The sequence below is a fragment of the Azospirillum sp. A26 genome, assembly GCF_042604635.1.
Taxonomy (GTDB): Bacteria; Pseudomonadota; Alphaproteobacteria; order Azospirillales; family Azospirillaceae; genus Azospirillum; species Azospirillum palustre.
The window spans coordinates 115599-1012472 of sequence record NZ_CP170472.1 but is presented as its reverse complement, the minus strand read 5'-3'; the positions used below and the strand labels follow the sequence as shown (position 1 = coordinate 1012472).

General features: G+C 67.4%; 844 protein-coding genes, 7 tRNA genes, 1 other RNA gene, 2 pseudogenes and 2 riboswitches (2 of these 856 running past the window's edge). Of the genes and pseudogenes, 373 read left to right on the top strand and 481 right to left on the bottom strand.

The features are described from left to right. Positions 1-744: the 3' portion of a DegQ family serine endoprotease gene (locus ABNQ39_RS05300; protein WP_376959365.1), read on the top strand. The gene continues 906 nt to the left of window position 1, outside the view; 744 of the gene's 1650 nt are visible here — the last part of the coding sequence; its start codon lies off the left edge, out of view; it ends in the stop codon at positions 742-744. A 90-nt stretch (positions 745-834) separates the two neighbouring features. On the opposite strand, the gene ABNQ39_RS05295 is transcribed toward ABNQ39_RS05300, so the two are convergent. Beyond that, on the bottom strand, positions 835-1008 hold the full coding sequence (locus ABNQ39_RS05295; RefSeq protein ID WP_199235437.1) for a hypothetical protein: 174 nt from the start codon (positions 1006-1008) through the stop codon (positions 835-837). A gap of 523 nt (positions 1009-1531) precedes the next feature. Here ABNQ39_RS05295 and ABNQ39_RS05290 point away from each other — a divergent pair. Then, positions 1532-2221: a LuxR C-terminal-related transcriptional regulator gene (locus tag ABNQ39_RS05290; protein ID WP_098739703.1), complete on the top strand. Its 690-nt coding sequence runs from the start codon at positions 1532-1534 to the stop codon at positions 2219-2221. 147 nt (positions 2222-2368) lie between these two features. Here the strand turns inward: ABNQ39_RS05290 and ABNQ39_RS05285 are convergent, their stop codons facing one another. Next, positions 2369-3781 (bottom strand): ATP-binding protein, encoded by a 1413-nt coding sequence (locus ABNQ39_RS05285; RefSeq protein ID WP_376959364.1) that lies wholly within the window; start codon positions 3779-3781, stop codon positions 2369-2371. Then, a complete protein-coding gene (locus tag ABNQ39_RS05280; protein ID WP_098739701.1) occupies positions 3778-4479 on the bottom strand; it encodes a response regulator in 702 nt (233 codons plus the stop codon). The genes ABNQ39_RS05285 and ABNQ39_RS05280 overlap by 4 nt, the downstream gene beginning before the upstream one ends. Positions 4480-4647: 168 nt before the next feature. Here ABNQ39_RS05280 and ABNQ39_RS05275 point away from each other — a divergent pair, with 168 nt between their 5' ends. Further along, the gene (locus tag ABNQ39_RS05275; RefSeq protein ID WP_376959363.1) at positions 4648-4938 is read left to right on the top strand and encodes a hypothetical protein; all 291 of its coding nucleotides are present in this window, start codon (positions 4648-4650) and stop codon (positions 4936-4938) included. Between the two features lie 21 nt (positions 4939-4959). Here the strand turns inward: ABNQ39_RS05275 and ABNQ39_RS05270 are convergent, their stop codons facing one another. Together ABNQ39_RS05270 and mbfA are read right to left on the bottom strand one after the other, a co-directional pair. Next, positions 4960-5472 carry a MarR family winged helix-turn-helix transcriptional regulator gene (locus tag ABNQ39_RS05270; protein ID WP_098739700.1) on the bottom strand — a complete coding sequence of 171 codons (513 nt, stop codon included), beginning with the start codon at positions 5470-5472 and terminating at the stop codon, positions 4960-4962. Positions 5473-5585: 113 nt separating this feature from the next. Next, positions 5586-6542, bottom strand: coding sequence for an iron exporter MbfA (gene mbfA / locus ABNQ39_RS05265; RefSeq protein ID WP_376959362.1), 957 nt, complete (start codon positions 6540-6542; stop codon positions 5586-5588). 303 nt (positions 6543-6845) lie between these two features. Between mbfA and tpiA the strand changes: the two genes are divergently transcribed. From tpiA to ABNQ39_RS05215, 10 genes are all read left to right on the top strand, one after another. Further along, the gene (gene tpiA, locus ABNQ39_RS05260) at positions 6846-7601 is read left to right on the top strand and encodes a triose-phosphate isomerase (RefSeq protein WP_376959361.1); all 756 of its coding nucleotides are present in this window, start codon (positions 6846-6848) and stop codon (positions 7599-7601) included. A 189-nt stretch (positions 7602-7790) separates the two neighbouring features. Beyond that, complete coding sequence (gene secG, locus ABNQ39_RS05255; protein ID WP_376959360.1) at positions 7791-8114, top strand: preprotein translocase subunit SecG; 324 nt, start codon at positions 7791-7793, stop codon at positions 8112-8114. Positions 8115-8388: 274 nt separating this feature from the next. Beyond that, positions 8389-10020 carry a CTP synthase gene (locus ABNQ39_RS05250; RefSeq protein WP_098739696.1) on the top strand — a complete coding sequence of 544 codons (1632 nt, stop codon included), beginning with the start codon at positions 8389-8391 and terminating at the stop codon, positions 10018-10020. Positions 10021-10185: 165 nt separating this feature from the next. Further along, on the top strand, positions 10186-12015 hold the full coding sequence (locus tag ABNQ39_RS05245; protein ID WP_376959359.1) for an autotransporter domain-containing protein: 1830 nt from the start codon (positions 10186-10188) through the stop codon (positions 12013-12015). Between the two features lie 74 nt (positions 12016-12089). After that, positions 12090-12785, top strand: a complete 696-nt coding sequence (locus ABNQ39_RS05240; protein ID WP_376959358.1) for a dienelactone hydrolase family protein — start codon at positions 12090-12092, stop codon at positions 12783-12785. A gap of 127 nt (positions 12786-12912) precedes the next feature. Then, entirely contained in the window at positions 12913-13740 is an 828-nt protein-coding gene (gene kdsA, locus ABNQ39_RS05235; protein WP_376959357.1) for a 3-deoxy-8-phosphooctulonate synthase, read from the top strand. 114 nt (positions 13741-13854) lie between these two features. Continuing rightward, complete coding sequence (locus ABNQ39_RS05230) at positions 13855-14298, top strand: DUF192 domain-containing protein (protein ID WP_376959356.1); 444 nt, start codon at positions 13855-13857, stop codon at positions 14296-14298. 92 nt (positions 14299-14390) lie between these two features. Then, positions 14391-16037, top strand: a complete 1647-nt coding sequence (locus ABNQ39_RS05225) for an efflux RND transporter periplasmic adaptor subunit (protein WP_376959355.1) — start codon at positions 14391-14393, stop codon at positions 16035-16037. A gap of 19 nt (positions 16038-16056) precedes the next feature. Next, positions 16057-16782, top strand: coding sequence for an ABC transporter ATP-binding protein (locus tag ABNQ39_RS05220; RefSeq protein WP_376959354.1), 726 nt, complete (start codon positions 16057-16059; stop codon positions 16780-16782). Continuing rightward, the gene (locus ABNQ39_RS05215; RefSeq protein ID WP_376959353.1) at positions 16779-18011 is read left to right on the top strand and encodes an ABC transporter permease; all 1233 of its coding nucleotides are present in this window, start codon (positions 16779-16781) and stop codon (positions 18009-18011) included. Before ABNQ39_RS05220 ends, ABNQ39_RS05215 begins: the two co-directional genes overlap by 4 nt. On the opposite strand, the gene ABNQ39_RS05210 is transcribed toward ABNQ39_RS05215, so the two are convergent. After that, positions 17980-18384 (bottom strand): hypothetical protein, encoded by a 405-nt coding sequence (locus ABNQ39_RS05210; protein WP_376959352.1) that lies wholly within the window; start codon positions 18382-18384, stop codon positions 17980-17982. The two genes, ABNQ39_RS05215 and ABNQ39_RS05210, sit on opposite strands and share 32 nt — an antisense overlap. 154 nt (positions 18385-18538) lie before the next feature. Between ABNQ39_RS05210 and ABNQ39_RS05205 the strand changes: the two genes are divergently transcribed. From ABNQ39_RS05205 to ABNQ39_RS05195, 3 genes are all read left to right on the top strand, one after another. Next, positions 18539-18616: transfer RNA gene (locus ABNQ39_RS05205), tRNA-Pro, on the top strand. Positions 18617-18691: 75 nt separating this feature from the next. Further along, entirely contained in the window at positions 18692-18988 is a 297-nt protein-coding gene (locus tag ABNQ39_RS05200; protein ID WP_376959351.1) for an ETC complex I subunit, read from the top strand. Positions 18989-19055: 67 nt separating this feature from the next. Next, positions 19056-19132, top strand: a tRNA-Arg gene (locus tag ABNQ39_RS05195). 76 nt (positions 19133-19208) lie between these two features. On the opposite strand, the gene ABNQ39_RS05190 is transcribed toward ABNQ39_RS05195, so the two are convergent. The 5 genes from ABNQ39_RS05190 to ABNQ39_RS05170 all read right to left on the bottom strand — a co-directional run bounded on the left by ABNQ39_RS05190 (position 19209) and on the right by ABNQ39_RS05170 (position 26210). Then, positions 19209-20900, bottom strand: a complete 1692-nt coding sequence (locus ABNQ39_RS05190) for a methyl-accepting chemotaxis protein (RefSeq protein ID WP_376959350.1) — start codon at positions 20898-20900, stop codon at positions 19209-19211. Positions 20901-21108: 208 nt separating this feature from the next. Then, positions 21109-21184, bottom strand: a tRNA-Lys gene (locus tag ABNQ39_RS05185). Positions 21185-21325: 141 nt separating this feature from the next. Further along, positions 21326-21889, bottom strand: a complete 564-nt coding sequence (gene coaD, locus ABNQ39_RS05180) for a pantetheine-phosphate adenylyltransferase (protein WP_109050033.1) — start codon at positions 21887-21889, stop codon at positions 21326-21328. Positions 21890-21912: 23 nt separating this feature from the next. Next, entirely contained in the window at positions 21913-24714 is a 2802-nt protein-coding gene (gyrA, locus tag ABNQ39_RS05175; protein WP_376959349.1) for a DNA gyrase subunit A, read from the bottom strand. 137 nt (positions 24715-24851) lie between these two features. Beyond that, complete coding sequence (locus ABNQ39_RS05170) at positions 24852-26210, bottom strand: MATE family efflux transporter (protein WP_376959348.1); 1359 nt, start codon at positions 26208-26210, stop codon at positions 24852-24854. Between the two features lie 304 nt (positions 26211-26514). On the opposite strand from ABNQ39_RS05170, the gene ABNQ39_RS05165 reads away from it, so the two are divergent. Both ABNQ39_RS05165 and ABNQ39_RS05160 read left to right on the top strand, forming a co-directional pair. Next, a complete protein-coding gene (locus ABNQ39_RS05165; RefSeq protein ID WP_376959347.1) occupies positions 26515-26700 on the top strand; it encodes an entericidin A/B family lipoprotein in 186 nt (61 codons plus the stop codon). Positions 26701-26752: 52 nt separating this feature from the next. Continuing rightward, a complete protein-coding gene (locus ABNQ39_RS05160) occupies positions 26753-26941 on the top strand; it encodes a hypothetical protein (protein ID WP_045582231.1) in 189 nt (62 codons plus the stop codon). A 69-nt stretch (positions 26942-27010) separates the two neighbouring features. Here the strand turns inward: ABNQ39_RS05160 and ABNQ39_RS05155 are convergent, their stop codons facing one another. Further along, positions 27011-28996 (bottom strand): lytic transglycosylase domain-containing protein, encoded by a 1986-nt coding sequence (locus ABNQ39_RS05155; protein ID WP_376959346.1) that lies wholly within the window; start codon positions 28994-28996, stop codon positions 27011-27013. Positions 28997-29032: 36 nt separating this feature from the next. Here ABNQ39_RS05155 and dapA point away from each other — a divergent pair, with 36 nt between their 5' ends. From dapA to ABNQ39_RS05140, 3 genes are read left to right on the top strand one after another with little or no spacing between them, the layout of a single operon-like run. Beyond that, entirely contained in the window at positions 29033-29908 is an 876-nt protein-coding gene (gene dapA / locus ABNQ39_RS05150; protein ID WP_376959345.1) for a 4-hydroxy-tetrahydrodipicolinate synthase, read from the top strand. A 30-nt stretch (positions 29909-29938) separates the two neighbouring features. Then, a complete protein-coding gene (gene smpB / locus ABNQ39_RS05145; protein ID WP_098739782.1) occupies positions 29939-30412 on the top strand; it encodes an SsrA-binding protein SmpB in 474 nt (157 codons plus the stop codon). A 4-nt stretch (positions 30413-30416) separates the two neighbouring features. Beyond that, on the top strand, positions 30417-31439 hold the full coding sequence (locus ABNQ39_RS05140; RefSeq protein ID WP_376959344.1) for a methyltransferase: 1023 nt from the start codon (positions 30417-30419) through the stop codon (positions 31437-31439). A gap of 59 nt (positions 31440-31498) precedes the next feature. Here ABNQ39_RS05140 and ABNQ39_RS05135 read toward each other — a convergent pair whose 3' ends face one another. Then, entirely contained in the window at positions 31499-32482 is a 984-nt protein-coding gene (locus tag ABNQ39_RS05135) for an aldo/keto reductase (RefSeq protein WP_376959343.1), read from the bottom strand. Positions 32483-32577: 95 nt separating this feature from the next. On the opposite strand from ABNQ39_RS05135, the gene ABNQ39_RS05130 reads away from it, so the two are divergent. Continuing rightward, positions 32578-33228, top strand: a complete 651-nt coding sequence (locus ABNQ39_RS05130) for a TetR/AcrR family transcriptional regulator (RefSeq protein ID WP_376959342.1) — start codon at positions 32578-32580, stop codon at positions 33226-33228. On the opposite strand, the gene ABNQ39_RS05125 is transcribed toward ABNQ39_RS05130, so the two are convergent. From ABNQ39_RS05125 to ABNQ39_RS05105, 5 genes are all read right to left on the bottom strand, one after another. Continuing rightward, on the bottom strand, positions 33200-34060 hold the full coding sequence (locus tag ABNQ39_RS05125; RefSeq protein ID WP_376959341.1) for a helix-turn-helix domain-containing protein: 861 nt from the start codon (positions 34058-34060) through the stop codon (positions 33200-33202). The two genes, ABNQ39_RS05130 and ABNQ39_RS05125, sit on opposite strands and share 29 nt — an antisense overlap. A 51-nt stretch (positions 34061-34111) precedes the next feature. Next, positions 34112-34669, bottom strand: a complete 558-nt coding sequence (locus tag ABNQ39_RS05120; protein WP_376959340.1) for a YbhB/YbcL family Raf kinase inhibitor-like protein — start codon at positions 34667-34669, stop codon at positions 34112-34114. A 90-nt stretch (positions 34670-34759) separates the two neighbouring features. After that, positions 34760-35764 (bottom strand): porphobilinogen synthase, encoded by a 1005-nt coding sequence (hemB, locus tag ABNQ39_RS05115; protein WP_376959339.1) that lies wholly within the window; start codon positions 35762-35764, stop codon positions 34760-34762. A gap of 116 nt (positions 35765-35880) precedes the next feature. After that, the gene (locus ABNQ39_RS05110; protein ID WP_376959338.1) at positions 35881-36807 is read right to left on the bottom strand and encodes a metallophosphoesterase family protein; all 927 of its coding nucleotides are present in this window, start codon (positions 36805-36807) and stop codon (positions 35881-35883) included. Between the two features lie 7 nt (positions 36808-36814). Further along, positions 36815-37720 (bottom strand): diacylglycerol/lipid kinase family protein, encoded by a 906-nt coding sequence (locus ABNQ39_RS05105; protein ID WP_376959337.1) that lies wholly within the window; start codon positions 37718-37720, stop codon positions 36815-36817. Between the two features lie 307 nt (positions 37721-38027). Between ABNQ39_RS05105 and ABNQ39_RS05100 the strand changes: the two genes are divergently transcribed. From ABNQ39_RS05100 to ABNQ39_RS05070, 7 genes are all read left to right on the top strand, one after another. Continuing rightward, a complete protein-coding gene (locus ABNQ39_RS05100; protein ID WP_376959336.1) occupies positions 38028-39089 on the top strand; it encodes an enoyl-CoA hydratase/isomerase family protein in 1062 nt (353 codons plus the stop codon). Between the two features lie 257 nt (positions 39090-39346). Beyond that, positions 39347-39820: a MarR family winged helix-turn-helix transcriptional regulator gene (locus ABNQ39_RS05095; RefSeq protein ID WP_109108614.1), complete on the top strand. Its 474-nt coding sequence runs from the start codon at positions 39347-39349 to the stop codon at positions 39818-39820. 257 nt (positions 39821-40077) lie between these two features. Then, positions 40078-41370, top strand: a complete 1293-nt coding sequence (locus ABNQ39_RS05090; RefSeq protein WP_376959335.1) for a cation:proton antiporter — start codon at positions 40078-40080, stop codon at positions 41368-41370. Positions 41371-41593: 223 nt separating this feature from the next. Then, a complete protein-coding gene (locus tag ABNQ39_RS05085; RefSeq protein WP_376959334.1) occupies positions 41594-42823 on the top strand; it encodes an ABC transporter substrate-binding protein in 1230 nt (409 codons plus the stop codon). Positions 42824-42943: 120 nt separating this feature from the next. After that, complete coding sequence (locus ABNQ39_RS05080; RefSeq protein WP_376959758.1) at positions 42944-43831, top strand: branched-chain amino acid ABC transporter permease; 888 nt, start codon at positions 42944-42946, stop codon at positions 43829-43831. A gap of 4 nt (positions 43832-43835) precedes the next feature. Beyond that, positions 43836-44831: a branched-chain amino acid ABC transporter permease gene (locus ABNQ39_RS05075; protein WP_376959333.1), complete on the top strand. Its 996-nt coding sequence runs from the start codon at positions 43836-43838 to the stop codon at positions 44829-44831. 237 nt (positions 44832-45068) lie between these two features. After that, on the top strand, positions 45069-45731 hold the full coding sequence (locus ABNQ39_RS05070) for a phasin family protein (RefSeq protein ID WP_376959332.1): 663 nt from the start codon (positions 45069-45071) through the stop codon (positions 45729-45731). A 125-nt stretch (positions 45732-45856) separates the two neighbouring features. Here the strand turns inward: ABNQ39_RS05070 and ABNQ39_RS05065 are convergent, their stop codons facing one another. Together ABNQ39_RS05065 and ABNQ39_RS05060 are read right to left on the bottom strand one after the other, a co-directional pair. Continuing rightward, positions 45857-46699 carry a 23S rRNA (adenine(2030)-N(6))-methyltransferase RlmJ gene (locus ABNQ39_RS05065; RefSeq protein WP_376959331.1) on the bottom strand — a complete coding sequence of 281 codons (843 nt, stop codon included), beginning with the start codon at positions 46697-46699 and terminating at the stop codon, positions 45857-45859. 100 nt (positions 46700-46799) lie between these two features. After that, on the bottom strand, positions 46800-47411 hold the full coding sequence (locus ABNQ39_RS05060) for a transglycosylase SLT domain-containing protein (RefSeq protein ID WP_244592814.1): 612 nt from the start codon (positions 47409-47411) through the stop codon (positions 46800-46802). Positions 47412-47957: 546 nt separating this feature from the next. On the opposite strand from ABNQ39_RS05060, the gene ABNQ39_RS05055 reads away from it, so the two are divergent. Further along, complete coding sequence (locus ABNQ39_RS05055) at positions 47958-49424, top strand: tetratricopeptide repeat protein (protein WP_376959330.1); 1467 nt, start codon at positions 47958-47960, stop codon at positions 49422-49424. Between the two features lie 47 nt (positions 49425-49471). On the opposite strand, the gene ABNQ39_RS05050 is transcribed toward ABNQ39_RS05055, so the two are convergent. Continuing rightward, on the bottom strand, positions 49472-50959 hold the full coding sequence (locus ABNQ39_RS05050; protein WP_376959329.1) for a hypothetical protein: 1488 nt from the start codon (positions 50957-50959) through the stop codon (positions 49472-49474). A gap of 109 nt (positions 50960-51068) precedes the next feature. Then, positions 51069-51278, bottom strand: coding sequence for an anti-sigma factor family protein (locus ABNQ39_RS05045; RefSeq protein WP_244592815.1), 210 nt, complete (start codon positions 51276-51278; stop codon positions 51069-51071). A 132-nt stretch (positions 51279-51410) separates the two neighbouring features. Here ABNQ39_RS05045 and ABNQ39_RS05040 point away from each other — a divergent pair, with 132 nt between their 5' ends. Further along, a complete protein-coding gene (locus tag ABNQ39_RS05040; RefSeq protein WP_376959328.1) occupies positions 51411-51647 on the top strand; it encodes a hypothetical protein in 237 nt (78 codons plus the stop codon). Further along, positions 51644-52504: an SDR family oxidoreductase gene (locus tag ABNQ39_RS05035; protein WP_376959327.1), complete on the top strand. Its 861-nt coding sequence runs from the start codon at positions 51644-51646 to the stop codon at positions 52502-52504. The genes ABNQ39_RS05040 and ABNQ39_RS05035 overlap by 4 nt, the downstream gene beginning before the upstream one ends. 191 nt (positions 52505-52695) lie before the next feature. On the opposite strand, the gene ABNQ39_RS05030 is transcribed toward ABNQ39_RS05035, so the two are convergent. The 3 genes from ABNQ39_RS05030 to ABNQ39_RS05020 form a co-directional block, all read right to left on the bottom strand. Next, positions 52696-53169, bottom strand: a complete 474-nt coding sequence (locus ABNQ39_RS05030) for a sigma-70 family RNA polymerase sigma factor (RefSeq protein WP_042695558.1) — start codon at positions 53167-53169, stop codon at positions 52696-52698. Between the two features lie 168 nt (positions 53170-53337). Continuing rightward, positions 53338-53547 carry a hypothetical protein gene (locus ABNQ39_RS05025; RefSeq protein WP_376959326.1) on the bottom strand — a complete coding sequence of 70 codons (210 nt, stop codon included), beginning with the start codon at positions 53545-53547 and terminating at the stop codon, positions 53338-53340. Between the two features lie 88 nt (positions 53548-53635). Further along, positions 53636-54160 carry a GNAT family N-acetyltransferase gene (locus ABNQ39_RS05020; protein WP_376959325.1) on the bottom strand — a complete coding sequence of 175 codons (525 nt, stop codon included), beginning with the start codon at positions 54158-54160 and terminating at the stop codon, positions 53636-53638. A 179-nt stretch (positions 54161-54339) separates the two neighbouring features. On the opposite strand from ABNQ39_RS05020, the gene ABNQ39_RS05015 reads away from it, so the two are divergent. The 5 genes from ABNQ39_RS05015 to ABNQ39_RS04995 all read left to right on the top strand — a co-directional run bounded on the left by ABNQ39_RS05015 (position 54340) and on the right by ABNQ39_RS04995 (position 62073). Next, complete coding sequence (locus ABNQ39_RS05015; protein ID WP_376959324.1) at positions 54340-56838, top strand: glycogen/starch/alpha-glucan phosphorylase; 2499 nt, start codon at positions 54340-54342, stop codon at positions 56836-56838. Positions 56839-57125: 287 nt separating this feature from the next. Next, the gene (locus tag ABNQ39_RS05010; RefSeq protein ID WP_376959323.1) at positions 57126-58166 is read left to right on the top strand and encodes an aspartate-semialdehyde dehydrogenase; all 1041 of its coding nucleotides are present in this window, start codon (positions 57126-57128) and stop codon (positions 58164-58166) included. Between the two features lie 160 nt (positions 58167-58326). Next, complete coding sequence (locus tag ABNQ39_RS05005; protein WP_376959322.1) at positions 58327-59934, top strand: peptide chain release factor 3; 1608 nt, start codon at positions 58327-58329, stop codon at positions 59932-59934. A gap of 194 nt (positions 59935-60128) precedes the next feature. Beyond that, positions 60129-61700: an ATP-binding protein gene (locus ABNQ39_RS05000; protein WP_376959321.1), complete on the top strand. Its 1572-nt coding sequence runs from the start codon at positions 60129-60131 to the stop codon at positions 61698-61700. Further along, positions 61693-62073, top strand: a complete 381-nt coding sequence (locus ABNQ39_RS04995) for a response regulator (protein ID WP_376959320.1) — start codon at positions 61693-61695, stop codon at positions 62071-62073. The genes ABNQ39_RS05000 and ABNQ39_RS04995 overlap by 8 nt, the downstream gene beginning before the upstream one ends. Positions 62074-62080: 7 nt before the next feature. Here ABNQ39_RS04995 and ABNQ39_RS04990 read toward each other — a convergent pair whose 3' ends face one another. The 3 genes from ABNQ39_RS04990 to ABNQ39_RS04980 form a co-directional block, all read right to left on the bottom strand. Further along, on the bottom strand, positions 62081-63013 hold the full coding sequence (locus ABNQ39_RS04990; protein WP_376959319.1) for a transglutaminase family protein: 933 nt from the start codon (positions 63011-63013) through the stop codon (positions 62081-62083). A 4-nt stretch (positions 63014-63017) separates the two neighbouring features. Next, positions 63018-65576, bottom strand: a complete 2559-nt coding sequence (locus ABNQ39_RS04985) for a circularly permuted type 2 ATP-grasp protein (RefSeq protein ID WP_376959318.1) — start codon at positions 65574-65576, stop codon at positions 63018-63020. 292 nt (positions 65577-65868) lie between these two features. Further along, on the bottom strand, positions 65869-69222 hold the full coding sequence (locus ABNQ39_RS04980) for a DUF2126 domain-containing protein (protein WP_376959317.1): 3354 nt from the start codon (positions 69220-69222) through the stop codon (positions 65869-65871). A 291-nt stretch (positions 69223-69513) separates the two neighbouring features. On the opposite strand from ABNQ39_RS04980, the gene ABNQ39_RS04975 reads away from it, so the two are divergent. Continuing rightward, a complete protein-coding gene (locus ABNQ39_RS04975; RefSeq protein ID WP_376959316.1) occupies positions 69514-70401 on the top strand; it encodes a hypothetical protein in 888 nt (295 codons plus the stop codon). A gap of 31 nt (positions 70402-70432) precedes the next feature. Then, positions 70433-71290 carry a lysozyme inhibitor LprI family protein gene (locus tag ABNQ39_RS04970; RefSeq protein ID WP_376959315.1) on the top strand — a complete coding sequence of 286 codons (858 nt, stop codon included), beginning with the start codon at positions 70433-70435 and terminating at the stop codon, positions 71288-71290. On the opposite strand, the gene ABNQ39_RS04965 is transcribed toward ABNQ39_RS04970, so the two are convergent. Continuing rightward, positions 71287-72183 (bottom strand): aldose 1-epimerase, encoded by an 897-nt coding sequence (locus tag ABNQ39_RS04965; RefSeq protein WP_376959314.1) that lies wholly within the window; start codon positions 72181-72183, stop codon positions 71287-71289. The genes ABNQ39_RS04970 and ABNQ39_RS04965 overlap by 4 nt on opposite strands. A gap of 327 nt (positions 72184-72510) precedes the next feature. Between ABNQ39_RS04965 and ABNQ39_RS04960 the strand changes: the two genes are divergently transcribed. Further along, positions 72511-75126: a serine/threonine-protein kinase gene (locus ABNQ39_RS04960; RefSeq protein ID WP_376959313.1), complete on the top strand. Its 2616-nt coding sequence runs from the start codon at positions 72511-72513 to the stop codon at positions 75124-75126. Positions 75127-75213: 87 nt separating this feature from the next. Here the strand turns inward: ABNQ39_RS04960 and ABNQ39_RS04955 are convergent, their stop codons facing one another. Further along, positions 75214-75783 (bottom strand): peptidylprolyl isomerase, encoded by a 570-nt coding sequence (locus tag ABNQ39_RS04955; protein WP_109446258.1) that lies wholly within the window; start codon positions 75781-75783, stop codon positions 75214-75216. 196 nt (positions 75784-75979) lie between these two features. On the opposite strand from ABNQ39_RS04955, the gene ABNQ39_RS04950 reads away from it, so the two are divergent. Genes ABNQ39_RS04950 through ABNQ39_RS04935 form a run of 4 tightly spaced genes read left to right on the top strand, consistent with a single transcriptional unit; the run spans position 75980 to position 80373 of the window. Next, a complete protein-coding gene (locus ABNQ39_RS04950; RefSeq protein WP_376959312.1) occupies positions 75980-77689 on the top strand; it encodes an intermembrane phospholipid transport protein YdbH family protein in 1710 nt (569 codons plus the stop codon). 7 nt (positions 77690-77696) lie between these two features. Then, on the top strand, positions 77697-77945 hold the full coding sequence (locus ABNQ39_RS04945) for a YnbE family lipoprotein (protein ID WP_376959311.1): 249 nt from the start codon (positions 77697-77699) through the stop codon (positions 77943-77945). Further along, a complete protein-coding gene (locus tag ABNQ39_RS04940) occupies positions 77945-78313 on the top strand; it encodes a YdbL family protein (RefSeq protein ID WP_376959310.1) in 369 nt (122 codons plus the stop codon). The genes ABNQ39_RS04945 and ABNQ39_RS04940 overlap by 1 nt, the downstream gene beginning before the upstream one ends. After that, positions 78310-80373 carry an O-linked N-acetylglucosamine transferase family protein gene (locus ABNQ39_RS04935; RefSeq protein WP_376959309.1) on the top strand — a complete coding sequence of 688 codons (2064 nt, stop codon included), beginning with the start codon at positions 78310-78312 and terminating at the stop codon, positions 80371-80373. The genes ABNQ39_RS04940 and ABNQ39_RS04935 overlap by 4 nt, the downstream gene beginning before the upstream one ends. Here ABNQ39_RS04935 and ABNQ39_RS04930 read toward each other — a convergent pair. From ABNQ39_RS04930 to ABNQ39_RS04905, 6 genes are all read right to left on the bottom strand, one after another. Next, on the bottom strand, positions 80364-81089 hold the full coding sequence (locus ABNQ39_RS04930; RefSeq protein ID WP_376959308.1) for a hypothetical protein: 726 nt from the start codon (positions 81087-81089) through the stop codon (positions 80364-80366). The two genes, ABNQ39_RS04935 and ABNQ39_RS04930, sit on opposite strands and share 10 nt — an antisense overlap. A gap of 111 nt (positions 81090-81200) precedes the next feature. After that, on the bottom strand, positions 81201-83600 hold the full coding sequence (locus tag ABNQ39_RS04925) for an LPS-assembly protein LptD (RefSeq protein ID WP_376959307.1): 2400 nt from the start codon (positions 83598-83600) through the stop codon (positions 81201-81203). Positions 83601-83755: 155 nt separating this feature from the next. Beyond that, the gene (locus ABNQ39_RS04920; protein ID WP_376959306.1) at positions 83756-85177 is read right to left on the bottom strand and encodes a homospermidine synthase; all 1422 of its coding nucleotides are present in this window, start codon (positions 85175-85177) and stop codon (positions 83756-83758) included. A gap of 143 nt (positions 85178-85320) precedes the next feature. Continuing rightward, positions 85321-86607, bottom strand: coding sequence for a type III PLP-dependent enzyme (locus tag ABNQ39_RS04915; protein ID WP_376959304.1), 1287 nt, complete (start codon positions 86605-86607; stop codon positions 85321-85323). 436 nt (positions 86608-87043) lie between these two features. After that, the gene (locus ABNQ39_RS04910) at positions 87044-87607 is read right to left on the bottom strand and encodes a 1,2-dihydroxy-3-keto-5-methylthiopentene dioxygenase (RefSeq protein ID WP_376959302.1); all 564 of its coding nucleotides are present in this window, start codon (positions 87605-87607) and stop codon (positions 87044-87046) included. 121 nt (positions 87608-87728) lie between these two features. Beyond that, positions 87729-88937 carry an MFS transporter gene (locus ABNQ39_RS04905; RefSeq protein WP_376959300.1) on the bottom strand — a complete coding sequence of 403 codons (1209 nt, stop codon included), beginning with the start codon at positions 88935-88937 and terminating at the stop codon, positions 87729-87731. A gap of 240 nt (positions 88938-89177) precedes the next feature. Between ABNQ39_RS04905 and serS the strand changes: the two genes are divergently transcribed. Genes serS through ABNQ39_RS04885 form a run of 4 tightly spaced genes read left to right on the top strand, consistent with a single transcriptional unit; the run spans position 89178 to position 93155 of the window. Continuing rightward, on the top strand, positions 89178-90449 hold the full coding sequence (gene serS / locus ABNQ39_RS04900) for a serine--tRNA ligase (RefSeq protein ID WP_376959298.1): 1272 nt from the start codon (positions 89178-89180) through the stop codon (positions 90447-90449). Next, positions 90449-91231, top strand: a complete 783-nt coding sequence (surE, locus tag ABNQ39_RS04895; RefSeq protein ID WP_376959296.1) for a 5'/3'-nucleotidase SurE — start codon at positions 90449-90451, stop codon at positions 91229-91231. The genes serS and surE overlap by 1 nt, the downstream gene beginning before the upstream one ends. Then, entirely contained in the window at positions 91228-91881 is a 654-nt protein-coding gene (locus ABNQ39_RS04890) for a protein-L-isoaspartate(D-aspartate) O-methyltransferase (protein WP_376959295.1), read from the top strand. The genes surE and ABNQ39_RS04890 overlap by 4 nt, the downstream gene beginning before the upstream one ends. Further along, a complete protein-coding gene (locus ABNQ39_RS04885) occupies positions 91878-93155 on the top strand; it encodes a peptidoglycan DD-metalloendopeptidase family protein (protein ID WP_376959294.1) in 1278 nt (425 codons plus the stop codon). The genes ABNQ39_RS04890 and ABNQ39_RS04885 overlap by 4 nt, the downstream gene beginning before the upstream one ends. Here ABNQ39_RS04885 and ABNQ39_RS04880 read toward each other — a convergent pair. Further along, a complete protein-coding gene (locus ABNQ39_RS04880; protein ID WP_376959293.1) occupies positions 93112-93993 on the bottom strand; it encodes an ATP-binding protein in 882 nt (293 codons plus the stop codon). The genes ABNQ39_RS04885 and ABNQ39_RS04880 overlap by 44 nt on opposite strands. A gap of 225 nt (positions 93994-94218) precedes the next feature. Here ABNQ39_RS04880 and yajC point away from each other — a divergent pair, with 225 nt between their 5' ends. The 4 genes from yajC (at position 94219) to ABNQ39_RS04860 (ending at position 97744) form a co-directional block, all read left to right on the top strand. Further along, positions 94219-94644 (top strand): preprotein translocase subunit YajC, encoded by a 426-nt coding sequence (yajC, locus tag ABNQ39_RS04875; RefSeq protein ID WP_376959291.1) that lies wholly within the window; start codon positions 94219-94221, stop codon positions 94642-94644. A 125-nt stretch (positions 94645-94769) separates the two neighbouring features. Next, positions 94770-96368, top strand: coding sequence for a protein translocase subunit SecD (secD, locus tag ABNQ39_RS04870; protein ID WP_376959289.1), 1599 nt, complete (start codon positions 94770-94772; stop codon positions 96366-96368). A gap of 11 nt (positions 96369-96379) precedes the next feature. Beyond that, entirely contained in the window at positions 96380-97336 is a 957-nt protein-coding gene (gene secF, locus ABNQ39_RS04865) for a protein translocase subunit SecF (protein WP_376959287.1), read from the top strand. Positions 97337-97366: 30 nt separating this feature from the next. Then, on the top strand, positions 97367-97744 hold the full coding sequence (locus tag ABNQ39_RS04860; protein WP_376959285.1) for an Mth938-like domain-containing protein: 378 nt from the start codon (positions 97367-97369) through the stop codon (positions 97742-97744). Positions 97745-97825: 81 nt separating this feature from the next. On the opposite strand, the gene ABNQ39_RS04855 is transcribed toward ABNQ39_RS04860, so the two are convergent. From ABNQ39_RS04855 to ABNQ39_RS04840, 4 genes are all read right to left on the bottom strand, one after another. Next, positions 97826-98419, bottom strand: a complete 594-nt coding sequence (locus ABNQ39_RS04855; RefSeq protein WP_376959283.1) for a superoxide dismutase — start codon at positions 98417-98419, stop codon at positions 97826-97828. Between the two features lie 5 nt (positions 98420-98424). Further along, positions 98425-99813, bottom strand: a complete 1389-nt coding sequence (gene hpnE, locus ABNQ39_RS04850) for a hydroxysqualene dehydroxylase HpnE (protein ID WP_376959281.1) — start codon at positions 99811-99813, stop codon at positions 98425-98427. Further along, positions 99813-100751 carry a presqualene diphosphate synthase HpnD gene (gene hpnD / locus ABNQ39_RS04845; protein ID WP_376959279.1) on the bottom strand — a complete coding sequence of 313 codons (939 nt, stop codon included), beginning with the start codon at positions 100749-100751 and terminating at the stop codon, positions 99813-99815. The genes hpnE and hpnD overlap by 1 nt, the downstream gene beginning before the upstream one ends. 70 nt (positions 100752-100821) lie before the next feature. Next, positions 100822-101694, bottom strand: a complete 873-nt coding sequence (locus ABNQ39_RS04840) for a squalene/phytoene synthase family protein (protein WP_098739835.1) — start codon at positions 101692-101694, stop codon at positions 100822-100824. A 123-nt stretch (positions 101695-101817) separates the two neighbouring features. On the opposite strand from ABNQ39_RS04840, the gene ABNQ39_RS04835 reads away from it, so the two are divergent. Next, a complete protein-coding gene (locus ABNQ39_RS04835; protein WP_376959277.1) occupies positions 101818-102672 on the top strand; it encodes a phytoene/squalene synthase family protein in 855 nt (284 codons plus the stop codon). A gap of 27 nt (positions 102673-102699) precedes the next feature. Here ABNQ39_RS04835 and trmFO read toward each other — a convergent pair whose 3' ends face one another. From trmFO to ABNQ39_RS04800, 7 genes are all read right to left on the bottom strand, one after another. Next, entirely contained in the window at positions 102700-104043 is a 1344-nt protein-coding gene (gene trmFO / locus ABNQ39_RS04830; protein ID WP_376959275.1) for a methylenetetrahydrofolate--tRNA-(uracil(54)-C(5))-methyltransferase (FADH(2)-oxidizing) TrmFO, read from the bottom strand. Positions 104044-104092: 49 nt separating this feature from the next. Further along, a complete protein-coding gene (locus ABNQ39_RS04825) occupies positions 104093-104491 on the bottom strand; it encodes a nucleotidyltransferase substrate binding protein (protein WP_376959273.1) in 399 nt (132 codons plus the stop codon). Continuing rightward, positions 104488-104793 carry a nucleotidyltransferase family protein gene (locus ABNQ39_RS04820; protein ID WP_376959271.1) on the bottom strand — a complete coding sequence of 102 codons (306 nt, stop codon included), beginning with the start codon at positions 104791-104793 and terminating at the stop codon, positions 104488-104490. The genes ABNQ39_RS04825 and ABNQ39_RS04820 overlap by 4 nt, the downstream gene beginning before the upstream one ends. 149 nt (positions 104794-104942) lie before the next feature. After that, positions 104943-105140 carry a hypothetical protein gene (locus ABNQ39_RS04815; RefSeq protein WP_376959269.1) on the bottom strand — a complete coding sequence of 66 codons (198 nt, stop codon included), beginning with the start codon at positions 105138-105140 and terminating at the stop codon, positions 104943-104945. Between the two features lie 62 nt (positions 105141-105202). Further along, a complete protein-coding gene (gene uvrA, locus ABNQ39_RS04810) occupies positions 105203-108070 on the bottom strand; it encodes an excinuclease ABC subunit UvrA (RefSeq protein ID WP_376959267.1) in 2868 nt (955 codons plus the stop codon). Positions 108071-108242: 172 nt separating this feature from the next. Beyond that, on the bottom strand, positions 108243-109862 hold the full coding sequence (locus ABNQ39_RS04805; RefSeq protein ID WP_376959266.1) for a CYTH and CHAD domain-containing protein: 1620 nt from the start codon (positions 109860-109862) through the stop codon (positions 108243-108245). Between the two features lie 84 nt (positions 109863-109946). Then, positions 109947-110465: a SixA phosphatase family protein gene (locus tag ABNQ39_RS04800; protein ID WP_376959265.1), complete on the bottom strand. Its 519-nt coding sequence runs from the start codon at positions 110463-110465 to the stop codon at positions 109947-109949. A gap of 195 nt (positions 110466-110660) precedes the next feature. Here ABNQ39_RS04800 and ABNQ39_RS04795 point away from each other — a divergent pair, with 195 nt between their 5' ends. Both ABNQ39_RS04795 and ABNQ39_RS04790 read left to right on the top strand, forming a co-directional pair. Continuing rightward, positions 110661-112808, top strand: coding sequence for an RNA degradosome polyphosphate kinase (locus tag ABNQ39_RS04795; protein WP_376959263.1), 2148 nt, complete (start codon positions 110661-110663; stop codon positions 112806-112808). 23 nt (positions 112809-112831) lie between these two features. After that, a complete protein-coding gene (locus ABNQ39_RS04790; RefSeq protein ID WP_376959262.1) occupies positions 112832-114415 on the top strand; it encodes a Ppx/GppA phosphatase family protein in 1584 nt (527 codons plus the stop codon). A 70-nt stretch (positions 114416-114485) separates the two neighbouring features. Here the strand turns inward: ABNQ39_RS04790 and ABNQ39_RS04785 are convergent, their stop codons facing one another. Continuing rightward, a complete protein-coding gene (locus tag ABNQ39_RS04785) occupies positions 114486-115250 on the bottom strand; it encodes an SDR family oxidoreductase (RefSeq protein ID WP_376959261.1) in 765 nt (254 codons plus the stop codon). A 278-nt stretch (positions 115251-115528) separates the two neighbouring features. Between ABNQ39_RS04785 and ABNQ39_RS04780 the strand changes: the two genes are divergently transcribed. Beyond that, positions 115529-116740 (top strand): DUF2252 family protein, encoded by a 1212-nt coding sequence (locus tag ABNQ39_RS04780; protein WP_376959260.1) that lies wholly within the window; start codon positions 115529-115531, stop codon positions 116738-116740. Here the strand turns inward: ABNQ39_RS04780 and ABNQ39_RS04775 are convergent. The 3 genes from ABNQ39_RS04775 to ABNQ39_RS04765 form a co-directional block, all read right to left on the bottom strand. Next, complete coding sequence (locus ABNQ39_RS04775) at positions 116716-117975, bottom strand: CCA tRNA nucleotidyltransferase (RefSeq protein ID WP_376959258.1); 1260 nt, start codon at positions 117973-117975, stop codon at positions 116716-116718. The genes ABNQ39_RS04780 and ABNQ39_RS04775 overlap by 25 nt on opposite strands. 73 nt (positions 117976-118048) lie before the next feature. Continuing rightward, positions 118049-118687: an NUDIX hydrolase gene (locus ABNQ39_RS04770; RefSeq protein WP_376959257.1), complete on the bottom strand. Its 639-nt coding sequence runs from the start codon at positions 118685-118687 to the stop codon at positions 118049-118051. Between the two features lie 32 nt (positions 118688-118719). Further along, a complete protein-coding gene (locus ABNQ39_RS04765; RefSeq protein WP_376959256.1) occupies positions 118720-119316 on the bottom strand; it encodes a DUF1285 domain-containing protein in 597 nt (198 codons plus the stop codon). 295 nt (positions 119317-119611) lie between these two features. Between ABNQ39_RS04765 and ABNQ39_RS04760 the strand changes: the two genes are divergently transcribed. From ABNQ39_RS04760 to ABNQ39_RS04740, 5 genes are all read left to right on the top strand, one after another. Further along, positions 119612-120577: an AAA family ATPase gene (locus ABNQ39_RS04760; protein ID WP_428846398.1), complete on the top strand. Its 966-nt coding sequence runs from the start codon at positions 119612-119614 to the stop codon at positions 120575-120577. Between the two features lie 20 nt (positions 120578-120597). Then, positions 120598-121527 carry a DUF58 domain-containing protein gene (locus ABNQ39_RS04755; protein ID WP_376959254.1) on the top strand — a complete coding sequence of 310 codons (930 nt, stop codon included), beginning with the start codon at positions 120598-120600 and terminating at the stop codon, positions 121525-121527. Between the two features lie 48 nt (positions 121528-121575). Then, positions 121576-124299 carry a DUF4159 domain-containing protein gene (locus tag ABNQ39_RS04750; protein WP_376959253.1) on the top strand — a complete coding sequence of 908 codons (2724 nt, stop codon included), beginning with the start codon at positions 121576-121578 and terminating at the stop codon, positions 124297-124299. Continuing rightward, a complete protein-coding gene (locus ABNQ39_RS04745) occupies positions 124299-126404 on the top strand; it encodes a hypothetical protein (protein ID WP_376959252.1) in 2106 nt (701 codons plus the stop codon). The genes ABNQ39_RS04750 and ABNQ39_RS04745 overlap by 1 nt, the downstream gene beginning before the upstream one ends. Positions 126405-126523: 119 nt before the next feature. Then, positions 126524-126598 (top strand) — tRNA-Gln (locus tag ABNQ39_RS04740). Between the two features lie 207 nt (positions 126599-126805). Here ABNQ39_RS04740 and ABNQ39_RS04735 read toward each other — a convergent pair. Together ABNQ39_RS04735 and ABNQ39_RS04730 are read right to left on the bottom strand one after the other, a co-directional pair. Then, positions 126806-127987, bottom strand: coding sequence for a hypothetical protein (locus tag ABNQ39_RS04735; RefSeq protein ID WP_376959251.1), 1182 nt, complete (start codon positions 127985-127987; stop codon positions 126806-126808). A 235-nt stretch (positions 127988-128222) separates the two neighbouring features. After that, positions 128223-129143, bottom strand: a complete 921-nt coding sequence (locus tag ABNQ39_RS04730) for a helix-turn-helix transcriptional regulator (RefSeq protein ID WP_376959250.1) — start codon at positions 129141-129143, stop codon at positions 128223-128225. 30 nt (positions 129144-129173) lie between these two features. Here ABNQ39_RS04730 and ABNQ39_RS04725 point away from each other — a divergent pair, with 30 nt between their 5' ends. Beyond that, positions 129174-129938, top strand: coding sequence for a class I SAM-dependent methyltransferase (locus tag ABNQ39_RS04725; RefSeq protein ID WP_376959249.1), 765 nt, complete (start codon positions 129174-129176; stop codon positions 129936-129938). Between the two features lie 12 nt (positions 129939-129950). On the opposite strand, the gene ABNQ39_RS04720 is transcribed toward ABNQ39_RS04725, so the two are convergent. Continuing rightward, positions 129951-131144 carry an MFS transporter gene (locus tag ABNQ39_RS04720; RefSeq protein ID WP_376959248.1) on the bottom strand — a complete coding sequence of 398 codons (1194 nt, stop codon included), beginning with the start codon at positions 131142-131144 and terminating at the stop codon, positions 129951-129953. 130 nt (positions 131145-131274) lie between these two features. On the opposite strand from ABNQ39_RS04720, the gene ABNQ39_RS04715 reads away from it, so the two are divergent. Then, positions 131275-132177: a LysR family transcriptional regulator gene (locus tag ABNQ39_RS04715; protein ID WP_376959247.1), complete on the top strand. Its 903-nt coding sequence runs from the start codon at positions 131275-131277 to the stop codon at positions 132175-132177. Between the two features lie 89 nt (positions 132178-132266). Here the strand turns inward: ABNQ39_RS04715 and ABNQ39_RS04710 are convergent, their stop codons facing one another. The 3 genes from ABNQ39_RS04710 to ABNQ39_RS04700 all read right to left on the bottom strand — a co-directional run bounded on the left by ABNQ39_RS04710 (position 132267) and on the right by ABNQ39_RS04700 (position 134480). Beyond that, entirely contained in the window at positions 132267-132773 is a 507-nt protein-coding gene (locus ABNQ39_RS04710) for a single-stranded DNA-binding protein (RefSeq protein WP_376959246.1), read from the bottom strand. A gap of 318 nt (positions 132774-133091) precedes the next feature. Next, positions 133092-133520, bottom strand: coding sequence for a response regulator (locus tag ABNQ39_RS04705; protein WP_376959245.1), 429 nt, complete (start codon positions 133518-133520; stop codon positions 133092-133094). Between the two features lie 210 nt (positions 133521-133730). Continuing rightward, positions 133731-134480, bottom strand: coding sequence for a hypothetical protein (locus ABNQ39_RS04700; protein WP_376959244.1), 750 nt, complete (start codon positions 134478-134480; stop codon positions 133731-133733). A gap of 378 nt (positions 134481-134858) precedes the next feature. On the opposite strand from ABNQ39_RS04700, the gene ABNQ39_RS04695 reads away from it, so the two are divergent. Beyond that, a complete protein-coding gene (locus ABNQ39_RS04695; protein ID WP_376959243.1) occupies positions 134859-136514 on the top strand; it encodes a hypothetical protein in 1656 nt (551 codons plus the stop codon). A gap of 88 nt (positions 136515-136602) precedes the next feature. Here ABNQ39_RS04695 and ABNQ39_RS04690 read toward each other — a convergent pair whose 3' ends face one another. The 3 genes from ABNQ39_RS04690 to ABNQ39_RS04680 form a co-directional block, all read right to left on the bottom strand. Further along, positions 136603-137157: a hypothetical protein gene (locus ABNQ39_RS04690; RefSeq protein ID WP_376959242.1), complete on the bottom strand. Its 555-nt coding sequence runs from the start codon at positions 137155-137157 to the stop codon at positions 136603-136605. After that, positions 137154-137765 carry a hypothetical protein gene (locus ABNQ39_RS04685; RefSeq protein ID WP_376959241.1) on the bottom strand — a complete coding sequence of 204 codons (612 nt, stop codon included), beginning with the start codon at positions 137763-137765 and terminating at the stop codon, positions 137154-137156. Before ABNQ39_RS04685 ends, ABNQ39_RS04690 begins: the two co-directional genes overlap by 4 nt. Before the next feature lie 195 nt (positions 137766-137960). Continuing rightward, entirely contained in the window at positions 137961-139088 is a 1128-nt protein-coding gene (locus ABNQ39_RS04680) for an acetoin utilization protein AcuC (RefSeq protein ID WP_376959240.1), read from the bottom strand. A 120-nt stretch (positions 139089-139208) separates the two neighbouring features. Next, a riboswitch (TPP riboswitch) is annotated at positions 139209-139315 on the top strand. A gap of 47 nt (positions 139316-139362) precedes the next feature. On the opposite strand from ABNQ39_RS04680, the gene ABNQ39_RS04675 reads away from it, so the two are divergent. The 4 genes from ABNQ39_RS04675 (at position 139363) to ABNQ39_RS04660 (ending at position 142762) form a co-directional block, all read left to right on the top strand. Continuing rightward, complete coding sequence (locus ABNQ39_RS04675; RefSeq protein ID WP_376959239.1) at positions 139363-140094, top strand: ABC transporter ATP-binding protein; 732 nt, start codon at positions 139363-139365, stop codon at positions 140092-140094. Next, positions 140091-140858, top strand: coding sequence for an ABC transporter permease (locus tag ABNQ39_RS04670; protein WP_376959238.1), 768 nt, complete (start codon positions 140091-140093; stop codon positions 140856-140858). Before ABNQ39_RS04675 ends, ABNQ39_RS04670 begins: the two co-directional genes overlap by 4 nt. Before the next feature lie 17 nt (positions 140859-140875). Beyond that, positions 140876-141817, top strand: coding sequence for an ABC transporter substrate-binding protein (locus tag ABNQ39_RS04665; protein ID WP_376959237.1), 942 nt, complete (start codon positions 140876-140878; stop codon positions 141815-141817). Between the two features lie 117 nt (positions 141818-141934). Then, positions 141935-142762: a universal stress protein gene (locus tag ABNQ39_RS04660; protein ID WP_376959236.1), complete on the top strand. Its 828-nt coding sequence runs from the start codon at positions 141935-141937 to the stop codon at positions 142760-142762. Positions 142763-142805: 43 nt separating this feature from the next. Here ABNQ39_RS04660 and ABNQ39_RS04655 read toward each other — a convergent pair whose 3' ends face one another. The 12 genes from ABNQ39_RS04655 to ABNQ39_RS04600 form a co-directional block, all read right to left on the bottom strand. Next, positions 142806-143618 (bottom strand): inositol monophosphatase family protein, encoded by an 813-nt coding sequence (locus ABNQ39_RS04655; RefSeq protein WP_376959235.1) that lies wholly within the window; start codon positions 143616-143618, stop codon positions 142806-142808. 37 nt (positions 143619-143655) lie between these two features. Further along, entirely contained in the window at positions 143656-144204 is a 549-nt protein-coding gene (locus tag ABNQ39_RS04650) for a hypothetical protein (protein WP_376959234.1), read from the bottom strand. A 132-nt stretch (positions 144205-144336) separates the two neighbouring features. Continuing rightward, a complete protein-coding gene (locus tag ABNQ39_RS04645; protein WP_376959233.1) occupies positions 144337-144645 on the bottom strand; it encodes a hypothetical protein in 309 nt (102 codons plus the stop codon). A gap of 163 nt (positions 144646-144808) precedes the next feature. After that, a complete protein-coding gene (gene hflX / locus ABNQ39_RS04640) occupies positions 144809-146089 on the bottom strand; it encodes a GTPase HflX (protein WP_376959757.1) in 1281 nt (426 codons plus the stop codon). Between the two features lie 52 nt (positions 146090-146141). Further along, the gene (gene hfq / locus ABNQ39_RS04635; RefSeq protein ID WP_012974114.1) at positions 146142-146390 is read right to left on the bottom strand and encodes an RNA chaperone Hfq; all 249 of its coding nucleotides are present in this window, start codon (positions 146388-146390) and stop codon (positions 146142-146144) included. Positions 146391-146450: 60 nt separating this feature from the next. Then, the gene (locus tag ABNQ39_RS04630; RefSeq protein ID WP_376959232.1) at positions 146451-147179 is read right to left on the bottom strand and encodes an HAD family hydrolase; all 729 of its coding nucleotides are present in this window, start codon (positions 147177-147179) and stop codon (positions 146451-146453) included. A gap of 182 nt (positions 147180-147361) precedes the next feature. Then, on the bottom strand, positions 147362-148762 hold the full coding sequence (locus ABNQ39_RS04625) for a nitrogen assimilation response regulator NtrX (RefSeq protein WP_098739871.1): 1401 nt from the start codon (positions 148760-148762) through the stop codon (positions 147362-147364). Beyond that, positions 148752-151070, bottom strand: coding sequence for a sensor histidine kinase NtrY-like (locus ABNQ39_RS04620; protein ID WP_376959231.1), 2319 nt, complete (start codon positions 151068-151070; stop codon positions 148752-148754). The genes ABNQ39_RS04625 and ABNQ39_RS04620 overlap by 11 nt, the downstream gene beginning before the upstream one ends. A gap of 235 nt (positions 151071-151305) precedes the next feature. After that, positions 151306-152751 carry a nitrogen regulation protein NR(I) gene (gene ntrC, locus ABNQ39_RS04615; RefSeq protein ID WP_376959230.1) on the bottom strand — a complete coding sequence of 482 codons (1446 nt, stop codon included), beginning with the start codon at positions 152749-152751 and terminating at the stop codon, positions 151306-151308. Then, on the bottom strand, positions 152751-153950 hold the full coding sequence (locus tag ABNQ39_RS04610) for a two-component system sensor histidine kinase NtrB (protein WP_098741078.1): 1200 nt from the start codon (positions 153948-153950) through the stop codon (positions 152751-152753). Before ABNQ39_RS04610 ends, ntrC begins: the two co-directional genes overlap by 1 nt. A 14-nt stretch (positions 153951-153964) precedes the next feature. Next, the gene (gene dusB / locus ABNQ39_RS04605) at positions 153965-154951 is read right to left on the bottom strand and encodes a tRNA dihydrouridine synthase DusB (protein WP_376959228.1); all 987 of its coding nucleotides are present in this window, start codon (positions 154949-154951) and stop codon (positions 153965-153967) included. A 156-nt stretch (positions 154952-155107) separates the two neighbouring features. Next, entirely contained in the window at positions 155108-155938 is an 831-nt protein-coding gene (locus tag ABNQ39_RS04600) for a cytochrome C assembly family protein (RefSeq protein ID WP_376959227.1), read from the bottom strand. A 175-nt stretch (positions 155939-156113) separates the two neighbouring features. Between ABNQ39_RS04600 and ABNQ39_RS04595 the strand changes: the two genes are divergently transcribed. Genes ABNQ39_RS04595 through ABNQ39_RS04585 form a run of 3 tightly spaced genes read left to right on the top strand, consistent with a single transcriptional unit; the run spans position 156114 to position 158057 of the window. Next, positions 156114-157286: a bifunctional 2-C-methyl-D-erythritol 4-phosphate cytidylyltransferase/2-C-methyl-D-erythritol 2,4-cyclodiphosphate synthase gene (locus ABNQ39_RS04595; RefSeq protein WP_376959225.1), complete on the top strand. Its 1173-nt coding sequence runs from the start codon at positions 156114-156116 to the stop codon at positions 157284-157286. A 36-nt stretch (positions 157287-157322) separates the two neighbouring features. Continuing rightward, on the top strand, positions 157323-157826 hold the full coding sequence (locus ABNQ39_RS04590) for a CinA family protein (RefSeq protein WP_376959224.1): 504 nt from the start codon (positions 157323-157325) through the stop codon (positions 157824-157826). Between the two features lie 18 nt (positions 157827-157844). Further along, positions 157845-158057 carry a 4-oxalocrotonate tautomerase gene (locus ABNQ39_RS04585; protein WP_376959223.1) on the top strand — a complete coding sequence of 71 codons (213 nt, stop codon included), beginning with the start codon at positions 157845-157847 and terminating at the stop codon, positions 158055-158057. A 33-nt stretch (positions 158058-158090) separates the two neighbouring features. On the opposite strand, the gene ABNQ39_RS04580 is transcribed toward ABNQ39_RS04585, so the two are convergent. From ABNQ39_RS04580 to ABNQ39_RS04540, 9 genes are all read right to left on the bottom strand, one after another. Then, positions 158091-158546 (bottom strand): type II toxin-antitoxin system RatA family toxin, encoded by a 456-nt coding sequence (locus tag ABNQ39_RS04580; RefSeq protein WP_109049901.1) that lies wholly within the window; start codon positions 158544-158546, stop codon positions 158091-158093. 36 nt (positions 158547-158582) lie between these two features. Continuing rightward, positions 158583-159539 carry a lipoyl synthase gene (lipA, locus tag ABNQ39_RS04575; protein ID WP_109096348.1) on the bottom strand — a complete coding sequence of 319 codons (957 nt, stop codon included), beginning with the start codon at positions 159537-159539 and terminating at the stop codon, positions 158583-158585. A gap of 62 nt (positions 159540-159601) precedes the next feature. After that, the gene (locus tag ABNQ39_RS04570) at positions 159602-160087 is read right to left on the bottom strand and encodes a DUF29 domain-containing protein (protein WP_376959222.1); all 486 of its coding nucleotides are present in this window, start codon (positions 160085-160087) and stop codon (positions 159602-159604) included. Positions 160088-160129: 42 nt separating this feature from the next. Further along, positions 160130-161527, bottom strand: coding sequence for a dihydrolipoyl dehydrogenase (gene lpdA / locus ABNQ39_RS04565; protein ID WP_376959221.1), 1398 nt, complete (start codon positions 161525-161527; stop codon positions 160130-160132). A gap of 15 nt (positions 161528-161542) precedes the next feature. Continuing rightward, positions 161543-161845, bottom strand: coding sequence for a chorismate mutase (locus ABNQ39_RS04560; protein ID WP_063634466.1), 303 nt, complete (start codon positions 161843-161845; stop codon positions 161543-161545). A gap of 19 nt (positions 161846-161864) precedes the next feature. Next, positions 161865-163187, bottom strand: a complete 1323-nt coding sequence (locus ABNQ39_RS04555) for a pyruvate dehydrogenase complex dihydrolipoamide acetyltransferase (protein WP_376959220.1) — start codon at positions 163185-163187, stop codon at positions 161865-161867. Between the two features lie 16 nt (positions 163188-163203). After that, positions 163204-164598, bottom strand: coding sequence for a pyruvate dehydrogenase complex E1 component subunit beta (locus ABNQ39_RS04550; RefSeq protein WP_376959218.1), 1395 nt, complete (start codon positions 164596-164598; stop codon positions 163204-163206). Positions 164599-164676: 78 nt separating this feature from the next. Then, positions 164677-165690 carry a pyruvate dehydrogenase (acetyl-transferring) E1 component subunit alpha gene (pdhA, locus tag ABNQ39_RS04545; RefSeq protein ID WP_376959217.1) on the bottom strand — a complete coding sequence of 338 codons (1014 nt, stop codon included), beginning with the start codon at positions 165688-165690 and terminating at the stop codon, positions 164677-164679. A gap of 194 nt (positions 165691-165884) precedes the next feature. Next, complete coding sequence (locus ABNQ39_RS04540) at positions 165885-166256, bottom strand: FtsB family cell division protein (RefSeq protein ID WP_376959216.1); 372 nt, start codon at positions 166254-166256, stop codon at positions 165885-165887. A 356-nt stretch (positions 166257-166612) separates the two neighbouring features. On the opposite strand from ABNQ39_RS04540, the gene ABNQ39_RS04535 reads away from it, so the two are divergent. After that, entirely contained in the window at positions 166613-166924 is a 312-nt protein-coding gene (locus tag ABNQ39_RS04535) for a hypothetical protein (protein WP_376959215.1), read from the top strand. A gap of 50 nt (positions 166925-166974) precedes the next feature. Here the strand turns inward: ABNQ39_RS04535 and modC are convergent, their stop codons facing one another. Genes modC through modA form a run of 3 tightly spaced genes read right to left on the bottom strand, consistent with a single transcriptional unit; the run spans position 166975 to position 169566 of the window. Continuing rightward, positions 166975-168096 carry a molybdenum ABC transporter ATP-binding protein gene (gene modC / locus ABNQ39_RS04530; RefSeq protein ID WP_376959214.1) on the bottom strand — a complete coding sequence of 374 codons (1122 nt, stop codon included), beginning with the start codon at positions 168094-168096 and terminating at the stop codon, positions 166975-166977. 2 nt (positions 168097-168098) lie between these two features. Beyond that, on the bottom strand, positions 168099-168794 hold the full coding sequence (gene modB / locus ABNQ39_RS04525) for a molybdate ABC transporter permease subunit (RefSeq protein WP_376959213.1): 696 nt from the start codon (positions 168792-168794) through the stop codon (positions 168099-168101). Positions 168795-168804: 10 nt separating this feature from the next. After that, on the bottom strand, positions 168805-169566 hold the full coding sequence (modA, locus tag ABNQ39_RS04520) for a molybdate ABC transporter substrate-binding protein (RefSeq protein ID WP_376959212.1): 762 nt from the start codon (positions 169564-169566) through the stop codon (positions 168805-168807). 279 nt (positions 169567-169845) lie between these two features. On the opposite strand from modA, the gene rpe reads away from it, so the two are divergent. Both rpe and ABNQ39_RS04510 read left to right on the top strand, forming a co-directional pair. Further along, on the top strand, positions 169846-170499 hold the full coding sequence (rpe, locus tag ABNQ39_RS04515; protein WP_376959210.1) for a ribulose-phosphate 3-epimerase: 654 nt from the start codon (positions 169846-169848) through the stop codon (positions 170497-170499). A gap of 222 nt (positions 170500-170721) precedes the next feature. Beyond that, positions 170722-170979 carry a GlsB/YeaQ/YmgE family stress response membrane protein gene (locus tag ABNQ39_RS04510; RefSeq protein ID WP_085089454.1) on the top strand — a complete coding sequence of 86 codons (258 nt, stop codon included), beginning with the start codon at positions 170722-170724 and terminating at the stop codon, positions 170977-170979. A gap of 108 nt (positions 170980-171087) precedes the next feature. Here the strand turns inward: ABNQ39_RS04510 and ABNQ39_RS04505 are convergent, their stop codons facing one another. The 3 genes from ABNQ39_RS04505 to ABNQ39_RS04495 form a co-directional block, all read right to left on the bottom strand. Then, positions 171088-171891 (bottom strand): response regulator, encoded by an 804-nt coding sequence (locus ABNQ39_RS04505; RefSeq protein ID WP_376959209.1) that lies wholly within the window; start codon positions 171889-171891, stop codon positions 171088-171090. Positions 171892-172107: 216 nt separating this feature from the next. Continuing rightward, the gene (locus ABNQ39_RS04500) at positions 172108-172629 is read right to left on the bottom strand and encodes a thermonuclease family protein (RefSeq protein ID WP_376959208.1); all 522 of its coding nucleotides are present in this window, start codon (positions 172627-172629) and stop codon (positions 172108-172110) included. 34 nt (positions 172630-172663) lie between these two features. After that, complete coding sequence (locus ABNQ39_RS04495) at positions 172664-173398, bottom strand: SOS response-associated peptidase (RefSeq protein WP_376959207.1); 735 nt, start codon at positions 173396-173398, stop codon at positions 172664-172666. A 201-nt stretch (positions 173399-173599) separates the two neighbouring features. Between ABNQ39_RS04495 and ABNQ39_RS04490 the strand changes: the two genes are divergently transcribed. Next, a complete protein-coding gene (locus tag ABNQ39_RS04490; protein ID WP_376959206.1) occupies positions 173600-175936 on the top strand; it encodes a xanthine dehydrogenase family protein molybdopterin-binding subunit in 2337 nt (778 codons plus the stop codon). Between the two features lie 204 nt (positions 175937-176140). Continuing rightward, positions 176141-176839, top strand: a complete 699-nt coding sequence (locus ABNQ39_RS04485) for an EAL domain-containing protein (RefSeq protein WP_376959205.1) — start codon at positions 176141-176143, stop codon at positions 176837-176839. Positions 176840-176842: 3 nt separating this feature from the next. Here ABNQ39_RS04485 and ABNQ39_RS04480 read toward each other — a convergent pair whose 3' ends face one another. Beyond that, on the bottom strand, positions 176843-177334 hold the full coding sequence (locus tag ABNQ39_RS04480) for a GNAT family N-acetyltransferase (RefSeq protein WP_376959204.1): 492 nt from the start codon (positions 177332-177334) through the stop codon (positions 176843-176845). A gap of 159 nt (positions 177335-177493) precedes the next feature. Between ABNQ39_RS04480 and cysQ the strand changes: the two genes are divergently transcribed. Genes cysQ through rnhA form a run of 4 tightly spaced genes read left to right on the top strand, consistent with a single transcriptional unit; the run spans position 177494 to position 180581 of the window. Beyond that, positions 177494-178270, top strand: coding sequence for a 3'(2'),5'-bisphosphate nucleotidase CysQ (cysQ, locus tag ABNQ39_RS04475; protein ID WP_376959203.1), 777 nt, complete (start codon positions 177494-177496; stop codon positions 178268-178270). Further along, on the top strand, positions 178267-179100 hold the full coding sequence (locus ABNQ39_RS04470) for a ferritin-like domain-containing protein (protein ID WP_376959202.1): 834 nt from the start codon (positions 178267-178269) through the stop codon (positions 179098-179100). Before cysQ ends, ABNQ39_RS04470 begins: the two co-directional genes overlap by 4 nt. A 13-nt stretch (positions 179101-179113) precedes the next feature. Beyond that, on the top strand, positions 179114-180097 hold the full coding sequence (locus tag ABNQ39_RS04465; RefSeq protein WP_376959201.1) for a homoserine kinase: 984 nt from the start codon (positions 179114-179116) through the stop codon (positions 180095-180097). Positions 180098-180101: 4 nt separating this feature from the next. Next, on the top strand, positions 180102-180581 hold the full coding sequence (rnhA, locus tag ABNQ39_RS04460) for a ribonuclease HI (RefSeq protein WP_376959200.1): 480 nt from the start codon (positions 180102-180104) through the stop codon (positions 180579-180581). A 29-nt stretch (positions 180582-180610) separates the two neighbouring features. On the opposite strand, the gene ABNQ39_RS04455 is transcribed toward rnhA, so the two are convergent. The 4 genes from ABNQ39_RS04455 to ABNQ39_RS04440 all read right to left on the bottom strand — a co-directional run bounded on the left by ABNQ39_RS04455 (position 180611) and on the right by ABNQ39_RS04440 (position 184544). Continuing rightward, positions 180611-181258: a hypothetical protein gene (locus tag ABNQ39_RS04455; RefSeq protein WP_376959199.1), complete on the bottom strand. Its 648-nt coding sequence runs from the start codon at positions 181256-181258 to the stop codon at positions 180611-180613. Positions 181259-181388: 130 nt separating this feature from the next. Further along, positions 181389-181871, bottom strand: coding sequence for a peroxiredoxin (locus ABNQ39_RS04450; protein WP_109049924.1), 483 nt, complete (start codon positions 181869-181871; stop codon positions 181389-181391). A 142-nt stretch (positions 181872-182013) separates the two neighbouring features. Next, positions 182014-182367 carry a zinc ribbon domain-containing protein YjdM gene (locus ABNQ39_RS04445; protein WP_376959756.1) on the bottom strand — a complete coding sequence of 118 codons (354 nt, stop codon included), beginning with the start codon at positions 182365-182367 and terminating at the stop codon, positions 182014-182016. An 89-nt stretch (positions 182368-182456) separates the two neighbouring features. After that, positions 182457-184544, bottom strand: a complete 2088-nt coding sequence (locus tag ABNQ39_RS04440; protein WP_376959198.1) for a protein-disulfide reductase DsbD family protein — start codon at positions 184542-184544, stop codon at positions 182457-182459. A 194-nt stretch (positions 184545-184738) separates the two neighbouring features. On the opposite strand from ABNQ39_RS04440, the gene ABNQ39_RS04435 reads away from it, so the two are divergent. Further along, entirely contained in the window at positions 184739-185329 is a 591-nt protein-coding gene (locus ABNQ39_RS04435; RefSeq protein ID WP_098739902.1) for a YqgE/AlgH family protein, read from the top strand. A gap of 24 nt (positions 185330-185353) precedes the next feature. Here the strand turns inward: ABNQ39_RS04435 and moaE are convergent, their stop codons facing one another. The 8 genes from moaE to ABNQ39_RS04395 form a co-directional block, all read right to left on the bottom strand. Beyond that, on the bottom strand, positions 185354-185806 hold the full coding sequence (moaE, locus tag ABNQ39_RS04430) for a molybdopterin synthase catalytic subunit MoaE (RefSeq protein ID WP_376959197.1): 453 nt from the start codon (positions 185804-185806) through the stop codon (positions 185354-185356). A 4-nt stretch (positions 185807-185810) separates the two neighbouring features. Further along, a complete protein-coding gene (gene moaD, locus ABNQ39_RS04425) occupies positions 185811-186062 on the bottom strand; it encodes a molybdopterin converting factor subunit 1 (RefSeq protein ID WP_376959195.1) in 252 nt (83 codons plus the stop codon). 10 nt (positions 186063-186072) lie between these two features. Continuing rightward, positions 186073-187338, bottom strand: coding sequence for a molybdopterin molybdotransferase MoeA (locus ABNQ39_RS04420; protein WP_376959194.1), 1266 nt, complete (start codon positions 187336-187338; stop codon positions 186073-186075). A gap of 70 nt (positions 187339-187408) precedes the next feature. After that, entirely contained in the window at positions 187409-188080 is a 672-nt protein-coding gene (locus tag ABNQ39_RS04415) for an HAD hydrolase-like protein (protein ID WP_376959193.1), read from the bottom strand. A gap of 31 nt (positions 188081-188111) precedes the next feature. Then, positions 188112-188612 carry a molybdopterin-guanine dinucleotide biosynthesis protein B gene (gene mobB, locus ABNQ39_RS04410; RefSeq protein WP_109049931.1) on the bottom strand — a complete coding sequence of 167 codons (501 nt, stop codon included), beginning with the start codon at positions 188610-188612 and terminating at the stop codon, positions 188112-188114. Positions 188613-188623: 11 nt separating this feature from the next. After that, a complete protein-coding gene (gene pgsA / locus ABNQ39_RS04405) occupies positions 188624-189226 on the bottom strand; it encodes a CDP-diacylglycerol--glycerol-3-phosphate 3-phosphatidyltransferase (protein WP_109049932.1) in 603 nt (200 codons plus the stop codon). 78 nt (positions 189227-189304) lie between these two features. Next, positions 189305-191323 (bottom strand): excinuclease ABC subunit UvrC, encoded by a 2019-nt coding sequence (uvrC, locus tag ABNQ39_RS04400; RefSeq protein ID WP_376959192.1) that lies wholly within the window; start codon positions 191321-191323, stop codon positions 189305-189307. 405 nt (positions 191324-191728) lie between these two features. Continuing rightward, complete coding sequence (locus tag ABNQ39_RS04395) at positions 191729-192499, bottom strand: SDR family oxidoreductase (protein WP_376959191.1); 771 nt, start codon at positions 192497-192499, stop codon at positions 191729-191731. A gap of 97 nt (positions 192500-192596) precedes the next feature. On the opposite strand from ABNQ39_RS04395, the gene ABNQ39_RS04390 reads away from it, so the two are divergent. The 3 genes from ABNQ39_RS04390 (at position 192597) to ABNQ39_RS04380 (ending at position 194198) form a co-directional block, all read left to right on the top strand. Next, the gene (locus ABNQ39_RS04390; protein WP_376959190.1) at positions 192597-193412 is read left to right on the top strand and encodes a hypothetical protein; all 816 of its coding nucleotides are present in this window, start codon (positions 192597-192599) and stop codon (positions 193410-193412) included. Positions 193413-193451: 39 nt separating this feature from the next. Continuing rightward, entirely contained in the window at positions 193452-193811 is a 360-nt protein-coding gene (locus ABNQ39_RS04385; protein ID WP_376959189.1) for a hypothetical protein, read from the top strand. A 219-nt stretch (positions 193812-194030) separates the two neighbouring features. Further along, entirely contained in the window at positions 194031-194198 is a 168-nt protein-coding gene (locus tag ABNQ39_RS04380) for an RSP_7527 family protein (protein ID WP_376959187.1), read from the top strand. A gap of 86 nt (positions 194199-194284) precedes the next feature. On the opposite strand, the gene ABNQ39_RS04375 is transcribed toward ABNQ39_RS04380, so the two are convergent. Beyond that, positions 194285-194665 (bottom strand): DUF983 domain-containing protein, encoded by a 381-nt coding sequence (locus ABNQ39_RS04375; RefSeq protein WP_376959186.1) that lies wholly within the window; start codon positions 194663-194665, stop codon positions 194285-194287. A 175-nt stretch (positions 194666-194840) separates the two neighbouring features. Here ABNQ39_RS04375 and ABNQ39_RS04370 point away from each other — a divergent pair, with 175 nt between their 5' ends. Genes ABNQ39_RS04370 through ABNQ39_RS04360 form a run of 3 tightly spaced genes read left to right on the top strand, consistent with a single transcriptional unit; the run spans position 194841 to position 197569 of the window. Continuing rightward, the gene (locus ABNQ39_RS04370) at positions 194841-195821 is read left to right on the top strand and encodes an ABC transporter substrate-binding protein (RefSeq protein WP_376959185.1); all 981 of its coding nucleotides are present in this window, start codon (positions 194841-194843) and stop codon (positions 195819-195821) included. A 57-nt stretch (positions 195822-195878) separates the two neighbouring features. Further along, positions 195879-196775: an ABC transporter permease gene (locus ABNQ39_RS04365; RefSeq protein ID WP_376959184.1), complete on the top strand. Its 897-nt coding sequence runs from the start codon at positions 195879-195881 to the stop codon at positions 196773-196775. Then, a complete protein-coding gene (locus ABNQ39_RS04360; protein ID WP_376959183.1) occupies positions 196772-197569 on the top strand; it encodes an ABC transporter ATP-binding protein in 798 nt (265 codons plus the stop codon). Before ABNQ39_RS04365 ends, ABNQ39_RS04360 begins: the two co-directional genes overlap by 4 nt. On the opposite strand, the gene ABNQ39_RS04355 is transcribed toward ABNQ39_RS04360, so the two are convergent. The 6 genes from ABNQ39_RS04355 to ABNQ39_RS04330 all read right to left on the bottom strand — a co-directional run bounded on the left by ABNQ39_RS04355 (position 197566) and on the right by ABNQ39_RS04330 (position 202019). Then, positions 197566-199377, bottom strand: coding sequence for a monovalent cation:proton antiporter-2 (CPA2) family protein (locus tag ABNQ39_RS04355; protein ID WP_376959182.1), 1812 nt, complete (start codon positions 199375-199377; stop codon positions 197566-197568). The genes ABNQ39_RS04360 and ABNQ39_RS04355 overlap by 4 nt on opposite strands. Before the next feature lie 102 nt (positions 199378-199479). Further along, positions 199480-200322, bottom strand: coding sequence for an FTR1 family iron permease (locus ABNQ39_RS04350; RefSeq protein ID WP_376959181.1), 843 nt, complete (start codon positions 200320-200322; stop codon positions 199480-199482). Between the two features lie 41 nt (positions 200323-200363). Continuing rightward, positions 200364-200711, bottom strand: coding sequence for a cupredoxin domain-containing protein (locus ABNQ39_RS04345; RefSeq protein ID WP_376959180.1), 348 nt, complete (start codon positions 200709-200711; stop codon positions 200364-200366). 193 nt (positions 200712-200904) lie between these two features. Next, positions 200905-201318 (bottom strand): GFA family protein, encoded by a 414-nt coding sequence (locus ABNQ39_RS04340; protein ID WP_376959179.1) that lies wholly within the window; start codon positions 201316-201318, stop codon positions 200905-200907. Next, positions 201315-201764, bottom strand: coding sequence for a GFA family protein (locus ABNQ39_RS04335; protein WP_376959178.1), 450 nt, complete (start codon positions 201762-201764; stop codon positions 201315-201317). The genes ABNQ39_RS04340 and ABNQ39_RS04335 overlap by 4 nt, the downstream gene beginning before the upstream one ends. Before the next feature lie 3 nt (positions 201765-201767). Beyond that, on the bottom strand, positions 201768-202019 hold the full coding sequence (locus ABNQ39_RS04330; protein ID WP_376959177.1) for a DUF1127 domain-containing protein: 252 nt from the start codon (positions 202017-202019) through the stop codon (positions 201768-201770). A 173-nt stretch (positions 202020-202192) separates the two neighbouring features. Here ABNQ39_RS04330 and ABNQ39_RS04325 point away from each other — a divergent pair, with 173 nt between their 5' ends. From ABNQ39_RS04325 to ABNQ39_RS04300, 6 genes are all read left to right on the top strand, one after another. Continuing rightward, the gene (locus tag ABNQ39_RS04325; protein WP_098739923.1) at positions 202193-203080 is read left to right on the top strand and encodes a transcriptional regulator GcvA; all 888 of its coding nucleotides are present in this window, start codon (positions 202193-202195) and stop codon (positions 203078-203080) included. 57 nt (positions 203081-203137) lie between these two features. Then, the gene (locus ABNQ39_RS04320; RefSeq protein ID WP_376959176.1) at positions 203138-204115 is read left to right on the top strand and encodes an aspartate carbamoyltransferase catalytic subunit; all 978 of its coding nucleotides are present in this window, start codon (positions 203138-203140) and stop codon (positions 204113-204115) included. Further along, entirely contained in the window at positions 204112-205407 is a 1296-nt protein-coding gene (locus tag ABNQ39_RS04315; protein WP_376959175.1) for a dihydroorotase, read from the top strand. Before ABNQ39_RS04320 ends, ABNQ39_RS04315 begins: the two co-directional genes overlap by 4 nt. 4 nt (positions 205408-205411) lie before the next feature. Next, complete coding sequence (plsY, locus tag ABNQ39_RS04310) at positions 205412-206011, top strand: glycerol-3-phosphate 1-O-acyltransferase PlsY (protein WP_376959174.1); 600 nt, start codon at positions 205412-205414, stop codon at positions 206009-206011. 243 nt (positions 206012-206254) lie between these two features. Then, positions 206255-208207 carry an acetoacetate--CoA ligase gene (locus tag ABNQ39_RS04305; protein WP_376959173.1) on the top strand — a complete coding sequence of 651 codons (1953 nt, stop codon included), beginning with the start codon at positions 206255-206257 and terminating at the stop codon, positions 208205-208207. 1 nt (position 208208) lies between these two features. Next, entirely contained in the window at positions 208209-208667 is a 459-nt protein-coding gene (locus ABNQ39_RS04300) for a hypothetical protein (RefSeq protein WP_376959172.1), read from the top strand. Positions 208668-208721: 54 nt separating this feature from the next. Here ABNQ39_RS04300 and ABNQ39_RS04295 read toward each other — a convergent pair whose 3' ends face one another. Then, positions 208722-209714, bottom strand: coding sequence for a TerC family protein (locus ABNQ39_RS04295; protein ID WP_376959755.1), 993 nt, complete (start codon positions 209712-209714; stop codon positions 208722-208724). A 435-nt stretch (positions 209715-210149) separates the two neighbouring features. On the opposite strand from ABNQ39_RS04295, the gene ABNQ39_RS04290 reads away from it, so the two are divergent. Together ABNQ39_RS04290 and ABNQ39_RS04285 are read left to right on the top strand one after the other, a co-directional pair. Next, a complete protein-coding gene (locus ABNQ39_RS04290; protein WP_012974184.1) occupies positions 210150-210425 on the top strand; it encodes an HU family DNA-binding protein in 276 nt (91 codons plus the stop codon). Positions 210426-210459: 34 nt separating this feature from the next. After that, positions 210460-210870, top strand: coding sequence for a MucR family transcriptional regulator (locus ABNQ39_RS04285; protein WP_109096302.1), 411 nt, complete (start codon positions 210460-210462; stop codon positions 210868-210870). Between the two features lie 383 nt (positions 210871-211253). On the opposite strand, the gene ABNQ39_RS04280 is transcribed toward ABNQ39_RS04285, so the two are convergent. Next, a complete protein-coding gene (locus ABNQ39_RS04280; RefSeq protein ID WP_376959171.1) occupies positions 211254-211520 on the bottom strand; it encodes a hypothetical protein in 267 nt (88 codons plus the stop codon). Between the two features lie 66 nt (positions 211521-211586). Between ABNQ39_RS04280 and rpoH the strand changes: the two genes are divergently transcribed. Together rpoH and ABNQ39_RS04270 are read left to right on the top strand one after the other, a co-directional pair. Then, entirely contained in the window at positions 211587-212477 is an 891-nt protein-coding gene (gene rpoH, locus ABNQ39_RS04275) for an RNA polymerase sigma factor RpoH (protein WP_109051750.1), read from the top strand. Between the two features lie 354 nt (positions 212478-212831). Continuing rightward, entirely contained in the window at positions 212832-214178 is a 1347-nt protein-coding gene (locus ABNQ39_RS04270; protein ID WP_376959170.1) for a protoglobin domain-containing protein, read from the top strand. Positions 214179-214270: 92 nt separating this feature from the next. Here ABNQ39_RS04270 and ABNQ39_RS04265 read toward each other — a convergent pair whose 3' ends face one another. Continuing rightward, positions 214271-214441: a hypothetical protein gene (locus tag ABNQ39_RS04265; protein ID WP_376959169.1), complete on the bottom strand. Its 171-nt coding sequence runs from the start codon at positions 214439-214441 to the stop codon at positions 214271-214273. Between the two features lie 391 nt (positions 214442-214832). Between ABNQ39_RS04265 and ABNQ39_RS04260 the strand changes: the two genes are divergently transcribed. Continuing rightward, positions 214833-215489: a GNAT family N-acetyltransferase gene (locus tag ABNQ39_RS04260; RefSeq protein ID WP_376959168.1), complete on the top strand. Its 657-nt coding sequence runs from the start codon at positions 214833-214835 to the stop codon at positions 215487-215489. A 48-nt stretch (positions 215490-215537) separates the two neighbouring features. Here the strand turns inward: ABNQ39_RS04260 and ABNQ39_RS04255 are convergent, their stop codons facing one another. After that, positions 215538-216041, bottom strand: a complete 504-nt coding sequence (locus tag ABNQ39_RS04255) for a hypothetical protein (protein WP_376959167.1) — start codon at positions 216039-216041, stop codon at positions 215538-215540. A gap of 240 nt (positions 216042-216281) precedes the next feature. Between ABNQ39_RS04255 and ABNQ39_RS04250 the strand changes: the two genes are divergently transcribed. After that, complete coding sequence (locus ABNQ39_RS04250; protein WP_376959166.1) at positions 216282-217400, top strand: alpha/beta hydrolase; 1119 nt, start codon at positions 216282-216284, stop codon at positions 217398-217400. A gap of 20 nt (positions 217401-217420) precedes the next feature. Here ABNQ39_RS04250 and ABNQ39_RS04245 read toward each other — a convergent pair whose 3' ends face one another. From ABNQ39_RS04245 to uvrB, 3 genes are all read right to left on the bottom strand, one after another. After that, positions 217421-218278 carry an alpha/beta fold hydrolase gene (locus ABNQ39_RS04245; protein ID WP_376959754.1) on the bottom strand — a complete coding sequence of 286 codons (858 nt, stop codon included), beginning with the start codon at positions 218276-218278 and terminating at the stop codon, positions 217421-217423. Positions 218279-218315: 37 nt separating this feature from the next. Further along, entirely contained in the window at positions 218316-219215 is a 900-nt protein-coding gene (locus tag ABNQ39_RS04240) for a lytic transglycosylase domain-containing protein (RefSeq protein ID WP_376959165.1), read from the bottom strand. 95 nt (positions 219216-219310) lie between these two features. Next, entirely contained in the window at positions 219311-221452 is a 2142-nt protein-coding gene (gene uvrB, locus ABNQ39_RS04235; protein ID WP_376959164.1) for an excinuclease ABC subunit UvrB, read from the bottom strand. Between the two features lie 385 nt (positions 221453-221837). On the opposite strand from uvrB, the gene ABNQ39_RS04230 reads away from it, so the two are divergent. After that, positions 221838-222854, top strand: a complete 1017-nt coding sequence (locus ABNQ39_RS04230; RefSeq protein ID WP_376959163.1) for a sensor domain-containing diguanylate cyclase — start codon at positions 221838-221840, stop codon at positions 222852-222854. A gap of 36 nt (positions 222855-222890) precedes the next feature. Here ABNQ39_RS04230 and ABNQ39_RS04225 read toward each other — a convergent pair whose 3' ends face one another. From ABNQ39_RS04225 to ABNQ39_RS04215, 3 genes are all read right to left on the bottom strand, one after another. Beyond that, positions 222891-223277: a DUF6285 domain-containing protein gene (locus ABNQ39_RS04225; protein ID WP_376959162.1), complete on the bottom strand. Its 387-nt coding sequence runs from the start codon at positions 223275-223277 to the stop codon at positions 222891-222893. Further along, positions 223277-224368 (bottom strand): phosphotransferase family protein, encoded by a 1092-nt coding sequence (locus ABNQ39_RS04220; RefSeq protein ID WP_376959161.1) that lies wholly within the window; start codon positions 224366-224368, stop codon positions 223277-223279. Before ABNQ39_RS04220 ends, ABNQ39_RS04225 begins: the two co-directional genes overlap by 1 nt. A 202-nt stretch (positions 224369-224570) precedes the next feature. Further along, entirely contained in the window at positions 224571-227216 is a 2646-nt protein-coding gene (locus ABNQ39_RS04215) for a glycosyltransferase (RefSeq protein ID WP_376959160.1), read from the bottom strand. A gap of 188 nt (positions 227217-227404) precedes the next feature. Between ABNQ39_RS04215 and ABNQ39_RS04210 the strand changes: the two genes are divergently transcribed. Continuing rightward, positions 227405-227620, top strand: a complete 216-nt coding sequence (locus tag ABNQ39_RS04210) for a hypothetical protein (RefSeq protein ID WP_376959159.1) — start codon at positions 227405-227407, stop codon at positions 227618-227620. 64 nt (positions 227621-227684) lie between these two features. Here the strand turns inward: ABNQ39_RS04210 and gcvPB are convergent, their stop codons facing one another. Genes gcvPB through gcvT form a run of 4 tightly spaced genes read right to left on the bottom strand, consistent with a single transcriptional unit; the run spans position 227685 to position 232137 of the window. Continuing rightward, a complete protein-coding gene (gene gcvPB, locus ABNQ39_RS04205) occupies positions 227685-229256 on the bottom strand; it encodes an aminomethyl-transferring glycine dehydrogenase subunit GcvPB (protein WP_376959158.1) in 1572 nt (523 codons plus the stop codon). Then, complete coding sequence (gene gcvPA / locus ABNQ39_RS04200; RefSeq protein ID WP_376959157.1) at positions 229253-230596, bottom strand: aminomethyl-transferring glycine dehydrogenase subunit GcvPA; 1344 nt, start codon at positions 230594-230596, stop codon at positions 229253-229255. The genes gcvPB and gcvPA overlap by 4 nt, the downstream gene beginning before the upstream one ends. A 1-nt stretch (position 230597) precedes the next feature. Continuing rightward, positions 230598-230972 (bottom strand): glycine cleavage system protein GcvH, encoded by a 375-nt coding sequence (gene gcvH / locus ABNQ39_RS04195; protein ID WP_174469833.1) that lies wholly within the window; start codon positions 230970-230972, stop codon positions 230598-230600. Between the two features lie 52 nt (positions 230973-231024). Next, on the bottom strand, positions 231025-232137 hold the full coding sequence (gene gcvT / locus ABNQ39_RS04190; RefSeq protein ID WP_376959156.1) for a glycine cleavage system aminomethyltransferase GcvT: 1113 nt from the start codon (positions 232135-232137) through the stop codon (positions 231025-231027). Positions 232138-232306: 169 nt separating this feature from the next. Beyond that, a riboswitch (glycine riboswitch) is annotated at positions 232307-232422 on the bottom strand. Between the two features lie 215 nt (positions 232423-232637). On the opposite strand from gcvT, the gene ABNQ39_RS04185 reads away from it, so the two are divergent. Then, positions 232638-233471 (top strand): C1q-like domain-containing protein, encoded by an 834-nt coding sequence (locus ABNQ39_RS04185; protein ID WP_376959155.1) that lies wholly within the window; start codon positions 232638-232640, stop codon positions 233469-233471. 79 nt (positions 233472-233550) lie between these two features. On the opposite strand, the gene ABNQ39_RS04180 is transcribed toward ABNQ39_RS04185, so the two are convergent. Then, positions 233551-234087, bottom strand: coding sequence for a hypothetical protein (locus ABNQ39_RS04180; protein WP_376959154.1), 537 nt, complete (start codon positions 234085-234087; stop codon positions 233551-233553). 220 nt (positions 234088-234307) lie between these two features. Between ABNQ39_RS04180 and ispH the strand changes: the two genes are divergently transcribed. Then, a complete protein-coding gene (gene ispH, locus ABNQ39_RS04175; RefSeq protein ID WP_376959153.1) occupies positions 234308-235285 on the top strand; it encodes a 4-hydroxy-3-methylbut-2-enyl diphosphate reductase in 978 nt (325 codons plus the stop codon). 19 nt (positions 235286-235304) lie between these two features. Here ispH and ABNQ39_RS04170 read toward each other — a convergent pair whose 3' ends face one another. From ABNQ39_RS04170 to ABNQ39_RS04155, 4 genes are read right to left on the bottom strand one after another with little or no spacing between them, the layout of a single operon-like run. Continuing rightward, entirely contained in the window at positions 235305-236768 is a 1464-nt protein-coding gene (locus ABNQ39_RS04170; RefSeq protein WP_376959152.1) for a cobyric acid synthase, read from the bottom strand. 4 nt (positions 236769-236772) lie between these two features. Next, positions 236773-237387, bottom strand: coding sequence for a cob(I)yrinic acid a,c-diamide adenosyltransferase (gene cobO / locus ABNQ39_RS04165; protein WP_376959151.1), 615 nt, complete (start codon positions 237385-237387; stop codon positions 236773-236775). Then, positions 237384-237908 (bottom strand): bifunctional adenosylcobinamide kinase/adenosylcobinamide-phosphate guanylyltransferase, encoded by a 525-nt coding sequence (gene cobU / locus ABNQ39_RS04160; RefSeq protein ID WP_376959150.1) that lies wholly within the window; start codon positions 237906-237908, stop codon positions 237384-237386. The genes cobO and cobU overlap by 4 nt, the downstream gene beginning before the upstream one ends. Then, positions 237905-238366: a cupin domain-containing protein gene (locus ABNQ39_RS04155; RefSeq protein ID WP_376959149.1), complete on the bottom strand. Its 462-nt coding sequence runs from the start codon at positions 238364-238366 to the stop codon at positions 237905-237907. The genes cobU and ABNQ39_RS04155 overlap by 4 nt, the downstream gene beginning before the upstream one ends. A gap of 229 nt (positions 238367-238595) precedes the next feature. Between ABNQ39_RS04155 and ABNQ39_RS04150 the strand changes: the two genes are divergently transcribed. Further along, a complete protein-coding gene (locus tag ABNQ39_RS04150) occupies positions 238596-239372 on the top strand; it encodes an alpha/beta hydrolase (RefSeq protein ID WP_376959148.1) in 777 nt (258 codons plus the stop codon). A gap of 12 nt (positions 239373-239384) precedes the next feature. Here ABNQ39_RS04150 and ABNQ39_RS04145 read toward each other — a convergent pair whose 3' ends face one another. From ABNQ39_RS04145 to ABNQ39_RS04135, 3 genes are all read right to left on the bottom strand, one after another. After that, positions 239385-239615: an FmdB family zinc ribbon protein gene (locus tag ABNQ39_RS04145; protein WP_376959147.1), complete on the bottom strand. Its 231-nt coding sequence runs from the start codon at positions 239613-239615 to the stop codon at positions 239385-239387. Between the two features lie 91 nt (positions 239616-239706). Beyond that, positions 239707-239925 carry a heavy-metal-associated domain-containing protein gene (locus ABNQ39_RS04140; protein WP_342210687.1) on the bottom strand — a complete coding sequence of 73 codons (219 nt, stop codon included), beginning with the start codon at positions 239923-239925 and terminating at the stop codon, positions 239707-239709. 25 nt (positions 239926-239950) lie between these two features. Beyond that, positions 239951-241099 carry a divergent polysaccharide deacetylase family protein gene (locus tag ABNQ39_RS04135; protein ID WP_376959146.1) on the bottom strand — a complete coding sequence of 383 codons (1149 nt, stop codon included), beginning with the start codon at positions 241097-241099 and terminating at the stop codon, positions 239951-239953. 125 nt (positions 241100-241224) lie between these two features. On the opposite strand from ABNQ39_RS04135, the gene ABNQ39_RS04130 reads away from it, so the two are divergent. The 8 genes from ABNQ39_RS04130 (at position 241225) to lexA (ending at position 247449) form a co-directional block, all read left to right on the top strand. Continuing rightward, a complete protein-coding gene (locus ABNQ39_RS04130) occupies positions 241225-241680 on the top strand; it encodes an STY0301 family protein (protein ID WP_376959145.1) in 456 nt (151 codons plus the stop codon). Positions 241681-241826: 146 nt separating this feature from the next. Further along, positions 241827-242435, top strand: coding sequence for an anthranilate synthase component II (locus ABNQ39_RS04125; RefSeq protein WP_376959144.1), 609 nt, complete (start codon positions 241827-241829; stop codon positions 242433-242435). Further along, a complete protein-coding gene (trpD, locus tag ABNQ39_RS04120) occupies positions 242432-243466 on the top strand; it encodes an anthranilate phosphoribosyltransferase (RefSeq protein WP_376959143.1) in 1035 nt (344 codons plus the stop codon). Before ABNQ39_RS04125 ends, trpD begins: the two co-directional genes overlap by 4 nt. After that, positions 243466-244269 carry an indole-3-glycerol phosphate synthase TrpC gene (gene trpC / locus ABNQ39_RS04115; RefSeq protein ID WP_376959142.1) on the top strand — a complete coding sequence of 268 codons (804 nt, stop codon included), beginning with the start codon at positions 243466-243468 and terminating at the stop codon, positions 244267-244269. The genes trpD and trpC overlap by 1 nt, the downstream gene beginning before the upstream one ends. A 4-nt stretch (positions 244270-244273) precedes the next feature. Then, entirely contained in the window at positions 244274-244771 is a 498-nt protein-coding gene (locus ABNQ39_RS04110) for a GNAT family N-acetyltransferase (RefSeq protein WP_376959141.1), read from the top strand. Beyond that, entirely contained in the window at positions 244768-245265 is a 498-nt protein-coding gene (gene moaC / locus ABNQ39_RS04105; RefSeq protein ID WP_376959140.1) for a cyclic pyranopterin monophosphate synthase MoaC, read from the top strand. Before ABNQ39_RS04110 ends, moaC begins: the two co-directional genes overlap by 4 nt. Positions 245266-245269: 4 nt before the next feature. Further along, positions 245270-246499, top strand: coding sequence for a molybdopterin molybdotransferase MoeA (locus ABNQ39_RS04100; protein WP_376959139.1), 1230 nt, complete (start codon positions 245270-245272; stop codon positions 246497-246499). A gap of 224 nt (positions 246500-246723) precedes the next feature. Then, positions 246724-247449, top strand: a complete 726-nt coding sequence (lexA, locus tag ABNQ39_RS04095) for a transcriptional repressor LexA (protein WP_200190355.1) — start codon at positions 246724-246726, stop codon at positions 247447-247449. A 74-nt stretch (positions 247450-247523) separates the two neighbouring features. Here the strand turns inward: lexA and ABNQ39_RS04090 are convergent, their stop codons facing one another. Next, entirely contained in the window at positions 247524-249677 is a 2154-nt protein-coding gene (locus ABNQ39_RS04090; RefSeq protein WP_376959138.1) for a ComEC/Rec2 family competence protein, read from the bottom strand. A gap of 156 nt (positions 249678-249833) precedes the next feature. Between ABNQ39_RS04090 and gltX the strand changes: the two genes are divergently transcribed. The 3 genes from gltX to ABNQ39_RS04075 all read left to right on the top strand — a co-directional run bounded on the left by gltX (position 249834) and on the right by ABNQ39_RS04075 (position 252850). After that, entirely contained in the window at positions 249834-251240 is a 1407-nt protein-coding gene (gene gltX, locus ABNQ39_RS04085; RefSeq protein WP_376959137.1) for a glutamate--tRNA ligase, read from the top strand. A gap of 100 nt (positions 251241-251340) precedes the next feature. Next, a complete protein-coding gene (gltA, locus tag ABNQ39_RS04080; protein WP_376959136.1) occupies positions 251341-252654 on the top strand; it encodes a citrate synthase in 1314 nt (437 codons plus the stop codon). 22 nt (positions 252655-252676) lie between these two features. Further along, positions 252677-252850, top strand: a complete 174-nt coding sequence (locus ABNQ39_RS04075; RefSeq protein WP_158285584.1) for a hypothetical protein — start codon at positions 252677-252679, stop codon at positions 252848-252850. A 9-nt stretch (positions 252851-252859) separates the two neighbouring features. On the opposite strand, the gene ABNQ39_RS04070 is transcribed toward ABNQ39_RS04075, so the two are convergent. After that, positions 252860-253258, bottom strand: a complete 399-nt coding sequence (locus ABNQ39_RS04070) for a rhodanese-like domain-containing protein (protein WP_376959135.1) — start codon at positions 253256-253258, stop codon at positions 252860-252862. A gap of 100 nt (positions 253259-253358) precedes the next feature. Here ABNQ39_RS04070 and ftrA point away from each other — a divergent pair, with 100 nt between their 5' ends. Then, positions 253359-254393: a transcriptional regulator FtrA gene (ftrA, locus tag ABNQ39_RS04065; protein WP_376959134.1), complete on the top strand. Its 1035-nt coding sequence runs from the start codon at positions 253359-253361 to the stop codon at positions 254391-254393. Between the two features lie 12 nt (positions 254394-254405). Here ftrA and gloA read toward each other — a convergent pair whose 3' ends face one another. The 15 genes from gloA to rpsB all read right to left on the bottom strand — a co-directional run bounded on the left by gloA (position 254406) and on the right by rpsB (position 268615). Next, a complete protein-coding gene (gloA, locus tag ABNQ39_RS04060; protein ID WP_098739969.1) occupies positions 254406-254801 on the bottom strand; it encodes a lactoylglutathione lyase in 396 nt (131 codons plus the stop codon). Then, positions 254798-256030, bottom strand: coding sequence for a lipid-A-disaccharide synthase (gene lpxB / locus ABNQ39_RS04055; protein WP_376959133.1), 1233 nt, complete (start codon positions 256028-256030; stop codon positions 254798-254800). Before lpxB ends, gloA begins: the two co-directional genes overlap by 4 nt. Before the next feature lie 11 nt (positions 256031-256041). Next, positions 256042-256899: an LpxI family protein gene (locus ABNQ39_RS04050; RefSeq protein ID WP_376959132.1), complete on the bottom strand. Its 858-nt coding sequence runs from the start codon at positions 256897-256899 to the stop codon at positions 256042-256044. Between the two features lie 12 nt (positions 256900-256911). Then, positions 256912-257706, bottom strand: a complete 795-nt coding sequence (lpxA, locus tag ABNQ39_RS04045) for an acyl-ACP--UDP-N-acetylglucosamine O-acyltransferase (protein ID WP_376959131.1) — start codon at positions 257704-257706, stop codon at positions 256912-256914. Next, positions 257703-258185: a 3-hydroxyacyl-ACP dehydratase FabZ gene (fabZ, locus tag ABNQ39_RS04040; protein ID WP_376959130.1), complete on the bottom strand. Its 483-nt coding sequence runs from the start codon at positions 258183-258185 to the stop codon at positions 257703-257705. The genes lpxA and fabZ overlap by 4 nt, the downstream gene beginning before the upstream one ends. Positions 258186-258414: 229 nt before the next feature. Then, the gene (locus ABNQ39_RS04035) at positions 258415-259059 is read right to left on the bottom strand and encodes an OmpH family outer membrane protein (RefSeq protein WP_376959129.1); all 645 of its coding nucleotides are present in this window, start codon (positions 259057-259059) and stop codon (positions 258415-258417) included. Position 259060: 1 nt separating this feature from the next. Beyond that, positions 259061-261400 (bottom strand): outer membrane protein assembly factor BamA, encoded by a 2340-nt coding sequence (gene bamA, locus ABNQ39_RS04030; RefSeq protein WP_199235330.1) that lies wholly within the window; start codon positions 261398-261400, stop codon positions 259061-259063. Between the two features lie 27 nt (positions 261401-261427). After that, positions 261428-262561, bottom strand: a complete 1134-nt coding sequence (gene rseP, locus ABNQ39_RS04025) for an RIP metalloprotease RseP (protein WP_376959128.1) — start codon at positions 262559-262561, stop codon at positions 261428-261430. A 36-nt stretch (positions 262562-262597) separates the two neighbouring features. After that, entirely contained in the window at positions 262598-263794 is a 1197-nt protein-coding gene (locus ABNQ39_RS04020; protein ID WP_376959127.1) for a 1-deoxy-D-xylulose-5-phosphate reductoisomerase, read from the bottom strand. After that, entirely contained in the window at positions 263785-264678 is an 894-nt protein-coding gene (locus ABNQ39_RS04015; RefSeq protein WP_376959126.1) for a phosphatidate cytidylyltransferase, read from the bottom strand. Before ABNQ39_RS04015 ends, ABNQ39_RS04020 begins: the two co-directional genes overlap by 10 nt. Beyond that, positions 264620-265360, bottom strand: coding sequence for an isoprenyl transferase (locus ABNQ39_RS04010; protein ID WP_376959125.1), 741 nt, complete (start codon positions 265358-265360; stop codon positions 264620-264622). Before ABNQ39_RS04010 ends, ABNQ39_RS04015 begins: the two co-directional genes overlap by 59 nt. Before the next feature lie 6 nt (positions 265361-265366). Further along, positions 265367-265924 (bottom strand): ribosome recycling factor, encoded by a 558-nt coding sequence (gene frr / locus ABNQ39_RS04005; RefSeq protein WP_098739979.1) that lies wholly within the window; start codon positions 265922-265924, stop codon positions 265367-265369. Between the two features lie 4 nt (positions 265925-265928). Further along, a complete protein-coding gene (gene pyrH, locus ABNQ39_RS04000; protein WP_098739980.1) occupies positions 265929-266684 on the bottom strand; it encodes a UMP kinase in 756 nt (251 codons plus the stop codon). 66 nt (positions 266685-266750) lie between these two features. Continuing rightward, entirely contained in the window at positions 266751-267683 is a 933-nt protein-coding gene (gene tsf, locus ABNQ39_RS03995) for a translation elongation factor Ts (RefSeq protein WP_098739981.1), read from the bottom strand. A gap of 149 nt (positions 267684-267832) precedes the next feature. Continuing rightward, a complete protein-coding gene (gene rpsB, locus ABNQ39_RS03990) occupies positions 267833-268615 on the bottom strand; it encodes a 30S ribosomal protein S2 (protein ID WP_200190375.1) in 783 nt (260 codons plus the stop codon). A 245-nt stretch (positions 268616-268860) separates the two neighbouring features. Here rpsB and ABNQ39_RS03985 point away from each other — a divergent pair, with 245 nt between their 5' ends. Continuing rightward, positions 268861-269715, top strand: coding sequence for an EcsC family protein (locus ABNQ39_RS03985; RefSeq protein ID WP_376959124.1), 855 nt, complete (start codon positions 268861-268863; stop codon positions 269713-269715). Between the two features lie 58 nt (positions 269716-269773). Here the strand turns inward: ABNQ39_RS03985 and aspS are convergent, their stop codons facing one another. Then, complete coding sequence (aspS, locus tag ABNQ39_RS03980) at positions 269774-271600, bottom strand: aspartate--tRNA ligase (RefSeq protein ID WP_376959123.1); 1827 nt, start codon at positions 271598-271600, stop codon at positions 269774-269776. A gap of 356 nt (positions 271601-271956) precedes the next feature. On the opposite strand from aspS, the gene rnd reads away from it, so the two are divergent. Together rnd and ABNQ39_RS03970 are read left to right on the top strand one after the other, a co-directional pair. Continuing rightward, on the top strand, positions 271957-273147 hold the full coding sequence (gene rnd, locus ABNQ39_RS03975; RefSeq protein ID WP_376959122.1) for a ribonuclease D: 1191 nt from the start codon (positions 271957-271959) through the stop codon (positions 273145-273147). A gap of 300 nt (positions 273148-273447) precedes the next feature. Beyond that, positions 273448-274734: a hypothetical protein gene (locus tag ABNQ39_RS03970; RefSeq protein ID WP_376959121.1), complete on the top strand. Its 1287-nt coding sequence runs from the start codon at positions 273448-273450 to the stop codon at positions 274732-274734. A gap of 6 nt (positions 274735-274740) precedes the next feature. Here ABNQ39_RS03970 and ABNQ39_RS03965 read toward each other — a convergent pair whose 3' ends face one another. After that, the gene (locus ABNQ39_RS03965) at positions 274741-275502 is read right to left on the bottom strand and encodes an SDR family NAD(P)-dependent oxidoreductase (protein WP_376959120.1); all 762 of its coding nucleotides are present in this window, start codon (positions 275500-275502) and stop codon (positions 274741-274743) included. A gap of 142 nt (positions 275503-275644) precedes the next feature. Between ABNQ39_RS03965 and ABNQ39_RS03960 the strand changes: the two genes are divergently transcribed. Next, positions 275645-276511 (top strand): YicC/YloC family endoribonuclease, encoded by an 867-nt coding sequence (locus ABNQ39_RS03960; RefSeq protein ID WP_376959119.1) that lies wholly within the window; start codon positions 275645-275647, stop codon positions 276509-276511. Between the two features lie 69 nt (positions 276512-276580). Then, positions 276581-277228 (top strand): guanylate kinase, encoded by a 648-nt coding sequence (gene gmk, locus ABNQ39_RS03955; protein WP_376959118.1) that lies wholly within the window; start codon positions 276581-276583, stop codon positions 277226-277228. A gap of 15 nt (positions 277229-277243) precedes the next feature. Here the strand turns inward: gmk and ABNQ39_RS03950 are convergent, their stop codons facing one another. Then, positions 277244-277975: a DUF6065 family protein gene (locus ABNQ39_RS03950; RefSeq protein WP_376959117.1), complete on the bottom strand. Its 732-nt coding sequence runs from the start codon at positions 277973-277975 to the stop codon at positions 277244-277246. 233 nt (positions 277976-278208) lie between these two features. Here ABNQ39_RS03950 and ABNQ39_RS03945 point away from each other — a divergent pair, with 233 nt between their 5' ends. From ABNQ39_RS03945 to ABNQ39_RS03935, 3 genes are all read left to right on the top strand, one after another. Next, positions 278209-279897, top strand: coding sequence for a methyl-accepting chemotaxis protein (locus ABNQ39_RS03945; RefSeq protein WP_376959116.1), 1689 nt, complete (start codon positions 278209-278211; stop codon positions 279895-279897). A 92-nt stretch (positions 279898-279989) separates the two neighbouring features. Beyond that, on the top strand, positions 279990-281117 hold the full coding sequence (locus ABNQ39_RS03940; RefSeq protein WP_376959115.1) for a PLP-dependent cysteine synthase family protein: 1128 nt from the start codon (positions 279990-279992) through the stop codon (positions 281115-281117). Between the two features lie 16 nt (positions 281118-281133). Next, on the top strand, positions 281134-281553 hold the full coding sequence (locus ABNQ39_RS03935; RefSeq protein ID WP_376959114.1) for a winged helix-turn-helix domain-containing protein: 420 nt from the start codon (positions 281134-281136) through the stop codon (positions 281551-281553). An 84-nt stretch (positions 281554-281637) separates the two neighbouring features. Here the strand turns inward: ABNQ39_RS03935 and ABNQ39_RS03930 are convergent, their stop codons facing one another. Beyond that, a complete protein-coding gene (locus ABNQ39_RS03930) occupies positions 281638-281880 on the bottom strand; it encodes an Lrp/AsnC ligand binding domain-containing protein (protein ID WP_085089209.1) in 243 nt (80 codons plus the stop codon). A gap of 4 nt (positions 281881-281884) precedes the next feature. Next, a complete protein-coding gene (locus tag ABNQ39_RS03925; protein WP_376959113.1) occupies positions 281885-283468 on the bottom strand; it encodes a DEAD/DEAH box helicase in 1584 nt (527 codons plus the stop codon). Positions 283469-283725: 257 nt separating this feature from the next. Here ABNQ39_RS03925 and ABNQ39_RS03920 point away from each other — a divergent pair, with 257 nt between their 5' ends. Both ABNQ39_RS03920 and ABNQ39_RS03915 read left to right on the top strand, forming a co-directional pair. Next, positions 283726-284271, top strand: coding sequence for a hydrolase (locus tag ABNQ39_RS03920; RefSeq protein WP_376959112.1), 546 nt, complete (start codon positions 283726-283728; stop codon positions 284269-284271). A 16-nt stretch (positions 284272-284287) separates the two neighbouring features. Next, the gene (locus ABNQ39_RS03915) at positions 284288-285028 is read left to right on the top strand and encodes an alpha/beta fold hydrolase (RefSeq protein ID WP_376959111.1); all 741 of its coding nucleotides are present in this window, start codon (positions 284288-284290) and stop codon (positions 285026-285028) included. Between the two features lie 11 nt (positions 285029-285039). Here ABNQ39_RS03915 and ABNQ39_RS03910 read toward each other — a convergent pair whose 3' ends face one another. After that, positions 285040-285594, bottom strand: a complete 555-nt coding sequence (locus ABNQ39_RS03910; protein WP_376959110.1) for a hypothetical protein — start codon at positions 285592-285594, stop codon at positions 285040-285042. 134 nt (positions 285595-285728) lie between these two features. Further along, positions 285729-287717 carry a DNA topoisomerase IV subunit B gene (gene parE, locus ABNQ39_RS03905; RefSeq protein ID WP_376959109.1) on the bottom strand — a complete coding sequence of 663 codons (1989 nt, stop codon included), beginning with the start codon at positions 287715-287717 and terminating at the stop codon, positions 285729-285731. Positions 287718-287825: 108 nt separating this feature from the next. Between parE and ABNQ39_RS03900 the strand changes: the two genes are divergently transcribed. Next, complete coding sequence (locus tag ABNQ39_RS03900) at positions 287826-288221, top strand: acyl-CoA thioesterase (RefSeq protein ID WP_014247936.1); 396 nt, start codon at positions 287826-287828, stop codon at positions 288219-288221. A 6-nt stretch (positions 288222-288227) separates the two neighbouring features. Here the strand turns inward: ABNQ39_RS03900 and ABNQ39_RS03895 are convergent, their stop codons facing one another. The 4 genes from ABNQ39_RS03895 to ABNQ39_RS03880 form a co-directional block, all read right to left on the bottom strand. Beyond that, positions 288228-288662, bottom strand: a complete 435-nt coding sequence (locus ABNQ39_RS03895) for an ArsC/Spx/MgsR family protein (protein WP_376959108.1) — start codon at positions 288660-288662, stop codon at positions 288228-288230. Positions 288663-288813: 151 nt separating this feature from the next. After that, positions 288814-289842: an ABC transporter substrate-binding protein gene (locus tag ABNQ39_RS03890; RefSeq protein ID WP_376959107.1), complete on the bottom strand. Its 1029-nt coding sequence runs from the start codon at positions 289840-289842 to the stop codon at positions 288814-288816. A 47-nt stretch (positions 289843-289889) separates the two neighbouring features. After that, a complete protein-coding gene (locus ABNQ39_RS03885; protein ID WP_109050018.1) occupies positions 289890-290690 on the bottom strand; it encodes an ABC transporter permease in 801 nt (266 codons plus the stop codon). A 7-nt stretch (positions 290691-290697) separates the two neighbouring features. Further along, complete coding sequence (locus tag ABNQ39_RS03880; protein ID WP_098740001.1) at positions 290698-291522, bottom strand: ABC transporter ATP-binding protein; 825 nt, start codon at positions 291520-291522, stop codon at positions 290698-290700. 239 nt (positions 291523-291761) lie between these two features. Here ABNQ39_RS03880 and ftsH (ABNQ39_RS03875) point away from each other — a divergent pair, with 239 nt between their 5' ends. The 4 genes from ftsH (ABNQ39_RS03875) to ABNQ39_RS03860 all read left to right on the top strand — a co-directional run bounded on the left by ftsH (ABNQ39_RS03875) (position 291762) and on the right by ABNQ39_RS03860 (position 297011). Next, a complete protein-coding gene (gene ftsH, locus ABNQ39_RS03875; RefSeq protein WP_376959106.1) occupies positions 291762-293543 on the top strand; it encodes an ATP-dependent zinc metalloprotease FtsH in 1782 nt (593 codons plus the stop codon). Between the two features lie 176 nt (positions 293544-293719). Next, a complete protein-coding gene (locus tag ABNQ39_RS03870) occupies positions 293720-294466 on the top strand; it encodes a substrate-binding periplasmic protein (RefSeq protein WP_376959105.1) in 747 nt (248 codons plus the stop codon). Beyond that, positions 294463-296076: a SpoIIE family protein phosphatase gene (locus ABNQ39_RS03865; RefSeq protein ID WP_376959103.1), complete on the top strand. Its 1614-nt coding sequence runs from the start codon at positions 294463-294465 to the stop codon at positions 296074-296076. The genes ABNQ39_RS03870 and ABNQ39_RS03865 overlap by 4 nt, the downstream gene beginning before the upstream one ends. A 173-nt stretch (positions 296077-296249) precedes the next feature. Continuing rightward, positions 296250-297011, top strand: a complete 762-nt coding sequence (locus ABNQ39_RS03860; protein WP_376959101.1) for a response regulator transcription factor — start codon at positions 296250-296252, stop codon at positions 297009-297011. Between the two features lie 10 nt (positions 297012-297021). On the opposite strand, the gene ABNQ39_RS03855 is transcribed toward ABNQ39_RS03860, so the two are convergent. The 4 genes from ABNQ39_RS03855 to ABNQ39_RS03840 form a co-directional block, all read right to left on the bottom strand. Further along, positions 297022-298071, bottom strand: a complete 1050-nt coding sequence (locus tag ABNQ39_RS03855; protein WP_376959099.1) for a sensor histidine kinase — start codon at positions 298069-298071, stop codon at positions 297022-297024. Further along, positions 298068-298493: a DUF1987 domain-containing protein gene (locus ABNQ39_RS03850; RefSeq protein WP_376959097.1), complete on the bottom strand. Its 426-nt coding sequence runs from the start codon at positions 298491-298493 to the stop codon at positions 298068-298070. The genes ABNQ39_RS03855 and ABNQ39_RS03850 overlap by 4 nt, the downstream gene beginning before the upstream one ends. Then, positions 298490-299062, bottom strand: coding sequence for a SiaB family protein kinase (locus tag ABNQ39_RS03845; protein ID WP_376959095.1), 573 nt, complete (start codon positions 299060-299062; stop codon positions 298490-298492). The genes ABNQ39_RS03850 and ABNQ39_RS03845 overlap by 4 nt, the downstream gene beginning before the upstream one ends. 97 nt (positions 299063-299159) lie before the next feature. After that, positions 299160-300929 (bottom strand): hybrid sensor histidine kinase/response regulator, encoded by a 1770-nt coding sequence (locus ABNQ39_RS03840; RefSeq protein ID WP_376959093.1) that lies wholly within the window; start codon positions 300927-300929, stop codon positions 299160-299162. 573 nt (positions 300930-301502) lie between these two features. Here ABNQ39_RS03840 and ABNQ39_RS03835 point away from each other — a divergent pair. Beyond that, entirely contained in the window at positions 301503-303110 is a 1608-nt protein-coding gene (locus tag ABNQ39_RS03835; protein WP_376959091.1) for a sensor histidine kinase, read from the top strand. 98 nt (positions 303111-303208) lie between these two features. Here ABNQ39_RS03835 and hisE read toward each other — a convergent pair whose 3' ends face one another. Then, positions 303209-303643, bottom strand: a complete 435-nt coding sequence (hisE, locus tag ABNQ39_RS03830) for a phosphoribosyl-ATP diphosphatase (protein ID WP_376959753.1) — start codon at positions 303641-303643, stop codon at positions 303209-303211. 261 nt (positions 303644-303904) lie between these two features. On the opposite strand from hisE, the gene ABNQ39_RS03825 reads away from it, so the two are divergent. Both ABNQ39_RS03825 and ABNQ39_RS03820 read left to right on the top strand, forming a co-directional pair. Further along, positions 303905-304099: a hypothetical protein gene (locus ABNQ39_RS03825; RefSeq protein ID WP_376959089.1), complete on the top strand. Its 195-nt coding sequence runs from the start codon at positions 303905-303907 to the stop codon at positions 304097-304099. A 44-nt stretch (positions 304100-304143) separates the two neighbouring features. Next, on the top strand, positions 304144-304341 hold the full coding sequence (locus ABNQ39_RS03820) for a hypothetical protein (protein WP_098740011.1): 198 nt from the start codon (positions 304144-304146) through the stop codon (positions 304339-304341). Positions 304342-304457: 116 nt separating this feature from the next. Here ABNQ39_RS03820 and ABNQ39_RS03815 read toward each other — a convergent pair whose 3' ends face one another. Further along, positions 304458-305192 (bottom strand): Crp/Fnr family transcriptional regulator, encoded by a 735-nt coding sequence (locus tag ABNQ39_RS03815; RefSeq protein ID WP_376959087.1) that lies wholly within the window; start codon positions 305190-305192, stop codon positions 304458-304460. A 213-nt stretch (positions 305193-305405) separates the two neighbouring features. On the opposite strand from ABNQ39_RS03815, the gene ABNQ39_RS03810 reads away from it, so the two are divergent. After that, positions 305406-305807: a hypothetical protein gene (locus tag ABNQ39_RS03810; protein WP_376959085.1), complete on the top strand. Its 402-nt coding sequence runs from the start codon at positions 305406-305408 to the stop codon at positions 305805-305807. 97 nt (positions 305808-305904) lie between these two features. Beyond that, a complete protein-coding gene (locus ABNQ39_RS03805; protein ID WP_376959083.1) occupies positions 305905-306741 on the top strand; it encodes a DUF502 domain-containing protein in 837 nt (278 codons plus the stop codon). Here ABNQ39_RS03805 and recG read toward each other — a convergent pair. The 7 genes from recG to ABNQ39_RS03770 form a co-directional block, all read right to left on the bottom strand. Next, positions 306693-308774: an ATP-dependent DNA helicase RecG gene (gene recG / locus ABNQ39_RS03800; RefSeq protein ID WP_376959081.1), complete on the bottom strand. Its 2082-nt coding sequence runs from the start codon at positions 308772-308774 to the stop codon at positions 306693-306695. The genes ABNQ39_RS03805 and recG overlap by 49 nt on opposite strands. 415 nt (positions 308775-309189) lie before the next feature. Beyond that, complete coding sequence (locus tag ABNQ39_RS03795; RefSeq protein WP_376959079.1) at positions 309190-312138, bottom strand: chemotaxis protein CheA; 2949 nt, start codon at positions 312136-312138, stop codon at positions 309190-309192. 39 nt (positions 312139-312177) lie between these two features. Further along, complete coding sequence (locus ABNQ39_RS03790) at positions 312178-312600, bottom strand: response regulator (protein ID WP_376959077.1); 423 nt, start codon at positions 312598-312600, stop codon at positions 312178-312180. Between the two features lie 56 nt (positions 312601-312656). Continuing rightward, positions 312657-313736: a chemotaxis-specific protein-glutamate methyltransferase CheB gene (cheB, locus tag ABNQ39_RS03785; protein ID WP_376959075.1), complete on the bottom strand. Its 1080-nt coding sequence runs from the start codon at positions 313734-313736 to the stop codon at positions 312657-312659. After that, positions 313733-315187, bottom strand: coding sequence for a chemotaxis protein CheW (locus ABNQ39_RS03780; RefSeq protein ID WP_376959073.1), 1455 nt, complete (start codon positions 315185-315187; stop codon positions 313733-313735). The genes cheB and ABNQ39_RS03780 overlap by 4 nt, the downstream gene beginning before the upstream one ends. Next, positions 315184-316110: a CheR family methyltransferase gene (locus ABNQ39_RS03775; RefSeq protein WP_376959071.1), complete on the bottom strand. Its 927-nt coding sequence runs from the start codon at positions 316108-316110 to the stop codon at positions 315184-315186. Before ABNQ39_RS03775 ends, ABNQ39_RS03780 begins: the two co-directional genes overlap by 4 nt. Continuing rightward, positions 316107-317333 carry a methyl-accepting chemotaxis protein gene (locus tag ABNQ39_RS03770; RefSeq protein ID WP_376959069.1) on the bottom strand — a complete coding sequence of 409 codons (1227 nt, stop codon included), beginning with the start codon at positions 317331-317333 and terminating at the stop codon, positions 316107-316109. The genes ABNQ39_RS03775 and ABNQ39_RS03770 overlap by 4 nt, the downstream gene beginning before the upstream one ends. Positions 317334-317548: 215 nt before the next feature. Between ABNQ39_RS03770 and ABNQ39_RS03765 the strand changes: the two genes are divergently transcribed. Both ABNQ39_RS03765 and ABNQ39_RS03760 read left to right on the top strand, forming a co-directional pair. Further along, complete coding sequence (locus ABNQ39_RS03765) at positions 317549-319552, top strand: methyl-accepting chemotaxis protein (RefSeq protein ID WP_376959067.1); 2004 nt, start codon at positions 317549-317551, stop codon at positions 319550-319552. A gap of 244 nt (positions 319553-319796) precedes the next feature. Continuing rightward, positions 319797-320036 (top strand): hypothetical protein, encoded by a 240-nt coding sequence (locus ABNQ39_RS03760; RefSeq protein WP_098740022.1) that lies wholly within the window; start codon positions 319797-319799, stop codon positions 320034-320036. A gap of 39 nt (positions 320037-320075) precedes the next feature. Here ABNQ39_RS03760 and ABNQ39_RS03755 read toward each other — a convergent pair whose 3' ends face one another. From ABNQ39_RS03755 to ABNQ39_RS03725, 7 genes are all read right to left on the bottom strand, one after another. Beyond that, positions 320076-320384 (bottom strand): DUF2934 domain-containing protein, encoded by a 309-nt coding sequence (locus tag ABNQ39_RS03755; protein WP_376959065.1) that lies wholly within the window; start codon positions 320382-320384, stop codon positions 320076-320078. 94 nt (positions 320385-320478) lie between these two features. Then, complete coding sequence (gene mltG, locus ABNQ39_RS03750) at positions 320479-321486, bottom strand: endolytic transglycosylase MltG (protein WP_376959063.1); 1008 nt, start codon at positions 321484-321486, stop codon at positions 320479-320481. 49 nt (positions 321487-321535) lie between these two features. Beyond that, entirely contained in the window at positions 321536-322798 is a 1263-nt protein-coding gene (gene fabF / locus ABNQ39_RS03745) for a beta-ketoacyl-ACP synthase II (RefSeq protein ID WP_376959061.1), read from the bottom strand. Between the two features lie 127 nt (positions 322799-322925). After that, entirely contained in the window at positions 322926-323165 is a 240-nt protein-coding gene (locus ABNQ39_RS03740) for an acyl carrier protein (RefSeq protein ID WP_014247969.1), read from the bottom strand. Positions 323166-323353: 188 nt separating this feature from the next. Then, entirely contained in the window at positions 323354-324091 is a 738-nt protein-coding gene (gene fabG / locus ABNQ39_RS03735) for a 3-oxoacyl-[acyl-carrier-protein] reductase (protein ID WP_376959058.1), read from the bottom strand. A gap of 41 nt (positions 324092-324132) precedes the next feature. After that, the gene (gene fabD / locus ABNQ39_RS03730) at positions 324133-325074 is read right to left on the bottom strand and encodes an ACP S-malonyltransferase (protein ID WP_376959056.1); all 942 of its coding nucleotides are present in this window, start codon (positions 325072-325074) and stop codon (positions 324133-324135) included. A 257-nt stretch (positions 325075-325331) separates the two neighbouring features. Next, complete coding sequence (locus ABNQ39_RS03725; RefSeq protein WP_376959054.1) at positions 325332-326318, bottom strand: acyltransferase family protein; 987 nt, start codon at positions 326316-326318, stop codon at positions 325332-325334. Between the two features lie 425 nt (positions 326319-326743). Between ABNQ39_RS03725 and rpsF the strand changes: the two genes are divergently transcribed. The 9 genes from rpsF to ABNQ39_RS03680 all read left to right on the top strand — a co-directional run bounded on the left by rpsF (position 326744) and on the right by ABNQ39_RS03680 (position 334135). Next, entirely contained in the window at positions 326744-327184 is a 441-nt protein-coding gene (gene rpsF, locus ABNQ39_RS03720) for a 30S ribosomal protein S6 (protein ID WP_376959052.1), read from the top strand. Further along, the gene (gene rpsR / locus ABNQ39_RS03715) at positions 327185-327454 is read left to right on the top strand and encodes a 30S ribosomal protein S18 (protein ID WP_012974291.1); all 270 of its coding nucleotides are present in this window, start codon (positions 327185-327187) and stop codon (positions 327452-327454) included. 49 nt (positions 327455-327503) lie between these two features. Further along, a complete protein-coding gene (locus ABNQ39_RS03710) occupies positions 327504-328463 on the top strand; it encodes a DUF2232 domain-containing protein (RefSeq protein WP_376959049.1) in 960 nt (319 codons plus the stop codon). Beyond that, the gene (rplI, locus tag ABNQ39_RS03705; protein ID WP_376959047.1) at positions 328463-329026 is read left to right on the top strand and encodes a 50S ribosomal protein L9; all 564 of its coding nucleotides are present in this window, start codon (positions 328463-328465) and stop codon (positions 329024-329026) included. Before ABNQ39_RS03710 ends, rplI begins: the two co-directional genes overlap by 1 nt. 254 nt (positions 329027-329280) lie before the next feature. Further along, positions 329281-330549 carry a class I SAM-dependent methyltransferase gene (locus ABNQ39_RS03700; RefSeq protein ID WP_376959045.1) on the top strand — a complete coding sequence of 423 codons (1269 nt, stop codon included), beginning with the start codon at positions 329281-329283 and terminating at the stop codon, positions 330547-330549. Between the two features lie 325 nt (positions 330550-330874). Then, positions 330875-332098 (top strand): NADP-dependent isocitrate dehydrogenase, encoded by a 1224-nt coding sequence (locus tag ABNQ39_RS03695; RefSeq protein ID WP_376959043.1) that lies wholly within the window; start codon positions 330875-330877, stop codon positions 332096-332098. Between the two features lie 146 nt (positions 332099-332244). Then, positions 332245-332625 (top strand): oxidoreductase, encoded by a 381-nt coding sequence (locus tag ABNQ39_RS03690; RefSeq protein WP_376959041.1) that lies wholly within the window; start codon positions 332245-332247, stop codon positions 332623-332625. A 106-nt stretch (positions 332626-332731) separates the two neighbouring features. Beyond that, positions 332732-333688 (top strand): SPFH domain-containing protein, encoded by a 957-nt coding sequence (locus ABNQ39_RS03685; protein WP_376959039.1) that lies wholly within the window; start codon positions 332732-332734, stop codon positions 333686-333688. A 3-nt stretch (positions 333689-333691) separates the two neighbouring features. Beyond that, entirely contained in the window at positions 333692-334135 is a 444-nt protein-coding gene (locus tag ABNQ39_RS03680) for an NfeD family protein (protein WP_376959037.1), read from the top strand. 102 nt (positions 334136-334237) lie between these two features. Here the strand turns inward: ABNQ39_RS03680 and ABNQ39_RS03675 are convergent, their stop codons facing one another. The 5 genes from ABNQ39_RS03675 to ABNQ39_RS03655 form a co-directional block, all read right to left on the bottom strand. Further along, on the bottom strand, positions 334238-334606 hold the full coding sequence (locus ABNQ39_RS03675) for a GcrA family cell cycle regulator (RefSeq protein WP_098740035.1): 369 nt from the start codon (positions 334604-334606) through the stop codon (positions 334238-334240). A gap of 174 nt (positions 334607-334780) precedes the next feature. Further along, positions 334781-335581, bottom strand: coding sequence for an anti-sigma factor family protein (locus ABNQ39_RS03670; RefSeq protein WP_376959034.1), 801 nt, complete (start codon positions 335579-335581; stop codon positions 334781-334783). Further along, positions 335581-336132 (bottom strand): RNA polymerase sigma factor, encoded by a 552-nt coding sequence (locus ABNQ39_RS03665; protein ID WP_376959032.1) that lies wholly within the window; start codon positions 336130-336132, stop codon positions 335581-335583. Before ABNQ39_RS03665 ends, ABNQ39_RS03670 begins: the two co-directional genes overlap by 1 nt. 42 nt (positions 336133-336174) lie before the next feature. Next, on the bottom strand, positions 336175-337620 hold the full coding sequence (locus tag ABNQ39_RS03660) for an NADP-dependent isocitrate dehydrogenase (RefSeq protein WP_376959030.1): 1446 nt from the start codon (positions 337618-337620) through the stop codon (positions 336175-336177). A gap of 140 nt (positions 337621-337760) precedes the next feature. Then, a complete protein-coding gene (locus tag ABNQ39_RS03655) occupies positions 337761-339866 on the bottom strand; it encodes a multicopper oxidase family protein (RefSeq protein WP_376959028.1) in 2106 nt (701 codons plus the stop codon). 303 nt (positions 339867-340169) lie between these two features. Here ABNQ39_RS03655 and ABNQ39_RS03650 point away from each other — a divergent pair, with 303 nt between their 5' ends. After that, positions 340170-342413 carry an SLC26A/SulP transporter family protein gene (locus ABNQ39_RS03650; RefSeq protein ID WP_376959026.1) on the top strand — a complete coding sequence of 748 codons (2244 nt, stop codon included), beginning with the start codon at positions 340170-340172 and terminating at the stop codon, positions 342411-342413. Positions 342414-342516: 103 nt separating this feature from the next. On the opposite strand, the gene ABNQ39_RS03645 is transcribed toward ABNQ39_RS03650, so the two are convergent. Next, positions 342517-343227, bottom strand: a complete 711-nt coding sequence (locus ABNQ39_RS03645; protein WP_376959024.1) for a hypothetical protein — start codon at positions 343225-343227, stop codon at positions 342517-342519. Positions 343228-343450: 223 nt separating this feature from the next. Here ABNQ39_RS03645 and ABNQ39_RS03640 point away from each other — a divergent pair, with 223 nt between their 5' ends. Both ABNQ39_RS03640 and ABNQ39_RS03635 read left to right on the top strand, forming a co-directional pair. Further along, complete coding sequence (locus ABNQ39_RS03640) at positions 343451-343675, top strand: hypothetical protein (protein ID WP_376959022.1); 225 nt, start codon at positions 343451-343453, stop codon at positions 343673-343675. A 316-nt stretch (positions 343676-343991) separates the two neighbouring features. After that, the gene (locus tag ABNQ39_RS03635; protein WP_376959020.1) at positions 343992-345944 is read left to right on the top strand and encodes a P-loop NTPase fold protein; all 1953 of its coding nucleotides are present in this window, start codon (positions 343992-343994) and stop codon (positions 345942-345944) included. Here the strand turns inward: ABNQ39_RS03635 and ABNQ39_RS03630 are convergent. Beyond that, a complete protein-coding gene (locus ABNQ39_RS03630; RefSeq protein WP_376959018.1) occupies positions 345933-347123 on the bottom strand; it encodes a vWA domain-containing protein in 1191 nt (396 codons plus the stop codon). The genes ABNQ39_RS03635 and ABNQ39_RS03630 overlap by 12 nt on opposite strands. A gap of 69 nt (positions 347124-347192) precedes the next feature. Between ABNQ39_RS03630 and ABNQ39_RS03625 the strand changes: the two genes are divergently transcribed. Together ABNQ39_RS03625 and ccoG are read left to right on the top strand one after the other, a co-directional pair. Beyond that, positions 347193-347771, top strand: coding sequence for an HD domain-containing protein (locus tag ABNQ39_RS03625; protein WP_376959016.1), 579 nt, complete (start codon positions 347193-347195; stop codon positions 347769-347771). Positions 347772-348114: 343 nt separating this feature from the next. Next, the gene (gene ccoG, locus ABNQ39_RS03620; RefSeq protein WP_376959014.1) at positions 348115-349632 is read left to right on the top strand and encodes a cytochrome c oxidase accessory protein CcoG; all 1518 of its coding nucleotides are present in this window, start codon (positions 348115-348117) and stop codon (positions 349630-349632) included. Positions 349633-349702: 70 nt separating this feature from the next. On the opposite strand, the gene ABNQ39_RS03615 is transcribed toward ccoG, so the two are convergent. Next, a complete protein-coding gene (locus tag ABNQ39_RS03615) occupies positions 349703-352549 on the bottom strand; it encodes a [protein-PII] uridylyltransferase (RefSeq protein ID WP_376959012.1) in 2847 nt (948 codons plus the stop codon). A gap of 372 nt (positions 352550-352921) precedes the next feature. Between ABNQ39_RS03615 and ABNQ39_RS03610 the strand changes: the two genes are divergently transcribed. The 3 genes from ABNQ39_RS03610 to ABNQ39_RS03600 all read left to right on the top strand — a co-directional run bounded on the left by ABNQ39_RS03610 (position 352922) and on the right by ABNQ39_RS03600 (position 354859). Continuing rightward, a complete protein-coding gene (locus ABNQ39_RS03610; protein WP_376959010.1) occupies positions 352922-353596 on the top strand; it encodes a hypothetical protein in 675 nt (224 codons plus the stop codon). A gap of 374 nt (positions 353597-353970) precedes the next feature. Continuing rightward, positions 353971-354333, top strand: a complete 363-nt coding sequence (locus ABNQ39_RS03605) for a hypothetical protein (protein ID WP_376959008.1) — start codon at positions 353971-353973, stop codon at positions 354331-354333. A 133-nt stretch (positions 354334-354466) separates the two neighbouring features. Further along, positions 354467-354859 carry a hypothetical protein gene (locus ABNQ39_RS03600; RefSeq protein WP_376959006.1) on the top strand — a complete coding sequence of 131 codons (393 nt, stop codon included), beginning with the start codon at positions 354467-354469 and terminating at the stop codon, positions 354857-354859. Positions 354860-354895: 36 nt separating this feature from the next. On the opposite strand, the gene ABNQ39_RS03595 is transcribed toward ABNQ39_RS03600, so the two are convergent. Next, positions 354896-355402 carry a hypothetical protein gene (locus ABNQ39_RS03595; protein ID WP_376959004.1) on the bottom strand — a complete coding sequence of 169 codons (507 nt, stop codon included), beginning with the start codon at positions 355400-355402 and terminating at the stop codon, positions 354896-354898. A 247-nt stretch (positions 355403-355649) separates the two neighbouring features. Here ABNQ39_RS03595 and mutS point away from each other — a divergent pair, with 247 nt between their 5' ends. Next, positions 355650-358289, top strand: a complete 2640-nt coding sequence (gene mutS / locus ABNQ39_RS03590; protein WP_376959752.1) for a DNA mismatch repair protein MutS — start codon at positions 355650-355652, stop codon at positions 358287-358289. A gap of 142 nt (positions 358290-358431) precedes the next feature. Here the strand turns inward: mutS and ABNQ39_RS03585 are convergent, their stop codons facing one another. From ABNQ39_RS03585 to radA, 4 genes are all read right to left on the bottom strand, one after another. Further along, entirely contained in the window at positions 358432-359139 is a 708-nt protein-coding gene (locus tag ABNQ39_RS03585; RefSeq protein ID WP_376959002.1) for an SDR family NAD(P)-dependent oxidoreductase, read from the bottom strand. 78 nt (positions 359140-359217) lie between these two features. Continuing rightward, positions 359218-360666, bottom strand: coding sequence for an amidophosphoribosyltransferase (gene purF / locus ABNQ39_RS03580; protein ID WP_376959000.1), 1449 nt, complete (start codon positions 360664-360666; stop codon positions 359218-359220). A gap of 108 nt (positions 360667-360774) precedes the next feature. Continuing rightward, complete coding sequence (locus ABNQ39_RS03575) at positions 360775-361464, bottom strand: CvpA family protein (protein ID WP_109049259.1); 690 nt, start codon at positions 361462-361464, stop codon at positions 360775-360777. Positions 361465-361524: 60 nt separating this feature from the next. Further along, positions 361525-362973, bottom strand: coding sequence for a DNA repair protein RadA (gene radA, locus ABNQ39_RS03570; RefSeq protein ID WP_376958998.1), 1449 nt, complete (start codon positions 362971-362973; stop codon positions 361525-361527). A gap of 315 nt (positions 362974-363288) precedes the next feature. On the opposite strand from radA, the gene map reads away from it, so the two are divergent. The 3 genes from map to ABNQ39_RS03555 are packed head-to-tail and all read left to right on the top strand — an operon-like array spanning position 363289 to position 365146. After that, complete coding sequence (map, locus tag ABNQ39_RS03565) at positions 363289-364098, top strand: type I methionyl aminopeptidase (RefSeq protein ID WP_376958996.1); 810 nt, start codon at positions 363289-363291, stop codon at positions 364096-364098. After that, positions 364095-364697, top strand: a complete 603-nt coding sequence (locus tag ABNQ39_RS03560; RefSeq protein WP_376958994.1) for an NUDIX hydrolase — start codon at positions 364095-364097, stop codon at positions 364695-364697. Before map ends, ABNQ39_RS03560 begins: the two co-directional genes overlap by 4 nt. Further along, on the top strand, positions 364694-365146 hold the full coding sequence (locus tag ABNQ39_RS03555; protein WP_376958992.1) for a cupin domain-containing protein: 453 nt from the start codon (positions 364694-364696) through the stop codon (positions 365144-365146). The genes ABNQ39_RS03560 and ABNQ39_RS03555 overlap by 4 nt, the downstream gene beginning before the upstream one ends. Before the next feature lie 82 nt (positions 365147-365228). Here ABNQ39_RS03555 and ABNQ39_RS03550 read toward each other — a convergent pair whose 3' ends face one another. After that, entirely contained in the window at positions 365229-367418 is a 2190-nt protein-coding gene (locus ABNQ39_RS03550) for a putative bifunctional diguanylate cyclase/phosphodiesterase (protein WP_376958990.1), read from the bottom strand. A 599-nt stretch (positions 367419-368017) separates the two neighbouring features. On the opposite strand from ABNQ39_RS03550, the gene ABNQ39_RS03545 reads away from it, so the two are divergent. Then, positions 368018-368260: a hypothetical protein gene (locus tag ABNQ39_RS03545; protein WP_174469726.1), complete on the top strand. Its 243-nt coding sequence runs from the start codon at positions 368018-368020 to the stop codon at positions 368258-368260. Here the strand turns inward: ABNQ39_RS03545 and ABNQ39_RS03540 are convergent. Beyond that, positions 368232-368573: a YnfA family protein gene (locus tag ABNQ39_RS03540; protein WP_376958988.1), complete on the bottom strand. Its 342-nt coding sequence runs from the start codon at positions 368571-368573 to the stop codon at positions 368232-368234. The genes ABNQ39_RS03545 and ABNQ39_RS03540 overlap by 29 nt on opposite strands. A 183-nt stretch (positions 368574-368756) precedes the next feature. Here ABNQ39_RS03540 and ABNQ39_RS03535 point away from each other — a divergent pair, with 183 nt between their 5' ends. The 5 genes from ABNQ39_RS03535 (at position 368757) to trpE (ending at position 373353) form a co-directional block, all read left to right on the top strand. After that, complete coding sequence (locus tag ABNQ39_RS03535; RefSeq protein ID WP_376958986.1) at positions 368757-368975, top strand: hypothetical protein; 219 nt, start codon at positions 368757-368759, stop codon at positions 368973-368975. Positions 368976-369000: 25 nt separating this feature from the next. Continuing rightward, complete coding sequence (locus tag ABNQ39_RS03530; protein WP_376958984.1) at positions 369001-369339, top strand: hypothetical protein; 339 nt, start codon at positions 369001-369003, stop codon at positions 369337-369339. 133 nt (positions 369340-369472) lie between these two features. Next, a complete protein-coding gene (locus ABNQ39_RS03525) occupies positions 369473-369652 on the top strand; it encodes a CsbD family protein (RefSeq protein ID WP_109051108.1) in 180 nt (59 codons plus the stop codon). Between the two features lie 267 nt (positions 369653-369919). Continuing rightward, positions 369920-371800, top strand: coding sequence for a peptidylprolyl isomerase (locus ABNQ39_RS03520; RefSeq protein ID WP_376958981.1), 1881 nt, complete (start codon positions 369920-369922; stop codon positions 371798-371800). A 41-nt stretch (positions 371801-371841) separates the two neighbouring features. Next, on the top strand, positions 371842-373353 hold the full coding sequence (gene trpE / locus ABNQ39_RS03515) for an anthranilate synthase component I (protein ID WP_376958979.1): 1512 nt from the start codon (positions 371842-371844) through the stop codon (positions 373351-373353). A 413-nt stretch (positions 373354-373766) separates the two neighbouring features. On the opposite strand, the gene ABNQ39_RS03510 is transcribed toward trpE, so the two are convergent. The 10 genes from ABNQ39_RS03510 to ABNQ39_RS03465 all read right to left on the bottom strand — a co-directional run bounded on the left by ABNQ39_RS03510 (position 373767) and on the right by ABNQ39_RS03465 (position 383992). Then, positions 373767-375254 carry a carboxypeptidase M32 gene (locus ABNQ39_RS03510; protein WP_376958977.1) on the bottom strand — a complete coding sequence of 496 codons (1488 nt, stop codon included), beginning with the start codon at positions 375252-375254 and terminating at the stop codon, positions 373767-373769. After that, positions 375232-376044, bottom strand: coding sequence for an SURF1 family protein (locus tag ABNQ39_RS03505; protein ID WP_376958975.1), 813 nt, complete (start codon positions 376042-376044; stop codon positions 375232-375234). Before ABNQ39_RS03505 ends, ABNQ39_RS03510 begins: the two co-directional genes overlap by 23 nt. Then, positions 376041-376412 (bottom strand): DUF983 domain-containing protein, encoded by a 372-nt coding sequence (locus ABNQ39_RS03500; protein ID WP_376958973.1) that lies wholly within the window; start codon positions 376410-376412, stop codon positions 376041-376043. The genes ABNQ39_RS03505 and ABNQ39_RS03500 overlap by 4 nt, the downstream gene beginning before the upstream one ends. 72 nt (positions 376413-376484) lie before the next feature. Next, positions 376485-377360 (bottom strand): cytochrome c oxidase subunit 3, encoded by an 876-nt coding sequence (locus ABNQ39_RS03495; RefSeq protein ID WP_376958971.1) that lies wholly within the window; start codon positions 377358-377360, stop codon positions 376485-376487. A 21-nt stretch (positions 377361-377381) separates the two neighbouring features. After that, positions 377382-378026, bottom strand: a complete 645-nt coding sequence (locus tag ABNQ39_RS03490; protein ID WP_376958969.1) for a cytochrome c oxidase assembly protein — start codon at positions 378024-378026, stop codon at positions 377382-377384. Continuing rightward, positions 378026-378211 carry a hypothetical protein gene (locus ABNQ39_RS03485; protein ID WP_376958967.1) on the bottom strand — a complete coding sequence of 62 codons (186 nt, stop codon included), beginning with the start codon at positions 378209-378211 and terminating at the stop codon, positions 378026-378028. Before ABNQ39_RS03485 ends, ABNQ39_RS03490 begins: the two co-directional genes overlap by 1 nt. Next, positions 378208-379119 carry a heme o synthase gene (gene cyoE / locus ABNQ39_RS03480; protein WP_376958965.1) on the bottom strand — a complete coding sequence of 304 codons (912 nt, stop codon included), beginning with the start codon at positions 379117-379119 and terminating at the stop codon, positions 378208-378210. Before cyoE ends, ABNQ39_RS03485 begins: the two co-directional genes overlap by 4 nt. A gap of 165 nt (positions 379120-379284) precedes the next feature. Further along, positions 379285-380904 carry a cytochrome c oxidase subunit I gene (gene ctaD / locus ABNQ39_RS03475; protein WP_376958963.1) on the bottom strand — a complete coding sequence of 540 codons (1620 nt, stop codon included), beginning with the start codon at positions 380902-380904 and terminating at the stop codon, positions 379285-379287. 119 nt (positions 380905-381023) lie between these two features. Then, positions 381024-381872 (bottom strand): cytochrome c oxidase subunit II, encoded by an 849-nt coding sequence (gene coxB / locus ABNQ39_RS03470; protein ID WP_376958961.1) that lies wholly within the window; start codon positions 381870-381872, stop codon positions 381024-381026. A gap of 740 nt (positions 381873-382612) precedes the next feature. After that, positions 382613-383992: a DUF3422 family protein gene (locus ABNQ39_RS03465; protein ID WP_376958959.1), complete on the bottom strand. Its 1380-nt coding sequence runs from the start codon at positions 383990-383992 to the stop codon at positions 382613-382615. Between the two features lie 253 nt (positions 383993-384245). Here ABNQ39_RS03465 and tldD point away from each other — a divergent pair, with 253 nt between their 5' ends. From tldD to ABNQ39_RS03445, 4 genes are all read left to right on the top strand, one after another. Beyond that, positions 384246-385679: a metalloprotease TldD gene (gene tldD / locus ABNQ39_RS03460; protein WP_098740072.1), complete on the top strand. Its 1434-nt coding sequence runs from the start codon at positions 384246-384248 to the stop codon at positions 385677-385679. Positions 385680-385828: 149 nt separating this feature from the next. Next, complete coding sequence (locus ABNQ39_RS03455; RefSeq protein WP_376958957.1) at positions 385829-386389, top strand: polymorphic toxin type 46 domain-containing protein; 561 nt, start codon at positions 385829-385831, stop codon at positions 386387-386389. Positions 386390-386435: 46 nt separating this feature from the next. Next, positions 386436-386723, top strand: coding sequence for an immunity protein Tsi6 family protein (locus ABNQ39_RS03450; RefSeq protein WP_376958955.1), 288 nt, complete (start codon positions 386436-386438; stop codon positions 386721-386723). 121 nt (positions 386724-386844) lie between these two features. Further along, positions 386845-387384: a glycine cleavage system protein R gene (locus ABNQ39_RS03445; protein ID WP_376958953.1), complete on the top strand. Its 540-nt coding sequence runs from the start codon at positions 386845-386847 to the stop codon at positions 387382-387384. Between the two features lie 14 nt (positions 387385-387398). On the opposite strand, the gene sugE is transcribed toward ABNQ39_RS03445, so the two are convergent. Further along, a complete protein-coding gene (sugE, locus tag ABNQ39_RS03440; RefSeq protein ID WP_098740076.1) occupies positions 387399-387716 on the bottom strand; it encodes a quaternary ammonium compound efflux SMR transporter SugE in 318 nt (105 codons plus the stop codon). Between the two features lie 272 nt (positions 387717-387988). Between sugE and ABNQ39_RS03435 the strand changes: the two genes are divergently transcribed. The 3 genes from ABNQ39_RS03435 to ABNQ39_RS03425 all read left to right on the top strand — a co-directional run bounded on the left by ABNQ39_RS03435 (position 387989) and on the right by ABNQ39_RS03425 (position 392951). Next, positions 387989-388291, top strand: coding sequence for a succinate dehydrogenase assembly factor 2 (locus ABNQ39_RS03435; RefSeq protein WP_376958951.1), 303 nt, complete (start codon positions 387989-387991; stop codon positions 388289-388291). Between the two features lie 63 nt (positions 388292-388354). Next, positions 388355-391996, top strand: coding sequence for a transcription-repair coupling factor (mfd, locus tag ABNQ39_RS03430; protein WP_376958949.1), 3642 nt, complete (start codon positions 388355-388357; stop codon positions 391994-391996). A 1-nt stretch (position 391997) separates the two neighbouring features. Next, positions 391998-392951: an ACT domain-containing protein gene (locus ABNQ39_RS03425; RefSeq protein WP_376958947.1), complete on the top strand. Its 954-nt coding sequence runs from the start codon at positions 391998-392000 to the stop codon at positions 392949-392951. Between the two features lie 63 nt (positions 392952-393014). On the opposite strand, the gene ABNQ39_RS03420 is transcribed toward ABNQ39_RS03425, so the two are convergent. After that, positions 393015-393212 carry a hypothetical protein gene (locus ABNQ39_RS03420; RefSeq protein WP_376958945.1) on the bottom strand — a complete coding sequence of 66 codons (198 nt, stop codon included), beginning with the start codon at positions 393210-393212 and terminating at the stop codon, positions 393015-393017. A 195-nt stretch (positions 393213-393407) separates the two neighbouring features. Between ABNQ39_RS03420 and ABNQ39_RS03415 the strand changes: the two genes are divergently transcribed. Beyond that, the gene (locus tag ABNQ39_RS03415; RefSeq protein WP_376958943.1) at positions 393408-395339 is read left to right on the top strand and encodes a di-heme-cytochrome C peroxidase; all 1932 of its coding nucleotides are present in this window, start codon (positions 393408-393410) and stop codon (positions 395337-395339) included. 39 nt (positions 395340-395378) lie between these two features. On the opposite strand, the gene ABNQ39_RS03410 is transcribed toward ABNQ39_RS03415, so the two are convergent. Then, a complete protein-coding gene (locus ABNQ39_RS03410; RefSeq protein WP_376958941.1) occupies positions 395379-395789 on the bottom strand; it encodes an HIT domain-containing protein in 411 nt (136 codons plus the stop codon). Between the two features lie 272 nt (positions 395790-396061). Between ABNQ39_RS03410 and ABNQ39_RS03405 the strand changes: the two genes are divergently transcribed. Both ABNQ39_RS03405 and ABNQ39_RS03400 read left to right on the top strand, forming a co-directional pair. Continuing rightward, complete coding sequence (locus ABNQ39_RS03405) at positions 396062-398671, top strand: glycosyltransferase family 2 protein (protein ID WP_376958939.1); 2610 nt, start codon at positions 396062-396064, stop codon at positions 398669-398671. Positions 398672-398759: 88 nt separating this feature from the next. After that, entirely contained in the window at positions 398760-399326 is a 567-nt protein-coding gene (locus ABNQ39_RS03400) for a hypothetical protein (protein WP_376958937.1), read from the top strand. A gap of 88 nt (positions 399327-399414) precedes the next feature. Here the strand turns inward: ABNQ39_RS03400 and recA are convergent, their stop codons facing one another. From recA to flgB, 8 genes are all read right to left on the bottom strand, one after another. After that, complete coding sequence (gene recA, locus ABNQ39_RS03395) at positions 399415-400494, bottom strand: recombinase RecA (protein ID WP_098740085.1); 1080 nt, start codon at positions 400492-400494, stop codon at positions 399415-399417. A gap of 164 nt (positions 400495-400658) precedes the next feature. Next, a complete protein-coding gene (locus ABNQ39_RS03390) occupies positions 400659-403205 on the bottom strand; it encodes an ATP-binding protein (protein ID WP_376958935.1) in 2547 nt (848 codons plus the stop codon). 147 nt (positions 403206-403352) lie between these two features. Continuing rightward, positions 403353-404429 carry a flagellar biosynthesis protein FlhB gene (flhB, locus tag ABNQ39_RS03385; RefSeq protein WP_376958933.1) on the bottom strand — a complete coding sequence of 359 codons (1077 nt, stop codon included), beginning with the start codon at positions 404427-404429 and terminating at the stop codon, positions 403353-403355. 13 nt (positions 404430-404442) lie between these two features. Continuing rightward, a complete protein-coding gene (gene fliR / locus ABNQ39_RS03380; RefSeq protein WP_376958931.1) occupies positions 404443-405213 on the bottom strand; it encodes a flagellar biosynthetic protein FliR in 771 nt (256 codons plus the stop codon). After that, positions 405210-405569 carry a flagellar biosynthetic protein FliQ gene (locus ABNQ39_RS03375; RefSeq protein WP_098740089.1) on the bottom strand — a complete coding sequence of 120 codons (360 nt, stop codon included), beginning with the start codon at positions 405567-405569 and terminating at the stop codon, positions 405210-405212. Before ABNQ39_RS03375 ends, fliR begins: the two co-directional genes overlap by 4 nt. 45 nt (positions 405570-405614) lie before the next feature. Then, positions 405615-405914, bottom strand: a complete 300-nt coding sequence (gene fliE, locus ABNQ39_RS03370) for a flagellar hook-basal body complex protein FliE (RefSeq protein ID WP_098740090.1) — start codon at positions 405912-405914, stop codon at positions 405615-405617. 65 nt (positions 405915-405979) lie between these two features. Next, positions 405980-406390 (bottom strand): flagellar basal body rod protein FlgC, encoded by a 411-nt coding sequence (gene flgC, locus ABNQ39_RS03365; RefSeq protein WP_174475116.1) that lies wholly within the window; start codon positions 406388-406390, stop codon positions 405980-405982. Between the two features lie 48 nt (positions 406391-406438). Further along, positions 406439-406810, bottom strand: coding sequence for a flagellar basal body rod protein FlgB (flgB, locus tag ABNQ39_RS03360; protein WP_376958927.1), 372 nt, complete (start codon positions 406808-406810; stop codon positions 406439-406441). 256 nt (positions 406811-407066) lie between these two features. Between flgB and ABNQ39_RS03355 the strand changes: the two genes are divergently transcribed. From ABNQ39_RS03355 to ABNQ39_RS03330, 6 genes are all read left to right on the top strand, one after another. Further along, complete coding sequence (locus ABNQ39_RS03355; RefSeq protein ID WP_109051083.1) at positions 407067-407450, top strand: EscU/YscU/HrcU family type III secretion system export apparatus switch protein; 384 nt, start codon at positions 407067-407069, stop codon at positions 407448-407450. Continuing rightward, entirely contained in the window at positions 407447-407917 is a 471-nt protein-coding gene (locus tag ABNQ39_RS03350) for a hypothetical protein (RefSeq protein ID WP_376958925.1), read from the top strand. The genes ABNQ39_RS03355 and ABNQ39_RS03350 overlap by 4 nt, the downstream gene beginning before the upstream one ends. A gap of 22 nt (positions 407918-407939) precedes the next feature. Then, entirely contained in the window at positions 407940-408281 is a 342-nt protein-coding gene (locus ABNQ39_RS03345; RefSeq protein WP_376958923.1) for a FliO/MopB family protein, read from the top strand. After that, entirely contained in the window at positions 408278-409066 is a 789-nt protein-coding gene (gene fliP, locus ABNQ39_RS03340; RefSeq protein ID WP_376958921.1) for a flagellar type III secretion system pore protein FliP, read from the top strand. Before ABNQ39_RS03345 ends, fliP begins: the two co-directional genes overlap by 4 nt. Positions 409067-409280: 214 nt before the next feature. Beyond that, positions 409281-411179 carry a potassium transporter Kup gene (locus ABNQ39_RS03335; protein WP_376958919.1) on the top strand — a complete coding sequence of 633 codons (1899 nt, stop codon included), beginning with the start codon at positions 409281-409283 and terminating at the stop codon, positions 411177-411179. A gap of 159 nt (positions 411180-411338) precedes the next feature. After that, a complete protein-coding gene (locus ABNQ39_RS03330) occupies positions 411339-411884 on the top strand; it encodes a fasciclin domain-containing protein (RefSeq protein ID WP_376958917.1) in 546 nt (181 codons plus the stop codon). A 55-nt stretch (positions 411885-411939) separates the two neighbouring features. Here the strand turns inward: ABNQ39_RS03330 and ABNQ39_RS03325 are convergent, their stop codons facing one another. The 5 genes from ABNQ39_RS03325 to ABNQ39_RS03305 all read right to left on the bottom strand — a co-directional run bounded on the left by ABNQ39_RS03325 (position 411940) and on the right by ABNQ39_RS03305 (position 418255). Then, positions 411940-415539 carry a tetratricopeptide repeat protein gene (locus tag ABNQ39_RS03325; protein WP_376958915.1) on the bottom strand — a complete coding sequence of 1200 codons (3600 nt, stop codon included), beginning with the start codon at positions 415537-415539 and terminating at the stop codon, positions 411940-411942. 1 nt (position 415540) lies between these two features. Continuing rightward, positions 415541-416272 (bottom strand): OmpA/MotB family protein, encoded by a 732-nt coding sequence (locus ABNQ39_RS03320; protein ID WP_376958913.1) that lies wholly within the window; start codon positions 416270-416272, stop codon positions 415541-415543. Beyond that, on the bottom strand, positions 416269-417117 hold the full coding sequence (locus ABNQ39_RS03315) for a hypothetical protein (RefSeq protein WP_376958911.1): 849 nt from the start codon (positions 417115-417117) through the stop codon (positions 416269-416271). Before ABNQ39_RS03315 ends, ABNQ39_RS03320 begins: the two co-directional genes overlap by 4 nt. Before the next feature lie 4 nt (positions 417118-417121). Continuing rightward, positions 417122-417832, bottom strand: a complete 711-nt coding sequence (locus ABNQ39_RS03310) for a protein phosphatase CheZ (RefSeq protein WP_376958909.1) — start codon at positions 417830-417832, stop codon at positions 417122-417124. 294 nt (positions 417833-418126) lie between these two features. Further along, complete coding sequence (locus ABNQ39_RS03305; protein ID WP_280177257.1) at positions 418127-418255, bottom strand: hypothetical protein; 129 nt, start codon at positions 418253-418255, stop codon at positions 418127-418129. Positions 418256-418642: 387 nt separating this feature from the next. Here ABNQ39_RS03305 and ABNQ39_RS03300 point away from each other — a divergent pair, with 387 nt between their 5' ends. Together ABNQ39_RS03300 and ABNQ39_RS03295 are read left to right on the top strand one after the other, a co-directional pair. After that, a complete protein-coding gene (locus ABNQ39_RS03300; RefSeq protein WP_376958907.1) occupies positions 418643-419650 on the top strand; it encodes a patatin-like phospholipase family protein in 1008 nt (335 codons plus the stop codon). Between the two features lie 149 nt (positions 419651-419799). Beyond that, positions 419800-421380 (top strand): matrixin family metalloprotease, encoded by a 1581-nt coding sequence (locus tag ABNQ39_RS03295; RefSeq protein ID WP_376958905.1) that lies wholly within the window; start codon positions 419800-419802, stop codon positions 421378-421380. A gap of 36 nt (positions 421381-421416) precedes the next feature. Here the strand turns inward: ABNQ39_RS03295 and ABNQ39_RS03290 are convergent, their stop codons facing one another. Next, positions 421417-422400 carry an SAM-dependent methyltransferase gene (locus ABNQ39_RS03290; RefSeq protein ID WP_376958903.1) on the bottom strand — a complete coding sequence of 328 codons (984 nt, stop codon included), beginning with the start codon at positions 422398-422400 and terminating at the stop codon, positions 421417-421419. Between the two features lie 209 nt (positions 422401-422609). On the opposite strand from ABNQ39_RS03290, the gene ABNQ39_RS03285 reads away from it, so the two are divergent. Both ABNQ39_RS03285 and ABNQ39_RS03280 read left to right on the top strand, forming a co-directional pair. Continuing rightward, on the top strand, positions 422610-422903 hold the full coding sequence (locus tag ABNQ39_RS03285) for a (2Fe-2S)-binding protein (protein ID WP_376958901.1): 294 nt from the start codon (positions 422610-422612) through the stop codon (positions 422901-422903). Between the two features lie 515 nt (positions 422904-423418). Continuing rightward, positions 423419-423724, top strand: a complete 306-nt coding sequence (locus ABNQ39_RS03280) for a hypothetical protein (protein WP_376958899.1) — start codon at positions 423419-423421, stop codon at positions 423722-423724. A gap of 80 nt (positions 423725-423804) precedes the next feature. Here the strand turns inward: ABNQ39_RS03280 and era are convergent, their stop codons facing one another. The 8 genes from era to rpoZ form a co-directional block, all read right to left on the bottom strand. Beyond that, on the bottom strand, positions 423805-424710 hold the full coding sequence (gene era, locus ABNQ39_RS03275) for a GTPase Era (protein WP_098741097.1): 906 nt from the start codon (positions 424708-424710) through the stop codon (positions 423805-423807). 271 nt (positions 424711-424981) lie between these two features. Beyond that, a complete protein-coding gene (gene rnc / locus ABNQ39_RS03270) occupies positions 424982-425767 on the bottom strand; it encodes a ribonuclease III (protein WP_376958897.1) in 786 nt (261 codons plus the stop codon). Continuing rightward, positions 425768-426535, bottom strand: a complete 768-nt coding sequence (lepB, locus tag ABNQ39_RS03265) for a signal peptidase I (RefSeq protein ID WP_109047425.1) — start codon at positions 426533-426535, stop codon at positions 425768-425770. It abuts the gene before it with no gap. Continuing rightward, positions 426532-427002 (bottom strand): holo-ACP synthase, encoded by a 471-nt coding sequence (gene acpS / locus ABNQ39_RS03260; protein WP_376958895.1) that lies wholly within the window; start codon positions 427000-427002, stop codon positions 426532-426534. Before acpS ends, lepB begins: the two co-directional genes overlap by 4 nt. Then, positions 426999-427748: a pyridoxine 5'-phosphate synthase gene (locus ABNQ39_RS03255; RefSeq protein ID WP_376958893.1), complete on the bottom strand. Its 750-nt coding sequence runs from the start codon at positions 427746-427748 to the stop codon at positions 426999-427001. The genes acpS and ABNQ39_RS03255 overlap by 4 nt, the downstream gene beginning before the upstream one ends. Before the next feature lie 178 nt (positions 427749-427926). Next, positions 427927-428307 carry a c-type cytochrome gene (locus ABNQ39_RS03250; protein WP_376958891.1) on the bottom strand — a complete coding sequence of 127 codons (381 nt, stop codon included), beginning with the start codon at positions 428305-428307 and terminating at the stop codon, positions 427927-427929. Between the two features lie 38 nt (positions 428308-428345). Then, positions 428346-430505 (bottom strand): RelA/SpoT family protein, encoded by a 2160-nt coding sequence (locus ABNQ39_RS03245; protein ID WP_376958889.1) that lies wholly within the window; start codon positions 430503-430505, stop codon positions 428346-428348. Between the two features lie 154 nt (positions 430506-430659). After that, on the bottom strand, positions 430660-431094 hold the full coding sequence (gene rpoZ, locus ABNQ39_RS03240) for a DNA-directed RNA polymerase subunit omega (RefSeq protein WP_098740113.1): 435 nt from the start codon (positions 431092-431094) through the stop codon (positions 430660-430662). Positions 431095-431400: 306 nt separating this feature from the next. Between rpoZ and ABNQ39_RS03235 the strand changes: the two genes are divergently transcribed. Further along, a complete protein-coding gene (locus ABNQ39_RS03235) occupies positions 431401-432003 on the top strand; it encodes a LabA-like NYN domain-containing protein (RefSeq protein ID WP_376959751.1) in 603 nt (200 codons plus the stop codon). Between the two features lie 98 nt (positions 432004-432101). On the opposite strand, the gene pdxA is transcribed toward ABNQ39_RS03235, so the two are convergent. The 3 genes from pdxA to lptG form a co-directional block, all read right to left on the bottom strand. Then, positions 432102-433136, bottom strand: a complete 1035-nt coding sequence (gene pdxA / locus ABNQ39_RS03230; protein WP_376958886.1) for a 4-hydroxythreonine-4-phosphate dehydrogenase PdxA — start codon at positions 433134-433136, stop codon at positions 432102-432104. After that, a complete protein-coding gene (locus ABNQ39_RS03225) occupies positions 433133-434593 on the bottom strand; it encodes a peptidylprolyl isomerase (RefSeq protein ID WP_376958884.1) in 1461 nt (486 codons plus the stop codon). The genes pdxA and ABNQ39_RS03225 overlap by 4 nt, the downstream gene beginning before the upstream one ends. Before the next feature lie 181 nt (positions 434594-434774). After that, positions 434775-435869, bottom strand: a complete 1095-nt coding sequence (lptG, locus tag ABNQ39_RS03220; protein ID WP_098740116.1) for an LPS export ABC transporter permease LptG — start codon at positions 435867-435869, stop codon at positions 434775-434777. A gap of 269 nt (positions 435870-436138) precedes the next feature. On the opposite strand from lptG, the gene ABNQ39_RS03215 reads away from it, so the two are divergent. After that, positions 436139-436717: a GNAT family N-acetyltransferase gene (locus ABNQ39_RS03215; protein WP_376958882.1), complete on the top strand. Its 579-nt coding sequence runs from the start codon at positions 436139-436141 to the stop codon at positions 436715-436717. A gap of 37 nt (positions 436718-436754) precedes the next feature. Then, positions 436755-438338 (top strand): glutamine-hydrolyzing GMP synthase, encoded by a 1584-nt coding sequence (gene guaA, locus ABNQ39_RS03210; RefSeq protein ID WP_376958880.1) that lies wholly within the window; start codon positions 436755-436757, stop codon positions 438336-438338. A gap of 452 nt (positions 438339-438790) precedes the next feature. Here the strand turns inward: guaA and ABNQ39_RS03205 are convergent, their stop codons facing one another. Continuing rightward, on the bottom strand, positions 438791-439906 hold the full coding sequence (locus ABNQ39_RS03205) for a lytic transglycosylase domain-containing protein (protein ID WP_376958878.1): 1116 nt from the start codon (positions 439904-439906) through the stop codon (positions 438791-438793). 345 nt (positions 439907-440251) lie between these two features. Here ABNQ39_RS03205 and ABNQ39_RS03200 point away from each other — a divergent pair, with 345 nt between their 5' ends. Both ABNQ39_RS03200 and ABNQ39_RS03195 read left to right on the top strand, forming a co-directional pair. After that, on the top strand, positions 440252-441469 hold the full coding sequence (locus ABNQ39_RS03200; protein ID WP_376958876.1) for an efflux RND transporter periplasmic adaptor subunit: 1218 nt from the start codon (positions 440252-440254) through the stop codon (positions 441467-441469). A 19-nt stretch (positions 441470-441488) separates the two neighbouring features. Further along, positions 441489-444644 carry an efflux RND transporter permease subunit gene (locus ABNQ39_RS03195; RefSeq protein WP_376958874.1) on the top strand — a complete coding sequence of 1052 codons (3156 nt, stop codon included), beginning with the start codon at positions 441489-441491 and terminating at the stop codon, positions 444642-444644. Positions 444645-444647: 3 nt separating this feature from the next. Here ABNQ39_RS03195 and ABNQ39_RS03190 read toward each other — a convergent pair whose 3' ends face one another. Further along, on the bottom strand, positions 444648-445730 hold the full coding sequence (locus tag ABNQ39_RS03190) for a patatin-like phospholipase family protein (RefSeq protein WP_376958872.1): 1083 nt from the start codon (positions 445728-445730) through the stop codon (positions 444648-444650). Positions 445731-445889: 159 nt separating this feature from the next. Here ABNQ39_RS03190 and ABNQ39_RS03185 point away from each other — a divergent pair, with 159 nt between their 5' ends. The 4 genes from ABNQ39_RS03185 (at position 445890) to ABNQ39_RS03170 (ending at position 450778) form a co-directional block, all read left to right on the top strand. After that, on the top strand, positions 445890-446711 hold the full coding sequence (locus ABNQ39_RS03185) for a TrmH family RNA methyltransferase (RefSeq protein ID WP_376958870.1): 822 nt from the start codon (positions 445890-445892) through the stop codon (positions 446709-446711). Then, on the top strand, positions 446708-448936 hold the full coding sequence (locus tag ABNQ39_RS03180) for a helicase-related protein (protein WP_376958868.1): 2229 nt from the start codon (positions 446708-446710) through the stop codon (positions 448934-448936). Before ABNQ39_RS03185 ends, ABNQ39_RS03180 begins: the two co-directional genes overlap by 4 nt. 251 nt (positions 448937-449187) lie before the next feature. Beyond that, positions 449188-450483 (top strand): Nramp family divalent metal transporter, encoded by a 1296-nt coding sequence (locus ABNQ39_RS03175; RefSeq protein ID WP_376958866.1) that lies wholly within the window; start codon positions 449188-449190, stop codon positions 450481-450483. 82 nt (positions 450484-450565) lie between these two features. After that, positions 450566-450778, top strand: a complete 213-nt coding sequence (locus tag ABNQ39_RS03170) for a SlyX family protein (RefSeq protein ID WP_109047410.1) — start codon at positions 450566-450568, stop codon at positions 450776-450778. An 18-nt stretch (positions 450779-450796) separates the two neighbouring features. Here ABNQ39_RS03170 and ABNQ39_RS03165 read toward each other — a convergent pair whose 3' ends face one another. Together ABNQ39_RS03165 and ABNQ39_RS03160 are read right to left on the bottom strand one after the other, a co-directional pair. Further along, a complete protein-coding gene (locus ABNQ39_RS03165) occupies positions 450797-452392 on the bottom strand; it encodes a multicopper oxidase family protein (RefSeq protein WP_376958864.1) in 1596 nt (531 codons plus the stop codon). Positions 452393-452462: 70 nt separating this feature from the next. Beyond that, positions 452463-452843, bottom strand: coding sequence for a hypothetical protein (locus ABNQ39_RS03160; RefSeq protein ID WP_376958862.1), 381 nt, complete (start codon positions 452841-452843; stop codon positions 452463-452465). Between the two features lie 186 nt (positions 452844-453029). Between ABNQ39_RS03160 and ABNQ39_RS03155 the strand changes: the two genes are divergently transcribed. After that, positions 453030-453254 (top strand): hypothetical protein, encoded by a 225-nt coding sequence (locus ABNQ39_RS03155; RefSeq protein WP_376958860.1) that lies wholly within the window; start codon positions 453030-453032, stop codon positions 453252-453254. Between the two features lie 5 nt (positions 453255-453259). On the opposite strand, the gene pbpC is transcribed toward ABNQ39_RS03155, so the two are convergent. From pbpC to ABNQ39_RS03135, 4 genes are all read right to left on the bottom strand, one after another. Further along, positions 453260-455344: a penicillin-binding protein 1C gene (gene pbpC, locus ABNQ39_RS03150; RefSeq protein ID WP_376958858.1), complete on the bottom strand. Its 2085-nt coding sequence runs from the start codon at positions 455342-455344 to the stop codon at positions 453260-453262. Positions 455345-455347: 3 nt separating this feature from the next. Then, positions 455348-460564: an MG2 domain-containing protein gene (locus ABNQ39_RS03145; RefSeq protein ID WP_376958856.1), complete on the bottom strand. Its 5217-nt coding sequence runs from the start codon at positions 460562-460564 to the stop codon at positions 455348-455350. Between the two features lie 156 nt (positions 460565-460720). Next, a complete protein-coding gene (locus ABNQ39_RS03140; protein WP_376958854.1) occupies positions 460721-461626 on the bottom strand; it encodes a LysR family transcriptional regulator in 906 nt (301 codons plus the stop codon). Further along, positions 461623-462861: a molybdopterin molybdotransferase MoeA gene (locus tag ABNQ39_RS03135; RefSeq protein WP_376958852.1), complete on the bottom strand. Its 1239-nt coding sequence runs from the start codon at positions 462859-462861 to the stop codon at positions 461623-461625. Before ABNQ39_RS03135 ends, ABNQ39_RS03140 begins: the two co-directional genes overlap by 4 nt. Before the next feature lie 350 nt (positions 462862-463211). On the opposite strand from ABNQ39_RS03135, the gene ABNQ39_RS03130 reads away from it, so the two are divergent. Further along, a complete protein-coding gene (locus tag ABNQ39_RS03130) occupies positions 463212-463529 on the top strand; it encodes a hypothetical protein (protein ID WP_376958850.1) in 318 nt (105 codons plus the stop codon). Positions 463530-463562: 33 nt separating this feature from the next. On the opposite strand, the gene ABNQ39_RS03125 is transcribed toward ABNQ39_RS03130, so the two are convergent. The 5 genes from ABNQ39_RS03125 to ABNQ39_RS03105 form a co-directional block, all read right to left on the bottom strand. Continuing rightward, complete coding sequence (locus tag ABNQ39_RS03125; protein ID WP_376958848.1) at positions 463563-464774, bottom strand: ATP-binding response regulator; 1212 nt, start codon at positions 464772-464774, stop codon at positions 463563-463565. 314 nt (positions 464775-465088) lie between these two features. Next, positions 465089-465421, bottom strand: a complete 333-nt coding sequence (locus tag ABNQ39_RS03120) for a DUF1127 domain-containing protein (protein ID WP_376958846.1) — start codon at positions 465419-465421, stop codon at positions 465089-465091. Between the two features lie 90 nt (positions 465422-465511). Beyond that, positions 465512-466513 (bottom strand): class II fructose-bisphosphatase, encoded by a 1002-nt coding sequence (gene glpX, locus ABNQ39_RS03115; protein WP_247893879.1) that lies wholly within the window; start codon positions 466511-466513, stop codon positions 465512-465514. Between the two features lie 82 nt (positions 466514-466595). Next, positions 466596-467900: a homoserine dehydrogenase gene (locus ABNQ39_RS03110; RefSeq protein WP_376958844.1), complete on the bottom strand. Its 1305-nt coding sequence runs from the start codon at positions 467898-467900 to the stop codon at positions 466596-466598. Continuing rightward, positions 467900-469174 carry an LL-diaminopimelate aminotransferase gene (locus tag ABNQ39_RS03105; RefSeq protein ID WP_098740140.1) on the bottom strand — a complete coding sequence of 425 codons (1275 nt, stop codon included), beginning with the start codon at positions 469172-469174 and terminating at the stop codon, positions 467900-467902. The genes ABNQ39_RS03110 and ABNQ39_RS03105 overlap by 1 nt, the downstream gene beginning before the upstream one ends. A gap of 293 nt (positions 469175-469467) precedes the next feature. On the opposite strand from ABNQ39_RS03105, the gene ABNQ39_RS03100 reads away from it, so the two are divergent. The 3 genes from ABNQ39_RS03100 (at position 469468) to ABNQ39_RS03090 (ending at position 472239) form a co-directional block, all read left to right on the top strand. Next, entirely contained in the window at positions 469468-471540 is a 2073-nt protein-coding gene (locus ABNQ39_RS03100; protein WP_376958842.1) for a methyl-accepting chemotaxis protein, read from the top strand. A gap of 96 nt (positions 471541-471636) precedes the next feature. Continuing rightward, positions 471637-471933: a hypothetical protein gene (locus ABNQ39_RS03095; RefSeq protein WP_376958840.1), complete on the top strand. Its 297-nt coding sequence runs from the start codon at positions 471637-471639 to the stop codon at positions 471931-471933. A gap of 9 nt (positions 471934-471942) precedes the next feature. After that, a complete protein-coding gene (locus ABNQ39_RS03090; RefSeq protein ID WP_376958838.1) occupies positions 471943-472239 on the top strand; it encodes a type II toxin-antitoxin system RelE/ParE family toxin in 297 nt (98 codons plus the stop codon). A 6-nt stretch (positions 472240-472245) separates the two neighbouring features. Here the strand turns inward: ABNQ39_RS03090 and ABNQ39_RS03085 are convergent, their stop codons facing one another. After that, complete coding sequence (locus tag ABNQ39_RS03085; RefSeq protein WP_376958836.1) at positions 472246-473313, bottom strand: response regulator; 1068 nt, start codon at positions 473311-473313, stop codon at positions 472246-472248. Positions 473314-473478: 165 nt separating this feature from the next. On the opposite strand from ABNQ39_RS03085, the gene ABNQ39_RS03080 reads away from it, so the two are divergent. The 3 genes from ABNQ39_RS03080 to ABNQ39_RS03070 all read left to right on the top strand — a co-directional run bounded on the left by ABNQ39_RS03080 (position 473479) and on the right by ABNQ39_RS03070 (position 477607). Next, positions 473479-474051: a peroxidase-related enzyme gene (locus ABNQ39_RS03080; RefSeq protein ID WP_376958834.1), complete on the top strand. Its 573-nt coding sequence runs from the start codon at positions 473479-473481 to the stop codon at positions 474049-474051. 71 nt (positions 474052-474122) lie between these two features. Next, positions 474123-475874: a signal peptide peptidase SppA gene (sppA, locus tag ABNQ39_RS03075; protein ID WP_376958832.1), complete on the top strand. Its 1752-nt coding sequence runs from the start codon at positions 474123-474125 to the stop codon at positions 475872-475874. A gap of 176 nt (positions 475875-476050) precedes the next feature. Beyond that, complete coding sequence (locus ABNQ39_RS03070; protein ID WP_376958830.1) at positions 476051-477607, top strand: MDR family MFS transporter; 1557 nt, start codon at positions 476051-476053, stop codon at positions 477605-477607. A 10-nt stretch (positions 477608-477617) separates the two neighbouring features. Here the strand turns inward: ABNQ39_RS03070 and ABNQ39_RS03065 are convergent, their stop codons facing one another. From ABNQ39_RS03065 to ABNQ39_RS03045, 5 genes are all read right to left on the bottom strand, one after another. Beyond that, complete coding sequence (locus ABNQ39_RS03065) at positions 477618-478724, bottom strand: AI-2E family transporter (protein WP_376958828.1); 1107 nt, start codon at positions 478722-478724, stop codon at positions 477618-477620. A 239-nt stretch (positions 478725-478963) separates the two neighbouring features. Next, on the bottom strand, positions 478964-480397 hold the full coding sequence (locus ABNQ39_RS03060) for a sensor histidine kinase (RefSeq protein WP_376958826.1): 1434 nt from the start codon (positions 480395-480397) through the stop codon (positions 478964-478966). A gap of 25 nt (positions 480398-480422) precedes the next feature. Next, entirely contained in the window at positions 480423-481103 is a 681-nt protein-coding gene (locus ABNQ39_RS03055) for a winged helix-turn-helix domain-containing protein (protein WP_098740149.1), read from the bottom strand. A gap of 90 nt (positions 481104-481193) precedes the next feature. After that, positions 481194-482807: a DegQ family serine endoprotease gene (locus ABNQ39_RS03050; RefSeq protein WP_376958824.1), complete on the bottom strand. Its 1614-nt coding sequence runs from the start codon at positions 482805-482807 to the stop codon at positions 481194-481196. Positions 482808-482986: 179 nt separating this feature from the next. Continuing rightward, entirely contained in the window at positions 482987-483406 is a 420-nt protein-coding gene (locus ABNQ39_RS03045) for a secondary thiamine-phosphate synthase enzyme YjbQ (protein WP_376958822.1), read from the bottom strand. 137 nt (positions 483407-483543) lie between these two features. Between ABNQ39_RS03045 and ABNQ39_RS03040 the strand changes: the two genes are divergently transcribed. Together ABNQ39_RS03040 and ABNQ39_RS03035 are read left to right on the top strand one after the other, a co-directional pair. After that, positions 483544-484005: a CoxG family protein gene (locus ABNQ39_RS03040; RefSeq protein WP_376958820.1), complete on the top strand. Its 462-nt coding sequence runs from the start codon at positions 483544-483546 to the stop codon at positions 484003-484005. A gap of 102 nt (positions 484006-484107) precedes the next feature. Then, the gene (locus ABNQ39_RS03035; protein WP_376958818.1) at positions 484108-484713 is read left to right on the top strand and encodes a nitrogen fixation protein NifQ; all 606 of its coding nucleotides are present in this window, start codon (positions 484108-484110) and stop codon (positions 484711-484713) included. Between the two features lie 6 nt (positions 484714-484719). Here ABNQ39_RS03035 and ABNQ39_RS03030 read toward each other — a convergent pair whose 3' ends face one another. The 11 genes from ABNQ39_RS03030 to ABNQ39_RS02980 all read right to left on the bottom strand — a co-directional run bounded on the left by ABNQ39_RS03030 (position 484720) and on the right by ABNQ39_RS02980 (position 496977). After that, entirely contained in the window at positions 484720-485073 is a 354-nt protein-coding gene (locus ABNQ39_RS03030) for a hypothetical protein (RefSeq protein WP_376958816.1), read from the bottom strand. Then, the gene (locus tag ABNQ39_RS03025) at positions 485070-485468 is read right to left on the bottom strand and encodes a response regulator (RefSeq protein WP_376958814.1); all 399 of its coding nucleotides are present in this window, start codon (positions 485466-485468) and stop codon (positions 485070-485072) included. Before ABNQ39_RS03025 ends, ABNQ39_RS03030 begins: the two co-directional genes overlap by 4 nt. 143 nt (positions 485469-485611) lie before the next feature. Continuing rightward, the gene (locus ABNQ39_RS03020) at positions 485612-486988 is read right to left on the bottom strand and encodes a response regulator (protein WP_376958812.1); all 1377 of its coding nucleotides are present in this window, start codon (positions 486986-486988) and stop codon (positions 485612-485614) included. Positions 486989-487033: 45 nt separating this feature from the next. Then, positions 487034-487183: a hypothetical protein gene (locus ABNQ39_RS03015; protein ID WP_376958810.1), complete on the bottom strand. Its 150-nt coding sequence runs from the start codon at positions 487181-487183 to the stop codon at positions 487034-487036. A gap of 42 nt (positions 487184-487225) precedes the next feature. Continuing rightward, positions 487226-488866, bottom strand: a complete 1641-nt coding sequence (locus ABNQ39_RS03010) for a sensor histidine kinase (RefSeq protein ID WP_376958808.1) — start codon at positions 488864-488866, stop codon at positions 487226-487228. 234 nt (positions 488867-489100) lie between these two features. Then, entirely contained in the window at positions 489101-491584 is a 2484-nt protein-coding gene (locus ABNQ39_RS03005; RefSeq protein WP_376958806.1) for a methyl-accepting chemotaxis protein, read from the bottom strand. Between the two features lie 497 nt (positions 491585-492081). After that, complete coding sequence (accC, locus tag ABNQ39_RS03000) at positions 492082-493422, bottom strand: acetyl-CoA carboxylase biotin carboxylase subunit (protein ID WP_109151491.1); 1341 nt, start codon at positions 493420-493422, stop codon at positions 492082-492084. A gap of 19 nt (positions 493423-493441) precedes the next feature. Continuing rightward, the gene (gene accB, locus ABNQ39_RS02995) at positions 493442-493891 is read right to left on the bottom strand and encodes an acetyl-CoA carboxylase biotin carboxyl carrier protein (protein WP_098740163.1); all 450 of its coding nucleotides are present in this window, start codon (positions 493889-493891) and stop codon (positions 493442-493444) included. Between the two features lie 22 nt (positions 493892-493913). Continuing rightward, positions 493914-494363 carry a type II 3-dehydroquinate dehydratase gene (aroQ, locus tag ABNQ39_RS02990; protein ID WP_098740164.1) on the bottom strand — a complete coding sequence of 150 codons (450 nt, stop codon included), beginning with the start codon at positions 494361-494363 and terminating at the stop codon, positions 493914-493916. Between the two features lie 167 nt (positions 494364-494530). Further along, positions 494531-495364: a substrate-binding periplasmic protein gene (locus tag ABNQ39_RS02985; RefSeq protein WP_376958804.1), complete on the bottom strand. Its 834-nt coding sequence runs from the start codon at positions 495362-495364 to the stop codon at positions 494531-494533. A gap of 176 nt (positions 495365-495540) precedes the next feature. After that, the gene (locus ABNQ39_RS02980) at positions 495541-496977 is read right to left on the bottom strand and encodes a dynamin family protein (RefSeq protein ID WP_376958802.1); all 1437 of its coding nucleotides are present in this window, start codon (positions 496975-496977) and stop codon (positions 495541-495543) included. A 138-nt stretch (positions 496978-497115) separates the two neighbouring features. Between ABNQ39_RS02980 and ABNQ39_RS02975 the strand changes: the two genes are divergently transcribed. Both ABNQ39_RS02975 and ABNQ39_RS02970 read left to right on the top strand, forming a co-directional pair. Next, positions 497116-497817 (top strand): hypothetical protein, encoded by a 702-nt coding sequence (locus ABNQ39_RS02975; protein ID WP_376958800.1) that lies wholly within the window; start codon positions 497116-497118, stop codon positions 497815-497817. Positions 497818-498360: 543 nt separating this feature from the next. Beyond that, positions 498361-498613, top strand: a pseudogene (locus ABNQ39_RS02970) (helix-turn-helix domain-containing protein); the annotation flags it as partial. Positions 498614-499230: 617 nt separating this feature from the next. On the opposite strand, the gene ABNQ39_RS02965 reads toward ABNQ39_RS02970, so the two are convergent. Continuing rightward, positions 499231-499770 carry a DUF882 domain-containing protein gene (locus ABNQ39_RS02965; RefSeq protein WP_376958798.1) on the bottom strand — a complete coding sequence of 180 codons (540 nt, stop codon included), beginning with the start codon at positions 499768-499770 and terminating at the stop codon, positions 499231-499233. 487 nt (positions 499771-500257) lie between these two features. Between ABNQ39_RS02965 and ABNQ39_RS02960 the strand changes: the two genes are divergently transcribed. After that, complete coding sequence (locus ABNQ39_RS02960; RefSeq protein WP_376958796.1) at positions 500258-501592, top strand: L,D-transpeptidase family protein; 1335 nt, start codon at positions 500258-500260, stop codon at positions 501590-501592. 34 nt (positions 501593-501626) lie between these two features. On the opposite strand, the gene ABNQ39_RS02955 is transcribed toward ABNQ39_RS02960, so the two are convergent. Next, positions 501627-501995, bottom strand: a complete 369-nt coding sequence (locus ABNQ39_RS02955) for a DUF2934 domain-containing protein (RefSeq protein ID WP_376958794.1) — start codon at positions 501993-501995, stop codon at positions 501627-501629. 435 nt (positions 501996-502430) lie between these two features. Here ABNQ39_RS02955 and ABNQ39_RS02950 point away from each other — a divergent pair, with 435 nt between their 5' ends. Next, positions 502431-503972 (top strand): polysaccharide deacetylase family protein, encoded by a 1542-nt coding sequence (locus ABNQ39_RS02950; RefSeq protein ID WP_376958792.1) that lies wholly within the window; start codon positions 502431-502433, stop codon positions 503970-503972. Positions 503973-504011: 39 nt separating this feature from the next. Here ABNQ39_RS02950 and ABNQ39_RS02945 read toward each other — a convergent pair whose 3' ends face one another. The 8 genes from ABNQ39_RS02945 to ABNQ39_RS02910 all read right to left on the bottom strand — a co-directional run bounded on the left by ABNQ39_RS02945 (position 504012) and on the right by ABNQ39_RS02910 (position 512806). Beyond that, on the bottom strand, positions 504012-504374 hold the full coding sequence (locus tag ABNQ39_RS02945) for a hypothetical protein (RefSeq protein ID WP_376958790.1): 363 nt from the start codon (positions 504372-504374) through the stop codon (positions 504012-504014). A 136-nt stretch (positions 504375-504510) separates the two neighbouring features. Continuing rightward, the gene (locus tag ABNQ39_RS02940; RefSeq protein WP_376958788.1) at positions 504511-504897 is read right to left on the bottom strand and encodes a hypothetical protein; all 387 of its coding nucleotides are present in this window, start codon (positions 504895-504897) and stop codon (positions 504511-504513) included. 575 nt (positions 504898-505472) lie between these two features. Then, positions 505473-507539, bottom strand: coding sequence for an amylo-alpha-1,6-glucosidase (locus tag ABNQ39_RS02935; RefSeq protein WP_376958786.1), 2067 nt, complete (start codon positions 507537-507539; stop codon positions 505473-505475). Positions 507540-507552: 13 nt separating this feature from the next. Next, on the bottom strand, positions 507553-509568 hold the full coding sequence (treZ, locus tag ABNQ39_RS02930; protein ID WP_376958784.1) for a malto-oligosyltrehalose trehalohydrolase: 2016 nt from the start codon (positions 509566-509568) through the stop codon (positions 507553-507555). Between the two features lie 139 nt (positions 509569-509707). After that, positions 509708-510427 carry a DUF6683 family protein gene (locus ABNQ39_RS02925; RefSeq protein ID WP_376958782.1) on the bottom strand — a complete coding sequence of 240 codons (720 nt, stop codon included), beginning with the start codon at positions 510425-510427 and terminating at the stop codon, positions 509708-509710. Between the two features lie 104 nt (positions 510428-510531). After that, complete coding sequence (locus tag ABNQ39_RS02920; RefSeq protein ID WP_376958780.1) at positions 510532-510786, bottom strand: hypothetical protein; 255 nt, start codon at positions 510784-510786, stop codon at positions 510532-510534. Positions 510787-510803: 17 nt separating this feature from the next. Beyond that, positions 510804-511985 (bottom strand): zinc-dependent alcohol dehydrogenase, encoded by a 1182-nt coding sequence (locus tag ABNQ39_RS02915; RefSeq protein ID WP_376958778.1) that lies wholly within the window; start codon positions 511983-511985, stop codon positions 510804-510806. Then, positions 511982-512806 carry an SRPBCC family protein gene (locus tag ABNQ39_RS02910; protein ID WP_376958776.1) on the bottom strand — a complete coding sequence of 275 codons (825 nt, stop codon included), beginning with the start codon at positions 512804-512806 and terminating at the stop codon, positions 511982-511984. Before ABNQ39_RS02910 ends, ABNQ39_RS02915 begins: the two co-directional genes overlap by 4 nt. Before the next feature lie 151 nt (positions 512807-512957). On the opposite strand from ABNQ39_RS02910, the gene ABNQ39_RS02905 reads away from it, so the two are divergent. Then, on the top strand, positions 512958-513608 hold the full coding sequence (locus tag ABNQ39_RS02905; RefSeq protein ID WP_376958774.1) for an alpha/beta hydrolase: 651 nt from the start codon (positions 512958-512960) through the stop codon (positions 513606-513608). A gap of 42 nt (positions 513609-513650) precedes the next feature. On the opposite strand, the gene ABNQ39_RS02900 is transcribed toward ABNQ39_RS02905, so the two are convergent. From ABNQ39_RS02900 to ABNQ39_RS02870, 7 genes are all read right to left on the bottom strand, one after another. Continuing rightward, entirely contained in the window at positions 513651-514598 is a 948-nt protein-coding gene (locus tag ABNQ39_RS02900) for an anti-sigma factor family protein (protein ID WP_376958772.1), read from the bottom strand. Further along, positions 514598-515107 (bottom strand): sigma-70 family RNA polymerase sigma factor, encoded by a 510-nt coding sequence (locus ABNQ39_RS02895; protein ID WP_042703142.1) that lies wholly within the window; start codon positions 515105-515107, stop codon positions 514598-514600. The genes ABNQ39_RS02900 and ABNQ39_RS02895 overlap by 1 nt, the downstream gene beginning before the upstream one ends. Positions 515108-515368: 261 nt before the next feature. Continuing rightward, a complete protein-coding gene (locus tag ABNQ39_RS02890) occupies positions 515369-517042 on the bottom strand; it encodes a tetratricopeptide repeat protein (RefSeq protein ID WP_376958770.1) in 1674 nt (557 codons plus the stop codon). A gap of 52 nt (positions 517043-517094) precedes the next feature. Then, positions 517095-517170 (bottom strand) — tRNA-Ile (locus ABNQ39_RS02885). 145 nt (positions 517171-517315) lie between these two features. Next, on the bottom strand, positions 517316-519346 hold the full coding sequence (gene rpoD, locus ABNQ39_RS02880; protein WP_376958768.1) for an RNA polymerase sigma factor RpoD: 2031 nt from the start codon (positions 519344-519346) through the stop codon (positions 517316-517318). Between the two features lie 199 nt (positions 519347-519545). Then, positions 519546-521453: a DNA primase gene (dnaG, locus tag ABNQ39_RS02875; RefSeq protein ID WP_376958766.1), complete on the bottom strand. Its 1908-nt coding sequence runs from the start codon at positions 521451-521453 to the stop codon at positions 519546-519548. A 224-nt stretch (positions 521454-521677) separates the two neighbouring features. Further along, positions 521678-522142, bottom strand: coding sequence for a GatB/YqeY domain-containing protein (locus ABNQ39_RS02870; protein ID WP_376958764.1), 465 nt, complete (start codon positions 522140-522142; stop codon positions 521678-521680). Positions 522143-522508: 366 nt separating this feature from the next. On the opposite strand from ABNQ39_RS02870, the gene carA reads away from it, so the two are divergent. Further along, complete coding sequence (gene carA / locus ABNQ39_RS02865) at positions 522509-523681, top strand: glutamine-hydrolyzing carbamoyl-phosphate synthase small subunit (RefSeq protein ID WP_376958762.1); 1173 nt, start codon at positions 522509-522511, stop codon at positions 523679-523681. A 59-nt stretch (positions 523682-523740) separates the two neighbouring features. On the opposite strand, the gene ABNQ39_RS02860 is transcribed toward carA, so the two are convergent. After that, positions 523741-524049 carry a hypothetical protein gene (locus tag ABNQ39_RS02860; protein ID WP_376958760.1) on the bottom strand — a complete coding sequence of 103 codons (309 nt, stop codon included), beginning with the start codon at positions 524047-524049 and terminating at the stop codon, positions 523741-523743. 5 nt (positions 524050-524054) lie between these two features. Between ABNQ39_RS02860 and ABNQ39_RS02855 the strand changes: the two genes are divergently transcribed. Next, positions 524055-524399, top strand: coding sequence for an HNH endonuclease (locus tag ABNQ39_RS02855; RefSeq protein ID WP_376958759.1), 345 nt, complete (start codon positions 524055-524057; stop codon positions 524397-524399). A 9-nt stretch (positions 524400-524408) separates the two neighbouring features. Here ABNQ39_RS02855 and ABNQ39_RS02850 read toward each other — a convergent pair whose 3' ends face one another. Continuing rightward, entirely contained in the window at positions 524409-525131 is a 723-nt protein-coding gene (locus ABNQ39_RS02850; RefSeq protein WP_376958757.1) for a hypothetical protein, read from the bottom strand. 120 nt (positions 525132-525251) lie between these two features. Continuing rightward, positions 525252-526496 (bottom strand): phosphoglycerate dehydrogenase, encoded by a 1245-nt coding sequence (serA, locus tag ABNQ39_RS02845; protein ID WP_376958755.1) that lies wholly within the window; start codon positions 526494-526496, stop codon positions 525252-525254. A 224-nt stretch (positions 526497-526720) separates the two neighbouring features. On the opposite strand from serA, the gene arsC reads away from it, so the two are divergent. The 3 genes from arsC (at position 526721) to ABNQ39_RS02830 (ending at position 529196) form a co-directional block, all read left to right on the top strand. Further along, positions 526721-527062, top strand: coding sequence for an arsenate reductase (glutaredoxin) (arsC, locus tag ABNQ39_RS02840; RefSeq protein ID WP_376958753.1), 342 nt, complete (start codon positions 526721-526723; stop codon positions 527060-527062). Between the two features lie 71 nt (positions 527063-527133). Beyond that, positions 527134-528066 (top strand): 50S ribosomal protein L3 N(5)-glutamine methyltransferase, encoded by a 933-nt coding sequence (gene prmB, locus ABNQ39_RS02835; RefSeq protein WP_376958751.1) that lies wholly within the window; start codon positions 527134-527136, stop codon positions 528064-528066. A gap of 149 nt (positions 528067-528215) precedes the next feature. Continuing rightward, the gene (locus ABNQ39_RS02830) at positions 528216-529196 is read left to right on the top strand and encodes an alpha/beta fold hydrolase (protein ID WP_376958749.1); all 981 of its coding nucleotides are present in this window, start codon (positions 528216-528218) and stop codon (positions 529194-529196) included. Here the strand turns inward: ABNQ39_RS02830 and ABNQ39_RS02825 are convergent. The 12 genes from ABNQ39_RS02825 to ABNQ39_RS02770 form a co-directional block, all read right to left on the bottom strand. Beyond that, entirely contained in the window at positions 529187-529789 is a 603-nt protein-coding gene (locus ABNQ39_RS02825; RefSeq protein ID WP_376958747.1) for a GNAT family N-acetyltransferase, read from the bottom strand. The two genes, ABNQ39_RS02830 and ABNQ39_RS02825, sit on opposite strands and share 10 nt — an antisense overlap. 75 nt (positions 529790-529864) lie before the next feature. Beyond that, a complete protein-coding gene (locus ABNQ39_RS02820; RefSeq protein ID WP_376958745.1) occupies positions 529865-530320 on the bottom strand; it encodes a MarR family winged helix-turn-helix transcriptional regulator in 456 nt (151 codons plus the stop codon). 141 nt (positions 530321-530461) lie between these two features. Beyond that, on the bottom strand, positions 530462-530881 hold the full coding sequence (locus ABNQ39_RS02815) for an organic hydroperoxide resistance protein (RefSeq protein ID WP_012973667.1): 420 nt from the start codon (positions 530879-530881) through the stop codon (positions 530462-530464). A 260-nt stretch (positions 530882-531141) separates the two neighbouring features. Beyond that, positions 531142-531372, bottom strand: a complete 231-nt coding sequence (locus ABNQ39_RS02810) for a hypothetical protein (protein ID WP_376958743.1) — start codon at positions 531370-531372, stop codon at positions 531142-531144. Between the two features lie 279 nt (positions 531373-531651). Continuing rightward, positions 531652-531728: transfer RNA gene (locus ABNQ39_RS02805), tRNA-Pro, on the bottom strand. Positions 531729-531822: 94 nt separating this feature from the next. After that, on the bottom strand, positions 531823-532299 hold the full coding sequence (locus tag ABNQ39_RS02800) for a MerR family transcriptional regulator (protein ID WP_376958741.1): 477 nt from the start codon (positions 532297-532299) through the stop codon (positions 531823-531825). A 117-nt stretch (positions 532300-532416) separates the two neighbouring features. Continuing rightward, on the bottom strand, positions 532417-532749 hold the full coding sequence (locus ABNQ39_RS02795) for an integration host factor subunit alpha (RefSeq protein ID WP_098740199.1): 333 nt from the start codon (positions 532747-532749) through the stop codon (positions 532417-532419). A gap of 157 nt (positions 532750-532906) precedes the next feature. Further along, positions 532907-533878, bottom strand: coding sequence for a beta-ketoacyl-ACP synthase III (locus tag ABNQ39_RS02790; RefSeq protein WP_376958739.1), 972 nt, complete (start codon positions 533876-533878; stop codon positions 532907-532909). Positions 533879-533881: 3 nt separating this feature from the next. Then, a complete protein-coding gene (gene plsX / locus ABNQ39_RS02785) occupies positions 533882-534934 on the bottom strand; it encodes a phosphate acyltransferase PlsX (RefSeq protein WP_109095424.1) in 1053 nt (350 codons plus the stop codon). A gap of 82 nt (positions 534935-535016) precedes the next feature. After that, positions 535017-535205 carry a 50S ribosomal protein L32 gene (rpmF, locus tag ABNQ39_RS02780; RefSeq protein WP_012973646.1) on the bottom strand — a complete coding sequence of 63 codons (189 nt, stop codon included), beginning with the start codon at positions 535203-535205 and terminating at the stop codon, positions 535017-535019. 190 nt (positions 535206-535395) lie between these two features. Further along, entirely contained in the window at positions 535396-535983 is a 588-nt protein-coding gene (locus tag ABNQ39_RS02775; RefSeq protein WP_376958736.1) for a YceD family protein, read from the bottom strand. 168 nt (positions 535984-536151) lie between these two features. Further along, positions 536152-536745, bottom strand: a complete 594-nt coding sequence (locus tag ABNQ39_RS02770; RefSeq protein ID WP_376958734.1) for a ubiquinol-cytochrome C chaperone family protein — start codon at positions 536743-536745, stop codon at positions 536152-536154. Positions 536746-536877: 132 nt separating this feature from the next. Between ABNQ39_RS02770 and ABNQ39_RS02765 the strand changes: the two genes are divergently transcribed. The 9 genes from ABNQ39_RS02765 (at position 536878) to ABNQ39_RS02725 (ending at position 545389) form a co-directional block, all read left to right on the top strand. After that, complete coding sequence (locus ABNQ39_RS02765; protein ID WP_098740204.1) at positions 536878-537372, top strand: outer membrane protein assembly factor BamE; 495 nt, start codon at positions 536878-536880, stop codon at positions 537370-537372. 65 nt (positions 537373-537437) lie between these two features. Continuing rightward, entirely contained in the window at positions 537438-538607 is a 1170-nt protein-coding gene (ribD, locus tag ABNQ39_RS02760) for a bifunctional diaminohydroxyphosphoribosylaminopyrimidine deaminase/5-amino-6-(5-phosphoribosylamino)uracil reductase RibD (protein ID WP_376959750.1), read from the top strand. Positions 538608-538617: 10 nt separating this feature from the next. Beyond that, on the top strand, positions 538618-539205 hold the full coding sequence (locus ABNQ39_RS02755) for a riboflavin synthase (RefSeq protein ID WP_376958732.1): 588 nt from the start codon (positions 538618-538620) through the stop codon (positions 539203-539205). Then, the gene (gene ribB / locus ABNQ39_RS02750) at positions 539202-540341 is read left to right on the top strand and encodes a 3,4-dihydroxy-2-butanone-4-phosphate synthase (RefSeq protein ID WP_376958730.1); all 1140 of its coding nucleotides are present in this window, start codon (positions 539202-539204) and stop codon (positions 540339-540341) included. Before ABNQ39_RS02755 ends, ribB begins: the two co-directional genes overlap by 4 nt. Before the next feature lie 21 nt (positions 540342-540362). After that, complete coding sequence (gene ribH / locus ABNQ39_RS02745) at positions 540363-540827, top strand: 6,7-dimethyl-8-ribityllumazine synthase (protein WP_098740208.1); 465 nt, start codon at positions 540363-540365, stop codon at positions 540825-540827. A gap of 35 nt (positions 540828-540862) precedes the next feature. Then, complete coding sequence (gene nusB, locus ABNQ39_RS02740; protein WP_098740209.1) at positions 540863-541450, top strand: transcription antitermination factor NusB; 588 nt, start codon at positions 540863-540865, stop codon at positions 541448-541450. A gap of 48 nt (positions 541451-541498) precedes the next feature. After that, on the top strand, positions 541499-542491 hold the full coding sequence (thiL, locus tag ABNQ39_RS02735) for a thiamine-phosphate kinase (RefSeq protein ID WP_376958727.1): 993 nt from the start codon (positions 541499-541501) through the stop codon (positions 542489-542491). 91 nt (positions 542492-542582) lie between these two features. Beyond that, complete coding sequence (locus tag ABNQ39_RS02730) at positions 542583-543041, top strand: hypothetical protein (protein ID WP_376958725.1); 459 nt, start codon at positions 542583-542585, stop codon at positions 543039-543041. Positions 543042-543286: 245 nt separating this feature from the next. Then, positions 543287-545389 (top strand): sodium-translocating pyrophosphatase, encoded by a 2103-nt coding sequence (locus tag ABNQ39_RS02725; RefSeq protein ID WP_376958723.1) that lies wholly within the window; start codon positions 543287-543289, stop codon positions 545387-545389. Between the two features lie 58 nt (positions 545390-545447). On the opposite strand, the gene nrdR is transcribed toward ABNQ39_RS02725, so the two are convergent. From nrdR to rpiB, 3 genes are all read right to left on the bottom strand, one after another. Next, a complete protein-coding gene (gene nrdR, locus ABNQ39_RS02720; protein WP_098740213.1) occupies positions 545448-545915 on the bottom strand; it encodes a transcriptional regulator NrdR in 468 nt (155 codons plus the stop codon). Between the two features lie 29 nt (positions 545916-545944). Beyond that, positions 545945-547246, bottom strand: a complete 1302-nt coding sequence (gene glyA, locus ABNQ39_RS02715; RefSeq protein ID WP_098740214.1) for a serine hydroxymethyltransferase — start codon at positions 547244-547246, stop codon at positions 545945-545947. Between the two features lie 144 nt (positions 547247-547390). Then, positions 547391-547828 carry a ribose 5-phosphate isomerase B gene (gene rpiB / locus ABNQ39_RS02710; RefSeq protein ID WP_109095413.1) on the bottom strand — a complete coding sequence of 146 codons (438 nt, stop codon included), beginning with the start codon at positions 547826-547828 and terminating at the stop codon, positions 547391-547393. Between the two features lie 621 nt (positions 547829-548449). Between rpiB and ABNQ39_RS02705 the strand changes: the two genes are divergently transcribed. After that, the gene (locus ABNQ39_RS02705) at positions 548450-548893 is read left to right on the top strand and encodes a MucR family transcriptional regulator (protein WP_014247241.1); all 444 of its coding nucleotides are present in this window, start codon (positions 548450-548452) and stop codon (positions 548891-548893) included. A 128-nt stretch (positions 548894-549021) separates the two neighbouring features. Here the strand turns inward: ABNQ39_RS02705 and ABNQ39_RS02700 are convergent, their stop codons facing one another. Together ABNQ39_RS02700 and ABNQ39_RS02695 are read right to left on the bottom strand one after the other, a co-directional pair. Continuing rightward, positions 549022-549486, bottom strand: a complete 465-nt coding sequence (locus ABNQ39_RS02700; protein WP_376958720.1) for a hypothetical protein — start codon at positions 549484-549486, stop codon at positions 549022-549024. 449 nt (positions 549487-549935) lie between these two features. Beyond that, a complete protein-coding gene (locus tag ABNQ39_RS02695) occupies positions 549936-550166 on the bottom strand; it encodes a DUF6898 family protein (protein WP_376958718.1) in 231 nt (76 codons plus the stop codon). A gap of 166 nt (positions 550167-550332) precedes the next feature. Here ABNQ39_RS02695 and ABNQ39_RS02690 point away from each other — a divergent pair, with 166 nt between their 5' ends. The 5 genes from ABNQ39_RS02690 to ABNQ39_RS02670 all read left to right on the top strand — a co-directional run bounded on the left by ABNQ39_RS02690 (position 550333) and on the right by ABNQ39_RS02670 (position 554436). Next, the gene (locus tag ABNQ39_RS02690) at positions 550333-550845 is read left to right on the top strand and encodes a ferritin-like domain-containing protein (RefSeq protein WP_376958716.1); all 513 of its coding nucleotides are present in this window, start codon (positions 550333-550335) and stop codon (positions 550843-550845) included. 127 nt (positions 550846-550972) lie between these two features. Then, on the top strand, positions 550973-551392 hold the full coding sequence (locus tag ABNQ39_RS02685; RefSeq protein WP_376958714.1) for a hypothetical protein: 420 nt from the start codon (positions 550973-550975) through the stop codon (positions 551390-551392). A 67-nt stretch (positions 551393-551459) separates the two neighbouring features. Next, positions 551460-551870, top strand: a complete 411-nt coding sequence (locus ABNQ39_RS02680; protein WP_376958712.1) for a hypothetical protein — start codon at positions 551460-551462, stop codon at positions 551868-551870. A gap of 8 nt (positions 551871-551878) precedes the next feature. Beyond that, the gene (locus tag ABNQ39_RS02675; RefSeq protein ID WP_376958710.1) at positions 551879-552376 is read left to right on the top strand and encodes a GNAT family N-acetyltransferase; all 498 of its coding nucleotides are present in this window, start codon (positions 551879-551881) and stop codon (positions 552374-552376) included. Between the two features lie 374 nt (positions 552377-552750). Further along, entirely contained in the window at positions 552751-554436 is a 1686-nt protein-coding gene (locus ABNQ39_RS02670; RefSeq protein WP_376958708.1) for a methyl-accepting chemotaxis protein, read from the top strand. A gap of 51 nt (positions 554437-554487) precedes the next feature. Here ABNQ39_RS02670 and ABNQ39_RS02665 read toward each other — a convergent pair whose 3' ends face one another. The 5 genes from ABNQ39_RS02665 to pdxH all read right to left on the bottom strand — a co-directional run bounded on the left by ABNQ39_RS02665 (position 554488) and on the right by pdxH (position 560049). Beyond that, a complete protein-coding gene (locus ABNQ39_RS02665; RefSeq protein WP_376958706.1) occupies positions 554488-555309 on the bottom strand; it encodes a universal stress protein in 822 nt (273 codons plus the stop codon). A 221-nt stretch (positions 555310-555530) separates the two neighbouring features. Next, positions 555531-556643 (bottom strand): hydrogenase formation protein HypD, encoded by a 1113-nt coding sequence (gene hypD, locus ABNQ39_RS02660; RefSeq protein WP_376958705.1) that lies wholly within the window; start codon positions 556641-556643, stop codon positions 555531-555533. A 104-nt stretch (positions 556644-556747) separates the two neighbouring features. Beyond that, a complete protein-coding gene (locus ABNQ39_RS02655) occupies positions 556748-558151 on the bottom strand; it encodes a methyl-accepting chemotaxis protein (RefSeq protein WP_376958703.1) in 1404 nt (467 codons plus the stop codon). 233 nt (positions 558152-558384) lie between these two features. Beyond that, a complete protein-coding gene (locus tag ABNQ39_RS02650) occupies positions 558385-559308 on the bottom strand; it encodes a cation diffusion facilitator family transporter (RefSeq protein WP_376958701.1) in 924 nt (307 codons plus the stop codon). Between the two features lie 108 nt (positions 559309-559416). Further along, a complete protein-coding gene (gene pdxH / locus ABNQ39_RS02645; protein WP_376958699.1) occupies positions 559417-560049 on the bottom strand; it encodes a pyridoxamine 5'-phosphate oxidase in 633 nt (210 codons plus the stop codon). Positions 560050-560246: 197 nt separating this feature from the next. Here pdxH and ABNQ39_RS02640 point away from each other — a divergent pair, with 197 nt between their 5' ends. Together ABNQ39_RS02640 and ABNQ39_RS02635 are read left to right on the top strand one after the other, a co-directional pair. Next, the gene (locus tag ABNQ39_RS02640) at positions 560247-560720 is read left to right on the top strand and encodes an RT0821/Lpp0805 family surface protein (protein ID WP_098740225.1); all 474 of its coding nucleotides are present in this window, start codon (positions 560247-560249) and stop codon (positions 560718-560720) included. Positions 560721-560771: 51 nt separating this feature from the next. Further along, on the top strand, positions 560772-561743 hold the full coding sequence (locus ABNQ39_RS02635; RefSeq protein WP_376958696.1) for a DnaJ C-terminal domain-containing protein: 972 nt from the start codon (positions 560772-560774) through the stop codon (positions 561741-561743). 70 nt (positions 561744-561813) lie between these two features. Here ABNQ39_RS02635 and ABNQ39_RS02630 read toward each other — a convergent pair whose 3' ends face one another. Next, positions 561814-563184, bottom strand: a complete 1371-nt coding sequence (locus tag ABNQ39_RS02630) for a YihY family inner membrane protein (RefSeq protein WP_376958694.1) — start codon at positions 563182-563184, stop codon at positions 561814-561816. A gap of 118 nt (positions 563185-563302) precedes the next feature. Here ABNQ39_RS02630 and fabI point away from each other — a divergent pair, with 118 nt between their 5' ends. Further along, the gene (fabI, locus tag ABNQ39_RS02625) at positions 563303-564151 is read left to right on the top strand and encodes an enoyl-ACP reductase FabI (RefSeq protein WP_098740228.1); all 849 of its coding nucleotides are present in this window, start codon (positions 563303-563305) and stop codon (positions 564149-564151) included. Positions 564152-564384: 233 nt separating this feature from the next. Next, positions 564385-565473 (top strand): hypothetical protein, encoded by a 1089-nt coding sequence (locus ABNQ39_RS02620; RefSeq protein ID WP_376959749.1) that lies wholly within the window; start codon positions 564385-564387, stop codon positions 565471-565473. Positions 565474-565557: 84 nt separating this feature from the next. Here the strand turns inward: ABNQ39_RS02620 and ftsH (ABNQ39_RS02615) are convergent, their stop codons facing one another. The 19 genes and pseudogenes from ftsH (ABNQ39_RS02615) to ABNQ39_RS02525 all read right to left on the bottom strand — a co-directional run bounded on the left by ftsH (ABNQ39_RS02615) (position 565558) and on the right by ABNQ39_RS02525 (position 580932). Beyond that, positions 565558-567495 (bottom strand): ATP-dependent zinc metalloprotease FtsH, encoded by a 1938-nt coding sequence (gene ftsH, locus ABNQ39_RS02615; protein ID WP_376958692.1) that lies wholly within the window; start codon positions 567493-567495, stop codon positions 565558-565560. A gap of 82 nt (positions 567496-567577) precedes the next feature. Continuing rightward, complete coding sequence (tilS, locus tag ABNQ39_RS02610) at positions 567578-568945, bottom strand: tRNA lysidine(34) synthetase TilS (protein ID WP_376958690.1); 1368 nt, start codon at positions 568943-568945, stop codon at positions 567578-567580. Continuing rightward, positions 568933-569787 (bottom strand): tol-pal system protein YbgF, encoded by an 855-nt coding sequence (ybgF, locus tag ABNQ39_RS02605; RefSeq protein ID WP_376958688.1) that lies wholly within the window; start codon positions 569785-569787, stop codon positions 568933-568935. The genes tilS and ybgF overlap by 13 nt, the downstream gene beginning before the upstream one ends. A gap of 264 nt (positions 569788-570051) precedes the next feature. Beyond that, a complete protein-coding gene (pal, locus tag ABNQ39_RS02600) occupies positions 570052-570522 on the bottom strand; it encodes a peptidoglycan-associated lipoprotein Pal (RefSeq protein WP_098740232.1) in 471 nt (156 codons plus the stop codon). Positions 570523-570671: 149 nt separating this feature from the next. After that, positions 570672-572024 (bottom strand): Tol-Pal system beta propeller repeat protein TolB, encoded by a 1353-nt coding sequence (tolB, locus tag ABNQ39_RS02595; RefSeq protein ID WP_109051799.1) that lies wholly within the window; start codon positions 572022-572024, stop codon positions 570672-570674. Between the two features lie 2 nt (positions 572025-572026). Then, positions 572027-573232 (bottom strand): hypothetical protein, encoded by a 1206-nt coding sequence (locus ABNQ39_RS02590; RefSeq protein WP_376958686.1) that lies wholly within the window; start codon positions 573230-573232, stop codon positions 572027-572029. A 16-nt stretch (positions 573233-573248) separates the two neighbouring features. After that, positions 573249-573731: an ExbD/TolR family protein gene (locus ABNQ39_RS02585; RefSeq protein ID WP_098740235.1), complete on the bottom strand. Its 483-nt coding sequence runs from the start codon at positions 573729-573731 to the stop codon at positions 573249-573251. A gap of 3 nt (positions 573732-573734) precedes the next feature. Beyond that, positions 573735-574469: a protein TolQ gene (gene tolQ, locus ABNQ39_RS02580; protein WP_109448300.1), complete on the bottom strand. Its 735-nt coding sequence runs from the start codon at positions 574467-574469 to the stop codon at positions 573735-573737. A 73-nt stretch (positions 574470-574542) separates the two neighbouring features. Next, positions 574543-575031: a tol-pal system-associated acyl-CoA thioesterase gene (ybgC, locus tag ABNQ39_RS02575; RefSeq protein WP_376958684.1), complete on the bottom strand. Its 489-nt coding sequence runs from the start codon at positions 575029-575031 to the stop codon at positions 574543-574545. Next, the gene (gene ruvB / locus ABNQ39_RS02570; protein WP_109051803.1) at positions 575024-576097 is read right to left on the bottom strand and encodes a Holliday junction branch migration DNA helicase RuvB; all 1074 of its coding nucleotides are present in this window, start codon (positions 576095-576097) and stop codon (positions 575024-575026) included. The genes ybgC and ruvB overlap by 8 nt, the downstream gene beginning before the upstream one ends. Next, on the bottom strand, positions 576094-576720 hold the full coding sequence (gene ruvA, locus ABNQ39_RS02565) for a Holliday junction branch migration protein RuvA (protein ID WP_098740239.1): 627 nt from the start codon (positions 576718-576720) through the stop codon (positions 576094-576096). Before ruvA ends, ruvB begins: the two co-directional genes overlap by 4 nt. After that, complete coding sequence (locus ABNQ39_RS02560) at positions 576717-577121, bottom strand: endonuclease domain-containing protein (protein WP_376959748.1); 405 nt, start codon at positions 577119-577121, stop codon at positions 576717-576719. The genes ruvA and ABNQ39_RS02560 overlap by 4 nt, the downstream gene beginning before the upstream one ends. 132 nt (positions 577122-577253) lie before the next feature. After that, a pseudogene (gene ruvC / locus ABNQ39_RS02555) lies at positions 577254-577745 on the bottom strand (crossover junction endodeoxyribonuclease RuvC); the annotation flags it as partial. An 81-nt stretch (positions 577746-577826) separates the two neighbouring features. Beyond that, positions 577827-578579 (bottom strand): YebC/PmpR family DNA-binding transcriptional regulator, encoded by a 753-nt coding sequence (locus tag ABNQ39_RS02550; RefSeq protein ID WP_098740241.1) that lies wholly within the window; start codon positions 578577-578579, stop codon positions 577827-577829. Between the two features lie 173 nt (positions 578580-578752). Beyond that, positions 578753-579577 carry a TIGR00282 family metallophosphoesterase gene (locus ABNQ39_RS02545; RefSeq protein ID WP_376958681.1) on the bottom strand — a complete coding sequence of 275 codons (825 nt, stop codon included), beginning with the start codon at positions 579575-579577 and terminating at the stop codon, positions 578753-578755. Between the two features lie 22 nt (positions 579578-579599). Then, positions 579600-580184 (bottom strand): 5-formyltetrahydrofolate cyclo-ligase, encoded by a 585-nt coding sequence (locus ABNQ39_RS02540; RefSeq protein WP_376958679.1) that lies wholly within the window; start codon positions 580182-580184, stop codon positions 579600-579602. A gap of 32 nt (positions 580185-580216) precedes the next feature. Next, positions 580217-580380, bottom strand: a non-coding RNA gene (ssrS, locus tag ABNQ39_RS02535) — 6S RNA. A 14-nt stretch (positions 580381-580394) separates the two neighbouring features. After that, a complete protein-coding gene (locus ABNQ39_RS02530; protein WP_098740243.1) occupies positions 580395-580703 on the bottom strand; it encodes a cell division protein ZapA in 309 nt (102 codons plus the stop codon). Positions 580704-580707: 4 nt separating this feature from the next. After that, on the bottom strand, positions 580708-580932 hold the full coding sequence (locus ABNQ39_RS02525; RefSeq protein ID WP_109448310.1) for a hypothetical protein: 225 nt from the start codon (positions 580930-580932) through the stop codon (positions 580708-580710). Positions 580933-581331: 399 nt separating this feature from the next. Between ABNQ39_RS02525 and tkt the strand changes: the two genes are divergently transcribed. Beyond that, positions 581332-583326, top strand: coding sequence for a transketolase (tkt, locus tag ABNQ39_RS02520; RefSeq protein WP_376958676.1), 1995 nt, complete (start codon positions 581332-581334; stop codon positions 583324-583326). A 73-nt stretch (positions 583327-583399) separates the two neighbouring features. After that, on the top strand, positions 583400-584407 hold the full coding sequence (gene gap, locus ABNQ39_RS02515) for a type I glyceraldehyde-3-phosphate dehydrogenase (protein WP_376958674.1): 1008 nt from the start codon (positions 583400-583402) through the stop codon (positions 584405-584407). Positions 584408-584487: 80 nt separating this feature from the next. On the opposite strand, the gene ABNQ39_RS02510 is transcribed toward gap, so the two are convergent. Further along, positions 584488-586176 carry a methyl-accepting chemotaxis protein gene (locus ABNQ39_RS02510; RefSeq protein WP_376958672.1) on the bottom strand — a complete coding sequence of 563 codons (1689 nt, stop codon included), beginning with the start codon at positions 586174-586176 and terminating at the stop codon, positions 584488-584490. Positions 586177-586338: 162 nt separating this feature from the next. After that, positions 586339-586683, bottom strand: coding sequence for a type II toxin-antitoxin system HicB family antitoxin (locus tag ABNQ39_RS02505; RefSeq protein WP_376958670.1), 345 nt, complete (start codon positions 586681-586683; stop codon positions 586339-586341). Positions 586684-586901: 218 nt separating this feature from the next. Between ABNQ39_RS02505 and ABNQ39_RS02500 the strand changes: the two genes are divergently transcribed. The 6 genes from ABNQ39_RS02500 (at position 586902) to ABNQ39_RS02475 (ending at position 591887) form a co-directional block, all read left to right on the top strand. Next, positions 586902-587351, top strand: coding sequence for a hypothetical protein (locus tag ABNQ39_RS02500; RefSeq protein WP_376958668.1), 450 nt, complete (start codon positions 586902-586904; stop codon positions 587349-587351). Between the two features lie 110 nt (positions 587352-587461). Then, positions 587462-587698, top strand: coding sequence for a hypothetical protein (locus tag ABNQ39_RS02495; RefSeq protein WP_376958666.1), 237 nt, complete (start codon positions 587462-587464; stop codon positions 587696-587698). A 167-nt stretch (positions 587699-587865) separates the two neighbouring features. Beyond that, positions 587866-588795: a class I fructose-bisphosphate aldolase gene (locus ABNQ39_RS02490; RefSeq protein ID WP_376958664.1), complete on the top strand. Its 930-nt coding sequence runs from the start codon at positions 587866-587868 to the stop codon at positions 588793-588795. Positions 588796-588798: 3 nt separating this feature from the next. Next, a complete protein-coding gene (thiE, locus tag ABNQ39_RS02485; RefSeq protein WP_376958662.1) occupies positions 588799-589461 on the top strand; it encodes a thiamine phosphate synthase in 663 nt (220 codons plus the stop codon). Positions 589462-589495: 34 nt separating this feature from the next. Continuing rightward, positions 589496-590302, top strand: a complete 807-nt coding sequence (locus ABNQ39_RS02480) for a TSUP family transporter (protein WP_376958660.1) — start codon at positions 589496-589498, stop codon at positions 590300-590302. Positions 590303-590558: 256 nt separating this feature from the next. Further along, positions 590559-591887: an OmpP1/FadL family transporter gene (locus ABNQ39_RS02475; protein WP_376958658.1), complete on the top strand. Its 1329-nt coding sequence runs from the start codon at positions 590559-590561 to the stop codon at positions 591885-591887. Positions 591888-591965: 78 nt separating this feature from the next. Here the strand turns inward: ABNQ39_RS02475 and epmA are convergent, their stop codons facing one another. Then, on the bottom strand, positions 591966-593033 hold the full coding sequence (gene epmA, locus ABNQ39_RS02470) for an EF-P lysine aminoacylase EpmA (RefSeq protein WP_376958656.1): 1068 nt from the start codon (positions 593031-593033) through the stop codon (positions 591966-591968). 369 nt (positions 593034-593402) lie between these two features. Here epmA and efp point away from each other — a divergent pair, with 369 nt between their 5' ends. From efp to ABNQ39_RS02440, 6 genes are all read left to right on the top strand, one after another. Beyond that, positions 593403-593969: an elongation factor P gene (efp, locus tag ABNQ39_RS02465; protein ID WP_109048864.1), complete on the top strand. Its 567-nt coding sequence runs from the start codon at positions 593403-593405 to the stop codon at positions 593967-593969. Between the two features lie 101 nt (positions 593970-594070). Further along, the gene (locus ABNQ39_RS02460) at positions 594071-594868 is read left to right on the top strand and encodes an inositol monophosphatase family protein (RefSeq protein ID WP_376958653.1); all 798 of its coding nucleotides are present in this window, start codon (positions 594071-594073) and stop codon (positions 594866-594868) included. A gap of 115 nt (positions 594869-594983) precedes the next feature. Continuing rightward, entirely contained in the window at positions 594984-595775 is a 792-nt protein-coding gene (locus ABNQ39_RS02455; protein WP_376958652.1) for an OmpA family protein, read from the top strand. 51 nt (positions 595776-595826) lie between these two features. Beyond that, positions 595827-597020 carry a flagellar motor protein MotA gene (locus ABNQ39_RS02450; RefSeq protein ID WP_376958650.1) on the top strand — a complete coding sequence of 398 codons (1194 nt, stop codon included), beginning with the start codon at positions 595827-595829 and terminating at the stop codon, positions 597018-597020. Between the two features lie 36 nt (positions 597021-597056). Continuing rightward, a complete protein-coding gene (locus tag ABNQ39_RS02445; RefSeq protein ID WP_109048868.1) occupies positions 597057-598451 on the top strand; it encodes a peptidoglycan -binding protein in 1395 nt (464 codons plus the stop codon). 68 nt (positions 598452-598519) lie between these two features. Continuing rightward, positions 598520-598789, top strand: a complete 270-nt coding sequence (locus ABNQ39_RS02440) for a hypothetical protein (protein ID WP_376958648.1) — start codon at positions 598520-598522, stop codon at positions 598787-598789. A gap of 30 nt (positions 598790-598819) precedes the next feature. Here the strand turns inward: ABNQ39_RS02440 and ABNQ39_RS02435 are convergent, their stop codons facing one another. The 10 genes from ABNQ39_RS02435 to ABNQ39_RS02390 all read right to left on the bottom strand — a co-directional run bounded on the left by ABNQ39_RS02435 (position 598820) and on the right by ABNQ39_RS02390 (position 611239). Beyond that, positions 598820-599410 (bottom strand): GNAT family N-acetyltransferase, encoded by a 591-nt coding sequence (locus ABNQ39_RS02435; protein WP_376958646.1) that lies wholly within the window; start codon positions 599408-599410, stop codon positions 598820-598822. Positions 599411-599588: 178 nt separating this feature from the next. Beyond that, positions 599589-600848: a M16 family metallopeptidase gene (locus tag ABNQ39_RS02430; protein ID WP_376958644.1), complete on the bottom strand. Its 1260-nt coding sequence runs from the start codon at positions 600846-600848 to the stop codon at positions 599589-599591. Continuing rightward, positions 600845-602266, bottom strand: a complete 1422-nt coding sequence (gene thrC, locus ABNQ39_RS02425; RefSeq protein ID WP_376958643.1) for a threonine synthase — start codon at positions 602264-602266, stop codon at positions 600845-600847. Before thrC ends, ABNQ39_RS02430 begins: the two co-directional genes overlap by 4 nt. A gap of 342 nt (positions 602267-602608) precedes the next feature. Continuing rightward, on the bottom strand, positions 602609-603625 hold the full coding sequence (gene dusA, locus ABNQ39_RS02420; RefSeq protein ID WP_376958641.1) for a tRNA dihydrouridine(20/20a) synthase DusA: 1017 nt from the start codon (positions 603623-603625) through the stop codon (positions 602609-602611). A gap of 143 nt (positions 603626-603768) precedes the next feature. Next, positions 603769-603844: transfer RNA gene (locus tag ABNQ39_RS02415), tRNA-Glu, on the bottom strand. Between the two features lie 108 nt (positions 603845-603952). After that, positions 603953-605749, bottom strand: a complete 1797-nt coding sequence (recJ, locus tag ABNQ39_RS02410; RefSeq protein WP_376958639.1) for a single-stranded-DNA-specific exonuclease RecJ — start codon at positions 605747-605749, stop codon at positions 603953-603955. A 114-nt stretch (positions 605750-605863) separates the two neighbouring features. Further along, positions 605864-607915, bottom strand: a complete 2052-nt coding sequence (locus tag ABNQ39_RS02405; protein WP_376958637.1) for a molybdopterin oxidoreductase family protein — start codon at positions 607913-607915, stop codon at positions 605864-605866. A gap of 174 nt (positions 607916-608089) precedes the next feature. After that, a complete protein-coding gene (locus ABNQ39_RS02400) occupies positions 608090-609388 on the bottom strand; it encodes a TRAP transporter large permease (protein ID WP_376958635.1) in 1299 nt (432 codons plus the stop codon). Next, complete coding sequence (locus ABNQ39_RS02395) at positions 609385-609954, bottom strand: TRAP transporter small permease (protein WP_376958633.1); 570 nt, start codon at positions 609952-609954, stop codon at positions 609385-609387. The genes ABNQ39_RS02400 and ABNQ39_RS02395 overlap by 4 nt, the downstream gene beginning before the upstream one ends. 262 nt (positions 609955-610216) lie before the next feature. Beyond that, complete coding sequence (locus ABNQ39_RS02390) at positions 610217-611239, bottom strand: TRAP transporter substrate-binding protein (RefSeq protein WP_376958631.1); 1023 nt, start codon at positions 611237-611239, stop codon at positions 610217-610219. A 176-nt stretch (positions 611240-611415) separates the two neighbouring features. Between ABNQ39_RS02390 and ABNQ39_RS02385 the strand changes: the two genes are divergently transcribed. From ABNQ39_RS02385 to ABNQ39_RS02375, 3 genes are all read left to right on the top strand, one after another. Next, positions 611416-613590 carry a sensor histidine kinase gene (locus ABNQ39_RS02385; RefSeq protein WP_376958629.1) on the top strand — a complete coding sequence of 725 codons (2175 nt, stop codon included), beginning with the start codon at positions 611416-611418 and terminating at the stop codon, positions 613588-613590. Beyond that, positions 613587-614183 (top strand): response regulator transcription factor, encoded by a 597-nt coding sequence (locus ABNQ39_RS02380; RefSeq protein WP_376958627.1) that lies wholly within the window; start codon positions 613587-613589, stop codon positions 614181-614183. The genes ABNQ39_RS02385 and ABNQ39_RS02380 overlap by 4 nt, the downstream gene beginning before the upstream one ends. A gap of 123 nt (positions 614184-614306) precedes the next feature. After that, positions 614307-616025: an ATP-binding protein gene (locus tag ABNQ39_RS02375; protein WP_376958625.1), complete on the top strand. Its 1719-nt coding sequence runs from the start codon at positions 614307-614309 to the stop codon at positions 616023-616025. A gap of 26 nt (positions 616026-616051) precedes the next feature. Here the strand turns inward: ABNQ39_RS02375 and ABNQ39_RS02370 are convergent, their stop codons facing one another. After that, positions 616052-617359 (bottom strand): pentapeptide repeat-containing protein, encoded by a 1308-nt coding sequence (locus tag ABNQ39_RS02370; RefSeq protein ID WP_376958623.1) that lies wholly within the window; start codon positions 617357-617359, stop codon positions 616052-616054. Between the two features lie 546 nt (positions 617360-617905). Here ABNQ39_RS02370 and ABNQ39_RS02365 point away from each other — a divergent pair. Continuing rightward, a complete protein-coding gene (locus tag ABNQ39_RS02365) occupies positions 617906-618541 on the top strand; it encodes a DUF882 domain-containing protein (RefSeq protein ID WP_376958621.1) in 636 nt (211 codons plus the stop codon). 303 nt (positions 618542-618844) lie between these two features. Continuing rightward, positions 618845-619603: a calcium-binding protein gene (locus tag ABNQ39_RS02360; RefSeq protein WP_376958619.1), complete on the top strand. Its 759-nt coding sequence runs from the start codon at positions 618845-618847 to the stop codon at positions 619601-619603. 69 nt (positions 619604-619672) lie between these two features. Here the strand turns inward: ABNQ39_RS02360 and ABNQ39_RS02355 are convergent, their stop codons facing one another. The 4 genes from ABNQ39_RS02355 to ABNQ39_RS02340 all read right to left on the bottom strand — a co-directional run bounded on the left by ABNQ39_RS02355 (position 619673) and on the right by ABNQ39_RS02340 (position 622894). Next, positions 619673-620173: a DUF934 domain-containing protein gene (locus ABNQ39_RS02355; protein ID WP_376958617.1), complete on the bottom strand. Its 501-nt coding sequence runs from the start codon at positions 620171-620173 to the stop codon at positions 619673-619675. Beyond that, positions 620160-621851 carry a nitrite/sulfite reductase gene (locus tag ABNQ39_RS02350; protein WP_376958615.1) on the bottom strand — a complete coding sequence of 564 codons (1692 nt, stop codon included), beginning with the start codon at positions 621849-621851 and terminating at the stop codon, positions 620160-620162. Before ABNQ39_RS02350 ends, ABNQ39_RS02355 begins: the two co-directional genes overlap by 14 nt. A gap of 57 nt (positions 621852-621908) precedes the next feature. Then, positions 621909-622196 (bottom strand): DUF2849 domain-containing protein, encoded by a 288-nt coding sequence (locus tag ABNQ39_RS02345; RefSeq protein ID WP_376958613.1) that lies wholly within the window; start codon positions 622194-622196, stop codon positions 621909-621911. A gap of 140 nt (positions 622197-622336) precedes the next feature. Beyond that, the gene (locus ABNQ39_RS02340; RefSeq protein WP_376958611.1) at positions 622337-622894 is read right to left on the bottom strand and encodes a precorrin-2 dehydrogenase/sirohydrochlorin ferrochelatase family protein; all 558 of its coding nucleotides are present in this window, start codon (positions 622892-622894) and stop codon (positions 622337-622339) included. Between the two features lie 262 nt (positions 622895-623156). Between ABNQ39_RS02340 and ABNQ39_RS02335 the strand changes: the two genes are divergently transcribed. Genes ABNQ39_RS02335 through cysC form a run of 3 tightly spaced genes read left to right on the top strand, consistent with a single transcriptional unit; the run spans position 623157 to position 626525 of the window. After that, the gene (locus ABNQ39_RS02335) at positions 623157-623861 is read left to right on the top strand and encodes a phosphoadenylyl-sulfate reductase (RefSeq protein WP_376959747.1); all 705 of its coding nucleotides are present in this window, start codon (positions 623157-623159) and stop codon (positions 623859-623861) included. Further along, positions 623858-624655 (top strand): sulfate adenylyltransferase subunit CysD, encoded by a 798-nt coding sequence (cysD, locus tag ABNQ39_RS02330; RefSeq protein ID WP_098740286.1) that lies wholly within the window; start codon positions 623858-623860, stop codon positions 624653-624655. Before ABNQ39_RS02335 ends, cysD begins: the two co-directional genes overlap by 4 nt. 1 nt (position 624656) lies before the next feature. Further along, positions 624657-626525, top strand: coding sequence for an adenylyl-sulfate kinase (cysC, locus tag ABNQ39_RS02325; RefSeq protein WP_376958609.1), 1869 nt, complete (start codon positions 624657-624659; stop codon positions 626523-626525). Positions 626526-626599: 74 nt separating this feature from the next. Here cysC and ABNQ39_RS02320 read toward each other — a convergent pair whose 3' ends face one another. After that, positions 626600-627829 carry an MFS transporter gene (locus ABNQ39_RS02320; protein WP_376958607.1) on the bottom strand — a complete coding sequence of 410 codons (1230 nt, stop codon included), beginning with the start codon at positions 627827-627829 and terminating at the stop codon, positions 626600-626602. 107 nt (positions 627830-627936) lie between these two features. Between ABNQ39_RS02320 and ABNQ39_RS02315 the strand changes: the two genes are divergently transcribed. The 3 genes from ABNQ39_RS02315 to ABNQ39_RS02305 all read left to right on the top strand — a co-directional run bounded on the left by ABNQ39_RS02315 (position 627937) and on the right by ABNQ39_RS02305 (position 631755). Then, positions 627937-628824: a LysR family transcriptional regulator gene (locus ABNQ39_RS02315; protein ID WP_376958605.1), complete on the top strand. Its 888-nt coding sequence runs from the start codon at positions 627937-627939 to the stop codon at positions 628822-628824. A gap of 104 nt (positions 628825-628928) precedes the next feature. After that, a complete protein-coding gene (locus tag ABNQ39_RS02310; protein WP_376958603.1) occupies positions 628929-630551 on the top strand; it encodes an ABC-F family ATP-binding cassette domain-containing protein in 1623 nt (540 codons plus the stop codon). A 112-nt stretch (positions 630552-630663) separates the two neighbouring features. Next, positions 630664-631755, top strand: coding sequence for an NAD(P)H-dependent flavin oxidoreductase (locus tag ABNQ39_RS02305; protein ID WP_376958601.1), 1092 nt, complete (start codon positions 630664-630666; stop codon positions 631753-631755). A gap of 21 nt (positions 631756-631776) precedes the next feature. Here the strand turns inward: ABNQ39_RS02305 and ABNQ39_RS02300 are convergent, their stop codons facing one another. The 9 genes from ABNQ39_RS02300 to ABNQ39_RS02260 all read right to left on the bottom strand — a co-directional run bounded on the left by ABNQ39_RS02300 (position 631777) and on the right by ABNQ39_RS02260 (position 640806). Continuing rightward, positions 631777-632805 (bottom strand): GGDEF domain-containing protein, encoded by a 1029-nt coding sequence (locus ABNQ39_RS02300; protein WP_376958599.1) that lies wholly within the window; start codon positions 632803-632805, stop codon positions 631777-631779. A 120-nt stretch (positions 632806-632925) separates the two neighbouring features. After that, positions 632926-633462, bottom strand: a complete 537-nt coding sequence (locus tag ABNQ39_RS02295; protein WP_376958597.1) for a pentapeptide repeat-containing protein — start codon at positions 633460-633462, stop codon at positions 632926-632928. 65 nt (positions 633463-633527) lie between these two features. After that, positions 633528-634031, bottom strand: a complete 504-nt coding sequence (locus ABNQ39_RS02290; RefSeq protein WP_376958595.1) for a thioesterase family protein — start codon at positions 634029-634031, stop codon at positions 633528-633530. Then, on the bottom strand, positions 634028-634432 hold the full coding sequence (locus tag ABNQ39_RS02285; protein WP_376958593.1) for a HEPN domain-containing protein: 405 nt from the start codon (positions 634430-634432) through the stop codon (positions 634028-634030). The genes ABNQ39_RS02290 and ABNQ39_RS02285 overlap by 4 nt, the downstream gene beginning before the upstream one ends. Then, a complete protein-coding gene (locus ABNQ39_RS02280) occupies positions 634422-634754 on the bottom strand; it encodes a nucleotidyltransferase domain-containing protein (protein WP_376958591.1) in 333 nt (110 codons plus the stop codon). The genes ABNQ39_RS02285 and ABNQ39_RS02280 overlap by 11 nt, the downstream gene beginning before the upstream one ends. Before the next feature lie 83 nt (positions 634755-634837). Further along, positions 634838-638329, bottom strand: coding sequence for a methionine synthase (gene metH / locus ABNQ39_RS02275; protein ID WP_376958589.1), 3492 nt, complete (start codon positions 638327-638329; stop codon positions 634838-634840). A gap of 51 nt (positions 638330-638380) precedes the next feature. After that, positions 638381-638854, bottom strand: a complete 474-nt coding sequence (locus ABNQ39_RS02270; protein WP_376958587.1) for a DUF29 domain-containing protein — start codon at positions 638852-638854, stop codon at positions 638381-638383. A gap of 63 nt (positions 638855-638917) precedes the next feature. Next, positions 638918-639823: a methylenetetrahydrofolate reductase [NAD(P)H] gene (metF, locus tag ABNQ39_RS02265; protein ID WP_376958585.1), complete on the bottom strand. Its 906-nt coding sequence runs from the start codon at positions 639821-639823 to the stop codon at positions 638918-638920. Then, positions 639820-640806, bottom strand: a complete 987-nt coding sequence (locus ABNQ39_RS02260) for an ArsR/SmtB family transcription factor (RefSeq protein ID WP_376958583.1) — start codon at positions 640804-640806, stop codon at positions 639820-639822. The genes metF and ABNQ39_RS02260 overlap by 4 nt, the downstream gene beginning before the upstream one ends. 455 nt (positions 640807-641261) lie before the next feature. Here ABNQ39_RS02260 and ABNQ39_RS02255 point away from each other — a divergent pair, with 455 nt between their 5' ends. Next, complete coding sequence (locus ABNQ39_RS02255) at positions 641262-642047, top strand: MlaA family lipoprotein (RefSeq protein WP_376958581.1); 786 nt, start codon at positions 641262-641264, stop codon at positions 642045-642047. A gap of 34 nt (positions 642048-642081) precedes the next feature. Then, positions 642082-642885, top strand: coding sequence for an MlaC/ttg2D family ABC transporter substrate-binding protein (locus ABNQ39_RS02250; protein ID WP_376959746.1), 804 nt, complete (start codon positions 642082-642084; stop codon positions 642883-642885). Between the two features lie 77 nt (positions 642886-642962). On the opposite strand, the gene ABNQ39_RS02245 is transcribed toward ABNQ39_RS02250, so the two are convergent. After that, the gene (locus ABNQ39_RS02245; protein ID WP_376958579.1) at positions 642963-644246 is read right to left on the bottom strand and encodes an MFS transporter; all 1284 of its coding nucleotides are present in this window, start codon (positions 644244-644246) and stop codon (positions 642963-642965) included. Positions 644247-644408: 162 nt separating this feature from the next. On the opposite strand from ABNQ39_RS02245, the gene ABNQ39_RS02240 reads away from it, so the two are divergent. The 4 genes from ABNQ39_RS02240 to ABNQ39_RS02225 all read left to right on the top strand — a co-directional run bounded on the left by ABNQ39_RS02240 (position 644409) and on the right by ABNQ39_RS02225 (position 647891). Continuing rightward, positions 644409-645911, top strand: coding sequence for a pentapeptide repeat-containing protein (locus ABNQ39_RS02240; RefSeq protein WP_376958578.1), 1503 nt, complete (start codon positions 644409-644411; stop codon positions 645909-645911). 156 nt (positions 645912-646067) lie between these two features. Continuing rightward, a complete protein-coding gene (locus ABNQ39_RS02235) occupies positions 646068-646208 on the top strand; it encodes a hypothetical protein (RefSeq protein WP_376958576.1) in 141 nt (46 codons plus the stop codon). Positions 646209-646227: 19 nt separating this feature from the next. After that, positions 646228-646680, top strand: a complete 453-nt coding sequence (locus ABNQ39_RS02230) for a YsnF/AvaK domain-containing protein (protein WP_376958574.1) — start codon at positions 646228-646230, stop codon at positions 646678-646680. A 5-nt stretch (positions 646681-646685) separates the two neighbouring features. After that, positions 646686-647891, top strand: coding sequence for a YsnF/AvaK domain-containing protein (locus tag ABNQ39_RS02225; protein WP_376958572.1), 1206 nt, complete (start codon positions 646686-646688; stop codon positions 647889-647891). 94 nt (positions 647892-647985) lie between these two features. On the opposite strand, the gene ettA is transcribed toward ABNQ39_RS02225, so the two are convergent. Continuing rightward, a complete protein-coding gene (ettA, locus tag ABNQ39_RS02220; protein WP_098740304.1) occupies positions 647986-649662 on the bottom strand; it encodes an energy-dependent translational throttle protein EttA in 1677 nt (558 codons plus the stop codon). A 162-nt stretch (positions 649663-649824) separates the two neighbouring features. On the opposite strand from ettA, the gene ABNQ39_RS02215 reads away from it, so the two are divergent. Further along, complete coding sequence (locus ABNQ39_RS02215; RefSeq protein ID WP_376958570.1) at positions 649825-650304, top strand: YaiI/YqxD family protein; 480 nt, start codon at positions 649825-649827, stop codon at positions 650302-650304. Between the two features lie 25 nt (positions 650305-650329). On the opposite strand, the gene ABNQ39_RS02210 is transcribed toward ABNQ39_RS02215, so the two are convergent. Next, on the bottom strand, positions 650330-651733 hold the full coding sequence (locus ABNQ39_RS02210; protein ID WP_376958569.1) for an FAD-linked oxidase C-terminal domain-containing protein: 1404 nt from the start codon (positions 651731-651733) through the stop codon (positions 650330-650332). A gap of 205 nt (positions 651734-651938) precedes the next feature. Here ABNQ39_RS02210 and ABNQ39_RS02205 point away from each other — a divergent pair, with 205 nt between their 5' ends. The 8 genes from ABNQ39_RS02205 to lipA (ABNQ39_RS02170) all read left to right on the top strand — a co-directional run bounded on the left by ABNQ39_RS02205 (position 651939) and on the right by lipA (ABNQ39_RS02170) (position 659765). Beyond that, positions 651939-652199, top strand: coding sequence for a hypothetical protein (locus ABNQ39_RS02205; RefSeq protein ID WP_376958567.1), 261 nt, complete (start codon positions 651939-651941; stop codon positions 652197-652199). Positions 652200-652391: 192 nt separating this feature from the next. Then, the gene (locus ABNQ39_RS02200; protein WP_376958565.1) at positions 652392-653471 is read left to right on the top strand and encodes an ATP-NAD kinase family protein; all 1080 of its coding nucleotides are present in this window, start codon (positions 652392-652394) and stop codon (positions 653469-653471) included. Positions 653472-653503: 32 nt separating this feature from the next. After that, positions 653504-654487, top strand: coding sequence for a thiamine pyrophosphate-dependent dehydrogenase E1 component subunit alpha (locus ABNQ39_RS02195; protein ID WP_098740309.1), 984 nt, complete (start codon positions 653504-653506; stop codon positions 654485-654487). A gap of 43 nt (positions 654488-654530) precedes the next feature. Beyond that, entirely contained in the window at positions 654531-655565 is a 1035-nt protein-coding gene (locus ABNQ39_RS02190) for an alpha-ketoacid dehydrogenase subunit beta (RefSeq protein ID WP_098740310.1), read from the top strand. A 120-nt stretch (positions 655566-655685) separates the two neighbouring features. Beyond that, positions 655686-656810, top strand: coding sequence for an acetoin dehydrogenase dihydrolipoyllysine-residue acetyltransferase subunit (locus ABNQ39_RS02185; RefSeq protein WP_376958562.1), 1125 nt, complete (start codon positions 655686-655688; stop codon positions 656808-656810). A 96-nt stretch (positions 656811-656906) separates the two neighbouring features. Beyond that, positions 656907-657692 carry an SDR family NAD(P)-dependent oxidoreductase gene (locus ABNQ39_RS02180; protein WP_376958560.1) on the top strand — a complete coding sequence of 262 codons (786 nt, stop codon included), beginning with the start codon at positions 656907-656909 and terminating at the stop codon, positions 657690-657692. 46 nt (positions 657693-657738) lie between these two features. After that, on the top strand, positions 657739-658851 hold the full coding sequence (locus ABNQ39_RS02175; protein WP_376958558.1) for a 2,3-butanediol dehydrogenase: 1113 nt from the start codon (positions 657739-657741) through the stop codon (positions 658849-658851). Then, positions 658851-659765 carry a lipoyl synthase gene (gene lipA, locus ABNQ39_RS02170; RefSeq protein WP_376958556.1) on the top strand — a complete coding sequence of 305 codons (915 nt, stop codon included), beginning with the start codon at positions 658851-658853 and terminating at the stop codon, positions 659763-659765. The genes ABNQ39_RS02175 and lipA (ABNQ39_RS02170) overlap by 1 nt, the downstream gene beginning before the upstream one ends. A gap of 3 nt (positions 659766-659768) precedes the next feature. On the opposite strand, the gene ABNQ39_RS02165 is transcribed toward lipA (ABNQ39_RS02170), so the two are convergent. Both ABNQ39_RS02165 and zapE read right to left on the bottom strand, forming a co-directional pair. Then, on the bottom strand, positions 659769-660233 hold the full coding sequence (locus ABNQ39_RS02165; protein WP_376958554.1) for a hypothetical protein: 465 nt from the start codon (positions 660231-660233) through the stop codon (positions 659769-659771). Positions 660234-660405: 172 nt separating this feature from the next. Next, positions 660406-661578: a cell division protein ZapE gene (zapE, locus tag ABNQ39_RS02160; protein ID WP_376958552.1), complete on the bottom strand. Its 1173-nt coding sequence runs from the start codon at positions 661576-661578 to the stop codon at positions 660406-660408. 358 nt (positions 661579-661936) lie between these two features. Between zapE and ABNQ39_RS02155 the strand changes: the two genes are divergently transcribed. Continuing rightward, positions 661937-664111: an ATP-binding protein gene (locus ABNQ39_RS02155; protein WP_376958550.1), complete on the top strand. Its 2175-nt coding sequence runs from the start codon at positions 661937-661939 to the stop codon at positions 664109-664111. Positions 664112-664118: 7 nt separating this feature from the next. Here ABNQ39_RS02155 and pdxY read toward each other — a convergent pair whose 3' ends face one another. Next, the gene (gene pdxY / locus ABNQ39_RS02150) at positions 664119-664979 is read right to left on the bottom strand and encodes a pyridoxal kinase PdxY (RefSeq protein ID WP_174471684.1); all 861 of its coding nucleotides are present in this window, start codon (positions 664977-664979) and stop codon (positions 664119-664121) included. A gap of 218 nt (positions 664980-665197) precedes the next feature. Here pdxY and ABNQ39_RS02145 point away from each other — a divergent pair, with 218 nt between their 5' ends. Then, entirely contained in the window at positions 665198-666079 is an 882-nt protein-coding gene (locus ABNQ39_RS02145) for an HpcH/HpaI aldolase/citrate lyase family protein (protein ID WP_376958548.1), read from the top strand. A 199-nt stretch (positions 666080-666278) separates the two neighbouring features. Further along, on the top strand, positions 666279-666569 hold the full coding sequence (locus ABNQ39_RS02140; RefSeq protein WP_109050568.1) for a general stress protein: 291 nt from the start codon (positions 666279-666281) through the stop codon (positions 666567-666569). A 104-nt stretch (positions 666570-666673) separates the two neighbouring features. On the opposite strand, the gene leuB is transcribed toward ABNQ39_RS02140, so the two are convergent. Continuing rightward, positions 666674-667789 carry a 3-isopropylmalate dehydrogenase gene (gene leuB, locus ABNQ39_RS02135; protein ID WP_376958546.1) on the bottom strand — a complete coding sequence of 372 codons (1116 nt, stop codon included), beginning with the start codon at positions 667787-667789 and terminating at the stop codon, positions 666674-666676. Between the two features lie 72 nt (positions 667790-667861). Next, positions 667862-668473, bottom strand: coding sequence for a 3-isopropylmalate dehydratase small subunit (gene leuD, locus ABNQ39_RS02130; protein ID WP_174471689.1), 612 nt, complete (start codon positions 668471-668473; stop codon positions 667862-667864). A 393-nt stretch (positions 668474-668866) separates the two neighbouring features. Between leuD and ABNQ39_RS02125 the strand changes: the two genes are divergently transcribed. The 7 genes from ABNQ39_RS02125 to ABNQ39_RS02095 all read left to right on the top strand — a co-directional run bounded on the left by ABNQ39_RS02125 (position 668867) and on the right by ABNQ39_RS02095 (position 677286). Further along, positions 668867-670507, top strand: a complete 1641-nt coding sequence (locus tag ABNQ39_RS02125) for a hypothetical protein (RefSeq protein WP_376958544.1) — start codon at positions 668867-668869, stop codon at positions 670505-670507. An 86-nt stretch (positions 670508-670593) separates the two neighbouring features. Further along, complete coding sequence (locus tag ABNQ39_RS02120) at positions 670594-671667, top strand: glycosyltransferase family 2 protein (protein WP_376958543.1); 1074 nt, start codon at positions 670594-670596, stop codon at positions 671665-671667. Continuing rightward, positions 671667-672095, top strand: coding sequence for a GtrA family protein (locus ABNQ39_RS02115; protein WP_376959745.1), 429 nt, complete (start codon positions 671667-671669; stop codon positions 672093-672095). Before ABNQ39_RS02120 ends, ABNQ39_RS02115 begins: the two co-directional genes overlap by 1 nt. A 91-nt stretch (positions 672096-672186) precedes the next feature. Then, entirely contained in the window at positions 672187-673038 is an 852-nt protein-coding gene (dapF, locus tag ABNQ39_RS02110; protein ID WP_376958542.1) for a diaminopimelate epimerase, read from the top strand. Then, entirely contained in the window at positions 673035-674306 is a 1272-nt protein-coding gene (gene mtaB, locus ABNQ39_RS02105) for a tRNA (N(6)-L-threonylcarbamoyladenosine(37)-C(2))-methylthiotransferase MtaB (RefSeq protein ID WP_376958541.1), read from the top strand. Before dapF ends, mtaB begins: the two co-directional genes overlap by 4 nt. 22 nt (positions 674307-674328) lie before the next feature. Beyond that, positions 674329-675657, top strand: a complete 1329-nt coding sequence (gene ftsY / locus ABNQ39_RS02100) for a signal recognition particle-docking protein FtsY (RefSeq protein ID WP_376958540.1) — start codon at positions 674329-674331, stop codon at positions 675655-675657. 120 nt (positions 675658-675777) lie between these two features. Then, a complete protein-coding gene (locus tag ABNQ39_RS02095) occupies positions 675778-677286 on the top strand; it encodes an AMP nucleosidase (protein ID WP_376958539.1) in 1509 nt (502 codons plus the stop codon). 53 nt (positions 677287-677339) lie between these two features. On the opposite strand, the gene ABNQ39_RS02090 is transcribed toward ABNQ39_RS02095, so the two are convergent. The 5 genes from ABNQ39_RS02090 to ABNQ39_RS02070 form a co-directional block, all read right to left on the bottom strand. After that, positions 677340-677963 (bottom strand): FMN-dependent NADH-azoreductase, encoded by a 624-nt coding sequence (locus ABNQ39_RS02090; RefSeq protein ID WP_376958538.1) that lies wholly within the window; start codon positions 677961-677963, stop codon positions 677340-677342. Between the two features lie 164 nt (positions 677964-678127). Beyond that, on the bottom strand, positions 678128-678898 hold the full coding sequence (locus tag ABNQ39_RS02085) for a class II glutamine amidotransferase (RefSeq protein WP_376958537.1): 771 nt from the start codon (positions 678896-678898) through the stop codon (positions 678128-678130). 129 nt (positions 678899-679027) lie between these two features. Next, a complete protein-coding gene (locus ABNQ39_RS02080; protein WP_376958536.1) occupies positions 679028-679447 on the bottom strand; it encodes an ArsC/Spx/MgsR family protein in 420 nt (139 codons plus the stop codon). A 2-nt stretch (positions 679448-679449) separates the two neighbouring features. Continuing rightward, positions 679450-680343, bottom strand: coding sequence for an ADP-ribosyl-[dinitrogen reductase] hydrolase (draG, locus tag ABNQ39_RS02075; RefSeq protein WP_161958171.1), 894 nt, complete (start codon positions 680341-680343; stop codon positions 679450-679452). Between the two features lie 121 nt (positions 680344-680464). Further along, a complete protein-coding gene (locus ABNQ39_RS02070) occupies positions 680465-681355 on the bottom strand; it encodes an NAD(+)--dinitrogen-reductase ADP-D-ribosyltransferase (RefSeq protein ID WP_376958535.1) in 891 nt (296 codons plus the stop codon). 185 nt (positions 681356-681540) lie between these two features. Here ABNQ39_RS02070 and ABNQ39_RS02065 point away from each other — a divergent pair, with 185 nt between their 5' ends. The 4 genes from ABNQ39_RS02065 (at position 681541) to nifK (ending at position 687223) form a co-directional block, all read left to right on the top strand. Continuing rightward, positions 681541-682848, top strand: coding sequence for a hypothetical protein (locus ABNQ39_RS02065; protein WP_376958534.1), 1308 nt, complete (start codon positions 681541-681543; stop codon positions 682846-682848). A gap of 264 nt (positions 682849-683112) precedes the next feature. Continuing rightward, entirely contained in the window at positions 683113-684009 is an 897-nt protein-coding gene (gene nifH / locus ABNQ39_RS02060) for a nitrogenase iron protein (protein WP_063634031.1), read from the top strand. A gap of 183 nt (positions 684010-684192) precedes the next feature. Continuing rightward, positions 684193-685632 carry a nitrogenase molybdenum-iron protein alpha chain gene (gene nifD / locus ABNQ39_RS02055; protein WP_098740340.1) on the top strand — a complete coding sequence of 480 codons (1440 nt, stop codon included), beginning with the start codon at positions 684193-684195 and terminating at the stop codon, positions 685630-685632. A gap of 31 nt (positions 685633-685663) precedes the next feature. After that, positions 685664-687223, top strand: coding sequence for a nitrogenase molybdenum-iron protein subunit beta (nifK, locus tag ABNQ39_RS02050; protein WP_376958532.1), 1560 nt, complete (start codon positions 685664-685666; stop codon positions 687221-687223). Positions 687224-687377: 154 nt separating this feature from the next. On the opposite strand, the gene ABNQ39_RS02045 is transcribed toward nifK, so the two are convergent. Further along, complete coding sequence (locus ABNQ39_RS02045) at positions 687378-687905, bottom strand: hypothetical protein (RefSeq protein WP_376958531.1); 528 nt, start codon at positions 687903-687905, stop codon at positions 687378-687380. A 228-nt stretch (positions 687906-688133) separates the two neighbouring features. Between ABNQ39_RS02045 and nifE the strand changes: the two genes are divergently transcribed. Genes nifE through fdxB form a run of 6 tightly spaced genes read left to right on the top strand, consistent with a single transcriptional unit; the run spans position 688134 to position 692398 of the window. Next, positions 688134-689552: a nitrogenase iron-molybdenum cofactor biosynthesis protein NifE gene (gene nifE, locus ABNQ39_RS02040; RefSeq protein WP_376958529.1), complete on the top strand. Its 1419-nt coding sequence runs from the start codon at positions 688134-688136 to the stop codon at positions 689550-689552. 5 nt (positions 689553-689557) lie between these two features. Continuing rightward, positions 689558-690940, top strand: coding sequence for a nitrogenase iron-molybdenum cofactor biosynthesis protein NifN (nifN, locus tag ABNQ39_RS02035; protein ID WP_376958527.1), 1383 nt, complete (start codon positions 689558-689560; stop codon positions 690938-690940). Further along, positions 690919-691377: a nitrogen fixation protein NifX gene (gene nifX / locus ABNQ39_RS02030; protein WP_376958525.1), complete on the top strand. Its 459-nt coding sequence runs from the start codon at positions 690919-690921 to the stop codon at positions 691375-691377. The genes nifN and nifX overlap by 22 nt, the downstream gene beginning before the upstream one ends. Positions 691378-691379: 2 nt before the next feature. After that, entirely contained in the window at positions 691380-691835 is a 456-nt protein-coding gene (locus ABNQ39_RS02025) for a NifX-associated nitrogen fixation protein (RefSeq protein ID WP_376958524.1), read from the top strand. 14 nt (positions 691836-691849) lie between these two features. After that, entirely contained in the window at positions 691850-692050 is a 201-nt protein-coding gene (locus ABNQ39_RS02020) for a CCE_0567 family metalloprotein (RefSeq protein ID WP_376958522.1), read from the top strand. Between the two features lie 54 nt (positions 692051-692104). Then, positions 692105-692398: a ferredoxin III, nif-specific gene (gene fdxB / locus ABNQ39_RS02015; protein WP_012973385.1), complete on the top strand. Its 294-nt coding sequence runs from the start codon at positions 692105-692107 to the stop codon at positions 692396-692398. A gap of 39 nt (positions 692399-692437) precedes the next feature. Here fdxB and ABNQ39_RS02010 read toward each other — a convergent pair whose 3' ends face one another. The 3 genes from ABNQ39_RS02010 to ABNQ39_RS02000 form a co-directional block, all read right to left on the bottom strand. Beyond that, positions 692438-693802, bottom strand: a complete 1365-nt coding sequence (locus ABNQ39_RS02010; protein WP_376958519.1) for a glutamate--cysteine ligase — start codon at positions 693800-693802, stop codon at positions 692438-692440. A gap of 48 nt (positions 693803-693850) precedes the next feature. Next, positions 693851-694630 carry a 16S rRNA (uracil(1498)-N(3))-methyltransferase gene (locus ABNQ39_RS02005; protein WP_376958517.1) on the bottom strand — a complete coding sequence of 260 codons (780 nt, stop codon included), beginning with the start codon at positions 694628-694630 and terminating at the stop codon, positions 693851-693853. Between the two features lie 178 nt (positions 694631-694808). Next, on the bottom strand, positions 694809-695192 hold the full coding sequence (locus tag ABNQ39_RS02000; RefSeq protein WP_376958516.1) for a response regulator: 384 nt from the start codon (positions 695190-695192) through the stop codon (positions 694809-694811). Between the two features lie 232 nt (positions 695193-695424). On the opposite strand from ABNQ39_RS02000, the gene ubiA reads away from it, so the two are divergent. After that, entirely contained in the window at positions 695425-696372 is a 948-nt protein-coding gene (ubiA, locus tag ABNQ39_RS01995) for a 4-hydroxybenzoate octaprenyltransferase (RefSeq protein ID WP_376958515.1), read from the top strand. Positions 696373-696587: 215 nt separating this feature from the next. Here the strand turns inward: ubiA and ABNQ39_RS01990 are convergent, their stop codons facing one another. Continuing rightward, entirely contained in the window at positions 696588-697019 is a 432-nt protein-coding gene (locus tag ABNQ39_RS01990; RefSeq protein WP_376958513.1) for a hypothetical protein, read from the bottom strand. 35 nt (positions 697020-697054) lie between these two features. After that, entirely contained in the window at positions 697055-697852 is a 798-nt protein-coding gene (locus ABNQ39_RS01985; RefSeq protein ID WP_376958511.1) for a CHAP domain-containing protein, read from the bottom strand. 190 nt (positions 697853-698042) lie between these two features. Here ABNQ39_RS01985 and ABNQ39_RS01980 point away from each other — a divergent pair, with 190 nt between their 5' ends. Further along, positions 698043-698702, top strand: coding sequence for a class I SAM-dependent methyltransferase (locus ABNQ39_RS01980; RefSeq protein WP_376958509.1), 660 nt, complete (start codon positions 698043-698045; stop codon positions 698700-698702). Here ABNQ39_RS01980 and ABNQ39_RS01975 read toward each other — a convergent pair. Further along, positions 698699-699304, bottom strand: a complete 606-nt coding sequence (locus tag ABNQ39_RS01975; RefSeq protein WP_109450519.1) for a uracil-DNA glycosylase — start codon at positions 699302-699304, stop codon at positions 698699-698701. The two genes, ABNQ39_RS01980 and ABNQ39_RS01975, sit on opposite strands and share 4 nt — an antisense overlap. 155 nt (positions 699305-699459) lie before the next feature. On the opposite strand from ABNQ39_RS01975, the gene ABNQ39_RS01970 reads away from it, so the two are divergent. Next, on the top strand, positions 699460-699870 hold the full coding sequence (locus ABNQ39_RS01970; RefSeq protein ID WP_376958508.1) for a 4a-hydroxytetrahydrobiopterin dehydratase: 411 nt from the start codon (positions 699460-699462) through the stop codon (positions 699868-699870). 31 nt (positions 699871-699901) lie between these two features. Here ABNQ39_RS01970 and dgcA read toward each other — a convergent pair whose 3' ends face one another. The 8 genes from dgcA to minC all read right to left on the bottom strand — a co-directional run bounded on the left by dgcA (position 699902) and on the right by minC (position 708228). Further along, positions 699902-700894 carry an N-acetyl-D-Glu racemase DgcA gene (gene dgcA / locus ABNQ39_RS01965; protein ID WP_376958506.1) on the bottom strand — a complete coding sequence of 331 codons (993 nt, stop codon included), beginning with the start codon at positions 700892-700894 and terminating at the stop codon, positions 699902-699904. Between the two features lie 90 nt (positions 700895-700984). Further along, entirely contained in the window at positions 700985-702031 is a 1047-nt protein-coding gene (locus ABNQ39_RS01960; protein ID WP_376958505.1) for a methyl-accepting chemotaxis protein, read from the bottom strand. 378 nt (positions 702032-702409) lie between these two features. Then, positions 702410-703792 (bottom strand): methyl-accepting chemotaxis protein, encoded by a 1383-nt coding sequence (locus tag ABNQ39_RS01955; RefSeq protein WP_376958503.1) that lies wholly within the window; start codon positions 703790-703792, stop codon positions 702410-702412. After that, a complete protein-coding gene (locus ABNQ39_RS01950) occupies positions 703767-704291 on the bottom strand; it encodes a PAS domain-containing protein (protein WP_376958501.1) in 525 nt (174 codons plus the stop codon). Before ABNQ39_RS01950 ends, ABNQ39_RS01955 begins: the two co-directional genes overlap by 26 nt. A 230-nt stretch (positions 704292-704521) precedes the next feature. Next, a complete protein-coding gene (locus tag ABNQ39_RS01945) occupies positions 704522-705907 on the bottom strand; it encodes a CRTAC1 family protein (protein ID WP_376958500.1) in 1386 nt (461 codons plus the stop codon). A gap of 275 nt (positions 705908-706182) precedes the next feature. Beyond that, positions 706183-706554, bottom strand: a complete 372-nt coding sequence (minE, locus tag ABNQ39_RS01940; RefSeq protein WP_109050532.1) for a cell division topological specificity factor MinE — start codon at positions 706552-706554, stop codon at positions 706183-706185. Continuing rightward, positions 706551-707366, bottom strand: a complete 816-nt coding sequence (gene minD / locus ABNQ39_RS01935) for a septum site-determining protein MinD (RefSeq protein WP_014247062.1) — start codon at positions 707364-707366, stop codon at positions 706551-706553. Before minD ends, minE begins: the two co-directional genes overlap by 4 nt. 94 nt (positions 707367-707460) lie before the next feature. Next, positions 707461-708228: a septum site-determining protein MinC gene (gene minC, locus ABNQ39_RS01930; RefSeq protein ID WP_376958498.1), complete on the bottom strand. Its 768-nt coding sequence runs from the start codon at positions 708226-708228 to the stop codon at positions 707461-707463. A gap of 818 nt (positions 708229-709046) precedes the next feature. On the opposite strand from minC, the gene ABNQ39_RS01925 reads away from it, so the two are divergent. The 10 genes from ABNQ39_RS01925 to ABNQ39_RS01880 all read left to right on the top strand — a co-directional run bounded on the left by ABNQ39_RS01925 (position 709047) and on the right by ABNQ39_RS01880 (position 719033). Next, positions 709047-709802 (top strand): PhoH family protein, encoded by a 756-nt coding sequence (locus ABNQ39_RS01925; protein ID WP_376958496.1) that lies wholly within the window; start codon positions 709047-709049, stop codon positions 709800-709802. Positions 709803-710030: 228 nt separating this feature from the next. Further along, positions 710031-712265 carry a bacteriohemerythrin gene (locus tag ABNQ39_RS01920; RefSeq protein ID WP_376958494.1) on the top strand — a complete coding sequence of 745 codons (2235 nt, stop codon included), beginning with the start codon at positions 710031-710033 and terminating at the stop codon, positions 712263-712265. An 85-nt stretch (positions 712266-712350) separates the two neighbouring features. After that, complete coding sequence (locus ABNQ39_RS01915; protein WP_098740364.1) at positions 712351-712965, top strand: SCO family protein; 615 nt, start codon at positions 712351-712353, stop codon at positions 712963-712965. A 279-nt stretch (positions 712966-713244) separates the two neighbouring features. Further along, on the top strand, positions 713245-713586 hold the full coding sequence (locus tag ABNQ39_RS01910) for an AtpZ/AtpI family protein (protein WP_376958492.1): 342 nt from the start codon (positions 713245-713247) through the stop codon (positions 713584-713586). A 12-nt stretch (positions 713587-713598) separates the two neighbouring features. After that, positions 713599-714342: a F0F1 ATP synthase subunit A gene (locus ABNQ39_RS01905; protein ID WP_098740366.1), complete on the top strand. Its 744-nt coding sequence runs from the start codon at positions 713599-713601 to the stop codon at positions 714340-714342. 78 nt (positions 714343-714420) lie between these two features. Continuing rightward, positions 714421-714645, top strand: a complete 225-nt coding sequence (locus ABNQ39_RS01900; protein ID WP_012973363.1) for an ATP synthase subunit C family protein — start codon at positions 714421-714423, stop codon at positions 714643-714645. A gap of 94 nt (positions 714646-714739) precedes the next feature. Further along, positions 714740-715390 carry a F0F1 ATP synthase subunit B family protein gene (locus ABNQ39_RS01895; protein ID WP_376958490.1) on the top strand — a complete coding sequence of 217 codons (651 nt, stop codon included), beginning with the start codon at positions 714740-714742 and terminating at the stop codon, positions 715388-715390. Then, a complete protein-coding gene (locus tag ABNQ39_RS01890; RefSeq protein WP_109050525.1) occupies positions 715387-715866 on the top strand; it encodes a F0F1 ATP synthase subunit B family protein in 480 nt (159 codons plus the stop codon). The genes ABNQ39_RS01895 and ABNQ39_RS01890 overlap by 4 nt, the downstream gene beginning before the upstream one ends. Positions 715867-716029: 163 nt before the next feature. Beyond that, the gene (locus tag ABNQ39_RS01885; protein WP_376958488.1) at positions 716030-716833 is read left to right on the top strand and encodes a DODA-type extradiol aromatic ring-opening family dioxygenase; all 804 of its coding nucleotides are present in this window, start codon (positions 716030-716032) and stop codon (positions 716831-716833) included. A 196-nt stretch (positions 716834-717029) separates the two neighbouring features. Further along, positions 717030-719033 carry a sensor histidine kinase gene (locus ABNQ39_RS01880; protein ID WP_376958486.1) on the top strand — a complete coding sequence of 668 codons (2004 nt, stop codon included), beginning with the start codon at positions 717030-717032 and terminating at the stop codon, positions 719031-719033. Between the two features lie 21 nt (positions 719034-719054). On the opposite strand, the gene ABNQ39_RS01875 is transcribed toward ABNQ39_RS01880, so the two are convergent. The 11 genes from ABNQ39_RS01875 to fdhD form a co-directional block, all read right to left on the bottom strand. Further along, entirely contained in the window at positions 719055-719744 is a 690-nt protein-coding gene (locus ABNQ39_RS01875) for a class II aldolase/adducin family protein (RefSeq protein WP_376958484.1), read from the bottom strand. 105 nt (positions 719745-719849) lie between these two features. Continuing rightward, positions 719850-720893, bottom strand: a complete 1044-nt coding sequence (locus ABNQ39_RS01870) for a formate dehydrogenase subunit gamma (protein WP_376958482.1) — start codon at positions 720891-720893, stop codon at positions 719850-719852. 25 nt (positions 720894-720918) lie between these two features. Then, positions 720919-721107 carry a hypothetical protein gene (locus ABNQ39_RS01865; RefSeq protein ID WP_376958480.1) on the bottom strand — a complete coding sequence of 63 codons (189 nt, stop codon included), beginning with the start codon at positions 721105-721107 and terminating at the stop codon, positions 720919-720921. A gap of 8 nt (positions 721108-721115) precedes the next feature. Further along, complete coding sequence (gene fdh3B / locus ABNQ39_RS01860; RefSeq protein WP_376958478.1) at positions 721116-721793, bottom strand: formate dehydrogenase FDH3 subunit beta; 678 nt, start codon at positions 721791-721793, stop codon at positions 721116-721118. Positions 721794-721811: 18 nt separating this feature from the next. Next, the gene (locus tag ABNQ39_RS01855) at positions 721812-724712 is read right to left on the bottom strand and encodes a formate dehydrogenase subunit alpha (RefSeq protein ID WP_376958476.1); all 2901 of its coding nucleotides are present in this window, start codon (positions 724710-724712) and stop codon (positions 721812-721814) included. Positions 724713-724725: 13 nt separating this feature from the next. Next, on the bottom strand, positions 724726-724962 hold the full coding sequence (locus ABNQ39_RS01850) for a formate dehydrogenase (protein ID WP_376958475.1): 237 nt from the start codon (positions 724960-724962) through the stop codon (positions 724726-724728). Between the two features lie 16 nt (positions 724963-724978). Continuing rightward, a complete protein-coding gene (locus ABNQ39_RS01845) occupies positions 724979-725605 on the bottom strand; it encodes a TorD/DmsD family molecular chaperone (protein WP_376958473.1) in 627 nt (208 codons plus the stop codon). 450 nt (positions 725606-726055) lie between these two features. Next, entirely contained in the window at positions 726056-726586 is a 531-nt protein-coding gene (locus ABNQ39_RS01840) for a DUF3306 domain-containing protein (RefSeq protein WP_376958472.1), read from the bottom strand. Next, a complete protein-coding gene (locus ABNQ39_RS01835; RefSeq protein ID WP_376958471.1) occupies positions 726583-727092 on the bottom strand; it encodes a DUF3305 domain-containing protein in 510 nt (169 codons plus the stop codon). Before ABNQ39_RS01835 ends, ABNQ39_RS01840 begins: the two co-directional genes overlap by 4 nt. Continuing rightward, the gene (gene mobA, locus ABNQ39_RS01830; protein WP_376958470.1) at positions 727089-727727 is read right to left on the bottom strand and encodes a molybdenum cofactor guanylyltransferase MobA; all 639 of its coding nucleotides are present in this window, start codon (positions 727725-727727) and stop codon (positions 727089-727091) included. The genes ABNQ39_RS01835 and mobA overlap by 4 nt, the downstream gene beginning before the upstream one ends. After that, positions 727717-728598: a formate dehydrogenase accessory sulfurtransferase FdhD gene (gene fdhD, locus ABNQ39_RS01825; RefSeq protein ID WP_376958469.1), complete on the bottom strand. Its 882-nt coding sequence runs from the start codon at positions 728596-728598 to the stop codon at positions 727717-727719. Before fdhD ends, mobA begins: the two co-directional genes overlap by 11 nt. Before the next feature lie 86 nt (positions 728599-728684). On the opposite strand from fdhD, the gene ABNQ39_RS01820 reads away from it, so the two are divergent. The 6 genes from ABNQ39_RS01820 to ABNQ39_RS01795 all read left to right on the top strand — a co-directional run bounded on the left by ABNQ39_RS01820 (position 728685) and on the right by ABNQ39_RS01795 (position 734881). Next, positions 728685-729386 carry an ABC transporter permease gene (locus ABNQ39_RS01820; protein ID WP_376958468.1) on the top strand — a complete coding sequence of 234 codons (702 nt, stop codon included), beginning with the start codon at positions 728685-728687 and terminating at the stop codon, positions 729384-729386. Between the two features lie 120 nt (positions 729387-729506). Further along, entirely contained in the window at positions 729507-730358 is an 852-nt protein-coding gene (locus ABNQ39_RS01815; protein WP_376958467.1) for a substrate-binding domain-containing protein, read from the top strand. A gap of 172 nt (positions 730359-730530) precedes the next feature. Then, a complete protein-coding gene (locus ABNQ39_RS01810) occupies positions 730531-732585 on the top strand; it encodes a 4Fe-4S dicluster domain-containing protein (protein ID WP_376958466.1) in 2055 nt (684 codons plus the stop codon). Positions 732586-732718: 133 nt separating this feature from the next. Further along, entirely contained in the window at positions 732719-733759 is a 1041-nt protein-coding gene (moaA, locus tag ABNQ39_RS01805; protein ID WP_376958465.1) for a GTP 3',8-cyclase MoaA, read from the top strand. A gap of 7 nt (positions 733760-733766) precedes the next feature. Then, positions 733767-733958 (top strand): CoA transferase, encoded by a 192-nt coding sequence (locus ABNQ39_RS01800; RefSeq protein WP_376958464.1) that lies wholly within the window; start codon positions 733767-733769, stop codon positions 733956-733958. Continuing rightward, positions 733901-734881: a CaiB/BaiF CoA transferase family protein gene (locus ABNQ39_RS01795; protein ID WP_376959744.1), complete on the top strand. Its 981-nt coding sequence runs from the start codon at positions 733901-733903 to the stop codon at positions 734879-734881. The genes ABNQ39_RS01800 and ABNQ39_RS01795 overlap by 58 nt, the downstream gene beginning before the upstream one ends. A 3-nt stretch (positions 734882-734884) precedes the next feature. Here the strand turns inward: ABNQ39_RS01795 and ABNQ39_RS01790 are convergent, their stop codons facing one another. Beyond that, positions 734885-736048, bottom strand: a complete 1164-nt coding sequence (locus ABNQ39_RS01790) for a GNAT family N-acetyltransferase (RefSeq protein WP_376958463.1) — start codon at positions 736046-736048, stop codon at positions 734885-734887. Between the two features lie 107 nt (positions 736049-736155). Then, positions 736156-736623 carry a RidA family protein gene (locus ABNQ39_RS01785; RefSeq protein ID WP_376958462.1) on the bottom strand — a complete coding sequence of 156 codons (468 nt, stop codon included), beginning with the start codon at positions 736621-736623 and terminating at the stop codon, positions 736156-736158. A 367-nt stretch (positions 736624-736990) separates the two neighbouring features. Between ABNQ39_RS01785 and ABNQ39_RS01780 the strand changes: the two genes are divergently transcribed. Further along, the gene (locus ABNQ39_RS01780; protein WP_376958461.1) at positions 736991-738853 is read left to right on the top strand and encodes a flagellin; all 1863 of its coding nucleotides are present in this window, start codon (positions 736991-736993) and stop codon (positions 738851-738853) included. 91 nt (positions 738854-738944) lie between these two features. Here the strand turns inward: ABNQ39_RS01780 and ABNQ39_RS01775 are convergent, their stop codons facing one another. Next, the gene (locus ABNQ39_RS01775; protein WP_376958460.1) at positions 738945-740591 is read right to left on the bottom strand and encodes a S10 family peptidase; all 1647 of its coding nucleotides are present in this window, start codon (positions 740589-740591) and stop codon (positions 738945-738947) included. Positions 740592-740807: 216 nt separating this feature from the next. Here ABNQ39_RS01775 and ABNQ39_RS01770 point away from each other — a divergent pair, with 216 nt between their 5' ends. The 3 genes from ABNQ39_RS01770 to ABNQ39_RS01760 all read left to right on the top strand — a co-directional run bounded on the left by ABNQ39_RS01770 (position 740808) and on the right by ABNQ39_RS01760 (position 745132). Further along, on the top strand, positions 740808-742514 hold the full coding sequence (locus ABNQ39_RS01770) for a methyl-accepting chemotaxis protein (protein WP_376958459.1): 1707 nt from the start codon (positions 740808-740810) through the stop codon (positions 742512-742514). A 132-nt stretch (positions 742515-742646) separates the two neighbouring features. Next, positions 742647-744323 carry a methyl-accepting chemotaxis protein gene (locus tag ABNQ39_RS01765; protein WP_376958458.1) on the top strand — a complete coding sequence of 559 codons (1677 nt, stop codon included), beginning with the start codon at positions 742647-742649 and terminating at the stop codon, positions 744321-744323. 125 nt (positions 744324-744448) lie between these two features. Beyond that, the gene (locus ABNQ39_RS01760; protein ID WP_014247028.1) at positions 744449-745132 is read left to right on the top strand and encodes an orotate phosphoribosyltransferase; all 684 of its coding nucleotides are present in this window, start codon (positions 744449-744451) and stop codon (positions 745130-745132) included. Positions 745133-745173: 41 nt separating this feature from the next. Here the strand turns inward: ABNQ39_RS01760 and ABNQ39_RS01755 are convergent, their stop codons facing one another. The 4 genes from ABNQ39_RS01755 to ABNQ39_RS01740 form a co-directional block, all read right to left on the bottom strand. After that, a complete protein-coding gene (locus ABNQ39_RS01755; RefSeq protein ID WP_376958457.1) occupies positions 745174-745971 on the bottom strand; it encodes a galactosyltransferase-related protein in 798 nt (265 codons plus the stop codon). Next, positions 745968-748598, bottom strand: a complete 2631-nt coding sequence (locus ABNQ39_RS01750; RefSeq protein ID WP_376958456.1) for a tetratricopeptide repeat protein — start codon at positions 748596-748598, stop codon at positions 745968-745970. Before ABNQ39_RS01750 ends, ABNQ39_RS01755 begins: the two co-directional genes overlap by 4 nt. 67 nt (positions 748599-748665) lie before the next feature. Continuing rightward, positions 748666-749388, bottom strand: coding sequence for a hypothetical protein (locus ABNQ39_RS01745; protein ID WP_376958455.1), 723 nt, complete (start codon positions 749386-749388; stop codon positions 748666-748668). Positions 749389-749406: 18 nt separating this feature from the next. Continuing rightward, positions 749407-750384 carry a glycosyltransferase family 10 domain-containing protein gene (locus ABNQ39_RS01740; protein WP_376958454.1) on the bottom strand — a complete coding sequence of 326 codons (978 nt, stop codon included), beginning with the start codon at positions 750382-750384 and terminating at the stop codon, positions 749407-749409. Positions 750385-750760: 376 nt separating this feature from the next. Here ABNQ39_RS01740 and ileS point away from each other — a divergent pair, with 376 nt between their 5' ends. The 5 genes from ileS (at position 750761) to ABNQ39_RS01715 (ending at position 757863) form a co-directional block, all read left to right on the top strand. Next, on the top strand, positions 750761-753604 hold the full coding sequence (ileS, locus tag ABNQ39_RS01735) for an isoleucine--tRNA ligase (RefSeq protein WP_376958453.1): 2844 nt from the start codon (positions 750761-750763) through the stop codon (positions 753602-753604). A 148-nt stretch (positions 753605-753752) separates the two neighbouring features. Further along, the gene (gene lspA, locus ABNQ39_RS01730; RefSeq protein WP_376958452.1) at positions 753753-754256 is read left to right on the top strand and encodes a signal peptidase II; all 504 of its coding nucleotides are present in this window, start codon (positions 753753-753755) and stop codon (positions 754254-754256) included. Between the two features lie 107 nt (positions 754257-754363). Further along, a complete protein-coding gene (locus ABNQ39_RS01725; RefSeq protein WP_376958451.1) occupies positions 754364-754969 on the top strand; it encodes a DUF3035 domain-containing protein in 606 nt (201 codons plus the stop codon). A gap of 114 nt (positions 754970-755083) precedes the next feature. Continuing rightward, positions 755084-756481, top strand: coding sequence for a M16 family metallopeptidase (locus tag ABNQ39_RS01720; RefSeq protein ID WP_376958450.1), 1398 nt, complete (start codon positions 755084-755086; stop codon positions 756479-756481). A 2-nt stretch (positions 756482-756483) separates the two neighbouring features. Continuing rightward, on the top strand, positions 756484-757863 hold the full coding sequence (locus tag ABNQ39_RS01715; RefSeq protein ID WP_376958449.1) for a M16 family metallopeptidase: 1380 nt from the start codon (positions 756484-756486) through the stop codon (positions 757861-757863). A gap of 41 nt (positions 757864-757904) precedes the next feature. Here the strand turns inward: ABNQ39_RS01715 and ABNQ39_RS01710 are convergent, their stop codons facing one another. Then, complete coding sequence (locus ABNQ39_RS01710; protein ID WP_199237545.1) at positions 757905-758072, bottom strand: hypothetical protein; 168 nt, start codon at positions 758070-758072, stop codon at positions 757905-757907. A gap of 206 nt (positions 758073-758278) precedes the next feature. On the opposite strand from ABNQ39_RS01710, the gene pgi reads away from it, so the two are divergent. From pgi to ABNQ39_RS01695, 3 genes are all read left to right on the top strand, one after another. Next, entirely contained in the window at positions 758279-759931 is a 1653-nt protein-coding gene (gene pgi / locus ABNQ39_RS01705) for a glucose-6-phosphate isomerase (RefSeq protein WP_376958448.1), read from the top strand. A gap of 151 nt (positions 759932-760082) precedes the next feature. Further along, positions 760083-760334, top strand: a complete 252-nt coding sequence (locus ABNQ39_RS01700) for a hypothetical protein (RefSeq protein WP_109445327.1) — start codon at positions 760083-760085, stop codon at positions 760332-760334. 154 nt (positions 760335-760488) lie between these two features. Next, positions 760489-761334 (top strand): hypothetical protein, encoded by an 846-nt coding sequence (locus ABNQ39_RS01695; protein ID WP_376958447.1) that lies wholly within the window; start codon positions 760489-760491, stop codon positions 761332-761334. 63 nt (positions 761335-761397) lie between these two features. On the opposite strand, the gene ABNQ39_RS01690 is transcribed toward ABNQ39_RS01695, so the two are convergent. The 5 genes from ABNQ39_RS01690 to ABNQ39_RS01670 all read right to left on the bottom strand — a co-directional run bounded on the left by ABNQ39_RS01690 (position 761398) and on the right by ABNQ39_RS01670 (position 769610). Beyond that, complete coding sequence (locus tag ABNQ39_RS01690) at positions 761398-762288, bottom strand: LysR substrate-binding domain-containing protein (protein WP_376958446.1); 891 nt, start codon at positions 762286-762288, stop codon at positions 761398-761400. Positions 762289-762398: 110 nt separating this feature from the next. Further along, positions 762399-763583, bottom strand: coding sequence for an acetate/propionate family kinase (locus ABNQ39_RS01685; RefSeq protein WP_376958445.1), 1185 nt, complete (start codon positions 763581-763583; stop codon positions 762399-762401). Positions 763584-763597: 14 nt separating this feature from the next. After that, positions 763598-764986, bottom strand: a complete 1389-nt coding sequence (locus ABNQ39_RS01680; protein ID WP_376959743.1) for a bifunctional enoyl-CoA hydratase/phosphate acetyltransferase — start codon at positions 764984-764986, stop codon at positions 763598-763600. Positions 764987-765543: 557 nt separating this feature from the next. Further along, positions 765544-767838 (bottom strand): sensor histidine kinase, encoded by a 2295-nt coding sequence (locus tag ABNQ39_RS01675; RefSeq protein ID WP_376958444.1) that lies wholly within the window; start codon positions 767836-767838, stop codon positions 765544-765546. Between the two features lie 302 nt (positions 767839-768140). Then, on the bottom strand, positions 768141-769610 hold the full coding sequence (locus ABNQ39_RS01670) for a hybrid sensor histidine kinase/response regulator (RefSeq protein ID WP_376958443.1): 1470 nt from the start codon (positions 769608-769610) through the stop codon (positions 768141-768143). Between the two features lie 254 nt (positions 769611-769864). Here ABNQ39_RS01670 and ABNQ39_RS01665 point away from each other — a divergent pair, with 254 nt between their 5' ends. The 3 genes from ABNQ39_RS01665 (at position 769865) to ABNQ39_RS01655 (ending at position 772966) form a co-directional block, all read left to right on the top strand. Next, a complete protein-coding gene (locus ABNQ39_RS01665; protein WP_376958442.1) occupies positions 769865-771478 on the top strand; it encodes a PAS domain-containing sensor histidine kinase in 1614 nt (537 codons plus the stop codon). 143 nt (positions 771479-771621) lie between these two features. After that, entirely contained in the window at positions 771622-772113 is a 492-nt protein-coding gene (locus tag ABNQ39_RS01660) for an MmcB family DNA repair protein (RefSeq protein WP_376958441.1), read from the top strand. A gap of 85 nt (positions 772114-772198) precedes the next feature. After that, a complete protein-coding gene (locus ABNQ39_RS01655) occupies positions 772199-772966 on the top strand; it encodes a response regulator (RefSeq protein ID WP_376958440.1) in 768 nt (255 codons plus the stop codon). A gap of 32 nt (positions 772967-772998) precedes the next feature. Here ABNQ39_RS01655 and ABNQ39_RS01650 read toward each other — a convergent pair whose 3' ends face one another. Beyond that, positions 772999-774267, bottom strand: coding sequence for a D-alanyl-D-alanine carboxypeptidase (locus ABNQ39_RS01650; RefSeq protein ID WP_376958439.1), 1269 nt, complete (start codon positions 774265-774267; stop codon positions 772999-773001). Positions 774268-774743: 476 nt separating this feature from the next. Between ABNQ39_RS01650 and ABNQ39_RS01645 the strand changes: the two genes are divergently transcribed. Then, on the top strand, positions 774744-775505 hold the full coding sequence (locus ABNQ39_RS01645) for a hypothetical protein (protein WP_376958438.1): 762 nt from the start codon (positions 774744-774746) through the stop codon (positions 775503-775505). 39 nt (positions 775506-775544) lie between these two features. On the opposite strand, the gene ABNQ39_RS01640 is transcribed toward ABNQ39_RS01645, so the two are convergent. Beyond that, positions 775545-776306, bottom strand: a complete 762-nt coding sequence (locus ABNQ39_RS01640) for a peptidase (protein ID WP_376958437.1) — start codon at positions 776304-776306, stop codon at positions 775545-775547. 509 nt (positions 776307-776815) lie between these two features. On the opposite strand from ABNQ39_RS01640, the gene ABNQ39_RS01635 reads away from it, so the two are divergent. From ABNQ39_RS01635 to ABNQ39_RS01615, 5 genes are all read left to right on the top strand, one after another. After that, positions 776816-777340, top strand: a complete 525-nt coding sequence (locus ABNQ39_RS01635; RefSeq protein WP_376958436.1) for a phasin family protein — start codon at positions 776816-776818, stop codon at positions 777338-777340. 329 nt (positions 777341-777669) lie between these two features. After that, positions 777670-778149, top strand: a complete 480-nt coding sequence (locus ABNQ39_RS01630; RefSeq protein WP_376958435.1) for a phasin family protein — start codon at positions 777670-777672, stop codon at positions 778147-778149. A gap of 343 nt (positions 778150-778492) precedes the next feature. After that, a complete protein-coding gene (gene clpS, locus ABNQ39_RS01625) occupies positions 778493-778819 on the top strand; it encodes an ATP-dependent Clp protease adapter ClpS (RefSeq protein ID WP_014246998.1) in 327 nt (108 codons plus the stop codon). Positions 778820-778827: 8 nt separating this feature from the next. Next, positions 778828-781143 (top strand): ATP-dependent Clp protease ATP-binding subunit ClpA, encoded by a 2316-nt coding sequence (gene clpA / locus ABNQ39_RS01620; protein ID WP_109445315.1) that lies wholly within the window; start codon positions 778828-778830, stop codon positions 781141-781143. A gap of 172 nt (positions 781144-781315) precedes the next feature. Further along, positions 781316-782182 (top strand): NAD kinase, encoded by an 867-nt coding sequence (locus ABNQ39_RS01615; RefSeq protein WP_376958434.1) that lies wholly within the window; start codon positions 781316-781318, stop codon positions 782180-782182. Between the two features lie 28 nt (positions 782183-782210). Here the strand turns inward: ABNQ39_RS01615 and ABNQ39_RS01610 are convergent, their stop codons facing one another. From ABNQ39_RS01610 to ABNQ39_RS01600, 3 genes are all read right to left on the bottom strand, one after another. Next, positions 782211-783398, bottom strand: a complete 1188-nt coding sequence (locus ABNQ39_RS01610; RefSeq protein WP_376958433.1) for a PP2C family protein-serine/threonine phosphatase — start codon at positions 783396-783398, stop codon at positions 782211-782213. A 10-nt stretch (positions 783399-783408) separates the two neighbouring features. Then, positions 783409-784212 carry an ATP-binding protein gene (locus ABNQ39_RS01605; RefSeq protein WP_376958432.1) on the bottom strand — a complete coding sequence of 268 codons (804 nt, stop codon included), beginning with the start codon at positions 784210-784212 and terminating at the stop codon, positions 783409-783411. A 63-nt stretch (positions 784213-784275) separates the two neighbouring features. Continuing rightward, on the bottom strand, positions 784276-784581 hold the full coding sequence (locus ABNQ39_RS01600) for an STAS domain-containing protein (RefSeq protein WP_376958431.1): 306 nt from the start codon (positions 784579-784581) through the stop codon (positions 784276-784278). A 296-nt stretch (positions 784582-784877) separates the two neighbouring features. Here ABNQ39_RS01600 and ABNQ39_RS01595 point away from each other — a divergent pair, with 296 nt between their 5' ends. Genes ABNQ39_RS01595 through ABNQ39_RS01585 form a run of 3 tightly spaced genes read left to right on the top strand, consistent with a single transcriptional unit; the run spans position 784878 to position 791370 of the window. Then, on the top strand, positions 784878-787286 hold the full coding sequence (locus ABNQ39_RS01595) for an ATP-binding protein (RefSeq protein ID WP_376958430.1): 2409 nt from the start codon (positions 784878-784880) through the stop codon (positions 787284-787286). Then, positions 787283-789943 carry a response regulator gene (locus tag ABNQ39_RS01590; RefSeq protein ID WP_376958429.1) on the top strand — a complete coding sequence of 887 codons (2661 nt, stop codon included), beginning with the start codon at positions 787283-787285 and terminating at the stop codon, positions 789941-789943. The genes ABNQ39_RS01595 and ABNQ39_RS01590 overlap by 4 nt, the downstream gene beginning before the upstream one ends. Then, positions 789940-791370: a DUF1329 domain-containing protein gene (locus ABNQ39_RS01585; protein WP_376958428.1), complete on the top strand. Its 1431-nt coding sequence runs from the start codon at positions 789940-789942 to the stop codon at positions 791368-791370. Before ABNQ39_RS01590 ends, ABNQ39_RS01585 begins: the two co-directional genes overlap by 4 nt. A gap of 30 nt (positions 791371-791400) precedes the next feature. Here the strand turns inward: ABNQ39_RS01585 and ABNQ39_RS01580 are convergent, their stop codons facing one another. Next, on the bottom strand, positions 791401-792048 hold the full coding sequence (locus ABNQ39_RS01580; RefSeq protein WP_376958427.1) for a hypothetical protein: 648 nt from the start codon (positions 792046-792048) through the stop codon (positions 791401-791403). 233 nt (positions 792049-792281) lie between these two features. Here ABNQ39_RS01580 and ABNQ39_RS01575 point away from each other — a divergent pair, with 233 nt between their 5' ends. The 3 genes from ABNQ39_RS01575 to ABNQ39_RS01565 all read left to right on the top strand — a co-directional run bounded on the left by ABNQ39_RS01575 (position 792282) and on the right by ABNQ39_RS01565 (position 794941). Further along, entirely contained in the window at positions 792282-792857 is a 576-nt protein-coding gene (locus ABNQ39_RS01575) for an ankyrin repeat domain-containing protein (RefSeq protein WP_376958426.1), read from the top strand. Between the two features lie 34 nt (positions 792858-792891). Continuing rightward, positions 792892-793875: a cobalamin biosynthesis protein gene (locus ABNQ39_RS01570; RefSeq protein WP_376958425.1), complete on the top strand. Its 984-nt coding sequence runs from the start codon at positions 792892-792894 to the stop codon at positions 793873-793875. Positions 793876-794038: 163 nt separating this feature from the next. After that, a complete protein-coding gene (locus ABNQ39_RS01565) occupies positions 794039-794941 on the top strand; it encodes a DMT family transporter (RefSeq protein WP_376958424.1) in 903 nt (300 codons plus the stop codon). Positions 794942-794960: 19 nt separating this feature from the next. On the opposite strand, the gene ABNQ39_RS01560 is transcribed toward ABNQ39_RS01565, so the two are convergent. The 3 genes from ABNQ39_RS01560 to htpX form a co-directional block, all read right to left on the bottom strand. Further along, entirely contained in the window at positions 794961-795680 is a 720-nt protein-coding gene (locus tag ABNQ39_RS01560; RefSeq protein WP_376958423.1) for a hypothetical protein, read from the bottom strand. A 25-nt stretch (positions 795681-795705) separates the two neighbouring features. Next, positions 795706-796638 (bottom strand): exopolyphosphatase, encoded by a 933-nt coding sequence (locus tag ABNQ39_RS01555; RefSeq protein WP_376958422.1) that lies wholly within the window; start codon positions 796636-796638, stop codon positions 795706-795708. Positions 796639-796750: 112 nt separating this feature from the next. Next, on the bottom strand, positions 796751-797758 hold the full coding sequence (gene htpX / locus ABNQ39_RS01550) for a zinc metalloprotease HtpX (RefSeq protein ID WP_376958421.1): 1008 nt from the start codon (positions 797756-797758) through the stop codon (positions 796751-796753). 116 nt (positions 797759-797874) lie between these two features. Here htpX and ABNQ39_RS01545 point away from each other — a divergent pair, with 116 nt between their 5' ends. Further along, on the top strand, positions 797875-798048 hold the full coding sequence (locus ABNQ39_RS01545; RefSeq protein ID WP_376958420.1) for a DUF1674 domain-containing protein: 174 nt from the start codon (positions 797875-797877) through the stop codon (positions 798046-798048). A 21-nt stretch (positions 798049-798069) separates the two neighbouring features. On the opposite strand, the gene ABNQ39_RS01540 is transcribed toward ABNQ39_RS01545, so the two are convergent. From ABNQ39_RS01540 to ABNQ39_RS01520, 5 genes are all read right to left on the bottom strand, one after another. Continuing rightward, positions 798070-799146, bottom strand: coding sequence for a sn-glycerol-3-phosphate import ATP-binding protein UgpC (locus ABNQ39_RS01540; protein ID WP_376958419.1), 1077 nt, complete (start codon positions 799144-799146; stop codon positions 798070-798072). Between the two features lie 25 nt (positions 799147-799171). Next, positions 799172-800020: a sn-glycerol-3-phosphate ABC transporter permease UgpE gene (gene ugpE / locus ABNQ39_RS01535; protein WP_376958418.1), complete on the bottom strand. Its 849-nt coding sequence runs from the start codon at positions 800018-800020 to the stop codon at positions 799172-799174. Continuing rightward, a complete protein-coding gene (ugpA, locus tag ABNQ39_RS01530; RefSeq protein ID WP_109051278.1) occupies positions 800017-800901 on the bottom strand; it encodes a sn-glycerol-3-phosphate ABC transporter permease UgpA in 885 nt (294 codons plus the stop codon). The genes ugpE and ugpA overlap by 4 nt, the downstream gene beginning before the upstream one ends. Before the next feature lie 77 nt (positions 800902-800978). Beyond that, a complete protein-coding gene (gene ugpB / locus ABNQ39_RS01525) occupies positions 800979-802334 on the bottom strand; it encodes a sn-glycerol-3-phosphate ABC transporter substrate-binding protein UgpB (RefSeq protein ID WP_376958417.1) in 1356 nt (451 codons plus the stop codon). A 308-nt stretch (positions 802335-802642) separates the two neighbouring features. Continuing rightward, complete coding sequence (locus tag ABNQ39_RS01520) at positions 802643-804250, bottom strand: PAS domain-containing hybrid sensor histidine kinase/response regulator (protein ID WP_376958416.1); 1608 nt, start codon at positions 804248-804250, stop codon at positions 802643-802645. 276 nt (positions 804251-804526) lie between these two features. Here ABNQ39_RS01520 and ABNQ39_RS01515 point away from each other — a divergent pair, with 276 nt between their 5' ends. Beyond that, a complete protein-coding gene (locus tag ABNQ39_RS01515; RefSeq protein WP_376958415.1) occupies positions 804527-805285 on the top strand; it encodes a M48 family metallopeptidase in 759 nt (252 codons plus the stop codon). 22 nt (positions 805286-805307) lie between these two features. Here ABNQ39_RS01515 and ABNQ39_RS01510 read toward each other — a convergent pair whose 3' ends face one another. After that, complete coding sequence (locus ABNQ39_RS01510; protein ID WP_376958414.1) at positions 805308-808580, bottom strand: bifunctional diguanylate cyclase/phosphodiesterase; 3273 nt, start codon at positions 808578-808580, stop codon at positions 805308-805310. A gap of 434 nt (positions 808581-809014) precedes the next feature. On the opposite strand from ABNQ39_RS01510, the gene purB reads away from it, so the two are divergent. The 4 genes from purB to rarD all read left to right on the top strand — a co-directional run bounded on the left by purB (position 809015) and on the right by rarD (position 812275). Next, complete coding sequence (gene purB / locus ABNQ39_RS01505; RefSeq protein ID WP_376958413.1) at positions 809015-810310, top strand: adenylosuccinate lyase; 1296 nt, start codon at positions 809015-809017, stop codon at positions 810308-810310. A gap of 162 nt (positions 810311-810472) precedes the next feature. Continuing rightward, a complete protein-coding gene (locus ABNQ39_RS01500; RefSeq protein ID WP_012973287.1) occupies positions 810473-810712 on the top strand; it encodes a BolA family protein in 240 nt (79 codons plus the stop codon). 110 nt (positions 810713-810822) lie between these two features. After that, a complete protein-coding gene (gene grxD, locus ABNQ39_RS01495) occupies positions 810823-811158 on the top strand; it encodes a Grx4 family monothiol glutaredoxin (protein WP_085088255.1) in 336 nt (111 codons plus the stop codon). 190 nt (positions 811159-811348) lie between these two features. Further along, positions 811349-812275, top strand: a complete 927-nt coding sequence (gene rarD, locus ABNQ39_RS01490; protein ID WP_376958412.1) for an EamA family transporter RarD — start codon at positions 811349-811351, stop codon at positions 812273-812275. A 20-nt stretch (positions 812276-812295) separates the two neighbouring features. On the opposite strand, the gene ABNQ39_RS01485 is transcribed toward rarD, so the two are convergent. Beyond that, positions 812296-812958, bottom strand: coding sequence for a TetR/AcrR family transcriptional regulator (locus ABNQ39_RS01485; RefSeq protein ID WP_376958411.1), 663 nt, complete (start codon positions 812956-812958; stop codon positions 812296-812298). A gap of 165 nt (positions 812959-813123) precedes the next feature. Here ABNQ39_RS01485 and ABNQ39_RS01480 point away from each other — a divergent pair, with 165 nt between their 5' ends. Next, a complete protein-coding gene (locus ABNQ39_RS01480) occupies positions 813124-814254 on the top strand; it encodes an alkene reductase (protein ID WP_376958410.1) in 1131 nt (376 codons plus the stop codon). Positions 814255-814431: 177 nt separating this feature from the next. On the opposite strand, the gene ABNQ39_RS01475 is transcribed toward ABNQ39_RS01480, so the two are convergent. Then, complete coding sequence (locus ABNQ39_RS01475; protein WP_376958409.1) at positions 814432-814944, bottom strand: hypothetical protein; 513 nt, start codon at positions 814942-814944, stop codon at positions 814432-814434. A 310-nt stretch (positions 814945-815254) separates the two neighbouring features. Between ABNQ39_RS01475 and ABNQ39_RS01470 the strand changes: the two genes are divergently transcribed. From ABNQ39_RS01470 to nifW, 6 genes are all read left to right on the top strand, one after another. Then, positions 815255-815650 (top strand): HesB/IscA family protein, encoded by a 396-nt coding sequence (locus tag ABNQ39_RS01470; protein ID WP_376958408.1) that lies wholly within the window; start codon positions 815255-815257, stop codon positions 815648-815650. A gap of 70 nt (positions 815651-815720) precedes the next feature. Then, a complete protein-coding gene (gene nifU / locus ABNQ39_RS01465; RefSeq protein ID WP_376958407.1) occupies positions 815721-816644 on the top strand; it encodes a Fe-S cluster assembly protein NifU in 924 nt (307 codons plus the stop codon). Between the two features lie 15 nt (positions 816645-816659). Beyond that, positions 816660-817889, top strand: a complete 1230-nt coding sequence (gene nifS / locus ABNQ39_RS01460) for a cysteine desulfurase NifS (RefSeq protein ID WP_376958406.1) — start codon at positions 816660-816662, stop codon at positions 817887-817889. A gap of 133 nt (positions 817890-818022) precedes the next feature. Continuing rightward, complete coding sequence (gene nifV / locus ABNQ39_RS01455) at positions 818023-819144, top strand: homocitrate synthase (protein ID WP_376958404.1); 1122 nt, start codon at positions 818023-818025, stop codon at positions 819142-819144. Then, positions 819141-819992 carry a serine O-acetyltransferase gene (cysE, locus tag ABNQ39_RS01450; RefSeq protein WP_428846395.1) on the top strand — a complete coding sequence of 284 codons (852 nt, stop codon included), beginning with the start codon at positions 819141-819143 and terminating at the stop codon, positions 819990-819992. The genes nifV and cysE overlap by 4 nt, the downstream gene beginning before the upstream one ends. A 13-nt stretch (positions 819993-820005) precedes the next feature. Next, a complete protein-coding gene (nifW, locus tag ABNQ39_RS01445) occupies positions 820006-820341 on the top strand; it encodes a nitrogenase-stabilizing/protective protein NifW (protein WP_376958403.1) in 336 nt (111 codons plus the stop codon). Between the two features lie 55 nt (positions 820342-820396). On the opposite strand, the gene ABNQ39_RS01440 is transcribed toward nifW, so the two are convergent. Beyond that, complete coding sequence (locus ABNQ39_RS01440; protein ID WP_109051293.1) at positions 820397-820699, bottom strand: hypothetical protein; 303 nt, start codon at positions 820697-820699, stop codon at positions 820397-820399. Between the two features lie 286 nt (positions 820700-820985). On the opposite strand from ABNQ39_RS01440, the gene ABNQ39_RS01435 reads away from it, so the two are divergent. Next, positions 820986-821396, top strand: coding sequence for a response regulator (locus tag ABNQ39_RS01435; protein ID WP_376958402.1), 411 nt, complete (start codon positions 820986-820988; stop codon positions 821394-821396). A gap of 100 nt (positions 821397-821496) precedes the next feature. Here ABNQ39_RS01435 and ABNQ39_RS01430 read toward each other — a convergent pair whose 3' ends face one another. The 5 genes from ABNQ39_RS01430 to ABNQ39_RS01410 form a co-directional block, all read right to left on the bottom strand. Next, the gene (locus ABNQ39_RS01430; RefSeq protein ID WP_376958401.1) at positions 821497-821790 is read right to left on the bottom strand and encodes a ferredoxin family protein; all 294 of its coding nucleotides are present in this window, start codon (positions 821788-821790) and stop codon (positions 821497-821499) included. After that, complete coding sequence (locus ABNQ39_RS01425; protein ID WP_376958400.1) at positions 821787-823088, bottom strand: FAD-dependent monooxygenase; 1302 nt, start codon at positions 823086-823088, stop codon at positions 821787-821789. The genes ABNQ39_RS01430 and ABNQ39_RS01425 overlap by 4 nt, the downstream gene beginning before the upstream one ends. Positions 823089-823116: 28 nt before the next feature. Next, positions 823117-824196 carry an electron transfer flavoprotein subunit alpha/FixB family protein gene (locus tag ABNQ39_RS01420; protein ID WP_376958399.1) on the bottom strand — a complete coding sequence of 360 codons (1080 nt, stop codon included), beginning with the start codon at positions 824194-824196 and terminating at the stop codon, positions 823117-823119. Positions 824197-824221: 25 nt separating this feature from the next. Further along, on the bottom strand, positions 824222-825073 hold the full coding sequence (locus tag ABNQ39_RS01415) for an electron transfer flavoprotein subunit beta/FixA family protein (protein ID WP_376958398.1): 852 nt from the start codon (positions 825071-825073) through the stop codon (positions 824222-824224). Positions 825074-825299: 226 nt separating this feature from the next. Further along, complete coding sequence (locus ABNQ39_RS01410; protein WP_376958397.1) at positions 825300-828416, bottom strand: response regulator; 3117 nt, start codon at positions 828414-828416, stop codon at positions 825300-825302. A gap of 200 nt (positions 828417-828616) precedes the next feature. Here ABNQ39_RS01410 and ABNQ39_RS01405 point away from each other — a divergent pair, with 200 nt between their 5' ends. Beyond that, positions 828617-829462 (top strand): BglII/BstYI family type II restriction endonuclease, encoded by an 846-nt coding sequence (locus ABNQ39_RS01405; RefSeq protein WP_376958396.1) that lies wholly within the window; start codon positions 828617-828619, stop codon positions 829460-829462. A 40-nt stretch (positions 829463-829502) separates the two neighbouring features. On the opposite strand, the gene ABNQ39_RS01400 is transcribed toward ABNQ39_RS01405, so the two are convergent. From ABNQ39_RS01400 to ABNQ39_RS01375, 6 genes are all read right to left on the bottom strand, one after another. Next, a complete protein-coding gene (locus tag ABNQ39_RS01400) occupies positions 829503-830165 on the bottom strand; it encodes a LysE family translocator (protein WP_376958395.1) in 663 nt (220 codons plus the stop codon). Positions 830166-830212: 47 nt separating this feature from the next. Further along, positions 830213-831109, bottom strand: a complete 897-nt coding sequence (locus ABNQ39_RS01395) for an LpxL/LpxP family acyltransferase (protein ID WP_376958394.1) — start codon at positions 831107-831109, stop codon at positions 830213-830215. Further along, entirely contained in the window at positions 831093-832091 is a 999-nt protein-coding gene (gene lpxK / locus ABNQ39_RS01390) for a tetraacyldisaccharide 4'-kinase (RefSeq protein WP_376958393.1), read from the bottom strand. The genes ABNQ39_RS01395 and lpxK overlap by 17 nt, the downstream gene beginning before the upstream one ends. Before the next feature lie 14 nt (positions 832092-832105). After that, positions 832106-833392, bottom strand: coding sequence for a 3-deoxy-D-manno-octulosonic acid transferase (locus tag ABNQ39_RS01385; protein WP_376958392.1), 1287 nt, complete (start codon positions 833390-833392; stop codon positions 832106-832108). A 154-nt stretch (positions 833393-833546) separates the two neighbouring features. Continuing rightward, the gene (locus ABNQ39_RS01380; RefSeq protein ID WP_376958391.1) at positions 833547-834545 is read right to left on the bottom strand and encodes a glycosyltransferase family 4 protein; all 999 of its coding nucleotides are present in this window, start codon (positions 834543-834545) and stop codon (positions 833547-833549) included. After that, on the bottom strand, positions 834542-835390 hold the full coding sequence (locus ABNQ39_RS01375) for a UDP-2,3-diacylglucosamine diphosphatase (RefSeq protein ID WP_376958390.1): 849 nt from the start codon (positions 835388-835390) through the stop codon (positions 834542-834544). Before ABNQ39_RS01375 ends, ABNQ39_RS01380 begins: the two co-directional genes overlap by 4 nt. A 220-nt stretch (positions 835391-835610) precedes the next feature. On the opposite strand from ABNQ39_RS01375, the gene ABNQ39_RS01370 reads away from it, so the two are divergent. Then, a complete protein-coding gene (locus tag ABNQ39_RS01370) occupies positions 835611-836582 on the top strand; it encodes a diacylglycerol/lipid kinase family protein (protein ID WP_376958389.1) in 972 nt (323 codons plus the stop codon). Between the two features lie 10 nt (positions 836583-836592). Here ABNQ39_RS01370 and ABNQ39_RS01365 read toward each other — a convergent pair whose 3' ends face one another. The 4 genes from ABNQ39_RS01365 to ABNQ39_RS01350 all read right to left on the bottom strand — a co-directional run bounded on the left by ABNQ39_RS01365 (position 836593) and on the right by ABNQ39_RS01350 (position 839255). After that, positions 836593-837225, bottom strand: a complete 633-nt coding sequence (locus ABNQ39_RS01365) for a DNA-3-methyladenine glycosylase family protein (protein WP_376958388.1) — start codon at positions 837223-837225, stop codon at positions 836593-836595. Positions 837226-837273: 48 nt separating this feature from the next. Beyond that, positions 837274-837516: a phosphoribosylformylglycinamidine synthase subunit PurS gene (gene purS / locus ABNQ39_RS01360; protein ID WP_014246942.1), complete on the bottom strand. Its 243-nt coding sequence runs from the start codon at positions 837514-837516 to the stop codon at positions 837274-837276. A gap of 54 nt (positions 837517-837570) precedes the next feature. Then, positions 837571-838335, bottom strand: coding sequence for a phosphoribosylaminoimidazolesuccinocarboxamide synthase (gene purC / locus ABNQ39_RS01355; RefSeq protein WP_042697247.1), 765 nt, complete (start codon positions 838333-838335; stop codon positions 837571-837573). A 146-nt stretch (positions 838336-838481) separates the two neighbouring features. Further along, positions 838482-839255: an NRDE family protein gene (locus tag ABNQ39_RS01350; RefSeq protein ID WP_376958387.1), complete on the bottom strand. Its 774-nt coding sequence runs from the start codon at positions 839253-839255 to the stop codon at positions 838482-838484. 252 nt (positions 839256-839507) lie between these two features. Here ABNQ39_RS01350 and ABNQ39_RS01345 point away from each other — a divergent pair, with 252 nt between their 5' ends. Continuing rightward, the gene (locus tag ABNQ39_RS01345; RefSeq protein WP_109051309.1) at positions 839508-839828 is read left to right on the top strand and encodes a DUF1476 domain-containing protein; all 321 of its coding nucleotides are present in this window, start codon (positions 839508-839510) and stop codon (positions 839826-839828) included. A 55-nt stretch (positions 839829-839883) separates the two neighbouring features. On the opposite strand, the gene ABNQ39_RS01340 is transcribed toward ABNQ39_RS01345, so the two are convergent. Continuing rightward, the gene (locus ABNQ39_RS01340) at positions 839884-840750 is read right to left on the bottom strand and encodes an N-formylglutamate amidohydrolase (RefSeq protein WP_376958386.1); all 867 of its coding nucleotides are present in this window, start codon (positions 840748-840750) and stop codon (positions 839884-839886) included. A 268-nt stretch (positions 840751-841018) separates the two neighbouring features. Here ABNQ39_RS01340 and ABNQ39_RS01335 point away from each other — a divergent pair, with 268 nt between their 5' ends. Then, positions 841019-841972, top strand: a complete 954-nt coding sequence (locus ABNQ39_RS01335; RefSeq protein WP_376958385.1) for a succinylglutamate desuccinylase/aspartoacylase domain-containing protein — start codon at positions 841019-841021, stop codon at positions 841970-841972. Between the two features lie 205 nt (positions 841973-842177). Here the strand turns inward: ABNQ39_RS01335 and ABNQ39_RS01330 are convergent, their stop codons facing one another. After that, the gene (locus tag ABNQ39_RS01330; RefSeq protein WP_109051312.1) at positions 842178-842705 is read right to left on the bottom strand and encodes a CreA family protein; all 528 of its coding nucleotides are present in this window, start codon (positions 842703-842705) and stop codon (positions 842178-842180) included. Positions 842706-842830: 125 nt separating this feature from the next. Between ABNQ39_RS01330 and ABNQ39_RS01325 the strand changes: the two genes are divergently transcribed. Next, the gene (locus tag ABNQ39_RS01325; protein ID WP_376958384.1) at positions 842831-843991 is read left to right on the top strand and encodes an AI-2E family transporter; all 1161 of its coding nucleotides are present in this window, start codon (positions 842831-842833) and stop codon (positions 843989-843991) included. Between the two features lie 26 nt (positions 843992-844017). On the opposite strand, the gene ABNQ39_RS01320 is transcribed toward ABNQ39_RS01325, so the two are convergent. Continuing rightward, on the bottom strand, positions 844018-845031 hold the full coding sequence (locus ABNQ39_RS01320) for a DUF6352 family protein (RefSeq protein ID WP_376958383.1): 1014 nt from the start codon (positions 845029-845031) through the stop codon (positions 844018-844020). Between the two features lie 30 nt (positions 845032-845061). After that, positions 845062-846111, bottom strand: coding sequence for an alpha/beta hydrolase (locus ABNQ39_RS01315; RefSeq protein WP_376958382.1), 1050 nt, complete (start codon positions 846109-846111; stop codon positions 845062-845064). 169 nt (positions 846112-846280) lie between these two features. On the opposite strand from ABNQ39_RS01315, the gene ABNQ39_RS01310 reads away from it, so the two are divergent. The 5 genes from ABNQ39_RS01310 to ABNQ39_RS01290 all read left to right on the top strand — a co-directional run bounded on the left by ABNQ39_RS01310 (position 846281) and on the right by ABNQ39_RS01290 (position 850398). Further along, positions 846281-846859 carry a septal ring lytic transglycosylase RlpA family protein gene (locus ABNQ39_RS01310; protein ID WP_376958380.1) on the top strand — a complete coding sequence of 193 codons (579 nt, stop codon included), beginning with the start codon at positions 846281-846283 and terminating at the stop codon, positions 846857-846859. 465 nt (positions 846860-847324) lie between these two features. After that, positions 847325-847774, top strand: a complete 450-nt coding sequence (locus ABNQ39_RS01305; protein ID WP_012973248.1) for a MaoC family dehydratase — start codon at positions 847325-847327, stop codon at positions 847772-847774. A gap of 143 nt (positions 847775-847917) precedes the next feature. Continuing rightward, entirely contained in the window at positions 847918-848859 is a 942-nt protein-coding gene (locus tag ABNQ39_RS01300) for a bifunctional riboflavin kinase/FAD synthetase (protein ID WP_376958379.1), read from the top strand. 16 nt (positions 848860-848875) lie between these two features. Next, positions 848876-849052, top strand: coding sequence for a hypothetical protein (locus tag ABNQ39_RS01295; protein WP_376958378.1), 177 nt, complete (start codon positions 848876-848878; stop codon positions 849050-849052). Between the two features lie 143 nt (positions 849053-849195). Then, complete coding sequence (locus ABNQ39_RS01290) at positions 849196-850398, top strand: multidrug effflux MFS transporter (RefSeq protein WP_376958377.1); 1203 nt, start codon at positions 849196-849198, stop codon at positions 850396-850398. Here the strand turns inward: ABNQ39_RS01290 and ABNQ39_RS01285 are convergent. After that, the gene (locus ABNQ39_RS01285; protein WP_376958376.1) at positions 850364-850930 is read right to left on the bottom strand and encodes an MgtC/SapB family protein; all 567 of its coding nucleotides are present in this window, start codon (positions 850928-850930) and stop codon (positions 850364-850366) included. The two genes, ABNQ39_RS01290 and ABNQ39_RS01285, sit on opposite strands and share 35 nt — an antisense overlap. A gap of 438 nt (positions 850931-851368) precedes the next feature. Here ABNQ39_RS01285 and ABNQ39_RS01280 point away from each other — a divergent pair, with 438 nt between their 5' ends. Continuing rightward, complete coding sequence (locus tag ABNQ39_RS01280) at positions 851369-852505, top strand: type III PLP-dependent enzyme (RefSeq protein ID WP_376958375.1); 1137 nt, start codon at positions 851369-851371, stop codon at positions 852503-852505. Between the two features lie 213 nt (positions 852506-852718). Here ABNQ39_RS01280 and ABNQ39_RS01275 read toward each other — a convergent pair whose 3' ends face one another. Further along, positions 852719-852931: a DUF1127 domain-containing protein gene (locus ABNQ39_RS01275; protein ID WP_098740467.1), complete on the bottom strand. Its 213-nt coding sequence runs from the start codon at positions 852929-852931 to the stop codon at positions 852719-852721. Between the two features lie 313 nt (positions 852932-853244). On the opposite strand from ABNQ39_RS01275, the gene ABNQ39_RS01270 reads away from it, so the two are divergent. Together ABNQ39_RS01270 and ABNQ39_RS01265 are read left to right on the top strand one after the other, a co-directional pair. Beyond that, positions 853245-853970, top strand: a complete 726-nt coding sequence (locus ABNQ39_RS01270; RefSeq protein WP_376958374.1) for an HAD family hydrolase — start codon at positions 853245-853247, stop codon at positions 853968-853970. Between the two features lie 11 nt (positions 853971-853981). Next, positions 853982-854344: a cupin domain-containing protein gene (locus ABNQ39_RS01265; protein WP_376958373.1), complete on the top strand. Its 363-nt coding sequence runs from the start codon at positions 853982-853984 to the stop codon at positions 854342-854344. A 2-nt stretch (positions 854345-854346) separates the two neighbouring features. Here the strand turns inward: ABNQ39_RS01265 and ABNQ39_RS01260 are convergent, their stop codons facing one another. The 3 genes from ABNQ39_RS01260 to ABNQ39_RS01250 all read right to left on the bottom strand — a co-directional run bounded on the left by ABNQ39_RS01260 (position 854347) and on the right by ABNQ39_RS01250 (position 856686). Further along, entirely contained in the window at positions 854347-854580 is a 234-nt protein-coding gene (locus ABNQ39_RS01260) for a hypothetical protein (RefSeq protein ID WP_376958372.1), read from the bottom strand. Between the two features lie 130 nt (positions 854581-854710). Next, positions 854711-856213, bottom strand: a complete 1503-nt coding sequence (locus tag ABNQ39_RS01255) for a tripartite tricarboxylate transporter permease (protein WP_376958371.1) — start codon at positions 856211-856213, stop codon at positions 854711-854713. Then, complete coding sequence (locus ABNQ39_RS01250; protein ID WP_376958370.1) at positions 856210-856686, bottom strand: tripartite tricarboxylate transporter TctB family protein; 477 nt, start codon at positions 856684-856686, stop codon at positions 856210-856212. The genes ABNQ39_RS01255 and ABNQ39_RS01250 overlap by 4 nt, the downstream gene beginning before the upstream one ends. Before the next feature lie 404 nt (positions 856687-857090). Between ABNQ39_RS01250 and ABNQ39_RS01245 the strand changes: the two genes are divergently transcribed. After that, positions 857091-857417, top strand: a complete 327-nt coding sequence (locus ABNQ39_RS01245; protein ID WP_376958369.1) for a hypothetical protein — start codon at positions 857091-857093, stop codon at positions 857415-857417. A 62-nt stretch (positions 857418-857479) separates the two neighbouring features. Here ABNQ39_RS01245 and queC read toward each other — a convergent pair whose 3' ends face one another. From queC to ABNQ39_RS01225, 4 genes are all read right to left on the bottom strand, one after another. Beyond that, on the bottom strand, positions 857480-858208 hold the full coding sequence (gene queC / locus ABNQ39_RS01240) for a 7-cyano-7-deazaguanine synthase QueC (protein WP_376958368.1): 729 nt from the start codon (positions 858206-858208) through the stop codon (positions 857480-857482). Positions 858209-858293: 85 nt separating this feature from the next. After that, positions 858294-860210, bottom strand: a complete 1917-nt coding sequence (locus tag ABNQ39_RS01235) for a PAS domain S-box protein (RefSeq protein ID WP_376958367.1) — start codon at positions 860208-860210, stop codon at positions 858294-858296. Between the two features lie 133 nt (positions 860211-860343). Continuing rightward, positions 860344-861159: an alpha/beta fold hydrolase gene (locus ABNQ39_RS01230; protein WP_376958366.1), complete on the bottom strand. Its 816-nt coding sequence runs from the start codon at positions 861157-861159 to the stop codon at positions 860344-860346. A 10-nt stretch (positions 861160-861169) separates the two neighbouring features. After that, entirely contained in the window at positions 861170-862495 is a 1326-nt protein-coding gene (locus ABNQ39_RS01225; RefSeq protein ID WP_376958365.1) for an O-acetylhomoserine aminocarboxypropyltransferase, read from the bottom strand. A gap of 317 nt (positions 862496-862812) precedes the next feature. On the opposite strand from ABNQ39_RS01225, the gene ABNQ39_RS01220 reads away from it, so the two are divergent. The 3 genes from ABNQ39_RS01220 (at position 862813) to ABNQ39_RS01210 (ending at position 866656) form a co-directional block, all read left to right on the top strand. Continuing rightward, complete coding sequence (locus tag ABNQ39_RS01220) at positions 862813-863856, top strand: iron ABC transporter substrate-binding protein (protein WP_376958364.1); 1044 nt, start codon at positions 862813-862815, stop codon at positions 863854-863856. A gap of 227 nt (positions 863857-864083) precedes the next feature. Next, entirely contained in the window at positions 864084-865565 is a 1482-nt protein-coding gene (locus tag ABNQ39_RS01215; RefSeq protein WP_376958363.1) for an ABC transporter permease, read from the top strand. Continuing rightward, positions 865562-866656 (top strand): ABC transporter ATP-binding protein, encoded by a 1095-nt coding sequence (locus ABNQ39_RS01210; protein ID WP_376958362.1) that lies wholly within the window; start codon positions 865562-865564, stop codon positions 866654-866656. Before ABNQ39_RS01215 ends, ABNQ39_RS01210 begins: the two co-directional genes overlap by 4 nt. Before the next feature lie 26 nt (positions 866657-866682). Here the strand turns inward: ABNQ39_RS01210 and ABNQ39_RS01205 are convergent, their stop codons facing one another. Together ABNQ39_RS01205 and ABNQ39_RS01200 are read right to left on the bottom strand one after the other, a co-directional pair. After that, on the bottom strand, positions 866683-867846 hold the full coding sequence (locus ABNQ39_RS01205) for a carboxylate-amine ligase (RefSeq protein WP_376958361.1): 1164 nt from the start codon (positions 867844-867846) through the stop codon (positions 866683-866685). An 18-nt stretch (positions 867847-867864) separates the two neighbouring features. After that, a complete protein-coding gene (locus tag ABNQ39_RS01200; protein WP_376958360.1) occupies positions 867865-868722 on the bottom strand; it encodes an N-formylglutamate amidohydrolase in 858 nt (285 codons plus the stop codon). Between the two features lie 119 nt (positions 868723-868841). Between ABNQ39_RS01200 and ABNQ39_RS01195 the strand changes: the two genes are divergently transcribed. The 3 genes from ABNQ39_RS01195 to ABNQ39_RS01185 all read left to right on the top strand — a co-directional run bounded on the left by ABNQ39_RS01195 (position 868842) and on the right by ABNQ39_RS01185 (position 871513). Beyond that, a complete protein-coding gene (locus ABNQ39_RS01195; protein WP_376958359.1) occupies positions 868842-869546 on the top strand; it encodes a hypothetical protein in 705 nt (234 codons plus the stop codon). 112 nt (positions 869547-869658) lie between these two features. After that, positions 869659-870576, top strand: a complete 918-nt coding sequence (locus ABNQ39_RS01190; RefSeq protein ID WP_376958358.1) for a DMT family transporter — start codon at positions 869659-869661, stop codon at positions 870574-870576. 163 nt (positions 870577-870739) lie between these two features. Then, positions 870740-871513: a FadR/GntR family transcriptional regulator gene (locus ABNQ39_RS01185; RefSeq protein ID WP_376958357.1), complete on the top strand. Its 774-nt coding sequence runs from the start codon at positions 870740-870742 to the stop codon at positions 871511-871513. Between the two features lie 91 nt (positions 871514-871604). Here ABNQ39_RS01185 and ABNQ39_RS01180 read toward each other — a convergent pair whose 3' ends face one another. The 30 genes from ABNQ39_RS01180 to rplL form a co-directional block, all read right to left on the bottom strand. Further along, positions 871605-872252 carry an adenylate kinase gene (locus ABNQ39_RS01180; protein ID WP_174471528.1) on the bottom strand — a complete coding sequence of 216 codons (648 nt, stop codon included), beginning with the start codon at positions 872250-872252 and terminating at the stop codon, positions 871605-871607. Beyond that, entirely contained in the window at positions 872252-873592 is a 1341-nt protein-coding gene (secY, locus tag ABNQ39_RS01175) for a preprotein translocase subunit SecY (protein ID WP_098740484.1), read from the bottom strand. Before secY ends, ABNQ39_RS01180 begins: the two co-directional genes overlap by 1 nt. A gap of 123 nt (positions 873593-873715) precedes the next feature. Then, complete coding sequence (gene rplO, locus ABNQ39_RS01170) at positions 873716-874201, bottom strand: 50S ribosomal protein L15 (RefSeq protein ID WP_109051337.1); 486 nt, start codon at positions 874199-874201, stop codon at positions 873716-873718. Between the two features lie 4 nt (positions 874202-874205). Then, positions 874206-874397, bottom strand: coding sequence for a 50S ribosomal protein L30 (gene rpmD / locus ABNQ39_RS01165; protein WP_042694084.1), 192 nt, complete (start codon positions 874395-874397; stop codon positions 874206-874208). A gap of 2 nt (positions 874398-874399) precedes the next feature. Continuing rightward, positions 874400-874969 carry a 30S ribosomal protein S5 gene (gene rpsE / locus ABNQ39_RS01160; RefSeq protein WP_014246902.1) on the bottom strand — a complete coding sequence of 190 codons (570 nt, stop codon included), beginning with the start codon at positions 874967-874969 and terminating at the stop codon, positions 874400-874402. A 12-nt stretch (positions 874970-874981) separates the two neighbouring features. Beyond that, positions 874982-875344, bottom strand: a complete 363-nt coding sequence (gene rplR / locus ABNQ39_RS01155; protein ID WP_098740487.1) for a 50S ribosomal protein L18 — start codon at positions 875342-875344, stop codon at positions 874982-874984. A gap of 5 nt (positions 875345-875349) precedes the next feature. Then, positions 875350-875883: a 50S ribosomal protein L6 gene (gene rplF / locus ABNQ39_RS01150; protein ID WP_109154399.1), complete on the bottom strand. Its 534-nt coding sequence runs from the start codon at positions 875881-875883 to the stop codon at positions 875350-875352. 13 nt (positions 875884-875896) lie between these two features. After that, positions 875897-876295: a 30S ribosomal protein S8 gene (gene rpsH / locus ABNQ39_RS01145; RefSeq protein ID WP_085088120.1), complete on the bottom strand. Its 399-nt coding sequence runs from the start codon at positions 876293-876295 to the stop codon at positions 875897-875899. Positions 876296-876308: 13 nt separating this feature from the next. After that, positions 876309-876614 (bottom strand): 30S ribosomal protein S14, encoded by a 306-nt coding sequence (gene rpsN / locus ABNQ39_RS01140; RefSeq protein ID WP_098740488.1) that lies wholly within the window; start codon positions 876612-876614, stop codon positions 876309-876311. A 15-nt stretch (positions 876615-876629) separates the two neighbouring features. Beyond that, the gene (rplE, locus tag ABNQ39_RS01135) at positions 876630-877172 is read right to left on the bottom strand and encodes a 50S ribosomal protein L5 (protein WP_012973217.1); all 543 of its coding nucleotides are present in this window, start codon (positions 877170-877172) and stop codon (positions 876630-876632) included. 10 nt (positions 877173-877182) lie between these two features. Beyond that, the gene (gene rplX, locus ABNQ39_RS01130) at positions 877183-877500 is read right to left on the bottom strand and encodes a 50S ribosomal protein L24 (RefSeq protein ID WP_014246896.1); all 318 of its coding nucleotides are present in this window, start codon (positions 877498-877500) and stop codon (positions 877183-877185) included. Then, entirely contained in the window at positions 877500-877868 is a 369-nt protein-coding gene (gene rplN, locus ABNQ39_RS01125; RefSeq protein WP_012973215.1) for a 50S ribosomal protein L14, read from the bottom strand. Before rplN ends, rplX begins: the two co-directional genes overlap by 1 nt. 19 nt (positions 877869-877887) lie before the next feature. Beyond that, on the bottom strand, positions 877888-878142 hold the full coding sequence (gene rpsQ, locus ABNQ39_RS01120) for a 30S ribosomal protein S17 (protein WP_014246895.1): 255 nt from the start codon (positions 878140-878142) through the stop codon (positions 877888-877890). Between the two features lie 12 nt (positions 878143-878154). Continuing rightward, positions 878155-878361: a 50S ribosomal protein L29 gene (gene rpmC / locus ABNQ39_RS01115; protein WP_098740490.1), complete on the bottom strand. Its 207-nt coding sequence runs from the start codon at positions 878359-878361 to the stop codon at positions 878155-878157. Further along, a complete protein-coding gene (gene rplP, locus ABNQ39_RS01110) occupies positions 878358-878789 on the bottom strand; it encodes a 50S ribosomal protein L16 (protein ID WP_014246894.1) in 432 nt (143 codons plus the stop codon). The genes rpmC and rplP overlap by 4 nt, the downstream gene beginning before the upstream one ends. Before the next feature lie 12 nt (positions 878790-878801). Beyond that, on the bottom strand, positions 878802-879551 hold the full coding sequence (gene rpsC / locus ABNQ39_RS01105) for a 30S ribosomal protein S3 (protein WP_098740491.1): 750 nt from the start codon (positions 879549-879551) through the stop codon (positions 878802-878804). Beyond that, on the bottom strand, positions 879551-879946 hold the full coding sequence (gene rplV / locus ABNQ39_RS01100) for a 50S ribosomal protein L22 (RefSeq protein WP_014246892.1): 396 nt from the start codon (positions 879944-879946) through the stop codon (positions 879551-879553). Before rplV ends, rpsC begins: the two co-directional genes overlap by 1 nt. Before the next feature lie 3 nt (positions 879947-879949). Then, a complete protein-coding gene (rpsS, locus tag ABNQ39_RS01095; RefSeq protein ID WP_012973209.1) occupies positions 879950-880228 on the bottom strand; it encodes a 30S ribosomal protein S19 in 279 nt (92 codons plus the stop codon). 12 nt (positions 880229-880240) lie between these two features. Next, positions 880241-881068, bottom strand: a complete 828-nt coding sequence (gene rplB / locus ABNQ39_RS01090) for a 50S ribosomal protein L2 (RefSeq protein WP_098740492.1) — start codon at positions 881066-881068, stop codon at positions 880241-880243. Between the two features lie 16 nt (positions 881069-881084). Further along, entirely contained in the window at positions 881085-881402 is a 318-nt protein-coding gene (locus ABNQ39_RS01085) for a 50S ribosomal protein L23 (RefSeq protein WP_012973207.1), read from the bottom strand. After that, positions 881399-882019 carry a 50S ribosomal protein L4 gene (gene rplD / locus ABNQ39_RS01080; protein WP_098740493.1) on the bottom strand — a complete coding sequence of 207 codons (621 nt, stop codon included), beginning with the start codon at positions 882017-882019 and terminating at the stop codon, positions 881399-881401. Before rplD ends, ABNQ39_RS01085 begins: the two co-directional genes overlap by 4 nt. 5 nt (positions 882020-882024) lie before the next feature. Beyond that, positions 882025-882735, bottom strand: coding sequence for a 50S ribosomal protein L3 (gene rplC / locus ABNQ39_RS01075; RefSeq protein ID WP_098740494.1), 711 nt, complete (start codon positions 882733-882735; stop codon positions 882025-882027). A 60-nt stretch (positions 882736-882795) separates the two neighbouring features. Beyond that, complete coding sequence (gene rpsJ / locus ABNQ39_RS01070; protein ID WP_012973204.1) at positions 882796-883104, bottom strand: 30S ribosomal protein S10; 309 nt, start codon at positions 883102-883104, stop codon at positions 882796-882798. A 542-nt stretch (positions 883105-883646) separates the two neighbouring features. Beyond that, positions 883647-884837: an elongation factor Tu gene (gene tuf / locus ABNQ39_RS01065; protein WP_376958351.1), complete on the bottom strand. Its 1191-nt coding sequence runs from the start codon at positions 884835-884837 to the stop codon at positions 883647-883649. Between the two features lie 38 nt (positions 884838-884875). Continuing rightward, on the bottom strand, positions 884876-886948 hold the full coding sequence (gene fusA / locus ABNQ39_RS01060; RefSeq protein WP_376958356.1) for an elongation factor G: 2073 nt from the start codon (positions 886946-886948) through the stop codon (positions 884876-884878). Positions 886949-886975: 27 nt separating this feature from the next. Then, positions 886976-887446 (bottom strand): 30S ribosomal protein S7, encoded by a 471-nt coding sequence (rpsG, locus tag ABNQ39_RS01055; protein WP_098740496.1) that lies wholly within the window; start codon positions 887444-887446, stop codon positions 886976-886978. Between the two features lie 12 nt (positions 887447-887458). Continuing rightward, positions 887459-887830 carry a 30S ribosomal protein S12 gene (gene rpsL, locus ABNQ39_RS01050; RefSeq protein ID WP_012973201.1) on the bottom strand — a complete coding sequence of 124 codons (372 nt, stop codon included), beginning with the start codon at positions 887828-887830 and terminating at the stop codon, positions 887459-887461. Between the two features lie 326 nt (positions 887831-888156). Further along, on the bottom strand, positions 888157-892329 hold the full coding sequence (gene rpoC, locus ABNQ39_RS01045; RefSeq protein WP_376958355.1) for a DNA-directed RNA polymerase subunit beta': 4173 nt from the start codon (positions 892327-892329) through the stop codon (positions 888157-888159). 103 nt (positions 892330-892432) lie between these two features. Beyond that, positions 892433-896626, bottom strand: coding sequence for a DNA-directed RNA polymerase subunit beta (gene rpoB / locus ABNQ39_RS01040; RefSeq protein ID WP_376958354.1), 4194 nt, complete (start codon positions 896624-896626; stop codon positions 892433-892435). A gap of 247 nt (positions 896627-896873) precedes the next feature. After that, position 896874 carries a 1-nt sliver of a 50S ribosomal protein L7/L12 gene (rplL, locus tag ABNQ39_RS01035; RefSeq protein WP_014246882.1) on the bottom strand. Its footprint extends 377 nt past the window's final position, so a 1-nt sliver of its 378-nt coding sequence is all that appears in the window; the start codon falls outside the window, past its right edge; only part of the stop codon is in view: it crosses the right edge, with 1 base visible at position 896874.

Here is an 896874-nt window from a genome sequence, read left to right as displayed (position 1 = left end):
GTCGGTATCGGCTTCGCCATTCCGTCCAACCTCGCCAAGCAGGTGGTGGCGCAGCTCAAGGACTATGGCAAGACCCGCCGCGGCTGGCTGGGCGTGCGCATCCAGGCGGTGACGCCGGAGATCGCCGAAAGCCTGGGCCTGCCCGGCCACAAGGGCGCGCTGGTCGCCTCCGTCACCCCCGACGGCCCGGCCGCCAAGGGTGGCATCCAGGCCGGCGACGTGGTGACCAAGTTCGACGGCCGCGAAATCGACGAGATGCGCCGCCTGCCGCGCGTCGTCGCCGAAACCTCCATCGACAAGGCCGTTCCGGTCGAAGTCTGGCGCAAGGGCAAGGCGCAGACCGTCCAGGTCAAGGTCGGAGAGCTTGAGGCCGCGGAGGAGCAGGGTCTGCTCGCCGCCGGTCCGGACGAGAAGCAGCCGCCGAAGGACAAGGCCCCGGCCCAGAAGCCCACCGAATCCCTCGGCATGAAGCTGACCGCCATCACCCCGGAACTGCGTCAGCAGTACGAGATCAAGCCCGACATGAAGGGCGTGGTCATCACCGACGTGACGAGCAACTCCACCGCGGCGGAAAAAGGCCTGCGCGCGGGCGACGTCATCATCGAGGTCGGCCAGGAAGAGGTCCGCAAGCCCGAGGACGTGACCGCCAAGGTCCAGAAAGCCAAGGAGCAGAGCAAGAAGTCGGTGCTGCTGCTGGTCGACCGCAAGGGCGACCTGCGCTTCGTGGCGATCCCGCTCAGCTGATCGCCTGCGGGCAATGAAGAAGGGCGCCGGCGGGAAACCGCCGGCGCCCTTTTCGTTTGTGGACAGTGGGAGAGGGGGCTGGCCGCGCGCCTATGCTCCGTCCAGCAGCATTGCCAGGGCAACGGCGCCGGCGAGCAGGGCGCACAGGGTGGCGACGATGGCAAGGCTGCGCAGGTACTGGAGGAACTCGCCCTGTTTCCAGGCACTGCGTCCCAGCAGCACAAGATAGCCCGCCATGGCGGCGGCGATGATCTGCCAGCCCATCCTGTCCTCATCCTCTCTCCGCGGGTGGCGGAAGCCGGCGGAAATGCGCATGCGCGACCGGGCGGGGTCAAGGCTACGACGATGGCGGCGGCCTCTTCTATGTCGAAAGTACGGGCGCTCCATTCGGGGTATCTGTTGGCGTCATCCCGTCGGCAGTGGTCGGAGCAACCCGGTGTGAGAATTTTGCGGCATTGATTGCTTAGGAGATACGCTTATACGCAAATAAGTGGTGGTTAACAAAACAGTTAATGCCTTTGCGCATAACAATGTTCGCTGCTGTGATATCTTTGGATCCGGAAATCTTGGAGAGGCTTTGCGCATATGCCCAATGCGTTCTTCTTTTAACTCCGGAGAGTGGTACCGTAGGACACGACACGGGGGTAACCTCCCCCTAAATAACGGCCTGCCGAAGCTATCGAGGGGTAATCGCCGAATCGCCAATGCGTCGGGACCTTCCTCTGTACAACGGCCTCCATCCTGGCCACGACGTCATGACGATCGACTAAATTTGCGGGAGCGGACAATGGACTCAGTGCGCGCTTTTCTTATCGACTCGAACAAGCTGTTTCGCGAGGGGCTGAAGCGCCTGCTCGACGATTCGCCCTTCCAGATCGTTGCCGAGGCGGGAAACCTGCGGGAGGCGCTGGGTTCGGTTGAGAACGGGATTCGGCCTCAGCTGGTCCTTCTCGACCTGCAGAATGGCGGCGACGAGGAAGCCGACGGCATGCGCCGCCTGCGCGCCCTGCTGCCGGAAACCCGGCTGGTCATCCTGACCAGCGACCTGTGCACCCGCCGCTTGGCGAACGCGCTGGAAGCCGGTGCCGACGGCTATCTGATGAAGGACCTGTCGTCCGACGCGCTGGCCCAGTCGCTGAAGCTGGTGATGATGGGCGAGAAGGTGTTCCCGACCCATCTGGCGGCTCTGCTGATCTCCGGCCGCGTCAACGGCAACGGCACCGAAATGCCGGTGTCGCGCAAGGGCCTGTCGCAGCGCGAAGTGCAGATCCTGCGCTGCCTGCTGAACGGCGACAGCAACAAGATGATCGCCAATCATCTGAACATCACGGAAGCCACCGTGAAGGTTCACCTGAAGAGCCTGCTGCGCAAGATCAACGCCTCCAACCGCACCCAGGCCGCCATCTGGGCGCTGAACAACGGCATCGGCGGCGAGCTTGCCGGCGCCAATGTCGTCGCGGCGGCGGCGAACCAGTAACCCCGCGCTCGTCCATTGCCCCCGCTCCCACCTTTCCTGCCTGCGCTTTGCTGCTCGTAGGGAGGGTGGGGGACGAGGTCGTCATTGCATGACATGAATTGCCCGCCTGAATGAAGGCGGGCTTTTTCATGGCATCGCCTCATCGGATCAGATCGGCAGCCGGATCACCGCGCGCAGGCCGCCGTAAGGGCTGTCGTCCAGCGTGATGTCGCCGCCGTGGCTGCGCGCCACGTCGCGCGCGATGGTCAGCCCCAGGCCGGAGCCGCCGGTGTCGAGGTTGCGGCTGCTGTCGACGCGGAAGAAGGGCTTGAACACGTCGTCGCGCATATAGGCGGGAATGCCCGGACCGTCGTCGTCCACGGTGATTTCGATCACGCCGTCCTTCCGGTCCGCCTTGACCCAGGCGGTGCCGGCATGGCGGCCGGCATTGACCAGCAGGTTGGCGATGCAGCGGCGGACCGCGTTGGGCCGCAACGGAAGGGACAGTCCCTCCGCTGCGGTCAGCGTCACCTCGGTTCCCTCGCGCCGGGCACCGGCGGCAACCTCGTTCAGCAGGCGGGTCAGGTCGGTCGGCTGCACCGCCTCGGTCCCCTCGCCACGGGCGAAGGCGAGGTAACCTTCGATCATCTCCTCCATCTCGGCGACGTCGGCTTTCAGCTCCTCCACCTCGGGGTCGAGGTCGGGATCCTCGATCATGTCGAGCGCCAGCTTCATCCGGGTCAGCGGCGTGCGCAGATCGTGGCTGACGCCGGCCAGCATCTCAGTACGCTGGTTGATCTGCCGCTGGATGCGCTCGCGCATCAGCAGGAAGGCGGAAGCCGCCTGCCGCACCTCCGTCGCCCCCTCCATCTTGAAGTTGGAGACATCGCGGCCCTTGCCGAGAGCGTCGGCGGCAATCGCCAGTCGCTTGATCGGCCTGATCTGGTTGCGCATGAACAGGATGGCGACGGCGAACAGCACGATGGCCGACCCGACCATCCACAGGATAAAGATGTAGCTGGTGGGCGTGAACAGCCGGCGTTCTGGCGACATCACCGAGAGCACCCCGTCGGCCATCTGCACCCGGATCTCGTACCATTCATGGGCGACGCGGGTGTTGATGGTGAAGGGACGGCCGACTCGGTCCTCCAGCGCCTTGCCCAGCGTGCGTTCCAGCAGGCCGCCGAGCAGGCCGCTCTGCTGGCGGCGCTGCTCCGGCAGGATCTGACCAGGCTCCAGGGTGACGATCAGGTCGGTGGTGCGGGCGGCGGTGGCCAGCGTCCAGTCGCGCCCCTCCGGCGTCGGGTCGTGTTCCAGCACGGCGATGACGGTGGCGATGTCGCCGGCAACCCCATAGGCCAGCCGGTTCGTCACCGTGTCCCAATGGCGGTCGTAGAAGATCCAGGTCGCCACCGCCTGGGCCAGGATCACCGGCGTGACGATGATCAGCAGGGACCGTCCGAACAGGGTTCGCGGCAGGAATCTCTTCAGGAACGGCGTGCGCCGCCGCCGCTCGGCCCGGCGGGTCGCCGCCCGCTTGGCCGCTGCATTGTCGGCCCCGGCCTGCCCGCTCGCCGTCACGGATCAGGCCTCAGCACATACCCCTCGCCGCGGACGGTGTGGAGGTAACGCGGCTCGCGCGGGTCGGCCTCGATCTTGCGGCGCAGGCGTGTGACCTGGACATCGACGGTGCGGGCGTTGCCGGCGACCTTGCTGCGTTCGGTCAGCTCGTCGCGCGTGAAGGTGATGCCGGGCGAGGTGGCGAGGATGCGTAGCAGGCTGGCCTCCGCCGTGGTCAGGCGGATCACCTCGTCGCCCTGGCGCAATTCGTCCCGGTCGGGCAGGTAGGTGAGGGGACCGAGCCGGACCGGGGCGGCCGGCGGGGCCGTCGGTTCCGGCGGGCGCGCCGCCTGCCGGCGCAGGATGGAGTTGATGCGCAGCAGCAGCTCGCGCGGGTTGAAGGGTTTGGCGAGATAGTCGTCGGCCCCGGCCTCCAGCCCGGCGATGCGGTCGTCCGGCTCGTCCCGCGCGGTCAGCAGCAGGATCGGCAGGTCCCGTTCGCGCCGGAGCGATTCGGTCAGCGACAGCCCCGATTCGCCCGGCATCATGATGTCGAGCACCAGCAGGTCGAAGGCCAGCCCGCCCAACTGCGCCCGCGCATCGGCGGCGTCGCGGGCGGTGCTGACCAGAAAGCCGTTGCCGGCGAGGTATTTGCGCAAGAGTTCGCGCAGGCGGGTGTCGTCGTCGACGACCAGGATGTGGGGCTGATCTTCGGTCATGGCCGGACTATAACGCGGCTCCCCGCAATCGACATAGAGGTGCCTGCCGAACATATCTTGGGTATGCATGGCGGGCAGTCGTGTAAGCGCTTGGCCGTTTTGGCCTTGATCCGTGTTAACCTCCATGTGCCCTCCGCTGAGGGCCGAGAGACACGAGGAGCGATCACGATGGCCGACCACCACAGGTCCAACGACCCCCGGGACCTGGACTCCCAAGACCTCGCCGACATGACCCGTGCCTTCCTGGCGAAGGGCGGGAACATCGTTCAATGCCCACCTGGCGCTTCTGAAAACGTGGTGTACCGCAAGGGCGGCTTCCGCCGCCGCAATCCCAACGAGGCGAAGGCGGCCGCTGAAAAGCCGGCCGACGGCGCAACCGAAGCAAAGCCGACCGAGGCAGCACCGACGGAGGCCCAGACCGCAGCTCCGGTGGAGACCATCGAATCGAAAGCCGGCTGACCAGCTACGACAGTTCCCGGATCAGCGTTTGACGGCAAGACGGGCAGGAGGAACGGGCGGTGCGAATTTCGCCCGGTCCTCCTCGTCCAGCATGCCCATCATCACCTTGCGGAACCCCTCCACCGCCTCGGCCCCCGCCATGCGATAGGCGCGGGCGATGCGCTGACGCTGGGTCTCGGACAGCTGGCGCTCCAGCTCCACGCCCTTTTCCGTCAACTCCAGCAGCCGCTGCCTTCGGTCACGGGCACCGGTCTGCTGGTCGATGAAGCCCTGGCGGACCAGTTCGCCCAGCACGCGCGACAGGCTCTGCTTGGTGATCTTCAGGATCGCCAGCAGTTCCGACACCGTGATCTTCGGATACCGGCCGACGAAGTAGATCACGCGGTGATGCGCGCGGCCGAAGCCGATCTCGGCCAGAATTTCGTCCGGCTCGGCGGTGAATTCGCGATAGGCGTAGAAAAGCAGCTCCATCCCGGTGCGGAGTTCCTCCTCGCGGAGGAAGAGCTGGTTCACGCCCGCTTTAAGGTCAGCCATGGCAACGCGGTTGGTTCGATTTGTTCTAATTAGGACAGCAACTCAGACATAAACAATCGTGCGACCGGTTACAAGAACAAGCTCGTTCCGGGAACCGGCTTTTCCTCCCGTGCTCAGGCGCTGCCGATCAGGATGCCGGTGCCGAAGACGAGCAGCCCGCCGACCACCACCTGGAAGGCGGCGGACAGCAGCGGCGTGTCCATGTAACGGTTGCGGATCCAGGCGATGACAGCCAGTTCCACCGCCACAACGGCGATGGCGACGGCGGTCGCCGTCCAGAAATGCGGGATCAGATAGGGCAGGGCGTGGCCCAGCCCGCCCAGCGTGGTCATGGCGCCGCAGACCAGACCGCGCAGCCACGGGCTGCCGCGCCCGGTCAGTGACCCGTTGTCGGACAGCGCCTCGGCGAAGCCCATCGAGATGCCGGCGCCGATGGAGGCGGCCAGCCCGACCAGAAAGGTCTCGTGGCTGCTTTGGGTGGCGAAGGCGGCGGCGAATAGCGGGGCCAGCGTGGACACCGACCCGTCCATCAGCCCGGCCAGACCCGGCTGGACGATCTGCAGGAGGAACAGGCGCCGTTCCGATTCGTGTTCCTGCTCGCGCACCTGGGGAGAGACGTATTTCGCCTCCAGCCGCTCGGCCTTGGCCTCGTGCCGCCGCTCCTCCTCCGCCAGATCGCCCAGAAGCTGGCGGATGGTGGCATCTTGCGAGCGCTCGGCGGCGCGGGTGTAGAAGCGCTTGGTTTCCGCCTCCATCAGCTCGGCCTGACGCCGCACGGTGTCGAGCCCCAGCGGGCGGGTCAGCCAGACCGGCTTGCGCTCGACGAAGCCCTTTACGTCCTGGCGGCGGATCAGCGGAATGTGGTCGCCGAATCGTGCCTGGAACAGTTCCAGCAGCCGGTGGCGATGTCCGCTTTCCTCCGACGCCATCGCACGGAACAGCTTCGCCGTGTCGGGATAATTGTCGGCGAGGCCGTGGGCGAACTCGTCATAGATGCGGCTGTCTTCCTCCTCCAGCGCGATGGCGAGTGCCAGCAGTTCCTTTTCCGTCAGGTCCGAGAAGTTCTTCATGGGGGTGAGGCCTTCGCCGCGGGGAGTTGGTGCGTTGCAAATGATGCTATTCCGGAAAGGGGCATCCGCAACATGGCACTTCGTATGGTCCGGCTCCGCCAAGGATGTGATCCGGCTTTGCCGGAGGGCGGCCGACGGGCTTCCGCCGGGGACTGCTACAAGATGTCTCTTATGGCTTTCGGGGGGCGATGTGCCGGTCGGGTGAGTGGAAATTCCGCAGCGGGCTTGCTATGGCCTTGGGTCACGAGAGGCAAGAACGTTCCACAAGTTCCCATATAAAGCCGACACAAGAAGGAAACGACCATGACCGCCAACCGGAAGCTGATCGCCGGAAACTGGAAGATGAACGGGTTGAAGGCCGACGGGCTGGATCTCGCCTCCGACCTCGCCGGTCGGCTGAAGGGCGCCGGGCCGGTCGCTTTCGACATGCTGGTCTGCCCGCCCTTCCCGCTGTTGTTCCCGGTGGGCGAGGCGATCGCCGACAGCCCGCTGGCGCTGGGCGGCCAGGACTGTGCGCCGAAGACGTCCGGCGCCCACACCGGCGACGTCGCGCCGACCATGCTGAAGGACGCCGGCTGCCGCTTCGTCATCCTCGGCCATTCGGAGCGCCGCGCCGACCATGGCGAGAGCGATGCCATAGTGAATGCCAAGGCAGTGGCCGCACATAAGGAGGGCCTCGTCGCCATCATCTGCGTCGGCGAGACCGAGGCGCAGCGCGACGCCGGCCAGGCCAACGCCGTGGTGTCGGGCCAACTGGCCGGCTCCATCCCCGCCGGGGCGACGGCTGACAACACCGTGATCGCCTATGAGCCGGTCTGGGCCATCGGCACCGGCAAGACCGCGACCCCGGACGATGTGAAGGCGATGCACGCCCACATCCGCGCCGAGCTGGACGGCAAGATCGCCGGGTCCGCCAAGGTCCGCATCCTCTATGGCGGCTCGGTCAAGCCGAGCAACGCCGCGGAGCTGATGGCGGTGGAGAATGTCGACGGCGCCCTGGTCGGCGGCGCGTCGCTGAAGGCCGACGATTTCTGGGCCATCGGCACCGCCTGCCGCTGACGCCGGCCTTCCCTTGCGGCATGGCGCGCAAGCGGTGTCAGCCATGCCGCCAACGGATAAGGCTCAGGTATTTTGGCGCTGGCATATCGCGCGATGGCGCGGTACAAACAATGGGCGCGCGCCACGGGCCCTTAAGACGGCCTGTGGCGCGCTATTCGATTTTTGGGATGGTTGTGGGGTGAGCATCGCATGGAATCGGTGATTCTGGTCATTCACCTGCTGATCGCCGTCGGGCTGGTCGGTGTGATCCTGATCCAGCGGTCGGAAGGCGGCGGGCTCGGCATCGGCGGCGGTACGATGGGCGGTATGATGAGCACCCGCGGCACCGCCAACCTGCTGACGCGGACCACCGGCATTCTGGCGGGCTGCTTCTTCGCCACCAGCATCGTGCTGGCGATCCTGGCCGGTGGCCATTCGCGCCCGGCGTCGATCATCGACACGCTGCCGGCCAGCCCGGCGGCTCCGACGGCCCCGGCCGCTCCGGCCCAACCCGCGCCGCCGGTGTCCCAGTAACGGGACAGTTCCCAGCGCACGGGTGCGAAGCGGACAGCGAGGCGGCCTCCCCGAAGCCGCCTCTTTCTTTTGAGGGCTGATTGCGGCGGACGCCGCTGCGGCTCTCCGGGGACTGGAACATTCGCCCCCATCGGGGGGCATGAAAACTCCGTTCCCTCTGGGGACATGTCGAATCCGTTCCCTCTGGGGACATGTCGAATCCGTCCCCTCTGGGGACATGTCGAATCCGTCCCCTCTGGGGACATGGAACAGCTCTCAAGCTCTTCGGACGGACATGACTCGCTACATCTTCATCACCGGTGGCGTCGTTTCTTCGCTGGGCAAAGGTCTGGCATCGGCGGCGCTTGGGGCGCTTCTCCAGACGCGCGGCTACAAGGTGCGGCTGCGCAAGCTGGACCCGTACCTGAACGTCGATCCCGGCACGATGAGCCCGTATCAGCACGGCGAGGTCTTCGTGACCGACGACGGGGCTGAGACGGACCTTGACCTCGGCCATTACGAGCGCTTCACCGGCGTGTCGGCCCGCAAGGGCGACAACATCACCACCGGTCGCATCTACTCCACCGTGATCGCGAAGGAGCGTCGCGGCGATTACCTGGGCGGCACCGTTCAGGTCATTCCGCACATCACCGACGAGATCAAGGAGTTCATCCGCGCCGACGCCACCGACGAGGACTTCGTCCTCATCGAGATCGGCGGCACGGTGGGCGATATCGAGTCGCTGCCCTTCCTGGAGGCGATCCGCCAGTTCGGCAACGAGGTCGGCCAGGAGAATGTGCTCTACATCCACCTGACGCTGCTGCCCTACATCCCGACCGCCGGCGAGCTGAAGACCAAGCCGACCCAGCATTCGGTGAAGGAACTGCTGAGCGTCGGCATCCAGGCCAACATCCTGCTGTGCCGCGCCGACCGTCCGATTCCGGAGAACGAGCGCAAGAAGATCGCGCTGTTCTGCAACATCCGTCCGGAGCGGGTGATCGCGGCGCTCGACGTCGACTCGATCTACCAAGTGCCGATCAGCTACCACGAGGAAGGCTTCGACACCCAGGTCCTGAACTATTTCGGCCTGCCGACCGACAAGGAGCCGGACCTGTCGCGCTGGACCCGCATCATGGATCGGGTGCGCAAGCCGCAGGGCGAGGTCACCATCGCGGTGGTCGGCAAGTACATCAGCCTGCTCGACAGCTACAAGTCGCTGGCCGAGGCGCTGACCCATGGCGGCATCGCCAACAACGTCAAGGTCAACCTCGACTGGATCGATTCGGAGATCTTCGAGGATGACGACGCCGCGGTGAAGCGGCTGGAAAACGTCCATGGCATCCTGGTGCCGGGCGGCTTCGGCTCCCGCGGCACGGAAGGCAAGATCCGGGCAGCCCAGTTTGCGCGTGAGCGCAAGGTGCCGTACTTCGGCATCTGCTTCGGCATGCAGATGGCGGTGATCGAAGCCGCCCGCAACATGGCGAAGATCGAGGATGCCGGTTCCACCGAGCTGGGCAAGCCGGGCAATCCGGTCGTCGGCCTGATGACGGAGTGGATGCGCGGCAACACTCTGGAACGCCGTGCCGAAGTCGGCGATCTGGGCGGCACCATGCGTCTGGGCGCCTATCCGGCCAAGCTGCTGGACGGCAGCAAGGTCGCCGAGGTCTACGGCACCACCGACATCTCCGAACGGCACCGTCACCGCTATGAGGTGAACGTGTATTACAAGGAGCGTCTGGAGCGCTGCGGCATGAGGTTCAGCGGCCTGTCGCCGGACGGGGAACTGCCGGAGATCGTCGAGATCCCCGACCATCCCTGGTTCATCGGCGTGCAGTTCCACCCGGAACTGAAGTCCAAGCCGTTCGAGCCGCACCCGCTGTTCACCGCCTTCATCAAGGCGGCCATCGATCAGAGCCGGCTGGTCTGACCGTTTCAGACCGACCGTCCTCGATTACGGAAGCCCCGCCCTCACCGGCGGGGCTTTTTTCTGCCGGCAACCTTCCCCATACGTCAGGTACCTTGCGTGCCAGATACCCTTGTGCGACGATCCTCTGAAAATCGGATAATCAAACAATCTGATCGGGGAAGGGCCATGAATCGCGTCAGGATCGCCGCGCTCGCCACCTGTCTGACCGCGGTTGCCGCGGTCCCGGCCGCCGCGGCGGATTACTCCTCCACCATCTTCTTCGGCGACAGCCTGACCGACAGCGGCGCGTTCCAGTCGCTGCTGCCCGTCGGCGGCAAGTTCACCACCAACCCGGGTCCGGTGTGGGCGGAGAATATCGCCGGGGCGCTGGGCACCTCCGCCACCACGGCGGCGCGGGGCGGCACCGACTATGCGGTCGGCGGCGCACGGGTGAACACCTCGGTTGGTTTTCCGGCGACCGGCCCGACCGCGCTCGCCCCCAGCGTGGCGACGCAGATCTCCGGCTATCTGGCTTCCAGCGGCGGCCGGGCCGACCCGAACGCGCTCTACACCGTCTGGGGTGGAGCGAACGACATCTTCACGGCACTCAACAACCCGGCCACCGCACAGGCGATGGTGACGCAGGCTGCCGGCGATCTGGTGACGCAGGTGGCGCGTCTGCGCGCCGCCGGGGCGCGCACGATCCTGGTACCGACGGTGCCGGACATCGGATCGACGCCGTTCGGGCGGGCGCAGGGCTCAGCCGCGGCGGCACAGATCACACAGCTGGTCAGCGGCTATAACCAGCTGGTCACGCTGGGGCTTGCGAATGCCGGCGTATCGGTCATTCCCATCGACACCTACTCCCTGCTGCGGGCGGCGGTGGCCGATCCGGCGGCCTTCGGCTTCACCAATGTGACCGGTACCGCCTGCACCACCAGCAGTTCGCTGCTCTGCACCTCCGGGACGCTGGTGGCGCCCAACGCGGCGCAGACCTATCTGTTCGCCGACGGCGTCCACCCGACCACTGCCGGGCATCGCGCGGTGTCGGACTTCGTGCTGAACGCACTGACCGCCCCCGGCAATGTGGCGCAACTCGCCGAATCGCCGATCCACACCCGCGACCGGCTGACCTCGACCATCCTGGCCCAGGCGGCAACCAGCCTGTGGAGTCGCAAGCCCGGCACCAGTGGCGCCTGGATCAGCGGCGGGGTCGGCCGGCTGACCAGCGACCGCACCGGCGACCCCGGTGCCGGCGGTCAGGCGGCGGTGCGCGGCACGCCGCTGTCGGTCAGCGTCGGCATCGACAAGCGCTTCACCGAGAACCTGCTGCTCGGCGTGGCCGGCACGGCGTCGCATTACCGCGGCAGCTTCTCCACCGGCGGCGATTACAAGCAGCGGGAGTATGTGCTGAGCGGCTATGGCGTCTACCGCATGGGCGGCGCCTTCGTGAACGGCGTCGGCTCCATCGGCTTCGCCGATTACGACCTGCGCCGTGGCGTCAGCATCAACGGCACCGACCATTCCACCAGCGGCAACACCGAGGGCATCAACGCCTCCATCGGCGCCGAGGGCGGCTATGAGTTCATGACCGGCGGGCTGACCCACGGCCCGGTGCTGGGCCTGCGCTACCAGCATGTCGAGGTAGAGGGGTTCAGCGAGGACAACAGCCTGTTCGGCTTCACCTACCGCTCGCAGACGCGCAACTCGCTGGTCGGCAGCATCGGCTATCAGGCGGCCTATGATTTCGGCAGCGTCCTGCCCTATGCCAAGGTGACGCTGAACCGGGAGTTCAAGGACGACCAGCGCAGCATTACGGTGGAAAGCCGCAGCATTTCCACGCTGGCCTATGACGTGGCGGTGGCGAAGCCGGACCGCAGCTATGTCGACCTGACGGCCGGCGCTTCCTTCAAGCTGGCGGAGTCGGTGACCGGCACGCTGGGCCTGAATGTCCGGCTGGGCGAGGAGAACCGCCGCGATTACGGCGGCTTCGTCGGCGTCAGCGTCGGTTTTTGACGAAAGGCGGGGTGACCGGGGGCAACTCCGCTCCATATCAGGGGCGGATTTGCCAACGGGAGGACAACAGCGCCATGTCAGACGTGATGATCGATGCCGCCGATGGCGGCCGCTTCTCAGCCTATGTCGCCAAGCCCACGGTGGCCCCCGCCGGCGGGCTGGTGGTCATTCAGGAGATCTTCGGCGTCAACGCGGTGATGCGCGAGATGTGCGACTGGTACGCTTCGCAGGGCTTCCTGGCGGTGTGCCCGGACCTGTTCTGGCGCCAGCAGCCGGGCGTGCAACTGACCGACAAGACGCAAGAGGAATGGAACCAGGCCTTTGCCCTGATGAACGGCATGGATCAGGACAAGGCGGTGGAGGATTTGAAGGCGGCGCTGGCCTGGGTGCGCGGGCAGGATGGCTGTACCGGCAAGGCCGGCAGCGTCGGCTACTGCCTGGGCGGCCGGCTGGCCTTCATGATGGCGACGCGGTCGGACGCCGATGCCAATGTCGGCTATTATGGCGTCGGGCTGGAGGGACTGCTGGGCGAGGCCGGGAAGATCGCCAAGCCGCTACTTCTCCACATCGCGGAGAACGACAAGTTCTCCAGCCCCGACAAGCGCGACGCGGTGGTCGCCGGGGTGAAGGACAACAAGTGGGTGACCGCCAAGGTCTATCCGGGCATGGACCATGCCTTCGCCCGGCCGGGCGGCGAGCATTACGACCGGGATGCCGCCGATGAGGCGAACCGGCTGACGGTGGAGTTCTTCCGGACGCATCTGGCCTGACGCCAGCGCCGTTGACCGATTTCCTGAATAGTGGGATGCAAGGGCCTTCCGACCCTTGCCCGAACCCCTGTCGGGTGAGCGCGGGAGGGCGGCGCCCTCTCGCCTCGATTTGTTTTGGAGCACTCCGATGACCACGCCGCGCGCCGTTCAGGTCGGCGACCTGACCATTGCCAACGACCGTCCCTTCGTCCTGATCGCCGGCCCATGCCAGATGGAAAGCCGCGACCATGCGATGGAGACCGCGTCCGCGCTGGTGGAGATGACCCGCGCGCTGGGCATGGGGCTGATCTACAAGTCGAGCTTCGACAAGGCCAACCGCACCTCGATCACCACCGCGCGCGGTCTGGGCATGGATAAGGCCCTGCCGATCTTCGCGGAAATCCGCGAGCGGTTCGGCTGCCCGGTCATCACCGACGTGCATGACTCCACCCAGTGCGCCCCGGTCGCCGAGGCGGTGGACGTGCTTCAGATTCCGGCCTTCCTCTGCCGCCAGACCGACCTGCTGATCGCCGCCGCCGAAACCGGCCGCGCGGTGAACGTCAAGAAGGGCCAGTTCCTAGCGCCGTGGGACATGAAGAATGTCGCCGCCAAGCTGGTCGCCTCGGGCAACGAGCGCGTGCTGCTGTGCGAGCGCGGCGCCAGCTTCGGCTACAACACGCTGGTGTCGGACATGCGGTCGCTGCCGATCATGGCGGAGACCGGCTTCCCGGTGGTGTTCGACGCCACCCATTCCGTCCAGCAGCCGGGCGGGCAGGGCACCACCTCGGGTGGCCAGCGGGAGTTCGTTCCGGTCCTGGCCCGCGCCGCCATCGCCGTCGGCGTCGCCGCCGTCTTCATGGAGACGCATGAGAACCCCGACTGCGCTCCCAGCGATGGTCCCAACATGGTCCCGCTGACGGACATGCCGGCCTTGCTGGCGAAGCTCCAGGCCTTCGACCGTCTGGCGAAGTCCTAAACAGGCTTAATTTGGCTGGGGCAGGGCGCCGTGCTTCACTGGCGCCTCTCCCGCATCCACGGGTCAAGTCAGCCTTCGGGGACATGCATGATGGTCGGTCGGAGTTTTCGGGGTGTGGTGGCGGCACTCCTGCTGCTGGTGGTCGCCTTCCCGGCACTGGCGCTGGAAAGTTTCCAGAAATCAAAGCTGACCGTCGAGACGGTGGGCGGCGGCAAGTTCCGCTTCGATATCGAATTGGCGCTGACGCCCGGCCAGCAGGCCCAGGGGCTGATGTTCCGCCAGTCGATGGCCGCCGATGCCGGGATGCTGTTCGTCTACGACCGGGTGCAGCCCGCCAGCTTCTGGATGAAGAACACCCTGATCCCGCTGGACATGCTGTTCATCGCCGCCGACGGCCGCATCGTGAACATCCATGAGCGGGCGGTGCCGGAATCGCTGGACTCCGTCAACTCCGACGGCCCGGTCAAGGCGATCCTGGAACTGAACGGCGGCATGGCCTCGCGGCTCGGCATCCGTCCCGGCGACCGGGTGGTTTCCCCTGACATCGCCAAGCCGTAAGTCCCGACGTTGAAAGACGGCTCGCCGCCCATGACTTTCGCATAAACTCCCCCAGATTCATCGTGCGGGTGGGCGCGGTGCGGAGGGTTGGGATGGCCAAGGGAGCTGGCAGGCGGGCGGCGATCTTTCTCGGACTGGCGCTCAGCGCCGCGGCCGGCCTCTCCGCTTATGTCGTGCTGGCGCGGGCCGAGCCCGGTCCGTCCTATCGTCTGGCGCGGGTGGAGCAAGGCCCGCTGGTCAGCGCCATCACCGCCACCGGCACCATGAGCGCCCTGGTGACGGTGGAGGTCAGTTCCCAACTCTCCGGCCAGATCGCCGAGCTTTACGCCGATTTCAACAGCCGGGTCACCAGCGGGCAGATCCTCGCCCGGCTGAACGGCGATCAGCTTGCCGCGCGGTTGGCCCAGGCCGGTGCCGATGTCGATTCCGCCAAGGCGGCGCTGATCCAGCAGCAGGCCCTGCTCGACAAGGCGCGGGCCGATCTCGCCAATGCCAACGCTAGCATTGCCAATGCCGATGCGCAGATCGTCCGTGCCGACCTTGCCCAGCGCGATGCGGAGCGAGACCTGCGGCGTCGGCGTGACCTGCAGGGCCGTGGCGTCGTCGCCGCCGCCGATCTGGAAAAGGCGGAGACCGCGGCCCACAGCGCCCAGGCCCAGTTGATCGCCTCCCGCGCACAGAAGCGGCAGGCCGAAGCGGCGGAGGCATCCGCCGAAGCCTCGCTGGCGGTCGCCGCCGCCCAGGTGGAGGTCGCCCGTGCCCAGGTGGCCCAGCGCGAGGCGGCCTTGCAACTGGTCCGCGTCGACCTCAACCGCTCGGTCATCCGCTCGCCCATCGACGGCGTGGTGGTGAACCGGGCGGTCAGCACCGGCCAGACGGTGGCGGCCAGCCTGTCGGCGCCCACCCTGTTCACCATCGCCCAGGATCTGCGGCAGATGGAGGTGCTGGCCAACATCGACGAGGCCGACATCGGCCGGGTCCGCGAAGGCATGGCGGTGCGTTTCACTGTCAACGCCTTCCCCGGCGACAGCTTTACCGGCCGGGTGGCGCAGGTGCGGCTGGCGCCGAAGGAGGACCAGACCGTCGTCACCTACATCGTCGTCATCACGGTTGAGAATCCGGAGCTGCGGCTGCTGCCCGGCATGACCGCCAACCTGCGCATCACCGTGGACGAGCGGCTGGCGGCGGTGAAGCTGCCGAACGCCGCCCTGCGCTTCCGTCCGCCTGGCGTCGAACCGTCCGCCGACGCGCCGGCGCCGACCACCGCTGGCCTGAATGGCGGGCGTGGTGCCGCGGCGCTGGAGGCGGCAGCCAAGCGGGTGACGGACGGGCTGAAGCTGGACGAGATCAAGCGGCGCGACATCGCCGCCCTGGTCGCCGAGGCCCGCGAGCGCTTCGCAGCACTGGATGCGGAAGGCGGCGATCCGGAGCGCCGCCGGGTGGAGGCCAACGCCATCCGCACCGCGACGCTGGAGCAGATGGCCGGACTGCTCGACCCGGCGCAGCGCGACCGCTTCGAGTCGCTGGTCGATCTCGGCCGGGCAGCGGAGGCCACACGCACCGTCTGGGTGCCCAGCCCTGGCAATGGCGGTCCTGTCGGGGTGCCGGTGCGGCTCGGCATCGGCGACGGCAGCTTCACCGAACTGGTGTCCGGCGACCTGCGGGCGGGGCAGGAAGTCATCACCGGCATCCTCGCCGCCGACCGCGACACCCGCCGGGGACCGCGCCTTGGCTTCTGAACCGGCCGAGCCTCAGGTCGTGCCTCTGATCGCGCCTCTGATTACGGTTGAGCGCCTGACCCGCCATTACCGCATGGGGCCGCAGCTCGTCCATGCGCTGGACGATGTCTCCGTCGTCATCCAGCGTGGCGAGTTCGTTGCGGTGATGGGGCCGTCGGGGTCCGGCAAATCCACATTCATGAACCTGTTGGGCTGCCTGGACCGTCCGGACTCAGGCACCTACCGGCTGGATCGGCAGGAGGTGACCAGGCAAGAGGGCGGCGGACTATCCTCCGACGCGCTGGCGGCGGTGCGGAACCGCAGCATCGGCTTTGTCTTCCAATCCTTCAACCTGCTGCCGCGGCAGACGGCGCTCGACAACGTCATGCTGCCGATGGTCTATGCCGGCGTCGGCAACGCCCAGCGGGTCGAGCGGGCGCTCGCCGCACTCGACTCGGTGGGGCTGCGCGAGCGGGCAAGGCACCGGCCGACCCAGCTTTCCGGCGGGCAGCAGCAGCGTGTCGCCATCGCCCGCGCGCTGGTCAACGACCCGCTGCTGCTGCTGGCCGACGAGCCGACCGGTGCGCTCGACAGCGCCACCAGCCTGGAGATCATCAGCCTGTTCCAGCGGTTGAACCGCCGCGGCATCACAATCGTGCTGGTGACGCATGAGCCGGAGGTGGCGCGCTTCGCCGGCCGTGTCCTGCACTTCCGCGACGGCCGGCTGATCGACGACGTGAACCAGACACCGGAAACTGCGGCATGACCGCCTGGGATGCCCTGCGCGCCGCGCTCGATTCGCTGCGCGCCAACCCGCTGCGCAGCGCGCTGACCATGCTGGGCATTGTCATCGGGGTGGCCGCCGTGATCGCCATGGTCGCGGTGGGCGCCGGTGCGCGCGATCAGGTGCTGCGCCAGATCGCCAGCCTGGGCACCAACCTGATCATGGTGGGGCAGGGCAGCATCGCGCGGGGCGGGGTGAAGCTGGGCGCCGGCACCGCCTCTTCCCTGACGGAAGACGATGCGCTGGCGGTGCTGTCGGAGATCCCCGGCGTGGTGGTGACGGCGCCGTCGGTGCGCTGGGGATTGCAGATCGTCGCCGGCAACCAGAATTGGGGCACCGTGCTGTTCGGCATCACGCCCGACTATATGGATGCCCGCGACTGGAGTGTCGCGGCGGGGCGCGGCCTGTCGGACGAGGATGTGGCGCAGGCCAACAAGGTCGTGGTGCTGGGCCAGACGGTGGTGCGCAACCTGTTCGGCGGCGGCGACCCCATCGGGGAGCCGGTGCGGGTCTTCTCCACCCCGCTGACTGTCGTCGGCGTGCTGGCGGAGAAGGGGCAGAACACCCAGGGACAGGATCAGGACGATGTCATCTTCGTGCCGCTGTCCACCGCCAAGCGCAACATTCCGGGCATGGCCAAGAGCAACCCGCGCTTCATTCACACCATGGTGGTGAAGATGCGCGACGGCACCGACATGGCCGAGGCCCAGACGCAGATCCGCGACCTGCTGCGCCAGCGCCACCGGCTGGTTGCCGGTCAGGACGACGATTTCTGGATGCGCGACCTATCGGAGGTGTCGGCGACCCGCGATGCCTCGTCACGCGCCCTGTCCTTCCTGCTGGCCGCCGTGGCGGCGGTCTCACTGCTGGTCGGCGGCATCGGCATCATGAACATCATGCTGGTGTCGGTGACCGAGCGCACGCGGGAGATCGGGCTGCGGCTTGCCATCGGGGCGCGGCGGCGCGACATCCTGGTGCAGTTCCTGATCGAATCGACCACCCTGTCGCTGATCGGCGCTGCCGTCGGCGTGGCGCTCGGCATCGGCACCGCCATGGGCGTCGCGACTCTGGCCGGATGGCCGACACTGATCCAGATCGACTCGGTCGTTCTAGCGGTGGTGGTCAGCGGCATCGTCGGTGTGTTCTTCGGCCTGTACCCCGCCCGGCGGGCTGCCCGGCTCAACCCGATCGAGGCGTTGCGGCACGAATAGCCGCGAGGTCGGCCTCCACCTCGCCCGTCAGCACGACCAGTGGTGCCTTGCTGCGCGCCAGCCACAGCGCCAGCCGGCCGACCCAGACCACCTCCCGCGGAACCGCCAGAAGCGTCGGCTGCCGTTCTGCCACCATGCGCGCCAGGGCGAGGGGGGATGTGGCGGCATGGCGCTTGGCAAGGTCGATCTGCCCGACGGCGGGGTCCAGCTCGGCGCGCAGCGGTCCTCCGCCCATCGGCGCCACCACATCCACCGCAGCCCCTGTTCGCAGCAGTTCGTGGGCGAGGTCGATGGCCGAGCGGCGGTCCGGCCGGTCGGCAAGGTCCGGCTGGAACAGGATGATGGCGAGCGGTGCGGGGGTCAGTGATGGCAACGAAACGGATCCGGAACGGTGTTGACGACAGGCTGTTGAGCGACCGAATGCCGCAGCAAGCGACCGGCAGGGCAGGCGGGATGGAAAAGACCGCGAAAGCGGTGCCCGTCCGCTTGCCGTGGGCGTGGCGTTCGTGTATCTCACAACGCGGCGACGGGGCGTAGCGCAGTCTGGTCAGCGCGCCAGTTTTGGGTACTGGAGGCCCCCGGTTCGAATCCGGGCGCCCCGACCATCGCCAGAGGACAAATCCGCGTCCAAGCCATGGAGCCAGGACGCAACGGCAGGCATTTGGGGAGATGAGCGAGCCATGAACGTCCGGATCTATCAGCCGAGCAAGACGGCCATGCAATCCGGCCGGGCCAAGACTCACCGTTGGATGCTGGATTACGAGATCGAGACGCCGCGCCGTCCGGAACCGCTGATGGGCTGGACCAGCTCCGGCGACACGCTGAACCAGGTGCGCCTGTCCTTCGAGACCAAGGAAGAGGCCATTGCCTTCGCGGAGCGCGAGGGCTGGAGCTATACCGTGCAGGAGGCGCCGGTCCGCCGCGTCCGTCCGCGCAACTACGCCGACAACTTCCGCACCGACCGCCCGCGCTTCTGATAGCCTTTGCGACAGCCGGCGTCGGCCCGAGTCGCGGCCGGCATTCGGAGAGAAGAAACCGGGATAAGGCCCCATAGCTCAGTTGGATAGAGCAGCCGCCTTCTAAGCGGCAGGTCGCTGGTTCGAATCCAGCTGGGGTCGCCATCTCGGCAGTCCGTTGCAGACAAACAAAAAGCCCCGCTTCGGCGGGGCTTTTTGTTTGCGGTCGGCAAGCTGGCGATCAGGCCGCCTTGATGTCGCCCAGGAAGGTTTCGACGTCCCGGCGCATCAATTCGGCCTGCCGGGACAATTCGCCGGCGGCTGTCAGCACCTGACCGGCGGCATTGCCGGCCTCGCCCGCCGCCTGCGTCACCTGAACGATGCTGCCAGTCACCTCCTGCGTCCCGGCCGCGGCCTGCTGGACGTTGCGGGAGATCTCGTTGGTCGCGGCACTCTGCTCCTCGATGGCGGCGGCGATGGCGGTGGTGATGTCGTTGATGCTGCCGATGGTGCCGCCGATGCCGGTGATCGCCGTCACCACACCCTGCGTCGTCTGCTGGATGGCGCCGATCTGGCTGGCGATCTCCTCCGTCGCCTTTGCGGTCTGGCCGGCAAGGCTCTTCACCTCGCTGGCGACCACGGCGAAGCCCTTGCCGGCCTCACCGGCGCGTGCCGCCTCGATGGTGGCGTTCAGCGCCAGCAGGTTGGTCTGGCTGGCGATGTCGGTGATCAGTCCAACGACCTCGCCAATCTTCTGCGCAGCTTCGGCGAGGCTGCGGACCGCGTCGCTGGTTTGGCTGGCCTCGTTCACCGCCTTGCCGGCGATGTCGGCGGAGCGGGCGATCTGGGTGCCGATCTCGCGGATCGAACTGGCCATCTCTTCGGTGGCGGTGGCGACGGTCTGGACGTTGGCGCTGGTCTGCTCGGCGGCCGACGCCACGACGGTGGCCTGGGTGCTGGTCTGCTGCGCCATCGCCGACATGCTGTGCGCGGTGGCGTCCAGCTCCGACGCGGCGGCCGCCACGGTGCGCAGGGCGGTGGTCGACGAATTCTCGAAACCGGTGAGCAACCGCTCGATGGCTTGGGCACGACGCGTCTTGGCCTGCTGCTCGGCGGCTTCGACGGCGGCGAGGCGGTCGGCCTCGATCATGTTGTCCTTGAACACCTGGACCGCGCGGGCCATGGAGCCCAATTCGTCCTGGCGTGCCGTTCCGGGGATCTCGGTGCTCATCTCCCGGTTCGCCAACCGGCCCATGGTGCCGGTCAGCGTGTGGAGCGGCTTCACGACCGCGGTGAGGATCAGCAGGGCAGCACCGACGCCGGCCATCGCCGCCACGAGGATTGCAGCGATGATCCAGTTGCGGGAGACGACGTAGATCTTGGCGCCGTTGTCCGCCGCCTTCACCCCCTCGACCCGGTTGAAGTTCACCAGCTCTTCCAGAATCGCCACGGCAGTGCGGAATTCCTGCCGCGAGTCGCCGATAAACAGTCCGGAGATCGCAACCGTGTCGTTCTTGCGCGCAAGAGGGCGCAACCTGTCCCGACTGATGGCAAAATACCGATTGAACGAATCGACAAGCTTTCGATAGGTCTCGGTTTCCCAGCCCGGTGTCAGCATGCTCTCATACACGGAGCGCTTTTGTTCGATGGAGCGGATGATTTTTTCCAGGCTTTCCTCTTCCTTGCGGATTTCGGACTCGTCCTGTACCGCAATCAAGGCGCCTTCGCCGGTCCGGTAGGAATAGAAGGTCGAATAGAGATCGGAAACAGCGACGACCGATGGCAGCCAATTGTCGCGAATCTCCGCCGCTTCGTCATTCACAGATGACATGCGATTGATCGCGAACAGTCCAAGCAGCGCGGTGCCGATCAAGAGCACCAAGAAGGCCGCAATCACCTTCGTCCGAACAGATGCGTTCACCAACCGATTCATGGCTGAACCCTTTAATCTCTAATCATTATGAGTCTTAATAGAATCACAAAGAGATTAAACTAGGGCTTACCCTTATCGACCTCGTTTCATGGCTTGCAAAGGGAGATGCCGGAAGGGAGGGCGGACTTTGTCGATGCAGGGTCCGAAAAGCCACGCTTGTGTGGCTTGAAAGAAATCGTTGATAGCGGTCGGTGCAAATTTGAAAGGATGGTGATCCGGGTGGGATTCGAACCCACGGCCACATGATTAAAAGTCACGTGCTCTACCGACTGAGCTACCGGATCATCCAGCGCGGCGGTGGGAAACTGGCCCCCGCCGGAAGTGGGCGCACCATAGAAAGACGCGCCGCAAAGGTCAACCATGGGCTTGATGGCGGATGCAGGATTTTGCTTCGAATCCGCCCATCAAACCCATGGTGTCGACAATCAGGTCTGGCTGGTCGTCGGGACAGTGCCGTTGCCGGCCTCCAGCGCGAAGCGTTCGGCCAGCCGCTCGGCGACACGGGCCGAGACGAAATGACGGATGTCGCCGCCCAGGCGCCCGATCTCCTTGACGAAGCGCGAGGAGATGAACTGGTGCTTCTCCGACGACATCAGGAAGATCGTCTCGACCTTCGGGTTCAGACGGGCATTCATGCCCGCCATCTGGAATTCATATTCGAAGTCTGAGACGGCGCGCAGGCCGCGGATGATGACACGGGCGTTCATCTCGATGGCGAAATGCATCAGCAGATTGTCGAACGCCCGCACTTCGATGCTGGCCCCGCCGGCATTCAGCGCGGCCACATCCTCGCGAACCATGGCGACCCGCTCGTCCGTGGAGTAGAGCGGCCCTTTGCCGGCATTCCGGGCGACGCCGATGATCAGGTGGTCGACCTGTCGGGCGGCGCGCTGAATGATGTCCATGTGACCGTTGGTGATCGGATCGAAGGTGCCTGGATAGACACCGATTCGACGACCCTTGCTGGTCTCGGTCTGGCTGGTCGCCATGGGTTCCCCTTTAGGCCCGTCCGTTATTCGTTCGGCCCGGCGGTGCCGCCGGCATCGCCGACCGACCCGACCGAACCGTTGGCGTCACCGCCGTCCTCGACTCCCGTCTCCCCGAGGCCATTCTCACCCACGCCATTCTCGCCCTCTTCCTCGGCGATCGTGGCGACGGACACCACGCGTTCGTCCGCCCCCACGCGGAACAGAGTGACGCCCAGCGTCTTGCGGCCTGCCACCCGCACATCGTGCAGCGGCATGCGGATGACCTGGCCGCCGTTGGTGACCATCATCACCTGATGGTTCGATTCGACCGGGAAGGCGGCGACGATGGAGCCGTTACGCTCGCCCATCTCCATGTTCCAGATGCCCTGGCCCCCGCGTCCGGCGGTGCGATACTCGTAGGACGAGCTGCGCTTGCCATAGCCGCGGTCGGAGACGGTGAGAATATACTGTTCCTTCTGTTTCAAATCCTCGTACCGCTCCTGCGACAGGGTGACGCTGTCGGTCGGCACTTCATCGGCTTCCGGAGCGGCCTCGCCCTCCATCTCCAGCCCTTCGTCGCGCTTCATCTTGAAGAAGGCGGCGCGTTCCTCGGGCGTGGCGTCGACATGGGCCAGGATCGACAGCGACACCACCTCGTCCCCGTCGGCCAGCTTGATGCCGCGCACGCCGGTGGAGGTGCGGCCGGCGAAGACGCGCACGTCGTCGACCGGGAAGCGGATGCACTTGCCGCCGCGGGTCGCCAGCAGGATGTCGTCGGTTTCCGAGCAGGTGTGGACGCCGATCAGCCGCTCGCCTTCCTCCTCCAGCTTCATGGCGATCAAGCCGTTGGAGCGGATGTTGGCGAAGTCGGACATGCGGTTGCGGCGCACGTTGCCCTTCGACGTGGCGAAGACGACGTGCAGATCGGACCAGGCGGCCTCGTCCTCCGGCAACGGCAGGACGGTGGTGATGGTCTCCCCGTCGATCAGCGGCAGCAGGTTGACGAAGGCCTTGCCGCGCGCCTGCGGGTTGCCCAGCGGCAGCCGGTAGACCTTCAGCTTGTAGACCATGCCGCGGTTCGAGAAAAGCAGCAGCGGCGTGTGGGTGTTGGCGACGAACAGGTCGCTGACCGCATCCTCCGCCTTCATCGACATGCCGGAGCGGCCCTTGCCGCCGCGCTTCTGCGCACGGTAGGTCGACAGCGGCACCCGCTTCACATAGCCGGACTGGCTGACGGTGACGACCATGTCCTCGCGCTGGATCAGGTCCTCAATGTCAGCTTCGAACTCCAGATCCTGGATCTCGGTGCGGCGCGGGGTACCGAACCGCTCCTTCATCTCCACCAGCTCGTCGCGCAGGATCCCCATCAGCTTCGGCCGGTTGGCGAGCGTGGCGAGGAAATCGGCGATCTGGTCGGTGACGTCGGTCAGCTCGGCGCCGATCTTGTCGCGCTCCAGCCCGGTCAGGCGGTGCAGGCGCAGGTCGAGAATGGCGCGGGCCTGGACTTCCGAGAGCCGGTAGGTGCCCTGTTCACTGACGCCGCGGCCCGGCTCATCGATCAGTTCGATCAGCGGGCCGACGTCATGGACCGGCCACTCGCGGTTCATCATCTCCTCGCGCGCCCAGACCGGGTCGGGAGCGCTGCGGATCAGCTCGATCATCGCATCCAGGTTGGCGACGGCGACTGCCAGACCGACCAAGGTGTGCGCCCGCTCGCGCGCCTTGCCCAGCAGGAACTCGGTCCGGCGGGTGATGACCTGCTCGCGGAAGCGGACGAAGGCGGTGATGATCTGAAGCAGATGCATCAGCTCCGGGCGGCCGCCGTTCAGCGCCAGCATGTTGACGCCGAAGGAGGTCTGGAGCTGGGTGTGGCGGAACAGCTGCGCCAGCACCACGTCGGGAACCGCGTCGCGCTTCAGCTCGACCACCACGCGCACGCCGTCGCGGTCGGATTCGTCGCGCAGGTCGGCGATGCCCTCGATGATCTTGTCGTTCACGACCTCGCCGATGCGTTCCATCAGCTTGGCCTTGTTGACCTGATAGGGGATCTCGGTCGCGACGATGGCGGTGCGGTCCTTGCGCACCTCCTCGAAATGGGTCTTGGCGCGCAGGATGATCGAGCCGCGCCCGGTCTGCAAAGCCGCCCGGCTGCCCGAGCGGCCGAGGATCAGGCCGCCCGTCGGGAAATCGGGGCCGGGCACATGCTCCATCAACTCTTCGAGCGTGACGTCGGGATTGTCGATGTAGGCGCAGCAGGCGTCGATCACCTCGCCCAGATTGTGGGTCGGGATGTTGGTCGCCATGCCGACGGCGATGCCGCCGGCGCCGTTCACCAGCAGGTTCGGGAAGCGGGCCGGGACGACGGTGGGCTCGCGGCCCGAATCGTCGTAGCTGGCCTGGAAGTCGATGGTGTCCTTGTCGATGTCGTCCAGCAGCGCTTCCGCGGACTTGGCCAGACGCGCCTCAGTGTAGCGCATCGCCGCCGGCGGATCGCCATCCATCGATCCGAAATTGCCCTGGCCGTCGATCAGCGGCAGGCGCATCGAGAAGTCCTGCGCCATGCGGACCATGGCGTCGTAGATCGCGCTGTCGCCGTGCGGGTGGTATTTACCCATCACGTCGCCGACGATGCGCGCCGACTTCTTATAGGGCTTGGTCGAGTCGTACCCGCCCTCCTTCATCGCGTAGAGGATGCGCCGGTGCACCGGCTTCAGCCCGTCGCGGACGTCGGGCAGGGCGCGGCTCACGATCACGCTCATCGCGTAGTCGAGATACGATTTCCGCATCTCGTCTTCGATGTTGATCGGCGCGATGTCGGAGGCGGGAGGAAGGGGCGTATTGCTCAAGCAGGACACTCATTCTTCGTATGCGCCGCCGCTTGACGAATCCGCGGCAGTCACTGGCCTTGCGGGCCGAAGGTTTTGCCCAGGAAATATAGCAACTCTCGCAATTGCACACAACGATTCGGGGCTGAAAAGCCGGCTCAGCGCCGGCTCAGATACGCGAATCGGAGCGAGAGGATGGTGACCGATACCAGACTGGCGATCAGGATTCCCTCGAACAGCCCGTGGGCACCGTGGCCGAGACCGAAGACCAGGAAGGCCGACACCGGAATCATCACCACCGCGTAGGAGAAGAAGTGCAGCGCCGTCGGGATCCAGGCGTCGTGCCGGCCGCGCAGCGCGTTCGCCATCACCGTCTGGCCGCCGTCGGCGATCAGGATCCAGGCAGTGAAGGCGATCAGCGGCACCACCGCCTCCAGCAGCTGCGGATCGTTGGAGTAGATGGCGCCCAACGCGTCGGGCATGCTGCGATAGAGGATGCCGACGCAGGCCAGGATGGCGCTGGTGACGCCGAGGCCGGTCCAGCCGGCCAGCGCCATGTCGCTGCGGTCGCCGCGGCCATAGGCGACGCCGACCCGAACCGCGGTGGCCGAGGCAAGACCGACCGCGGCCATGAAGGGCAGGGCGGTCAGGTTCAGCCCGACCGTGTAGGCCCCCAGCGCCAGCGGGGAGATCATGCCGGCGAACAGGCCGAGCCCACCGAAAGCTCCGCTCTCCACCCCGATGCTGAGCCCGGCGGCATAGCCGAGGTGACGCTGGCGCGCGGCGCCGCTCCACCAGTCGGACACCGGCCGGCGGACCTGCCAGCGGTCATGGTCGCGCATCCACCAGACATAGGCGACGAGCCCCAGCCCCATGGCCCAGCGCACCACGGTGGTCGCCCAGGCGGAGCCGACCGCGCCCAGCGGCTCCAGCCCGACATGGCCCCACACCAGCGCCCAGGCCAGCGCCGCATTGACGATGTTGCCGATCACCATGGCGACCATGCCCGGCCATGGGCGCTTGACGCCCTCCAGGAAGAAGCCGGTGGTGATGTAGAGCATCATGCCCGGCGCGCCGAGACCCAGCACCGCCAGCACATGGGCGCCGCCGGCGGACATCTCCGCGGTCTGGCCGCCGGCCTGGAAGAGCGGAACGCCGAGCAGCGAGACCAGGGCGAACAGCACCCCCAGCAGCAGCGCATAGGGGACCGACCGCCGCCACGCCCGTCCGCAATCCGCATCGTTGCCGGCGCCGAAGGCGTGGGCGGTGATCATCACAGTGCCCATCAGCAGCCCGACCCCGGTGCCCACCATGATGTTGCCGGGCAGATGGGCCAGCCCGTAATAGGCCAACTCCTGGGCGGAGAAACGGCCGACGATGGCGGTATCGACCGCCATCATCACCATCAGGCCGGCGCGGGAGACGATGACCGGCGCCGCCAACCGCAGCAGTTCGCCGATGTGGGCGGCAAGACGCGCGCGCAACGGCTCCGGGGCGGGCAGGGTGGCGGTGCTCATGACGAAACCTGTGGTGGAAGAGGGTGGTGTCGCGGCCTGCGCCGTGCCGCCGGACCGTAAGGCTTGACCGGAAAGCGGGCAGACTGCGCAAAAGCTGGTCATCTTGCCCGGTGGGCGTACCGCGTCAAGGTTTTCAGGCGCCTCGAAAGGACCGTTGCATCCACTGCATGGCGGAAAGGTCGGGTGCGGAACCAAGCCGCTGTCATTCCGTTGTCAGAAACAGAGACAAACGACGCCCCGGCCATCGCCCAATCGCAATCGCTGATTTCCTTCTCCCAGCCCCACCCCAGACCGGAGAGACACCATGCAGCACGCCAAGAACCGCCGGCAGCGCGCCACCGCCCGCGCCATCCCGTTCCCTGCGCGCGAGATGGTGATCCTGACCTTTCTTATGGCACTGGCGGTCATGCTGACCGGCTGCAACACGGTCGAGGGGGCCGGGCAGGACGTCCAGGCCGGAGGCCGGGCGATTGAACGGACGGTCGACTGACGCGTTATCCCAGGGCCATCCCCAGGGCTCACCCTTGCGAAGGAGTTCCCGTATGAGCGAACCGCAAAAGCCGTCCACCCCCGGCGAGATTCCGCCGCCGTCCAATCCGAACCCGCCGCAGCCCGACCGGCCGACGACGCCCGATCCCTATCCGGTGCCCGAGAACCCCGGCATCCTGCCGGAAGTCCCTCCGCCGGCCGACGAGCCGATGCCGGGCATGCCCAACCCGACGACGGCGTGACGGCGTCGGTGTATTGTAAAGGACCGGGGGAGGGGGCTTTGTCGCCGCTCCCTCCCCAACGCCAACTGCTTACCGCCGCAGATCCTTGTCCAGGTTCGGATCGGCTCGGTCGCCGTTGAGGCGGGCGCGATAGACCTGCACCGCCTCCAGCACGCGCTGGACATAGTTGCGGGTTTCGGAGATCGGGATCAGTTCGATCCAGTCAACCACGTCGATGGTCTCCGTGCGGGGATCGCCATAGGTCTGCAGCCACTGGCGCACGCGGTTTGGACCGGCGTTGTAGCCGGCGATCGCCAGCACCCACGACCCATTGAAGCGGTCGATCAGTTCGGCCAGATAGGCCGAGCCCAGCGTGACGTTGTAGCCGGGGTCGGCGGTCAGCCGCGCATTCGTGTGCTTCAGCCCCAGCTTCCCCGCCACCAGCTGCGCCGTCGTCGGCATCAGTTGCATCAGCCCGCGCGCACCGGCGGACGAGACGATGGTGGGGTTGAAGGTGCTTTCCTGCCGGATGATGCCGTGGATCAGCGCCAGTTCCGGTGCGGCCGGGCGGGCATCGATCATCGGATAGCCAGCCTCGACCAGGAACACCTCGTTCTGGGCGGCGTCCTTGGCTGCAGCCACGGCCAGATCGCGGCGACCGACGTCGCTGGCCAGCCGGGCGGTGAGCACGTAATCGGCAGGCGTCTTGGCATCCAGGCTCAGGCGGCGGACAAACCCGGTCACCTGATCGGACGCAGTGCCGCCGATCTCCGCCAGCAGGCGGGCGACACGAACCACCTCGCGCCTGTTGAAGGCGGCGGCCTCGGCGCTCGACACGGTCGGCGGCGTCGGAAGGGTCACTGCCCCCCCGGAGACATGGCGGAAGGCCAGCTGGCCGTAGAAGGTGGTGGGGTAGGTCGCCGCCTTGGCGTACCAGTCGCGCGCCGGTCCGATCTGGCCCAGCGCCTCCGCGGCACGGCCGCACCAGTATGCGCCGCGCGCTTTGCTGATCGGCGCGGTGACGGAGCGGTAGAGCTTGTGGAAGTGGGTGAAGGCTTCCGACGGCTTGTCGAGGAAGCGGAGCGCCAGGAAGCCCGACAGGAACTCCGCATCGGCGAAGGAACTGCCCTCGCTCATTCCGTTGGCGCTGACCAGCCGGTAGGCGAGGTTGTAGTCGCCGCGCTCCATTGCCCGGCGGGCCAGCAGGTGCCGTTCCGACCACCAGGATTGCGGACGGCCCATGTCGGTGCCGGCCTGGGCGATGATTTCCAGAGCGCCGGCATCGTCGCCCTTGCGCCGCAGATAGCGGGCGCGGTCGTACATCAGGCCGGGATCGGTCAGCAGGCTGGGCGGCACACGCGACAGGGTCGCCTCGGCGCCCGTGCTGTCGCCGTCCAGCGCGATACGCGCCTGGATCAGTGCGTCATAGGCCTCGTCGAAGAAGGGCAGCATCCGGCGGACCGGAGCCTCCTGCTTGGCCCAGAGCAGCCGGTCGATGCGCGCCTTGTGATCCTGCTGACGCAGATAGGGCGTGTAATGGGAGAGGAAGGTGGCCTCCTCGTCCGCCGTGAAGGTGGCGTCGGCCCATTGCTTGCGGATCAGCGTGGTCGCACGCTCCACGCTGCCGGTCGCGATCAGCGCGTCGGCATAGCGGACGAAGCCGTCGCTTGTCTGCGGCGGGCTCTGACGGAACCACTCCACCACGTCGGCCGGCGGGATGTCGGGCATCGCCATTTCCGCCTGACGGCGCAGCGCCGCCATGTTCGGCCAGTCCGGATTTTCGCGGATGAAGGCGGCGATGTCGGTGAAGCTGCCGCCGCCCGGGTTGGCGAGCGCGATCCAGCGCAGAACCTTCGCCGGTAACGGGTCCTGCGCATTCGACGCCGAGGCCAGCGCTTCCGAAAGACGCTCGTCATTGGCGAGCCTGAAGGCCTCGCGGTAGATCGCGATGTCCTGCGGGCTCAGCGCCGCGGCGGGAAGGGCGCCGGGAAGCGCCGCGAAAAGGGTGAGGAGACCCGCGAAAACAGAGGTCCGGGCGCTCTTGCCGAGGGCGGCGGGGAGGGATAATGTGCGCAACTCTTTTTTCCAGCTAAGCCGACTGAGGAGGCAGCCATGTTCCACGGTTCCATCGTCGCCCTTCTGACTCCGTTCAAGGGCGGGAAAGTGGACGAGAAGGCCTTCCAGTCCTTCGTGGAGTGGCAGGTCGCGCAGGGCACGCACGGTCTTGTGCCCTGCGGCACCACCGGCGAGTCGCCGACCCTGTCCCATGAAGAACACAACCGCGTCGTGGAGCTGTGCATCGAGGCGGCCGGCGGCAAGGTTCCGGTGATGGCCGGAGCCGGTTCCAACTCGACCGACGAAGCCATCGCCCTGACCCGCCATGCCAAGCAGGCCGGCGCGCAGGCGGCGCTCGTGGTCACGCCCTACTACAACAAGCCGTCTCAAGAGGGTCTGTACCAGCATTTCAAGGCGATCCATGACGCGGCGGATTTGCCGATCTTCATTTACAACATTCCGGGCCGCAGTGTCGTGGATATGTCTGTGTCGACGATGGCGCGACTTGCAAAGCTGCCCAACATCGTCGGCGTGAAGGACGCGACCGCCGATCTGTCCCGCCCGTCCCGCCTGCTGCAGGAGGTCGGCCCCGACTTCATCCAGCTGTCGGGCGAGGATGCCACGGCTCTGGCCTTCAACGCGCAGGGCGGCGTCGGCTGCATCTCCGTCACCGCGAACATCGCGCCGGCCCTGTGCTCCGCCATGCAGACCGCCTGGGCCAAGGGCGACCTGAAGGAGGCCTTCCGCCTGCGCGACGTGCTGTCGCCGGTCCACGACTCGATGTTCGTCGAAACCAGCCCGGCGCCGGTGAAGTTCGCCGCCAGCCTGCTCGGCCTCGGCAGCGACGAGGTGCGCCTGCCGCTGGTTCCGGCGACGGAAGCCGCCCGTACCGCCGTGCGTGGAGCCATGACCAAAGCCGGCCTGTTGTCCTGAGCGATGGAACGGGCCGTATAGGAGAGAGACTTGGCGACGCGCGAGGAAGCTAAAAAATACGCGGCGCAGAACCGCCGCGCGCGGTTCGACTTCTTCATCGATGATGTCCTCGAAGCCGGGATCATGCTGACCGGGTCGGAGGTGAAGTCGTTGCGCGGCGGTCGCGCCAGTGTGAACGAGGCTTATGCCGGTCTGAAGAGCGGGGAGCTGTACCTGTTCAACGCGTACATCCCCGAATATCTCCAGGCCGGCCGCATCGATCAGCATGAGCCGAAGCGGCCGCGCAAGCTGCTGGTCCGCCGCCGCGAGTTGGACAAGCTCGCGGCCGGGATCAAGCAGAAGGGCGTCACGCTGGTGCCGATGTCGGTCTATTTCAACGACCGTGGCTATGCCAAGGTCGAGATCGGCCTTGCCACCGGCAAGAAGAAGCACGACAAGCGCCAGAGTGAGAAGGACCGCAGTTGGCAGCGCGATAAGGCGCGGCTGATGCGCGACAAGGGTTAATTCTTTGGCACGTCTCGACAATCGGGCCACGGACCGCGACTCCACCGTCGCCGCCGTGGCCGCCGAAGCTCTGTCCGAAATCCGGCCGCAGGGCCGGATTCTCGTCGCCTTCGACAGCGATGGCGCCATTGCCGACGCACTCCGCGATGGCGGTGCGGACGTGGTGGTGTGGAACCGTCTCGCCACAGGCGGGCAGGCTGCCACCCCCTGGCCGGCGGAGGGGCCGTTCGACGGCGCCGTGCTGCGCCTGCCGCGCGGCTGGGCCGGGTTCGAGATGGCGCTGCATGCGCTCGCCTCCCGCCTTGCTCCCGGCGCCCCGCTGTGGATCGCCGGCGGCAACGACGAAGGCGTGACCAGTGCCGCGAAGCATCTGGACGGGCTGGCGGAAGAACCGGAAACGCTGATCATCAAGCGGCGCGCCCGGCTGCTGCTGACCCGGCGCAGCGATGCACCGGCCAAGGGGGCGCTGGAGGATTGGCGGCAGACCGTCACCCTCGCTCTGCCCGACCGGACGCTGGAGCTGGTGTCCTATCCGGGCCTGTTCGCCCACGGCCATCTGGATGCCGGCACCGAATGCCTGCTGAAGGTGCTGCCGGAGGTGGCGGCCGGCACCCGCGTGCTGGATTTCGGCTGCGGCGCCGGGGTGATCGCACGGGCCGTGCGTGAGCGCCAGCCCGAAGCGCCGCTGACCCTGCTGGACATCGACGCGGTGGCCCTGCACGCCGCCCGCCAGAATGTGCCTGACGCCGAACTGGTGCTGAGCGACGGTTTGGCCGGCCTGGGCACCCGCGAGCGTTTCGGCCTGATCCTGTCCAACCCGCCGCTCCACCGCGGCAAGGACGAGGATTTCGGCATGCTCGACGCGCTGGTGGCGGGGACGAAGCAGTATCTGAAACTGCGCGGCACGCTGGTGGCGGTGACGCAACGGACCGCCGGGGTCGGCAAGCTGTTCAAAACGGCGTTCGGCCACAGCGACATGCTGATGGAAACCACGCAGTTCCAGGTCTGGTCGGGAACGCCGAAGTAGGACATGCAGGACATGGGAGGCGGCAGGCCATGCCGCCTCCCGTCTTCCGTCATCGCACCTTACACATTCACCCCGCGCATTCCCTCGGCGGTGTAGCGGTCGCCCGCCGCCGCCCCCGGTGGCAGCGCGTCGCTCAGCGCTTTGGCCTCCGCATCGGTCAGCGTCACCGCTGCGGCGCCGACATTCTCCTCCAGATACTTGATCCGCTTGGTGCCCGGGATCGGCAGAATGTCCGGCCCCTGGGCCAGCAGCCAGGCCAGCGCCACCTGTCCCGGCGTGCAGCCCTTCTGCACCGCCAGCGCCTTGACCTGTTCGACCAAGGCCAGATTGCGGTCGAAATTGTCCCCGGCAAAGCGCGGTGCCACGCGGCGGAAGTCGTTCTCGGCGAACTGGTCCGGACTGCTGACCGCCCCCGTCAGCATGCCGCGGCCGAGCGGTGCGTAGGCGACCAGAGAGATGCCGAGGTCGCGGCAGGTCGGCAGCACCGCAGCCTCCACGTCGCGGGTCCACAGAGAATATTCGCTCTGCACCGCGGCGATGGGATGGACGGCGTGGGCACGGCGCAGGGTGGCCGCGGACACCTCCGACAGGCCGAGCGCACGGACCTTGCCCGCCTTAACCAGATCGGCCATGGCGCCGACCGTCTCTTCCACGGGGATGTCCGGGTTGATGCGGTGGGCGTAATAGAGGTCGATGGTCTCCACCCCGAGCCGTTTCAGCGAAGCATTGCAGGCCTGGGCCACATAGGCCGGGCTGGTATCGACCCGGCGGGCATACTCGCCGGGCTGGCGGACGATGCCGAACTTGGTGGCAATCGTCACCCGGTCGCGCCTGCCGGCCAGGAAACGGGCAAGCAGCGTTTCATTGTGTCCACTGCCATACATGTCGGCAGTGTCGTAGTGGGTGACGCCAAGCTCCAACGCCCGTTCCAGCGTGGTGAGCGACTGGGCATCGTCGGTCGGGCCATAGAACTCCGACATGCCCATGCAGCCGAGGCCGATTTCAGATACCGAGAGAATGCCACCGATGTTGCGCTGTTTCATCGCTTTACCCCTCCCGTGCCGCGGCCGGGCGGATTACCCTGAGAGCCTGCGGCAACAACTACACTACACTGTGCAGTGTACTTTGAGGGTGGGGAATGTCAACGTCTCAGGCGGGGGGTGCCGCGCGCGGTTCGGTCAAGCGGGATGCGGTGGTGGAGGCGGCGACGCGCGCCTTCCTGACGCACGGCTACGAGGCCTCATCGATGGACGCCATCGCCGCAGACGCCAACGTGTCGAAGCGCACCGTCTATAACCATTTCCCCGGCAAGCGGGAGCTGTTCCAGGCCGTTGTGTCGGAACTCTATGAAGGGTTCCGCAGCGAGGACGGACAGAGCCTGCTGCGCCACGACCAACCACCGGAGCAGGCCCTGCCGGCATTCCTGCGATCCCTGCTGGTCCATACCGGCCGGCCGGAGGTCCGCGGCCTCCTGCGTCTGGTGATCGCCGAGCACCAGCGCTTTCCCGAACTGTCGCAGGACTATCTGGAGGGCGGCAAAAGCCAGGCCTATGCGTTGCTGGACGACTACATCGCCGCCCAGCATGCCCGCGGCCGGCTGAATGCGCCGGACCCGCATGTGGTGGCGACCCAGCTGCTGGGCGGCATGAAGGAGGTTCTGTTCTGGCCGACCATGTTGGGCCTGCCGGTCACCGCCGACCCGGAGAAGGTGATCGCCGACTCGGTCGCGGCCCTGATCCGCGCCTACGGTGCCGCGCCGGTCAGCGTCCCCGCAGATTCGACGGGTTGACGCCCATCGCTTCCCGGATGCGGCGGGCGAAGTGGGAGCGGTTGGCATAACCGCAGGCCTCCGCTGCCTCCTGCACGCTCAGCCCTTCGCTTTCCAGCAGGTCGCGGGCGTGGGCGACCCGTTCTTCCGTCAGGATGCTGCGGACCGAGCACCCTTCATCGCTCAAGCGGCGGCGCAGCGTGCCGGTGCTGAGGTTGAGCGCCCCGGCCACGCGCTCCGCGGTCCAGGGAATGTCGGGCTGGGTGCGCAGCAATTGGCGCACCGCGTCGGCGGTCCCGGTCGGCGCCACCGGTCCCAGCCACCAGACACCATCCTCCAGCAAGGCCAGCAGCACCTCCATGCAGCGATGTTCCGCCAGCTTGGACGGGAGCGGAGGGTCGGCGGTGAGACCGGCGGCGGCGTGGTGAATGGCATCGGTCAGGGACGGCGTCAGGGTGACATGCCAGTCGCCGGGCCGGGCGCGCTGCGTCAGCCCGTCCGTGCCGTGGGCGCGCAGAAGCCGCCGCACCATCTCCGCCGGGAACTCCAGCACCAGCGCACGGTAACGTCCGCCGGCACTGGGATCGTTCAACACAGCCCCGGACCAGCCCGGCGGCAGCAGCATGGCGCTGCCGGCCGGGAAGCGGCGGGTCGTGCCGGATTGGTCGGTCAGCTCCTTGGTGCCTTCCAGCACCGCGATCAGGGCGGTGCGCTCGATCTGCACCTCGGCTAGACGCTCACGGTCATGGGCGACGAAGGCCCACAGTTCCGGCCGGTGCGGCCGGTCACCGCCGCCGGGACGCAGGTCGCGGGCGGCAAAGCGGGACAGGCGGGCGAGCAGATCGGAACCCATGGCGTTCATCCTTCGGCCTCGGCCGATCCTAAGGCTGGTCGGCTCGGGCGATCAACGGCCGTAACGGGCCGTCAGCGTCGCCTTGCCCAAGCTGGCGGCGTTCAGGTTGAAGCCGACCATGGCGCCCGATGCGTCTGCGGGCAGGGGCAGGCTGTCGACCTTCAGCGCATGGACTGTGACGACATACCGGTGCGGCTTGTCGCCCTGTGGCGGGCAGGGACCGCCATAGCCGGCGGTGCCGAAATCGGTGCGGCTCTGCACGGCACCGGCGGGCAGGGTCGGCTTGGCCGCATCGCCGGCACCGGCGGGCAGGCCGCGGCTGTCGGGCGGCAGGTTGAACACCACCCAATGCCACCAGCCGCTGCCGGTCGGCGCATCCGGATCGTAGATGGTGACGGCGAGGCTGCGCGTGCCGGCGGGCGGCGTAGTCCAGCTCAGGGCTGGCGATTGGTTGCCGCCGGTACAGCCGAAGCCGACGAAGACATTGCGCCCAGGGATCGGCGACGTGTCGGTGAAATCGGGGCTGTGCAGTTCGAACGCCGCAACGGGCGAGGCGGCCAGCAGCAGGGCGGTCAGCAGAGCCGTGCGGACGGGAAATTCGGCGGTCATCGGGCATCTCCGTTGTTCGGGATGACCTGACGATAAAGGGCCGCGGATCGCTCCGCGGCCCCGAACGGCTCAAAGACGGTCCCGAACTGCTCAGCCCTGCTTGAGCAGCCTCGCCGCATCCACCGCGCCATAGGTCAGGATGGCGTCGCAGCCGGCCCGCTTGAAGCCCATCAGCGTTTCCAGCAGAGCCTTGTCGTAGTTCAGCCAGCCATTGCCCGACGCGGCGCGCAGCATCGCGTATTCGCCCGACACATGGTAGGCGAAGGTCGGGACCGCGAACTGGTCCTTCACCCGCCGGATGACGTCGAGATAGGGCAGGCCCGGCTTCACCATCACCATGTCCGCCCCCTCCTGCAGGTCGCAGGCGACCTCGCGCAGGGCCTCGTCGGTGTTGGCGGGGTCCATCTGGTAGGTGGTCTTGTCTCCCTTCAGGAAGCCGCCGGAATTCACCGCGTCGCGGAACGGGCCGTAGAAGGCGGAGGCGTATTTGGCGGCGTAGGAGCAGACACGGGTCAGCTGATACCCCTCGGCATCCAGCGTGTCGCGGATGGCGCCGATGCGGCCGTCCATCATGTCGGACGGAGCGACGATGTCGACGCCGGCCTCCGCCTGCGACAGGGCCTGCCGGATCAGGACCTCGACCGTCTCGTCATTCTGGATGTAGCCGTCGCGCAGGAGGCCGTCATGCCCATGGATCGTATAGGGGTCGAGGGCCACGTCGCCGAGGATGCCGATATCGGGGGCGGCGGCCTTCACCGCACGGATGGCGCGGTTCATCAGATTCTCGGGATTGTAGGATTCCGCCGCATCTTCCGACTTGCCCTCGGAGCCGACGACCGGAAACAGCGCGATGCAGGGAATGCCCAGCGCGCCGGCTTCCATGACCGCCTCGCACAGCAGGTCGATGGTCATGCGCTCCACGCCGGGCATCGAGGCGACGGGCTCCCGCCGATTCTGGCCTTCGATCACGAAGACCGGCCAGATCAGGTCGTCGGCGGTCAGCGTGTTCTCGGCGACCAGACGGCGGGTCCAGGCATCGGCGCGGTTGCGGCGCAGACGGGTGCGCGGGAAGGCGGCGGGCAGGGTGATCGGCATCGGGAGAACCATGCACTTAGAACGAGTGCGGCGATCCTACGCCTTCCGTCATCGTGAACTCAAGCCGCGGGGGCCGTTCCAGTGCTTAGGGACCGGGCATGAGCCTTGCGCAGGTCTCATGCCCCGCCATGGGCCTCCCCGCTTGCATGTCGGACAACCGACTCCCATCGCGTGGCCATCGGGTCGGCTGCGGTGGAGGCGTCGGAGCCGACCGGCCGGAAGCCGGTGTCCTGTGCCTGCAGGACCCAGCGGCTGCCGTCCTTGCGGTAACTGGACACCAATCCGCCGGTAAAGGCCGCACCCTCCCACGACCGCACCTCGAACGTCACAGTGGGGTGGGCGACGGTGATCAGGTTATAGGCGTTCGCCTCGTTCCGCAGGCGGGTCGAGGTGGCGGTGGAGGCCTGGGCGACCAGGATGGACCGGGCGACCTGGGTGTGGAAGCTCATGATGTCGCCGGAATAGGCCTTGTGCAGATGCCCGGCCAGCAGCAGGTCGACGCCGCAGCTTTCCAACGCCGGCAGCGCCAGCTTGTGGCGGCCGACCAGCTGGGTCTTGGGCAGGTCGGGCGGCGGCAGGAAGGGATGGTGGGTGAACAGCACCTTGAATACTCTGTCCGGCATTCCGCAGAAGACCTCGCGGACCCGCGCGATCTGCCGCTTGTTCATCCGCCCTTCGGAAAAATCCATGATCACGGGGCGGGCGGTGTTGATGCCCAGCACCGCGATCTCGTCATCGATGTGCAGCGGGCTGAAGTCGCTGGTGATGTAGCGCCGGTAATGGCCGAACGGGTCGGTGAAGCGCTTGAACACATTGTAAACCGGGATGTCATGATTCCCCGGTACGGCCATGTAGGGAAACGGTAATTTTTGCAGGAAGGCACGCGCTTCCTCAAAGTGGCGCACCTTGGCCCGCTGGACGAAATCGCCTGAGATGACGATCAGGTCGGGAGCCTGCGCCGTCAGGTCAGCCAGCAGGCCATCGACCACGCGCGGGTCTATCCGTCCGAAATGCAGGTCGGAGATGTGAGCGAGCCGTTTCACGCCATCTTCATCCTTTCTCTCGGCCGGGCGCCAGAACCTTCAGGGCACCGGGGAGAATCCGATAATGCAGCGGGGCGTGCAGTTTCCGGATCTCGCCATCGTTGACCATCTTCAGGTGGTGCCTGCGGCTGTGGACCGTCAGGTTGGTCACCGCATAGGTTTCCAGCCCTTCGTCCTGCTTCCACGAACCGGCAACCAGACGTCCCATCAACCGCAACATTGCGAAGGCGTTCCGTTCGCGGGCCACATAAACCCCGAGTTTCCCGGCATCGAGCGCCTGACGAGAGAGAACGAGCCCGAACCCGTCGTCATAGACGTTGTTTGAAACCACCAGAATCGGCGTGCGCATCCGCCGCGGACCCTCGCCCCAGTCCAGCCGCACGTCCAGCATCGGCAGCCGGTACAACGTTTTCGCCAAGGCCACGGCGGCGCCGGGCCATTTCAGCAGCCGGTGCTGCTTGCGCTGGCGTTCGCGTTCCTGAACCACCTGCGGATAGAAGCCGAGAACCGAACTGTTGGTGTAGGGCTCCCCATTCACCTCGGCGATGTCGATGGCGCGGATCCGGCCCGCCGCCAGTGCCTCCGCGGCATCCTCCAGTTCCAGCGGAACATGAAGATCACGGGCTAACAGATTGAGAGTCCCTAGAGGAATCACGCCCAGCGTCTTGCCCTTCGGGAGCGCCAGCTTCACCGCGCTGTGCAGCGTGCCGTCGCCGCCGCCGACCACAACGGCCTCGGCATCGGAGTCCAGCACCCGTTGGATCGTGTCGGTGCATTGTGCGCCGTCGACGGTGTGGAGGTCCACGGTCGCGCCATGCCGTTCGAATGCTGTGCGGATCGCCGTCTCGGCGCGGTCGATGGGCCGATCGACCAGGGAACCCGCCTGCCGGTTCAGGACGATTCCGATCTTCATGGCGCACCCGGCAGGCTGTTGAGCGGCATCGGCATCTGACCTTCCCTGAGAAGTCGAATGGGGTCTCGTCTTCTGATGAGAGCGTGAGCGCAACGGTCCAAGAGGGGCGATGTTCCTGATTGGCCGTACCGGACCGTCACAGGCGAACATCCGGATCCGTATGGTGGGTTTGACAGCGCCGCCCGCTCCCGTATCATCGCTGCCGGCCGATGCTGCCGTCCTAACGCGCAAAGGGATGCACGGCAGGGATGGAGCAGGTGGCCCGCCACCGCCCGATTCGCAACGATAATTGAGAAAACACAAGACGATGAGCGACGCTGCTGAGATTCTGTTCGAACGTCGGGGCGCCATCGGCCTCGTCACGCTCAACCGGCCCAAGGCGTTGAACGCGCTGACGCTGGGCATGATCAGGCTGTTCGATCCGCAGCTGCGGGCCTGGAACGCCGATCCGGAGGTCAAGGCCGTCGTGATTCGCGGTGCCGGCGAAAAAGCCTTCTGCGCCGGCGGCGATGTCGTCAGCCTGTATGAGGCTGGCAAGGCCGCCAAGGAAGGGCGTGGCGACACCGGGCCGGTCCGCGCCTTCTTCAGCGAGGAATATGTGCTGAACCGGCTGATCAAGCGCCTGTCCAAGCCCTATGTCGCGCTGATCGATGGCATTTCCATGGGCGGCGGCGTCGGACTGTCGGTGCACGGTACCCACCGCATCGTCACCGAGCTTACCCTGTTCGCCATGCCGGAAACCGGCATTGGCCTCTATCCCGATGTCGGCGGCACCTATTTCCTGCCGCGCCTGCCGGGGCAGGTCGGCATCTGGCTGGGGCTGACCGGCGACCGGCTGAAGGCGGCCGACCTGCTTGCCATCGGTGCCGCCGACGCGTTCGTACCGAGCGCTAGGATCGACGCGCTGATCGACGATCTGGCTGCCGGCGTCCCGGCCGACGAGGCCGTCGCCGCCCACCGCGGCGAGGCGGGCGAAGCGGCGGTGAGCGGTATCCGCGCGGCGGTCGACCGCTGCTACGCCTTCGACAGCGTCGAAGCCATCGTCAAGGCGCTGGAGGCCGAGGGAACCGAGTGGGCGGCCGGTCAAATCGCCATCCTGCGCCGGGTGTCGCCGACCAGCCTGAAGGTGACGCTGGCCGCCTTGCGCCGCGGCGCCAAGCTGGATTTCGAAGGCTGCATGGTGCAGGAGCTGCGCCTCAGCCTCGCCTGCCTAGCCGGCGACGATTTCTACGAGGGTATCCGCGCCGTCCTGGTCGACAAGGACAAGAACCCGAAATGGAAGCCGGCCGAGCTGATCGATGTCGGTCCGTCGGATGTCGAGCGGCACTTCGCCGAACCGGCTGGCGGCGATCTCGTGTTCCGGGACTGACCATAGGCGAGGTCGAAAGGGTGAAGGTCACGCACCGATTGCATGGCCTTCCCCTTTTTGCTTATGCGGGACCTGCCGCCCGGCCGAAAGCCTTTCGCCGGGGGCACCCTGCGAAAGGGGCCTGTACAGACGGGTTGTGCCAGACTTTTTCTGGAATTATTAAGATGATTGCCGACGAATGATCGGTTAATCTCGCTTTAAGGTCCCGGTATCGTCCTTGCGCGGGGAACGGCCGGTTAGAGCCAAAGGAGACCGCGGTGCGCAAACCCTATTATGAGAGCATTCTGTTGATCGAGCGGCTTCACCGCCACTTTCTTGAAGTGCTCAAGACTGAGTTGGACCGGCTTGGCATCCAGGACATCAACAACGTCCAGAGCCTGATCCTGTACAACATCGGCGAAGACGAGATGACGGTCGGCGAACTGACCGCGCGCGGTTATTATCTGGGCTCCAACGTCTCCTATAACGTCAAGAAGATGGTCGAGAACGGCTATCTCGGCCAGGAACGCTCCCCGCACGACCGCCGGTCGGTCCGTGTCCGCCTGTCGGAGAAGGGCCTGGATCTGCGCGAGAAGATCAGCATCATGTTCGAACGTCATCTGACCGCCCTGGAAAAGGCCGGCTTCAGCGACGAGGAACTGACCAAGGCCAACGAGACCCTGCGCAAGCTGGAACGTTTCTGGTCGGCTTCGCTCGACTACAGCGGTTTTCCGATGACCTCGGCGGCCTGACCGGCCGATTTTGCGACGGCCCCCGCGGTTCCGGCTCCCGCGGGCGGCATCGGGTTCAAGCATCCCAGTGTGGTCCTCCAGTTCGGGCAGGGAAGCGCGACCGATTGAGCCGGCACCTTCGCCATCCATTCCGCCGATCCATTCCGCAAGTCTTCTTGCGCCCGAGCTGAACCCATTCGCAACGTCATGCGTTGTCGTGGATTGGCCTCGGCGCGGACCTGTTGCCGTGCCGAAGCGATCACGGCAATGGGCGGCGCATGTCTTACACGGTCATGTTGGTGGGGCTGGGATTCCTGATCCTGCTGGTGGCGTGGCTGCCGATGGTGCTGAGGGAATTGCCGCTGTCCTTGCCGATCATCTGCGTCGGTCTCGGCTTTCTGGTCTTCGGAACGCTGGAGCTGGAAAACCCGGAGCCGCTGGCCTATCCGGAGGCGACCGAGCGGCTGACCGAACTGATCGTCATCATTTCCCTGATGGGTGCGGGGCTGAAGCTGGACCGCCGCATCGGCTGGCGGCGCTGGATCATCACGTGGCGCCTGCTGGGCATCACCATGCCGTTGTCGATTCTCATGATCGCCCTGATCGGCTGGTACTGGCTCGATTTCCCTCTCCCGGCCTCGATCCTGCTGGGGGCGGCTCTGGCACCCACCGATCCGGTCCTTGCCTCCGACATCCAGGTCGGTCCGCCGAAATCGGGGGAGGAGGACGAGATCCGGTTCAGTCTGACTTCCGAGGCCGGGTTGAATGACGGTCTGGCCTTTCCTTTCGTCCATCTCGCCATTGGGGTGGCGCTGCTCAACGGCAACCCGCCCTGGGACCTGCTGGAACATTGGGTGCTGCTGGACGTGGTGTGGAAACTGGTGGCCGGAGTCGGCGTCGGCTGGCTGGTCGGGCGTTTTCTCGGCTATGTCACGTTCCGCGTGCCGAACCGCGCCAACCTGTCGCGGACCGGCGACGGCTTCGTATCGCTCGGCATCACGCTAATCGCCTATGGCCTGACGGAACTTGCCAGCGGATACGGTTTCGTCGCCGTCTTCGTCGCCGCGCTCGCCCTGCGCGACGCGGAGCGCAACAGCGAATACCACGAGCGGCTGCACGACTTCGTCGAGCAGACCGAGCGGCTGATGATGATGATGATGCTTGTGCTGTTCGGCGGGACGATTGCGCATGGCCTGATCGACGCGCTGTCCTGGAGCGCCGTGGGTGCGGCGGTGGTCATCCTGCTTCTGGTGCGTCCGGTGGCGGGGGTGGTCGGGCTGACCGGCGTGGCGATGCCGGTCGGCGAGAAGCTGGCCATCGGTTTCTTCGGCATCCGCGGCATGGGCAGCATCTATTACATCGCCTATGCGCTGAACGCCGCGGAGTTCGATGTGCCGAACGCGCTCTGGGCGATCACCGGGTTGATCGTGCTGCTCTCGATTCTCGTTCACGGCACCACGGTGACGCCGATCATGCAGCGGATCGACCGCCGCCGGCAGGCCGCCGACCCGCCGCCGGACGCCTCCATACACCGCCGAATGGGAAAAGCGGGTGTTTCGGCAGACCCTTGATGAAAATTGTTTGTGAAGCTGAAATTCAGCTTTCCGTACAAGGTGATGCCCCTGCATAGTGGACGGGAAGGGGCGGCGCGCACGGCCTGACGGTTTCCGATGAAACCAAATGAGCAGGCCTGCACGACCGTCCGGGACCCGCCGGACGAACCGATCAGAGCGATCCAATCCGGACGGGCGCCCGCACTATGCGCAACGCAACGCTGAGGGGAGGAATTCACGCATGATCGCACGTCTTCTGGCCGGTGCCGCCCTTGCTGCCCTGACGATCGGTGTCATGTCCACCGGGCCTGCCATGGCCCAGCAGGGCAAGCTGTCCGGCGACATGGTCAAGATCGGTGTGCTGAATGACCGTTCGGGCCTCTATGCCGACCTCGGCGGCGAGGGATCGGTCATTGCCGCCCGCATGGCGGCGGAAGAGTTCGGCAACAAGATTCTGGGCAAGCCCATTGAGATCATCTCCGCCGACCACCAGAACAAGCCGGACATCGGCGCCAACCTCGCCCGGCAATGGATCGACCAGGATGGCGTCGATGTGATCGTCGACGTGCCCAATTCCGGCGTGGCGCTGGCCGTCCAGGAAGTGACCAAGGAGAAGAAGAAGATCTTCCTGATGGAAGGTCCCGCCACCTCACGTCTGACCGGCGACGCCTGTTCCCCCACCGGCTTCCACTGGCCCTACGACACCCACGCGCTGGCCGTCGGTACCGGTCAGGCGATGGTGAAGGAAGGCGGCGACAGCTGGTTCTTCATCACCGCCGACTACGCCTTCGGCCATCAGTTGGAGGCCGATACCTCGGTCGAAGTGAAGAAGGCGGGCGGCAAGGTGGTCGGTTCGGTGAAGGCGCCGCTCAACTCCGCCGATTTCTCCTCCTTCCTGCTCCAGGCGCAGGCGTCGGGCGCCAAGATCGTCGGCCTTGCCAACGCCGGCGGCGACACCATCACCTCGATCAAGCAGGCGTCGGAATTCGGCCTGACGCAGGGCGGCCAGCAGAAGCTCGCCGGCCTGCTGATCTTCCTGTCCGACGTGCATGCGCTGGGGCTTCAGGTCGCCCAGGACTTGGTGCTGACCACCGGCTTCTATTGGGATCGCGATGACGAATCGCGTGCCTGGTCCAAGAAGTTCTTCGACCGCTACGGCAAGATGCCGACGATGGTGCAGGCCGGCAGCTATTCCGCCGTCCGCCATTATCTGAAAGCCATCGAGGCTGCCGGGACCGATGACGGTCCGACCGTCGCCGCCAAGATGAAGGAGATGCCGGTCAACGACATGTTCGCCAAGAACGGCACCATCCTGCCGAATGGGCGCATGGTCCACGACATGTATCTGGCCCGCGTGAAGAAGCCGTCCGAATCGAAGGGCGCTTGGGATTATTACCAGATCCTGCGCACCATCCCCGGCAAGGAAGCCTTCGCAAGCTTCGAGGAGAGCGGCTGCAAGCTGCCGAAATGATGGTGCCGCAAATGATGACTGGCCGGCACAAGACATGACGTGACCGAGCGGCATCCCCGCCGCGGCGGTCCCTGGAGGGCCGGTTCGGCGGGGATGCCGTTGGAGAGAGCGACGCTCATGATGGGAACGATTTTCGGTATTCCGCCCCAGGCGCTGTTCGGCCAGCTGTTGCTGGGGTTGATCAACGGATCGTTTTACGCGCTGCTCAGCCTTGGGCTGGCGGTGATCTTCGGCATGTTGAACGTCATCAACTTCGCCCATGGCGCGCTTTACATGATGGGGGCCTTCGTCGCCTGGCTGTTGATGACCCAGCTGGGCATCGGTTACTGGTGGGCGCTGCTGCTGGCGCCGCTGGTCGTTGGGCTGTTCGGGGTGGTGCTGGAGAAAACGCTGCTGTCGCGGCTCTACAAGCTGGACCATCTCTACGGCCTGCTGCTGACCTTCGGGCTGGCGCTGATCGTCGAGGGCGCGTTCCGCCACCAGTATGGCGTCTCGGGGCAGCCTTACCCCATCCCCGACGCGCTGAAAGGCGGGCAGAATCTCGGCTTCATGTTCCTGCCCAATTATCGCGGCTGGGTGGTCGTCGCTTCCCTGATTGTCTGCATCAGCACCTGGATCGCCATCGAGAAGACGAAGCTGGGCGCCTATCTGCGCGCTGCGACGGAAAATCCGGTGCTGGTCCAGGCCTTCGGCATCAATGTCCCGCGGATGATCACGCTGACCTACGCCTTCGGCGTGGCGTTGGCCGGGCTTGCCGGCGTGCTGGCGGCACCGATCTACCAGGTGTCGCCGCTGATGGGATCGAACCTGATCATCGTGGTCTTCGCGGTGGTGGTGATCGGCGGCATGGGGTCGATCCTTGGTGCCGTGCTGACCGGCTATGGGCTTGGCCTGCTTGAAGGGTTGACCAAGGTCTTCTACCCCGAGGCCTCCAACATCGTGGTCTTCGTCATCATGGCGGTGGTGCTGATGATCAAGCCTGCCGGCCTGTTCGGACGGGAGAGGTGAGCGCATGAGCCTTCATTCGCAAAGCGGCGTCCGGGCATCCGGGAAGGCTTCCCAAGCGCCGGCGTCAGGGTCGATGCTGGCGCGGGTCGGCGCCCTTGTGGTGCTGGCGGCGCTGCTGGCGGTTCCCTTTCTGCTCTATCCCGTCTTCCTGATGAAGGTGCTGTGTTTTGCGCTGTTCGCCTGCGCCTTCAACCTGCTGATCGGCTTTGGCGGTCTGCTCAGCTTCGGCCATGCCGCTTTCTTCGGCAGCGCCGCTTATGTCACGGCCCATACGGTGAAGATGTGGGGACTGTCGCCGGAACTGGGGATTCTGCTTGGCACCGCGGCCTCGGCATGCCTCGGCATCCTGTTCGGCAGCATCGCGATCCGTCGCCAGGGCATCTATTTCGCCATGATCACGCTGGCGCTGAGCCAGATGGTGTTCTTCCTCGCCCTGCAATTGCCCTTCACCCATGGCGAGGATGGCATCCAGGCGGTTCCGCGCGGCTTGCTGTTCGGCGTCTTCGACCTGAACAACCCGCTGGCGATGTACTATACGGTGCTGGGCGTTTTCCTGATCGGCTTCGCCATCATTTGGCGGACCGTGCATTCGCCCTTCGGACAGGTGCTGAAGGCGATTCGTGAGAATGAACCGCGTGCCATTTCGCTGGGCTACCGCACCGAGCGTTACAAGCTGATGGCATTCGTCTTGTCGGCGACGTTGGCCGGACTGGCCGGCGGCACCAAGGCGATCGTGTTCCAATTGGCGACGCTGACCGACGTGACGTGGCAGATGTCGGGCGAGGTGGTGCTGATGACGCTGCTGGGCGGCATGGGCACGCTGACCGGGCCGGTGATCGGAGCCGCTCTGGTGGTGACCCTGGAGAATTATCTGGCGGCGACCAGCCTTCCCGTTCCGGTGGTGATCGGCTGCATCTTCGTCGCCTGCGTGCTGGTCTTCCGCCGCGGCATCGCCGGGGAAATCCAGGCGCGGTTTGGGAAGCAGAGCCGTTCCGGATAACGGCTCTGATTAAGATGGACCAAATCGAATAAGAACTGTTTCACGCAAAAGACAATTCTATTCCAAAATACCGCATACCTCGAAAGAAAGTATGCGGCGCTATTATTTTGCGTCCTGGAACGTTCTGTTTGCCGGGTGTTATAGGAGTGAACTCGTTCGGCGGTGCAGCATAAATAGCCGACGCGAGATATGGGACGAAGCGTCCTCCCGGACGAAAATATTCGAGGAGCATCCCGCATGGCTATCGACAAGGACACCACAACCGGTGTGCGTGAAACCGCCGATATGGCGAAGGGCACGCTCGACGATCTGACGCGTACCGGCGAGACCACCACCCGCCGCGCCGCCGATGCCGCGCGTTCGATCGGCGAAGCCGCGACGGAAACGGGAGTCCACGCTGCCGATGCCGGTCTGGGTGTCGGACAGAAGGCGATGGATGCCGGTGCCGACATGACCCGCCGTGGCGCTGAAGCCGCCAAGTCCGCGATGGGTTCCGCCACCGATGTTGCCGGCCGCACGACGGAGCAGTTCCAGCGTGTTCTCGGCCTGTCGAAGGAAGCCCAGGGCGAGGTCGCCAGCCAGACCCGTGAGACCATGGACGTCATGGCCCAGTGCAGCAGTGTGCTGGCCGGCGGTCTCCAGAATGCTTGGCGCGAATGGATGGGGCTGGCCCAGGAGGTCGCCTCCCGCAACGCGGAGGGCATGAACGCCCTGATGCGCAGCCGGAGCGTCCCCGACTTCTACGCCGCGCAGAGCCGCATGCTGAAGGACAACATGCAGCTGGTTCTTAGCCGCAGCGTCAAAATTTCCGAGCTGTCGGCGAGCACCGCCAACACCGCCATCGGCAAGCTGAACGCCCGCCTGGAAGGCGCGGTCCAGCAGGCGGAGCGCCGGTTCTGACCACCGCGCCGCCGATGACGGCACGTCATCGATAACGAACGGTCTCCATCCTGACTTGAACCCCGGCCCGAAAGGACCGGGGTTTTTTCCGTGCCCGAACCGGCTTTCCCCCGAATTGGCTTTCCTTATGACGCCTCGGGCGTCAGCCAACTGACCGCCGTGCCGCCGCCGGTGGAGGGCAGGGCATCGTGCAGGGCGGGCAGCATTGCCTTGAGGGTTTCGTCCAACTGCCAGGGCGGATTGACGATCAGCAGACCGGAGCCATTCAGCCGGAGATGGGTGTCTTCGGGGTGCCAGGTCAGTTCGGCGATCAGCACCTTCGGGATGCCGGTCTTCTCCACCGCATCCTGGAAGCGCCAGACAGCCGCGCGTTCCTTGATCGGATACCACAGGGCGAAGATGCCGGTGGACCAGCGGCGGTGCGCCAGCGCCAGCCCCTCCGCCATGCGGGCGAACTCGTCCGGCTGCTCGAAGGGCGGATCGATCAGGACAAGCCCGCGCTTCTCCTTGGGCGGAAGATGGGCCTTCAGCGCCGTGTAGGCGTCCGACTGATGGACGGCGACGGCGCGGTCGCCAGCGAATTCCGCTTTCAGGGTGTGGGCGTCATCGGGATGCAGTTCCACCAGCACCATGCGGTCCTGCGGGCGCAGTGCCGCGCGGGCGACGCGGGGGGAACCCGGGTACCAACGCAGAGCCCCGTCCGGGTTCAGCGCCTGTACGGCGTCGATATAGGGTGCCAGGGCAGGGTGCGGCAGGGAATGGCCGAACAGCCGGCCGATTCCCTCGTCGCTCTCCGCCGTCTTGCGGGCCGCCTCGGACGTCAGGTCGTAGCGGCCGATCCCGGCGTGGGTGTCGAGCACGCAGAACGGCGCCGGCTTGGCGCGCAGATGATCCAGGATCAGCGCCAGGACGGCATGCTTCATCACGTCGGCCGGGTTGCCGGCGTGGAAGATATGGCGGTAGTTCATGCGTCGGGGTTTACCCGATCCGACAGCGCCGCGCCAGCGCTCTCACAGCTGCCGTCACGCAGCACGGCTGTCGGGTGGCCAGCTATCGGGTGGTCGGCTGTCAGTTGATGGCCGCGACCTGCTGGGCGTTGCGGAAGCTGCGGCGGGTGCGCGGGGCGACACTGACGGGATCGCTGTCTTCACAACGGGAGGAGGCCAGCAGCTTGGCGCTCTGCGTGTCCAGTTCGGACAGGCTCTGCCAGATCTTGCAGACATAGGCCTGGGCGCGACGACCCGAGCTGCCATTGTAGCGGGTCAGCGCAGTCTTCCAGTTGCCTTCCTCACCGTGGAAGCGGACGAGAAGCTGGCCGGCGTAAAACACGTTGTCGCGCGGCTCGACGATCTTCTCCAGCGGCTGGAACTCGCCCCGGTGAGTCGCGACCGAAAGCTGCATGCAGCCGACATAGGTGTTGCTGCGAAGCTGGCCGCGATGGTCGCGCAGGTGGCGGGCAGCGTCGCTGACGTTGCGGGCGTAATAGGGGCGACCCTGGACGCTCATCGCGAACGGGTGGGGGGCGCCGTCCTGGCCGCTTTCCACCAGGGCGATGGCGACCAGCATGCCGGACGGAATGCCCAGCTTCTGCTCGGCTTCCACCGCGTGGGTGACGCAGCTTTCCTTCGACTGGGTCGCGGTCTGGGCCTGGGCCGTGCCGGAAACGGTGAGGACAGCCATGGAAGCCGTCAGCAGTCCCGCAGCCAGTGCGAAGCGTCCACACCCTGTGGCGCCTACGCGCTGATTTCGTCCCCGCATCCCAAACCTCCTTCTGCTGTCGCCCCGTGTTCTACGGCGGCTGTTTGACCCCCCGCGCGGGGCCGTTATTCCGGTCACCGAGTCGCTTACGGCGACCGCCTCCTACCCAGATGTTCAGCGCCTCCCAATTGGGCGCCGGGGCCACACTTCCAAAAATTTGATCCATCGTCAACCCGCTTGCACCCTGGTAATACCACAGCTTTCGTCCGGCAGATGTCACGCCAAGGCGGGGAACGGACGGCTTAGGCCCTTCGGCGTGGGCCATAAGCCATTGAATCGTCACATTTGCCGGCGATAACGATAGGGTTAGCCAAACTGGCGTCACTATCCTTTTGAATAGGGTCCGGAAATAGGGCTACTGCGACCGCGTGTCGCCGGAATCACACTTCGGAAGGATTTTCGCTCCCCCCTTGCGCAGCGCAGCATGTTGAGGCAGTAAACTCCGCCGCCTTATTTCCCGGGACTCGGATGCCTGGGGGTTGGCGGAGCCGCAGAGTCGCCCGGGACGGCCCGATGGCGGGCGGAGGCGGGTTCTCCGGGCCGGCGGCATCTCCCTGGCCGAAGCCCGACACCAGAGGACATTCATCCGTGTCAACGGATCCCTCCTTCGGCGACGAGCCGCAAATCTACAATCTCGATCAAATGTTCCGGGTTGGATACGACCGGCTGTATGCCGGGGATCACGCCGGGGCCGGGCTCGCATTCCGTGCCGCCGTCATTGTCGATCCCGCCAACGGCGAAGCATGGTCCGCACTGGCCGAGGCCGAAGGCGGACATGGTCCAGCGGGTCAGGCCGCAGCCTGTTTCCGGCGCGCCGTCGCCCTTGAGCCGGGCAATTGGGCGTGGCGGTCGATGCTTGCCGATGCCCTGCGGCAGTGCGGCGAAATCGATGCTGCACATGCGCTTTTCCACACTCTGGCGGCGGAGCGGAGCGATTCGGCGCAGGTCCGACTCGGGCTCGCCCGCTGTCTGGCTGCGCTTGGCCGGTCTGATGAGGCGTTGGAGGAATTCCGGGAGGCGGTGGCTCTGCGCCCCAACGACCGGGATGCCATGCTGGCACTGGCCGAAACACTGACTGCATTGGGCGATGCCCTGGCGGCGGTCGAACTGCTTCAGCCGCTCGCCCGCCGGCATGAAGACGATTCGGCTGTCCATCATGCGCTGGGACGCAGCTGGCTTGCCCTTCGTGAACCGGTGAAGGCTCTGGCTGCGCTCCGTCACGCCCGGGCCCTCGCGGAGGGGGATGAGGCGGCCGCCATCGAACGGTTGATCGCCGCCCTGGAAGCCGGGGAGGGGACAGACCTGTCGGCCGCCTATGTCCGTGCCCTGTTCGACCGCTATGCCGACCGCTTCGATCAGGACTTGGTCGGCAAGCTCGGCTATGCGGCGCCGGACCTGCTGCGCTCAGCGGTCGACCGGGTGATGCCTGGTGCCGCGGCTTTGCGGATTCTCGATCTTGGCTGTGGCACCGGGCTGGCGGGGGTGACCTTCAAGCCGCTTGCCGCACATCTGGCCGGGGTTGATCTGTCGCCGAGGATGGTCGAGAAGGCGCGCCAGCGCATGCTCTATGACGAGTTGAGTGTCGGCGACGTGGTGGAGGCAATGGAGCGGACGCCCGGCGGCTGGGACCTGCTGGTCGCCGCCGATGTCCTTGTCTATATCGGCGATCTCGCAGCCGTCTTCGCCGCGGCGGCCCGCGCGCTGGTGCCGGGGGGGTGTTTCGCCGCGACCGTGGAGCGTCTGGCGGAGGAAGCGGCGGTCGATCCCTTTGTCCTCGGCGCCACCCGGCGATATGCCCATGCCGAAGGCTATGTCCGGGAAACCACGGGCATGGCCGGGTTCACGATCCGCCTGATGGAGCCCTGCACGCCGCGCCGGGAGAAGGGCGTGCCGGTTCCCGGCCTGCTATTCGTGGTAGAGCGGGCGGCGTCATAAGAGAAGCACCGCAGACACTTCGACACTCTCTTTGGCGGATGACCCGTTCAGATGGCTTGGGTGTACCGGCCACCATCGCCGGGCAGGCACCAGCGGGCATGCAGTTGACCCTTCGCGTCGAAGCTGCACGCGATCCATCCGGCCCCCCGCAGCAGGCGCCGCCCGTTTTCCGCAAAGGGCGGCATCTCGAATTGGTGGGCCGGCAGGGGATGATCGGGGCGGATCGCCAGCGGCTCCGCCAGCCGTGACCGCCAGCCGGCCGGCCGGCCGGTCGCGGTGAAAGTGGGGGCGTAGAGCTGCCACATCTCCAGCCCGCCGCCGCGCAGCACTCCCCGCGCCCCCGCTCCGTCCGCAAGGCCTCGGGACGCGACGGTGACGCGGCAGCCGCTGCGCCGGGAAAATTCGCCCAGGGTGCGCAGCATCCTCTCCCAATCGGCATGGCGCCCGGCCGATGACAAACGATCACCTAGCCGGCCCTCCAGTCGGTCGCGCATCCGGGCGGGAATTGCGCTGCGAAGGCGGTCGAGCAAGGCGGCAGCTGGAGACAGGAGCGGCCCACCGCTGACCAGGATCAGATGCCGGCATCCGGCAAAGCGGTCGAGCCAATCGGACAACAGGCTCCAATCCCGTTCGGACAGCAGGCGTCGGCTGTTGCGGTCGGTCCAGAGATCGAGCGCAAGAAGGCCGGCTTCGCCCAGGACGAAGCCCTGCGCCAGCGTTCCGCAGGCGGACCCCCACAGGCAATCCGGCGGGCTGTCCGACACCGACCCGGTCTGGAACAGCTGAACCTGACGCCGCACCGCCATGAGCAGCGGACGCAGGCTGCGCGATGTGGAGTCGCCCTCCTCCCGGCCGCTCCAGGCGCCTGCCAGCAGACGGCCGAGATCGGCGCCATCCCACATCATCACAGATGGGATGGAGGCCAGCGCCGACGCCGCGGCGGCACCGCTCCAAACCCGCAGCATCCGGTCGAAGCCGGCGGTCATCAGCTCCTCCGCCACGCCGGGCAGGGCGGGGCCGAGCCGCCGCGAGGTATCCGTCAGCAAGCCACGGGCCTGGGTGGAGGCTGACATCACCGCGTCGCCATCGATCTGCCCGCCCGCCTGAACCAACAGGTGATAGCGGTCGGCTGCATGCCGGGAGATCAGGTCGGGCCAGAGAGCGGTCGGCGCAGTGGCGTCGGAACCGGCTTCTCCACTCATTCCGCTCCCGTAAAGAATAGCGAGACGGGGAAATGAGTGACGGCCCGGAACGATCACGTTCCAGCGGGGACCGTCGGGGAAGCCGTATGTGACATCGGTGTCGCGCATGCCGCGGGGAACGGCGAAGTCGAAGCGCCAGACTTGGCGGCGGCGCCAGACCATCAGGTGACGCGGCGGGACGGGCAGGGTGACGCCGTCCACCCGCAGATCGTCGGGCTCAACGTCCCCATCCAGAACGAACAGTGCCGACAGCCACCAGCGGTCGCGCTGCTCCCCACGGAAGTACAGGATCGGGCCGAGCAGGATGCTCGGCTCCGCTCGTCTGGGCGCCATGCTTCATCCGTCCGAACCGGCCCCTCCCCCAAAGATGGGCCTGCCGCATGCAATAGCGCAATGTGCTGCCGGACGGAGAAAAAATAACGCGGGGCGCGCCGGGGGACCGTCAGCCGTTCCGCTTGCGCAGCAGCTCCAGCATTCGGGAGGGCACCTCTTCGCTCAGGACCGGGTCGTAAAGGCGATGAAGCTCCTCGACATGCTGGCGATGCTGAGCGAGCAGCGCCTTTGCGTCGGGATCGCTCTCGACCACGCTCTCGAATTCGGCACGCTCCCGTTCGTCCAGGGCGCCGTCCAAATAGGCGTTTATATCGGTCATCGTTACACGCTTCATCTCTGTCGTTCCCGGATGGGTCGCCGGGGTTCTCCCCTGGGACACGATCAACCGTGACACGTCCGGTGGCTCCACCGCTGGCGGACGGTTCGGCCGAAAGGACCCCTACCCCATCTTATGGGCATGATCCTCGGCCATACCAGTCCGACAAACGGCGCGATCATTGCTCACTTTCGAGGCGAGCAATCCGGCACTGCCATCCTCTTTCGCGTCGCCCGGCCAAGTAACAAGGCAATGTCGCCGATTGTTCCGGCGCTCTTCTGTGAGGAACGCCGTGCATTGGGGTTTGTTGTCAATGTGCAACTCATCCCATCCATACCCGAACGGCTTGCCAACCGAGGAGAATACCTATGACTCAACAGGAAAGCAGGCAGCCGCCCCAACATCAGGACACCCGGCCCGGCCATCAGGGTCCCATGGTACCGCAGCCTTCGGAAACCCGGCCCGGCTATCGTGGCAGTGACAAGCTGCGCGACAAGGTTGCGCTGATCACCGGCGGTGACAGCGGCATCGGCCGGGCCATCGCCGTGCTGTACGCGCGTGAGGGTGCGAAGGTCGGCATCCTGTACCTGAACGAGGATGACGACGCTCGCGAGACCCGCCGGCTGGTCGAAGCCGAAGGTCAACCCTGCACAATCCTGAGCGGCGATGTCGGCGACGAGGAGATTTGCCGCAAGGCGGTGGAGCAGCTTATCGGCGAGCATGGCCGTATCGACATCGTCATCAACAACGCGGCCGAACAGCATCCGCAGAAATCGATCGAGGACATCACCGCCGAACAGTTGGAGCGAACCTTCCGCACCAACATTTTCGGCCAATTCTATATGGTGAAGGCCGCGCTGCCGCACATGCACGAGGGGGCCAGCATCATCAACACCACCTCGGTCACCGCCTATAAGGGCAGTCCGGAATTGCTGGACTACTCCGCGACAAAGGGCGCCATCGTCGCCTTCACCCGGTCGCTGTCGATGTCGCTGGCCGACCGCGGCATCCGCGTCAATGCGGTGGCGCCCGGTCCGATCTGGACCCCGCTGATCCCGTCCACCTTCGACGAGGAGAAGGTGGAGAAGTTCGGCAACAACGTGCCGATGAAACGTGCCGGCCAACCGGACGAGGTGGCACCGGCTTATGTGTTCCTGGCATCCGATGATTCTTCTTATATGTCCGGTCAGGTGCTGCACCCGAATGGCGGCACCGTGGTGAATGGCTGACGGACCACAGGTGGACGGCTCCGACGCCAGCGGCACCGGAGCTTTCCCTGGTCATCCCGCACTACCGGCGCTTCCGGGGCCCGGCATGGAAAAGACCCATATGACGCGAACGCCCCCCGCAGCGGAGTGCGGAGGGCGCTCATGACCGATTTGGCGCTGACGTAGCGCCGACGTGGAGGAATTCCGGTCGATCAGGCGGCCATCAGGTTGTTCAGCCGTTCCCGTGCCCGGCACAGGCGCGAGCGGATGGTGCCGATCGACACATTCAACGTCTCCGCCGCTTCCTGATAGGGGCGGCCTTCGATGGCGACCAGCTTGACGACCTTGCGCTGGCTGGGGGTGAGGGAGGAAAAAGCGCGGTCGACATCGCGGAAAACCAGCCGCGACATCTGCGCCGCATCGACCGACATGGCGCCGTCCCACAGTTCCACCTTCGTCACATGGCGGTCGCGCTGCAGGTTGTTGAAGTGCAGGTTCTTCAGCATGGTGGTCAGCCATGCCTGCATGTTGGTGCCGGGTTCGAAACGATGCTGGCGCGACAAGGCGCGGGCTAGGCAGTCCTGCAGCAGGTCCTCTGCGGCGTTGGCGTCACGGGTCAGCTTGCAGGCATAGCGCTGCAGGTTCGGCATGCAGCGGATCAGTTCGTTCTCGAACGAGTACGCCATGGTCTTTCCTTCCTCCACAGTCTGTGTACGTCTCCCGCCGGCCTGGTCGGTGGCGGCGCCCGTCGCGGTCAGGCGGGGCGCGGAGCGGGGACGGCGTTGGGCTTTCCGGCGCGCAAAGGAGGCGCCACCGGTTCGAAGGGCTGACAGTGCTTTTTCGGTCTTGAGCGTTCAGGGCGCCGTGGGGATGGTCTCCCGGGTGCCCATCGGCCGGCCCGTCATCTGGCGCGGGTCGGCTGCCTCTGCGGGGTGTTGTGGAACGATCCGGTCGGCGGTGGCGTCATTGAGGCGGTCCCGTTGTTGCCCGTCGTTGATCGTGTCGGGAGCTAAACGCGCCGTGCGCCGGGGATGTTCCACCGCAGGATTCGGAAAGAGTGACATCGGTGGCAGAATCCGGCGATTCCGGTCCAGCCTCAGCTTGCCGGGCTTACCACCATCGAACGCGGCTTCCGGTGCGCCTCTGCAACAGTCAGTGGCCGGGACTCAACAGCTTTTCCAGGCGCAGTGCCGCCATTCCGTCTTCGTAATAATCCGGATAGACGGAGAAACGGCGGTAACCGGCAGCGGTGTAGAGGGCGATTGCCGCAGCATTGTCGGCCCGGACCTCCAGCCTCATGCCGCGACAGCCATGGTCGGCTGCGGCTTTCTCCAGGGCCGCGAGCAGGCTGCGGCCGAGTCCCTGCCCACGTTTGTTCGGGGCCACGGCGAAGGAGGTCAGGCGGGCGAAGGGCGTTCCGGCATGGAAACCGACGACCCCATAGGCGCCGGGCTCATGGGAAGAGAGCCTTTCTTGCACCTTCGGTACTTGGCGGTATGCCACAAGGACCACACCTTTTGCTTGCTGGATCGCATAACGGAAGTTGCGCTGCGTCATCCGGTCGGTCGCGAAGCTCTGCTCCTCGATCGCCAGCAGCGCAGGAATATCGGCCGATTCGGCGCGGCGGATGCCGATGCATGCTGCATCGCAGTGGACAGGATCGGATTCGTGACGCATCGTTGATGGGAAATAGGGAAGGGGATGACAACCTACTCCCTTTTACCACAGCGAAACGACGGTAGGTTCCATCCGGGGAAAGCTTTGCTTAACCAACAGGGCAGACACTTCCCCAATATACGGAGCGCTGTCCTTCCAGCCGCCCGCTCCTATTGGCCTTTCACGCAGAAAGTCAGGACATGGACGCTCGGTTCAAATCTCGCGACATCGAACGCCGCAGCCTCGATGTCGATGGCCTCAAACGGTCGTTCCTGGAATGGCTGGTTTATTCGGTGGGCAAGGATGCACGCGCCGCCACGCGCCGCGACTGGTTCCACACCGTGGCGCTGGCCGTGCGCGACCGCGTCGTCGACCGCTGGATGGACACGACCCGCAGCTATTACCATGAGGACGCCAAGCGCGTTTATTACCTTTCCCTGGAGTTCCTGATCGGGCGCCTGCTGACCAACAGCCTGTCGAACCTGGGCATCGTGGACGAGTGCCGTCAGGCGCTCGACCGCCTCGGCCTGTCGATGGAGGATGTGGTCGACGCCGAGCCGGACGCGGCACTGGGCAACGGCGGCCTCGGCCGTCTGGCCGCCTGTTTCCTCGACAGCATGGCTTCCCAGAATCTGCCCGGCTACGGCTACGGCATCCGCTACGAGTTCGGCCTGTTCGAGCAGCGCTTCGAAAACGGCTGGCAGGTCGAATATCCCGAACAGTGGCTGCAATTCGGCAACCCGTGGGAATTCGCCCGTCCGGAGGTGCTGTATCCGGTTCAGTTCTACGGCCGCGTCGAGGAGTTCCGCGACAGCGTCGGCGAGCGCGCCTACCGCTGGGTCGATGCCGACCGCGTGCTGGCGATGGCCTATGACACGCCGGTCGTCGGGTTCGGCGGCGAGACGATCAACACGCTGCGCCTGTGGTCCGCCCGCGCCACCCGCGACTTCAACTTCGGCCACTTCAACGACGGCGCCTATATGAAGGCGGTCGAACAGAAGATCCTGTCGGAGAATCTCAGCCGCGTCCTCTATCCCAACGACGCGACGGAGACCGGCAAGGAGCTGCGGCTGAAGCAGGAGTATTTCTTCACCTCCGCCTCCTTGCAGGACATCCTGCGCCGCTACCTTCAGCATCATACCACCTTCGAGAACCTGCCCAACAAGGCGGCGATCCAGCTGAACGACACCCACCCGGCCATCGGCATCGCCGAACTGATGCGCCTGCTGGTCGATCAGCACGCGCTGCGTTGGGACGACGCGTGGGAGATCACCCGCGCTACCTTCGCCTACACCAACCACACCCTGCTGCCTGAAGCGCTGGAAGCCTGGCCGGTGCGGATGATCGAGCGGGTGCTGCCGCGCCACATGCAGATCATCTACGAGATCAACGCCAAGTTCCTGAACCGCACCAAGGCGAAGGCGGCAGGGGACAATGCCAGGCTGTCGCGGCTGTCGCTCATCGACGAGCGCGGCGAGCGCCGCGTGCGCATGGGCAACCTCGCCTTCCTCGGGTCGCACAAGGTCAACGGCGTGTCGGCCCTGCACACCGATCTGATGAAGCAGACGGTGTTCGCCGACTTCCACGAGGAATTCCCGGACCGCATCAACAACAAGACAAACGGCATCACCCCGCGCCGCTGGCTGAAGCAGGCCAACCCGGCCTTGTCGGAGCTGATCACCACCCGCATCGGCGAAGGCTGGATCTCCGACCTGTCGCAGATTGCGGCGCTGCGCGAGAAGGCCGACGACGTGGTGTTCCGTGAGGAATTTCGCCGGGCCAAGCGCAAGAACAAGAAGCGTCTGGCCGCCTACATCGCCCGCCAGACCGGCGAGGAGGTGCTGGTCGACAGCATCTTCGACGTGCAGGTCAAGCGCATGCACGAATACAAGCGCCAGCTGCTGAACGTGCTGCACACCATCGCGCTCTACAACGAGATGCGCGACAACCCGACGGTCAGCTGGGTTCCGGTGACCAAGGTGTTCGCCGGCAAGGCCGCGCCCTCCTATCACATGGCCAAGCTGATCATCAAACTGATCAACGACGTCGCCAAGGTGGTGAACCACGATCCGTCGGTTCACGACAACCTGAAGGTCGTGCTGCTCCCGAACTACAATGTCACCGCGGCGGAGATCATCATTCCGGCCGCCGATCTGTCGGAGCAGATCTCCACCGCCGGCATGGAGGCGTCGGGCACCGGCAACATGAAGCTGGCCCTCAATGGCGCGCTGACCATCGGCACGCTGGACGGCGCCAACGTCGAGATCCGCGAGCATGTGGGTGCGGACAACATCTTCATCTTCGGGATGACCGCGGATGAGGTGAACGATCTGCGCGCCAGCGGCGGCTTCAATCCGCGCGAGGTGATCGCGTCGAACCCCAGCCTGAAGCGGGCGCTCGACATGATCTCGACCGGTGCCTTCTCGCCGGACGACCGCAACCGCTACCACCCCATCGTCCAGGCGCTGACCGACGGCGGCGACCATTTCCTGGTGACGGCGGACTTCGCTGACTATTGCCGGGCGCAGGATGCCGCGATGCAGCTGTACCGCGATCCGGAGGAGTGGACGCGCAAGGCAATCCTGAACACCGCCAACATGGGCTGGTTCTCGTCCGACCGTACGGTCAACGAGTATGCCGGCGAGATCTGGGATGTACACCCGGTCAAGCCGAGCCATGACGGCGAAGGGTTCCGGTAAAGCCGGTAATTTCTGAAAGGGCGAACGCGCAGGTACTTTACAATGCCTGCGCGTTCAGATAAGAAGGCGTCATGAACCGCAAGGCCATCACCATCACTACGACCAAAAAAGCGACTCGCTTCGGCGGGCAGCGTCGTGGTGCGTGCTGATCGGATCGACCAGCGTTTCTTCCACGAGGCAGGCCCCGCCGGACAACGGACGGGGCCTCGTCGTATCCGGGGTCCGCTGTCCGAACGACCGATAGGCCGGTCCGATCAACAGTGCGATAGACAGGACGGAACCCCGCCATGAGCAGCAGCAACGCCTCCGCTTCTTCCAAGTCCCTCCGCGTCGCCGTGGTCGGCGCCACCGGCGCCGTCGGCCGCGAGATGGTCAAGGTCCTCCACGACCGCAACTTCCCGGTCGCCGAACTCGGCCTGTTCGCCTCCGAGCGGTCCGCCGGCAAGGTCCAGGAGACCCCCTATGGCGCCCTGACCCTGAAGGCCTTCGACGCCGCGGTGGTGAAGGGGTATGACGTTGTCCTGCTGGCGGTGTCGGGCGATTTCGCCAAGGCGCATGCCAAGGATCTGGCGTCGGCCGGCGCGCTGGTGATCGACAACAGCTCCGCCTTCCGTTACGACGCCGACATCCCGCTGATCGTTCCGGAAATCAACGCCCACGTCTTCCGCGAGGCGTATGCCGCCGGGTCGCGCCTGATCGCCAACCCGAACTGCACCACGGCCATCGCCGTCGTAGCGCTCGGTCCGCTGCACAAGGCCTTCGGCATCAAGCGCGCCATCGTCTCCACCTATCAGGCGACCAGCGGCGCCGGCGCCGAGGGCATGGCCGAGCTGGAAGAGCAGACGCGCAACCAGCTCGACGGCAAGCCGGTCACCAACAGCGTGTTCCGCCACCCGATCCCCTTCAACCTGATCCCCCAGATCGACGCCTTCCAGGAGAACGGCTACACGAAGGAGGAGATGAAGGTGACGTGGGAGACGCGGAAAATCATGGAGGTTCCTGATCTGCCGCTCAGCTGCACCGCCGTCCGCATCCCGACCTACCGCGCCCATTCCGAGGCCATCACGCTGGAGACCATCCAGCCGGTCACGCCGGACGCCGCCCGTGCCGTCCTGGCCGATGCCGCCGGCGTGAAGGTGGTGGACGATCCGGCCAACGGCGCTTACCCGATGCCGCTGAACGCCACCGGCCAGTATGACGTCGAGGTCGGCCGTATCCGCAACAACATCGTCTTCGGCGACCATGGCCTCGACCTGTTCGTCTGCGGCGACCAGCTGCTGAAGGGCGCCGCCCTGAACGCCGTGCAGATCGCCGAGCTGGCTCTGTAAGGCGACCGGCCAAGGCCGATCCCAGGGCCGATCCCAAGGCTCTGGAATCCCAGGGCCGGCACTGCTATGTAATGCGACGGGGGGCCGACGGGCGTGTTTCGCCTGTCGGCCCTTTCGCCGTTCGTACCGTATAACGCCTTCAAGTCACGGGATTCTGCGCATGTCCGAACTTCAGGACGCCGTCTCCCGCCGTCGGACCTTCGCAATCATCGCGCACCCCGACGCCGGTAAGACCACGCTCACGGAAAAGCTGCTGCTGTTCGGCGGTGCCATCCAGATGGCCGGTGCCGTCAAGGCGCGCGGCGAGCAGCGGCGCGCCAAGTCGGACTGGATGAAGGTGGAGCGCGAGCGCGGCATCTCGGTGACCGCCTCCGTCATGACATTCGATTTCGACGGGCGCACCTTCAACCTGCTTGACACGCCGGGCCACGAGGACTTCTCGGAGGACACCTACCGCACGCTGACCGCGGTCGACAGCGCGGTGATGGTGATCGACGGCGCGAAGGGTATCGAGACGCAGACGCTGAAGCTGTTCGAGGTCTGCCGTCTGCGCGACGTGCCGATCATGACCTTCTGCAACAAGATGGACCGCGAGGCGCGCGATCCCTTCGACCTGATCTCGGAGATCGAGAGCGCGCTGGCACTGGAGGTTACGCCGGCCAGCTGGCCCATCGGCATGGGCCGCGATTTCCTGGGCTGCTACGACCTGATCCGCGACCGGCTGATCCTGATGGACCGCAGCAAGGGCGACGAGATCGACGAGGGCATCGAGTGCAACGGCCTGGACGATCCCCGTCTGGACGAGCTGCTTCCCGCCCACGCCGTCGCCAAGCTGCGCGAAGAGGTGGAGATGGCGCGCGGCCTGATGCCGGCCTTCGATCTGGAGGCCTATCGCGCCGGCCATCTGACGCCGATCTATTTCGGCTCCGCCATCAACAATTTCGGCGTGCGCGAGCTGCTGTCCGGTCTGGCGGAGAACGCCCCGCCGCCGCGCCCGCAGCCGGCCGATCCGCGCACCGTCGAACCGGACGAGGAGAAGGTCACCGGCTTCGTGTTCAAGGTCCAGGCCAACATGGACCCGAACCATCGCGACCGCATCGCCTTCGTCCGTCTCTGCTCCGGCCGGTACAAGCGCGGCGCCAAGCTGAAGCATATCCGCTCCGGCAAGCTGATGGCGGTGAACAACGCCGTTCTGTTCCTGGCCCGCGACCGCGAGGTGGCGGAAGAGGCTTGGCCCGGCGACATCATGGGCATCCCCAACCATGGCAGCCTTCGCATCGGCGATACGCTGACCGAGGGCGAGGATCTGCGCTTCACCGGCGTGCCGAGCTTCGCGCCGGAACTGTTGCAGCGTGTCCGCCCGGACGACCCGATGCGGGTGAAGCACCTGCGCAAGGCGCTGGAGCATTTCGCCGAAGAAGGCGCGTCGCAGGTGTTCAAGCCGCTGACCGGCGCCGACTGGGTCGTCGGTGTCGTCGGTCAGCTGCAGTTCGAGGTTCTGGCCTCGCGCATCGAGGCGGAATACGGCATCGCCGCCCGATTCGAGGGCGCCGGTCTGGATGCCGCCCGCTGGGTCGAGACCGACGACAAGGTTCAGCTGGAAAAGTTCATCGAGCTGAACCGCTCGGCGCTGGCCGAAGACCATGACGGCGCGCTGGTGTTCCTCGCCCGCAACGCCTGGCACCTGAACCGCGCGCAGGAGGATTTCCCGGCGCTGCGCTTCCTGAAGACACGCGAGCAGAACCGCAAGGTCCACACCGCCGCGTGACGCAAACGCCCGCTCATGTGGCCGTGACCACGGGGCGGGCGTCCTTTCAGTAGAGAAACCTCACAGACCTGCCCTATCGGATTGACGGCTTGACGGAGTCGGTCCGGTGGCGGAACGTGTGCCAATGCATTGGTTGGTTTCGACGCCTAATCAACGTCCTCCGTCGGACGGGCATAATGGGAAAAGAGGCGGACATGGCGGTGGGATTGGAAGAGTTTCTGGACACCGGCGGTTTCGTGCCCCATGGGGTCTGTCTGCTCTGGCGCCCCGACATCCTGATGCTGCATGTCGCGTCGGATGTGCTGATCGGCCTGTCCTATTTCTCGATCCCGGTGGCCCTGATCTATTTCGTGATGCGCCGCCGCGACGTAGCCTTCGGCTGGATGGCGCTGCTGTTCGCGCTGTTCATCATCGCCTGCGGCACCACCCATTTCCTGTCGGTCTGGACCTTGTGGACACCCGACTATGTGCTCGAAGGTCTGGTGAAGCTGATCACCGCCGTCGTCTCGCTGGCGACCGCAGCGGCGCTCTGGTGGCTGATGCCGCGCCTGCTGGCCCTGCCCAGCCCGCGGCAGCTTGAGGCCAGCAACCGCGCGCTGGAGCTGGAGGTGGCGACGCGGCGTGAAATGGAAGCCCGTTATTCGAGCTTTTTCAACAACCTGGGCGAGGCTCTGTTCATCGTCCAGGTTCTTCCCGACGGTGACTTTGCCTATGGGGCGATCAACCCGGCGCTGGCGCGGATCGGCGGCCTGGACCCCGACCGGCTGCGTGACCGCCGTGTCCGGGATGCGGTGAAGCCGGAACTGGCCGATCTCGTCATCCCGCGCTACACCGCCTGCCGCGACAGCGGCAAAACCATCGATTATGAAGAGACGCTGGACATGCCGGCCGGCCAGCGCGTCTTCCACACCATGCTGGTTCCGGTCAAGGACGCCGCCGGCCGGGTCGTCCAGATCCTCGGCAGCGGCCGCGACGTGACCGAACGCAAGCGCTTGCAGGAGGAGGTGATCCAAACCTCCAAGCTGGCGACGCTGGGAACGCTGGCTGCGGGCATGGCGCACGAGATGAGCCAGCCGCTGAACATCATCCGTCTGTGGACGGAAAACACCCTGACCCGCCTTCAAGACAATCTGCTCGAACCCGCCCGTGCGGAAAAGGCGTTGAGGCTGGTGATCGAGCAGACCGAGCGCATGGACAAGCTGATCGACCATGTCCGCATGTTCGGGCGGCGGGACGGCGGCGGTATGCGGTCCTTCCATCCCGCCGATTGCGTTCAGAGCGCAGTCGAGCTTGTCCGCCATCAATATCGTCAGGAAGGCATCGAGATCGTCGAGAAAGGCTGGTCAGCGCAACTGGCGGTATCCGGACGGCCACTTGAATTGGAGCAGGTGATCCTCAACCTGTTTTCGAACGCGCGCGATGCGATCGTCGCGCTTCGTGCAACGGGTGGGGCAGCGGGACGCATCATGGTGGCGGTCGGCGACGATCCCGACGGGTATAGCGTGGTCATCCAGGTGACCGACGATGGCGGCGGGATCGATCCCGCGGTGCTGCCACAGATATTCGATCCCTTCTTCACCACCAAGGAGGTCGGCAAGGGATCCGGCCTCGGGCTGTCGATTGGCTATGGCATCATCGACGGCATGGGTGGGCGGATCGAAGCGCGCAACGTCGATCTGGAGGGGGGAGGCCGCGGCGTCCGCTTCACCATCACGTTGCCGAGCCAGCCCGTCTCCTCAGTCGACAGGGAGTTCTCGCATGCCTGATCGGTTCCATATCCTGATCGCGGAGGACGAGGTGCTGGCGGCCATGGCGCTGGAGGACTTCCTGTCCTTCAAGGGCTTCCGGGTGACCGTCGCCGCCAATGGCGTAGAGGCGCTGGAGCGCTTTGCCAGCGAGCGGATCCATGCGCTGGTGACCGACCTGCGCATGCCGCGCATGGATGGCGAGACGCTGATCCGGGAAATCCGTGACCGCGACGCCGCCCTGCCGGTGGTGGTGATGACCGGCTACCTGACGGAGGACAGCGACCTGAAGCAGGAGCGCTGGAAGCCGCTGGAGATCTTCAGCAAGCCGGTCAACCCGCGCACCATCTGCACCACGCTGCATCGTATGCTGGGCATACCGCTGGAAGCCTGAGGCTTTCTCAATCTTCCAGCGGCTCGACGTCCACACTGACGGTCAGGCCATGGCCGGCTCCACCCAGCAGGACGCCGCGGGCCGGGCTGACGTCGTCGTAATCGCGTCCCCAGGCCATGGTGATGAAGTCGCGGTTGGCGATGCAGGCGTTGGTCGGGCAGATGTCGAGCCAGCCGGCGGCGGCCCCGCACCAGACCGAGGCCCAGGCATGGCTGACGTCCGCACCCACCAGCCGCGGCTGGCCGGGCGGGGGCAGGGTGCGCAGATAGCCGGAAACATAGCGTGCCGGCAGTCCGATGGCGCGGGCACAGCCGACGGCGATATGGGCGAAGTCCTGGCAGACGCCGCGGCGGTTGCGCATCACGGCCGCCAGCGGAGTCGCGACCGTGGTTGCCGTGGGATCGAAGGCGAACTCGCGGTTGATGCGGTTCATCAGGTCGGTGGCCGCCGCGACCGCCGGACGGCCCGGCTTGAAGCTTCCCCGGACATAGTCCAGCAGTTCCGGACTGGAGGCGACCAGTGCGCTGTCGAAACAGTATTGCGTGATTTCCGCACCGTCGTCCGGTCCGGTCAGGCCGCGCAGGCTGTCGCGCACATGCTCCCACGGTGGCGAATCGTCGGGCGCCAATGCAGGCGGATCGAACACTTCCACCTCGCTTTCGGCGATGACGGAGAAGGTCCGGTGCGGCTCCTGCACGGCGACGTAGGTGACGGTGTTGCCGAAATAATCCACCCGCTCCGTCCGCACGGCCGGGACCGGGTCTATGGTCAGCAGGCTGCGCCGGATGCGCTGGCGCGGGTGCGGCCGGGCGGTCAGGTGCAGCAGATGGTGGGAGATCGGCACATCCTCGCCATAGTCGTAGGCGGTGGCGTGGCGCAGGCGATAGCGGGTGGAAAGACCGCTGCTGTTGGAAGCGGGAGCGGAGGGCGGAGGCGTCATCGCGTCAGGCCGATCTTGCGAAGGCATGGCTGAAATAGGCGTGAGCCAGGAAATTCGACACGTCCGGCAGCGTCATCGCCAGCGTGTCCAGCAGCGTGCGCAGCGCCTCGCTGGAGGCCATGGCATCGGTGCGTTCCAGGCTGTTGCGCGCGGCGGCGACGATGGCCAGCGCGCCGCCGGTCGGGTCCGTCCCGGTGCCGACGCCCTGGCTGGGCAGCGCCCGCATGTGCCGGTCGAGTGCCGCCAGCTGGAAGGCCAACGCACGGGGGTTGGCTTCCTCGCCCAGCAGCAGGTCCAGCACGGGCGTGCGCAGCACGCTGGTCAGGTGGCGGGCGCGATAGGTCATCACGCTCTCGCCCAGCTCCAGCAGCACCGACAGGGTGGCGGCCTGCATCGGCTCGTCCTGGCGGTCGAGATCGGCGACATGGACCCCGCGCATCAGCGCCACCATATGCAGCGACCGCTCGATCCGCCGGCCGATGTCGAGGAAGCGCCAGCCGGCCCCCCGCGTCATGCTGTCCTGTTCAAGACCGGAGAAGGCGGCCAGCATGATCATCGCGTCGTCCAGCCGCAGCAGCAGCGAGGCCGCGTCCATGCGTCCCTTCGGCTGCTGGGTCTGGCGGTCGATGGCCGACACCACCCGCCACATGTCCATCGACAGGCGGTCGCGCACCGAATAGGCGGTGCGGTGCAGCCTCAGCACCTGGGCACGCAGGCTGTTGGGGTGGTCCGGGTCCGTCACCGCCGCATGCAGCGCATCGCGCAGGCCGCGGCTGGTGCCGCTTTCCGTCACCCGCGCCAGTTCCGCCGGGATCATGCCGAGCGAGCCGAGCAGGTCGAGCAGCGGGCGCTGCTGCAAGGTGGCGCCCGGCATGTTGCTGTCGATCAGGCGGCTTTGCGTTGCGCGCAGCAGGCGCAGCGCCCCCTCCGCCCGTTCGGCATAGCGGCCGAGCCAATAGAGGCCGTCGGCAACGCGGCTGGGCAGGTCGTTGGCGGATGGACGCGCACCGCTGGCCGTCGGTTCCATTGCCAGCGCCGACGGGCGCGGCTGGCCGGATGCCACGTCGGCACGCCGCGGCGCCAGGATCCAGGTATCCTTGCTGCCGCCGCCGCTCTGCATCGACACGACCAGCCGCCCCGATTCGCTTGACACGCGGGTCAGGCCGCCCGGCATCACCGCATAGCCGCCGCTGGGGGTGGCGCAGAGGAAGACGCGCAGCACCAGCGGGCGCGGCTGGAGCCGGCCGTCCTGCCAGACCGGGGCGGTGGAGAGCGCCATCTGCTCCTGCGCCACGAAATACCAGGGGCGGCGCTTGATCCGCTCGGTCAGAGCGGAGCGTTCGGCCGCCGACAGCTGGGCGCCGAAGATCGGCTCGAAGGACAGCGACGGGAAGGCCGGCTTGATCACCAGACCGTCGAGATGGTCGATGACATAGGCGCGCTCCGCATCGTTGCCGCACCACCAGCTGGCGACGCCGGGCAGCCGAAGCTCTTCCCCCAGCAGATGGCGGCACAGCGTCGGCAGCGACGACTTCATCGCCATCGATTCCATCAGGCCGGAGCCGAGGGCATTGGCCATCACGACGGTGCCGGCCCGAACCGCCTCGATCAGCCCGGCGACGCCGAGCGAACTGTCGGCGCGCATCTCCAGCGGGTCGGCGAAATCGGCGTCGAGCCGGCGCAGGATGACGTCCACCTGCTCCAGCCCGGACAGCGTCTTCAGATAGACCGTCCGGTCGCGCACCGTCAGATCCGCCCCCTCCACCAGGGTCAGGCCGAGATAGCGGGCGAGATAGACATGCTCGAAATAGGTTTCGTTGTAGGGGCCGGGGGTCAGCAGCACCACGCGCGGCAATCGCCCGGCGGCACTGGTCCGCGGCGCGATGGAGAAAAGCGTTTCCTTGAAGGTGTCGAAGAAGCCGCTCAGCCGCTCCACCTGGCAATGGCGGAAGCTGTCGGGCAGGACCTTGGCGATCACCGCGCGGTTTTCCAGCGCATAGCCGCTGCCGCTCGGCGCCTGGGTCCGGTCGGACAGCACCCACCAGCGCCCGTCGGGCGCACGGGCGAGATCGACGGCGTAGAAATGCAGATGGACGTCGTTCGGAACCCGGATGCCGTGGACCGCGCGGCGGAAGCCGGGGTCGGCATGGATCACCGACGGCGGCAGCCGGCCATAGCGGGTCAGCGTCTGCGGTCCATAGATGTCGGTCAGGATGGCATTCAGCAGCGACGCCCGCTGGATCAGCCCCGATTCGATGGCCTTCCATTCATGGGCCGGCAGCAGCAGTGGCATCATGTCGAGCGGCCAGGGCCGCTCCATCCCGTTGGGATCGCCGTAGATGTTGTAGGTGACGCCGTTCTGGTGCAGAAGCCGCCGCGCCTCCTCCCAGCGTTGCGCCATCTGTTCGGAGTCGAGCGGCCCCAGCGAACTCATGAAGGTCTGCCAGTGCGGCCGCAACCGGCCCTGGCCGTTCACCATCTCGTCATAGACCGGCCCGGAGCCATAGCCGATGGCGTCGGCCTCGCCGAACAGCGATCCCTGGGTGAAAGGGACCGGCGGCATCCCGGATGGGACCACGGATGCCGGCGCGCGGAATGGCTGATCGGGCTGGGACAAGGTCTGACTGATGCGTATTGCCTATGAAGGAAGCAACAGTCTGAACGTCCCCGCCCGTCGATGCAAGGCTGGTGGGCTTGGGATCCATCCGAAAGAGGAAAGATTCCGTGGCGATCCCGTCATTGATGGATGATCGCAGGCCGATGTCCTGAAACGAAAAAACCGGAGCGCCGCGCAAGGCGACGCTCCGGCTTGCCGGAAATTGCGGACCGATCCGACCTCGTCGGGTCGCCGGGACTCAGCCCCGCCGCAGATCCAGCGTCATCGGGAATTGCGGGTTGCGTTCCTCCGCCGGGCTGTCCATCGGGCCGGGGGTGTGGCCGAAGGGGAAGAAGCGGGCCAGACGGCGCCCTTCCGCCTCGTTGGCATTGACCGGGAAAGTCTCGTAGTTGCGTCCGCCCGGATGCATGACGTGATAGGTGCAGCCGCCGATGGACCGGCCGGCCCAGCTGTCCAGGATGTCGAAAATCAGCGGGGTGTGGACCGGAATCGTCGGATGCAGGCAGGAGGGCGGCTGCCAAGCGCGGTAGCGCACACCGCCGACGAACTCGCCCTCCACCCCGGTCGGGATCAGCGGCACGCGCCGGCCGTTGCAGGTGATGACATGGCGGGCGTCGATCAGGCCGCTGACGCGGACCTGCACCCGCTCCACCGAGCTGTCGACATAGCGCACCGTGCCGCCGCCGCCCGGTTCCTCGCCCAGGACGTGCCAGGGCTCCAGCGCCATGCGCAGTTCCATGGTGATGCCGCGCTGGTTGACATGGCCATAGACCGGGAAGCGGAAGTTGAAGTGCGGCGCGAACCAGCTGTCCTCCAGCGGATAGCCATGGTCGCGCAGATCCAGCAGTACGTCAGCCATGTCCTGCTGGAGGAAGTGCGGCAGCATGAAGCGGTCGTGCAGGTCGGTGCCCCAGCGCACCAGACGGCCCTTGTAGGGATGCTTCCAGAAGCGCGCGACCAGCGCCCGCATCAGAAGCTGCTGGGTCAGGCTCATCTCCGCATGCGGCGGCATCTCGAAGGCGCGGAACTCGACAAGGCCGAGGCGGCCGGTGGAGCTGTCCGGCGAATAGAGCTTGTCGATGCAGAACTCCGCCCGGTGGGTGTTGCCCTGCACGTCGACCAGCAGGTTGCGCAGCACCCGGTCGACCAGCCAGGGCGGGCAGTTGCCGCTCGCCGCCGCCTGATCGATCTGGTTGAAGGCGATCTCCAGCTCATAGAGCTGGTCGTCGCGCGCCTCGTCCACCCGCGGCGCCTGGCTGGTCGGGCCGATGAACAGGCCGGAGAAGACGTAGGACAGGGCAGGGTGGTTCTGCCAGTAGGTGATCAGGCTGCGCAGCAGGTCGGGGCGGCGCAGGAAGGGGCTGTCGGCCGCGGTGGCGCCGCCCATCACCACATGGTTGCCGCCGCCGGTGCCGCAATGGCGCCCGTCGATCATGAACTTCTCCGCCCCCAGGCGGGACTGGCGCGCATCCTCGTACAGGGTGATGGTGTTGCGCACCAGATCGTCCCAGCTGTGGGCCGGGTGGATGTTCACCTCGATCACGCCGGGGTCCGGTGTCACGGCCAGCGAGTTCAGCCGCGGGTCCTTCGGCGGCTGGTAGCCCTCGATGACCACCGGCATATCCAGCTCGACCGCCGTCGCCTCGATCTCCGCCAGCATCGCCAGATAGTCCTCCAGCGTGCTCATCGGCGGCATGAACAGGTGCAGGCGGCCGTTGCGCGCCTCGCAGCTCAGGGCGGTGCGCACCACCCACCAGGCCGACTTGCCGTCCTCCGGCAGCTCGTCGCGGATTTCCGCCATGATGCGCTGGCGTTGGGCGATCCGCTTGTCGGTGTGGACGCCGCGGTCGGATTCCTGAACGGCGCCGCGGATCTCCTGCCGGCGCTGCACCGGATGCGGCGGCAAGGGGCCGCGATCCTCGAACGGGTCGGTTTCCCAGGCATAGGGATAGTCGGATTTCGACACCCAGGGCAGGGACCCCAGCGGCAGGCGGTAGCCGACCGGGCTGTCGCCGGGGATCAGCAGCAGCTTTTCCTGGCGCAGCGGCCATGTGCTGGAGAGCCAGACCGGGCCCTGCTGGGTCATGCGGCGGTTGATCGGCATGACGAAGCCCACCGGCTCCGCCAGGCCGCGGGTGAAGATGCGGGTCAGCCGTTCCCGCTCCTCCTTGTCCTCCAGCTTGCTGTTCAGCGGATCGACATTGATGGGAAGCTGCGATTCCTTGCGCAGGTAGTGCCACGGATCCTCATAGGCGCCGAGCACCAGATTCGGGTCGAGGCCCAACCGCTTCGCCAGCGCCATCAGGAAGACGCCGGCATCCTGGGCCGTGTGGCCGTAATCGGTGTCCTCGCGCGCCAGAAGGTCGCTGTTCGCCCACAGCGCCTCACCATCGCGGCGCCAATAGACGGTCATCGCCCAACGCGGCAGCGATTCGCCAGGATACCATTTGCCCTGGCCGAAATGCAGCAGCCCCCCGGGGGCGAAGCGCGCCATCATCCGATGGATCAGGTCGGCGGCCATCCTGCGCTTTTGCGGACCGAGCGCCGTCGTGTTCCATTCCGCGCCGTCCATGTCGTCGATGGACACGAAGGTCGGCTCGCCACCCATGGTCAGGCGGACATCCTCGGCCTTCAGATCCTCGTCGACGCGGTGGCCCAGCGCCTCGATGGCCGCCCATTGCTGCGGGCTGTAGGGCTTGGTGACGCGCGGCGCCTCGTAGATGCGGGTGACCGACATCTCATGGCCGAACTCGACCTCCGCCTCATCGACGAGGCCGGAGATGGGAGCGGCGGAAGAGGCATCGGGGGTACAGGCCAGTGGGATGTGCCCTTCACCCGCCAGCAGGCCGGAGGTCGGATCCAGCCCGACCCAGCCGGCACCGGGGAGGAACACCTCCACCCAGGCATGCAGGTCGGTGAAGTCGCTTTCCGGACCGGACGGGCCGTCCAGCGCCTTCTGGTCGGCGGTCAGCTGGATCAGGTAGCCGGAGACGAAGCGGGTGGCGAGCCCGAGGTGACGCAGGATCTGCACCAGCAGCCAGGCCGAATCGCGGCAGGACCCGGTGCGCTTGCTCAGCGTCTCCGCACAGCTCTGGATGCCGGGTTCCAGCCGGATGACGTAGCCGATGTCCTGCTGAAGCCGTTGGTTCACCGCCACCAGGAAGTCGATGGTCGGCGTCTTGTCCCGCGGAATGTCCGTCAGGTAGGCGGTCAGTTCCGGACCCGGCTCCTCCGTCTCCAGATAGGGGCGCAACTCGCGTTGCAGCCAGTCCTCGTAGGCGAAGGGGATGTGGCTCGCCTTCTCCTCCAGGAAGAAGTCGAACGGGTTGATCGCGGCGATCTCGGCGACCAGATCGACCTCGACGACGAACTCGCGGGTCTTTTCCGGGAAAACGAAGCGCGCCTGGAAATTCGATTGCGGATCCTGCTGCCAGTTCAGGAAATGCTGCTTGGGCGTGACCTTCAGGGAATAGCTGAGGATCGGTGTCCGGCAATGGGGCGCCGGGCGCAGCCGGATGATCTGGGGGCCGAGGGAGACCGGCCGGTCGTAGCGATAGATCGTCTTGTGGTTCAGCGCGACGTGGATCGCCATTGAAAACCCCGCCTCATGCCTGTTCGATGATGTTCGCGCCATGGTTTGGTCCAGGGTCGCCACCGCAACGGTAACACCGATAAATCCGCCCCGACAGGGTGCCACGGTGCCGATCCTACCGCAGTTGCGAAAAAGTCACGAAGTTGCCTGTGACGCGCGCTGCGGCTTTCTTCCGTTCGCGTTACCCTTTATATCCTAAGCGAACGGGCTGGCGTTGCGACGGGGATTCGCGTCTGGATGGTGTCGGTGGCGGCTTTTTCATCAACGGGCGGCAACCGGGGTTCCGGCGGTGTGGGCGACGCGGGTCCGGGCGGCGCCGGGCGGGGAGTCATCACCGGCAAATATTTCAATTTCAAGCCGCTGCCGCCTCCGGCCGACATCCTCGGCAACCCGCTGGTCGTTCCCAACCTGCCGACGCACAAGCTGCCGAAAGAGACCTTCGGCAGCCGGGTGAAGCGGTTTCTAGCCCGGATGAATCTGGGAAGCCAGTCGGCGGAGACCCGCCTGCGCTGGAAGCTGTATGACACCATCCAGGCGACGATGGCGTCGCTGTCGCCCGCGGTCACGCTGGTTGCGGAGAAGCGGGCGCCGGCAAAGAGCAGGAAGCTGTCGGTTCCCATTGTCGTCGTGCGCCATCCCTATCACCTGCGCCACGTGTTCGAGATGCTGCCGAACATCCCCGACACCCACGCGGCGGAACGGCGTTTTCTTGAGCTGCTGATGACCCGTGCGCTGAAGCGCTACGGCGAGCAGATGGCGCTGATCAAAGGCAGCCCCTTCTCCTTCGAGCATGAGGCACGGGAGTATTTTTTCGCCGGTTTTCGGCTGGAAAAGCAGATCAAGAAGGTCAACAGTCCCGACGAGCGCTTCGCCGCGTTGCAAGCCATCCATACCAGCTATTTCCACGGCCGCAATTATTACTATTTCGCTCTGCTGCGGCGGGAAAAGCTGGCGCCCGACAACAAGCTGTTCATGCTGTTCGCCCGAGCCGTCTATTTCATGGCTCGTGTCGACTGGAATGGCGAGCTGCTGGACAAGCCCAACCCGCGCATGCTGCCCAGCCGCGACGACATGCTGTTTTTCGTGGAGCGTGACAAGTCGGTCGTGACGCGCTATCGCACCGACCAGGATTTCCAGCGTCAGGTCAAGGCCGTGCTGGAGGCTTTCCCCGCTTCGTGACGTCCCGTTTCCCCATCCAAGGTTTCCTGCGATGCGCGCCCTGTCCCTGGTTGGCGGTTTTCTGGCTGCCGGCTCCTTGCTCTCGGTCATGACCGCGGTCCCCGCCCTTTCGGCTTCGGCGGACACCCCGTCGCCCGAAGCGGCGGCTCCGGCTGCGCCCGCCTGCGACGCGGCGGAGACGCCGGTGGCGCAGCTGATGTGCCGCGATCCGAAGCTTGCGGAAGCCAGTGCGGCGATGGACGCCGCGCTGGCGGCGCTGGGGACCACCACCGACGACACCGGGCGCGCGGCGATTGCGGATGCCCAGACCGTCTGGCGGGCACGCCGGGACGAGGCCTGTCAGGTGACCGCGGCCGATCTTGCCGACTCGAAGGCCAGCAAGACCCGCAGCGATTGCCTGTTGCGCGTTCTTCGCCAGCGCACGGCCGCGCTGGAAACGGAGCGTCAGGCGCGCTCGCATCCGGTCGGCGACCTGCCGCTGTCCGTCACCGGTGCCGCCGCCCGCCGGTTCGACGCACCCGAGCCGCACATCCCAGCGTTCAGCCGCAAGGTGGCGCTTTCGACCCTTACCGGCCGCTGGGCCAAGGCCAATCCGACCGACCGCGCCGCCATCGACGATTGCCGCAGCTCCTATCTGGAGATCGGGGCAGACCGCGGCCTGCACGCGGTGGATGCGCGGCTGCCGCAGTTTCCGCTGAACGGCACGCTGGCGGCCGACGGCGATCCGCTCCGGGGGGTAGCGCTCCTCCCCGCCGGTCCGGCGGAAGGCACACCGGCTCCCCTGGCGACCCTGCGGCTGTTGCCGGCCGATTCGCCGCGCCTCGACCGGCTGATCCTGCGCATGCAGCCGCCGGCGACCTTCGCCGCTGAATTCGTGCGCTGCCGCTAAAGCCGCGACAACAGGAAACGGACGGTCAAGGACAGCCGTTCTCCCGGCGGCAGGGCGATCACGCCGGCGTCGGGCTCCTGCGGGCGGTTCAGCGCGTCGGTCATGTGGGTGACCGGCTCCAGGCACAGGTAGGGCTCTTCCGCCGGCGCATAGACGATCAGGTGAGCGGCCGGCCCGTCGGCGAGCATGGTCAGGCGCAGCCGCTCCTGCGGGCGGTCGAGCGTCGCCGAACCGTTCCAACCGGTGAAGCCGTTGTCCAGCGCCACACGGTCCATCGTCACACCGTGGCGGAAATCCCAGGCCGGGGGCAGCGGGCGCTTGCGGCAGGGCAGGATGGTCTCGTCATTCTCCCACATGCTGCCGACATCGGCGGTCACCCGGCTGCCCGGCGTCTTGACGAAATAGGGGTGCAGGCCCAACCCGGCCGGCATGTCGCTGTCGGCCTCGTTGATGAGGTCCAGGGTGACGGTCAGCCCCTCGCCGTCCAGCGCCACGGTCTGCGCCGCGCGATAGCTCCAGGGCCAATCGTCCCCCCGGTGGGTGAAGCCCATCCGCAAGGCATCGTCGGTCACAGCCTCGACGTTCCATGGGGTGGACCAGCCATGGCCGTGGATGCGGTGCGGCGATCCGGGATCGGTCGCCAGTCTCACCTCGCGCCCCTGGAAGACGAACCGGCCGCCGCCGATGCGGTTGGAAAAGGGGACCAGGGGAAAACAGGCCATGTCGGGGGCGAAATCGCCGGCCAGCGCCCGGTCGGACGCCCGCCGGAACAGCTCCACCGGACCATCGGGGGTGGACAGGCTCCAACTCGCCAGCGAGCCACCGCAGTGGGGGGCCGCTGTGAGGGTCATCGGCCCGTGTCGCAACGCGATGATGGTGCCGTTCCGGATCATGCGTTTCTCCCATCGTCAGCGTTCCGATTTTTTATCGCACATGCGAAGAGCGAAGGGAACGGGCCCCGCAGTCAACAGGCCGCATGGCGCAATGCTGACACAACTCTTGTGTTTTTGATGAAAAATGCGGGTATCGTACACCCGTCATTTACCCTCGCTGCGCAACCATGCTTCTCCGGCGGTATGGTCCGGCGGCACGCCGGCTCGATCGACAACGCAGGCGCGGCGCCATTGTTGCGCCCCGGCTGTCCCGTCCGCCATCTGATGGAAAGGCTCGGAGTGTCCAGTCCCCAGTTCAGCCGTGCAACACCGACACCCCATCCGGCCATGGCTATGCTCGATGAGGCGGAGCTGTGCGGCGCGCTGGCGGATTACCAGGCGCTGCCGGCACGTCTGGTGATCGGGGTGGCGCTGCGGTCGTACCTGGACCCGCTGCTTCTGACGCCGACGGAGTTGATCCATCTCGCCAAACCGCTGAAATCCTGTCTGGAGCAAGGCTCCCTGGTCGAGGCGGCCATCACCAGGATCGCGACGATCCAGGCACGCGCGCCGGGGCAGGATCTTCAGCTTCGCCGCCGCGCCATCCGCGCAGCGGTGGACGAGAGCTGGGCGAAGGCCAGGGTCGCCCAGCTTGCCTTCGCCGCCATGCCACGCGGCCGCACCTCCGTCGACTGGCTGCTGTCCCAGGGGAGCAAGACACCGACCGGCGATGCGGATTACGACCTGCGCGTCGCCATCGGCCTGGAGCTTGTCGACCTCAAGACCTGGAACGGCAAGCTGGATCGGCTGCTGGAACTGCACCAGTGGGATCGGGATGAACGGCTGGCCGCGGCCGTCGATGGGGTGATCGGCGATATCCTGGCCTCTTCCGCGGCAGCTGCGGAGCTGTTCGGCGCCAATTTGCTGCCCGGCACGCTGCTGGGAACCCTGTGCGACCTGTTGTTCGGCCGGATCGGCATGGAGGCCATCGGGCCGAACCGCGTCGGCGTGCTGAACGCCCTGTTCCGCCAGAACAAGCTTCCCCAGGCGAAGGCCGCGGTGCTCGACCGCATCCGCCGCCAGTTGAAGGCGCCCCAGCCGCTGGGCCGTGGCGCCTTCGATCAGGAGGCGGAGATGCTGAAGACGCTGGTCGGCCATCTGCTGACCCGCGACGGGCTGATCGGCGGTGCCGCGATGGCCGATGCATTGACCGTACGCTACTCGCGCCGGTTGGAGCAGGGTGGGGCCAGCGCCTATCGCCGGTCGATCGTCGGGCTTGGCGAGGGGCAGTCGGACCTGATCTGCCGCATCCATTACCTGACCCGCGTCGCCGCGGCTCCCGCCGCCGAACGGCATACCGACGAGATCGTCGCCTCGCTGGAGGCGGCCGTCTGCAACGAGCTGCTGATCGAGAACATGCTGGTGCAGACGCCCGACACGGCTCTGCTGGAGCGGGATTTCGTCCGCGCGCTGGCAGCGATCCGCTCCGCTCCGCTGCCGGCCGACACTTGTGAGCGGATCGCCGCAAAAGCCGAACGGTCGGTGGACGATTATGTGAAGACCGGCCAGCTTGCCGTCCGCCTGCGGCAGGTGGAACCGGTCCTGCGCCGCCGCACAGTCCGGCTGGCGGAGGTCGCCTGCTCGGGCCTGATCCGCGAGGATGGGGCACTGCCGCTGATCCGCCAGCACATCCTTGAGATCGTCCGCCAACCGCAGTTCCAGGCCGAGCTTGCCCAGCCGGAGAGCGAGGTCGCCCAGGCCGAGGTCCGGCGTCTGTTGGAACTGCTGGACCGGCTGCGCCAGTTGGCGACGGCACCAGCCCCTCCACCCGTCCTGCCGCCTGCTTTTCCGGTAGCCGTGCAGCCCACCGTGGATGTGGCGCAGCTTTCGCCCCAGGGACCTCCGCCGAAAGGCATGCGCGGTGCCGAAACCATCCTTCACCCGGTCAGCCGCCAGCCGGCAGGAACGGCATCGTCGAAGCCGGCTTCCGGGGTGAGACCCGGCCTTTGTCCAAGTTGCTACGCGATCCAAGGGAGCGCCGGCACCTGTGTCGCCTGCGGTTTCCCGGAAAAGTCCGACAACCGGCCGGGCGTGCATCTCGTGCCCGGCACGCTGCTGCATGGCCGCTACAGGGCCGGGAGGGTGCTGGGGCAGGGCGGATTCGGCGCAACATATCTGGGCTGGGACGACCGATTGCAGGTGAAGGTGGCGATCAAGGAATATTACCCGGCCACCCTGATCGCCCGGATCCCCAACGCCGCCGCCGTTTCCCCTTTCTCGGACGAACATGCGGAGACCTTCGCCGCCGGTCTGGAGAAATTCCTGGAGGAGGCGCGGACGCTCGCCCGGCTGCGCGACGTGCGCGAGATCGTCGGTGTCCAGGATTTCTTCGAGGAGAACGGCACCGCCTATCTGGTCATGGAGCTGCTGGAGGGCCGCACCATGAAGAAGTATCTGGTCGACAGCGGCGGACGCATCGACGTGAAGCGGACCCTGGCCGTGGTGATGCCGATCGCCAAGGCCTTGCAGGCCATCCACGACCAGGGGCTGATCCATCGCGACATCAGCCCAGACAACATCTTCCTGACCAATGGCGGCGACCGCAAGCTGCTGGACTTCGGTGCTGCGCGGCAGACCGCCCGTCCGGGGGCCGGCATGACCGTGATCCTCAAGCCGGGCTATGCCCCGCCGGAGCAATATTCCAATGAGGGGCGGCAAGGCCCCTGGTCCGACGTCTATGCGCTCTGCGCCACCATCTATCTGGCGCTGACCGGCCGTACGCCGCCAGACGCCACCGCCCGCTTCATGAACGACAAGGTGCCGAGGCCGTCGGAACTGGGGGTGGCGCTGGCACCCGGATTCGAGAAGGTGCTTCTGTCGGGGCTGTCCATGCGCTGGCAGGACCGGCCGCAATCGATGAAGGATCTGCTGCGGGCCATGACCAGCGCGCTGTCCGGCGGCTGACGCCGGAATCTGCGTTCGGAATCGGCGGGCAAGAAAAAAGGGACCGGCGAACCGGTCCCTTTTTTTCGGTCGGCTGATGCGGCGACGTTACTTCGCGTCGGCAGCGACCTGCATCTTGATGATCTTGTCCGGGTTCGAGACCTGACCGTTGCGGGCCTGATCGCCCTTCTTGATCATGTCAACGAACTCCATGCCTTCGACCACGCGGCCCCAGACGGTGTACTGGCGGTCCAGGAACTGGGACGGGGCGAAGCAGATGAAGAACTGGCTGTCGGCGCTGTTCGGATCCTGCGCACGGGCCATCGACAGGGTGCCGCGGATGTGCGGGGTGCTGGAGAACTCCGCCTTCAGCTTCTGGCCGGAGCCGCCCATGCCGGTGCCGGTCGGGTCGCCGGTCTGGGCCATGAAGCCGTCGATGACGCGGTGGAAGACGACGCCGTTGTAGAAGCCCTGGCGGGTCAGTTCCTTGATGCGGGCGACGTGGTTCGGCGCCAGGTCGGGCCGCAGTTCGATCACCACGCGACCGTCCTTGAGGTCGAGGTAAATGGTGTTTTCCGGATCCAAGGCCTTCGCCTCCCCTTGAGAAACTGTAAAGAACGAGACAGTGAAGATTGTGGCGAACAGTGCCGCCAGCAATGCGCGGGTCCACCGCTTCATGCGAAACACTCCGATGAGCCGAAATCCGCGCCCCGGACCATAGGGGAAAAGCGGCGGAATGCAAAGCCGCGCTGGCGGAGAGTTGAACCGGTCGGCCAATCGGTCGGCTGGCCGGCCGGTCTGCCACCCGAAAGATCCGCCAAAGGTCACGGATGACGGCCGCTCGTCCGGGTGTTCATCCGGGCGTGGACGTGGCATGCCGGTCCTGACGATCGGACGGGAAGGGGCGGGGGCATTGAGGCTGGGTCGGGCGATAGCGGGGACGGCGGCAGTGGCGGTGACGCTTGGCGTCGTCGGGCTGGGCGGGGTGATCCTGGCCGGACCGGCGCTGATCGGCGCCACTGCGACCGAAATGCTGCGCGGGACCGGCTTCACCGGTGCCACGGTAACCGTCACCGGACTGCGCATCGCCGACGGGTGGCAGGGGCTGCGGCTGGAGATCACCGGCGACAGCGGCCCGCTCGAGGCTGCGGCCAAGGCGCTGGATTTGCCGATGTCGGGCCGGCTGATCCTGTCCGGTGCGCTGGTGGTCGGGATGGATGGCGGCGCCGTGACCGTCACCCCCGACAGCTGCCTGCCGGCCAAGGCGGAAGGGCTGACGGTTTCCGGCCAGCGTCTCGACCTGCCGCAGGGGGCGACGCTGTGCGCCGTGCAGAAGGGTGAGCTTCTGCGCTGGGCGTCCGGCTCCATGACCGTCACGGCAGAACTGCAAGCGCCGCGGCTCGACATGCCGACGAGCGGTCTGCGGGCCGAACAGGTCGTACTGCGGCTGGGGCAGGAGGGCACCGGACGGCGGTCGGACGCCACCGTCGCGCGGTTGACCAACACAGCCAAGCCGGCACCCGTCGTGCCGCTGGCCGTCACCATGCAGGCGGTTCAGGCGGGGGAGGGTCCGTGGACCATCGACGGCACCGCCAAGGGCGCAAACGGTCTTCTCACGGTCAGTATGAACGGAACCTATGACCAGACCGCCGGCACCGGGCGGCTGGAGGCGGTGGCGAAGCCGATCCGCCTCGCCGAGAACGGCCCCGGTCTCGCTGCCATCTCGCCGTTGGGAGCCACCTTCCTGGAAAAAGCGTCCGGCACGCTATCGGGCAAGGCGACGCTTTCCCTGACCCCCAAGGGCCTGTCCACGACCGGTCAGGCGGTGGTCAAGGGCTTGGCCGGCGCCGCGGGTCCGGTGACGGTTGCCGGCGTCAGCGGTACGGTCGCCCTGTCCAGCCTGTCGCCGCCGGTGATCCCGGTCGGGCAGAAGCTGTCCATCGGCCTGCTGGATGTCGGCATTCCGCTGACCGACGGGACGCTGCTGTTCGGTTACGGCCGCGACGGGCGTCTCGATGTCGACCAGGCGGAGTGGCGCTGGGCCGGCGGCACGCTGCATGCCGACCCGTTCGAACTGTCACCCGACAAGCCGAAGGGGACGGTCACCCTGCACGCCGACGGCATCGATGCCGCAAAGCTGCTGGAATTGATTGCCGTGGATGGGCTGGAGGCAAGCGGCAAGCTGGCCGGCACCCTTCCCGTGGTCCTCGCCGGCGATACGGTCACGTTGAACGGCGGTGTCCTCGAATCGGCGGGCCCCGGCACGCTGCGTTACGACCCCGCCCAGCCGCCATCTGGCCTGAAGGGGGAGGAGGGCAGCCCGACCGCCATGCTGATGGGGGCATTGACCGACTTCCATTACGAAAGCCTGAGGATCACCATCGACGGACAGGCCGGCGGCGAACTCAGCGCCGGCTTCTCCCTGCGCGGGGCCAACCCGTCATTCTACGATGGCTATCCAGTTGCGCTTAACCTTAAGCTGTCCGGCGCGCTCGACCGGATTCTGCGCCAGAACCTCGACGTCTACCGGATTCCCGACACGTTGCGGGAGCGGATGACCGGCTCCGACCAGAAGGACCACTGATCGCCACATGGTTACCAGACTTTCCCACACAGGCCTGACGGCTGCCCTGCTGATCTCCGCCGCCGTTGCCGCCTGCGCCCCGACGGTGAAGATCGAGGCGCCCGACAAGCCCATCGAGATCAACCTGAATGTCCGGATCGAGCAGGAGGTGAGGGTCAAGCTGGAGCGCGACGTCGACGACGCGATCCGCAACGACCCCGCCCTGTTCGGTCTTCCCACCGACACCGCGCCTTCTTCGACGAAGGGGAAGAAGTGATGACGAGAAGCCCCATCAGTCGCCGGCACTTCAACCGGCTCGCCCTGTCCACCCTGGCTGCCGGACTGCTGGCGGTCGCGATGCCGCAGCTGGCGCTGGCCCAGGATGCGCTGGCCGCCGCCAAGGCCGCCGGTCAGCTGGGCGAGCGCCCGGACGGGATGGTCGGCGTGGTTCCGGGCGCGCCCGCCTCCGCCCAGGCACTGGCGCAGCAGGTGAACGCCCAGCGCCTGGCCCGCTATCAGGAGATCGCCAAGGGCAACGGCACGGCGCTGGACAAGGTCCAGGCGGTTGCCGGCCAGCAGTTGATCGAGCGCACCCCGGCCGGACAGTTCGTGATGACCGCCGCGGGCGAGTGGCAGCGCAAGTGACCTCGTCGCCGCCGATCCTTAAAGAACTCGGAAAGGGGGGCGGCAAGGGCGCCATCGCCGACCTGCGCCGCCGCCTTGCCGCCAAGGCGGGCGACGCGGCGTTGCTGTCGGCCCTGTTCGCCGCACTCGACACGCTGGGGCAGGCCGGCACGCCGGAGGAGGCGGTCGCCCGCTCCAACCTCGGCGAGGCGTTGCGGCGTCAGGGCCGCCTTGCGGAGGCGGAGGCGCATCACCGCAAGGCGCTGGATTGGCTGCCCGATTTCGGCGGCAATCATTACAATTGGGGTGTGACCCTGCAGGCGCTCGGCCGTCTGGCGGAGGCCGCCGCGGCCTATGGCGAAGCCGCCCGGCTGATGCCCGACTTCGCGCCGGCGCCCTGCAACCAGGGTGTCCTGCTGCGCGAGCTTGGCCGGCTGGACGAGGCAGGGGCAGCCCTGCGCCGGGCGTTGGAGCTTGACCACGCGCTGGTGCCGGCCCGGCTGGCCCTGGCCGCCCTGCACCGCGACCGCGGCGACCTGGACCGAGCTGCCGCGGGCTTTCGCGTCAGCCTGTGCCTGCGGCCGGATCTGGCGGAAGGACAGGCCAACCTCGCCCTTGCGTTGAAGGAACGCGGCCAGCGCGGCGGCCCGGCGGCGGATGCAGCTGCAAGCATCGTCGGTTTCGACCGCGCGCTGCGCATCGGCCTCCCCGATGCCGGTGGCGTTCTGGCGCAGCTGGTACAGCAGCGTCGCCATCTCTGCCGCTGGGCTGGGCTGGCAGCCTTGTCCGCCCGGCTGGTGGATCTAGTGCGGGAAGGGCGGACGCAGCAGGCTCACCCCTGGATCTTCCTGGGGGAGGGAGCGGGGCCGGCGCTGGAGCGCGCCTGCGCCGAGCGCTATTCCGGCTGGAAGACGCGGGGCATCCGGCCCGGCTTTCCGAAGCGCACCGACCGCGGCGCCAAGCTGCGGATCGGTTATCTCTCCGCCGATTTCCATGAGCATGCCACCGCGGTGCTGATCGCCGAGCTGATCGAACGGCACGACCGCGACCGCTTCGAGATCATCGGCTGCTCCTACGGCCCCGACGATGGCGGGCCGTTGCGCAAGCGGCTGGTCGCCGGGTTCGACCGGCTTCTCGACCTGTCGGCCCTGACCGACGAGGCCGCAGCCCGGCTGATCCATGAGGCAGGCGTCGACATCCTGGTCGATCTGAAAGGCCACACCCAGAACGCCCGCCCGGGCATCGCCGCATACCGGCCGGCGCCGGTTCAGGCGCAGTGGCTCGGCTATCCGGGCACGCTGGGCAGCACGGCAATCGACTACGTCATCGCCGACGCGGTGGTGGCGCCTGCCGATCACCAGCGTTTCTACTGCGAGCGCATCGTCCATCTGCCCGACAGCTACCAGCCGAACGACAGGCAACGCCCCATTGGGCCGACACCGGGCCGCGCCGACTGCGGGCTGCCGGCCGACGGCTTCGTCTTCTGCGCCTTCAACGCGCCCTACAAGATCGGACCGGACCTGTTCGGTCGCTGGTGCCGGATTCTGCAACGCGTGCCGGGATCGGTCCTGTGGCTGCTGGACGGGCCGGCCGAGGTCGCCGCCAACCTGCGGGTTGCGGCTGCGGAGCGCGGTGTCGCGCCGGAACGCCTGATCTTCGCTCCGCGCCTTCCGGGACCGGCGCATCTGGCGCGCCACCGGCTGGCCGACCTGTTCCTCGATTCAGCCCCGGTCGGCGCCCATACCACGGCGAGCGACGCGTTGTGGGCCGGGCTGCCGGTGCTGACGGTTCCCGGCCGGTCCTTTGCCGGGCGGGTCGCCGCCAGCCTGCTGCGCGCGGTCGGTTTGCCCGAACTGGCGGTGGCGGACTGGGATGCCTATGAGGCGACGGCGCAGCGGCTGGCGGAACAGCCTGCCGAGCTGGCCGCTCTGAAGCTGCGGCTGGAGCGGGCCTGCGCCACCGCTCCGCTGTTCGACACCGACCGGTTCGCCCGTTCCATCGAATCGGCGTTCACGACCATGTGGGACATCCACGCGGCCGGGGAGCCGCCGCGTGGATTCGCCGTTCCGCCTCAGGGATAGGCGCAGCGGTCGGCGGTCACCTCGACGAAGGAGCGCTGGGCCGCGGCGATGGTGAAGCGGTATTCGCTGTTGTCGACCACCAGCGACTGGTGCAGAGGCAGAACGCCGCTGACCGTGGTGCCCTTGCCGCCCATGCCGTTGATGCGGATCGTCACCGGCTGGCCCGGATCGAACCAGCTTTCGGCGTTGCCTTGCGGGTTGTGTGCCGATTGCCCCTCGCCGGTGACCGTGACGGTTCCGTTGCCGAAGGTGACGCCGCGCGCGCCGCCCTTCAGCAGCGGGGTGCTCAGCGTGAAGCGCTTAGTGTCGGTCGGCTGGCAGTTGCGCGGAACCTGGGCCTGCGAGATGACAAAGGCGAGGCGGTTGGCGTCCAGCCCGCTTTTCAGCCGCTCCCCAACCAGCTGGCTCAGCTTGGCGAGATCGCCGGTCGGCACCTCGCGCTGAAGGCGGCCTTCCAGTTCGGCAGCGCGCGCCTCGGCGGTGCGGGCGGCGTGCTGCATCTGGCTGGCCAGCAGCTCCAGCTCCGCCTTCTGCCGCGACAGCGTGGCGATCTCCTCGCGCAGGGTCACGTCGCGGCCCTTCAGCTGCTCGATTCCCATCTGGTAGGAGAAAAGCCCGACCCCCAGCACGAGTGCCGCCAGCAGCATGAACTTGATCACGCCGGCCCGCATGCGTTTGCGGTACCGTCTTTCGTAGTCGTAACGTCCCAGGGTCATGATCTCGGTCGTGGCGGGCTGTCTCGTCGGACCTTTATGGCTAATGGCAACGGCCAGGGGATGCAACCCCCTGGCCGTTGGTTTGTGCCGTCTTTACCCGAGGAAAGGCGATTACTGGTTGGCCGACCCGCCACCCAGGAAGCCGGCATTGATGCCCGGGCTCTTGAACTCGCCGACATTCTTGAAGACCAGACGGAAGAAGATGGTGTTGCCATCCTTCTCGCCGGTGGTGCTGATCGTGTAGTCGCGCCGGGCGATGGTCTGGAACAGAAGGCATTCGTCGCCATAGGTCAGCACGGCGAGGCTGGAGCGCGGACCCGGCTGCGGTTCCATCGCCTGGGTATGGGCGATGCCGATGTTCCAGCGATCGGTGAACTGCGAGGAAACGCCGAAGTTCGCCTGCTCCACCCGGTTGCGGGTGACCGCGGTGCGGGAGGTCGTCTGGTCGACATAGGTGTAGGAGGTCGACACACGCAGCAGCGGCACGCCGGCTGAGGCGTTCAACGAGTGGCGGCGCGGACGGAAGGTCTCGTGATCGACGCGGAAGCCGTAATTGACGTCCAGCCAGTCGGCGGGCTGCAGATCCAGGCGGCCGACATAATCGGAAACCCGCTCCTCCAGGCCCGAATCGCCGGAGAAACCGGCGCTGCTGTCGCTCAGGCGAATGCTCTGGCCCAGGAACAGGCTGGCCGACCCCTGGGTGTTGCCGTAGATCGCTCCACGCAAGCCGTAGGTGAAGCGCATGCCGTCGTCCAGCCGGTCGATGCCGGTGAAACGGTTGGGCTGCAATAGGTTCACATCGTCGAACTCGACGTCCAGGCTGTCCTCGTTCGGGAAGAGGCGGCCGTTCGGCAGCTTCGGCGCGAAGGTCAGTTGGCCGATGGGCTCAATCAGCTGGGACGAGCTTTCGCCATAGCGGACGAAGGGATAGCGGACGGTGGCCTGCCCCTGCGGGAAGAAGCGGAAACGGCTGATGGTGTCGTCGCCGCGGACCGTCGGGTCGTTGTAGTTGAATTGCTGCGCCTTGTAGCCGGCGACCAGCACGCTGCCCGACAGGGTCGTCACGAAACCGGCGTTGGAGACGATGTTGCGCTCCCACCCCGGCTGGACCGTGACGCGCTGGGTGTCGGGGCCGGCGTTCCGGAAGCGCGACACCGCCAGCAGGCTCGTATCGAACGACCAGCGGCCCCCCAGCAGGCTGCCTGGCTCACCCAGCGCGTTGTACTGCGCATAGGGCAGGGTGACGGGTTCCGGAATCGGGTTGCCGTACCGCATGTCCTGGAAGCTGTAGCCGGTGATTGCCGCATAGTTCCGGCCGTGGAAGCCTTCGACGAAGGCCTTGCTGGTCAGGTAATCCTCGCGGAAATCGTAATAGCGCCGCAGGAAGGTCGGGTCGCTGGCCCGCTTGATGTCGAAGCCGGCGCGCCACGTCTCGTCGATGTCGAACAGACCGCGCGCCGCGACATAGCCGCGGGTGCGCGTTTCCTTCGGCACGATGGTGGTGTTGGCAACGTCGCCGCGGGTGATGGCACCTTCCAATTCCAGCCGGCCGCTCTCGAACCGCTTGCGGTACTGACCGCCGAGCAGGGGCCCCTGCTGCGAGTAGTAATGCAGGTCGAAGGTGGCGTCCTGGTCCGGCGCGATGTCCCAGTAATAATGGGTCTTGAGGATCGCGCCGAGATTGGAGCTGTTGCCGAAGGACGGCGTCAGGAACCCGCTCTTGCGGTCCACCGACGGATCGGGGTGCGACAGATAGGGCGTGTAGGCGACCGGGATGCCGAAGATCTCCATCGTCGCGTCGCGATAGCGGACCTCGTGCTCCTCGTTGTCGTGCACGATGCGCACGGCGCGGATCTGCCACAGCGGCGGACGGGTCGGGTCTTCCTTGCACAGGTCGCAAGGGCTGTAGACGCCGCGGTTGACGCGCGTCAGACGGCCCTCGCGCCGCTCACCCTCGTTGCCGGCCATACGGCCGTTGTCGGTCATCAGGACGCGGATGTTCTCGATGAACACGTCCTTCAGATCGTCGGTCAGCTCGGCGTAATCGGCGAAGACGATGTCGCCCGACGGCTCCACCAGCCGGATCTTGCCGGTGGCGGTGACGACCTTGGTCTTCTGGTTGTAGGTGATCTTGTCGGCGTGGACGCTGCGCTTGCCCTGGGCCAGCTCGACATTGCCACTGGCGGTGACAATGCTGTTCACCTCGTCGAAGGTGACCTGATCGGCCGTCAGCAGGACGGGGTCCTGTTTCGATTCGGTGCCGCTCGCGCCGGCCTGGGCGGCCGGAGCGGCGGGCTTGCTGCCCGGAAGCGGTCCGTCGGCCGGCTTGGGAGTCGGCTTTGGCGTCAGCGCCTGCTTGGCCGGCGTCTGGGCGTTGGCCGCATCCGGAAGGGCCAGATCCAGGGCGGCGACCCCACACGCCACCATCAGCCCGACGATGCCGGAGCGCAGGATGGGGTTGGTGACGGTCGGAGCTTTGGCGCGGGCGCGCCGGGAGACGTGCTTGGGCATGTCGGAACGATTGGGGGAAGCGAAAGCCCAAGTCAACGGTTTCAAGACCCTTCCGCGGGCAATGTCACCGTGTCGCCGTCCCCCCTGTGGCAGCGCTGCCGCAGCCGCCGTGCCGGAACCGGCTCCGGGGGCTGCGGTGCTTCATCCAACGTCTCTCAATTCACCCGGAAGTTCTTGAACTGCCAGGGATCGTCCTCGTCGATGTCTTCCGGGAACAGGACATTGCGGTCCTGCAGCGGAGTCCAGTCGCCATAGGCGCCGACAACCTCGCCGAGATAGGGGGTGGCGATGTCCAGCACCCGGCGGAAGTCGACCTCGTCCGGTTCCACCAACCCCCGATTCGGGTTCTCCAGCGTCCAGACGATGCCGCCGAGAACGGTGGAGGTCACCTGCATCGAGGTGGCGTTGTTGTAGGGCGCCAGCGAGCGCGCCGTGTCGATGTCCAGCCGCGAGCCGAACCAGTAGGCGCCCTTGGGATGGCCCATCAGCAGGACGCCCAGCTCGTCCATGCCGCCGGTGATCTCATGCATCATCAGCCGCTGCTCGGCCTGCATGTTGTAATTCTTGCCGGCCAGTTCGTGCAGCGACATCACCCCGTCGTCGCAGGGGTGATAGGCATAGTGGCAGGTCGGCCGGTAGACGACGCGGTCGCCGTCGCGCACCGTGAAATAGTCGGAGATCGAGATCGCCTCGCTGTGGGTGATGAGGAAGCCGTGGAACGGCCCCTCCAGCGGGGTCCAGGTGCGCACGCGCGTCGCCGCGCCGGGGCGCATCAGGTAGATGGCGGCGTCGCAGCCGAATTCGTGCCGGCGACCGTCGGGCGGCAAGTCCTTCTCGTGCGTGCCCCAGCCCAGCTCGGCCGGCTGGCAGCCTTCGCTGACGAAGCCGTCGATCGACCAGGTGTTGACGAACTCGCCGATCCGCTTGGGCTGGTTCGACACCTGGGTGTCGCGCTCGGCCACATGGATGGTCTTGATGCCAAGCCTCTGCGCCAGCCGGCCCCAGCCGTCGCGGTCGGTCGGGACATCGGTTTCCACGCCGGTGTCGGCGGCGATGTTCAGCAGTGCCTGCTTGACGAAATGCGACACCAGACCCGGATTCGCCCCATGGGTGATCAACGCGGTCGGGCCGCCTTCGTAACGGCTGCGCAGCGCCAGCGCCGATTCGCGCAGCGCATAGTTGGAGCGCAGCGACGGCGACAGGCTGGAATCGGTGTAGCCGCCCGCCCACGGTTCGGTGCAGGTGTCGGTGTAGAAGGCGCCGACCCGCTGGCAGAACTCGATCAACGCAAGCGACGAGACGTCGACCGACAGATTGACCAGGAAATCGCCCTTGTCGATCAGCGGCTTCAGAACCTGGAAGAAATTGTCGTTGTCGAGCGGGTTGTTGTGGAAGGCGACGCCGTAAAGCTCCGCTTCCTCGCGCCCGCGCTCCTCGGCGGTGACGATGGTGATTCGGTCGGCCGTAAGTCCGTCGATGTGACGGAGAAGCAGCGGCAAGACACCCTGGCCAATCGAACCGAATCCAACGATGACCATGCGGCCTGTGAACGTGCAGAGCTTCGTGTCCAGGGCCATGATTTTTTGTCTCCCCGAGGTAGTTTAGGCCGACGACATAAGCCGGCGCTCCCGCCCACTTCGGAGAAGCGGAAACGGGACGCGCCGGGCAACTGAATGTTACGGATGTCTTTACGCTTTATCCACAGAAACCGGCTTCGCCTTCAGGCAGCGCAGGAGCGAAGCTCATAACCGGGAGTGGCGAGCAGGGGGGCGTCCGACACCTCGACGACGCGCGCCTGGTCGAAGCCGTTGAAGGCCGTGCGCAGGCAGGAGCCATAGGCGCCGAGCTGGCCCAGCTCGATCCAGTCTCCGGCCTTCACGTCGGCCGGCAGGTGGAACGGGCCGGCCATCTTGTCGGCGCTGTCGCAGGTCGGGCCGTAGAAGCTGAAGGCCTCATCCCCGGCATCGGTCATCGCCTCGAACGGGCGGATCAGGCGCGCCGGAAAGCGGAAACCGGGAACGCCGGCGTCCGACAGCGCGCCATAGACGCCGTCATTGATGAACAGCTCGTCGCCGCGCCGCTTCACCACCTGAACGACCAGCGAGACGCCGGGGGCGACCAGCGCGCGGCCGGGCTCGCACCACAGGCGGCAGTGCGCCGGCAGGTCGATGGCGGCAACGCCGCGGGCGATGGCGGCCATGAAGTCGCCGAGCGGCGGCGGGGTGACGCCCGGATAGGACACCGGGAAACCGCCGCCGACATCCAAAACGTCGAGGTCGACGCCGCTCTCGGCGATGACATAGCCGGCCAGCGCGATGGCGCGCTCATAGGCTGACGGATCCAGCATCTGCGAGCCGACATGGAAGGACAGCCCGACCTTCGCCGCCGCCGCCGCACGGGCGGCGCGCAGCAGATCCACCGCATCGGTGATGGCGGCGCCGAACTTGCCGGACAGGTCGTAGACGGCGTTGCCCTTCGGCAGCGACAGCCGCACGACGAGGCCGAGGTCGGCGGCGCCGTCCGTCTCCTCCAGGATCTTGTCCAGCTCTTCCCGGCTGTCGAGCACGAAGTCGCGGACGCCATACTGGTGGTAGGCGTTGCGGATCGCCTGACGGCCCTTGACCGGGTGCATGTAATGCAGGACGGCGTCCGGGAACATCTGACGGATCAGGCGGATCTCACCGGGGGAGGCAACGTCGAAATGGCGCACGCCGCCGGCCCACAGGGCGCGCAGCACCGCCGGCTCGGGGTTGCACTTCACGGCATAGAGCACGTCGCCGCCACGGGCGACCGCATCGGTCGCCCCGGCGAAAGCCTTCAGGAAGCTGTCGGCGGTGTCGGCCAGCACGCCGGGACGGATGCAGTGCATCGGCTCTTCCGGGCGGTGCAGCGCGACGGCCTGCACCACGGTAGAGCGGCGGCCGGTGGACAGGGAAACGGCGCTGCTGTCGTTCAGGCCGACGCGGCGCAGCGGGGTGACGGCGGAACGGGAACGCAGGAAACCCATGGCGCACTCCTATCCCCGGACGGCGGCGCGCAGGCCGGTCCGGTGAGCAGACGGCAATCCCCGGCCGCGTCACGAACCGGCCAGCACAGGACTGGGCGCGGGTGGCGCAGCGGAATCGGGGATTGATCGGATTTTGGAAGGGGGGAGACGGAAAAAGCCGGTGCGAGCAGCGGCCCCGGGCTGTGAAGCTCCAGGCAACAGCGCGTCGTTTACCGGCTAAAGGGCTACCGTCTCACAGCCCCACCGTGGGCAGCGTACATACTGACCTCCCTCTCGGGACCGACCCACTGGAATGGTCGGTTCTGCCAAAAAGGACGCGGTACGTCGTAGCATAACCACAGAGGGCCATAGGCACGTGCGGGTGCGTCGTGCCGATTGATTTACGCTTTTCCGTCCGTGATTCAAGTGAATTTTTTGAGGCGGGAATGGGGCGGATTCAGGCCGCCTGTGCAGTTTCCGGCTCGAAGGGCGGGAAGCGCGCGGCGATGGCGTCGCCGGTCAGGGTGGCCACCCAACCGTCGGGGCGGCCGAAGAAACGGATGGTGGTGAAGCGCGGCTTCGGCCCCATGTCGAACCAGTGCGGCGTGCCGGCGGGAATGCTCAGCAGGTCGCCGGCCTCGCACACCACGCGGAAGACGCGGGCCTTCAGGTGGATGTAGAAGGCACCGGCTCCCTCGACGAAGAATCGCGCCTCGTCCTCGTCATGGGTGTGTTCGTCCAGGAACTTGGCACGCAGGGCGGCGATACCGTCCGTCTGCGGGGTGACGCGGACGACATCCGCCGTGAGGAAGCGGCGCGCCTGCTTCAGCCGCTCGATGGGGACAGCATAGGCGTGCAGCACGGCGTCTGCGTCGCTATCGGCGGGGAGGGGCGTATCGGCGTTCCAGCGCTCGTAGAGAATACCGGCATGGGCGAGATGAGCCGCGATCAGGGCCGCATCGGAGGTGCGGAGTTCCGGCCGGCGGGCATCGCTCTCCAGATATACGGTTAGATCGCTCACCGCGCGCACTCCCGCCGAATGGACACGCACACCGTGAAGTGCCGACCGGCGCAGCGCAATAAGCCGAATCGCAGCCGCGACCGTTCGCCGCGCATCGGCGGCCGTACCCGCAGCTCGACCGTCAGCGGCTGCGTTGCAGGCCGACCGTCACCCCCACCGCGACCGCCAGCAGAAGGCCGACGAAGGCCGCCACCCCGGTCCAGCCATAGCCGTGCCAGAACAGCCCGCCGAGCGTCCCGGCGAGCGTCGAGCCCAGATAATAGCAGAACAGATAGATGGAGGAGGCTTGGCCGCGCGCCACCGCGGCGCGGCGGCCGATCCAGGCCGACACGATGGAATGGGCGCCGAAGAAGGCGAATGTGAACAGGGCGATGCCGGAAGCGATGGCGAACAGGCTGTCGATCTCCATCAGGGCCAGCCCGGCCACCATCAGCGTCACCGCCGCGGCCAGCGTGCGATTGGAGCCGAAACGGCCCGACCAGCCGCCGAACAGCGGCGAACTGACGACGCCGAAGCTGTAGACCAGAAACACCGCGCCGACGATGGCCGGCCGCAGTTCGAAGGGCGGCTCGCTCAGGCGGAAGCCGATATAATTGAAGACGGTTACGAAGCCGCCCATCAGCAGGAAACCGAGCGAGAAGAGCCCGAGCAGAGACGGATCGGTCAGCAGTCCGCGCCAAGCCCGCACCAGCGCCGGCAGCCCGGCGGCGCGACGGACGAAATGGCGTGACGGGGGCAGGGCGAACCAGACCGTGACGGCGGCTGCAACCGCCAGCGCACCGACCACCCCGACCGCCAGCCGCCAGCTGCCGAGATCGGTGAGGACGGCGGTCAGCACCCGGCCGGACATGCCGCCGATGGCCGTGCCGCCGATATAAAGCCCCATGGCGACCCCGGCCGATTTTGGATCGACCTCTTCGGAGACGTAGGCCATCGCCACCGCGGGCAGGCCGCTCAGCGCCAGCCCCTCCAGCGCCCGCACCGCCAGGAAGCCATGCCAGCCCGGCATCAGCGCGCCGACGATCCCGAGAATGCCGGCGCCGAGCAGGGCCGCGACCATCACCGGCTTGCGGCCGATGCCGTCGGAAATGGCACCGGCCACCAGCAGCGCCACAGCCAGGATGCCGGTCGTCAGGGAAAGCGACAGGCTCGATTCCGCCGGCGTCACCCCGAACTCCCGCACGAAGTCGGGCAGCAGCGGCTGAACGCAGTAGAGCGTGGCGAAGGTGGAGAAGCCGGCGACGAACAGGATGCGGCTGGCACGACGATAGGCGGGCGTTCCGGCCTGCAGATAGGGGGCCTCGCCACCGGTCTCGATCTCGTCGCGCACGCGCCAGGCTCCTGCTTCGATCCTTGGCGCCGCTGGTTGCGGCGCAACACGGACATTGCCCTGCCGTGCCTGTCCATTCCAACCATTGCCGGGGCGCAGCCGCCATGCCGTCCGCGCAAGTCCGCTGGAAGCCGCCTTCATATCCTTATCAGGAGAGGTGTGGACATGGCCTCGCACTGGACCTTGGCGGGGTCGCGCCGTATAACCAGTGCCCCACACAATTCGTTGATTGTTCGAGCCATGCACGACCTTCGCGCCATCCGTGAGAATCCCGAAGCCTTCGACCGCGGCCTTGGCCGCCGGGGACTGGCGCCGATGTCGTCCTCCGTGCTCGACCTCGACAGCCGCCGCCGCGCCGCGCAGACCCAGATGCAGGAGATGCAGGCCCGCCGGAACGAGGCGGCGAAGGAAGTCGGCCTCGCCAAGCGCGAAGGGCGCGATGCCCAGCCGATCCTGGACGAGATGGCGACCCTGAAGGACCGCCTGCCCCAGGTGGAGGAGGAGGAACGCGCGCTCGGCGCCGAACTCGATGCCATCCTGGCGGGCATTCCCAACATCCCGGCCGACGATGTGCCGGACGGGCCGGACGAGACCGCCAATGTCGAGGTCCGCCGCTGGGGCACGCCGGCCGACATCGCCAACCCCAAGCAGCATTACGAGCTGGGCGAAGCGCTCGGCCTGATGGATTTCGAGGCGGCGGCCCGCATGTCGGGCGCCCGCTTCACCGTGCTGAAGGGCGGGCTGGCCCGCCTTGAGCGCGCGCTCGCCGACTTCATGCTGGACATCCACACCAGCGAGCACGGCTTCACCGAGATCGCCCCGCCGCTGATGGTGCGCGACACCGCCCTGTTCGGCACCGGCCAGCTGCCGAAGTTCGAGGAGGATCTGTTCAAGACCACCTCGTCCGACCATTACCTGATCCCGACCAGCGAGGTGCCGCTGACCAATCTGGTCAACGACCAGATCGTGGCGTCGGAGGAACTGCCGCTGCGCTACACCGCGCTGACCCCCTGTTTCCGGGCGGAAGCAGGGTCGGCCGGGCGCGACACCCGCGGCATGATCCGCCAGCACCAGTTCTGGAAGGTGGAGATGGTCGCCATCACCGCGCCGGAACAGTCGGAGGACGAGCACCAGCGCATGACCCGCTGTGCCGAGACGATCCTGGAGCGGCTTGGCCTGCCTTACCGCACCATCGTGCTGTGCACCGGCGACATGGGCTTCTCCTCGCGCAAGACCTACGACGTCGAGGTGTGGCTGCCGGGCCAGAACGCCTACCGCGAGATCTCCAGCATTTCCAATTGCGGCGATTTCCAGGCCCGGCGGATGAAAGCCCGTTGCCGGGCCAAGGGCGAGAAGCAAACTCAATTCGTGCACACCCTCAATGGATCGGGTGTGGCGGTCGGGCGCTGCCTGATCGCGGTTCTGGAGAATTACCAGCAGCCCGACGGTTCGATCCTGGTTCCTGAAGCGCTCCGCCCCTACATGCGCGGAGTGGAGAGGATTTCCATCTGATGTTCGACCTGCCGCTCGACCTGTCCCGGACCCGGATCCTCGTCACCAACGACGACGGCATCCATGCCCAGGGATTGAAGGTCCTGGAAGCCATCGCGCACGAGCTGTCCGACGACGTCTGGGTCGTGGCGCCGGAGATGGAGCAGTCGGCGGCCAGCCATTCGCTGACCATCAACCGGCCGTTGCGCCTGCGCAAGCTGGATGACCGCCGCTTCACCGTCGACGGCACGCCGACCGACTGCGTGCTGCTGGCGGTCAACCATGTGATGAAGGACGCCCGTCCGACGCTGGTTCTGTCCGGCGTCAACCAGGGCTCCAACATCGGCGAGGACGTGACCTATTCCGGCACCATCGCCGCGGCGATGGAGGCGACGCTGCTGAACGTGCCGGCCATCGCCATGAGCCAGCATTACGAGCCGGGCCAGCCGATCGACTGGTCCGCCGCCGCTGCCCATGGCGCCGACGTCGTCCGAAAGGCGGTGACGGTGGCCTGGCCGAAGAACGTGCTGCTGAACGTCAACTTCCCGGCCCGCCCGGCCGCGGAGGTGACGGGCATCCAGGTGGTGCGCCACGGAAAGCGCAAGATCGGCGACGAGCTGTTCGAGCGTGTCGACCCGCGCGGCAAGCCATACATCTGGATCGGCACGCTGCGCGGCGAAGCCGACGTGGCGGACGACACCGACATCCATGTCGTCTTCAACGGCGGCATCTCGGTGACGCCCGTCTATCTCGACCTCACCCATACGCCGACGTTGCAGACGTTGAGGCAGGCCTTCGTGTGACATACAACCCGCGCAAGATCCGCTTGCTGATGGCCCTTCGCGGGGCCGGCGTCACCGACACGCACGTGTTGGCGGCCATCGAGCGGATCCCGCGCGAGCTGTTCGTCCCGGAGGCCTTCCAGGACCGGGCGTGGGAGGACACGGCGCTGCCGATCGATCAGGGTCAGACCATCAGCCAGCCGCTGGTGGTCGGCCTGATGACCCAGGCGCTGGAGCTGCTCCCGCGACATCTTGTCCTGGAGGTCGGTACCGGTTCCGGCTATCAGGCGGCGGTGCTGTCGCGGCTTTGCCGCCGCGTCTTCACCATCGAGCGGCTGAAGCCGCTTCTGCGTGAGGCGGAGGGGCGATTCAGGGCGCTCGACATCGGCAACATCACCACGCGGCTCGGCGACGGGACGCGGGGCTGGCCGGAGCAGGCGCCCTTCGCCCGTATACTGGTCACAGCCGCCGGTGGGCCGGAGCCGCCAAAAGACTTGACGGATCAACTCGCCATTGATGGTGTCTTGGTCATTCCGTTGGGGACCGATCACCGCGACCAGAAGGTCGTGCGTTTCCGGCGCTCCGAAGCTGGCCTTATCCGGGAGGACCTGTGGCCCGTCCGTTTCGTTCCGCTGCTGTCCGACCCGCCGCAATCGGTCCGTTCCGCATGAAACCCGCATTTTCCAAGCGCGTCCTGCCCGCCCTGGTCCTGTCCACCGCCGTCCTGGCGCTCGGTGCCTGCGAACGGGTGGGGGGGCTTGCCCCCTTCACCACGGTTTCCGAGGTGCCGGATTCGGCCGGCGGCGCCATCAGCGTGCAGAAGGGCGACAGCGCCTACAGCCTGTCGCGCCGCTACAATGTGCCGCTGCGCGACCTGATCGAGGCGAACAAGCTGGCTCCGCCCTACCGGCTGGAAGTCGGGCAGCGTCTGGTGCTGCCGACCTCGCGCCAGTACATCGTGCAGAAGGGCGACAGCCTCTACAGCATCTCCCGGATGCACAATGTCGACGTCAGCGAACTGAGCCGGCTGAACAACCTGACCCCGCCCTATGCGGTGCAGGTCGGCCAGCCCCTGCGCCTACCGGGCAGCAATGACAGCAACGGAACCATGGTCGCCTCCGGGGTCGCCTCCAGCGGCGCCGTGTCGCTGACGCCGCAGGGTTCGCCCGCCGGTCGCGGGTCGGTGCAGGCGGCCGAGCTTCCGCCGCCCGGCGCGTCCTCCTCCGGCTCCGTATCCTCCGGCGGCATCGCGGCAACACCGCTGCCGCCGCCGTCGAAGCCGGGAGCCGCGCCGGAACCGGCCGCGGCTCCCCCTGCCGCAACCGGCGATACCGCCTATCAGCCGGGTCAGGGGCCGACCATGCTGCGTCCGCCCGGCAGCAAGCCGGCGGCAACGCCCATTCCGGCGCCAACCGCTCAACCCGCTCCGCCCGCCGCCGCTCCGCAGCAGGAGGTTGCCGCCGCCGCGCCGCCGCCGAAGCCGGAACCGAAGGCCGAGGTCGGCGCCCCGCCGCCGCGCGGCGGCGCCCGCTTCTTGTGGCCGGTGAAGGGCAAGCTGATTTCCGGCTATGGGCCGAAGCCGGACGGTCTGCACAATGACGGGCTGAACATCGCAGCCGCAAAGGGGACCGCCGTGGTCGCCGCCGACAACGGTGTGGTCGCCTATGCCGGCAACGAGCTGCGCGGCTTCGGCAACCTGCTGCTGCTGAAGCATTCCGACGGCTGGATCACCGCCTACGCCCACCTCGACAAGATCGAGGTGGAGCGCGGCGCGTCGGTGAAGCGGGGGCAGGTGATCGCCCGGGTCGGCCAGACCGGCGGCGTGTCCTCGCCCCAGCTGCATTTCGAGCTGCGCAAGGGCAGCCAGGCCGTCGATCCGAGCGACCAGATGGACCGCAAGGTCAGCGAAGGGACTTCCCGAGGCGGCCAGCCAAGTCCTGGATGAACTGCCAGGCCACCCGGCCAGACCGGCTTCCGCGCGTGACCGACCATTCGACGGCCTCGGCGCGCAGCCGGTCCTCCGGGATCTCCAGGCCGAAATGGCGGACATAGCCCTCGATCATCGCGAAATAGGTGTCCTGGTCGCAGTTGTGGAAACCCAGCCAGAGGCCGAAGCGGTCCGACAGCGACACCTTTTCCTCCACCGCTTCCGCCGGGTTGATGGCGGTCGACCGCTCGTTCTCGATCATGTCGCGCGGCATCAGGTGCCGGCGGTTGGAGGTGGCGTAGAACACCACATTGTCCGGCCGCCCCTCGATGCCGCCGTCCAGCACCGCCTTCAGCGACTTGTAATGGGCGTCGTCATGGTCGAAGGACAGATCGTCGCAGAACAGGATGAAGCGGCGGGCCTCGCCCTTCAGCCGGGTCAGCAGGCGGGGCAGGGTGGGGATGTCCTCGCGGTGGATTTCCACCAGCGCCAGTTCGCCCGGCCGCTCCGTGCAGATGGCGGCGTGGGCGGCCTTGACCAGCGAGCTTTTGCCGGTGCCGCGGGCGCCCCACAGCAGGGCGTTGTTGGCCGGCAGGCCGGCGGCGAAGCGGCGGGTGTTGTCCAGCAGGATCTCGCGCTGCCGCTCGATGCCCTGAAGAAGCATGATGTCGACGCGGTTGACCACCGGAACCCCTTCCAGCCGGTCGGGATCGGGATGCCAGACGAAGGCGTCGGCCGCACCGAAGTCCAGCGGCCGGTCCGGCGGCGGGGCGAGACGTTCCAGCGCCTCGGCGATGCGGGTCAGCAAGGGGAAAAGCGCCTGATCGGCACCGGACTTTTCGATGGAGTGCGACATAATTTTCCGGAAATTTTTTCTGGATGTTCCATGGAAAGTGGGTGCCCGCGCAGCCATCTTTCCGACGCCTTCGCACCGTAACACAGCAAGGCAAGCACACAAGCCGTGGTGCGCCCGCGGATTGTGGCGCATCACCATTGCATCCCGGTCATGGGCGGCTATAGTCGCGGCGTCCCGGCGGAACGCCGATCCGGTGCCGAGACCAAACCTGTAAGGAGCTTCCAGATGTTCGTTTCGACGGCTTATGCACAGACGGCGGCTTCGGCTGGCGGCGGCGGTGACATGCTCGTCCAGTTCGCGCCGCTGATCCTGATCTTCGTCGTCTTCTACTTCCTGCTGATCCGTCCGCAGCAGAAGAAGATGAAGGAGCATAAGGCGATGCTGTCGGCCATCCGCCGCGGCGACCGCGTCGTGACCGGCGGCGGCATCATCGGCATCGTCACCAAGGTCGGCACCGAGGACGAGATCACCGTCGAGATCGCGGAGAATGTGCGCGTGCGCTGCCTGCGCTCGACCGTCAATCTGGTGCTCGCCAAGACCGAGCCGGCCGGCAAGTCCGGCGGCGACGCCGCGCCGACCGTCGACGGCGAGGCCAAGCCGGCCGACACCACCGCCGCCGGCGGGATCGGCAAGCTGTTCGGCCGCAAGTAAGCCGCAGCCGGGCCCCTCATCCACGGGTCGGCCCGAAGGCGCTTCCCGTCCGGCCCGGCCGCTCGCCCCATCGACGGGGCGGGGCGGTCGCCCGGACCGGGTGTCTGATCGGATTCGAGTGACGCATGCTCTATTTTTCGCGCTGGAAGATTTACCTGATCCTGGCGACCTGCATCGCCGGGTTCATCCTGATGCTGCCCAACTTCATGGGCCGCGACACGCTGGCGGCGCTGCCGTCCTGGTACGCCAACACCCGGGTGTCGCTGGGTCTCGACCTGCGCGGCGGATCGCATCTGTTGCTTGAAGTCGACATGGCCACCGTCATCCGCGACCGCGTGGAAGGTCTGGTGGACGGCGCGCGGCAGCAGCTGCGCACCGCCAATGTCGGCTACACCGCGCTGAACGCCGGCGAGCGCGCCGTGACCGTCCAGCTGCGCGACCCGGCCCAGGCCGAGGAAGCCGTGAAGGCCCTGCGCCAGCTCTCCAGCCCGGTGGGCCGCACGGCTCTGGGCGGTGGGCAGCCGGACCTCGACGTGACCGTCAACGGCGGCACGGTGACCGTGGCGCTGAGCGAGGTCGCCCTGCGCGACCGCGCCACCCAGGCCATCGAGCAGTCGATCGAGATCGTGCGCCGCCGCATCGACGAGACCGGCGTGAACGAGCCGACCATCGCCCGCCAGGGCAACGACCGCATCCTGGTCCAGCTGCCCGGCGTCGAGGATCCCGACCGCATCAAGCGGCTGCTCGGCACCACCGCCAAGATGACCTTCCGCCTGGTCGACGTGAACGCCGATCCCAGCACCGGTCGCGCCCCTCCGGGTTCGGAGATCCTGCCGTCGACCGAAGGCGACCGCTACCAGACCAAATACGTCATCCGCAAGAAGGTCGAGGTCGACGGCGCCACGCTGCAGAACGCGTCGGCCGGTACCAACCCGCAGACCGGCGAATGGGTGGTGAACTTCGAGTTCAACACCGCCGGCGCCAACCGGTTCGCCGAGGTGACCAAGCAGAATGTCGGCCGGCCCTTCGCCATCGTGCTCGACAACAAGGTCATCAGCGCACCCGTGATCCGCGAGCCGATCACCGGCGGCCGCGGCCAGATCAGCGGCAACTTCACCGCCGCCAACGCCAACGACCTTGCCGTCCTGCTGCGGGCCGGCGCGCTGCCGGCTCCGCTGAAGGTGATCGAGGAACGGACCGTCGGTCCCGACCTGGGCGCCGATTCCATCCGCGCCGGCCTGACCGCCGTCGTCGTCGGCTTCGTGATGGTCTGCATCTATATGATCGCCTGCTACGGGCTGTTCGGCGCCTTCGCCTGCTCGGCGCTGTTCATCAACCTCGTGCTGACGCTCGCGGCGCTGTCGCTGCTGCAAGCCACCCTGACGCTGCCCGGCATCGCCGGTGTGCTGCTGTCGCTGGGTCTGGCGGTCGACGCCAACATCCTGATCAACGAGCGTATCCGCGAGGAGACGAAGAAGGGCCGCGGCGTCTTCGCCTCGATGGAGGCCGGCTTCAGCCGCGCCTACAGCACCATCGTCGACAGCAACCTGACGACGGCCATCAAGATGGCGCTGCTGTTCGTCTTCGGCACCGGCACCATCAAGGGCTTCGCCGTCACCATCACCTTCGGCATCCTCATCTCCATGTTCACCGCCACGGTGCTTGTGCGCCTGATGATGGTGACGTGGCTGCGCCGGACGCGTCCGGCCGTGTTGCCGGTCTGAGAGGTCTTCCGATGTTCCATCTCCGCCTCGTCCCCGACAACACCAAGATCCCCTTCATGAACGGCCGCATCGCCGGCCTCGTCGTGTCGGCGATCCTGTCCATCGCGTCCGTCATCCTGTTCTTCCATCCCGGCCTGAATTACGGCATCGACTTCCGTGGCGGCATCGTCATCGAAGCCCGCACGCCGCAGGCCGCCGACTTCGCCTCGCTGCGCCACACGCTGTCCGGCCTCGGCATGGGGCAGGTGGCGTTGCAGGAGTTCGGGTCGCCGCAGGACGTGCTGATCCGTCTCGAACGGCAGCCCGGCGACGACGCCGCCCAGCAGGTCGCCGCCGACAAGGTGCGCAACACGCTGGCGCAGTCCATCCCCGGTACCCAGGTCCGCCGCGTCGAAGCGGTCGGCGCGTCGGTCAGCGGCGAGCTGTTCGCCAACGGCATGCTGGCGCTGGGCCTCGCCATGCTGGCGATGCTGGTCTACATCTGGTTCCGCTTCGAATGGCAGTTCGGCTTCGGCGCGGTGGTGACGCTGATCCTCGACATCACCAAGATCGTCGGCTTCTATGCCATCACCGACATCCAGTTCAACCTGACGGCCGTGGCGGCGATCCTGACCGTCATGGGCTATTCGGTGAACGACAAGGTCGTGGTTTATGACCGCATGCGCGAGAATCTGCGCATCTACAAGAAGATGCCGCTGCGCGACCTGATCGACATGTCGATCAACGAGACGCTGAACCGCACCGTCGGCACCTCGGTCTGCACGCTGCTGTCGATCATTCCGCTGGCGCTGTTCGGCGGCGAGGCGCTGCAGGATTTCGGCATCGTGCTGATCTTCGGCGTTATCCTTGCGACCAGCTCGTCGGTCTTCATCGCCGCCCCCATCTTGCTGTTCCTCGGCGAGAATCGCCTGCGGCGCGGTTCTCCCGATACCGCTTCGGCGGGCAACACCCCGGCGACCACACCGTAACGCCGGACGTTTGGGGAAGGAGAGGGCAGCATGGCCGACATCATGCCGATGATCCCGTCGGACCGTCAGGTCATCGACGGCTACGGTCCGGGACAGTTCTGCATTTCCGGCCAGTGGCGTGTCGGCGCGGTGATCGTCCTGCCCGACCGCACCCTGACCTGGGGGGCGGCAGACGTCGCCTCCCTGTCGGTGGAAGATTTTGGGCCGGTGCTGGCGGCGGAGCCGAAGGTGGAGATCCTGCTGCTCGGCACCGGCGGCACCATGCGGATGATTCCGAAGGCCCTGCGCTTGGCCCTGCGCGAGCAGGGCATCGTAGTCGAGCTGATGGACAGCCGTGCGGTGTGCCGGACCTACAATGTCCTGCTGGCCGAAGGCCGGCGGGTGGCAGCGGCGATGCTGCCGGTTTAAATCCGAACACCCTCATCGGAAACGACAAAGGCGCCCTTTCGGGCGCCTTTGCTTTTTCAACCTGCTACTTACCAAGAAACCTTACGCAGCCAGCTGCTCGGCGGCGAAGTCCCAGTTGGCGAGGTTGTCGATGACCGCCTTCACGAAATCGGCGCGGCGGTTCTGGAAATCGACGTAATAAGCATGCTCCCACACGTCGATGGTGAAGAGCGGCTTCTGGCCGTGGGCCAGCGGGGTGTCGGCGTTGCCGGTCTTGCCGACCTTCAGCTTGCCGCCGTCCAAGTACAGCCAAGCCCAGCCCGAGCCGAACTGGGTGAGAGCGGCCTGGGTCAGCTCTTCCTTGAACTTCTCGACGCTGCCGAAGTCGGCGACGATGCGTTGCTCCAGGGCAGCCGGCATCTTGCCGCCGTCCTTCTTCAGGCACTGCCAGAAGAAGGTGTGGTTCCACACCTGGGCGGCGTTGTTAAAGATGCCGACCTTGGACGCATCGCCGGCAGCGGCCTTGATGACCTCCTCCAGGCTGGCGTCGGCCAGCGGGGTGTCCTTGGTCAGGTTGTTCAGGTTGGTGACGTAGGTCTGGTGGTGCTTGTCATGGTGCAGGTGCAGGGTCTCCGACGAGATGTACGGAGCCAGGGCGTCATACGCATACGGAAGCGGCGGAAGTTCGAACGCCATTTGATTTACCCTCTCTTCTTTGATTGTCCTTCCGGGCCGGGCCTTGCGAGCACGGCACCTCCGTCCGACCAAATAGGCCGATGACGGAAGCTTGTGAAGGCCGGAAACACTCTCGAACGCCGTATAGGGTTATTTCCATTCGACAAAGTGGCCTCCGCCGCCCGGTTTCCCGAGCGCACGGCGGCTTCCAAGGTGGCGGGCAGCCCCGTTTCCGTCCAGTCGCCGGCCAGCATCAGGTTGCTCCAGCGCGTGCGCGTCCCCGGTCTGCGCGCGACCGATTCGGGAGACTGGTCTGGCGTCGCCCGCCGCTCCTTCACCACGCGGAAGGGCGGAATCGGACCTCCGAGTCGCGGTGCCGGACACAGGTGGGGGGCGATCTCCGCCCACAGCCGGCCGGCGATCTCCCCGGCCGGAAGATCGGCCAGCGCATCCGCGTCGCTGACGGTGACCGACAGCAGGTCGTCGCGGGCGAACAGCCATTCCGCAGTTCCCCCGACCAGCCCGACGAAGGGCGGGCCGCCCGGTAGCCGCACCGGCCCGTCGAGTTGGAAATGCAGATTGACGATGGCCGGCCCCGGCGGCGGCACGGTCAGGCCCGGTAGCAGCCGTTCCGCCACCCAGGCCGGCGCCGCGACGATCACGCTTTCCAGCGGGCCGAGCGTTACGGCGCTGCCGGCGGCGATAAATCCGCTCACGCGGTCCTGATCGAAGGTCAACCCATCGACCCGGGCGCCGAGATGCAGCGCCGCACCGGCCTCCCGCAGCCGTGCCAGGGCCGGTTCGACGAAGGCGGCGGAGAGGCCGCGCGGCGCCAGCACCGGCCGGCAGGCGGCCTCGCCGCGCAGCAGCGTCTCGCGCAGCACCGCACCGAACAGGCGGGCCGAGATGCGCTCCATCGGCCCATTCAGCGCTGACACCGCCAGAGGGCGCCACAGCGGCTCGAACAGCGCTCCACCGGGGGGAAGGCGGTCGGCGACGGAGTGCTTCCGACCGGCCGTCAAGCAGCGCAGGGCGGCGAGATAGTCGATCGGCCGGCTGCCCGGCACCCGGCGCGCCGGGTCGAACAGCCACAGCCCACCGGGACGGAGGGTCCAGGCAGCACCGTCGCGCAGATCGAGGAAGGGAAAGGCCGCCGGCCGCAGTTCCTCCAGCGCATCGGCTCCACCGGTCCGCCGGGCATAGTCGAGCAGCGCCCGGTTGCCGCTGAGCACCATATGGTTGCCGTTGTCGATCAACCGGCCGAGCGTCGCATCGTGGAAACTTCGGCAGCGTCCGCCGGCTTGCGGAGCCTGGTCGTAGAGAGCGACGCGCCGACCCGCCTCCACCAGCCGGACGGCGGCAGCCAGCCCGGCGAGCCCGGCGCCGATGATATGGACGGTTCCGGTGCCGCCCATCAGCCAGCCGGAGGGATGCCGAGCATGCAGCGCACCGCCACCCAGGCGCTTTCCCGCCGGCCGACGCGGACACGGGCCTTCAGGTCGCGCCAGCCGGCGGCGCGGAGGCGCTTCAGCAGGCGGTGGTACAACACCATCATGGCGGTCGCCGCCCACAGCGATCCGCGCGCCTGCCCTGCAATGGCGGAGCGTGCTTCGGCGAAGCGGGCTTCCGCGAGATCGGCCAGCGCCTCGCAGGCTTTGGGCAGGGCGGGGTGGGCCAACACCTCGTCCGGGTCATTGCCCTGGATGCCGACGGCCCGCAGCAGTTCGCGCGGCAGGTACAGCCGGCGCAATTCCGCATCCTCAGCCAGATCGCGCAGGATGTTGGTGAGTTGCAGGGCCTCGCCCAGCGCCAGGGCGAAACGCTCCGTGGCGGGGTCGGCGCGGTCGAAGACACGGATCGCCAGCATGCCGACGGCACCGGCGACGCGCCGGCAATAGAGCCGCAGGGTGTCGAGATCGGGCGCCTGCATGCCGCCGGCTTCCTCGCCGGCGACATCCATCGCCATGCCGTCGATCAGCGCTTCAAACTCCGCCCGCGGTAGTCCGTAACGCTCGATGGCGCCTTTCAGCGCAGCGGTCAGCGGACTGCCGGGAGCACCGCCGACATAAAGGTCGCGGATGTCGCGCCGCCAGACGTCGAGGGCGGCCCGCTTGTCGGCAGGCTCGCCCGGCTCGTCGGCAATGTCGTCGATCCGGCGGCAGAAGGCATAGATGGCGAACATCGCGGCCCGCTTGGAGGCGGGCAGCAGGCGCATCGGCCAATAGAAGGTGCTGCCCGACTTGGCAGTGACGGAGGTCGCCGTATCGGGCGGCGTCCTGCCCGGCGCATTTTTGTCCGGCGACGTCGTGGATACCGGTTCCAGCGGGGCCGTCTCCAGCGGCGGAGGGGTCATCTGTAACATCCTGGGCATTGCACGTCGTGACGTGCCTGACGGTGCACGTCGCGACGTGTGGCCCCGGAGTTTATGCGGCGGAGAAGCTCCGCGCCAGCCCCCGCGCCACGGCGGCCAGCTTGTGGTGTGCACCCAGCGTCACCCGCGTCTTCATCGGATCGCGGGACTTCAGACGCCGCGACAGCGATTCAGCGAGGCTGAGGATCACCGCCGCCTCCATGCGGAGACCACGATGCTGGATCAGGCCGGGCAGGGCTGCGGCACGTTCCAGCAGGCGGTCGGTATGCTCCAGCGCCTGATCGAAGATGGCGCGCATGCGGGCGTCGCTCTCGCCCTCCACAAGGCGCTCGACGCTGATTCCGGCCTCGTCGAACCAAGCCAGCGGGATGTAGCAGCGTCCGAGCTGCGTCCAGTCCTCCCGCGCGTCCTGGAGATGATTCAACACCTGCAAGGCGGAGCAGAGCGCGTCAGATGCCGGCCCGGCGGCCACACCCTCGCCATGCAGCTCCAGCAAATAGCGGCCGACCGGATTGGCCGAGAAGCGGCAGTAGAGAAGCAGGTCGCTCCAGCTGTGGCAGCGGGCGCCGACCGAATCGCGGCGGAAGGCGCGCAGGATCTGGCGGGCATGGCGGTCGCTGACGCCGGTCTTTTGCAGGCTCTCCCGCAGATCGGTGGCCGGCTTCAGATAGGCATGCTTGGCCTGGCCCGAGGTCAGCGCCCGTTCCAGCGCCTCCAGGTAAGCCAGCTTGGTCTCCGGTTCGAGATCCGCATCGTCGGCGATGTCGTCGGCCAAACGCACGAAGCGGTAGAAGGCGATCACATGCGGACGCAGATGCTTCGGTATCAGGCGGGACGCCACGGGGAAATTCTCTCCCGATTCGTCCTTGCGTGCGACCGGACCGGTCTTGCGGGGTTTCGTCGGGGCGATGTTGAAATCCGTCATGGGATCCCTGCCTGCTGCGCGTCGGGGCTGGCGGTGCGACCGTGTGTGCTTCATATAGGCGTAGCAACAGGCTTTGGCCCGTCCTTCCATCGCTCCTCCCCTCTTTTTCCAATCGGGCATCCCATGGTGAAGGCTGCGACCGACCTGTCCTATTGCGGACGGGAGGTTCGGAAATATGACAACGATCACTTTCTGGCAGGTCTGTTCACCCCTGCCGACAGGCGCGAGGCGACGTTCGCGCTCTATGCCTTCAACCTCGAGATCGCGAAGACGCGCGAGGTGGTCAGTGAACCGATCCTTGGCCAGATGAGACTTCAATTCTGGCGCGACGGCATCGAAGCCGTCTATGAGGATGGACCCGTACCCCGGCATGAGGTGATGGAGCCCCTGGCGCAGGCGGCGCGTGGGCTGGCATTGAGCCGCTCCCTGTTCGACCGGCTGATCGACGCCCGGGAAGCCGATCTGGACGACACGCCGCCGGCCGACCTGGCCTGTCTGGTCAACTATGCCGAGGTGACCGGGGCGCCGCTGGTCCAACTGGCGCTGGAGATTCTTGGCGTGCGAGATGCGACGGCGATGGCGGCCGGGCGCCATGTCGGCATCGCCTATGCCCTGTCCGGAATCCTGCGCGCGGTGCCGTTCCTGGCGCGTCAGCACCGTCTGCGCCTGCCGGACGACCTGATGCAGCGTCACGGCGCCAAAAGCGAAGACTTGTTCGCCGGACGCTCGACGCCGGAACTGCGGCCGGTGGTGGGGGAGGTCGCCGATGCGGCGCGCAAGCATCTGGCCGAGGCCCGCGCCCTGCGCCGCGACATGCCGAAGGCGGCGATCCCGGCGCTGCTGTCGGCGACGCTGGCCGACCTGCATCTGAGCGTGATCGCGCGCGAGGGCAACGACGTGTTCGCCCCGCGCGTCCTGTTGGCCAACCCGTTCCGTCAGCTTCGGCTGGGCTGGGCGGCGATGCGCGGGCGCTATTGACGCCCGCGCATCGCGGAAACCCGCCGGTCAGCCTTTCAGCCACCCCTCAAGGTCGGCCATCGCCCGGCGGGTGTAGGCCAGCTTGCGGTCGCGGCCGCGGATCTTGTCGTCCACCGGTGGGAACAGGCCGAAATTGACGTTCATCGGCTGGTAGGTTTCCGCCTCCGCTCCGCCGGTGATGTGGCCGAGGATGGCACCGAGCGCCGTGGTGACCGGGGGCGTGCTGATCTCCTGGCCCAGCCGTTCCGCAGCGGCGAAACGGCCGGCGAGCAGGCCGACGGCTGCACTCTCCACATAGCCTTCGCAGCCCGTGACCTGACCGGCGAAGCGCAGGCGAGGCAGCGACTTCAGCCGCAGGGCGCTGTCGAGGATCCGCGGGCTGTTCAGGAAGGTGTTGCGGTGCATGCCGCCCAGCCGGGCGAACTCGGCATTCTCCAGACCGGGGATCATGCGGAAGATGCGGGCCTGTTCGGCGTGGCGCAGCTTGGTCTGGAAGCCGACGAGGTTGTACAGCGTGCCGAGCGCATTGTCCTGGCGCAGCTGGACCACCGCATAGGGGCGGCGTTCCGGCTTGTGCGGGTTGGTCAGGCCGACCGGCTTCATCGGGCCATAACGCAGGGTGTCGACGCCGCGTTCCGCCATCACCTCGATCGGCAGGCAGCCTTCGAAGTAGGGGGTGTTCTTCTCCCACTCCTTGAAGTCGAGCTTCTCGCCCTCGATCAGCGCGGCGATGAAGGCGCGGTACTCGTCCTTCTCGAAGGCGCAGTTGATGTAGTCCTTGCCGGTGCCGCCGGGGCCGGGCTTGTCATAGCGCGACTGGAACCACGCCTTCGACAGGTCGACGCTCTCCAGATAGACGATGGGGGCGATGGCGTCGAAGAAGGCCAGCGACTCCTCGCCGGTCTGAACGCGCACCGCCTCGGCCAGAGCGGGGGAGGTGAGGGGGCCGGTGGCGACGATGACGCTGTCCCACTCCTCCGGCGGCAGGCCGGCAACCTCCTCGCGCTGGATGGTGATCAGCGGATGGGTGGAGATGGCTTCCGTCACCGCATCGGCAAAGCCGTCGCGGTCCATGGCGAGCGCGCCGCCGGCCGGCACCTTGTGCGCGTCGGCGCAGCGCAGGATCAGCGAGCCGCAGCGCCGCATCTCCTCATGCAGCAGCCCGACCGCATTGTATTCGGCATCGTCCGACCGGAAGGAGTTGGAGCAGACCAGCTCCGCCAGCTTGTCGGTATCATGGGCCTCGGTCTTGCGGACCGGCCGCATCTCGTGCAGCACGACGGGCACACCGCGGGAGGCGAGCTGCCACGCGGCTTCCGAGCCGGCGAGACCGCCGCCGATGACATGGACGGGGCGAAGGGAGTCGGTCATTGGGCTTTCCAGAACACAGTGTGATGCAGGCGGGCGAAGATCTGGCGGATCAGGGGCGGGTTATGGCGCTCCGCATCGCCGAGATCCAGGACTCAATGAGCGCGGCATGGGCAGGAAGGCGGGAAAACAGGTCCTCCGCCTTTTCCTCGTCGTAGGTGTGAACAGTCAGATTGCGGTCGTTCATCATCGCGAGGACGAGTTCCGTCTGCTCCTCGGTCAAGAAGCCTGCTATCTGGCTCTCGCGGACCATCGCCTTGGGGCTTGCTGAGTTCAGACGTTCCGCACCCATCTGATCGGCAATGACCGATCTTGCGGCTTTCCAGACCGTTTCCGTCGCCAGAGTGAAACGCAGGATGGCGGAGTCGCGAACAACATCGTCGGCTGGTCGGGCGAGCACTTCCTTAAGCCGCGTCAATGCCTGATGTGCGATATCGAGCTTCCGACTCATAGTCTCCATTCGACACCCTCCCGTTCGACTTCCTGCCGCAATTCCGGCCGTGCCGCATGGAGATCGACCACATCCACGAAGTACGGAACGGTGCTCTCCTCCAAATCCTCGGCGATTTCCCCGATGAGGTTGGGAGGCAGCGGTTCCAGCGGGTCGATGGCCACGTCTATATCGCTCCAATGTCCGACGTCGCCGCGGGCACAGGAACCGAACAGGTAGACATGCGCAGGATGTCCGGCCAAACGGGCGAATACGATGCGCTTCACGGTTTCGAGAGCGCGCAGGCGCACAGGGTTCAGCATGGCTCGCAGTTTAACACAGTTCGATACTGCATGCGGGCATTGGAAAAAGCCGGCCTTCGTATGGAAGGCCGGCTGCAAGTCGTTCAGGAGTCAGTCAGAACATCGATCCAGGCAGAACAATGAGCCTCAGGCGTCAACCAAGCAGTGGCTCACTCGCTCTTCGTCGTCGTGCTCCGTTCGACGGTGGTGGAACCGGTCGGGGCCGGCGTCGCGGTGGTCGAGCCGTAGCTGGGGGTGGTGGTGGTCGTGGTCGTCGTGCTGGTGGTGGATTTGTCGGACCCGCAGGCCGCCAGCAGCAGGGCCGCACCAAGGGCGGCCCCCACACCGGTCAGAAGCGTCTTGCTCATGCCTCTCGTCTCCCATGCAATGCGAATTCTGCCTGGAAGAACAAGGCGCAGCCTGCGTTTGTTCACGCCCTCTTTCGGGTTGCCGATTTCCGCACCGCCGGCTTCGCCTTTAGGTAGGGGGCAAGATAACGGCCGGTGTAGCTGCGCTCCACCTTCGCGACATCCTCCGGCGTGCCTTCGGCGACGATCTCGCCGCCGCCGGTGCCGCCCTCCGGCCCCAGGTCGATGATCCAGTCGGCCGTCTTGATGACCTCCAGATTGTGTTCGATCACCAGCACCGTGTTGCCCTGGTCGACCAGCGCGTGCAGCACCTCCATCAGCTTTTCGACATCGGCGAAATGCAGGCCGGTGGTCGGTTCGTCGAGGATGTACAGCGTGCGCCCGGTGGCGCGGCGGCTCAATTCCTTGGACAGCTTGACGCGTTGTGCCTCGCCGCCCGACAGGGTGGTCGCCGCCTGCCCGATGTGGATGTAGCCGAGGCCGACGCGTTCCAGCGTGTCCAGCTTGTCGCGGATGCCGGGAACCGCCTTGAAGAACTCCTTGCCCTCCTCGACCGTCATGTCCAGCACGTCGGCGATGGTCTTGTCGCGGTAGGTGACTTCCAGCGTCTCGCGGTTGTAGCGCTTGCCGTGGCAGACGTCGCAGGTGACATAGACGTCGGGCAGGAAGTGCATCTCGATCTTGATGACGCCGTCGCCCTGGCACGCCTCGCAGCGCCCGCCCTTGACGTTGAAGGAGAAGCGGCCCGGACCATAGCCGCGCGCCTTCGCTTCCGGCAGACCGGCAAACCAATCGCGCATCGGCGTGAAGGCGCCGGTGTAGGTCGCAGGGTTGGACCGTGGGGTGCGGCCGATCGGCGACTGGTCGATGTCGATGACCTTGTCCAGATGCTCCAGGCCCAGCACCGCGTCATGTTCGGCCGGATGCTCGCGGGCACCCATCAGCTTGCGCGCGACCGCCTTGTACAGCGTCTCGATGATCAGCGTGGACTTGCCGCCGCCGGACACGCCGGTCACGCAGGTGAAGGTGCCCAGCGGGATCCTGGTCGAGACGTTCTGCAGGTTGTTGGCGCGTGCGCCCTGCACCTCCAGGAACTGGCCGGGATGGCCGGGCCGGCGGGTGTCGGGCACGGGAACGAAGCGGGTGCCGTTCAGATACTGGGCGGTGATGCTGTTGGGGTTCTTCTGAACCTCCTCCGGCGTCCCCTGCGCGATGACCGAACCGCCATGCTGGCCGGCGCCAGGGCCCATGTCGACCAGATAGTCGGCGCTGCGGATCGCATCCTCGTCATGCTCGACGACGACCACCGTGTTGCCGATATCGCGCAGGCGCTTCAGGGTTTCCAGCAGCCGGTCGTTGTCGCGCTGGTGCAGGCCGATGGACGGTTCGTCGAGCACATACAGCACGCCGGTCAGGCCGGAGCCGATCTGCGAGGCGAGCCTGATCCGCTGGCTCTCGCCGCCCGACAACGTGCCGGATCCGCGGCTGAGCGTCAGGTATTCGAGGCCGACGGCGTTGAGAAAACCGAGGCGCTCGTTGATCTCCTTGAGGATGCGGTAGGCGATCTCGCGGTCCTTCGGGCGGAGATGCTCGTTCAACTCGCTGAACCAGGCACCGGCGCCGGCGATGGACAGTTCCGCCGCTTCGGAAATGTTGCGGCCGCGGATCTTGACCGCGAGCGCTTCCGGCTTCAGACGCGCGCCCTTGCAGACCTCGCAGGGCTGGGAGGACTGGTACTTCGACAGCTCGTCGCGCGTCCAGGCGCTGTCGGTCTCGCGGAAACGCCGCTCCAGATTGTTGACGATGCCCTCGAACGCCTTGTTGGTCTGGTAGCGCCGCAGGCCATCGTCATAGGTCATGGTGATGGCCGACCCGTCCGAGCCGAACAGGATGGTCTTGCGCACCGTCTCCGGCAGATCCTGCCAGGGCGTCGTCATCGACGCATCGAAATGCTCGCAGATGCTCTCCAGCGTCTGGTCGTAATATTTGGAGGTCGAACCCGCCCACGGCGCGATGGCGCCCTTGGCGAGGGTCAGCCGCTCGTCCGGAACCACCAGCATCGGGTCGAAATAGATCTTGCTGCCCAGACCGTCGCAGGCCGGGCAGGCACCGAACGGATTGTTGAAGGAGAACAGCCGCGGCTCGATCTCCGGAATGGTGAAGCCGCTGACCGGGCAGGCGAATTTCTGCGAGAAGACGGTCTGCTCGTTGGTCTTGGCATTCTCGACCCAGACGATGCCGTCGGCCAGCCCCAGCGCGGTCTCCAGCGAGTCGGCCAGACGGTTGCCCAGCCCCTCGCGGACCACGATGCGGTCGACCACCACCTCGATGTCGTGCTTCAGCTTCTTGTTGAGCGCCGGCACCTCGTCGATCTCGTACATGGTGCCGTCGACCCGCACGCGCTGGAAGCCGCGTTTGCGCAGGTCCTGGATTTCCTTCTTGTACTCGCCCTTGCGGCCACGGACGAAGGGCGCGAGCAGCAGCAGGCGCGTGCCCTCCGGCATGCCCAAGATGCGGTCGACCATCTGGCTGACCGTCTGGCTTTCGATGGGCATGCCGGTGGCCGGCGAATAGGGGATGCCGACGCGCGCCCAGAGCAGGCGCATGTAGTCGTAGATCTCCGTCACCGTGCCGACGGTGGAGCGTGGATTCTTGGAGGTCGTCTTCTGTTCGATGGAGATCGCCGGCGACAGGCCCTCGATGGAATCGACGTCCGGCTTCTGCATCAGCTCAAGGAACTGGCGCGCGTAGGCCGACAGGCTCTCCACATAGCGCCGCTGCCCCTCGGCATAGATAGTGTCGAAAGCGAGCGAGGACTTGCCCGATCCCGACAGGCCGGTGATCACGATCAGCTCGTCGCGCGGCAGATCCACATCGACGTTCTTCAGGTTATGTTCCCGCGCGCCGCGGACGCTGATGTACTTGTTCATGGAGTGTTCTTTTACCCGAAGCTTTTCCGGATGGAAAGCGGCAAGGCGCCGCGACGCATGACGAAAATCGGCCGGCAGGGGAAATGGCCCAGAGGAAATGGCCCCCGCCGCCGGTCGGCTGACGATATATGCGCCAAGCACGGCATTGCCACCGGCGCCCCGCGCGGGTCGGTCATGACCAGAAGGGCGGAACGGCCCGGAACCGCTTCCACAGCTCAGGCAGTGCCTTGCGCCGCTTTTCGGATTGGCGCTCGATCCAGGCGGCCACCGCGCCGACCGTCTGCGGATCGGCGCCGGTCAGCGATGCGAGCATGCGGGCGCTGGTGACGGCGTCCTGATCGGCGTCCAGCGCCGCCTGCAACTGTTCCAGCGCCGCGAAGAAGGGCAGGGTGGCCGCCTCCGGGTAAAGTCCCCGGAAAAAATCGGCGGTGTAGCGCAGCGTGCGCAGCCGCCGGCGCAGCTTGTCGCGCCCCTTGGCATCCTCCGGCGGCTTCGCCGGCTTGCCGAGCTTCGCCATGCGTGCAGATAGCCAGCCGCCGGCAAGCGTGGTGACCGGCGCCGACAGCACGGCCCGCCGGTCGCCGTCCGCCTCCGACATCCAGCGGCCATGCTCCAGCCATCCGGCGAGACCGAGGACCGTGGTGGTGCAGCCGGGTGCCAGAATCGCCGCCATCGCTTCGCGTGCCGGACCGGCCCCGGCGGAGCGGGCCAGCGATTCCAGCCGCTCCAATGCCGTGCAGTCGATGCCCGGAGCCGCCTTCGGGTCGGCGAGGAGAGGAACGAGGACGCCGGACATCAGCACGTCCCAGCCGCGCGCCGGCCCCAGCCGCTTGGCGAGCCCCCGGCTTTCCTCGACCAGCCGGTCGGCTTCCGGCGCGGCGATCAGCGGAGCGAAGAGGCGGTGGGCGGTGCGCAGCCGGCGCAGCGCCACGCGCATGCGGTGCAGCCCCTCCACGTCGCCACCGGCCAGGGCGCAGGACTCGTTGGCCAGGAACTGGCGCAGCGCCTGACGCAGGATGTGGCGATAGGCCTCCGCCACCGTGGTCAGCGGCGACAGGCCGAGCGGTTCGGCTTCCGCCGGCCCCGGCGCCCTGCCGGTGACCATCCGCAGACCGGCCTCCGCCTTGCTTTCGGTGCCGATGCGCATGGGAATGGCGGATTGCAGCATCAGCGCCAGATCGAACAGGCTGGCGACCTTGCCGGCCTTCAGCTCCAGCTCCACTTCGCTGATCGGCAGGGAGTTGCCGCCGGCATAGACGCCGCCGTCATCGACGGCCAGCTCGACCGCGGTCAGCGGATCGGGGCGCAGCAGCAGGGTGGTGCGCCGGAAATCAGTGATGAACAGGCAATCCAGCGCATCGAGCGCGGCCGACGGCACCAGCCCGGCGACGCTCGGATCCGTCAACACGCCGACATCGACCGCCTCGCCGGCCACGACCCACTCCCATTCCCGCCGCACGGCAACGGCGGCGGAATCGCCGGGGCTGGCGCTGTTGACGGTCTTCAGGGTCTGGACGAAGCGGTCACCCTCCTGCCGCACCCGCAACGCCACCCCGTTGGCGGCGAGCTTGAAGTCGGGCGTGTCGAAATAGGCGGTTCGCAGCCTTTGGCTCACCGCCGGGCCGTCGGCAATCGCCAGCAGCCCCGGCAGCGCCGCCACCCGCGCCAGATCCGCCGTCGCCGCATGCAGCTTCAACTCCACCTCGCGGAACGTCGAGGCGGCCGGCTGCTGCGCGTCGGTGCCGGACTGCGGGCTGCTGGGCGGTGCCGTGGGTGGGCTGACGGGGGTCAAGGGTCGGCTTCCTCCCGAATCCGGCCGGGGACCGGCCTGGAGCGTATCAGGTGGATCCGTGGATACTCCAACCGCCGCCGCAGGTTAAGAGAGTTTACGCGGCTGCACAAAATCCGCTAGCCGGCCGGCGCCCATCTCCAGGTCGGCCCAATCCAGGGTCTCGAAGACCAGAACGGCGCAGGCGCCGGTCGGGAACTTGTCGGCCAGATCGTGGCGGAGGCCATGGTCGCCGCTGCCGGTCAGGGCGTTCGCCAGTTCGTGCAGGTCGGGATTGTGCGCCACCAGCATCAGGCCGGTTGCGGTATCGGGGGCGTCGCGCAGCCTTTCCAGCAGCGTGTGGGCGCCGCACAGATAGAGCCCGCGTTCATGCTCCACCGGCGGATAGGGCGTACCCATCGCCGTCATCACCCGCTTGCGCGTCTCCACGGCCCGCACGGCGGTTGAACAGAGCACAAGGTCGATGTGCGCGTGGTGCTTGGCCAGATAGGCACCGACCAGGGTGGCCGCCTTCTCTCCGCGGGCGTTCAATGGGCGGTCATGGTCGCCCAGCGACGGGTCGTCCCAGGAGGATTTGGCATGGCGCAGCAGGAACAGCGTCTTCATGGCGGAAATCGGCCGGCAGGGGAGAGGGGAGGCGGCGGGATCGGCGGGGCGGGAAGAGGTCGCAGTGTTTAACCAAATGGGAGTCCTGAAACCGTAACGCATATGGGATACTCTGTCTGCCCACCATATAACCGTCGTCGGCATGGTTCGAAGCCAAGCGCCGGCGTTCGGGATTTCACGATTTCAGAGGTCGACGTGACGCATCTCCAGGAACTCGATTCGGTCGGTATCGAGCCAAACGCCCCGGAACGCTTCATCAATCGGGAGCTTTCGTGGCTGGCCTTCAACCAGCGCGTCCTGGACGAGGCGGCAAATCCGAATCACCCGCTTCTGGAGCGGCTGCGCTTCCTGTCGATCTCCGCCAGCAACCTCGATGAATTCTACATGGTCCGCGTCGCCGGCCTGAAAGGGCAGGTGGCCGCCGGCGTGAAGACGCCCAGCCCTGAGAATCTGACGCCGGCCCAGCAGCTGGCCGCGGTGAAGCAGCGCATCGCCGCGCTGATGGAGAGCCAGCAGGCCACCTGGCGTTCGCTGAAAGGCGAACTGCGTGGCGCCGGCATCTCGGTGGTCGATCCTGCCGACCTCAGCGAAGGCGAACTTGACTGGCTGGAAGCCAAGTTCCTGGACGATATCTTCCCGATCCTGACGCCCATCGCCGTCGATCCGGCCCACCCTTTCCCGTTCCTGCCGAACCTCGGCTTCTCGCTGGCGCTCCAGCTGCACGACCCGGTCAAGGGCCGGCACATCGACGCGCTGGTGCCGCTGCCGACGCAGCTTGAGCGGTTCCTGCGCCTGCCGGGTTCGGACATCCGCTTCATCCAGTTGGAAAAGGTGGTGATGCAGTTCATCGACCGCTTGTTCCCTCCGTTCCAGGTCAAGGCGCACGGCGTCTTCCGCGTGCTGCGCGACAGCGAGATCGAAATCGAGGAAGAGGCGGAAGATCTGGTCCGCACCTTCGAAAGCGCGTTGAAGCGCCGCCGCCGCGGCAGCGTCATCCGGCTCGCCACCGACAGCGGCATGGCCGCCGACCTGCGCGAGTTCCTGCGGCATGAGCTGAACGTCGCGTCGGACGACGTCTTCATCCTCGACGGGCTGATCGGCCTGACCGACACCAAGCTGCTGATCGTCGACGAGCGGCCGGATCTGGTCTTCCGCCCCTTCAACGCCCGCTTCCCGGAGCGAATCCGCGATTTCGGCGGCGACTGCTTCGCGGCTATCCGCCACAAGGACATCGTCGTCCACCACCCGTACGAGTCCTTCGACGTGGTGGTGCAGTTCATCCGGCAGGCGGCGCGCGACCCGCAGGTGGTCGCCATCAAGCAGACGCTCTACCGCACCAGCAAGGACAGCCCGATCGTCGCCGCGCTGATCGAGGCGGCGGAGGCCGGCAAGTCGGTCACGGCTCTGGTCGAGTTGAAGGCCCGCTTCGACGAGGAGGCGAACATCCGCTGGGCGCGCGATCTGGAACGCGCCGGCGCCCAGGTGGTCTACGGCTTCGTCGATCTGAAGACCCACGCCAAGGTGTCGCTGGTGGTGCGGCGCGAAAAAAAGGCGCTGCGCAGCTACGTCCATTTCGGCACCGGCAACTACCACCCGATCACCGCGAAGGTCTACACCGACCTGTCCTTCTTCACCTGCGACCCGGCGCTGTGCCACGACGCCGCCGTCATGTTCAACTTCATGACCGGCTACGCCACGCCCAAGGTGCTGGAGAAGATCGCCATCGCGCCGATCACGCTGCGCCAGCGGCTGTCGGACCTGATCGAGGCGGAAATCGCCCATGCCGTCGCCGGCCGTCCAGCGTCGATCTGGGTGAAGCTGAACTCCCTGGTCGACCCGGTCATCATCGACAAGCTGTACAAAGCCTCGCAGGCCGGCGTGCAGATCGACATGATCATCCGCGGCATCTGCTGCCTGCGGCCGGGGGTCAAGGGGCTGTCGGAAAACATCCGGGTGCGCAGCATCGTCGGCCGCTTCCTGGAACATGGCCGCGTCATCTGCTTCGGCAACGGCCACCCCATGCCGAGCAATCAGGCCAAGATCTTCATCTCCTCCGCCGACTGGATGACCCGCAATCTGGACCGCCGCATCGAGACGCTGGTGCCCATCGAGAATCCGACGGTGCACGAGCAGGTGCTCGACCAGATCATGGTCGCCAACATGAAGGACGATGCAAGCACCTGGAAGCTGGGCCCCGATGGCGTGTACCATCGCATCAAGGCTGGCCCCGATGCGTTCAGTGCCCATAATTACTTCATGACCAACCCCAGCCTGTCCGGCCGGGGCAGCGCGCTCAGCAACAAGCGCACGCCGCCGCGGCTGATGCTGCACACGGTGTCCTGAGGGAGGGTGACGGGAGTGAGAGTATGAGCATGGAGAAACGCGCCGCCGCCAATTTCGGCGAGCTGGGGCAGGCGGGTGTCGGTGCTTTAGGCGTCGGCGCTTCAGGCGGTGCGACCGCCGGGGAGCGCGTCGGAGACCGGGTGGGCGTGATCGACATCGGGTCGAACTCCATACGTCTGGTCGTCTACGATGGGCTGACCCGCTCGCCGCTTGCGCTGTTCAACGAGAAGGTGCTGTGCGGCCTCGGGCGCGGCGTGGAGAAGGCCGGCGTGCTGAACCCCGACGGCGTCGCTCAGGGGCTGGCGGCGCTGGAGCGATTCGCGACGCTGGCCCAGGGCATGCGCGTCGGCCGGCTCGACGTGATCGCCACCGCCGCTGTGCGCGATGCCCGCGACGGCGCCGCCTTCGTCGATGCCATCCGACGCCGGGCCGGCCTGACCGTCCGCGTCATCAGCGGCGAGGAGGAAGCGCGGCTGTCGGCCATGGGCGTGCTGTCGGGCACTCCGGGCGCCGACGGTCTCGTCGGCGATCTCGGCGGTGGCAGCCTGGAGCTGGTGACGCTCGACCGTGGCGTGATCGGCAAGCAGGTGACTCTGCCGCTCGGCCCGCTGCGGCTGATGGAGGTCGGCTCGACCAAGGGCGGCCCGGCCAAGCTGATCGACCAGCATCTGGAATCGCTGCCCTGGCTGCCGGCGATGAAGGGACGTCCCTTCTACCCGGTCGGCGGCAGCTGGCGCGCCATCGCCAAGCTGCATATGGAACAGTCCGGCCATCCGCTGCACATCATCCATCACTATACCATCCCCTCCGCAGACGCGCGGGAGTTCACCGGCCTGATCGGCCGGCAGAGCCGCTCGTCGCTAGAGAAGATGGCGGGATCGCGCCGCCGGCTCGACACGCTGCCTCTCGCCGGGCTGGTGCTTGAACGGCTGCTGCGCATCGCCCAACCGTCGAAGCTGGTCTTCTCCGCCTATGGCTTGCGCGAAGGGCATCTCTATTCGCTGCTCTCGCCGGAGGGGCAGCGCGAGGATCCGCTGATGGCGTCGGCCACCGATTGGGCGCGGCGCTTCGTGCGGATGGGCGATCCGGCCCTGCTGATGTCCTGGACCGCCGGGCTTTTCGCCGGCGAAGACGACAATGCCATCCGGCTGCGCCATGCCGCCTGCCTGCTGAGCGATGTCGGCTGGGCCGACCATCCCGACTACCGGGCGGAGCATGCCTTCCTGCGCGTGCTGCGCTATCCGTTCCCGGCGCTGGACCATGACGAGCGCGCCTTCCTCGCGCTTAGCGCCCATGCCCGCTATGCCGGCACCATCGACATGCCGCTGACCGCACCGGTGCGGACACTGGTGAGCGAAGGGCAGGGCATGAAGGCGCTGGTTCTGGGGCTGGCCCTGCGCCTTGCCCACACGCTGTCGGGCGGCGCCACGGCCTTGCTGGAGCGCACGAGCCTGAAGGTCGGCGATGGCCGCATCGTGCTGACGCTGCCCGACGACGGCAGCGTCCCGTCCGGCGAAGCGGTCCAGCGCCGCATCGACGCACTGGCCAAGGCGATGAATCTCAAGGGTGATGTCGTCCAGCCGCTGCGGCCTCAGGCGGCCGAATAGGGCCGGAGGAATAGGGCAGGGCCGGACGCCGGTGAATGGCGTGCGGCCCTGCCCGTTCATATCGGGGCGATCACGTCCGTGTGATCGACACGCCGCCGTCCACCAGCAGCGCGGTTCCGGTGGTGAAGCTGGACGCGTCCGACGCCAGATAGAGCGCCGACTGCGCGATCTCCCGAGGCGTCGCAAGGCGTTTCAGGGCGTGAAGCCCCTGGACGAAGGCCAGCGCCTCCGGCGTGTTCGACACGGCCCGTCCCATCGGCGTATCGGTGCCGCCCGGCAGCAAGGCGTTGGCGCGGATGCCCTGCGGTCCGTATTCCGCCGCGATCACCTGCGTCAAACCGATCAATCCGGCCTTGCTGGCGGCATAGGCGGCCATTCCGGGAAAGCCGACGGTGTGGCCGACGAAGGTCGAGGTGAAGATCAGCGATCCGCCGCCGCGGGAAAGCATCGCCGGAATCTGGTGCTTGGCGGCATGGAAGGCGCTGGTGAGGTTGGTATCGATCACCTCGTGCCACATCTCCGCCGTCATATCGGGAAGTGGAACCTGCGCGCCGGTGGTGCCGGCATTGTTGAAGGCGACGTCAAGTCCGCCGAACCGGCGCATGGCGGTTTCGACGGCGACGCGTGCGACCTCGGCATCCGCGACGGTGCCGGCCACGGCGACGGCATCGCCGCCTTTGCTCCGAATCTCGTCCGCCAGCCGTTCCAGTTCGTCACGCCTCCGGGCCACCAGAACGAGTTGCGCGCCATGCGCGGCGAACAGCAGCGCGGCCTCGCGCCCGATCCCGGAACTGGCACCCGTGACGATTGCAATCTTTCCGTCCAGCTGTTTCATTGCCATTCTCCCATGCGATGAACGGCTCGAAAGTCGCGAAACCGGTCCGGTTCGGGCTATCCGATTCTTGCTTTCGAATTCGCAAGGCCGAAGCTGACGTCGGCTAACTTATTTTCCATAACCTAACTTATGTGTTTTTACTTGCCCCCATGGGGTGTTCCCCAATCATCCCCCGTAAGCATGCATGGCTGGGTCGTTGTGGGTTGGCCGGTTGTGGCATGGCGGACGGACGGTGCATTGCCCATTTCCGGCCTCGCAACTTCGGATCCGGATGGAAGATGTCGTCGAAAAACCAGCCCACCCCGCCCGATCAGCGCCAAGCGGTCCTGTCACAGCGTCGAAATCTCAAGATGGCCGAATCCGCTCACGCCTATGTGCGCGGCAGCACCGTGAAATTTTACGAATGGCTGGAAAAGTCCAGCGGCAAGGTCCCCGACGGTCCGCCGGTCTGGATCTGCGGCGACTGCCATGTCGGTAACCTCGGGCCGGTCGCCAATGCCAAGGGCCGGATCGGCATCCAGATTCGCGATGTCGACCAGACGGTGGTCGGCAATCCCGCCCATGACCTGATCCGGCTCGGCCTGTCGCTCGCCACCGCGGCGCGCGGTTCCGACCTGCCCGGCGTCACCACGGCGCTGATGCTGGAGCGGATGATCGAGGGCTACATGATGACCCTCGACGGAGAGTTGGGCGGCGATGCGGTGCGGAAGAGGCCGTCGGTCGTCCGCGTCGGCATGCGTCAGGCCATCGGCCGCACCTGGAAGCATCTTGCCAAGGACCGCATCAAGGACATCCGACCGACCATTCCGCTCGGCAAGCGGTTCTGGCCGCTGACCGAAGAGGAGCGCGCCGCCGTCGAGGAGCTGTTCGCCAAGGATCAGGTCCGCCGTCTGGTGACCGCCCTGCACTCCCGCGACGACAATGACCGGATCGAGCTGCTGGATGCCGCCTATTGGGTGAAGGGGTGCAGTTCGCTCGGCCGGCTGCGGATCGCGGTGCTGCTCGGCGTCGGAGAGGGTCATTACGACGAGGGCGGCCTCAGCCTGATCGACATCAAGGAGGCGGTCCAGGCCGCAGCACCGCGTGCCGCCAAGAACGGCATGCCGCGCGACAATGCGGAACGCGTGGTGACCGGCGCGCAGAATCTCTCGCCCTATCTCGGCGACCGCATGCGCCCTGCCCGCCTGCTCGACCGCGCCGTCTTCCTGCGCGAGCTGCTGCCGCAGGACATCAAGCTCGACTTCGATCATCTGACGCGCGAGGAAGCGACCCGCGTCGCCTTCTATCTGGCCGCCGTGGTCGGCAAGGCCCATGCCCGCCAGATGGACGAAGCGACGCGCAAGTCATGGCGCGGCGAACTGGCCCGCAACCGGACCAAGAGCCTGGATGCTCCGTCCTGGCTGTGGTCCAGCATCGTCGACCTGATCGTCGGTCACGAAGCGGCCTATCTGGAGCATTGCCGCCGCTACGCCGAACGGCCCGACGTCTGATCAGGAAGGCCACGCGCCATTTCAAGACAGGCGTCGCGGTCCGGCTGGAAATCCTCGGCGATCCACCAGGCCTCGACGCGCTTCAGCGTTTCGCCGACGCGCGGGCCGCGCGGAACGCCAAGCTCCAGCAGGTCGCGACCGGCAATCGGCAGCTTCAAGCCCGGCAGGTCGTCGGCCACCGACAGCGCCTTGCGCAACGCGCCCAGATCCAGCGGACCGTCATGGATGGCGGCGGCGATCAGCAGCAGGTCGCCGAACAGCTCCGCGTCGCCGACGCGGTACAGCGCCTGACGCAGAGCCTTACGGTCGTCCGCTGGCGCCACCGCGACCGGCGGTTCGACCAGGGCCAGCAGGCGGTCGCGCTCGTGGTTGGACAGGCGCAGAGCGTCGGCAGCCCTGAGAGCGCCCGGCCGGTCGCTGTCCAGCACGGCGGCCAGCCGGCGGGTGGGGTCGGGCGTCAGGCCGAGATCGCGTTCCATCGCGATCAGCCGCTCCAGCCTGTCGGTGTCCATCGCCTCCGGCAGCAGATGGACCATGATCCCCTGCCCCATCATCAGCCGCCAGACCGAAGCGGCGCAGGGGGCGGTCAGCAGGCGGAACAGCTCCCCACGCACCCGTTCGCCCGACAGCGTCGGCAGGCGCGGCGCCAGATCGCGACAGGCGGCCATCGCCTCGGCATCCGGTTCGCCGCGGCCATAATGGGCATGGAAGCGGAAGAAGCGCAGCAGGCGCAGCACATCCTCCTCGATCCGCCGGCGGGCTTCGCCGACGAAGCGCACATGTCCGGCGGCGAGATCGGCCAGACCGCCGAACGGGTCGAACATCGCGCCGTCCGGCGTGCAGCTCAGCGCGTTCATGGTCAGGTCGCGGCGGGCGGCGTCCTCGATCCAGTCGTCGGTGAATTCGACGCGGGCATGGCGGCCGAAAGTCTCCACGTCGCGCCGCAGCGTGGTGATTTCATAAGGCTTGCCGCCGCACAGCGCGGTGACGGTGCCATGGGCAATGCCGGTCGGGATGACGCGGATTCCCGCCGCCTCCAACAGTTCCATGACCCGCTCGGGCGGCGCATGGGTGGCGATGTCGATGTCCTTCACCGGCCGGCCGAGCCATGCATCGCGCACGCAGCCACCGACAAAACGCGCGTCGGCACCGCCCGATGCCAGGGCAGCGAACAGCGCGAGGCTTTCGGGGGCGGTCATCCAGGGCTGGGGCGACAGGCGTGCGGCAACGATCATGGCGCGCGACGCTATCCGATTCCCGGTCCCCATTCCACCGCCGTCGGGTTTGGGGCCGTCGGTTTTGGCATTGTCAGTCCGCCCCCTCCCCCGTTTCGCGGGCGGCGGCACCCAGCACGTCGCGCAGGTTCACCAGCATGCCGGCGGTCGCCCCCCAGATGTAGCGCTGCGGATAGGGGAAGGCGTAGAACCAGCGCGGCTTGCCTAGGAACTCGCGGCTGTGGCGCTGCGGGTTCGACGGGTCGAGGATGAAGGACAGCGGCACCTCGAACACCTCGGCCACCTCGGTCGGGTCGGGCGTCAGGATGAAGGGCGGCGTCACCACCCCGACCACCGGCATCACCCGGAACCCGGTGCGCGTGACATAGGTGTCCAACCGGCCGACAATCTCGATCCGGCCACGCTCCAGCCCGATCTCCTCCGCCGTTTCTCGGAGCGCGGTTTCCTCCGGAGTACCGTCCTCCGGCTCCATCCGGCCGCCGGGGAAGCTGATCTGGCCGGCATGGGCGCTCAGCGTCGCGGTGCGCTGGGTGAAGATGACGGTCAGTTCCTCCGGCCGGTCGACCAGCGGAACCAGCACCGCCGCCTCGCGCAGCGTGGAAGGCTGTCCCATTTCCGGATTGAGGTCGTGATCGCCCCGGATCTTGGCGGCGTGCTTCGGTGCCGTCCGGTTCGACCGGACGGCACTCTCCACCGCCGCATCGGTGCTCATCGCCGGCAAGCGCCGGCGGACTTCCTCCAGGCTCAGTCGCCAGGCAGCCTGCCCAGCGTGAAGAAGACCTTGTTGCTCCATAGACCCACCTCGGACTCGCCGGTTTCGGTTTGGCGCGTCTCGCTGCGCTCCACCATGTCGTAGAACACGGGCCGCAGGATCAGCGCCTCAAGCCGGCTTCTGATTTCGATGTAGGGTGCCGGCTCCCCGGTTTCAGGGTTAACGGCGACGCGGATCGGATGTTCGGGGCCAGCCTCCACCCAGTGATCGAGGTTGGTACGGAAGGACAGGACCTGATCGGCTCCGCTGCCCGCCACGGTCATCTCCACCGCGACGAACGGGGCGTCGTCCACGACGATCCGGCCGCGCTCGACAGGAGTGATCAGCCAGTAATCGCCGTCGTCGTCGCGCCTCAGGACGGTGGAGAACAGCTTCGCCAGCTCGATCCGGCGGATGGGATCGCCATTGTGGAACCAGGTGCCGTCGCGCGCAATGCGGATGTCGTACTGCTCCAGCGTCGGCGTCCGTCCCAGCGCCACCGGCAAGTCGGACGGCAGATCCGGCGGCGTCTCCGGAGCGGTTTGTCCATCTGAGCGCTTGTCATTCGCCATCGCGTTACCGACCTTCATGGAATTGGGAACCGTTTTGTCCCCGGACATGCGCATTTTCGCCACACTCGGCCGCTAGGTCCACTCCAATGGTCCTGGCGCCACCACCCGTCCGGCGGCACATCCGGCGGCGGGAATTGGAAAATGGGTGTCGACAAGGTGCCGGAACAGGGCCAACCATGCGGATCCCGTGTTTCGCGTCGCGGAATCCTGCGACCATGACACCGATAGGCCCACCATCGGGGAGCAGCAGACCTTGAGCGCACAGGACATCCTGAGGGGGCAGCCTCCCGTGCCGGAGGACCCGCAACGGCTGATGGAGGAGATCGAGGCGCTGGGCGACCGCCTTGCCTCCGTCCGCGACCGCATCGGCCGCGTGATCTTCGGCCAGCAGGAGGTGATCGACCGCACGCTGGTCACGCTGCTGGCCGGCGGCCATGTCCTGCTGATCGGCGTTCCCGGTCTTGCCAAGACGCGGCTGGTGGAAACGCTGGGCACCGTGCTGGGCCTCGCCGAAAAGCGAATCCAGTGCACGCCCGACCTGATGCCCGCCGACATCCTCGGCTCCGAAGTGCTGGAGGAGGGCGAGAACGGCCGCCGGTCCTTCCGCTTCCTGCCCGGTCCGGTGTTCAGCCAGTTGCTGATGGCCGACGAGATCAACCGCGCCAGCCCGCGCACCCAGTCGGCCCTGCTCCAGGCGATGCAGGAGCACCGGGTGTCGGTCGCCGGCCAGTACCATCCCCTTCCCCAGCCCTTCCATGTGCTGGCCACCCAGAATCCGCTGGAGCAGGAAGGCACCTATCCGCTGCCGGAAGCCCAGCTCGACCGCTTCCTGATGCAGATCGATGTCGATTATCCGGACCGCGAGGCCGAGCGGCGGATGATGATCGCCACCACCGGCTCGACCGACGAGCGCGCTGTGACGGTGCTGTCCGCCGCCGATCTGCAGACGGCACAGCGCCTCGTCCGCCGCGTGCCGGTCGGCGAAGGGGTGGTGGACGGCATCCTCGACCTCGTCCGCCGCGGCCGGCCGGAAACGTCGGAGCTGATGGAGGTGCGCCAGCATGTCGCCTGGGGCCCCGGCCCGCGCGCCAGCCAGTCGCTGATGCTCGCCGCCCGCGCCCGTGCAGTGCTGGACGGCCGCCTGTCGCCGTCGCTGGACGATGTCGTTGCGCTGGCCAAGCCGATCCTGAAGCACCGCATGGCGCTGAACTTCGCCGCGCGGGCCGACGGGGTGACGCTGGACGACGTCATCGACCGCCTCTGCGCGCCCCTGGCCTGACCCCTTGAAGCGGAGCCGCAATGCCGCGAAGCCCAAACTCCCCGCAAAAAGGCCAGCCGCCGGGTCAGCTGTCGAACACCCTGCTGGCGCGGCATCGTGCGGAGGAGCTGGCATCCGCCCTGCCCCCGCTTCTGGTCGCGGCGGAACGGGTGGCGGCGACCGTCGCCCAGGGGGTGCATGGGCGCCGCCGCGTCGGTCTGGGCGAGACCTTCTGGCAGTTCCGCCGCTACCAGCCGGGCGACGCGCCGTCGATGATCGACTGGCGCCAGTCGGCCAAGACCCAGCCTGTCTATGTCCGCGAGAATGAATGGGAGGCGGCGCAGAGCGTCTGGCTGTGGCGCGACCGCTCCGCCTCCATGGATTTCCGTTCCGTCGCCGGGCTGCCGACCAAGCGGGAGCGGGCGGATCTGCTGACGCTCGCCACCGCCGTGCTGCTGGCCCGCGGCGGCGAGCGGGTAGCCCTGCTGAACAGCGGCGTGCGGCCCGACCATGGCAAGACCGCCATCGACCGCATCGCCCGGCTGATGACCGACCCGCGTGCCGCCGCCGCGCCCGATCCGCTGCCGCGGGTAGAACCGCTGCCCCGCCATGCGCAGACGGTTCTGTTCGGCGACCTGCTGTCCCCCCTGCCGGAAATCCACGCCATCGTTGCCGGTCTCACCGGCCGGGGCCTGCGCGGCCATCTTGTCCAGATCCTCGATCCGGCGGAAGAGACGCTGCCCTATGACGGCCGTGTCGATTTCCACGGCCTGGAAGGCGAACAGAATCTGCTGGTTCCCCGTGTCGAGGCCGTCCGCGACGCCTACCGCGAGCGTCTGAAGGCGCAGCAGGACGGGCTGGCGGCGCTTGCCCGCACCGCCGGCTGGAGCTTCGCCGTTCATCGCACCGACCGTTCGCCGCAATCCGCGCTGCTCACCCTCTGGGGTGCGATGGCGATGGAGGCGGTGTGACGCGCCGGCCTATCCGTTCTCGCCCCTCCCCCTCGTGAAGACGCGCCAATGCTGGGTCTCGGACCGATTGCCTTCGCCGCCCCCTGGGTCTTGACCGCACTGGCAGCCCTGCCGGTCCTCTGGTGGCTGCTGCGCGTCACGCCGCCGGCCCCGCGTGCGATCCAGTTTCCCGCCATCCGCCTGCTGCGCGACCTGATTGCGCGGGAGGAGACGCCGGCCCGGACGCCGTGGTGGCTGCTGCTCCTGCGGCTGATCGTGGCGGCGCTGATCATCCTGGCCCTGGCCGGTCCGTTGCTGAACCCGCGGGCGGCGCTGCCCGGCGGCGGGCCGTTGCTGCTGGTGGTCGACAATGGCTGGGCGGCCGGGCGCGACTGGCCAACCCGCAAGCGCACGATGGACGAGCTGATCGCCCAGGCCGACCGCCAGCAGCGGCCGGTGATCCTGCTGTCCACCGCCCCGGCCGCCGACGGGCAACCGATCCATGCAAGCGCCGTCCTGCCGGCACCCGAGGCTCGCCGTCTGGCCCAGGCGATGGTTCCCCTGCCCTGGCCGACCGACCGTGCCGCAGCGCTGGAGGCTTTGAAGGCGGTGGCGACGCAGGCCAACGGGCGCGGCTCCATCCATGCGGTGTGGCTCAGCGACGGCGTCGGCGACAAACAGGCCGCCGCTCTCGCCGCCGGATTGCAGCGGCTGGGTTCCGCCGACGTTCTCGACGATTCCGCCGAGCATCCCCCTCATTTGCTGCTGCCGCCCTCCAGCGAGGGCACGGCGCTGACCGCCCGCGTCGTCCGCGCCGATCCGTCGAAGCCGGAGCCGGTGACCGTCCGCCTCGCCGCTGCCGATGGCCGGCTGCTGACCCGCCAGACCGTCACCTTCGAGCCGGGCCAGAAGGTGCGGGAGGTGCGGCTGGACGTGCCGACCGAGCTGCGCAACGACGCCGCCAGCCTGCGGGTCGAAGGCGACACCACCGCCGGCGCCACCGTCCTGCTGGACGAGCGCTGGCGCCGCCGCCCCGTCGGTCTCGCGTCCGGCCGGGCGGAGGGGGAAAGCCAGCCGCTGCTGTCCGATCTCTATTATCTCGAACGCGCGCTGTCGCCCTACAACGAGGTGCGGCGCGGCGAGACGCTGGACCTGCTGAAGCGGGACTTGGCCGTGCTGATTCTGTCCGACATCGGCGCCTTGACCGGGACCGAGGTTCAGGACATCGAGGATTGGGTGAAGAAGGGCGGCGTGCTGGTCCGCTTCGCCGGCCCGCGTCTGGCCCAGCATGCCGACACGCTGGTGCCGGAGCGGCTGCGCATCGGTGACCGCGCGCTTGGCGGCGCCCTGTCCTGGTCGGAGCCGGCAAAACTCCAGCCCTTCCCGCCAAAATCGCCCTTCGAGGGGCTGACCATCCCGCCCGATGTCCAGGTGAACCGGCAGGTGCTCGCCGAACCCGCGCTGGATCTGGCCGACCGCACCTGGGCGAGGCTGGCCGACGGCACACCGCTGGTCACCTCGCAGAAGCGCGGCGACGGCTGGATCGTGCTGGTACACACCACAGCCAGCCCGGACTGGTCGAACCTGCCGCTGTCGGGCCTGTTCGTCGACATGCTGCGCCGGTTGGTTGCGCTCAGCGGCGGCGTGACGGGGACGGCAGCCACCGCCTCGCTCGATCCGGTCGAGCTGCTGGACGGCACCGGCCGGCTGGTTGCGCCGCCGCCCACCGCCTTTCCCATCCCCGGCAATGCCGCCGCCGATGTCATCGGACCGCGCCATCCGCCGGGGTTCTACGGCACCGACGACGCCCGGCGCGCGCTGAACCTGTCCGCCGCCGTCACCGCCATCGACCCGCTGCCGCCGATGCCGGCCGGCGTGGGCCGCGACGGCTATGGCGGTCGTGGCGAGGTTCCGCTGAAGCCGTCGCTGCTGGCGGCGGCCCTCGCCCTGCTGTCCATCGACCTGCTGATCGCGCTGGCCCTGCGCGGCCTGTTGCGCCCGCCCACCCTGAGGCGGGGCGCCGGCGGAGCGGCGGCCGGCCTGCTGCTGGCCCTCGTGCTGTCTTCAGCACCGCAGCCCGCCCGCGCGCTCGATCAGGACAAGGCGGTCAAGGTGACGGCGGAGACCTACCTTGCCTATGTCCAGACCGGCGACAGCAGCGTCGACGACACCGCCCGCGCCGGGCTTGAGGGGCTGGTCAGCGTGCTCGGCCTGCGCACCGCCGTCGAAGCGGCCGGAGCGGTCGGCGTCGATCCCGAACAGGACGAGCTGGCCTTCTATCCCCTGCTCTACTGGCCGGTGTCGGATCGGCAGAAAGCCCTGTCCGATCAGGCGCGCCAGCGGGTGAACGAGTATATGCGCAGCGGCGGCACCATCCTGTTCGACACCCGCGATCAGGCGCCCGGCGGCGGTCCGGCCGTTCTGCAACGGCTGGTGGAGGGGCTGGACATCCCGCCGCTGGCCCCGGTGCCGCAGGATCATGTGCTGCGCAAGTCCTTCTACCTGCTGACCGACTTCCCCGGACGCTACGCCGGCGGGCAGTTGTGGATCGAAGCGCGGGAGGGGCCGGCGAATGACGGTGTGTCCTCCGTCGTCATCGGTGGCAACGACTGGGCATCGGCCTGGGCGGTCGGCCGCAACGGCCAGCCGATGTTCGCGGTCATCCCCGGCGGTGAGCGTCAGCGCGAGATCGCCTATCGCTTCGGCGTCAACCTCGTGATGTACGCGCTGACCGGCAACTACAAGGCCGATCAGGTCCATGTGCCCGCCATCCTGGAAAGGCTCGGCCAGTGATGCCCGTCGATCTGCTCTCCGGCGTTTCCGTGGCGCTGGCGCCCCTGCTGCCCTGGCCGGTGCTGGGCGCACTCTTCGGCTTCGCCCTGCTGGTGGTGCTGATCGCGGCGGCGCGCCGGGCACGCGGCACATGGCTGCGCCTGCTGGCGGTGGCGGTTCTGGCCCTGGCGCTGATCAACCCCTCGCTGGTCCAGGAGAAGCGCGACCCGATCAAGGACGTCGCCATCGTGGTGATCGACGATTCGCCGAGCCAGGCGATCGGTGACCGCCGCGCCCGCACCGAACGGGCGGCGGAGCAGCTGACCGAGCGGCTGAAGCGCTTCAACGACCTCGAGGTGCGCGTCGTCCGCAGCGCCGAGGGCGGCGAGACCGGCGGCACCATCAACGAGACCCATCTGTTCGATGCGCTGAACCGTGCGATGGCCGATGTGCCGCGCCGCCGCATGGCCGGCGCCGTCTTCATCACCGACGGTCAGGTGCATGACGTTCCGCAGGTGCCGGGCAAGCTGGCCGACATCGGCCCGATCCACACCCTGCTGACCGGCGACCGCGACGAGGGCGACCGCCGCATCGCCATCGTGCAGGCGCCGAACTATGGCCTTGTCGGCAAGCCGGTCGAGTTGACCATCCGGGTCGACGACATGCCCGGCCGCCAGTCCGCCGACGCCGCGGTGACCCTGCGCCAGGACGGCGGCGCGCCCAGCACCATCCGCGTGCCGGTCGGCCGCGACGTCCGCGTCGACCTGCCGATCACCCATGGCGGTCAGAATGTCCTGGAACTGGAGGTCGAGCCGGCGAAGCAGGAGCTGACCCTTGCCAACAACCGCGCAGCGGTGGTGGTGAACGGCGTGCGCGACCGGCTGCGCGTGCTGCTGGTGTCCGGTGAGCCCCATGCCGGCGAGCGCACCTGGCGCAACCTGCTGAAGGCCGATCCCGCCGTCGACCTTGTCCATTTCACCATCCTGCGTCCGCCGGAGAAGCAGGACGGCACGCCGATCCGTGAGCTGTCGCTGATCGCCTTCCCGATCCGCGAACTGTTCGAGGTGAAGCTGGACGAGTTCGACCTGATCATCTTCGACCGCTACCGCCGCCGTGGCGTGCTGCCGCAGATGTATCTGGAGAACATCGCCGACTATGTCCGCAAGGGCGGCGCCCTGCTGGAAACCTCCGGCCAGGGCTTTGCCGGGCCGCTGTCGCTGTACCGCACGCCTTTGGGGTCGATCCTGCCGGCGGCGCCCAGCGGCCAGACAGTGGACAGCCCGTTCCTGCCGACCGTGACCGATGTCGGCCGCCGCCATCCGGTGACCGCCGGACTGCCCGGCGACCGGTTGGACGCGGCGCCGAGCTGGGGCCGCTGGTTCCATCAGGTGGATGTGACGCCCAACAGCGGCACCGTGGTGATGCAGGGCGCCGGCAACCGCCCGCTGCTGGTGCTGGACCGTGTCGGCAAGGGCCGGGTGGCGCAGCTCGCCTCCGACCAGATCTGGCTGTGGAGCCGCGGCTTCGAAGGCGGCGGTCCGCAGGCGGAGCTTCTGCGCCGCCTCGCCCACTGGCTGATGAAGGAACCGGAGCTGGAGGAGAACGACCTGCGCGCCCATGTGGACGGCAACCGCATCACGGTCGAGCGTCGCTCCCTGACGCCCGATCCGCGTTCCGTCACCATCACTGATCCGTCCGACCAGACCAGCACGCTCCAACTGGCCGACGACCGCACCGGCCGGGCCGTCGCCACCGTGACCGCCGCGGCCCCTGGCATCTACCGCATCTCCGATGGGGATCGGACAACACTGGCGGTGGTGGGTGCTGTGAACACGCCGGAACTGGCTGACGTGAGGTCCACCGGCGACCGCATGCAGCCGGTGGCGGAGGCGACCGGCGGCGGCATCCATTGGGTGACCGATACCGACACCGGCCCCAATCCCGGCATCGATGTGCGCCGCACCCAGCCCGACCGCAGCCAGACCGGGTCCGGCTGGATCGGCCTGCGCGCCAACGGCGACTATACCGTCACTGGCGTGACCGACGTGCCGCTGCTGCCGGTTGGCGCGGTGCTGGCCCTGGTGCTGGGGGGGCTGCTGATGGCATGGCGCCGGGAGGGTCGCTGAGCTGCCTCGCGGAGAGCCGATTGACCGCAAAAATTTTCTGAAAACAGCCTGTTGCGTTCGGCCGGGCTTCCGATTATGGTGCCGCTCCTTCCGGCGATACGAGAGATCGCCGCGCCGGTTGGGGCGTCGCCAAGTGGTAAGGCAGCGGTTTTTGGTACCGCCATCCGCAGGTTCGAATCCTGCCGCCCCAGCCAACTTTTCCAATCGTTGACTCAGCAAATTTCTAACCCGCCCTTTGGCGGGTTTTCGCGTTTCTGGCGGCCTCACCGATAGCGACCCCTTCCGGGGTCGGCGCTGGTCTCAGCGGTACAGAATGTCATCCATTCTGTACCGGGGGATCGAGGCCGGAGGCAGATGGCTCGGGAGCGCTGGCTTTGCCGGCCTCCCGAGCCATTCTTTCCTTAAAGAGCAGCGGCCAGCGAAGCCGAAGACTGTTCGGATGCCAGAAGCTGTGCGGAACGGCTGGTGGAGGTCGTCAGCGGGGCGGCAGACCGTCCCTCGCGATACCCCGATGTCACATAATGCGTCGCGGCAGCCAGTTGGTTGGTACCGAACATGCGTTGGAGGTCCGAGTAACGAGCAAGATAGGCGGACGCATTGAACGTGGTCGACCTGCCTTCGAGCCGTCCTGCCGTGGCATAGTGGAGCGCGGCAGCGGTCGTGTTCGTTCCAAATGCCTGGATGAGATCCGGATTGGCGGCGATGTAGCTCATCGCGTTGAAGCTGGTGCTGCGACCTTCCAAACGTCCGGCATTGATGTAATGCTGGGTGGCCGCTGCCATGTTCGTACCGAATGCAGAGGTCAGATCGGGATTTGCCGCAAGGTAGCCCGCGGCATCGAAGGTCGTCGACCGGCGTTCGCGGATCCCGGCGCTCAGATAATGACTCACCGCCGCAGCATTGTTCCCGCCGAGCGCTGCCGCAAGGTCCGGGTTGGCCGCCAGATAGGATACCGGATCGAACGTGGAAACGCTCGATGTTGCGACCGTCTGATCGGTAAAGCGGATGTATTCGACTCCGATCAGCTGGTCGTAGCCATTCGAGTCGTATACGTAGACGGACCCACCATAGCTGAAGGTGGTGCTGGATGCCGCACTGGAACTGCGCTGGACAGTGTCGTCGCCGGCCCCACCGTCGATAACGTTGTTTCCAGCCCCACCATCAAGCAGATCCGATCCACCGCCACCCAGAATGGTATCGTTCCCCGCATAGCCCCGCAGCGTATCGTTGAATTCCGATCCGAACATCGTGTCCGAACCGGACAGGATCATGGAGCGCGCGGTGCTGTTCTGGCTGCTGGACAGCCATCCGAGGAAGGTGGTTGCGGGCACCGCCAGATTATCGACCGTATAGGTCGGCGTGCCATTCGAAAGTGAACGTATGGTGGAGATTGTTCCTCCCACCACATTGGTGCCTGTCGAATTGTATGCGAAATTTCCATAAAACTCGGTGACCGCACCACCGCCATAGTTCGCTGCAATGTAGGTGCTGTTTGCGCCGGATATCTGCGCATACAGAAGATCGGCGATGTAGATATTGTCGGTGTTAACCCCGGTTGAACCACCCGCAATAAAGCGCGCCATAGGCCTTCCCCTGATTTTTGTTGCGTTCGTTTTCAGCTCGACGCGTGTGATTCGTATTATGCTTTTAAGATTGCTCAAGCTGAACGAAAACAGCCTCAGGGTATCACAACCCCAGGGTATGAAAAACATGCAATTGCATTTTTCTGCAATGGCTCGCGGCAGAAAATTACGAACCGCGCTCCTGAAGTGTGAGCGATCAGGGGCCAAACGGCGAAGGGCAGCCGGATCGGCAGCCTTACTCTTGGATCTCCGCGACCTCGTTCGCAGTTGGCTCGACCAGCATGACCAAGGTGTAAGCGGATCGGTCTCCCGGACGCAGGGTCACCTGCTCCAACGTCAGGGCACCATCCAGCGGATGATTGAATCGGCGCAGACCGCCTTCGCGCTCCAGAACGCTCTGGTCCTCCCACAGCCGGGCGAACAACGGGCTGGCCTGCCGAAGTTCGTCGACCAGTTGCCGAAGCGCCGGGTCGTCCGGGTGCCGGGCCGTTTCGGCGCGGAACTCCGCCAGCAGCCGGCGGCCACGATTCTCCCAATCCTGAATAAAATCGCGGGCCGACGGCTCCAAGAACACATAGCGCAGCAGATTGGTTTCGGCGCCGGCCAGCCAGCCGGAAAAAAGCCGCTCCGCCCGGGGATTCCAGCCGACGGCGCTCCAGCAGCGGTCGAGGAGATAGGCTGGCGCGGTCATCGCCATCAGCGCCGCAAGCAGCGACGGCGGGGGGCCGTCCGCCTGTCCCGCTGCCGGCATGTCCGGGTCGCGCTTGCGGGTCAGTTCGAACAGATAGGCCCGTTCAGCCGGGGTCAGGTGCAGCGCATTCGACAGACGCGCCAATGCCGCGGGAGAAACAGAAACGTCACGGCCCTGTTCCAGCCATGTGTACCAGGTCGGACTGATGCCGCAGAGCTGCGCCAGCTCCTCCCGCCTCAGGCCGGGTGTTCTCCGCCGGGCGGAGCCCGTTCGAACACCGGCCTCTGCCGGAGCGATTCGTTCGCGGTGGCGCCGCAGAAAGGAGGCAAGCAGGCGGCGGCGGTCGGCCGTTGGATCGACGGGGGCCTGACCGGTGGAGGCGGGTGTGCGGATCATGGTGGCAGTGCTTATACCAGGATAACCACCTGCCTTGTACCCGGTTACGAATGGCGCGACGCTCGCCACATCAGCCCCCTAATTGCAAGGAAGCCCCCCATGACCCGGACTCACCATGGCGTCGTTGCCGAGAATTACGGCCCGCGGGCCGATGCCTATGTGTCCAGTGCCGTCCATGCCGGCGGTGCCGACCTGGACCAGATCGAGCAGGCTTTGCGGGGACGGTCCGCTGCACGGGTTCTGGATCTGGGCTGCGGCGGCGGCCATGTCAGCTACCGCGCCGCTCCCCATGTGGCGGAGGTCGTGGCCGTCGACCTGACGCCGGAGATGCTGGAGGTGGTCGCCCGCACCGCCGCGGAGCGCGGCCTGTCCAACATCGCCACCCGGCAGGCGCCCGCCGAACGGCTGCCCTTCGAGGATGGCCGGTTCGACGTCGTGCTCTGCCGCTTCACCGCGCATCATTGGCGTGATTTCGAGGCAGGACTGCGGGAGGCGCGGCGGGTGCTGGCGCCGGGCGGGATTGCGGTCTTCATCGACTGCATCGCACCGGCCGCTGCCGTGCTGGACACCCATCTGCAGGTGGTCGAGGTGCTGCGCGACCCGTCGCATGTCCGCAACTATACAGCGGCTGAATGGATGGCGGCATTGGCACGGGCGGGCTTCGCTGTCCGATCCCTCACGCCGCGTCGTTTGCGCATGGAGTTCCCGGTGTGGACCGCCCGCACCCGCACCCCGGACCTCCACGCCCAGGCCATCCGCTCGCTCCAGCGCAGTGCGGCGGCGGAGGTCCGCACCCATTTCGACATCACCGAAGACGGCAGCTTCCTGCTCGATACGCTGACGCTGGAGGCGGACCCGGTTTGACGGCAAGCCGGTTCAGCAGGCCGCCGGAACAGTTGTCCGGCGGTCGGTCTCCCGCCTGTCGAGCGCACCACTCGCCAGCGTCAGGACGAGACCGCCCAGGACGAACAGACCACCAACCCACGGCGTGGCGCCGAGACCGAGCGGGGAGGAAACAACCTGCCCACCGAAAAAGGCGCCCGCCGCGATGCCCAGGTTGAAGGCGGCGATGTTCAGCGCCGACGCCACATCGACCGCTTCCGGCGCGTGACGCTGCGCCAGCTGGACAACATAAAGCTGAAGGCCCGGGACATTGGCGAAGGCCAGCGCCCCCATGCCGGCCAGCGTGACCAGCGCCGGAACCTTGGCGTCCGCGGTGAAGGTGAAGACGATCAGAATCAGAGCCTGCAAGGCGAACAGCCAGGCCAGCGCCCGAACCGGCCGGCGGTTGGCGAGCCGGCCGCCGACGACATTGCCGACCGCGATGGCGGCACCGTACAGAACCAGCACGAGGCTGACGGTCGAGTTCGAGAAGCCGGTGATCGTCTCGAGGATCGGCGCCAGGAAGGTAAAGGCGACGAAGGTGCCGCCATAGCCGAGCGCGGTGATGGCGAAGGCCAGCAGAAGCCGAGGTTTCGCCAAGACGCCCAGCTGCGTGCCCAGCCCGGCGGCCGGCGGCTGGCTGAGCCGCGCCGGCACCAGCGCCGCGACGCCCAGCCCGCCGACGACGCCAAGCGCCGACACCGCCAGGAAGGTGGCGCGCCAGCCGAAGGTCTGGCCGATCCAGGTGCCCAGCGGCACGCCGGTGACGATGGCGATGGTCAGGCCGGAGAACATCATGGCGATGGCCGAGGCGCGCCGGTCCTCCGGCACCAGATCGGCGGCGATGGTCGAACCGACCGAGAAGAAGACGCCATGGGCGAAGGCGCTCAGCACCCGCGCCACCAGCAGCGTCTCGTAATTGGGGCTGATGCCGGCCAGCAGGTTGCCGGCGACGAATACGCCCATCAGTCCGAGCAGCAGCGGCTTGCGCGGCACCCGGCCGGTCAGCGCGGTCAGGATCGGCGCGCCGAATGTGACGCCCAGCGCATAGACGCTGACCACCATGCCGGCCAGCGGCAGGCTGACGTCCAGATCATTCGCCACGGTGGGGAGCAGGCCGACGATCACGAACTCCGTCGTCCCGATCGCATAGGCGCTGATCGCCAGCGCCAGCAGTGCTAGTGGCATTTCCAAAGTCTCCATTCCAAGAAGGACTGTGCTGGGGAGACGATGTGCGCCATAAGGTCGGGAACGGGAATACCAGCCCGTTTCGCATGATTTTGTCATTCAGGGACAAGGTAAGGATGGAGATGCCGGAATGAGCGACTCGCGCGCCTGGGAAATGCGGGTTTTCCTGCGGGTTGCCGCCCAGGGCAGCTTCAGCGCCGCCGGGCGCGATGTCGGCATGACACCGTCATCCACGGCGAAGCTGGTCGGTCGGCTGGAAGAACGGCTGGGTGTGCGGCTGGTCGAACGCTCCACCAGGAAGCTGCGCCTGACCGCCGAGGGAGAACTGTATCGGGAACGGGCACAGACGCTGCTGGCGGAACTGGACGCGCTGGATGCGGAGATCGCCGGCGGCGCCCGCGCGCCGACCGGACTGATCCGCGCCAACGCCTCGGTGCCGTTCGGCCAGCATTGCCTGCTCCCGCTGCTGCCTGAGTTCCTGCGTGACCATCCCGGCATCACGATGGACGTGACGATGACCGACGAGGTGGTGGACCTCTACGCCGCCCGTGTCGATGTCGCCTTCCGCGCCGGCCCCTTGAGCGATTCGGCGCTGCTGGCCCAGCGGCTGGGCGTCGTCCGGCGGAGGATCGTCGCCTCCCCCGCCTATCTGGACCGCAAAGGCGTGCCGATGACCGCGGCAGATCTGGAGGCCCATGACTGTCTGGGCTTCAATTTCCGCCGTGCCGCCGCGGTCTGGCCGCTGAAGTCCGGCGGACGGCTGGTGGACCGCGAGGTGCCGACCCGCATCCTGGCCAACAATGGCGAGACGGTTCGCCATATGGCGCTGTTGGGGCTGGGGCTGGCGCGGTTGGCCGAATACCACGTCCGCGACGATTTGCGCGAGGGGCGGCTGGTCGCGGTGCTGGACGACGCACTGGTCGATACCGAGGAAATCCATGCCGTCTATACCGGCCGCGACCGTGCGCCTCGCCGAGTCCGGGCCTTTCTGGACCATATGGCCCCGCGGCTGCGCGCGATGCTGGCGGGCTGACTTGCCGATCTGACTTACCGGACGCCGAAAAAAAATCGGCCGGATGACTGGCATCCGGCCGATGAAACCCACCGCTTCGGCGGCTCGCGTCAGAACGGGATCTCGTCGTCGAGATCCTCGTGACGGGGCGGTGCGCCACCGCCGCCACGGTTGCCGCCCGAAGAGCCGCCGCCGTAGTTGCCACCACCACCACCACCACCGCTGCCGCCGCCATAGCCGCCGCCGCTTCCGCCGCCACGCGATTCGTAGCCACCACCGCCGCCGAAGCTGCCGCCGCCACCCTCTTCACGGGCGCCGCCGGTGAAGTCGATTTCGGCCACGCGCACCGACAGGCCGGCGCCGCGGGTGCCGTCGCGCTTTTCATACTCGCGCAGGGTCACTTCGCCCGAAACGACGACGCTCTTGCCCTTGGTCAGGTGCTGAGCCAGCGACTCGGCGCGACGGCCCCAGATCGAGCAATCGACCCATTGAGTCGTCTTGCGCTCGCCAAAGCCGACATCGTTGGCGACGCGGAAACCCAGCACCTTCTCGCCGCTCTGGGTCGTGCGCAATTCGCCGTCCGCGCCCAGGCGTCCCGTAAACGTCCAAACATTCATCGCTCGTTGCTCCTAAGCGCGAGTGTCCCAGCATCCATGCCGACCCGTCAGGATGCCCGGCGGAGGCACCCAGATGCCGAGGGTTCCCATTCGCAGGGCCGGCTGTTCAATGGCGACCATCCCCCCGGTCCCGCGCAACGAAGCACGAGGGACCGACGCCGGTCAACCGCCGTCGGAAATGCTCCGGCGATGTTCGGACCGGCGCACTCGCCCCGCCGCTCCGAACCAGAACACTCCATGAACAAATATAGCAGAGGAACAGGCGCGGGAAAACCGAATCCTTCGGCTTAGCGCTGGAAACCCGTCAAGCGGCGCTGATCAGCGCAGGCGGCGCGCCGCCAGATCCAGGGCGATCTTCAGCTGTGCATGCGAAAAGGGCCTGTGCACCACACCCAATGGATAGGTCTCGGTGATGCGCGCCATGGTGCCATGGTCGCTGTTGCCCGACAGGAAGATGGACCGCAGTCCGTGGTCCAGGTTCAGCCGGCGCGCCACCGCGATGCCGTCCCCGCCGCCGAGATGCGCATCGGTCATTGCGAGATCCGGACGTTCGCGCAGTGCCAGATCGACCGCCTCACACTCTGTCCGGGCAACGCCGCAGACAATGTGCCCCAGATCCGCCATCACCACCGACAGGGCGTCGGCGATGCCGAGATCATGCTCCACCAGAATGACGCGCAACGGCTGCCCTGGCGTACGGGTGCGATGGGGCAGATGCTGCTTGGCGATGGCGTCGATCCGGAGCATGCGACCGACCTCGGACGTTGCAACTGTTGCGCGGTATGCGGCGAATCTTGGTAAAATTTCATTTACCGATACGCCGTTTGTACTAGAACCTCCCCGAATTTGCAAGCTCAATCGTTCAGAATCTGACCTTTTGCGTTGAGCGCAAAAGGGGTGCGAGCGCTGCAAGTCGCAGCACCTCCAAACGTCTGTCCAAATCCTGATTTGCTGATGTCAGCGTCCGGCTGGACCCAGCCAGTCGATTCCACCCTTGGGTCTTTGCCCAGCGCTGGCGGTGGCCCGTGCCGTCGCCGCACGGGATGGCGGCGGTGGCGGCACCGGTTCGCTGGCAAGCCAGGACGCCTGCCCTTCGGCGGTTCGGGGGGACGCCGGAGCCGATGACGGAGAGGCCGGGCTGGACGGATGTACCGGCGCAGCCGGCGACAGGGTCGGCGCCAGGGGGGCGGGAGAAGGAGAGGCTTGCGAAGCCGACGGCGCTAGAGCCAGCTGGGATGGTCGGGCCGGCAAGTCGGCCGGACGTGGCGGCGCGCCATCGGCCTGACGCGATTCATCGTTCCGCTCCAGCGCGTCGCCGCTGCCCCAACCGTCGGACATGTCGTCATCGCCCGGCGCGCCCCAGGCCATTGCGGCAGGCTGCCGCAGGCGGGGAGCGTCGGCGGCTCCCAACCAGGACGGACGTTCGTCATCCGACAGCGGGCCGGTCTGGGTGTTCAACTGCCGGGCCTGTTCGTGAATTTCCAGCAGGGTTTTGACCGCCAGTTGGAGCAGCGGCGCCAGCACCATGGGATCGGCCATTTCCTCGGCGGTCAGCGCGGCAAAACGGTCGCGCACCGTCTCCACGGCCTGCTCCACGCCATCACGGAGGGCGCCGGCCTCGTGGGCCAGCCGCTCCAGATCCTCGCGCAATGCGGAGATTTCACATGCTTGCCGCAACTCGTGAAAGCCGATGCCCGCCCCCGGCATGGGTGCGGATCGCCGGTCGCGTGACGAACCAAAATCGTGAGGCATCCTGGCCTTACCCCGGTTCCAAGCCCAGCCCGATGTAGACGTCCGACCCGTCGGGAACGGCGGCGCCCACCCTTATGGCAACCCGCGCAACCGACAGGCGGTTCCAAAAGCCAACGTCATGGCGTCATTTGCCGGAGCGTCGGCGAAGTTGCCCGGCGTTACCGATGGGTTCCCGATCGGGCAACACTGTTTAGCGCCGTTGATGTCGTTTGGAAACCGTTTGCGCGTGATGGCCGCTTGTACTATTTTTTCGGCCCCAGGGGAATGGATTCCTTGCGATCCAACATCCAGGCGCTTCCCCGTCGCCATTTCATCTTGCCGGAATCCCATACGGTGTCGATCGACCGCTCGGAACTTGAACGGCTCCTTGCCGATCGCCCGGCTGGCAACCGCAGCGCCATGCAGGCGGTGCGCGAAAGCTATGCCGATATCGGGCTGATGCGCGAGCGCGGCCTGTCCTGGGCCGAGATCTCCGATCTGCTGGCCAAGCTGGGGGTGACTGCCCGCGACAGCCAGCCGATCTCGCCCGTGACCCTGCGCTCCGCCTTCTTCCTGGTTGGAAACGAAGGGCGTGGCGAGGCCGCCGGCGACCATGGCGCCGCAGCCCTTCCTGCCGAGACCCTGGCAGCCGTCCATGAAGCCGCCCTGTCCGCCGGCCTGAAGGAAGAGACCGCAGATGCGGATGAGGGTGACCCGGATGAGGATCGCCCTGCGAAGGACGGCGAAAAGGATGACGGGGGCGACTCCGTCGACGAGCCCGTGGCGGAGGCTGCCGACTCCGATGCAGAAATAGCGCTGACCGAGACGGCCGAGCTTGGTGGCGAGCCTGATGGCGAGGATGCTCGGGCGAACGCCGTCGCGGAAGCGCCGCCGACGCAAGAGCCTGTGCCCGACGAGGGCGAACCGGCCCCGAAGGCCGTCGAGAAGGCGGTCGAGGAACCTTCACAACCCGCCTCCCCTGCCCTGGACCTGCTCGCACCGGCGAACGCCGTTGCCGAAGACCGGCCGGCAGAGGACGAGACCGGAACCGGGGAGGATGAAACGCCTCCCGAACCCGCAATGACCAGGCCGGAACCACAGCCGGCTTCCCATCGGACGTCCGCGACGGTTGCGCGGGGCACCGGCTCTCCTGTATCCCCGTCGATGCCTGCCACGATGACCCAAGACGACTCAACAAACGCATACTGGAAAGGCGATCGCATGCTGGGCACGATCTTCGTCCTCAATGACCGCGGCGGCGTCGGCAAGACGCTGCTGTCCCATCACCTGATGGCGACCGCCATGCTGGAAGGCCTGCAGCTGAAGGTCGTCGAGTACGAGGTGAACGAGCGTCTCGCCCGCCTGTTCGGCCCGGACGTGGTCGAACACCGCCGCATCACCCAGGACTTCATGAACATGATGGGCTCGGGTGACGGCTTCTACGAGTTCTGGGACCTGATCGGGCCGGAATTGCAGCGCGGCGGCCGTCTGTACGACTTCGGCGGCAACATCTCGCAGTGGTTCTTCAACTGGGCCGAGGTGTCGGGCTTCGACTATTACGTCGGCGAAGGCGAACGGCTGACCTTCATGGTCCCGGTGACCGTCGATCTCGCCTCGCTGTCCACCGGCATGACGACGCTGGAGCGGGTGGCAACCATCGCCCCGAAGGCCAAGCGCGTCCTGGTGGAAAACGGCTTCTCCGGCCCGTTCTCCCAACTGGAGGACAGCCAGTATGCCCGCCGCAAGGCGGAGATGGTGGAACGCGAAGGCCTGCAGGTCATCTCCATGCAGCCCTGCACCGCCCCGGCCTGGGCGCGCCTGACCGGCCACCGGCTGGATCAGGTGGCGACGATGACCCGCGAGGATCTGGTGAAGCTGGGCATGACCCCGCCGGTCGCCTCCCGTTCGCTGATCATCATCCACGAATGGCTGCGCAACATGCGCCAGTCGCTGTCGCCCTACCTGCACGACGCCTTCCGCCAGACCCCGGCCACCGCCAAGGCGCGCTGAAGCCAGGGAACGGGCTGAGACGGACCTTTGCGAAAAGCCCTTCCTCCCCGGCGGAGGAAGGGCTTTTCGATGTCTGCGCGGTGCTTTTCTACGCGGCGCTTTGGGCCGGGCTGGCGCTGTAGAGATCGTCCTTCACCGCGGTCACCGACTTCACCTGATAGCCGGGCCGGGCGCTGAAGCGGCGGTTGGCGCGTTCGCCAGCCTCGCGGTCCGACTCCGCCCAGACTAGATATTGGCGCCCCCGTGCCCATTCGACGGCCAGAGGGTGGGCGGCATCGATTTCGCCGATCTGCTGGTTCACCACGGTGACCAGCCATTCCTTGTCGCCGGGATTGCGCCGGTCGGTCAGGATCAGGATCTGCGGACGACGCTTCGACTGCGCTTCGGTCACGCGCTGTTGCACCTCCACCTGCTTCCTGCGCAGTTCCACCATCTCCCGCGTCAGTTCCTCGATCTCGGCATGGAGGGTCTCCTCCTCCCGATGCAGGCGGTGGATGGTGGCATCCAGCTTGTCGAGGTTGCTGCGGACACCGCGGACACGCTGGCGCGCCTGCGACACCCGCTGCTCGACGCTCATCAGGATGTTGCCGAGCCAGGCACCGATGGCGACGATGGCCAGGACGATGATGAAGTTGATCATCATGTGGCGGCACCCGCCTTCGCCCGGGCGGTGGCTGGCGGCGTCGGCACGCCCTTGCCGGCGGCCTTGCCCCCGGCCCGCGCATCGCCGCGCATGAAGGTCTTCTGGAAACCCATCTTGAACGGGAAGGCCACGTCGCACAACTGCTTGGCCTCGTCGAAGCTTGACGCCCAGACCTCGGCCACGTTCGTGCAGCGCCAGATGGGGTTGACCTGCGCCCGTTCACCGGCGGCGCGGGCAGCGGCAGACGCCTTCTCCTGCGTCACCGTCGCGACGAATTTCATCAGCCCGGCCTGCGGGTCGCCGACCTCATGCACGAACATCGGCGGCTGGTCCGACAGGTCCCGGACCTGTTTTTCGGCCTTGCGGATATCGCTTTCCAGCCGGTTGCGGTCGGAAGACTGGCTGTTCCGACGCTGGACCAGATGGTTCACCCGGTTTTGCAGATCCTGCGCCTCGGCATGCAGGACGTAGATGCGGTTCTCGATCTGGTCGAGGCCGCTGCTCTTCTCCATGATGTTGGGCAGGAAATCCTTCAACATCATGGCGACCGGGACGGCAGCCAGCATGATGATGACGATGGCGATCAGGAACAGCGTCGTGTTCGACATCCGCCCGCCCGTTCTCCTGCCGCAAATCCTGCCGGCAAATCCCGCCGAAGCCCGCATCACCCGACGCGGAAGCTGCACCGGCGCAGTGGAAAAGAGCATCAACAAACAATCCGACCCCGTCAACGAATCGTCACAGGTTGGTTCGAAATTCGTCGGAATGAGTCGGTCGGCCGCGGGTCAGGACAGCGCCCCCCTTCAGGACAAGGCCATCCCGGCCACCCGCTTCACAGCGTCCCGCACCGGACCCGGCCGCCGTTCGTCACCCAGCGTGGTGAACCAATGGTCCGGCGGGTTGCGGCCGGCGGCGCGGTTCCAGGTCAGGGCGCGCAGCACCGCCTCCGCCTCCGCCGTCGGCCGCACGGCGGGATCGATGCCGTTCATCACCGCCCAGATCCCGGCCCAGCAACGCCCGACCGACCAGGGGTTATAGCCGCCGCCTCCGACCACCAGCACCCGCGGCGCCAGGGGAAGCAGCGCCGCCACGGCATCCCACAGCGCGCGGTTGGACAGCTCCAGCCGGCTCAACGGATCCTCGGCCAAGGCATCGGCGCCGGTCTGGATCACCATCGCCTGCGGACGGAAGGAACGGGCCAGCGGCAGGACCGCCGCCTCCATCACATGTTCCATCTCGCTGTCGTTGAAGCCCGGCGGCACCGGCAGGTTGCGGGCCATGCCGCCGGCGCGGTCCTCCGCCTTGCCGGTGTAGGGCCACCGCCCATCCTCATGGATGGACAGGGTCAGCACCCGGTCGTCGTCGGCGAAGGCCTCCTCCACCCCGTCGCCATGATGGGCGTCGAGATCGACGTAGAGGACCCGCTCCAGCCCATGGTCCAGCAATTCCAGAATGCCGAGAACCGGTGCGTTGAAATAGCAGAAGCCGCTGGCCCGGTCGCGCCGCGCATGATGCGTCCCGGCGGCCGGCGCATAGACAAGACCGGCCGGCCGGTCGCCGAGAATCCTGGCCGCCTGCAAAGCCGATCCGCTGCTGTGGGCCGGCCGCCGGTACATCTCGGCGAAGACGGGATTTTCCAGCTTGCCCAGATTGTGGCGGGTGGCGGTCGCCTCGTCGACCCGCTGCTCGGCCTCCGCCCGCTTCAGCGCGGCGATGTAGTTGGACGTGTGGAAGCGCGCCAGTTCGCGTTCGCTCGCCACATGGGTGTCGAGATAGACCTCGTCCGGCAGCCAGCCCATGGCGCGGCTGAGGTCGATGGCGGTCGACACGCGTGGAATCGCCAGCGGATGCTTCGGCCCATAGGTCGAGCCGCGGTAGATTTCCCCGCCGATGAACAGCGGTGTGCGGAAGGGCGTGGTCAGGACGGGCACTCCTCGATGCCCGTCAGAAACTAGGCGCCGCGGCGGTGCGGTCAAGCCGCCCGCTTCCGCATGCCGGAACCTGCATCCGGCAATGCTTGCGGTTACGGATCGTCCGCGCCTATAGTCGCCGCCTTCACTGGGGGGAGCCGATGGGCGGCTGAGAGGTCCTGTTGCGGGACGACCCCTGGAACCTGATCCGGTTCATGCCGGCGTAGGGATCAGTGATGCGGGACCGCACCCTCTCCATCTCCGCCAGTCCACCATGCATGCCCGCGTGCCTGCGATGACGCCGCTTTCGGTGACCATCTCGCGCGCGCGGCTGACCTATGGCGGCACGCTGCTTTTCTCCGACCTGACGCTGGAACTGCCGGCCGGTCGGACCACCTGCCTGCTGGGGCCGAGCGGCGTCGGCAAGACCACGCTCCTGCGCATCCTCGCCGGTCTGGCCGAGCCGGAGCCGCCGACCGAGGTGGTCACCGGCGACCGGCAGCCGCTGGCCGGCCGGATCGCCTACATGGCGCAGCAGGATTTGCTGCTGCCCTGGCTGACCGTTCTCGACAATGTCCTGCTCGGCGACCGGCTGCGCCACCGCCGTCCCGACCCGGCACGGGTGGAGCAGGCCCGCGAGCTGCTGGACCGCGTCGGCCTGGCGGGGCGCGAGCGCGACCGTCCCGCCGCGTTGTCAGGCGGGCAGAAGCAGCGCGTGGCGCTGGCCCGCACCCTGATGGAGGACAAGCCGCTGGTCCTGATGGACGAGCCCTTCTCCGCGCTCGATGCCATCACCCGGCTGCGCTTGCAGGAAACGGCGGCGGAGACGCTGGCCGGCCGCACCGTCCTGATGGTCACCCATGACCCGTTGGAGGCGTTGCGCATCGGCGACCGCCTGCATGTGATGACCGGCCGGCCGGCCGTCATGGGGCCGGCGCTGGAGCCCTCCGGCCCGGTGCCGCGCCGTGTCGACGATCCGGACCTGCTGGCGCATCAGGCCGAACTGTTGCGGAGGCTGGCGGAATGAAGGGGCTGCTGCGCGGCGCGATCACCCTGCTGGTGCTGGTCGCCGGCTGGCAGGCGCTGGTCTGGGCCACCGGGCTGCCGCGCTACCTGCTGCCCGGTCCGCTGGCGGTGGCGGACGCCATGCAGCGGCAAGCCCCTCTGCTGTTGACCCATGGCCTGACCACGCTGGCCGAGATTCTGATCGGGCTGGTGGCTGGCGTGGCGCTGGGCGGGGTCAGCGCCTTGCTGCTCGCGCGATTCCGCACGGCGCGGCGCTGGCTGATGCCGCTGCTTCTGGTCAGCCAAGCCATCCCGGTCTTCGCGCTGGCGCCGCTGCTGGTGCTGTGGCTCGGCTATGGCATGGCGTCCAAGATCGCCATGGCGGTGCTGGTCATCTATTTCCCGGTGACGACCGCGCTGTTCGACGGGCTGCGGCGCACCGACCCCGGCTGGCTTGACCTTGCGCGCACCATGGGCGCCTCGCCCGCCGCGATCCTGTGGAGCATCCGCCTGCCGGCCGCCCTGCCCGCCTTCTGGTCCGGCGTGCGGGTGGCCGCCGCCGTGGCGCCCATCGGGGCGGTGATCGGCGAATGGGTGGGGTCGTCCTCCGGCCTTGGCTACCTGATGCTGCACGCCAATGCCCGCATGCAGATCGACCTTCTGTTCGCCGCCGTGCTGGTGCTGGGGCTGTTCGCGGTGACGCTGTATGCCGCCGTCGATGCGCTGGCCCGCCGTGCCCTGCCCTGGCAACCCGATACCCAACCTGCCGAAGACGCCAACCCTTGAAGGGGGAGAGACACCCGATGAAGCATCTTTTCACCGCCGGCCTGATCGCTGCCGGCCTGATGACCTCGCTTCCCGCGCTTGCCCAGGACAAGCTGTCCGTGATGCTGGACTGGTTCGTCAACCCGGACCACGCCCCACTGGTGGTGGCGCAGGAGAAGGGCTTCTTCAAGGATGCCGGGCTTGAGGTCACGCTGACCGCCCCAGCCGACCCCAACGACCCGCCGAAGCTGGTGGCTGCCGGTGGCACCGACATCGCCGTGTCCTACCAGCCGCAGCTGATCCTGCAGGTGGCGGAAGAGCTGCCGCTGGTCCGCATCGGCACGCTGGTGTCCACGCCGCTGAACTCGGTCGTCGTGCTGCGCGACGGGCCGGTCAAGACTCTGAAGGATCTGAAGGGCCGCAAGATCGGCTACTCCATCGCCGGCTTCGAGGACGCGCTGCTGGGCGCCATGCTGGAGAAGCAGGGGCTGAGCCTCAAGGATGTCGAGCTGGTGAACGTCAACTTCTCCCTGTCGCCGTCGCTGCTGTCGGGTCAGGTCGATGCGGTGGTCGGCGCCTTCCGCAATTTCGAACTGAACCAGATGGAGATCGAGAAGCACCCCGGCCGTGCCTTCTATCCCGAGGAAGAGGGCGTTCCGCCCTATGACGAGCTGATTCTGGTCGCCCGCAAGGACAAGGCGAACGATCCGCGCTTCAAGCGCTTCCTGGCGGCGGTGGAGCGGGCGACGCTCTACATCCTGAACCATCCGGAGGAATCGCAGGCCGCCTTCGTCAAGGGCCGGCCGGAGTTGAATGACGAACTGAACCGCCGCGCCTGGGCCGACACGCTGCCACGCTTCTCTCACAGCCCGGCCGCGCTGGATGCCGAGCGATATACCCGTTTCGCCGAGTTCCTGAAGGCCCGCGGTCTGATCAAGGCGGTGGCCCCGGTCGACCAGTATGCGGTGATGGTGAAGTAACCGCCTCCCTTTCCCTTGTGACCGGCGTTGCCATCGACCCCGGCGGAGCGTTACCTAGAGGGAAACCGCTCCGCCGGCTGATGGTGGACCGATCATAATGTTGGGAGACGCGAAGGCATGCCGATCAAGACCATCCTGCTGCACATGGCCAACGACGACGCCCACGCCAGCCGTCTGGCGGTGGCGGCGGCCCTAGCCAAGCGTTTCTCCGCCCATATCCAGGCGCTCTACATCGCCACCCCGGTGTCGATGCCGGCGGGCGCGACCGGCCGCGCCGCATCCTATGGCTTCATGGCGGAGGCGACCGCCATCGCCCACGAGAATGCCGAGCGGATCGAGCAGGAGGTCCGCAAGTCGCTTGACGGGCTGCCCTACGACTGGACGGTCGAAGAGGGTGACCATGTCGATCTGCTGGCCGAGCGCGCCGCCTATGCCGACCTGATCGTCGTTGCGCAATCCGCGGCCGTGCGGGCGGGCGAGCGGGTGTCGCTGCACCACATCCCCGACCGTTTGCCGCTGGAGACCGCAACGCCGGTCCTGATCCTGCCGCCGAGGCAGCCGGCTGCGGCCCCCATCGGCCGCCATGTGCTGATCGCCTGGAAGAACACACGCGAATCCACGCGTGCGGTCCGCGCCGCCATGCCCTTCCTGGAGGCGGCGGAGTCCGTCACCGTGCTGACCGTGGAACCACTCGGGCAACAGAGCAGGGAGGCCGCCACCCTGGTCGACTGGCTGCACCGCCACGGCATCGCCGCCCGTCCACAGTCGGTCATCGCGTCCGGTGGCGAGGTCGGCGACATGATCCTGTCCTGCTGCACCGACCAGGGCGCCGACCTGCTGGTGATGGGCGCCTACGGCCACTCCCGCCTGCGTGAACTGGTGCTGGGCGGGGCGACCCGCACGGTGCTGGACGGGCTGGCCCTGCCGGCGCTGCTGGCGCATTGAAGGGGCGCGGGAGGGCTGTCGGCCTCCTGCACCCGACACGCACTCAGCCGAACAGCTGTCCATGCAGCGCCTGCCAGCTTTCGCGGTCGGGCGCCAGCAGGATGCTGCCGTTCAGCAGCCCCGGCCGGTAGGGCGTCCCGTCGATCAGCGCCGAATAGCCGCCGGCCTCGGCATGCAGCAGGACGCCGGCCGCATGGTCCCACGGCATCAGCCGGTGATAGAGCGAGTAATGCGCCCGCCCGTCCAGCAGGCGCAGATACTCCTGGGCGGCGCTCGACAGGCACACGCGGTCCGCCAGCCCGACGCTGCGCTCTTCCAACTGGCGCCCCATCTCAGCACTGCAGAAGCGCGTGGACAGTGCTCCGACCATCTGCGGCAACGGAACGGCCGGTGCGACATGGACACGGCGACCGTCGAGCCAGGCCCCCTGCCCCTTCACCGCCGTCGCCATCCGGCCATCGACCGGATCGTGGATCCAGCCGGCGACCGTCTCCCCTTTGCAGGCAAGCGCGACGATCACCGCGAACATCGGCCGTCCCTGGGCGAAATTGATCGTGCCGTCCACCGGGTCGATGATCCAGACCGGATCGTCGCCATGGATGCGGTCGAGCACGCGCTCGTCCTCGGAGGCGGCCTCCTCCCCGACGACGCGGCTGCCTGGCAGCAGCGCCGACAGAGCCGGGGTCAAGGCCCGCTCCGCCGCCTCGTCGGCCAGCGTGACGAGATCGGTCGGGCCGGTCTTCTGCCGGATGCCGGCGGCGTCGAGCTTCTGGAAATAGGGCATGATCTCCATCCGGGCGACGGAGCGGATCAGATCGGCGACGCGGTCGATGTCGGGGAGTGGGAAGCCCGTCATGGTCGGTTGGCCCCTTGAAGTTTGAGTTCGGAGAGGATCAGCGCTTCGCCGCCGGCTTGCTGCCAGGTACGCTGTCCAGCTTCAAAACGGGATCGCCGCCCTTCGGGTCGGTCAGCAGCACCTTGCCGTCCAGCCCACTGTCCTTCAGCGCCTCCGACAGCGCATCGAAGGTGGCGCGGTCGGCCGCGGCGGCGGCGGCTTCCTTGGCTGCATCAGGCTGCGGAGGCGGTACGGGACCGCCCTGCGCCGGTTGGCGTGGCGCCTTGGGGTCGGGTGGCGGCGGAGGCGGAGGCGCCGCAGCGGTATCCTTCTCAGATTCGGGCGGCGGCGGCGGGGGTTGCCACAGGCGAAAGCAGTCGGTGAAGGTCTGCTGCTTGCAGTCCTTCAGCAGACCGGCTGCATCGGGAGCGACGACCTGCGGCTCATCGGGCGCCACCGACAGCGGCTTCGGCGGCGGAGGAAGCGGGTCCTCGGGTGGGGTCTCCGGTTCTTCCACATAGCCGGGCGGCAGCGGGGTTCCCGGTCGCAGCGGCTCCGCCGCCGCCAGTGGCTGGACGAATGCCAGCAACAGCGGCAGCGCCGGCATCAGACGGCCGGCACCGGTCAGGATGGTTCGGGAAGGGAAACGGAGCAATTCGGGACCGCGGCGATGGCGAACGGCTCATTATGACCTGCCATCGCAGGCGCCGTCATCCCTCAAGCATGTGTCAAATCACCGTCATGCCGCGGCGCGCTGATCGTGGTGCGGTTCATGGCGGGGGCTACCGGTGAAGCCGCCATAGCCCCAGGCAGTCAGTTCACGGCAGATCGCCGAAATCTTCGCGACCTCATCGGCGTTCGGTTCCCGCTCGCCGGCGGCCTCGATCAGATGCATCAGGGTGGTACGGCCTTCCGGCGTGCGAGAAAGCTCCTGCAGGCGCAGCAGGGCCGCACCCGGCGGCAGATTCTCCTGACGGGCGACGAGAGCTACCTGATCGGCGAGAAATGCCGTAATCGAGAAGCACGACGGATCGGTTTGCAACCGCATTGGCAGTCCTCCTCAAGGGGGAGCACGACCGCTCCTTTCCCATCATCGGACCCTAACGGAGAAATAACCACGCCGCATTCGTCTTAAGACCGGAGTGGGGTGCAACAGGTCATAGTCCTGTCCACACCCCTTTCCGTTTAGCCAGGGCACCCGACAGCACCGCCTAAGGTTGCGGTTCAGGCTGACTGTCGGGTTGGAACCGCTTTTCGAACCGGGCGAGATCGACGGGATCGATGGAGACATGCAGATGCGCATGTTCCTCGTCGTCGCGCCGGTCCAGCACCTCGCCCCTGGCGTAGAGCCAGGCGAGCGCAGCACCGTCGCCAAGGTCGACCGAGAGGTCGACGACCTGCCGGTTGACGTTCATCCGCTGGTCCAGCAGGCGGTCGAGGTCGTCGATCCCCTCGCCGGACAGGGCGGAGACCGCCACCGCACGCGGATTGCGGCCGGTCTGGGCCAGGATCGCCGCACGGCTCTCCTCGTCCAGCGCGTCGATCTTGTTCAGCACCTCGATCACCCGGTCGTCCGCCTCCGGGTCGATGCCCATGTCGGACAGCACCTCATGGACGTCGGCCTTCTGGGCGTCGCTGTCGATGTGGGCGATGTCGCGGACATGCAGGATGATGTCGGCGGCGTCCACCTCCTCCAGCGTGGCGCGGAAGGCGGCGACGAGGCCGTGCGGCAGGTCGGAGATGAAGCCGACCGTGTCCGACAGGATCACCTTGCGCCCCGACGGCAGGGTCACCTGCCGCATGGTGGGATCGAGCGTGGCGAACAGCAGGTCCTGGGCGAAGACGTCGGCATTCGCCAGCCGGTTGAACAGCGTCGATTTGCCGGCGTTGGTATAGCCGACCAGAGCAACCACCGGATAAGGCACCTTCGCACGTGCCTTGCGGTGAAGGCCGCGGGTGCGCCGCACCTCCTCAAGTTCCTTCTTGATCTTGATGATCCGGTCGCCGATCAGGCGGCGGTCAAGCTCAAGCTGCGATTCGCCGGGGCCGCCGAGGAAGCCGAAGCCGCCGCGCTGCCGTTCCAAGTGGGTCCAGGACCGCACCAGCCGGGACTTCTGGTAGGTCAGCGAAGCCAGCTCGACCTGGAGCATGCCTTCGCGCGTCCGGGCGCGGGCGCCGAAGATCTCCAGGATCAGGCCGGTGCGGTCGATGACCTTGGCCTTCAGCGACCGCTCGAGGTTGCGCTGCTGCACCGGCGACAGGGCATGGTCGAGGATGACGAGCGTCGCCTCGGCCTCTTCCACCACCTGCGCCAGATGCTCCACCGTGCCGGAGCCGAGCAGGGTCGACGGTTGCGGCCGGTTCACCTTGGCGCATTCGGCATGGACGACGTCCAGCTGAATGGCTTGGGCAAGACCGACCGCCTCCTCAAGCCGCGATTCGGGAGGGCGCATGTCCCCGTCCGCCTCACTGCGGAGGACGGGGTGGACCACGATGGCCCGCGCGGCGCCGTCAGGGGCCGCGCCGTTACCATTGGTCAAGGGATCAGACGCTTTCACCTTCCTTGGGCGGCTCGAAAAGTTGAATGGGATGGGCCGGCATAACCGTCGAGATTGCGTGCTTGTAGACGAGCTGCGAATGCGCGTCGCGCCGCAGAAGTACCGAGAAGTTGTCGAACCAAGTAATGATGCCCTGGAGTTTCACGCCGTTCACGAGAAAGACGGTTACGGGAGTCTTGTTCTTACGGACGTGATTGAGAAACACGTCCTGCACGTTCTGGCTTTTTTCAGACATTTTTCATGCCCCCTTCTTCAATGTTCTTGGGACCCCTTTTTAGGCGGTCCGCTCCCCGTTTCACGGTGTAGGTGTGGTCCGCGTTGGTACCGTCTCGACAGCCGTTTGCAGGGATATGGTATCACCATTGCCGTCCACCAAGCCATACAGGACGCTGTGGAGCGCCGTACAGTCGGTGTGGCGATGGGCGGGCGGGAATCGGTCGAAGCCACTCCCCTCGCCCAGCCCTATTAGCACCGGAACGAGACCGGCGCCATGGGCGCATTCCATATCGATGTCGGCATCGCCGAGAAACCAGACATCCCCACCCGGCGCGATCCCCGCCGGTTCCAGCGCCATCCGCACGGGGGCGACGTGCGGCTTGTCGAACTCGGCGTCCTGCGCGCCGACCAGCTTGCCGAAATACCGGGTCCAGCCCAGGGCGTCGGCCTCCGCCCGCAGGAACTTGCCGTTCTTGTTGGAGACCACGGCCTGATAGACGCCCTGCTCGTGGAAATGGCGCAGCAGCGTCTCGGCACCCGGCAACGGCGTCAGCCCGTCCAGATGGTGGGCGGCGAAATAGGCGTAGAACAGGTCACGCGCCTCGGTCCAGCGCTCGCCGAAAATGCGCGGGAAGCTGTCGCGCAGCGATGCCTTGATCCGCTCGCGCGCTTCCTCGGCACTCCAGGGGGCAAGACCGAAGGACACCAGCGCATGGTTCAGCGCCTCGCGCACCGTGTCCCAGTTGCTGACCAGGGTGTTGTCCCAGTCATAGATGACGGCGCGCGGCAGGGTGATGGGGGAGGACAAGGAGATACTCCGGCAGGCGTGAACATGATCGGCGCGAAGCCGACTCCCTCACGCGGAGGTCATCCCCGCGAAGGCGGGGATCCAGGCTGACCCATAGTCACTTCCGTACAGACGCTGGATTCCCGCCTTCGCGGGAATGACGGACGGACTGAGAAGCCGTTGGCGTCGAGCGATTGCACCGATCACTCGAGGAACATCTTCCCCTTCTCGCTGCCATGGACGCCCAGCGACTTCAGCTTGCGGTGAAGGGCGGAGCGTTCCATGCCGACGAAGGAGGCGGTGCGGGAGATGTTGCCGCCGAAGCGGGTGACCTGGGCCAGCAGATATTCGCGTTCGAACACCTCGCGGGCTTCGCGCAGCGGCAGCCCCATGATCTCGCCGCCCTTGTCCCATTTCAGGACCGTCGGCGTGATGGCGCCGATCTCCGGCGGCAGGGTGTCGGCGCGGATCGGCTCCTTGGGGTCGCCATGGGCCATGATCAGCAGCCAATCCACGACGTTGCGCAACTGGCGCACGTTCCCCGGCCAGTCATAGGCCTGGAGGGCGGCCATGGCGTCTTCGCCGAACTCGCGGGTCGGCAGGCCGGACGCTTCTGCGGAGCGCTGCATGAAATGGCGGGCCAGCACCGGGATGTCCTCGCGCCGTTCGGCAAGCGACGGTACACGGATCGGCACCACCGACAGGCGGTAGAACAGATCCTGGCGGAAGCGCCCCTGCTCGATCTCCGCCTGGAGGTCGCGGTTGGAGGTGGCGATGACGCGCACATCCACCTCGACCCGCTGTCCGCCACCGACGCGCTCGAACACCTGCTCCTGAAGGGCGCGGACGATCTTGCCCTGGGTCTCCAGCGGCATGTCGGCGACTTCGTCCAGCAGCAGCGTGCCGCCATGGGCCTGCTCGAAGGTGCCGATCTTGCGGCCGGGACCATCGACGCCGGCCTCGGTGCCGAACAGCTCCATCTCCAGCCGTTCCGGCCGCATGGTGGCGCAGTTCAGCCCGACGAAGGGACCGCCGGCCCGGCGGGAGCGGGCATGGATCAGCCGGGCGACCACCTCCTTGCCGGCACCGGGCGGGCCGGAGATCAGGACACGGCTGCCGGTGGGCGCCACCTTGTCGATGGACTGGCGCACCTGATTGACCGCCGACGACTTGCCGATCAGCTCTGCGTCGCCGCCGGCGCGCAGCTTCAATTCCTGGTTCTCGCGCTTCAGCCGCGCCGCCTCGATGGCGCGGTCCACCATCAGCAGCAGGCGGTCGGCCTTGAACGGCTTCTCGATGAAGTCGTAGGCGCCGACCTTGATCGCCTGAACCGCGGTTTCGATGTTGCCGTGGCCGGAGATCATGATGACCGGCAGGTTGGCATGATCCCGCATCAGCTGTTCCAGGATCTGCAGGCCGTCCAGCCTGCTGCCCTGGAGCCAGATGTCGAGCACGACGAGGCTCGGCCGGCGCGCCGCCACCTGGGCGAAGGCCTGATCGGCATCGGCGGCTTCGCGCGTCTTGATGCCTTCGTCGTTCAGGATGCCGGCTATCAGCATCCGGATATCGGCTTCGTCATCGACGATCAGAATGTCATGCGCCATGGGCTTCGTGCCTCATCTCTCCGCCGGTCTCCGCCGGCCTGTCGTCACGGCCGCCCGCGTCGTTCGCGACCGTAACCGGGTGTGGAATGACCAGGGTCACGCGCGCCCCGGGTCCGCCTTCGCGGTCCTCGAGGGTCAGCACGCCGCCATGGTCCTCCATGATCTTCTTGACGATGGCGAGCCCCAGCCCGGTGCCCTTGGCCCGCGTCGTCACATAGGGTTCGGTCAGCCGGTCGCGCTGTTCGCCGCCGGGCAGGCCCCTGCCGTTGTCCTGTACGGTGACGACGACCTTCTCGCCGTCGTCCTCCACCGCAATCGCCACCTCTCCGGGCGGCATCTCCGACCCGTCGGCCGGCGGCGTGCGCCCTTCGATGGCGTCGGCCGCGTTCTGGAGCAGGTTGGTCAGCGCCTGGGAGATCTGCCGGCTGTCGCAGGCCACCGTCAGCGGTCCGGACGGCAGCCGGGTGTCGAAGCGGATCCTGCCGGAATGGGCGCTCGATTGCAGGAACACCGCCTGCCGGACCAGATCGTTGATGTTGACCGGCTTCATCACCGGCTGCGGCATCCGTGCGAAGGCGGAGAATTCGTCCACCATGCGGCGGATGTCGTCGACCTGCCGGACGATGGTGTCGGTGCACATGGTGAAGACCTCCGTATCGCTGGAGATCTCCTTCAGATATTTGCGGCGCAGCCGTTCGGCCGACAGCTGGATCGGCGTCAGCGGGTTCTTGATCTCATGCGCGATGCGGCGCGCCACGTCGGCCCAGGCCGCCTTGCGCTGCGCCGACACCAGTTCGGTGATGTCGTCGAAGGTGACGACATAGCCGCGCACATTGCCGTCGCGCACCTCCGCCGCGATGCGGACCAGCAGGGTCAGCGTCGTCTTGCCCGGACGCCGGATCTGGATCTGGTCCTGCACCACGCGGCCGGGCTTCTTCGGCGCGTTTTCCAGCAGGTCGCTGATGTCGGGCAGCAGCTCGACCAGCGACATGCCGATCATCCGTTCCGGATCCTCCTCGCCCAGCAGGCGGGCGGCGGACAGGTTCGGCAGGTTGATGACGCCGTCGGCATCGACACCCAGCACGCCGGCCGACACGCCGGACAGCACCGTCTCGGTGAAGCGGCGGCGCTCGTCGAGCAGCCGGTTGGTCGACAGCAGCTCCCGCCGCTGCCCTTCGATCTCGGTGGTCATGCGGTTGAAGGCACGCGACAGCAGGACGAACTCGTCCTCGCCCGGCGGTTCCGACACGCGGACGGTCAGGTCGCCGGCGCGCACCCGCTCGGCGGCGCCGATCAGGGCGCTGATCGGGCGGACCAGCCGGGTCGCGAAGTTCAGCCCGGCCCATACCGCCGCCAGCAGCAGCAGCATCGCCACCACCAGGAAGATCAGCGTGAAAGTGACCTGCAGGCTGCCGCGCTGATTCTCCAGCGCCGTGTATTCCTTCACCGCCCCCTCGGCCGAGGCCATGTGCTGGAGCACCCGCGGCTCCACCATGCGGCCGACATAGAGGAAGGTGTCCGACACCCGGTCCAGGCTGACCAGGGCGCGGACACGGTCGTCGGATTCCTTGACGATCAGCGCGACCTCGCCGGTGCGGGCCTGCTGGATCTTGTCTTCCGGGATCGGTTCGAATTCCAGGGTGAAGGTGTAGCCGGCCCGCGCAACGATGGCGCCGGTGGTGCCGTTGAAGACGATCGCTTCCGACAGCGTACGCAGCATCGCCTGGGTGGCGACGACCTGCTCGAACCGCTCGGGGTCGCTGGAGAAGCGCGCCTCCTGCGACAGGTCGTTGGCCATCGCCAGTGCGTCGGCGCGGATGTTCTGCTGGTGTTCGTGCAGGTAGGCGCTGGCCACCACCAGGGATTCGTTTACCGCCGTGCGGACGCGGTCGCTGAACCAGCTCTGCACCCCGACATAGAAGAACAGGGTGGAAAAGACGGTCATGATGATGGCCGGCGCCACCGCCAGCACGCTGAACACCAGAACCAGACGGGTGTGCAGCCGCGACCCCGCCAGCCCGCGCCGCCGCCCGATCAGGATGGCGACGATACGCCGCGCGATCAGAACGCCCAACGTCAGCAGGATCGCAAGGTCGAGCGTCAGCAGAAGCGTGACGGTCCGCGGGTTGGCCTGACCGAACGGCGCACTTTCCGTCATCGCCGCATAGGTGGCGAACCCGGCGGCCAGGGCCGCCAGCGATAGGGCAAAGGCCAGCCGCTTGCCCAGGCCGACCCGCCTGGACCATTGAAGAATCTTCTGCCAGACCGGCCTTTGGCCGGCTGCTGCGATGTCGGAATTCGGTGGCATGATCCGGCGCTAATCTGTTGCCGGAAAGATACACCTCTGTTGCGGCCCTGCCAAGCCTCAACGAATCTGCCTTTCGGACAGCACAGTCTACGCCGGAAGGCGTCAGAAGAGGTGCAGAAGGCGCTACGCGATGAATGGGCGGCGGTCTGGCCGCCGCCCTCGACCGGGGTGTGTCACAATTTTGGCACGGATCGGCCGCTGTGGCGGACCTCCCGCACGCACTGCCGGATGCGGCTTATTTGATACCGCGCATCACCTGGATATCGAGGTCGCGGATCTTCTTCCGCAACGTGTTGCGGTTCAGACCGAGCAGCTGTGCCGCCTTGATCTGGTTGCCACGGGTTGCCGACAGGCTGAGCGAGATCAGCGGCCGTTCGATTTCACGCAGCACCCGGTCATACAGGCCGTTGGACGGCATGCCGTCCTTGTGGGCGGCGAAATAGTCCTTCAGGTGGCGCTCAACGGCCGAGGACAGGCCCTCGCTCTGCGGCTCCTCCACCGGCTGGGCGGCCGGGGTGGCGTCGGCGAGTTCCGCCTCCACCACATCCAGCCCGATCACCTCCTGCGAGTAGAGCGCGGCCAGACGGCGGACGAGGTTTTCCAGTTCACGGACGTTGCCGGGCCAGCGATAGCGCTTCAGCCGGTCCATCGCCGCCTGGTCGATGCTCTTGGCCGGGAGTCCCTGGCTGATGCCGAGATTGAGGAAATGGCGGACCAGCAGCGGGATGTCTTCCGTCCGCTCGCGCAGGGGCGGCAGGCGGATCGGCACCACGCACAGGCGGTAGAACAGATCCTCGCGGAACAACCCCTGGCGGATCAGGGTGCGCAGGTCGCGGTGGGTCGCCGCGATGATGCGCACGTCGGTCTTGATCGCGGTGCGCCCGCCGACGGTGGTGTATTCGCCCTCCTGCAGCACGCGCAGCAGCCGGGTCTGGGCATCGAGCGGCATGTCGCCGATCTCGTCCAGGAACAGCGTTCCGCCCTGCGCCTGCTCGAACCGGCCGGTCGACCGGTTGGTGGCGCCGGTGAAAGCGCCCTTCTCATGGCCGAACAGTTCGGATTCGATCAGTTCGCGCGGGATGGCGGCCATGTTGATGGCGACGAAGGCGCCGTTGCGCCGCTTGCCGTAATCGTGCAGCGCGCGGGCGACCAGTTCCTTGCCGGTGCCGGACTCGCCGGTGATCATCACCGTCAGGTCGGTGCCCATCAGGCGGGCCAGCACCCGGTAGATTTCCTGCATGGCGGGCGAGCGGCCGATCAGCGGCAGCTGTTCCTCTCCCTCCATGTCGCCGCCCGGCACGGCGGCCGGCGGGGTGTTGGTGTTCAGCGCGCGTTCGACGACGGAAACCAGTTCCTTCAGGTCGAACGGCTTGGGCAGATATTCGAAGGCCCCACGTTCCGCCGCCTTCACCGCGGTGATCAGCGTGTTCTGCGCGCTCATCACGATGACGCGCATTTCGGGCCGCAGCTTCTTGATGCGCGGGATCAGGTCCAGGCCGTTTTCATCCGGCATCACCACGTCGGTGATGACCAGATCGCCCTGCCCGTCCGCAACCCAGCGCCACAGCGTCGCGGCGTTGCCGGTGGTGCGAACCTCGTGCCCCAGCCGGCCCAGGGCCTGCGTCAGGACGGTGCGGATGGCGCGGTCGTCATCCGCGATGAGAATGGTCGCTGCGCTCATCAACGAGTCCCCCGGCCGCCCTTGGACTGCAAGCCAGCGTCAGAAATCTTCGAGTCCCCGGAAAGTTTCGGTTCATCGTATTTCGAATCATCGTACATCGGCAGCGACACCTTGAAGACGGTCCGGCGAGGCTGGCTGTCGAACTCGATGGTTCCGCCATGGTCGCCTATCAGTTTGGCCACCAATGCAAGACCAAGGCCAGTTCCGTTCACTTTGCTGGTCACGAACGGATCGAACAGATTGGACTGAAGGTCTTCCGGAATGCCGTCGCCGTTATCCTGAACCGTCACCAGTAGGGGCAGGTGCCGGCGCACGTCCCCGCCGGGCAGCGCCATGCGCACACCATGCTGGTAGGAGGTCGTCAGCGTGATCTCGCCGCCCGATTCCGGTGCAGCCTCTGCCGCATTTTTGACCAGATTCAGGAAAACCTGCACAAGTTGGTCGCGATTGCCGTAAACAGGAGGCAATGACGGGTCGTACCGCTCGACAAAGCGTATTTTTCGGGCAAAACCGCTCTGAGCCACTTTCCGCACATGTTCCAGAACGGTGTGGATGTTCACCGCGGCACGTTCCAGCGGTCGTTCGTCGGAAAACACCTCCATCCGGTTGACCAGCGCGACGATGCGGTCGGCCTCGTCGCAGATCAGGCGGGTCAGCACCCGGTCCTGGTCGCTGGCATTTTCCTCCAGCAGCTGGGCGGCGCCGCGGATGCCGGACAGCGGGTTCTTCACCTCATGGGCCAGCATCGCCGCCATGGCGGTGACGGAGCGCGCAGCGTGGCGGTGAGTCAGCGAATGGTCGATCTTGCGGGCGAGCGACCGCTCATGGATGGTCAGCACCACATGGTCGGGCGGGTCGCCCATGGTCGCCACCTGCACCGTCACATGGTGCGGGCCGATGCGGGGCGTGTCGATGATGACACCGTCCTGCGACACCCGGCGGCTGCCCCGGCGCACCTGTTCGATCAGGCCCATCACCGGGCTGTCCGGCGGCAGCAGTTCCGGCAGCGGCATGCCTTCCATGGCGTTGGCGGACAGGTCGAAGAACTCCTGCCCTTCCAGATTGACGAAGCGGATGTCGCCGTTGCCGTCTACCACGAGCACCGGATCGGGCAGGCTGTTCAGCACCACCAGCGAGTCCAGCCGCGGCGCTCTGGCGGCACCCGACCGGTTGCGGCCACGCTGGCCCGGAGCGGTCATCGGTACGGGATCCATCAGGCGGCCATCCTTTCGATTGCCGGTTCATAGAAGGCACGGATGCGCTCGCGCACCGCGTTCGGGTCGCCCAGCTGGTTGACCTCCTGCCGGAACTCGTTGGAGCCACGCAGACCGGTCGAGTACCAGGAGACATGCTTGCGGGCGACCTTGATGCCGCCGTCCGTGCCGTAATGGCTCAGCATGCTGTCGAAATGCTCCAGCAGCGTGTCCATCTGCTCGGGCAGCGGCGGGTCGGGCAGCGTCTCGCCGGTGCGCAGATAGTGCATGACCTGCGACGGGAACCAGGGGCGGCCATAGCTGCCGCGCCCGATCATCACACCGTCGGCGCCGGATTCGGCGAGGGCACGGCCCACCGCCTCGAAGCTGGCGATGTCGCCGTTGACGACAATGGGGATCTTCACCGTCTCCTTCACATGGCGGACATAGGTCCAGTCGGCGGTGCCGGTGTAGAACTGCATGCGGGTGCGGCCATGGACCGTCACCATCCTGATGCCGCACTGCTCGGCGATGCGGGCGAGATTGGGGGCGTTGCGGTTGGTATCGTCCCAGCCCAGCCGCATCTTCAGCGTCACCGGAATGCTGACGGCCTTCACCACCGCCTCCAGGATGCGGCCGGCCAGTGCCTCGTCCCGCATCAGGGAGGAGCCGGCATGGCCGTTCACCACCTTCTTGACCGGGCAGCCGAAATTGATGTCGATGACCGCGGCGCCGCGGTCCTGGTTCAGCTTCGCCGCCTCGGCCATCACCTCGGGCTCACAGCCGGCGAGCTGGACCGCCATCGGAAACTCTTCCGGTTCGGTTTCCACCATGCGCAGAGTCTGGCAGTTCTCGCGGATCATCGCCTGGCTGGCGATCATCTCAGACACGACGAGGCCGCAGCCCGCGCGCTTCACCAGACGGCGGAACGGCAGGTCGGAGACACCCGACATGGGCGCCAGGATCACCGGTCCGGCGAGCGTGATGGGTCCGATTTGTATGGTCATTCTCACCTGCCCGATTGATGGGCAAATCAACAAAGTGCCGTCAATTTGGGCAAGTTATCACGTGGCGACAGTCGTGTGCAAGGGCGAAGCCCGACCGCCGCGCTCAGGCCCTGCCCTAAACCCATGATCTTGCATCGGCTTGCGCCGATTTCCGGCTCAGCTCCAGGTCCACTGCCCGATCAGCACGTTCGAGACGAACTTGACGCCGGGATAGGCAAGCGTCGCCAGCAGGTAGACGATCAGCATGGTGCGCGCCGCCGTCCGTCCGCGCACCCCGGTCCGGTATTCGGCAAGCAGCAGGATTCCGATCACGATGAAGGTTGCGAGCGACAGCAGGCTCTTATGATCGGTGCGGAACAGCAGCCCCTGCTCAAAATAGAGCACCGCCATACCGGTGGCGAGGCCGGCACCCAGCACCACTTCCGACGCGATCAGCAGGCGCAGTTGCAGCCGCTCGCTCTCCGCCACCGGCGGCAGGAAGCGGCTGAGCGGGGTCGGCCGCTTGGACTTCAGCGCCCGGGTCTGGATCACCGCGGCGAAGGACGACACGGCGCTGAGCGTCAGCAGGGCATAGGTGAAGACCGACACGGCGATGTGCAGGTCGATCCACACGCCCGGCGCATTGCCGCGAAGGATCGGCGCCGGCGCATCCTCGGTCAGGGTCGCCAGCAGGCAGACCACCAGCAGATAGGGCAGCAGCAGCGGCGCCAGCCTCCAGGCGGTGGCATGGAACAGGCTCAACCCGATGAACAGCGCCATGCAGGCGGCCGTCGTCACCCACAGCGCCGTCGAGAATCCGGTCTGCCACTGACCGGCAACCTGGAGGATCGCCCACATGCCGGGCCCGGCGGCGGCGAGCAACAACGCGCCCCAGAAAGCCCAGCCGCGTCCCTCCACGCCCTGCCCCGCGATCCGCCGGTAGGGGTAGAGGGCGGCAGGCACCAGGGCCACCAGCGCCGTCAGGCTCAAAAAGATGTTCTGCGACATGGACCCGAATGCACTCCCGTCTTTCCGCCATCATGCTGCCGGAGCGTGCCGGCCGGCTCCCTGACATTGTCCGGAGCATCTCGGCGGCAAGGCTCGGCACTTGGCGGAACCACGGCGACAGGCTAGGCTCCGCGACGTTTCCGTCAAGTGGCTATCATATCTTACGGTTTGCCTTATGCCCACCTGCATCGCCCCAACCTGTATTGCTTTGATCGTGGCCGGAGGGTCCGGACAGCGGTTCGGGGCCGAGCGGCCGAAGCAGTATCTCGACCTCGCCGGCAAGCCGGTGCTGCGCCGGACGGTGGAAGCTTTCCTGGGCCATCCGCAGGTCACCGGCGTGCGCGTGGTGATCGACCCGACCTGGCGCGATGCCTGTGACGCCGCCCTGTCCGGACTCGCCCTGCCCGACCCGGTTGCCGGCGGCGCCAGCCGTCAGGACTCGGTCCGCAATGGGCTGGAGGTATTGGCCGCCGACGGCGCACCCGATCTCGTGCTGATCCACGACGCCGCCCGCCCACTGATCGATGCGGACACCATCGCTGCGGTGATCGCGGCACTGGACAGCACGCCGGGCGCCATCGCAGCGGTGCCGGTGGCCGATACGCTGAAGCGCGGCAGCGGGGACGCCATCGCCGGCACGGTCGACCGTGACGGGCTGTGGCGGGCGCAGACACCGCAGGGCTTCCGCTTCTCCGCCATTCTCGAAGCGCACCGGGCCGCCGCCGGCCTGTCGCTGACCGACGATGCCGCAGTGGCGGAGCGCGCCGGACTGACCGTGGCGCTGGTGCCGTCCAAGGAGGACAATTTCAAGGTGACCACCCCCGACGACCTGACCCGCGCCACCCGCGCGATCATGAGCAGCCTGTGGGACGTGCGGACCGGCAGCGGTTTCGATGTCCACCGCTTCACCGACGGCGATTTCGTGACGCTCTGCGGCCTGCGCGTTCCCCACAGCCATGGGCTGGAAGGCCACTCCGACGCGGATGTCGGATTGCATGCCCTGACCGACGCCATTCTCGGTGCGCTGGCTGCCGGCGACATCGGCAGCCACTTTCCGCCGACCGATCCGCGTTGGCGCGGGGCCGACAGCGCCAAGTTCCTGCGCCATGCCGCCGATCTGGTGGCGGAGCGCGGCGGCGTCATCGCCCATGCCGACGTGACAATCATCTGCGAGCGACCGAAGGTCGGCCCCCACCGCGCCGCCATGGTCGAACGCATTGCCCAGATTCTGGGCATCGAGGTCGGACGGGTCAGCGTGAAGGCGACCACCACCGAGCAGCTCGGCTTCACCGGCCGGCGCGAGGGTATTGCGGCACAGGCTGTGGCGACCGTCCGACTTCCGGGCTAACATCCCGACCAACGATACGAACCGGGAGAGGCCGTCATGTTTCCCGAGATCATCCGCGACCTCGCCGCCCAGACGCTTGCCGAATACGGCCTCGCCGGCTTCATGCTGGCGACGGCCGAATCCTGCACCGGCGGCCTGATCGCCGGCGCCCTGACCGACATAGCCGGCTCGTCCAAGGTGGTCGACCGCGGCTTCGTCACCTACACCAACATCGCCAAGACGGAGCTTCTGGGCGTTCCGGCCAGCCTGCTGCATGCCCATGGCGCCGTCAGCCCCGAGGTGGCGGTTGCCATGGCGGTCGGCGCGCTGGCGAAATCGCGGGCCGACGTGACGGTGGCGGTGACGGGGATCGCCGGCCCCGGTGGAGCCACGGAAACCAAACCGGTGGGCCGGGTCTATGTCGCCACCGCCGTGCGCGGCGGGGCTGCCAAGGCCAAGGAATACACCTTTCCCGGCGACCGCGACGCCGTTCGGATGGCGACGGTCCAGGCGGCGCTGGAGCGACTGCGGCTTGCCCGGCCGACCGGAAGCCTGCGCTGAAGACTCGCCGATAAGCTATTGACCACGAAGGAAAAACACCCAATGCCGACCATCAACATCCAGCTGTTCGAAGGACGCACCGTCGAACAGAAGCGCGAATACGCCAAGGCGTTGACCGAGGCGACCGTTAAGGTCCTCGGCTGCTCGCCGTCCGCGGTGGACATCATCTTTCAGGACGTGAAGAAGAGCGATTGGGCGAGTGGCGGGGAACTGTGGTCGGACAAGAGCTGACCGACCACCCACCTCAATCGTCCGCGGCCGGCGTCAGGCCGGCTGCGTCGCCCGGCCCGGCCCGTAAAGTTGGGCCGCGCGCGTTTCGAAGGCCTGCACCATGCGGCGGACAGCCTCATTGAACAGCAGGCCCATGATCTTCTGCAGCATCTTCGAGCGGAACTCGAAATCGACGAAGAAGTCGACGCAGCAGCCGCCGGGATGCTCGTTGAAGATCCAGTGATTGTTCAGATACTGGAACGGCCCGTCGGTGTACTGCACGTTGATCCGGCAGTCGGGCTCGTGCAGTTCCACCCGTGAGGTGAAGCGTTCGCGGACCATCTTGAAGCCGATGATCAGGTCCGCGAACATCACGTTGTCTTCGCGCTTGCGGATGCGGGCCGCCAGGCACCAGGGCAGAAACTCCGGATACTTCTCCACGTCCGCGACCAGGTCGTACATCTGCTGGGGCGTGTAGGGAAGAACCTTCTTCTCCGCGTGCGTCGGCATGCCCGTACCATGTCCTTTCTTATTGAACCGCCTGGATCAGGCGGCGGCGACCCCCAGCTTGCGCAGCCGGGCTTCGCGCAGCTTCTCGAAATCCGCACCCGCATGATAGGACGAGCGCGTCAGCGGCGACGAGGCCACCAGCAGGAAGCCCTTGCCGCGGCCAACAGTGGAATAACCGTCGAACTCCTCAGGAGTCACGAAGCGATCCACCGCCGCATGCTTGGGCGTGGGCTGGAGATACTGCCCAATCGTCAGAAAGTCCACATCGGCCGAGCGAAGATCGTCCATCACCTGGCCGATCTCCTCCTTCGTCTCGCCCAGGCCGACCATCAGGCCGGACTTGGTGAAGATCGTCGGATCCAGCTCCTTCACCCGCGCCAGCAGCTGCAGCGAGGCGAAGTAACGCGCACCGGGACGGATCGTCGGGTAGAGACGCGGCGCGGTTTCCAGATTGTGGTTGAACACGTCCGGCTTGGCCTCCACCACCACCTCGACCGCGCCCTTCTTCTTCTGGAAGTCGGGGGTCAGGATTTCGATGGTCGTCGTCGGCGAGGCGGCGCGGATGGCGCGGATGGTGCGAGCGAAATGCTCGGCGCCGCCGTCGGCCAGATCGTCGCGGTCGACCGAGGTGATGACGACGTGGGAAAGCTTCAGTTGACCGACGGCCTCCGCGACCTTCTCCGGCTCATGCGGGTCGAGCAGATCCGGACGCCCGGTCTCCACGTTGCAGAAAGCGCAGCCGCGCGTGCAGATGGAGCCCAGGATCATGAAGGTGGCGTGCTTCTGCTTCCAGCACTCCCCGATGTTCGGGCAGGCGGCCTCTTCGCACACGGTGTTCAGCTTCAAACCGCGCATCAACTGGCGGGTCTCGTTGTATTCCTGGCTCATCGGCGCCTTGACCCGGATCCAGGCCGGTTTGCGCTGGATGGGGTTGTCGGGCTTATGGGCCTTTTCGGGGTGGCGCAGCTTCTCGGTCTGGTCGACGAGGGTCATGGTCTAAAGCTCCCGATGGCCGACGCGATGCCCCGGCCCCGACAATAGGTGCGATGAGGATGTCAAACCCGCCATTCCGGCGGAAACAGTTCGGCCGGATAGGCCGGATCGAGCGCCTGGTCAAGCGTGAAAGGCGGCTCGACCGGGAAATGGCCGTCAGGGGTATCCGCCTCGACGGCTGCCCGCAGGCGGGCATCCGAGTATACATCGGCGAAAACGTCGGCAATGTAGGGCCGAAGGCTTGGGCTGTCCTTGATCTCGCGGATCAGCTTCTTGCGCTGCTCCCGGACGGTCAGGCGCCAGCCGCGCTCGCACCGTTCCCGCAGGTCAGGGCAGAACATCCATTTCAGCAAATGGACCAGCAGAACCCCAAGGCGATGGTCAATCTCGGACTTCTGGCTGCGGCCCATGCACTCGATCTCCTCGGCGACGTTCTCCCAGTCGACCGGGGCATTGTTCCGCTCGGCGCCGGCACGGCGAAGCTCCTGCGCCTGGGCTTGGGTCCAGGCGTAGAAATCTTCGTCATACGCGGCGCTGCTGCGATCCATGGCCCCATCCGGCTGGGAAGAACGTCACCTCGGAAACATTAGTTAAAAGTGGATCGCCCGGCCATAGGCATCAAGGACCGACTCATGCATCATTTCCGACAGGGTCGGGTGCGGGAACACCGTGTGCATCAGCTCGGCCTCGGTCAGCTCCGACGACTTGGCGATGCCATAGCCCTGGATCAGCTCGGTCACTTCCGCGCCGATCATGTGGGCGCCCAGCATCTCGCCGGTCTTGGCGTCGAAGATGGTCTTGATCAGGCCTTCCGGCTCGCCGAGCGCGATGGCCTTGCCGTTGCCGACGAACGGGAAGCGGCCGACCTTGATCTCGTAGCCGGCTTCCTTCGCCTTCTTCTCCGTCAGACCGACCGACGCGATCTGCGGGTGCGAATAGGTGCAGCCCGGGATGTTGCGGACGTTCAGCGCATGCGGATGCTTGCCGGCGATGTGCTCGGCCACGATCACACCCTCGTGGCTGGCCTTGTGGGCGAGCCAGGGAGCGCCGGTCACGTCGCCGATGGCGTACACGCCCGGCTCGTCGGTCTCGCACATGCCGTTGGCCTGGATGTGGCCGCGGTCGGTCTTGACCTTGGTGTTCTCCAGGCCGAGGTTTTCGGTGTTCGGGCTGATGCCGACAGCGACGATGACGCGGTCGACCGTGATGTCCTCGGTCTTGCCACCGGCTTCGACGGCCACGGTCACGCTGTCGGCGGCCTTGCGCAGGTTGCCGGCCTTGCCGCCGGTGATGATGCGCATGCCCTGCTTTTCGAAGGCTTTCCGGGCCAAGCCCGAGATCTCCTCATCCTCCACCGGAAGGATGCGGTCCATCACCTCGACCACGGTGACTTTGGCGCCGAGCGCATTGTAAAAGCTGGCGAACTCGATGCCGATGGCGCCGGAGCCGATGACCAGCAGCGACTTCGGCATGGCATCCGGGGTCATCGCCTTGCGGTAGGTCCAGACCAGCTTGCCGTCATCCTCCAGGCCCGGCAGCGTGCGGGCACGGGCACCGGTGGCGATGATGATGTGCTTGGCGCCGAAGGTGCCGACCGGGGCTTCGCCCTTGGAAACCGCCACCTGCCCCTTGCCGAGCAGCTTGGCGGAGCCCTCGATCACCGCGACCTTGTTCTTCTTCAGCAGGTGCTTGACGCCGCCGTTAAGCTGGCCGGCGACCTTGCGCGAACGGGCGACGACCTTGTCGAGGTCGAAGGACGGGTTCTGGATGACCAGGCCATAATCGGACGCGTGCTTGGCGAGATGCAGCACCTCGGCCGAGCGCAGCAGCGCCTTGGTCGGGATGCAGCCCCAGTTCAGGCAGATGCCGCCCAGGTTTTCACGCTCGATGACCGCGGTGTGCAGGCCCAGCTGCGCGGCGCGGATCGCCGCCACATAGCCGCCCGGCCCGCCGCCGATGACGATGACGTCGTAATTGATGTCGGCCAAGGGTGTTCTCCCCATTCAGGAGCGAGGCGCATCCTCGCGGCCGGCGGCAAAGATGCCTTCCTCGACCCGGCACGCCTCGTCGATGATCGTCTGGTACAGGGTGGCCATGAAGTCCGGATCCAGGCCGTACGCCAAACCCGCCTCGGCCGCCCGCCGTTTGACCGCTTCGACGCGGTCGGGCAGGACGGCCGGCAGGTTCTCCGCCATCTTCACCGCTGCGACGCGGTGGACGACGGACAGGCGCTTGCCCAGCAACGCGACAATCTCGTCGTCGATGGCGTCGATCTCGGCGCGGAGCGGGGCAAGGCTTTTCGACATGGAACCGGTCCTCTAACCGTCAGAGCAGCATCGAGAGCGGATCCTCGAGCAGCTTCTTCACCGCTCCAAGGAATTCCGCACCGACGGCGCCATCGGCCACGCGGTGATCGAAGGTGCCGGTCAGGCTCATCACCGTGGCGATGGCCAGAGCGCCGTCCTTGACCACCGGGCGCTGCTCGCTGGCGCCGACCGCCAGGATGCAGGCCTGCGGCGGGTTGATGATCGCCTGGAACTGCTTGATCCCCATCATGCCCAGGTTGGAGATGGAGATGGTGCCGCCCTGATACTCTTCCGGCTTCAGCGCGTTGTCGCGCGCCTTCTTGGCCAGCACCTTCATCTCGTTGGAGATGTCGGCCAGACCCTTGGTCTCCGCCTTCTTGACGATCGGGGTGATCAGCCCGGTCGGGGTGGCGACGGCGACCGAGATGTCGGCATGCTGGAACTGCAGCATCGCCTCATCGGTCCAGGCGGCGTTCAGCGCCGGAACCTTCTTCAGCGCCAGCGCCACGGCGCGGATGATGAAGTCGTTCACCGACAGCTTGTAGGCGTCGGACCGGCCGTTCAACTCGGCACGGACCTTCATCAGCGCGTCGATCTCGACATCCACCGTCAGGAAGTAGTCGGGGACCGTGCGCTTCACCTCGCCCAGACGCTTGGCGATGGTCTTGCGCATGCCGCTGTTCGGCACGGCGGTGTAGGCCATGCCCAGCTTGTCGGCGAGCGCCTTGGCATCCACACCTTCGGCCTTGGGAGCCGGGGCCGGTGCAGCAGCGGGAGCCGGAGCGGCGACCGGAGCCGGGGCGGCAGCGGCCTTGGCCGGGCCGGCGGCCTTGGCGGCCTCGACGTCGGCCTTGACGATGCGGCCGTGCGGGCCGGTGCCCTTGACGGTCTTCAGGTCGACGCCGGCCTGCTCGGCGATGCGGCGGGCCAGCGGGCTGGCGAACACGCGCTCGCCAGCCGCCGCCGGAGCGGCAGCAGGCGCGGCCGGAGCCGGAGCAGCGGCGGCAGCCGGGGTTGCGGCGGGCGCCGGGGCGGCGGCCGGAGCCGCTGCTGCCGGGGCCGGAGCGGAACCGGCGGACGCCAGCGCGCTCTCGTCCTCGCCCTCTTCCAGCAGGATGGCGATGGGGGTGTTCACCGCCACGCCCTGGCTGCCGGCCGGGATCAGGATCTTGCCGATGCGGCCTTCATCGACCGCTTCGACTTCCATGGTGGCCTTGTCGGTTTCGATCTCGGCGAGCACGTCGCCGGACTTCACCGTGTCGCCTTCCTTCTTAAGCCACTTGGCGAGGTTGCCCTCGGTCATCGTGGGCGAGAGGGCAGGCATCAGAATCTGAACGGTCATCCTATCAGCCCTCCTCTCAACGATAGCAGGCTTGCTTGGCGGCCTTGACGATGTGATCGACCTGCGGCAGCGCCAGCTTTTCCAGGTTGGCGGCGTAGGGCATCGGCACGTCCAGGCCGGCCACGCGGGCCACCGGAGCGTCGAGATAGTCGAACGCCTGCTCCATCATCAGCGCGCACATTTCCGAACCGATGCCGGCGAAGGGCCAGCCCTCCTCGACGGAGACGAGACGGTTGGTCTTCTTGACGCTGTTGACGATGGTCTCGGTGTCCAGCGGACGGATCGTGCGCAGGTTGATGACCTCCGCGTCGATGCCTTCCTTGGCCAGGATCTCGGCGGCGGCCAGGGCATGGCCGACCATGATCGAGAAGGCGGTGATCGTCACGTCCTTGCCGGCGCGCTCGACCTTGGCCTTGCCGATCGGCAGGACGAAGTCCTCGTCCTCCGGAACCTCGAAGCTCTGACCGTAGAGGATCTCGTTTTCGAGGAAGACGACGGGGTTCGCGTCACGGATCGCCGCCTTCAGCAGGCCCTTGGCGTCGGCCGCCGACCAGGGCGACACGACCTTCAGGCCCGGGCAATGGGCGTACCACGAGGCATAGCACTGCGAGTGCTGGGCGCCGACGCGGGCAGCGGCGCCATTGGGGCCGCGGAACACGATCGAGTTGCTCATCTGGCCGCCCGACATGTACAGCGTCTTGGCGGCCGAGTTGATGATGTGGTCGATCGCCTGCATGGCGAAGTTGAAGGTCATGAACTCGACGACCGGCTTCAAACCCTTGAAGGCGGCGCCGACGCCAAGACCGGCGAAGCCAATCTCGGTGATCGGCGTGTCGATGACGCGACGCTCGCCGAACTCCTGCAGCAGGCCCTGGGTCACCTTGTAGGCGCCCTGGTACTGCGCGACCTCCTCACCCATGACGAAGACCTTGTCGTCACGGCGCATTTCCTCGGCCATCGCGTCGCGCAGCGCTTCGCGGACCGTCTTCTTGACGGTCTTGGCCATGAACCGGTCCTCGTCCGACGCGGGCGCCGCGACCGGAGCCGCCGGCACCGTGGGCGCCGGAGCCGGAGCCGGAGCGGCCTCCGCCACCGGGGCGGGAGCGGGGGCGGCCGGAGCGGCGGCGGCCGGAGCGTTGCCGCCCTTGCTCAGCGCGCTCTCGTCCTCGCCCTCTTCCAGCAGGACGGCGATGGGGGTGTTCACGGCGACGTTGTCGGTGCCCTCGGCGATCAGGATCTTGCCGACGCGGCCTTCATCGACCGCTTCGACTTCCATGGTGGCCTTGTCGGTTTCGATCTCGGCGAGGACGTCGCCGGACTTCACCGAGTCACCTTCCTTCTTCAGCCATTTGGCCAGTTTGCCCTCTGTCATCGTGGGCGACAGGGCCGGCATCAGCACTTCGATCGGCATTCCTCAACCTCCGGCGGCGCGGGGAACCCGGTTTCCCGTCCCACAAGGCGCCGCTCCCGCTTATCGTTGACGTCAGGATCAGACGAGAATGTCGGTCCACAGCTCCGACGGATCGGGCTCCGGGCTCTGCTGGGCGAATTCAGCCGATTCGGTGACGATCGCCTTCACCTCGCGATCGATCTCCTTCAGCTTGTCCTCGTCGGCGTGGTTGCCGGCCAGGATCTTCGACTTCAGCTGATCGATGGGATCGGATTCCGACCGCATCTTCTCGACCTCTTCCTTCGTCCGGTACTTGGCCGGGTCGGACATCGAGTGGCCGCGGTAACGGTAGGTCTTCATCTCGAGGATGACCGGGCCGTTGCCCCCGCGGATGTGAGGCACCCACTGGTCCGCCGCGGCCTTGACCTCCAGCACATCCATGCCGTTGACCTGATAGCCGGGGATGCCGTAGGCCGCGCCGCGCTGGTGCAGTTCACCGGCCGAAGCGCGCTCCTGCGAGGTGCCCATGGCGTATTTGTTGTTCTCGATGATGAAGAGCACAGGCAGCTTCCACAGCGCCGCCATGTTGAAGCTCTCGTAGACCTGGCCCTGGTTGATCGCGCCGTCGCCGCAATACACGGCGGCCACGCCGCCGTCATTGCTGTACTTGTGCGCGAAGGCCAGACCGGTGCCGAGCGGGACCTGCCCGCCGACGATGCCATGGCCGCCGAAGAAGTTCTTCTCCTGGCTGAACATGTGCATCGAGCCGCCCTTGCCCTTGGAGTATCCCCCAATGCGGCCGGTCAGCTCGGCCATCACGCCCTTGGCCTCCATGCCGCAGGCCAGCATGTGGCCATGGTCGCGGTAGCTGGTGATGACGCTGTCGCCGTCCTTCAGGGCGGCCTGCACACCGACCACAACGGCTTCCTGGCCGATATAGAGGTGGCAGAAGCCGCCGATCAGGCCCATGCCGTACAGCTGGCCCGCCTTCTCTTCGAAGCGGCGGATCAGCAGCATCTCGCGATAATAATGAAGAAGCTCTTCGGAAGAGACGGCTTGAGCGGGCGCAGTGTCGGTCAGCGCCTTGGTGGAACGGCGTCGGGACGCGGCCATGATTCCTCCCCAGGGTTCAAGCGGCAAAGGTCATTGACAGAACCTTTTGCCGCCGCGCGTTGCGGGCATACAGGAGCCCGCACCGGAAGCGAATATGGCGCGCACACTACACGAGCTTAAGAAGGCGCGCAAACGTCTGTTTTTGCAGCGCTATTTCAGATTAACCGCGAAACGGTTAATCGGCTGAAATCCCCTTACTTCTGCTGGCCGGACCCTTCCTGTTCAGCCAGTTTCGGCAGCTTTACGATGACGTCGCGCGCACTTGAGAAGTTCAGCATCAGGCGCGCCCGCTCCTCCAGCATGTCGCGGTCGAGGCCGTCGCCGCGCAGCAGCTGCGCGCGGCGTTCCATGTCCTCCCGCTCGGTGCGGAGCTGGTTGAGGACCCCTTCGGCCTGGGCGATCTCCCCCTGGATCTGCTTCATCGCCACCAGCCCGCGGTCGCCATGGACCGCGTAGTAGGCGAAGTAGGCGACCACGCAGGCGCACAGCGCCGGCATGATTGCTTGGCGGATCGCGCTTTTGGCGGCGCGGGCGAGCGTGTCTGTGAGATCGGCGATCATCGTCATGGTGGCATGATGGAATCACAGCGACTTTCCACCGGTCAAACGAAAAAAATGAAAAAGCCAAGTCGCAAAAGGTTCGTGTTCTTTGCGCAACTCAGTAATGGGTATATGTCACGTTCAGGCCACAAGTCGCGATGATGTTCTTGTAAAGTTCTCATTGGCCAGCGTAAGCATCCAATGAGCCGAAATCCGTTCATCGGGACAGGCACCCACCCGGCATAGCACCAAGGTGGATGGAATGAAACCGGCGGTGGCGTGTTTGGACGCATACGGTGCCGCCGGGGCCGTGCCGAGTCCGCTTCGTACTCGCACAGCAGGTCCCGTCGCTGGCCCCGCCCACTGGCTGAGGAGCAACACTCATGCGCAGCAAGTTTCTGATCGTGGCCCTGCCCGCCCTGCTTCTGGGTCTGGCCGCCTGCGATGACCACAACGCCCAGAATTCCAACGCGTCCAACCAGACCAGCCCGACCACCAGCAGCGGGTCGAGCAGCGGCTCCACCACCGTCCCGCCGCCTTCGACCGGCGTGCCGGTGCAGGGCGGCACCTCCGGCAACTCGATGAACGAGACCACCGGGGCCACCAAAACCGTACCGGGTGGATCGACCGCCGGCGGGTCGGCCGGCGGCGGCGCCAGCACCGGCGGATCCGCCCCCCCCTCGGGCGGGCAGTAAAAGCGGCGAGTTGCGGCCCCTCTCCTTTCGCGGGATGAGGGGCCGTCTGCCTATACGTCCACCACCCGCCCGTGCCGGTCCGATACGGCGCCGCCGCCTTGCGGTTCGAAGGCGACGCCCTTGACCAGCGCCACCACCTCGCGGCCGGGCATCAGTCCCAGTTCGCGAACCGCCGCGCGGGTGATGCGCGCGATCAGGAAGGAACCGCCCACTGCCAGCCTCACGTCGGCGGAGGATGGGCCGGCCTCCGCCAACTCGATCACCGTCGCGGCGAGTGCGTTGCGCAGACTGACGCCGGCTAGCGGCTGCAACGCGACGATCACGTCGCGGGCATGAATGTGCAGCCGCACCGCGGAGCCGGGCGGGCGGTCGATCTGCGGCACGGCCAGCCGTCCGCCGTCGAAGGCCAGCACCGACAGAACGTCTTCCGGAATATGGGTCTCGACGGTCAGGTCAAGCACGGCGCCGGCATCCTGCGCGCCGGTCGCCGCCGACAGGTCCAGCCGGCCCATCACCGTTCCGACCGACCCCGACGCACGCACCCTCCCCTCCCCGATCAGCACCATGGTGGTGGCAAGCCGCACCACCTCGTCCAGCGCGTGGCTGACCATGACGATGGGGATGTTCATCTCGTCACGCAGCCGCTCGATGTAGGGCATGATCTCCGCCTTGCGGGCAGCGTCGAGCGAGGCCATCGGCTCGTCCATCAGCAGAAGACGCGGCTGCGCCAGCAGGGCACGGCCGAAGGCGACACGCTGCCTCTCGCCGCCGGACAGGCCGCGCGGCCGGCGGTCCAGCAGATGGCCGAGCCCCAGCAAATCCACCACCGGGCCGAAGGCGATGCGCCGCTCCGCGGCCGGCACACGGCGCAGCCCGTATTCAAGGTTGCTGCGGACGGTCATGTGCGGAAACAGCCGCGAATCCTGGAAGACATAACCGATGCGCCGCTTCTCCACCGGCACGTCGATGCGCCGGGCGCTGTCGAAGAACACGGTGTCGCCGACGCGGATATGCCCCTCGTCCGGCCGGGTCAGCCCGGCAATCGCATTGATGACCGAGGTCTTGCCGGACCCGGACCGGCCGAACAATGCCGTCACGCCGCGTTCCTCGGCGGTGAAGGCGATGTCGAGCGTGAAGGCGCCCAGCCTCTGGTGGATTTGAAGGTCGAGCATGATCAGACCTGCCCGATCAGGCGGCGAACCCGGTGCGCCAGGAATTCAGACAGCATCAGCGCCAGCAATGCCACGGTGAAGGAAATCGCCGCCAGCCTTGCCGCCACCGCATCGCCGCCGGGTTCCTGCGTCGCGGCATAGATCGCCAGCGGTAGGGTCTGCGTCTTGCCGGGGATGTTGGACACGAAGGTGATCACCGCGCCGAACTCGCCCATCGCCGCCGCGAAGGCTACGATGGCGCCTGACAGCAGTCCGGGCGCCATCAGCGGCAGCAGAATGGTGAAGAAGCGATCGACCGGCCCGGCGCCCAGCGTGCGCGCCGCCGCCTCCAGCCCGCCGTCGATGGCCTCCACCGACAGGCGGATCGCCCGCACCATCAGCGGAAAGGAGGTCACCGCCACCGCCAGCGAAGCGCCTTCGGCGGTGAAGATCAGCTTGATCCCGAAGGTCTGGTACAGCCAGCCGCCGACCACCCCCTTCGTCCCCATGGTCACCAGCAGGATATAGCCGGTGACCACCGGCGGCAGGACCAGCGGCAGATGGACCATCCCGTCGAACAACGTCTTGCCCGGAAAGGAATAGCGGCCGAGCACCCAGGCGGCGAGTACGGCGAGCGGCAATCCCAACGCGATGGCGACGCCGGCGACACGCAGGCTCAGCAGCAACGCGGTGGTCTCCATCGGCGTCAGGATTTCCATGCCGCAGAGCTTACGGTGCCTTGGGCGCCGGGACGAAGCCGAATTCCTTCCAGACCGCCATGCCGTCCGGCGACTTCATGTAGTCGAGGAACGACGCGGCAGCCGCATTCTTCGAAGAGGCGACCAGCGCCGCCGGATAGGTGATCGGCGGATAGCTGTCGGGCGGGAAGGCCGCGGCGACCTCCACCCCCGGATCGACGGCGGCATCGGTGCGATAGACGATGCCGACCGGCACCTCGCCGCGGCTGACCAGAACCAGGGCCGCGCGCACGCTGTCGGCCCGCGCCAGCTTCGGTTCGACCGCCGCCCACTGGTCCAGCTTCTCCAGCGCGGCCTTGGCGTACTTCCCGACCGGAACGTTCGACGGGTCGCCGGTGGCGAGCCGCCCGTCGCCCAGCTGCTCCGCCAGCTTTCCGCCCTTGGACAGGTCGGGCTTCAGCGTCGATCCCTTCGGCACCACGACCACCAGCTCGTTGCCGAGCAGGTTCACCCGGCTGTCGGTCTTGATCAGGTTGCGCTGCTGGAGATAGTCCATCCAGTCGAGATCGGCCGAGATGAAGATGTCGGCCGGAGCGCCGTTTTCGATCTGCTTGGCCAGCGCCGACGAAGCGGCGAAGGAGGAGGTCACGGTGGCCCCGGTCTTCGCCTTGAACTGCGATGCCAGCTTTTCCACCGCATTCTTGGTGGAGGCCGCCGCCAGCACCAGCACATCCTGCGCCATCGCCGCCTGTGCCGCGAGCGTCAGCCCGACACCGAGAATGACCGCCGACATCGCCGACCTGAACCGGCCGCGCCCCAGAGACCCATGCAACCCAACCATCGCCACCTCCTGCCGGATTTGACATTTCATCTATATTCAAACGGATACAACGCTTCGCAATCGCGGTAAAGCCCAAACGGCCCGGCTGACGCTGGTTCCGACTCCCAGGCCCCGAAGCTGGATGCGCATATCGGGCGTTCACATCATGTCATGACTTGCCTTGCTACACCGTGATAGGAAGTTCGGCTGATCGGACCCGGTCCAAGCCACCTCCCGCACCAGGAAAGCCCCATGCGCGCCGTCAAGATTTCCCCCTCGATTCTCTCCGCCGATTTCGCCCGGCTGGGCGAGGAGGTCCGCGCGGTCGATGCCGCCGGCGCCGACTACATCCACATCGACGTGATGGACGGCCATTTCGTGCCGAACCTGACCATCGGGCCGGGCGTGGTGAAGGCGCTGCGTCCCCATACCGCCAAGGTCTTCGACGTCCACCTGATGATCTCGCCGGTGGATCTCTTCGTTCCGGACTTCGCCAAGGCCGGCGCCGACATCATCACCGTCCATCCGGAGGCCGGTCCGCACCTGCACCGCACCATCCAGCTGATCAAGTCGCTGGGCAAGAAGGCCGGCGTGTCGCTGAACCCGGCCACGCCGGTTGACGCCATCCAGCATGTGCTGGAAGACATCGACCTCGTGCTGGTGATGACGGTGAATCCCGGCTTCGGCGGCCAGAGCTTCATCAAGAGCCAGCTTCCGAAGATCCGCGACCTGCGCGCCCGCATCGACGCGCTCGGCAAGCAGATCGACCTCGAGGTGGACGGCGGCATCAACCCGGAAACCGCGCGTCTGGCCATCGAGGCCGGCGCCAACGTGCTGGTGGCCGGCACCGCCACCTTCACCGGCGGACCGGAGCAGTACGCCGCCAACATCAGTGCGCTACGCTGACCCGGCCTTAAAGGAATGCGGCCCCGCAGCGCCCCCGATTGAGGAGCGCTGCGGGGCCGTTTTCGTTCGGAGAGGCGGCCGGGAGGATACGGCGTAGGGCCGGAAGGCTCCGCCTCGCCGAAAGAGTACCATTCCAAAAGATCCACCGGCGCCGAGAACCAAATCCCTCTTTGCCCGTTATTGGGCATGGGAAGACGCTCCCGCAACGGAAGGGAAATCACCATGGGCATTCTCTGGACGATCATCATCGGCTTTCTCGCCGGCATCGTCGCCAAGTTCCTGATGCCGGGTCGCGATCCGGGCGGCTTCATCATCACCACCCTGCTGGGCATCGCCGGCGCCTTCGTCGCCACCTATCTGGGTGCCGCCGTCGGCTGGTATCGGCCGGGTGAAGGCGCGGGCTTCATCGGTGCCATCGTCGGCGCGATCATCATCCTGGCCATCTACCGCATGATCGCCGGCCGCCGCACGACGGTGTAAGAACGGTTCAGAGAAATGCCGGCCTGCCTATAGGCCGGACATGAAAAAGGGACCGCCGGACGACCGGCGGTCCCTTTTTCATTGGGTATTTTCATTCGGTGACGGGCATCAGGCCAGCGCCACCGGCTGCGGCATGAAGATGGCACGGGAAATGGCGGCCTGGATGCCGGCATTGGTGAAGGGCTTGCGGACGATCTGCCCCAGATGACGGGCGTCGCGGGCGAGGATGTCATCGTCGAATGCGGTGACGAAGATGGTGCGCAGATCGCGGACACATTTCAGCCGCCGGGCGATTTCGATCCCGCTGCCGCCATCGGCCAGCCGGACGTCCAGCAGGGCCAATGTCGGCTTTTCGGTATCCAGCAGGGCCAGCGCCTCCGGTTCGTTGCCGGCGGTGCCACAGACGACATGGCCCATTTCCGCGACCAGCGCCCCCAGTTCCATCGCCAGCAGGGCATTGTCCTCAACCACCATGACCCGCTGCACCATGGTGCTGCGAACCCGCGCGCGGGCGGATTTCAACCGCGGGATCGCCTCTCCCGTCCTCAATTGCAGAACCCTCGCCGCCTGCGGCAGGGACAGACCCTCCAGCGCGGTCAGCAGATACAGGCGACGGTCGGCCTCCGGCAGTTCTGCCAGGGCGCGTTCGATGGGATGGGGAGAGGGCAACGGGCGGCCGGGCGGCCCGAACTCCTCCGGAGAGCGGTCGAACAGCAGATTCAGCAGGGCGTACATCGACAGGCGGGCACCATTGCCGCCGCGGTCCAGCCCGAAACGGGTGGGTGCCATCACCGCAGCCTCGACACAGCGGGTCACCAGCGCGTCGCCACGATCGGTGGCACCGGTCAATGCGCGCGCATAGCGGCGCAGCACCGGGACCACCTCGAACAGTTCGCATTCATAAACGAGCATACCCGTGACTCCGCTCCCCGGTGGGAGTTGCCGCTCTGGAATCGCGCCGGCCCTGTCCAATCGGGCCACAGAACCTGCTTGATGATCGTCCGTCGTCTTTCCCGGATCCTACCACGACCGGCGGAGGGGTCGAATGGGAAATGGAGGTGTGGGCGGTCATCGCCCGGTCAGCAACTTACGATCAGGACCGAGCCAACCTGGCATTCAGCGTTGAGGTCACTTGGCGTTCTGGCGAATCTGCCTGCTGCGCCATTGCCAGGGTTTTTCCACCTGCCCGGCCCACAGCCCCAGCCGCTTGCTCTGAGCATAGGCCTCGCCCTTCTGATAGGCGGGCGACAGGCTGGCATATTGAAAGGCCCAGCCGCGCGCCACCATCGCGGCCCCCAGATCGACGCCGCGCACGCGGCATTCACCCTTCTTCTCGCCGGTGCGGTCCTGTTCGGTGACGGTGCAGGTCACCTCCTCGCCCTTCACCATGTTGGCGAGAACCGCGGTGGCGACCTTGAAGCAGTCCAGTTCGTGGCCGTAGCGGTTCTTGCACTTCTGCCCCGGATCGGGCGCATCGATGCCCATCAGCCGCACCGCCGTCCCGTTGATTGTCAGCAGGTCGCCCTCCACCGCCATGGCGGAGCCCTTGATCGTCTGGTCCGGCGTGTTGGCGATGGGGCCGCGGCTCTTGGCTGACTGGTTGGTCTGCGCCGCTGCGGAGCCGGCCAGGAAGAGGACCGCAACGACCATTGCCACTCTCATGGCCGCCGCCAGCGGCATTGCCTCAGAACAGACTCGGCTGATCATCGCCCCGCTTGTCCTTCGCTTTCGCCGGCACGGTCTCCTGCGGCGGGTCGAGGCAGGAGCAGTCGTCGTTGCGGACGCTGTTCACCTTCGGTCCCACCGGCACGACGTCCAGCCACTCCTCCGGTGCTGAGCGGATCAGCCCCTCCAGCACCGGCAGCGGGGTTGCCGGATCCATCCAGGTATCCCAATCGGCGGGATCGAGCACCACCGGCATGCGGTCATGCAGGAAAGACAGCGTGGCATTGGTGGCCGTTGTCACCACCGTCGCGGTCTCCAGCGGCGGATCGAGCGGAGCGGCGCCCTTCGGTCCGCGCCAGCGCTCCCACAGGCCGGCGAGCGCGAACAGGCCGCGGTCGCGGCGGCGGATGACGTGGCCCTGCTTACGCGGCTTCGCCCCCTCCCCCACGCTGGTCCATTCATAGAATCCGTCCAGCGGGACCAGGCAACGACGCTTGCGGAAGGCATCGCGGAAGGCCGGCTTGCCGGCCACCGATTCGCCGCGCGCGTTGATCATACGGCCGCCGATGGCGGCATCGTCGGCCCAGGGCGGCACCAGCCCCCAGCGGACCATCGCCAGATGGCGGCCGTCCTCCTCCCGCCGGATGACGGGAATGTCCTGGGTCGGAGCGATATTCCACCGCGGCATCAGGTTCGGCCGCTCCGGCACGCCGAACACACGCTCGATCTCGTTGATCGGGGTGGTGAGAAGCATTCGTCCACACATGCCCTGGAATATGGCCCCGGAAGGTCCCGTGCGCCAGCCGCATTCCCCCGGGATCGGCGCGCTCCACAAACAATCCTTGCAGCGGACAACCGTCACCCATACCTGAGGCCGGGGTTTCCCTGGCGCTCAAGCCGGCCTATCTTCGCGGGGCAGACCAATCGCATCGCACCGGAAGGCGGGAGTTCACCCATGAAGTTCGGCATCGGACAGGCAGTTCCGCGCACCGAAGACGCCCGGTTGCTGACCGGCGGCGGCTGCTATACCGACGACGTGTCTCTCCCCGGACAGGCCTATGCGGCCTTCGTCCGCTCGCCCCATGCCTTCGCCGCCATCGGCGCGGTCGATGCGTCGGAAGCGCTGGCGCAGCCCGGCGTGCTGGCGGTCTACACCGTCGCCGATCTCGATGCCGAGAAGATCGGCATGATCCCCTGTCAGGCGGCGCTGAAGCAGCGCGACGGCTCGGACTATGTCGATACGCCGCGCCCGGCGCTGGCCCGCGGCTTCGCCCGCCATGTCGGCGATCCGGTCGCCATGGTGGTGGCGGAAACGCTTGAGGCCGCGCGCGAGGCCGCCGAGCTGGTGATGGTCGATTACGAGGACCGCCAGTCCGTCACCGGCACGCTGGAGGCGCTCGAGCCCGGCCGCCCGCTGGTGTGGGACGAGGCGCCGAACAACCTCTGCTTCGACTGGGACACCGGCGACGAGGCGGCTGTGGAGGCCGCACTGGCCGTCGCTCACCGCGTGATCGAGCTGGAACTGGTCAACAACCGCGTCGTCGCCAATCCGATGGAGGGCCGCGCCTGTGTCGCCGGCGTCGAATCCGGGGCGGACGGTGCGCCCGGCCGGCTGCTGATCTATGTCACCAGCCAGGGCGTTCATGGCTTGCAGAAACAGTTCGCCAAGATCCTGAACGAACCGGAACAGCGCATCCGCGTGCTGACCACCGATGTCGGCGGCGGGTTCGGCATGAAGCTGTTCAACTACCCCGAATATGTCGCCTGCCTGTTCGCCGCCCGCCGCCTTAACCGCGCGGTGAAATGGGCGGCCGACCGGATCGAGGGCTTCATCAGCGACGACCATGGCCGCGACCATGTCAGCAAGGCGCGCCTCGCAGTCGATGCCGACGGGCATTTCCTGGGCCTGCGGGTCGATACAGTCGCCAACCTCGGCGCCTACCTGTCCAATTACGGCCCCTTCATTCCGACCGATGCCGGTTCGGCGATGCTGGTCGGCTCCTACAAGACGCCTGCCGTCTATGTCCGGGTGAAGGGTGTCTTCACCAACACCCAGCCTGTGGACGCCTATCGCGGCGCCGGGCGGCCGGAGGCGGCCTATCTGCTGGAGCGGCTGATCGACCATGCCGGCCGCGTCACCGGGCTCGGTCCGGCGGAGATCCGGCGGCGCAACTTCATTCCGGCCAGCGCCATGCCCTATGCCACGCCGATGGGGCAGGTCTACGACACCGGCGAATTCGTCCAGAATCTTGAGGATGGCCTGATCCTCGCCGACATGGCGGGACTGCCTGCCCGCAAGGCGGAGGCGAAAGCGCGCGGCAAGCTGCGCGGCGCCGGCCTAGCCACCTACATCGAAGCCTGCTCGGGCGGCGGGCCGGAGCAGGCGACCGTCCAGGTCAACGGCGACGGCAAGGTGGTGCTGATGATCGGCACCCAGACCAACGGCCAGGGCCATGAAACCGCCTACAAGCAGATCCTCGCCGACCGGCTCGGCGTCCCTCCGGAGGATGTCGAGGTGGTGCAGGGCGACACCGACCGCGTCAGCTGGGGATCCGGCACCGGCGGCTCCCGCTCGGTCCCTGTCGGCGGCTCGGCGCTGGCGGAGGGGGCGGCCAAGGTGGTGAACGCCGCGACGACCGTCGCCGCAGATCTGCTGGAAACCGCGGAGGTCGATGTGGAGTTCGCCGACGGCCGCTTCACCATCGTCGGCACCGACCGCTCGGTGTCTCTGAAGGACGTGGCCGCAAAGGCGGCGGAGAGCGGCACCGGCGGCATCGCCTTCTCCGAGATGGCGCGCTGGACCCCGCCGGCCAGCACCTTCCCCAACGGCTGCCACATCGCGGAGGTGGAGGTCGATCCCGCCACCGGCATCGTCGAGGTTCTGCGCTACAGCGTCGTCGACGATTTCGGCACGGTCATCAACCCGATGCTGGTGATCGGCCAGATCCATGGCGGCGTCGCCCAGGGGCTGGGTCAGGCGTTGCAGGAGCGCGTGGTGTTCGATCCCGACAGCGGCCAGCTTCTGTCCGGCTCCTTCATGGACTACCAGATGCCGCGCGCGGTCGACATGCCGCCGATCGAGGTGAAGCTGAACAGCGTGCCCAGCACCACCAACATGCTGGGCATGAAGGGCGCCGGCGAGGCCGGGGCCATCGGCGCGCCGCCGGCCATCATCAACGCGGTGGTCGATGCGCTGTCCGACCTCGGCATCACCCACATCGACATGCCGGCGACGCCGGAAACGGTGTGGTCGGCAATCCGCCGCGCCGAAACCCGGATGGCCGCGGAGTAAGCTGTTTAGCGAGCCCTACCGGAATGCTAAGGGAAAGTCCTAGTCGGAAGGTGTGGCACTTGCCACACCTCCGTCGGATGAAATCCATGGCATTGTTCCTTACCTAAAGGTGGCAATCTATTGACTGACAGGGGTAAGACGATGGCGTTTGGCGACGGCGGGTGTGGCGGACAATGTGCTGACCGTCTCGATCTGGACTTCACGATGGCGTTCCAGCCCATCGTCGACGTTGCCAATGGCGGTGTCTGGGCGCATGAGGCGCTGGTGCGCGGTCTTGACGGTCAGGGCGCAGGCTGGGTCCTGGGACAGGTGACCGATGCCACCCGCTACGCCTTCGACCAGTCCTGCCGCATCAAGGCCATCGAGCTGGCATCAAGCCTGCCGATGAACGGCGCCCGCCTGTCGATCAATTTCCTGCCGAACGCCGTCTACAAGGCGGAAGCCTGCATCCGCGCCACGCTGGCCGCCGCCCGCCGCACCGGCTTCCCCACCGACCGCATCATCTTCGAGGTGACGGAGAACGAGCGGGTGGTGGACCACGACCACCTGAAGAGCATCTTCAACGAATACAAGCGCCAGGGCTTCCTGACCGCCATCGACGATTTCGGCTCCGGCTATTCCGGGCTGAACCTGCTGGCCGAGTTCCAGCCCGACATCATCAAGCTGGACATGGAGCTGACCCGCAACATCGACAGCGAGCGGGCGCGGCGCAGCATCGTCAAGGCCATCCTGTCGGTGTGCGAGGATCTCGCCATCACCCCCATCGCCGAGGGCATCGAGACCGCCAACGAAGCCAAGACCCTGCGCGATCTGGGCGTCACCCTGATGCAGGGCTACCTGTTCGCCAAGCCGGCCTTCCAGGCTGTGGTGACCGATCCGGAAATGGCGATGCTGGCCGCCTGAGGCTCATTCCCGCGCCCGAACCGGCGCCGTCATATAGCTCATCCCCCCGCCATAGCTGGCCAGCTTGGCCTCCAGCGCCGGCCCGCCCTCCGCATAGGGCGTGAAGCCGACCCGGTCCCAATAGCTCCGCGCAGGCGGCGTGGAGGTCAGCGCCAGCCATCGCCAGCCCTCCCGCACCGCCAGTTCGTGCGCATAATTCAGCACCGCCATCCCCAGCCCGGTGCCGCGCGACTCCGGCAGCAGTGCGATATCGTGAAGATACAGGCAGTCCGCATCGGCCGGCAGGCTGCCGAGCGGCGTATCGAGAGGCGGTGGTACACCAAGCCTGCCGGGATGCATGACGCCGTAGCCGATAGCCTCGCCGCCACACTCCGCCACACGGCAGCCGACGGGGTAGAGTGCCAGCCGTTCCTCGAACACACTGCGCTCCTCGGGATAGGCCGGATGCACGATGTCCGCGATGGCGAGAATCCGATCCAGATCGGCAGCGGTCATAGCACGCCATCGGGCCGATGTGCCCCGGCCCTCCACCCGATCACCGTCCGACTGTAACCCGGCCGTCATCCGCCTTCTCCGTTCCACACCCGTTCAAGAGCTTCCGGCCCGCCATCGGGCACGGTATGCTGACTCTTCATACCATAGGGAGTTCACTCCATGCCCGATGCCGCTGTAGCGAGCCTGCTGCCGACGGTCCGCACCATCGCTCACGAGGCCGGTCAGGTCATCCTGCGCTTCTACAACGACGGCATCGACGTCGCCACCAAGGTCGACGGCAGCCCTGTCACGCAGGCCGACCATGCGGCGGAGGCGGTGATCGTTCCGGCGCTGCACCACCTGCTGCCCGGCGTCCCGGTTGTCGCGGAAGAGGCGATGGCCGCCGGCCACAAGCCCGACATCTCCGGCGGCCGGTTCTGGCTGGTCGATCCGCTCGACGGCACCAAGGAGTTCATCTCCCGCAACGGCGAGTTCACCGTGAACATCGCCCTGATCGAGAATGGCGCCCCGGTGCTGGGCGTCGTCTATGCTCCCGCCACCGGCGACCTGTATGCCGCGGCCGGCCCCGGCACCGCCGTCCATTGCGCGGAAGGCCGCCACGACCACGCGATCTCCGTCCGCAACCCGCCGGCCGACGGGCTGACCGTCGTCGCCAGCCGGTCCCACGGCAGCGGGTCGGTGCTGGACGAGTTCCTCGGCAAATACGCGGTGAAGGACCGGGTGTCCTGCGGCAGCTCGCTGAAGTTCTGCACGGTGGCGAGCGGCAAGGCCGACCTCTACCCGCGCTTCGGACCGACCAGCGAGTGGGACACCGCCGCCGGCCACGCCGTGTTGATCGGTGCCGGCGGCCGGGTGGAGCAGCCGGACGGCTCGCCGCTGGTCTATGGCAAGGACGACATCCTGAATCCGAACTTCGTCGCCTACGGCTGGAAATGACACCTTCCGTATCGTGCCTGGGTGAAGCGGCGACCGCGGTGCTGACCACCGCGGCGCCGCTGGAGAAAGTGCGCCTGACCCGCCGTCACGCTGCCGCATGGCGCGATGGTCTGCTGTCGCCCGACGTGCCGGCGCCGCCGCCCGACCGCCCTGCCCGTCCCGACCGGCCGGAGCTGAAGCTGCCGCGCGACATGCCCAAGCGCGGTCGCGGCGGCAGTGCCCAGAACCGCATCGCCCTGCTGCATGCGCTGGCGCATATCGAGCTGAACGCCATCGATCTTGCCTGGGACATCGTCGCCCGATTCGCGCCTCTCGGCCTGCCGAAGGGCTTCACCGACGACTGGATCCAGGTGGCCGACGACGAGGCGCGCCATTTCCAGATGCTGGAAACCCGGCTGAATGCCCTGGGTTCCTCCTACGGTGACCTGCCGGCCCATGACGGGCTGTGGCAGGCGGCGACCGAGACCGCCCACGACCTCGCCGCCCGGCTGGCGGTGGTGCCGATGGTGCTGGAGGCGCGGGGACTCGACGTGACGCCGGAGACCGTGCGCCGCCTGCGCGATTTCGGCGATGCGGAGAGCGCCGACCTGCTCCAGACCATCCATGACGAGGAGATCGGCCACGTCGCTGCCGGCCGCCGCTGGTTCGTCCATCTCTGCGCCGACCGCGGGGCGGAGCCGGTCGCCCTGTGGCAGGAGCTGGTGGGCCGGCATTTCCGCGGCGGGCTGAAGCGCCCGTTCAACACCGCCAGCCGCCAACTGGCAGGCTTCGGCCCGGAATATTACGAGCCGATCACTCCCGAAATTGACCGCAAGCCGGAAACCCGGTAAGGCGCTGCACATCATGGCCGTATACACCGAAGTCACCGACGAGGATCTCAGCACCTTCGCCGCCCAGTACGATCTGGGCGCGGTGCTGTCGTGCAAGGGCATCGCGGAGGGGGTGGAGAATTCCAACTTCCTGCTGGTGACCGAGAGCGGACCCTACATCCTGACGCTCTATGAAAAGCGCACGCGGAAGGAGGATTTGCCCTTCTTCCTCGGTCTGATGGAGCATCTGGCGGACAAGGGCATCGCCTGCCCGCTGCCGGTGGCGGCGCGCGACGGCGTGGCTCTGCGCGAGCTGTGCGGCCGCCCGGCGGTGATCGTCACCTTCCTGGCCGGCATGTGGCCGCGCCGGATCACGCCGCAGCATTGCGCCCAGCTGGGCGAGGCGCTGGCGCGGCTGCATCTGGCGGTCGGCGATTTCCGCATGGAGCGGCCGAACGCGCTTGCCCTGCCCGGCTGGAAGGACCTGTTCGCCAAGTCGGCCGAGCGCGCCGACAAGGTCGCCCCCGGCCTGCGCGCCACTCTGGAAGCGGAACTGGCGGCGCTGGAGGCAAACTGGCCGGTCGGCCTGCCTTCCGGCGTCATCCACGCCGACCTGTTCCCGGACAATGTCTTCTTCCGCGGCGACAGCCTGTCCGGCCTGATCGACTTCTATTTCGCCTGCAACGACTTCCTCGTCTATGACGTGGCGATCTGCATCAACGCCTGGTGTTTCGAGATCGACGGCTCGTTCAACGCCACCAAGGCCCGGCTGCTGCTGTCCAACTACCGCAAGGTCCGGCCGCTGTCCCGCGGGGAACTGGACGCCCTGCCCTGGCTCTGCCGCGGCAGCGCCGTGCGCTTCCTGCTGACCCGTCTCTATGACTGGCTGAACCACCCGCCGGGCGCCTTCGTGCGGCCGAAGGACCCGCTCGAATATCTGCGCAAGCTGCGCTTCCATCAGTCGGTCCGCGGTCTGGGCGACTATTTCCTCGACGACTCGGACACGGGCAGGACCTGACGGCATGACGGACAGCACCAACTCGCCCGAAGCCGGCGGCAAGACCGTCGACATCTTCACCGACGGCGCCTGCAGCGGCAATCCCGGCCCCGGCGGCTGGGGCGCCATCCTGCGCTATGGCGAGGTGGAGAAGGAGCTTTACGGCGGCGAGCCGGCGACCACCAACAACCGCATGGAACTGATGGCGGCCATCATGGCGCTGGAGGCCCTCAAGAAGCCGGTGACCGTCCGTCTCTTCACCGACAGCGAATATGTGAAGAACGGCATCACCAAGTGGATTCATGGCTGGAAGGCCAAGGGCTGGATGACCGCCGACAGGAAGCCGGTGAAGAATGTCGATCTGTGGCAGCGCCTGGAAGAGGCGAAGCGGCAGCACGAGATCGAGTTCCATTGGGTCCGCGGCCACGCCGGTCACCCCGAAAACGAGCGCGCCGACGAACTGGCACGGCGAGGGGTTGCCGACGTGAAGAAATTTCCGATCTGAACCATCGTATCTATAGGATCAGAACTATCTTAACGAGATGATACCCAGAAGCATGATGCAAAGCTGAAGGAATCATCGCTGCTTCTGGAAATTCTATAGGTATAAGACTCTGGATGTCCGTCCTCTCCGTAACGATAAATTCCGTCCCTGGCCTTTTGATAATCAATACCAAAAAGATTTGTTCCTATGTTATTGGCTCTCGTGTCGACCCTTTCAATTGCAGTTTTCCTTTCTCCTTCCCCGTTTGCAATCAGAAAGGCCATTCCAACAAATTGAATGGAAGAGCTTCTTGGAGATTTTCTTAAAGCTGATCGCAATCTCGACAGATCGCTAGAGATCTGCGAATGAGAGTTTATCGTCCTTTTTACTTCAATAGCTCCAACCGGCGAACCAGACGTTCCATAGACGATGATGTCAAAACGACCTGCCGCATTCAGCGCCGAAGGCATTGGTCCTGGTCCCAGCGCACTTGCTTCGCTCATCGACTCTTTAATGTTTGCCTCTGGCCGTACCCAACCGACCGCCCGCAGCTTCTTCAAACTGCGGTATAAGCCTGCTGTGAGGAGATATTCTGGCATCTGGTCGCAACCGAACCCGCTAATCTCCTGAAATTCGTCACAAACACTTTCCAACGCATCGTGTACGCATTTAACCAATGCATTTTGTGCGAATGCCATCAATCCCCCCGGTCACCGCAGTCATCTACCGACAGGGGATTAGATTGCTCAGATATCTCTTAAAAATATATTCACGGCCGATTTTCACCAGTGCGGGGATGAAAACATACCCCGCACTGGTGAAAAACAGTCAGACCTTTTCCAGCACCGCTTCGGCCGACGACACCTCGAACTTGCCGGGGGCCTCGACGGCGACATGGGTGACCTTGCCGTCCTCGGCCACCAGGGCGAAGCGCTGGCCGCGGGTGCCCAGGCCGTGGGCCGAGCCGTCCATGGTCAGGCCGAGAGCGGTGGTGAAGGTGGCGTTGCCGTCCGGCAGCATCTTGACCTTGTCGCCGACGCTGCCCTTGTCACCCCAGGCGCGCATCACGAACGGATCGTTGACGGCGAGACAGATGATGCTGTCGACGCCCTTGGCCTTCAGCGCATCGGCCTGCTGGACGAAGCCCGGCAGGTGCTTGGCGGAGCAGGTCGGGGTGAAGGCGCCGGGAACGGAAAACAGGACGACCTTCTTGCCCTTGAACAGCTCGTCCGTGGTGACTTCCTGCATGCCGTTGTCGGTCAGCCACTTCAGCGTGACGGACGGAATGGTATCGCCAACCTGGATGCTCATTTGTCTCTAACCCTTCCGGTTTTTGGGTTTGGCCCGTTTTCGGGTCCGGCCGGACCCTCGTTGCGGAGCCCGGCCCTGTATCCCTTCTATCCCTCGCGGCGAGCGCCCGCAAGGCGCGGTTGACCGGACAGCACAACCGGGATCAAGCCTTCTTCACGAACTCCGACTTCAGGTTCATCGCGCCGATGCCATCGATCTTGCAGGCGATGTTGTGCCCGTCGGCCCCATCGACCAGACGGATGTTCTTCACCTTGGTGCCGCCCTTGACCACCAGAGACGATCCCTTGACCTTCAGGTCCTTGATGACGGTGACGCTGTCGCCGTCGGCCAGCGGGTTGCCGTTGGCATCGCGCACGCCCTGGCCGGCTTCGGCATCGACGGCCGCGGCAGCCGTATCGGGGTTCCACTCATGCCCGCAGTCGGGGCAGTTCCACAGGCTGCCGTCATTGTAGGCGTTTTCGGAGCTGCATTGCGGGCAGTTGATCTGATCGTCCATCATCGTCCTCTTGGCTCGGGAGGCACTCCCGGAGCCGCCCTGTTACCGCAGAATAGCCGCAACAGCCATAGGCCTTTTCCGGACCCTGCTCAGACCCCCTTGCCTGCTGGCTTACCCGCCGCCTTGCTCAACGCCTCCAGCACCGCGCCCTCGCTCAGCAATTCCGGCAATGCCAAGCCGTCCGGCGCGCCGGGACCGTAGACGATGTTGAAGGGAATGCCGTAGCGGCCATGGTCGGACAGGAATTTCGCGATTGCCGCATCCGGGCGGGTCCAATCGGCGCGCATCGCCACGACAGTCGGATCGTCCATCCGCTGGGCAACCTCGCCGCGATTCAGCACCAGCTTCTTGTTGGCCTGGCAGGTGATGCACCAGTCGGCGGTCACGTCGACGAACACCGTGCGTCCGGCGGCGACATGCTCGTGGATCGTCGCTTCGGCGAAGGGCACCCAACGCGCCCTGGACTCGGCAAGCACCGGCGCCGCCCCGGCCGACGGACCGACCGCCGCCGGCATGGCGAAGGCGGCGACCGCCAGCACGCCCGCCAACGCCGGCCCGGCGGTCCGCGCGGTACCCCGCGCGCTCCGCCCGACCCACAGCGCCAGCACCAGCGCCGCCATCATCAGCCCGACCGTGGCCGCGGCCACCTCGCCGATCTGCGCGGTCAGCACCGACAGCAGCCAGAGCGCCGTCAGCATCATCGCGAACCCCAGAACAATCTTCAGCGTCGCCATCCAGCGCCCCGGACGCGGCAGCCAGCCCGCCACCCGCGGCCATGCCGCGACCGCCAGATAGGGCAGAGCCAAGCCGACGCCCAGCGTCGCGAAAATCGCGTAGATCTCCACCGGCCCTTTCGACAGGGCGAATCCCACCGCCGTGCCCAGGAAGGGAGCGGAACAGGGGGTCGCCAGCAGGGTGGCGAACATGCCGGTGGCGAACGGCCCGGCCAGCCCGTCGCCGCCCAACCGGTCGGCCAGGGCGCGCGGCAGCGGCACCTCGAACAGGCCCCACAAATTGGCTGAGAACAGCGTGACCAGCACGACCATGAAGACGAGGAACAGCGGCTGCTGGAACTGGATGCCCCAGCCAACCGCCCCGCCGGCCGCCTTGACGCCGACGAGTACCGAGGCCATCAGCAGGAACGAGGTCAGGATGCCGGCGGCACTCGCAAGGAAGCCGGCGCGCACTGCGGCAGGCGCCTGCCCGCCATGCTTGACCACCGACATCAGCTTCAGCGACAGCACCGGCAGCACGCAGGGCATCAGGTTCAGGATCAGACCGCCCAGCAGGGCCACCCCCAGCATCGCCAGCAGCCCGACACCGCCGGGCACCGAAGCGGCGCCGCCGGCCGACGCGGTTGCCGGTGCTTCGACCGCCTTGTCGCCATCGACCAGGGTCAGCGTCATCGTGCGCCCGGCCAGATCGAGGCCCTGCTGCGGATCGGTCGCCGTCAGGGTCAGGCGGACATGGCGGTCATTGTCGGAAAACACCGTCTTCGGGGCGGAGAAGGTCAGCGGCGGGTCCGTCTCCACGAACAGATCGGGGGAAACGAAGCCATCGGCGGCGGTCGCTTCGACTTCCAGAGCGGATCCCTTGCCCTGCACGGAGTCGATGCGCAGCAGACCATTCGGCCCCTTCGGCACCAGCGCCTGCGCGCGCGCCACGTCATTGGCGGCGTCGCTGGGCTCGGCCGGCCCGGCCGGAAGGGCAAGCGCAAGCTCCAGCGTCTGCGGCACGCAGATTTCCGAGCAGACCAGCAGTTCGGCGGTCAGTGCCAGATCGACCGGCTTGCCGGGCGTCGCCGGCTTGCCCTGGATCGGGAAAAGAACCGCCGTGTCATAGCCTGCTGTTTCGAACCCCAGAACCGAGAAGCGGTGCGGCGCCGGATAGGACAGCGTCGCCTCCCCCAGATTGCCGGAGCGGCTCCAGTCCAGGCGCGGCGCGAATCCGGCATCGCCGGGGGAGCGCCAGTAGGTCTTCCACCCCGATTCCAGCCGCAGTTCCAAACCCAAGGGCAGCGCCGCCAGATCGCCGGTGCCGCGCACCGCCGACACCAGCCGCGCCTCCACCGGTCCCGCCTTGGTCCAGGCCCCGACCGCATCCTGCGCAAAAACGGGGGCGCCGCCACCGGCCAGCGCGGCCAGACTCAGCAGGAGGGCGAGGGCATGTCTTTTCATCGCGCGCACTGTTCTCTTCCCTGGAAGGGGCGCATCCGCGTCCCCGACACCCTATATGATAGCCCATATAATGGTGACAAAGCTCGGCCGGTGCTGTCACACTCCGGTGAAAGCGTCGCCAGAGCGCCAACCACAACCGCACGTGGGTACGGACGCGGTTTCCCGCACCGGACCGACGACAAGGATATTCGCCCATGCCGCGCCTGACCAAGTCTCCGGACTCCAAGACCACGGAATCGCTGACCGGCCAGCTGCTGATCGCCATGCCCGGAATGGAGGACCCGCGCTTCCAACGTACGGTCATCTATGTCTGCGCCCATAACGAAGACGGCGCAATGGGGCTGGTTGTCAACCGGCTGTTCGGGTCGATCACGTTCGAGGATCTGCTGGAACAGCTCGACATGGACATCTCGCAGCCGGTCAACAACCTGCCGGTGCATTATGGCGGCCCCGTCGAGTCGGGCCGCGGCTTCGTCCTGCATTCGACCGATTATGTCCGCGACGGTACCCTGGTGGTGAACGACGACGTGGCCCTGACCGCCACCATTGACATCCTGCGCGCCATCTCCGAAGACCGCGGCCCGCGCCGCAACCTGCTGCTGCTCGGCTATGCCGGCTGGGGTCCGGGGCAGCTCGATGCCGAATTCCAGGCCAATGGCTGGCTGAACGTGCCCTGCGACGAGAAGCTGCTGTTCGATACCGACCTGGACGCCAAGTGGGAGCGCGCCATCGGCAAGCTGGGCGTCAGCGTTTCCATGCTGTCGGGCGAAGCCGGGCACGCCTGAGCGCGCCCCGCCTCCTCCAAGACCTCATTTCGCCCACCGTGCCGCCGCAGCGTCGTCACTGTCCTTGGCCTCGACCCAGCGCTCGCCCTCCGGCGTTGCTTCCAGCTTCCAGAAGGGCGCCCTGGTCTTCAGCCAGTCCATCAGGAAGCGGCAGGACTCGAAGGCGGCGTCCCGGTGGGCCGACGCGGTGGCGACCATCACGATGCGGTCGCCCGGCTCCAGCCGGCCATGGCGGTGGATCACCAGCACGTCGTCCAGCGGCCAGCGGCGGCGCGCCTCGTCCTCGATCGTCTCCAACTGCTTCTCGGTCATACCGGGGTAATGCTCCAGCGTCATGGCGCTGACGGCGGCACCGCCGGCGATGTCGCGCACCAGCCCGACGAACATCGCCACCCCGCCGACGCTGGTGCGGCCGGCGGTGAAGGCGGCATATTCGGCGCCGACGTCGAAATCCCCGGCCTGGACGCGGATCGCCATGCCGTCAGCCCCCCGTCACCGGCGGGAACAGCGCCACCTCGTCGGTCTGCGAGATCGGGTGGTCGTAGGGCACATGCTCCTGGTTCACCGCCACCTTGACCACCTTGCTGTTGGCCAGGGCTTCGGCATGGCGCGGGCTGCGGGTCTTCAGCCATTCGACGAGATCGCCGGCCGTGGCGACTTCCGCCGGCAGGTCCACCGTCTCGGTCGGCACGCCGATCTTGCTGCGCAGCCAAGCGAAATAGAGAATCTTCATCACGCGCCCTCTACAGGAATTCTTTGAAAGGCAGGAAATCGACGGTCATGCCGGGCTCGACCCGCGCCAGATCCTCGGGCAACTCGATCAAACCCTCGGACTCCACCAGCGACGACAGCACGCCGGCCCCGTCGCGCGGGTATTTGGTCGCCTCGAGCGCGCCATCGGCGCTCAACACCAGCGACCCGCGCAAAAACTCGCGCCGACCGGGCTTCTTCTTGTGAGCGAAGCCCGCGCGCACCGGGATCGGCCTCGGCGTCTCAGCGGATGCCCCCATCAGCGTCAGCAGGATCGGCCGGGCGATGCGCAGGAAGGTCACCACCACCGCGACCGGATTGCCGGGCAAGCCGACGAACACGGCGTCGCGCACCCGCCCCAGCGCCACCGGCCGTCCCGGCTTGATCGCCAGCCGCCAGAAATCGAGCCGTCCGTTCGCCTCGACCGCCGGCTTGACGTGATCCTCCTCACCGGTGGACATGCCGCCGGAGGTGATGAGCGCGTCATGGCCGGCCGCAGCCTCGGCCAGAGCATCGCGGATAGCCTCGAACCGGTCGGGCAGAATGCCAAGGTCGGTGACGGCGCAGCCCAGCCGGGTCAGCAGCGCGATCAGGGCAAAGCGGTTGGCGTCATAGACGGCGCCGGGTTCCAGCGCCTGCCCCGGCTGCCGCAGCTCGTCGCCGGTGGAGAACACCGCCACCCGCAGGCGGCAGCGCACGTCCAGCATCGCATGGCCGAGCGAGGCGGCGAGCGCGATGTCCTCCGGCCGCAGGCGGCGCCCGGCCGAAAGCACGACCGAGCCCTCGCGCACATCCTCTCCCGCCAGCCGGCGGTTCACGCCACGGCGGATGCCGGGCGGCAGGGTGACGGTTGCATCGCGTCCGGTCCCGGCGCTGCGGCAATCCTCCTGCATGAAGACGGTGTCCATGCCGGCGGGCATCGGCGCGCCGGTGAAGATCCGCACCGCCTCCCCCCGCGCCGCCGGCCGGCCGAGCCATTGCCCGGCCGCCACCCGCGCCGTCACCGGCAGAGTAATGGGGGCGTCAGGGTCGAGGTCGTCGAAGAACACGGCATAGCCGTCCACGGCTGCATTGTCGTGCGGCGGCACATTGAAGGGCGCCACCAGATCGGCAGCCAGAACCCGCCCCAGCGCATTGGACAGCGGCACGGCTTCGGTCGCCGTCACCGGCCCGACCCGTCCGGCCAGCAGCGCAAGCGCCGGCTCCAGCGCCATCATCGGTCCGCCGAAGGCGAAGCAGTCATTGTCGAGTTGCACCATGGCCGCCACTCTAGTCCGTTGCGGCGTCGGGTGCGAAGAGGGAAAAGGCGCGCTTTCCGGGACGTGGCATTCAGCCGCCAAACAGGCTGGGGATCTCCTCCACCCGGTTCAGCAGCCGGTCCGGTTGCCGCGCCGCCAGCGCATCGCCGCGCGTGTAGCCCCAGGTGACCGCGGCACAGGCCATGCCCACCGTTCGCGCCGCCTCGATGTCGCGCAGCTCATCCCCGATCGCGATGGACTGCGCCGCCGGAATGCCGGTCGTCCGCAGCATCCTGCGGAACTTCGCCGCCTTGCCGAACAGCGAGGCGCCGCAGCCGTAATGAGCAACCTGCCCCGCCGCCTCCGGCCCCAGGATGCGGCGGATGTTCTCGACGGAGTTGGAACTGACGACGGCGACCGTCACCCCCCGGTCGGTCAGCGCCCGCAACATGTCCGGCACGCCATCGAACAGCCCGATGCCGTCGATGTCGCTCGCCATCAGCCGGCGCATGTGGTTGGCGATGAAGGGAAGCTTCCAGCTTGGCACCCGCAGGTGCCGCATGATCTGCCGCGCGTCATAGCCGCGAAGCAGTTCGACCTCGTCGGCCTGGACACGATTGAAGCCATAGCGGTCGGCAACGCCGTTCAGAACGCCGACGAACCAGGGGAAGCTATCGGCCAGCGTCCCGTCGAAATCGAAAATGGCGATCCGATGACCACCGCGGCCGCGCGTCCGCCGGGTGGAAGAGGAAGCGCCGTCCATACTACCCGTCCGACCGCGTGAAGACTCAGTCTCACCCCAACCCACAGCGCGCAACGATGAAGGCCGCGACCGCATCCGCATCGTTGAGGTCAAGCACCGGAACCGGGCATCCCGGCACCGCACTGTCGCTTGCCACCGCGACGATGGTGGGGTCGTCCGGCGCGATCAGCGCCTTGTCCACATCGGCCCGCCAGACCTCGATCTTCTCGTGCCGGTCGCGCTTGAAGCCCTCGATCAACAGCAGATCGACCGGAGCGATCTTGCCAATCAGCTGGTCCAGCGTCAGCTCCGGTTCGGCGTCGCGCAGCTCGTGCATCAGCGCCCAGCGGCGCGGAGAGCTGACCAGAACCTCCGTGGCGCCGGCCATGCGGTGGTTGTGGCTGTCCTTGCCGGGATGGTCGATGTCGAAGCCCTTGTGCGCATGCTTGACCGTCGAGACCCGCAAGCCACGCGCCGTCAGCGCCGGAATCAGGCGCACCATCAGCGAGGTCTTGCCGCTGCCGCTCCAGCCGGTCAACCCGAAGATTTTCATGTCGGAAACTTTCAACCGGCGCTTCGGGCCGAACGGGCGGCACCGGGCTTCGCCGGCTGCTCCGCCATCATGTGGGTCAAGCCGGCGCGCATGTAATCCCACCCGGTGTAAAAGGTCAGCGCCGCGGCGATCCACAGGCCGACCGTACCGATGAAGGTCACCGGCAGTTCGGCGGGACCATAATCGCCGACGATCAGGAAGCCCAACGCGATCATCTGGATCGTCGTCTTCCATTTCGCCAGCCAGGTCACCGGCACGCCGACATGCAGGCCGGCCAGATACTCGCGCAGGCCCGACACCAGAACCTCGCGCAGCAGGATCACCACCGCCGGCAGGATCGACAGGCCGGTCAGCCGGTGGAAGCCCGCCAGCATGATCAGCGTCGCCGCCACCAGCAGCTTGTCGGCAATCGGGTCCAGGAACTTGCCGATCACGCTCTCCTGCGCCCAGGCGCGCGCCAGATAGCCGTCGAACCAGTCGGTGATGCAGGCGGCCGCATAGAGCGAGCAGGCGGTGTAGGCGGCCCACGCCTCCGGCACATAGAACAGCCCGACCACCACCGGGATCACCGCGATGCGCGACAGGGTCAGCAGGTTGGGCAGGCTGGTCAGCATGACGGAGAACTCGAACCGCTGGAGGATGTCGCCGCACGGCGCCCGTGAGAGAGCCGGCTGAATTCGTGTGCCTGCATTCTAACCATCGGGATGGAAGTGATCGTATATCTTTTTCGCAACGGTCCGATTGATCCCCTCCACCGCCTCCAGATCGGCGAGCCCGGCGCGCGCCACGGCCGCGCCGCTGCCGAAATGATGCAGCAGGGCTTTCTTGCGGGCAGGACCGATGCCGGCGATCTCGTCGATGGGCGATTTGCCGATGGCCTTGGTCCGCTTGGCCCGGTGGGTGCCGATGGCGAAGCGGTGCGCCTCGTCGCGCAACCGTTGCAGGAAATACAGCACCGGATCGCGCATCTCCATCTGGAAGGGCGGGCGGTTCTCCATGAAGAAATGCTCGCGCCCCGCATCGCGGTCCGGCCCCTTGGCGATGCCGACCAGCGTCACGTCGTCTATTCCCAGTTCCGCGAACACCTCAAGCGCGACGTTCAACTGGCCCAAGCCGCCGTCGATCAGCACCAGATCGGGCCAGCTTCCCAGGCTGCGTTCCGGATCCTCCTTTACCGCCCGGCCGAATCGGCGGGTCAGCACCTCGCGCATCATGGCGAAATCGTCGCCGGCCGCGCCCTCCGTGCGGATGTTGAACTTGCGGTAGGCGTTCTTGATGAAGCCGTCCGGACCGGCGACGATCATCCCGCCGATGGCGTGCGCCCCCTGGATGTGGGAGTTGTCATAGACCTCCACCCGCTCCGGCGCCGAATCCATCCCGAAAGCGGCGGCCACCCCTTCGAGCAGCCGCGCCTGGCTGGAGCTTTCGGCCAGCCGGCGCCCATGCGCCTCGCGCGCGTTGGTCAGCGCATGCTCGACGATCCGGCGCTTCTCGCCACGCTTGGGCTCCGCCAGCTCCACCTTGTGCCCGGCACGGACCGCCAGCGCCTCGCTCAGCAGCTCCAGTTCCGGCAGGGCGTGGCTGACCAGGACCAGCGGCGGCGCCGCCTTGTTCTCGTAGAACTGGGCGATGAAGGCGGCGAGAACCTCGTCGGTCTCCGCCGCCTTGTCGTGGCTGGGGAAGTAGGCGCGGTTGCCATAGTTGCGCCCGCCGCGGAAGAAGAAGACCTGGATGCAGGTTACCCCGCCCTCGGCATAGGCGGCGATGACGTCGGCATCCTCCACCACCCCCTCGACATTGATGTCCTGGTGGGCCTGGATCGCCGTCAGGGCGCGGATACGGTCGCGGTAGCGCGCCGCCGTCTCGAAATCCATCTGCTCGGAGGCGGCCATCATCCGGTCCGCGAACTCCGTCTGGATGTCGCGGCTCTTGCCCGCCAGGAAGGCGCGCGCCTGATTGACCTGTGCCTGATACTCCGCTGGGCTGACCCGGCCGACGCAGGGCGCCGTGCAGCGCTTGATCTGGAATTGCAGGCAGGGCCTGGTGCGGGCGGCGAACACCGTGTCGGCGCAGTTGCGCAGCAGGAAGGCGCGCTGCAGCGCCGTGATGGTGCGGTTCACCGCCCCGGCCGAGGCGAAGGGGCCGAAATAGTCGGCGTCGCGACCACGGGCGCCGCGGTGCTTGGTCAGCTGCGGATAGTCATGGTCCTTGGTGATCATGATGTGCGGAAACGTCTTGTCGTCCCGCAACAGCACGTTGTACCGCGGCATCAGCTTCTTGATCAGGTTCGATTCGAGAAGCAGCGCCTCCACCTCGGTGTGGGTGTTGACGAACTCCATTGTCTCGGTCTCCGCGACCATGCGCTGGAGCCTGACCGGCAGCTTTCCCACCTGGGTGTAGTTGGTCACCCGGCGCTTCAGGTTGCGCGCCTTGCCGACGTAAAGGACCGCCCCGTCGCCCGCCAGCATGCGATAGACGCCCGGCGTCTGCGGCAGGGTCTTCAGATGCTCCCGAATGATCTCGACACCCCGGTTGATGTCGGCCGGGCGCCGCTTCGGACGCGCGGATGCACCCTCCCCCACCGGCACTGCGTCGGTCGGAGCGGCCAGATCGGTCAAACCGTCTTCGGCCAAGCGATCTTCAGCGGAACCATCTGAGGCATCGTCGGCCGAGGGGGAATCCAGAGGGTCTGATGAATGCGTTTCGGACATGACCAGAATGTCGTCGAGCGGACGCCGTGGGTCAACTGTTGGGCACATACAGGTCGCATGTGGATCGACTCACCCCTCCGAAAGAATATCCACGAAACCTGTGGATAAGTTTGTCGATAACGGAGGGAGTAGCCCACCCGGAGCTAGGCGCCGCAAGGGATCGCATGCCTCTGCCTATTTTTTGGTCATTTTTGCTAAGCCATTGATTTCACTAGGTCAGGTTCAAGTCAAGGGCGGGAATTGACGCGCTGACACAAAATCGTCGCTGCGACGCAAGCGCCTCTTGCGCGGGGTGGGCCACCTGTGTAAAACGCGCGGTCCTTTTCCTCGCCCCCGCTTCCGTCATGCCTGTCGTCCGGCGTCAGGCGGGCGCGTCTTCCCATGTTTACGCGCTGTAACAGGTCGTCATTCGGTGGGCACGAAGCCATGCGCCGGCTGCGCCCATCCCAGATGCTCGCCACCGTCCAGCGCGATCATCTGTCCGGTCATCGCCGGGGCGGCGATCAGGAAGCGGATGGTGGCGCAGACCTCCGCCGGCGTGGTGCCGCGCCGCAGCGGGGTCGAGTCCCACTGTTCGGCGAACTCCTCGACCGTCTGGCGGTCGTTGCGCAGGGTTGGGCCGGGACCGATGCCGTTGACACGGATGCGCGGGGCCAGCGCCAACGCCATCGTCCGGGTCAGCGCCCACAGCCCCATCTTCGACAGGGTGTAGGAGACGAAATGCGGCGTGGGGTTCCAGACGCGCTGGTCGATGATGTTGACGATCAGCCCGCTCTCCCCCTCCGGCAACTGTAACGCGAAGTCCTGCGACAGCACGAAAGGCGCCCGCAGGTTCGCCTCCATATGCGCGTCCCACGATTCGCGGGTCACGTCGGCAACCTCGTCGCGTTCGAACCGGGACGCGTTGTTGACCAGCAGGGTCAGCGGACCGAGCTGCTCCGTCACCGCCGGCACCAGGGTCTTCACCTCCGCCTCGCGGTCCAGATCGGCGGAGAAGGCCGTGGCCCGCCCGCCCGCCCGCTCGATGTCCGCGACGACGGCATCGGCCTCCGCGCGGGAGCTTCGGTAATGGACGGCGACGTCCCACCCCTGCCCCGCCAGATCGAGCGCGATGGCCCGCCCGATGCGCTTGCCGGCCCCGGTGACGAGGGCCGCTTTCCTCTTGATCTCGACCATGGCGCCATAGGTACCTTGCCACCCTCGCGGGTCAAGGGGTGAGACGGCCAAAAAGCGAGGCGCCAGGAAGAGACCGACGGGAGGGAATTGGCCGGCGATGTTGCGCGAAGCCTTCGAATATCTGACCACCCCCTGCCCGCCGCTGGCCCGCAGGTTCGGCTATCTGTCGGAGATGGTGGCGCTGGGCGCCCGCCACCGGCGGCAAAGACGGGCGTGGGCGCCGCACGTCGCCGCCTGCCACCGCTTCGTCGAACAGGCGATGGAATGGGCGACACCGGGCGGACGGGCGCTGGTCGCCGGGTCCGGCCTGCTGATCGAAATTCCGCTGGAAAGGCTGACGGCCCGCTTCGACGAGGTGGTGCTGGTCGACATCCTGCACAGCCGAGCCGTCCGCCGCAGGGTCGCCGCCTTGCCCAACGTCCGGCTTATCGAGATGGACGTCAGCGGTGCCCTGGCCCCGCTTGCAGCGTCGCTCGATAGCCGCGGCCCGCTGCCAACCAGCTTCGTCGCGCCGCTTCCGGAGGGGAGCCCCTTCCGCTTCGCCCTCTCCTGCAATCTGCTGTCCCAGTTGCCCCTGCTGCCGCTGGAGGCGGTGGAGCGCCGCGCCCCGAAGATCCCGGCGGCGGACCGGATGGCCTTCGCGCTGCGCATGATCCACGGTCACCTGTGCTGGCTGACCGCCATCGCCGAACACGCGGCTCTGTTCACCGACATCGACGCCTCATGGATCCATGGCGGCACCGTGACCGAGGTTGAGGATTCGACCTGGGGCATTGCCCTTCCCGCCCCCGACATGTCCTGGCTGTGGGACATCGCCCCGGCACCGGAACAGGACCGGCGGCACGATCTGCGCCACAGCGTCGGCGGCTGGTTCGACTTGCGGTCGGTGACAAGTGCCTTTCCGCCCTGTTGAGGAACGCGAAACCTCAACACGGCATACAGGAGAGCACCCATGGCCACCAATGACCGCAATGACGGCCGCAAGATCGGCAACGCCACCGGCCCCAGTGACAATGGCAGCATCGACGAGCGCGACATCCCGCTGGATATTCGCGAGACACGCGATCATCTGGACGTGGACGAGGAGATCGAAGGCTTCCAGCGCATCATCGGCCCCGGCGCCGGTGGCCCCATCGACCAGCCCGATGAGGATTTCGGCATCCCCGGCAGCGAGGAGGCCGGCGGTCTCGGCACCGGCCCACTGCCGCCGCGCCAGCCCGACCGTCCGCAGGGGCTGACGGGCGAACGCGGCAACGACCGCATCGTCTCCGACCGCAACGTCGCGGTGGACGGCGCGCGCGACCGCGAATGACCGGACCGGCGAACTCTTGCCCGCAGTCAGCGGCAAACCGCGTCCTGCGGCAATAGTTCGCACCTCCGTTGATTGACGAAGCTGATACGGAAAACGTCGGTCGGCGTTGCACGGACCGCGCTTCATGGGACAGCGGCTCTGCCCTATCTTGAACTCCACAAAGCAAACAATGCCAAAGGGAGTGGACGTCTCTCACCTTACGTGGAGATTCCCAGAGCCATGACCATGTCTATCAACGAAGTCCGCGATCCCCGCAGCCACGACGAAATCATGCTGGCCGCCCGCCAGATGCGCGCCGAGTACCTGCGCGAGCTGTTCGGCCGGCTGCGCGCCAGCCTGTCCGGCGCCCGCACCGGCCATGGCAGCGCCCTGCCGAGCGCGCGCTGACGGCAAGCAGAGTTCACGATGTAATGAGACGCGGCACCGTGCCTTACTGCACGGTGCCGTTTTCCGTTTCAGCGTCAGCCGAAGCTTCAGCCGCGCTCCGACCCCGGCGCACCGGTGCTCCACAGCAGCCCCAGCACCAGACCCTTGCAGCGTGGCAGCAGAAGCAGCGTCAGCAGCAGGGTCAGCGACGGCCAGATCGTCAGATGCACCCAGGTCGGCGGCTCGTAGGTCTGCTCAACCGACAGCAGGGCGGGAATGACGATGTGGCCGACGATCAGGATTGTCATCCATGGCGGCGCGTCGTCGGCACGCAGGTGGCCATAGGCCTCGCCGCAGGCCGAACACTGGTCAACCGGCTTGAGGAAGTTCCGCAGCAGCCGGCCGCGCCCGCAATTGGGGCAGCTGCCGATCAGGCCGCGGAAGGAGGCGAGAAACTTCGACGGCGCCGTTCCGGTCCCTGCGATCATGGCCACTCCTTCCGTGTTGCCCACAATATAGGCTCTTCTCAAGCAAACCGCACTCCCGATTGCGGGCAGGGCCGGCATGCCGCCATATCCTGGCCCGGACGCCCCTGCTGCCGAGTTGACGGCGGCGCCCGCGCGGTCTAGGGGAAGACCTTTCCGTTGCGGAGATTTCCAAGCCATGTCCTTCACCCGCCTGTTGTGCGCCGCGGCGGCACTCGCCGCCTTCGTCGGTCCGATTGCCGCGCCGGTTCCGGCCATGGCGCAGAGCAAGACCGTCGCCATCACCGCCATCGTCCAGCACCCGGCGCTCGACGCCACCCGCGACGGCATCGTGGAGGCGCTGAAGGACGCCGGCTTCGTCCAGGGCCAGACGCTTAAGGTCGAGTACCAGAGCGCGCAGGGCAATCCGGCCACCGCAGCCCAGATCGCCCGCCAGTTCGCCGGTTCCCGTCCAGACGTGATCGTGCCGATCTCCACCCCCTCGGCCCAGGCGGTGGCGGCGGCGACCCGCGACATCCCGGTTGTCTTCACCGCGGTGACCGATCCGATCTCGGCCCAGATGGTCAAGTCGATGGACAAGCCCGGCGCCAACATCACCGGCCTGTCCGACATGGCCCCGGTGGGCGAGCATGTGGCGCTGATCCGCGAGATCCTGCCGCAGGTCAAGCGCATCGGCGTGCTCTACAACCCCGGTGAGCCCAACTCCATCGTGCTGGTCAAGGCGCTGAAGGACGAGGCGGCCAAGGTGAGGCTGAGCGTCGTCGAGGCCTCCGTGCCGAAGTCGTCCGATGCCCAGCCGGCGGTGCGCAGCCTCGTCGGCAAGGCCGATGCCGTCTACATCCCGCTCGACAACACCGTCGTCTCGGCTCTGGAAAGCGTGATCGCGGTCGGCCAGCAGGCAAAGCTGCCGATCTTCTCCGCCGACACCGACAGCGTCGCCCGCGGCACGGTCGCCTCGGTCGGCTTCGACTACTTCCAGGTCGGCAAGCAGACCGGCGCCATCGTCGCCCGCGTCCTGAAGGGCGAGAAGCCGGGCGACATCCCGGTGGCGCTCGCCAAGGGCACCGACCTGTTCGTCAATCCCAAGTCCGCCGCCGCCATGGGCGTCACGCTGCCCGACGCGGTGGTGAAGCGCGCGACGAAAATTGTCGGGCAGTAAGCGATCGTCAGGGGGGAGCGGAGCGCTCCCCCGCAAAGCCCTTTCAAAAGCACCGCAATGACTGAAATCGCCCTCTTCGGCGCCATCGAGATCGGCCTCGTCTATGCGCTGGTCGCCATCGGCGTCTATCTGTCCTTCCGCATCCTGGACTTCCCCGACCTGACGGTGGACGGAAGCTTTCCGCTGGGGGCGGCCGTCTGTGCGGTGCTGCTGATCGCCGGGGCCAACCCGTGGCTCGCCAGCCTCGCGGCGGCACTTGCCGGCGCGGCGGCCGGGCTGGTCACGGCGACGCTGAACGTCCGCTTCAAGATCCTGCATCTGCTCGCCAGCATCCTGACGATGATCGCGCTATTCTCGGTCAACCTGCGGGTCATGGGCCGGCCGAACGTCGCGCTGCTGATGCAGGACACCGTGCTGACGCCCTTCTATGGGCTGGGGATTCCCGACCACATCGTCCGTCCGCTGGTGGTCGGCGTCATCGTCGCGGCGGTCGTGCTGCTGCTCGCCCGCTTCCTGGGCAGCGAGTTCGGGCTGGCGATGCGGGCGACCGGCGTGAATGCGCGGATGGCGCGGGCGCAGGGGGTCGACACCGACGCCCATGTCTATGCCGGCATCGCCCTGTCGAACGCGCTGACCGGTCTGGCCGGCGCCCTGTTCGCCCAGACCAACGGCTTCGCCGACGTCACCACCGGCATTGGCACCATCGTCGTCGGGCTGGCTGCGGTGATCGTCGGCGAGACGGTGCTGCCCGCCCGCGCGCTGGCCCTGGCGCTGATCGGCTGCGTCGCCGGCTCGATCCTCTATCGTCTCGCGGTCCAGTTGGCGCTGTCGGCCGACGCCATCGGGTTGCAGGCCTCCGACCTCAATCTGGTGACCGCGGTGCTGGTCGCCGTCGCCCTGATCCTGCCGCGCCTGAAGGCGAAGGCCAGCCGCAGCACGAGAGCCGCCCGATGATCGTCGTCGAAGACATCCACGTCACCTTTGGGCGCGGCACGCCGCTGGAAAAGCATGCGCTGCGCGGCGTCGACCTGACCATTCCCGAAGGCGAGTTCGTCACCGTCATCGGCTCCAACGGTGCCGGCAAGTCGACCTTCCTCGGCTCGCTGGCCGGCGACGTGCTGGCGGAGCAGGGCCGCATCTCCATCGACGGCACCGACGTCACCCGCTGGGACACGCCGCGCCGTGCCGGTCTGGTCGCCCGCGTCTTCCAGGACCCGATGGCCGGCAGCTGCGCCACCTTGACCATCGAAGAGAACATGGCGCTCGCCGCCGCCCGCGGGCGCCGCCGCGGTCTGGCGCCGGCACTGGGCGGCGACCGCCGCAAGGGCTTCCGCGATCGCATCGCGGCGCTGGGGCTGGGGTTGGAGAACCGGCTGCACGACCGCATGGGCCTGCTGTCCGGCGGCCAGCGTCAGGCGGTCAGCCTGCTGATGGCGACGCTCGCCGGCTCCAAGATTCTGCTGCTGGACGAGCACACCGCGGCACTCGATCCCGCCACCGCCGACTTCGTGCTGGATCTGACCCGCCGTATCGTCCGCGACAACCGCCTGACCACGCTGATGGTCACCCATTCGATGCGGCAGGCGCTCGACTATGGCGACCGCACGCTGATGCTGCACGAGGGCCGCGTCGTGCTGGACGTGGCGGGGGAGGAGCGCGCCGGGCTCGACGTGCCGCACCTGCTCGCGCTGTTCGCCAGACAGCGCGGCGGGGCGGAGATCAGCGACGACAGCCTGCTGATCGGTTAGGCATTGGCGGTTCTCGGTTCCGCCTCTCCCTGCACGGCATCCTCGCGGTCTGCCTCGAACAGCGACTGAAGCTCGGCGGCGGCGTCGCGGGAGGTCTGGATCAGCTTGGTCTCGTCATTGTGGACGGCATGCTGGCGGATCAGGGTGCGCTCGTCATGGGCACGGAAGGTATCGAGCGTCCGCACGACCTCGCCCTCCGCCATGCCCATCTGGCGCAGCACGTCGCCGGTCAGCCGGATGCTGCTGTCGAAGGTCTCGCGCACGATGTGGGTGACGCCGCGGTCCATCAGATGGTGGACATGGCGGCGGTTGCGGGCGCGGGCGAAGATGGTCAGGTTGGGGAAATGGCGCGTCGCCATCTCCACCACCCGCAGCGACTGTTCCATGTCGTCCAGCGCCACCACCAGCACACTGGCCTTCTCCGCCCCGGCGGCGCGCAGAAGCTCGACGCGCGTCGGGTCGCCGTAATAGGCCTTGCTGCCGAACTTGCGGACGAAGTCGACCTGCGCCGCACTGCTCTCCAGCGCGGTGAAGGCTATGCCGCGCATGCGCAGCACGCGGCCGACCACCTGCCCGACCCGGCCGAAGCCGCAGATGATGACCGGCGGGTTCTCGTCGGGCGGGGTGTCGAACGGCCGCTTGGGCTTGCCCGCCATCAGGCGCGGTGCGAACCAGCGTTCCTCCGCCGCGAACAGGAAGGGGGTCGCCAGCATCGACAGGGTGACCACCAGCATGGCGGCCGACGCCTGTTCCCCCGCCATCGCACCGCCGCCGACCGCCAGCCCGAACAGGACGAAGCCGAACTCGCCGCCCTGGCTCAGCACCGTCGCCATCCGCCCCGCCCCGGCCCAGGGCACCCCGGCAATGCGGGCCAGAACCAGCAGCACAGCCCCCTTCACCACCAGCAGCGCCACGGCAAGACCGAGGAAGCGGATCGGGTGCGCCATCAGCGTCGGCACATCCGCCCCCATCCCGACCGAAACGAAGAACAGGCCGAGCAGCAGCCCCTCGAACGGCTCGATGTCCGCCTGCACCTCGTGCCGGTATTCCGAATCCGACAGCAGGACGCCGGCCATGAAGGCGCCCAGCGACATCGACAGGCCGGCCTCCTGGATCAGCACGGCGGTGCCGATGACGATCAACAGGGCGGTGGCGGTGAAGATCTCCGGCGCACCGGCACGGTCGACGGCATGGAAGATCGGCCGCAGCAGATAGCGTCCGCCGATCAGCACCAGCGCCACCGCGACCACCGCCTTGGCGACGGCCATCCAGGCGCCGTCGGCATGCGGTACGGAGCCGCTACCGAGCAGCGGCAGCAGCGCCACCGCCGGGATGATGGCAAGGTCCTGGAACAGCAGGATGGAAAAGGCGTTGCGCCCGGATTGGTTGGCGAGCAGACCGCGCTCCGCCATCATCGGCAGAGCCATGGCGGTCGAGGACAGGGCGAAACCGAAGCCCAGCACCACCGCGGTCGGCCAGGGGAGCCCCAGCCCCCAGCCGCACAGCGCGGCGATCACCGCGCCGGTGACGGCGACCTGCGCACCGCCCAGCCCCAGCACCGATTTCCGCATGACCCACAGGCGGGCGGGCCGCAACTCCAGCCCGATCAGGAACAGCAGCATGACGACGCCGAGTTCCGAGGCGTGGGCAATCGCCCCCACATTGGTCACCAGCCCAAGGCCCGCAGGCCCAACCGCCAGTCCGGCGGCGAGATAACCCAGCGGCGCGCCGAACCCGAACCTTTTCGCCACCGGCACGGCGACCACCATCGCCGCCAGCAGCACAACCAACGTCACAAGCTCCGCCATATTCCCCGCCGCTCGACTGTCGCAGCGGCACTATGACGCGATTTCAACGGGCAAGGCCAGACGCTTGACCGTCGGCCCGGCCCTACACCGTCATGCTATTGATCATTCCGCTGCGGACGCAACCCGCGACCGGTTCGACGGTGAATTGCCGGCCGCCCAGCGGGTCAGCAGCAGGATGCCGACGACCACGCCGACATAGGCTATCAGCTGCGCCTCGGTCGGACGGTCGGTGTAGCCGACCAGAACATGCAGCGCCTGCCCGATAAGGCTGTTGTCGCGCAGAATGCCCGAACTGTCCCACAGCACGGTTCCGCCAGCATTCAGCATGCCGCCCTGCGCCAGGAAATTGACCGCCGTTGCGGCCATGCCGGCGGCCAGCAGCGTCAGCAGCCACGTGGTGGTGGCGAACAGGTGCCGCGTCGGGATCTGCACCAGGCCGGCATAGAGCAGGACCGAGACCAGCCCACCGAGCGCCACGCCCCCCAGCCCGCCGGCGGCCACGGTGGCGATGCCGCCCTCTTCCGAAGCCAGGATGCCGGTCAGAAACAGCACGATCTCCGACCCTTCGCGCAAGACGGCGACGCCGATGACGATCGCCAGCGCCGCCAGAGACTTCTCTCCACTGCGAACCGCATGGCCGACCGCCTTCATGTCGCGCGCCAGTTCGCGGCCATGCTGCGCCATCCAGGCATTGTGCCAAGCCAGCATGACGACGGCGATCAGCAGGACCGTGGCATTGAACAGCTCCTGCCCGGTGTCGGCGAACAGCGAGCTGATGCCGTCGGCGAAGGCCGCGACGATGCAGGACCCGACGATGCCGCCGACGATGCCGAGGGCGATCCACCGGCCGCGTCCGGCCACCCCCTGGGTGGCGGCCAGCACGATGCCGACGATGAGGCCCGCTTCGAGGACCTCGCGAAAGACGATGATCAGACTGGCGAGCATGGTCGTCTCCGGTACGGGGCGGTCTCTGGCTTAAGACTGCGTCACTCGGCGATCACGGCGCCCTGCGCCGTCGCCTCGTGGAACTCGCCGAAGAAGGGATAGCGCCCCGGCTTCAGCGGACCGACCATGACCTTGATCTGCTTGCGGCCGCCGACGATCTTCTCGACCTTCATCTCGCCGCTTTCGAACTCTTCCGACGTGGCGTCCTGGTTGTCGACCAGCAGGGTTACCCGCTTGTTGGCAGGCACCTTGACCTCGGCCGGTTCGAACTTGTGGTCCTTGATGACGATGGTGATCGCATCGTCGGCCCAGACCGGAGCGGCGTTCAGAAAAGCTGCGCCGGACATGGCGATGGCGCAGGCAGCAGACAGCAGGGAAACACGGCGCATTCGCGGAAAACCTCAGGGGCTGGTGGGCCTTTTGCTTCTGAAAATCATTCTCACCCCAGCCACTCAGGGTCAAATGAAAAGGCACCCCCAGGCTCCGCAACGCACCTGCGACGGAAACGCGCACCCGGCAGGAATGCGGCCGTCCACAAACAACTGTCGTCACCAACTTTCCGAGGTTGAAATCCCAGCACGTCTATTCCGGTTCCGACGACCCGGGAAACTGCTCCAGCCCGTCGGTGATCTCGTAGTAATCGGCCCTGCCGGCGACATAGCCATGGCGGAGCGTTGTCAGGCCGGTCGGCTGATCCAGGCTGCCGGCGGCGATCTCGATCTCGCTTTTGCCGTCGCCCTTCCAGAACAGCGACGATCCGCAGCGGCCGCAGAAGCCGCGCTCCGCGATGTCGGAGGAGCGATACCAGGACAGGGTCTCGTCGGCATCGAAGGTGACGGTGTCGCGCGGCACGGTGATGTAGGCGCCGATATGACCGTGGAAGCGGCGGCACTGGCCGCAATGGCAGGTCACCACCCCGTCCGGCCGCTCGGCCAGCAGGAAACGCACGCCGCCGCACAGGCAGCCCCCGGAAAGTGCCCTGCCCTGTTCGCTCATTCCACCGTCTCTCCCGTGCTGGCCCGGCGTTCGACGCCGTCGTCGCCGATGTCGTAATAGGCGCCCTTGTGGTCGACGAAGATGTGGCGCTCGACCCGGAGCGCCGACGCATCGTCCAGGCTGCCGGCGGTCACGGTGATGCGCGGCCCGCCCTCGGCACCGCCCTGGTCGAGCGCCTCCCAGAACAGCCCGGCACCGCAACGCGCACAGAAGCCACGCCGCGCCCGGTCGGAAGAGGCATACCATGTCAGCGTGGCGTCGTTCAGCAGACGCAACGCCGCACGCGGCAGGCCGGTGTAGGCGCCGACATGGCTATGCTGGCGCCTGCATTGGGAACAGTGGCAGAAGGAGATCGGCTCCGGACGCGTGTCGATGGCATAGCGCACGCCGCCGCACAGGCAACCGCCGGTCCAGACCTGCTCTCCCTCTGCCGTCGCTTCGGTCATCGCTCACCCCCGCCAGAACGGCTTTTCGGCCTCATAGTCGGCGTCGGCACGGGAAATGCCGATGTCCGACAGCAGGTGATCGGGCAAGGCCTCCAGCGCCCGGCGCTGCCGGCGACGCTCGTTCCATGTGGCGAGACGATCGAACAGCGACACCACGCGCTCGCCCAAACCCGGATTGGCCTGAACCGGTTTGCGGACGAACAGCTCTGCGGCGGAAAACTGCGACTGCGTTCCCTTTGCCATGCCCTTTGCCATGATCCCATTTCCTTCGCTGGATGGGGAGCGGGGCCTCGGCCTCGCCGCTCCGTTCAGTGTGATCGCTTGTGAAACTGAGAATGGGGCACGGGAGGCTTGCCGACAAACGACGCTTTCTCATAGAATCGATTAGCTTTGCTAATCCGAATCCACCTCCGGTCCAGAACCGCCCCATGTCCCGCCGCCTGCCTCCGCTGAACGCGCTGCGCGCCTTCGAAGCCGCCGCCCGCCATCTTTCCTTCACAAAAGCCGCCGAGGAACTGCATGTGACGCAGGCCGCCGTCAGCCATCAGATCAAGGCGCTGGAGGAGTGGCTCGGATTACCGCTGTTTCGCCGAATGAACCGGGCGCTGGCGCTGACCGAGGCCGGGCAGAGCTACCTGCCGCCGGTGCGCGAGGCGATGGACACGCTGTCCCAGGCGACCGACCGGCTGATCCGCGCCGACAGCAGCGGCACGCTCACCATCTCCACCATGCCCAGCTTCGCGTCCAAATGGCTGGTGCCGCGGCTGGTCCGTTTCCAAAAGCGTCATCCCGATATGGACGTGCGGGTCCACAGCACGGCGCAGGTGGTCGATTTCGCCCGTCACGACGTCGATCTGGCGATCCGCTTCGGCAATGGGCTGTGGCCGGATCTGCGGGTGGAGCGGCTGCTGACCGAGGACATCTTCCCGGTCGGCCATCCGTCTCTGCTGTCCGGCAAGCGGCCGCTGGTTAATCCGGAGGATCTGCGGCACCACACGCTGCTGCACGACGACTACAACATTTCCTGGGCGGTGTGGTGCCGGGTGGCGGGAATCGAGGGGGTGGACACCGAACGCGGCCTGCGGTTCGACGATTCGTCCTTCACCCTCCAGGCGGCGATCAACGGCCATGGCATAGCACTCGCCCGCGGCGTGCTGGTGGCCGACGACATCGCCGCCGGGCGGCTGGTCCGCCTGTTCGATGTGCGGTTGCCGGGAAGCCTCGCCTATTACGTCGTGGCACCGCAGCATTACTTTTCCCGACCCAAGGTGAAGGCCTTCTACGACTGGTTGTTCGAAGAGGCGGGAGCGGTGTGAAACCCTTCGCATGGAGCGGCTTGCGGGCGTAACGGACCGCTCCTATAGTCCGCGGCCATGAGCGCGAACCCGCCCCCCGACACGGTCTTCCCGCACCGCCACCTTCTCGGAATCGAGGGGCTGCGGGCCGGCGAGATCACCCAGATTCTTGACCTCGCCGATGGCTACGTCGAGCAGAACCGCCGCCCCGTGAAGAAGTCCAACCTGTTGGACGGCCGCACGCAGGTGAACCTGTTCTTCGAGAACTCCACCCGCACCCGCACCAGCTTCGAGCTGGCCGGCAAGCGGCTGGGGGCCGACGTCATCAACATGTCGACCGACAGCAGCTCGGTGAAGAAGGGCGAGACCCTGATCGACACGGCGATGACGCTGAACGCCATGCACCTCGACGCGCTGGTGGTGCGCCACGCCGATTCAGGTGCCGTCAAGCTGCTGGCCGACAAGGTCAACTGCTCCGTCATCAACGCTGGCGACGGCCACCACGAACACCCGACCCAGGCTCTGCTCGACGCGCTGGCGATCCGCCGCCGCCTCGGCCGGCTGGACGGGCTGATCGTGGCGATCTGCGGCGACATCCTGCACAGCCGCGTCGCGCGCTCCAACATCCACCTGCTGAACGCCATGGGCGCCCGGGTGCGCTGCGTGGCGCCGCCGACCCTGCTGCCGTCGCAGATCGAACGGCTGGGTGTCGAGGTCCATCATTCGATGAAGGCCGGACTGCGCGACGCCGACGTGGTGATGATGCTCCGCCTGCAGACCGAGCGGATGAGCGGCCAGTATGTCCCCTCCACCCGGGAATACTTCTACTTCTACGGCCTCGATTACGAGAAGCTGGAGGTGGCGAAGCCCGACGCGGTCATCATGCACCCCGGTCCGATGAACCGCGGCGTGGAGATCGATTCGGAGGTCGCGGACGATCTCAAGCGCTCGATGATCCTCGATCAGGTGGAGCTGGGTGTGGCCGTCCGCATGGCCGTGCTCGACTTGCTGACCCGCGAACGCCGCCAGTCCGACCTTGCGGGAGCCGTCCGATGAGCAGCCGTACCGTCTACCGCAACGCCCGCCTGCTCGACCCGGCGACGGGCCTCGACCAGCGCGGCGACCTGCTGATCGATGGCGAGACCATCGCCGATTTCGGCCCCGGCCTGTTCAACGACTCCACGCCCGAGGGTGCGGAGGTCATTGACCTCGCCGGCCAGTGCCTCGCTCCCGGCCTCGTCGACATGCGGGTGCTGATCGGCGAACCGGGTGAGGAAGAAAAGGACACGATCAAGAGCGCGTCGCGCGCCGCGGCGGCCGGCGGCATCACCGCCATGGCGCTGCTGCCCAACACCGACCCGGTGCTGGACGAGGTCGCCGGTCTGGAGTTCATCGCGCGGCGTGCCCGCGAGGTGAAGCTGGTCAAGGTCTTCGCCTACGGCTCCGCCACCCGCGGCACCGAAGGCAACGAGATCACCGAGATGGGCCTGCTCGGGCAGGCCGGTGCGGTCGCCTTCACCGACGGCATCAAGGCCATCGTCAGCGCCAAGACCATGCGCCGGGCTCTCAGCTACGCCAAGACCTTCGGCAAGCTGATCGTCCAACACCCCGAAGAGCCCTCGCTGGCGTCGGGCGGCATGATGAACTCCGGCGAGATCGCCACCCGCCTCGGCCTCGTCGGCATCCCGCGCGAGGCCGAGATCATCATGATCGAGCGCGACCTGCGGCTGGCCGAGCTGACCGGCGGGCGCCTGCACTTCGCCCACGTCACCACCGGCGAATCCGTCGACCTGATCCGCTGCGCCAAGGCGCGCGGGCTGAAGGTGACCTGCGACACCGCACCGCACTATTTCGCCCTGACCGAGACCGACGTCGGCGATTACCGCACCTATGCCAAGGTGTCACCGCCGCTGCGTGGCGAGATGGACCGCCGCGCCATCGTCGAGGGGCTGGCCGACGGCACCATCGACGCCATCGCATCCGACCATGTGCCGCAGGACCAGGACCAGAAGCGCCTGCCCTTCGCCCAGGCCGCCCCCGGCGTCATCGGGCTGGAGACCCTGTTCCCGCTGACGCTGGAACTGGTGCACAAGGGCAGGATGCCGCTGCTGAGGGCGCTGGCCTGCGTCACCGCCAACCCGGCGGCCATCCTCGACCTGCCGCTCGGCCGCCTCGTCAAGGGCGGGCCGGCCGATCTGGTCGTCTTCGATGCCGATGTGCCGTGGCAGATCGACGTCAGCCGCTTCAAGTCGAAGTCGAAGAACTCGCCCTTCGAGAACCGTCCGGTCCAGGGACGGCCGCTGCGCACCATCGTCGACGGCCGTACCGTCTGGCAGGCGGAGGGCTGATCCGGTGCTGATCCTCGTGCTTGCCGCCCTGCTGGGCTACCTGCTGGGCTCGATCCCCTTCGGGCTGGTGCTGACCCGGATGGCCGGTCTGGGCGACATCCGCCAGATCGGCTCCGGCAACATCGGCGCCACCAACGTGCTGCGCACCGGCAACAAGCCGCTGGCGCTGGCGACCCTGTTGCTCGACAGCGGCAAGGGCGCCATCGCGGCTCTGCTGGCCATGTGGTGGGCCGGGCCGGAAGCGGCGGTTCTGGCCGCCGGCGGCGCCATGCTGGGCCACAGCTTCCCGGTCTGGCTGGGCTTCAAGGGCGGCAAGGGCGTGGCGACCGCCATCGGCGTCCTGCTGGCGATCTCCTGGCCGGTCGGGCTGCTGGCCTGCCTGACCTGGATCGTTATGGCGGCGCTGTTCCGCATCTCGTCGCTGTCGGCGCTGACGGCTCTCGGCCTCAGCCCGCTGACCGGCTGGTATTTCGGCGGACCGCTGGTCGCCGGCCTCTGCCTGTTCATCGCCGTGCTGGTCTTCATCCGGCACGAGGCGAACATCCGGCGCCTGCTGAAAGGCGAGGAGCCGAAGATCGGCGCCGGCAAGAAGAAGGCGGCCTGACCGGCAGCCAGACAGATTGGTGACACCAAGGGCGGGGAGGAAACTCCCCGCCCTTTTCGTTCGCAGCGCCTTGATTCCGTTACCGTTGCCCTCTCCCACCCTATCCGATTTCGCCCACCCGGACGCAGACAACCGATGCGGCCATGCGCTATGCTGCACGGCAATCCGGGGCACGAACAAGCAACCCGGCAGGAGAGCCGGCCACTGGGGCCGGTGGAAAACGAGACGCTGAGGGAACCGAGAATGGACACTCCGCTGTGGAGCCCGAGTGAGGAGCGCATCGCGCAGGCCAACCTGACCGTCTTCCGCAAGGCGGCGAATGCGCGATTCGGACTGCGGCTGGACGATTACGACGCGCTCTACAATTGGTCGATCGCGGAGAAGGAGCGGTTCTGGCGCTTCCTGTGGGAATGGGCCGGGCTGACCGGCGATCTCGGCGGCGTCGATCTGCTGGACGGCGACAGGATGCCGGGCGCCCGCTGGTTCCCGGACGCCCGCCTCAGCTATGCCGAGAACCTGCTGGCCGGCGCGCCGGACGACACTGCGGTCGTCTTCTGGGGCGAGGACAAGGTGAAGGTCCGCTGGAGCGGGGCGGAGTTGAAGGCCACCGTCTCCCGCCTTCAGCAGGCGCTGAAGGCCAAGGGCGTCGGCAAGGGCGACCGCGTCGCCGCCATCATGCCGAACATGCCGGAAACGCTGGCGGCGATGATCGCCACCACCAGCCTGGGCGCGGTGTGGTCGTCCTGCTCGCCCGATTTCGGCATCCAGGGCATCACCGACCGCTTCGGCCAGATCGAGCCGAAGGTGGTCTTCGCCCCCGACGCCTACTGGTACAACGGCAAGAGCCACGACGTCCGCGCCAAGGTCGCCGAAGTCCTCAAGGATCTGCCGACCGTCGTCGCCACCGTCATCGTCCCCTATGTCGACAAGGATCCCGACCTGTCGGCGATCCCCGGTGCCGTCGGCTTCCACGACTTCATGGCGCCCCATCCGGTGGCCGAGCCGACCTTCGAGCGGGTCGAGTTCGATCACCCGCTGTTCATCCTCTATTCGTCCGGCACCACCGGAAAGCCGAAATGCATCGTCCACGGCACCGGCGGCACCATCCTTCAGCATGTGAAGGAACACCGGCTGCACTGCGACCTCAAGCCCGGCGACCGGCTGTTCTACTTCACCACCTGCGGCTGGATGATGTGGAACTGGCTGGTAACCGGATTGGCCAGCGGCACCACGCTGGTCCTCTATGACGGCTCGCCCTTCGCTCCCACCGGCGACATCCTGTTCGACTATGCCGACGCGGAGCAGGTGACGCTGTTCGGCACCTCGGCCAAGTTCATCCAGTCGCTGGAGAAATCCGGGCTGGAGCCGATGAAGACCCATTCTCTCGCCAGCGTCCGCGCCCTGGCCTCCACCGGCTCTCCGCTGATGCCGGAGAATTTCGAGTTCGTCTACCGCTCGATCAAGCAGGACCTTCATCTCGCCTCGATCAGTGGCGGCACCGACATCATGTCCTGCTTCGTGCTGGGCAACCCGATCTCGCCGGTGTGGAAGGGCGAGATCCAGACGCGCGGCCTCGGCATGGCGGTGGAGGCCTTCGACGACAACGGCCATGCCGTCCGCGGGGAGAAGGGCGAACTGGTCTGCACCCGCCCCTTCCCCAGCATGCCCATCGGATTCTGGGCCGATCCGGACGGCTCGAGATACCGCTCCGCCTATTTCGACCGCTTCCCCAACATCTGGGTGCATGGCGACTTCATCGAGCAGACGGAGCATGGCGGCTGGGTAATCTACGGCCGCTCGGATGCGGTGCTCAACCCCGGCGGCGTGCGCATCGGCACGGCGGAAATCTACCGTCAGGTCGAGCAGTTGCCGGAGATCATGGAGGCCGTCTGCATCGGCCAGGAGTGGGACGGCGACGTGCGCGTCGTGCTGTTCGTCGTGCTGCGCGAGGGGATGAAACTGGACGAGGCTCTTGCCGCCACCATCCGCAAGCGGATCAAGGACAACTGCTCGCCCCGACATGTCCCGGCGAAGATCGTGCAGGTCACCGACATCCCGCGCACCCGCTCCGGCAAGATCACCGAACTGGCGGTGCGCGACGCCGTCCACGGCCGGCCGATCAAGAACACGGAGGCGCTGTCCAACCCGCAGGCGCTCGACGAGTTCCGCGAGCGGACGGAACTGAGCGGATCCTGATATGGCGCCGCCGCTGTTCCTCGACCTCGACGGCGTGCTTGCCGATTTCGACCGCGGCGTCGTCGCGGTCACCGGCAAGCGGCCGGAACAGCTGGCGATGAAGGAGATGTGGCGGGTGCTGTCCCGGCATGCCGACTTCTTCGGCACGCTGGAGTTCATGCACGACGCGCAGGAGCTTTGGGACTTCTGCGCGCCGCACCGGCCGACCATCCTGACCGGCCTGCCTTTGGGCAGTTGGGCGCCGGAGCAGAAGACGCGCTGGGTCGCCCGCATGCTGGGGGCCGACGTCCCGGTCATCACCTGCATGGCCCGCGACAAGGCCCGCTACGCCACTCCCGGCGCCATCCTAGTCGACGACCGCGAGAAGGCCCGCGAGCCTTGGGAAACGGCTGGCGGATGCTTCATCCTCCACCGCAACGCCGCGGACAGCATCGCCGAACTGGCGAAGCTGGGGTTCTGAGAATGACGGAAGGGGCGGCACCGGCGTGCCGCCCCCCAGCGTCGAGCATCACGGTTACTCGGCCGCCACCGCCTTGTTTTCGCGGCTGGTCTTCCACAGCGACACCACCACGCCACCGCCGATCAGGGCGAAGGTCACGCCCAGCGCGATCAGCGGGTCGGGCTTGCCGAAGACCTGCGTGTAGAAAATCTTGCCGCCGATGAACACCAGCACCAGCGCCAGGGCGTATTTTAGGTAACGGAAGCGGTGAACCATCGCGGCCAGGGCGAAATACAGCGCGCGCAGGCCCAGGATGGCGAAGATGTTGCTAGTGTAGACCAGATACGGATCGGTGGTGATGGCGAAGATCGCCGGCACGCTGTCCACCGCGAAGACCAGATCGGCCAGCTCGACCATGATCAGCGCCAGCAGCAGCGGCGTCGCCGTCCAGCGCATCGCGCCGCTGCCGCCCACCGGTTCCTTGACGAGGAAGTGATGCCCGTGGAAGCGGTCGGTGACGCGGATGTGGCGCTTTACGAACCGGAGCGCGACATTCTCGCCCAGGTTGGTCTCCTCGTCCTTGGCGAACAGCATCTTGATGCCGGTCAGCAGCAGGAAGGCGCCGAAGACGTAGAGAATCCAATGGAATTCCGACACCAGCGCCGCACCGGCGCCGATCATCAGGCCACGCAGCACGATGACGCCCAGGATGCCCCAGAACAGCACCCGGTGCTGCAACTCACGCGGCACGGCGAAATAGCTGAAGATCAGCGATATGACGAAGACGTTGTCGAGTGACAGGCTCTTTTCGACAAAAAAGCCCGTGTAAAACTGCAAGCCGGCTTCGCCGCCCATCGACCACCAGATCCAGCCGCCGAACAGCATCGCCACGGCGATGTAGAAGGCGGAGAGCTTCAGGCTTTCACCGACGCCGATGACATGGTCGCGGCGGCTCAGGACACCCAGGTCCAGAACCAGAAGGGTCAAAACAATGCCGACGAATACCATCCAAATCCAGACCGGTTTTCCCAAAAATTCGAGAAAAACAGTCGCTAACAAACTGTCCATCGCAAAACCCACTTGATGACGCTGCGTGAGCGGAGAGATCAAGCGGTTCCGACATCACGACCGACGCCTCGATCGCCAGAGGGGCCCGGATCCGAACTTGCCAGCAGATGGTGTCGCTCTGCCGCGGGTCAAGACCGCGATAAGGAGCGAACGCACCCGCCAAGCAAAAGCAGCGCTCAGCGTCTTTCGCTGACCTTTGCGAGTCGCAGCCCCGACAGCGGGCCCGAGATGCCGAAGCCCTGGAAATCTGCGGCAGCGGCGAACGAAACGCCATCCGGACCCGGTACTTGATGCAGCGACGCCACAGATGGCGAACGAATGACGCGCAAGAAAAACACCAACGGTTGCCCAATCTGTGTTCGCTCTTGTGCGGATGGTGCCGTTCTGCCAATAACTCCGAAAAACCGAAACCAAACCGAACAAATGGAGTTTTGCATGAACCAGGCCGAGCTGATCGAAACCGTCGCCACCAACGCCGGCATCAAGAAGGCCGACGCGGCCAAGGTCGTTCAGGCTGTGTTCGAGGGCATCTCCGGCGCGCTGGGCCGCGGCGAAGATGTGCGCCTGGCCGGTTTCGGCATCTTCGAAGTGGCCGAGCGCGCCGCCCGTGAAGGCCGCAACCCGCGCACCGGCGAAGTCGTGGCGATCGCCGCCTCCAAGGCTCCGAAGTTCAAGCCGGCCAAGCAGCTGCGCGATCTGGTGAACGGCTGATCCGCCCGCATCCGCGTCACAAGGGATCGCAGCCATGACCATCGATCAAACCGAACTGCAATCGCTGACCGCCAAGGTCGTTGCCGCCTATGTCGGCAACAACTCGGTGCCGGTTCAGGAACTTCCCACGCTGATCAACAGCGTCCAGATCGCCTTCCGCAATTTGGGCGACGACAAGCCGGCCCCGGCCAAGGCCGAACTGGTCCCGGCCGTCGCGATCAAGAAGTCCGTCACGCCGGAATTCATCGTCTGTCTGGAAGACGGAAAGAAGCTGAAGATGCTGAAGCGGCATCTGAAGACCGTCTATGACATGACGCCGGACGAATACCGCGCCAAGTGGGGCCTGCCGCCGGAATACCCGATGGTTGCCCCGAACTACGCCAAGGCGCGTTCGGAAATGGCGACCAAGCTCGGGCTTGGCCGCAAGCGTGCGGCGGCCGAATAACGGCCTTCCGTCCATCGCTGCCAGATCGGGCGCGTCCTTCGGGACGCGCCTTTTTCTTTGCCCACCTCCTGCTTCGCCCGACGCCGCCGCACTCCGCCCGGGCTACCTCCTTGCCCATTGTCGTCATATGACCAATGTTCGAGTGGCGAAGTGGCTCGGCCTTCCCATCTAGGGTTCCGGTATGGTTGAGGGACCACGGGCGGTTCTATCACCATCCTCATCGCCGAGGCATAGTCGCCTCCCGCCAATCCGGTCGACCGGGGGACTGCCTGCCTCCGTTCCCTTTCGCAGATGCGGTATGGCGATGATGTCCGGTCCTAAGTTCGACCGGCCGATTGGGGATGAGCCGCTCGCCCGTAAGTCACCCGACCGAAGGTCAGGGGTCATAGAAATGGCTCCTCCTCCAGACTGCCGGTGCGGGTGGAAGAAGAGCCTGGGTATACGCCGAAAAACACCCGGAACACGCCCTTTACAGGGTTGATCGGTCGCATTTCTGCGGCCACATTAACAGTGTCATAAGGACGCAGTTCCTTAAGACGACAGGCAAAATACAGACCCCACCACAAACCGAAGCCGGCCAGAGCCGATAAAGACGGACGATATTCCTGCGTCCGCCAATGGATCATCGCCACTAAGGCGATCCCCGCCATGGGCCCCGACCGGGCCGGCCTTGGAAAAGAGGCCGTTCCGGGAAGCGTTGGAGAGGAGGCAATAGCGTGCTGAAGAAACTGCTGACCGGTGAAAACGCCAGCCTGACCCGCTACATCGAGGAGTCAAAGCGCTTCCCGATCCTTGCCCCGGATGTCGAGCGCGACCTCGCCATCGCCTGGCGCGAGCGCGGGAACCCGCAGGCCCTGGAACAGCTCGTGGGCAGCCATCTCCGCCTCGTCATCAAGATCGCCCGCGGCTTCGGCGGCTACGGCCTGCCGCTGGTCGATCTGGTCGCAGAGGGCAATGTCGGCCTGATGCAGGCGGCCCAGAAATTCGATCCGCAGCGCGGGTTCCGTTTCGCCACCTACGCCACCTGGTGGATCCGCGCGGCGATCCAGGAATACATCCTGCACAGCTGGTCGCTGGTGAAGATGGGCACCACCGCCGCGCAGAAGAAGCTGTTCTTCAACCTGCGCCGCCTGAAGAGCCAGATGGCCGAACTGGAGCAGGGCGACCTGTCACCGGAGACCGTCGCCACCATCGCCGCCGAACTGGACGTGCCGGAAACCGAGGTGGTGGAGATGAACCGCCGTCTCGCCGCCAACGACAGCTCGCTCGACGCCACCCTCTCGTCCGATGGCGAAACCAACTGGCTGGAACTGCTGGCCGATGACCGGCCCACCCAGGACGCCATGCTGGCGGAGGCCGACGAACTGGCGCTGCGCCGCCGGCTGGTCGGACAGGCGCTGGACCGGTTGGACGCCCGCGAACGCCGCATCCTCTTCGAACGCCGCCTGAAGGACGACCCCTCGACCCTGGAGGCGCTGAGCCAGCAATTCTCGGTTTCGCGCGAACGGGTGCGCCAGATCGAAGTGCGGGCTTTCGAAAAGCTCCAGAAGGCGGTGCTGAGTGCCGCGCAGGCACTGCGCCGCCCGGTCACCCCGATGGTGGCCTGACCCGACATCGTTTTCCCGTCCGGCTGCCGCGCTGCCGGACGGGACATATGCGGGACCGGCTATGCCGCGCTCCGCATCGTTCCAGCGGGCTGTCGGCCCGCCTGTTGCCTCCAGACCTGTAACTTTCACGCCGGCGGTGCCCATGGCCCCGCCGGCTTTTTCTTTTGTGGACTGTTTCGGCTTCGATCCCAGCCAGCTGCAATCCGTTGCGTTTGCTGCCGCTTGAGGATGTCATGCGACAAAGTGACAGGTTCAAAGTTGCGAATGCCTGCGCATGATGTGCGGCCCGCGGGAAAGATTGCATTTTCGCCAATTCTTAGTACGCTAGTCATATCACAAATGGGAGAGGGCTCCATGTCGAACGCTGCCCAGACTCAATCGATTATTGACCGCATCACCTTCCTGCGCATCGACGAGGCGACGAAGGCGACCCTGCGGGAGTTCCAGCCCTATCTGGCGCAGCGCATCGATCAAATTCTGGAAGAGTTCTACGGCTACCTGCGCGCCGTGCCGCAGGTGGCGCCGATGCTGGTCAATCCGGCGGTGACCGGCCGCGCCCGCGACCTGCAGAAGCAGCATTGGCTGCGCAACGTCTTCACTGGCACCTTCGACGAGGCCTACGTCAATCAGGTCCTGAAGATCGGCCAGACCCACCAGCGCATCGGGCTCGAACCACGCTGGTACACCGGCGCCTATTGCTTCACCCTGAACAAGCTGATCGAGCTGGCGACCCAGACCTACCGCAAGAAGCCGGAAAAGCTGTCGCAGCTTCTCCAGGCGATCAACAAGGCGGTGTTCCTGGACATGGACCTCGCCACCTCCGTCTATATCGACCTGAACACCGCGGCGATCATCGCACGGGAACTGGGCAGCACCGCAGACAGCTTCGAACGCGAGGTGAAGGGTGTGGTCCAGGCGGTGGCGAGTGCCGCCCAGCAGTTGCAGGGCACTGCCCAGGCGATGAGCCGCACGGCGGAAACCACCAGCGAGCAATCGACCCAGGTCGCCGCCGCCGCCGAAGAAGCCTCGGTCAACATCCAGACCGTCGCCGCGGCAGCGGAGGAACTGACCGCCTCGATCGGCGAAATCAGCCATCAGGTGACCCAGTCGGCCGCCATCGCCAACGCCGCGATGACCGAGGCGGAGCGGACCAATGCCACCGTGCAGGGTTTGGCCGACGCCGCCAGCCGCATCGGACAGGTGGTCAAGCTGATCCATGACATCGCCAGCCAGACCAACCTGCTTGCCTTAAACGCTACCATCGAGGCGGCGCGTGCCGGCGAGGCCGGCAAGGGCTTCGCCGTCGTGGCGAGCGAGGTGAAGAGCCTCGCCAACCAGACCGCCAAGGCGACGGAGGAGATCAATTCGCAGATCGGCGCCGTTCAGGGGGCGACCCAGGAGGCGGTCGGGGCCATCCGCTCGATCTCCGGCACCATCGCCCGCATCAACGAGATCTCCACCTCCATCGCCACGGCCATGGAAGAGCAAGGCGCCGCCACGACGGAGATCGCCCGCAACGTGCAGCAGGCGTCTATCGGCACCCGCGAGGTCAGCGAAACCATCGTCGCGGTGAATGCTTCGGCCAACAATGCAGGTGAAGAGGCCCGCCAGGTTCTGGAGGCAACCAACGAACTGTCGCGCCAGTCGGGAACCCTGAGGTCCGAGGTCGAGCGCTTCCTGACCCGCGTCCGCGCCGGCTGATCCGCTTCACAGTGCAGGTTTGTTTGAAGAAAGGGCGCGTTCGCAGGAACGCGCCCTTTCTCATTGTCCAGGCTTGGCCGCGATGCGACCGCTCAAGGCAGCGTGCGGACCACGAGATCGCTGACGGGAATATTCTCCGCCAGCGCAGCGCGGCGAACCTCCTCGGCGCTGCGCCAATGGCTGTGACCGCCCAGGCTGGTCATCACTCCACCGCGCATCGCCACGAATAAACCGGTACGTCCCAGATTAACGATTCTTGTCATGTTTCAATCTCCCGCCCGATGACGCGAATTTTAGGTAAAATTGCTTTATTCTTCATACGATAGAGAGTTTGTCTCTGCATTCAGACTTATCAAACAGCATCCTGTAACGTCAATAAGACTTCTGGCATTCAACCAATTGCCGTTTTCATAGGCCGGCTTTCATCTTTAAGGACCATCCCTCTCCGGGACACCACCGACACCTCCTTATTACTGATTATCATCAAATTTTATTTGTTTTGTACAAAGCCGCGGAAAAGGGGTGCCCCACCGAAAGCCTTATCCCAACCGCGCAGCGTGGGAACGTCCGCATGGCGTGTAGGGTTGTCAGCGAAGCCGCCACCCGATCCATCGGCGGCACAGTGCGGGGAAAAACCTGCGAGGCATCGGCATCATGGCAACAGCACAGCGCCGCGTCGGCATCCGCGGCACAGCCACCACCGCTCACTTCGGACTGGATACGGCAGAGGAGGACAGCAGCGAAGGCGGGAACAGCGAGAAACTCGAGTTGCCGCTGACCATCCGTTCGGCAAGGCAGGAGGATTTGCCGACGCTCGAATGGTACGGCCTGCATACACCCCATCGCGAAATCATCGCCGACGCTTTTCGTCTTCAGGAGCGCGGTGACGGCGCCATGCTGCTGGCCGACGTCAACGGTTTTCCGGTCGGCCAGATCTGCATCGATTTCCTGCGCAAGCGGCCGAGCGGCCGTGCGACCCTATGGGCGCTGCGGGTGTTCCAACCCTTTCGCGGCATCGGCATCGGTGTCCGTCTGGTGCGGGCAGCCGAGCGGGTGGTGATCCAGCGCGGCGTACCCTTCGCCGAACTCGGAGTGGACCGCGACAATGTCGGCGTGCTGCCTTTCTACGAACGGCTCGGCTATGAGCATTGCGGGCGGGAGCGCGGGCAGTTCCTCTACCACACTCCGGAAGGCCGGTTGGTCCGCGTCGCCATCGACCAGTGGCTTCTGCACAAGCGGCTGCCCGAAGCCAGTGGCGCGGCCGGCACCCCCTCGGACCGCACTCGGAGCCTGAAGATGGCCGGCGACTGACCCCTACTCCACCGCCGTCTATTCCGCCGCTATCTATCTCGCTGCCGTCTATTCGGCCGCCATCGCCATATTGCCCATGGTCGGGCCGGTTGCCGGCGTCACCAGACGCGCCACCCTTCGGCGCGGCAGGAAGATACGCGCACCATCCAGGATGCCGCCCAGTTCGACCATCGCGTCGGTCGCCATGAGCAGTGCGACCGGCGGCAGCCAGCGGTCGAACAGCTGCGCCGCCATTTCCGCGTCGCCACCCTGCACCGCGGCCAGGGAATCAAGCAGGGCGGCTTCGTCGATGCTGATCCGGCTGCAGGCCGGGCAGCGGATCTCCGGCCGGTGGGCGCCGGCCACCGCGAAGGTGCCGAGCAGGGCGAACAGCGGCAGCAGTGCGGTGTTCGGCACGCCGGCTACGTTCAGTCCGATGCGCATCGATGCCATCGCCCCGGCGGTGCCGGCACGGAACCACTGGCGCACACCGGTCAGCAGCGCCCGCTCTGCGGTCGTCAGGTCCGCCACCGTCCAAGGCGAGTACCGCCCCTCTTCCCCCGTTCCGCACATGCCGATGCTCCTTCATCCGGTTGCGGGAACACCCTAACGCTTCCCTTCCCTAATTGCGAGTCATTCTTATTTGCGGAATTTGCCTGTGACAAAAACTGGTCGTCCGTGACAGTGAAAACCATGGAAAGGTCGCGTTAACGAACGGCGGCAATCCTGAAGCGACTATGCAGTTCAGGGGGGTCGCTGGGCATGAGGCGGACGATTCGGGGGGTTGTTCTCGCACTGGTCGCGACGATCGGATTGGCTGTCGCCGGGGGCTTGACGGTCGCCCGCCCGGCAACCGCCCAGATCGTTCTGAAATCCGCCTACGGCGAGGCCTCACTGGCTGGTCCGGCCAAGGCCCGCGGCGCGGTGGTCTGGAGCCACGGCCGCTCGGTGGACTCCGAAGATTCGGAAGCCCCCACCCCGCTCTACATGAAGGCGATGCGCGACGCCGGCTGGGACGTCTACCGGCTGGACCGCATGAGGGTCAGCGACACCCTGCCCAACAGCTCCCGCGCCCTCGCCGGCTATTCGGAGGCGCTGAAGGCCAAAGGCTATCGCCGGGTCGCCCTGACCGGCCAGTCCTTCGGCGCCTTCATCTCGCTGATCGCCGCCGGCCAGACCAATGCCATCGACGCCATCATCGCCACCGCCCCGGCCGCCTTCGGCAACTTCACCGAGGCGTTCGACAGCTATCGCGAGAACGCCGCCCAGCTCTGGCCGATCCTGCGCGAGGTCCGGCGGGCGCGGGTGATGATGTTCTTCTTCCACGGCGACGATTTCGATCCGGGCGGGCGTGCCGAGCCGGCCCGCAACATCCTGACCCAGCGCGGGCTAAGCAGCCTGATCGTCGACCAGCCGTCGCTGTTGACCGGCCATGGCGCCGCCAACACCGGGCTGTTCGTCCGCCGCTTCGGCGCTTGCATCGTCCGCTTTGCGGAGGAGCCGCCGACGCCCAACGACCCGCCCTGCGACGAGACCTGGGGCCGCAGCCCGAGCGCCGAGATGCTGCAGGCCGCCCTGCCCGCGAACTCCTCCGGCTCCGCCAGGGGCAACGACGCGACCGCCACGCTGCGCCCCTACATGGGCATGTGGTACGGCAGCTACATCAATGGCCGCGAGGTCGCCCTGTCGGTGGAAAAGGCCGAAGGCGACGCCGTCTATGCCGATTATGTGCTGGGGGCCGGCATGGAATCGGACCAGCCCGCCGAGCGGGTGCGCCGCAAGGGCCGGATCGAGAATGGCGAGCTGGTCTTCGACGAAAAGGGGCGCAACATCCTGCGCTACCGCCTACGCCCGGATGGCCGCGTCGCCGCAAGCTGGCTCGACAAGGATGGCCATGGCCGGCTCGACACGGTGCTGCGCCGGGTGAACTGATCGCCTGCTCCGGAGGGCGCTCAGCCCTCCGCCAGGAAGTTGCGGACGATGGCGATCTGCTCGTCTGTCATCAGGGAGGGGGCGTGGCCGGTGTTGGGAATTTCCACCACCCGCACCAGCCCGGCAGCCCCCGGCCCACGCTCCGCCATCCGCTCCGCCGTTTCGGCGCTCAGCAGATCGGAGTCCGCGCCGCGCAGGACCAGCACCGGGCAGCGCACCCGATCCCACAGCGCCCACAGATCGACATCGCCGATGGGCGCCGTCTTGAACGCATCGCCGATGGCCGGATCGTAGGCCAGGCGGAACCGCCCGTCGGGCAGCGGCCGGGCACTGTGCTGCGCCATATGGCGCCAGCACGCGTCGCTGATCGTGCCGAAGCCCATCAGCACGAAACGCAGGTAGGATTCCAGCGCCGGCAGATCCTCGAACACCGGATCCTTGCCGACATAGTCGGCGATCCGCTGCAACCCGGCCTGGGCGATGAAGGGGCCGACATCGTTGATCACCATGCGGCGGATCGGGCTGTTGGCCTGTGCCGCCAGGGTCATGCCGATCAGCCCGCCCATCGAGGTGCCGACCCAATCGACCGTTTCCACCCCCATACGGGCGATCAGCGCCACCATGTCGGAGCAGTATTGCGGATAGCCGTAGAGCGCCGGCACCGGCAGCCAGTCGCTGCGACCGCGCCCGACCACGTCGGGACAGGCCACCCGCCAGCCATCCGCCAGGGACAGCGCCAGCCGGTCGAAATCGCGGCCGTTGCGCGTCAGCCCGTGGACGCAGACCGCCGTGCGCGCGGCATCGTCCCGCCCCCACTGGGTGTAAGCCATCCTGTGGAACCCGGCGGCGCTGAGGCCGAGGACGTTGCGTTCGGACATCGGCACGGGCGGGCACTCCTGTTCAGGATTGACGGGACTATCCCTTTTTCGGCGATTTGGCGCCGCGTGGCAACTCCGCCTCGACCGCGCGTTCCGCCGCAGCACGGATGGCCGGCATGGCCGAAGACGGTTCCGCCACCGACCCGTCGAAGGGATGGCGGGTGTTGTCGTAGATGCGGCGGATGATGCGGACGTAGTTGCGCGTCTCGTCATAGGGCGGAACGCCCTTGTAACGGTCGACCGCCCCCTCCCCGGCATTGTAGCCGGCCAGCGCCAGCGTCACGTCGCCCTGGAAATAGGCCAGCAGCCAGCGCAGGTATTTCACTCCGCCGGTGATGTTCTGCTTGGGGTCGAAGACGTCGCCGACACCGAAGCGGTCGGCCGTGTCGGGGATCAGCTGCATCAGCCCGGCAGCGTCCTTGGGCGACACCGCATCGGTGCGGAAGGCGCTTTCCGCCTGGATCACCGCCAGCACCAGCGCCGGGTCGATGCCGTATTTCGGCGCGATGCTGTTGACCAGCGCCACCACCTCCGCGGGGGGCGGCCCCATCTCCCGCACCGGACCGGCGCCGGGGCGGCACCAGGGGCGGATGCGCCCCATGCGGCCGGGCACATAGTTGACCAGCCGCCGCGCTTCCGGATGTCCGCGCGAGGCGGCGGCGCGCAGCCAGGCGGTGCCGAGCCGCCGGTCCTTGCGCACCCCCTTGCCGAACAGATAGCGGCGGGCCAGCCGGAACGCGGCATCGGCGTTACCCTGCTCCGCCAGCTCGCAATCGCCTGATCTGGTCTTGAGAGAGGGCGGCGGCAGTTCGGCTACCGCGTTCGGCTTCGCTGCGGATTTCGCATCCGCCGCCGCGGCGATGGACACCGACCCGATACCGACGCCACACAGCGCCAGCGCAATCAGCGGCACCATCACGACACGACAAACGAACAAGCCACGACCCTCCTGCGATCCCGCGCCACCCTACGGGAAGCGGAAGTATGGTGTTGCAACCTGTTCAGGACAAGGGTGGGCCAACAAGAGGTGTATCACGGCCCGCGGCGCCGCCTGCCCTGCTTCTTCGGCGCCCCTTCCGGAATGCCGCGACCCTGGCGCGCACTGCTGATGCCGATGCTGCCAGGAGTTTCCAGCCCCAGATCCATCGCCTCCAGCCGGCGCAGCTCGTCGCGCAGACGGGCGGCCTCTTCGAACTCCAGGTCGGCGGCGGCGGCCCGCATGCGTTTTTCCAGATCGGCGATGACGCTCTTCAGGTTGTGCCCGACCAGCTCATTGGAGTTCAGGCCGGTCTTGACCGTCACGTGGTCGCCACGCTCGAACACGCTTTCCAGAATGTCGCCGATGGCCTTCTTCACCGATTCCGGCGTGATGCCGTGTTCCAGATTGTAGGCCATCTGCTTCTCACGGCGGCGTGCCGTTTCGTCGATGGCGTACTTCATGCTGTCGGTGATCTTGTCGGCGTAGAGGATCGCCCGTCCGTCGATGTTGCGGGCGGCACGGCCGATGGTCTGGATCAGCGAGGTCCTGGAGCGCAGATAGCCTTCCTTGTCGGCATCGAGGATCGCCACCAGCGCGCATTCCGGGATGTCCAACCCCTCGCGCAGCAAATTGATGCCGACCAGCACGTCATAGGCGCCCAGCCGCAGGTCGCGGATGATCTCGATGCGCTCCAGCGTCTCCACGTCGGAGTGGATGTAGCGCACGCGCAATCCCGCCTCGTGCATGTATTCGGTCAGCGCCTCCGCCATCTTCTTGGTCAGTGTAGTGACCAGCACGCGATAGCCCTTGGCGACCACCTCCTTGCACTCGCCGATCAGGTCGTCGACCTGGGTCTCGGTCGGGCGGATGATCACCGGCGGATCGATCAGGCCGGTCGGGCGGACCAGCTGCTCCGTGAAGACGCCGCCGGTGCGCTCCATTTCCCAGGGACCGGGCGTGGCGGAGACGAAGACCGTCTGCGGCCGCATGCCCTCCCATTCCTCGAACTTCAGTGGGCGGTTGTCCTTGGCGCTGGGCAGGCGGAAGCCGTAATCGGACAGCGTCGATTTGCGGACCAAGTCGCCGCGGTACATGCCGCCGATCTGCGGCACCATGACGTGGCTCTCATCGACGATCAGCAGCGCGTCGCCCGGCAGATATTCGAACAGCGTCGGCGGCGGATCGCCAGGGGCGCGGCCGGTCAGGTATCGGGAATAGTTCTCGATGCCGGCGCAGGAGCCGGTCGCCGCCATCATCTCGATGTCGAAGGTGGTGCGCTGCTCCAGCCGCTGCGCCTCCAGCAGCTTGCCTTCGGCGGCGAACTCCTCCAGCCGGTCCTTCAGGTCCCGCTTGATCTGGTTGATCGCCTGATTCAGCGTCGGTTTCGGCGTCACATAGTGGCTGTTCGGATAGACGCGCACCGCCTCCAGCGCCGCCAGCTTCTCGCCGGTCAGCGGATCGATCTCGTGGATGGCCTCGATCTCGTCGCCGAACAGCGAGATGCGCCACGCCCGGTCTTCCATGTGGGCCGGGAACAGCTCCACCGTATCGCCGCGCACGCGGAACAGGCCCCGGCCGAAGGCGGCGTCGTTGCGCTTGTACTGGAGTTCGGTCAGCTTGCGCAGCAGCTCCGGCTGGGCGATCACCTCGCCCTTGCGCAGGTCCACCGTCATCTCGGAGTAAGTCTCGACCGAACCGATACCGTAGATGCACGACACCGACGCCACGATGATGACGTCGTCGCGCTCCAGCAGAGCCCGCGTCGCCGAGTGGCGCATGCGGTCGATCTGCTCGTTGATCGACGATTCCTTCTCGATATAGGTATCGGTGCGCGGGACGTAGGCCTCCGGCTGGTAGTAGTCGTAATAGGAGACGAAGTATTCCACCGCGTTGTTCGGGAAGAACGACTTCATCTCGCCATACAGCTGCGCCGCCAGCGTCTTGTTGGGCGCCAGGATCAGCGTCGGGCGCTGCACCGTCTGGATGACGTGCGCGATGGTGAAGGTCTTGCCCGACCCGGTGACGCCCAGCAGCACCTGATCCTTCTCGCCCTGCCGCAGTCCGCCGGTCAGTTCCTCGATGGCGTTCGGCTGGTCGCCCGCAGGCGTATAGTCCGACACGATGACGAACTGCTTTCCGGCTTCCAGCTTCGCGAGCGGCTTGGCGGGAATGGCGGACAGGACGGGACTTGCCATGGGGCGGCGATCCGGATCAGGGGACGGGTACGGAACAAGAACCGATTATATGGCCGCAATCCCCCCGTCTGTCGAGCGCGGGCTTGGCGGCAATTGCGATACAATTCATACCCCGCCCAGCATCCGATTTCCCGAAGCGCTTGCCCTCGGTGCATTCACCGGGACTTCAACGCCTCAAACAAATGGCTTGGAAGTCGATGGCACGGGAGGGACAGGTTCCCCAACTTGAACGCTGAATTAGGTTAGGGCATTATCCTGTTTAGAGTATGAAGTTGAGGCAGCTCTCCAAGCGTATCCGGGACGGGGCGACAGCAGGTGGTCGTTCCTTAAGTGCGGCCACAACGTTTCATAGACCACCTGTTATCGTGCAGTCGACGGACCCTCCATGTCAGACAAGTTCTTTTCTGAGATTTCCGACACTCTGTCTGCCGCCAAATCGGTCGAGGATTTGACCCGCCCGCTGCTGAGCCTCCTTGAAGCGGTAACGGAACTGGAGGCCACCTATCTGACCTGCATCGACCAGGAACTCGGCGTGCAGCGCGTTATGTTCGCCTACAACAGCAAGACGATGCAGATTCCCGAAGGGCTTGTCGTGCCCTGGGAAGGAACCCTGTGCAAGCGTGCCCTCGACGAAGGACGATTTTACACCGACGATGTGCCGACGCTGTGGGGCGATTGTGACGCCGCCAAGTCTCTCGGCATTCAGACCTACGTCAGCACTCCGGTTCGACTGAATGACGGCAGGATTTTCGGAACCCTGTGCGCCGCCGGGTCGGAGCGCAAGCCGCTGACCCCGAAGGGCGAGCAGGTTCTCCGCCTCTTCTCCTCGCTGATCGGCTTGCATGTGGAGCGGGAGCAGCTTCTCGAAAACCTTCAAACCGTCAACACCGCGCTGGAAGCGCATTCCTTCACCGACGTGCTGACCGGACTGCCGAACCGCCGCTTCCTGCTGAAGGAGATGGAAAGGCTGTTCTCGGATGCCGAAGGGACCGGGCAGACGGTCCTGATCGCGTTCATTGATCTGGATGGCTTCAAGGCGATCAACGACCGTCATGGCCATGAGATCGGCGACGAGTTCCTGATCGAGGTGGGCAAACGGCTGTCGGCCGGGCTGCGGGCCGGTGACATTCTCGCCCGCTTCGGGGGCGACGAATTCATCGTCACCGGCCTGGGTCCCTCCGGCGATGCCAAAGGTCAGGCGGCGGCGGAGGTTCTGTGCAATCGCCTTGCACCGCTGCTGGTCGGCGACTACGCGTTGCGCGGCACGACGCTGCACTATTCGGGCGCAAGCTTCGGCCCCATCGCGTCCGATCCGCGAACCATCACGGTGGAGACCGCGCTGAGGAACGCGGACGCCGCGATGTACGAGGTGAAGCGCAAACGGAAGGCGCTTCGAGCCTGACAACGGGACGGGGCCGGGGACGGGGGCTGTTGCCCCCTATCCCAGTGCCTTCGGATTGGAGATCCCCAGCCGCGCTTCGACGATGGCCTCCAGCGAGTCCATCAGCACGCCCTGCCCCTCCTGGTCGAAATCGCCGGCGGCGATCTCGATGCACAGGCGGTGCTGCAAAGCCTCCACCCGCTTGCGCAGGTCGTCGCCGGACAGGGCGTCGTCGGCATCCTCGCCATAGAGCAGGGCGAGCGCGCCCAGAATCGAATGACCCGCGGCGTCCAGCCCCTTCAACTCGCGCTCGGCAATCTCCAGCGCGTTGGCGACCATCAGCGCGGCGAAACGCGCCTCCGGCGCCACATGGGGAAGAACGTCGGCGCGGAAGGTCGAGGCGGCGATCTCAAGCACGGCGCGGGCGTCGGGATTGGCGCGCATCAGGCCACCCTCTCCACGGCATCCGCCGCCATGCCGCCGAGGGCGCTGATGGCACGGAGATGGCGCAGCATGTCCATCTCGATTTCCGGCAGCATCCGCCCGGTCAGGGCCAGTTCGAGCGAGGGCTCGGCGCCGGAGCTGTGGCGCAGCCCCTGCTCCACCGCAATCGCCGCCCAACGCAGATAGGCCGCCGTCTCCCAATAGGCGACGCGCGTCGCATCGACGCGGCGGCCGGAGGTCTCCTCATAGCCGGCATGGAAGTCCGCCCGGTCGGCGATGCCGCCCGCCTCACGGTCGGGCCGGCGGAACCGCCAGGAGCGGGCGCAGAACCAGCCGAGATCCTCCATCGGGTCGCTGAATCCGGCGAACTCCCAATCCAGGATCGCGGTCAGCGCACCATCCTTGACCAGATAATTGCCGGTGCGGAAGTCGCGGTGGCACAGCACCACCGCACCCGGTTCCGGCGCGTTGACCTCCAGCCAGCGCAGCCCCCAGGCGATCACCGGATCCCGCCGCCCCAGATCGCCGAACCAACGGCGGTACTGCGCCAACGTCGCCTGCGCCGGGCAGTCGGGCGCCTCGCCCAGCCGCTCCAACCCCTCGACAGCCGGCGTAATCCGGTGCAGCAGGCCAAGCTGCCGCCCAAGCTCGCGCGCCAGCTCCGGCTGCGCCGCGTCGGACCGCGTCACCGCATAGCCGGCACCGAGCCCTTCGGCCCGCCGCATGATGTAGAAATCGTGGCCCAGCACGGCCGGATCGTCGCAGCCGAACAGCGGTTCCGGTGCCATCACCCCGGCCGCGAAGGCGGCACGCAGCACCACGAACTCCCGCAGCTTGCCGATGCTGGCCGAAATACGCCCGCCACCCTCGGCCCGCAGCACGCAGGCATGGCGCCCGGCCATCGGCCCGCCGACGATATCCAGCGTCACCGCCAGATTCAGGGAGATCGCTCCGCCGCCGAGCCGTCCATCCTCCGTCACCGTGACGCGGGATGCGCCGGCCTGTGCGGCCAGCCAATGTTCCAGTCGACCCCGGTTGTCACCTGAGAACAGCGAAGACGGGGACTGGTCGGACGCTTTCACGACGTGCATGACGATCTCCCTCCGAAGGTTGCCGGGCGCGTTGGTTCGCGCGTCTTTATCGGTTTGAGCCGCCGATGGTAGGCACGAAGCGCTGTTGCAGACAAGTTTCACCTTGGTAGGAAAAACGACTACACCCCCAAAAAAGTCGGCCCCTCCCCCACCGGTCAGGCGGGGAAGGGGCCGTTTTTGCAGAAGGGAAGGAGGAGAGGCCTTACGCGGCGACCGGGTGGCTCGTGCGCTGCTCCTGGCTGGCCGTGTTGCCCTGCTGGGCGGCCGGAACCGGGACCGGCTTGGCTTCGCGGACCGGAAGCATGTCACCGATGCCGAAGGCGACGGCCATCAGGTTCGGCACCGCCATCGCGGCGAGCAGGACCGACCACAGTTCCAGCGAGAGGGTGCCCAGCGGGTTGACCAGCGCGGCGGTGGCGGACGAGGCGACCAGCGCGGCGGACAGCCAGGCTTCCGGTTTGGCGCAGAAGCGGCCGGCGGTGCGCTTGCCGCCCTTGGCGGTCACCCGGAAGGCATCGTGCTTGCGGACCAGACCACGGACGACGGCCAGGGCGACGGTGGTGGACAGCGCCATGCCGACGGCGCAGGCGCCCAGGCTTTCCTTCCAGCTGTTGCCCGAGGCATAGCGCGAGGCCAGCAGGCTGGACCCGGCGCGCAGGACCAGGGCACCCAGCACGGCGGCGGTGGCGGCCACCGGCGGCAGGTGCAGCGGCAGAACCAGCGAGGCGAAGGTCCAGACCACGGCGGCGGCGGCGGCGAACAGGCCGACAGCGTCGGACCACCAGCGGATCCAGTTGGTGACGTAGCCCAGCTTCTGCCGCGCGCTCAGCTCGGCCGCACCCGGCAGGAACTTCTTCCAGTGGGCGCGGACGATCTGCGTCGAGCCGAACACCCAGCGGTCACGCTGCTTGCGGAACTGCATGAAGTTGTCCGGGGCCAGACCGGCGCCGAGACGCTCGTCGGTGTAGGCGGCGCGGTAGCCGGCCGACAGGATGCGCAGGCCCAGTTCGGTGTCCTCGCAGATGCCGGCTTCCGACCAGCCGCCAACCTGATCCATCGCGGAGCGGCGCAGCATGATCATCGTGCCGTGGCAGATGAAGGCCTGGGACGACACGCCCTCCTGCATGCCGACATCGAAGAAGGGACGGTATTCGGCGGTCATCGCCGACTTCAGCACCGTCTCGTGGCCGTCGCGGTGTTCCTGCGGAGCCTGGACGATGCCGACCGACGGATCGGCGAAGGTCGGGGCCAGCTTCGACAGCCAGTCGGGCGACACGGTGTAGTCGGCGTCCAGCACGGCGACGATCTCGGCGGTCGGATCGGTGTGGCGCAGCGCGGCGTTCAGGGCGCCGGCCTTGAAGCCGGAGATCTTCTTGTACCAGTGGAATTTGAACTTCGGCCCCAGCGCCTGGCACATCTCCTCCACCGGGCGGACCAGATGCTCCTCCTCGGTGTTGTTGATCAGGACGACGACCTCGTAGTTCGGGTAGTCGAGCCGCGACAGCGAGGCCAGCGTGGCGTTCAGCACGTCCGGCTGCTCGCGGCAGGCGGCGACGTGGATCGAGACCATCGGCTTGTGCTCGGTGCTCGGCACCGCGTGCGGCAGCAGGGCCGGGGCGCGGCCGGTCAGCAGCCGGCGGGCGACGTCCACCAGATCGGCGAAGGCGACGCTCATCATCAGGGTGCCGAGCGCGAAGGCGGAGCCCCAGGTGGTGACCGCACCGAAGGTCAGATACTCGGAGAAGGCACCGGCGACGGCGGAGCCGATGGCGAAGCCGATGATGTTGGCACCCAGCGAGGCGGCCAAAGCGAAGCCGGCATTGGTCCGGCGGCGGAACACGGCGAAGGCCGACAGGGCGAGGCCGACGGCGAGCGCCACGCCCGCGGCGACACGCTCGCCATAGGGGGCGGCGACGGCGCCGGTCATCGACCATTTCGGCTGGCGGTCGGCATCCAGCACGCCCCAGGTCGGGCCGGGCGAGCCTTCGATGGTCGACTTCCAGATGCCGTCGAAGGCCTCGACGACGTTGTAATGCAGGCCAAGTGCGTTGGCTTCCGCCGCGAACCCACGGACGACGGCGGCCTGGGCCTCCGGCGTCGGATAGGCGTCGTGGAAGTTCTCGCCGCCCGACGGCCAGCCGACCTCGCCGACGAACAGCGCCTTGCCCGGATGGGCCTTGCGCACGGTGTCGAGCCGGTCGCGGATCCAGGTCAGCGCATCGGACACCGGCACGCCTTCCCAGTAGGGCAGGACGTGGACGCCCATGAAGTCGGACGCCTTCACCGTGGCGTCGGCCTTGACCATCTCCGACCACACGTCGGCAGTGCCGACCTTGATGGTGGCGGGGACTGCGGCGCGCACGCGCTTGATGTAGGAGGCCAGCTCGGCATCGGTCAGTTCGGCGCGCAGCAGCGTCTCGTTGCCGACGACGATGCGCTTGATGCCGCGGAATTCCTTGGCGAGCGCGATGCCGTGCAGCACCTCCCGCTCGTTCCGGGACTTGTCCTTGCTCAGCCAGATGCCGAGCGTGACGTCCAGACCCTTGGACACCGCGATCTCCGGCACCTCGCCCTGCGAGCCGAGCGTCGAGTAGGTACGGACGCCGTCGGCGAAGCCGGCGATGGCGGTCATGTCCTTCTCGATGTCCTTGCGCGGCACCACCGGCTGGTGATTCGGGTCGTAGCTGCGGCCCGACGGCGAGTAGGACACCGATTCGATACGGCCCGGCTCCGCCTCCACAGGCGTCGGCGCATTGCGCCAGGACCAGAAGGACGCGTGGCCCGCAGTCACGGCCAGCATGGCGGCGGCGATGGCTGCGCGCCGGATCGAGTTCTTCGGGTTGCTCATGGGGAGTTCGCGTGCCCTGTTGCTGGGTGGCCGCTCGCCACCGGACACCAGCACAAACGGGCGGATCGACTTCCCTATTCCGTCGCTTCCAAAAAAATTTTGTGCAGTGCGGGGAGCGGAACCCCGGCCGGCGGCTCCTGTTTGACAACGACCGGTTTCCCAATGCTCAAGCCACAGGAGAACGCCCCATGGCCACACGCCACGAAGACAGCCCCGAACACAAGAAGGCCCACGATCTGGCCGAGCAGGCGCTGGACAAGGCCGCCGGCGGCGATCCCCGCAAGGCGCGCGACCTGATCGAGGAAGCCAAGAGCATCGATCCGAAGATCGGCGAGGAAATGGCCCGCGAGGCCGCCGAGGATCAGAAGAAGGCCGACAAGTTCGTCGGCAAGACCGACAGGTAAAAGCGACTTGTGGAAACAGGAAGCTCCCCCTCCCGCGCAGAGAGGGGGGGCTTCCTGTTTGTCCTTACTCCGCCGCCAGAGCCTCCTCCGGCACCGGCGGGGTCCAGCGCAGCACCGGCTTGCGGGCGGCGGCCGTCTCGTCCAGGCGACGACGCGGCGTCAGGCGCGGCGCGGCCTGGAAATAGGCGGCATCGCCCGACTTCGCCCGTTCGGCCAACGCACGCAGCGCATCGACGAACTGGTCCAGGCTGGCCTTGCTTTCCGTCTCGGTCGGCTCGATCAGCAGGGCACCGTGGACGACCAGCGGGAAATACATGGTCATCGGGTGGAAGCCCTCGTCGATCAGCGCCTTCGCCATGTCGAGCGTGGTGACCCCCGTCCCTTTCAGGAACCGGTCGTCGAACAGGCACTCGTGCATGCACGGCCCCTCGAAGGAGGCCGTCATCACGTCCTCCAGCCGGGCCATGACGTAGTTGGCGTTCAGGACCGCATCGCCCGACGCCTGCCAAAGCCCATCGGCGCCATGGCTCAGCATGTAGGACAGGGCACGGACGAACATGCCCATCTGGCCGTGGAAGGCCTTCATACGGCCGAAGGCGGAGCCTTCGCCGGCATTCTCGACCAGCGCGAAGCCGTCCTTGCCGTGGGTGACGTAAGGCACCGGGATGTAGGGTGCCAGCGACTCCGCGAACACCACCGGCCCCGACCCCGGACCGCCGCCGCCATGCGGGGTGGAGAAGGTCTTGTGCAGGTTGATGTGCATGACGTCGATGCCGAGGTCGGCCGGACGCACCCGCCCGACGATGGCATTGAAGTTGGCGCCGTCGCAGTAGAAATAGGCACCGGCCGCATGCACCGCCTCGGCGATGGCAATGATGTCGCGTTCGAACAGGCCGCAGGTGTTGGGGTTGGTCAGCATCAGCCCGGCCACATTGGGACCGAGCTTGGCCTTCAGCGCGTCCAGATCGACGCGGCCGTCGGCGGTCGCCGGGATGGCGTCGACGCTGTAGCCGCAGGCCGCGGCGGTCGCCGGGTTGGTGCCGTGGGCGCTTTCCGGCACCAGGATCTTGGTGCGGCCGCTGTCGCCCTTCGCCTCATGCGCGGCACGGATCGCCATGATGCCGCACATCTCGCCATGGGCACCGGCGGCGGGCGCCAGCGTCACGGCGGCCATGCCGGTCAGCGTCTTCAGCCAATAGGCCAGCTGGTCCATCAGCTCCAAGGCACCCTGAACCGTGCTGACCGGCTGCATCGGATGCACGTCGGAGAAGCCCGGCAGCCGCGCCATCTTCTCGTTCAGGCGCGGGTTGTGCTTCATCGTGCAGGAGCCCAGCGGATAGAACCCGCTGTCGATGGCGTAGTTCTTCTGCGACAGGCGGGTGTAGTGGCGGACCACCTGCGGTTCGGCGAGGCCGGGCAGCCCGACCCTGGCGCGCGGCTTCACCGCACCCAGGCGGGACGCCACCTTCGGCAATTCGGGTAGATCGACGCCGGTGCGGCCGGCGCTGTCCTGTTCGAAGATCAGCGGCTCTTCGATCTGGAGACCGCGGTTGCCGGTGACGGTGCCGGTCACGCCGTCGAACGAGGCGGCGCCGGCCGGAATGGCCGACGGACGGCCCTGGTTGTTCATGCTCATGCCAGAACCTCACTCAGAGCGGCAGCGAAGGCGTCCATGTCGGCGTCGGTGTTGGTCTCGGTGACGGCGACCAGCAGCAGGTCTTCCATCTCGCCCGGATAGAGGCGCGACACCGGCACGCCGCCCAGGATGCGGCGCTTGGCAAGCTCCTCCACCACCGCGGCGGCCGGCTTCGGCAGCTTGACGGTGAACTCGTTGAAGAAGCCGTCGTTCAGAACCTCGACGCCCGGAACCGTTGCCAGCTTGTCGGCCATCTGGACCGCCTTGGCGTGATTCAGCTGGGCCAGCTGGGTGATCCCCGCCTCACCCAGCAGGCTGACATGGATCGAGAAGGCCAGCGCGCACAGGCCGGAATTGGTGCAGATGTTCGAGGTCGCCTTCTCGCGGCGGATGTGCTGCTCGCGGGTGGAGAGCGTCAGCACGAAGCCGCGGCGGCCGTCGGCGTCCACCGTCTCGCCGCACAGGCGGCCCGGCATCTGGCGGACATATTTGTCCTTCACCGCGAACAGCCCGACATAGGGGCCGCCGAAGTTCAGCGCGTTGCCGAAGGACTGGCCTTCCGCCGCGACGATGTCGGCACCCATGTCGCCCGGCGGCGTCAGCAGCCCCAGCGACAGCGCTTCCGTCACCACGACGATCAGCAGGGCGCCCTTGGCCTGGCAGGCGGCGGCCAGATCGGTGTAGTCGCGGACATGGCCGAACACGTCCGGGTTCTGCACGACGACGCAAGCAGTCTTGTCGTCGACCAGCGCCAGCAGATCCTCGCCGCCGGTCGGGGCGGCCGGCAGGGCCACCGCCTCGAAACCGATGAAGCGGGCGTCGGTGGTGGTCACGTCGCGGTAATGCGGGTGCAGGCCGCCGGACAGGATCGCCTTCTTCCGCCGGGTGACGCGGTTGGCCATCATGACGGCTTCGGCGCAGGAGGTGGCGCCGTCATACATCGAGGCGTTGGCCACATCCATGCCGGTCAGCAGCGCGACCTGGGTCTGGAATTCGAACAGGACCTGCAGCGTGCCCTGGCTCACCTCCGGCTGGTACGGCGTGTAGGCGGTCAGGAACTCGCCGCGCTGGACCAGATGATCGACGGTGGCCGGCACATGGTGACGGTAGGCGCCGGCGCCGAGGAAGCTCGGCACCGATCCCGCCGGCACATTCTTGGCCGCCATGGAGCCGAGCAGCCGTTCGACCTCAAGCTCGCCCATATGGTTGGGCAAGCCCCCGATCGGGCCGGCCAGACGGGCCGCCTTTGGAACGTCGCGGAACAGGTCTTCGACCGATGTTGCGCGGATGGCCTCCAGCATCGACTGCCGGTCGGCCTCGGTCAGGGGCAGATAGCGCATGTTAGTGGGATTCCTCCACGAAGGCCTTGTAGGCCGCTTCGTCCATCAGGCCATCGAGTTCGGAGGCGTCCTTGAGCTGAAGCTTGAAGAACCAGCCATCGGTCTCGGCGGCGCTGTTGACCATCGACGGGTCGTCCACCAGGGACTGGTTGGCCTCCACCACGGTGCCGGACACCGGGGCGTAGACGTCGCTGGCGGCCTTCACCGATTCGACGACGGCGGCTTCCTTGCCCTTCTCCAGCACGCGGCCGGCGTCGGGCAGCTCGACGAACACCACGTCGCCCAGTTGGCTCTGGGCGAAGTCGGTGACGCCGACGGTGGCGACATCGCCATCGACCTGAACCCACTCGTGGTCCTTGGTGAATTTCTTGGTCATCTGAAGGTTTCCCTGTTCAAAACGGTTGCTTGTGATTGGGGAAGCCGGGGCATCAGCCCCGGTAATAGCGTTGCGGCACGAAGGGAGTGGCGGCGACACGGGCGGGCAGCGGCTTGCCGCGCACCACCAGCGTCAGCGGCGTGCCGACTGCGGAATTCGCGATGTCGACATAGCCCATGGCAACCGGCGCGCCGGCGGTCGGGCCGAAGCCGCCGCTGGTGATCTCGCCGATGACGGTGCCGTTGGCATCCTGGATTTCGGTGTGCTCGCGGGCCGGCTGGCGGCCTTCCGGCTGGATGCCGACGCGGCGGCGCGACGCGCCCTCGGTCAGCTGCCGGTGGATGATGTCGTAGCCGGGGAAACCGCCCTCGGCGCGGCGGCGCTTCGGCAGGGTCCATTCCAGCGCACCGTCGACCGGCGTCGTGGTGGTGTCGATGTCGTGGCCGTACAGGCAGAGCCCGGCCTCCAGGCGCAGCGAGTCGCGAGCGCCCAGCCCGATCGCCTCGACCTCCGATTCGCCAAGCAGGGCGCGGGCGATCATCTCCGCATCCGCCTTGTCGCAGGAGATCTCGTAGCCGTCCTCGCCGGTGTAGCCGGAGCGGGTCAGGATCACCGGCACGCCCTTGAAGGTGGCGGACAGGTAGCTCATGAACTTCATCGTGGCGGCTTCGGGAACGAAGCGGGCCATTACCCCGGCCGCCATCGGCCCCTGGAGAGCCATCAGCGCCAGATCGTCCAGCAGTTCCACCTCGGCCTTCCCGGCCAGCTTCTCGCGCAGATGGGCGACGTCCTGCTCCTTGCAGGCGGCGTTCACCACCAGGAACAGGTGATCGCCGGCATTGGTCACCATCAGGTCGTCGAGGATGCCGCCCTGTTCGTTCAGGAACAGCGTGTAGCGCATGCGGCCCTGCGCCAGCCCCTTGATATCGCCGGGAACCAGCGTTTCCAATGCTGCGGCCGGATCGGCGCCGGTCAGGCGGACCTGCCCCATGTGGGACACGTCGAACAGCCCGGCCTTCTCGCGGGTGTGCTGGTGTTCCTTGAGGATGCCCAGGGGATACTGCACCGGCATGTCATAGCCGGCGAAGGGGACCATGCGGGCGCCAAGCTCGACATGGAGCGCGTGCAGCGGGGTGGTCTTGAGAGCGGTTGCGGCCTCGGTCACGCTGGTCCTCCGACAGGGTTACGGCACCCGCACCGGGATCGGTGCGGATCGCTGCCCCCTCTGTCTTGGACCTGAGAGATTCACCGCCGTCCGGTCGAGCCGGGCACCCGGTTTACTCCTTCGGTGAGTCGCGGCGACTGGGCGCCGAGGCTGCTTTCCAGAGTTGCCTTATCCCCTTGCGGTCCTTTTGCCTGAGAGTTTCCGGGGGCGGTTGCTCCTTCGGCGCCGCCTGCGGACCTGCCGATTTACGACAAGCTCACAAGCGATCTCTCCCGCGAGGGATCATCGGCGTGATGGCGGCACACTGTCGCGATCAGACAGGTTTGTCAATCGGCGCTCTGGCCAATGAACAAGCCAAGTCGTTGAAATGCCCCGCTTTTGGAAATTTTCCTTTTATATGATACGAGTAGGTATACATACCCATTTACCGCGTCGTGCCGAGCTGGCCAGCCGTTGTCCATCGCGGGACTCATTCCAATCGACAGAGTGGAGAGCGCGCAATGACCGTTCAGGCTTTCAACCCGTCCGACCTGTCCCAATCCGCCGCCAACTGGGCGGTGTCCCAGCGTATCGTCGGCAACTTCGCCCCCCATGCGCAACTCGTGCCGAACCTGACCCTTGCGCTCGATCCCGGCAATCTGCTGAACGGCACCATCCTGACCGAGGTGAACGCCCAGTCGGTCGGCCCCTTCGCACCGCCGGCCAGCGGCTTCCGCATCGACCGCGTGGTGGTGGACCGCAGCACCGGCGCCGCGGCCATCGTCACCGGCACCGCCAACAGCCTGACCCCGCCGGCGATTCCGGTCGGCAAGCTGCCGGTGGCCCGCGTGATGCTGCTGCCGACGACCGATGCCGTCACCAATGACGCTGTGGTGGACGAGCGGGCACTGGCGGATGTCGATTCCCGTCCGACCAACCCGATCATCGCCGTCGCTACGCTCAACGGCGTCAATCAGAGTGCTGCACCGAATGTCTACACCAAGGTTAACTTCAGCAACGTCGTGATCAACTCCCATCAGGGCTTCGACCCGTCCACCCAGCAGTTCAAGCCTTCCATTCCCGGCGTGTATTCGATCTTCTGCCAGCTGGGAATCGAGTGCAGTTCCGGGAAATCCATCGGCTGCGTCATTCGTAAGAACGGCAACCCTCTTGCGACCTATTTCAATGACACGTCCGTGACGGGAAGTGCCTTTGCCAATACCAGCACGGTCACCGCAATGAATGGTATCGACGATTACATCGAATTCTACGGTTTCTCAAACAACAGCGCGGCGGTGAATATCATCGGCACGAGCCATTTTTCGTTCTTCACGGCCAGCCTTCTCAGCATTTAACCACGTCGACCGGCAAGGCACAAAAAGGGAGCCGCGAAATGCGGCTCCCTCGCATACTATACAATCGGAATGACCGCTCTTACTTCTTCACCTGCGTCCGGTTGAAGTTCAGCTGCTCCGGCGTCAGCTGGAACCCCAGATAGATCTTCCAGTCCTTGGCATTGGCGTCCTTGGGCAGCGGGATCTTCGGCGTCAGCTCCTCGCGGGTGCCGGCGCGCGGCTGGCCGGGGACGAAGGTCACGTCGGTGTCGAAATAGGCCTTCGACACCAGCGTGTCGTCCGGCTGGGCCACGGCGACGAAATACTGGTACTTGGCCGTGGTGCCCTGGAGCGCCGGGCCGCGTTCCGCCACCAGATAGACGTTCACATTCACGGTGACGCCGCTGCTGGTGTAATCGCAGCTGCCGGTGAAATCGGTCAGGGCGGCGCGCGACTCCAGATCGGTCAGATCCTTGCCGCCGGGGCGGAACACCGTCACTTCCTGCAGGTCGCGGACGATGTTGACCTTCGGGCAGGCCAGCGCCGCTTCCGACGGGCTGGTCGGCCCCAGCCCCATGCCGGAGCAGCCGGAAAGCACCAGAACGGCCCCGGCCGCCAGCAACGCAGGGCGGCCCATCCCAAAGAGGGACGCCAGCGGGCTTTTCCGGGCGGGGGTTCCTATATTACGGTCGCGGCGGTCCATCGGTTCGGCCTGATCGGTTAACGGGCTGTTGGATCGCGACTTTAGTGTCCCAGCTTGACCGGCACAAGACCGCGCGGCGGTTCTATCCCTTGTGACCGTTCAGCACAGGACCACCTAAGGGCGACCTTCTCCACGCAAGGGCGGTACAGCGCATATGACCACGACCAATTCCCCAATCCGCCAGCCCCTGACCATCCTTCTGGCGGCACCGCGCGGTTTCTGCGCCGGGGTGGACCGGGCGATCCAGATCGTCGAGACGGCGCTGGAGCGCTTCGGAGCGCCGGTCTATGTGCGGCATGAGATCGTCCACAACCGCTTCGTGGTCGAAAGCCTGGAGGCCAAGGGCGCCGTCTTCGTCGATGAGCTGACCGAGGTGCCGGACGGCCGCCCGGTGGTCTTCTCCGCCCATGGCGTGCCGAAATCGGTGCCGCAGGCGGCCGAAGCGCGCGGGCTGTTCTATCTCGACGCCACCTGCCCGCTGGTCAGCAAGGTCCACCGCGAGGCCGAACGCCATCACGAGGACGGCAAGCAGATCGTCCTGATCGGCCATGCCGGCCATCCCGAGGTCATCGGCACCATGGGACAGCTGCCCGCGGGCGCCGTGGTGCTGGTGGAGACGGTGGCCGACGTCGCGACGCTGGAGGTGAGCGACCCGGAAAACCTCGCCTACGCCACCCAGACCACCCTGTCGGTCGATGAGACGACCGAGATCCTGGCCGCACTCCAGGCCCGTTTCCCCGCCATCGCCGGGCCGAAGAAGGAGGACATCTGTTACGCCACCACCAACCGTCAGGCGGCGGTGAAGGCCATCGCGCCGAAGGTGGAGGCGCTGCTGGTGCTGGGGGCGTCGAACTCCTCCAACTCGAAGCGTCTGGTGGAGGTGGCGAAGACCCATGGCTGCCCGGCCGCCCAGCTGGTCCAGCGCGCCGCCGACATCGACTGGAGCGCGCTCGCCGGCGTCGCCCGCCTCGGCATCACCGCCGGCGCGTCCGCCCCGGAAGTGCTGGTGGAGGAGGTTATCGAGGCCGCCCGCAGCCGCTTCGACGTGACGGTCGAGGAGCTGCGCACCGCGACCGAGAACATCGTCTTCAAGCTGCCGCGCGCGTTATCGGTGGAGCAGGCGGCGGTCTGAGGGGGCATTGCCCCCTCCCTCATCCCTGCGCCACCGCCAACAAGCTCTCCACGTCGACGACGCTTTCCAGCCGGTCCGCAACCGCATCCAGCGCCCGCTCGACCGCCACGCCATAGCCGAGATCCGACCCGGTGCCTCCCAGCCGGCGCAGATAGGCCGAGCGGAAGCCGTCGGCGGTGAACAGGCCATGCAGATAGCATCCGGCCACCCGTCCGTCCGCCGACTCCGCCCCATCGGTTCCGCCGCCGGCAAGCTCCAGCATCGGCCGCGCCCGGTCGGCCCCCTCCGTGCGGCCCATATGCATCTCGTAGCCCGCCACGGCGGCACCGGTGCGCCGCTCCGTCCCGCGCGCCTCCTCCAGCACCTTGGGCCCCTTCAGCACCGTCTCGACATCCAGCAGCCCCAGCCCGGCCGCCTCGCCGGGCGGGCCTTCGATGCCGTCGGGATCGGCGATGCGCCGGCCCAGCATCTGGTAGCCGCCGCAGATGCCCAGCACCCTTCCGCCGCGCCGCCAATGGGCCATGAGGTCGATGTCCCAGCCCTGCGCCCGCAGGAAGGCGAGGTCGGCGATGGTCGCCTTGGTGCCGGGCAGGATCACCAGATCGCAGTCGCCCGGCAACGGCTGTCCCGGACGCACCATGGTCAGGGCGACGCCCGGCTCCTGCGCCAGCGGATCGAAATCGTCGAAGTTGGCGATGCGCGACAGCATCGGCACGGCGATGCGCAGCGCTCCGTCGCCGGCCTCCCGCGGCCGGTCGAGCGCCACCGCATCCTCAGCCGGCAGGATCGCCGCCTCGCGCAACCAGGGCACCACGCCGAATCCGCGCCAGCCGGTGTGGCTCTCGATGATCCGCAGCCCTTCATCGAACAGGCGAACATCGCCGCGGAACTTGTTGATCAGAAAGCCCTTGATCCGCTCCTGTTCAGATTTCGGTAGAAGTGCATGGGTGCCGACCAGACTGGCGATCACGCCGCCACGGTCAATGTCACCGACCAGCATCACCGGCACGTCGGCGGCAGTGGCAAAGCCCATGTTGGCGATGTCGCCGGCCCGCAGATTGACCTCCGCCGGGCTGCCGGCACCCTCCACCACCACGATGTCGGCCTCGCCCCGCAGCCACTCGAAACTGTCGAGAACGGTGCCCAGCAGTTCGCGCTTGCGCAGCTGATAGTCGGCGGCGCGCGCGGTGCCGACCACCACGCCGCGCACCACCACCTGACTGCCGACATCCGACTGCGGCTTCAGCAGCACCGGGTTCATGTGGACGCTGGGCGCCACGCCGCAGGCCCGCGCCTGGAGCGCCTGGGCGCGGCCGATCTCGCCGCCGTCCGCCGTCACCGCGGCGTTGTTGGACATGTTCTGCGGCTTGAACGGCCGGACGCTCAGCCCGCGCCGCACCAGCGCCCGGCACAGCCCGGCCACCAGCAGCGACTTGCCGACGTCGGAGCCGGTGCCCTGCAACATGATCGCCCGGGATCTCATGATCTTAGAACTCGATGCCGGCCTGGGCCTTCACCCCGGCCTCGAACGGGTGCTTGACCAGCGTCATCTCAGTGACGAGGTCGGCGGCGGCGATCAGTTCCGGCTTGGCGTTGCGGCCGGTGATGCAGACATGCAGGTCCGGCCGGCGAGCGGCCAGCGTCGCCAGCACCTCGTCCAACGGCAGATAATCCATGCGCAGCACGATGTTCAACTCGTCCAGCACGATCAGGCGATAACGCGGATCGGCCATCAGCTCCTTCGCCTTGGCCCAGGCGGCTTCGGCGGCGGCGATGTCGCGGGCGCGGTCCTGGGTGTCCCAGGTGAAGCCCTCGCCCATCGTGTGAAAATCGACCAGATCCTCGAAGCGCTCCAGCGCCACCGTCTCGCCGGTGGACCAGGCGCCCTTGACGAACTGCACCATCCCGACCCGCATGCCATGGCCGACGGCACGCATCATCAGGCCGAAGGCGGCGGTAGACTTGCCCTTGCCCTTGCCGGTGTGGACCATCAGCAGCCCTTTCTCCACCGTCTTGGAGGCAAGCGCCCGCTCCTGCAACGCCTTGCGCCGCTTCATCTTCTCGGCGTGGCGGAGGTTCAGCTCATCGGTATCGACGGTCATACGGAGGTTCCCTTCACGAAAATCGGCAGACCGGCGACGGTCAGCACGACGCGCGGCGCCACGGCCGCGATGGATTGGTGCAGGCGGCCGGCATGGTCGCGGAAGCGGCGGGCCAGCGCATTGTCTGGCACGATGCCGAGCCCGACCTCGTTGGAAACGAGCACCACCCGGCCGGACAGCGTCGGCAATAGCTCCACCAGCGCCGCGGTTTCCGCCGCGATGTCGGCCTCGGCCATCATCAGGTTGGTCAGCCACAGCGTCAGGCAATCGACCAGGACGCCGGTGCCCTCGGCGGCATGCCGGCGCAGCACCCCGGTCAGGTCGCGCGGCTCCTCCACCGTCGTCCAGTCCGGGCCGCGGTCGTCGCGGTGCTTCGCCACCCGCTCGGCCATCTCGGCGTCCCACACCTGCGAGGTGGCGATGTAAACGCGCGGCCCGCCCAGCGCAGTCACCAGCCCCTCGGCATAGCGGCTCTTGCCCGAGCGGGCGCCGCCCAGCACCAGCGTGATGTCGGCAGTCATTCCCAAACCGTGCCGTCACGGTGGTGGTAGGCACCGTCGCGCCAGACCATGTCCTCGTCGGAATAATCGATCTCATCGCCGCCGCTGCGGTCGCCGACCTCCAGATAGCTGGCGGGCCGGTCGCTGCGATTGATCAGCCGATGGCCGTCGGCGACGCCCTGCGGAAAGCCTGCGCACATGCCGGCGGTCAGCAGCGTCTCGCCCACGTCGGTCACCAGAGTCAGTTCGCCGTCCACTACATAGACGAACTCGTCCTGCCGGCTGTGCCAGTGGCGCAGGGCCGAGGAGGCACCGGGCGCAAGCCGGGTCAGGTTGACGCCGAAATTGCTCAAGCCCAGCGGGTCGCCCAGCACCACCCGGTGCCGTCCGGCGACCTGCGACCGGAAGGGCTGCGGATAGTCGGTGGCGCCGGTTTCGGCGGTCAGCGTCGCGGGATCGAGGACCGGTGGATTCAGCACGGGCGCTCTCCGGTTCTGTGTTGCGGGTCCGGACTGTCGCAAACCGCACCGGCGGCGTCAAACGGCTCAAGTCCCCTTCCAGAGCAGGCCCTTACAAAGCAGGGTTGCCGGGACCGTGGCTGGACAGGCGCCGCTTCGCCCACCATGATTATTGCGGTGCAAAACAACAACCTGCGATCCGATGTCCCGCTTGGAAATCATCAGCCGCCGCCCCTCCGGAACTGCCAAGATGCCGCCGCTCCTGTTCGTCCATGGCGCCTTCAGCGGCGCCTGGATCTGGGATGCCAAGTTCCTGCCCTGGTTCGCCGAGCGGGGATGGGAAGCGCACGCCGTCTCGCTCCGCGGCCACGGCAACAGCGAAGGGCGCGACCGGCTGCATGATTTCGGCATCGCCGATTATGTCGACGACGTGCTGGAGGCGGCGGGCCGCCTGTCCGCTCCCCCGGTGCTGATCGGCCATTCGATGGGCGGCATGGTGGTGCAGCGCGCGCTGGCGAAGCGCCGTTTTCCGGCCGGCGTGCTGATGGCGTCGGCGCCGCCCTACGGCCTGCTGACCTCCACCATGGGGCTGGCCTGGCGCTCGCCCTACGTGTTCCAGCAGATGTCGATGCTGATGGCCTTCGGCGAGACCGCGATCAACCCCGACGCCATCCGCCGCGCCATGTTCTCCGACAAGATGCCGCACGCCGAAGCGGCCAAGTACGAGAGTTACCTGCAGGAAGAGTCGCGCCGCGTCCTGCTCGACATCGGCGGCTGGATCCCCTTCCCCGTCCTGCCGCCGCGCGACATGCCGGTTCTGGTGATGGGTGCCGAGGAGGATCTGCTGTTCCCACGCGCCGAAATCGTCGCCACCGCGATGGCGCTGGGCACCCAGCCGGTGTTCATGCCGGGCATGGGGCATGCGATGATGCTGGAACAGGATTGGCAGGCGGCGGCCGAGCGTCTGGAGACCTGGATCGCCACGACCGTGACGGCCGCAACCGCCCCGTCCGCCTCCGCCGTCTGACCCTGCCCGCCCCTATCCCTTCGGCCGTTCCGACCGCGAATAGTTGCTGAAATGCCCCTCCCTGGAGGCCTGCCGGCGGGCGGACTGGAGGATGGCGCCGGACTTGCCCTCCGGCGCCACGTTCGACAGCTGGCGGGTCAGGTCGGCACCGCCGCAGGACGGGCAGGCAGGCGTTTCACCGGAACGGACCAGGGTCTCGAACCCCTGGCTGCAGGACTGGCAACGGTAGGAATAGAGCGGCATCGCACCCTCGCGGAACGGATCGCACCGGTCCGAGCATGCCGCAATACCCACAACAAGAAAACGGTTTTGTTGCGCCGCAGCAGCGGAGCGGTCAGGCCGCCGCTCCGGCGAAATCGAATCCGGCCGCCTCGACTGCCTGCTGCACCAGTTCGGCCGGGATGCCGCCGGCGACCACGACGGTGCCGGTTGCGAGATCGACGGTCACCGCGGCGTTGGGGGCCGCCTTGGTGATCGCGTTCGAAACGGAGCGGGCACAGCCGCTGCAGGTCATCCCATCCACCTTGTACGCATCGGTCATCGTTACTGGCATCGCCACGGGCTTCCTTTGGATCGGGTCAGCCGCCGGCATGGTGCGTCCGCACCACCGCGCTGACCGGGACAAGAACGAAGCCACGCTTTTGCACATCCGGCAACCAGGATGCCAGAGCCTCGATTGTCGCATCGTGCGGGTGGCCGATGGCGACGGCGTAGCCCTGGCGCTTCGCCACCTGTTCGGTCTTGGTCAGCTGGGCCTTCACCGCAGCCACCGTTTCCACATTGTCGAGGAACACGTCGCGGCCGACCCAGGGCATCTTCAACTCCTGCGCCAGCCCGATTCCGGCGCTGTTGGGCGTGGTCCGGCTGTCGAGCCACAGCAGCCCGCGCCGGTGCAGTTCCGTCAGCACCGGCGCCAGCGCCGCGCGGTCGGTGGTGAAGCGGCTGCCCATATGGTTGTTCACCCCGACATAGCCGTCGAAGCTGTCCAGCGCCGCGCGGAACCGCTTCACGATCTCGCTTTTGTCCAGCGAGACCAGCAGCGCGTTCGGACCGGGATCGGCCTTCACGCTGGGTTCCATCGGCATGTGCAGCATCAGCTCATGCCCGTTGGCGCGGGCCGCCTTCGACTGGGCCGACAGATCGCGAGCATAGGGTAGCCAGGACAGCGTCAGCGGACCGTGCAGCCCGGCCATCCGGGACGAGCGCTTGCGGTCCAGCCCCATGTCGTCGATGACGATGGCGATGATCGGTTTGCCCTGCGGAACCTCGGCCGGCAGCGCATTCCTGCGCCACAATGCCGCATTGCCCGAGGGCGCCTGCACCGGCGGCTGGGCCGGGGGGACCGGCGGCGGCAGCATCGCCACGGTGGTGGCAGGCGGGCGCGGTTCCGCCTGGGCCGGCTTTTCCGGCACCGCATGCTCCGGGCCGACCGCCGCGTGCTGGGCGGGGGCCGGAGCCTCCACCTTCACCGCCGGCAGCGAGGGCGGCGACGGCGGCACGGCAGCCGACTGGGGCGGGGCCTGCTGGGCCGGAGCCTGTTGAACGGCGGCCTGCTGGGCACGCTCGCCGCCGGACCGGCCGCCGGTCAGCGTCGCCACGCCGATCGCCACCGCGAACACCGCAGCGACCGCCGCCAGAGCCAGGACGAAGGGATTCGACAGAAAGGGGGGAAGCGGAACCTTGCGGGCTTTCGAAGGCGCCTTGCGGGCCATGGTGACGATGTCCATCCTGCGACCGGGGCGGCGCACAGTGGCACCCTGCCGCAGCGACCGCAATTGCTCAAACGACACAAGACGGCCGCCGCAACGGAACCGTCATTCCAACGGCCCGACCAGTCCCCGGAGACCGCAAGATGCGCCCGTTTCTCCTCACCGTCCCGCTGCTGCTGGCCGCCGTCGCCCCTCAGGCACTGGCCGCCGGCGGCCCGCAATGCCCGCCGACCGTCAGCGTGACCGCCCAGCCGGAAGCACCGGGCGGCTGGGCGCCCTATCCGGGCCGCGACAGCCACAGCTTCATCGGCATCACCCTGATCGAAGGCGACCGCGCCCAGCAGATGACCAGCGCCTCGCGCACCACCCTTGCGCCCGACAGCGAGACCAGGCACGCGCGCCGTCTGGTCCAGCTCTGGGAGTTCGACGCCGCGCAGCGCGGCAAGCTCTTCGTGCTCTGCCGGTATCGCGGCACCGAGGCGACGCTCGCCGCCGACCTGCCGCGACAGACCCGCCGCTGCACGCTGACGCTGGAAACCGACATCCGCGGCGACGTCCTGGACGAGCCGAAGACACCGCCGCAGCTCGACTGCCGGTGAGGACGCGAGGCCCCAGGGCGAAGTTCTGCGCGGAGGCTGGAAATCCGCCCTTTCAGCCGCTAGGGTGTCCATCGTTGGAACAGGGCCGGAACGGCCCGGACGACCCGGACGAAGGTGGCCGGGCACAGGTGGAAGGCGGAAGGCGCATGCTGCTGCTCATCGATAATTACGACAGCTTTACCTACAACCTCGTCCATTACCTGGGCGAGCTTGGCGCCGACGTGCAGGTCCGCCGCAACGACGCCCTGACGGTGGAGGAGGCGATGGCGCTCCGCCCCGACGGCATCGTCCTGTCCCCCGGCCCCTGCGATCCCGACCGCGCCGGCATCTGCCTGCCCCTGATCGACGCCGCCGCCAAGGCCCGCCTGCCGCTGATGGGCGTCTGCCTCGGCCACCAGTCCATCGGGCAGGCCTTCGGCGGCCGGGTGATCCGCGCGCCGGTCCCCATGCACGGCAAGGTCGACAACATCCGGCACGAGGGCCGCGGTGTGCTCGCCGGCCTGCCCAGCCCGTTCCGCGCCACCCGCTACCATTCGCTGATCGTCGAGCGCGACACGCTGCCCGCCTGCCTGGAGGTGACCGGCGAGACCGCCGACGGCCTGATCATGGCGCTTGCCCACCGCGAGCTGCCTATCCACGGCGTGCAGTTCCACCCCGAGAGCATCGAGAGCGAGCACGGCCACAAGATCCTGCAAAACTTCCTGGATCTGACCCGTCCCCGCCCGGAAAGCGCGCCCCTGGAGACCGCGGCATGAGCGGCGATCTGTCCGACATGAAGGCCATCCTGGGCAAGGTCGCCACCGGCGGCGCCCTGACCGAGGCCGAGGCCGGCTTCGCCTTCGACATCATCATGTCCGGCAACGCCACCCCGTCGCAGATGGGCGGCTTCCTGATGGCGCTGCGCGTCCGCGGCGAGACGGTGGACGAGATCACCGGCGCCGCCCGCGTCATGCGCGCCAAGGCGATCCCGGTCGAGGCGCCTCCCGGCACCATCGACACCTGCGGCACCGGCGGCGACGGCGCCGGCACCTACAACATCTCCACCGCCGCGGCGCTGGTGGTGTCGTCCTGCGGCGTGCCGGTCGCCAAGCACGGCAACCGCGCCATCTCGTCGAAGTCCGGCGCCGCCGATGTGCTCGGCTCGCTGGGCGTCAACCTCGACTGCGACTTCGCCCTGGTCCGCAAGGCGCTGTGGGACGCCGGCATCGCCTTCCTGATGGCGCCGCGCCACCACCTCGCCATGCGCAACGTCGGCCCGACCCGTGTCGAGCTTGGAACCCGCACCGTCTTCAACCTGCTGGGCCCCCTCGCCAACCCGGCGACCGCCAAGCGGCAAGTTCTGGGCGTTTTCTCCAAGCAGTGGGTGGAGCCGCTGGCCCAGGTGTTGAAACGGCTGGGCTCCGAGGCCGCTTGGGTCGTCCACGGCTCCGACGGGCTGGACGAGATCACCACCACCGGCCCCACCACCGTCGCCCAGTTGAAGGACGGCGAGGTGACGGTGTTCGAGGTGACGCCGGAGGATGCCGGCTTGCCCCGCGCCCGGATCGAGGAGTTGAAGGGCGGCGACGCCCAGGTCAACGCCGAGGCGATTCACGCCCTGTTCGACGGGGTGCGCAGCCCCTACCGCGACATCGTGCTCCTGAACGCCGCCGCCGCCCTGCTGGTGTCCGGCAAGGCCGCGACGCTGAAGGACGGTGTCGCCATGGCCGCCGACGCCATCGACAGCGGCGGCGCCCGCGACCGCCTGCGCCGGCTGGTCGCCATCACCAACGAGGCAACGGCCTGATGAGCGACGTTCTGACCCGCATCAACGACGACAAGCGCGCCCTGGTGGCCTCCCGCAAGGCCGCCCGTCCCTTGTCGGAGGTGGAGGCCGCCGCCAGGGCCGCCAACGAGACCGACCCGCCGCGCGGCTTCATCCGGGCGCTGAGCGCCGCGGTCGAGGCCGGGCGCTACGGCCTGATCGCCGAGATCAAGAAGGCGAGCCCGTCCAAGGGTCTGATCCGTCCCGATTTCGACCCGCCGGCCCTGGCCCGTGCCTATCGCGAGGGCGGTGCGACCTGCCTGTCGGTGCTGACCGACGAGCCTTATTTCCAGGGCAAGGACGAGTATCTGGTCGCCGCCCGCGCCGCCGTCGATTTGCCGGTCCTGCGCAAGGACTTCATGGTCGATCCTTATCAGATCGTTGAAGCCCGCGCGCTGGGCGCCGACTGCATCCTGATCATCATGGCGTCGCTGTCCGACGCCCAGGCGGCGGAGATCGAGGACGCCGCCATCGCCCAGGGGCTGGACGTGCTGGTCGAGGTGCATGACCGCGCCGAACTGGACCGCGCGCTGCTGCTGAGGACCCCGCTGCTGGGCGTCAATAACCGCAATCTCAAGACCTTGGCGGTCGATATTGCGACGACGGAAGAGCTGGCCGCCAATGTGCCGGCCGACCGTATGCTGGTGGCGGAAAGCGGACTCTACAATCCCGCCGATCTGGCCCGGATGGCGAAGGTCGGGGCGCGCTGCTTCCTGGTTGGCGAATCGCTGATGCGGCAGACCGACGTCACCGCCGCCACCCGCGCCCTGCTGGCTCCGGTGTGACGCGATGACCGAGGTGGTGGCCGATCTGACAGCCGATGTGCTGATCGCCGCGGAGAGCCCGCGCCAGGATGCCGTGATCGCGCTGGTGGCGGCGCTCGACCGCTATCTGCTGGATCTCTATCCGGCAGACACCTGCCACCTGCTCGACATCGGCGAACTGGAGGCACCGAACCTGCGCTTCCTCGTCGCCCGCAAGGACGGCGTTCCGGTCGGCTGCGCCGCACTCCGCGTCGATCCCACGGGCTATGGCGAGATCAAGCGGATGTATGTCGATCCCGCCGCCCGCGGACAGCGCATCGGCGACCGCCTGCTCGCCCGGCTGGAGGAGCAGGCGCGGGCGGAGGGCCTGAACGCCCTGCTGCTCGAATCGGGCATCCATCAGCCCGAAGCGCTGGCGCTCTACCGCAAGGCCGGCTTCACCGACCGCGGCCCCTATGCCTGCTACGAAGACAATGGCGTCAGCGTCTTCATGGAAAAGCTTTTGACGGAGACCGCACGATGACCGGCTTTACCCATTTCGACGCCGAGGGCAAGGCGGTGATGGTCGACGTCTCCGACAAGGCCGACACCGAACGCACCGCCACCGCCGCGGCGACCGTGCTGATGCAGCCGGAAACGCTGGCGCTCATCATGCAGGGCGGGGTGAAGAAGGGCGACGTGCTGTCGGTCGCCCGGCTGGCCGGCATCATGGGGGCCAAGCGCACGCCCGACCTGATCCCGCTCTGCCACCCGCTGATGCTTACCTCTGTCAAGGTCGACCTGTCCTGCGATCCCGCCCGCAACGCGGTGGACGTGACGGCAACCTGCAAGTTGAAGGGCCAGACCGGCGTGGAGATGGAGGCGCTGACCGCCGTCACCGTCGCAGCCTTGACCGTCTACGACATGTGCAAGGCGGTGGACCGCGGCATGACCGTCACCGACGTGCGCCTGCTGCACAAGGCCGGCGGCAAGAGCGGCGAATGGGGTGCGTCCACGTCGTCCTCCACCGGAGGCTGACGCCATGATCTCCGTCGCCGAGGCGCGCGCCCGCATCCTGTCGGCCTTCGCTGCCCTCCCGGCGGAGACGGTCGCCCTGCCCGACGCTCTCGGTCGTGTGCTGGCCGAACCGGTGGTCGCCCGGCTGACCCAGCCGCCCTTCCACGCCGCCGCCATGGATGGCTGGGCCGTGCGTGCCGCCGACATCGCCGCCGCGACCGCCGAGGCCCCCGTCCCGCTGCGGCGCATCGGCGAATCCGCCGCTGGCCATGCCTTCACCGGCAGCGTCGGCCGGGGCGAGGCGGTGCGCATCTTCACCGGCGCGCCCCTGCCCGGCGGCGCCGACGCCGTGGTGATGCAGGAGGATTGCAGCGCCGACGACGCCACAGTGCGGATCGGCCGCGCCGTGGCCGCCGGCCGCTTCGTCCGCGAGGCCGGATTCGACTTCACGGCCGGTCAGAAGCTTCTGCCGAAGGGGCGGCGCCTGACCGCGCGCGACATCGCGCTGGCCGCCGGCGGCAATGTGCCGTGGCTGTCGGTCCACCGCCGGCCGCGCATCGCCGTCCTCGCCACCGGCGACGAGATCGCCCTGCCCGGCGACCCGCTGGGACCGAGCCAGATCGTCAGCACCAATGCGCTCGGCCTCTGCGCCCTGGTGACCGCTCAGGGCGGGCTCGCCCACAATCTGGGCGTCGCCAAGGACACGCCGGAGAGCGTGGCGGCCCTGGCGAAGGGGGCCGCCGGCTGCGACCTGCTGGTCACCACCGGCGGGGCGGCGCATGGCGATTACGATTTCGTCCGCGATGTGCTGGCCGAACGCGGCGTGGCGCTGGAGGTGCAGACGGTGGCGATGCGTCCGGGCAAGGCCTTGATGTTCGGCCGTGCCGGGTCGGTGCCGCTGCTCGGCCTGCCCGGCAACCCGGTGTCCACCGGTGTGACCGCGCTCCTGTTCCTCCGCCCGATCCTGCGCGTGCTGCAAGGCTTGCCGCCGGAGGACAACCGCCTGCCGCTGCGCGCCCGCCTGACCGGCGCGCTGAGAGCCAACGACCGGCGCGAGGAATATCTGCGCGCCACCCTCGCCGCCGGCCCGGACGGTGTCCTGACCGTGACGCCCTTCGCCCGGCAGGACAGCGCCATCACCACCCTGTACGCTCAGGCCGATTGCCTGATCCCCCGCCCGCCCCATGCCGACCCGGAGCCGGCGGGCGCCATGGTGACCGTGCTCCCTTTGACGGATGGGGTGCTCAGCATCTAGACTTGAACACAGAGCTTAGAAACGGCGCCTGGAAACGGTGCTGGGACGAGGACTGGAACAGGTGAACATCACCCGGAAAACTGTTTCACCGCGTTCCAAATGTTCCACACAAGTTCTAAAAGAAGCCGCTGGGGGGCTTGACGCGCGGCAGGAACCAAACTAGAACATGGAGCAACGTTTAGTTTTTGTTCCATCTTCAGTCTGGCCGAAGCCGGGAGGCATCCATGCTCACGCGCAAGCAGCACGAATTGCTGCTGTTCATCCACGAACGGCTTGGCCAGGGCGGTGTCTCGCCGTCGTTCGACGAGATGAAGGACGCCCTGGGCCTGAAGTCCAAGTCGGGCATCCATCGCCTGATCACCGGGCTGGAGGAGCGCGGGTTCATCCGCCGCCTGCCCCACCGGGCCCGTGCGCTGGAGGTTCTGCGCCTTCCCGAGGGTCTCGACGCGTCGCGCAACCGGACCGCGGCTCCCAAGCCGAAGTTCCAGCCCAACGTCATCAAGGGCGATTTCGCCTTCGCCGGCCGCGACACCGCTCCGCCCGCCCCGACCCCGGCCGCGGCCAACGAGACGGTGCAGCTTCCGCTCTATGGCCGGATCGCCGCCGGTACGCCCATCGAGGCCCTGCGCGACAACAGCGCCTTCGTCGACGTTCCCGCCTCGATGCTGACCGGTGGCGACCATTATGCGCTGGAGGTTTCCGGCGACTCGATGATCGAGGCCGGCATCCTCGACCACGACACCATCGTCATCCAGCGCTGCGATGCGGCAGAGAACGGCACCATCGTCGTCGCCCTGGTGGACGAGGGCGAAGTGACACTGAAGCGCCTGCGCCGCAAGGGCAACACCATCGCGCTGGAACCCGCCAACGCCGCCTACGAAACCCGCATCTTCGGCGCCGACCGCGTCCGCGTGCAGGGCAAGCTGGTCGGTCTCGTGCGCAAGTACTGAGCTTTTCGTGCCCGGCCGCCGATCCCCTCCTCCGTCCCCGCGGCGGATGGGATCGGCGAAGTCCAAAGCTCCTCTCACTTTGCTCCGGTCCAGGGCCGGTCTCCCCGCAGCCCACGCACCGTCTCCACCGTCACCCCCTCGGCGGTTACCGTCAGCGCATGCGCGCCTTCATGACGCAGGGTCCAGCGGTCCACCACCAAATCCGCCCGGCAGCGCCGCGCCACCTCCGCCGTCACCACCGCATCGGCCGTCCCGCAATCCTCGTCCAGCGCATCCGGCAGCCGCGGCAAGGCCACCGTCTTTCCCTGCACCCGGTACAGGCAGCCAAGCGCATCGCAGTCCAGCGACCGCCCTCCCCCGCTCCATCCTCCGTCCGCCGGCCAGGGATCGGCCGCCGACCGCTCGCCATCGCGCTCCCGCCAGGTTTCGGTCATCCGCCCGCCGCCTTTGACCGACGCGCTGAGTCGTCCGTCCGGCAGCCTGACAGCCATCACCGTCCCGTCGCCGGCCACCAGCACATCCGGCCGCACCGCCAGCATCGGCGAGGCCATCCCCATCAGGACCGGTAGCATGCCCAGCCAACGCCACCACCGCGTCCACAAGCACAGCCAGATCCCTCCCACCACCAGCAGCGCAAATCCTTCCGCCGGCATCGCCGGCACGGTCAGCGAGGCCCAGGGGAGGCGTCCGAAGAATTCCGCCGTCCAGATTACCGCCCGGTCGCCCCAGTTCATGGCGATCAGCGCCGGCGCCTCCAGTCCGAAGGGCAGCAGCGCGTAGGCGATCAGGCTCCACGGCATGACCCAGAAGGACGTGATGGGAATGGCGATGAGGTTCGACAGCACGCCGTAGAAGGCGATCTGCTGGAAGTGGAAGAGCGAGAAGGGCAAGGTCGCCAGCGTCGCCACCACGCTGGTCAACAGAATCCCGCCGACATAGAACAGCCCGCGCACCAGCCATCCCGCATCGCGCCGCCATTCCGCCAGCCTGACGCTGCCCTTCTCGAAGGCAGCGATCAGCGCCACCACGGCGGCGAAGGACATCTGGAAGCTCGGCCCCAGCATGCCCTCCGGATCCATCGCCATGGTGACCAGCCCGGCAAAGGCGACCAGCCGCATGCTCAACGGATGACGATCCAGCATGATCGCCCCCATCACCATGCCGGTCATCAACACCGACCGCACCGTCGGCAGCGGCGCCCCGACCAGCAGCGTGTAGCCAAGTGCCGACAGGATGCCGAACAGCGCCGCGATCTTCTTGATCGGCCACCGCAGCGCGATATAGGGCACCGCCGCCAGCAATGCCCGCACGACATAGAACAGGATGCCGGCGGCGATGCCGACATGCAGGCCGGAGATCGACAGCAGATGGGCCAGCCCGCTGTTGCGGAAGTCGTCCATCGTCGCTTCCGGGATGCCGAACTCCTCGCCGTTCAGCAGCGCCGTGGTGACGCTCGCCTCCACCGGATCGCCGATGGCAGCCGCCACCCGCTCGGCAATCGCGCCCCGCGCCTTCTCGAAGGCAATGGCGACCGTGCTCCACCCCGTCACCGGCGGCGCCTCGACCAGTTCCGGCGCACCGGTGGCAAAGCCCGTCCCGCCCAGCCCCATGAACCAGGCCCGCCGCTGGAAGTCGAAGGCGCCGGGTTCGGCCGGCGCCTGCGGCGGCAGCAACGTCGCCCGCAGCCGCACCACCGATCCGGGCGCCGGTGCCGGGAAGCGGTCCGACAGCCGGACCCGCAAGGCGGCCGGCGTCCGTTCCGGCGTCAGCTTGCTGACGCTCACGTCCCGCAGGGTGATCCGCGTCGCGCCCGGCCGCCGCTCCACCGCCATCACGCGGCCGGTGACGGTCGCACCGGCGATGCTGCGGCTCAGGACCGGGGCCGCCATGTGGATGGTGTGCGCCTGCGCCACCAGGAACCCCGCCGCCAGCATCAGCAGCGCCATCGCCACACCGGCCATGGCGAACCATCGCCGCAGCGCCAGCACCAGCACCGCGCAGCAGCCGACCGCCGCAGCGCCGACCCACCAGTCAGGCTCCTGCCGCAACCCGAAATAGAACGACACACCCGCCCCGAAGGCGACGGGCAGCCACAGCACCCAGCGCTCGCCCTCCGCCTCCGCGAGCGCCACGAGTCGCCTGCTCATGCGTGACAGCAGGCGCCGCCAGCCTCCGCCAAGTGCCGGCGGACCGTCGGTTTCCTCCTCCGGCCAGCCGGCGGCCGTCACCGGTAACGGATTCCGGGCGCAGCGATGCCACCCGCGAGCTCCTCAACGACCGTCCATGCGCGCATCGCATTGCCTCCAAGCCGGGTGGCTGTGTTAAACCACGGTGTCGAACCACCGGCGCATCATACCAGCGCCGAACCGGAAATTGAGAGACCGATGACCGTCGTCACCCGCTTCGCTCCGTCGCCGACCGGCTTTCTGCACATCGGCGGTGGCCGCACCGCCCTGTTCAACTGGCTGTACGCCCGCAACACCGGCGGCAAGTTCCTGCTGCGGATCGAAGACACCGACCGGCAACGGTCCACCGACGCGGCGGTGGATGCCATCATCGACGGGCTGAAGTGGCTGGGTCTGGATTGGGACGGCGACGCCGTCAGCCAGTTCGAGCGCAAGGACCGCCATGCCGAGGTCGCGCACCAGATGCTGGCCGCCGGCAAGGCCTATCGCTGCTATTGCAGCCCGGAAGAGCTGGAGGAAATGCGCGCCGCCCAGAAGGCCGCCGGCCAGCCGATGCGCTACGACGGCCGCTGGCGTGACCGTCCCGAGTCCGATGCCCCTCCGGGCGTGGCGCCGGTGATCCGCCTGAAGGCGCCGCAGGAAGGCCAGACCGTCCTGAACGATCTCGTCCAGGGCGAGGTGACGGTGCAGAACGCCCAGCTCGACGACCTGATCCTGCTGCGCGCCGACGGCACGCCGACCTATCTGCTGGCGGTGGTGGTGGACGATCACGACATGGGCGTCACCCACGTCATCCGCGGCGACGACCATCTGACCAACACCTTCCGCCAGATCCAGATCTTCAATTCCATGGGCTGGGAGCTGCCGCGCTTCGGCCATATCCCCCTCATCCACGGGCCGGACGGCGCCAAGCTGTCCAAGCGCCACGGCGCGCTGGGCGTCGACGCCTACCGCGACATGGGCTACCTGCCGGAGGCCATCCGCAACTATCTGCTGCGGCTCGGCTGGTCGCATGGCGACGACGAGATCATCTCGACCGAGCAGGCGATCGAGTGGTTCAATCTGGAAAGCATCGGCCGGTCGGCGTCGCGCTTCGACTTCGCCAAGCTGGAGAATCTGAATGCCCATTACATGCGTCTGGCCGACGATTCCCGCCTGCTCGGCCTGATCGCGCCGCGGCTCGAAGCCGATCTCGGCCGCAGCCTGTCCGAGGCGGAACGCGACCTTCTGACGCGGGCGATGAGCGGGCTGAAGCAGCGCGCCCGCACCGTCGTCGATCTGGCCCAGAGCGCGCGCTTCTATGTTGCGCAGCAGCCGCTCAGCTATGATGAAAAAGCAACCGCCCTGCTGGATGAAAAGGGCCGCAACCTGTTGAAGGAACTGGCTACCGCCTTCGTCGCCGAGCCGGAGTTCACCGCCGCCGCGCTCGAATCCCAGGTCCGCGCCTTCGCCGAGGCGCGGGGCGAGAAACTGGGCAAGGTGGCGCAGCCGCTGCGCGCCGCGCTGACCGGTTCGACGGTGTCGCCGCCGATCTTCGAGGTGGCTGAACTGCTGGGTCGGGAAGCGACGCTTTCTCGCATCCGCGATGCAGCGGGTGCAGCATAATGGTCATTTCCGTGCGTTGCCATCGGGCAGCCATGGAACTATGCTGCGCCGACGAAAAAAGGGCACCAAGCCCGACCCTCAACGATAAGGACGTGCCGAGATGACCCAGACTGAGGACGGCAAGGACACCGTTACCCTCATCGACAATAAGACGGGCAAGCAGGTCACGATGCCGATCATGCACGGCAGCGTCGGGCCGAGCGTGATCGACATCCGCAAGCTCTACGCCGAGACCGGCTATTTCACCTACGATCCGGGCTTCACCTCCACGGGCAGCTGCGAATCGGGCATCACCTACATCGACGGCGACGAGGGTGTGCTGCTGCACCGCGGCTACGCCATCGATGAGCTGGCCGAGCATTCGACCTTCCCGGAAGTCTGCTTCCTCCTGCTCAACAACCACCTGCCGACCGCGGCCGAGCGCACGGAGTTCGAGAACATCCTGCGCCGCCACTCGATGGTGCATGAGCAGCTGACCAAGTTCTACAGCGGCTTCCGCCGTGACGCCCACCCGATGGCGATCATGTGCGGCGTCGTCGGCGCCCTGTCGGCCTTCTACCACGACTCGCTGGACATCAACGATCCGACCGCACGCAAGATCGCCGCGCACCGCCTGATCGCCAAGATGCCGACGATCGCGGCGATGGCCTACAAGTACTCGACCGGCCAGCCCTTCATGTATCCGCGCAACGACCTGTCCTACGCGGAGAACTTCCTCTACATGACCTTCGGCACGCCCTGCGAGCCGTTCAAGGTCAACCCGATCCTGTCCAAGGCGATGGACAAGATCTTCATCCTGCACGCCGATCATGAGCAGAACGCCTCGACCTCCACCGTCCGTCTGGCCGGTTCGTCGGGCGCCAACCCGTTCGCCTGCATCGCCGCCGGCATCGCCTCGCTCTGGGGTCCGGCCCATGGCGGTGCGAACGAAGCCGTTCTGAAGATGCTGGAAGAGATCGGGTCGGTGGATCGCATCCCCGAGTTCGTCCGCCGCGCCAAGGACAAGAACGACAACTTCCGCCTGATGGGCTTCGGCCACCGGGTCTACAAGAATTACGACCCCCGCGCCCAGGTCATGCGCCAGACCTGCCACGAGGTTCTCGGCGAACTCGGCATCAAGGACGAGCCGCTGCTGGACATCGCGATGGAGCTGGAGAAGATCGCCCTGTCGGACGAGTACTTCATCGAGAAGAAGCTCTATCCGAACGTCGATTTCTACTCGGGCATCATCCTGAAGGCGATGGGCTTCCCGACCAGCATGTTCACCGTGCTGTTCGCGCTGGCCCGCACCGTCGGTTGGATCAGCCAGTGGAAGGAGATGATCGAGGACCCGGTGCAGAAGATCGGCCGTCCGCGTCAGCTCTACACCGGCGACGTCAAGCGGCCGTTCGTGCCGCTGGCCGAGCGTGGCTAACCGGCCCACAGCCCATATCGGAATGGGCGGCTCCAACGGAGCCGCCCAGGACCCGACTGCGTACATCGTTCCGGCCCGGCGGGTGCGTCTGCGCCCGCCGGCCAACGACAACCGGGCGCCGCTTGGCTGGCGCGTCCGCCGGTTGGTCGTCTATCTGCTGATTCTGGCGCTGATCGCCGGGATCGTCTTCGTCTGAGGTAGTCCCTCAGCCCTCGCTTTCCAGCGCGAAGCCCTCGTCGATCCAGCCGGTCACGCCGCCGATCATCAGTTTGACCGGCCGCCCGATCCGCGCCAGACGCAAAGCCGCGCGATCCGCCCCGTTGCAATGGGGGCCGGCGCAATACACCACGAACAGCGTTCCCTCCGGCCACTCGGCCATCCGCCGCTCCGTGATCTTGCCATGCGACAGGTTCAAGGCGCCCGGCACATGGCCACGCGCATAAGCTGCCGGCCCGCGGACATCGAGCAGGACGAAATCCGGCACACCGGACTTCGATGAGTCGTGAACATCCCAGCAATCGGTCTCCAGGGACAGGCGCCTGGCAAAGTGCGCCTCCGCCTGTTCGGAAGGAGCGGCGGGAATTTCGCTGACGAGACTGGCCATGTTGTCCTCTTCGCAATCGCCCGATGAATGATGAGGACCCAATCATCCCTGTGGCGGCTTCGGCTGGAAAGTGGCGCGATTGCCAGCTATCGTGCAGTTCATGCCAAATGCCCTTTCCCCCCTGGCGGTCGCGCTGGCCTATGACGGTCTCTGCACCTTCGAGTTCGGTGTCGCCGTCGAGGTGTTCGGCCTGCCCCGTCCGGAGTTGGGACCGGATTGGTATCGCTTCGCCGTTGCGGCACTCGATGACGGCCCGTTGCGGGCGATGGGAGGCATCCGCGTCGAGGCGGATGGCGGTCTCGACCTGCTCGACCAAGCCGACATCATCGTCATTCCCGGATGGCGCGGCGCACTGGAACCGGTTCCCACCGCCTTGACTGCTGCCCTTCGACAGGCGAGCGCCAGGGGCGCCCGCATCCTGTCGATCTGCTCCGGGGCCTTCGTTCTCGCCGCATCCGGTCTGCTGAACGGCCGCCGGGCGACAACTCACTGGCGATATGCCGCAACGCTTGCCGACCTCTATCCCGACATCCGGGTGGTGCCCGATGTGCTGTATGTGGATGAAGGCAACATCCTGACCTCCGCCGGCAGCGCGGCCGGCATCGACCTCTGCCTGCATCTGGTTCGTCGTGATTTCGGCCCGGAGGCGGCGAACAGCGTCGCCCGCCGTCTGGTGGTGCAGCCCCACCGCGAAGGCGGTCAGGCGCAGTTCATTGAAACGCCCGTGCCGATAGCCCGCGAGGGTGCCCGCCTCGCCCCCCTGCTCGACCATCTGCGGGAGACGCTGGCCGAGGATCACAGCCTGTCCAGCATGGCGTCACGGGCGGGCATGAGCCTGCGGACCTTCCTGCGCCGCTTTCAGGCGATGACCGGGACCACTCCCGGCGAGTGGCTGCTGACCGAACGTCTCGCCCGGGCCCGCGAGGTGCTGGAATGCAGCAGCCTGCCGGTGGAGGAGGTGGCGACCTTGACCGGATTCGGTTCCGCCGCCACCCTGCGCCACCATTTCCGGCAAAGGCTGGGCGTCAGTCCAGCGAGTTACCGGACGCGCTTCCGCCGGCTTCCTGTCGACGATCCGGCCGCATCGAAAAAGGGCGCGGCCGTCACCGACCGCGCCCTTTCGCGAAAACGGTAATGTCCCGAACGGTTACTTCCGCTCGATCAGCTCAACCTTATAGCCGTCCGGATCCTCGATGAAGGCGATCACCGTGGTGCCGTGCTTCATCGGGCCGGGCGGACGCGGAATCTTCACCCCTTCGGCCGCCAGCTTTTCGCAGGTGCCGTAGATGTCCGGCACGCCCAGCGCGATGTGGCCATAGGCGGTGCCGATCTCGTACGGCTCCTTCTGATCCCAGTTGTGGGTCAGCTCCAGAACGGCGGTGTCGGACTCTTCGCCATAGCCGACGAAGGCGAGGGTGAAACGACCGCCCTCAAAGTCATTTCGGCGCAACAGCTTCATTCCGAGCAGGCGGGTGTAGAAGTCCAGCGACTTCTCCAGATCCAGCACGCGCAGCATCGTATGCAACAGACGGAATTCGCTCATGGTCTCTGTTCTCCCGTTCGGGGTTTGCCCTCTTTGGGCCTGATCGAGCGGTGCTCTGCGATGACGTCCAGAATGGCGCGCGCGGCCCGTTCGCTCGGTGGGATATCTCCCTGCCCCAGCCAGCGGGCAACCTCCGCGACGCCATCGATCTGCACCTGGCGCGCCTCCGGATCGTCGAGCAGGCGCCCCACTTCGGCCGCCAGTTTATCGGGCCGGCAATCCTGTTGCAGCAGTTCCGGAACCAGCATGCGGTCAAGCATCAGGTTGACGAGGTTCACATACTTGACCCGGATCAGCCGCCGATAGAGCGCGACCGTCACCGGATTGAGGCGATAAGCGATGACCGTCGGCAGCCGGGCAAGCGCCAACTCCAACGCCACCGTACCGGAGGCGGCGAGTGCCACCTCCGCTGCGGCGAAGGCGTCGTATTTCTCGGCATCCCCCTCGACCAGAATGGTTCGGACTGGCCAGTCGGCAATGGCGGCAGCCACACGGTCGCGCACCGTCGCCACGGTCGGCACCACCGCCATCAGATCGGGATGGGACGGGCGCAACAGGTCCAGCGTCGCGCGGAAATCCGGCAGCAGACGCGACACTTCGCCCTTGCGGCTGCCTGGGAGCACGGCCACGACACGGTCGGTCGCGGCAATCCTATGACGTTGCCGGAATCCCGGGCCATCCCCCTTGCCCGCCCGCCCCTCGACAACCGAATGGCCGACGAAGGTGCAAGCCAGCCCTTCCTTTTCGAAATAAGGCGGCTCGAACGGAAGCACCGCAAGAAGGTGATCGTAGATGGCCGCGTACTTCGCTGCACGCTTGGGCTTCCATGCCCAGACCGTCGGCGCCACATAGTGGACCAGCGGAATTGTCGGATCGGCCGCACGGACCTTCTTCGCAACGCGCACCGTGAATCCAGGCGAGTCGATGCCAACCACCACGCCGGGACGCATGCGCAGGACCTCGGCAACAGTTTGGTCGATGCGGCGGATCAGGTTCGGCAGATGCGGCAGCAACTCGAAAATTCCGAACAACGTCAGTTCCGCCATCGGGAAGAGGCTGACCAGCCCCTCGGCCGTCATCCGCTCGCCGCCGATGCCGACGAAGCGCACCTTGCCGCCGGTCAGCCGCTTCGCCGCCGCCATCAGCCGGGCGCCAAGCGCGTCGCCGGATGGTTCGCCCGCGATCAGGAACAGCGTCGGTGGGTCGTCAGCCACATCGGCGGCAGCCATATGACCGGCAGTCATTGCGGGATCTCGATGCCGACGACGAACAGGCCGAGACGGTCTGCCGCCTCGGCCACCGCGGCACGGTCGACCAGCAGGCTGCCGCCGGCTTCGACCGCAATGCCACGCAAACCCGAGGCCGCAGCCCGCTCCACGGTGGTGATACCCATGGTGGGCAGGTCGATGCGGCGGTCCTGCTTGGGCTTCTTCACCTTGACCAACACGCCGCCAGGGCCTGGACGGATCAATCCGGCGCAGCGGCCAAGCATCGCATCGGTCCCTTCGATTGCCTCGACCGCCAGGACGATGCCTTGCTGGACCACCGCCCCCTGCCCGACGTCGAGCGCGCCGAGGGCACGGGCAACCTCGACCCCGCGGGCAATGTCCCGCTCCGCATCGGCATCGGGCATCAAACGGCCCACCGGCCCTGCAACGGTCAGCAGGTCCTTCAGCAGTTCGTGCAAACCGACCACACGGAACCCGTCCTCCTCGACCTCGCGCACGACGGCCCGCAGCAGGCCGTCATCGCCCAAGGCCCGTGTCCCGACGCGGGCGAGAAAGCGCGCGGTGCGCCAATCCGGCATCAGCTCGGTGAAGGACGGCCGCCTGACGGGTCCGGCGAGCACGACCTCACCGACGCCCTCCTCGTGAAGACGGCGCAGGATCGTGCCGGCGGCGCCGAAGCGGCTCCACAGATGCGGAAGTCCTGCAACCGTTTGCGGATCGGTATGGCCGTCGAAGGCGACAATGAAGACGTCGCGGCCCCGCCCACGTACCGCCTCGGCGATGCGGGCGGGCAGCGTACCGCCGCCGGCAAGAATCGCCAGCTTGGGTCCTGCCGCCGGCGATCCTTTACGTTGAGTGGTTTCGGCCATCGGCCGGCTGCCTCAGCTCTCGCGCGGCTGGCAGAGAGACCGGGCTTCCTTGGCCCGGATGAAGGACAGAACGTCCGAAATCAGCGCCCGCTCGCCGAAATCGCGGCCGACCCCGTCGACCCGTTCGGCGAAGGTGCCTTCCGGACCGAACAGCATGCGATAGGCAGCGCGAAGGGCATGGATGTCGTCCTTCTTGAAGCCGCGACGCTCCAGCCCCACCAGGTTCAGGCCGGCCAGCCGCGCCCGGTCGCCCATCACCAGACCGAAGGGAATCACGTCATTCTCGACGCCCGACATGCCGCCGATCATGGCATGGGAGCCGATGCGCACGAACTGGCGCACCGCCGACAACCCGCCGATGATGACATAGTCGCCCAGCGTGACGTGGCCGCCCAGGGTGGCGTTGTTGGCCATGATGACATGGTCGCCGACGACGCAGTCATGGGCCACATGCGAGCCCATCATGAACAGCCCGTCATCGCCGACGCGGGTGATCATGCCGCCGCCCTCGGTGCCCGGGTTCATCGTCACATGCTCGCGAATCTGGTTGCGGGCACCGATGACAAGCTCGGACGGCTCGCCATGGAACTTCAGATCCTGCGGGCGATGGCCGATGGACGCAAAGGGGTAGATGACGGTGTCTGCGCCGATGCTGGTGCGCCCATCGACCGCCACATGCGACACCAGCCGAACGCCATCGCCCAGCGTGACGTCGGGACCGACGACGCAGAAGGGGCCGATGTCGACCCCCTCCCCCAGCTTGGCCGCGGGATCGACGATGGCGGACGGATGGATGGTAACGGTCATTTTTCGTCCAGAATCATGGCGGAATAGACGGCTTCAGCGACGAGGACGCCGTTGACCTTGGCCTCGCCCTTGAACTTCCACACGTTGGCGCGCTGGCGCTGCTTGGTGACGTGGATGTGAATGGTGTCGCCGGGGGTGACGGGGCGGCGGAACCGCGCCTCGTCGACGGTCATGAAGTAGACCAGCTTGCCTTCTGCATCCGGACCCAGCGTGGCCACCACCAGAACGGCGGAGGTCTGGGCCATCGCCTCGATGATCAGGACACCGGGCATCACAGGGCGCGACGGGAAGTGCCCCTGGAAGAAAGGCTCGTTGATCGTGACGTTCTTGACGCCGGTGGCGCCTTCGCCCAGCGTCACATCGATCACCCGGTCGATCATCAGAATCGGGTAGCGATGCGGAATCATCTTCATGATCCGCATGATGTCGATGTCGTCGATCTTTTTGCTTTGTGCGCTGTTGTCCGCCGTCACGTCCATTGCCCGGCCGCCCGCCTTTCCACCAACCTATAGGGTTCAGTATTCCCCGTTACAGGGAACGGGCACCGCCGCCCCGATGGGGAGCACCGGCGCCTTCTTGTCTGCTCCGCCTTCTTGCCCCATTTCCGCGGCGACCGCAACGCCGAACCCGGAAGAGGACCGAAACCGGAAACAGAACGGGGCCGCCACCGTCCCGCCTGGGATGGCAGCGGCCCCGGTCAGAGTTGCATCACTGCTTCGGAACGTTCAGCGCAACCTGCGGCAGCTTCTTGTTCACCCGCTCCATCACCACATCGGTGACGTCGAGCTGGGTGTCGACCAGAACGAACTGCTGGCGGGCCAGAACGAGGTTGGCACCGCGCTCGCGGGAAATGTCCGCGACCACTTCGACCATCGTCTTGTGAACGACAGCCATCGCCTCGTTCAGGCTGGTCTCCAGGGCGCGCTTGCGGGTCTGCACCGTCTTCTGGACGTCGGCGACCTGCTTTTCGAAGTCACGGCGCTTGGTGGCGAGCGCTTCCGGCGACAGAACGGTCTGCTGCTTGCGCAGTTCGTCCTCGTTCTTGCGGAGCTTGTCCTCCAGCGCGGAGATTTCCTTCTGGTAGGAGTCGCGCAGCGATTCGAAGGACTTGGTGATGCCCTTCGACGCATTGGACTCCTGCATGATCTTCTGCACGTCGATCACGGCGATGACCGGAGCCTTCAGCTCCGCACCCGGTGCCGGCGCGTCGGTCTTGGGCGCTTCCGCCTTGGGGGCCTCGGCCTTGGGCGCCGACTGGGCCTGAGCAGCACCTGCGGTAAGAACGAGACCGGCAGCCGTGACGGCCGACAGAAGGGCGACGCGAAGCGGCGTCTTGGACAGCGTGGATTGCATCTTAGAACCTGGTTCCGAAGCTGAAGCGGACGAGCTCTTTCTTGTCGTAGCCTTCCTTGCGGATCGGCAGCGCGACGTCGAGCCGGATGGGGCCGAACGGCGATTTCCACGACACACCCGTGCCGATGGAAACGCGGATGCTCTCGTCATCCTTCACGTTCGGATCTTTGATGTCGACTTTGCCGAGGGTGCCGACGTCGGTGAAGGCATGCCCGAGCAGGCCGAATTCCTCCGGCAGGCCGAACGGGAAGCTCATCTCCACCGAAGCACGGGCATAGCGCGTGCCGCCCAGCGCGTCGCCGGTCGAAACGTCGCGGGGGCCGATGCCGGCGGTGTTGAAGCCGCGCAGGGTGTCGCCGCCGATGAAGAAGCGGTCGCCCAGGTCCACCTTCTTGCCGAGGCCGTGGATGTACCCGATCTCGCCGGTCGTGCTGAGCACCCATTGGTCATCGCCGAGCGGCAGATAATATCCACCGGCCAGCTTGTTCCGCAGGAAGCGCACCGAGCCGCCGAGGCCGGCGATGTCGTTGGTCAGGCGGATGAAATAGCCTTCCGTCGGCGTCAGCTTGCTGTTGCGGACGTCATAGGTCAGCTCCTGGCCGATCAGCGAGGTCAGCCGTTCACCGCGCTGCTCCTGGATGTACTTCGACGCGGTCGTCGGCACTTCCTCGATCAGGGTGTCCTGCAGCTGGTAGTAGACACGCTGGCGCAGACGCTCGGTCAGCGGATAGCCGAGGCGCAGGGCGAAGCCGGTGTTCTTTTCGTTGAACGAGCTTTCGTCCTGGTAGTTGTAGCGGGTCCGGAACACGTCGACGCCGGCCGACAGGTCGCGGTCCATGAAGTACGGCTCCGTGAAGGAGATATCGTACAGCTGGCGCCGGCCCGACAGGGTCGCACCCAGACGCAGATCCTGACCGCGGCCGAGCAGGTTGCGCTCGCGGATCGAGAAGTCACCCAGCGGGCCGTCGGAGGTCGAGAAGCCGGCACCGATGGAGATTTCACCGGTGGACTGCTCGGCCACGTCGACATTGACCACGGTGCGGTCGGGCGCGCTGCTCTCGGCGGTCGTGATGTTCACGCGCTCGAAGAAGCCGAGATCCTTGATGCGTTGTTCAGAGCGCTTCAACTTCGAGGAGTTGAAGGGATCGCCTTCGGACAGCAGCATCTCGCGGCGGATCACCTTGTCGAGCGTCCGGACGTTGCCCGAGATGTCGATGCGGTCGACGAAGGTGCGCGGCCCTTCGTTGATCTCGTAGGTGATGTCGATGGTGTGGGTTTCACGGTTGCGCGTGATCCGCGGCCGGACATCGACGAAGGCGTATTGCAGGTCGCCGACGGCGTTCGTAAGCTTCGTGATGGTGTCTTCCACCTTCTGGGCGTTGTACCAATCGCCTTCGGTGGTGAGCACGCTGTTCTGCAGAACGGCCGGATCGAGCTGCTTCAGCGAGGTGTTAATGTCGACCTTGCCGAACTTGTAACGCTCGCCTTCCTCGATGGTGAAGGTGATGAAAAAGTCCGACTTGTCCGGCGTCAGCTCGGCGACCGCAGACACCACGCGGAAGTCGGCATAGCCTTCCTTCAGGTAGAAGCGGCGCAGCAGGTCGCGGTCGTAGCTCAGCCGGTCGGGATCGTAATTATCATCCGATGTCAGGAAACGCCACCAAGCCGATTCCTTGGTCTGGACATTCTCGCGCAGGGTGCCGTCCGAAAAATGCTCGTTGCCGATGAAGGTGATGCCACGCACACCGGTGCGCACGCCTTCATTGATCTCGAACACCAGATCGACGCGGTTCTGGTCGAGCTGGATGATCTTCGGCTCGACCGTCGCGCCGAAGCGGCCCTGGCGACGATAGATGTCCTGGATGCGCTGGACGTCGGACTGGACGCGGGTGCGCGTATAGACGACACGGGGACGCAGCTGGATTTCCTTATCCAGCGTCTCCTTGTCGATGCGCCGGTTCCCTTCGAACGCGATGCGGTTGATGATCGGGTTTTCGGCCACCGTCACGACCAGCGCATCGCCCTCGCGCTTCAGCACGACGTCGGCGAACAGGCCGGTGTTGAACAGCGACTTCAACGACTGATCGATCCGGTCGGGATCGAACGGATCGCCCGGCTGGATCGTCAGATAGGAGCGGACCGTGGAGGGCTCGATTCGCTGGGTGCCTTCGACCCGGATGTCGCGCACCGTACCGCCACTGAACACCTGGGCGACCATGGACCCCGTGGCACCAGTCGCCCGTCCGGGCGAGGATGCGGTTTGGGCGTGGGCGACAGACACCGTCGTCATGGCGCAGCCGGCCAGCAGGCCCGCCACCAGAACTTTGCTCGACACCGGCAAATCACGCTCCCTGGCAAGGGGCTGGCTTTAGGAAACCAGTCCCCGGAAGAAATCGACCACGCGCAGCTGAACCAGGTCGTTCCACGTGGCGAAGACCATGAGCGTTAATACCAAGGCCAATCCAATTCGGAAACCGTATTCTTGCGCTCTCGCTCCCAATGGCCGGCCGAGCAGCTTTTCGATCCCATAAAAAAGCAGGTGTCCGCCATCGAGCATCGGGACCGGAAACAGGTTGATCAGCCCCAGATTGACCGACAGGAAGGTCATGAACCAAACCAGCGGATACCAGCCGGACTGGGCCACCTCGCCCGACATCTGGGCGATGCGCAACGGACCCCCCAGTTCCTCCGTTCCGCGCGATCCCTGGACCATCTGGCCCAGCGCGGTGAAGGTGCCGGTGATCATGCCTGCGACTTCTCGTCCCGCCTGCCAGACGGCGGTCAGGGGATCGTGGCGCATCATACCGACGCTGCCGCGGCTGATCCCGAGCAGCCCGATCTGATGGGCGTTGCCGAGTCGGTCGGTGATGGTCTGCGAATCCGGCGTCGCGGTCAGGGTCATCACCCGGCCGTCGCGCTTCAGCTCGACCGCCAGCGGCTGGCCGGGACGGATCGAAACGATCTGGCGGATTTCCTCGAATCTCTGAACGCCGGTCCCGTCGACCGACAGGATCAGGTCGCCCGGCTGGATGCCGGCGCGCTCCGCGGCGCTGCCGGGCTGGATGCCGCCGACGTCCGGCGGCGTGAAGGACTGGCCGGCGGTCATGAACAACAGGGCCAGCACGACGATGGAAAAGACGAAATTGGCAATCGGGCCGGCGGCGACGATGGCCGCGCGCTGCCCCACCCGCTTGTGGTGGAAGGAGACCGCACGTTCCTCCGCAGACATTGCGGTCAGGTGCGCCCCCGGCGTGCTGGCCGGATCGGCGTCGCCGAACATCTTGACGTAGCCGCCGAGCGGCAGCGCGCTGAACTTCCAGCGCGTGCCGGCACGGTCGGTAAAGCCGAAGATCTCCGGCCCGAAGCCGATGGAGAAGGTCTCGATCCGCACGCCATTGCGCCGCGCGATCAGATAGTGACCAAGCTCGTGCACGAAGACGAGCACGGTGAGGACCAGAAGGAAGGCCAACACCGAGGTCCAGAAACCGCCGATAACGTCCATTTCAACCCTTGCGCCTTCCAGCGCCTCGAACGCGGATCATCGGCTGCCAACCGCCGTCGCACCGATGGCCGCAACACGGCCGGCGGCATCCCGCCTCGCATCCGCGTCGGCCTCCCGCACGGCGGCGAGATCGCGCAGCGGGCGGTGGGGCAACGCCGTCAACGTCTCCTCGACGATCCGTTCGATGTCGAGGAAGCCGATCCGGCGGTCGAGAAACGCCTGGACGGCCACCTCGTTGGCGGCACTGAGTATAGTAGGGGCGCCCCCACCGCTTTGCAAGGCAGCCCGGGCCAGCCGAAGTGCCGGGAATCGCACGGGATCCGGCGCCTCGAAGGTCAGCGTCGCCGCCTTGACCAGATCCAGCCGCTCCGCCGGGGTGGCGATGCGAGCGGGCCAGCCGAGGGCATAGGCGATGGGTGTGCGCATGTCGGGCGTGCCGAGCTGCGCCAGCACCGAGCCGTCGACATATTCCACCAGGGAATGGATGACCGACTGCGGGTGGACCAGCACGTCGATGCGCTCTTCCGGAATGCCGAACAGGAAATGGGCCTCGATCAGCTCCAGCCCCTTGTTCATCATCGTGGCGCTGTCGACCGAGATTTTGGCGCCCATGTCCCAGGTGGGATGGGCCACCGCCTGCTCCCGCGTCGCCGCCGCCATGAAGGCGCGGTCCTTGGCACGGAAAGGACCGCCGGACGCGGTCAGGATCAGGCGGGAAACGCTTTCGATGCGCTCGAAATCGAAGACCTGATAAATCGCCGAGTGCTCGCTGTCGACCGGCAGAAGCGTGGCGCCGTGCGCCTTCACCTCCTCCATCATCAGGGCACCGGCGCAGACCAGCACTTCCTTGTTGGCGAAGGCGACGATGGCGCCGCGCCGGATGGCGGCGAGCGTCGGCTCCAGTCCGGCGGCGCCGACGATGGCGGCCATCACCCAGTCCGCCGGGCGTTCCGCCGCGGCGGCAACCGCCTCGGAACCGGCGGCAACCTCGATGCCGGTACCGGACAGAAGCTGCTTCAACTCGGCATAGGCGGCGGGGTCGGCGACCACGGCCATGCGGGCATTCAGCTGCTTGGCCTGCTGCGCCAGAAGGGTGACGTTGCGGTTGGCGGTCAGCGCCTCCAACCGGAAGCGCTCCGGATCGCGGGAGACGAGGTCGACGGTCTGCGTGCCGACCGAGCCGGTCGACCCGAGAATCGTCACACTGCGCGGCGCATCCGCTTTCACCACCATGACAGAACCGATCCAACGGCCGCGTGGAACAAGGCCAGCACCGGGGCAGCGGCCAGAAGCCCGTCGATGCGGTCGAGGATGCCGCCATGCCCGGGGATGAGCTGGCCGCTGTCCTTCACATTGTAGCGCCGCTTGACCGCCGATTCGAACAGGTCACCCGCCTGTCCGACCACGGCGGTGGCGGCGCCGACCGCCAGAGCGATGTCGGGACGTGCCGCCCCGAACGAGAGCGCCACCAGCCAGCCGAACAGGGCGGACGCGGCCATGCCGCCGATCAGGCCGGCCCAGGTCTTCTTGGGGCTGATGCGCGGCGCCAGCTTCGGACCGCCGATGCTGCGCCCGGCGGCGTAGGCGCCGATATCGGTTGCCCAGATGGCAAAGAGGACGAAGAGGAACAGGGAGAGCCCGCTGTCGGGCAAATCGCGCAGCCACATCAGGCCGGCCATGCCGACCGCGACATACAGCACACCGAAGCCGAGCAGGCCGCGGTCGGAGCCGCCACCGACGATGGCGGTCAGAACCGCGAAGGCGGCCGCCGCTCCCAACCCGGCAGCCGGGCCGGCGACGATCTGCACCATCAGCGCCACCAGGATTCCGATGGTCGCCATCAGGCGTGCAGGAAGCCGGCGGGCACTGGGAACGATGCTGGTCCATTCGGAAACGGCAATCACCGATCCGAAGGCGATCAGGGCATGGAACACCCAGCCGCCGGCCCAGACGGCGCCCAATACGACCGGCGCCATGACCAGCGCCGACAGGACACGGACCTTGAGGTCGCCCGTCTTGGATGGCTTGGCCGGAGCCGCGGCGGTAGCCGCCGAGCTGTCAGCGGGACCCGGCGGTGGTGGCGCCGAAGCGGCGTTCCCGTCGGTGGAACTCTTCAATCGCCGCCTCCAGATCGCGCTTGGTGAAATCGGGCCACAGCGTATCGACGAAGACCAGCTCGGCATAGGCCGCCTGCCAGAGCAGGAAATTGCTGATCCGCTTCTCGCCGCTGGTGCGGATGATCAGGTCGGGGTCGGGAATGTCGGCCGTGTAGAGCCGGGCCGACAGCGCGTCCTCGTCGATGGAGTCCGGAGAGAGACGGCCGGCAGCCACCTCCTGAGCCAGCCGGCGGGCGGCATGGACGATCTCCAGGCGCGAGCCATAGCTGAGAGCCACGACCAGGGTCATGGTCCGGTTGTCGCGGGTCAGAGCCTCGGCATTGTCGATCAGCCGGTTGATGTCCTCGGACAGGCGGGTGCGGTCGCCGATCACCCGCAGGCGGACACCTCCGCGGTGCAGTTCGGCGACCTCGCTGCGCAGATAGAAGCGCAGCAGGCCCATCAGGTCGCTGATCTCCTCTTCCGGCCGGCGCCAGTTCTCCGAGGAGAAGCTGAAGATCGTCAGAGTGCCGATGCCAAGTTCGCGCGCCGCTTCCACGGTGCGGCGGACGGCGTCCACGCCCTTCTTGTGCCCGGCGGTGCGCGGCAGGCCGCGCGCCTTGGCCCAACGCCCGTTGCCATCCATGATGATGGCGACGTGCCCAGGAGCCGTATTGGACCGGTTGTCGTCCGCGTCGCGCATTCCGGATCAGACCTGCATGATTTCCTTTTCTTTTTGCGCAAGCGAGTCGTCGACCAGCTTGATGTGCTGGTCGGTCAGAACCTGCACCTTGTCCGACTGGACCTTGTGCTCGTCCTGGGTGATCTCGCTTGCCTTCTCCGCCTTCTTCAGGCCGTCCATGCCATCTCGACGGATGTTGCGGATGGCGACGCGGCACTGCTCGGCGTACTTGTGGGCGACCTTCGCCAGTTCGGCGCGGCGCTCCTGGGTCAGGTCCGGCAGCGGCACGCGGATGACCTGGCCTTCGGCCTGCGGGTTCAGGCCGAGACCGCTGTCGCGGATAGCCTTCTCGACCGCCTTGGTCATGCCACGGTCCCAGACCTGGACCGAGATCAGGCGAGGTTCCGGAACGGAGACCGTCGCGACCTCGCGCAGGTGCATGCGGCTGCCATAGGCCTCCACCATCACCGGTTCCAGCAGATTTGAAGAGGCGCGGCCGGTACGGAGACCGCCCAGTTCCTTGCGAAACGAGTCGAGCGCGCCTTCCATGCGGCGCTTCAGATCCGATAGGTCGGGCGCAGCCACGGGCCTACTCCCTTTCTTCCGTTATGATGGTGTGCTTGCCACGGCCCTGCATCACTTCGGCGAAGGCGCCGGGCGTGTGGATCGAGAAGACCAGAATGGGAATGTGGTTCTCGCGCGACAGCGCGATCGCCGAAGCGTCCATCACCTGGAGTTCCTTGGTCAGGACGTCCATGTAGGTGAGGCGTTCGTAACGTTCGGCCGCCGGATCCTTCTTCGGATCGGCGGTGTAGACGCCGTCGACCTGCGTCCCCTTCAGCAGACCGTCACAGCCCATCTCCGAGGCGCGCAGCGCCGCGGCGGTGTCGGTGGTGAAGAAGGGATTGCCGGTGCCGGCGGCGAAGATCACCACCCGGCCTTTTTCCATGTGACGGACGGCGCGGCGCCGGATGTAGGGCTCGCAGACCGTCGACATGGGGATGGCCGACTGCACCCGCGTGCTGACGCCCATCCGCTCGAGCGCGCTCTGCATCGAGAGCGCGTTCATCACGGTGGCGAGCATGCCGATATAGTCGGCCGAGGCACGCTCCATGCCGCTCGCCGCACCCTTCACACCCCGGAAGATGTTCCCCCCGCCGATGACCAGACAGACCTGGACGCCGAGCCCGATGACCGCCTTCACCTCGTTGGCGATGCGGTTGACCATCTCCGGGTCCAGGCCGTAGTCGCGCTGACCCATCAGCGCTTCGCCCGACACCTTGAGGAGAACGCGCTTGTAGCGCGCGCTCCCGGCCGGCGTGGTGGTCCCGGTGGTATCGACCATGGGGGGAACGCTCCCTTGCTGTTTCAGAATGCGGCTTGCGGACCTAGGCGTTCGACCTTACCGGCCTCAGCCCTGACCGCCGGCGGCGGCGGCGACTTCGGCGGCGAAGTCCGACTGGGCCTTCTCGATGCCCTCGCCCAGCGCGAAGCGGGTGAAGCCCGTGACCTTGACCGGGGCGCCGATGTCCTTGGCGGCGTTCTCAACCACCTTGCGGAGCTTGGTCTCGCCGTCGATCACATAGGTCTGCTCCAGCAGGCAGACTTCCTCGTAGTACTTGCGGACGCGGCCTTCCACCATCTTCTCGATGATGTTCTCCGGTTTGCCCGAAGCGCGGGCCTGCTCGGCCAGCACGCTGCGCTCACGCTCCAGCGACGAGCTGTCGACATCGGCGATGTCCAGCGCGTCCGGACGGGCGGCGGCGATGTGCATGGCGATCTGCTTGCCGAGGTCGGCCAGCTTGCCGGCATCGCCGGTCGACTCCAGGGCGACCAGAACGCCGATCTTGCCCAGGCCCGGCGCGATGGCCGAGTGGACGTAGCTGACGACGACACCGGCCGAAACCGACAGCGTGACGGCACGGCGCAGGTTCATGTTCTCGCCGACGGTGGCGATCAGGCTGGTCAGCTCGTCCTGGGCGGTGTGCGAGGTGCCCGGATAGGCGGCGGCCTTCAGGGCCTCGACATCGCCACCGGTGACCAGGGCCAGCTCGGCGCACTTGGCGGCGAAACCCTGGAACTTGTCGTTGCGGGCGACGAAGTCGGTCTCGGCGTTCACCTCGACGACGGCACCCTTGGTGCCGGCGGTGGCGACGGCGACCAGACCTTCGGCGGCGACGCGGCCCGACTTCTTGGCGGCGGCGGCGAGGCCCTTCTTGCGCAGCCAGTCGACGGCGCCCTCGAGGTCGCCCTGCGTCTCGTTCAGCGCCTTCTTGCAGTCCATCATGCCCGCGCCGGTCTTCTCGCGCAGTTCCTTGACGAGCGAGGCGGTAATCTCGGCCATGTTGCGCCCTCTTCCTTCCAAGCGATCCGGCAGGCGGATCGGATTGAGTCACAAAGTCAAAACGGGTGGCAACCCATCAAAAAGGCAGCCCATAAAAAAGGCAGCCGGGCCATAGGTCATAAGGCCCGGCTGCCCTTCAACCGTCAGGGTCAGGCCTGGGCGGCGGTCTCGGCGGTCTCTTCTTCCGGCAGTTGCTCGGCCGGGGCGTCCTCGGCGGCGCCGACGTCGATGCCGGCGGCGCTCATCTCGGCCTGCAGGCCGTCAAGCACGGCGCCGACCGTCAGGTCGCAGTACATCTCGATGGCGCGCAGCGCGTCGTCGTTGCCCGGGATCGGGAAGGCCACGCCGTCCGGATCGGAGTTGCTGTCGAGGACCGCGATGACCGGGATGCCAAGCTTGTTGGCTTCCTTGACCGCGATCGACTCCTTGTTGGTGTCGATGATGAAGATGACGTCCGGCAGGCCGCCCATCTCCTTGATGCCGCCCAGCGCACGCTCCAGCTTGTCGCGCTCGCGGGTCAGCTCGAGGATTTCGCGCTTGGTCAGGCCCGAGGTGTCGGCGCCCAGACGCTCTTCCATCTCGCGCAGACGCTTGATCGACTGGGAGATCGTCTTCCAGTTGGTCAGCATGCCGCCGAGCCAGCGGTGGTTGACGTAGTACTGGCCGCACTTGGCGGCAGCCTCGGCGATCCGCTCCTGGGCCTGGCGCTTGGTGCCGACGAACAGGACGCGGCCACCGCCGGCGACGACGTCGCGCACGGCCTGCAGGGCGCGGTGCAACATCGGGACGGTCTGCTCGAGGTCGATGATGTGCACGCCATTGCGCACGCCGAAGATGTACTGGTTCATCTTCGGGTTCCAGCGGCGGGTGTGGTGACCGAAGTGGACACCGGCTTCCAGCAGCTGGCGCATGGTAAAGGTGGGCATGGTCATGTGGAAAAAATCCCTTTTTCCGGTTGCTCCGCCGCGGGCATTGTCGACAGCGCATGGAAACCATGGCTGAAGACACCGGATCGGGCCATCGGGGTAAAACCGAGGGTCCGCCAGCCCGCGTGAGGTTTTGACGACGGCGCTTACATAGCTCTCTTGCATCACTTTGGCAACAGCCACGCGGGTACGGAGAGTCTTTTTGTCGTTGTGATCCGCTCTCCGCATTCTCATCGTTATAGCATCGCCAGATGCTCAGCCTCGGCCGCTCCCGTCAGACCGGCGGCGCAGCGTATCGCGGTCTATTTCAGTGGATGAACCAGATGACTTTGGACTCGAAAGCCTTGTCCGCGGTGGAGGGCGCCGCAGAGCAATATATGGCGGCGCAGGGCGTCCTGATGTCCGCGGTGGCCAAACTGGGCAGCACTGTCGATGGCACGTTGAACTTGCTGCCCGAGGGCATTCGCAGTTCTCTGCACGATACGCTTCGTTCGGCGCTCGATCAGGCGTTCAAGGTGGCGATCCTGAACATGGATGGCGAGACGGGCAAGGAGGCGTCGAAAGGCCTCTACAAGTTGCTGGGCGCGGCGACCGGTGCGGCCGGCGGCTTTTTCGGGGCGCCAGGGATTCTGGCGGAATTGCCCGTGACCACAACAGCGATCCTCCGCTCCATCGCCGACGTGGCCCGCTCCAAAGGGGCGGATTTGAAAGACCCGGCGGTACAGCTCGCCTGTCTCCAGGTCTTCGCGCTGGGCGGACCGCTGGACGACGACGACGAGGCGGACGCCCTCTTCGTCGCTTCGCGAGTCGGGGCGAACATTGCCGCGCCGAAGCTGGCTGAAATGATCACGAAGATCGCCAGCCGCTTCGCGATAACGCTGTCGCCCAAGATCGTGGCGCAGTCGGTGCCGATCGCCGGGGCCGTGGCCGGCGCCGGGCTGAACCTCACCTACATGTCCTTCTACCAATCGATGGCTGCCGTCATGTTCACACTGAAGCCCATCGAGGCCGAATTCGGCCGGGAAGTAACGAGGCAGAGCTTCATTGACGCCATCAATACTGTCAAAGCCAAGAAAATCTCCGGAAAGACGAAGATCTTTCCGTAGTTGAAAAAGGCCGCGCCTCAGTGGTGCGGCCTTTCCAATAATCAGGAATACTCTACCTTTACGCCTGCGGCGCCGTCGGAGCGGCCACCTTCGGCTTCGGCAGGTCGAGTTTCAGGTGAAGCTCGCGCAAGCGGGCGGTGTCGACCGGCGCCGGGGCCTGCATCAGCAGATCTTCGGCCCGCTGGTTCAGCGGGAAGGCGATGACCTCACGGATGTTCGGCTCGTCGGCCAACAGCATGACGATGCGATCGATGCCCGGAGCCGAACCGCCGTGCGGCGGGGCGCCCAGCTTGAAGGCGCTCAGCATGCCGCCGAATCGGGCTTCCAGCTCCTCCGGCGGGTAGCCGGCGATGTCGAAGGCCTTGTACATGACTTCGGGCAGATGGTTGCGGATCGCGCCCGAGGACAGTTCCACGCCGTTGCAGACGATATCGTACTGGTAGGCGTTGATCTCCAGCGGGTTCTTCTCCTGCAACGCCTTCAGGCCGCCCTGGGGCATGGAGAACGGGTTGTGGCTGAAGATGACCTTGTTGGTCTCCTCGTCCAGCTCGTACATCGGGAAGTCGACGATCCAGCAGAAGCGGAAGGCGTTCTTCTCGATCAGGTCCAGTTCCTCGCCGATGCGGGTGCGGGCGAAGCCGGCCAGCTTGGCCGCCGGGCCGGGCTGGTCGCAGACGAAGAAGATCGCGTCGCCGTCCTCAAGGCCGGCCAGCTCGCGCAGGGCGGCCTGGGCCGCTTCCGGCACGAACTTGGCAATCGGACCCTTGCCGCCGCCGGCTTCCATGACGATGTAGCCGAGGCCGGGAGCGCCGAGCCCGCGGGCCCAGTCGTTCAGCTTGTCGAAGAAGCTGCGCGGACGGTCGGAGACCTTCGGCGCGCGGATGGCGCGGACGACGCCGCCCTTCTCCAGCGTCTGCTTGAAGGCGCGGAACTCCACGTCTTCGCGCTTGAACACCTCGGTCACATCGGTGATGACCAGCGGGTTGCGCAGGTCCGGCTTGTCGTTGCCGTACTTCAGCATCGACTCGGCGTAGGAGATGCGGCGGAACGGCAGGCCGTCGATGGCCGGCTTCGAGTCGCGGCGGAAGCTGCCGAACTCGTCGAAAATGCCGTGCAGAACCGGCTCGATGGCGGCGAAGACGTCTTCCTGGGTGACAAAGGACATCTCGAAATCGAGCTGATAAAACTCGCCCGGGCTGCGGTCGGCGCGGGCGTCCTCGTCGCGGAAGCAGGGGGCGATCTGGAAATAGCGGTCGAAGCCGGCGACCATCAGCAGTTGCTTGAACTGCTGCGGCGCCTGCGGCAGGGCGTAGAACTTGCCGGGATGGTTGCGGCTGGGCACCAGATAGTCACGCGCGCCTTCCGGAGAGGAGGCGGTGAGGATCGGCGTCTGGAATTCGGTGAAACCCTGGTCGATCATGCGGCGGCGCGCCGAGGCGATCACGCGCGAGCGCAGCATGATGTTCTCGTGGATGCGCTCGCGGCGCAGGTCGAGGAAGCGGTAGCGCAGGCGAACGTCCTCGCCGGCATCGGTGTCCTGGTTGACCTGCAGCGGAATCTGCTCCGCCTCGCCTTCCACGGTCAGCTCGGCGATCTGCATCTCGATGCGGCCGGTGGGCAGCTTGTCGTTGATGGTCTCGGCCGTACGCTTCACCACCTTGCCGGTGACGGTGATGACCGATTCCAGCTTCAGCCGGTTCGCGACCTCGAAGGCCGGGTTGGAGGTATCGACCACGCACTGCGTCAGGCCGTAATGGTCGCGCAGGTCGATGAACAGCAGCTGTCCATGGTCGCGCTTCCGGTTCATCCAGCCCGACAGGCGGACGGTTTCACCGGCATTCTCTTCACGAAGCTGGCCGCAGGTGTGCGTGCGGTAGGGGTGCATGGGTCGAAACACCTTGAAAAGGGCGGATTCCGGCGGAAAAAGCGGTCCGACACACCACACCGGACGCGGGCGAAAGTCAAGCCGCGATAGGGCGGAGCGTGCAGCCGGCAGGGCCGGAATGCGACATTTGGAACGCTATGAAACACTCTGCGCGCCCCTGTTCACTGTTCCATCCGCCGGTGTGCCGGCCATCGAAACCGAGTTTAACACCGTGGCGGCTTCGGGATAAGCGGAGCGGTAAAATCGGGCCGGGTCGATCTCCTCCCCCACCCGCGCGGACGGCCGCCTCGAGAAACGCATCGCCTTCGCGCTTCGGCGGACTTTCAAGCACCCGTTCGGTCGTGTATGAAGCAACCATGACGCTCATCACGACAACCGACGCCCTCCAGGCCTTCTGTCAGTCGCTGGCAGGGACCGAATACATCACGGTCGATACCGAGTTCCTGCGGGAAAAGACCTATTGGCCGCAACTGTGTCTCGTCCAGGTCGGCGGGCCCAACGGCGCGGTCGCCATCGACCCGCTGGCCGAGGGCATCGACCTGGCGCCGCTGTTCGCGCTGATGAGCGACCCGTCGGTGCTGAAGGTCTTCCACGCCGCCCGGCAGGATGTGGAGATCTTCTGGCATCTGTCCGGCCAGATCCCGCATCCGCTGTTCGATACCCAGGTCGCGGCGATGGTCTGCGGCTTCGGCGAAAGCGTGGGCTATGAAACGCTGGTGACCAAGCTGGCCGGCGCACGCATCGACAAGTCCAGCCGCTTCACCGACTGGTCGCACCGCCCGCTGACCGAGCGGCAGCTGACCTACGCCCTGTCCGACGTCATCCACCTGCGCCCCGCCTACGAGAAGCTGAAGCGCCGCCTCGCCCGTTCCGGCCGTTCGCACTGGCTGGAGGAGGAGATGGCGATCCTGACCGATCCGGCGACTTATCAGGTCGATCCGGAAAGCTCCTACCTGCGGCTGAAGGTGCGCACCAACAAGCCGCGCTTCATGGCAATCCTGAAGGAGCTGGCGGCCTGGCGCGAGCGCGAGGCCCAGCGCCGCGACCAGCCGCGATCCCGCATCCTGCGCGACGAGGCCCTGCTGGAAATCGCCGCCCATGCCCCGACCACCGTCGATGACCTTGCCCGCACCCGCGGGCTGGGCCGTGGCTTCGCCGAGGGGCGCCAGGGCTCCGACGTGCTGGCCGCGGTGAAGGGCGGGCTGGACCTGCCGGACAGCGCCCTGCCCCGCGTCGAGCCGCGCGAGGAGCCGCCGCCCGGCCTGCAACCGATCGTCGAGCTTCTGCGCGTCCTGCTGAAGATGAAGTGTGACGAGAACAATGTCGCGGCGAAGCTGGTCGCGTCCTCCGCCGATCTGGAGTCTCTGGCGGCCGACGATGGCGCAGACATTGCGGCGATGCAGGGATGGCGGCGCGAACTGTTCGGCAATGATGCGCTAGCCCTGAAGCACGGAAAGATCGGACTTGCGGTCATAGATCGTCGCGTCCGCATCGTTCCTGCTGGCGAACCACGCCCGTCGGCGGCTCCGCCGGAACCGGAAACTTGACCTTTTCGGATGGCGTCGCTTCGATGACTGTGGCGCCTTTTGCTGCGGTCCGGGTACCTCCTGCGCCCGGACTTCAGCCTTAAGGGCTTTTTAAAGAAAGTTACCGTTAAGATCGGTTCGGCTTCGCAGCATCGAGCGGACCGGGGTATGCCGAGCGGGCATGCCCCGCTCTTCCGGCCTGCCGACAACGCCGCCTGGGCAGAGACTGGCCCGGATGGAAAGACAAGGCTGCCGAGCAACGAGCGGCCAGGGATACGGGTGGTTGGCAGGCGTGTCGCTTGTTGTGGGAGTGAGCAAGGTATGAGCAGGTTTGGCGGCAGACCACCCATTGGACGGGACCGTGTCCGGCTTTCCACCACGGAGAAGCAGGCCGCCGTCGCCGCCGCCAAGGATCAGAAGCCAGATTTCGACAACGACAAGCTGCTGAATCTGCTGCGGTCGGCGAAGAGCGAACTGCAGGGCATGCGTCTGATCCACATGCACCTGTCGCTGCTGAAGGACCGCGACCCGACCAGCCAGATGATGGTCCGCTCCATCATCCAGGAACTGGCGAGCAAGGCGTCCTACCTGCAATCCTTCAACATTTCCAACGGCGACGTCATCATCCTCTACAAGGGGCTGAAGCTGACCGGCGTCACCGACGTCTGCCAGACGGTCGAACAGGTCTTCCTGTCGAAGACGACGTTGACGGGTCCCAACCCCTATAAGGAATATTCGCTCTATTCGATCATGGAACTGGCGTTGAACTTCATCAACGTCATCCGTTTCATCGAGGAATTGCAGGCGAACGAGACCGGCAACCACGTCACCGAGACCAAGCCGCCGATCACGCTGGAAGAACTCGGCAAGCTCGAACGCTCCATGCAGATGTTCGACCTGTCGCCTTTCCTGTTCAACCAGGGCATCGCCAACCTCGGCACCGGCGAAGCCGAGATGGAGTATTTCGAACTCTACATCTCGATCAAGCTTCTTCAGGAACGGCTCTGCCCGGATTATGACATCACCGCCAACAAGTGGCTGTTCAACTACTTCACCGCCAATCTCGACCAGTCGGTGCTGCGGGCACTGAACCATGGGCTCAGCTTCATGCGGGGCCGTCGGATCGGCATAAACATCAACCTGTCCACCGTCATTTCGACCGGATTCGTGAAGTTCGACGAGCGGCTGCCGATCGACTTCCGCGGGCAGGTGGTGCTCGAGGTGTCGAAGGGCGACCTGATCGAAAACCTGTCGCTGTTCAACGAGGTGGTGGAGTTCGCCCAGGACCGCCGTTACCAGATCGCGGTCGATGGTCTGAACCCGTTCTGGGTGACGAATTTCGACCTGGAATATCTGAACGCCGACTACGCCAAGATTTTCTGGTCGAACGACATGCTGGAGATGGACCCGTCGTTCGAGAAGTATTTCCGCGACCGCATCGCCGAACAGGACCGCTGCAAATTCATCCTGGCCCGCTGCGACAGCGTGACCAGCCTGGTCTATGCCCACAAGATGGGGATCAATCTGGTCCAGGGCCGCGCGGTCGACAACATCATGCGCAAGGGCGTCAGCGTTCGCGAAGCCATCGCCCACGCCAAGGTGGATTGAGCCCGGTCACGGCTTGCGCGGGGCCTGCCGCAGCAGACCGTCGGTCCAGGCCGGGGGAAGAAGGGCCAGCAGCCAGACCGCGGCCATCATCGGCCAGGGGAAGGCGATTCGCCCCCGGTTGCGCTCCAGCCCGCGGCGGATGAGCCGGGCCGCTGCATCGGTCTCCATCAGGAACGGCATGGGAAAGCGGTTCACCGCCGTCATCCGGCTTTTGACGAAGCCCGGACAGATGACCGAGACACCGATCCCCTCCCCGGCCAGATCGCCGCGCAGCGCCTCGCCATAGACCCGGACCATCGCCTTGCTGGCGCAATAGGCGGGCGCGCCGGGGAGGCCGCGGAAGCCGGCCAGCGAGGCCATGATGGCGATCTGTCCGCTCCGCCGCTCCCGCATCGCCGGAAGCAGCGGGTGGATGCTGTTCAGAACGCCGTCGATGTTCACCGCCAGGATGCGCCGCGCCTGCTCCTCCGTCTCACCGCCATCGCCGGTGCCCGCCGACATGCCGGCGTTGGCGATCAGCAGGTCGACCGGGGTGTCCGCATCGACCCGGGCCAGCCAGTCCGCCATCGCCTTGCGGTCGGCCACGTCGATCACCTTCGTCTCGACCAGCGCACCGGCGGCGCGACAGCGCTGCGCCACGCTCTCCAGCCTTGCGGAGTCGCGGCCGGTCAGGGCAAGTCCGACTCCGGGAGCGGCGTACAGGACGGCCAGGGCTTCGCCGATGCCGCTCGAGGCCCCGGTGATGACGATGGAACGCGGCTGTTTCATGGGATGTGCGCCCTGCCCGCCGGCTGCCCGATGGCGCCGAAGCTTGTTGTGGGGTGACGTCGCGTTTATAAGCACGACATCATTCGACACCGCTTTTCAAGTGAGGCCGCCGTTGCCAGCCCATCGCCCCGTCATTGCCAGCATGACCGGTTTCGCACGCGTCGACGGGCACGGCGACGGCTATTCCTGGACCTTCGAGGCCAAGAGCGTCAATGGCCGCAGCCTGGATCTGCGCTGCCGCCTGCCGTCCGGCTTCGACAGCGTCGAGGCGGCGGCCCGGGCCGATGTGCCGAAGCGGCTGGCGCGGGGCAACGTCAACCTGACGCTGACCGTCAACCGCGCCCAGGCGGTGTCGCAGCTGCGCATCAACCGCGAGCTTCTGGCCCAGGTCCTGGAGATCGCGCGGGAGATCGAGGGGGCCGGCGCCGCCGCGCCGCGTCTTGATTCGCTGCTGGCCGTCCGCGGCATCATCGAGCCGGTGGAAGAGGATGAAACCGAGGCGCGCGAGCGCGTCGAGTCGGCGTTGAAGGGCGACCTGTCCAAACTGATCGACCAGTTGGCGGTCAACCGCCTCACCGAGGGCGCGCGCATCGCCGAGGTGCTGAACGGCCATCTCGACGAGATCGCCCGGCTGGTGGACGCGGCGTCGGCCTGCGCCTCGACCCAGCCGGAGGCGCTGCGCGAGAAGCTGCGCGCCCAAGTGGCGGCGATCCTCGGCTCCTTCCCCGCCCTGTCGGAGGAGCGGCTGGCCCAGGAGGCGGCGATCCTGATCGGCAAGGCCGACGTGCGCGAGGAGCTGGACCGCCTGCGTGCCCACATCCAGGCCGCGCGCGACATGATGGCGGAGGGCGGCGCCATCGGCCGCCGGTTCGACTTCCTGTGCCAGGAGTTCAACCGCGAGGCCAACACGCTCTGCTCCAAATCGGCGGATGTCGAACTGACCCGCATCGGCCTGTCGCTGAAAGCCTCCATCGAGCAGCTTCGCGAGCAGGTCCAGAACATCGAATGACGACCATTTTCGAATGAGCCGTTTTCGAATGAACCGTTTTCGAATGACAGGCAACTGCGAGTGACCGCCATGGCTGCGACCACCACCTCCCCGATCCACCGCCGCGGCCTGATGCTGGTGCTGTCCTCCCCGTCGGGGGCCGGCAAGACCACCATCGCCCGCGGGCTGCTGGACCGCGATGCCGGCATCACCATGTCGGTGTCGGTGACCACCCGCGCGATGCGTCCGGGCGAGGTTGAAGGGCTGGATTATTACTTCATCGACCAGCAGCGCTTCGACCGCATGGCGGAGACCGGCGACCTGCTGGAACATGCCCGCGTCTTCGGCAACTGCTATGGCACGCCGCGGGTGGCGGTGGAGGACGCGCTGGGCGCCGGCCGCGACGTGCTGTTCGCCATCGACTGGCAGGGCGCGCAGCAGCTGGCGCAGAACGCCCGCGACGATCTGGTCAGCGTCTTCGTCCTGCCGCCGTCGGTCAGCGAGTTGGAGCGCCGCCTGCGCGGCCGCGGCCAGGATTCCGAAGAGGTTATCGCCAACCGGATGGCGAAGGCGTCCAACGAGATCAGCCACTGGCCGGAATACGACTATGTCATCGTCAACAGCGACGTGACCGAGAGCATCGCCGCGGTCGAGTCCATCCTGCATGCCGAACGGCTGCGCCGCCGCCGGCAGATCGGCCTGCCGGAGTTCGTGCGCAGCATTCAGGACACGCTCTAACTGGTTGAGCGGTAACTATGTGTTCGGAAACGGCTTCGCCCGCACCTTGATTTCATGGTCGGGCGGGCCTTCGCTGCCGTCCGGCTGCTTGCCGCGGTAATAGCCCTTCTGCCAGCGTTCCTGTGCCGCGGTGCTGCCCGGCGTCCGCAATTCGTTGTTGAACTGGCTGCGCGAGGTCGCCCAGGCGCGGTACTGCGCCGCGGTCTCCGGATCGCTGTCCAGGTCGCGAACCTCCGGCGTCAGGCTTTCCACCAGACCGCGCTGGATCGGCATGAGATGGGCAAAGGGCTCGCCCTTTTCCCAGGTCACCGGAACGCCGGCAGCGGTGAACCTCCAGTTCATGGTGAAGGGATACGGCGACCAGTCGGTCTCGATGATTCCCGACAGGCCCAGGATCCCGTGTTTCGGATGGTTCAGCGGGCCGGTGACCATCAGGTTGACGCCCGGCGGCGTGCGGAACAGGGCCGCGACATGGAAGGTCAGGACGCCGCTGCCGAAATGGCTGGCCGGCAGCAGGGGATGCGGCTCGTCGGCCGTGACGGTGATGGCATCCAGCCCGGTTCCGCCATCCCACACGGCGGTGACCCGCACCGGGCAGCAAACCTCCCACCCGTGCATGCTGGCGATGTTCAGCGGCAGGCAGCGGTAGCCGTACTGCTCCGGCAGGGCATCGATCCAGTCGCGGGTCGGGCGGGCCGGGCGGATGTCGGGCATCGCGCCCGAGAGGGGATAGGCGATCAGCGTCATGGCGTCGCATCCTGACAGACTTCTTTATCAGGTGTAACCCTAGTGCTCCAATGGTCACAACCAGTTTCGCGACCATCCGGATTACTCCTGGCTCGACGTCAGGCATTGCGTCGACGAACAATGCTCCAGTATGACTGATTTGTTGTATTAGAGTTCGTTTGATTAGCGAACCGTATCGTCTCGTGCCGTTGGGTGGCGGACGCGGCGTCGCGCGCATGGGGTGGAACAGGGCGATGATCGGCAAACTTCACAGCATCAAGGCAAAGCTCCTGATCCTTCAGGGGCTGTTCCTCGTCGCCATTCTGGTGGGCGGCATCTGGTCCGCGACATCGAAGCGCGAAACCATGGTGGAGGGCTACCGCAATTCCATCCAGGCGGTGGTGCAGACCTCGCTGTCGATCATGAAGTCCTATGATGCCCGCGCCGCCAAGGGCGAGTTCAGCCGGGAAGAGGCGCAGACCCTTGCCAAGGGTGCGCTTCGCGCCCTGCGCTTCTTCGGCAACGAATACATGTTCGGGTACGAATTCGACGGCACCAACGTGTTCCACGGCGTGCGTCCTGACCTGGAGGGCACCCGCAAGCTCGCCGACTTCAGGGACAGCAACGGCGTGCTGGTGATCCGCGGCCTGATCGATTCGGCCCGCGGCGGCGACGGCACCCTGATCTACAATTTCCCCAAGGCCGGCGGGACCGAGCCGATGCCGAAGCTGGCCTATGCCGCGATCTATGAGCCGTGGGGCTGGATGATCGGTACCGGCGTCTACATCGACGATGTCGATGCCGCCTTCCGTGCCACGCTGATCAAGACGCTGCTGGTGACGCTGGCGGCGGCACTGCTGCTCGGGCTGTTCGGTTTCCGTCTGGTGTCGCGCATCGGCAAGGGGCTGGACGGCATCGCCCACGCCACCGACCGCATCGCCAGGGGCGATCTGGTCGCCCAGGTCGCCGGCGCGGACCGTGCCGACGAGGTGGGGGCTCTCGCCCGCTCGGTCGAGACCCTGCGGCTCAGCGCCATCGAGGCCGAGGATTTGCGCCGCCGCCATGCCGCACTGGAACGGGAAGCCGAGGAAGGCCGCCGCGCCACCATGAGGCGGCTGGCCGACGAGTTCGAAAGCACGGTCGGCGCGCTGGTCCATTCCGTCGCCGAGTCGGCCGGGCAACTGACCCACACCTCGGGCGAGATGAGCCGCGGGGCGGAACAGACCACCCGGCTGATGGACGGCGCCGCCCGCGCCGCCGGGACCACCTCCGGCAACGTCCAGGCGGTGGCGGGCGCCACCGAGGAACTGGCCGCCTCGATCCGCGAGATCGCCCAGCAGATCGCCGAGTCGACGACCGGCTCCGCCCGCGCCGTTGAGGATGTGCGCCGCACCTACGCCCTGATCGAACAGCTGGACGGCGTCGCCCGCCGCACGGTGGAGGTGGTCGACCTGATCCGCTCCATCGCCGAGCAGACCAACCTGCTGGCGCTGAATGCGACCATCGAGGCGGCCCGTGCCGGCGAGGCCGGCAAGGGCTTCGCCGTGGTCGCCAGCGAGGTGAAGAATCTCGCCAACCAGACCGCCAAGGCGACCGACGACGTGCAGGCGCAGATTGCCGCCATGACGGACGCCACCTCGTCCGTCGTCGAGGCGATGCGCGGCGTCGGCGGTGCCATCGAGACGGTGAACAACGTCGCCTCCAGCATCTCCGCCGCCATCGAGGAGCAGGGGGCGGCGACCCGCGACATCAGCCAGAACGTCAACGAGGCGGCGCAGGGCGTCAGCTCGGTGTCCGACAGCCTGAATCTGGTGTGCAGCCACGCGACCGCCACCGGTCAGGCCTCCGCCGAGGTGGCCGCTGCCGCCCGCATGGTGGGCGAGCGCGCCGACCGCATGCTGGGCGAGGTGTCGGCCTTCGTCGCCCGCATCCGGCAGGGCTGACCGTCCACCATGGCGGGGAGGGTTATTCTACCGGATGCATTCGGTAAAATTCCGCGCTATGGATGGGGCAGCCAATCGCCGGATATGACGCCATGACCATCCCCTCCCCCGCCGCAGCCGCTCCCACCGTCGCCCGCCGGGGCTGGCTCGACGAGGCTCTGCGCCGGATCGAGGCGGACGTGAACCGCTCCGCCGATACGCACCTGCTGCGGATGCCGATCCTGGCGGCGCAGGGGATCACGCTGTATCTGAAGGACGAGTCGACCCATCCCACCGGCAGCCTGAAGCACCGGCTGGCGCGGTCGCTGTTCCTCTACGCGATCTGCAATGGCTGGGTGCGCGCGGGCACGACGGTGATCGAGGCCTCGTCCGGCTCCACCGCGGTGTCGGAGGCCTATTTCGCCCAGCTGCTGGAGCTGCCCTTCGTCGCCGTGGTGCCGCGCAACACCTCGCCGGCCAAGATCGCGCAGATCGAGTTTTATGGCGGCCGCTGCCACATGGTGGAGCGTGCGTCCGAGGTCTGCGCCGAGGCGCAGCGGCTGGCCCGCGACTGCGACGGCCATTTTATGGACCAGTTCACCTATGCCGAGCGCGCCACCGACTGGCGCGGCAACAACAACATCGCCCAGTCGATCTTCGAACAGCTGGCGCAGGAACCGCATCCGGTGCCGGACTGGATCGTCTGCGGCGCCGGCACCGGCGGCACCTCGGCCACCTTCGGGCGCTATGTGCGCTATCGCCGGCTGCCGACGCGGGTGTGCGTCGCCGATCCCGAGCATTCCGCCTTCTTCACCGGCTTCCGCGACAACGATCCGGCGGCCAATGTCGGCCGCGGATCGGGCATCGAGGGCATCGGGCGTCCGACGGTGGAGCCGTCCTTCCAGCCGACGGTGATCGACCGGATGATCCGCGTGCCCGACGCCGCCAGCATCGCCGCCGTCTGGGTGCTGCGCGACCGGCTGGGCCGCGCCTGCGGCGGCTCCACCGGCACCAATCTGGTGGGCGCCATCGAGCTGATCGCCGGGATGATGCGCGAGGGCCGGCAGGGCAGCGTCGCCACGCTGATCTGCGATCCGGGCGACCGCTATATGGGGACCTACTTCAACCGCGACTGGCTGGAGTCCGCCGGGCTGGACATCGATCCCTGGTGCGAGCGGATCGACGCCTTCTTCCGCACCGGCGCCTGGAGCGGCGCCGGTCTGGACTCGGCAGAGCGCTGAGGGGGAGCCTGTCACCATGACCCGCATGAGAATCCGCATCGACTTCGAAAGCGGCGGCTCGATCGGGCCGGGCAAGATCGCGCTGCTGGAGCAGATTCGCGGCACCGGCTCCATCTCCGCCGCCGGACGGGCGCTGGGCATGTCCTACCGGCGGGCGTGGCTGCTGGTGGACGACCTGAACCGCATCTTCAGCGAACCGGTGGTGAGTGCCGCGGTCGGCGGCAAGCATGGCGGCGGGACGGTGCTGACCGCCTTCGGCGAGCAGGTGATCGACCATTACCGTGCGGTCGAACGCGAAGCGCATGTGGCGACCGCCCACCGGCTGGCGGCGCTGGCGGCGGGGACCAATCCCGATTACGGCGCGGGCAGTCAGGTCGATGACGGGAGCTTCGCGAACGATCCCGCCGTCGGGCCCGGATGCGGACCGGAGAAGTAACCGGACCGCAAGACAACGAAAAAGGCCGGGCAACTGCCCGGCCTTTTCATGTCCGCACACCGGAACCGGCTGTGCGACCGGCGTCTATGCGAACGCCTTGTACGCAATCAGCGTGAAGGTATCCCGCACGCCGGGCAGAGTCTGCACATGCTCCGTCACGAAGCGGCCGATGTCGTCGTCCTGCTTCAGGTAGCACTTCATCAGCAGATCGTACTGGCCGGAGATGGAATGCACCTCCGACACCTGTTCGATCAGCTGCACAGCCTGATCGGCGACCTCATAGGCGCGACCGAGATCGCACTTGACCATGACGAAGATGGTCTGCACGGGCTCAGCCCTCCTGCGACGGATCGGTCGAGGTTTCGCTGGACGGGCGCGGACGGGCCGAGCGCAGCATGAAGGCCGGCATATGGTCGCCGAAACCGATCACCGGCACGTCGTCATCGTCGTCGTCACGGCGACGGCGGCGATCACGGTCACGATCACGGCGCGGATCGTTGTTACGGCGGGATTCGGCAGCAGCCAGCGATTCGCGGGGTTGGCGCTCCTCACGGACCGGACGCTCTTCACGCATCGGGCGCTCCTCACGGACGGGGCGTTCCTCGCGGACCGGACGTTCCTCGCGGGCGGCGCGCTCTTCACGGAGAGGAGCGGCTTCCTCGCGCGGGGCACGCTCTTCACGGCCACCACGGGGCGGACGGGCTTCCGAACGGGAGTCAGGCTTGGCTCCACGACCGCCACGGCCGCGGCCACGCCCGCGGGAGCTGCCGTCTTCCTCGCCGAACTCGGCCGTCTCCAGGCCGTCGATGGCGATCATGGGAATCTCCCGCTTGATGAGGCGCGTGATCGCGCCGACCAGTTTGGTGTCGTCGGGCGTCGCCAGCATAAAGGCACGGCCCTGCTTGCCGGCGCGGCCGGTGCGGCCAATCCGATGGACATAGTCGTCGGGGGTCAGCGGCACGTCGAAATTGAAAACGTGGCTGAGACCCTGGACGTCGATGCCGCGGGCGGCGACGTCGGAGCAGACCAGCAGCGTGATCTCACCCTGCTTGAAACGTTCCAGCGTCTCGGTCCGCTTGGACTGCACCATGTCGCCATGCAGCGCACCGACATTGAAGCCGTGGCGTTCCAGCGACTTCTGCAGCACGGCGATGTCGCGCTTGCGGTTGCAGAAGATGAAGGCGTTCTTGACGTCCTCGGTCTGCAGCAGATGGCGCAGCGCCTTGCGCTTGTCCATCTCATGCACGAGGCTCAGGGCCTGGGTCACCGTTTCCGCCGGCGAGGCGGGCGGAGCGACGGAGATCTCAAGCGGCTGGGTCAGGAAGGCATCGGCCAGACGGCGGATTTCCGGCGGCATGGTCGCCGAGAAGAACAGGGTCTGGCGGTTCTTCGGCAGCTTGCTGACGATGCGCTCGATGTCCGGGATGAAGCCCATGTCGAGCATGCGGTCGGCCTCGTCGATGACGAAGACCTTGATGTCGTTCAGCATGATGTTGCCGCGCTCGAACAGGTCGATGAGACGACCCGGAGTCGCGATCAGCACATCCACGCCACGGTCGAGCTTCTTCACCTGTTCGGTGAAGGTCTCGCCGCCGATCAGCAGCGCCATGCTGAGCTTATGGTACTTGCCGTAGGTCTCGAAGCTCTCCGACACCTGGGCGGCCAGCTCGCGCGTCGGCTCCAGGATCAGCGACCGCGGCATCCGCGCGCGGGCACGGCCCGACGCCAGGATGTCGATCATGGGCAAGGTGAAGCTCGCCGTCTTGCCGGTGCCCGTCTGCGCGCAGCCCAGCACGTCGCGGCGTTGCAGGACACAGGGAATTGCCTGTTCCTGAATGGGCGTCGGTTGGGTGTAACCCTTGTCCTCGATGGCGCGCAGGACGTCAGGGCCAAGCCCAAGTTCCGAAAAAAGCATCCAACCTGTTTCTGTTCTGGAGTGCGGAAATCGAGCGTTCGACGCCCGATGCCTGGATGAGGCCGAAGAATAGGAAGTCAAAGCTACATGTCAATAGATCCGATGTTCGGAGACCGAAAATTGACGCGAAAATACGCCGCGTTGGCGAAATCCGTCCCCTGCGCTAGGCTGTCGTCCGGCAACACCGCGAGTCGCGGCGCTTGCCGGCACCCTGAAACGGGGTGGCCCGCTTCATATGGAACGGTCGAGAGCATTTGATGATTCTTCGTGCCCAGGACTCGGTGCTGGTGGTGGTGGATGTGCAGGAACGGCTGCTGCCGGCCATCCACGACTCCGCCCGCGTCGTCCGCAACACCGGAATGCTGCTGAAGGGCGCTGCCGCCCTGTCGGTGCCGGTGCTGCTGACCGAACAATATCCGCGCGGCCTGGGGCCGACGGTGGAGGCGGTGCGCGCCGACCTGCCGGCGGGAACCCCGGTGATCGAGAAGATCACCTTCGGCTGCACCGGCGAGCCGGCCTTCAACGCGGCGCTGGTGGAGTTGAAGCGTCCGCAGATCGTGCTGTGCGGGACGGAAGCCCATGTCTGCGTGATGCAGACGGCGCTCGGGCTGCGCCAGCAGGGCCATGCGGTCTATCTGGTGGCCGACGCCGTGTCGTCGCGCACGCCCGACAACCGCGCCATGGCGCTGGAGCGGATGCGCGCCGCCGGCGTGACCATCGTCACCACCGAAATGGTGCTGTTCGAGTGGATGGAGCGCGCCGGCACCCCCGTCTTCAAGCTTGTCAGCGCCCTGGTGAAGTGAGCGCAGGAGACATCCCATGGCCTCGAACTCCACACCCCCGAACCCCACGTCTGCGAACGCCGGTGGCCGCCCCGCACTGATCCTGTTGCCCGGCATGCCGCTGGACGCCGCATTGTGGGACCATCAGGTCCGGCATCTCGGCGAGGTAGCGGATCCGCAGGTGGTCGAGCTGGCGGACTGCGACAGCATCGCGGCGATGGCCGGCAAGGTGCTGGCCCAGGCGCCGGAACGCTTCGCTGTCGCCGGCCTGTCGATGGGCGGCTATGTGGCGCTGGAGATCCTGCGCCGGGCACCGGAGCGGGTGGAGCGGCTCGCCCTGCTCGACACCAACGCCCGCCCCGACACGGCGGAGGCAAGCGCGACCCGGCGGGAGGCGGTGGCGCTCGCCCGCCAGGGCCGTTACGGGCAGGTCATCCGCGCCGCCCTGCCCCGCCTGATCCATCCCGAGCGGCTGGCCGACGAGGGCTTCGTCCGCTCCGTCCTGGCGCAGATGGAGCGGGTGGGCGTCGACGGCTATGCGCGGGAACAGGAGGCGATCATCAACCGGGTGGACAGCCGACCGGGCCTTGCCGCCATCCGCTGCCCGACGCTGGTCGTCTGCGGCCGCCAGGACATCCTGACGCCGCCGGCCCTGCATGAGGAGATGGCGGAAGCCATTCCCGGCGCGCGGCTGGTGGTGATCGAGGAGTGCGGCCACCTGTCGGCGATGGAACAGCCGCAGGCGGTCACCGCCCTGATGCGTGACTGGCTGCTGTGAGACTGACTTTGTCAGCAGTCCGGCCTGCCGCAGAGCAGATCCGACCGCTGGCTCGGGAACAGCGAGAAGGTCATGTCGCTGATCAGGCTGCGAAAATCCGGATCGTCCGGTCCCTGCGGCCGGTCAAGCCAGCCGGTGGCGGAGGTCAGCGCTCCACCCGACCGGCAGAACGCGCCCTGCACGATGATGGGTCCGCCCGGCGGAGCGGTCGGGATCGGCCCTTCGGTGCAGAGGGCCGAGTTCAGCGTGTTTTCCGATACGTTGAAAGCCAGCACCACCTTGTACTCGCGCCGCGCCGTATCGTTGGGCGTGGTGGTGAGGTTGGTCTTCACGCCGAACACCCGATCCTGCATGTGGGGCAGAACCTTCTCGGCAAAGCGGTCGGGCGTCAGGCCGAAGGGGTTGCCGTGCAGGACCACGCGAAGGTCACGGTCGCTCGCGGCATAGGCGACCTCGCTGCGCGTGTAGGCGGATGTCGGCTCGCTCGCCACCACCCGCTCGTTGGTGCAGGCGGCGAGACCGGAAGCGCCCAGCAGGAGGGCGGCAAGCGACGGAAGCATGCGCATGGTCGAATCGTCCGTTGGTGTCGCTGGCCCCCATATGGGGAACGTCGTGGCCGGAAGCGAGTGGACCAACCGATGCCCTGCCGATCCAACCCGCTTCCCCTTCAACAGTCGAAACAGGGAAGAAGCTCCAGCGCCTAAACGTCGATGTCGTCGGCTTTCACGAACTTCGCATTGTCCTGGATGAACTTGAAGCGCAGCTCCGGACGCTTGCCCATCAGGTCCTCCACCAGCGACCGCGTGCGCTCGCATTCCGGCTTTTCCTCCGGATCGGCGGCGTTGGGCACGACCACGCGCAGAAGCGAGCGCTTGGACGGGTCCATCGTCGTGTCGCGCAGCTGGGCCGGCATCATCTCGCCCAACCCCTTGAAGCGGCTGATGTCGGGCTTCTTGCCCTTGAACATCTTCGACAGCAGCTCGTCCTTGTGGGCATCGTCGCGGGCATAGACCTGCTTGTTGCCGTGGCTGAGACGGTAGAGCGGCGGCAGGGCGAGGTAGAGGTGGCCCTCCTGGATCAGCCCCGGCATCTCGCGGTAGAAGAAGGTCATCAGCAGCGAGGCGATGTGGGCGCCGTCGACATCGGCGTCGGTCATGATGATGACCCGCTCGTAGCGCAGCTTGTCGGTCGAGAAATCCTTGCCGATGCCGCAGCCGAGCGCCTGGGTCAGGTCGTTCAGCTCCTGATTGGCCTTCATCTTGTCGACCGACGCGCTGGCGACGTTCAGGATCTTGCCGCGGAGCGGCAGGATCGCCTGGGTCTCGCGCTGGCGGGCCTGCTTGGCGGAGCCGCCGGCCGAGTCACCCTCCACCAGGAACAGCTCGGTGCCCTCGGGGGAATTCCGCGAGCAGTCGGCCAGCTTGCCGGGCAGGCGCAGCCGGCGGGTGGCCGACTTGCGCGTCATCTCCTTGGACTGCTTGCGGCGCGCCCGCTCCTCGGCCTTTTCGATCAGCCGTTCCAGCAGGCCGTTGGCGCTGTGCGGGTCACCGGACAGCCAATGGTCGAAATGGTCCTTCACCGCGGTCTCGACGAGGCGCTGGGCCTCCGCCGTCACCAGCCTCTCCTTGGTCTGACCCTGGAAATGCGGTTCGCGGATGAAGACGGAGAGCAGGACGCAGGCGTCGCCCATCACGTCGTCGGACGTGACCTGACCGGCGCGCTTGTTGCTGGTCAGCTCGCCATAGGCCTTCAGGCCGCGGGTCAGCGCGGTGCGCAGGCCGGCTTCGTGCGTGCCGCCCTGCGGGGTCGGCACGGTGTTGCAGTAGGTGTGCGAGAAGCCCTCGTCATCGTCGGGCCACGCCACCGCCCATTCCACCCGGCCCTGGCCGTTGGGGAAATCGAGCGCGCCGGCGAAGGGAAGCCGCGTCAGGGTCTTGCGGTCCTTCAACGCGGCGTTCAGGTAGTCCTGAAGCCCGCCGGGGAAATGCAGCGTTTCCGACGCGGGCGTGGTGGCGTCGACCGACAGCAGGGCCGGATCGCAGCTCCACCGGATCTCCACGCCGCGGTAGAGATAGGCCTTGGAGCGGGCCAGCCGGTAGAGCCGGTGCGGTTCGAAATGAGCGGTCTCGCCGAAGATTTCCGGGTCGGCGTGGAAACGGATGGTGGTGCCGCGCCGGTTGACGTTGCCGCGATGGGCCAGCGGCCCCTGCGGCAGGCCGCGGCTGTACTCCTGAACGTAGAGCTGCTTTTCGCGGGCGATCTCCACGGTCAGCCGGTCCGACAGGGCGTTCACCACCGACAGGCCGACGCCGTGCAGACCGCCCGAGGTCTGGTAGACCTTGTTGGAGAATTTGCCGCCGGAGTGCAGCGTGGTCATGATGACCTCCAGCGCCGACTTGCCCGGATATTTCGGGTGGTCGTCGATGGGGATGCCGCGACCGTTGTCGCGCACCATCACCGTATAGTCGGCGGTCAGCTCCAGGTCGATTCGGCTGGCATGCCCGGCCACCGCCTCGTCCATGGCGTTGTCCAGGACCTCGGCCACCAGATGGTGCAGCGCGCGGTCGTCGGTGCCGCCGATATACATGCCCGGCCGGCGCCGGACAGGCTCCAGCCCCTCCAGAACCTCGATGTCCTGGGCGGAATAGCTGTCGGCCTTGGAGGCCGTGTTCTCGAAAAGATCGCTCATGACGGGATGATAGGAATTTCGTCAGGGGTGCGCAAGCGCATCCTGGGCCGCTTATACTGCGTCGCCACATGGTTTTGTGGGCAAAATTTTTATGACGCCGGAGGAAGCATGAGCGCAGCGGACGCATACGACTTCGACAACGGCCCTGCCCTTCGGGCCATTGCGATGCCGGCGGACACCAATCCGAACGGCGACATCTTCGGCGGATGGCTGCTGGCACAGATGGATCTGGCCGGCGGGACGGTGGCGGTGCGGCGCAGCCATGGCCGCGTCGCCACCGTCGGGATCGAGGCGATGACCTTCCACAAGCCGGTCTTCGTCGGCGACGAGGTCAGCTGCTTCGCCCGGATCGAGAAGGTCGGCCGCACCTCGCTGCGCGTCCGCATCGAGACCTGGGTGCGCCGCGAACGGTCCGGTTCCGACCCGATCAAGGTGACGGAGGGCGTCTTCACCTATGTCGCCATCGGCGAGGACCGCAAGCCACGCGAAGTGCCGCCTGAGTAAGGCGCCTCAGGCAGCCGGCGCCTTGACGAAATGCTGGTGGCCGTGGTCGCACTGGCCGCGGGCGTGCTTGTCGTCGCAGCTTTCGCCGGAGGTCAGACCGATCCAGGCGTGGAGCGTGGTGGGGTCGAAGCCGGCCTCGCGGCGGTCGCCCACCTGGATCAGCGGGCGGCGGATCAGGTCGCGGTCGGCCAGCATCGCCGCCAGCGCGGCAGAGTCGTCAAGGGCGCCGGGTGTCACGGCGCCGGACTTCACCGCTGCGGCACGGCGGTTGAACCAGGCATCGACCTCCTTGTCGCCGAAGAAGGCGCGCAGCTCGGCGGCGGTCAACTCGGCGGTGGCGAGGTCGCGGTCTACCAGACGGTGGCCGGCGGCGGCCAACTGCTGTTTTTGCCTGGCGTTCGCCGGGCAACCGGCCAGTCCGTAGAAAATCACTTCGGCCATGGGACACTCCGCTGCTGGATGGGCGGTCCTGATCCGGGGAGCAATCAGGACCGATTTCGTCCAGTCTAACGGCGGTGCAGCATGAAAAAGGGCGCGACAGAATGCCGCGCCCACATTTTTTCTATGGGTACTCAGAAGCGGGCCCGGAGGCTCACTTCTGCAGGCGCTTCAGCGCATCCTCGACATACTGGTTGGTGTAGGTCTTGGACAGGTCGATGCTGGCGGACGCCACCGCCGGGTCGAAGGCCTTCAGCACCTTCAGGGCGGCATCGGCCCCCTCCTGGGTGAAGCGGCCGTCCGGCGAGTAGGTCGGCTTGGAATGCTCGAAGGCCTGGGCGTAGAGCGACTTGTTGCCCAGGAAATACTCTTCCGGCAGCACTTTCAGCACGTCGTCGGTGCTGGCCTTGTTCAGCCACAGCATGGTGCGGACGAAGACGTCGGCCAGCGCCTGGGTGGTCTTCGGGTTCTCCTTGATGAAGTCCGGCTTCATGTAGAGCACGGCGGCGGGATAGGGGCCGCCATAGACGTCCATCGTGCCCTTCTCGGTCCGGGTGTCGGCCAGGATGGTGATGTCGCCGTCGGCCTGGGCCTGGCTGATCACCGGGTCCAGATTGACGATGGCGTCGATCTCGCCGCGCTTGATCGCCGCAATGGCGCTGGGGCCGCCGCCGACGCCGATGACCGAGGCATCCTCCGGCTTCAAGCCGAGCGACGTCAGCACATGGTTCAGCATGAAGTTGGTCGAGGAACCGGGGGCGGTGACGCCGACCTTCTTGCCCTTCAGATCCTGCAACGACTTGACAGTGCCGGACTTGTTGACCGACGCCAGCACGATGCCGGGATAGCGGCCGAGCTGCGTCACCGCGACGATGGGCTGGCCCTTGGCCTGCATCTGGATGGTGTGGTCGTAGGCGCCGGTCACGACATCGGCGGAGCCGCCGACGAGGGCCTGGAGGCTCTTGGCGCCGCCGCCGAAGTCGCTGACCTCGACGTTCAGCCCGGCGTCCTTGAAGTAGCCGAGCCGCTCGGCCAGAGTCAGCGGCAGGTAATAGAGCAGCGGCTTGCCGCCGACGGCGATCTTGATGTCGGTCTTCTCAAGCTTGCCCTGGGCCGCGGCCAAGCCGGAGGTTCCCAGGGTCAGGGCGACCGCGGCGGCCGCGATCAGCGATTTGAGCGTCATTGGTTGCCTCCCTTTTGAATTTTCCTGTTGGATTTCCCGATTGGATTTCAATGCTGCCCGCCGCCGGTGTCCTGCGGGCGCCAGTGCAGAAGCCGCTTCTCGATCATGGTGACGGCGGCATCGATCAGGACGACGAAGATCGTCAGAACCAACATGCCGGAGAAGACGCCGACCGTGTCGAACACGCCTTCCGCCTGATGGATGCGGTAGCCGAGGCCGGCGGCGGAGCCCAGATACTCGCCCACCACCGCACCGACCATGGCGAAGCCGACGGCGGTGTGCAGCGAGGAGAAGACCCAGGACAGGGCCGAGGGCAGATAGACGTGCCGGAACAGGTCGCGCGAGCTGGCGCCCAGCATGCGGGCATTGGCCAGAACCACCGGGCTCACCTCCTTCACGCCCTGGTAGACGTTGAAGAAGACGATGAAGAAGACCAGCGTCACCCCCAGCGCCACCTTCGACCAGATGCCGAGCCCGAGCCACAGCGCGAAGATCGGCGCCAGCACCACGCGGGGCAGCGCGTTGACCGCCTTGATGTAGGGGTCGAAGACGACGGAGACCAACGGCGCGCGGGCGAACCAGAAGCCGAAGGCGATGCCGGCCACCGTGCCGATGATGAAGGCCAGCGCGGTCTCCAGCAGCGTGATACCGAGATGGTACCAGATGACGCCCGACGCAAAGTCGGCCCAGGTGCGGGCCAGCACCGCCCCCGGCGTGCCGAAGAAGAAGGGGCTGAGGATCTTGGTGTCGGTCAGGACATGCCAGATCAGGAAGAAGGCGATCAGGACGCCCAGCTGCAGCAGCAGGATGACCGGACGGCTGGGCAGGCGTTTGGCGTGGGATCTCATGATGTCGTCACCGCAGCTTGGTCTGGGCGTAGCCCTTCAGCACCTCGTCGCGCAGCTGCGCCCAGATCTCCTGGTGCAAGGCGAGGAATTGCGGGGTCATGCGGATTTCCGCCACGTCGCGCGGACGGTCGAGGTCGATGCGGTATTCGCCGATCAGCCGCGCCCCCGGCCCGGCCGACAGCACCAGCACCCGGTCGGACATGGCGATGGCCTCCTCCAGGTCGTGGGTGATGAAGACCACCGACTTGCGGTCGGCCGCCCACAAATCGAGCAGCTCGTTCTCCATCATCTGGCGGGTCTGGACGTCGAGCGCCGAGAAGGGCTCGTCCATCAGGATGATCTTCGGATCGACGATCAGCGTCTGGGCCAGGGCCACCCGCTTGCGCATGCCGCCGGAGAGCTGGTGCGGGAAGCGGTCGCCGAACCCCTCCAGCCCGACGCGCGACAGCCAGGGCAGCGCGCGCTGCCGCGCCTCCGCCTTCGAGACGCCACGGAACTCCAGCCCGGCGGCGACATTGTCGAGCGCCGATTTCCAGGGCATCAGCGCCTCGGCCTGGAACATGTAGCCGGCCTTGGGATTGATGCCGGTCACCGGCTGGCCGAAGGAGAGCGCGCGGCCCTCGCTGGGCTTCAGCAGGCCGGCGGCGACGTTGAGCATCGTCGACTTGCCGCTGCCGGTCGGGCCGACGATCGACACGAACTCCCCGTCGGCGACGGTGAAGCTCGCGCCCTGGACGGCGGTGTAGGAACGTCCCCGGCCGTCGGGTGAGGGAAAGGTGCAGGTCACGCCTTCCAGCTGGAGGGCGGGCGCCGCGGCGGCGGCCTCGGCCATGTCGGTGTGGTCCTTATCGTTCGGGCGGTATGCTTTGGTTGGAGGACCATACTGTCCGAAGAGAAGCCTATCGGCAACCGCTTGAGATCTCCGTAGAATCCGAAAGGAGCCATTCCGCAAACGCACCGCTTACGGTGTCAAAGAAGGGACGCGGGGCCTTATCGGTTGCCGTCATGCCCTGCCCTCCAGCATCAATGGCATAGATCGAAAGCCAGTCCCTTTCCCCTTGCGGAGCCGACATGCCCACGCTGCCGAAACGCCCGTTGATCGCACTTGCTGTCCTGGCCGCCCTGCTTGCCGTGTGGCTCGGCTTCGCCGCCTGGTACGATCATCATCAGCGGGCGGATGAACGGCCGGCCACCTACAGCGCACTGATCGAACAGGCCGGGCGGGGCGAACTCGGTTCGATCACCTTCGCCAACGGCACCGGCCATGCGGTCGGAACCGACGGCAGCCGCTATCGCGTCGTCATGCCGGTGACCGACGATCTGCTGAAGGAGATGCGCGCTCACAAGGTCGCCATCGCCTTCGACGAGGGTCCCGGCGGGCTGATGGCACAGACCGTGAGCGTGCTGGACCGCGCCGCCCCCTTCGTGGTGGTGGCCCTGCTGATCGGCGGGCTGCTGATGAGCGGTGGGCAGTTCTTCGGCATGGGCCGCGCCACCCGCGTGCGGCCGGAGGACACCAAGACCGTCTTCGCCGATGTGGCCGGCGTGGACGAGGCCAAGGAGGAGCTGCGCGAGACTGTGCAGTTCCTGAAGGACCCGCGCCGCTTCGCCATGGCCGGCGCGCGCGTGCCGAAGGGCATCCTGCTGGTCGGCCCGCCCGGCACCGGCAAGACCATGCTGGCCAAGGCGGCGGCGGGCGAGGCCGGCGTCCCCTTCTTCGCCGCGTCGGGATCGGATTTCGTCGAGATGTTCGTCGGGCTGGGTGCGGCCCGTGTGCGCAGCCTGTTCAAAACCGCCCGCGCCAACGCCCCCTGCATCCTGTTCATCGACGAAATCGACGCGCTGGCCGGCAAGCGCGGCGAGTCGACCAGCCATTCGGAACGCGAGCAGACGCTGAACCAGCTGCTGGTCGAGATGGACGGCATCGTCGAGGGTGGCGAGGTGGTGGTGATCGCCGCCACCAACCGGTCGGAGATGCTGGACCCCGCCGTGCTGCGCCCCGGCCGTTTCGACCGCCACATCCATGTCAGCCTGCCCGACGTCGCCGGGCGCGAGGCCATCCTCGGCGTCCATGCCGGGCGCCTGACGCTGGCCCCCGACGTCTGCGCCCGCACGGTGGCGCGTGGCACGCCGGGCTTCTCCGGTGCGGAACTGGCCAACCTGACCAACGAGGCGGCGCTGTCGGCGGCGCGCCAGGGCCGCGTCATCGTCACCATGGCCGATTACGAGGCCGCCAAGGACCGCGTGCTGATGGGCACCGAGCGCCGCAGCCTCGCCCTGACGGCGCACGAGCGGCGGCTGATCGCGGTGCATGAGGCCGGCCACGCGCTGGTGTCGCTGCGCTGCCCGCAGGCCGACCCGATCCACAAGGCCACCATCATCCCGCGCGGCGGCGCGCTGGGCATGGTGGTGCGGCTGCCGGAGGGTGACCGCGTGTCGGTCTCCCGCGCCAAGCTGATGGCCGACATCGCCGTCGCCATGGCCGGCCGCGCCGCGGAGGAGATCGCCTTCGGCGCCGATCAGGTCACCACCGGGGCCGAGGCCGACTTCCGCGCCGCCACCGATCTGGCGCGGCGGATGGTCACCGCCTGGGGGATGAGCGAGGAGATCGGCTTCGTCGCCCATGCGGCGGCGGAGCCGGGAGCCCGGTCCGAACGGACCGCCTGGCGTATCGACGAGGAGGTCCGGCGCCTCACCGACGAAGGCATGGACCATGCCCGCCGGCTGCTGCGCACCGACCGCGCCGCCCTGGACGGCATCGCCCAGGCCCTGCTGGAGCGCGAGACCCTGACCGGCGGCGAGATCGCCGCGCTGGCCGATGCCCAGACGGAAAGGGCCACCGAGGCGGCTTGAGACTTTGAGAGGACGTTACCGGGCCGGAGAGACTGTCTTGCCGGACTTGCTAAGGAAATGTCCTGCATTGCGGGGCGGATGCATACCGGGGTAGATTGACCCTGTTCTGTTCGAGGTAGCACGAGAGGGGCGCAATGTCGGGACCGATATCCCGCCGGACGGTTCTTGGAACCGCCTTGCCCCTTCTCTGCACCCTGCCAATCCTTGGGCTCCGGCTGGCCCCGGCACACGCGTCGGCCACGGTCATCCAGGTCGGCGCCTATGAATTCCCGCCCTATGTCGACGAAACCGGCGGCGGCATCACGCGCGACCTGCTGGAGCTGCTGAACAGCGCGCAGGGTGAATTCCGGTTCGAGACGGTCAGGACCGCCCCGCAACGCCGTTACGAAGATCTGGAACAGGGGCGGTTCGACATGATCGCCTTCGAATGCCGCAACTGGGGCTGGCAGGACCATCCGGTCGACGCCACCCGCCCCTTTCTGCGCGATGCGGAGGTGTTCATCGCCAGGGCGGCGCCGGGCATCGACCAGCGTTATTTCGACGACCTGAGCGGGAAGACGATTCTCGGACGGCTCGGCTATCACTATGCCTTCGCCGGCTTCGATGCCGACCCCAAGCGGCTGGAGCAGCGCTATCGCACCCGTGTCACGGTGACGCATGAGGGCAATGTCCGCAGCGTCGTCGCCGGGCGGGCCGATCTGGCCATCGTCACCCGATCCTTCCTGACCCGCTTCCTTCAGCGTGATCCGGAGCTTGCCCGACAGGTCGTGGTCTCCGACCGCACCGATCAGATTTACGAGCACACGATCCTGATCCGGCACGGCGCGGCGCTCACCACCGGCTGGCTCAACGGGCTGCTCGACCGGCTGGAGGCGGAGGGACGCCTGGAAGCGCTGTGGCGGCGCAGCGGGATATTGTCTTGAACCGGCGATCCTCCCTGTTTGCGCAGGTGGCCGGGGCCATCCTGCTGACGACGGCAAGCTTCGGCACCATCGCGATGCTTCTGTCGGAGCGGATCGTCGAGGGGCAACGCCATCAGGAACTGCTGCGGCGGGCCGAGCTGGTCACCGCCACCCAGGCCGACGCGCTCAGCGGCTTCGTGTGGGAAATGGACAACCGCAGCGCCCAGCGCATGATCGAGGCGCTGACCGCCCGCGATCCGGCGATCCGCTCCATCGCCGTCTTCGAGACGGACCGGGAGGAGCCGCTGGCGCGGACCGCAGTCGAAGAAATCGCCGGAAAAACCGAGGATACCGACGGCATCGTCACCGTCGAACGCCCCATCCTTCTGCACGGCCGCGAAGGGCGGGTGCAGACGGTCGGGCATCTGCGCATCGCCTATTCGACGGCCGAGGTGCGGCAGGCCACGCTGGATGCGCTGATCCCGGTTGCCGGGCTGCTTCTGCTGTCGCTGCTGGGGGCGATGGCGGCGCTGGGGCTGACGCTCAACCGGATGGTTCTGCGTCCGCTGCGCCGCCTGACGCAGCTGGCCAGCGCCATGGCCCACGGAGAGTACGGCGCCCGCATGGATGCCGGACGGAGCGACGAGATCGGTGTGCTTGCCGATGGCTTCAACCGGATGGCGGCGACGGTGCAGGATCACACCAGCACGCTGGAAAGCCGGGTCCGCGACCGGACGGAGGCGCTGGCCGCCACCAACCGCGCCATCATGGACAGCATCAACTACGCCCAGCTGATCCAGTCGGCCATCCTGCCGTCCGCCGGCACCCTGTCGGCCGGTTTGACCGAACATTTCGTTCTGTGGCGCCCGCGCGACGTGGTCAGTGGCGACTTCTATCTCTGCCGCGAAGTCGAGGACGGATTCGTCGTCGCGGTTGCCGACTGCACCGGCCATGGCGTTCCCGGCGCCTTCATGACCATGACCGCCAGTGCGATCCTCAACAATGTGCTGGACCAGCTTGGCGCGGCAGACCCGGCCGCGGTGCTTGCCGCCGTCGACCGCAAGGTCCGCGCCGCCCTGCACCAGGAGGAGGAAGCGCGCGGCGGAGCCGACTGTTTCGACAACGGCCTCGACCTGGGGCTGTGCCACATCCGGCCGGCCGAGGGAGAACTGGTCTTCGCCGGCGCCCGCATCCCGCTGCTGGTCGTTGCTGATGGCGGCTTGGATGGCGGCGTGACGGAACTGCGGGGCGACCGTCGCAGCCTGGGCTATCGTCCAAGCGCTTTTCTCGCGGCCGACAGCGAGCCGGACAGGTGTGGCGCCGAGTCGCCCTTCACCAACCACAGCATTGCCCTGCGGCCCGGCCAGACCTTCCTGATGAGCACCGATGGGTTGATCGACCAGAATGGCGGGGAACGCGGACGCAGCTTCGGCCGGATCAGGCTTCACGCGCTGTTGAGCCAAGGCGCCGACACCCCACTCGACCGGCTGAAGACCGATGTGGAAAGCTCGCTCGACCGGTTCCAATGCGGCCGTGAACAGCGTGACGACATCACCCTGTTCGGTTTCCGCGTGCGGCTGACGGACGCAGTCGCCATTTCCAGCACGGGGTCCGGCCGCCGGGCGGCGTAAAAGTCCTGGACCGATTGTGCGTATCTGTTACAGACATGTCATATATTGTGACGGGTTGTGACGCACACGTGGCGGGAGCAGCGGAAGCAGCGACTACCTCTCAAGTTTGTTTTAAAATTTAGGCATTCCGGGGTATGTTGCACCCGCTGGAGTAGTGATAGGGAGAACACGGCATGGCCGGTCCGACGATCGTCGTGGTCGAAGATGAGAATTCTTTGCGGTCCGACATGGTGGAGTATCTGTCGAGCTGCGGATTCGATGCCATCGGCGCACGCGACGGGACGGAACTGGATCGGCTGTTGCAGACCCGCACCGCCGCCATCGTCATCCTGGATGTAAATCTGCCGGACGAGGACGGGTTCAAGATCGCGGCCCGGCTGCGCGACCATCATGGCGCCGGCATCATCATGGTCACCGCCCGCAGTTCGACGGTCGACCGCATCGTCGGGCTGGAGATCGGCGCCGACGCCTATCTGGTGAAGCCGGTCGAGCTTCGCGAACTGGAAGCGCAGGTGAAATCGCTGCTGCGGCGGCTGAGCGAGCGCGCCGCGGAATCGGCCACCCAGTCCGCCAACGGTGCGGCGTCCGGCGAGGCCGCCGGCGACGGGGCGGACGAGGCGCGCTGGTCGCTGGACCCGACGGAATGGAGCCTGACCAACCCCGCCGGCATCCGCATCAGCCTGACCAGCATGGAGATGAAGCTGACCAGCCTGCTCGCCGCCCAGGCACGCAAGCCGGCGACCCGCGACCAGATCTCCCAAGCCTTGTACAACCGCCGCTGGAACCCCGAAGACCGCTCCATCGACACCGTCGTCGGCCGCCTGCGCCACAAGGTGGAGGGCGCCATCGGCGGTCCCGCGCCGCTGAAGTCGGTGCATGGCGTCGGTTACGTGTTCTCCGCTCCCATCCGGGTGGTCGGGACGGGCCAGGGCTGAGTCCCGGTTCCTACATCGTCACAGCCTCGACCGGCAGGTCGCGGTCGGGTGTCCGGCGGGGGAATTGCAGGGTGAAACTGGTGCCCAGGTCGGGCGCGCTCAACACCGTGATCGAGCCCATCAGAACGCCGACCACCAGATTGTGGACGATGTGGAGCCCAAGCCCGCTGCCGCCGCGACCGCGCCGGGTGGTGAAGAAGGGCTCGAACACCCGGGCGGTGTGCTCCTCGCTCATGCCGCGGCCATTGTCGGCGAAGCACATGCGGACGGTGTCGGCGTCCGGACAATCCACCGTGATCGCCATCCCCCCTGGCTGCCCGTCGACGAAGGCATGGGTCAGCGCATTCATCACCAGATTCGACAGGATCTGCGACAGCACGCCGGGATAGCTGTCCAGTTCCAGGTCGGCGGGACAATAGACCGCCACCGCATGGCCCGATGGCCGGAATTTGGGCTGGAGGCTGACCAGCGTGTCCTGGATATAGGCGGCGAGATTGACGGTGCGCCGCACCGCGCTGGCGCGGTCCACCGCCACCTGCTTGAAGCCGGCGATCAACTGCGACGCCCGTTCGCAATTGCCGAGGATCAGATCGGTGGTGTCGACCGCCGTGGCGAGATAGCGGGCGAACTCCGCCTTGCCCAAGGTCCCGCCGTCTGCCCGCCGGCGCATCGCCTGGGTGGCATCGGCCAGATGCGAGGCGCAGGACACGGCGATGCCGACCGGCGTGTTGATCTCATGGGCGACGCCAGCGACCAGCGCACCAAGCGACGCCAGCTTCTCCGACTGGACCATCGCCTCTTGCGCCTCGCGCAGGTGATCGAGTGCCGCCTCCGCCTCGCTGCGCTGGCGGTCCAGCTCGTGGATGGCGTCGCTCAATTGGGCCTGCAACCGGTCGCTGACCCGCACGAGCCGCTGCTGCTCCCGCGTGCTGAGTTCGAAGGCGGCGATCAGGTCGCGGAATTCGGGCAGGCAGTCGGGCGCCAGCGCGCCCAGCCTCGTCTCCAGCGCACGGGCCTTGGCGAGGGCCTCCTCCTCGGCGGCGAAAAGGTTGAAGCTCATGACGGGCCGCCGGCGGGCATCTCCCGCATCTGGAAGACGACGTGCCGTAAATCCTCCGCGAAATCCTCGCCCAGTTCGCGCATGGACTCGTCATTCTCCTCGACGCACCATGTCAGCGTCACCGGCCGTCCGCCCTTGGCCACCGTCTCCAGCATCTGGAATATGTTCATCAGAGCCTTGGCGCTTGAGCTGTTGAAGTAGAGAAGCTCCATGTCGAAGCGGATGGGACCGCCGTCGGGATTGTCGAGAAAACTGCGCAACGCCTCGAACACCGGGCCGAAGAACGCCGCGACATCGTCGGGATAGGATTCGCCGGTCATCCGCAGATGGCCGCCGGCGAAGTCGAACGACACGCCGGGCGTCCGTCCGGTGGCGGGAATGGTCAGGCGGTCCATCGCATGCCGCTCGGCTCGGACGTTCATACGCTGACCTTGAGGCAGAAGAAGCTGCGGTCGCCGTCCATCGCGTTGAAATCGTAATCGATGGGATCGCTGGCCCGCCGGGCGATCTCGATCAACCCCAGCGTGGCGCCGCGGCTGCCTTCGTCCGGCTCCTCGCGAAGCTGCTCGCGGTAGTAGGTCTTGATGCCGTCGCGATCCAGGCTCTTCAGATGGTCCAGCCGCTCCTTCAGGCGGGGCACTTCGCTGTTGCGCACGGTGTTGCCGCAGACGATGAAGACCTTTCCGCGCTCCATGCCGATGGTGACCATGCCGGCGCTGAGTTCCACCGCGCGGCCGGCTGTGCCGGACATCTTCTCCGCCGAATAGCGGATGATGTTCTGCATCTGCTCGACGAAGACGGAGAAGACGCGGCGGATGGTCGGTCCGTCGGCCGCTTCCAAGGCCAGCTTCTCGCGCAGAGCCTCGCCCAGGGAGTAAAGTATCCCCTCCGACAAATAACCGCTGAAAGAGAATACGATTCCCTTGTCGTCGAGATCGCGCTTAATCGACGCATATTGCTGGGCGAGCATGGCTGCGGCCTGACGTTCCACCGGTACCAGGGTTCCGCCCGACTATGTCACCTCCTATGACAAAGGGCCATAGACTTTCAGAGAGGCGGGATGAGAGCGATAGCGACATCGCGCTGCATCACACCGGCACCACGACCCGGAAGCTCGATCCCTTCCCCAGAACGCTGTCGACGGCGACCGCACCGCCATGCAGCAGGGCGATCTGCTGGACGGTGTGCAGCCCGATGCCGGTGCCGGGCACTCCGGAAGCGTCCGCCCCGCGGAAGAAACGGTCGAACAGGCGCGGAAGCTCCACCTCGGGAATGCCGCGGCCATGGTCTGTCACCTCGATCACCGCCATGGCGCCGTCGGTGTCGCCGCTGAGGAGGATCGGGCCACCGGGCCTGGAATATTTGACGGCGTTGTTGACCAGATTGCTGATCACCAGCCCGATCAGGTTGGCGTCGATCTCCGCCCGCCGCGGCAAATGGTCGAGGGTCAACCGGAATTCGCGGTCGGGGTAGGCGACGCGGAAAGGCTGGACGACGGTACGGATCAGGTCCTGCAGGTCGACCTCGGCCCGTTCCACGACGAGGGCGTTGTTTTGCAGCCGCTCGTCGGTCAGATGGGAATCGATCAGGCCGGTCAGGCGCTGCACGCTGCCGCGGATCACCGCCAGCCGTTCCAGCATCTCCGGCTCCACCTGCCCGGCCCGCATCGCCAGCAGTTGGGCGGCGCTGTCGATGATGGCGAGCGGCGTGCGGAATTCGTGGCTGACCATGCCAAGGAACTGGCGCTGCTGGTCGCGCGCCAGCAACTCGCGCTCCAGCGCCCGTTCCACCCGTTCCTTCGCCAGGATCAGCGCCTTCTGGTTGGCGGCCAGTTCCAGCGTGCGATCCTCCACCCGCTGTTCCAGCGAGCGGTTCAGCGCCATCAGTTCCTCATACAGGCAGACATTGTCGAACCCGATGGCGACGCGGTTGCAGAACAGCTCCAGCAGGCGGTGCTCGTCGGCGATGTAGGGCTCCGTCCGTTCCAGCCGGAAGACGGTCACGCCATGCTCGCGCGTGCGGAAAACCAAGACGCAATGGTCGTCACGGTAGAGGTTGGACTGGGTGGCGAGCGCAGTTGCCACCTCCGCAGCGGCGGCGGCGGTCAGGACGTCGCCCACCGGCATGCCAATGCTGCCGGCGAACGGACCCAGCCCGGCGACGATGTCGACGGTCAGGCTGCCGTCGGCACGCGCGACCGGCCGGCAGGCCAGCACCGACGGCGCGGCGCCGTGATCGACGACGCGGGCGATCTGCTCCGCCAGCCGTTCGACGAAGCTGCGCATCGGCCGCATCTCGAACAGCGGGGCCGATGCGCTGAGGATCCGCTCCAGCCCCTGCCTGTTGCGCTCGATCGTCACGATGTCGCGCCAGGCGCGCAGAGCGCTGACCAGGGTGGTGAAAAGACGCTGGGCGGTCAGCTCGCTCTTGGCTTTGTAATCGTTGATGTCATAGCCGACGATGACGTCGCGTTCCGGCGCCTGTCCCGGCTGGCCCGTGCGCAGGATGATGCGCATGCGTCGGTTGCCCAGCTCCTCCCGGATGTGGCGGACCAGCTTCAGGCCGGCATCCTCCGTCTCCATCACCACATCGAGCAGGGCGATGGGCAGGTCCGGCCGCCGGGCGAGGACTGCCTTCGCCTCCTCCGCCGACAGCGCGCTCACCACCTCGAACGGGCGTCCGTCGAAATCGAAGTCGCGCAGCAGAACCGCGGTCATGGCATGGACCTGGGGATCGTCGTCCACCACCAGAACGGGCCAGGGCAGCCCGCAGGGCCGCTGGGGTGTTGCCACGGTCACGGCGCCGTCTTCCGGGCCGAACAGCAGCTCGTCGTCCAGCCCACCGTCCATTCCCATCATCCGCCGCCCCCACACCACTGCGCATGACCGCCCTCACCATAGCACAATGGAACCACCGTCCGGTGCCGGTTCCAAGTCGGATCGGATGAACCGGCAACATTCGTTTCAATTTGTCGCATATGAGCGAACAGCGCTGTATCGGTTCGTCAATATTTTGCAAGAGTTCATTGCGCCCACGCACAACGGAAGCTGTGCAACGGACCGGGCGGGTGCGACACTGATCACGGGACGGCTGCCCGGCAGGAGAGAGAATGGAGGATTCCCTTTCCCATGCTGCGGGGATGCTCCCCGGCCGAAGTCCCAATTCATACCGGACTGCCGCCGGATCGGACGGTCGGCAGGACGATACCCACCATTCAGGGAAATAGTATAGGCCATTAACCCGACATGGTTGTTGGATGACGGAATGAAGCGGTTGAGCTATTCTCGCGCCCTGTCCATCCCCTTTTACGGCCATCCCCTTTGCGGAAGGACCACCTCGCCCCGATGACCCCTGCTGGCCTCGAACAGGACTCACACGCCGCAGGAAGCCGGGATGCGGAACGGGGGGGACGCAAGGCGGCGTCCCTGGCCGTGGGCGCATTGCTGGCGGTGTCGCTGGTCCTCACCGCCGCCCTGCTGGTGTTTTCGGCCTACCAGTATCGCAGCCAGGTGATCTCGGAGGCGGAGAACCGCAGCATCGCCGTCGCCCGCGTTCTTGAGGAACATGCGGCCAGGACGCTGGGCATCCATGCCTCCACCCTGTCGCACATGGAATGGATGGTGGACGACCTGGGCTGGGACCGGATCGACAACACTCCCCTGCTGTTCGAGCGGCTGAAGACGATGGCCGCGCAATCGCCGGAGGTTCAGTCCTATTGGATCACCGACGAGAGCGGACGGGTGCGCGCCAGCAGCTACGAATGGCCGATGCGCCCGCTGAATGCGGGAGACCGCGAGTATTTCCGCGCCCACCTGAATCCCGGCACGATGCTTCACATCGGCCCGCGGATGAACGGCAAGATCGTATCGGAGGTCGTCTTTACCCTCAGCCGCCGGATGGAACTGCCTGGCCACCGGTTCCAGGGCGTGGCGCAGATCTCGCTGCTTCCCAGCTATTTCACCGACTTCTACCGTTCGGTCCTGCATGGGTCCCGCGATGTGATCCTGCTGATGCGCGAGGATGGCGAGGTGCTGGTCCGCAACCCGATGATCGCGCCGCAGGACAGCGCCGCCATCGGCCATTTCCCGGAACTGATCTCCGCCCCCGACAGGAACGGCATCTTCCGCGCGATCACCCCCTCCGACGGGGTCGAGCGGTTGCTGGCCCGCCGCAAGGTGCCCGACCTGCCCGTCTATGTGGTCTATGGCACCGATGTCGCCTCCATCGAGGCGGCTTGGCGCGACCGGGTGCTGCCCTATGTCCTGACGGCCTTCCCGGCGCTCGGCCTGCTGGGCCTGCTGGGTGGCATCGCGTTGCACCGGTCGCGGCAGGCGGTCAATGCGCAGGAGGCGCTGCGCCGCGCCAACGAGGCGCTGGAGGGCCGCATCGCCGAGCGCACCCGGCATCTCGACCAGGCGCTCGCCGACAAGGAGGTGCTGCTGCGCGACATCCATCACCGGGTGAAGAACAATCTGCAGGTCATTCTCAGCCTGCTGGAGTTGCAGGCGCAACGGTCGCCCGAACTGGAAGCGCCGTTCAGCGAAGCCCTGACCCGCATCAACACGATGGGGCTGATCCACGAGCAGATCTACCGCTCCACCGGCATATCGGCGGTCCGGCTCGACAATTTCGTCGAGGCGCTGGCCGGGCACCTCAACAGCTTCCACAGCCGCCCCGGCCGGACCATCGTCATCAGGCACCGGGTCGACCCCGTCAGCCTCGACCTGAACCGCGTGGTGCCGTTCGCCCTGATCCTGAACGAGGTGGTGTCGAACGCCTACAAGCATGCCTTCACGGGCCGCTGCTCCGGCACCATCGATATTGCGGTGACGGCGGAAGACGGATCGCTGCACCTGACCATCGAGGACGACGGCACCGGCACGCCGGAACCGGAGGATGCCGCCCCACCCGGACGGCGGTCGATGGGCATGGATCTGATCCGGGCCTTTACCCGGCAAATCCGCGGCGAATACCATTTTGCCAGGGGGGCGGGCACGCGGTTCGATCTGGTCTTCCCGCAGGAGCCGGACCCCGCCTAGAGTCTGTCTGGTGCTTATTGAAGCACCAGACAGACTCCAGCCTTTTGGTTTTCCGTGTGATTCACGCTTCAAGCGATTCCGCTTGAACCGATCACACTCTAACGCTTGCAGCGTTTGGCCTGATTGGGCTTGTCGGAATTAGGCTTGGGGGGAAGCGGCTTGTCATGGCCGGCGGCGACACCGTTGGTGGGGTCGTCCGATTTCGGCAGCTTCTCGGCTATGCCATAGGCCAGTTCGCGCCGCCGCAGCTCCGCCAGGATCTCGTCGGGGGCGATATCCAGGTCGGCCATCAGGACCACCAGATTGTAGAGCAGGTCCGCCGCCTCCATCACCAGCGCGCCGCGGTCGCCGCGCATCGCCTCGATCGCCACCTCGATCGCCTCCTCTCCCACCTTGCGCGCCATGCGGGCGCGGCCTTGGGCCAGCAGCTTTCCGGTGCGGGAGGTCTCGGGAATGGCGGACGGTTCGCGCCGCATCGTTTGGACGGCGTCGTAGAGACTGCGGAGCGGATCGGGGCCGATATACTGAACCATCCCTCTCAAGTCGTTTTTTCCGGCAGCACTGTCAAGATGTTGGTTGGTCGGCCGAACATCCGGGGGATGCGGCGCGAGCAGTCCGCATGGCATCGCCGCACGCCTATAGTTCGTTAAACTGATTGATTTGGCAGATGACGATTTGCCAAAGGAAACCTCTGTATAGCTGTAATTTTTGCAGCATCCAGCAATGCAAAGGCCGCGTATTTGGCATTGGGTATACCAGTATATAGTCTCCTCAACAGCCCGATGGAGACGACAATGACCACCACCACTTTCCAGCCCGGCACCGAACACCACGCTTCGACCGATGCCCTGCACGCCGTCGCCGAATTCCCGGTGGCCTGGTTCGAAGCCACCCCGGCCTATCTGGTCCTGCGTCCGGTCGGCGCCTTCCTGCGGGAATGGGCTGCCGCCACCCCGGCCGGTTACCTGCTCGGCCTGCTGAAGCGCTGATACCCCGCCACCCCTTCCGACATTTCCAGCCGACGGAGACGATCATGAGCATCCTCAGCCTTCATCATGGCGATCATGGCATCCATGGCGACACCCAGTCCCAGCATCCGGTCCGCGATTTCGCCGCCGACTGGTTCGAAGCGACCCCCGCGGCGATCCTGCTGCGTCCGGTCGCCGCGTTCCTGACCGAATGGGCCATGGCCACCCCGGTGGCGATCCTGGTCCGGTCTCTGCACCGCTGATTGCGGAAAAAAAGCAAAAAAAGTCTTGAGGGTTTGAAAGGCGACCGCGGCACGGCCCGACCATACGGGTTGCCGCGGCCTTTTCTTTTTCAGGGTCCGCTTCCCTGCCGGCGCGCTCAGGCGCCGCCGCGGACATCCTCGACCAGCATTTCCAGCCGTGACAGGTCGCGCACCACCAGCGCGTCGGGACGGCGTTCCAGCATCCCGTCGCGGGTCAGGTCGCTCAGCACGCGGGCGACGGTTTCACGCGTGGTGCTGACGCGGGCGGCGATGTCGGAATGGACGGGAATCGGCGCGATGATCGCCGACGCACCCTGGCGCGAACCACGCTTGGCAAGGCGCAGCAGTTCGGCATGGACGCGGTTGTTGGCGCCCAGCGTCGACAGTTCCATGATGCGGTCGGTGGCGCCGCGCAGCTTGTCGCACAGCCGCAGCATCGTCGCCATCGCCAGGTCCGGATGGGCGGTCACCAGCGCCTGGAAAGGCTTGGCCGGCAGGAAGGCGATCAAGGCGCCCTCCCCCAGCGCCACCACCGACGCGGACCGCGGACGGCCGTCCAGCGCCGACATCTCCCCCACCAGTTCCCCCGCCTCGATGTCGTTGAAGCTGATTTCGCGCCCACCGGCCGAATGGCTGAGCACCCGCACCCGCCCTTCGACCACGAAAGCCACGTCGCGGGTGTCGGCCCAATGGTCGATCAACTGCTCGTCGGGAGCGAACCGGCGCCAGCGGCATTGGCGCGCCACCGCGGTGCGCTGGTCGGCGGACAGCGGGCGAAGCAGCTCGATGCGGTCCAGGCCGGCGGCGGATGCCTCGGCCAGCCCATCGGCCGGGCTGTCGGGTTTTGTCATTCTGGTTTCGTCATGTCGGTCTTTGGCACGGAAGATTCCGGCTTCGCCCCGGACTGTATGTTGCCCCGAAGGATAGCGTGACCTGCGCAAAGGTGGAAGGCGCTGTGACTATTGGCCGGTGTCAACCCTCCGTTAACGCCGAGCGCGCAGAAGGGGGTGACGCCTCGCCGAATTTCCCATTGGCCAGTCCCATCGTTGCCCGGAGCGCCGACCATGCCGATCCTGTTCCCCGTGCCCACCGCCCGCCGCATCGACCGGCAACGGCTGCTGTCGGTCGCCCTGATCCCCTTGGCGGCAGCCATCGCCATGGCAAGCACGGTGGCCGCCACCGGCTTCACCGCCAGCCCGCTGGGCGAGGCGAACAGCACGCTGGGCTTCCTGCTGGATTTCGTGAAGTTCTGCTATCTCGCCGTCGCCATGGCGCACCTGTCGGGCGCCATCGCCGACCACACCTGCGGCAGCCTCGCCGCCGGCCTGTCGATGGACGAATACGACGCACCGGAACCGGTCTCGAAGGACGAGTTCTGGCGCGCCTTCCCCAACCATGTCGACGGCGCCGCCATCGCCGGAGCCGTCACGCTGCTGTCCGTGATCGCGAGCTCGCTGGTCGGCTGACGCTTTTCCCAATTCCCGCGCCCCCTTACGCGGCAGTTGAGAGCGGGCCGCGCTTGCCCCACTATGGCGCGGATGGACGATGGGCGGATGGGCAGGCGTGAGCGGAGATCAGACTGAACCGAAGGCCGAAGGTAAGGCCGACCCGAAAGCCCAAGGCAAGCCCCAGGCGAAAGGCCATCCGGGCGAGCCGGTGCGGCACCGCCGCGAGGGTATCGGGTTGATGGGGCGCCTGCGGGCCTATTTCCTGGCCGGCATCCTGGTGACGGCCCCCATCGCCATCACGGTCTATATCGCCTGGTGGTTCGTCTCGCTGATCGACGGCTATATCCGGCCGCTGATCCCCAGCGTCTACAATCCGGAAAACTACCTGCCCTTCTCGATCCCCGGCATCGGCGTGCTGGTGGTGATCATCGCCGTCACCCTGATCGGCGCCTTCGCCGCCGGCTATGTCGGCCGGCTGGTGCTGGGCGTCGGCGAGGGGGTGGTCGGGCGCATGCCGGTCGTCCGCTCCGTCTATGGCGGGGTGAAGCAGATCTTCGAGACGGTGCTGGCCAAGAAGTCGAACGCCTTCCGCGAGGTGGTGGCGATCCAGTATCCGCGCCCCGGCGTGTGGTCGCTGGGCTTCATCACCGGCAGCGCCCACCCCGAGGTGCAGGTGAAGCTGGCCGGCGAAGCCGACGACATCGTCAACGTCTTCATCCCCTGCGCGCCGCCCACCGCCGGCTATCTGGCGATGGTGCCGCGGCGCGAGGTGACCGTGCTGAACATGACCGTCGAGGATGGGCTGAAGCTGGTGATGTCCGGCGGCATCGTCGTCCCGCCCGACCGCCGCCCTACCCTGGTGGAAATGCCGGCCGATCCGGATGACGAGGATCGCGACGGCGATCAGCCCGACCGCAAGGTCTTGGCCGCCGCATCGCGTTCGAAAAGGTAGAGCAGGGTCCGCAGCGCCTGTCCGCGCGGGCTGGCGAGGTCGGGGTCGCGCTCCACCACCAGCCGGGCATCGTCGCGCGCCACCGCCAGCAGGTCGCCATGCACCGCGAGGTCGGCCATCCGGAAGCCCGGCAGGCCCGACTGGCGGGTGCCCAGAACCTCGCCGGCACCGCGCAGGCGCAAATCCTCCTCCGCGATGACGAAGCCGTCCTCGGTATCGCGCAGGGTCTTCAACCGCGCCCGCGCCGTCTCCGTCAAGTTCGATTCGAACATCAGCAGACAGCTCGACGGCTTCTCGCCACGGCCGACCCGGCCGCGCAGCTGGTGAAGCTGGGCAAGGCCGAAGCGTTCGGCATGCTCGATCACCATCACCGTCGCTTCCGGCACATTCACGCCGACCTCGATCACCGTGGTGGCGACCAGCACATCCAGGCTGCCCTCGGCGAAGGCGGCCATCACCGCGTCCTTGTCCGGCCCGCGCATCTTGCCGTGGACCAGCCCGACGCGGTCGCCGAAGGTGGCGCGCAGGAAGGCATGGCGCTCGGTCGCCGCGGCGAGGTCGCTCTGCTCCGATTCGTCGACCAGCGGGCAGACCCAATAGACGCGCGCCCCCTCCGCCACCTTGCGCTGGATGCCGTTGACGACCTCCTCCAGCCGGTCGAGGGCGATGGTGACGGTCTGCACCGGCTTGCGGCCCGCCGGCTTCTCGGTCAGGCGCGACACGTCCATGTCGCCATAGGCGGTCAGGGTCAACGTGCGCGGGATCGGCGTCGCGGTCATCACCAGCACATCGACCGCCCGCCCCTTGGCCGACAGTTGCAGGCGCTGATGGACGCCGAAGCGGTGCTGCTCGTCGATCACCGCCAGCGCCAGATCCTTGAAGGCGACATCCTCCTGGAACAGGGCATGGGTGCCGACCAGCAGCGGCAGCTCGCCGGACGCCAGCCGGTCGAGCACCGCCTGGCGCGCCTTGCCCTTGTCGCGCCCGGTCAGCAGCCCGATCTCGACACCGGCCGCCCTGCACAGCGGCGCCAGGCTTTCGGCATGCTGGCGGGCGAGGATTTCGGTGGGCGCCATCAGGGCGGCCTGGGCGCCGGTCTCCACCGCGTTCAGCATCGCCATCAGGGCGACCACGGTCTTGCCGCTGCCGACGTCGCCCTGGAGAAGCCGCAGCATCCGCCGTTCGGCGGCCATGTCGGCATAGATCTCCTCCAGCGAGGACGCCTGCGAGCCGGTCAGGGAGAAGGGCAGCGCCGCCAGAGCGGCGCGCCGCAGGCTGCCGTCGCCCTGGGTCGCCCGCCCGGCCAACCGGCGCTGGCTGGCGCGCACCAGCATCAGAGCGAGCTGGTTTGCCAGCAGCTCGTCATAGGCGAGGCGGCAGCGGATGGGCGCGGTGGCGGCGAGGTCGCCTTCATCCTCCGGCGTGTGGGCGCGCTTCAGCGCCTCGGCCCAGGTCGGCCACTGGCGGCGGGACAGCCATGCCGGGTCCTGCCACTCGTCGAGCGGCGGGACATCGTTCAGCGCGGCGCGCACCGCCTTGCGCAGCGTCTTGGCCGGCAGGCCGGCGGTCATCGGATAGACCGGCTCGACCAGTTCCAGATCTTCCTTAGCGTCGACCGGGACGACGGCGTCGGGATGGGTGATCTGGGCGGTGTCGTTGAACCACTCCACCTTGCCGGAAACCACCATGGTGGTGCCGGCCGGGATCTGCTTCGACAGCCAGTCGCCGCGGATATGGAAATAGACCAGCTCCAGCACGCCGGTCTCGTCGGTGCAGCGAATCTTGTAGGGATGGCGCGGGTTCACCGGCGGCGCATGCGAATCGATGCGCACGGTCAGGGTGGCGATGCGGCCATGCGGCGCCTGCGCGATCTTCGGCGAGAAGCGGCGGTCGACCACGCCGCAGGGCAGATGCCACAGCAGATCGACCACATGGGCGCCGGCCAGCTTCTCCACCAGCTTGCCCAGACGGGGGCCGAGGCCGGGGAGTGCCGTGACCGGTTTGAACAGCGGAAACAGGATGGCGGGACGCACGGGCGGGTCGCTACCGGGAAAGCCTTCGACGGCCACCAGAAAGCCGGGTGGACCTTGCTGCGTCAAGGCTGCTGAACGGCATCGGGGAAAAGGCGGGGAAAAGAAGGAACGGCGGAGCGCACCCAAGGCCAGGGGGCCTATGGTGGGGGGCAACGTCGGCCTGGAAATTGGCTTGGACGCGCTCCGCCGATAGGTACCGTCCGGAGGCAAACGGGAGAACCGGACGGTCGGGTCCGATGGCAGGGAACCATCGGGAAGAGACACCAGATAAGAAGACGCTCAACTGTGACGGGCCGGTGTTTCAGGGGGGCTGGCCCGACCGCGTCACAAGAAGGACATTAGCCCGTCCGCCCTGTCCCCAACCTGACTCAACCATGAATTTCCCTTCATGAACCGGCCAGGCCGAACGGGTGCATCAGGCCGGCGCGTCGGCCTCCCGCCGCTGGGCCAGCGCGGCGAGGCGATAGAGTTCGTCGCCGTCCAGGATGATGACGATGCGACCGTCGTTCAGCAGGGAGACGCCGCCGACACCGGGCACATCGGCAAGTCCGGGATGGCTTTCACGGACGAACAGGTCGCCGCGGCGCAGAAGCTTGTCGATCTCCAGCCCGATGCGGCGTCCACCCTGGCGCAGCACGACGACGAGGCGCTGACCGGGGCCGGACGGCGGCCACTCCCCGTCGGCGGGAAATCCCAGCGCATCGGCGAGGCGGACCACCGGCAGCACCCGCTTGCGGCGCATGACGGTCCAGCAGCCGGAGACGCGGTGGAAATCGTCGGCGGTGAAGCCGCAGACCTCCTCGACGAAGCGGTCGGGGATCGCCAGCACCTGATCGTCGACCTGGACCAGCAGGGTGCGCAGGATCGCCGCCGACAGCGGCAGGTCGATGGCGAATGCGGTGCCCACCCCTTCCCGCGTGCGGATGGCGATGCTGCCGCCCAGCCGGGTGATTGCGGTGCGCACCACATCCATGCCGACGCCGCGGCCCGACGTTTCGGTCACCGTATCGGCGGTGGAGAAACCCGGGGCGAAGATGAACTCCCGCACCGCATCGGGCGACAAATTCAGGCTGTCCTCCTCGCCGATCAGGCCCTGGCGCACCGCCTTGGCGCGCACCGCCTCCGTCGCGATGCCGCGGCCGTCGTCGACGATCTCGACCACGACGCGGCTGTTGCGCTGGATGGCGCGCAGAGAAAGCGTGGCCTGGGCCGGCTTGCCGGCCGACTCGCGGTCGGCGGCAGGCTCAATGCCGTGGTCGATGGCGTTGCGCACCATGTGCATCAGCGGGTCGTAGAGCATCTCCACCATGCTCTTGTCGATGCGGACCTCGCCGCCCTCGGTGGCGAAGCGCACCGATTTGCCCTGCCCCCGTGCCAGTTCGCGCACGACACGGGGAAACTGGTTGAACAGGGTTTCGATGGGAACGACGCGCAGGTCCAGCGCCGCCTCGCGCAGCCGGTCGACCGAGCGGCTGAGCTGGGTGTCGAGGTCCAGCAGATCGCGGCGGTGATGCTCGACCGCCTCGCGCAGGGCACGCAGGTCGGAGTCACCGGCACCCAGCCGCTCAGTCAAGGCGGCGAGCGCCGACTCCAGCCGCAAATCGTTGGCGGTGGCGTTCAGGTCGCCGGACAGCAGGACCATGCCGTCGATGCGGGCCATGAAGCGGTCGATCACCTCGCCGGGCACGCGCAGCACGCCCCCCGCAGCGGTCGCCGCCGGCCGGGCGGATGGGGCGGCAGGCGGCGGCGGGGCGGCGGTCGCCACCGGGGCACCGGCGGACTGCACCGCAGGCAGGGACGGCGCGTCGGCAGGGACCGGCACGTCGGCAGAGACCGGCTCTCCGCCATCCCAGGCCGGGTCGGACGGCGCGCAGGCGCGGATGCGCAGGAAGCCGCCGCCGGGGTCGATGCCGGCCAGAGCGTCCGCCAGGGCCGGAAGCTCCTGCGATGAGGCGATCAGCACACGCAGCCAGGTCTTGCCGTCGATGAACTCCGGCCAGTTGGTAATGGCGCGCACCTTGCTGCCCATCCACTGGACGAAGCCGGACGCGACCTCTGGCGAGGTCTCCAGAAAGGCGGTGACCTCGTAGAGACGCATCTCCGGGTCGGCAATGGCGGCGCGCAGGTCGGCGGTGCTGTCGGGCGACAGGAAGCGCAGCAGGCCGGGATCGAGCCCGAGGGTCGACAGATTGTCGGCGGTCAGCGGACGGCGCGCCTCGCCCGCTTCCCGCTCAGCCGAGACGGCATCGACGAAGGCACGCAGCCGGGCTTCCAGCGCGGCCATCCCGTCGGCGTCGAGATCCTCGGCCGGATCGCGCGCAACCCTAACCGCCAGATCGGCGAGCATGCTGCGGGCGTCGGCCAGCAGGACCGGCCAGTCGGGATGGTCGGCGGCGGGCGTACGGCGCATCACGTCGGCCAGCACCCGCAGCAGGGCGGAGCCGCGCGGCAGCCGGACGATGTCCAGCGTCGCCGCCATGCGGTCGAGCAGGCCGGCAAGTTCGGCGGCAACGGACGCTTCTGCCAGCGCCGCCGGATCGGCCAGCAGCGCATCGGCGCGGGCGCCGCCCTGGGCAAGGATCTGGGCGTTGTGGTCGGCCAGCAGGGTCGCCAGGATCGCTGCGCCGGCATCCTTACCTGTCAGCCGCCCGATGCGGGCGCTGGCGGTGGCGACGGCCTGAAGCTCGCGCAGGATGGCATCGGCGTCACGGGCGGACAGCGCCTCGCGGAACCGGCGCAGCGTGTCGGCGAAGGGCAGGAAATTCAGCCGCTCGCAGGCCAGTTCCAGCCGGTCGGCCGTGTCGTCGACGCTGCGGACTCCCTCCTCGTCCAGGGTGTCGAGGTCGAGCGCACGGGTCAGCGTCGCCATCCCGTCATGCAGCAACCCGACGAACAGACCGAGCATCCGCTCATTCTCGTGCAGACGCACAGGCGGGGGCGGGGGCGGAGCGGCGGGAACAGGCTTGGCGGTGGGGTTCTCCCCGCCCAGCGCGTCGAGCCGCGCCAGCAGGTCGGCTGGCGCCTGCCCGTCGCGGCGGTCGCGCATGCCGGCCTCGGCAAGCCCGCGCAACGCGTCCAGAGCCTCCAGCAGCGGGGCGGCGACCTCCTCCGTCAGCGCCAGCGCGCCGCCGCGCACACGGCCGAGGATGGTTTCCGCCCGGTGCGCCACCGCTTCCATCGCGAAAAGGTCCATGGCGCGGGCAGCCCCCTTCAGCGAATGGAAGGAGCGGAACAGGGCGGCGATCCGTTCCGCCTCCGATCCATTGCCGGGGCCGGCGGACAGCAGCTTTTCCAGCAGGTCGAAATGTTCGCCGGCCTCGACGCCGAACTGTCGCCACAGGGTCTCGATCAGTTCGCTGGTCATGGGTCACCGCTCACGAAAGAAGGCGCCTCACCGGACGGATCAGGGCCTCACGGGCGGGGGCAAGCCGGCGGCGCGGCGAATGGCGGCGACGATGTCGTGACCCTTCTTGTGGGCAAGGTCGAGGCTCATGGTGCCGGACGGCTTGGCGATGATCTCCACCGCCCCCAGGGCGCGGGCCTCGTTCGCTTCGGGCGAGCCGACCTGCGCGACAGAGGAGATGATGATGACCTTGGCGCGCGACATCAGCGACAGATGCTCCATCACCTCCAGCCCCGACATCTCCGGCATCTCGATGTCGAGCAGGACGATGTCGGGCTTCAGGCTCTTGACCATCTCCAGAGCCACCTTGCCGTTTTCGGCCGCGCCCACGAGGGACAGTTCGTCGTCGGCGCGCACGATGTCGCCGATGATGGTGCGCATAAGCACCGAGTCATCGACCAGCAGGATCGTCGGCTTCGCCATGAGTAAAAGCTTCCTATGTTTGCAGCGCCTGTCGGCTTCCGGGGTCTGCCTGACTGTCAGGAGAGTGTGAAAAGAGCGTTCAGCTTGCGGGCGATTGACGTAACCGGCAACACCTCCGTGGCGATACCGGCACGGATTGCCGCCCTTGGCATGCCGTCGACCGCGCAGGTCGCCGGATCCTGGACCAGAACGGTAAAGCGGCGTTCTGCGAAGGCCGCCGCCCCGCTGCTGCCGTCGTCTCCCATGCCGGTCAGGACGACGGCGACCGGCGACTCCGCCGCTTCCGCGGCGCTGCGGAAGAGCCGGTCGGCCGAGGGGTGGTAGATGGCGCCGGCCGGGTCTGCGGCATGCAGCGTGAAACGGCCGGCGGTGCCGCGGCGCACCGCCCAGTCGCCGCCGCCGCGCAGGATGGTGACGGCTTCCGCGTCGAGCGTCTCGCCGTCGCCCCCCTCCGCCACCGGCCGGCCGAGCGACCGGGCGAGCGACGCGGCGAAACCGGCGGTGAAACTGGCCGGCATATGCTGCGCCACCACCAGCGGACAGGGCAGCGGTCCGAGCGCGCCCAGCAACTCCGCCAGCGCCACCGGCCCGCCGGTGGATACGCCGACGACGACGAGGTCGGGGCGGCGTCCGCGGATGGACGGACGCGGGGACCGAGGCGGTTCGGGTGTGGGGTCTGCCACGGGGGCCGCAACGGAATCGGCGGCCCGCTCCCCCGTCATGGCCATGCGCCAGCGGCCCCAGTGGCGCACCTTCTCGGTCAGCTGGCGTTCGATGGACGCCATGTCGAAGGTGATGAAGGAGCTGTTCTTGCAGACGAAATCCACCGCCCCGGTTTCCAGCGCCCGGATGGTGGCGGCCGCCCCCTCCGAGGTTTCGTTGGAAACCATGATGCAAGGCGGTCCTTTCTCTGCGGCGATGGCCTGAACCGACTCGATCCCGTCCATGACCGGCATGTTCAGGTCCATCGCCACCACGTGCGGCTTGAGCTTCCGCGACAGGCGCAGGGCCTCGGCACCGTTGCGCGCCTCGCCGACGATCTCGATGTCGGACGCCGGCTCCAGCATCTTGCGGAGCGCGATGCGGACGAAGTTGCTGTCGTCCACCACCAGCAGGCGGATGCGCGGATCGGTCATGGCACTGCGGCCTCGCTCCGGGCGTCTCCGAGGGGCAGCACCCTGGTGCCGGCAGCCGCGGCGGCAGTCAGGCCTTCGGGCCGCAGAACCGGGATCAGGGCATTGTCCAGGCGGATCACCGCGGCGGTCAGGCGGTCGGACAGCGGGTCGACATCCTCGCTGTCGATCTTGCGGATGCGTTGGATCTCGTCGGCGATCACCGCCACGGTCCCGCCGTCGATCTCCACCAGGACCGCGATGCCGGGCGTGGCGGGAGCGGCACCGACCGGCGCCCGCGCCAGCAGGCGGCGCAGATCGAGAACCGGAAGGATGCGGCCATCAACATCGGTCAGCCCGTCGAAGCTCTCGGCGCCCTGCGGCAGGCGCAGCCGGTCCGATACCTCCACCACGCGGCGGACCCTTTCGAACTCCAGCGCATAGATGCGGGCCTCCACCACCAGGGTGAGGAAGCGGCGGTAGAAGCGGCGCGGCAGGCGGCTTTCCGCCAGATCGTCATCGGGATCGCCGCCCTCGGGCACGAAGCGGCCGATGTCGTCGAGTCGATCGCCCAGCATGCGCGCCACGCTCCTCACGTCGAGCCAGAGTCCATCATAGTCCACGATCCGGGCCGCCGCCCCGGCTTCTCCCGCGCGCAGACGGTCCAGCGGCACGCGCACCACGCCCCGCACCCCATCCACCCGCACGCCCACCGGCCCCCGGCGTGTCCGCAGGACGACGGCGTAGCCGCCGGGCCGACCTCCGATACCTGCACTGGCATCGGCACCGGCACCGAGCGGATCGGTGACCAGGATCGACCGCTTCTGCACCCGCGCCACGCCGCGCACCAGCGCCGGCGCATGGGGCAGCGGATGCAGGTCGCCGATGGGGAAAACCAGCAGCAGATCGGCCATCTCCAGCGCATGGGGGTGGCCGGCGACCTCGACCATCAGCAGGCGGATGGTGGCGCGCTCGCGCGACGGGTCGGGAGGCTCGGCGGCACCGCCGGACAGCGCATCGGCATCCGCCAGCCCCGGAATGGCGAGCGCCCCGCCGCGCCCCAGCTGGATCAGGTCGGGGTCGAGCAGCCGCAGGAACCGGTCGCCATGACGCAGCCGGCCGGCCACCGGTGTTCCGCCATCCTCCGGCTCCGCCGCGCACAGCCCCACCCGCTCTGCCGTCAGCGTACCGCCGATGCGGCCGGCGCGAAGTGCCAGCACGCCGGCCCCGGCGCGCAGCACGATCAGCAGTCCGCCGCGCCGTCCGCCGCCCCAGGCCAGCCGCAACGACGGGTAGCCGGTGACGTCCAGCACCGGCAGGATGCGGCCGGCGACATTCGCCAGCCCCTCCACTTGCGGCGGGGCGAAGGGCAGCCGGGTGATGCCGGTCGGCTCCGCCACTTCCTCCACCCGATCCGCGGCGACGGCGAAGGGCGTGCCGGCGATGTCGAAGGTGAGATAGCCGCAGGTCGTCATGCCGCCGCCCCTCCCCGCCGGTAAGCGAGCGCGCGGTCGCCGCGATGGCGTTCGAAGCCATGCCCCCGGCAGCGGTCGTCCGGCAGCCGGTCGGTGGTGCCGAGCACCAGCCAGCCGCCCGGCGCCACCGCCGCGGTCAGCAGGGAGAGCGCCCGCTCGCGGCTGTCGTCGTCGAAATAGATCATGACGTTGCGGCAGGACACGAGATCGAAGCCACCGGCCGGCACCCCATCCGGCAGGGACTCATCCATCAGATTGTGGCGGGCGAAGCGCACCACCCGACGGGCATCGCCATGCACCCGGCGGTGCAGCGGTGCCTCCGCCCCCAGCGGCACGAACCAGTTCCCGTAGTCCGCCGGCATTTCGCGGAAGGGGCCCAGCCCCTCGCCGCCATAGCAGGCGTTGGCGGCCTGCCGCACGGCGATGCGGCTGAGGTCCGTGCCAAGGACCTCGACGGTCCAGTCGGTTTCCAGCCCCTGGGCGGTGCGGCATGCGTGCCCGGCGTCGGCCAATGCCTCCAGCGTCACGATGGCGAGACCGTAGGCCTCCTCCCCGGTGGCGCAGCCGGCGCTCCACAGCCGCAGGGTCCGGGTCGCGGCGCGTTCGGCGATCAGGCGCGGCAGCAGATGGCCGCGCAGATAGGCGTGATGCGGCAGGTCGCGGAAGAAATAGGTTTCATGGATCGTCAGATTCTCGATCAGGCTCAGCCAGTCCGGGCTGTCGGCCGGCGCCCCTTCGATCTGCGCCACCCAGTCCTCCAGCACCGCCAGCGGCATCGCCGCCAGGATGCGCACCAGCTTGCGCTCCAGCGGGCGGTCGTGGCGGATCCCAGCCTTGCGCCGGACATCCTCCAGCAGCCGCCGCACCAGACCGTGCAGCGGACCATCCGATCCGGACGCAGGAGGAACGGCGGCGCCGGTCACGACGCCCGGAAGCGTTCGGCCAGCCGCCGGGTGTCGTCGGCCAGCCGGGACAGGTGGACCATGGTCGCGGTGATCTCCTCCGACGCGGCGGCGTTCTTGGAGGCAACGGTGCGGATGTTGCCGACGTTCGATTCGATCTCGACGATATGGTCCTGCTGGTGGGCCATGGCCGCGGCGACCGACTGGACCATGCGGTCGATCTGGGCGACCCGCTCGGCGATGCCGTCCATCATCTGCACCACTTCCGCCGTGGCGGCCATCCCCTCCTCCGCCATCGTCGCAGCGGCCTCGACGATCTCGGCGATCTGGCGGGCGCTTTCGACGGCGTTGTCGGCGAGCTTGCCGACCTCCTCGGCGACCACCTCGAAGCCCTTGCCCTGCTCGCCGGCGCGGGCGGCCTCGATGGAGGCGTTGACCGACAGGATGTTGGTCTTCACCGCGATCTGAGTGATGGCTTCGGTGATGCGGCCGATGCGGCGGCTGTTGTCGCCGATGGTCTGGGAAACACGGACCAGCCGCGCCATCTCCGCCTTGCCGCGGTCGGCGATTCCGGCGGTGACGCGCACCATGTCGGAGGCGGCGCGGGTGCTGTCGGTGACATCGGCGATGGCCCGGACGGAGCGGCCGACCGCATTCACCACCCGGTCGAGATCCTCGGTCTGGATGGCGGCGCCGTCGGCGACCTGCGACACCGCGGTGCTGGCCTGCCCGGCGGCGACGGCGACCTGGGCGGCCTGCTGGCCGATGTTCCGGAAGGAGGCACGGGCGTCCTCCACGAGCGCCGCCATCTCGCCATAGCGGCCGGGAAGAGGTGTTGCCACCGGTGCGTCGCCGTCGGCCTCATGCGTCAGGCGGCGGAGGGTCGCATGGAGACTGTCCTGGGTCCGGGCGACACGGGCGAGCGCCGCGGCAATGCCTCCCGCCTCGTCATCGCGGACAGACAGCGCGGATGCATCATCTAACATTCCAGGGACCGGCGTTCCGGCGGCGAGGCGGTCCGCAGCCGCCTCCAGCCGCGTCATCGCGTCCGACAGATCGAGCGCCAGGACACAGTCGATCAGCAGCGCCAGGGCAAGCGCGCCGCCTGTGGCGAGCCAGACGGTCTGCGGCGCGGCGTCCGGAACCGCCTGGGGAAGCAGAAGGGGAACGAGCGCTGCCGCCGCGGGCAGAAGAACGGCGAGTCCGAAACGGGGAAGGATCCGCAAGCTGGCCGGAAGGGACATCGCAGTACAGGCTCCTCACGAACGACCAGCGGCATCCCGCGACATCTCGCGGAGACCGCACGCCACCCTTATGACTTGCCGGATGCACCCCAACCGAAGCAAGGTGAATCCGGCAGATGGACCGGGATGCCGCAGGTCACGCGGGGCTTCCGCCGTCTGCCCGTCGCTCAACCCGGCGCCGCCCTCGGGGCGGCCTTGATCGGACCTCCACCGGCATGTCCATCGCCACCCGCATCGCCCTGGGCTTCGCCGCCGTCCTGCTGCTGACGCTCGCCGTCGCCGTCGTCGGCTGGAGCGGGCTGAACACCTACGCCTCGCGGGTGGAGATCGCCGCCCAGACCGCCCGTCTGGACACGCTGCTGTACAGTGCCCGGCAGGAGGAATCGCGCTACCTGCTGGACGTCGACCCGTCCGCCAGCCGGCGGGTCCGGCAGTTGACCGACCAGCTGAAGGCGGATGCCGAGGCGCTGTTGGCCCTGCCCGACCATGCGGTACCTCCGGAGGCGTTGCGCGAGGCGCTGGAGAAGCTGGCGGCCTACCGCAAGTCCTTCGACGAGGTGGTCGGGCTGGAGGTCGACCGTTTCGCCAGCCTGGCGAAGCTGCGCAAGCAGACCGCCGCCCTGCTGGTGATCGCCCAGACGCTGACGCACGAGCAGTCAGCGCGCTATGCCGACGCGCTGGTGCGGGTGAAGGCCGATCCCGGCGACCGTGCGGCGGTGACGGCACTGGAATCCTCGGCGCTGCTGGTCTCCATCGCCGGGCGGCTGATCCAGGACACCCGCGGCGCGCTGCTGGACGTGCAGCAGTTCCTGATCGACCATGGCGGTTCCGGCCGCAACTCCCTCAGCGCCAGCATCGACCGGCTGCTGGCGGTCGTCGGCGATGTCCGCAAGGCGGCCAACGACGGCGAAGCGCTGCGCGAGTCGGAGAAGCTGACCGCCTCCATCATGGGAGTCGAGACGGAGTTCCTGCTGGTTGCCGACATCGTCGCCCGGCGCAACGCCGCGCGGGACGCCATGCGCGATGCCGCCAGGATCGTCAACGATCAGGTGACGCAGCTGGTGGCGGCCCAGACGGCCGAGCGCGAGGCCGGACGGTCGCGTGCGGTGATGCTGTTGTGGAGCGGCGCGCTCGGCGCGCTGGCCGCCGGCACGATCCTGTCCTTCCTGATCGCCCGCAGCCTGACCGGCCCCATCGCCGCCACCACCGCGGCGGTCCAGCGCCTGTCGGACGGCGATCTGACGGTGGCGGTACCCAACACCGGCCGGCAGGACGAGCTGGGCTCCATCGGCCGCGCCGTCGCCACCGTCATCCAGGTGCTGCACGGACTGCATGGCGAGATGCACAGGCTGTCCGGCAAGCCAGTGGACTCGCTTGAGACGGCCGAGACGCGGCAGGCTCCGGACTTCCATGGGGCCTATGGCGAGATGGTGGCCCTGCTGCAGGAAACCGGCACGGCTTTCCGCACCATCGGCGAGCAGGCGACCCAGGTCGCCGTCGCCGCCGGTCAGGCCAGCACCGCCATCGCCCATGTGTCGGACGGCGCATCGGAACAGACCGACGATCTGGATCAGGTTGCTACCGCGGTCGGGCAATCGGCCCGCGCCATCGCCCATGTCACCGACAGCACACGCGATGCGTCCGACATGGTGAAGGATGCCGCCGATTTCGCCGACGGTGGGCGGCAGGACATGGCGCGGCTGCTGCGCGTTTCGCAGACCATCGCCGACAACAGCCGGCGCATCGGCCGCATCACCGAGGCGATCACCCAGATCGCGGTGAAGACCAACATCCTGTCGGTCAACGCCTCCATCGAGGCTGCCCGCGCCGGCGAGCAGGGCAAGGGCTTCGAGGTGGTGGCCGAGGAGGTCGGCAAGCTCGCTGACAACGCCGTCGAAAGCGCCCGCCAGATCGCCGAGATCATCGAAGCGGCTGCCGCACTGGCCGAAGAAGGCAAGGCCGTCACCGAGCAGGCGCGGCGCCGGATGGACGGTCTGGCCGAGCGGGTCGACCGCATCGACGGCGCTTTTCAATCGGTCGCGGTCGCCATGGAAGAACAGCAGGCCTCCGTTCGCGAGATCGAGCGGTCGGTCGAGAGCGTGCGCACCGTCGCCTCCAAGAATGCCGCCGCGTCGGAGGAGATCGCCGCAACGATGCTGCATCTCTCCCGCCTCGCCGATGAGACGCGCCGTCAGGTGTCGCGCTTTCAAGCCAGCTGAAGCTTGACCTTTGCCGAAGTTCTGAACAGGAAGCGAGCCCTGGGAGCGTTTCTGGTGCTGCATTCTGCTGCACAGGCCAACCAGCGCCAGTCTCTGAAGTGGTAATTCTTAATCCCAGCCGGGATTACATGGCATTTAAAGTTCTTTTAACCCTATTCCACGCCTAATCGGTTTGCGGGAACGCTCGATCCCGAGAAGACACTCTACTGAACATTAGACCCACACGACACCAAGGGAGTTCCCCATGCCCGCACAGAAGGTCGCCGATGAAGTCCGCTTGGCCAGCCGCATCCACGCGCGCCTGCTGGACGCCTTCATCGATTTGACGGAGCGGGAACTGGCCGGGCTGGCTCCGGGTTTCGCCGAGGAAAGCCTTACGGAGGCGCTGGACGCTCTGCGCGCCGCCCGCAAGTCCTACGGCACGACCGCCGGGGTGATGGTCATTTCCAACCTGCAACTGCCGCAGGCTTCGAACGCCGCCTGACCCCGGACGCCATCCTGCGACCGGTCGGGCCGCGACAGATCAGGCGGTGACCGCTTTGCGGGTCCGCGGCTTGCGCGTCTTCGGGGGCTCGGCAGGCACGGCTTCCGCCTCGGCGGGCTTCACCACACCGCGCGGCTTGGCGTTGGTGGTCTTGCGCGGAGCCTTCACCACGGCGACGACCGGCGCGTGATCGGAAACGGCAACCGCTTCGGCCAGGACCGCGTGTTCGGCCTGGACTGCATGTTCGGCCTGGGCCCAATGGTCGGCATCGCGGCCATGGGGACAGCCCTCTTCCAGCCAGATCGCATAGGCGCGATCACGGATGCGCTGTTCGACATCCACGCTCATTACATCTCCCCGGGGAATGGTGGTCAGTTTCGCTGCGATGCAAAGACTGCCGAATTCCTCGATTGCGCGCAACCAAGCGGATCGTTATCGGCCGTCACTCCGATGACGTTTCGCCGTGCTCGGGCTGCCGGCTCTGCTGGACCTCGCGCCATTTGGTGACGTTGCGGTTGTGGTCGGCCAGCGACTTGGCGAAGACGTGGCCGCCGGTGCCGTCGGCGACGAAATACAGGAACTCGTGCCGCTCGGGCTTCATCACCGCCTGGATCGAGGCCTTGCCTGGATTGGCGATTGGCCCCGGCGGCAGGCCGGTGGCGACATAGGTGTTGTAGGGCGACTCGAACTTCCAGTCGTTGCGGGTCAGAGCCCGCCCCAGCTCGCCGCTGCCATCGGTCAGCGCATAGATCACCGTCGGATCGGATTGCAGCTTCATGCCGGCTTCCAGCCGGTTGACGAAAACCCCCGCCACCCGCGGCCTCTCCGCGGCGATGCCGGTCTCCTTCTCGACGATGGAGGCGAGCGTCAAGGCCTGCTGCGGCGTTTCGAACGGCAAATTCTGATCGCGGTTCTTCCAGGCCTCGCCAAGCGCCTGGGTCATCGCCGTCTGCATCCGTTCGATCAGGGCGGCGCGGCTGTCGCCATAGGCGAAGTGGTAGGTCTCCGGCAGAAGGGAGCCTTCCTTCGGCGGCTTGGGCAGATCGCCGGTCAGTCCGGTTTCCCGTGCCAGCAGTGCAACCACCTGGGCGGAGGTCAGCCCTTCCGGCACGGTGAAGCGACGTACCACGGTGCGGCCCTGGCGCATCTGCTCCAGGACGCCTTCGATGCTGATTCCCGCAGGGAACTGGTATTCGCCGGCCTTCAACTCACGGAAGGTGCCAGATAGCTTGGCCGCGGCGGCGAACACAAGCGGTGAACCGATCACGCCGGAGTCGCCCAGCGTGATGGCGATGGCCTCCAACCCGCTGCCACGCGGGATGATGACCGTTTCGGATTGCTCCAACGGTCCGGGGGCCGAATAGCGCTGGTAGCCCCAGACACCGATTCCGCCCGCCGCGCCGACAGCGAGGACCAGCGTCCCCGCAAAAATCCGGAGACCCCAGCCCATCGCTCACCTCTTGAAGACTGCAGACCGCAACGCGGGTGCGGCGCTTCGTTTACGCAAATTCCTTGAACACCAGCGAGGCATTGGTGCCGCCGAATCCGAAGGAGTTCGACAGCGCGGCGCGCACGCGGCGCTCCTGCGCCACCTTCGGCACCAGATTGACACCCAGGCAGCTCTCGGACGGATTCTCGAGATTCAGCGTGGGCGGCACGATGCCGTGGTTGATCGCCTTGATCGAGTAGATCGCCTCGACCGCACCGGCGGCCCCCAGCAGGTGGCCGATGGCCGACTTGGTGGAGGACATCGCCAGATTGTCCATGGCGTCGCCGAACAGGCGCTTCACCGCCCCCAGCTCGATCTCGTCGCCGAGCGGCGTCGAGGTGCCATGGGCGTTGACGTAATCGATATCGGACGGGTTCATCCCGGCGCGCTTCAACGCGGCCTTCATGGCGCGGAAACCGCCATTGCCATCTTCCGCCGGAGCGGAGATGTGGTGCGCGTCGCCGGACATGCCGTAACCGACGACTTCGGCATAGATGGTGGCGCCGCGCTTCTTGGCGTGCTCCAGTTCCTCCAGCACGACGACACCGGCACCCTCGCCGATGACGAAGCCGTCACGGTCCTTGTCATAGGGGCGCGACGCCTTATCGGGCGTGTCGTTGAAGCTGGTGGACAGCGCGCGCATGGCGGCGAAACCGCCGACGCCGAGACGGCTGACCGCCGCCTCCGTACCGCCGGCGACCATGATGTCTGCATCGTCCCACATGATCAGACGGGCAGCGTCGCCGATGGCGTGCGCGCCGGTCGAGCAGGCGGTGACGACCGCATGGTTGGGGCCCTTGAAGCCGTGCTGGATCGAAATATGGCCGGAGGCCAGATTGATCAGGCAGGCCGGGATGAAGAAGGGCGACAGGCGGCGCGGACCCTTTTCGTGCAGGGTGACGGCGCCGTCGGCGATGCCCGGAAGGCCGCCGATGCCCGAACCGACCATGACGCCGGTCCGCTCGCGCTCTTCATCGGTCTGGGGAACCCAACCCGAATCCTTGATTGCTTCCTGCGCCGCGGCGATGGCGAAGATGATGAAATCATCCATCTTCCGCTGGTCCTTCGGCGGAATGAAGGTGTCGGCGTTGAATTCGCCCTCACCGTTTCCGCGCGGGACCTGCCCGGCGACTTTGGAGGCCAGGTCCGAAGCGTCGAACCCCGTGATGCCGCGGATTCCCGACGTGGCGGAAATCAGCCGCTCCCAGTTCAGCGTGTGGCCGACGCCGAGCGGCGTGACCATACCGAGTCCGGTGACGACGACACGTCTCATGAGGCTGTTCCTTGACCTTTCCTCGAATAAACTGTCGACGATCTGGTCGTCGACGGCCAGGCCCCGCGCTGCTGGTGTTGCAAATGCGGTTTGCCTGGCCCTCGGGGGCTCAATGCCCGCGGCCCGATCAGGCGGCGGCGTTGGCCTTGATGAAGTCGATGGCGTCCTTCACCGACAGAATCTTCTCCGCGGCGTCGTCCGGGATCTCTACACCGAACTCTTCCTCGAAGGCCATGACCAGCTCGACGGTGTCGAGGCTGTCAGCGCCCAGATCGTCGATGAAGGAGGCGTTCTCCACCACCTTCGACTCCTCGACACCCAGGTGGTCCACAACGATCTTCTTCACGCGCTCGGCGATGTCGCTCATCTTTTAAGACCTTCCAATCCTTGAAACCGCTCGGGATAATCCGGTCGGAGCAACACGCGAAGAACGTGCCGTCCTGCCGCGAAAAGCCCCGTCCGATAACACATTTCAGCAGCCTTGACCAGCACCCGCGAGCGAGCCTGGTTGGCGCCGTTCTTCACACGTGGCGATGCCGCCCCGTCTGATCCTCATCAGATCATAGCCATGCCGCCGTTGATATGCAGCGTCTGGCCGGTGACGTAGGCGGCCTCCTCGCTCGCGAGGTACACGACCCCGGCGGCGATCTCGTCCGACTGGCCCATGCGGCCGGCCGGGATAGACGGGAGCAGCTTCTGCTTCTGCTCGTCGTTCAGCGCGTCGGTCATGGCCGTGGCGATGAAGCCCGGCGCGACGCAATTGACCGTGATGCTGCGCGAGCCCAGTTCGGCCGCCAGCGACTTCGACATGCCGATCAGGCCGGCCTTGGAGGCGGCGTAGTTCGCCTGCCCCGCGTTGCCGGTAACGCCGACGATCGACGTGATGTTGATGATGCGGCCCCAGCGGCGCTTCATCATGCCGCGCATGGCGGCCCGCGACAGGCGGAAGGCCGCCGTCAGGTTCACGTCGATAACCGACTGCCAGTCCTCGTCCTTCAGGCGCATGGCGATCTGGTCGCGGGTCAGGCCGGCATTGTTGACGAGAATGTCGATCTTGCCCAGCGCCGCCTCGGCGTCCTTGAACAGCTGTTCGGTGGCGGCGGCCTCCGACAGGTTGCCGGGCACGACGAAGGCACGCTCGCCCAGCTCGGCGGCCAGGGCCTCCAGCGGGGCGACGCGGGTGCCGGACAGCGCGACGGCGGCGCCCTGGGCGTGCAGCGCACGGGCGATCGACGCGCCGATGCCGCCGGACGCGCCGGTGACGAGGGCCGACTTGCCGGTCAGGTCAAACATGGATGGCCTCATGACGCTGATTTATCAGAGTGCTGATACAATCACAGGGTTTTCAGGAACGACTCGACATCGGCCGGGGTGCCGACCGACACCGCCGCCATATCCTTGTCGATGCGCTTGGTCAGCCCGGCGAGCACCTTGCCCGACCCGACCTCGACCAGCCGTTCGACGCCCTGCTCCTTCATATAGAGCACGCATTCGCGCCAGCGGACCATGCCGGTCACCTGCTCGACCAGCAGGCGGCGGATGGCGTTGGGATCGGACACCGCCGAGGCGGTGACGTTGGCAACCACCGGAACCACCGGCGCGGAAATCGTGACGTTCGCCAGAGCCTCCGCCATGGCGTCGGCGGCCGGCTGCATCAGCGAGCAGTGGAAGGGAGCGGACACCGGCAGACGCACGGAGCGCTTCAGACCGCGTTCCGCCGCCAGCGCGATGGCACGGTCGATGGCGTCGGCACTGCCGGAGATCACCACCTGTCCGACCGAATTGTCGTTGGCGATGCTGCACACCTCGCCCTGCTCCGCGTCGGCGGCAATCGCCTGCGCCTGGTCCAGATCGGCACCCAGCAGGGCCGCCATGGCGCCCTTGCCGACCGGAACGGCCTTCTGCATGGCCTGGCCGCGCAGCTTCAGCAGACGCGCGGTGTCGCCCAGCGAGAAGGCGCCGGCAGCGCATAGCGCCGAATACTCGCCCAGCGAATGGCCGGCGACGAAGGTGGCATGCTTGGACAGATCGACACCGCCCTCGCTCGCCAGCACCCGCATCACCGCGACGCTGACCGCCATCAGGGCGGGCTGGGCGTTTTCGGTCAGGGTCAGATCGGCCTCGGGGCCCTCGACCATCAGGCGCGACAGCCGCTGGTTCAGCGCGTCGTCCACCTCTTCAAAGGTGTGACGAGCGACTTCGAACGCCTCGGCGAGTTCGCGGCCCATGCCGACGGCCTGGCTGCCCTGCCCCGGAAAGACGAACGCCCTGGTCATGCTTCGGTGAAACCCTGGATGAATGCGCCCCGCCCCTGCGGCGGCACCATGGATTGGGCGACAGTCATACCCTCACTTTTGAGCAAGTCAAGCGACGCGCGATGACCAAAGCGACAATGGCGCGATAAAACGCCACGTATTGAGGCAGAAAGCCCACGAAAAACCGCCATTCCGAAGGGGTTGTTCGTGGGCTCGCACAGAGGTGCCGCTCACCGGGTCTTGCACCGTCTGCCGCGGCACAAATCAAAGGCCTGCGGTCATGCCTTGCCCATCAGCGCCACCCTGCTCCATGGCCTGACCTGCGCCAGCATCTCCAGCACCATCGGGCCGATCAGGCCGGAAAGCAGAGCCCCCCAGAAAATCACGCCGTCCGGAGCCTCCACATGGTGCAGAACCACCCGCGTGCCGGCGGCGAACAGGGCATGATGCAGGTAGATCGCATAGGAAGAGGCGCCGACGGTCCGGAAAATCCGGCTCGACGGCATGGCATGCAGCAGGGTCACCGCTCCGCCCATGCCGCACAACAGGGCAACGCTGCTGTTCCAGCCGAAATGGGGCAGATACCCCCACAGCGATGCCTGATGAAGCGCGACACCGAGGGCAAGCGCGGCACCGGCCGCCGCCAGCATCGTCTGCCGCGGGACCATCGCCCGGAACCGTGTGACGCCCACCCCGAACAGGAAGTGCGGCAACAGGAAGCAGGCCTCGTTGATCGAGAAGATGTTCGATTCGACATGGACCGTCAGGCAGGCCGCCACCGCTGCGGCCATTGCCAGCACGAATCCGCCCGGTCTGTCCATGGCATGGAGCGCGTCGAGCAGCGCCACGACGGAGAAGATCAGGAAAAGCGCCTGCAAATACCAGAAATGGGCATAGGGATAGACATAGATCCGCCACATCGACTCGGGGACGAAACTTCCGTTCGCGCCCGGCGCATGCGTCTGCAGGAAATAGAAGATGGCGGACACCACCAGGAACGGGAAGCCCAGGCGGCGAAGCTTCTTGGCGAAGAAGGTCTTCAACCGGTCGCTCCGGGCCGGGTTGAGGGCATAGACCAAGCCTGAGATGAAGGTGAAGAGCGGCATACGGATCAGTTCGAAGCTGTCGGTGGCGTAGCGGTAGATCGACCCCTCCGCCACCTGCATTCCGGATCCGGGAATGCCGACCACGTGATAGGCGACCAGCAGGATGCAGGCCAACCCTCTCAGTTCCACGACATGGTACGGCAACATGTTCTTGCGCATGGCTACTCCAGGCACCGGGCTGTCATGCCGCCGGCGGAGCATGCGTGGGCGATTCGACGCATGGCCCGCCGGGAGCGGCAGTCGCAAGATGGCGTCTGGGGCAGTGTATTGCACTTCGGTCAAATGCGCCGGACCGTATCCCGCGCGATATCCACCCTTGCCCCACCCCTACCCAGCCCATTCCCGGCAAGCGCAGCGGTGTTCATCCGGGCAGCACAGCCGTTCATCCGGACAACACCCTATGGCCGGTATAGATTTTCCAAAAGGCGGGGAGGTTTTCCGCTTGCTACCACCGCCGGCCTGTGCATACTGCGCCGCTTCATAACTCCTTGCCGTCGGTCCGCCGCCGGCTAGGCCCGGGCGGCTGATCCGATCCATGAGGGATGGGGCGCAGCGCCGGACCATGAACAGCCATGGGGAGTGCAATGGCACTTTACGAGTGCGTGCTGATCGCGCGCCAGGACATTTCGGCCGCCCAGGCCGAACAGCTCTCTGAGCAGTTCGCCCAGATCGTTCGCGACAACGGCGGCACGATCGCCAAGAACGAATACTGGGGTCTGAAGACCCTCACCTACAAGATCAAGAAGAACCGCAAGGGTCACTACACCCTCTTCAACATCGACGCGCCGGCCGCCGCCGTCGCCGAGATGGAGCGGAACATGAGCATCAGCGAAGACGTGCTGCGCTTCATGACCGTGCGTGTCGACGAACTCGACGCCAACCCGTCGGCGATGATGCAGAGCCGCAACGAGCGTGGTGAGCGCGGCGAGCGTGGTGATCGTGGTCCGCGTCGCTTCGACGACCGTGGCCCGCGTCCGCCGCGTCGCCAGGAAAACGTTGCCGCCGCCGAAGGGGAGTCCGCGTAAATGTCCGACAAGCAGACCACGGGCGCTCCGGCCCGCACCGGCGGCGCTCGCCGCCCGTTCTTCCGTCGCCGCAAGACCTGCCCGTTCTCGGGCGCGAACGCCCCGGCGATCGACTACAAGGACGTCAAGCTGCTGTCCCGCTTCATCTCCGAGCGCGGGAAGATCGTCCCGAGCCGCATCACCGCGGTCTCGACGAAGAAGCAGCGCGAACTGGCCCGCGCCATCAAGCGCGCCCGTTTCCTGGCCCTTCTCCCCTACGTGGTGAAGTAAGCCCGGCAACGGCCGAACTGTTTCGGTGAAGGTTCTTCAAGGGGTTTCCATGGCCTTGGGTCCGGCCGTTCCGCTGGTGGTCGCCGTCGGCGGCGGTCTGGCGAGCGCGTTCTTCTACCTGTCGGTCACATTCGGCGGGATGGGTGCGCTGATCCTGGGCTATCTGGCCCCCCTGCCCCTGTTCCTGACGGGACTGTGGCTGGGGGCTCCGGTGGTGGCGCTGGCCGGTCTGGCCGGTGCCGCCGCGGTGATGCTGGGCACTTCCGGCAGCATGCTGGTGGCGCTGTCCTACCTGGTGACCGGGGCTGCCCCGGCGATCCTGGTGGTGCGGCAGTCGCTGCTGGCGCGCTCGCGGGAAGATGGATCCCTTGAATGGTATCCGCCCGGCCGGGTCCTGATGGGCCTGACCGGGATGGGCGTGGCGGCGCTGCTCGCCGCGGTGATCCTGACGCTCGGAGAGCCCGGTGGGCTCGAAGGGCTGATGCGGCAGACCCTGGCCCGAGTCGTCGAGCCGGCGTTCCGCTCGCAGGGCCAGCCGGCCCCGGATCCCGAGGCATTCTGGGTGGCGGCCGTCCTGCCGGGACTGGTTGCGGTCTCATGGCTTGTCATGACGATCGTCAACGCGGTGCTGGCGCAGGGGGCGCTGATGCGGTTCGGCCGCAACCGGCGCCCTGCCATGCGTCTGGCCGAGCTGGAGCTGCCGAGCTGGTTGGCGCCGCTGTTCGCGGTGTCGGTCGCGGCGGCATCGGCCGTACCGGGAACCGTCGGGTTCCTGGCGGTCAATCTGGCCCTGATCCTGGCAATCCCGTTCGCCTTCGCCGGACTTTCGGTGGTTCATGTATTCGCCAGCAGCAAATCGGCGCGAACGCTGATCCTGGTTGGCTTCTACATGATGCTGTTTCTCTTCGGGTGGCCGATCCTGCTTTTGGTCGGCCTGGGCATGATCGAGCAATGGATCGGGCTGCGCCGCCGGTTTTCCCCCGCGGCCCCCGGTCAGGAGGACGAGTGATGGAAGTTATTCTGCTGGAGCGGGTCGAGAAGCTCGGCCAGATGGGCCAGGTCGTCAATGTGCGTCCCGGCTTCGCCCGCAACTATCTGCTGCCGCAGCGGAAGGCCATGCGCGCCACCAAGGCGAACCTGGCTGTCTTCGACAAGCAGAAGGCCCACCTTGAGGCTGTGAATCTCGAGCGCCGCAAGGACGCCGAGCATGTCGCGACCAAGATGGACAACGTGACGGTCGTCGTGATCCGTCAGGCCGCCGAGACCGGCGTCCTGTACGGTTCCGTGACCACCCGCGACGTCTCCGACGCGCTGACCGCCGCCGGCTACAAGACCGACCGCAAGCAGGTCCAGATCGATACCCCGATCAAGACCCTGGGTCTGTTCAAGCTGCGCGTCGTCCTGCACCCGGAAGTGTCGATCGCGGTCACGGTCAACGTCGCCCGTTCGGCTGAAGAAGCCGAGTTGCAGGCCCAGCGCGGTGGCATGATCACCGCCGCCGACCTGCGCGACGACGACGACGAGGAAGAGACCTACGTCGAAGAGACCGCGACCGAGGAAGAGGAGGGCTGATAGCCCTTCTGCCGCGGCAACCCCGAGGACGCCTTCAGGGTTTTCGCGGCACCGTCGCGCCGCTCGTCCGGAAACCGCCCACCCCACCAGGGGCCGGGCGGTTTTCCGCGTTCAGGGACCGGCGGAGCATCTCCGAACATAACTCTGCGCATAGGGCAGCAATGCCCAATTGGGTAGCAGTTCTGACCGATTGACGAATTGTCGCCCCCCTCCCTGCGCGCGATGCTTAGACGGCACCGCGGAAGGAGTTCGGCATGCTGCTGGTTCGTCTGCTTGCCGCCGCCAAGGGCGACGGAACCTTGACTCTCGTTACGGCCGATGGAAAGCATCACCGGATCGGCTCCGGTCCTCCACATCTGACCCTTCGCCTCCATGACCGCAGGGTCGAGCGCGACCTGCTGATCAATCCCCGCCTGCGTTTTGGCGAAGCCTATATGGACGGCCGCTTTTCGATTGAGGGCGGCACCATCTACGACCTGCTGGCGATGCTGATGAGCGGCGCCGAAGTGCAAGGTGCTCTGGGCCGGGCGTTGGAGTCACTGTCGCCCTTGCTGCGCCATGTGCAGCAATACAACCCGATGCAGCGGTCGCGGCAGAATGTGGAACACCACTACAACCTGTCACGTCAGTTCTATCAACTCTTTCTCGACCGGGACATGCAGTATTCCTGCGCCTATTTCCCGGAGCCGGGGATATCGCTGGACGAGGCGCAGGAGGCCAAGAAGCGGCACATCGCAGCCAAGCTGCTGATCGTGCCGGGTATGCGGGTGCTTGACATCGGTTGCGGCTGGGGCGGCATGGCGCTCTATCTGGCGCGGCACACCGGGGCGCGGGTGACCGGCATCACGCTGTCGTCCGAGCAGCTGGCGGTCGCCCGCCAGCGGGCGGAGGAGGCGGGGCTGGCCGACCGGGTCACCTTCGAGCTGCGCGACTATCGCGAATTCGCCGCTGCCCACCGGGGGTCCTTCGACCGAATCGTCTCGGTCGGCATGTTCGAGCATGTCGGCGTACCGCATTACCGCGATTACTTCGCGGCGGTGCGCGAGATGCTGAACGAGGAAGGGGTGGCGTTGATCCACTCCATCGGCCGGCTTGACGGACCGGCGAGCACCAACCCCTGGATCCGCAAATACATCTTCCCCGGCGGCTACTCCCCTGCCCTGTCGGAGGTGCTGCCGGTCATCGAACGGTCCGGCCTGTTCGCCACCGACCTGGAGGTGCTGCGCCTGCACTATGCCGAAACGCTGCGCCACTGGCGTGCCCGCTTCCTCGACCGCTGGGAGGAGGCCAAGGCTCTCTACGACGAGCGGTTCTGCCGCATGTGGGAATTCTATCTGGCCGGCGCCGAACTGGCCTTCCGGCTGCAAGGGCACATGGTGTTCCAGGTCCAGGTTGCACGCTCGCTGGGAGCGGTGCCTCTGACCCGCGACTACATGCTGAATGCGGAACGCGACCTTGCCGACACATCGGCCGGTCATCCGGCGGAACGGCGGCCCTCACGCACGCCGGAGTCGGCGGCCTGACCGTTCCAAGCACTGGATTTGCGGCCCCAACGCGGCATTCAGCCGTCAAAGGGCCACAATCCGGCCAACCGGTAATACCAATTGACCATCATGGCCGGGCGCAGGGCCGTGTTGCAAGCGGAATCGTGCGACATCGACGCCTGAACCACCGCCGCGCCTTCCTTTCCGTCACGGGGCGATGCTATATAACCGCGATTGATTTCCGCCCGGGGTACCGGGGAGCCACCCATGCGGCATGCTCCCCGGCAACAAGCGCCCGCTGGACGACGCGCCCGGCTCCCAAGGAATGACAACGCCCTTACCCGTTCGGGGAGATCTCGCACCCATGACCAAGATCAAGGTAGCCAATCCGGTCGTCGAACTCGACGGCGACGAGATGACGCGCATCATCTGGCAGTTCATCAAAGACAAGCTGATCCTGCCCTACCTCGACATCGACCTGAAGTACTACGACCTCGGCATCGAGAACCGCGACAAGACCGACGACAAGGTCACCGTCGAGTCCGCGAACGCCATCAAGCAGTATGGCGTCGGCGTGAAGTGCGCGACCATCACCCCGGACGAAGCGCGGGTGAAGGAGTTCAACCTCAAGAAGATGTGGAAGTCGCCGAACGGCACGATCCGCAACATCCTGGGCGGCACCGTCTTCCGCGAGCCGATCGTCTGCGAAAACGTTCCGCGCTACGTTCCGGGCTGGACCAAGCCGATCATCATCGGCCGTCACGCCTTCGGTGACCAGTACAAGGCCACCGACTTCGTCGTCCCCGGCCCGGGCAAGATGACGATCAAGTGGGAAGCGGCCGACGGCAGCAGCCAGATCGAGCACGAGGTGTTCGACTACCCCAGCGCCGGCGTGGCGATGGGCATGTACAACCTCGACGACTCGATCGAGGGCTTCGCCCACTCCAGCCTGATGTACGGCCTGGAGCGCGGCTACTCTGTCTACCTGTCGACGAAGAACACGATCCTGAAGGCCTATGACGGCCGCTTCAAGGACATCTTCCAGAAGATCTTCGACGAGACCTATGCCGACCAGTTCAAGGCCAAGGGCCTGGTCTACGAGCACCGTCTAATCGACGACATGGTCGCTTCGGCCCTGAAGTGGGAAGGCGGTTTCGTGTGGGCCTGTAAGAACTACGACGGCGACGTCGAGTCGGACGTCGTGGCGCAGGGCTTCGGCTCGCTGGGCCTGATGACCTCGGTCCTGGTCACGCCGGACGGCAAGACCGTCGAGGCCGAGGCCGCCCATGGCACGGTGACCCGCCACTACCGCGAGCACCAGAAGGGCAAGGAAACCTCGACCAACCCGATCGCCTCGATCTATGCCTGGACCCAGGGTCTGGCCTATCGCGGCAAGTTCGACGACACCCCGGACGTGATCAAGTTCGCCCAGACGCTGGAGCGCGTCTGCGTCGAGACCGTCGAGTCCGGTTATATGACCAAGGATCTCGCCATCCTGATCGGCCCGCAGCAGCCGTGGCTGACCACGAAGCAGTTCCTGGACAAGCTGTCGGACAATCTGGAAAAGAAGATGGCCGCCTGGTCGTAAGGCCGGCGTCGTATTCAGCCGGTGCTCTCTTCACAGGGTGCGACGCCGCGTCCGGGTCAAACCGGATCGCGGCTCGGCTAGGGTTCAAGCGGGGAGTTTCGGCTCCCCGCTTTTTTCTTGTCCGAATTTCAAAAGGAACGAACCCGATGTCCAACGATCTGTTCCGCGTCGCCGTCATCGGTGCCGGCGAGACCGGAACGCCGCTGCTGCGCAAGCTGCTGGCCGCTCCCTTCGTCGAACTGCTGGGTGTGGCGGATCTCGATCCGGACGCACCGGGCATGCGCCTTGCCGAACACCAGGGCGTGAAGACCACCACCAACTTCCACGAGCTGGCGGAGCTGGGCGATGGTCTGGATGTGCTGATCGATGTCACCGGCGTGCCCGCAGTGCGGGAATCGCTGCGCAAGGCGATGCAGGAGACCGGCAACCACCACACGGTGATCGTCCATGAGATGGTCGTGCAGCTGATGCTGTCGCTGTTGAACGGCGAGTTGGTGCAGCTGAAGCATGACACCCAGGATTACTGAGGCATGCTGTTGCGACGGGGCGGGATTTTCAGCCTCTCCGAATTGGCTCATGATGGGGTGTGAGGGCGTCTGAGACGGCGCCCGCCCATGTCAGGAGCGGCGATTGATGGAACTCGGCATTCTGGTCATCGCGGCGTTCGTGCTGGTCGTCATTCTGGCGATCACGAGCGTCCGCACGGTCCCCCAGGGCTTCAACTTCATCGTCGAGCGGCTGGGCCGCTATCAGGAGACCCTGCATCCCGGCTTCAACGTGATCTTTCCGGTCATCAGTTCGATCCGGGCCAAGGTGGACATGCGCGAGACGGTGGTGGACGTGCCGTCGCAGAGCGTCATCACCAAGGACAATGCCGCAGTGACGGCAGACGGGGTGCTGTACTTCCAGGTGCTGGACCCGATGAAGGCGACCTACGAGGTCAACGACCTGCAGCGGGCGATCCAGACGCTGGCGATGACCACCACCCGGACGGTGATGGGCTCGATGGACCTCGACGAATTGCTGAGCCAGCGCGAGGCGATCAACGCCAACCTGCTGCGTGCGGTGGACGAGGCGACCGCCTCCTGGGGTGTGCGGGTGACCCGCATCGAGTTGCGCGACATCACCCCGCCCGACGACATCGTCCAGGCGATGGGCCGGCAGTTGAAGGCCGAACGCCTTCGCCGTGCCCAGATTCTGGAGGCGGACGCCGAGAAGGAAAGCCAGATCCGCATCGCCCAGGGCAAGCTGGAAGCCGCCAAGCTGGAGGCAGAGGCGCGCGAACGGCTGGCGGAGGCCGAAGCCAAGGCGACGCGGCTGGTATCGGAAGCGGTGGCGCAGGGGTCGAACCAGGCGCTGGGCTATTTCCTCGGTCAGAAATACATGGAGGCGCTGAAGGCCTTCGCCGCCTCTCCCAACCAGAAGACGATGATCCTGCCGGTTGAGCTGGCCGGCGTGGCGGGTGCCCTGTCGGGTCTGGGCGAGCTGCTGCGTGACGCGACCCCACCGAGGGCGCCGGAGCCTCCCGCCACCGCCAAGCGCAATCCCTGGTCAGTACCGCCGACCGCATCCGCTGCGGATGGGGAGTGACGGATGTCGCCTCTGCTTTGGGGAGCGTTGGGTGCCGTGCTGATCGCGGCCGAGCTGGTGATCCCCGGCCTGTTCCTGATCTGGTTCGGCGGTGCGGCGATGCTGACCGGGCTGGTCACCGCGCTCTGGCATGACTGGGGGCTGGTCAACGAGGCCGGATTCTTCACAATCGCCGCCGGGGCTGCCGTTGCCGTCGCGATGGTCCATGCGCGCCGCCGCAATGCGTCGTCGGAAAGCGATGCCGCCCGGATCAACGACCGCGCCGGTCAGTTGGTCGGCCGCGCGGTGACGCTGAGTGAGCCGATCGTCAACGGACAGGGGCGAGTGTTCGTCGGTGATACGCTGTGGTCGGTCGAGGGACCGGATCGGCCGGCCGGGGCGGCGATGCTGGTCGCCGGCCATAAGGGGATGGTTCTGGTGCTGCGCGATGCGGCGGAGGTCCGATAGGGCTCCTCCCCGCGCGCAACCGGCCGGTCCGCAAATCAATCAACAAAAAAGCCCGTCTCTCCCCCGAGAGCGGGCTTTTTTGTTGGGTATCTTGCCGAACTGTCAGGCGGCGCCGACGTTGCGGTCTTCTTCACGCTTCTTGCTGCCCGACGCCGGCTGATAGGCTAGGGCGGCGTGCTCCGCGCAATAGGGCATGCCCGCCAGAGCGGTCTTGCCACAAAAATGGAAATCCTGGTGCTTGGGGTCGCCGACCGGCCATTTGCACATCCGCTCGGTCAGAGCCAGGATGGTCGCGCCGCGTGTCGGCTTCTTCTTGATGGGCGACGGCCGGCCCGACAAGCCCAGGCGGTGGGCCTTGCCGATGACCGCGTTGCGGGTGATGTCTCCCAGAATGTCGGCGATCTCGCTCGCGCTCAAACCCTGGGACCAGAGGTCCTTGAGCTGTTGAATCCGCTCGTCCGTCCAACTCATCCCCGAGTACTCCCGATCCGGTGTCCGGTTATGCTGTGGCAAACAGGTCACGGTCTAGTGCCGTTTTCCATAAGCCGCAACATTTTGTGCCAGCCGGTGAGGAAGCTACCAGATGACGGCCGCGGACGATAGGGGGGCGCGGCAACATTCCTGTTGATAAGTCCGTGGGTAGACTCACGAGTTCAGCGCGCCATAGACCTCCTCGGCGACGCCGGAGAGGGTATCCCGATCGGTCTCTCCGGCGACGGCAAGAGCCAACCCATTGTCCTGCCAATACAAAGCGCGGACACCGCCATCCTGGGCGAACCGGAACGCTGAACCGGAGGTGTTGGGAGAGGGGCGGATATACAACGTAATGCGACGCCCGGCCGCATCCTCGTACATGTACATTGCAACAGGTCCAACGGAATCGGCCAAAAGCCGGCCGCCGATCAGTTGGTAACCCCCTCGTGTGACTTTTGGGCAACGCATATTCTTGCCCAGCCGCTTGGACAGCCAGTTGACCAGATGCGCTTCCTCCTCGACGCCGATCTCGACCGGATGGCGGACTTCGACGGAGAAGACGCGGTGGGCGGCTACGGCATCGGCGATGAAGGCAGCGGTCGGCGGCTCGGCCCGCAAGCCGATGCGGTCGCGCATCAGCCAGCCGCTGGCCCCGCCGGCGACGAACACCAGAAGCGAGGCGGCAATCGCCGTTCCCCACCAGACAGCACGGCCACGGGACGGGAGCGGCTTTTCGGATTGGTCGCGGGCGGTAAAGGGCGGGGTCAGGCGGTCGGGCAGAGGCTGGTCGATCAGCGGACCGAAGCTCTGCCCCAACAGGGAGCGCTGGGCACGGTAGCGTTCGAAGCGCTGGGCGACCTCCGGATTGTCGGCGAGGTGTCGTTCGACGGCGGCCTGCCGCTCCTCCGGCAATTCGCCGTCCAGCCAGGCATGCAGCTCGGCTTCGGTCACGGGATTGCTGAAGCCGCTCATCACTTGATCCTCCTGACGACCTGCTGGGTTCCACCGTCCAGCAGGACCCTCAATTTTTCGCGCGCCCGGGCCAGCCGCGACATCACCGTCCCGATCGGCAGTTCCAGCACCTCCGCCACCTCGCGGTAGGACAGCCCCTCCATTCCTGTCAGCAGCAGGATGGTGCGGTGTTCGTCGGTCAGCTGGGCGAAGGCGCGGACGAAGTCGCGCACCGCTCCGCGGTCGGCCGGCGGGGCGCTCAGCGCCAGATCGTCGGCCAGTTCCTCCACCGGCACCTCCGCCCCGCGCCGCCGCCGGCCGCGCTGGCTGGAGATGTGCAGGTTGTGCAGGATGGTCATCAGCCAACCGCCGAGCTTCGACGGATCCCGCAGCGCATGCCGGTTGGCCAGCGCCTTCTCCACGCAGTCCTGCACCAGATCGTCGGCATCCGGCCGGTTGCCCACCAAAGCGGTTGCATAGCGCCGGAGCCGCGGCACATGCGCGGCGATGGTGCGGTCGTCGATGTCGGGCGGGCTCATGTCGGGTCCGGGGATGGCGTCGTCACCCGTCATGACGCCCTGCCCTGCCGGTTTATTCCCACCCCGCCCATCGCATCACTGCCCCGGCGAGGAGAAGCCGGCCTTGCCGTCGAAATTGCTGAGATTCTCGGTCTGGGTGAAGTCGATCCCGGCCGCGGCCAGCCGGCCCAGCAGCTCGACGATGGCGCCATGCTGGACCGGGCCGTGCTGAGACAGGAAGCGACAGCGCCAATGGTCGGTGCAGAAGACGTCGGCATTGCCGTCAGGCCAGACCCGCTGCGAGCGGTTGGAGATGCTGGTCAGCTTCAGCGCATCGGTCGACAGCGGCAGCACCAGCTCCGCCAGATCGTCGGGCAGCCCGCCGGACCAATGCAGGAAAATGTCCACCCCGACCAGTTCCTTCAGCGCGCGGACGCGCGGGGAAAGCCGGTTGATGCGGTCATAGGCCGGCCTCGCGGTGGAATAGCCCACCGGCGGCATGGTGACCGGGGTCTGTCCCAGCCGCTCCACCACCGCTTCGGCGAAGGCGGCGGTGCCGGCCCGCACGCGGCCCAGGCCGCGGGCATAGATGTCGGCGGTGTGGATGCCGTCCTCGATGGTCTTCAGCCACGCATTGTGGATGCGGGCGGCGATGTCGCCCTGGCCGATATGGACCAGCATCATCACGGCGGCCATCAGCAGGCCAGAGGGGTTGGCGATGCCCTGCCCGGCGATCATCGGGGCCGAGCCGTGGATCGCCTCGAACATGGCGCAGGTCTCGCCGATGTTGGCGGAGCCGGCCAGCCCGACCGAGCCGGTCAACTGGGCGGCGATGTCGGACACGATGTCGCCATAGAGGTTCAGGGTGACGATGACGTCGAAGCGCTCCGGCTGGTCGGCCAGCCGGGCGGCGCCGATGTCGACGATCATGTGGTCGGCCTTGATCTCCGGGTAATCGGCCGCGATCTCGTAAAAGATTTTCAGGAACAGCCCGTCCGTCATCTTCATGACGTTGTCCTTGACGAAGGCCGTCACCTTTTGCCGGTGGTTGGAGCGGGCGAAGTCGAAGGCATAGCGGACGATGCGCTCCGACCCCGGACGCGAGATCAGCTTGACCGACTGAATCACGTCGTCGGTCTGGCGATGCTCGATGCCGGCGTAGAGGTCCTCCTCGTTCTCGCGGATGATGACCACGTCCATGCGGGGATGCCGGGTCCGCACATAGGGGTGGTAGGAGACGCAGGGGCGGACATTGGCGAACAGGCCCAGCGTGGTGCGGGCGACAACGTTCAGCGACTTGTTGCCGTATCCCTGGGGCATGGTGATCGGCCCCTTCAGGAAGACCCGCGTCCGGCGGATCGATCCCCAGCCGGCGGCATCCAGCCCACCGGGATGACCCCGCTTGTAGACGGCCTCGCCTGCCGGAACCTCTTCCACCTTCAGCTGCGCGCCGGCCGCATTCATCACATAAAGCACGGCATCCATGATCTCCGAGCCGATGCCGTCGCCGCGTGCGACCGTGACGGGGGTGATATCGCGCATGCACTCACTCCAAGGGGACGCGCGACCGTAGACGCAAACAGGGGCCTTTTTCAATGGTTGGAGGCAGCGACGGATCGCAGCATCGGGGGAGCGCACCCCCCGCTCCCGGCTTTGCGGAAGCGGGGAGTGCGCGCGTCCGGTCAGTGATGCGCCCCGGCGAGGCCGCCGCGGCCATCGGGCACGCCGATGCTGACATTCTGCATCATGCCCTGGTCCTCATGGTCGAGGATGTGGCAGTGCAGCACATACTCGCCGATGAAGCGCTCGTAGCGGGTGCGGACCGTCACCTTGTAGACGCCCTTCGGCGGCTCGGCAGAGGTCAGCGCGTTGCTGTTGTCGCTCTTCACCCAGATGGTGTCCTTCCACACGCCCTTCATGCCGGCATAGTCCGGGTCGCCGGAACCGGGCTCGCTGACGTCGCGGCCGTCCGGACCGATGACCGAGACGATCTGGAACGGGTTGACGTGGATGTGGAAGGGATGGCTGACGAAGTAGGAGGCCAGTTCCCACTGCTGGGCGGTGCCCAGCACCACCGGCCGGTTGTCCACGTTCGGCCGGTAGGCGGCGGCTCCCTTCGGGCCATAGGTGCCGTCGGGATTCTCCACCACCTCGAAGCTGTCGGCGACCTGGAACAGCGCGTTGGTGCGCTTGCCCCCTTCCGGCGGCAGGTTGATGAAGAAGGTCAGCTCCTGCTTGGGCTGGTTCATCACCTCATGCTCGGTGATCGGCCGGTGGGCGGTGAACTTCGAGAAGCGCGGGCAATAGGGGGTGTCGACCATCGTCTTGGCGAAGCAGCGGGCGGTCAGCCCGTCGATAACCTCCTTGGCGACCGACGGCGCATATTTCGTCGCGTTGACCGTCAGCCGGCGGATGGTCTCCTTCACCGGATCCTTGACGACGCGGTCGCCCTTCACCCGGACGAAGCCGAGCACGCCGGTGGAGGTGGCGGTCTGGTCCGGGCTGGCGTTGGCGGCGGACGGCTTGTTGATAACGCAGTAGATGCCGGGCTCGGGGAAGTTGACCAGCAAATCGTCGCGGTAGCCCGGCTGCATCGGCACGCTGGTGCGCACCTGCCCTTCCTCCATGGTCAGGCCGTCGGAGGCCGCCAGGATGTAGGGCACCGGCTGCCCGACGCAGCGCTCCTTGGCGAAGCGGTCCTGGCCGGCGGCCGACAGCGTCTTCTCGCTCTGGAAGAAGCCGGTCGGATCCAGCTTGCGGAACTCTACCGTGATGGGCGAGCGGACGCCGCCATGGATCAGGCGCCAGCGTTCGGGCTCGCCGGTCCTGGCGTTGGCGAACATCGGACGGACGCGGCCGTTGACGGTGGTGAAGCGCCCGGACTGCTCCCAGGTGCCCGGACCGAACTGGTCGCAGGACACGACCTCGCCCACCTCGCCCGGCGCGCAGCTCCAGTCGATGGAGCCGTCGGCGTTGGTCTTCAGCTTGCCGTCCTTGGTGCAGGCGTAGGGGATCTGCTCGAACAGCAGGACCCGGTCGGTCATCGCCACGCCCTTGGGGCTGGTCAGCAGGGTGTCGAGATCGCCGTTGGCCTCGCGCGTCGGCGGACGGTCGCCGCGGATGATCAGCGCGCCGGCCATGCCGCTGCCGACCTGGAGGGCGGTCGAGCCGTGGCGGTGCGGGTGATACCAGAAGGTGCCGGCCGGATGGTCGGCCGGGATGTTGTACTCATATTCGAAATCGACGCCCGGATTGAGCGAGATCAGCACATTGTCGCTGTTGCCGGTCGGGCTGACCCAGACGCCATGGCTGTGCAGGTTGGTGCCGTTGAAGCAGTGCGGGGTGTTGATGTCCGCCGGTGGCTGGTTGTTGCAGTTCGGATCGGCCGGCAGCTCGTTGTGCAGCTTGATGCGCACCGTGTCGCCCGGCGTCGCCTCGATGGTCGGCGCGACATAGGGATGGTTGGGGTCGACGTTGGTGCCGCGGTAGCTGCGCAGCCGCACCGCGTCGGGACGGCCCTGAGCAGGGTTGCGGATATAGCCGTCGGTGAAGGACACGAACAGGTCGTAATTGCGCGCCTGCCCGGTGTGCGGACGGGCGGTCGCCTGCGGCTGGCGCATCAGGAGCGAGCCGACGCGCGGCGATTCGGAGTTGGTCAGCAGCGGCGGATTGCCGATGGCTTCGCCGGCCGGCTCCGCAGCGTCCTTTGCGGCGGTCGCCGCCAACGCGCCGGTTGCGGCGCCCAGCGCCAGGGGCATCAGCAGGCCCAGCAAATATGCATGCTTCATGAAATACTCCCTCGATAACGTCCTATATCGAGAGATATAATTCCTGATAATTGATATTTGCAACGCGAACACACGCAAAATCATATGCCGCCAAGCCCGGCCCTGGCCGGGTCGGAAGCGCATCGCTCCGCGGCGGAAGAACCGGCTGGCGCAATGCAGGGTGGCGCAGCACACTCCGTCACCGCTTGCTGCTTGCCTGGGCCGCGGAATTCCGCTCATTGCTGCAACCGTGACGGCGGTCTGCCGCCGTGACCCAGGCTTTTGCACAAGACCCGCCCGATCAGCCGAACCGAACGCGACATCATGAGCGACGCCCCCATTCGCAAGCCTTCCACCGGCCACCCTGCTCATCCCGGCCGGCGCCTGATCGCCTCGGCGATGATCGGGCTGATCGCGGGCATCGACAATCTGGGCAACGGGCTGGCGATTGCCGCACTGCTGTTCACCGGGCCGCTGGCGGCCGGGCTGGGCGCCGGGGTCGGGGTGGTGCTGCTGAGTGCCGCCATCCTGGCGCTTCTGGTCGCCCTGCGCAGCACGCAGGCGAATTCCGTGGCGCTGGTGCAGGAGACCGGCGTCGCCATCCTGGCCTCCACCGTCGCGACCATGGCCGCCGGGCTGGAGAGCGCGCCGGAGGGGGTGAGGATCGCCACCGCCTTCGCCATCCTGGGCGGCAGCACGCTGGTGACCGGGCTGCTGTTCTGGACGGTGGGGCGGCTCCGGCTCGGGCGGCTGGTGCGCTTCTTTCCCTATCCGGTGGTGGCCGGCTTCCTTGCCGGGTCGGGCTGGCTGCTGGTGGAAGGCGCGCTGGCGATGGTCAGCGGGCGGCATGGGCTGGGCGCCGGCATCGCCGAGCTGGCGGCGCCGATGGTGGCGGTCACCGCCGCGGCGGCGGTCGGGCTGGCCGGGCTGCTGGTGCTGGCGATGCGGCGCAGCGACAGCCCCTTCACCATGCCGCTGGTCCTGCTGGCGACGGCGCTGGCCTTCCATGCCGGGCTGCCCCTGCTGGGGGTGACGGCGGAGGAGGCGCGCGGCTGGGGCTGGCTGCCCGGCGTGGACGGCGGCGGCGGGTTCAGCCTGCCGGTGCCGACGGAGGTGCTGGCGCTGGCCGATTGGGGCCGGGTGGCGGCGGCGCTGCCGGCGATGGTCTCGGTCGCGGTGCTGGGCATGCTGGGCCTTCTGCTGAACGTCAGCGGCATCGAGTTGGCCCAGGGCAGCGACATCGACGCCGATGCGGAGCTGCGCAGCACCGGGGCGGCCAACCTGCTGGCGGGCGCGCTGGGCGGGCCGTCCGGCTATGTCGGGCTGGGCATGACCCTGCTGGCCGGGCGGATGGGCGCCACAGGGCGCGGCGCCGGGCTGGCGACCGCGGCGGTGATCCTGGGCGGGCTTGGGGTTGCGGGGTGGCTGGTGTCGGTGACGCCGGTGTTCCTGACCGCCGGGCTGATCCTGTTCCTCGGCGTAGAGCTGTTGCAGGAGTGGCTGATCGACGCGCGCCGCCGGCTGCCGCGGACGGAGTGGCTGATCGTGCTGGCCGTGGTTCTGGCGATTGCCGGGATCGGCTTCATGGAGGGGCTGGCGCTGGGTCTGGCGGTGTCGCTGGCGATGTTCGTCTACAGCTATTCCCGGCTGCCGGTGATCCGCGGCCGGCACAGCGGGGCGGAGCTGCGCAGCCGGGTCGACCGCAGCCCGGCGGCCAGCCTGCATCTGACCGGCGCCGGGGCGGCCATCGAGGCGATGCAGGTGCAGGGCTATCTGTTCTTCGGCACAGCCGAGCAGATCGTCGGGCCGGTGCGCGACCGGCTGGATCGGACCGGCGGAGATGCGGGTGCGCAGCCGCTGCGCTTCCTGATCATCGACTTCCGCCACATCAAGGGCATGGATTCGGCCGCCGCCGGGGTGTTCCGCCGCATCCGCAACCTGATCGAGGCGGCCGGCGCCACGCTGGTGCTGAGCGCCCTGCCCAACGCAGTCGAGGACGCCTTCCGCAACTGCGGCCTGGACCCCGACCGCGACCCGGTGCTGCGCCGCGCGCCCGACCTCGATCATGCGCTGGAATCCTGCGAGGAGGCGCTGCTGGCCGGAAACGGCGCGGATGGTGGCGGAGCGGATGCGCCGCTGCTGCGCCATCTGGAGGCGATGACCGGCCCGCACCCCCGGCTGGCCGATGCGGTGGCGGCGCTGGACACCCTGCATCTGGAGCCGGACGAGGTGCTGATCCGCGCCGGCGAGGCGGCCAGCGACGTCTTCATCATCGGGCGCGGCCGGGTAAAGGTGCAGATCGCCCTGCCCGACGGGCGGAGCCTGCGGCTGCGCACCATGACCGCCGGGGCGGTGGTGGGTGAGATCGCCCTGCTGCTGGGCCAGACCCGCGGCGCCGACGTGGTTGTGGAAACCCCCGCCACCATCCACCGGCTGACCGCGGCGACGCTCGCCCGGCTGGAGCGCGAGGATCCGGAGCTGGCGCTGGTCCTGCACCGCATCCTGGCGACGACGCTGGCGCAGAAGGTAACGCTGGCGAACCGGCTGATTGAACAGGCGGCGGTGTGACGCGGCGGCCCGGGGCGGGATAGCGGCGCTGCGGCGTGGGGCGGATGGAACGTCTGAAACGCCGTGAACCGGTTTCCGGGCAGCGTTCCATTGTCGCATCCGCTCAGCGGCGGCGGGGGAACGCCCCTTCCCCGCCCTGGCGCTCCAGGGCCGAGCCGAGGTTGGGATAGGGATCGTCGGGGTTGAGCGTGTAAGGATAGACGCCCTTCGGCCCCTCCGCCTCCGGCCGGGCGAGGATGGCGGCGATCACCTTCGGGTCGGGCGGGGTGTGCTCGCGGATCGCGCCGGGGATGCTGTCGTCGTCGAGGCCGGGCAGCGCGGGCTCGGGCGGCGCCGGGTCTGCGGCGGTCGAGGCGGCGGCGGTGGCGGGGTCGGCCGGAATGGTGGCAGCGGCCTGCCTGGCGCCCGGATCGTCGCACTCCCTGAACAGGCCAAGCCGCTCGGCCAGCCAGCGCACGGTGGAGGGATCGCCGGCGGAGACCAGCCGCTCGATCTGCTCGGTCACCAGGGCGCGGAGCGAGCCGAGCCGAAGCTCCGACTCCCGGTTCAGCGCCTGCCGCTCCCACCAGACGCGATGGCGGAACGCCTGCGACCCGTAATAGGCCCGCCATAGCGTGGTGCGGCTGCACCCCATGGCGCGGGCGACCTGCTGGAAGGACGCGCCGCGCGCCAGCATGCCGGCGGCCATCACCCACTGTTCCTCGTGAAAGCGCGAACCGGGAACGAGCGAGCCTTCGGGCGGAACCGGCGGTTCCTCGGCCCAGCGGGGGAAGTGGTCGGCGGGGTGGTTGGTGGAGGACAGGCAGTCGGGCATGGGGCGTCTCCGGGAGTTGGTGGGTTGACGCTCCTATTTCAGCGGGGTTTTGGGGATTTTAATAGGATAATTTTCATAATTAGCGGATTGCGGGACCGCTGGCAATGGCTCTTCTGCCGCAAGACTGCGGGGTTCAGCAACGAGACCGGACCACGAGCCTCTTTGCTTTTGACGCTGGAAAACGCCACCTGTACAATTCGGAGCAGTTTGTCGGAGACCGACCATGGGCACCCAACGCAGACCGTTGGAGCATCGCAGCGAGAAGAAGGTCGGCACTGTCCGCGTCAGCCGCGACAGCATAACCGGTCGCTTTGCGGTCGCTGCTTGCCCTGAGGCCGAACCATCCTACAAGGCCGATACCGTCGAACGCGTGAAGACGCTGTCGGAAGCCTCGGCTTCTGGAGAGGCGATGAACGGCGAAGACTATCTCCGCTGGTTAAACGGCTGACATCCTCATGGCACCGCCCTCTGGACGCGTCTTTGCGCGCTTTGACCCAATCGACGAATTCCAGAAGCTTTACCGGCGCTACAGGGACGATCATCCGGAGATCGTAGAGCCGTTTCACACCTTCATCCGCTGCGAGATCGAACGCCCCCACCGACTTGCCGCGCAGCATGCAGCCACCACCTGACTGGCAACCTGTCCGGATTTCGCCAGGGTCACCTTGCCGTCGTTTTCCTGCAGATCTACCGTAAGCGTAAGCGCAACCGTCATCCAGCCTCATTTTTCCGAAAACATGGTTTACTCCAGTTGGGAGAGGGAAATGCAGAAACAAGATATTAATCTTGCAAAGACGTCGAATGAAAAGACAAAATCTTTTTTAAATTATTACTGTAGCACAGGCAGGAATTTTGACTATGCCGTATTGATTAATGGCAAATGGGGATCCGGCAAAACTCATTTTATTAAAGGCTTTATGAATGATTTCTCAATTGAAAATGGGACGTCATTTATTTATGTTAGTCTCTATGGCATATCATCATTAAGACAGATTGACGAAAAAATATTTAAATCACTTCACCCCCTTCTGTCATCAAAGGCCGCCAAACTTGCAAAGTCAATTGCAAAAGGATTGATAAAAGCAACCACGAGATACGATCTTAACGGGGATGGAAAAGATGATATATCAATTTCTTCCCAAATACCTGAGATTGAGCTAATTGATCATCTGGAGGCCAATAGTGATAATATTCTTGTATTTGATGACATTGAGCGTTGTGCGATGCCGTTCAACGAAATACTTGGATATATAAATTATTTTGTGGAACACAGGTCCATAAGAGCAATTTTGTTAGCTAACGAGAAGGAAATAGATAAGCATGGAGAGGAGGATGATAGTAAGCGATATAAAAGTGTTAAGGAAAAATTAGTTGGTCATATATTTGAAATTACCCCACCAGATGAAATGGACCTAATAATTTTAGCTGATTCAATAAAAAACAAGAGAGCAAAGAGTATTGTTTTAAAAAACTTTTCAGAAATTTATAAAATATACGTTGCTTCAGAACTATATAATATAAGGTCTTTAAAGAAAGCTCTTAGGATATTTGAAAACCTGTCCGACGAACTGCAAGAAATTCACTGGAACAACGAGGAAGCCATTATAATTCTTTTAAAGATGATTATAGCACTTTCTTTTGAAGCTAATAGCGGAATTTTGGTCAAAAATGAAATACCTCAAATCCTTATCAAAAGCGCTTATGACTTTCGCATTAATAGAAAAAGAGATCATGAATTAAACTCTGAAAACACACTTTCTAAGTACGACAAAATTAAACGCAAATACGAAATGGTAGTGTTTTCTAGTGAAGTCATCAAGGGGGAAACTCTAGCATCATTGCTGTTCGATGGATGGATAGATGCACCTATACTCATAAATGATCTAAATCAAAGCCGTTTCTATAAGCCAGATACTCCTCCTCCAGCTTGGAGATTAGCATGGAAGCTTTGGGACCTAGATGATGATACGTTTAGCAAATTCTATAAAGATATATATGATCAATTCACAAATAATGAATATAACTCTATCGGAGAGTTCTTGCAAATTTGCGGCTTGATGCTGATATCAGCTGATATTGGCATCTCTTTGCTTTCAAAGGAAGAGATCGTCAATAGATTGATTGAAAATTCAAACATTCTCTTTAATTCTAAGAAATTTAGCATATTCGACGTTGAAGCTTACAACAATAGTGGCGGATTATTCGATAGTTTCACGCATGAAGGATATGAGGTTCACAATTCCAAAAGCCCTGAGTTTAGGCGAATATGGGCGCACATCGAGAGCGTTAGTAAAGATGAGTACGTAAAATCCATACCTGATTTGGCTTCTGATTTGCTAATAGAAATGAAGGAAGACAGCATTGGTTTCTTTAATTCACTTTGCGGAAATAGAGAAAATCCGTCGAAGTTCCCAAACATTCCTATATTGAGCTACATACCGACCTCAAAATTTATATCTACGCTTCTTTCTCTAGAGCCTGAAAGCCAACGGAAAATCTTCCTATCATTGAAAGAACGCTTCGACTCTTTCTCCCCTAGACAAACAAATCTTGATAAGCCCTCTTGGGAAAGAGAAATAAGCTGGCTATCAGAAATAAATGAAAAACTATCAGAAGAAATGAACTCAATGAAGCCTCTTTCAAGATATAGATTTGAATCTTATGTTAGAACCTCTATACTGCCAAATATACCGATAACTCCGCCCTCACCCGCTTAACTCCCGCACGGCCCCGTCCAGCCCCTCCAGCGTCAATGGGAACATCCGGCCTCCCATCAGGCGCTGGAGCAGGCGGGTGCTTTCCGAGTAGTCCCAGTATTGCGGCGCGGTCGGGTTCAGCCACACCGCCTTGGCGTAGACCGACAGCAGGCGCTGCATCCACACTTGGCCCGCCTCCTCGTTCCAATGCTCGACGCTGCCGCCGGGATAGACGATCTCGTAGGGGCTCATGGCGGCGTCGCCGACGAAGACCAGCTTGTAGTCGGCGGGATAGGTGTGCAGCACGTCCCAGGTCGACAGCCGCTCGGTGTGGCGCCGCGCGTTGTCGCGCCAGACGCCCTCATAGACGCAGTTGTGGAAGTAGAAATGCTCCAGATGCTTGAACTCGCTGCGGGCGGCGGAGAACAGCTCCTCGACGAGGCGGATGTGGTCGTCCATCGAGCCGCCGATGTCGAGGAACAGCAGCACCTTGATCGTGTTGTGCCGCTCCGGGACCATCTTCAGGTCGAGCCAGCCGGCGTTGTTGGCGGTGGCGCGGATGGTGCCGGGAAGGTCCAGCTCGCTGGCGGCGCCGCTGCGGGCGAACTTGCGCAGGCGGCGCAGCGCCACCTTGATGTTGCGGGTGCCGATCTCCACCCGGTCGTCCAGGTTCTTGAACTCGCGGCGGTCCCACACCTTGACGGCGCGGCGGTGGCGGCTCTCGTGCTGGCCGATGCGCACCCCTTCCGGGTTGTAGCCGTAGGCGCCGAAGGGTGAGGTGCCGGCGGTGCCGATCCATTTCGATCCGCCCTGGTGCCGGCCCTTCTGCTCGGCCAGACGCTGGGCCAGCGTCTCCATCAGCTTGTCCCAGCCGCCGAGCGCCTGGACCTGCGCCTTCTCCTCGTCGGTCAGGAAGCGTTCGGCCAGCTTGCGCAGCCATTCCTCCGGCAGGTCGGTGACGGGGACCTCCCCGCCGGCCGGCATCTCCTCGGTCAGGCCCTTGAAGGCGGCGCCGAAGACGCGGTCGAAGCGGTCGAGGTTGCGTTCGTCCTTAACCAAGCATGCACGACTGAGATAATAGAAATCCTCGACGCGGAAGGACGCGGTGCCCTGCTTCATGGCCTCCATGAGCGTCAGGTACTCCGTCAGCGAGACGGGCACGCCGGCCTTCCGCAGATCGAAGAAAAATGACGTGAACATGGGCGCGGTCCTTCGGCATCGGGGTCCCCGGGGCGGAGGATACTGCAATGCCCCAGCCGAGAGAACAGCATGACCTTGCCAAACGCCTCCCCGACAGGCGCGCCCCTCCTCGATTTCGCCCGCGCGCTGGATTTCGCCGCGCACAAGCACATCGACCAGCGCCGCAAGGGCGTGCGCGCCGAGCCCTACGTCAACCACCTGTCGGAGGTGGCCCTGCTGGTGGCAGAGGCGACGGCCGGCAAGGACCCGGTGGTGGTGATCGCGGCGCTGCTGCACGACACGCTGGAGGACACCGACGCCAGCTATGAGGAGATCGAGCAGCTGTTCGGCACCGAGGTGGTGCAGGTCGTCGCCGAGACCACCGACGACAAGCGCATGTCGAAGGCCGAGCGCAAACAGCACCAGATCGACGCCGCCACCCATGCCTCGACCCGCGCGAAGCTGGTGAAGCTGGCCGACAAGGTGTCGAACCTGCGCTCCATGGCGCACAGCCCGCCCGCCGACTGGCCGCTGTCGCGCAAGGTCGAGTATTTCGAATGGGCCCATGCGGTGGTCGCCGGCCTGCGCGGCACCGACGCGCGGCTGGAGGCGCTGTTCGACCGCGCCTATCACGACGGGCTGGCGGAGCTGCGCGGGCAGACGGTTTGAGGCGGGAGGGCGGTCGCCCGACCGCGGAGCCGCGTCGCCGCGGGCAACGATTCACACGGATTACACGGATTTTGACACGGATTACACGGATCGGGCCGCTCCTTGGGAGGGAATGTCCGGATATGGAGCGCGCTGAACCGGGGAGGTTCCGTGAAATCCGTTTTCAATCCGTGAAATCCGTGTCGATCTTGCCGGCATCGCCGATGCGTCGGGTTCAAGCGGGCGCTCGCCAGATTAAGCGGGCCGGATTGACATTGCGCAATGCGGCTCCATCACGGAAGTCTTATGGAGAAGGGACGACGCTGACGCCACCCGTGCCGCCTGACGGCCGAGGAAAGATGCCATGTCCCTTCGCCAAGAAGACACCACCCTCACCCGCCGCCCCGCCCAGGCGGGCAAGCCGGCCGCTCAGAGCCACGCCGGGCCGCAGGAGGAGCCGGGACGCCACTGGTTCATCGACCGGCCCAAGGTCTATGCCGCCGACGTCAAGGGGCGCTTCCGCCAGCTGAAATGGGCGGTGCTGATCGTCCTGCTGGCGGTCTACTACATCACGCCGTGGCTTCGCTGGGAACGCGGGCCGGGCATCCCGGACCAGGCGGTGCTGATCGACATGGTCGGGCGCCGCGCCTATTTCCTGTGGATCGAGATCTGGCCGCAGGAGGTCTATTACCTGACCGGCCTGCTGATCCTCGGCGCCTTCGGCATCTTCTTCGCCACCACGCTGGCCGGGCGCATCTGGTGCGGCTATGCCTGCCCGCAGACGGTGTGGACCGACCTGTTCATGTGGGTGGAGCGCAAGATCGAAGGCCCGCGCACCACCCGCATCCGGCTGGACAAGGCGCCGATGACCGGGGCCAAGCTGGCGCGCAAGACCGCCAAGCATGCGGCGTGGGTCGCCATCTCGCTGCTGACCGGCGGGGCCTGGGTGTTCTACTTCAACGACGCGCCGACGCTGATGAACGAGCTGCTGCATGGGCAGATCACCAGCGGGGTGGCGACCTTCATCGCGCTGTTCAGCTTCACCACCTATTTCTTCGCCGGCTGGGCGCGCGAGCAGATCTGCATCTATGTCTGCCCGTGGCGCAGCTTCCAGTCCGCGATGGTGGACGAGGACACCTTCCTCGTCACCTATGAGGACTGGCGCGGCGAAGGCCGGGCGCCGCTGCGCAAGTCGCAGAGCTGGGACGACCGGCAGGCGGCGGGCCTGGGCGACTGCATCGACTGCAAGCAGTGCGTCCATGTCTGCCCGACCGGCACCGACATCCGCGAGGGCCAGCAGATCTCCTGCATCGGCTGCGGCCTGTGCGTCGATGCCTGCAACGACGTGATGCGGCAGATCGGCCGGCCCATCGACCTCGTGCGCTTCGACACCCAGTCGAACCAGATCGCCAAGATCGACGGCAAGCCGGAACGGGTGAAGCTGGTCCGGCCGCGCACGGTGATCTATTCGCTGATCATGCTGGTCGTGCTGTGCGCCATGGGCATCGCGCTGATGCTGCGGCCGACGCTGGACGTCAGCGTGCTGCGCGACCGGGCGCCGCTGTTCGTGACGCTGTCCGACGGGGCGGTGCAGAACGCCTACACCATCAAGGTGCTGAACAAGACGCACATCGCCCGCAGCTATGCGGTAACCTTCGAAGGCTTGCACAATGCGCATCTGTCGGTGGCGGGGGATGAGGCGACCGGCAGCGGCGCCAGCCTGACGCTGACCGCCGAGGCGGATTCGGTGGCGACCTTCCGGGTGTTCGTGAAGGTGCCGGCGGCGGCGGTGAAGTCGGGGTCGACGGATGTCGCGGTGATCGCCAAGGACCGGACCAGTGGGGAGGCCGGCAAGCACGCCAGCGTGTTCATGGCGCCGTAGCCTCCCCTGTCCGGGGGCTGTCCCCTCTCCCCCCGGGGAGAGGGGATCCGCTTTGGGGAGAGGGTGTGTTTTACGCCCCCGTCACCTTCGTCCGGGTCCGCTTGACCGGCGCCGGGGGCGGGGCGTCGCCGGTGGGGTCGTCCAGCGCGCTCAGCAGGCGTTCCTTGATCTTCGCCAGCTTGCCGTCATGCGTCACCTTCAGGCCGAAGACGTCCTTCACATAGAAGACGTCGATGGCCTTCTCGCCGAAGGTCGAGACCTTGGCCGAGCTGATCTGCAGGGTCAGGTTCGACAAGGCACGCGTCAGGTCGTAGAGCAGGCCGGGACGGTCGCGGCCGTTCACCTCGATCACCGTGTGGGTGGTGGAGGCGTTGTTGTCGATCAGCACGCGCGGCGGCACATGGAAGACGCGGGTGCGGCTGGCATGGGGCGTGCGGCGGGTCGACAGGTCGTTCAGCGGCTTCAACTGGCCCGACAGCACCTTCTCGATCATCACCGACAGCTTGGCGAGCTTGTCGCCGCTCTCGAAGGCTCCGCCGCCGGCGGCGTCCTGCACCGAGAAGACGTCGAGCGCCATGCCGTTGGTCATGGTGAAGATGCGGGCATCGACGATGTCGGCACCGCAGGCCGCCAGCGCCCCGGCGAGGCGGGAGAACAGGCCGCTGTGGTCGGTGGCGTAGATCGTCACCTCCGTCACCGCCCGGCCGCGGTCGACGCGGGTCTCCACCGTCAGTGGGCGCTGCGCCCGCTCCGCCTCGCGGACGATGCGGGCCTGATGGGCCAGCGTGTCGGTGTCGAAGGCCAGCCAGTAGCCGGGGTAGCCGAGGCCCTTTTGATGCTCGAAGGCCGCCTCGTCGAAGTCGGTCAGCTCGGCGCGCAGGGCGGCCTGGGAGGCCTGGATGCGCCGGCCGCGGCCCTCCACCGTCATGCCGCCCGACATCAGCTCCTCGGAACGGTTGTAGAGTTCGCGGAGAAGCGTGGCCTTCCAGTTGTTCCAGCGCTGCGGGCCCACCGCGCGGATGTCGGCCACCGTCAGCACCAGCAGCAGGCGCAGGCGCTCCGGCGACTGGACCAGCGCCACGAAGTCGCGGACGGTCTTGTCGTCCTCCAGGTCGCGCTTGAAGGCGGTGTGCGACATGGCGAGGTGCCAGCGCACCAACCACGCCACGGTTTCCGTCTCCTCCGCCGTCAGGCCGAGCCGCGGGCAGAGCTTCTCGGCGACGCGGGCGCCCAGCACCGAATGGTCGCCGCCGCGGCCCTTGGCAATGTCGTGCAGCAGGACGGCGACGTAGAGCGCCCGCTTGGAGACGACCTTGTGGATCACCTCGGTGGACAGCGGCAGCTCGTCGGCATGGTCGCCCGACGCGATCTTGTGCAGGATGCCGAGAGCGAACAGCGTGTGCTCGTCCACCGTGTAGACATGGTACATGTCGTACTGCATCTGCGCGACGACCCGGCCGAAGTCGGGGATGAAGCGGGCCATCACGCCCGCCTCGTTCATCCGGCGCAGCGTGATCTCCGGATCCTTCGGCCCGGTCAGGATGTCGAGGAAGAGCCGGTTGGCATCCGGATCGTTGCGCAGCTTCGGGCCGATGGCCGACAGCGACCGGGTGATGGAGCGCAGCGCCGCCGGGTGGATGTCGATGTCGTTCATCTGCGCGGTGTGGAACAGCCGGATCATGTCGATCGGCTGCTCCTTGAACTGCTTGTCGCTGCGGGCGTTCAGCCGCTCGCCGTCGACGATGAAGCCGTCCACGTCCTTGCGCCGGGCGACCGAGGCCAGACGCAGCAGGTTGAACCTGGGCGGACGCTTCGATTCCGCTTCCAGCGCCGCGCAGAAGATGCGCGTCAGGTCGCCGACATCCTTGGCGACCAGGAAGTAATGCTTCATGAAGCGCTCGACGCCCTTGGTGCCGGCATGGTCGGTATAGCCCATGGCGGCGCCGATGCTGGTCTGGACGTCGAAGGTCAGGCGGTCTTCCAGCCGGCCGGTCAGGTAATGCAGGTGGCAGCGCGCGGTCCACAGGAAGTTCTGCGCCTTGGCGAAGCGCTGCGCCTCCTCCGGCGTCAGCACATGCTTGCCGACCAGCTCGTCGACTCCCTCGACGCGGTAGAGGTACTTGGCGATCCAGAACAGGGTCTGGAGATCGCGCAGGCCCCCCTTGCCGTCCTTCAGGTTGGGTTCCAGCACATAGCGGCTGTCGCCCATCTTCAGGTGGCGGTTGTCGCGCTCGGCCAACTTGGCCTCGACGAATTCGGGACCGGATCCTGCGACGACCTCCTTGTCGTAGCGCTTGCGCAGCTCGGCGAACAGCTTGCCCGGCCCCCAGAGATAGCGGGATTCGAGGATCGCCGTGCGGATGGTGACGTCGGCCTTGGACTGGCGGATGCACTCGTCGATGCTGCGCACGGCATGGCCGACCTTCAGCCCGAGATCCCACAGGATGTAGAGCATGTATTCGACCACCTGCTCCACCCGCGGCGTGCGCTTGTAGGGCAGCAGGAACAAGAGGTCGATGTCGGAGAAGGGCGCCAGCTCGCCGCGGCCGTAGCCGCCGGTGGCCACCACGTCGAACACCTCGCCCGAGGTCGGGTTGGCGGTGGGGAAGATGAAGCGGACGGTGAAATCGGCGAGCGTGCCGACCACGCGGTCGGCGAGGTAGCAGTTCTCCCGCACGCACTGCTCGCCCGAGCCGCCGGCATCGAAGCGCCGCCGCACCTCCGCCCTGCCCTCGGCCAGCGACTTGCGCAGGCAGGCGATCAGCGCCGGGCGCAGCTTGTCGCCGGTGCCGTGCTCGGCGACCAGATCCTCAAGCTCCCCCGACAGCTTGCGGCGGGAGATGATGGCGCGCTTGTTCGGGATGGCGGGCGCCGGGGCATCGGCCGGGGCCGGCGTCTTGGAGCGGGAGGACAGCATCGGTCAGGAAAAACCTCGGCGTTCGCGCGGTCCGGACGGGCCGCACCGTTCGCACTATAGCGTTAAAGCCATCAGGTAGCACGATCAGGTAGCGCGTCCAGGATCGAATCCCGGCGCAGGGCGCGGCCCGACCTTTCCGCGCGGCGACCGGACCGCAGAAGTTGTGTGCCGACCGCGCCGGCGGCCTCATTGCAAGGACGGTCATCCACTAGCTATCGCCTAACGCTGCCTATCGCTTTAGGGGAGGATTTCACTGGACCAATACCCCCTTTTAAAGTAAGAAAATTCGCTTCGCAGGAGAAGGTTCCTGCAATTTACGTCTCAATTTTCCAGTTCTGACGGTTTTCCTCAACTTCGCGGAGTCATTGGAAGATGAATGGCATGTCTCTGAAATTTTTGCAGAACTCCCTGCTTTCCTTGGCTCTCGTCGTTGGCCTTTCGGCCTGCAATCAGAATCGCGCAAACACCACGCTCGATTCCACCCCAGCCGCGCAAGCGCCGGTGAAAATCAATTTCGCCGCCATCAAGTTAAGGAACACCGTCAACCCCGAAGAAGTGATCCTGATCGACAACGGCCAGCAAAAATCGATGCAGTACCTCACACCGCAGTTGCGGACGGCCGTGCGGGCCTTGGGTTTTGGTGGTGTCGGACAATATGCGGTGCTGAGAGGCGTTCGCGCGACGCTGCGCCTGACCGGCAAGCAGCCGATGTTCGTGATCGCCGTTCCCAGCAATGCCCAGCCCGAGAGTTACTTCACGCTGGCCAATTTCGCCGTGCGCGACAACGGAACCCGCGAGGTCATCGTCGGCGGCGGCTATATGAGCTACTCCACCGGCGTGAACAAGGACCGCGTCGTTCCGACCTCGGTCGAGAAGATGCCGGATCAGTCGAAGGCCCCGAAAGGCTCCATCCTCTACGCGGTGGCGGTGAACGCTCCCCTGAACGAGGGCGAATACGCGATGATCTTCTACAACAGCCAAGTCCGCGCGGTCGGTTTCGCTGCGGGCGCCATGGACAGTTACTTCGATTTCGGCGTGGACAAATAATCCGTTCGCCGGCCGGCAAAATTGGGAATCCTCGCGCCGATTAGAGTGATGGGACGAGAGAATCCCGATTAGGGGCCCTGATCAGGGGATTGATCCGGACTTAACTCGATGCCGCCCCCCAGGCTGGCGGTGCGGACTGCCGCCAGTTTCCGGAAAATGCCACCGAAACGCCGACAGGTGCGGCCCCGGCGTCAGGAGTGTGGGGAAGCGACCGCGCTCCCGACCCTCGACGCCGGATCGGTGGGCACGAACGCCCGCACTGAAAAAAGCGCCACCAGCGCCGCTGATGCCTCCGGTTGTGACCGCCGTCACAGCGGCACCGCCATCGCTTCGTCAAACTGATCCCGTGTGGAGCGTAATGCGGGAGACGGGCCATGACCGGCCGGACGAGCACGGGACGCGCGGCGGAGACATCGGCGAAGGAGACATCGCTGAAGGGACGGCGGGAGCTGGCGGCGCTGAACGACGCGCTGGCGCTGGCCGAACGCGGGCTGGGACGGCAGACGGTGGCGGCGCTGATGGCGCGGCTGCTGCGGGTGGCGGCGATGTTCCCGCGCTCGGTGGACGACACGCTGATGTGGCAGGTGACCGACCTCGTCACCGGCGACGATCTGTCGGACGGGGTGAAGCTGACGCTGATCCGCATGGGATGGGCGTCCATCGTCCAGGCACAGTACCGGGCGCACGGGCTGCGGATGGTCGCCACCCCGAAGCGCCGGCAGGCCGCCGCGGCGTAAGGTGAAGGGCCGGACCGCAAAGGGCGAGACCGGCAGGAATGGGCAGGCAGAAGTTGCCCGGCGGCAGGGGCCGCCGCCCCGGCGGATGCCCCCAAGCCCCTGAAACGGAAAGATTTCCCGTTCGGCGTTGAAATTGCATCGCGTTCTGCACTGCCGGCAGATGCTGTCCGGCGGCGGCGCAACCGACAGCGGGACCACCGCGATGCAAGTCAACGGCTACAGCGGCTACTCGAACCCCCTCTACACCCAGTCGCAGACGGCGGCCGCGCGCAAGGGCTGGGGCAGCAGTGCCGGCCCCACCACCGACACCGACGCGGTCAACGCCTTCCTGAAGGAATCGAAGAAGACGCCGGCCGAGCGGATCCGCGACGACTGGCTCGCCCGTCACAAGATGACCGAGGACGAGCTGAAATCGATGCCGTCGGAAAAGCGGGAGGCGGTCGAGAAGGAAATCGCCGAGGAGCTGAAGCGGAAGCTGACGGGGCAGGACGCCAAGCGCGGCGCCGTGATGAACCTGACCGCCTGACGTTCACCCCCTCCCCGCCTGCCCGTTCCGGTTCCGTCACGCGTCGCGGACGCTCACATGCACGTTGCCGCCGCCTTCGCGATCCAGCAGGGCGGAGGCCTGCGCCTCGCGCTCCGCCGTCTCGACGCGCACCCACAGGATGATGCCGCCGGCCTCCAGCGCGCGGGAGAACTCGTCGGGCTTGGGATGACTGGTCAGCTCGTCCAGATAGTCCTTGATCGCCACGCCGCCGACGCCGGCCGCGACCAGCGCCGCCAGCGCCGCCTCGATGGGGCCGCCGACGATGGCGATCAGGCCGGCGGTGGTCAGGGGGAAGGCGTATTTCAGCTCGCCCACCAGACCGGTCAGCGCCTCGTCGCGCGGGCGGTATTTCGGGTCGGCGGCCTCCAGCGAGGTGTGGCTGGCCAGGACCGACAGGTCGGCGCGGTCGAAATCGGCTGCCAGCAAGGCCTCCACCGCGCGGTCGAACGCGGCGCGGGTGGCGAAGAGGGCAACGACCTCCCGCACCTCGGCTGGCACGGTCTCCTCGGTCAATTGCGTCATGATGGCCGTCTCCCTAATTTTCAGCTTTCCCTATTGTAGCGACCGGCGGCGCGCGCCCGTCAACCGCAACAGGGACGTGGACCCGAGTCGTTTGTGCGCGTCCCATTGTCCCAGGCTCGGCAAAGCCGCCTATCCCGCGGCTGCATATCCCGTGATAGGGTGCGCATCCGAAACAACACCCATCCAAGGCTTCGTGGTTCCCGTGTCCGACATCGCAGAAATCGTCATCCCGCCCGACGCCACGCCGATGATGGCGCAGTATCTGGAGATCAAGCAGGCGCATCCCGATTGCCTGCTGTTCTACCGGATGGGCGACTTCTACGAGATGTTCTTCGAGGATGCGGTCAATGCCGCGGCGGCGCTGGACATCGCGCTGACCAAGCGCGGCCAGCATCTGGGCGAAGACATCCCGATGTGCGGCGTGCCGGTGCATTCCCACGAGAATTACCTGCAACGCCTGATCCGCCAGGGCTTCCGCGTCGCCATCTGCGAACAGATGGAAGACCCGGCCGAGGCGAAGAAGCGCGGGGGCAAGTCGGTGGTGAAGCGCGGCGTCATCCGCATCGTCACCCCCGGCACCCTGACCGAGGACAGCCTGCTCGACGCCCGCTCCTCCAACTGGCTGGCGGCGGTGGCGGAGACGGCGGGCGGGCTGGGGCTGGCCTGGCTGGAGATGTCCACCGGCGAGCTGGTGGTGCAGCCGGTCGAGCGGACAGGACTTGGCGCGGCGCTGGGGCGGCTCGACCCGCAGGAGGTGCTGATCTCCGAGAAGCTGAGCCAGACGCCGGAGCTGTTCGAGCTGTGGGGCGAATGGAAGTCGCGGCTGACCATCCAGCCCACCCCGCGCTTCGACAGCGAGAACGGCAAGCAGCGCCTGCTGACCCAGTATGGCGTCGGCACGCTCGACGCCTTCGGCACTTTCAGCCGGGCGGAGGTCGCGGCGGCCGGTGCGCTCGTCGGCTATGTCGAGCTGACGCAGAAGGGGCGCGTGCCCCGGCTGTCGCCGCCGCGCCGGCTGGGGCCGGGGGCGGTGATGGAGATCGACGCCTCCACCGCGCGCAATCTGGAACTGACGCGGACACTGAACGGGGAGCGGCGCGGCAGCCTGCTCGCCACCATCGACCGCACGGTGACGGGGGCCGGCGCCCGGTTGCTCTGCGCCCATCTGACCTCGCCGCTGACCGATCCCGCCGCCATCGGCCGCCGGCTCGACATGGTGGAATTCGCGCTTACGGGTGAGCGGCTGCGGGCTGAGTTGCGCGGCGCCTTGCGCAGCTGTCCCGATCTGGAACGGGCGCTGTCGCGGCTGACGCTGGGGCGCGGGGGCCCGCGCGATCTGGCGGCGATCCGCGACGGGCTGCGGCAGGCCGGGCTGATCAGGGAACTGCTGGCCGGCGCCATGCCGCTGCCGGACGGGCTGGCGGCGCTGGACAAGCGGCTGGGCGCGCATTCGGAACTGGTCGACCAGCTGAGCCAGGCGCTGGCGCCGGAGCTGCCGCTGCTGGCCCGCGACGGCGGATTCATCGCGCGGGACTACAGCTATGCGCTCGACGAGCTGGTGACTCTGCGCGACGAGAGCCGGCGGCTGATCGCCGGCTTGCAGACGAAATACGCCGAGATCGCCGGGGTGCCGTCGCTGAAGGTCAAGCACAACAATGTGCTGGGCTATCACATCGAGGTCACCGCCGCCCATGCCGACAAGCTGATGTCGGAGCGGGGCCGCGAGGTCTTCATGCACCGCCAGACCATGGCGAACGCCGTGCGTTTCGGCACGGTGGAGCTGTCGGACCTGGAGCGCCGCATTTCCGAGGCCGCCGACAAGGCTCTGGCGGTGGAGCTGGAGCTGTTCGCCGGGCTGGTCGAGGCGGTCGCCGGCAAGGCCGACGCCATCGCCCAGGCGGCGCATGCTTTGGCGGCGCTGGACGTCGCCACCTCGCTGGCCGAACTGGCGGAGGAGCGGCGCTACAGCCGGCCGCTGGTGGACGACAGCCTCGCCTTCTCGATCACCGGCGGGCGGCATCCGGTGGTGGAGGCGGTGCTGGTCGCCGCCCATGGCGGGCCGTTCGTGGCCAACGACTGCGATCTGGCGCCGGACAACCGGCTGTGGCTGCTGACCGGTCCGAACATGGCCGGTAAATCGACCTTCCTGCGGCAGAACGCGCTGATCGCGATCCTGGCGCAGATGGGCGGCTTCGTGCCGGCGGAACGGGCGCATATTGGGGTGGTCGACCGGCTCTACAGCCGCGTGGGTGCGGCCGACGATCTGGCGCGCGGGCGCTCCACCTTCATGGTGGAGATGGTGGAGACGGCGGCGATTCTGAACCAGTCGGGCGCGCGGGCCCTGGTGATTTTGGACGAGATCGGGCGCGGGACGGCGACGTTCGACGGGTTGTCCATCGCCTGGGCCTGCGTCGAGCATCTGCACGACGTGAACCGCTGCCGGGCGCTGTTCGCCACGCATTATCACGAGTTGACGATGCTGGCGTCGAAGCTGCCGGCGCTGTCCTGCCACACCATGCGCATCAAGGAATGGCAGGGCGACGTGGTGTTCCTGCACGAGGTGACGGCGGGGGCGGCGGACCGCAGCTATGGCATCCACGTCGCCAAGCTGGCCGGGCTGCCGCCGGCGGTGGTCGGGCGGGCCGACGAGGTGCTGAAGCTGCTGGAATCGGGCGACCAGAACGCGACGATCCACCGGCTGGCCGAGGATCTGCCGCTGTTCAGCGCGGCGCTGAAACGGCCGGCGCCAAAGGCCGACGCGGCGGTGGCAGCGGTGCCCGCGGGGCCTTCGGCGGTCGAGGTGGCGCTGGCGGGGATCGACCCGGACAGCTTGACGCCGCGGCAGGCGCTGGAGGAGCTGTACCGGCTGCGCGGGATGGTGCGCTGATTTCTCTCAGGATCCCTTCTCCCCCGCCCCAAATCCAATGGGGGGAGAAGGTTAGGATGAGGGGGTTCGGCGCAGCCGAAGGGATCCTCGAAGCGGATCCCCCTCACCCCGACCCTCTCCCCGGGGGGAGAGGGGGAATCCCTCATTGCGCCTGAACCAACTCCCCGTGCTTCTCGCAGCCGGCCTCGGCCAGTTCCACGAAGCGTTCGGTCACGTCGTCGGGCTGGGCGACCTTCGTCGGATCCTCGCCGGGGAAGGCCTGAGTGCGCAGCTTGGTCGCCACCACGCCGGGGTCGAGCAGGTTGACGCGGACGGTGGAGGAGGCGACCTCCATCGCGTAGGTCTTCACGATCATCTCCAGCGCCGCCTTGCTGGCGCCATAGGGCATCCAGTAATGGTGCGGCGCCTTGGCGGCGGCCGAGGTCACGAAGATGGCGCGGCCGGTGCCCGACGCGCGCAGCAGCGGGTCCATCGAGCGGATCAGCCGGTAGTTCGCCGTCACGTTCAGGTCCATCACCCGCGACCACAGCTTCGGATCGTACTGGGCGACCGGGCCGAGAGCCTCCAGGGCACCGGCATTGCCGACGACCACGTCCAGCTTGCCGAAGCGCTGGTAGAGCGCATGGCCGAGCTGGTCGATCTTGTCGTAGTCGCGCATGTCCATCGGCACCAGGGTCGCCGACTGGCCGGAGAGCTTCTGGATGGCGTCGTCGGTCTCCTCCAGCCCGCCGACCGTGCGGGCGACCAAGACCAGATGGGCGCCTTCGGCGGCGAAGCGCTTGGCGACGGCGGCGCCGATGCCGCGCGAGGCGCCGGTGACGAGGGCGATGCGGCCGGAGAGACGGGACATGGGGACGACTCGTTTCCTGGGATTATTGTTCGTTCACATATGAAAAACCCTCTCCCAGGACGGGAGAGGGTTTTGAGGTCAGGCGCGGACCGGGACGTTCGACTCGACCGGCGGCTGGTCCAGCGCGTCGGTCAGCGGGATCGGGTAGTCGCCGGTGAAGCAGGCGTCGCAATAGCCGAGCTTGGCCGGGTCGCGCTTCTCGTCGCCCATGGCGCGGTAGAGGCCGTCGAGCGAGATGAAGGCGAGGCTGTCGGCCTGGATGAACTCGCGCATCTGTTCCACCGTCATGCGGTGGGCCAGCAGCTTGCCCTGCTCCGGCGTGTCGATGCCGTAGAAGCAGGGGTGCGAGGTCGGCGGGCTGGAGATGCGCATATGCACCTCCTTGGCCCCGGCGGCGCGCACCATCTCGACGATCTTCTTCGACGTGGTGCCGCGGACGATGCTGTCATCCACCAGAATGACGCGCTTGCCCTCGATCATCGCGCGGTTGGCGTTGTGCTTCAGCTTCACGCCGAGATGGCGGATCTGGTCGGTCGGCTCGATGAAGGTGCGGCCGACATAATGGTTGCGGATGATGCCGAGGTCGAAGGGCACGCCGGCTTCCTGGGCGTAGCCCAGCGCCGCGGGCACGCCGCTGTCCGGCACCGGCACGATCACATCGGCGGGAACCCCGGCCTCGCGGGCCAGCTCACGGCCGATGCGCTGGCGCGCCTCATAGACGGAGGTGCCTTCCATCACACTGTCGGGGCGGGCGAAGTAGATGTATTCGAAGATGCACAGACGGCGCTGCTGCGGCTGGAACGGGCGCAGGCTGTGGACGCCGCTGTCGTCGATGACGATCATCTCGCCCGGCTCGACGTCGCGGACATAGTCGGCGCCGACGATGTCGAAGGCGCAGGTCTCGCTCGCCAGGATGTAGGTGTCGCCGAGCCGGCCCAGCACCAGCGGACGGACGCCCAGCGCGTCACGCACGCCGATCACCTCCTTGGAGGTCAGCGCCACCAGGGAGAAGGCGCCCTCGACCTGCCGCACCGCCTCGATCAGCCGGTCGACCGGCGAGCCGCCGCGGGCGGTCGCCATCAGGTGGACGATGACCTCGGTGTCGGTGGAGGACTGGAACAGGCAGCCGCGGCGGACCAGCTGGCGGCGCAGCGTCTGGGCGTTGGTCAGGTTGCCGTTGTGGGCCAGCGCGAAGCCGCCGAATTCGAAATCGGCATAGAGCGGCTGGACGTTGCGGATCGAGGTGTCGCCGGTGGTGGCGTAGCGCACATGGCCGATGGAGCTGCCGCCCTTCAGCTTGGCGATGATCGCCTCGGAGCTGAAATGGTCGCCGACCAGGCCCAGCGTGTGCTGGAGGTGGAACCGGCCGCCGTCGAAGCTGACGATGCCCGCCGCCTCCTGCCCGCGGTGCTGCAGGGCATGCAGGCCCAGCGCCGTGATGGCGCCCGCCTGCGGGTTGCCGTAGATGCCGAACACGCCGCACTCTTCGCGCAGCTTGTCGTCGTCGAACGGATGCGTCGTCAGCATCACCAGAAGTCCTTCGTCCAAGAGGCGCCGTCGGCGCGCGTCAGCACATGCAACGGAAAAAACCACGGTCCCACAAACGTCAATCGCGCCAAAACCGAGCGGTCAAGCTCAGCGGGCGTTGTTCTGCATCAGCCTTTCAAGATCGGCGCGATCGCGGTCCTTATAACCGGTATCGGGCGCCTGCGCACCCCCGGTCTTCGCGGGGCTGGGCACCGGCGTCGACAGGCGGTCGAGCGCCTGCTTGGCCTCCATCGCCTGACGCGCACGGTCGCGCGCCATGTCCATCTGGCCGAGACCTTCCTTGCGCAGATTTTCCGGCACGAAGGCGTAGAGCGTTTCCGCCCCCATCGCCAGGAAGGGCCGGGTCTTCGCCTGCTGGAGCCAGACCGGCTGTTCGGCCTGGTTCGGCACCAGCCACAGGAAGAACAAATAGGCGATGGAAACCAGAATCCCGCCCTTCACCAGACCGAAGGCGAAGCCCAGCGTGCGGTCCAGCGCCGACAGCGCCGACGCCTGCACGCCGCGCGACAGGCTGCGCCCCAGCAGCGACAGCACGATCAGCGCGACGATGAAGATGCCGACCGCCGAGGCGGCATAGGCCAGCATCTCGAAGCGGATGTAGATCTGCGCATAGGGCAGGACATGGGGCAGCGCATAGAGCGTGACGATCGCCGCGCCGGCCCAGGCGGCGACCGACACCAGTTCGGCGACGAGGCCGCGGCTGAAGGCGAGCAGTGCGGCCAGAAGCAGCACGGCGATGACGACGATGTCCACCGGATTGACGGGAAGAGTGTCCATGACCCCTGTGCCGATTGCCTGTACCGATTGATGAGGTGCCGTTCTAAGGCGGAATTGCGGTCAGATGTATTCGTCGTCGCGCGAGCGGCGCCTGTCGTTGTCGTCATGGCCGCGCCTGGACGGCGGCCGGCCGGAGGAGCCCTGCGGCTGGAACAGCGGCATCAGCTCGCCCAGCTGCTGGAGTTCGACGGTCTTGAGGCCGTTGTCGCCGCGGCTGCCCTTCTTGCCGGCGCGCCGGGCCGGGAAGATGGCGGAGGAGAAGCCGAGCTTCGCCGCCTCCTTCAGCCGCGTGTCGGTCTGGCTCACGGCGCGGACCTCGCCCGACAGGCCGAGTTCGCCGAACACCACCGTGTCGGCCGGCACCGGCTCCCCGGTCAGCGACGACACCAGCGCGGCGGCGACGGCGAGGTCGGCGGCCGGTTCGGTGATGCGCAGGCCGCCGGCCACGCTCAGATAGACGTCATTGGCGCCGATCTGCACGCCGCAGCGCGCCTCCAGCACCGCCAGCACCATGGCGAGGCGGGCCGAATCCCAGCCGACCACGGCGCGGCGCGGCGTGCCGAGCGGCGACGGGGCGACGAGCGCCTGCACCTCGACCAGCACGGGGCGGGTGCCCTCCATCCCGGCAAAGACGGCGGCACCCGACACATCGCCGCGGCGTTCGGCCAGGAACAGGGCGGACGGGTTGGCGACTTCGCCCAGCCCGGCGTCGCCCATCTCGAACACGCCGATCTCGTCGGTCGGGCCGAAGCGGTTCTTGACGGCGCGCAGGATGCGGAACTGGTGGCCGCGCTCGCCTTCGAAATAGAGGACGGTGTCTACCATGTGCTCCAGCACGCGGGGACCGGCGATCATGCCTTCCTTGGTGACATGGCCGACCAAAAGCAGGACGATGCCGCGCCGCTTGGCGACGCGGATCAGCTCCTGCGCGCTGGCGCGGACCTGGGCGACGGTGCCGGGGGCGCTGTCCAGATTGTCCATATACATGGTCTGGATCGAATCGATGACGATCACCTCCGGACCCTTGGCGTCGTCCAGCGAGGCGACGATGTCGCGCACGCTGGTGGCCGACGCCAGATCGACGGGGGCGGTGGCGCAGCCGAGACGCTGGGCGCGCAGCCGGACCTGATCGACCGCCTCCTCGCCCGAGACATAGGCGCAGCGGTGATCCTGCGACAGCCGGGCCATCGCCTGGAGCAGAAGGGTCGACTTGCCGATGCCGGGATCGCCGCCGATCAGGATGGCCGAGCCGGGGACCAGCCCGCCGCCGCAGACGCGGTCGAACTCGGCGATGCCGGTCATCCGCCGCGGCGGCGCCTCGCTGGAGCCGTGCAGCCCGACGAAGTCGATGCGGCGGCCGCGGGCGGCGCCCAGCCCCTTGGGCGCGCTGTCGGGCGCGGCCTCCTCGACGAGGCTGTTCCATTCGCCGCAGGCGTCGCACTTGCCCGCCCATTTGGGGAAGGAGGCGCCGCAAGCCTGGCAGACATATCGGGTGATGGGCTTCGCCAAAGGTCTGGTAGTCCAATGGGGATAGGGCCCGCCACATATAGCAAGCCATTCCGCCGAATCCTACGATTGCAGGGGTGGAATGCAGGGGCTTTTTTCAGACGGGTGGCGTGATAGGTTGCTGGCGGTTTCCGGACCAACGAAACGATAAGAGGAAGGAGTCCCCTCTCCCCCCCGGGGAGAGGGTTAGGGTGAGGGGGTCGCGTGGCGGCCCTTACCCGAGAATCCAACCTGTGCATCCCCCTCACCCCGACCCTCTCCCCGGGGGGGAGAGGGGGATAACGTGAAAAGAGGATTTACGTGACGGATGACGGTTTGATGGACAAGGATGGACGGCGGATCGTTCTGCACGGTCCGGAAGAGTTCGCGGCGCTGCGCAAGGCCTGCCGGCTGGCGGCAGAGACGCTGGACTACATCGCGCCCTTCGTGGTGCCGGGCGTCAGCACCGGGCGACTCGACAAGCTGATCGAGGAGTTCCAGCGCGACCACGGCGGCATTCCGGCGACGCTGGGCTATCAGGGCTATCCGGCCTGCAGCTGCATCTCGCCCAACCATGTCGTCAACCACGGCATCCCCAGCGACGACAAGAAGTTGGTCGAGGGCGACATCGTCAACATCGACGTCACCGTGATCCTCGAGGGCTGGTACGGCGACAGCAGCCGCATGTATTTCGTCGGCGACAAGATCGGCGTGAAGGCGCGCAAGCTGGTCGACCTGACCTATCGCTGCATGATGGCCGGCATCGCCCAGGCCAAGCCCGGCAACCATCTGGGCGACATCGGCCATGCCATCCAGACGATGGCGGAGGCGGCGCGCTGCTCCGTCGTGCGCGATTTCGGCGGTCACGGCATCGGGCGGGAGTTCCACGGCGCCCCGCACGTCGATCATTTCGGCAAGCCCGGCACCGGCGTGGAGCTGCGCCCCGGCATGGTCTTCACGGTCGAGCCGATGATCAACGCCGGCCGACCCGAGGTGAAGATCCTGTCCGACGGCTGGACCACGGTCACCCGCGACCGCTCGCTGTCGGCACAGTTCGAGCACCAGATCGGCATCACCGAGGACGGCTGCGAGATCTTCACCCTCTCCCCCGCCGGCTACACCCAGCCGCCCTACGGGAGCGCCGCATGAGCGACGACCAGAAGCAGGGCGAACAGAAGCCTTGGGACGTGCTCGGCAGCCGCGAGCTGCTGGACGCCAGCCCGTACCTGAAGGTGCGGGCGGAGACGGTCCAACTGCCGGATGGGCGGACGGTCGAGAATTTCTACCAGATCGACCAGCCCGACTTCGCCCTGATGTATGTGGAGACCGAGGACGGCAAGGTCGTGATGCTGCGCACCTACAAGCATGGGCCGCGCCGCGTCAGCCTGACATTCCCGGCCGGCGCCATCGAGCCCGGCGAGGATCCGCTGACCGCCGCCAAGCGGGAGCTGCTGGAGGAAACCGGCTATGCCGCCGACGACTGGACGGCGCTGGGCGGCTTCGTGGTCGGGGCGAACTCGAAGGGCAGCACCTGCCACATGTTCCACGCCAAGGGCGCCCGCAAGGTGGCGGAACCGGACCAGGGCGATCTGGAGGACATGCGGATCGAGCTGCACAGCGCCCGCGAGCTGATCGACGCGGCGGCCCAGGGCGACTATGCGGTTCTGCCGGTGATCGCCATGCTGGGAGCCATGCTGCTGCCCGAACTGCGCGAGGGGCTGGGCATGGCGGCGCGGAGCACGCGATGACGGATGATACGCCGACCGCCGAGCGGCTGATCGACCTGCTGGGATTGCAACCGCATCCGGAGGGGGGCTTCTACGCCGAGACCTGCCGTGCGCCGGGCGATGGCGGGCGCGGGGCGGTGACGGCGATCTATTTCCTGCTGAAGGCTGGGCAGCGGTCGCATTGGCACACGGTGGATGCCGTGGAAATCTGGCTCTGGCACGGCGGCGCACCGCTGGAGCTGTCGATTTATCAGGATGGCGGGACGGTCGAGCGCCGCCGGCTGGGGATGGACATCGCCGGCGGCGAGCGGCCGCAGGCGGTGGTGCCGGTGGGGGCCTGGCAGGCGGCGCGGAGCCTGGCCGACGGGCCGGACGGCTGGTCGCTGGTGAGCTGCACCGTGGCGCCGGCCTTCGAGTTCGCCGGGTTCCGGATGGCGCCGGAGGGATGGGAGCCGGCGGAAAAGCTGTGAGGGGCGGATGACCGTCCACTCGCCCGGATCGCTCACGCCCAGATCGCTCGGCCCTTGATCGTCCGGGCGCAGGGCCGGGAGATCAGGCGATGGCCGGCGCGGCCTGCGTGCGGACCATGTCGGCCAGCGCCTCGGGCGCCATCGGGCGGCCGAACAGGTAGCCCTGCATCAGGTCGCAGCCGACCGACACCAGGAAATCGCGCTGCTCCGCCGTCTCCACCCCTTCCGCAACCGTGGTCAGGCCAAGGCCGTGCGCCATGCCGACGGCGGCACGGACCAGCGCGTTGCTCTTCGGATTTTCCGGCACGTCGATGACGAAGGCGCGGTCGATCTTCAGCTTCGCCACCGGCAGCTGCTGCACATAGCTGAGCGAGGAATAGCCGGAGCCGAAATCGTCGATGGCCGCCTGGATGCCGAGATCGGCCAGCTCGCCCAGCGTCCGCACCGCCACCTTCAAATCGCGCACCGCCGCCTGTTCGGTGATCTCCAGCCCGAGATGGCTGCGCAGCGACGGATGCTCGCACAGCAACTCCTCCAGGCGCAGCGTGAGGTTGCCGCGCAGGAACTGCTGGCCGGAGATGTTGAGGAAGACGCGGTCGGGCAGCACGCCCTCCACCTCCCAGGCCGTCATCTGGGCGATGGCGGTGGACAGCACCCAGTCGGTGATCGGCACGATCAGGCCGCTTTCCTCGGCGACCGGGATGAATTCCCCGGGCGAGACCGGCCCCAGCGCGTGATGGTCCCAGCGCAGCAGCGCCTCCGCCGAGCGGACCCGGCCGGCCTTGTCGACGATGGGCTGGTAGACGAGGCGCAGTTCGTTCCGTTCGATCGCGTGGGTCAGATGCATGGTCAGCATCATCCGCCGCGTCGCCGCCGCAGCCATTTCCGGCGTGTAGAAGCAGATGGCGTTGCCGCCATTGTGCTGAACCGCCTGCAAGGCCAGCTTGGCCTTGGCGTTCAGATCCTCCAGCGTGCTGACCGTCTCGTCCTGCACCGCGGCGCCGACCGACAGCCGCAGCCGCACCCAATGGCGGTCGGCGTAGATTGAGGCGGTCAGCCGGTCGTGCAGCACCCCGGCCAGCGTGCGCGCCTGATCGGCGTCGGCCACCCGTGACAGCGCTGCGAATTCGTCGGCGGCGATGCGGCAGATGATGGTGTTGGGCGGCAGCACCTCGGTCACCCGGCTGACCATCGCCTTCAGCGCGGCATCGCCGACATGGAAGCCGAAGGCTTCGTTCACGTCGCTGAACTGGTCGACGTCCAGGGCGAACAGCGCGAACAGACCGCCTCCCGCACCGCCATTTGCGTTGCCGCCCTCCGGCCCGTCGGCGCGGTGGCCGGCGAACAGCGCCTCGCACTCCTCCAGGAAGGCGGTGCGGGTCAGAACGCCGGTCAGCGGGTCGTGCCGCGCAAGGTAGGAGGCACGCTGCTCCGCCGCCAGACGGTCGGAAATGTCGCGGATGATGCCGACGAAGGTGACGGTGTCGCCCATCCGCGCCTCACCGACGCTGAGATGGATGGGGAACACCGTGCCGTCCTTGCGCTGGCCCAGCGTGTCGCGGCCGATGCCGATGATCTTGGCCCGCTCGGTCCGCATATAGGTGTCGACATAGCGGCTGTGGTCGCGGGAGAAGGGCGGCGGCATCAGGATGGTCATGCTGCGCCCGACCAGCTCGCTGTCCTCATAGCCGAACAGGCGGCAGCAGGCGCGGTTGATCGAGCGGATGACGCCGCTGCGGTCGGACACGATGATGCCGTCCACCGCCGCGTCCAGCAGGGTGGCGACGAAGCTGTCGCGGCAGGTCACGAACTCGGCGATGCGGTCGGGATCGCCGGTCTGGTGAAAGGTGCCGAGATAGCCGAGGATCGTCCCGACGCCGTCGCGATGGGCGGTCACGCTGCCGCTGAGAATCGAGCGGCGGCCGTCGCAGCCGACCGTCGGGCAATCGACCGGGGCGGAGCCCTGCGCCTGAGACTGGCCCAGGGAGGTGATGGCGGCGCCCAGCGCCGTGGTCACGGGATGATCGATGGCGGCGAGCGGCCGGCCGACCAGTTCCGCCGGGGAGCGGTCGAGCGCCGCGGCGAAATGGCGGTCGGCATGCCGGCACACGCGGTCGCGGTCCAGATAGACCAGCGCCATCCCGCCCGCCATCCCGCCCGCCATCCCGCCATCGTCGAGCAGGCTGGCGGCCAGCGAGGCCAGGAAGGCCGGATCGCGCGGCATCCCGGCGGCTTCCGCCGCGCCGGACCCGCTGCATTCGGAACCGTTCATCTGATCCGCCGGTTGTAGGTCCACGAAGCGATCCGTTTCTTCTGTCCGGCCCGAAAGACGGACCTCGTGATGCATCGCCGGGATCCCGGCTGACCGAATTCGGATACCCGACGGTGGTATTATGACCCCGTCCGGCATCTTTTCCAACGCCAAGCGGACGCGTAAAGGCAGGACATTTCCGCAACCCTGTCGCCGTGATGCATTCGCACTCTAACGGTTAGAGGCCGAAGTACGATTGACATGGTTCAATGCGGGCCGCGGTTTCGGAGATAGACGCGCACCGTCCGCCGCACCACTACAGCTTTCGCGCGTGTGGCCTGCGACAATTCGGGGGCATCGGGTCCGGCGTGCTGGACCTTCGGCGGTATACGCCCCAAGATATTCGCCAGCACCATTCGGCAGCACCGCCGATCCGGGAACCCTCCCGGCATTTTTCAGCCAGCCCCGTGTCTTTGTGCCTGATGGAGGAATAAACCGCAGGTCCCAGGCGTTTTTCCTGACAATGGCCGCAACAACCGACCCAGAAGTCGGCTGGCGCCGGCACGTCGGGTCCGCCAACGGTCCGCGGTTCGACAAAAAACGATTGGGAGCATTCCGTCATGACCAACGCATTCAGCCAGATCCGACACTCCGACGGCCGTGCATACTACCAGGGCACCCCGCTGTCCCTGGCCGATGCGCAGATCATGCTCAACGACGACATCCTGCGTCGCCGGGTGCGCGTCGGGGCCTATCTGCGGGTGGATGACGGCCGGCTGGTGCTGGTCAACGGCCCTGCCCTGCACCCTTGGGTCAGCCGACCGGCGTCGGCGCTCAGCCCCCGCGCGGCCCGGCCAGAATAAGCGCCGCACCGGCCAGACAGATCAGCGCGCCGGCCGCGTCCCAGCGGTCGGGCCGCGCCCCCTCGACCAGCCACAGCCAAAGCAGCGACGCCGCGATGTAGACGCCGCCATAGGCTGCATAGGCCCGCCCGGCGAACTCCGCGTCGGCCCGCGTCAGCAGCCAGGCGAACAGGCACAGGCTGGCCACGCCCGGCAGGGCCAGCCACGCGCTGCGGTCCAGCCTGATCCAGGCCCAGAAGGCGAAGCAGCCGGCGATCTCCGCCAGCGCCGCCGCGCCGTACAGCGCCAGCGTCGCGCCCTGTGTCCGCTCCATCCGCCCGTCCACCGTCCCCCTTGTGCCGTCGGCAGGATGCTGACGGCCTTGTCCTTCGGCGTCAATAGGTTGCGGGCCATTGCAACCCGCCACAGCTCGTTTCAATTTGCTGTCCTGATATTACAGTGCATTCATGGACTTGGCTGGGGGTGCGGCATAGATTCGCTGGGCAGGAGGCATACTATGATGCTCATAGACGCTACCGACCCGATGCGGGATGCCATCGAAACGATCCGGGCCACCGATGTGATTTCGGAGTCGCAGAAGCGCATCCTGTTCCAGGGGCTGGAAGCGTTGCGGAACCGGCATTGTCCGGACCCGCGTCCGATGACGGGCCGTTGCGAAGAGTGCCTGTCCCGCAGCCGCTGCCTGCCGGCGGTGCTGGATCTGCTCGGTTCCTGACCAAGACCAGGGGGGGGAACGCTGAGTGCGCCTGACGCTTGATGACGAAGCCACGCTCTGTTCCGTCGAGATTCTGGCGGAGGCGGTCGAAATGGCCTTCGTCCCCGGTATCCTCGAACTGCGCACCCTGCGCGATTCCCTGAACGATGCGCTGCACACCCGATCCCCCGCAGCGGTGAAGCTGGCCTTCAGCGCCTTCAGCCGGATCGACCGCGATTTCCGCAATCAGATCACCCATCACGCCCTCCAGCTGGCGGCCCTGCGCCGTCACAGCGCCGGGCCGATGCGCCGCGACCTGCCGGTCGACGGCAGCGTGCCGGCGCGCTCGGCCGGCCGCGGGATCGACGGACCACGCCGGGCGTGATGGGCCGCGCCGGACTTGAGCCCAGCATGAGCTTGGGGGGCGGGCCGTTTGTCTTTCGTGTATTATTTTTAATGGACCCTTTTGCCTTCCGTTCCGTTGTCCATGCATAACCAACACACATGAGGTTGCCACCATGGACAAGGATCGCATCGAGGGCGCTGCCCGTTCCATCAAGGGTGCCATCAAGGAAGCCGCCGGCAAGCTGACCGGCGACACCAAGACCGAGGCCGAGGGCCGTGGCGAGAAGGCGGCCGGCAAGGTGCAGAACACCGTCGGCGGTGCCAAGGATGCCGTGCGCGACACGCTGAAGTAACCGCCGAAGCGATCCCGGCGCCCGCAAGGGTTTGCCGACCCGGCGTAACCATCGGACGCCCCGGTCCCGCATTTCGATGCAGGGCCGGGGCGTTCGCATGTTCTCGCCCCGCCGGGAGAGCGCCCGTGGCGGTGGCAGTTGCGATTGCAGCGGCGATTGCAGCGGCGACGCCCAAGCCGGAAATGGGCTGTTGCCGCCCTTCCCTCCCCTATCTATGATGCGCCGCCCCGGCCGGATGGCCGAACGACGCGCTTAGATTCGGGTCCCATGCTCCAGTTCATCCGCAATTTCGCCGGCTCCTGGGTCGTCAAGATCCTGTTCGTGCTGTTGATCCTCAGCTTCGGCATCTGGGGGATCGGCGACGTGTTCCGCTCCACCACGCCCACCACCGTCGCCGAAGTCGGCAAGGTGGAGATCGGGCAGCAGGCGCTGGACCAGGAATTCCGCCGGCAGATGGAACGGCTGCGCCCGATGTTGGGCGGCAACCTGACCGCCGAGCAGGCCAAGCGCTTCGGCCTTCTGGAACAGTCGCTGCAATCGCTGATCCAGCGCACGCTGTTCGACCTCGCCGCCGCCGACATGGGCATCGCCGTCGGGCCGGAGGTGGTCCGCCTGCGCATCGCCGACGAGCCGGCCTTCCGCAACCAGCAGGGCCGGTTCGACCCCAACATCTTCCGGTCGGTGCTGCGCAACAACCAGCTGACCGAAGACGGCTATGTCGCGATGATCCAGCGCGAAACCGCGCGCCAGCTGGTCGCCGGCGCAGTGTCGGCCGGCCTGACCCCGCCGCAGCCGCTGGTGCAGGACCTCTACCGCTATCGCGGCGAAAAGCGCGTGGCGGAGGTGGTGACCCTGCCCAACGCCTCCATCGGCGACGTCGGCGTGCCCGACGACGCGACGATCAAGCAGGCCTACGACGACCATCAGGTCCGCTTCACCGCCCCGGAATACCGCGCCCTCACGGTCGCCCGCCTGTCGCCCGACGCGCTGGCGAAGGACATCAAGATCGACGACGCCCAGCTGCGCAAGGCGTACGAGGAGCGCGCGAACGAATTCGGCGCCCCGGAAAAGCGCTCGGTCCAGATGGTGGTGACCGACGACGAGGCGAAGGCCAAACAGATCGCCGACGCCGCCAAGGCCAAGGGTCTGGCCGAAGCCGCCAAGGACGCCGGCGTCGAGCCGGTGACCCTGGACAACATCGCCAAGGCCGACCTGCCGGAGATCGGCGACGCCGCCTTCGCGCTGGAGCCGGGCAAGCCCTCCGACCCGATCAAGAGCGCGCTCGGCTGGCACGTCATGGCCGTCACCGGCGTCACCCCGGCCTCGACCAAGAGCTTCGAGGATGTGCGGGACCAGCTGGCGGCCGAGCTGAAGAAGGAGCAGGCGCTCGATTCCGTCTTCTCCATCGCCAACCGGGTCGAGGACCAGCTGGCCAGCGGCGCGTCGCTCGACGAGGTCGCCCAGGCCCAGGGTCTGGTGGTGAGCAAGGTCGCCGCCATCGACAGCACCGGCAAGGCCCCGGACGGCAAGGACGCCGCCCCGGACCTGCCCGGCCTGAAGGCGCTGCTGCCGAACGTCTTCCAGTTGAAGACCGGCGCCGCCACCAACCTGACCGAGGGCGAGGGAAGCAACTTCACCGCCATCCGCGTCGACAGCGTGATCCCCGCCGCCGTCCGTCCGCTGGCCGACGTGCGCGAGCAGGTCATCGCCGACTGGCAGCAGGAACAGCGCGCCGAGCGCGCCGCCAAGAAGGCGGAGGAGATCGCCGCCAGCCTGAAGCAGGGTGCGGAGGCTGCGGCCCAGGACATCGCCACCCAGGCCGGCGCCACCTTCGCCATGACCAGCCCCTTCACCCGCGACGCCCAGGCGGTCCAGGGCCTGCCGGCCGAGCTGGTCGCCAAGCTGTTCGCCGCCAAGCCGAACGAGGTCGTCACCGGCAACACCGCCGATGCCCAGGTGGTCACCCGCCTGAAGGAGATCATCCCGGCCGATCCGAAGGCCGCCGACGCCGATCTGGCGCCGGTCCGCGCCGCGGTCGAACAGGGGATGGAGGGCGATCTGGTGGCGGAGTTCACCAACGCGCTGCGCGACAAGTACCCGGTCCGCATCCATCGCCAGCGCATCGACCAGTTCTTCGCCAGCAACTGAGGCTTCGGCGCAGCCGACAGCAATCCAAGAGGTCTCGTGCCGTGAAGGTCCAGCCCGATAACACCAGCTTCGATGCCGCTTACGCCGCCGGTCGGCCGCAGGTGGTGTGGACCACGCTGGTCAGCGATCTGGAGACCCCGGTCTCCGCCTATATGAAGCTGGCGGACGGCCGTCCCTTCGGCTTCCTGCTGGAGTCGGCGGAGCGCGGTGCGGGGTCGCGGCGCGACCGCTATTCGGTGATCGGCTTCAAGCCGGACGTGGTGTGGCGGTCGCGCGGCAACCGGGCGGAGATCAACCGCGACGCGCTGCACGACCGCGATGCCTTCAAGCCGCTCGACAAGGCACCGCTGGACGAGCTGCGCGCGCTGATCGACGAGAGCCGGATCGACCTGCCGGAAGCGCTGCCGCCGATGGCCGCCGGCCTGTTCGGCTACATGACCTACGACATGGTCCGCCTGATGGAGCGGCTGCCGGACAACAATCCGGACGAGCTGAACATCCCGGACGCCATCCTGACCCGGCCCAGCATCGTTGCCATCTTCGACAGCCACACCGATTCGATCACGCTGGTGACGCCGGTCTGGCCGAAGCCCGGCAAGGACGCCGCCACCGCCTACGCCGACGCGCGGGAGCGGCTGACCGACGCGCTGGCCGATCTGGAACGCCCCCTGCCCTACCGGCGGGAGCCGCGGGCGGAAACCGAGTTGCCGCTGGCCTGGACCTCCAACACCACGCGCGAGGAGTATCACGCGATGGTGGAGAAGGCGAAGGAGTACATCCGGGCCGGCGACATCTTCCAGGTCGTGCCGTCCCAGCGCATCCGTTTCCCTTTCAAGCCATCGCCGCTGGCGCTGTACCGCACGCTGCGCCGCCTCAACCCGTCGCCCTTCCTGTTCCACTGCGACTTCGGCGACCTGACCGTCGTTGGCTCCAGTCCGGAAATCCTGGTGCGCGTGCGCGACGGCAAGGTCACCGTCCGACCCATCGCCGGCACGCGCAAGCGCGGCACCACCACGGCGGAGGACGAGGCGCTGGCCGCCGACCTGCTGAGCGACCCCAAGGAGCTGGCCGAGCATTTGATGCTGCTCGACCTCGGCCGCAACGACGTCGGCCGGGTGGCGAAGGTCGGCACCGTCAAGGTGACGTCCAAGATGATCGTGGAGCTTTACAGCCACGTCATGCACATCGTCTCCAACGTCGAGGGCGACCTCGATCCGACGTTCGACGCGCTCGACGCGCTGGTCGCCGGCTTCCCCGCCGGCACGGTGTCCGGTGCGCCGAAGGTTCGCGCCATGGAGATCATCGATGAGCTGGAAAAGGCTCGGCGCGGCGTCTATGCCGGCTGCGTCGGCTATTTCGGCGCGTCGGGCGCCATGGACACCTGCATCGCGCTGCGCACCGCCGTGCTGAAGGACGGCATGATGTATGTCCAGGCCGGCGGCGGCGTCGTCGCCGACAGCGACCCGGAGGCCGAGTATCAGGAGACCGTCAACAAGTCGATGGCGCTGATCCGCGCCGCCGAGGAGACCCTGCGCACCACCGCGCGCGGGTGATCGTTACAGCCGCGCTCAACGGAAAGGCCGCCTCACGGGGCGGCCTTTTTCATGCAAAAACGGTTGCGGGACAATGGAACGGCTCCTGCCATTCCGGATTATCCACAGAAAAATGCACGCCGCCGGACGGTAGAGCGGCATACATCTGCAACCATGCATCTATAGTGGGAGAGTGTGAACGGGGTGGCGGATAGGCCGCCACCGCCGCACACGAACAAGGGAGAAAAGAGGATGGAGAAAATCCTCACACTCCTGATCCTGCTGTTGCAGATCGTCAAGGCGTGCCTTGATCTTCTGAACCGCTGATCGGATGGGTGCATCGGGGCTGGCCGGCCTCGATGCACCTGTCCTTAAAGATAAGCCATTTCCCGCGCTTGCCAAGAGGCTTCCGCACGCCTTCCGCGAGTTGACGGTCAGAGATACCGCCGCTCCAGATGCCGCTTGAACACCGACGCGTCGAGCGGCCGGCCGGTCGCCGCGGTCAGCAGCTCGTCGCCGGAGGCGTGGAAGCAACCCGTCTGGTGGACATTCACCCGCAGCCAGTTCACCAGCGGCGCGAACTCGCCACGCGACAGCGCCGGGACGATCTCCGGATCGGCGGTGCGGGCGGCATCGAACAGCTGGGCCGCGGTCATCGCGCCCAGCGTGTAGCTGGGGAAATAGCCCCAGCCGCCGCCGGGCCAGTGGATGTCCTGCAAACAGCCGAGCCGGTCGTTCGGCGGGACCACCCCCACCAGTTCGGCCATGCCGTCGTTCCAGGCGCCCGGCAGGTCCGGCAGGGTCAGGTCACCGGCGACCAGCGCCTTTTCCAGCCGGTAGCGCAGGATGATGTGGGCGGGATAGGTCACCTCGTCGGCATTGACGCGGATGAAGCCGCGCTCCACCCGGCTGTAGAGGCGGCGCAGATTGTCGGCCTCCCAGGCCGGCCCCTCCCCGGCGAAGGTCTCGCGCACCACCGGCGCCAGCCAGGTGATGAACTCGGCCGAGCGGCAGGCCTGCATCTCCATCAGCAGAGACTGGCTCTCGTGCACCGCCATGCCGCGGGACTGGCCGACCGGCTGGGTCAGCCACGCGGCCGGGCGGTTCTGCTCGTACAGCGCATGGCCGGTCTCGTGCAGGATGCCCATCAGCGCATCGGTGAAGTTCGCCTCGTCGTAGCGGGTGGTGATGCGCACATCGCCGGTGGCCCCGCCGCAGAAGGGATGCAGCGACACGTCCAGCCGGCCGCGGCGGAAGTCGAAGCCCAGCCGCTCCATCATGCGGACGCCAAGCTCGCGCTGCTTCTCCACCGCGAACGGCCCCTGCGGCTCGGTCACCGCCGGCGCCGCCGCCTGCTTGTCGAGGACGCGGCCGATCAGGTCGGGCAGGAAGCCGGACAGATCGGCGAACAGCGCGTCGATCCGCTCCGCCCGCGCACCCGGATCGTGGCTGTCGAGCAGCGCATCATAGGCGCTGATCCCCATCACCGAGCCGAGCGCCTCAGCCCCTTCGCGGACGCGGGCCAGAACCTCGGTCAGCGAGGGCAGCAGCTTGGCATAGTCGCTCTCCGCCCGTGCGGCGCGCCAGGTCATCTCGCAGACCGACACCGCCTTGCTGGTCGCCTCGACCAGATCGGCGGGAACGGCGGTGGCCTGGATGTGGTGGCGGCGCATCTCGCGCAGGTTGGCGCGCTGCCAGGCGTCGAGGCTACCGTCGCTCTCCGCCTCGGCCAGCAGATCGCCCATGCGCGGATCGGTCGCCAGCTCGTGGGCGATCACCGACAGGGTCGCGGTCTGCTCCGCCCGGCCGTCGTTGGCCCCCTCCGGCATGATCGTCTGGGTGTCCCAGCCGAGAATGCCCAGCGCGTCGCCGATGGCGGCGATGCGGGCGTGGCGGCGTTCAAGCTCCTGATATGCGGTCATCGGGTCGTCCGTCGGTTCCGGTGTCGGCGCGCTTGCGCTGTGACAGCACGTAGATCCCGGCGAGCGTCACCGCAAGCCCGTACCAGGTCAAGGCATACTGCAAATGGTTGTTCGGCAACTCCACCCGCGGCTCGATCCCCGCCAGCGTCCCGGCCGGCGCACCGGGCAGACCGGCACCCTGCCCGCTCCCCTGCCCCGGCAGCATTTCCACCACCACGGGCTCGACGCCGCTTAGCGACAGCGCGGCGGCCATCGCCGGAGGATCGGCGCGCATCCAGGCGGAACCGGGCGCCGGGGTGCCGTTGCCGGGCTGGAAGAAACCGGGCGGCTGCGGCACGCGGACGATGCCCCTGACGGTCGTCTCGCCCTCCACCCGGGCGGCGGCGCGGGCCGCCGGATCGCGGCGGTCCATCGGCACGAAGCCGCGGTTGACCAGCACAACGCCGGCCCCGTCGGCCCGTTCGAACGGGGTCAGCACCTCGTAACCGACCTGCCCCTGGTGCGGGCGGGCGATCACCAGCAGGTCCTTGTCGTTCAGGAAATGCCCGGCGAGCGTCACCGGCCGGAACTCCCAGGCGGCGGGATCGTCGATCCGGGCGGGCAGCGGCGCGGGCGGCGCGGCCATCTGCCGGTCGATCCGGGCGATCAGCTCCTGCTTCCAGTGCAGCCGCTCCAGCTGCCATGTGCCGAGCCCGATGGTGACCGCGAGCCCGGCCAGCGTGACCAAAGTCGCCCCCAGCGTTGGGCGGAAATGCCGCCGCCCCGCCGTCTCGACCGCGGTTGCGCTCAAGAGCCCTTCTCCACTTCGCTGCGGCGGTAACGGTACTGGAGGGCGATCACGGCGGCCTTGGCCGGCCGCAGCATGCCCAGCGTCAGGCCCAGCACGACGATGCTCCAGACGATGGCATGCAGCCACAGCGGCCAGTCCACCGTCATCGACACCCAGAGCGCCACCGGCACGACGAGGAAGCCCAGGATGAAGATCAGAAAGACGGCCGGCCCGTCGCCGCTGTCGACCTGCGAAAAATCCAGATCGCAGACATTGCAGCGCTCGGCGACGGTCAGATAGCCGTCGTACAGCCGTCCCTTGCCGCAGCGCGGGCAGACGCTGCGCAGGCCCGCCGACAAGGGCGAAACACTGGGGTAGAGATCGATCACGCCATCACCTCCAGTCCGGACCGTTCCGGCAGCGATACAGACCGCCGCCGGAACGGCTCGGCACCGGTCGCGTCAGTGGACGGCGACCACGCCTCCATGACCACCCCACCAGTAGACCGACACGAACAGGAACAGCCAGACGACGTCGACGAAGTGCCAGTACCAAGCCGCCGCCTCGAAACCGAAATGGCTTTCCGGGGTGAAGTGCCCCTTGTTCGTCCGGAACCAGCACACCGCCAGGAAGATGGTGCCGACCAGCACATGGAAGCCGTGGAAGCCGGTCGCCATGTAGAAGGTCGAGGGGAAGATGCCGTCGGTGAACTTGAAGGAGGCGTGGACGTACTCATAGACCTGGAAGAAGCTGAACAGGACGCCGAGCAGCACGGTCAGGCCCAGCGCCTTGGCTGCCGTGCGGTTGTGCCCCTCGATGATGGCATGATGGGCCCAGGTGACGGTGACGCCCGACAGCAGCAGGGTCAGCGTCATCATCAGCGGCATGTCGAAGGCGTCGATGACATGCACGTTCGGCGGCGGCCAGATGGCGTCGGGATTGAGCGGCGACACCTTCGGTTCCAGCGCCGCATGGAAGAAGGCCCAGAAGAAGGCGGCGAAGAACATCACCTCCGACGCGATGAACAGCGCCATGCCGTAACGCAGGCCGATCTTCACCACCGGCGTGTGGGCACGCTCCACCACCGATTCCCGGATGACCGACCGCCACCAGCCGAACATCGTCACCAGGATGGCCAGCACACCCAGGATCATCAGCAGCTTGCCGCCGCCGTGCATGAAGATGACCAGACCGGTCGCCAGAAGCCCGCCGGAAAAGGCGCCGATCAGCGGCCAGGGGCTCGGCTTCAGCAGATGGTAGGGATGCGGGATGCCGGCGCCCGGTTCATGGGCTGATGGTTCGGCGTGCGGCATTTGCCCGTGGGTGATGTCGGCCATCGTCTCACTACCCCATATGGTTCAGTTTGTGGCGGTCGCCCCCGGCTCCGCCTTTTGTTTTCCTGACTCCGGCGCCGGGGACGTCGATGCGGCGGCCGTGTGCTGTGCCAGCCTGGCCTCGCTGTCCTTGGCGCGGAAGAAGGTGTAGGACAGCGTGATGGTGCTCACGTCGTCCATGTTCGGGTCGTCGGCCATCGACGGGTCGACGAAGAAAGTCACCGGCATGTCCACGACCTGACCGGGTTCGAGAACCTGCTCGGTGAAGCAGAAGCACTGCATCTTGTTGAAATAGGCGCCCGCCTTTTCCGGCGTGACGTTGTAGACGGCGGTGCCGACGGTGGGCGCCTTCCCACGATTCTCCGCCCGGTAGGCGGCGAAACCGGTCTCGCCCAGCTTAAGCACCAGATCCTTCTGTTCCGGCCGGAAGCCCCAGGGAAGGGCCGAGTTGGTGTCGGCGTTGAAGCGGACGGTCACCGTGCGCTCGACGACACGCGCCGCGGCCTGTTCGGCCCGCTGGGTGGTGCCGCCGAAGCCGGTGACCGAGCAGAACAGGTTGTAGAGCGGGACCGACGCATAGGTCAGCCCGATCATCCCCGCCACCAGCCCGAACAGCGTGCCGAGGACGAGGCGGTTGCGGCGGCGCAGCCTGTCGTCGCGCCGGTTCATCAGTGCGCCCCGCCCATCCGGACGACGGTGATCGCGTAGAACAGGACCACCAGGGCCAGCAGGGCCGCCAGAACGGCCAGATTGCGCCCGCGCAGCTTTTTGGCCCGCAGGGCGGCCTCCTGCCGGCGCTGCTCTTCGACGGAGTTGCGGGTATCGGTCAGGCCGTCGCGTTCCATCACCGTCATGCCCACCCTCCAAGGATAAGCCGCTCGCCCATCATCACGGCGAACAGCAGGAACAGGTACAGGATCGAGAAACCGAACATCTTCTTGGCCGGCTTGTCGTCGTTTGCCCGCAGGACGCGGACGGCGCAGCCGACGAACATCAGGCCGAGGATGGCCGAAACCGCCAGATAGACCGGACCGGCGATGCCGACGAAGGACGGCGCCGCGGCCACCGGCAGCAGGATCAGCGTATAGAGCAGCATCTGCCGCTTGGTCGCCGCCTCGCCCGCCACCACCGGCATCATCGGCACGCCGGCGCGGGTGTAGTCGCTGTTGCGGAACAGGGCCAGCGCCCAGAAATGCGGCGGCGTCCACAGGAAGATCAGCAGGAACAGCAGGATCGACGGCAGATCGACGTTCCCGGTCACCGCGGCCCAGCCGATCATCGGCGGGAAGGCACCGGCTGCCCCGCCGATCACGATGTTCTGCGGGGTCCGGCGCTTCAGCCACATGGTGTAGACGAAGACGTAGAAGCCGATGGTCAGCGCCAGCAGCGCCGATGCGGTCCAGTTCACCGCCAGCCCCATCACCACCACCGACAGCACCGACAGGGTGACGCCGAAGCCGAGGGCCTCGGCAGGCTCGACACGGCCCGACGGGATTGGGCGCTTCACCGTGCGGGTCATCACCGCGTCGATGTCGCGGTCGTACCACATGTTGATGGCACCCGACGCCCCGGCGCCGACAGCGATGCACAGGACGGCGACCAAGGCCAGGAAGGGGTGGATGTGGCCGGGCGCCAGCACGATGCCGGCCAGCCCGGTGAAGACCACAAGCGACATGACCCGCGGCTTGAGCAACTCGATGAAGTCACCGGCCGACGCGCCCCCTGTGTGGTTGAGCGCCAGTTCGTTCGTCACGTCCGTCATATCATGTCCTTGTCTTCTAACCCCGGGCCTTCCAACAAAAAGTCGTCACCCCGGCACCCTCCACACCGGCGCCCATTTTCGGGCTGCTCGGCCTGGTCCCCTGTATCGGTGTCCCTTGTATCGGGCGGGTGCCTCCTTCACGGCGACGCCCGCCCGTTAGCACGCTTACTTGACCTGGGGCAACGTCTCGAACGCATGGAACGGCGGCGGCGAGCTGACCGTCCATTCCAGCGTGCCGGCCTGCGGGCCCCAATAGGCGCCCGGCACCCGTTCGCCGCTGCGCAGAGTCTTCCAGGCGATCCACACGAACAGCAGGGTGGAGGCGAAGGAGAGATAGGCGCCCAGCGACGAGATCATGTTCCAGCCCCAGAAGGCATCCGGATAATCCGGAATGCGGCGGGGCATGCCCGACAGGCCGAGGAAGTGCTGCGGGAAGAACACCAGGTTGACGCCGATGAAGGTGGTGTAGAAATGGACCTTGCCCCAGAACTCCGGATACTGGCGCCCCGACATCTTGCCGATCCAGTAGTACCAGCCGGCGAAGATCGAGAACACCGCGCCCAGCGACAGCACATAGTGGAAGTGCGCCACGACGTAGTAGGTGTCGTGCATGTAGTTGTCGAGGCCGCCGTTCGCCAGCACCACGCCGGTGACGCCGCCGACCGTGAACAGGAAGATGAAGCCCAGCGCCCACAGCATCGGCACCCGGAACTCGATCGAGCCGCCCCACATGGTGGCGATCCAGGAGAAGATCTTCACGCCGGTCGGCACCGCGATGATCATGGTGGCGGCGGTGAAGTAGGCCTTGGTGTTGACGTCCAGACCGACCGTGTACATGTGGTGCGCCCACACGACGAAGCCGACCACGCCGATGGCGACCATGGCGTAGGCCATGCCGAGATAGCCGAACACCGGCTTCTTGGAGAAGGTCGACACGATGTGGCTGATGATGCCGAAGGCCGGCAGGATCATGATGTAGACTTCGGGGTGGCCGAAGAACCAGAACAGATGCTGGAACAGGATCGGGTCGCCGCCGCCTTCGGGGTTGAAGAAGGTGGTGCCGAAGTTGCGGTCGGTCAGCAGCATGGTGATGGCGCCGCCCAGGACCGGGACCGCCAGCAGCAGCAGGAAGGCCGTCACCAGCATCGCCCAGACGAACAGCGGCATCTTGTGCAGCGTCATGCCCGGAGCGCGCATGTTGAAGATGGTGGTGATGAAGTTCACCGCGCCCAGGATCGAGCTGGCGCCGGCCAGATGCAGGGCGAAGATCGCCATGTCGACCGACGGCCCGCTGTGCCCCAGCGGCGAGGACAGCGGCGGGTAGATCGTCCATCCGGTGCCGGCGCCGGTGCCGACGAAGGCGGAGCCCAGCAGCAGCAGGAAGGCCGGCACGATCAGCCAGAAGCTGATGTTGTTCATGCGCGGGAACGCCATGTCGGGCGCGCCGATCATGAGCGGCACGAACCAGTTGCCGAAGCCGCCGATCAGCGCCGGCATCACCACGAAGAACACCATGATCAGGCCGTGCGCCGTGATCAGCACATTCCACATCTGGCCGTCGGAGACGATCTGCAGCCCCGGCGACTGAAGCTCCGCCCGCATGATGACGGAGAACAGGCCGCCGATCAGCCCGGCGATGACCGAGAAGATCAGATAGAGCGTGCCGATGTCCTTGTGGTTGGTCGAATAGAACCAGCGCTGCACGAAGCCGGGGACGTGATGATCGTCATGCCCGTGCCCATGGTCACCCACATGCTCACCATGTCCCGGTGTGGCGTTTGCCATGTCTCTACCCTTTGTCGCTGTCCCTGGCCGCCGTCCGATCCGGTCTGTCGCGGAGCGCCGGCAGCTGGGTTGGGTTCTTCTTATCGCGTCGTCCCTGTGGCGGGCTGTGCGAAGTCCGCTTACTCGACCAGCGTTCCGGTCGGGCGCTGCGCCACGTCGCGGTCGCCGTCCTTGGGCGCGTAGGCGGTCTTGGCCTTGGCGACCCAGGCGTCGAACGCCTCTTTCGACACGGCTTCGACCGCGATCGGCATGAAGCCATGGTTGGTGCCGCAGATCTCGGAGCACTGGCCGTAATAGACGCCTTCGCGCTCGGCCTTGAACCAGGTCTCGTTGATGCGGCCGGGCACGCCGTCCTTCTTCAGGCCGAAGGCGGGAACCGCCCAGGAATGGATCACGTCGCCGGCCGTCACCAGCACGCGGACGGTGGTGTTGACCGGAACGACCACGCGGTTGTCGACCTCCAGCAGGCGCTTCTGGCCGGGCTTCAGGTCGGCTTCGGCGATCATGTAGCTGGAGAAGGTGATGTTGCCGTGGTCGGGATATTCGTAATCCCAATACCACTGGTGGCCGATCACCTTGATGGTCATGTCGGCCTGCGGAATGCGCTCCGCCGCATAGAGCAGCTTGAAGGACGGAACGGCGATCACGATCAGAATGATGACCGGGACCACGGTCCAGGCGACCTCGAGCAGCGTGTGGTGCGAGGTCCTGGACGGGACCGGGTTCCTCTTCGCGTTGAACCGGACGACGCAATAGGCCATCAGCCCCGCGACGAAGATCACGATCAGCGTGATGACGACGGTCAGCAGGTCGTTGAACGAGGTCATCAGGTGTTTGACCGGCGAGGCGGAGGGCTGCATGCCCATTTCCCACGGTCGCGGCTCGTTCGCCAGGACAGCCGTGCTCCAGCCGCCCACCATCGACAGGACCGCCGCCAGGCCGGCGGCGTACAGGCTTTGCCTTCTCATCCCCAACCCCTTCTTAGCCGCGACGCTCGTCATGGCCCGCGGTCGTCTCTCCCGCCGACGCTCCCTCCGCCCTGTTGATCCGGACCGGTTTCTGTTCGCGCGGTCCATGGTTGGGCTTATCAGCGAACGTCAGTTTATGCAGGGATCACGCCATCTTAGCGCGACATATACCCGCAGCCGGAGCTTATCCCCGTGCCCCGCTGGGTTACAAGCCTTTCCTCTCTCCCACCGATTGCCCCATCGTTTGCATAGATTTTTCCTCACATTCAGATGAACCGTGAGTACAAAGGTTGAGCGGAAACGGGGGTCGTGCCATGCGGCATTCCGCCGCAGTCCGTTGGACCAGCTGATTTTCTCAGGGTTCGCTTCGGGAAATGAATGCGAGCGCTCAAGTCCTGGCGCGCAGGATTGTTGCGGCGGCGGCGCGCGACTCAGGGAAGAAGGATGGGCAAGGCCCAGGCGTGCCGCCAGATGCGCGAAGGTGATAGGCGCCAACTTGCGGAATGCCGCCCCCTTGCCGCCCGCTTGCCGACGTGCCGGAACCTCTTTCAGCGTCATCCCCGCGAAGGCGGGGATCCAGGCTTACTCATTGATCCTGCTTGGCAAACACTGGATCCCCGCATTCGCGGGGATGACGGTCGATAAGGGACGCGCTTGGCTTCGACGGCAAGCGAACATCCGGGTTGGCGCCTTGGAAGGATCAGGTGGGGCCTGAACCAGCCAGGCGGCAACCGCGCCGGTCAATGCCCGCCGACCAGCACCTTGCGAATCCGCCTGACGCCCGACCAGACGAAGGCGATGACGATGGGGATCATCAGCCCGACCAACAGGTCGGGGTCGACCTTGAGGCCGAAGCCTTTCAAGCCCTTGGCCGCATAGCCGACGATGCCGACGAGGTAATAGCTGATCGCCACCACCGACAGCCCCTCGACCGTCTCCTGCAAGCGAAGCTGCAACTGCGCGCGGCGGTCCATCGACTGGAGCAGCTCGGCATTCTGCCCTTCCACCGCGATCTCGACGCGTGTGCGCAGCAGCGTGCTGGCCCGCGCGACGCGCTGCGACAGCGAATCGAGCCGCTCCTCCACCGCCTCGCAGGTGCGGATCGCCGGGGTCAGGCGGCGGTCCATGAACTCCTGGACGGTCTGCAACCCCTCGATCCGGATCTCGCGCAGCTCCTCGATTCGCCGCTCCACCAGCTCGTGATAGGCGCGGGCGGCACCGAATCGGTAGGCGGTCTCGGCGGCGATCTGCTCGGTCTGCGCCGCCAGCAGGGTCAGGCGGTCGAGCAGGTCGCGCTCGTCCTGCAAGCCGCGCAGGCTGGCGATGCGGGCGGTGACCTCGGCCAGCCCGGCCTCGATCGGGCCGATTCGCGGCAGCACGCCGCGCGCCATCGGCAGGGCCAGCAGGGCCAGCACGCGGTAGGTCTCGATCTCCAGCAGGCGCTGGACGACGCGGCCGGTCTGGCGCGGCGTCATCGAATGGTCGGCGACCAGCATGCGGGAGAAGCCGTCGCCATGGATGCGGAAGTCGGTCCAGGCGGTGGCCGACCGGCCGGCGATTCGCGACCCGACATAGCTTTCCGAGCCGAACATCGCCGCCATCATGTTGGCCGAGGGCTCCGGCGTGTCGGGATCGAGCACCGCGACATGAATGCCGACCAGCAGTTCGCCCGGCAGCCCGGCCAGCCAGTCGCGCGGCAGGGCGTGCAGCGCCGGATCCACGAAGGGATCGACAACGGAGCCGGCCGGCATGGCGCTGGGACGGAAGACCGTCCAGGTCGAAAACTCGGTGTGGCGCTCCCACTTCAGGTGGAAGCTGCCGAAGGAGGCGCTGTGGTGGGTGGCGCCCTGCGGCGGACGGACGACGCCGGCCCAGTCGCACAGAGCCTCCAGATGCCGGCGGTCGGCCTCCGCCGCCCCTTCGCCCGACAGCATCGCCAGCATGGTGGCGCGCACCGGGGCGGCCAGCGCCTCCGGCGGGCGGGCATGCACCTCGTTGGTGAGCGTCTGGCGCAGCGGATGGTCGCGCAGCGGGCGCAGGCCGGACATGGCGCCGCCGGGTCCGGTCAGGCCGGCGCGGTTCAGGGTATCGGCTGTCGTCCGCGCCACACCGTCGGTCATGATCCCCTCCGCCATCCCAGCACCGCCCCTCTGGCTGCCGTCTGGCCGCCCGCCGTAAGGTTACACAATCGGGCATCGGCGAACTTGCCGGATCGCGCCAGCGTCGCCACACTATAGTCTGTCCGTTAGAACACATCGTACGGTGCGGCGCGAGATCGCCCGCTATGACACTGTGTCCTACCATGGAACAAGGCCGCTACTCCCCGCGGGCCGGGCAGGCCGGGTTCCGCCCCATCACAGGTTCGGAGTTTTCATGAGCGCGCTTGCCGTCACCGACGATCTCTTCTTCAACCGCGCCGGCATGGACCGCGCCCGCGTGGAAGGCGTCGTGCAGGACGCCCTGCACAGTGCCGACGATGGGGAACTCTACCTCGAATACGCCCAGAGCGAGTCGCTGGGCTGGGACGATGGGAAGCTGAAATCCGCCAGCTTCGACACCACCCAGGGCTTCGGCCTGCGCGCCATCGCCGGCGAGGCGACCGGCTATGCCCATGCCAGCAACCTGTCGGAAGAGGCGATCCGCCGCGCCGCCGCCACCGTGCGCGCCGTGCAGGCCGGCCACACCGGCACGCTGGCCGAGCCGCCGGCCGGCACCAACCGCGCGCTCTACATCCCCGACAACCCCCTGCACCTCGTCCCCTTCGAAGAGAAGGTGAAGCTGCTGGCCGACATCGACGCCTATGCCCGCGCCAAGGACGAGCGCGTCCGGCAGGTCAGCTGCTCGATCAGCGGCGAATGGCAGGCGGTGCAGATCCTGCGCGCCGACGGCGTGCGCGTCGCCGACCTGCGCCCGCTGGTCCGCCTGAACGTCTCCGTCGTGGTGGCCGAGGGCGACCGGATGGAGACCGGCGGCTATGGTGGCGGCGGCCGCGTCACCTACGAACATTACATCCAGCCGGAAACCTGGCGCGGCTTCGTCGACGAGGCGCTGCGGCAGGCGCTGGTCAACCTGTCCTCCGTCCCCGCCCCGGCCGGCGAGATGACGGTGGTGCTGGGCAGCGGCTGGCCCGGCATCCTGCTGCACGAGGCCATCGGCCACGGGCTGGAGGGCGACTTCAACCGCAAGAAGACCTCCGCCTTCTCCGGCCTGCTGGGCCAGCGCATCGCCGCCCCCGGCGTCACCATCGTCGACGACGGCACCATCGAGAACTCGCGCGGCTCGATCAGCGTCGATGACGAGGGCACGCCCGGCCAGTGCACCACGCTGATCGAGGACGGCATCCTGGTCGGCTTCATGCAGGACCGCATGAACGCCCGCCTGATGGGCATGCGCCCGACCGGCAACGGCCGGCGCCAGAGCTTCGCCTACAACCCGATGCCGCGCATGACCAACACGGTGATGCGCAACGGCAACCACAGCCCGGACGAGATCATCGCCTCGGTCAAGAAGGGCATCTACGCCAAGAATTTCGGCGGCGGCCAGGTGGACATCACCAACGGCAAGTTCGTCTTCTCGGCCAGCGAAGCCTACCTGATCGAGGACGGCAAGTTGGGCCCGGCGGTGAAGGGCGCCACCCTGATCGGCAACGGCCCGGACAGCCTGACCCGCGTGTCGATGATCGGCAACGACAGCCGGCTCGACCCCGGTGTCGGCACCTGCGGCAAGGACGGCCAGGGCGTGCCGGTCGGCGTCGGCCAGCCGACGCTGAAGCTGGAAGGCCTGACGGTCGGCGGCACCGCCGCCTGACACTGCGGCGCCTAACCGTTTCCGAGCCTCGATGACGGGTCGGATCGCTTCTGCGGTCCGGCCCTTTTCGTATTTCGGGCTTTGAGCCGCCGATTGCATCGGTATCGTCATTCCGGAGTTTTTCAACTTTCCGGATTGGATGAACACCGATGCATTCTTTTTCGCGCATTTTCAAAGCCACGACGCTCGCTTTCGGACTGGCGCTGGCCGCGGCCCTTCCGGGCCATGCCCAGACCGCCCCGAGCGTCGAGCAGGTGACCGCCGCCAAGGCTCCCGGCACCGGCGCCGATCAGCTGAACGCCCGCGTCGTGGTGGCGAGCTATTTCTATGCCTCCACCGACCTCACTTCCGCCCGCTATGCCGACGATGCCAAGGGAATCGATTTCTCCAAGCCGCTGGAGGTGATCGACGTCGCCGCCGGCACCGGCTGGTACCAGTATGTCCGCACCGGCTACGACAGCGTCCGCTTCGGCAACTTCTTCTCGCCCGTGGTGACGGCAACGCCCGACTGCCTCGGCATCTCCGGTGCCGGCCGGGCCGAATACAAGGCGGTCCTGCCCGCCGGCCAGGGGCTGAAATCGGTTGCCGCACCCATCGTCGACAGCTGGACCACCCCCGGCACCAGCGTTCAGACGGCGGGCGGCTGCGCCCAGGTCGTGGTGCCGAACAGCGTGAAGGCCGGCGTCACCAGCGGCGGTCTGGTACAGTAACCCGCCGCCGCAATCGCAACCCCTCCATCGCAACCGGAGTCCCGCCATGCCCGACATCGCCACCGTCGACGAGTTGCGCCGCCGCATCGCGCAGGCCCAGGCCGGGGTTGCCGTGCTGGCCCGGCGGGAACCGGAAAACAGCTGGCTGAGCAGCATCCAGCGCCAGCTCGACTATGTGGACGGAGCGGCGCGGGACGGGGCCGAGCGGCTCGACCGCGCCGACGAGCTGAATTTCGGCCTGCTCGCCTCCCATTATGTCGACGATGCCGACCCGGCGCTGGCGGCGGAGCTTCACGCCATCAGCGCTGCGACCCGCCGCCTGTTCGGCTTCTGAACGCCATTTTCCGCTGGCGTTCCCGGCACCCCGCTTCGATGATCGCCCTTCCGGACGGCACGGCCGAACCCGTGCCCGTCGAAGAAAAGCAAAACGGCAAGATCAAAACGGGAGATGTGCGATGGCGACGGAATCGACCGCTGGGCTGGCCCTGGTTTCCACCTTCTGCCCCGACCGGGTCGGGCTGGTATCCGGTATCACCAGCCACCTGTTCGAACAGGGCATCAACCTGCGCGACGCCACCTTCGCCTCGCTGGGCAGCGGGGCCGAGTTCTCCGCCGTCTGTGAACTGCCCACCGCCCTGACGGTGGCGGAGGTCCAGGCCAGCCTGTCGTCCCTGCCCGTCCTGGCCGGCGCCGAGGTGAAGGTCACCCCTTTCGCCTTCGATCCCCAGCCGGGTCCGCAAGCCATGGTCACCCACCGCATCGAGGTGTCGGGCGGCGACCAGCCCGGCCTCGTCGCACGCCTGTCGGAGATCTTCACCCAGTTCGACGCCAACATCGTGCGGCTGGACGCGCAGACCCTGCCCGACCGCGCCGGCGAGCGCTATGTCCTGCGCTTCTCGGTTTCGATCCCGCCGGAGCGGGCGGAGGTCTGCCTTTCGGCGGTGGCCAACACCGCGGAAACGCTGGGGCTGACCTGCCGGGCGGAGGCGCTGTGAGGGGGGTTTCCCCCTCACCCATGCAGGACTTTCAGCCCGACGATCCCGCCGACGATTGCCGCGATGCACAGCAGACGCAGCGCGCCGGCGGGTTCGCCGAACAGCATCATGCCGAGCAACGCGGTGCCGACCGTGCCGATTCCCGTCCACACCGCATAGGCGGTGCCGAGCGGCAGCGTCTTCAGCGCCGCCCCCAGCAGCAGGATGCTTGCCAGCATCGCCGCGGCGGTCAGCACGCTGGGAACCAGACGGGTGAAGCCTTCGGTGTATTTCAGGCCGACGGCCCAACCGATTTCGAAAAGACCGGCGAAGAACAGCGTGACCCACGCCATGACGGTACCTCCGTCCTGGAATGGCGGGGTCGTCCCCACCCGGTTTGCCTCTGCAATCGGCGGGGTCGTCCCCGCGGGCCAGACCGCAGATAGGACAGCCCGCCCGCCCAGTCAAGACGCGCGGGTCAAGTCGGGCAGGTCAGGATGGGCGGCGAATGTTGCATCGCCACGCTGGCCCGTGCAGGATGGGGTTCCTGAATGGTTCCCCCTTCGCCGCTGGTGGCGCTGGGGGCTTTCGACGTTGGACAGCAATGACCGAAAACGGCTCCCACATGGCTTCCAAGGCACCGGCTCCCGAGAAGGCCGAATCGCTCGAGAACCGGCGCAAGCGGCTGCGCTTCCGCTCCTGGCACCGCGGCACGCGCGAGATGGACCTGCTGATGGGCAGCTTTGCCGATGCCCATGTCGGCGAGTTCGACCACGCCATGCTCGACCGCTTCGAGGCGCTGCTGGAGCTTGGGGATCCCGACCTCTACGACTGGATGTCCGGGCGCGAGCCGGTCCCGGTGGAGCATGACAGCGATGTGATGCGCCTGTTGACGGCGTTCCGTTACACACCACGTCAAGGCTCCTGACGGAGCCGCGGTCAAGGCTCCCGACGTTTTCAGACTGTCCCCGCATCTCCGAGGCATCTTCCTTTGGTCAGTTACGATCTCCAGCCCGGCCGCGCCGGCCGACTCCTGATCGGCGGCGCGCCCGAGGGTCATGACGCCCGCATCCTGGCGGAGCTTGCGCAGAAGGCCGGCGGCTATGGCCTGCTGCATGTGGCGCTGGACGACACGCGCTGCGCCCTGCTGGCGGAGGCGCTGGCCTTCTTCGCGCCGAAGCTGGAGGTGCTGACCTTCCCGGCCTGGGACTGCCTGCCCTATGACCGGGTATCGCCCAACGGCGGCATCGTCGCCCGGCGCATCGACACGCTGACCCGGCTGATCGCCCGGCGCGAGGCGGCATCGAACCGCGACGGGCTGGCGCCGCTGATCGTGCTGACCACGGTCAATGCCGTGGTGCAGAAGGTGCCGCCGCGCAGCGCCTTCAAGAACGCGGTGTTCTCCGCCAAGCTGCGCGACCGGATCGACCTGGAGAAGCTGCAACGCTACCTCGCCGGCAACGGCTACACCCGCGCCCAGACGGTGCGGGAGCCCGGCGAGTTCGCCGTGCGCGGCGGCATCGTCGACCTGTTCCCGCCCGGCACGGAAGAGCCGCTGCGCCTCGACCTGTTCGGCGACGAGCTGGAGGGCGTGCGCGCCTTCGATCCGATGACCCAGCGCACCACCGACAAGCGCGACAGCGTCGAGCTGAAGCCGATGTCGGAGGTCTTCCTCGACGAGGCCGGGATCGCCCGTTTCCGCTCCGGCTACCGCGAGCTGTTCGGCGCGGTGACCGACGACGATCCGCTCTACGAGGCGATTTCCGCCGGGCGCAGCTATGGCGGGATGGAGCATTGGCTGCCGCTGTTCCACGAAAGCATGGACACGGTGCTGGACTATCTGCCGCGCGGCATCGTCAGCCTGGACCATCAGGCCAACGAGGCGCGCGACGCCCGCATCGCCCAGGTGGTCGATTTCCACGCCTCGCGCGACGGCATGATGACCATCGAGAAGCGGACGGGCTCCCCGGTCTACAAGCCGGTGCCGGTCGCCTCGATGTTCCTCGACGGGATCGGCTGGGACGCGCTGCTGGCGGAGCGCGCGGTGGCGCAGCTCCAGATCTTCTCGACGCCCCCCGGCATCAAGGGGACGGTGGACGCCGGCGGCAAGCGCGGCCATGACTTCGCCGAGGAGCGCAACCGCCCCGACGTGAACGTCTTCGACGCGGTGAAGGACCATATCCGGGCGCTGCGCGCAGACGGGCGCCGCGTGCTGATCGCGGGATATTCCGCCGGCTCGCGCGACCGCCTGTCCAACGTGCTGGCCGACCACGGCATCCCCGGCCTGGAGCCGGCGGAGAGCATGGAGGATGTCCGCCGCTTCGACCGCGGCATCATCGGCACCATCGTGCTGGGGATGGAGCACGGCTTCACCTCCGCCGACCTCGCCGTCATCACCGAGCAGGACATCCTCGGCGACCGCTTGGTCCGTCCCCAGAAGAAGAAGCGCAAGGCCGCCAACTTCATCGCCGAGCATTCCGCCCTGCATGAGGGCGACATCGTCGTCCATATGGACCACGGCATCGGCCGCTATGATGGGCTGGAGACGCTGGAGGTCACCGGCGCGCCGCACGATTGCCTGCGCCTGATCTACGAGGGCGGCGACAAGCTCTATGTCCCGGTCGAGAACATCGAGGTGCTGTCGCGCTACGGCTCGGAGGACGCCAATGTCCAGCTCGACAAGCTGGGCGGCGCCGGCTGGCAGGGCCGCAAGGCCAGGGTCAAGAAGCGCCTGAAGGACATGGCGGAAGCCCTGCTGAAGATCGCGGCGGAGCGCATGCTGAAGAAGGCCGATCCGGTGCTGACCCCGGAAGGCGTCTATCAGGAGTTCGCCGCCCGCTTCCCCTATCCCGAGACCGACGACCAGCTGAAGGCCATCGAGGACATCTTCACCGACCTCGGCAGCGGCCGGCCGATGGACCGGCTGGTCTGCGGCGACGTCGGCTTCGGCAAGACCGAGGTGGCGCTGCGCGCCGCCTTCATGGTGGCGATGAGCGGCAAGCAGGTCGCCGTCGTCGTGCCGACCACCCTGCTTGCCCGCCAGCATTTCCGCACCTTCTCGACCCGCTTCAACGGGCTGCCGGTGCGCGTCGTGCAGCTGTCGCGCATGGTCACCGCGCGCGAACAGACGCTGGTCAAGAAGGAGCTGGCGGAGGGCACGGCCGACATCGTCGTCGGCACCCATGCCCTGCTCGCCAAGGGCCTCGACTTCAAGCGGCTCGGCATGGTCATCGTCGACGAGGAGCAGCATTTCGGCGTGAAGCAGAAGGAGCGGCTGAAGGAGCTGCGCGCCGACATCCATGTCCTGACGCTGACCGCCACGCCGATCCCGCGCACGCTCCAGATGGCGCTGTCCGGCGTGCGCGAGCTGTCGCTGATCGCGACGCCGCCGGTCGACCGTCTGGCGGTGCGCACCTTCGTCCTGCCCTATGACCCGGTGGTGATCCGCGAGGCGATCCTGCGCGAGCATTACCGCGGCGGCCAGAGCTTCTATGTCTGCCCGCGCGTGGAGGATCTGGCGAAGGTGGCCGAGCGCGTGCGCGAGCTGGTGCCCGAGGTCAAGATCGTCACCGCCCACGGCCAGATGCCGGCCAGCGAGCTGGAAGACGTGATGACCGCCTTCGACGAGGGCAAGTTCGAGGTTCTGCTCGCCACCAACATCATCGAGAGCGGGCTGGACATTCCCAACGCCAACACGCTGATCGTCCACCGCGCCGACCTGTTCGGGCTGGCGCAGCTCTACCAGATCCGCGGGCGCGTCGGCCGGTCGAAGAAGCGCGGCTACGCCTATCTGACCTATGCGCCGAACAAGCCGCTGAGCGGCACCGCCCAGCAGCGCCTGCACGTCATCGAGACGCTGGATTCCTTGGGCGCCGGCTTCCAGCTCGCCAGCCACGACATGGACATCCGCGGCGCCGGCAACCTGCTGGGCGAGGAACAGTCGGGTCAGGTGCGCGAGGTCGGCGTCGAGCTGTACCAGCAGATGCTGGAGGAGGCGGTCGCCAGCGCGCGGGCCTCGATGCAGGAGGGCGCGGTCGCCGCCGCGGCGGCGCAGGAATGGGTGCCGCAGATCAACCTGGGCACGCCGGTGCTGATCCCGGAAAGCTACGTCCCCGACCTGACGGTGCGGCTGTCGCTCTACCGCCGCATCGCCGATCTGGTCGACCGCGCCGAGGTGGACGGCTTCGCCGCCGAGCTGATCGACCGCTTCGGCAAGCTGCCGGAGGAGGTCGAGAACCTGCTGGACGTCGTCACCGTCAAGCGCTGGTGCAAACAGGCCAACATCGACCGGGTCGATGCCGGTCCGAAGGGGCTGGTGCTGGCCTTCCACGACAATTTCTATGCCGAGCCGGCCAAGCTGCTGACCTACATCGCCCAGCATCTGACGCTGATGAAGCTGCGGCCCGACCACAAGCTGGTCTATGTCCGCGAGTGGCCCGATCCGCAGGCCCGCGTGCGCAGCGTGCAGAAGCTGGTCAAGGATCTGGCGGAGATGGCGTCGGGCGGCGGCGTGCCGCGCGGCGAGACCCCGCCGCCGCCCCCTCCCCCGCTGCCGCCGAAGCCGACCGGGGCCAAGATCGCTTCGCGCTTCGGCACGCCGTCGCGGTTCGGCCGTCCGACCGGGCGGCGCTGAGATGGATGAGCTGATCCGCAATGCGTCGCTGGCCCGCCGTCTGGCCATCGGCGACCGGCGTGCGATGGGCGACGCCCCCTCCGTCGCCGATGAGGTGGCGGCCGACCGCGGCAAGCTGGCGGAACTGGTTGGCTGCCTGTTCGACCGCAATGCCAGCGTGCGCATGCGCGCCGCCGACGCGCTGGAGCGGGTGTCGCGCGGCAATGCCGGCTGGCTCGACCCCTATGTCGAGCATCTGCTGACCGATGCCGTCGCCATCGAGCAGGCAGAAGTGCGCTGGCACATCGCCCAGATCGTGCCGCGCCTGACCATGACGGAGGAGCAGCGCCACCGTGCCGCCGTCCTGCTGGCCGACTGGTTCGAGAACAGCCCCAGCCGCATCGTCCAGACCAGCGCCTTGCAGGCGGTGGTCGATCTGGCCGAATCGGATGCCGGGCTGCGCGCCACCTCGGCGGAGATGCTGGGCCGCGCCATGCGCTCCGGCGTGCCGTCGCTGGCCGCCCGCGCCCGCCGCATCCTGAAGCCCTTCGAGGTGGACGAGGCGACGCTGACCGCCGCCCTGGTGCGCGAGCAGACCGGTCTGACCCTGTCGATCCTGCCCGAGCGTCTGGCGGTGGCGCAGCTGCCGCCGGGCAGCGGCCTGCCGGACTGGCTCGACTGGACCGATCCACTGGTCGGCGCCACCCGCACCGGCGAGGAGCTGTCGATCCTCTGCCGCGAGGAGCGCGTGCCCGAGGGGGTGAAGGCCGAACGCGGCTGGCGCGCCTTCCGGGTGGAGGGCGTGGTCGATTTCACCCTGTTCGGCATCCTGGCCCGCATCGCCGTGCCGCTGGCCCAGGCCCATCTGCCGATCTTCGCGATCTCCACCTACAACACCGACTATGTGCTGGTCCGCGCCGACGACCTCGACAAGGCCGCGGACGTGCTGGCACTGACCTGCACGGTAAAGCGGTAGGACGGGATTGCCCTCCCCCGCCCCGGACCGGCCTTCGGTCGGTGCGGAGCGGGGAAAGGTCGATCAGGCGCCACCGCCCTCCCGCTGGCTTCGCTCGGCGATCTCCTCGCGCTCGCCCATCTCTTCCCACTTCTTCTGGACCGGCTTGTCGGGATCGCCGGAGGCCTTGCCGGTCTCATCGACCAGCTTGTCCTCGATCCGCTGGGCGGCCTCGGACGGGGCATCGGAGGTGCGAGAAGCGGGACGGTCTTCGGTGGCCATGGCGGCGATCTCCGGATTTTTGCTGAACCCACGAACGGTTCCGATCAGATAACCGCGCGCCCGGCCCGCCGGTTCCGGTCCTGTTTCAAAAATTGTATGTCGTAAAGAAATACAATTTTCCTGTTGCCCGGGCTTATTTATCACAGCGACAGTGGGGCTATCGATCATCAACCCCCGCGCGTGGAGGTTTCGCCCATGAATGCGTCTCGCCTGTCGATTGTGGCAGCGGCCGGCCTGCTGCCGCTGACTTTGCTCGGCGCCTGTGCGCCGGCCCTGCCGACACCGGCCCCCGTCAAGGAAACGGTCTGGCTCGACCAGAACTGGAAGCCGGGCGAGCGCTATTGGTACCACCATGCCAGCCAGGGCACCTCGACCTTCCCGATCTCCTATGCCTGGTTCGTGGCGCTGGAGCAGCCGGACATCCGGGTCTTCGGCGAACCCAGGATGCTGGCGGACGAATCGTACCTCCAGCAATTCGGCTTCATCCCCAGCCCGAAGCGGCTGGGCGGCGCCACGGCGCGGGATTACGGCTATGGGGCGGAACCCGGCTCGGCCAAGGCGGTGCTGGCCGCCTACAACCAGTCGGAGGAGGAGGTCAACCCGGACGGCCTGCCGGTCGGCTTCGCCCGCACCAAGGGCTATGTCGACCCGACCACCGGCACGCCGCTTCCCGACCAGATCGGCCTGACCTGCGCCGCCTGCCACACCGGCCATATCGAGTATAACGGCGTCAGCCTGCGCATCGACGGTGCGCCGGCCGTCATCAACCTCGATGCGCTGACGGCGGCGCTGGGCTATTCGCTGGCCTACACCAAGGTCCTGCCCGGCCGGTTCGACCGGTTCGCCGACCGCGTGCTCGGCCCCAACCGCACCGCCGAACAGACGGCCGCCCTGCGCGGGCAGTTCGAGCAGACGCTGGCCACCCTGGAAGCCCTGGCGAAGCGCGGCGCGGCGCAGAGCGGCAATCCGGCGGTCGTCGAAGGCTTCAACCGTCTGGACGCGCTGACCCGCATCGGCAACACCGTCTTCACCAACGACCTGCTGAACGGCAAGGTGGAGTTCGACCCCTTCACCAACGTCGCCGCCATCACGGCGCCGGTGAAGTATCCGCACATCTGGAACGCCTCCTGGTTCGACTGGGTGCAGTACGACGCCTCGATCATGCAGCCGATGGTGCGCAACGCCGGCGAGTCGATGGGCGTGGCGGCGCGGGTGAACCTGTCGAACCCGGACCGCAAGCTCTATGCCTCCTCCGTTCCGGTCGACACCCTCTACAGGATGGAGCAGCTGCTGGCCGGTCCCAACCCGCGGGCCCGCAAGCCGGACGGCAGCATGACCGGCTTCCAGGGGCTGACCGCGCCGAAATGGCCGCAAGCCGTGCTCGGCACCGTCGATGAGGCCAAGCGGGCGCGCGGCGCCGGCCTGTACCAGGAGCTGTGCCAGGGCTGCCACCTGCCGCCGGTCGACACCCCCGCCTTCTGGGACGCGAAATACTGGACCAAGCCGAACGCCGCCAAGCAGAGCTATCTGAAGGTCACGCCGATCAACGTCGGCACCGACCCGGCCCAGGCCAACATCCTCCAGACCCGGACGGTGCAGCTGCCCGCCTTCCTGAAGGTCGATCCCGCCAGCCTGTGCAACGGCAAGCCGGGCGAGCCGGTCACCAGGACCAGCTTCGCGGCGGCGCTGGGCTACGTCGTCCAGAAGACGGCCGAGACCGCCTATGACGAGAACAAAATCCCGCCCGCCAAGCGGGAGGAGATGAACGGCTTCCGTCCGAACTGCCTGCAGGCGGAAGGCGGCTACAAGGCCCGTCCGCTGGATGGCATCTGGGCCGCCGGACCCTACCTGCACAACGGTTCGGTTCCCACGCTCTACGACCTGCTGTCGCCGCTGGCCGAGCGGCCGAAGAGCTTCTGCCTCGGCCTGCGCAGCTTCGATCCGGTGAAGGTCGGCTACCGCACCGACTGCGCTGACGGCACCTTCACGCTGGACACCAAGATCCCCGGCAACACCAATGTCGGGCACCAGTTCGTCGGGTCCGGTGTCGCCGGCAGCGGCATCATCGGCCGCGGCCTGTCCGAGCAGGAACGCTGGGATCTGGTGGAATATCTGAAGACTCTGTAACTTCCCCCGCCGGCCCGGCCCCCGCGACCGGGCCGGCGGTCAGTCTTCCGCGTGCAGCGCGTCGGCCAGACGTTGCGCCAGGGCCGCCGCCTCCGCCGGCTCGTAGGGCTCGGCGTGGCCGGCCCCCCAGACCGGACCCGGCCATGCCGGATCGCCGCGCGTCCGCCCGATCACATGGACGTGCAGCTGCGGCACCATGTTGCCCAGCGCCCCGACATTCATCTTGTCCGGCGCGAACAGCCGTTCCACCGCGCGGGAGGCCAGCGCGATCTCCCGCATCAGCGTCGCCTGATCCTCCTCGGCCAGCCAATGGATTTCCACGGCGCCCGCGCGCCTCGGCACCAGGATCAGCCAGGGCCACAGCCGGTTGTTCATCAGCAGGACACGGCAAAGCTCCAGATCGGTCACAGGACAGGTGTCGGCCTGTAGCCGTTCGTTAAGGGAAAACATGCTTCACTCCTCTCTGACACCGGCTGTCCGGTACTGGCCGGAAGCATCATCCGGGAATAATCCGGAGGCTGCCCTGTTGTAGCCGGCAGTGGCGGGCCAACCGCGAAGCTTGTATAGAAGGCCGTGCGCGCCGGCCATACGGCACGGGCGGCATTCGTTGGACGATTGAGAGAGTTCGGTCCGAGGCAATGGTCGGGGCGGCAACGATCCCCTTGCGCCATTTCCGCGGGCCGTATCCATGTTTTCTGGTGCGGCGAGCGAGAACGACCCACATGCGCAAATCGGCCTTTGCGGTTCTGATCCTGGTGATCCTCGGCAACATCGCCTTCTGGGCGCTGTGGAACCGTCCGGTGGACGAGCGGTCCTGGGCCGGCGCCATCACCGGCGTCGCCTATACCCCCTTCCATTCGGACAAGAGCCCGTCGAAGGGCGACAAGGCGTCCGCCGACGACATCGAAAAGGACATGACGGCGCTTGAAGGCGCGGTGAAGGCGGTCAGAACCTATTCGACCACCGACGGCTCGGAAATGGTCGCGGCCATCGCCGCCAAGCACGGGCTGCCGGTGACCGCCGGCGCCTGGACCGCCGGCAAGCCGGAGATCGACGAGCCCGAACTGGCCGGCCTGATCAAGCTCGCCCGCGCCAACAGCAACGTCCGCCGCGTGCTGGTCGGCAACGAGGCGATCCTGCGCGCCGACCTGACGGTTCCGCAGGCCATCGAGTACGTCAAGCGGGTGAAGAAGAAGGTCAACGTCCCGGTCTCCATCGCCGAGCCGTGGCACGTCTGGCTGAAGAACCCCGAGCTGGCCGACGCGGTGGACTTCCTCGCCGTCCATCTGCTGCCCTACTGGGAAGGCGTGCCGGTCGACCAGTCGGTCGATTACGCCATGTTCCGCTACAACGAGCTGAAGGCGAAGTTCCCCAACAAGCACATCCTGATCGGCGAGATCGGCTGGCCGGCCGACGGCCCGTGGCGCCGCGGCGCCGAGGCGAGCCAGGTCAACCAGGCCAAGTTCATCCGCAACTTCCTGAACGTCGCCGCCCAGAACAAGCTCGACTACTTCATCATGGAGGCCTTCGACCAGCCCTGGAAGCGGGAGATCGAAGGCACGGCGGGCACCAGCTGGGGCCTGTGGGACTATCAGCGCAACCCGAAATTCCCGATGATCGGCGGGGTGAACGAGGTCCGCAACTGGGAGATCAAGTGCGCCACCGCCGTGGCGCTGGGCTTCCTGCCGCTGGTGTTCTTCCTGTGGCGCCGCGGCGACCTGAAGATCGGCGGCCAGATCTTCTATGGCGCGCTGATTCAGGCGGTCGCCTCCGTGCTGGTCTTCACCGTCAGCGCCGCCTCGGCCGCTGGCCTCGCGCTCACCACCGAGATCGCCTGGGGCCTGCTGATCTTCTGCCAGCTGGTGCTGTTCGCGGTCATGCTGATCGACGGCATGGAGCTGACCGAGGTCGTCTGGCAGCACAAGTTCAAGCGCAAGTTCATCCCCTGCTCCGCCGCCCCGCTGCCCAACGCGGCGAAGGTGTCGATCCATGTGCCCTGCTACAACGAGCCGCCGCACATGGTCATGCAGACGCTGGACGCGCTTGCCGCCCTCGATTACCCGAACTACGAAGTCCTGCTGCTCGACAACAACACCAAGGATCCGGCGGTCTGGCGGCCGATCGAGGAGTATTGCCGGAAGCTGGGGCCGAAGTTCCGCTTCTTCCACCTCGACAACTGGCCGGGCTTCAAGGCAGGTGCGCTGAACTTCGGTCTGGCGCAGACCGCCCCCGATGCCGAGCACATCGCCGTCATCGACAGCGACTATCAGGTCCATCCCGACTGGCTGAAGGCGACCATCCCGCACTTCAACCGGCCGGAGGTCGGCTTCGTCCAGTCGCCGCAGGATTATCGTGAGTGGGAACACGACCTGTTCCAGCGCATGACCAACTGGGAATATGCCGGCTTCTTCCACATCGGCATGATCCAGCGCAACGAGCGCAACGCGATCATCCAGCACGGCACCATGACCATCATCCGCAAGTCGGCCCTGGAAAAGGTCGGCCGCTGGGGCGAATGGTGCATCACTGAGGACGCCGACCTCGGCCTGCGCCTGTTCGAGCATGGCTATGAGGCGGTCTACATGCCGGAAAGCTACGGCAAGGGCCTCGTGCCCGACAGCTTCTCCGCCTACAAGACGCAGCGCTTCCGCTGGGCCTATGGCGCCGTGCAGATCCTGAAGCACCATTGGCGCCAGCTGTCGCCGGGCGCCAAGGAGCTGACCGCCGGCCAGAAATACCACTTCATCACCGGCTGGCTGCCCTGGTTCGCCGACGCCGCCCACATGGTGTTCGGCATCGCCGGCATCCTGTGGTCCATCGGGCTGATGGCCTTCCCGAAATATTTCGAGTTCCCGCCCAACGTCTTCATGATCCCGACGCTCAGCGTCTTCGCCTTCAAGGTCGGCGCCTCGCTCTGGCTCTACGAGGCGCGGGTGAAGTGCGGCTTCTGGGACAAGGTCGGGGCGGCGGTGGCCGGCATGGCGCTGACCCACACGGTCGGCCGCGCCATGTGGCTCGGCATGTTCACCTCCGGCCGTCCCTTCGTCCGCACGCCGAAGTGCGAGAACCAGCCGGCGCTGATGCAGGCCTTCCTGATGGCTCGGGAAGAGCTGGTTCTTCTGGTGTCGCTGTGGGGTGCGGCGCTCGCCATCGTCATGGTCTTCGGCCACGAGAACCGCGACGCCTTCATGTGGTCGGGCCTGCTGGTGGTGCAGTCGCTGCCCTATCTGGCCGCCTTCATCACCGCGCTGATCAACGTCTTCCCGACGCTGGGATTCGGCAGGAACAAGCCGCAACCGGCCGACAATGCGGTGGCCGGCGCCGGCGACTGATAGTCATAGGCCGGTGCTTCGGCTTGGAAGGAAGCGCCGGCTCTGCCAGACTTGATCGCTGTCGGGGCGGTTCCCCGGGAGGCGGCCCATGTCGGGAAATGTCCACGGTGTCGGCCCACCGGAGTTCAGCGTCCGCACCACCGCGGGCGTCGAGCGGGCCGGCAGCGCCACCGACCGCAACCGCCGCCGCAACCCGCGGCGGGAGCAGCAGGAGCGCGAGCAGGAGCGGCGCGACCAGAGCCCGCCGAACCCGCAGCGCCGCCGCCTCTACGACCTGCTGTTCGATGAGGTCGACCAGTTCGACGGGCTGGACGACCGGCAGCGCGACCGGCTGAAGGACAGCCTCCGCAGCCATTTGTCCCGCCGCCGCCCTGCCCCTCCGACGGCAGCGCCGTCGGTTCCCCATGACGAGGAGGCGCTGGCCGAGGCCCTGCTGAAGGACCCGGCGGCGCCGATCCCAGTCGATCCCGAGCATATCGTCCAGGCCGTCACCGCGGCGGCGCCGGAGCAGGATGCGGAAACCGCCCGGATGGCCGAACAGCTGCGCGACTGCCTCTCCCGCAACACCGACCGGGCGCGCAAGGTGGCGGTCTATTTGCATCTGCTGCTGACGCTGGAGGGCGCGTTCCGGCCGCATATGGTGGTGGATGTGTAGGCAAGGGCTGCGATAGCCGCCCAAAAACAAAAAAGCCCCGCCTCCCTTTCGGAAGACGGGGCCTTTCGTTACACGTGACCGTTCGGCGTCACTCCGGCGTGGAGGCTTCGCCGTCGGCTTCCGGGGTGCCCATCATCGCATCGGCGACCAGACCGGCGTTGCCGCGGATCTTGGCCTCGATGGCGTCGGCCATCTCCGGGTTGTTGCGCAGGTAGGTCTTGGCGTTCTCGCGGCCCTGGCCGATGCGGGTGCCGTCATAGCTGAACCACGCCCCCGACTTGTCGACCACGCCGGCCTGGATGCCGAGGTCGAGCAGCTCGCCCACCTTCGACACGCCCTCGCCATACATGATGTCGAACTCGACCACGCGGAACGGCGGGGCCATCTTGTTCTTCACCACCTTGACGCGGGTCTGGTTGCCGACGACGGCGTCGCGGTCCTTGATCGCGCCGATGCGGCGGATGTCGAGACGGACCGAAGCGTAGAACTTCAGCGCGTTGCCGCCGGTCGTCGTCTCCGGATTGCCGAACATCACGCCGATCTTCAGGCGGATCTGGTTGATGAAGATGACGAGGCAGTTCGACTTGGAGATCGAGCCGGTCAGCTTGCGCAGCGCCTGGCTCATCAGGCGGGCGTGCAGGCCGACATGGCTGTCGCCCATCTCGCCTTCCAGTTCGGCGCGCGGCACCAGCGCCGCAACCGAGTCGACCACCAGCACGTCGATGGCGCCGGAGCGCACCAGCGTGTCGGCGATCTCCAACGCCTGCTCGCCGGCATCGGGCTGGGAGATCAGCAGATCGTCGACCTTGACGCCGAGCTTGCGGGCATAGGACGGGTCGAGCGCATGCTCGGCGTCGATGAACGCACAGGTGCCGCCGGCCTTCTGGGCCTGGGCGATGGCGTGCAGCGCCAGCGTGGTCTTGCCCGAGCTTTCCGGGCCGTAGATTTCGATGATGCGGCCCTTCGGCAGGCCGCCGATGCCCAGCGCGATGTCGAGCCCCAGGGAGCCGGTGGAAATGACCTCCGTCTCGACCAAGCTCTCCTTGGCGCCGAGCTTCATGATCGAGCCCTTGCCGAACGCGCGTTCGATCTGGCTCAGGGCGGCATCGAGCGCCTTCTGCTTGTCCATGGAATCCTTCTCGACCAAACGAAGCTGTGCGGACGACATGCCCGGTACCCCTCTCTTAGAACACACGGTCGGCGCTCTTGCAACGAGGCTGAATGTACTCTCTTCGTTCTCGTTTGCAAGCGCCGATGTTGCCTGTGCGTTCCTATTTTACGCGGGATGTCCGGGTCCATTTTCGCGGGCGAATTCGCTCCTCCGCCTGCCCGTCACCGCCCGTCGCGGATGACCTCCTTCACCTTGGAGGCCAGCTGTTTCAGCGAGAAGGGCTTGGGCAGGAAATGGGCGACTTCGACGCCGTCGATCTCGCCCAGCCGGTCCTCGGCATAGCCGGAGATGAAGATGACCCGCATCTCCGGGCGCAGCCTGCGGACATGGCGGGCGAGCGTCGGGCCGTCCATCTGCGGCATAACCACGTCGGTGATCAGCAGGTCGATGGAGGCGCCGTTGGTCTCGATCTGCTGCAAGGCCGCCTCGCCGTTCTTGGCCTCCAGCACCTGATAGCCCTTGTTGCGCAGCGCGCGGGCGGAGAAGACGCGCACTGCGTCCTCGTCCTCCACCAGCAGGATGATGCCGGTGCCGGTCAGGTCGCTGCCGCGCCGCTCGCGCGGCTCCGCCGTGTCGACCGGACGCAGTTCGCCCTGATGGTGGGGAAGCAGGATGGTGAAGGTAGTTCCCTCCCCCACCGCCGAATCGACCAGCACGAAGCCGCCGGTCTGCCGCACAATGCCGTAGACCGTCGACAGGCCGAGCCCGGTGCCCGATCCGACCTCCTTGGTCGTATAGAAGGGCTCGAAGATGCGCTGGAGATTCTCCCGCGCGATGCCGCAGCCGGTGTCGATGACCTCGATGGAGACGTAGCTGCCAGCCGGCACCGTCTCGTGCTCCCGCCGTTCCGGCTGGCTGACGACGTAGTTGGTGGTGTTGACGATCAGCTTGCCGCCGCCGGCCATGGCGTCGCGGGCATTGACCACCAGATTGATGATGACCTGCTCCAGCTGGTTCTGGTCGACCTTGACCAGCCCCAGGTCGCGGCCATGGATCATCTTCAGCTCGATGTTCTCGCCGATCAGCCGGCGCAGCAGGTTCGCCAGCTCCGCCAGCACGTCCGTCACGTTGATGACGCGCGGCTGCAGGGTCTGCTGGCGCGAGAAGGCCAGCAGCTGCCGCACGAGGTTGGCGGCGCGGTTGGCGTTCTGCTTGATCTGCATGATGTCGCTGAAGGACTGGTCGCCCGGCTTGTGCCGCAGCAGCAGCAGGTCGCAGAAGCCGATCATCGCCGTCAGCAGGTTGTTGAAGTCGTGCGCCACGCCGCCGGCCAGCTGGCCGACCGCCTGCATCTTCTGCGACTGGGCGAACTGGGCCTCCAGGCTCTTGCGCTCGGTCATGTCGATGAAGTGCAGGATCAGGCCCACGCCATCGCCCCTGCCGCCATCGCCCCTGGAACCATCTGCACGGCCATCCGTGCGCACCGGGTTGGCGAGGCGCCGGGCATAGAGCTGGGCGGTCAGCTCGCGCCCGCCGGACAGCCGGACCTCCAGCGGATGGGCCGGGTCGGCGCCGCCCTGCACCGCCCGCAGCCGGGCGGTCACCGCCTCGCGCTCCGCCGGGACGATCAGGTCGGCCATCGGGCGGTTGATGACGCTGCCGGACTCGCTGCCGATCAGCGCCAGGAAGGCCTCGTTGCATTCGGTCAGCTGCCCGGTCTCGTCGACGAGCGCGATGCCGATGGGCGCATCCTCGAAGAAGCGCTGGAACCGCTGCTCGGACTGGCGCAGCGCCTCCTGCCATTCCCGTTCCGGGGACAGGTCGCGCACCACCGAGCGGGTGTGGATGGTGCCGTCGTCGGCATGCACCACGCTCTGCGCCACCGCGACCTGGAACCGCCGGCTGCGCAGGCCCACCATGGTCAGCTCGCCGCGCTGCTCGCCGCCGCCATGGTCGAACAGGTCGTAGGGGGCGGCGGACACCGGGGGAGCCGCCAGGATGCCGTGCAGCCGCGCCTCGCCGTCGGTCAGATCGCCGGGGGCCGCCTCCAGCCATTGGGCCAGGGTGGCGTTCACGAACAGGAAATGGCCGTTCTGATCGACCGAGAAGAAGCCGACCGGCGCGTGCTCCATGAAGTCGGCGAGCTTGGCCTGCTCGCGCAGCATGACATGCTCCAGCTCCCGCCGGGCGGTGATGTCCTCGATCCGCCAGTGGACGGAGCCGGGGAAGCCGGCCACCGGCTGGCCCTGCACCTTGCGCCATTCCGGCGGGTGGCCGTCCAGCGCCGGGATCGCCAGCTCGGCCGAGGCGGCGCCCCCTGCCTTCACCCGTTCGCGCAGGCGGCGGAATTCACGCGCGCTGTCGGGGTCGCCGGAGAATTGGCGGGCCAGGGCGTCCAGCGGCCGTTCGCCGCGGCGCCAGCCCGCCAGCTCGCGGAAGGCGGCGTTGACGAACACCACATCGTCCGTTCCGTCGCAGACCAGCTGTCCGGCCGGCATCCCTTCCAGCGCGCCGCCGAGAAGCGCGCCGATGTGGGCCGACCGCCGCACCACCGACACGCTGCGGGCGATCAGCAGGACGACGCCCAAGGCAACCAGCGCCGCTCCCAGCCAGCCGACCGTATCGCGCTCCAACAGCAATCCGGCGGCCAGCACCAGCAGTCCGGCCGGCGCCAGCGCATATTGGACCAGCATCAACACCCCGCCGGTCGAAGCCTTGCGGTTCACAGCATTGCGCGCGCTGTCGGAAAGGGAAGTTGTGTCGTCCACCAATACTCCAAACCCCACACGGTCCGGCCGGGACATGCCCCGGTCCGCACTTGCCCGTCACACCACCTGCGATGGCCGGCCGATCCAACCGATCCCATCAACCATCACGGGGCCGGATCCGTTGCGCCCATATCGGGTGCACCCGGATCAGTTGCGCAGCGACCGCCCTTTCAGCTTGAAGACATAGGTGATGACTTCGGCGACCGCCCGATAATGCTCGGATGGAACTTCCGCGTCGATATCGCAAGCGGCATAGAGCGCACGGGCAAGGGGCGGGTTTTCTATGACCGGCACATTGTTCGATTCGGCGATCTCGCGAATCTTGAAGGCGACCTGATCCACGCCCTTCGCCAGCACCATCGGCGCGCCCATCTGGTTGGGATCGTATTTCAGCGCAACCGCAAAGTGGGTCGGGTTGGTGACCACCACGTCGGCGTTCGGCACCGCGGCCATCATGCGCTTGCGCGCGCGTTCGAACCGTATCTGCCGGATGCGGCCCTTGACCACGGGATCGCCTTCCTGCTGCTTGTGCTCGTCCTTCACCTCCTGCTTGGTCATCTTCATTTTCTTGTCGAACTGCTGCTTCTGCCACACGAAGTCGCCGGCGGCGATGAAGGTCAGGACGACGAGGACCCAGACCAGCAGGCGATGGGCCAGACTGTCCACCTGCAGCAGCATGGCGACGATGTCGATGCCGATATAGGCCTCGATGCCGCCGAACATCGGCACCAGCGCCATATAGGCGACGCCGCCGACCACCCCCAGCTTGACGATGCTCTTCAGCAGTTCCACGCCCTGGTTGGCCTTGAACATGTTCATCAGGCCGGGCAGCGGGTTCAATTTGCCGAATTTCGGCGAGATCAGTTCCCACGAGACATGGAAGCCGGTCTGCCCGATGGTCGAGAGGACGCCGGCCACCACGAACAGCAGGATGGGCAGCCACAGCGCCCACATGGCGTCGCTCATCACCCGGAACAGCAGCGCGCCGACCCCGGCCCGGTCGAAGGTGATGCGGTCCAGATTCTCGAAATAGTAATTCAGGCGGAAGACCAGCCCCTTCATCGTGCCGGGCAGGACGGAGACCAGAACCACCAGCATCGCCGCGACCATCAACCAGTTCGCGGCCTCGCGGGTCATCGCGAACTGGCCCTGCTTGTGGGCCTCGTCGAGCTTTTTTCCTGTCGGGTCTTCTGTTTTGGAGGACTCGTCCGCTTCTTCCGACACCGGCGTCCTCCCTCTACAGCGGCTTCAGGAATTCGATGAAGGTCGATTCGAAGCGCGACAGCCAGAACAGCATCATCGCCCCCAGCGTCAGGGCGAACATGAACAGGCCGAGCAGCACCTGGACCGAGGTGAAGAGCTGGAAGACCTGCACCTGCGGCGCCAGCTTGTTCAGGAGCCCCAGCGCCAGCGCGAACAGGATGCCGGTGATCAGGAAGGGGGCGGCCATCTGCACCCCCATCATGAAGCTCTTCGACACCAGCTGCCCGACCACATTCGCCATGTCGTCGATCGGGATCGCCGCCCCCGGCGTAAAGGTGGAATAGCTGTCGACCACCGCCATGATCAGCAGATGGTGCAGGTCGGTGACGAACAGCAGAAGCAGCCCCAGCCACCCCATCAGCGAACCGGGCAGCGATCCGGCGGACGCCATCGCCGGGTTGAAGATCTGCGCGTTGGCCAGCCCGCTCTGCAGGCTGATGATGGTGCCGGCCACCTCCAGCGCGCCCATCAGCAGCCGGGCGATGGTGCCCATGAAGATGCCGATGGTCATCTCGCCGGCGGCCAGCACCAGCAGTTGGAACGGATTGCCCGGCATCGGCGGCAGCATCGGCCGGATCGACGGCGCCACCACCACGCTGACCACCAGCGCGAACAGCAGCCGCGCCCGGGTGGGAACGAAGGCGTCACCGATGGTCGGCATCACGCTGAAGGCGGTGCCGACCCGCATGAAGACCAGCATCCAGACGAAGATCTGTTCGCCCAGCAGCTGTTGCAGGATGCTCATTGGCCCGCCGCGGCAGCGGTCGGGGCCGGGGCGGGCGTCACGCCGGTGCCGGGGGTGAAGGGCGCGCCGCCATTCTCGTTGGCGCCGACGCCGATGGCGACGATGCGGTCGGCGACCTCATGTTCGAAGAACTCGGTCAGCTTGCTCAGCATGAAGGGCATCAGCAGGATGCTGAGCCCGAAGACCAGCATCACCTTCGGCACCATGGCGATGGTCTGCTCGCTGATCTGGGTGACGGCCTGGAAGATGGAGATGACGGTGCCGAGCGCCATCATGATGACCAGAATCGGCCCGCACACGATCACCAGCGTGACGATCGAGGTGCGGCAAAGCTCGATGACTTCGGTCTCGTTCATAACTGCCAGCTGGGCATGACGACGTCTGGGACCGGGCGCGGGCCGTCACATCGGCATGCGCAGGATTTCCTGATAGGCATTCAGCACCTTGTCGCGCACGGCGGTGACGGTCTGCAACGTCACTTCGGCATTGGTCACCGCCTGGACGACGTCGCTGAGGTCGGCCTTGCCGACGGCGGCCAGCGCCGACATGTCCTCGCTCTTCTTCATGGTGCCGATGCTTTCCTTGGCCGCCTGTTCCAGCACATCGCCGAAGGACGCGCCGTCGCGCGCGGCCATACCGGGGCCGGTCGTCTTGGCGGCGGTGGTGGCATAGGCCGCAGCAGCGTTCAGCGGATTGATCATGGCGGCGGTTCCGGTCGGTCAGGAAGGTTTGCGGGCCTGGGCTTGCGGGCCTGGGCGGCGGAAAATCAGGTGCGCAGGAGGTCGAGCGTGCGGGTCAGCATCTGGCGGGCGGTGTCGATGGCCGACAGGTTGGCTTCGTAGCTGCGCTGGGCCTCGCGCATGTCCATCGCCTCCACCACCGAATTGACGTTGGGCATCAGGACATAGCCCTCGGCATCGGCCGACGGGTGCGACGGGTCGTACTTGCGCTGGAAGTCGCTCTTGTCCACATCGACCTTGGCGACGCGGACCTTGTCGACGTCCATCGCCCGGTCAAGCTCGTTCTTGAAGATGACGGTCTTGCGGCGATAGGGCAGATCGCCGGGCGTCTCGGCGGTGGTGTTGGCGTTGGCCAGATTCTCCGAGATGACCTTCAGGCGCGTGCCCTGCGCCTTCATGCCCGAGGCGGACACCGCCATCGACTTGTAGAGATCCATCGCACCGCCTCCTCAAAATCCGGCTGGAAAGACCGGCCGGAAAGACACTCAGCTGCCCGTGCGGATCGCCGACTTGATCATCGCCACCTGCTTCTTATACAGGTTCGTGATGGTCTGATAATCCATCGAACTCTGGCTCATCCGCATCATCTGGTCTTCCAGCACGACGTTGTTGCCGTCCGGCGCCGTCTCGTACGGGTCGCGCACCTTCTGTTCCTGGGACAGGCCCCCGGCGCCGCGGGTGCCGGCCAGATGCGACGCGTTGGTAGCCACCGGGGTCAGCCGCCGGCTGTCGCTCAGCGCGTCGCGGAAGCTGAAGGGCTTCAGGTCCCGGCTCTTGTATTCGGGCGTATCGGCGTTGGCGATGTTCTGCGACAGGACTTCCTGGCGTTGGGTCAGCCAGTCCATCTTGCGCGACATCAGTTTGAAGAGTCCGAGATTTCCGAGGTCCATCGCCCTGATCCCGCCACCAAGACCGCCGCCGATTCCGCCAGATGCCGCCCTGACGGCGGCGTCCGGCAAGGAGATCGCCATAGAGGACAATGGTCGCCCGTTTGCGTTAACGAAGGATGAATCCTTACCTGCGCGAATCGGCTGGGGCAACCGCCTTTACAGTTCGTTAAGCCTACCGGTCCAGGATGCGGCGCAGGAAGGACCCTCCGACCAAGGCCGCCTGTTGTCCGCGCAAGCCCGCCCTCCCGCCCCGTCGCCTGCCGGCCCGACTGCCGGCAAGACGGCGTCTCCCGCCCGGCGCCCGGCGCAACGCCCGGTCGCGGTGGCGCTGAAATACGAGCTGGGCACGGAAAGCCTGCCGCGGATCGTCGCCACCGGCAAGGGCACGGTGGCGGAGCAGATCCTGGAGGTGGCCTTCGCCAACGGCGTGAAGGTGCGCGAGGACGCCGATCTGGTCGAAATCCTGTCCGCCATCGAGGTCGACAGCGACATTCCGGTCGAGGCCATCGCCGCGGTGGCCGAAATCCTGGCCTATGTCTACCGCGCCAACGGCACCCTGCCCCCGGAGCCGCGATCCGAAGAGAGTCCGGAGGAGGACACGCCGTGACACGTCCGCCGCCCATGCCGCCGCCCATGCCGCCATCCTCCCTGTCGCCCTCCCCCACCCCTCCCATTTCCGACGGCGCCGAGTCGGCCACCGGCATCGCGCGGCAGGCGGCGGTGCTGGGCGACACGCTCGACGATGCGCGGGCGCAGGCGGAGGCCGGCGTGCTGATCGACCTCGCCGGGCTGGAAGACCGCGTCGCCCATCTCTGCCTCGCCGCGGAGGCTCTGCCACGCGGGGAAGCACGCTCGCTTCTCGGCCCGCTCGGCGATCTGGTGGCGGCGCTGGCTCCGCTGGCCGCCGCCCTGACCGACCAGCAGAAAGGACGGGAGGAGGTCATCGCCGCCGCACTGGCCGGCCGCGACGATCCGCACACCGCCCGCCAGCGCGCGGTCGCCGCCTATGGCCGCAGCGCCGGCCCGACCGGGTCCGGTATGCCAGATCCCGGCCTGCCCAACGACACGCCCTGATCAGAGAAAGCCCGCCGTTTCCATGGATCTCGACCAGTATATCCGATTCCTGATGGCGCTCGTCTTCGTCGTGGCGCTGATCATGGTCGTCGCCTGGGTGATGCGCCGGGTCGGCATGGCCGGCGGAACCGTGCGCGGACGCGCCCGCCAGCGCCGGCTGAGCGTGGTGGAGGCCCTGCCGATCGACGCCAAGCGGCGGCTGGTCCTGGTCCGCCGCGACGACCGCGAACATCTGATCCTGCTGAGCGCCAACGGCGACCTGCTGGTCGACAGCACCCCGGCGGGCGGATTCGACAGCGCGCTTGCCGGGGCGGAGGCCGCACCGGCCGACGCCCCACGCCCGGCGGGGAGCGATCCGCGATGAGGCGGTCCATCCTCCGCCGTCTTGGCGCCTGCTGGAAGCCGGCTGCCGCCGGGCTGGTGCTGGCGCTCGTCGTCGGCGTCGCGCTGGGCCTGAGCGCCGGGCCGGCGCTGGCGCAGAGCCTGACCTTCGACCTGGGCGACGCCGGCGGCACCGCCACCGGCCGCATCGTCCAGACCATCGGGCTGATCACGGTGCTGTCGCTGGCGCCGTCGATCCTGATCATGATGACGGCCTTCACCCGCATCGTCATCGTGCTGTCCTTCCTGCGCAACGCGCTGGGCGTGCAGCAGGTGCCGCCGACCACGGTGATGATGTCGCTGGCGCTGTTCCTGACCTTCTTCGTCATGGCCCCGGTGTTCGAGCGCAGCTACAATCAGGGCATCCAGCCGCTGATGAACCAGGAAATCGACGAGATGGAGGCGTTCCGCCGCACGATGGCGCCGCTCCGCGATTTCATGCTGCACCACACCGCCGAGAAGGACCTGCGCCTGTTCATGGACATGGCCCGCATCCAGTCCGTGCCGGAGGCGAACGACGTGCCTCTGCATGTTCTGGTCCCGGCCTTCATGATTTCCGAGATCAAGCGCGGATTCGAGATCGGCTTCCTGCTGTTCCTGCCCTTCCTGATCATCGACATGGTGGTGTCGTCGATCCTGATGTCGATGGGCATGATGATGCTGCCGCCGACCATGGTGGCGATTCCGTTCAAGATCATCTTCTTCGTGCTGGTCGACGGGTGGTATCTGATCGCCGGTTCGCTGGCCCGCAGTTTCGGAACTCTCTGAAAATACACCTATAGAGAGAATATTCCTGCGCACTTCGTCGCATCCCCCCGGTGCCGGAGGGGCCGCTCAAGCACGCTCTGGCGTTGGGCGCCGTAAACGCGTATGAGGAAAGACGATACGCGTTTACGGCGGGCGTTTACGGCGGGATTTGCGGCAAGGAAGCCGGTCCGCCGGATGGCTTCACGACGGACCAACTTCGGACCGCAATCACTGCATGACTGATACCGCTTTGAAGGCCGCGCAGCCCGACACCGGCAAGCTCGCGACGCTGACCCTGGGCGCGCTGGGCGTCGTCTTTGGCGACATCGGCACCAGCCCGCTCTATACGCTGCGCGAATGCTTCGGCGGCGAGCATGGGCTGCCGCTGACCCATGACAACGTGCTGGGCATCATGTCGCTGGTGTTCTGGGCGCTGGTGATGGTCGTCACCGTCAAGTATGTCGGCTTCGTCATGCGGGCCGACAACAAGGGCGAGGGCGGCATCCTCTCGCTGCTGGCGCTGGCGTCGAAGACGCGGCCGGACGCCTCGGGCCGGCTGACCGTGCTGACGGCGCTGGGGCTGTTCGGCGCCGCGCTGTTCTACGGCGACGGCATGATCACCCCGGCGATGTCCGTGCTGTCCGCGGTCGAGGGTCTGGGCGTGGCGGAACCGGCGCTGGAATCGGCGGTGGTGCCGCTGACCGTCGCCATCGTGATCGCCCTGTTCGCCATCCAGAGCCACGGCACCTCGCGCGTCGGGGCACTGTTCGGTCCGATCATGCTGGCCTGGTTCGCCACGCTGGGCATCCTCGGTCTGCTGGAGGTGATCCAGCAGCCGAGCGTGCTGGTCGCCTTCAACCCGCTCTACGCCATCGCCTTCTTCGCCAACCATGGCATCGCCGGCTTCCTGGTGCTGGGTGCGGTGGTGCTGGCAGTGACCGGCGGCGAGGCGCTCTATGCCGACATGGGCCATTTCGGCCGCCGCCCCATCCAGGTGGCATGGCTGGCCGTGGTGCTGCCGGCGCTGCTTCTGAACTATCTGGGCCAGTGCGCGCTGCTGCTGAGCGACCCGACGGCGGTCCGCAGCCCCTTCTACCTGCTGGCGCCGGACTGGGCGCTCTATCCGCTGATCGGCCTGTCCACCGCCGCCGCCGTCATCGCCAGCCAGGCGGTCATCTCCGGCGTCTTCTCGCTGACCCGGCAGGCGGTGCAGCTCGGGCTCTGCCCGCGTCTCGACATCCGCCACACCTCCAGCGAGGAGGAGGGGCAGATCTACATCCCCCGCGCCAACTGGGGCCTGCTGGCCGCGGTGCTGGGCCTCGTTCTGGTGTTCCAATCCTCCAGCCGGCTCGCCGCCGCCTACGGCATCGCGGTGACCGGCGACATGATCATCACCACCACCCTGTTCCTGGTGGTGGCCCGCCGCCGCTGGAACTGGAGCCTGCCGGTCTGCTTCGGCGTCGGCGCCGCCTTCCTGACGGTGGAAATCTCCTTCTTCGCCGCCAATGCGGTGAAGATCCCGCATGGCGGCTGGGTGCCGCTGGTGATCGCCTGCGTCACGCTGGGCCTGATGTCCACCTGGCGCCGCGGCCGTGCGGTGCTGACCAGGCGGCTGGCCGAGGAATCGCTGCCGCTCGACGCCTTCATCCAGCGGCAGGCGAAGAAGGGCGACATCCACCGGGTGAAGGGCACGGCGGTCTTCATGACCTCCAGCTCCAACACCGTGCCGATCGCCCTGCTGCACAATTTGAAGCACAATCAGGTCCTGCATGAGCGCATCGTCTTCGTCACCGTCGTGGTCGACGACGTGCCGCGCGTCCCGGCCAAGGACCGCGTGCTGGTCGAGGGGCTGGCCGACGGCTTCTACCGCATCACGGTGCGCTACGGTTTCTCGCAGGAGCCGAACATCCCGAAGGCCCTGCGGCTGTGCAAGGCCTTCGGGCTGGAGTTCGACGTGATGGCGACCTCCTTCTTCCTGGGCCGCGAGACGCTGATCCCGCAGATGAACTCCCAGATGGCGTTGTGGCGGGAGAAGCTGTTCGTGGTGATGTCCCGCACCTCGGTCAGCGCCACCGACTTCTTCAAGCTGCCACCCAACCGCGTGGTGGAACTCGGCACGCAGGTACAGCTGTAGCTGGTTGAAGGACGACTGCGGCACGACCGAAGACTTACCCCCTTCGCTCCCGCAAGAATCGGCGCCTCTGACAGAAAACAGTGTGATCTGAGCGAAAGCATCCTCCGTAACGGTGTTGTGTCCGCGGGAAGCGGACCTTCACCGACATGAGGGAATGCTATGAAGAAGGTTGCCACCGTGGCGATCGCCACCCTTCTTTTTGCCGGTTGCGCCAATGCGGCCATGGAGAAGATGGTCGGCGGCGCGCCGATGTACCCCAACAAGACCATCGTGGAGAACGCATCCCAGTCGAAGGACCACACCACGCTCGTCGCCGCCGTGAAGGCCGCCGGGCTGGTCGACACGCTGAACGGCAAGGGTCCCTTCACCGTTTTCGCCCCGACCAACGAGGCCTTCGCCGCACTGCCCGCCGGCACCGTCGACACGCTGCTGAAGCCGGAGAACAAGGGCCAGCTGACCAAGGTGCTGACCTATCACGTCATTCCCGGCAAGCTCGACGCCAAGGACATCGTGGCGGACATCAAGAAGGGCAACGGCAAGGCGATGCTGAAGACGGTGGAAGGCATGCCGCTGACCTTCACCCAGTCCGGCGATGCCGTGATGGTCGCCGACGCGTCCGGCAACACCGCCCGCGTCACCATCGCCGACGTCCAGCAGTCCAACGGCGTCGTCCACGTCATCGACAAGGTTCTGCTGCCGAAGTAACAGCCGGACGGGCGGGCGGCACGAAACCGGGAGTACGGCCCGGCATTCCGCCGATTTATGAGGTCGGCTTGTCCGCGGATTGCTTGCCGCCGCGATACTGCTTCAAAAACTTCTTGAACATATCCACTTCCGCGACGCGGGAGCGGATAGTGCCGACGTCGATCAGGCCCATCGCCTGTTCGGGGCGGGTCAGAATGCGGAAGGCATCCTCGTTCGGCCCGCCCTTCATCGCCCCTTCGAAATCCTTTTTCAGCAGATTCAGACCGTTGCCGTCGCCGGCCAGCGCCAGCGCCACGGCCCGGTTCAGCACAAGCTGCGACATGTTGGGGTCGAGCGGCTTGCCCGGCGTGGGCGGCGCCCCGATCACCTTGTTCAGCGCCAGTGCCGCCGCATCCCACTTCTGCCCCTTCCAGGCTATGTCGACGCGCAGCAGATTGGCGTTGGTGCTGTCGTCCTGGGCTAGAAGCTGCATCGCCTCGTCGCCGCGGTTCAGCTCGGCCAGCGCCTTGGCCTGCATCAGCCGCCGCTCCGCCGCCAGATCGGTCGGCAGCCCGGCGACGTTCGACAGTTCAAGCGCCTTCAGCGCCTCTTCCGGCTTGTTGTCGAGCAGCCGGACCGAGGCCAGCCGGGTGCCGACCCGTGCCTTGTCCAGCCCGGACAGGCGGAATTCGACCTGATGCTGAAGCAGATCGGCGGCGCGGTTCAGCAGGTCGATGGAAATCAGCCGTTCCGCCAGCTGCCGGATGATCTCGTCGCCGGCCTCGCCCACCGGGGTCAGCTCGCGGAACTGGTCGTAGAGCTGCATGGCGTCCAGCGTCGGCAGGCGCTGCGCCCCGTCCTTGTAAAGGTCGGCGAAGATGCGCGACATCTCCTTGGTGATCGCCTCGGCCCGCGGCGTGTCGGCGACCAGCGCCGCCGTCTCCTTCATCGTGTTGAAGCCCTTGGCATATTCGCCGCCGGCAATCAGCACCTCGCCCATGCGCGAGCGGATCTGCATCTCCAGATCGTCGCCGCGCCAGGTGAAGGTCAGGCCGGCCAGCTGCTCCGCCGCCGCGGTCGGCGACATCTTGCCTTCCGACAGCTCCAGATTGGTCAGAGCCAGCCCGGCCTTGGCACGGTAGAAGCGGTCGTAGCTGTTGAAGGCGGCGGTCAGCTGCTCGCGCGCCTGATCGGTCTCGCCGGTCTGGGCATAGAGCAGGCCGCGCAGATACTGGGTCTGCGGGTTCTCCTCCTGATCCGGGCCGCCATGCTCGATGACGCGGTCGAACAGCCGCTTGGCGGTCGCGGTGTCGCGCGTCTCCAGCGCCGCTTCGGCCGCCCGCAGCCCGAGCTTGCCGAGCATCGGATCGGGATAGCTGTTCAGGATCTGGCCCGACGCCTTGAAGCCGGCCATCGCCTTGGGCCAGTCGCGGCGGTCGGCGGCGATGGCGGCGCGCCACAGATTGGCTTCCGGATTGCCGGCGAGCGAGGGGATCGACAGGTCGGCCTCGCCGCCGTCGAGATCGCCGGTCAGCACGCGGGCGGCGCCGCGCAACGCCCGGAACTCCGGCCAGCCCTCCAGGTCGGGCTGGTTCTGTTGCAGCACGTCGAGCAGACCGAGCGTTTCCTGCCCGAACCCGTTGGCGAAATAGAAGCGCGCGAGATCGAGCTGCGCCTTCGCCCGTTCCGATTCCGGCGCGTTGACGACGGCGAGCTGGAGATCCTGCCGGGCCTCGGTGAAATGATCGAGGTCGCCACGCTTCCAGGCCGGCAGGTTGAACAGCCGGCGGCCCTGCATCTGGACGGTCTGGGCCTTCGGCGGCTCCATGGCGGCGGACGACCCGCCGGCCGGCGGCGCCGGCATCGGCGCGGCGGCCAACTGAGCCGGAACCGGCTGGGGAGCGGCAGACGGTGGAACAGAGGCGGCGGGCGGCGGCGGTGACGCCGCGTTGCCGGCGTCGGCGGTGGGCGAGATGTGCAGGCCGCCGGCCGTGGTCAGCTCCACCCCCTCCTTGATCGCCCGCACCGTCACATTGTCGGAGATCGGCCGCACCACCACGCCCTGGTAAGAGGCCATGACCTCAAGGTCCGGATAGCGGTGGGGTTCGGGCACCCCCTGCCCCGGGCTGGGAAGCGGAACGACCTGGATGCGGTCGCCGACGTCCGGATCGGCGAACTGCACGACGTTGGCCGCATCGGGGGCCCGCACCAGCAGCCGGGCGCCCAGCAGGAAATCGGGGTCCGGCTCCACCCGCAGATCGCCGGTGCTGCCCATGTTGGCGGGGCGGGCGGAGGACAGGATGCGCCATGTGGTGCCCTGCCGCTCCACCGTCGGCCACACCATCGGGCCGATCTTGGTGCGGAAGACGCTGCCGCCGGTCGCCGGCACCGGCTCAATCGCGCCCATCAGCTCGGCACCGGGACCGCTGAGCTTGCCGGCGCCGATCGGCATCGGCCGGTCGAAGGCGATGTAGAGCTGTCCTGCCCGCGGATAGACCGCGATGGAGGCCGGACCGCCGGTGTCGAAGGTCAAAACCGGCCCCTTCGGACCCGCCGCCGGCTGCGCCTTCGCATCGGCAGGGGCCGCCGGAGCCGCCTTGACCTCGGCCGGCGGAGCGGCGGGCGTTGCAGCGGGTGCCGGGTTGGCAGTGGCGGCATTCGCGGCGACGGCCGACCGGCCGGAGGTGGCCGACGCCACCATGGGCGCGTCCTTGCCGCCCTCCTTGGCCACGTCCTTCGCCGGCGTGGGCTGGCTGGCGCCCTGGTTGCCCTGCCCGGCCGGCACCCCCTGGGAGCCGGAAGCGGGCGCAGCGGCGGCCGGAGCGGCGCCGTCGCTCTTGGGCAGGCCGGCACGCGACCCCGGATTGCCGACGGACAGCACCATCGACTTGCCCGACGCGCTGTCGCTCACCTCGGCGTCCTGCGGCACGGCCAGCGTGACCGCCAGCGAACCGTCGGGCTGGCGGTAGGATTCGATGTTGCGGATGTTGCGCAGCGGTGCCTTGGGCAGGGCCGACAGGTCGGCGGTGCCGCCCTTGTCGAAGGCGACGGTCACCGCGGCGCCGTCACGGGTCACCGTGTAGCCGACCGGGGCCGGCCAATCGAAGGTCAGCCGGCTCCGGTCAGGCTGGTCGCCCCCCTGCACCCGCAGCCGGCCGGCGGACGGCACCGGCTTCGCGGCGTCCGCCTTGGCGGATGTCGGCGATGCGGGCGGCGCGCTCTCGGCCTTGGCGGCAGGCTCGGCCTTGGCGGCGGCCTGCTGCGGGGCAGCGCCCGCCGCGGCGGGCGACAGGTCGATGGCGACGGCGTTGCCGTTGCGGAAGCTCTTCAGCGAAACCGGGCGCTTCAGGTCGAAGGAGACCGTCTTGCCATCGGCCTCCACCCGCCCGGCGGCAAGATAGTCGGGCAACGCCCGCACCAGCCGGTCCAACGGGGCGTCGATGGGCTCGGTGAAGGCGATGACCAGCCGGTCGCCCTCGACCGACGCGGTGAAATCGACCTTGTCCGGCCAATCGAAGACCAGCCGGCCGAAATCCTTGTGGGTGCCGCCGCGCACCGGCACGCTGGCGGCATCGGCCGGCAGGGGGGAGAGCAGGACCGGCACGGCAAGCAGCGCCACCGCGGCGGCACAGCCGCGCAGCCAGCGCTTCCGTCGATAGCCCGAGCCGTCCGTCACCTCAATCCGCTCCTTCCTCGCGCACCACGATGTCGACCGGCAGGCGTCCCCCGCCATTCGGTGCATCGCCGGCAATCCCCGCCCCGTCCACCGGCATCATCACCGCCCGCGCCACCAGATCGCGGCGATAGCCGGTCTCGCGCAGGGCGGCGGAGACGGCGACCGCCCGCGTCAGCGCCCGTTCCCAGGCGACGCCGCCGGTCGTGTCCTCACGCTCCGCATGGCCGACCAGCTCGATGCGGTTGCCGATGCGGCCGATGACGGCGCCCAGCAGGAACAGCACCCGCCGCCCCTCCTCGGTGAAAGCGGCGCCGGTGAGGTCGAACATCCGCTCTCCCGGCAGGCGGATGACCACCCGGTCATCCTCGCGCCGGACATCGACCACCGCCAGCTCCGCATTCGACCGCAGCTGGCTTCCCAGCAAGGCCGCCAGATAATGCAGGTCGATGGCCGCCCTTGCCTCCACCGCCATGGCGTTGAAGGCGGCGCCGGGATCGGCCGGCCGGTCCGACGGTGTGGTGGCGGTCGAGCGCGCGGCGGGGATCGACTCCGACACGCCCTTCGCCAGACGGGTCCAGCGCTCCGCCTCCGGCTCGCTCATCGAATACATCAGCACGAAGAAGGCGAGCATCAAGGAGATCAGGTCGGTGAAGCTGATCAGCCACAGCGTCTTGCGCTGGGCGCCGCCATCGTCCGCCCCTGTCCGGCCGGCGATCCGGGGAACGCGGATCATTTCCGCACCTCTGTCTTCGCAGGGGCCGCAGTCGCCGGGGGGGCCTTGGCAGGCGCGGCCGTAGCCGGTGCGGTCTTCGCGGCCGGGCGGGCCGCCCCGCCCTCGTCCCAGCGCAGGGAGAACAGCAGCCGCACCCCGCCGGGCTCGCCGCGCTCGATCCCGACGGTGACGTTGCGGGCCGGCGCCCCATCCTCGACCAGGGCGCGGGCCAGCACACCGGCACGGGCGACCGGCCCCGGCGGCTGGCTGGGCGTGCCCGTCGGGCCGATGCCGAGCAGCGCGTCCAGCTCGACCCGTTCGCCCTGGCGCGACTGGCGGAGCGCATCGGCGATGCGGTCGATCAGTCCCTGACGGTCCGGCCGCAGGGCCATGGTGCCGGGTACGAACAAATCGTCGGCGGGCAGGCGCACCTCCAGCAGCTGGCCGGGGGCGACCACCTCCACCTTGGAGACCGCAACCGCGGTGGCGAACAAGGTGCCGACATCCTCCAGCCGCTGCACGGCGAAGACGGTCCCGGCGCGCGAGGCCACCGGCTCGGACCCGTCGCGCAGGCGCGGGTCGATGACGAAGCTGGGGAAGGTCCGCTCCAGCGAGGCGGCGACCGCCTTGACCTTCTGCACCGTCTGCACCGAATGGGCGTTCAGCACGATGAAGAAGACCAGGAGCAGTAGGAACAGCGACAGCAGAAGCAGGATGCTGCCGTTGTTCGGGTTGGCATGGCTAGCGGAACCGCCGGCGCGCCCGGCCCGCAGCAGCAACGGCAGCCCGGCGCTTCCCGTCCCCGGAGCGATGCCCTGGGCCGTGTGCCCGCCTCCGGGCCTGCTGGTGGGGGAGCCGGGCAGCATGGCGTCAGTCGAAGCTGGCCAGCAGACGGTCGATTTCGTCCTGGTCCATGGCGTTGCCCGGCAGCTGCGGGCCGTGCAGAAGCTGCTGGTCGGCCTCCGCCGCGCTCATCGGCTCGAAATGCACGGCAGCGGCCTCCGCCTCCTCCGCCGCCAGCTTCGCCAGCCGCGGGGCGTGGTTCTGCCGCACCTCGCTGCCGAAGGCGGCGACGATCATGTCCACCTTCGATTCGATGTGCTTGAGGGTGCGCACCACCTTGCTGATGCGCTGGCCGGTAATGTCCTGGAAGTTGCAGGCCTCGTAGATCGCGGTGATCTGGTCGTTCAGCTTGGCCGAGGTGCCGGCATCCGTCTGTCCGGCGACGGCGCCGATGGCGTCGCAGGCATCGAAGATGGCGAAGGTCGCCTTCTCCGTCGCACCGATCACCGCGTCCAGCTCGTCCGTGGCGGTGCGGATGTGTTCATCGCGGATTTCGGCCGGCTGGAGCGCTGCGATCTCCTGCTTGGCCGTCTCGATGTATTTGGCGAGGTCCACGACCTCCTTGTACAGGCGCAGGTCGGTGGCGGAGATGTCGCCGTCCATGCTGCCCAGGATGTTGCGGACGATGTCCGTCACCTCGTCGCGCGACAGCGGCTGTGCGGCTTCCGCGAAGGCGGCGTCGAGGCGCTGTCTCAGGAGCTTCTGTTCCGTCACGGCGGATTGGGCGGAGAAGGTCATCGGGCGTGTCCAGCGAGAGGGGCAAGGCCTTGGCGGAATGTGCCGGAACCTCCCCGGTTCGCGCCCTCCAGCGAGCGCACCGTCGGTGCCTTCCGCAGCGGAGGTTCGATGCTCCGACCGCTTGTGGCGCCCAACCGTCCAAGGAACTGTCCGAGCCGGCAAAGCCTAGGACGCGAGGGTTAAGAGCCCGTAAAGATGACCCCGCCAAGGGTCCTGACACTGCGCCCGAGTTGCCGGCGCGTCACACTGTGGCCGGCGCGACCGCATGGGCGCGAGCCTCGATAGCGGCGCGGTTCAGAACAGGCTGGCGGCGGCCGGCGCACCGAGAAGCGCGATCAGGACCAGCACGGTCACGGCAACCAGCCGCTCCATCGGCGACCAGCGCTTCCAGTCTTTTCTGAAGCTTTTCAGTTCGTCGGCCATGACAAACCTTCCGGGGTTCGGGAACTACATTGCAACGCAACGAAATTGTATCCGGTCCAGTTGACGCATGGTTAAAATCACCCGGCGATACGACAATGCTCGACCAGTGGCACAGAATTGCCACAGTCATGCCCGGCCGACCTCTGATCCAGGTCAAACATCGGCCAAATTTTCGACATTTCCCATCTCGCGGGCGGCGATGCCCCCGTCTCCGGCGGCGTGCCACTTCCGGCCGCTTCCGAAACCGGACGGTAATGCCTAGATGATAAGCTCTAGATCAAGCCTCCGATGCCCGGGGGCATCCAGCCTCCGACACCGGGGGCATCTGGCCTCCGATGCCGGAGGCATCTTGGCCTCCAAAGCCGGAGGCGCCGACGGGAGATGCGGATGGCGAAGGGAACCGACCTGAAGATCGGGCTTGCGCTGGGCAGCGGTGCGGCGCGCGGCTGGGCGCATATCGGCGTCCTGCGCGCGCTGGAGGAGATCGGGATCAAGCCCGACATCATCTGCGGCACCTCGATCGGCGCCGCGGTGGGGGCCGCCTATCTGACCGACCAACTCGACGAGCTTCAGGCCTGGGCGCAGAAGATGGGCTGGCTCGGCATGCTGGGCATCATCGACCTCACCTTCCGCCGCGGCGGCCTGGTGGCGGCCGAGAAGGCGTTCGGGCGCTTCGACAACGAGCGCAGCAACGTCCTGATCGAAAAGCTGCCGATGCCCTTCGCCACCGTCGCCACCGACCTGTCGACGGGGCGCGAGATGTGGCTGCGCGACGGCCCGCTGATGTCGGCGGTGATGGCCTCGGCCGCCATGCCCGGCCTGTTCCCGGCGGTGCGGCGCGACCATCACCTGCTGGTGGACGGCGCCCTGGTCAACCCGGTGCCGGTCTCGCTCTGCCGGGCGCTGGGGGCCGACATCGTGGTCGCGGTCAACCTGAACAGCGAGCTGTCGCCGCTGGGCCGGCCGGCCGGCCGCGGGGCCGGCAACGGCAAGGGGCTTGGCGGCAAAACAGTCGCGGTCAAGGCGCCGGAGCCGGTGGTGGCCGGCGGCGATGCCGGCTCACCCGCCCTGTCCCACCTGACCAGCCAGATCTCGACATGGCTCGGCCGCAAGCCCAGCCGGCGCACCCAGTTCCTGGCCGACCAGATCGACGACGCCCATGCCCACAAGCAGTTGCCCAATGCGCTGGAGGTGATGGCCGGCTCCATCGACATCATGCAGGACCGCATCACCCGGTCCCGTCTGGCCGGCGAGCCGCCCGACGTGCTGATCGCGCCGCGGCTGGCCCATATCGGCATCCTGGAGTTCGACCGCGCCGCCGAGGCGGTGGAGATCGGCCATGCCGCCGCCTCCATGCTGCGCCCCTCCATCGAACTGGCCCTGCGCCGCGCCTGACCGGTTGCGCTGGAGGCTGTTCCCGTCTTCCGTATCAGCCATATATCCCTCGTGTCCCGGCGTCCGGCCGGGCTACGCTCCCGTCTGCCCCCTCCCCGTTTGTCCCCTCCCCGTCTGCCCTTCCCCGTTTGCCGCGAGAGCCAGCGTCCATGAGCCAGTCTGCGCCGTCCGACACCGTCGCCACCCTGCTCGCCAGCGGGACGCCGCATTGGGGCGCCAACGGCACGGTGCTGGACGGCGGTTCCGTCGGCGCCGCCGCCACCGTCACCTATGGCTTCCTGACCAGCGCGCGACAGGTCTCCGCCACCGACTCCACCGGCTTCGCCGCCATGAACACCGCCCAGCGCGCCGCCGTCCGGCAGGCGCTGGCGGCCTGGAGCGCGGTGGCCAACGTCACCTTCGTGGAGACTTCCGACGCCGCAAGTGCCGCGGTCGCCTTCGGGACCAACCGGCAGAGCGGCCAGTCGGCGGCCTACGCCTATTATCCCTCCAGCGGCATCCAGGGCGGACAGGTGTTCCTGGCCAACGACAGCGCCGGGAACACCAACCCGACGTCGGGCAGCTACAGCTACATGACCGTCATCCACGAGATCGGCCATGCGCTGGGGCTGAAGCATCCCGGCAACTACAACGCCGGCAGCGACGACGGGACGGAGGGGCCCTACCTGCCGGCGGCGACGGACAATTATGCGTTCAGCATCATGTCCTACAACGAGAACGCCGCACTGCCGTCGGGGACCTACCTGACCGGCCCCAGCCTCTTCGACATCGCCGCGATCCAGTATCTCTACGGCGCCAACATGGCGACCGGGGCCGGCGACACCGGCTATACGCTGAACACCGGCAGCTTCACCACCCTGTGGGATCCCACCGGCCACAACAGCCTGAACGGCGCCGCCCAGACGGCCGACCTGTCGCTGGATTTGCGCAGCGGCCAGTTCAGCAGCGCCGGCGGCACGACCTTCCTGGCGCTGGCCTATGGAACCAGGGTGCAGCTGGCGACCGGCGGCAGCGGCAACGACAGCTTCACCGTCAACAACCTGGGCAATGTGCTGGACGGCGGCGCCGGCACCGACACCGTGGTGTTCAGCGGCCGCCGCGCCCAGTACCGCGTCCAGCTGCTGGACGCCGGCCGCTACATCGTCAGCGGCGCCGACGGCAACGACCTGCTGACCAACATCGACTATCTGCGCTTCGCCGACGGCAGCACCGCCCTGTCGTCGATGGTGTCCGGCAGTTTCGACGCGCTGCGCTACGTCGCCTCCAACAGCGACCTGATCGCGGCACTCGGCACCAACGCCGCGGCGGCGACCCAGCATCTGATCGGGGCCGGCGTCTATGAGGGCCGCAGCCTGACCGGCTTCGATCCCTACAATTATCTGGCCGGCTATGGCGATTTGCTGACCAGCTTCGGCAGCGACGTCGCCGCCGCCACCCGCCATTACATCGAGGCCGGCAACCGCGAGGGCCGCAGTTCCACCCTGTTCGACACGCTGTCCTACGAAGCCAGCAACCCCGACCTGATCGCCGCCTTCGGCGACAACCGCGAAGCGGTGGAGCTGCATTACATCGTCAGCGGCCGGCTGGAGGGCCGTTCGCTGACCCGCTTCAACGCCACCGCCTATCTGGCGGCCAACCCGGACGTCGGCGCCGCCGTCGGCGGCAACCTGACCGCCGCCAAGCAGCATTACGTCAGCCATGGCTATGCCGAGGGGCGGGCGCTGGCCTGAAAGGTCTGAACCGGGCGGCCCTTATTTCGCGGGCCCTTATTTCGCGGGCCAGATCCAGGTCAGCTCGTGCTTGTTGTGGTGGAGGTGGAGCACCCGGCCGCCGGGGATCTCCGCGAAGGCGCGGGCGGTCTCATGGTCGGTTTCCGCCTGGAACTTCAGCGTGCAGACGAAGCGCTTGGCGAGCCCGCTGTCCATCCACTCCTTCACCAGCCGCAGCAGGCGGGTCGGGTAGCAGATCACGTCGCAGCACAGCCAATCGACCGGGCCGACCGTCGCCGGCTTCAGGCCGAAGGCGCTCTCCTGGCGGATCTCCACCCGCGGCAGGGCGGCGATGGCGGGATCGAGCGGCGCCTTGTCGACGCTGACCACCGACGCGCCCAGCTCGTGCAGCACCCAGGTCCAGCCGCCGGGACAGGCGCCGAGGTCGAGGCAGCGGTCGCCCGGCCCCGGCTGCTCGCCGAACAGGGTCAGCGCCTCCCACAGCTTCAGATAGGCGCGGTTGGGCGGCGCGGTGCGGTTCTCGACGAAGGTCACCTCGCCGTTGCGGAACGGGCTGGAACAGCGTGCCGCGGCGATGATGGTGGAATCGTCGACCAGCGTCCAGGAGCCCAGCGGCGCCGTCGGCAGGGGCGACGGGAAGACCACCGGCTTGGCCGAGACATGCGGCAGGTTTTCCTGGATCAGGGCGGCGCGGCGGTGATGGCGCTGCGACCACAGCGCCCAATTGCGCTGGATGCCGCGCAGAGCCTTCGCCCCGCCCTTGATCGAGGGGAACTCGATGCGCACCGGGTCGTACCAGATGTTCTGTGCCCAGGCCGCCGGCCGGGCCGGGCCGTCGACGAAGACCAGCCGGCCGTCGACCGATGCGACCTCCCCCAGCTCCGCCACCAGATCGTCGAGGAAGCCGTCCGCCGCCAGATAGATGGTCTGGCCAAGCGGGGTCACCACCGCGCCGGGAACGGCTTGCGGGTCGGTGCCGGGGGCATTCGGGGAGGCGGTTTTGGGGGTGCTGTCGTCCATGCCCCAGGGGCTACCGCTGCCGGCCGTCGAATGCAAGCGCAAGGATGCGGCGCACCCCTTTCGGCGTGACGCGAAGGGGGCTGTGACAAAGCGTCTCGAAACTTCTTATATGCGATTGGCTCGCAATAGCGTCATTGACAACGATTCTCACTCTCAGCTATTGCTGGGTCCGGGACACCTCATCCGAAACCGATTTTCGCCGAGGGCTTATGTACGTCTGCATCTGCCACGCGTTGAACGATAAGAAGGTCAAGGCTGCGCTCGATCAGGGCGCCACGACCCCGGCCTCGGTGTTCCGCCATCACAAGTGCCAAGTCCAGTGCGGCAAATGCGTTCCGACCATGCGCAGCATGGCCAGCGAACACCGCGCCACCTGCGCGCAGCTGACCGCCGCTGCCGCCGCCGTTGCGGCGACGCCGGCCGCCGCCCCCTGCTGCGGCTCCGCCTTGCCTGAGCCGGCCAATGCCGAGGCGGTTCCCGCCTATGCCATCGCGGCCGAGTGAACAGGCGCACACAGGTGTAGGACCGCCCTCCCCCGCAGCTCTACCACTTCCGACTTTGTGCTGAATAACAGGTCTACAACCTCGCCTTAAGGCTGCGACAGATTGCGCGCCGACTATGATTTTTGGGCGGATTGACCCGGCGCCGGCATTCCGGCACAAAAGCGTCACCAAAACAAAAGAACGTCGTCAAAATGATGGCGTATAAAAAACAGGAACGGGCCGGATGAAACCGGCCGTGGAGGAAACGCAATCCAACCGGGAAGACTTCCTTGGCCACCGGGTTTGCTTTGTCCTTGATGGGTGGAGCGGCCCGGCGGGATTTGGATTCGGACGGGTATTCCGCAACTGCGAAATCGCACCGCGAAAACCGGGCGGCATCTCCCAAACGGGCTGTGCCGACTGCGCTTCCGGCGTGTTTCCGCTATGTCGGCATGGGGATATCTTTCCAATCGGCCGAGAGGTCAAAAAGCGCCAAGAAGTCAAAAAAAGGTTGAGGATCAAAGGAGGACCCTTTCATGAGCCGCCGTAACCGGCAAGCTTTCGACACGTTGAGCCGTGATCTGGTGCTGCGCGCCACCGACCGCATGGAAACCCTGCGATCGATGGTGGAGCGCGCGGACAGCAGCCGGCGGGAAACGTGGGAACGCACGCTCGACCGTCTCCGCGGCCTGAACAATCGCGCCATCGCCCGCATCGAGGCCGCCCACATGGCCGACGACGACGCATGGCCCTTCGCCCGCGCCCAGGCCGATCAGGCGATGATGGACCTGATGCGCGCGCTCGACGATTTCGACGGCCATCTGCGCCTGATCGCTGCCTGACCGGGCCGCGAAAGGCCCCAAATGAAAAAGGCCCTCTCCCGCGGGAGAGGGCCTTTTTCATTGGGCAGAACGCCCCGAAATCAGGACGCCCCGAAATCGAGGCCCCAGGCCGAGTAGCGTTCCGGATCGTCGACCCAGCCCTCGCGCACCTTCACGAACAGGATCAGGTGGACGCGGCGTTCCAGCATATGGGTCAGTTCGGAGCGCGCGGCGGACCCCAGCGCCTTGATCCGCTGGCCACCCTTGCCCAGCACGATGGCCTTCTGGCTTTCGCGCTGCACGAAGATCACCTGCGAGATCTTGACCGAGCCGTCCTCGAACTCCTCCCACACCTCGGTCTCGACTGTGGCGGAATAGGGAAGCTCCTGGTGAAGCTGGAGGAACAGCTTTTCGCGGGTGATTTCCGCCGCCAGCAGGCGCATCGGCATGTCGGAGATCTGGTCTTCCGGGAAATGCCACGGCCCGTCCGGCAGACGGTCGGCCAGGAACTGCTTCAGATGGGCGACGCCGTCCTCGGTGAAGGCCGACACCATGAAGATGTCGGAGAAGATGCCCTCCTGCCGGAAGGCGTCGGCGATGCCGAGCAGGACATCGCGCTTCACCAGATCGATCTTGTTCAGGATCAGGATGGCTTCGCGCCCCTGCTCCTTCAGCCGGGCGACGATGCTGCGGGTGTCCTCGTCGATGGAGCGGCGCGACACGTCGTAGAGCACGCCGATCACGTCGGCATCCTCCGCCCCCTGCCAGGCCGCTGCCACCATGGCGCGGTCCAGCCGGCGCTTCGGCTTGAAGATGCCGGGGGTGTCGACGAAGATCATCTGGGCATCGCCCTGGATGGTGATGCCGAGCACGCGGGTGCGGGTGGTCTGCACCTTCGGGCTGACGATCGACACCTTGCTGCCGATCATCGCGTTCAGCAGCGTCGACTTGCCGGCATTCGGCGCGCCGACCAGCGCGATGAAGCCGCAGCGCGGATTGTCCGGCATCGTCGGCAGAGGCGGCAGGACGGAGATGGGCTGCCCGCGCGGGGCGTCCTCATCATCCTCGTAGTCGTCGTCCTCGTATTCGCCGTCCTCTTCGTCGTCGAAGTCGCCCTCTTCGGCGTCCCCCTCAACGTCCTCTGCGGCGCCCTCCGCGGCGTCTCCGCCCTCGAGACCGGCGTCTTCGAGCGCCTCGTCGGCCGGCACGGGCTCCGGAGTCGGCTCCGCAGCTTCGGAACCGGGCTGGATCTTCGTCTTGTCGATGTCGTCGCGACCGTCAGTCATCGACTTGCACTCCCACCTGGCGCAGCAATGCGCTGGCCGCCTTCTTTTCCGCGATGCGCTTGGAGGAGCCGGAACCGGAGACCGGATCCATGCCCTCGACATGCACCGCAACCACGAACAGCGGCTCGTGCGCCGGGCCGCTGCGTTCGATCTGTTCATAGCGGGGCAGCGGCTTGCCGCGGCCCTGCGCCCATTCCTGCAACGTCGTCTTGCTGTCCAGCGGCGGCGGCGTCGCCTTGTCGATCTCGCCGGCCAGCGCCTGCCGGACGAAGCGCGTCACCGGCTCCAGCCCGCCATCGAGATACATGGCGCCCAGCACCGCCTCGCAGGCGTCGCCCAGGATGGTGCGGTTCTCCCGCCCGCCGCTCTGCGCCTCCGCCGGCGACAGGCGCAGATAGGCGCCCAGCCCGATGGCGTCGGCGACGCGGCCCAGCGATTCCCGGCGCACCAGCGCGGCGTGCCGCTTGGCCAGCGCGCCCTCCCGCTCGTTCGGATAGCGTTCCAGCAGCCATTGCGCGACGACCAGCCCGACGACGCGGTCGCCCAGGAACTCCAGCCGCTCATAGGCGATGCCCGGCCCCTTGTGCCCCTTGCGACCGGTCCGCTCCAGCCCCATCAGGCTGGGGTGGGTGACGGCATCGTGCAGGAGCGACGGGTCGGAAAACTCGTACCCCAGCGCCTGCGCAAGGCTGGCGACGTCCGCGGACCGGGCGGCGCCATCGGGCTGGATGTCGGAGCCGGCGCCCAGATCGGCGGGCGCCTTGGTGACGGTGGACACTTACCGGACTCCGTTGAACAGACGGCTGAAGCGCAGATCGACCGGCCAGCGCCAGATTTCGTAGAAGCGCGTGCCTTCGTCGAGCGAGAAGAACAGGAATTCGGCGCGGCCGACCATGTTCTCGATGGGAACGAACCCGACCTGCGACGGCACGCGGCTGTCGAGCGAGTTGTCGCGGTTGTCGCCCATCATGAAGAGATGGCCGGGCGGCACCTTGAACACCGGCGTGTTGTCGAGCGGGCCGTTGTCCGACTCCTCGATGATGCGGTGGGTGCGGCCGTTGGGCAGCGTTTCGATGAACTGCGCGGTGCGGATGCTGCGGCCCAGCGAATCCGTGGTCACGTAATCCTCGATGCGCTCCCGCTTCACCGGCTGGCCGTTGATGTGCAGGATGCCGCCGATCATCTGGACGGTGTCGCCCGGCAGGCCGATCACCCGCTTGATGTAGTCGGTCTTGTTGTCGCGCGGCAGCTTGAACACCGCCACGTCGCCCCGTTCCGGCTCGGAGCCGAGGATGCGGCCCTCGAACAGCGGCAGGCCGAAGCCGACGGTGTATTTGCTGTAGCCGTAGCTGAACTTCGACACGAACAGGTAATCGCCGATCAGCAGCGTCGGGATCATCGACCCCGACGGGATGTTGAACGGCTCGAAGGCGAAGGTCCGCACGCCGAAGGCGATCAGCACGGCGAAGATCACCGTCTTGACGGTTTCGGCGAACCCGGATTCCTTGGCTTTGGCGGTGGGCGCCGTTTCTTTCTGAAAGGTCATTCTGGGGTCGCCGTTTCGGTGGGCGTTTCGGACTGGATGGGTTCGGCGCTGATGACGACGAACGCTTCCGCCATCGGGTATTCGTCGGTCAGCGTCACATGGATTTTCGCGCGCATGCCCGGCGGCGTGATCGCCTCCAGCCGGGCCAGCGCGCCGCCGGTCAGGCGCATCGTCGGCTGGCCGGATGGCAGGTTCACCACCCCCATGTCGCGCCAGAACACGCCATCGCGGAAACCGGTGCCCAGCGCCTTGGAGCAGGCCTCCTTGGCGGCGAAGCGCTTGGCATAGGTGGAGGCCCGCGCGTTGTTCTTCGCGGCGGAGCCGGCGCGGCGTTCGGACTTGGCCTGCTCGACATCGGTGAAGATGCGGTCGATGAAGCGCTGTCCGAAGCGCTCCAGCGACTTTTCGACCCGCCGGATGTCGATCAGGTCGTTGCCGATGCCGAGGATGGTGCCGGACATCGTCATGCCGGCATTCCGGCAGCGCGCGCCCTGTCCATGGCCTTGCGCATGCGGGCGATGGAGTTGGTCAGCCCGACGAAGATCGCCTCCCCGATCAGGAAATGGCCGATGTTCAGCTCGACGATGGTCTGGATCGCCGCCACGGGGCCGACGGTGTCGTAGCTCAGGCCGTGGCCGGCATGGCATTCCAGCCCGATCGCCTCGGCATGGGCGGCGGCACGGACGATGCGCGCCAGTTCCGCCTCGCGCTCCGCAGGGCTGTGGGCATCGCAATAGGCGCCGGTGTGCAACTCCACCACCGGAGCGCCGAGGCGCTTGGCGGCGTCGAGCTGCACCGGCTCCGGATCGATGAACAGCGAGACGCGGATGCCGGCGGCGCCCAGCTCGCCGACCGGGCGGACCAGATGGTCGTACTGGCCGATCACGTCCAGACCGCCTTCGGTCGTCACCTCGGTGCGCTTTTCCGGGACGAGGCAGGCGGCGTGCGGCTTGTGGCGCAGGGCGATGCCCAGCATCTCGCCGGTCGCCGCCATCTCGAAGTTCAGCGGACGGTCGATCTCGGCCATCAGCCGCTCGATGTCGCGATCCACGATGTGGCGGCGGTCCTCGCGCAGATGGGCGGTGATCCCGTCGGCCCCGGCCTCGATGGCCAGCTTCGCCGCGCGCACCGGATCGGGATGGGCCCCGCCGCGTGCATTGCGTACGGTCGCCACATGGTCGATGTTCACGCCGAGGCGAAGAATACGGGACATGCAAGGACTCCAAAGCGCCGCCGCCCGCCGGAACGGGCGGGGGCGATTCCGTCTATATAGCGGTGCGTCCGCCATCCGTCACGCCGAACCGACCGAGGCAATCGCGGATGACAGGGAATTTACCGTCTCCGCCCCTGCTCGGCCGAATGGCCGGATCGGCGATCCCGGCGGATTTTCCTTATTTCGACCTGCGGATCAGGTCGTTCATGTAGTCGTTCAGGTCGCGGAAATCCTTGACGGTCCATGCATGCGGCGGCACCCGATAACCATTTTCCTTCAGTGTCTTCGGGATCAGATCCCCATTGGGGCGGAGTATGACCGACGACACGATGACGCCGGGATAATCGGCCAAGCGCTTCTTGAAGGCCGGCGTCGTCAGATCCGGAGTCGGAGGGTTGCTCTTGCCGGCCAGCGGGCCCGAACCTTTCGCATCCGCCCCGTGGCACATGGCGCACCGCTCCACGAACAGCTTTTCCCCGTTGTCCGCGTGGGCACCATGAAGTGGCGTCAAGCACAAGGCGGCAGCCCAAACCGGCAAGAGCAGCTTAACGAGCCGCATGTCCTCTTCTCCCATCGCACACCATCATAGCGGAAGCGTCACCGCCCCCGCGCCCGCTCCACCGAATGGATGGCCGGGGTGGCGCGCAGGGCGGCCATGATGTTGGTCAGGTGCTTGGCATCCTTCACGTCGATGTCGATCAGCAGCTCGAAATAATCGGTGCTGCGGTTCGTGATCTTCTGATGGATGACGTTGCCCTGGTTCTTGCCGATCACCGTGAACAGCGTGCCGAGCGAGCCCTGTTCGTTGGCGATGACGACGCTGATGCGGCCGACATGCTCCTCCGGCGAATCCGGGCCGGTCTCCCACGACACGTCGATCCAGCGTTCCGGCGATTCATGGAAGCTTTCCAGCGTTTCGCAGTCGATGGTGTGGATCGTCACGCCCTTGCCGGTGGTGACGATGCCGACGATGCGGTCGCCCGGCAACGGGTGGCAGCAGCGGGCGTAATGGACCGCCATGCCCGGGATCAGCCCGCGGATCGGCAGAGCCGATTCCTTGCGGGCCTTGGCCTTGGGCTTCGGCGCGCTCTCTTCCAGTTCGCGGACGGCCGGCGCGGTCTGGGCCTTGTGGCCGGGGAAGACGGCGTGGAAGACTTCGCGGACCGAATGCAGGCCGGAGCCGACACCGGCCATCAGGTCGTCCACCGTCGGCTGCTGGAAGATCTTGGTAGCGGCTTCCAGCGCCTTTTCGGTGAACTCGTAGCCTTCCGACTTGAACTGCCGCATCAGCATGCCGCGGCCCAGTTCCATATACTGGGCGCGCTGCTGGGTGCGCAGGAACTTGCGGATGCGGGCGCGCGCCTTGCCGGTGACGACGAAGCGTTCCCAGCCCGGAACCGGCGTCTGCGCCTTGGAGGTGACGATATCGACCTGATCGCCGTTCTGCAGCTGGGTGCGCAGCGGCAGCATGCGGCCGTTGATCTTCGCGCCGACGCAATGGTCGCCGACCTGCGAGTGCACGGCATAGGCGAAGTCGACCGGCGTCGCGCCGCGCGGCAGCGCGATCAGGTCGCCCTTCGGCGTGAAGCAGAACACCTGGTCCTGGAACAGCTCCAGCTTGGTGTGCTCCAGGAACTCTTCCGGCTTCTGCGCATGCTCCAGGATGTCCAGCAGCTCGCGCAGCCAGCGATACTCGCCGCCGTTCGGGCGCGGCTGGTGGTCCTGCTTGTAGGCCCAGTGGGCGGCCACGCCCAGCTCGGCAATCTCGTGCATGTCCTGGGTGCGGATCTGCACCTCGATCCGGTTGCGGCCGGGACCGATCACGCCGGTGTGCAGGCTGCGGTAGCCGTTGGGCTTGGGGGTAGAGATGTAGTCCTTGAAGCGCCCCGGCACGACCGGATAATGGGCGTGCACGATGCCCAGCGCCTGATAGCATTCACCGACCGAGCCGACCGTGATGCGGAAGGCCATGATGTCGGACAGCTGTTCGAAGCTGACATTCTTGCGCTGGAGCTTGCGCCAGATCGAATAGGCCGACTTCTCACGCCCCGACACCGACACGTCGGGCAGGCCTTCGGAGGCCAGCAGTTCGCGCAGTTCGGTGATGATGGTCTGGACGCGGTTCTCGCCCTCGCTGCGCAGACGGGACAGCTGGGCCAGGATGCTGTCGCGCGCGTCGGGGTTCAGTTCCGCGAAGGCGAGATCGTCCAGCTCGTCCTTGATCTTGTGCATGCCGATGCGTTCGGCCAAGGGCGAGTAGATCTCGATGGTCTCGCGGGCGATGCGGCGGCGCTTTTCCGGCTTCTTCAGGTGGAACAGCGTGCGCATGTTGTGAAGCCGGTCGGCCAGCTTCACCAGGAGGACGCGGATGTCCTCCGACATGGCGATGACCAGCTTGCGGAAATTCTCCGCCTGCTTGGCCTGCTCGCTGTTCAGTTCCAGCCGCGACAGCTTGGTGACGCCGTCGACCAGACGCGCGATTTCCTTGCCGAACACCCGCTCGATGTCTTCGAGCGTGGCGACGGTGTCCTCGACCGTGTCGTGAAGCAGCGCCGTGGCGATGGTGCCGGCGTCCAGCTTCATCTGGGTGAGGATGCCGGCGACCTCCAGCGGATGGAGGAAGTAGGGATCGCCGGACGCGCGCGTCTGCGACCCGTGCGCCTTCATCGAGAAGACGTAGGCGCGGTTGAGGAGATCCTCGTCGGCGGAGGGATCATACGCCTTGACGCGCTCGACAAGCTCGTACTGCCGGATCATGCGGCCCGACCCGGCGCACGCGGCGCCTCAAATGTGTTCGTGACGTTTCTCAGGGCGGTTCCGTTCGAACCGAAGGGGAACAGCATGCCCCCCACCCTTCTCTGCGGCGAGGGGGCGTAACGCCCCCTTCGGGTCCTGCGGTCGTTGTCCAGGATCAGAGGTCTCCGTCGGGATCCTCGGTCATGGCGAAACCGGCGCCCGGCTCCGCATCCATGTCGGCGGCGACGTCGTCTTCCTCGGTCAACTCTTCGCCGTCGCTCTCGCTCATGCCGTCTTCGTCGCCCAGCGAGTTGTTGCCGCGGGCGGCCCAGTCATTCTCGCCGGCCATCAGCTCGACGATCTCTTCCTCGGGCTCGTCCGGCTCGACATGCTTCTGGTGGCCCTTGATCAGGGCGTTCTTCAGATACTCCAGCGACACCGTCTCGTCCGCGATCTCGCGGAGCGCCACGACCGGATTCTTGTCGTTGTCGCGGTCGATCGACAGCGGGGCGCCGCTCGCGACTTCGCGGGCGCGCTGGGCAGCCATCATGACCAGCTCGAAACGGTTCGGAACCTTCAGGACGCAATCTTCAACGGTAACGCGGGCCATGCCAGACGAACTCCGGATTCATAGGAGGCTCTAGACTATATGGATGTGGTCCGATAGGTGCAAGCGCGAACGACAGCGCTGCTGCATTGCGTCGGGGGAACACCCCCACACAAACTCAATATCCATCCGGTCTGACGCCTGGAGACAGTAGGCGAACCCTGCCTCTTGTATGTTTGCCCACAATACACTAGATTTCAAAATTGGAACGCGAGCTTTTGCGCATGTTCCAATACATTTTCAACAAGCAGCGATGGAAGGATCCTGGCATTGGACCGCAATTCGACTTTGCCGCGTGATGTCAGCAAGTTGTTTTACAAGGAAGAGCGTCTCGCACTTTTCATAGATGGGGCCAACCTCTACGCCACAGCACGTTCACTTGGCTTCGATATTGATTACAAAAGGTTGCGTGACGGCTTTGCCGGAGAAGGGCGACTCGTGCGCGCCTTCTATTACACCGCCCTCGTCGAAGATCAGGAATACTCCCCGATCCGCCCGCTGGTCGATTGGCTGGACTACAACGGCTACACCATGGTGACCAAGCCGACCAAGGAGTTCACCGACGCCTCGGGCCGGCGCAAGATCAAGGGCAACATGGACATCGAGCTGGCCATCGACGTGATGGAGATGGCCGATCATGTCGACCACATCCTGCTGTTCTCCGGCGACGGCGACTTCCGCCGGCTGGTGGAGGCCGTGCAGCGCAAGGGCGTGCGTTTCAGCGTCGTCAGCACCGTCCGCTCGCAGCCGCCGATGGTCGCCGACGAGTTGCGCCGGCAGGCCGACAATTTCATCGAGTTGCAGGAGCTGGCACCCTTCATCGCCCGCACCCACCATCACCGCGATCAGATGCCCTCCCACCACGACCAGCAGGGCGGCCCGACCATGTACGACCCCGATGACCGGGGCTGACGACCGGGGCTGACGGCACGGGTCGCAAAGCAGCGTTGGCAGACATGAAAAAAAGGAGCGCATCGGGCGCTCCTTTTTCGTTTGGGGACTTCCGCGGTTCAGCGTGACGGGCCGGCTGTCCGTTGCCGGTTCCGCGCCATCCGGTCGGCCGTCTTCAGCGCCGCGATCAGGCTGGCCGCATTGGCCTTGCCGGTGCCCGCGATGTCCAGCGCCGTCCCATGGTCGGGAGAGGTGCGGACGAAGGGCAGCCCCAGCGTGATGTTCACGCCGCTGTCGAAATCCACCGTCTTCACCGGGATCAGCGCCTGATCGTGGTACATGCACAGCGCCGCGTCATAACCACGCCGCGCGGCGGCATGGAACATGGTGTCGGGCGGGCGCGGCCCGGACACGTCGATGCCGTCGGCGCGCAGCGTCACGATGGCGGGCTCGATGATGTCGATCTCCTCCCGACCCATCGCCCCGCCCTCCCCCGCATGCGGGTTCAGGCCGGCGACGGCCAGCCGCGGACGGTCGATGCCGAAGTCGCGCGCCAGCGACGCCGCGGTGACCCGGCCGGCATGGACGATGGCCTCGGTGGTCAGCCGGTTCACCGCGTCGCGCACCGACACATGGATGGTCACCGGCACCACCCGCAGGTCGGCCGCCGCCAGCATCATGATCGGCTCGTCGGCCAGTCCGGCGAGGTGGGCCAGATATTCGGTGTGGCCGGGATGGCGGAAACCGGCGGCATAGAGCGACGATTTCTGGATCGGGTTGGTGACCACGGCCGCGGCCTGCCCACCCCGCACCAGCGCCACGGCACGGTCGATGCTGGCGATCACCGCAGCACCGTTGGCCGGATCGGGCCGGCCGGCGACAACCGGATTGCCGAGCGCGACCGGCAGCACCGGCAGGGCACGGCCGAACAGCGCCGCCCCCTCCTGCGGAGACGAGACGGCCTGCACCGGCACCGGCAGCCCAAGCGAAGCCGCCAGAGCGGCCAGCCGCGCAGGGTCGTCCAGAATGACGAAGGGCCGCAGGCCGGCCTCGTCGCGGGCCAGCCACGCCTTCAAACCGATCTCCCCGCCGACGCCGGCCGGTTCCCCCATGGTCAGGGCCAGCGGCAGGTCGTTCGGCGGGGCGGCGGTCACAGGCGGGTCTCGATGAAGGCGGTGCGGCGCAGGTCACGCAGATACCGGCGCGACAGCAGTTCCGCCCGTTCGCTGACCAGTTCGCGCTCGATCTCGTCGCGGCCGGGCAGCTTGGCTTCCTGGATGGGAGTCGGAGCCGGCGGCGGCGGCGGGGCCGGCTGGGCTTCCGGCGGCGGCTGGATCATCGGCATGTCGCGCTTGCAGACGATCAGGATCACCGCGGCGGCCGGGCTCATCAGCACCGGGCTGGCCTGGCCGAGCGGGATGCCGAGCGCGAGATTCTGCAGGCCGGGGGCCATGTCCTTGACCCGCATGGTGCCCATGTCGCCCGATTCCGGCATGCCGGTCTCCCTGGCGCGGGCCTGGAAATCGGAGCAGCTCTTGATCGACTTGCGCAGCTTTTCAGCCTGCTCCTTGACGGACTTGGCCTGCTCCTTGGACTCGATCGGGAGAATGATCTGCTTCATGTTGACCGTGGCCTTGGCCACGTCCGGGCGCGGCTGCGGACGGGGCGCGGCCGGCCGGGCGACCGGCATCGGCATCTCGCCGCCGCTGCTGCCGAACGGCCGCTGGCCGCGCACCATCAGGATGTGGTAGCCGGTCGCCGTGCGGACCGGCGACGACAGCTGGCCGCCGCGCATGCCCGACAGCGCCTTGTCCACCTCCGGCGACAGCTCGCCGCTGCGCACCCAGCCCAGGTCGCCGCCCGACGCGGCACCGGCGGACTGCGAGAACTGGCGGGCGAGCGCGGCGAAATTGCCGCCGCGCTTGACCTCCTCCACCAGACGCTCGGCGTTGCGGCGCACCTCGTCGTCCTGATCGGGGCTGTCCACCGCCAGGAAGATCTCGGCGACCAGATATTCGGGCTTGCCGATGTTGGCCTTCAGCCGCTCCATCGCGGCATCGACCTCGTCCTCGCCGACCACGACCTCCTGGCGGATGCGGCGCTGCATCACCTTCTGCCAGGCGAGCAGGGCGCGGATCTGATCCTTCAGGGTGGAATAGGGCACGTTCTGGCGCTTCAGCATCTCCTGAAGCTGCTGGCCGTTCATCCGGTTCTGCTCGGCGATGCGCTTGACGGCATCGTCGATCTCCGACGCCGACACGGTGACGCCCTGGCGCTTGGCCTCCTGCATCTGCAGGCGCTCGTCGATCAGCAGGCGCATCACCTGCGGCATCAGCCGCTTGGTCGTCTCCGGATTGGCGGCGGCGCCGGCGTTCAGCAGCGCCATGCGGATGCGGGCATTGACGTCCGAAACCGAAACGACCTCGTCATTCACCACCGCAGCGATGCCTTCCGACCCCGGCGCGCGGGCCTGACGCGTGCTCTCGTCCCCCGTCCGCGGCGTGGCGGCGCCGGCGGCGGCCTTGCTGGACTGCGCCACGGCGGGCATGGCCAGAAGCGCACAGGCGGTCGCCACGGCGACGGTGGTCCGGACGGCTCGCAAACTCGACATGCTGCTCAAGCTCCAAAAACGGGTCGCCCGTTATTACGGTGGGGCCGGTGCCCCTGGCAAACGGAATCGGCCCCTGCAATCCAGTGCTAAACCAAGTGGGCGGAATTATGACCGACGGCGATAACCGCCCGCTTTGCGGCGAATGGTCCCACTCCGCCCTCCCTTCCCGGCAGCCGTCCCGTCAACCGTCTTCCAGATGCAGAAGGGCGGCGATGCCCAGCAGCAGGCTGATGCCGGCGGGACTCCAGGCGGCCATGAGGATGGGGATGGTTTCCGACATGCCGAAGGTGCGGACCACGTCGGTCATCACGAACAGCACGAAGCCGGTCAGCACGCCGCCGGTGACCATCGCCATGGTGCCGCCGCGGCGCGGCAGCCGCAGCGAGAAGGCGGCGGCGAACAGCACCATCGCCAGGAATAGGAAGGGCTGGGCCAGCAGCGACTGGTAATGCAGCCGGTGGCGCACGGCCGGGAAACCGGTGGTTTCCAGCGTGTGGATGAAGCGCGGCAGCTCCCAGAAGGAGATGGTCTCCGGCGGGGCGAAGCTCTCCTCGATGGTCGCCATGTCCAGCTCGGTCGGGATGGTGTAGCTGTCCAGCTTCTCCGGGTCCTTCTTGGCCCGGTTCAGGATCGCCTCCTGCAATTCCCACTTGCGGTCCTTCAGCACGGCGCTCGGCGCATCGACGCGGCCCAGATAGGTCTGGTCGGCGTCGAACAGGAAGACGATGACGTTCGACAGCTCGAAGGTCACCGGGTTCACCAGCTCCGAATGGATGAAGAACTGCTCGTTCTCGTTGGTCTGGCGCAGCCACAGGCCGGAGCGCGAGATGTTCAGCGTGCTGGACTGGAGCTTGAGATAGCGGTCCTGCAACTGCTCGTACTTGGCGATGAAGACGGCGCCGACCGGGTTGATCAGCGTCACCTTCACCACGCCGATGGCGGCGGCGGCGAACATCACCGGCATCAGGAACTGCCAGGCCGACACGCCGACGGCGCGGGCGACCACCAGCTCGGCGCTGCGCGTCAGCCGCCAGAAGGTGAACATGCCCGCGAACAGGACGACGAAGGGGAAGATCTGCTGCCCGATCTCCGGGAGCTTCAGCAGCGCCATCTCCACCACCAGCCCGAAGGTGACGTGAGGCTTGGTGCCGGCGCGGCGCAGAAGCTCCACCGTGTCCAGCAGCAGCACGATGGCGAGCAGGATCACCATCAGCAGGCAGAACCACACGACGAACTGCCGCCCGATGTAGCGGGAAAGCGTAGGCGAGGAATACATGCGGTGTCCGGTCTCCGGAGCCCCGCCCGCAGCGCCGCCATGGCGCCTGGGACGGACTGGCGCGGCCCCGCCCGATCAAGGATCGGTGCGGGGCCGCGCCGGAACAAGTCCCGCTGTTTACCTCTGTTGCGCCGCGATGACAACCGAAGCCGAGGCCGGGCTGCCTGCGATCCTATCGACGATGTCGCCCCTCTCCCTCCTTTTCCGTCTGGACTTCCTGCACCGGCACTCCAAACTGTTGGAGAGAGGCTGTATGGGAGGGTCGGTCGATGACGGACACCACGGTCGCAATCCGCCAGGCGCGCGGGTCGGACGCCGCCGGCATGGCCCGCGTCCATGTGCAGAGCTGGCGCTCCACCTATCCCGGGCTGATCCCGGCGCAGTTCCTGGTCAACCTGTCCGAGCCGGCCGCCGCCCAGCGCTGGGCAGCCATCGCCGAGACGCGCGGCCCCGGCCAGGGCGCCTTCGTCGCGGTGGATGTCACCGGCCGGATCGCCGGTCCCGGCACCATCGTCGGTATCGCCTCCTTCGGCACGCGCCGGGTCACGGTGGAGGGGCATGCGGGCGAGTTCCACGCGCTTTATTTGCTAGACGACGCAAAGGGTTACGGAATCGGGCGGCGGCTGATGGCGGCGATGGCCGATTGTTTCCTGGCCGCCGGAATCCGGTCCGCGGCGGTCTGGTGCCTGCGCGACAACCCGTCGCGCTGGTTCTATGAAAGGTTGGGCGGCATCAAGGTGGCGGAACGGCCGATCCGCTTCGCCGGCAGCGATCTGGTGGAAATCGCCTATGGCTGGCGCGACCTGACGCCGCTTGCACGCTTGTCGGCGGGGCCAGAGGTGCGGTAGTGAGGGGACTTGAGTCCCCACGCATCAGGATTCGCCGATGTCCAGCGCCGCCTCCCTTTCCGCCGCCTCTCTTTCAGCCGAACGGGTTCTCATTCTCGATTTCGGGTCGCAGGTGACCCAGCTCATCGCCCGCCGTGTGCGCGAGAGCGGTGTCTATTGCGAAATCCATCCCTTCGGCATGAGCGACGAGCGCATCCGCGACTACGATCCGAAGGCGATTATCCTGTCGGGCAGCCCGGCCTCCGTCACCGAGGCGAACGGCCCGCGCGCGCCGCAGGCGGTGTTCGACCTGAAGGTTCCGGTTCTCGGCATCTGCTATGGCCAGCAGACGATGTGCCACCAGCTGGGCGGCACCGTGTCCGGCTCCGACCACCGCGAGTTCGGCCGCGCCTTCATCGAGATCAGGGAGCCCTGCGCCCTGTTCGACGGGCTGTGGGACATCGGGTCGAAGGAACAGGTGTGGATGAGCCACGGCGACCGCGTCACCGCGCTGCCGCCCGGCTTCCGCGCCGTGGCGGTCAGCGACGGCGCGCCCTTCGCCGCCATCGCCGACGACCAGCGCCGCCTGTACGGCGTGCAGTTCCACCCGGAGGTGGTCCACACCCCGCACGGCGCCCAGCTGCTGGCGAACTTCGTCCACCGCGTCGCCGGCATCGAGGGCGACTGGACGATGGCCGCCTTCAAGCAACAGGCCATCGAGAAGATCCGCGCCCAGGTCGGCACCGGCAAGGTGATCTGCGGCCTGTCGGGCGGCGTCGATTCGTCGGTCGCGGCCGTGCTGATCCACGAGGCCATCGGCGACCAGCTGACCTGCATCTTCGTCGACACCGGCCTGATGCGCGCCGGCGAGTCGGAAGAGGTCGTGCGGCTGTTCCGCGACCACTACAACATCCCGCTGGTCCACCGCGAGGCGGCCGACCTGTTCCTGGGCAAGCTGGCCGGCGTCACCGACCCGGAGCAGAAGCGCAAGATCATCGGCGGCCTGTTCATCGAGGTCTTCGACGAGGAGAGCGCCAAGGTCGGCGGTGCGGAGTTCCTGGCCCAGGGCACGCTCTACCCCGACGTGATCGAGAGCGTCTCCTTCACTGGCGGCCCGTCGGTCACCATCAAGTCGCACCACAATGTCGGCGGCCTGCCGGAGCGGATGAAGCTCAAGCTGGTCGAGCCGCTGCGCGAACTGTTCAAGGACGAGGTCCGCGCACTCGGCCGTGAGCTTGGCCTGCCGCCGGCCTTCATCGGCCGCCATCCCTTCCCCGGCCCGGGCCTCGCCATCCGCATCCCCGGCGAGATCACCCCGGAGAAGCTGGAAATCCTGCGCAAGGCCGACACGGTCTATCTGGAGGAAATCCGCAACGCCGGCCTCTACGACGCGATCTGGCAGGCCTTCGCCGTGCTGCTGCCGGTCCGCACCGTCGGCGTGATGGGCGACGGCCGCACCTATGACCATGTGCTGGCGCTGCGCGCGGTGACCTCGACCGACGGCATGACCGCCGACTGGTATCCCTTCCCGCACGACTTCCTGGCGCGCGTGTCCAACCGCATCGTCAACGAGGTCCGCGGCGTCAACCGCGTCGTCTACGACATCACGTCGAAGCCGCCGGGGACGATTGAGTGGGAGTGAGGCGGGCGGAAACGCTTCGTCTGTGAAAGACAAAGGGGCGGGAAACCGCCCCTTTTCTTTTGCCTGTCCGGATGTCGTTCAGAACAGCGATTCCACCGTCTGCGTTTTGGGGCCGCGCCGCTTGCCGCGGGCTGGCTTGAGGGAGGCCGGCAGCAGGCCTTCCCGCTGCGCGCACAGGTCATGCCAAACACGGCCCGGACGCTCCGGCGTCCAGTACATGGGTTCGCCGAGCAGCACTTCTTTGCCGCAGCAGGCGCAGGGAGGATATGGGCTGGATGTGTGTTCGTACCGGTCCATCTCACCGTTATGGCAGTGGTGAGCCGATCCGTAAGTGATGCGGATCAAATCGGACCGCAAGGGTGCAAAAAATAGTGCCGTTCACGCTGGGCCGGAAGACAGCGACGGTCCCGCCCCCCTATGGCAGGGAGACGGGACCGCGCGGCCTTATCCCGTCAGCGCACGTCGGCCAGTGCGACGCAGGCGCGGTCGCGGCCGGCGAGGCTGCCGCAGCCGTCGGCGCGCTGGGAAACGAAGCGCATCACCACGCGCTCGCCCTTGCCGACCGACTGCGGCGGCAACAGCGCCTCGGCGACCTGGGTGGTGAATTGCGGGCTGACGCGGTGCGTCGTGGCGGGCGCCGGGTCGAGGCTGGCGACCTGCACCGGCCTCGCCGGGGCCACCGCGGGCGCGGGAGCCGGGACAGGGGCGGGGGCGGGTTCGGGCAGCGACGCCACCACCACGGGAGCGGGCGCCGGTTCGACGGCCTTCGGCTCGGCCGGTCGCGGCTCCATCCGCCGCGGCTCGACAGCCCGGGATTCGGGGGCACGCGATTCGGGAGCGCGGGTTTCCAGGGCGGCGGAGGCGACGACGACCGGCGCCGGCTCCGACGGCTGCTGGGCCGTGGCGGGGGCCGACGGCTGGCCGCCGCGCGGCTTCGGCGCGTCGTCCGGGACCACCGCGACCTCGATGGCCGAGGCGCCGGCCGCCAGCGACGGTTCGCGCGGACCGGTGCCGCGCAGCACCGGGGTCAGCGCCGCCAGATACATCTTCGTCTCGCGCGGCAGCCGCTGCTTGCCGGCCAGATGCTGGGCGTAGCAGGCCGGGCCGCAATTGTAGGCGGCCAGGAAACCGGGGGCGCCGAACAGGTCGTACATCTCGCGCAGATACGCGGTGCCGGCCATGATGTTCTCGTGCGGGTCGGATGGATCGGAGCCCAGCCCATACTTCGCCCGCATCAGCTCATAGGTGCCGGGCATCACCTGCATCAGGCCGATGGCCCCGGCGGAGCTGGTCAGAACCTTGCCGCTGTTGGTCGTCGCCCGGCCGTTGCTCTCGCGCATCATCACCGCGCGGATCCATTTCTCCGGCATGTCGTACCGCTTGGAGGCCTCGCGGATGTGCGGGACCCAGCGGGACAGCGGGTCGTTCGGATCCGGGACATAGGCCGCGGCTTCGACCGGCGGAGCCGTCTGCACTTGCGGTGCTTCGGAAGCGCAGCCGGCCAGACCGAGAGCCAGGCACAGCATTGCTCCGGCGGCGTGGATCGTCGCGAGGTTTCGTTTGACCACGAGGGGATTTCCGTGCTGTTGGCGCAGGCGGGACAAAAGATGGATCGCTTTTCAATGTATAGCCCACGCCTGTCAAGCGACATCACGGCCGTTTCTTGAATCCTGTCCCGAAGATGCCTCAAAAATGCCCGATTTATCCCTTGTGAAGAGGTCGGCAATTAGGATTTTTGGCAAATGTCCCTATGCCAATCTTCGCTCTCCGTCTGGACATCGCCATCCAGTCATAAGGCGCGACAACGGGAACCTTGACGGAACATCCACGCCACCCCTAATGGAGGGCGCCGGCCGCCCCTTCAACCGACGCCGTTCCGACCGGACGGGCTCGGCCGAACTGGATCGACGATCATGACCGCCCCTCAACGGACCTTCCCGCCGGCCCCGCAGCCGCCGCAGCAGCAGCCGCGACCCTCGTTGCCGCAGGAAGACGCCCCGCCCCGCAAGCCCCGGCGCTTCGGCCGGCTGCTGGCGATCCTGCTGGTTCTTCTCGTGGCCGGCGGCGGTGTCGCCCTGTGGCGCGCCCGCAATCCGGCGCCGCCCTCCCCCTCCCCGGCCGTTCCGGCGGCGGAGCGTCCGGTGGAACTGACCGCGCTGGAGGTCACGGCCGTCGCCCCGCGCGCGCTGACGGAGACGGTCCGGCTCAGCGGCTCGGTCTCGCCGATGGAGCAGTCGGCGGTGAAGGCGGAGGTCGCCGCGCGGCTGGCCGAGGTGGCGGTGCGCGAGGGACAGGCGGTCCGCCGCGGCGACATGCTGGCCCGCTTCGACACGGTGGAGCTGACCGCCCGCCTGAACGAGAAGCAGGCCAATCTGGAAGGCGCGCGGGCCCAGCTGGTGCTGGCCGAAAAGACGCTGACCAAGAACCGCACGCTGAACCGCAGCAACATCGTCTCGGACACCAGCCTGGATCAGGCCGAGAGCAGCTTCGGCTTCCAGCGCGCCCAGGTCGATGCGCTGGCGGCGCAGGTCGAGCTGGCGCGCAAGGCGCTGCGCGACGCGGTGGTACTCAGCCCCATCGACGGCATGGTCGCCACCCGCGCCGTCAATCCGGGGGAAAATCTGGCGGTGAATGCCGCCATGTTCACAGTGGTCGACCTGTCGCGGGTCGAGGTCGAGGCGACCGTCCCGGCGGAGCAGGTGGCCCGGCTCGCCGTCGGCCAGACCGCCAGCCTGCGGGTGGAGGGGTTCGGCGAGCGGGAGTTCGCCGGCAGCGTCGCCCGCATCAACCCGATGGCGCGGGCGGGATCGCGCGCCATCCCGGTCTATGTGACCATCGACAATCGCGACGGCGCGCTGCGTGGCGGCATGTTCGCCAGCGGCGAGGTTCTGGTGGCGCAGGCGGCGAGCGCCATCGCCGTGCCGCCGGTCGCCGTCCGCCATGACGAGCAGGGCGACTTCGTCCTGGCGATTGCCGACGGCCAGACCGTGCGCCGCCCGGTCACGCGGGTGGCGTTGTGGGCGCGCGGCGATCTGGTGCAGGTGGAAGGCCTGGCGCCGGGCGACCGCGTCGTCACCGGCAACCTGCCCGGCCTGACCGCCGGACGCAGCGTCTCGATAGCCGGCACCTGACCCGGACGGACCAGCCGCCATGCCGATCACCCGCATCAGCGTCGACAACCCGGTCTTCGCCACCATGATGATGGTGGCGCTGATGGTGCTCGGTCTCTTCTCCTACAACCGGCTGGGCGTCGACCTGTTTCCCGACGTCGATTTCCCGGTGGTGGTGGTCAGCACCAGCTATCCCGGCGCCAGCCCGGAGACGGTGGAGACCGACATCACCAGGCCCGTCGAGGATGCGATCAACACCATCGCCGGCATCAAGACGCTGACCTCGCGCTCCTACGAGGGGCAGTCGGTGGTGATCGCCGAGTTCGACCTGAAGACCTCGTCGGTCCAGGCGTTGCAGGACGTGCGCGAGAAGGTCTCGGCCATCCGCGCCAGCTTCCGCGACGAGGTGAAGGATCCGCAGATCACCCGCTTCAACCCGGACGACCAGCCGATCCTGTCCATCGCCGTCACCTCCGACCTGCGGTCCTTGCGCGACCTCACCACGCTGACCGACCAGATCATCCTGAAGCGCTTGCAGAATGTCCGCGGCGTCGGCAAGGCCACCATCGCCGGCGGGGTGAAGCGGCAGATCCTGGTGCGGCTGAAGCCGGAAAAGCTGGAAGCGCTGACCATCGGCGTCGACGAGGTGATCGCCACCGTCACCGGCGAGAACCAGGACGTGCCCGCCGGCACCGTCTCCGGCCAGGGACGGGAGCGGGTGGTGCAGGTGGAGGGGCGCGTGCGCAACCCGCGCGACCTGCTGGACCTGATCGTCGCGCGGCGCGGCGGCAGCCCGGTGCGCCTGTCCCAGGTCGCCGAAGTGATCGACGGGCAGGAGGAGCAGGACTCCGCCGCCCTGCTGAACGGCAACCCGGCGCTGGCGGTCGATGTGGTTAAGGTCCAGGGCGCCAACACGGTGGAGGTCGCCCGCGGCCTGCATGCGGCGATCCAGGATCTGCGGACCAACGGCTCGCTGCCGGCGGACGTGACGCTGGCGGTGGTGCGCGACAGCTCCCGCGGCATCACAAACTCGCTCAGCAACGTGCAGGAAACGCTGGTCGAGGGCGGCATCCTGACCATCCTGATCGTCATGGTCTTCCTGGGGTCGTGGCGCAGCACGGTCATCACCGCGCTGACCCTGCCGGTCGCCGTGCTCGGCACCTTCGGCATGCTGGCGGCGATGGGCTTCACGCTGAACATGATGACGCTGATGGCGCTGTCGCTCGCCATCGGCATCCTGATCGACGACGCCATCGTGGTGCGCGAGAATATCATGCGCCACCTCGCCCGCGGCCAGGGCCACCGTCAGGCCGCGCTCGACGGCACGGCGGAGATCGGGCTGGCGGTGCTGGCGACCACGCTGACCATCGTCGCGGTGTTCCTGCCCGTCGCCTTCATGGGCGGCATCATCGGCCGCTTCTTCCTGCAATTCGGCATCACCGTCTCGGCGGCGGTGCTGATCTCGCTGTTCGTGTCCTTCACGCTCGACCCGATGCTGTCCAGCATCTGGTACGACCCGGCCGCCCATGGCCGCCACGGCCGCTCGATCTTCGGCCGCTTCGCGGCATGGTTCGGGCGCGGGTTCGACAGTGTCTCGCACGGCTATGGCCGGCTGCTGCGCTGGGGCCTGCGCCGGCGCTGGGTGGTGGTGGTCGCGGCGCTGGCGATCTTCTTCGGCAGCTTCCTGCTGGTGCCGCGCATCGGCGTGGAGTTCGTTCCCGCCGCCGACCTCGGCGAGCAGATCGTCGAGGTGGAATCTCCCGTCGGCTCGTCGCTCGCCACCACCACCGCCAAGACCAGACAGGTCGAGGCGGCGATCCGCGAGTTCCCGGAGATCGCCTACACCTACAGCACCGTCAACACCGGGGTATCGATCGGCCACAACCGCGGCAGCATCTATCTGCGCTACACCCCCATCGACCAGCGCAAGCGCTCGCCCAACGACTTGGCACCGCTGCTGCGGCAACGGCTGTCGGCGATTCCCGGCGTCACCATCGGCATCGCCATCCCCGGCGTCGGCGGCGTGCAGAAGCAGATTCAGGTCTCGGTGCAGGGCCGCAACATCGCCGAGCTGGACCGGCTGTCGCAGACCGTCATCGGCGCCATGCGCGCCATCCCCGGCTTCGTCGATGTCGACAGCACGCTGAAGGCGGCCAAGCCGACGCTGGCAGTCCGGCTGGAGCGCGACCTCGCCAGCGACCTCGGCATCGGCACCGCCAAGGTGGCCGAGACGCTGCGCCCGCTGTTCGCCGGCGACACGGTGTCGAGCTGGAAGGCGCCGGACGGCGAGAGCTACGACGTGCTGGTCCGCCTGCCCGAAGGCGACCGTGCCGGCCGCGCCGACCTCGACCGCATTTATTTCTCCGGCGGGGTCGATGCCAACGGCACGCCGCGGATGATCCCGCTGTCCCAGGTGGCGGAGGTGGTGACGACGCTCGGCGCCTCGCAGATCAACCGGCGCGATTTGCAGCGCGAGGTGAATGTCCAGGCCAACGTCCAGGGCCGCGCCGCCGGCGATGCCGGCCGCGATTTGCAGGCGGCGCTGGCGAAGATCGAGCTGCCGCCCGGCTACCGCATCGTCTTCGGCGGCTCGACCAAGGACATCGCCGAGACCAGCGGCTATGCCATGCAGGCTTTGGCGCTCGCCGTCATCCTGATCTACCTGATCCTCGCCTCGCAGTTCGGCAGCTTCCTGCAACCGCTCGCCATCATGGCCTCGCTGCCGCTGTCGCTGGTCGGCGTGTTCCTGGGGCTGCTGACGGCGGGATCGACGCTGAACATCTTCAGCGCCATCGGCTTCATCATGCTGATGGGTCTGGTGACCAAGAACGCCATCCTGCTGGTCGATTTCGCCAACCAGGCGCGCAAGCGCGGCGCCAGCCTGCACGATGCGCTGGTCGAGGCCGGGATCATCCGCCTGCGCCCCATCGTGATGACCACCGCCGCGATGATCTTCGGCATGCTGCCGCTGGCGCTCGGCATCGGCGAAGGGGCGCAGCAGCGCGCACCGATGGCCCATGCGGTGATCGGCGGGCTCCTGTCCTCCACCATCCTGACGCTGCTGGTGGTGCCGGTGGCGCTGACCTATCTGGACGGGCTGTCGCGCCGGATGAAGCGCTGGTTCGCCCACGCAGACCCCGACGCCCAACAGCATCCGGCGGGGCAACATCCAGCGGGGCAGCATCCGGCGGAGTGAGGGTCAGGCCAGGGCCGGGGTCCGCACCGAACTGCCGACGCCGACGGCCGGCATGTTCTCCTCGACCCAGCGCCCCGCCGCCTCGCGTCCGGCGTCACGCAGCCAGTTGAGGAAGCTCCAGTCAGTCATCAGCTTCGAATAGAGTCCCAGATCCTGGAGATGCTCGTCGGCGCCGATCAGGTGCAGGCGCGGGGCGTCGCTGCGGGCGGACAGGCAGCGCATCTCCTGCAACAGGGCGGCGTTGAAGGTGATCTGGTTGAGGCGGGCCGCGATGCCGGTCGGGTCCTCCGGCGTGGTGGAGCAGGTGAAGGGGTTGATCGTCACCACCAGCAGGTCGGCGCCGGGACAGGCCGCCGCCAGCGGCGATAGCGGCGGGTTGGCGAGATAGCCGCCGTCCCAGTAATCCTGGCCGTCGATCCGCACCGCGCGGAACAGGCTCGGCAGGCAAGCCGAGGCCAGCAGGTGATCGACCTCCAACTCCGTCTCGTCGAACAGCCGCAGGGCTCCGGTCCGCACATTGGTGGCGCTGACGAACATCCGCAGCCCGCTCCGCCGGATCAGCTCCGGTTCGACCATCTCGGCCAGCAGGCCGCGCAGCGGGTGGAAATCCGCCGATTGCGTCCGATAGGGGCTGACCCAGCGCCGCGCCCAGTCCACCAGATGGGTTCCCGGCGCATGGTCGACGTTCCAGCGGCCAAGCAGCCGGTCGGTCACGCTCGGCCGGATCGGCCCCAGCCGCCCGGCGGCGCTGACCCGCTCCCAGAACGTCGCCAGTTCGGCCCGCGCGCCCGCGCACCCGCCCCGTGCCCAGCCCTGGGCCAGCATGGCGGCGTTCATCGCCCCGGCGCTGGCGCCGCTGACCCCGACCAGCCGGATATCCTCCTCCAACAGCCGGTCGAGCACGCCCCAGGTGAAGGCGCCATGCGCGCCGCCGCCCTGCAAGGCCAGCGCCAGCGTCGGCTTGGGCGGCGGCAGGGCCAGCATCGGCTCCGGCCCGGACAGTTCCAACGGTTCCGCGGGGTACGCGCGCGGCGCAGGCGTCGCCTTGCCGCACACACGGTTCCACAGCTTTCGGATCATCGTCATGGCCGGCACGTCTCCAAATGCTTATGCTGCACCGCAACATGAGCAGGGACGTCCGCATCGGCAAGGGGGTATGCCCATGGAGGGTCGGCAGGGAACGGCATTGGAAACCCAGCGCCACATGCACTAAGTAGGCGGATACCCAAAACGCCGAGCCGCCCCTTGCCCACCCCGCCCTATCAGGTCATCCCGATCACCGACCCCGAAGATCCGCGCATCGAGCCCTACCGCGACGTGCGGGAGCGCGACCTCGTCGGCCGTGACGGGCTGTTCATCGCCGAGGGGGCGGTGGTGGTGCGCAGCCTCGTGCAGTCCGCCCGCTACCGCGCCCGCTCGCTGCTGATCGCCGAGAAGCGGCTGGCGGCGCTGGAGCCGATGCTGGCCGCCCTGCCGACGGACACTCCGGTCTACACTGCCACCCAGCCCGTGCTGGACCGCATCGCCGGCTTCCCCCTGCATCGCGGCATCCTGGCGGTGGGGGAGAAGACCGGTGTCCCCAGCGTGGCCGACCTGCTGGGTGCCTGCGGCCCGGTCGCCCGTGTCGTCATGCTGTTCGGCATCGGCAACCACGACAATATGGGCGGCATCTTCCGCAACGCCGCCGCCTTCGGCGCCGATGCGGCGATTCTCGATTCCGGCTGCTGCGACCCGCTCTACCGCAAGGCGATCCGCGTTTCGGTGGGGGCGACCCTGCTGGTGCCGACGGCGAGGCTGGCGGCGGACGAGGACCCGCTCGCCCTGCTCGACCGATTCGGCTTCGAGGCGGTGGCGCTCAGCCCCGCCGGTGCCGAGACGCTGGCCGCCCTCACCCCGCCCCGCCGCGCTGCCCTGCTGTTCGGGTCGGAAGGACCGGGCCTGCCGCCCGCCCTGCTGGCCCGCGCCCGCAGCGTGCGCATCCCGATGGCCGGCGATTTCGATTCCCTCAACGTGGCGACCACCAGCGGCATCGTGCTGCACCACATCGCTTCCGGACAGGTGCCATGACAGACGACGCCATGACAGACGATACCGGCATGCCGGCCGCCACAGCCATTGCCGACCCGCATCTGGTCCACGACCTCGCCGTCGCCCATCCGGAAGTGACGACGCTGGGGGCCGCCGGCCTGCTGCGGATGACCGATGCCGAGACGCGCGGGCTGGTGGCGCTCGGCCTGCCGCTGCCGAAGGGCAAGCGTGACCTGCTGGTGCCGGCGGAGCGGCGCGAGGCCATCCTGCTGGAGATCAGCGGCCGCATCGACCGCGCCCACCGCCGCGACGCGCTGCTGGCCCAGGGCCGCCGGGCGCTGGCCGGCAGCCAGACCGCCTTGCTTTCCTGCGAGGACCGCACCCGCGTCCGCGCCGTGCGCAGCGACGAATTGCCCTGGCCCGGCCTGTCCCCGGCGATCCGCCTGCACGTCTCCCGCAGCTTCGACGCGCTGGAGCTGTCGGACCTGTCCGATGCCGAGCTGTCGGCCCGGCTGGACCATGACCCGGCCCTGCGCGCCGCGCTGGACGACGCCCTGTCCCGCATCGCCGCCCGGCTGCGCGATCTGGCGGACCGGGCCGGGGACGACCCGGATTGGGGCTTCGCCAGCCTCGCCGAGCGGCTGGGCAAGGCCGCCCGCAACCGCAGCGACGCCGACGAGCTGCTCGACCGCTGGGACCGCGAGTATGACCAATGGCGCCGCGACCGGGCGGAGGGGCGCGGCCGGCTCTATGTCGACCGTCATTTCGACTTCTCGCGCTTCGAACGGCTGTTCCCGGTGGCGCGCGGCATGAACCGCCGTCTGGTGCTGGTGATCGGCCCGACCAACTCCGGCAAGACCCACCGCGCCATCACCGCGCTGCGTGAGGCCCGCGACGGCGTCTATCTGGCGCCGTTGCGCCTGCTGGCGCTGGAGGTGATGGAGCGGCTGAACGGCGAGGGCACTCCCACCACGCTGATCACCGGCGAGGAGGAAATCCGCACCCCCGGTGCCCGCCACACCGCCTCGACCATCGAGGTGATGGACCCGGACCGGCCGGTCGAGGTCGCGGTGATCGATGAGATCCAGATGCTGGCCGACCCGGCGCGCGGCTGGGCCTGGACCGCGGCGCTGATGGGCGTGCCGGCGGAGACCGTCTATATCCTCGGCGCGCCGGAGGTCAGGCCGCTGGTGGAGCGTGCCGCCGCCCATCTCGGCGAGCCGCTGGAGGTGGTGGAGCTTGACCGCAAGACCCCGCTGTCGATGCTCGACCGCCGGCTGGAGTGGGCGGAGGTGGAGCGCGGCGACGCGCTGATCGCCTTCTCCCGCCGCGAGGTACACAGCGTCCGCGACACGCTGCTGGCCCAGGGGCTGTCGGTCGCCGCCATCTATGGCGCGCTGGCTCCGGCGGTGCGGCGGCGCGAGGCGGCGCGCTTCCTGGCCGGCGAGGCCGATGTGGTGGTGGCGACCGACGCCATCGGCATGGGGCTGAACCTGCCCTGCCGGCGCGTGCTGTTCACCGCGCTGGAGAAGTTCGACGGCAGCAGCGTCCGGCCGCTGAGCGCGACGGAGGTGAAGCAGATCGCCGGCCGCGCCGGCCGCTTCGGCCAGTTCGAGGAGGGGCATTTCGGCGTCATCGCCCGCGGTACCCCCGCCGCGCTGAAGCGCCTGCTGGAGGCGCCCGACCGCCGCCTGCGCGCCGACGCCCCCCTGCCCGTCCGCCCGACCCGCGCCATGCTGGCCCGCCTTGCCAGCCACATCGACAGCGCCGAGACCCGGCTGCTGGTGGAGTGCTTCGGCAGCGCCGCCACCGCCGGCTCCCCCTTCCGGCTGGCCGACCTGTCGGCGCTGCGCCGCGCCGCGCCGATGCTGGACGCCCGCCGTCTGGCGCTCGCCGCCAGGCTCGACTTGCTGCTCGCCCCCGCCGACCTGGAGGATGCGGAGGATGCCAAGGTCTTCGCCGCCATCCTCGACGCGGTGGAGGCCGGCGAGAGGCTGCCGCTCGGCCGGCTGATCCCGGCGCGGCTCGACGGGCTGGCCGCCGATGTGCTGGAGGCGGCATCGCGCGCCTGCGACCTCTATTTCTGGGCGTCGCGCAAGTTCCCGGACGCCCTGCCCGACCGCGACCGGGTGCGCAGCGCCCGCGACGCCATCGGCCAGCGCCTGTCCGAAGCGCTGGCCTCTCGCGCCCGCCGCCGCGAGCCGCCGCCGGCAGCCGGCTTCCGCGGCGCCCCGCGCAAGCGCTTCGGTCCGCGCCGCCGCTGACGGGGGATTGACGAGGGGAGATTGACGGAGGGGGATTGGTTCCCGGCGAAATTCGCCCGCATGGCACTGCTGCACTGCGAACGAAGTGGCCGCCCTGCTGTTCTGAACTGGACCCGACTTGGCTCGGTCGCCATATCGATAGCGAGCGCCTATCGACACGTTAGAAAACGTCGATTGGACGCTATCGGAAGGCCCTGCCATTGTTGCATCGGCGGCCAAGCCTCTGGCCGTCCCGTTCAGGAGCAACCGGCGTGAAGACCGCATCCCCCACCATCGCCGAGACCATCCCCGCCCCCGCCCGCACCCCTGCGGTGGGGCGGCGGTTCTGGACCATGCTCGGCCCCGGCTTCGTGGTGGCGGTCGGCTACATGGATCCGGGCAACTGGGCGACCGACATCGCGGCGGGCTCCAGCTTCGGCTTCGCCCTGCTGTCGGCGGTGCTGATCGCCAGTCTGGCCGGCATCTTCCTGCAGGGGCTGATCGTCAGGCTGACGCTGGCGACCGGCACCGATCTGGCCCGGCTGATCCGCCAGCGCTTCCCGCGGCCGGTGGCGATGTTGGTGTGGGCGGTGTCGGAACTGGCGATGATCGCCACCGATCTGGCCGAGCTGCTGGGCAGCGCCATCGCGCTGAAGCTGCTGTTCGGCATCCCGGTCATGGCCGGGGTGGTGATCTCCGCCGTGCTGACCTTCGGCATCCTGGCCCTGCCCGGCGCCCGCGGCCGTGCCCCCGAACTGGTGGTCGGCGCGCTGATGAGCGTGGTCGTCGTCTGCTTCGCCTGGGAGCTGGCAATCGCCCGCCCCGACCCCGGCGCCCTGCTGGCCGGCCTGATGCCGAGCGTCGAGCTGGCCCGCAATCCGGAGATGCTGTACCTGTCGCTGGGCATCATCGGCGCCACCGTCATGCCGCACAACCTGTTCCTGCATTCCGGTCTGGTCCAGGCCCGGTTGGCCGAGGTGAAAACCGAAGAGGAGCGGCGGCAGGCCGCCCGCTGGCTGACCATCGACCTGTCGACCGCGCTGGCGCTGGCCGGTCTGGTCAACGGCGCCATCCTGGCGGTCGCCGCCGTGGCGTTCCAGGGAGCGGCGCCCGGCGCCTCCCCCGGCATCGAGGACGCCCACGCCCTGCTGGGCAGCAGCATCGGCGGCGTCGCCGCCCTGGTCTTCGCCATCGCCCTGCTGGCCGCCGGCCAAAGCTCCACCACCACCGGCACCATGGCCGGGCAGATGGTGACGGAAGGCTTCCTGAACCTGCGGCTGCGCCCGGTCACCCGCGCGCTGATCACCCGCGGCGCCTCGCTGATCCCGGCGCTGGCGGTGCTGGGCAGCGCCGGCGATCGCGCGGTGGATGGGCTGCTGGTGCTGAGCCAGGTGGTGCTGGCCCTGACCCTGCCCTTCATCCTGATCCCGATGCTGTTGCTGCTGCGCAACGACAAGCTGATGGGCGGGCTGGCGATGGCGCCGCTGACCCTGCGGCTGGCAAGCCTGACCGTGCTGGTGCTGACCGGCCTGTCCGGCTGGCTGGCCGGCACCACCGCGATGGCCTGAGCGGAAAGGCACCTCGACCCGGAGCGGGGAATGGTCCATCTTGCGGCCCTTCCCCGATATTCCTTCCTGTCATCGGTGCCCTATGGATTCCGCCCTCGAACAACGCCTCGCCGACCTCGAAAGCCGCCTTGCCCATCACGAGCGCATGGCGGAGGAGATGTCGGAGGTCATCTTCGCCCAGGGCCAGACCATCGACCGGCTGACCGCCCAGATGAGGCGCATGCGCGACCGGGTGGAGGCGGCGGAATATGCCATCGCCTCCCCGCAGGACGACCGGCCGCCGCCGCATTATTGACGGGTTGGGGGTGCTCCCTCACCCCACCCCTTCGTAGACCACCTCCGTCATCATCCCCGTCGCCATGTGCAGCAGGTTGTGGCAGTGCAGCGGCCAGCGGCCGGGGTTGTCGGCGTCGAAGGCGACGGTGACGCTGCCCATCATCGGCACCAGGACGGTGTCGCGCACCGCCCCCGCCACCGGCCGGCCGTCTATCGCCACCACCTGGAAGTGATGGCCGTGCAGGTGCATGGGATGCGCCATCATCGACGCATTCTCGAAGGTCAGCTCCACCCGCTGGCCCTGGCGGACCGTCAGCGGCCGGTGCGCCCCGAAGGTCAGGCCGTCCAGGCTCCAGACATAGGGCGCCATCGAGCCGGTCAGCTGCATCCGCCGCGTCAGGTCGGCCGCGCGTGCCGCCAGCGGTGAAACGGCGGCCAGCTGCTTTTCCAAGGACAGGTCGAGCGGATCGGTCTGCGTCTCCCCGGTCGCCGCAACCTTCCCCACCGCCGCGCCGGGGGTGGCGAGGATGATGCCGGTGCGCTGCACCGCCCCCTCGCGCAGGGCCAGGATCGGGAAGGCGCCACCCTCGGCCGGCACGGTCAGGCGGATGTCCAGCCGCTGGCCCATGCTCATGGCGAAGCGGCTGCCGGCAACCGGCTGAACCGGGTTGCCGTCGGCGGCGATCACCTGCCCGGTCAGCCGCCCGAGGTCGATATGGAAGGCGGTCGAGGTGGCGCCGTTGATGATGCGCAGCCGCACCCGTCCGCCCCGCTCCACCCGCACGACCTCGGGGTCGGCAAGCGTGCGGTCGTTGGCGAGATAGGCGTCGTACTCGACGTCGTTCAGGTCCATCGCCATGCCGCCGGCCATGCCGCTCATGCCATGATCCGCACCATGGCCCGAACCATGCGCCGAACCATCCGCCGCCTGCCCGTGATCCATCGACCCATGGTTCATCGCGCCGCCGGCCATCGAGCCGTGGTTCATCGCGCCGTGATTCATGGCGCCAGCGCCCATGGAGCCGTGCTCCATCTGGCCGTGCCCGCCATGGGCCATTCCGCCGGCCGGCGCGCCCAGGGAGGCCAGCAGTTCGGCCGGGTCGCGGAAGGTGAAGTCGTGCAGCAGGATTGTCACCTCCTGCTCGTCGGCGCGCAGGTCCTCGGCGCTGCGGACCACCAGCGGGGCCGCCATCAGCAACTGTTCCTGCATCCCGTGGTGGGAGTGCATCCAATGGGTCCCGGTGCGCGGCGCGAAGTCGTAGCGGACCGATTCGCCGGTGCGGATCGCCGGACGGTTGGTGTCGATGACACCGTCCTGGACATAGGGCGGCGTCTGGCCGTGCCAGTGGATGACCGCATCCTCGCCGGCCCGGTTGGCGAGATCGACCAGGAAGCGCCGGCCGGGGTCGAGGGTCAGCCCAGGGGTGCCGTCGGGCTGGCGGATGCCGAACACGCTGGCCGCCTTGCCGTTCACGTCGAGCGTGCGGCGGTCGACGGTCAGGCGGACGGCGTCCATCGGATTGCCCACCGGATTGGCGGCAAAGGCGGAACGCGAAAAAGCGGGAAGCAGGGCGGCACAGCCGCCGGCAACCGCCGTCGACAGCAGACGGCGGCGCGAAAGCGCGAGAGTCATGACGGACTCCGAAGAATCGGATGAACAGGGGATGGGAAAGGCGCCGCGGAAACCCGGCGGCGCGCGGGCATCATCCCAGCCGCGGCGGCGGCAGGTCGGGCCGTACCCCCAGCCCTTCGCGCAGCGGCCCGGTCGCCCAACGCAACCGCAGCCCCGAAGACCCGGCCGGGGTCGTCAGACCGGCGCTCGGCAAGCCGACGACCATGGACGCACAGGCCATGCCGGCGCAGCAGGGCTGCGTCGCGTGATGCGGCCGGCCCGGCGCAGGACGGCCGTGATCCATTCGACCCGAGTCTGCGGCAGGCGACACGCCATGCGCCGCGACGGCGGCCGGCGCGTCATGCGGACAGGCGGCGGCGGCATCCCCCGACCATAGCAGCAGGCCGAGCATCACGAGAAGCAGCGCCCCCGCGACCCCACCCAGCCTCCGCATCCAGTCGGCAACGCGCATCGGCACCGCACCGCTCCCGCTTGTTGTCAGCCTTTCCAGATAGGCCCTCGGGTGAAGCCGGTCAACCGCCTCTGACCGCCGGACAGGGCGTCTACCCATTCAGTCCTAGGCGTTTTCCCGAGCATGGAACTGCAACACACCGCCCCTATATTGGCCGTCACCCGAAACCAAGAAAACATTCCCGAGATGTCCGCCCCCGCCCGTCCGGCCACCCTCCCGCACACCGCAACTCCGCAAACCGCCGCCCGCCCGCTGCATTGCGCCTGCTGCGGCCGTCCCTTCGTCCGCCCGTCCACGCGGGGGCCGGCACCGCTCTATTGCTCGGAGGATTGCCAGAAGCAGATGCGCGTCCGCACGCGGGTGTGGAGCGGGCGCGACGACGCCCCCTTCGGCCTGCGCCGCGCGTCTTAGCGCCCTCAGCGAATCTCGACGGTCGCGCTGTCGCTGCGGCCGTCGGCGTCCAGCACGGTGACCCGCACCACCCCCGGCCCGTCCGGACGCCACACCACGTCGCGCGCAATCGGTGACTGGGCGATGCGCCGCCCGTCGATCAGCCAGGACAGCGGGCGCCGCCCGCCGGCAGCGGTCAGGGTCATCGGCTCCCCCTTGCCATCCGGCCCCAGCGCCTCCAGCACCATGTCGCTGACCGGGAAGGTCAGGCGCAGCCGGTCGGTCTGGCGCGGCCCGGCCAGTTCGACCTCCCCCGGCCGCAGGTGGCGCAGCAGTTCCGGCGGCGCCTCGTTCCTGACCGGGCCGGCAGGACGGCCGCGCTCGGCCGGCAGCCGGTCGAAGACCTCGAACAGCAGCGGGGCGGCGGTGTTGCGGCCGTAATGGTCGGGGCTGGGCGTGCCGTCCGGTCGCCCGACCCACACGCCGACGGTGTAGCGCCCGGTGACGCCGAAGGCCCAGGCGTCGCGGAAGCCGTAGCTGGTGCCGGTCTTCAACGCCACCGGCCCGCTGCCGCGCAGTTCCTGCGCCTGCACCACCCCCGGCGGTGGCGGCGAGCCTTCCAGAATCGCGCGGACCTGCTGCGCCGCGGTGGCCGACAGCAGCCGCTGCTCCGCCCCGCCGGGCTCGTCCATCCTGGCGCGCAACGGCGCCACCAGCCCATCGCGCGACAGCCCGCTGTAGAGCGTCGTCATGTCCCACAGGCTGATCGACGCCCCGCCCAGCGCCACCGGCAGCCCCGGCAGCGTCGTGCCGCCCGGCAGCACCAGACGGGCACCGGCCTTGCGCAGGGCTTCGGCGAAGCGCAGCGGCCCGACCCGGTCGAGCACCAGCACCGCCGGCACGTTCAGCGAGCGCTGCAACGCCTCCATCACCGTCAGGTCGCCAGTGAAGCTGCGGTCGAAATTGCGCGGCGCCCAGTCGCCGAAACGGGTGGAGACATCGGCGATCTGGGTCAGCGGGTGGATGATGCCGTCATCGAAGCCCAGCCCATAGATGAAGGGCTTCAGCGCCGATCCGGGCGAGCGCACCGCCCGCACCATGTCGATGGGGCCCTGCCGCGTCTCGTCCAGCGCGTTGGGGCTGCCGAGATAGGCCAGCACCGAGCGGTCGCGGTTGTCCACCACCAGCACCGCCAGCCCGGCCTGCGGGTTCAGCGTCTCCGCCGCCCGCCGGCCCAGCGCCTCGACCGCCTGTTGCAGGGTGCCGTCGATGGTGGTGACGATCTCCGGCTGGCCGGGGTTGGCTCTGCGCAACCGGTCGGCCAGATGCGGGGCATGGGACGGCAGCGACAGGCGGGCCGAGGGAACCGGCAGCGACTTTGCCTCCGCCACCGCCTTGGGCGACAGAGCGCCCGATTCCGCCACCCGGTCCAGCACCTTGTCGCGGGCCGCCTGCGCCCGTTCCGGATAGCGGTCGGGGCGCAGGTGGGAGGGCGATTGCGGCAGCGAGACCAGCAGTGCCGCCTCCGCCGCGTCCAGTTCGGCCGGCGCCTTGCCCAGCAGCATCAGCGAGGCGGCGCGGATGCCCTCGATGTTCCCGCCATAGGGGGCGAGCGTCAGATACATGCCGAGGATGTCGCGCTTGCCGTAGCGCCATTCCAGCTGGGCCGCCCGCGCCGCCTCGATCAGCTTGGCGCTGAAGGTGCGTGGCCGCGGCTCCAGCAGGCGGGCGACCTGCATGGTGATGGTGGAGGCGCCGGAAACCACCCGTCCCGCCCCCAGATTCTGCCCCGCGGCGCGCAGTACCGCCAGCGGATCGACGCCGGCATGGCTTTCGAAACGCCGGTCCTCATAGGCCAGCAGCAGCTCGACGAACAGCGGCGAGACATCGTCCACCGTCGCCGGCAGCCGCCACGCGCCGGCCGCATTGGTGAAGACGCGCAGCGGCTGGCCCTTGCGGTCGGTGACCGTCACCGACAGGTCGGCCAGCCGGCCCAGCGGCGGCGGGAACAGCCGGTCGAGCAGCAGCGCCGTCCCCATCAGGACGGCGACGCCGGCCGCCGCCACCCCCGCCCGCCTTACCCAGACGTTGCGCACCCAAGCCGGCGCCAATCGTCACTCCGCCGGACGGACGGTGATCCGCCCGGTGGTCTGGCGGGCGAAGAAGCGCGGCTTGTACATATCCTCCACCGTGGCGCCCGGCAGCTCGTAGGTGCCGGGGGTGATGGCGCGGACGACGAAGGCCAGCTTGAAGGTCTGCTGGTCCTCCGTCAGGTCCACCGCGGCGACATAGCGGTCGTCGCGCGCCTCGGTCGTGCGGGTGTAGCTGAGGTCGCCCAGCCACGCCATCTCCTCCGGCGTACCGCCGCCCAGCTTGGCGTTCTCGATCTCCCAGCCGGCCGGCAGCGCATGGGTCACCATGCCCTGGTGGAACAGCTTGGTGTTGGCCTCGCCCTCCAGCACGACGACGAACACGTCGTTCTGCTTGATGCTGTCGAGGTTCAGCACCTCGCCCTTGCGGGTGAAGAAGTTGCGCTTGATGCGCAGCCCCTCGCGCGCCGCCGGCTGCGGCGCCACCGGCACGCCGGACAGCGATACCGCCTGCCACACCGCCGCCTTGCCGGCGTTGGCGACCGGGATGCCGGCCTTCAGCTGGGCCAGCGTCGGGGTCAGATCGACCCGCGCGCCGTCCTTCTTCGCACCGCCCAGCGTCATCTCCGCCTTGGCCGGCGCGCCGCGCAGCAGCGCGTCGGCGGCCAGCACCGACCACGCCTTCTCCTGCGTGTTGGTGCGGTTGGCGGCGGTGGCGGAGGCCGGCAGACGGTCGATCAGCGCCGGGGTGCGGTTGCCCGCCATGTTGACCTCGGTCATCAGCGCCACCAGCGCCGCGGAGTCGCGGACGGTGGAGCCGTAATCGACATGCCATTCCTCGCGCGCCAGATGGCCGACCGCGCTGTCGAAGGCGCTGGCCGCCCGCTCCTGGTCGCCCATGCGGGCCAGTGCCGCGCCCAGTTGGCCCTTGGCGAGCGGCGTCGGCAGCTTCTCCAGCGCAGTGTCGTGCAGGTAACGCGCCGGACCCGGCAGCGACACGCCGGCCAGCGCCAGCGTGTGCAGGGCATAGGCGCGCACCGCCAGATCCCCCGGCTCCGACGCGCTGGCGATGGCGCGCTGGCGCAGCCAGTTCAGGGCGTCGGTCAAGGGTTTGTCGGGAACCGCCTCGCCCTTCTGCTTGGCGCGGACGAGGAACTCGGCGGCATAGGCGGTCAGCCAGCCGTCGGCCTCGTCATTCGCCCCCCACAGGCCGAAGGCGCCGTCGAAGCGCTGCTTGTCCAGCGTGCGGGAGATCGCCTGCTGGACCCGCGCCTCCAGCCCGTCGTCGGGCTTGCGGTCCTTGCCCAGCGCCAGCTCCACGTCGCGCACCACCAGCAGCGGCAGCGCGCGACTGACCGTCTGCTCCAGGCAGCCGAACGGGTAACGGTCGAGCGCCCGCAGGATGCCGGCGACGTCGAAGGGCGGTGCGGTGGTGAAGCTGGCCGACCAGCTGGTGGTTCCCGGCAGGTAGGTGGCAAGCTCGGCCCCGTCGAAGCGGACGCTTTCGCCGGGCGCGATCTGGCGGGTGACGAACTGGGTCTCCACCGACCGCGCCGGGCGGACGGTGATGCCGTAGTCGTGGTTCAGCGCCAGATTCTCCGGTCCCTTCACCGCGACGGCGACATGGCCGATGCCGGCGGCGACGCCCTTCAGCGGAACCACCAGAGTCTTGCGCTCGCCCTTCGCCAGCGGAACCGACAGGGTGCCACCCTCCACCGCCACCGCGTCCTGGGCAGTGACGGCGACCTCATAGGTGCCGGCCGCCGCCTCGACATTGTGGAGCGACAGGGTCACGCGGCTGTCGTCGCCGGGGGCGAGGAAGCGCGGCAGGATGGCGTCGGCGACCAGCGGGTCGCGCACCGTCACCGGACCGGCGGCGGAACCGACGCGGCCACGGCTGTAGGCGACCGCCATCAGCCGAAGCTCGCCGTTGAAGTCCGGCACGTCGAAGCCGATGCGGGCGGTGCCGTCGGCGCCGACCTTCACCGGCCCATGGAACAGCGAGACCACGGTGAAGGGCACCACCGGCAGCCCGGCACCGCTCGAATCGCCGCCCTGGCGCATGGCGCCATAGGGGCCGTCGAGCGGATCGATCAGCCGGCCGTAATCGTCGCGGATGTCCAGCCCCAGCCGGCGCTTGCCGAAATAATGCTTCTCCGGCTGCGGGCTGGCGAAGTCGGTCAGGCGCAGGATGCCCTCGTCCACCGCGGCCAGCGTGACATAGGTGTCCTCGATCTTCCCGCCATCGGCGGCGGCGACCTTCACCCCGACCTCCAGCCGGCTGCGCGGGCGCATCACCTGCGGGGCGTCGAGCGCGACGGTCATCGTCCGCACCGACGGATCGACGCCGACCCAGGCGACGCCCATGGCGCGCACCGGCTGACGCTCGCGGCCCTTGACCGGCGGACGGTAGGCGGTGGCGGTGACATAGGCGCCCGGACCCCAGGCGGCATCGACCGGGATCTCCACCGTCGCCCCTTCGGCCGGAACCGAGATGGTGCGCACGTCGAAGATGCGGTCGGTCGCCACCGTCACCAGCAGTTCGCCGGCAAAGGGCGGCGCCACGCGGATGCGGGCGGTCTCACCCGGCTTGTAGGACTGCTTGTCGGTCGAGACCTCCAGCTTGTCCGGGATGTCGGTAGTCTCGTCGCCGCTCGCCCAGCCGGAATAGAAGCGGTAGGAGCTGGCGACGCCGGCCGCCTTGTCCGTCACCTCCAGCCGGTAGCGGCCGAAGTCGCGCTTGCCCAGGGCCACCAGAGCCGGCTTGTCGGCGGCGACATCGACACTGCCCGAGGCCAGCGGAATGTCGCGCACCGTGGCGTTGTAGCTGTAGCGGCCGTCGCGGCGGAACCAAACGAAGGACACCCGTTCCTCCACCAGCTCCCACTTGATGCCGGGCTTGGCGACGGCGCTGCCGTCCGGCGCCACGGCGACGAGGTCGAAGGCGGCCTCGCCACCCTCGCCGACGCGCCCGTCGGAGAAGCGCGGGCGCAGGCCCAGCGCATGGGTCTTCGGACGCACCGGCACGCTGACCGACTTGTGGACAGGGCGCCCGCCCGGCTCCGACAGGGTGACGCGGATGTCGGCGCGCAGCGGCTTGCTGGTGTCCGGCACCTCCGGCAGGGTCACGACGATGTGCGACACGCCCTGCTCGTCGGTGGTCGGGAACTCCAGCGGGTCGAGCCGCTCGGTCGGGTTATCCTGCACGCGGCCGAAGCGGTAGTCCTTGAAGGCCGGATAGGGCATCGGGTCGGTCTTCAACGCCACCTCGGCGGTGCCGTCCAGCCCGGCGGCCGGCGGGCCGTAGAGGAAGCGGCCCTGCGCCGTCACCTCGAAGGGCTGGCCCGGCACCAGGATCGGCGCGCTGGCCGTCACGTCGAGCGCCAGCTTGATCGGGACGAAATCCTCGACCTGGAAGGAGCCGCGGCCGATCGGCTCGCCCTTCGGGTCGCTGTAGACCTGCACCTCCCAGCCGCCGAGCGGCGCGGTGCGGGTCAGGGTCAGCGGCAGGAAGAAGCCGCCGGCCTCCTGGCCCTTCAGGGCACCGCTGTAATATTCGGTGCCGCTGGGGCGCAGGACCTTCACCGTCAGCGGGAAATTGTCGACCGCCTCGGTCTTGTCGTCGCGCAGCAGGATCGACAGGTTCACCGTCTCGCCCTGGCGGTAGACGCCGCGGTCGGCATAGACGAAGGCGTCCATCGGCCCCGGCGCCGGACGCCCGCCGACCCCGCGGTCGCTGAGGTCGAAGGCGGCGCCGGTCAGATCCTGCATGGCGAAATCGGTGCCGAGATAGGCCATCGCCATCTCGGGCGCGTTGCCGCCGGTCTTCAGCAGGCCGGGGGCGAAGCGGGCGCGGCCGAATTCGTCGGTCTTGACGCGGGCCAGTTCGGTGTTGTTGCGGGCGACCAGCGCCACATCCACCCCCGGCAGCGGCTTGGCCGTGCCGAAGGAGCGGGCGAAGACGGTCAGCCCGTCGGCGCCGCGGAAGCTGGTCAGGCCGATGTCGGACAGCAGCACCCACTGGGTCGCCAGCGCTTCCCAGCGGTCGGACTCCTCCACGTCATGCGGGCGGGCGGTGACGACATAGAGGCCGGCCTTGGGATCGTCGCCGACGGCCTGGCGGAACGGGATCGCCGCGGTGGTGTCGCGGTTGCGCTCCCCCTTCACCTCCAGCGAGCCGGACCACACCAGCTCGCCATTCTCCTGGGCCAGCCGGTCGGCGGAATAGCTGGTCAGCTCGTTGAAGATGTTGCCTTCATACTTGTTGGACACCAGGGCGCGGTCGGCGATGCGGTAGACCGACACGTCGAGCCGGTCGGTGTTGACGCTGACCACCGGGATGCCGTCGGCGCCCTTGCGCGGCAGGATGTAGGCGGAGCCGCGGAAAGCCGCCATCGACGGCCGGTCGGGCACGCGCACGCGCTGGGTCTCGTCGGCCTTCAGGTTCACGCCGTCCTCGCCGGGCAGCCCCTGGCGCAGGGTGACGGTGTAGCCGGAGCCATGGGTGACGCCGCGCAGGCACAGGCTGTTGTCGCGCGTCTCGATGGCGGTCTTGGTCGCCGGCTCCACCCGGACATAGTCGTCGAAGCGCACGCCCTGCTTGCCGCTCAGCCGGTCGCTGAACTGGAAGCAGACGCGCGGGCTGCTGCCCTCGGCATTGACGGTGACGCCGGTCATCACCAGCCCGGCCTTGCGGCGGAGTGCGACGATGCGCTCCTCCAGCTTCGGCGCCTGGGTGTCGAGGGTCGCCGCCTCCATCTTCGGCGCGATCTCCTGGATCGACCGCAACGCCTTGACCGCCTCGTCCGGCTTGCCGAAGGCCTCGTCCATCAGGGTGGCGATGCGCCAGAGGATGGCGACCCGCTCCTCGTCCTTCGGGTTGAACTGGCCGGCCATCACAGCGCTTTGCAGCGCGCGGTCCCGGTTGGGCGGGGTGGCGGCCTGCCAGACGGCGCTCAGCTCCAGCCAGACCGACGGGGAGCCGCCGCCCTGGGTGATCGTCTTCTCATAAGCCTGGATGGCGCCGGCCATGTCCTTGCGGTCGCGGGCGGCGCGCGCCTGCTTCAGCAGATCGGCGATCACCTGCGGCTTCGGCTGCGGCGGCGATTTCAGCAGCAGCCCGTTGGCATAGGCGGAAGCGTCGGAAAGGGCGCCGGGCGGCGTATAGTCGGCACGGACCGGGCCGGCCGTCATCGCCATCACCACCAGAACCCAAAGCAGCGTCAACAGCCGTGCCATCATGTCGCCTTACAACCGGAAGCGGGATCGCCCGGTTATAGCGCCGATAACCCGGTCATGGCGATATGGCGAACCGCCGATGTACCGTTCGGCTGTATGGGTACCACCACGCTTGTCGAGGACGGCGCTTCCACCGGCACTTGTCCGCTGGCCCGCCCGTCAGGCGGAGGCCGACGCCTGCCCGGCGTCCAGCGCGCTGCGCACGAACGCCCGTTCGGCGATGCTGCGGTAGCGGTCGCGGTGCCGCAGCAGATGGAAGGGCCGGGCCGGCAGGTCCAGCCCGTCCAGCGCCACGATCCGCCCGGCCGCCAGATCCTCGGCGACGATCAGGTCGGACAGCACGCTCGCCCCGACGCCGGCCAGCAGCGCCGCCCGGATCACCCCGCCGCCGGGCAGCGTCATCGCCACATCGAGCGCGTCGGGGGCCAGCCCCACCCCGCGCATCGCCGCCTCGAACAGCGCGCGGGTGCCGGAGCCGGGTTCGCGCTGGATCCAGCGCCCGGCCGCCATCTCCTCCCGCCCGACCCGGCCCAGCCCGGCCCAGGGATGGCCGGCGCCGACCACCAGCCGCAGCCGGTCGCCCTCGATGGGTTCGCTGACCAGCGCCGAGTCGGTCACGGCCCCCTCGGCGATGCCGAGTTCGGCGCGGCCATCGCGCACCGCCTCGGCCACCTGTTCGGTGTTGCCGATGGACAAATCCACGCGGATGCCGGGATAGGCGGCGGCGAAGCGCAGCAGCCGCGGCGCCAGCCAGTGGTTGCCGACCGTCTGGCTCGCCGCCAGCCGCAACGCCCCGCGCGACAGGCCGGACAGCTCGGCCAGCATCGTGCCGGCCTCCTCGACCTTCGCCAGGATGGCGCGGGCCTGGGCGTGCAGCAGGTTGCCGGCGGCGGTCAGCTCGACCCGGCGGCCGATGCGGTCGAACAGGCGCAGGCCATGCTCCGCCTCCAGCGCGGCGATGGCGGCGCTGACCGCCGGCTGCGACAGGTGCAGAACCTCCGCCGCACGGGTGAAGTGCAGCATCTCCGCCACCGTGGCGAAGATGCGCAACTGCTCCAGCGTCACGCGAACAGGCCGGTGAAGGGCAGGAAATCGACCAGATCGCCGGGCCGCACCGCCGTGGCCTCGGCCGGCATGTCGACCAGCCCGTCGGCCTCGACCATCGAGGTCAGCACGCCGGAGCTGTTGCTGGGGAACTTCACGGCGACCGGGCGGCCGTCCGCACCGCGCTCCAGCCGGGCGCGCAGGAATTCGCGGCGGCCGGGCTTCTTGGTGAAGGTGAAGTCGGCGACCACCAGGCTGCGCGGCGTGGCGATGCCGCTGGCGCCTGACAGGCGCAGGACCAGCGGGCGGCCGACCAGCAGGAAGGTCACCATGGCCGAGACCGGATTGCCGGGCAGCCCGAGGAAGGGCGTGTCGCCGACCCGGCCGAGCGCCAGCGGCTTGCCCGGCTTGATCGCCAGCGTCCACAGGTCGATGGAGCCCAGCGCATTGACCGCCGCCTTGACATGGTCCTCCTCGCCGACCGACACGCCGCCGCTGGTGACGATCAGGTCGGCGGTGCCGGCGGCCTCGGCCAGCGCGGCGCGGGTGGCGTCCGGCCGGTCGGGCAGGATGCCGAGGTCGCGCACCTCCACCCCCAGCGCGTCGAGCTGCGCGGCCAGCGTGTAGCGGTTGGCGTCATAGATGGCGTGGTCCGGCTTCGGCGTCCCCGGCTCGCGCAGCTCGTCGCCGGTGGAGAACAGCACCACGGTCAGCCGCTTGCGCACCGTCAGGGCGGGGCGGCCGACCGCGGCGGCGAGCCCGACCTCCTGCGCGCGCAGGCGCTGGCCGGGTTGCAGGACCACGGCACCGGCGGTCATGTCCTCGCCCGCCAGCCGGATGTTGGAGCCGCGCTTCAGCGAGGCCGGGACCAGGACGGCGTCGCCGTCGGTCCGGCAATCCTCCTGCATCGCCACGGTGTCGACCCCGGCCGGCACCGGCGCGCCGGTGAAGATGCGCACCGCCTGCCCCGCCGCGACCGTGCCGTCGAATTTCGATCCGGCCGGAACCCGCCCGACGACCTCCAGCCGCCGGAAGCCCTCCCCCGCCTCGGCGGGAAAGGCCCAGCCGTCCATGGCCGAGACGTCGGCCGGCGGCACGTTGACCGGCGCCACCACCTCTTCCGCCAGAACGCGGCCGAGCGCCCGGCGCAGCGGCACCTCCTCCGTCCCGGTCACCGCGCCATAGCCCTGCGCGACGCGGGCGACCGCCTCGTCCAGCGACAGGGGAATGGGGCCGTGTGCGGAGCAATCGTCCATGATCTCGATGTCCTTGATGAATAGGCCGGGATGAAGAGGCCGGGAATGAGGTGGCCGGGATATGGCGGGCCGTGCGAGCGGCGGGGCCCGCGCCTTTCCTATCGCCAACTGCAACCCGCGCCTTTGATCGGCGTCAAGGCTCCGTTTGGTTATTCCTGTATTGCGGCGCCTCAGCCCGTCTCCGCCCGCAGCCAGTCCAGATAGGCCGGGTTTCCGGCATGGGGAAGGCTCCCTCCTTTTCGATGCACCTGCCTCGCGCTTTCGCGTAGGATGCCCGCACTTTGCCACAGCCCCCGCCGGGGCCGGCGATTTTCCTGTCCGTTCCCGTTTCCGCAAGAGCAGCCCGCCCCATGGCAAAGCCACGCCGTTCCCCGTCCCGCAGCACCCCGTCCGACGTTCAGGGGGCATGGCTGCGCCGCGGTCTGGACCAGCCGGGCGGCAAGCTGCCGCTGTTCGACGAGCGCGGGCAGCGCGTGAAGAAGCCGACGGTGGACGCCTGCCTGAAGGCGGGATGGGCGGAGCGCTGGTTCGACAATCCGCTGAAGCCGGACTGGCTGGTCTGCCGCCTGACGGAGACCGGCCGCACCGCGCTGGGCGGGCATGACCAAGGCGATGCCGCCCCGGCCGACGAGGCGGAGGCCGATGCGCGGCAGGGTGCGCTGATTTAAGCGGCTGCTATTTAAGGCGCTGCTTGAGCGGAGCTACTGCGCGGCCTGCGCGATGCCGTTCACACGCTTGATCCGCAGCTGGCGGTCGACCTCGGCCTGGAGCTGGCGCGGGGTCACCGGCTTGTGCAGGATCGCCACGCCATGGGCCGAGGCGTCGGCCAGCGTGTCGGCACCGGTCTCCCCGGTCAGGATCAGGGCGGGAACCTCGGCACCGTAGCGGGCGCGCACCCGGCGGATCACCTCGGTGCCGACACGCCCCTCGCGCAGCCGGTAATCGGCGATGACGATGTCCGGCACCCGTCCCAGCGACTCCAGCCGGTCCATCGCCCGGTCGGCGCTGTCGGCGGCGACGACGCGGAACCCCCATTCGGTCAGCACCGTCTGCAAGCCCAGCAGAACCACGGCGTCGTCATCGACCAGCACGGCAAGGCGCGGGCGGTCGATGGCAGGCGGCCGTTCCGGCCCCCCTGCCCGCCCGGCGAGGAACCGGGCCGGCGCCAGCGGCACCAGGACGCGGAAGGCGGAGCCCTGCCCATGCACCGAACGCACCTCGACCGGATGGTCGAGCAGCTGCGACAGCCGCCGCACGATGGCGAGCCCGAGCCCAAGCCCGCGCAGCCGGTCGCGCTCCGGATTGCCGACCTGATGGAATTCTTCGAAGATGCGGTCGAGATGTTCGGGCGGGATACCGATGCCGGTGTCCTGCACCTCGATGGCCAGCCGGTCGCCGTCCGGCCCGGCATCGATGCGGCAGCGGATGCGGATCGCCCCGGCCTCGGTGTAGCGCAGCGCATTGTCGACCAGATTGCGCAGCAGCTGCATCAGCAGCCCGCGGTCGCTGCGCAGGACCGCCTCGCAGCTCTCCACCCGCCAGACCAGCCCCTTGGCGGTCGCCTGCTCGCCATAAGCGGCGTCGAGCGCGTCCGTCAGCTCGCTGACGTCGAAGGTGTCGAGAACCGGCGTCACCACCCCCGCCTCCAGCCGCGACACCTCCAGCAGCCCGTCCAGCAGGCCCTTCATGGTGTCGAGCCCCTGGTCGAGACGGGACAGCAGGTCGCGGCCGCTGTGGTCGCCGACATGGCGGGCAAGGGCTGCGGACAGGAAGAACAATGCCTGGAGCGGCTGGCGGAGGTCGTGGCTGGCGGCAGCCAGGAACTTCGACTTGGCGAGATTGGCGCGCTCGGCTTCCTCCCGGGCGGCATCGCGCTCCGCTTCCAGCGACTGAAGGCGATGAATGAGACTCATGCTTCGACCACGGCTCTCAACGGAGGATGATGGGGTTCCCGAAGGCGCCCCGTTTCCATTTTCGAACAGAACCGGGGGTAATGTTAAAATGCATTAACCATAATCATGCTGCAGCGCGCAACCCTTCCCAGGCATATGCGTCGCATGGGCAGGGTCCATGAAGAAAAGGTTAATGCCGGTTCATATGCGAAAGCCCCGGCATTTTCCGGGGCTCTCCGCATTCGGGACTCGATTGGCCGCCTCGCGCCAGACGCTGTGGGCAAACCTTTCGATATCCGGTCTTTCCGACAATCGAGGCCGCGCCGGGCGCCGCCTCAGACGCCGCGGCGGACGGCCATGTGGATTTCGCCGCGGGTCAGTCCGATGTCGGACAGTTCGGCGTCGGACATGTGGTTCAGCTCACTTTCAGCACGGTAAAGTTCAATCCGTTCGTGAACCCAATGAACGACCCGTTGAAAGAGGGTGTTTTCCTTTGTTCCGGCCGCAAACAATTCACCGGACGAAGACTGCATCGAAGAGTAGGCCATGTCGATCTCCTGCGCTTGGCGCTGATTACATGGCCCTATTTTGCCTTTCGCACCCGCGAAATCAATGGACAACCCTCTGCGGCCCAGCGGCGGCAGACCTGCGCGGATTCGATAGAACATTCGTGGTCAAATCAAAGCAGGCACAAAAAAAAACGCGCGGGGGCTTCCCCCCGCGCGCTTTCCAGAACAACGGCTTGGCCGTCGATCCGCTTACTTCACGCTGACCTTGCGCGACAGGTTGTGGTGTGCCTCGATGTAGCGGACCGTGCCCGACTTGGAGCGCATGATGACCGAATGGGTGTAGGCACCGCCGGGGAAGCGGCGGACACCCTTCAGCATGGCGCCGTCGGTGACGCCGGTGGCGGCGAACATGACGTTGCCGCGCGCCAGCTCGTGCAGGCTGTACTTCTTGTCGAGGTCGGTGACGCCCCACTTGGCGGCGCGGGCCTTCTCGTCGTCGTTCCGGAACAGCAGACGGCCCTGGAACTGACCGCCGATGCAGCGCAGCGCCGCGGCGGCCAGCACGCCTTCCGGCGCACCGCCGGAGCCGACATACATGTCGACGCCGGTGCCGGCCTGGCTGGTGGCGATGACGCCCGACACGTCGCCGTCGTTGATCAGCATGATGCGGGCGCCGGCTTCACGGACGCGGGCGATCAGCTCGGCATGGCGCGGACGGTTCAGGATGCAGACCAGCAGTTCCTGCACCTCGGTGCCCTTGGCGGCGGCCAGCGCCTTCAGGTTGTTGGCCGGGGTCTCGTCCAGATCGACGACATTGTCCGGCAGGCCGGCGCCGACGGCGATCTTGTCCATGTAGACGTCGGGGGCGTTCAGGAAGCCGCCCTCCTCCGCCATGGCGATCACGGCCAGCGAGTTCGGGCCGCCGGTGGCGCAGATGGTGGTGCCTTCCAGCGGGTCGAGCGCGATGTCGACCTTCGGGCCGGAGCCGATGCCGGCACCGACCTTCTCGCCGATGTACAGCATCGGGGCCTCGTCGCGCTCACCCTCGCCGATCACGACGGTGCCGTCGATGTAGAGCGTGTTGAGCGCCTGGCGCATGGCGTCGACCGCGGCCTGGTCGGCCAGCTTCTCGTCGCCGCGACCCATCAGCAGCGAGGCCGACAGGGCGGCGGCCTCGGTCACGCGGACGGCCTCCAGTGCGAGGTTGCGGTCCATGTGGGACAGGTCGACATGCGTAGACGGCGTAGACATCGTGTGCTCCCCCAGACTCTTCGGTCGTATCAGGCTGTGTATTGGTTATGGTGGGAAACGGTCCTGGTCAGAACTGCCCTGGTCAGAACTGCTCGATCCGGATCATCCGCGGCGGCTCCAGCACGCTGTCGCTGGCCGCGATGGTCGCAAGCGCGCGCTGCATGGCCGCCTCGTCGGTGTCATGGGTGGTCAGGACCACCGGAACGCCTTCGCCCGGCGAGCGGCCGCGTTGCAGGAACTGCTCCATGGAGACGTTCTGGTCGCGCATCGCCGCTGCGATATCCGCTATCACACCGGGACGGTCCACGACCATCAGGCGGACGTAGTACGACCCGCGGCGCGCTTCCATCGGCGAGGGGGTTGCCGCCCCCAGCCGATCGGCCGGAACGCCGAAGGTGGGCGTAGACCGCCCGCGGGCGATGTCGATCAGATCGGCGACCACCGCCGACGCGGTCGGGCCGGCGCCGGCACCGCGGCCGACGAACAGCACCCGGTCGGCGAAGTCGGCCTGCGCCACCACGGCGTTGAAGACGCCGTCCACCGAGGCGATGGGGGCGGCCACCGGCACCATGCAGGGATGGACGCGCTGCTCGACGCCCGCCTCGGTGCGCCGCGCGATGCCCAGCAGCTTGATGCGGAAGCCCAGCTGGTCGGCATAGTCGAAATCGACCGCCGACACCTGCCGGATGCCCTCGACATAGACCGAGGAGAAATCGACCGGCGTGCCGAAGGCGACCGACGCCAGGATCGCCAGCTTGTGCGCGGCATCGATGCCGTCGATGTCGAAGCTGGGATCGGCCTCGGCATAGCCGAGCGCCTGGGCATCGGCCAGCACATCGGCGAAGTCGCGGCCGGTGGTCCGCATCTCCGTCAGGATGTAGTTGCAGGTGCCGTTCAGGATGCCGTGGATTTCCGACACGGCATTGCCGGCCAGACCCTCGCGCAGACCCTTGATGATCGGGATGCCGCCGGCCACCGCCGCCTCGAAGGCGACGGTCAGGCCGCGCGATTCGGCCTTCTGGGCGATCTCGGTGCCGTGGACGGCCAGCAGCGCCTTGTTGGCGGTGACCACATGCCTGCCGGTCTCCAGCGCCGTGGCGACGGTGTCGCGCGCCGGGCCTTCCGACCCGCCGATCAGCTCCACCACCAGATCGGCGCCGGATTGGGCAGCCATCGCGACGGGATCGTCGAACCACTGGACGCGCGACAGATCGACGCCGCGGTCCTTGCCCTTCGAGCGCGCGCTTACCGCGACCACCTCGATCCGGCGGCCGCAGCGCTGTTCGATCAGCGAGCCTTGCGTTTCCAGCAGCTTCAGGACGCCGGCACCGACCGTACCAAGGCCGGCGACGGCGATTTTCAGGGGGGCTTGCTGGGCGTTCGGCATCAGGCTTTCGCTTTCTCGGATTCCAGAAGGGCGGCGCGGGCCACCGGGTCCTTGCTCGCCGCAACGCCGCCGGCGTTGGAGCGGAAGAACTCCTTGATGTTGCGGGTCGCCTGGCGGATGCGGTGGACGTTCTCCACCATCGCCAGACGGACATGGCCGTCGCCGTATTCACCGAAGCCGATGCCGGGCGCCACCGCGACCTCCGCCTGCTGGAGCAGCAGCTTGGAGAATTCCAGCGAGCCCAGATGGGCGAACTGCGGCGGGATCGGCGCCCAGGCGAACATCGACGCCTTCGGGCTGGGGACCTCCCAGCCGGCGGCGGCCAGACCCTCGATCATCACGTCGCGGCGCTGCTTGTACATGTCGCGCACCTGCTGCACGCAGTCCTGCGGACCGTTCAGCGCGGCGGCGGCGGCGACCTGGATCGGCGTGAAGGCGCCATAGTCGAGATACGACTTGATGCGGGCCAGCGCGGTGATCAGCGTCTTGTTGCCAGTGGCGAAGCCGATGCGCCAGCCGGCCATCGAATAGGTCTTCGACATCGAGGTGAACTCGACGGCGATCTCGCGCGCTTCCGGGATCTCGAGGATCGACGGCGGCGGGTCGTTGTCGAAGAAGATCTCGGCATAGGCCAGATCGGACAGGATGTAGATGCCGTGCTTGCGGCAGAACTCGACGATCGGACGGTAGAAGTCCAGCCCGACCACCTCGGCCGTCGGGTTCGACGGATAGTTCAGCACCAGCGCCAGCGGCTTCGGCACGCTGTGGCGCACCGCGCGCTCCAGCATGATCATGAAGCTGTCGATGTCGGTCGACGCCCCGTTCTCCATGCCCACCGGCAGGTGGCGCACCGAGGCGCCGGCAAGGATGAAGCCGAACGGGTGGATCGGGTAGGAGGGATTCGGCACCAGGATGATGTCGCCGGGGCTCGTGATCGCCTGGGCGAGGTTCGCCAGACCTTCCTTCGAGCCGATGGTGACGATGCACTCGGTCTCGGGATCGACGTCGACGTTGAAGCGGCGCTTGTAATAGGCGGCATGGGCCTTGCGCAGGCCGGGGATGCCGCGGGAATTCGAGTAGCGGTGCGTCTTCGGATCGCGCACGGCCTCGACCAGCTTGTCGACGATGTGCTGCGGGGTCGCCTGGTCGGGATTGCCCATGCCGAGGTCGACGATGTCGGCGCCGTTGGCCCTAGCTCGCGCCTTCATCGCGTTCACTTCGGCGAAGACGTAGGGCGGCAGGCGCTTGATGCGATGGAATTCGGTGTTGGACATGGACGCTCCGGAAGACCGCTCCGGTCACGCCACGAACCCAAGAGACCTGCGGACCGGGACTGACGTTCTACCGCCCTGACGCGACGGAAGCGAGGCAAATTTCGCTCCCCGACCGTCGGATCCGGCGCTTTGACCGCGACGGCCTCATGAGCGCCGGTTGATGGAGTGACTTAACAATCTCCCTACCAACGTCGTGGTTAAACCTAACTGTGCTTTAACTCATTAGCTTTCATACCTTCGGCTTGGAACTTTCGTCGCCATGCCGCAACGGTCAAGGATGTTGGAGTCGTAAGATGGTTTCGCTTTTGAAGGTCGCGGATCGGCTGCTCGGCGACATGCGCTTCGCGCGCAAGATGGCGCTGGCCCTGTCGGTTCCGATGGCGGGCGTGGTCGTGCTGTCGTCGCTGCTGGTGTGGGAACAGGTCGAGGCGAGCCGCCGGGCGTCCGATCTCGCCTCCGTCACCCGGCTGTCGGTGGGCATGACCAGCCTCGTGCACGAGCTTCAGAAGGAACGCGGCTCCTCCTCCATCTTCCTCGGCGGCAAGCTCGCCGAAGACCGCGGACGCCTGGAGACGGTGCGGACCGCCGCCGACGCCCGGATGGCCGACCTGAACCGGCAATTCGCCGAGGCCCGGATCGGCGACCCGCGGGTTGCCGCGGCGATCGGCGGCGCCCGCGACGCACTGTCGCAGCTGTCCGGCCTGCGCACCGGCGTCGACGGCATGGCGCAATCCTCGATGGAGGTGGTGGCGAGCTACACCGCCATGATCCGCAGGCTGCTCGACGCCGCCGGGCAGGCCCGCTCCCTGTCCGACGGCAGCGACCAGCTGCGCGCCGCCGACGCCCTGGTCTCCCTGTCGGAGGCGAAGGAGCGGCTGGGCCAGCAGCGCGCCGTGGGCGGCGGCGCCTTCCGCAAGGACCGTTTCCCCATCGACGCGCATGAACGCTTCATCGAACTGTCCGGCGAATACAAGGCGCTGATGGGCGGGCTGAAGAACACGCTGACGGCCGAGCAGGCCGGCTATTTCGACCGGACCGTCGCCGGACCGGCCATCGCGGAGGTGGAGCGGATGCGGCGGATCGGCATCGCCTCGGCCTATGGCGCCGAGGGCGAGCGGATCGATGCCGGCAAATGGTTCGACACCATCACCGTCACCATCGACATGCTGCGCAGCGTCGAGACCCGCGTGGCCGACGACCTGATCGGGCTCGCCAGCCGCGACGCGCAGGAGTCGATGACCCGGCTGGTCGGCATGGCCGCCGGTCTGGCGATGCTGCTGGTCGCCATGACGCTGATCGCCGTCCTCGTCGCCCGCAACATCACCCGGCCCATCGCCCGCCTGAACGGCGACATGGCGCGGCTGGAAGCCGGCGAGCGCGGGCTGGCCATCCACGGCGCCGAACGCGCCGACGAGCTGGGCGCCATGGCGCGCAGCCTCGACCAGTTCCGTCTCAGCCTCGCCGAGGCCGACCGGCTCGCCGCGGAGCAGCGGCAACACCAGGAAGACCGGCTGCGCGAAGCCGAACGGCTGGAACAGCTGGTCGAGGCGTTCGACCGCCACATCGAAAAGGTCGCCGAACAGCTGGCGGGGGCGGCCACCGGCCTGCGCGGCAATGCCCAGCAGATGAGCCACATCGCCTCGGAGACCGAAGTCCATGTCCTCTCCGTCGCCCGCGCGTCCGAAGGGGCATCCGACAATGTCCAGGCCGTCGCCGCGGCGGCGGAGCAGTTGACCGCCTCCATCGCCGAGATCGGACGCCAGATGGCGGGCTCGACCGAGATGGCGGAGCGGGCGGTCGGCGACGTCCGGCGCACCGCCGACGTCATCGCCGATCTCAGCGGCGCCGCCCAGCAGGTGGGCGAGATCGTGCGGATGATCACCGACATCGCCAGCCAGACCAACCTTCTCGCCCTCAACGCCACCATCGAGGCCGCCCGCGCGGGCGAAGCCGGCAAGGGCTTCGCGGTGGTGGCGCAGGAGGTGAAGACCCTCGCCAACCAGACGGCGAAGGCGACCGAGGACATCACCGCCAAGGTGGCCGAAATCCAGGCGGCGACCGGCCACACCGTCAGCGCCATCGACGACATCGGCAGCATCGTCACCCACATCGAGGAAAACATTTCCGCGGTCGCCGCCGCCGTGGAGGAGCAGAACGCCGCCACCGCGGAGATCGGCCGCAACGTCCGGCAAGCCGCCGACGGCACCGATCAGGTGTCGCACAACGCCTCCCTGGTCGGCACCGAGGCCAGCCGGGCCGGCGCCATGGCGAAGGAGGTGCTGTCGATGGCCGACGCGCTGAAGCGCAACGCGGACGGGCTGCGCAGCGACGTCGCCGACTTCATCGGGAAGATCCGGGCGGCGTGAGGGGGACGGGGAGCGGCGTGGCGGTCGCCGCTTTCCACCCCCGAGCGAGGCATGTATCCTGATGACGGTCCGTTTTCTCTCCTGGAGAGCCCCGCGATGCCCGTTTCGCCGACCCCGCCGGCACGCCCCTCCAAAGTGACGGCGACAATTCCGGCGGAGGAACTGCCACGAGCGATCACGGCCGCCCTCCCCGTCCGCCCGCCGGCCGGAACCCGCTTCCGGGTGACCATCGAACCGGTCGATGAGAGCGAAGAGGAACGCCGGCAGTCGTTGAAGGACGACGTCGTTGTCGGACTGGAGGACGCGGATGCAGGGCGGACGACGGACGGCGAGACGCTGTTCGAACGTCTGATCGCCAAATATGCCAAGGCGGGAGAGCCCGGACAGGGTTGATCGACAGCAATGGCACGGCTGGATTTCACCGCCGCCGCGGAAGCCGATCTTGAGAGCATCGGCGACTATATCGCCCAGGACAATCCGCTGGCCGCCATCCGCATGGTCTTGGATATCCGGGATCATTGCAGGAAGATCGCGTCGATGCCCGCAATCGGCCGAAGCCGTCCAGAGTTGGGCGTTGGCTTGCGCAGCCTGTCCGTTTCACCCTACCTGATCATATATAGAGCCGCGGAAGCGGACCGGGTCATCGTGATCCGCATCGTCCACGGTGCGCGCGACTTGCCGCAGGTGATGAAGGAATAGCCTCCCTCACCCCACCCCGGTCGCCTTCGCGTATTTCCGCTTCGCCACCTCCAGCGATGCTAGAAGCTGCTGGCCGGTGGCGCCGCCGTCGCCGCTGACGCGGCCGGTCATCACCGCCCTGATCGCGTCGACATGGGCCTTGAACAGCAGATGCTCGTTGGTGGTCACCGTGGTCAGGCCGCTGCGGGTCGCCTCGTAGAGCGACTTGGCGATGTGGGTGATCAGCGGATAGCCGAAGATGCCGCCCTGCCCCCGCATCTCGTGGGCCGAGCGGTTGACCTGGGCCAGCAGGCCGGCCACAGCGGCCGGCTCGCGCGGCAGGCGGTCGACGCGGCGGCCCATCTCGTCCACCTCCGCGCCGATCCAGACGGCATAGTCGCCGGCACGGTTCAGAATCTCTTCCTCCGCGGCGGCCAGCACCTCCGGCGGCAGGGTCGGCACCGGGTCGCGCGGGGCGAGGCCGGCCTTGGCGCCCAGCCGGTTGGGCAGGTCGAAATAGATGACGGGAAAGCGGTCGATGCCGCGCGCCTTCGACGCGCTGTGCACAACCAGGATTTCCGACGGCGAGGTCATCCGGCAATCCATCGCCACCGGCTTGTCGGCGCGGCGGCGGTCGGGGCCGAAATAGCCCTTGGCCAGCACGAAGCGGCGCGGCCGGGCGATGGCGAACAGCAGCCGGCTGGCGATGGTCTGGGCGGAAAAGGGCTTGGCGATGAAGTCGGTGGCACCGAGATCGCGCGCCTGCTCCACATAATGCCGGTCGGCAGCCCCCGACAGCATCAGCACCGGCAGGAACTTGTCCGGGCTCTTCGGGCTGGAGCGGATCCAGCGCAGCAGCATCAGCCCGTTCACCTCGGGCATCACCAGATCGGACAGGATCAGGTCGACCGGGGCGGTGCCCGGCGGCAAGGCCGCGCGGCGCTCCTCCAGCCAGCGGATGGCGTCGGCGCCGCTCGCCACCCCCTCGACCCGGCCGATGCCGATGGTGCGCAGAGTCGCCGTCAGGACCGTGCGGATGAAGCTGCTGTCCTCCACCACCAGGACCGAGAGAAGATCGAGCTTCGGCTGGGTCATCGCCGTCTGTTTCGCCGACCGGGACATATTCCCGCATTCAGTTTCCACTTCTGGCACAACCGGACCCGATTGGCGAGCGACAAGCGGAACGGAAGACAAACCGCGCGGTGGCGGTTACCCTCCCCCGGCCGAAAGGCCCAGCAATCAAAGGAGAGGACTCGCCCGATGCCGCAACCCGATCACGTCATGGCCCTGCCCCTGCCGGAAAAGCCGGACCTCGACCCCGACATGCAGGCCCTGTTCGACAAGTGCGTGGAAAAGCTGGGCTTCGTACCGAACGTGCTCCAGGCCTACAGCCTGCGGCCGAAGAAGCTGCGCAACTTCGCCATGGCCTACAACGAGCTGATGCTGGGCCAGAGCGGTCTCAGCAAGCTCGAGCGCGAGATGATCGCGGTGGTCGTCTCCTCCGCCAACCATTGCTATTACTGCCTGGTCGCCCATGGGCAGGCGGTGCGCAAGCTGTCGGGCGATCCTGAGCTGGGCGAGATGCTGGTCGCCAATTACCGCGTCGCCCCGCTGGAGCCCCGCCAGCGCGCCATGCTCGACTTCGCCTGGAAGCTGACCAAGGAGCCGATGTCGGTGGGCGAGCCCGACCGCGAGGCGCTGCGCGCCGCCGGATTCAGCGCCGAGGACATCTTCGACATTGCCGACACGGTCGGCTTCTACAACATGTCCAACCGCGTGGCGACCGCGGTGGACATGATCCCGAACCGCGAGTACCACAGCCAGGACCGCTGAGGGCCGGATAAGTCCCGGTCTTCCATCGGCAGCCTTATCGATAGTCTTCAAGGCCACACAGGGTAGGTGTCATGGCGATCGTCCGTTTCTTCGTCCGTCTGTTCGCGCTCATCGGCCTGCTGCTGGTGGTCGGCGCGGTGGCGGTGGTGGTGCTGGCGGTCCGTCACGAACCCACCCTGCCCGCCGCCGTGGTGCTGGAACTCGACCTAACCAGGCCGCTGGCCGAGAGCGACGACGGTAAGTTCGGCAGCCTGTTCGAGCACCAGACCACGCTGCGCGAGGTGCTGGACGCGCTCGACGGCGGCCGGCGCGACCCGAAGGTGAAGGGCGTGCTGGCCCGCTTCGGCGACGACAGCATAGGCTTCGCCCAGACCCAGGAGCTGCGGACCGCCATCGAGCGGTTCCGCGCCTCGGGCCGCTTCGCCGTCGCCTTCGCCGAGGAGTATGGCGGGGCCGGGGCCGGCAACCGCTCCTACCTGCTGGCGAGCGCCTTCGACGAGGTGTGGCTGCAACCGCTGGGCACGCTCGGCATCACCGGCCTGTCGGCGGAGCTGCCCTTCGCCCGCGACGCCTTCGACCAGCTGGGCGTGCAGCCGAGCTTCGCCCAGCGCGAGGAATACAAGAGCTTCGCCGAGACCTTCACCAAGTCCGGCATGACCCCGGCCAACCGCGAGATGATGGAGGCGCTGGTCGGCGACCTCGGCAACCAGCTGGTCGACGGCATCGCCAAGAGCCGGCGCCTCGCCCCCGCCGCGGTGCGGACCGCCATGGACAAGGCGCCGCTGCTGAGCAAGGAGGCGCTCGACCAGAAATTCGTCGACCGGCTCGGCTATGCCGACGAGGCGCGGGACGAGGCGCTGAAGCGGGCGGGCGCCGGGGCGGAGACGCTGGATCCGGCCGATTACCTGTCGGTCGCCGGCAGCCCCAACGGCGAGGGGCCGACCATCGCCCTGATCCACGCCGTCGGCACCATCACCGGCGGCGAGAGCGGCAAGCCGACGCTGGGCGGGATGTCCGCCGGGTCGGAGACCATCGTCAAGGCCATCGAGGAAGCGGCCAACGATCCGGAGGTGCGCGCCATCCTGTTCCGCATCGACAGCGGCGGCGGCGCGGTTTCCGCGTCGGAGGCGATCCGGCGGGCCCTGATCAAGGCGCGGCAGAGCGGCAAGCCGGTGATCGCCAGCATGGGCGACACCGCCGCGTCGGGCGGCTACTGGATTGCGCTGGCCGCCGACCGCATCGTCGCCTCCCCCGCCACCGTCACCGGCTCCATCGGCGTCGTCGCCGGCAAATTCGCCATCGGCGGCCTATCCGACAAGCTGGGCATTCATTGGGACCGGGTGCAGGGCGCGAAGAATGCCGGCATGTGGTCGCCGCTGCATCCCTTCGAAGGCGGCGAATCCGACCGGCTGAACGCCATCATCGAGGACACCTACGCCAACTTCCTGCAACGGGTGGCGGAGGCCCGGCGGATGACGCCGGAACAGGCGCGCGGCATCGCCAAGGGCCGCGTCTGGACCGGCGCCCAGGCCCGCGACCTCGGCCTCGTCGACGATCTGGGCGGCCAGGAACAGGCGCTGACGCTGGCCCGCACCGCCGCCGGCCTCTCCCCCGATGCCCCGGTGAGCCTGATCCCCTACCCGCCGCCGAAGTCGGTGACCGACCAGATCCTCGATCTGGTGTCCCGCAAGGGCGAGTTGGTCGGCGCGCTCACCGCAGTGGCGGAACTCCGCCCCCTGCTGGCGCAACTCCGCCCGCTGCTGGCCGCCACCCAGGGCGAGGGCGTTCAGGCCCGCATGCCGCCGATGTCGCTCGGGCAGTGAGCCGAACGCTCGGAAAAATCCCCTCTCCCCCCCGGGGAGAGGGTTAGGGTGAGGGGGGCGCGCGGCGGCCCTTACCCGAGAATCCTCCCCGTGCATCCCCCTCACCCCGACCCTCTCCCCGGGGGGGAGAGGGGGACCTCACTGTTCGAAGTTCTTCACGTCCGAGACGCCTGACCATGACCGAGACCGCCACCCGCGCCGCAGAGCCCGATTCGGCCCATCCCGTCTTCACCCACCAGGAAATCCTGCGGGTGTTCAGCGGGGTGGCGCTGGCGATGCTGATGGCGGCGATGGACCAGACCATCGTCGCCACCGCGCTGCCGACGATGGCGAGCCAGTTCGGCGGGCTGGAGATGCTGCCCTGGGTGGTCACCGCCTATCTGCTGACCTCCACCACCACGACGCCGATCTACGGCAAGCTGTCGGACCTCTATGGCCGCAAGCGCGTGCTGCAAACGGCGATCCTGCTGTTCCTGGTCGGCTCCGTCCTGTGCGCCGCGGCGCAGAGCATGACGCAGCTGATCCTGTTCCGCGGGTTGCAGGGGCTGGGCGGCGGCGGGCTGATGTCGCTGGCCTTCACCATCATCGGCGATGTCGTCGCCCCGCGCGAGCGCGGGCGGTACCAGGGCATGATCGGCGGCGTCTTCGCGCTCGCCAGCGTCGCCGGGCCGCTGCTGGGCGGCATCTTCACCGAGACCATCGGCTGGCACTGGATCTTCCTGATCAACCTGCCGCTGGGCGTCGCCGCACTCGCCATGACCCGCAGCACCCTGTCGCGCCTGCCCGCCGGCCGCGCCAAGCCGCGGATCGATCTGGCTGGCGCAGCTCTGCTGACCGGGGCGGTGACCAGCCTGCTGGTCGTCGCCACCCGCGGCGACGCCATGGGTTGGGGCAGCCCGGCGGCGCTGGCCCTGCTGGCGGCCGGCCTCGTCATGCTGGTGGTCTTCCTCTGGCACGAGCGCCGGATCGAGGAGCCGATCCTGCCGCTGCACCTGTTCCGCCGCCCGGTGGTGGCGGTGGCGACGCCGGTGGTCGCCGTGTCGGCGATGGTGCTGTTCGCCGGCATCGTCTATCTGCCGCTGCATCTCCAGCTGGTGCAGGGGACCAGCGCCACGGTGTCGGGCCTGCTGCTGCTGCCGCTGGTGCTGGGCATGACCGTCGGGTCGGTCGGCGGCGGACGGCTGATCGCCAGGACCGGGCGCTACAAGGCCTTCCCGCTGGCCGGTCTGGCCCTGTCGGGCGTGATGTACGCCCTGCTGGGCAGCCTGCCGGCGCTGGCGGCGGACGGGCTGTGGTCGACGCTGATCCTGGTGCCGCTGGGCATGGGGCTGGGGCTGGTGATGCCGGTGATGACGGTCGCCGTGCAGAATGCGGTGGAGCATCGCGACCTGGGCGCCGCCACCGCCGCGGTCGGCTTCTTCCGCTCGCTCGGCGGGTCGGTCGGCGTCGCGGTGTTCGGCGCCGTCTTCAACGCCGTGGTGTCCGAACGGCTGGAAGGGGCCGGCCTGTCCGGCCGCGCGGTTCTGGAACATGGCGCCGCCGCCCTCGCCGGCCTGCCCGCCGCCGCCCGCAGCGGGGTGGTGGCGACGCTGGAGCATGGCTTCGCCACCCTCTTCCTGCTGGCCGCCGCGCTGGCGGTCGTCTCCTTCGCCATGACGCTGTTTTTGAAGGAACTGCCTCTGCGCTCCGCCAATCCCGGCCGGGCGGAGACCGCTCCGGCGGCAGAAGGCTAACCGCCAGCCGTCAGGAATGATCGCTGGGGAAGTGCCTGGGCTGCCCCAGCTTGTCCTCGATATAAAGCAAATTGACCAGCACCAGCGCGACGACGGCGAGCGGCGTCGCCAGGAACATGCCCATGATGCCGAACAGCACGCCGCCGGCGGCAATCGCGCCGATGGTGACCACCGGCGGCAGATCGACCACCCGCTTCTGCAGCAGCGGCGTGATCACGTTCCCTTCGATCTGCTGGATGACCAGATAGAGCCCGGCGACCCACAGCGCGTCCTGCGGCGACTGGGCGAAGCCGATCAGCAGGGCCGGCACCGCCGCCAGGAAGGGGCCGACCAGTGGGATGAACTCCATCAGCCCCGCCACGATGCCCAACGCCAGCGCCGACGGGATCCCGAGCAGCCACAGCCCGACCGCGATCATCGTGCCGACCGCCGCCATCGCCACCAGCTGTCCGATCAGCCATTTCCACAGGCTGTCGCCGGCCACATCCATCACCTCGCAGGCCCGCTTCTGCCCGCGCGGCGGCACCAGCAGAACGACGCCGCGCTGATAGAGCCCCGGCGACGCCGCCAGATAGAGCGCCGCGAACATCACCACAACCGCGTCGCCGACGACATAGACGAGGCCGGAGGCGAAGCTGCTCAGCTGGTTCATCCAGGGCCATTCCTTGCCCTGCTCCATGATGCGGTCGCGCCAGCCGTCGGGCAGCATGCCCATCGCCTTGGTCACCTGCTCCTGCAACTGGCCGAGCTGGGCCGCCATCGAGGTGCCCATCAGCCAGCCGCCGCCGCCGACCAGAAGGACCAGCGTCAGCAGCACGATGGCCAGCGACCAGCCATGGCCGAGCCCGGTCGCCCGCTGCACATAGCCGGTCAGCCGCTGCAACAGGATGGCGAACAGGACGCCGGTGAAGATCAGCAGAAGCGTGCCGGAGATCCGCCACAGGAAGATGCTCAGCGCCGCCACCCCGGCGACGATCAGCACCTTCCAAGTGAAGACGGCCAGTTCGCCGCGCCCGGCCCGTGCCGGCGGCTCGGTCTCCGTCGGCGGCTCGTTCTGGGCCGCCCCGCCGCCGGGGGGTATCGCTTGATAGGCGGTGGGCCGGCTGGGTGTCGCCATCTCTTCAAACTCCCGCACTCGCGGCCGCCGGAGGGACAGCCTCGCGGGAAGAACGCGCGAGGTCCGCAGACGTTGCGCACCGTCGGCAGGCTAGGCCGTCGGCGGTAGTCCGAAGATCGATATGGAAGCGGCCCCGAACCGCCCCATATCAGCAGTGACGCCAAGGAGTCATTCTCGCTGATGTCACTTGAAGAGCCCGCCTCACGGCGGGCTTTTTTTTGGCCTGCTATCGGCCTCCCTTACCGGCGCGCCTCGGGCGGGAACACCAGGCTGACCTTCAGACCGGGCTGGTTGTCGCTCAGCTCCAGCTTCGCGCCATGCAGCGTCGCCACCGCATCGACGAGGCTCAGCCCCAACCCGTTGCCGGGCGAGGCGCGGGCGGTGTCCAGCCGGACAAAGCGTTGCAGAACCTTGTCGCGCATGTCCGGCGGAATGCCGGGACCGCTGTCGGCGACCTCGATGCAGGCGGCGCGGCCGGGGGCGTGACCGTCGAGGACCAGCACGATGCTGCCGCCGTCCGGCGTGTATTTGATGGCGTTGTCCAGCAGGTTCGACACCGCCTGGGCCAGAAGCTGCCCGTTGCCGTGGACGACCGGCTTGCCGCGGATGTCGACCGACAGGCGCTGCCCCCGCTCCTCCGCCACCGGCTCGTAGAGGTCGGCGGCGAGTTCCACCACCTCCGCCAGATCGACCGCCACGAAGTCCTGCCGCTTGGCGCCCGATTCCGCCTCCGCAATCGACAGCAGGGCGGTGAAGGTGGCGAGCAGCCGGTCGGCCTCGACGATGGTGTCCTGCAACACGGAACGATAGACTTCCGGGTCCTCCGTCTCGTGCAGCAGGGCCAGTTCGATGCGGGAGCGCAGGCGGGTCAGCGGCGTGCGCAGGTCGTGGGCGACGCTGTCGGTCACCTGCTTCATGCCGGTCATCAGCCGTTCGATGCGGTCCAGCATGGCGTTGAGGTTGCCGGCCAGCCGGTCCATCTCGTCGCCGCCGCCGAAGCGCGGCACGCGGTCGGTCAGATCGCCGCTCATGATCTGGCGGGTGGTGCGGTTGATCGCCTCGATCCGCCGCATGGCGCCGCGGCTCATCAGCAGCCCGCCGCCCAGCCCGAGCAGGGCGGTCGCCCCCAGGATCCAGCCGAGCGAGCGGAACATCCGGGTGCGCAGCTGGTCGATCTCGCTCATGTCGCGGCCGACCAGCAGGCGGAATTGCCCCGGCAGCGTGAAGGTCACCGCCTGGGCGGTGGAGGGACGGTCGGTCACCCCGCCATAGTCGGCGACCTTGAAATGGGTCCAGCCGCTGGCGTTGGGCACCGCCGCCGGCCAGCCCGACAGGTTGCCGGCCAGGATCACCCCGGCCGCCGTGGTCAGCAGATAGATGGAGTTGTTGTTGGCGACCGCGCTGCGCGTCCGCACCACATCGACGAGGCCGGGCAGCCCGTAGTTGCGGTAATGGTCCTGCAGGCCGGCGACCTCCAGTGCGATGGTCTCGCCGATCTCCTGCTCCAGGAATCCCGCGGTGGTGCGGTAGACGACGCCCAGGATCAGCCCGACCGACAGGACGAACATCGCCAGATAGAGCAGCGCCAGCCGGAACGCCGTGGTCCGCACCAGCCGCAGCACGGCTGCGACGAAGCCGTGCAGGCCGGCGGCGGCCGCGCCCTCATGCCTCATGCGTCACGCAATTCCATCGGGACCCTTACGCCTCCGCCGCGCGCAGACTGTAGCCGGCGCCGCGCACGGTGTGGATCAGGGGGGTGGGGAAATCCTTGTCGATCTTCTGGCGCAGACGGGCGATGTGCACGTCGATCACGTTGGTCTGCGGATCGAAATGATAGTCCCACACATTCTCCAGCATCATGGTACGGGTCACCACGCTGCCGGCATTGCGCATCAGATATTCCAGCAGCGAGAACTCGCGCGGCAGCAGGTCGATGGCCTTGCCGGCGCGCCTGACGCTGCGCGACAGCAAATCGAGTTCCAGATCGCCGACCGACAGGCGGGTCTGCGGCTGGGCGGCACCGCGCCGGCGCACCAGCACCTCGATCCGCGCCAGCAGCTCGGAAAAGGCGAAGGGCTTGGTCAGGTAATCGTCGCCGCCGGCCTTCAGCCCCTTCACCCGGTCGTCGACGCTGCCCAGCGCCGACAAGAACAGGACGGGCGTGTCGTTGCCGGCCGCCCGCAGCACCTGGACCAGCGACAGGCCGTCGCGGCCGGGCAGCATGCGGTCGACGACCATCACGTCGTAATGCTCGGCCCCGGCCAGGAACAGGCCCTCCTTCCCGTCGTTGGCGACGTCCACCACATGGCCGGCCTCCTTCAACCCCTTGGCAAGGTAGCTGGCGGCCTGGCGATCATCTTCTATGACGAGAATCTTCATGAGCACGAGTGTAGCCTCCCAAAACAGCCCGGCCAAGCACGAGGGTGTCGTGCCCGGCCGGACTTTCCGTCACTCAGAGAGCGCGTTGCCTCACGCCTTCAGCTTCAGCGCGACGAAGGACTCGTTGCCCTGCCGGTTGATCAGCATCAGCAGAGCCTTCTGCCCCGCCTTTTCGGCCTCGCTCACCTGATGGCGGACGTCGGCCGGGCTCTTCACCAGGGTGTCGCCGACCCGCTCGATCACGTCGCCGGGACGGATCGGCACGTCGACGCTGGAGGACAGGCCGGTCACCACGACGCCCTGGATATCCTCGCCGATGCCCAGCCGCTTGCGCGCCGCCCGGTCCAGCGGGGCGAGCTTCAGCCCCTTCACCGGCGCGACATCCTCGTGCTCGGCGGAGCCCTTGCCGGAGTCGGTCTCGGCGGCGGCCATCTGCTGCTGTTCGGACAGGCGGTCGATGCGCACCGGCACCGTCTTCTCGCGGCCCTCGCGCAGGATCTTCAGGTCCACCGTGTCGCCGGCCTTGGTGTCGGCGACATGGCGGGTCAGGTCGCGCAGGTTGTTGACCGGCTTGCCGGCGTAGGACAGCACCACGTCGCCCTGATGCAGGCCGGCGCGCTGGGCCGGGCTGTCGGCGGTCACCTCGGCCACCAGGGCGCCCTTGGCGCTGGGCAGCCCGACGCTGTCGGCGATGTCCGGCGTCACCTCCTGGATCTTCACGCCGAGCCAGCCGCGCTCGACCTTGCCGCTGTCCTTCAGCTGGGCCACCACCTCTTTGGCGAGGTTGGAGGGGATGGCGAAGCCGATGCCGACCGACCCGCCGTTGGGCGAATAGATGGCGGTGTTGATGCCGATCACCCGGCCGCTGAGGTCGAAGGTCGGGCCGCCCGAGTTGCCGCGGTTGATGGCGGCGTCGAGCTGGAAGTAATCGTCGTAGGGGCCGCTGTGGATGTCGCGGCCGCGGGCCGACACGATGCCCTTGGTGACGGTGCCGCCCAGCCCGAACGGGTTGCCGACCGCCATCACCCAGTCGCCGACGCGGGTCTTGTCGCTGTCTGCCCAATCGACCGACGGCAGCGGTTTGTCCGACTTCACCTTCAGGAGCGCGAGGTCGGTCTTGGCGTCGCGGCCGATCAGCTTGGCCGGCATGGCGGTGCCGTCCTGCAGGGTGACGGTGATCTCGCTGGCGCCGTCGATGACGTGGTTGTTGGTCACGACATAGCCGGCCGGGTCGATGATGAAGCCGGATCCGAGCGCCCCGGTCTTGCCGCGCGGACCCCCCTGGTCCTGATCCTGGTCGCCGTCAGGGCCGCCATTGGGACCGCCATTCCGGTTCATCTGGTCCTGGAACTGGCGGAAGAACTCCTCGAACGGCGTGCCGGGGGGCACACCGGGGATCGCCGGGCCGCGCTGGGTCCGCGCTTCGGCCTTGGCCTCCTGGGTGGCGGCGATGTTGACCACGGCCGGGCTGACCTTGGCGGCGAGGTCGGCGAAGCTGGCCGGCGTGTCCTGCACCATGGCGACGGCCGGCGGGGTGGCGTTCTGCTGTGCCTGCGAAACCGCCCAGCCGGTCAGCGCCGGAGCCGTCAGCACCGTGGAGCCCAGCAGCAGGGCGGCGACGGTCCGGCGCAGGCGGCCCGCACGCCCGATTTCGCTCCGGGTCTCGCGCTTCGACTGGGAATTGGCGGGAGGAAGGGTGGTCATGACGGCGACACTCCGATCAGGCGATTCCGACTGTGGGGAGGTGGGCGGGCGGTCCGGCCGCCGCGGCACCTCACCGCTGTTGTCCCCAACATAGGAACCCGCCCTTCACCGCCGCCTTGCGACCGGATGAAAGAAATTTCAGGCTGGCCGGCTGGATCGGCCGGATCGGTCTTGCGGGCCTACTCGCCGATCAGATGCAGTGCGATCTCCCGCCAGTGCGGCCGGGCGCGGTGTTCGAACAGGTAGATGCCCTGCCAGGTGCCAAGCGCCGGCTCCCCCGCCATCACCGGGATCGACAGGCTGACGCCGGTCAGGGCGGAGCGGATGTGGGCGGGCATGTCGTCCGGCCCTTCGGTGGTGTGGGCATAGAGCGACGGGTCCTCCGCGACCAGACGGCGGAAGAAGCGCAGAAGGTCGGCCTGCACGTCGGGATCGGCATTCTCCTGGATGGTCAGGGAGGCCGAGGTGTGGCGGCAGAGCAGCGTTAGCAGCCCGGTGTCCATCCCCTGCTCGGCCACCCAGCGCCGGACCTGGGCGGTCACCTCGACCAGCCCGGCGCCGCGGGTGGGAACGGTCAGCGTCGTGACGGCTTGTCGCATGGCGTGCGGTCTCCTTTATGGTTCTTTGGCTTGGTTCCGGGGACGGGCAATACCAGATGTCTCTACCCCAACGGTTCGCCCGAACGAAATCGATGGGCGCACTGTTTCTGTCGGAAGGCCAGGGAGGAAGACGGCGCATGGACATCACCGGCACCCACAGCGTTCCCGGACCGCGCGACCGCGTGTTCGCGGCGCTCTGCGACCCGGCGGTGCTGATGCGCTGCATCCCCGTGCTGGAAGAGATGGAGCGGCTGTCGTCCACCGACTATGCCGCACGGGTCCGCACCACGCTTGGGCCGATGAAGGCGCGCTTCTCCGGCCGGCTGCGGCTGGAGCCGGAAGACGGCGCCCACCGCTACCGGCTGGTCGCCCAGGGCAATGGCGGGCTGGCCGGTGCAGTGAAGGGCGAGGCCTTCGTGGTGCTGGAGGAGGAGGACGGCCGGACCCGGCTGACCTACAGCCTGTCGGTGGCGCTGGGCGGTGCGGTCGGCCGGCTGGCGGTGAAGCTGGTGCAGGCCAAGACCGACCGCGTGCTCGCCGGCTTCTTCGAGCGCTTCGCGGAGGAAGTCGACGCCCGCCCGGAGCAAGAGGATGTGTGATGCGGCGCAATGCCGCAGGGCTGGAGAGCGCCTTTCGCAGGCGCAGCATCATGGGTCAGGATAGCAGGCGTCGCGGGTGCTCTTTGCCGGTGGAGATGCCGAGTGGTCCTGTCCCAGCCCACTGCCCACAGCCTTGACCGAATTCCCGTTGCGGATGACACCACCGACCGCATGATCTTCGGCCGCATCCTGGCGCTTGCCGCCGCCGATCCGGCGCGGACGATGACAGGATCGCTGGCGCTGACCAAGGCCGAGTTGACGGAGCTTGCCGCAAGACACGCGCCCGATTTCGCCGTCGCCGTCGCCGCCCTCCCCGGCGGGGACGACGCCGGCGAGGACGCCATCGAAGAGGCCGATTTGCGGGCCTTCCTGGCCGAGCATGGTGCCAGGGGAGCCGACGAGGAGCGCTGGCTGGCCGCCATCCTGGCCCGCCGCTCGCTGGAGCCCAACCATCTGTGGCAGGATATGGGGTTCCACGACCGCGGCGAACTCAACACCATGTTCCGGCGGCATTTTCCGGCGCTGGTGGCGCTGAATTCCAGCGACATGAAATGGAAGAAGTTCTTCTATCGCCAGCTTTGCGAGCGCGAGGGGCTGATGCTGTGCAAGTCCCCCAACTGCGAGGTGTGCGACGACGTCGAGGTCTGTTTCGGCGAGGAGGCCGGGGATCCGCTGTCCACCCTCTCCCGCCTGGCGCGCAACGGGTAAAGACGCTCAGCGCGGCTGGGCGCCCAGATCCTCGAAGGCCATGCCCTTGTCGGTGTGGCGGAAGCGGCCCTTGCCGTTGACGGTCAGCGGCGGCTGGCCCGGCTGCGGCACGAAGGTGGCGGCGTAATAGCAGTCATACCGGCCGCTGCCGTCAGGGCTGCTGCCGGTTGGGCCGCCCTTCGGCTTCGCCTCGACGCAGCCCTGCTTGCGGAAATTGTCGAAGGCACGGAAGGCGGTATTGCCCTGGCGCTCCAGCGTGCGGCGGGTGTGCGCCTCCACCAGCTTGCGCATGTCGCCCTCCGACGGCTCGCCCGAACAGGCGGCGAGCAGCAGCGCGGCGAGCAGAACCAGACGCCTCACCGCCCGCCCAGCAGCCGGTCGACCCGCTCCTTCAGGGCGGCGAAGGAGGGCGGCTTGACCACGAAACCGTTGACGCCCAGCGACATCGCCTGCTTCACGATCTCGGATTCGGTGTGGTTGGTCAGGAACACCACCGGGCCGCGGGGGTTGGCGGCTTCGGTGCTGGCGCGCAGACGGGCCAGGAATTGCAGGCCGGAGACCGGCTTCATATCGATGTCGCAGACGATCAGGTCGGGATTGACGCGGATGCACTCGTACATCGCCGACTCGCCGTTGTCGGCCTCCGTCACGTCGCGGAAGCCGATCTGGCTCAGGATCTGGACGATGGTGCGGCGGACGAAGGGCTGGTCCTCGACGACCAGGATCCGAAACTGGGAATAGTCGATCGCCTGCATATCCACTCCCATGTCTCCAGCCACCACACCGCATCCCACTGATACCGTCCGAACCGGTGGCGGGCAATCGAAGGTCGGTTACCGGCGGATGCAATATGATTTTGGTTCTGTAAATTTTCCGACAATCTGTAATACCGGAGCCGTCAGCCGCCGGCCTGGACCCGGCCGGGGAACAAGCGCTCCAGAACCGTGCGCAGACGCTCCATGGTCAGCGGCTTGTGCAGGCAATCGTCCATCCCGGCGGCGCGGCAGCGCGCGTCGTCCCCGGCATCGGTGCCGGCGGTCAACGCCACGATGGGCACGCGGCCGGCCTCCCCTGGCAGGGCGCGGATGGCGCGGGCAGCCTCATGGCCGTCCATCACCGGCATCTGCACGTCCATCACGATCAGGTCGAACCGCCTGTCCGTCGCGGCGGCCAGCCCCTGCGCCCCGTCCTCCGCCGTCGTCACCGTGTGGCCCAGCGCCTTGAAGAAACCGGCGGCCACCAGACGGCCGATGGGGTTGTCCTCCACCAGCAGGACCGACAGGGCGGCGGGGCGCAGCACGGTCCGCACCGGGATGAGAACGGTCAGCCACTCCCCCGCCGCGCCATCCGGCCCGTCGGTCGGCAGATGCCCGCTCAGGCGCCGCACCAGCGGCTGGACCGCGGCCAGCACCAGGGGGCGCAGCCGGGCCGGTCCCCGGCGCCGCAGCGTCAACTCGGCGGCATCGCCCGCCGGCCGCAGCGACAGGGACAGCGACGCTCCTGCCTCAACTGCCAGCAGCGTCAGCAAGCCCCGCAGCCCTGCGGCATCGCCGGTGAACTCCTCGTCCGCCCCGCCTTCAATCGTTACCGCGTTTGCCGTCACCGCCCTCGCCGTTGCCGCCGTCGCATCGGCGGCCAGTGCCGCCAGCGTCAGGCTTTCCTCAGCGCCCGGCCCCACCGGGCGCAGGGCCGCCATGGTGGTCCGCAGGGCGGCGCCCGCAGCCTGGACGGCAAGCAGCCGGTCCTGCTGGCGCGGCAGCAGCGGCGACTCCAGCGCGGCGGCCGTGAGCGCCATCATCGGATCGAGCACCGCCGCAACCGCAGCCCCCGCCGCGTCGAGCAGCGTTGCAGCCTCGGCCCGGCCCCGCTGCGCCTCGGCCAACGCCGCCCGCAGCCGGTTCTCCCGCATCTGGCGCCGGCGGGCGGCCGACACCGCGCTGCGCAGAGCATTTCCGTCGCCTGCCGGCAATGCATCCTGCGCGCCCGCCGCGATGAAGCCCGCAACATCGTGCCCCTGCCCGTCCGGCAGCAGGACCACCACCGCCGGGGCCGGTTCCAGCCGGGCCAGCGCCTCGACCGCCGCCACCGCGGGAGTGTCGAGAAGCACCACCGTTTCCCCCGCCGCCATACCGCCGCCGCGCAGCCGGTCCAAGGCGGCGGCCACCGTGTCCACCCGCGCCAGCTCCGGAAAAAGCGGGGCGAGCCCTCCGGCGAGTGCCGCCGCCTGCGACACCAGAAGCACCGCCTCATTTGCAGCCGACCTGGGTTGGATCATGGGTTGGGCCTTGAATCCTTCTGCCATTTTTCCTCGAACGAACCGTCAGCCGGCGATGGATGTGGGAACGGAGGCTGTGGAAACGGAAGCCGGGGCAAGGACCGGGCCGGGATGGCCGTCGCCGATCACCACGCGGTTGCGGCCCGCCGCCTTCGCCTCATACAGCGCTTGGGTGGCGCGGCCAAGCGTCCTCATCCTCGACCAGCAGGATCTCGAAGGGGGTCGACAGGTCCTGCATCAGGGGACTCCTCGGTAGGAGGGATGGGGCAGATGAATGGAGAAGGTGCTGCCGACGCCGGGGCTGGACAGGACGGTGAGGCGGCCGCCCAGCCGTTCCACCATCTTGCGGGCGATGGCCAGCCCCATGCCGGTGCCGGGATGCTCGTCGCGCGGATGCAGGCGCCGGAACACCTCGAAAATCTGGTCGCGGTGGCGCGGTTCGATGCCGATGCCATTGTCGCGCACGTCGATCACGTCATGCCCGTCGACCCGCCGGTGGGAAATCTGCACCTCCGCCGCGCGGTAGGGATGGCGGTATTCGATGGCGTTGGCGATCAGCACGATGAAGATCTCGCGCAGCCGGCGCTCGTCGGCCTGCACCGACGGCAGCTCGGCCACGGTCACGGCGGCGCCGGCATCGGCGATGCGCCGCGCCAGCGCCGCCAGCGCCGCCTTCAGCGGATCGCCGGCCGGGATGACGCTGCAGCCGAGCGGCACCCGGTCCTCCGCCAGGAAGAGCTGCACATCGCGCAGCAGCATCTTCAGCCGCCCGGCGCCGTCGACGATCTCGCGGATGAAGCCCTCGCTCTCCTCGTCCAGCCTGCCCTTCTGCTGGCGCTCCAGCAGCTGGACGTAGCTGGCGATGGCGCGCAGCGGCTCCTGCAGATCGTGGGCGGTGGCATGGGCGAACCGCTCCAGCTCGTTCTTGGCACGGCCAAGCGCGGCGGTGCGCAGGTCGACCTGCCGTTCCAGCGTGTGGCGGCGGCCGATGGCCATCAAGGTCACCGTTTCGATCAGCAGCGACAGCAGGAAGAAGGCCAGTTGGAAGCCGCGGAAGGTCGGATCGCCACGGGCGAGCCCCTCCCAGCCGGTGCGCGGGGCCAGCGCCAGATGCCAATAGCCGTCGGGCAGGTTGATCCGCTCGACCAGCGGGTCGCCCTTCAGCGCCAGGGCGTCGCCGGCCACCTGCCGACCGTCGTCGGTCACCACGGCGAATCCCAGATGCGCCGGGAGCCGGTCGAACCGCACCTCGTTCAGGATGGCGCCGACGTCGAACACCAGCCCGACCGCGCCCCAGGGCTTGCCCGGTCCAGAGACGATCTGGCGGGCGATCAGCCCCTGCCCGCCCTTCAACAGGGTGACCGGGCCATGGACGGTCACGTCGCGGCTGACGATGGCGCGCTGCACCGTATCGGCGAAGCCCGGCCGGGCGTCCCGCAGCAGGTCGTTGCCCAGCACCTTCTCGTTGCCTTCCATCGGATAGACGATGCGGACGACGAAATCGGGGGCGGCGGAGATGGTGCGCACCCCCACCACCGACCGCCGCAGCCCCTCCGCATAGCGCGGGAACTGGTCGGCGAGGTTGCCGGTGCCGGACGCGACCTCGACGAAGGCGGTCAGGCCTCGGACCAGGGCAAGGCGCTCGTTCAGCGCGCTCGACAGGGTGCCGGCGAGCGACGATGCGGTCAGCGCCGCGGTGGCGCGGTGTTCGGCCACCAGGACACGGACATAGACGTCGGCCATCCAGACATAGCCGACCAGCAGCACCAGCGTCACCACCGCCTGGACGGCGGCGGGCTTCCAGATGCGCAGTCCGCCGGCCAGCAGGCGGCGCAGGACGGCCGGCCGGCGCGGCGCGGTCAATGGCTGCGCCGTCATGATCGGATCCGTGCCTCCTCAGTGTGGACAGATCGAAGGGTTCCGTACAGCGGACGGGATGCTTAAAACTGCATGCACCGCCGGCAATGACCGCAATCATATCCCGTCACCCGGCAAGGACTCCCCCTGTGAAATTGTCACAGGAGATAAGTCACCGATATGCGGGATGAAGACGATGCGTAGCGTTCGGTGCGACCGATCGATGACGGAGCGGCAGGCTTATCCGCCCTGCGGTCAGGCCGCCACGTCGACCGGCGGGCGGTTCTTGGTGGCGATCTCCACGGCCCGCGCGAAATCGCCCGCCATCTTCTCCGCATCGAAGGCCAGATGGATGCGGCTGTGCTCCACCGCCTTCACCACCACCGCCACCTCCGCCGCGTAGCGGTCGAGCCGCAGATGACCGATGGCTCCCGCCAGCGAGCGGCCGTCGGTCGTCGTCACCGGATCGATCATGGCGCCGCCGATGGACAGGTTGCGCACGGTCACCGCCAGCCGGTCGCCGCCGATCAGCAGGGTTCCCGTCTCGTCCACCTGGAAACGCGGCTTGCGCCGCCGGTCGGCATCGCCGGTGGAGGTGCGGACGATGCGGACCAGAACCTGCCGCAGACTCTCGATGGAGCGGGCGACGTCGCCGGACCCGTTCTTGACATGGGTGGCCTGTTCGCCGGTGCGGTCGGCCTCCTCCGAGACCGCGGCGATGCGGTACGACACTTCCTGCGCCGCCGTGGAGGTCTCCACCACGTTGCGGCTGATCTCCTGGGTGGCGGCCGACTGCTGCTCCATCGCCGCGGCGATGGAACCGGCGATGTGGTCGATCTCGGCGATGGTCCGGCCGATTTCCTCGACCGCCTGCACCGCCTCGTCGGTCACCGCCTGGATCGCGGTGATCTGGCGGGTGATCTCCTCGGTCGAGGATGCGGTCTGGTTGGCGAGGTTCTTGACCTCCTGCGCCACCACGGCGAAGCCCTTGCCGGCTTCCCCCGCCCGCGCCGCCTCGATGGTCGCGTTCAGCGCCAGCAGATTGGTCTGGCCGGCGATGGACTGGATCAGGTTGACCACCTCGCCCACCTTCGCCACCGTCTCCGACAGCGAGCGGATGGTGGCCTGGGTGTGATGGCCGCTCTCCACCGCGCGGCGGGTCACCGCGCTGGAATGGGCGACCTGCGAGGAGATCTCGCGGATCGAGGCGGCCAGCTCCTCGCTGGCGGCGGCGACGGTCTGGGCGTTCGCCAGCGCCTGCCCGGCGGCGGACGCCACGGTCTGGGCGTTGATGCTGACCCGCTCGGCCGAACCGGACATGCCCTCGGCATCGTCTGCCATGGCGCCGGTGCGCTGGGCGACCTCCTCCACCGCGCGGCCGGCCTCCCGCTCCACCGTCGACGCCATGTTTTCCAGGGCGCGGCGCCGTTCCTCGTCGGCATGGCGGGCACGCTCGACACGCTCCTGCACGGCATAGCACAGGCGCGCCTTCAAGCCGCGCAGCTGGCCGGCGATGAGATGGAATTCGGCCGCGGCCGGCAGGTCGATGATGTGGGTCTGGTCGTTGCGGGCGATGGCGTCGAAATCGACCGAGAAGGCGGCGAGCGGGCGGCGGACGGTGCGCAGCAGCAAGAGCCCGCAGAACACCGCCCCCAGCAGGACGGCCAGCCCGGCGGCCACGGCGAACACCAGATGCCAGCGGAAATCCTCCAGCGCCCCCTCATACTCGCCCTTGGCGACCGTCAATTGCAGTTGCAGCAGATCCTTGTTGGTCTGGAAGGCGGCCTGGAACAGCGGGTCGATGCGGTCGCGGACCAGGACCTCCAGCCGCAGCGAATCGCCCTGGCGCGCCAGCTCCACCGCCGGCTTCAGCCCTTCGTTCAGGAAGGCGGCACGCTGCTTGGCGAAGCGGTCCGCCAGAATCGTCTCCTCCGGCGTCATGAAGGTGGTGACATAGTCCGCCCACAGCCGGTCGATGGTGGCGGCATTGCCGGCGATGCGCTCCTCGCGCTGCGCCATCGCCTTGGGATCGGTGCCGTCGCGGGCGTCGATGATCAGCCGCTGCAAGGTCTGCACATTGTCGCGCATATGGTCCAGAATCTCGCCGATCTGGACCGCCGGCACCGTGCGGTGCTCGTACACCATCTTCAGCGACGCGTTGCTGTCGGACATGCCGCGCAGCGTGACGCCGCCGACCGCCAGCATCGACAGGATCATGAAGGCGAAGATCAGGGTCAGCCGCCCGGTCACCGTCGCCATCCAGCGGCGGAACCCCGCCCCGGCGCCGCGCCCGACCGCCTGCCCGTCGCGCACCGTCAGATGGCGCGCCCTGCCCTCGCGGATGTCGGAATAGAGCCGTTCCGTCGCCGCCACCTGATCGCGCGACGGCTTGGTGCGGATCGAGATGAAGCCGGTTACCGTCCCGTTCTCGATCACCGGCGTGACGTTGGCGCGGACCCAATAGAAATCGCCGTCCTTGGTCCGGTTCTTCACCAGCCCTTCCCATGGCCGGCCGTCCTTGATGGTCGCCCACAGGTCGGCGAAGGCTTCCTTCGGCATGTGCGGATGCCGGATCAGATTGTGCGGGGCCCCGATCAGCTCGGATTCGGCATAGCCGCTGATGTCGGCGAAGGCCTTGTTGACGAAGGTGATGCGCCCGCCCGTGTCGGTACGCGACACCAGCAGGACACCGTCTTCCATCACGATTTCACGGTCGGTGATCGGTTCGTTGAGACGCATGGGGACGGGGCCTCGTCAGACAATGGGCACGTTCGGGGGCGCGTTCGGGCAGGCAAGCCGGCGCGACGGGTCGCGACCGGAGGACAGACCAGGGGCCGGCGCACCGCCTGGAAAAAGCGATGGTTCGGCACAGCTAACGGAATGGCGTTTCATCTACTGTGAGTAGCCCATGTCCGCACTGACACAGATCAAGTCAGCAAGGGGCGTGCCATGCACACTGAATTCTTCGCAAACCGCCGTTCCGGTAAAACCCTTATGACCGGGCATGCGCTTCCGCTGGGATTCGCCACGTCCGGAGTCGCAATTTGCGAATGAAAACGCGAGTCAGACGGGAAATTGTCAAATTGCAAAAGATCAAATTCGCCCCAGGCGAATCAGCCGAAGACATAAGGAAATAATAATAAAGAAAAAGCCCCTCTCTCGACTTGGAGAGAGGGGCTTCATAACTGCGACATTCTGCCGCAGCATTTCCGCGTATATGAAAATGCCGCGAGCGGTCAGGACTTCGCCATTAGCTGTTCCAGCCAATGGATGTCGTAATTGCCGTCGATGAAGGCCTGCTGCGCGATGATGCGGTCATGCAGCGGCAGCGTGGTCTGGATGCCGCCGATCACATACTCTTCGATGGAGCGGCGCAGGCGCATCAGGCACTCGTTCCGCGTGGTGCCGTGGACGACCAGCTTGGCGATCAGGCTGTCGTAATGCGACGGCACGCGATAGCCGTCATACAGCGCGGAATCGACGCGAACACCCAGTCCGCCCGGCGCGTGATAGCCGTCGATCTTGCCCGGCGACGGGATGAAGGTCTCCGGGTTCTCGGCGTTCACGCGGCATTCGATGGCATGGCCTTCGAAGCGGATGTCCGACTGGCCGTAGCCCAGCGGCGCACCGGCGGCGACGCGGATCTGCTCGCGGACCAGATCGATGCCGGTGATCATCTCGGTGATGGTGTGCTCGACCTGAAGGCGGGTGTTCATTTCGATGAAATAGAACTGCCCGTCCTCGTAGAGGAACTCCATCGTGCCGACGCCGCGGTAGCCGATGGCCGCCGCCGTCTTCGCCGCCAGATCGCCGATGAAGGCGCGCTGTTCGGCGTTCAGCGCCGGGCTCGGCGCCTCTTCGATGACCTTCTGGTGCCGGCGCTGGACCGAGCAGTCGCGCTCGCCGAAATGCACGCAGGTGCCGTGGGTGTCGCCCAGGAGCTGGATCTCGATGTGCCGCGGATGGCCGAGATACTTCTCCAGATAGACCTCGTCGTTGCCGAAGGCGGCGCGCGCCTCGCCACGGGCCAGCTGATAGGCTTCCTTCAGCTGGTCGGGGTTGCGGGCGACCTTCATGCCCTTGCCGCCGCCGCCCGCCGCCGCCTTGATCAGCACCGGATAGCCGGTCTCGTGGGCGACCTTCTCCGCATCCTCCAGCGACGTCACCGGGCCGTCGGAGCCGGGCACCACCGGCAGCCCCTGCTCCATCACCGTCTTCTTGGCGGTGACCTTGTCGCCCATGATCCGGATATGCTCCGGCGTCGGGCCGATGAAGGTGAAGCCGTGCTCCTCCACCATCTCGGCGAACTGGGCGTTTTCCGACAGGAAGCCGATGCCGGGATGGATGGCGTCGACATTGGTGATCGACGCCGCCGACAGGATGGCCGGAATGTTGAGGTAGCTGTCGCGCGCTGACGCCGGACCGATGCACACGCTTTCGTCGGCGAGGCGGACGTGCATGGCGTCGGCGTCGGCGGTGGAATGCACCGCCACGGTCTGGATCCCCATTTCGCGGCAGGCGCGGTGGATGCGGAGCGCAATCTCACCACGGTTCGCGATCAGGACCTTTTCGAACATCGCCAAGGGAATGCCCCGCTTACTCGATGATGAGGAGAACTTCGCCGAATTCGACCGGCTGGGCGTCGGACACCAGCACCTCGGCGACGGTGCCGCCGCGCGGGGCCTTGATCGGGTTCATGACCTTCATCGCCTCGATGATCATGATGGTCTGGCCGGCCTTGACCACGTCGCCCGGACGGACGAAGGGCGTGCCGCCCGGCTCGGCCGCCAGATAGGCGGTGCCGACCATCGGCGAGGTCACGGCACCCGGATGGCTTGCCGGCTTTGCAGCGGCCGGCGCCGCCACGGCGACCGGAGCGGCCGCCAGGACCGGGGCTGCCTGGACGGCGACCGTCTGGGCGGCGGTCGGGCGGGTGACGCGGATACGCTTTTCGCCCTCGGCGAACTCGATCTCGCTCAAGCCCGTCTCACGCAGGAGGTCCGCCAGCTTGCGGACCAGATCGCCGTCGATGTCGAAGCTCGCCATGATGTCAGTCGTTCCCGTTTCCTTAATCGCGGTCGATGATGTTCGCGATGGCGTCCAGCGCCAGAAGATACCCGTGCGGCCCGAACCCGCAGATCATCCCCCTCGCCACCGGCGAGATGTAGGAGTGATGGCGGACCGGCTCGCGCTTGAAGATGTTCGACAGATGGACCTCGATCACCGGCAGATCCGACAGGATCAGGCTGTCCATGATCGCGACCGAGGTGTGGGTGTAGGCGCCGGCGTTGATGACGATGCCGTCATTCTCCGTGCGGGCCTGCTGAATCCACGAAACCAGTTCGCCTTCGTGATTCGACTGCCGGAAATCCACGGTCAGACCCAGCGTGTCGGCACGCTCGTGGCAGGCGGCCTCCAGCTCGTCCAGGGTCATCGACCCGTAGATTTGCGGCTCCCGCACACCCAGCATGTTGAGGTTCGGCCCGTTGAGGACCAGAATCGACGCGTCGATGGCCACAGCCCGCGCCCCTTTTCCATGATCGAAACCGCGCGTTTATATCACGAAGCACCGTCCTGTCCATGGCGACGGGGGCCTTCCGCGCGGAAAAGCGCGCCCAAATCGGGAAAATCGCCGCGGCAGGGCCGGAAGCCCGCGCGGATCCCCAAGGGAAAACCCCAGCAATATCAGGGAGCAGGCTGAAGCGTGTGGCTGAGGAGCAGCTGGTGGTAGACGCCCTGACGTTTCAGGGTCTCCAGCCCGTGGTTGAAGGCGGCGACCGTCGTCTCCGCCCCCGGCGTGGCGCGTCCGACCACCAGATGCAGCGTCACCACGGCGAAAGGCCGGTCCGCCACCCGGATGTCGTCGGCCAGCCCGGAGCGCTGAATCGCCGCGGCGCCGCTGAACTCGTCGATCACCAGAACGTCGGCCCGCCCGGTCGCCACCATGCGCACGCAGGCGCCCAGGTCGGACGGGGTCTGCCGGGTCAGGCGGCCCTGCCCGACCATCGCCTCCAGCCCGGCCGGCAGGGCATAGCCCACCGGCTGGCAGATCGTCCGCCCCTGGAAATCCTCCAGGCCACCGGAGTCGCCGCCTCCGGTCCGGCCATGGAACTCCATCCCGGACCGGTCCGACAGATAGACGAACTGCCGCACCTCCATCACCGGGTCGGAGAACAGCACCTCCCGCTCGCGCTCCGGCGTGCGGATGTAGGGAAAGGTGGCGAGGAAACGGCCGGCCACCACGCCGTCATAGCCGCGCTTCCACGGCATGAAGCGCACGTCGTAGCGGCGCCCGCCGACCGCGAAGGCGCGGCGGACCAGATCGGTCACCAGCCCACCGCCCGGCAGGTCATCGCCGGTGTAGGGGGCATAGTCGCTGCCGGTCACCAGATCCAGGCCGGTGTAGGGGGCCGGGGCCGGTTCCTTGCCGCCGGTCTCCGAGACGGGAACCTGCGCCTGAGCCGGGGCGATGCACAGCAGCAGCCCGGCCAGGACGGCGCCCGCGGCCGAGGATCTCACCGTGCCAATCGCTCCGTTTGCCGATTCCCGCAAGTCCGTTGGCCGCCTGCTAATGGGTCCGGTGCCGCGGTCGCACGGCGCCGGCCAAGATCTGACGGACGAGATCTAACGGTCTGCACGCCGCGCTGTAAAGAGCCGCCGACATCGGCCGCCGGCTTGCGGTCACTTACGGTCACTCAGCCGCGGCGGCCGGCGGGATCGGTGTAGAGGTCGTTGAGGCGCTGGACATGCACCGCCGTCGCCTCGCGGATGGCGAAGATCGCCTTGCGCGCCCGCCCGCCCCAGCCGGCCGGCTGGCTGGCGAAGATCGAGCGGAAGAAGCGGGTGTTCCGCAGGAAGGCCTGCCGCAGATTGAGGTCGACGTCGCCGAAACGGTCGCTCAAGGTGGCGGCGATGCGGTGGGCGAAGAACTGGCGCAGCTTGAAATGCCCGGCCAGGAACAGCCCGCCCAGCAGCAGCGCGGTGCCGATCAGGTGCAGCGGAAGCCCGCTGTCGCCGGACTCGGACAGCCAGCCGAGGAAAGCACCGAAACCGCCGCCCAGCGTCTGCACGACGGTACCCAGCAGCGCCAGCAGCAGCACGCCCCACACCGCGTCGCCGATCAGCACGCGGCGGCGCCACGCCGCCATCGCCTCGCGCAGCTTGGGCAGCACCTCTCCCTCCACCTCCTTGGTCAGGCTGTCGATGGAGCCGATGATGCGATAGGCGCGGGCGACCTCGACCTCGTTGATGCGGGTCTGGAGTTCGGCCAGATCGTGGTCGCGGCGCGCCTCGTAGCGGGCGCGGCGGCCGTCATCCTCGATGTCGACGGCGGAGCGCTGATCGTAGATGGCATAGAAGCGGCCCGACACCAGCCCGGCCTGGGCGATGGCGCGCTGCCAGGCGCCGAACACCGCCTCGAGATTGTCCTCCTTGGCGGTGGTGTCGACCTGATTGAGGACGTAGCAGACCTTGCGGGCGTCGGCGCGGTTGACCGTCTTGGCGACCAGATGGCGCAGCGTGTCCTGCATGGCGCCCGGTTCCGGATGGCGGGCGTCGAAGAAGACGAGCACGAGGTCCGACAGCTCGACGATATGGTCGACCAGCCGCAGGACCGAGCGGCGCTGGTCGTCGGCGTCGAAGCCCGGCGAGTCGATGAAGATCTTGCCCTTGGTCCGCGTCCCGGCCAGCGTCTTCAGCTGCAGGTAATTGTCGATCCGCTTGCCCTCGCCGGCGGCGACCTTCTCGATCTCGTCGGCGATGCGATAGAAGGGGAAACGCGGGTCGGCGTTCAGCGCGGTGCCGGGCAACGCCTCCTTGCGAGTTTCCGGACCGTGGCAGATGACGGTGAACTTGTCGTCCACCGCCTGATTGCCGGTGTTCTGCAACACCTCGCCGAGATAGCCGTTGAGGAAGGTCGACTTGCCGGCGGAGAAGGTGCCGAGCACCGCGACCATCGGCCACCAGGGAATGCGGGTGGTCAGCGATTCATGGCGGTCGATCAGCCCCAGCCCGGCCAGGATGCGGTCGAAGGCGCGGAAGGTCGGAAGGACCGGCAGCAGGTTGGGGTTTTCCGCCCGCAGATGGGCATCCAAAGCCGCAAGGCGCTGCTGAAGGGCTTGCCGGGGGGTCATGGCGGGCGAATTCCACTGTTGGACGGGCCGAAAAGAACGGCCCCTCTCTAGCACGGGCGCGACCGGCACCGGACATGAATTCTCCCTCATCTTCCGGGCAGGAAGGCGGGGTTGGGAATTCGGACGGTGTCGGGCGAAATGCCGCGGGAACAGGACCGGGCGGACGCGCGTTTCCCGGCGATGGACGACAGCGACCATCAGGACGGCGCCCCCCTGCCGTCGGGGGCCGATCAGGCGCATCGGCTGACCGCGGACGAGCTGGCCTTTCTGCTGCGCGACCCGATGCTGCGGGCGCGGGAGGCGGAGCGTGCCGCGAAGTCCAACCGCAGCCGCACCGAACGGCGGGCGGCGGACCCGGCCTATGCCGAGCGACTGCGGGCCGGCGACCGCGAGCGCCAGCGCCGGCGGCGCCTGCGCGAGTCCATCGGCCGGCCCGAACCGCCGGAGCCGGCGGCCGCCGACCTGCCGGACCTGACCGTGGCGCAGGCGGAGGCGCGGCTCACCGACCATTTGGACGGCAGCCCGTCCGCCCAGGCGGCACAGCTGCGCGGACGGCCCGACCGCATCCGGCTCTATGCCGAGGCCTTCGTCGCCTACCGCATTTTGTCGGCCGGCGGCGTCCGTCCAACCCGCGGGGCGCTGGCCGCCCTGCTGAAGTCCCGCTTCGGCCGCACCGTCACGCCGTCCCAGGTCCAGAAGCTGCGCGACCATGTGGAGGGCTTCGCCATGGCCGGCGGCCCCTGGGGCATGGAGGTGTCCCACCCGTCCGGCACTGCCCGAACGAGGAGCACCCGCAAGGCCGATACGGATAGTCACGCACCACGGCCCCCGCGGCCCTGAATCGCCGGCTGCGGACACTGGTTAACGGCTGCTTAATAAGGTTAATTATGTATTAACGCTTGTCTGGCCAACCATGCGGCCCAAACGGCCCGGCCCGATTGCTGCGTGACGGGCTGTATCGGCCTTGAGAGAAGAAAGTTTCTCTCTGTCCTTCGGTTTATTTATTACAACCAGAAGGTTCTTCACCACCATTTGTGGCGGTACAAATCTTATCGGTCCTCGATCACGGAATTTCTATAATCGAAAAGCTATCGGCCCAACCAATGGATGATCCCAAAGACTCGGTGATTTCCGCAAAGGGATGAGCGCAGGGTTCCGGCAGAGCCTTGGCGCAATTGATTCTCAGCGTCGGCTGAAATAATACAAAGTTGTAATATGACAACCCCTGCGAATGCTGCACCACCACCAACGCCTATCGGAATATGGCAAACACACACCAATATTCAGAAGTTTTCTCTTGAATCGCTTCAACGAATGTGTGAACAATCTTTTCATTATCGCAAAGACAAGCCGCGGAAGACTGGGCAGCGGAGACCAATGGACATGAGTGAACCGACGGCTCGCAAAAGAGGACGACGCGGATCGCCTGAGTCCTGGTCTGTGGACGCCCATGTCGGGCAGCGCGTGCGGATGCGCCGGACCCTGCTGGGAATGAGCCAGGAAAAGCTGGGCGAAGCGATCGGCCTGACCTTTCAGCAGGTTCAGAAATACGAACGCGGCTCCAACCGCATTTCGGCGGGCACCTTGTATCGGCTGAGCCAGGTTCTGGACGTTCCCGTCAGTTTCTTTTTCGATACCTACAGTGACGCCGACAGCCCACGCCGCCCACGCGGCGGCTTCGAGGAGTCGGACGAAGCCGACAGCCAGATCAGCCGGCGCGAGGCGCGGCTGCTGCGCCTGTGGCGCGCTGCTCCCTCCCATGTGTCGGACGAGATGCTGTCGCTGCTCTCCGCCCTCTCCCCCGAAATCAGGGAGCCGCCGGAAGGCCCCGGCGAGGGCGAGGACGGCGAGCCGGATTCCTCCCCTCAATCGGGCAGCTCACAGTCGTCGGTCGTCGGTGGAAGCCGCCTTGCCGGCACCGAGATCGTCGCCGCCGGTCCGGATGGGGAAAGCGTCCGCAAAGCCGGACGCCCGGTGCGCAGCGATGCGCCGCGGGTCAAGCCGGCGAAGTCGGCCGACGCCGCCAGCCAGAGCAAGTCGCGCCGGCGTCACGGCGCGGTGTGGGACCCGACCGACATCCAGCGCGCGTCTAAGCCGTCGCCGAGAAACTGATCCAGGTCCGGAATCAGGCCCGGCATTCGAAAAGCCGCATTTCACCGCCAGCACACCAAAGCGCCAGCACACGAAAAAGGCTCCGCATCGGCCGATGCGGAGCCCTTCTCATGACAGGACGGGTACGGTTGCTCCGCGGCCTTACCAGCTGCGGACCGGACCGACGTCGAGATGGACGAAGCCGCTGCGCGGGTAGAAGCCGACACCGCCGGACTGCATGCCCTTCGCCGTCTCGGAAATCGCGCGCAGCTGGGTGTCGGGCAGGCGGATGTCGATGGCCATGCCGCGGGTGTGATAGCTCTCCTTCGCGACGCCACGCGACCGGCGCCGGGCCATCGCATTGGTGCGGCGGGAGCGATAGCCGCAGATCACCTCGAACGGATCGTCGGATCCGACGCTCTGGTGGACGCGGGCGAGCAGGTCGAACAGGCGCGGATCGTAGTGGCAGACCTGCTTGGCGCGGTGGTCGCGCAGAAGCACGTCCAGCTTGCGCAGCACGTCCGGCTTGTAATTGCCGTCGGCCCAATAAACGCCGTCGAACCGTTCCTGCGTGTTGATGTTGTGCAGGCTGAGGCGCCGGACGCTGCCGGCCAGGGGAGCGGCTTCCGCAGCACCCGATCCCAGCAGGACCGGCGCCGTCGCCACACCCGTCACCACGCTGGTGGCGACCCCCGTCATCATCCCCGATGCGGCCGGAAGAGCCGCAGATACCGCCGCCGCGGCAAAACCAAGGAACCCGCGCCGCCCGATTGCCGGTGCGGCACGCTCATCATCCCCCAAATGCATCCCCGAACCTCGTCGTCTTACGTTTTTGCCGTTCTACGCTGTGGCCGTTCGGCGTTTGGCGGGTCGCGTGGCGCCCGCGGTGTATAGTATCAGCCTTATGACCAACGCTGACCCGAAGCGTCCCGTCTGGTGTGAATCGTCTCCGGACGGATATTCGTATAGGGAAGGTCATCGGCCGAGGCAATTAAAAAATTTCGCAGTGTGACCTTCTTGCATAGGCAGGTCATAGGACGGCGGCAGGAAGATCACACCGGAAGAATGATCGACCGGATTTCTCGCCGCACGCCTCGCCTTCCATTATTGCGTTGCATAAATTGATAGGAAGGGCAGCGGTGCATCCATTCCGATGCTTCGCTGGACCACAGTGACAGAAGGTGCCGCCATGATCGCTTCCGCCGACCTCCGCATGTCCCGCAAGCTGGCCCTGCTGGCGCTGACCGCCGCATCGGCGATGGCGCTGCTCGGGGCCGGACCGGCCGACGCCCTGCCCTACCGCGACACCTTGACCCAGTGGGCCGACCGGCTGGACGCCGCCGCGGTGGAGCTGGACAGCGCGCCCGTGCAGGCCTCCACCCGGATCGGGGAAGGCGGGCTGATGAAGCTGGGCAGCAGCGGCGAGCGTGTCGGCCGGCTGGCGCAGCGACTGGCCGAACTCGGCCTGCTGCCGGCCGACAAGGTGTCGGAGGTCTTCACGACCGACATCGACCGCGCGGTGAAGGCGTTCCAGCTCGCCCAGCGCATGAAGCCCGACGGGCTGATCGGCGCCGGCACAAGGGCCGCGCTCGACCGCACGCCGGCGGAGGCCGCGGCGCTGATGCGACAGAGCGCCGTCGCGATGCGCAGCTTCCGCGACACCGCGCCGGACAATATCCTGGTGGTGAACCTGACCAACCAGACCACCACCCTGGTCCGCGGCGGGGAGGAGGAGCTGACGATGCGCGCCATCGTCGGCCGGCCGTCGCGCGAGACGCCGCTGCTGACCGACCGCATCACCCACGTCATCGTCAATCCGACCTGGACGGTGCCGCCCACCGTTCTGAAGGAAGACAAGCTGCCGAACCTGCGCGCCAAGGGCACGCCCGGCATCCAGCACGCCATCGTCTATCTCGATGGGCAGGAGGTGGCGCCGGAAACGGTCGACTGGCATGACGTCACGCCAGGCCGCGTGCGCATCGTCCAGCAGCCGGGCGACCACAATGCCCTCGGCCGCTTCCGCTTCAACCTGACCAACCCCTACGACATCTATCTGCACGGCACCAACGAGCCGCGGCTGTTCGCCCGCGAACTGCGCTCGATCAGCTCCGGCTGCGTCCGTCTGGAGGATCCGCGCAAACTGGCCGAACTGCTGTTGCAGGGCACCAGCGTGACGCCAGAGCGGATCGACCGCATGCTGAGCAAGCAGCAGCCGCAATGGGTCAAGCTGGCGGCACCGATGCCGGTGCAGTTCGTCTACTGGATCGCGACGGTGGAGGCCGATGGGGCGGTCCGCCTGCATCCGGACATCTATGACCGTCTGGACGATGCGCCGGCCGCGGTGTCCGTCCCGGCTCCGCCGGCCGGCGCGCTTCCCGCCGCCACGCCCGCCGCGGCCCCCGCGCTGTCCCCGGCTCCGGCTGCCATGCCGCCTGCCGGCCGGCAGCCCGACGCGGGCCGCGCCGCCATGCCGCTGGACAAGAGCGGCACGGCGGAAAGGTCGGCTGACAAGTCCAGCGTCTGAAGACGGCCGGACCGCGCGGCGCCTGCCTAATTGTTTAGGCCCGGCGCCGCGTCTTCTTGCTGCGGTTGGGCGGCACGGCGGTCGATGCCGCCTCTTCCGGTGTCGGCCAGACGTCGCGGTCGCCGCGCATCGGGATGCCCATCTCTTCGCCCTGGTCGGCGAGGCCGGGCTGTTCGCCCTGGTTGGCGATGCTCAGCACCGGTTCGACCGGCTCGGTGCGCATCGCCGTCGCTTCCGGACCGCCGGCAGGGTTGGGCTTCAGCGTGTCGAGATAATTGTCCTGGATGGCGATCTCTTCGCTGGCCAGCTCCCAATGGGCCTCGGAACGCCCCTCCGGCCGGCCTTCATTTTCCCAGATCTCGTGCGCGCGCCGACGGATGCGGCTTTCCAAATCCTCGGCCATACGGGTCGTCTCCTTCATGGGTGGGCCTTGCGGGGGGAGGCGGGAAGGGCGCGCGGCGGCAGTCGCCGCCCCGGTCCGCCCCGCCGGTCCTGTAATGAACCCCGCCGCTCCCCCGCCGGTTCCGGCGCGCTTCCGCTCTATGCTTTCGTACTGCCCGCAGCCGTCACCGTTTCCGAACGGCAACGCCCCTGTGAAAAGCGGCGAAGCCGCCACAATTCCGCCGCTTGTCGTTTGAATTAACCCCATCGTGATGATATTGCACCGCCATCAACCGGCGGTCCGCAGACAGTGGCTGGGCCAAGCGACGGGACCGATATGTTGCGCATTTTCAGGCCGAATCCCGCCTCAACCAGCACCCGACCCCGGGCGGCCGATGCCGTCCGAAGCGCCGTCCGGAGCCATGGCGGCGCCCTGGCCCCGCTGGGCCGCGCCGGCTTGCTCAAGGTTGCTCTGCTGGCCTACGCCCTCGGCCTGCCTGCTCTGCCCGCCGACGCTGCGGAGCCTGCCGCGAAGCGTCCGTCCGCGATGAAGGTGGAGGCGAAGCCTGCCGTTCCGGTGCAGGCCGCCACACCCGCGGCGGCCCCGGCGGCCGATGGTCCGGTTCTGCAGCTGGGCATCTACTCCCGCGACGGCGATGCGTGGCTGAGCTGGAAGAATTTGCAGCAGCGCGAGCGCGACCTAACGGCGGGCCTGACCGCATCGGTCATGCAGCTGGATGGGAAGAGCGGTGCCGGCGTGGCGCTTTACGCCCAGGTCGGCAAGGGGACGGACGCGCGGGCGCTGTGCCGGCGGATCGTCGGTGCCGGCTTCGGCTGCCTTGTCGTCGACCGGCCGGCCGTGGCCGAAAAGCCGGCGGAGAAAGCGGCGGCGGCTGCCACTGCCACGGTCACCGCTCCGTCCGCGCCGGCTGCGGGCGGCGCCTCGGCAATCCCGGCATTGGCCCCTGTTGCGGCGCCTGTTGCACCCCCTGCGACGGCAAAGCCGCCGGCCGTGACCGTGGCGGTCGCCCGGGCGCCGGCCCCCCTGCCGGCAGCTATACCGGCCCCCGTACCGGCCGAGGCCAAGCCGCCGCAGCCGGCCGGCAACCGCGAGACGGTGACGACAACCACTTCTTCCGTCCTGGCGCCGATCGGTTCGGCTGTCGCCGCTCCGCTGGCGCCCCCGCCGCCGTCGGTGGCCAACGCCACGCCGCCGGCCGACGGGCTGATCATCTACAACGAGGAAGACGCCCGCACCATGGCGGACATCGAGCAGCACAGCCGCCGCAAGGGCCGGCTGCGCTCGGTGATGCCGGATTCGCGCTATGACGTGATGCCGGCGACGCTGAAGCGGGAGAACTGGAACCTCTGCGCCCTGACCTTCGACGACGGGCCGCACCGCACGGTCACCCGCCAGATCCTGGACATCCTGAACCAGGAAGGCGTGCGCGCCACCTATTTCCCGGTGGGCCGCATCGCCGAGCGGCAGGGCGACCTGATCCATGATTTCGTCGCCGGCGGGCACGAGATCGGCAACCACAGCCTGACCCATTCCGACCTGCGCAAGATGGACGCCACCGGCGCCCGCTACGAGATCGCGGAGACCAACCGCATCCTGCGCAGCTTCGGCGCCAACCCGGTGCTGTTCCGCCCGCCCTATGGCCGCTATTCGGACGATCTGCTGGCCATCGCGCGGGACGAGCACATGGGCTCCGTCCTGTGGTCGGTGGACACGCGCGACTGGCAGGTGCGCAACGCCGACAAGATCGTCAGCCAGATCAAGCTGGGCGGACTGCCAGGCAACGTCTTCCTGATGCACTCCACCTATCCCAGCACGGCGCAGGCCCTGCCCCGCGTCATCGCCGAGCTGAAAGCCAAGGGCTGCGAATTCGTTACCCTGTCGGAATGGCTGGAGCGGGCGCGCGTCCTGGCGCTGCCGAAGATCGTCAATGCCGGCATGCCGTCACCGGGCGGGGACGAGGCGAGCGGCCGCCAGTAAGCCCCGACCGCCGCCTGCCCGCCGCCGCCCGATGGGACTTCAGCGGGCGCCCTTGCCGTCCTGCTTCTTGCGGTTCTGGGCGTATTGGCGGATCACCGCATCGACTTCCGTCGGCAGGATGCTCCAGGTCGCGCCGACGCTGTCGCCCTTGACCTCAACCACCGAAACGGTCGCGTTGAAGGTGAATTTGCCGGCGGGATCGTCGACGCGCACCGACACCTTGGCGTTCTGCCCGACCACCAGCGACCCGTCGAAGCCGCGGGCGACGAAGCCCTTGGTCGTCAGCGACACGATGGGATAGCTTTTTCCGTCGCACTGGATGACGCTGACCGGCATGCGGGCCGCCGGCTTGGCCGCCTTCTTGTCGGCCACCGAGACCTTCAGAAAATCGAAAAGCCCCATCCCGCGCCCCCGCAAAGCCGTCCCCGCTCTCGACGGACGGAAGGGCGAATGCCGCCCTCGCCCGCGATTAAACGCGGGTACGCTTCGGGTAGCAATGAAATCCTGCCGGGTTTCCGTCAGGGAAAAGCCTGATGCCTCAGGGACGGCCGGCGCCCTGCCCGGTCTCCTGACCGAAGCCCTGAATTGCCGTCCATGCCCGCTGCGCCCGCCTGAAGGACAGCAGGGTGAAGGGCAGCAGGGTGACGAGGACCACCGCCATGCCGGCCATCACCGACAAGGCCCCCAGCGCATCGGCGGCCGGAAGCTGCGCAACCAGACTGGCCATGAGATGCAGGATCAGTGCCCCCAGCACCGATGCACCGAGCAGCGGACCGACCACTGCGGGAAGCCCGCCCAGGATTCCCCGTGCCGGCGCTTCGGTCGGTTTGGCGACGGCATCGCCGTCCGCCCATCCGGACCGGACCTGCGCAGACCGGACGGCCGGGTATGGCAAGCCGGCGACGCCCCGCACAACGCTCCGCATCGGCACCTCCGCTCTGGCTGTTCTCCCGCACCCCGTACGGTCTGATGCATTTGGCCCAATCGGATTACCGAAGGAACCGGTACGGGAACTATAGGATGCTTTCTCCGGTCTGGCTAAAATCCAATACGGCTACCCCCTTGCGCTGAGCGCCAACTCCATCTCTGCCCAAAGTAAAGGCATCTTATGGACAGGTTCATTGGATAGGCACGACAAAGGGCTTGGCCGCCGGCCTCGCCCGCGGTCTCCACAGAGGCTGTGGATAACTGTGTGGGCAAACCGTGGGCAGTCCCGATTCGCGCAAGGCGATTCAAGGGGCCCACTGTGTTTGCCCAAAAATCAGGCAATCTACGCAACCACCTGATTTATAAGAATAATCACGTTTTTCCGGCTGTCGGCGCCTCAGCGGCGTGTCAACTGAAATCTGTCACATTTCGCCGGACCCTGTGATTTCACACCCTGTTGTGCCCTGTTGACAACTGCTCCCAAGGGCATTGCACCATCGTTGCGGGTAAGGCGGCCACCATCGGCCGCCCTATGACCTTCGTGCAGGAGGCGTCCGCAACCCGCGGCGCCGCCTAGCTTTCCGTCTTTGCCCAGCAGCGCAGCACCTCGGCCACGCTCCAGGCCTGCGAGATGCAGCCGCGCGGGGTGAACGGCGCCTCCGCATCGAAGATTTCGCTGATGGTGCCGATTCCGGCTTCGTCCAGATGCGGCAGGAAACCCTCCAGCAGGCGGCGCCCGCCCGCCTTGTCCTCCGGATGCAGCTTCAGCCAGGCATCGACATAGGGGCCGATCAGCCAGCCCCAGACGGTGCCCTGGTGATAGGCGGCGTCGCGCGCCCGCAGGTCGCCGAAATATTTCGCCTTGTAGTCGCGGCAGCCCGGCGCCAGCGACCGCAGCCCCAACGGGGTCAGCAGACGGCTGCGCACCGTCTCCACCACCGGCTCCCAGCGCTCGCGCTCCAGAACCGGATGGTCGAGCGAGACGGCGAAGATCTGGTTGGGCCGGCAGGCGATGTCGTCGCCATGCTCGCCATCCACCACATCGAACAGATGCCCGGCGGACGGGCACCAGAAGCGTGCGTTGAACGAGGCGCGCGCCTGATCGGCCAGCTCCTCCAGCGGACGGGCGGCGGCCTCGCCGTCCTCCTCGCGCAGCCAGCCGGCCATCAGCCGCAGGGCGTTGTGCCACAGCGCGTTGATCTCCACCGCCTTGCCCCGGCGCGGCGTGACCACCCAGTCATCGACCTTGGCGTCCATCCAGGTCAGCTGGTAGCCCTCCTGCCCCTGGCGCAGCAGCCCGTCCCGGTGATCGACGCCGATGCCGAAGCGGGTGCCGCGGCGGTGGAAGTCGATCACCTCGCGCAGCTTGGGCAGCAGCAGGCGCAGCGTGTCGCGGTCGCCGGTGACGCCGAGATAGCGGTGCAGCGCATGGAAGAACCACAGCGTGGCGTCGGCGGTGTGGTACAGCCCGCGGTCCTTGCCGTCGGGGAACATGTTGGGGATCAGGCCGTCGCGGATGTAATGGCCGAAGGTGTGCAGGATCCACCCCGCCTCCAGATGACGGCCGGTGGCGAGCGTCAGCCCCTCCAGCGCGATCATGGTGTCGCGGCCCCAGTCGGTGAACCAGTGGTAGCCGGCGATCACCGTCCGCACCTCGTCGCCCTCCGCCCGCGCCCGCATCTGGTCGGCGACACGGCCGGCCGGCACGAACAGGAAGCTGTCGGCCGACAGCACCAGCTCCGCCATCGCGCCGTCGCGCAAGCTGGGGTGCGCGTTCTGGATGATGCGGCGGCGGCGTTCCGCCTCGAACCCCAGCACATCGGCCGGCGGCAGGGCCTCCAGCCGCCACCAGTCCTCGGTCGCGGCGGCGAAGGTGATGCTCTGGCCCGCCCCGACCTCGCCGCTGAAATAGCCCGGCGTCCACAGCGACCCGCGCGCCTGATAGCCGCGCTCGTCCTCCACCCGGTAATAGACGTCGCGGCGGATGCCGCCGTCGAGCGTCATCGGGAAATCGCCGCCTTCGATGGCCATGCGCAGCACCGGCAGGTCGGGTCCGGCCGACACCTCGTAGCGCTGCCCCGCCGCGGTGATGCGATAGGCGCCGGCCAACGGCCGGTCCACCGCCGATTCCAGCGTGCGGAAGGCCAGCACCGGCCGCAGCCGCAGCTGCACCGGCGCCTTCGCCTCCATCACCCGGTAGGTGACATGGACGATGTTCTGGCCGTGCGGCAGGACGACCTGCTTCTCGATCACCGCCCCGCCGGCACGGAAGCGCCAGACCGGCAGACCGGCCTCCATGCGGAACTCCTGCAGGGCGGCGGTCTGCCCCTCCTCCCCCGCTTCGCCGCCGCCCGGATCGCCCCCACTCGGATCGCCGCCGGTGTCGCGGCAGCTCAGCCGGTAATGGTGGCCGTCGGCGTCGATGGCCACGTCGCTCAGCTGGCTCAGCATCAGCACGCGGCCGAGCGGGGCCGGCAATGCGGCGATCAGCAGCCCGTGATAGCGCCGCGTCACCGCCCCCGACACCGACCCGGAGGCATAGCCGCCAAGTCCGTTGGCGACCAGCCATTCACGGGTTTCGGCGCCGTTCGGACCTGTGTTCAGGACCTCGCGCGACAGGGTGCGGACGAAATCAGCCATGGTTGACCTATGCTCAGCTATCGGTTTCCGACCTCTTGGAAACCACGATGACCGGGGTTGTGTTGCCTCCGGCCCCATCACTTTTCGCTGGGTCGCTTTTCGTCGGGACATCACCGGCCGGCCCCAGAACCAGCGCCGCATGGCCGGGCAGCCGCCATGCGCCGTCCGTCTGTTCCACCGCCGGGGTGCCGCAACCGCCATAGGCGGGCTCCTCGCTGGACCACAGCACCGTCCAGGCACCGTCAAGGGGTGGCGCCAGCAGCGGATCGGCCAGCGCACGCAAGGTCAGGTCGCGGCCGAGATTGACCAGCACCAGCCGGTCGTCGTCCTCCTCCTCTCCGAAGAAGCGCAGGACGAAGGCCTCCTCCCCCAGCACGGCACCGTCCAGCCCGCCGACACGCTGGGCGGCGAAGACCGGATCTTCGCGGCGCAGGCGCAGCAGGTCGCGGTGCAGCGCCCAGACCGCGGCGTTGCTCTCCCGCTCGCGGTGGTCGAGCTTGCAGCGGGTGAAGCTGTCCTCCGCATGCGGCTTCGGCAGGGCGGCCTGCATCGCCGGCGCCGCGATGCTCGGGAACTGGCTCAGGAACTCCGCCCTGCCCTTTTCGACCAGCTCGGCTATGTCCGGCTTGTGGTCGGCGAAATAGAGGAAGGGGGCGCTGGCGGCGAACTCCTGGCCCTGGAACAGCATCGGCGTGCCGGGTCCCAGCAGGATCAGCGCCGTCATCGCCCGCAGCCGCGCGTGCGTGGTCAGCGCATGCAGCCGCAGGCCGCGGGCGGAGTTGGCGATCTGGTCATGGTTCTGCAGGAAGCTGACGAAGGCCGGGCACGGCACCCCGAAGGCCGGCATGCCGCGCCGCTTGCCCTGCCAGCGGTACCACTGCCCCTGATAGAGGAAGCCGTGCTTCATCGCCGACACGAATTCCTGCGGCGTGCCGCGATAGTCGGTGTAGTAGGCCTCCATCCGGCCGGTCAGGGCCACCATCGCCGAATGGTGCAAATCGTCGTTCCAGATGGCGCACAGCCCGCAGCCGCCCTCCGCGGCCGGCTTCACCATGCTGGCATGCTGCGGCTCGTTCTCCCCCACCAGGATGGTGGAGCGCCCGCCGCCGGCCTTGCGCACGGCGTGGGAAATCTCGGTCAGGATGTGCGGCTTGCCCTGGGATTCGCTGCCGTCATGGATCGACTGGGTGGCGTCCAGCCGCAGCCCGTCCAGATGATACTCCTCGATCCAGAAGGCGGCGTTGGTCAGGAAGAACTCCCGCACCGGCTCCGCATCGGGACCGTCGAAGTTGATCGCCTCGCCCCAATCGTTCTTGTAGCGGTCGGTGAAGTAATCGTCGGCGAAGCATTGCAGGTAATTGCCGTCCGGCCCGAAATGGTTGTAGACGACGTCGAGGATGACGGCGAGCCCCAGCCGATGGGCTTCGTTCACGAAGCGCCGCATGGCGTCGGCATCGCCATAGAGCCGCGTCGGCGCGAACAGGTTCACCCCATCATAGCCCCAGCCGAAGCGGCCGGGGAACTCCGACACCGGCATCACCTCCAGCACCGTCACCCCCAGATCGGCCAGCGCCGGCAGCTCCGCCAGCGCGGCGTCCCAGGTCCCGTCCGCCGTGAAGGTGCCGATGTGCATCTCGTAGATCACCTGCCCTCGGATGGCGCGGCCCTGCCAGTCCCGGTCGCTCCAGGCGAAGCGGTGCGGATCGACCAGCTGCGAAGGCCCGTGCGGCCCCTCCGGCTGGAAGCGCGACATCGGATCGGGATAGAGCATCTCCTTGCCGTCCAGCCGGAAGCGGTAGAGTCCGCCGGCCTCCAGCCCCGGCACCGCGGCGGAGAAATAGCCGTTCCCCTCGCCCGTCAGCTCCGTAGCATGTCCGTCCGGCTCGGAGACCAGTTCGACCCGCCCGGCCTTCGGCGCCCAGACCCGCGCATGAGCACCGCCGGGAAGCAGCTCCACCCCGATGGGCCAGCGGCGTTTGACTGTGGCCTGCGCCTGTTCGACAGGCGGAAGTGCGGCGGAGATGATCACGGCAAGTGCCCCCGGTGAGTGATGCGGACGTCCCTTGTGGGTCGGTCAACAGGGACGGGGCGGCGTGGTCACGCGGGTCCGGAAAATTGTTTCGGTATCTATGTATTTTGCAGGATTCGAGGATGACGCGCCCTAACCCTCACCGCTTGCCGTTGGGAACGAAGCCGCCGCCTGTGATCTCCATCCCGGCCATGTCGAGCCCCATGCCCTGCGCGCCCTTGGCGACAGCGGCCCGGACCTGCCGCATCCGTGCGGGATCACGCTTCGCCTGCTCCACCGCGGCGTCGATCAGCGTGGTCTGGACCAGCAGAGCCTCGGCAAGCTCCTGCTTCTCGGCATCGGACGCCCGGGCGGGGCTGCCGGCACCGTTCAGCGCCCTTGCGGCCTGGGCGCGGACGGCAGCGTACATGTCGCGGCCCAGCGTGTCGTTGTCGCCGCGCGTCGCCTGCCACGCGGTGATCCACCACAACGCATAGACATCCGCGAGATTGTCGGTCCGCAGGCCGACGGGGGCAATCGCCGCCCCGATCCGCTCGATGATGTCGCCCTCGGCGAACAGCCGTTGCAGATCGGCGGCGCCGTTCGGATCGACCGCCCGAGTCTTTTCGATGAAAGCGGCGAGATTGGCGCTGCGCCGCGCCTTCGACGGCGTAAAGCCCAGCCGCGAGACATCCGGCGGCGTGCTGCGCCGTTCCTGCTCGTTTCTCAGTTCGCGCAGATGGGTGCCGAGAATGTCCGTCTGGGCAATCGACGGCACAAGGGTGCTCCACGCCCAGCCGTCGATGATCGACTGCTGGGCTGCCGCGTCGCTCCCGCCCAGCGCGACGGCCAGAACGACCGCGCTCAGAAACCTCCGCATCCCACCTTCCTTTTCCCGAACTCCGAAGAGGGAGAGCGGACGACAGACCGGCCTCGCTGGAAAGAGACCCGATGGAGGTATCGCTTCCGGCGCCGCGGCTCCTCTCAAACCCGCTCGCCGAAGCTCCGTGCGGCGGCGTCGATCACCAGCGGGTGGGCACGGAGCGCGGTCAGCGCCGCCTCGACCTTGTCGTCGGTGACCTCCAGCGTCACCACCACGTCGGAGCGGTCGCCACGCTCGGCGTCCCGCTCCTCCCGCCCCCGCTGCACGACGGTGCCGAAGCGGTCGCGCAGGCTGCCGACGATCTCGGCCTCGACGCCCCGGCCGCGCTCCGCCGGATAGGCATAGACCAGTTCCATCTGTCTCTCCCTTCGCTTCAGCCCTGCGGCGCGAAGACGACGCGCAGGCAGTCGTCGGCCTTCTCCTTGAACATGCGGTAGGCCTGCGGGCCGTCGTCCAGCGGCAGTCGGTGGGTCATCAGGTAGGAGGGATCCAGCTCGCCGTTGCGGATGTGCTCGAACAGCCGCTCGGCATAGCGCTGGCCGTTCTGCTGTCCCATGCGGAAGGTCAGGCCCTTGTTCATCGCCGCCCCCATCGGGAACTTGTCGATCAGCCCGCCATAGACGCCGACGATGGACAGGGTGCCGCCCTTGCGGCAGCTCTCGATCATCTGGCGCAGCACCGCCGGCCGGTCGGTCTGCAAACCCACCGCCTGCCTGGCCCGGTCGTATAAATCCTCCACCGCGTTCGACCCGCTGTCGGCCTCCATGCCGACGGCGTCGATGCAGACGTCGGGGCCGCGTCCGCCGGTCATCGCCTGAAGCGCGTCGAAGACATCGACGCGGCTGTAATCCAGCGTCTCCGCCCCCGCCTTCATCTGGGCGGCGCGCAGCCGGTCGGGAATGCGGTCGATGCCGATCACCCGCTCCGCCCCCAGCAGAGTGGCGCTGCGCATCGCCATCTGGCCGACGCCACCGCAGCCCCACACCGCCACCACGTCACCCGGCTTGATGCCCGCCATGTCGGCGGCCATGTAGCCGGTCGGCACGGCGTCGGACACGAAGACCGCCTTCTCGTCGCTCACCCCCTCCGGAACGCGGAAGGCGTTGAAGTCGGCATAGGGCACGCGGATGTACTCGGCATGGCTGCCGGCATAGCCGCCGAAGGCGTGGCTGTAGCCGAAGATGCCGGCGCCGCAATGGCCGTAGGCGGTGCGGGCGTAGTCCGGGTTCGGGTTAGAGTTGTCGCACAGCGAGCTTTCGCCGTGCTGGCAGTGCCCGCAATGGCCGCAGCCGATGATCGACACCGTGATGACGCGGTCGCCGCGGTTGAGATAGCGGACCTCCGGCCCCTTCTCCACGATCTCGCCCAGGAACTCGTGGCCGATGATGTCGCCGGGCCGCATGGTCGGCACATAGCCGTCGATCAGATGCAGGTCCGACCCGCAGACTGATGACAGCGCCACCTTGACGATCACGTCATGCGGATTGACCAGCACCGGGTCGGGCACCCGCTCCACCCGCAGGTCGTTGGTTCCGTTCCAGCAGAGCGCCTTCATTCCGTCGCCTCCCGGAAGGGGCCGGCGGTTCCTCCGCGCGGCTGCCGTTCGATGGTGGACAGCTCGCCCGTCTCCACCCGCTGCTTCAGCCGGCGCAGCGCCTCCTCCGCCTGTCCTGCCGGCGTGGTGCCCAGCAGCGCCGCCACCTCGGTCGCCGGCACGCGGTAGACCAGCGTCAGCCGCACCTCCGTCCCGCGGTCGCCCGGCGCCGGGCTCAGCATCAGCGAGGCGCGGTGCGGCAGGGCCGTCTCGCCCACCGTATGCCAAGTCAGCAGCCGGTCCTCGTCGACGCGGTCCAGCACGCAGCGCCAGCTCGGCGCCTCATTCGCCGACGCTGTCGCGGATTTGCCGATCCAGCGGCTTTCGGTCGCCGACAGCACATCGACCCGCTCCAGCTGCGGCATCAGTTTCGGCAAATTGGCGAAATTGCGCCAGAAGCGGAAGATCGTCCCGGCATCCGACGCGATGGTGACCACCGCCTGCGTACGTTCCGGCGTCAGCGACCGGCGGCGGGTGGCCGGACCCTGGTGGCGCCACGCGCCGGGATTCGGTGCCGTGCCGAGCGACCGCTCGCCGAAGGGCCGCAGCCCGAGGGCACCGGCGGCGAACAGGCCGGCGCCGCCCAGCGCCATCATCGCCCCGCCCCAGCCCGGCCGCTGCAATCCCAGAACGCCGAGCGCCGTACCGCCGACCATGGCAAGCCAGCGGCCGCCGGTCGCGGCATCGCCTGATCCCGCGCCCGCAAGGCCGGAACCCAGGCCAGAGAGGAGAGAGTCCGGCTGCGGCCAGCGGCCCCGCCCGGTCAAACTGTTCGACGCCATCGCCGCTCCTTTCCCGTCTGTGCAAAGACTATGGACAGAGAACAGCCGGGTTGCGGCTTCGTTGCCTCACCTGCCGCCTTACCTGCTGTGGTAAGCGGCAACCGCAGGGCGTCTGCGCTGTTAGGCTCTACAGCAAAGATCGGATGGGGGGATGGCCGTGCCTCTTCTGGACGCCACCATGGGCATCGCCGACGCCGAAGGCTTTCGGCCGGTGACACTGGAAACCGACCGCGGCCCTGTCCAGGCCCGCTTCTACCCGGCGCCGGACGGCGAACTGGCGGTGCTGTGGGTCGGTGGGGTCGGCGGCGGGTTCGACACCCCGGCGCGCGGGCTCTACCCGCGTCTGGCCGCGGATTTCACCGCCGACGGCGTCGCCTCGCTGCGCCTGCGCTTCCGCGATCCGCGCGACCTGGAGGAGGCAGTGCACGACGCGCTGTGCGGGCTCAGCTTCCTGGGCCGGCAGGGCATCCACCATGTGGCGCTGGTCGGCCATTCCTTCGGCGGCGCGGTGGCGATCCAGGCGGCGGCGTCGAACCGGGGTGCGGTCTGCACCGTGGTGACTCTGGCGACCCAGGGCTACGGCACCGATCCGGTCGGCGACCTGTCCTGCCCCATCCTGCTGATCCACGGCGAGGCGGACGAGATTCTGCCGGCCAGCTGCTCCATCCACGTCCACCGCAAGGCGGGCGAACCGAAGAAGCTGGTTCTGGTCCCCGGCACCGGCCATGCGCTGGAGGAGACGTCGGAAGCGGTCTGCCGCGAGGTGCGCGACTGGCTGAAGACCTACCTGCTGAAACGATAAGGGGCGCCCCCGGCGCCCCCCTCGATCTGCTTGGAAACTCCCTCAGCTTTCCTTGGCCTTGTGCGTGTCGCTGATCGGCTGCACGCCCGCCGGCTGCTCCTGCTGCTGCTGTTGGGGCTGCTGCTGTTGCTGCTGCTCCGGCGGGGCCTCGCGCCGCGGCGGGCCGGCCTTCACGTCCTGATAGACCGCCTTGGCGATCTCCAGCAGCTCCTCCTTCGACAGGCGGCCGGCAAGGGCGTAGGCCAGCGGCCCTTCGACCCAGTAGAAGGTCGCCACGTCGCCATTCTGGGTGAAGCTGAAGTTCGACTGGTTGCCGCTCTGCGGAGCGCCGACGAACAGGGTGATCCGCTTGTTGCCGTCGTTGGCGTACATGTACTGCGCGCCGGCGCCGAGGTCGGTCGGCAGCGAGCGGCCGCCGATCAGGCGATAGCCGACGCGGCCCAGGTCCGGCCCGAACACGTCGCGGCCCATCCGCTTCGACAGCCAGCCGTTCAGCTCGTCCTGATTGTCGGCGCCAAGTTCCACCTGGAAGCGTTCGTCCGAGGTGTAGAAACGGTGCGCCTGGGTGGCTTCCTGGGCGAAGGTGGCGAGCGTCTGGCGCTGCTGGGCGACAGGAGCGCCGACCTGCTGGTCGACCCCGCGGCCCATCCAGCCGCCGGCGGCACCGGCGACGACCAGCATCACCGCCGCAGCGAAGCGCACCAGCGGACGGGCATGCCAGGCCGGACGGTTGTCGTTGAAGGCAACGCGTCCCTTCAACCGGTCGGACAGTTCCTGGACCTTGTCGCTCGGCGGCTCGCGCAGGACGGTGTCGAACATCTCGTGCAGCAGCGTCGCCTGGGCGCGGTAATCCTCCGCCCGGCGTGCCGCCTCCGGATCCTCGGCCAGCCATCGCTCCACCGCCAGACGGCGGTTGCCGTCCAGCTGTCCGTCGACATAGGCGTGGAGTTCGTCCTCCGTAACCCGTCCCAGTCCCTGATGCGCGTTCATCACTTCACCCGCCGGAGGGTAACGCCACCCTCGTTCGCCAGTTTCGCCCGCACCGCCTCGCGCGCCCTGGACAGGCGCGACATGACGGTCCCGATCGGCACGCCGAGCATGTCGGCGACCTCGTCGTATTTCAGGCCCTCCAGCGCCACCAGAAGCAGCACCTTGCGCTGTTCCTCCGGCAACTCGTCGACCGCGCGCATCATCTCGCGCAGCTCGACACGCTCTTCCTGCCGGGGCGGGCTGACCAGCTTTGATTCGACGTCGTCGACGTCGACCTCCTGCGGCCGGGCAGCCTTGGAACGGACCTGATTGACGTGGACGTTGTGCAGGATGGTGAAAAGCCATGCCCGCAGGTTCGTCCCCGCCTGGAAGCTGTCGGCGCGCGCCACCGCGCGCGTCAGCGCCTCCTGCACCAGATCCTCCGCATCCGCGCTGTTGCGCATCAGCGCACGCGCGTAGCGCCGCAAGGACGCGATGTGGACTTCCAGATCGACCCCGAATTTGCTCAACCGCGCACCCGATCCTTAACCGATCACGCCACGGCTCACGCCATGGCCTTCCCCTTCTGCCGACAAGGCGGACGGGACGACGCGGGCGCCGCAACTCCAGAGGCCGGGCCGGCTCTTTCGACCTTGCGGCCGAAGGGGAGACCCGATGCATATGGGTGCGAACGCGCGCCGCGCATCCTTTATTCCAGACTTTATGAGGCTTGCAGCAAAATTTGTGCGGGACGGCCACGCTTGTGCCGAAAAGGCTTCAGAGCGGCCCCGTCAGTTGCCGGCCAGGGCAATCCGCCGCTCCGCCAATGCCGCCAGATCGGCCCGCAGCCGCTCCACCGGCCCCGACCAGTCGCCGGGAACCGTCTGGCGGTAGAGCCGCGCCGTCGGATACCAGGGCGACTCCTCACGCCCGCGCAGCCAGCGCCATTCCGACCCGGCATGCAGCAGCACCGACGTAGGCCGGCCCAGCGCGCCGGCCAGATGGGCCATGAAGGTGCAGGAGCTGATCACCACATCCAGTTCCCCAAGGGCAGCCGCGGTGTTGTCCATGCCCTGCAACGCGTCGCCCCAATCGACGGTACCGGCGGGCAGCGGGAATTTGGCCATGTCGTCGCGCCCCTGCCCGAACTGGAGCACCACCGCCGTCGTCCCCGGAATGCCGAACAGCGGCAGCAGCGGCTCCAGACGGGGCGAGCGGACGCGGTCATAACGGAAATGCACCGAACCGGCCCAGACGATGCCGATCTTCAGCCCCTCAAGCCCCGCGGCCCTCCCAGCCCAAAGATCCTTCGCCGCCTGCGAGGCGTGGAGATAGGGGATGTCCGCGGGAACGCTGTCCAGCTCGGTCCCCATCCGATGGACCAGGCTCATCACATGGGCATGCATGTCGTAGGGCGGCAGCTCTTCGTCATAGCCCAAGGCGGCGTCGACGATGCCTGAGGACCGCAGCAGCCCCAGCAGGTTTTCCTGGCCGCAGAACAGCACCCGCATCCCCTGCGCCCGCAGAATCGGCGCATAGCGGATGAACTGGATCGCATCGCCAATTCCACGGTCGGCATGGATCAGCAGGGTCGCCCCCGGCCGGATGCTGCCGTCCCAGTCCGGCCGGTCGAAACGCCGCGGCGGCTGGAACAGCGGCAGTCGCACCCGCTCCTCATAAAGCGCCGCCCCCTCGCGCAGGCGCCCCATCAGCATCAACGCGCTGCCCTGCCCGACCGCCGCCTCCGCCAGGGCCGGGTCGAGGCGGCGGGCATGGGCGAAGGCCGCCACCGCCGCTTCCGCCCGATGCCGTTGCAGATGCGCGAATCCGAGATTGCTCCAGCTTGCCGGATCGGCCGGATCGAGCGCCAGCGCCCGGCTGAGCGCCGACTGCGCCTCCTCGATCCGTCCCGCCTCGACCAGTTCCGCCCCTGCCGAGGCCCAGGCCGGCGCTGTGCCGCGAAGCCGGGCCAGCCGGGCCAGCTCCGTTGCCGCCGCCGGCATGGCCTGCCGGCGCAGGGTTTCCGCCAGATTGTTCAGGCTGCGCCCATGGTCGGGCGCCAGCAGCAGCGCCGCCCGGTAAAGCGACAGCGCCGCCGATGCGTCGCCGCTCCCCAGCCGCAGATCGGCGAGATCGCAGAGCAGGTCGGGAGCGAGCGCGCCGGCAAGCACCGCCCGATGCAGGACGACCGCCGCCTCTTCCTCCCGCCCCAGCCGTTTCAGGCAGGCCGCGAGGTTGCGGGCATAGGCGGGATTGCCCGGCGCGCTGCACAGCGACCGCTGGAACGGCGCCAGCGCCCCGACCGCATCGCCGCTGCCGATGGCCGCGACGCCGAGGATGCTCCAGCCATCGCCGCGCCCCGGATCAAGCGCCAGCGCCTGCCGCAACGCCCTGCGCGCCGCAGCCGGTTCCCGCCGCTGCAACGCCGCCGCCGCCGATTGAATGAGTTGGAGAACGTCGCCCACGACCATGCCCCGCCATGCCCCCGATCAGAGTGTTGGGTCGGTCGGGGAGGCGTGGTGGGCCCGGCCGGATTTGAACCGACGACAACACCGTTATGAGCGGCGCGTTCTAACCGCTGAACTACAGGCCCTACCGCGGGGCGCACTTTGCGACAAAGCTTTGGGGAATTGCAACCCCTCGTTCATCGTTCCGACGCGGAAACCCGAAAACGAAAACGGGGGCCGATTGGCCCCCGCTTCGCTTCGAAAAGCACGCTTCCCGATCAGGTATCCCAATCAGGTATCCAGGAAGCTGCGCAGCTTGCGCGACCGCGACGGGTGCTTCAGCTTGCGCAGCGCCTTCGCCTCGATCTGGCGGATACGCTCGCGGGTCACGTTGAACTGCTGGCCGACCTCTTCCAGCGTGTGGTCGGTGTTCATGCCGATGCCGAAGCGCATGCGCAGCACACGCTCCTCGCGCGGCGTCAGCGAGGCCAGGACGCGGGTCGTCGTCTCGCGCAGGTTCGCCTGGATGGCGGCGTCCAGCGGCAGGACGGCGTTCTTGTCCTCGATGAAATCGCCGAGATGCGAATCCTCTTCGTCGCCGATCGGCGTCTCGAGGGAGATCGGCTCCTTGGCGATCTTCAGGACCTTGCGGACCTTCTCCAGCGGCATCATCAGACGCTCGGCCAGCTCTTCCGGGGTCGGCTCGCGACCGATCTCGTGCAGCATCTGGCGGCTGGTGCGGACCAGCTTGTTGATCGTCTCGATCATGTGGACCGGGATGCGGATGGTCCGCGCCTGGTCCGCGATGGAGCGGGTGATGGCCTGACGAATCCACCAGGTGGCGTAGGTCGAGAATTTGTAGCCGCGCCGGTACTCGAACTTGTCCACCGCCTTCATCAGGCCGATGTTGCCCTCCTGGATCAGGTCCAGGAACTGCAGGCCGCGGTTCGTGTACTTCTTGGCGATGGAGATGACGAGACGCAGGTTGGCCTCGACCATCTCCTTCTTGGCCCGGCTCGCTTCCTTCTCGCCCTTCTGGACGGTGGAGACGATGCGGCGGAACTCGTTGATCGGCAGGCGCGCTTCCTCGGCGACGTTCGAGATCGACTCGCGCGTCTTGCGGATTTCGCCGTCGTACTTCTCCGCGAACTTGCCCCAGGTCTTGGGGTTCAGGCCGCGGATGCGCTCCAGCCAGTTCGGGTCCAGCTCGTGGCCGAAATACTGGTTCAGGAAGTCCTCGCGCTTCACCCGGCACTCGGTTGCCATGCGCAGCAGGCGGCCTTCGAAGCCGGTCAGCTTGCGGTTCAGGCCGTAGAGCTGCTCGACCAGCTGCTCGATGCGCTGGTTGTTCAGGCGGACGGTGTTCATCAGCTCGACCATTTCGAGCTTCAGCTTGTCGTACTTCTTGTCCGTCTGCTTGCCGACGTCCTCGCCGCGCTGCATCGCGCCCATGCGGGCCTCGTGCAGCTTGTGCAGCTTGTCGTAGGTCGCCTTGATGTTCTCGAAGGTCTCGATGACCTGCGGCTTCAGCGCGGCTTCCATCGCGGACAGCGACAGGCTGTTGTCGCCCTCGTCGCCTTCCTCGCCCTCTTCGCCCTCGCCTTCGGCGCGCGGCGGACGCGGCTCGTCGCCTTCCTCACCGGCCGGCGCATCGGCACCAGCAACGACGGGAGCGGCGGCGGCGGTGCCGGCAGTTCCGGCGGCGCCAGTGGCGTCAACCACTTCGGCCAGCCCTTCCGGCAACTCCTCGCCATCCGGGCCGCCGCCATAGGTGGCATCCAGATCGATGATGTCGCGCAGCAGCATCTTCCCTTCCATCAGGGAATCATGCCACTCCAGAATGGCGCGGATGGTCAGCGGCGATTCGCAGATCGCGCCGATCATCATCTCGCGGCCGGCTTCGATCCGCTTGGCGATGGCGATTTCGCCTTCGCGCGACAGCAGCTCCACCGACCCCATCTCGCGCAGGTACATGCGCACGGGATCGTCGGTGCGGCCGATGTCGTCGTCGTCGAGGTTGCCCGACGAACGGCCTTCGCCTTCGCCTGCCCCCTCGCCGCTGTTCTCCGAATCCTGCTCTTCCGATTCGACGATGTTGATGCCCATCTCGGACAGCATCGCCATCGTGTCTTCGATCTGCTCGGACGAGGACGAATCCTGTGGCAGCGCTGCGTTCAGCTCGTCATAGGTGACATACCCGCGCTCCTTGCCGCGGGCGATCATCTTCTTGACGGCCAAACCCATGCCGTCCATCAGAGGACCGTCTGCGGATTCCTCCCGCGTTTCGGAAACTTCCACGCTGTTCGCAGCTTTCGTGGCCATGCGATCGGTGCCCCCGCATTACCCCAGTGAATAAAGACGAAAGGAGCGCCCGGTCCCGGTTTCCCGGCCCGTCCGCCCCACCCCCAACCATGTATCTACCCAGAACCCGCCATCACAGAAACTGTCATGCGGCCCCGTCCTCTTGCCCTCTGTACCCATCAACCGACATCCGATTGCCGACGATATGCATCATCAACCGTCAGAGGTCGTCAAAGTCACTGTCCGCGATACCCATGCCGGACTTTATGACCTCCTGCTGAAGAGCCACGACCCTCGCGAAGTTGGCCTCGCTGTTGTCACGGGTCAGAGCGGCCTTCGCTTCCCTAAGATCGTCGAGCACCCGCTCGTGATGCAGATGCCGCCACGCAGGCCACCATCCCTTCCGAGCATCCTCCGTGGAGGCGTCCGGACGGGCGAAGCCGGCATGGACATAGGTCGACTCGCCTAGCAAAGCACCGACCATTGTCTCATGGCCGGCGGATGACAAGTGGCGACAAAGCGCATCGGCGTCAAGTGTCGAGTCGTGGTTGCGGTCGTCGGAAAGGCATTCGATGACCGCCCAGCGCAGTTTTTCGAGATCCGGGTCACCGAATGGCAACAGCCCCAGCGGCTCCGCCAGTTCGCCGAACAAATCCGGATGGTTGATCAGCGTGGCCAGCAGAATGCGCTCGCGCATCGACGCGAGGCGGGAAGCGCGGCCGCGCCCCTCCCCCGCCGGCTTGGAGGTCAGGCGTCCGGGCGTGCCCGGCACATGGCGGCGCGGCGCCTCGCCGAAGCGTCCCCGCCCCTGCCCCGGCACCCACGGCCCGCGGTTGTAGGCCGGCCGCGCCGGGGCGAAGGCCTCGTCGACGCGGCGGCGCATTTCGGTGCGGTAGAAGCTCTGGACGTCGCGGTCGGCGATGGTGGCGACGCGGGCCTCCAGCGCCGCCTTCACCGCGGCCTTGGCCTCCGGTGTGTCGGTCGGCCGGCCCTCGCTCTCCATCCGCCACAGGGCGTCGGACAGCGGGATGGCGGCCTCCAGCACCGCTCCCATCGCCTTCGCCCCCTGGGCGCGGATCAGGCTGTCGGGGTCCTCGCCCTCCGGTAGGAAGGCGACGCGGGCCGACTGGCCGGGGGCGAGGTGCGGCAGGATGCGCTCCACCGCCCGCCAGGCCGCCCGCCGGCCGGCATTGTCGCCGTCGAAGCACAGGAACGGCACCTTCTCCGCCGCCGGGATCAGCTTCCACAGCTCCTGCACCTGGGTCTCGGTCAGCGCGGTGCCCAACGGCGCCACCGCCCCCTCGAAGCCGGCGCGGACCAGCGCGATCACGTCCATATAGCCTTCGGCGACGATCACCGGCTTGCCGTCCGCCGCCGCCTGCCGCGCCCGCGACAGGCCGTAGAGCAGCGTGCCCTTGTGGAAGAGCGGAGTATCGGCGGTGTTGACGTATTTCGGCCCGTCGCCCTCCAGGATGCGGCCGCCGAAGGCCACCACCTGCCCGCGCCGGTCGGTCACCGGGAACATCACGCGGTTGCGGAAGAAGCTGTAGGGCGACCGGCCGTCGTCCGGCCGCTTCAGCAGCCCGGCATTGACCATGTCCTCGTCGGAGAAGCCCTGTTTGCCGAGATATGTCCTCAGCGCATTCGAATCGCCGGGCGCGTAGCCCAGCCGGAAGCGTGCGATGGTCTCGCCGTCCAGGCCGCGCCGCAGGAAGTAATCCAGCCCCGACCGCCCGGCGGAAGTGTGCAGTTGCTGTTCGAACCAGCGCGCCGCCTGCTCGACGAGGTCATGCAGGGTCTTGCGCCGCTCGTAGCGCTGGCGGTCCTCCTCGGTCGGGCGCGGCACCGGCAGACCGGCCTCGCCGGCCAGATGCTCGACCGCCTCGGGGAAGCCGAGATTGTCGTGGCGCATGACGAAACCGATGATGTCGCCATGGGCTCCGCAACCGAAGCAATGGAAGAAGCCCTTCTGGTCGTTGACGTAGAAGGACGGCGACTTCTCATTGTGGAAGGGACAGGGGGCCTTGTACTCGCGGCCGGCGCGGATCAGCCGCAGCCGCTTGGAAACCACTTCCGACAGGGTCAGCCGGGTGCGCAGTTCTTCCAGGAATTGGGGCGGGAAAGCCATGGTCGAACGGTCACCGGATGCGATAAGCAGGAAACAAAGGCGCAGAGCTATGGCAGAGCCATAGTATGGGAACCGGAACTGCCGCCCCCAAGGGCGCCGATGGTGGCGCGGATGGGGCGGACCATCGGCATCCGTCCGACTGAGCGGGACCCGGCCGATCGGAGGGCCCGGCCTCGGACGAAGCTTGGCCGCCCCGCTACTGCCGACGCCCCGTCAGCCCGGCCTTACTTGCCGGACAGCCGCGCCTTCAGCAGACCGCCGGCCTTGGCGAAATCCATCTGGCCGGCATGGCGGGCCTTCAGCTCGGCCATCACCTTGCCCATGTCCTTGATGCTGGCGGCACCAAGCTCGGTCACGATGGAATCGATGGCGGCGGCGACCTCCTCCTCGCTCATCTGCCTGGGCAGATAACGCTCGACGACCGCGATCTCCTCGCGCTCCTGCTGGGCCAGTTCGGGACGGCCGCCCTGCTCGTACATCGCCGCCGATTCGGTGCGCTGCTTCACCATGCCCTGCAGCATCGACAGGATGCCGGCATCGTCGATGCCGTCGGTCACGCCGCGCCCCCGGGCTTCGATGTCGCGGTCCTTCAGGCCGGCGAGGATCATGCGGATGGTGGACACCGCGCGCTGGTCCTTCGCGCGCATCGCATCCTTGAGGCTGTCGTTGAACTGCGTGCGCAGTGTCATGTCCCGTCTTCCTTGGTTCGTCGGGCCGGGATAGGAGGCTCCGGCCGGACAGCCGACTATTCCGAAAATGGCCGCCGATTTCCACGGCAAAAGCCCCAGCCGGCAAATGGGTGCCCCGCGGCCGTCCGACTTTGTCCGCGGATCAGGGCCGCCTTGCAAAGCTATTGCTGGAAATCCGGCATCCAATCGTCATATAGGATGTCCGGCCCATCCGATCAGCCCACTCGATCCCACATAACCGCTTGATTCCGGCGGAGGTGGGGTGCGAGCGGCTACGTGTGCGCGCCCGGCGGGACGCTAGGCCGTCGCCGTTCCGCCGATCACCCGATCCGTCGCCGGCCGCGGTTTTTGGGAAGGTTCACAGGAATGACTCTCGCCACTCCCCCCTCCGACAATGCGGTTCACACCGGCGTCCTGGTCCTGGCCGACGGCACCGTGTTCCGCGGCCGAGGCATCGGCGCCACGGGGGATTCGGTGGGCGAGGTGTGCTTCAACACCTCCATGACCGGCTATCAGGAAATCCTGACCGATCCCAGCTATGCCGGCCAGATCATCACCTTCACCTTCCCACACATCGGCAACACCGGCGCCAACCTTGAGGACATCGAGACGATCACCCCGGCCGCCCGCGGCCTGATCCTGCGCGCCGACATCACCGATCCGTCGAACTGGCGCGCCACCCGCCATCTCGACGACTGGCTGAAGAGCTACGGCCTCGTCGGCCTGACCGGTGTCGACACCCGCCGCCTGACCCGCCGCATCCGCGACCTGGGCGCGCCCAACGGCGTCGTCGCCCATGCGCCGGACGGCAAGTTCGACATCGAGGCGCTGGTCGCCAAGGCCAAGGGCTGGCCGGGTCTGGAAGGCATGGATCTGGCCAAGGACGTGTCCTGCCGCCAGACCTACGACTGGACCGAGGCCGGCTGGACCATCGGCGGCGGCTATGCCACGCTGGACAAGCCGCAGTACCATGTCGTCGCCATCGATTACGGCGCCAAGCGCAACATCCTGCGCTGCCTCGCAGCCGCCGGCTGCAAGGTGACGGTGGTGCCGTCGACCGCCACGGTCGAGGATGTGATGCGTCACCAGCCGGACGGCGTCTTCCTGTCCAACGGCCCCGGCGACCCCGCCGCCACCGGCGAATATGCCGTGCCGACCATCAAGGGCCTGCTCGACACCGGCGTGCCGATGTTCGGCATTTGCCTCGGCCACCAGATGCTGTCGCTGGCGCTGGGCGCCAAGACTACCAAGATGCAGCAGGGCCACCGCGGCGCCAACCATCCGGTGAAGGATCTGGCGAGCGGCCGGGTGGAGATCACCAGCCAGAACCATGGCTTCGTCGTGATGCCGGAAACCCTGCCGGCCGACGCCGAGGTCACCCATGTCAGCCTGTTCGACGGCACCAACGAGGGCATCCGCCTGAAGGACAAGCCCGTCTTCTCGGTGCAGTATCACCCGGAAGCCTCGCCCGGCCCGCAGGACAGCCACTATCTGTTCGACCGCTTCGTCCAGCTGATCGCCGAGAAGAAGGCGGCCTGACGCCATACCGCCGGCAGGTCATGAAAAGGGGGGAGCCGTTCACGCGGCTCCCCCCTTTTCTATTTGGCATTACGGTCCTTGTCGGGGGCGAGTGTTGCGGCGGTCGCCGTGCGCGGCTGCACCCGCTGGATGCCGCCATAGCAGCTGGTGCCGCCACGTCCGCCGGGCGATCCGGCGGCCTGGCCGTACTGGGTGCAATCGGCGGTCTGGCTGGCGGCGTTTTGGCTGGCGGCTGCCTTTTCGCCGTCATGCTTCTGGTCGCGAGGCTGTGATTTAGGATCGTTCACAGTGGCCTCCTGGAGGTTGCGGACCATATCTTTTATGGCCTCTCCTAGATTGCCAACATGGTCAGCGATCAGCGGTTCCAACAGATATGCGTCTTCCCGACCATCCGTTTTCCCACAGGCCCCAGCCAGCCACCGAACCAGATGGCCCCGCCTGCCCGCTCTGCGGCCGGCCGATGGTGCCGGGCGCCAGCCTGAACGAACACCACCTGATCCCCCGCACCTATGGCGGGCGCGAGACGGTGACGATGCACCGCATCTGCCATGCGAAGATCCATGCGGTGCTGACCGAGCAGCAGCTGCGCGACCACTATCACGAGATCGACGCCCTGCGCGGCCATCCCGACCTTGCCGCCTTCATCCGCTGGGTCCGCCGCAAGCCGCCGGAATTCAATGACGGTCATGCTACCGACCGGCGGCGGCGCAAGCGCTGAACGCCCCCCTCAGCCCTGGCGGACGGTCCGCCGCGTGGCGGGTTTCGGCAGGTAATTGCGGGCCTCGCCGTTGCAGACCCGGCTGACCCGCTCATACTCCTCGACCGTGTCGACCTGGGCCTGCCGGCGGTCGCGCTCGCGGCCGAACTCCTGCATGATCCGCCGCATCGCCGATTCGAGCGGCCGGCGGACCGCCGCCATCGCCTGCGACTGGCTGCGCGAGCGCACCGGCGTCATTTCCGCGATCACCTGATCCAACCGGCTGCGGATCTGCGGCATCATCTCCTGAAGCAGGGCCTCGTCCACCGCGACATGGCGCATCTCGTGGGCAAGCACCTCGCCATGCAGGCAGGAACCGGCGGGGATTTCCCGGGCGACATGGACGATGCGCTGCTGGAAGCCGAAACTGATGGCAAGCTTGCTGGCCGAGGCGCAATAGGTGCCGTCGCCCATCGTCTTGAACAGGGCCGACACCTGGGACTGCTCGCCGTAGCGCGCCTGGGTCAGCCCCAGCACATGGCTGTCGGCGGTGCTGACCGGACCCGGCGTGCGTCCCGGCAGACGGGTGAGCTGCGGGATCGACAGCGCATCGTCGCGCTGGATCGGCGCCAGCACGGTGTCGAGGTCCAGCGTGGTCGGCGGAAATCCGGTGCAGCCATTCGACTGCGCCGCGGCCGGCGACATGGACAGCAGGATTGCCGCAAGGGCGAGGAACAGGAGGCGAACGGTCATCCCAGCACTGTTACCGGGAAACCGTTCTCCTACAAGAGATTTGGCGGCAAGAGATTTGGCGTCAGGAGATAGGGAAGGGCCGCCACCGCAGGTCTCCGGCAGCGGCCCCCGATGCCGTCCTCAATGCTTGGAGGGGAACAGGAAGCGCGCCTTCAAGGTGCCTTCGATGGCGCGCAGGTCGTTGACGACCTCCAGCTCGTCGACATCGCCGTTGACGTCGACCACCACATAGCCCAGCTCCGGATCGGTCTGGAGATACTGGGCGGCGATGTTCAGGTCGCGGCCGGAGAACACCTCGTTCACCTTGCGCAGCATGCCCGGACGGTTCTCGTGAACATGCAGGAAGCGGGTGCAGCCCGCCTGCACCGGCAGCGCCACCTGCGGGAAGTTGACCGCGCCGACGGTGGAACCGTTGTCCGAATACTCCAGCAGCTTCTGCGCCACCTCGGTGCCGATGTTGGCCTGGGCCTCCATCGTCGAACCGCCGATGTGCGGGGTGAGGATGGCGGTCTTGATGCCGCGCAGCGCGCTCTGGAACTCCTCCTTGTCGGAGCCGGGCTCGACCGGGAAGACGTCGATGGCGGCGCCCAGGATGTGGCCGGAGTTCATCGCGGCGGCCAGTGCCTCGATCTCCACCACCTGCCCGCGGGCGGCGTTGATCAGGTGGCTGCCCTTCTTCATGGCGGCCAGCTCACGCTCGCCGATCATGTCGCGGGTCTGCGGGGTGTCGGGCACATGCAGGGTCACCACGTCGGACACCGACAGCAGTTCCTCCAGCGTGTCGCAGGCCCGCGCATTGCCGAGCGCCAGCTTGCGCACGGTGTCGTAGAAGCGGACCTGCATGCCCATCGCTTCGGCCAGGATCGACACCTGGGTGCCGATGTGGCCGTAACCGACGATGCCCAGCGTCTTGCCACGGATCTCGTAACTGTCCTTGGCCGACTTCATCCAGCCGCCGCCATGCACCAGCTGCGACTTCTCGAAAATGCCGCGCATCAGCATGATGATCTCGCCGATCACCAGCTCCGCCACCGACCGGGTGTTGGAATAGGGGGCGTTGAACACCGGAACGCCGTGGCGGCGCGCCGCCTTCAGGTCGACCTGGTTGGTGCCGATGCAGAAGCAGCCGACGGTGATCAGCTTGCTCGCCGCCTCGAACACCTTGGCGGTCAGGTGCGTGCGCGAGCGGATGCCCAGGATGTGGACCGAGCCGATGCGTTCCAGCAGCTCGGACTCGTCCAGCGCGCGCGGCAGCCGCTCGACGGAGGCATAACCGCCGCGGGCCAGCTCTTCGATGGCGTTGTCGTGGACACCTTCCAGCAGAAGGATGTTGATCTTGTCCTTGGAGAGCGAGAGCTTGGTCACGGCCGGCTTCCGTATCTGGGCATCGGTTCTGTCCCGCAAGGCCAGCCCACCGGGATACGGCGCGCAGGGCCTTTCGGAAAAGCGAGCGCGCAAAATAATACCAAAGGCAGCCCTTGTCACCTGACGGATGTTGCGCCGCGGCGTCCGTTTCCGCATGCCGGATTGGCGCGCAGCGCGGGTTGGGTGTATCAGTCTGACCGCGCTTCAAACCTGGAAAGCCTGTCATGAGCGACGTGACGATCTATCACAACCCGCGTTGCAGCAAATCGCGCGAGACGCTGGAGCTTCTGCGCTCCCGCGGCGTCGAGCCGACGGTGATCGAGTATCTGAAGACCCCGCCGACCGCGGCGGAGCTGTCGGTCCTCCTCGCCAAGCTGGGCAAGGGTCCGCGCGACATCACCCGCGCCAAGGAAGCGGCGGAGGCCGGCATCGCGAAGGACCTCGACGGCGAGGCGCTGGTCGCCGCCCTGTCCGCCAATCCGGCGGCCATCGAACGCCCCATCGTGGTCAAGGGCGACCGCGCCCGCGTCGGCCGCCCGCCGGAGTCGGTGCTGGACCTGCTCTGACCGTCTCCGATCCGCTCTGTCCTCTCGCCCCTGCCCCCTCGCCCCCGCCCCTCCACCGGAGCCCGCCGCCCGTGACCAGCAAGCACACCGCAGCATCCGCCGCCGCTGAGCTGTCGACCATCCGCGATTTCCTGCGCTACGGCGTCAGCCGCTTCAACGAGGCCGATCTGGATTACGGCCACGGCACCACCACGGCCTTCGACGAGGCGGTGTTCCTGGTGCTGGAGTCGCTGCACCTGCCGGTCGACCAGCTCGACCCCTATATGGACGCCCGGCTGACCGCGGCGGAGCGCGAGGCGGTGGCCGGCATCCTCCATGCCCGCATCGACACCCGCAAGCCGGCGCCCTATCTGCTGAACAAGGCCTATATCCAGGGCATCCCCTTCTATGTGGACGAGCGGGTGATCGTCCCGCGCTCCTACATCGGCGAGCTGCTGTTCTCCGACATGTTCGGCGGCGACGACTTCACGCTGGTGGAGGACCCGACCTCGGTCGAGCGGGTGCTGGATCTGTGCACCGGCTCCGGCTGCCTCGCCATCCTGGCCGCCCGCATCTTCCCGGAGGCCCAGGTCGACGCGGTGGACCTGTCGCCCGACGCGCTGGAGGTGGCGAAGCGCAACGTCGCCGACAGCGGCTTCGAGGACCGCATCGCCCTGCATCAGGGCGACCTGTTCGCCCCGCTGAAGACGCGGAAGTACGACGTCATCATCACCAACCCGCCCTATGTCGACGCCGAGTCGATGGACGCCCTGCCGCCGGAATTCCGGGCCGAGCCGGCACTGGCGCTGGCCGGCGGCGACGACGGGCTGGACATCGTCCGCCGCATCCTGAAGGAAGCGCCCAAGCACCTGACGCCGGAAGGCGGCCTGCTGTGCGAGTTCGGCACCGGCCGCGAGATTCTGGAGGCGGAGTATCCGCACCTTGACTTCCTGTGGCTGCAGACCGCCAACAGCTTTGGCGAGGTGTTCTGGCTGACCCGCGACCAGTTGAAGGCCGGGAAGTGAGCCGAAGGTAGGGTGCGATCGCCCCCACTTCGGTCTCTCCATCGGGGGAGGATCGAAGTGGGGGCCTGACGTCCCCAGGAACCCTTCTCCCGCCCGCCGGTTGTCCTCTCACGATGTTGCACCGCAGCAGCCCCGAGAGGACGCCGCCGATGACTGACCGCCGCTCCACCCTGCTCAAGACCCTGGGCCTCACCGCGCTGACCCTGGGCGGATTGGCCGTCGCCAACACGCTGGCCGCCCGCGCGGCCGAACGGCGCTATCCGCCGGAAGGCCGCTTCCTGACCGTCGATGGCGTCCAGCTGCATTACATGGAGGCTGGCGAAGGCCCGCCGGTCGTGCTGCTGCATGGCAATGTCTCCGCCCTCGGCGATTCGCTGGCAAGCGGGCTGTTCCAGCGTCTGGCCCGGACCCACCGGGTGATCGCCTTCGACCGGCCCGGCATGGGCCACAGCGACCGGCCGCGGGATCGCGCCTGGACGCCGGAGGATCAGGCCGACCTGCTGGCCCGGGCCTTCGCCGCGCTGGAGATCGAGAACGCCTTGGTGGTCGGCCACTCCTACGCCACCCTGGTGGCGCTTGCCCTGGCTCTGGACCATCCGCGGACGGTGAAGGGGCTGGTGCTGATGGCCGGCTATTACTTCCCGACCAAGCGGGCCGATGCGGCTCTGGTGGCGCCGCTGGCGATGCCGGTGCTGGGCGACCTGCTGCGCCACACCCTGTCGCCGCCGGTTTCGATGGCGATGATGCCGGGGCTGCTGAAGACGCTGTTCTCGCCCCGTCCGGTCCCGGACCATCTGACCGAGAGCTTCCCCGCCGCCCTGACCATCCGGCCGGGCCAGATGCGTGCCAACGCCCAGGATGGCGTGACCATGGCACCGGCCGCCGAGCGCCTGCAGCACCGCTATGCCGGCGTGACCGTCCCGGTGGCGATCTTCGCCGGCCATCACGACCGCGTGGTCGAGCAGGAGGAGCAGAGCGGCCGGCTGCATCATGTGCTGCCCGACAGCACGATGCATTGGGTGCCGGACTCCGGCCACATGGTCCATTATGTCGACCCGGAGCTGGTCGTGCGCCGGATCGGTGAACTGTCAGCCGGGAAGACGGCTCCGCGGATCGTCGCTCACAGATAGCGCCGCATCAGGATGCTGCCGCCCTGGTGCGGCAGCCGGGGGTGCCAGGGGATGGCGGCGCTGCCGATCTCCTCGAACCCCTCGCCGACATAGAGACGGCGGGCCGGCTCGTTGTCGGCCCAGACATGCAGAGTAATCCGGTCGAAGCCGCCGGTCCGCGCCCGCTCGTAGAACCAGCCGAGCAGCCGGCCGGCGATGCCGTGGCGCCGGTGCGTGGGGTCGACCGCCAGGGCGGACAGGAAATAGCTGCCCCAGTCCAGCGTTTCGGCGAATTCGCCCATATGGGCGACGCGGTCGGGCGGCAGGCCGCTGTAATCCTCGGTGCGAATCCAGTCGGTGGGATAGCCATGGGCGATGCCGATCACCTGCCCATCCAGTTCGGCGACACCGCTCTGGCGATGCGACAGCGACCCGCTGCGCCCGGCCAGACCGGGCATCAGCATCTCCGCCGCCGTCATCCCCGGTATCAGCCCGTCGAGCAGGAATTCATAGACGCCACCGCCGGCGATGTCGATCAGCCGCGCCAGATCCGGGGCATCGTCGGCATCGGCGGAACGAAGGCGGAGACGGTCGTCAGTCGGTGCGGAGCTCACGGGCGGAACCCTTGGATCGGGAAAGCGGCTGGATAGAAAAGGCTCTCCCGCCGACGATTTCCAGCCCCAATCTTATCAATCCCGATCGGCCGCCCGGTTCAAATCGTCGCGCAGCCGCAGCAGAGCATCGCGGAGCGACATCAGCTCCGCGGCGGAGCAGCCGGCGGCGGCGGCGATTCGCGTCGGCAGGCATTCGGCCTGCGTCCGCAAGGCCGCCCCTTCGGCGGTCAGGCCGATGCGGACCAGCCGCTCGTCCTGCGGGTCGCGGCTGCGGGTCAGCAGGCACTGCCCTTCCATCCGCTTCAGCAGCGGGGTCAGCGTGCCGCTGTCCAGCCCAAGCCGCTCGCCGAGCAGCTTCATCGACTGGCCGTCCTCCTCCCACAGCAGCAGCATGATCAGATACTGCGGATAGGTCAGGCCAAGCTGCTCCAGCAGCGGGCGATAGACGCGGCTCATCGCCAGATTGGCGGAATAGAGCGCGAAGCACGCCTGATTGGAAAGCAGAAGCGGATCGTCCCTGTCAGCTGCCATGATGTCTGAACCTTGAAAAGACGGCGCGCCGCCGGGATGCCGCGCGTCGGTCGATCGTGCGGCCTGCACAATCGCGCGCAACAGCCCGGCGGCGCAATGCCGAAGACTTTTCGCTTCAGGCGATGGCCTCAGGCCCTGCCCTCAGGCAACAGTCGTGGTGACCGGGATGTTGCCCTTGGTGGCGTGGCTGTACGGGCAGACCTTGTGGGCGCGGGCCAACAGATCCTCGGCGGCGGCCTTGTCCATGCCCGGCAGCGACACCACGAAATCGACCGTCAGGCCGAACCCCTCGCCATCGTCGCGGGCACCGATGCCGACCGTTGCGTTCACCGTCAGATCGGCCGGGACGGCGATCTTGTCGCGGTTGCCGACGAACTTGATGGCACCGATGAAGCAGGCGGAATAGCCGGCGGCGAACAGCTGCTCAGGGTTGGTGGCGCCACCCTGTCCGCCCAGTTCCTTCGGCGCGGCCAGCGCGACCGACAACAGACCATCCTCGCTGACGGCCTTGCCGTCACGGCCACCGGTGGCGGTCACCTTGGTCGAATACAGGGTCTTCATGGCGCGTGCTCCTTCATTGATCGCCGAGTGGCAGATTTTGGTTTCCTGAGCGGCGGTTCGAACCGGCGCCCCGTGATCTTGTGAGAGGAACAATGGCGCACAATCGAATTGCACGCAATGTGTTTGATTGTGCGTTATCCGATTGCGCGCAATGCGTTTGACGCATGGCACGGCATGGGAGACGAGGCGGCTGAGGCCGGGACAGTGCTAACCCTGCCCGGATGCCCCGACCGCAACGCCTTCAGCGACGTGAAAACCCGCTATTCCGCTACCCGGAGGTCCACCCTGCCGCGCCGCTCGTCGGTCCTGCGCCCCATGGTGATGTTCTTGGGCGCCCGCACGTCCCGGTTCCGCCACGTCCAGCATTCGCCCGTCTCATCCTGGAAGCAGACCCAGCACAAATCGTGCTCGGCGCCATAATCGATGAGGAAATGCGCAAGGGCGGGGCCCTTCGGGGTGTCCATGGGAAGCGGCGGATTGAGCTGGAGCATGATGGCCTCATTGCGACACTGTGGAGCATGAACGCGCCAAAGCGTGCAGTCGGTCCCGTTTCGCTGCCGGACACTCCCATTGCGCCGGTCCCTGTCCGGTTTGGAATGGCTGGCGCATCTCGTCAATGACGCGTTTTGCCGGCCGGCCCTGGGTACCTGCCCTGCCACCCCAAGACTTCCACACGGTGCCGATAGAAGACGAACCTGCTTTCCGGGACCCAGGCAAAGAAAAAGCCCTGGAACCGTTGGGTTCCAAGGCTTTTTCGTTCCCTCCGGAACTGGTCGGAGCGACAGGATTCGAACCTGCGACCCCCAGACCCCCAGTCTGATGCGCTACCAGGCTGCGCTACGCTCCGTCAACATCACCGCAGTGCTTGCGGCTTGGCTCCGGAAGGGAACGGGACTATAGCCGCGGGCTTTCGCCGATGCAACATCTCCCGTGATGATTTTTCAGCTTTTTTTGCCCCCTATTTCGGACAGGCGGGACAGCACCGATTGCAGGGATTTCAGCTCGTCAAGAACCATGGTGATCTCGTGCCGGACCGCGTCCGATAGGGGCGGATGGTCCTCTCCCCCGCCCCTGTCGTTATCCCTGTCATCGTCGGCGACGTCGCCGCCGAAGCCTTCCGCATCGACCGGCCCGCCGCCATCGTCGGCATCCTCGGGCAGCGGCGGCGTCGGGTCGGACATGCGCCCTTCCTTCAGCAGACGCTGGACGCCCTTGATGGTGTAGCGGTCCTCATAGAGCAGAGCCTGGATCCGCCGCAGGAGTTCGACATCCTCCGGCCGGTAATAGCGCCGGCCGCCGCCGCGCTTCAGCGGACGAATCTGGGGGAACTTCGTTTCCCAGAACCGCAGCACATGCTGAGGCACGTTGAGGTCGGTCGACACCTCGCTGATGGTGCGATAGGCCGTGGCGGATTTCATGGCGCGAATTTCATGGCGCGATCAGGCCGCCGTCCGACAATGGCCGGCGGCGGCACTCCGCGGAAAGGCACGGCACGGCGACAGACAAGGTGGACAGGTCATCGCAATCGACCGACGTCAGGACAGCGCCCGCGCGGGCGTCGGTGCCCCACCCTCCTGAACCTCGTTGATCCGGTGTTTCAACACATGGCTGGCACGGAACACCAGAACACGGCGCGGCAGAATCGGCACCTCTTCCCCGGTCTTGGGGTTGCGGCCGACCCGTTCGCCTTTCTGGCGGACCTGGAAACTGCCGAAGGACGAGATCTTGACCATCTCCCCCCGGGACAGGGCATCGGAAATCTCATCCAGCACCGTTTCGACCAGATCGGCCGATTCGTTGCGCGAAAGTCCGACTTCCTGGTAGACGGCTTCGCTCAGTTGGGCGCGCGTTACGGTATTTTGCGACATTGTCAGACCTCCCCCCGCAACCGTTGCAAAGACGGTAATCCGGCGGAAGAAGGTCCGTCAATTCAAAAGCTTGGCAGCCTCATACGGCCCGGCCGAAGCCCGGCCGGGCGTGCAGTGCAGCATGACGGAAGCGCGATACGCGGAGGATGCTGGCGCCTTACCAGCGGACCAGCGCCGACCCCCAGGTCAGGCCACCGCCGATGGCTTCCATCAGGATCAGGTCGCCGCGCTTGATGCGGCCGTCCGCCACCGCCTCGCCCAGGGCCAGCGGGATCGACGCCGCGGAGGTGTTGCCGTGGCGGTCCACCGTCAGCACCACCTTTTCCGGCGACAGCTTCATCTTGCGGGCCAGCCCGTCGATGATGCGACGATTCGCCTGGTGCGGCACCATCCAGTCGATGTCGGTCGACTCCAGGCCGTTGGCGGCCAGGGCCTCCTCGACCACCGCCGACAGTTTCGACACGGCGTGGCGGAAAATTTCCTGTCCATGCATGCGGACATGGCCGATGGTGCCGGTCGAGGACGCACCGCCATCGACATAGAGCAGGTCGTACTGGTTGCCGTCGGAATGCAGGTGGGTGGACAGCACGCCGCGGTCGCTCGAATCGCCCTTGGCCTCGTAGGCCTCCATGACGATGGCGCCGGCGCCGTCACCGAACAGCACGCAGGTGGTGCGGTCGTTCCAGTCCAGCAGGCGGGAGAAGGTCTCTGCACCGATCACCAGGGCGCGGCGCGCCTGACCGTTGCGCAGGAAATTGTCGGCCACCGACATGGCATAGACGAAACCGGCGCAGACCGCCTGGATGTCCATGGCGAAACCGCCGGCGCCCAGCGCGGCCTGCACCTTGGTGGCCGTGGCCGGGAAGGTGTTGTCCGGGGTGGTGGTGGCCAGGATGATGCAGTCGATGCTGCTGCCCGGCACGCCCGCATGCTCCAGCGCCCGCATCGCCGCGGCGATGGCGAGGTCGGAGGTCTTCTCCCCCTCGGCGGCGATGTGGCGGGACTTGATGCCGGTGCGCTGGACGATCCATTCGTCCGTCGTGTCGACCCGCTGTTCCAGATCTTGGTTGGTGACGACGTTGGACGGCAGGAAGATGCCGCAACCCAGAACTCGGGAACGCATGACCATTGTTCAGCCCGCCGCCGCCTTCGTGTCGGGAAGAGGGGTCGCGTCGGCTATACGTCCCATCTCTTCCTTGATGCGTTCGTTGAACCCGTGCGTCGCCAGATTGATGGCGACCGCAACGGCATTGGCGAAGCCGACAGCGTCGGTGCCGCCATGGCTCTTCACGCAGACGCCGCGCAGACCGAGGAACATCGCGCCGTTGTAGCGGCGCGGGTCGATCCGCTCGCGGAAGCGCTTGAAGGCGCCGCGGGCCAGCAGATAGCCGATCCGTGCCAGGAAGGACGTCGCGAAGGTGCGGCGCAGGAATTCGGAGAACAGCTTCGCCGTCCCCTCCGCCGTCTTCAGCGCGACATTGCCGGTGAAGCCGTCGGTGACGATGACGTCCACCGTGCCCAGCCCGATGTCGGTGCCTTCGACAAAGCCATGGAAGCGGCCGGGAAGCGGCATGTCGCGCAGGCTGGCCGCCGCGGCACGCACCACCTCGTTGCCCTTCATGTCTTCCGAGCCGATGTTCAGCACGCCGATCGACGGCTGCGGCAGGCCCAGGATGGCACGTGCGAAGACGGCCCCCATCACGGCGAACTGGACGAGGTTTTCAGGCTGGCACTCGGCATTGGCGCCGAGGTCCAGCATCACGCTCTCGCCCCGTTGCGTCGGGAAGAAGGAGGCCATCGCCGGCCGGTCGATGCCCGGCAGCGTCTTCAGCACGAACTTGGCCATCGCCATCAGGGCGCCGGTGTTGCCGGCCGACACCACGCAGGCCGCCTCGCCCGCCGCAACGGCGTCGATGGCAAGCCTCATGCTGGACTGGCGCCCCGCACGCAGCGCAACCGCAGGCTTGGCGTCCCCGGCCACGAAGTCGGCGGTGTGGCGGATTTCCGCCACCGCCTTCAACGCAGGCCGCTGGTTCAGCAGCGGCTCGAGCCGTTGCTGGTCGCCGTACAGCAGAAAACGCACGTCGGGATGGCGTTCCCGCGCGATGTCCGCCCCGGCAATGACCATGTCGGGACCGTGATCGCCACCCATGGCATCCAGGGCGATGGTCAGGCGCTGGCTCACCGCGAACAGGCTCCCCGGCTTGGACCCCGGCAGGGGCGACGGGCGCCCCCGATCAACGGGACCTCAGACAACGCGATGCGGATCAAGCGGCCGCGGTGCCGCTCTGAACCACTTCACGCTGGTCGTAATGGCCGCAAGACCCGCAGACGTGGTGCGGACGCTTCAGCTCACCGCAGTTCGGGCACTCGTTGTAGGCCGAAGTCGGCAAAGCGTGGTGCGAACGACGCATGTTGCGCCGCGACTTGGAGGTCTTCTTCTTCGGAACAGCCATGACCGTAAACTCTCTTCATTGGAAAGGGCGGCCCGAACAGGGGCCGCCCAGCGCGAGCGGCATTCAATAAGGCAAATGCCCCAAAAGGGCAAGCCCGAACAACCCCCATTTCGCAACCCCGGGCCGCTCATTGGTGGGGGTGGAAGTGCCGGCCCTTATACAAGACGCGGCGGAGAAAGCAACAGCCGGATCAGTCCCGCGGCTTCAACTGCTGCAGAACGGCGAAGGGATTGGGTTTTTCAGACTCCGCGGCGGCCTCTTCCTCCACCGCCTCCCCTTCCTCATGCTCGCGGTAGCCCTCGAAGTCCACGCCCTCGGCATGCGGATAGGGGTCGAGCCCCAGCGACAGGTGCTGCGCCGTCAGCTCACCGATGTCGATTCGGTTGTTCTCCATCGGCTCCGGAACGTCCTCGTCGGACAGGGAGGCGTCGAAATCGATCTCCAGCCCCGGATCCTCGATCATCGACTCCGGAGCGAACAGCGCCTCGAAGCGTTCGCTGACATGGGCCGGCACCGGCTCCAGCGTCACGACGCAGGTCTGGACCACGTCGGCCTCCAGCTGTCCGGAGACCCGGATCATCTGGCCGCCGCGCACGGCGCGCAGCCTCACCGTGGCGGTCAGGCTGCCGATCGCCTCCAGCTCCAGCCGTTCGGCCAGCGCGCGGCGCTCTTTCTCGGTCGCTTCGATGGTTTCGCTCACCTCGGCACGACGCACCGTGTCGGCATTGACGACGCGCGAGAATTCCGGGGCCGGCAGGGCGCCGTTGGCAGGGCTCATGACAAGGACTTTCCGATCGAAAACCAAAATGGCCGGCGCGGCGAACGCCCGGCGACACCCGAGTCACATGCAACCCGCGGCCTGGAAAGGCAAGCCCTCAGACGCGGCGGCGGACGGCGGCGGGACGCAAGGATATCCCACGACGACACTTCATATATAGGGAAGCGGTCAGGCAGGCACCGGCGCGAAGCGGATCTCGCCCCGCATCAGCGACTCCAGCGGCTGGGCGTCGAGCGTCGCGGTACAGCTGCGGACATAGGCGGCCATCGTCGCCAGCGCCCCGTCCGGCACCGGATCGACCGTGCCGTAGAGGTTGTTGTCCAGCGCCACCTCCAGCCTGCGGCCGTCGGAGTCGGCCAGCGCCTCGTCATAGGCGCGGATCCGCCCGGCCATCCCGCGCGCCATCGTCTTCACGCGCCGGGCGATGCCGCTGTCGCCGGCCCCCATCTCCAGCAGCGACTTCTCGAAATCGTCGACCATCGTCTCGTAGAGGCGCTGCGACAGTTTGCCCGCCTCCGGCCCCTGCCCCTTCAGGCGGCGCATCACCAGCAGCATGTGCAGCGCCACCATCTCGAACCGCCCGTCCAGGCTGTCGGGTACGGAAAGCGCGCTGTAGAAGCCGGGTTCGCGGGCCTGTCCGACGATGGCAGCGAACAGGCCGCCCACCGCGGCGGCGGTGCGGGTGCGGTCTCCGCCCCCGACACGACCCGACAGAGGTCCCAGCAGAGGCCCCAGCAAACGGCCGATAAAGCTTCCTGACACGAACGGCAACCCTTCCCCGACTCGGAGTCTCGTTGACAGGGCGAAGCAGCCGGTGCGATTGTCCCGCCCGGAGACTGTCCACAGCCGTGAACGGCCTCGTTGCCCCGCCGGCTCCATCATAGCCCGAGCACCATGACCAGATCGAACTTTTCCGCCCCCCGCACCGTCATTCGCACCGCCCTGCTGGGCAGCGTCCTGCTCGCCGGCCTCGCCGCGACCGGCTGCTCGCCCACCGTCGCCACCCGCGGCAACCTGACGGACCCGCAGCTGGTGGCGGAACTGCAACCGGGCCAGAGCCGGCGCGACGACGTCGCCGCGGTACTGGGCACGCCGACCTCGGTCGGCACCTTCGATCCGAACGTCTGGTACTATATCGGGCAGAAGACCGAAAAGACCGCCTTCTTCGAGCCGGAAGTGACGGAGCGCCGCGTCGTCGTCGCCCATTTCGACGACAACGGCGTCCTGCGCGAGATCAAGACGCTCGACAAGTCGAACGGCCAGGACATCGATCTGGTGGAGCGCACGACCCCCACCGCCGGCCGCGAGATGGGCTTCCTGGAACAGATGATGGGCAACGTCGGCCGCTTCTCCGCCAAGGACACCAAGGGCAAGGGCCCCGGCAGCTGATCGGCCGGCCGATAGCCCGGCCCGCCGTGCCACCTCCTTCCGATACCGACACCGACCTGCGCCACATGCGCGCCGCCCTGTCGCTCGCGGCGCGCGGGCTGGGGCGGACCTGGCCCAATCCCGCGGTCGGCTGCGTGCTGGTCCGCGACGGCGCCGTGATCGGCCGCGGCTGGACCCAGCCCGGCGGCCGCCCCCATGCCGAGACGGAGGCGCTGGCCCGCGCCGGCACCTTGTCCGGCGGAGCGGAAGGCGCCACCGCCTACGTCACGCTGGAACCCTGCAACCATTATGGCAAGACGCCGCCCTGCGCCCTGGCGCTGGTCGAGGCGAAGGTGGCGCGCGTCGTCGTCGCCTGTCAGGACCCCGACCCGCGGGTTGCCGGCGGCGGGCTGACGCGGCTGCGCGATGCCGGCATCGCGGTCACGACAGGCGTCTGCGAGGCCGAGGCGCTGGCCCTGAACGAGGGCTTCTTCAACCGCATCACGCTGGGCCGCCCGCTGGTCACGCTGAAGGTCGCCAGCACGCTGGACGGCCGCATCGCCACCGCCACCGGCGAGTCGCAGTGGATCACCAGCCCCACCGCCCGCGCCTGGGGCCACCGGCTGCGCGCCGGCCATGACGCCATCCTCGTCGGCATCGGCACCGCGCTGGCCGACGATCCCGAGCTGAGCTGCCGCCTGCCCGGCCTGGAAGACCGCAGCCCGGTGCGCGTGGTGGTGGACAGCAGCCTGCGCCTGCCGCCGACGGCGAAGCTCGCCACCGGCGCCGCCCGCATTCCGACCTGGGTCGTCACCGGCCCCACCCCAGACCCCACGAGGGCCAAGGCTCTGGCGGCGCTCGGCGTCGAGCTGGTCCCGGTCGCCGCCGGGCCCGACGGACGTGTCGATCCCGCCGCCGCGATGACCGCCCTCGCCTCCCGCGGCATCACCCGCGTGCTGGTGGAGGGCGGGGCGTCGATGGCCGGCGCCCTGCTCGGCGCCGGTCTGGTCGACCGGCTGGAATGGTTCCGCGCCGCCTCGCTGATCGGCGGCGACGGGTTGCCGGCGGTCGCCGGCTTCGGAGTCGAGGCTTTGGCCGCCATGGCGCGCTTCGAACGCACCGCCGTCCGCAGCGCCGGCGCCGATCTGGCCGAAAGCTATCGCCGGATCGGCCCCAACGTCGGTCTAGCCCGCGCAACAGACCGTTGCGCCGCCTGCGGTGTCGCGCCCGCTTCCCCTGGCCGCGAAACCTGCTAAATTCCCCCGCATGTTCACCGGAATCATCACCGATGTCGGGCGCGTCCGGGCCGTGGAGCGGCAGGGCGACACCCGGTTCACCATCGAGACCGCCTTCGACACGGAGACGATCGCGATCGGGGCGTCCATCGCCCACAACGGCGTCTGCCTGACGGTCATCGAAAAGGGACCGGGGGCCTACGTCATCCAGGCGTCTGGGGAAACCCTGTCGAAGACGACGCTCGGCGGCTGGGAGGCCGGCACGCGCGTCAACCTGGAACGCGCGCTGAAGGTCGGCGACGAGCTGGGCGGCCACATCGTGTCCGGCCATGTCGACGGCGTCGGCCGGCTGCTGTCGATCCGCCCCGAAGGCGAATCGCTGCGCCTGACCTTCGAGGCGCCGGTCACTCTCGCCAAATACATCGCGCCCAAGGGCTCGGTCGCCATCGACGGCGTGTCGCTGACCGTCAACGAGGTCGAGGGCAACCGCTTCGGCGTCAACATCATCCCCCACACCCAGACCGCCACCACTTTCGGCGGGCTGACGGAGGGCGATACGGTCAATCTCGAAATCGATATGCTGGCGCGCTATGTCGCCCGGCTCGCGGGGCAGGAATGACGTCCGAGTTTCACCACTACCTGTCGACGGCCGAAGAGATCATCGAAGAGGCGCGTCAGGGCAGGATGTTCATCCTGGTCGACGACGAGGACCGGGAAAACGAGGGCGATCTGGTGATCCCCGCCTCCTGCGCCACGCCGGACGCGGTGAACTTCATGGCCAAGCACGGGCGCGGCCTGATCTGCCTGACCATGGACCGGCCGAACATCGAACGGCTGCGCCTGCCGCTGATGGCGCAGCAGAACGCGTCCCGCCACCAGACCGCCTTCACCGTCTCCATCGAGGCGCGCGAAGGCGTGACCACCGGCATCTCCGCCGCCGACCGCGCCCGCACCATCGCCGTCGCCATCGACCCGGCGTCCGGCCCGCACGACCTCGCCACCCCCGGCCACATCTTCCCGCTGCTGGCGCGTGACGGCGGCGTGCTGGTCCGCGCCGGCCATACCGAGGCCTCGGTCGACATCGCCCGGCTGTCCGGCCATTCCTCGTCCGCGGTGATCTGCGAGATCATGAACGACGACGGCACCATGGCCCGCCTGCCGGATCTGGTGCAGTTCGCCCAGTTCCACGGGCTGAAGGTCGGCACCATCGCCGACCTGATCGCCTATCGCCGCCGTACCGAGACCATCGTCGAGCAGGTTCTGGCCGGCACTCTCGACAGCCGCTATGGCGGGCGCTTCCAGTCCTACGTCTACATCAACAAGATCCAGTATGCCGAGCACATCGCGCTGGTCCGCGGCGACATCTCCGGCGACGAGCCAGTGCTGGTGCGCATGCATGCCCAGTCGGTGCTGGACGACGTGCTGGGCGACCGCAACTCCGGCCGTGACAACGACCTGCATGCCTCGATGGAGCTGATCGCCAAGGAAGGCCGCGGCGTCGTCGTGCTGCTGCGCGAGCCGAACCCGAACGGCCTTTCCACCGTGCTGAAGGCGCGGCTGGAGGGTCAGGCCGGCAGCGTTCCGGAGCTGCGCGACTACGGCATCGGCGCGCAGATCCTGCTGGATCTGGGCGTGCGCAAGATGACCCTGATCTCCAACCGCAAGAAGCCGATCATCGGGCTGGAAGGCTACGGCCTGACCGTGGTCGGCCACCGCGCGATCAATCCGGGCGCCGCCGACCTTGGCGAAGACTGAGAAGGGACAGGTCTCCGCCGGATGACCGACACGCCCCACATCATGGTCGTGGACGCCCGCGTCCACGAGGACATCGCCGATGAGCTGGCGCGTGGCGCCGTCGCGGAACTCGACCGCGCCGGCGCCACGCACATCCGCTATGGCGTGCCCGGCTGTCTGGAGCTTCCGGCGGCGATCATGTACGCCATCCGCTCCATGGATTTCTTCACCGCCCGCAAGCGGTTCGACGGCTATGTCGCGCTGGGCTGCGTGATCCGGGGCGAGACGACGCGGTACGACACTATCTGTGCCGAAAGCGCACGCGGCTTGCAGGATCTGGCCCTGCGCTACAGTCTGGCGGTCGGAAACGGCATCCTGACGGTGGAAAACCGCGAGCAGGCCTGGGCACGGGCCAATGTCGGATCGGTCAACACCGGCGGGCGCGCCGCGCGGGCCTGTCTTGACATGATTGACCTGAAGCGCAAATTCCGCCTCTATCCGCGCTGACCCCGACATCTCCTCTCTTTTAGCGACTGCAGATCATGAGCAACGACGACGCGGGCAGCCCCGTGACACCCGAACGCGCCTCCGGTCAACCGAAGGGCGGCAAGTCCAAGTCCCGCAAGAACAAGACCGGCGGCGGCTCCGCCAAGGCGCGTCGCAAGGCCGCCCGTCTGGCCGCGGCCCAGGCGCTGTACCAGATCGATCTGGCCCAGGCCCCGGTCGAGAATGTCGTCGGCGAGTTCGTCGCCCACCGGCTGGGCGAGGAGATCGACGGCGACAAGTTCGTGTCCGGCGACCCGCAGCTGTTCGCCGACATCGTCCGCGGCGCGATCCACCGCCGGGCCGAGGTCGACGGGGTGCTGGGCGCCGCCCTCGACCCGCGCTTCCCGCTCGACCGGCTGGAGCTGCTGCTGCGCGCCATCCTGCGCGCCGGCGCCTATGAGATCGCGGTCCATACCGACACCCACCCGCGCATCCTCATCAGCGAGTATGTCGACGTCGCCCGCGCCTTCTTCTCCGGCCGCGAGCCGGCGATGGTGAACGGCGTGCTCGACCATGTCGCCCGCGCGCTGCGCGCCGACGACCTCGCCAAGCCCGATCCCGGCCGCAGCGCGGCCGAGGAGTAACAGAGACCCTCTCCCGGGGCGGGAGAGGGAGCGTGAAGGCGCTCCCCAATGACCACTCCCACCCTCGGCGAGTTCGGCCGCATCACCCGCTTCTTCAAGCCGCTGGCCGCCGGTTTTCCCGGCGCCCGCGGCCTGCGGGACGATGCCGCCGTGTTCGGCGTGCCGGACGGGCGGGAACTGGTCGTCACCACCGACGCCATGGTCGCCGGGGTGCATTTCTTCCCCGACGATGCGCCGGCCGACATCGCCGCCAAGCTGATGCGCAGCAATTTGTCCGACCTCGCCGCCATGGGAGCGGAGCCGCTGGCCTACACGCTGGTGACCGCCCTGCCCCGCGGCCTGGACGAATCCTGGCTGGAGGGCTTCGCCGCCGGGCTGGGCGAGGAGCAGCGGCAGTTCGGCATCGCGCTGGCGGGTGGCGATTCGGTCTCCACCAGCGGTCCCATCACCCTGTCGGTCACCGCCTTCGGGCTGGTTCCCACCGGCCGCGCCCTGCCGCGCTGGGGTGGGCAGTTGGGCGACCGCGTCTTCGTCACCGGCAGCATCGGCGACGCCGCGCTCGGGCTCGAAGTCGCCTATGGCCGTCTCGACATCCCGGACCAGGACACCCGCGCCCATCTGCTGCGCCGCATGCGCCGGCCCGACCCGCGTATGGGCATCGGACCGCGGCTGATCGGTCTGGCCAGCGGTGCGATGGACGTGTCGGACGGGCTGGTTGCCGACCTCGGCCATCTTTGCGAGGAGTCCGGCTGCGCCGCCCTGCTCCACGCCGATGCGGTGCCGCTGTCGGAGGCCGCCCGCGGCGCCATCGACAGCGATCCGGTGAGGCTCGCTCTCGCCATCACCGGCGGCGACGATTACGAGCTTCTGTTCACCGCCCCGCCATCGGCCCGTGATGCCCTGACCGCCCTGGCCGCCGAATGCAGTGTCGCGATCACCGAGGTCGGCGAACTCCGCCCCGGCACGCCCGGCGAGGTCGCGGTGCTGGACGGTGCCGGCGCGCCCTTGCCGCTGACCCGGCGCGGCTGGGACCATTTCTGACCGTCCGGCCCCGGCGCCCGGCGCTTAAGACAATCGAAAGCATCGACAGCGCAGGGTTCGGCGATTCGCCGTTTGCGCAAGGTGTGTTGCCGTGGTCAAGGCTCTGATCGTCCTCGTTCTCGGCATCGTGTTGCTGGGCGGCGCCAGCTTCGGTGGCTGGTTCGTCTATCAGAAATACTTCACCGAACATCCCGACGCACCGCCGAAGAAGGTGGAGCCGCCCCCCAAGCCGCCGACCGCCTTCGTCCGTCTTCCCCCGCTGGTGGTGCCGATGATCGGCGCGACCCGAGTCGAGCAGTTCGTGACCGTCGTGGTCGCGGTGGAAGTGCTTCTGGAAAAGCAGCCGATGGTCCAGGCCAACCAGCCGCGCCTGACGGATGCCTTCCTGACCGCGCTCTATGGCGGCGTCGCCGACAAGTCGATCCTGAACGGGGCTTTGGTCAATATTCCTGCCGTAAAGGCCAAGTTGGTGGAGGCCGCCGGCAAAGTCGTCGGCAAGGACGCGGTCTATGACGTGCTGGTCCAGGCGGTTACGCAGCGCAATCTCTGACCGCTTCCCACAGCACCCGCAATTTGCACCCATTTTGCGGTGCATTATCCCGACACTACCCATAAAGGTCAGGGGTACCCCCGGCCATTTCGCCGCGTCCCGCCGCCCCGTGCGGCGGTTGCAAAGCGCCCGCACCGGGCGCATGCTTTTCCCGATAATACTTGCGCCCGACTTCTCCCCCACTTGCATACCGTGGTGGGACCAGCCTTTCCGGGGCGCGTCCTTAAAATCAATCGGGGGATGCGATGGCTCTAGCGTTCATCGTCATCATCGCCGCCGGCCTGCTCGCGCTGGCCTACGGTTTTCGTACCGGAAAAGAAGTCATGGCCGCGTCGCCTGGGTCCGAACGGATGCAGGCCATCGCCGCCGCGGTGCAGGAAGGGGCGCGCGCCTATCTGAACCGCCAATACACCACCATCGCCATCGCCGGTGCCGTCCTGCTGGTCATCCTGTGGGTGACGCTGGGCTTTCCCGTGGCCTTGGGGTTCCTGATCGGCGCCGTGCTGTCGGGCAGTGCCGGCTATGTCGGCATGAACGTCTCGGTCCGCGCCAACGTCCGCACGGCCGAGGCGGCCACCCGCGGTCTGGCGCCGGCACTCGACATCGCCTTCAAGTCGGGAGCGATCACCGGCATGCTGGTGGTCGGGCTGGGGCTGCTGGGCGTCGGCGGCTATTTCGGCATCCTGACGCTGGTCTACCACGTCAACGATCCCGTCGAGGTCCGCACGATCCTGGAGGCGCTGGTGGCGCTCAGTTTCGGCGCCTCGCTGATCTCGATCTTCGCCCGGCTGGGCGGCGGCATCTTCACCAAGGGCGCCGACGTCGGCGCCGACCTCGTCGGCAAGGTGGAGGCCGGCATCCCGGAGGATGACCCGCGCAACCCGGCGGTCATCGCCGACAATGTCGGCGACAATGTCGGCGACTGTGCCGGGATGGCCGCCGACCTGTTCGAAACCTACGCCGTCACCATCGTCGCCACCATGCTGCTGGCGGCGATTTTCTTTACCGGCGGCGTGTTGCGGATGATGCTGGTCTATCCGCTGCTGATCGGCGCCGTCTGCATCCTGGCCTCGGTCGCCGGCACCTTCGCGGTGAAGCTCGGCCCCGACAACAACATCATGAAGGCGCTCTACAAGGGCTTGGCCGTCGCGGCCGGCATCTCGCTGGTGCTGATCCTGATCGTCACGGCGATCCTGTTCGGCTTCACCCGCGCCATCACCATGACCGACGGCGTGTCGATCACCGGTTTCAACCTGCTGGTCTCGGCCCTGGTCGGGCTGGGCGTCACCGGCCTGCTGGTCTGGATCACTGAGTTCTACACCTCGACCGCCTTCCGCCCGGTGCGCAGCGTCGCCAAGGCGTCGGAGACCGGGCACGGCACCAACGTCATCCAGGGGCTTGCCGTGTCGATGGAATCGACCGCCCTGCCGGTGATCGTCATCTGCGCCGGCATCCTGATCGCCCACGGGCAGGCCGGCGTCTTCGGCATCGGCATCGCCGCGACGACGATGCTGGCGCTGGCCGGCATGGTGGTGGCACTCGACGCCTACGGGCCGGTCACCGACAATGCCGGCGGCATCGCCGAGATGTCGGACATGCCCGCCAACATCCGCGTCACCACCGACGCGCTGGACGCCGTCGGCAACACCACCAAAGCGGTGACCAAGGGCTACGCCATCGGCTCCGCCGGTCTGGCCGCCCTGGTTCTCTTCGCTGCCTATGTCCAGGATTTGGGCCATTACTTCCCGACCATTCCGGTCGAGTTCCGGCTGAACGACCCGTACGTCGTCGTCGGGCTGCTGGTGGGCGGCCTGCTGCCCTATCTGTTCGGTGCCATGGGCATGACTGCCGTCGGCCGCGCCGCCGGGTCCGTCGTCGTGGAGGTGCGGCGCCAGTTCCGAGAAATCCCCGGCATCATGGAGGGCACCGCCAAGCCCGATTACGGCCGTGCGGTGGACATGCTGACCAAGGCGGCGATCAAGGAGATGATCATCCCCTCGCTGCTGCCGGTCCTGGCCCCGGTGGTCCTCTATCTGGTGATCGCCGCCATCGGCGGGCAGGCGGCCGGCTTCGCGTCGCTGGGCGCCATGCTGCTGGGCACCATCGTCACCGGCATCTTCGTCGCCATTTCGATGACGTCGGGCGGCGGCGCCTGGGACAATGCCAAGAAGTTCATCGAGGAGGGCCATCACGGCGGCAAGGGCTCCGACGCCCACAAGGCGGCGGTGACCGGCGATACCGTCGGCGATCCCTACAAGGACACCGCCGGCCCGGCGGTGAACCCGATGATCAAGATCACCAACATCGTGGCGATCCTGCTGCTGGCGATCCTGGCCCAGGTGGGATGAGAGTTCGGGTGAGCGACCGGTGCGGGGCAGGACAACCGCCTGCCCCGCACCGACGCATTCACAGTCCCGGCGAGGCTTCCGGCGCCAGAGTTTCCACGAACTCGTTGAAGTCGGACGCCTCGCGGAAGTCCTTGTAGACGGAGGCGTAGCGGATATACGCCACCTGATCCATCGTCTGCAGCGCTTCCATGATCTTCTCGCCGATCTGCTTCGACGGAATCTCGCTCTCGCCGGAGGATTCCAACTGGCGGACCATGCTGTTCACCACCCGGTCGATGCGGTCAGCGTCGATCGGGCGCTTGCGCAGCGCGATCCTCATCGACCGCAGCAGCTTCTCGCGGTCGAATCCTTCGCGCTGGCCGTTGCTCTTCACCACCGTCAGCTCGCGCAGCTGGACGCGTTCGAAGGTGGTGAAGCGGGCGCTGCAACTGGGACAGAAGCGCCGCCGGCGGATTGCCGAGTTGTCTTCGGTCGGGCGCGAGTCCTTGACCTGGGTGTCCTCGTTTCCGCAGAACGGGCAGCGCATCTGGTGGATTCCCCGTCGATTACAGTCGATTACAGAGTCGGATAGATCGGGAACTGACGGCACAGGCCGCGCACACGCTCGCGCATCGCCGCCTCGACCGCCGTGTTGTCGCCGGAGTTGCTGGCGGCCAGCCCGTCCAGCGTCTCGACGATCATCTCGCCGACCTGTTTGAACTCGGCGGTGCCGAAACCGCGGGTGGTCGCCGCCGGGCTGCCCAGGCGGACGCCGGAGGTGATCATCGGCTTCTGCGGGTCGAACGGCACGCCGTTCTTGTTGCAGGTCATGCCGGCATGCTCGAGGCTGGCTTCCGCCGCCTTGCCGGTCAGGTTCTTCGGACGCAGGTCGACCAGCACGATGTGGCTGTCGGTGCCGCCCGACACGATGTCCAGCCCGCCGGCGATCAGCGTCTTGGCCAGCACCTGGGCATTGTCGACCACCGCCTGGGCGTAGGTCTTGAACTCCGGACGCAGCGCCTCGGCGAAGGCCACCGCCTTGGCGGCGATAACATGCATCAGCGGGCCGCCCTGCAGGCCGGGGAAGACGGCCGAGTTGATCTTCTTGGCGATGTCTTCCTTGTTGGTCAGCACCATGCCGCCGCGCGGGCCGCGCAGCGTCTTGTGGGTGGTGGTGGTGACCACGTCGGCATAGGGGAACGGGTTCGGATAGACGCCGCCGGCAATCAGGCCGGCATAGTGGGCGATGTCGACCATGAAGATCGCGCCGACCTCGTCCGCGATGGCGCGGAAGCGCTCATAGTCCAGCACGCGCGGATAGGCGGAGCCGCCGGCGATGATCAGCTTCGGCTTGTGCTCGCGGGCCAGCGCCTCGACCTGATCGAAGTCGATCAGGTGATCGTCCTTGCGCACGCCGTACTGCACCGCCTTGAACCACTTGCCCGACATGTTGGGGGCGGCGCCGTGGGTCAGGTGGCCGCCGGCGGCCAGCGACATGCCGAGCACGCAGTCGCCCGGCTGAAGCAGGGCCAGCAGGACCGCCTGGTTGGCCTGGGAGCCGGAGTTCGGCTGCACGTTGGCGAAATCGCAGCCGAACAGCTTGCAGGCGCGCTCGATGGCGAGGTTCTCCGCCACGTCGACGAATTCGCAGCCGCCATAGTAACGCTTGCCCGGATAGCCTTCGGCGTACTTGTTGGTCAGGACCGAGCCCTGCGCTTCCAGCACCGCCTGCGAGACGATGTTCTCGGAGGCGATCAGCTCGATCTGCTCCTGCTGGCGGACCAGCTCGTCGCGGACCGCGCGGGCCAGTTCGGGATCGGTCTCGGCAAGCGAGGCGGCGAAGAAGCGGCCGATCTCTGCGGTGTTGCTGCTGGTCATGGCGGGAGGCTCCTCAATCGAAAGGGCGTCAAGCAGGACAGGCAAGAAGCCGTCCCGCTTTCGTCAGGTCTCCGGGCTCTGTCGCGTCCCGGTTGCGGGCCTTCACGGCCAAATCAAGGGGCCAGAGGCGGCGCGAAGACGCGCTCAGCCCATCTTGGCGATGCGGCGGCTGTGACGCTCGCCGCCTTCGAAATCGGTCTTCAGGAAGATTTCGACGCAATCCTTGGCGATCTCCGGACCGACGATGCGGGCGCCCAGCGCGATCACGTTGGCGTCGTTGTGCTCGCGCGACAGGCGCGCGGTGGTCACGTCGTGCACCAGGGCGGCGCGGATGCCGGGGTGGCGGTTGGCGGCGATGCTGATGCCGATGCCGCTGCCGCAGACCAGCACGCCGCGCTGCGCCCGGCCGTCGGTGACGGCGGCGGCCAGCGCCGCGGCGAAGTCCGGGTAATCGACCGAGGCCGGACCGTCGGTACCGAGATCGAGGACGGTGTAGCCGGCGCCCTCAAGCTGCCGTGCGATCTGAGCCTTCAGCTCATAGCCGGCGTGATCGGAAGCGAGTGCCACGGTGCGGACGGTCATGACGGCGGAAACTCCGGTGCGGTCGGTAACGGATACGGGCAGTGCGGATGCACGGGCGGCAACCGGGCCGGCGAAGCGGCCTGCAATCGGGCAAAAGACGCCGGCACCCTACCAGATGTCGGTGCCAACCGCCACAGCCACACCATGACGTGGATGCATAGCTAAACCCAGCACCGCCCGGCATCGGTCGACTTGGCGGTCGACTTGGCGGTCGGTTTGACGGTCGGTTTGACGGTCGATTTCCGGCGCGCGATCGGCCGGCGCCCAGCCGGAGCGGCGCCGACGCCTACCAACGCGAAAGTTCGGCCTCTGTTTTCACCTCCTCGTTGCCGATGGGGCAAAACAAGGGAGATAGCCGATTCGTTATATGCGGGGGAAATGCGCCAATTGCCGCAACGGAGCCGGGGGAAAATCGCAAGCCGGCGCCTACTAGACGCGCCTTAAAGCCGCGGCACAGCCACAACCGTGCAACGATTTTCAGCGAAGGCTGATTTACGCGGTGTTGCTTTGTTCTGACCGACAAGAGCAACTAATTTGATGATTGCCGAAATTATATTGACACCCAAATCACGGTATGCAACTTGGTTCCTACGGACAAATGAAAAACCAGGACACAGTGCAATGAGCGACCAGCTTCGCGCCGATGTACCGGACAATGCGCTGCTGCGGATGACCGCCGACATCGTATCGGCGTATGTCAGCAAGAACGTGTTGCCTGCTCAGCAAATCCCCGACGTGATCAATACGGTCTACTCGTCGCTGACCGGTCTGAATGGTCAGCCCCGTGAGGTCGCGGCGGAGCCGCTGAAGCCGGCCGTTCCGATTCGCAAGTCAGTGACGCCCGAATACATCGTCTGCCTGGAAGACGGGAAGAAGTTGAAGATGCTGAAGCGGCACCTTCGCTCGACCTACAACATGTCGCCGGACGAGTATCGCGCACGCTGGGGACTTCCGCCCGACTATCCGATGGTTGCGCCGAACTATGCGGCGCAGCGTTCGGAATTCGCCAAGCGCATCGGCCTGGGCCGCAGTTCCGGCCGCCAGACCCGCCGCAAGGCCGGTTGATCGAGTAAAGTCCGTATGCAACACGGGCCGATCCACCCAGGAGTCGGCCCGTGTGCGTGTCCGGTCGATGGCACTGCCATCCGATTGGTTGAAGCTGCGAATCGGTTGCATTCCAAGGGCCGCAAGCCTCAGTTGGCGCACCCCTTGCGGCCCGACAGGCGGCAGTTGAAACGGTCGACATTTCGACTCAATTCGCGCCCGGTCGACACATTTTCTTCGTTCAGGCAGGTCAGATAGCTCATCGACTTGTCGACGTAATCCTTCACCTCGCCCTGACAGGACGACATCTTGTCGGCGCTGAGGAAGGTCGCCTGATCGTCCATGCACAGCGGCACACCCGGCTTCAGGCAGCCCGCTGCCGGCGTCGTCGGTTGCGGGGCGGTCGAGGGCGGCCCACCGGTTGCCGTGCCGCCGGCAGCGCCGGGGGCCGACTGACGGCCGCCATGGTCCTGTGCGCCATGGCCCGGCTTCTGGCTCGGCTGGGACGAGGCGGCCAGCGCCGCCTGCGGGATCGCCAGGACCGGCAGGGCTGCAACCGAAGCGGTGGCCGTCAATGCCGCCGACATCAGCGACACACGCAGGAAAGCCGTCACGCCCAGAATCCTGAAGCCTGCCGCCCTCAAACCCGCCGCCTTAAAACCCAACATGGCCTCGATCCTCTGGCGTTTCATTTTTCTGCCCGAAGGCCGGCACGGAAAACGGCCCGGCCACCCCCCGCTTAACCGGCTGAACGGCGCAGGAAAAGGGGCTTTCCTTATGCGCCATTCGTTCAGAGATGCGCGGTTCTACAAGCGTTACACCCCCTGCGCCAGTGTCAACGGGCAGGCATAGGTCTACTGTCGGGGTCGAGCGGTTCGCTCTACGACCGGCGGGCCGACCCAGCGTCGGGGCCGCCGGCGGAGGCATGCCGGCGCTCACCATCAGCAAAAGCCAGACTTCGATACGCGCCGCCCGGCCCCGTCCGGCGGCGCGTTTTCTTTTCGCACCCTGCGGATAAGCGTAATTCAGGGAAGATTCACAACTATTGGATGTTACTGCCCGGTCAGTAAAGTCCGCCGCCCCGCTTCGGCCCCGGCTTGGCCGGCGCGGTGGGTCCGACGCCCTTGTTCTGCACGAAGCGCAGCTTGTTGATCGCCGTCCGCTTCAACAGTTCCTGGCTGCCGGTTGCCGGACCGGCCACCGTCACCTCGACGCCGGTCCTGGCATCGATGGCGGTCACCCGCAGATAGCTGCCGACCCGCTGGAACTCGAACAGCACGTCACCGTCGGTCATGCCCAATGCCCTCCCTTGGCCCGCCACATCGCCCGGCCCTCCTTACCCTAAGGTCAGTCCCCCTTCGAGACCGCAACACCCGGCAGCCATCGCTGTTGTCCACCCAGCCATTCGGCGCGCAGGAGCCCCGCTCCGCCAACCCCCACTGCGAGGAAGGACCACCAAAATGGCCGCCAAGACGATGCAGGATCTGCTGATCGAGGATCTTCGCGACATTTACCACGCCGAGAAGCAGATCGCGAAGGCCCTGCCCAAGATGGCCAAGGCCGCCAGCTCCGACAAGCTGCGCCAGGCGTTCGAAACCCATCTGGAACAGACCCACGGCCAGATCGAGCGGCTTCAACAGGTGTTTGAGGAGATGGACACCCGTCCGCGCGGCAAGCATTGCGACGCGATGGAGGGGCTGATCAGCGAGGCCCAGGAAATCCTGGAAATGGGTCTGGCGCCCGAGGTGCAGGACGCCGCCCTGATCGCCGCCGCCCAGAAGGTGGAGCATTACGAGATCGCCAGCTACGGCACGCTGCATGCCTTCGCCACCGCCTGCGGTCTCGACAGGGTCGCCCAGCTGCTGGACGAGACGCTGCAGGAGGAAAAGGACACCGACACGCTGCTGAACAAGCTGGCCATCGGCGACGTCAACAAGAAGGCGATGGCGGCCAGCGGCAAGAAGGCCGCCTGATCCCATAATCCCTCAAGTCTTCCGTGACCAATCGTCCCCCGGCCCCGCGTAAGGGCCGGACCCCGGTTGCAAGCACCGCGTCGGACCGATAGCATCCCCGCTGTCCGGTCCTTCGCGGTGTTTCGTCATGCGTCGCCTTTTGTCTGCCTTTGGCTTAGCCCTGTTCCTGACGCTGCCGTCGGCGCCATCGGCCGTTGCGAACGAGGGGGCGCCGGGCGCCCTGCCGCCGTCGGTGCGGATCAAGCCGCTGATGGTCCCGGTGGTGAATGCCGGCCGGATCGAGAAATACACCCAGGTCGAAGTGAACCTGGAGATCGGCGACGCCCTGAAGCTGGGCGAGGTGCAGCTCAGCATCCCACGCCTGCACGACGCCATCCTGACCGCGATCTACAAGGGCGTGGACGAAGGCTGGATCGTCCGCGGCAACATCGCGAACGTGCCGGCCCTGCGCCGCCGCATCGACGAATCGGTGATCGCCATGTTCGGCAAGGACGTGGTCAGCCGCATCCTCATCACGCCCATCGCGCGGCAGTCGTCGCTGCAATAGACTGCTCCCCGGAAAGCCCGGTGATTCAAGGCTCCGTATAAGGCCCCATTTCAAGGATCGACCCGTCATGCCCTTCGTCTATGTCGCGCGCAGCGCCGCCCTGACCAAATGGGCGTCCGACGTCGGACAGGGAAAGCACATCTACAAGCTGGGCATCGCGGAGGATGAGGCCGCGGTCAAGGCGACGGTCGCCGCCGGCTGGGGTGGCGAATCCGACTGGAAACTGATTCAGACCATGCCGGTCGAGGATCTGGACGAGGACGCCGCGCTGGCCCGGCTCGGCCGGCGCGAGAAGGCGATCGACCCCACCTACTACCCGCGGTTGAAGGGAGCGGCCGGCGTGTACCGCATCACCCTGACCAACGTGCAGAACAGCCTGCTGGTCGCCAAGGCGATGACCGCCGACGAGCCGCTGACCGACGTCAAGGTGAAGCCCAAGGACATCGCCGACTACATGATCCGCAACGCGATTGCCTGAGCGTCCCCGTGAAGACCTCCCCGCCGCCCATCCGCCGCCTCGCTTTCGATGCCCTGACGCTGCGCGACCTGCACGACATGCTGGCCCTGCGCAGCCGCGTGTTCGTAGTCGAGCAGGCCTCCCCCTACCCCGACATCGACGGCCGCGATCCCGGGGCGCTTCACCTCGTCGCGCGGGACGAGGCGGGCGCCATCGTCGGCTGCGCCCGCTGCCTCGGCCCTGATGAAGATGGCTCTGACAGGGATGGCCCGGATGGGGCGAATCCGGACGCGCCGGTCTCCTTCGGCCGTCTGGCGGTGGATCCGTCGCAACGCTCGACCGGGCTCGGGCGGGCGCTGGTGGCGGAGTCGCTGACGGTGCTGGCGGAACGCTGGCCCGACCGCGACGTGGTCATCGGCGCGCAGCAGCATCTCGAACGCTTCTACGGCAGCTTCGGCTTCGTCCGGGACACCGATCCGTACGACGATTTCGGCATTCCCCACATCGACATGCGGCTGCGGCGCTGACGCTTCCCTTGCCGGCGATCCGCCGCTGATCCTGCGTCGAGACACCTCCGTTACAGCTGCCCCGCCATCACCGGCACGGCGATGCGACACAATGCCCCACGCATACGAGGGCATTGCTGCCCGTGGCTGTCTGCGCCCTCGGGAAGACAACGGGGCGTTGTTATTCCTGTGTTTGCCGGCGAGGCATAAGCCTTACGTAACAGACCGTTGATTTCGTCATACGTAGAATTTTCGATGATCGAAATCGAAATCGTTGCCGTATCAGTTCTCACATTCGATGGGGTGAGGCATTCACCCTTTCGTATGCAACTCCGAAGGCGAGGCGACTGTCCCCGCGAATCGAAGGCCTGTCCGGTTACATGAGGGGCAAGACGATGTCCTGGTTCACCAATCTCCGCATCGGCGGAAAGCTGCTGACGGCATTCGCTGCATTGATCGTCATCATTGGCGTAATCAGCATTGCCAACTATTCGACCCTATCGTCGATCCAGTCCTCCATCGGCTGGACGATCCACACCTACCGCGTCATCCAGACCACCGATGCGGCGATGACGGCGATGGTCGATCAGGAAACCGGTCTGCGCGGCTATCTGGTCAGCGGCGATCCGGCCTTCCTCGAGCCCTACCGCTCCGGCGCGCAGGCGTTCGACCGTGCGCTGGCGGAGGTGAAGTCGCTGACCGCCGACAACCCGCAGCAGCAGGCCCGGCTGGAGGAATTGCGCAGGCACGCCGCCACCTGGCGCGAAACGGTGGCGGACAAGGAAATCGCCCTGATGTCCAAGGCCGACACGCGCGAGGAGGCCCGCGCGATGGAGGCGAAGGCGCTCGGCAAGGCGTCGATGGACGGCATCCGTTCCCTGGTCCGGCAGATCGAGGATGCCGAGCGTGCGCTGCTGACGGCGCGCGACGCGGAGCAGAAGACCGCCTTCTCGACCGGCTATGTCACCGCCATCGCCGGCGCGCTGATCTCCCTTCTGGTCGCCGTGGCGGCCGGGCTGGTGCTGCGCGGCTCCATCGCCGAGCCCATCGTCGCCATGACCGCCGCCATGGGCCGGCTGGCCGGCGGCGACCGCACGGTCGAGGTGCCGGGCGTCGGCCGCAGGGACGAGGTCGGTGCCATGGCCGAGGCGGTGGATGTGTTCAAACGAAACGCCATCGAAGCCGACCGCCTCTCCGCCGCCCAGCGCGCCGAGGAAGAGGCCAAGGCCCGTCGCGCCACCCGGTTGGAAGAGCTGATGCGCACCTTCGAGGGCAACGTCACCGCGGTAGTGCAGAGCCTGTCGGGTGCGGCGACCCAGATGCAGCAGTCGGCCGGCGCGCTGACCAGCACCGCCGACGAGACCAACCGCCAGAGCACCACAGTGGCGTCGGCCGCCGAGCAGGCGTCCGCCAACGTCCAGACCGTCGCCGCCGCGGCCGAGGAACTCTCCTCCTCCATCGCCGAGATCGGCCGTCAGGTCACCCAGTCGACCCGCGTCGCCGAACAGGCAGTCAGCGGCGCCAACCGCGCCAACGGCGTGGTGTCCGGCCTTGCCGACGGGGCGCAGAAGATCGGCGAGGTGGTGGACCTCATCAACAACATCGCGGCGCAGACCAACCTGCTGGCGCTCAACGCCACCATCGAGGCCGCACGGGCCGGCGAGGCCGGCAAGGGCTTCGCCGTGGTGGCGAGCGAGGTGAAGAGCCTTGCCAACCAGACCGCCAAGGCGACCGAGGACATCACCGGCCAGATCGCCACCATCCAGGGCGCGACGCGCGAGGCGGTGTCCGCCATTGAGGAGATCGGCCGCATCATCACCGAGATCAGCCAGATCTCCGCGACCATCGCCTCGGCGGTGGAACAGCAGAGCGCCGCGACCCAGGAAATCAGCCGCAACGTCCAGGAAGCGGCCCAGGGCACGCAGCAGGTGACCAGCAACATCGTCGGCGTCACTCGCGCTGCCGGCGACACCGGCCGCGCCGCCGGCGAAGTCCGCAGTGTCGCCGATCACCTGACCGGCGAATCGACCCGCCTGCGCCAGGAGGTGGAAAGCTTCCTCAACGGCGTGAAGGCGGCGTGAAGGCGGCACGATGAACCAGGGGGGCGACTTGGCGCCCCCCTGCCCCGTTCATCAGTGAGACAGCAGCAGCGGCACCGGGCAGGTGCGCAGGACATGCCGCGTCCCGCTGCCGCGGTGCAGGAACGGGAAGCCGTAATGGCCGTGGGCGCCCATCACCAGCAGATCGGCGCCGGTGTCCATGGCGCGGGCCAGCAGGGCGTCCATCGCACCGATGTCGCTCACGGTGAAATGGGTCTGCTCGGCGGTCACGCCGTGGAAGGCAAGATGGTCGAGCACGCCGACCCGCGGCGTCTCCGGCGCGGAGGAGGAGGCCTGGGTCAGCACGGTGATGACCGTCACCTCCTTGGCCTTCTCCAGCATCGGCATGGCGTCGGACAGGGCGCGCGCGGCTTCGCGCTCGGCGTTCCAGGCGACGGCCACGCGCTGGCCGATGGTGGCGAAGCGGCCGGCATAGGGGATGACCAGCACCGGGCGGCCGGAATTCAACACCACCTGCTCGTTCAACTCCTCCGGCGCCGCCTGCGATCCCGCCTCGCGGTCATACTGGCCCAGCACCGTCAGGTCGGCGAAGCGCGACCAGATGATGACCTCGCGGATGACATGGTTGTACTCGCCATGGGTCAGGCCGTGCCAATGGCCCTGGAGCCCGGACGCGGCGAGCTTCTCCTTGAACAGCGCCTCGCTGCGGGCCGCGGCGTCGCCCAGATGGTCGCTGGACCGGCGGGCGATCACGCTGGTGGCGTTGCGGTCGCCCTGCGCGAACAGGCCACGCAGGAAGGCGCCATGACGCTGGGCCAGCGCGATGGCGGCATCGAGACGCGCCTCGACATGCGGGCTGCTGTCGAGATGAACGAGGATGTGCTTGTAGGTCATGCGGACCCTCCCGGTATGAAATGCGAAGTCTTATGACGTCTGCGGTTCTCCGCCGGACCGGCCGACGCGGGCGATCTGTGGGATGATCGGCGGGCTGGCGGATTGTTTCATATGCATCATGTTCAGCCGGGCGGCGTTCGTCCAGCAGCGATCTGCCGGCCTGCGGCGAGAGGTCGCAAGGGAGGCGAGCTGGCCGTCCGGAAAACCGATCCGGGAACCCGTCAGGCGTCGCGGAACCGTCCATAGGTGTAATGCGCGGCGCACGCGCCCTCGGCCGAGACCATGCAGGACCCCATGGGGTTTTCCGGGGTGCAGACCGTGTCGAACAGCTTGCAGTCGACCGGCCGCTTCACCCCACGCAGGATGGCGCCGCAATCGCAGCCCTTGTGGTCGGCAACTCTGGCCCCGGCGATGGGAAAGCGCCGCTCGGCATCGAAGGCGGCATAGGCGTCGCGCAGCTTCAACCCGCTGTGCGGGATGCTGCCCAGCCCGCGCCATTCGAAGGACTGCCGGGTTTCGAAGATCTCCAGAACCAGCGCCTGGGCCTTGCGGTTGCCGTCGGCGGTGACGGCGCGGGTGAACTGGTTCTCCACTTCCGCCCGCCCGTCGTTGATCTGGCGGACCAGCATCAGGATGGATTGCAGCACGTCGAGCGGCTCGAAGCCGGAGATCACCACCGGCTTGCCATGCTCGGCCGCGGCCGGGGCGTAGGCCTCCGACCCGATGACGACCGAGACATGCGCCGGCCCGACGAACCCGTCGAGCGACAGCCCCTCATCGGCGCCCGCCAGGATGCCCTGAATGGCCGACGGGGTGAGCACATGGTTGCAGAAGACGGAGAAGTTGGTCAGCCCCTGCGCCGCGGCGGCACGGACGGCCAGCGCGGTCGGCGGAGTCGTCGTCTCGAAGCCGATGGCGAGGAACACCACCTGCCGGTCCGGATTCTCGGCGGCGATGCGCACCGCCGCGTCGGCGGTCACCACCATCCGCACGTCGGCCCCCTGCGCCTTGGCCTTCAGCAGGCTGAGCCGCCCCGACCCCGGCACGCGCATCACATCGCCATAGGTGCACAGGGTGACCTCCGGCCGGCGGGCCAGCGCGATGGCGTCGTCGATCCGCCCGACCGGCAGGACGCAGACCGGGCAGCCCGGCCCGTGGATCATCCGCACATTGCCGGGCAGCAGGTCGGGGATACCATAGCGGGAGATGGCGTGGGTGTGGCCGCCGCAGAACTCCATCAGGTGATAGGAGCGGTCGGCCCGCACCTCCCGCGCGATGGCGGCGGCGACGTTGCGGGCCAGAACCGGATCGCGGAACTCTTCGACGTATTTCATGGTCGCTCCCTCTGCCCCGCCATTTCACCCGCAAGGCTGATCGTATGCGTTGATACGGATCAAGAGGGAAGCCCGGGAAATCGTCTCGCCCGGACCTCAACCACTCACACCTTGTAGGCCAGCCGCAGCCCGCCCCAATGGCGTCCGCGCACGGTGACGGGGGCGGAGACGTCCTTCATCAGCGCGAACTTCCCGCCGCCCATGTCGCGCCGGTAGGTCTGCAACAGGAAGGGCTTGGTGCTGCGGCCGGCGGCCAGCCCGACGCGGTCGTTGAAGATGCGGCGGTTGCGGCAGTTGGCGGCGTTCCAGACCGGGTCGCGGCCCTGGGGCTGGCTGAACTGCCGGTTGTGGGTGGGCAGATAGCCGTTCTCGTCCACCGCGACGCAGAAGACGATGCGGCCGTTGGCCGACAGCACCGGCTCCTGGATGCCGGGCAGTACGCGGTCGCACAGCTGGGTGTAGCGGGTCATCACCTGCTGCGGGTCCGATCCGGCGACCGGCTGGTACCGGCGGTCGAACAGGTCGGATTCGCTGATGTCGCCTCGGGCCAGCGCATCCTCGAAGGCGGCGGAGACCTTCGCGGCGGCATCCTTCACCGCGGCGATGAAGGGGGTGTCGACCGTCTCGATGTTCAGTTCGGCGGTGACGCCGATCAGCCGCTCGCTCATCCCGACCAGGCTGTTCACCCGGTCGCGCGCCTGGGCCAGATTCTCGCTGGACAGCTTCACGCCCACCGCCAGATCGGCGATCTCGCGCTCCAGTTCGCCGCAATTGCCGCCGATCTCGGCCGACGCGGCATCGATCTTGTCGGTCTCGCCGTTCAGCTCGCGCATGGCGCGGCCGACCGTCTCGATCACCGTGCCGATGGCGGAGGTCCCCTCGCTGACCGCGCGGGCCTTGGCGGCGCTGGCGGCGCTCTCCGCCATCAGGCGCTGGGCCTGCTCGTTCAGGGACTTCAGCGTCGCGTCGATCTCGGTCGTCGCCTCGCTGGTCTTGGTGGACAGCGACTTCACCTCGTTCGCCACCACGGCGAAGCCGCGCCCGGCATCGCCGGCGCGTGCCGCCTCGATGGTGGCGTTCAACGCCAGCAGGTTGGTCTGCTTGGCGATGGTGAAGATCTCCTTGGCGACCTTGCCGACGCGGTCGAGCGCGTCGCGCAGCCCGGCGATCTGCCCTTCGATCCCCGTCACCGACGACACCAGGGAATGGATGTCGGACAAGGATTTCTGCACGCGGTCGTGCGAACTGTCGACCTCCTGCCGCGCCTGTTCGGTGACCGAGCGCGCGATGGCGGAGGCCTGGGAAATCCGGTCCGTGCTGCGCGACATCTTGGCGCCAGTGTCGCGCAGTTGGATGAACACCTCCGACTGGTGGGTGACGCGGGCGTTCACATCCTCGATGTGGCCGGCGATATCCGCGATCTCGATACCGAGATTGCCAGCCTCTTCCGCGATGTCCGCGATCAGATGCGGACGAAGCCCAAAGCCACCATCCATCTTATCCACCATTTTTGCTGTTTTATAACTGAGCGCTTTCTCCCGAGAACTATTATTGCGCTTTTGATACAGATTCGCAACGAATGGGGAGACCGAGCCGAACCCAGTCCCCCTGTCCATTGGTAGGATACCTTAAGGAGAAGCTGCGCCCAGTGATTGTGCGGTAACAAAAGTTGGACGCGATATGCGGGTTATCCCGCAATGCGGATCCGCATCGCGGAGTGCCTTGCACAACCTCTCGGCCGTCAGCCGGCGATGCGGTGGTCCAGCCGTTCGTCGACCAGACCGGCGGGCTCCTGGTGGACCAGCACCTCGGCATTGGCGAAGGCGTCGCGCAGCCGCGTCTCCACCCGGTCGGCGATGTCGTGCGCGGCGGTCAGGGTCAGCCCGCCGTCCAGCTCCAGATGCAGCTCGATGAAGCAGCCGGTGCCGGCATTGCGCGTGCGCAGGTCATGCAGGCCGCGCACCCCCGGCTCGGCCAGTGCCAGCTCGGCGATGCGGCCGCGCTCCTCTTCCGCAAGTTCGCGGTCCATCAGAACGTCCAGCGCGTCGCGCGCCACGCCGCGCGCGCCGTTCAGCAGGAACAGGGCGATGCCGATGCCGAACAGCGGATCGACCACGGTCAGCCCGGTCGCCTCGGTCAGCAGGATGGCGACGATGACGGCACCGTTCATCAGCAGGTCGCCGGAATAATGCAGCCGATCCGCCCCGATGGCGACGGAGCCGGTGGCGGTCTGCACCCGGCGCTGGAAGGTGATCAGCCCGGCGGTCAGCAGGATCGACAGCAGCATCACCGCGATGCCCATCGTCCCCTCGGCAATGGGTTCCGGCCGGATCAGCCGCCGCACCGCCTCGATGCTCAGCAGCACGGCTGAACCGCCGATGAAGGCGGCCTGGGCAAGCGCCGCCAGCGCCTCCGCCTTGCCATGGCCGAACCGGTGGTTGGCATCGGCCGGGCGCAGGGCATGGCGCACGCCCAGCAGCGTCACCACCGAGGCCATCAGGTCGGTGCAGGAATCGATCAGCGAGGACAGGATGCTGACCGACTCGGTCAGCAGATAGGCGCCCAGCTTCGCCGCGATCAGGGTCGAGGCCACCGACACGCTGGCATAGGTGGCATAACGGCGCAGGCGGTCCGCCGATGCCGCGTTTTCAACATTGTCGCTCACTGGTTTCCCCCACTCCGCAAAGCCGGCCGGCGCGCGACCGTAGCGGCGCATCCTTACAGGTCGCTTACGGCCCGCACCGGCCTGACATCACCGACGTCTGCCAGCCCTTTACGGGAACAGATGCTCGGTCGTCCAACCCGGCGCATCGGCGTCGGTTCCCTCCGCCCGCCGGCCCTCCGCCCGCTGGTACACCAGCCGGTCGTGCAGGCGGAACGGACGGTCGCGCCAGAACTCGATCCGCGACGGCAGGACGCGGAAGCCGGTCCAGTGCGGCGGCCGCGGCACCGTGCCGATGGCGTATTTGGCGGCGAACTGGGCGACGCGCTTCTCCAGCTCCCACCGCCCTTCCAGCGGGCGCGACTGCTGGGATGCCCAGGCGCCGATCCGGCTGTCGCGCGGGCGGCTTTCGAAATAGGCGTCGGCCTCGGCATCGGTGACGATCTCCACCGGCCCCTCGACCCGCACCTGCCGGCGCAGGCTCTTCCAGTGGAAGCACAGGGCGGCGTTCCGATTCGCCAGCAGTTGCGTGCCCTTTCGGCTCTCGGTGTTGGTGTAGAAGACGAAACCGCGCGGATCGATTCCCTTCAACAGCACCATCCGCACCGACGGAATGCCGTTGGCGTCGGCGGTGGCCAGCGCCATGGCGTTGGGATCGTTGGGCTCGCTCTGCTCCGCCTCCTTCATCCATTCGGCGAAGAGATCGTAGGGGGAGCGGGGATTGCGGTCGTTGCTGTCCGTCATTCCTGGGGTCCTGTCTCGATGGGTCCCGCGCCGCCAAGCGGGTGGTGCGCGGCCGGTGCGGGAACGGGCTTTTGTGCAAAAGCGAAAGGGTCACAGCCTCATCACAATTCACAGCAAGCATAGGGTCGCTTATATCACTGTCCACCGCGAAGCCACCGATTGGCTGCCGCGGCAACCAACCTTTTCGAGGCGCAAGGATGTTCGTGAAGAAAGTCGTTCCGGCCGTGATCGTCGTGGGCCTGCTGGCCGGGTGCCAGACGGGCGGCCAGAAGGAAACGGTCGGCACGGTCGGCGGTGCGGTCGCCGGCGGCCTGATCGGTTCGCAGATCGGCGGCGGAACGGGCAAGCTGGTGGCGACCGGCGTCGGCACGCTGCTGGGCGCCTTCATCGGCAAGGAGATCGGCGGCTCGCTCGACAAGGCCGATGCCGGCTATGCCGAGACCGCTGCCCGTCAGGCCTATGCCGCTCCGGTCGGTGACCGCATCAACTGGAACAACCCGCAGTCGGGCAATTCCGGTACCATCGTGACCACCCGCGACGGCTACAGCAACAGCGGCACCTATTGCCGCGAGTTCCAGCAGACCATCGTGGTCAAGGGGCGGACGGAGCAGGCCTACGGAACCGCTTGCAAACAGGCCGACGGTACGTGGAAGATCATCGGCAACTCGTAACACCGCCGACCCGCAACCTTTGAGCCCCCCTGGGGCGGGAAATCTCTGCCCGTGGCTACGCGCGATCCCTATAGCGTTCTCGGCGTCAGCCGGTCCGCCAGTGCCGACGACATCAAGAAGGCATACCGCAAGCTCGCCAAGCAGCATCACCCGGACCTGAAGCCGGGCGACGCCGCCAACGAGGAACGGTTCAAGGAAATCTCGGCCGCCTACACGCTGCTGTCGGATGCCGAGAAGCGCGCCCGCTACGACCGCGGGGAGATCGACCCATCGGGGCAGGAACGGCACGCGGGTTTCGGCACGCGCGGCCGGACCGCCGGCAGCCGCGGCAAGGCCTACACCAGCACCGCCGACGACAGCTTCTTCGGCGGCGGCGACGACTGGTTCTCCGACCTGTTCGGTGGCGGCCGGCGCCGCCCCGGCGGGCCGGGTGCCGGAGCGGGAGCCGGGGCCGGCACGGGCGGCTCCACCGGGCCGAAGGTGCGGGGCAGCGACATCTCCTATTCCGTCACCGTCCCCTTCATCGAGGCGGCGAACGGGTCGAAGCGCCGCATCAACCTGTCCAACGGCAAGAGCATCGACGTCGCCATCCCGGCCGGAACGGAGAACGAGTCGAAGCTGCGGCTGAAGGGCCAGGGTCTGCCCGGCATGGGCGGCATGCCCAACGGCGACGCCATCGTCGAGGTGCATGTCGAATCCCACCCCTTCTTCACCCGGCAGGACGGCGACATCCATGTCGAGGTGCCGATCACCCTGAACGAGGCGGTTCTGGGCGCGACCGTCAATGTCCCGACGATCAGCGGCAAGGTCGCGGTGAAGGTGCCGCCGGGCGCCAACACCGGTTCCGTCCTGCGCCTGCGCGGCAAGGGCGTGGTCAACCAGGCCACCAAGCAGCCGGGCGACCAGTATGTGAAGCTGAAGGTCGTCCTGCCCGACCCGCCCGACGGTGAGCTGGTCAAGTTCGTCGAGGAATGGGCGAAGACCCGCAGCTACGACGTCCGCAAGAAGGCCGGGCTGGAGTAACCGCCGGCGCCGGGTTTCCCCCTCCCCTCGGGGCGCAGAACCGCTTCGGCCCGCCGCTGTTGCCTGCCCCCTATTTCTTCACCGCCCGCAGCGGCACCGGCCCGGCGCCTGCCTGCCCCATCCCTTGCCCTGCCGGCTGGCCTTCCGGCGGCGGATCGTCGTTCAACAGCGTCTTCAACGGCACGTTCAGCAGATCGCCCTGCCGCGCCTCGGCGGCGTCCAGCAGGCGGGCGGTGCGCTCCTGCCAGGGCAGATCCAGGCCGCCCAGCCCATGGACGGAGCCGCGCATGCCGATGCCCAGCGCCTTCATCAGCTCCAGCAGGGTCGCCTCGCCCATGTCGCGGGTGACCACCCAGGCGTCGCGGGTGGTGTGGGCCGCCCAATGGGCATCGCGCAGCTGTTCCAGGATGCCGTCGATCAGCAGCGTGCCCACCGGCACCCGCCCGACCAGCGTGCGGCGGCGCATGCCGACCCCGAGCCGGCTCGCCTCCATCAGCTCATGCAGGACGGCAAGCGCCAGCGCCAGCCGCTGGGCCGGCAGCAACCCATCCATGCCGCCGCGGGTGACCTTGCCCGCCCGCCATTCCGGCAGCGACGCGGCGACCACCGCGCCGAACAGCACCGTCGACCACGCGATGTAGAGCCAGAACAGGAAGATCGGCACCACCGACAGGGCGCCATAGATGGTCTGGTAGGCCGGATATTCGCGCATATACCAGCCGAAGATCGCCTTCGACCCTTCCAGCAGGATCGAGCCGATGGCGCCGCCGCACAGAGCGTCCAGCCAGAACACATCCCGATTCGGAATGATCAGATACAGCAGCGAGCATCCGACCAGCTGCAAGGCGAAGGGCAGCAGCATGCCGATCCCCGCCAGCGGATGGACGACCCCTTCCAGATGCGCCACCTCCAGCGCCGTCCACAGCGTGCTGGACAGCGACAGGCTAGCGCCGGCGAACAGCGGGGTCAGCGACACCACCGCCCAGAAGGACAGGATGCGCGTGACATAGGACCGCGGCTCGCGCACGCGCCAGACCGTGGCGAAGGACCCCTCGATGGTCCAGATCAGCAGCACCGCCGACACCGCCAGCCCGATCACACCGAAGATCGGCATCTGGCCGGCGTTCGCCATGAAGCGGCCGAGATATTCCAGGATTGCGTCGCCGATCTCCGGCACCAGATTCTTGACCAGAGCGGTCTGGATCCGCAGTTGCAGGGCACTGAAGGCCGGGAAGGCTGAGAAGATGGCGAAACCGATGGTCATCATCGGCACGATGGCCAGCAGCGAGGTGTAGGTCAGCGCCGCCGCGGTCTGGAAGCAGTTGTCGTTGTAGAAGCGCAGCATGGAATGGCCGAAGAAGCCGCCAAGCTCCCGCAGGCCGGTCAGAATGCGGCTGCGCTCCTCCTCCTCGCGGCCCGAATTCTCCTTACGGTGAGACATGCGACGCCTCCGGCGGCAAGACAGCCCGCGTCGGTTTGACCGTCGGGCGCTTTCGTGTAGGATGCGCCCCACTTTTCGCGGCTGGAGCCGCAGCACATCCGTCGTTCACGAGGTTCCGATGTCCAATCCGATGCCGCTCATGGCCGGCAAGCGTGGCCTGATCATGGGCGTGGCCAACGATCGTTCGATCGCCTGGGGGATCGCCTCCGCCCTGGCCCAGCACGGGGCGGAGCTTGCCTTCACCTATCAGGGCGACGCGCTGCTGAAGCGGGTGAAGCCGCTGGCCGAGCAGGTCGGCGCCAAGCTGGTCCTGCCCTGCGACGTCACGGACGAGGCCAGCATCGACGCGACCTTCGCCGCCATCGAGCAGGAGTGGGGCAAGCTGGACTTCGTGGTTCATGCCATTGCCTTTTCCGACAAGAACGAGCTGGACGGGCTGTACCTGGACACCACGCGGGCCAACTTCCTGCGCACCATGGACATCTCCTGCTACTCCTTCACCGCGGTGGCGCAGCGCGCCGTGCCACTGATGAAGGACGGCGGCAGCCTGCTTACCCTATCCTACTATGGCGCCGAGCGCGTCATGCCCCATTACAACGTGATGGGCGTCGCCAAGGCCGCGCTGGAAGCCAGCGTGCGCTATCTGGCAGTCGATCTGGGTGGCCGCAACATCCGTGTCAACGCCATCTCCGCCGGTCCGATCAAGACCCTGGCCGCCAGCGGCATCGGCGACTTCCGCTATATCCTGAAGTGGAACGAGCTGAACGCCCCGCTGAAGCGCAACGTCACCATCCAGGAGGTCGGCGGCGCCGGCCTGTTCCTGATGTCCGACCTGGGCAGCGGCGTCACCGGCGAGGTGATGCATGTCGACAGCGGTTACCACACCGTCGGCATGGTCGCGGTGGACGAGGCGGCCGAAGTCGCCAGCCTGCTCGGCTCGCTGGGCGGCACGCCGAAGGCCGGCTGAGGCCTGAGCGGCCCCAGTTGGTTGACCGATTTGGTTGAGCGGCCGCAAGGTGTGCGCAATCGCATGGTGAAGAGAGGGATCGGTCCGCCGATCCCTCTTTGCGTTTGCGAATGCGGCGTTTATGATTTGAGAAATATTCTCGGGATTGGGTAATATTCATGCGCGCTCGCAAGAAAATGGACTCGGTTTCTCCGATCCTTGAGCAGATCCTTTATGGCGGGTCCAGCGTGTCGATGAATCTCATCGCCATCACGCGCGAGATCCCGGAAGAGCAGCGCATGTTCAAGGCTCAGGGCCTGAACAACTGCATCCTGTTCAAGTACCCGAACTTCGACGACCGCGACGACGACGGCGGCGATCCCATCGCCGAGGACGAGGAGCTGGAGGGCGGCGAGCGCCCGGTCGAAACCGGGATCTATGTGCCGCACAACGCCAGGGCGCCGGAGGGCGGCGGCGTCGCCGTCTATCTCCGCGGCCGCAACAGTGCCACCCTGCTGGAAGAGCAGTTCGGCATCAAGCATGGGCCGCAGGAAAACGGCATCATCGGCGACATGAAGATGCTCCAGATGATCGACGACGTGCCGTCGCTGGACGCCTTCCTGCTGAAGACCTGCTTCGAAGCGGAGAAGATCAACGTCGATGCGCGCCATTGGCTGATCTCCAACGAGGAGGACCACCAGCTCCGCCGCCTGATCCGCGCCCGCATCGAGCCGATCGTCCGCAAGGCGCTGTCGGGCAGCCAGGGCAGCGCCGGAAGCGTCGAACGCTTCCTGGAGGCGATCTGGAATCCCAACCTGGAAGAAGCCGGCCTGTTCGTCTCCGCCTTCGGCATCGAGCGGTCGGAGGCTGACACCATCTTCAGCGCCTGGAAGGGCACGACCTTCTACGAGTACCAGCTGCGCCGCATCGCGCCCCGCGCCCGCACCATCCTGACCTGGCTGAAGTCGCGCGAGTGCATCCCGGTCGACATCCGCATGCACAAGCCCTACGAGACCCAGCTGCTCATGCACATCGAGAAGGTGGGCAAGCTGCTGGAGACGACGCTGCTCGACATCCGCACCATCCTGTCGGATTACGAAACCTCCTTCAGCAGCTTCATGGCCGGCCAGCCGGAGCCGTTCCGCGACTATCTGCGCAGCATCCGGTCGCGCTACTGGCTGCTCGGCTACTGCGTGTCCGCCCTGACCAGCGTCGCCCATCTCGACGCCCGCTGCATGAAGAACACGCCGTCGCGCAAGCTGTACTTCGAGGGCATGCAGAAGCTGCTTCGCCAGTTCGATGTGGCGCTCGACCGCCGCCGCGAACAGAAGGGCGCGCTCTGACGGTTTCCGCCCACTTCGAAACCTGCTCAAGAAAAAAGGCGGCGCCTCGCAGCGCCGCCTTCTTCATTTCCGAACCCGGAACCCTCAGGTGCCCTGCGGTTCCGGACCCATGCCGCCGCTTTCCTGCCCGGTGCTGGGCGGAACGGAGGAGCGGCGGCCGGAGCCGGTGGTCGGACGCGGCGGGACGGCCATCGTCTCGCGGTCGTCGTCGCGCAGGATCGGTTCGCCGCGCAGCAGACGGTTGATCTCGTCGCCGCTCAGCGTCTCGTACTCCAGCAGGCCCTTGGCCAGGGTGTGCAGCTGGTCGATGTTCTCGGTCAGGATCGTCCGGGCGCGGTCGTAGCTCTCGTCCACGATGCGGCGGATTTCCTCGTCGACCAGCTGGGCCGTGCGGTCGGACATGTTCTTGTGCTGGGTCACCGAATGGCCCAGGAACACCTCCTGCGTCGGCTCACCGTAGAGCAGCGGGCCGAGCTTGTCGCTCATGCCCCACTCCGTCACCATCCGGCGCGACATCTCAGTCGCCATCTTGATGTCGCCCGAAGCGCCCGTGGTCACCCGCTCCTTGCCGAAGATCAGCTCCTCGGCGATGCGGCCGCCCATGGCGACGGTCAGGTCGGCCAGCAGCTTGGCCTGCGACAGGCTGATGCGGTCGCCTTCCGGCAGGCGCATCACCATGCCCAGCGCACGGCCGCGCGGGATGATGGTGGCCTTGTGGACCGGGTCGCTGTCGGCGCAGTGGATGGCGCAGATGGCGTGGCCGGCCTCATGGTAGGCGGTCAGCTTCTTCTCGTCCTCGGTCATCACCATGGAGCGGCGTTCCGCACCCATCATGACCTTGTCCTTGGCGTTCTCGAACTCGGACATGCCGACGACGCGCTTGCCGATGCGGGCGGCCAGCAGGGCAGCCTCGTTCACCAGGTTCGCCAGATCGGCGCCGGAAAAGCCGGGGGTGCCGCGGGCAATGACCTTGGCGTCGACGTCCGGCGACAGCGGGACCTTCCGCATGTGGACCTTGAGGATCTTCTCGCGGCCCAGCACGTCGGGGTTCGGCACCACGACCTGACGGTCGAAGCGGCCCGGACGCAGCAGAGCGGGGTCGAGAACGTCCGGACGGTTGGTCGCGGCGATCAGGATCACGCCCTCATTCGCCTCGAAGCCGTCCATCTCGACCAGCAGCTGGTTGAGGGTCTGCTCACGCTCGTCGTTGCCGCCGCCCAGGCCGGCACCGCGATGGCGGCCGACGGCGTCGATTTCGTCGATGAAGATGATGCAGGGAGCGTTCTTCTTGCCCTGTTCGAACATGTCGCGGACGCGGGACGCACCCACACCGACAAACATTTCGACGAAGTCCGAACCGGAGATGGTGAAGAACGGCACATTGGCTTCGCCGGCCACCGCGCGGGCGGTCAGCGTCTTGCCGGTGCCTGGAGGACCGACGAGCAGGCAGCCCTTCGGGATCTTGCCGCCCAGCCGCTGGAACTTCTGCGGGTCCTTCAGGAACTCGACGATCTCCGTCAGCTCCTGCTTGGCCTCGTCGATGCCGGCGACGTCGTCGAAGGTGACGCGGCCGACCTTCTCGGTCAGCAGGCGCGCCCGCGACTTGCCGAAGCCCATGGCCTTGCCGCCGCCGGACTGCATCTGGCGCATGAAGAAGATCCAGACGCCGATCAGCAGAAGCATCGGGAACCAGGACAGCAGCACCGAGAACAGCGACGGCACGTTGCTGTCGTCGGGGACCGCGTTGATCCGGACGTTCTTGTTGGTCAGGCGCTCCACCAGGCCCGCTTCGGGCGGGACATAGGTGCTGAAGGAGCGGCCGTCGGAGAAATGGCCCGAAACCTGGTTGCCCTTGATCGTCACGTCGGCGACCTGGCCCCGGTCCACTTCGGCGAGAAGCTCGCTGAACGGAACGGTCGTTTGCGGGCTGCGGGTGGAGGAACTCTGGAACAGGTTGAACAGGGCCACGAGGAGCAGCCCTATGATGATCCAGAGAGCGAGGTTCTTGCCGAAATTGTTCACGTCACACGCCTTTCTGCGAACCCATCGCCATGCGGTGCGCCGACAAGGCCGCACCCCGGTCTCCTACGGGCACGTTCCCTGATTAAATAATGCCGTCCCGGTCCGAAACAACCGTAAAAGCTGGTCTTCCCAACGACGAAAGTGGACAAAACCTTGCGCGGTCCACCGGGTGCTGTCCATCCGCGTCGAACCCGTAGCACATGCCGATCATCGGCACACCAAGCAAATCCGCGCCTGCCCAAAGGCTTGGCAGGGTTTCCCGCACCGGAACCGGCAGGTCGGGCACCCCCTTCGGGGCCTGCCGACCTGCCCATTCGCGCCAGCCGTCGGCCCCCAGCGCCGCGACCGTGACAGGGCGGCAATGGCTGGGCGACACCCTCAGGTCGAATCGGCCGTCCCACCGGATCGCCTCTCCGGGGGCCACGGTCGGCCGTTCCATCACCGCCACCGGTTCGCGCGCGACCATGACCGCGCCGCGCCGCATCCGAACGACGCAGCCGCCTAAAGTTCCGCCCTGCCCCTCCGCCAACCCGTCGAGCAGCCGTTCCAGCGCTTCGTCGCGCACCGGGTGCGCCGGCCCGCCGACCGCAGCCAGCGCAGCGCCCAGCGCCCGCAGCGCGATCTCCGGCGGTGCGGCGCGCAGAGGTGCCGGCGCCAGGGTGATCCAGCCCTCGGGATGAATGGTCGCGGCCTCCGCCAGCAGCGCGGCCGTCGCCTGTTCCAGCGCCGCCCGCGCGCGGCCCGCCCGCCGGGCGACCTCGCCCAACCGGCTGCCGTCGAGCCCCTCCCCGCCCAGGCTCTCGCGGGCGGCACGCAGCCGGGCACGGGCGAAGCGCGGGTTGCGGTTGGAGGGATCCTCGATCCAGTCCACGCCCTCGGCGCGGCAGGTCGCCAGCAGCCGGTCATGGGAAAAGCGCAGCAGCGGCCGGATCACCCGCACCGCCCCATCGGCGCGCACGGGCGCCATCCCGGCCAGCCCATCGATGCCGGACCCGCGGGCCAGCCGCAGCAGCACCGTTTCGGCCTGATCGTCGCGATGATGGGCGAGCGCCAGATGAAGGATGCCGGCCTCGGCGCAGGCCGCGCCGAGGAGCCGGTGCCGCGCCGTCCGGGCGGCCGCCTGCACCCCGGCCGACGGCTTCGCCCCGTCCCAGCGCAGGATGCGATGGGGAACGCCGAGCCGGCTCATCGCCCGCCCGACCGCTGCCGCCTCCCCGGCGGACTCGGGCCGCAGCCCATGATCGACGGTCAGCGCCAGCAGGCTCCCGCCCCGCTCCGCGACCCAATGCCGCAGCAGCAGGACCAGCGCCACGCTGTCGCCGCCACCGGAAACCCCGACGGCGACGGCCGGCGACGGCTCGAACCCGCCCAGCGCCGCCAGGGCGTGGGCGAACTCCTCCCGCGATACCGGCCTGCCGTCTCCGGAGTCGCCGCCCATCAGGCCGGGCAATTGATGCGCTTGCGCTCCGTATCGGCGCGGCGCTTCACGCTGGCCGAGGCTTCGGGGAACTTGGTCAGCAGCTGGCCGAAGGCGGTGCAGGCGTCCGACTTCTTGTTCATCTGCTGCAGGGTCATGCCCAGCTTCAGCAGGCTGTCGGCCGCCTTCGGGTTGGTGCGGTACTTGGACAGCACCTCGGCAAAGGCCTGGGCCGCTTCCGGGAACTTGTTGCGGACGTAATAGCTCTCGCCCAGCCAATACTGCGCGTTGCCGGCATAGGCGTGCGACTTGTTCTTGACGATGAACTCCTGCAACGCCTTTTCCGCCCGGTCATAGTCGGAGTTGCGCAGCAGTTCGAACGCCTGCTCATACTGCTTTTCCGGCGACAGGCCGGCGGTCGAGGGCGGATTGGCCGCCGCGGTCTGCGCCGGCTTGTCGGCCTTCCTGTCGTCCGAAGCGGCGGCCTTCGACGGCTTGGCCGGCGCGGCATCGGACATCGCGCCACCCATGGCGCCCCCGGCGGTCCCGCCGCCCTTCTCCAGCTCCTTCAACCGGAAATCGACGTCGGAATTGACCTTCTCCAGACGCTCGCGCAGCTGGGTGACCTGATAGCTCGACTCCTCGTACTTGCCGGTCAGATCCTGGATGCTGCGTTCGAGGTTTTGCAGGCGAATCTCGAAATCGGCGGCGACGGAGGGCGACAGCTGCGCCACCTCCACCGGACCGCCCAGCGCGGCGACCTGCGTTTCCAGCGATTGCAGCCGCTCGATCTGCCCCTTCGACTGGGCCAGGGCGGGAGTTGCCGCGAGCATGCCACCCAGCAGCAGGGCGGCGACGGGACGGATGTTGGTCATGCGCGTGGGATCCTGAGGAGATCTGATGCCGGGGGAGCACCCACGGCGACCATGGCGAACGATAAAGGCGACGCGATGGCCGCTGTTTAGCAGAACTTGCGCGTCCGCGCAAAGAACCGACCTCGCCGGATTTTCCCAGCCCCAAAAAACATGGTCCCAAAAAACATAGCGCCGAAAAGAGACCGCCAAAAAGAAAAGGCGCCACCCCCGGTTGCCCGGCGGCGGCGCCCTTCCCTGTTCCCCGTCAGGCGGGGACCGGCGTCATCAGTTGACGACGGTCACGCCACGGCGGTTCTGCGACCAGGCGGCCTCGTTCGAACCAACGACGGCCGGACGCTCCTTGCCATAGGAGACGACGTTGACGCGGTTCGGGGTGATGCCCTTGGCGGCCAGGTAGTTCTTCACCGAGTTGGCGCGACGCTCACCCAGGGCGAGGTTGTACTCGCGGGTGCCGCGCTCGTCGGCATGGCCTTCGACGGTGACGGTGACCGAGCCGTAGGTCTGCAGCCACTTGGCCTGACGGTCGAGGGTGGCGCGAGCCTCCGGCGACAGGTCGAAGCGGTCGAGGCCGAAGAAGACGCGGTCGCCGACGTTGACGACGAAATCTTCCGCCGAGCCCGGACGGACCGACGACTGCTGGGCACCGGTGTTGGCGCCGTTGGCGGCGTCGTTCGGAGTGGATTCGCAAGCGGCGAGCAGAGCGACCGCGGCGAGAGCGAGGAACTTCATACGCATGTTCAGGGACCCCTTGAACGAAACCTGTTTGATGGCCGAACTTTGTCTGCACAGGAGCCGCTTCTTTCCGCCAATCCCCGACGAAAAGACGACGTTCGACCTTTGTCTTGAGCATTGCTCCCGCGTGGCCGCAAAATAGGGCTACTCCACTAGGGAATCAAGGGCGACCACGCGGGGTCCGACGCGTCGACCGGGGTGCTCACGCGACGCTCGTTGGCGCCGGTGATGTCGATGCTGTACAGCTTCGCGTTGCGGCCACGCCCGTCACCCGACGGCAAGTCCTTGAAGAACATGATGACTCGGCCGTTGGGGGCCCAGGTCGGACCCTCGACGTGGAAGGCTTCGGTCAGGATCCGTTCCCCCGTCCCATCCGGACGGATTACGCCAACTGCAAAGCTGCTACCACGTTGGCGCGTGAATGCGATCAGGTCGCCGCGCGGCGACCATACCGGCGTACCGTAGCGGCCCTCGCCGAAGGTCAGCCGCTTCACGCCGGAGCCGTCGGCGCCCATGACATAGAGCTGCTGGGTGCCGCCGCGGTCCGACTCGAAGACGATGCGCTGGCCGTCCGGCGAATAGCTCGGGCCCGTGTCGATGCCCGGCGCGTCGGTCAGCTGGGTCTGGCGGCGGGTGCGCAGGTCCAGCGTATAGATGTCGGTGTTGCCGTTCTGGGCCATCGACATGATGACCTTGTTGCCGTCCGGCGAGAAGCGCGGGGCGAAGGTCATGCCGGGGAAGTCGCCCAGGACCTCCTGGCGGCCGGTGTCGATGTTGAACAGGTACACGCGCGGCTTCTTGTTGAAGTACGACATGTACGTGATTTCCTGGGACGTCGGCGAGAAGCGCGGCGTCAGGACCAGGGTCTGTCCGTCGGTCAGGAACTGATGGTTGGCGCTGTCCTGGTCCATGATGGCCAGCTGCTTCTTGCGCGCGTTCGCCGGGCCGGATTCGGCGACATAGACGATGCGCGTGTCGAAATAACCGTCCTCGCCGGTCAGGCGCTTATAGATGGCATCGGCCACGATGTGGGCGATGCGGCGCCATTCCTGCGGCGAGGCGCTGTAGCTCAGCCCTTGCATGTACTGGCCGGCGGCGACGTCCCACAGGCGGAAATCGACCTTCATGCGGCCGTCGGCGCCCGTGGTGGTGTTGCCGGCGACCAGGGCCTGGGCGCCCAGCGCCTTCCAGTCCTGATAGCGCGGCTCGCCGCTGCGCAGCTGGTCCGGCGTCTGCAGGAAGCCGCGCGGGTCCAGCGGCTTGAACAGGCCGGACCGCTCCAGGTCGTCGGAGATCACCTTGGAGATGTCGGCGCCCATCTGCACATCGCGCCCGCCCGATCCGGCGAAGCTGGTGATGGCGATGGGCAGCGGCTCGGACACGCCCCGCGTGATGTCGATGCGCAACTCGGCGCGCGCCTCCTGCGGAGCGGCAACGCCGAGGGAGAGGAGAAGCGCGCCGGTGGCCCCGGCCAGCTTCAACAGAAGCCTCGTCTTCGTCGTCATGGTCAGAACATGTCCCTCGGGTCGAAATTGAACACGATGAAGCGCCAATCTTCATAAGTCTGCGGCGTGAACTCGCTGGTCAGCAGCTCCAGGGGGCTGGACCGCTTGACCGCGCGCACCGCCGCGTCGGCCGACGCCCGGAAGGCGGCATCCGACATGTAGCGCGACCTGTACTTGTCGTCGATCCAGGCGCGAACCACGCTGTGGTCGCGGCCGACCTCCACATGGATCTCGATCTGCATCGAACCGGCGTCCTTGCGGCCGCTGTCGAAGTTCCAGTTCTTGCTCAGCTGGCCGCGGATGGCGTCGAGCGCACGGCCGGATGGCTTGAACGGCTTGTCGGGGCCGTTTGTTGCCTTGGCCGCCCCGGCCGGAGCCGCGGATGCGGTCTTCTGGCTGGGCTTGGCGTCGCTGTTGGCGCTGGCCGATGCCTTGCCGTCAGCCTTCGGGTTGTCCGACGGCTTGATCTTCCCGACGTTCGACAGCAGGTCTGACAGCGGGTCGGCCTTGGCCGACGGCTTCTCCGGCTGCTTGGCCGGCGCATCCGCCTTCTTCGCCTCGGCCTTCGCGACCTCCTTGGCAGGCTCCTTCGTCGGCTCCGGCTTCTTCGGCTCCGCCTTGGGCGGTTCCGGTTTCGGCGGTTCCGGCTTGGGAGGCTCGGGCTTTTTCGGCTCGGGCTTGGGCGGCTCCGGTTTCGGAGGCTCAGGCTTGGGCTCGTGCTTCGGCGGTTCCGGTTTGGGCGGTTCCGGCTTCGGCGGCTCGGGCTTGGGAGGCTCCGGCGGCTTCGGAGTCGGCGACGGCGCCGGATCCGGCGGCGGAGGGGGTGGCGGAGGAGGAGGCGGGGGCGTCGGAGCGGGCTTGGGCGGCGGCGTCGGCTCGCGCGGGGGCGGCGGCACCTGGGCGACCTTCGGCGGCTCCGGCGTCTTGGCAGGCGTCGGCGGGGGCGGAGGCGGCTCGTCCTCCTCGTCCGGCGGTTCCGGCGCCGGCGGGGCGGGCTTGGCCTCGGGCATCGGCGGACGCGCGGCGGCGGCCGGCTTCGGCTCGCCCTTCTCGACGCGGGCAGCCTGGGTGACTTCGCCGATGTCGACGATCTCGATCGGAATCGAGGAGGCGATTTCGAGCTTGCGATCGCTGGGCGGCATGCCGAGCACCATCAGCGCGACCAGCGCGACGTGCAGCACCGCCGAGGCGATCAGGGGCTTGCGCATGGGAGTTCCGCCCGCCTCAACGCGCCGGTTTGGGCGCGCCGACCCGCGCGCTGGACGCGGCCGGGCCGTTCGGCATCTCGGCGACCAGCCCGACCTTCTTGAAGCCGGCGGCGCTCATGGTGCCCATCACCTCCAGCATCTTGCCATAGGCGATCTTGGCATCGCCGCGAACCAGGATGCGGGCCTCGGGGTTGTTGTTGGTCACCGCGATCAGCAGCGGCACCATGTTGGTCAGCTCGACCGGCGTCTCCTGGACGAAGACGCGGCCGTCGGTCTGCACGGTGACGAACAGCGGGTCCTTCTGCTGCTCCAGCGGAGCGGCATTGGTCTTGGGCAGGTCGACCGGCACGCCGACGGTCAGCATCGGGGCGGCGACCATGAAGACGATCAGCAGGACCAACATGACGTCGATGAACGGCGTCATGTTGATCTCGGCCATCGCGCGATAGCCCCGGCGCTTGCCGCGCCCGTGGGATTTGCCTGCGAGTTGTCCGGCCATGGTTCAGGCGGCTCCCCGCTCCTCGAGGTGGCGGGACAGGATCGCCGAGAACTCGCCCGAGAAGGTGTCCAACCGGTCGGCGTAGCGGCCGAGGTCGGTGGAGAACTTGTTGTAGGAGAGCACCGCCGGGATGGCGGCCAGCAGGCCCATGGCGGTGGCGAACAGCGCCTCGGCGATGCCCGGCGCCACCACGGCGAGGCTGGTGTTGCCCGAGCCGGCGATCGAGGTGAAGGAGTTCATGATGCCCCACACCGTGCCGAACAGGCCGATGAAGGGCGCCGTCGAGCCGACCGAGGCCAGGAAGGTCATGTAGCGTTCGGCCCGCGCCATCTCGCGGCCGATGGTCACCGCCATCACCCGCTCCACCCGCTGTTGCAGCGAGCTTTTCATCGTGCCGCCGATGCCGCGGTCGGCGGCGTGGCGCCATTCGCGCATGCCGGCGGCGAAGGTCGCCGCCATCGGGTCGGCCGGGGTCTGGCCGATGCGGTCGTACAGCGCGTCGAGCGACCCGCCGGACCAGAAGGCTTCCTCGAACGAGTCGGCCTGGGCGTTCAGCCGGCGGATGCGCATCAGCTTTTCGATGATGATCGCCCAGCACCAGATCGAGGCGACGACGAGCATCATCATCACGATCTTGACGACCGCGTCGGCCTGCCAGAACAGGCCGAGGATCGTGATCTCATGTGCCGTCGTGGCGGCGGCATTGCCGGCCAGTTGGGCGGTTTGCAGGGCGTCCATCGCAGTCAGTCTCGCGTTTGCGCTGTTGGCACGGGGAGTGGAAGGAAACGGTCGATACGATCAGTCAGGCGGGTCAAGCGGGAGAAGAGGCGTTTTGCTTTGCATGCAGCGTCTCCATCGCCGCTTTCACCGGTTCGGGAAGGCGCACGGCCCGCCCGGCCCGGTTGATCGTCACCAGCTGCAGGTCGGCGCGCGCCAGCACGCGACCGTCACGGCGGATGACTTGTGCAAGTGCGAAGGAGGCACCGCGGATATCGACGATTCGGGTTTCCACTTCAAGCGTGTCCTCCAGCTTGGCAGGGGCGTCAAAATCGATGGTCAGGCGCCGTACCGCAAATGACACACCTGTGACATCGCCCAAACCCTCGGCCATCTCCCTCTGACGGAAGCCCATCAGGTACAGCATCTCTGTGCGCGCCCGCTCCGCGAATCGCAGGTAATTGGCGTGGTAGACGATGCCGCCGGCGTCGGTGTCCTCGTAATAGACCCGCAGCGGATACCGGTGCGTGCCGTCCTCGGCGAACCGGCCGGAGAGGCCGGAAAGGGTGGATGCGTCACTCATCGCCGTCCCCGTCCGTCGGGTCGGGGACGCGGTCCAGCAGGTCGAGCTGCCGGAGCGGCGCATTCGGCGGGTTGAGGCCGAGATAACGGAAGCCCTGGTCGGTCAGCATGCGCCCGCGCGGCGTGCGCTGCAAAAAGCCCTGCTGGATCAGGTAGGGTTCGACCACCTCCTCCAGCACGTCGCGCTGCTCGCCCAGCGCCGCGCCCAGCGTCTCGACGCCGACCGGCCCGCCGCCATAGTTGTTGGCGACCAGCCCGAGATAGCGGCGGTCCATGCTGTCAAGTCCCAGCCGGTCGACCTCCAGCCGGGTCAGCGCGGCGTCGGCGACGCGCTTGTCGACCTCCTCGACGCCGGCAACTGCGGCGAAATCACGCACCCGGCGCAACAGCCGGCCCGACACGCGCGGGGTGCCGCGCGCCCGGTTGGCGATCTCGCGGGCGCCCTCCGGCGTGATGCCCATGCCGAGCACCCCGGCGGCGCGGCGCACGATCAGCTCCAGCTCGTCCGGCTCGTAGAATTGCAGGCGCACGGGAATGCCGAAGCGTTCGCGCAACGGGCGCGTGATCAGGCCGCTGCGCGTCGTAGCGCCGACAAGGGTGAAGGGCGGCAGGTCGATCCGGATGGACCGTGCCGACGGGCCTTCGCCAATGATGAGGTCGAGCTGGAAATCCTCCATGGCGGGATAGAGCACCTCTTCCACGGCGGGATTAAGGCGATGAATCTCGTCGATGAAGAGGACGTCGTGCGGCTGCAGGTTGGTCAGCAGCGCCGCCAGATCGCCGGCCCGCGCGATGACCGGGCCGGAGGTGGCGCGGAAGCCGACGCCCAGCTCGCGCGCCACGATCTGCGCCAACGTGGTCTTGCCCAGGCCGGGCGGGCCGAACAGCAGCACATGGTCCAGCGCCTCGTTGCGGGAGCGGGCGGCCTGGATGAAGATCGACAGGTTCTCGCGCGCCTGCCGCTGGCCGATGAACTCGGCGAGCGACAGCGGACGGATCGACGCCTCGGCCGAATCGCCGTGGCCCTGGCCCGGCTGGACCAGACGGTCGCTATTGGGGTCGCTCATTGGCTCAGTTCCTTGAGGCCCTGGCGGATCAGATCGGACACGCCGGCGTCATCGCCCAGCACGCGCCCGGCGGCGACGACCGCGCCGAAGGCCTCCGACCGGCCATAGCCGAGATTGACCAGCGCCGACACCGCATCGGCCAGCGCCGGGGTGGCGCCCGGCACGGCGGCGGGAGCGCCCTTGCCGGCCGGCGCGCCCGCGGTCGCCGCGGGACCGAGCGCCAGATTGCCGACCTTGTCCTTGAGTTCGTTGAGGATGCGCGCCGCCACCTTCGGCCCGACGCCATCGGCGCGCACCAGCGCGGTCTTGTCCTGCGAGGCGATGGCGCGGGTCAGCTGGTCGGGGTCGAGCACGCCCAGGATCGACAGCGCCAGCCGGGCGCCGACGCCCTGGATGGTGGTCAGCAGCTTGAACCACTCCCGGTCCGCCTGATCGCCGAAGCCGTGCAGGACGATGCGTTCCTCGCGGATGAAGGTTTCCACCACCAGCGATGCCCGCTCTCCGACCGCCAGACGGGACAGCGTGCGGTTGGAACAGGACAGCAGGTAACCGACGCCGTTCACGTCGAGCACGACCCAGTCGGTGCCGGTGGAATCGACGATGCCGGTCAGCTTGGCGATCATGGGAACTCCCGGCCCGAGGGCTGGCTGCGAAGAATGGAGGTCTCTTCGAGACGCGCGCGGATGGTCTCCAGCACGCCATCAAGGTTGTCGATCACATCGGTGTTCCAGAAGCGCAGGATGCGGAAGCCGGCCTGCTCCAGCATGCGCGACCGCCTCTCGTCATGGGCGGCGCGCTGCTCGGCATGCTGGCCGCCGTCCAGTTCGACGATCAGGCGATGGTCATGGGCGACGAAGTCGGCGACGAAGCCCAGGATCGGCTCCTGCCGCCGGAATTTCGCGCCGAGCTGGGCATTGCGCAGCTTCTGCCAGACGATCTTTTCCACGTCCGTGGCGTTCATCCGCAGATCGCGTGCGCGCTCGGTTATGTAATCGGTGGGTTTGGTTTTCGCGACGCTTGCCATATTCCCCTCTCCCCCCCGGGGAGAGGGTCGGGGTGAGGGGGAGGCATCGCGTGGAGTCTTGGGAGAGGCACGCCGCGCGTCCCCCTCACCCTCCCCTCTCCCCGGGGGGGAGAGGGTATGTCGCGGCGCTTCGCCACCCCGCCGCCACATCGTCCAGCTGGCGCGGTGGTGCGCGTGGCAGATCGCTATGGCCAGCGCGTCGGCAGCGTCCGGCGAGGCGATCTCGCAGCCGGGCAGCAGCAGCCGCACCATCGTCTGGACCTGCGCCTTCTCGGCGCGGCCCTGGCCGACGACCGCCTTCTTGACCATGTTGTTGGCGTATTCCGCCACCGCCAGCCCGGCCTGGGCCGGCACCAGCAGGGCCACGGCGCGGGCCTGCCCCAGCTTGAGCGTCGAGACCGCGTTGTTGTTGACGAAGGTCTCCTCCACCGCCGCCTCGTCGGGGCGGTAGCGCTCCACCACCGCCGACAGCGCGTCGTGGAGCTGCACCAGACGCTCGGCCAGCGGACAGCGGTCGTCGGAATGCACCGCGCCGTCGGCGACGTGGCTCAGGCGGTTGCCCGCCACGTCGATGATGCCCCAGCCGGTGTGGCGCAAGCCGGGGTCGATCCCCAGCAGCCGCACCGGCGAAGGCACCGTCGCCTCACTTCGTCCTGCCCGCGCAAACACGGCACCCGCTCTCCGCCTGCAAGACCCGCGTTCAGCTTACGCGGTCAGCTTCTGCATCAGCTCGTCGGAGATGTCGAAGTTGCCTTCGACCACCTGGACGTCGTCGTTGTCCTCCAGCACGTCCAGCAGCTTCAGCAGGCTGGCCGCGGCATCCTCCGACGGCGCGACGGTGTTCAGCGGGCGCCAGGTCAGGCGCGCGCTCTCCGCACCGCCGAACTTGGCCTCCAGCGCATCGCGCACAATGCCGAAATTCTCCACCGTGGTGGTGACTTCGTGGCCGTTCTCGTCGGATTCGACGTTGTCGGCGCCGGCCTCCAGCGCCACCTCGAACACGGCGTCGGCATCCGCCGCGGCGGCCGGGTAGAAGATCGCGCCGATGCGGCTGAACATGAAGCTGACCGAGTTGGTCTCGCCCAGACTGCCGCCATACTTGGTGAAGCTGGAGCGCACTTCCGCGGCGGTGCGGTTGCGGTTGTCGGTCAGCGCCTCGACGATCAGGGCGACGCCGCCGGGGCCGTAGCCCTCGTACCGCACCTCTTCGTAGTTCGCGTCGTCGCCGCCGCCGGGCGTGCCCTGCTTGATGGCGCGGTCGATGCGGTCGCGCGGCATGTTCTGCGCGCGTCCGGCCAGGATGGCGGCGCGCAGGCGCGGGTTGGCCGCCGGGTCCGGCAGGCCGCTCTTGGCGGCGACGGTGATCTCGCGGGCGAGCTTGTTGAAGATCTTGGACCGCTTGGCGTCCTGCGCGCCCTTGCGGTGCATGATGTTCTTGAACTGGGAATGACCGGCCATGGGTCGAACGAGCCTCGAAACGGAATTGGTCAATCGGGCGGGGTTAAGCGCACGACACATGTAACAGGTCTGCCGCCCCACCGCACCTTTTCGGCGCGGGAGACGACACCCACGGGATTAGAAAGTCAATATGGCGAGATTGCGGCGCGACCGAAGCCGCAGCCGTGACGGCCTTACTGCATCCGTTCCGGCAAGGTCGGGCTCAGCCGCCCGCCGATGCGCAGCGGCTCGATGCGGACCGCCAGCCCGGTGCGGTCGTCGGTCTCGACGTAGCAGCCGCAGACGGTGCCCTCCCCTTCCGCCGGCGACAGCCGCTCGGTCGGCAGCTTCCGCACCATCTTGGCGAGCGCCACCTCCTTCTTCATGCCGATGGCGCTGTCGTAGTCGCCGCACATGCCGGCATCGGACTGGTAGGCGGTGCCCTTCGGCAGGACCATGTGGTCGGCGGTCGGCACATGGCTGTGGGTGCCGACCACCAGCGAGGCGCGGCCGTCGCAGAAATGGCCCATGATCATCTTCTCGCTGGTCGCCTCGCCATGCATGTCGATCAGCACGGCATCGACGCCGCCCGGCCCGAGGCGATGGGCCTTCAGCACCCGGTCCACCGCGGCGAACGGGTCGTCCATCGGCTCCATGAAAAGGCGCAGCAGCACGTTGACCACCAGCACCTTGCGCCCGCCGCGCGCCTGAAGCAGGACGAAGCCGCGGCCCGGCGTGCCCTCCGGGTAGTTCACCGGACGGACGATGCGCGGCTGCTGCTCGATGGTGGAGACCAGTTCCTTCTGGTCCCAGGTATGGTTGCCCAGCGTCACCACGTCGATGCCGGCCTCGAAGAACTCCTCGGCGATCTTGACCGTGACACCGTAGCCGCCGGCCGAATTCTCGCCGTTCACCACCGTCAGGTCGGGGTCCAGCTTCTCGCGCAGCATCGGCATATGCGCCAGCACAGCCTCGCGCCCGGACCGGCCCACCACATCGCCGAAGAACAGAATCCGCATCGCCCCAACCTTCCAGAAAAGCTCACTTATGAATGCGGAGCGTCTCGCGCTCCGTCACGATCCAGTCCAGCCGCTCGTCATGGCCGTCCACCGGCACCGCCGGCATCTCCTGCGCGGCGAAGGCCACGCCGACAGCGACCACTGCACCGCCGCCACGCAGGCCGTCCAGCGTCCGGTCGTAATAGCCGGCGCCATAGCCCAGCCGGTGGCCGGAGCGGTCGAAGGCCAGCAGCGGCACCAGCAGCAGCGACGGCAGCAGGACCGCACGCCCCTCCGCCGGTTCCTGGATGCCATAGCGGCCGGCCGCCATCGGCGCCTGCGGGTCCCAGTCGCGGAACATCAGCGCGGTGCCGCGCGGCCCCGAGACCGGCAGGCCGACCGGATGACCCAGATCTTTAAGATGGAGCAAAGCCGGCCGCGCGTCGAGTTCCGAGCCTAACGGCCAATATCCCCCGGCGGCACCGCGCGGCAGATGGCCGTCGCGCGCCAGTTCGGCGATGCGGTCACGCACGGCGGCGGAGGCGGTGGAGCGGTCACGGTCGGCGATGGCGTCGCGCCGGGCGCGCGCCTCGCGTCGGGCGGCGTCCTTGGCTTGCGGATCGGTCATCGCGGACTGCGTGCGGAGGGAAGAATAGGGTGGAAGGGGCCGCCTCGGCCGGTGGCCATATGCCTATCCTCCATGGCCTGCATGAGCAGGTGGGCGCCGTGTACCCGGCCCGATGGGCCGGACAGGGACAGCTCCCTAGAGTTCAAGGTTATCGGCCCTGGGGATTATTGCAGCCTGTCGAACCAGGCAGCGGTCCTTCCGTGTACCAATCTAGGCGCGCTCGAGCCGCGCGGCAACCTCTTCGATGCGTTTTGCGACACGATCGAGTTCGCCGGCCACCGCGGCCTCGTCGATTGCGGGGGCGATGCCCTTGCCGGACATCACGTCCTGCAACTCGTCGGCCAGCACCAGACAGGTCATCAGCATCATCTGCGCCTCCGACCCGCTGCGCCCGCCGCCGGTCAGCCGGCGCAGCCGGTCGTCCACATAGGCCGCCAGCTCGCGCAGCCTGCCCTCCTGCCCGTCCTCGCACAGCATGCGGTAGAAGCGACCGTTCACTTCGATGTCGACCTGCGCCATGGCGTCAGCTCTCCAGCACGTGTTGCAGGCGGGCGATGGCGACCTCCAGCCGCTGCGACACCGCTTCCGCGGTGGCCTGGGCGGTCGCCCGGTCGGCCCGCGCGGTTTCCAGCGCCTGCGACAGGTCCTGCTCACGCCGGACGACCCGCTCCTCGCGGGCGGCGGCGGCATGGTCGAGACGTTCCACGGCACGGCCGAGACGGTCGAGAGCAGCTTTCAGGGAATCCATGGACGTCAACCTCGACCTGTGGGCACGTCATGTTCGTTGGGCAGTGGACCCGGACCGGCGTTCCGCCAAGCCGAGCCGCTGCCTTATCGGAGCGCCTAGAGTTGGGCCGGCACGCCGACCGCGTCAACCGTCACGACGGACTCTTCCACCGAATGCCCATACTGAATACCGGGGCGTGACGGAACGCCGCAACCGATGCATCGGTGTCGAACCTTTAACCGGCGCGGGGCTTCCCACACGGACGAGAGGCCTCTGCCATGTCATTCGCTACCCCAATCCCATGTTGACCTGCGGACGGCGGTTCTGCATGGTGCGCCCGTTTCGCGGCGCCTTATCGGGGCGACCGCGCAACCACCGTTGCCGACGCCGCAACCGCGCCCGACCCGCAGGAAACGCCAGATGTCCGCTGACTCCGCCCAGCCCTCCCTCCACACGATGGCCAGCGCGATCCGCGCGCTCTCCATGGACGCGGTCGAGGCCGCGAAGTCCGGCCACCCCGGCATGCCGATGGGCATGGCCGACGTTGCGACGGTCCTGTTCACGCAGTTCCTGAAGTTCGATCCGAAGAACCCGACCTGGGCCGACCGCGACCGCTTCGTGCTGTCGGCCGGCCACGGCTCGATGCTGCTCTACTCGCTGGCCTACCTGACCGGCTACGAGCGGATGACCATCGACGAGATCAAGCGCTTCCGCCAGCTGCACAGCCTGACCCCCGGCCACCCGGAAGTCGACCCCAGCCTCGGCATCGAGATGACCACCGGCCCGCTGGGCCAGGGCGTCTCCACCGCCGTCGGCATGGCGCTGGCCGAGCGGATCACCAACGCCCGCTTCGGCGACGAGCTGATCGACCATTACACCTACGTCATCGCGTCCGACGGCGACCTGATGGAGGGCGTCAGCCACGAGGCCTGCTCGCTGGCCGGCCATCTCGGCCTGAACCGCCTGATCGTGCTGTGGGACGACAACCACATCTCCATCGACGGCACGACCGACCTCAGCTTCACCGACGACACCCAGGCGCGCTTCCGCTCCTACGGCTGGAACACCATCGCCGTCGACGGCCACGACACCGACGCCGTGTCGAAGGCCATCGCCCAGGCCCGCACCTCCACCGACAAGCCGACGCTGATCGCCTGCCGCACCATCATCGGCAAGGGTGCGCCGAACAAGGCCAACAGCCACGCCTGCCACGGCTCGCCGCTGGGCGCCGACGAGGTCGCCGCGACCCGCACCGCCATCGGCTGGACCCATGAGCCCTTCGTCGTTCCCGCCGAGGTGCTGTCCGCCTGGCGGGCCGCCGGCACCCGCAGCACCGAGGCCTACAACGCCTGGAGCAGCCGCCGCGCCACCCTGAGCGCCGAGGCCGGCAAGGCCTTCGACGAGGCGTTCAGCCATGGGGTGCCGAGCGCGCTGGCCGACACCATCGTCGCCTTCAAGCAGAAGATCAGCGCCGAGAAGCCGAGCTGGGCGACCCGCGTCGCCTCCGGCAACACGCTGGAAGTGCTGGTGCCGGCGATCCCGGAGATGGTCGGCGGCTCCGCCGACCTGACCCCGTCGAACAACACCAAGGTCAAGAACACCGCCGACGTGAAGGGCAAGGGCGAGTTCGCCGGCCGCTACGTCCGCTACGGCGTGCGCGAGCACGGCATGGCGACGCTGATGAACGGCATGACGCTGCATGGCGGCATCATCCCCTACGGCGGCACCTTCATGCAGTTCGCCGACTATTGCCGTCCGGCGATCCGTCTGGCCGCGCTGATGAAGCAGCGCACCGTCTTCGTGATGACCCACGACTCGATCGGTCTCGGCGAGGACGGCCCGACCCACCAGCCGGTCGAGCATCTGGCCGCTCTGCGCGCCATCCCGAACCTGCTGGTCCTGCGCCCGGCCGACGCGGTCGAGACCGCCGAATGCTGGCAGATCGCGCTGGAGGCCACCGGCGCCCCGTCGGTGCTGGCGCTGACCCGCCAGAACGTGCCTACGCTGCGCACCGAGCATACGCCTGAGAACCTGTCGGCCCGCGGCGCCTACGTGATCGTCGAGGCCGAGGGCGAGCGCAAGGCGACCATCCTCGCCACCGGCTCGGAAGTGTCGCTGGCGGTGGAGGCCCGCAAGGCCCTGCAGGCCCAGGGCATCGGCACCGCCGTTGTGTCTATGCCGAGTTGGGAACTGTTCGAGCGCCAGGACGATGCGTACAAGGCATCCGTGCTGGGCACCGGCGTGCGCGTCGGCGTCGAGGCGGCGATCCGTCTGGGCTGGGACCGCTGGCTGGGCGACAAGGGCGCCTTCGTCGGCATGACCGGCTTCGGCGAATCGGCCCCCTACCAGGAACTGTACAAGCACTTCGGCATCACCGCCGAAGCGGTCGTGGACGCCGTCAAAGCTCGTCTTTAAGGGCGCGTCTCTGAGAGAAGCCGAAGGGGCGTCCAGCCGAATTCGGGCGCCCCATATCCAACTGGAGGAAGTCATGGCTGTACGGGTAGCGATCAACGGTTTTGGCCGCATCGGCCGTCTGGTTCTGCGCGCCATCTACGAGAGCGGCCGCAAGGACGTGGAGGTCGTGGCGATCAACGACCTCGCCGATCTGAAGGCCAATGCGCACCTGCTGAAGTACGACAGCGTCCACGGCCGCTTCCCCGGCACCATCGAGACCGGCGACGGCGTCCTCATCGTCAACGGTCACTCCATCAAGGTCGTGCAGGAGCGTGACCCGGCCAAGCTGCCGTGGAAGGATCTGGGCGTCCAGATCGCCATGGAGTGCTCGGGCATCTTCACCAAGCGCGCCGACGCCGCCAAGCATCTGGAAGCCGGCGCCGAGAAGGTGCTGATCTCCGCTCCGGCGACCGACGAGGACATCACCGTCGTCTACGGCGTCAACCACGACAAGCTGACCGCCGAGCACCGGATCGTCTCCAACGCCTCCTGCACCACCAACTGCTTGGCCCCGGTGGCCTTCGTGCTGAACAACCTCGTCGGCATCGAAAAGGGCTTCATGACGACGATCCACTCCTACACGGGTGACCAGCGGATCGTCGACACCAACCACAAGGATCTGCACCGCGCCCGCGCTGCGGCCCTGAACATGATCCCGACCTCGACCGGTGCGGCCAAGGCGGTCGGCAAGGTGCTGCCGGAACTGAAGGGCAAGCTGGACGGCACCGCCATGCGCGTTCCGACCCCGAACGTGTCGGTCGTCGACTTCAAGTTCACCGCCAAGCGCAACACCTCGGTCGAAGAGATCACCAAGGCGATCTCCGATGCCGCCAACGGCCCGCTGAAGGGCGTGCTGGAAGCCTACACCGAGGATCTGGTCTCGACCGACTTCAACCACGACCCGCACAGCTCGATCTTCGCGCTGAACGAGACCAAGGTCATCGACGGCAACTTCGTCCGCATCATGACCTGGTACGACAACGAGTGGGGCTTCTCCAACCGCATGAGCGACACCGCCGTCGCCATGGCGAACGCCAAGTAAGCCTTGCTTCGGCAAGGAAAAGGCGCCTTCCCCGCGGAAGGCGCCTTTTTTCTTTGGGGCGACCTGCCCTCAGGCAGCCGTCAGGCCGCCCGCACCGTCGCCAGGAAGTCGCCGACCTGCGCGTTCAGCCCGGCGGCCTCGCTGGTCAGCTTGCCGAGCGCGTCGACCAGCTCGCGGGCAGTGCGGCCGCTCTCGTCGGACGCGGCGGTGACGCCGGAGATGCTGCTCGACACCTCGCCGGTGCCGGCGGCGGCCTGCTGGACCGAGCGGGTGATCTCCGCGGTTGCGGCGTTCTGCTGCTCGACCGCGGCGGAAATCGCCGTGGCGATGCCGCTCAGCCGCTCGATCACCGCTGCCACCTTCTGGATCTCCGTCACCGCCTGACCGGTCACCGTCTGGATGCCGCTCATCTGGCCGCCAATCTCGTCGGTGGCCTTGGCGGTCTGGTTGGCCAGGGCCTTCACCTCGCTGGCGACGACGGCGAAGCCCTTGCCGGCCTCCCCGGCCCGCGCCGCTTCGATGGTGGCGTTCAGCGCCAGCAGGTTGGTCTGGCCGGCGATGGAATTGATCAGCCCGACCACGGTGCCGATCCGCTCGACCGCCTCGGCCAGGCTGCCGATTCGGCCGGTGGCCTCCTGCGCCATGCCGACCGCCTCGCCGGCGACGCGGCTGGCTTCCGACACCTGCCGGCCGATCTCGACGATGGAGCCGGACAGCTCTTCCGACGCGGCGGCGACGGTCTGCACATTGGCGGCGGTGTCGTCGCTGGCGCTGGCGACGATACCGGCCAGCTGGCTGGTCTGCTCCGCCGCCTGCGACATCGCCCGCACCTTCTGCCCCAGCGCGTCGGTGGTGGTGGAGACGGAGCGGATCATGCCGCCCACCGTCCCCTCGAATTTCGCGGCCAGCCGGTCCATCGACTGGCGCTTCTCCTCCTCCACCCGGCGGGCGGCTTCGGCCTGCTCGGCCTCCAGCCGGCGGCTGGCCTCGGCATTGACCCGGAACACCTGCACCGCACGGCCCATGTCGCCCAGCTCGTCGCCGCTCTCCGTTTCCGGCACGGTGATGGAGAGATTGCCGTCGGCGAGCGCCCGCATGGCATCGGACAGGCGGCGGATGCGCCGGCTGATCGAGTTGCCGGCCAGCGCGATCAGCCCCACCACCGGCAGGGCGAGCCCGCCGACGATGGCCGCCATGGTCCACAGGCTACTGGCGAAGCGGGCATCCAGATCGTCGATGTAGACGCCGGTGCCGATCAGCAGTTGCCAGGGTTCGAACATCTTGACGTAGCTGAGCTTGGGCAGCGGCACTTCGCTGTTCGGCTTGGGGTACATGTAGTCCACGAACCCATCGCCCTTGGTCCGTGCGGTATCGACCAGCGAGCGGACGAAATACACGCCGTTGGCGTCCTTGTTGTCGCGCTGGTCCTTGCCGATGACGTCGGGCCGGACCGGGTGGATGACGGTCTGGTAATTCATGTTCTGGACGAAGATATAATCCTTGCCGTTGTAGAACATGGTGTTCAGGTTGGCCTTGAACCGCTCGAAGGCCTGTTCGCGCGTCAGGTGCCCCGCCTTGACTTCGGCTTCGTATCCAGCGGCCAATCCGTGAGCGGTCTGTACGACGGAGCGCAAGGTCTCCTTCCGCTCATCCAGCATGTTGCGCTGGTCGAGCCAAAGGGCGGCGGCGGCAATCGCGATGGACACGGCGCCGGCCAGCACGACCAAAGCCGACAGCTTGGCCCTCAGGGTCAGTTTCAGTGCGCTCATAGGCTATCCCCCCTTCGTTATAGAGGGGACCGAGCAAGGACGGTGCCAACCCGCAAAACGGGATGGACCCTTGACGCTGCCACGAAAAGGCGAAGGCGCACCGGGGCAATCCGCCATTCGTGCGAATGGCGGCTAGCAAGCTGCTTCGCATTCTGCGAAAAGTCAGCCGGCCTTGACGTCGGTGACCCCGGCGGCGCGGCCCAGGCACTCGGCGATCCAGGCGGACAGGCTTTTGCCCTCCCGCGCGGCGCAGTCGGCGACGGCGCGGTGCAGGATCGGGTTGATGCGGATGGCGAGACGGCCGGAGAAGGGCTGTTCGCCGTCGCCGCCCATATCGCAGGACAGATCGAGATAATCGTCCACCGCCCGCCGGAAAGACTCCCGCAGCTCGTCCACAGACCGGCCGGAAAAGGTGATGCCGTCGTGGGTGTTGATGACTTCGCCGACGAAGACGCCCGCTTCGTTGTCGAAGTCGATCTGGGCCTTGTAACCCTTGTATTCCATCATCGCGGCATTCCCGGGAGAGGTATTCCAATGAAACGGGCGCCGGCACTCCGGCCCCCACCCTCTGTGACTGACCATACTCCGGGACGGCGACCGCAGGGTTTGACCTGCCTCAATTCTCGCAACCGGTCGGGAGACGGCTGCGGACAGGCTGCGGAGTTGGAGCCCGGCGGCAGGCCCGGCTACAGTGGCCGCCTGCCCCTCCCCCATTGGCGCCCACCATGACCGCAACACCGCCCGTCCATCCGGTTCCGGCCCGGCCCATCCTGATCCGCAGCCTCGGCGACGCGCTGGCCGCGGCGCGGGCGGCCGAGTCGGCGGGCACGGCGCTGACCCTGATGGCGCCGTCGGCGGGGGGAGCGCTCTGGCTGCTCGGCGTGCTGGAGCGGGTGCGCCGCTCCCAACCCGGAGTGGCATCGACCGGACTGCTCGATTGCGGCGACCGGGCCGGCGAGGCGCAGGGGGCGCTGGCGGCCGGCGTGCCGGCCTTGCTGTTCACCGGCCATCCGCAGGCGGCGGACCGCCTGGCGGCAATCGCCGCGGCCCAGGGCGCCACCCTGCTGACCCGATGCCCGCCGCTGCTCGATCTCGCCGCCGAAGGTCGGGGGACCGACCGCGCCGAAAGGCTGGAGGCCCTATGCCGTGACTGGCTGGCGCGGGCCGAAGGATAGGGCCCGACTACCGCTTTTTCGCACAGCCTCTCCGCGCAAAGGTGGTGTAACGTCACCTTAGGATATTTTTGTGACACGCCGCCCTCCCTCCGATGCCGGATGACCCGCCCATGAGCATCACCTCCCTCACCACGCCGGATCAGACGATTGCGCAACCTCACCGTCCGGGGCAGGCCGCCGGCGGCCGGCACTCCGAACGGATGGGACACAGACCGGCTCCCGGACCGGAGAAGATGCGCGGCCTCAAGCTGGTTGCCGTCTGGGTCGGGCTGACCGTGGGGTCCTGGGCGGTGCTCGGCGGCGCCGGATACGGGCTCTACACGCTGGCAGGATCCCTTCTGCCCTAACCCCTTCGGACGGGTTCTGGTCCCCCGCAAGGGTCGTCCCCGACCGCAGGCCCTAGGCCGTTCAGGCGTGGCAAATGGCCGCTTTATGCCCCTCCCGCCGTTGCAAAGCGGCCCAATACGGGCTAAGACGGCGCCATTTCCAAGAATGCCCCAGGGGAAGAGCCACAATGAAGCTCACGCGCCGCGTCAAAGACATTCTCGCCAACTACGAGAGCGACAATCCCGGCACCAAGGCGAACCTCGCCCGCATCCTGATGGAAGGCAAGCTCGGCGGTACGGGCAAGCTGGTGATCCTGCCGGTCGACCAGGGCTTCGAGCACGGGCCCGCCCGCAGCTTCGGCCCGAACGATGCCGGTTATGACCCGCACTACCATTACCAGCTGGCCATCGACGCGGGCTGCAACGCCTACGCCGCTCCCCTGGGCTCGCTGGAAGCCGGCGCCGGCACCTTCGCCGGCTCGATCCCGCTGATCCTGAAGATGAACAGCGCCAACTCGCTGTCCACCCAGAAGGAAGCCGCCGACCAAGCCGTGACCGCCTCGGTCCAGGATGCGCTGCGCATCGGTGCGTCGGCCATCGGCTTCACCATCTATCCCGGCTCCGACGCCATGTACGCCCAGTACGAGGAGTTCCGCGAGCTGTCGAAGGAGGCCAAGTCCTACGGCCTCGCCACCGTGCTGTGGTCCTACCCGCGCGGCGGCGCCGTCACCAAGGACGGTGAGCTGGCCATCGACGTGATCGGCTATGCCGCCCACATGGCCGCTCTGCTGGGCGCCCACATCATCAAGGTCAAGCTGCCGTCGGCCACGCTGGAGCAGCAGGAAGCCAAGAAGATCTACGAGTCGAAGAACATCCCGATCGCCACCCAGGCGGAGCGGGTGAAGCACATCATGCAGTGCGCCTTCAACGGCCGCCGCATCGTGGTCTTCTCCGGCGGCGCCACCAAGGGCGAGGATGCAGTGTTCGAGGACGCCCGCGCCATCCGTGACGGCGGCGGCAACGGCTCGATCATTGGCCGCAACGCCTTCCAGCGCCCGCGCGAGGACGCCCTCAAGCTGCTCGACCGGATCATGAAGATCTACCAGGGCCGGGAGTAACACTTGGCCAAGGGAAAGCCGACGCAGGCGGAACCTGCCTGCCGACTGTACCTCGTGACGCCGCCGGCCCTGGAGCCGGCGGCGTTCGCGCCGATTCTGGCGGAAGCACTGGATGCGGGCGACGTCGCCTGCGTGCAGCTTCGCCTGAAGGACTGCTCCGAGGACGACATCCGCCGCGCCTGCGACGTGCTGCGCCCCATCGCGCAGGAGCGTGACGTCGCCTTCATCCTGAACGACCATCCGCGCCTGGCGCGGGAAGCCGGCTGCGACGGCGTGCATGTCGGCCAGACCGACACGCCCTATCGCGATGCCCGCAAGATCATGGGCAACGACGCCATCGTCGGCGTCACCTGCCACGACAGCCGCCATCTCGCCATGATCGCCGGCGAGGAAGGGGCGGATTACGTCGCCTTCGGTGCCTTCTTCCCCACCGCCACCAAGACGGCCGAATACAAGGCCGAGCCGGAGCTGCTGAGCTGGTGGTCGGAGCTGATGGAGGTTCCCTGCGTCGCCATCGGCGGCATCACCGCCGAAAACTGCGCGCCGCTGGTCACTGCGGGCGCCGATTTCCTGGCCGTTGTCAACGCCGTCTGGGGCCATCCCCAGGGTCCTGGCGCCGGGGTCCGGGCGCTGAACGCCGCTGTTGAGGCCGCACTCGCCGGCTGAACAGCCGGCCGATTACCTGGACGTTCCCAAGATCATGGACCTCCTGACGCCCGAGTCTCTGGGCATCCTGTTCGCCGTCGGCCTGCTGGCCGGCTTCGTCGATTCCATTGCCGGCGGCGGCGGCCTGCTGACCATTCCGGCCCTGCTGGCCGCCGGCCTGTCCCCCGCCGAGGCGCTGGCGACCGGCAAACTGCAATCCAGCTTCGGATCGCTGTCCGCCACCATCAAGTTCGTCCGCCGCGGCGAGGTCCATCCGGCGTCGATGCGGACGATGATCCTCTGCACCTTCGTCGGTGCCGGCGCCGGCGCGACGCTGGTGCAGATGCTCGACCCCAGCTTCCTGCGCGACGTCATCCCGATCCTGCTGATCGGCATCGCCCTCTATCTGCTGCTGTCGCCCAAGGCCGGCGACGTGGATGCCCACCAGCGCATCGGCGAGCATGCCTTCGCGCTCAGCATCGGCACCGGCATCGGCTTCTACGATGGCTTCTTCGGGCCGGGCACCGGCACCTTCTTCGCCATCGCCTTCGTCTCCCTGCTCGGCTACAACCTGCGCAAGGCGACCGCCCACACCAAGGTGCTGAACCTGACCAGCAATGTCGCGTCGCTGCTGTTCTTCATCGCCGGCGGCCATGTGCTGTGGACGGTCGGGCTGGTGATGGGCGTCGCGCAATATATCGGCGCCCAGGCCGGAGCCCATATGGTGATCCGCAACGGCGCCCGAGTCGTGCGCCCGATGCTGGTCGTCGCCTCCATCGTCATCACCGCCAAGCTGGTCTGGACCGACGAGCACAACATCCTGCGCGAACTGTTCAGCGCCGCCGCCGCCTGGGTCGCCTGACCGTCGCCTGAGGGGCAGCCTCCACCGCCCCTGAACCGCGTATCTCCGCCGATATCCGACCGTCTTGCGAACGCCGCCGTCGGGGTAAACCCCCATCCGGCGGCGTTCGCGCATGGGCGCTCGTCTTTTCCCCTTCCGATTTCCGTCAGGCTCCGCAAAGCTGTTCGTGTGGCCAACAAAAAGTGGTGCGAGCCCCTTTACGTAAGCGTCAGTTTGTGTATCATTGCGTCAATAACACAATTGGGGGAAGGAACGAATGTCTCCGACGACGCTCAAGACACGCCTGCTGACCGCCGCCGCCGCCATTGCGGTCACCGCGGCGACCGCCTCCACGGCCTTCGCCGCCGGCTTTGCGTTGAAGGAGCAGAGCGTATCGGGTCAGGGCACCGCCTATGCCGGCGTGACCGCCGGCGGCAACGGCGACGCCAGCTCGATGTTCTACAATCCGGCGACCATGGGGCTGGTGACCGGGATCGAGGCGGTGCAGACCGCCACCGGCGTCATCGTGAAGTCGAAGGTCGACAGCGCCAGCGCCAACCGCGCGCGGCGTCTGGGCGGCACCTCGATCAGCGGCAACGCCTCACCCGGCGACATCGCCCAGGACGCGCTGGTTCCCGCCGGCTACTTCGTCTATTCGATCGATGACGATCTGAAGGTCGGCATCTCGGCCAACGGCCCCTGGGGTCTGGTCACCGATTACGGCGACAGCTGGATCGGCCGCTATCACGGCATCCGTTCCGATCTGCGCACCTACAATTTTGCGCCGTCGGTGTCCTACCGCATCAACCCGATGATCACGCTGGGCGGCGGTGTCCAGATCCAGTATGCGAAGGCCAAGCTGTCGCAGTCGTCCGACTTCGGCGCCAGCCGCCTCGGCCGTCCCGGTTCGCTCGACGTGAAGAGCGACGTGACCGGCGACGACTGGGGCTGGGGCTTCACGCTCGGCGCCCTGATCGAGCCGGTGAAGGGCACCCGCGTCGGCCTCGCCTACCGCTCGGCGGTGAAGCACACGCTGACCGGCAGCATCTCCTTCACCGGACTGCCGGCGCCGCTTGCCGGCGCCCTGCCCGCCCAGAGCGCCAGCGCCGACCTGACCACGCCGGACATCGCCTCCATCGGCCTGTACCACGAGGTCAATGACCGCTGGGCGGTGATGGCCGACGTGCAGTGGACCAACTGGTCGCGCTTCCGCGAGCTGCGCGTGAACATCGCCAATCCGGCGCTCAACTCCGTGACGGAAGAGCACTGGAAGGACACCTGGTATTACGCGCTCGGCACTTCCTACAAGGTCACCGACAAGCTGACGCTGCGCGCCGGCGTCGCCTTCGACCAGGGTTCGGTCGACGTCGAATACCGCACGCCGCGCATTCCGGAGCAGAACCGCTACTGGCTGTCGGCCGGTGCCGGCTATCAGGTCACCGACAATCTGCGCGTCGATGCCGCCTACTCGCACGTCTTCATTCCGAAGACCTCGGTCGCCCTCACCGACGACCTGACCGGCCCCGAAGCCGGCCGCGGCAACCTGAATGTGGACTACAAGAGCAGCATCGACCTGATCGGCCTGCAGGCGAAGTTCACGTTCTAAGCGGCCCAGACGTCCCGTTCGCTCTTCCCACTCGCCCGCAAAGCCCCTCTCCTGTCACCGGAGAGGGGCTTTGTCATGTCACACCCCGGCGACCGGCAGCCACAGCACCTGCTCGATGCTCTCGGCGCCGCTGCACAGCATCGCCAGCCGGTCGAAGCCCATGGCGATTCCGCTGCTCTGCGGCATGCCGTGCTCCAGCGCCGCCAGGAAATCCTCGTCCACCGGGAAGCGCTCGCCATAGAGCCGCTCCTTCAGCGCCATGTCCGCCTCGAAGCGGGCGCGCTGCACCGCCGGATCGGTCAGTTCCCCGAAGGCGTTCGCCAGTTCCAGCCCGCAGGCATACAGCTCGAAGCGCTCCGCCAGCCGCGGGTCCTCCGGCTTCGGCCGCGACAGCGCCGCCATGCACAGCGGATAGTCGGTCAGCACGCAGGGCACGCCCTCGCCCAGATGCGGCTCGATCCGGTCGAACATGATGCGGAAGACGATGTCCTCCCAGCGGTCGCCCTCATGCGGCGCGATGCCGATGCGCGCCGCCTCCGCCGCCAGGGCGGCCGGGTCGGGATCGTGGCTGCCGTCATAGGTCGCCATCAGGTCGATGCCGGCATACTCGTGAAACGCCTCGGGCACGGTCAGAACACGCCAGGGCGCAAAGGGATCGCAGGTCATGCCGCGGAAGCCGAAGTTCCGCCGCCCGCCGGCCTCGGCCCCGGCGCACAGCAGTTCCCGGCAATCGTCGATCAGCGTGCGATAGCCCTCGCCTGCGCGATACCATTCCAGCATCGAGAATTCCGGCGCGTGCGTCCCCGACCGTTCGCCGTTGCGGTAGACATGCGCCAGTTGCCACAGCCGCGGCAGGCCCGCGACCAGCAGCTTCTTCATGGCGAATTCCGGGCTGGTGTGCAGGTAGAGCGGCCGGCTGTCGTCGGGGTGCGGTCCCCGCAGTTCGGTGGCGAAGGCCTGGAGATGCGGCTCCATCCCCGGCGACACCTGAAGGGCCGGCGTGTCGACCTCGATGAAGGCCAGCTCCTCGAACACGCGGCGGACGGCGTTCAGCACCCGGCCGCGCGCCGCCAGATAGGGCCGGCGGCGGGCCAGCGCCTCGGGATGCCAGGGGGGAAGTTCGGCGGATCGGATGGAGGCGGACATGTCGGCGCGCTCTTGATGGACGGTCGAAAGGGGTGCGGCCGCATCAGAGCACCCACGGCCGGCGTACTCAAGCCGGCTTGGGATTGGTCACAGCCGCTGCCTGTGATAAACTCCGCCCATCGGCGTCGAACCGCAGGGCCGGGCCGCAGGGTCGCGACGGATGGAACACTGAACAGGGTCGGCAAAAGCGTTTCAAACGTTCCAAACGTCGCATTGCTGGAGCCGTTCTAAACCCGGCGGGCCGGTTTGGCGAAGAATCGCCCGTCAATCGGCCGGATTGCGCGCGGTTATCGTTCCGCGCCGTTGCCTACCGGCGGTCAAGCTGGTAGGGTCCGCGCCGCCCATATTTCCGGAAGTCATGAGTAAGCCATGAAGGTCAATGCCAACACGATGCGCCCCGGCCATGTGCTGGAGCACAACGGTAAGCTCTGGGTCATCACCAAAACCGCCATCGTGCAGCCTGGCAAGGGCGGCGCCTTCATCCAGCTGGAAATGAAGGACGTTCGCACCGGCAACAAGTCGATCGAGCGGTTCCGCACCCAGGAGACCGTTGAGCGCGCTCGCCTGGACGAGCATGAGATGACCTTCCTCTTCGCCGAAGGTGACAGCTTCACCTTCATGGACAAGGAAAGCTTCGAGCAGGTCGCCATCCCGCGCGACATCATCGGCGAGCCGGCCGTCTTCCTCCAGGACGGCATGGAAGTCACCGTGCAGAGCCACGAAGGCTCGCCGCTGGGCGTCGAGATCCCCGGCAAGGTCACGCTGCTGATCACCGAGTCCGACCCGGTGGTGAAGGGCCAGACGGCCTCTTCGTCCTACAAGCCGGCCAAGCTGGAGAACGGCGTGTCGATCCTGGTTCCGCCGCATATCGAGGCCGGGACCCGCGTCGTCGTCGATACCGCCAGCGGCGAATACGTCGAGCGCGCCAAGGACTGATCCTTTCCAAGGTCCGTCCTGCCATCACCGGTCTTCGCCATGCGCGGAGGCCGGTGTATTGTTTTCTGGTTCCTGCTGCACGAAACGGTACACCAACACCCATGGCCACCCGCTCCGCTCTCATCAACGTCATGGTCCGCGCCGCCGAAAAGGCCGCGCGCGGTCTCGTCCGCGACTTCGGCGAGGTCGAACACCTCCAGGTGTCGCGCAAGGGGCCCGCGGACTTCGTGTCCGCCGCCGACCTGAAGGCCGAACGCACCCTGCGCGAGGAATTGCAGAAGGCGCGGCCCGAATTCGGCTTCCTGATGGAGGAGAGCGGCGCGTCCAAGGGCAGCGATGCCGAGGCGCGCTGGATCGTCGATCCGCTCGACGGCACCACCAACTTCCTGCACGGCCTGCCGCACTGGGCGATCTCCATCGGCGCCGAGCGCAACGGCGAGATCGTCGCCGGCGTGATCTACGCGCCCATCGTTGACGAGCTGTTCTGGACCGAGAAGGGTGCCGGCGCCTACGTCAACCACACCCGCCTGCGCGTGTCCGAACGCCGCAAGCTGGAGGATTGCGTGATCGCCACCGGCATCCCGTTCAAGGGGCGCGGCGACCACGCCACCTTCCTGAAGGAGCAGGAAGCGGTGATGAAGGAGGTCGCGGGCATCCGCCGCTTCGGCGCCGCCTCGCTCGACCTCGCCTACACCGCCGCCGGCCGATTCGACGCCTATTGGGAACGCGGCCTGGCTCCCTGGGACTGTGCGGCCGGCGTGCTGATGGTCACCGAGGCCGGCGGTTTCGTCGGCGAGATCGAGGGCGGCCGCAACCCGGTCTTCACCGGCAACGTGCTCGCCGCCAACAGCCACCTCCAGGTCCCGGTCGCCCGCCTGCTGAAGGGCGCCAAGGGCTGACCTCCGGCCCGCTCGTCCGCCGCCCTCCCGAACGGAGACGGCGGATGAGCGGTTGTGGCTGGAGCGATCGATAGGCTATGGTTTGCGGGACAAAGGTTTAACGGGACACATCGTTTTGCGCCGCTGGGGACACGCCGACCGCAAGCACCTTGCCGCCGCCGCTCTGTGCGCGGTCTGGACGCTCTCTCCGGCTGCCCTGTCGGCGGCTGCCCCAGCCACCGCCCCGGCCACCACTGCCGGCGCGACGCCCGCCGGCCTGACGCTGGAGAATGCGGTCCCCCTGTCGATCCCGCCGCGCCCCAGCCTGCGCACGCCGCCGCCGGTCAAGGCGCCGCCGCGCCTCACCCTGCCGCAGCCGCTCGAAGCCCCGCCGCCGCCGGCTTTGACCGAAGGTCCGGCCCAGCCGGCTCCGCGCTCCACCACCGCCAAGACCCAGCCTCCGGCCGCCGTTCCTGCCCAGCCGCCACAGCCCGCTGCCCAGGGGACGCCCGCCGTGCCGACGCCCGCCACTCCAGTTCCGGTCACGCCACGGACCGACACGGCTGCACTACCCCCTCCTCCGGAGGCGGCACCTCCTGCGGCTAGCCTGCCACCTTCGAGCGTTTTGAGCCTTGTGTTCCCGGCCGATGCCACCAATCTGCCGGATGCGGCGGACGCCGTGGTCGACCGGATCGTCGAACGGTTGCGCGCCAGCGACACCGCAAGGCTCCAGCTTCGCTCCTACGCCAGCGGCACGCCGGATACGGCGCGCGAGGCGCGGCAGCGGGCGCTGGCCCGGGCGCTGGCATTGCGCGAACGGCTGACCGCTTTCGGGATCCGCAGCACCCGCGTCGATGTCCGTGCGCTGGGCCTGGACGAGGGCGGTGGGGTTCCCGACCGCATCGACGCCGTCTTTCTGAACGAGTAGCAGCGCCCACACCGTGCGCGAGGTCTGATCGGAACACCCCTTCGGAGCATCATGACCGCCATAATCCCGACGACCCGACCGCAGGAGGTATCCGCCCTCATGACACGCCCGGAGCGGTTCCTGACCCGGATGATCCTGTTCCTGGTCGTGGTCTGCGCGGTGACCGGCCTGCTGTTCCCCGCCTTGCGCTCGGCCTTCCTCAACAACGCGCCGCTGAACGGCGTCATCCTGGCGACCTTGCTCGCCGGCATCGCCTTCATCTTCCGGCAGGTCCTGATGCTCCGCCCGGAAGTGGCGTGGCTGGAGCAGTACCAGAGCGGCGTCGCCCCGGCCACCCTGCAGGAGCCGGTGCTGCTGGCGCCGATGGCCCGCATGCTGGGCGAGCGGCGCGGCCGGCTGACCCTGTCGGCCCTGTCGATGCGCTCGATGCTGGACGGCATCGCCTCGCGCCTCGACGAGTCGCGGGAGTTGTCGCGCTATCTGATCGGCCTGCTGATTTTCCTCGGCCTGCTCGGCACCTTCTGGGGCCTGCTGCACACCGTGCAGTCGGTCGGCGGCGTCATCGGCAGCCTGTCGGTGCAGGGCGGCGATGTCGGCAGCATGTTCTCCCGTCTGCAACAGGGGCTGGAAGCGCCGCTGGTCGGCATGGGCACCGCCTTCTCCTCCTCGCTGTTCGGTCTGGCCGGATCGCTGGTGCTGGGCTTCCTCGAACTCCAGGCCAGCCAGGCCCACAACCGCTTCTTCCAAGATTTGGAGGACTGGCTGTCCAGCGCCACCCGCCTGTCGAGCGGGGCCGCCGGCGGGCTCGAGTCGGGCGACCATGCCGCGTCGGCCTATCTGACCGCCCTGCTGGAGCAGACCGCCGAGAACCTCGATTCGCTCCAGCGCACCGTCGCCACCGCCGAAGAAGGCCGCCGCGCCGCCAATGCCAATTTGATGGCGCTGACCGAGCGGCTGTCGAGCCTGACCGACCATATGCGGGCCGAACAGCAGCTCCTCCTGCGCCTTGGCGAGAACCAGCTGGAGGTGAAGGGACTGCTCGACCGGCTGGCGGAAAATTCCGGCGCCGGTTTCGACGACGCCTCGCGCCAGCATCTGCGCAATATGGACATCTACCTCGCCCGCATCGTCGAGGAATCGTCCAACGGCCGGGTCCAGGCGGTGCAGGAGATCCGCAGCGAGATCAAGCTGCTGGCCCGCACCATCGCCGCGCTTGCCGAAGAAGCCGACCAGCAGCCGCGCTGATACCCAGACCACCATAGGCCAACGCCGGGAGCACCCATGGCCAGCATCAGCCGCCGCAACGGCCACCGCGACGCCAGCGCATGGCCCGGCTGGGTCGACGCCCTCTCGTCGCTGGTGATGGTCGTCATCTTCCTGCTGATGGTCTTCGTCGTGGCGCAGTTCTATCTCGCCACCGCCCTGACCGGCCGCGACGAGCAGTTGACCGCGCTGAACCACAAGATCGCGGAGATGAACGACCTGCTGGCGATGGAGCGCGACGCCAACGCCGACCTGCGCGTCAACATCACCCAGCTGTCGACCGAGCTTCAGACCTCGGTCACCACCCGCGACGACATGACCCTGAAGCTGAGCCAGGTTCAGGAGGACCGCGACCGCACCGCCCGTACGCTGGAGGAACTCCAGCGCAACGTCCGCGTCGACCGCGAGACCCTGGACCTCAAGCTGAAGGAAATCCTCAGCCTCCAGGCCGACATCAAGGCCCTGCGCGACGCCCGGCAGAAACTGGAAGGCGAACTGGCCGCCGCCATGGCTGCGACCAAGCTGACCGAACAGCAGCGCCAAGCCCTGCTGGCCGAACTCGGCACCACCCGTGACCGGGCCAAGGCCCTGGAATCGGAGCTGGCATCGGCCACCGAGAAGACGATGCTGGCGCAGAAGGAGATCGACCAGCGCGACATCCGCCTGAAGGGGCTGGAGTCTCAGTTGGCCGGCAGCCGCACCCAGGCGCAGAAGGACCTGGAACAGCGCGATCTGCGCATCCGCGACCTGATGGCCTCCCTGACCGGCGAGCAGGCCGAAGGCACAAAGAGCAAGCAGCAGATCGACCTGCTGAACCAGCAGCTTCTGGCGCTCCGCGACCAGCTCGCCCGCATCGGTGCGGCGCTGGAGACGTCTGAGAAGGCGTCGGCGGAGCAGAAGGTGCAGATCGCCGAACTGGGCGCCCGGCTCAATCAGGCGCTCGCCGCCAAGGTCCAGGACCTCGCCCGCTACAAGTCGGAGTTCTTCGGCCGCGTCCGCGAGGCGCTGGGCAGCCGGCCCGACGTGCGGATCGTCGGCGACCGCTTCGTCTTCCAGTCGGAACTGCTGTTCCCGTCCGGGTCCGCCACGCTGGAGGAGGCCGGCAAGCAGCGGCTGGCCGACCTCGCCCGTACCCTGATCGAGATCGGCAAGGCGATCCCCTCCGACATCAACTGGGTCCTGCGGGTGGACGGCCATACCGACATCAAGCCGGTGCGCTTCCAGTTCGCTTCCAACTGGGAACTTTCTTCAGCCCGCGCGCTGTCGGTGGTCAAGTTCCTGATCGACCAGGGCATCCCGGCGGAGCGGCTGGCTGCCGCCGCTTTCGGTGAGTTCCAGCCCATCGATCCCGGCACCTCGGACGAGGCGCTGGCGAAGAATCGCCGCATCGAGATCAAGCTGGACCAGCGCTGAACGGAACCCCGCCGCGCGGATGGCTGTTTTCCTTCCATCGACGCTCGTGTCGACATGAGGAACCAGCCATGATGAAGACTGTCTTTGCCGCCTTGTTGGTCGCGGTCCTGGCCGGCGGCATCGCCGCCCTGCCCCACCCGGCCGAGGCGAAGGGATGCGTAAAGGGCGCCGCCGTCGGCGGCGTCGCCGGCCATATGGTCGGATCGGGCCATGGGGTGGCCGGCGCCGCGCTCGGCTGCGCGGTCGGCCACCACGAAGCCAAGAAGAAGGATGAGGCCACCAAGAAGCAGGCCGAGCAGCAGCAGGACCAGCACGGCAACAACCAGCCGTCGAAGTAAGCGCTGCCGAGCGGGATGGAGCGGCCCGGTCTAGGCCTGCCACTCCTCCCGCAGGATGGCGTAGAGGACATGGTCGCGCCATGCGCCGTCGATGCGCAGGTAACCGCGGGCATAGCCCTCGTGGGTGAAGCCGACCTTTTCCAACAGGCCGCGGCTCGGCAGGTTGGTCGGCAGGCAGGCGGCCTCGACCCGGTGCAGTCCGAGCTGGCCGAAGGCGAACTCCAGGGCCAGCCGGGTGCCGCCGGAGACATAGCCGTTGCGGGCGTAGGGCTGCCCGGCCCAGTAGCCGAGAGTCCCCATCTGCGCCACGCCGCGGCGGATGTTGGTGAGGCCGAGCCCGCCGACCAGCGCGTCGGTCCCCCGGTCGAAGATCAGGAAGCTGTAGCCGAGATCATCCCGCCATTCCTGCGCCTGCCGCCGCAGCCGCCGGGCGAAGGCGGTGCGGGTCAGGGCATCGGCCGGCCAAGTGGGTTCCCACGGCGTCAGGAATCCACGCGAGGTCGCACGGAGATCGGCCCACTCCCGCCAGTCGCGGGGCAAAGGCGGCCGGATGTAGCAATGCGATCCGTCGAGCCGGATCGCAGGAGGGCCGATGAGGCCGCTGCCGAGGAGGCGGATCATTGAGCGACCACCCTTCCCACCTTTCCATCCCCTCTCCCCCCTGGGGAGAGGGTTAGGGTGAGGGGGATCCGCCAGCCGAACGATCCACGCAATGCATCCCCCTCACCCCGACCCTCTCCCCGGGGGGGAGAGGGAGAAGAGTGCGGGTGGGAAGTGGGGACCGCCACCGTCTTCATCGTCAGGCGAGACGCTCCGCGATCCGGTCGTAGCTTTCCAGCTTGGCGATGGGACCGAGAGCGGCCACGGTTGGACGGCTGGCGCGCAGGCGGGACGCCGCCTTGACCACGGACTCGCGGTCGACGCCGTCGATCTTCGCCACGATCTCGTCCACCGGAACCGGGCGGTCGTAGATCAGGATCTGCTGACCCAGCTGCTCGCAGCGCGACATGGTGCTTTCCAGCGCCATCAGCGTGCCGGCCTTCAACTGAGCGCGGGCACGGGCGACTTCGTCCTCGGTGACGTCGGCGCCGACCTTGGCGATCTCGTCGCAGACGACGGGGACCAGCTCCGCCACCTCGTCCTCGCCGGTGCCGGCATAGACGCCGAAGAGGCCGCCGTCATGGTAGCCGCCGGTGAAGGTGTAGATGGAATAGACCAGCCCGCGCTTCTCCCGGACCTCCTGGAACAGGCGGGACGACATGCCGCCGCCCAGCAGGGTGGAGAGCACCGAGTGGGCGTAGAAGTCGGGGTCGTGCACCCCCACCCCGTCGAAGCCGAGCACGAGGTGCATCTGCTCCAGGTCGCGGTCCTCGCGGAAGTCGCCGCCGGTGTAGCGGGCGGTTTCCGGCTTGGGCGGGGCACCGCTCGGCAAGTCGCCGAAGGCCTTGAATGCGAGGTCGACCATCCGGTCATGCTCGATCCGGCCGGCGGCGCTCAGCACCATGCCGGGGGCGCCGTAATGGCCGGCGATGTAGTCGACCAGCGCCTCGCGCGGCAGGGATCCTACGATCTCCGCCGAGCCCAGCACCGGACGGCCGATGGCCTGGCCCGGATAGGCGGTGGACTGGAAATGGTCGAAGATGATGTCGTCGGGCGTGTCGGCGCTCTGGCCGATCTCCTGCAACACCACCGTGCGCTCGCGCACCAGCTCCTCGGCGTCCAGCATGGAGTGCTGGATCATGTCGGACAGGATGTCGAGCGCCAGCGGCGCATCCTCGTGCAGGACCTTGGCGTAATAGGCGGTCTGCTCGCGGGTGGTGTAGGCGTTCAGCTGGCCGCCGACATTCTCGATCTCCTCGGAGATGCGGAAGGCCGAACGGCGCCGGGTGCCCTTGAACAGCATATGCTCGACGAGGTGGGCGACGCCGTTGACGCTCGCCGCCTCGTTGCGGGTACCAACCCCGACCCAGCAGCCGAGCGAAACGGACTGCACGTCGGGCATGGTGTCGGTCGCGACGCGAAGCCCGTTGGGCAACGTCGTCACACGAATGGAACTCATGCGGCCTCCTGGGCGGCGCGGGCGCGCTTGGTGACGAAGTCCTGGACCGCCGCCAGATCGTTCGGCAGGTCGGACAGGCGCTCCTCGCGCACATAAAGATCGGACAGGCGCGGCGGCAGGTCCGGCCGGCGGCCGGTCGCCTTTTCCACCGCGTCGGGGAACTTGGCGGGATGGGCGGTGGCGAGAACCACCATGGGAACGGACGGATCGACACGGCCGGCGGCAACCGCCGCCTTGGCCGCCCCGATGCCGACCGCCGTGTGCGGGTCCAGCAGATACAGGCTGTCCTTCCACACCTCGGCGATGGTCGCCATGGTGGCGGCCTCGTCCACCCGGTGGCCGGAGAAGATGGCCAGCGCGCGGGCGAGCTGCGCGTCGGTCACCGCGAACTTGCCCTCGGTGCGGAAGCGGTTCAGCGCCTCCGTCACCGCGGTGCCGTCGCGGTCGAGCAGGTCGAACAGCAGCCGTTCGAAGTTGGAAGAGATCTGGATGTCCATGCTGGGAGACAAGGTAGGCACGACGGGCGTCGCGACCATGCTCCCACTGGCGAAAAAGCGCGCCAGGATGTCGTTGCTGTTGGAACCGACCACCAGCGTCTCGATCGGCAGCCCCATGGAGCGGGCGCCATAGGCGGCATAGACGTTGCCGAAATTGCCGGTCGGCACGGTGAAGTCGAGCTTGCGGTCCGGGGCGCCCAGCGCCACCGCGGCGGTGAAATAATAGACGATCTGGGCCATGATGCGGGCCCAGTTGATCGAGTTCACCGCCGACAGCCCCATCCGGTCGCGGAAGGCGCCGTCGTTGAACATCGCCTTCACGAGGTCCTGGCAGTCGTCGAAAGTGCCGTCCAGCGCGATGTTGTGGACGTTGGACGACAGCACGCTGGTCATCTGCCGGCGCTGCACCTCGGAGGTGCGGCCCTTGGGATGCAGGATGAAGATGTCGACGTTCTGGCGGTCGCGGCAGGCCTCGATGGCGGCCGAGCCGGTGTCGCCGGAGGTGGCGCCGACGATGGTCACCCGCTGCCCGCGCTTGGTCAGCACATGGTCGAACAGGCGGCCGAGCAGTTGCAGAGCCACGTCCTTGAAGGCGAGCGTGGGCCCGTGGAACAGCTCCAGCACCCAGGTGGCCGGATCGACCTGCACCAGCGGGGTCACCGCGGCATGGTCGAAGCTGGCATAGGCGTCACGGACGATGGCGCGGAATTCGTCCTCGGCAATGGAACCGCCCAGGAAGGGCAGCATCACCCGGACGGCGATCTCGCTGTAGGGCAGCCCGCGCATGGCGCGGATGTCGTCGGCCGTGAACTGCGGCCAGGTCTCCGGCACATAGAGGCCGCCGTCGCGCGCCAGCCCGGCAAGAAGGACGTCTTCGAAACCCAAGACCGGGGCCGCGCCCCGCGTGCTGACGTACCGCACCGCTTACACTCCGTCCGATGAAGTGGGCATAGTTAGCGAGGACCCCGCCCGCACGCAAGCGGTGCGGGACGCACGGCGCATATTCCCGATGGTGGGGGCGTCCGATGGCCGGGGATGGCAGGTTCGGAACATCGTGAAACAGGTTTCCGGAAACGTTCCATCCTGACCGACCCGTTCCCCGCCGGCTCCGGACGGACGGCATGGAACAACGTGAAACGGTTTTCCGGAAACGTTCCATCGTTCCAGCCCGACCGGCCTCTTCGCCGGCGGCTCCGGATGGACGGTGTGGAACAGCATGAAACGGTTTCCCGGAAACGTTCCATCCATCCCGGCCCGAACCTCTCACGCGGCCTCCTCGACCGCCTCGTCGGCACCACGGCGGCGCACCAGCGAGGCGGCATGCTCCAGGACCTCCGGACCGGCACCGGGGCGGTGGGCGTTCTCCGCGATGTGGCGGCGGTAGGCACGGGCGCCGGGCAGTCCCTGGAACAGGCCCAGCATGTGGCGGGTGATGCTGGACAGCGGCGTGCCGCGCGTCATCCGCGCCTCGATGTAGGGCAGCATCGCCCCGATCACCGCATGGCGGTCGGGTCCGGGCTCCCGGCCCATCAGGCGTCGGTCGGCGTCGGCCAGCAGATAGGGCGTCTCGTAGGCGGCGCGGCCGATCATCACGCTGTCGAGGGTGCAGAGATGCTCCTCGGCCTCGTCCAGCGTGCGGATGCCGCCGTTGATGGCGATGGTGAGATGCGGGTATTCCGCCTTCAGCCGGTGGACGAGGTCGTAGCGCAGCGGCGGGATGTCCCGGTTCTCCTTGGGGCTGAGGCCCTTCAGCCAGGCCTTGCGGGCATGGACGATGAAGTGGGTGCAGCCGGCGGCGGAGACGGTGCGGATGAAATGGTCGAGCGTCGGCCATTCCTCCATCTCGTCGATGGCGATGCGCGACTTGACGGTGACCGGGATCGACACGGCGTCGCGCATGGCGCCGACCAGCCGGGCGACCAGATCGGGCTCCGCCATCAGGCAGGCGCCGAAGCGGCCGGACTGCACGCGGTCGCTGGGGCAGCCGACGTTGAGGTTGACCTCGTCATAGCCCCACTCTTCCACGATGCGGGCGCAGGCGGCGAGATCCGCCGGGTCCGATCCGCCGAGCTGGAGCGCCACCGGATGCTCCTCCGCATCGAAGCCCAGCAGCCGCTCGCGGTCGCCATGCAGCACGGCGCCCGTGGTCACCATCTCGGTATAGAGCAGGGTCGAGCGCGACAGCAGACGGTGGAAGTACCGGCAATGCCGATCGGTCCAGTCCATCATCGGGGCGACGCTGAGGGGGATGGCGGGGGTGATGAGGTTCGGAGCGGTCATCGCGGTCAGCTCTGCTGCGGCCGGAAAAATCAGGATGGGCGAAACGGGATCGGCGGGCAACCGCCGGGCACAAATTCCGCCAAAAGCAAAAGGCCCGGCTATACAGCCGGGCCTTCTAAGCTTGTCGCGCATCTTCGAGAAGATGGCGTCCCCGACGGGAGTCGAACCCGTGTCGCCGCCGTGAAAGGGCGGTGTCCTAGGCCTCTAGACGACGGGGACGTCGTTCGCGGTGACGCGCTTTCTAAAGATCGGAGCCGCGCAGCGCAAGCGCTTTTTTGCATCCTCCGATACTTTTTGCGCCCTGCCCGCCCAACGCCTTGCCGACGCTCAGGCCGAGCGCGCCGGTGCCGCGTCGTCGATCAGCAGCTGGACCCCTTCCGAACCGTTCCAGCGGTCGATGCGCAGCACGCCGGCAAGGTGGAACGGGGTGCCGCGGCCGGTCAGCAGGGCCTGGCCCATGTCGCTGTCGAGCGCGCGGAAGGCGATGGCCTTCAGCCGGGCGCCGTCGTTGCCTTGCAGGATGCAGCGGACATGGTTGGCGCCCACCACGTCGGCGCGCACGACGCGGGCATCGGCGATGGCGAAGCGCGGTTCGGCGTTGCCGGTGCCGTAGGGACCGAGCTTGTCGAGCGTCGTCACCAGACCGACGCTGGCGCCGCCGACCGACAGGGCGCCGTCCAGTTCCAGCGTCGGCACCAGCGGGGCGGACGCCACCTGTTCGGAGATGCGGCTGTGCAGGAAGTCACGCAGCGCGTCGATCTTGTCACCGGCCACGGTGAAGCCCGCCGCCATGCGGTGGCCGCCGCCGGCCAGCAGCAGACCCTCCTGCCGGGCGGCGATGACCGCCGCGCCGAGATCGACGCCGCGCACCGAGCGGCCCGACGCCTTGCCGATGACGGTGCCGTCGGCGGTTTCCTCCAGCGCCACCACGCAGGCCGGGCGGCTGTAGCGCTCCTTCAGCCGGGCGGCGACGATGCCGATGACGCCGGGGTGCCAGCCGACACCGGTGACGAAGACCAGATCGGTCGTGCGCCCGGCCTCGGCGGCAACGCGCTCCAGCGCCTCGTCAAGGACCGCCTGCTCGATGGTCCGGCGCTCGGCGTTGTGGCCCTCAAGCCGCTGGGCCAGTTCCATCGCCTCGATGGGATCGTCGGTGGAGAGCAGGCGGGCGCCGAGGTCGGACGCCCCCACCCGGCCGCCGGCATTCACGCGGGGCCCCAGGACATAGCCGGCATGGTAGGCGTCCGGCTTCTCCTTCACCCCCGCCACGTCGGACAGGGCGGCGAGGCCGGGGTTGGCACGCCGCGCCATCACCTTCAGCCCCTGCGCCACCAGCGCGCGGTTCAAACCGGTCAGCGGCACCACGTCGCACACCGTGCCGAGCGCCACGATGTCGAGCCATTCCATCAGGTTGGGCTCCGCCCGGTCGCGGTAGAAACCGGACTGGCGAAGCACGCGGTTGATGGCGACGATGGTGATGAAGGTCACACCGGCGGCGCAGAGGGTACGGTAGGCGCCGTCTTCGTCCAGCCGGTTGGGGTTGACCAGCGCGACGGCGGGCGGCAGGCGCGGTTCGGCGGCATGGTGATCGAGCACGACGACATCCAGCCCGGCCTCGGCCGCCGCCTCCAGCGCCGCGAAGGCGGAAATGCCGCAATCGACCGTCACCACCAGCCGCACCCCCTCCCCTTTCAGGCGAAGCAGCGCCGGAGCGTTGGGGCCGTAGCCCTCGGTGATGCGGTCGGGGACATAGACGCGGATGTCGGCGCCGAGCGCGCGGAAGAAGCGGCGCAGCAGCGCGGCAGAGGTGGCGCCGTCGACATCGTAGTCGCCGAAGACGGCCACCGGCTCACCGTCGCGGATGGCCCGCGCAATGCGCTCGGCCGCCGGATCCATGTCGCGGAAGCGCGACGGATCGGGCAGCAGGGCCTTCAGCGTCGGGTTGAGGAAGGTTTCGCAACTCTCCTCGGTGACGCCGCGGGCGGCCAGCACCCGGCCGACGATCTCCGGCAACCCGCGACCCTGGGTGAGCGCCTGCGCCTGCCGCTCGTCGCAGGGCCGCGCCTGCCAGCGCTTGCCGGACAGGGAGGCGGCGACGTTGAGGAAGGCGGCGGGCTCGGTCATGGCGGTGCGGCACGGTCTCTCTGGGATGGGGGCACAGCCATAACAGAGATGGGCGCGCGGCGCACGGGTGGGTATGGGCAGGGGTGGGATGTGGGGGGTGTGGAAGCGGGTGGCTTACGCCGCCCGCATCCACACCGCGGTGTCGTGGAAGGCCGCACCGCCGGCCGGCGGCACCGGTTCCGGCGAGGTCAGGCTGTTGATGCCCATGCCCTCGACGAAGGCACTGTTGGGCCAGATGCCCTCGACGATCACCACGCCGCGCGGCACACCGGCGAAGGGCTTGGCATGGACCACCACGCTGCCCTGCTGGTTACCCAGCCGCACCGCGTCGCCGTCGGCCAGAGCCAGCCCGGCGGCATCGTCCGGGTGGATCAGCGCGGTGGGTCGGCCCTCGCGCTTCTGGGCGGTCAGCGTCTCGGTGAAGGAGGTGTTGAGGAACTGGCGCGCCGGGGCGGTGACGAGACGGAACGGATGCTCGGCATCGGCGTCGCGGGCGGGGGGCATGTGGTCCGGCAGCTCCGGCATGCCGCCATAGGGACCGAGCGCCGCCCAGTCGGGGGCAAAGCGGAACTTGGCGTCGGGATGGGCGAAGCCGTTGAGGAAATGCGAGGTCTCGAAATCGGGCTGGGCGTCGATCCAGCGGTCGGCGGTCAGGGTCGCCGCGTCGCCGAGGTCGGACGCCTTCAGCATGGCGTCGATGATCTCCAGCGCGGTCATGCCGAAACCGGTATGCTCGGCGCCGACCCGGCGGGCGAGTTCGCTAATGACCCAGTGGTTCTCGCGCGCCTCGAATTGCGGCTCGATCACCTTGCGGCCGATCAGGATGTGCATCTGGCCGCCGCCGCGGTAGATGTCGTCATGCTCCAGGAAGGTGGTGGCGGGGATCACCAGATCGGCCAGCTTGGCCGTGTCGGTCATGAACTGCTCATGCACAGCCACGAACAGATCCTCGCGCAGGAAGCCCTGGCGGACGCGGTTGGAATCCGGGCAGATCGTCACCGGGTTGGTGTTCTGGATCAGCATCGCCGTCACCGGCGGGCCGCTGGTCAGGTCGCGCGGGTCGCCGGTCAGCACCGCGCCGATGCGCGACTGGTCGAAGCTGCGCACCGACTTGTCGAGGCGGTCCAGCCCCTCCGACAGGGTCTTGTCCAGCTTGTAGATGCCGGACGAGCAGTAGAGCGCGCCGCCGCCCTTGTTCTGCCAGGCGCCGGTGACCACCGGCAGGCAGGACACGGCATGGACCTGCGCCGCGCCGTTGTGGGCGCGCGACAGGCCGTAGCCGACGCGCAGGTAGCTGCGCTTGGTGGTGCCGTAGAGGCGGGCGAACTCCTCGATCTCCGCCACCGTCAGGCCGGTGATGGCCGCCGCCCATTCCGGTGTGCGGCTGGCGAGATGCGTCTCCAGCGCCGTGGTGTCGCCGGCCAGCCGGGCCAGATAGGCGCGGTCGGCGTAACCGTCGCGGAACAGCACATGCATCACCGCGCAGGCCAGCGCCCCGTCGGTGCCCGGCCGCAGCATCAGGTGCAGGTCGGAGACTTCGGCGGTGCCGGTGCGGTAGGGGTCGATGGTGACCAGCTTTGCCCCGCGGCCTTTGCGGGCGCGGCTGACATGGGTCATCACGTTGACCTGGGTCGCCACCGGGTTGCCGCCCCAGTTGACGATCAGGTCGCTCTCCGCCATCTCGCGCGGGTCGGCGCCGCGGATGTCGCCATAGCCGGCGAGCCAGCCCATGTTGGCCGGCGTGTCGCACACCGTGCTGGTCTGGCGCGAATAGCCCTTGGCATGGCGCAGGCGCTGGATGCCGCCGCGCTGCACCAAACCCATGGTCCCGGCGTAGAAATAGGGCCAGACCGCTTCCGCGCCATGGGTGCGCTCGGCGGTCAGGAAGGCGTCGGCGATGCGGTCCAGCGCCTCGTCCCAGCCGATTTCTTTCCACTGGCCGGAGCCCTTGGGGCCGGTCCGCAGCAACGGGGTCTTCAGCCGGTCCGGCGCATGCACGCGCTCGGCATAGCGGCTGACCTTCGCGCAGATGACGCCGGCGGTGTAGCTGTTCTCGGCGGCACCGCGCACCTTGCCGATGCGGTCGGGGGCGAGGCGTTCCACCTCCAGCGCGCAGGTGCTGGGGCAATCGTGCGGACAGGCGGTGGGCAGAAACTGGGCCGACAAGGCTAACCTCTGGTCTGGCTGGCGGCGGGGAAGGCCGAAGTTTAGGCCCTGCCCCGCGCCGGCTTCAATGCGCAACAATGTATGGGTACAAAAAAGCGGGGCCGCGAAGTCCCTTGTCCGGACTTCGCGGCCCCTGCCGATTTTAGCGGGAGAACCCCCTGACGACTTGCGGCTTTACATGAAGCCGAGCAGGCGCGGGAACCACAGCGTGATCGCCGGGACATAGGTGATGAGGCCGAGGAAGATCAGCATCGTCAGCAGCCACGGCCACACCGCCACCGTCAGCTCGGTGATGCCCATCTTGGTGATGCCCGAGGCGACGTAGAGGTTCAGGCCCACCGGCGGGTGGCACATGCCGACTTCCATGTTCACGATGATCAGGATGCCGAAATGCACCGGGTCGATGCCCAGCTTCATGGCGACCGGGAACAGGATCGGCGCCATGATCAGGACGATGGACGACGGCTCCATGAAGTTGCCGGCGGCCAGCAGGATGATGTTCACCACCAGCAGGAAGACCCACACGCCCATGTTCTGGTCGAGGATCCAGGCCGCCATGTTCTGCGGGATCTGCTCCGACGTCATCAGGAAGGAGAAGAGCACCGCGTTGGTGATGATGTAGAGCAGCATCGCCGACATGCTGGCGCTGTCCAGCAGCACCTTCGGCACGCGGCGGAGCGGCATGTCCTTGTAGACGAAGACCGCGACGACGAAGGCATAGACCGCGGCCATCGCCGCCGCTTCCGTCGGGGTGAAGATGCCGCTGTAGATGCCGCCCATGACGACGATGATCAGCAGCAGGCCCCAGAAGCTTTCGCGCAGGGCATGCATGCGCTGGGCAAAGCTGGCCTTGGGCAGGCGCGGATAGCCGAACTTGCGGGCGCGGAACCAGGTGGTGAAGCCGAGGAAGCAGGCCAGCATGATGCCCGGCACCACGCCGGCGATGAACATCTGGCCGATGGAGGCGGCCTGCGGGTGGCCGGTGGTGGCGACGCAGTACATCACCATCACGATGGACGGCGGGATCAGGATGCCGAGCGCACCCGAGGTGGTGACGATGCCAGCGCCGAAATTCTTCGGGAAGCCCTGCGCCACCATGGCCGGCAGGATGATCGAGCCGATGGCGACCACCGTGGCCGGGCTGGAGCCCGACACCGCCGCGAACAGCGCGCAGGCCATCACGCCGGCAAGGCCGAGGCCGCCATGCCAGTGGCCGACCATCGAGGTGGCGAAGTTGATCATGCGGCGCGCCACGCCGCCATGGGTCAGGAAGTTGCCGGCCAGGATGAAGAACGGGATCGCCATGATCTCGAACTTCTCGATGCCGGTGAACAGCTTCAGGGCCACGGCGTCGATCGGCACGTCGGTCATGAAGAACAGGAAGGACAGAACCGTCAGGCCGAGCGAGATGGAGATCGGCATGCCGGTGAGCATGAGGGCCAGCAGCAGCCCGAAGATGATGGCGGCGTTCATGCCGGGCCTCCTTCCTTGGCGGCTTCGACCGGGTCGATGCCGTCGACCTGGGCATGGTCGTGGTGGGGCAGTTCACCGGTGCGGATGAAGGTCCAGGCGACCTGGAGGAAGCGGAAGCACATCAGGTAGGAGCCGAGCGGCACCGCCAGATAGATGATCCACATCGGCCATTCCAGATCGGCCGACACCTGCTCGGTCTCGGAGATGTGGTAGACGAAGCGGGCGCCGAGCGACCCGACGATGAAGGTGAACAGCGCTCCGGCACCCAGCCCGAACAGCACGAATTTGCTGCGCAGGTGCGGTTCCATCCGGTTGATGATGACGTCGACGCCCACATGGATGCCGGTGCGCACGCCATAGGCGGCACCGAACTTCGCCATCCACACGAACATGTAGATGCACAGCTCCTGCGCCCAGGCGAGGTTCCAGTGCAGCACATAGTCCTGGATGTAGGGAACGCCGGAGAAATAGCGGTGGACGACGGACGCGAAGATGACGAGCGTCGCCCCGGCCATGAGCGACGCGATCAGCGTCTCCTCAAGCCGGTCGAGAATTTTCATAAGCATGTCGGGGGAATCTCCCGGTCGGCGGAGATGATTTGGATTCACATACATTCTGCAACCGCGACCAGCCCTCTCTCCCCCGGGGAGAGGGAGGGGACCCGCCGCGTAGCGGTGGGGAGGGTGAGGGGGCCGGCGCGCGTTCGCGCGCCGCCAAGGGGCATGCTGCCCCTTGGCAATCCCCTGGCACAGACTTTCGCCTGCGCTACCCTCTCACCCTGACCCTCTCCCCGGAGGGGAGAGGGAATAGCCACCAGTCCGCAAACCCTTACATCTTGAAGCCGGCCGCGGCCGATTCCTTGTAGATCGCTTCGATCAGGTCCTTGCCGACGCGGGCTTCGGCGTCCTTGTGGACCGGCTTCAGGGCCTTGACCCAGGCCTCGCGCTCTTCCTTGGTCTGGGTGTGGAACTCGGTCTTGCCGGACGCCTTCATCTGGGCCAGCGCCACGTCGTTCTCGTTTTGGGCGATGTCGTTGGCGTAGTCGGTCGCCTCCTTCATCGCCTCCTCCAGCTTGCCGCGGACGTCGGCGGGCAGGCCTTCCCAGAACTTCTTGTTCACGATGACCGCATAGCCGAGATAGCCGTGGTCGGTCAGGGTCGCGTTCTTCTGAACCTCGTGCATCTTCTGGGTGTACATGTTGGACGGCGGGTTCTCCGTGCCGTCGACGACGCCGGTTTGCAGCGCCTGGTACACTTCGGAGAAGGCCATCACCTGCGGCAGGGCGCCCAGCGCCCGCATCTGGGCGTCCAGAACCTTGGACGACTGGATGCGCATCTTCAGGCCCTTCACGTCCTCCGGCTTGATGAGCGGCTTGTTGGCGCTCATGATCTTGAAGCCGTTGTCCCAATAGGCCAGACCGACGATGCCCTTGGACTCCAGCTTCTTGAACAGGCTCTTGCCGATCTCGCCCTTGGTGACGCGCTGGAGCACTTCCTTGCTGGGGAAGATGTAGGGCAGGTCGAAGACCTCGAATTCCTTGGCGCCCAGCGGGCCGAACTTGGCCAGCGACGGGGCCAGCATCTGCACGGCGCCCAGCTGAAGCGCCTCAAGCTCTTCCTTGTCCTTGTAGAGCTGGCTGTTCGGGTAGACCTCGATCTTCACCTTGCCGGCGGTCAGCTTCTCGGCCAGTTCCTTGAACTTCTCGGCACCCTTGCCCTTCGGCGTCTCCGGCGCGACGACGTGGCTGAACTTGATCACGATCTGGTCCTGGGCCCAGGCCGTCGAAATCGCCATCGGCGCCGACATCATGCAGCCGACCGCCGCCGCGCACAGAAGCTTCACGAGTTTCATAGGTGCGTCCCCCTCTGGTATTCATTGTAGACGAGACTGACTGTTCGGCCCCGTACTTGTTGCGCATTGTTCATGATCGGACGAATTGCGGCTATTGTGGATATCCGCAGAGTCGGCCTATTCCACTTTCGTACGGTCCCGCCATCCCCTGCCCCCACACTTTCGTGTCCACCCCGATGCCGAAGCCATCCCGCACATCCAGTCCTGCCGTCCGCATCGGGCGGGCGGTGCCGCACGCCATGCCGGTGGTGGCGATGGCGCTGGTCGTGGTGCTGCTGGGCGCCTTCCTGTGGCTGTTGCAGCGCAACGAGCGGGAGGAGGAGGCGCTGGCGCTGATCAAGGACGCGCTGTGGGTGGAGCAGAACCTGCACTTCCAGCTCGCGTCCGACGAGGACAAGCTGGAGAGGCTGGCGGAGACGCTGGGCCGGGTTGAGGTGGACCTGCGGCAGTTCGCCGCAATGGCCCGGCTGGTGGTGAACACCAATCCGGCGATCGAGCGGGTGCTGTGGCTCGACGCCCAGGGCCGCACCCTGCTGGCCGAGCCGCCGCTGCCGGGGAACGGCGGAACCGATGCACCTTCGGAGCCGGCCGGCGCGGAGGGGATGGCCCGCGACGACGCGGTGCGGATCGCGCGGTCCTCCGGCCTGCGGGCCTATGGCGCGCCCTACCGGATCGACGTCACCGACCGCGGCTTCGACGCCGCCTTCCCGCTGTTCCGCGACGGCACCTTCGCCGGCACGCTGGTCGGCGTCTTTTCCTTCGAGGCGATGCTGACCCACCATGTCCCCTGGTGGTTCGCCCAGCGCTACCAGTTGGAGGTGATCGACGCCACCGGCACGGTGCTGGGATCGAAGTCGCGCATGTCGGTGCCGGGGTCCATGGCAGGGCCGGCGCCCGATCCCGCGCGCAGCCACCTCATCCCGTTCGATCCGCCCGGCCATGGGATGGCGCTGGTCGCCACCGCCTACCCCACCGACTCCAACGTCACCCGCACCGTTCTGGTGGCGGCGATCTTCGCGCTGACCGGATCGGCCTTGTGGAGCCTGTGGTCGCTGCGCCGGCACATCGCCGGCCGCCTGCGCGCCGAGGAGGCGCTGCGCGAGGAGCATGCCTTCCGCAAGGCGATGGAGGACAGCCTGACCGTGGGCATGCGCGCCCGCGACCTGGAGGGGCGCATCACCTACGTCAACCCGGCCTTCTGCCGGATGGTCGGGCTGGAGGCGGAAGACTTGATCGGGCGCGGACCGCCGGCGCCCTACTGGCTGCCGGAGGAGATCGACCGGGCCGAGGCCGCCTTCCAGGACGTGCTGGCCGGCCGGGCGCCGGAAAGCGGGCTGGAGATGCGCTTCCAGCGCGCCGACGGCGAGCGGTTCGAGGCGCTGATCTACGAGGCGCCGCTGATCGACGCCAACGGCCGGCAGACCGGCTGGATGGGCTCCGTCCTCGACATCACCGAACGCAAGCGCGCCGAGGAGCTGGCCCGCCAGCAGCAGGAGCGGCTGCAACAGACCTCCCGCCTGATCACCATGGGCGAAATGGCCTCCACCCTGGCGCATGAGCTGAACCAGCCGCTGTCGGCCATCGCCAGCTATTGCACCGGCTGTCTGAACCGGCTGCGCTCCGACCGCTGCGACACGCAGGAGGTGGCGGCGGCGCTGGAGAAGCTGGCCGCCCAGGCCAAGCGGGCCGGGCTGGTGGTGCGCCGCATCCACGACTTCGTGCGCAAGCGCGACCCCAGGGTCGCCCCCTGCTCGCTGGCCGAGGTGCTGGAGGATTGCGTCGGGCTGGCCGGCAGCGACGCCGCAAGGCTGGGCGTGCGGGTGGAGCTGGATGCCCCGGCCGATCTGCCGCCGGTCACCGGCGACCGCATCCTGCTGCAACAGGTGGTGCTGAACCTGATGCGCAACGGGATCGAGGCGATGGCCCGCACCCCGCGCGCCGACCGCCGCCTGACCGTCACCGTCCGCCAGACCGAATGCGATGGCGGCGGGGACGGCAAGGACGGGGACAAGGATGGAGCCCGCCTGCTGCTGACGGAGATCCGCGACCATGGTTGCGGCGTCGCCCCCGACGTGGCCGACCGCCTGTTTTCCCCGTTCTTCACCACCAAGCGCGAAGGTATGGGCATGGGCCTGAACATCTGCCGGTCCATCGTCGAGCACCACCGCGGCCGGCTGTGGTTCGAGACGGTGGCGCCGGATGGGGATGGGGGCGGAGCGGCAACGGGGGCCACCGCCGCCGGCACCCGCTTCCTGTTCACCCTGCCCGTCCATGCCCGCACGCCGGACCGGACGACCGGCCCACATCCCGCTGGCCCTTTTTCCGATGACACTGCCGAGGCTGCCGAATGACCACGCTCCACATCGTCGATGACGACGAGGCCATCCGCGACGCGCTCGGCTGGCTGTTCCAGTCGCGCAACGTCCCGGTTGCGGGCTGGCCGTCGGCCGAAGCCTTCCTGGAATCCTGGCGTTCGGACACCGCCGGCTGCCTTCTGCTGGACATCCGCATGGAGGGCATGAGCGGGCTGGAGCTGTTCGACCGGCTGCTGTCCAAGGGCTGCCGCATGCCGGTGATCTTCCTGACCGGCCACGGCGACGTGCCCATCGCCGTCGGCGCCCTGAAGAAGGGGGCCCGCGATTTCGTGGAGAAGCCCTTCAACGACAACGAACTGGTCGACCGGGTGATCGACGCGCTGGCCTTCGACGCCGAACAGCGCGAGCGCGAAGCCGGTCAGGCCGGGCTGGCAGCCCGTCTGGCCACCCTGACCCAGCGCGAACGGCAGGTGATGGAGCTGGTCGTCGCCGGCCGCCTGAACAAGGTGATCGCCGACGAGCTGGGCATCAGCATGCGCACGGTGGAGGTTCACCGCAGCCATGTGTTCGAGAAGATGCGGGTGAAGACGGCGGTGGAGCTGACGCGGCTGCTGACGGGTGCCGCCTGATTGCCCCTTCCGATAAGAGAAAACCCAGGGGAATGACGGACGCGCCTGGAGTCGCCACCGGTCCCGTACTAGTCTGTTCGCACCACTCCGGTGGTCGTCCCCGACGGTCTGGAGCATCAGCGGTTGAGGTTTCGCTTACCCAGCTCCATCCTCGCCATCGGTCTGGCCGTGACAGCACCGTTGCTGCTGTTCGGCGCCGTGATGGTCTGGCAACTCGACGCCCGCGACCGGGCGGAGACGGAGGATGCGCTGCAATCGGTGGCGCAGTCGCTGTCGCTGGCGGTCGACCGTGAACTGGCGAGCCAGCTGCGGCCGCTGGAACTGCTGGCGTCGCTGCTCCAGCCCAATGCCGACGATCTGCGCACCCTGTATCAGGAGACCACCACCGCCACCCACAGCCAGCCCGGCTGGCTGGCGATGGGGATGGTCGACGCCGACACCGGCCGCTTCGTCTTCCACACCCATTACCCGCTGGGCGTCCAGCCGCTGCCGCCGCCCCGGCTGGACGAGATCACCCGCCATGTCATCGAGAGCCGCCGCGCGACCATCGGCGGCGTACTGCCGCCCGGCGGACCGCCGGGCCGGCCATCGCTGATCCTGCGGGCACCGATCCTCCAGTTCGACCCGGACCGCCAGAACGACCGGGTGCGCTACGTCCTGTCCCTGGCACTTGGGCTGGAAGGGCTGTCCAGCGCCCTGCGGACCCGCGACACCCCGCCGGAATGGACGGTCACCGTCATCGATCCGACCATGCTGATCGCCGCCCGCTCGCGCGATGCCGCTGCCTATCTGGGCCAGAAAGTGTATGCGTCGCTGGAGGCGCGGATCCGCACCGGCAGCAACCGCATGTTCGTCGGCCAGACCAAGGACGGGGTCGAGGTCCACTCCGTCATCCACCGCTCATCCGAAACCGGCTGGGCGGTGGTGCTGGGCGTGCCGTCGGCCATCGTGCAGCAGAAGCTGAACGCCACCCGCGTGACGGTGGTCGGCGGTGCTGCGGCGGCCTGTGCAGCGACGCTGATGCTGGCGCTGCTGGTGTCGCGCGCCTACCGCCGCCGCCGCAGTGCCGAGGAGGAGGTGCGCCGCGCCCGCGAGGCGGTGCTGATCGAGCAGCGCCGCCGGCTGCAATCGGAAAAGGAGCATGCGGAGGCGGCGAACCGGGCCAAGAGCGATTTCCTGGCCAACATGAGCCACGAGCTGCGCACGCCGCTGAACGCCATCATCGGCTTCGCCGAGGCCTTGATGTCCGGCATTTTCGGCCCCTCCCCGCCCAAGCATGTCGAATATCTGACCGCCATCCACCAGTCCGGGCGCCATCTGCTGGATCTGGTGAATGAGCTTCTGGACATGGCAAAGATCGAGGCCGGGCGGCTGGAGCTGTTCCCTGCCTGCGTCGCGCTGGAGGAACTGCTGGAGGATTGCCTGTCGCTGATGGAGGCGCTGGCACTGCGCAAGGGGGTGGTGCTGACCAGCGGCGCCATCGCGTCCGATCTTCAGGTCACCGTGGACGGGGTCCGCATGCGGCAGGCGGTGCTGAACGTCCTGTCCAATGCCATCAAATTCACCCCATCGGGCGGCGCCGTGCGGGTGGAGGCCAGACCCGGCCCCGGCGGCACCGGTGCCGTCATCGTGATCGCCGACACCGGCGTCGGCATGACCGCGGATGAGCTGGTGATCGCGATGGAGCCGTTCCGTCAGGTCCACAACTATCTGACCAAGGCGGAGGCCGGCACCGGCCTGGGCCTGCCGCTAGCCCGCCGCTTCGTCGAGGCCCATGGCGGCTCCCTGACCCTGGACAGTACGCCGGGCACCGGCACCACGGTGACGATCATCCTGCCGTGAGGGCTCTCGGAAGGCGGCGCTTCGCCTCAGCCCCGGCGGGGCGGACGGCCGGGGAGCGTGGCGCGCTGGAGCTTGGCGCCGGCCATGTCGGCACCGTCCATGTCGGCGCTGTCGAGATTGGCGTCGGACAGGTTCGCCTGGACCAGACAGGTGCCGACCAGCAGGGCACCGCGCATGTCGGCCCCCATCAGGTTGGCGGCCCAGGAGCGGCCGGTGGGGCGGCCCGACGGATCCTTGATCGCCGCCGGGCCGAGCCGCACCCGCGTCAGGTCGGCGCCGGTCAGCACGGCATAGCTGAGGTTGGCGCCGGACAGGTCGGCGCCCATCAGGTTGGCGCCCTCCAAATTGGCGCCGGACAAATCGGTCATCATCAGCCGCGCGCCGGTCAGCGCCGCCGCCGACAGGTTGGCCCCGCGCAAGCTTGCGGCGCTGAGGTTGACGCTGCGCAGGTCGGCGCGGCTGAGGTCGGCGCCGTCCAGGTCGGCCCGCTGGCCGCGCTGGCCGAAGCTGTCGATCCAGCGCTCATGGTCGAAGATGGCGCGCTGGATTTCCGATCCCATGCTGTCGATGGGGCGGGTCATCTGCGCCGTGGCGATGCGGGTGGAGGACAGGTCGCAGTCGGCCATCCGCGTGCCGACCATGTCGGCCTTGTCGAAGCGGGTGCCGTCCAGCGCCGCCCCCGACAGGTTGGCGCCGTTCAGCCGCGCGCCGGTCAGGTCCGCCCCGGTCAGCACCGCCCCCGACAGATCGGCGTTCTGCAGCATGGCGCCGCTGAGGTCGGCGTCGGACAGGTTGGCGCCGCGCAGCACCGCCCCGGTGAGGTCGGTGGGAATGCCGCCCTCCGCCGTCATGCCGTTCTGGAGACGGGCGAGTGCCGCCTTGTGGATCTGGCGGGCGCTTTCGGCGTCCTGCGCATCGGGGCCGGTGCCGCGGCGGGCGGTGCCGCCCGGTTCCAGCGTGCCGGCGCGCAGGTCGGCTCCCTTCAGGTTGGCATTCGAGAAATCGGCCGCGCGCAGCCGGGCGCCGCGCAGGTCGGTCTGCATCAGGTTGGCGCGGCTGATGTCGGCATCGCGCAGGTCGACGCCGAACAGGTCGGCGCCGGCCAAGTTGGTGCCGTTCAGCCGCCCGCGCGCCAGCCGCGCCCCGACCAGCCGGGCGCCGCGCAGGTCGCGCTGCGACAGGTCCACCCCCTCCAGATCGGCCATGGCGAGGTTGGCGCGGGCGCCGCCCGGCTGGCCCTTGATCCAGCGGGCGTGCCGCTCCAGCACCTCGGCCAGCTGGTCGGGCCGAAAGAAGGAGACGGACTGAGCGGTCGGGGTGGTGGCGGTTGGCACGGACAACTCGACGCCGTGAAATGGTTACATTGCGACAATCATGCGGTTCATTCCTTACCGAAGGCTGAATGAGTCCCCCTTTTGCGCACCCTCTTTCGGAGGATGCGGTTCGGCGGCCCGCCGGCCTGGCGCATCGGCGGGAAAACGGGGATTTCGGCCGGGATGGATAGGAAAAACGGAAGCTTGGCCATAGGCCTTAACACGTCCATCGACGTGACAGTACCGCAGCAGTCCCGAGTCGCGCACGTTACCGTTCTGTAATCGAACCGGCTGCGAACGGGTCGCGAACAGCCGCGACTCGGCTTCCCGCCCCTGTTCCGGGCGAGGCGGCGGAATCCCTCGACTCCTCCAAAAAACAGCATCGGTTAAGCAATGGTTTCTTGACAGAAAAGGCCACGGGCATCCTAAAAGTGTCCCACCTTTCGGATAAACGCACCGCAGCACGCCTTGACCTTAGCCAGGGTGTGACTTTGGCCGTAACCGGGACGATGGGTCCAGACGATGGATTCCGGCGGCTGGAGCGGAAAAACGGGATATGAAGGAAGAATGATGAAGGATGCGGACGCCCGGTCGATCACGACCGCACGCCCGAGCGTCGGCGAGAGCCACGCCACCGAACGCCGTCATCTTGATCGCCGCCATCTTCTGCGCGCCGGCCTCGGCCTCGCGGCGGTCGCCTCGGCCGGCGGGACCCTGCTCACCAGCGAAGAGGCGGAGGCTGCGGCGCTGCGTGCTCCGCCGCGGGTGCTGTCCCTGGTGAACCTGCACACCGGCGAGCGGATCAACGCCGAATACTGGTCGCGGGGCAAATATGTCCGCGACGCGATGCGGGCGCTGAACCGCGTTCTGCGCGACCACCACAACAATTCGGTCCATGCCATCGATCCGAAGCTGATCGATCTGGTCCACTCGTTGAGCCGCAAGATCAACCGCCGCGGCCCGATCGAGATCGTCTCGGGTTACCGCTCGCCGGAGACCAACGCGATGCTGCGGGAAGCCGACGGCAGCGGCGTGGCGCAGAACAGCTATCACATGCGCGGCATGGCAATCGACCTGCGGGTCCAGGGCCTGTCGACCCGCCAGCTCCAGCGTGCGGCGCTCAGCCTGCGCGGCGGCGGGGTCGGCTATTACCCGGACAGCAACTTCGTCCATGTCGACGTGGGACCGCTGCGCCACTGGTGAGTGGCCGGATCGCGGACGCCGGGTCCGTCCCCATCGCTTGAACGTTCGGTACGATGTGGCGCCAAGTCCAGACGGGCTTCGGCGCCACAGTCATTTTGGGGTCATTCCCCTTTCGCCCGGCCCTTCGGGCCTGCCGTGGAAGTCCCCCGGCGAATGCCCCTTCCGCAATTTTCGAACAAGACCAGTTGCGACTTGTTACCACACCCTGTGGTGGATTTCTGCAATTTCTTCGACCGTTAAATTGTATATCATCCACCCCTCACAATTTGTAAGCGCTCCGTTTTGCGAGTGGGGGACAAGCATATGGGATACCTGTTTGGTGGACTCGGCGACGACACGCTGCTTGGGGATTATGGCGACGACACGCTGGATGGCGGCGCCGGCAACGACATTCTGTTCGGCCGTGCGGGGAACGATGTCCTGATCGGCGGAGCAGGCAACGACACCCTGTACGGCGGTGACGGGGACGATGTCCTGATCGGCGGGGCCGGCAACAACGTCCTGTTCGGTGAGGACGGCAACGACAGCTTCTATATCGATACCCCGACAGCGGCCCGTCTCTTTGGCGGCAATGGCGACGACACGGTCCTTGTCCGCTACGCCAGCGGCGTCGATCTGAATATCTCCAACTCGATCGAGCATTTCATCGGCGGTGTCGGCAATGACACCGTGACGGCGGCCAACTCCTACTCGGCAGTGACGATGGCCGGCGAGGACGGCAACGATGTGCTGACCGGCGGTTCCGGCAACGACACGCTGTCCGGTGGAAGCGGCGACGACACGCTGCGGGGCGGCGGCGGTGACGACGTGCTGCAGGGCGGAGCCGGCGCCGACCTGTTCGATTTCTCGGCCGGCTTCGGCACCGGCAACGACCTCGTAGCCGATTTCAATGCCGCGGAAGGCGACAGGATCGGACTGCTCACGGACCAAAGCTACACGGTGAGCGCCAACGCCCAGGGCGAGGCTGTTCTCAACATTTCCGGCTTCGGCAGCGCGGCGACGGTCACTCTCTCCGGGGTGATGGCCCAGGACGTATCGAGTTCGTGGTTCACCACCGTCTGAAAACAGAAAGGCGCCGTCCCGCTGGAGACGGCGCCTTTTTCCATTCGGCCTCGGCGGATGAAGACCGCCCTACCCCACCTTCAGCTTGCGACGCAGCAGCGACAGCGGCGCGGTGTCGTCCAGGCTGGGCTGGAAGGCGATGGTGACCTCCTTCAGCGCGTTGTCCCAGCTGTCCGGATTGGTGCCCTCCGGCGCCTCGACCGAGGTGAAGCCGGTGCGGACCAGGAACAGATACTGGTCGGGGATAACATGGCCGACCGCGCGGATCTCGCCGGTGTAGCCGTAGCGCTCCCGCAGCTCGCGCGCGGTGGAGAAGCCGCGGCCGTCGCGGAACTTCGGGAACTCCAGCGCCACCAGCGAGAAGCGGTCGAGGTCGGCGGCGATGGCCCCCGCCAGCGTGCCGCTCTTCAGCCGCACGCCCAGCCGGGCATTGCGGCCCTCGAAGCTGTCACGCTCCGTCTGCCAGCGCTCGAAGCTGATGATGACCGGGCGGTCGTTGGGGACCGGCTCGCCATCGGGGATGAAGCTCCAGGCATCCTCGCCGATGCGCCCATTCTCAATCAGCGGCATAGATTCTCTCCTTGAACGGGGCATGGCCGACGCGGCGGAGCGTGTCGATGAAGCGTTCGCCCTCGCCCGTGCGGTTGGCGAGATAGACGTCGACGATGGCCTCGATGGCGTCCACCGCCTCGGTCTCGGTCACCGCCGGGCCGAGGATGTCGCCGATTTCCGTGGTCAGCGTCGGGTCGCCGCCGACGGTGATCTGGTAATATTCGGTGCCCTTCTTGTCGACGCCGAGGATGCCGATGGCGCCGACATGGTGATGGCCGCAGGCGTTGATGCAGCCGCTGATCTTGATGCCGAGTTCACCGATGGTGCGCTGGCGGATCGGGTCGGCGAAGCGGGCGGAGATCGCCTGCGCCAGCGGGATCGCGCGGGCATTGGCCAGCGCGCAGTAGTCTAGGCCCGGGCAGGCGATGATGTCGCCGATCAGCCCGGCATTGGCACTGCCGAGGCCGGCGGCGTCGAGCCGCTTCCACAAATCGTACAGCTCGTCCTTCTTCACATGCGCCAGGACGAGGTTCTGGACATGGGTGACGCGCAGCTCGCCGAAGCTGTGGCGCTCGGCCAGATCGGCGACGAGGTCCATCTGGTCGCAGGTGGCGTCACCGGGGATGCCGCCCGCCGGCTTCAGCGAGATGGTGGCGATGGCATAGCCCGGCGCCTTGTGCTCCGCGACATTCACCTCCAGCCAGTTGGCGAAGGCCGGGTCGGACGCCTTGGCGCGCTCCAGAGCTTCGGAATGGTCGGGCAGCTCCTCGAAGGGCGGCGGGGCGAAATGCTGGCGGACGCCCTCGACGATCTCCGGATCCAGGCGGTATTTGGGGCCGCGCAGCCGCGCGAACTCCTCCTCGACCTCCTGGGTGAACTTCTCCAGCCCCAACTCGTGCACCAGGATCTTGATGCGCGCCTTGTAGATGTTGTCGCGGCGTCCGTACTGGTTGTAGACGCGCAGGATGGCTTCCAGGTAGGCGACAAAATCCTCCTCGGCCACCCACTCGCGCACAAGCTTGCCGACGAAGGGCGAACGGCCGAGACCGCCGCCGACATAGAAGGAGAAGCCGGCCTCGCCCTTGTCGTTGCGACGGGCCAGCAGGCCGACGTCGTGGATGCGCACCGCGGCGCGGTCGCTCTCGGCACCGGAGATGGCGATCTTGAACTTGCGCGGCAGATAGGTGAACTCGGGATGCATCGTCGTCCACTGCCGCAGGATCTCGGCATAGACGCGGCCGTCCACCACCTCGTCCTTGGCGGCACCGACGAACGGGTCGGTGGTGACGTTGCGCACGCAGTTGCCGCTGGTCTGCAGCGCGTGCATGTCGACCTCGGCCAGCTCATGCAGGATGGCCGGGGTGTCCTCCAGCTTGATCCAGTTGTATTGCAGGTTCTGGCGGGTGGTGAAATGGCCGTAGCCGCGGTCGTACCGGCGCCCGATCTCCGCCAGCTTGCGCAGCTGGGTGGCCGACATCACGCCATAGGGCACGGCGATGCGCAGCATGTAGGCGTGAAGCTGGAGATAGAGGCCGTTCATCAGCCGGACCGGCTTGAACTCCTCCTCCGTCAGCTCGCCGGACAGCCGGCGCTCGACTTGTTTGCGGAACTGCTCGACGCGCTCGGCGACGAACTGCCGGTCGATCTCGTCGTAATGGTAGATGCCGGCACGGGCGCCGGGCGCGATGTGGTTCATGTCGATCAACCCTCAGAGCCGCCGGAACGGCCGACGTTCATTCACTCGAACAGCCACTCAGGCGGCCTGCTTGCCCAGATCCAGACGGACGGTCGGGCCGGCGGTGCGGATGCGCTCGCGCATCGTCGCAGGGACCGGGACGCCGTCCTCCTCCACCACCTCGAAGGCGTAGATGTCGACGCCGAACTGCTCGCGCTCCGCCGTCGCCTTGGCGTCCGCCAGCACGGCATCCGCCTCGGAGCGCTGGAACAGCGCAGCCTCGGCGAAGGACTCGACCCACACGCCATCCTTGCCCAGGAACACGACTTCCCCGTCGCGCAGGCGGTTGGCGGTGATGGCTTTCATCGATCCTTCCTTCGATCGATCCTTGGCCGACATCTGGCTCTCCTGGCTGGTCGTTCTCGAACGCGTTTGGTGTCTTAACCCGAACCGTCGGCGGTTCGGCAGTGAATTCGCCATCGATGGGTTTTGCGGGAGGCGGGCCGTTACGGCAGCCACTTCTCCCGGTCGATCAGGTCGCGGCTCTCGCGGGCGACCTCGGACATCGACGCCCCCTCCGCCCGGCGGCGGTTGCGAAGCTCGGCAATGGTACGCAGCCGCTCCGCCCACTCCTCCGGGAACAGGGCCTCAAGCCGCTGGCGCAGCAGGCTGGCGAGCGTCGGGCTGCGGCCGCCGGTCGAGACCGTCATCACCAGATCGCCACGCCGCACCACGGAGGGCGAGTGGAAATCGCACAAGGGGATGACGTCCTCGACATTCACCAGCACCCGGCGCTGCCGCGCCAAGTCCGCCAGCGCCGTCTCGATCGAAGGCCCCAGCCCCATCACATACAGCACGCCGACCTTGTCCAAATCGGCGACATCCGGCAGAGCCCGCACCAGACGGTCACCGGCGAGCGACGCCAATTCCCCATCCGGTTCCGGTGAAAAGACCTGCGGATCCGCCCCGCCCTCGCGGAGCTGCGTCAGACGACGCACCGCCAGCGGGCCGTTGCCGGCGAGCGCAATCGTCACCCGCGCCGGGTCGAGCGCCAGCGGAATCATGTCCGCCTCACCGAAACGGGCGAAATCGGGCGGGCATCTGCGGCGCCTATGACCGGGATCCTGTGCATGGCGGTATTTAGCCCGGCCGCCGCACGACAATCAACATATTTCACACAACGATTTGCAACGCAGCACAAACCTATTAAACAAGTAGAGAATGTATTTACGTTGCACGAGTTTTCCGCCGGTGTTAATGTGCAAACACAGTCATTAAAACTACATATTTAGTAGACTTAAAGGCCACCGCGAAAGGCAGCCGATGATGGACGCGGAAACACGGGTGAAGCATCTGACCGACGGCTACGGCACGCTGGAAGGCGCGTCCCTGCTCGCCGCCATGCATGAGGTGTTCGGCGGGCGGATCGCTCTGCTGTCGTCCTTCGGCGCCGAATCCGCGGTCCTGCTGGCGCTGGCCGCCGAAGCGACACCGGATTTCCCGGTTCTGTTTGTGAATACCGGCAAGCTGTTCGGCGAGACGCTGCGCTACCGCGACCAGCTGGTGAAGCGGCTGGGCCTCAGGGATGTGCGGGAAATCGGCCCGACCGCCGACGATCTCGCCGCCGGCGACAAGAGCGGCATGCTGTTCGCCCGCGATTACGACGCCTGCTGCAACCTGCGCAAGACGGTGCCGCTGGAGCGCGCGCTGACCACCGCCGGACTGGAGGCCTGGGTCACCGGCCGCAAGCGCTTCCAGTCCTCCACCCGCGCCGCCCTGCCCCTGTTCGAGACGGAGAACGGCCGCGTGAAGGTCAACCCGCTGGCCAACTGGGACAAGGACCGGCTGGAGGAAGAGTTCACCCGGCGCGACCTGCCGCGCCACCCGCTGGAAGCCGACGGGTACCTGTCCATCGGCTGTTACACCTGCACCGAGCGAGTGGCGCCCGGTGCCGACCCGCGTTCCGGCCGCTGGGCCGGCAGCGCCAAGACCGAATGCGGCATACACACCATGATTGGAACCGCCCGATGAGCGCCGATCTCGACCAGCTCGAAAACCAGAGCATCTATATTCTGCGCGAAGCCTACAACCGCATCGACAAGCTGGCGATGCTCTGGTCGATCGGCAAGGACAGCAACGCGCTGCTGTGGCTCTGCCGCAAGGCGTTCTTCGGCCGCATTCCCTTCCCCGTCGTGCAGCTCGACACCGCCATGGAGCTGCCGGAGGTCTACGAGTTCCGCGACCGCATCACCAAGGAATGGGACCTCGACCTCAAGGTGGAGCAGTGCCCGCCCGAGGAGGAGATGGACCAGACCCTGCCGCCGCTGACCCGCGCCGCCGCGCGCAAGACGGAAGGGCTGAAGAACCTGCTGCGCGACCATGCGTATCAGGGCGTGATGGTCGGGATCCGCCGCGACGAGCAGGCGACCCGCGCCAAGGAGCGCGTGTTCTCGCCGCGCTCGCTGGAAGGCGACTGGGACGTCAAGGACCAGCCGGCGGAGTTCTGGGACCATTACAAGACGCGCTTCCCCGAAGGCGTCCATGTCCGCATCCACCCGCTGCTGGCCTGGACCGAGCTGGACATCTGGCGCTATTCGCAGCGCGAGGGGATTCCCATCGTCCCGCTGTACTTCGCCCGCGACGGCAAGCGTTACCGCTCGCTGGGCGAGAAGAACATCACCTTCCCGGTCGACAGCACCGCGTCGACCATCGACGAGATCATCGCCGAGCTTCAGGTGACCCGCGTGCCGGAACGCGCCGGCCGCGCGATGGACAATGAATCCGAAGACAGCTTCGAGCGCCTGCGCAGCGTGGGGTACATGTAAGATGCCGCATTCTCAACTCCGCATCGTCATCGTCGGCCATGTCGACCATGGCAAGTCCACGCTGATCGGCCGCCTGCTGAACGACACCGGCAGCCTGCCCGACGGCAAGGTCGAACAGGTCCGCGAGATGAGCCGCAAGCGCGGCATGCCGTTCGAATGGGCCTTCGTCATGGACGCGCTCCAGGCCGAGCGTGACCAGGGCATCACCATCGACACCACGCAGATCCACTTCAAGACCAGGCAGCGCCCCTACGTCATCATCGACGCGCCGGGCCACACCGAGTTCCTGAAGAACATGGTGACCGGCGCCTCGCAGGCCGACGCCGCGCTGCTGGTGATCGACGCCGACGAGGGCGCGCTGGAACAGTCGCGCCGCCACGCCTTCCTGCTGCATCTGCTGGGCGTGCGTCAGGTGGCGGTGGTCGTCAACAAGATGGACAAGGTCGAGTTCTCCAGCCGCCGCTATGAGGTGGTGGCGCAGGAGATCAAGGACTATCTGGCCGAGCTGGGTCTCCAGCCCAAGGCGGTGATCCCGGTGTCCGCCCGCAACGGCGACAACATCGTCAGCCGCAGCGAGCAGTCCGACTGGTATCTCGGCCCCACGGTGATCGAGCAGCTGGACGCCTTCCGTCCGCAGCAGACCTCGCCCGACCAGCCGCTGCGCTTCCCGCTGCAGGACGTCTACAAGCCGGACGACCGCCGCATCCTGGCCGGCCGCATCGAGAGCGGGCGCCTGCGCGTCGGCGACACCCTGCACTTCTCGCCCACCGGCGCCAGCGCCAAGGTGGTCAGCATCGAAGCGTGGAACCATCCGGAGACCGTGCTGTCGGCCCAGGCTGGACAGAGCATCGGCATCACGCTGGACAAGCGCATCTTCGCCGAGCGCGGCCACATCGCCCACCACCAGTCCGACGCCCCGACGCTGGCCCACCGGCTGAGCGTGCGGCTGTTCTGGCTGGTGTCGGATCCGCTGGTGGTCGGCAAGACCTACACGCTGAAGATCGCCACCGGAGAGCACCGGGTGACGGTGGAGCAGGTGACGGCGGTCATCAATGTGGAGGATCTGTCCAGCACCCCCGGCAAGGCGGTCCGCCGCAACGAGGTGGCGGAGGTCGTCCTGCGCTCCCGCTCGCCCATCGCGCTCGATCTGGCGTCGGACCTGCCGCGCACCGGCCGCGGCGCGCTGATCGACGGCAACGACGTTGTCGGCGGCTGCCTGGTGGTGGAGATCGAGGACGCCGCCGCGGCCAACATCACCGAGGTCTCGCACACCGTCTCGCAGGAGGAACGCGCCCAGTCCAACGGCCACAAGGGCGGCATCGTCTGGCTGACCGGCCTGTCGGGTGCCGGCAAGTCGACGCTGGCGATGGCGCTGGAGCGTGCGCTGTTCGACCGCGGCTGGCAGACCTTCGTGCTGGACGGCGACAATGTCCGCAATGGCCTGAACGCCGGTCTGGGCTTCTCGTCGGATGACCGGGCGGAGAACATCCGCCGGGTGGCCGAAACGGCGAAGCTGTTCGCCGATGCCGGCATGGTGGTGATCGCCTCGCTGATCTCGCCGCTGAAGGCCGACCGGGCGCGGGCGCGGGTGATCGGCGGCGAGCGTTTCCACGAGGTGCATGTCGCCGCCGACCTCGCCACCTGCGAGGAGCGCGATCCGAAGGGCCTCTACAAGAAGGCGCGGGCCGGCGAGATCGCCGAGTTCACCGGCATCTCGGCCCCCTACGAGGCGCCGGACCAGCCCGAACTGGTGATCGACACCGACGCGCTGAGCCGCAGCGAGGCGCTGGCCCAACTGCTGGACTATGTGGATGAGACCCTGGGCAAGAACAGCCTGAAGTCGGAGAAAGAGCTGACCTATGTGATCTGAGGGCGTGATCCGAGGGTCGGCTTTCTATGAGGTGAGGCGTCGGGCGCGGGGGAAAGACCGCGCCCGTCGTATTTTCAGGCCGTCTTCCGCTCCGAACGATACAACGCCGTCGCGATCAGCGCCGCGGTCGCCAGCGCCAGCGGGACGAAGGAGATGCTCAGGACGGCATCCCAGCCGTAGCTCGTCAGCAGGCTGCCCGAGGCGAAGGAGCCGAAGGCCATGGTGCCGAAGACGATGAAATCGTTCAACGACTGCACCCGCGTCTTTTCCTCCGGCCGATGGCAGTCCAGCACCAGGGCGGAGGCGCCGAGGAAGCCGAAGTTCCACCCCACCCCCAGCAGGATCAGGCCGATCCAGAAATGCGCAATGTCCTGCCCGGCCAGCCCGACCGCGGAGGATGCGGCGATCAGCGCCAGACCGGCGGCGACGATCCGCGGCGCGCCGAAGCGGCCGATCAGCCGCCCGGTGAAGAAGCTGGGGGCGTACATGGCGATGACATGCCATTGCAGGCCGAGATTGGACGATTCCTGCGGCAGTCCGCACAGCCGCATCGCCAGCGGGGCGGCGGTCATGATGAAGTTCATCAGCAAATAGGACACCACCCCGCAGATCACCGCGGTGATGAAGCGGGGCTGGCGCAGGATGACAGCCAGCGGGCGACCGCCGGCGACTTCCGACGCTGTCGGCTTGGGCAGGCGGACGCCGAGCAGGACCAGCGCCGACAGCGCGGCGACGGCGGCCTGCGCCAGATAGGTCGCGGCGAACAGGTGCGGCGGCCACAAATTCATGGTGTGGGTGACGAGCTGCGGCCCGACGATGCCGGCAACCACACCCCCCGCCATCACGGCGGACATGGCGCGCGGCCGGCGCTCCGGACTGGTGCAGTCGGCGGCGGCGAAACGGAAGGACAGCACCACCGCGGCATAGGCTCCGCCGGGGATCATCGCTGCGCAGAACAGCCAGAACGAGCCGAGCAGGAGGGCCAGCGAGGACAGCAGCCCAACGAGGACACCGCATCCGGTCCCGCTCAGGAACGCCGTACGCCGGCCGAAGCGCCGGGCGATGCTGCCGGCCGGCAGGGTGCAGATCGCCATGCCGACCACGAAGATGGAGATCGGCAGCGTCGCCAGCGCCGGGCTGGGGGCCAGCGTGTTGCCGACGATGGCGCCGGTGGCATAGACGACCACCGCATTGGCACCGGCCAGCGCCTGCGCGACGACGAGCCGGGCAACGTTGCTCAGCTCATGCGCATGGGAGGCCGCGGACGCCGGTTCGGTCCTGGCAGTGGCTTCGGCTTGCGGCATGGGACTCCTTAGACGGGTTCGAGAGCGGATGGTTGAGCAAGGCTTAGCCTTGCCGCAGTATGAGCGGAAATGGTTTGTTCTCATGGTTCGATGAACAGGAGTCATGGATGCTCGATCGCCAGTTCCTCGCGATCCTGCGCGAGGTTGACCGGACGGGCAGCGTCACCGCCGCCGCTGGCCGGCTGAACTTGAGCCAGTCGGCGCTGAGCCACAGCATCCGCAAATTCGAGGAGCGCCACGGCATCGAGATCTGGATGAAGAAGGGGCGCAGCCTCCGCTTCACCCAGGCGGGGATGCATCTGCTGGCGCTGGCCCAGCGGGTGCTGCCGCAGTTCGAGCATGCGGAACGGGTGCTGGCCGATTTCGCGACGGGCCGGCGCGGCACCTTGAGGGTCGGGATGGAATGCCACCCCTGCGAGCGATGGCTGATGCGGAAGACCGGGGTGTATCTGACCCGTTGGCCCGAGGTGGATTTCGACCTGCGCACCGAATTCCGTTTCGACGGCGTCGCAGCGCTGGCGGACAACGAGATTGATCTGCTGATCACCCCCGACCCGGTCGACCGGCCGGACATCCTGTTCACCCCGGTCTTCGATTACCAGCTCGTGCTGGTGGTGCATGAGGCCCATCCGCTGGCCGCGCGCCGGATTGTGCAGCCGCAGGACCTGCTGGACGAGGAGCTGATCACCGTACCGGTCAGCCTGGACCGGCTGGACATCTACACGCGCTTCCTGGTCCCCGGCCGGTGCCGGCCGCGCCGCCACCGGACGGCGGAGACCACCGACCTGATGCTGCAACTGGTCGCCGCCGGGCGTGGGATCACCGTCCTGCCCGACTGGCTGGTGCGGGAGGACGGGGGCGGCCTGCCCGTCCGCACGTTGCGGCTCGGCGCCGACGGGATCGGCAAAAGCATCCATCTCGGCATCCGCCGCGGCGAGGAGGCCGTCGATTACATCGCCGGCTTCCTGGATCTCGCGCGGGAGAGCGGACGGTAGGAGAGAGGTTGGATCGATCAGGACTCTGCTGCGGCGCACATCCTGTGGCATAAGGGGCCGCCATCACACATTCGCGCATCACGCCCTAAGGACCCCTGCCGCCCATGATCCGCTTCGATAACGTCAGCAAGCAGAACGGCCACCGCATCCTGTTCCTGGAGGCCTCCGCGGCGCTCAACCGGGGTGAGAAGATCGGGCTGGTCGGTCCGAACGGTGCCGGCAAGACCACCCTGTTCCGCATGATCACCGGCGAGGAGCAGCCGGACGGCGGTCAGGTGGCGATCGAGAAGCAGGTCAGCATCGGCTATTTCAACCAGGATGTCGGCGAGATGTCCGGCCGCAGCGCGGTGGCGGAGGTGATGGACGGCGCCGGGCCGGTCAGCGTCGTCGCCGCCGAACTGGCGGAGCTTGAAGCTGCCATGGCCGACCCTGACCGCGCCGACGAGATGGACGCCATCATCGAACGCTACGGCGAGGTGCAGGCCCGTTTCGACGAGCTTGGCGGCTATGAGCTGGAGGGCAAGGCGCGCGAGGTGCTGGCGGGCCTCAGCTTCAGCCAGGAGATGATGGACGGCGACGTCGGCGGCCTGTCGGGCGGCTGGAAGATGCGCGTGGCGCTGGCCCGCATCCTTCTGATGCGCCCCGACGCCATGCTGCTCGACGAGCCGAGCAACCATCTGGACATCGAAAGCCTGATCTGGCTGGAAGGCTTCCTGAAGGGCTATGAGGGCGCCCTGCTGATGACCTCGCACGACCGCGAGTTCATGAACCGCATCGTCACCAAGATCATCGAGATCGATGGCGGCACGCTGACCAGCTATTCCGGCGACTACGGCTTCTACGAGAAGCAGCGGGCGCTGAAGGAGAAGCAGCAGGAGGCGCAGTTCGAACGCCAGCAGGCCATGCTGGCGAAGGAAATTAAGTTCATCGAGCGCTTCAAGGCCCGCGCCTCGCACGCCTCCCAGGTGCAGAGCCGGGTGAAGAAGCTGGACAAGATCGAGCGCTTCGAACCGCCCAAGCGCCGTCAGGTGGTGACCTTCGATTTCCCGCCGGCCCCGCGCTCCGGCGACGACGTGGCGGTGCTGAAGAACGTCCACAAGGGCTATGGCAGCCGGTCCATCTATGAAGGGCTGGACCTGACCATCCGCCGCAAGGAGCGCTGGTGCGTGATGGGCGTCAACGGCGCCGGCAAATCGACCCTGCTGAAGCTGATCGCCGGAACGACCGAGCCCGACAGCGGCACCGTCACCGTCGGCGGCAGCGTCAAGATGGGCTATTTCTCCCAGCATGCGATGGAATTGCTGGACGGCGACCAGACCATCTTCGAAGCGCTGGAGGCGCATTTCCCGCAGGCCAGCCAGGGCTCGCTGCGGGCGCTGGCCGGCTGCTTCGGCTTCTCCGGCGACGATGTGGAGAAGCGGTGCCGCGTGCTGTCGGGCGGGGAGAAGGCGCGGCTGGTGATGGCGATCATGCTGTTCAACCCGCCCAACTTCCTGGTGCTGGACGAGCCGACCAACCACCTGGACCTCGACACCAAGCAGATGCTGATCCAGGCGCTGGCGGCCTATGAGGGCACCATGCTGTTCGTGTCGCACGACCGCCATTTCCTGGCAGCCCTCTCCAACCGCGTGCTGGAGCTGACGCCGGAGGGCATTCACCAGTATGGCGGCGGCTACACCGAGTATGTCGAGCGCACCGGCCAGGAGGCGCCGGGGCTGCACAGCTGATCCCCTGCCCTTCCCATCACTCCAAGTGAATGGACCCTTCGGAACAAGTCATTGGTCGTGAAGTCCGCCGGGGCGTAGCATCGCCTGCGTTGTCGAGACAGCGGAGGCGGACATGCCCTCTCTCACGGAATCCCTTGAACGGCTGGGGCTGCGGTCGCCGGTGATCCAGGCGCCGATGGCGGGGGGCGGCGATACGCCGGCCCTGGTCGCTGCGGTCAACGAGGCCGGCGGGCTCGGCTTCGTCGGCGCCGCCTATCTGACCGGGGAGCAGATCGCCGAGCGAGGGCTCGCCATCCGTCAGCGCACCGCCCTGCCCTTCGGCATCAACCTGTTCGCGCCTACACCGGCTCCCGGGCCGGCCCCCGGACCGGCCCCAATGATGGCCGAGGCGATGGCCCGCCTGAGGCCCTTCCATGCCGAGCTTGGCCTGCCGGAAGCGGAGGAGCCCGCCTATGGCGGCGACGCCTTCGACCGGCAGGTCGCCGCCCTGCTGGACAGCGGAGCCGCCTTCTACAGCGTCACCTTCGGGCTGCCGCCGGCAGAGAGCGTGACGGCGGCCAAAGCGCGCGGCATGCGGGTGCTGGGCACCGCGACCACGGTGGCGGAGGCGGTGGCCCTGGAGCGGACCGGCGTCGATGCGGTGATCGCCCAGGGCAGCGAGGCCGGCGGGCATCGCGGCAGCTTCATCGGCGATCCGGCCGCCAATCTGGTCGGCACGATGGCGCTGGTGCCGCAGGTGGCCGATGCGGTGGGCGTGCCGGTGATCGCATCGGGCGGCATCATGGACGGGCGCGGCATCGCCGCGGCGCTGGCCCTGGGCGCGACCGCGGTGCAGATGGGCACGGTGTTCCTGACGACCGGCGAGGCCGGCATCCCCGAAGCGCACAAGGCCGCCATCCTGGCGGCGCGCGAGGACCAGACCCGCATCACCCGCGCCTTCTCCGGCCGGCCGGCACGCGGCATCGTCAACCGCTTCATGGAGACGGTGGAGGACCCGCAGGCGCTCGAGGCGGTGCTGCCCTTCCCCTTGCAGAACACGCTGACCCGGCCGCTGCGCACCGCCGCCGGCAAGGCCGGCCGGGCGGAGTTCCTGTCGCTGTGGGCCGGACAGGGTCTGACACTGGCGCAGCGGCGCCCGGCGGGGGAACTGGTGGCGGAGTTGCTGCGCGGGACGGAGGAGGTCCGGCGCAGGCTTGCCGTCTGACCGGATAGGGGGCCGGCCTGTTCAGACGGCCTCGGCCGTCACCCGGTTGCGGCCGCCGCGCTTGGCGGCGTAGAGCGCCTGATCGGCGCGGCGGACCAGCATCAAAGACGGTTCGCCGGGGCGGTACTGAGCGACGCCGACCGACAGCGCGACGGTGCCGTAATTGGCATTGCGCGCCTTGTTCACGATCTGGCGGCCACCGACGAAGGCCCGCACCTGCTCCGCCAGCTTGGTGGCGTTCTCCAGGCTGGTGCGCGGCAGGATGATCGCGAACTCCTCCCCGCCATAGCGGGTGGCGGTGTCGCGGCCCTTAATGCATTCGGTCAGCATGCGGGCGACCAGCTTCAGCACATGGTCGCCGACCAGATGGCCGTGGGTGTCGTTGAAGCTCTTGAAATGGTCGATGTCGACCATCAGCAGCGACAGCGGCTGCTCGTCACGGACGGCGGTCTCCATCGCCTCTTCCAGCATCAGGTCGAAGGCCTTGCGGTTGCCGATGCCGGTCAGCCCGTCGGTCAGCGCCTCGCGCCGCGCGCTGTCCAGGCTGACCCGCATCTCCGCCAGCTGCTGGCTCGATTCCTGAAGCTGCAGTTGGAGCGCCGTCTGGCGGTCGACGATCTCCTTGGTCTCCGCGGCGATGGCGGCGACCATGGCGCGCAGTTCCAACAGGCTGAGCGGCTGGTCCAACTCCTCCCGGAAGCCGGACAGGGCGTTGCCGTAACGCTCGGTCTCCGACCCGACATTGCCCAGCTGCTCCAATATGCGCCCCAGGGCATAACGGGCCTTGTCGGAGGTCTCACGGATCGCCTGGGCTTCGGCGTCCATGGTGAAGAAGCGCTTGTACAGCTCGTCGCACAGCGTTTGCGAGGCGGCCAGCCCATCGCGGCGCGCCAGATCGATGGCGCGGGTCAGATCTGGGTTGTTGCCGCTGTAATAGACATACCAAAGCGTGAAATTTTCCGGGGTGGCCGGCAGCCGGTCGGACAGCATCCGCTCCATGGCCTTCGCGGCAAGGCCGCTGGAACGCTCGAAATCCTCCGCAGTTGCCACGACCGTCGTCCGTCCAAAAATCATTCGGTTTCGAACGGTACGCGGCGCAAGCCCTTACGGCAAGAAGGTTTTTGGGAACAAAGCGAGATGTTACAACCGCTCTGGTTGTGCATTATCCGATTAATTGCATTGCCCGACGGAGCTCTCGGCACAGATATGCTTGCCGTCGGTCCAGCGTGCCCCAGACAGGTCGGCATGGCGCAGGTCGGTGCCGGACAGCTTCGCTCCCGTCAGGTCGGAACGCGCCAGCGACGCCCCCACCATCTTGGCATTGCGCAGGTCGGCCTCGCGGAAGCTGGCGCCGGTCAGGTCGGCACGGGTGAAATCGGCCTCGATCAGGCGGGCCTTGTCGAAGACCGCACCGGGGGCGGTGGCGCTGATGAACTTGGCACGGTAGCCGTCGGCATCGGTCAGCTTCGCCTCGCCCAGGCTGGCGCGCTGAAAGGTCGCATCGCGCAGCATGGCACCGCTGAGATCGACACCGGTCAGCGTCTGCCCCTCCAGCGAGCAGCGCCGCCAATTGACCTTCGGCTGTGCCGCCTCGGTGCAATCGGCCAGCGCCGGGCCCACGGAAAGGACGGTCAGCACGGCCACGGCGGCGGCGAGACTGGCGGAACGGATGCGCAAGCGAAGCGGCGGGACGGGTGCGGTTCTCATCCCTCGATAGATGGGGGCACCGCCGCTCAACTCAACCACCGGGCCGCCGCAAGCAGCGCTTGCGGTTATCCGGCGGTTCGGGAAGCGTCCAGCCGGGCAACCGCACGCCCCACCTGCGGCGGCCGGGGCAGGACGGCATGGGCAGCCGCCTGTCCGGCCAGCGCAGCCGCGACGGCCGGCGGGAAGGGGCCGGTCTTGCGTGTGCCGAGATCGACGTGCAGCAGCATGACCTCGGCCGTCGCCGCCAGCCAGCCCTCCTCGGCATGCCGCATTTCGTGGAACAGGTGCAGCCGCTTGGCGTCGGCGCCGAGCAGCAGCGAGTCGAACCGCAGCGGTGTCCCCTCGATCACCTCGCGGGCGTAGGTCAGGTGGGCATCGACGACGAAGACCGACCGGTTCTCCGCCGCGACATACGCCTTGCCGATCCCGAAGCGGTCCAGCACGGCATCCGTCGCGTGGTCGAAGGCCAGCAGGTAATAGGCGACGTTCATGTGCCCGTTGTAGTCGATCCACTCCGGACGCACGGTTTCGCGGTGGAGGGTCAGGGGGGCGGGGGCATCGGCAGTCATGGCATTCCAAGAAAGTGGATGATGTCGGTTCGCAGCGCCTCGATCTCCGCCAGCCAACCGGCGACCTCCGAAACCGGCAGGTCAGGGAGAGGGTCGTCGAAGATACCGGCTCCCGGATAACGCGGCGCACTGACGAAAGCGGTGAGATGAGCCAACGCGGCGATGCGCAGCGCCATCGGATGCCCGGTTGGAAGCCGGGCAACCAGACTGTCGATGTCGTGGGACTTGGGTGGCATCGTGCCGGCTGCCACGAGCAGGGTCTTGGCGAGCTTCTCGACCGCCTGCTGGCAGTGATAGGCCGCCATATTTGGCTCCGGTTCGGGACCATAGAGGTTGTTGCGGACCGCCTTCACGTCGCGCTCCACAACAACCAGCCATGCCTGGACCTCCCTACGCTCCATAAACCCGGAGCCCCCGGCGCTTAACCTCGTAGCTCAAGGTGCCCACGACATCTTTGGACGCTTCGTAATTGGTGCGCGTACAAGGAATGATGTCGGCGGGAATACCGGTGCCGACCTTGGACGCATAGGCATAGCGGATCGACCGCCGTTCCTTCGGCGCATCGTCCGGGACGATCACCAGCAGGTCGTAATCGCTGTCCTCGTCGAAATCGCCGCGCGCCCGGCTGCCGAACAGGTAGACGGCTTCCGGCTCCAGGGCCGGGACGATCCGGTCCAGCAGGATTTGCAGCTTCTCGTCGTTCCGCGTGTCGACCACAGCCATGGGATGATCCTCCGCCGCCCATCCTAACACGGAACGGGTGGCGGAGGATCATCCCATGGACCGGGGGCCATAGACCGGGGGCCTTACACCGAGAAGTACTTGGCCCGCGGGTGGTGCAGGACGATGGCCGAGGTGCTCTGCTCCGGATGGAGCTGGTCCTCGTCCGACATCTCGATGCCGATGCGGCCGGCGTCCAGCAGCTTCAGCAACTGCTCCTGGTCCTTCAGGTTCGGGCAGGCCGGATAGCCGAAGCTGTAGCGGCTGCCGCGGTAGGACTGCTGCAACAGCTTCTCCTTGTCGCGGCTGTCCTCGGCGCCATAGCCAAGCTCCGCACGGATGCGGGCATGGACATATTCCGCCATCGCCTCGGTCATCTCCACCGACAGGCCGTGCAGATAGAGATAGTCCTGATAGCGGTTCTCGGCGAACCACCCGCGCGCCACCTCGGCGCAATGCTGGCCCATGGTGACGACCTGGAGGCCGAGCACGTCACGCTCCGGATCGGTCACGTCGCGCAGGAAGTCGGCGATGCACTCACCATCCTCCTTGCCCTGGCGTGGCAGCGAGAAGCGGGCGGCCTCGGTGGTGCCGTCCTCCTCGAACAGGATGACGTCGTTGCCGTCGGCCGCCGCCTTCCAATAGCCGTAGAGGGCGGTCGGGCGCAGGATTTCCTCCTTCGCCGCGATCTGGAGAATGCGGTCGAGCACCGGCCGCAGCTCCTTCTTCGCCCACTCCTTGAACTCCTCGAAGGACTTGCCGTCCTTCCGGTAGCCCCATTGCAGCTGATAGAGCATCCGCTCGTTCAGGTAGGTGACCAGCGTCTTCAGCGGCACATGGTCGATCAGCTTCGGCCCCCAGAAGGGCGGGGTCGGCACCGGCACGCCCTCGGCCAGCCGGTGGCGGCGGGCGCGGACGGCGTCCTTGTCGACCGGGCCGGTGGCGGCGCTGGTCGCCTGCCCCAGCACGCGGCGGCGGTTGGTCGCCTTGCCGGCGCGCTTGGCCTGCTGGATGGCGAGCTGCTGGTCGAAGCTGCCCTCCACCACCTTGTCCATCAGGGTCAGTCCGTCGAAGGCGTCGCCGGCATAGGCGACGCGGCCCGAGCCGTAGGAGGCCACGCAGTCGCCCTCGACATAGGCGCGGGTCAGCGCCGCACCGCCGAGCAGGACCGGAACCTCCAGCCCCTCGCGGGTCATCTCCTCCAGGTTCTCGCGCATCACCACGGTGGACTTCACCAGCAGGCCGGACATGCCGATGGCGGTGGCCTTGTGCTCCTTGGCCGCCTGGATGATGGCGGTGACCGGCTGCTTGATGCCGAGATTGACCACCTTGTAGCCGTTGTTGGTCAGGATGATGTCGACGAGGTTCTTGCCGATGTCATGGACGTCGCCCTTGACGGTGGCGAGAACCAGCGTGCCTTTCTGCTGGCCCTCGATCTTCTCCATGTGCGGTTCCAGCCACGCCACGGCGGCCTTCATCGTCTCCGCCGACTGGAGCACGAAGGGAAGCTGCATCTTGCCGGCGCCGAACAGCTCGCCCACCACCTTCATGCCGTCGAGCAGGTAGGTGTTGATGATCTCCAGCGGCGGATGGCTCTTCATCGCCTCGGCGAGATCGTCCTCCAGCCCGGTGCGGTCGCCGTCGACGATGCGCTCCTTCAGCCGCTCCTCGACAGTCTCGGCGCGGGCCTTCTTCTTGGCGTCCGCTGCCTTCCGCCCCTCGAACAGGGCGATGAAGGCCTGGAGCGGGTCGTACCCTTCCGCACGGCGGTCGAAGATCAGATCCTCGGCGGTCTTGACCTCCGTCTCGGGGATCTGGTGCAGCGGCAGGATCTTGGAGACATGGACGATGGCGCCCGTCATCCCCCTCTTCACCGCATGGTCGAGGAAGACCGAGTTCAGCACATGGCGCGCCGCGGCGTTCAGGCCGAAGGAGACGTTGGACAGGCCGAGGATGATCTGGCAGCCGGGCATCTCGCGGGCGATGGCCTCGATCCCCTCCAAGGTCCAGATGGCGAGCTTGCGGTCGTCCTCGTTGCCGGTGGCGATGGTGAAGGTGAGCGGGTCGAACAGCAGGTCCGACGGGGCGAGGCCGTACTCGTTCACCGCCAGATCGTAGAGCCGCTTGGCGATCTCCAGCTTGCGGTCCGGCGTCTTCGCCATGCCCTCTTCATCGATGGTCAGCGCGATGACGGCGGCGCCGAACTTCTTGGCCAGCGCCAGACGCAGCCTTGCCGGCTCCTCGCCGTCCTCGAAGTTGATCGAGTTGAGGATCGCCTTGCCGCCATAGAGCGCCAGCGCCTGTTCCAGCACCTTGTACTCGGTCGAATCGATGACCAGCGGCGCCGTCACCGAGCCGGAGAAGCGGGAGATCACCGCGTTCATCTCCGCCACTTCGTCACGGCCGACGAAGGCGGTGCAGACGTCCAGCGAATGGCTGCCTTCCTTCACCTGCTCGCGCGCCATCTCGACGCAGCCGTCCCAGTCGTTCTTCTCCTGCAACTCGCGCCACTTCTTGGAGCCGTTGGCGTTGCAGCGCTCGCCGATGGCGAAGAAGGCGTTCTCCTGGCGCAGCGTCACCTGGGAGTAGAGCGAGGCCACCGCCGGCACCCAATGGACGGTGCGGCCCTTCGGCGCCGGACGGTGCGAGCCGGCCGGGGCCAGCTTGCGCAGCATCTGGTTCGCCGCCGCGATGTGCGGGACATTGGTGCCGCAGCAGCCGCCGACGAGGTTGACCCCGTCCTCACCGACGAAGCGCTCCAGCCAATGGGCGAAGTCGTCGGCGCGCAGCGGGTAGTGGGTCTTGCCGTCGACCAGTTCAGGCAGGCCGGCATTGGGCTGGACCGAGATCAGGCCCGGCCAGTTCTGCGACAGCCAGCGCACATGCTCGCTCATCTCCAGCGGGCCGGTGGCGCAGTTCAGCCCCATCAGCGGCACGTCGAGCGCCTGGATGACGGTGGCGGCGGCGGCGATGTCGGTGCCGACCAGCAGCGTGCCGGTGGTCTCCACCGTCACCTGGACGAAGACGGGGGTGTCGGACTTCGCTTCCAGCCGGGCCCGCTTGATGCCGTTGACGGCGGCCTTGATCTGCAAGGGGTCCTGGCAGGTCTCGACTAGGATGGCGTCAGCGCCGCCGGCGATCAGGCCGGCGGCCTGGACATAGAAGCTGTCCTCGGCCGGCTGATAGGCGATGTGGCCCAGGCTGGGCAGCTTGGTGCCCGGCCCGATGGAGCCGATGACGAAGCGCGGCTGGCCGTCCTTGAAGCTCTCCGCCGCCTCGCGCGCCAGCTCGACCGCGCGCTGGTTGATCTCGAAGGCCTTCTCGGAGATGCCGAACTCACCCAGCGTCACCGGAGAGGCGCCGAAGGTGTCGGTCTCCACCATGTCCGCCCCGGCCTCGAAATAGCCGCGGTGGATGTCGCGGACGATGTCCGGGCGCGACAGGGGCAGGATGTCGGTGCAGTTCTCGTGCCCCCAGTAATCCTTCTCGACGTCGAGGTCGAGCGCCTGGATGCGGCTGCCGAACCCACCGTCGCAAAGCAGAACACGGTCACGCAGGGTGTCGAGGATGTGGGGCATGGGAATGCGTCTTGTCCGTTATTTGGCGGGTTCGGGGCAGAAAAGGCAGGGTCAGGTCAGGCCGTGGCGGTTCAACGGCCACCAGTCCTCGTCGAGAAGCTGGTCCAGCGAATAGGTGCAGTCGGGCGGAAGCAGGTCAGCGGGTAGCCTATCCTGCTCAAGCCCTTCCATCGCATAGTCGCGGCCACGCCGGTAAGACTTGGCAAGGTCGATCTTGCTGCGCAGGCTGGGGCTGTCCCCCAGAGTATCGTTCGCCTGGTCGCGATGTTCACGGACGCTGCGGCGCCAGGTGCCGCGCGGATCGACCGCCGGGGAGTATTCCAGCTTCAGCAGATGCTCGATCACACGGACCAGCGCGCTTTCGACCGCGCGCAATTCCGACCGGCCCATGCTTTCGATCTCCTCCGCGACATTCTCCCAGTCGATGGGCGTGTTGATGCGCTCTCGCGACGCTTCGCGGAGCAGGCGCGCCTGCTCCTCGGTCCAGGCGAGGAAGTCGGTGTCGTATCCGATCCGGCTGTCCATGGCGCGATGCCCCCTTCCGCGGATGTGCGGCCAGTCTAGCATGAAACCGTGGCGGCCGGCGCCCTACCCCGCCACCGCTGCCGCAGCGGGAGCGGCCTTCGCCTTCACGCCCAACATGCGGCAGATGGCGATGGTCAGGTCCGACCGGTTGAGCGTGTAGAAGTGGAAGTCGTTCACGCCCTGAGCCTGCAAGGCCTGGCACTGCTCCGCCGCCACGGTCGCGGCGACGAGCTGGCGGGTTTCCGGATCGTCGTCCAGCCCCTCGAAGGTCTCGGCCAGCTTCGCCGGCATCGAGGCGCCGCACTTGCCGGCGAACTCCACCGCGCGGGCGAAGTTGGTGATCGGCAGTATGCCGGGGACGATCGGCACATGGATGCCGGCCGCGGCACAGCGGTCGAGGAAGCGGAAATAGGCGTCGTTGTCGAAGAAGAACTGGGTGATGGCCCGGGTGGCGCCGGCATCGACCTTGCGCTTCAGATTGTCCAGGTCGAACTGGGCGTTCGGCGCCTCCGGATGGCTTTCCGGATAGGCCGCCACCGAGATCTCGAAATCGGCGATGCGCTTCATCCCCGCCACCAGATCGGCGGCGTAGGCGTAGCCGCCGGGGAACGGCTCATACTGTCCGCCGACGCCGCCTGCGGTCTCCGGCGGATCGCCGCGCAGCGCCACCAGATGGCGGATGCCGGCATCCCAATAGGTGCGGGCAATGGCGTCGATCTCGTCGCGGGTGGCGCCGACGCAGGTGAAATGGGCGGCGGCCGGGATGCCGGTCTCGTCCTGGATGCGGCAGACGGTGGCGTGGGTGCGCTCGCGCGTCGATCCGCCGGCGCCGTAGGTCACCGACACGAAGCTGGGCGACAGCGGGGCCAGCCGCCGGATCGACTGCCACAGGCTCTGCTCCATCTTCTCCGACTTGGGCGGGAAGAACTCGAAGCTGATGGACGGCAGCGCAGAGGTGGGCGCGGTCATGACGGAACTCCGCTGAGCGAGTGGGCGGTCTTCGGGAAGGAAATGGCGGCGCCGGCGGCAAGGCGGTTGGCCGGCCAGACGGAAACGGTCAGCGGGTCGCCCGGCAGCTGCACCACCGGGCCGCAGTCGAGGCCGGACTGGCGGCACCAGCCGGCGACCTCGGCATCGGAGAAGCCCAGGCGGCGGTGCGCATGCTCCTCGCGCAGGGCTTCCAGATGATGCGGGGCGAAATCGACGATCAGCAGCAGCCCGCCGGGGCGCAGGACCCGCGCGGCCTCGGCCAGCACGCCGGCCGGCGATTCGGTGTAGTGCAGCACCTGATGGATCACCGCGGCATCGAAGGATCCGGACGGGAACGGCAGCTGGTACATGTCGGCCTGACGGACATGGCAGTGGCGCAGGCCCGCCTCCTCCAGCCGGTTGCGGGCGACGGCCAGCATCTCGCGCGACTGGTCTACCCCGATCGCGCGATGGACGCGCCCGGCGAGCACCTCCAGCATCCGTCCGGTGCCGGTGCCGATATCCAGCAGCTCCTCCACCCCCTCTTCCGGGAACAGGCGCAGCAGAGCGGCCTCGACCTCGCCTTCCGCAACGTGAAGGGAGCGGATTTCGTGCCAGCGCGCGGCATTCTCACGGAAATAGGTGGCGGCGCTTTCCGAGCGGGCCCGCTTGATGGCGTCCAGCCGCTCCAGATCGAGGATGAGGGTGGCGTCGTCCGCGGGGATGGCGTCGACCAGGACGCGCGCCAGCTCGGCCGACTGCCCCTTCTCGGCCAGCCGGTAGAAGGCGAAGGTCCCCTCGCGGAAGCGGTCAAGCAGGCCGGCGTCGCACAGGAGCTTCAGGTGGCGCGAGACGCGCGGCTGGCTCTGGCCCAGGATCTGGGTCAGTTCGGTCACCGTCAGCTCGCCATGCGCGCAGAGTGCCAGCAGCCGCAATCGCGTCGTTTCGGCCGCCGCCTTCAGCGTCGCAAGCAGATCGTCCATCGCCTCACGTCCGATTCGGGCCAGGAAAGGGTCCGGCCGGCCGGGACACCCCGCCCCGCCGGCCTGGATACAGATATAAAGATATCTTTATGCGTCGTAAACCGCTTTTCGCAGCCGGTTGCACCGACGCCTGCGACATGTCCACACCGGCCAAGCCCGGCACCGGCAGTCCGCGGCGGAAAGCGGCAAGATGCAAGCTCTCCCGCCTTATTGCGGCAAAGCCGACACAGTCGCCGCGGCCTCTCCGGCGACATGCCGGCGCATGCTGGTCAAAAGGCCAAGCCTGTGTTAGGTCAGGAAACGGTGGAAATTCTGCGATATCTCGCCCAATCTTCCTCCCGACCGCGTAGCCACCTTGCCAGGGTTGAGGACTCCAGCCATCGGGGTCTTCGGTTGTGGACAGGAGATGCGGCGACCCGCACCGAGTCGAGCCCACAGATAAAGAGCCGTCGCACATGAAGCTGGCCAGCCTTTCCCGCTCCCTCCTCCGTTCGGCCACCGTGGTGGCCTTCGCCCTGACGGCCACGGCCTGCGCGACCAACCCGGGCGACTCGGGTGCTGCGGATGCGGCCTATCAGGTCAGCGATCCGCTGGAAATCCCCAACCGCTTCGTCTTCGCCGCCAACGAGGCGGCCGACGTGCTGGTGATCCGCCCGGCTGCCGAGGTCTATGTGGGGGTCGTGCCCGATCCGGTGCGCGACGCCATCCACAACTTCATCGACAACCTGATGTCGCCGCTCTACATCGCCAACAACCTGTTGCAGGGCAATGTGGAGGGGGCGACCAACGCCACCGGCCGCTTCCTGACCAACACCATCCTCGGCGCCGGCGGCATCGCCGACGTCGCGACGCAGGCGGGCATCCCGCAGGCGCCGGAGGATTTCGGCCAGACGCTGGCGGTGTGGGGTGTGGGCGACGGGCCGTATCTGGTCCTGCCGCTGCTGGGTCCGTCGAACCTGCGCGACACCGCCGGCTACGCCGTCGACACCGTGGGCGACCCGATCCGCATCTGGGCCTACGCCAACGACCACAAGGGCGCCTACATGACGCGCGGCATCGTCAGCGCCGTCGACCGCCGGTCGGAGGTGCTGAAGGAGGTCGACGACCTGCGCCGCAACTCGCTGGACTTCTACGCCACCGTGCGCAGCCTGTACCAGCAGCAGCGCCGGGCGGCGATCAGCAACAACAAGGCCGGCACGACTCCGGAATTCCCGGACTTCACCACCGCGCCGAAGCCCTGATCCGTTCTTAGAAGACTCCGCGGCCTTGCCCATCGTGACCGCCGCACGCCACCCTCCGGGGATGGGTGCGGCGATCATTTCGGCGGGCCGACGGGCTGCGCCGGACATGGGGGCAGGACCGAAAGCCTCCTCCAAAAGCATCCGGCGGCAGCCCAAAGGCCAGATGACCGTTGACAAAGCCCCAGCAACAGCCACCTTTCGCCCCATCATGCTGACACGCCGCCAGTTTGTCGCGTCCGCTGCCCTGCTCGCGGTGAGCGGTTGGGCCGGGCACTCTCTCATCTCTCCCGCAGCCGCGCAAACCGCGGACCAGGGGGCAAGCGCGTTCATCCAGAAGCTGGGGAACGACGCCATCGCAACCTTCTCGGACAAGAGCCTGTCGCGCGATCAGGCGATCCAGCGCTTCCGCACGCTGCTGTACGCCGGCTTCGACGTCCCGTACATCGGCCGCTGGGTGCTGGGCCGCTACTGGAACAACGCCAACGAGGCGCAGCGGGCCGAATACCAGAAGCTGTTCGAACAGCTGATCGTCAACACCTATGCCGAGCGCTTCGTCGAGTATTCCGGCGAGACGTTCAAGATCACCGGCGTCGGCCCGGCCGGTGAAGCCGACAGCATGGTGACGACGCAGATCGTCCGCCCCAGCGGCCCGCCGGTGAATGTCAGCTGGCGTGTCCGCAAGGGCGCCGCCGACTACAAGATCATCGACGTGGTGGTGGAGAATGTCAGCATGGGCGTGACCCAGCGGCAGGAATTCGCCTCCGTCATCGAACAGAATAGCGGCCGCATCGACGGGTTGATCCAGGCGCTGCGCCAGAAGGTCGGCCGCACCGGCTGACCGGTCCACAGCAGCCTTACTTAGCGCGAAGCCCGGCCCCGTCATGGAGCCGGGCTTCGTCGTTTCAGGCTTCCGTTTCAGGCCTCGGATGCGGCTTTTGCGGCGTCGCCCGGTGCCATGTCGTCCTCACCGGCCTCAGTCGTGGCGACATTGCGGGTTTCCGGCAGAAGCAGCGCCGCGAGCAGCAGGGCCACGCCCGCGGCCCCGGCCAGCATCAGGAAGGCGGCGCTGTAGCCCTCCCGCACCACCATCTGTCCGGCGGCGGCTGTGCTGAGCGAGGCGCCGATGCCCTGGAGGGTGGCGATGGCGCCCTGGCTGACGTTGAAGCGCCCGGTCCCTTCGGTCAGGTCGGCGACCACCAGCGGGAACAGCGCGCCGAACAGCCCGGCGCCGACCCCGTCCAGCAGTTGGACGCCGACGAGCCAGGCGGAGTTGTCCGACAGGGTGTAGAGGACGCCGCGCACGGGCAGGACCAGGAAGGCAGCCAGCAGCAAAGGCTTGCGCCCCCAGCGGTCGGCCCTGGCGCCCACCAGCATCGCCATCGGCACCATGACCAGCTGCGCGGCGACGATGCAGAACGACATCAGGCTGGTGCCCAGCGCCGGATCCTTCATCGCCAGCTTCTGGCCGACCAGCGGCAGCATCGCCGCATTGGCGAAATGGAAGAGGGCGGCGCATCCGCCGAAGATCAGCAGCGGACGGCAGCTCAGGATGACGCGCAGACCGGACGGCGTCTCGCGCCCGCCACCATGGTTGGCGCCATGGTCGCCGCCATGCAGCCCGCGGGCGACCGCATGGTCGATGGCGTTCGCGGGAATGCCGGCCGTCGCGGCGATGCTGCACAGCGCCATCGCGGTCATCAGCCAGAACACCGCGATGGGTCCGAAGGCATAGGCCGCCAGACCGGCCAGCAGAGCCGCCACCGCATTGCCGGCATGGTTGAAGGACTCGTTGCGCCCGACCCGGCGGACGAAGGCGCGCGGCCCCAGCATCCCCAGCGTGATGGCCGCGATGGCCGGTGGGAAGACCGCCCCGGCGGCGCCCACCGCCGATTGCAGCACGGCGACGACGGTGAAGCTGTTCAGCCAGGGCAAGGTCAGCGACCCCACCGTCACCAGAAGCGCGGCGACGATGACCACCGCGCGCTTGTAGCGGGTGCCGTCGACCAGCGCCCCGGCCGGCACCTGCGCGGCGATCCCCGCCAGCCCGGCGAGCGTCATCACCAGCCCGATGTCCGCCTCGTTCCAATGCTGGACGGTCAGCAGATAGATTGCCAGATAAGGGCCGAGCCCATCCCGCACGTCGGCGAGGAAGAAGTTCAGCAGATCGAGAGAACGGTTCGGTCCGGCCACGTCGGTCATCCTGCAGGGAGTCCGCCCCGGATGGAGCTGCGGCAACAGAACGCCCGTTGAAGCGATTTGGTCCAGAGCCTTCAGAAGCAGTGACGCGCCTGTCCGAACGGGCTATCGTTGCGACGACAGCGCTGTCTTTCGTCATACGGTTGGATCCGGGAACCCGACGCCATGGCCGAACGCGATCCGAAAGAGATCGACGAACTCCGGACGATCATCCAGGCGCATCAGGCATGGCTGAAGCGGCCGTCCAGCGGGCGGCGTGCCGATCTCAGCTTCCGCGACCTCTCGCGGCTGAATCTGGAGCGGGTGTCGCTGGCCGGCGCCAAGCTGGCTGGGGCCAACCTCAGCAACACCCGCATGGTGAAGGCAAACCTGTCGCAGGCCGACCTGTTCGGCGCCGACATGGAGGCGGTCAACCTGACCGGCGCCGTCCTGACCGGCGCCGACCTGCGCGGCGCCAACCTGCACCGCGCCCTGCTGACCGATGCCAACCTGCGCGGCGCCGATTTCCGCGCGGGCGAGCTGGTGGACAGCGGCGGCCAGGAGGGTAACGGCCAGACCTCCACCCGCGGCACCGGCACCACCCGCCTGACCGAAGCGAAGATGGAGCGGTCGATCCTGGCCGGCGCCAACTTCTCCGGCTGCGACCTGACCGGCGCCGATCTGAACGACGCCGACCTGACGGGCGCGGAGCTGACCTCCGCCGTGCTGATGGGCACCGATTTCTGCGGCGCCAACCTGGACGGGGCGGTGTTCGGCAACACGGTGATGGACCACGCCACCCTGACCCGGACCTTCATTCCCTTCGCCCTGCCGCCCGACGCCATCGTCCGCCCCAGCTACAGCGCGATGCCGGTCGCCGAGTTCCTTGAGTTGGTGGAGCGGCACGAGCGCTGGGTCGACAGCGGCGGGGCGGAGGGGGCGCGGCTCGACCTCGACCTCGTGTCGGTGGCGGGGGCGGACCTGCATGGACGGACGCTGGCGGCGGCCCGGCTGCGCCGCTGCCGCCTGCCCGGCGCCCGGCTGACCAAGGCCAGCCTGGAGATGGCGGAGCTGTCCTACATCGACCTCGACGAGGCCGACCTGCGCGACGCGGTGCTGCGCGGGGCCACCCTGCGCCGCGCCTATCTGGCGCACACGCTGATGAGCGGGGTCGATGCCCGGCCGGTGCCGCTGGCCGGCGGCCGCGACTGGCCGGCCAATTTCGAGGGCGCCGACTTCTCCGACGCCGACCTGCGCGATTCCACCATGGGGCCGGCAATCGTGCGCGGCGCGGTGTTCACCAAGGCGCTGACCGACCGCTCCGGCATCGACATCGCCGGCGCCTCCAGCCCCTTCCCCCCGCCCCCGCCGGAAGAACGGCGGCGGCAGAAGCGCTTCGTCCGGCCCGGCATGGTCGTCCACACCGACCATGGCAGCTTCCCCGCCCGCAACTGGTCGGTCGGCGGACTGTGCCTGCTGGCGGTCAACCAGCCTTATCAGCGCGGCCAGACCTTCCAGGCCCGCGTCGTGCTGGCCGACCGGCAGGAGGTCGCCGCCGTCGCCAACCTCGTCGTCCTGCACCGCGACGAGGAGCGCGGACAGCTGTCCGTCCGCTTCCACCAGTATGGCGACGATCTGAAGGCGCTGCTGAAGACCGCCTTCCTGGAACACCAGAAGATGGCGGGCTGACCCGGCGGCCGTCCGGCACGCCGCCAAACAGTTTGATTACACAGGATCGTTGATTCCCCGAAACGAGAGCGGAACGATCCAAGGGACCTCCTGTTTGAAGGGAGCACACCGGACGGGGACGCAAACCCTCCGGTCCATCCCCGGAAGGAGGCTCCCATGGCAGACGAGCAGAAGCCCAGGAAAGTTGGCGTGTATGACGGCGCCGATGGCGGAGCCGGCAGTTCCGGCATGAACTGGATGTGGATCATCATCGGACTGATCGTGGTCGCGATCGTCCTCTATCTCCTGTTCCGCTGACCCGGCGGCAGCCGCCGCCATGACGGCCGACAACGGACCGCTTTCCGCCCGCAGCAGCGACGGCGGCGATGCGGTCATTCCCCTGCACGACGAGTCGGTGACCGTCGAAAAGCAGCGGGTGGAGCGAAGCCGCGTCCGCGTCACCACCCGTGTGGCCGAACGCGAGCAGATCGTCCGCGAAGCGCTGGAGCATGAAGAGGCCACCGTCACCCGCGTCCCCATCGACCGCGAGATCGACGCCCATCCCGGCATCCGCCAGGAGGGAGACGTCACGGTGATCCCGCTGGTGGAGGAGGTGCTGGTGGTGGAACGGCGCCTGGTGCTCCGCGAGGAGCTGCACATCCGCAAGAACCGGCGGACCGTCGAGGTCGAGCAGCCCGTCACCCTGCGTTCCGAAGACGCGGTGGTGGAGCGTGTGACCACCCCGCCCTCCCCCGTCCGATCCCCCAATCAGACTTCGCCCGAGGAGTGAGACCGATGACCAAAACCATCGTTGCCCTCTATGACCACCGATCCGACGCGGAAACCGCATCCCGCGATCTTCAGGCTGCCGGGTTCGAGTCCAGCGTCATCGAAATCCTGTCACACAGTGACCTGTCCAGCGGCGGCTGGGGCGACAGGGACTTGAGCGGCTCCCCCACCGGGACCGCCGCCGGCTCCCTGACCGGCGACAGCTCCATCGGTGCGGCGAGCGGCATGGCCCGCACCGACCTGTCCACCGGCTATGTCGCCTCGCCCAACACGGTGCCGGGCACCGGGCTCGGCATGGAAAGCGGCCTTGGTGCCGGAGCGGGCATGGGCACGATGGGATCCGGCGGCGTGATGACCGGCAGCGGAACCGGCGGCATGCTGGCCCGGCTGGCCGGCTGGGGCATTCCGAACCAGGATGCGCAGGTCTATGCCGAAGGCGTGCGCCGCGGAGGATCGCTGCTGAAGCTGCGGCTGGAAGAAGAGGATATCGACCGCGCCATGGACGTGCTGGAGCGCGGCAATGTGGTGGATGTCGAGGAACGCGGCAGCGCCTATCGCGACTCCGGCTGGGCCGGCTACGACGAGACCGCCGCTTACTATGATGAGCAGTCGGCGGAGGAGGAGCGCGTGCGCTACTCGCCGGGCCGCACCGCCATCGACACCACGGGCAGCACGACAGCCGGCACTGCGGCCAGCAACGGGCTGACCGGTGCCGCCGCCGCCATGCGCGACGCGAATGTTGACAGCACCCGGACCACCAGGACCGGCAGCGCCGAGCGGGAAGAGCAAATCCCGATTGTCGAGGAGCAGGTCAACATCGGCAAGCGCAGCGTCGAGCGCGGCGGCATCCGCGTCCGCAGCTATGTCGTGGAGACGCCGGTCGAGGAACAGGTCCGCCTGCGCGACGAGACCGTCACCGTCGAACGCCGCCCTGGCGGCATGGTCGGGGGCAGCAGCGAGGTTCCGGCCGACGCCTTCCGCGAGCGCACCATCGAGGTGACGGAGACCGACGAGGAAGCGGTGGTCAGCAAGACCGCCCATGTCCGCGAAACCGTCGTGGTCCGCAAGGATGTCGAGGAACGCGCCCAGAGCGTCCGCGACTCCGTCCGCCGCACCGAGGTGGAGATCGAGGACACGCGGGACAAGAGCACCCGCAATCCGCTCTCCGACCGGCCGCTCTCCGACCGGACGGATGACGACGTCACCCGCTAACCGGTTCGGCTGAAGGGCCCTGCCCGTTCGCGGGCATGAAAAAGGCCGCCCCCTCCGGCTGGAAGGGGCGGCCTTTTCCGTTCAGCCTACAGGATCAGCTGCGCACCAGAGGCTTGTACTTGATGCGGTGCGGCTGGTCGGCGTCGGCGCCCAGGCGACGCTTCTTGTCGACCTCGTAATCCTGGAAGTTGCCTTCGAACCATTCGACGTGGCTTTCGCCTTCGAAGGCCAGGATGTGGGTGGCGATGCGGTCGAGGAACCAGCGGTCGTGGCTGATGACCACGGCGCAGCCGGCGAAGCTCTGCAACGCGTCTTCCAGCGCCCGCAGCGTATCGACGTCGAGATCGTTGGTCGGTTCGTCGAGCAGCAGGACGTTGGCGCCGGACTTCAGCATCTTGGCGAGGTGGACGCGGTTGCGCTCACCGCCCGACAGCTGGCCGACCTTCTTCTGCTGGTCGGGACCGCGGAAGTTGAAGCTGGAGACATAGGCGCGGCTGGGCATGGTCTTCTTGCCCAGCTCGACCAGATCCAGCCCGTCGGAGATCTCCTCCCACACCGTCTTCTTGGCGTCGAGACTGTCGCGGCTCTGGTCGACGTAGCCGAGCTTCACCGTGTCGCCGACGCGGAAGGTGCCGGCATCCGGCCCGTCCTGCCCGGTGATCATGCGGAACAGCGTGGTCTTGCCGGCGCCGTTCGGGCCGATGACACCGACGATGCCGCCCGGCGGCAGGCGGAAGGACAGGCCGTCGATCAGCAGCCGGTCGCCGAAGCCCTTGGCGATGCTCTCCGCCTCGATGACGACGTTGCCGAGACGCGGCGGCACCGGGATGACGATCCGGGTCTCGCCGGACTGTTCCTTGCCGCTCTCGGCCAGCAAGGTCTCGTAGGCGGTGATGCGCGCCTTGCTCTTGGCCTGACGGGCGCGCGGGGACTGCCGGATCCACTCCAGTTCGGTGGCCAGCTGCTTCTGGCGCGACTCTTCCTGGCGGCCTTCCTGCTCCAAACGCTTCTGCTTCTGCTCCAGCCAGGACGAGTAGTTGCCTTCCCACGGAATCCCCGACCCACGGTCGAGTTCGAGGATCCAGCCGGTGACGCTGTCGAGGAAGTAGCGGTCGTGGGTGACCAGCACGACGGTGCCCTTGTAGTCCTCCAGATGCTTCTGGAGCCAGGCGACCGATTCGGCGTCGAGATGGTTGGTCGGCTCGTCGAGCAGCAGCAGGTCGGGCTTTTCCAGCAGCAGCTTGCACAGCGCGATGCGGCGCTTCTCGCCGCCCGACAGCTTGGTCACGTCGGCGTCGCCCGGCGGGCAGCGCAGCGCGTCCATGGCGATCTCGACCGTGCGGTCGATGTCCCAGGCGTCGGCCGCGTCGATCTTCTCCTGCAGCTCGCCCTGTTCGGCCAGCAGCGCGTCGAAGTCGGCGTCCGGATCGGCCATCAGGTTCGACACTTCGTTGAAGCGGTCGAGCAGCGCCTTGGTCTCGCCCAGCGCTTCCATGACGTTCTCATGGACGTTTTTGGTCGGATCGAGCTGCGGCTCCTGCGGCAGATAGCCGACCTTGGCGCCCTCGGCCACCCAGGCCTCGCCGGAGTAGTCCTTGTCCAGCCCGGCCATGATCTTCATCAGGGTCGACTTACCGGAACCGTTGACGCCGAGCACGCCGATCTTCACACCCGGCAGGAACGAGAGCCAGACGTTGTCGAGAACCTTCTTGCCGCCAGGATAGACCTTGGTCAGGCCCTTCATGACATAGACATACTGGTAGGACGCCATGCGCCGCTCCGACCTTCCGAAAAAATGTGAGAATTGGCGCCGCCCCATCCCGATGGTTCTACGGCACCCTGTCGCTAGGGACTGGTTTTAGCGCATAAGGGCCTTGCATGAAACCTTGTTGAGCCACCCGGCGGGGGCCGGGCGGCGACAGGAGGAACAGGATTGGTCAGTCCCAAGGTCGAAATCTACGTCGATGCCGACGCCTGCCCGGTCAAGGCCGAGGTCTACAAGGTCGCCGGCCGCACCGGCTCCAAGGTCTGGCTGGTCGCCAACGCGCCGCTGCGCCTGCCGACGGAGTGCATGGCGGAACTGGTGGTTGTCAGCGACGGCTTCGATGCCGCCGACAACTGGATCGCCGAGCATGCCGGCCCGACCGACGTCGTGGTGACGGCGGACATCCAGCTGGCCGACCGCTGCGTGAAGCGCAACGCGGTGGTGATCGGCCCGACCGGCCGCCCCTTCACGCCCGACAGCGTCGGCTCGGCGCTGGCGACCCGCGCCCTGATGCAGGATCTGCGCGACATGGGCGTGGTCAGCGGCGGCAACGCCCCGATGAGCCAGCGCGACAAGTCGCAGTTCCTCCAGACGCTGGACCAGGCGGTGCAGGCGCTGAAGGCGGGGCGGCGGCCGAAGTTCCGGTGAGGGGAAGGAGGGGGCCGAAGCCCCCTTACACCCGCACCACCTTGCCCGGATTCAACAGATTGTCCGGATCGAAGGCCCGTTTCAGGTCGCCCATGACGTTGAACGCTTCGCCGGTCTCCTGCTCCAGGAACGCCATCTTGCCATAGCCGATGCCGTGTTCGCCGGTGCAGGTGCCGCCCATCTCCAGGGCGCGGGTCACCATCTTGTCGGCAAGGCGCTGCGCCTCGGACAGTTCGGCCGGATTCTCCGGGTCGAGGACATAGACGAGGTGGAAGTTGCCGTCGCCGACATGGCCGACCATCGGGGCCAGCATGTTGGATTCCGACAGATCCTGCTTGGTCTCCAGGATGCAGTCGGCAAGCCGCGAGATCGGCACGCAGACGTCGGTCGGCCAGCCCTTCGACCCCGGACGCAGAGCGAGAGCGGCGTAATAGGCGTCGTGCCGGGCCTGCCACAGCTTCGAGCGGTCCTCCGGCCGGGTGGCCCAGGCGAACTCCATGCCGCCATGCTCGGCGGCGATGGCGGCCACCATCTCCGCCTGTTCCTTCACCCCAGCCTCGGTACCGTGGAATTCGAAGAACAGGGTCGGGGCGACGGCGTAGTCGAGCTTGGAGTATTTGTTGACGGCGTCGATCTGCACCTCGTCCAGCAGTTCGATGCGGGCGACGGGCACGCCGACCTGGATGGTCTGGATCACCGTGTCGACGGCGCCCTTGATGGTCGAAAAGGCGCAAACGGCGGACGAGATCGCTTCCGGGATGCCGTAGAGCTTCAGCGTCACCTCGGTGATGATGCCGAGCGTGCCTTCGGAACCGACGAACAGCCGGGTCAGGTCATAGCCGGCCGCCGATTTGCGCGCCCGCCCGCCGGTCTTGATGACGCGGCCGTCGGCCAGCACCACGGTCAGCCCCAGGACGTTCTCGCGCATGGTGCCGTAGCGCACGGCGTTGGTGCCGCTGGCCCTGGTCGCCGACATGCCGCCCAGCGAGGCGTTGGCGCCGGGATCGATGGGGAAGAACAGGCCGGTGTCGCGCAGATGCTCGTTCAGCTGCTTGCGGGTCACGCCGGCCTGGACGGTGACATCCAGATCCTCCGGGCTGACGCGCAGGATCTGCTGCATGCCCGACAGGTCGATGGTGATGCCGCCGGCCAGTGCCGCAATGCCGCCCTCCAGCGAGGTGCCGGTGCCGAAGGGGATGATCGGCAGCTTGTGCTTCGCGCAAATCCTGACGATTGCGCTGACCTCTTCGGTCGAATTGGCGAAGGCGACGCCGTCCGGCGGGAAGGGCGTGTGATAGGACTCGTCCTTGCCGTGATGCTCGCGCACCGGCAGGGAGGTGGTGAACCGGTCGCCCAGCAGAGCCGACAGCTCGGCCCGGGCCTCCTCGGTCAGGGCCGCGCGCGGCTGGGTGGTGGCGATGACGGTCATGGGTGTTGTCCTCCCCGGTCGATGAGACAGTCGAATGGTTCATTTGTATGACCAAGGGAGGCTAAAGCGGCAGGCAAGCCCTTGGCAAGACGGGCGCCGCGCAGGGGTGGAATGCCGGTCTGCGGCGGGTGAATACGGATGTGGGCCATTATTGACTCACACGCGAGTGGGCTCCATCATCACTCAATCGAATGGAGAGTGGCAGATGGCCGACCCGACGCTCACCGATGTGTTGAACGCGATTGCCGATATGGGACGGCATTTCAGCGTCAAGCTGGATGCCAACACCGAACGGCTGGAGCGGCTTGAGCGTGACGTGCTGTCCTTCCGGGAAGAGGTGCGCGAGAAGCATGTCGAACTGCGCACCGAGTTGAAGATCGTCAGCGCCCGGTTGGACGAACAGCGCCAGACCATCAATGCCATGATCCCCACGCGCATTGCCGCGGTCCCGCCTGCCGCGGAGTGAGGCCACACCTGTTGCACCGGCGGCGCAACAGTCCGTGCAACAGGTGTTGCACCGCCTCACCCCACCGCACCACCCCGAACCGTTGAAAATCAAGAAAATCCGCTGAACTGACCATCTGGCACGGCGGTTGCTCTTATCCCCTCGAACCGCGCGTCGATCAACGGCGCGCATCAGCGAGGGGGAGACGCCATCTTGGCTCCGGTCGTCGGCATCGTCGCCAATCCGGTTTCAGCCCGCGATATCCGCCGGGTCGTCGCCAACGCCACCAGCCTGCAGATCGCCGACCGGGCAAACATCCTGCTGCGGGTGCTGGCGGCGCTGCATGCCTGCGGCGTCCGCGACGTGCTGATGATGCCGGAGAATGGCGGCATCCGCGCCCATGTCGAACGCGGCCTGATGCGGGCCAGGGGGAATGGCGCCTCGCGCGGCGAGGACATCTACCCCGCCCTCCACACCGTCTCCATGCCGGTCACCGGCACCGTCGCCGACACCCACCGCGCCACCGCGGAGATGCGGCGGGCCGGCGTGTCGGCACTGGTGGTGCTGGGCGGCGACGGCACCCACCGGGCGGTGGCGGCCGAATGCGGGACGGTGCCCATCGCCGGCATCTCCACCGGGACCAACAACGCCTTCCCCGAACACCGCGAACCGACGATCACCGGGCTCGCCACCGGGCTGGCGGTCACCGGCCGGGTGCCGCCGCACATCACCTTCGCCGCCAACAAGCGCATCGACGTGTCCCTCGTCAACGGGGCGACCGGCGCCACCGTCACCGAGATGGCGCTGGTCGATGTCGCCCTGGTGACGGAACGCTACATCGGCGCCCGCGCCCTGTGGCGGACCGAGAATTTCCGCGAACTCTACGTCACCTTCGCCGACCCGGAGGTGATCGGCATGTCGGCCATCGCCGGCCTGCTGGAACCCGTCGGCCGCGACGAGAGCGGCGGCCTGATGGTGCGGCTGTCACCGGATGGCACCAGCCGCAAGGGCATCACCACCCTCAACGCTCCCATCGCGCCGGGAATGATGGCCCGGGTCGGCGTCACCGACTGGCGCCGCATGCCGGCCGGCGTGGCCTTCGTGCCGGAGGTCACCGCCGGCTCGGTCGCGCTGGATGGCGAGCGCGAGCTGTCCTTCAGCGAACGCGACCGTCTGTCCCTGACGCTCCGGGACGACGCCTTCCGCACGGTCAACGTCGCCGCAGTGATGCGGCACGCCGGCCAGAACCGGCTGCTGACCGGCACCCCGGTGCCCGTCACGGCCGCCTTCTAACCACCAAACACCAATCAGGGAGAAAACACCTCATGGCCCAGAATCCCTTCCCCCTCGGCAAGGACGAGCTGCTGAAGGCCTACCGCACCATGCGGACGATCCGCGAGTTCGAGGAGCGGCTGCACGTCGATTTCGCCAAGGGCGACATCCCCGGCTTCGTCCACCTCTATGCCGGCGAGGAGGCCTGCGCCACCGGCATCATGATGCATCTGAACGACAACGACCGCATCGCCTCCACCCACCGCGGCCACGGCCACTGCATCGCCAAGGGCGTCGACGTCCACGCGATGATGGCGGAGATCTACGGCCGCAGCACCGGCGCCTGCCGGGGCAAGGGCGGATCGATGCACATCGCCGACCTGTCCAAGGGCATGATGGGCGCCAACGGCATCCTCGGCGCCGGGGCGCCGCTGATCTGCGGGGCGGCGCTGGCGGCCAAGGTGCGCGGCGACCGTGGCGTCGGCATCACCTTCGTCGGCGACGGCGCGTCGAACCAGGGCACCTTCCTGGAAAGCCTGAACCTCGCTGCGGTGTGGAACCTGCCGGTGGTCTTCGTGGTGGAGAACAACGGCTATGCCGAATCCACGGCGATGGAATGGGCGGTGTCCTGCGACAGCTATGTCGACCGCGCCACCGGCTTCGGCATGCCGGGCGTCACGGTGGACGGCACCGACTTCTTCGCGGTGTACGAGGCGGCCGGCGAGATCATCCGCCGCGCCCGCGACGGCGGCGGCCCGGCCCTGCTGGAATGCAACATGGTCCGCTTCTACGGCCATTTCGAAGGCGACGCCCAGACCTACCGCGCCAAGGGCGAGCTGGAGGCGATCCGCGCGTCCCGCGACTGCCTGACCATCCTGTCGGAACGGGTGGTCGAGGCCGGGGTGATCGGCCGCGACGAGTTGCAGGCCATCGACCGCGAGGTCAACGCGCTGATCGAGGACGCCACGCGCGCCGCCAAGGCCGCCCCGCTGCCGGCGCCGGAAGACCTGCTGCGCGACGTCTACGTCGCCTACTGAGCCAACCCCAATCCAATAGACGCGAAACGCGCGGAGGAAACACATGTCCCGCAAGATCAGCATGAAGCAGGCGATCAACGAGGCCCTGGATCTGGAGATGCGCCGCGACCCCACCGTCATCGTCATGGGCGAGGACATCGTCGGCGGCACCGGCGCCCAGGGCGAGGACGACGCCTGGGGCGGCGTGCTGGGCGTCACCAAGGGGCTGTATGCCAAGCATGGCGACCGGCTGATGGACACGCCGCTGTCGGAATCCGCCTATATCGGCGCCGCCGTCGGCGCCGCCGCCTGCGGGCTGCGCCCGGTGGCGGAGCTGATGTTCCTCGACTTCATGGGCGTCTGCTTCGACCAGATCTTCAACCAGGCCGCCAAGTTCCGCTACATGTTCGGTGGCAAGGCGGAGACGCCGGTGGTGATCCGCGGCATGGTCGGCGCCGGCTTCCGTGCCGCCGCCCAGCATTCGCAGATGCTCACCCCGCTGTTCACCCACATTCCCGGCCTGAAGGTGGTCTGCCCCAGCAACGCCTATGACGCCAAGGGGTTGCTGATCCAGTCGATCCGCGACAACGATCCCGTGATCTTCTGCGAGCACAAGAACCTCTACGGCCTGGAATGCGAGGTTCCGGCCGAGAGCTACGCCATCCCCTTCGGCGAGGCGAACGTGCTGCGCGACGGCGACGACGTGACCATCGTCAGCTACGGCCTGACCGTCCACCGCGCGATGGAAGCCGCGGCGACGCTGGCGAAGGACGGCACCGAGGCCGAGGTGATCGATTTGCGCACCCTGTCGCCCATCGACTGGGACACCATCGTCGAGAGCGTCGAGCGCACCGGCCGTCTGGTGGTGGTGGACGAGGCGCATCCGCGCTGCAACCTCGCCACCGACATCGCCGCCTTCGTCGGCCAGAACGCCTTCGGCGCGCTGAAGGCCGGCATCCAGATGGTGACGGCGCCGCACACCCCGGTGCCCTTCGCGCCCTCGCTGGAGGATCTGTACGTTCCCAGCGCCGACAGCATCGCCAGCGCCGTGAAGCGCACCCTGTCGCCAAAGGGCGCGTCGCCGCGCATCGCGGCGTAACAGACCGGCCTCACGCCACACAGCACGCACGAGCTGCCCCGCTCCCTCATTTCCGCCTGCGCGGGAGTGACGGGAGGGGTGCGCGCCAAGCAAAAAAGCATTCCCAGGAGACCGAGTTCCATGTTGAACGAGCGCATCAAGCCCATCGTCATGCCGAAATGGGGCCTGTCCATGTCGGAGGGCAAGGTCACCGGCTGGCTGAAGCAGCCGGGATCCACCATCTCCATCGGCGATGAGCTGCTGGAGGTCGAGACCGACAAGATCACCAACGTGGTCGAGGCGGGCGAGACCGGCGTGCTGCGCCGCGTGCTGGGCGAGCCCGGCACAATCTATCCGGTCAAGGCGCTGATCGCCGTGCTGGCCGACCCCGATGTGCCCGACGACGACATCGACGCCTTCATCAGCGCCTATGCCGTCCCGGCCAGCGAAGACGACGGCGAGGCGGAGGCCGGCCCGCAATACCACACCGCCGACACTCCCGCCGGCACCATCCGCTACGCCAAACGGGGCGAGGCCGGGCCGACCGTCCTGCTGGTCCATGGCTTCGGCGGCGACCTCGACAACTGGCTGTTCACCATCGACGCGCTGGCGGAGAAGGCCATCGTCTACGCGCTCGACCTGCCCGGCCACGGCCAGTCGAACAAGCAGATCGCCGACCCCAGCCTGTCCGGCCTGTCGAAGGCGGTGCTGGACTTCCTCGATGCGGTCGGGGTGGAGCGTGCCCATTTCGTCGGCCATTCGATGGGCGGTGCGGTGTCGATGCGCACGGCGCTCGACGCGCCGGGCCGGGTGGCGTCGCTGTCGCTGATCGCGTCGGCCGGCCTCGGCGAGCAGATCGACCACGGCTACATCCAGGGTTTCGTCGGTGCGACATCGCGCCGCGACCTGAAACCGGTCCTGGAGACGCTGTTCGCCGACCGTGGCCTTGTCAGCCGCCAGATGGTTGACGACCTGCTGAAGTACAAGCGGCTGGACGGCGTGGACGAGGCGCTGCGGGCGCTGTCGGCCTCGCTGTTCGCAGACGGCCGGCAGGCCAGCGTGCTCGCCTCCGGCATCGCGGATGCCAGGACGCCGACGCTGGTGGTGTGGGGCGAGGAGGATCGCGTCATCCCCGCCGGCCACGCCCAGGCGCTGGCGAACACGGCCCAGGTCGCCGTCCTCCCCGGCGCCGGCCACATGGTGCAGATGGAGGCGGCCGGCAAAGTGAACGCGCTGCTGAAGGACCACATCGCCAAGGCGGAGTGAGGAGGTCAGCCCCCTTCCCGCCCCTTATCCCCGGTTCCCGACCCCCTCGCCACCGGCGCGCAGGCTGTCCGCCAGCGCGCCGGCAGGAGACCGTTCATGCCCGATCTCAAGGACAAGTGCATCATCGTCACCGGCGCCGGCCGCGGCATCGGCGCCACCATCGCCAAGGCGCTGGCCGCCGACGGTGCCAGGCTGACCATCGCCGACCGCACCGAAGCCGACGCCCAGCAGGTCGCCGAAGCCATCCGTGCGGCCGGCGGCAGCGCCATCGCCGTCACCGTCGATGTCCGCGACCGCGCCGCCGTCCGCCGCATGATCGACGAGACGGTGAAGGCCCATGGCCGGCTCGACGTCCTCTTCAACAATGCCGGCATCGCCCAGACCAAGCCCTTCCTCGACATCACCGAGGACGATTGGCACACGGTCAACGACGTCAACGCGCTGGGCGTGCTGATCGGCATGCAGGAAGCGATCAAGACGTTCCGCAAACAGGGCGGCGGCGGCAAGATCGTCAACACCGCCTCCATCGCCGGCAAGCAGGGCTACGAGCCGCTGGCCCATTACTCGGCCAGCAAGTTCGCCGTGGTGGCCCTGACCCAGGCCGCCGCCCGCGGCTTCGGCAAGGACGGCATCACCGCCAACGCCATCTGTCCCGGCGTGGTGGCGACCGAGATGTGGAAGATCATCGACCAGGGCTTCCGCGACACCGGCATCACCAAGTCGGAGAACGAGGCCTTTGACATGTTCGCCGCCGGCGCCGTGCTGGGCCGGCCATCGCGGCCCGACGATCTGGTCGGCGTCGCCCGCTTCCTCGCCTCGTCCGACAGCGACTTCATGACCGGCCAGTCCCTGCTGGTCGATGGCGGGATGGTCTTCGCCTGACCGTCCCGACCGCTCGCCGACAACAATAAATCCGGAGGAAAACACCATGAGTGCAACGTCGATGAAGGCCGCCGTCTGGCATGGCCGCAAGGACATCCGGGTCGAGGACGTGCCGCTGCCGGGCGCCCCGCCCGCCGGCTGGGTGCAGATCAAGGTGCATTGGTGCGGCATCTGCGGGTCCGACCTGCATGAGTATGTCGCCGGCCCGGTCTTCATCCCCGTCGACACCCCCCACCCGCTGACCGGCCTGAAGGGCCAGTGCATCCTCGGCCACGAGTTCAGCGGCGAGATCGCGACGCTGGGTGAGGGCGTGACCGGGTTCAGCGTCGGTGACCGGGTGGCGGCCGACGCCTGCCAGCATTGCGGCGAGTGCTATTACTGCAAGCACGGCATGTACAACATCTGCGAGAAGCTGGCCTTCACCGGCCTGATGAACAACGGCGCCTTCGCCAGCCTCGTCAACGTCCCGGCCGAACTGCTCTACAAGCTGCCCGACGGTTTCCCGACCGAGGCCGGCGCCCTGATCGAGCCGCTGGCGGTCGGCATGCATGCGGTGAAGAAGGCCGGCAGCATCGTCGGCGAGACCGTGGTGGTGGTCGGCGCCGGCACCATCGGCCTCTGCACCATCATGTGCGCGAAGGCGGCCGGCGCCGGCCGGATCATCGTCCTGGAGATGTCGGCCGCCCGCAAGGCCAAGGCGCTGGAGGTCGGCGCTTCCATCGTGCTCGACCCCAAGGAGTGCGACGCGGTGGCGGAGGTCAAGGCGCTGACCGGCGGTTACGGTGCCGACGTTTCGTTCGAATGCATTGGCCACCGCGACACCGCCAAGCTCGCCATCGACGTGATCCGCAAGGCCGGCAAGACGGTGCTGGTCGGTATCTTCGAGGAGCCCAGCGCCTTCAACTTCTTCGAGATCGTCGCCACCGAGAAGCAGATCATCGGCTCGCTGGCCTACAATGGCGAGTTCGCCGACGTCATCCGCTTCATCGCGGACGGCCGCATCGACGTGCAGCCGCTGATCACCGGCCGCATCACCCTGAGCGACATCGTCAGGGGCGGCTTCGAGGAACTGGTCGCCCACAAGGACCGCAACGTGAAGATCATCGTGCAGCCGCAAGCAGTGACCGCGGCAGCCGAACAGCCGGAGCTTGTCCACTGATGGCCCTGCCCGCGCTGCATGCACCCCGCCCGGAACACCGGGCCGAGAAGCCGGCCTGGCTCCGCGCCCGCGCCCCCGCCGGTGCGGCGTTCGAGGACACGCAGTCGCTCGTCCGCCGCCACGGCCTGAACACGGTCTGCGAGGAAGCGGCCTGCCCCAACATCGGCGAGTGCTGGAGCAAGCGGCACGCCACGGTGATGATCCTGGGCAGCGTGTGCACGCGGGCCTGCGCCTTTTGCAACGTCGCCACCGGCCGGCCGGACGCGCTCGATCTCCACGAGCCGGACCGGCTGGCCGAGGCGGTCGGCGAGCTTGGCCTCGCCCATGTCGTCATCACCTCGGTCGACCGCGACGATCTGCCGGACGGCGGTGCCGCGCAGTTCGCCCACTGCATCCGCCGCCTGCGCGAGACCGCGCCGGCCACGACGGTGGAGGTGCTGACCCCCGATTTCCGCAACAAGCCGGGGGCGGTGGAGGCGGTCGCCGATGCCCGGCCCGACGTCTACAACCACAATCTGGAGACCGTGCCGCGGCTCTATGCCGATGTGCGGCCGGGCGCACGCTATTACGGCTCGCTCCGCCTGTTGGAGCGGGTGAAGGAGCGCGACCCGGCCATTTTCACCAAGTCCGGCATCATGGTCGGGCTGGGCGAGGAGCCGGCGGAGGTGTTGCAGGTGATGGACGATCTGCGGGCGGCGGGCGTCGATTTCCTGACCATCGGCCAGTATCTCCGCCCCACCCCCACCCACCACCCGGTCGCCCGCCACGTCACGCCCGAGGAGTTCGAGCGCTACGGCACGCTGGCGCGGGCCAAGGGGTTCCTGATGGTGTCGGCCACGCCGCTGACCCGCTCCTCCCACCATGCCGGCCGCGACTTCGAGGAATTGCGGCGGCGGGCGGCGGCGAAGAGCTGAGCATCACAGCGCGGTCTTTGGCCCGACCGCGACCCCATCCGGCTGTGGCGGCTTCATCAGCTTGCAATCCTTGACGCAAAAGGTCTGCTGCTCGATTCGGCCGCCACAGGACTTGAAGCACTGATCGTAATCGGAAGAGCAGTAGAGATTGCTGGAGCAGCTGATTTCCCGTTCGAAATCGCTGAGGGTCTTCATCTTTTTCTTGTTGTAATCCTTGGGCAATGACTTGAGATAGGCACGATAATCCGCATGCGCACGGGTCAGCCCCTCAGCCCGGCAGGTTTGCAAGGCCAACTCTTTCGCCGATTCGCACATGGACTGCACCTGCCTGCACTGGGCTACGCACAGTTTCCCGGCCTCGCTGACCGGCAGAAAATAGTTCGTCGTCGTCTCGAAGCGTGGACTTGGGACGCAACCGGCCAACCCGGCCGCCAGCAGGCAGCCAAGCACAATAAAACGCGTCATCATAGTGAATGCCCCGCCGTGGATTACTTTCAATCGACACGAACAGGGCGCCGATACGAAATAATCCACGTCATAGGCCGATTTCGCGAGGAAGGCACCCAGTCCAGCGACGGGCCGCCCGAAACGCGATAAGCAGCAACAGGCTACAGCTTCCAGGCTTTATGGAAACCCGCGCTTAGGTCAAATGCTGCCGTTGCAGGTAGTCCTCGCTCTGCATCTCCATCAGGCGGCTGACCGTGCGCTCGAACTCGAAGGCGTGGGTGCCTTCCGGGTAGAGACGCTCGGGCGGTCCTTCCGCGGCGATGACGACGTTGACCTTGTGCTCGTACAGCGCGTCGATCAGCGTCATGAAGCGCTTGGCCTCGTTGCGCAGCTCGTCCTTCATCGTGGGCACATGGTCGATCAGCACCGTGTGGAAATGGGTGGCGATCGCCAGATAGTCGGCGGCCCCCAGCGGCTTGCCGCACAAATCCCAGAAATCGACCCAGGCCACGCATTTGGCGGCACGCGCGATGTCCACCCGCCGTCCCTGCACCGTGAGGCTGCAAGGCTCGCCCGCCGCACCGCCGGTCAGGTCGGAGAAGGCTTTCGCAAGGGCGGCATCCGAGGCCGGCCCCAGCGGGTGATGGTAGATCGGCACGCCCTTCAACCGGTCCAGCCGGTAGTCGGTCGGGCCGTCCAGCGACAGGATGTCGAGCTTTTCCTTCAACAGGGCGATGAAGGGCAGGAACAGCTCGCGCTGGAGACCGTCCTTGTACAGCATGTCGGGCGGCCAGTTGGAGGTCGCCACCACCACCACGCCCAGATCGAACAGGTTGGTGAACAGCCGGCCCAGGATCATCGCGTCGACGATGTTGGTGACGTGGAACTCGTCGAAGCAGAGCAGCCACGCCTCGTCGGCCAGCGCGCGGGCCAGTTCGGGCAGCGCCTCGTCCGGGCCATCACCCTTGCCTTTGCCGGATTGACGGTGGTCGTGGATGCGCTGGTGGATCTCCAGCATGAATTCGTGGAAATGGACGCGCCGCTTCTTGTCGACCGGGGCGGTCTCGTAGAACAGGTCCATCAGCATCGACTTGCCGCGGCCGACGCTGCCGTAGATGTACAGCCCCTGCGGTGCGGTGGAGGCGATGTCCGGCGGCGGCGGGGCGGCGCGGCGGCGGCCCAGACCGAAGCGCTCCAGCCACCCGCCCCCTGGCGGCCTGTCGTCGCCGATGGGCTGCGGCCGATAGCCCTTCAACGCCTGATACAGGCTTTGGAACTTCTCCGCCGCCAGTTCCTGGTCGGGATCGGGGCGAAGAGTGCCGCTGCCGCGGCGGGCGCGGTAGAGCGAAAGCGGTCCGTCGGTCATGGGAATATGCGCGATCCGGCTGCCAAGATGGCTCCTTACCTAACGGATGGCGCCGGCTACGGCAACCGCCGACGGGAGGGCGAACAGGGCATGGCAGAGCGGCGTCCACACGCAAAGCACGGGGCATGAACGGCGCGGCATCTGCGCGCAGTGGAAAGCCCCGCATTTCCGTCCGGTTACACTTTCTTTAAGGTGCCGGCGCGATTAGAGTGTGATCGCTTCAAGCGGTATCGCTTGAAACGTGAATCACACGGGAAATCAAAAACTTAGAGTCCGTCTGGTGCTTCGATAAGCACCAGACGGACTCTAGACAAGGCAGGCCGCCCGGCCGCAACCGCCACAGGAAATCACGACGCCGATGCCTGTTCCCGGGTCCGCCTCCTCGCCGCTCCCCCGCTCCACCGCCGGTCTGGCGGGGGCGTTGTGTGGCCGGCTGGGATCGATGCGCTTCCTGATGACCGCGTCCGGCCTCGCCTTCATCCTGGTGGTGAACACGCTGATCGGCTACGGCATCCTCCAGGGCCGGCGCGAGGCGCTGGACGCCGGGGAGCGGGCGACCCGCGATCTTGCCCGCATGCTGGAATCGCAGACGCTGCGGACCGCCTTCGCAGTGGACCAGCTGCTGCGCGACCTGTCCTTCGCGCTCGACACGCTTCCCGACGGCTCCCACCGCGGCAGCACGGCGATCCACGACCATTTGCGCCAGCGGCGCGACAATTTCGCCGAACTGGCCGATCTGGTGGTGGTCGACGGCGACGGACTAGCCCTCCATCATTCGGCCGAAGTGCCGCTGCCGGCGGCTCCGTTGTCAGACCGCGCCTATTTCACCGGGCCGCGTGACGGCGGCCAGGATCTGCATGTCAGCGCCGCCATCACCAGCCGGGTGCGGCCCGGCACGCAGATCATCCCGTTCAGCAGGCGCTGGCTGGATACCGACGGCGGCTTCCGCGGCGTGCTGGTCGCCATGGTCGATCCGACACGTCTGGCGGCGACACTGGAATCGCGGGATATCGACCGCAAGGGCAGCGTGATCCTGGCGCTGGGGGACGGCACCATCCTGCTGGAGCGGCCGCAGCGGCATGATGGAAATCAGGGCGGACCGGGCCGGCTGACCGACTGGCCGGCGGTGTGGAGTGCGCTTGCCACGCATGACGAGGCCACCATCCGCGATGCGGTCCCCGGACCTGGGGGCACCACCGACAGCCTGGTCAGCGTGCGGCGGGTGCAGGGCTATCCCTTCGTGATCGTCGCGACCCTGCCGGTGGCGGCGGCACTGGCCGAATGGCGGCGCGACACGGCGGCCTGGACCTCCATCGGCACGGTGATGACCATCGCCATCGCCCTGCTGACCGCCTTCGTCATCCGCCAGCATGCCCGGCGGGACGAGGATCAGGCCCGGCTGGCCCGCGCTTCCCGCCGGATCCGGGGCATCCTCGATTCCATGCTGGATGCGGTGGTGACCTTCGACACCGCCGGGCGCATCGTCACCTTCAACCGCGCGGCGGAGATGATGTTCGCCGTGCCGGAGCGCGAGATGATCGGCCAGCCGATCGAGGCGCTGATCCCCGACGGGCGCGGCGGCGCCAACGACCGCGACCTGACCGCCCTGCGCCGCGACGGCCATGCCTTTCCGGTCGGCTTCACCGTCAGCGATCTGCGGCTGGGCGGCGGGACCGGTGCGGTGCGTCCGGACGAACCGCGCATCCATGTCGGCGTCATCCGCGACATGACGCGGCGCAAGCAGCAGGAGGCGGAGCTGATCGCCTCCAAGACCCAGGCCGAACTGGCGAACCGGGCGAAGAGCGAATTCCTGGCCAACATGAGCCATGAGCTGCGCACGCCGCTGAATGCCATCATCGGTTTCGCCGAGGTGCTGGACAGCGAATTCTTCGGCACCGTCAACGAGCGGCAGAAGTCCTGCATCACCGATATCCACGACAGCGGCCGGCACCTGCTGGACATCGTCAACGCCGTGCTGGACATGTCGAAGCTGGAAGCCGGCCAGTTCGAGCTGTGCGAGGAGGCGGTGGAGGTGCATGAGGCGGTCGGCCAATGCCTGATGATGGTGCGCGACCGCGCAGCCTCCGGCGGGGTCGCCATCCACAACGAGGTGACGGCCGCCATCGCCACCCTGTGGGTCGACCGCCGCGCCTTCAAGCAGGTGATCCTGAACCTGCTGTCCAACGCGGTGAAATTCACGCCCGGCGGCGGCAGCATCACCATAACGGCCGGGATGGAGCAGGATCGCGGCTTCGCGCTGGCGGTCGCCGACACCGGGATCGGCATCCCGCCCGACTTCATGGCCGACCTGTTCCAGCCCTTCCGTCAGGCGGAGAACGCCACCAACCGCCGGTACGAGGGCACCGGGCTGGGCCTGTCGATCTCGAAGAACTTCGTCGACCTGCATGGCGGCACGCTGACCTGCCGCAGCACGCCGGGCGCCGGCACCACGATGACGGTGCGGCTGCCGGCCATGCGGGTGATCGAACAGCCCAGCCAAGTCGGCAGCCGCAACCCGGCTCCGGCGGCCTGAGGCGGTTTTACCTCAGGCGCGTTGCCGAGAAGCGCCGGGGCGGATTGACGAACTCGTCCTGCGCGGCGATCAGCTGAAGCTCGCGCGTGCCCATCCGCCGCGTCGTCTCGAAGATGGCGAAGATCGCCGCCGCCGCCTTTTCCAGCGCATCGGCCGGGTCGAACGCGGTCAGGTAATGGGCAAGGAACAGGGCCGCCACCGCGTCGCCCGACCCGTTGGGCGGCGGATCGAAGGTCAGGCGCGGCGTCGACACCAGCCAGGCGCCGTCGGCGCCATCCACCAGCATCTCGATGCTGTCGGGATCGGCATCGCTGCGGGTCAGGCTGGTGACCAGGACCAGCCGCGGCCCGCGGGCACGCAGTGCCGCGGTGGCGGCCAGCGCGTCGTCCAGCGTCGCCACCTTGCGGTCGGTCAGATATTCCAGCTCGAACTGGTTCGGCGTCATCAGGTCGGCGGCGGGAACCGCATGGTCGCGGATGAACTCCGGCAGGCCGGGCCGCACGAAGAAACCGCGGCCGACATCGCCCATCACCGGATCGCAGCAGTAGATCGCCTTGGGATTGGCGGCCTTCACCCGCGCCGCCGTCTCGACGATGACCTGCCCCAGCTCGACGGCGCCCATATAGCCGGACAACACCGCATCCTGGGCCGGCAGCACGCCGCGGGCGGCGATGCCGTCGACGATGTCGGCGATATGCTCCGCCGTGAAGACCTGCCCGGTCCAGGCGCCGTAGCCGGTGTGGTTGGAGAACTGGACGGTGTTCACCGCCGTGGCGTCGATCCCCAGCCGCTGCAGCGGAAACACCGCGGCGCGGTTGCCGACATAGCCATAGGCGACGTGCGATTGGATGGTGAGGACGCTTTTCATGGGAGAAGCGTAAGCGACGCTCCGCCGGGCGTAAAGCCGCCGACTCCGCGGCAACCGGCGGGGGGCGCGGCATGGCTGCCATGCGCCGGGCCTCGCGAACGGGAGTGCTGCGGCGGTGTGGCACACGGGTGTCGCCCCATGGACAGCACCCATGGACAGGATCGGGGCGCGCGGCTAAAGCTGGCCCCTTCCATCATCCGCAGTTCCGGGATACCGCCATGGCCACCACAGTCCGCCCCCGCCGCAGCGTGCTCTACATGCCGGGCTCGAACGCCCGCGCCCTGGAGAAGGGACGCAGCCTGCCGGCGGACGGGCTGATCCTGGATCTGGAGGATGCGGTCGCCCCGGATGCCAAGGCGGCGGCGCGCGACACCATCGCCGGCGCGCTGGCCGCCGGCGGCTATGGCGGGCGGGAGCTGATCGTCCGGGTCAACGGGCTGAACACGCCCTGGGGCTACGACGACCTGCGCATGGCCGCGGCCAGCGGCGCCGACGCCGTGCTGCTGCCGAAGGTGGAGAGCGCCGACGCGGTGCGGCAGGCCGAGGCGGTTCTGCGTGCCGCCGGGGCGCCGGCCGGACAGACCATCTGGTGCATGATGGAGACGCCGCTCGGCATCCTGAACGCCAAGGAGATCGCAGGATCCTCCCCCGCCGTAGGCGGGCTGGTGCTCGGCACCTCGGACCTCGCCAAGGATCTGCACGCCGCCCACACGGCGCAGCGGCTGCCGATGATCACCAGCCTGGGGCTGTGCCTGCTGGCGGCGCGGGCCTATGGGCTGGCGGTGCTGGACGGCGTGCATCTGGACCTGAACGACGACGACGGCTTCGCCGCCTCCTGCCGGCAGGGGCGCGACCTTGGCTTCGACGGCAAGACGCTGATCCACCCCAAGACGATTGCCGCCTGCAACGCCGCCTTCGCCCCCGACGCCGAGGAGATCGCCCAGGCCCACCGCATCATCGCAGCCCATGCGGAGGCGGCAGCCGCCGGCAAGGGCGTGGTGCTGGTCGACGGCAAGCTGGTGGAGACCCTGCATGTCGAGAACGCCCGCCGGCTGGTGACGCTGGCCGAGGCCATCGCGACGCTGGAAACAGCAGGTTGAGCATAAGTTTTTCCTGATTTTTCCCCGATTCCAACCTTCCCTTCCAAGTGGGGAGGTTGGATGGGGGGATCCGCAGCCGACAGATTACCTCGTATTGCTTGCCCTACCGACAATACCGGTTGCAGAAATTGTCTGTTATTTGGAACCAACACTCGGCTGTCCGGTTGTCGATTCAGCAAGGCACAGTCGGAGGTTGGTTATGGCCTCGAAAGAGAGCAATCGTACGTCGGGCCGCGGCTTCGCGTCGATGGACCCGGATCGGCAACGCCAGATCGCCAGCAAAGGCGGTGAAAGCGTACCGGCCGACAAACGCAGCTTTTCAAAGAATCCGGAACTCGCGGCGGAGGCGGGACGCAAGGGTGGGCGCAGCGTGCCCGCATCCTCGCGCAGCTTCTCCAAGAACCCGTCCCTGGCGGCCGAAGCCGGCCGCAAGGGTGGGCAGGCAAGCCATGGCGGCCGCACGGCCGACCGGCCGGCCGGAGGCGATTGACCGGGGAGTTTGAAGAGTTGGGTATCGTGCAGACGAAAAAGCCCCCGTCCTTGCGGACGGGGGCTTTTTCTTTCAGCGCAATCGGCAGTGCTGCCGGGTACCGATCAGGAGGCCACCTTGTCCAGCTCGCGCAGGATCGAGTCGCCCATCACGGTGGTGGAGCAGCGCGCCATGCCCGGAGCCATGATGTCGGACGTGCGCATGCCGCCGCCCAGCACGTTCTGGATGGCCCGCTCGATCAGCTTGGCATCCTCGTCCAGGTTGAACGAGTAGCGCAGGCACATCGCGAAGGACAGCAGCGTGGCGCAGGGGTTGGCCAGATCGCGGCCGGCGATGTCCGGGGCGGAGCCATGCACCGGCTCGTAGAGCGCCTTGCGGTGGCCGTTGGCATCCGGAGCACCCAGCGAGGCCGACGGCAGCATGCCGAGCGAACCGGTCATCATCGCCGCCTCGTCCGACAGGATGTCGCCGAACAGGTTGTCGGTGACGATCACGTCGAACTGCTTCGGGTTCTTCAGCAGCTGCATGGCGCCGTTGTCGGCGTACATGTGGCTCAGCTCGACGTCCTGGAACTCTTCCCCGTGCAGCTTGGTCACTTCCTGCCGCCACAGCAGGCCGGACTCCATGACGTTCGCCTTTTCCATCGAGCAGAGCTTGTTGCCGCGCTTGCGGGCCAGCTCGAACGCGACGCGGGCGACGCGGCGGATTTCCGACGTGGTGTAGACCTGGGTGTTGACGCCGCGGCGCTCGCCGTCGCCGATGTCGGTGATGCCGCGCGGCTCACCGAAATAGACGCCGCCGGTCAGCTCGCGGACGATCAGGATGTCCAGCCCGCGGATGACGTCGGCCTTCAGGGTCGAGGCGTCGACCAGCGCGTCGAACACCACGGCCGGGCGCAGGTTGGCGAACAGGCCCAGTTCCTTGCGCAGGGTCAGCAGGCCGGCTTCCGGACGCTTGGTGTAGTCGGTCGGGTTGTCCCACTTCGGGCCGCCGACGGCACCCAGCATCACCGCGTCCACCGCCAGCGCCTCGGCCAGGGTGGCGTCGGACAGCGGAACGCCATGGGCGTCGATGGCCGCGCCGCCGACCAGCCCTTCGGACACGTCGAAGGTGATCTTGCGCTTGCGGTCCATCCAGTCGATGACCCGGCGAACCTGGCGCATCACCTCCGGGCCGATACCGTCGCCGGGGAGGAACAGAAGCTTCTTATTGGCGGCCATGGCGGGCGCACTCCCAAATGTCAGACGTCAAGAAGACAGAAGTTGAAGAGGATCGGGGGAGGATGGAGGCGCTCAGCCCCACATCCACGGCTGGCCCGCGCGCTGCTTGCCCTCATACCCGTCGATATGGGCCGACTGCTGCAGGGTCAGGCCGATGTCGTCCAGGCCGTTCAGCAGGCAATGCTTGCGGAAGGGGTCCAGCTCGAAGGAGATGGTGCCGCCATCCGGGCCGGTGATGGTCTGCTTCTCAAGGTCGACCGTGATGACGGCGTTCGACCCGCGCGACGCGTCGTCGAGCAGCAGGTCGACCTGCTCCTTCGGCAACTTGATCGGCAGGATGCCGTTCTTGAAACAGTTGTTGTAGAAGATGTCGGCGAAGCTGGGGGCGATGATGCAGCGGATGCCGAAATCGGCCAGCGCCCACGGCGCATGCTCGCGCGACGAGCCGCAGCCGAAATTGTCGCCCGCCACCATGATGCTGGACTTGCGGTAGGCCGGCTTGTTCAGGACGAAGTCCGGGATCTCCTGCCCGTCCGGGGTGTAACGCATCTCGTCGAACAGATGCTTGCCAAGCCCCGTCCGCTTGATGGTCTTCAGGAACTGCTTCGGGATGATCATGTCGGTATCGACGTTGATCATCGGCAGCGGCGCCGCAACGCCGGTGAGAACCGTGAACTTTTCCATCGCCAGAAATCCTGTCGCGCAAGAAAGCGCAAGCGTGCGCATGCAGAGCGTGGTGAATAGCAGACCGAACAAGCCATTGCCAGAGGAAGCTTGCCCTTTTCCCGGCACGCAGCGAGCGAACAGGCATGCGCGGATGCACCGGCACGCATTATTGTTGCGTATCAGGCGGCGTATCGACGCGGTCAGGCCCGTTTGCGGGGGCCGGAACGCAGCACCCGGATCGCAAGGGGGATCGCGGGGCGGGAATAGCGCCGAGGCCCCTGCTGTTCATCGGGCGGCGGATGGGCGACCACACCCTTGCGGCGGGCGCCCCACCCGCCTACCAAGTCGCCCAGCAAGCCGACATGCCCACCTGAACGGCCCACCCGAACGAATGAAGGCCCGCCCGATCCGATGCCGACACATGACGACGACCGCAGCGCCCGCCTGATCGGCATCGCCTTCCTGCTGCTGGCGCCGCTGGCCTATGGGCTGCTGACGCTGGCCTTCGGGATGGATGCGAACTGGGACCTGCGGAATTACCACTGGTACAACGGCTACGCGATGCTGACCGGGCGGATCGGGCGCGATCTGCTGGCCGCCCAGATGCCGACCTTCTACAGCCCGTTCCTGGACGTTCCCTTCTATTGGCTGGCGACCCATCTGCCGGCGCGGGCAGCCGGATTCCTGTGGGGAACGCTTCAGGGCATCAACCTGTCACTGCTGTATCTGCTGGCATCCTTTTCCCTCCGGAACGTTCCGGCCCTGAAACGGACACTGGTCGCCATGGCGCTGGCCGTCGCGGGCGGGCTGGGCGGCGGAACGCTGGGTCTGATCGGCACCACCTTCCAGGACAATGTGGTCAGCCTGGGCGTGCTGGGTGCCGCGGCGGTCATTGCCGGCAGCCTTCCCGGCATCCTCGACGGCCGGCCGCTGCCCAGCTTCGCGCGGGTCGCTGCGGCCGGGCTGCTGGCCGGGGCGGCGATGGGGCTGAAGAACCCGACGGTGATCTATGCGGTCGGGCTGTGCCTTGGCTTCCTGGCATTGCCGGCCCGGCCGTGGCGCCGTCTGTGGCTGGCCTTCTTCTTCGGCATCGGCGTGCTGGTTGGGCTGGGGCTGGGCGGCGGCGTCTGGATGGCGCATCTGTGGCACGATTACGGGAACCCGGTCTTCCCGCACATGAACCACATCTTCAAGTCGCCCTTCGCCGCGCTGTCCGACTACGTCAATGTCAGCTTCTTCCCGCCCGGCCTGTGGCAGCGGCTGTTCTTCCCCTTCGTCTTCACTTTCTCCCCCCTGACGGTGGGCGAGGTGCCGTTCTTCGATCTGCGGGTGCTGGCGCTGTTCGTTCTGATTCCGGTCGGAGTTATCTGCGCGGCCGTCACAGGGATGTTGGGGAAGCGGAACGACTGGCTGACCGCCGTGCCGGCGACGCGGTTCCTGCTGGCGGCGATGACCGTCACCTACGCGCTGTGGGTGGTCATGTTCTGCATCTACCGCTATCTGGTGCCGCTGGAGATGCTGGCGCCGCTGGCGCTGGTGATGGCGATCGGGCTGCTGCCGCTGGCGCGCCGGCTGCGCATCGGGCTGGCGGTGGCGCTGCTGGCCGTGGTGCAACTGACGGTGCAGCCTGCCGACTGGGGGCGGGTCGCCTGGCCAACGGGCGCCGATGATCGCTGGGTCGAGGCGGATGTCCCGGCCATCGAGAATCCGGACGACACCATGGTGCTGATGGCCGGCTACTGGGCCATCTCGCACGTCATCCCCTCCTTCCCGGCGCGGGTCACCTTCGTGCGCATCCAGTCCAACTTCCTGCAGCCGGATTCCGTCGGCAACGGCTATCTCGCCATCCTGAAGGACAAGGTGGCCTCCCACCGCGGCCCCTTCCTGATGCTGAGCACGATCCCCGACACGCCCGGCGCGGCGAAGGCCGCGGAGCTGCTCGGCCTGCGGCTCGACCCGCAACGCTGCCGGCCGATCCCCAACAATCTGGGGGAGACCCTGAACCTATGCGCCGTTGACCGCGAGGGCGGCAAAAGGGAGACAGTGGAATAATCGCGGCGTTTGTGCTGTTTATCGCCGCAGACAGCCCGATCTGCCGACAGCCCGATCTGTCCCGTCTCCAGCCAGAAGCCAGCGCCATGACCGTATCGACCCTCGGCCGCCCTGCCGACCGCCCCGCCCTCACCCCGGACGCCGGTGCTTCCGGAACGCCTTCGGCGGCCGCGGCGGTCGGCCCGGCTCCCACCATCGCGGTGCTGATCCCCTGCTACAACGAAGAGGCGGCGATCGGCAAGGTGGTGCAGGACTTCCGCGCGGCCCTGCCGGACGCCGTCGTCTATGTCTACGACAACAACTCGAAGGACCGGACGGTGGAGGTCGCGCGTGCCGCTGGCGCCGTGGTCCGGAGCGAGCCGTTGCAGGGCAAGGGCAACGTCATGCGCCGCATGTTCGCCGACATCGAGGCGGACGTGTATGTGCTGGTCGACGGCGACGACACCTATCACGCCGCCAGCGCGCCGGAACTGGTCAAGCGCCTGTGGGACGAGCAGCTGGACATGGTCAACGGCGCGCGGGTGACGGAGATCGTTGCCGCCTACCGCCCCGGCCACCGTTTCGGCAACCTCGTGCTGACCGGCATGGTCGCCAAGATCTTCGGCAGCCGCATCGGCGACATGCTGTCCGGCTACCGCGTCTTCTCCCGCCGCTTCGTGAAGTCCTTCCCGGCGCTGGCCAGCGGTTTCGAGACCGAAACGGAGCTGACCGTCCATGCGCTGGAGCTGCGCATGCCGATTGCCGAGGTGAAGACCCCCTATAAGGACCGTCCGCCCGGGTCGCACAGCAAGCTGAACACCATCCGCGACGGCATCCGCATCCTGCGCGCCATCGTCATGCTGGTGAAGGAGGAGCGGCCCCTGCCCTTCTTCTCCGCCGCCTTCGGGCTGCTGGCCCTGCTGTCGGTGATCCTGGGCGTGCCGGTGATCGCCACATATTTCCAGACCGGGCTGGTTCCGCGCTTCCCCACCGCCCTGCTCGCCACCGGGCTGATGCTGCTGGCCTTCCTCAGCCTGACCTGCGGCCTGATCCTCGACACCGTCACCCATGGCCGCCGCGAGGCCAAGCGCATGAGCTACCTGTCACTGCGCGCACCGGGCCACCACCGGCCGCTGGCGGCGGAGCGCGGGGCCGGCACCTGCGAGGACGGGCGCCGGTGATGGCATCGGTCGCGAGATTTCTGGACAGCCGGCTCGGCCGGCTCGGAGTGCAGTTCGCCAAGTTCGGCGCGGTCGGCATCGTCGGGCTGGTGGTGGACACGGTGGTGCTCTACGCCGGCCTGGCGCTGGGGCTGCAATTCTTCGCCGCCCGCGTCCCGTCCTTCTTCGCGGCGGCGACGGCGACCTGGGCGCTGAACCGCGCCTTCACCTTCCGTGGTGCTGTGGACGAACCGCTGCACCGCCAATGGGCCAAGTTCATCGCCGCCAACGCCATCGGCGGCGTGGTGAATTACGGCGTGTCGGTCGGGCTGGAATCGAGCGTGCAGATGGTCGCCGATCACCCGTTCCTGGCGGTGGCCGCCGGCTCCATCGCCGGCATGTTCTTCAACTTCGCGGCGTCGAAGCATCTGGTGTTCAAGGGGGCGTAGCAAAGAGCTTCGCCCTCCGGCGGCGCCCGCGATTCTGCCTTGCGTGGCGCCTTATGGACTTATCCCCGCGGCTCGCCATATAACGGCGGCCATGACCCGCGAATTCCTGAAGATGCACGGCCTCGGCAACGACTTCGTCGTGATCGACGCCCGTTCCGAATCCTACCGCCCCTCGGGAGCGGAGGTGCGCGCCATCGCCGACCGCCGGATGGGCGTCGGGTGCGACCAGTTCATCGTGCTGGAGAAGACCGACGCGCCGGGCGCCGACGCCTTCATGCGCATCCGCAACGCCGACGGCAGCGAAGCTGCGGCCTGCGGCAACGCGTCGCGCTGCGTCGGCTGGCTGCTGATGGAAGAGAGCGGGCGTGACCGTGCCAGCTTCCAGACCGCCGCGGGTCTGCTGCATGCAAGCCGTGCCGACAATGGCCGCATCACGGTCGACATGGGCGCGCCCCGCCTCGATTGGGCGGCGATTCCGCTGGCAGCGCCCAGCGACACGCTGCGGGTCGAGACGGTCGAGCATGGCGGTTTCGCCGCCCCGGTCGCGGTGAACATGGGCAACCCGCACGCCGTCTTCTTCGTCGACGATGCCGAAGCGGTGCCGCTGGACGAGGTCGGCCCGGTCTTCGAGAACCACCCGGCCTTCCCGGAGCGCGCCAACATCGAATTCGCCCAGGTGCTGTCGCCCACCGCCATCCGCATGCGGGTGTGGGAGCGGGGCGCCGGCATCACCCAGGCCTGCGGCTCGGGCTCCTGCGCCACGCTGGTCGCCGCTGTGCGCCGCGGCCTGACCGACCGCAAGGCCGACATCATCCTGGACGGCGGCACCCTGACCATCGAATGGACCGAGGACGACCGCGTCCTGATGACCGGCCCGGTGGCGCTGAGCTTCAGCGGCCGGCTGTCGGCCGAACTGGTTGCGCCCGAACTGGCTTCAATATGAGCGACAGCACCGATAGCACGACGCAGACCGGCCCCGAGATCGTCACCTTCGGCTGCCGCCTGAACACCTACGAATCCGAGGTGATGCGCAACCATGTGCGCAGCGCCGGGTTGGACGACGTGGTGATCGTCAACACCTGCGCCGTGACGTCGGAAGCCGAACGGCAGGCGCGGCAGACCATCCGCAAGCTGCGCCGCGAACGGCCGGACGCCCGCATCGTCGTTACCGGCTGCGCCGCGCAGATCGACCCGCAGCGCTTCGCGGCGATGCCGGAGGTCGATCAGGTCCTGGGCAACCAGGAAAAGCTCCAGCCGGAAAGCTGGGGTTTGCCGCCGGCCGAGAAGGTGCTGGTCAACGACATCATGTCGGTCAAGGAGACCGCCGGCCACCTGATCGGCGGGTTCGAGGACCGCGCCCGCGCCTTCGTCCAGGTCCAGCAGGGCTGCGACCACCGCTGCACCTTCTGCATCATCCCCTATGGCCGCGGTCCGTCGCGCTCGGTCCCCATCGGTGGCATCGTCGAGCAGGTCCAGGCGCTGGTGAAGGCCGGCTACAACGAGGTAGTGCTGTCCGGCGTCGACATCACCAGCTACGGCCCCGACCTGCCGGGTTCGCCGTCGCTGGGGCAGATGGTGCGCCGGCTGCTGGCGCTGGTGCCGGAGCTGCCGCGGCTGCGCCTGTCCTCCATCGACTGCATCGAGATGGACGACGATCTCTGGCGCCTGATCGAGAACGAGCCGCGCCTGATGCCGCACCTGCACCTGTCGCTCCAGGCCGGTGACGACATGGTGCTGAAGCGGATGAAGCGCCGCCATGGCCGCGCCGATTCCATCGCCTTCTGCGAGCGGGTCCGTTCGGTCCGCCCCGATGTGGTGTTCGGTGCCGACTTCATCGCCGGTTTCCCGACGGAGACCGAGGAGATGTTCCAGAACACCATGCGGTTGGTGGAGGAATGCGGCCTGACCTGGCTGCATGTCTTCCCCTACAGCCCGCGCCCCGGCACGCCGGCCGCCCGCATGCCGCAGGTCGACGGCGCCGTCCGCAAGGAGCGCGCCGCCCGCCTGCGCGCCGTCGGCGCAGCGGCGGAGGCCCGCACCCTGGCAGGCCTCGTCGGCCGCACCGCCACAGTGCTGGTGGAGAAGGACGATTTGGGCCGCACCGAGCATTTCGCCGCGATCCGCCTGGGCCGGATCTTTCCGCCCGGCTCGCTGGTGCCCGCCGCCATCACCGGCATCAAGGACGGCGTGCTGACCGGCACCCCGCTCTGACCCCTCTTATAGTGGACACTCCATGATTTTCCGCTGGTTCGGCCGCAAGAAGCCCGAAGAGACCGCACCCAAGGACGAGGCGGCAAAGGACGAATCGGTCACCCTGGAGTCTTCCACCCCCGCGCCGGAGCCAGAAAAGGCGCCGGAGCCGCCTGCCGCCACACCTGCGCCCAAGCCGGAAACCGAACCGGTGCCGGAACTGGCGCCTGCCCCGCCGGTTGCCGAACTTCGCCCCATGCAGCCGGCACCGGTCGCACCGACTCAGGTGACCCCGCCGCCGGTCACGGCGCCCGCCGCGCCGGTCGAACCGCCCGCACCGGTCACCCCTGCCCCAGCACCGGAGCCGGAGCCCGTTCCGGAACTGCCGCCTGCCCCGACTCCTGTTGCCATGGTTGAGCCTGCGGTCGCCGAAGAGGCGCCGCCAACCAAGAAGGGCTGGTTCACCAAGCTGAAGGAAGGGCTGTCCAAATCATCGTCCAAGCTGACCGACGGCATCACCAGCATCTTCACCAAGCGCAAGCTGGACGACGAGGCGCTGGAGGAGCTGGAGGAGCTGCTGATCACCGCCGACCTCGGCCCGGCCACCGCGGCGAAGGTAACGGCGGAACTGGCGCGCACCCGCTTCGGCAAGGAGGTCTCGCCGGAGGAGGTCAAGACCACGCTCGCGGCCGAGGTGTCGAAGATCGTCACCCCCGTGGCCAAGCCGCTGGTGCTCGATCCGGCGCTGAAGCCGCATGTCATCCTGGTCGTCGGCGTCAACGGCACCGGCAAGACCACGACCATCGGCAAGCTGGCCCGGCAGTTCAAGGCGGAGGGCAAGAGCGTGATGCTGGCCGCCGGCGACACCTTCCGCGCCGCCGCGGTCAGCCAGTTGAAGATCTGGGGCGAGCGCACCGGCTGCGCGGTCGTCGCCCGCGACACTGGGGCGGATGCCGCCGGCCTTGCCTATGACGCCCTGGAGCGGGCGAAGGCCGAGGGCGTCGACGTGCTGCTGGTCGACACCGCCGGCCGGCTGCAGAACAAGACCGGCCTGATGGAGGAGCTGCGCAAGATCGTCCGCGTCATCAAGAAGCTGGACGAGACGGCGCCGCACACCACCCTGCTGACGCTGGACGCCACCACCGGCCAGAACGCGCACAGCCAGGTCGAAATCTTCCGCGACATGGTGAACGTCAACGGGCTGATCCTGACCAAGCTGGACGGCTCCGCCCGCGGCGGCGTCCTGGTTTCGCTGGCCGAAAAGTTCAAGATTCCGGTCCATGCCATCGGCGTCGGCGAGGGCGTCTACGACCTGCGGCCGTTCGATGCCGATGCCTTCGCCAAGTCGCTGATGGGCTTGAGCGCCGACTGACCGGCGGGGGCCTCTCCGACGGGGCCTGAACGGCGCTGCATCGGCCTGAATGGGTACGCACCGGGGGTTGGCCGAAATTCGGCCTTCCCAGCCGGTCGTTCGTACCCCATCTTTGTCGACATGACTGATAAAGCCCCGTTCCAGCCCGGTTCGGCCGGGCGCTTCACCGATGCCAAAGCAGCACTGGCCTGCGTGCGCGACATTTACGAGCGCAACACCGCCTACCTGCGCGACCGCTTCGCCGCCTACACCCAGGGCGATGAGGAAGGCGGGCGGAACCGGGCCTATTACCCTTATGTCCGGCTGACCGCCGTTTCGGGGGCCGCGGTCGATACCCGGCTGTCCTACGGCTTCGTCGAGGGGGTGGGCGTCCATTCCACCACGGTGACGCGGCCCGACCTGTTCGAGCGCTATCTGCTGGAACAGTTCACGCTTTTGCTGCGCAACCACGGCGTCCCGCTGGAGGTCGGCGTCAGCGAGGAGGCGATCCCGATCCATTTCGCCTTTCCCAACGGCATGTATGTGGAAGGCGACCTGCCGCCGGACAGGCTGACCAAGCTGCCGGACCTGTTCGACCTGCCCGATCTGGCGCGGATGGACGACACCATCGTCAACGGCACCTTCGACGGCGGGCCGGACGCGGTGAAGCCGCTGGCGCTGTTCACCGCTCCCCGGGTGGATTTCTCGCTGCACCGGCTGCGCCACTACACGGCGACCGCGCCGGAGCATTTCCAAAACTTCGTCCTGTTCACCAACTACCAGTTCTATGTCGACGAGTTCATCCGGCTGTCGCGCGAGATCATGGAGCCGACCGGCGACGCCGATCTGGCGGCCTACCGGGCGCAGTATGACAGCTTCGTCGAGCCGGGCGACATCGTCACCACCAACCAGAATCTGGGTGGTTTCGCCGATGCCCCGGCGGCCAGGCTGATGCGGATGCCGCAGATGCCGGCCTACCACCTGAAACGGCCGGACGGCAACGGCATCACGCTGGTGAACATCGGCGTCGGTCCGTCGAACGCCAAGACGATCACCGACCACATCGCGGTGCTGCGCCCGCATGCCTGGCTGATGCTGGGCCACTGCGCCGGGCTGCGGCATACTCAGCGGTTGGGCGACTACGTGCTGGCGCACGGCTATGTCCGCGAGGACCATGTGCTGGACGCCGACCTGCCGCTCTGGGTGCCGGTGCCGGCCCTGGCCGAGGTCCAGCGTGCGCTGGAGACTGCGGTGGAGCGGGTGACCGGGCTGTCGGGTTTCGACCTGAAGAGCATCATGCGCACCGGCACGGTGGCGACCATCGACAATCGGAACTGGGAACTGCGCGACCACCGCGAGCCGCTGATGCGGTTCAGCCAGAGCCGCGCCATCGCGCTGGACATGGAAAGCGCGACAATCGCCGCCAACGGCTTCCGCTTCCGCGTGCCGTACGGGACGTTGCTGTGCGTGTCGGACAAGCCGATGCATGGGCAGTTGAAGCTGCCGGGCATGGCCGACCGCTTCTATCGCGAGCGGGTCGACCAGCATCTGAAGATCGGCGTGCTGGCGATGGAACTGCTGCGCGAGCACGGCATGGAAACGCTGCACTCCCGCAAGCTGCGCAGCTTGGCGGAAGTGGCGTTCCAGTAAGGAATGGGGGCGGGTGCGAGACTCGCCCCCCATCTCAGTTTTAGACTCAGGCCTCAGGCAGCGGCCAGCAGGCTCTCGATTTCCTTGGTCGCGGCGGCCAGCGCCTTGTCCTTGGCTTCCGGGCCCATGCTGACGCCCTCGGCGCGGATGAAGGTCACGTCGGTGATGCCGAAGAAGCCGAACACCGAGCGCAGATAGGCTTCCTGGTGGTCGAGGCCGGCCAGCGCCGGGTTGGTCGAATAGACGCCGCCGCGGCCCGAGGCCACGATCACGCGCTTGCCGCCGGCCAGACCCTCGGGACCCTTCTCGGTGTAGCGGAAGGTGCGGCCGGCCTGGGCGAGGCGGTCGATCCAGGCCTTCAGCTGGGTCGGGACCGAGAAGTTGTACATCGGCGCGCCGACCACGACGACGTCGGCGGCCAGGAACTCGTCGAGCAGGACATTGGTCAGGGCCAGCTCTTCGCGCTGACGCTCGCTCAGCCCATCGACAACGCCGAGCTTGAGGACCGGCAGCAGTTCGCCGTCGAGATGGGCCGGCGGGTTGGCGGCGACGTCGCGGGTGACGACGGTGGCGGCCGGGTCGGCCTTCACCAGGGTCTCGACGATGGAGGCGGTCAGCTGGCGGGTAACGGAGAAGGTGCCGAGCGGGCTGGAGTCGACATGCAGGATCGTAGTCATGACGGAAGGAGCCTCTTGGTTGTTGCGGCCGTCTCTCCGGCCGGGTTCTGACGCCCAAGATGCCCCTAACTTTTCCAGCGGTTAAGCCGGGTTCTGCGCGATAGATCGTCTCTGCCAAAGCAACAATCGGCGGCGAAGCGACAATCAACCGAGCCTCGCCCGGATCAGCGCGTCACCAGCGCCCCGCTGCGGAAGACCGCCATCTGGCCTGGCTGCATCACCGTCCAGGCCTCGTCCCTGGTCAGCGGCCGGGTGGCGATGACCGTGACCACGTCGTTGGGCGTCGTCTCCTGGGAGAAATCGACGCTCATATCGGCATCGAGCAGGGTCGCGGCGCCGAAGGGGGCCTTGCGGGTCAGCCAGGCGAGGTTGGTGGCGCAATGGCACCACAGATAGCGTCCGTCGCTGAGCAGCATGTTAAAGACGCCCAGCGTGCCCAGATCGGCGGCCAGATGGCGGATCAGCTTCATCAGCCCGGTGTTCGTCTTTGGCGGCTCCGGATACTGCATGCGGATCTGGTCGAGCAGCCAGCAGAAGGCATGCTCGCTGTCGGTGCTGCCGACCGGCTCGTAGAAGGTCAGGATGCGGTCCTTGATGCCCTTCAGCTGGCCGTTGTGGGCGAAGGTCCACATCCGTCCCCACAGCTCGCGGGTGAAGGGATGGGTGTTCTCCAGCGACACCCGGCCGCGGTTGGCCCGGCGGATGTGCGAGATCACCGTGCAGGACTTGATCGAATAACGGCTGACCAGCCGGGCGATCTCCGACTCGGCACTGGGGGCCGGGTCGTGGAAGCTGCGGCAGCCCTTCCCCTCATAGAAGGCGATGCCCCAGCCGTCGCGATGCGGCCCGGTCTGCCCGCCGCGGCGCATCAGGCCGGCGAAGCTGAAGCAGATGTCCGTGGGCACGTTGGCGCTCATGCCCAGGAGTTCGCACATGATGTCCTCGTCTGCCGCTTGTCGTCGCCCTAGGGAGCGACAAGCTACGACAGGCCGTGCGCAAGGTCACGCGCGGACATGGCCGGATGCGGCGCGCACGTCAGGGTTTTGGCCTTAAGGTTTCGGGCCTTATGGTTTTGGGCAGGGCGGCATGTCCGGCCGCAGGCACCCTTCCATCTTCTGTTCTAGGACATCGCCGCCCAGCCCGATCCAGGCATCGACCCGGTCGGTCTCGAATCCGCAGTCGCGGCGGTCGCCGACCTGCATCAGCGGGCGGCGGATCAGCAGCGGGCGCTCGACCATCGCGGCCAGCGCCGCGGTTTCGTCCATCGCCTCCGGCACCAACTCGCCGTTCTTCACCGTTGGAGCGGCGCGGTTGAACCAGTCGGCCACAGGGCGGTCGCCGAAGAAGGGGCGGAGCGTCTGGGGCGTCCAGGGCTCGCTCACCAGGTCGCGGGCGAGCACGCGGTGGCCGGCCTGCTCCAGCAGGGCCTTCTGCCGGGCATTGCCGCCGCAGCCGGGCTTTTCGAAGAAAATCACGTCGGCCATGGTCATGTCCCTCCGAACAACGGCGCGCGGGCCAGCAGCGCGTCGGTTTGCTGACAGATCTCGTCATGGACCTCGCGGTCCAGCTTGCGCAGCCAGCGCGGCGGGATCGACTCCACGCCATAGGTGGCACCGGCCAGCATGCCGGCGATGGCGCCGGTGGTGTCGGCGTCGCCGCCCTGGTTGACCGTCTCGACCACGCAGGATTCGACCGAATCGGTCTGGAAGTAATAGTGGAAGACGGTCTGCACCGTATCGACGATGAAGGCGGTCGACAGGCCGCGATAGGGCTCGAACTTGAACTGGCGATGCCTGGCGATCAGGGCATTCGCCTCTTCTCGCGCCGCAACGATGCCGCCGCCCAGCACCAGCCGCCGCACCATCCGGCCCAGCGCGATCACCGCGGAATCGGACAGCTGGTTGCAGTGGGTGATGTGCGACTGCTCGACCGACCAGCGTTCGAAGGCGGCATCGTCGCCCAGCGTCGCCAGCGCCACCGGCAGGTTGCGCATCGCCGCCCCGTTGCCGGCATGGTATTCCGACTCCGGCTCCTCCAGCGTGCCGTTCATGATGAAGCGGCGTATGCCGCGGCGTGTCGTGTCGCCGACATCGACCGGCACCGATTTCAGCCAGATGGCGAACTCCTCGGCGGCGCGGCGGGCCTCCCACTCCGGCCCGGACAGGATGGCGCGGCCGAGATGGAGCGACATCTCGGTGTCGTCCGTCACCTGTCCGGCCGCCAGCTTCAGCCAGCCGCCGCCCTTGATGTGCTTGTGGACGCCATACTGGTGGGCGATCTCGCCCTTGGTCAGGAACTCCACCGTCGCCCCCAGCGCATCGCCGCAGGCGAGGCCGAGATAGGCGCCGAGCGCCCTGGATCGAATCTCGGGGGATCGAATCTGGGGGGAGCGGATGTCAGGCGTCAGACTCGTCGGATCGGTCATGCCGTTGGGCACAGGGTCCGTCCCTTCCTGGTGCGCCCCGCGGACGGCCCGCAAGCCGCCGCCGGACGTGAGGTTGTCAGAGAAGCGACACACCCACGCGATAGTCCCCGCCGATCACCAGATATTCTCCTTCGCCCTGGAAAGGGTAGCGCGGCAGGATGTCGCGGAAGAAGACGATCTTGGGCAGCGGCACCCACGCATCGAGGATGTAGTCGCCGAACTGGCCGGCGATGTCGCGGTTGATGGAAAAGGAACACAGGTTGTTCAGCCGCAGCACCGCGGTGCGCTTGTCCGGCCGGGCAACGATGTGGTGCTCCTCGAAATCGTTGACGCCGCGGTAGAGCCGGATGTGCGAGGCCCAGTTGGGCATCGGCGCGTCGGGCCAGCCGCGGCGGATCGTCCACTGGCAGAACTCGTACAGAAGGTCGAGTTGCAGGTGGATGTTGTTGTTGTGGAAGCGGGTCGACTGCTTCTGCTCGCCATAGGCCGCCCAGGCCTCGGAGGCGAAGCGGCGGATCGGCTCGCCATGGAAGGTCGGCAGCAGGCCGAAGCGGCTCTCCACCCAGCCCTTCAGAACCGCCCCTTCCGCCCGGTTGCTGTCGAACATCCAGCCTTTCAGCAGGCGCAGATAGCTGGCGCGGAAACGCCGCCTGCCGTCCGGCCCTTCGGTCCCGGAGAAATCGGGGTTCACCCCGAACACAGCGGCCATATGGCGCTGGAAGATGTCGGAGGCCGTCGGCGCATCGCGGCACTCGTCCAACGCCTCGAACAGGGCGGCATGTTCGCTGCGGGTGGCGCCGATGCGCAGGCGCCGCGGTTCGTCATTGTAGGCTTCGCCGCACAGGAGAGCGGCCGGCACATTGACGAGGTTGGTTCGGTGGGCGTGCAACGCCAGCGGTAAATCGGGCGGCATGCTGGACTCTCGTGCCCGCCCCGTCGCATCGCTCGTCACCACCCCGTCCGCCACGCCGATCCGCTCCGCCGCAATGTCATTATTTCTTATATGGATATTGCATAAGCCGGCGCATGCCAAGCCTTCACCGCCGCAACCGGCGAAGGCGTGTCGCCGCATGTCGCAACATTGTCCATTTGAAGCCGAACGATCCGTCCCCATACTCTGTACAGCGACGCTTACGATCCGGCGGCACCCGCATGGCCTTCTGGCCGACCAAGTACGACGACAGCCGGCGCCGGCGCACTCCGCCGTTGCCCACCCAGACGCCTGTCCGCCCGCCTGCCGCAACGCCATCCCCCGCCATCCCCGGCACGGCTTCCGGCGCTCCGCCGCGTGGCGTGGCGGAGGCCCGGACCGCCCTGCGGCTGGCCCAGCTTCTGCGCGGCACGATCACCCCCCTGCGCGGCGACACGGTGCTGGAAATCCTGGAACCGCACCGGCCGCGTCTGGTGCCCAAGCCGGTCAACCCGCTGCCGGCATTGGTCGGCAAGCCGCAGGGGCAGATGGTCGACGCGCTGCTGCGGCCAATCGGGCAGATCGTCACCGACGTGCTGCTGCCGGGGGTGCGCGACCATCTGATCGACCGGCTGGTGGCCGGCCGCACCGACCATGAGGACAGCCTGCCGGGCGCCGTCGACCTTGCCGAAGCGATGCGGGCGCTGGTCGGCCGGATGCGCGGCGGCGGCAAGGGCCATCTCCAGGCCGTCATCTCCGCCATCGAGACCGATGCCCGCACCACCGCCGACACGCTGACCAGGGACACCCGCCCCATCGACGTCGGCGGCATCGACCGGCTGGCCCGCGCCCTGCTGCGCTTCGAGGTGCGGCGGATGGCGCTGGAAGCGCTGGGCGGCAGCGGTGCGCTGCTGACCGTCATCAATCAGTCGCGGCGGCTGGCCCGCTATTCCCTGCGCCGCGCCACCGAGGCGATCGAAGGCTTCGTCGCCGACCGCGGGCTGAAGACGCTGCATGCCAGCCTCGCCACCCTGGCCCAGGCCGACGGGCTGATCGTCATCGCGCTGCGCAACCTGGACGACCAGGAGGAGACGAAGGAGGAGTCCGGCCCCTTCGTCGAGCCGGCCGACCGCAAGGCGATGAACGACTGGCTGTCGGCGGCGTGGCGACTTTCCGACACACTGTTCGATCTTGTCGGCAAGGCGGCGGCCGGCGGCGAGCTGGACGATCTGCTGTTCGCAGCATTGCTGCGGCAACTGCGCAGCCTGCATCACTTCTGCGCCGACCTGACCCACGCCGGCCGCCCGGCTGCCGTGGACACCCTGAAACAGCGGCTGGTCGACCGCTGCGACGTGCTGGCCCGCCTGACCGGCGAACGTCTGGTCGAGGCGCTGCTGGCGAAGCCCGCCGATCCCGCCCTCGCCCGCCGGCTGTTGGCGCGCGGCCGACTGCTGGCCCAGCTGCTCTACGACATGAACCGCGACGAGGCGGTGGAGGAGCTGGCGCTCCGCATCGTCGTCGCGGCCGAGGCGCTGGGCGGGGAGCGCTGAAGCGCTGGATTCGGCCGGGTCCGCCTGCTTCCAAAGCCCCCCTGCTGTAAAGACCCGACAAAATGTCGGGCTTTGTCGTGTGTGTCGGGACCCCGACAAACCTCCGCACCCGTCGCGCCCCAAAATAATCTTATATTTATCAACGGCTTATTGAATAAGCGCGCTCTGGCACGGGTCGTGCAATCCATGGAATCCGAAGCGGCCACGAACCGGCCGCACCGGATCGAAACACAGTCCCACGACCCAAGCACAGGAGCGACCCACATGGCCAAAGCGCCTCTGCGTCAGATCGCCTTTTACGGCAAGGGCGGTATCGGCAAGTCCACCACCTCTCAGAACACGCTGGCCGCGCTGGTCGAGCTGGATCAGAGGATCCTGATCGTCGGCTGCGACCCGAAGGCCGACTCGACCCGCCTGATCCTGCACGCAAAGGCCCAGGACACCGTCCTGCATCTGGCCGCCGAGGCCGGCTCGGTCGAGGATCTGGAGCTCGAGGACGTTCTCAAGATCGGCTACAAGAACATCAAGTGCGTCGAGTCCGGCGGTCCGGAGCCAGGGGTCGGCTGCGCCGGCCGCGGCGTCATCACCTCGATCAACTTCCTGGAAGAGAACGGCGCCTACGACGACGTGGACTATGTGTCCTACGACGTGCTGGGCGACGTGGTGTGCGGCGGCTTCGCCATGCCGATCCGCGAGAACAAGGCCCAGGAAATCTACATCGTCATGTCCGGCGAGATGATGGCGCTGTACGCCGCCAACAACATCGCCAAGGGCATCCTGAAATACGCGCACAGCGGCGGCGTCCGTCTCGGCGGCCTGATCTGCAACGAGCGCCAGACCGACAAGGAATGGGATCTGGCCGACGCGCTGGCCAAGCGCCTGGGCTCCAAGCTGATCCACTTCGTGCCGCGCGACAACATCGTCCAGCACGCCGAGCTGCGCCGCATGACGGTCATCGAGTACGCCCCGGACAGCAAGCAGGCCGGCGAATACCGCGCGCTCGCCAACAAGATCCATGCGAATTCCGGCCAGGGTTGCATCCCGACCCCGATCACCATGGAAGAGCTGGAAGAGATGCTGATGGACTTCGGCATCATGAAGACCGAGGAGCAGCAGCTCGCCGAGCTGGCCGCCAAGGAAGCGGCGAAGGCCGGCGCCTGACCCCGGGCGTAGCGACGGTTGCCTACCGGCCCCCCTGCCTTCGCGCAGGGGGGACCGCCTGAACACTGGCCCCATCCCCAGCCCCGCACAACGCCGACCCAACCACCATAGGGGCGACGGCGTGGGAGGGAGGGGCTCGGTCACGCGCTGCAGTGGCGCGAATATTCAAGCAGGAGGCCGGCTATGAGCCTGTCCGAGAACACCACGGTCGACGTCAAGAACCTCGTCAACGAAGTCCTCGAAGCCTATCCTGAAAAATCCCGCAAGCGCCGCGCCAAGCACCTGAACGTGCTGGAGGCCGAGGCCAAGGACTGCGGCGTCAAGTCGAACGTCAAGTCCATCCCCGGCGTCATGACCATCCGCGGCTGCGCCTATGCCGGCTCCAAGGGCGTAGTGTGGGGTCCGATCAAGGACATGATCCACATCTCCCACGGTCCGGTCGGCTGCGGCTACTACTCCTGGTCCGGCCGCCGCAACTACTACATCGGCGACACCGGTGTGGACAGCTGGGGCACGATGCACTTCACCTCCGACTTCCAGGAGAAGGACATCGTCTTCGGCGGCGACAAGAAGCTGCACAAGGTCATCGAGGAAATCAACGAGCTGTTCCCGCTGGTGAACGGCATCTCGATCCAGTCGGAATGCCCGATCGGCCTGATCGGCGACGACATCGAGGCTGTCGCCCGCGCCAAGTCGGCGGAAATCGGCAAGCCGGTCATCCCCGTGCGCTGCGAAGGCTTCCGCGGCGTGTCCCAGTCGCTGGGCCACCACATCGCCAACGACGCCATCCGCGACTGGGTGTTCGAGAAGACGGAACCCAAGGCCGGCTTCGTCTCCACCCCCTATGACGTCACCATCATCGGCGACTACAACATCGGCGGCGACGCCTGGTCGTCCCGCATCCTGCTGGAGGAGATCGGCCTGCGCGTGATCGCCCAGTGGTCGGGCGACGGCACGCTCGCCGAGTTGGAGAACACGCCGAAGGCCAAGGTCAACCTGATCCACTGTTACCGCTCGATGAACTACATCGCGCGCCACATGGAAGAGAAGTTCAACATTCCTTGGATGGAATACAACTTCTTCGGCCCGAGCCAGATCGCCGAATCCCTGCGCAAGATCGCCGCTCTCTTCGACGACAAGATCAAGGAAAACGCCGAGAAGGTCATCGCCCGCTACCAGCCGATGGTCGATGCGGTCATCGCCAAGTACAAGCCGCGGCTCGAAGGCAAGAAGGTCATGATCTACGTCGGCGGCCTGCGTCCCCGCCACGTCGTCGATGCCTACCATGACCTCGGCATGGAGATCACCGGCACCGGCTACGAGTTCGCCCACAACGACGATTATCAGCGTACGCAGCACTATGTGAAGGAAGGCACGCTGATCTACGACGACGTCACCGCGTTCGAACTGGAGAAGTTCGTCGAGGCGATGCGTCCCGACCTCGTCGCGTCGGGCATCAAGGAAAAGTACGTGTTCCAGAAGATGGGCCTGCCGTTCCGCCAGATGCACAGCTGGGACTACTCCGGCCCGTACCACGGCTATGACGGTTTCGCGATCTTCGCCCGCGACATGGACCTGGCCATCAACAACCCCGTCTGGGGCGTGATGAAGGCCCCGTTCTGACCATCGGCCTCTGGAACAGGAGAATTTGAGAATGACCGACAAGCTTTCGCAGAGCGCCGACAAGGTCCTCGACCACTACACCCTCTTCCGGCAGCCCGAATACGCGGCGATGTTCGAGAAGAAGAAGACCGAGTTCGAATACGGCCATTCGGACGAGGAAGTCGCCCGCGTGTCCGAATGGACCAAGTCCGAGGACTACAAGGCGAAGAACTTCGCCCGTGAAGCGGTGGTCATCAACCCGACCAAGGCCTGCCAGCCGATCGGCGCGATGTTCGCCGCCCAGGGCTTCGAAGGCACCCTGCCCTTCGTCCACGGCTCCCAGGGCTGCGTCGCCTATTACCGCACCCACCTGACCCGTCACTTCAAGGAGCCGAACAGCGCGGTCTCCTCGTCGATGACGGAGGACGCGGCGGTGTTCGGCGGCCTGAACAACATGATCGACGGCTTGGCGAACGCCTATGCGCTCTACAAGCCGAAGATGATCGCGGTGATGACCACCTGCATGGCCGAAGTCATCGGCGACGATTTGCAGGGCTTCATCGCCAATGCGAAGACCAAGGACAGTGTCCCGGCCGACTTCCCGGTGCCCTACGCCCACACCCCGGCCTTCGTCGGCAGCCACATCGTCGGCTACGACAACATGATCAAGGGGATCCTGACCAACTTCTGGGGTACGTCGGAGAATTTCGACACGCCCAAGACCGAGCAGATCAACCTGATCCCGGGCTTCGACGGCTTCGCCGTCGGCAACAACCGCGAACTGAAGCGCATCGCCGGCGAATTCGGCGTGAAGCTGCAAATCCTGTCCGACGTGTCCGACAATTTCGACACGCCGATGGATGGCGAGTACCGCATGTATGACGGCGGCACCACCATCGAGGAGACCAAGGAGGCCCTGCACGCCAAGGCCACCATCTCCATGCAGGAGTACAACACGACCCAGACCCTGCAATTCTGCAAGGAGAAGGGCCAGGAAGTCGCCAAGTTCAACTACCCGATGGGCGTCACCGGCACCGACGAGCTGCTGCTGAAGCTCGCCGAACTGTCGGGCAAGCCGGTCCCGGCCAGCCTGAAGCTGGAGCGCGGCCGTCTGGTCGACGCCATCGCCGACAGCCACACCCACATGCACGGCAAGCGCTTCGCCGTCTATGGCGACCCGGACTTCTGCCTGGGCATGTCCAAGTTCCTGCTGGAGCTGGGTGCGGAGCCGGTGCACATCCTGTCGACCTCCGGCTCCAAGAAGTGGGAGAAGCAGGTCCAGAAGGTGCTGGACGGCTCGCCCTTCGGCGCCTCGGGCAAGGCCCATGGCGGCAAGGATCTGTGGCACCTGCGCTCGCTGATCTTCACCGACAAGGTGGACTACATCATCGGCAACAGCTACGGCAAGTATCTGGAGCGCGACACCAAGGTTCCGCTGATCCGCCTGACCTACCCGATCTTCGACCGCCACCACCACCACCGCTACCCGACCTGGGGCTACCAGGGCGCGCTGAACGTGCTGGTGCGAATCCTGGACCGAATCTTCGAGGACATCGACGCCAACACCAACATCGTCGGCCAGACCGACTACTCGTTCGACCTGATCCGCTGACCGGCACGCCGGTAGCACGTCAGGCATCGGTTCAGCCAAACCGCCGGGCCGGGATTTCCATCCCCCAGCCCGGCGGCAACCTCCCCAGCCCGGAGAGCGTCGGCAACGGCGCGCTCCGGGTATTTTTTGTCGATATGCTTCTTCTGTTCATAGGTCAGCCATCGCGCAGCGCGAGGCCGACCACCCGTTCCAGTGCACGGTCGGCCGCCGCCTGCCAGCCCTCGCCGCCCAGCTCGATCGAAGCCGGCGGCAGTCCGACCGACGGGGCGGCCATGCCGTCGCGGACCGGACGGGCGCGCAGCAGCAGACGGGGGCGGGCGCCGCCGCTCCAGTCCTGGCGGCCTTTGAGGACGACCAGCAGGATCGGGCCATCGACCGCAGGCGGCGTCTCCGCCGGTTCGGCATCGGGCGTTACCGCGCGCAGGCCGAGGCGAACCACCGCCTTGCCGTAACCGGCCGCTTTCCGGGCGACGAGATCGGCGGCGGCATCGCACAGCATCCCGGCCTCCGGTGGAACCGGACGTCGGTCGAGATCGAGGAAACGGCACGCGACGCCGATCTCACCCCCCGGTTCCTGGGCCAGCCGGATCACCGCGCCGTCCGGTGCCGCCGCGGCGGGGACTGCCGCCAACGCCGCCACCATCGCGGCCAGATATCGCCAGCGCCTGCCGATCCGTCGCATCGTTGCTTTCCACCCCGTTCGAACCGTCCTGATACGGCCGGCCCTCCCCGCCCCCTGCGCGACATGTGCGACACCCGACAAGCTCCCGGAGCGATGCTCCCGATTGTCAGCTATCGGACAGGGCCGGAAAACCAGACAATCGTTCTTTATCAAAGGCTTATCCTCTGGCACGCCCCCTGCATCACACCGATGCAGAGCCATTTCCGGCGCCAGGATGGGAGAGCGGGCATGCTCCAGGACAAGATCCAGGATGTCTTCAACGAACCGGGCTGCGCGACCAACCAAGCCAAATCGGCCAAGGAGAAGAAGAAGGGCTGCACCAAGTCGCTGAAACCGGGGGCGGCGGCCGGCGGCTGCGCCTATGACGGGGCGATGATCGTGCTCCAGCCGATCGCCGACGCCGCCCATCTGGTCCATGGCCCCATCGCCTGCCTCGGCAACAGTTGGGACAACCGCGGCTCCAAATCCTCCGGCTCGCAGCTCTACCGCACCGGCTTCACCACCGATCTGTCGGAACTGGACGTCATCGGCGGCGGCGAGAAGAAGCTCTACCGCGCCATCAAGGAGATCGTTCAGCAATACGACCCGCCGGCCGTCTTCGTCTATCAGACCTGCGTGCCCGCCATGACCGGCGACGACATCGCCGCGGTCTGCAAGTTCGCCACGCAGAAGCTGGGCAAGCCGGTGATCCCGGTGGACTCGCCGGGCTTCGTCGGGTCGAAGAATCTCGGCAACAAGCTGGCCGGCGAAGCCCTGCTGGAGCACGTCATCGGCACGGTCGAACCGGACTACACCACCCCGACCGACGTCTGCATCATCGGCGAATACAACCTTGCCGGCGAGCTATGGCTGGTCAAGCCGCTGCTGGACGAGATCGGCATCCGCCTCCTGTCCTGCATTTCCGGCGACGGCCGCTACAAGGAGGTGGCGCAGGCCCACCGCGCCCGCGTCACCATGATGGTGTGCAGCCAGGCGCTGGTGAATGTCGGCCGCAAGATGGAGGAGCGCTACGGCATCCCCTATTTCGAGGGGTCCTTCTACGGCGTCTCCGACATGTCGGACACCCTGCGCACCATGACCCGCATGCTGGTGGAGCGCGGCGCCGACAAGGGTCTGATCGACCGGGCTGAAGGCGTCATCGCCCGCGAGGAAAGCCGGGTCTGGCGCCGGCTGGAACCCTACAAGCCGCGCTTCGACGGCAAGCGCGTCCTTCTCTTCACCGGCGGCGTCAAGAGCTGGTCGATGGTCAGCGCCCTGGAGGGTGCGGGGCTGACCATCCTCGGCACCTCCACCAAGAAATCGACCAGGGAGGACAAGGAGCGCATCAAGAAGATGAAGGGCGATGAGTTCCACCAGTGGGACGATTTGAAGCCGCGCGACATCTACAGGATGCTGGCCAACGATCAGGCCGACATCATGATGTCAGGCGGCCGCTCGCAGTTCATCTCGCTGAAGGCCAAGGTTCCCTGGCTCGACATCAACCAGGAGCGCCACCACGCCTATGCCGGCTATGACGGCATCGTCAATCTCTGCGAGGAGATCGACAAGACGCTGTCGAATCCGATCTGGCGGCAGGTCCGCCAGCCGGCGCCGTGGGAGTCCGGCCCCACCTCCACCCTGATGGCATCCTCAATGGCGGCGGAGTGACGGCGATGTCCCACATCCAGCGCTTTCCCTCCGCCGCCAAAGCGGCCTCCACCAACCCGCTCAAGATGAGCCAGCCGCTGGGTGCGGCGCTGGCCTATCTCGGAATCGACCGCTGCCTGCCGCTGTTCCATGGCTCGCAGGGCTGCACCGCCTTCGGGCTGGTGCTGCTGGTGCGCCATTTCCGCGAGGCGATCCCGCTGCAGACCACGGCGATGGATCAGGTCGCGACCATCCTCGGAGGCTACGACAATCTGGAACAGGCGATCCGCACCATCGTCGAGCGCAACCAGCCCGCCATGATCGGCGTCGCCACCACCGGCGTCACCGAGACCAAGGGCGAGGATATGGCCGGACAGTACACGCTGTTCCGCCAGCGCAACCCCGACTTGGCCGACACGGCCCTGGTCTTCGCCAACACCCCCGACTTCGCCGGCGGCTTCGAGGACGGCTTCGCCGCCGCGGTCACCGCGATGGTCGAGCGGCTGGTCGAACCGTCGCCGGTGCGCATCCCGACCCAAGTCAATGTGCTGGCCGGCTGCCACCTGTCGCCCGGCGATGTGGAGGAACTGCGCGACATCATCGAGGGCTTCGGCCTGTCGCCGATCTTCCTGCCCGACCTGTCGCTGTCGATGGCGGGCCGCCAGCCGACGGACTTCACCGCCACCTCGCTGGGCGGCGTGACGGTCGATCAGATCCGCGCCATGGGCGCTTCGGCCCTCACCATCGTGGTCGGCGAGCATATGCGGGTGGCCGGCAACGCGCTGGAATTGAAGACCGACGTGCCCAGCCATTTCTTCAACCGCCTGACCGGGCTGGAGGCGACGGACAAGCTGGTCCGGCTGCTGATGGAGCTGTCGGGCAAGCCGGCGCCCGCCCGGCTGCGGCGCCAGCGCGAAAGCCTGGTCGACGCCATGCTGGACGGGCATTTCTTCTACAGCCGCAAGCGCATCGCCGTCGCGCTGGAGCCCGACCTGCTCTATGCCGTCACCGGTTTCCTCGCCGACATGGGGGCCGAGGTGATCGCCGCGGTGTCGCCGACGCAGAGCCCGGTGCTGGAGCGTCTGAAGGCCGCCACTATCATGGTCGGCGATCATTCCGACGTGGAGACGCTGGCCCGCGACGCCGACCTGATCGTCTCCAACTCGCACGGGCGGCAGGGAGCGGCGCGGATCGGCGTGGCTCTGCACCGCATGGGCCTGCCGCTGTTCGACCGGCTGGGGGCCGGCCTGCGCGTCCAGGTCGGCTACCGCGGCACGCGGGAACTGCTGTGCGACATCGGCAACCTGTTCCTCGCCCGCGAGATGGACCACGAGCACGGGCACGAGAGCCACGACCACGGGGAATCCCACGGCTGCGGAGGCGGATCATGCGGATGCAACGCCGTCTGAGCGTGGTGCAGGACCCACGCCCGACCAAAGGAGGATCGATGAAGGTCGCTTTCTGCACCCAGGACATGCAGCACGTCGATGCGCATTTCGGCTGGGCCAAGAACATCGCCGTCTATCAAGTCGACCGCCAGGGCCATGCCTTTCTGGAGACCTTCCAGTTCGGCGGCTCGATGTTCGAGGACGGCAACGAGGACAAGCTGGTGCCGAAGCTGGAGGCGCTGGCCGACGTCGCCATCCTCTATCTGTCGGCCATCGGCGCATCGGCCGCCGCCCGCGTGGTGGCGAAGAAGATCCATCCGGTGAAGGTCGAGGCCACCGACACCATTCCCGCCCTGCTCGACCGGCTGGTCCAGACGCTGAACGGCAATCCGCCGCCCTGGCTGCGCAAGGCGATGGGCGAAACGCCCGAATTCCATTTCGACGAGGAGGAGGTCTGAGCATGTCAGAGGTGGCTGAAGTGTCCGTCGCCGACCAGTTCGTGAAGACGCTGGTCCTGCTGTTCCGTGCCGAGGACAGCTATGGCGCCTGGGAAGGCAAGCCCGACGAGGCTCTGCTCGCCCCCTTCGTGCTGGACAAGGAGGCGCGGGCCGCCATCCCGATCATCGGCGATCCCGACCCGGACACGCTGTGGCGGCTGGAGCTGTTCTACAAGGCGGTCGGGCTGATGGTGGAGAAGCAGACCGGCCTGATGGCCTCGCCGATGATGAAGATGAGCCATGAGGGCTTCGGCCGCATGATCCTGACCACCGGCCGGCTGGTGGTGGTGTCGAAGTCGCTGCGCGACGTCCACCGTTTCGGCTTCCCCACCATCGAAAAGCTCGCCGCCGACGGCGCCAAGCTGGTCGAGGACGCGGTGGAGCTGATCAAGACCTACCCCGAGGTCGCGAACCTCTGAGCGGGAGCAGGACCATGAGCGAGATCGACGCCCTGAAGGACGAGATCAAGAAGCTGAACGCCCGCGCCACTCAAAAGAAAATGGATTTGCACGATCTGTCGGAAGAGCTTCCGCAGAACTGGCAGACCATCCTGACGGTGGCGCAGGAAACCTATGACGCCTTCAAGATCCTGACCGAGAAGCGGGCGGCGCTGAAGGCGCTGGAGACGGCGTAACCCCCCTTCCCAAAGAAGAGCTTAGGCGCACCCTTTCCCGAGAGGAGCATTCCCATGGCTGAGTTCCTGACCGGCACCACCCGCGGTGGTCAGAGCTGGACCCCGAAATTCGTCCAATCCATCGACCAGAAGCAGTGCATCGGCTGCGGCCGCTGCTTCAAGGTGTGCGGTCGCGGCGTGCTCGACATGATCGGCCTGACCGAGGACGGCGACATCGTCGACGCCTTCGACGACGAGGCCGAGAAAAAGATCATGACGGTCAAGGAAGCGGCCAACTGCATCGGCTGCGAAAGCTGTTCCAAGGTGTGCTCAAAGAGCTGCATCACCCATGCGCCGGTGGCGGCGTAAAGACGGGGGCTGACGCGCAAGCGCCGGCCCCCACCCGTCTCAGTATGCGTATTCCTTGAACACCGGATCGACGCTGCCGCCCCAGGGGCCGTTGAACTTCTCCAGAAGCTCATCGGCGGGGCTGCGGCCGGTCTCGGCGACGACCTGAAGCGTGTCGAGGAAGTGGGTCTCGTCGTCGCCCCAATTGTCGTTGCGGGCGCGGCGGGCCAGACCGTCGCGGGCAATCGCCAGCATCTCCAGCGCCACGTTCCGCACCGTTCCAGTGCGGAAGGTCGTGCGCAGGCCGGACCGCGGCACCTCGGCACGCAGATGCGCCCGCTCCGCCGTCGTCCAGTCCTTCACCAGATCCCAGGCGGCATCCAGCGCCACCTGATCGTAGAGCAGCCCGACCCACAGGGCCGGCAAGGCGCACAGGCTGCGCCACGGGCCGCCATCGGCGCCGCGCATCTCCAGATACTTCTTCAGGCGCGCTTCCGGGAAGGCCGTGGTGGTGTGATCGGCCCAGTCGGTGATCAGCGGCAGCTCGCCCGGCAGCGCCGGCAGCTTGCCATCCATGAAATCGCGGAAGGACTGGCCCGCCGCGTCGATGTAGGTGCCGTCGCGGTAGACGAAGTACATCGGCGTGTCGAGCAGATAGTCGACATAGCGTTCGAAGCCGAAGCCGTCCTCGAACACGAAGGGGATGTCGCCGGTGCGGTCCGCGTCGGTGTCGGTCCAGATGTGGCTGCGGAAGCTCTGGAAGCCGTTCGGCTTGCCCTCGGTGAAGGGGGACATGGCGAACAGGGCGGTGGCGATGGGCTGAAGGGCCAGCGACACGCGGAACTTCTTCACCATGTCGGCTTCGGAGGCGAAGTCGAGGTTCACCTGCACGGTGCAGGTCCGCGTCATCATGTCGAGGCCGAGCGAGCCGACCTTCGGCATGTAGTCGCGCATGATCTTGTAGCGGCCCTTCGGCATCCAGGGGATGTCGTCGCGCGTCCATTTCGGCTGGAAGCCCAGCCCCATCATGGCGATGCCCAGCTCGCCCCCGACCTCCTTCACCTGACGCAGGTGGCGATGCACCTCGGCGCAGGTCTGGTGCAGGGTCTCCAGCGGGGCGCCGGACAGTTCGACCTGCCCGCCGGGCTCCAGCGTGATGTTGGCCATGTCCTGGACCAACGCGATGATGTTGCCCTTCTCCTCCACCGGCTGCCAGCCGAAGCGGGTCATCCGGGTCAGCAGTTCGCGGATGCCGTCCGGCCCGTCATAGGGCAGCGGCCGCAGGTCGGAGGTGCGGTAGGCGAATTTCTCGTGCTCGGTCCCGATGCGCCAGTCGGGTGCCGGCTTGCAGCCGGATTCGAGATAGGCCGCAAGCTGGCGGCGGTCGGTGATGGGTTCGCCGCGCGTGGTCGGGGGTGCGGACATGAAGTCTCTCGCGGGAAGTGGACGGAGGATCGGCCGGGTGACGGCCTGTTATGGGATCGGCGCGCGGAAAGGCGGACGCCGGTCGCTTCCCCCGGCAGTCCAATCCCCGGCCAAGGACTGCCAGCAAGCCAACGCCGCCACCACCGCCGTGTCGGCCCGCAGAATGCGCGGACCCAATCCCACCGGAACAACAAAGGGAAGTTTGGCGAGTTCGTCAAGTTCCGACTGGTAGAAGCCGCCCTCCGGCCCGACCAGCAGTGCGGCCGGCCCCGGCGGCGCATCGCGCAGCACCTCGGCGACCGGACGGGCGGACCCGGCCTCCGCGCACAGATAGAGCCTGCGGTCGGCCGGCCAGCCGGCCAGCGCGCGGTCCAGCGGCACCGCCTCGCCCATCTCCGGCACGCTGAGGCGTTCGCACTGCTCGGCCGCCTCCACCGCGTTGGCGCGCAGCCGGTCGATGTTGACGCGGTTGGGATCGGTCCGACGGGTGAAGACCGGCCACAGGCGGGACACCCCCATCTCCGTCGCCTTTTCCGCGACGAAGTCGATGCGGCCCTTCTTCAGCGGGGCGAACAGCAGCCACAGGTCGGGGGTGGTGTCCTGCTGCCGCCGCTGCTCCGCCACGGTCAGCGAGCACCAGCCCTTGCCGAAGCCGTCGATGACCGCCCGCCATTCGCCGTCGCGGCCGTTGAAAACCGCGACGGAGTCGCCGCGGTCCAGCCGCAGGACGTGACGGAGGAAATGGGCGCGCTCATGGTCGAGCCCGACCGACTGGCCTTCGGCCAGCGGGCTGTCGACATACAGGCGGGTCTTGATCGGGTCGGCCATGGTATTCGTCTCCGCGGGGCGGTGGAGACTATAAAGCGGATCGCCTGAAACCGGACGAGATTTGACGCGCGAGGCAGCCCATCGAATACAGCGCCACAAGGTTCATGCGCGTCACGGCAGACGCACTGACGCTTCGGACGCGGGCCATCACCGGCCGAACCCGGTCTGGAGGCTGGCGTCAGCCGACGGCGATCAGGGAGTCGATCTGCCGGCGCAGGTCGTTGGGCTGAACCGGCTTGTGCAGGATGCGGATGCGGTCCGCCTTGGCCGCGGCCATCAGTTCGGCCCCGGTGTCGCCGGTCAGGATGATCGCGGGCACGGTGACGCCACAGGCCTCCCGCACCGCCCGCACGGCGGTGATGCCCGACCAGCCGTCGCGCAGCCGGTAGTCGGACAGGATCACGTTGGGCAGCGGGCAGCCGGGAAGCTTCGCCAGGACGGTTTCCACATCCTCGGCGGCAAGCACCTGATAGCCCCAGGTGTCCAGCATGATCTCCATCCCGGCCAGAATGATCGACTCATCGTCGATGACGACGGCGAAACGGTCCGGTGTTGCGCTCATGTCCATTTGCGATTGCAGGCCGCTGAGGTTATGACAAAGAAACAGTATTGGTACGATTTTGACGAGCGCAAGATCTCAGGCTGCAATTTTCCATGGCTTGGGCTCCGGTGTTTTGCCGCACCGCGCTTGCCGCACGGATGACAGCCCGATACCTTCCCCGTCATCCACGCCCTGATTGCCGCCCCGATTGGCTGGTCAGACATCCTCATAGCACAGCGGAACCGCCGCCGTCATGCCCACTGCCTCCACCGGCCCCACTCTGCCCGAGTCCGGCTTCACCGACATCCGCCAGGACGGCTGGATCGCCCGGAAGCTCCCGCCCCGCGTGCGCCCTTATGTCACGCTGGCGCGACTCGACCGTCCCATCGGGACATGGCTGCTGCTGTTCCCCTGCTGGTGGAGCGTGGCGCTGGCCATGCCGCAGCCCTTCCGCGACTGGCCGACGCTGCTCTGGCTGATGGCGCTGTTCGGCATCGGCGCGGTGCTGATGCGCGGCGCCGGCTGCACCGTCAACGACATCCTCGACCGCAAGTTCGACGCGATGGTGGAGCGCACCCGCTCCCGCCCGATCCCGTCGGGTCAGGTGTCGGTGCGTCAGGCCCTGGCCTTCCTCGTCGCCCAGCTTCTGGTGTCGCTGCTGATCCTGGTCCAGTTGGGAACGACGGCCATCGGGCTGGGGGTGCTGTCGCTGCTGCTGGTCTTCACCTACCCGCTGATGAAGCGCATCACCTGGTGGCCGCAGGCTTTCCTCGGGCTGACCTTCAACTGGGGCGCCCTGATGGGCTGGGCCACGGTTCAGAACGATGTCGGCTGGCCGGCCTTGGCGCTCTATGTGACGGGCGTCGCCTGGACGCTGGGCTATGACACCATCTACGCCCATCAGGACAAGGAGGACGATGCCCGCATCGGCGTGAAGTCCACCGCGCTGCGCCTGGGCGACCAGAGCAAGATCTGGATCTATGGCTTCTACACCCTGACCTATGTCGGCATCGGCATCGCCGGGCGTCTGGCGGGCTTGGGCGGGCTGTTCCTGCCGGTGCTGTCCTTGGCGGCGCTGCAGCTGGCTTGGCAGGTCGCCACATGGCGGCCGGACGATCAGGGCGACTGCCTGGAGAAATTCAAGTCCAACCGCTGGTTCGGCTGGCTGGTGCTGGCGGCGATCCTGGCGGGGAAGGTTTAGATCGGCTCCCCGGAGACCGGAACCGATTCGACGGGTGTACCGGTCCAATACCAATGGCCCTCGATCCTGCCCTGTCAGGATCGAGGGCTTGGGCGGCACGGGTCCCCGCGCCGCTCGCGCGGATGCCAGCGGCCATCATCGATGACCGCTGGTACATTAGGATTTCCGAACCCCTCCCACAGCTGGGCTGTGCCCGGAAATCCTTCGAAACCTGCTCAGAAGGGGAAAGAAGAACCGCAGCCTGCAACGCTCGCACTCTGAATGACGTCTTGGCGATCAACTTTGATCTTCACCCTGCACGCCGTATAGGTGCGCTCGGACTGGTAGGTTTCGACCGCGATCGGCCGCCCCTGCGAGGTGTCCACGTAACCGCCTGACGGGCGGGTCACGTCATAGTATCCCGTATCCCTCTGCCAAATATAGGTCGCACTCCCATCGGGATTCCGATCCATATCGGGAGGAAATGCATCGGCAATGATAGCGGGGGGAGGTCTGGGGAATATGGGCTCGCCCATGGTCGGATACAGCATCGCCTTGGCATCCGCCAGGGTTTTCCCCTTCAGTTTGTCCACCACATCACGTTCGTGGCTGCTGGCTACACAACCACTCAGGAGGACGAGAAAAAGAAGCAAGCTTTTCTTGAGCATCAGCTTGACCTCCACTAGGAAGATCGAAGGAATCCTCAGCGCTCGCTGGTGTCGGCCAGCTGCGCGACAGAGTTGCCGGAGCCGGGCTTGCGGCCGGGGGCGACGGTGCGGTGGCTGCCGGGGCCGGAAAGCTCGGCGACCGTGACCGGGGCGGATTGAGCGCTGGACGGCTTGCGCGACGGCAGCACGGCGACATCGATGCGCTGCGGCTTCTGCGGCGTCTGGGCGGCGACGGCGGTCGTGGACAAGCTCTGCGGCTTGCGGCCGGGAACCGAGACGCTGAGGTTCTTCTGCGGGTGCAGGGAGGCTTCCATCATGCGCGGGCCGTTGGCCTTGGCACGGCCGCGCGGGCTGCTGGCAAAGCCCTGATCCATGCCGCGGTCGCCGGCATCCAGCATCCGGCCGCCGCGCGAGTCATCGGACTCGCCTTCCGGCAGGATGAAGCCGTAGGCGGCATAGACGCGCAGGCCCATCTGGTCGGTCGGCTCGTGCCAGACGCGGACGGCGGACCAGTCGTTGTTGCGCGACACGTCGACCACCCGCATGCCGCGGCGCAGACCGTCGCCGTCGATCCAGCTGTGGTCGACCTCGATGGTGCGGCGGTCGATCACCGCGCTGACCAGCGAAACGTGGCCGCGGCGCATGTGGCCGGTGCGCTTGAAGACGAGGACGGAGCCGATGGCGGGGCGGTGTTCACGGTCATACTGGCCGGCGGCGTGATCCCACCAGGTCCAGGCGTCGCCGCGTATGGTGAAGTCGGAGATGGAGCGGACCGTCCGAACGCAATCGCCGTCTTGTGCGGCAGCCGTCGACACGGTAAGGGGGCTCAGCACGATCAAAGCCGCAAACGAAAGGCCGATGGCGGTTCCCCTCTGCCGCATGACTCCCCCAATCCCTCTGTTTTCCCCTGGTGGAAACGGGTAACACGGGTTGGCAGCTGTGTCTACACCGTTTGAATTATGTAACATTCATAAGCCGCCGCCGGCCTTCCTCCCAACAGCGGAGCCCCTTGGGAAACCTCGTATGAACAATGCATCCCCGCCAGATTTCGTCCGCGATAACACGACGCTGACGACCACGCCGCTGTTGCCGGAAATCCAGCTTCATCTTGCCACCGAAGTCACTCCACTCTGGCAGGCGACCGAGGAGACCTTGGCCGCCACGAATTTGCCACCGCCATACTGGGCTTTCGCTTGGCCGGGGGGACAGGCTGTGGCGCGGCTGGTGCTCGACCGGCCGGAGCTGGTGGCCGGCAGGTCGGTGCTCGATTTTGCCGCAGGCACCGGGCTGGTCGGCATCGCCGCGATGAAGGCGGGGGCAGCGCGGGTCCAGTCCTGCGACATCGACCGCTTCTCGCTGGCCGCCATCGCGCTGAACGCCGACGCCAACGGGGTGGAGGTCAAGCCGGTCAGCGCCGATCTGGTCGGCCGGCCGCTGCCGGGCATCGACGTGGTCCTGGCCGGCGACGTCTGTTACGAGCGGCCGATGGCGGAGCGGGTCACCGCATGGCTGCGCGAGGTGGCCGCCACCGGCACGCTGGTGCTGCTGGGCGATCCCGGCCGCGCCTATTTCCCGGCAAGCGGTGTCGAGAAGCTGGCGACCTACACCGTCCCGACCTCGCTGGAGCTGGAGGACCGGGAGGCGCGCGAAACCGCCATCTGGCGCCTGTTGCCTGACGCCTAACGATTGAGACGCGACACGGCCAGCCGCAGGTCGGCCAGGAAGGTCGGCTGCTCCACCAGCTGGCCGCGCAGCAGATAGCTGGGGTGGAAGGTCGGCACCACCTCCACCCCGTCCAGCAGGCGGCAGGGCAGCACCGTGCCGCGCAGCTGCAGGATGCCGTTCTCCCCGGTCAGCGCCCAGGTGGGCGTCCGGCCGAGCGCCACGATCACCGACGGGCGGTAGTCGGCCAGGGTGGCGCGCAGATGCTCGATCTCGCCGGCGAACTCGGCCAGCAGCCGGTCCGAGGTGCCGAAGGCGCCCCAGCTCTCGTCGATCTCCCGCCCCTCCTTGCGGGCGCGGGCGCGCGAGGAGAAGAAATGCCCCACCTTGTTGCCGGGCGGCTGGTAGCGGAAGACGTTGGCGACGAGACATTCCGCCCGTTCGATGCCGACGGCGGCCAGCGATTCGTCCAGCAGCTTGCCGCTGCGCCCGACGAAGGGGGTGCCCTGCCGCGCCTCCTCCGCCCCCGGCGCCTCGCCGACGATGGCGAGCCGCGGCCCGTCCACCGGCTTGGTCGGATACTGGTAGTCGGCGAAGGGCATGTCGGTGCGCAGGTCTGTCATCGGATCGGTTCCAAAAGTGCATCTGGCAAAAGTGCATCGCGAGGATGCAGGCAGGGTGCCGGGCTTGCCGAAGCACCGCCCGGAACCCAAGCTTCTAGGCGGTACGCTTCTAGCGCAGACCACCAGCCAAGGCCACCAACAGGGGAGAGACCGGGATGACACCACAGGCACCGACGACGCAGGAACTGGCAGCCAAGACCTGCGAACCCTGCCGCGGCGGGATCCCGCCGATGGACCGCGCGATGGCCGAGTCCTATCTGGTGCAGGTGCCGGGCTGGGTCCTGAAGGAAGGCCCCGACCGCATCGAGCGCGACTTCAGGTTCCCCGACTTCGTCCAGGCCCAGGCCTTCGCCACTCAGGTGGGCAACCTGTGCGAGGCGGAAGGCCACCATGCGGAGATCCATTACGGCTGGGGCCACTGCTCCGTCGCCTTCTGGACCCACAAGATCAAGGGCCTGCACGAGAACGACTTCGTCATGGCGGCGAAGGTCAACGGGCTGGCCGACGCGCCCTATGTGCCGGCATCGGTCGGGACCCCGCCGCCGCCCTATGTGCAGGGGGCGTGAGAAGCACAGGTGGGGGCGAAGCGCCGCCCCCCTACCCCCACAGCTCCGCCGACGGCGGCTGCACCACCGCGCCGTCGTAGACCAGCCCCGGCGCGCGGTCGCGGGCGAGCAGCAGCGGACCGTCGAGGTCGACATAGCGCGCCCCCTGCCCCACCAGCATCGCCGGCGCCATCGCCAGCGACGTCGCCACCATGCAGCCGACCATCACCTCGAAGCCCATGGCATGGGCGGCGCTGGTCATCGCCAGCGCCTCGGTCAGGCCGCCGGTCTTGTCCAGCTTGACGTTCACCACCCGATAGAGCCCGCGCAGCCGCTCCAGCGACTCCAGCCCGTGGCAGGATTCGTCGGCACCGAGCGGCACCGGGCAATCGACCCCGCGCAACGCCTCGTCCTGGCCGGCGGGCAGCGGCTGCTCGATCATCTCGACGCCCAGCCCGGCCAGCACCGGGGCGAAGCGGTGCAACTGGTCCAGCGTCCAGCCCTCGTTGGCGTCGACCACCAGCCGGACGGCGGGAGCGGCGGCGCGGACGGCGGCGACACGGTCGAGATCGCCCTCTCCCGTCAGCTTCATCTTCAGCAGCGGATGCCGCGGCGCCCGTTCCCGCGCCGCGGCGGCCATCGCGGCGGGCTCGTCGACGCTCAGCGTGTAACAGGTGACGAGCGGCCCCGGCGGCTGGGCCAAGCCGGCGAGCGTCCAGGCCGGCACGCCGCTGCGCTTGGCCTCCATGTCCCACAGCGCGCAGTCCAGCGCGTTGCGGGCGGCACCCGGCGGCATCAGCCGGCCCAGCGTTTCTCTGTCGAGCCCGCCGGTGACCGCGTCGGCCATCGCCTCCAGCGCGGCGGCGACCCCGTCGACGCTTTCGCCATAGCGGGCGTAGGGCACACACTCACCGCGGCCGCGGTGGGGGCCGTCGGTCACCTCCGCCACCACCACCGCGGCTTCGGTCTTGGCCCCGCGCGAAATGCGGAAGGCGCCGCGGATGGGAAAACTCTCGCGACGGACGGTCAGCTGTTGGGCGGACATGCTCTGCAACCCCGAAACGGAACAGGGCCGGGAGTGTATCCCGGCCCTGTTCCATAAGGCGACAGGCTTGAAGCGTAAAGGTTGGCGGCCTCAGCGTTCCTGAAGGATGACGCCGTACCAGCCCAGCCCCTTGTAGGTCTCGTAACCCGGCGTCAGGGCGTAGCCGACCAGACGGTTCCTGTCGTCGATGTAATGGCCCATGGTGCCGGCGGCGCGGCGCAGCGGCACCGTCTCGGTCAGCATGCCGCGGCCGTCGGACGACGCGATGACGCGGTGGCGGGCGTCGAGCAGCAGGCACCGCGACTTCTCGCGCTCGCCGGCCTCCAGCCGCACGCCCTCGACCACCGCGGCGGCCTGCGGCTCCCAGTCGAAGAAGATGCCGAGCACGCCGATGGCATCGCCGTCCGCCTCGCCGTCGCGCCGGATGGCGGTGGCGTAGGTGGCGACGACGCGGTCGTCCAGGCTGCGGTTGCGGGCGACGTCGCCGACGGTGAACTCGCCGCCGTTGCGGGTGGCCAGCGCCTGACGGAACCACGGCTCGTCCGACACGTTGGCGCCGCGCGCACCGGGATAGCGGTCGGGCCGGCCGTTGGCGATGACGGTGCCGTTGCGGTCGGCAATCCAAAGGTCGAGATAGACGGTATAGGATTCCAGGATCACGCCCAGCCGGCGGGAAGCATGGCGGCGTGCCTCCTCCGTCGGATCGGCGGCGCAATCGACCACCGCGCTGTCGGTCGCCCACCAGCGCACGTCGCAGGACCGCTCATACAGGTTGCGGTCGATGATCTCGATCATGTTGAGCGACAGGTCGGCCAGCCGCTTGCCGTGCATCTCCTGCACCATGGCGCTGCCGGTGGTGGTCAGGTGATCGACGCGGGCGACGATCTCCGACCGCAGTTCCTTGGTGATGCTGTTGACCTGGGTCGAGATCTCCGACACCTCGTTGGCGACGACGGCGAAGCCGCGCCCGGCGTCGCCGGCCCGCGCCGCCTCGATCAGGGCATTCATGGCCAGCATCTTGGTGCGCCGGGTGATGTCCTCGATCAAGGACACCTTTTTCGACGCGACATCCAGCACGCCACGCGACAGTTCGAACAGATCGGTGCCCGCCATGCTCATCGTCTTGTCCCCCGTCATGACCGTCCCTGCAGTCTCCAAATCAAAAGCCGTGCCAACGGTCACCGGCGCTCCGTAAGCGGGCCACCCTCCCGGATTCCGCGGCACTTGGCCGCAGCGGACAGCCCTTCACCCGGTTCATCAGGGTTAGCATACGGTTAAGCTGCTGAAACATCGGGCATACTGGCGTCGGGTTGCGCAACAGATTGCGAACTTGCCATCGACGCGGCACTCATGTTGCGGAGACGTAACACGAATTCGCCACGAATTCGCAATAAAAATTCTTATTCGTGGTGCCAGACGCCAGATCAATTCCGCGTTGCAAAAAGACCATCCACATTCTGTGCACATTCGCCGGGCAGTCGATGCGGCGCGTACCGATGCACCATGCCATCCCCGTCAGGCGACGCGGTGCATCTCGTCCAGGAAAAGCTGGACTTCGCGGGTCAGGCGGTCCGCCTCCGCGGCCATGCGCCCCGATGCCGCGAACACCTCGTGCGCGGTGCCGCTGGTGCGGCCGGCGGCGTCGGTGACGTCGCGGATGTCGTCGGACACGGCACGGGTGCCGGCGGCGGCCTGTTCCATGTTCACGACGATCTCGCGCACGGCAGAGCCCTGCTGCTCGATCCCGGCACTGATGCCGGCGGCGATCCGGTTGATCGACTGGATGGTGTGACCGATGCCGACGATGGAGGTCACCGCCTCGTCGGTGGAGGACTGGATGGCGGAGATCTGCGCGGCGATGTCGCCGGTGGCCTTGGCGGTCTGATCGGCCAGCCGCTTCACCTCCTGCGCCACCACGGCGAAGCCCTTGCCCGCCTCGCCGGCACGCGCCGCCTCGATGGTGGCGTTGAGGGCCAGCAGGTTGGTCTGGCTGGCGATGTCGTTGATCAGGGTGACCACGTCGCCGACCGTGCGTGCGGCGCCGGACAGCGTGCCGACCAGCGCGTTGGAGCGTTCGGCCTCGCCGACCGCGGTCTCGGCGACACGGGCGACATCGCCGATCTGCCCGGCGATCTGGGCGATGGAGGCGGACAGCTCCTCCGTCGCGGCGGCGACGCTGCCGACATTGCTGCCGGTCTGTGCGGCGGAGGCCGCGACCGACGACGCCTTGCCGGTCGCCTGGGTCGCATCGGTCTCCATGGTCCGGGCGGAAACCTCCAGCCGGTGGGCGGTATCGGCCACCTCGCTGCACACGCTCTGGATCTGGCCTTCGAAACGCTGCGTCACGCCGGCGAAACCGGCAACCTTCCGCGAGATGCTCTCCGTCGCCGCGTTGATGGTGCGGCTGGCGTGCAGGAAGCCGCCCTGCATGCCGCGCAGCACGATGCGGCGGAAATACTTGTGTTCCGACACCGCATGCATCGAGGCGGTCGCCTCGCGCACGAAGGCGTCGGTGCGATCGATGGCGTCGTTGGTGGCGTGCATCAGCTCGCCCAGCGCCCCGCCCTCGCGGATGCCGATCACGCGCGCCTCGAAATCACCGGCGGCGACGGCGCGGTTCACTCGCGTCAGCTGATCGACCGCCGCGCCGGCACGGCGCAGGAACAGCAGCGCCCCGCCCAGCGCCGCCAGACCGGCAACCGCCAGACCGGCGCGCAGAGCCAGCCCGCCCATTTGCAGCAGATCGGCAGCCAGCAGCGCCGCCAGAGCCGTGCCGCCCAGCATGGCCAGCCCGCCGGCCCGCGCCAGCGACGATGGCCCGGAAGAGGAGGGCCCAGAGGAGGACGGCTTGGAGGACGGCTTGGAGGACGGCTTAGAGGGAGAAGACGAATTCGTCATACCCGATCCCCTTCTCCGCCAGCAGGGCGAGGACGGCGGCGAAGCCCGCCTCCATCCCCTGCTTGCGGTCGGCATGGCTGTTCTCGATGTCCAGAAGCTGGCGGTAGAGCGGGATGACCTTGTCCAGGGCCGCCCGTTCCGGCACCCGGCGGGAGGAGTGGTAGCCGATCACCCGCCCTTCGGCGTCGAAACTGGGCGTGACATGGGCGAAGACCCAGTAATGGTCGCCGTTGCGGGCACGGTTGACCACATAGGCGAAGATCTCCCTCCCCGCCGCCAGCGTGTCCCACAGCAGCTTGAAGACGCAGCGCGGCATGTCGGGATGGCGGACGATGGAATGGGGCGCCCCCATCAGGTCGGCCTCGTCATAGCCGGCGACCCGCTGGAACACCAGGTTCGCGTAGGTGATCCGCCCCTTCAGGTCGGTTTTGGAAACGATGACTTCATCCGGGTCGAAGAAGCGTTCCACCCCCGTCAGGGGGACGTCGCGTCGTGCCATGTGCCTTCCGGTCTCCCGCTTCCCAAACCCGCACGGTCTCAAGCGCCCGATTGCAGCAGGTTTCGGCGGCAGGAACGGAATATGTCCGGATCGGCATGCCGCACGATATCCCGCAATACGGGAGCCGCAACGAAATGCACTCTAATGTGACGGAAGGCGACAGGAAAGACCCTACCCATTGCGAGGCCGAAATATTTGGGTGACCATCATCCGAGTGGATGAAATTCCGCTCATTCCGGCGGGTAAGGAATGGTCAGCAGCCGGTCGGCCGGCGGGTTGTCCACCGTCACCACGGTGCCGTCGGGCCAGCGCACCTCGACCTGCTCCACCTCGTGCAGCGGCCCCAGCCCGAAATGGGCGACCGGTTCACCCTGGCACAGATAGCCAGACCCGGCGCAGACCGCCCGGCGCTGGCGCCGGCCACCGGCGATCAGGATGACGACGGCACCGCGGGCCGGAGCGCCGAAGGGGGTCAGCGGCTGGACACGCAGCCAGCCATTGTTGGAGGCCGCCGGGCGGTAGACCGACAGCGGCTGCCCGGCTCCGTCGTGGGTGCCATGGCTGTTGCCATGCGCCAGCACCAACTCCAGCCGGCCATCGCCGTCGATGTCGGCCGCGACCGCACCGGTGCCCAGCCCCTTCGGCTCGGCCGCGTCGCCAAGCTCCAGCTCCTGCCACTGGTCGTTGCGCCAGCCGAACAGGCGGTTGGGCTCGCCATGGGCGTGGAAGAACAGCTCCTCATAGCCGTCATTGTCGAAATCGGCGGCGACGACGGTGAAGATGCGGCCGGGCATCGACAGGTCGGCCCCGGCCGATTCGACGAAGGCTCCGCCCATGCGCTGATGGAAATGGCGTTGCGCCCCCTCCCAGGTGCCGACGACCAGATCGAATAGCCCGTCGCCATCGACATCCAGCGCCGCGACCGCACGGCCGGACGGACGCGAATCGGCGATGCCGCGCTCCTCGGCGATCTCTTCGAAATTGCCGTCGCCCAGGTTGCGGAACAGCTGGTTGGGGCCGCCGTCGTTGACCGTCACCACATCCATATGATCGGACACGATGGGCAGAACCGTGACGCCGCGCGCGGCACCGATGGAGTCGAGCCCCGCCTCCTCCGCGCCATCCTCCAGCCGGCCGCGCCGGGTCAGCTCATACAGGCGCAAGGGACCGCCGTCGGTCGCCACCAGGAAGCCGTAGCGGCCATGGCCCCAGCGGTCGATCGCCGCCACCGCGCCCGCGGCGGTGTGGTTGGCTGCCCCGGCATTCTCCGCCTGCGCGAACAGGTCGAGCCAATGCTTGCCGAAGCAGGCGAACAGCCGGTCGGCCATGTCCTTGGCTCCGGTGGCGCGGTCGGAATTGACGATGTACAGCTCCTCCCGCCCGTCGCCGTCGATGTCGGCGGCGGCCAGCCCGAGCGCCGGACCGGCGGGATCGGCGAGCAGCGGGTTGGCGATGTCGACCAGGCGGCCATCGACCCATTTCAGGACGAGGTTGGCGGAGCGGTAGCCGGCCACGACCAGCTCGAAGGCGCCGTCGCCGTCGATGTCCGTGACCGCAATCCCGTTCGACGGCCGCGGCGGGTTCTCGGCGATCAGCGACGAGCAATCGAGGAACATCGGCACCCTCTTGTCCCGTGGTCGGTCCGCCCCGTCGCCCAAGAGTCCGTTCAAGGCCGTTCAGGACAGACCTTTGGAGCCATTGGGCTTTCGTGCGGTGTATCCCTGTTGATACCCCGTCCCCGCCCGGCCGTAAACCCGGACGGAGGATCAGGGACGGCCTATGTCCGATGCCGCATCCCGAATCCGCGGCGGACGGCGGCGGGGCCGGAACGAAAAACCCCTCCGGCGCAAGGACGCCGGAGGGGTTCGAACCGTTCGAACGACGGGTTGGCTCAGATGCGCTTCTTCGCGCCGCCATTGCCGACGGCGCCGCCGGCCGGGCGTTTTGCCGCACCGGCGTCGTTGCCGGCCGACTTCTCCGCCGGCTTGGCCGCCGCGGCGGCCTTGGCCTGCTCGCGCGCCGGCAGCTCGATGTTGACCTCCAGCGTCGAACAGTCGCCGCCGCGGTCCAGCTTCACCTCGACCTTGTTCTCGTCGATGTTGACGTACTTGGCGATGACCGCCAGCAGCTCCTGCTGGAGCATCGGCAGATAGTCGGGGCCGCTGCGCCCGGCGCGCTCGTGCGCCATGACGATCTGCAGACGCTCCTTGGCCTGGACGGCCGACGCGCGGGGGGCCGCGCGGAAGAAGTTGAAGATGCTCATGCGCTCCTCCGCAGGAGCCGGCTGAACAGGCCCTTCTTCTGGGGGGTGACGAAGCGGTGCTCGATGTCCTCGCCAAGGAAGCGGCCGACCGCGTCCGAATAGGCCAGACCGGCGTTGGAAACCTCGTCCAGGATCACCGGCATGCCGACGTTGGAGGCGCGCAGCACCGCCTGGCTTTCCGGAATGACGCCGAGCAGCGGGATCGCCAGGATCTCCAGCACGTCGTCGACCTTCAGCATCTCGCCCTTCTCGACGCGCTCCGGGTCGTAGCGGGTCAGCAGCAGCTGCTGCGTCACCGGCTCCAGCCCCTGCTCCGCCCGGCGGGAGCGCGAGTTCAGCACGCCCAGGATGCGGTCGCTGTCGCGCACCGACGAGACTTCCGGGTTGGTGACGATGATCGCGTGGTCGGCGAAATAGAGCGACATCAGGGCGCCGCGCTCGATACCGGCCGGGCTGTCGCAGAGGATGTAGTCGAAGTCCTTCGACAGCTCGTTCAGCACCTTCTCCACGCCTTCGCGGGTCAGCGCGTCCTTGTCGCGCGTCTGCGAGGTCGGAAGGATGTACAGGTTCTCGATCCGCTTGTCCTTGATCAGCGCCTGGTTCAGCTTCGCTTCGCCGTTGATGACGTTGATGAAGTCGAAGACCACCCGGCGCTCGCACCCCATCACCAGGTCAAGGTTGCGCAGGCCAACGTCGAAATCGATGACGACCGTCTTGAAGCCGCGAAGCGCCAGCCCGGTTGCAAAGGCCGCGGACGAGGTCGTCTTGCCGACACCGCCCTTGCCGGAGGTCATGACGATGATCTTGCTCAACGGAGCCTCTCCCATAATCCCAAAGTTGCCGTCACCGATACCGAACACCGTCCGAAGATTGCCGCCTCCGGACAAGATTCCGCCGCTACACTCCTCAGGCGGTCTTCAGCATATCCATGCTGAGGACGCCGTCGCGCAGGAAAACCTGCACGGCTTTCTTATAAAAGTCACTGCCGATGTCTTCGCTGACGCGATAATTGCCTGCGACCGACAGCACCTCTGCCTCCAGGCTGTGGCAGAAGATGCGGGCGTTGGTGTCGCCGGAGAAACCGGCCAGCGCCCGGCCGCGCAGCGCGCCATAGACATGGATGTTGCCGTCGGCCAGCAGTTCCGCCCCCGGAGAGACGGCGCTCGTGACGATCAGGTCGGTCTTCTCGGCATAGACCCGCATGCCGGAGCGCACCGGCTCCGTCACCACCAGCGTCGGACGGTGGACGACCTCGATCAGCACCTGCGGAGCCGGGATCGGGGCCTGCTGATCCGGCTGGCGCGGATCGGGGGCCTTCACCACCTCTTCCAGCTTGGCGGCACGGCCCGACGGCATCGGCGTCAGCCCGACGGCCATCGCCGCCTCGCGCACCGGCTGCGGCCCGCCCTGGAAGCCGACCGGCAGCAGATGCAGCGCCTGCACCTGCGTCACGAAGGCACCCAGGTCGAAGACGATGCTCTCCGGCAGATCGTCGAAATCCAGCACGACCGGCGCGTTGTGGAAGAAGTTGGGCGCCTGGCGCACCTTGACGTTCAGCTGGGTGAAGAAATTCGGCGATGTCGGGGCGAAAACCTTCAGCACCATCATGGTGAAGGAGTTGCCACGCAACTGGAACGGCACATCCCGTTCGGCGACCTGACTGGCGCTGCTCACCGTAGCCTTCCCGTTCGTTCCTGCCGTCCCGTGCCGTGCATCGGGTTCACCGCATCCGGGTCACCCGAGTGCCCGGTCCCGCCCCGGAACCGCCATTGCGCAGTCCCGGCATCGAGCCAGCCAATCAGCGCCTTCTAGCCGTCCACACCGGTCCGATTCAAGAGATTCTCTGCCGGCACGGGTGACAATCCGAAGCCGTGCCGCCGCCTGCCCTTCGGCAAACACCCGCCGTCTCCGGCCATCGGCGGCCACGACGCCCGGAGACGCCAGGCACGACGACCTGAGATCGCAGCCCGCCCCGGAAGGGAACAGGCCAGGGTTGCAACATGTCTTTCGATTTCCCCCGTGGTCGACCATAGTAATGAAAGCCCGCGGCAGCGGCAAAGCCTTTCGGCCGCCTCAGTCGGAAGGCTAAGCCACCGGCCGGACCGGCTCGGCGGAAAGGGTTACCAAACCCGCTCTGGCGGCTTTCCTGCGGCACCCACACCACATCTGGTATGAATATTTTGCGTCGGCCGCAATTTTGCCTGACGCGCTGCGTTATGACCGGTACAGTCAGGTTGCGTGGCTTCCAACGACGACGAGGTTCTCTTGCACCTTGCTTCGCCCACCGAGCACCCTCCCAGTCGGCCCGCAGCCGTATGTCCGGTTCCGGCATGTTGGGATCCGGCACGGCGTCCGGCAGCAGCCCCCGGCGAAGCACTCATCAGCACGCATCCATGCGACCGGTCGAGCCTCCCCCTGCGGGAGGTTTTTTTGTGCCCAGACGTCTTGCTTGCGGAAATCGGCTCCACCCCCACCATTCGAGGAGATGCGACATGGCCAAGCGTTCGAGCAAAGGCATCGCTGCGACGGGCGACTCCACCGTTCACCCGCTCTTCCCCGGTATGAACGCCCCCGCCGCCTTCGGCTGGGACCCGCTCGGTGGGAGCGAGGATCGCCGCGACCAGAGCTATCTCCGCAAGGTGAAGCCGCAGAACCCCAACCAGCAACTCCTGATGGACGCCATCAAGACGCACAATCTGGTGGTGGCGCTGGGCCCGGCGGGAACCGGCAAGACCTACATCGCCATCTCGTCGGCGGTGGAGGCCCTGGAATCGGGCAGCGTCGACCGCATCGTCCTGTCCCGCCCGGCCATCGAGGCGGGGGAGAGCATCGGCTACCTGCCCGGCGACATGCACGAGAAGATGGCACCCTTCCTGCGCCCGCTCTACGACGCGCTGACCGACCGGCTGGGCTCCAAGCGGCTGCGCACCATGATGGCCGACGGCACCATCGAGATCGCCCCGGTCGGCTTCATGCGCGGCCGCACCCTGAACAACGCCTTCGTGGTGATCGACGAGGCGCAGAACTGCACCTATGCCCAGATCAAGATGCTGCTGACCCGGCTGGGCTGGCACTCCACCATGGTTGTGACCGGTGACCCCGACCAGACCGACCTGCTGGACAATCTGTCCGGGCTGGCCGACATCGCCCGCCGGCTGGAGGCGGTGGAGGGCATCGCCGTCGCCCGGCTGACCGAGAAGGACATCGTCCGCCATCCGCTGGTCGCCAGCATGTTGACGGTGCTCTGAGCGGCAGACTTCACCCTCGGCCTGCGTGCGGGGAGCGGTCGCCGCTCCTCGTGCGAGCCGTGGCGACGGAGTTCGCCGGACACACCCTGCTATGGTTGCAATTATGACATTTTGTTGAACCGAACATAGGATATACGAACAATAGGCCTTGACCTCCGGCATCGTCGCGGCAAAAGTCCTGAAAATTTTGGGGATATCGCCGTTTCGTTGCCGGAAGGGACCGCAGCCGTGACCGTTGCCTTGTTCGAACGCATCAGCATCAAGGGCAAGATCGCCCTGATCCTGGCCGCAGCCGGCCTTGGGCTGGCCCTGGTCGCCGCGGTCAGCCTGATGAGCCTGCGGGCCGAGATGATGGCCGACCGCCAGGACAAGACCCGCAACGTCGTCGAGGTCGCCCACAGCCTGATCGCCCATTTCGAGGCGCAGGAGCGCGCAGGATCCCTGCCCCGCGTCCAGGCCCAGGCGCAGGCCAAGGCGGCGCTGAAGTCCCTGCGGCACGATGGCGAGGAGTATTTCTTCGTCACCGACCTCGCCCCGCGCATGATCATGCACCCGATCAAGCCGGAGCTGGACGGCACCGACGTGTCGCGCAACGCCGACCCCAACGGCAAGCCGCTGTTCCAGGAGTTCGTCCGGGTGGTGAAGGCCGACGGCGCCGGATTCGTCGACTATCTCTGGCCGAAGCCGGGGTCGGCGCAGCCGGTGGCGAAGCTGTCCTACGTCAAGGGCTTCGCCCCCTGGGGCTGGCTGATCGGCTCCGGCATCTACATCGACGATGTCGACGTTGCGTTCCGCGAGGCCGCGCTGCGGCTGGCCGGAACCGGGCTGCTGATCGGGCTGGCCGCCGTGCTGCTGGCCCTGCTGGTCAGCCGGGCCATCGTCCGGCCGCTGGACGGGTTGGGCAGCGTCATGCAGGATCTGGCCGGCGGCGACAGCGCGGTCGCGGTTCCCGGGCTGGGCCGCGGCGACGAGATCGGCGCCATGGCCCGCACCGTCGAGATCTTCCGCGTCCAACAGATCGACCTCGCCCGCCACTGGGACCGGCAGAAGATCGAGCACCGGGTCACCGAGCAGCGCGCCGGTGCCTTGAAACGGCTGACCGACCGCTTCGACGCCACCATCGCCGAGACGATCCGCACCGTCGGGGCCGCCGTCGCCACGCTGGAAACCACTGCCCGCGCCCTGTCCGCCACCGCCGACCGCAACCGGCGCGAGGCCACCTCCGTCGCCGGCGCATCGCAGCAGGCGTCCAGCAGCGTGCAGACCGTCGCCTCGGCGGCGGAGCAGCTGACCGGCTCCATCGCGGTGATCGGCGAGCAGGTGGTAACGTCCTCGACCATCTCCACCCAGGCGGTGGAGGCGTCGCACAGGGCGGGCGAGCGGATCGACGGGCTGGGTCAGGCCGCCCAGAAGATCGGCGAGGTGGCCGACCTGATCGCCGGCATCGCCGGCCAGACCAACCTGCTGGCGCTGAACGCCACCATCGAGGCCGCCCGTGCCGGCGAGATGGGCAAGGGATTCGCCGTGGTGGCGGGCGAGGTGAAGATTCTGGCCAACCAGACCGCCAAGGCGACCGAGGAGATCGCCCGCCACATCGCCGACGTGCAGGAGGCGACGCGCGCCGCCGTGACGGCGATCCGCGAGATCGGCTCCATCGTCGCCCGCAGCGACGAGATCGGCACCTCCATCGCCGCCGCCGTCCAGCAGCAGGGGGCGGCCACCGGCGAGATCGCCCGCAGTGCCGGCGAGGCGGCGGAGGGCACCCGTCAGGTCTCCACCAGCATCGACGCCGTGTCCGACGCCGCCCGCGAGACCGAACGGTCGGCCGACGCCCTGCTCGATGCCGCGGGCGGCCTGTCGCGGCAGGCGCAGGGGCTGCGCGGCATGGTCGATTCCTTCCTGGTCAATGTCGGGGCGATCAACGCCGCCCCGCTCGCCGATCTGCACACCGCGCCGGCCCGCGGAGATTCGGCCGGAAACTCGGAAGGCTCCGCGATCTTCATGCCCTGGACCGATGCCCTGGTGGTGGGGGAAGAGGGCATCGACACCGACCATATGATCCTGATCGCCTTGATGAACGAAGCGGCATCGCTGGCCGGACAGGCCGGCCGGAGCGGCGGCGACCGCCGGTCGTCGGCCCGGGCGTTGGGCGATGCCGTTGGCCGGCTCCTTGCCTACACCGCCCTGCATTTCGAGGAGGAGGAGCGGCTGATGGAGCGGTGCGGCTATCCCGATGCCAGGGCCCACAAGGCGCAGCACGAGGCGCTGCGCGCCCGTGCCGGTGAGCTGCGCCGCCGCCTGGACGCTGGCGACTCCGTGGCGGACGAGCTGCTGGCGCTGGTACGCGAATGGCTGTTCGAGCACATCCAGCGTGCCGACAAACGCATCGGCGAGCATCTGGCAGCAAAGAGCGGAGTACGGGGCGGGGCACGGGGCGGAACTGTCGCGGCGCGTGCGGCCTGACCGGCACGGGCGGTGCGCGATGATGCCTCACCTCTTGACCTCGCCTCTTGACCTGGGCGGCGGGCAGCCCCATTCCTGACGGACCATGAAGACACGTCTCCTGCGCATCGCCGCCGCCTCCGTCCTCGCCATCGCCGTGTCCGCCGGTATCGCCTGGTGGCAGGTGCGCAGCGCCACCACCACGGTGGAAAGCGGCACGAAGTCCGCGGTTCCCATCGGCGGTCCCTTCACCCTGACCGACCATCAGGGCAAGACGGTCACCGACGCCGACTTCCGCGGCAAGTATATGCTGATCTATTTCGGCTATACCTATTGCCCCGACGTCTGCCCGACCGAACTGGGGGTGATGACCCAGGCGCTCGACCAGCTGGGGCCGAAAGCGGAGCAGGTCCGGCCGGTTTTCATCACAATCGACCCGGACCGCGACACTGTGGCGCACATGAAGGACTATGTGGCGCTGTTCCACCCGCGGATGGTCGGGCTGACCGGCACGCCGGAGCAGGTCCGCGACGCCGCGCGCGCCTATCGCGTCTATTATGCCAAGGCCCCGCAGAAGGATGGAAAACCGGACGAATACCTGATGGATCACTCCAGCTTTATTTACCTGATGGGCCCGGACGGGAAATTCGTCGGGGTGTATCCGGGCGGCACCGGCGCCGACAAGATCGTGCAGGATCTGTCCGGGCGCATCGCGGGCTGATCGGGGTGGACCGGCCGCGGACCGGGTGAAAAGCGGCGAAAAAACCCCGAAAAGCGGTCATACCACCGGGTTTTTTCGCATGCTGGAGCGGGACAACGCGCCGCAGCGCGGCAAAAACGATGACTTTTCCGCTCTTTTCTATTCTTTTCAATGACTTACACCACAGGTTTTGCGACTTGACAGGGTAACGCCCCGACCGTATGGTCTCGCCGCTTTCGCATGGCTGCGAGCCAAGCGTGATTGAGAGGCGGAATGACCGACAAATCGCCCCCCGATCCCTTGGATGACCTCGAAGCCCGGTTGCGTAAGGCGCGTGAGGGACAGCGCGGCTGGTCGGGCGGACCCGGTAGCAAATACCACCGTCCGCCGCAGGGCGCTCTCGGCACCGCCTGGCGCATCGGGACGGAGTTGGTTGCAGCCATGATCGTCGGCGTCGGCGGCGGGCTTCTGCTCGATCGCTGGCTCGGCACCGCGCCCTGGGGACTGATCGTCATGTTCTTCCTGGGGGCCGCGGCGGGAGTGCTGAACGTCTACCGGGCCGTCACCGGCTTCGGCATCGCCGCCGGCTACCGCCGGCCCCCTGGGGACGACAACGAGCGCCAAGACGGCGACGCACACTGAGCGAGGACGACCTTGGATCCGCTGCACCAGTTCCAAATCAACCCGTTGTTCCAGATCGTGCTCGGCGGCTACGACGTGTCCTTCACGAACTCGGCCTTCTTCATGGTCGTGGCCGTGGCGGCGATCTACGCCCTGCTGGTCATGGGCGTGGCGAACAAGTCGATGGTTCCGGGCCGTCTGCAGTCGCTGGCCGAGATGTTCTACGAGTTCGTCGCGAACCTGGTGCGCGACAACGCCGGCCACGATGCAAAGCCCTATTTCCCGTTCGTGTTCTCGATCTTCATGTTCGTGCTGATCGGCAACATGATCGGCATGATCCCGTACACCTTCACCTTCACCAGCCACATCATCGTGACCTTCGCGCTGGCGGCGACGGTGTTCGTGTTCGTGACCATCCTGGCCCTGCTGAAGCACGGCCTGCACTTCTTCTCCTTCTTCATGCCGCATGGCGCTCCGATCGCGCTCGCTCCGATCCTCATCCCGATCGAGGTGATCTCCTACGTGATGCGCCCCGTCAGCCTCTCGATCCGACTGTTCGCCAACATGATGGCCGGTCACACGATGCTGAAGGTCTTTGCCGGCTTCACGGTCATGATGATCAGCGGTCTCGGCGCGCTGGGCTTCGTCACCGGGCTCATCCCGCTGGCGATCAACGTCGCCCTGACCGGTTTCGAGTTCCTGGTGGCTTTCCTGCAAGCCTACGTCTTCTCGATCCTGACCTGCCTGTACATCCGCGACGCCCTGGAACTGCACTGAGCAGCGCCTGACAGTCGTCGGACCTAAGTCCACCAACAGTTCCAACAAGTTCACCCTTACCTAGAGGAAGAGAGTACTATGGATCCTCAAGCCGCCAAGTTCATCGGTGCCGGTCTTGCCGTTATCGCCCTCGCCGGTGTCGGCCTGGGTATCGGCAACATCTTCTCGACGCTGATCGGCTCGATCGCCCGCAACCCGGCCGTCCAGCCGAAGGTCTTCCCGATCGGCATTCTGGGCTTCGCGCTGACGGAAGCCGTCGCGCTGTTCGCCCTGCTGATCGCCTTCCTGATCCTGTTCGCCTAAGGCCAGAGCGGCTTTCAAAAAAAACAGCTCTGACGCGGCGCCGGGCTTCTTCATCGAAGTTTCGGCGCCGCTCCTTTGCCTAGGGGGACCGATCATGCCGAACCTGTTGGCCAAAGGCCGGCTGGCCCGCTGGTCGGGCGTGGCGGGCGCTTCGCTCGCTACCCTCACCACGATGGCCGGCACCGTCCTGGCGGCCGCGGCGGAGCACGCTCCGAACGCGGCGCACGGCGGCGAGCACGCTTCCGGCGGCCTGCCGCAGCTCAATCCCGCCAATTTCCCGACTCAGATCTTCTGGCTGGCTCTGACCTTCGGCGTTCTCTATTACCTCATGTCCAAGAAGGCGCTCCCGCGCGTGGCCGAGGTTCTGGAAGCGCGTCAGGAGCGCATCTCGCGCGATCTGGCGAAGGCCGCCCAGCTGAAGGAAGAGGCCGAGGCCATCCTGGCCCAGGTCGAGAAGTCCCTCGCCGGCGCCCGCGCCGAGGCCCAGGGCGTCATCGCCCAGGCTGCCGCCGGGATCGAAGCGAACAGCCAGGCCCGTCAGGCCCAGCTGAACGCCGACATCGCCGAACGCCTGCGCACCGCCGAGGCCTCCATCGCCACGGCGAAGGAACAGGCCCTGGCCAACATCCGCGCCGAATCGGCTGGCATCGTCCGCGACATCACCGGCCGTCTGGCCGGCGTCGACGTCGATCAGGCCCAGGCGGACGCCGCCGTCGCGGCCGTGCTTGAGGAGCGCCGGGGATGAACGCACCTGAATTTTGGGTCTTCGTCGCCTTCGTCATCTTCATGGCCCTGGTCTGGAAGAAGGCGTCCGCCACCATCGGCACCGCCCTGGACGGCCGCGCCGAGCGTATCCGCTCCGAACTGGACGAGGCCGAGCGTCTCCACAAGGACGCCCAGGCCCTGCTGAACGGCTATCAGAGCCGTCTGGCCGACGCCAAGAAGGAAGCGGAGGCCGTTCTGGCCCACGCCCGTGAGGAAGCCGCCCGTCTGCAGGCCCAGGCCGGTTCCGACCTGGAAGCGTCGCTGAAGCGTCGCGAGGCCCAGGCCATGGACCGCATCGCCCAGGCGGAAGCCGCGGCGCTGGCCGAGGTCCGCAACCTGACGGTCGACGTCGCCATCGGCGCCAGCCGGCGCGTCCTGGCCGGCGGCCTGCCCCCGGCCCAGGCCGACAAGCTGATCGAGCAGTCGATCGGCGAGCTGCCGAAGCACCTGCACTGATCGGTACGCTTGGCCCAACTCCGTCGCGACGATTGTTGCGGCGTGAGCAACGGACTTTAGAAAAACCCCGGCCTTGGCGCCGGGGTTTTTCTTTGGTCGAATGGAACGGTCCCGTCCTTCTCCCCCGCCTTCCCCCTTCGCCCGGCCGGAGTTCCGTTCACCGATGTCCGACACCGCCCCCTTCCCCTCCGTCTTCGTTTCCCACGGCGCGCCCACGCTGATCCTGGAAAACAGCGCCGGCCGCGACTTCCTCGCCGGACTGGGGCGCAAGCTCGGCCGGCCGAGCGCCATTCTGGCGGTGTCGGCCCATTGGACCACCCGGGTGCCGGCGGTCAGCGGGGCGACGGCGCCCGAGACGGTCCACGATTTCTACGGTTTCCCGGACGAACTCTACCGCATGCGCTACGCCGCTCCCGGCGCTCCGGCGCTGGCCGGCCGGGTGGCGGAGATGACCGGCGCCGTGGTCGATCCGTTGCAGGGGCTCGACCATGGCGCCTGGGTGCCGCTGATGCTGATGTATCCGGAGGCCGACATCCCGGTGGCGCAGCTGTCGGTGATGCCCTATCGCAGCGCCGCCGACCACATCGCGCTCGGCCGCCTGCTGGAGCCGCTGCGGCGCGACGGCGTCCTGATCCTCGCCAGCGGCGGCGCCGTCCATAACCTGCGGGAGTTCCGCTTCGGCGGCAACAGCGCCGCCCCCTGGGCCACCGGCTTCGCCGGCTGGCTGGATAGAACGCTTGAGGCCGGCGACGCCGATGCCGTTGGCAATTGGCTGGACGCCAGCCCCGACGCCCGCCGCGCCCATCCGACCGACGAGCATTTCCTGCCGCTGCCGGTGGCGCTGGGGGCCGCCGGGCCGCGGCCGAAGACCGAACGGCTGCATGCCGGCTTCGAGCACGGCAGCCTGGGCATGCACGCCTACGCCTTCACCGGCGCGCAAGCTGACGCAGAGGCCGATGCCGCCTGACCTTTGGCGGTACTCCGTCGCACACTTGTCTGTTTGCCTGGGGGGATAGCCAAGCTACAATCCGCGCGCGCGGCGACCGGCCGCTCAATGGTTGTGGCCGGTCGGATGCGGGAATCCTCAGGCAGCGCGAGCGGGAGTCGGTGTGAAGCGGAACGGCATTCTGTCCCGGAGCGGCCGCCGGACCCGATTCCGCGACATGACCGTGTCGGCGCGGGTGGGCGCCGGCTTCGGCATCGCCCTCGGGCTGGTGGTCCTGCTGGCCCTGGTCGGGCTCGGCTGGTTCTACGCGGTGTCGCGCGACATCGGCGCCTTCTCCGGCCGCGCCGACCTGTCGCAGGTGGCGGCCGACGCCGACGTCAGCCTGCGCGACATGGAAGTCGCCGTGCGCGACCATCTGACCTACGGCGACGACCAGAGCCTTCTCGACGCCTCCTGGCGGCACGACACGCTGCGCGACCGGCTCGACGCACTGTCGAAGACCGTGGTGGAAACCGCGGATCGCCAGGGCGTCGACAAGGCCCGCGCCGCGCTGCAGGATTACTGGGCGGCGGTGCAGAAGCTGATCGCGCTGCGCAGCGACCGCAACGGCCAGATGACCGGCGTTCTGGAACCGCTGGTCGCGGAAACCCGCCGCAAGCTCGACCAACTCAAGAACGCCGGCGGCGTCGATTCGACCGCACTCGCCAGCGATGCCGCCATCGCCACCCTGCTGATGCAGGAGCATCTGACCCGCTACGTCGACCGCCGCGATCCGCAGGACGCGGAGGCGATGCGCACCCAGCTTGCCGCCGCCCGCGACCGGCTGGCGGAGATGAACCGCTATCTTTGGGTCCCCGGCACCAAGCAGTCGATCGACGAGGTCACCGCCCTGCTGGCGAAGGCGGGTAGCGTTCTGTCCGCCATCGAAGGCTCGGTGGTCGAGGAGGACAATCTGCGCGCCGAGGCGATGGCCGCCAACGCCGCCGGCATCGCCGCCAATCTGGGCGAGATCCGCCGCCGGGCGGAGGCCGGAACCCAGGCGCTGCGTGTGTCTCTCACCGATGGTCTGTCGGGCTACACCAGCGTCGCGCTGTGGATCGGCGGGCTGGTCCTGCTGGCCGGGCTCGTGGCGCTGTGGCTTGTCCAGCGCAGCGTCGCCGGTCCGGTGAGGACGATGGCGACCGCCGTGACGGCGCTGGCGGCCGGCCGCACCGACCTGACGCTGCCGGCGCTGACCGGACAGGACGAGATCGCCACCATGGCCCGCGCGGTGGAGGCCCTGCGTGGCACCGCCGAGGACACCGAACGCGAGCGCCGCGAGGCGGAGGTCGAGCACACCCGCCTGCTGCGCGAGAAGGCGATGGCCGATGCCGCCAGCCGGGCCAAGAGCGATTTCCTCGTCAACATGGGCCATGAATTGCACGGTCCGCTGACCGAGATCGTCAATGCCAGCCAGGCGCTGATGACCGACCTGCACCGGCTGGGCGTCGATGAGCTGGCGACCGACGTCGAGCACATCCAGTGGACCGGCGAGCAGCTGACCGGTCTGGTCGACGCCATCCTCGACTATGCCAAGGTCGAGGCCGGAGCGATGGATGTCTGCCTGCAGGATTTCGACATCAACCGGCTGCTGACCGAGGCGCGCGAGCGGTCGATGCCGGCCGCCGACCTCTATGGCAACGCGCTCGAGCTGTCGGCGCCGGCCGCGCTCGGCCAGATGCATTCGGATTTCACCAAGGTCCGGCAGACGCTGCTGAACCTGCTGGACAATGCCTGCAAGTTCACCCAGGACGGCACCGTCACCCTGTCGGCCGAGCGGATGGAGCGCGACGGCGCTCGCTGGTATCGCTTCACCGTCGCCGACACCGGCCGCGGCTTTGCCACCGCGCAGACCGGCCGGCTGTTCCAGCCCTTCGTCCAGGGCGCCGGCAACGGCGCCGTGGCGACCCGCGGCCAGGGTAAGCCGCGCGGCGCCGGGCTGGGGCTGACGCTGGTCGGCCATTACACCGCCATGCTGGGCGGCGACATCGAGGTGGCGAGCGAACCCGGCCTGGGCACCCGCATCGCCATCGCCCTGCCCGCCGTCTATGAACCGCCGGCCGAAGAGCGCCCGCTTCAGGTCGAGGCGGTCGGCAACGCCAAGCCGCTGCTGCGGGTCGCAGCCCTCAAGCCGGCCGGGCATCTGGCCACCAGCACCTCGATGACGCAGATCGGCCCTTAAGGCCGAAGGATCGACAGCCGATCAGAGACGCGGGCGCGCCGTGTCCTCGGGCGCGTCGTTGTCGTCGATGGGTTGACCGTACTTCATCAGCCGCATCTTCTCCGCCACCCGCGCGATCTCGTCGGGCGGCAGGATCACCGGCTCGCCGAACTGCTGGGCATAGAGATACTGGCGGGCCAGCGTCTCGACTTCGACCGCGAGCCCCAGGGCCCCCGCCACGCTGCTCCCCAGCACAATCATGCCGTGATTGGCCAGCAGGCAGGCAAGCCGACCGTCCAACGCCGCCAGGGCGTGATCGGACAGGTCCTGCGTCCCGAAGGTGGCGTAAGGGGCACAGCGGATCGAATCGCCGCCGGCCAGCGCCACCATGTAATGGAAGGACGGGATGCCGCGGCCATGCACCGCCAACGCGGTGGCGAAGGCCGGATGGGCATGGAGGACGACCGTCACGTCGGTGCGCGCCCGCAGGATGTCGCGATGGATGCGCCATTCCGACGAGGGTCGGCGCTCGCCGAGATAGGTGCCGTCGAACCCCATCTCGACGATGTCGGCCGGGGTCATCGCGTCATAGGGCATGCTGGTCGGCGTGACCAGGAAGCCGCTGTCGATCCGGTGCGAAAGGTTGCCCGACATGCCCTGGTTGATGCCCAGCCGGTTCATGGCAAGGCAACCGTCGATGACGGCCTGGCGTTCGGAAAGATGGCTGGTCATGGCGGGCGCATCCGGAATGGCAGGAGCGCCCAAGGGGCCATGGAGTGCCGACAGGGTCAAGAGGGGAGCAGAGGGACGGGGCGGACGCATCCCCCCGCCCTTGTCCTACTCCGCCGGCGTCCCGTGGCGATGGCCGTGGTGCACCTTTTCGCCGGTCACCTCCTCGACCCACAGGGAATGGTGCTCGCGCGCCCATTGCAGTTCGACCTGCCCGTCGCCCATGGCGTCGAAGGCGCCCTCCATGCCGATGGAGCCGATGTAGATGTGCGCCAGGATGATGGCGATCATGATCACGGCAATCGCGGCATGGGCCAGCTGGTAGAGCTGCAGCTCCTCCAGCGTGGCGAAGCTGAAGGGGAAGATCAGCTGGACGCCGGTGAAGCCCAGCGCCGCACCGCCGACCACGGTGGACCAGAAGATCACCTTCTGGCCACCGTTGAACTTGTGCGCCGGCGGGTGGACGCCCTTGGAGAACAGGCCGCCCGCCTTCAGGAACCAGGTCAGGTCATGACGCGACGGGATGTTGTGGTGCACCCACAGGACGAAGATCAGCGCCACCCCCAGGATGAAGGCAAACCCCAAGAAATTGTGCGCCAGCTTGCCGTAATGGGTCAGTGCGGCGAAGGTCTCCGGCCCGATCAGCGGCAGCAGCGTGTGCCGGCCGTACAGCACATTCAGGCCGGAAATGGCGAGCACGACGAAGCTGCCGGCGGTCATCCAATGCACACCGCGCTCGAAGGCGTTGAAGCGCTGGATGGTGCGGCCGGTTTTCTCGCCGTCGATGCGGATGCGGCCACGGACCAGGAAGAACAGAGCCAGCAGGGCCAGAATGCCGCCGAGCACCCAGGACCCGTACTGGCTGAGCGGACCGTTGCGCACCGCGCGCCACGCCTCGCCCTCCGACTGGATCAGCACGCCGGCCTGCTTGTTGGGAATCGAGACGCTGCCCTGCTCGCCCAGGCGGATGGCGTGCCAGCTGTCGCCGCGGCTCTGGCCGGGGATTTGGGTCGGCACCATCGGACCGTCGCGGTCGACCTGCTGCTCTGCCGCCGGTCCGCCGATCCGGACGCTGGACTGGGCGGCGGCCGGCAGCGCGAGACCGCCGGCAAGTCCGATCCCGAGCAGCAGAGCGGCGACAGCCGACTTCATGCGATGACCTTCCATCGGACGCTCCCTATCGCACACCTTGATAGGCGGTGCGCTGTTGCAGCGCCCGCACCTGTTCGGCGCTCAACGGCGTGTCGGCCGCGCCCCGGTAGACGCCCTTGTCCAGATGGACCGGGCGCGGCGTCCCGTCCTCCTGGCAGCCGGCCAGCAGGATGACGGCGCCGAACGCCAGCAGAACCGTCCGAACGATGCTCAAGGCCACCGTCACAGCCCCTGCTTCTGCACAGGGATTCCGCCGGCCGGACCGCCGGTGCCCTGGAACAGCGAGCCGCCGGGCTGGCCGCGCTCCTGGCCCGATTTGGTCTGATAGGCGGTGCCCCAGCCCCAGGCGCCGGAGCCGAAACCGCGGGCGGCGACGCGCTCGCGGTAGATGTCCGACACCTTGTCGGCGTCGCCGGCCAGCAGCGCCTTGGTCGAGCACATCTCGGCGCAGAGCGGCAGCTTGCCCTCGGCCAGTCGGTTGCGACCGTACTTCTTGAACTCGGCCTCCGAATTGTCGGGCTCGGGACCGCCGGAGCAGAAGGTGCACTTGTCCATCTTGCCGCGGGTGCCGAAGTTGCCGGCCTGCGGATATTGCGGCGCGCCGAACGGGCAGGCATAGAAGCAATAGCCGCAGCCGATGCACAGGTCCTTGTTGTGCAGGACCACGCCTTCGGCGGTCTGGTAGAAGCAGTCGACCGGGCAGACCGCCTTGCAGGGCGCGTCGGAGCAATGCATGCAGGCGACCGAGATCGTCCTCTCCCCCGGCTTGCCGTCGTTGATGGTCACGACACGGCGGCGGTTGATGCCCCAGGGAACCTCGTTCTCGTTCTTGCAGGCGGTGACGCAGGCGTTGCACTCGATGCAGCGCTCGGCGTCGCACAGGAATTTCATCCGGGCCATGGTTCAAACTCCCGCGCGTCAGGCCGCCTGGATGCGGCAAAGGGTGGTCTTGGTTTCCTGCATCTGGGTCACCGAGTCGTAGCCGTAGGTGGTCGCCGTGTTGGCGGCCTCGCCCAGCACGATCGGGTCGGCCCCGGCCGGGTATTTGGAGCGCAGATCCTGCCCCTGATACACGCCGCCGAAATGGAAGGGCATGAAGGCGACGCCGCGGCCGACACGCTCGGTCACCAGCGCCTTGACCTTCACCTTGCCCTTTTCCGGGCCTTCGACCCAGACCAACTGGCCGTCCTTGACGCCGGCATTGTTGGCGTCGAACGGGTTGATCTCGACGAACATGTCCTGCTGCAACTCGGCCAGCCAGGGGTTGGAGCGCGTCTCGTCGCCGCCGCCCTCATATTCGACCAGACGGCCGGAGGTGAGGATGATCGGATACTCCTTCGACACGTCGCGGTCCTGGATGGACTTGTAGAGCGTCGGCACGCGCCAGGACTTGGTGTCCTTGTAGGTCGGATAGCTGGCGACCAGATCGCGGCGCGGGGTGTAGAGCGGCTCGCGGTGGATCGGAACCGGGTCCGGGAAGTTCCAGGCGACGCAGCGGGCCTTGGCGTTGCCCGGCGGATTCAGGCCGTGCTTGATCGCCACGCGCTGGATGCCGCCGGACAGGTCGGTGGTCCAGGACACCGCGCCAATCTTGTCGCCGCCGATCTTCTGGATGACCGCCAGCTCCTCCGGCGTCAGGTCGGCGTCGAAGCCCAGCTTCTGGAGCATCGCCATGGTGACTTCCGGATAGCCGTCCTTGATCTCCGACCCTTCCGGATAGGAGCCCTCGGCCAGCAGCGTCACGCCGTTGCGCTCGACGCCGAAGCGGGCGCGGAAGGCGCCGCCGCCCTCTGCCACCGGCAGCGAGGTGTCATAGAGGTTGGCGGAGCCCGGATGCTTCATCTCCGGCGTGCCCCAGCACGGCCAGGGCAGGCCGAAATAATCGCCGTCGCACGGGCCGCCGACGGCGCGCAGGGTCGTCTTGTCGAAGGTGGCCTGATGCTGCATGTGCAGTTTGAGGCGTTCCGGCGACTGGCCGGTGTAGCCGACCGACCACATGCCGCGGTTCCATTCGCGGGTGATGTCCTCAATCGACGGCTCGTTGCCGTTGACCTTCACGTTCTTGACCAGATCGTCCGCGAAGCCGAACTTCTTCGCGAAGAGATACATGATCTCGTGGTCGGTCTTCGATTCGAACAGCGGCTCCATGATCTTGTCGCGCCACTGGACCGAGCGGTTGGACGCGGTGGCGGAACCGGAGGTCTCGAACTGGGTCGCGGCCGGCAGCAGGTAGAAGTTGTCCTTACGGTCGGGCAGCACCGCCGTCATCGTCGGGTAGGGATCGACGACGACCAGCAGCTCCAGCGTCTCCATCGCCTTCTTCATGTCGGGCAGACGGACCTGGCTGTTCGGCGCGTGGCCCCAGAAGACCATGCCCTTGACCGGGTTCGGCTGGTCCAGATTCTCCTTGGCTTCCAGCACGCCGTCGAACCAGCGCGACACCGGGATGCCGGTGCTCTCCATCAGCGCCTTGGAACCGAAGCGCTTCAGGATGCTGTCATAGGGGAGATCCCAGACGCGCGCCCAGTGGCGCCATGCCCCTTCGGCCAGACCGTAATAGCCGGGCAGGCTGTCGGAGGTGACGCCGAAGTCGGTGGCACCCTGGACGTTGTCGTGGCCGCGGAAGATGTTGGTGCCGCCGCCCGACACGCCGACATTGCCCAGCGCCAGTTGAAGCACGCAATAAGCGCGGGTGTTGTTGTTGCCGATGTGATGCTGGGTGCCGCCCATGCACCAGACCAGCGTGCCCGGACGGTTGGAGGCCAGCGTGCGGGCGACGCGCTGCAACTGCGAGCCCGGAACGCCGGTGACGCGCTCCACCTCTTCCGGGGTCCACTTGGCGACCTCGGCGCGGATGTCGTCGAAGCCGTAGACGCGCTTGGCGATGTAGTCCTTGTCCTCCCAGCCGTTCTGCAGAACGTGCCAGAGGATGCCCCAGACCAGCGCCACGTCGGTGCCGGGACGGAAGCGGATATATTCGTTGGCGTGGGCGGCGGTGCGGGTGAAGCGCGGATCGGCGACGATCAGCGGAGCGGCGTTCTGCTCCTTCGCCTTCAGCACATGCATCATGGCGACGGGGTGCGCCTCGGCGGCGTTGGAGCCGATGAAGAACAGCGCCTTCGACTTCTGGATGTCGTTGTAGCTGTTCGTCATGGCGCCGTAGCCCCAGACGTTCGCCACGCCGGCCACGGTGGTGGAGTGGCAGATGCGCGCCTGATGGTCGACGTTGTTGGTGCCCCACAGCGCGGCGAACTTGCGGAACAGATAGGCCTGCTCGTTGCTGTGCTTGGCCGAGCCGAGCCAGAACACCGAATCCGGGCCGGACTGCTCGCGGATCGCCAGCAGCTTGGAGCCGACCTCCTCGATGGCCTGGTCCCAGCCGATCCGGGTCCACTTGCCGTCGACCATCTTCATCGGATAGCGCAGGCGGCGCTCGCCATGGGCGTGCTCACGCACCGAGGCGCCCTTGGCGCAGTGCGAGCCGAGGTTGATCGGGCTGTCGAAGCCGGGCTCCTGCCCGATCCAGACGCCGTTCTGCACCTCGGCCACCACCGTGCAGCCGACCGAGCAATGGGTGCAGACCGACTTGACCTGCTTGACCGGAGCCCCGGCGACGGCGGCCGCGGTGGCGGCATCGGCCTTCTTCACCATGCCGAAGGGCATGGCGGAGGCCAGCGCGGCGCCGCCGGCGGCGATGCCGGAGGTGCGCAGGAAGGCGCGGCGGTCAACGGTGACGCCGGTGGCGGAGGCCAGCGTCTGGGTCAGGGTACGGGCGAGGTGGCGGCCGCCGGAGGTGGCCGAGCTTTTCTTGATGAGCATCGGGGCGTTCCTCTTAGAAGCGGCTGACTTCGTAGACCTTCCGGACATGGTCGGTCTCGCGGTAGCCCGTGGAGGTCGTCTCTGCCGGCGCGGCCTCGGCCGGTCCGCCGGTGGCGGTCACGCCGGCCGCAACGGCACCCAGCGCGCCGACGCCGAGGCCGGCGGCGCGGAACAGGTCGCGGCGGGCAAGCCCGTTCTCCTTGCCCTGTTTGACAGCTTCCTCAGTGGCTTTGACCGCATTCCGCGTCATGGCTTCGCTCCTCACTTCAGGCCGCAAGGTCGAAGGCGCGCGCCTCGACCGCCAGAAAACTCCGTCCGACCGCACCGACCGCCCGATAGAAGCGGGCCGACGGCGAGGTCTCCAAATCCGCGAAGAACCGCCCGGCCCAGGAGCCGATGTGGCGGTCGAAGAAGGCACGCTGCCCATCGAGACCGACGGTGTCGCCGTCCTCCGGCGCGAACTCGCCGCCGATCAGGCCGGCCATCATCTCGCACAGGGCGGCGATGTGGTCCTCCGGCTCCGTCACTCCGTCGGCGCGGGCGATGCCCAGCCGCGCCATGGCGACGCGCAGCTCCGCCAGCGGCTTCTCGTTCAGGAAACCGGTCAGGTAGAAGGATCCGTAGGGGGTGCGCTCGCTGCCGCCGACGCCGATGAAGAGGGTGGTGAACTCCTCCTCCACCGCCGCCGGGTCACTGTCGCGTGCCGCTTCGGCCAGCCGGTCGAGCGCCGCGCCGAACTCGCCGCCCTCCCCCGCCAGTTCGCCCAGCGCGGTCAGGAACGCCGCATCGGGCGGGCGCGCGAACAGGCGCGCCAGCAGGGCATAGACCTGCGCGCGGAACAGTTCTTCCTCCGCCACCGCGGGGGGGACGATGTGATCGACGGCGCTGGACACGTGCCGCAAACTCCTCCCGGAAACGCAAGACAGGGGCGTCGGCGTCCGCGGTCCAGCCGCGCGCCGTACTTGGAACCGATCCCGCACCCCTTTTGATGCACCTGCGAAAAGCTGTTGCCTTACAGTGACTTAGCAATCCACAGACTGACAATAGAAGGACTGAACCTATCCTTTTGTCAACTAAGGACGCGCCCGGAAGTGGGGACAAATGAATCTTTGTCGTGCCGCTATGCTCGCGGTAACAGAGCGCCCCTCTGTTTTGAGGGGGTCCGTTCCGGTGCGACGATCCGTCGCATTTCGGGAGTGGATTTGCGAGGGGGACTTGCTTTGAGCAAGCCCCCTCTCCCCCCTGGGGAGAGGGTCGGGGTGAGGGGGATGCGTAGCGTGGAGAGATGGGGAGTTGGGGACTGTGCGCGGAAGAATAAGGTCTCGCTGCGCGTCCCCCTCACCCTAACCCTCTCCCCGGGGGGGAGAGGGGATTGGCGATTGGGAAGAAGGAGCGTCCTCCACGACGAGTTCAACTTCGACTTCGGCCCCCTCCGTCCCCTCGTCCAGCGTGTCGAGAAAGCCCTTGCCGACGCGGTAGAGGGTCTTTACCGGCACCCCGCCGGTGAACAGGCTGCCATAATCGTCGGCGTAGTCCTTCAGCCCGTCGTCGTTGGCGTAGATCGGGTCGGAGGTCCACAGCTTGCGCAGGGCCTGACGATGCAGATCCTCCGGCACCTCGGCACGCAGGAAGGGGGTGAAGTCGGACTCGCCGGTCAGGTCCTCGATCGACGGCAGGTCCTTCAGCGGATCGTCGGCCTCGGCTTCTGGTGAGGCCGCATCGGTCGGGCTCCCCTCGACGGCGACGACGGGAAGCTCCGCAGCCTCCTCCACCGGCGGCGCAACGGCCGGCGGCACTTCCAGCGGGACCGGCTCCGGCTTGACCGCGGTGCGTTTCAGGCGCGACCAGCGCGACAGGAAGGCTTCGCCGCTCACCGCCGCCCCTCCTCCTTCTCGAAGTGGCGCTTGCGCTCGCGCTTGTGGAAGGGGACGTCGACATGGTGCTGCTCGACGAAGTCGCGGACCAGCGCGATCACCTCCGCCGGCATCGGCACCGTCTCCACCACGTCGGCCCCGATCTGGTAGCCTTCCCCTTCATGGGCCGACGCGGTGACCGTGAAGGGCACCAGTTCCTCGCCATCGGCACCGGGACGCATCACCACCCACAGGCGCGGCGGGTCCTGCGACAGGTTCAGGCGATAGCCCTCGGTGTCGGTGCGGAACAGCTCCAGCGTCAGCGTGGCGGCGTGGCTGTGGCTCCAGCCTTCCCCCTCCATAAGCAGGCGGCCGGGCGGCTCGACCGGACCGGCGCCGGGAATGACCGAGACCGGGCGCCAGCTCCAGTCGGCCCAGGCGGTGACGCCGCGGCGGCGCTCCACCACGATGCCCAGCGGCATGGTCTCGATGCGCTCAAGGGCTTGGGGAACGGGGTTGTCCGTCATGACGCATGTCCCGACGCCAGCAGGCGTTCCGCCTCGGCCAGATCCTCCGGCCGGTTGGTGTTGAAGAAGGGATCGACAGGATCGACGGCGAAGTCGGCGACGGCCAGCCGGTGGCGGGCGGTCCAGGCATCGACCTTGCGAACGCCCTCCTCCACCATGGCGCGGCGCAGGTCGCCGGCCAGACGGATCGGCCACAGCCCGAAGACGGGATGCTCCTGCCCGCCCGACCGGGCGCAGGCGAGGTCGGCGCCCTCCTGCTCCAGCGCCGCCACCATGCGGGTGACGAGGTCGCGCGGGATGAAGGGAGCGTCGGTGGCGAAGCTGGCGACCCAGGCGATGCCGGGGGCGGTGCCGCGCATCCACTCCATGCCGGTCAACACGCCGGCGAGCGGGCCGGCATAGCCCTCCACCACATCGGCGGCGACCGGCAGATGGAGATGGGCGAAGCGGGCCGGGTCGCCGTTGGCGTTCAGCACCAGCGGCCCGACCTGCGGCCGGACGGTGGCGACGATGCGTTCCAGAATGCTGCGGTCGCCCAGCGGGCGCAGGCACTTGTCGCCGCCGCCCATCCGGCGCGACAGCCCGCCGGCCAGCAGGACGCCGCCGATATCCGGGTGAACTGAATTAGTCGTCATCGCGGCTTCCCTTGCGTCCATGACGGCGATCCTCGTCGTCGGCTCCCGCGGCATCGGTGTCGAAGACCAGCCGGTCGGTGCCGGCAAGCGCGATGAAGCGCCTGCCCTTGGCCCGGCCGACCAGCGTCAGGTTGGCCTGCCGCGCCAATTGCACGCCCCAGGCGGTGAAACCGGAGCGGGAGACCAGGATCGGAATGCCCATCTGAACCGTCTTGATGACCATCTCAGAGGTCAGGCGCCCGGTGGTGTAGAAAATCTTGTCCGACGCGGAGATGCCGTTCAGGTGCATGTAGCCGGCGACCTTGTCCACCGCATTGTGGCGGCCGACATCCTCCATATAGACCAGCGGCCGGTCCTCCTGGCACAGCACGCTGCCATGGATGGCGCCGGCCTCCAGATACAGGCTGGGCTGCAGGTTGATCTGCTTCGACAGCGCGTAGATCCACGAGGTGTGTAGCCGCACATCGGCCGGCAGATGGACGGATTCGAAGGTTTCCATGACATCGCCGAAGGCGGTGCCCTGGGCGCAGCCGGAGGTCAGCGTCTTCTTCTTCAGCTTGGCCTCGAAATCGGTCGCGCGCTCGGTACGGACGACGACGGTGTCGGTCTCCTCGTCCACGTCGATGCCGGTGATGCGGTCGTCGCGCCGCAGCATGTTCTGGTTCAGCAGATAGCCGACGGCCAGACAGTCGGGATAGTCGCCGATCGTCATCATGGTGACGATCTCCTGCCCGTTCAGGTACAGGGTCAGCGGCCGTTCCACCGTCACGGCGGTCTCGATCTCGCGGCCATCCTGGTCCAGGCCGCGGACGCGCTCGGTCAGCTTGGGATTCGCCGGGTCCGGCGCTATGGTGAAGGTCTTCAGGCTCATGGTCGGGCTCATGCGCGCGAGTGTGGGCGAGCGGCGTCCGTCGGACAAGCCCTCGCCGAAGTTATTCGAACAGTGATTTGGACTTCATGCAGGATTTTTCCCAAGCCCTGGCCGTGGCTTTTTCCATGATCCTGTCGATGGACGACGCGCTGATGCGGATCGTCGGCCTGTCGCTGCGGGTCAGCCTGTCCGCCGTCGCCATCGCCACGCTGATCGGCCTGCCGCTGGGCGCCGCCGTCGCGGCGCTCAGCTTTCCCGGCCGCCGCGCCGTCGCCGTCGCGCTGAACACCATGATGGGGCTGCCGCCGGTGGTGGTCGGGCTGGTGGTCTATCTGCTGCTGTCCCGCTCCGGCCCGTTCGGGGTGCTGGGCCTGCTGTTCACGCCGACGGCGATGATCGTCGCCCAGACGGTGATGATCGTGCCCATCGTCGCGTCGCTCGCCCGCCAGACGGTGGAGGATCTGCTGGCCGAATATGACGATTTGCTGCGCGTCACCGGTGCCGGCCCGCTGCGGCGCCTCGCCACCCTGCTGGCGGAGGCGCGCTGGAGCCTCGTCACCACGGTGCTGGCCGGTTTCGGCCGCGCCTCGGCGGAGGTCGGGGCGGTGATGATCGTCGGCGGTAACATCGAGCACGTCACCCGCGTCATGACCACCGCCATCGCGCTGGAGACCAGCAAGGGCGACCTGCCGATGGCGCTGGGACTGGGGCTGGTGCTGATGACCCTGTCGCTGGCGGTGAACCTCACGGCATCGCTGTTGAAGGAGACGGCGGCCAGACCGGCCTGAGCCCCGGCCCGCCAAGGCCATGGCCCGGCCCTGGATTGGAAAAGATCGGCCAGACCTTTGCACCCACGGCCCGACTGCGCTATGCCAGCGAGGCAACAACGATGTGGGAGGAGTTGAGGGATGCTGCGCCGTTCATTCGTGCTGGGCTTTGCCGCCGCCGTGGCGGTGGCCGGTCTTGTCCAGGTCGCCGCCCCGTCGGCAGCATCGGCCGCCGACCGCTTCATCACGGTGGCCTCCACCACCTCGACCGAGGATTCGGGCCTGTTCGGCTCGCTGCTGCCGAAATTCACCGCCAAGACCGGGATCGAGGTGCGGGTCGTCGCCAAGGGCACCGGTCAGGCCATCGACCTCGCCAAGCGCGGCGATGCCGACGTGCTGTTCGTCCACCACAAGCCGTCGGAGGACAAGTTCGTCGCCGAGGGCTTCGCCACCGTGCGCAAGCCGGTGATGTACAACGACTTCGTCATCGTCGGCCCGTCCAGCGACCCGGCCGGCGTCAAGGGCAGCAAGGACGTCGCCCAGTCGCTGTCGAAGATCGCCGGGGCCAAGGCGCCCTTCGTGTCGCGCGGTGACGACAGCGGCACGCACAAGGCCGAACTGTCCTTGTGGAAGACCGCCAACCTCGACCCGGCCAAGGCGGAAGGCGGCTGGTACCGCTCCATCGGCCAGGGCATGGGCCCGACGCTGAACACCGCCGCCGCGATGAACGGCTATGCCCTGACCGACCGCGGCACCTGGCTGAACTTCAAGAACCGCGGCCCGCTGACGGTGCTGGTCGAGGGCGACAAGCGGCTGTTCAACCAGTATGGCGTGATGCTGGTCAACCCGACCAAGTTCGCCCATGTCAAGGCGGCCGACGGCCAAGCCTTCGTCGACTGGCTGGTCTCCGCCGAGGGGCAGAAGGCCATCGCCGACTACCAGATCAACGGCGAGCAGCTGTTCTTCCCGAACGCCAACGAACCGGGGGCGTAAGGAGCGGCGCGTTCCTGCGATCCTGCCGTCCGGAAGGGTCGCAGGAACCGTCCAGCCAGCGTTTGTCCGGACCGTCCCTGACAAGATTCCCATTCCCATCGCCCTGCATTCCCCCATATGAGTGTCCTCAGGCCAGGGGCGTCAGCCCCAAGCGACAGGAGTTTTGGGGACGATGAAGATCGGCGAACGGACGGTGCTCGTCTGCGACTGCGCGCACAGCATCGCGCTGGACGGGCCGGCGCTGGGCAAGGCTTGCGGCGAGGGCGGCGCCCCCACCGTGCACACCCAGCTCTGCCGGGCGCAGCTCGACCGTTTCGAGACGGCGGTCGCCGCCGGCCAGCCGCTGCTGGTCGCCTGCACCCAGGAAGCCCCGCTGTTTGCCGAGATCGCGGCGGAGGTGGCGCCCGACACCTCCCTGACCTTCACCAACATCCGCGAGCGCGCCGGCTGGTCGGACGAGGGCGCCCAGGCGCTGCCGAAGATCGCGGCGTTGCTGGCCGAGGCCGCCCTGCCGATCCCGCCCACCGGTGCGCTGACCCTGACCTCCCAAGGCACCTGTCTGGTCTATGGCAACGACGAGCGCGCCATCGAGGCCGGGCGGGAACTGGCCAAGCGGCTGGACGTCACCATCCTACTGACCAGTGCCAGGGACATCCCGCCGCCGCCGGTGATGGATGCGGCGATCTTCCGCGGACGGATCCGCAGTGCCCGCGGCTGGGTCGGCGCCTTCGAGATCGTGGTGGACGACTACGCCCCGGCCCTGCCCTCCTCCCGCGGCGCTCTGGGCTTCGAGCCGGTGCGGCAGGGGGCGTCGGCCCGTTGCGACCTGATCCTCGATTTGACCGGCGGCACGCCGCTTTTCCCCGATCACAAGCGCCGCGACGGCTATCTGCGGCCCGATCCCAACAGCCCGGCGCAGGTCGCCAAGGCGCTGCTAGACATCGCCGATCTGGTCGGCGAGTTCGAGAAGCCGCGCTTCGTCGACTTCAAGGCCGACCTCTGTGCCCATTCGCGCAGCCGCAAGACCGGATGCACCCGCTGCCTGGACGTCTGCCCGACAGGGGCGATCACGCCGAACGGCGACCATGTCGCCATCGACCCGCATGTCTGCGCCGGCTGCGGCTCCTGCGCCGCGGTCTGCCCGACCGGTGCCGCGACCTACGCCCTGCCGCCGGCCGCCACCGTCTATGAGCGGCTGCGCACGCTGCTGGCCACCTACCGCAAGGCCGGCGGCGCGGCACCGGCGCTGCTGATCCACGATCCGCGCCATGGCGACGCGCTGGTCGGCATGATGGCACGGCATGGCCGCGGTCTGCCGGCCCGTGTGCTGCCCTTCGCGCTGAACGAGGTGACGCAGGTCGGTTTCGACCTGTTCGCCTTGGCGCTCGCCTATGGCTGCACCCATGTCCGCCTGCTGACCGGGCCGGAGAATGAGGGGGAGACCGCCGGCCTCGCCTCGCAGATCGGGCTGGCGGAGGCCGCCTTCAGCGGGCTCGGCTACGGCTCCGGCCGGGTGGCGGTGATCGACGCCGCCGATCCCGACGCGGTGGCGGACGAGCTGTGGGCCCTGCCGGCCGACGCGGTCGAGGCGGGGATGTTCCTGCCGATGGGGCCGAAGCGCACGGTCACCATGCTGGCGCTGCGCCATCTGCACAAGGCCGCCCCGGCCCCGGTGGAGGTTCTGCCGCTGCCGCCCGGCGCTCCCTTCGGCCGGGTGTCGGTGGCTGTCGAAGGCTGCACGCTGTGCCTGTCCTGCGTCGGCGCCTGCCCGACCGGGGCGCTGCTGGACAATGCCGACAAGCCGATGCTGTCCTTCGCCCAGGACGCCTGCGTTCAGTGCGGCCTGTGCAAGACGACCTGCCCGGAGAAGGTCATCTCCCTGGTGCCGGAGATCGACTTCCGCGACCAGGCCCGCGGTGCCGTGGTGGTGAAGGAGGAGGAGCCCTTCTGCTGCGTGTCCTGCGGGAAGCCCTTCGCAACCAAGTCCTCCATCGAGAAGATCGTGACGACGCTGGCGGGCAAGCACTGGATGTTCGCCACGCCGGAAGCCGCCAACCGCATCCGCATGTGCGAGGACTGCCGCGTCCGCGACCAGTTCGAACGCGGCAACGAGCCCTTCGCCCTGGGCCAGCGGCCGGTGCCGCGCACCACCGACGACGACCTGCGCGAACGCGAGGACGCCGAACGGAACGCACAACCGGCGGCGGTGCGGCAAAAGCTGATGTGACGCCGAGCCCCCTTGATCGTCGTCAAAGTCGGCATACCGTGATGTGGAATACGCTCCCGTCACCGTTGCACATGGTGCGTGTGACGAACATATACTGTGGTGGCCCGTCAGCGGCCGCCCCTGGAGTCCAGCGATGACCAACCCTGTGTCCGAAGCCTTGCCGTCAGCCGCCGTCGCTCCGCTGGTCGATCCGTTCGGCCGCAAGGTGGAGTATCTGCGCGTGTCGGTGACCGACCGCTGCGACCTTCGCTGCGTCTACTGCATGGCCGAGGACATGAGCTTCCTGCCGAAGGCGGAGGTGCTGACGCTGGAGGAACTGGACCGGCTGTGCAGCGCCTTCGTCAAGCTGGGCACGCGCAAGCTGCGGCTGACCGGGGGCGAGCCGCTGGTGCGGCGCGACGTGATGCGGCTGATCCATTCGCTGGGCCGCCACATCAAGTCGGGCGACCTGGACGAGTTGACGCTGACCACCAACGGCACCATGCTGTTCAAGCATGCCGCCGGGCTGTATGAGGCCGGGGTGCGGCGGATCAACGTGTCGCTGGACACGCTCGATCCGCACAAGTTCCAGGCCATCACGCGCTGGGGCAAGCTGGACAAGATCCTGGGCGGCATCCAGGCGGCCAAGGACGCCGGGCTGAAGATCAAGATCAACACGGTGGCGCTGAAGGGCGTCAACGACGACGAGATCCACCGCATGGTGGCGTGGTGCGGCGAGCAGGGCTTCGACCTGACCTTCATCGAGGTGATGCCGATGGGCGACATCGGCGAGGGTGCCCGGCTCGACCAGTATTGGCCGCTGACCATGCTGAAGGCCGAGTTGCAGACGCGCTGGACCCTGACCGAGAGCGACCACCGCACCGGCGGTCCCGCCCGCTATGTCCGGGTGGAGGAGACCGGCCAGCGCGTCGGCTTCATCACGCCGCTGACCCATAATTTCTGCGAAAGCTGCAACCGCGTTCGGCTGACCTGCACCGGCACGCTCTACATGTGCCTGGGGCAGGAGGACGCCGCCGACCTGCGCACGCCGCTGCGCGTCAGCGACGAGGACGGCCCGCTGATCGACGCGGTGCGCGAGGCGATCACCCGCAAGCCCAAGGGCCACGACTTCATCATCGACCGCCGCCACCAGGGGCCGGCCGTCGGGCGGCACATGAGCGTCACCGGGGGCTGACCGGACCATGCCCCTGCCCTTCCTGACCGGACTGCGCGTCATCGACCTCGGGCAATATCTGCCCGGCCCCTATGCGGCACAGCTTCTTGGCGACCTGGGCGCCACGGTGGTGAAGGTGGAGCCGCCGGGGGGCGATCCCCGCTGCGCCGGCTCGGACCCGCCGACAGCGACGGCACCACCGCCGCCTACAAGCTGCTGAACGCCGGCAAGACCGTCATCCGCATCGACCTGAAATCGGCCGAGGGACGCGCGGCGCTGGAAGGGCTGCTGGCGAAGGCCGACGCGCTGATCGAAAGCTACCGGCCGGGCGTAATGGACAAGCTGGGGCTGGGCCGCGGGCGGCTGCGGGAGATCAACCCGCGGCTGGTCCATGCCAGCCTGTCGGGCTGGGGCTATGACGGCCCCTATGCGACGCGGGCCGGGCACGACCTGAACTACATGGCGGTCGGCGGCGGGCTGGACGCCTCCGGGCTGCCGGACCGGCCGGTGATCAGCTACCTGCCGGTCGCCGATTTCGCCTCGGCCCAACAGACGGCGCTGGCGGTGGCGGGCGCGCTGCTGGGGCGGGAACGGACGGGAGAGGGCTGTTTCCTCGACCTGTCGATCATGGAATCGGTGCTGGGCTGGCAGGGCATGACCCTCACCGCGGCAGCGCGCGGCACCCAGCCGAAGCGCGGCGAGGCTCTGCTGTCGGGCGGGGCCGCCTGCTACCGCATCTACCGCACCGCCGACGGCCGCTTCATCACCCTGTCGGCGCTGGAGGCCAAGTTCTGGGCCGGCTTCTGCGAGGCGGTCGGCCGTCCCGACTGGATCGCCCGGCAGGAGGATCCCCTGCCCCAGACCGCCCTGACGGCGGAGCTGGAAGCGCTGTTCGCCGGCCGGACGCTGGCGGACTGGAAGGCGCTGCTCGATCCGGTCGACTGCTGTTTCGAGGCCGTGCCGGAACTGGCGGAGGTCCACGACCATCCGCACGTCGCCGCCCGCGGGCAGGTCCGCGTATCGGCCGGCCCGGAGCCGCTGGTGGAGACGCTGATGGGCCTGCGGGTCGACGGCGCCCCGCAGCCGTCCCGCGCGCCGGTGCAGGAAAGCGATGCCGCCGCGGTGCTTACCGACTGGGTGTGAGGATCAGCCTTCCCGCCGGTAGGGCGACAGCTCCTCGTCCAGCGCTTCGATTTCGGCTTCCACCGCCGGACGTTCCTGCTTGAGATAGCGGTCCACCGCGCGGCGGAAGCCGGGGTCTGCGATCCAGTGCGCGCTGTAGGTCGGCACCGGCAGATAGCCGCGCTGGATCTTGTGCTCGCCCTGCGCACCGGCCTCGACCCGCGCCAACCCGCGCTCGATGGCGAAATCCAGCGCACGGTAATAGCACGCCTCGAAATGCAGGAAGCGGTAGCTCCCGTCGGAGCCCCAGTTGCGGCCGTACAGCGCGTCGTCGCCCAGCAGGTTGAGCGCACCGGCCACCCAGTCCCCGCCATCCTCGCACATCACCAGAACCACCCGGTCGGCCATGGTGCGGCCGAGCAGGTCGAAGAAGCGGCGGTTGAGATAGCCGCCGCCCCATTTGCGGTCGGCTGTCTCCAGATAGAAGCGGTGGAAGGCATCCCAGTGCTCCGGCTTCAGGTCGTCGCCGGTCAGGGTGTGCAGCCGCACGCTGCTTTCGGCGACCTCGCGCCGCTCCTTGCGGATCGCCTTACGCTTGCGGGAGTTCAGCGCCTCCAGGAACTCGTCGAAATTGCCATAGCCGCGGTTGTGCCAGTGATACTGCACGCCAAGCCGTTGCAGCCATCCGGCCGTGCCCAGCCGGTCCCAGTCGGCCCGCTCCGGGAAGGTGACGTGGGCGGAGGAGACGCCATAGCGCTCCACCACCTGCTCCAGCGCCGCGACCAGCGCATCGGCGACGGCATCGGCCTGCGGCCCGGGCGCCACCAGAAGCCGCGGACCCGGCACCGGGGTAAAGGGCACCGCCACCTGCAGCTTGGGGTAATAGCTGCCGCCCGCCCGCTCGAAGGCATTGGCCCAGGCGTGGTCGAACACATACTCGCCGTAGGAATGACTTTTCAGATAGGCCGGGACCGCACCCACCATGCGGCCGGCCCCGTCATAGGCGGCGAGATGGCTGGGCTGCCAGCCGGACTTGCCGCACGCCGACCCCGAGTCCTCCAGCGCCAGGAGGAAGGCGTGGGAGAGGAACGGGTTGCCGGGACCGGCGCAGGCGTCCCAGCCCTGCTGGTCCGCCTCGTCGATCCCGGTCAGAACCTTGACGGTGATGGCATCGTTGCCGTCGGGCATGCATGCGTCTCCTTGAACGATGGCAAGGAGGTAGGCGTCATGCCGCAAGACAGCAAGGCACAGCCGCCGCCCTGGCCACCACCCCGGCGCCCATCGGGCCGCTGCCGTCAGGCCACCTCGATAATCGCATCGACCTCGACCGCGACGTTGCCGGGCAGCGACGGGGCGCCGACCGCGGCGCGGGCATGCTGACCGGCCTCGCCGAAGACGTCGCGCATCAGCTCGGACGCGCCGTTGATGACCAGCGGATGGTCGTGGAAGTCGGGGCCGGAATTGACGAAGCCGCCCAGCCGCAGCACGCGGGTGACGCGGTCGAGGTCGCCGCGCAGCGCGGCCTTGGCCTGGGCCAGGATGTTCAGCGCGCACAGGCGCGCGGCGTCCTTGCCCTGCTCCACCGTGAAGTCCTGGCCGACCTTGCCAACGAACTTGCGCTCGCCGTTCCAGACCGTCACCTGGCCCGAGATGTAAAGAGTGTTGCCCGAACGGGTGTAGGGCACATAGGCGGCCACCGGGGCGGCGGCCTGCGGCAACTCGATGCCCAGCTCCGCCAGGCGTGCGTCGATCCGACCGGTCATGATGCTTCTCCCTTCCCTGCTTTGGCCCCTGAAAGGGCCATGCGTTCGATGATTGGGACGTGGTTTGGAGCCCGACCATAGCCCTTGCCGGCGGGGCGGTGGGAAGATTCTTGCCGCCCGGCATCCCGGCAGAACCGTCCGTGAGCGGCAAAAGATTCCGGGAAAGTTTTTCGGACGCCCGGTCCGAACCTTTGGGCCCAACCCTGCCCTTTTTGCCGACCTATTTTTATTCCATAGCAAATTCAGTCACTTATGGCACATCGGAGCAGTTGGCACGGCGCTTGAAAGAGTGGTGTCAGGAAAACGCACGTTGCCTCGCCGGTCAAATGACCAGGGGCGGGGACAGCCTCAGAAGGAGACTAGGACCATGGCCGGAAATGTGACGCTGACCGCTTCGATGCGCACCAACCTGCTGCAGCTGCAGAGCACGCAGTCGCAGATCGACAAGAAGCAGAACATCCTGTCGACGGGTAACAAGATCAATTCGGCTCTCGATGGTCCCACCTCCTTCTTCGCTGCCAAGGGCCTGAACCAGCGCGCCGGCGACCTGTCCTCGCTGAAGGACGCGATGGGCCAGTCGATCAGCACCATCCAGGCCGCCGACAAGGGCCTGACCTCGATCGACTCGCTGGTCGACCAGGCCAAGGGCCTGACCACCGCCGCCTACGCGGCGCTCGGCAACGACGCCGCCTCCGTCGCCACCCGCAAGTCGCTGGCCGGCCAGTTCAACACGCTGAAGGATCAGATCGACAAGCTGGCCGCCGACAGCGGCTATCAGGGCAAGAACCTGATCAACGGCAACGGCATGAGCATGGACAGCACCAGCGCGTCCCGTGCCGCCGTCAACAGCATGACCGGCGTCGACAACGCCCGCGTCACCAACGTCATCTCGGCCGACACCTACTCGATCCGCGTCAAGGGCGACGGCTCGATCGAAGGCAAGACCGCGGACATCTCCAAGACCGAAAACGCGCACGGCTTCGTCGGCCTGAAGCTGTCGGGCACGATGTCCGGCTCGCTGGGCAGCTTCTCCGACGTCCAGATCGAGGTGCGCGGCGCCAACGGCCGGTCCCGCGACTTCATCGTGTCGGACGGCGACGAGAGCCGCACGATCTCCTACTTCGACAACACCCAGACCATCGAAGCGAAGCTGAAGACGGCTGCGAAGAGCGGTTCGGCCCAGGTGTCGACGGTGAATGTCGGCGGGACGATCGAAGAAGGCGATATCTTCACCATCACGGTGGAAGGCCAGTCCTTCAGCTACACCGCCACGTCGGGCGACGTCGCCGTCGGCCAGAACGCTTCGGCCAAGGTGGCCGCCCAGCTGCAGGCTTCGATCACCACGGCCCTCACCGGTAGCGGCCGCCTGGTCGGCAAGGACGTCGCCACCGCCTCCGTCACGGCGACCGGCACGATCACCCTCACCGGCAACGCCACGGCCGGCGCGGTGCGCGAAATGACGGTGACGACCAGCGCCACCAACGCACTGACCAAGAAGATTTCGGAAAGCTTCGCGTCGGGCACCATCGTGTCCTTCACGGTCGACCGCCGCCTGCTGGAATCGGCCAACAACCAGGGCAACGGCATCTCGGTCATCGAGAAGAAGGTCGACCTGCAAATCCAGGTCACCAACTCCAACGGCGCCCAGGTGACCCGCGACGCCACGAACGACAAGGGCGACGGCAAGCTGACGGGGGGTGAGCAGTCCTTCACCTTCGACAGCGGCACCGTCCGCATGGAAATCGACGCCAAGACGATCAAGAAGGCGGCGTCGGCCAACTGCTCGGCCAACATCGTCACCAAGCAGATTTCCGACGCCAACACGTCGAACGACATCACGGTCCAGCTGAACGAGCGCAACACCAACGCGATCACGGTGAACGCGGTCAACCTGTCGACCAGCGGCCAGGGCCTGCAGCTGGACGGCGCGCAGAACAGCTGGATGGACCGCGCCGACATCGACAAGGCGGTCGCCGGCCTGGATCACGCCAAGGCGACGATCCGCTCCGCCTCGCAGAATCTGTCGACCAACCTGAACATCATCACGACCCGCGAGAGCTTCACCAAGGAGTTCAGCGACGTGCTGACGGAAGGCGCCAGCAAGCTGACGCTGGCCGACCAGAACGAGGAAGGCGCCAGCCTGCTGATGCTGCAGACCCGCCAGCAGCTCGGCACCATCGCCCTCTCGCTCGCCAACCAGTCGCAGCAGTCGATCCTGCGTCTGTTCTGATCCGGGACAGCGATCCGACACATGGAAAGGGGCGCCCCCCGCCGGGGCGCCCCTTTCCGTTTCCGCGCTTTCCAACGCCGGCAGGCGCCGGTCACCGCGGGCGCAGGCTCTCCGCGATCAGCGCACGGGCATCGGCCGCCAGCGCGGCGCGGCCCTGGCTCCGCGTGTACATCATGTGGCCACCGGGATGCACCGTCACCGCAACCCGGCCGCGTTCGCCCTCCGGCAGTTCCAGCCTCGACGCCACCCAGCGCGAGGCCATGTAGGGCGTGATCAGGTCGGTGCGGCCATGGACGATCAGCACCCGCAGCGCCGGCTGAAGGGTCAGTGCCGTTTGCAACGCGTCCACCGCGCTCGGCACCGACATGCGCGGCCACTCCCAGTTCCGGTTCACCCGGTCGCTGAGCAGCCGGTAGGGAGACTCGGTCCGCACCGCCAGCGCATCGTGGGCATAGGCGGCGAAGGCCGTGGTATAGGTCGGCACCGTGCCCTTCAGGAAGGGATCGAACGGCACGCGCGGCGCACCCGGATCGGGATCGGGAGCGGTGAAGGTGCCGTCATAGATGCTGAGGATGCGGCCGCGGTCACGCAGAAGCTCACGGGTGAAGACACCCATCGGCACGCGCCCGCGCTGGCGCCGCACCGTCTCCACCGGCAGGCCGGTGATGCGCGCCACCTCGGCGAAGACGTCCCGAGCGTCATCGAGCCGTCCATAGTCGAGACCGGCCAGCCCGGTGAGATAGGGACCGAGGGCAAAGCGCTCCGCCGCCTCCGCCGCCTGTTCGGGCGTGCCGGGGGTGCGGCCGAGCGCGGCGGCGGAGGCCGCCATCGACGGCAGCTTCCAGGCCGGACCGAGGATGCCGTCCTCGTCGATGGCGGCGAAATCGACGACGGGGGATACCAGGATCAGCCCGTTCACCGCGAGCCCGACCTGATCGATCAGTTCGTCCGCCATCTTCGCGATGCGGAAACCGCCGTAGCTCTCCCCCGCCAGGAAGGTCGGCGAAGACCAGCGGCCATTCCGGGTCAGCCAGAGCCGGACGATCTCGGCCATCGACCGCGCATCGCCGTCCACCGACCAGAAGCGCTTTTCCGTCTCGTCGGGCTTCACCGCGCGGCTGTATCCGGTGCCGACCGGATCGATGAAGACCAGATCGGTGAAGGCCAGCCAGCTGTCGGGATTGTCGACCAGCGGGGCCGGCGACGGCGGCAGGGCCCCGTCGGGACCGAAGGCGACGACCTTCGGACCGGCGGCACCCAGATGCATGTAGGCCGACGCCGCCCCCGGCCCGCCGTTGAAGACGAAGGTGACCGGGCGCGGACCGGCGGCCGGCGTCTTGGGCTCGGCGGTGTAGGTCACCGTGAAGATGCGCGCCGCCAGCTCCTCCTTGGCGCCGTCGCGCAGCGGCAGGAACTCCGCCGTCGCGGTGTAGGCCAATGCACCGTCCGGCAGCGGCAGGCTGTGGCTGGTCACGCTGCGCTGCGGATCGAACCCCCGCAGCTCGTCCGCTTTCGAAGCATCGGCCTTTCCGGATTCAGGCTTGTTGCCGTCCGACTTGGCCCCTTCCGGCTTGGCAGCCGCCGATCCGGCATGCTCCGGCCGGTCCTGCTGGGCACCGCCATCCGCATCGGCGGCGGACGCGGTCACCAGCGGCGGAAACAGCAGGGCCGGGAGCAAGGCCATCGCCAGCAGACGTGGCAGGCTGCGGTTGCGGCGGGACATGGGCAGGGGCTGCATCGGCAAATCCAAGGCGGTTTTCCGGATCGGTCTCCGGGCCTCGCATATTGCGGCGGCGGCTTCGATCCGCAACCCGCACATTTTTGCGCGGGCCCGCGCCGGCCGCCTTGCCGGGCCGACGAAAAAGCGCATCTTGAGTAACCCAAAAAGGTAACGTCTTTTAGGATAAAGTCCGTTTATTGCCCATGCGGGCCAACTTTGACGGGATGCGCCGACATGTTCCTTCCACGGCACGCCACGATCCGCACACGTTTGTTTCTCGGCTTCGGCGTGGTTCTTGTCCTTCTGATCAGCCTGACCGTCATCGGCGTCCGCGAGGTGCGGAAAATCGACTCCGACCTCACCCGGATCAACGAGGTCAACAGCGTCAAGCAGCGCTATGCCATCAACTTCCGCGGCAGCGTCCATGACCGGGCCATCGCCCTGCGCGACGTGGTGCTGACCACCGACCCGGCGACCCTGTCGCTGGTGCTGGCCGATATCGACCGGCTGGCGGCCTTCTACGAGGACTCCGCCAAGCCGCTCGACGCCATGTTCGCCGGCATGACCGACATCGAGCCGGAGGAACGGCAGCTTCTGGCGAGCATCAAGGAGATCGAGGCGAAGAGCCTGCCGGCGATCAAGACGGTCATCGCCGCCCGCAAGGCGAACGACATGGCCGCCGCGCAGAAGGGGCTGATGCAGGACGCCCGCCCGGCCTTCACCGAATGGCTGAAGCGCATCAACGCCTTCATCGACCTGCAGGAGCATAAGAACCAGACCATCGCCGCGCGTGCGCGCAACGTCGCCAAGGGCTTCCAGACGCTGATGCTGTCGCTGTGCGGTGTCGCCCTGCTGATGGCCGGTGCCTTCGGCCTGTGGACGGTGGCCGCCCTGCGCCCGCTGCGCCGCCTGACCAACGCCATGCTGACGCTGGCGCGAGGCGATCTGACCGTCACCGTCCCGGCATCGGATTCCAAGGACGAGATCGGGCAGATCACCGGTGCGGTCGAGGTGTTCAAGGCCAACGCGGTGGAAGCCGATGACTTCCGCCGCCGTCAGGCCGAGGCGGAACATGCCGCCGAGGAGCGCAAGCGGGCCGAGATGGCGGCGCTGGCCAACCGGTTCGAGAACGAGGTGAAGGGCGTGGTCGACAGCGTCGCCTCCTCCTCCACCGAGGTGCGGGCGCTGGCGAAGTCGCTGGCGACCACCGCCGACCATACCGAGACCCAGGCGACTACCGTCGCCGCCGCGTCGGAGCAGGCATCGGTCAACGTCCAGACCGTGGCCGCCGCCGCGGAGGAACTGGCCGCCTCCATCTCCGAGATCGGCCGCCAGATCGGCGAAAGCAGCCGCAAGGCAAAGCAGGCCGCCGACCAGGCCGACGGCACCAACCGCATCGTCGACGGCCTGTCGTCCAAGGCCAACCAGATCGGCGATGTGGTGAACCTCATCAACTCCATCGCCGGGCAGACGAACCTGCTGGCGCTGAACGCCACCATCGAGGCGGCGCGGGCCGGGGAGGCCGGCAAGGGCTTCGCCGTCGTCGCCAGCGAGGTGAAGAGCCTCGCCAACCAGACCGCCAAGGCGACCGGCGACATCTCGCAACAGATCGCCGAGATCCAGACGGCCACCGCCGACGCGGTGGAGGCGATCCAGAGCATCGCCGCCACCATCGGCGAGGTGAACGTCATCGTCGGCACCATCGCCCAGGCGGTCGACGGGCAGAACGCCGCCACCATGGAGATCGCCCGCAACGTCCAGCAGGCGGCGGCCGGCACCAACGAGGTCTCGTCCTCCATCGGCGGCGTGCTCCAGGCGGCGTCGGAAACCGGCAGCGGCGCATCGCGCCTGCTCTCCTCGTCCGGGGAGCTGTCGAAGCAGGCGGAGCTGCTGCACACCCAGGTTGACCGCTTCCTGGGCAGCGTGCGGGGCCAGGTCTGACGCAAGCGCGCGAACGGCCGGGCGTTCGCGCGACACCTCAAAAAAACCCCTATGGGACTCAGCATATGAAATTGCCTATCCTGCACGGATGATGCGTCAATCCATTCCGCGCACCAATGAAGGGTTGTGCAGATGTCCGTCCTGACCCTGTCCCGGAAATTGTCTCTGCTGCCTTTGTCCTTCGCTCTGGCCTTGCTGGTCGTGGGGGGCGTCGCCGTCTCGGCGCTCTCCATGGTCGATGGTGCGAACCGTCAGGTTCTGATCACGGGGGAAGCCCTGTCGAATCATCAGGCGGGCGACATGATGCACGACGCCCTGCGAGCCGACGTGCTCGCCGCTCTTCTGACCGGCCCGGACGGAGCGGAGGCGGAGCGGGACGAGGTTCGAAAGGATCTCAAGGAACATGCCGACACGTTTCGCGACGCGTTGAGCGCCAACCGGCACCTTGTCTTGAGTCCCGCCATCGGCAGGGGTCTGGATGACCTGCTGCCCGAGATGGAGGAGTACATCCGGGCGGCGGAGGGGCTGATCGAGGTGGCCCTGCGCGACAGGGCGAAGGCAAAGGACGGGCTTGCCGGCTTCCTGGAACTTTTCCATCGGTTGGAGGAGCGCAACGACGCCCTGTCCACCTTGATCCGGGCGGAAAACCAGGCGAGCAACGGCAACTCCGCCACCATCACGACCTACGCCTATGTGCTGATCGGCATGGTGACCGCCCTGGCCATCGGCGGATCGGCCCTGATGGCGCTGGTGATCGGCCGCTCGATCACCCGGCCGCTCGACCGGGCCGCGGACGGAATTGCCGAGATCGGGCGCGGACGACGCGATATTGCATTGAAGTATCCGGTGGACGATGCCATCGGCCGGGTGACCGCGGCGGTGATGCTGATGCAAAACCAGGCGAGCGATCTCGACCGCCGCCGGACCGAGGAAGAGACGCGGCGGGACGAGGAGCAGCGCAAGCTTGCCGCCCTGAACGACGCCACGGACCGCTTCACCCATCAGACCGAGATCATCCTGAGCGGGCTGGGCACCACCAGCGAACAGCTTCAATCCACCGCCGGCACGATGTCCGAGGACGCAGGGCGCGCGGCGGACGAGGTCGGTCATGTGCGCGGGCATGCGGACACCGCGAGCCGCATCGTGAGCGACGCCGCCACCGGAGCCGATGGGCTGGGAGCCCTCATCGACGAGGTGGGCCGCCACAGCGGGCAGGCCGCCCGGATGACCGCCGACGCCGTCCAGCGGACCGATGAAGCGGCGGGCCGCATCCGCGACCTTGCCGAGGCGTCGCGGCGGATCGGCGAAGTGGTCGGCCTGATCAATTCGATCGCCAGCCAGACCAACCTGCTGGCGCTGAACGCCACCATCGAGGCGGCACGTGCCGGGGAGGCCGGCAAGGGCTTCGCCGTGGTCGCCGGCGAGGTCAAGAGCCTGGCGGGGCAGACCGCGCGTGCAACCGATGACATCCAAAGCCAGATCGCCGGCATCCAGACCATCGTGGACGAAGCGGTCCATGCCATGGACGGGGTTTCCCGGACGGTCGACGGGGTCCGCGACAGCGGGGCGGCCATCGCGGATGCGGTGTCGCGGCAATCGGACGCGGCGGAGGGCATCCTACGGGCGATGAAGGACGGGTCGGGCGCGGTGACGGCGATGTCCGGCATGCTGGGCGGCGTCCACGACGTCATCCTGCGGACCGACCGCACCGCCGGCGAATTGGCCGGGGCCGCGGCCAAGCTGCGCCGGGAGATGCAGCAGCTGCGGACGGATGTCGACAGCTACACCCGCACCGTGCAGACGGCCTGACGGCGGATGCCCGGTTCCCGCCGGGATGAGCGAGGAAGGATGGTCGGGAATTGCGAATCGCGCCCTCCCCCGCTACACAATGGGCATCCGCGCGATGCCATCCCGTTTTCCGGAGCCCTTCTTCCATGTCGACCCTGCCCGATCAGGCCACCATCGCCGCCACCGCGGCCAAGATCCTGCTGGAGATCAAGGCGCTGCACTTCAACGCCGAGACGCCCTTCATCTTCACCTCGGGTTGGGCCAGCCCGGTCTACACCGACTGCCGCCGCATCGTCTCCTTCCCGCGCGCCCGCAAGGCGCTGATGGATTTCGCCGTCGCCACCATCGAGCGCGAGATCGGCTATGAGGCCATCGACGCGGTGGCGGGCGGCGAGACCGCCGGCATCCCCTTCGCCGCCTGGATCGCCGACCGGCTTGAACTGCCGATGCAGTATGTCCGCAAGAAGCCGAAGGGCTTCGGCCGCAACGCCCAGATCGAGGGCCTGCTGACCGAGGGGCAACGCGTCCTGCTGGTCGAGGATCTGGCGACCGACGGCAAGAGCAAGGAGAACTTCGTCACCGCGCTGCGCAATGGCGGCGCCCAGGTGACCGACACCTTCGTGATCTTCCACTACGGCATCTTCCCGCAGTCGAAGGTCAACATGGACGCCATCGGCGTGCGCCTGCACGCGCTGTGCACTTGGTGGGACGTGCTGAAGGTCGCCCGCGACAACCGCTATTTCGACGAGAACACCCTGTCGGAAGTCGAGAAGTTCCTGAACGACCCGGTCGGCTGGTCGTCCGCCCACGGCGGCAAGTCGAGCATGTGAGTTCGGCGGGGGGCGGTGGAACCGCCGTCCCCCCACGGATGTCAGGCCTGGGTGCCGTCCGCCGCCGCCTGTTCCGGCGTTGGGGCATGGGCGAAGCGAACCCGGACGATCTCCCAACGGTCCTGCGCCCCCTCGACGCACCCATCGCAAGGCCTGCGGTCCAGCACCTCGAAGGACAGCGAGGACAACCCGTCGCCGGCGGGAATCTTTCCTGCCGACCAGAGCTTTTGAAAATGGCGGCGGTTCACCAGGGAAATGGGGGACGGCGTCGCGTCCGGCGTGAAGCCGTCGTTGACATGGTCGAGCGGATGGAAGCGTCCCTTGCGCCGGCCGGTTGGGATTCGGCGCGCCCGGATGCGCAGCGAGAGGTCGAAATCCTCGTATCCCCAGCCCCAGAAGCCATTGGAATAGCCGTCGACCTGCCGCATCGCCGCGTTCGGCATCAGCAGCACCATGCCGAACGAGCTTTCCAGGTCGGTCGTCACCGTGCGGTCGGAAACCCCCGGCGCCACCGGCCGCCGCTCGGCCCCGTACCAGATGATCGGCGTCGGGCAATCGGCCCAGGAATAATCGGCATCGGCCGGCAGATAATCGATGTCGTGCAGGCAGACATAGTCGCTCTGCCCCTCGCCCAGCAGGAAGCCGGCATTCTTCAGCGCCCCGCGGTTGAAAGGAAGCCCGTCCTCCTGCTCCACGAAGGTGACGCGATAATCGATCGGTTGCGCCAGACGGTCGAAATAGGCGCTCACCCAGGGAACGAACTGCCGGAGATGGTCTTCGCGATCCCGGTAGGGGACGACGATGTGGAGCCGCGCTCCTGTGCTCTCGCCGGTGATCATGCGTTCTCCCCTCTTCCCTGTATGGCGGATGCCGGACCGCCGGCCTCCTCGGCCGCGACGGTGATCGGGCGCGGCTCCCCGCCGGCCCGGTGACTATCCCACATCGCCCGGTAGGCCGTCTCCAGATGCCGGGTGAAGCGCAGCGTGTCGAACAGCGGACAGACCGGCAGGTTGCGCGCCAGCCGCTGCCGCAGGTCGCGGAGCCGTCCGGGCGACCGGGCGAGCGCCACCGCCTCCGCCTCATAGGCCTCCTGCCCGTCGACGATCAGCTCGGGCAATCCGGCCGCCCGCAGCAGGCTGGCCGCCACGCGCCCGGCGAAGGTCGTCCCGCGCCGGGTCAGCACCGGCAGCCCCGCCCACAGCGCGTCGCTGGCCGTCGTGTGGGCGTTGTAGGGAAGCGTATCGAGGAACAGGTCGGCCAGCCGGTGCCGCGCGAGATGCTCCGCGTGCGGCAGAGGTTGGGCGAAGACGAACCGGTGGGGATCGAGACCGCGGGCCTCGCCCTCGCGGCGCAGGTTGACCGCAACCTGGGGATTGCCGGCATAGAGCCACAGAACGCTGCCCGGCACCGCCGCCAGGATGCGCGCCCAGCCGTCGAACAAAGCGGGCGTCAGCTTGTAGGCGCTGTTGAAGCAGCAGAAGACGAAACCGTCCTCGGGCAACCCGCAGTCCCTGCGCGTCGGCGTGGCCTCGGCGATGGTGCGGCGGCGGTCGTTGGGCTGGTAGCAGTCCGGCAGCCGCACAACCCGCTCGCTGAAGAAGCCGTCCTCGCCCGGCGCGATCACCGTGGGATCGGCGACGATGTAGTCGACATAGCCAGCCCCAAGCGTCCCGGGATAGCCCAGCCAATTGACCTGCACCGGGGCGGGCCGGGCCGCCAGGATCGAGGTGCGCGAGAAGGAGGTGAAGCCGGTCAGATCGACCAGGATGTCGATGCCGTCCGCCGCGATTGTCCGCGCCGCATCGGCGTCGGTGTGGCGGCGCAGGTCGACGAAGCGCTCGATCCCGCGCTGGAACCGCTGGCGCAGCGCGCTGCCGTCGTCGAGGCCGGTCGAATAGGCGGTGACGGCGAAGCGGGACCGATCATGGCTTTCCAGCGCATCGACCATCAAATGGCCCATGGCATGCTCACGGAAATCCGCGGACAGATAGCCGATCCGCAGCCGCCCATCGCCTGCGGCCGCCGCCGGCCGTGGGACGGTCCCGGCGCCGCGGGCCTTCGCCATCGCCCAGCGGGCCGCGGCGGATTGCTGGTCGGCGAGGGTCGAGGCGCAGGACAGGACGTCGAAGGGCGACACCCCCTCCGCCCCGGCGCGCACCTGCCGGAGAAGCTGCGCCTCCAGCGCGTCCAGATCGCGCCAGTCGCACAGAAGTCGCTGCTGATGCACGAGTTGGCCGAGGGCTGCGGCATGGCCGGGAACCAGCCGGAGGACCCGCCGGCAGGCATCCGCCGACTGCGTGCTCCAGCCGGCCATCGCGGCGGCCATCGCCAGATCGGCCTGGGCATCCGGCTCGCCGGGAGCCAGCGCCACCGCCTTGCGCAGAACGGCGACCGCGGCATCGGGGCGGACGGCCTCCGCCAGCACACTGCCCAGCCGCCGCCAGGCCTCGCCGTTCGCCGGCTGCCTCGCCAGCAGGGCCCGCAGGACCGCCAATGCACCGTCCGCTTCGCGCAGCCCCGACAGGGCCTGGGCCAGATTGATCTCGGCCACCGGAAAGTCTGGTTGCAGCTCCAGTGCCGCACGGTATTCGGCCACCGCTTCGCGCGAGCGTCCGAGGTCCTGCAAGGCGCTGGCAAGATTGTTGCGCGCCGCCGGGCTCGACGGCTCCAGCCGGGCTGCGGCCGACGTGGCGCGCCATGCCTCCTCCAGCTGCCGCACCGCACCGGCGGCATTGCCCAGGGCCAGCCAGTTGCGGGCGCTCCCCGGATCGAGCGCGACCGCAAGACGGCCGGCGGCGAGCGCCTCCGCCGGGCGACCGCCGGCATCGAGCAGGCAACTCAGGTTGTGCCAGCAGTCGGCATCCTGCGGCGCCAGGCCGGCCGCCTTGCGGAAGGCGGCTTCCGCCTCGGCTCCCTGTCCGATGGCATGGAGCGCCACGCCCAGCTTGGACCAGGACGCCGCGTCGGCGGGATCGATCCGCGCCGCCTCGCGATGAGCGGCGGCGGCCTCCGCGAAGCGGCCGAGGTCCTGAAGGGCGACGCCGAGGTTGTTGTGGACCTCTGCCAGATGGGAAAAGCTCGCCAGCACCTTGCGGTAATGGGGCTCGGCATCCTGCGGGCGCCCCTCCCGGTGCAGGGCCATCGCCAGACCGTAATGGGCGTCGGCCGATGCGGGGGCGACCCGCAGAGCGGCGGCATAGACCGTCGCCGCCGCATCCCAGCGGGCCATACCGGCCATCGCCGCTCCGAAATCGAGATAGACCTCCGGGTCCTTGGCGATGGCCAGCGACTTCTGGAACAGGACCACCGCGTCGCGCGGGTTGCCCAGCCGCAACTCCACCACCCCCAGCCGGTGCAGGGCCGCCGGGTTCTGCGGCTCGGTCCGCAGGACGTCGAGGTAGCGGGCCCTGGCCTCCTCCAGCCTGCCGGCGTTTTCCGCCGCCACGGCACGGGCAAAACTGGTCATGCGCTGCTGCCGATCGCCGCTGGCGGTTGAAGGGAATGGACCGGTCTTCTCTCTGCCACAGCCGGCCCTAGTCGCGCCAGCGCGTGTGTTCCATGATGCGGGGAATCCCGGGCGGACGGCGGGCATCGCCCCATTGCGAGATGTCGGGAATGGTTGTCACGCGATGGCGGCGGCCGAGCAGGCTGAGGATGCTCTGGTCGTGGCGATGGTCTCGGAACTCCGGATAGTTCGGCAGGCCACATTCGTTGGGTGCGTCGGTGAGCAGCCGGGCATCCTGGGCGAGCCGCAGCCATTGCGCGACGAAGTCCATGCTTTCGGGCCCGCGTTCGCACAGGACGAAGCTGCCCATGATCTGCGGCGCCTCGACGACATCGGGCCGGTCCAGCCCCATGAAATGGAAACAGTCGCGCTTGGTCCAGACGCCGTTGCGGTGATGGTCCTCCAGCGTGAACAGCAGGACCGGCAGATCCCGCCGCTGCCGGCAAATCTCGATCAGCGGATCGACGCTGTGGACGAAATGGGCGCCGCTGTCGCTGTAGAACAGGATGTCGCCGTCCTTCAGATGCTCGCGCAGCAAGCGGTCGATGAAGTAGGGCTTCCACAGCCAATAGCCGGCCCCGCGCGGTTGCTCCAGCACATGCCGGTTCCGCGATGCGAAAGCGGCATCGATGTGCTGGCGCCCCATCATCGCGACGCCGTCGAAACCGCCGGTCTCCAGGCCGGTCCTGCCATTGTATTTCTGCGCCGTCGTGAAGACCCCGTCGGCATAATTCAGCAGCACCCGTCTCATCGCCCATTCCTCCGCCGTTCAGAGACGGCTTTCGATCCATTCTGCCAGACGGTAGGCATCGAAGTGGAAATCCTCCGTGCCGAGAAAGGGCGGCGTGCTGCGATAGCGGCGGTAGGCGGCGTAATCGTCGTCGATGGCCAGGATGGCCTCGATGGCCTCCTCATCGGAGGAGTATCGCGACACGTCGATGAAGCTGCCGGCCGCGACATCGCGCAGGACGCCGGGATCGCCCCAATAGAGCGGCACCGCACCGGCCTGGAAAGCGTCCAGGATCTTCTCGGTCAGATAGCCGGGATGGCTCGCGTTCTCGAAGGCGAAGGCGAAGCGGTAACGGGAGAACACCCTGATCTTCGGCAGCCAGCCCATCTTCACCACGCTGCCGGTGTTGTTCAGCAGCCAGCCCACCGACTCGACATGGCGCCGGGCGCCGAGCATCTGGAAGAAGTCGTTGCGGCGGGCGCAGTTGGGATTCTTGTAGAGGAAGGCGCAGAATTTCCGATTTGCGGCGTCCTCCCGCGTCGGCGGCACCGGCGGCAGGACGGAATGGCAGAAATACGGCGCCGCCCCTTCGCGCAGATGGTCGTAGGCATGGATGACGTAGAGCGGCAGGCGGAAATGACGGGGATCGTCGATGCGGTCGAACGACACCGACATGTCGACGGCATCGAGCGGCGGCCGCACATTCTCGCCGGTGAAGAACATCGACCGGGACGCCCGTATTTCCTGGTGGCGGGTGCCGAACACCGAGACGATGGCGAGGTCGCTGTCGTTCTCGACCACGGACACCTCGAAGCGGGCGGACAGGATTTCCACGAAGAAGTTCGCGGAGGGATCGAACTCCGGCCAGAAATCGAAGAAGGCGACTTTCAGGCGCGGCTTCGCCCCGCGCCGTCCACCGTCCGGCCCTTGCAGAAGAAAGCGATCGAGAACCGCCGGATCCCTGTTGGGGGTGTCGAGGAATTCTGACAGGAAGCCGCTGGTCCGTTGGTCGATCATGCCGAAGACGCTCCCGCACCTGCTGACTGCCGCGAGCGGCCCGCGCCCCGGACAAGCTCGGCGGACACACCGTAATTTTGCCCCCGCCGGGTTGCCAGCGGTAATTTCGGGAGCCGGCGCCGAGGGGACTTCCCCCCGGCGAAACCGGTTCGCGGTTGCACACGGCGCATGTGAGCGGTCCTTGACCGCACGGCCCGCGCCGCTAATATCCGGCGCCATGGACGTCTCCTTGCGGATCCCGATGATGATGCGCGCCCCTGCGCATCGCGCGCGAATTACCGGCCCGGCTCTCTGAGGAGGGCCGGGATAGAGACCTGCTGTGTACCGGGTGGCCTCATCGCCGCCCGACGGTAATGCTTTCCCCCAGGGATCCGATATGACCCGCGATTACAAACCGACCGTCTTCCTGCCCCGCACCGACTTCCCCATGCGCGGCGGCCTGCCGACCAAGGAGCCCGAGCTGCTGAAGCGCTGGGCCGAGATGGACCTGTTCGGCAAGCTGCGCGCCGGCGCCAAGGGCCGCAAGAAGTTCGTGCTGCATGACGGCCCGCCCTATGCCAACGGCAACATCCACATCGGCCATGCCGTCAACAAGATCCTGAAGGACGTCATCGTCCGTTTCCGCCAGATGCAGGGCTTCGACGCCGACTATGTCCCCGGCTGGGACTGCCACGGCCTGCCCATCGAGTGGAAGATCGAGGAGAAGTACCGCAAGGCCGGCAAGAACAAGGATGACGTGCCGCTTATCCAGTTCCGCGCCGAATGCCGCCAGTTCGCCGAGGAGTGGGTCGGCATCCAGGCCGCCGAGTTCCGCCGCCTGGGCGTGGAAGGCGACTGGAAGCAGCCCTACGCCACCATGACCTTCCCGGCCGAGGCGCAGATCGTCCGCGAAATCCACAAGTTCGCGGTCAACGGCGGCCTCTACAAGGGCTTCAAGCCGGTGATGTGGTCGGTGGTCGAAAAGACCGCGCTGGCCGACGCCGAGGTGGAATACCACGACCACACCTCCACCACCGTCTTCGCCCGCTTCCCCGTCTGGGGCTCGTCGGCACCGGAAGTGGACGAGGCCAGCATCGTCATCTGGACGACCACCCCCTGGACCCTGCCGGGCAACCGCGCCATCGCCTATGGCGACGAGATCGAATACGCGACCTTCAAGGTCACGGCGGTCGCCGAGGGCAGCAAGGCGGTGGTCGGCGAGCGCCTCGTGCTCGCCACCGCGCTGGCCGAGAGCGTGCTGAAGGAGACCGGCATCACCGAGTGGAAGCAGCTGCACCGCTTCCCCGGCTCGCGGCTCGCCGGCACCTATTGCCGCCACCCGCTGAACGGCAAGGGCTACGACTTCAAGGTGCCGCTGCTGGCCGGCGACTTCGTGACGACCGATGCCGGTTCGGGCTTCGTCCACATCGCCCCCGGCCATGGCGAGGATGACTTCCGCCTGGGCCAGGCCAACGGCATCGAGGTGCCGCAGACGGTGGGCGAGGACGGGCGCTATTACGCCCATGTACCGCTGTTCGCCGGGCTGGCCGTCTACACCGACCAGGGCAAGACCGGCCCCGCCAACAAGGCGGTGCTGGAGGCGTTCGAGGAATGCGGGTCGCTGCTGGCCAGCAACCGCATCAAGCACAGCTATCCGCACAGCTGGCGCTCCAAGGCGCCGCTGATCTTCCGCACCACGCCGCAGTGGTTCATCTCGATGGAGACGAACGACCTGCGCAAGGTGGCCTTGCAGGCGATCTCCGACACCCGCTGGGTCCCGGCGCAGGGCGAGAACCGCATCCGCTCGATGATCGAGAGCCGTCCGGACTGGTGCATCAGCCGCCAGCGCGCCTGGGGCGTGCCGATCGCGCTGTTCGTCCGCAAGTCGACCGGCGAGATCCTGCGCGACGAGGCGGTGTTCGCCCGCATCGCCGACATCTTCCAGCAGGAGGGCGCCGACGCCTGGTTCGCCCGCGACCCGCAGGACTTCCTCGGCAATAGCTACTCCGCCGAGGATTTCGAGCAGGTCAAGGACATCGTCGACGTCTGGTTCGAGTCGGGCTCCTCGCACGCCTTCGTTCTGGAACAGCGGCTGGAGGAGCTGGCCTGGCCGGCCGACCTCTATCTGGAAGGCTCCGACCAGCATCGCGGCTGGTTCCACTCCTCGCTGCTGGAAAGCTGCGGCACGCGCGGCCGGGCGCCCTACAACGCGGTGCTGACCCACGGCTTCGTGCTCGACGAGCAGGGCCGCAAGATGTCCAAGTCCCTGGGCAACGTGGTGGCCCCGCAGGAGGTCTGCGACCAGTACGGCGCCGACATCCTGCGCCTGTGGATCATCAACTCCGACTATTCGGAGGATCTCCGCATCGGCAAGGAGATCATCAAGACCCAGGCCGACCTCTACCGCCGCCTGCGCAACACGCTGCGCTACCTGCTGGGCGCGCTCGCCGACTACAGCCCGGCCGAGCGGATCGACGCCGCCGAGATGCCGGAGCTGGAGCGCTGGGTCCTGCACCGCCTGTCGGAGCTGGACACGCTGGTCCGCGAGAAGGTCGAGGCCTACGACTTCCACGCCCTGTTCGTGGCCCTGCACAATTTCTGTGCGGTGGAGCTGTCGGCCTTCTACTTCGACGTCCGCAAGGACAGCCTCTATTGCGACGCCGTCGACTCGGTGCGCCGCCGGTCGGTGCGGACGGTGATGGAGCATCTGTTCTCCAACCTGACCGCCTGGCTCGCGCCCATCCTCTGCTTCACCGCGGAAGAGGCGTGGCTCGCCCGGCCGGAAGGCCTGACGCAGGGGGCGGGCTGGACCGACGAGAGCGTGCATCTGCGCGGCTTCCCGGAGGTGCCGGGCGACTGGCGCAACGACGCGCTGGCATCCAAGTGGGAGGCGGTGCGCACCGTCCGCCGCGTCGTCACCGGCGCCCTGGAGCTGGAGCGCGCCAACAAGACCATCGGCTCGTCCCTCCAGGCCGATCCGACCGTCTTCGTCGACGCCGCGACCAAGGCCCTGCTGGCCGATGTCGATTTCCAGGACGTCTGCATCACCTCGGCCATCGAGGTGACGGACGCCGCAGCGCCGGAGGGGGCCTTCACCCTGCCCGACGTCCCCGGCATCGCCGTCGCCCCGGCTCTGGCCGACGGCGGGAAGTGCGAGCGCTGCTGGAAGGTCCTGGAGGAAGTCGGCACAGTCCACGACCATCCGACGCTCTGCATCCGCTGCTCCGACGCGGTGGCATGAGGAAAGTCGTCACAACCGCGGTCCTGTCCCCTCTCCCCCCCGGGGAGAGGGTTAGGATGAGGGGGGTCCGCTTGCCGGACGCTCCTCGCCGCGCTTCCCCCTCACCCCGACCCTCTCCCCGGGGGGGAGAGGGAGAACGTGCGGTCACATGAACGCCTTCGTCGCCAACCAATCCCGGTCCTACTGGCTGTTCGGGCTGATCGTCGCCGTGCTGGTGGTGGTCCTCGACCAGGGCAGCAAGTGGTGGATCCTCGAGCAGGTCATGCAGCCGGTGCCGCATGTCATCGAGGTGACCCCCTTCTTCAACCTCGTGCTGGTGTGGAACTACGGCGTCAGCTTCGGCACCTTCGCCAGCGGCGGGGCGCTGATGCCCTACATCCTGAGCGCCATCGCCGCGGTGATCGCCGTCTGCCTGATCTTCTGGCTGCGGCAGGCGGAACGCCGTCTGATCGCCCTGGCGCTGGGCTTCATCATCGGCGGGGCGATCGGCAACGTGGCCGACCGGATGCTGCACGGGGCGGTGGTCGATTTCCTCGATTTCCATGTCGGCGGCTGGCATTTCTGGGCCTTCAACGTGGCCGACAGCGGAATCAGCGTCGGCGTCGTGCTGCTGCTGATCGACGGACTGTTCGCGGGCCGCGAAAAGTCGTAAGAGTTCCGTCGCCGGTGGCGTTATAACCACCGGCGAGCGCTGACCCAAGCGGCCTCGACCTTCGGGCCGGGTCGCTACGACGTGACAGACGACGGGATCCTCCGAACGTGACCAGCATCTCCTCCGCCCTCTCCTTCCCCCGGACCCGGCTTCCTTTGGCGCGGCTCCCGCTCATCGGGCTGGCGCTTGCGGCGTTGACGCTCGCCGGCTGCTCGGATGTGCGCCGGTCCATCGGTCTCGACCGCCAGAGCCCCGACGAGTTCTCCGTCGTTTCCCGCGCTCCGCTGACCCTGCCGCCCAGCATGCAGGACCTGCCGAAGCCGCGCCCGGGTGCTGCCCGTCCGCAGGACAGCACCCCGACCCAGATGGCCGCCGGCGCCGTGTTCGGCGGTTCCTCGCGCGGTGCCAAGGCTGCGGCGGGCGCAACGGCGGGCGAGAAGTCGCTGGTCGCGCAGGCTTCGGCCCGCGACGGCATCGACCCGAACATCCGCGCCAAGGTCGATCAGGAAACCACCCAGCTGATCGTCGCCGACAAGAGCTGGATCGATTCGCTCCTGTTCTGGCAGACGCAGCAGCCGCCCGTCTCCGTCGTCGATCCCGGCAAGGAGCAGCAGCGCCTGCGCGAGGCCCAGGCCCAGGGCAAGGCGCTGGACGGTGCCGCTACCCCGACGATCGAGCGCAAGCGCAAGGCGCCGCTGGAAGGCCTGTTCTAAGCCCGACCAGTTCCTTCGGTCTTGTCCAACACGCGACATCACACCAGTTTCCGGGGGCGTCCTTCCCAGCGAAGGGCGCCCTTTCGATTCGGTCCTCCTGATCCGGGAGCCCTCATGCCCGCCTTCATTCCAGCCCGCCGCCTCGCCGCGGCAGGACTTCTCGCCTTGACGATGACCGTCGCGGCCCCCCTGGCACCGATTCCGCTCGGGTTCCAGCCCGCCCACGCGGCGGAAAAGGGGGTGTTCTTCCCCGAGAGCTTCACCCTGTCCAACGGCATGCAGGTGGTGGTGATCCCGAACCACCGCGTGCCGGTCGTGACCCATATGGTCTGGTACAAGGTGGGCGCCGCCGACGAGGAGCGCGGCCAGTCCGGCATCGCCCATTTCCTCGAACATCTGATGTTCAAGGGGACCGATGCGATCCAGCCCGGCGAGTTCAGCCGGATCATCGCCAAGAACGGCGGGCGCGACAACGCCTTCACCAGCTACGACTACACCGCCTATTACCAGAACGTCGCCCGCGACCGGCTGGAGATGGTGATGCGGATGGAGTCGGACCGCATGTCGAACCTCAAGCTGACCGATGCGGTGGTCTATCCCGAACGCGACGTCATCATCGAGGAGCGGCGCCAGCGCATCGAGAACGAGCCGGCCGACCGCATCGGCGAGCAGATCAACGCCACCCTCTTCGTCCACCACCCCTACGGCACCCCGGTGATCGGCTGGCCGCAGGAGATGTCGGCGCTGACGCGGGAGATGGCGGAGCGCTTCTACAAGACGTGGTACACGCCCAACAACGCCATCCTGGTGGTGTCCGGCGACGTGACCGCGGCGGAGCTGAAACCGCTGGCCGAGCGCTATTACGGTGCCATTGCCGCCCGCCCGGTGCCGGAGCGCAAGCGGGTCACCGAACCGCCGCTGACCTCCTCCCGTCAGGTCGTCCTGCGTGACGACGAGGTGCGCCAGCCCTCGGTCCGCCGCATCTGGACCGCCCCGTCCTACCGCCTTGACCAGACCGGCCAGGCCTATGCCTTGCAGGTGCTGGCCGAGATCATGAGCGGCGGCACCACCTCGCGCCTCTACCGCAGTCTGGTGGTGGACCAGAAGCTCGCCACCTCGGCCTGGCTCGGCTATGGGCCGACCGCCTGGGACATGGCGACGCTCAGCGTCGGCGCCAGCCCGGCCGCCGGCGTGCCGATGGACAAGCTCGAATCGGCTCTGTGGGCCGAGGTCGACAAGTTGCTGAAATCCGGCGTGACGGAGGAAGAGGTCGCCACCGCGCGCAAGCGCATGCTGGCCTCGGCTGCCTATGCCCGCGACAGCCTGACCGGACCGGCCCAGACGCTGGGTGCGGCGCTCGCCACCGGCCAGAGCATCGACGACGTGGAGAACTGGCCGGTGCGCATCGACGCCGTCACCGCCGATCAGGTCAACGCCGCCGCCCGCGCCGTGCTGAGCCAGACCAACCACGTCACCGGCCTGCTGCTGCCCCCGACCGGAAAGGACAGTTGAGGATGAGCGTGTTTCACGATGTTTCATCCGCCCGCGGACTTCCCTCCGTCCGCCTCGCGGTCGTGGCGTTCTTCCTGACGGCCGCCGCCCTTCTCTCGCCCGCCCAGGCCATGGACATCAAGCGGGTGGTCAGCCCCGGCGGGATCGAGGCGTGGCTGGTCGAGGACCACAAGGTGCCGGTCCTGGCGCTGGAATGGGTCTTCGAGGGAGCCGGCGGCACCGACCCCAAGGGCAAGGAAGGGCTGGCGAACATCGCCTCCACCATGCTGGACGAGGGTGCCGGGCCGTACGACTCCCAGACCTTCCAGGCCCGTTTGCAGGACAAGGCCATCGCGCTCGGCTTCGAGTCCGGGCGCGACGGCTTCGGCGGCTCGATGCGCACCCTGGCCGACAACCGTGACGAGGCGCTGGAACTGACCCGGCTCGCCCTGACCGAGCCGCATTTCGCGCCCGAGGCGCTGGATCGCATGCGGGCCTCCGTCATGGCCAGCCTCAGGCGCGACCTCGCCGACCCCAACTATGTCGCGCGGCGCCAGTTCTACGCCACCGCCTTCCCCGGCCACCCCTATGGCGGCGAGAGTCGCGGCAGCCTGGAAAGCCTGCCGGCCATCACGCCCGACGACCTGCGCGCCTTCGTGAAGGGGCAGTTCGGCCGCGACCGGCTGGTGGTGGCGGCGACCGGCGACATCTCGCCGGAGGATCTGGGCAAGGCGCTCGACACAGTGTTCGGTGGGCTGCCGGCCAAGACCGAGGCGAAGCCGATCCCCGACGTGACGATGGCCGGGCTGGGCCAGACCATCCTGCTGCCGCGCCCGACGGCGCAGACCGTCATGCTGATGGGGCAGCCCGGCGTGAAGCGCGACGATCCCGACTGGTACGCCGCGACGGTGATGAACTATGTGCTGGGCGGCGGCGGCTTCGGTTCGCGCCTGATGGAAGAGGTGCGCGAGAAGCGCGGGCTCAGCTATGGCGTCTACAGCTACCTGATCCCGATGGACCATACCGCGCTGGTGATGGCGGGCGGCTCCACCGTCAACGCCAAGGCGGGTCAGGCGCTGGACATCATCCGCCAGGAATGGGCGCGCATGGCCAAGGACGGGCTGACCGACCAGGAGATGGCCGACGCCAAGACCTACCTGACCGGCTCCTTCCCACTGCAACTCGGCTCGACCCAGGCCATCGCCCGCATCCTGTTGCAGGTGAAGCGCGACAAGCTGGGCATCGACTACCTGAACCAGCGCGACCGCTACATCAACGCGGTGAGCCAGGAGGACATCAAGCGCGTCGCCCGCCGCCTGCTCGACCCGGCCAAGCTGCTGACCGTCCTGGTCGGCAAGCCGGAGGGCGTGACGCCGACGCGGACCATCGAAGGCGGAAGCTGAGTGAACCGGGGGCGCCGGCCGACGGCGCCCCCAGCCTTCCCTCACGCCAAATCCGGCTGGCTCCCCGGAAAGCGCGGATCGCTCGGATCGACCGGGCTGCCCGGCACTTTGCCGGGAATGATCCCGACCTGATCCGGCCGTGCGGCATCGTCGCGGTCGCGTTGCTCTTCGCGCTCTTCCAATGGCGGGGCAACGGGCTTGTCCGACATGTTGTCCTCCTGTCGCAGTTCCTCAAAGACCACAACACCCGACCGCCCCGCCGGGTTGCACCCTGGCCGCCCCGCATAGGCCGATCAGCAGCGCCGACCGTCGCGTTTTGGCCCGTGGCCGCGGCCGGCGGTCGGTGTTAGGCTCCGCACGCCCCGCAAGATGGGCCGCGTCAAAGGACCGCTGACGTCAAGGAGTCCAAAGCATCATGACCGCGCTGACCCGTTCCCCCGCCTGGACCGCTCTCGCCCAACACCGCCAGGACATGGCCGGCACGCACATGCGTGACCTGTTCGCCGCCGATCCAGGCCGGTTCAAAGCCTTCTCCATGGAAGCCGCGGGGCTGTTCCTCGACTATTCGAAGAACCGCATCACCCAGGACACGGTCCGCCTGCTGCTCGACCTCGCCCGCCAGCAGGATGTCGAGGGCGCGCGTGCCCGCATGTTCGGCGGCGAGCCGATCAACCTGACGGAAAAGCGCGCGGTCCTGCACACCGCCCTGCGCAACCGCTCCGACCGCGCCGTCACCGTCGATGGCCGCGACGTCATGCCGGGCGTGCGCGCGGTGCTGGAGCGGATGGACGCCTTCGCCACTTCGGTGCGCGACGGCGAATGGCGCGGCTACACCGGCCAGCCGATCACCGACGTGGTGAACATCGGCATCGGCGGTTCCGACCTCGGTCCCGTCATGGCGACGGAGGCGCTGAAGCCCTTTGCCCACGCCCATGTGGCGCTGCATTACGTCTCCAACGTCGACGGCACCCATCTGGCCGAACAGCTGAAGTGGCTGGACCCGGAAACGACGCTGTTCGTCATCGCCTCCAAGACCTTCACGACGCAGGAGACGCTGACCAACGCCCACTCCGCCCGCCGCTGGTTCCTGGAGACCGCGCAGGACGAGGCGCATGTCGCCAAGCATTTCGTCGCCGTCTCCACCAACGAGGCGGAGGTGCGCAAGTTCGGCATCGACCCGGCCAACATGTTCGGCTTCTGGGACTGGGTCGGCGGCCGTTATTCGCTGTGGTCGGCCATCGGCCTGCCGATCATGATCGCCATCGGCCCGGAACGCTTCGCCGAGATGCTGGCCGGCGCCCATGCGATGGACGAGCATTTCCAGACCGCGCCGATTGAGCGCAACATGCCGGTGCTGCTGGCCCTGCTGGGCGTCTGGTACCGCAATTTCTGGGACGCCTCGTCCTACGCGGTGCTGCCCTACGACCAGTATCTGCACCGCTTCCCCGCCTATCTCCAGCAGTTGGACATGGAGAGCAACGGCAAGTCGGTGACCCGCGGCGGCGAGCCGGTGGATTACCAGACCGGCCCGGTGCTGTTCGGCGAGCCCGGCACCAACGGCCAGCACGCCTTCTACCAGCTGATCCACCAGGGCACCTCGCTGATCCCCTGCGACTTCGTGGCGGCGGCGACCAGCCACAACCCGATCGGGGCGGAGGCCGGCGCGCATCACCGCATCCTGCTGTCCAACGTCTTCGCCCAGGCCGAGGCGCTGATGCGCGGCAAGACCGCCGACGAGGTGCGGGCGGAGATGACCAAGGCCGGCAAGCCGGCGGATGAGGTCGAGGCGCTGGTCCCCCACCGCGTCTTCCCCGGCAACCGTCCGTCCAACACCCTCCTGATGGAAAGCCTGACCCCGGCGACGCTGGGCGCCCTGATCGCGCTGTACGAACACAAGGTCTTCGTCCAGGGCATCGTCTGGGACATCAACAGCTTCGATCAGTGGGGCGTCGAGCTGGGCAAGCAGTTGGCCAACACCATCCTGCCGGAGATGGAAGCCGGTCCGGCCGAGGGCGCCCATGACAGCTCCACCACCGGCCTGATGGCATGGTGGCGGGCGCACCAGTAAGGGCAAACTCGCGTCACGCCCAGTAATTGTATGTATACGAACGCTATCGGGCGGAGCAGACTCCCTCCGATGGCGTTCGGAACATTGCGGCCTCGCCCCGGTTGAAGAGGGAAACGGTCTATGCACCATCCAACTTCAGCGGAGCAGTCCCATGTCCACCCGTTTACGCCTCGCCATCCTGATCTACGGCATGATCCAGGGTGTGGTCTTCGGCATCGGCACCGTCCTGGTCCTGGGCATCCCCAGCTTTTCCGAACAGGCGATGACGCTGATGCCGACCGTGGTCATTCTCAGCGTCATCCTTGCCGCTCCCATCGCCTGGTTCATGGCGCCGCGGCTGCGGCTGCGCTTCTGGCAGCAGCGGGAGCGGCAGCAGGCCCCGCGCCGCGTCACCTTGTCCTGACCGCTCAGCCTGCCGTCTCTTCCGCGACCATGGCGAACAGCCAGTCGCGGAAGAGGTGCGCGCCCTTGAGTCTGCCCAAATAAGTCTGCGCAAACATATTGCGAACCCATCTTTCCGCGCATATTATTTCGATAATGCACGTGGAAGGTGTGATATGACGAAGATCGTTGGGTCGCAGACCCTGCTCGATGCGACCACCGGCATGGTCAAATCCACCGGAACATTTGCGCGTCCTGCCTCCCTCACCGTCTCCCAAGATCCACCGCGCCCGCCCCCTACAGTTATTGTGGATCTGTCCGATGCCGCGCGCCGGACGATGGGGCGTGAACAGCCAACGGCCCTGTCGGCTGAACGCGATCAGGAAATCAGACGCACCGGCGCCGCGATTCCGGCAATGACGGACTGGGCCAATGCGACAAGCGACTATATGGGAAAGGCCGCCAACGCATTCCGCGCTGCGTTCGGCTTATCCGACAGTGTCTCGATCACCACTGGCGGGGCTGGGACGGCCATGATGGACGCCATTGCCGCCAGCAAGGGAATCGCCAAGCCCAAACCGCCGTCCATACTGGTTGAAGCTGGTGAGAGCGAGGTCGGAGCAACTGCAGAGGATCGCAAGGCTGGCACAGGCCTCATCGGGTTGAGCATCACCGATCGGCAGGATTCACGGTTTGGCCAAAAGCTCGATATTGCGTTCAATCACGGCACCGGGATCGCATCGGATGCGATGGCACTGGTGCGGTTGGATGATCGGCAGGGTGCCGGCGCGCTGGCCCGAAGCGCTGGTGCTGGATCGTTGGCCAAGCTGCTGTCGTCCGACAGCGGAGATGATGCCAGCCTGTTTGTGATTACCGATGGCGGCTCAGGGCCGAAAGCAAAAGTTGCGGCGGCGATCCGTTCCGCCGGCATGGACGATGCGGCGACTTCAGCACTTGCGATCATCAAGGCGGTCGGCCGTTACCTGCCCGGCTCGGCCGGTGACGGCACCGGCAGCCGATAAAAGGGGCAAGTCGGGAAGAGCAACGGCGAGCGGAGCTCCATCTCCTGCCAGCAGCTTGCCCATTCAGGCCACCGCCTCTTCCGCGACCATGGCAAACAGCCAGTCGCGGAAGGCGCGCATGGTCGGCGTCTCCGGCCGCGATTTCAGCGAGGTCAGCCAATAGGCGCCCTTGCAGACGGTGACGGCGAAGGGCTGCTCGATCAGCCCCACGGCCGGCGGCCGGCGGAACATCGCCACCGGAGCCAGCGCCACCCCGGCCCCCTGGATTGCCGCCTCCACCATCAGCGAGGAGGAGTCGAAGACCGGCCCCTTGACCGGCGGCATCGCCGCCGGCTCCATTCCGGCGGCGGCGAACCAGCCCGGCCATTCGTCGGACCGGTAGGAGCGCAGCAGGGTCTCGCGCCCGACATCGGCGGGCTCACGCAGCCGCCGGGCGATCTCCGGTGCGCACAGCACCGACAACGGCGCGTTGAACAGATGAACGGCCTCGGTGCCGTGCCACGCGCCGTCACCGAAGCGGATGGCGTAGTCCAGCCCCTCCGCCGCGATGTCGACGCGGTTGTTGTTGGTGGACAGGCGCAAATCGACGAAGGGATGCGCCTCGCGGAAGCGCGTCAGTCGCGGCAACAGCCAGCCGACGGCGAAGGTGCCGACGGCGCCGACAGTCAGAACCTCGCGGAACCGCCCGCCCTCGAACTGGTCGAGCAGCCCGCCGATGCGGTCGAACGCCTCCTCCAGAGTCGGCAGCAGCGCCCTTCCCTCGTCGGTCAGGGCGAGGCCGCGCGGCAGGCGATGGAACAGGCTGGCGCCCAGCCGCTCCTCCAGCAGCTTGACCTGATGGCTGACGGCGGCCTGGGTCACGCACAGCTCGATGGCCGCGCGGGTGAAGCTGAGATGCCGCGCCGACGCCTCGAAGGCACGCAGGGCGTTCAGCGGCAGATAGGGGCGGACCACGGGTTCCCCCGGACGATGCTTGATGCCGGTGGGCGTGCTAGCACCGAATGGGGGGCAAGCTCCAGGGGGATGTGGGGGGCGTCAGCCGGCGCCGCCCCCGCACAAATCGCTCACCGCCCGGTCAGCACCTTGCGGGTGTGCAGCGCAATCATCCGTTCCTCGTCGGTCGGGATGACATAGACCGGCAGGCGGCTGCCGGGGGTCGAGATCTTCGTCGCATTGGCTTCGTTGGCCGCCGCGTCGATGTCCACCCCCATCCAGGCCAGCTTGTCGCCGACCCGCGCCCGCACCGGGGCAGAGCGCTCGCCGATGCCGGCGGTGAACACCAGCGCATCGACACCGCCCATCGAGGCGGACAGCGCGCCGGTCTCCTTGGCGATGCGGAAGCAGAACAGCTCGACCGCCTCCTGGGCATGCGGGTCGCTGCTGTCGAGCAGGGCACGCATGTCGTTGGAGATGCCGGACACGCCGAGCAGGCCGGACTTGTTGTACAGCAACTTCTCGATGGCGCCGGCATCCATGCCCTTGCGCATCAGGTAGATCAGCACGCCGGGATCGATGGTGCCGCAACGGGTGCCCATCGGCAGGCCGTCCAGCGCGGTGAAGCCCATGGTGCTGTCGACGCTGCGCCCGCCATGGATGGCGCACATGCTGGCGCCGCTGCCGAGATGGGCGACGACCACCCGCGAATCGCCCAATTCCGGGGCGATTTCCGGCAGGCGGCGGGCGATATACTCGTAGGACAGGCCGTGGAAGCCGTAGCGCCGCACGCCCTCCTCGGTCAGCTCCCGCGGAATGGCGAAGGTTTGGGCCTGCCAGGGCTGGTTGCGGTGGAAGGCGGTGTCGAAGCAGGCGACCTGCGGCAGCTCCGGATGCGCCTCGGCCAGCGCGCGGATGGCGGCGAGGTTGTGCGGCTGGTGCAGCGGGGCGAGCGGGACCAGACCGTCCAGCTCGTCCAGCACGGCGGGGGTCAGCAGCACCGGGGTGGCATGGCGGACACCGCCATGCACCACCCGGTGGCCGGCGGCGATCAGCGTCGCCCCGTCAAGCCGCTCCTCGATCCAGTCGAGCAGGTAGGACAGCAGGGCGGTGCGGTCGCTGGCCTCACCGGCCCCCCAGCTCTTTTCGGCGAGCGGACGGCGCTGGGCGTCCTTGGCCTCGAACACCGGCTGGGTGCCGATGCCCGAGATCTGGCCGTTGATGGTGACCACCGGATCCCCGTCGCCATGATCCCGGAAGACCGAGAATTTCAGGCTGGAAGAGCCGGCATTGATGACGAGGATCGCGTTGGACATTGCCCCTGCCCTCCTTACTCGGCCGCCGACGCGGCACCGCGGCGGCGGGCGGCGGCCGACAGGACGGCCACGGCGCAGGACGCCAGACGGGTGCGCACATTGTCGGCGCGGCTGGTCAGGATGATCGGCACGCGGGCGCCGAGCACGATGCCGGCGGCGTCGGCATGGGCCAGGAAGGACAGCTGCTTGGCCAGCATGTTGCCGGCCTCCAAGTCGGGAACCAGCAGGATGTCGGCCTGACCGGCCACCTCGGACTTGATGCCCTTGGTGATGGCGGCCTCGCGGCTGATGGCGTTGTCGAAGGCCAGCGGGCCGTCGAGGATGCCGCCGGTGATCTGGCCGCGGTCGGCCATCTTGCAGAGTGCCGCCGCCTCCAGCGTCGAGGCGATCTTGGTGTTGATGGTCTCGACCGCCGACAGGATGGCGACGCGCGGCACCTCGGTGCCCAGCACCTTGGCGAGGTCGATGGCGTTCTGGACGATGCTGACCTTGTCCTCCAGCGTCGGGTAGATGTTGATCGCCGCATCGGTGATCAGCAGCGGACGCGGGTAGGTCGGGACGTTCATGACGAAGACGTGGCTCAGGCGGCGGCCGGTGCGCAGGCCGGTCTCCTTCCTCACCACCTCGCCCATCAACTCGTCGGTGTGCAGGCTGCCCTTCATCACCGCCTCGCACTCGCCGGTACGGGCAAGCCGCACGCCGGTCTCGGCCGAGGCATGGCTGTGGGCGACGTCGACGATGCGGTAGCGCGAGATGTCGAGGCCACAGGCGTCGGCGACCGACCGGATCTTCGATTCCGGACCGACCAGCACCGGGTCGATCAGGTTCGCTTCGGCAGCCTCGACGGCGCCGCGCAGCGAGCTTTCGTCGCAGGGATGGACGACGGCGGTCGGCACCGGCGGCAGCGACTCGCACTTCTTCAGCATCAGCTCGTGGCCGTCATGGCGGATCACCTGCACCTGCGGCAGTTCCGCCGCGGCGCGGCACACCTTCTCGGTCGGGGCGATCACCTCAGCCACGCCGGTCGCGACCGTCCGGCCGTCCTGGTTGAGGCACAGGCAGTCGAAGACCACCGTCTTGCGCGCCGCGTCCTTCGACTTGGCGGTGACGGTCACGGTGACGATGTCGCCCAGCAGGACCGGACGTTCGAACCGCAGATCCTGGCCGACATAGACGGTGCCGGGGCCGGGCAGCAGGGTGCCGAGGACGGCGGAGATCAGCGAGCCCGACCACATGCCGTGGCCGACAACTTTATGGTCGACGGCGTAATCCTCGTCCACATGGGACGGGTTGAGGTCGCCGGACACCGTCGCGAACAGCTCGATGTCGGACATGGTCAGACGGCGCGACAGGCTCGCCTGCTGGCCGATGCGGATTTCCTCGAACGTGACGTTTTCGATCATGGGGCTGCCGTTCTTGCCGGTCGGAACGATGCCGCTGCGACCCGCCGGGGCGGCGGAGGGGGCGGCGATGGCGGTGTCCATACTAGAATGCTCCTGAAAAGGATCGCGGCGCCCGACCAACGGACCCCGCCGGAATGGCGAAGCCCCGAATGCCGGTGACCGGACCGGATGCCCGTTGTGCCGGGGCATCCGTCGCGGCGGCAGGCCGTATCCTCCCAAGTCCGGTTCCCGTCGCCGCCGGCGCCCTTGCCGGGCAGGCCATGGCGACCGGCCGAACTCCGTCTTGTTGGGTTCCTTAGAAACGGAACCTTCGCTTTCCAAGCTTTTCCAAAGGACTGTGCTTGTGCGGAAGCAATAGCCCCTATGGCGAAGGGGCCCAATGACCTACATCAATAAAGTTTCCAAGCCATTGTTGCAGTTGGGTTACTGGGATCGTTTCGGTCCAGTGAGCAGACGCAGCATAACCGAAACTTGCGCGGGCCAGGACGGGAAAAGCGGACCGGCCGGCGGAACTGCCACCATTGCGCGCTGCGGAATGGAAAAGGACGGCGGGCTGCTCAGTCGGCGGCGGCGCAGCAGGAGCATTGCTGTTCCACGACCGGAATGCTGACGGCGAACATGGTGCCGCGCCCTACCCGCGACCGCACGGTGACGGGATGGTCCAGCATCTCGGCCATGCGGCGGACGATCGACAGTCCCAGGCCGAGCCCGCGGCCGCTGTCGCGCTGGTCGGTGCCGCAGCGGTAGAAATCCTCGAAAATCGCGGCCATTTCCGCCTCGGCGATGCCGGGACCGGTGTCCCACACCTCGATGGACAGGCGCATCCCGCCATCGGCGGTGGACCGGCGCCGGCAGCCCAGCAGGATCCGCCCTTCTGTGGTGTAGCGCAGGGCGTTGACCAGCAGGTTGCGCACCATCCGCTCCAGCAGGATCGGATCGCTCTTCACGCGGACGGAACAGGGAACCATCCGCAGCAGAAGCCCGCGGTCGATGGCCTGATCGCCGATCTCCACCGCCAGACGGCTCAGGATGTCCTGCACGTCGAATTCGACGACCCGCGGCTTGACGTTGCCGACCTCCAGCGCGGAGGTGTCGAGCAGGGTTGACAGCAGCGTGTTGCCGGCGGTCAGCGCCTCTCCCAGCTTGTTCGCCACCTCCACCTGATGGGGATCGTCCAGCTTGGACATCAGGATGTGGTGGAACAGGCTCATCGCCTGGAAGGGCTGGCGCAGGTCGTGGCTGGCGGCGGCCAGGAAGCGGCTCTTGGCCTGGTTGGCCCGCTCCGCCTCGGCATGGGCGCGGGCCAGCGCCTCGCGGATGTCGGCCGACTCAGTCACGTCGATGGCGGCGCAGATGACGCCGGCCACCGCCCCCGTCTCGTCCCGCATCGGCTCCACCGACAGGTCGAGCACCCGGCGGTAGCCGCAATAGGTCAGCTCCAGCTCGCACCGCGTCCCGACCCCGCTGTCCATCACCGACCGCTTGAGAGCGACCGTCCGCGCCGCCTCCTCCGGCGGGAACAGATCGCCGTCGGTGCGGCCGATCATGCGCTCCGGATTCAGATCCATGCGCGGGCAGTAGATCCACAGGTGCCGCAGATCCCGGTCCTGGCTGAACAGCGTCACCTTGGAATAGCGCAGAGCCATCCGGAACCGCTCCTCGCTCTCACGCAGGGCACGGGCCATGGCGGCGCGGGCGCGCGCCTCGGTCTGGAGCAGACGCCGGGTCCTCGCCTCGCGCAGGACATAGGCAGCGCCGCCGGCAGTCAGCAGCAGCCCGCCGATCAGCATCGTCCAGGCCAGCCGGTCCTCCACGCCGAACAGCCGCGCCGGGGTCGGAACCACATAGAGCCGCCAAACCCGGCCGCCATAGGCGATGTCGCGGACGATGGAGTACGGCGCCACCGGGCCGGTCAGCTGCTCCACGGTGAGGGCATCGACCGGCGGGTGCGGCAGTTCGCCGGGACGGCCGAACGCCCCTTCGGCGGCCAGCAGCCGCGGTGTTCCCAATGTTCCGGAGGTCGTCCGGCCCGGCGGCTCCAGCAGATAGGCGTCGCCGACGGTCAGCCCGACCCGGCGGACCGAATCGCGCAGCAGTTGCCCGACATCGAAGCTGGTCCACAGGAAGCCGGTCAGCACATCGCAGACGAGGCGTCCACCGGCGTAGGGACGGCCGTCGTCGGGATCGACCTCGCGGGAATAGACCGGCAGATAGATCAGCACGGACCTTCTGCCCAGCTCATACCTCAGCGGCTCGCCGCCGGCCGCGACGATGCGATTGGCGGTGCAGGAACGCGCCAGCACGTCGCGCTGGCCGGGAAGGGTGGCCATGTCCAACCCGATCAGCCCGATGGCGGACCGCGGTTCGGCCAGCACAGTGACGAACCGGTCGGCGGCGAGCTGCCCGGCGGAAGAATCGCCGGCTCCCCCCTCGGACTCCGCGCTCCCTCCGCCACCGGCGGTGCGGACGGCGAAGGAACTGCGGCCGGCCGCGCGCATGGCGCGCTCCAGCAGCGGCACGTCCCGGTCGGCGATCCGGCGTGCCCAGGCGACGGCATGCAGGTTCGGATAGAGCGGCAGCAGCGGCTCGACGGCCGACGCGAAGCTTGCCTCCGTGACCGGAGCGGGACCGGCCATCGGACCGCTGAGCGCGCGCAGAAGCACGCTCTGATCCTCGAAATCCGACTTCAGCTGGTCATGGAGCTGGATGGCCTGACGGTCGGCCAGAGCAAGCTCAGCTCCGCGGGTGGCACTCCTGATCATCAGGAAGGCCGAAAAGGACAGGAACATCCCGGCGATAATGATCACCGCCAGTTTCCCGGTCCGTCCCCCTTCCCGATAACGCCGGTTCATCCGAACGCCCTCCACCCAATCCGTTCGAACAGCGAGTGCCCAAACCAATCATAGCGAAGGCAAGACATAAAATGGTATGCGAAACTTGAAGTTCAAACGAAAGGAGGATGGCGGCCTAACCATTGGTGGATAAAAGGACTGTTGCACTGAGGGAAATGGGCGAAACTTTGTTGCACTTCGCCGTATCCTTCGGCCTCTGTTTCAGAAATGTCATTGCACCGCACAAAACCTCAACGGTTTCGACTCTCCATCTTTCGCTTACTTACTCCGAATCGATTCAACTGGCATTCTGGTCTTTGTTATCAAAGCGGATCATGACCGAGCAGGCGGACGACGGCGGCACGCAGGGCAAGCGGGGCCACCGGCTTGTGCAGCAGCGGATAGCCGGACAGCCGCGCCTCGCGCAGCCGCTTGGGGTCGGTGTCGCCGGTCAGGATCATTCCCGGAACCGGACGGTCGAACAGCTTGACGATCTGCCGGATCGCGACGATGCCGTTGGCGGCTCCCTTCAGCCGCAGATCGGAAATGATCAGATGGAAATGTTCGGGAGCCGGACCGAGCCGCTCGACCGCCATGTCGTAGGAGTCCGCGCCGACCACGCTGCACCCCCATTGCCCGAGCAGCGCCTCCAGCGCCGCCAGCACCATGGGGTCGTCCTCGATCACCAGGATGCGGGTGCGGCTGATGTCGGTGGCGCCGCCGGCCGACGCCGGTGACCCGGTTGCCGCGCTCTCAGCCTGGGCGGAGGCGTCCGCCCCTTCGGCACCCTGTTCGACGGATATCGGGACAAGGACGGCGAAGACGGTGCCCCGCCCCTCCTCCGCGCAGACCTCCAGCCCGAGGCCGAGTTTGCGGGCGAGGCCACGCACGAGGGTCAGGTCGAGGCCGAGCGCCCCTGCCCCCTCCCCGACCGGCTTGGCCAGTTCGGTCCGCAGGGCTGCCAGCCGCTGCGACGACAGGCCACGGCCGCTGTCCCACACCTCGACGCGCAGGCGGTCGCCGCGCAGGCGGCAGCCCAGCAGCACACGGCCACGCACCGTGCCGCGCAGGGCATTGGCGACCAGCCCATGCAGCAGACGCTCCAGCAGTGCGGAGTCGGTCCGCACCATCGCCGAACAGGGCATCACGGAGAAGCGCAGACCGCGGTCTGCGAAGCGCGGCGCCACCTCCAGCGCCAGACGCATCAGAACGCCGTTCACCGCGTGGGTGCGGATGTCCGGCTCCATCAGGCCGCTTTCCAGACGCACAAGGTCGAAATGGCCATCGACCATGCTGCGCATCGATTCCACCGCCTGGGCCATCGAGTGCAGCAGGTCGCGCCCTTCCCCGAACCGGCTATCCGCCACTCTTTTTTCCGCCATTCCGGCATCCAGCCGGCCGTCCAGCGTACCGATCAGCAGCGAGAGCGCGGCCAGAGGCTGGCGCAGGTCATGGCTCGCCGCCGCGAACAGCCTGTCGGCCGGATCGGGCATCCGCCGGACCGCAGGGGGGCCGGCATTCGAAGAAACGGACGGGGGCGACGCGTCGAACCGCCACACCGCCCCCCCGCCGGCAAGCCGATGCACCTGGCGGTCGGGCACCATGTGCGGTCCGGCGGACGGGAGCAGGCTGGCCTCAAGCTCGTCGGCCGGCATGCCGGCGCTCAGGCGTCCGGCCAGCGGCGGGAGGGCTGCGGCGGCCGGCGTCCAGTCGGCGAGCCGTCCGTCGGTCCCGAACACCAGAAGGGCCGGCCCCGCGCTGCCGGCGTCGTCATGGCTGCCGTTCACCGTCACACCTGCATCCCAAACCTCATGCTCCGATAAGACCAGAGACTATGGAAGGTACGGCCCGTTGCAAAGCCCGCCATTGGGCAGATGGAACGCGAAGATCATAACGGCCACCTCAATCAAACCTTTCGTTGCTTTTTCGGTAAACTCTATACATTGAGAGGACTCTCCCTCTGACTTGTTACAATTCGACAAATATTCGATGACATATTGGGCTCGGCCTTCAGCGTTTTTTAGGAATAGGCCGTAATGATCGCCGGATGGATTGCGATACGCAGACTTGCGCCGATGCCGGGCGGGGCGGGACCGCGGCCAGGGAACTCCCGCCTGCCGATCCTCTGCCGATCGCCATGCTGCATCTGCCCGACGCGGTTGCATTGCTCAAGGCGCACCACGACTGTACGGGCGCGCTGACCGACCTGGAATGGCTGTCCGCCAACCCGGCGGCGGAGCGGCTGATGGGCATCGCCCCGCTGGCGGGCCGGCGGCTGCGCGGCGGCGGCATCGATGCCGCCTGCCCCGGCCTGTTCGCCGCGTTGGCCGATGGCCTGCACGGCCCGGTGGAGCGCACGGTCGCGGCGCGGCGCGGCACGACGCCGGTGCGCTGGCGGGTATCGGCCGGCCCCGTGGCCGGCGGGTTGTGCGCCGTGCTGACCGATCTTGGCCCCGAAGCGCCGACGGTGGCCGAGGTGCTGGCCGAAAGCCTGACCGCAGCGCTCGAGCACAGTGCGGAGAGCTTCGCCCTGTTCGACCATGAGGACCGTCTGGTCCATGCCAACGGACGGCTGAAGAGGGATCTGCCCGATGTGGCCGACCGGCTGGTTCCCGGCGTTCCGTTCGAGGAGCTGGCCAACCGCTTCGCCCTGACCGACCCGCGCCTGACCACCGAGGAGGAGCGCCGCGCCTGGGTGGCGGCGCGGCTGGAGCGCCATCGCCGCCTGGAACCGCCGGTGGTGGTGCCGCTGCCCGACGGACGCTGGCTGCTCAGCCGCGAACATGCGGTGCCGGGCGGCGTGCTGGTCCACTACACCGACGTCACCACGCTGAAGCTGAACGAGGAGCGGCTGCGCATCCGCGAGGCGGAGGCCCGAACCGCCCGCGCCGAGGCGGAAAGCGCCAGCCGCGCCAAAAGCGCCTTCCTGGCCCAGATGAGCCACGAGCTGCGGACCCCGCTGAACGCCGTCCTCGGCTTTTCGGAGATGCTGCTGTCCGAGGCGTTCGGGCCGCTGGGCAACCCCCGCTACCGCAGCTATGCCGGCGACATCCGCGATGCGGGAAGCCATCTGCTGGCGCTGATCGACGACATTCTGGAGCTGTCGCGTCTGGATGGCGGCGGCATGCCGATGGCCGAGGAGGGGGTGGACCTTGACATGCTGTCGCTGCGCGTCGTCTCCGCCCTGCACGAGGTGGCGAAGGAAGGCGACGTCCAATTGCGCCGCGAGGTGCCGGCCGACCTGCCACTCCTGCAGGGCGACGCCCAGGCGCTGACCCAGATGCTGACCAATCTGCTGTCGAACGCCGTCACCCACACCCGTCCCGGCGGCGAGGTGATGCTGACCGCGCATCTGATGCCGGACGGCGGCATCGGGCTGATGGTGGCCGACACCGGCGTGGGCATCCCGAGCGCCGAGCTTCCGCGCATCCTCCACCCGTTCGAACCGCCGGACTCCACCATCGCCCGCAACTCCCGCGGCACCGGGCTGGGGCTGCCCATCGTCAAGCGGCTGGTCGAGATGCATGGCGGACGGATGGAGCTGAGCAGCCAGCCCGGCGTCGGCACCGCGGTCGTGCTGGTCTTCCCCGCCGACCGCAGCCTGCCGCGCGACCGCTGCCGCCCGGCGCCCCTGCCTCCGGTCATTCTGCCGTCCGGCTGATTCTTCTGGGCTGATTCCGCTGAACCGATTTCGTTGCGCCGATTGCCGGCATCCACCTTTTGCCCCTTGGCGGGGACGGGACGACAGGTCATTGTGGGCCTCATGTTCCCTACACGTTCCTGTTTCAATGGTGGCACCGCGTCATGAGCGACGACATTGCCGTTCCGGTTTCCAACACCGAGGCCAGCGTCCCGGCTGTGGGCGCGCCGCCGATCTTCCGCGGCGTCCGGCGAGCGCTGGCGGCGCGCGGCTATGCCAGCTTGACCGAATTCCGCTTGGCGAGCGGCCGGCGGGCCGACGTGCTCGCCATCGACGAGGCCGGCAACATCCTGATCGTCGAGGTGAAGAGCGGTGTGCCCGATTTCCGCTCCGACCAGAAATGGCAGGAGTATCGCGAATGGTGCGACGCTTTCTATTTCGCGGTGGATGATGGCTTCCCGACCGAACTGATCCCGGAGGATTGCGGCTTGATCGTCGCCGACGCCTATGGCGCCGAAGTCCTGCGCGAGGCTCCGGTCGCCAAGCTGGCCGCCGCCCGCCGCAAGACCCTGCTGCTGCGCGCCGCGATGACGGGCGCCGGCCGTCTGCACCGGATCGAGGATCCAATGTTTACCCAATCCTCGCCGACCGTGTGACCCGGCCACCCGACCGCGGGGATGCGGAGGGGCGCGGAACCGGCTAGACTGCGGCCACCACATCAACCGGGAAGAGCGGACCGGCATGCCGGCGGACCAGATGGGCGCAGCACATTCCTTGCACATTCTGCTGGCGGAGGACGAGACGGTCACCCGCCTTGCCGCCCGCGTCCTGCTGGAGCGCGCCGGCCATCGGGTGGTGGCGGTGGAAGACGGACCGGCAGCCGTCGCCGCCGCGTCGGCCGCTGCCTTCGACCTGATCCTGATGGATCTCGGCCTGCCCGGCCTGCCGGGCGACGAGGCGGTCCGCGCCATCCGGCATCAGCCCGGCGGCGGCGGCCCCCGCATCCTGATGCTGACCGCCAGCGCCACCAGCGAAGGCCAGGACCGCTGTGACGGCTGCGGCGCCGATGGCACGCTGATCAAGCCGCTGCGGCTCGACGCCCTGCTGGCGGCACTGAGTCGGGGAGCGGAGGCCAGGACGCCGGCAGCCGAGCCGGCTTCCGAACCGGCATTCGACGAGCGCGCCATCGGGACGATGCAGGAGATGCTGCCCGCTGCCCGCGTCGCCGAACTGATCGACAAGACGGTGGCGGTGCTGCGCCAGCATGGACAGACGCTGGACGAGGCGCTGAAGAACGGGGACCGGACGACCGCCGGGGCGATGGCCCACAAGATCGCCGGCGTGTCGGGACAATATGGCTGCGTCGCCCTGCGGCAGGCCGCGCGCGCTCTGGAGAAGGACCTGGAGGAACCGGGCGCCGATACGGGCGGTCAGGGCGGTGAATTGGCCGGCATGCTGACGCCCGCGCTTGAATTCCTCGAACGCTGCGCTGCCGCGGCGCGGGGATAACTGATCCCGGCCGGCGGCAGTCAGCCCATTCTTCAGCCCCGCTCGCCGGGCGAAACGGCGACGCAGTGATGACCGTGCTTGGTCAGGACGGCGCAGGCCTTGCGGGCATCCTTCTCGTCCAGTCCGGTCAGGCGGGCACGATAGACGGTGTCCTTGCCGGTCTTGGCCTGGACCACGCTGGCCTTGGCGGTGCGCAGCAGGAAGGGCGCCTGCTTGACGGCCTGCGACACCGCCTTGTTGCCAGCCGCCTTGCTGGAGAAGGCGCCGACCTGGACACCCCAATGCGAGGCGTCGCCGCCACGGGTGGACTTCTCCTCACGGGCCGGCGCGGCGGGGATCGCCGCCGGAACCGCCGCGGCCTGCAGCGAGGCGCGGACGACCGGCTTGGCCTTGACCTCGACCTCCTCGTCGTCATCGTCCCCTTCGCCATCGATGGCGTCCGACCGGGTGGTGTCGAGGCTCGCCATCACCGGCGCATCGTCGCGGCCCCGGTTGGGCCGGCCGAAGGCCTGATCGAGCAGCGCCGCCATCCTGTTGTCGCGCGATACGGCAGACTTGCCGCCCAGCACGACGCCGACCAGACGCCGCCCGTCCCGCACCGCCGAGGCGGCGAGGTTGAAGCCGGACGCCACGGTATAGCCGGTCTTGATGCCGTCCATGCCCTCGTAGCGGGACATCAGGTGGTTGTGGTTGGCCAGGGTGCGGCCGCCATAGACGAAGTTGCGGCGGCTGAAATAGGGGTAGTACTTCGCATGGTCCCGCATCAGCGCGCGGGACAGGTAGGAATAGTCGCGGGCGGTCGTCACCTGCTCCATGTTCGGCAGGCCGGAGGCGTTGCGGTAGACGGTGTGGCGCATGCCCAGTTCGCGGGCCTTGCGCGTCATCATCTCGGCGAAGCGCGACTCGGTGCCGCCCAGCGCCTCCGCCAGCACCACGGCGGCGTCGTTGGCCGACTTGGTGACGAGGCCGAGGATCGCCGTCTCCACCTTCAGCGTCTGCCCGGCGCGCAGGCCGAGCTTGGTCGGCGTCATGCTCTCCGCCCAGGACGAGACCGGCAACTGCTGGTCGAGGGTCAGGCGACCGTCCTCCAGCGCGTCGAAGGTCAAATAGAGCGTCATCATCTTGGTCAGCGACGCCGGATGGGTGATCGCATCGGCGTCCTGGTCGATCAGCACCTGCCCGGTGCGGGCATCGACGACGATGGCGGCGGCCTTGGCCGCCAGCGCCTCGGCCGCGGACAGGCCGGACCCGACGGCAACCATCCCCAGCAGCGCGGCCGCCGCGAGCAGATGGCGACCCATACCCGCCGAACTCCGCCCGCCGGCCGTATCCGCCGCGCGAAAGGCGAACGGAAACAATCCGTTACGAACGGTGTTGCGCGTTACACTCATGATGGCCCCGCCAACCGCTAGATCTTGGTGCTTGGTTCAATGGTAAATTCGTGCGAAATCAGTGTCTAGCATGAATTCGTTAATTTACTGCTTTGGCTTTTCGCAGTTTCTGTGGCCAAAATGCTGGTCCTGCATGTAGAGGGTAAGGAACGGCGGAGACGGCACGGCGGAAGGGGTGCGGCACGGCGCGAACGGAAGGGGCAAACGGATTACCGGCGCCCTCCGGCAGGCCAAAGCCCACCGGTGTCCGGAGATCGGGTCTTGCCGCCACGTCCTTCGTTCTCCACCTACCAGGGGCCGCCGACGCGAGGCAAGCGACAATGAGCCGTGGTCATCAAAGAACCGTTCGGGCCGCCTTTTTTTCCCGCGGGGGTGACCGCCGGGCCATGGTCCGCGCAACCGCCAGGATGGCGGGGCTTGCCGCCATGGCGGCCACGCTGTTCACCCTCGCCGGTTGCAGCTCCGTCGGGCCGACCGACAACCCGGTGGCGCGCAAGCTGACCTGGTTCAGCTATCTTAACGGCGACGACCTGCGGTCCAGTTGCGGCAAGGACAGCGCCGACCGCTACCGGCTGATCTTCAACGCCGACTACAATCGGCATGTCCGCACCTACGACATCGTTGGCGACCCGGACCGCGGCGGCGCCGCGGTCGAAGCCCACGTGATCGAGGCGACCGACCTCACCCGCCTGACGCTGGCCGATCCGTTCTCCGCCGCGCGCGGCAACACGGCGACCCTGCAACTGAGCGCCGCCCAGTTCGACAGCTTCGTCGGCCGCCTGCGCGAGGACGGGGTCTTCGACCCGCCGCCCCAGGGGTTGCGGTTGCCGTCCAACGGCTTTTACTGGCTGATCAACGGCTGCCGGGCCGGGCAATGGTTCTTCACCGCCTACCCCTATCCGTCCAGCCGCTTCACCGACGCCCGGTTCCCGGAGCTTCTGCGCAGCATCGACCCGACCGGCATCGCCTATCCCGGCCTGCCGGCTCCCGACGAGGCTCCGCGCACCCTGCCCTCCTCCGGCCAGCTGGCGGACGGCGGCGTGTTCTTCGAGGTGCAGATCGGGCGCGACGGGCTAGGCCGCTATGGACTGGTCGGCCCGACCGCCCCCTTCGGGGCGCTGCTGCTGAGCGCCCTTCCGGGGAAATAAGCCAAACCAAAAGTGGCGATCACAAGTGACCGCCGGGGTTCAGACGGTCTCTTCGGCCGGCTGGCGCGGACGCATGTCTTCCGGGACCAGTGTCTCGACCCAGGGGCCGTCCGGCATGCGCCGGGCCAGTTCGGTCAGGTTGCGGTTCCACCACTGGCGCTGTTCGGCGAGGTCGTCATAGTCGTAGTTCGACTGGCGCCAGCTGCGCGATTCGGCATGGTAGGACACCATGTCGATGGGGAAACCGACATCGTTGCTGGAGAAGCGCGTGCTGTCGAAGGACAGGTAGGCCAGCTTCAGCGCCGTCTGCATGTCGGTGCCGTAGGTCAGCGCGCGGTCCAGGATCGGCTTGCCGTAGGCGGTGGCGCCGATCGACAGATAGGGCGTGCGCTCGTCCACCTCGATCCAGTTGCCCTCCGGATAGACCAGGAACATGTAGGGTTCGCGGTCTTCGGCCAGCTGGCCGCCGATGATGGCGTGCAGGTTGAAGTGCAGCTTCGACCCCTCCAGCGACTCCTTGTCCTCCGCGGCGACTTGCCGCAGGCAGGCGGTGAAGGCCGAAACCGCGTCCAGCATGGTCGAATAGGACTCGCCCCGGCGCTTCTGCATGTCGCGGCGCAGATAGGCCAGCGTCTTGTCGCGCACGCTGCGCAGGCCGGAGTTCATGATGAAGAAGCGGTCGCCGCCGCTGCCCATCATCGTCACCTTGCGGGCCGACGAGAGCTGCGATCCGCTGGTGATCCGGCCGTCCGACAGACCGATCAGGCCGTCGCGGGTCTTGATGCCAAGGCAATAGGTCATGATCGAAATTGTCCCGAAGATGCGGCCTGAAGAGCGGATGGTCCGGCACGCCGCGTCCAAGCGCCGCACCTGACCTATGGCCGAGGCGAGTCCCGCCCGCGGCCAAGCTACACTTGTCCCAGCGCCGGTAAAGCCTTCGTTAAGGACATCCGCCATCAGGGGCGCTTTCAAGGACTTGCCGGCGGTTCCGCGTGGCGGGCGCCGGCCGGCAACGGAAGCGACGCGGCTGTCATCGGAGCTTCACGCCGTGGGGGTATGGTGCGGCGCAAGGGAGTAAGCCGGATACCCGCCGAACGGACTGTTGACACCGCGCTGTGCTTAGTCCATAAAACCCTTATATTGCAGTGCAGCATTTCCTGCGCCGTTTCGCGGCTTGGGAAATCGAGCGGTTGACGGCTGCACAACGTAAAAATGCAACGCACACCGCTGCCGGCAGGCTCCTCGCCACGCTTTGCGGCGGACGGGTCTCCCAACCAAACGCCGGCATCAGCCAGGAAGGAACGCACGCCATGAACCAGTTTACGCCGAAGTCGCTCGAAAACGTCGCCACCCAGGCCAAGGAGCAGTATGAGGGCCTGGTGAAGGCCGGCCAGGAGCAGACGGTCAAGCAGTTCGAACAGACCGCGACCGCTGCCAAGGAGCAGTTCGAGAAGACTGCCGCCCAGCTGCTGAAGAGCTACGAGGACCTGCAGGCCACCGGCAAGGCCAATGTCGAGGCGCTGATCGCCAGCAGCACCATCGCCGCCAAGGGCGCCGAGGATCTGGGCCGCGAAGTCGTCGCCTACGGCCAGTCGGCCCTGGATAAGTCCATCACCACCGGCAAGGCGCTGCTGACCGCCCGGACCATCCAGGAAGTGGTGGAGCTGCAGAACGACTTCCTGAAGTCCAGCTTCGACTCGCTGCTGGCCGAGACCACCCGCCTGCAGGAGCTGTCGACCAAGGTGACCAACGAGGCCCTGGCCCCGCTGAACGCCCGCGTCACCGCGACGGTCGAGACCTTCTCCAAGCCGATCGTCAAGCCGATCGCCGCCTGAGCTGCCCCATCGGATGGCAGGTGACGGCCGGGGTTCAGCCATGGACCCCGGCATCGCAAACGGCCCGGCAACCTCCACGCGGTTGCCGGGCCGTCTTGCGTTCGGGCCGCCGACGCGCCAGCCGGATTCTCGCGCGGAAGTTTTTTGTGCAGCGCACAATACGGATTGACTCCGCCCGGCGGCTTCCTTATCTTCAGGTCATGTTGCAGTGCAGCATACTTCGGGCGCCCGCTCTGCCGGGGTCCGAGGGTTTCAACCCACTCCGCAACCGGCCGCCGCACCGTCGGGGCCGCGCGGTTGACCCCTTATAGAGCGCGAGGAGCATAGCCATGTCCGACCAGATCGCCGCCGTCACCAAGTCCGTCGAAGACGCCATCGCCACTGCCAAGCAGAACCTGGAAGGCTTGGTCAAGGCCCAGCAGGAGCAGATCGAAAAGGCCTCCGCCAAGGTGCTAAAGAGCTATGACGAGCTGACCGTTCTCACCAAGGAGAATGTCGATGCGCTCGTGAAGTCCGGCACCGTCGTCGCCAAGGGCGCGGAAGAGGCCGGCAAGCAGGTTGCCGCCTTCACCCAGTCCTCGCTGGAGAAGAGCGTGTCGAACGCCAAGGCCCTGATGGCGGTGAAGACGATCCAGGAACTGGTCGAATTGCAGAAGGCCTACACCAAGGCCAGCCTCGACGCATTCGTGTCGGAAAGCACCAAGCTGCAGGAGCTGACCGTCAAGGTCGCCAACGAGGCGCTGGCCCCGCTGAACGCCCGTGTCAACGCCACGGTCGAGGTTCTGTCGAAGAAGCCGGTCGCCGCCTGACCGGTTCGACTTCCCTGCTTTCTTGACCGGTGGGCAGCCAATGCCCACCTGATGGACCGCATCGCAGCGGCCCGGTATCCCGCCATGGGATGCCGGGCCGTTTTGCGTTTCCGGCCGCCCTCTTCCACCAACGGTCGGAAGGCCCCTTGATCGGGGTAGGGTTTTCCGCCGATTGCGGCCATTTCCGAAGCGGTGTCTCCTATTACGGAGTAGCGGAAGGGCCTGCGGTCCAAAGGAGGGTCTGCCAAATGGAGGTCAGCTGAAAACGGCCCCTTCCCACCGCGCCCGAAATGACCATATCATTCCCAGTGAAAGTGCATCGCGATGACATTCGACTGGGACCATGGCCGACTCTGACAAGCAGGGCAACGACGGCACTAACAGCGGCGTGGTCGTCAAGGCCAAGCCGAAGACCAAGAAGCCGTCGATGTACAAGGTGTTGATGCTGAACGACGATTACACTCCCATGGAGTTCGTCGTTCTCGTTCTCGAACGCTTCTTCAGCAAATCGCGGGAGGAAGCGACACAGATCATGCTGCATGTGCACCGGCGGGGTGTGGGGTTGTGCGGCGTGTTCACCTACGAGGTGGCGGAGACGAAAGTCACGCAGGTGATGGACTTTGCGCGCCAGAACCAGCACCCGCTGCAATGCACGTTAGAAAAGGATTAGACCCACACATGCTGTCGCGTAACCTGGAACAGACGCTGCACCGAGCCCTGGCCCACGCGAACGAGCGCAGGCATGAATACGCGACGCTCGAACATCTGCTTCTCGCGTTGACCGAAGACTCCGATGCTACCGCCGTCTTGCGCGCTTGCGGGATCGATCTCGACCGACTGCGCGCGGAACTGTCGGATTACCTCGACAATGAACTGGCGAACCTTATCACGAACAGGCCCGATGATGCCAAGCCGACGGCTGGTTTCCAGCGGGTTCTGCAGCGTGCGGCCATCCACGTCCAGTCGTCGGGACGTGAGGAGGTGACGGGAGCAAATGTGCTCGTTGCCTTGTTCTCTGAACGCGAGAGCCACGCGGTTTACTTCCTGCAAGAGCAGGAGATGACCAGGTTCGATGCGGTCAACTACATCTCTCACGGAATCGCGAAGGCTCCGGGCCGCTCGGAAACAAAGCGTGTCTCGGGCGCTGACGACGAGGCGGCGGCGGAGAAGGTCGTGAAAAAAGGCAGCGAAGCGCTAGACGCATATTGCGTCAACCTGAACAAGAAGGCGTCCGGCGGGAAGATCGATCCGCTGATCGGCCGGGAGCAGGAGGTCGAACGGACCATCCAGATCCTGTGCCGGCGGTCGAAGAACAACCCGCTCTACGTCGGCGACCCCGGTGTCGGCAAGACCGCCATCGCAGAGGGCCTTGCCCGCCGCATCGTCCAGCAGGAAGTGCCGGAGGTGCTGCGCAACGCCACCATCTTCGCACTCGACATGGGCTCGCTGCTGGCCGGCACGCGCTACCGCGGCGACTTCGAGGAGCGGCTGAAGGCCGTCGTGTCCGAACTCGAGGCGACGGAGGGGGCTATCCTCTTCATCGACGAGATCCACACGGTGATCGGCGCCGGCGCCACCTCGGGCGGTGCGATGGATGCCTCGAACCTGCTGAAGCCGGCGCTGGCGTCCGGTTCGCTGCGCTGCATCGGTTCGACCACCTACAAGGAATACCGCAGCTACTTCGAGAAGGACCGGGCGCTGGTCCGCCGCTTCCAGAAGATCGACGTCAACGAGCCGTCGGTCGAGGATGCGATCAAGATCCTCCAGGGCCTGAAGCCTTATTACGAGAAGCACCACAAGGTCACCTACACCAACGACGCCATCCGCGTCGCGGTGGAGCTGTCGGCCAAGTATATCGGCGACCGCAAGCTGCCCGACAAAGCCATCGACATCATCGACGAAGTCGGTGCGGCGCAGATGCTGCTGCCGGAGAATAAGCGCCGCAAGAAGATCGGCGTGAAGGACGTGGAGGCGGTGGTCGCCAAGATCGCCCGCATCCCGCCGAAGTCGGTCAGCCGCGACGACAAGGAAACGCTGCTGAACCTGGAGCGCGACCTGAAGACCATGGTCTTCGGTCAGAACAAGGCGATCGACGCGCTGGTCTCCGCGATCAAGCTGGCGAGGGCCGGCCTGCGCGAGCCGGAGAAGCCCATCGGCAACTACCTGTTCACCGGCCCGACCGGTGTCGGCAAGACCGAGGTGGCCCGCCAGCTCGCCATGACGCTGGGCATCGAGCTGACCCGCTTCGACATGTCCGAGTACATGGAACGGCACACGGTGTCGCGCCTGATCGGCGCCCCTCCGGGCTATGTCGGCTTCGACCAGGGCGGCATGCTGACCGACGCCATCGACCAGCACCCGCACTGCGTCCTGCTGCTGGACGAGATCGAGAAGGCCCATCCGGATCTGTTCAACATCCTGTTGCAGATCATGGACCACGGCAAGCTGACCGATCACAACGGCAAGATCGTCGATTTCCGCAACGTCATCCTGATCATGACCTCGAACGCCGGGGCCGCCGACATGGCCAAGCCCGCCATCGGCTTCGAGCGTGACCGCCGGGTCGGCGAGGACATCGAAGCGGTCGAGAAGATGTTCACGCCGGAGTTCCGCAACCGTCTCGACGCGATCATCCCGTTCGCGCCGCTGACGCAGGAGGTCATCAACCGCGTCGTCGACAAGTTCATCATGCAGATGGAAGCGCAGCTAGAAGACCGCGGCGTGTCCATCGAGCTGAACGAAGAGGCGCGCGAGTGGCTGGGCAAGAAGGGCTACGACCCGCTCTATGGCGCCCGCCCGCTCGGCCGCGTGATCCAGGAGTACATCAAGAAGCCGCTGGCGGAAGAGCTGCTGTTCGGCAAGCTCAGCAAGGGCGGTCTGGTCAAGGTCACCGTAAAGGACGACAAGCCGGCCTTCGACTATACCGAAGGCAACCGGCCGAAGCGCACCTCCGGCGACGATGACGAGGAGATGGTGTCGGAGATGGTCGAGTAAGGTCGGCCGATCCGGGTCACCAACCCGTTCCGCATCGTAAAAAAGGGGACCGTCCGCGGTCCCCTTTTTCGTTGTGCGGCCAATGGGTGCGGCCGACGGATGCGCTCTTTTGCATCGGGTCGTCACCGCGCGATACTTTTGCGCGAGGGCCGGACTGCGGTATGGTCGCGCCATGACCGAATCCGCCGCCACGCCGCCCGCCGCCGATTCCGCCGGCCTTGTCCAGTCCGCAGATGCGCAGGCGCCGCTGATGCCGGCACCCGATGCGCTGCGCATCGCGTTTTCCTGCGCCGACACGGACGAGGCGCGGGCCGCCCGCACCCGGCTGGTCCACCGCTACGGCAATGCCTTGCCGGACGAAGCCGACGTGATCGTGGCGCTGGGCGGCGACGGCTTCCTGCTGGAAACCCTGCACCGGGCGTTGACCCGCAACCGGGAACGGCCGACTCCGGTCTATGGAATGAACCGCGGTTCGGTCGGCTTCCTGCTGAACGCCTACCGCGAGGAGGATCTGGCCGAGCGGATCGTGGAGTCCCAGCATGTCCGCCTGCATCCGCTGCGCATGGTGGCGACGCGGGTGAACGGCGAGCGGGTCGAGGCGCTGGGCATCAACGAGGTTTCCCTTCTGCGCGAAACGCGGCAGGCGGCCAAGCTGCGCATCACCATCGACGGGGTGATCCGGCTGCCGGAGCTGATCTGCGACGGCGCGCTGGTGGCGACGCCAGCCGGCAGCACCGCCTACAACCTGTCGGCCCACGGCCCCATCGTGCCGCTGAATGCCGGCGTTCTGGCCCTGACCCCGATCAGCGCCTTCCGCCCGCGGCGCTGGCGCGGCGCGCTTTTGCCGCACACCGCCAAGATCACCTTCGACGTGCTGGAGGAAGGCAAGCGCCCGGTCAGCGCCGTCGCCGACTTCACCGAGGTGCGCGAGGTTCTGCGGGTCGAGGTCCAGGAATGCCGCGAGGTCGGCCTGACCCTGCTGTTCGACCCGGAGCTGAACTTCGAAGAGCGCATCCTGAAGGAACAGTTCGCGCCGTAAGGCTCGCGCCCCTCCGTCACGCCCGCCCCTATGCTCGCCGGGCGACCCACACCGCGGTCAGGTCGTCGCGCAGCGGCAAGCTGGTGCGGGCATAGAAGCTGTCCATCATCGGCCGCAGCGGGTGCTGGCGGTCGCGGGCCAGCGCGTCGCGGACGAAATCGGGCACGGCGCCCTGCCCCAGCGGGGCATGCTCGTCGCTGCCGCATTCGATCAGGGCATCGCTGTACAGGAACAGGAAGCCGCCGCGCGGCAGGCGGTGGCTCTGGTCGACATACTGCGCCCGGCGCGAGGCGCCGAGCACCAGCCCGGCCGAATCGAGCAGGCGGATATCCGGCCCGTTTCCCTTCGCGCCGGCCGGCGTTCCCAGCACCGGGTTGGGCGAGCCCGCCGCGGCGAAGGTCAGCGTGTCGATGGCGAGGTCGAGGATGCCGAAGAAGGCGGTGGCGAACTGCCCCGTCGGCAGCACGTCCTTCAGCGCGCCGTTCAACTGGGTCAGCCATTGCGACGGCGCCATATGCTGCATCGGAAAGCGGTCGATCAGCGTGTGCAGGCGGAAGGTGTTGATCGCCGCGGTGATGCCGTGCCCGGCGAAATCGATCATCAGCAGCCCCAGCCGGCGGTCGCCCAGCGGATAGAGGCCCCAGAAATCGCCGCCCAACTCCGACGAGGTCTCGAAATGGGCGTCCAGCGTCAGGCCGTAGCGGTCCGCCACCTCGGCAAGCTTGCGGGTCTCCGGTAGAAGCGAGGTCTGCATGGCGCGGGCATGCGACAGCTCGCGCTGGACCCGCTCGCGGAAGGCGGCGAGATCGTTGAACAGCTTGCGCTTTTCCAGCTGGTGGCGGACACGCGCCACGCACTCGCCGGGCTTGATCGGCTTGGAGATGAAGTCGCTGCCGCCGGCCTCGAAACAGCGCACCTGCTCCTCGTCGCTGTCCAGCGCGGTCTGGAACAGCACGGGAAGCTGCTCGTGCGTTGCGTTGCGGCGCAAAGCCTCGCACATCTCCCAGCCGTTCATCACCGGCATGTCGACGTCCAGCAGGACGAGGTCGGGGCGGAAACGGTCGACCGCCGCCAGCCCTTCCCGGCCGTTCTCGGCAAAGGCGATCTCGGCGATGCCGGCGCGGCGGATCACCAGGGCGAGCGATTTGCGGTTGAATTCGTTGTCGTCGACGATCAGGACGCGGCAGTCCGACAGCGACAGGGCGGGCGCGGCCATGGACGCTCCGTCAGCGGTCGAACTGCAGGACGGTGCAGCGCCCGCCGTCGGTCACCGTCACCCGAGAGGCCAGCGTCCGCATGAAGACGAAGCCGCGGCCCGACCGCGCCTTGTTGCCGGTGGTCGCCGGGGCCAGCGCGGTGTCGAAGCCGCCGCCCTGGTCCACCACCGCGATGGCGATGCAGCGCCCGTTCCAGCGGCAGAAGATGTCCAGCCGCCGCCGCGTCACGGCGGGATCGCCCAGCCGGTCGCGCATCATCTCGCTGAACCGGCGATAGCCGCCCGGCTCCCCCTTCACCGCGCTGGACAGGCCCAGATTGCCGTGGACGATGGCATTGGCGACGGCCTCATGCAGGCAAAGCTCCACATTGGACCGGCGTTGCGGATCGAGGACGCCGCGCCGCACCAGCTCGTCGCAGACCAGCACCGGGCATTGCAGGCCATAGGCGGTGCCGGTGGTCAGCGACAGGTAGAATCCGGGAAGCTCGGGATCGTCGGCCGCCGGTGCCCCCGACCAGTCGTCGAGCGGCGCCGCCGCCTCGTCGGCGCCCTCCCCCAGCTCGACCGTCAGAAAGGGGCTGCGGTCGAGGGCTTCGCGCAGACGGTCTCGGTCGGCCCGCTCCATCAGCAGCGTTTCGACCGCCCGGTCCGGCAGCCCCCGCCCGGTCGCCACGGCATCGTCCCGCTGGTCCTGCACCGTCCCGGCGAAGCGCAACGCGACGCGGGCGGCCATGTCGGCGGGCACGCGGTCGCGCAACAGGCTGAAGCCGCGGAGTGCCGGTTCGGCCGGGCGGTCGTGATGAGCGGCGTCCATGCGGCAAACTCCCCTGGGACAAGGACCGGCAGGTCAGGACTCGGCAGTTCGGAATTCGGCTGGTCAGGACTCGATGGTGATGATCTCGCCCAGCCGCGCCAGGTCGATCGACCGCTTCACGTCACCCAGAGGATGGCGAACGATCATCTTGATGTTGCGGCTCTCGGTCTCCTCCTGGAGGATCAGCAACATCCCGAGCCCGGCGGAGTCGATGAAGTCCAGCTTCGACATGTCGATGACGAAGCGCCGCGCACGGGACTGCTCGACCAGTTCGACGATGTCTCTGAGCCGGTCATGGTCGGTGAACTCGAGGCGGCCCGTCAGCCACACCTCCGTCGCATCGACTGTGTTGGTCGTCTTGAAATCCATAGATCCTCTCAAGATCCTCTCATCCGGTCCGCAACCCTGGCCGCACCCATACAAATGCGCGCGAAACCAAAGCCTTCCGCTTATGCACAGTAGTGCAAGCACTCGGCCAACCTCAAGCTTCGATACTGGAATGGGACAACCGCTCTCCTCAGGCGCGACACTTTTCCTCCGCTTCCCGCCCCTGGGACTCAACCCGCATGGACGGGCGGCGGACGACGAGGTAGAACGTCCTTGGGGAGGTGCGCGCTCCGCGTGCCGCATCGCCGCCCTACAACGAACCTCCGGAACGGCAAGGCATGACCAGGATCGTTGAGGCATGGCGGCGCATACCGACGGTATCGGCCAAGTTCCTGCTGATCCTGGTGCCCAGCCTCGTGGTCGCGGTTTCGCTGTTTTCGGCGCTGTTCTTCTATGACCGCTACAAGGATTTGCAGGCGGCGCTGCGGGAGAAGGTGGCGACCATCGCCGACATCAACGCGGCGGCGCTGTCCAACAATCTGTGGACCTTCGACGTCCAGGCGATCCGCAACGTCATCCAGGCCATCGGCGCCAACCGGGAGCTTGTCTGCGTCGAGGTGAGCGACGATCTGGCCGACGGGCTGTTCGCCTGGCCGGGGCCGAACTGTCCCTTGAGCAGCGACGCCAACATCGAACGGCGGCCGGTCCGGGTCCAGAACCTCCAGGTCGGCACCATCACCCTGCATTACAGCCACGACGTGGTGCGCGAACAGCTGCGGCAGGAGGTGGTGAACACCGCGGTGCTGCTTCTGCTGATGCTGGCCGGCACCATCGCGGCGGCGCTGGCGGCACTGCGGCTGACGGTGGGCCGGCCGCTGGGGCGATTGATCGCCTCCATCCTGGAATCGGAACGGGGCGGCGGGCACCAGCCGGTGGACTGGCGCGCCGCCGACGAGCTTGGGCGGGTGATCCAGGCCCACAACGCCATGCTCGCCCGGCTGGGACAGGAGGAGGCCGCCCTGCGCAAGAGCGAGCAGCGGCTGGCGCTGGCCATCACCGCCACCCGGTCCTCCGTCTGGGATTACGACCTGCGCAGCGGGCAATATTGGTGGTCGAAGGAGTTCCCCGCCCTGCTCGGCTATGGTCCGAACGAGCTGCGGATGACGGCGGAGACCTGGTCCTCGCTGCTGCATCCGGACGAGGCGGAGCGGGTGATGGCGGAGTCGCGGCGCCGGGTGCGCGACCGTGCCATGGCCTATACCGCCGTCTACCGCATGCGCCGGCGCGACGGCCGGTGGGCCTGGATCGAGGACCGCGCCACCGCCCAGCGCGATCCCGACGGCTGCGCCCGCCGCCTGACCGGGACCATGTCCGACGTCACCGAACGGGTGCGTGCCGAGCTGGATCTGGCCCATGAGCGCAACGTGCTGCAGGTCACGCTGGACAACACCGACCAGGGCATCATCAAGGTCGACGGCGACGGGCGGGTGGTGACGGCGAACCGCCGCGCCGCCGAGCTGCTGAACATCCCGCCCGAGGTGCTGGCCGGAAACCCGCGCTTCGCCGACGTGGTGGCGCTCCAGCGCCGCCAGGGCGAGTTCGGCGAGATGGGCGACGACCCCGATCTCTATCTCAGCTACGGCATCGGCGCGGGGGGCCGCGGACGCGGCTCCGACGCCGGTATGGATGGCGGCTTCGGGATGCCGCCGGGCGAGCCGATGGAGGAGCCGGCGGGGATGATCGACCAGCCCTTCACCTTCAAGCGCCGCCGTCCCGACGGCCGCATCGTCGAGGTGCGCACCAACCCGCTGCCGGAGGGCGGATTCGTCCGCACCCTGACCGACGTGACGGTTGAAGCCCGGTCGGCCGAGGAGATCTTCAATGCGATGCAGGAGCTGGAACGCGCCTATGCCGATTTGAAGGAGACGCAGGCCAATCTGGTCCAGGCGGAGAAGATGGCCTCGCTCGCCCTGCTGGTCGCCGGGGTCGCCCACGAGATCAACACCCCGATCGGCATCGCCTTCGGCTGCGCTACCCACCTGTCGGGCCGGACCGGCATGCTGGTCGAGGGGTTCGAGCGCGGGACGATGAAAAAGTCGGAGCTTGCCGCCTATGTCGCCACCGCCAGCGAATCCTCCCGCCTGATCGAACAGAACCTGACCCGCGCCGCCGAACTGATCCAGAGCTTCAAGCGCGTCGCCGTCGACCAGACCAGCGAGGAGCGCCGCCGCTTCGACCTGCTGGCCTATCTGGAGGAGGTGGTGACCTCGCTCGGCCCCACCCTGCGCAAGAGCCGCCACCGCGTCGCCATCGCCTGCTCGCCCGGCATCCTGATGGACAGCTTCCCCGGCGCGCTGAGCCAGGTGGTGACCAATCTGGTGATGAACGCGCTGACCCACGCCTTCCCGGCGGACAGCAAGGGGCACATGGTCATCGACGTGGACGAGGTGGCCGAGGGCGAGGTGGAGATCCGCTTCGCCGACGATGGCGTCGGCATCGCCGCGGAAAACCTGCCCAAGGTGTTCGAGCCCTTTTTCACCACCCGGCGCGGGGCGGGCGGCAGCGGCCTGGGGCTGCACATCGTGTTCAATCTGGTCACCCAGTCGCTGGGCGGGCGGATCTCGGTTGACAGCGTTCCCGGCGATGGAACTACCTTCACCCTGCGCATTCCGAAGACCACCGCCACCCCCGCTGTCCCCCCCAACCCCGCGCCGACGTCTACAGCGCTGGAGACCGAATCCGCATGAGCATCGGCGCCTACGACGACGACGAGATCCTGTTCGCCGACGAGGAAGCTGACGGCGCCGCGCGCGAGCCCAGCGAGGCAGCCGCACGCTTGGCGGTGATCGACCCGGCGGCCCCGCCCTGGGTGATCCTGGTGGTGGACGACGAGTCCGACGTCCATTCCATGACCGGGCTTTTGCTTGCCGATGTCGCCTTCCAGCGGCGGCGGCTGGACCTCGTCAGCTGCTTCACCGCGGCGGACGCCCGCACCGTGCTGGAAAGCCGGCACGACATCGCCGTGATCCTGCTCGACGTGGTGATGGAGGAGGACGATTCCGGCCTGAAGCTGGTGCGCTGGATCAGGGACGGGCTGGGCAACCGCGATGTCCGCATCATCCTGCGCACCGGCCAGCCGGGTCAGGCGCCGCAGCGCGACGTGATCGTCGATTACGACATCAACGACTACAAGCCGAAGGCCGACCTGTCGGCGGAAAGCCTGTTCACCGCGGTGATCGCGGCGCTGCGCGCCTTCGACCAGATCCAGTCCATCGAAACCCGGGTGGCGGAGCGCACGCGCGAGCTGCGCGAAAGCCGCGAACAGGCGGAAGAGGCGACCAAGGCCAAATCCGCCTTCCTCGCCACCATGAGCCACGAGATCCGCACGCCGATGAACGGGGTGCTGGGCATGCTGGGCCTCTTGGAGCGGACCGAGCTGGACGACCACCAGCGCGACACCGTCGGCACCATGCGCGAGTCGGCCCACGCGCTGCTGCGGATCATCGACGACATCCTGGACTTCTCGAAGATCGAAGCCGGGAAGATGGATCTGGAACGGGTGGCGCTGTCGGTCCCGGCGCTGGTGGAGGGGGTGGCGGAAACGCTGGCCCCCGCCGCCGGGGCCAAGGGGCTGGCGCTGCTGACCTATGTCGACCCGGCGATCCCGCAGACTTTGCTGGGCGATCCGGTGCGGCTGCGCCAGATCCTGTTCAATCTGGCCGGCAACGCCATCAAGTTCACCGAGGCCGGACGCGTCGTGCTGCGCGCCGAGCTGGAGTCGCCCCCGACGGGCACGGAGACGCTGCTGCGCATCGCCGTCTGCGACACCGGCATTGGCATCGCCGAGCCGACGCGCCAGCGCCTGTTCCAGCCCTTCACCCAGGCGGAAAGCTCCACCACCCGCCGCTTCGGCGGCACCGGGCTCGGCCTGTCGATCAGCCGGCGGCTGGCCGCCCTTATGGGCGGCGAGATCGGGGTGGAGAGCGAGGCGGGCCTCGGCTCCACCTTCTGGCTGCGCCTCCCCCTGGCCAGCACCGCCGCGCTGGTTTCGGCGGAAGACGGTCCCGAGGCCGTCGATCTGGACGGGCTGACCGTCCTGCTGGGCGTGCCCGACGACACGGAGCGCGGTTTCCTCGCCCGCTATCTGGAGCAGGCCGGCGCCCGTGTGCTGCCCGCCGCCTCCCCACATGAACTGGCGGCCCAGGCCCGCATCGCGCGCGAAGCCGGCTGCGCGGTCGGCGTCGTCACCATTGACGAGGCGCTGCACGTGCCCGCCGCCGCCTGCGCGCCGGAGGAGCTTGGCCGCCGCAGCGGCGAGGCCCGGCCACCGGTGGTCCTGCTCTGCCATGAGACCGGCGGCATGCCCGGCCCGGCCTCCCATCCCGCGACGCGCGGGGCGGAAGCCGGCACCGTGGTGCTGAGCCGCCCGCTGCGCCGGCTGGTCCTGCTGCGCGCGGTGGCCATCGCCGCCGGCAGGCTGCATCCCCAGCCGGTCCACCCCCAGCCCCAGTCCCCCGCCCTACCGTCACCTGACGGTGCGAAGACCGCAACAGGCCCTGCCCCCGGCGCCCCCGGCGTTGAGGAGGCAGAAGCCCAGGGGCGCCTGATCCTGGTGGCCGAAGACAATCCGGTGAACCGCAAGGTTCTGCTGATGCAGTTGCAGGCGCTGGGCTATGCCGCGGAGATGGCACCCGGCGGGGCCGAGGCGCTGGAAGCGCTCGACGCCATGCGGCGGGGCCGGCGGCGTTTCGCCCTGCTGCTGACGGACGTGCAGATGCCGGAGATCGACGGGTTCGAGCTGACCCGCCGGATCCGCGGCGATGAACCGTCGGCGGACCGCCTCCCGATTGTCGCCATCACCGCCAATGCCGCCCCGGCCGACATCGACCGCTACCGCGCCGCCGGCATGGACGATGTGCTGAGCAAGCCGCTGGAGCTGTCGCAATTGGGGGTGACGCTCGCCCGCTGGATGCCGCCGGTCCCCACCGAGTCAGCCGAAGTTCCGGCACAGCCGTTGCCGGAGCCGGCGCCCGAGACATTGCACGAACCTCTAATCGAACTCGCCGGCCTGCGCGCGCTGTGCGGCGGCGATGCGGAGATGCTGGCGGAACTGCTGGGCGATTTCATCGCCATCGGCCGCGGGGTGATCGCCGATCTGGACAAGGCTCTCGACATCGGCGACCGCGACCGGATGCGGGCGTGCGCCCACAATCTGAAGGGGTCCTCCCGCAATGCCGGCGCTAGGCCGCTGGCCGAGGCCGCCCGCGTGCTGGAGCAGTCGGCCACCGAAGGCGCGCCGCTCCCTCGGCTCAGGGAGGAGGCCGGCCGGCTGCGCGACAGCTTTGCCGCGACCTGCACCGCCGTCGAACGGGAACTGGCTCTCGAGGAGCGGTCGACGGCATGAGCGACCCGACGGATTTCCACCCCGACCGGCGGCAAGCCCTTGGCCTGCTGCTGGGGGCCGCCGCCTCTGCCGCCACCGCCCGCGGCGCTCTGGCCCAAAGCGCCCCGGCCCCAGGCACTCCGGCCCCGAGCGCCCCAGCCCAAAGCGCCCCGGCCGATGTCGGCGTGCCGCGGCTGGGCGAGGAACTGACGCCCTTCGGGGCGGTGCGCGCCGGCAACCGCACGCGGGCGATCCCGCCCTGGACCGGCGGGCTGACCGAGGCGCCGCGCGGCTATGTGCCGGATCGCCCCTCGCCCGATCCCTATATCGAGGACGTGCGCTGGTTCACCGTCGGCGCCGCCGATGTCGAGCGTTACAAGGTCCGGCTGACTGCCGGACAGCAGGCCCTGCTTGAGAAGTTTCCGGACAGCTTCGAATTGGCGTTGTTTCCCAGCCGCCGTAGCGCCGCGGCACCGCAGCGCATTTACGACGCCTCGCTCGCCAACGCCGACCGCGCCAGGCTGGGCGAGAACGGGCTGGCCCTGCGTGATGCGTCAGTGGGGGTGCCCTTCCCGATTCCGGCGAACGGCGTGCAGGCGATGTGGAACCACAAGCTGCGCTGGCGTGGCGGCACCCTGTCGCGCACCAGCCTGACGGTGGTGCAGTCCGGCGACGGAACCCGGTCGATGACCCGGCTGCGTGAGGATTTCGCCTCGCCCTATGCCGCCGGGGATGCCGCCGCCCCGCCCCTGCTCTACCGCCGCACGATCCTGGACCCCAAGGAACAGGCGGGCAGCAGCCTGATCGTCCAGGGGACGCTCGACCCCATTGCCGCCCGCACCCGCGCCTGGGTGCGCGAGGGGGAACGCGGGCGCGTCGTTCCGGCATCGGACTTCGCCTATGACACGCCCGACCCGGTGACCGGCGGGATCTGTACCGCCGACATGCTGGACATGTTCAGCGGCGCGCTCGACCGCTTCGACTACACGCTGGTGACGCGGCGCGAGATGTACATGCCGTACAACGCCCACCGGCTGATCAACCCCAGCCTGACGATGCGGGACATCCTGTGGCCGCACCATCCCAACCCGCAGTTCCTGCGCTATGAGATGCACCGGGTCTGGGTGGTCGATGCCCGGCTGAAGCCGAACTTCAAGCATTCGCTGCCCGACCGCACCTTTTACCTGGACGAGGACAGCTGGCAGATCCTGGCGTCGGAGCATTACAACGGCAAGGGGGAGCTTCTGCGCTACGCCGAAGCACACCCGTTGCCGGACTGGCAGGTGCCGGCCCTGGTGCCGACGATGGAGTTCGCCTTCGACCTGACGGCCGACCGGTACACCGCTCGCGGCGTCGAAAACGGCCTGCCCCCACCGCGCTACGATGCCCCGCTGAAGCCGGAGGACTTCACCCCCGACGCGCTGGTCCGCCGCGGACGGCGAGGATAGCCGGGGCGGGGGTGAAGCGGCGGCGGATCGTCACATCGATCCGGTCTGCCTGACCTCGTGCGTCTCGGCCGGCCGGGTGGCGTGGCGGTTCAGGATCTCCAGCGCGATGCGTTCGCGGGCGGCGTCGCCGACATTGACCCACAGCAGGATGCCGCCCTTGTCGAGGTGTTGCAGCATCGGCTCGTTGCGCTTGTCGGTGATCCATTGCGACAGGAAGGACCCGGCCGCCCCGCTGCCGACACCCGCCGCTGCGGCAGCGGCAGCCGCGGCCAGAGCGGTGCCGCCGGTGGCGAGCACGGCGCCGGTGGCGATGATGGCGCCGACATAGGCGGGGAAACCGACCGCGGCACCCTTGCCGCTGCCGACATCCTCCGGCGAGATGTAGGCCTGCCGCGGTGCGTCGGGATCGTGGGCGAGGCTGCCGACGTCGCCCGGCACATCGCCCAGCCGCTCGCGGATCGTCTCGTCATTGGCCAGCAGGCTCAACTCGTGGCGCTGGAAGCCGGCGAGCGTCAGGTCGTCGATGGCGTTCTGCAGGGCATCGCGGCTGTCGAAGACCGCCACGGCCTCGCGCACCGTCGCATCGGTGCTGCCGGCATCGGTGCCGGCGGTCCCGGCGTCTCCCGTCCAGGCACTGGAATCGATCGTGGTCGGGTTCTGGTCGCGGCTCTCGATCATGCCTCCACCCCTTCGCTTGGCAGGAAATCCGAACAATCCGAATCCAACCGGAAAGCAGGGGCAAGGTTCCGCTGGAGAGCGCGATGCGGCGGGCGAGCGGATTGCGGACCATGGGCTCAACCTGTCGATGCGGACCTGCCGGGCCATGGTCTGGCGATGAAGGCCGATCTGGCAAAAGCACCGGTGTTCTGGCTAGTATCCGGCACCCATGCTGTCAAGGAAGGATACCCGCCATGAAGCGGCTCCTGCTCGCCACCCTGTTCGCCCCTCTGCTTGCAGCCGGCCTGTCCGTCGGCTCCGCCGCCCCGGCCCTCGCCCAGATCAGCCTGTTCCAGGACACGGGCCTGATGCAGGCGGTCAATGACGGCGACGTCACCAAGACAAAGGGCGCCCTGTTGCGGGGCGAGAACCCCAACCAGGCGGACATCCATGGCAAGACCGCCCTGCTGGCTGCCGTCGACCGCTCCAGTCCGGCCATCGCCGCCCTGCTGCTGGACAGCGGCGCCAACGTGAACCGCGCCGACAAGGCCGGCGTCACCCCGCTGCTGGCCGCGGCCGAGAGCGGCAATCCGGAACTGATCGACCTGCTGCTGAAGAAGGGCGCCAAGGTCGACATGGAGAACCGCGAAGGGATGACCCCGCTGATGGTCGCCGCCCGCAACGGCCGGGCCGACGTGGTGGACAAACTGCTGAAGGCCGGGGCCAAGGTCGACCGCTCCGACTTCACCGGACGGACCGCGCTGAACTGGGCGCAGGAAAGCCGCAACCCCCGCGTTGGTACGTTGCTGCGCCAGGCCGGCGCCCGCTGACGCCCCTCCGCTGATCCTCTGCCCCGGAGACTCCATGTTCGGTTCGGCCTTCGGCGGTCCCGGCCCGCTGCTGCTTCTGCTGCTGGCGCTGGGGATCGACGCGCTGTTCGGCGACTGGCTGGACCGCATCCTGCCCGACCCGGCGGGGCTGGCGCGGCGCTTCTGCAACGCCGCCGATGCCCGGCTGAACCGGGCGGAGCGGGGCAAGCCGGCCCAGCTGTTCCGCGGGGCGCTGGTGGTGCTGGCGCTGGTGTTGATCGCCGCCGCCGCCGGGCTGCTGGTGGAGTGGATCGGCTCCATCGGCCGCGGCTGGATGGTGGAGTTGCTGGCCCTGCTCTGCGGTCTGCGCGGCCGGGCGGCCTGGACCCGCGTTCGGGCGGTGCGCCGGGCGCTGGAAAGCGGCGGAGTCGTCGCCGGGCAGGAGGCGATCCAGTCGCTGACCCGCCGCCATGTCTATGGGCTGGACGAGCATGGCATCGCCCGCGCGGCGGTGGAGGCAGCCGCCCGCGCCTTCGACCGCAAGCTGGTGGCGCCGGTCTTCGGCTATGCCCTGCTCGGCGTGCCGGGACTGTTCGTCTGGACCGCGATGGACGGCGCCGACGCCGCGCTCGGCAGCCCCGGCGTCCGCCATGGCCGCTTCGGATCGACCGCGGCGACGCTGGACGATGCGCTGAACGCCCTGCCCGCCCGTCTGGCCGGCCTGCTGCTGGCGCTGGCCGCCCCTTTCATCGGCACCGCCAAGGCCGGCGGCGCATTGCGCACTCTCGGCCGCGACGCGCGCAAGCATCCGTCGCTGAACATGGGCTGGCCCATCGCCGCGATGGCCGGCGCGCTGGGGCTGGCGCTGGGCGGCCCGCACCGCGACGGCGGGGTGGTCATCACCGAGAACTGGATCGGCGACGGCCGCGCCCGCGTCACCCCCGCCGACATCGGGCGGGCGCTCGCTCTGTCCGCCGTCGCTTCCCTGCTGCTGGTCGGGCTGGTGGCGCTGCTGCTGTGGGGCGTGGCCGGCATCTGAGGTGCCGCAGCCCTGCGCCCCGGACACGGCAATGTCCCGCCCTTGTCAGGCCACCGCCCGCATCCCGTCCATATACTAGTATGGCGAGGCAGGGAAAGCGGGGGCGATGAGTACGGGAGAGAGTGCGCCGGCTGCGGCTGAGGCTGCGCGGGCGGAAGCGACATTGGCGGACAATGTTTTGGCCGAGCGGGCCCAGGCGGAACGGCGGTCGGGCCAGGCCGGCATTTTCTGGATGATGCTGACGACGCTGCTGTTCGTCACCCAGGACGCCACCATCCGGGTCCTGACCAAGAGCTATCCGGTGGTGGAAGTCGCCTGGGCGCGCTTCGCCGTGCACATGCTGCTGGTGGGCACGGTCGTCGCATGGCGCAGCCCGCATCTGATGGTGTCGCACCGGCTGCCGCTGCAACTCGTCCGCTCCTGCCTGCTGCTGGCGACCACGCTGTTCGCCGTCCTCGCCCTGCGCAGCATCCCCTTCGCCGAGGTGCAGGCGATTGCCGCCGCCGTCCCGGTCCTGATCACGGCGCTGTCGGTGCCCTTGCTGGGCGAGAAGGTCGGCTGGCGGCGCTGGGTTGGCGTGCTGGTCGGGATGGCTGGCGCCCTGATCATCGTCGGGCCGGTGGGCGGCACCTTCCAATGGGCGCTGGCCCTGCCGCTGGCCGCGGCCTTCAGCAACGCGCTGTACCAGATCGCCACCCGCAAGCTGCGGGGCGCGGATTCGCCGACGACCACCATCTTCTACACCGGCATGGCCGGGACGGTCGCCTGCACGCTGGCCCTGCCCTTCAACTGGGTGACGCCCGACCTGACGGGTGCGGCGCTGATGATCCTGCTGGGGACGCTGGGCGGCATCAGCCATTTCTGCCTGATCCGCGCCTACAGCGCCGCCCCCGCCGCCACCGTGGCGCCCTTCGGCTACACCACGCTGGTGTGGGCGGCGGTCTATTCGCTGATGCTGTTCGGCGAGGAGTTGCGCCTGTCGACGATCCTCGGCACCGTCGTCATCGTCGGCAGCGGCGTCTACATCTTCTATCGCGAACAGATGCGGTCGCGGCAGTCCTCCTGAACCGTCGGGCCGGCAGCCGTCAGACGGCCTGCGGCCCGACATCCTCCACCATGTAGAATGGTCCGCGCCGGTCGCGCTCGACCCACAGGATGAAGCGGCTGACCCCGCCGGCCTTGATGGTCCAGAGATCGCCACCGCCGTCCAGCGGGCGAAGCTCCAGCTCGTCCGGCACCGGCGTCTCGCCCAGCCGTTTCAGGATGCGGTCGGCGCGGGTGCGGTCGATGCCGGGAAGGCTCTCGGCGGCGCGGGCGTCGAAGCGGTCGCTCTTCACATAGCGGGTGCCGGCGCCCTGGATCGGGCTGGACGGCCGGCCGGGCTGCATCCGCGCCCGCGCCGCCATCAGCCGCCAGCGGGCGGTGCCGCAGGCGTGGATCGCGGCGGCATGAACGGCGGCCACCCGCTCGATCAGGTCGGGGAACAGCGGCATCAGCTCGCGACGCTTGTAGGCCACGCGGCTCATCAGCTCATGAATCGAGCGCTCGCTCGCCGCGGCGGCGTCCGGCAACTCGACCGTCTCCGCCGCCAGCAGGGCCGGGATGGCGTCGAGCGCCGCCTCCGCCACCAGTGCCTCGATGCGGGCCAGCGCCGCCGCCCCTGCCGCACCGGTGCGGGCGATGGCATCGGCGACCACCGGCCGGGCACGGTCGAGCGCCTCCGTCCTCGGCACCTCGTCGGACAGGGCGGACAGCCAGCCGGCGTCGAACAGGGTGTCGTCGGGAAAAGAAAGAAGGGCGCTCAATCGCTCGAAACCCGGTCGGTGACGCTCAGCCGTCCGCCCGCATGCGGGCGACGATCGCCTCCAGTACCTCTTCGGCCCGGTCGTTGTCGACCTGGCACGTGCCGGCCGCCTGATGGCCGCCGCCGCCATACTGGAGCATCAGCGGGCCGATGTCCGTCTTCGAACTGCGGTCCAGGATCGACTTGCCGCAGGCCAGCACGGTGTTCTGCTGCTTCAGGCCCCACAGCACATGGATCGACACGTTGGTGTCGGGGAACAGCGCGTAGATCATGAAGCGGTTGCCGGCATAGATCGTCTCCTCCTTGCGGAGGTCGAGCACGACGACGTTGCCGTGCACGGTGGCGCAGCGCTTCAGCTGGTCGACGAACAGCTCGGCATGCTGGGTGTAAAGCTCCACCCGCTCCTTCACGTCGGGCAGATCCAGGATCTGCTCGATGGTATGGCTGCGGCAGTAGTCGATCAGGTCCATCATCAGCTGGTAGTTCGACACCCGGAACTCGCGGAAGCGGCCCAGGCCGGTCCGCGCGTCCATGATGAAGTTCAGCAGGGTCCAGCCGGTCGGGTTCAGGATGTCCTCGCGCTGGTACTGCGCCGAGTCGGCCTGATCGACCGCTTCCATCATCTCGTCGGAGATGGTGGGGAAGCGCTCCTTCCCGCCGTAATAATCATAGACGACGCGGGCGGCCGACGGCGCCTTGGGGTCGATGATGTAGTTGGGCTTCTCGCCGACGCGCATGGTTTCCGACAGGTGATGGTCGAACACCAGATGGGCGCCGTCGACATAGGGCAGGTTGGTGGTGATGTCGCGGTCGGTGATCTCGATCTTGCCGTCCTGCATGTCCTTGGGATGGACAAACTTGATCTCGTCGAGAATGCCCAGCTCCTTCAACAGGACGGCGCAGACGAGCCCGTCGAAATCGGACCGGGTGACAAGGCGGTACTTCGCGGCGTCGGACATGCAAGAAATCCCCTGGCGACCGTCATGATTGAGCGCGTGCCGGAAGGGTAGTCGTCTACCCCTTCGGCGCGCAATCCTTTACCAGAGACCCGCTTGAGAGATCAGCCCCAGATCAGCCCCAGGGGCCGCGGCGGTTCTGCGGCATGAAGCCGCCCTGACCGCCCTGCGGCGGCGCTCCCCAGGGCGAGCGGCCGTCGCGCGGCGGGGTCCGGCCGCCCCCAAAGCCACCACTGCCGAACCCGCCGCTGAAACTGCCGGTCTGGGCCGCCATGTTGCGGAGTCGCGCCACCCGCTCGCCCATGTCGGGGTGGGTGGAGAACAGGCTGGCCATGCTGGCGCCGCTGAGCGGGTTGGCGATGAACAGGTGGGCGGTCGCCGGATGCGCCTCCGCCTGATAATTGGGAATGTGGGTGGCGCTGTTGTGGATGTTGGTCAGCGCGTCGGCCAGCCAGTTGGGACGGCCGCAGATCTCGGCGCCGATGCGGTCGGCCTCGAACTCGCGGGTGCGGCTGATCGCCATCTGCACCAGCGTCGCGGCGATGGGGGCGAGGATGGCGGCCAGGATCGCCCCGACCATGCCCAGCGGGTTGCCGCCGCGCTCGTCGTTGCTGGAACCGCCGAAGAACAGGCCGAAATTGGCCAGCATCGACACCGCGCCGGCAATGGTCGCGGTGATCGTCATGATCAGGGTGTCGCGGTTCTTCACATGGGCCAGCTCATGCGCCATCACGCCGGCGATCTCCTCCGGCGTCAGGCGCTGCAACAGGCCGGTGGTGGCGGCGACCGCCGCATGGTCCGGGTCGCGGCCGGTGGCGAAGGCGTTGGGCTGGTCGTTCTGGATGATGTAGACGCGCGGCATCGGCAGGCCGGCGCGCTCCGCCAGCCGGGCGACGATGCCGTGGAACTCGGGGGCGGAATAGGCGTCGACCTCGCGGGCGCCATACATCGACAGCACCATGTCGCCCGAATTCCAGTAGCTGAACAAATTCATGCCCAGCGCCATGACGAAGGCGATGATCAGGCCGGTCTTGCCGCCCAGCAGGAAGCCGACCGCCATGAAGATCGCCGTCAGGCCGGCAAGGAGGATGGTGGTCTTCAGATAGCTGGTCATAATCGCCATATCGGTTCAGGATGGGCCGAAGCGGGGTAACCCGCTCCGATCCCGGACATGATCCAGATATGGGTCCGGGGCTCGCCCGCGTTCAAGATCCCTGCCAGGATGCCCACAGTTTCGCGATGGACATGATGACCGAACCGACCAAGCCGCAGCAGGACGCCACCGAGGCGGTGGCCGAAACCACGGAAGCCAAGGGTCCGGAACAGAAGCCGGGCGAGATCGGCGGCCCGAAGGGGCCGGAGCCGACCCGCTACGGCGACTGGGAGTTCAAGGGACGCTGTTCGGACTTCTGATCGGAGAGCGACCGCGCCCGGTCACTCCATCCGCCGGCCGGTCACCGCGTCGAACAGGTGCAGGGCGCCGTCCTGCGGGGTGACCGTCAGCCGGTCGCGCTCGCGCACGGTGGGGATGCCGGCCATGCGGACCAGCAGGCTCTCGCCGTCCGGCAGACGGCCATAGACCACGGTGTCGGCGCCCAGCGCCTCGACCAGTTCGACCTCGATGGAGAAACCGCCGGAGACCCCCTCTGCGGCGATGGCCATGTGCTCCGGCCGGATGCCCAGCTTCACCGGACGGCCGGCGTCGGTCGGGCGCGCCTGCGGCAGGGCAAGGCGCTGGCCGCCGGGCAGCAGCACCGCCTCGCCACGGTCGTCGATGCGGCCGTCCAGCACATTCATCGGCGGCGAGCCGATGAAGCCGGCGACGAACAGGCTGGCCGGGCGCTGGTAGACCTCCAGCGGCGTGCCGATCTGCTCGGCCACGCCATGGTTCATCACCAGGATGCGGTCGGCCAGCGTCATCGCCTCCACCTGATCGTGGGTGACGTAGAGGCTGGTGATGCCGAGCCGGTCCTGAAGCCGCTTGATCTCCACCCGCATCTGGGTGCGCAGCTTGGCGTCCAGGTTCGACAGCGGTTCGTCGAACAGGAAGGCGGCCGGCTCGCGCACGATGGCGCGCCCCATGGCGACCCGCTGGCGCTGGCCGCCCGACAGCTGGCTCGGCCGGCGGTCGAGGAAGCGGCCGAGTTCGAGGATGGTCGCCGCCTTGTCGACGCGCGCCCGGATTTCCGCCTTCGGAATGCCGCGGATCTTCAGGCCGTAGGCCATGTTGTCGAAGACCGTCATGTGCGGATAGAGCGCGTAGTTCTGGAACACCATCGCGATGTCGCGATCCTTGGGGTCCAGATGGTTGACCACGCGCCCGCCGATGGCGATCTCGCCGCCGGTGATGCCTTCCAGCCCGGCGACCATGCGCAGCAGGGTGGACTTGCCGCAGCCCGACGGGCCGAGCAGGACCAGGAATTCCCCGTCCTGGATCGCGATGTCGATGCCCTTGATCGCTTCGACCGGGCCGTAGGACTTGCGGACGTTGCGGATTTCAACGGTTGCCATTGTTCTTCTTTCCCTTCGCCCGCGCTTACTTTTCGCTGTCCACAAGACCTTTGACGAACCAGCGCTGCATGAACACCACTACCGCCACCGGCGGAAGCATCGCCAGCACCGTGGTCGCCATGATGATGTGCCAGTCGTTGGCCGATTCGCCGGTGCCGATCATCTTGGTGATGCCGGTCACGATGGTTTCCATGTCGCCGCTGCTGGTGACCAGAAGCGGCCAGAGATACTGGTTCCAGCCATAGATGAAGAGGATGACGAAGAGCGCGGCGATGTTGGTGCGCGACAGCGGCAGCACCACGTCGATGAAGAAGCGCACCGGCCCGGCGCCGTCGATCTTCGCCGCCTCCAGCAGTTCGTCCGGAATGGTCAGGAAGAACTGGCGGAACAGCAGGGTCGCGGTGGCCGACGCGATCAGCGGGATGGCGAGCCCGGCATAGGTGTTGATCAGGCCCAGATCGGCGACGACCTTGTAGGTCGGGATGATCCGCACCTCCACCGGCAGCATCAGCGTGATGAAGATCAGCCAGAAGAAGGCCATGCGCAGCGGAAAGCGGAAGAAGGCCACCGCATAGGCTGACAGGATGGAGATGGCGATCTTGCCCAGCGCGATGGACAGCGCCATCACCAAGCTGTTCAGCATCATGGTGCGGACGGGCGTGTACATGGCGCGGTCGCCGGCCTCGCCCACCCAGGCCTGGGCGTAGTTGGTCACCCCCTGCCCGCCTGGCCACAGCGGCAGGCCGCCGCGGCCGATGGTGCCGGAATCCCAGGTGGAGCCGATCAGCGTCACATAGATCGGATAGGCGAAGATCAGGACGCCGACGATCAGGACGATGTGCGGCAGCAGATCGATGAAACGGGTCGGCTTCATGAGTAGTGGACCTTGCGCTCGACGAAGCGGAACTGCACCGCGGTCAGCGCGATGACGATCACCATCAGGATCACCGACTGCGCCGACGACCCGCCGAGGTCGTTGTTGACGACGCCGTCCTGATAGACGCGGAAGATCAACGTCTCCGTCGCCTTGCCCGGCCCGCCCTGGGTCAGGGCATGGATGGTGCCGAAGGTTTCGAAGAAGGCGTAGACCATGTCGACCACCAGCAGGAAGAAGGTGGTCGGCGACAGCAGCGGGAAGGTGATGGTCCAGAACCGCCGCACCGGACCGGCGCCGTCGATGCTGGCCGCCTCCATCACCGAGCGCGGGATCGCCTGCAATCCGGCCAGGAAGAAGATGAAATTGTAGGACACCTGCTTCCAGCTGGCGGCCATGATCACCATCGTCAGCGCCTGCCCGCCGTTCAGCCGGTAATCCCAATCATAGCCCAGCGCCCGCAGCGCCCGGCCGAAGGACCCGATGTCGGGGTTGAAGATGAACATCCACAGCACCGCCGCGACGGCCGGGGCCAGCGCGTAGGGCCAGATCAGCATCGTCTTGTAGGCCCGCGCTCCCTTGATCTTCGAATCGGCCAGCACCGCCAGCAGCAGGGCCAGCCCCATCGCCAGCACGGTCACCGCCAGGCTGAAGACGACGGTGACCTTCAACGTGTCGAGATAGTTCGGGTCGCCCAGCACATTGGTGAAGTTCTCGAACCAGACGAACTCGCTGCGGATGCCGAAGGCGTCCTGCAGGTGTACCGACTGCCAGATCGCGTTGGCTGCCGGCCAGATGAAGAACACCAGCGTCACGGCCACCTGCGGCGCCAGCAGCAGGTAGGGCAACAGCCGGTTGTCGAAGGTGACGCGACGCTGCAAAGGATGGTCTTTCGTGAATGGTAAACGGCGCGATCCTTCCCCCGCCTGCGGACGGGGGAAGGATGTTGCAGACTGGGTCAGCCCTTGTTGGCGCGCTCGAAGTTGCGCAGCACGGTGTTGCCGCGCTTGATCGAGGCGTCGAGCGCCTGCTTGGCGTCCTGCTGGCCCTGGAAGGCCTTCTCAAGCTCTTCCTGGATGATGTTGCGGATTTCCGGCAGGTTGCCCAGCCGCAGGCCCATGCTGTTCTCGGTGGTCGGCGTCCGGGTCAGCTGGGCGGCCGGCACGTCGGCGCCGGGGTTCTTCTCGTAATAGCCCTGCGCCTTGGCCAGTTCGAAGCCCTTCATCGTCACCGGGACGTAGCCGGTGTCCATGTGCCACTTGGCATCGACCTCGGGCCGGGCGAGGTAGGTGAAGAACTGCGACACCGCCTTGTATTCGGCCGGCGTGCGCTTGGGCGAGGTCATCACCCAGAAGGCGGCGCCGCCGATGATGCTGTTCTTCGGACCGTCCTTGGCGAATTCAGGCCAGTAGGGCAGCGGAGCGGCACCCCAGGCGAAGGTCGCCTCCTTCAGGATGCGGCTGCGCAGGCCCGACGACGCGTGGATCATCGCGCATTCGCCCGACGGGAACAGGGCGTCGGGCTTGTTGTCGCGGCCGCCATACTTGAACAGGCCGTCCTTCTGCATGTCGATCAGCGTCTGGACATGCTTGACGTAGAGCGGGGCGTCGATCTTCAGCTCGGCGTTCAGGCCGCCGAAGCCGTTGGCCTGGCTGGCGAAGGGCGTGTTGTGGATGGCGCCCAGCTGTTCGAACTGCGCCCACACAGGCCAGGCGGTGGTCAGCGGGCAGGTGGAGCCCGACGCCTTCAGCTTCTTCGTCGCCTCGATCATCTCCGGCCAGGTCGCCGGCGGCTTGTTGGGATCGAGGCCGGCCTTCTGGAAGGCGTCCTTGTTGTAGAACATGATGGTGCTGGAGCTGTTGAACGGCAGCGCCATCATCTTCCCGTCCTTGGACGAGTAGTACCCCTTCACCGCCGGGATGTAGGCGTCGGCGTCGAAGGACGCACCCGTCTCCTGCATCAGCTGGTAGACCGGCTTCACCGCCGGACCGGCGGCCATCATGGTGGCGGTCCCGACCTCGAACATCTGCACGATGTGCGGCGCGTTGCCGGCGCGGAAGGCGGCGATGGCCGCCTGCATCGTCTCCGGATAGCTGCCCTTGTAGGAGGCGTTGACCTGGACCGCCTGCTGGCTGTCGTTGAAGTCCTTGGCGATCTGCTCCAGCTGGCCGCCCAGCGGCTGCGGCAGGCCGTGCCAGAAATCGATCACGGTCTTCTGCTGCGCGAGAGCCGAGCCCGGCAGGGCCGCGGCGAACAGCAGGGCCGAGGTGGTGGCGGCGCCCGACAGGAGGGCAAGCTTGCGGCGGGTCAACATGCGGTGGGTCTCCCTATCCCGGTATGGTTCGCGGTTGTCATGAGGGCAACGGGTTGCCGTCCCGCGACGCTTTCGTGAAGTTTTGGTGGCAATCGCCGACGCCGCTGCACACGACAATGTGTGCGGCGTTGTGTGCGATTGCGAAAAAGGCCGGCAGCGAGATGATCGCTTTCGAAACTGTTTGGTTGCTCTAACCGTCACACTGCGCACGCATACGCGGGTCTGTCAAGACGTCGCATTACAGTTTTATGACGTGAAAATCGCCGCGATGGAATGTTGCAGAGCGAAAACGCGCATGTGCGGAACGGCTAACGCGGGCAGGCGGCATCCGGCCGGCGGGCGGACGGCAGGGAACCGGCTCGTCCGGCCATCAGGCTGCGGCTCAGCAGGCGGCGCAGGGCGGTCGGATCGCAGGGTTTGTGGACCAGGGGAAAGCCGCTGCGGTCGACGCTGCGCAGCCGGTCGGGATCGGTGTCGCCGGTGACGATGACCCCTGGCACCCGCCGGCCGCAGCGGGCACGGACCGCCTGGATGGCGTCGATGCCGGTCTCCGGCCCCGACAGGCGCAGGTCGGACAGCACGAGGTCGGGCGCCGCCGCACCGCCCCCCAGCCCGGCACAGGCTTCGTCGATGCCGCGGGCGGGGATGACCGCATAACCCCAGCCGCGCAACAGCAGCCCGATCCCCTCAAGCTGCACCGCGTCGTCCTCGATCACCAGCACCGTGCCGGATTCCATGGATGTGGCAGCGGCGAAGGACGACTGGCCCGCCGCCGGCTCCGGCTCGCTGTCGCCGGAGTCGTCGCCCGAGCGGTCGCCGTCGTTGCCGGCCAGCGGCACCTCCACCGCGAAGACGGAGCCCTTGCCGAGCCTGGAGCGCACCGTCACCGGATGCCCCAGCACCTGCCCCAGCCGCCGCACGATGGCGAGGCCGAGGCCCAGCCCCTGCTTGCGGTCGCGCCCCGGATTGCCGAGCTGGTGGAAATCCTCGAAGATCACGGCATGGTTGGACGGGTCGATGCCGACACCGGTGTCCCACACCTCGATGCGCAGGAACTCGCCGCGCCGCCGCGCCGCAAGCAGGACGCCGCCCTTCAGCGTGTAGCGCAGGGCATTGGCCATGATCGGCCGCAGCAGCCGTTCCATCAGCGCCGGGTCGCTGGTGATCTGGGCGTCGAACGGGTGGATGTTCAGGCGCAGGCCCTTCGCCTCCGCCTCCGGGCCGAACTCCTCCAGCATCTTGGCGAACAGGTCGTCGACCGGGAAGGTCTGCGGCTTGGCGGTGACCAGCCCGGCCTCCAGCGCCGAGACCTCCAGCAGGGCACGCAGCAGCGCCTCGCCACCGAGGATCGCCTGCTCCAGCTTGTTCGCCAGCTCGATGGAGGCCGGATCGGTCAGCCGGCCGCTCAGCAGATGGTGGAACAGGTGCATCGCCTGGAAAGGCTGGCGCAGGTCGTGGCTGGCCGCCGACAGGAACTTGCCCTTGGCGGTGCGGGCGCGCTCGGCATCGGCGCGGGCCTGTGCCGCCTCCGCCCTTGCTTCCGCCAGGGCGGAGGCCCCGGCATCGGCGACAAGAGCCACCGCGCCGGTGCGGCCATCGGCGTCCGTGACGGGCGTCAGCGCCAGCATGCAGGGAAAGCCGGGGAGCGGTCCGGTGGTGGAGGCAGGCGTGCCGGTCGCCATCACCCGCCGCCGCAGCCCGTCGATCCCTTCGGCCGTTTCGGCCGGCAGCCCGGCCTCTGCCAGCGTCAGCCCCTCCACCCTGCCCGGCGCATGGCCGATCAGGGCGGCGAAGGCCGGATTCGCCACCAGCACGCGCCCGTCCTCGCCAAGCAGGGCCTGGGGAGAACCGTTGGCCGACAGCAGGGCGTCCAGCCAATCCTCACGTGTCGGAGTCTTTCCAGGGATGAGGGGCATGGCATGTACTCGGCAATGCTAAGGGGCAAGGCTAGGGGGTGACCATAAGCAAACGAACATGTGAACCGGCGGCAAATGGGAGGTCTGGAGACCACCGCGTTACCTCTGCTTTATCTTGTGCCCCGATCGATCGTGTCAAATGTGACCTCAGTCGACCCCATAGGCAGGGATCGTTCGAAAGCCCTAATGCTTTAAGCCGAAACTGGGCCGCGGCACCATTCCGACAAAGGGCGGAGGATGCTTCCGCAGCCGGCGCCGGCCGCGCTATAAGACGGCATGGTGCAACGCCTCCCCGCCCTTTTACGTCGCCGCAAGCGGTCCGCCGCCCGGCCGCCCCAGCCGCCCCGCGCGCTGGAGATATCCGGCCTGCCGATTCCGCTGGAGCTGCGGGAAAGCGCGCGTGCGACCCGCATGACCCTGCGTGTCGATGCCGGGCGCGGGCTGGTCCAAGTGGTGGTGCCGGTCGGCGTGTCGGAAACCGATGCCCGCCAGTTCGTCGGCCGGCATGACGGCTGGCTGCGGGCGCGGCTGGCGGCGATGCCGCCGTCCCTGCCTTTCGCCGACGGCGCCAGCGTGCCCTATCTCGGCATCGAGCATGTCATCCGCCACGACCCTGCCATGCGCGGCCCGACGCGGATCGAGGACGGCGCCCTGCTGGTCGGCGGTCAGCCGGACCATCTCGCCCGCCGCGTCCGCGATTTCCTGACGGCGGAGGCCAAGCGCGAGTTGGCGACCCGTGCCCGGCTGAAGGCCGCGACCATCGGCGCCCGCGTGGCGGCGGTGACGATCCGCGATACCAAAAGCCGCTGGGGCAGCTGTTCGTCCACCGGCCGGCTGTCCTTCTCCTGGCGGCTGATCCTGACGCCGGAGCCGGTGCTGGATTATGTGGTCGGGCACGAGGTGGCCCATCTGCGCGAGATGAACCACTCGCCGCGCTTCTGGGCGCTGTGCGCCAGCCTGACGGACGGCAGCGGCGTGGACTGGCCGCGGGCCTGGCTGAAGGCGAACGGCACGCGGTTGCTGCGGTACGGCTGACGCCCGCCACCCGATCCAACGCCTAACCCACCGGTTCGGCCACCCGCGGCTCGGCTGCGGCGGCATCGCGCCGGACGAACTCCAGGAAATCCTCGTAGGGCATCGGACGGCCCAGCAGATAGCCCTGACACTGGTCGCAGCCCATTTCGGCGAGGCAGCCGTACTGCTCCTCCGTCTCCACCCCTTCGGCCAGCGTCTGCATGCGCAAGGACCGCGCCATGCCGATGATCGCCTCGGCGATGGCGCCGCTGTCCGGGTTGCCGGCGCGCAGGCCGCTGACGAAGCTGCGGTCGATCTTCAGCTTGTCGACGCGGAAGCGCTTCAGATAGGCCAGCGAGGAATAGCCGGTGCCGAAATCGTCGATGGCGACCGGCACCCCCAACTCGCGCAGCCGGGAGAAGGTTTCCGACACCACGTCGGACTCGTCCATCAGGACGCTTTCCGTGACCTCCAACTCCAGGGCCGAGGGCGGGATGCCGTAGGCCGACAGCCAGCCGGCCACCCGCTCCGCCAGTCCCGGACGGCGCACCTGCACCGCCGACAGGTTGACGGCGATCAGCAGATCGTGGTGGCGCAGCAGTTCGGCCGCGCGGCGGCAGGCCTCGCCCAGAACCCAATCGCCCAGCGGCAGGATCAGGCCGGTATCCTCGGCCACAGGAATGAACTGGCCGGGCATGATCAGCGTGCCGTCGGGCTGGCGCCAGCGCACCAGCGCCTCCGCCCCGATCAGCCGGCGGCCGTCCATGGAGAACTGCGGCTGGAAATGCAGCTCCAGCTCGTTGTTGGCGAGCGCCCGGCGCAGGTTGCTTTCGGTCCACATCCGGTCGGAGGCACGGCGGTTCAGCTCCGGCGTGAAGAACTGGTAGGTGGCGCGCCCGGCCTCCTTCGCGGCATACATCGCCATGTCGGCGCTTTTCAGCAGCCCGTCGATGCCGGTGCCGTCGTCGGGGTAGATGGCGATGCCGATGGAGGGCGTGACCTGCAACTCGTGCCCGTCGATCAGGTAGGGTTCAGACAGGGTGTGCAGGACCTTGCGCGCGACGATGCCGGCGGCGTCGGGATTGTCGATGTCGCTGATCAGGATGACGAACTCGTCGCCGCCCTGGCGGCTGACGGTATCGCTCGCCCGCACGGTCGCGGTCAGCCGCCCGGCCACCGCGCGCAGCAGGTCGTCGCCGACCTGATGGCCCAGGCTGTCGTTGATCGTCTTGAAGCGGTCGAGATCGACGAACAGCAGCCCGACCCTGGTGCCGTGACGCCCGGCGGCCAGCATGGCGCGCTCCAGCCGGTCGCGCAGCAGGAAGCGGTTGGGCAGGTCGGTCAGGAAATCGAACTGCGCCAGATGGCGGATACGCTCCTCCTGCGCGCGGGTCGCGGTGATGTCGCTGAAGGCGGCGATGTAGTTGGCGACGGCGCCGTCCTCGTTGCGGACCAGCTTGACGCTCAGCCACTCCGGAAACACCTCGCCGTTCTTGCGGGTGCTCCAGATCTCGCCGGCCCAATGGCCGTTTTCGCGCAGCTGCACCCACAGGTCATCGTAGAATCCCGACGGGTTGCGGTCGGAGCGCAGGAATTCGGGACTGCGGCCCAGGACCTCGTCGCGATCATAGCCGGTGATGCGGGAGAAAGCGTCGTTGGCGGCGACGATCTCCAGCTCTTCGTTGGCGACGAACATGCCCTCCGCCGCGTTGTCGAACACCTTGGCCGACAGGCGCAGCTGCCATTCCGCCCGCTTGCGCTCGCTGATGTCGCGGGCGATGGCCGAGTAATAGACGTCGCCCTCGTAGGTGATGCGGCTGGCGGTGACCTCCAGCTCCAGCGTGCGGCCGTCGGCGGTGCGGTAGGCGGTCTCGTAATGGCTGGCCGCGTCCTCCCCCTCGGCGGCGAAGCGCTTCAGCAGGTCGGCCTGCCCCATCACGAGGTCTTCCAGCGTCCCGCCCATGGCCCGGCAGCCGAAGGGATTGATGTAGGCGATGCGCAGACCGGCGTCGGCCAGCACGACGATCTCCGACACATGGTCGACGAAGAAGTTGGCGAGATACAGCTGGCGCGCCCGTTCGCGCAGCATGCTGTCGCTGTGCCTGACCCGCAGCTGATAGCCGCCGACGATGCGCCGGATCCAGCCGGTGACCAGCCATGACACGCCGACCGACGCGGCCAGCGCCACGGCCAGCACCGCCACCGTGGTCCAGACCCGCTGGTTGACGCCGCGGCTGATCTCCGCCCGGCGGGCCTCCATCTCCTTGCCGACATCGTCGATGTAGAAGCCGGCGACCAGGATCCAGCCCCAGACGCTGGGGGCCGAGACATAGGCCATCTTCGGCGTCGGCCGCGCGGTGACCGGGTGGATCCAGTCGTAGCGCAGCTCGCCGCCGCCCTGGCGTCCGAGTTCCAGCAGCCGGGTGACGAGGTCGCGCTCGGTCGTCCACGGCAGGTCGCGGGCGTTCATCCCCTCCGACGCCGGGGCGGTGGGCGACAGCAGCACCTGCCCGTCTTGGCGCAGCACGCCGACATAGCCGGTTTCCCCGAAGCGGAAGGCGCGCAGACGCTCCAGCGATTCGTGCTGCAACCGCGCCTCCACCGCGCCCAGGGAGTCGCTGGCGCCGATCACCCAGTCATAGGGTTCGAAACGGCGGACGAAGGCCAGCTTGTCAACCGCCGATCTGTCGCCGGTTTGGGCCGGATCGTCCGGCATGCGCCAGCGATAGCGGGCGAAGCCGCGCAGGCTGGGATCCTGGACGGCCCGCATCAGCTCGCGCATCACCGCGGCCCCCTGCGGATCGGGGGCGGAGAAGGGAGAGGTCCCCTCCCGCGCCGGGTCGACCGGCATCAGCACCGATTCGCCGTTCAGGTCGTTGATGAAGTAATAGCCGCGCCCGCCGGAAAAGCGCAGCGGCCGCAGCGTCTGCTTGATCGACTCCTTCACCGACGCTTCGGGCAGGATGTCCTTTTCCCGGTCATGGACGCTGCGGGCGATGGAATAGGCCTCGTCGACCTGGGCGCGCAGCTGTTCCTTCAGCAGCGGTTCGACGCGCGAGCGCATGTAGGCGAGGTAGGACTGCGCGTTCTCCACCTCCTGCACCAGGGCCTGATGCTGCTCCTCGACATAGCGCGCCTCGCTCTGCTGGAGGTCGTGCTCCAGGTCGGCCCAATGCTGCCAGACGAAATAGAAGCCGAGCCCGAGGACGAGCGCCGACACCAGCGCCATCGACGCCAGGAATTGCAGGCGGTAGAGCCGGGCCTCGTCGGACGAGCGCGACGGCGCACGGACCAGCTCGGCGACGGGGTCGGACAAGAAGGGCTCCCTTCGGATGGCCTGTTCGGTGGAACTCGCGGGAACCGGCTGTGGCCGGCCCCGATGCGCCGTGTAAGTGTTGCTTAATGCTCGCGCGGATTCAACCGCAAGCAAATCAAATCCACCTGGGCGCGACTCTTTGACTGTTTTCCTCGCGCCTGGATGGACGGCGGCATGCAGATCCGCATATTGACAGGGAATTGACGAAAAGTCCGCCCTGGCAACGTTAGGCGCGGATTCCCTTAGGCTGGCAAGGATTTGTCCGTGAAGATTAATGCCGCCAACAGCGGAGCGGACAGACAAGCCGGTTGGGCGGACGGATCGGGCCATCGCGAGGCTTTAAAACGCCCCCCAGCACCGCTATGGTCGCGCGCGCGTGCTATAAGACCCGCAGCCGCTCCTTTTCCAGCACCAGCATCCTCCGGAGAGTGCCGATGATCCCCCGCTATACCCGCCACGAAATGGCCCGCATCTGGGAGCCGGAAAACCGCTTCCGCATCTGGTTCGAGATCGAGGCGCACGCCTGCGACGCGCAGGCCGAGCTGGGCGTGATCCCGAAGGAGGCCGCCAAGGCGGTGTGGGAACGCGGCAAGTGGGAGATCGACCGCATCGACGAGATCGAGCGCGAGACCCGGCACGACGTCATCGCCTTCCTGACCAACCTCGCCGAATATGTCGGTCCGGAAGCCCGCTTCGTCCACCAGGGCATGACCTCGTCGGACGTGCTGGACACCTGCCTCGCCGTCCAGCTGACCCAGGCCGCCGACCTGCTGCTGGCCGACATGGACGCCCTGCTGGCCGCGCTGAAGCGCCGGGCCTATGAGCACAAGAACACCGTCACCATCGGCCGCAGCCACGGCATCCATGCCGAGCCGACGACCTTCGGCCTGAAGCTGGCCGGCCACTACGCCGCCTTCGCCCGCGGGCGCGAGCGTCTGGTCCAGGCGCGTGCCGATATCGCCACCTGCGCCATCTCCGGCGCCGTCGGCACCTTCGCCAACATCGACCCGCGGGTGGAGGAGCATGTCGCCGCCAAGCTCGGCCTGTCGGTGGAGCCGGTGTCGACCCAGGTCATCCCGCGCGACCGCCACGCCTTCTTCTTCTCCGTGCTGGGCGTGATCGCGTCGAGCGTCGAGAATCTGGCCACGGAAATCCGCCACCTCCAGCGCACCGAAGTGCGCGAGGCGGAGGAGTATTTCCACCCCGGCCAGAAGGGCTCGTCGGCGATGCCGCACAAGCGCAACCCGGTCCTGTCGGAGAACCTGACCGGCCTGGCCCGCATCGTGCGCTCCGCCGTCGTCCCGGCGCTGGAGAACGTCGCGCTGTGGCACGAGCGCGACATCTCGCACAGCTCGGTCGAGCGGATGATCGGTCCCGACGCCACCGTCACCCTGGACTTCGCCCTGGTGCGCCTGACCGGCATGATGGAAAAGCTGGTGGTCTATCCCGAGCGCATGCAGAAGAACCTGGACGATCTGGGCGGGCTGGTCTTCTCGCAGCGCGTCCTGCTGGCCCTGACCCAGGCCGGCATGAGCCGCGAGGACAGCTACAAGGCAGTGCAGCGCAACGCCATGCAGGTGTGGGAGAAGGGCGGCAACTATCTGGACCTGCTGTCGAACGACGCCGACATCGCCAAGCACATCGGCCGCGACAAGCTGGAGCCGATGTTCGACATGTCCTACCACACCAAGCATGTCGACACGGTGTTCAAGCGCGTGTTCGGCGAATAACGGGCATTTCCTGTTGAATGAGGGGCGTCCGGGCCGTTACGGCGTCTTCCGCAGGGCGGCAAAGACTTGCCGGTGGATGACAAACGGCCCGGTCGCACCTACTCTATTCCGATAAGCGTGTGCCCGGGCGGGGCAATCCTGAACAGAGCGAGGACCAGACCCATGGCGATGGAAGCCGCCACGATCGAAAAGCTCATCAAGGAGGGCATCCCGGACGCGGTCGTCGAGATCGCGGACCTGCGCGGCGACGGCGACCACTATGCCGCGCTCGTCACCTCCGCCGCCTTCAAGGGCAAGAGCCGGGTGCAGCAGCACCAGATGGTCTACGCATCCCTCCAGGGAAAGATGGGCGGCGAACTGCACGCCCTGGCGCTGACCACTGCGGTGCCAGAAGGCGCCTGAGTACAGATGCCGGAAGGCGCCTGACGCAAGGTGCCGGAAGGCGCCTGATCAAAGTTGCAACGGACGAGGCCCCGGCGCCGCCGGGCCTTAATCGGAAGGGTTATCAGGTCATGGTCGATCAGAACGTCGTCGAGCGCATCGAGCAGGACATCAAGAACAACGATGTCGTGCTCTACATGAAGGGGACCCCGGTGTTCCCGCAGTGCGGCTTCTCCGCCGCCGTCGTCCAGGTGCTGAGCCACACCGGCGTCAAGTTCAAGGGCGTCAACATCCTGGAGGATCCGGGCCTGCGCCAGGGCCTGAAGGAATACTCGAACTGGCCGACCTTCCCGCAGCTCTACGTCAAGGGCGAGCTGGTCGGCGGCTGCGACATCGTCCGCGAGATGTACGAGTCGGGCGAGCTGCAGACGCTGATGGCCGACAAGGGCGTCGCCACCGCCGCGTGACCGCATCGCCGGTCCGGTAAGAACGGAAAAGCCCCGCTCCGGCGGGGCTTTTTCATGCCCGGCGCCTTTTCCAGGCTGGGAACATTCGTTGCCCGATACCAGGATGACGTGCAGCGATGCCGGCCGCGCAGCCCGGCCATGCCCGGCGGCCCGCTGCCGGATTGCACAAACAATGTGCTAAACGGACGGTATGGCTCAGACCCCGCCGCCCGCCCAGGCCCCGACCTCCACAACCGCCGCGTTCGTCGCGGCGCTTGCCTCCTACCTGATCTGGGGGCTGGTCAATCCGGTCTTCTTCAAGTCCCTGGGCGATGTCGGCGCGGTGGAGATCGTCGCCCACCGCGTGGTGTGGACCGTGGTGCTGGTCGGCATCGGCGTGCTGGCGACCCGCGGGCCGGCGGCCGTCGTCGCCGCGGTCGGCAACTGGCGCCGGCTGGGCATTCTGGTGGTCACCACCCTGCTGGTCACCGTCAACTGGACCGTCTTCATCTGGGCGGTGGTGAACAGCCGGCTGGTCGAGGCCAGTTTGGGATATTTCATCAACCCGCTGGTCAATGTGCTGCTGGGCGTGCTGTTCCTGAACGAACGGCTCAGCCGCGGCCGGATGCTGGCGGTCGCCATCGCCGGGGCCGGCGTCGGCAGCCTCGTCGTCAGCTATGGCGCCGTACCCTGGGTCGCGCTGTCGCTGGCGCTGTCCTTCGGCTTCTACGCCCTGGTGCGCAAGAAGGCGGCGATCGATCCGGTGATCGGCCTGCTGGTGGAAACCGCGCTGCTGCTGCCGGCGGCGCTGGGCTACCTGTTGTGGCTGGGCAGCGACGGCGCCTTCGGCCATGGCTGGGGGGAGAGCACCCTGCTGGTGCTGGCCGGACCGATGACGGCGGTGCCGCTGGTGCTGTTCATGATCGGCGCGAGCCGTCTGACCATGACCACCCTCGGTCTGCTGCAATATGTCGGGCCGACCGGGCAGTTGCTGCTGGGTGTGCTGGTCTATGGCGAGGCCTTCACAAGCAACCACGCCATCACCTTCGCCTGCATCTGGGTGGCCCTGGCCGTCTTCACCGCCGACGCGGTGCACAGCCACCGCGCCACCACCCGCGCCGCAGCAGCCGCAGAGTAGATATCGGCGCGGAATAGGCGTCAGCGCGGCGTCAGGCCATGGGCGATGGTGTGGGCCAGCGTGCCGACCATCGCACAGATGCCGGCGTCGTCGCGGCCGAACACCACCTGATCGAGGAAGCCGAGCCCGAAGCTGAGCGTCGCGATGCCGGCCGCCACATTGGCGAGGTCGGCGTCGGCGGCGATGGCGCCGCGCTCGCGATAGCCCTCCAGCCGTTTCATCAGGCAGGGGATGCGGCTCTCCGACAGGGTGCGCGCCATCTCGTCCGCCACCGCCTGATCGACCAGGGCGCGGGCCAGCACGACGCGGGTGAAGTCGCGGCATTTCCAGCTGTGCTTCAGCTGCGCGTGCAGGAAGCGGCCGAGGTCGGTTTCCAGATCGTCGTCCGGCGGCGGCAGGTCGCAGCCGCCCGCTTCCTCGCGCCAATAGCGCTCCACCACCGCCAGCAGCAGTCCGCTCTTCCCTGAGAAATAGCGCTGGATCAGCTGTTCGTTGACCCCGGCCCGCCCGGAGATCTCGCGCGTCGTCGCCGCGTCGAAGCCACGCTCGGCGAACACCACCTTGGCGGCGTCGAGCAGCGCGCTTTCCGTCGCGGCACGGTCGCGCTTGCGCGCCCCGCCCTCGCAGGCGCCCTCGGTGCCGTTTCCGGGGCAACAGCCGTCGGCGTCAGTGCTTGCGTCCAAGACCCGTCCCTCTCCAGTCCGCCCCATCCGCTTCACGATGGGCAGCGTCATAATAAGTATGCAGATACATACTTGACAAGCGGGGGCCGTCGGTTCAAGTATGTACTCACATACATACAAGACCTCGCCCCAAAAGCCTATTGCCCAACAGGGGGTATTCCCGCCATGCCGCACAGCAATAACACGCACAGCACCGCCACTCCGGATCTGTTCACCCCGCTGCGTCTCGGCGCAATCGAACTGCCGAACCGCGTCGTCATGGCGCCGATGACCCGCAGCCGCGCCGGCGACGGCAACTGCCCGACCGCGCTCACCGCCGAATATTATGCGCAGCGCGCGTCCGCCGGCCTGATCATCACCGAGGCGACGCAGGTCTGCGACACCGCCCAGGGTTACCCCAACACGCCGGGCATCCACACCGACGCCCAGACCCTGGCATGGCGCGCGGTGGCCGATGCCGTGCACACGGCCGGCGGGCGAATCGTCACCCAGCTCTGGCATGTCGGCCGGATTTCCCACCCGCGCTTCCAGCCGAACGGTGCCGCCCCGGTCGCCCCTTCGGCCATCGCGGCGAAGGGCCAGCTCTACACCGGCGCCGGCATGGAGCCCTTCCCGGTTCCGCGCGCCCTTGAAACCGCCGAGATTCCCGCTCTGGTCCGGCATTTCGCCGATGCCGCCAAGCGCGCCGTCTTCGATGCCGGCCTGGACGGCGTCGAGATCCACGCAGCCAACGGTTATCTGATCGACCAGTTCCTGCGCGACCGCACCAACACCCGCACCGACCAGTATGGCGGAACGGTGGAGAACCGCTGCCGCTTCCTGCTGGAGATCCTGGAGGCGACGGCCCATGCCGTCGGCGCCGACCGCATCGGCGTCCGCCTGTCGCCGACCGGCGTGTTCAACGACATGAAGGACAGCGACCCGCTGCCGCACTTCCTGGCGATCACCAAGGCGCTGAACCCCTTCAATCTCGCCTATCTGCATGTGATCGAGGGCAAGCCCGGCCACCATATGGCCCCGCCGGAGGGCGCGCCGCACGTGGCGTCGACCCTGCGCGCCGCCTACAAGGGTCCGTTCATCCTGAATGGCGGCTACAGCCGCGGTGACGCCGACGCAGCGCTCGCCAACGGCGAGGCCGATGCGGTCAGCTTCGGCGAGGCCTTCATCTCCAACCCGGACCTGCCGGTGCGTTTCCGTGCCGGCGCCTCGCTGGCCGAACCGGACCGCACCACCTATTACGGCGGCGACGCCAAGGGTTACACCGATTACCCGGCGCTGGAATCCATCGCCGCCTGACAGGTTTGCGGCCCCGAATTCCGCCCCCTGGAATCCCCAATCGGGGCCGCAATTCCTCTCGACGTGAGAGAGCGCGTCGTGAGCGCGTCGTGAGACGCAAATCCCCCCTGCCCCCGGCCCGGTTCCCCCCTGGGCCGGGGGCTTTTTTTGTGGGGCCGCCTTATCGGGCTGGGGCGCTCACGCCGCCCCGCCCTCTCCCTCCAACCCGCGGGCAAGTGCCGCGATGGTGCCGTAGCCGACCTGATCGACCGGGTCGATCTCCGCCATCTTGGTGAGGATCGCCAGCGCCTTGTCGCGGTTGTGGCGGCGCAGTTCTATGAAGGCCAGCGCCTTCATGGTGAACAGGAAGAAGCGCGCCGGTCCGGCCGCCGTCCAGTCGGTGGAACCGGCGGTCAGCTGCGACCAGTCGGCCGGAAAGCCACCCTGGAGAGCTGCGGCATCCAGCCCGATGCGGGCCACCCGCTCCGCCTCCCCCAGCTTCTTGCGGTTGAAGTAGAATTTGTAGAGCGCGTAGAAGACCGGCAGCACCCGCGGTCCCTTGCGGTGGGCCTCCCACAGCAACGCCTCGCAGGCGTCGGGCACGTCGCGGGCCTTCACCGCCTCCTGCAAAAGCTCATCGATCTGTTCGGGTACGTCGCCGAAGGCCATGCGGCCGTTCGACATCCGGAGTTCGATCGGTTCGTCGCTCATCGCTTCCCTCACCTGTATTTTCCGCTGCTGCAATCAACCATCCGACGCACCGACGACGCCCCCATGGTACGCGTGGGGACACCGGGAAAGACCACATTATTTTTGTGCGGCGAAGTGTCGCGGCTGTCACGAATCCGACACGCGCCAAACCCGACAAAACCGTTGGCAGGCGAAACATTGTCGGACTTTCGCCACGCCGACCTGACCAAACAATCCTTTTAAATCAATGATATGTGTTTCTGGCACACCCCTTGCTTATGTCTCGTCAGATTGGCCGGCACCCCGGCAACGCGGCTTGAGGAGGCGGGACATGGTGACTCTGACGGATGCGGCGGTTTCCACCCTGGAGCAGGTCCTGGCGAAGTCCGGCGGTACGGCCGCCGGCTTGCGGATCGCGGTGACCGACGGCGGCTGCGCCGGCCTGAAATACCAGATGGGGCTGGAGGCGACGGCCGGCGACGACGACACGGTGCTCAGCTTCGGCCCCGTCACCATTTTCGTCGATGCCAACAGCCAGCCCTTCCTCAGCGGCGTGGTGGTCGATTTCGTCGAGGGCATCGAGGGCTCTGGCTTCAAGTTCGACAACCCGAACGCGACGAGCAGCTGCGGCTGCGGCAAGTCCTTCTCGGCCGGTGAAGGCGGCGGGGGCTCCTGCTCGACGTCGTCGTCGGGCTGCGGATCGTCCGCTCCCTACTCGACCCACTGAACGTCCCCCGGACAGCTCTTCCAAGACAGCTCTTCCCCTAGGCGCGCCCCCACGGAAAGGCAGCAGCGACATGTGGAACTACACCGACAAGGTCAAGGAACACTTCTTCAACCCGAAGAACTCCGGTGTCCTGGACAGCGCCAACGCGGTCGGCGAGGTCGGCTCCATCACCTGCGGCGACGCGCTGCGTCTGATGCTGAAGGTCGATCCCGACACCCAGATCATCCTTGACGCAAAGTTCCAGACCTTCGGCTGCGGATCGGCCATCGCGTCCTCCTCGGCACTGACCGAGATGATCATCGGCAAGACGGTGGACGAGGCGCTGACGCTGACCAACCGCGACATCGCCGAGTATCTCGGCGGCCTGCCGCCGGAGAAGATGCACTGCTCCGTCATGGGCGCCGAGGCCCTGCGCGCCGCCATCGCCAACTACAAGGGCGAGGAGTGGGTCGACGACCACGAGGAAGGCGAGCTGATCTGCAAGTGCTTCGGCATCGACGCCGCCATGATCGAGCGCGCGGTGACCGTCAACGGCCTGACCTCGCTGGAGGAGGTCACCCACTACACCAAGGCAGGCGGCTCCTGCCAGACCTGCCACGAGAAGATCGAAGAGGTGCTGGAAGCGGTGATGGCCAAGACCGGCGCGCTGAAACCCGCCGCCAAGCACACCCCCGGCACCGTCGGCCTCGACGCCATCAAGCCGCTGCCGGCCAAGCCGGAACCGGCCGCCGCACCCAAGCTGACCAACGTGCAGCGAATGCAGGCGATCATGGGTGCGATCGAGGAGATGCGTCCGCAAATCCAGCGCGACGGCGGCGACGTGGAACTGGTCGACATCGACGGCAAGGACATCTACGTCCGGCTGACCGGCGCCTGCTCCGGCTGTTCGCAGTCGGCGGGCACCATGATGGGCGTGCAGATGAAGCTGGTCGAGGCGCTCGGCGAGTTCGTGCGGGTCAAGCCCGCGTCCCTCATTCCAGCCCATGCGGGCTAAGGGGAGGAACCGGCGATGACCATTCCGAACGTGACCATTCCCAACCGGGGCGTCTATCTCGACAACAACGCCACCACCCGCGTCGATCCCGACGTGCTGGCGGAAATGCTGCCGCTCTTCACCGAACATTTCGGCAACCCGTCTTCGATGCACGCCTTCGGCGCCGCGGTCGGCGGCAAGATCGAATGGGCGCGCAAGCAGGTCCAGGCCCTGCTGGGCGCGGCGCATGACAGCGAGATCATCTTCACCTCGGGCGGCACGGAAAGCGACAACACCGCGATCCTGTCGATCATCGAGGCCTATCCGAAGAAGCGCGAGATCGTCACCAGCGTGGTCGAGCACCCCGCGGTGCTGGCGCTCTGCGACTATCTGGAGAAGAAGCGCGACTACAAGATCCACCGCATCCCGGTGGACAACAAGGGCAACCTCGACATCGACGCCTACCGGGCGGCCCTGTCGGATCAGGTCGCCATCGTGTCGATCATGTGGGCCAACAACGAGACCGGGACGATCTTCCCGATCGAGGAGCTGGCGCAAATGGCCAAGGCGGTCGGCGCCGTCTTCCACACCGACGCCGTCCAGGCGGTCGGCAAAATCCCGATGAAGCTCGCCGACAGCGCCGTCGACATGCTGTCGCTGTCCGGCCACAAGCTGCACGCCCCCAAGGGCATCGGCGCGCTGTACGTCAAGCGCGGCCTGCGCTTCCGTCCGATGCTGCGCGGCGGCCACCAGGAACGCTCGCGCCGCGCCGGCACCGAGAACGCGCCGGCCATCGTCGGCCTAGGCGCCGCCGCCCACCTCGCCCTCACCCACATGGGCGAGGAGAACACGCGGGTGAAGGCGCAGCGCGACCGGCTGGAACAGGCGATCCTGGCCGCGGTGCCGGCCTGCTTCGTCACCGGCAACCCGGACCACCGGCTGCCCAACACCTGCAACATCGCCTTCGAGTTCATCGAGGGCGAGGCCATTCTGCTGCTGCTGAACGAGCAGGGCATCGCCGCCTCCTCCGGATCGGCCTGCACCTCGGGGTCGCTGGAGCCGAGCCACGTCATGCGTGCCATGGGCGTGCCCTACACGGCCGCGCACGGCGCCACCCGCTTCTCGCTGTCGCGCGACACCACCGACGCCGAGATCGACCACGTCATCGCCGTGGTGCCGGGCATCATCGCCAAGCTGCGCAGCCTGTCGCCCTACTGGCAGCAGGAGGCCGGCAAGCCCAAAGAGTTCGCACCCGTTTATTCCTAACACCGGAATCGCAGGCCGGGTCGGTGGCCCGTCCCGGCACCCCGCCCGACGACACCCCGTCGGGGCGGGTCCCCGGCCCGGCCTGCGACACTTTTCAAAGGGGACAGGTCTTCCCCGCGCGCGAGGTGCCCCCATGCCCATCACCTTCGCCACCATCAACGACACCACGCTGCGCGACGGCGAGCAGACCGCCGGCGTCGCCTTCACGCTCGACGAGAAGATCGCCATCGCCAAGGCGCTCGACGCCGCCGGCGTGCCGGAGCAGGAAATCGGCATTCCCGCCATGGGCGAGGAGGAGCGCGAGGGCATCCGCGCCGTGGCGTCGCTGGGGCTGAAAGGCCGGCTGATGGTGTGGTGCCGGATGCACGACGCCGACCTGAAGGCGGCGCTGTCCTGCAACGTCGGCTTCGTCAATCTGTCGATGCCGGTGTCGGACATCCACATCACCAGGAAGCTGAAGCGCAGCCGCGCCTGGGCGTTGGCCGAGATCGAGCGCCGGGTCAAACAGGCGCGCGACCAGGGGATGGAGGTCAGCGTCGGCGGCGAGGATTCGTCGCGCGCCGACATGGATTTCCTGATCGCCGCCGCCACGGTGGCGCAGGAGGCCGGCGCGCGGCGCTTCCGCTTCGCCGACACGCTGGGCGTGCTCGACCCCTTCCAGACGCGCGCCTGCATCGAGCGGCTGCGCCGGGCCACCGACCTGGAGATCGAGATCCACGCCCATGACGATCTGGGCCTCGCCAACGCCAATTCGCTGGCGGCGGTGCTGGGCGGCGCCACCCACGTCAACACCACGGTGAACGGGCTGGGCGAGCGCGCCGGCAACGCGCCGCTGGAGGAGGTGGTGGTGTCGCTGAAGCACCTCTACCACATCGACACCGGCGTCGAGACGCGGTCGCTCGGCACCATCAGCGATCTGGTGGAACGGGCCTCCAACCGGCCGGTGGCGGTCAACAAATCCATCGTCGGCGCCGCCGTCTTCACCCACGAGGCCGGCATCCATGTCGACGGGCTGCTGCGCGACCGCAGCACCTACCAGAATTTCGACCCGGCCGAGGTCGGGCGCGAACACCGCATCGTGTTGGGCAAGCATTCCGGCACCGCGGCGGTGAAGCTGGCCTATGAGCGGCTCGGCATCGTCTGCGACGACGCCACCGCGCAGGCGGTGCTGCCGCGCGTCCGCGCGCTTGCCACCCGCGCCAAGCGGCCGCCGACTCCTGAGGAACTGCACGCCTTTCTGGAGGCGGCGACATGACGAAGGCCGAAAATCCTCCGGGTATCCTCGCCCTGCTGCGCGAGGACGTCGCCTGCGTGTTCGACCGCGATCCGGCGGCGCGCAACGTCCTCGACGTGCTGACCTGCTATCCCGGCATCCACGCGCTGGTGATCCACCGCGTCGCCAACGCGGCTTGGCGGCGGGGGCTGCGCTGGCCGGCGCGTTTCCTGTCCTATGTCGCCCGCGCGGTGACCAACATCGACATCCATCCCGGCGCCCGCATCGGCCGCCGTTTCTTCATCGACCATGGCGCCGGCGTGGTGATCGGCGAGACGGCGGAGATCGGCGACGACGTGACGCTCTATCACGGCGTGACGCTGGGCGGCACCTCCTGGACCAAGGGCAAGCGGCACCCGACGCTGATGGACGGCGTGCTGGTCGGTGCCGGCGCCAAGATCCTGGGGCCGATCATCGTCGGCGCCAACGCGCGGGTCGGCGCCAATTCGGTGGTGACCAAGCCGGTGCCGGAGGGCATGACCGTGGTCGGCATCCCCGGCCGGGTGGTGCGACCGGAAGCCTATCGCAAGCTGTCCGATCCCCATCTTTCCAATCACGGCATCGACCTGGAGCATCACCTGATGCCCGATCCGGTCGGCAAGGCCATCGCCTGCCTGATCGACCACATAAACCGCATCGAAGCCCGGCTCGAGGCCCACACCGCAGCGGAAACGTCACAGTTTCCTGCTAAAGGCATCCGCCTGTCTGAATTTCGCCTGAACGATATACATGGCGATATACGCTTGGACGGTATGGCCTGCAGTTCCTGCGGCAACATTTGCGACCAGGAGGGGTGCGCCCCCTCGCCTTCCACCCAGCAGCACGCGTGAGGAGCCTTCGACGATGAGCGATTTCACCGACGACCTCGACGATCTGGAAACCGCGGAAGACTTCCTGCGCTTCTTCCACGTCATCTACGACCAGCGTGTTGTGAACGTGAACCGTCTGCACATCCTGCAGCGCTTCCACGATTACCTGTCCGACGACATCGGCATGGAAGGTCTGGACGACGAAGGCACGGCGGCGCGCTACCGTTTCCATCTGGAACGCGCGTACCAGGATTTCGTCGTCTCCAACGCCATCGCGGAGAAGACCTTCAAGGTCCACAAGGAAGAGGCGCGCAAGATGGCCGACCGCTTCGTCCCGCTGGACAGCCTGCTGGGCACGCCGGTCGGCTGAACGCCGGCGCCGTCTGAGCGAACAGGTGGGGGCGCTTGGTGCGCCCCCTTTGTCGTCAGTGGATTTTGCTCTCGTTCGGGCTGCCGTCGCGCCGGTAGACATGGACGTGGTAGGCCGCCATCGGATTTTCATCGAGATAGCGGAGCAGCTCCTGCTCCGTGCGCGGCGTGGCGCCGCGGATCAGCACCTGCCAGGCGGGCTCCATCGTCGCGCGCATGGTCTCGCTGTGCGGCAGCATGATGAAGCCGGCCCATTCCGGGTCGAAATCGGCCAGATAGCTCTTGGTGTAGTGCTTCATCATCGCCGCGTCGTTGACGTTGACGCTTTCCATGTTCTCGAAACAGACACGCAGATCCATCGCCGGTCTCCTCATGCAAAAAGGCCGCAAACCCGCCGATAGCCCCCGCCCAACAGTCTGCAAGGGACGGGTGCAGGTCCGCGATGCTCGCTCGTGAAAACAGCCGTAACAGTGAGATGGTACGCCACAGGTGTGAAAAACAAGGGATCGTCGACAGCCCAGGCGACGCTTTTCCATCGTCACCCATGCAAGGGGCGCAGGCTGCACCATTGGTCATAACCCGGCGTTTTCAGGTTCGCCGATGGCATGACTCCTGTAAAATCGTTGTGACACTCCTCGTGCGATCATGATGACCGACCCTTCGCCTGCCTCCGACACTCCCATCCGCATCCTAATCGTCGAAGACGAAAGCCTCGCCGCCATGGCTTTGGAGGAGGTTCTGGGCATGCTCGGCTTCGCCGTCGTCGGGATCGAGGACAATGCGGACGACGCGGTCGCGGCGGCGGAACGGCTGCGTCCGGACATCGTGATGATGGACATCCGCCTGCTGGGGCCGCGCGACGGGATCGAGGCCGCAGCGGCGATCCGCAAACGGACCGGCATCCGCTGTATCTTCACCTCCGCTTTCGGCGACCCCGAAACCCGCCACCGCGCCGCCGAATGCGATCCCTTCGGCTTCGTCCGCAAGCCCTACTTCCCGGCCGAGCTGCAACGGGCGCTGGGTCAGGCGACGGAAGCGTTGCAGGGCCGGGTTTAGAAAAGCGTCGGCATAAGCCCTCTCCCCAAACACAAACCGGCCCCCGCGCGTCGCCGCGCGGAGGCCAACCGGTTCCGGGGAAAGACAACGAAAGACCGGATCAGCCGAACTTGTAGCTGATGCCGTAGCCGCCGCGCGGATAATCCCAGGCGATGTTGCCCTTGTCCTGGCAGACCACGCGGCAGGTGCCGCATTCCAGGCAGCCGTCGGTCACCAGCGTCACGCCGCCGGTCTCGTTCGTGCTGTAGCAGGCCGCCGGGCAGCAGAAGGTGCAGGCCTGCCGATCGCAGCTCTTGCACGCCTCCTCGCTCTTGATCTGGATGTGCGGGCGGCTCTCATCGACGATGTAGCGGTTCTGATAGAGCTTCTCTTCGACCTTGACCACGATGCTCATCGCACGGCCCTCACCAGCTTGATTGCGTCACCGACCAGACCCATCACCGAGCGGCGCTTGACGAAGGCCTTCATGATCGCCTTCTCCTTCGTCTTCTTGTCGACGCTGTCGACGGTGAACCAGTTGTGGGCAGCCGCAGTGATCTCGTCGGGATAGGCGCCGAAAAACTGCTTGTTGCCGTGCATGATGCCGGGCAGTTCGCGATACTTCTTCAGGTCCTTCATGATGAAGCTGTCGTCCAGCTTCTTTTTGTAGGCAGCGAGGTTCGGTGCGGTGAAGCCCTTGCCGGCGGCCTTCAGCTCCAGCACCGTCTCCGCCGCCATGCGGCCCGAGGCCATGGCAAGGTTGGAGCCTTCGCGGTGGGCGGCATTGTTGAAGTGGGCGGCATCGCCGACCACCATCCAGCCATCGCCGTAGAGCTGCGGGATCGCCTTGTAGCCGCCTTCCGGGATCATGTGGGCGGCGTATTCCTTCATCTCGGCGCCTTCGATCAGCGGCCGGATGACCGGGTGCTTCTTCAGCTCCTCCAGCATCCGGTAGGGCGGGCAGTCGCCGTTTTTGAAGTCGGAGATCAGGCAGCCGATGCCGATCGTCAGCGATTCCTTGTTGGTGTAGAGGAAGGCGGTGCCGACCATCCCCTTGGTCACCTTGCCCATGATCTCGATGACGACGCCTTCGTCCTCCTTGATGCCGAAGCGCTGCTGGATCAGCTCCGGATCGATGAAGAGGATTTCCTTGACCGCCAGCGCCACATTCTCCGGCGCGGCCTCGTCCTGCAACCCGGCGCGCTTGGCGAGCAGGGCGTTGACGCCGTCGGCCATGATGACGACGTCGGCGTGAATCTCGCCGCCTTCGCGGTCGGTGCGGACGCCGATGACCTTGCCCGACGCATCGCGGATCAGCTCGGTCACCGTCGTCTCGCAGATCTGGAGACCGCCGACCTTGCGGATCTGCTCGCCCCACCATTTGTCGATGTTGGCGCGGATGATGGTGTAGCGGTTCGGCTTGTCGCTGTTGAAGGCTTCCGAGCGGTAGTTGGTGCCGACGTAATTGTCGTCGCCCAACAGCCAGACGCGCTGTTCGATGATGTGGCGCTCGGTCGGGCAATCGTCCCGGAAGTCCGGGATGATCTTCTCCAGCTCATGGGCGTACATGATGCCGCCCTGGACGTTCTTGGCGCCGGGATATTCGCCGCGCTCAAGCTGGAGCACCTTCAGCCCCTGCTTGGCCAGGGTGTAGGTGGCGGCGTTGCCGGACGGGCCGGCACCGATGACGATGGCGTCGAACTTTTCGACCATGTCGACAGGCTCCTTTCTCGTCCGGCGGTCAGCCGGCCATGCGGTTGACGGAGAGCCGGCGGCCGAAGGCATCGGTCAGCGCCGGCAGGATCTTCAGCGCATCGCCGACCAGCCCGAGATGGGCGAAGTCGAAGATCGTCGCGTTGGGATCGGTGTTGATCGCCAGGATCAGGTCCGACTTCTCCATGCCCACCCGATGCTGGATGGCGCCGGAGATGCCGGCGGCGATGTAGAGCTTCGGCCGCACCGTCTTGCCGGTCTGCCCGACCTGACGGTCGTTGGTCGCCCAGCCGGCCTGGACCAGCGGGCGGGTCACCCCGACCTCGGCACCCAGGACCTTGGCGAGGTCGAAGACCAGCTTCATGTTCTCGACCTTGCCCAGCCCCTTGCCGGCCGACACGATGATGTCGGCGAAGGCCAGCTGCGCCTCGTTCTGCTCGCGGTCGGCGATGAAGTTCAGGACCTTGGTGACGATGTCCTCCTCGCGGAGATCCGGCTGGATTTCGATGACGCGGCCGGTGCGGGCATCGTCGCGCTCCGGCATCGCCATCACGCGCGGCCGCACCGTCGCCATCTGCGGCCGGTAGGCCAGCGTCTGGATGGTGCAGAGCAGCGTGCCGCCGAAGGTCGGCCGGGTGGCGGCCAGCGAGCGGTTGTCGGCGTAGATGTCCAACTCGGTGCAGTCGGCGGTCAGGCCGGTCGCCAGCGTGGTGGCGATGGCGCCGGCCAGATCGCGGCCCAGCGTGGTGGCGCCCAGCAGCACGATCTCCGGCTTGTGGGTGTTCACCACGTCGGTCATGACGCGGCAATAGGGGTCGGTGCGGTAGTCGGCCAGCGCCGGGTCGGTCACCTTGTAGACGATGTCGGCGCCATAGCCGATGGCGTCGCCGCAGATGCGGTTCAGGTCGGGGCTCTCGGCGCCCAGCACCACGGCACCGACCTCCACCCCCAGCTTGTCGGCCAGCTTGCGGGCTTCGCCCAGCAGCTCCAGCGACACGGAATGGACGGTGCCGCGCTCCTGCTCCACGATCACCCAGACGTTCTGGTAAACCTTGAGGTGTTCGGGAAGCTGGAACTTGCGGCCCTGGGGCTTGCTCGGTTCGCTCATCGTCGGGTCTCCCGCGGATGGATCGTCAAAGCCCGGCCGCGGCGCGGGCGAGCAGGTCGCCGGCCAGCTTGGGCTGGGCGGAGAAGATGGCGTCGATGGCGGCGGCCGCCATCGCGTCGGGGGTGTCGGTGTCGGCGACGATCATCTTCGCCTTCTCCGCCCGCGGCTTCGGCACGAACACCTTCGACACCACGGTCGGCGAGCCCTTCAGGCCGACGCGGCCCTCCTCGGCGCCGGTGAAGTCGCGGCTCCAGGTCTTCAGCTCGTAGCGGGCGGCGCGGAACAGATCGTCCATCTTGCCGAAGCGGATGGTGTTGGTGCCCTCCAGCATGGTGATCATGCAGGGGAGCTTCGTCTTCAGCACCTGCACCCCGCCTTCGGAGCGGCGCTGCACCACGATCTCCTTGGACGCGATGTCCAGATCCTCGATCCTGGTGATGTAGGTCAGCTGCTCGAAGCCGAGGCGGGTGGCGATGCCGGGGCCGACCTGGGCGGTGTCGCCGTCCACCGTCTGCTTGCCGCAGAAGACGATGTCGACCGGATCCTCCTCAGCCAGCTTCTGGATGGCCGAGGTCAGGGCGTAGGAGGTCGCCAGCGTGTCGGACCCGGCGAACTTGCGGTCGGTCAGCAGCACCGCGTCGTCGGCCCCCAGCGACAGCGCCTTGCGCAGCGAGGTCTCCGCCATCGGCGGCCCCATGGTCAGCACGGTAACGCGGGCACCCACCTTGTCCTTCAGCCGCAACGCCTCTTCCAGCGAGAACAGGTCGAAGGGGTTGATGATGGCGGGCACGCCCTGCCGCATGATGGTGTTGGTGACGGGATGGATGCGGATCTGGGCGCTGTCGGGCACCTGTTTGATACAGACGACGATGTGCATCCCGTTCTCCTTGGCTTCCGCTCTCGCTGTGACGCGCATGTGGGTTTGGGGCCGGCACCGGGCCGGGATACACCCCAGACAGCAAGCAGCGTGCCAGCCGGGCGAGACCGGCCAAGCCACGGGAAACACTGGAGATTTTTAAAAGTCGGAAAGCGCCATCCCCGTGTCGCAAAGGCGACAAGGGGACGCGCATGTCGGTTTCGCTACAGCCCCGGCGGGTGCGGACTCAGACCGTCTCGATGTGGGCGACGACCCGGTCCAGCTCCACGCCGACGCGGGCGACCATGTCGGCGATGCCGTCCAGCCGGTGGTCGATCACCGCCAGTTCCACCGCATCGGCGGCGGCGGCAAGGTCGCGGGCGCCGACGGTGCGCGAGGACCCCGCCAGCTTGTGGGCGGCCTGCCGCACCTCGTCCCAGATCTCGCCGGCCAGCGCGTCGACCAGCCAATGGTGCGAGGCGCTGTTGGAGGTCACGAACTCGCCCAGCAGATGCCGGACGAACTCGCTGTCGCCGTCGAACAGCGCGGTCAGCGCCTCGAGGTCGAGCGGCGGCAGGTCGGCGATGGCGGGAGCGGGGGCGAGAGCGGGCCGGGGCGAGGGCTGAGGTGCCGGTTGCTGCAACCCGCCGGTCACCGGCTCCGTGTTATGCAACGGATCGTCCAAGTCCTCTCCCTCCCCGGTTTCGCCGTCCGCTGGCGGCAGGAAACGGTCCACCACCCGGCGCAGGTCGGCAAGGCTGACCGGTTTCGCCAGCGTGTCGTCCATGCCCGCGAGAAGGCAAAGCTGGGCCTCGTTCTCCGTCGCGTTGGCGGTGATGGCGACGATGGGCAGGCGAACGCCGCTTTCCCCCTCTGCGGCGCGGATGCTGCGGGCCAGCTCCATGCCGTCCATCTCCGGCATCTGGCAGTCGGTCAGCAGCAGGCCATGGCCGCCGGCCCGCCACAGGGCCAGCGCCTGGGCGCCGTCCTCCGCCGTCTCCATCACATGGCCGAGCAGGGTCAGCTGGCGCTGGATGACCTGACGGTTGGTCGGATGGTCTTCCGCCACCAGGATCAGCCGGCCCTGTGCCCGCGCCTCCTCAACCGTGGGCAGGCGGCGGCGGCCGGCGGCCGGGGCGGCGGGCTCCGGCGCGGGTTGCCGGTCGGCGCGCCCACCCTCCCCCGCCGCCATCCGGCCGGCGGCGGCCAGGACGGCACGGACCAGCCCGACCCGCCGCACCGGCCGGCCGAGCACCACGGTGCCGGCACCGGAGGCCCCCAGTTCCGCCGCATCGCCGGAACTCAGCGCGTCGCCGCCGATCACCACGCGCCCGCGCACCCGGCCACGCGGGTCGCGGTCCAGCGCCGCGGTGTCGGTGCCGAGCGTCGAGACCAGCACGTCGCAGGCGGCGGTCGGCAACAGGGTGCGCAAGGCGGCGTCGGCGTCGGCCGCCTCCACCACCTGGGCGCCGTCGGCATTCAGGTAGCGGGCGAGAAAGCCACGCTCCTGCGCATCCGCCGCCAGGAGCAGGACGGTCACCCCCTGAAGCGGCGCCCGCTGCGTCATGGCCTGCTCGTCCACCGCAACCAGATCGGCGGCGAAGGTGAACCAGAAGGTGGAGCCGACATTGACCTCGCTGTTGACGCCGATGTCGCCACCCATCAGCTCGGCCAGACGCCGGCAGATCGACAGCCCCAGCCCGGTGCCGCCGAAGCGGCGGGTGGTCGACGCCTCCGCCTGGGTGAAGGGGCGGAACAGGCGGGTCTGGTTTTCCCTGGAGATGCCGATGCCGGTGTCGGTCACCGCGACGCGGATGATGACGCGGTCGCCGTCGAAATGCGCCAACTCCACCCGCACGGTGACCGAGCCCGACTGGGTGAACTTCACCGCGTTGCCGGCGATGTTGAACAGCACCTGCCGGATGCGGACCGGATCGCCGACGACTTCCGCCGGCAGGTCGGGGTCGATGTAGGTGACCAGTGACAGCCCCTTGGCCCTGGCCCCCGGCGCCAGCGTGTCGGCTACCCCCTCCACCACATTGGCGAGCGCCACCGGTACCCGCTCCAGGTCGAGCCGGCCGGCCTCGATCTTAGAGAAGTCGAGGATGTCGTTGATGATGGTCAGCAGGGCGCCGGCCGATTCCCGCACCACGCTGACCAGTTCGCGCTGGTCGCCGGTCAGGCTGGTGTGCTCCAGCAGTTCCAGCATGCCCTGGATGCCGTTCATCGGCGTGCGGATCTCGTGGCTCATCGTCGCCAGGAACAGCGACTTCGCCTGGTTGGCCGCCTCGGCTTCCGACCGCGCCGCCTCGGCCACCACGCGCGCCGCAACCAGATCCTGCGTGCGCTCCGCCACCTGCCGTTCCAGGCTGCGGTTCAGCTCGGTCAGTTCCTCGTAGAGGTGGACGTTGTCGAAGCCGATGGCGACCTTGGCGCAGAACACCTCCAGCAGCCGCCGCTCGTCGGCCGTCAGGGCGCGGCCATGCCCGAGATAGACCACGGTGTCGTGCCGGCGGGTGGCGGAGCGGAAGACCAGAACGCTGTGCCCGCGCTCATAGCGGTTGCGGCCATCGGCCAGCACCGCGGTCACCGCCTGTGCCGCGTCGGGCGGCAGCGCCAGGAACAGCGGGATGCCTTCCATCCCGACATGGCAGCCGGCACCGCCCAGCACCAGCGGCTCCGCAGGCCGCGGCCCGTCGCACAGGCGGCTGACCAGCGCCACCCCGCCCGCCCCCCCGCCCGAAGTCGGTCCATGGGCGGGCGGGCAGACGCCGACGATCTGCTCCACCGCATGGCGGACGAACTCCGCCATCGTCCGCTTGCCCAGCAGGGTGGAGGAGGAGTCCAGGATGCGCTCCAGCCCCTCCCGGTGATCCTCGATGGCGGTGATGTCCTGATAGCCGCGCAGCGCGGCGACGACGGAGGTGAACAGCTTCTGCGCCGTCAGCTCGGTCTTCGATTTGTAGTCGTTGATGTCGTAGCTGAGGATGACGTCGCGTTCCGGCGCCTGCCCGGGCTGGCCGGTGCGCAGGATGATGCGCACACGGCGGTTGCTCAGCTCGCTGCGGATGTAGCGGACCAGCCGCAGGCCGGCGTCGTCGGATTCCATCACGACGTCCAGCAGGATCACCGCGATGGCCGGGTTGTCGCGCAGCACCCCGCGCGCCTCCGCCGCGGTGGCGGCCGACAGGAACTGCGCCGGGCGTCCTTCGAAGGTGAAGCCGCGCAGCACCATCTTGGTGGTGGCATGGATGGCCGGGTCGTCGTCGACGATCAGGATCAGCCAGGGTTCGACCGGCTCCGCAGCCTCGGCAACCGCCTCGACGGCGGGCTCCTCCTCCGCGAACAGGAATTCGTCGCTCATCACGGTCCCCCGGCGAACTTGCCGCGCTTTTTCCACCCCGATGCGCGGCCCAAAGCGCGCCCCAACGCGCTGGCGACCTTAGCATATGTCGGGGAATGACCGCCAGTCGGCCCCCTTCCGGCGGTCATCGGACTGAAAGGGTGGATTTGCCGGGCGGCAGCCGCCATGGTGGCGCCGTTTTCCATCGCGCATGTGCCGTCATGAATCTGCTCGCCTGCATCCACGACAAGGCCCCGCTGATCGAGGCGCGGGATCCCGACCTGGGCGACCTGTTCCCGCCCGGCTTCCTCGACCTGTACGAGGTGCACAGCTACCGCAACGCCGCGCGCATCCTGGCCCATGCCTGCACCGCCGAGTTCCGCGAGATCACCGAACGGCTGATGGATTTCCGCATCCGCACCGAGGACATCGTGGCGTCCGGCGGCAACAAATCGCAGATCGCCAAGACGATGGAGCGGATGCTGAACCCGCTGGGCTGGAACGAGACGCGCATCCGCGGCGACCTGTTCATCACCAAGATGATCGTGACGCATGAGGAGAAGCGCCGCATCGCCGGGAAGAACCGCGGCCAGACCGTCACCGAACAGCGCCAGCACGAGGAGCTGTACAAGGTCAACGGCTTCATCGACGGTCACAAGATCGACTTCGTGAAAGGGCGGGTGTCCTTCGACCTGGAATGGAACAGCAAGGACCAGACCTTCGACCGCGACCTTTATGCCGCCCGCACCTTCTACGAATGCGGCATCATCAATGCCGGCGTCCTGCTGACCCGCAGCGCCGAGCTGATCCCGCTGTTCACCGAGGTGGCGCGGCGGGTCGAGATGAAGAACTTCCAGAACAAGTACGGCGCCAGCACCACCTGGATGAAGAAGCTGCTCTACCGGCTGGATGCTGGCCGGGGCGGCGGCTGCCCGGTGCTGGCGCTCGGCATCCGCCCGGCGCTGGTGTCGGATTTCGACGACTGGAAGGACAGCCACCCGGTGGTGCGGCAGACCGCGACCTTCGATGTCGACACCGGGGTGGAGGACGAGGACGATCTGTGGTGAGGGCGCCGGGGAGCCCCGACCAGGGCCCTCACCGGCCTTCTCACGCGAACTTGCGGTCGGTCAGCAGCAGCCGCACCGCGAACCCAAGGAACAGCACACCGGCGATGCCGTCCAGCGCCGTGCGGACCCGCGGGCTGGACAGGACGCGCCGCGCGGCCCCGGCGCTGAGTGCGGCGATGCCAACCAGATAGAGGCCGCCCAGCACCGAGATGATGTTGCCGAGGATGAAGGTCTGCAACGCCACATGGCCCAGGTCCGGAGCGATGAACTGGGGCACGAAGGCCAGTTGGAACAGGATGATCTTCGGGTTCAACAGGTTGGTCAGCAGCGCCTGGACGAAGACGCGGCCCGTGCCAGCCGGGGCCGGGGCCTCGATGGACGGGGCGGGCTCGGCACCGCGGCTGGTCCAGACGCTCCACAGCGAGCGCAGGCCGATCCAGGCGAGATAGGCGCCGCCGGCATAGCGCAGCAGGTCGAACAGCGACGCCGACGCCGCGATCAGGGCGGAGATGCCGGCGGCGGCCAGCAGCGAATGGACGGTGTTGCCGACACAGATGCCAACCGTCGCCACCACGCCCGCCTGCCGGCCATCGGCGATGCTGCGGGTCAGCACCAGAAGCGAGTCCGGCCCCGGTGCCAGGACCAGCACACAGACGGCGACCATATAGAGTTGCAGCAGGTGGAGATCGAGCGGCAGGGTCATGGCGGGACGGGCCTTCGGGCAAGAGGCTCAGGCAGGGGTTCGGGTGCTCAGTCGGGCCAGCGGCGGTGGATCCACAGCCATTGAGCCGGCTTGTCGCGGATCCAATCCTCCAACAGCCGGTTCAGCCTTTCCATAAGAATTCGCGCATCCGCATTGCGGTCGCCGCTGGTCGGGTATTCCTCCGGCGGCAGGACGGTGACGCGGAAATTGGCACCCTCCAGCCGCTCGGTCCGTGTGGCGCACAGCGGCAGCTTCATCTTCAAGCCGAGAACGGCCGCCGCCGGGGCAGTCATGGCGTCGCGGCCGAAGAAGGGCACGGGGATGCCGTCATTCATCTTCTGGTCGATCAGCATGCCGACATGGCCACCCCTGGTCAGGTGGCGCAACAGGATCTTGGCACCGTCCGGCCCCTTGGGGATCTGGGTGCCGGTCGCCGCCCCGCGCAGCTTCACCAGCAGTGCGCCGACCATCGGATTGTTCGGCGCGCGGTAAACCACCCCCAGTGCCATCCCGCGCAGGCGGGCCGCGACCGGCAGCACCTCCCAGTTCGCCAGATGGCCGGAAACCAGGATGCCGGCCTTGCCGTCCTCAAGCAATGCGTCGACATGTTCGATGCCGACCACCTCGATCCGCTCGCGGCCGATCTGCTCCAGATGCGGGTATTCGGCGATAGTGCGGCCGAGATTGTCCCACATGCCGCGAACGATCGCCTCGATCTCCGCCCCGCCCTTCTCGGGAAAGGCACGGGCCAGGTTGCGCCGGGCACGGGCGCTGTTGGGCAGCCTCGGCCCCACCGTCCGGCCGATCCAACCGCCGAGTGCCGATGCACGGTCGAGCGGCAGAGCGCGGAACAGGGCGCAGACGCCATGGACCAGCAGCGCCTCGACCGGATAGCCGATGCGGCGCGTCAGCCATTTCTGCAACGGGCTACGCGGCTTGGCCATCGGGGCTTCCTTTCAGCGAAACAGGAGTCAGCAACGCGGCGAGCGCGCTCTCGTCCGCCCAGCGCACCGACACCGGCAGGACGGCGATTTTCGCCCGCACCTCCGGCGGCAGGCGGACGGCGTCCTTGGCGGTGGTGACGGGCAAGGCGCCCAGCGCCGCGGCGCGGTCGATCAGCGCCGCCACCTCGGCCGGGCGGTAGGGATGGTGGTCGGCGAAGGGCACCCGCTCCGCGATCCGGGCACCGAACGCCTCCAGCGTCGCGAAGAACTTCTCCGGTCGGCCGATGCCGGCGAAGGCCAGCACGTCGCGGCCAACCAGACGCGCGGCGGCCTCCGGATCGGGCTCCAGCCGGGCCGCCAGCACCGGGCGTCCGCCGGCCAGCCCCGCCAGACCGTGGTGGTCCTCGCCCAGTATCACCAGCGCATCGGCACGGGCGAGTCCGTCGGCCACCCGTTCCCGCAGCGGCCCCGCCGGCACCAGCCGGCCGTTGCCGAAGCCGACCGCGCCGTCGGCGACGATCAGCGACAGATCCTTGTGCAGGGCCGGGTTCTGGAACCCGTCATCCATGACGATGGCTCCGGCACCGGCGGCAACCGCGCGCTCCGCCCCAGCCAGCCGGTCGCGGGCCACCCAGCAGGGCGCCGCCCCGGCCAGCAGCAGCGCCTCGTCACCGACATCGGCGGCGGTATGGCGGCCGGGATCGACCGCCAGCGGACCGGCCGCCCGCCCGCCATGACCGCGGGTCAGCGCATGGACGGCGACGCCGCGGGCCTGCAAGGCCGCGATCAGGGACAGCCCAACCGGCGTCTTGCCGGCGCCGCCCGCCACCAGATTGCCGACGCAGACCACCGGAACGCCGACCTCGCGCGGAACGGTCCCGGCGATGCGCCGCCGCCCGGCCAGCCCATACAGCGCCCCCAGCGGCGCCAGCAGGGTGGAGGCGAGGCCCGGCGGCCGGTACCAGAAGGCGGGGGTCTTCACGGCGGCGCGTCCCCTCAGGCAGCCGTCCGGATGCCGGCGGCACCCAGCACCGGGGCCAGCGCCGCCAGCGCCCGGTCGATGATCCGCCGGTTGTCCGCGGTCACCCGTGCCGCACCCGCGACGATGCGCTCGCGCGCCCGGTCATCGGTCAGCAGCCGGCGCGCCTCGCGGGTCAGCGCCTCGCCGTCCGCCACCGGCAGGGCGCCGCCGGCAGCCTCCAGCATGTGGGTGATCTCGCCGAAATTGAACATGTGTGGGCCGTACAGCACGGCACAGCCCAGCTGCGCCGGCTCCACCGGGTTCTGTCCGCCATGGGGGATGAAGGACCCGCCCATGCACACCACCGGTGCCGCACGGTAGAACAGCCCAAGCTCGCCCATGGTGTCGGCGACATAGACGGCATGCTCCGGACCCGGCAGGCGATGCCCGGACGTCCGTTGAAGAACCGAGAGGCCGCGGGCCCGCATCAGCTCCGCGATGGCGTCGCCGCGATGGGCATGGCGCGGGGCGACGACCGTCAGCAGGCCGGGCAGCACCGGGGCCAGCGCGGCATGGACCGCCGCGGCGATCTCGTCCTCTCCGGGGTGGGAGCTGGCGAGCAGCCAGACCGGCCGGCCGGCCAGGGCGACGCGCAACGGCTCCATCGCGTCGGCAACGGCGGGGGGAGGCTCGGCGGAGAATTTCAGGTTGCCGACGCTGGCGACGCCGGAGGCGCCGAGCCGGCGCAGCCGCTCCGCATCGCCTTCGGTCTGGGCAAGCGTCACCTGGAAAGTCGACAGCAGGTCGCCGATCAACCCCGGCACGTTGCGCCAGCGCGAGAAGCTGCGTTCGGACATGCGGGCATTGACCAGCGCGGCGGGGATCGAACGGGCGCGGATGCCGGCCAGCAGGTTCGGCCAGATCTCCGATTCCGTCCACAACACGGCGTCGGGCCGCCAATGGTCGAGGAAACGGTCGACCGCGCCCGGCAGATCGACCGGCACATATTGATGGATGGCGCGCTGCGGCAGCCGCCGGCCCATCAGCTCGGCCGAGGTGACGGTGCCGGTGGTCATCAGCACGGTCAGGTCGGGCGCGCCGTCCTGCAGGCGGCCGACGAGCACAAGGACCGAGTTCGCCTCCCCCACGCTGGCCGCGTGAATCCAGACCAGCGGGCCGGTCGGCCGGGCTTGCGATGCCACGCCGAACCGCTCCGCCTGACGCGCGGGGTCTTCCTTGCCGGCGGCACGGCGCCGGTCGAGATAAAGGCGCACCGCCGGCCCGGCAACGGTCGTCAGGCCACGGTAGAGGGAATGCAGCATCAAGGTCCGGAACAGGAGACGTACGACAACGGGCGCGTTGCCGGTGCCCCTGATACGGACCACCGGCGACGCGCCCGGCGGCACCTTAGCACGCGGCAACGGTTCCGTAACAGGGGCCGGTGCGACGCAGCCCCCTCACCGCCACACACCCCGTTCAGGCAAACGGCCGCAGGTTCGACAGGAACTGTTCGGCCGAGCGGCGCCAGGAATAGCCCAGCGCATAGTCGCGGCAGGTCTGCGCCGGGATCGCCAGCGCCCCTTCGACCGCGCGCTTCAGATCCTCGTCCAGGCAGCCGGCGCCGGAGCCGTCGACCACGTCCAGCGGTCCGGGCACCGGATAGGCCGCCACCGGCACGCCGGATGCCAGCGCCTCCAGCAGCACCAACCCGAAGGTGTCGGTGCGCGACGGGAAGACGAAGACGTCGGCAGCGGCATAATGCCTCGCCAGCTCCTCGCCATGCTTGGCACCGACCCAATGGGCGGACGGGTATCTGCGCTGCAACTCCTCCCGCGCCGGGCCGTCGCCGACCACCACCTTGGTGCCGGGCAGATCGAGGCGCAGGAAATCCTCCAGGTTCTTTTCCACCGCCACGCGCCCGACATACATCGACACCGGGCGCGGCAGATCGAGGAAGTCCTTGTCGCGGGGCCGGAACAGCTCGGTGTCGACGCCGCGGGTCCAGCGGCGGATGTTGGCGAAGCCGCGGGTCGTCAGCGCGTCCTCGATGGTCTGGGTCGCCACCATCACCGCCGAGGACGGCTTGTGGAAGCGGCGCACCACCGCATAGGACAGCGCCAGCGGGATCGGCGCGCGGTCGCGCACATATTCGGGAAAGCGGGTGTGGTAGGCGGTGGTGAAGGGCTTACCGTGCTTCAGGCAATAGGAGCGCGCGGCAAAGCCGAGCGGCCCTTCGGTGGCGATGTGGATGCAGTCGGGCCGCAGGCCGTCGATCATCGCCCACAGCCGCCTCTTCGCCCCCAGCGCCAGCCGGATTTCCGGATATGTCGGCATCGGCAGGGTGCGGAAGCGGTCGGGGCCGATCACCTCGACGCTGTGGCCCATCGCCTCCAGTTCCGCGCGCACGGTGCCGATGGTGCGCACGACGCCGTTCACCTGCGGGTGCCAGGCGTCGCTGACGATCAGGATGTTCACGCCGCTTCCCGTTCCTTCGCCGTGAGTTCCTTCGCCATGACCTTGCCACCGTTGGGGCTGCTGCTGGGACCGGCGGTGGCAAGCCGCTGCGCCATGACCTCCGTCCAGTGGATGATTTCCAGCGCGCCACTGTCGTGCTCGACCAAGGCGGTGCAGGACTCGACCCAATCGCCGTCGTTGCAATAGAGGATTCCTTCGATGTCGCGCATCTCGGCGGTGTGGATGTGGCCGCAGACGACACCGTCGACCTTGCGGCGGCGGGCTTCCTCGCCCAGGGCTTCTTCGTATTTTCCGATGAATTCGACCGCGGTCTTCGCCTTGTGTTTCAGGTAGGCCGACAGCGACCAGTAATTGAAGCCGAGCTTGCGGCGCACCCAGTTGAACAGGGTGTTGACGTGCAGCAGCGTGACGTAGGCGTGGTCGCCGAGCAGGGCCAGCCACTTGGCGTAGCGCACGACCGCGTCGAACTTGTCGCCGTGGGTGATCAGCAGGCGGCGGCCGTCGGCGGTGGTGTGGACCCATTCGTCCACCACATGCACGCCGCCGAATTGCAGCCCGACATAATCGCGCGCCGCCTCGTCATGGTTGCCGGGGATGTAATAGACCTCCACCCCCTTGCGGGCACGGCGCATGATCTTCTGCACCACGTCATTGTGGGCCTGCGGCCAGTACCAGCTTTTCTTCAGCCGCCAGCCGTCGACGATGTCGCCGACCAGGAACAGGTGATCCGATTCGGTGTGCTTCAGGAAATCGAGAAGCATTTCCGCCTGACAGCCGCGCGTTCCAAGATGAACGTCGGATATCCAAATGCTGCGGTAACGCTTGACCGCTGGGACGGCGTCCATCTTCCGCTCCGTCGTCGCCCTGGCCGATGGCCATCAAGACAACTGCCGTATAAAGGAAAGAGGCATGCCTTGACAACGATTTGAAACAGCCGCACCTATTCGTCACAACGATTTGGGCTATCGTCATACCGTCGCAGTTTTACTGTAATGGAACCGCCGCAAGCCCTTCACTGTTCTGCAACAGAAGGCGCACTACGCGCCGGTCAGGGAGAGCGAATCGGTGCGCGACACGGTTCTGGTGGGCGAAAGCCCGGCGGTTGGCACAGGCAGCGGCGAGGATGCGGCCATCGACGTGCGGCGGCTGCTGGTGATCCACAACCCGACCGCCGGCGGGCGGCGGGCACGGCGGCTTCGCGCGGTGGTCGCCCGGCTGGAGGCGCGCGGCATAGGCGTCACCGTCAGGCCGACCGGCAGGCGCGGCGACGCCGAGGCGTTCGCCCGCGCGGCCGATCCCGCCGAGGTGGATGCGGTGGTGGCGGCCGGCGGCGACGGCACCATCAACGAGGTCATCAACGGGCTGGCCGCCCATGCCGAGGCGGGCCGGCCGCTGCCGCTCGGCATCGTGCCGATGGGCACCGCCAATGTGCTGGCGGCCGAACTGGGCCTGACGATGGATGCGGAGCGCATCGCGACGGCGATTTCCGGCGGAAAGCGGACGATGATCTGGCCGGCGCAGGCCAACGGGCGGGTGTTTTCGCTGATGGCTGGGGTCGGGCTGGACGCGCGGGTGGTGGAGCGGGTCGATCCCAGAGTGAAGCGGCTGATCGGCAAGGGTGCCTATGTCGCCGAGACGCTGGTGCAGTTGGCGACCCGGCCCGACCACCGCTATCGGGTCACTCTGGACGACGGGGAAACACAGGAACTGGCGTCGGTCATCGTCGCCAAAGGGCATTTCTACGGCGGCCGGTTCATCTGCGCGCCCGATGCGCGGCTGACGGAGCCGGAACTGCATGTCTGCCTGTTCCCGCGCGGCGGGCGGCTGAACGCGCTGCGCTATGTCTGGGGCGTCACCGCCGGGCGGCTGGCGCGCTTTCCGGATTATCGGGTGGTGACGGCCAGGCGCGTGCGGATCGAGGGACCGGCCGGAGACGGGCTGTTCGCCGACGCGGTGCAGGGCGACGGCGACGTGCTGGCGCGGCTGCCGGTGGAGATCACGCTGGCGGGGTGGCGGCTGCCGGTGCTGGCAGGGTGAGGTTTTCCGATCACCGCGATGGCGGCAGCCCCCGCGCCGCCCTCGCCTGCTCCTGCAACGCCACGTAATGGTGCCAGACCAGCCGCGCCGCCAGCGAGCGATGGGGCCGCCAGGGCTCCGCCACCTCGATCAGCTGCTTGGCATTCGGCTTGTCCGCCCAACCCTTCAGCCGCTGGACGCCCAGCTGGATCGCCAGATCGCCGATGGGCCAGATGTCCGGCCGGTCGAGTGTGGTCATCAGATAGACCTCCGCACTCCAGCGGCCGATGCCTTTCAGCGCGACGAGTTGGGCAATCGCCTCCTCGTCGGGCAGGTCATGGATGATGTCGAAATCGAGCCGGCCGCTCGCCACCGCCTCGGCAAGGCCGCGGGCATAGCCGATCTTCTGGCGGGAGAAACCGCAGGCGCGCAAGCTGTCGTCGTCCAGCGCCAGGATGGCGTCGGGGGTGACGGTGCCGCCCAGCCGGTCCTGCAGCTTGGCCCAGAGCACCAGCGCCACCGTGGTGGAGAGTTGCTGCTCCATCACCATGCGCAGCAGGCCGACGAAGCCGGTCGGCCGGGTGAAGTCACGGATCACCGGGCCGCCGACGCGCAGGCATTCGGCGAAAATGGGGTCGAGCGCGGCCAGATGTTCAACGCTCATCTGCCGCACTCCACTCCAGCAAACCGCTCAATCAAGGCTGCCGGTGGATCAGGCCACCAGCTCGATGGCGTAGTCCTCGATCACTGTGTTGGCGAGCAGCTTGCTGCACATCGCCTCGACCTCCTTGCGGGCGGTCGCCTCGTCGGTGCTCTTGAGCTGCAGCTCGATCACCTTGCCGGCGCGGACGTCCTCGACGCCGTCGAAGCCCAGCGTGTGCAGCGCGTGCGCAATGGCCTTGCCCTGGGGGTCGAGAACGCCGCGCTTGAGGGTGACGTGAACCTTGGCCTTCATCGGATGTCCGCTCGCTTTACGGTGTTGGGTGGAGGGGTGGTTACTGGATGGCGGTCACTGGATCGTCTTGGGACCCTTGACGTCGCTCGGCCCGCCTTCCGGCAGGATGCCGAGGCGCCGCGCGACCTCCTGATAGGCTTCCTCGACACGGCCCAGATCCTGACGGAACCGGTCCTTGTCCAGCTTCTCGTTGGTCTTCACGTCCCACAGGCGGCAGTTGTCGGGGCTGATCTCGTCCGCCAGGACGATCCGCATCTCCTCGTTCTCCCACAGCCGGCCGAACTCCAGCTTGAAGTCGACCAGCTTGAGCCCGATGCCGAGGAAGAGGCCGGACAGATAGTCGTTCACGCGCAAGCTGAGCGCGACCATGTCGTCGAGATCCTGGGGAGCCGCCCAGCCGAAGGCGGTGATGTGCTCTTCCGAGACCATCGGGTCGTTCAGCTCGTCCGACTTGTAGTAGTATTCGATGATCGACCGCGGCAGCGGCGTGCCTTCGGGAATGCCGAAGCGGCGCGACAGGCTGCCGGCGGCGACGTTGCGGACGACGACCTCGATCGGGATGATCTCCACCTCGCGCACCAGCTGCTCGCGCATATTCAGGCGGCGCATGAAGTGCGTGGGCACGCCGATCTCGGACAGACGGCTCATCAGATACTCGGAGATGCGGTTGTTCAGCACCCCCTTGCCGGTGATGACGCCCTTCTTCTGGTTGTTGAAGGCGGTGGCATCGTCCTTGAAGTACTGCACCAGGGTGCCCGGCTCCGGCCCTTCGAAGAGTACCTTGGCCTTGCCTTCGTAGATGCGCCGGCGTCGTGTCATCGCGTCTTCGTCCAAATACGTAAGGACCGGTCAAGCGAGCTTGCCGGCCCAGGAATGTGCCTGAGTGATATAGCAAGCCGGGTGCGCGAACACAACGACGGGGGCTGGAGGGCAGGATTGTGCCGCCGGTTGACAGGTCCGCGGCCTCACAACTCCACCGGCGCATAGTCCACCGCATGCGGGCGGCCGGGGGCGAATTGCCAGATCGGGTTCAGGTCGGGACGCTCCACCTGCGGCACCGCCAGAAGCGAGCTGGACGAGGTGCCGAAGCCGCTGGGCAGCAGGAAATCCATGGCGCCGCGCTCGTCCGGCGTGCCCTCCCAGATGCGGCTGCCCATCAGCTCCGGCCAGCCGCCCCAGGCGAAGGTCTCCGCGTCGAGCGCGTCGAGGGTCGGCGGAATGGCATGCTCGAACAGCGGGCGGTAGAAGGCGGTGCGCGGGTCCTGCGGGTCGTCCAGCTCGAAGGCGGTCAGCATGTGGACGCCGGCGGGGATCGACGACACCTCCGGCCGGTGGCGCGGGTTGGCGCCGCGATGGACGACCAGGAAAGCGTCGCGGTTGTCGGCGATCACCAGATTGAACGGGCGATAGGCGCGGATGTCGAGGTCGGCGAAGCTGCGCGCCGCATCGGCGGCGTCGGCATGGTCGAGCGCATCCAGCACCAGTTCGCCGCGCGACCGCTTGCCGGCCTCCGGCCCCAGCGTGCCGAAGCGGTTGAGGATGACTGCCACCACCCCCTCGTCGTTCAGCCCCATCCAGGAGCCGCCCGCCAACTCGTCCAACCCGGCGACCACGTTGGGGCGGTCGGGCCAGTGGCGGGCCGGGGGCAGCCAGGGGCGCCCCACCATCTCGTCACGGTTTCCGGCAACGACCAGCGGCCAGGTTGCATCGGGTCGCCGCAGGAGGATCACACTGCACATGCCTTGCCCTGTCTTCGGTTGCGTCTTTGAGGGGTGCGTCTGTGGGGGTTGCGTCTCTGGGGATGCCGGTCTTCAGCGTCGTCGGTATTCGGTGGTGACAGCCCTGGATGTCGCTTGGGGGTATCCCGCCATCCGGGGAGGACACTGCAGAATATCCGCGGGTGCGACGCGGCGGGGCAGTGACGACAGCCGCCTTCGGGCTATATTATCCTTATATAAGGGAGCGAAACCAATAAAGGAGCCTGGGTCCCCATGACGACCTTCGACGACCGCGAAAAGGCCTTCGAGAACAAGTTCCAGCACGACGAGGACCTGCTCTTCCGCATCCGCGCCCGGCGCGACCGGCTGGCCGGCGAATGGGCCGCCGACCTGATGGGGCTGTCCGGTGCCGACGCCGAGGCCTATGCCCGCCAGATCGTGGACACCGACATCGCTACCCCCGGCCCGCACGACATCCGGGACAAGCTGAGCGCCGACCTGCACGCCCGCGGGGTCGATATCTCCGACCACCGCGTCGAAAAGCAGATGGCGCATTTCCTGGACATCGCGCGCCAGCAGGTGACGCAAGCCTGATCGGATCGGGCCTGACAGTGTCCTTCGCGGCCCCGCCGACCCGACGGCGGGGCGCCTACTCCGCTGCGCGGTGCAGGACGCGCTGGCCAGCATAGTCGGCGATGCGGCGGATCAGCGTGTCGATATCGCCCTTCAGCCGGGCGAAGCCATCGTGGCGCTCCAGCGTCTCCTCGTTCATGTAGAGGCGGCGGTTGATCTCCAGCTGGATCGAATGGCGGCCGCGCGCCGGCTCGCCATAACGCGCCAGCAGTTCCACGCCCTTATAGGGATCGTTGATCGCCACCCGATGGCCGAGGCCGCGCAGGGTTTCCGCCACCAGCCGGACGAAACCCGGCTCGCTGGTGGTGCCGTCGCGGTCGCCGATGACGAAATCCACCGCCAGCGGATCGCGCCCGTCCGGCCGCAGCGACGACGGCATGGAATGGCAGTTGACGTGCCACACGGCGCCGAACCGCTCCGCCAGACCATCCAGCGCCATCTGCATCTGGGCGTGGTAGGGGCGGTAATAACGGTCGATGCGGTCGGCAACCACCGATGCCGGCAGCTTCCCGTCATAGAGCGGCACGCCCGGCCGCAGCATGGCCCGGATCAGCCCCATGCCCAGCGTGCTGCGCGGGGTCGGACGCAGCCTTAGCGGCAGGTCGCCGTCGATCATCGCCGGGTCGATGTCGTCGACGGCGCGGTTCACGTCGATGCAGGTTCGCGGGAACAGCGCGCACAGCAGGGTGGCGCCATGGTCGGGCGCCGTGGCGAACAGCTCCTCGACATGGGTGTCCTCGGCCTGACGCAGCAGCGGATGCGGGCAGATCACCCGGAAATCGTCGGGATAGATGCGGCCGCTGTGCGGCGAATCGAACAGCACCGGAAGGCGCGGGCCGACCGGATCGTTGCGGACCAGAACGTCATCGATCACGAAGCTCATCGACCGGTCCCGACCAGATAACCCGAATGGAACAACCGCCAGTTCAAGTGCCGCAACGTCCACCGCCGCCTTTATCGATCCGACGGATCCTATAACCCATGCGTCAACCCGCAGTCGACGGCAATTCGTCATGATGCTGCCATGCCGCCGCAACATCGCGCCAGACGCATCAGCCAAAAAAACCGCGGCGGCGCACCGGCCCCCACTGGCGTGGAGTCGCTTGGTTCGCCATACTGTTCGGAGCGCCCACCGCTGGCGAGCTTGCCGCTTGACCGACCCGCTCTTCGCCCCCGTAGAACTGACGCCGCCGGACATCGCGCCCTACCGGCGCGGCAACACCGGCATCGACCACGTCACCAGCCTGTCGGCGGCAGAGCCCGGGCCGCATGTGGTGCTGAACGCGCTCGTCCACGGCAACGAACTGTGCGGGGCAATAGCGCTGGATGCCCTGCTGCGCATGGGATTGCGGCCGACACGCGGACGGCTGACCTTCGCCTTCGCCAACACCGCGGCCTACGCCACCTTCGACCGCCACAACCCCTACGCGTCGCGCTATCTGGACGAGGATTTCAACCGGCTGTGGTCGCCGGAGCATCTCGACGGCCGGCGCGACAGCATCGAGCTTCGGCGCGCCCGCGCCCTGCGGCCGGTCTATGAATCGGCGGATCTGCTGCTCGATCTCCATTCGATGACGGCCGACACGGCACCGCTGACCCTGTGCGGACGGACCACGCGCGGGCGCGATCTGGCGCTCGGCCTCGGCTATCCGGCCTGGGTGGTGGCGGACGGCGGTCATGCCGGGGGCAAAAGGCTGATCGATTACGGCAACTTCGCCAAGCCCGAGGGGTCGCACACCGCCATCCTGACCGAATGCGGACAGCATTGGCGGACGGAGACCGCGACGGTGGCGCTGGAAAGCTGCCTGCGCCTGCTTCTCGGGCTGGAGATGATAGAGCAACCGGCGAACGGCCCGCGCATGCGCCCGCGAACCGACCCCCAGCGGGTGGTCGAGGTCACCGAGGCCATCACCGCCGCCAGCGAGCGCTTCCGCTTCACCGCTCCCTTCGTCGGGATGGAGGTGATCGGCCGCGCCGGCACCGTCATCGGTTGGGACGATGCCCGCGCGATCCAGACCCCCTACAACGACTGCGTGCTCATCATGCCCGCCCGCCGCGTGAAATCCGGCCAGACGGCGGTGCGGCTGGGGCGGATCGTCGGGTGAGTTCGGTCGACCCTTGGGTTATCCTTAATGTGCGGGCAAGATCTCCACGGATTTCACGGATGTGACGTCGCCAAAACCCTCACCTCCTTGAGAAGCCGGGGCTTAGCCGCGATCAAGAAAAATCCGTGTAATCCGTGTCTAAATCCGTGACATCCGTGTCAATGTTGCTCCCGGATCAGAGCCCTACAAAGTCGCCGGAAACCACTCACTTCACGGCCGGCTTGCCCTTCGTCCAGGTCGCGTTCGCGCTGAACAGCGGCACGGTGGAGATCGAGGTCTTGGCCGAGGCGTCCTTCACCTGTCGGCTGTACACCACATAAACCAGCGTGTCGTTCGGCCGGTCATAGATGCGGCGGATGGCGATCGACTTGAAGATCAGGCTTTTCCGTTCGGAGAAGACCTCCTCCCCCTTCTGCGACAGGTCGATGTCGCCGACGGTGACCGCCCCGGTCTGGCGGCAGGCGATGGAGGCGTTGGACGGATCCTCGAACCAGTTGCCCTTGCTCAGCCGGTCGATCAGGCTGCGGTCGAAATCGACCAGATGGCAGGTGATCCCCTTAACCTTGGGGTCCTCGATGGCCTGGACCTGCAGGCCGTTGCCGGTCCAGTCGTTGGAGAAGCGGCCGATCACATCGTCCGCCAGCGCCGCCGAGGGCAGAGCGAGCCCGGCGGTCAGCAGGCCCAGAACCAAAAGGCCGGCGGAAACGTTCATCAGGGGAAACGGGCTGCGCATCGCGACTGGGTCTCCGGCAAGGACGGGCGGGGACCGCGGGCCGCGCGGTCCGGCAAAACACTCCCCTAGATCGGAGGATCGGGCGCCACCGTCAAGCGCCCACCTTCGGAGGTCCGGCCACCGCGATGACAGACCGCAGCCAGTTCGCCTCGATTCCCCCTGCGCATCCCCCTGCGCCGGAGGCTCCGCTCGCCGGAACGCCGGAACCGGCGACCGAGCCCCTGCCCCCGCCCGGTCATCGCCGCAATCCGCAAACCATCGCCACCGTCGGCCTGTTCGTCATCGCCCTGCTGTTCGCGCTGTATTTCGGGCGCGACGTGCTGCTGCCGATCATGCTGGCGCTGATCCTGAGTTTCCTGCTGCGGCCGCTGGTCCGCGCCCTCTACCGCGTCCGCGTGCCGGAGGGCATCGGCGCCGCCATCATGGTGGTGTCGCTGTTCGGCGGCGTGCTGCTGGCGGTCTACACCCTGTCGGGCCCGGCGGCGGAGTGGGTCAACCGCATGCCCCGGGTCATGCACGAGCTGGAGTTCAAGCTGGGCGACATCCGTGCCGGCATCGACCGCGCCCGCGAAGCGTCGCGCCAGATCGAGCAGATCACCAAGGAGACCGGCAACGAGGCGGGACCGGCGCGCGAGGTGGTGGTGCGCGGCCCGACGCTGATGGAGCAGGCGGTCAGCCAGGTCGAAACGGTTCTGGCCAATGTCGTGATCCTGCTGGTGCTGCTCTACTTCTTCCTCGCCCGCGGCCGGCATTCGCTGGAGGCGCTGATCGGCACCATGCGCAATATCGACGACCGGGTGCATTACGCCATGGTCGCCGCGACGCTGCAGCAGAACATCGCCGCCTATCTGCTGACCATCACGGCCATCAATGCCATCCTGGGGCTGGCGACCGGCCTGCTGATGTGGCTGTGGGGGCTGCCCAACCCGGCGCTGTGGGGGGTGATGGTGGCGCTGGCCAACTACATCCCCTTCATCGGCCCGGCGGTGATGACCGGCGTGCTCTTCCTGGTGTCGGTCCTGACCTTCGACGGCCTCGGCACCATCATCCTGCCGCCGCTGTCCTTCGTGGCGCTGACGACGATCGAGGGCAATTTCCTTACCCCGATGATCGTCGGCCGCCGGCTGTCGCTGAACCCCATCGCGGTGTTCGTGTCGATCCTGTTCTGGGGCTGGCTGTGGGGCATTCCGGGCGCGCTGCTGGCCGTGCCGATCCTGGCGATCCTGAAGATCCTGTTCGACGCGCACGAGCCGCTGAAGCCGGTCGGTGCCCTGCTGGGGGACTGAGGGGGTTTCGAAGCCCCCTCGTCCCCTTAAGCCACCGAAGCCAGCGGCAGGTTCACCAGCAGGTTCTGCGGCTTCAGCTTCAGCCGCCGCCCCTCCGTCATCGCCAGCCCCAGATAGACCGGCCGGCTGGCGAGGTCGGGGCGCATGGCGGCGGGGTCGGCGAAGTCCAGGCGGAACAAAGCGAGGATGCGGGCCAGCCGCTCCTCCCCCACCTCAACCCCGTTGTAGAGGTCGTTGAGGATCGCGGTGGCGGCGCTGTCCAGCCCGACATGCCAGACCCAACGGTCGTCGCGGATGTTCTGCACCGGCTGGATGCTGACGGTCACGCCGAGGAAATGCCCGACCCAGGCCTCCAGCACCCGGGCCAGCGCGTCCAGCCCGGCGGCGGCGAAGGTGATGTCCAGCACCGTGTCGTGCCTGGCGTCACGGCCCCAATAAAGCGGGTGGTTGGTCTCGTCCAGAATGTCCAGCTCGACGCTGCGCGGGGCGGTGCCGGCCTCCACGACGAGACGGCCGAGCGAGCCGAAGCCGCCGGACGCCGCCATCGTCTCCACGATCTCGGCATCGGCGACGCGGACACGGCCATCCTCCACCGACACCGTCTGCTCGCGGAAGAACAGTTCCCCCGCCCGCGCCCGCAGGCCGGACGGCGTTTCGTCGAGGATGCCGCGCAGGATGGCGTGGACCAGCTGGTCGATGAACAGGCCGGGCACGCCGCGGGCACCCTCGCGGAACAGGCGGATGTAGCAGCCCTCCAGCGTGCCGGCGGCGAGCAGCCGGTCGCGGAAGGCCAGCCAGACCTGGAAATTCTCCCGTGCGTCCGCATCGGCGATGGCGTCGATCAACGGAGCCGGCACGATCCGCGCCGGATCGTCCAGCAGGGCGGCGTGCAGCGTGCGCTCGGCGTCGCAGGCCTCCTCCGGTGGGCGCATCTCGGGCCGGAGCAGGTAGGCGCGCAGAAAATCGGGCGTCACCGCCAGATGGTTGTCGGCATCGCGGGTCAACAGGTGGAAACCGGACGCCGTCCAGAAATCGGTCATGCTGCTGGGCACCTTTGGTCCTGAAGGCGCCTATCCGACGACAGAGCCGCCGGCCGGCGCAAGTGTCTTGTGCCCGGTCCCGGTGCCGAGGGTTCTGTCGAGAAAGGCGTCGATGTCCGCCCACACACGGTCGCGGATGGCGTTGCCTTCCATCAGCAGCTCGTGCCGTGCGCCGGGATAGCCAACGAGATGGGCGTTGCCGAGCCGGGCGGCCACCATGCCGTGGGCCTCCGCCCGCACCACCCGGTCCTCCGGCGCGCTCAGCAGCAGCACCGGCGTGCGCACCCGTTCCAGCGGCAGGACGCGACGCAGCGCATCCTCCGCATCCAGGGCGGCGGCGACCCAGGCGAAGCTGACGCCGCCGACGCGCAGCTCCGGCCGCTCGGCATAGGGGGTGTGGAAGGCGGCGTAGCGTCGCGGGTCGGCGGTGATCTTGTTGTCCGGACCGAAGCGTCCCTCCGCCGGGTCGTAATCGCCCTGGCCCAGCGCATAGCGGGCCCCCCAGCCACAGGCGAGCCCGAGGCTGGCCAGCACCCGCACCAGCCAGCGCGGCAGCGGCCCGCTGTGGATGGCGTACATCGGCGCCGCCAGCACGACGGCGGCGTAGCGGTCCGGATCGTCATCGGCATGACGGACAAGCGCCAGCGTCGCCACCAGCCCGCCCATCGAGTGGGCCAGTACGATCACCGGGCCACCCGTCTCCGCCGCGACCGGCGCAACCACCTGCCGATGGAGTTCGTCGAGATCGTCCACCAGCGTCGCGAAATCGGTCAAATGATGGATCTGCCGGTTCGGCAAAGGCCGGTCGGACAGGCCCTGGTTGCGCCAGTCGAACGCCACGACGCGGAAGCCGCGGGCGGTCAGCGCCTCCGCAGTTTCGGCATATTTCTCGATGAACTCCGCCCGGCCGGTCAGCACCAGCGCCGTGCCGCGGGCCCGCTCCGGCACCGGCCAGACGGCGACGCGCAGCCGAACCCCGTCGGGCATCGCCACGTGACGCATCTCGACCGGAGCGGAAACACCATTGGCGAAGCGATCCGCCGCAAATTCGGATGCAGTCCAGGCGGCATCATCGGCCATGCTTTCTCCCCTGACCGTTGTGTTGCGGACCGGAAGGGCACCCCCGAGGGCAACCCACTCCGAATTCGTCAAGATATTAGAAACCAGAAATAGTGGCGATATCTTGTATCGACTCTGCGAGGGAACTCTTTTCCTTGAATGGCGTTGGTCCGCCGTTGGAGGTGTACAGATGAAGACAACACACATCATCGTCCTGGCGCTGACCGCCGCGACCCTGAGCGGGACTGCCGTCCCTGTGCTGGCGAACGAGAAGGCCAAGGTTCCGCCCGTGCATGTAGAGCATGAGGATGGCGAGGAGATCCTTGTCCACAAGGGGGAAGCGTCGTTCTACAGCCAGAAGTTCCACGGCCGCACCACGGCGAACGGCGAAACGATGAACCAGAACAAGGCGACCGCCGCCTCGCGCACCCTGCCGCTGGGTTCCAAGGCCACCGTCACCAATCAGGAAAACGGCAAGAGCGTCGACGTCATCGTCAACGACCGCGGCCCCTATGTCGACGGCCGCGTCATCGACCTGTCGCGTTCCGCCGCCAAGAAGCTGGACATGATCGAGGACGGCACCGCCCCGGTGAAAGTCGAGGTCAAGCCGTCGGAGCAGCCGACCGACACCGCCCGCGAAAAGGTGGAGGAGAAAGTCGACCAGCTGACCCCCGGCAATCAGGTCGCCCAGGGCGAGGGCAACCGGAACAGCGGAAACAGCGGCGGGAGCAGAAGCGACACAGTGTCGCACTCCGGCTCCGGCAAGTAATGCTGCGGCGCGGCGAAAAGGGCTTCCGATTCGCCGCGCCCACCGCCCCATTTTTATTGCATCGCTGAACCAACAGTCACCATACGGTCAAACCGCTGAAAAGAACGGGACTTCGCCATCGGCGCCATGGCCGGTGGCGAAACAGTCGCACCCATGGCGCCACATCGGCCGGAACGGCCCGAGATTTTGCGGTAAACCCATGATCCGCCGCGGTTTCTCCGGCAATACCTCGGCCGGTAAGTAATCCCTTACCGCCACGCCGGCTTCCATTGCGGCAAAGCCTGCCGGAGGGAGCAGCCGGCTTCCTCGCGGACTTGTGCGGGACGTTAGAGATTTTTTTGCATTTTTGGAGGAGACGTGGTGCCATTCCCATCGCTGCGGTGCACACGACGCATTGCAGCGAACGGCACGGCGCCCAGGCGTCAGATGCCGGAACAGGCACCGAGAGAAAGAGGAATTGCTGCGATGGACGACGTGCGTCAGGTCCGCAAGGATACCGAAGGCTACTGCATCGAAGACCTGTCCGTCGGCATGACGGCCAGCTTCGCCAAGACGGTGACGGAAGCCGACATCGTCCTGTTCGCGGGCATTTCCGGCGACACCAACCCGGTCCACATCAACCAGGAATATGCCGCCACCACCATGTTCCAGGGCCGCATCGCCCACGGCATGCTGACGGTCGGCTTCATCTCGGCCGTTCTGGGCACCAAGCTGCCGGGGCCGGGCTGCATCTACATGAGCCAGACCCTGAAGTTCAAGGCGCCGGTCCGCGCCGGCGACACCGTCACCGCCCGCGCCACCATCACCGAGCTGATCCCGGAAAAGCGCCGCTGCGTCATCAAGACGGTGTGCACCGTCGGCGAGACCGTGGTGGTCGAGGGCGAAGCGCTGCTGATGGTTCCGTCCCGCGGCTGATCGCATAACGGCCAACACCTAGGCCAATCGGCCTGCCTGCGAGCGTAAAACACGCCGGCGCGTTTACCCCGCGCCGGCGTCGGTCTATATAGACGCCCGAGCAAGCGGACCCGCCGGGGTCCGCCCACAGCACCGGGGCGCGCATGCGACTGTACAGACACACCGCCGACCTGCCGGCCGAAGAGCGGGGAGCCGTCGTGGCGCTCGGCAATTTCGACGGCGTCCATCGCGGGCATCAGACGGTCATCGGCACCGCCCAGCGCCTTGCCGCGGAGCTGGGGGCGCCGTCCGCCGTCGTCACCTTCGAACCGCACCCGCGCAGCGTCTTCCGTCCCGACGACCCGCCCTTTCGCCTGACGCCCTTCCGCGTCAAGACCCGCCACATCGAGGCGCTGGGCGTCGACCAGCTGATCGTCTGCCATTTCGACGACGGCTTCCGCCACAAGACCGCGCAGGCCTTCGTCGACGAAATCCTGGTCGGCGGGCTGGGCGTGCGGCATGTCGTCTGCGGCTATGACTTCCTGTTCGGGCACAAGCGGTCGGGCGATCCCGCCTTCCTGCTGCAGGCCGGGCGCACCCAGGGCTTCGGCGTGACCGAGGTCGGGCCGGTATCCGACGAGCAGGGCGGCGTCTATTCCTCCACCCGCGTGCGCGATGCGCTGACCGCCGGCCGGCCGCGCGAGGCCGCCCATGTGCTGGGCCATCCGTGGGAGATCGAGGGACGCGTCGTCCATGGCGACCAGCGCGGCCGCACCATCGGCTTCCCCACCGCCAACATCGAACTGGGCGAGTATTTGCGACCGGCCTTCGGCGTCTATGCGGTGTGCGCCGGCATCGACCGTGCCGGCGAGACGGTCTGGCTGCCCGGCGTCGCCAATCTCGGCGCCCGTCCTACGGTGGACGGCACGGTGGCACGGCTGGAGGCCCACCTGTTCGATGTCGATCTCGACCTGTACGATCTGCATCTGCGCGTCCAGATGATCGATTTCCTGCGGCCGGAGATGAAGTTCCCCAGCTTCGATGCGCTGAAGGACCAGATCGTGCAGGATGCCGCCGCCGCCCGCGCCGTGCTGGCGGCCGGCTGACCGGGAGGGAAATCGGATGGAGCGGGTCCTGATGCTGCTGTTCATGCTGAACCAGGGCGGCCCGACCACGCTGGAGTTCGCCAGCATGGAGCAGTGCAAGGCCGCCGAGCCGATCATCATCCAGAATTACCGCGAGATGACCGGCAACACCGTGCTTTCGCGCTGCATCCGCATGACGCTGCCGGCCAAGTGACCGGGCTGAACGCGCGACAGGCTTGGCAACGGCATTGAACGGCCGGCCGGCGATCCGCGCTGGCGGCGGTGGTTTCCTCTGATACAGTGCGGCCCTGCCCCCGCTTCCCGCCGCAAGCCGTCCCGAATCCCCCCCGAATCCCCATGCCCCGTCCAGACTCCCTGCCCATCCGCATCCTGCTGACGGCGCTCGTCGCCTTCGGCCCGCTGTCCACCGACCTGTATCTGCCGTCGCTGCCGACGCTGGTGCGGGTGTTCGGCACCGACGTCGCCACGGTGCAGCTGACCCTGTCGATCTTCCTGGTCGGCTTCGCGGTGTCGCAGCTGGTCTATGGCCCGATGTCGGACCGGTTCGGCCGGCGCCCCACCCTGCTGGTGGGGGTGACGATCTATCTGGCGGCCAGCGCCGTCTGCGCCATGACCAGCAGCATCGATGCGCTGATCGCCGCCCGATTCTTCCAGGCGCTCGGCGCCTGCTGCGGCCCGGTGGTGGCGCGCGCGGTGGTGCGCGACGTGTTCGGGCGCGACCGGGCGGCGACGGTGCTGGCCTATATGTCGATGGCGATGGCGCTGGCCCCGGCGGTGGGGCCGATGCTGGGCGGCGTGCTGACGGAATGGTTCGGCTGGCGCGCCAACTTCGTTCTGCTGACCGTCTTCGCCTGCGGCATCCTGGCCGCCGTGTGGTCGATGCTGGGCGAGACCAACGCGCATCGCGACGAGGACGCCCTGAGGCCAAGCCGGCTGGCGGCCAACTATCTGCTTCTGCTGCGCAACCGCGGCTTCCTCGGCTATGTGCTGGTGGTCGCCTTTTCCTACAGCGGCATCTTCTCCTTCATCTCCGGCTCCTCCTTCGTGCTGATCGAGCAGATGCACCTGACGCCGGCCCAGTATGGCGCCAGCTTCGGCGCGGTGGTGCTGGGCTACATGCTCGGCACCTTCCTGGCCGGGCGGCTGACGCCGCGGCTGGGCGGGGCGCGGATGATCCGGATCGGCACGCTGCTGTCGATGGTCGGCGGGCTGGTCGGCGGGGTGCTGGCGCTGGCCGGGGTGCTGCACCTGCTGGCCATTGTGGTGCCGGTCTTCCTGTTCATCCTGGGCACCGGGCTGACCCTGCCGAATGCCAGCGCCAACGCCGTCGGTCCCTACGCCACCATGGCCGGGCTGGCCTCCTCGCTGCTGGGCTTCGCGCAGATGGCCATCGCCGCGGTCATCGGCATCGTCGTCGGCCACATGAACGACGGCACCGCCCTGCCGATGATGGGGGCCATCGGTCTGGTCTCCCTGGGTGCCCTGCTGGCACACCGGCTGCTGGTCATCCCCGCGGCGACGAGCGGGCGATCCGCCTGATCCGGCCCTGTTGGGAGGCGTGACGGGAGGTGCCGCGGCGCTTCCGAGCCTTCCCATCGTCGCCGCCGTCCTCTTTGCCCAACTGCGGGAAGCGATCCAGCAGAAAGGTGAACAGGATCGTCACCAGCAGACAGAGACCCAGCGTCATCCCCGCCAGCAGGTAGTATCCGGCACCGCAGGCAATCCCCAGCGCGCCGGCCACCCAGATCACCGCCGCGGTGGTCGCCCCGCGCACGGTGTCGCCCGAGCGGAACATCACGCCGGCGCTGATAAAGCCGACCGCCTGGGCCACCCCCTGGATGACGCGCACGGGATCGCTCGGCCGCTCGTCCCCCGTCGCCTGCAGCCCAGCGTAAAGCTCCAATGCAACCAGCGTGGTCAGCGCACAGCTGATGGATATCAGCGTATGCGTGCGCAGCCCCGCCGCTTTGCCCCGCATCTCGCGGTCGAGTCCAAGCAAAGCGCCGCACAGGGCCGCCGCCAGCAGCCGCAGCCCGATTTCCCCGGCGGTCAGAACACTGTCCAAGCCCATGAAATTGCTCCGGTTTTTCTGCCCTCCAAACGGTCTGCCACTTTTTTGGGGCAGACGGCATTTTTCACTTTGCAATCGTTCGCGTTGGATCTATGTAACGCGAACTCGCAAGCGCACGTGCCGCTGGCCCGCCCCTCGGCGTCTCCGAGATGTGGTTATGCAACGACGTAACGCGTGATCCCCGACCGTCCCTTAAACAAGGCGGCGACTTGGAGGTTACGATGGTTGATGTTGTTGTGGGTGGGCGCGTGCTCACCCGTCTCCGAAATTTGCCGCTCCTGGACCATACGGACAGAACAGGGTTCTGTACGGGGAAATCCAGTATTGGCGGCTTGAGCGCCTGATCAGCTTTTTCAGTTGCTGATCGGCCCGCTCGGCCGCTCCGTCCCCCCGACTTCGCCCGTTCCGTTCCATCATCTTGCGTCCCAGGAGACCTCGATGACCCAGAAGATTGCGCGCTTTTTCGAAGAGCAGCGCCCGCAGACCCCTTGCCTCGTCATCGATCTGGATGTCGTCGAGCAGAACTACAACGATCTGCACGACGCCCTGCCCGACGCCCGCATCTTCTATGCGGTGAAGGCGAACCCGGCCGCGGAAATCCTCAGCCTGCTGGCCCGTCTCGGCTCGGCCTTCGACTGCGCCTCGGTCCCGGAAATCCAGATGGCGCTGGCCGCCGGCGCCACCCCGGACCGCATCTCCTTCGGCAACACCATCAAGAAGGAAAGCGACGTCCGCCGCGCCTTCGAGCTGGGCGTGCGCCTGTTCGCCTTCGACAGCGAGCCGGAACTGGAGAAGATCGAGCGCGCCGCCCCCGGTGCCCGCGTCTTCTGCCGCATCCTGACCTCGGGCGAGGGCGCCGAATGGCCGCTGTCGCGCAAGTTCGGCTGCGACCTGAAGATGGCGCGCGAGCTGCTGCTGAAGGCCCGCGACATGAACGTGCAGCCCTATGGCGTGTCGTTCCATGTCGGCTCGCAGCAGAAGGACCTGATGCAGTGGGACCACGCCATCTTCCAGGTGGCGCAGCTGTTCCGCGAGCTTGAGGTGCTGGGCGTCGACCTCGGCATGATCAACCTGGGCGGCGGCTTCCCTACCCGCTACCGCACCGACGTGCCGGAATGCACCGCCTACGGCCAGGCGATCTTCGACTCGCTGCGCACCCACTTCGGCAACCACCTGCCGGAGACCATCGTCGAGCCCGGCCGCGGCATGGTCGGCAGCGCCGGCGTCATCGAGAGCGAAGTGGTCCTGGTGTCGCGCAAGTCGGCCGAGGATCCGAAGCGCTGGGTCTATCTCGACATCGGCAAGTTCGGCGGTCTGGCCGAGACGATGGACGAGGCGATCCAGTATCCGATCGAGGTGCTGGGCGATGATCTGGAGAGCGACCGCGAGGCGGTGATCCTGGCCGGACCGACCTGCGACAGCGCCGACGTGCTGTACGAGCGTGCCGACTACAAGATGCCGGTGGACCTGAAGTGCGGCGACCGCGTGCGCATCCACGCCACCGGCGCCTACACCACGACCTACTCGGCCGTCTGCTTCAACGGCTTCGAGCCGCTCAAGCACTACTGCATCTGAGGATACGGCGGGGAGTTGCCCTGCCCGTCTTCGGTCCGCCAAGAGAAAGCCCGCCTGCCGGTTCACCCGACGGCGGGCTTTCTCTTTTGCGGCCGGCTGTTTTTTGTGCAGCTCAATTTTTGAGCAGCCCCAAGTATCGAACAAAGAAAAAGGCCGCCTCCGATCAACGGAAGCGGCCTTTTTCAGTGCGTTCGCCGGCCGGCGTACAGGCGCTCATTCGCGCCAGAACGGCTTCGACATCTCGCGCTCGGCATCCAGGCGGCTGAAGCCGATGTCCTGGAGCATGCGGTCGTCCAGATAGCCCAGCTCGCGGCGGGTGACGACGCGCTGGCGCCACAGGCCCAGCAGGTTCGAAGCGATTTCGACGACATGGCCGAAGGTGGTGTTGGCGTGGCCGGTCTCGGCGGAGTGCAGAAGGGTTGCCATGATGGAGATTCCTGAGATGTCTTGTTTTGGAGGGTCCGCCGGTCGGCGATCACGTCCTCCTTGTGTGGAAATATAATTATGCTTCTTTGAGCCATGTTGCCACCCCCGACGGCAACATGCCCGCTTTGCAGGCAGCGAAGAACTCGCCATGGAATGTCACCGATCTGTGGCAAATTCGTCATTGCGGATACTTACCGTTCGCCAGACTGACAATAAAGGACCCCCACACCGGCACCCCCTGGACAAGACAGACCGACTTGAGCGATGTATTGTTTTACTTACGGATCAATTCTGCGGACCAGTGGACAGGCTTATGAGCAGCATCCCCAGCCCCGTGGGCACCTCCGCCGGCCAGCAGTTCGAGACCATCGGCTTCGATGGCGACGACACGCTCTGGCACAATGAATCGCTGTTTTCGATGACGCAGGACCGCTTCCGCGCCCTGCTGGCCCACGCCGCCGACCCGACCGACCTGGACCGCCGCCTGCTGGAGGCGGAGCGGGCGAACCTCAGCGTCTATGGCTACGGCATCAAGGGCTTCGTGCTGTCGATGATCGAGACGGCGATCGCCGTCACCGACGGCCATGTCCCAGCCCGCGACCTGCAAAGCCTGATCGACTTCGGCAAGGCGATGCTGGAGCATCCGGTGGAGTTGCTGCCCGGCGTGAAGGACGTGGTGGAGACGCTGGCCGGCCGCCACCGGCTGGTGCTGATCACCAAAGGCGACCTGTTCGACCAGGAAAGCAAGATCGCGCGCTCCGGCCTGTCGGACCTCTTCCACGCGGTGGAGATCGTCAGCGAGAAGGACCCGGCCACCTACCGCCGGGTGATGGACCGCCACGGCATCGACCCAACCCGTTTCCTGATGGTCGGCAACTCGGTGCGTTCCGACATCCTGCCGGTGCTGGCGACCGGCGCCCATGCCGTCCATATCCCCTATGCCATCACCTGGGCGCATGAAGAGGCCGAGGTGCCCGATGAGCATTACCGCCGGCTGGAGTCGGTCCGCGACTTGCCGGCATTGCTGGCTGACTGGTAGGAGCCCTGACGATGACCCTGTCCACTCCCCTGTCGCTCTTGGCCGAGCTCGACGGAATCACGCCCGAATCGGGCGTGCCGGCTGCCGGGCGCATCCTGTCGGGGGCACCGGTCTTCACCACCTGGAACGGCTACGAATCTCCCGACGGCAAGCGGTTCGCCGGCACATGGCGCTCGACGCCCGGTTCCTGGCGCATCGTCTATGACGAGTGGGAATATTGCGAGATTCTGGAAGGCGAAAGCATCGTCGCCCATGACGATGGCCGGTCATGGACCTTGAAGGCCGGGGACCGCTTCGTCATCGAACCGGGTTTCCAGGGAAGCTGGACGGTTATCGAGACCACCACCAAACGCTATGTGGTGATCTTGTCCTGACCCTAACCGGTGATCTCGACGGACTGCTGGGCGGTGTTGTGGCTGAGGATGGTGACGGCCTTGCGCCCGATCTCCACCGCCAGCACGCCCAGGACGAGGATGGAGGCGACCAGCATCAGGCGGGCGATGTCGCGGGACCAGCCGCGCTTGCGGGCATTGGCACGGCGATGCGCGCGGAGCACGGCCCGCGCAGCGCGACCGGGCAGACGCTGTCCCATCCAGGCGGTGGCGGCCATAATGCGCTCCCTCACCATCCTAAACAATCGATATGCTTTTATATAAAATTTTATCTTGTTCGGCAAGAGACGAGTCCCGCAGCCGATTGCCGCAGGACTCGCTCAGCAGAGGCGACGAAAGAGCCGGCGCTTACTCCTTGAAGGCCACCTCGCGCTGGCGGCGGAAAGCCGGCAGCAGGATCAGGGCCAGCAGGCCGGCGGCCACCGCCATCAGGCCGGCGCTGATCGGCCGGGAGACGAAGATGCCCAGGTCGCCATGCGACAGCAGCATCGCCCGGCTGAGATTCTCCTCCAGCAGCGGGCCGAGGACGAAGCCGAGCAGCAGCGGCGCCGGTTCGCAGTCCAGCTTTTTCAGCACATAGCCGAACAGGCCGAAGCCGGCCATCATCACCACGTCGAAGACGTCGTTGCGCAGGCTGTAGGTGCCGATGCAGCAGAAGACCAGGATGGCGGGAAACAGGTAGGCGTAGGGAACGCGCAGAAGCCGCACCCAGATGCCGATCAGCGGCAGGTTCAGCACCACCAGCATGATGTTGCCGACCAGCATGCTGGCGATCATCCCCCAGAACAGGTCGGGCTGCTTGGTCATGATCTGCGGCCCCGGCGTGATGCCGTGGATCATCATCGCGCCGATCATCAGCGCCATCACCGCGTTGGACGGAATGCCGAGGCTGAGCATCGGGATGAAGCTGGCCTGGGCACCGGCATTGTTGGCGGCCTCCGGTCCGGCGACGCCCTGGATGGCGCCCTTGCCGAAGGCGGCCGGATCGCGCGCCACCTTCTTTTCCAGCGCATAGGAGGAAAAGGCGCTCAGCGTCGCCCCGCCGCCCGGCAGGATGCCGAGGAAGGCGCCGAGAGCCGTGCCGCGCACGGCGGCCGGCCAGGCGTCCTTGAAGTCCTGCCAGCTCGGCCACAGCCGGTGGATCGGCGACGGTTCGATGCCGCGCCCCTCCGTCTCCTCCAGATTGATGATGATGTCGGCCAGCCCGAACAGCCCCATGGCGAGCGGCACGAAGTCCAGCCCGTCGTAGAGCTGCGGGATGTCGAAGGTGAAGCGCATCTGGCCGGAATTGACGTCGGTGCCGACCATGGAGAGCAGCAGCCCGATCAGGATCATCGCCACCGCCTTGACGACGGATCCATGGGCGAGGATCACCGCACCGATCAGGCCGACCAGCATCAGCGCCACATATTCCGAGGGACCAAAGGCCAGCGCCACCCCGGCCAGCGGCGGCCCGGCAACCGCAATGACCAGGGTTGTGACGATACCGGCGAACAGCGAGGCCAATGCCGCGGTCGCCAGCGCCACGCCGCCGCGGCCCTGGCGCGCCATGGCGTTGCCGTCCAGGCAGGTCATGACGGACGAGGATTCGCCCGGCAGCTTCACCAGGATGGCGGTGGTCGAGCCGCCATACTGGGCGCCGTAGAAGATGCCGGCCAGCATGATCAGCGCGCCGACCGGCGGCAGATAGAAGGTGATCGGCAGCAGCAGCGCCACCGTCGCCGTCGGCCCCAGCCCTGGCAGAACGCCGATCAGCGTGCCGATCAGGGCGCCGAGAAAGCAGTAGAGCAGGTTCATCGGCTCGACCGACACGCCCAGCCCGAGCCAGAGATTGGCGAAGACGTCCATCATGGCCAGATCTGGAGCGGCAGGCCCAGTCCCCAGGAGAAGATGGCGACGCAGGCGGAGGCCAGCGTGGCCCACAGCGCGGTGAAGGGGCCCGGACGCAGCGGCCGGCCGGCCAGTCCGCCGATGCCGATCAGCGCCAGGATGGCGAGCACCAGCCCCAGCTTGTCGAGCAGGGCGGCGAAGGCCACCACCGCGACGGTGATGGCGACCGATGGCCGCCATGCCCAGGCCAGCGCCGTCGGCGCATCGGCAGTCAGGGCGCGAAACATCGTCGCGAGCCCCGACACCAGCAGGAAATAGCAGACGAGCCGCGGGAAGAAGCCGGCCTGCATCATGGCCAGCGACCCGGCCTCCCAATTGCGCGCCAGCCACAGCCCGCCGAGCGCGATGGCGGCGAGCAGCAGCCCGGCCGCAAGGTCCTGGGGCGATCTCAGCCGGAAGGCAGCCGGCCGTGGCGATCTCAGGGTATGTGTCATTGGATGGATGTCCGCTCTCTCAGGCACGCGACGGCGAGTAGGCCGGGTGCAGCGCTCTCGCTTCGTGGAACGAGTTCATCGGACAAGGGGCACGGGAGGAAGCGGGCCCGCTCCCAACCGGGCGCAGTCCACACTGGCCGTTCCGAATCCTCGGCACCCGAATCCGCGGGTTGCATTATCGTCGCACGCCGCATCTGCGTCGAGTGTCATATGCATGCTGTTACACGTTTTGATTCGTTAAATAAGGACATTTTCAAATTTGCCCGCGGCGTTTTGCTCCGGGACACCCTTTTCGATATCGATAAATCTAGTTAATGCACGCACAAAAGCCGGTGTGCCGATTCGGGTGCCGGTGTGAGCGGGGCCGGCGCCGGACGCAGCGGCACAAAAGAAGGGATGGAACGATGACAGCAGCGACCCGATTTCCGCGCACGGCCGGCAGCCGTGCCGCATCCCTTCTCGGCACGGCACTGGCGGCGCTGGTTCTGTGCGCCGCAGCCGGCCCGATGGCACAGGCCGCCTATCCGGAGAAGGCGATCACCATGATCGTGGCCTATGGGGCCGGCGGCTCGACCGACGTGACGGCCCGCATGCTGGCGCCCTATATCGAGCGGTATCTGAGAGGCGCCCGGATCGTCATCCTGAACCGCCCAGGCGCGGGGGGAGAGATCGGCTTCGCCGCCATCGCTGCCGAGCTGAAGCAGTTGGACGGCGAGTTCCGCAGCCTGTAGACCGAAATGCCCTGGAAGTGACGGCCTGGATGTGAGAACCGATTGCGAAACGATCCCGTCTTTTATGACTTTGTTCCGGTATCGTAACTGATTGGATCGGTCATTCCGGCTTCGGAAAAGCCCTTGAGACGCAGCAGGCAGCTGTCACAGGCGCCGCAGGACAACCCCTCCGGCGTCGGGTCGTAGCAGGAGTGGGTGAGGCTGTAGTCCACCCCCAGCTCCAGCCCGCGGCGGACGATGGCCGCCTTGTCCAGCGTCATCAGCGGCGCATGGATCTTGAAGCGGCTGGTGCCTTCGACCCCGGCCTTGGTGGCGAGGTTGGCGAGTGTTTCGAAGGCCGCGATGTATTCGGGGCGGCAGTCGGGATAGCCGGAGTAATCCAGCGCATTGACGCCGATGAACAGGTCGGATGCCCCCAGCGTTTCCGCCCAGGCCAGCGCGAAGGACAGGAAGACGGTGTTGCGCGCCGGGACATAGGTGACGGGGATGCCCTCGCCCAGCCCTTCTTGCAGGTCGGCGGCGCTGTCGTGCTTCGGCACGGCGATGGAGTCGGTCAGGGCCGAGCCGCCGAAGGCGCGCAGGTCGATGTCGGCGATCACGTGCCGTTCCACCCCCATCGCCGCGACCACCCGCCGCGCCGCTTCCAGTTCCACCGCATGGCGCTGACCGTAGCGGAAGCTGAGCGCATTGACCCGATAACCCTCGGCCTTGGCGATGGCGAGCACCGTCGTCGAGTCGAGCCCGCCGCTGACCAGCACCACCGCGTCCCTGACACCGCTCCGATCCGCCATCGCACACCTGCCTTTCCGAAACCGTCCGCCGACAGGGCGGACATCCTGCGACAGCTTCTGGCACATCCGGGCGGCACAGGCCAGATCAGGACATCGACGCCAGCAACTCCGCGATGGTCATGATGCGCGAGGGCGGCAGCCGGATGGTGGCGGTGCAGCCCTCTCCCGGCGCGCTGTCCAACGTCAGCGTGCCGCCATGCGCCTCCACCAGACGCAGCGTCAGCGGGAGGCCGAGGCCAATGCCTTCGTGACGGCGGGTGACGGTCTGGTCGATCTGGCCGAAGGGGGTGAGCGCCTTCGCGACGTCCTCCTGCCGCATGCCGACGCCGCGGTCGCGCACCGTCAACTCCACCCAGCCATCGGCGGCGAGCCCGGCGGACAGGCTGACCGGACCACCCGGATGGCTGAATTTGATGGCGTTGGACAGCAGGTTCCCCAAGGCCTGCCCGAGGCGGCGGTCGTCGCCGCGGATCGGCGGCAGGTCGCCATCGGCCACCACTTCGACCGTCACGCCCTGACGGGTGGCGTGGAAGCGAAGATCCGCCACCACGCGCTCAATCGACGCCGACAGGTTCAACGATCCTTCGACCAGCGACAACCCGCCGGCATCGACGCGCGCCATGTCGAGAATGTTGTCGATGATCGCCAGAAGCTGTTCGCCGGCCTGCCGGATCGCCCCGACGCAGTCAGCCACCAAGTCATTCTGCCGCCCACCCGAGGCGGCAGTCCCCGCTTGCGTTTCCAACAGTTGGGAGAAGCCGATCACTGCGTTCAGCGGGGTGCGCAACTCGTGGCTCATCGCCGCGATGAAGGTCGATTTCGCGTGGTTCCCGGCCTCCGCCGCCTCTTTGGCGGCCAGAAGCTCGGCTTCGACCCGCCGACGCTCGGTCACGTCGCGAAGAATGGCGGTGTAGAGCCGCCGCCCCTCCACCTCGCTGGCGCTGACCGACAGCTCGACAGGAAAGCGGGTGCCGTCGGCACGCTCCGCCTCCGCCGCACGGTCGCGAGCGACCAGGGCGGTGGTCTGGCCGGGAGCGAACTCCAGCCGGATGCCACCCTCCTCCCGCAAATCGGCCAACGGGATCAGGCGGTCGAGCGGGCGCCACAGCAGGTCGCCCGCCGCAACGCCGAACATGGCCTCCGCCGCACGATTGAAGCTGAGCAGCACGCCCGCCTCGTCGACGGTCAGGATCGCGTCGGCGGCGGTGTCGAGAACCGCCTCGTTACGCGCCTCCGACAGGCGGAGCGCGTTGGCGGTGAGTACATATTCGCTGACGTCGGTGATGGTGGCGATGGTGCCGCCACCCTCCAGGCGGATGCGCTGGCACAGTACCCGGCGGTCGGCACCCGTCCCGTCCGGATCGTGGAAGCGGAAATCGGTCGCCGCGGCATCGCCGCCCGTGTCCAGCCGCCAATCCACCGCCACCCGCTCCCGGTCTTCCGGATGCACGGCATCGAGCCACCCCTTGCCGAGCAACCGGTCGGGCTCCAGCCCGGTGATCCCGGCCAGACGGGCATTGGCGAACTGCACCTGCCCGGTGGAGTCGGCCTGCAAAATGCCGACCGGCACCGCCTCCGCCAGGGTGCGGTAACGCGCCTCGCTGGCGCGCAGCCGCTCCGACAGGGCGATGTGGTCGCTGATGTCGCGGATGTTCAACACCAGCCCACCGATGGCCGGATCGGCCAGCGCGTTGCGGGTGGTGACCTCCAGCCAGCGCCAGCCGCCATCGGCATGGCGGAAGCGGAAAACGGCGCGGCCGCTGCTGCCCGCGGGAGCGTTCACGCGGAGGTGCAGCCGGTGCTGCGCCTCCTCCACATCGTCGGGGTGGATATGCTCGCCGAGCGACGCGCCGGTCAGGGTCTCCGGCGGATAGCCCAGCAGGTCGCCCGCGGACTCGCCGATGTGGCGCACGCGCCCGTCCGGCGACAGCACCGCGACAAGCTCGCGGCGATCCTGGAACAGACCGCCGATCCTGAGTTCCCTGGACAGGCCATCCTGCAAGACGACACCCCCGACCCTGATGCGGACAGCGGGATTGCGCTCGATCCCGCTGTCCGCAGGGTAATCAGAGGGCGTTAACGGTTCATGTCAGGATTAACCCCACTCCGGTTGCATGATTTCCGCGTTGAAACTCCTATCCCCGCCGCAGGGACAGGAAGGATGTCAATGCTTCCAGCACCGCATCGGGGGACTCGGTCATCACCATATGCCCGGTCTGCGGCAGGACGACGACCTGCGATGTCTTGACGCGGGTGGCCAGTGACCGTCCAGCCTTCGCCGGGGTCATCTTGTCGAGCGCGCCCAGCAGGAACAGCGCCGGACAGGCGACCGTCGCCGCGGCATCGGCCCCCTGCCCATAGTCGTTGCAGGCGGCGAGATCGACGCCCAGCACGCCCGGACGCACCGAAGCCATCAGCCGGCGCCCGCCGGGGATCAGCGCCAGCCCCGGCGTCGGGCAGCCGCCGCCCTGGGCACCGCCATGGCCGCGCGGGCCGGAGCCCCAGCCGATCACCATCTCGATGGCCGACTGCTCCCCGGCATGGGCGGCGGCCAGCAGGTCGGGATGAACCGGCATCCGCTCCGCCACGCCCAGCAATGCCACCGCCTCGACCCGGCCTCCATGGCGGGCGGCGGCGTCCAGCGCCACCAGCGCGCCCATGGAGTGGCCGACGAGCGCCGCCCGCTCCAGCCCGGCGGCGTCGAGCAGGGCGATCACCCAGTCGGCGATGGCGGCGATGCTGTCCAGCGGCTCGCCGCCGGAACGGCCATGGCCGGGCAGATCGACCGCAAGGACGGAGCGGCCATGGTGGGCGAGATAACGGCTTTGCAGGCTCCACACGCTGTGGTCCATGCCGGCGCCGTGGATCAGCACGACAGCCGGACGCGCGGGGTCGATGTCCCGGCCGCCGGTGTGGACGAAGACGGGGTTTCCGTTGACGGTCAGCTGCATGGCGCGGCCCTCAGCCCTTGGTGGCGGCGCGCAGCGCCTGCTTCAGATCGTCGATCAGGTCTTCGCAATCCTCCAGCCCGATGGACAGGCGGATCATGTCCTCCCCCACCCCGGAGGCGGCGAGCGCCTCGGCATCGAGCTGAGCGTGGGTGGTGCTGGCCGGATGGATCACCAGCGACTTGGCGTCGCCGACATTGGCGAGGTGCGAGAACAGCGTCAGCGACTCGATGAAGCGACGCCCGGCCTCACGGCCGCCGCCCTGCGCCCCGGCCCGGATGCCGAAGGAGATGATCGAACCGGCGCCATGCGGCAGCAGCCGGGCGGCCAGCGCATGGTCGGGATGGTCGACAAGCTCCGGATAGGAGACCCAGGCGACCGCACCCTTCTCCGAATTCAGCTCCCCTTCCAGGAAGCAGACGACCTTGCGGGCATTGTGGATGTGGCACTTCATCCGCAGCGGCAGCGTCTCCACCCCCTGCAGGATCTGGAAGGCGTTCATCGGGCTCATGCAGGCGCCGAAATCGCGCAGGCCCTCGGCACGGGCACGGGCGATGAAAGCGGCCGGGCCGTATTCCTCGGCGAAATCGATGCCGTGATAGCCGGCATAGGGCTCGGTCAGGGTCGGGAACTTGCCCGACGCCTCCCAGTCGAAGCGGCCGCCGTCGATCACCACGCCGCCGATGGCGGTGCCGTGCCCGCTCAGCCATTTGGTGCAGGAATGCATGACCAGATCGGCGCCATGCTCGAACGGCCGGCAGAGATAGGGGGTGGTGAAGGTCGAGTCGATCAGCAGCGGGATGCCGGCCTCATGCGCGATGGCCGCGACCTTCGCCACGTCCAGCACCTCCAGCCCCGGATTGCCCAGCACCTCGCCGAAGACCAGCCGGGTTTCCGGACGGATCGCGGCGCGGATGCCGTCGAAGTCGCGCGGATGGACGAAGGTCGTCGTGATGCCGAAGCGCGGCAAGGTATAGGCCAGCAGATTGCGGCTGCCGCCATAGATGGAGGAGGAGGCGACGATGTGCCCGCCCGCCCCCATCAGCGTCATGATGGCGAGCGTCAGCGCCGCCTGTCCGCTGGCGGTGCAGACTGCGCCCACCCCGCCTTCCAGCGTCGCCAGCCGCTCTTCCAGCACTGCGACGGTGGGGTTGGAGATGCGCGAATAGATGTGGCCGGGCCGCTCCAAGTTGAACAGCGCAGCCGCCTGATCGACGTCGCTGAAGACGTAGGAGGAGGTCAGGTGGATCGGAACCGCCCGCGCCCCGGTGGCCGGATCGGGCTTCTGCCCCGCATGCAGGCTCTGCGTATCGAACTTCAGGAACTTGGCGCCCGCCATGCTCCCCCCTCCCCTCGACGTTGGCACCGAAAATTAAAAAGAGGGCCGCCTGCGATGGAGCGGCCCTCTTTGCTTTTCAGCGTCTTATTTGCCAGCCCTGTTCAACCCGCATTCCTGCGGCATCGACGGTGCGGAAGCGTATGGAGACGTGACGCGCGCGTCAAGGCGGTTGGATCGACGAAAAAGCCGGCCGCCGGACAAGTTTGCGCGAATGAGAACAAGTTGCAACAAGTGCCGGGAGGGACTAAAAGGCGGCGATGGCTCTTGCCCACCGGGCTTGGCCCCCAAGGCCCGGCCTGTCCGAAGAAGAGGTTGGAATGAAGATCTCCCGCTCCCGGTTCGTCCGGTCGCTCGCCCTTGCCTCCGCTCTCGCCGCCCTGCCGGTCGTGGCCCTCACCGGCACGGCTTCTGCCCAAGCGACGCCGAGTGCCGACGGCATCACGGTCTACAACGCCCAGCACGCCAGCCTGACCAAGGAGTGGGTGGAACGCTTCACCCGCGAGACCGGCATCAAGGTGACCGTGCGCAACGGCAGCGACATGGAGCTGGGGAACCAGATCGTGCAGGAGGGCGCAGCCTCCCCCGCCGACGTTTTCCTGACGGAGAACTCCCCGGCGATGGCCCTGGTCGACAATGCCGGGCTGTTCGCGCCGCTCGGCGCCGAAACGCTGGCCCCGGTGCCCGAGAGCTTCCGCCCGGCCAACGGCCATTGGGTCGGCATCGCCGCCCGCTCGACCGTCTTCGCCTACAACACCGCCAAGCTGACGCAGGACAAGCTGCCGAAGTCGCTGCTCGACCTCGCCAATCCGGAGTGGAAGGGCCGCTGGGCCGCCTCGCCCGCCGGGGCCGATTTCCAGGCCATCGTCGGCGCGCTCCTCCAGTTGAAGGGCGAGGCGGCCACCGCCTCCTGGCTGAAGGCGATGAAGGAGAACGCCAAGCCCTACCGTGGCAACAGCGTCGCCATGAAGGCGGTGAATGCCGGCGAGGTCGAGGGCGCGGTGATCTACCATTATTATTACATCGGCGATCAGGCCCGCACCGGCGGCGAGAACAGCAAGAATGTCGCCCTGCACTATTTCCGCAATGGCGATCCGGGCGCCTTCGTCAGCATCTCCGGCGCCGGCATGCTGGCATCCAGCAAGAACAAGCGCGAGGCCGAGGCCTTCGTGAAGTTCCTGACCGGCAAGGGCGGGCAGGAAGTGCTGCGCGACGGCGATTCCTATGAGTATGCCGTTGCCAGCGGCATCGCCTCCAATGCCAAGCTGGAGCCGCTCGACAAGCTGCAGGCGCCGAAGGTCAAGCCGGAGGCCCTCAACAATAAGGCCGTCACCGACTTGATGACCGCGGCCGGCCTGCTGTAATCCAATCTGCCGTCGCCCGCGGCATCGAACCCGCGGGCGGCGGCAGTTCAGGCCCGTCCATCCGGACGGACCCGGAGCCGGTTCCGGAGTTCACCGTCATCGCTCTTCACCCGCACTCTTCCCAGCCGCAGGCGGATCGCGACCGCCCAACGCTCCACGCAGCGGCCTCTCTCGTCATCGCACGCCGTTCGAGACCGACGGGGCTGCCTGTCCTGGCCGTCACCTCGGTGGTCGCGGCGCTTGCGCTGATGCCGCTCGCCTTCGTCGTCTGGATCACCATCCAGACCGGATGGGACACGGTGGTCGAACTGGTGTTCCGCCGCCGGGTCGGCGAATTGCTGGTGAACACGCTGCTGCTGGTCCTGCTGACCCTGCCGCTTTCCATTGTGGTGGCGGTCACGCTGGCCTGGCTGACCGAGCGCTCGGACTTGCCGGGACGGCGGTTCTGGGCCTGGCTGGCTGTGGCGCCGCTGGCGGTTCCTGCCTTCGTCCACAGCTATGCCTGGGTCACCGTTGCGCCCGGCCTGCATGGGCTGGCGGCGGCGGTGCTGGTCTCTGTGCTCGCCTACTCGCCCTTCCTCTATTTGCCGGTGGCCGCCCAGCTGCGCCGGCTCGATCCGACGATGGAGGATGTCGCCGCCTCGCTCGGCCACGGACCGTGGCGGGTGTTCCTGACGGTGGTGCTGCCGCAGCTGCGGCTGGCCGTCTGCGGCGGCTCGCTGCTGATCGGCCTGCATCTGCTGGCCGAATACGGCCTCTACGTCATGATCCAGTTCGACACCTTCACCACCGCCATCGTCGACCAGTTCCAGTCGGCCTACAACGGCCCAGCGGCGAACATGCTGGCCGGCGTGCTCGTGCTGCTCTGCATGGGGCTGATGGGCGGCGAGGTGCTGCTGCGCGGCCAGGAACGCTACGCCCGTGTCGGCAGCGGTGCCGCAAGGCGGGCGGCACCGACCGAACTCGGCCGCGCCACCCTGCTTTGCCTGCTGATTCCGCTGCTGTTCGCTGCGCTCTCGCTCGGCGTCCCGCTGCTGACGCTCGGCCGCTGGCTCGCCATCGGCGGTTCCCGCATCTGGCAGGGTGCCGACATCGGCGGCGCCATCGTCCAGACCGTCGCCCTGGCGCTGGCCGGCGCGCTGCTGACCACGCTGGCCGCCGCACCGATGGCCTGGCTGTCGGTGCGCGCCCCCGGCCGGCTCCAGCGGGTTCTCGAAGCCTGCCATTACTATGTCGGCTCGCTGCCGGGCGTGGTCGTCGCGCTGTCGCTGGTGACGATCACCGTGCGGGTCGCGCTGCCGCTCTACCAGACCGTCGGCACGGTGCTGCTGGCCTACATGCTGCTGTTCCTGCCGCGGGCCCTGGTCGGACTGCGGGCCAGCCTCGCCCAGGCGCCGGTCGAGTTGGAGCGGGCGGCCATGGCGCTGGGCCGGACGCCGTTGCAGGCGGTGCGCCAGATCACCTTCCGGCTCGCCGCCCCCGGTGCGGCGGCCAGCATGGCGATGGTGGCGCTCGGCATCACCAACGAGCTGACGGCGACCCTGATGCTCGCCCCCAGCGGCACGCGCACGCTCGCCACCGAATTCTGGTCGCTGACCAGCGAGATCGACTATGCGGGGGCCGCCCCCTATGCGGTGATGATGGTCGCCGCATCGCTGCCGATGACGATCCTTCTCCACATCCAATCGAAACGGGCCGCCGGACGATGAGCTTCCTTCAGGTTCAGGGACTGGGAAAACGGTATGGCGAGGCGGTGGCGCTGGAGGATGTCGACCTCTCGGTGCATGCCGGCAGCCGCACCGCCATCGTCGGACGCTCCGGATCGGGGAAGACCACGCTTCTGCGCATCGTCGCCGGCTTCGAGTCCGCCGACAGCGGCCGGATTCTACTCGACGGGCACCCGCTGGTGGATGGCGCCGGCGTCGTGCCGGCCCACCGCCGAGGCATCGGCTATGTGCCGCAGGACGGCGCGCTGTTCCCGCACCTCAGCATCGCCGACAACATCGGCTTCGGGCTGGAGCGCGGCGATGCCGGCCGGCGCAGCCGTATCCTGGAACTGCTGGATGCGGTGGAACTCGATCCGCAGATGCTGGAGCGCCGGCCGCACGAGCTGTCCGGCGGCCAGCAGCAGCGTGTGGCGCTCGCCCGCGCGCTCGCCCGCAAACCGGCGCTGATGCTGCTGGACGAGCCCTTCTCCGCGCTCGACACCGGCTTGCGCGACTCCCTGCGCCGCACCGTCGCCCGGGTGCTCTGCGAAGCCGGAATCGCGACGATCCTCGTCACCCACGACCAGGCCGAAGCGCTGTCCTTCGCCGATCAGGTGGCGGTGATGCGCGAAGGCCGCCTGACGCAGGTCGGCTCACCCCAGGAGCTGTATCGACGGCCGCGCGACCGCGAGACGGCGGCGTTCCTCGGCGATGCGATCATCCTGCCGGCGGACGTCGAAAACGGCTGGGCGAGTTGCAGTCTCGGCCGGCTGGCGGTGACCGCCGGCTCCCGCCGCGGCGCGGGCGAGATCATGCTGCGCCCCGAGCAGCTCCGGCTGGTGGTCGACGACCGCGACGCCCCGCCGAACGCCCCATCAAAAACCGGGGAGAGCGCTGCCGAAAGCTGGGGCCGGGTCATCGACGTCGAGTTCGGCGGCTCCGTCTGCAAGGTCGCCGTGGCGCTCGGCAATGTGCCGGGGCAGCGCAACCCGCTGCTCCTGCGCCATTCCGGCCTGGACCTGCCGAGGATCGGCAGCCGCGTCCGCATCCATGTCGAGGGCGAGGCGCATCTCTTCGAAACGCCCCTGCGCTGACAACTCTGTGGACGCCGGGGGGCGGATCAGGCGGTGACACCGGCCGGTGAGGGCTCGCCCCGCACCCCCACCATCGTCTCCTCCGCCAGCCAGTCCACCACCCGGCGCAAAGCCTCGTCCTCGCTGGCGCCGTCGGCGAGCGCCGTCTGGAAGATCTCGATCTGCCGGTGCGCGCTGGTGCCGCGCCTGAGGATGTCGCGCGCCCGCCCGACCTCGGCGGTGCAGCCGAAATGCTCGGCATCCTCGCGGGTCAGGTCGATGATCTCGTCCAGCAGGTCGGCATAGGGCACGATGCGGCCCTGGCCGAAATCGACCAACCCGCTGTCCAGCCCGTAACGCTGGGCGCGCCAGCGGTTTTCCTCGATCAGCAGGTTCTTGTAGGGCCGCCATGTCACGTTGCGCAGCTTCAGCCGCCACAGCATGCGCAGCAGGCAGCGATACAGCGCCGCCACCGTCACCGCATCGTCCAGCCGGGTGCAGATGTCGGTGATGCGCATCTCCAGCGTCGGAAAGCGCGAGGATGGACGGATGTCCCACCACAGCTTGCTGGCGTCCTCGATCACCCCGGCATTCACCAGCACCGCGACATGGCTCTGATACTCGCCATAGCTCTGAAAACCGGCAGGCATGCCGGTGCGCGGCAGCTCGTGCCAGACGCTCAGCCGGTAGGAACGGCGCTCCATGTCGCGCCCGCGCCAGAAGGGCGAGGAGGTCGACAGCGCCAGCAGGTGCGGCAGGAAATAGCGGACCTGATTCATCAGGTCGATGCGCAGGTCGTCATCCTCGATCCCGACATGGACATGCATGCCGCAGATCATCAGCCGGCGGGCGGGCGCACCGAGGTCGCGGGCCAGCATGTTGTAGCGGTCGCGGTTGGTGTGCTTCTGCGGCTCCCATGCGGCGAAGGGATGGGTGGAGGCGGCGATCGGCGCCAGCCCGTAGCGGTCGGCCACCCCGGCCACCGTGCCGCGCAGCGCCGCCAGTTCGGCCCGCGCCTCGTCCAGCGTCTTGCAGACCGGCGTTCCCACCTCGATCTGGCAGCGCAGGAATTCCGGATGGATGCGGCCGGGCGCCTGTTCCTGGCAGGCTTCCAGCATCTCGTCCGGCGGGCTGGGCACGATGTCGCGCGTGCCGCGGTCGACCAGCAGATATTCCTCTTCCAGGCCGAGGGTGAAGGAGGGTTCGGTCACGGTGCTTTCCATGCGGTGTCAGGCCCGGGGATAATGGTGGACGACCGTCAGCGACGGCAGGGAGAGCAGAGGTTCCAGCGCATCGCCAATCACCTGCGCCCAGAGATCGGCGCCCTCTGGCGTGGCGATCAGATCCTGCCGCACCTCCAGCAGGACATTGGGGTAACCGGCGGGGGTCGCATGGGTCTCCACCGTGCCGCCCAGCGTGCCGCGGCCGGAATAGGGCTGGTTGTCGCCGACGCACCAGCGGCCGTCGGCCTTCAGCGCGTCGATCAGCGGCACCGGCAGGCGCGGATCGTTGTCCCACAGCACGCCGATGTGCCAGGGCCGCGCCACCCCACGCATGGCCGGGGTGAAGCTGTGCACCGAAACCAGCACCGGCACCTGCCCGCGGGCACGGATCGAGGCGACCGCAGCCGCGACCGCGGCGTGGTAGGGCTTGAACAGCGCCTCCACCCGCTGCGCCTGGGCCTTGGCATCGAGCGCACGGTTGCCGGGGATCACCACGTCGTCGCTGACCACCGGGATGGCGGTCGGATCCTCAAGCGCCCGGTTCGGATCGATCACCAGCCGCGAAAATCCGGAGAGCACCGCAGTGGCGCCGAACCGCTCCGCCAGACGCCGCGTCACCTCCGCCGCACCGATGTCGTAGGCGATGTGGCGGCAAAGCTGCTCCTCCGGCAGACCGAGGTCACCCAGCGACCGCGGGACCGTGCGCGTTGCGTGGTCGCACAGCAGCAGCAGCGGTCCCCCGGCATCCGGATTCAGCGTGGTCGCCGGCAGCGGATCGTCGGGTCCCAGCAGCGGAGTGGCGCCGCGCGGTGCCGGTGCGGGCGCGGTGACGGGCTGGCGATGTTCGGAAGGTGATGTGGCCATATGCCACACTAACGCAACCGCCACGCCGGGCGGAAGCGCGGCCGATGGTGGTAGCCCGAACGGCAAGCTGCTAGGCTGTCCTTCCCTCTCCGCGCGAACCCACCCGGAAGACGACCCGCATGCTTCGCCTGCTTTCCCTCTGCCTTGCCGTGATGGCGCTGCTCAGCGCTTGCGGACCCGTTTACGAGACGCAGTACAGCCTCGTCCCGCCAAGCTCGGCCGAAGGTCGGCTCTGCGTCAACCAATGCCAGCAGAACCGCAACTATTGCCGCCAGAATTGCGGCATGTCGCAGCAGGCCTGCGTGAACGAGGCGCGGTCGCGCGCCCTCTATGAATATCAGGCCTACGTCAACCGCCAGCAGGCGGAGAAAAAGCCGATCAAGAAGTCGGTCGGCGATTTCGACCGCTCCTACTCCTGCGGCAACAGCAGCTGCGAAGCGCGCTGCGAATCCGACTATCGCGACTGTTTCGGCGGAAGCTGCGGCGGGCAGGTGGTCGCCAAGCGCGTCTGCACCGCCTTCTGCGACCAGGAAAAGCCGGCGCCCGCCGCACCGATGCTGAGCCCGGTGCCGCCGGGCGGCGTCCAGGCGCCGATGATGCAGGCGCCGATGGGGGCTGCTCCGATGTCCAGCAACGGTGGCTATGCCGCCGGTTCGTCGCTGTGCCAGCCCGGCATGCGGGTGTCGGTCGAATGGAAGGGCGACTGGTACCCCGCCACCGTCAAGGACCATCCCCGTAAGGATGGCCGCTGCCCGGTCCACTATGACGATTTCGGCTCGGAGGACGATGAGTCGGTCGCGCTGCGCCGCATCCGTCCGCGCTGATCCGCCGTTTCCTTATCGCCGCCGGCAGCCTCCGGGAGAGTCCCGGAGCTGCACGGCAGCCATGACTTGCGTCGCGCTGGTCCGGTGACCGGGCGGCCGTTATAAGCGGTCCATGCCAGACGCCAGTGCCTTCCCAGCCGATCATGCGGACCGGACCCAGCGCATCGCCCTGATCGCGCTGCTGGTCGGCGCTTTGGGCATCGCTTTTGCCCCCATCTTCGTCCGGCTGTCGGAGGTCGGACCGGTCGCCACCGGTTTCTGGCGGACCGCACTGGCGATGCCGGCACTGGGGCTGTGGATGGCCGCCGAGTCGCGGCAGCGGGGCGGGCGCTCCAGCCGCCGCCCCTCCACGGTCTCCGACTATGCCCGCCTGTCGCTGGCCGGCCTGTTCTTCGCCGGCGATCTTGCGATCTGGCACACCTCGATTCGCTACACTTCGGTCGCCAACTCCACGCTGCTGGCGAACTTCGCCCCGCTTTACGTGGCGCCGGCCGCCTGGTTCCTGTTCAAGGAGCGGATCACCCGCCGCTTCGTCATGGGCATGCTGCTGGCGCTGGCCGGCGCCATCGTGCTGATGGGCGAGAGCTTCCAGCTCGACGCCGACCATCTGTTCGGCGATGGGCTGGCCCTGCTCACCGCCGCCTTCTATGCCGGCTACATCCTGTCGGTCGGGCGGCTGCGCGCGGAATTCTCCACCGCCACCATCATGACCTGGAGCGGCGCGATATCCGCCTTGGTTCTGTTGCCGATCGGCCTCTATGACGGAGAGGCGATGCTGCCGGCGAGCGCATCCGGCTGGGCGGTGCTGGCGGGCCTCGCCCTATTCAGCCATGCCTGCGGCCAGAGCCTGATTGCTTACGCCCTGGCGCATCTGCCGGCGTCCTTCTCGTCGGTCAGCCTGCTGCTTCAACCGGCGGCGGCGGCCATTCTCGCCTGGATTCTCCTGAGCGAGCCGCTGGGTCCGTTGCAGGCACTGGGCGCCGCGGTGATCCTGATAGGCATCCTGCTGGCCCGTCCCGGCGGCCGCTGACGCCCAGGCCCGGGCGGTTGCCCATCGCCATCGCCGCCATAGTTTTCCATCCCGTGGGCAAGGCGCCGCAGCGTGGCGGTCGGCCATTGACCGCACCCGCCGGGACCTTTACCGGTATGACCATCCAGCAATGAACCGCCTTCCGACCAAAGGGGAACAACCCGTGCCCGGCACCGACGACAGCGCTCACGTCCCCTCCTCTTCCCAGCGCATTTCGGAGTGGGTGGCGCAACAGCTCCTCGACCGCATCGCGCGAGGCGAGCTAGTGCCGGGAGAGCGTCTGCCGGGGGAACGCCAACTGGCGGAACAGCTGCATGTCAGCCGGGTCTCCGTCCGCGCCGCGTTGCAGAAGCTGAAGACGCAAGGATTCCTGACCGCCGTTCAGGGCGGCGGCACCCGTGTCGTCTCATCGGCCGGCATGATGGACGGCGCATTGACCGCCATGGTCCGCAGCACCCACCAGAACCTCTGCGACCTCGTCGAAATCCGCATGGCGTTGGAGAGCTGGGCAGCCCGCCGTGCGGCCGAGCGTGCGACACGGGAGCAGATCGACACCATCGGACGCATTCTGGCGGCGATGACCGAGACCAACCGCGACGGCGGTCGCGCTGCTGACGATATGGATTTCCACGTCGCCGTTGCCCAGGCGTCGGGCAGTCCGGTCTACCTCCACCTGCTGTCGACCATCCGCGACATCCTCGGCAACATGGTCGAGATGAAGCACACCGAACCCTTCATGGAAAACCATGAAGCGCTGATGATCGAGCATCACCGTGCCATCCATCAGGCCCTCGCCCGCCGCGACCCGGACGGCGCCGCGAACGCCGTGACCGCCCATCTCGGCTGGATCCTGGCGCGCTACCGCACGATGTCGGACCATTCCACCGGCGGCACCGACAGCGCGACCGACGCCCCGCCCTCCCCCAGCGCCGGCTGACGCCGGCAGCTCTCTCCAAAGCCGGCCAAAAGAAAGGCCGCAGCCTCCGAACGGAGACTGCGGCCTTTTCCTATCCGACCGGTGACGATCCTCAGCTGGCGAGGATCGTCCCGATCTGTTTGGTAACCTCATCGATGTCGGCCATGCCGTCCACCACCTTCAAAACGCCGCGGCCCTGGTAATAGGGCAGGATCGGCGCGGTCTGCTGGTGGTACTGGCCCAGGCGGGTGGTCACCGTCTCCGCATTGTCGTCGGCGCGCCGCTTGAATTCGGTGCTGCCGCAGACATCGCAGACGCCCTCGACCTTCGGCTTCTCGAAGCTGTCGTGATAGCCCTTGCCGCACTTGGCGCAGGTGTAACGGCCAGTGATGCGCTCCACCAGCACGTCGTCCACAACCCGCATCTCGATCACGTGATCGAGCTTCAGGCCCTTCTCGTCCAGCATCCGATCAAGCGCCTCGGCCTGGGCGACCGTGCGCGGGAACCCGTCGAGGATGAAGCCGTTCTTCACGTCGGGCTTCGAAATGCGTTCGGCGATCATGCTGACCATCAGCTCGTCCGGCATCAGCTTGCCGGCGGCCATGATCTCCTTCGCCTGCTGCCCGAGCGGCCCGCCTTCCGCCACCATGGCGCGGAGCATGTCGCCGGTCGACAACTGCACCAGACCACGAGTGTCTTCCAGACGGCGCGCCTGGGTCCCCTTCCCGGCGCCCGGCGGACCGAGCAGTATGAGGTTCATTACTTTCTCCCCCGAAGCTTCGATTTCTTGATCAATCCCTCATACTGGTGGGCCAGCAGGTGGGAATGAATCTGCGCAACCGTGTCCATCGTGACGGTGACCACGATCAGCAGGCTGGTGCCGCCAAAATAAAACGGAACCGAGTGCTGGGATATCAGGATTTCGGGGAGGAGACAAACCGCCACAAGGTAGGCGGAGCCGATGACCGTCAGCCGCGTCAGAACATAGTCGATGTGGTCGGCGGTGTTCTTGCCCGGACGGATGCCGGGGATGAAGCCGCCATACTTACGCAGGTTGTCGGCCGTCTCCGTCGGGTTGAAGACGATGGCGGTGTAGAAGAAACAGAAAAACACGATCAGCGAGGCGTACAGCAGCATATAGAGCGGCGTGCCGTGCGCGACGTAGCGCGACACCGCCTGCAGCCACTCCGGCCCTTCGCCGCCGGCGAAGCCGACCGCAGTCAGCGGCAGCAGCAGCAGCGACGAGGCGAAGATCGGCGGAATGACGCCGGCCGTGTTCATCTTCAGCGGCAGGTGCGACGCTTCGCCGCCGAATACCCGGTTGCCGACCTGACGCTTCGGGTACTGCACCAGCAGGCGGCGCTGGGCGCGTTCCATGAAGACGATGAAGAATACGACGCCAACCGCCATCACCAGCATCAGGATGATGAAGACGGTGGACAGCGCGCCCTGACGGCCGAGTTCCAACGTATTGACCAGCGCGCGCGGCAGTTCCGCGACGATGCCGGCGAAGATGATCAGCGAGGTGCCGTTGCCGATGCCGCGGGCGGTGATCTGCTCGCCCAGCCACATCAGGAACATGGTGCCGCCGACCAGCGTGATGACCGTGGCGATGCGGAAGAACAGGCCGGGGTCGATGACCGCGGCACCGGTGGAACCGCGCATCGACTCAAGCCCGACCGCGAGGCCGTAGGCCTGGACGGTGGCGAGAACGACGGTGCCGAATCGGGTATACTGGTTCAGCTTTTTGCGCCCGGCCTCGCCTTCCTTCTTCATGGCCTCCATCTGCGGCGACACGGCGGTCAGCAGCTGCACGATGATGGACGCCGAGATGTACGGCATGATGTTGAGCGCGAAGATGGTCATGCGGTGGAGCGCACCGCCGGCCAGCATGTCGAACATCCCGAGGATGCCGCTGCCCTGCTGCTTGAAGACGTCCTGCAGGATGTGCGGATCGATGCCCGGAATCGGGATGTAAGTGCCCAGCCGATAGACGATCAGGGCCGCCAAGGTGAACCAAATCCGCTTTTTCAGCTCGGTCGCCTTGGAGAAAGCCCCGAAATTGATGTTGGCGGCAAGCTGCTCGGCCGCTGATGCCATGGTCCAATCCCTGTCCCGTAAGCGCGAACGGGGCGGCACTGCATGACGCAGGCCGCCCCTCGCGACTTCGCTTTTTGTAGTGCCCCGAAAGCCCGCGCGCAAGCGCGGGCTTATCGTGGAACTTTACTCGGCGGCTTCGGCGGCGGGAGCGGTCAGCGTGACGCTGCCACCCGCCTTCTCGACGGCTTCGATCGCCGACTTGGACGCGCCGGCGACCGTGAAGGAAACCTTCGCGGTCAGCTCGCCCTTGCCCAGCAGACGGACACCGTCCTTCTTCACCTTGCCGGTGACACCGGCGGCGTTGAGCGCCGCGGCATCGATAGTCTCGGCGGCGTTCAGCTTGCCCAGGTCGATGGCCTTTTGGACCATGCCCAGGTTAACCACCGAGTATTCCTTGGCGAAGATGTTCCGGAAACCGCGCTTCGGCAGGCGGCGGTGCAGAGGCATCTGCCCGCCTTCGAAGCCGTTGATCGCCACGCCGGTGCGCGAGGTCTGACCCTTCACGCCGCGGCCAGCGGTCTTGCCCTTGCCCGAACCGATACCGCGACCGACGCGCATGCGCGCCTTGCGGGCACCGGCGTTGTCACGCAGGTCATTAAGCTTGGTCATGATCTCAGCCCTCGTTCTCGACGCGGACCAGGTGCGCGACCTTGGCGATCATGCCCCGCACGGCCGGAGTGTCCTCCAGCTCGCGGGTCCGGTGCAGCTTGTTGAGACCCAGACCGACCAGCGTTTCACGCTGGTCGTGCTTGCGGCCGATCGGGCTGCCGATCTGGGTCACGACGACGGTCTTCTTCTCGCTCATGATCAGGCCTCCTGACCGGCGCCGGCCTCGCGACGACCGAGGATGTCGCTCACGCGACGACCACGGCGCGCCGCGACGGACCGCGGGCTGGTGACCTGGGTCAGGGCGTCGAAGGTCGCCTTGATCATGTTGTGCGGGTTCGACGTGCCGATCGACTTGGTCACGACGTCAGCGACGCCGAGAGCCTCGAAGATCGCGCGCATCGGACCACCGGCGATGATGCCGGTACCGGCCGGAGCGGCCCGCAGCACGACCTTGCCGGCACCGAAGTGGCCGTTGGTGTCATGATGCAGCGTACGGCCTTCGCGCAGCGGGACGCGGATCATGCCGCGCTTGGCCTGATCGGTCGCCTTGCGAATGGCTTCCGGGACCTCGCGGGCCTTGCCCGAGCCGACGCCGACACGACCCTTGCCATCGCCAACGACGACCAGAGCGGCGAAGCCGAAGCGACGACCACCCTTGACCACCTTGGCAACGCGGTTGATGCCGACGAGCTTTTCGATCAGCTCGCTTTCTTCCCGCTCGCGCGGCTGCCGGTCGCGGTTGTCCCGCTCCCCACGTTCACGTGCCATATCCGGGCCTCCTTAGAACGACAGCCCGCCCTCACGGGCGGCGTCGGCCAGGGCCTTGACCCGGCCATGGTAAATGTAACCACCGCGGTCGAACACGACCTCGGTAATCCCAGCGGCCTTGGCGCGCTCGGCGATCAGCTCGCCGATGCGCTTGGCAGCATCGACGTTGCCGCCGTGCTTGAGCTGCTCGCGCAGCTCCTTCTCGAGCGACGAGGCCGACGCGAGCGTCTGGCCATTCACGTCGTCGATGATCTGGGCGTAGATGTGCAGATTGGACCGGAAGACCGAGAGGCGAACGCGCCCGCCGGCCTTCTTGGCAATCTGCGCGCGCACGCGCTGCTTGCGGCGCTCGTGGAGTTGCTTTGGCTTCAGCATGGCGGTTACTTCTTCTTACCTTCCTTGCGCAGGACGGTTTCGGTCTCGTACTTGATGCCCTTGCCCTTGTAGGGCTCCGGCTTCTTCCAACCGCGGATCTCGGCGGCCACCTGGCCGACCTTGTGCTTGTCGTAGCCGCTGACCGAGATGGCCGTCGGCTTGTCGCACTTGATCGTGATGCCTTCCGGGATCGGGTACTTCACGTCGTGCGAGAAGCCGAGCTGGAGAACCAGCTCCTTGCCCTGCACGGCCGCGCGGTAACCGACGCCGTTGATTTCCAGGTTGATCGTGTAGCCCTGGCTGACACCGGTGACCATGTTGTTGATCAGGGTGCGCGAGGTTGCCCACATGACGCGGGCGCGCTTGCTGTCGTTTGCCGGCTTCACCACCACCTTGCCGTCTTCCAGCGAGGCGGTGATGTCGTCGATCAGGGTCATGCTGAGTTGCCCCAGCTTGCCCTTGGCCGTGACCTGCTGACCGTCGACCTTTACGTCGACGCCAGCCGGGACCGGCACGGGATGCTTGCCAATGCGCGACATCTGCCAATCCCCCTTAGAACACGCGGCAGAGGACTTCACCGCCAACGTTGGCGGAGCGGGCCTCATTGTCCGACATCACGCCGCGCGGGGTCGACAGGATCGACAGACCGAGCCCGTTGTAGACACGGGGCAGGTCGGCGATCTTCGAGTAGACGCGACGGCCGGGCTTCGACACACGGGCGATCTGCTTAATGACAGGCTCGCCTTCGTGGTACTTCAGCTCGATCTTCAGGTTCTTGACGCCCGGACGCAGTTCTTCCTCGGACCAGCCGCGGATGAAGCCTTCACGCTTCAGAACTTCCAGGACGTTGACGCGCAGCTTAGACGCCGGGGAAACCACAACGGACATGCGGGCGTGCTGACCGTTGCGGATGCGGGTCAGCATATCGCCGAGCGGATCGCTCAAAGACATTCTCGGACCCTCCTTACCAGCTCGACTTCGTCATGCCCGGAATCTGGCCGGTAGAGGCCAGTTCGCGGAGCGTGACGCGGGACAGCTTGAACTTGCGATAGAACGCGCGCGGACGCCCGGTCATTTCGCAGCGGTTCCGGATGCGCACCTTCGAGGAGTTGCGCGGCAGTTCGGCCAGCTTGAGGCGGGCAGCGAATTGCTCTTCCGGCGGGAGGGCCTTGTCGTTCGCGATTGCCTTCAGGCGCGCACGCTTGTTCGCGTACTGCTTGGCCAGCTTGGCGCGACGCTTGTTCTTTTCGATGGCACTGGTCTTAGCCATGGTCGTGCTCCAGCCTCAGCTCACGAACGGCATGTCGAAGCCCTTCAGGAGAGCCTTGGCTTCCTGATCGGTCTTCGCCGAAGTGACGATGATGATGTCCATGCCGCGGATCTGATCGATCTTGTCGTAATCGATCTCCGGGAAAATGATCTGCTCCTTGACACCCATGGCGTAGTTGCCACGGCCGTCAAAGCTGTCACCCGGGATACCGCGGAAGTCACGGACGCGCGGCAACGCAATCGTCACCAGGCGATCCAGGAACTCGTACATGCGGTCGCGACGGAGCGTGACCTTGCAGCCGATCGCCATGCCTTCGCGCAGCTTGAACTGGGCGATGGACTTGCGCGACTTGGTCACCACCGGCTTCTGACCGGTGATGGCGGCCATCTCGGCCACGGCGAGCTGGATCTTCTTGGAGTCGGCGACAGCCTCGCCGACACCCATGTTGACCACGATCTTCTCGATCCGCGGAACTTCCAGGTCGTTCTTGTAGCCGAATTCCGACTTCAGAGCGGCGCGGATCTTGGAATCGTAAACTTCTTTCAAACGTGCGGTCATGCCCGGGTCCTCACAGGTCAATGACTTCGCCGGACCGCTTGGCGACACGCACCTTGCGGCCATCCTCAAGGATCTTGAAACCGACGCGGGTCGGCTTGCCATCCTTGGGATCGACGTGAGCGAGATTGGAGACGTTGATCGGTGCCTCCATCTCGATGATGCCACCCTGCGAGCGGGCGCTGGCACGCTGGTGCTTCTTCACCACGTTCACGCCCTGCACAACGGCACGGTTCTCCTTGGGGAAAACCTTCAACACCTCGCCGGTCTTGCCTTTGTCGCGGCCGGTCAGGACAACGACCTTGTCCTTGGTCTTGATCTTGGCGGCCATTACAGCACCTCCGGCGCCAGCGAGATGATCTTCATGAACTTCTTGCCGCGCAGCTCGCGAGTGACCGGCCCGAAAATACGGGTGCCGATCGGCTCGCCCTGCTTGTTGATCAGCACGGCGGCATTCCGGTCGAAACGGATCGCCGACCCGTCCTCCCGACGCAGTTCCTTCGCGGTGCGGACGATGACGGCGCGATGCACGTCACCCTTCTTGACGCGGCCCTTCGGAATGGCCTCCTTGACCGAGACGACGATGACGTCGCCCACGGTCGCGACCTTCCGCTTGGACCCGCCAAGCACCTTGATGCACTGCACCCGGCGCGCCCCGCTGTTATCGGCGACTTCCAGGTTGGTTTGCATCTGGATCATTGTTTACGACCTTTCGTTATCACGCGGCGCCGCTGTCGGCGGCGGACTCCGTCACGACCGTCCAACGCTTGGACTTCGAGATCGGGCGGCATTCGATGATCGAAACGGTATCGCCGACCTTGAACAGGTTGCCCTCGTCGTGGGCGGCGTACTTCTTCGACTGACGAATGAACTTCTTGTACACGGGGTGCATGACACGGCGCTCGACAAGAACCGTAACGGTCTTGTCGCACTTGTCGCTGACCACCGTGCCCTGCAGAACGCGGCGAGGCATGGATGATCCCCCTTACTTGCCGGCGTCGGCGGAGCGGGCACGCTCGCCGAGGATGGTCTTGATGCGGGCGATGTCGCGGCGCACCGTGTTCACCCGCGCGGTGTTCTCCAGCTGGCCGGAGGCCCTCTGGAAACGCAGGTTGAACTGTTCCTTCTTGAGCTGGATGAGCTGATCGTTCAGCTCATCCGCGCTCTTCGTACGAATGTCTACGGCCTTCATGCCGCGGTCTCCTCGACACCGCCCAGGCGGGTCACCAGCTTCACCTTGATCGGCAGCTTCGCGGCCGCCAGAGCGAAGGCGGTTTTTGCCACATCTGCCGGCACGCCGTCCAGCTCAAACAGGATGCGGCCCGGCTTCACGCGAGCCGCCCAGTACTCCGGCGAACCCTTACCGGAACCCATGCGGACTTCGGCGGGCTTGGTGGAGACGGGGAGGTCCGGGAAAATGCGGATCCAGACGCGGCCCTGACGCTTCATCGCACGGGTGATCGCGCGGCGGGCCGCTTCGATCTGACGGGCGGTGATGCGCTCCGGCTCCAGGGCCTTGAGGCCGAAGGAGCCGAAGTTCAGGGCGGTGCCGCCCTTGGCGTTGCCGTGGATGCGGCCCTTGTGGGCCTTACGGAATTTCGTGCGCTTGGGAGAAAGCATCGCTCGGCCCCTTTACTCGCGTTCGGAGCGCTCGGAGCGCTCGCGACGGTCGCGGCGATCATGCCGATCACGGCGCGGCTCGCCGTCGGTCGACACCGGCTCGGTACCCATGCGCTTGTCCTGCGCCATCGGGTCGTGAGCCATGACCTCGCCCTTGAACACCCACACCTTGACACCGCAGGTGCCGTAGGTGGTCTTGGCGGTGCCCACACCGTAATCGATGTCGGCGCGCAGGGTGTGCAGCGGAACGCGGCCTTCGCGGTACCACTCCATACGGGCGATTTCCGCACCGCCGAGACGGCCCGAGCAGTTGATCCGGATGCCCTGGGCGCCCAGACGCATGGCGGACTGCACGGCGCGCTTCATGGCGCGACGAAATGCCACACGACGCTCGAGCTGGCTGGCGATGTTCTCGGCGATGAGGCGAGCGTCGATTTCCGGCTTGCGGATCTCGACGATGTTCAGGCTCACCTCGCTGCCGGTCATCTTCGACAGCTCAAGACGCAGCTTCTCGATGTCCGCGCCCTTCTTGCCGATCACCACGCCCGGACGAGCCGAGTGAATGGTGATGCGGGCCTTCTTGGCCGGACGTTCGATGACGACGCGCGAGCAACCGGCCTGCTGCAGGCGACCCTGCAGATAGCCACGCAGCTTCAGGTCCTGGTGCAGCAGATTGGCGTAGTCGCGCTTGGCGAACCAACGGCTGTCCCAGGTCCGGTTGATGCCGAGGCGCAGCCCGATCGGATTGATTTTCTGACCCATTACTCGGCCCCCTCGGCAACGGCGGCGTCACGCTCGCGGACGATGATCGTCAGGTTGCTGAACAGCTTCTCGACCCGGGCGCCGCGACCGCGGGCACGGGCGTGGAAGCGCTTCATCACCAGAGCGCGACCGACCGTCGCCGACGACACGTACAGACGGTCGACGTCGAGCTGGTGGTTGTTCTCGGCGTTCGCGATCGCGGCCTGCAGGACCTTCTTCACTTCGCCGGCGATGCGGCGCTTGGAGAAGGTCAGCTCGGCCACGGCACGGCTGGCATCCATGTTCCGGATGAGCTGGGCGACGAGGTTGAGCTTCCGCGGGCTGGTGCGGATCATCGGATTGCGGGCCAGAGCCTCGTTCTCCGCGATCCGGCTGGGATTGGCAGACTTGCCCATGGCTTACTTCCTCTTCGCCTTCTTGTCCGCCGCGTGGCCATAGAAGGTCCGCGTCGGAGCGAACTCGCCGAACTTGTGACCGATCATGTGCTCGGTAACCAGAACCGGCAGGAACTTGTGGCCGTTGTAGACGCCGAACGTCAGACCGACGAACTGCGGCAGGATGGTCGAACGACGCGACCAGATCTTGATGATCTCGTTGCGGCCCGAAGCCCGGCTCTTGTCCGCCTTCTTCAGCAGATAGCCGTCGACGAACGGGCCCTTCCAAACGGAGCGTGCCATCGTTCGACCTCCTTACTTCGAATGACGGCGGCGCAGGATCAGGCCATCCGTCTTCTTGTTGTGACGAGTCTTCTTGCCCTTGGTCGGCTTGCCCCACGGCGTGACCGGATGACGGCCGCCCGAGGTGCGACCCTCACCACCACCGTGCGGGTGGTCGATCGGGTTCATGGCGACGCCACGGACCGACGGACGCTTGCCCAGCCAGCGGTTGCGACCGGCCTTGCCAAGGTTGGTGTTCATCTGGTCCGGGTTGGATACGGCACCCAGGGTGGCCATGCACTCGCCACGAACCATGCGAAGCTCGCCGGACGGCAGCTTCAGCTGGGCGTAGCCACCGTCGCGGCCGACCAGCTGCAGGTAGGTGCCGGCGGAACGAGCCACCTGACCACCCTTGCCGGCCTTCAGCTCGACGTTGTGCACGATCGAACCGACCGGGATGTTCTTCAGCGGCATCGCGTTGCCGGGCTTCACGTCGGTGCGCTCGCCGGAGATCACGGTGTCGCCGACCTTCAGGCGCTGCGGTGCCAGGATGTAGGACAGGGTCCCATCCTGGTACTTGATCAGCGCAATGAAGGCCGTGCGGTTCGGATCGTATTCCAGCCGCTCGACGGTGGCCGGAACGTCGAACTTGCGACGCTTGAAGTCCACCAGACGGTAGGTACGCTTGTGACCGCCACCCATGCGGCGCGCAGTGATGCGGCCGGTGTTGTTGCGGCCACCAGACTTGGTCAGGCCCTCGGTGAGGGTCTTGACCGGCTTGCCCTTCCACAGCTCCGAGCGGTCAACAATGACCAGCTGGCGGAGCGAGGGAGTAATCGGGCGGTATTGCTTCAGAGCCATCGGATCACACTCCCGCTCAGATGCCCGTGGTCACGTCGATCTTGTTACCCTCGGCGAGGGTGACGACGGCCTTCTTAAAGTCCGAGCGACGGCCGATGGTGCCGCGGAACCGCTTGGTCTTGCCCTTGGAAACCAGGGTGTTGACCGCGGTCACCTTGACGTTGAAGAGACCTTCAACGGCGGCCTTGATCTCCGGCTTGGAGGCCGTGAGCGGCACGCGGAACGTGACCTGGTTATGCTCCGACACCAACGTCGACTTCTCGGTGATGACGGGAGCGAGGATCAGGTCGTACATCCGCTCCTGGCTCACCGCAGGTTTCGACTGCTTGCTCATTTCAGGCGAGCCTCCAGTTGCTCGACCGCGTTGCGGGTCAGGACCAGCGTGTCGCGGCGGAGAATGTCGTAGACGTTCGCACCCTGCTCCGGCAGCACGTCGATCAGCGGGATGTTGCGCGAAGCCTTGGCGAAGTTGTCGTCCAGGTTCGAGCCATCGATGATCAGCGCCGAAGTCAGGCCGAGGGTGGCGAGACGGGCCGCCAGTTCCTTGGTCTTGTGCGTCTCGGCGGCCGCGGCCTCCAGGACGATCAGCTTGCCCTCGGCGGCCTTGGCCGACAGGGCGGTCTTGAGCGCCAGCTTGCGGACCTTCTTGGTCAGGTCGTGGGCATGCGAACGCACCACCGGCCCGAAGATGGTCGCACCGCCGCGGAACTGCGGCGAACGGATGGAGCCCTGACGAGCGCGGCCGGTGCCCTTCTGCCCATAGGGCTTCTTGGTCGTGCCGCTGATCTCGCTGATGCCCTTGGTCTTGTGGTTGCCGGAGCGGCGCTTGGCCAGCTGCCAGTTCACCATGCGGGCCAGCAGGTCGTTGCGGGTCGGCAGACCGAACACGGCGTCCGACAGCTCGATCTCGCCGACGGCTTCGTTGTTCAGATTCTTGATCGTGGCCTTCATGGCGCTCACTCCTGCGTCTCGGCCGGGGCTTCCGCCGCCGGAGCAGTCTTGATGCCGGCCGGGAAGGGCAGGCCTTCCGGAGCCTTCTTCTTGACGGCGTCACGGATGCGCAGCCAACCGCCCTCGGCGCCGGGGACGGCACCCTTGAGCAGGATCAGACCACGGGCTTCGTCGACGGACACGACCTGAAGGTTCAGGACCGTGACCCGCTCGTCACCGAGATGACCGGCCATCTTCTTGTTCTTGAAGACCTTGCCGGGATCCTGGCGGTTACCCGTCGAACCGTGCGAGCGGTGCGACACCGACACGCCGTGCGTGGCGCGCAGACCACCGAAGTTCCAGCGCTTCATCGCACCGGCAAAGCCCTTGCCGATGGAGGTGCCGGTGACGTCGACGAACTGGCCGGCGACGAAGTGCGACACCGACAGCTCGGCACCGACCTCGATCAGGGCATCGGCATCGACGCGGAACTCGACAAGCTTGCGCTTGGGCTCCACACGCGCCTTGGCGAAATGCCCGCGCTCAGGCTTGTTGACGTTCTTGACCTTGATGGCGCCCGCGCCGAGCTGGACGGCGGTGTAGCCATCCTTTTCCTCGGTGCGAACGGCGACGACCTGGCAGCTGTCGACTTTCAGCACAGTGACCGGAACATGCTGGCCGTCGTCCGTGAAGACGCGGGTCATGCCGACCTTCTGCGCGATCAAACCGGATCGCATTGTTCTTTATCTCCTGACCAGGGACATCCGATTACCGGAGAGGTCCCTTACCAACCAAAATCAGAGCTTGATCTCGACGTCGACACCGGCGGCGAGGTCGAGCTTCATGAGCGCATCCACGGTCTGCGGCGTCGGATCGACGATGTCGAGCAGGCGCTTGTGGGTGCGGATCTCGAACTGCTCGCGCGACTTCTTGTCGATGTGCGGCGAACGGTTCACGGTGAACTTTTCGATGTGCGTCGGCAGGGGGATCGGGCCCCGCACGCGCGCGCCGGTCCGCTTGGCGGTGTTGACGATCTCGCTGGTCGACTGGTCGAGCACGCGATGATCGAACGCCTTCAGACGGATGCGGATGTTCTGGCTGTCCATGTCCAAACGTCCCTTGCACCTTCTAGCGATGACGCGGACGCGTCACCGGAACTCCACGAGCTTGCTTCGGGGCATCGCCGACAGCGCAAGGCCGCGCGCCGAACCACCGAAACGGGGGCCGACGGGCGACGCTGTGACCGATGCGACGGGCCGATACGAAAAAGAACATCCCCTGCGCGGGAAGCGCGGAGGGGATGTTCCGATCAGCAGACGGCGCGCCTCCCATGGAGGCGCGCCGTGCCGTTCGTCTCGGGCTGCGTCTAGGCCGAAGCTGCCTACCACCAACCCAAAATCCAGAGGGCGTATTCTCTAGGCGTTCAGCGCCTGCGTGTCAATCCTGAATCTCCCTCCGGATCGGAGGAAGCTGGGTTGACAGGCCGACGGGTCCGAACACCAACGCCCGATGGCTAGAACCGGGCGGGCCGCACTTCCCGCTCGCGCAGGCAAGACGGCCCGTCTCTCACATCCGGCAGCCGGATCGCTCCGGCCGCCCTACCCCGCCCTCTCCGGCGACCGCCTTGCGGCGGCTGCCGGAAGGGTCATCACTCGACGATCTTGGCAACGACGCCGGCACCGACAGTGCGGCCGCCTTCGCGGATGGCGAAGCGCAGGCCTTCGTCCATGGCGATCGGGGCGATCAGCGTCACTTCCATGGCGACGTTGTCGCCCGGCATCACCATCTCGACGCCTTCCGGCAGCGCAACCATGCCCGTCACGTCCGTCGTCCGGAAGTAGAACTGCGGACGGTAGTTCGTGAAGAACGGGGTGTGGCGGCCGCCCTCTTCCTTCGTCAGGATGTAGGCTTCGGCCTTGAACTTGGTGTGCGGGGTGATCGAACCCGGCTTGGCCAGAACCTGGCCGCGCTCGACGTCCTCGCGCTTCGTGCCGCGCAGCAGCGCGCCGATGTTGTCGCCGGCTTGCCCGGAGTCGAGCAGCTTGCGGAACATTTCGACGCCGGTCACCGTCGTCTTCACCGTCGCCTTCAGGCCGACGATCTCGACTTCCTCGCCGACCTTCACGATGCCACGCTCGACGCGGCCGGTCACAACCGTGCCACGGCCCGAGATCGAGAACACGTCTTCGATCGGCATCAGGAACGGACGATCGACCGGACGCTCCGGCTGCGGGATGTACTCGTCCACCGTCTTCATCAGCGCCAGGACGGCGTCACGGCCGATCTCCGGCTGACGGTCTTCCAGAGCGCACAGCGCCGAACCCTTGGTGATCGGAATGTCGTCGCCAGGGAACTGGTAGGACGACAGAAGCTCGCGAACTTCCAGCTCGACCAGCTCCAGCAGCTCCGGATCGTCGACCATGTCGACCTTGTTCATGAACACCACCAGCGCCGGAACGCCAACCTGGCGCGCCAGCAGGATGTGCTCGCGGGTCTGCGGCATCGGGCCGTCGGCGGCCGACACGACCAGGATCGCCCCGTCCATCTGGGCGGCGCCCGTGATCATGTTCTTCACGTAGTCGGCGTGGCCCGGGCAGTCGACGTGCGCGTAGTGGCGGTTCTGCGTCTCGTACTCGACGTGCGCCGTCGAGATCGTGATGCCGCGCGCCTTCTCTTCCGGCGCCTTGTCGATCTGGTCGTAAGCGGTGAAGGTCGCGCCGCCGGACTCCGCCAGCACCTTCGTGATCGCCGCCGTCAGCGACGTCTTGCCGTGGTCGACGTGGCCGATCGTGCCAACGTTGCAGTGCGGCTTGTTCCGCTCGAACTTTGCCTTCGCCATGGGGTGGTCTCTCCGTTTCTCAATCGTTCCAGCGGTCTTCAGGCCACCTTGGCGCGGACGCCGTCCGCGATGGCCTGTGGCACCGGCTCATAATGGTCGAACTGCATGCTGTACTGCGCACGGCCCTGACTCATGGAGCGCAGGGAGTTCACATAACCGAACATGGCGGCCAAGGGAACCAGTCCCGTGACGATTCGCGCGTTGCCACGCTGGTCCATGCCGGTGATTTGTCCCCGGCGACCGTTCAGGTCGCCGATGACGTCGCCCATATAGTCGTCCGGCGTGATGATTTCGACCCGCATCAGCGGTTCCAACAGCGCCGGAGCGGCTTTTGTCATAGCCTCGCGGAAGGCGGCCCGCGCCGCAAGTTCAAAGGCAAGCGGCGACGAGTCGACATCGTGCGCCTCGCCACCGGTCAGAGTCGCCTTGACGTCCACCACCGGGTAGCCGGCGACGACACCGCTGTCCTTTGCAGCCTCCAGGCCCTTCTGCACGCCCGCGACGAACTCGCGCGACAGGCCAGCCGCCCGGTTCTCGAAGACGAAGCCAGCACCGCGGTCCAGCGCCTCCAGTTTCAGCGTCACGCGCGCGAACTGGGCGCGGTCGCCGGTCTGCCGGGCGTGGACATGGTCGACCTCGGCCGAGCGCAGCACGGTCTCCCGATAGGCGACCTTCGGCGCGCCGACAGCCGCATCGACGCGGAACTCGCGCCTCATGCGGTCGACGATGATGTCGAGATGCAGTTCGCCCATACCGCGGATCACGGTCTGGCCGCTTTCGCGGTCGACGGTGACCTGCAAAGAGGGATCCTCGTGGCCGAGGCGGTTCAATGCCGCCGCCATCCTGTCGTGGTCGGCGTCGGTGCGCGGCTCGACGACGATCTCGATCACCGGTTCCGGAACGTCGAGACGTTCCAGCACGATCGGCTTGGCGGTGTCGCATAGCGTGTCGCCGGTTGCCGTGTGTTCCAGGCCGGCGAAGGCCACGATGTCGCCGGTGTGGGCGCGCTCGATCTCTTCACGGCTGTTGGCGTGCATCAACAGCATGCGGCCGATCTTCTCGCGCTCACCCTTGACCGGGTTCAGCAGCGAATCGCCGACGCTGACGGTGCCGGAATAGATGCGGCAGAAGGTGAGCGTCCCGACATAGGGATCGTTCATCACCTTGAAGGCGAGACCCGAGAAGGGCGCACTGTCATTGGCGGCGCGTTCCTCGGCCCGGTCGCCACCCACCGCATGGCCCGTCACCGCACCGATGTCGTTCGGTGCCGGCAGATAGTCGACCACGGCGTCCAGCATCGGCTGGATGCCCTTGTTGCGGAAGGCGGACCCGCACAGCACGGGAACCATGACGCCGGCAATCGTGCCCTTGCGGATCAATGCGCGCAGCGCGTCGGGAGTCGGCTCCTCGCCGCGCTCGAGATAGGCGGCCATCGCCGCCTCGTCGAGGTCGAGCACGGCGTCCAGCAGCGCCTGATGGGCGCTTGCAGCCGGTCCGGCCAGATCCTCGGGAATTTCGGTGTGCTGGAATTCTGCGCCGAGCGTTTCGGCCTTCCAGATCGTGGCGCGCATCGCAACCAGATCGACGATGCCGGAGAAGCCGGCCTCGCTGCCGATGGGAAGCTGAACGATCAGCGGCTTGACGCCCAGGCGGTCCGCCATCATGGCGACGCAGCCGTCGAAGTCCGCGCCGATGCGGTCCATCTTGTTGACGAAGGCCATGCGCGGCACGCCGTACTTGTCGGCCTGCCGCCACACGGTCTCGGTCTGGGGCTCGACGCCCGCAACCGCGTCGAAGATGGCAACGGCGCCATCCAGAACGCGCAGCGACCGCTCGACCTCAATGGTGAAATCCACGTGGCCGGGCGTATCGATGATGTTGATGCGGTGGTCGCGCCAGAAACAGGTCGTTGCCGCCGAGGTGATGGTGATGCCCCGCTCCTGCTCCTGCTCCATCCAGTCCATGACGGCGGTGCCGTCATTGACCTCGCCCATGCGATAGGACTTGCCGGTATAGAACAGGATGCGCTCGGTCGTCGTCGTCTTGCCGGCATCGATGTGAGCCATGATGCCGATGTTGCGATAACGGTCGAGGGCGTGCGAGCGGGGCATGCAAAATCACCAGGACAGGCGTTAACCTTACCAGCGGTAGTGCGAGAACGCCTTGTTGGCTTCCGCCATACGGTGCGTATCTTCGCGCTTCTTCACGGCAGTGCCGCGCTGGCTGGCGGCGTCGAGCAACTCACCCGACAGACGCTCGGTCATGGTGTTTTCCGAGCGGGCGCGGGCGGCGCTGATCAGCCAACGGATGGCCAGGGCCTGGGCGCGGTCCGAACGGACCTCGACCGGAACCTGATAGGTCGCACCACCGACGCGACGCGAACGCACTTCGAGGTGCGGCTTCACGTTGGCGAGGGCATCGTGGAAGACCTGAACGGGGTCGTTCTTGGTCTTGACCTCGATACGACCCAGCGCACCGTAGACGATGCTTTCAGCCGACGACTTCTTGCCGTCAAACATCAGGCAGTTCATGAACTTCGTCAGGACGCGGTCGCCATACTTGGCGTCCGGCAGGACTTCACGCTTCTCGGCGCGATGACGACGGGACATCGTGAGTTCTCCTTACTTCGGACGCTTCGCGCCGTACTTCGAACGACGCTGCTTACGATCCTTGACGCCCTGGGTATCCAGCGTGCCGCGAATGATGTGGTAGCGAACGCCGGGAAGATCCTTCACACGACCGCCGCGGATCATGACCACCGAGTGTTCCTGGAGGTTGTGGCCCTCACCAGGGATGTAGCTCGTCACCTCGAAGCCGTTCGTCAGACGAACGCGGGCGACCTTACGGAGCGCCGAGTTCGGCTTCTTCGGGGTGGTGGTGTAAACGCGAGTGCAGACGCCACGCTTCTGCGGGCAGGCCTCCATCGCGGGAACCTTGTTGCGCGCGGCCAACGGCTCGCGCGGCTTACGGATCAACTGGTTGATCGTCGGCATATCTGCCCTTCATCCCTTCAAGATCACTCGGCCGGACGAGCCGGACGAAGCAAAAGCCCGCCTGCGAAACGTTGCCGTTCCGAGCGGGCTGAATGAGCGAAAGCCGACCGGAGGACTCCGATCGGCGGGATCGGTGGATTCAAGCGGACGCACGGAGAGCCCCGGCGTCCTTTGAAGTTCGCGGACTTTAGGGAAAGGCCGGGAGAGAGTCAAGGACGGTATTTGCGGCTTGCAGGCGCCCCAACTCCCAATCGGTAAGGCCCCAAGAAAAAGGGCGCGTCCCCTGCGGAACGCGCCCCCCTTCTCTACTCGATCATCCCGACGGATCAGGCCGCGGAGCTTTCCTCGCCCGGGGTCGGCAGGGCCGGAGTTTCCTCCGGTGCGCCGGCTTCCAGGGCCGCTTCGCGGTCACGCTCGGCGGCGATCAGCTTCAGGCGGTTCACCACGGAGCCCGTGCCGGCCGGGATCAGACGGCCGACAATGACGTTCTCCTTCAGGCCTTCCAGGTTGTCGACCTTGCCGCCGACGGCCGCTTCCGTGAGGACGCGGGTGGTTTCCTGGAACGACGCGGCCGAGATGAAGGAGCGCGTCTGCAGGCTGGCTTTGGTGATGCCCTGGAGAACCGGGTGGCCGTGCGCCGGCTGAAGGCCTTCCGCAACGGTCTTCTCGTTCTCTTCGTCGAACTCCTGACGGTCGACCTGCTCGCCCACCAGGAAGGTGGTCTCGCCGGCGTCGGTGATCTCGACCTTCTGCAGCATCTGGCGAACGATCACCTCGATGTGCTTGTCGTTGATCTTCACGCCCTGCAGTCGATAGACGTCCTGGATTTCGTTGATCAGGTAGTCGGCCAAGGCCTCCACACCCATCACCGCCAGGATGTCGTGCGGCACCGGGTTGCCGTCCATCAGCAGATCGCCGCGTTCGACATAGTCACCCTCCTGCACGGAGATGTGCTTGCCCTTCGGGATCAGATACTCCTTCTCGTCACCGCTCTCGTCGTTGCGGACGACGATGCGGCGCTTGGTCTTGTAGTCCTTACCGAATTCGACGCGACCGCTCATCTCCGAGATGATGGCGAAGTCCTTCGGACGACGCGCCTCGAACAGCTCGGCCACGCGCGGCAGACCGCCGGTGATGTCGCGGGTCTTGGACGACTCGCGCGGGATACGCGCCAGCACGTCGCCGGCCCGGACCTCAGCACCGTTCTCCACCGACAGGATGGCGTCCACCGACATGAAGTAGCGGGCTTCCAGGCCGTTCGGCAGGGTGATCAGCTCGCCCCGCTCGTCCACCAGCGCGATGCGCGGCTTCAGATCGGCACCGCGCGGCTGCTGGCGCCAGTCGACCACCACCTTGGAGCTGATGCCGGTGGCCTCGTCCATCACCTCGCGCATGGAGATACCCTCCACGAGGTCGATGTAGCGGGCGGTACCGGCGCGCTCGGTGATGATCGGCAGGGTGTAGGGGTCCCACTCGGCCAGCTTGGCGCCGCGCTCGACCTTCACGCCCTCGTCGGCCAGCAGCTTGGCACCGTACGGCACGCGGTGACGCGCCCGCTCGCGGCCCTGCTCGTCGAGCAGGATCACTTCGGTGCTGCGGCCCATGACGACCGGGATGCCCGAGGAGTTCATGACGACGTTGCGGTTGTTGATCCGCACCGTCGCTTCGAACGCCGCCTCGATCTGGCTCTGCTCGGCACCGCGCTGCGCCGCACCACCGATGTGGAAGGTGCGCATCGTCAGCTGGGTGCCCGGCTCGCCGATCGACTGGGCGGCGATGACGCCGACCGCTTCGCCGGTGTTCACCAGCGTGCCGCGGGCCAGATCACGGCCGTAGCACTTGGCGCAGACGCCGTCACGGGTTTCGCAGGTCAGGACCGAGCGGATCTTGACCGAGTCGATGCCCGACCGCTCGATGCGGTCGACCGTCGGCTCGTCGATCAGGCCACCGTCCTCGACGAGCAGCTCGCCGTTCAGCGGGTCGATCACCGCCCCGACCACAGTTCGGCCGAGGATGCGGTCGCCCAACGGGCTGATTACTTCACCGCCGTCGATCACCGCCTTGACGGTGATGCCGCGCTCGGTGCCGCAATCATGCTCGACGATGATGGCGTCCTGCGCCACGTCGACCAGACGGCGGGTGAGGTAACCGGAGTTCGCCGTCTTCAAGGCGGTGTCGGCCAGACCCTTGCGGGCGCCGTGGGTGGAGTTGAAGTACTCCAGCACGGTCAGGCCTTCCTTGAAGTTCGAGATGATCGGCGTCTCGATGATCTCGCCCGACGGCTTGGCCATCAGGCCGCGCATGCCGGCCAGCTGACGGATCTGCGCGGCGGAACCACGCGCACCGGAGTGGGCCATCATGTACACCGAGTTGACCGGCTTACCGGCTTCGGTGGTCGAGATCGCCTTCATCATCTCGGAGGCGACCTTCTCGGTGCACTCCGACCAGACGTCGACGACCTTGTTGTACTTCTCGCCCTGCGTGATCAGGCCGTCGAGATACTGCTGCTCGAACTCCTTCACCCGCTCCTTCGACTCGTTGACCAGCTTCTCCTTGGCGGCGGGGATGACCATGTCGTCCTTACCGAAGGAAATGCCGGCGCGGCAGGCGTGGCCGAAGCCGAGCTTCATCAGGCGATCGGCGAAGATCACCGTCTCCTTCTGACCGCAATGGCGGTAGACGGCGTCGATGACGTTGCCGACGTCCTTCTTGGTCAGGACGCGGTTGATCAGCGAGAAAGGCACCTTCGGGTGACGCGGCAGCAGCTCCGACAGGAGCATGCGGCCCGGCGTCGTCTCGACGATGCTGATCAGCTCGTTGCCCTCGTCGTCCACACCGACATAGCGCGCCTTGATCTTCGCATGGATCGACAGAACCTTGGCGTTCAGCGCCTGCTCGATTTCCGAGACGTTGGCGAACACCATGTTCTCGCCCTTTTCAGCCGGGCGATCCATGGAGATGTAGTAGATGCCGAGCACGATGTCCTGAGACGGCACGATGATCGGCTTGCCGTTGGCGGGCGACAGGATGTTGTTGGTCGACATCATCAGGACGCGCGCTTCCAGCTGGGCCTCAAGGCTCAGCGGGACGTGCACGGCCATCTGGTCGCCGTCGAAGTCGGCGTTGAAGGCGGTGCAGACCAGCGGGTGCAGTTGGATCGCCTTGCCCTCGATCAGCGTCGGCTCGAACGCCTGGATGCCGAGACGGTGCAGCGTCGGCGCACGGTTCAGCATCACCGGATGCTCGCGGATGACCTCTTCCAGGATGTCCCACACCTCGGGACGCTCCTTCTCGACCATCCGCTTCGCGGCCTTGATGGTGGAGGCGAGGCCGTACAGCTCCAGCTTGGCGTAGATGAAGGGCTTGAACAGCTCCAGCGCCATCTTCTTCGGCAGGCCGCACTGGTGCAGCTTCAGTTCCGGACCGACGACGATGACCGAACGGCCGGAATAGTCGACGCGCTTGCCGAGCAGGTTCTGACGGAAGCGGCCCTGCTTGCCCTTCAGCATGTCCGACAGCGACTTCAGCGGACGCTTGTTGGCGCCGGTGATGACGCGGCCACGGCGGCCATTGTCGAACAGAGCGTCGACGGCCTCCTGAAGCATGCGCTTCTCGTTACGGACGATGATGTCCGGCGCCTTCAGCTCGATCAGCCGCTTCAGACGGTTGTTGCGGTTGATGACGCGGCGGTACAGGTCGTTCAGGTCGGACGTGGCGAAACGGCCGCCGTCGAGCGGCACCAGCGGACGCAGTTCGGGCGGGATCACCGGAATCACTTCCAGGATCATCCACTCGGGGCGCGACTGCGAGGCCAGGAAGGCGTCGATCAGCTTCAGGCGCTTGACCAGCTTCTTGCGCTTGGCTTCGGAGTTGGTGTCGCGGAGATCCTCACGGCAGCGCTTCTTCTCCTCGTCGAGGTCGAGCGCGGACAGCATGATGCGCAGCGCTTCGGCACCGATCGACGCGGTGAAGGCGTCCTCGCCGTACTCGTCCTGAGCGTTCATGAACTCTTCCTCGCTCAGCAGCGAATGCAGCTTGAGCGGGGTGAGGCCGGGCTCGATGACGACGTAGTTTTCGAAATAGAGGATGCGCTCCAGATCCTTGAGCGTCATATCGAGCAGCAGGCCGATGCGGCTCGGCAGCGACTTCAGGAACCAGATGTGGGCGACCGGGGACGCCAGCTCGATGTGGCCCATGCGCTCGCGCCGGACCTTCGACAGCGTGACCTCGACGCCGCACTTCTCGCAGATGATGCCGCGATACTTCATGCGCTTGTACTTGCCGCACAAGCACTCGTAGTCCTTGATCGGGCCGAAGATGCGGGCGCAGAACAGGCCATCGCGCTCCGGCTTGAAGGTGCGGTAGTTGATGGTTTCCGGCTTCTTGATCTCGCCGTAGGACCAGGACCGGATCCGCTCGGGGCTCGCGATCTGGATGCGGATCTGATCGAAGCTCTGCGGCCCCTGAACCTGGCCGAAAATGTTCATCAACTCATTCATGACCGTCTCCCGCTGGCATCGCCGCGTTGTCGGTTAAAAGCAGTGCAATGCCCCGGAGCGGTGCGCACGCACCGATCCGGGGCTTGGGTCACGTCAGACCGGCTCAGTAGTCCCGCTGGTTCAGCTCGACGTTCAGGCCGAGCGAGCGCAGCTCCTTGACCAGCACGTTGAACGACTCCGGAATGCCGGCCTCGAAGTTGTCGTCGCCGCGGACGATGGCCTCGTAGACCTTGGTACGGCCGGACACGTCGTCCGACTTCACCGTCAGCATTTCCTGCAGCGTGTAGGCGGCACCGTAGGCTTCGAGCGCCCAGACCTCCATCTCACCGAAGCGCTGACCGCCGAACTGGGCCTTGCCGCCCAGCGGCTGCTGCGTGACCAGCGAGTAGGGACCGATCGACCGGGCGTGGATCTTGTCGTCCACGAGGTGGTGCAGCTTCAGCATGTAGATGTAGCCGACGGTCACCTTGCGATCGAAGGTCTCGCCGGTGCGGCCGTCCACCAGCGTCGACTGGCCCGACCGGTCGAAGCCGGCCCGTTCCAGATGGACGCAGATGTCCTCCTCGCGGGCGCCGTCGAAGACCGGCGTCGCGAAGGGCACGCCCTTGCGCAGGTTCCCGCCCAGCTCCAGCAGCTCGCCGTCGGTCATATCGGCGATGTCCTCGTTGTAGGTCACCTCGCCGTACGCCGACTTCAGCGTGCCGCGCAGGGCCTCCAGCTGGGGAGCGCCTTCGGCCTTCTGGCGGATCGCCAGACGGTACTGGTCGACCGCACGGCCGATCTGCTTGCCGAGACCCGAGGCCGCCCAGCCGAGGTGGGTTTCCAGGATCTGACCGACGTTCATGCGCGACGGCACGCCCAGCGGGTTCAGCACCAGATCGACGGGGGTCCCGTCCTCCAGGTAGGGCATGTCCTCCTGCGGGATGATGCGCGAGACGACACCCTTGTTGCCGTGACGGCCGGCCATCTTGTCGCCCGGCTGCAGCTTGCGCTTCACCGCGACGAAGACCTTGACCATCTTCATGACGCCCGGCGGCAGCTCGTCACCGCGCTGCAGCTTGTCGACCTTGTTCTCGAAGCGGTCCTGCAGGGCCTTGATCGAGTCGTCGAACACCTTCGCCAGGTTCTCGACGGTCTCCATCACCTGCTCGTCGGCGATGGCGATCTGGCGCCACAGGCCCTTCGACAGGCCGGCCAGCACCTCGTCGGTCAGCACCGTGCCGCCCTTCATGCCCTTCGGGCCGGACTGAGCGGTCTGGCCGATCAGCACTTCCTTCAGGCGGGTGTAGAAGCTGCGCTCCAGGATGCCGCGCTCGTCGTCGCGGTCCTTGGCCAGCTTCTCGATCTCGGCGCGTTCGATGGCGAGCGCGCGCTCGTCCTTGTCGACGCCGCGGCGGCTGAACACGCGGACCTCGACGATGGTGCCGACCACACCCGGCGGCAGGCGCAGCGAGGTGTCGCGGACGTCGGAGGCCTTCTCGCCGAAGATGGCGCGCAGCAGCTTCTCTTCCGGCGTCATCGGGCTTTCGCCCTTCGGCGTGACCTTGCCAACCAGGATGTCGCCCGGACGGACCTCGGCGCCGATATAGACGATGCCGGCCTCGTCGAGGTTCTTCAGAGCTTCTTCACCCACGTTCGGAATGTCGCGGGTGATTTCCTCCTGGCCCAGCTTGGTGTCGCGGGCCATGACCTCGAATTCCTCGATGTGGATCGAGGTGAAGACGTCGTCCTTGACGATGCGCTCGTTGATGAGGATCGAGTCCTCGAAGTTGTAGCCGTTCCACGGCATGAACGCGACGAGCACGTTCCGGCCGAGCGCCAGCTCGCCCAGATCGGTCGACGGACCGTCGGCCACGATGTCGCCGGCGTTCACCCGGTCACCGACCTTCACCAGCGGACGCTGGGTGATGCAGGTGTTCTGGTTGGAACGCTGGAACTTCAGCAGATTGTAGATGTCGACGCCCGGCGCCGTGCTGTCCGAGCTGTCGGTCGCACGGACGACGATGCGGGTGGCGTCGACCTGGTCGACGATGCCCGAGCGCTTGGCGACGATGGTCACGCCGCTGTCGCGGGCGACGGTCGCCTCCATGCCGGTGCCGACCAGTGGAGCGTCGGCCTTGACCAGCGGCACCGCCTGACGCTGCATGTTCGAGCCCATCAGCGCGCGGTTGGCGTCGTCGTTCTCCAGGAACGGGATCAGCGCCGCGGCGACAGACACCAGCTGCTTCGGCGACACGTCAATCAGGTCGATGGCTTCCGGCCGGAACATCAGGTATTCGCCGCCCTGGCGGCACGACACCAGATCGGCAGCGAAGCTGTTGTCCGTGTTCAGTTCGGCGTTGGCCTGGGCGACGACGTAGCGGCCCTCCTCCATCGCCGACAGATAGACCACCTCGTTGGTGACCTTGCCGTCGATGACCTTGCGGTAGGGGCTCTCGATGAAGCCGTACTGGTTCACGCGGGCGTAGGTCGCCAGCGAGTTGATCAGACCGATGTTCGGGCCTTCCGGCGTCTCAATCGGGCAGATGCGGCCATAGTGCGTCGGGTGCACGTCGCGCACCTCGAAGCCAGCGCGCTCGCGGGTCAGACCACCCGGGCCGAGGGCCGAAAGACGACGCTTGTGCGTGATCTCGGACAGCGGGTTGGTCTGGTCCATGAACTGCGACAGCTGCGACGAGCCGAAGAACTCGCGCACGGCGGCGGCGGCCGGCTTGGCGTTGATCAGGTCGTGCGGCATCACCGTGTCGATCTCGACCGAGCTCATGCGCTCGCGGATCGCACGCTCCATGCGCAGCAGGCCGACGCGGTACTGGTTCTCCATCAGCTCGCCGACCGAGCGGACGCGGCGGTTGCCGAGATGGTCGATGTCGTCGATCTCGCCGCGGCCGTCCTTCAGGTTCACCAGAACCTTCAGAATCTCCAGGATGTCCTCCTTGCGGAGCACACGCATCTGGTCGTCGGTCTGGAAGTTCAGACGGGCGTTCATCTTGACGCGGCCGACGGCCGACAGGTCGTAGCGCTCGCTGTCGAAGAACAGGCCGGAGAACAGCGCCTCGGCCGACTCCAGGGTCGGCGGCTCGCCCGGACGCATGACGCGGTAGATGTCGATCAGCGCGTCTTCGCGGCTGGCGTTGCGGTCCGCGTTCATCGTGTTGCGGATGTAGGCGCCGACGTTCAGATGGTCGATGGCCAGCACCGGCAGCTCGTCGACGCCGGTCTTCTCCAGCTTGTCGAGGTCGCTCGCCGACAGCTCGTCACCGGCTTCGAACAGGACTTCGCCCGTGCGCTCGTTGATGATGTCGACGGCGAGGTAGCGGCCGGTCAGCTCCTCGGTGGAAACCTGCTGCTCGGTCAGGCCGGCCTCGACCAGCTTCTTGATGACGCGCGGGGTCATCTTGGTCCCGGCCTCGGCGACGATGGCGCCGGTGGCGGCATCCACGAGGTCGGAGATCAGCTTGACGCCCTTCATCCGATCAACGTTGAACGGGGTCTTCCAACCGCCGGCCGACCGGGTGTAGGTGATGGTGTCGTAGAAGTAGTTGAGGATCTCTTCCTTGGCCATGCCCTGCGCCTCGTAGGGCAGCAGGTCCTTGCGGTTGGCCTTGCGCTCGGCGCGCAGCGCCTCGGTCTCCGCGCCGTCCAGAGCGAACAGCAGCGTGGTGGCCGGCAGCTTGCGGCGGCGGTCGATGCGGACGTAGACGAGATCCTTGGCGTCGAACTCGAAGTCGAGCCAGGACCCGCGGTAGGGGATGACGCGGGCGGCGAACAGATACTTGCCCGACGCGTGGGTCTTGCCCTTGTCATGGTCGAAGAAGACGCCCGGGCTGCGGTGCATCTGCGAGACGATGACGCGCTCGGTGCCGTTGATGACGAAGGTGCCGTTGGCCGTCATCAGGGGCATGTCGCCCATGTAGACGTCCTGCTCCTTGATGTCGCGGATCGAACGGAGGCCGGTGTCCTCCTCGACGTCGAACACGGACAGACGCAGGGTCACCTTCAGCGGGGCGGCGAAGGTCATGCCGCGCTGCTGGCATTCCTCGACGTCGTATTTCGGCTGCTCAAGCTCGTACTTGACGAAATCCAGCACCGCGCGGTCGGAGAAGTCCTTGATCGGGAAGACCGACTTGAAGACTTCCTGCAGGCCCAGGTTCGCCCGCTTTTCCGGGGCGACGTCCATTTGCAGGAAGTGATCGTAGGAGCTGCGCTGCACCTCGATGAGGTTGGGCATCTGGGTGACTTCCGGGATGCGCCCGAAGCTCTTCCGAACACGTTTACGACCCGTAAAGGATTTGGCCATGGATGTCCCCAAACGTCTGTACGTGATGCGCGTTATACCGACCGTTCAACCGACCGTAGGATCGAGCCGACTGGTGTCGACCGGTCCCGAGGGCGCCCGCGCGGGCCATCCCCATGATGGGGACGGAAAGAGCCGGGCCGGGCAAGCCCGGTCCGGCGGAAGGCAGAAAATGCCGTGCGGCGGCCGGTCCCCTAGGGAACCGACCGCCGTCCGGCTTGGTACTGTGTGATCCGTACGCAACAAGGTCT

What these genes read in the sequence shown, in the direction of transcription:
- ABNQ39_RS01700 (WP_109445327.1), top strand. Translation starts at nt 760,083, where the DNA reads ATGTCCACCCGTTTACGCCTCGCCATCCTGATCTACGGCATGATCCAG.
- ABNQ39_RS05280 (WP_098739701.1), bottom strand. Translation starts at nt 4,479, where the DNA reads ATGACCGAAGATCAGCCCCACATCCTGGTCGTCGACGACGACACCCGC.
- ABNQ39_RS02800 (WP_376958741.1), bottom strand. Translation starts at nt 532,299, where the DNA reads ATGAAATCCGCCACGGCCTATCGCACCATCAGCGAGGTGTCGACCGAC.
- ABNQ39_RS02495 (WP_376958666.1), top strand. Translation starts at nt 587,462, where the DNA reads ATGAGCATCACCTCCCTCACCACGCCGGATCAGACGATTGCGCAACCT.
- lepB (WP_109047425.1), bottom strand. Translation starts at nt 426,535, where the DNA reads ATGACCTTTCAGAAAGAAACGGCGCCCACCGCCAAAGCCAAGGAATCC.
- ABNQ39_RS03555 (WP_376958992.1), top strand. Translation starts at nt 364,694, where the DNA reads ATGACGGATGATACGCCGACCGCCGAGCGGCTGATCGACCTGCTGGGA.
- ABNQ39_RS04620 (WP_376959231.1), bottom strand. Translation starts at nt 151,070, where the DNA reads ATGCCACCGAATTCCGACATCGCAGCAGCCGGCCAAAGGCCGGTCTGG.
- secD (WP_376959289.1), top strand. Translation starts at nt 94,770, where the DNA reads ATGCTCTATTTTTCGCGCTGGAAGATTTACCTGATCCTGGCGACCTGC.
- ABNQ39_RS03525 (WP_109051108.1), top strand. Translation starts at nt 369,473, where the DNA reads ATGGACAAGGATCGCATCGAGGGCGCTGCCCGTTCCATCAAGGGTGCC.
- ABNQ39_RS02010 (WP_376958519.1), bottom strand. Translation starts at nt 693,802, where the DNA reads ATGTCCGCACCCCCGACCACGCGCGGCGAACCCATCACCGACCGCCGC.
- fliP (WP_376958921.1), top strand. Translation starts at nt 408,278, where the DNA reads ATGAGGCGGTCCATCCTCCGCCGTCTTGGCGCCTGCTGGAAGCCGGCT.
- ABNQ39_RS04330 (WP_376959177.1), bottom strand. Translation starts at nt 202,019, where the DNA reads ATGGCAAAGGGCATGGCAAAGGGAACGCAGTCGCAGTTTTCCGCCGCA.
- ABNQ39_RS03895 (WP_376959108.1), bottom strand. Translation starts at nt 288,662, where the DNA reads ATGGCCGAAGTGATTTTCTACGGACTGGCCGGTTGCCCGGCGAACGCC.
- cysD (WP_098740286.1), top strand. Translation starts at nt 623,858, where the DNA reads ATGAGCGCCGATCTCGACCAGCTCGAAAACCAGAGCATCTATATTCTG.
- ABNQ39_RS04350 (WP_376959181.1), bottom strand. Translation starts at nt 200,322, where the DNA reads ATGCTCGCCAGTCTGATCATCGTCTTTCGCGAGGTCCTCGAAGCGGGC.
- ABNQ39_RS04985 (WP_376959318.1), bottom strand. Translation starts at nt 65,576, where the DNA reads ATGCCGCCGGTCCCTTTCACCCAGGGATCGCTGTTCGGCGAGGCCGAC.
- ABNQ39_RS01515 (WP_376958415.1), top strand. Translation starts at nt 804,527, where the DNA reads ATGGTGCAACGCCTCCCCGCCCTTTTACGTCGCCGCAAGCGGTCCGCC.
- ABNQ39_RS04135 (WP_376959146.1), bottom strand. Translation starts at nt 241,099, where the DNA reads ATGGACATCGTCACCATGGCCCGCAAGGCGCCTTCGAAAGCCCGCAAG.
- ABNQ39_RS04655 (WP_376959235.1), bottom strand. Translation starts at nt 143,618, where the DNA reads ATGACGGGCTTCCCACTCCCCGACATCGACCGCGTCGCCGATCTGATC.
- carA (WP_376958762.1), top strand. Translation starts at nt 522,509, where the DNA reads ATGACTCTCGCCACTCCCCCCTCCGACAATGCGGTTCACACCGGCGTC.
- pdhA (WP_376959217.1), bottom strand. Translation starts at nt 165,690, where the DNA reads ATGGCCGCGTCCCGACGCCGTTCCACCAAGGCGCTGACCGACACTGCG.
- ABNQ39_RS04855 (WP_376959283.1), bottom strand. Translation starts at nt 98,419, where the DNA reads ATGGCGTTCGAACTTCCGCCGCTTCCGTATGCGTATGACGCCCTGGCT.
- nifU (WP_376958407.1), top strand. Translation starts at nt 815,721, where the DNA reads ATGTGGAACTACACCGACAAGGTCAAGGAACACTTCTTCAACCCGAAG.
- ABNQ39_RS02900 (WP_376958772.1), bottom strand. Translation starts at nt 514,598, where the DNA reads ATGAACGCGCATCAGGGACTGGGACGGGTTACGGAGGACGAACTCCAC.
- ABNQ39_RS02315 (WP_376958605.1), top strand. Translation starts at nt 627,937, where the DNA reads ATGCTCGATCGCCAGTTCCTCGCGATCCTGCGCGAGGTTGACCGGACG.
- ABNQ39_RS01765 (WP_376958458.1), top strand. Translation starts at nt 742,647, where the DNA reads ATGTCCGTCCTGACCCTGTCCCGGAAATTGTCTCTGCTGCCTTTGTCC.
- rplO (WP_109051337.1), bottom strand. Translation starts at nt 874,201, where the DNA reads ATGACCAAGCTTAATGACCTGCGTGACAACGCCGGTGCCCGCAAGGCG.
- ABNQ39_RS03890 (WP_376959107.1), bottom strand. Translation starts at nt 289,842, where the DNA reads ATGACGCTCAAATCGCTGATCGCGGCCGCCGCGGTCGCCCTGACCCTG.
- ABNQ39_RS03740 (WP_014247969.1), bottom strand. Translation starts at nt 323,165, where the DNA reads ATGAGCGACATCGCCGAGCGCGTGAAGAAGATCGTTGTGGACCACCTG.
- ABNQ39_RS04880 (WP_376959293.1), bottom strand. Translation starts at nt 93,993, where the DNA reads ATGTCGCACTCCATCGAAAAGTCCGGTGCCGATCAGGCGCTTTTCCCC.
- ABNQ39_RS03860 (WP_376959101.1), top strand. Translation starts at nt 296,250, where the DNA reads ATGGCCGGTCCGACGATCGTCGTGGTCGAAGATGAGAATTCTTTGCGG.
- ABNQ39_RS05295 (WP_199235437.1), bottom strand. Translation starts at nt 1,008, where the DNA reads ATGGGCTGGCAGATCATCGCCGCCGCCATGGCGGGCTATCTTGTGCTG.
- ABNQ39_RS02285 (WP_376958593.1), bottom strand. Translation starts at nt 634,432, where the DNA reads ATGGAGCGTAGGGAGGTCCAGGCATGGCTGGTTGTTGTGGAGCGCGAC.
- ABNQ39_RS02630 (WP_376958694.1), bottom strand. Translation starts at nt 563,184, where the DNA reads ATGTCTCACCGTAAGGAGAATTCGGGCCGCGAGGAGGAGGAGCGCAGC.
- ABNQ39_RS02530 (WP_098740243.1), bottom strand. Translation starts at nt 580,703, where the DNA reads ATGGCGCAGGTCGACATCGAAGTGAACGGTCGCTTCTACCGCATGCTG.
- ABNQ39_RS04940 (WP_376959310.1), top strand. Translation starts at nt 77,945, where the DNA reads ATGACGAGAAGCCCCATCAGTCGCCGGCACTTCAACCGGCTCGCCCTG.
- rpiB (WP_109095413.1), bottom strand. Translation starts at nt 547,828, where the DNA reads ATGACCGTCCGCACCGTGGCACTCGCTTCCGATCACGCCGGCTATGAG.
- ABNQ39_RS05010 (WP_376959323.1), top strand. Translation starts at nt 57,126, where the DNA reads ATGAGCAGCAGCAACGCCTCCGCTTCTTCCAAGTCCCTCCGCGTCGCC.
- ruvB (WP_109051803.1), bottom strand. Translation starts at nt 576,097, where the DNA reads ATGAGCGACCCCAATAGCGACCGTCTGGTCCAGCCGGGCCAGGGCCAC.
- ABNQ39_RS04820 (WP_376959271.1), bottom strand. Translation starts at nt 104,793, where the DNA reads ATGCTGAACCCTGTGCGCCTGCGCGCTCTCGAAACCGTGAAGCGCATC.
- ABNQ39_RS05245 (WP_376959359.1), top strand. Translation starts at nt 10,186, where the DNA reads ATGAATCGCGTCAGGATCGCCGCGCTCGCCACCTGTCTGACCGCGGTT.
- tkt (WP_376958676.1), top strand. Translation starts at nt 581,332, where the DNA reads ATGTCCGCTGACTCCGCCCAGCCCTCCCTCCACACGATGGCCAGCGCG.
- ABNQ39_RS02125 (WP_376958544.1), top strand. Translation starts at nt 668,867, where the DNA reads ATGCCGACACATGACGACGACCGCAGCGCCCGCCTGATCGGCATCGCC.
- ABNQ39_RS05270 (WP_098739700.1), bottom strand. Translation starts at nt 5,472, where the DNA reads ATGGCTGACCTTAAAGCGGGCGTGAACCAGCTCTTCCTCCGCGAGGAG.
- rpoD (WP_376958768.1), bottom strand. Translation starts at nt 519,346, where the DNA reads ATGGCCACGAAAGCTGCGAACAGCGTGGAAGTTTCCGAAACGCGGGAG.
- fusA (WP_376958356.1), bottom strand. Translation starts at nt 886,948, where the DNA reads ATGCCCCGCTCGCACGCCCTCGACCGTTATCGCAACATCGGCATCATG.
- ABNQ39_RS02195 (WP_098740309.1), top strand. Translation starts at nt 653,504, where the DNA reads ATGGCCCAGAATCCCTTCCCCCTCGGCAAGGACGAGCTGCTGAAGGCC.
- ABNQ39_RS04590 (WP_376959224.1), top strand. Translation starts at nt 157,323, where the DNA reads ATGTTTCCCGAGATCATCCGCGACCTCGCCGCCCAGACGCTTGCCGAA.
- ABNQ39_RS04955 (WP_109446258.1), bottom strand. Translation starts at nt 75,783, where the DNA reads ATGAAGCGGTGGACCCGCGCATTGCTGGCGGCACTGTTCGCCACAATC.
- ABNQ39_RS02475 (WP_376958658.1), top strand. Translation starts at nt 590,559, where the DNA reads ATGTCTCCGACGACGCTCAAGACACGCCTGCTGACCGCCGCCGCCGCC.
- ABNQ39_RS03055 (WP_098740149.1), bottom strand. Translation starts at nt 481,103, where the DNA reads ATGAAGATTCTCGTCATAGAAGATGATCGCCAGGCCGCCAGCTACCTT.
- ABNQ39_RS01410 (WP_376958397.1), bottom strand. Translation starts at nt 828,416, where the DNA reads ATGAGCGACGAATTCCTGTTCGCGGAGGAGGAGCCCGCCGTCGAGGCG.
- ABNQ39_RS02450 (WP_376958650.1), top strand. Translation starts at nt 595,827, where the DNA reads ATGACCGCCATAATCCCGACGACCCGACCGCAGGAGGTATCCGCCCTC.
- ABNQ39_RS04785 (WP_376959261.1), bottom strand. Translation starts at nt 115,250, where the DNA reads ATGAAACAGCTGGACGGAAAGATTGCAATCGTCACGGGTGCCAGTTCC.
- ABNQ39_RS04050 (WP_376959132.1), bottom strand. Translation starts at nt 256,899, where the DNA reads ATGGCCGAAACCACTCAACGTAAAGGATCGCCGGCGGCAGGACCCAAG.
- ABNQ39_RS02090 (WP_376958538.1), bottom strand. Translation starts at nt 677,963, where the DNA reads ATGACTACGATCCTGCATGTCGACTCCAGCCCGCTCGGCACCTTCTCC.
- pdxY (WP_174471684.1), bottom strand. Translation starts at nt 664,979, where the DNA reads ATGAAAAGCGTCCTCACCATCCAATCGCACGTCGCCTATGGCTATGTC.
- ABNQ39_RS04990 (WP_376959319.1), bottom strand. Translation starts at nt 63,013, where the DNA reads ATGACGCCTCCGCCCTCCGCTCCCGCTTCCAACAGCAGCGGTCTTTCC.
- ABNQ39_RS01640 (WP_376958437.1), bottom strand. Translation starts at nt 776,306, where the DNA reads ATGACCTATTGCCTTGGCATCAAGACCCGCGACGGCCTGATCGGTCTG.
- ABNQ39_RS02360 (WP_376958619.1), top strand. Translation starts at nt 618,845, where the DNA reads ATGGGATACCTGTTTGGTGGACTCGGCGACGACACGCTGCTTGGGGAT.
- ABNQ39_RS03765 (WP_376959067.1), top strand. Translation starts at nt 317,549, where the DNA reads ATGTCCATCGCCACCCGCATCGCCCTGGGCTTCGCCGCCGTCCTGCTG.
- ABNQ39_RS04510 (WP_085089454.1), top strand. Translation starts at nt 170,722, where the DNA reads ATGGGCATTCTCTGGACGATCATCATCGGCTTTCTCGCCGGCATCGTC.
- hemB (WP_376959339.1), bottom strand. Translation starts at nt 35,764, where the DNA reads ATGCCGATCACCCTGCCCGCCGCCTTCCCGCGCACCCGTCTGCGCCGC.
- ABNQ39_RS02925 (WP_376958782.1), bottom strand. Translation starts at nt 510,427, where the DNA reads ATGCGGAGGTTTCTGAGCGCGGTCGTTCTGGCCGTCGCGCTGGGCGGG.
- ABNQ39_RS02945 (WP_376958790.1), bottom strand. Translation starts at nt 504,374, where the DNA reads ATGGGGCTTTTCGATTTTCTGAAGGTCTCGGTGGCCGACAAGAAGGCG.
- ABNQ39_RS02270 (WP_376958587.1), bottom strand. Translation starts at nt 638,854, where the DNA reads ATGGACAGCCGGATCGGATACGACACCGACTTCCTCGCCTGGACCGAG.
- ABNQ39_RS05070 (WP_376959332.1), top strand. Translation starts at nt 45,069, where the DNA reads ATGGCTATCGACAAGGACACCACAACCGGTGTGCGTGAAACCGCCGAT.
- dgcA (WP_376958506.1), bottom strand. Translation starts at nt 700,894, where the DNA reads ATGTCCGCCCAACAGCTGACCGTCCGTCGCGAGAGTTTTCCCATCCGC.
- ABNQ39_RS04535 (WP_376959215.1), top strand. Translation starts at nt 166,613, where the DNA reads ATGCGCAGCAAGTTTCTGATCGTGGCCCTGCCCGCCCTGCTTCTGGGT.
- ABNQ39_RS04930 (WP_376959308.1), bottom strand. Translation starts at nt 81,089, where the DNA reads ATGACCCTGGGACGTTACGACTACGAAAGACGGTACCGCAAACGCATG.
- fabZ (WP_376959130.1), bottom strand. Translation starts at nt 258,185, where the DNA reads ATGGACGTGACGGCGGACAACAGCGCACAAAGCAAAAAGATCGACGAC.
- ABNQ39_RS03180 (WP_376958868.1), top strand. Translation starts at nt 446,708, where the DNA reads ATGACAGACGACGCCATGACAGACGATACCGGCATGCCGGCCGCCACA.
- rplE (WP_012973217.1), bottom strand. Translation starts at nt 877,172, where the DNA reads ATGACCGCACGTTTGAAAGAAGTTTACGATTCCAAGATCCGCGCCGCT.
- ABNQ39_RS02850 (WP_376958757.1), bottom strand. Translation starts at nt 525,131, where the DNA reads ATGACCGTTCGCCTCCTGTTCCTCGCCCTTGCGGCAATCCTGCTGTCC.
- ABNQ39_RS03485 (WP_376958967.1), bottom strand. Translation starts at nt 378,211, where the DNA reads ATGACGGTGATGGAACGCGACGGCCTGACCGATACCCGCAACTCCGTC.
- ABNQ39_RS04980 (WP_376959317.1), bottom strand. Translation starts at nt 69,222, where the DNA reads ATGGCGATCCACGTCGCGCTGAACCACAAGACGATCTATCGCTACGAC.
- nifX (WP_376958525.1), top strand. Translation starts at nt 690,919, where the DNA reads ATGCGGATGCAACGCCGTCTGAGCGTGGTGCAGGACCCACGCCCGACC.
- ABNQ39_RS04755 (WP_376959254.1), top strand. Translation starts at nt 120,598, where the DNA reads ATGCCGCGAAGCCCAAACTCCCCGCAAAAAGGCCAGCCGCCGGGTCAG.
- zapE (WP_376958552.1), bottom strand. Translation starts at nt 661,578, where the DNA reads ATGACCGACGGACCGCTTTCGCTCTACCGCGCCCGCCGCGGCAGCGGC.
- ABNQ39_RS02355 (WP_376958617.1), bottom strand. Translation starts at nt 620,173, where the DNA reads ATGCCGCTGATTGAGAATGGGCGCATCGGCGAGGATGCCTGGAGCTTC.
- ABNQ39_RS01660 (WP_376958441.1), top strand. Translation starts at nt 771,622, where the DNA reads ATGAGCGACGACATTGCCGTTCCGGTTTCCAACACCGAGGCCAGCGTC.
- ABNQ39_RS04035 (WP_376959129.1), bottom strand. Translation starts at nt 259,059, where the DNA reads ATGCAATCCACGCTGTCCAAGACGCCGCTTCGCGTCGCCCTTCTGTCG.
- glyA (WP_098740214.1), bottom strand. Translation starts at nt 547,246, where the DNA reads ATGACCAGCAGCAACACCGCAGAGATCGGCCGCTTCTTCGCCGCCTCG.
- ABNQ39_RS03630 (WP_376959018.1), bottom strand. Translation starts at nt 347,123, where the DNA reads ATGTTCACGTCATTTTTCTTCGATCTGCGGAAGGCCGGCGTGCCCGTC.
- ABNQ39_RS03065 (WP_376958828.1), bottom strand. Translation starts at nt 478,724, where the DNA reads ATGGCGACACCCAGCCGGCCCACCGCCTATCAAGCGATACCCCCCGGC.
- ABNQ39_RS05200 (WP_376959351.1), top strand. Translation starts at nt 18,692, where the DNA reads ATGAACGTCCGGATCTATCAGCCGAGCAAGACGGCCATGCAATCCGGC.
- ABNQ39_RS01590 (WP_376958429.1), top strand. Translation starts at nt 787,283, where the DNA reads ATGAGCATCGGCGCCTACGACGACGACGAGATCCTGTTCGCCGACGAG.
- ABNQ39_RS01420 (WP_376958399.1), bottom strand. Translation starts at nt 824,196, where the DNA reads ATGAGCGAACCGAGCAAGCCCCAGGGCCGCAAGTTCCAGCTTCCCGAA.
- ABNQ39_RS04170 (WP_376959152.1), bottom strand. Translation starts at nt 236,768, where the DNA reads ATGAGATCCCGGGCGATCATGTTGCAGGGCACCGGCTCCGACGTCGGC.
- ugpE (WP_376958418.1), bottom strand. Translation starts at nt 800,020, where the DNA reads ATGAAGCCGACCCGTTTCATCGATCTGCTGCCGCACATCGTCCTGATC.
- guaA (WP_376958880.1), top strand. Translation starts at nt 436,755, where the DNA reads ATGTCCAGCGCCGCCTCCCTTTCCGCCGCCTCTCTTTCAGCCGAACGG.
- ABNQ39_RS04490 (WP_376959206.1), top strand. Translation starts at nt 173,600, where the DNA reads ATGAAGTTCGGCATCGGACAGGCAGTTCCGCGCACCGAAGACGCCCGG.
- ABNQ39_RS02190 (WP_098740310.1), top strand. Translation starts at nt 654,531, where the DNA reads ATGTCCCGCAAGATCAGCATGAAGCAGGCGATCAACGAGGCCCTGGAT.
- ABNQ39_RS04760 (WP_428846398.1), top strand. Translation starts at nt 119,612, where the DNA reads ATGGAGGAGATCGAGGCGCTGGGCGACCGCCTTGCCTCCGTCCGCGAC.
- gcvPB (WP_376959158.1), bottom strand. Translation starts at nt 229,256, where the DNA reads ATGAGCATGAACAACCAGGGCCGTCCGTCGGCCATTCCGGCCGGCGCC.
- ABNQ39_RS01290 (WP_376958377.1), top strand. Translation starts at nt 849,196, where the DNA reads ATGCCCCGTCCAGACTCCCTGCCCATCCGCATCCTGCTGACGGCGCTC.
- ribB (WP_376958730.1), top strand. Translation starts at nt 539,202, where the DNA reads ATGACGTCCGAGTTTCACCACTACCTGTCGACGGCCGAAGAGATCATC.
- ABNQ39_RS03640 (WP_376959022.1), top strand. Translation starts at nt 343,451, where the DNA reads ATGGGCACCCAACGCAGACCGTTGGAGCATCGCAGCGAGAAGAAGGTC.
- nifH (WP_063634031.1), top strand. Translation starts at nt 683,113, where the DNA reads ATGGCCAAAGCGCCTCTGCGTCAGATCGCCTTTTACGGCAAGGGCGGT.
- ABNQ39_RS03050 (WP_376958824.1), bottom strand. Translation starts at nt 482,807, where the DNA reads ATGACCACCCTTCCTCCCGCCAATTCCCAGTCGAAGCGCGAGACCCGG.
- ABNQ39_RS04340 (WP_376959179.1), bottom strand. Translation starts at nt 201,318, where the DNA reads ATGAGCGAACAGGGCAGGGCACTTTCCGGGGGCTGCCTGTGCGGCGGC.
- ABNQ39_RS03520 (WP_376958981.1), top strand. Translation starts at nt 369,920, where the DNA reads ATGCTCCAGTTCATCCGCAATTTCGCCGGCTCCTGGGTCGTCAAGATC.
- ABNQ39_RS04320 (WP_376959176.1), top strand. Translation starts at nt 203,138, where the DNA reads ATGAGCGCGAACCCGCCCCCCGACACGGTCTTCCCGCACCGCCACCTT.
- ABNQ39_RS05035 (WP_376959327.1), top strand. Translation starts at nt 51,644, where the DNA reads ATGACTCAACAGGAAAGCAGGCAGCCGCCCCAACATCAGGACACCCGG.
- ABNQ39_RS02185 (WP_376958562.1), top strand. Translation starts at nt 655,686, where the DNA reads ATGTTGAACGAGCGCATCAAGCCCATCGTCATGCCGAAATGGGGCCTG.
- ABNQ39_RS03490 (WP_376958969.1), bottom strand. Translation starts at nt 378,026, where the DNA reads ATGAACCGGCGCGACGACAGGCTGCGCCGCCGCAACCGCCTCGTCCTC.
- ABNQ39_RS03825 (WP_376959089.1), top strand. Translation starts at nt 303,905, where the DNA reads ATGACCACCACCACTTTCCAGCCCGGCACCGAACACCACGCTTCGACC.
- ABNQ39_RS03915 (WP_376959111.1), top strand. Translation starts at nt 284,288, where the DNA reads ATGGCCTCGAACTCCACACCCCCGAACCCCACGTCTGCGAACGCCGGT.
- ABNQ39_RS01760 (WP_014247028.1), top strand. Translation starts at nt 744,449, where the DNA reads ATGTCGACCCTGCCCGATCAGGCCACCATCGCCGCCACCGCGGCCAAG.
- aspS (WP_376959123.1), bottom strand. Translation starts at nt 271,600, where the DNA reads ATGCACCCCTACCGCACGCACACCTGCGGCCAGCTTCGTGAAGAGAAT.
- ABNQ39_RS02385 (WP_376958629.1), top strand. Translation starts at nt 611,416, where the DNA reads ATGCCGAAGCCATCCCGCACATCCAGTCCTGCCGTCCGCATCGGGCGG.
- ABNQ39_RS03155 (WP_376958860.1), top strand. Translation starts at nt 453,030, where the DNA reads ATGTCCGCCCCCGCCCGTCCGGCCACCCTCCCGCACACCGCAACTCCG.
- ABNQ39_RS01835 (WP_376958471.1), bottom strand. Translation starts at nt 727,092, where the DNA reads ATGACGGACAACCCCGTTCCCCAAGCCCTTGAGCGCATCGAGACCATG.
- ABNQ39_RS02910 (WP_376958776.1), bottom strand. Translation starts at nt 512,806, where the DNA reads ATGGCGTCGAACAGTTTGACCGGGCGGGGCCGCTGGCCGCAGCCGGAC.
- ABNQ39_RS05065 (WP_376959331.1), bottom strand. Translation starts at nt 46,699, where the DNA reads ATGAACTACCGCCATATCTTCCACGCCGGCAACCCGGCCGACGTGATG.
- ABNQ39_RS01615 (WP_376958434.1), top strand. Translation starts at nt 781,316, where the DNA reads ATGACCGAATCCGCCGCCACGCCGCCCGCCGCCGATTCCGCCGGCCTT.
- leuD (WP_174471689.1), bottom strand. Translation starts at nt 668,473, where the DNA reads ATGGAAAAGTTCACGGTTCTCACCGGCGTTGCGGCGCCGCTGCCGATG.
- ABNQ39_RS02505 (WP_376958670.1), bottom strand. Translation starts at nt 586,683, where the DNA reads ATGATGGAATACAAGGGTTACAAGGCCCAGATCGACTTCGACAACGAA.
- ABNQ39_RS03025 (WP_376958814.1), bottom strand. Translation starts at nt 485,468, where the DNA reads ATGCAGGCGATCGACTATTCCCAGTTTCGGATCCTGGTCGTCGAGGAC.
- ABNQ39_RS05015 (WP_376959324.1), top strand. Translation starts at nt 54,340, where the DNA reads ATGGACGCTCGGTTCAAATCTCGCGACATCGAACGCCGCAGCCTCGAT.
- ABNQ39_RS04775 (WP_376959258.1), bottom strand. Translation starts at nt 117,975, where the DNA reads ATGATCGTTGCCGCACGCCTGTCGCCCCAGCCCTGGATGACCGCCCCC.
- ABNQ39_RS03310 (WP_376958909.1), bottom strand. Translation starts at nt 417,832, where the DNA reads ATGACCTTCTCCGCCCAATCCGCCGTGACGGAACAGAAGCTCCTGAGA.
- lpxA (WP_376959131.1), bottom strand. Translation starts at nt 257,706, where the DNA reads ATGACCGTTACCATCCATCCGTCCGCCATCGTCGATCCCGCGGCCAAG.
- ABNQ39_RS03435 (WP_376958951.1), top strand. Translation starts at nt 387,989, where the DNA reads ATGGCTTCCAAGGCACCGGCTCCCGAGAAGGCCGAATCGCTCGAGAAC.
- ABNQ39_RS03510 (WP_376958977.1), bottom strand. Translation starts at nt 375,254, where the DNA reads ATGACCGCATATCAGGAGCTTGAACGCCGCCACGCCCGCATCGCCGCC.
- purF (WP_376959000.1), bottom strand. Translation starts at nt 360,666, where the DNA reads ATGCTGACGACGCATCCGTTCGACGACGACAAGCTGCGCGAAGAGTGC.
- ABNQ39_RS04255 (WP_376959167.1), bottom strand. Translation starts at nt 216,041, where the DNA reads ATGTGCGGAACGGGGGAAGAGGGGCGGTACTCGCCTTGGACGGTGGCG.
- ABNQ39_RS01780 (WP_376958461.1), top strand. Translation starts at nt 736,991, where the DNA reads ATGGCCGGAAATGTGACGCTGACCGCTTCGATGCGCACCAACCTGCTG.
- ABNQ39_RS02685 (WP_376958714.1), top strand. Translation starts at nt 550,973, where the DNA reads ATGCGTCGCCTTTTGTCTGCCTTTGGCTTAGCCCTGTTCCTGACGCTG.
- ABNQ39_RS04280 (WP_376959171.1), bottom strand. Translation starts at nt 211,520, where the DNA reads ATGGCGGGGATCGCCTTAGTGGCGATGATCCATTGGCGGACGCAGGAA.
- ABNQ39_RS04100 (WP_376959139.1), top strand. Translation starts at nt 245,270, where the DNA reads ATGATCTCCGTCGCCGAGGCGCGCGCCCGCATCCTGTCGGCCTTCGCT.
- ABNQ39_RS04315 (WP_376959175.1), top strand. Translation starts at nt 204,112, where the DNA reads ATGAGCAGCCGTACCGTCTACCGCAACGCCCGCCTGCTCGACCCGGCG.
- ABNQ39_RS04020 (WP_376959127.1), bottom strand. Translation starts at nt 263,794, where the DNA reads ATGGTGGTGAAAGCGGATGCGCCGCGCAGTGTGACGATTCTCGGGTCG.
- ftsY (WP_376958540.1), top strand. Translation starts at nt 674,329, where the DNA reads ATGATTTTCCGCTGGTTCGGCCGCAAGAAGCCCGAAGAGACCGCACCC.
- rplF (WP_109154399.1), bottom strand. Translation starts at nt 875,883, where the DNA reads ATGTCGCGCATTGGCAAGCATCCCGTGCCGGTCCCGGCTGGCGTCGAC.
- ABNQ39_RS03165 (WP_376958864.1), bottom strand. Translation starts at nt 452,392, where the DNA reads ATGACTCTCGCGCTTTCGCGCCGCCGTCTGCTGTCGACGGCGGTTGCC.
- ABNQ39_RS04735 (WP_376959251.1), bottom strand. Translation starts at nt 127,987, where the DNA reads ATGGCGCGCTTTATTGCGGGTGGTTCAACCGGGGTTAACACCGACAAT.
- ABNQ39_RS05080 (WP_376959758.1), top strand. Translation starts at nt 42,944, where the DNA reads ATGGGAACGATTTTCGGTATTCCGCCCCAGGCGCTGTTCGGCCAGCTG.
- ABNQ39_RS02145 (WP_376958548.1), top strand. Translation starts at nt 665,198, where the DNA reads ATGGCCACCACAGTCCGCCCCCGCCGCAGCGTGCTCTACATGCCGGGC.
- nusB (WP_098740209.1), top strand. Translation starts at nt 540,863, where the DNA reads ATGAGCAACGACGACGCGGGCAGCCCCGTGACACCCGAACGCGCCTCC.
- ABNQ39_RS01650 (WP_376958439.1), bottom strand. Translation starts at nt 774,267, where the DNA reads ATGGGTCGCCATCTGCTCGCGGCGGCCGCGCTGCTGGGGATGGTTGCC.
- ABNQ39_RS05075 (WP_376959333.1), top strand. Translation starts at nt 43,836, where the DNA reads ATGAGCCTTCATTCGCAAAGCGGCGTCCGGGCATCCGGGAAGGCTTCC.
- ABNQ39_RS03145 (WP_376958856.1), bottom strand. Translation starts at nt 460,564, where the DNA reads ATGATGGCACGGCTGTTGACGCTGCTTTGGGTTCTGGTGGTGATGGCG.
- ettA (WP_098740304.1), bottom strand. Translation starts at nt 649,662, where the DNA reads ATGGCGTCCTACCAGTATGTCTATGTCATGAAGGGCCTGACCAAGGTC.
- ABNQ39_RS04625 (WP_098739871.1), bottom strand. Translation starts at nt 148,762, where the DNA reads ATGGCGCATGACATTCTGATCGTCGATGACGAAGCCGATATCCGGATG.
- ABNQ39_RS02180 (WP_376958560.1), top strand. Translation starts at nt 656,907, where the DNA reads ATGCCCGATCTCAAGGACAAGTGCATCATCGTCACCGGCGCCGGCCGC.
- nifV (WP_376958404.1), top strand. Translation starts at nt 818,023, where the DNA reads ATGCCCATCACCTTCGCCACCATCAACGACACCACGCTGCGCGACGGC.
- cheB (WP_376959075.1), bottom strand. Translation starts at nt 313,736, where the DNA reads ATGACCGATCCGCGCATCCGCCTGCTGGTGGTGGACGACAGCAACTTC.
- ABNQ39_RS04270 (WP_376959170.1), top strand. Translation starts at nt 212,832, where the DNA reads ATGTCGAACGCTGCCCAGACTCAATCGATTATTGACCGCATCACCTTC.
- ABNQ39_RS03250 (WP_376958891.1), bottom strand. Translation starts at nt 428,307, where the DNA reads ATGCGGCTCGTTAAGCTGCTCTTGCCGGTTTGGGCTGCCGCCTTGTGC.
- ABNQ39_RS02940 (WP_376958788.1), bottom strand. Translation starts at nt 504,897, where the DNA reads ATGCGGAGCGTTGTGCGGGGCGTCGCCGGCTTGCCATACCCGGCCGTC.
- ABNQ39_RS02085 (WP_376958537.1), bottom strand. Translation starts at nt 678,898, where the DNA reads ATGTGCGAACTCCTGGGCATGAGCGCCAACGTGCCCACGGACATCTGC.
- ABNQ39_RS04600 (WP_376959227.1), bottom strand. Translation starts at nt 155,938, where the DNA reads ATGTCGCAGAACATCTTTTTGAGCCTGACGGCGCTGGTGGCCCTGGTG.
- ABNQ39_RS04790 (WP_376959262.1), top strand. Translation starts at nt 112,832, where the DNA reads ATGAGCATGGAGAAACGCGCCGCCGCCAATTTCGGCGAGCTGGGGCAG.
- ABNQ39_RS02775 (WP_376958736.1), bottom strand. Translation starts at nt 535,983, where the DNA reads ATGAGCCCTGCCAACGGCGCCCTGCCGGCCCCGGAATTCTCGCGCGTC.
- ABNQ39_RS02395 (WP_376958633.1), bottom strand. Translation starts at nt 609,954, where the DNA reads ATGCTTATGAAAATTCTCGACCGGCTTGAGGAGACGCTGATCGCGTCG.
- ABNQ39_RS04225 (WP_376959162.1), bottom strand. Translation starts at nt 223,277, where the DNA reads ATGCGCGCCAATCCCGACGCCCGCGCCGTGCTTGAGATCGCCGCCTCG.
- ABNQ39_RS04715 (WP_376959247.1), top strand. Translation starts at nt 131,275, where the DNA reads ATGAGCGACTCGCGCGCCTGGGAAATGCGGGTTTTCCTGCGGGTTGCC.
- lipA (WP_109096348.1), bottom strand. Translation starts at nt 159,539, where the DNA reads ATGACCCTCGTCGACCAGACCGAGAAGCTGCGCCACCCCGAAAAGGCC.
- epmA (WP_376958656.1), bottom strand. Translation starts at nt 593,033, where the DNA reads ATGTCCGCCTCCATCCGATCCGCCGAACTTCCCCCCTGGCATCCCGAG.
- ABNQ39_RS04075 (WP_158285584.1), top strand. Translation starts at nt 252,677, where the DNA reads ATGGGCGGCTCCAACGGAGCCGCCCAGGACCCGACTGCGTACATCGTT.
- mbfA (WP_376959362.1), bottom strand. Translation starts at nt 6,542, where the DNA reads ATGAAGAACTTCTCGGACCTGACGGAAAAGGAACTGCTGGCACTCGCC.
- ABNQ39_RS02335 (WP_376959747.1), top strand. Translation starts at nt 623,157, where the DNA reads ATGGACGCGGAAACACGGGTGAAGCATCTGACCGACGGCTACGGCACG.
- ABNQ39_RS02400 (WP_376958635.1), bottom strand. Translation starts at nt 609,388, where the DNA reads ATGAACGCCGCCATCATCTTCGGGCTGCTGCTGGCCCTCATGCTCACC.
- ABNQ39_RS03710 (WP_376959049.1), top strand. Translation starts at nt 327,504, where the DNA reads ATGGCCTTGGGTCCGGCCGTTCCGCTGGTGGTCGCCGTCGGCGGCGGT.
- ABNQ39_RS05040 (WP_376959328.1), top strand. Translation starts at nt 51,411, where the DNA reads ATGGGCATGATCCTCGGCCATACCAGTCCGACAAACGGCGCGATCATT.
- ubiA (WP_376958515.1), top strand. Translation starts at nt 695,425, where the DNA reads ATGCCCACTGCCTCCACCGGCCCCACTCTGCCCGAGTCCGGCTTCACC.
- gmk (WP_376959118.1), top strand. Translation starts at nt 276,581, where the DNA reads ATGGCTGCGACCACCACCTCCCCGATCCACCGCCGCGGCCTGATGCTG.
- ABNQ39_RS01925 (WP_376958496.1), top strand. Translation starts at nt 709,047, where the DNA reads ATGGCCAAGCGTTCGAGCAAAGGCATCGCTGCGACGGGCGACTCCACC.
- ABNQ39_RS01295 (WP_376958378.1), top strand. Translation starts at nt 848,876, where the DNA reads ATGGAGCGGGTCCTGATGCTGCTGTTCATGCTGAACCAGGGCGGCCCG.
- ABNQ39_RS05125 (WP_376959341.1), bottom strand. Translation starts at nt 34,060, where the DNA reads ATGGGTTCCGATCTGCTCGCCCGCCTGTCCCGCTTTGCCGCCCGCGAC.
- ABNQ39_RS05055 (WP_376959330.1), top strand. Translation starts at nt 47,958, where the DNA reads ATGCCTGGGGGTTGGCGGAGCCGCAGAGTCGCCCGGGACGGCCCGATG.
- ABNQ39_RS03160 (WP_376958862.1), bottom strand. Translation starts at nt 452,843, where the DNA reads ATGCGCGTTGCCGACTGGATGCGGAGGCTGGGTGGGGTCGCGGGGGCG.
- ABNQ39_RS04690 (WP_376959242.1), bottom strand. Translation starts at nt 137,157, where the DNA reads ATGATGATCAACTTCATCATCGTCCTGGCCATCGTCGCCATCGGTGCC.
- ABNQ39_RS01945 (WP_376958500.1), bottom strand. Translation starts at nt 705,907, where the DNA reads ATGTTCCTCGATTGCTCGTCGCTGATCGCCGAGAACCCGCCGCGGCCG.
- ABNQ39_RS03315 (WP_376958911.1), bottom strand. Translation starts at nt 417,117, where the DNA reads ATGCTGCCCGGCTCCCCCACCAGCAGGCCCGGAGGCGGGCACACGGCC.
- ABNQ39_RS04825 (WP_376959273.1), bottom strand. Translation starts at nt 104,491, where the DNA reads ATGAGTCGGAAGCTCGATATCGCACATCAGGCATTGACGCGGCTTAAG.
- ABNQ39_RS02500 (WP_376958668.1), top strand. Translation starts at nt 586,902, where the DNA reads ATGACCGCAACACCGCCCGTCCATCCGGTTCCGGCCCGGCCCATCCTG.
- ABNQ39_RS03110 (WP_376958844.1), bottom strand. Translation starts at nt 467,900, where the DNA reads ATGCCGAACGCCCAGCAAGCCCCCCTGAAAATCGCCGTCGCCGGCCTT.
- kdsA (WP_376959357.1), top strand. Translation starts at nt 12,913, where the DNA reads ATGACCACGCCGCGCGCCGTTCAGGTCGGCGACCTGACCATTGCCAAC.
- ABNQ39_RS04150 (WP_376959148.1), top strand. Translation starts at nt 238,596, where the DNA reads ATGCCGCCGCTCCTGTTCGTCCATGGCGCCTTCAGCGGCGCCTGGATC.
- ABNQ39_RS02490 (WP_376958664.1), top strand. Translation starts at nt 587,866, where the DNA reads ATGAAGCTCACGCGCCGCGTCAAAGACATTCTCGCCAACTACGAGAGC.
- ABNQ39_RS03215 (WP_376958882.1), top strand. Translation starts at nt 436,139, where the DNA reads ATGACGGACACCACGGTCGCAATCCGCCAGGCGCGCGGGTCGGACGCC.
- ABNQ39_RS01555 (WP_376958422.1), bottom strand. Translation starts at nt 796,638, where the DNA reads ATGTCCGACGCCGCGAAGTACCGCCTTGTCACCCGGTCCGATTTCGAC.
- ABNQ39_RS02435 (WP_376958646.1), bottom strand. Translation starts at nt 599,410, where the DNA reads ATGATCCGCCTCCTCGGCAGCGGCCTCATCGGCCCTCCTGCGATCCGG.
- ABNQ39_RS03280 (WP_376958899.1), top strand. Translation starts at nt 423,419, where the DNA reads ATGAGCCGCCGTAACCGGCAAGCTTTCGACACGTTGAGCCGTGATCTG.
- ABNQ39_RS04555 (WP_376959220.1), bottom strand. Translation starts at nt 163,187, where the DNA reads ATGACCGTTCAGATTCTGATGCCTGCCCTCTCGCCCACGATGACCGAG.
- ABNQ39_RS04345 (WP_376959180.1), bottom strand. Translation starts at nt 200,711, where the DNA reads ATGCGCCGTGTTTCCCTGCTGTCTGCTGCCTGCGCCATCGCCATGTCC.
- purC (WP_042697247.1), bottom strand. Translation starts at nt 838,335, where the DNA reads ATGACACGACGCCGGCGCATCTACGAAGGCAAGGCCAAGGTACTCTTC.
- accC (WP_109151491.1), bottom strand. Translation starts at nt 493,422, where the DNA reads ATGTTCGAAAAGGTCCTGATCGCGAACCGTGGTGAGATTGCGCTCCGC.
- rplC (WP_098740494.1), bottom strand. Translation starts at nt 882,735, where the DNA reads ATGCGATCCGGTTTGATCGCGCAGAAGGTCGGCATGACCCGCGTCTTC.
- ABNQ39_RS01260 (WP_376958372.1), bottom strand. Translation starts at nt 854,580, where the DNA reads ATGGCCGCCACCGCCTGGATGGGACAGCGTCTGCCCGGTCGCGCTGCG.
- ABNQ39_RS05085 (WP_376959334.1), top strand. Translation starts at nt 41,594, where the DNA reads ATGATCGCACGTCTTCTGGCCGGTGCCGCCCTTGCTGCCCTGACGATC.
- ftsH (WP_376959106.1), top strand. Translation starts at nt 291,762, where the DNA reads ATGCCCACGCTGCCGAAACGCCCGTTGATCGCACTTGCTGTCCTGGCC.
- ABNQ39_RS02295 (WP_376958597.1), bottom strand. Translation starts at nt 633,462, where the DNA reads ATGAGAACCGCACCCGTCCCGCCGCTTCGCTTGCGCATCCGTTCCGCC.
- coxB (WP_376958961.1), bottom strand. Translation starts at nt 381,872, where the DNA reads ATGAGAAGGCAAAGCCTGTACGCCGCCGGCCTGGCGGCGGTCCTGTCG.
- ABNQ39_RS01775 (WP_376958460.1), bottom strand. Translation starts at nt 740,591, where the DNA reads ATGCAGCCCCTGCCCATGTCCCGCCGCAACCGCAGCCTGCCACGTCTG.
- ABNQ39_RS04705 (WP_376959245.1), bottom strand. Translation starts at nt 133,520, where the DNA reads ATGCTCCGGATCGACGCCATCGCCAAGCAGCATCTGCCCCATCGCACC.
- ispH (WP_376959153.1), top strand. Translation starts at nt 234,308, where the DNA reads ATGACCACGACCAATTCCCCAATCCGCCAGCCCCTGACCATCCTTCTG.
- ABNQ39_RS02815 (WP_012973667.1), bottom strand. Translation starts at nt 530,881, where the DNA reads ATGAAGACCCTGTATTCGACCAAGGTGACCGCCACCGGTGGCCGTGAC.
- ABNQ39_RS01875 (WP_376958484.1), bottom strand. Translation starts at nt 719,744, where the DNA reads ATGACCAGCCATCTTTCCGAACGCCAGGCCGTCATCGACGGTTGCCTT.
- rplD (WP_098740493.1), bottom strand. Translation starts at nt 882,019, where the DNA reads ATGAAGGCCACGATCAAGAATCTGAACAACGAAGCCGTCGGCGAGATC.
- ABNQ39_RS02915 (WP_376958778.1), bottom strand. Translation starts at nt 511,985, where the DNA reads ATGAAGGCGCTCTGCTGGAACGGAACCAACGACCTGCGGGTGGAGCGG.
- ABNQ39_RS03080 (WP_376958834.1), top strand. Translation starts at nt 473,479, where the DNA reads ATGCCGCAACCCGATCACGTCATGGCCCTGCCCCTGCCGGAAAAGCCG.
- ABNQ39_RS04700 (WP_376959244.1), bottom strand. Translation starts at nt 134,480, where the DNA reads ATGCCGGGGGCGGGCATCGGCTTTCACGAGTTGCGGCAAGCATGTGAA.
- ABNQ39_RS04390 (WP_376959190.1), top strand. Translation starts at nt 192,597, where the DNA reads ATGTTGCGCGAAGCCTTCGAATATCTGACCACCCCCTGCCCGCCGCTG.
- ABNQ39_RS04570 (WP_376959222.1), bottom strand. Translation starts at nt 160,087, where the DNA reads ATGGATCGCAGCAGCGCCGCGTATGACGAAGATTTCTACGCCTGGACC.
- ABNQ39_RS02245 (WP_376958579.1), bottom strand. Translation starts at nt 644,246, where the DNA reads ATGACCGACGTGGCCGGACCGAACCGTTCTCTCGATCTGCTGAACTTC.
- tldD (WP_098740072.1), top strand. Translation starts at nt 384,246, where the DNA reads ATGAGCGCGCTTGCCGTCACCGACGATCTCTTCTTCAACCGCGCCGGC.
- ABNQ39_RS03820 (WP_098740011.1), top strand. Translation starts at nt 304,144, where the DNA reads ATGAGCATCCTCAGCCTTCATCATGGCGATCATGGCATCCATGGCGAC.
- ABNQ39_RS02045 (WP_376958531.1), bottom strand. Translation starts at nt 687,905, where the DNA reads ATGCGACGGATCGGCAGGCGCTGGCGATATCTGGCCGCGATGGTGGCG.
- ABNQ39_RS03925 (WP_376959113.1), bottom strand. Translation starts at nt 283,468, where the DNA reads ATGCTTTTTTCGGAACTTGGGCTTGGCCCTGACGTCCTGCGCGCCATC.
- ABNQ39_RS02975 (WP_376958800.1), top strand. Translation starts at nt 497,116, where the DNA reads ATGCCGCGGGAACAGGACCGGGCGGACGCGCGTTTCCCGGCGATGGAC.
- ABNQ39_RS01275 (WP_098740467.1), bottom strand. Translation starts at nt 852,931, where the DNA reads ATGGCAACCCTTCTGCACTCCGCCGAGACCGGCCACGCCAACACCACC.
- ABNQ39_RS03020 (WP_376958812.1), bottom strand. Translation starts at nt 486,988, where the DNA reads ATGATCCAACCCAGGTCGGCTGCAAATGAGGCGGTGCTTCTGGTGTCG.
- ABNQ39_RS03760 (WP_098740022.1), top strand. Translation starts at nt 319,797, where the DNA reads ATGCCCGCACAGAAGGTCGCCGATGAAGTCCGCTTGGCCAGCCGCATC.
- ABNQ39_RS01475 (WP_376958409.1), bottom strand. Translation starts at nt 814,944, where the DNA reads ATGAGCGACGAACCGATCGAACTCCGGATGTCGAACGGCCGCATGGCC.
- ABNQ39_RS01595 (WP_376958430.1), top strand. Translation starts at nt 784,878, where the DNA reads ATGACCAGGATCGTTGAGGCATGGCGGCGCATACCGACGGTATCGGCC.
- ABNQ39_RS01885 (WP_376958488.1), top strand. Translation starts at nt 716,030, where the DNA reads ATGTCCGACACCGCCCCCTTCCCCTCCGTCTTCGTTTCCCACGGCGCG.
- ABNQ39_RS01400 (WP_376958395.1), bottom strand. Translation starts at nt 830,165, where the DNA reads ATGACCCTGCCGCTCGATCTCCACCTGCTGCAACTCTATATGGTCGCC.
- lpxB (WP_376959133.1), bottom strand. Translation starts at nt 256,030, where the DNA reads ATGGCTGCCGCCGATGTGGCTGACGACCCACCGACGCTGTTCCTGATC.
- ABNQ39_RS03945 (WP_376959116.1), top strand. Translation starts at nt 278,209, where the DNA reads ATGATCGGCAAACTTCACAGCATCAAGGCAAAGCTCCTGATCCTTCAG.
- accB (WP_098740163.1), bottom strand. Translation starts at nt 493,891, where the DNA reads ATGGCGAGCTTCGACATCGACGGCGATCTGGTCCGCAAGCTGGCGGAC.
- ABNQ39_RS01915 (WP_098740364.1), top strand. Translation starts at nt 712,351, where the DNA reads ATGAAGACACGTCTCCTGCGCATCGCCGCCGCCTCCGTCCTCGCCATC.
- ABNQ39_RS04925 (WP_376959307.1), bottom strand. Translation starts at nt 83,600, where the DNA reads ATGCCCAAGCACGTCTCCCGGCGCGCCCGCGCCAAAGCTCCGACCGTC.
- ABNQ39_RS03400 (WP_376958937.1), top strand. Translation starts at nt 398,760, where the DNA reads ATGTCGGGAAATGTCCACGGTGTCGGCCCACCGGAGTTCAGCGTCCGC.
- ABNQ39_RS01330 (WP_109051312.1), bottom strand. Translation starts at nt 842,705, where the DNA reads ATGCGCAGCCCGTTTCCCCTGATGAACGTTTCCGCCGGCCTTTTGGTT.
- ABNQ39_RS03345 (WP_376958923.1), top strand. Translation starts at nt 407,940, where the DNA reads ATGGATCTCGACCAGTATATCCGATTCCTGATGGCGCTCGTCTTCGTC.
- ABNQ39_RS03810 (WP_376959085.1), top strand. Translation starts at nt 305,406, where the DNA reads ATGCCGATCCTGTTCCCCGTGCCCACCGCCCGCCGCATCGACCGGCAA.
- ABNQ39_RS02305 (WP_376958601.1), top strand. Translation starts at nt 630,664, where the DNA reads ATGCCCTCTCTCACGGAATCCCTTGAACGGCTGGGGCTGCGGTCGCCG.
- ABNQ39_RS03415 (WP_376958943.1), top strand. Translation starts at nt 393,408, where the DNA reads ATGAATGCGTCTCGCCTGTCGATTGTGGCAGCGGCCGGCCTGCTGCCG.
- ABNQ39_RS03285 (WP_376958901.1), top strand. Translation starts at nt 422,610, where the DNA reads ATGTACGTCTGCATCTGCCACGCGTTGAACGATAAGAAGGTCAAGGCT.
- ABNQ39_RS02550 (WP_098740241.1), bottom strand. Translation starts at nt 578,579, where the DNA reads ATGGCCGGTCATTCCCAGTTCAAGAACATCATGCACCGCAAGGGCGCG.
- ABNQ39_RS03645 (WP_376959024.1), bottom strand. Translation starts at nt 343,227, where the DNA reads ATGCCCGACTGCCTGTCCTCCACCAACCACCCCGCCGACCACTTCCCC.
- lptG (WP_098740116.1), bottom strand. Translation starts at nt 435,869, where the DNA reads ATGTATTCCTCGCCTACGCTTTCCCGCTACATCGGGCGGCAGTTCGTC.
- ABNQ39_RS03085 (WP_376958836.1), bottom strand. Translation starts at nt 473,313, where the DNA reads ATGACCCAGCCGAAGCTCGATCTTCTCTCGGTCCTGGTGGTGGAGGAC.
- ABNQ39_RS01900 (WP_012973363.1), top strand. Translation starts at nt 714,421, where the DNA reads ATGGATCCTCAAGCCGCCAAGTTCATCGGTGCCGGTCTTGCCGTTATC.
- ABNQ39_RS03690 (WP_376959041.1), top strand. Translation starts at nt 332,245, where the DNA reads ATGTCCAACGATCTGTTCCGCGTCGCCGTCATCGGTGCCGGCGAGACC.
- ABNQ39_RS05170 (WP_376959348.1), bottom strand. Translation starts at nt 26,210, where the DNA reads ATGAGCACCGCCACCCTGCCCGCCCCGGAGCCGTTGCGCGCGCGTCTT.
- rpsB (WP_200190375.1), bottom strand. Translation starts at nt 268,615, where the DNA reads ATGACCATGCCCACCTTTACCATGCGCCAGCTGCTGGAAGCCGGTGTC.
- ABNQ39_RS04215 (WP_376959160.1), bottom strand. Translation starts at nt 227,216, where the DNA reads ATGAGCAACCCGAAGAACTCGATCCGGCGCGCAGCCATCGCCGCCGCC.
- ABNQ39_RS03585 (WP_376959002.1), bottom strand. Translation starts at nt 359,139, where the DNA reads ATGTCCCGTCTCTCCGGCCGCATCGCCCTCGTCACCGGCGCCTCGCGC.
- rpsS (WP_012973209.1), bottom strand. Translation starts at nt 880,228, where the DNA reads ATGGCACGCTCCGTTTGGAAGGGCCCGTTCGTCGACGGCTATCTGCTG.
- ABNQ39_RS01695 (WP_376958447.1), top strand. Translation starts at nt 760,489, where the DNA reads ATGACGAAGATCGTTGGGTCGCAGACCCTGCTCGATGCGACCACCGGC.
- ABNQ39_RS01675 (WP_376958444.1), bottom strand. Translation starts at nt 767,838, where the DNA reads ATGAACCGGCGTTATCGGGAAGGGGGACGGACCGGGAAACTGGCGGTG.
- ABNQ39_RS01895 (WP_376958490.1), top strand. Translation starts at nt 714,740, where the DNA reads ATGCCGAACCTGTTGGCCAAAGGCCGGCTGGCCCGCTGGTCGGGCGTG.
- ABNQ39_RS03040 (WP_376958820.1), top strand. Translation starts at nt 483,544, where the DNA reads ATGGACATCACCGGCACCCACAGCGTTCCCGGACCGCGCGACCGCGTG.
- ABNQ39_RS05120 (WP_376959340.1), bottom strand. Translation starts at nt 34,669, where the DNA reads ATGACCGCCGAATTTCCCGTCCGCACGGCTCTGCTGACCGCCCTGCTG.
- fabF (WP_376959061.1), bottom strand. Translation starts at nt 322,798, where the DNA reads ATGAGACGTGTCGTCGTCACCGGACTCGGTATGGTCACGCCGCTCGGC.
- ABNQ39_RS03495 (WP_376958971.1), bottom strand. Translation starts at nt 377,360, where the DNA reads ATGGCCGACATCACCCACGGGCAAATGCCGCACGCCGAACCATCAGCC.
- ribH (WP_098740208.1), top strand. Translation starts at nt 540,363, where the DNA reads ATGACCGACACGCCCCACATCATGGTCGTGGACGCCCGCGTCCACGAG.
- ABNQ39_RS03885 (WP_109050018.1), bottom strand. Translation starts at nt 290,690, where the DNA reads ATGAGATCCCACGCCAAACGCCTGCCCAGCCGTCCGGTCATCCTGCTG.
- ABNQ39_RS01740 (WP_376958454.1), bottom strand. Translation starts at nt 750,384, where the DNA reads ATGATCGACCAACGGACCAGCGGCTTCCTGTCAGAATTCCTCGACACC.
- rpsR (WP_012974291.1), top strand. Translation starts at nt 327,185, where the DNA reads ATGTCCGACAAGCAGACCACGGGCGCTCCGGCCCGCACCGGCGGCGCT.
- ABNQ39_RS01820 (WP_376958468.1), top strand. Translation starts at nt 728,685, where the DNA reads ATGCAGGATTTTTCCCAAGCCCTGGCCGTGGCTTTTTCCATGATCCTG.
- ABNQ39_RS01340 (WP_376958386.1), bottom strand. Translation starts at nt 840,750, where the DNA reads ATGAGCTTCGTGATCGATGACGTTCTGGTCCGCAACGATCCGGTCGGC.
- ABNQ39_RS01605 (WP_376958432.1), bottom strand. Translation starts at nt 784,212, where the DNA reads ATGGACGCCGCTCATCACGACCGCCCGGCCGAACCGGCACTCCGCGGC.
- hfq (WP_012974114.1), bottom strand. Translation starts at nt 146,390, where the DNA reads ATGTCTGAAAAAAGCCAGAACGTGCAGGACGTGTTTCTCAATCACGTC.
- ABNQ39_RS01635 (WP_376958436.1), top strand. Translation starts at nt 776,816, where the DNA reads ATGAACCAGTTTACGCCGAAGTCGCTCGAAAACGTCGCCACCCAGGCC.
- ABNQ39_RS04750 (WP_376959253.1), top strand. Translation starts at nt 121,576, where the DNA reads ATGCTGGGTCTCGGACCGATTGCCTTCGCCGCCCCCTGGGTCTTGACC.
- ABNQ39_RS03615 (WP_376959012.1), bottom strand. Translation starts at nt 352,549, where the DNA reads ATGCTGTCCTCCCGCTCCAAGACGCCGGCCCCGGCCGATGCCCCGGCG.
- ABNQ39_RS04550 (WP_376959218.1), bottom strand. Translation starts at nt 164,598, where the DNA reads ATGCCGATCGAAGTGCTGATGCCGGCCCTGTCGCCCACGATGACAGAG.
- ABNQ39_RS02655 (WP_376958703.1), bottom strand. Translation starts at nt 558,151, where the DNA reads ATGGTGGATAAGATGGATGGTGGCTTTGGGCTTCGTCCGCATCTGATC.
- ABNQ39_RS01720 (WP_376958450.1), top strand. Translation starts at nt 755,084, where the DNA reads ATGCCCGCCTTCATTCCAGCCCGCCGCCTCGCCGCGGCAGGACTTCTC.
- ABNQ39_RS04480 (WP_376959204.1), bottom strand. Translation starts at nt 177,334, where the DNA reads ATGACCGCTGCCGATCTGGATCGGATTCTCGCCATCGCGGACATCGTG.
- ABNQ39_RS01480 (WP_376958410.1), top strand. Translation starts at nt 813,124, where the DNA reads ATGCCGCACAGCAATAACACGCACAGCACCGCCACTCCGGATCTGTTC.
- ABNQ39_RS04780 (WP_376959260.1), top strand. Translation starts at nt 115,529, where the DNA reads ATGTCGTCGAAAAACCAGCCCACCCCGCCCGATCAGCGCCAAGCGGTC.
- leuB (WP_376958546.1), bottom strand. Translation starts at nt 667,789, where the DNA reads ATGGCCGCCAATAAGAAGCTTCTGTTCCTCCCCGGCGACGGTATCGGC.
- ABNQ39_RS01425 (WP_376958400.1), bottom strand. Translation starts at nt 823,088, where the DNA reads ATGGTCGAAAAGTTCGACGCCATCGTCATCGGTGCCGGCCCGTCCGGC.
- hpnD (WP_376959279.1), bottom strand. Translation starts at nt 100,751, where the DNA reads ATGACCCCTCCGCCGCTGGAGACGGCCCCGCTGGAACCGGTATCCACG.
- ABNQ39_RS03840 (WP_376959093.1), bottom strand. Translation starts at nt 300,929, where the DNA reads ATGATGGGAATGGACGGTGGGCTGGACGACGAGCTGCTGTTCGGCCCG.
- mobB (WP_109049931.1), bottom strand. Translation starts at nt 188,612, where the DNA reads ATGAAAATCTTCGGGTTGACCGGCTGGAGCGGCAGCGGCAAGACCTCG.
- ABNQ39_RS02765 (WP_098740204.1), top strand. Translation starts at nt 536,878, where the DNA reads ATGACCAGATCGAACTTTTCCGCCCCCCGCACCGTCATTCGCACCGCC.
- ABNQ39_RS03540 (WP_376958988.1), bottom strand. Translation starts at nt 368,573, where the DNA reads ATGGAGCGGACACAGGGCGCGACGCTGGCGCTGTACGGCGCGGCGGCG.
- ABNQ39_RS04950 (WP_376959312.1), top strand. Translation starts at nt 75,980, where the DNA reads ATGCCGGTCCTGACGATCGGACGGGAAGGGGCGGGGGCATTGAGGCTG.
- ABNQ39_RS03755 (WP_376959065.1), bottom strand. Translation starts at nt 320,384, where the DNA reads ATGAGCGTGGATGTCGAACAGCGCATCCGTGATCGCGCCTATGCGATC.
- ABNQ39_RS04305 (WP_376959173.1), top strand. Translation starts at nt 206,255, where the DNA reads ATGGACACTCCGCTGTGGAGCCCGAGTGAGGAGCGCATCGCGCAGGCC.
- ABNQ39_RS03665 (WP_376959032.1), bottom strand. Translation starts at nt 336,132, where the DNA reads ATGACGGGTGACGACGCCATCCCCGGACCCGACATGAGCCCGCCCGAC.
- uvrB (WP_376959164.1), bottom strand. Translation starts at nt 221,452, where the DNA reads ATGGCAAGTCCCGTCCTGTCCGCCATTCCCGCCAAGCCGCTCGCGAAG.
- rpsC (WP_098740491.1), bottom strand. Translation starts at nt 879,551, where the DNA reads ATGGGTCAGAAAATCAATCCGATCGGGCTGCGCCTCGGCATCAACCGG.
- ABNQ39_RS04920 (WP_376959306.1), bottom strand. Translation starts at nt 85,177, where the DNA reads ATGGCCCTGGACACGAAGCTCTGCACGTTCACAGGCCGCATGGTCATC.
- mutS (WP_376959752.1), top strand. Translation starts at nt 355,650, where the DNA reads ATGATGGCGCAGTATCTGGAGATCAAGCAGGCGCATCCCGATTGCCTG.
- rpsH (WP_085088120.1), bottom strand. Translation starts at nt 876,295, where the DNA reads ATGTCTTTGAGCGATCCGCTCGGCGATATGCTGACCCGCATCCGCAAC.
- ABNQ39_RS01250 (WP_376958370.1), bottom strand. Translation starts at nt 856,686, where the DNA reads ATGACACATACCCTGAGATCGCCACGGCCGGCTGCCTTCCGGCTGAGA.
- ABNQ39_RS03305 (WP_280177257.1), bottom strand. Translation starts at nt 418,255, where the DNA reads ATGGCCGACGAACTGAAAAGCTTCAGAAAAGACTGGAAGCGCTGGTCG.
- ABNQ39_RS05005 (WP_376959322.1), top strand. Translation starts at nt 58,327, where the DNA reads ATGTCCGAACTTCAGGACGCCGTCTCCCGCCGTCGGACCTTCGCAATC.
- ABNQ39_RS02290 (WP_376958595.1), bottom strand. Translation starts at nt 634,031, where the DNA reads ATGACTGCCGATGCCCCCGCCCCCCTGACCCTCCACCGCGAAACCGTG.
- gltX (WP_376959137.1), top strand. Translation starts at nt 249,834, where the DNA reads ATGACCGTCGTCACCCGCTTCGCTCCGTCGCCGACCGGCTTTCTGCAC.
- ABNQ39_RS01190 (WP_376958358.1), top strand. Translation starts at nt 869,659, where the DNA reads ATGCCAGACGCCAGTGCCTTCCCAGCCGATCATGCGGACCGGACCCAG.
- rseP (WP_376959128.1), bottom strand. Translation starts at nt 262,561, where the DNA reads ATGGACGTTATCGGCGGTTTCTGGACCTCGGTGTTGGCCTTCCTTCTG.
- ABNQ39_RS01305 (WP_012973248.1), top strand. Translation starts at nt 847,325, where the DNA reads ATGGACGACGTGCGTCAGGTCCGCAAGGATACCGAAGGCTACTGCATC.
- rpsJ (WP_012973204.1), bottom strand. Translation starts at nt 883,104, where the DNA reads ATGGACAGCCAGAACATCCGCATCCGTCTGAAGGCGTTCGATCATCGC.
- ABNQ39_RS02000 (WP_376958516.1), bottom strand. Translation starts at nt 695,192, where the DNA reads ATGAGCGCAACACCGGACCGTTTCGCCGTCGTCATCGACGATGAGTCG.
- ABNQ39_RS01325 (WP_376958384.1), top strand. Translation starts at nt 842,831, where the DNA reads ATGACAGACCGCAGCCAGTTCGCCTCGATTCCCCCTGCGCATCCCCCT.
- ABNQ39_RS01570 (WP_376958425.1), top strand. Translation starts at nt 792,892, where the DNA reads ATGTTCGGTTCGGCCTTCGGCGGTCCCGGCCCGCTGCTGCTTCTGCTG.
- ABNQ39_RS04945 (WP_376959311.1), top strand. Translation starts at nt 77,697, where the DNA reads ATGGTTACCAGACTTTCCCACACAGGCCTGACGGCTGCCCTGCTGATC.
- ABNQ39_RS04560 (WP_063634466.1), bottom strand. Translation starts at nt 161,845, where the DNA reads ATGTCGAAAAGCCTTGCCCCGCTCCGCGCCGAGATCGACGCCATCGAC.
- ABNQ39_RS04360 (WP_376959183.1), top strand. Translation starts at nt 196,772, where the DNA reads ATGATCGTCGTCGAAGACATCCACGTCACCTTTGGGCGCGGCACGCCG.
- ABNQ39_RS01810 (WP_376958466.1), top strand. Translation starts at nt 730,531, where the DNA reads ATGAAGATCGGCGAACGGACGGTGCTCGTCTGCGACTGCGCGCACAGC.
- rplI (WP_376959047.1), top strand. Translation starts at nt 328,463, where the DNA reads ATGGAAGTTATTCTGCTGGAGCGGGTCGAGAAGCTCGGCCAGATGGGC.
- ABNQ39_RS04995 (WP_376959320.1), top strand. Translation starts at nt 61,693, where the DNA reads ATGCCTGATCGGTTCCATATCCTGATCGCGGAGGACGAGGTGCTGGCG.
- ABNQ39_RS04495 (WP_376959207.1), bottom strand. Translation starts at nt 173,398, where the DNA reads ATGCTTCTCACCACCCCGATCAACGAGATCGAGCGTGTGTTCGGCGTG.
- ABNQ39_RS02440 (WP_376958648.1), top strand. Translation starts at nt 598,520, where the DNA reads ATGATGAAGACTGTCTTTGCCGCCTTGTTGGTCGCGGTCCTGGCCGGC.
- ABNQ39_RS03880 (WP_098740001.1), bottom strand. Translation starts at nt 291,522, where the DNA reads ATGGCCGAGGCCGCCGCCGCGGCGCCCGCCCTCCAGCTGGAAGGCGTG.
- ABNQ39_RS04395 (WP_376959191.1), bottom strand. Translation starts at nt 192,499, where the DNA reads ATGGTCGAGATCAAGAGGAAAGCGGCCCTCGTCACCGGGGCCGGCAAG.
- ABNQ39_RS02445 (WP_109048868.1), top strand. Translation starts at nt 597,057, where the DNA reads ATGGCCAGCATCAGCCGCCGCAACGGCCACCGCGACGCCAGCGCATGG.
- ABNQ39_RS04720 (WP_376959248.1), bottom strand. Translation starts at nt 131,144, where the DNA reads ATGCCACTAGCACTGCTGGCGCTGGCGATCAGCGCCTATGCGATCGGG.
- ABNQ39_RS02690 (WP_376958716.1), top strand. Translation starts at nt 550,333, where the DNA reads ATGGCCGCCAAGACGATGCAGGATCTGCTGATCGAGGATCTTCGCGAC.
- ABNQ39_RS04445 (WP_376959756.1), bottom strand. Translation starts at nt 182,367, where the DNA reads ATGGACGATCAGATCAACTGCCCGCAATGCAGCTCCGAAAACGCCTAC.
- ABNQ39_RS03060 (WP_376958826.1), bottom strand. Translation starts at nt 480,397, where the DNA reads ATGAGGCATGAGGGCGCGGCCGCCGCCGGCCTGCACGGCTTCGTCGCA.
- rplV (WP_014246892.1), bottom strand. Translation starts at nt 879,946, where the DNA reads ATGGGCAAGTCTGCCAATCCCAGCCGGATCGCGGAGAACGAGGCTCTG.
- ABNQ39_RS01270 (WP_376958374.1), top strand. Translation starts at nt 853,245, where the DNA reads ATGAGCAGCATCCCCAGCCCCGTGGGCACCTCCGCCGGCCAGCAGTTC.
- pyrH (WP_098739980.1), bottom strand. Translation starts at nt 266,684, where the DNA reads ATGGTCGATACCACCGGGACCACCACGCCGGCCGGGAGCGCGCGCTAC.
- modA (WP_376959212.1), bottom strand. Translation starts at nt 169,566, where the DNA reads ATGTCGGCGGTCATTCTCGGTGTCGGGCTGACGCTCGCGGCACAGGCG.
- cysC (WP_376958609.1), top strand. Translation starts at nt 624,657, where the DNA reads ATGCCGCATTCTCAACTCCGCATCGTCATCGTCGGCCATGTCGACCAT.
- hisE (WP_376959753.1), bottom strand. Translation starts at nt 303,643, where the DNA reads ATGGTTCAGTATATCGGCCCCGATCCGCTCCGCAGTCTCTACGACGCC.
- ABNQ39_RS02230 (WP_376958574.1), top strand. Translation starts at nt 646,228, where the DNA reads ATGACGGCCGACAACGGACCGCTTTCCGCCCGCAGCAGCGACGGCGGC.
- ABNQ39_RS05240 (WP_376959358.1), top strand. Translation starts at nt 12,090, where the DNA reads ATGTCAGACGTGATGATCGATGCCGCCGATGGCGGCCGCTTCTCAGCC.
- ABNQ39_RS04230 (WP_376959163.1), top strand. Translation starts at nt 221,838, where the DNA reads ATGTCAGACAAGTTCTTTTCTGAGATTTCCGACACTCTGTCTGCCGCC.
- fliE (WP_098740090.1), bottom strand. Translation starts at nt 405,914, where the DNA reads ATGATCAATCCGCTGAACGCTGCTGCGGCCTATGCCACCACCGCCGCC.
- nifK (WP_376958532.1), top strand. Translation starts at nt 685,664, where the DNA reads ATGACCGACAAGCTTTCGCAGAGCGCCGACAAGGTCCTCGACCACTAC.
- ABNQ39_RS02855 (WP_376958759.1), top strand. Translation starts at nt 524,055, where the DNA reads ATGCGTCTTCCCGACCATCCGTTTTCCCACAGGCCCCAGCCAGCCACC.
- purB (WP_376958413.1), top strand. Translation starts at nt 809,015, where the DNA reads ATGATCCCCCGCTATACCCGCCACGAAATGGCCCGCATCTGGGAGCCG.
- ABNQ39_RS02695 (WP_376958718.1), bottom strand. Translation starts at nt 550,166, where the DNA reads ATGACCGACGGTGACGTGCTGTTCGAGTTCCAGCGGGTCGGCAGCTAT.
- ABNQ39_RS01645 (WP_376958438.1), top strand. Translation starts at nt 774,744, where the DNA reads ATGGTCCGCGCAACCGCCAGGATGGCGGGGCTTGCCGCCATGGCGGCC.
- ABNQ39_RS02020 (WP_376958522.1), top strand. Translation starts at nt 691,850, where the DNA reads ATGAGCGAGATCGACGCCCTGAAGGACGAGATCAAGAAGCTGAACGCC.
- ABNQ39_RS01310 (WP_376958380.1), top strand. Translation starts at nt 846,281, where the DNA reads ATGAAGACAACACACATCATCGTCCTGGCGCTGACCGCCGCGACCCTG.
- ABNQ39_RS03815 (WP_376959087.1), bottom strand. Translation starts at nt 305,192, where the DNA reads ATGACAAAACCCGACAGCCCGGCCGATGGGCTGGCCGAGGCATCCGCC.
- ABNQ39_RS04505 (WP_376959209.1), bottom strand. Translation starts at nt 171,891, where the DNA reads ATGCTCGTTTATGAATGCGAACTGTTCGAGGTGGTCCCGGTGCTGCGC.
- flgC (WP_174475116.1), bottom strand. Translation starts at nt 406,390, where the DNA reads ATGGATCTCTACAAGTCGATGGCGGTGTCCGCCTCGGGCATGAAGGCG.
- ftrA (WP_376959134.1), top strand. Translation starts at nt 253,359, where the DNA reads ATGCCAAATGCCCTTTCCCCCCTGGCGGTCGCGCTGGCCTATGACGGT.
- ABNQ39_RS02025 (WP_376958524.1), top strand. Translation starts at nt 691,380, where the DNA reads ATGTCAGAGGTGGCTGAAGTGTCCGTCGCCGACCAGTTCGTGAAGACG.
- ABNQ39_RS03290 (WP_376958903.1), bottom strand. Translation starts at nt 422,400, where the DNA reads ATGGACGACAGCACCCCCAAAACCGCCTCCCCGAATGCCCCCGGCACC.
- ABNQ39_RS01545 (WP_376958420.1), top strand. Translation starts at nt 797,875, where the DNA reads ATGGACATGATGACCGAACCGACCAAGCCGCAGCAGGACGCCACCGAG.
- ccoG (WP_376959014.1), top strand. Translation starts at nt 348,115, where the DNA reads ATGTCCCTTCGCCAAGAAGACACCACCCTCACCCGCCGCCCCGCCCAG.
- ABNQ39_RS04130 (WP_376959145.1), top strand. Translation starts at nt 241,225, where the DNA reads ATGCGCCCGTTTCTCCTCACCGTCCCGCTGCTGCTGGCCGCCGTCGCC.
- ABNQ39_RS05290 (WP_098739703.1), top strand. Translation starts at nt 1,532, where the DNA reads ATGGACTCAGTGCGCGCTTTTCTTATCGACTCGAACAAGCTGTTTCGC.
- ABNQ39_RS01855 (WP_376958476.1), bottom strand. Translation starts at nt 724,712, where the DNA reads ATGCTCATCAAGAAAAGCTCGGCCACCTCCGGCGGCCGCCACCTCGCC.
- ABNQ39_RS04455 (WP_376959199.1), bottom strand. Translation starts at nt 181,258, where the DNA reads ATGGCATTCGCACAAAATGCATTGGTTAAATGCGTACACGATGCGTTG.
- parE (WP_376959109.1), bottom strand. Translation starts at nt 287,717, where the DNA reads ATGAGCGATCTTTTCGAGAACACGGCCTCCAAGGCCGACAGCTATTCC.
- sppA (WP_376958832.1), top strand. Translation starts at nt 474,123, where the DNA reads ATGGCGATCGTCCGTTTCTTCGTCCGTCTGTTCGCGCTCATCGGCCTG.
- rpsE (WP_014246902.1), bottom strand. Translation starts at nt 874,969, where the DNA reads ATGGCACGTGAACGTGGGGAGCGGGACAACCGCGACCGGCAGCCGCGC.
- ABNQ39_RS03445 (WP_376958953.1), top strand. Translation starts at nt 386,845, where the DNA reads ATGGCGACGGAATCGACCGCTGGGCTGGCCCTGGTTTCCACCTTCTGC.
- ABNQ39_RS01630 (WP_376958435.1), top strand. Translation starts at nt 777,670, where the DNA reads ATGTCCGACCAGATCGCCGCCGTCACCAAGTCCGTCGAAGACGCCATC.
- ABNQ39_RS03855 (WP_376959099.1), bottom strand. Translation starts at nt 298,071, where the DNA reads ATGAGCTTCAACCTTTTCGCCGCCGAGGAGGAGGCCCTCGCCAAGGCC.
- ABNQ39_RS02870 (WP_376958764.1), bottom strand. Translation starts at nt 522,142, where the DNA reads ATGACACTGCGCACGCAGTTCAACGACAGCCTCAAGGATGCGATGCGC.
- ABNQ39_RS04220 (WP_376959161.1), bottom strand. Translation starts at nt 224,368, where the DNA reads ATGCACGTCGTGAAAGCGTCCGACCAGTCCCCGTCTTCGCTGTTCTCA.
- mobA (WP_376958470.1), bottom strand. Translation starts at nt 727,727, where the DNA reads ATGACGACTAATTCAGTTCACCCGGATATCGGCGGCGTCCTGCTGGCC.
- ABNQ39_RS03095 (WP_376958840.1), top strand. Translation starts at nt 471,637, where the DNA reads ATGCCCGTTTCGCCGACCCCGCCGGCACGCCCCTCCAAAGTGACGGCG.
- rpmC (WP_098740490.1), bottom strand. Translation starts at nt 878,361, where the DNA reads ATGAAGGCCGTAGACATTCGTACGAAGAGCGCGGATGAGCTGAACGAT.
- ABNQ39_RS01770 (WP_376958459.1), top strand. Translation starts at nt 740,808, where the DNA reads ATGTTCCTTCCACGGCACGCCACGATCCGCACACGTTTGTTTCTCGGC.
- ABNQ39_RS01375 (WP_376958390.1), bottom strand. Translation starts at nt 835,390, where the DNA reads ATGGACGCCGTCCCAGCGGTCAAGCGTTACCGCAGCATTTGGATATCC.
- pgi (WP_376958448.1), top strand. Translation starts at nt 758,279, where the DNA reads ATGACCGCGCTGACCCGTTCCCCCGCCTGGACCGCTCTCGCCCAACAC.
- ABNQ39_RS03700 (WP_376959045.1), top strand. Translation starts at nt 329,281, where the DNA reads ATGCTGCTGGTTCGTCTGCTTGCCGCCGCCAAGGGCGACGGAACCTTG.
- ABNQ39_RS03680 (WP_376959037.1), top strand. Translation starts at nt 333,692, where the DNA reads ATGTCGCCTCTGCTTTGGGGAGCGTTGGGTGCCGTGCTGATCGCGGCC.
- cobU (WP_376959150.1), bottom strand. Translation starts at nt 237,908, where the DNA reads ATGACTGCCGACATCACGCTGGTGCTGGGCGGCGCCCGCTCGGGCAAG.
- ABNQ39_RS05025 (WP_376959326.1), bottom strand. Translation starts at nt 53,547, where the DNA reads ATGTCACTCTTTCCGAATCCTGCGGTGGAACATCCCCGGCGCACGGCG.
- ABNQ39_RS04770 (WP_376959257.1), bottom strand. Translation starts at nt 118,687, where the DNA reads ATGAGCACCGATGCGGCGGTGGAGAGTGCCGTCCGGTCGAACCGGACG.
- arsC (WP_376958753.1), top strand. Translation starts at nt 526,721, where the DNA reads ATGAGCGACGTGACGATCTATCACAACCCGCGTTGCAGCAAATCGCGC.
- dapF (WP_376958542.1), top strand. Translation starts at nt 672,187, where the DNA reads ATGACCCGCGAATTCCTGAAGATGCACGGCCTCGGCAACGACTTCGTC.
- ABNQ39_RS02920 (WP_376958780.1), bottom strand. Translation starts at nt 510,786, where the DNA reads ATGGAACTGGTCTATGCCTATCCGGCGGAGCGCGGCCGGGGCGTCGAG.
- ABNQ39_RS03070 (WP_376958830.1), top strand. Translation starts at nt 476,051, where the DNA reads ATGACCGAGACCGCCACCCGCGCCGCAGAGCCCGATTCGGCCCATCCC.
- rpsL (WP_012973201.1), bottom strand. Translation starts at nt 887,830, where the DNA reads ATGCCGACGATCAACCAGTTGATCCGTAAGCCGCGCGAGCCGTTGGCC.
- lspA (WP_376958452.1), top strand. Translation starts at nt 753,753, where the DNA reads ATGAACGCCTTCGTCGCCAACCAATCCCGGTCCTACTGGCTGTTCGGG.
- rpsF (WP_376959052.1), top strand. Translation starts at nt 326,744, where the DNA reads ATGGCACTTTACGAGTGCGTGCTGATCGCGCGCCAGGACATTTCGGCC.
- ABNQ39_RS03685 (WP_376959039.1), top strand. Translation starts at nt 332,732, where the DNA reads ATGGAACTCGGCATTCTGGTCATCGCGGCGTTCGTGCTGGTCGTCATT.
- ABNQ39_RS04645 (WP_376959233.1), bottom strand. Translation starts at nt 144,645, where the DNA reads ATGCGGTTGCAAACCGATCCGTCGTGCTTCTCGATTACGGCATTTCTC.
- dnaG (WP_376958766.1), bottom strand. Translation starts at nt 521,453, where the DNA reads ATGGCTTTCCCGCCCCAATTCCTGGAAGAACTGCGCACCCGGCTGACC.
- ABNQ39_RS03795 (WP_376959079.1), bottom strand. Translation starts at nt 312,138, where the DNA reads ATGACCAGCGAACTGATCGAGACCCTGTGGCGACAGTTCGGCGTCGAG.
- ABNQ39_RS01790 (WP_376958463.1), bottom strand. Translation starts at nt 736,048, where the DNA reads ATGCCCGACGGCAACGATGCCATCACCGTCAAGGTTCTGACCGGGATC.
- gcvH (WP_174469833.1), bottom strand. Translation starts at nt 230,972, where the DNA reads ATGACCAAGAAATTCACCAAGGACCACGAGTGGGTTCAGGTCGATGGC.
- ABNQ39_RS01655 (WP_376958440.1), top strand. Translation starts at nt 772,199, where the DNA reads ATGCCGGCGGACCAGATGGGCGCAGCACATTCCTTGCACATTCTGCTG.
- ABNQ39_RS03130 (WP_376958850.1), top strand. Translation starts at nt 463,212, where the DNA reads ATGGCAAAGCCACGCCGTTCCCCGTCCCGCAGCACCCCGTCCGACGTT.
- ABNQ39_RS02210 (WP_376958569.1), bottom strand. Translation starts at nt 651,733, where the DNA reads ATGACCGTCATCGCCACCACCCAGCCGCGCGCGGCCCTGACCGAGGAG.
- ABNQ39_RS04415 (WP_376959193.1), bottom strand. Translation starts at nt 188,080, where the DNA reads ATGGACGGCGCTTCCTCTTCCACCCGGCGGACGCGCGGCCGCGGTGGT.
- ABNQ39_RS02340 (WP_376958611.1), bottom strand. Translation starts at nt 622,894, where the DNA reads ATGATTCCGCTGGCGCTCGACCCGGCGCGGGTGACGATTGCGCTCGCC.
- ABNQ39_RS05135 (WP_376959343.1), bottom strand. Translation starts at nt 32,482, where the DNA reads ATGAAACAGCGCAACATCGGTGGCATTCTCTCGGTATCTGAAATCGGC.
- ABNQ39_RS01385 (WP_376958392.1), bottom strand. Translation starts at nt 833,392, where the DNA reads ATGCTGCATTCCCTCTACCGTGGCCTGACGACCGTTGCCGGGCCGGCG.
- ABNQ39_RS01800 (WP_376958464.1), top strand. Translation starts at nt 733,767, where the DNA reads ATGCCCCTGCCCTTCCTGACCGGACTGCGCGTCATCGACCTCGGGCAA.
- ABNQ39_RS02955 (WP_376958794.1), bottom strand. Translation starts at nt 501,995, where the DNA reads ATGGCCGAGGATTTGGAAAGCCGCATCCGTCGGCGCGCGCACGAGATC.
- ABNQ39_RS04800 (WP_376959265.1), bottom strand. Translation starts at nt 110,465, where the DNA reads ATGAAGACGCTGTTCCTGCTGCGCCATGCCAAATCCTCCTGGGACGAC.
- ABNQ39_RS01395 (WP_376958394.1), bottom strand. Translation starts at nt 831,109, where the DNA reads ATGGCCAAGCCGCGTAGCCCGTTGCAGAAATGGCTGACGCGCCGCATC.
- ABNQ39_RS02175 (WP_376958558.1), top strand. Translation starts at nt 657,739, where the DNA reads ATGAGTGCAACGTCGATGAAGGCCGCCGTCTGGCATGGCCGCAAGGAC.
- ABNQ39_RS03320 (WP_376958913.1), bottom strand. Translation starts at nt 416,272, where the DNA reads ATGATCCGCGTTCCCCGGATCGCCGGCCGGACAGGGGCGGACGATGGC.
- ABNQ39_RS02830 (WP_376958749.1), top strand. Translation starts at nt 528,216, where the DNA reads ATGACTGACCGCCGCTCCACCCTGCTCAAGACCCTGGGCCTCACCGCG.
- ABNQ39_RS03135 (WP_376958852.1), bottom strand. Translation starts at nt 462,861, where the DNA reads ATGGACGATTGCTCCGCACACGGCCCCATTCCCCTGTCGCTGGACGAG.
- nifN (WP_376958527.1), top strand. Translation starts at nt 689,558, where the DNA reads ATGTCCCACATCCAGCGCTTTCCCTCCGCCGCCAAAGCGGCCTCCACC.
- moaE (WP_376959197.1), bottom strand. Translation starts at nt 185,806, where the DNA reads ATGGCGATCCGCGTCCAGGCCGGGGATTTCGACGTCGGCGCCGAATAT.
- ABNQ39_RS04300 (WP_376959172.1), top strand. Translation starts at nt 208,209, where the DNA reads ATGGCGCCGCCGCTGTTCCTCGACCTCGACGGCGTGCTTGCCGATTTC.
- ABNQ39_RS04140 (WP_342210687.1), bottom strand. Translation starts at nt 239,925, where the DNA reads ATGCCAGTAACGATGACCGATGCGTACAAGGTGGATGGGATGACCTGC.
- ABNQ39_RS01300 (WP_376958379.1), top strand. Translation starts at nt 847,918, where the DNA reads ATGCGACTGTACAGACACACCGCCGACCTGCCGGCCGAAGAGCGGGGA.
- ABNQ39_RS05165 (WP_376959347.1), top strand. Translation starts at nt 26,515, where the DNA reads ATGCAGCACGCCAAGAACCGCCGGCAGCGCGCCACCGCCCGCGCCATC.
- uvrC (WP_376959192.1), bottom strand. Translation starts at nt 191,323, where the DNA reads ATGTCCGAAACGCATTCATCAGACCCTCTGGATTCCCCCTCGGCCGAC.
- ABNQ39_RS03550 (WP_376958990.1), bottom strand. Translation starts at nt 367,418, where the DNA reads ATGAACGGTTCCGAATGCAGCGGGTCCGGCGCGGCGGAAGCCGCCGGG.
- pal (WP_098740232.1), bottom strand. Translation starts at nt 570,522, where the DNA reads ATGCGTATGAAGTTCCTCGCTCTCGCCGCGGTCGCTCTGCTCGCCGCT.
- ABNQ39_RS01850 (WP_376958475.1), bottom strand. Translation starts at nt 724,962, where the DNA reads ATGACGCGGAATGCGGTCAAAGCCACTGAGGAAGCTGTCAAACAGGGC.
- tsf (WP_098739981.1), bottom strand. Translation starts at nt 267,683, where the DNA reads ATGGCCGAGATTACCGCCTCGCTCGTCAAGGAACTGCGCGAGAAGACC.
- ABNQ39_RS03650 (WP_376959026.1), top strand. Translation starts at nt 340,170, where the DNA reads ATGAGCGACGCCCCCATTCGCAAGCCTTCCACCGGCCACCCTGCTCAT.
- ABNQ39_RS03300 (WP_376958907.1), top strand. Translation starts at nt 418,643, where the DNA reads ATGGCGAAGGGAACCGACCTGAAGATCGGGCTTGCGCTGGGCAGCGGT.
- ABNQ39_RS02310 (WP_376958603.1), top strand. Translation starts at nt 628,929, where the DNA reads ATGATCCGCTTCGATAACGTCAGCAAGCAGAACGGCCACCGCATCCTG.
- coaD (WP_109050033.1), bottom strand. Translation starts at nt 21,889, where the DNA reads ATGGCGACCAGCCAGACCGAGACCAGCAAGGGTCGTCGAATCGGTGTC.
- ABNQ39_RS03190 (WP_376958872.1), bottom strand. Translation starts at nt 445,730, where the DNA reads ATGACGATGATCCGAAAGCTGTGGAACCGTGTGTGCGGCAAGGCGACG.
- fdhD (WP_376958469.1), bottom strand. Translation starts at nt 728,598, where the DNA reads ATGAGCCTGAAGACCTTCACCATAGCGCCGGACCCGGCGAATCCCAAG.
- ABNQ39_RS02280 (WP_376958591.1), bottom strand. Translation starts at nt 634,754, where the DNA reads ATGGCTGTGGTCGACACGCGGAACGACGAGAAGCTGCAAATCCTGCTG.
- ABNQ39_RS03245 (WP_376958889.1), bottom strand. Translation starts at nt 430,505, where the DNA reads ATGATCCGGCAGTACGAGCTTGTCGAGCGCGTCAAGGCGTATGATCCC.
- ABNQ39_RS05105 (WP_376959337.1), bottom strand. Translation starts at nt 37,720, where the DNA reads ATGAAGATCGGAATCGTCCTGAACCGGCAGGCGGGTTCCCTGGTCGAT.
- ABNQ39_RS04965 (WP_376959314.1), bottom strand. Translation starts at nt 72,183, where the DNA reads ATGATCCGGAACGGCACCATCATCGCGTTGCGACACGGGCCGATGACC.
- tolB (WP_109051799.1), bottom strand. Translation starts at nt 572,024, where the DNA reads ATGACGACGAAGACGAGGCTTCTGTTGAAGCTGGCCGGGGCCACCGGC.
- lipA (WP_376958556.1), top strand. Translation starts at nt 658,851, where the DNA reads ATGGCCCTGCCCGCGCTGCATGCACCCCGCCCGGAACACCGGGCCGAG.
- ABNQ39_RS04650 (WP_376959234.1), bottom strand. Translation starts at nt 144,204, where the DNA reads ATGCCGGCGCTGCCGCTGTTGCTGGCATTCGTCCAGCCACTGGCGGCG.
- dusA (WP_376958641.1), bottom strand. Translation starts at nt 603,625, where the DNA reads ATGACCGCTCCGAACCTCATCACCCCCGCCATCCCCCTCAGCGTCGCC.
- ABNQ39_RS01225 (WP_376958365.1), bottom strand. Translation starts at nt 862,495, where the DNA reads ATGGCGGGCGCCAAGTTCCTGAAGTTCGATACGCAGAGCCTGCATGCG.
- ABNQ39_RS04970 (WP_376959315.1), top strand. Translation starts at nt 70,433, where the DNA reads ATGCGCGCCCTGTCCCTGGTTGGCGGTTTTCTGGCTGCCGGCTCCTTG.
- ABNQ39_RS01750 (WP_376958456.1), bottom strand. Translation starts at nt 748,598, where the DNA reads ATGACCAGTTTTGCCCGTGCCGTGGCGGCGGAAAACGCCGGCAGGCTG.
- ABNQ39_RS03675 (WP_098740035.1), bottom strand. Translation starts at nt 334,606, where the DNA reads ATGAGTTGGACGGACGAGCGGATTCAACAGCTCAAGGACCTCTGGTCC.
- ABNQ39_RS02140 (WP_109050568.1), top strand. Translation starts at nt 666,279, where the DNA reads ATGGCCTCGAAAGAGAGCAATCGTACGTCGGGCCGCGGCTTCGCGTCG.
- rplB (WP_098740492.1), bottom strand. Translation starts at nt 881,068, where the DNA reads ATGGCTCTGAAGCAATACCGCCCGATTACTCCCTCGCTCCGCCAGCTG.
- ABNQ39_RS05225 (WP_376959355.1), top strand. Translation starts at nt 14,391, where the DNA reads ATGGCCAAGGGAGCTGGCAGGCGGGCGGCGATCTTTCTCGGACTGGCG.
- ABNQ39_RS01415 (WP_376958398.1), bottom strand. Translation starts at nt 825,073, where the DNA reads ATGCACATCGTCGTCTGTATCAAACAGGTGCCCGACAGCGCCCAGATC.
- ABNQ39_RS04840 (WP_098739835.1), bottom strand. Translation starts at nt 101,694, where the DNA reads ATGACGGATTTCAACATCGCCCCGACGAAACCCCGCAAGACCGGTCCG.
- grxD (WP_085088255.1), top strand. Translation starts at nt 810,823, where the DNA reads ATGGTCGATCAGAACGTCGTCGAGCGCATCGAGCAGGACATCAAGAAC.
- ABNQ39_RS04210 (WP_376959159.1), top strand. Translation starts at nt 227,405, where the DNA reads ATGGCCACACGCCACGAAGACAGCCCCGAACACAAGAAGGCCCACGAT.
- fabG (WP_376959058.1), bottom strand. Translation starts at nt 324,091, where the DNA reads ATGTTTGACCTGACCGGCAAGTCGGCCCTCGTCACCGGCGCGTCCGGC.
- ABNQ39_RS02430 (WP_376958644.1), bottom strand. Translation starts at nt 600,848, where the DNA reads ATGAGTTCCATTCGTGTGACGACGTTGCCCAACGGGCTTCGCGTCGCG.
- ABNQ39_RS03950 (WP_376959117.1), bottom strand. Translation starts at nt 277,975, where the DNA reads ATGACGCTGATCGCCTATCCCCTCTCGGGCGCGATGCCCGACATCCGC.
- ABNQ39_RS04745 (WP_376959252.1), top strand. Translation starts at nt 124,299, where the DNA reads ATGCCCGTCGATCTGCTCTCCGGCGTTTCCGTGGCGCTGGCGCCCCTG.
- ABNQ39_RS03560 (WP_376958994.1), top strand. Translation starts at nt 364,095, where the DNA reads ATGAGCGACGACCAGAAGCAGGGCGAACAGAAGCCTTGGGACGTGCTC.
- cysQ (WP_376959203.1), top strand. Translation starts at nt 177,494, where the DNA reads ATGCCCGATGCCGCTGTAGCGAGCCTGCTGCCGACGGTCCGCACCATC.
- ABNQ39_RS04355 (WP_376959182.1), bottom strand. Translation starts at nt 199,377, where the DNA reads ATGGCGGAGCTTGTGACGTTGGTTGTGCTGCTGGCGGCGATGGTGGTC.
- ABNQ39_RS01520 (WP_376958416.1), bottom strand. Translation starts at nt 804,250, where the DNA reads ATGCCCCTCATCCCTGGAAAGACTCCGACACGTGAGGATTGGCTGGAC.
- ABNQ39_RS03170 (WP_109047410.1), top strand. Translation starts at nt 450,566, where the DNA reads ATGGATTCCGCCCTCGAACAACGCCTCGCCGACCTCGAAAGCCGCCTT.
- fabD (WP_376959056.1), bottom strand. Translation starts at nt 325,074, where the DNA reads ATGACCAGGGCGTTCGTCTTTCCGGGGCAGGGCAGCCAGGCCGTCGGC.
- ABNQ39_RS03100 (WP_376958842.1), top strand. Translation starts at nt 469,468, where the DNA reads ATGGTTTCGCTTTTGAAGGTCGCGGATCGGCTGCTCGGCGACATGCGC.
- ABNQ39_RS04670 (WP_376959238.1), top strand. Translation starts at nt 140,091, where the DNA reads ATGAAGGGGCTGCTGCGCGGCGCGATCACCCTGCTGGTGCTGGTCGCC.
- ABNQ39_RS03200 (WP_376958876.1), top strand. Translation starts at nt 440,252, where the DNA reads ATGACCGCCCCTCAACGGACCTTCCCGCCGGCCCCGCAGCCGCCGCAG.
- trpC (WP_376959142.1), top strand. Translation starts at nt 243,466, where the DNA reads ATGAGCGACGTTCTGACCCGCATCAACGACGACAAGCGCGCCCTGGTG.
- ABNQ39_RS04375 (WP_376959186.1), bottom strand. Translation starts at nt 194,665, where the DNA reads ATGATCGCAGGGACCGGAACGGCGCCGTCGAAGTTTCTCGCCTCCTTC.
- ABNQ39_RS03225 (WP_376958884.1), bottom strand. Translation starts at nt 434,593, where the DNA reads ATGTCGAGTTTGCGAGCCGTCCGGACCACCGTCGCCGTGGCGACCGCC.
- ileS (WP_376958453.1), top strand. Translation starts at nt 750,761, where the DNA reads ATGACCCGCGATTACAAACCGACCGTCTTCCTGCCCCGCACCGACTTC.
- ABNQ39_RS02545 (WP_376958681.1), bottom strand. Translation starts at nt 579,577, where the DNA reads ATGCGGATTCTGTTCTTCGGCGATGTGGTGGGCCGGTCCGGGCGCGAG.
- gltA (WP_376959136.1), top strand. Translation starts at nt 251,341, where the DNA reads ATGACCCAGACTGAGGACGGCAAGGACACCGTTACCCTCATCGACAAT.
- ABNQ39_RS04435 (WP_098739902.1), top strand. Translation starts at nt 184,739, where the DNA reads ATGCCGCGCCTGACCAAGTCTCCGGACTCCAAGACCACGGAATCGCTG.
- cysE (WP_428846395.1), top strand. Translation starts at nt 819,141, where the DNA reads ATGACGAAGGCCGAAAATCCTCCGGGTATCCTCGCCCTGCTGCGCGAG.
- ABNQ39_RS03670 (WP_376959034.1), bottom strand. Translation starts at nt 335,581, where the DNA reads ATGAGCGGCTTCAGCAATCCCGTGACCGAAGCCGAGCTGCATGCCTGG.
- ABNQ39_RS03105 (WP_098740140.1), bottom strand. Translation starts at nt 469,174, where the DNA reads ATGTCCAACACCGAATTCCATCGCATCAAGCGCCTGCCGCCCTACGTC.
- ABNQ39_RS04185 (WP_376959155.1), top strand. Translation starts at nt 232,638, where the DNA reads ATGACCGTTCAGGCTTTCAACCCGTCCGACCTGTCCCAATCCGCCGCC.
- ABNQ39_RS04385 (WP_376959189.1), top strand. Translation starts at nt 193,452, where the DNA reads ATGGCCACCAATGACCGCAATGACGGCCGCAAGATCGGCAACGCCACC.
- ABNQ39_RS01815 (WP_376958467.1), top strand. Translation starts at nt 729,507, where the DNA reads ATGCTGCGCCGTTCATTCGTGCTGGGCTTTGCCGCCGCCGTGGCGGTG.
- ABNQ39_RS01975 (WP_109450519.1), bottom strand. Translation starts at nt 699,304, where the DNA reads ATGACAGACCTGCGCACCGACATGCCCTTCGCCGACTACCAGTATCCG.
- ABNQ39_RS01980 (WP_376958509.1), top strand. Translation starts at nt 698,043, where the DNA reads ATGAACAATGCATCCCCGCCAGATTTCGTCCGCGATAACACGACGCTG.
- ABNQ39_RS04125 (WP_376959144.1), top strand. Translation starts at nt 241,827, where the DNA reads ATGCTGCTGCTCATCGATAATTACGACAGCTTTACCTACAACCTCGTC.
- surE (WP_376959296.1), top strand. Translation starts at nt 90,449, where the DNA reads ATGTTCGACCTGCCGCTCGACCTGTCCCGGACCCGGATCCTCGTCACC.
- ABNQ39_RS01245 (WP_376958369.1), top strand. Translation starts at nt 857,091, where the DNA reads ATGACAGCAGCGACCCGATTTCCGCGCACGGCCGGCAGCCGTGCCGCA.
- ABNQ39_RS02980 (WP_376958802.1), bottom strand. Translation starts at nt 496,977, where the DNA reads ATGACCCCCCGGCAAGCCCTTCAGCAGCGCCTTGCGGCTTTGGATGCC.
- ABNQ39_RS02205 (WP_376958567.1), top strand. Translation starts at nt 651,939, where the DNA reads ATGGCCGACCCGACGCTCACCGATGTGTTGAACGCGATTGCCGATATG.
- ABNQ39_RS05030 (WP_042695558.1), bottom strand. Translation starts at nt 53,169, where the DNA reads ATGGCGTACTCGTTCGAGAACGAACTGATCCGCTGCATGCCGAACCTG.
- clpA (WP_109445315.1), top strand. Translation starts at nt 778,828, where the DNA reads ATGCTGTCGCGTAACCTGGAACAGACGCTGCACCGAGCCCTGGCCCAC.
- nifE (WP_376958529.1), top strand. Translation starts at nt 688,134, where the DNA reads ATGCTCCAGGACAAGATCCAGGATGTCTTCAACGAACCGGGCTGCGCG.
- rarD (WP_376958412.1), top strand. Translation starts at nt 811,349, where the DNA reads ATGGCTCAGACCCCGCCGCCCGCCCAGGCCCCGACCTCCACAACCGCC.
- ABNQ39_RS04260 (WP_376959168.1), top strand. Translation starts at nt 214,833, where the DNA reads ATGGCAACAGCACAGCGCCGCGTCGGCATCCGCGGCACAGCCACCACC.
- ABNQ39_RS03455 (WP_376958957.1), top strand. Translation starts at nt 385,829, where the DNA reads ATGCATTCTTTTTCGCGCATTTTCAAAGCCACGACGCTCGCTTTCGGA.
- ABNQ39_RS05275 (WP_376959363.1), top strand. Translation starts at nt 4,648, where the DNA reads ATGGCCGACCACCACAGGTCCAACGACCCCCGGGACCTGGACTCCCAA.
- ABNQ39_RS03015 (WP_376958810.1), bottom strand. Translation starts at nt 487,183, where the DNA reads ATGAGGACGCTTGGCCGCGCCACCCAAGCGCTGTATGAGGCGAAGGCG.
- ABNQ39_RS04290 (WP_012974184.1), top strand. Translation starts at nt 210,150, where the DNA reads ATGAACCAGGCCGAGCTGATCGAAACCGTCGCCACCAACGCCGGCATC.
- ABNQ39_RS03195 (WP_376958874.1), top strand. Translation starts at nt 441,489, where the DNA reads ATGCCGATCACCCGCATCAGCGTCGACAACCCGGTCTTCGCCACCATG.
- ABNQ39_RS02255 (WP_376958581.1), top strand. Translation starts at nt 641,262, where the DNA reads ATGAAGCTGGCCAGCCTTTCCCGCTCCCTCCTCCGTTCGGCCACCGTG.
- rpe (WP_376959210.1), top strand. Translation starts at nt 169,846, where the DNA reads ATGCGCGCCGTCAAGATTTCCCCCTCGATTCTCTCCGCCGATTTCGCC.
- ABNQ39_RS01710 (WP_199237545.1), bottom strand. Translation starts at nt 758,072, where the DNA reads ATGTCGGACAAGCCCGTTGCCCCGCCATTGGAAGAGCGCGAAGAGCAA.
- ABNQ39_RS02365 (WP_376958621.1), top strand. Translation starts at nt 617,906, where the DNA reads ATGATGAAGGATGCGGACGCCCGGTCGATCACGACCGCACGCCCGAGC.
- ABNQ39_RS03335 (WP_376958919.1), top strand. Translation starts at nt 409,281, where the DNA reads ATGACTGATACCGCTTTGAAGGCCGCGCAGCCCGACACCGGCAAGCTC.
- ABNQ39_RS01440 (WP_109051293.1), bottom strand. Translation starts at nt 820,699, where the DNA reads ATGGATCTGCGTGTCTGTTTCGAGAACATGGAAAGCGTCAACGTCAAC.
- ABNQ39_RS04725 (WP_376959249.1), top strand. Translation starts at nt 129,174, where the DNA reads ATGACCCGGACTCACCATGGCGTCGTTGCCGAGAATTACGGCCCGCGG.
- ABNQ39_RS04610 (WP_098741078.1), bottom strand. Translation starts at nt 153,950, where the DNA reads ATGACCGCTCCGGGCCAGCGTGGCCGCAACCGGTCGGGTGCCGCCAGA.
- ABNQ39_RS04500 (WP_376959208.1), bottom strand. Translation starts at nt 172,629, where the DNA reads ATGGTCGTTGCGGTCCTCTTCCTGGCCGGCTCCGCAGCGGCGCAGACC.
- ABNQ39_RS04665 (WP_376959237.1), top strand. Translation starts at nt 140,876, where the DNA reads ATGAAGCATCTTTTCACCGCCGGCCTGATCGCTGCCGGCCTGATGACC.
- ABNQ39_RS02620 (WP_376959749.1), top strand. Translation starts at nt 564,385, where the DNA reads ATGAATCTCATCGCCATCACGCGCGAGATCCCGGAAGAGCAGCGCATG.
- ABNQ39_RS04710 (WP_376959246.1), bottom strand. Translation starts at nt 132,773, where the DNA reads ATGAATGTTTGGACGTTTACGGGACGCCTGGGCGCGGACGGCGAATTG.
- rpoZ (WP_098740113.1), bottom strand. Translation starts at nt 431,094, where the DNA reads ATGGCCCGCGTTACCGTTGAAGATTGCGTCCTGAAGGTTCCGAACCGT.
- tuf (WP_376958351.1), bottom strand. Translation starts at nt 884,837, where the DNA reads ATGGCGAAGGCAAAGTTCGAGCGGAACAAGCCGCACTGCAACGTTGGC.
- ABNQ39_RS03120 (WP_376958846.1), bottom strand. Translation starts at nt 465,421, where the DNA reads ATGTTCTATCGAATCCGCGCAGGTCTGCCGCCGCTGGGCCGCAGAGGG.
- ABNQ39_RS02480 (WP_376958660.1), top strand. Translation starts at nt 589,496, where the DNA reads ATGGACCTCCTGACGCCCGAGTCTCTGGGCATCCTGTTCGCCGTCGGC.
- queC (WP_376958368.1), bottom strand. Translation starts at nt 858,208, where the DNA reads ATGGCGGATCGGAGCGGTGTCAGGGACGCGGTGGTGCTGGTCAGCGGC.
- htpX (WP_376958421.1), bottom strand. Translation starts at nt 797,758, where the DNA reads ATGGCGATTATGACCAGCTATCTGAAGACCACCATCCTCCTTGCCGGC.
- ABNQ39_RS03450 (WP_376958955.1), top strand. Translation starts at nt 386,436, where the DNA reads ATGCCCGACATCGCCACCGTCGACGAGTTGCGCCGCCGCATCGCGCAG.
- ABNQ39_RS03695 (WP_376959043.1), top strand. Translation starts at nt 330,875, where the DNA reads ATGACCAAGATCAAGGTAGCCAATCCGGTCGTCGAACTCGACGGCGAC.
- ABNQ39_RS01345 (WP_109051309.1), top strand. Translation starts at nt 839,508, where the DNA reads ATGACGACCTTCGACGACCGCGAAAAGGCCTTCGAGAACAAGTTCCAG.
- ABNQ39_RS01990 (WP_376958513.1), bottom strand. Translation starts at nt 697,019, where the DNA reads ATGCTCAAGAAAAGCTTGCTTCTTTTTCTCGTCCTCCTGAGTGGTTGT.
- ABNQ39_RS04885 (WP_376959294.1), top strand. Translation starts at nt 91,878, where the DNA reads ATGAAACCCGCATTTTCCAAGCGCGTCCTGCCCGCCCTGGTCCTGTCC.
- ABNQ39_RS04370 (WP_376959185.1), top strand. Translation starts at nt 194,841, where the DNA reads ATGTCCTTCACCCGCCTGTTGTGCGCCGCGGCGGCACTCGCCGCCTTC.
- ABNQ39_RS01265 (WP_376958373.1), top strand. Translation starts at nt 853,982, where the DNA reads ATGACCCTGTCCACTCCCCTGTCGCTCTTGGCCGAGCTCGACGGAATC.
- uvrA (WP_376959267.1), bottom strand. Translation starts at nt 108,070, where the DNA reads ATGAACAAGTACATCAGCGTCCGCGGCGCGCGGGAACATAACCTGAAG.
- ABNQ39_RS03005 (WP_376958806.1), bottom strand. Translation starts at nt 491,584, where the DNA reads ATGCGTCTCAACGAACCGATCACCGACCGTGAAATCGTGATGGAAGAC.
- ABNQ39_RS02345 (WP_376958613.1), bottom strand. Translation starts at nt 622,196, where the DNA reads ATGAAAGCCATCACCGCCAACCGCCTGCGCGACGGGGAAGTCGTGTTC.
- fdxB (WP_012973385.1), top strand. Translation starts at nt 692,105, where the DNA reads ATGGCTGAGTTCCTGACCGGCACCACCCGCGGTGGTCAGAGCTGGACC.
- gcvPA (WP_376959157.1), bottom strand. Translation starts at nt 230,596, where the DNA reads ATGCGCTATCTGCCCCTGACCGAGGCCGACCGGCAGTCGATGCTGGAG.
- secG (WP_376959360.1), top strand. Translation starts at nt 7,791, where the DNA reads ATGGAATCGGTGATTCTGGTCATTCACCTGCTGATCGCCGTCGGGCTG.
- ABNQ39_RS03330 (WP_376958917.1), top strand. Translation starts at nt 411,339, where the DNA reads ATGAAGAAGGTTGCCACCGTGGCGATCGCCACCCTTCTTTTTGCCGGT.
- trpD (WP_376959143.1), top strand. Translation starts at nt 242,432, where the DNA reads ATGAGCGGCGATCTGTCCGACATGAAGGCCATCCTGGGCAAGGTCGCC.
- rpsQ (WP_014246895.1), bottom strand. Translation starts at nt 878,142, where the DNA reads ATGCCTCGCCGCGTTCTGCAGGGCACGGTGGTCAGCGACAAGTGCGAC.
- yajC (WP_376959291.1), top strand. Translation starts at nt 94,219, where the DNA reads ATGTTCGTTTCGACGGCTTATGCACAGACGGCGGCTTCGGCTGGCGGC.
- ctaD (WP_376958963.1), bottom strand. Translation starts at nt 380,904, where the DNA reads ATGGCAAACGCCACACCGGGACATGGTGAGCATGTGGGTGACCATGGG.
- ABNQ39_RS03965 (WP_376959120.1), bottom strand. Translation starts at nt 275,502, where the DNA reads ATGAAACAGCCGCGTTCCATCGTCATCACCGGGGCCTCGAGCGGCATC.
- pdxH (WP_376958699.1), bottom strand. Translation starts at nt 560,049, where the DNA reads ATGACGGACAGCAACGACCGCAATCCCCGCTCCCCCTACGATCTCTTC.
- ABNQ39_RS01405 (WP_376958396.1), top strand. Translation starts at nt 828,617, where the DNA reads ATGAATCTGCTCGCCTGCATCCACGACAAGGCCCCGCTGATCGAGGCG.
- rplP (WP_014246894.1), bottom strand. Translation starts at nt 878,789, where the DNA reads ATGCTTTCTCCCAAGCGCACGAAATTCCGTAAGGCCCACAAGGGCCGC.
- ruvA (WP_098740239.1), bottom strand. Translation starts at nt 576,720, where the DNA reads ATGATCGCCAAGCTGACCGGCATCGTCGATTCCACCGGCACCGACTGG.
- ABNQ39_RS03575 (WP_109049259.1), bottom strand. Translation starts at nt 361,464, where the DNA reads ATGGACACTCTTCCCGTCAATCCGGTGGACATCGTCGTCATCGCCGTG.
- ABNQ39_RS03425 (WP_376958947.1), top strand. Translation starts at nt 391,998, where the DNA reads ATGGATGAGCTGATCCGCAATGCGTCGCTGGCCCGCCGTCTGGCCATC.
- ABNQ39_RS01715 (WP_376958449.1), top strand. Translation starts at nt 756,484, where the DNA reads ATGAGCGTGTTTCACGATGTTTCATCCGCCCGCGGACTTCCCTCCGTC.
- ntrC (WP_376959230.1), bottom strand. Translation starts at nt 152,751, where the DNA reads ATGAGCGCAGCGACCATTCTCATCGCGGATGACGACCGCGCCATCCGC.
- ABNQ39_RS04365 (WP_376959184.1), top strand. Translation starts at nt 195,879, where the DNA reads ATGACTGAAATCGCCCTCTTCGGCGCCATCGAGATCGGCCTCGTCTAT.
- ABNQ39_RS04110 (WP_376959141.1), top strand. Translation starts at nt 244,274, where the DNA reads ATGACCGAGGTGGTGGCCGATCTGACAGCCGATGTGCTGATCGCCGCG.
- ybgC (WP_376958684.1), bottom strand. Translation starts at nt 575,031, where the DNA reads ATGAGTGACGCATCCACCCTTTCCGGCCTCTCCGGCCGGTTCGCCGAG.
- ABNQ39_RS03960 (WP_376959119.1), top strand. Translation starts at nt 275,645, where the DNA reads ATGACCGGTTTCGCACGCGTCGACGGGCACGGCGACGGCTATTCCTGG.
- ABNQ39_RS03375 (WP_098740089.1), bottom strand. Translation starts at nt 405,569, where the DNA reads ATGAACGAGACCGAAGTCATCGAGCTTTGCCGCACCTCGATCGTCACG.
- ABNQ39_RS02525 (WP_109448310.1), bottom strand. Translation starts at nt 580,932, where the DNA reads ATGGATTCCCTGAAAGCTGCTCTCGACCGTCTCGGCCGTGCCGTGGAA.
- ABNQ39_RS03935 (WP_376959114.1), top strand. Translation starts at nt 281,134, where the DNA reads ATGACCCGCATGAGAATCCGCATCGACTTCGAAAGCGGCGGCTCGATC.
- rpoB (WP_376958354.1), bottom strand. Translation starts at nt 896,626, where the DNA reads ATGGCCAAATCCTTTACGGGTCGTAAACGTGTTCGGAAGAGCTTCGGG.
- ABNQ39_RS04450 (WP_109049924.1), bottom strand. Translation starts at nt 181,871, where the DNA reads ATGAGCATCCAGGTTGGCGATACCATTCCGTCCGTCACGCTGAAGTGG.
- ABNQ39_RS02510 (WP_376958672.1), bottom strand. Translation starts at nt 586,176, where the DNA reads ATGAGCGCACTGAAACTGACCCTGAGGGCCAAGCTGTCGGCTTTGGTC.
- ABNQ39_RS02165 (WP_376958554.1), bottom strand. Translation starts at nt 660,233, where the DNA reads ATGATGACGCGTTTTATTGTGCTTGGCTGCCTGCTGGCGGCCGGGTTG.
- ABNQ39_RS03420 (WP_376958945.1), bottom strand. Translation starts at nt 393,212, where the DNA reads ATGGCCACCGAAGACCGTCCCGCTTCTCGCACCTCCGATGCCCCGTCC.
- ABNQ39_RS04485 (WP_376959205.1), top strand. Translation starts at nt 176,141, where the DNA reads ATGGCGTTCCAGCCCATCGTCGACGTTGCCAATGGCGGTGTCTGGGCG.
- ABNQ39_RS05050 (WP_376959329.1), bottom strand. Translation starts at nt 50,959, where the DNA reads ATGGCGCCCAGACGAGCGGAGCCGAGCATCCTGCTCGGCCCGATCCTG.
- ABNQ39_RS02640 (WP_098740225.1), top strand. Translation starts at nt 560,247, where the DNA reads ATGTTCGTGAAGAAAGTCGTTCCGGCCGTGATCGTCGTGGGCCTGCTG.
- ABNQ39_RS02965 (WP_376958798.1), bottom strand. Translation starts at nt 499,770, where the DNA reads ATGATGACGGGGGTCGCCACCAGCGTGGTGACGGGTGTGGCGACGGCG.
- ABNQ39_RS01470 (WP_376958408.1), top strand. Translation starts at nt 815,255, where the DNA reads ATGGTGACTCTGACGGATGCGGCGGTTTCCACCCTGGAGCAGGTCCTG.
- thiL (WP_376958727.1), top strand. Translation starts at nt 541,499, where the DNA reads ATGACCACTCCCACCCTCGGCGAGTTCGGCCGCATCACCCGCTTCTTC.
- ABNQ39_RS05020 (WP_376959325.1), bottom strand. Translation starts at nt 54,160, where the DNA reads ATGCGTCACGAATCCGATCCTGTCCACTGCGATGCAGCATGCATCGGC.
- hpnE (WP_376959281.1), bottom strand. Translation starts at nt 99,813, where the DNA reads ATGGGCGGCACCGGAACCGTCCATATCATCGGCGCCGGGCTCGCCGGG.
- ABNQ39_RS03610 (WP_376959010.1), top strand. Translation starts at nt 352,922, where the DNA reads ATGAATGGCATGTCTCTGAAATTTTTGCAGAACTCCCTGCTTTCCTTG.
- ABNQ39_RS04420 (WP_376959194.1), bottom strand. Translation starts at nt 187,338, where the DNA reads ATGGTGCAACTCGACAATGACTGCTTCGCCTTCGGCGGACCGATGATG.
- ABNQ39_RS01430 (WP_376958401.1), bottom strand. Translation starts at nt 821,790, where the DNA reads ATGAGCATCGTGGTCAAGGTCGAAGAGAAGCTCTATCAGAACCGCTAC.
- ABNQ39_RS04380 (WP_376959187.1), top strand. Translation starts at nt 194,031, where the DNA reads ATGACCATGTCTATCAACGAAGTCCGCGATCCCCGCAGCCACGACGAA.
- ABNQ39_RS03125 (WP_376958848.1), bottom strand. Translation starts at nt 464,774, where the DNA reads ATGAGTCTCATTCATCGCCTTCAGTCGCTGGAAGCGGAGCGCGATGCC.
- ABNQ39_RS02460 (WP_376958653.1), top strand. Translation starts at nt 594,071, where the DNA reads ATGGCCACCCGCTCCGCTCTCATCAACGTCATGGTCCGCGCCGCCGAA.
- ABNQ39_RS03045 (WP_376958822.1), bottom strand. Translation starts at nt 483,406, where the DNA reads ATGCGACAAGCCGTCACGACGCTGACCGTTCCCACCCGCGGCGCCGGG.
- ABNQ39_RS05190 (WP_376959350.1), bottom strand. Translation starts at nt 20,900, where the DNA reads ATGAATCGGTTGGTGAACGCATCTGTTCGGACGAAGGTGATTGCGGCC.
- ABNQ39_RS02665 (WP_376958706.1), bottom strand. Translation starts at nt 555,309, where the DNA reads ATGACCTACAAGCACATCCTCGTTCATCTCGACAGCAGCCCGCATGTC.
- ABNQ39_RS04860 (WP_376959285.1), top strand. Translation starts at nt 97,367, where the DNA reads ATGGCCGACATCATGCCGATGATCCCGTCGGACCGTCAGGTCATCGAC.
- lexA (WP_200190355.1), top strand. Translation starts at nt 246,724, where the DNA reads ATGCTCACGCGCAAGCAGCACGAATTGCTGCTGTTCATCCACGAACGG.
- ABNQ39_RS02080 (WP_376958536.1), bottom strand. Translation starts at nt 679,447, where the DNA reads ATGGCCGACGTGATTTTCTTCGAAAAGCCCGGCTGCGGCGGCAATGCC.
- ABNQ39_RS02705 (WP_014247241.1), top strand. Translation starts at nt 548,450, where the DNA reads ATGAGCGACCAGCTTCGCGCCGATGTACCGGACAATGCGCTGCTGCGG.
- moaC (WP_376959140.1), top strand. Translation starts at nt 244,768, where the DNA reads ATGACCGGCTTTACCCATTTCGACGCCGAGGGCAAGGCGGTGATGGTC.
- ribD (WP_376959750.1), top strand. Translation starts at nt 537,438, where the DNA reads ATGCGCGCCGCCCTGTCGCTCGCGGCGCGCGGGCTGGGGCGGACCTGG.
- ABNQ39_RS04070 (WP_376959135.1), bottom strand. Translation starts at nt 253,258, where the DNA reads ATGGCCAGTCTCGTCAGCGAAATTCCCGCCGCTCCTTCCGAACAGGCG.
- rplR (WP_098740487.1), bottom strand. Translation starts at nt 875,344, where the DNA reads ATGCTGAAGCCAAAGCAACTCCACGAGCGCCGCAAGCAGCGCGTGCGC.
- ABNQ39_RS03780 (WP_376959073.1), bottom strand. Translation starts at nt 315,187, where the DNA reads ATGACGACCTGCGGCTATCTCACCTTCGACATCGCCGGCACGCCCTTC.
- ABNQ39_RS05060 (WP_244592814.1), bottom strand. Translation starts at nt 47,411, where the DNA reads ATGGCTGTCCTCACCGTTTCCGGCACGGCCCAGGCCCAGACCGCGACC.
- rnd (WP_376959122.1), top strand. Translation starts at nt 271,957, where the DNA reads ATGACGCTCATCACGACAACCGACGCCCTCCAGGCCTTCTGTCAGTCG.
- fliR (WP_376958931.1), bottom strand. Translation starts at nt 405,213, where the DNA reads ATGAGCATCCTGCAACAGCTGCTGGGCGAACAGATCTTCGTCTGGATG.
- ABNQ39_RS01200 (WP_376958360.1), bottom strand. Translation starts at nt 868,722, where the DNA reads ATGGCCACATCACCTTCCGAACATCGCCAGCCCGTCACCGCGCCCGCA.
- ABNQ39_RS03920 (WP_376959112.1), top strand. Translation starts at nt 283,726, where the DNA reads ATGATTCTTCGTGCCCAGGACTCGGTGCTGGTGGTGGTGGATGTGCAG.
- gloA (WP_098739969.1), bottom strand. Translation starts at nt 254,801, where the DNA reads ATGAGCGAATTCCGTCTGTTGCATACGATGCTGCGCGTGCTGGATCTG.
- ABNQ39_RS04465 (WP_376959201.1), top strand. Translation starts at nt 179,114, where the DNA reads ATGGCCGTATACACCGAAGTCACCGACGAGGATCTCAGCACCTTCGCC.
- ABNQ39_RS01280 (WP_376958375.1), top strand. Translation starts at nt 851,369, where the DNA reads ATGACCCAGAAGATTGCGCGCTTTTTCGAAGAGCAGCGCCCGCAGACC.
- ABNQ39_RS01580 (WP_376958427.1), bottom strand. Translation starts at nt 792,048, where the DNA reads ATGATCGAGAGCCGCGACCAGAACCCGACCACGATCGATTCCAGTGCC.
- ABNQ39_RS01685 (WP_376958445.1), bottom strand. Translation starts at nt 763,583, where the DNA reads ATGTCCAACGCGATCCTCGTCATCAATGCCGGCTCTTCCAGCCTGAAA.
- rnhA (WP_376959200.1), top strand. Translation starts at nt 180,102, where the DNA reads ATGACGGACAGCACCAACTCGCCCGAAGCCGGCGGCAAGACCGTCGAC.
- ABNQ39_RS04675 (WP_376959239.1), top strand. Translation starts at nt 139,363, where the DNA reads ATGACGCCGCTTTCGGTGACCATCTCGCGCGCGCGGCTGACCTATGGC.
- ABNQ39_RS01220 (WP_376958364.1), top strand. Translation starts at nt 862,813, where the DNA reads ATGAAGATCTCCCGCTCCCGGTTCGTCCGGTCGCTCGCCCTTGCCTCC.
- ABNQ39_RS03970 (WP_376959121.1), top strand. Translation starts at nt 273,448, where the DNA reads ATGAGCAGGTTTGGCGGCAGACCACCCATTGGACGGGACCGTGTCCGG.
- ABNQ39_RS03850 (WP_376959097.1), bottom strand. Translation starts at nt 298,493, where the DNA reads ATGAACGTCCGAGCCGAGCGGCATGCGATGGACCGCCTGACCATTCCC.
- ABNQ39_RS03625 (WP_376959016.1), top strand. Translation starts at nt 347,193, where the DNA reads ATGACCTTGCCAAACGCCTCCCCGACAGGCGCGCCCCTCCTCGATTTC.
- ABNQ39_RS01285 (WP_376958376.1), bottom strand. Translation starts at nt 850,930, where the DNA reads ATGGGCTTGGACAGTGTTCTGACCGCCGGGGAAATCGGGCTGCGGCTG.
- pgsA (WP_109049932.1), bottom strand. Translation starts at nt 189,226, where the DNA reads ATGCTGACCAGCCTGCCCAACCTGCTGACCCTGTCGCGCATCGCGGTG.
- rpsG (WP_098740496.1), bottom strand. Translation starts at nt 887,446, where the DNA reads ATGTCCCGTCGTCATCGCGCCGAGAAGCGTGAAGTCCTGCCGGACGCC.
- ABNQ39_RS01365 (WP_376958388.1), bottom strand. Translation starts at nt 837,225, where the DNA reads ATGAGCGTTGAACATCTGGCCGCGCTCGACCCCATTTTCGCCGAATGC.
- ABNQ39_RS05100 (WP_376959336.1), top strand. Translation starts at nt 38,028, where the DNA reads ATGAGCGACGCTGCTGAGATTCTGTTCGAACGTCGGGGCGCCATCGGC.
- ABNQ39_RS01665 (WP_376958442.1), top strand. Translation starts at nt 769,865, where the DNA reads ATGGATTGCGATACGCAGACTTGCGCCGATGCCGGGCGGGGCGGGACC.
- modB (WP_376959213.1), bottom strand. Translation starts at nt 168,794, where the DNA reads ATGGAAATCCTGACGCCGATGGAGACCACCGCGTTGCTGCTGAGCCTG.
- ABNQ39_RS03725 (WP_376959054.1), bottom strand. Translation starts at nt 326,318, where the DNA reads ATGCGCAAGAACATGTTGCCGTACCATGTCGTGGAACTGAGAGGGTTG.
- ABNQ39_RS02095 (WP_376958539.1), top strand. Translation starts at nt 675,778, where the DNA reads ATGACTGATAAAGCCCCGTTCCAGCCCGGTTCGGCCGGGCGCTTCACC.
- recA (WP_098740085.1), bottom strand. Translation starts at nt 400,494, where the DNA reads ATGTCGTCCGCACAGCTTCGTTTGGTCGAGAAGGATTCCATGGACAAG.
- ABNQ39_RS03655 (WP_376959028.1), bottom strand. Translation starts at nt 339,866, where the DNA reads ATGAAGCATGCATATTTGCTGGGCCTGCTGATGCCCCTGGCGCTGGGC.
- ABNQ39_RS03295 (WP_376958905.1), top strand. Translation starts at nt 419,800, where the DNA reads ATGAGCCAGTCTGCGCCGTCCGACACCGTCGCCACCCTGCTCGCCAGC.
- ABNQ39_RS01575 (WP_376958426.1), top strand. Translation starts at nt 792,282, where the DNA reads ATGAAGCGGCTCCTGCTCGCCACCCTGTTCGCCCCTCTGCTTGCAGCC.
- ABNQ39_RS02225 (WP_376958572.1), top strand. Translation starts at nt 646,686, where the DNA reads ATGACCAAAACCATCGTTGCCCTCTATGACCACCGATCCGACGCGGAA.
- nifD (WP_098740340.1), top strand. Translation starts at nt 684,193, where the DNA reads ATGAGCCTGTCCGAGAACACCACGGTCGACGTCAAGAACCTCGTCAAC.
- ABNQ39_RS01195 (WP_376958359.1), top strand. Translation starts at nt 868,842, where the DNA reads ATGCTTCGCCTGCTTTCCCTCTGCCTTGCCGTGATGGCGCTGCTCAGC.
- ABNQ39_RS02935 (WP_376958786.1), bottom strand. Translation starts at nt 507,539, where the DNA reads ATGGCTGATTTCGTCCGCACCCTGTCGCGCGAGGTCCTGAACACAGGT.
- rpsN (WP_098740488.1), bottom strand. Translation starts at nt 876,614, where the DNA reads ATGGCTAAGACCAGTGCCATCGAAAAGAACAAGCGTCGCGCCAAGCTG.
- ABNQ39_RS01970 (WP_376958508.1), top strand. Translation starts at nt 699,460, where the DNA reads ATGACACCACAGGCACCGACGACGCAGGAACTGGCAGCCAAGACCTGC.
- ABNQ39_RS03465 (WP_376958959.1), bottom strand. Translation starts at nt 383,992, where the DNA reads ATGACCGACGGTGTGGCGCGGACGACAGCCGATACCCTGAACCGCGCC.
- ABNQ39_RS02680 (WP_376958712.1), top strand. Translation starts at nt 551,460, where the DNA reads ATGCCCTTCGTCTATGTCGCGCGCAGCGCCGCCCTGACCAAATGGGCG.
- hypD (WP_376958705.1), bottom strand. Translation starts at nt 556,643, where the DNA reads ATGAAATACGTCGAAGAGTTCCGCGATCCGGTTCTGGCCCGCAACGTC.
- ABNQ39_RS04960 (WP_376959313.1), top strand. Translation starts at nt 72,511, where the DNA reads ATGGCTATGCTCGATGAGGCGGAGCTGTGCGGCGCGCTGGCGGATTAC.
- ABNQ39_RS01870 (WP_376958482.1), bottom strand. Translation starts at nt 720,893, where the DNA reads ATGAAGTCGGCTGTCGCCGCTCTGCTGCTCGGGATCGGACTTGCCGGC.
- ABNQ39_RS04285 (WP_109096302.1), top strand. Translation starts at nt 210,460, where the DNA reads ATGACCATCGATCAAACCGAACTGCAATCGCTGACCGCCAAGGTCGTT.
- ABNQ39_RS02795 (WP_098740199.1), bottom strand. Translation starts at nt 532,749, where the DNA reads ATGTCGCAAAATACCGTAACGCGCGCCCAACTGAGCGAAGCCGTCTAC.
- tolQ (WP_109448300.1), bottom strand. Translation starts at nt 574,469, where the DNA reads ATGGACGCCCTGCAAACCGCCCAACTGGCCGGCAATGCCGCCGCCACG.
- ABNQ39_RS05160 (WP_045582231.1), top strand. Translation starts at nt 26,753, where the DNA reads ATGAGCGAACCGCAAAAGCCGTCCACCCCCGGCGAGATTCCGCCGCCG.
- minE (WP_109050532.1), bottom strand. Translation starts at nt 706,554, where the DNA reads ATGAGCATCTTCAACTTCTTCCGCGCGGCCCCCCGCGCGTCGGCCGTC.
- ABNQ39_RS01680 (WP_376959743.1), bottom strand. Translation starts at nt 764,986, where the DNA reads ATGATCGAAAACGTCACGTTCGAGGAAATCCGCATCGGCCAGCAGGCG.
- ABNQ39_RS02235 (WP_376958576.1), top strand. Translation starts at nt 646,068, where the DNA reads ATGGCAGACGAGCAGAAGCCCAGGAAAGTTGGCGTGTATGACGGCGCC.
- ABNQ39_RS05000 (WP_376959321.1), top strand. Translation starts at nt 60,129, where the DNA reads ATGGCGGTGGGATTGGAAGAGTTTCTGGACACCGGCGGTTTCGTGCCC.
- fdh3B (WP_376958478.1), bottom strand. Translation starts at nt 721,793, where the DNA reads ATGGCCCGGATGAAATTCCTGTGCGACGCCGAGCGCTGCATCGAGTGC.
- ABNQ39_RS04835 (WP_376959277.1), top strand. Translation starts at nt 101,818, where the DNA reads ATGGTGAAGGCTGCGACCGACCTGTCCTATTGCGGACGGGAGGTTCGG.
- ybgF (WP_376958688.1), bottom strand. Translation starts at nt 569,787, where the DNA reads ATGACCAACATCCGTCCCGTCGCCGCCCTGCTGCTGGGTGGCATGCTC.
- mltG (WP_376959063.1), bottom strand. Translation starts at nt 321,486, where the DNA reads ATGGGCTGGGGTCTCCGGATTTTTGCGGGGACGCTGGTCCTCGCTGTC.
- ABNQ39_RS03255 (WP_376958893.1), bottom strand. Translation starts at nt 427,748, where the DNA reads ATGTCCCGTATTCTTCGCCTCGGCGTGAACATCGACCATGTGGCGACC.
- ABNQ39_RS01435 (WP_376958402.1), top strand. Translation starts at nt 820,986, where the DNA reads ATGATGACCGACCCTTCGCCTGCCTCCGACACTCCCATCCGCATCCTA.
- ABNQ39_RS02380 (WP_376958627.1), top strand. Translation starts at nt 613,587, where the DNA reads ATGACCACGCTCCACATCGTCGATGACGACGAGGCCATCCGCGACGCG.
- ABNQ39_RS03605 (WP_376959008.1), top strand. Translation starts at nt 353,971, where the DNA reads ATGACCGGCCGGACGAGCACGGGACGCGCGGCGGAGACATCGGCGAAG.
- purS (WP_014246942.1), bottom strand. Translation starts at nt 837,516, where the DNA reads ATGAAGGCCAAGGTTCACGTCACCCTCAAGCGCGGCGTTCTCGACCCC.
- ABNQ39_RS03635 (WP_376959020.1), top strand. Translation starts at nt 343,992, where the DNA reads ATGCAGAAACAAGATATTAATCTTGCAAAGACGTCGAATGAAAAGACA.
- rpmF (WP_012973646.1), bottom strand. Translation starts at nt 535,205, where the DNA reads ATGGCTGTTCCGAAGAAGAAGACCTCCAAGTCGCGGCGCAACATGCGT.
- ABNQ39_RS02960 (WP_376958796.1), top strand. Translation starts at nt 500,258, where the DNA reads ATGATCGCTTCCGCCGACCTCCGCATGTCCCGCAAGCTGGCCCTGCTG.
- ABNQ39_RS01230 (WP_376958366.1), bottom strand. Translation starts at nt 861,159, where the DNA reads ATGCAGCTGACCGTCAACGGAAACCCCGTCTTCGTCCACACCGGCGGC.
- ABNQ39_RS05250 (WP_098739696.1), top strand. Translation starts at nt 8,389, where the DNA reads ATGACTCGCTACATCTTCATCACCGGTGGCGTCGTTTCTTCGCTGGGC.
- ABNQ39_RS02260 (WP_376958583.1), bottom strand. Translation starts at nt 640,806, where the DNA reads ATGGACGATCTGCTTGCGACGCTGAAGGCGGCGGCCGAAACGACGCGA.
- ABNQ39_RS04295 (WP_376959755.1), bottom strand. Translation starts at nt 209,714, where the DNA reads ATGGACAGTTTGTTAGCGACTGTTTTTCTCGAATTTTTGGGAAAACCG.
- ABNQ39_RS01960 (WP_376958505.1), bottom strand. Translation starts at nt 702,031, where the DNA reads ATGACGGGGGACAAGACGATGAGCATGGCGGGCACCGATCTGTTCGAA.
- efp (WP_109048864.1), top strand. Translation starts at nt 593,403, where the DNA reads ATGAAGGTCAATGCCAACACGATGCGCCCCGGCCATGTGCTGGAGCAC.
- ABNQ39_RS01085 (WP_012973207.1), bottom strand. Translation starts at nt 881,402, where the DNA reads ATGAGCAAGCAGTCGAAACCTGCGGTGAGCCAGGAGCGGATGTACGAC.
- rpmD (WP_042694084.1), bottom strand. Translation starts at nt 874,397, where the DNA reads ATGAGCGAGAAGAAGACCGTCGTCGTGACCCAGATCGGCAGCCCGATC.
- serS (WP_376959298.1), top strand. Translation starts at nt 89,178, where the DNA reads ATGCACGACCTTCGCGCCATCCGTGAGAATCCCGAAGCCTTCGACCGC.
- moaA (WP_376958465.1), top strand. Translation starts at nt 732,719, where the DNA reads ATGACCAACCCTGTGTCCGAAGCCTTGCCGTCAGCCGCCGTCGCTCCG.
- rplN (WP_012973215.1), bottom strand. Translation starts at nt 877,868, where the DNA reads ATGATCCAGATGCAAACCAACCTGGAAGTCGCCGATAACAGCGGGGCG.
- trmFO (WP_376959275.1), bottom strand. Translation starts at nt 104,043, where the DNA reads ATGACCGACTCCCTTCGCCCCGTCCATGTCATCGGCGGCGGTCTCGCC.
- mtaB (WP_376958541.1), top strand. Translation starts at nt 673,035, where the DNA reads ATGAGCGACAGCACCGATAGCACGACGCAGACCGGCCCCGAGATCGTC.
- ABNQ39_RS01350 (WP_376958387.1), bottom strand. Translation starts at nt 839,255, where the DNA reads ATGTGCAGTGTGATCCTCCTGCGGCGACCCGATGCAACCTGGCCGCTG.
- ABNQ39_RS02905 (WP_376958774.1), top strand. Translation starts at nt 512,958, where the DNA reads ATGGCCGTGCCTCTTCTGGACGCCACCATGGGCATCGCCGACGCCGAA.
- ABNQ39_RS03660 (WP_376959030.1), bottom strand. Translation starts at nt 337,620, where the DNA reads ATGCGCGATATCACCCCCGTCACGGTCGCACGCGGCGACGGCATCGGC.
- ABNQ39_RS05130 (WP_376959342.1), top strand. Translation starts at nt 32,578, where the DNA reads ATGTCAACGTCTCAGGCGGGGGGTGCCGCGCGCGGTTCGGTCAAGCGG.
- acpS (WP_376958895.1), bottom strand. Translation starts at nt 427,002, where the DNA reads ATGACGATGTCCGGCACCATCCTCGGCATCGGCAACGACCTGATCGAC.
- fabI (WP_098740228.1), top strand. Translation starts at nt 563,303, where the DNA reads ATGTCCAATCCGATGCCGCTCATGGCCGGCAAGCGTGGCCTGATCATG.
- ABNQ39_RS01955 (WP_376958503.1), bottom strand. Translation starts at nt 703,792, where the DNA reads ATGACGAATTCGTCTTCTCCCTCTAAGCCGTCCTCCAAGCCGTCCTCC.
- ABNQ39_RS02790 (WP_376958739.1), bottom strand. Translation starts at nt 533,878, where the DNA reads ATGGTCATGCGTTCCCGAGTTCTGGGTTGCGGCATCTTCCTGCCGTCC.
- ABNQ39_RS02820 (WP_376958745.1), bottom strand. Translation starts at nt 530,320, where the DNA reads ATGGCAGCTGACAGGGACGATCCGCTTCTGCTTTCCAATCAGGCGTGC.
- ABNQ39_RS04440 (WP_376959198.1), bottom strand. Translation starts at nt 184,544, where the DNA reads ATGAAAAGACATGCCCTCGCCCTCCTGCTGAGTCTGGCCGCGCTGGCC.
- ABNQ39_RS03790 (WP_376959077.1), bottom strand. Translation starts at nt 312,600, where the DNA reads ATGGCGAAGCCGACGATCCTGCTGGTCGATGACTCGGTGCTTATGCGC.
- ABNQ39_RS04540 (WP_376959216.1), bottom strand. Translation starts at nt 166,256, where the DNA reads ATGACGATGATCGCCGATCTCACAGACACGCTCGCCCGCGCCGCCAAA.
- ABNQ39_RS01745 (WP_376958455.1), bottom strand. Translation starts at nt 749,388, where the DNA reads ATGAGACGGGTGCTGCTGAATTATGCCGACGGGGTCTTCACGACGGCG.
- ABNQ39_RS02005 (WP_376958517.1), bottom strand. Translation starts at nt 694,630, where the DNA reads ATGGCCGACCCGATCAAGACCCGCCTGTATGTCGACAGCCCGCTGGCC.
- flgB (WP_376958927.1), bottom strand. Translation starts at nt 406,810, where the DNA reads ATGTCGCGCAAGATGGACTGGCTGACCCAACGCCAGGAAGTCCTGTCG.
- ABNQ39_RS03410 (WP_376958941.1), bottom strand. Translation starts at nt 395,789, where the DNA reads ATGTTTTCCCTTAACGAACGGCTACAGGCCGACACCTGTCCTGTGACC.
- ABNQ39_RS03595 (WP_376959004.1), bottom strand. Translation starts at nt 355,402, where the DNA reads ATGACGCAATTGACCGAGGAGACCGTGCCAGCCGAGGTGCGGGAGGTC.
- ABNQ39_RS02810 (WP_376958743.1), bottom strand. Translation starts at nt 531,372, where the DNA reads ATGCTCCAGCTCAATCCGCCGCTTCCCATGGACACCCCGAAGGGCCCC.
- ABNQ39_RS05215 (WP_376959353.1), top strand. Translation starts at nt 16,779, where the DNA reads ATGACCGCCTGGGATGCCCTGCGCGCCGCGCTCGATTCGCTGCGCGCC.
- ABNQ39_RS02725 (WP_376958723.1), top strand. Translation starts at nt 543,287, where the DNA reads ATGGCTCTAGCGTTCATCGTCATCATCGCCGCCGGCCTGCTCGCGCTG.
- ABNQ39_RS02120 (WP_376958543.1), top strand. Translation starts at nt 670,594, where the DNA reads ATGACCGTATCGACCCTCGGCCGCCCTGCCGACCGCCCCGCCCTCACC.
- ABNQ39_RS01880 (WP_376958486.1), top strand. Translation starts at nt 717,030, where the DNA reads ATGACCGTGTCGGCGCGGGTGGGCGCCGGCTTCGGCATCGCCCTCGGG.
- ABNQ39_RS03405 (WP_376958939.1), top strand. Translation starts at nt 396,062, where the DNA reads ATGCGCAAATCGGCCTTTGCGGTTCTGATCCTGGTGATCCTCGGCAAC.
- ABNQ39_RS02590 (WP_376958686.1), bottom strand. Translation starts at nt 573,232, where the DNA reads ATGCGCAAGCCCCTGATCGCCTCGGCGGTGCTGCACGTCGCGCTGGTC.
- modC (WP_376959214.1), bottom strand. Translation starts at nt 168,096, where the DNA reads ATGCTCGACCTTCAAATCCACCAGAGGCTGGGCGCCTTCACGCTCGAC.
- ABNQ39_RS01755 (WP_376958457.1), bottom strand. Translation starts at nt 745,971, where the DNA reads ATGATCACCGGCGAGAGCACAGGAGCGCGGCTCCACATCGTCGTCCCC.
- ABNQ39_RS04815 (WP_376959269.1), bottom strand. Translation starts at nt 105,140, where the DNA reads ATGAGCAAGACGCTTCTGACCGGTGTGGGGGCCGCCCTTGGTGCGGCC.
- ABNQ39_RS01320 (WP_376958383.1), bottom strand. Translation starts at nt 845,031, where the DNA reads ATGACCGATTTCTGGACGGCGTCCGGTTTCCACCTGTTGACCCGCGAT.
- nifS (WP_376958406.1), top strand. Translation starts at nt 816,660, where the DNA reads ATGACCATTCCGAACGTGACCATTCCCAACCGGGGCGTCTATCTCGAC.
- ABNQ39_RS04470 (WP_376959202.1), top strand. Translation starts at nt 178,267, where the DNA reads ATGACACCTTCCGTATCGTGCCTGGGTGAAGCGGCGACCGCGGTGCTG.
- rplX (WP_014246896.1), bottom strand. Translation starts at nt 877,500, where the DNA reads ATGGCCGCCAAGATCAAGACCAAGGACAAGGTCGTTGTCCTGACCGGC.
- ugpB (WP_376958417.1), bottom strand. Translation starts at nt 802,334, where the DNA reads ATGTTGACCCGCCGCAAGCTTGCCCTCCTGTCGGGCGCCGCCACCACC.
- ABNQ39_RS04915 (WP_376959304.1), bottom strand. Translation starts at nt 86,607, where the DNA reads ATGGGTTTCCTGCGTTCCCGTTCCGCCGTCACCCCGCTGCGCCGCGTC.
- metF (WP_376958585.1), bottom strand. Translation starts at nt 639,823, where the DNA reads ATGACCGCGCCCACCTCTGCGCTGCCGTCCATCAGCTTCGAGTTCTTC.
- ABNQ39_RS02065 (WP_376958534.1), top strand. Translation starts at nt 681,541, where the DNA reads ATGGCCTTCTGGCCGACCAAGTACGACGACAGCCGGCGCCGGCGCACT.
- ABNQ39_RS04685 (WP_376959241.1), bottom strand. Translation starts at nt 137,765, where the DNA reads ATGTCGAACACGACGCTGTTCCTGATCGCCATCGTCATCATCATGCTG.
- ABNQ39_RS01315 (WP_376958382.1), bottom strand. Translation starts at nt 846,111, where the DNA reads ATGGCCGATGATGCCGCCTGGACTGCATCCGAATTTGCGGCGGATCGC.
- tpiA (WP_376959361.1), top strand. Translation starts at nt 6,846, where the DNA reads ATGACCGCCAACCGGAAGCTGATCGCCGGAAACTGGAAGATGAACGGG.
- ABNQ39_RS01890 (WP_109050525.1), top strand. Translation starts at nt 715,387, where the DNA reads ATGAACGCACCTGAATTTTGGGTCTTCGTCGCCTTCGTCATCTTCATG.
- secF (WP_376959287.1), top strand. Translation starts at nt 96,380, where the DNA reads ATGTTCCATCTCCGCCTCGTCCCCGACAACACCAAGATCCCCTTCATG.
- ABNQ39_RS01585 (WP_376958428.1), top strand. Translation starts at nt 789,940, where the DNA reads ATGAGCGACCCGACGGATTTCCACCCCGACCGGCGGCAAGCCCTTGGC.
- moaD (WP_376959195.1), bottom strand. Translation starts at nt 186,062, where the DNA reads ATGAAGATTCTCTATTTCGCTTGGCTGCGCAGCAAGATCGGCGTGCCG.
- ABNQ39_RS04660 (WP_376959236.1), top strand. Translation starts at nt 141,935, where the DNA reads ATGCCGATCAAGACCATCCTGCTGCACATGGCCAACGACGACGCCCAC.
- ABNQ39_RS02540 (WP_376958679.1), bottom strand. Translation starts at nt 580,184, where the DNA reads ATGACCGATCCGCAAGCCAAGGACGCCGCCCGACGCGAGGCGCGCGCC.
- ABNQ39_RS01785 (WP_376958462.1), bottom strand. Translation starts at nt 736,623, where the DNA reads ATGACCGGTCGGATCGACGCACGCCTGGCGGAGCTGGGCATCGAGTTG.
- nifW (WP_376958403.1), top strand. Translation starts at nt 820,006, where the DNA reads ATGAGCGATTTCACCGACGACCTCGACGATCTGGAAACCGCGGAAGAC.
- recJ (WP_376958639.1), bottom strand. Translation starts at nt 605,749, where the DNA reads ATGACCGAGCCCGCCGCCTTCCTCAACGTCGCCGCCTCCCTGTCCGGC.
- ABNQ39_RS04145 (WP_376959147.1), bottom strand. Translation starts at nt 239,615, where the DNA reads ATGCCGCTCTATTCCTACCGTTGCCAGTCCTGCAGCCAGGGGTTCGAG.
- sugE (WP_098740076.1), bottom strand. Translation starts at nt 387,716, where the DNA reads ATGGCGTGGGTCACGCTGTTCTTCGCCGGTCTTTTCGAAATCGGTTGG.
- metH (WP_376958589.1), bottom strand. Translation starts at nt 638,329, where the DNA reads ATGCCCCACATCCTCGACACCCTGCGTGACCGTGTTCTGCTTTGCGAC.
- clpS (WP_014246998.1), top strand. Translation starts at nt 778,493, where the DNA reads ATGGCCGACTCTGACAAGCAGGGCAACGACGGCACTAACAGCGGCGTG.
- ABNQ39_RS02390 (WP_376958631.1), bottom strand. Translation starts at nt 611,239, where the DNA reads ATGAAACTCGTGAAGCTTCTGTGCGCGGCGGCGGTCGGCTGCATGATG.
- dapA (WP_376959345.1), top strand. Translation starts at nt 29,033, where the DNA reads ATGTTCCACGGTTCCATCGTCGCCCTTCTGACTCCGTTCAAGGGCGGG.
- ABNQ39_RS04595 (WP_376959225.1), top strand. Translation starts at nt 156,114, where the DNA reads ATGCCCACCTGCATCGCCCCAACCTGTATTGCTTTGATCGTGGCCGGA.
- ABNQ39_RS02240 (WP_376958578.1), top strand. Translation starts at nt 644,409, where the DNA reads ATGGCCGAACGCGATCCGAAAGAGATCGACGAACTCCGGACGATCATC.
- ABNQ39_RS02755 (WP_376958732.1), top strand. Translation starts at nt 538,618, where the DNA reads ATGTTCACCGGAATCATCACCGATGTCGGGCGCGTCCGGGCCGTGGAG.
- ABNQ39_RS02560 (WP_376959748.1), bottom strand. Translation starts at nt 577,121, where the DNA reads ATGGCAAGCGTCGCGAAAACCAAACCCACCGATTACATAACCGAGCGC.
- ABNQ39_RS02115 (WP_376959745.1), top strand. Translation starts at nt 671,667, where the DNA reads ATGGCATCGGTCGCGAGATTTCTGGACAGCCGGCTCGGCCGGCTCGGA.
- cobO (WP_376959151.1), bottom strand. Translation starts at nt 237,387, where the DNA reads ATGACCGTCGATACCGATGAGCTGAACCTCCGCCACGCCGAGAAGATG.
- ABNQ39_RS01255 (WP_376958371.1), bottom strand. Translation starts at nt 856,213, where the DNA reads ATGATGGACGTCTTCGCCAATCTCTGGCTCGGGCTGGGCGTGTCGGTC.
- ABNQ39_RS04580 (WP_109049901.1), bottom strand. Translation starts at nt 158,546, where the DNA reads ATGCCGACGCACGCGGAGAAGAAGGTTCTTCCCTACACGCCCCAGCAG.
- glpX (WP_247893879.1), bottom strand. Translation starts at nt 466,513, where the DNA reads ATGTCTACGCCGTCTACGCATGTCGACCTGTCCCACATGGACCGCAAC.
- ABNQ39_RS02585 (WP_098740235.1), bottom strand. Translation starts at nt 573,731, where the DNA reads ATGGCCGGACAACTCGCAGGCAAATCCCACGGGCGCGGCAAGCGCCGG.
- ABNQ39_RS03940 (WP_376959115.1), top strand. Translation starts at nt 279,990, where the DNA reads ATGACCATCCCCTCCCCCGCCGCAGCCGCTCCCACCGTCGCCCGCCGG.
- ABNQ39_RS04325 (WP_098739923.1), top strand. Translation starts at nt 202,193, where the DNA reads ATGTCCCGCCGCCTGCCTCCGCTGAACGCGCTGCGCGCCTTCGAAGCC.
- ABNQ39_RS02155 (WP_376958550.1), top strand. Translation starts at nt 661,937, where the DNA reads ATGCCTGTTCCCGGGTCCGCCTCCTCGCCGCTCCCCCGCTCCACCGCC.
- ABNQ39_RS04010 (WP_376959125.1), bottom strand. Translation starts at nt 265,360, where the DNA reads ATGCGCGACGCGGACGACAACCGGTCCAATACGGCTCCTGGGCACGTC.
- ABNQ39_RS04180 (WP_376959154.1), bottom strand. Translation starts at nt 234,087, where the DNA reads ATGGGCCGCCCTGCGTTGCTGGCGGCCGGGGCCGTTCTGGTGCTTTCC.
- ABNQ39_RS03090 (WP_376958838.1), top strand. Translation starts at nt 471,943, where the DNA reads ATGGCACGGCTGGATTTCACCGCCGCCGCGGAAGCCGATCTTGAGAGC.
- ABNQ39_RS01540 (WP_376958419.1), bottom strand. Translation starts at nt 799,146, where the DNA reads ATGGCAACCGTTGAAATCCGCAACGTCCGCAAGTCCTACGGCCCGGTC.
- ABNQ39_RS05090 (WP_376959335.1), top strand. Translation starts at nt 40,078, where the DNA reads ATGTCTTACACGGTCATGTTGGTGGGGCTGGGATTCCTGATCCTGCTG.
- ABNQ39_RS02350 (WP_376958615.1), bottom strand. Translation starts at nt 621,851, where the DNA reads ATGAACCACATCGCGCCCGGCGCCCGTGCCGGCATCTACCATTACGAC.
- ABNQ39_RS01600 (WP_376958431.1), bottom strand. Translation starts at nt 784,581, where the DNA reads ATGGATTTCAAGACGACCAACACAGTCGATGCGACGGAGGTGTGGCTG.
- map (WP_376958996.1), top strand. Translation starts at nt 363,289, where the DNA reads ATGGACAAGGATGGACGGCGGATCGTTCTGCACGGTCCGGAAGAGTTC.
- ABNQ39_RS03535 (WP_376958986.1), top strand. Translation starts at nt 368,757, where the DNA reads ATGATGCTCATAGACGCTACCGACCCGATGCGGGATGCCATCGAAACG.
- ABNQ39_RS03985 (WP_376959124.1), top strand. Translation starts at nt 268,861, where the DNA reads ATGCTCAGCCTCGGCCGCTCCCGTCAGACCGGCGGCGCAGCGTATCGC.
- ABNQ39_RS01610 (WP_376958433.1), bottom strand. Translation starts at nt 783,398, where the DNA reads ATGGCCGCGCCCGCCCTGTCGCTGTCGGACTGCCGCGTCCTGATCGTC.
- ABNQ39_RS02670 (WP_376958708.1), top strand. Translation starts at nt 552,751, where the DNA reads ATGTCCTGGTTCACCAATCTCCGCATCGGCGGAAAGCTGCTGACGGCA.
- ABNQ39_RS03900 (WP_014247936.1), top strand. Translation starts at nt 287,826, where the DNA reads ATGAGCGCAGCGGACGCATACGACTTCGACAACGGCCCTGCCCTTCGG.
- secY (WP_098740484.1), bottom strand. Translation starts at nt 873,592, where the DNA reads ATGGCATCAGCGGCCGAGCAGCTTGCCGCCAACATCAATTTCGGGGCT.
- ABNQ39_RS03910 (WP_376959110.1), bottom strand. Translation starts at nt 285,594, where the DNA reads ATGCGCATGCTTCCGTCGCTTGCCGCCCTCCTGCTGGGCGCTTCCGGT.
- ABNQ39_RS01210 (WP_376958362.1), top strand. Translation starts at nt 865,562, where the DNA reads ATGAGCTTCCTTCAGGTTCAGGGACTGGGAAAACGGTATGGCGAGGCG.
- ABNQ39_RS01180 (WP_174471528.1), bottom strand. Translation starts at nt 872,252, where the DNA reads ATGAACCTCATACTGCTCGGTCCGCCGGGCGCCGGGAAGGGGACCCAG.
- ABNQ39_RS03770 (WP_376959069.1), bottom strand. Translation starts at nt 317,333, where the DNA reads ATGTCCCTTCCGGCCAGCTTGCGGATCCTTCCCCGTTTCGGACTCGCC.
- ABNQ39_RS03010 (WP_376958808.1), bottom strand. Translation starts at nt 488,866, where the DNA reads ATGACGGCGCAGCCATTGACCGCGCCGCGCCGGCCGGCCGTCCTGCGC.
- era (WP_098741097.1), bottom strand. Translation starts at nt 424,710, where the DNA reads ATGCCGGACAATCCGCGCTGCGGCTTCATCGCGCTGGTCGGCGCGCCG.
- ABNQ39_RS04765 (WP_376959256.1), bottom strand. Translation starts at nt 119,316, where the DNA reads ATGAAGGTCGGTAACGCGATGGCGAATGACAAGCGCTCAGATGGACAA.
- gap (WP_376958674.1), top strand. Translation starts at nt 583,400, where the DNA reads ATGGCTGTACGGGTAGCGATCAACGGTTTTGGCCGCATCGGCCGTCTG.
- ABNQ39_RS04245 (WP_376959754.1), bottom strand. Translation starts at nt 218,278, where the DNA reads ATGTCCGAACGCAACGTCCTCGGCCTCAGCGCCGCCGGGTTCCACAGG.
- ABNQ39_RS03545 (WP_174469726.1), top strand. Translation starts at nt 368,018, where the DNA reads ATGACCAACGCATTCAGCCAGATCCGACACTCCGACGGCCGTGCATAC.
- dusB (WP_376959228.1), bottom strand. Translation starts at nt 154,951, where the DNA reads ATGACCATACAAATCGGACCCATCACGCTCGCCGGACCGGTGATCCTG.
- rpoC (WP_376958355.1), bottom strand. Translation starts at nt 892,329, where the DNA reads ATGAATGAGTTGATGAACATTTTCGGCCAGGTTCAGGGGCCGCAGAGC.
- ABNQ39_RS02320 (WP_376958607.1), bottom strand. Translation starts at nt 627,829, where the DNA reads ATGCCGCAAGCCGAAGCCACTGCCAGGACCGAACCGGCGTCCGCGGCC.
- cyoE (WP_376958965.1), bottom strand. Translation starts at nt 379,119, where the DNA reads ATGACGGACGTGACGAACGAACTGGCGCTCAACCACACAGGGGGCGCG.
- ABNQ39_RS05045 (WP_244592815.1), bottom strand. Translation starts at nt 51,278, where the DNA reads ATGACCGATATAAACGCCTATTTGGACGGCGCCCTGGACGAACGGGAG.
- ABNQ39_RS04265 (WP_376959169.1), bottom strand. Translation starts at nt 214,441, where the DNA reads ATGACAAGAATCGTTAATCTGGGACGTACCGGTTTATTCGTGGCGATG.
- ABNQ39_RS01950 (WP_376958501.1), bottom strand. Translation starts at nt 704,291, where the DNA reads ATGGCACGACGCGACGTCCCCCTGACGGGGGTGGAACGCTTCTTCGAC.
- nrdR (WP_098740213.1), bottom strand. Translation starts at nt 545,915, where the DNA reads ATGCGCTGCCCGTTCTGCGGAAACGAGGACACCCAGGTCAAGGACTCG.
- ABNQ39_RS04335 (WP_376959178.1), bottom strand. Translation starts at nt 201,764, where the DNA reads ATGACCGAAGCGACGGCAGAGGGAGAGCAGGTCTGGACCGGCGGTTGC.
- ABNQ39_RS01500 (WP_012973287.1), top strand. Translation starts at nt 810,473, where the DNA reads ATGGCGATGGAAGCCGCCACGATCGAAAAGCTCATCAAGGAGGGCATC.